This is a genomic window from Kaistella faecalis (genome assembly GCF_019195395.1).
Classification (GTDB): domain Bacteria; phylum Bacteroidota; class Bacteroidia; order Flavobacteriales; family Weeksellaceae; genus Kaistella; species Kaistella faecalis.
The window spans coordinates 1,766,168-2,658,401 of sequence record NZ_CP078067.1 but is presented as its reverse complement, the minus strand read 5'-3'; the positions used below and the strand labels follow the sequence as shown (position 1 = coordinate 2,658,401).

Sequence of the window (892,234 nt, the reverse complement as noted above, 5' to 3'; positions counted from 1 at the left end):
TCTCGGATTGCCTTAGGGGAAAGCACTGTAAAAACCTATGAAGAGAGGGGCGCTTTCCCGCTAAGAACCAATCCTTTAAAAGAGCATTGATATGAATGTGAGGAGCTCTTAAGAGGTGTCACTAAAAGTGAATGAATAATTCATAACTGTTATTATATTGGTGAAGAAAAACGTAAATCCTTATAAGCCCCGGGGCCGCAATGGCGCTTAACCATTGTTCATGTCATTCAGAATGATCCCTGTCATTCCAGGCGGAGTTGTCATTCCGAGCCTGCGAGGAATCTCTTTTGCGCAGCAAAAGAAAGCTTAACCTCATCCTTAACCTCAACCTTAATAAACCGACACTCTCCCACTTCACTCACCTTTCCACTTCATTTGTATAATTGGAATAAACAACCTATTTTTAACGTACCAGTTTTAAAATGTTGTTACTCCTGCACTCAGGCTCCATCAAAGGGCTTTGGTGTGTTTAAGGGTGATAATGTTTTAAGGATTCTGTGTAGCATTGGGCTGCACAAAACCTTACCCTCTCACAAAGTGAGGAGCGTTGGCGTTCTTTTATCTCCTGATGGGTATCTGGAGACTGGTGGTGAGAACCTTCAGGTTCTTCTGATTTTAAGGCGGAAAGTAGGTAAATGTCGTTCTCATACTGATGTGTTTTGGGGTTTATGGAACGATGGACACCAAATTGGAGGAAGAATTCTTTCAGCGGATAAAACCAGATAGAGCGCCCTCTCAACTTATTGTTCACGGTTCCGCCAGAAACCTACTCTTGTCGAAGACACGAGCTGCCCCAAAAAGTATACGAGGAACGCCCTACTGGAATATATTGCAAATATACAAAATCCCAGTATTAGGCGAACACTCGTCAACTCGTGGCAATCTGGCGGATTTAGAACGAGTGACATCGTTGTAAAATTAGAATTATTTAATTCTCAACTATTCGCTTATTTCTCTTACTGACAAATATACAAAGTTTTACGTTAAACGCAAAACTTTTTAATAAATAATTAATAATTCATGGATTTAAACTTGTTAAATAAGGTCTTTACAGACAAAAAAATTAAGAACAGAGTTCTGGCGAAGTACTTTAATAAATCTGAGTCCACTATATCTCTATGGCGTAATAATAAAAGACAACCTTCTCTAGAAGAGTTTTACGAAATCGCTAAACTTCTCCGCATGGATATAAGAGACCTGTTTCTACAAACAAAATGGACAAATGAAAAATCAGAGACGTATGAGGAGTTTTCTGTGAGAATTAAGGAGGATGATAAGTAGATGATGGAGAACCGTAATGGAGATTGGAATCTCTTTGCATTTATAGAGTTCATGAAAGTGCAAATACTTTTTATATCTTTGATTATATTGTAATAATATAATCATGCAAATACACCCAGCTTTGATTCGCTTTATCTATATTCCATACATATGAACGAGTCTTATGGAACCATATGAAAAAACAGCCAAATAATAAATTTGATCTATTAATAGAGAAATTAATAGAAGGGTTCACCACAATTCCAAATTTTGATATTACTCAAAAGGATGAACTTGCAAATAAACTATTTAATACCGTTTCGTATAGAATAGCGGAATTAACTACATACAAAGAACTTGTAATTAGACATTACGTTCCAGAAACTAATAAAGCAATTCACATTTCAAAAAATGAATTTCGTAATTCGAAATATAGAAATTTACTAAATATCAAAGAAATTGATTTTCAGGAAACTTTATATGAAACTATAAGACTTGCATATGTTGGCTTGTTTCATAAAATCGAAAATTTCACAAATGATGTTCTTGAAATGACATCTGAAGTTTTTTCAGAGTTTTATGTTGATAAAATTTCACTAAATAATTGGACAAAAGAAAAATTTGAATTCCAAATCAAAGACTGGCAACAATTCAAACTAATTCATCGAATTAATTGGATAGCAAATTGCGTAAAACATAGAGATGGATTTCCAACAAAAAGTCCAAAACCAATTGAATTTGAATATGCTGATGAAAATATTCGTTTACAACTATCCGTTAATGATTTCAAAAATGATTGCGAAATTCTATTACCATTTTATCCAATTTACATACAGTTAATGTTTCTTTTTGCACAACATAAAATGTTTTCACAAGAAAGCTTTGAACATTTTGAAGATAAGGATTTTGTAAAAGAACAGAACGATAAACTTGAAAACCTGGGAATACAATTAAAATTGTTGGTCAAACAATTAAAAAAAATATGAAAAGGCTTCGTACAGTAACAATCTTTCGTTTTGTAAGTACGAAATGCAATGAAAGCCTAAAAATGGAGCTTTTTTAAATTCTAAATTTTGCAAGCGCCTTTAAAGTTTTCATTTGAAGAATTTTATGATAAATAAAGCTTATAGCAAGTAGTAAGTTTTCGTTTTTTATACCGCGTACGGAAATACCTAGCTGGTAGCAGAAATTTAAAAAGAAACTATGTTTGAATTAATCATTTTTATAATCTCTTGTTTTTTTGTTTACATAATTTTAGGAAATTTAATGATTAAAATAAAAGGAGATAAATTAGGATGTATTTCTTTTAGTTTTACAATTTTTATTTCAATATTATTTTCTCTTTCAATTTCGAAGAAATTAAATCCTAATAAAGCAGAAACTTTCTTTTTTCGAGAACAAATAACAAAAAAAACAGATGATTACAAATCCAATTATCAATTAAATAATAAGGATTATTTAGAAAAATTAAGTAAAAATAGTTACTACAACTTTTTAGAAAATCAACATAAAGGAAATGAAATTAACATTGGTTGTCTTTGTAGAGACGGCACAATTGTATCTTCAATAAATAATGATGCTTGCTCAAATAATGATGGAATTTATGAATTTATATCTTTAGAGATTGAAAAATTTATTCCTGAAAAAACAAATAATTATGATTACACGACTTTTGAAACAACAAATTCCAGAGGTCAAGTTCACGTAAGAAGTTACTATAGAAAAGATGGAACATATGTAAGAGCACATACAAGAAGATCACCGAGAAGGTAAAAACTTCTGCTAACAAAGGTAGTAGTTGCAAAACGCCAAGATTTTCAAGATTTTTAGAAATTTAAGATAAAAGCCGACTTCTTTTATACTTCGACGACCTCAGCCAAGAGATTTAAGAGAGGTTTGTTTTTGGGTGATGAGAAATCTTTCAAGCGATAATATTGTCAAAATTGGGGAAGAGGATGGGAGGAAGAATTTGTATGTGAGGAGGGAATAAAAAAAGAGAGTTTGCATTTTTAGCTTTTATTGGAAAGCGTAATTATATTAAAAAATTATTTGTAATATTTAACAGCATATCTATGACGATGAAAGACCTAAAATTTTATAAAGGTGATATTTTTTGGAATATAAGAAGAGACCAACATCCAATTATTTTTTTAGAATGGATTGACAAACCACTAACATTTAAAGCCTGCATTCTAAGTAAAGAACCTTTAGTAGGAAATATTAAAATGGAAGATAGCCATTTTTTTTTGAGGGATAATTCAGGAAAGGATTATACAATAGTCAATAAGCCTTCTTACTTAATAAAAGATTATTCTTTCAAAAAAGAGGTTGATTGGCTAAAAAGTCCAATCAGGGCCGGTAAACTAACTGATACTGGTGTGAGATACGTAGAAGAAAATATTGTCCCAGTTGATCTAACGTATTCAGACGAGCATATAAGTTTGATTTCAAAAAATTTATCCTAGAAGTCACCTATATTTATAGGGTTTGATTATTTGTGTATGATTAAAATTTATTCTGTGAAATTTTGAGCATGAGCTAAAAAATACTACGAGTAAAATCAGCTACCTCATCAACCTCAGAAAATAAAGTACTTTGATTTATAATTAATTGTTCCAGTTCTTTTAAAACATTAGATGTAGAATGTGATCTTAATAATGTTTTTGGGAAAGATTATTAAATGACACAAACATGTCCATCGAAGCAAATCAACTTCTTTAGTAAAAATACTTTTGACTTCTACCTAAGTATTTGCTTGAAATTTTCATTTAAGACTTTTAGCATTTCATCATAATTATGGTTTTTTAATTTTGCTAAATTAATAACAGTTTCATTAATATCAATAACTCTAAAAGGAGTTTTATTTTTACTAATTACAAAAGGATAATCAGATTCTAAAAGAAGCCTGTCAGGTGGGATGTGATTGATTATCTTTAATCCATTATTAGAATTGAACATTGCATTGTTAATAGAAAAATAGGCTCCATTAGCAACTGCTACATCTATATTTTTTAAATTACCTGAATACCAATGTAAAATAAATTTACTATTAAACCTTCTTCCTATAATAGATAAAACATCATCAACGCTATTTCTACTATGTATGGTTAATACTTTCCCTCCTAAATCATTACATTTATGAATAAGTGATTCAAAAAAACTTAATTGAATTGCTTTTGAATTAATTGCAGCCTTATAATCCAAACCAACCTCTCCAATATATTTTGCCTCATCTAATAGTCTCCACATTTGAGGTATATACTTTTGGTATTTCTCAATGAGTTCAGGGTGAAACCCTAAAGCGGGTTTTATATATTTTGATTCAATCCTGCTTTTAAACTTAACGTAAAGAGGAGGAAGATTTGTTACAGCTATTGTGTATATTTTTAGTTTTTCAATACTATTAACTTCCTCATTAAAATTAGTTGACAAATCTAAATGAGCATGAGTATCAAATAAAAAATTATTCATTTTTCGTATTTATAAAAGTAGCTAATTCTTCCATTCCTCTTTTGTATAGATCTTCATATTCATCTAGCTGCTCATCAATTTTTCCAGACATTTGAATTGTAAATCCTGTATTATTTTCAGTGTAGTCTAAAAGCCCAATCTTATAAGATCTTAGCTCTATGTTTGCTTTTCTATTTTCATAATCAAGATCTCTGTATTCTGTGATATCACTCTCAAATGCGTATAAAACTGATGCTCTTCTAATAGTACAAGGCAAACACGTACCACAATGTTTAGGCTTAAAACTACCTTTGACCCATCTGACTTGATCTGGATGTGAACAAGACATTGTTTCTTTGTAATGCTCCTTAATAAAATCTAATTCCTTACAGTTTGATAACATTTCTCCTTTAGTCAAAAACTGATAAGGATTTTTTAATTTTATTTTTACACCAAGTTTTACTAATAAATCCTGAAACATTTTTAGATAATAGGGATGTGTTGTTCTTGTGCTACTACTGCCTAATCTAGAATTGGTAAGAGGGATGTTTAAAGATATTAATCCATTTTCAGGAATATACAAATCAATATCTTTATTCATGCAGGATGCTAAAATAATAGCATGCATAAAAAACATAAATGAACGTGTTCTAGTTGTATCTTCAATTCCTCCAATTGGTGTTGCATTAAAATTGAAAAATTGCTCATCTTGTAATCCAAATTTATCCTTTAATAGAAAAGCAACTTTATCTTGGAAAGGTTTTACCCCTTTTCCTCCTCCGTAATGTCCAATAAATGCAATGTTTTTACTTTCTTTTAATAGGTCTATTGCACCAATAAATGAATCTAACCCCCCAGATAGCATACAAAAGCAATCAGGAGTATATTTACTTGATATATATCTTTGAGTAATATTTCCAGATATTTTAGTCTCTTTTTCATTTAAGTCTCTTTTTCTAAATTCAAAATCCCAAATATCACCACTTAAGTAGGAAATCATTTCTATAAGCAAATCCTTATTTTGATTCCATTTATCAACTTCTAATACTGGAATGTAAAGTTTTACTTCTCTAGTCCAATTGTCAAAAGTTCCACTCCTTAAAACCTTCCTATCAACATAGTACACCATTAAAGAGATATACCATAAATCTAATGCCTCATTTTGAAAAAAGCTTGGCATGCGATAAAGTGGTCTTAATAAATTAAAAAAAGTATGATTATAATCTGCCTTTGAAGTCAAATCCACCTCAACTGCTGAGTCTACTGTGAATGTATCATCAGTATTTAGTTTAAATATAAATTCTTTCATAATAAATCTTCCATTACGGTGTAACACTGGTTATAAAGGCTTAGTATTTCTTTTGTTGAGAATTCATAGTCTTTAATATCCTTACCTTTAAAGACAACCTCAATCTTAGAATGGATATATTCTTTTATATCTTTTTCCACAGCTACTGCATCTGCTGCACTTTTAGAATAACTTTCTATTCGTGACCCTAGATCATTTATTAGCTTCTGATAAATATAAGCTTCTATATAAGTTGGAACTATGATGTTCACATCTAGTTTTTCAATAGTCTCAATCTCTGAACTTTCTTGTTCTATAAGTTCATATAGTATTTCCATAGTAAGAATCAAAGCCTTTCTTGAAACAGCATCATCTTTTGTACTAGGAGAAGGTGCTAAAATGTTTATTAGCTCACTTAGAATTTCTTTTCCACCCTTATCCTTGTAATCTATTTTGTATGCATCAAGGGTTTCTTTCAATCCTTTCTCTGAAATACCTCTTACAAAATTTCCAAGATTGATAGTTGTTTTTATTCCTCCTACTGCATTTTTTGAAGCAGATTTAGCACCTCCATAAGCTTTTACATATTTTGAGACTGCACCCTTAATATTATTGGATCTTCCAGAAGCTATTTTTGACATGAAAGTTTTTGCATTACTCCATTCAACAGTTTGTTCGTCTTGTTTTTCTACTTTTTTATCCTCTGAATTTTGTTCAGAATCTTCATTTTCAGAATTTTGATCTTCTTGATTATCTGCACCTTCTCCGTCATTATTATTTTCTTGTTCATTATCTTCAAAATCAGGTGGTATAAGAGGATTATTTTGTGAACCTCCATTGGAATAGCCACCATACATACTTGATGTTCCCATAGTTTTTTAGTTTTTATTTTAATTCTTCTTCAATTGCTTTTTTTAATTTAGGGTTCTCTTGGCTCCATTTTTTAGCTAGTTCTTGTACCTCATGTAATTTATCTATCTTTTTTCCAAAGTCAAAAACAGTGGGAATAAAACTAATTTTAATAGATTGAGATGGAAGTGTAGTAAGTTTAGACAAGCAGTCAGAATAGAGTGAAGCTCTTGTTTTTGACCACTCTAAGAAAGACTTGAATAATTGTGTATCTATGGTTGATGATGACTGTATGATATTAAATATTGTCTTTAGAATCTCTGTTGCTTCGAAATCACTAACATTTTGAGATTTTTTAATTGCCTCACTTCTTAAAGAGTCAGAACCTCCTTGTAATCTTTCCAAAATATTTTCGCCTTCTGTACTAAGAGCAAAAGATGATTTATAAAAAGTTGCTTGTAAGCTTTCTCTTGTAAAATAAAAATAGTTTTGTAAATCAATATCAGATAATCTTGGTTCCGAATTAATCCAATTTTTTAACCATGTATCATCCTTCCATAGTTTTAACGTTTCTACATCTTCCCACCTATCTTCTTCAATTAACTTAATTTCTAAAGGCTTTCCATTTTCATTAGCTTGGAGCTCTCCAATTTTTTTAAAGACATCATCTTGAAAATACTCTATTAACATTAATTTTGCTAGAACCTTTTTATCTAATGTTACCTTCTTAAATTTAGCCATCTTCATCCTCATAGATAAAGAATTAAGAAATCTTTTACAATGTCTTGGATTTCCATTTAATCTATTAGATAGTACAGATGAAAGTTGCTTAGAAATTGATAAAACATCTTTTAGCTTGTTATCATTAATTTCTTCAAACTTATTCTTAATTAATTCATAAGTAATCTCGAACCTAATAAAATCCTCTTCTCTTTTTTCTTTTAGAAAAGTTATAATTTCAGAATATTCTTTTTCAAAAGCTTCTTGAAGAAATAAGGAAGTAATATAGAATTCCATTTCTTGAACGCCAAGTTGTGGAATTTTTATAGGATACTGTATCATCTTCTCAAGATACTCTTTACCAATATCTAAATGATTTCCTTTAACTTCAGGGAATCTTTTACCCACAGCATACATTACTTGCCTTTCATCCGCACCTATTATAAATGAACTTCCTTTTGTAAACAAAAACAGTCTTATAGCTTCAAGAGTTTCAAGAATTGTATCGTGATTACATCTGTCAAGTTCATCAATAAACACAACTAGTTTTTTAATTTTGGTTTCTTTGAGTAATTCTTCAAAGTCATTTTGAAACTCTCTTAAATTTTTTCTCGTTTCTTCTTTTGAAAAAGTTCCTTCAAGAACTTTTTTTATTTCTTCATCATTAACTTCTTGACCTGCTGATTTTAATTTTGAAGCAATTTGATTTATTGTTATATCCGCTATTGTTCCTAATCCACCAGTTAGAAAAAAATCAGTTCCGTATTTTAGACCTTTACTTGCTAAATCGAGATAATTTATATTCTCCAAAAGCTTCTTAACTCCAGCCTTAGCTTTTGCAGAAAGTTTTCTTTTCTCTTTGATTTTATCTATGATTGTTCCCAAAAGAGCTGTTTTAGCATCTTCATAATCTTCAAACAACCAACCATTAAATTTTATACATAAAAAATCATCATTACCATCATAGGATTTTAAAATCATCTCTACCAAACTAGATTTTCCACTTCCCCAATCTCCATACACCCCAATTGTGCAGGGAGACAAATCTTCATTTTCAATTATATCTTTTGTAACTTCAACTAGATAATCAAAGTTTAATAGGTCTAAATTAGTTTCGCTGTCTTTCCACATAAGTTTTTGTTTAAAATGAGATTATTTATAAAGATAATGTTTCAAATTAAGTTTATAATTTAAATAATTTTAGAGATGTCCTTGTATTTTCATCATGATCTTTTCTAGATTGAAAACTAGGAACTTTCTTTTCCCCTTTAACTCCCACGACCGATAAATACGGTAAGAAAAATTGGGAAAAATGGCTTTCATATTTGCTGAATTGTTCATTATAGGACTCACATTCATCATAGATGATAAGACTATTCTGCCCTAATAATTCAGGGCAAGCATAAGCAATTGTTTTAAAATTTACTTCATCTTCGTTTTTTCCGTAAAATCTACAAATTCTTATATTGGGAATATTGTTAGGTAAAGCTTCAGAAGAACCAATTAAAGTATAAACTTTATTAAATGAATCTCTGAATTGGTGAATATTATTATTCATTATGGCTAACAGTTATTGTAGAATCTTTTTCCTTTAAATATGTTCTTTTTATATGGCATCCTAAAGTTTTAGCAAAAGAGGAATTTTTCACAAATGAAAATGAGTCATCATTCCCCTACAAAATAAATGGGATGCAAAGGTAAATAGGTCTTTTGTGGATCTTCCAATTTATCATAGTAGGACTGCCAGAGCGATACCAGTCTTTCAAAATCAATCAGTTCAATATGCTCTCTGGAATCACGGGCTTCTTTTATTGCCGGTTTAGAAAATGTCCCAGAGGTCACAAATATTCCGACATCGGTATTTCTTTTTAAAGTTCCAGCCAGTTTCTGCACTTCATCACTTGAGACAGCATCGTTAGTACGGTGTTTCACCTGTACGATAATTCTTGGATGTCTTGTTCCTAAAGGATCGGTGTAAGCTATAATATCGATACCACCATCAGGTCCTCTTTTTGCCACTTCTGAAATATAATAACCCATCACTTTCAACAGTTCGGCGACTAAATCCTGAAATTCATAAGGGTTTTTGGAGCAGATATAATCACGGATTCCGTTATAGGCTTCTTCTTCATACTGACTCAGAAGTGATTTCTGCAGTTGAATGGTATCTTCTTCACTTCCGTTCCCAAGATCATTTTCAATTGTATCCACAGCTTTACGTTTTCCATCCCACTCCCGGTACAGTTTTGTAGCGGTATACAGGAACTTTTCGGGTCCCAGTGCCATTGCTTTTTCCCCTTCTGCTGTAACCGTCCAGATCCCTTTTTGTTTGCGCAGAAAACCGGCTTTCATACAATCGATGGTATAAAAATGAAGGATCGATTCCCAGCGGATGTAGCCTGTTTTTTCGTAACGGTGGCTTTCGTATTCATCAAACGTTACCGTCTGACGGATTTTTATCGACGACCTCCTTCCCCCTCATTTCGCCACCATTTTCACTTATAATTTGAAATGCGGCAAAGATTGTTTTCTCGGCAATCTTCTGTGATCTTGATTTTGACATTATGCTTTTTGTTTTGTTCGTTTTAATCTGCGTTTTGTCATTCTGGCGGCTGACAACATCACTACCAGTCAACTTCTTTTTTAGTGATACATTTAGGAAATTGTTTTTGTGCGGCTAATCTGTAATTATAACCCTTATTCATAAGAGATTGCATAAAAGAGTATCGAGTGGGATCATAGTTATCTTCCGGATTTGGATATTTTTTAAAATATTCTTCTTCACTGAGGAATTCCGGTTCGATGTCATATCGCAGACCATAGTTGTTTTTTAAACAAACGTACTGCTTTATTACATTGGGCGCGATAGTGATTAACACCTGACTGTCATATAACCGGCTCGCTCCAATTGAATTAAAAAATCTGTTATAAAGCTCACTTTCTTTAAAATCAGGGTGGTCTCCATAGGATTCATTACAACTGTTTTTAATTTTAGTCCATTCTATATCATTTGCATCTTTGTCGGGGCTAAGTTTTTTTAGATCACTTACCTCCCTATTGAGCTGTATCTGTTTTTTAATTTTCGACAAAGGTATCTGGGTAGCATTTGCAATACATTTAGAATAATTAAAAGTCTGGGCATTGCAAAATATTGACCCTAAAAGGAATGAATAGAAAAGAGTTAGTTTCATGCTTAGTTTATGGTTGTTCATTTAGATATTATATCAGTAAATAATCTTTTAATTGTACTGGTGGAAAAAATTGCTCACGTGGCACACGTTTTTTTGCCACCCGCCGCGATCACAAGTAAGCTGTCAACGAGCAAATAATTGCAAGTAGTGTAAAAGTTTTTTTCATTGTAGGTCTATGATAGTTTAACATTTTAATAGGAGTTCCACGGTATTTATATCAACATAAAATTTCAACTGACCGCGCTCTATGGGGTATACTTTATTAATCTGAAGTTTTAAACACTGCTTATGCAGCTCCCATCCAACAAGAGGTGCATTGCCGCCCTTCCTGTGCTTAATCTTGTTTACTATAACGAGGATGAGTACAAAAATAATAAGTAATAAAAATACGGTCATACAGCAATCATTTTATGGTTTATGTAACCAATTTGAAATTTTTATAAAAATAGGATATTTTATTGAAAGAAAAATTACGGTTTTCCGTAATGTGACCTCTTAATATCTTTATACTTTTAGTTTACTTACCAATAAAAAAATAACATGAAAAATTACTATGTGAATAAGAATGCACAGAGCAACGGCGACCATGAGGTTCATCATACAACGTGCACCTATCTGCCCTCAGCCGTCAACAGAAAATATTTGGGTACGTTCAGCACCTGTAAAGAGGCAGTTAAGGAAGCAAAGAAAACTTATACAAAATCCAACGGGTGCAAGACATGTTCTAATGAGTGTCACACCTCTTAAAAATGCAAGCAGTTTTTTGATCTAAATAACTACTTCAAATCAATCGCTCAAAGTAAATATAATATGTCTGATAATGGGTAGTAACTGCTTTGCTGATAAAAATCAGTGCGTAAAAGTGTTTTAAAACTTGGCGAGAAAATATTATATTCGGATATTTGAGAATAAGCAAAAAACTATTCACTATAAATTAACTTGATGAAGAAAATACTACTCTCTGCTTTAATCCTTATTTGCGGAATAACATTGAAAGCTCAAACTGTGAATGATGTTCCATTACAAGATATTGACGTTGAATACGTACAAATTGTTGGAACTTCCAAATTATTAAGCACAAAACTGACTATTGAAATTGATTTTGGACAACGAACAAAATTCTTTTCGTCAGGAAAAGAAACCATAGTAAAAGACACAGAAGGAAAAGCAGTAGATTTCAATTCAATGATTGATGCATTAAATTTTATGTCAAAAAATGGTTATGATTTTGTAAGTGCATATACAATAACCCTAGGAAATCAGAACGTATATCATTACTTATTGAAAAATAAAAAAAAACCTGCGGCTGATAACTAAACTTTAGCTACGCTGTGAACGGGAGTCTCGGACGCTTTTCAGCTACCGTATTTCTAATAGCAAGTTGAAGTTTACATCTCGAAGATTTTTGCTTATTGTACTTTTGTTACAAAAAAACAGTTATAACAATTATCATCAATACCCAACCGCATTCTAACCAATTATTAAATTATATCCTAAAACTTATGAACTATGAGGAAATTTGATTTTCTATTTTTTTTCACCCTACTCTTAGTAACTTCAAATTTATTTGCACAGAAAGATGTCACAATGTTTCTCGGTATTCCAATTGACGGATCAAAAGATGAAATGTTAAACAAATTAAAATCAAAAGGTTTTAAAAACAATCCAAATTCTAGAGATGTATTAAGTGGGGAGTTTAATGGAACAGATGTAAACATACATGTTGTTACAAATAATAATAAAGTTTATAGAATTATGGTGACAGATGTAAATACGAGAAATGAAAGTGATATTAAGATAAGATATAATAATCTTTGTCAACAATTCAGCAATAACAAAAAATATATTCATGCGGTAACAGATGCAAAATGTGAAATTTCTGATGATGAGGATATCTCGTTTCAAATGCTTGTAAAAGACAAACGCTATGAAGCAATATATTATCAGATATCTGATTCAACACCAGAAGATCTGCAATCTTTTATTTCTTCTAAATATCCACCAGAGCAACTAGTTGATATAAGCAGCGAGTTTAGAGACCAGATTATAGAAGATTATTCATCCTATTTTGCACAAACACAAACTAAGAAGGTTGTGTGGTATATGATTACCGAAAATTCTGGTAGATATAATATTACGATGTATTATGACAATGAATACAATAATGCAAATGGTGAGGACTTATAAAAGCGAAACAATCCCCCGCTGCCGCGCGATTTCATCGCGTGGCTAGCTTTATACCTTAGTCCTTAAGATCTCCGGTTTCAAAATCTTAAAAAACTCCGTCAACCCTAGGAAGTATCCTTCCAGGAACTCATTACTGTTTGTCGAATAGGACCATATTGGGTGTGTAGCGTTGGCATAAAGTGTAGGCGAAGACTTGTGATAAGTCCAGAACATCCGGAAGCACTCCACGATCCTGTAATCACCATTTCGGTGATAACGGTTTGTTTTTAATTCGGAATAAATATCCAAAATCCGGGATTCATCAAAATTAAAATTCAGCGAGACTCTGTTATTTTCAATAATCAGATCCACCCCATCGTTAAAGTTATCGCACCGGCAAAGCCATTCCTCCCCTTCCTGAAAAACCGTAAAATTTTTATTCTTTGAAAACTTATTGTAAAGTTCACACTTTTCCATCGCCAAATCTTTTTCGATTTAATGATGTCCATCTCGAAACGGATGGTTTTGGTTTCGAAACTTTCTTTTTCGAATTCCGCGCTAGATAAAATACTTTGAATTTCCGCAGTGGCATCCTGAAAAATACTGTCATCATCTTTTCCCTGTCGGTAATCATTCCACCCTGTGCTCTCTTCGTCTAATCAATACTCTTTTTTTGAAGGAATCACTCCCCGAACTCCACCTCGGGGATTGGCGACATCACCTTTATAGCGTGGAATTAAGTGGATGTGTACATGATCAACAGTTTGCCCCCCAAATTCTCCAATATTGATTCCGACGTTGAAACCATCAGGATGATAATCGGAGGAAATAATTTCCTTGACCTTACTGAGTAAAAACATACACGCCGATTGTTCTTTAAATGAAAGCTCAAAATAATCTGCACAATGTCGTTTAGGTATTACCAGTGCGTGTCCTTCGCTAACAGGAAATTTATCGTATATCGCATACGCTGTTGCAGATTCTACCACAAGCTCTCGGTCTGAATCTGGATAACAGAAAGGGCAATGATTATCCGAAATTTTGGGAAGTTGATTGTAATGCTGGTATTCATAGATCTCACAGTTTTCGTTCCTGAAAACTGACTTGGAATGCAGTATTACATTACACTGATAAGTTTTCTTTTGATGCATTTTATGTGTTCTAAAACCTTCAAATTTAATATCTCTTCGTACCGTTATATAAACTTTTCCTGTTGGCTTAATCAATCTGGACAATTCCATTAAAACAGTACTTTGTTCTTCGGGTAGAAGGACATTCAAAACATAGAAGCAAATTATCGTGTCAAACTTTTCCGAAGGATAATTTGGAAAGTAATGTTTGTCATACCCTTTAATATCAAGTCCTTTAGCACTAAGAATTTTCACATCATTGCCGAAGCCACAACCAAAATCCAATATTCTTCCATGAAGAAATTTCCTTTCAAAAAGTATTTTGGCCGGAAAGGAAAGATTATCCCTTTCTTTAGCGGTAAGATGACTGTTGGGATTTCCTTTTAAATTTTCCATCCTTCAAAACCTCTGTTTTCAATTAAGTAATGACAACTGTTTTGTAATTGTGATATTCCAACATTTTTCCACTCCTCAAATGCGTGATTGCCTAAAAGTGAAACCTGAATTTCTTTTTGAAATCTGGTTGCCTGGTTTTCAAAAATAATTTCCCAATATTCAAGAATTAGATCTTTCTGCCTTTCAATCATATCAGGAGTTGGAATTTTATCCCGCTTTTTATTGTTTGTGATTGCCTCTGAAGGAAGTAAATTCCAAAGATCATTGTTTTTCCAAACCGAAAACGGTATCAAATGGTCAATATCATACTTTGCAATTTTTTTTCCCGTCCATACACAAAATACCGCTCCCTCTTTTTTAAGAATTGCCCTGTAAAGATTTTTTGATTCAGCAATATTTCTTTCAGTAATAGGACTTTTTAGAACTTCGTTAAGAACTTTTTGAACAGACAGATTATTTCGGGAGGCATTAACAGAAAACTCAGCCCATTTAAAAAGAATAGAGTCTTGTCCGTTGATGAAACTTCCCAAAATTCTGAATGCTTCATAGTATTCAAGTGGGATTGAAAAAGTTCCAAATTCACTGATCAACCTTTGAAGGTCAAGATTTAAATTTCTTTTAACGGCTTTATTCTCATAACTGAATATCGAATAAAATTCGTTGCTTATCGAACGGCCAATATATTTCATTGGCATACTAGTAATAGTATCTCTGATTTTTCTTGCTAGCTCAAAAAAGTCATTATTTAAATCTGCGGGGATACCCTTATTTCGCAGGTCATTATAAAATGCAGAAAAGCCACCTCGTGATTCATACTCTGCAATGATTTTTAAAAATGGACTGCTGAATGCTAATTTGGCTTCACCATTAATTTGAGGTATTAATGCTTCTGACTGTAGTACAGGATAATAATACAATAACCATTTTTCCACAAGTAACCCAGTAGGAAATTCTACACGCGTTTTGTCAAATGTAATAAATGGCGAATTGTCTTGTATAATATCAATAACACCACGCAGTAGAGCAAATTTATAGGTGGTAGATTTACTGTCTCTTTCGATAATTTTGCTAATGTTTGAAAAAACTTCGCTATTCATAAACGGAAAACTGATTTTTAGGGTAATACATGCTGGTCACAAATAATTTTATAGAAAATTAACTATCAAGACAAAATGCTTTTAAAGTTACAAAAGAAAATGAATAATCAATTAAAGGATGCCCCCTTTGACCTGAAATAAAAAGGGAGAAATTATCTATGTACTTGTGTACGAGAATGCGTAAATTTGGATTGGACTAATACTCAGGTTCCGCGGTTAAAAAGGGGTTTTAGTAAATAACTAAACGTAACAGAATTAAAAGAAATATTTTAGGAGATGTCGCTTACACGAGAACGGATTTACATTGATGAAAAGGACGAAACAGATAGAATTGCTCGATATTCGTATATGAAAGATAAATGTATCATTGTTTTTAAAAACGGTAATAAAGAATTTGCATATGGTAAGCACAGAGCGAAAATTGTAAAGACCGCGATAAGTAACGACAAGGCATTCAGTGTTTTTAATTATTTGAAGGACACAGCGGAAAGTGTAGGATTAAAAACTGAAGAAGGTAGCAACATTCTTTCTAAAAGCTATAATAGCATTAAACACATTCCAGCTGACTATGTTTTGTCAAGTTTTTTAAATGGTACTCTTCCAAAACCTATTGACGATGTTAAAAGTAACATTTTCCCTTTTGGCTTTAATCTCAGTCAAAAAGATGCAGTTAATAAATCCTTTTCTAATAACCTAAACGTTATTGAAGGTCCCCCAGGTACGGGAAAAACCCAAACAATTTTAAACATTATTGCTAACACCGTGATGAATGGGCAAAGCGTTGCTATTGTGTCAAGTAATAATTCCGCTACAAGAAATGTGTACGAAAAACTGGAGAAAAGCGGCATAGGATTTATTGCTGCAATGCTGGGAAATTCACAAAACAAAAAGGAATTCATTGAATCTCAGCTAGAAATTCCCGATTTAACAAATTTTAAATTACAAAAAGAGGATCAAATTGTTTTGAAAGAGCAAGCCTCGACTTTACACCTGGAACTAATTGAATATCTTGAACAAATTAATATACTTGCAGTTTCAAGATTGCAATTGGAAAACATTACAACTGAGTACCATCATTTTCAGGAAACCTTTAAAGAGAAATTAGACACATTTATATTATTAAAGAAAAATCTGAAATCGAGCTCTATCCTTGCTTTTTTGATCGACATTGAAAATTTAAGTCGGTATAAAAGTATTTCATTTTTCAGAAAATTTAGCTATCGCCTAAAATATGGATTAAAGGACAAATCGTTTTACAAGCATCCTGTAGAAAAGATGATTCTCATCCTGCAATCAAAATACTATTCGACTAAAATCTCCGAATTAACAGAATTGATTCATAAGTTGGAAGGTTCCTTAAAAATCTTTGATTTTGACAATAAAATGAAGGAACACACCAAAATTTCGATGCAGTTGTTTAAGTCAAAATTATATGACAAGTATACATTGGGAACAAGAAAAAAATATGATATACCAGATCTTAAGTGGAATTCCGAAGAGTTCATCAAGGACTATCCTGTAATCTTGAGCACTACTTACTCTCTCCGTAACACACTATCACAAGGCATTACTTATGATTATGTAATTATTGACGAAGCTTCGCAAGTAGATTTAGCTACTGGCGCATTGGCATTATCTTGTGCTAAACGTGCGGTAATAGTGGGCGATACTAAACAACTGCCTAATGTGGTTGCAAGCGATATTAAAGAGAAGACAGATGCGATATTTGATTCTTATGAACTTAAAGAGGCGTTCCGTTATTCAAAACACAGTTTATTATCATCAGTACTCGAATTATTTCCAGATGTTTCAAAAACGCTTTTAAGAGAACATTATCGTTGCCATCCTAAAATCATTGAATTTTGTAATCAGAAATTTTACGGCAATCAATTAATCATTCTTACTGAAAACACAAGTGATCGATCTCCTCTTATCGTTTACCGAACTCCTCCTGGGAATCATGCGAGAGAGCGGATGAACCAGAGACAAATAGATATAATTAAGGATGAGATTATACCAAACGAAAATCTTAAGGAAGTAGATTTAGGCATTGTAACACCGTATCGTAACCAGACATTTGCTCTGCAGCAGGCATTTAATGGAACAAGTATTAAGGCAGATACGGTAGATAAATTTCAAGGCCGAGAAAATGATGTGATTATTTTATCCACTGTAGACAATGAAATATCCGAATTTACAGATAATCCCAATCGGTTAAATGTAGCGGTGTCGCGTGCAAAAGATCAGTTGATCGTTGTTGTGAACGGAAATGAATCAGAAAACGACAGCAATATTTCAGATTTAATAAAGTACATCGAATACAACAATTTTACTGTAGTGAAAAGCGAATTGAATTCAATTTTCGATCTTTTGTATAAAGGCTACGAGGAACAGCGTGCTGAATTAATTAAGAAATCTGGCAAAGTTTCGCAGTATGATAGTGAGAATTTGATGAACATCTTAATTAGGGACGTCCTAACAGAGGAGAAATTTCTCAAATATGATGTAGTACTTCACTTACCATTACGAAGTCTGATAAGAGATTTTCAAAAGCTAAATGATGAAGAAAAAATATATGCTTGTAATCCCTTAACGCATCTGGACTTCATTATTTATAATAAAGTAAGTAAAACTCCAGTCTTAGCAATTGAAGTAGATGGATTTGAATTCCATAAGTCTGGCACCCGTCAAGCGGAACGGGACCAGTTAAAAGATCTAATTCTGGAAAAGTATAATATACCTCTACTGCGATTTAATACCAATGGGAGCAATGAAAAAGCAAGACTAGTTAGAAAACTGAATGATGTGCAAAAGAATTGAGCGTATGCCCTCACTATTTTTTATTTTTTGACATTGTAACTTATTTGTTTTACCCCACCCTTAGCTTCGCCGATTCCTGCCAAAGAAAATGCGGCATTTCCTTTTTGAGTTCCCAAGTAATTGACATTGGTTTCGAACCAGTGAATGCAACGAAATTGACAGGTCCAACAAACACATAACCTTTGGTAAAGCCATCCGCATCGGTCTTTGATTCTCTTACAAAAAGGAGGATGGTTTTGTCCCGATCCTGCTGCTCGATATAAGACTTTCCTTTCTCCGAAGTAGCTGCAGTCTGGTTCTGTGACTGCCAATGGAATAAGGATTCGTTAATTGCGTAGTCGTCATACATCGTAGTAGGTGAAAAATCTTCTTCCGATTTCTTCAAGTTAACAAAGAGTGCTTCACAATTAAGCTCCTTATTTTCTGCTACTCCTTCGCGGCTTGAACTTCTATTTTCCATGGTGCTTAGCCGCATTGCCACTAAAATTTGATCCCTCGTATATCTGGAATGCAATTTCAGTGGAAATGCAAAAGCAAGATCTTCAAGTGGGAATTCCTCATAATTGATTTGCCCAATTTTGAAGGAAATGAAATCATAAAGTTCCTTAAACATGTCATTGTTATCCCCTATTTTTCTAATTCCCTCTTCCAGCGTTATTTCTTTGGATGCACTTTGGTAGAAATCATAGAAAAGCATGGTCGCTAATAGCGTATTAGTTTCTGATTGCTCCAAATTTGAGAATTCGAAGTCATGATCAATCAGCTCCAAGATAAATTTAAAATAGCTCAGCGATTCCGTAGCCATAAGCTTATTCGAAAGCATTGATTTATAGTTTGCATGATTGCTTTTGTCATACGGTTTTCGCAGTGCTTCTTCTAACAGCTCAGTGAACGTATAATTTTTATAAACCTGTTGTAGTCGCAGGTTATAAAACGTAAGAAAGTTACTTAACGTCAATTCTAAATGGGTATGCTCCTGAAATCTCTGAATTTTTGAGACCAATTGCCTTTTATTAATTGAAGTTGCTTTTCGAATATTTTCCAGGATAAAATCTTTAGCTTTTTTTTCTAATACAATAGAACATCCTAAAGGTAAATGCGGGAAATCCTGCTCGATCTCTTTGAGAACGGTAGTATTTGTCTTTCCGATTAATGCCCGGAATTTGTTTTCAAAGTCATATTCATCCCTTGCCTGGCCTACAAAATCTAAAACCGTGAGCACGTCTTTATCGTCTGACAAACGCAAACCTCTTCCTAATTGCTGAAGGAATATGGTTAGACTTTCTGTAGGTCTAAGAAATAAAACCGTGTCAATTTGCGGGATATCAATGCCTTCATTAAAAATGTCGACTACAAAAAGGTAATTGATCTGTTTGGTGGTGAAGCAATGGATAATTTCTTCTCTTTTTGACGAGTTCTCAGAAACCAAATATTCCGCACTGAGGCCCGCCTCCTCAAATTTACGCTTCATAAATTTTGCATGATCAATACTTACACAAAATCCGAGGGCAGAAACAGCGTGGATATCCTTCGTATAGTCATTAAGATTTTTAATAGTATCCCCTATCCTGATATCATTGGCAGTATAAATATTGGTCAGCTCAGCAGCATCATATTTTCCATTCTGCCATTTAACCCGTGAATAATCGACAACGTCTGAAATACCAAAATATTGAAATGGACAAAGCAGCTTATTATTCAGCGCATCCGGAAGCCGGATCTCCGCAGCAATCTTATTATTGAAATCTGGCAGAATACTTTTACCATCCATTCGCTCGGGAGTAGCTGTTAATCCCAATAGAATTTTAGGCTCAAAGTAATTGATTATTTTCTGATAAGTATTGGCTTGTCCATGATGTGCTTCGTCTAAAATGATATAGTCAAAATAGGTTGTTTTACTGTAAGCCGCAAAATCTAAATTGCTTAGGGTTTGCACGGTAGCAAAAACTGCATTTTTATATTTTGGTTCATAACCGTTCCCATACAACTCACCGAAGTTCTGGTCTTTTAGGACATTTCTAAAAGTGTGTAATGATTGTTTTAGAATCTCAATACGGTGGGCAACAAATAAAAATTTAGCATTCGGATTTTCAGCCAAATATCTTTTAAAATCAAATGCAGCGATCATCGTTTTTCCTGTTCCTGTCGCAGCTACAATAAGATTCTTGTAAGAATTATGAACCGTTCTGTCGACTTTTAATTTTTCTAAGATTTCTGACTGATAATGGTAGGGTTTCAGATCAAAAAATCGGACAACTTCCAAGGTTGCCTTTCCCATTTTATTATTTTGCAGGGCATCATCCAAGAGCTCCAACTTTGATTCATCATACAATTCAAACTCCGCATTATTCCAATACGATTCAAATGTTTTTTGAAATTTGTCAATAATGTGCGGAATTTCCTTGGTGGTTACTTTTACATTCCATTCTAAACCATCAGTTAGCGCCGACCTTGAAAAGTTTGAAGACCCAATATAGCCTGTATGGAAGCCAGAGTTTCTAAAAAACAAATAGGCTTTTGCATGCAAGCGTTCATTGGAATTGTTATAAGAAACCTTGACCTCTGTATTGGGAAGTTTACTGAGCTCATGGATTGCTTTGGCGTCGGTAGCTCCCATGTAAGTCGTGGTGATGATCCGTAATTTTCCGCCCCGGTTGGTGAATTCCTCAAAAGCATCACGCAGAATCACTATGGCTTTCCATTTGATGAAGGAAACTAATAAATCGATTCGATCCGACGATCGGATTTCTTTCTTCAATTCCGCATCCAGTGATAATCCTACATTACCGCCCGTAAAAAGCTCACTCTGAGTAAGCCTAGTGAGCGGCATGATCTCACTTAAATGCAGTTTCACATCACTGTAGTCTGAATTTAATTTTTCCAAAACACCTTCCAGAATGAGACCTTCGGCATATATCAAATCCCCTGCGAATTCATATTGGGAAATTTCCTGGGTTAGGTATTTGAGAATATTGTTGGTGATTTCAACTTGTTTGGAAACCAATAAGTCTTTCTTCTCAGCCTTGATTAATTTAAGTGCATTTTTAATTGCCGTACCCAAGTGCATCGCCAGAAAATGAACCGCCTCATCGGCATCCAACCTTTTCTGATCAGCAACATAAAATTCATTTCTATCAATCGTATCTAAACGGCTTTTCAGGGTATCCGTTATAAGACTTTCATATATTCCTAGATCCATTAGCAGTTCTTATCTTTCTTTTTTTGTAAAAAATTGTGGCCAAGTGACCATTTTTACATTCGTAAGCACATAGATGCAAATTTTTATAAAAATACAATATTTCATCATATCTTTTTTACGGTTTACCGTAATTAATATTGTGGAACTGCTATTGATCCATTTGGAAATTTATACTGAAAGAATAATGCTTTAGGGATCTGTTTGTTGATCTTTGTATTTAGTAAATTGATGTACCTACAAGATTAACACACGACAGCTGAAAAAAAATTATATACCATGCAAACCACTGAACACATAACCCCTGAAGCCTTTATGCAGTTTTTCCGCAATACCGAAAAACTCAATCAATTGACCCCTGAGGACAGGATTGAGATTTTCAGAACGGTATTACTGGGAAGTTCTGATCTGACGAAAGAGCTGCTGAATGAAATTTTAAAAGATTATTCGGTTGAACATCTGGAAGTCATCGGTTTTAAATCATAGAGATTCTTCACTGTGCTATGCTCCGTTCAGAAATCGAAGATTTGATGTAGTCAATGACAGGGATATCCAGTCTGTAATCTGTCATTGACCATATCGCCTATTCGGTTTCGGAATGGGATACAATGGAGTGAAAAGCTGACCTGACCAAAGAGCTGCTGAATGAAATTTTAAAAGATTATTCGGTTGAACATCTGGAAGTCATCGGTTTTAAATTATAGAGATTCTTCACTGTGCTGTGCTCCGTTCAGAAATCGAAGATTCGACGTAGTCAATAACAAGGATATCTGAAATCTGTCATTGACCACCTTCGGTGTAAAAACCCACAATGAGTAAAAACCTCGAGATTTTAAAAAAATCTCGAGGTTTTTACTTATCTTTGAATTCTATAGCTATTACAAAAATAATGATTGAACCGGCACCTCAGATAGAAAAAACGGACCAGACAATACCGCTTATGGTTAAGTTTCAGATGAATGGAAGTCTGCAGAAAATACAGGATGATTATTTATACTGGGATAAAATAAAATATAAAGCCAAAGACTGCACCCCTTTGGAACTTTGGAGTGCAATAAAGTTAGACAGATTGTTAAAAAGTAAAACCGTGAAATTTCATTCGTATCCCTTTCATTATGTTATAACAGATTATATTCAAAAATCATTACATCAGTTTGACATGCATACCGGTGGAACACTGGGAAGCAACATTGGTATTGCAGAAACTGACAAGACTAAGTTCATGATCAGCTCTATCATGGAAGAAGCTATTTCCAGCAGCCAAATGGAAGGCGCCAGCACAACGAGAAAAAAGGCTAAAGAAATGATTCAGCAGGAGAAAAAGCCGAGAAACAAATCTGAACAAATGATTTTGAACAATTTTATGACCATGAAATATATTGTTCAGCACAAAAGTGAAGATTTAACAGTAGAAAATTTATTATATATTCATCATCTCATTACAAATAAGACCTTAGAAGATTCTGAAGATGAGGGTGCATTCAGAGAAAATGATGATGTACATGTAGTAAATCATATTGACAGTGAAATTGTACATACCCCACCTTTACAATCTGATCTTAGAATACTCATCAATGATTTATGCCTATTTTTTAATACGGATGGTGAAGAGTTTATCCATCCCATAATTAAAGGCTGCATTATTCATTTTATGATTGGCTGGATACATCCTTTTACAGATGGAAATGGTCGCACTGCGAGGGCTGTATTTTATTGGTATATGCTTAAAAAAGGGTATTGGTTAACGGAATATCTGTCGATCTCCAGAATTATCAAAGATACCAAATCCCAATATGAGAAAGCGTACTTATACACAGAAACTGATGAAAATGATCTGACTTATTTCATAACCTATCATCTTAAGACAATGGACAGATCATTTGTCGCATTAAAAGAGTATATCAGTCATAAGCAGAAAGAAGTGTTTCAGGCCGCGAAGTTTATGAAAATACCGGGAGTGAATGACAGAATGGCACAAATATTAAAAATTATTCACGATGATCAGGATAGAATTCTGAACACTAAAGAAATGGAAGCAAGATTTAATATATCAAATTATACGGCAAGAACCGACTTAAAATCATTAGTGGAATTAGGTTTTTTAGAAATCATCCAAGTAAACAAGCAGAAACAAAACTTTATAAAAGCTGCTGCTTTTGAAAACACCTTAAAAAGGTATAAATTGTAATACAGGAAACATCTTTCAAAAAAATCACGGTACTACAGTCCTCCTACCGAAAGATATCGATTGGAATTTCAAAACTTTTTTCAGTAAACAAACGTAAATCATAAAATCCTGGATCACGGGAGTCTGCATATACCCCAAAGATCCAGCGCGTCACCGGAAAAAGTGAACACTACAGCCGTAATCTGATTCTGAAAATAAAAACCGCCCTCAATAAAGAAAAAGATCAATTGATAATGAAAACCACTGGAAATATTAACCCGAAAGCCTTCATGCAGCTTTTCCCCAATACCTAAAAACGCAATCAGTTGACCCCTGAAGACACAACTGAAATTTTCAGAACGGTATTATTGGAGAGCCCTGATCTGACAGAAGAGTTACTGAATGAGATTCTGAGTGACTATGCGGTTGATCATCTGGAAATAAGGTGTTTATCTCTGGATTGAAAAACCGAGTGTGATCACAGCGCACCGATGTGCCCTCCCGATTTTGCATGTGAATTCAAATAATCGGGAAAACGCTCTGAACAAGAAATCAGATAGAAGGATTTTGAGAACATTCAGTCATTAACAAGCACAATATTAAATTGAAAAATGCAAATGAAAGTAATCGACACAGAAAAATGGAACAGAAAGGAGCACTATGAATTCTTCTCGAAAATGGCAAGCCCCTATTTTGGTATTGTAACTGAGGTAGACTGTACGACAGCGTATAAAAAAGCTAAAGAAAAAGAACGGTCGTTTTTTGCCTGCTATCTTCACAAATCAATGGCTGCGATCAATTCAGTTGAAGAATTGAAATTAAGAATTGTTGATCATGAGGTGGTATTATTCGATAACGTGCATGCCGGCTGCACAATTGGGAGAGCAGACGGAACTTTTGGATTTGCCTTTGTCAGCTTTTCAGATGATTTCGAAACCTTCAATAATGAACTGCAGGAAGAAATCAGAGCCGTTCAGAACTCAAACGGCTTACGGTTAAACAATGATGATATAAAAAAAGACCTCATCCGGCATTCTACCCTTCCATGGACTTCATTTACCGGACTGTTGCATCCTACGGATTTTGACAGAACAGAATCAGTTCCTAAAGTTACTTTTGGCAAGTTCAGTATTCGGGATGGCAGGAAATATTTACCGGTTTCCATCGAAGCCCATCATGGATTAGCAGATGGTTTTCATTTGGCAAAGTATCTGAATGAATTTCAAAAGCTGCTGGACCATGGATAGAATTACCGCCGGTAACGGAGCTACATTTTTTGGAGAAGTAAATGCTAAACATTTAATTAAAGCTTTAAGTACCTTCCGCTGGAGGTTTATTCAGATCAGAGGGGCAATTCAGTGACCTCAAAAAAAAGAGCAGGAATTAATTTTCCTGCTCTTTTTACATGCGGTAAGGAGTTACAGCGCCGGTTTAAATCTCATCATCACGACATCTCCCGTCAGAAATTCCAGTTTTCCGTCGGTTACCCTGTAACGGTCAATCTGTTTCATTGTCTTGCGGAAAACAACTTCCCCATCTCCACAATACATCATCGTTGAGAGTTCTGGATCAGCAAAAGAGATCAGGTCTCCCTTCACTGTAAATTGAGTGGAATACCCGTTGCAGCCACTGTTTCCGGTAATCATATCCGACCCGGCTGTAAACTGAATTTTAGGTTTCATGTCCGGAAATAATCCCTGAAAAGTAATTCTTGGCCCCGTGATGTATTCAAGTTCCCAGGCATTGGCATATAATTTCTGGTCTTTCAGGACCGTATTCGTACTGCATGACATCATAATTAATGACACGATCCCGATGAGTAATAAAATGTGTTTTTTCATAATTGATGATGATGAATTTATTTAATGGGTTCACTCAGGCAACAACCGTGCTAAAGTCCTTTTAATACAGAAATATTGGGAGGGAAAATTATTAAAGAATACCTGTCTGTTTTTATGTTTTCATGTTAGAGAAATGATAAGACCAGCCCTTCCGCTTTCGATCTGAATGCTCCGAGTGAAGACACTTCAGATATCGGAGATCAGCTGAAGCTTCCCGCACTTCACGATGCCGGATTCCGGTGGCTCAGCTCCCGTAGCCACCGTTGAGGCATTAATCCCGGACCCTGAGGCTCCCGAAGGGTCACAATGATCAGCTTTCGGGATTTCCTGGCGGAGACTCCCAAAGTCACATTAGTGCTTGAATGCAGATCCTCACCCCTATGAAGGGCCTGCTGTAGTTTATCCCGACTTTACTTGTTGGCTTCCCCCTTAAAGCAACGGCACGCTCCCAAAGCCACCCCTCCTTCCGGCATCCATCACCCATCACTTCGACGGTCTCTTATAAATTTCAATCGTATCAACTTTCAGCCTGGCTTTCAACCAGTTCTGCAGCGTTTTGGTCTGCTCATCACTAAGCGCATTCCCGCTTTCATACATGGCGACGGGAATCACGGATGCGCTGTCGCTGTCGGAAAGAATTTCCTGCTTTGATGCTGAAAGTGATTGAAGCTGCGGAATGATGGCTTTGGCTTCGCTGAAAAGATTATCTGTCTGGAATACGTATTTATCCATTTTCGCATTGAGTTCTGCTGCCACCTTGGAAACATCGTTTGCCACTTCATTATTCTGAATTTTCGAAGCCTGGGCAAGAAAAGCGCTGTCCTGCCGGATCACGAGGCGGGTATCTGTAATTCCGAATGCAGCCAGTTTTCTTTCTTCGTCCCTGATCTGCTCCGATGTAAATTTACGGGTAAGAAAAGCAAGTTCTATACGCCTGGGACTGGTGTTATAGAAAGTCTTTCGGTACACAATGGTATTTCCCTTATCCTCAAACTCTTTGGTGATGAAATTGGAGACCTGTTCATAAAATCTTTGCTGCTCTAAGAAACGGTAGGCAAAATAAACGCTGGGAATAATCATTAATAGCGTGACAACGGTAATCCAGGTGCGGACCCTGGATTCCTTTTTTTTATCTACAAATTCGGCAGCAGGATATTTTAAATATTTTACAATGATGAAGGTGGCAATACAGATAAAAACACAGTTAATGGCATAAAGAAACATGGCGCCGGCAAAATAAGTCAATTCACCGGTTGCCAGACCATATCCTGCAGTGCAGAGTGGCGGCATCAAAGCGGTCGCAATGGCGACTCCGGGAATCGGATTTCCTTTTTCAACCCTGGTTACGGCGATCACTCCCACCAGACCACCAAAGAAAGCAATGAGCACATCGTAGATATTCGGCGCGGTCCTGGCCAGAATTTCAGACTGGGCTTCTTTGAAAGGGGTCAGCAGAAAATATAGCGAGGACACCAGCAGACCTACCAGCGTAGAAATAAGCAGGTTTTTCAGCGATTTCCTCAGGAGCGCGGAGTCATAGATGCCCAATGCAAAGCCCGCCCCTACAATAGGTCCCATCAGCGGAGAAATCAACATCGCACCAATGACAACAGCGGTGGAATTTACATTAAGCCCAATGGAAGCCACCATGATGGCACACGCGAGAATCCAGAAATTGGAACCCGAAAAAGAAATGCTGTTGCGTACATTTTCCAGGACTTTTTCTTTGCGCTCTTCGCCGTTGTGGAGGTTAAAAAGTTTGTTCATATCAACAGTGAAATATCCGCAAATTTAATTCATTATTCTTTATACCATTTGAGTTCCTGAATATTTGCAGGCATAGAGATGCCAGTGGAGAGCAGATTGATTTTTACCTGATCGATCATTTCGCTGCGGATCATCAGGGCATCCCGGCGGTAATCTTCCGCGTCTACCCAAAAAAACACTTTGATGTTGACTGCATTGGTGGCAAGCTCGTCGGTAAGCACGAAAGGCTCATGGTCGGGGTCCCGCAAAGCCAGACGGTGTTTTTCAATGGTCTCTAAAATAATATTTTTAGCGCTGTCGATATCATTTTCATAGGCAATACCCACCATAAACTCCATACGGAAAAAGCCGTCTTCGGTGAAATTGAATACGGACTTTCGGATGACATCACTGTTCGGGATATACACCACTTTACCGTCGAAAGTTTTAAGTTTGGTGTATCGGAATTCCATTGCTTTCACCTTACCGAAAATATCACCGATGCTTACCGTATCATCCAGATTAAAAGGCCTGTTAAAGGAAAGGATGATCCCTGATATAAAATTCTCGCCAACATCTTTAAAGGCGAAACCCAGAATTACCGCAGAAGCCCCTGCCGCCGTTAAAAGTCCGGTGGCGATACCGTCCAGTCCTGCAATTCTTAGGGCAAACATAATAACGACCGTTATAAAAACAAGTTTAATGGCTTTCACCAGAAAATTGGTCATCAGTGGGTCTCTGGATTTACCTCTGATCGTGTTACGGGCAAGATCTGATATTTTATTGGCTACGAAAGTTCCAATGGCAATGATGAGTATGGCCATCAGGATTTCGGGCACCCGGTCTATAAAACTGTTCCAGCTTTCCTGAAAGGATTGTAAAAGTTTGTTGGTTTCCATATTTCTTTTTATCGTACCGCAATGCAGGGATTAATCAGTGATACCATGCCCTTGAAGAACTGATGGTTTCTGTCACCTGATTACTCCCGCGCCAAACCTACGCAAACTGCCTGCCATACCTCATGGTGAATGCAGGCATCCGGAGGCCACTGGACCTGAGGTCAATTGATCAGTTCCGGCAGCCCCCGGTCCGGTGACTTTTTTATGGACGTACCTTCCCGTTTCTTACATTGTGTTCCTTTGGTTTTTCCGCTTCAATATGGGTTAGGGTAATAAGTCCAAAGGAATCAAAATTTGAATCCACTTTCGTTGAAATCCCCGTATGTCTTAATTTCAGACTTTCGGGCTTTTGTCGGTAAAACAGGTCTGTTCTGCTTTTTGAATGGTGTGTTGAACTGTTATTTTTCATAAATATTGATATTAATTATTAATCGAATTTTTTCTGTACGTATCTGGCGTAAGACCGGTACTTTTCTTAAAATACTTTCCGAAGTGCGAATTGTCTGTAAATCCCAGTTCCAGAGAGATCTGTCGTACCGAGAGATCCGAATGCAACAGGAGTCTTTTTGCTTCGAGTATGACCCGGTTTCGAATGACAGTCCCTGCAGGTTTCCCAAGTGACTCCTTTACAAGGGCATTCAGGTAATTTGCCGTTATCGACAGCTCGTGGGCGTAATCACTTGTTGTTTTAAGTTCCCGGAAATTCACATTCACCAGTTTCTTGAACGCATCAACCAGCATACTTTTGTGGTCGGTCCTGCTGCTTGCCGGGTTGGAATTTTCCGCTATGCGCTCCATTTTTAAAACACAGGTCTTCAGCAAAAGACAGATCACCTCTTCCGAAAACTTTTCAGATTTTTTAAACTCATGTTCAATATGCCCGCAGACGGAGAGCCAGGAAGAGAAATCTTCTTCCTCTATATCAACGTAGGTAGGCAGGATTTCCAGCGCCGTGTCACTCCTAATGTCACTGTTACCGGTATAAATAAGGTTATAAAACGACTTTGAAAACAGAATAATTTTCCCGTGGATTGGCCCGTCTAACTTCCAGGAATGAATCTGGTCATAATTGATGAAGAACAGCCGCCTGGGTTTGATTTCGTACTCTTCAAAATCTATAATATGCGAACCCACGCCATCAATGGTGAGCACAAAGGTATAAAAGTCGTGCCGGTGTGATTTTGTAAGATGTTCCGCATCCTTCAGAAACTGTTCAAAGGAGTAAAAATTGAAATCTACCACATGCTGGGGAGTCTTCTTGATGTTCTTTATGGAGTATTTCCTTGGAGGACTGGTGTTTTTCATCGGTATCATACACTTAGGATGCAAAGATAAAATATACCATAAAATAAATAATGGTATATTTTACCGCTACCGTGTGATGATTTATTTAATATGATGAAAAAATATGAAGATCGGAGATGTTTTTATTGGATTTAGGCAGGATTTAATTGCTCACGACCGGTTTTTACGGTTTTCTTTTCTACATAGTCGGAATTCATCAGACTCAGCAAACCCATATAATTGATATTGAACGTTATAAAATCCCCCACCTTATAATTCCGGTGGGCATCTTCAATATCCAGCACCAGCATATCCGAACTGCCGCCTACAATTTTCAGGGATTCATCTATGGGCTTCAAATCCTTAAGATTCATTTCAAGAAGCCCTACATCAATAATAGCCCGTTTGCTGGTGGAATTTTTCGGCTCAACGCTGAAGTCTTTCTTTTCACCGGTAAGGTTATAGCCTAACTTCCCTTCCGGAATATTGGGTTTTTCTTTAATCTCAATAATTTCAGCATGAAGTTTAAATACGTCCTGGCACATTCCCTCAATATCAGAATGATCATAAACATTGGTTCCAAAAAACAACGTTTCGCCCACCCGGAAATGGTTGATATATTCCGGCATTTCCCCACTCATGATCAGGGGAATGGCGACCGAGGCACCACCGGAAATATAGGGAATTCTGATCCCGAACATCTCTTCAAGCTCCTGCCTGCATTCATAGAGTTCCCGCATTTTTTCATCATCGGGCAACACCCCGTTCATACAGGTTAAATTGGTCCCGATCCCTACAATTTCAATATGGGGAAGGTCTTTTACTTTTGCGAAAAAATCCAGAAGCCGCTCCCTTACGACACCTTCCCGCAACTCGCCCATTTCGATCATGATCACTGTTTTATGTACGGTATTAAGCGCAGCAGCTTTACGGGACAAAAGCGTGAGGGTATTGATTTCGGTATTAAAACTTACGTCAGCATAACTGAGTACATCCTCCACGAACGTAAAAGGTACAGGTTTTATATAAACAGTCTGCGCTTCCGGGGAAAGCGCTTTAATCTTTTTAAGGTTGGAAATCCGGGAATCGCAAAATTCTTCGATCGGGAGCGACAGCACTTCCTGAAGAAAGGTTTCGTTACCGCAGAGTACCTTGGTAACAACGCTCCATTCGATATTTTTTTCTGAAAAAAGTTTCTGCAGAAAATTGAAATTGTGTGTAAGTTTATCTTTATTTAAGGTGACAATTGACATGACATTATTTTACAAGCCTCATCTCCAGATATTTTGAACTGAAGCCCAGTTTTTCGTAAAGTTTCTTCGCAGGATTATCCGGTTCGCAGTGCAGTGCGATACTGCCGTCGCAAACTTTCACCGTTTCTTCCATCAGTCTTTTGCCGATGCCCATTCCCCGGTACTCATGATGGGTGGCAATATACACCAGAATATTTTCGGGGATGTATCCGGACATTCCGGTTTTGTTAACGACCACAGCACCGGTGACCACATCATCCTGCTGTGCCACCAGAAGATACCCGCCTTTGCTCCCGGACGTATCTGAAACATAATCCAGAGCAAGCGAAATATCCTCATAAGAATCGCCGTACTGCTGCAGGTGCTCCTCCAGAAATAAAGCAATTTCATTTCTGTAGGATTGAGGGATCAGGGTGTTTGAAAATTTTATAATTTGCATTGTGTATTTTTAAATTAAACCGGGAACATTGGATAAGGAATGGTAACAAATTGTGCCAGGGCATCTTCTGGCTTTTTCTTTCTGTAGAATAAAACCGGGATATCAGATTTATAAATGATATTTTCGGTGAAGTTGTTCTGGAAGATTTTTGCCAGCGGTTTTTCGGTCGTTACATTTACCGCCACCAAATCTGCGTTACAGCTTTTACAGGCCCGAAGAATCCGGTCTTCGGCATTGGCGGCAATCGACACTTCCTGCAGGGCATAATCCACCTTCTGCCTGGCGAGTTTTACTTTTAAGAATTCAATGGTATTGCTAACCGAGAGCAAAGAGTTGTGGATTTTATCTGAAGCAATACCGAGGAGGCTGATCTTTGATTTGTTCCGCTTTGCAATAGGCAAAACAGGTTGCAGTTTGGAAATTACACCCTCAGTATCCCTCACAGGAAACAGCATGTGCTGAAATTCATGTTTCGTACAGTGATACGGTACGGAAATTACAGGAACAAAAGTATTGGTAATAATCTCGTAGGCGTTGGAAGCGATAAATCCCGGACGTTTTTTAGGATAATCTACTCCAAGAACTATAAGATCTGCCGATTTTTCAACGGCATATTCCGTTATACTGCGGGCAACCGAGCCCGCCGCAGCGTATGTTTCTACCTGCGTGCAACCAGCATGTTCCAACTTTTTCTTTACCTGATCCAAAAGATTTTCAGAATTGGTCAGCAGCGTATTATCGTGATAATAAAACTTGCCGATTCCGGCACTTCCTGTACCCAGTAAACTGGATTTCACCACATTGATTAAGTGAATATTCGCTGAATGTCTTTTCGCGATTGCTATGGCAGCTTTTAGAAAATTTACATTATTTTTACTAAAGTCTACTGGAATTACAATATTTTTTATTTCATTCGTCATCATTATTATTTTTACCTTGCAAAAGTAAAATATACCACAGAGAAAGAATGGTAAGAACTGTTTTGGTCGTGGTATATCTTAGGGCAAATGGCACCATGAGCGCATATTTCACCTTCAATCCTCTTGAAATTTTATGAAGAGAACTGGAATTGAGCATTTTTAGTGCAATGTTTTTTTGACCATAAAATCACGGATACGCTATCGCTGTCGGAAAGTATTTTCCTGCGTTGATGCTGAAAGTGAACTTTACTCAGCAGGACGCGGTAACTGCCATTGTTATAGCGTTGCCAGAATGCCTCAAACTTTGCCAGGTTTTATACGCCATGAATTTACTTTGCCAAAGTTCTTTAAATGGGGAATAAGTCTACCATATATCGTTAATTTTCCGTAAGATATCCTGAAATCTGTGTCAAAACAACTCCACTTTGCCAAAGTTCTATACGTCGTGAAAGTACTTTGGCAAAGTTCACCTGAACTTTTGCCAGCAGGATGCGGTAACTGCCATTCTTATAACTTTGGCAGCATCGCTTCCATTTTGCCAAAGTTATAACTGGTGCTGAAAAGTGTTTTCACGCGGTCAACTTTGGAACGGTTTTTAGTGCAGATTTAAACAGGCTGCAAAGCCATTTCACTTTTTACAGCTAACCTTTTAACAACAGCACCATGGAAATCAATATTAATGGTTTTGAATATCACAGAGACGAAGTTTTGGAAGCTTTAAAGAATAAAGGCTACCTGATTTTTAAACAGAAATTTTTAAACAAACAGCAGATCCGGGACGCTGAGACCGAAGAAAACGAAATCTATGCCCTGAAAGGACAGGATCTTCCCGGCGAAAGCACCAAATGGCACCACGTCGCGTGTCGTGAATTCAAAAGATTAGTCGCAAAGCCACCACTTTCCTGATCTCTGCTACCTGCAGTCCCGGATCCCGGGGCGCTTTTACCGTGTGGCTTCAGACATTTCCCTGCTTTTTAATGAGATAAAAATCACGGTACTACCGCCCTCCTACCGAAAGATATTCATGGAGATTTCCAAACTTTGTTCAGCAAAGAACACGAAACCATGAAACCCGGGATCACCAGAATCTGCATTTACCCCAAAGACATCCAGCGCGTCACCGGAAAAAGCGAGCGCTACAGCCGCTATCTGATCCTGAAAATCAGAAGTGTCTTAAATAAAGAAAAACATCAGGTGATCACTGTACAGGAGTTCTGCACTTATATGGGCATTCCCTATGAATCCATGCGGGATATCATGAGATACTGACCATTTACACATCAGCTTTCACCAAAAGGAATGAGCATAAGATGTAACTGTGGCAGAAGGTTTTTCTATTTCAGTTCGATATCCAGTTGTTTTCCGTTTGCCATTGCTTTCTTATCTAATTGGGAACCAACGACCAATCCTATAGCCATTCCGATCGGTAATCCAATGGCCAGTAAACCGATATTTCCCAAACTTAAGCCGAATGCGACCCCTAACGGTAATCCAAAAGCAGACATTCCCAGAATCATCCACAAATTTCTATAGTAATTTTTTGGAACAAGTTTTAATTCTTTTTCAAGGAGGGTAATAATTTTATTTTGCTTCTTTTTTAATAAATGTAAAAATGAACGGCCAAGGAATGGTGACGAATTTAATGCGGTAATGTCACCATTAATTTTTTCAGCAATATCGGTTGGAAGCTCTCTATCATGAAGCAATCTGATTAAATTATTAAATTGTTCGACAGCATTTGATATTTTGTGATGGCTGTTGTCATTTTTATCCAGTTGAAGTAATTCCATATCATGTTTTAAAAATTCTCTTAAGGTTAGGTCTTGCTGTTGGCGGGGATTGTTACTACAGGTCATTGTAAATATAACAAATTGAACAATGCGCGAAAATCTTTATGATCATTTTTATATCCAAGGCGTCTGTCTGACTTTTTTCCAAAGTTGTTTTTTGTTGTCTAATTTGGGCATTAAAATGATTGGGCTGTCTGTTTCGTCAGAACTTGCGGTAATATACAATTCAGTTTCTTTTAGTCGGATTAAATAAGTGTTGTCCGTTTGCTTTAAAAATTCCCAATGTTGGAGTTTTGTTCCGCCCAAACTTTGTTGCCATAAACCAACTCCATTGAGCTTTTAAAAACCGCTGTGCTTGCCGCCGTAGGAGGAGTCTCCAGCTACCTCTTCACTCTGGCGGTAAAATTTCTGCTGATCCGTTTCAGAATTATGATCACCTCTGCCAAAGGTTTGCCAATCAGGGCACTGTCGGTATCATTAAATGTTAAACAGCCTCAGTTCTCTGAAACCCGACCTTTTGTCGGGGGGCAACTGAGAAGGAGATTATTGAGTTTTGGAGTACAGCATTGAATAAAAACAGTTTAACAGGATTAAAACATTCCGCAGCGCACTGCGTTGATGACAAAAAGGAAAGCGGGACCGTAAAGTCCCGCAATCCCACCTACCACAAAAAACACTACGGTTTCCAGAAACTCCACACAGTTCCGTTAAAAACCGCCAGCTGATGTGTAGCAGTGTCATAAGCCATCATTCCGGGTGCCGGGTTTTTGATGGTAAGATGCGGGCTTGGCATTTTCGGTAAAACCATGGCTTTATCGGTATCGGTAAGTACCAGAATTCCTGCGGTAGTATCTGCAGCTGCGTTTGCTCCTATGGCTGTTTTTACTTGTGCTCCCTCTGCTTTGCCGTCCTGTAAAGAACTGTCTATCGGGAAGAAAGAATTTAACCGGGTTCCGTTTGATAAAAGGGGCAGCGCTCCTGTTAAAGATGACCAGGCTCCGTTTCTCCTGTATTTTACTTTGCTGTCTGAAAGGTCTAAAATAATGGTGCCGTCTGCCACGGCTCCCTGCATCCCTCTGTATCCTGCTCCTGTGGCGGCGTTGTAGGGTGTAGGTTGGTTATTCACCGTTGAGGTCCAGGGTAACACGAGACCTTTGGCATTATCTGCACGGTCATAAAATTCCAGGGAAATACTTTGATTGGTTACCGTATTGAGCGGCGGTACTTTGCTTAATTCGGTTTTTCCGATGGCCACCTGTGCCATTGCCGTTAAAGAACTGAACAGGGTTATTGTAAATAGTATTTTTTTCATGCTGTGTGTATTGAAGTCTTTATTTTTAAAATATTGAGGGGATACCGGTTGGGAACTCCCACCGCCTTTATTCCTATTTTAAAATGATTAATCAGGACATGCGGGTGTTAAGAAACAATGCCAGGCCATGGCAGGATCACCGGATTTCAGGGAATAGATTTTAAGGCAGTCTGCCTGTTCGTCGTAAACCATCATTCCTGCTACCGGGTTCGTGATATTAGCTAAAGCAGCGGTTGTGGCTACCCTGTTCACGACAAATCCTTTTTCTTTAGATTCTAAAACCGTCCAGGCGCTCTGTCTTACCATCGGCCAGTTTCCGTTGTCTGCACCCGCTCTTCCTAATGCGGTAATACCGTGTTTTGCAGGATAGGTATTTCCGGCATCTAACACAGCCGGCTTAAAGCAGAAAGGTGCACACTGTAAGTTAATCCCTGCATTCTGGGAGTCGCCTATACCCTGCCCGGTTCCTGCAAGGGTAGGAATTCCAAAGGTTGTTGCTGTACTGCCTACCGTATTGCCAAGGTTTTGAATAACCGATGCGGCAGTGCCTGTATATCCGGGACCGGAATTTCCGCCTGGCAAATCAGAGTCCTGCAAATGGGCGGTTGTGAATGTTGCACCCCCTTCTAATACATCAGAACACCCGTCGCCATCGCTGTCTAAGTCTAAATGATTGGGAAGACCATCGCCATCCAGATCGCAGTTTACAAAAGCGAAAAAGGAATACGACACACTGTCTGAACCGGGCGCAGCAGTACTTACACTACTGCCGGAGATTCTTACCGCTTTAATTAATCTTGTACCTACTCCTTTAAGTAAGATATCTTCTCCTCCACTCGTGTCTGCAGGGTTTGGCAGGTCCTGAAAACTGGGCACGCCCATATTCACGTCGTAGCCAACTCCTGCCTGTCTCCCTGCGAGCGTTTTGACGAATGCACCGGAAGGATTCACAAATCCGGATCCAAAATCGACATCAATTTTAAAAGCCGCGTTCGGTGACAGGGCTGCCCTCACGTTCACATCATGAATCATTAATCCAATTTCGTTGGCAGGAACGGCATTGCTGAAAGTAATGGTATAAGAGGTGGAGGAACTGGCAGTAGTAAACCGTGGAGTACCGCCATTGGTATTGGCACTGAAATTCACTTCGGGATCGGTAGCCAAAAACTGATAGGTACTGCTGGAAGTAGTCGAAGGGTTGGCCGCAATGTTAATATTAGATGCAGTTTTACCCTTCCACACCCCATTGGTGTTGCTTGACACAAAACCGATACATTCATCCTTATCAGGAATCCCATCATTGTCGTCGTCTAAGTCCTGCCAGTCGGCATACCCGTCTCCGTCATAATCCAGACAGTCGTTTTTCGATGGATCAAGAGACTGGCCCAGACCCTGTCCGCCAGCACCCACCACTGTTGGCATCCCATTAGCATCTACTGCTGTTCCAAAATTGATATTCGGCGTTTGAGCGCTTAAAGTTCCGGAAGCTGTGGCAGATGGGTTAAAGTTACCTGCCCCTTCCAGTGCATCAGGACAGCCATCGTTGTCGGAATCGAGATCCAGATAATTCGGGATTCCATCATTATCGTAATCACATAAACTCTGATAAATAATAATATCGTCTATCGCCAAATCATTTCCTTCACCACCTGGTGAATTGTTCACAAAAACTACATCAATAGGCTGACCGGAAGACGGAAAAAAGACGGAAGGATTCTTGAAAAATCTCCATGCATTTACATCTCCTGCACTGTACCTGGGGATTTCACCTGTATTATAACTGTAAATGGTAACTCCTCCCTGGATAAACCTTACCGTGATATCCGGAAGACGTCTGTTATTATTAGAGCTGGTATTCAGGTCCAGATTCATCACCCATAAAGATGCGCTGATGGGCGCTCCCTGAATGACATTGGTGAGTGTTTTTCTATAAAATTCACCGGGGGCAGCACTGGCATTGACGATAAGCATTCTGCCCGCCGTAGGGGTGGTTCCGCCATTGGTATGATCACCGATATTCTGCCAGAGTGAAGATGACCATTGTGCAGTGTTTCTTATGTTATTAAAAATCGTATATCTACCGTCCTGCAGTGAATTCGGAGGTCCGCTACCGTCGTTAGAACTGGAAGGAGTGGTTCCCAGTACCGCTTCATAATAATTGTAGGTCGTATTGGCACCGGTACCCAGAGTAGTCATGTTGACACTCCTGGTGCCCGTTACAGTACTCATGGTTCCGAAAGTCTCGTTAAATAAATAGTGGGTTAAAAAACCGTTGCCCGGTATTATGGTTGGAGGTGGAACTCCACACGCGCCGTTTTCTAAAATATCCGGAATCCCATCATTATCATCATCCAGATCAATGGAGTCTGCTACCCCGTCTCCATCAGAATCGATACTTTGTGCCGAATACTGATGAGCGAACATTAAAAAGAATAGAAGGGCCACTAATCTGCTAAGTTTTCTGAAACTCTGTTTGTCCAGAAAACCCGTTTTAGGATTCATTTTGCGGAAATTTCTCATATATTCATGTTTAAAGTTATCCTTCTGGATCCACAATAACTTCACCCCTTCACCAAATGTTTTTACCTTACCGCTGACAGGTTTTACCGGCGGCAGCATAAAAACATATACAGTGTCAGGCTATTCCCAAAATGAAAAAGCACAAAGAAAACAGCTGCTTTTTGAGCAACTGCAATCGATGTGCTGTTGGAATTTTTTTCATCATTGTGTTTACATAAGGCATTCAAAATATTTTACTCAAATATTCGGTCTGCGATATGTCTTAAATTTGTGTTTAAAGAATCCTCTTCATTTGTGCGAAAAGAGAATCTTCATTATTGTGTCTGTTGCCAGACTTTCTGGATTCCGAAACCGTCTTTGTTTTTACCCCTAAAAATGAAACGGTCGTTATCGGTTACCTGCTGAATAGTTTTCGACTGGATATAGGCCTATTGCAGTTCCGGAGAACTTACAGGCCTATCAACATCTTTTTATGTCGAAAAACGGTATAAAGGATGATGGTCAATAATCAGAATTTTCATAAACCAACCTTAAAAAAACGGGGGGTTAGAGAAAACTGCAATGAATTGCGTATGCCTATACTTCTATGCAAAAACGCTTTAATCATTATTATTATACCGTCCTTCTACTTCATCGCGGCAAATATATAAATCTGCTTTTACGGGCAGTTTTTTAGCGGTTACCGAAAACACACGAAAAATACACGAAAATACACGAAAAGCGGAACCTGCTGATTAGCAATACCTTGAAAAGTGAGGAAATACCATGTTTTTACAGTTTTGAAAGCCGCAGGTACATATTTTCATCGGCAGAAATATTGAGCTTCTTGCGGATCCTGTACTTTTTGCCTTCTACTGCCCTTACCGACATGTTCTTGAGAACGGCAATTTTCTTGGTCTCGAAGTTAAGTTTGATGTAGGCACAGAACTCTATATCTGTAGATTTCATCGTTGCGTTGATGGCGAGAAGTTTTTCAGCGAAATCGGGAAAGGTCTCTAAGAAGGAATGATAAAAAGATTTGTCACTCTTTTCTGCCAACGCGATAAGATGGGCAATGCTTTTTGAGGAAGTGTCCGGAATATTTTTTTCGGTTGATAATTTTTCACCAACGCTCTTTTTCTTAAGCGTTCCGATTTTTTTAAAACCTAAAACGGAAGCAAAGATCAGAAAAGCCATTCCCACTGCGGTATAAAAATTCTTTGAACCTCCTGAAAATGCCCTGCCCTCATTCGGGTAATCTTTTACCTCATAAACCTTGCTCTTTAAATCGCCCAGGGCAATTCCTTTTTTAATTTCTAAACTGTCTTTCAGGTTCATGTACTTGTCCATAAAAACCATCTGCTTTTCGAAATCTTTTTTAGCCTGGTATATTTTAGCCACCTTGGCATAGAGTTTCTTGGTCTGTGCTGAGTAATTGAGTTGCTCTCCTATCGCTATGGCCTTATTGTATGAAGCCAGAGCACTGTCTGCAGCGTGTTTTCCATCGGGTTTATAACTGTATTCAAGATCACCTTTAGCGGCATAAAAATCTACCCCTAAAAAAGACTGGTCTCCTAAAAATCTGACCTGCTTTTCGGCAATTTTTATAAAGTGGTAAGCCTCTTTATACCTCTTTAACTGGGTCAGGGAAGTGGTAAGCAAATTGGCTGAAAGTAAAATCCTTTTTGCTCTCTGATCAGGGTTGATGATCTGCACAGATTCATTATAAATGCCTTTCGATATGCTTACCAGGGAGTCCATATAAGAATCCTGGGGAAACTTCGCATTTTCAATAGTGTACCACTTATAAATATTGATTTCTATTTTCGCTTTTCTTCTTTTTTCAGGATCATCTATTTGGGGAAGATAGTTTTCCGCGGCATGTAAAATGCTTTTTGCCTGAGAAAAATTTTTATCCAAGAAAAATATCTTTGCTTCTAAACCACATGCTGATATATAACTTTCATAATCGTCTACCGATAAAGCAAGAGGCTTAAGAATCTTTATATGCTCCAATGCTCCAACCAGATCGACACTCCCGACCTGAAGATCCACAATCCGCAGGAGCAGCCTTATTTGTCCGTTTTTATAGTCAGCTTCTTTTGCCCGGTAATAAAGTTCTTTTGCCTTATAAAGTCCTTCATCATTAAACATATCACTTTTCATTACCATATGGGTAAGGCTGTCTATTTTGGAATGTGAGACTGGCTTCTGAGAGGATATAAGAGAAACCGTAATGAAAATAAAAAATACAGTGAGTGTCGTTTTCATTCTCTTATGTGGAAAATTAAATGAAGAATCAAAAAAACGTGAAAGACTTAAAACCCATAACGCCACCTGATGGCATACCGAAGGGAAAAAAATCATAGGAAATAGTTCTTTTTCATTAAATATTGTGTTTTATAGCACAAAAATAGCATTTTTATCTGAAATATCGTCTAAGTACGGGATATTCTAATAGGTATGACCGAAAAATAAGAACATTTTTTTTCAAAAACCACATTGACCTTTTCTTTGAGTAGAGGCCCTCTATGTTTCGAAAGAAGTTCCGGCAGCAGGCGTAATGATTAAACGCGAAAATACAGGGAACAAACCAAAGGATGGACGATTGGCGTAAAAAAACTCCGGGATCTGAGATTCCGGAGTGTTGCGTTTTTCTGATAGCAGGTTATTTGCCGATACAAAACTTTATTACTGGCTATAATAGATTGATTGTCAATACATTAGATTTGTGATAGAAACAGGTTAGCAACAAGAATCGCCTAAAATAGGCATATAAGGACTATAGAAGTAGTACAAACACTAATTTTGGTAAACAAAAACTGCCCCATTTCTGGAGCAGTTCCTGACAAGAATACATAATCGCTCTACGCAATTAACACAGATCCCAAATAAACGCTGTTCGAGACTTTGGAGCCATCTTCGGAGATAAATCCTAGATAGACTTCAAGATTTTCCCCGGAATACTCTACCGGTAGGTTTAAAAGCGCTGCACCGGCTGACCTCACCGGACCTGCAGTTGTAAATACCGCTTCCCCTCTTACTGAATTGATCGCTACAATCAATGCTTTATCCGTCGCCATTGCACTACCGGTACCGGAGTTATCCGTCCAGGTAAGATCCAGCTCAGCAGCTGTAGTAGAAGTAGCAGCGCCATCAGCAGGAGTTGTTAGGTTTCCTCTGGACACCAATGCGTTTGGATAATCAATCGCAAAGTTCGGATACGCACCACTGATCGCGTTATTCAGATTGTATGACATGGCAGCATTGAACTGTGTCATCCCTGAAGCATACTGTCTGAAGGTTACCTTCAGGAAGTCAGTCATCGGCTGTAGGAACCTCAACACTGTGGAGAATTTGGAACGCTGGTCTACCTGCCCTGGTGTTCTCGGGTTTGCAACACTTGAAGGTTTGATGCGGAGATAATCAATACCTTTCCAATTTGCGCCTATTACGTTTCCTACTTTGCCTGAAAGACCTCCTAGGATACCTTGTTTTATTTTTCCCATTTGGATATGAAATTTTTATAAATTAATAAATCTTCGGACTTGGTACGGAGTTTACTTGGTTCCGACCTTCCGATACTAAGATACGACAAGGATTATGCAGGTTAAGAGCCTTGGTGAGGGTTGCGGTTCTTTGCATTCGTTATCAGTTAAAATTTTTGACAGCAGCATTTGTGTCATAATAAATTACATTCGAGTCAAGACAAAAAAGGGAGGATTTTGCTTTGTAGCGGGAACCGTGATTGAGTGCCCTTATTTAATGGAAAATTTTTCAAAAGAAAAAAGGAAAAAAAAGAAAGTGCACTACCCTGCTGGAGGGAAAATGTGGTGCAATATTTTTTTGAAAAAAATATGGACGTATTTTAATTCACGTCGGGATTTTTTTCAAAAAACCCGGAAGGGCTTGATATTGTCATAGCATTTTCCCAACGGTATAACTTTACTTTCTTTTTTTGTTTTTTTTCTGGGAACCTATCTTGTGTTTTATTGGTAATTTTAAGATAAAAATGACAAGAAGAAAAGATAGGCCCAAATTCGAACATAAGGCAGGAACGTTGGAGTATTTTCATTGTCTGCAATCCATGTCGAAGTGGAGCGAGTTGTTATATAGCATCAAGAATGGTAAGCCTTATAATGATTTCCTGCTGCTGCTGCTTGAAAATGACTTCTACAACCCTGAAAGCGGCATAAAGATTAACAAGCTTGCACAACTTAGCGGTTTCCCTACAGCGAAAGTCACCAAATGGTTCAAAGAAATCTATGATGATATTTTCATCCTTAATGAGGAATATCCTGAACTGTTCTGTAAACTTCACGAAATAACGGCAACGCTTTCATGTGCATACTTTGACTCATATGGGAATTTTAAGCTCAGTCTACCATCGATACCCAGAAAAGGTGAAACATTCATGTTCCATTTCATGAAAGCTCTGGTGGGTACCGATTACTTTTTTGTAGAGAGTGTGTCGTATGAAATCGAAGAAAACACTACGTCAATCAATATTTTCCTGAAAGGCGGAGTATACAGCGAATACAGGGACTTTGCACTATCGAAGGCTCGGTTTGAAGGCCGTATCAGATATATGGATGAAGTTGATTTGTTAGACAGTCAAATCGATGACCTGTTGCGTGGAAAAACGCACCGCCAGGTTCTGAATGAATAAAGGAAGCTGTGGGAAAGACAGCGATATGACGGTGCGGAGGAACGACGCAACGGCATACTGCTGTGAGCGGTGACGGAAGCTCGCAGACGGCAGGAATGAATTGGGATTCAGAATGCAAGAAGGGAATGCCGGCTGTGTGCTGGAGGAACATGGGAAGGTCGTGGGAAAATTAATGGGACTGACTTATTCTTTTAATTCCGCCTTCTTCCTTTCGATTTGGAAAACTACCCTTCGATTTATGACGCGTGCCAAAAAGCGTGCGGAGGGGTGGCCAGCAGCAGGGGTATATGTGGAGGGATTGGTGCTGCATACTCCTGCGGATGTGGGACTGCACACCTTAGAAAAAAGCCGGAACGGAGTGTAGGCGCACTAAACAAGAAGGTGCACCCAACCCGACCAGCGGCACGCTGAAACAGGTGGGTGTATATTTTTTCAGATGCGATGGGAAAGTTGAGGGCTGAAAAATATACTCCCACGATGAGGGCTTTTTTGTGACACAAAGGCTGTAGGTAAATGCAACCCCGAACCGCAAAAAAATATAGCCACCTGGCATTGCCGCTGCATTTTTTTTGTGGTGAGCTTTGTATAGGGTTGTCAGTTGCCGGAAGACTGCAGAGCTCGCAAAAAGCCCGAACACCATATAACCGCCCTTAGAATAATCTGCCCGAGTTGAAGTTTCAGTTTCAGTCCGCTATATTCTAATCGCTGTCAAATGAGATTCGGAAATTGTCATTGTACAGTTCAGGATTGTCTTTCAGTGTTCCAATTACTTCTAAGGAAAAATGTGGTGAATCGAAGGTGGATTGTCCATCCTCATGATCAAGCAGAAATTTTCCGTCTTTACAAATTACCAGTTCATTTTCAGAAAAGTTTGAATCCGCATTGCCATATGTTACCCGCAGGATGTCGCCTACAAATATCTTATTATTGTTCTTATCCTTAATGCCCGTAAAATGTCTCTGTAAATCCTTCATGCCTTTCGATTATTTGGTTTCCAGTAACACCGTTATTGATCTATGGTACTGAATTTATGTTTTGATGTTATGTCCGCTGTTCTTTTTTTTATCTAACTGATACAACAACTTATCAGCTTTTTCGAAGGGTATTTTCTTTTCGTCACATTTGATGCGTAATTCTGTGAGATATTTCAGATAATATTCAATCTGCTGATCTATATTGGAGAAATAATTTTTTAAATCTTTGCCAATTAAGAAACGGTAGGCACGCTGGTCAATGATCTGGTAGATATTGGGGTTTTTGAATCTTAAGATGGTAGAGGCCATTGGCAATCTTATTCCGGGAGTGTCAAGTAATTTCCTCAGCAGGTCCTTTGTTAAGTCCACTTTTAATTCTTTATCGTCCTTGCTGATTTGATTCAGCAGATTCAATGTTTCAGGGTTCAGTTCAGAATACCTGTTTACCTTCCAAAGAACGATTTCGTTGATGGTTTCCTGGGTAAAGTTTTCAAATAAACCTTCTAATTTTTCTGTCAGCTTCGGTTGATATTTATAGTCTTTCAGTGAAGTATCAATCTCACCAATTTGCATATCACTGATCGTCTTCTTCCCAGCCGAGTTCTTCATCTGTAATACCGTTTAAGTTTTTAATTGATTCCGCTGCATCCAGTAATGGTGTCATCAGTGCGACAAGATTCTTTACATTCGGGTCATTAACCGACCGTAATAATTTCATGTTAAATTCCATTACATCCCCTTTTTCGTATGCTTCTTTAAGGTGAGACAGTTCTCCTTCCCATACCAGATTGAGGGCACTTGTAAATAATAACTGCTCTGCTTCGTACAGATTGTTAATGGTTGCTAAAAGGTGTTTTCTGTATTCCTGTGTCATTTTGTTACTTACTTTTAAAGAGTAGGAGTTATAATTTATAAATCTGTATGATTAGATGGCAAATTGAAACGTCCTTCGTTTTCAGGATATAAATCAATCATAAAAAATTTTCTTGAATGTTCCTTATAAAAGTGCTGTTTTGAATTGTTTAATACCTCGATAAAGTTTCTCTCTTTTTTTCGACGTTCTCGCCTGTTTATGAAATGGTATGGTTTCAACGCCAATTTAGCACGCTCTTTATTTTTTTTAGGATCCAGTTTTTCTTTGACATAATCTTTGTATATTTTTACAAATAGCTCATAAGTATCGATTAAATGCCATTTTTTACTATCAACCGCATTAACTTTAAGAAAATATTCAAAAGCTTTATCAAAATCCCTGCTTATTAAAAACTCCTGATAAAACTCAGTGTACTTTAACAAAATGTCATAATCTGAAACTTCATTATAGGCACCAATAAATCCTAAAAATGGAGCAGGCTCGCTCAATTGTATATTGAATGAAATCATTGCACCATGACACACAGCCATTGTTAAAAAGAGATTATTCTTACATCCGCGATTTAATATTGACAACTGCATTGCTAATATGGGATAAGGTATCAAATCTCCATTTTTTAATTTAAGACCTAATTCTGAGCCATGAATTTCCAAATGTAAAATTGGCTTAACACCTCTACCGCATTCAATTGCGATTTTTATCATTGCATCATCAAATTCAGCACGGTTACTTATATCTAAGTATTCACACGTAAAACTACCGTCCCCATACTTTGCAAGCCTACTGATTATATCGTCAAAGAGCATTTTTCCTGTTTTACTGTCAGACTCATCAAGTGATTCAATAACAAATATTTTATTAAAAGTTCGGGTGAATGATTGCTCCATTAATTAAACATTATTCTGATGGTTATAAAATTAATTAGACTTGCTACAATTAAGATTCATAAAATCTCTTTTCAGCTTCTATGAGGGGAACATGCCACTCCCACAATTCTTCCAGCGTCTTGAAGTCTTCTGGAATTTTATTTCCATCCTGAAATACCTCATTCGGTGATAATGGCATTGCCCAATGTCGATAGCTCTCTACACTTCTTCGCGGATGCCAAGCTAATGAAGATTCGAAATAATCCTTGCAATAATGGTAGTGATGTGTATGAATAAATTTATCCCAAGCTTTCACCACCTCCTCTTCATCTCTTATATCAATTATCTCAAACTCTTCCATTGCCCTATCTTCAATATCACCCCACGCGTTTTTCAGCAAATCAATCGCTTCAACATCAGTGACGGGTGCAGAATAACCAAATACTGTTACTCTTTGAGCAATTTTAAGATAATCGGATAAGCTTTCCCATTGACCGGCAATGTACTCGTCAGAATTGTAATCTTTCTTTTCTACTGGATATAGCAATTGTGTAGGTTCAAATTTCTTCCTGAACTCGTTAGATGACCAATTTGCGGGACCGGATATTTTATTCTCTTCATCATACCCAATTGCTACGTTGCCGTGTAGGAAATTGATGCCAGGACCTTTTACAAATTTATTATTCCTTATGAAAGCCTTATATAAAAACGGATCCCAGTTAAATGTTGCTATTAAATCTTTATTATTCCTCAAAGATAAAACCAGATAATCATATATTGTCGGTTCATCAGGCAGTTCCAACTGGTTAAAGTAGTGATAGATTCCCCTCTCAATAAATCCCCGCTCTTCAATAAATCTTTTATCATTATACAAGTTACTATACAGTTTTTCAAAATTATTCCGTAATTTTTTATACTCTTCCGGTAAAGCATCAACTACATCATTTAATCCTACTATATCAACAATATTCCTCATCAAAGGAAGATGCTGTTTGTTTTTCTCTGGATTTCTCAAAGTAGCTGCGAATGAAGCGCCTGCTCCCAAAATTACAACGTGAGTTCCTCCCCCGTGAACTTTTTCTATCTCTTCCTGTGTTGTCATTTAAATTAGTGTTTTATTGTTACTCTGTATTATGATTTATTTATATAAGGACTCCATTTGCATATAAAACCATGATGAATAGTGCCTAACCTAACTATTATTTCCCAGTGTCTTTAGCTTTAACCATTACTCTATATGAGACAGGAGTTTTAACTACCTTATCATTCTCAGGATTGAAAGGATTATCAATAACCCAAATCTTGGGCTTAGTGGAAAGAATATCGTATACCATATAGATGTAATAGTTCTTTAATTCTTCTGCTTTAGTAAGTTCATTTTCGGAGAGAAAAAAATTTGCTGTACCGACTTTAGATCTGGTAGCTTTGACTTCAATATATCTCGTTTCACCATTAGTTTCGAATGATTGAATGTCATACCCTAAATAATCAAATTCCGCTTTTTTTACCTTCGCTGCTAAGGCAGGCAAATTCAAATTCTGAAGCCGCTTTATCTCCATCTCCATCACTAATTTTTCACCTCTATCTCCTAATCTCTTAAGCTTTCTCGCTTCTTTCTCATAATCAGGATTTCCTCCCCCTCTCGGCTTAGTGCCTTTCTTTGAAACTTCTCCCGGGTCCTGCATCTCCAATTGTACCCATTCTGTTTGATATTCAGCTGGAAATTCAGGAGTAAGGTATTCATCCAAAATTTTATTCGGTTTGTTTTTTGGCTCTTTAACAGTTGGTCGCTTGGGATAATAATTATAAAGAAAATGACTGAAGATATCCAGTGGCCACTCTTTCATTACCGGATCTTCGTTTTTAAAAGCTATTAAAGCTTCTCTTTTGTAAACGGGGTTTGATTGCAACAACTCAGGTGTATCAAGATTAAGCTGAACTAAAAAGTACGTAAGGTGTTCATCTGCAAATACGTCTAAATACCTGTTGGGGAAATAGGTACAGAGTATTTTACCCTTAAACATTGGCGATATTTTATTTTTTACGATTCCTGGTAAATTCTCCTCCTTACCAAAATTAATCAGCTCAATAATTGCCTGCTTTATATTGGAGAAAGCTTCCACTTCAGTCTCGCCAAATTTTTTTGTATATCGATATTTGTATGTCTTATCCGATTTGGTTACACCATAATAGATACCCAGTTTCTGCGCTGTAGATCCCACTATTCTTCCTAAGCCATCTAACTGTCTTTCTAATGTATAGCAAAAATTAAACTTGTCATCCGGATGTTTTTTACCTAAAACATAATCATCCAATGGCATCTTTTCAATCCGTTCCTGTGTGTAGTATTTTGCAAAACTATCCCTTATTTTATACAGAGCTTTCCTGTCATCTTTAATACTATCCATATTTTTTTCAAGACCGGCCTGATGTTCTCTTAGTTCGTCAATATTCATTATTAGGGTTGTTTGAGTTTATAAAAACCAGAGTTTGTCTTTTCCGAATTCGGGGATTGTGGTGCCCTGGAAGTGCGGGAGCATTTCGGCTACCATTTGGGAATATTTTATGGTGACAGGAAGGTTCTGCTGTTTTACGGATTTCCAGTACATTCGGCTGAACTGGTAAACCTGCTCAATGAGTTCCTTTACTGTTCGGGTATCGTTCAACAGGTGTTTTTCTGTGCAGAAAAGTTCGAGTTTTATCGGGAAAGGATACCCGTTACTTGCTTTAAAATATCCGTCTGAATATCTCGTATTATTGAACAGAATGTATTTCCGGTATCCAACATTAATATATGTTCCACTGAAGGGCATCAGCACAGGATCTGAGTTATCAAAAGCTGTTACATCCGTTGACTCTGTTTTATTGATGGAAACGATGTAAACGGGAATGTGAATTCCCAAATTCTTTAGTCCTTCTTCAATGGGTGCTATCTCTTTTTCGCTGATCGATTTATAGAAATGAATAATCAATCTTTTCAGTGTAGGATCAATGCTCGTATATTCTTTAACTTTATGAATGATGGAACCTGCCAGTTCTTTTGTCTGGTTCTCATAAAAATGGTCGAAGCAGTTGAACTGGCCGGTATTGTTGAAGCTGAAAGCACTTGCAATGTATTTCACATTACTTTCTGTGTTGCGGAACGCTCCTACTCCCACGATGAGTTCTTTCCTTAAATCTGTATTCAGCTGCCATGGAATGCCATCGAGTTTTGCCAGGATCGCAATCGCCATATTCAGCGCACTGTATTCGAACAGCCGGTTATTCATTGTTTTCTGTGCGTCGATTACCTGGGAAAGGATTCCCAAATGCAGCAAGCGTTCCTTGATGTGGTAATATACTTTTTTCTGTTCCGGAGTCGCTTCCTCTTTGGTGAAAGGACTCACATATATCGCAACATAGCGTATGTCTTTGGAGGTTTTAAGATCGCGAAGACTGGCACTGACTTCGGGCCAGGGATTGTTTTTATTCTTAAATGTAATTTTCAGATTTTTATCAAATGCATACGGTGTAAGTATGAACTTATCCAGTCCTTTGAATGTATTTATCTTTCCCTGAAAATAGCGGTGTAATTTTGTAACCGCATCTGTATTATCTTCGTGAAAAATATAGAAGAATTCAATTACGGCTGCATCTGACACATCAAACGGTCCGTGATTGGTGAGGCCACTGGTTGGGTTGATGTCTTTTTCATTATTGCCAAACACCATTTTATTACTGCCGCTGCTTACCATCCCTATGAGTTTATCGGGTACTTTGTAAAACCCCTTTGAACCGATTGTGATGATCTCCCGAAATTCTTCTGTATTCAGGTGTTCATTATACAGCTTTTCAATTTCTTCTTTAAATTTCCGGTATTTATTTCCTCTCTCCGGTGCAGCGGGGCGTTCATGAATCGCGCTTCTTATATCGAAATTCCAGACCGGATACACAGTATCAAGGTTTCTGCGCACGCTAACCGGAATATTTGCAAACCTGTATAGGCTGTTTTCATGAATTACCCAGTTCAGCGCCTTTGAAGGAATCAGATCCTGCAGTTCTGTAAGGGATTTCTGAAAAACTTTTGAAACTCCTTCAAATACAACCATCAGTTCCCAATCATCTGAGACCAGACTTTTCTGCACTTTTAAGGAAAATTTCCGGTACAGCTTATATTTTCCGGCAGCATCTTTTGTATCTGCAGGAAGCCACACTTCAATTGCTTTTATAAAGTTTGGCATTACCGGGAACCCCCGGGAATTAAAATACTTTGCAATTTCAGCGCTATAGTATGCTTTCAATACCGAAAGTGTGAATGCGGAGTTGTGTACGTTGCGGAAAATTTCTGTTCCGTCCTTTGTGCGTTCCGCTGTTCTATCCGGAACTGTTTTTTTGGTTACCGGTATGAATCCATCCTTCTCTTCTGTAAATGAGGTGTAGTAATGTTCCTGCTCTCCAAAATATCCGACGACCTCATCCGGCACTGCTTTTATATGATACCTGACGAGCCCATCCGCGTCCTCGTTGGTGAAATAAAAAGTAAGCTGCTCCGTTGGCAGCTTAAATGTAAGGATGTTGAAGTGGAGGTTTTGATTCATCGGTAAACTGTATTTTTATACCAATTTACCCATTTTTTTGAAATTTAAGAGTAAGTCTGATAAGGAGTTATCAACATTGTGTTTAGCCAGGAGTAATCTATTGTCTACTGTGCGGAAACATTTGCCGTTTAATTGCCGGAAGTTTTTTTCAACAAAATCCTTATGATCTCCTTCAGGCAAAAGAGATTCATAGAATTCAAATTTACAGGCATTTTCGTCGTTAAAATAATCAATAAAATGCTTTCTGAATTTTCCTCTGGTTTTATCCCGGAAATTCTTTATCTCATTACTGTTGGCATGGGTGTAGGCTTTTAAAACATACAGGAAATTGATTTTGTACTGATGCACAAAGAGAGTATCCCGGTCGAACAGTCTGTCTTTAAAGTGAAATGAGTCTACGACATCACCATATCTCTTAACTGAATCGTCTTCGTAATCCTCTATATTGCTGATATAACCGTAAATAAAGAAATTTGGAGAAATGTTATAGCCTTCTGTTAACTCATCACGATAACGCAATGGTTTCAGCTTTTGCTCCCCATCCCTATTCAACAAATCAATATTGAACTGAATTACATTTTTAGCGTAAGTAAATTGCTTGTATTTTGAGACTTTTCCTGCCTGGCTGCCCGATTTATAGTATTTGGAATCGCCAATGTAAAATATATTACTCGTATCTACCAATGACTGGTGATCGTAAATATGGTCAATAATCTTTCCATCATCATTATGCTTCAGATTTTCTATTGTTACCCCATCTACCTGATATTCCCTTTCGTCATCAGAAAAGAGTTTATCCACCATATCTTCAAAGACGAGATTGTAGTTGCTCACCGACAAATAATCTTCCCGTTTCCTTTTGACATTACTCCTATCATAAATCGAAAAATACATTTCACACAACACAAACATTCTGCGAAGCGTATCGCTGAAATATTTATACTTAATTTTACGAAGTTTAGATAACCCATTTTCACACAGCCTATCAAATGCACCACCTTCGATAATCCTAAATGATTTATCAATTTTTAAGTTTAAATCATTGCTTTTGTTAAGATGATTCAGAATTGAAAAAAAGTATGTTAACAGCTCTTCTTCTGTGTTTATTACTTTTTTCCTGTTTGAAATCTCTGTATAAATTGGGGTTTTACCATTCACCATCATTGGTAATGATTTACGGATTGTCTTTTCCCATTTAGGTTTTCTTGCCTGACTGGAAATGAAATCTATATGCTTGAAGAGAATCTGCTGCTTATTTTTTTTGTAAAAGTTTACAAAGCTTAAAAGCAAGTCTAGGAAAGAATACTCTTTATCCCCCAGATTAGTGTTCAGCTCAAAAGTTTCTGTATTGTGAAGAATAATGTTCTGATTGTACCTCTTTCGGTATTCTAAAAGACTGTTGTAAAAGTAGACTGATAATTGACGTACCCAATTGTATTCTGTCTTGTGTTTTACTGACTCATTTTTAATTAAGTCCTTTAATTCAGTGGTGTTACAACCAAAAACAGTCTGGTGTCCATCTTCCATAAACACTTTTGGGAGCATAAATACCAATGTGTTTTTGCTGAAAGAATGATAATATCCTACAGATGTTATGCTTCCCTCCAAACCATTAAGCTTGTAGAATTTCGGATCCTCAAACAATTCTTCCAGTTGCTTGGCCGGATAATATTCACCTTCTATCAGGATGTGCATTTTCTAAGCTTCTCCGTTTTCTGTTTTATGTTCTGCCTTTTCACCTGCAAGTAAATCTGTCCCGGAAGTTTTTACTTCCATTGATGTAAGACCTAGACGTTTAAACATTTCTTTAATTTTTTCTTTTCCTTTTGTATTTACCGGGAAGAATTCTTCATAGGATATATTTTCCTCAAAAACGATGTTGTCTTCATCTTTAAAAACATCATTCCACAAGTAGAAGATTACCTTATTAATAAATGGTTTTATAGTGATCTTATTTACTTCATCCGGTTTAATAAAGTAATTACCTATACACTTATCCATTCCTAACGATGGGTTATTTTTTATGTGGTTGTTGTTTACAATGGAAATAAAATCAATCCAACTGTAATGCAAATCATTATCCACCTTAATTTCGTAATTATATGAAGGATTGGGCTCCCCCTGATCTGTTATCTCATCATAACAAATCGGAATATAATGCCATTCCCATCGCCTCTTAAATGCACTATCCATTGGAAATAATGACTGATCCGACGTATTCATAGTTGCATAAATGTGCAAATTACCCGGTAATTTAAGACCATTAGTAATTCCAGGATGAGAACTATTATTGTTAAATTTTCTTATTAAATATGTTCTAAGTTCGTTTGATGGTGAAACAGTATAGTTTGAATTTCGATCTAATAGTTGAAAGATTTCTCCAAAAATTTCTGCACAATTCCCTCTGTTAATTTCTTCAATTATAAGGTAATAATCGTTAAAAGGATCTAACCATGCTTTCTCATAAATATTGGTGAACGCTTGCGGAACAAAGTCATAAGTAATATCGCTGCTAGGATCTGAATTATCAACTTTAGTCGGTTTATAACCTCCAACAAAAGAAGCGTTATCATATTCTGGATGAAATGTTATTCTTTCCACAAAGTCGGTATGTTTACCGGCAATCATTTCGTTAACGGTATAAGATTTACCAGTACCAGGTGCCCCATAATAAATAATATTTGCTCCTGGCTCCTTTCTTAATTTTTTATTTTCTAATTCTAATAAAAACCTTTGATAGTTCTCTTTTCCTAAAATTGCTCGCGGCTGGTGGTTGGACCTTTTGAAACTAAATTCGGAGAAAGCAGTATCGGCATCGAAAAGGTTTTTATCAAGCTTTGAAATAAAATCTTGTACTTGATGGAAATCAACCTTGAATAAATCTTCATTAAAAGACTCATAATACTTCTCTGAATACTCGTTTAATGCTTCTTTAGTTTTTTCTAAATCGTTGTTAAAATATTTATTTCTTTCTCTTCGTGTAAGCCAACTTGCAAATAAATTTATAATGTCATTTGACGTTAAGTCTTGGAAAGGATCACTTGAGGACAGCGATTCATCTTTCGATGTTGTCTGATCTTCTGCCTTCTGTAAAGAATTTATATTATAAAATTGGGATATGTCAAAATTCGCCAAAAAGATATATTTCAGATTCTCCTGACCTGAATAAAGTGGCTGTATAAACGGACCGCGAGTAAGTTCACCAGGATTGGCCTGTATTAAGTTTTTATCAAAACCTAACGTGTGTTTTGAATCATCTGAAATTTCTAATAATTCTTTAATTTTACTAATAATACTAACTCGAGCAGGTCGATTTTGCTGAAATTCAATTTCAATATCTTCTGCAGAGAAAAAAGTGGTTATTAGCTCCTCAATATGGAATTCAGAACCAAAAGTTTTAAGAAGATCAAGTGTAGTTTGGCTATCTTCAAAAGGACGATTTTGAAACATAACTGCAACCACTTGTTCTAATGGTAATTTCTGCTGTTTTAAAGTTATGTTATTTAAATTATCCGACCAGTTAGTAGGAAATATGATACTGAGTATATCTGAGGATGTGAATGTCCGTTTGTTTCCTTCATCAAAAGAATATTTATTTTGAAGTGAAGTCGAGAGTTCGCTCACTTTTACATTATATTGATTATTCGGCTTGATGGGTTCTTCTGATGAAATATCAAGATGTTGCAATAATTCTAAAACGCCAAAAAATTTATTCAACTGAAGCCTATCTTCCGCACCTTTGATGATTAGGTTATGCCATGATTTTATTACAAACGATTCACTAATATACTTCATAATTATAGTTTGATAGTTTTTAACATTTGGTTTATTACTGCTTGTACAACCGGTACCGCAATCGAATTACCTAACTGCTTATATGCCTGGTTATCAGAAACGGGGAAAATAAATTCATCAGGATAACCTTGTAGTCTTTGTGCTTCTTTGACAGACAATTTACGCTGAATATCCCAAAGTTTGGGTACCCTATTAGCTATTATTGTAGGTGCATAAGTATCTAAACATGCATAAAAAGCTTCTTGAATTTGAGTTTTTGCTACATCACCAATATGGAAACGCAATGCACCATCGGCCTTTTGAAATGAATAAACGCCATGCTTACCCTTCTTGGTGTTGGGGTTATATTTAGAATTATCGTGTTTAACCCTTTCTTCATCGGAATTAAAATGAAACTTAATCCTTTCGATTTCAAAATCGGTCAATTTTAATTTTGGATCCTCATGTGCTGATTCATCTACAATATTTTTAAGCTTTGCACCCCGAGAATCTCCCACTGGAAACTCAAAATTAACTTCATCCTGAAACCCTACGCAGTACCATCTTTCGCGATATTGTGGTAACCCGAAATCATAACTGTTCAATATCTTCCACTTTATGTTGTATCCTAAATTTCGTAATGAATGTTCAATGACCTCTAAAGTATTTCCCTTATCATGGGAAACAAGGCCCTTTACATTTTCTAGTAAAAACATTTTAGGTTTAGTTTTTTCTAAAATCTCCAAAACATCAAAGAATAAAGTTCCCCTAGTTTCTTCGAAGCCTTTTAAAAGACCAGCATAACTAAAAGGTTGGCAGGGAAAGCCTGCAAAAAGAATATCATAATTCTCCGGAATGTAATTTTTAATCTCGGGCTTAGTTATATCACCGAACGGAACCTCCCCAAAATTTGCTTTGTATGTTTTTTGAGAAAATGCATCCCACTCACTAGAATAGACACATTTTCCCCCGAGTTTTTGACTTGCCAGCCTAAAACCGCCAATTCCCGCAAACAAGTCAATAAATGTAAATGTTGGATTATTTACTGGAGGAAAGGGTATTTGAAAATAATCAAATAGGCCGTACTGCAACGCCTCCTCTGCAATCTTATAGGTAATGTCCTCTTCAGGACATTTATTTTGTAAAATGTTCTGAATGTATTTAACCGCATTTTTTCTATAAACATCACCTAAATCAGAATCTTTATTATGATAGTAGTGAGTTATGATTGCTTCTGTTTCTGCATCAGGTTCGAACATTCTAATCATATACCTCTTATCATCAACTTCCTCAATCGAAATATTCTGTTTGATAGGTGTAACATCAACTGTTGCACGGTCGGATATTTTTAGATCGAAACCAAGTGTTGTAGCAAATTTGGAAAGATAATCAATACTACAGTTAAATTTGCCACTTTCTATTTTGGAAATCGTAGACCGACTGATATTCATTTTATCAGCTAACTGTTCCTGGCTTAATCCTCTTTTTTCTCTGATTTCGCGAATAGTTTTACCAATTTCTGTACGGTTTTCTATGTTATTAGTTTCTTTTATATTTATCTGTAAGTCGTTATTTTTATCTGTCATTTTCTAATTTTCCGTAATCATTTCTGTAATAATCTCAATTGCCCGCTCCTTTGTCAGTACATTACCAAATTCCCGTAAGGAATCCTCATCGGTATATACCCCATTGCGGTCGTTCCAGCACAGCCAGTCTATCAGTTCAAGTCTGGACCATGAATTGAGCTTTTCGTATAATTCCTCACCCTTCAGGTCCATGATCCTGTAGTAAGGATGGTTCAGTTTTTCTTTTTCAGTTAGATATGTATTCATGACTGCCTCATTTAAAGTTTGTATTCATGCAGAAACTAAGGAGTAACATACAGTGTCCCCCGGTGTTCTACCCCATTTTTATCCAGTACAGTTAGCCAGACATTGGTTTCTACACCCTTAACCCCTTTTGAAAGATCCAAATCAATCTTCTGTTCGCTTACACTAACTACATTGCCTTCTATCTGTGAGTAATCCGGTTTATTGATGGTCACCTGATGACCAATCAAATCCGAAGTTCCGACTTCCACGACTTCCAGATCTGAAAGCAGTACGGTACTAATAGGAGGAAATTCCCATCCGGTTCCCAGAGCCTGAATATCTGCCCTGGACCTCTCTCGATCTTCCTTTAATTCCAACACCACATAAATCTGATCCGGGTCTTCATCTGCCAGCGGAGTATGGAATCTCACGATCTGACCTTCTTTTTTAGGTAACATAACGCTAAATTTTAATAAGCGTAAATATACATTAAATATCGGTATGTTCATTATAGTGAACAAAGTAATTCAGGATTTTATACGAATATTTTTTAGCTTAAGGAGTTAAGGATTTAAAGGAAACTGAGAATTAACCGTCCCCAGTTTCCTCGCTTTCCTTGACTTCCTCAACTGTCAGATTTATATAATCATCCTGCCCCTCGTGATGAAGTAAACCGTCTTTCTTAAATGTAGCAATATAGCCTTCCGCGGTTTTGCCGGGAATTCCATGCTGCGCTGCCACTTCGAGATATTTCTGTCTGCTGAAGTTGCGGGGCAAGTCACCCAGGAACCTTTCCTTCCGGTTCATGCGCTTCGGTGCTTTTGTTTCCTGAGGTAGGTCACTGAATACCTTCGCGGAATGTTTTACCAGCACTTTTATCAACGCCAAAGCTGTGTTGAAATCCTTTTCCCCGCATATCATCTTTTCCTGCACCTCACCGGTTTCCATAATCCGCAATACGGAAAGTATCATGCAGATCCTGAAGGCTATGAGACCTAACCTGCGCACGGATGCCATGTAATCCAAACCCTTCAGACTGGTGTACATTTTCTGTATTTCGGTGAACTCGTGATTGAATCTGATCTGTTGCTCTGTGGTTAAAGTAAATTGTATTTCCGGCTGTTTCAGCAGCATTCCATACAAGTTGTAGAAATCGAATCCCAAATCATCAAAGTAAGCTTCCAAACCATTGTCGGTAGCAGATTCAAAAACATTCTTCCAGACCGGGCGCACATTCATCGAATAAAACATAAACCTGGAGAACAACCCATTTTCCGCACTGGGAATCAGGGCCGCGATCTGCTGGGGCGTTCCCGACAAGACTGTGGACAAACATGGATTATCGATATCCACATACTCGCGGTCTGTGCGGCGGTAATAGGAAATGGTCTCGTGGTGAAACGCCTTGCGGAATCCATCGCTGTAATTGCCATAATCGCTTTTGAAGGCCTGAGCAAGTGTATCGCCTTCGGTTTCAAATATGATCCCCCTTCCATCGCTATCTCCCAATAACTGGTAGGCACCGGTAGAGGAATTGTTTGCCGGAATGAAGAGCATTCTTTCAGGTGGTTTTGCCGGTTTCTCCGCATTCTCGTTCTTTCCTTTCTCCGCATTGTACTGCGCCATTTCCACTTCATACCGTTGCTTCAGTATTTTTGCCTGATCCCGTAATTCTTTATGGATTAGATTCACCAACTGCCTGCAGTGAATGAGCCGACCTTTTCCGGCTGAAGCCTGGGCGGTGATAAAGAGGAAAAGATTGGGGTGTACTTTCCTGCCGTCGTATATTCCGAAAAGTTTCGGAAGGCATCCACTTATTGCCGTAATGCTGCCGAGCAGTAGTATATCCCGTTCCTCATCTGAAGCGGAAACCGCGACCACTTTTTTAAGGAATTCAGGAAGCTGCGGAAACAAGGATTCGGGGAAAGTTGGAAGCTGCACCGGAAGGGACTTTGCAACCTCATCGGTAAACTCCCCGCTCATGTCGCCATTTTTCCTGCTATGGTCATTAGCGGAATCTTTAACCACTCTGTTCAGGGAAATATTGATACCGGCATTCTTTGCCCTAAAGAAAAGGGATTTCAGTGAAACGCCACTTCCGCCCGATTTTAGGCAACTGCTGAACTGTTTATTTGCTTCGCTTTCGTTGTATTTTGGATGGAACCTGCCCAGGCGAAGGAAGAAATCCCTGCCATTCTCGCCAAATTCTTCAGCCAGGGCAAAACCGATGTTCCGCCAGTCCTCATAAGTGGAAGTGAGATCTGTTCTTTTGTCTTCAATCATTTTTACCAACTCCTCCACCTCATCAAATTTTGATCCTGTTTTGGATTGCTGATGTATTGTCGTCTGCTGTTCAGGAATGTCACTGTTCAGCCATTCCTTTGGATTAAATATATTCTTTGTCTGTTTCATGTCTTGTCATTTAATTACCGGATTCAATGCTTTCACTATTTTTTATCCGGTGGTTTAAGTATTTGGGATTGATGTATGCCCCACTGTCGTGTGGAAGGAAACATGCGCGAGAAACATCCTTACCGGATTGGTCTGTTTCTACTCCATAGGTTTTCTTTAAGTAATTGGAGAGTGCCCGGAACCATTCCTGATGCGTTGCCTTCTGCAGGTCTATCGCAATGATCCATTTCAGACCATCACCGGAAGGAGAAATGAAAAGCAGTTCTGTATCGAAGTATTCATCCTCCAACAATTTCTTTCTGAATTCTTCCAGACTTTCCAGATGATCGAAATCTATACAGAGCAAACCCGAATGCTGCTTCAGATCTGTATTGCTTCTTCTGGAAAATGCTCCTGAAAAGGTTACATAATGGAAGTTTTCTGCTTTGTATTTCCGTGCTTCTTCCCTGTCACCAAGGGCCCGTAAAAATTCAGTCTGAGGTTTGAATTCAACACTTCTGATTTTATTATAGACTTCAAGTAGTGAGATATCCTTTAACGGAACTGTATTTTTCACGGGATTTCTGAAATAACTGATCGTGGGAGAAACCACTTCCGGAATCTCAACTATCTGAGCAACATCAACCTTCTTTTTATTTTTGTAGAAGGATTTCTCTTCATCCAGCCGCAGGTTCATTTCCCTGTTAATTTTATCCAACAATTCCTGACCGCTGAGTTTGAAGTACCATCCGGCAAAATCGAAAACATCACCAGGAGGAACCGCATTTTCGGAATCTGTATGCTGTGCGCATCCATCCACCACTTTAATGACCAAGGTTTCCCTATCGTCATTAAATGGATTTTTTGTGGGTTTGCAGTCCCTTCCCGAAAGGGAAAGGACCGTGTCGCCCGGATAATAACTGCGCAAAACATAAGCGTAGATATTGAGACCATAGTGTGTCTTATCTAATATTGCTTTCTGTGTAGGCTGCATGTTATTTTCTTTTGTTTCTGGAGTAATTTGTTTCCAGCATCTCTTCGATGTCGGAAACTTTATAGTAAAACTTCCCGTTGATCCTGCTGAAAGGCAGGGTTCCGTTATCACGAAGGGACTGCAGGGTGCGAACACTTATATGCAAGGTCTGCATCACCACCTGCCCGTCTATCCATTCCTCCTTCAGCTGATTCAATGAAGATTTCATCATGAAGTTCAATGCTGCTTTAATCTCTCTGACATCTTGTGTCATTGCTGCTATCTGGTCCAATTGAGTATTCATAGCTTTATTCTTCCTTTTTTAATGATGTAATCTGCTGCTCTCTGATCAATCTCTGCCTGGGAATCGGTACGGTTGCGCAGCAACCAGGTATCGAGTTCGGCTCTGCGGAAATAGATTTTCTTTCCGTTTGGCTTGTAGAATGGAATGGTTCCATTGCTTGTAAGTTTATAGAGGTGCGACTGGGAAAGTTCCAGGTATTTGCACGTCTCGTTGAAGTTCAATACTTCTCTTGTATATAGGCCCTGTGATTCTATCATTTTCTGAATCTCATCCAGGCGTTCTAATATTAAATCCATTTGTTTCTGTATTAAAAATTAACAAAGGACCTCCGGCCGAAAGTCATAATCATTTGTTGATTACTGGAGTAAAATTAGAGCGTGAATGAGCGGTTTACCGGGACAAAACACCTGGTGGAGTGGCAAGTGGCAAGTGGCGAGTGCGGAACAAAAGCAAATAAAAATCCCCTGAAGGGTCTTCAGAGGAAAATAAAAAGAAAATAAAACCAAGGTGGAAAGTGGAAAGCGGCTAAAACAAGAGTTCCACCGCCCTGTCGAGTAAATCTCCTTTTGTTTCAGGACGCTGGAGTTTTCTAATGTTCCTGTAAGCATCGGAATTGTTTTCCTTATCAACAAAACATAAGGGAACAACTTTCCACTGTTTCTGTTTCAGATCCTCCACCAGTTGGTGTTCATTATGAATCAATTTAATGAAGTATGATAACTCACTCGGCAGGCCAATCCACACTATTGGGGTAGTTACCGTTTTTCCGCTGAAGGCTCTTTTAAAATTTACTTTAGAAGTATTTTCAGCTATAAATCCATTTTTGATGAGGTTATCCCATAAATTATCCAAATTGTCTCCTTCAGTAGCTAATTTTTTATACAGGAATGATTTTGCTGGAGTTCTAATTTCAGGCTGAGTGCTTTTTACTATTACTTTTGACTGCGGATCAACTTCAATGGTCAGAAGTGTAGAAATTGGAATATGGTCGGGAATTGGCTCATCCAGCAACTGGGAATAGAAATCCGCGGGAATCAGAATATCATCGCGGTATTGTCTGAATTCTTCCTGCACTTCCAGAAATACCTTCATGTACGCGAGTTTCAGCAGCTGCATAATATAGGTATCTGATTTATGATTGACCTCTTCCGGTGCCGGGATGTAATTTTTGCCGAGATAGGTCATAGAAAAATCTTTATCCTTAATTATCCGGGCCAGATCACGGATGCTGTTTTTGAGTTTTTTCTCCAGTATGCTATTCAGCAGATAAAGAATAACACTTTCATCTTCATCACCGTGGATGTGTGCAATAATCTCAGCCGAATAGGTTGACGCGGCATTCGAAATAAGTTTATAGTAGTATTTGGTCTTGTTGTTATAAGGCCTAGGAAAATCAATAGAATAACGCAAATGAAAAGATGGAACCACCTCCTTTAATTTGGCATTCAGCGCGAAATATTTTTCATCGGATTCATTCTCTTCTAACCACGGTCTGAGATCACGGTACAGAATTTCGTCCAGGATTGGTGTACCGTTCATCATAGGTCAAGAATTATTTTGTTCGCTGCCTCCTTCTTCTTGGAGTCTATTACTTTTGCGTAAATCTGGGTGGTTTTCAGTTCCCGGTGTCCCAGGAGTTTTGAAACCGTGTAAATGTCGGTTCCGGCTGAAAGCTGCAGCGTTGCATAGGTGTGCCGTGCGCAGTGAAAAGTAATGGTCTTGGAGATTCCTGCTTTCATCATCCACTGCTGAAGTTTAAGGTTATGCCAGGCGGAGTATTTAAGTCCTTTAAAGACTCGCTCTTCGGGTTTATCCCGCTCACCCAACAAACCGTAAGCCTGCTCTGAGATTGGCAGTGTTTCGGCTCCTTTGGTCTTCTGCTGGCGAAACCGGATGTGGTACCCCATATCTTTTGAATGCTGAACTTCGGACCACAGTAATTTATTGATGTCTGACCACCGTAAGCCGGTCAATGCAGAAAAGATAAATGCTGTTTTCATCATGGGAATCTCACACTCCGCTTTTGCTGCCTGCTGCAATTCTTCCAGAGACAGGTATTCGCGTTGAGGTTCGTCCTGTTTGAAACCACTCACCGTGTCAGCAGGGTTACTCATGAGTATTCCATCTTTGACAGCCTGCTTGAGTGCTGCCCTAAATTTATTGAAATAAGAGTATTTTGAGTTTTGGGAAAGCTTCACGCCTTCAGACTTTGTTTCCACTGTTGCCAGGTAGTCGCGGAAATCTTCCACCAGTTTGCGATCAAGATCAGAAAACAACAAATCATCCTTAGCAAAAGCTCTTAGATGCTTCAGCATGCTTTTCCAGTTTCCATGGTTCCCTGAACTGTCAGCACGTTTTTCCGTAAGTCCTTCAATATAGGAAAGCAGACTTCCCTTCATCTTCTCCTGATCCTTAAAGCCATAAACTCCGTTCTGGATCTCTATCTGTCTTTGCGCCCTTACGGTTTCCGCTAACTGTAAAGTCTTTTTATTGACTTCCTTTTCCTCCTTCGTTTTAGCGTTCGGATTCAGATAAAGCTTGAGGTATTCTGTGGTTCTTTTACCTTTATGGTAGAAGTCCAAATAGAGGCTTGTCTTTCCCCCCTGGTTTCTTTCTCTTAGCGTGACTTTCATATCTGTGTGTTTTTACTTGCTCGGATGGTGTTTCTGCTGCTGTTGCTAGCAACATATTTTGTTGCTACAGCAACAATATAGAAACAAATTTAGTAAAAAAGATACAAAAAACAACTATCTAAACGAAAGATAATTTTTATAAAGTGTTGATATTTAATAGGATTGCACTGAATTGCAGGGGTAGTTATTTTCCGATACAGAATTTCGAGAATATATTTCCCAATACTTCGTCGTTGGTAAACTCTCCGGAAATTTCGCCCAGATATTCCAGCGCATTGCGCAGTTCATAGGCCAGAAGTTCAGTGGTAATTTTAGCGGTCACCGCTTCGTCTACGGCTTTTACGGCCGAAAGGGATTTCTGTAAGGCTTCGTAATGCCGCTGGTTGGTGATCACCACATTTTCATCGGTCTTCAGCTGGTCTACATAAGCGGTGAGAAGATTCTTGAGCTCATCAAGATTCTGGTTTTCTTTGGCTGAAATATTCAGCGTTTTGAGGTGGTCGATTCCTGTCAGGGTTTTAATATCTTCAAAGAGCGAATGTTCTAAAACTGAATGTTCATCAATCTTTGTAAAGCAGATGATGGTCTCCAGGTCTTCGCGTAAAAGTTCTTTCAGAATTGCGACATCCGCTGTAATATCTTTGGAAGCCACATCGATCAGATAGATCAGCACATCGGCTTTGTCTGATTTTTCCTTCGCTTTTTCCACACCTATTTTCTCAATTTCGTCGGTTGTTTCGCGCAGACCTGCAGTATCGATGAGGCGGAAGGCATTGCCTTTGATATGGATCACTTCTTCAATCGTGTCGCGCGTGGTTCCTGCGATATCGCTTACAATGGCGCGGTCTTCTTTCAGCAGCGCATTGAGCAGGGTCGATTTCCCGGCGTTCGGTTTCCCGAGAATAGCTACTGCTACTCCATTCTTCACCGCATTGCCGTACTGGAAACTTTCGATCAGCGCGTCTAATTTGTCTTCAATTTTACGGAGAAGTGCTGTTAAAGCCGTTCTGTCGGCAAACTCCACATCTTCCTCAGCAAAGTCCAGTTCCAGTTCAATGAGGGATACAAAATTAAGGAGATCAGTTCGGAGCACTGAAATTTCGTTGGTAATACCGCCTTTCAGCTGATTCAGCGCCACTTTTCGCGAAGCTTCATTTTCAGACGCGATAAGGTCGGCAATAGATTCGGCCTGAGAAAGGTCAATACGTCCGTTCATGAATGCCCGCATCGTAAATTCCCCTGCTTTGGCCATTCTTGCGCCGTTTTTCAGCATCACTTCCAGGATTTTCTTCCCGATATACGGTGAACCGTGGAAAGAAATTTCTACAGAATTTTCAGTGGTAAAAGTCTTTGGTGCCAGAAATACCGAAATCATTACTTCGTCCACGGTTTCAGCTCCGTCTTTAATGAATCCGTAATGAACGGTGTGCGATTTGGCTTTTTCGAGGTTTTTGCCTTCGAAAACTTTATTCACAATGGCTACCGCATCATCACCCGAAAGGCGGATGATCCCGAGCGCTCCAATTCCGTTGGCTGTGGCTAAAGCACAGATGGTGTCGTTGTACATGCTGCAAAAATACGGAATAATTCCTGTTTTTGGGAGCATGGAATTTGGGTGTGCTTCCACGACCCGTCCCGCTGTCCGCTTTATCTTTTTACGCAGCACCAGGAGCCGACATAAAAAGGATACCGCTTCCATCGGGGCTACAATAAAAAAAGGATCTCTTAAAAAGTTTAAAACACGGTAACAGATTCCCGAATCACCACGGACTGTTATTTTTCAGTCTTCATCCACCGGTCCCAGAATGTAAAATACAGTCCAAAATTCTTTTTCATGTTTCGGTGATGCTGATCGTGATGGGTGGCGCCAATAAAATTCCTGCGGATAAAGCCTGCCTTTCTGCCCAGCGGATAAACTTCCAACCCCGCATGATTAATGATCGCCGAGAGCGTCATTAAAAATAAAGTGATAAAAACCGCCAGCAGACTCATGGGTAAAATCATTACAATAAGCGGCAAAATAACCGCCTGTAAAACCGATTCCACCGGATGAAAGGAAAAAGAAGTGAAAGCCGTTGTTCGCACGCTTTTGTGATGAGCCATGTGGTAGCGGCGCAATACAGGCGATAGGTGCATCCACTTATGCAGCCAGTAATAATAAAAATCGTGAATAAGCAGATAGATGATCACACTCACCGGAATATACCAAATCGGATAATCGTGAAGATCGGTATAGATTTTCGTAAATCCGAGTTGATACATCAGCAGAACCACCATACCCACCACTCCGAAAATCAGGGCGCTGTAGGAGGAAAGCACCAACTCTCTTCTGATCTGTTTGCTGTGATTCAGGGGCGTGTAAAGCAGGCGATGCTTCAGGAATGTCCCGCCAAATTTTGAGACCATCCAGTGGTACGCACCCGACAGCAGTACATAGCGCAGAAACACAATCACCACCAGCAATATCAGGGAGATGATAAAGGTAAGCGGATCCGTAAAGTCAAAACCTGCGATTTTTTTCATGTATTAAATTTACGAGCGATCAGTGTCATTAAACATCTTACAAAATTACGCATAATTACTGTTTTCAAAAGCAAAGCTTCTTTGGCTTTTTCAGTAGTAGGCCCGCAAGATCTTTTCTCTTCTCGCCCAGAGCCACAAAAAAAGTGCAGAACATGCTGCACTAATAACTATTTTAGGAGGATTTAAAGCGGTTTCACCTGTTCAAGGAACCATTCTTTGATTTCGCCTTCGAGGTCGTTTTCCAGTTTTTCCTTACACCACGCGTGGTAGCTGTTGAGCCATTCTTTTTCAGGTTGGGTCAACAATTCGGTCGCGATTACATTTCTGTCGAACGGACAGATGGTTAGGGTTTCAAATTCATAGAAGGTTCCGAATTCTGTCGTTGCCGTTTCTTTTACAGCAATAAGATTTTCGTGACGGATTCCGTAATGGTTTTCCCAGTAGAAGCCGGGCTCGTTCGACACGACCATTCCCGGAATCAGCTCCTGGAAATTCATGTCTTTGCGGATGTTCTGTGGACCTTCATGTACATTCATGAAACTTCCAACACCATGGCCCGTTCCGTGGTTATAATCTTTAGCCTCGTTCCAGAGCGCAAGTCTTGCAAATGCATCGAGCTGTACCCCTCTGGTCCCTTTTGGAAATTTCACCATAGAAAGCTGGATCATTCCTTTTAATGCCAATGTACAGTTATGTTTGAAATCATCTGATACAGCACCTAAAGCCAAAGTTCTGGTGATATCTGTAGTTCCTTCCAGATACTGTCCGCCTGAATCCACAAGGATTGAGGAATCGTTGGTAACGGCTTTGCTGCCCTCTTTGGGAGCAGAGTAATGCATAATTGCCCCATTTTCGATATAACCTACGATGCTGCCGAAACTTTCACCTACAAAATTCTTGCCTTCTGCACGGAAACCTCTCAGTTTCTCTCCTATTGAATATTCCGTCATTTCTTCTTTTCCTGCCTGATGAGTAAGCCAGTAAAGGAATTTTACCATGGCCACCCCATCGCGCTGCATCACCGTTCTGAAACCTTCGAGTTCTGTGTCGTTCTTGATCGCCTTCATCAGGTTTCCCGGAACCGGTGCTTTGATAAAGGTATTAGCTGCTTTCAGCGTTTCAAAAATAGACTGGTTGCTGTTGGGAGAGATTAATATGGTTTCGTTTTCAAGATGGCCAAGCTCAGCAAAGAAATCTTCGTAAGGCATCATCTTCACTAGAGACTCATCCATCTGTTTTCTGGCATCCACATCCAGTTTTTCCAGATCTACAAACAGTTTCGCTTCATTTTTAGTCAGGATGATATATCCAAGAAATACGGGATTCGACTGTACGTCGCTGCCTCTTAAATTCAAAGTCCAGGCAACATCATCAAGGCTCGAAATAATATGAACAGAGGCCTTCAGCTCCTCCATTTTCTGGCGAATATCTGAAAGTTTCTGTGCCACCGATTTTCCGGCTCTTTCTACAGGATGTACGAATACAGGGTTTTTCTTTCCCTGCAAAGTTCTTTCTACCCAGATGTCTTTCAATAGCGGTAGATCCACCACTTTGATGTTTTTGGCTGCCAGTTTCTGTTCCAGCGCTTCCCAATTGGTATTGGAGGTGGCAAGACTGTTCACTGCCACAGTACCATTCTGGGGAATTTCTGCAATAATCCAGTCGATATAGTTGGGCGTATCTTCCGCGCCTTCTTTCATCAGATCAATACCCGAACCGTGAAGTTCTTTGGGTGCCTGTACAAAATACCGTCCGTCTGTCCACAATCCTGCCTTTTGGCCGGTAACTACCACGAAGCCCGCAGAGCCCGTGAACCCCGAAAGCCAACTGCGTTCCTGCCATTCTTCGGGCAGGTATTCGCTCATGTGCGGATCTGCTGAATAAACGATAAATGCATCAATGTTTTGTTTGGTCATAGCCTGCCGAAGCAGTGCGATTTTTTCTTTTGAAGTCATAACTTAGCTTTGATTGCATAAAATTACATAAAAATTAGCATACCCTTTTTAAAAAGATTTCCCCAACATAAGCGGAGAGAAGCACGTATGATGATCCATTAGATCCTACAAAGCAAATATCTGCCACCGTAAATGGAAATTATTTTGCAATTAGTGTGAAAAACTTAAATATTGTTATTCTTTTTGTTATAACTTTGACATAATAACACAAAAAAAACCAATATTATGAAAAAACAATTACTTTATTTATTAACGCTTATTCCCGTATTAGCATTGAGCCAGTACAACAATGGCCCACTGAGCACGGGAGCTACTTCCAAATCAGGTGTGGCTGCTCCTGCAGGCTATACATGGTCTGAAGCTCAGAACAACACCGGAAATACAACAGAATCCAATACCAACGCGGGATTTGGCTGCCAGAAAGTAGGAACTACAACCAATAATTTCTGTGCTGATGATTTTGTAATACCCGCGGGTCAGTCGTGGAGCATCACTTCGATTGCCCTCTTCGGCTATGTTACAGGATATGCGGGTTCCACTCCACCGGGAATGAAAGCGAGAGTGAAAATTATGAACGGAGCTCCTAATGTAGGTACTCCAACAGTTGTTTTCGGCGATGATACCACCGACCGTTTTGCGAGTGCGGCTGACGCAATGATGTACCGTATTTTTAATTCATCATATCCTGCCCCGGGAAGCGCCGTGGGAACTACCAGAAAAATATGGCGGGTAAATACCACAACACCGGTCACTTTATCGGCAGGCACTTACTGGATGCAGTTTCAGATGGAAGATGCTGCGTCTGTTGCTACGGTATGGACACCTCCTGTAACTACTGTCGGATTACGCGGACTGCCCACTGATAATGGGTTACAGAATACAGGATCATGGGCACCCCTACTCGATGCCGGAAACCCATCATCAGCTCCTGATTATCCGCAGGATCTGCCTTTCATCATTACCTATTCTGTATTGGGAACCGATGATGTTCTGCAGTACGACAACCGGGTAAAAGTCTATCCGAATCCTACGGCAGATTATTTTACCGTTAATCTTCCAGCGGAAAGCAACCCGAAAAAGACCACTATTTCCGTAATCGATATGTCCGGAAGGGTTGTAAAGGAATATCAGGCCGCGGACCGCTACGACGTCAGGATGCTGGCACCGGGAACGTATCAGCTTAAAATACATACCGAAGGCGTCATTAAAACTACGAAACTCATTAAAAAATAAACACTTTCCAGCCGTCCCAAAAGTGGGACGGTTTTTTTATGCCTATCTTAGTGAACAGGAGTGTTAAGAGCAGCTCACGTCCCCCCGAGGAACTCAGCAATAAAAACATCACGCTTCCCATAAAAAAGACCGCCTCAATTTAAATTGAGACGGTCGTTACTGAATCTTATTTGATAATGCTATTTTCCTGAAGCTTTCATTGCTGCTTCTTTGGCTTTAAATTCTTGGAATTTCGCTTCTTTTTTGTTTGACATGTATAAGCCTTTCAACAAAGAAACAGCGTCGATATTCTGCTGGTCGTTTTCGTACCATTTTTCAGCATACGGTAGTGCATCTGCAAGTCTTGCTCTTCTTGCTTCAATAATTTTATTGGCAGCTTCTGTTTTTCCTGCTTTTTTAGCTGCGTTATAATCATCAATCGCTTTCGCATCGTCGCCCATTGTTACATAGGTAAGATTCTGCCAGGCCTGTGCGAAATCAGGTTTTAACTCTACTGCTTTTTTGTAGGACTTCACTGCATCGGCTTCAGTTGCCGGATCTTTGCTCTGAAGAACTCCCAGGTTGTACCAGTTATTGGCATCGGTAGGATTCTTTTCGGTCTGTACTTTCAGGTTTGCAATAAACTGATCCATTTTACCGGATTTGTAATATGCCGTTCCCTGAAGTTCTGAAAGTTTTACGCTTGAAGGGAATTTCTTAAGACCTCTTTCGATCAGCGCAAGCGCATCATCGTTTCTGCCTGCTTCTACAAGCAATGCAGCATTGGTTTCAAACAGTTCTTTTTCGATGCTTGAAGAAGTTTCGGTTTTGAAATCGCTGTATTCTGAGGTTGCCCCCATCTTTTTATTGAGATCCCAGGTCACTTTATCCAAAGGTTCTACCTCACCGGATTTTTTATTCTTGGCGAAATAGGTGGTCTGGATACCGGTGTATCCTGAATCGATCAGTTGGTTGTAAACATCAATCGCTTCGTTTTTCTTGTCTGCCAAAGCATAATTCAAACCTGAATAATACAGATACTGCTGGTTATCCTGCCCGCCTGCTTTAAGCAAGTCATACACTTCCTTGAATTTAGGAGCTGCTGTTGCATAGTTTTTAGCGGTATAGGCATTCATTGCTGTTTTATTAGCGGCCTCGATAAGGGGATTAATAGTGTTCCCGATCTTTGAGGTTAAAACCGGAGTATAGGTATCTTCTTTCAGTCCCTGCACTCCTGACTGGTCTGCTGCTGCTTTGCCAACGTAGTATACTTTGTTTTTGCTGCTGTCTTTACCGGTATAAATTTTTTCTTTTCCGAGTTCGCTCATTTTAGCCAGATAAGTAGCTCCTTCAGCATTTTTACCGGATTTTAAAAGTGCCAGCCCTTTAGCATAATAATACTGCTCTAAAACAGAAGGTTCCACCAGATAGGTTTTGCCTCCCATTACTGCTTCGGCAGCAGCAACCTGCGAATTGGCAGTAGCAACATCACCTGCATCAATGGCTTTCACTGCCGCGGCGATTTCTTTTTTTTGTGCAAACGCAACAGTTGCTGAAACCAATGCGATGCTTAGAAATATTTTTTTCATTATATTAATTTTAAAAAATTTGTTTCACTTTATTCTTCGTCAGCAGTGCTGTCACCCTCTTTATCTTTTTCAATCTGTCTGTTCTGTTTTTCCTCTTCTTCTTCAATTTTCTTCAGCACAGCTTCGTCTCCCATATTGCTGATGGCGTTGTCACCTGTCTGAGGTGCATCTTTGAATTCCGGAATCAGGGTATCTACTGCGCCGGGCAGCGCTTCCTCCTCAACAGCCTCTACTTCTTTCACATCTTTGTCCATTTCAACTTTGGCAATTGCAGCAATGGAATCATTATTCTTAAGGTTGATGACTTTTACACCCTGGGTATTTCTACCCATTACGCGCATTTCATCCATTCCCATTCTGATGGCAACACCTGATTTATTAATGATCATCAATCCATCTTCATCAGTTACGTTCTGAATCGCAATAAGATTTCCAGTTTTCTCAGTGATATTTAAGGTAATAACCCCTTTTCCGCCACGGTTGGTCACCCGGTAATCTTCTACCGCGGTACGTTTACCGTATCCTTTCTCTGAAACTACCAAAACGGTTTCGTTCTGCACATCATTTACGACAATCATGCCAATAACTTCGTCATTATCTTCCAGTGATATTCCGCGTACACCAATAGATCCCCGGCCTACTGCTCTGGCTTTTTCTTCAGGGAAACGGATACATTTACCGTTTTTAGTCGCGATCATGATTTCTGAATCGCCGCTGGTTAATCTTGCGCCTAACAGCTGGTCGTTATCACGGATTTCAATCGCATTTACCCCATTCGTTCTTGGTCTGGAATACGCTTCAAGTGAAGTTTTCTTGATGGTACCGTTCTTGGTAATCATCACCACATTCATCTTGTTCACATAATCAGCGTCTTTCAGATCATTTGTTCTGATGTAAGCTTTAATCTTATCGTCAGGTTCAATATTGATGAGATTCTGAACTGCTCTACCTTTGGAAGTTTTGGAACCTTCAGGAATTTCAAACACCCTCAGCCAGAAACATTTTCCTTTTTCGGTAAAGAAAAGCATGTACTGGTGATTGGTCGCCGCTACGATATACTCCAGGAAATCTTCATCTCTGGTTGTCGCAGCACGGTTTCCTACGCCGCCACGGCTCTGTACCTTATATTCTGAAAGCGATGTTCTTTTGATGTAACCCGCGTGAGAAATGGTAAGAACTACTTTTTCGTCCGGAATTAAATCTTCAATCGACATTTCGCCGCCTGAATAATCAATTTCTGAACGTCTTTCGTCGCCATATTTCTCTTTCATATCCAGAAGTTCCTCTTTAATGATCTCGAATCTTCTTGATTCGTTGGCAAGGATATCTTCTAAGTTTTTAATCAAATTCATGATCTCGTCGTACTCCGCACGGATCTTGTCGAGTTCCATCCCCGTTAGCCTCGCTAATCTCAGATCCAGAATCGCCTGTGCCTGAATTTCAGAAAGATCAAACTCTTTCATCAAACCTTCCTTCGCTTCTGCAGGATTAGAACTGTGACGGATGATTGCAATCGCTTTATCCAGATCATCCTGAGTACCGATTACCTTCATGAAACCTTCCAAAATATGAGCACGCTCTTTCGCTTTTCTCAGCTCGTATTCGGTTCTTCTGATCACGATTTCGTGACGGTGGTCTACGAAGTGATGGATGATGTTTTTTAGGTTCAACTGCTCCGGCCTTCCTTTTACCAATGCGATATTATTCACACTGAAAGAGGTTTGGAGTGATGTGTATTTATAAAGCATGTTCAGAACTACGTTCGGAATAGCGTCGTTTTTAAGTTCATAAACGATTCTTAGACCCTGTCTGTCGGACTCGTCACGGATTTCGTAGATACCTGGGATTTTTTCGTCTTTTACCAGTTCAGCAGTTCTGGCAATCATTTCTGCTTTGTTGACCTGGTAAGGAACTTCGGTTACGATAATCGCGTTACGGTTCCCGATTTCTTCGAAATTTACTTTTGCACGCAGAACGATACGGCCTTTTCCGGTGTGGAAGGCATCGCGTACTCCGTCGTAACCGTAAATTATTCCGCCTGTGGGGAAATCGGGAGCAATGATGTGCTTCATGAGCTCATCAATAGTAATTTCATTATTATCGATATAGGCAACAATCGCGTCAATACTCTCTGAAAGGTTATGAGGCGCCATATTCGTCGCCATACCTACAGCAATACCTGATGCACCGTTTACCAGAAGATTCGGAATTTTAGTCGGCATTACGGAAGGCTCCGTCAAGGAATCATCAAAGTTATTCTGGAAATCTACGGTCTCTTTATCGAGATCAGCCAAAACGTCATCTGCAATCTTTTTGAGTCTTGCTTCGGTATAACGCATTGCTGCAGGCGGATCCCCATCCATGGAACCGAAGTTACCCTGCCCGTCAACCTGCGGGTAACGCAGACTCCACGGCTGGGCCATACGTACCATTGCATCGTAAACAGAGGAATCGCCGTGCGGGTGATATTTACCAAGAACATCCCCGACAATTCTTGCAGATTTCAAATGTTTTCTGTTAGAAAAAACATTCAGATTGTACATTCCGTATAAAACTCTTCTGTGAACCGGCTTCAAGCCATCTCTTACATCGGGTAAAGCTCTCGAAACAATTACCGACATCGAATAATCGATATAAGAGGATTTCATTTCATCAACAATGTTGATAGGAATTAACCTTTCTCCTTCTTTATGCATAATATTTTTTAATAAAATGAAAATCAAGCACTTACGTTACTGCATGATCATTCTTTTCTTTCTGATTTTAAGAACGTGCTAATTTACGAAAATTTTAGCGATTTTTGCGCTATAATTTTATCAACAGAAACATTAAAATACATCAAGACAATGAGCATCCTGAGCCTTACCTTTCATACCCCCGCAGATCTTGTACAATCATGGAATACCTATATGGAAACCGACCTTGAAACCATGGTTGAAAACTTAATGGATGTTGAAAAATATATTCTATCGGAAGTAGAAAGCGATATGATCACAGAAGGAAAAAACACAAACTTACTGCTGATTTTCGACAGCACTGAAAAACGCAGTGATTTCATCGAAATTGAATTTAAAAATATCACTGAGCGTATTGAAGCAAAATTCGGGCAGGAAGTCATGATCTTTGAAACATTTCTAAATCCTAGAAAGGATAGATTGTAACTTAAACAAAACCTCACTCATTACACATTGTCTTAAAGTGAATGACCTAAAGTAAATTATCGTTTAACAAATTTAACTATTTAATTTATATAAGATTATAAATTTTATCTTAAGCGATATAAATTATGATTAGATTATATTACTTCCAGGAATCTCATCGTATCAACGTGGTCAGCATAGGTATCGAGACCCGGATTCTGGGCTTGCCCCAACCCGATACTTTCCAATCCCAATTCCGGTTTCGCAACGATAGTCTGAATATTTTCTTCGTTAGTTTTAATGAAATTCTGAACTTCATCCAGCGTAGAATATCTGGAGAAATTAATAACCGAAAGCGGAGAAAATAGCGCTTCGTCCTCTTTCAGCATTACGAAATTATTGTCCCAGAATCGTTCCTGATTCAGCAGGTAAACCGCACGGTTGTATTCGTAATTATTGGCATATTTGTTATGATTAATGACTTCTTTGAAATTCAGGAAATTCTCGAACAGCCTGTCGATTACAAAGTCATCCGGAATAAAAAGTCTTGTAACATTTCGGCACCCTAATCCGTAATAGCGGAAGATATCTTCTGCCAGCAACTGTAATTCAGCATCTGTCTCATCTCCCTTTAGCACAGCAATAGACGTTCTGTTCTTTCGTATAATGCTTAAACTGTCTTTAAAATAATACTCTAAATATCTTGCGGTATTATTGCTTCCGGTGGCAATTACAGCATCGAAATTCTCCAGTCTTTCAGCAAATTCATAATGGACAGTTCCGTTTGAAAATTCATTCCATTTTTCAAGCAGAAATGGAAGCATCCGCTTATCCTTGGAGGAAAGTTTAATCACCGGAATATGATTGCTTAACACCACAGAAATTACATCGTGAAACCCGACCATGGGGATGTTCCCGGCCAGGATAAGTCCTACTCTTTTAGAGTTAATCGGAGTTTTATAAGTAGAAAGCCAATTTCCGATATTTTCGGGAGTCAGTAAGTCTGCCCACTGCTTCAACGCAAATTTTTGATTTTCAATTGTAAACCACGGATTTTCGATTTCCGATTTTCGCAACAAAGCGGAAAACCTCTCATCATCTGCGTTATAATTTTCTGCCTTTTTATCTGAAAAATTCTTGATATACAAGCTTAATTCACAAAGTCCTGAAATTTTATTTTCTCTGCTCATCTTATTGAAAATTGGGGGATTTTTAGTAATTTTGAGGCAAATTTAAAAAATAAAGTAGCAATGGCTATCAGAATAACAGACGAATGTATTAATTGTGGTGCTTGCGAACCGGAATGTCCTAACAATGCCATTTATGAAGGTGCTGTAGATTGGAAAGCTTCAGAAGGTACCGCACTGAAAGGAAAGGTAGTAATGAAATCGGGATTAACCGTAGATGCAGACGCTCCGCAGGAACCGGTAAGCGATGATGTATATTTTATTGTAACCGATAAATGTACGGAGTGCATCGGCTTCCACGAAGAGCCGCAGTGTGCGGCGGTTTGCCCGGTAGACTGCTGTATACCTGATGAAGACCATGTAGAATCTGAGGAAAGCTTACTTGAGAAAAAAGCTTTCTTACACGGAGAGTAAATATCCGCTCACTTTTTGTGGGCGTTTTTTTTTATCCTTCTGCCCTACTTTCAGGAATAAAATTCAACAGACCAAAAACGCAGTAATGCGGTTTCAAATAAAAAAAACATGAGCAAAAAACACAATTTCAGCGCAGGACCCTGCATACTACCGCAGGAAGTTTTTCAGAAATCAGCAGAAGCAATTCTGGATTTTAACGGAATAGGTCTTTCAATCCTCGAAATTTCCCACCGGAGCAAAGATTTCGTAGCGGTGATGGAGGAGGCCAGAGCCATCGTAAAAAGACTCATGAATCTCGGTGACGATTACGAAGTGCTTTATCTGGGCGGAGGAGCGAGTTTACAGTTTCTGATGGTTCCATATAACCTCATGAAAGCTGAAAACGGAAAAGCTGCTTACCTGGACACTGGGACCTGGGCTGCCGGTGCGATAAAAGAGGCTAAAAACTTCGGTACGGTTGATGTTGTTGGTTCTTCGAAAGAGCAGAAATATTCCTTCATTCCGAAAGATTATTCAGTAGGCAGCGAATACGATTACTTTCACTGCACTTCGAACAATACCATCTACGGTACACAGATGAAAACCTTCCCGAAGGTTGACACGCTTATGGTTTGCGATATGAGCTCAGATATTTTCTCCCGTGTGATTGATTATTCGCAGTTTGACCTGATCTACGCCGGAGCACAAAAAAATATGGGACCGGCAGGCGTTACTCTTGTTGTGGTTAAGAAAAGTATTCTGGGACAAACCGGAAGAACTATTCCTTCAATCCTGAACTACAAGAATCATATCGATAAAGAATCCATGTACAATACACCGCCGGTATTTCCGGTGTATGCAACCCTCCTGACCTTACAGCACCTGGAAAAAAATGGGGGAATTGCAGCTGCTGAAGCCAGAAACGAAGCCAAGGCAAAACTCCTTTACGAAGAAATCGACAGCAACCCTTTATTTGAAACCTTCTGCCAGAAAGAAGACCGATCATTAATGAATGTTTCTTTCCAACTGTTGGATGAATCTAAAAAAGAAGAATTTGATGCTGCCTGGAAAGCGGCTGGAATCAACGGTCTTAATGGTCACCGGAGCTTAGGCGGTTACAGAGCAAGTATGTACAATGCTTTGCCGATTGAGAGTGTACAGGTTTTGGTGGATGTGATGAAAAATTTAAAATAATTTCAGAATCACACTTTGAATTTACTCAGTTAATTTGATATAACATTTATGAAAGTTTTAGCCAACGACGGTATTTCAGAATCAGGTAAAAACGCTTTAGCAGAAGCAGGAATCGAACTGGTAGAAACACGGGTTTCTCAGGAACATCTTGCCAATTTCATTAACGAAAACAATATCGATGTCCTTTTGGTACGGAGTGCTACGAAAGTTCGTCAGGATTTAATCGATGCATGCCCAGGACTGAAAATCATTGGCCGCGGCGGCGTGGGAATGGACAATATCGACACCGAATATGCGATTGAAAAAGGACTGTATATCATCAATACGCCAAAAGCATCATCTAGGTCTGTCGCGGAAATGGTTTTCGCACACTTTTTCTCTTTGGCAAGATTTCTCCACGAATCCAACAGATTAATGCCGCTTGAAGGGGAAACTCACTTTAAAGCCTTGAAAAAATCTTTCTCTACCGCTGTGGAACTGGAAGGAAAAACACTTGGCGTTATCGGTTTTGGCGGAATTGGTCAGGAAGTCGTGAAAATGGGAATCTCGTTAGGAATGAAAGTGAAAGTCCTTACCCGTAAACCACGTACCGAAACTCTTTTTCTCGATTTCTTCGACGGGCAGACGCTCAATTTTGAAATTACTTCGACTACCGACTGGGTGGAGTTTCTGAAAGACGTTGATTTCTTAAGCATCAACACCCCAAAATCCGATAATTACATTTTAGATACTCCTCAGTTTGAATTGATGAAAGACGGTGTTTTCATCGTAAATACAGCACGGGGCGGTGTTCTAAATGAAGTGACGCTGCTTAATTTTATTGAATCCGGAAAAATTGCGGGTGCCGCGCTTGATGTTTTTGAAAATGAGCCAACGCCGGAACTGCCGCTTCTCATGAATGCCAACCTGTCTCTTTCTCCACATTTGGGAGGAAATACAGTTGATGCACAGGAGAAAATCGGAACAGAACTTGCAGCGCAGATTATTGATATTAAAAATAAACTATAGTAATACAATGCCCATCTTTAAACCTTTTAGGGGAATTAGACCGAGTGAAGATTACGTTGACATATTCCCTACCCATCCGTTAGACAACTTCTCACAGGAAGAAATTAATAAAAAAGCCCAGCAGGAATCATCTTATATTCAGATGATTAAGCCTTATGTGGTAAGCAAATCCAAGGATATCGACCGAAATTTACGGAAAATACGCACCAATTTCGAGGAACTTCTGGATGACAAGAAACTCGTGCAGGATAATTCTTCCTATTACCTTTATGAGCAGTTTCTGCCCAATAAATCAGTGTTCCGTGGATTATTAGGTCTGGTAAGTGTTGATGATTTCCGGAATGGAAGAATTAAAAAACACGAATCTACCCTCACCCACAAGAAAGAAAAACTTGCTTATTATCTAGAAAAAGTGAGTCTTCAGGCAGAACCCGTGCTGCTGACCTATATGGCGAACCCAAAAGTGGAATTGCTTATGAATCACGAGGAAAAGAACGTTCCGGTACTCAATTATCTTGACGATAACGGGGTGCGTCACAAAGTTTGGCGGATAGATAACCGCCTGAAAATGTTGCAGTTTAAGGAAGTTCTCGAGCAGATTGATTCCTTTTACATCGCCGACGGTCACCACAGGATTGGATCTACTGCACTGAATGCAAAAAATCTTCAGGAAAAAAACCGCAAACATACGGGAACTGAGCATTATAATTACGTTTTCAGTTTCATTGTGTCGAACCAGTCAATTAAAATTCATGATTACAACAGGCTTTTACAGGATCTGAATGGACTAAGCGAAAAAGAATTCCTTGCCAAAATAGAAGAAAATTTTCTGGTTCATGACAAAGGCGAGACGCCGTACTACCCTTCGCAAAAGTTTCATATCTCCATGTATTTGGGTGGAAAATTCTATTCCCTGCACGTGAAACACGACCTTAGAAAACAACAGAGTGATATGAACGATTTGGATCATTTCCTTCTGGAAGAATTTGTTTTTAAAGACATCTTAGGCATTGAAGATCCTAAAACTACTGATAAAATCACCTATATTAAAGGTAATTCCGGTATTGAAGGGATCAATCAGATCAAAGATAAAGTAGATTCAGGCGAATTCAAAGTAGGATTCGGAATTTATCCAGTGAGTTTTAATGATTTGCTGAAAGTATCAAACAAAAACATTAAAATGCCCCCGAAATGTACTTATATTGAACCAAAACTTGTAACCGCACTTGTAATGTACGATATGAAACAATAATTACTCATTCAATAAATTTGTTTAAATTTGGTTACCAATTATCCAATTCATGAAACAGATTCTCCTCAAAATACTTCCGCTCTTTCTGGGCGGATTTTTATTTTCACAAGCCGCGCAGGATTCTATCCAATTCAAAAATATTTCCGATGAAATATTGGTTCACGGCACTGCGTATGAAAATCTTCGCGATCTTACCCAAAATATTGGTCACCGTTTGAGCGGCTCCTCATCGTATGAGCGTTCGACGGATTGGGCAGTACAGAAACTGAAGGAAGCCGGCGCAGATAAAGTATGGAAGGAAGAAGTAATGGTTCCGGTTTGGGAAAGAGGCAAAGAATCACTTTATATAAAGGTTGGAAAAGGGAACTGGAAAACACTCAGAATGCTGTCTTTAGGAAATTCTGAAGGGACTAAAGGTAAAGATGTAGAAGCTGAAATTATTTTTGTGAAAAATAAAGAAGAATTCGACAGGCTGCCGGCCAGCGCGGCAGCAGGAAAAATTGTATTTTTTAATTACGCTTTTAACCAAACTTTTATCAATACCGGTCAGGCTTACGGCGATGCCGGAATCTACCGTCGTTTCGCTGCCTCATGGGCAGGAAAAAAAGGAGCGAAAGCCGTGATAATACGGTCCCTTTCTTCCGCAGTTGATGATGTTCCGCATACCGGCATGATGCGTTATGATCAGGACGATACGGTAAAAATTCCTGCGGTTGCTATCGGGCCCAAAAGTGCTGACGAGTTAGAAAAAGCTTTGAAAACCCAGAAAATTGTAGCCAAACTGAATTCTAACTGTGGAATGAAAGGAGAAAAACTTACCCATTCGGTAATTGGTGAAATCACAGGCCATAAAGACAGTAAAGTGATCGTGGTAAGCGGTCACCTGGACTCATGGGATGTGGGCGAAGGTGCGCATGACGATGGAGCTGGGATTGTACAAAGTATCGAAGTCCTCAGAACCTTTAAAAAACTGGGTTTAAAAAATAATCATACGCTTCGGGTGGTGTGTTTTGCCAACGAAGAAAATGGCGTACGCGGCGGAAATACCTACGCAGACAACATCCAGAAGAAAAATGAGAAGCATATTTTTGCGATCGAAAGTGACGGGGGCGGATTTACACCCAGAGGAATAGCATTAGTGATGGATGCCGATAAGCGTGCACAGATACAGTCCTGGCGTCATCTTTTTCTCCCGTACGGTCTTCATAATTTTGAACTTCAGTATGCCGGAACAGATATTGAACCGATGAGAAAACTTGGAGTTCCTTTAGCAGAGCTGGTTCCTGACTCTCAGCGTTATTTTGAAATTCATCATTCCGAGGAGGACACGTTCGATAAAGTAAACCACCGCGAACTGCTTCTGGGCGCTGTAGCAATGAGTCAGCTAATTTATATGATCGATAAAAACTGGTAATGAGAAAACCCGCATTCCACAAAAGTGTCCTGAATTCCCTGCACGGCATCATCCGGATGCTGAGATCGGAGCGCAATTTTCAGCTTGAAGTTCTGGCGCTCTTGATCAACCTGTTTCTAATTGTCTATCTAAGACTTTCCCCGGAGCATGCCTCAATTATTTTTCTTGTCTGTTTTGCGGTTTTAAGTGCCGAAATGCTAAACACTGCAATAGAAAAGTTATGTGATTTCGTACATCCGGAATTCGATAAAAACATTGGTCTCATCAAGGACATTTCGGCCGGCGCCGTGTTACTCTTAGCAGTAGCCGCAGTAATTATAGGGCTGCTAATTTACCCCCAGTATATTTTTGTGTAATTCATAACTTTCGGCAGCAGTTTTGTAACCGATCCCGAAGATTTCATTCATCCTTTCGACCTTTGTTTCAAACATTTTATATTTCTGGAGTTCTGCTGGATTAATAAGCCAGTCGCAGTTCGCAATTTTGCCCAATTCCGCCTGAGTGGTCATGATGTCATAAGCACGCGCGGTGATATCAAACAGATTCCTGAGACTGCTTTCGTCAATAGTTTTCTGCTGAGAAAAATAAACTCCGATGTTTTTTCTGCTCACATATTTCAGAACATCCACCGGAAAATTATTCAGAATTCCGCCATCGCTGTACAGATGATTCCCAATCCTGTACGGCGTTGCAACCATGGGTACGGCACAGGAAGCGATAACCGCATCCACTACTTTTACCTCGCCGCCGAAGACTTCCAGTTTACCGGAAATGATATTGGTGGCGGTAACAAATACCTTTTTATCAAGATCTTGAAGTTTTCTGTCTTTAAAAATGGGTTTAAGGTACTTCCCGAAAACATCAGACTGAATGAAGCCGCCTGGCTTGCGGAATGCAAAATGATTCCATTTAAAAAAATAGACAGATTTAAAAAATCCTACGATTTCTTCGGGAGTCTTCCCTGCAGCATACATGGTGGCCACGATTGCTCCGGCGCTGGTTCCGGCCAAAACATCGGGCACAATTCCCTTTTCGTTCAGAAGCTTTATAACTCCTGCATGTGCAATCCCCTTCGAACCGCCGCCACAAAGGGCAAGACCTAAATTGTACATTTAAAAAATTTTGTAGGTCAAAAGTAAAGAAACATTCCTGAAATACGGTGTGTGTACAAAATAAAAAGCCATCTCCGGAGGAAATGGCTAAGATGTTTTCAGATGTAAAATTTACTTTAAAAGGTATTCTTCCATAAAACGGATGACGGCGAGGCGCTGGAAATCTACATTTTCTTTTTTCCGGAAACCGTGTCCTTCATTCTTCGCTTCAAGATACCACACCGTATTTCCCTGGGCTTTCAGTTTATCACGCATTTGCGTAGCTTCCGTTACCGGAACCCGCGGATCGTTGGTTCCCTGAATGATGAACATAGGTTTTTTAATTTTATCAGTATTGTTCAGCGGCGCTATTTTCGTGAAGAATGCACTCATTTTCGGATCACGTTCGTCGCCGTACTCTACTCTTCTCAGATCACGGCGGTATTCTTCGGTATTTTTAAGGAAAGTATTAAAATCTGAGATCCCAACTATATCTACCGAACATCTGATTCTGTCAGCATATTCATAAGCGGTTGCCAGGGTCATAAAACCTCCGTAACTGCCGCCCATAATCATAATCCGGTCCTTATCGAGTTCCGGCTGTTTCGCAATCCAGTCTAGTAAAGCACCGATATCTTTTACCGAATTCATTCTGTTAAAACCATTATCACTGGCAATATATGTTTTACCAAAACCAGAGGATCCCCGCACATTCGGATAGATTAAAGCAACTCCCATTTCATTGGTGTAATAATTACCGGAACCAAGTGATGACGCCATCGACTGCCCTTCCGGACCGCCATGAATATTGATCAGCACAGGTCTTTTGCCGGTAAACTTTTTAGAAACCGGATAATAGAACCCTGTAATTTTCATCCCATCGAAACTGCTCCATTCAATCAACTTCGGTTCAGACATCTCTGTTTTCTGCATTTCACCCTGTTCACTATCGGTCCATCTTTCAATTTTATTTGAAGCGAGGTCTAACTTATAAATATCTGCGGAAGAATCGTAGGTAGGCTGTGAAAAGTACAGAGATTTACCATCATTCGTGAATTCAAAATTATTGACGAGACCTACCGGAAGTCCTTTTATTTCAGCGTATTTTTTTGAAGCGGTATCCATTCGATATAGTTTATTTAAACCTCCTTCATTGGTTTCAAAAACGATTTTAGATTTGTCTTTGGAAAGCGTATAATTAGAAACCTCCCAGGGAATCGAACTGGTAAAGTATTCTATTTTTTTTGTTTTAAGATTCATTGTTGCTAAACGGTCAAACTCGTTGTCACGGTCGGTTACGTACCAGATTTCATCAGCATTTTTGCTGAATCTTGCACTTCCCTGAACGATTTGTTTTTCGTTTCGGTTCGTTATCGATTCCAGTTTTTTCGTTTCGGTATTAAAAAGATAGAGGTGAGATTCGTTTGCAGAAACATATTCACCAATAATCAGCTTTTTGCCGTCATCGGAAATATCATTAATTCCCCAGCCTCCCCCTTTCAGTTCAAGAACGAGCTTCGTATCCCCGGGCTTAAGAGGATTCATAAAATAAATATCACGGTCGCCGCCATTTCTTTTTGTAGAGGAGAAATAAAATCCGGAACCGTCTTTTTTCCAGGTCATACCGCCGTTTTGTGATCTTCCGCCATCGGTAAGCAGTTTAGATTCCATGGTTTTCAAATCAAGTTTAAAGAGCTGTCCGAATTCGTTTCCTCCGATGTCTTTGGAATAAACCAGATATTCACCTTTTGTAGGTTCATAATCTGCGGAATTGACTGGTTCATCAAAAAAAGTAAGCTGTTTTCTGGCGCCCATTGGCTGAGAAAGTTTGTGCAGCTGATTGGTGGAAGCAAATCTGGTCACCATGATCAGTTCTTTTCCGTTGGGATGAATGGCGGTGAAATTTGCGCCGCGGCTTTCAGAGTATTTTTTGATTTTCTCGCTCAGGCTTTTTGGAATTGCAGGAATGTTTTCGGTAATCAGGTTTTCGTTCGGAACGATGATATCGCTTTTAGACTGGCTGAAAAACAGCGTTCCCGAAAACAACAGGACCGGAAAAAAGTATTTGTAATTCATGGGGTAATTTTTTTGTTAAGATAAGAATTTTTGGACACAAAAAAACCACAGCCTGAACTGTGGTTTTGTTTACTAAAATAGTAATCTTAAATATGAATCACTTCGCCGTAAGCTGCTGCTGCTGCTTCCATGATCGCTTCTGAAACGGTCGGGTGCGGGTGAATAGATTTAATGATTTCGTGGCCTGTCGTTTCAAGTTTTCTCGCGACAACTGCTTCCGCAATCATATCGGTAACGCCCTCGCCAATCATGTGACAACCGAGCCATTCTCCGTATTTCGCATCGAAAATCACTTTAATGAAACCATCGGTATTTCCGTTTGCGGTTGCTTTCCCACTTGCAGAAAGCGGGAATTTACCTACTTTAATTTCGTAACCTTTTTCTTTCGCCTGCTTTTCAGTAAGACCAACTGAAGCGACTTCCGGATGGCAATATGTACATCCCGGAATATTGCCGTAGTCGATTTTCTCTACATGAAGACCTTTGATTTTCTCCACACAGGTAATTCCTTCTGCAGAAGCTACGTGAGCCAGCGCTTGGGTTGGGAGAATATCACCGATTGCATAATATCCCGGAACTGAAGTTTCGTACCATTCGTTAACTAAAACACGGCCTTTTTCAGTTTGAATTCCAACCTCTTCAAATCCTTGTCCCTCTATGTTTGCAGCAATTCCAACAGCAGAAAGTAAAATATCAGCTTCAAGCGTAATGTTTCCAGTCGCGGTTTTTACGTTAGCTTTTACACCTTCTCCACTTGTATCCACGCTTTCAACAGAAGCGTTCGTCATGATTTCAATGCCTGATTTTTTCAGGGATTTTTCAAGATGTTTTGAGATTTCTTCGTCTTCAACAGGAACCACGGTTGGCATAAATTCAACGATGGTCACTTTAGTTCCCATTGAATTATAGAAATCAGCAAACTCAACACCGATTGCACCTGAACCAACAACAATCATCGATTTTGGCTGTTGCGGAAGGCTCAATGCCTGTCTGTATCCGATCACTTTCACGCCATCCTGAGGAAGGTTCGGAAGTTCTCTTGATCTTGCGCCGGTGGCGATGATAATATGTTCCGCGGAATATTCTGTGTTTTTCCCGTCTTTATCTGTTACTGAAACTTTTTTGCCTTTCTGAACTTTAGCAGTTCCCATGATGACATCAATCTTGTTTTTCTTCATCAGGAAAGAAATCCCTCCGCTCATTTTGGTTGCTACACCTCTACTTCTCTGGATTACTTTCGAAAAATCGAACCCTGGATTTTCAATTTTATTCAAACCGTAATCTTCGGTGTGTTTTAAATAATTGAAAACGTGTGCCGACTTCAGCAAAGCTTTGGTTGGGATACAGCCCCAGTTCAGGCAGATCCCGCCTAAATTTTCCTTTTCGATGATGGCGGTTTTAAAACCCAGTTGTGCAGCTCTGATCGCGGTTACATATCCACCTGGGCCACTTCCGATGACAATAATATCGTAGTTCATGTGTTAAAAAATTTAACGCGAAATTACGGAATTTTTTTCAAGGAATGCATCACATTCCTTTTTTACGGCGGTAGCCTGAGTTATTTCATATCATTAATTTAATTTGCAGTGAGCCAAGTCTTTAACTGTTGAATTTCTGAAGTCTGCGTATTAACAATATCATCGCACAATTTCAACAAATCCTTTTGCTTCCCGTATTTCAGATAAACTTCGGCCATATCAACCGCGCTTTGATGATGCGGAATCATCTGTTCGGCGTAATCTTTATCAATATCATTATGGATTTTAATGTTTTTATTCATCATCGCGCCCATCGACTGATTGAGTTCCTGCTGAAAAATCTTGCTATCGGGTGAAACTTCGGTTTGATTTTCAAACTTTTTCATCAAGTTTATTTCTTTATCCTGTGCAATAATAACTTTGCGGGCAAATGTTTTTAATTCTTCATCTTGGCCTTTCTCTAAAAGAAGTTCTGACATTTCAACTGCTCCCTTGTGATGCTCAATCATCATCTTGGCAAAATCTACATCATTATTCCCTGTTGGTTTTTCACTATGCATTTCATCCATCATTTCATTCATAATCGCAACCATTCCGTTCGTAGTTTCATTTTTCTGATTCTGCTCTGTTGAATGATCCTGAATTTTAGTTTCAGTCTTGCTACATGAAACGACTAAGAATGAGGCTATAATCGGAACAAAAATATTTCTCATAAAATTTAAATTTTACGAAGCAATGCAAGAATAGTGCAAAAAAAAAGCAAACCGAAGTTTGCTTTTTTATAGCTGAATATTAAAATCTATATCGCCGGAAACCGAGCCGGATTAATTTCATTAAACATCTCATATATTTTTTCGACCATATCATCCACACTTGGTTTACTGAAATAATCGCCGTCGCTTGCGTAAGCAGGTCTGTGGTTTTCTGCACAAATGGTTAAAGGATCTGAGTCTAAAAATCTGAAAGCTTTCTGTTTCTCTAGAATCTGCTGAAGAATAAAAGCAGATGTTCCGCCTTCCACATCTTCGTCAATTACCACCAACCGGTTAGTTTTCTTTACACTTTCAGCAATGTCGTGACTAAGATCAAACGGTATTAAGGACTGAACATCAATCACTTCAGCAGAAATACCGATTTTTTCAAGTTCCTCAGCTGCTTCCATTACGATTCTCCAGGTGGATCCGTAAGTCACTAACGTCACATCTTTTCCTTCCTTAGTAACTTCAATTTTACCAACAGGAACAGTAAATTCTCCTAAGTTGTCAGGCTGTTTTTCTTTTAAACGGTAACCGTTCAGACATTCCACGATTACGGCTGGTTCATCACTCTGAAGCATCGTGTTGTAAAATCCTGCAGCTTTGGTTAAATTTCGTGGAACAAGAACCAGAATTCCTTTTGAAAGATTAATGATTCCAGCCATCGGTGAACCGGAATGCCAAACACCTTCGAGCCTGTGCCCACGAGTTCTGATAATTACCGGAGCTTTTTGCCCACCTTTTGTACGGTACTGAACGGTAGCTAAATCATCGCTCATTCCCTGTAAACAATATAGGATGTAGTCGAGATACTGGATTTCTGCGATCGGTCTGAGTCCGCGCATTGCCATACCAATTCCTTGTCCGAGGATAGTGGCTTCACGAATTCCGGTGTCTGCAATTCGAAGTTCGCCATATTTTTCCTGTAGACCTTCTAAACCTTGGTTTACATCACCGATATTTCCGGCATCTTCACCGAAGACCAGCGTTTCAGGATATTTTTCGAATATTTTATCGAAGTTATTTCTTACGACAACTCTTCCGTCAACATTCTCTGAATTTTCAGAAAAAACGGGAGGAATTTCTTTTATATTCGTTGTTTTCCACTGAGACTGAGAATATAAATGCGAAGAGTAATTGTCTTTCTCAGCCGCAAAAATTTCTTTGAATTTATTCTGAAGAGCTTTTCTCTCTGCTGATTCATTGCCTCTTGTAAGGAGTAATGACTTTCTTACCAAATGGAAGATATCACGTTTCGCCACCGCAATGATCTTATTGAATTTATGAAGTTCAGCGGTAATTTCTGCGTTCTGGTCTTCTAAATTCTCAACCAGCGGAATGACTGCATCTTTTAAAACGGTAATGGATTTTTGATAATCTTCCCAAGCTTTTTTCTGACCTTCTTTTACAAATTTCTTCGCTTCTTCATTAATAAGATCAAGTTCCTCAGCGGTTGCAAGCTGTTCGTCCTTTCCTTCAATTTCAATAGAATAATTGAGAATCCATTCCCTGAATTTGTTCAAACCGTCAAATTCACCTTCCCATTTCAGGCGTTCTTCATTTTTATATCTCTCGTGCGATCCCGATGTGGAATGTCCTTGAGGCTGTGTAACTTCTACAACATGAACCACAACAGGAACACTTTCAGTTCTCGCAAAATGTTCTGCCCTTGCGTAAGCATCAAGAAGCGAAGGGTAATCCCAGGCTTTAACCTGAATGATTTCGCATCCCTGATTCTGACCTTCTGTTCTTTGAAAGCCGGAAAGCATTTCAGCTATATCTGCTTTAGCACGCTGGTTTTGAGTTGGTACAGAAATTCCGTAACCATCATCCCAGATCGAAACAATCATTGGAACCTGCAAAGCACAGGCAGCATTCAAAGCCTCCCAGAAATGTCCCTCAGCTGTTGATGCATCACCAATTGTGCCGAAAGCAACTTCATTTCCGTCATTGGAAAATTTTTCTGAACCCTCAAATTTTACAGATTTATAGACTTTGGAAGCTAAAGCAAGACCTAAAAGCCTTGGCATTTGTCCTGCAGTAGGTGAAATATCTGATGAAATATTTTTTTGCTCCATTAAGTTTTTCCAGCTGCCGTCTTCGTTCAGACTTCGGGTCGCATAATGACCATTCATCTGGCGACCGGCAGAAGCAGGTTCGCGATCAACATTTGTATCTGCATATAACTGAGCAAAAAAACTTTCTACGCTTACAGCATCAATCGCCATGGCGAAAGTTTGGTCCCGGTAATATCCGGAACGGAAGTCCCCATTTTTAAAGACCTTAGCCATTGCGAGTTGCGGAAGCTCTTTTCCGTCCCCGAAAATACCGAACTTCGCCTTGCCGGTAAGTACTTCGCGTCTCCCGAGATAAGACATTTCGCGGGAAATTCTGCCGAGTTTATAATCGGCTAAAATCTGGTTTTTAAAATCCTGAAAAGAAATCTGTTGTGTTTCAATATAGGTGGCCTCCATAAATAAGAAATATTTTACAAAGGTACGAAAATAAGGAAACTTGATTAAACTACAAGCAGTAGGTGTGATTGTTCTATAAAAAGATTCTTCCGCGAATATCGCGGAAGAACCAAACACAAATGATGAAAAAAAAATATTTAGTTTTAGGGGTTACTTTCTTGGTGGCGGTACAATTTCTCCGTCTACGAATGTGGCAGTTGGCACACTTTGGTCAATTCCTACAGTATTATCATCATCTTTATTAGAAGAATTGTTGGATGAGTCCTGTACTTTTTGTAATGTTGCTATTTCTTCAGGTGATAAAACGTCATCAGCTTGTCTGCATGATTGTAATGATATAGCAGTGACAAGTACTGCGGTGATAAGTGCAAATTTTTTCATACTTTTAATTTTTACAAATGTATTGTCGAAAGCGATTATAAAGCAAATTATGCAACCGTTAGTTTTTAAAAAACAACAAGTATATTTTAAATTAGCTGCAGGCATTTTAAAAAAAATACAGTAAAATTGTAAAAAACAAGCCATTAAAATAAATAAACTACTATAAATCAGTCAGTAAGACATCATGCAGTTGAAATTTAAATTAACACTTCTTTTTCTCCTTTCTCTTGTTATTTTCAACAATTTCCCGGCTCAAAAGTCGCCGAACTCCAATTTAAGTAATGAGGAAATCGAAAAAACGATTGATGCAAACATCAATAATCCGACAGAAATGTGGAAACTGATAAATTTCTATATTTCAAAATCAAAAAAAGAGCAAAACAAGGAGGCTTTATTTTATGCTTATCGTTACGCGAGCGTAAACAGTACCTATCCGATAAATTTAAAATATGCTGACAGCGCGTTGATTATTGCAAAAAACTCTGAAATTAAAAAGATTCTCATTGATGCATACTTACATCACGGTAATGTCAATATGGCAGAAGAGTTCTACGAAAAAGCTCTAGATGATATTTTGGCAGCAAATAAGTTATCACAAGAGATCGGAGACGAATACATCTTAAACAAGACCATCTACTATATTGCACAAAATAAAATTTATTTAGGACAGTATGAAGATGCAAGAAAGGAGCTTTTAATATCGCTTAAATATTTTAAGGACCATCTAAATAATAAATCCTCTTTAGGGAAAAATTATCAGGTATATTACCTCTATTCCCTAATGAGCCTTATAGATTCGAATATAAAACTGGGGAATATTGAGGAAAATAAAGCATTGTTAGAAGAAGCTTTTAGTTATATAAAAGATAATAAACTAGACCAATACACTCCGTATTTTATCACTTCTGAAGGTATGACTGCTTATTATCTAAAAGACTATAATAGCGCAATTTCTAAATTTTCGGAATCCATCAGATTATACAATGACCAATGGGATCATAATACCGAAGTTTATTATTTAGGTCTCTCCTACTGGCATATTGGTAAGGAGCAACTGGCCGTAAAATATCTGGAAGAAATCGACAAACATTATGAGAAGACAAAAAAGCTCGATCCACAGTTTCGCTCGGCGTATGAAATCCTGATCAAATATTATAATTCTATAGGTGATACCAAAAAACAATTGGAATATATCAACAAACTGATGTTCCTCGACCGTTCCTACGAGAAAAACTACAAGTATCTCTACGAAAGAATTGTTAAGGAATATGATACCAAAAAACTTATAGCCGAAAAAAACCGAATTGAAAGTACGCTGCAAAATCAGAGAGCTATCTTTTTTGTATTAATTATTGTACTTCTTGGTATTTTTCTGTTTTTCGGATACAGGATCTATAAAGAAAAGCAGAATTACAAAAAGCGTTTCGAAGCGATCCTCGCGCAACAGAGTACGGAAGACGCTACTACAGCACCTAGATTATTGAATGAAATTCAAATTAAGAGTCCACAGAAATTTAACTACGAGTTTTATAATAAAATTCCAGGTCTCAATCCCATTTTTGTTGAGAGCATTCTGAAGCAACTCGAAAATTTTGAAAAGGAGGAGAAATTCCTTGATTCGCAGGTTTCACAAAAATCACTGAGTGAGGACTTTGGTACCAATTCCACTTACTTTTCAAAAATCATCAATACCTACAAAGGGAAAAACTTTACCCTTTATATCAATGACCTCCGTCTTGATTATATTATCACCCATTTGAAAAATGATGTGAAATACATTAATATGGACGTGAAGGAACTTGCATCCATTTCGGGATTCTCGAGCACAGAGAATTTTTCTGATAATTTCCGCAGGAAATTTGATCTTAAGCCATCCGTCTTCATCAAAATGATGAAAGAAAAACTTTAAGATCTAATTTTCAATAACAGGAATTCAGCAAGGCAAAATCTTAGACTTTTGCAGAAAAAAAACCGGCACCAAATAAATTGGTGCCGATTTCTGTAAAACGTAAAATTTAAAATTATAAAATTAATTTTTAAGGTTAGCAGTAAGATCTAAATCAGATTTCATGATCAATTCATCTATAATATCAAATGCTCTCTGTTCATCCTGCAGATTTACCATAAGTTTAATGGTGTTCGCAGTAGGTGTGGTAGTGAATGACATATACTTATCATTTAAAAAGGAGGTAATATTGTTGGCATCCAAACGGGCTTTAATCAATTGAATTTCCGACGGTTTTTCACTTTCAAATACCGATACTCTCGTTTCTCTTTCCATAATCATTTCATTTTGAGCACTAAATGTAGAAAAAAATTCTGAAAAACTATGTTAAGATTTTAATAAATTACTATTCACTAGGTACAAATTAAATTTTACTGATATTATGAGCAATCTTATCAAGTGCAATTTGAATCTCTTCCGTGGTAACATTTAGATGTGGACGGAAGCGGATCGAATTGTCGCCACATGCCAGTATAATTAAACCGTCATCGTATAATATTTCACGCATTCTATCACGGGCAGCTCCGCTTGGTAAGTTAATAGCGCACATTAAACCGCGCCCTCGGGCTCCGGAAATCTTATCGGGAAACTGAAGTTCAAGTTTTTTCAGTCCATCTAAAAGATAGTTGCCCACTACCCTTGCATTTTCAACGAGGCTTTCTTTTTCAATAACTTCCATTACCAACTGAAAACGGAGCATATCTATAAAATTGCCGCCAAATGTTGAATTAATTCTGGAACTTTCGCGGAATACATTGTTCGGGATTTCATCAAATTTTTCTTTATTGGCTAAAACTCCGCAAACCTGCGTTTTCTTTCCGAAAGAAATAATGTCAGGTTTTACAGTGAAATGCTGAAATGCCCACATCTTTCCCGTAATTCCAATTCCTGTCTGTACTTCATCAAAAATCAGAAGAATTTCATTCTCGTCACAGATATTTCTTAATCCCTGGAAGAATTCGTCGCGGAAATGATGATCACCACCTTCAGCCTGAATTGGCTCAATGATAATACATGCTACCTGATCGGGATTTGTCAGAATCGCCTCCTGAATATGCAGCAACGCCAACTGTTCATTTTTAATGGTTTCTTCTAAATTTTCTTCAGTGATCGGGAAATTGAGATGTGGATTAATGATTCTCGGCCAGTCGAATTTCGGGAAATACTGATATTTTCTTGGATCTGAAGTATTGGTCAAACTTAATGTATAACCGCTTCTGCCGTGAAATGCCTGTTTGAAATGGATGCAGATTCCAGCTTCGGTATCTAAACCTTTTTCGAAATTTTTCCGGGTTTTCCAGTCGAAGCAGGCTTTCATTGCGTTTTCTACCGCCATAGTTCCGCCTTCAATAAAAAAGGTGTACTGAAGTTCTTCCGGAATTGCAACGCGGGAAAAAACGTCCATGAAATCTGCAAATTCCTGGGAGTACACATCGGCTAAAGTCGGTTTGTTCACTGCCATTTTGCCTAACCATTCAGATCTTTCCATTAAATAAGGATGGTTATAACCAATGGATGCAGATCCAAACATTGAAAACATATCGAGGAACTCTTTTCCGGTATTACGGTCGTGGATCCAGCTGCCGTGGGATTTTTCGATATCCATTACGAAATCGAAACCGTCGGCAAGCATATGTTTCGAAAGGGTTTCTTTTACTTTATTGGTGGTTTGTGGGTGAGATGCAATTGCGTCATTCATATTTTTAGTTTTTGTACTTGTGATTTGGTTGTCTTAATTTATTTAATTCGAGCCCTTTTGCAACCCGGCCTGAGTGGAGCTCTTTTTGTGCAGCAAGGCGGAACAAAAAAGCGGGAACGGAGGACGGATGAGTTGCCCAAATAATTTTGAGGCTGCTATAAATCGAACTTAATTCCCTGCGCAAGCGGCAAACTTGCAGTGTAATTAATAGTGTTGGTCTGGCGTCTCATGTAATATTTCCATACATCGGAGCCGGATTCTCTACCGCCACCGGTTTCTTTTTCACCACCGAAAGCGCCACCGATTTCTGCTCCTGAAGTTCCTATATTCACATTAGCAATTCCACAGTCGGAACCTGCCTGAGAAAGGAACAATTCAGCTTCACGAAGATTCTGGGTCATAATTGCAGAACTTAATCCCTGTGGAACATCGTTCTGTAGTGAAATTGCTTCGTCGAGCGTTTTGTATTTAATAAGGTATAAAATAGGTGCGAAGGTTTCGTGCTGCACAATTTCGTAAGAGTTTTCAACTTCAGCGATGCATGGTTTTACATAGCATCCGGATTCGTAATTTTCACCTTCCAGAACTCCGCCTTCAACCGCGAATTTTCCGCCTTCTTTCCTGCATTTTTCAATGGAATCGAGATATTGTTTTACCGCATCCTTATCGATCAAAGGTCCAACGTGATTATTCTCATCCAGTGGATTTCCAATTTTTAATTGTCCGTAAGCTTTTACCAGACGGTTTTTCACTTCATCGTAAACGGATTCGTGAATAATTAAGCGTCTTGTAGAAGTACATCTTTGCCCGGCAGTTCCCACAGCACCAAAAACGGCGCCGATGATCGACATATCCAGATCTGCGTTTTCGGTAATGATGATTGCGTTGTTTCCGCCAAGCTCCAGGATTGATTTCCCGAATCTTTCAGCCACATTTCTTCCGACGATACGTCCAACCTTAGTTGAACCCGTAAATGAAACAAGTGCAACATTTCTGTCGTTAACGAGTTGTTCGCCAATTCTGTGATCGCCTACAATCATGGTCGAAATTCCTTCCGGAAGATTATTTTCCTTTAAAACTTCATTAATGATATTCTGACATGCGATTGCGCAAAGTGGCGTTTTTTCTGATGGTTTCCAGATGGTTACGTTTCCGCAGATCCAGGAAAGGGCTGTATTCCAGGACCAAACTGCCACCGGAAAATTAAATGCTGAGATAATTCCAACAATTCCAAGCGGATGATACTGCTCATACATACGGTGACCGGGTCTCTCGGAATGCATGGTGTAACCGTGAAGCTGGCGGGACAAACCAACTGCGAAATCGCAGATATCAATCATTTCCTGAACTTCGCCGAGTCCTTCCTGAAGCGATTTACCCATTTCATAAGAAACAAGTTTACCTAAATCATCTTTGTATTCGCGGAGTTTAAGTCCGAACTGTCTTACCAACTCGCCTCTTTTCGGCGATGGAATCATCCGGAATTCTTTGTATGCTGATTTGGCCTTTTCTATGACCGTATTATAATCTTCAGTACTTGCTGTTTTTACTGTAGCGATAAGTTTTCCGTCGGTCGGAGAATAACTTTCGAGCAGATCACCGTTGGCAAAATAGTTACCGCCGGACGAAACGCCATTATTCTGTTGGGAAATTCCTAAATTTTTAAGTGATTCTTCGATACCGTAATCGATCGTTTTATGAGACATAAATTTTAATTTGAATTGCCACTAAAGATAGGGTTTTTGGCGAACTCTGAAAAAATTTTAACACTTTTAATCGACAACAACAGCGGATCTGATTTCAGTCAGTCCTCAATTATAACAAATTGGCAAAGAAAATGATTATTTTTGCTGAAAATGAGAATATGGAAAATCAGGAACCCAATAACAACGGAAGTTCGAAAATGAAATTATGGTTTAAGCGTGTAGGGATTGGCGGTTTAATATTTTTCACCCTGAAGGGAATTGTCTGGCTTTTCGTATTTTATTTCGGGGCAGAAATGTTTCAGGAATGTGCCGGAAAATAAATTACCAGTTTTCTTTTCTGATTTCGTACACCACGTTTATTTTAGGTAATTCACCGAAATACGCAATCTCCTCTTCGCCTTCTTTTTCGGCTCCAAGTCTTTCCATCGCCACCTGAGAACGAATATTTTCTTTTCCAACATGAAAAATAACCGTTTCTACGTACTGAAAAATATAATCAAGCATCATTTTTTTAATCTGAGGATTTACATTTTTACCCCACGAATTTCTTCCGTAAAAAGTGTAACCTATGAGGATGGATTTATTTTCTCTGTCAAAATCATAAAACCTCGTACATCCTAAAACTTCGCCGGAATCTTTACTCACCACCAAAAAAGCGCCTTTGCTTTCCATAGCGCCTTTGAAAAAATTCTCGAAGACCTCCCTTTTATAACGCTCTTTATTTGGATGCTGTTCCCAAACTTTAGGATCGGACGCAACAACGTATAACCTTTCAAAATCGTTTTCCTGTAAGGGAATCAATTTGAAATTTTCGTTTTCCAATATGGGCTGAATGGAGAAATTCATGATTTTTTTTTTGCTTATTATTCTATTATCAATTTAAAAGAGAATTGCTTTTTCCAGTTCCAGCAGTTTTTGTTTTCGCCAGATTCCGCCTCCATAACCGGTGAGCGTTCCGTTGGTGCCAATCACTCTGTGACATGGGATGATGATGGAAATTTTGTTGAGACCATTGGCATTTGCCACGGCCCTTACGGCTTTTGGATTGCCCAGGATATTCGCCTGTTCCTGGTAACTTCTCGTGGTTCCGTAGGGGATTTTACGAAGCACTTCCCAGACACTTTTCTGAAAATCAGTCCCTACGGGCGATAGCGGAACAGTAAAATCCTTGCGTTTTCCTTCGAAATATTCGGCAAGTTCTTTTTCTAAAGTTTTGAAGTGCGGATTTTCACCGTGAATGATGTTCGCATTAAAATGTTTCGAAATCTCTTTCAGTTCCGTGGGGAGTGCTTTCCTGTCGGAAAACTCCAGCATACAGATTCCGTTTTCATCAGCGCAGGCAATCATGGTTCCCAGTGGAGTTTCAATTCTTTTTAAATCCACCACTTCTTCACTCTTGGAATTCTTTGGTGAAACTCCGAAAATATTTTTAAAACTTTCATTAAATCCGCTCAGACTCTCATATCCGCTGTTGAAGGCAGCACCAGTGACATTCTCCCCGGAATTCAGTTTCTTAAAAGCCGAATTCAGCTTAAACATCCGCTGGAACGCATGAAAGGTCATGCCGTGGTGCTTCATGAACCACCGCCGGACGGTTGCGGGTTCCAGACCTCTGTTCACCAGATCGAAATCTTTAAATTTCAGAGAAGGATCCGCCGCCAGTTCGCTCAGCAAATACTGAATGCCTTGAGGAGTTTCATCCGGATTTTCAAGGGGCTTGCAGACTTTACAGGGCCGATACCCTTTCAGGATTGCATCTTTGGTATTGCTGAAAAACTCCACATTTTCAAACTTCGGTTTACGCGCTGTACAGGTCGGCCGGCAGAAAATCCCCGTGGTTTTCACGCCCATCCAGAAAACGCCTTCGAAATCGGGGTTTTTATCGAAAGAAGCCTGATACATTATTTCGTTAGAAAGTTCCATGATGTAAATTTAAAGCAAATTTAGGTCGGTATGAAAAACTTTACAACCGAAAAATTGACAGGTATTTTTTTAGTGCTGAATAAAAAAATGTCTCAAAAGAATGAGACATTTAATTTATTTTTTGCGGGTATCCGTAAACTCATAGGAGTCGTTGTTCATACCGACACTAATACTTTGTGATTTGAATTTTACCTGATTTTCATTGGGAACAGAATAGGTATAAACATCTGTTTTCCCTGATTCTTCGTGATATTCGTAGAATTTATTTCCTTCGATCCACCAGTTTCCGGTTTCCTGGGTTTCCTGGGTTCTGCCGTTTTGGGTAAAAACAAAGTTTAAAACAAAAGTACCGTCTGCATTCCGTGTCATATCCCATTTTTTCTCCACGCCGTCAATCTGCTGATCTTTTTCAGAGCCGGACCAAACACCGAGCAACCGGTTATCAATTTTCTTTCCGTTTTCTAAAGTTTTTAATTGGGTAGAACAGGAAACGGCGAAGATCGTCATCAATACAACCAACAAACCCGAGTTTAAAATTTTCTTCATATTTTACTATTAATTATTTCTTTGCTGCAGCGTCACGTTCGATCTGGCGGATTTCTTTCAGCTTCGCAACCACTTTGGTAACGGTCTCCGTATTTGCAGCTTTTACAGGAACTGTAACTTTGGTCTGATCCCATTTCACCACCAGATCAACCGAATTATCATCAACAGGATTAAGCTCTATGCCGAACCACTCCTGCTTTTCCGAAAGTTTCTGTACGGGCACGCTAATTTCGGTTACATTCAGTTTTTCGTCGTAGGCATAGGCTCCCCATTGTTGAGCATCTTTATTCAGAATAACTTTCCACTCTTTCTCTGTCGGAATTACAAACAAACCGTAAGAACCTGCGGGAACTGTTTTTCCGCCGAAAGTTACGGGTTGGGCAAAGGTAATTTTGGTGGCTCCATTGGCACCGGCTCTCCACACTTTATTATACGGTACGAGGTCACCGAAAATTTTTCGCCCCTTTACTCCCGGTCTTCCGTAATCCACTGAAATTTTAGTGGTAGAAAACTGCTGTTCCAGCGTCTGTCTCGGGCTGGCTGCCGGAAGTGTATGCTGAGCGTAAGCAAACAGCGTTGAGGAAATAAAAGCTGCAATCAATAGTTTTTTCATTCTTATATTTTTTTTAAAGATAGAAAATTATCGGTAAACGGAAACATAACTTTAAAAGCTTTTCGAACGGTAAACTAATATTTATTTATTTTTCTTTAAACCAATGTTCAGGAACTCTTTACATTCCTTTTTAACAGTTTCCGGTTCCACGACCGTAAGGCACTCAGCATCGGTATCTCAGTTTTTGAACGCTGCAGCAAGGAAAACTTAATTCTGTTTTTCGACTTTGCCTGGAAAAAGAGATAACATTATTTTACTTACCAGACGACCATGCACTTTGTCAAAGTTTTAAAGAGCATAATAATACTTTGACAAATTTCAAAGGAAAAAACCCCTTACTACCGAAACAAACTTTGGCAAAGTGCCAATGCGTGTGAACAGAACTTTGGCAAAGTCATTCATCGCGCGTTCGCTCATCCGCCACCATTCCCAATCCTTCTGCCATTTCCTCTGCTTCACCCACCGTTACCTGCCCGGGCAGCAGCCAGTCGCGGAGTTGGGCGAGTTGCTGGTTTTTATAAGGCTCCCTACTTTGCCAAAGTTGATTGCGGTTTTCAACTTATACTAATGCTGATCCTCCACCTTCAGAAATTCCCGTGACTGAAACTTCCAAAATTCAGGCATCAGTTGAATCTGGTGTCGCCGACTCCTGATGTGCTCTAAAAAAAACGCAGGTATCGGGAGCTGAAATTTACGGATGGCAATATTTCATTCCAATGAAAATTTTGTTTCATGCGGATGAAACTTTTATTTCGTATTGATGAAAATTTTGTTTCATACTGATGAAACTTTTATTTTGTACGGATGAAACTTTTTTTTAAGTACAGCAATCTGAAGGAAACAGGAGGTCGGGTACGGTGTCGTAAATAGCAATGAGATCCTGCCGGATCAGGATGTACTTGGCGGAAGGAAGGTTTTGTGCCGCCCGGTGCAGTCCGCTCACGAAATATTCGGGTGCATCATCCCTGTAATAGGGGCACCGGGCAAGATCTTGACCACCGAGATGAGCTGGATTGAGCAGCAGAAAAACATCCCGCTCCGGCGGTGCCAGTGAGAAAGCCAGATACCGGATGTAGAAATCGCTCCTGGGGCATGCTTCCAGCATACAGTGCTGAAATTGTAGGGAAAACATATGGTATTCCACGGCCGGGCGACGTTCTTTCATGGGCTGAATCTTTACTACAATATTCTCTAAAAAATTTCAGATGACCTTGCATATTCTTAAAGTATCCGGGGACAAAAAAGTTGCGGACCGCCATCCTACTTCTTGATGTATTTCGGGAAGATTTACCGCATAAATCAGCCTGTAAAGCATCGTGTGAACGATCCGACTGATTATAGAACACCACACCCCCTTACCCGGTCTCTTCCGTTTTCAGCAGTTTCAGATCTGTTCTGCGCGCTCTTGCCCAGAAAATTTGCCGGCAAGATTCATCAACTTTTTTATCCGGGTGCTTTCCGGAACCTTTTAAATTCCTTCCCCCGAAATCACAAAAAAATCCTGTTAAAATATACAACAGGATAGGTCTCTATGTAGAAAAATGTTTTGATTTTCCTAGAAAATTCTGTTCGATAACCAGAACGTATGTTCCTGTTTTTGCTGTACTTTGTTTAAAAAATTTTGTAGATGCAGCGATGTTCCCCGGACCGGATATGCTGTACCCTTTCAATTTGAAATCCGTTTCCAATCAACTTTTTGAAATTTGATAATTCGGCATCGCAAAACCCATGGCATTCTGCAGCAGCCGCACCAATCGGACAATGGTTCTGTATAAAAAAGTATTCCCCGTTTTCGGTCTTCCATTCTGCCATATAGCCTTCTTCTGAACGTATTTTGCTGAGATGCTCCAGCCGTTCTTCCATGGTTTTGCTGTGCTGTGTTTGCTGTTCATACCGTTCGTAAACCTGGTTTTCACGATCATTGATCATTAAATCTACCGCATTTTCACCCAAGAGTTTTTTTACAGAACGCAGCAGTTCTACAGTTACCGTGGCATGAGTATTGGGGAATTTTGAAAGTCCTTTCTGAGATAAAGAATGATAAGTAACCGGCCTGCCTACGCCTACATTTTTCTGGATGTTTTTAACCAAATCCATTTCTGTCAGTTTCAGGAGATGTAACCGGGCACCCTCCTTGGTTATTCCCAGTTCCATAGCCAGAGTAGCAACAGAAATCTCGCCGCGTCCTTTTAAAATCATTAAAATCCGATCGGTAACACTTTTTTTCATTTCATTTAAAATACTTGTTAAATTATGAAGGGTAAAGATAATCAATCTTAAGCAACCATAACGTATTCAAATAAAAAAGTGACAAACATGATAAAAATCCTACTTATTAAAACAAGTTTTTCCTTGTTTTATTATCTTGTTTAAGGTATCTTTGAACTGCATATTAATCAGAAATATAAACTTTTAAACTTTTATGAGTATGAAAAAATTAAAACAACTCTCAGTAGTAGCAATTGCAGGTATGATGATGGTAGCCTGCGGACAGAATAAAACCGAAGAGCAGGTAAGTTCAACTCCTGAAACCGAAACAGTAACCTCAGCAGAGGAACCCGCCGCCTCGCAGGACCAGGATACCATAGAAGTTGCCCTGAACGCTGAAGACACGATGAAATTCGATAAGAGCGAAATTAAAGTTCCGGCAGGGAAACTCATCCGTCTCACTTTACACCATGTTGGTAAACTTCCAAAATCTTCAATGGGTCACAATTTTGTATTGCTGAAACAAGGTACTGATGTTACCGCGTTTGCCACCAAAGCCGTACAGGAAGGAAAAGCGCCTGATTTTGAAGTCCCCGAAAGTTTGTTACCCGAAGTTATTGCACATACCAAAACCATTGGTGGCGGAGAAAGCGTAACGATTGAGTTTACGGCGCCTGAAAAAGGCACTTATGATTTTATTTGCTCATTCCCGGGACACGCCGCAATGATGAACGGCAAACTGATTGTAGAATAACAGCCGTATTTTAAGAATTAAAAATTCTCATTCAGAACCCTTCCATACAAACAAAAAAAACGCGCCCCTCAGGACGCGTTTTTTTCAATACCGACAGATTTACATCTTCTCCATCTTAAAACTCATGCTTTCAATGACTTTCAAAATTGCTTCTACCGTATCCATCGAAGTCAGACACGGAACACCATTTTCCACAGAAGTTCTGCGGATCTGGAAACCGTCTCTTTCGGACTGTTTTCCTTTAGTCATCGTGTTTACGATGTACTGTACTTTTCCGGTCTGGATAAGATCAATCAAGTTAATTTCAGGATTTTCTTCGATTTTATATCCGATTTTTGTTCGAACTCCATTTTCTTCGAAGAACTTTGCCGTTCCCTCGGTTGCCCAGATCTTAAAACCAATTTCCTGAAAACGTCTCGCCACTTCACAGGCTTCTTCTTTATGTTTATCCGCAACGGTGAAAAGTATCGCACCGTGGAGCGGCATTTTTCGTCCTGAGCCAATCAAACCTTTATACAGGGCTTTTTCCAAAGTGGTGTCTTTCCCCATCACTTCTCCTGTGGATTTCATTTCAGGTCCGAGAGAAATATCTACTTTGGCTAATTTTGAAAAGGAGAATACCGGAACTTTTACGAAAATTCCTTCTTTATTCGGAGCCAAGCCGCTTTTGTAACCTAAGTCTTTTAATTTTTTTCCGAGAATTACTTTAGTTGCAAGATTTGCCATCGGTATTTCGGTAATTTTAGAAAGGAAAGGTACTGTTCTGCTCGATCTTGGATTTACTTCGATTACGTAGACATTTCCTTCAGAAAGGACATACTGAATATTCATTAAACCAATCACATTCAAGCCTTTCGCCAGTCTTTCGGTATAATCAACTAGTGTTGCAATCTGTTCTTCAGAAATATTCTGGGGAGGATAAACCGCTATGGAATCTCCAGAGTGAACTCCGGCTCTTTCAATGTGCTCCATAATTCCAGGAATCACGACGGTTTCACCATCAGAAATCGCATCAACTTCAACCTCTTTTCCGGTTAAATAACGGTCGATCAAAATAGGATGTTCCGAACTTTCCTTCACCGCATTCGTCATGTAATGGCTGAGATCTTTTTCGTCGTAAACGATCTCCATTGCTCTTCCGCCCAAAACGTAACTCGGACGAACCAACACCGGGAAACCAATTTCGTTCGCAATGACCAAAGCTTCTTCTTTGGTAAAGCAGGTTTTTCCCAAAGGCTGTGGAATTCCCATTTCCTGAAGTGCGGCTTCAAATTTATTCCGGTTTTCAGCGCGGTCTAAATCTTCCAGGGAAGTCCCAAGAATCTGAACTCCGTGTGCAGCTAATTTATCAGCTAAATTAATTGCAGTCTGTCCGCCAAACTGCACCACAACACCTTTTGGTTTTTCAAGTTCAATGATGTTCATTACATCTTCTTCCGTCAAAGGTTCGAAATAAAGTTTATCAGAAATCGAGAAATCGGTGGAAACCGTTTCCGGATTATTATTAATGATAATGGCTTCGTAGCCGAGCTCTTTAATCGCCCAAACCGAGTGAACGGTCGCATAATCAAATTCAACTCCTTGTCCAATTCTGATTGGGCCGGAACCGAGAACGATTATTTTTTCACGGTCGGATGGGATACTTTCATTTTCTTCTTCGTAGGTTCCGTAAAAATATGGTGTTTCGCTTTCGAACTCTGCAGCGCAGGTATCAACCATCTTGTACACCGGCATTACTGCGTTGTTTTTTCTAAAATCAAAGATGGTTTTCTGATCTGAGTCCCAAAGATGTGCGATATGCAGATCTGCAAAACCAAGTTTTTTAGCCTGCAATAATATTTCTTTATCGAATTTATTTTCAGCAATTACTTTTTCAAAATCAATGAGTTTCTTGATTTTCCAGATGAAAAATTTATCAATTTTGCTCCACTCCACTATTTTTTCCCAGTCGTAACCTCTTCTAAGCGCATCACCAATGATGAAAAGTCTCTCGTCATCACAAACGCGGATTCTTCTTTCAATTTCTTCGTCGGTTAACGCTTCTGCCTGTTTGGTTTTTAATCCGATATGTCTTAGTCCAGTTTCCAGCGAACGTATGGCTTTCTGTAAAGATTCTTCGAAATTTCTTCCGATGGCCATTACTTCTCCGGTCGCTTTCATTTGTGTGGAAAGTCGGCGGTCTGCAGTTTCGAATTTATCAAACGGGAACCTCGGAAACTTAGTTACGACATAATCCAAAGCCGGCTCGAAACAAGCGTAAGTCTTACCTGTCACCGGATTCATGATTTCATCCAGCGTTAAACCTACCGCGATTTTTGCTGCAATTTTAGCAATCGGATATCCAGTTGCCTTACTCGCTAAAGCTGAAGAACGCGAAACCCGCGGATTAACCTCAATGATGTAATATTGAAAAGAATGCGGATCCAAAGCCAGCTGTACGTTACAACCCCCTTCAATTCCTAATGCACGGATAATCTTTAAAGAAGAATTTCGCAGCATCTGATATTCCCGGTCTGATAAAGTCTGCGAAGGCGCCACCACAATGGAATCTCCGGTATGAACTCCGACCGCATCAATGTTTTCCATGTTACAAACGACGATCGCGTTGTCGTTTTTGTCGCGCATTACCTCGTACTCGATTTCTTTGAAACCGGCGATTGATTTTTCGATCAGACATTGAGTAACTGGTGAATATTTCAGACCAAAACTTGCGATTTCCTTCAGTTCATCGTCGTTGTTTGCAATTCCGCCACCTGTTCCTCCCATTGTAAAAGCCGGACGCACGATAACAGGATAACCAATATTATGGGCAAATTCCAAAGCTCCCTGAACGGTATTTACAATATCAGAATCCGGAACAGGTTCATTGAGCTCCCTCATCAGTTCACGGAACAAATCGCGGTCTTCAGCCTGATTGATGGCGGAAAGTTTGGTACCCAACACTTCCACTTTACATTCTTCCAAAATCCCGGAGTTCTGCAGTTCTACCGCCATATTCAGGCCGGTCTGTCCGCCTAAAGTAGGCAAAAGTGCATCCGGACGTTCCTTTCGGATGATATGACTTACGAACTGAAGTGAAATAGGTTCAATATAAACTTTGTCGGCAATTTCGACATCGGTCATAATGGTGGCAGGATTAGAATTAATCAGAATCACCTTATAACCTTCTTCTCTAAGCGCCAGACAAGCCTGTGTTCCTGCATAATCAAATTCAGCTGCCTGTCCGATAATAATGGGACCGGAACCGATAACGAGGATTGTTTTTATGTCGTTTCTTTTCATTTTTTTATTCCTAAGATTTATTTGGCTTTAAACTCCTGCATCAATTCAACAAAATCATCAAAAAGATAATTGGCATCTTCAGGACCTGGACTTGCTTCCGGGTGATACTGTACGGAAAAACACGGATGAATTTTGTGTCTCAAACCTTCGTTGGTTCTGTCATTAAGTGCAATATGCGTTTCTTCCAGATCTGTATTTTTCAGTGACTCCTGATCTACCGCGTAACCATGATTCTGGGAAGTAATGGCGACTTTGTTTTTCTTTAAATCCAAAACCGGATGGTTCCCGCCACGGTGACCGAATTTAAGTTTAAATGTTTTTGCGCCACATGCCAAACCAATCAGCTGATGACCCAGACAGATTCCAAAAATCGGAACTTTTCCGAGCAAACCATTGATCAGTTCCGAAGCACCTTTCACATCTTCCGGATCGCCGGGTCCGTTGGAAAGCATGATTCCGTCGGGATTCATGAGCAAAATTTCCTCAGCAGTAACATTTTGGGAAACAACTTTTACGTCGCAGTCTCTTTGTGCAAGTTCACGCAGAATACCGAGTTTCGAACCGAAATCTACCAAGACCACATTCAAACCTCTTCCTGGATTTGCGTATGCGGTTTTTGTGGAAACCATTTCCACCTGATTTATTGGAAAATCTGTGGATTTAAGCGTTTCAATTACTGAATTTTCGTCAGCATTTTCATCGACGATTTTGCCTTTTACCACGCCTTTGCTCCGTAAAACTCTGGTCAGCCTTCTGGTATCAATTCCGGAAATTCCGGACAATTTCTTTTTCTGAAAAAACTCGTCAAGCGTAAGCTGATTCCGAAAATTCGACGGAAAATCGCAAAGCTCTTTTACAATTAAACCTTTAATCGCGGGTTCGAGGCTTTCGTAATCATCCCGGTTAATTCCGTAATTTCCGATGAGCGGATAGGTCATACAGACAATCTGCCCACAATAGGACGGGTCGGAAATAAGTTCCTGATATCCTGTCATTCCGGTGTTGAAAACCACTTCCCCATCGGTATCCAGATTGGCTCCGAAACCTTCACCGTGGAAAACTTCACCGGATTCTAATATTAATTTCTTTTTCATTTCTATTTCTAAAACTTTAAACTCACCTGAGTGAATTTTATCAATTTATTTAAATTTAAATCCTTTCGATTCCAGAGCATCTTTCAAAATGGCCATTCTTGCGAAAACGCCGTTTTTCATCTGTTTGAAAATTCTGGAGCGTTCACACTCTACGAGATCGCTATCGATTTCCACGCCTCGGTTAATCGGCGCCGGATGCATTATAATTGCACCCTTTTTCATTACTTTCTCCCGCTCTTTAGTAAGTCCGAATTTTTTGTGATAGCTTTCCAGAGAAATTTTCATTTTCTCGCCATGTCTTTCATGCTGAATCCGCAGAAGCATCAATACATCAACTTCCCTCACCAAATCATCAATAGAGAGGTAAGTACCGTTAATAATTGTACCTTCATCAAACCATTTTTCAGGTCCGGAGAAATATACTTTTGCTCCCAATTTACGAAGCGCCTCCGCATTTGAATTGGCTACCCTGCTGTGTTTTACATCGCCTACAATCCCAATCTTCAGTCCCTTGAACTTGCCAAATTCCTGCTGAATGGTCATTAAGTCCAAAAGCGTTTGAGAAGGATGATTTCCGCTGCCATCGCCTCCATTAATCACAGAAATATTTAAATTCTTTAGCTCTTCATAGTACCTGTCCTGTTTGTGTCGGATTACGGCAAGATTTACCCCTAAACTTTCAAGGGTTTTTACGGTATCATATAAAGACTCGCCCTTATTTACTGAGCTTGCTGTAACATCAAAAGGCACAACATTTAATCCCAGCCTTCGCTGTGCGAGATCGAAACTTGTTTTCGTTCTTGTACTGTCTTCGAAAAACAGATTTGAAACATATATTTCAGTTGCCGCTTTTAAGGTTTTTCCGTCTGCAAATTCCGCCGCAGTTTTAAGTAGAGCATTAATTTTTTCTACAGTTAAGTCTCTGGTTGTAAGCATAGTTATCTAGTTTAAGGTCAAAAAAAAACGAAGCCAAAATGACTTCGTTAAATTTAATAAATATTTTCGTTACCCGCATCGCTGCCAAGGTGTATATCGTCTAATGGAAATATTCTTTTCATTAGGTGCAAAGATAAAAATTTTATCGGAAACGGAAACAACATTCAAAAAAATATAAGATTCTAACATATAACAACGCGGGAAATATTTGAAATTACGCTAAATTAATATACATTTGCTAAAAAAGTATAGTTATGGATAATATTTGCCCAAAATGCCAGCAACAGAATGTTGTAAAAAGTGGTATTGTAAAGGAAAGGCAAAGATTTCTCTGCCGCGACTGCAATTATTATTTCACTGTTAAAAAGCTTGGCAAACGGATCGATGATTACTACGTTACAAAAGCTTTACAACTTTATCTCGAAGGGCTTTCTTACAGGGAAATAGAGAGAATTCTGGGTATTTCGCATGTTACGATAAGTTCCTGGATTAAAAAATACAATGTTAAAAGACCTCCACACTCTGAGTTCCACACAACCTACAAAGTATTCAAACAAAGTGAACTCTTAGAATTTATAAAGCAGGAAGAGAATATTAAGGGCTCTGGGCTTATCATTACTGAGTTTGGAGATAAATACATGATGATCAAATGGGAACGGTTTAAAAAATAAATTAAATACTGCATTTCATTCCTTCAATTTAAAAAGCTATACTCTTAGCATAAATATATATTAAATTTCTTCGAATAAAATTTTAGTTTCACTTTCGTTCTGCGAAAGAAACGAACTAAAAATTATTGACTTATGAAGAAATTTACTTTTTTGTTAGGGATAATACCAACACTGATCCTGAACTTTCAGCTCAAAGGACAGGATACGGTTTCTACTTCAGATCTTTTAAAAAGAATTGAAGCATTGGAAGCTGAAGCCAAAAAACCTAAAGAATGGGATGCTTCCATTTACGGGTGGGTAAGAACAGAATACAGTTTCGACAGTCGCCAGTCCGCATACTCCAGAGAATATCAGCTTAACCTTTATCCTTTGGATGAAAAACTGGATACGAACGGAAAAGACATCAATGATGCCGGAGCAAGTAATTTTTTAGCGATCACTTCGAGAGTTGGAATTAAATTCAAAGGTCCCGACGTATGGGGAGCAAAAGCTACCGGAAATATAGAAGCCGACTTTTTCGGTAATACTGAACTTAACAAAAGTTCCGCAGGTTCCGGAAGCACTGGTTTGCTTCGTTTAAGACACGCCACCGCAACCCTCACATGGCCAAAAACAGCAGTTACTTTCGGACAGACCTGGTATCCCACATTTGTTCCGGAAGTTTTCCCGGGCGTCGCCAATTTTAATACGGGAATATTATTTAATCCATTTGGCTGGGCCGGACAGATCAAGGTTACTCAAAAATTAACTCAGGAAATTTCTTTCAGTCTTACCGCTTACAAAGACCGTGAATTTCAGACCGCCAATGCACTTGGCGCTTCCGCAAACTCTGCGACATTCAATTCTTCAATGCCAACTCTTCACGGCCAGTTACAATATAAAGGTAAAAACATTACTGCAGGAGCTGGTGCTGAATACCAGTCTTTGCAACCGGTCATCGAATCACGCGGATTCGCATCCGATGAAAAGGTGAATTCTGAAATGTTTTTCGGTTACTTCAAATTCGCCAACGAAAAAATTATCGCCAAAGCCTACGGAATCACAGGTGGTAACCTTCATCATTTGGTGATGATCGGCGGTTTTGCAGGTTATGAAAACACCAACGCACCTGAGTCTTACAAACCCACTAAAACATCAGCATTCTGGGTAGACCTTGCAAGTGCGAATCCCAAAATTGCACCTGGGGTTTTCTTCGGCTACACTAAAAATTCAGGAGTTGATGCCGGCTACAAAAATTTATATGTGAGAGGAGCTTCCGGAACCAGGATACTTGACAATGTCTGGAGAGTTTCTGCCCGGGTAGATTTCAAAAAAAATAAATTCAGCATCACCCCTGAAGTAGAATATACCGCTGCGAAATGGGGAGATATCACCCCGGAAGCGCTTGCTGGAAACAATCTTAAAGATGTTGGAAACTTAAGAGGGACCCTAAGGGTTATGTATTCATTTTAAACTTTAGATATAGAGATATAAACATCTAATTTAAAATTATTTAAATAGCAATAATTCAATATCACTTTAACCAAAAAAAACAAATATAATATGAGCAGAAAATTTAAAACCCAACAGGAGCATGACGCTTACGTTGAGGAGAAAAAAAAGAACAAAACGATTTGGGGCGTTATTATGGCTTCATCTCTCGGAACTCTTATCGAATGGTATGATTTCTATATTTTCGGAAGTTTGGCAGTAGTTTTGGCGACCAAATTCTTTCCCGCAGACAACCCTACTGCAGCATTTCTCTCAACCCTGGCAACATTTGCTGCAGGATTCGTTGTAAGACCTTTTGGAGCGCTGTTTTTCGGAAGACTTGGTGATATCATCGGCAGAAAATATACCTTCCTCGTAACGCTGCTGATTATGGGCTTCTCTACCTTCCTGATCGGATGTGTACCAAGCTTTGAAACCATTGGATATGTTGCACCGGTTTTGGTGTTAATTTTAAGACTTTTACAGGGTCTTGCTCTTGGTGGAGAATATGGTGGCGCGGCAACCTACGTTGCAGAATATTCGCAGCCTCACCGTCGTGGGTACTGGACTTCATGGATTCAAACCACTGCAACCGCAGGACTTTTCATCTCACTGATTGTAATTCTTGTAACTAAAACTTCGCTCACGCCTGAAGAATTCGACAGTTGGGGATGGAGGATTCCGTTCTGGATCTCGATTCTCATGGTAGGTGTTTCTTACGTTATCCGTAGGAACATGAAGGAATCCCCACTATTCGCACAGGCAAAAAAGGAGGGTAAAACTTCAACGAATCCGCTGAAAGAAAGTTTTGGCAACAAGCTTAATTTTAAATTCGTATTACTTGCATTATTCGGAGCGGTAATGGGACAAGGTGTAATTTGGTATACCGGGCAGTTTTACGCGATGAGTTTTATGCAGAAAGTAATGAACCTGGATTCTGCGCAGGTAGATTCAATGATGGCTTTGGCCCTGTTCCTGGGAACTCCTCTATTTATTCTGTTTGGATGGCTTTCTGACAAAGTTGGAAGAAAACCGATTATGATGATCGGGATGCTGATCGCAATTATCGCCTACCGACCTATTTACAAAACCATGTACACTTCTGTAAATATTGAAAGTAAAGTGTTGGCAGAGAAAGGTCTTGTCGAAAAACGAACCGCTAAAGCACATGAAAAAATTGCAGGCGACAGCCTCATCAGTTTCCATACAGAAAAAACCTTTACAGACGGAACTTTGCTTAAACGAGACAGCATCGTACACTGGGCTGCAGCAGGACCTGTTATGACTAATGGAAAAGCTGAAGCTCCACTGATCAAAGAAAGCATTACGGTAAATCCAGATACGCGATGGTTACTCATATTCTTGGTATTTGTACAGGTCGTGTTTGTGACAATGGTTTACGGCCCTATCGCAGCGTTTTTGGTGGAGATGTTCCCGATCCGAATCCGCTATACGTCGATGTCGCTGCCTTATCACATCGGTAACGGAATTTTCGGCGGACTTTTGCCGGCAGTAGCAACTTATCTTGTAACATCAGGCAAAGATGCAGGTCATCCGGAATGGTACCTTCAAGGGCTTTGGTATCCGATCATTGTAGCTGCAGTATGTCTGGTAATTGGAACACTTTACCTGAAAACCAAAAACAAAAGTCTGCAAGAGGACGCTCAGTAAACACAGAAATCATTTCCGGAAATCACGAACAGCAAACAGTTAAGAGGTTTCCGGATTTTAACTAACTTTAAAAAACAAAAAAATGGATTCAGTAAAAAAAATATTAGGAATTGTTTGGCTGCTTCTGGCAGTGGTAGTCGCCTATTACGGCTTAACGGTATTCGGACTTCCAAAAATAATGTCGGATAAGCAGGAAGACAATGTATTCGGATGGATCATTCTGGTGATTCTTGTACCGATAATAGTTGGTGGGCTGGCGGTTTTCGGCTGGTACTCATTCAAAGGTGAATATTCGGAAGATAAAATCTAAATTTTATTGCTCCGATTCAACAGTAACCAATGGTCACCCGACCGTTACTTAAAAGTTCAAATGAAAAAAAGACACAAACAAAAACTGGTTATTTTGAGCATCACATTATTTGTGATGTTCAATGCGCCGGTTTTGCTTTTGTTTAATAAAACTGAGCCAATTTGGGGCTTACCTATGATTTACACTTACCTTTTTATGGTTTGGTTAGCATCCAGTATAGCATCATTCTTAATCTTCAGGAAATACAATGAGTAGTCCGCTTTTATTTCTGCTGGTAATCGTTTATCTGGGATTGCTTTTCTTCATTGCTTTTTGGGCAGAAAAAAGGAAGAGCAATTTCTGGGTAAACAATCCGTATATTTATTCCCTTTCGCTGGCGGTTTATTGTTCGGCGTGGACGTATTACGGCAGCATTGGCGTGGCTTCAAACCAGGGACTGGAATATCTGGCCATTTATATTGGTCCGGTCATCATCATTCCATCCTGGATTTATATCAACTCGAAGATCATCAGAATTTCCCGCGTTCACAAAATAAGCAGCATTGCAGACTTTATCTCTTTGCGCTACGGGAACAGCCGGTTTCTGGGGGCTTTGGTCGCAATTGTATGTATGCTGGCGGTAATTCCGTACATCGGACTTCAGATTAAAGCGATTTCCGATACTTTTCACCTGATGACAGACACCGCAAATTCGGATAATATTTTTCTTGATACTGCAACGTATGTTGTAGTGATTATCGCCATATTTTCCGCTTATTACGGAACAAAATACGTGGATGCTTCCGAAAAAAGACTCGGCATTATTTCAGCCGTGGCATTTGAAAGTTTTTTGAAGCTGATATTCTTTGTCACTCTGGGACTTTTTGTTGTGTATGGCGTCTTTAACGGTTTTAATGACATTTACGAAAAGGCTTCGAAACTGCCTGATTTTACTCAAAAAAACACGTTCAACGGTTTGGAAGGCGGCTTCAACTTTTTCCTGATGAGCATGCTTTCCATGACTGCCATTTTTCTTTTACCGCGTCAGTTTCACACAACCATCGTAGAAAACAGGACAGAAAAACACCTGAAAACCGCCATCTGGCTTTTCCCGCTTTATTTATTATTGATGAATATTTTTGTATTCCCGATTGCCTGGGGCGGGAAAATCCTCTTTTTCGGCGAAAATGTAAATCCAGAATTTTATTCCATCCTTATTCCCCAGAAGTTCGGTAATATATTTTTTGCAGGAATGGTTTTTCTTGGCGGACTCAGTGCGTGTATTTCCATGATTATCATTTCAAGTATTTCACTATCAGTAATGCTTTCAAATAACCTCATCATTCCTTACGGTTGGCTGAACAGCCTGAAAACCGAGACCGAGTACGCCAACAACAGAACCATCGTTAACATCAGAAAATTCAGTATTTTTTCACTTATTATTGTGGGATTTCTGTTTTACAAATTCCTCATCAACAGCGCTTCGTTATTTTCAGTAGGACTCATCGCATTTGTAATGATCGCGCAACTTGCCCCTTCCTTTTTTGGTGCTATTTTCTGGCGCCGCGGAAGTTTCGCTGGCGCAGTAACCGGCATTATTGTCGGCGTGTTCATCTGCTATTTCAATCTTATTTTGCCGAATTATTTCGACACAACCTATCAGAATTCCGCGGTGTTCAACTTCTTTAAATTAGATTATCTTTCGCCTGTTGCGAGTGCCTTTTTCTGGAGTCTGCTGGTTAATGGCGGATTGTTTATGATGATCTCCTCGCTCGTCGCGGGCAATTACAGAGAAAGAAATTTCGCCGAACTTTATGTCGATATCAACGACTACATTCAGAATCACGAAAACGCGTATATCTGGAAAGGTACCGCCAATATTTCAGACATCAGAAAAATCCTGACAAGATTTCTTGGAGAGAAAAAAACCCAGCAGGCACTAAAAATTTTCAATCTCAAATACAATATTTCCGACGAAAACAACAGTGCGGATTCGCGGTTTATTAAGTTTTCTGAAAATTTACTGAGCGGCAGAATCGGTACCGCATCGGCAAAGATTTTAATTGAAGGCGTAACGAAAGAGGATAAAATTACGTTGCCTGAAGTCCTGAAAATTCTGGAAGAATCTAAAGAAAATATCTCAATGAACAAGCAGCTTACCGAGCATTCTCAACAACTGAGGAAACTTTCTGAAGAACTGCAGAACGCCAACGAAACACTGGTAATCAAAGACAAGCAAAAAGACGATTTTCTGGATTCGGTCGCACACGAACTGCGTACACCCATCACCGCGATTCGCGCGACAAGCGAACTGCTTCTGGATGATGAAGAGATGCCCGCAGAGATCAAAAAAGATTTTCTCGGCAATATTATTTCAGAAAGCGACAGGCTTGCAGAAATCATCAACGATATCCTATATCTTGATAAACTCGAAGCCGGCACTACCCCGCTGAACATCGAAGAAAAAAGCATTATTGAAACGTATCACAAATCTTTAAAACCATTGCTGCAGCTGTTTGATCAGAAACACCTTCATCATTCCGAAGTCAATTTACTCAAGAATGAGGTTTTTGACTTTGATGAAATGAAAATGATTCAGGTTTTTCAGAATATCCTCGGCAATGCCCTGAAATTCGCCAACGAACAGGGAATGGTACAGACAAAATTTCAGGACAAAGAAGGCGGACTTAAGATATCGGTTTTCAACACGGGAAAAACGATTCCCGAAGAAGATCTGGAGTTTGTTTTCGAAAAGTTTTACCAAAGCAAAAACCAAAACCTCCGAAAACCATTGGGAAGCGGTTTGGGATTGGCGATCTGCAAAAGAATTATTAATGCTCACGGCGGATCTATTGAAGCCAAAAACAAAGAAATCGGGGTCACCTTCGAGATTTTTTTGCCCAATAAAACAGAATAAGATGAAAAAGATATTAATTGCAGACGACGAACATAAAATCATCATGACCCTGGAGTATGCCTTCCGGAAAGCGGGATATGAAGTTTTTATCGCAAGAGACGGTTCCGAAGTTTTAGAAATTCTGAAAACAGAAATCCCGGATATTATTCTGCTCGATATTATGATGCCGAATGTAGACGGCTACACTACACTTGCAGAAATCCGCAAGAATGAAGCCTTTTCCAATATAAAAGTAATTTTCCTTTCAGCAAAAACCGGCGAAGCCGACATTGCAAAAGGTTTGGATCTCGGTGCCGATGCGTATGTTACAAAACCCTACTCCATTAAGAAACTTACCGAACAGGTCGAAAATTTAATCAAATAAAACTGAAGTTATGAAAGCGCACCAAATGTTCCGCGAAAGTGTGGAAAACAAAGAAAAATTCTGGTCAGAACAGGCCGAAAATATAGAATGGTTCAAAAAACCCACCCAAATCCTCACCAACGACGGCGAAAACTATCCTACCTGGTATACTGACGGTGAACTCAACACCTGTTATCTCGCATTAGACAAACACATCAATGACGGTTTTGGTGATCAGGTAGCCATTATTTACGATTCTCCTGTAACTTCCAGAATCATCAAATATACCTACAGCGAAGTTCGGGAACAGGTTGCAAAGCTGGCAGGAGGCTTACAGAAATTGGGCTTGCAGAAAGGCGACACCGCGATTATTTATATGCCTATGATTCCGCAGTCGGTCTTTGCCATGTTGGCGTGCGCCAGATTGGGCGTGACGCATTCTGTAGTTTTCGGCGGATTTGCTCCTACTGAACTGGCAATCAGGATTGACGACTGCCATCCAAAAGCCATTATCACTGCAAGTTCGGGAATGGAAGTTTCCCGTAGGATTCCTTACCTGCCTTTTGTGCGTGAAGCGGTTTCTATTTCGGAACATAAACCTGAACATATTATAGCTTTCGACCGCAAACTTCTCGGAAACAGAGTTAATCATGAAGCAGAAGGTTTAATCGATTTCGAGAAACTCATCGCGGAATCCGACCCTGCTGACTGCGTCCCGGTAGAGTCTGCTCACCCGCTGTACATTCTCTACACCTCCGGAACTACCGGAAAACCAAAAGGCGTGGTTCGCGATAACGGCGGTCACGCAGTTGCCATGAAGTTTGCGATTAAAAACATCTACGGAGCCAAAGAAGGCGAAACGTTTTGGGCCGCATCCGACATTGGTTGGGCAGTTGGTCACAGTTTTTCGGTTTACGCACCGCTGATCAACAGAAACACCACGGTTATTTTTGAAGGAAAACCTATAGGAACTCCGGATGCCGGAACATTCTGGCGCGTAATTGAGGAGCACAAGGTTTCGGTGATGTTCACTGCTCCGACAGCAATAAGAGCTATTAAAAAAGAAGATCCTGAAGGTGAATTTGTAAAGAAATACGATTTATCATCCCTAAGAACCCAGTTTCTTGCCGGCGAACGCTGCGATGTTGCCACTTTGGACTGGTACGAGGAATTCGTCGGAGTACCGGCTATTGATCATTGGTGGCAGACCGAATCCGGCTGGCCGATGTTAGGTTTAATGCCGGGTGTTGAAGATGTTAAAATCAAAAGAGCATCTGCAGGTAAACCGATTCCGGGTTATGACATTAAAGTTTTCAGTGAAGAAGGTTACGAACTTGAAGCACATCACGAAGGTTATCTGGTTATAAAACTTCCTTTGGCTCCGGGTGCAATGACCGGAATATGGGGCGATCCGGAGCGTTTTAAATTCGGGTATCTGTCGAGATTTCCCGGCTACTATTTTTCCGGCGACGGCGCCATTAAAGATGAAGACGGCTACGTTTTTGTGACAGGTCGTGTTGATGACGTGATTAATGTTGCGGGACACCGTCTTTCTACAGCCGAAATGGAAGAAGTTGTCGCTGCACACAAAGAAGTTGCCGAATGTTGCGTCGTTGGAATCGATGATGATCTGAAAGGTCAGGTTCCTTTTGCGATCGCGGTTTTAAAGTCGGGTTCCCAAGCAGATCAGGAACAGCTGGAAAAAGATATCGTAGCGCTGATCCGCGAGAAAATTGGTGCCGTAGCGTGTCTGAAAAATGCTATGGTCGTCAACCGGCTTCCGAAAACCCGTTCAGGGAAAATTCTTAGAAAACTTATCCGCACCATGCTGGACGGTAAAGAATACCAAATGCCATCCACCATTGATGACGAAAGCATCGTGGAAGAATTGCAGGAGATGATGAATGTGTATAAAAGAGAAAAAATATAAATTAAGAAGCGAAACCCGGTAAAAATTACCGCCCTCTAGCCCTGATAGCAGCGGTTACCCCGCACCCGCCACCGGCGGGGAGGAGTATGAGCGGATAGCAGGTTCCCGGCTTCAAATAAAACTAAAAAATTAAGAATTATGAAAAATTATTTCATTGATGATCTTCCGGATTATTTCAAGCAGTATAAGAAATCCATCAAAAACCCGAAAAAATTCTGGGATAAAATCGCCGACGAAAATTTTGTCTGGTACCAGAGATGGAGCAAAGTTGTAGATTACGACATGCAGGAAGCGAAAATTAAATGGTTTAAAAATGCCAAGCTTAATATTACTAAAAACTGTATTGACCGCCATTTGAACACACGTGGTGACAAGACTGCTATTATTTGGGAACCTAATGACCCTAAAGAAGAAGCCCAGCACATTTCTTACAGTGAACTCCGGGACAGAGTGTGTAAAATGGCGAACGTTCTGCGCGATTTAGGTATTGAAAAAGGTGACCGGGTTTGTATTTACTTACCGATGATTCCTGAACTCGCTGTAACGATGCTCGCCTGCGCAAGACTTGGTGCGGTGCATTCTGTAATTTTTGCAGGATTTTCGGCCTCTGCAGTATCGTCGCGTGTGAACGATTGCGAAGCCAAGCTCATCATCTGTTCCGACGGAAGTTACCGTGGCAGCAAAGCCATCGACTTGAAAGGAATAATTGACGAGGCAGTCGAAAATTGTCCGACAGTTGAAAAAGTTTTAGTGGTGAAAAGAACTGGTGGTGAAGTGAAAATGAAGGAAAGTCGCGATTTCTGGCTTGAACCACTTTATGAAAAAGCACCTGCAGATTTTATTTCGGTCATTATGGATGCTGAAGATCCTTTGTTTATTCTTTATACATCAGGTTCTACAGGGAAACCGAAAGGAATGCTGCATACCACGGCAGGATACATGGTTTACACAGCCTACACTTTTAAAAATGTATTTAATTACAGAGAAAACGATATTTACTGGTGTACGGCAGATATTGGCTGGATTACCGGACATTCGTATATTCTGTACGGTCCGCTGGCAAATGGTGCTACCACAGTAATCTTCGAAGGAGTACCGACTTATCCTGAACCGGACCGTTTCTGGGAAGTGATTGAGAAGCATAAAATCACACAGTTCTATACGGCTCCCACCGCGATCCGTTCACTGGCTAAGGAATCTTATGAATGGGTGGAGAAACACGACTTGTCCAGTCTCAGAGTCATTGGTTCCGTAGGCGAACCTATTAATGATGAAGCATGGCACTGGTACAACGACCATGTTGGCAAGAAAAAATGCCCTATTGTAGATACCTGGTGGCAAACTGAGACCGGGGGAATTATGATTTCTCCGTTACCATTCGTGACGCCGACCAAACCCACTTATGCAACACTTCCGCTTCCGGGAATTCAACCTGTTTTGATGGACGATAAACGCAATGAAATTACCGGAAATCAGGTAGACGGAAATTTATGTATCCGTTTTCCCTGGCCGGGAATTGCCAGAACAATCTGGGGAGATCATCAGCGGTATAAAGAAACCTATTTTACAGCGTTCCCTGGGAAATATTTCACCGGTGACGGCGCTTTGCGCGACGAAGTTGGCTATTACAGAATCACAGGACGAGTTGATGACGTTATTATTGTATCCGGACATAATTTGGGAACCGCTCCGATCGAAGACAGTATCAACCAGCATCCAGCTGTTGCTGAATCTGCGATTGTCGGCTATCCGCATGATATTAAAGGAAGTGCGCTTTACGGTTATGTAATCTTAAAGGACACTGGCGAAAGCCGTGACCGCGACAATCTGCGTAAGGAAATCAACCAGGTCATCAGTGATACGATCGGACCAATTGCAAAGCTTGATAAGATTCAATTTGTGTCTGCACTTCCAAAAACCCGCTCCGGTAAAATTATGAGACGAATTTTAAGAAAAATTGCAGAAGGAGATTTCGCGAATTTCGGTGATACTTCCACCCTTCTGAATCCCGAAATTGTGGAGGAAATTAAGAACGAAAGAATATAAAATTTCGCCAGTCTATTAAGAGAAGATAAGAGCCCCGCGGATTCGCCGGGCTTTTTTTTTATGACCAAATCATAAAAAACATTGATAGAAAAAAGGGTTTCAACACCCATTTTTAAAATTATGTTATGCATACCTTTGTATCGGTAATAGCCCTAACAAATAATACAATTACAATGAAAACAACAGTTGTAGGATTATTTTTAAGTTGTGAAGAAGCCACCAACGCTTCTAAAATCCTGAAAAGCACAGGATTGAAAAACATTAAACTTACCTGCAAAGATTTTTCGGAGAATAGGAAAAACCTATTCAGTGAGTATTGGGGAGCTTTTTTCAACAACCTCGTGAAAAAACCAGAACAAGTTTTGAGAAAAAGTTCCGAAAATTTAGTGGCCGGTATATTTTCAAAAAATGCTGAAAAACTTCAAAAAGCCAGAAACATTTTGAAGGACGCCGGAGCAGTACATGTATTCTCTTTTGAAAACGTGTCGAGAGTAGAAGCAAAATCAAAGGAATTCATCATGAAAATGATTACCCTGTTAGCAAAATCGGAAATAAAAGTTCCCCCCGCTTTCAGACATCATCAGTCACATGAGGGAATGACAGCGATCACATGACCGAAAAATTATCACCGAAATAAAAAAATACCTCAATGATAAATCTCTAAATTGAAAACCTTACGGCACATCCGTAAGGTTTTTTTTGCCGTTTCACTCTAAATCGGCCTCAAATACGAACCGGCTCCTTCTACATTCAGGGCGAAAACATTATCTTTGTAAAAAATAAATCAACATGAAGTTTTTTATCGACACTGCCAATCTGGAGCAGATTAAAGAAGCCCAGGATTTGGGAATTTTAGATGGTGTTACAACCAATCCATCGCTCATGGCAAAAGAAGGAATCAGCGGAAAAGAAGCCATACTGAACCATTACAAAACGATCTGCGAAATTGCAGATGGTGATATTTCTGCCGAAGTTTTAAGTACAACTTATGAGGAAATGATTAAAGAAGGGGAAGAACTTGCAGCAATTCACCCTAATATCGTGGTAAAGATTCCGATGATTAAAGACGGAGTAAAAGCTTTGAAATATTTCTCAAACAAAGGAATCAAGACCAACTGTACCCTGATATTTTCTGCAGGCCAGGCTCTGCTGGCTGCAAAAGCAGGCGCAAACTATGTTTCCCCTTTCTTGGGAAGACTTGATGATATTTCTGTAGACGGGATGAACCTGATCGAGGAGATCAGAATAATTTTCGACAACTATATGTTTGATACTGAAATTCTTGCAGCATCAATCCGTTCACCAATGCATATTATCAACTGTGCAAAAGTAGGTGCTGATGTTGTGACTTCTCCCCTTGCATCAATTTTAAATTTATTGAAACATCCATTAACTGACAGTGGTTTAGCGCAGTTTGTCGCTGATGCAAAAAAAATGGATTAACAAAATTATTTTATCTTGTAAAACCACCTGAAAACCAGGTGGTTTTTAGTTGTGATTTATCTAATTCAAAATATCTATCATTCAATTATATTGTGCACAATATAATTGCTTCTTACATTTGCAGTCATAATTTATTAAAGCAAAAATATGTCATTAATCGCAGATTTAAAATGGAGACACGCTGTAAAAGCCTACGACTCTAGCAAAAAAGTTTCTACCCAGGATTTAGATAAAATTTTAGAAGCCGCCAGGCTGGCTCCTACTTCGTCAGGATTGCAGCCTTTCCGTGTGATCTCAGTAGAAAATCAGGAATTAAAAGAAAAGATGGCTAAAGGAGCACTGAATCCGGAAGTAATGAGAGACTGTTCTCACGTTTTGGTTTTTGCGGCTTGGGACCGCTATTCCGCTGAAAAAATTGATAAAGTTTACGATTATCATACCGATGTTCGTGAACTTCCTAGGGGCCGTTTCAACAGCTATACCGATCAGTTGAAACAGATCTACGGTGCCCAGACTGCTGATGAAAATTTTGCACATACGGCAAGACAGACTTATATCGCGTTAGGTCTGGCAATGGCTCAGGCAGCTGAACTGAAGATCGACAGTACGCCGGCCGAAGGTTTCAGTAATGAAGTAGTTGATGAAATTCTCGGTTTAAATGAACTTGGGCTGAAAAGCGTTACTCTGCTTTATTTAGGATACAGAGATACAGAAAACGACTGGCTTTCTACAATGAAAAAAGTAAGGATCCCAATGGATGAGTTTGTTATCACAAAATAATTTTTAAATTCCTATCTTCATCACATGGATCATTCACAAACACCCAAGCTCGGCAACCAACTCTGCTTTCCATTTTACGTTATTGCTAAGGAAATTGCAGGACTCTACAGGCCTTTGCTCGAAGAATTAGATATTACCTATCCGCAATATCTGGTGATGATGGTGCTTTGGGAACACCACCGCCTCACCGTAAACCAGATTGGCGAAAAATTGTCGCTCGACAGCGGTACGCTTACCCCATTGCTGAAAAGGCTGGAAGCTAAATCCTATATAATCCGCCAAAGAAAAATAGAAGATGAGCGCGTAGTTGAAATATCCCTAACTGATGAAGGAGACCGGCTTCAGGACAAAGCATGCCTCATTCCTGCCAAAATGAACGACAGACTGAATCTTTCTGAAACAGACTTACAGGAATTAAAGCAAGCAATCTATAAACTTCTGGAGAAAATCAAAAAATAAAAAATCAATGAAAACATTATATACAACCAGCGTTACCGCAACCGGCGGACGCGACGGACACGTAAAAAGTGACAACGGAATTCTGGAACTTGATGTACGAACTCCTAAATCACTTGGCGGGCAAAATGATGATTATGCCAACCCGGAAATGCTTTTCGCGGCAGGATATGCTGCATGTTTCGACAGTGCCTTGAATCTGATGATTAAAAAATCTAAATCTGCGGCGGGTGAAACAACCGTAAATGCCAAAGTTGGAATCGGGCAAACCGCAAACGGAGGTTTTGATCTGGAAGTCGAACTCAATGTAAATGTACCGGGAGTTTCTCAGGAGGAAGCGCAATCTCTAGTAGAAAAGGCGCATCAGGTTTGTCCCTACTCTAACGCAACACGAAATAATATTGAGGTTACACTTAACGTGACCAATAGCTAATCAGTTACTGTAAAACGTAAATAAAAACGGCAGACTAATTAAAGTCTGCCGTTTTCTGTGACCCGGAAGGGACTCGAACCCCCAACCCTCAGAGCCGAAATCTGATATTCTATCCAATTGAACTACCGAGCCTCACAAAATTTAAAAAGAAATTTTCACGCCTCCCAAAAACTGTGCTCCCAAAACTTTATACCCTTTGAAAGTCTGATAGTTTGTGTTCAGTAGATTATTTCCGAGTGCAAAAATACTGAAATTTTTGTGAACTTTGTACTCAGCAGACAGATTTAAATCTGCAAAACCGCCAACTTTATCATCTTTGTCCTCCGCAGATACAAAAAAGTTGGGTGTAGTTCCCGATTCAGTAATTTCAAATGAGTTGGTGGTTAAATCAGAACCGAAAATCGCTTTTGCCCCAAGGTGCAGTTTTTTATCAAAGAGAGAATATTTACCTCCAAGACTGGCTTTAACCAAAGGCTTATTGTAAATATGCTCGTAATTATCGAGATCATACTTAGCAAAATACATTTCACCATCAAGAACAAGATTGGCCAGCGGGAAATATTGGATGCTACCTTTCACTTCGCTCACCGTACCGTTATCATAAACCGCGGAAAACGTATTAGCGTAATCGTAAGGCGCACGGTTCAGCGTGAAAGCCCCGTCAAACAGATCATTCGCTTTGAAGAACATAATATCATTCATCTTGCCGTAGCCTGCACTCACATCATATTTAATCACCTGATCGATATCTCCCCGAAGACCGACATATCCTTTGTATTTGGTTTCAGTGGCCCGAAGTTCCTGGTCAGAAACCAGATAAGGATTTTCTTCGAGCATTGTTGCGTAGGAATTCAGCTTCAAACCGCCCTCTACGCCGGCATAAAATTTAAATTCATCGGTCGCAGCAAACTGTAATTCAGCTTTTGGGAACCAATATGTTTTGTTATTCTGAACTTGATCGTCTAAAATTCTGTTTGAATTTTTAGCATTCATAAAAGAGAAATCCGAACCGATCATTAAATAAGATTTTCCTTTGAAGAAAGTCATTTTTGGTGATATTGTCGCATTGAAAAAATTAGAGGAATTCTCATTCAGCAAAGAAAATTCTGACCTTAAAGTTTCCAGATTGACGCCGAGATCCGCATTGAACATCACGTCATCCATCGGAAGTTCCACTCCATGTTTCGATAGATTCAGGAGGATTTCTGCCTGGGTTTCCTTAGCATCAAAATTATCGCCGAGAAAAGATGATTTTATGCGGACGTCATTAAGGATTTCATTGGAATAGAAATCATAATATCCGTTCACTTTGAAACGGTTGGTTTTCTGGTTAATGTTGATATCTGAACTTGGTTTCAGCGCATAAATTCCATAATAATTATAATCATTCAGCCCGTAATCCGCATTCACATTAATTTTTCCTTTGTCGCCGTAGGAATTCAGATAAAGCCCAAAATTTCCGGTGTTCTGTTTTGAAGTCCAGTCGTATTCTTTCGGAAGTCCTTTGGTAGAAAGAAAATGAAGATCAGCACCCACCTGAATATCATTTTCAAGCATGGTAGAGATATTTCCGTCCGCCAGGATTTTCCCGAAATTCCCCATTCCGATCTGGAAATAATTATTCTGGTAATCGGCATCGAATTTTGGTGAAATATCTTCGCCCTGAATCACCGATGTTTTAAAATCGGAAGCTGCAGGAACATCAGTAATGTTATATTCCACAGGATTCGCGGATTTGGCTTCGGGCGGGTAATTCTTTTCGGCTTCTACTGAAGTTTTCTTTTTCTCGATCTTTTTCACTTCGGGTTCGCGTTTGCGGTCCAGAATAAGCTTTTCTTCTTTAATCTGAGAAAACACAGCAGTTGAAGAAACCAGCATTCCCAATAAAAATATATTTTGAATTCTTAAATTCATATTTCTTGTTTTAAAACCTTTAAGTTTAATTCTTATTTTTTAATCTGACTTTTCACTTCCTTGGCTTCGGCTACAATCTCCGGGAAATCCTGATAATTGGCGATAATCTGATCAACGGTGTAACTTGCCTGGTAATTATCTTTAAGCCCGATGTAATTTTTCGCCATTACAACAAGCGCTTTTGCACCCCAATATTCTTCGGAAGCATAGTTATTGGCCAGTTTGAAAATGGTTTCGTTGGAATTTTTAAAGGCTTTTGCCTTGTTCTGATAATAAGCTTTCGCATAAAGCGATTCGGCGGCAACTTCCGTATTCGACGACTTTTCCAGTGCGGTATACGCTGCTTTTGCATCATTATCTTTACCTCTGTTCATCAAACTTCTGGCTTTAATAACTTTCGCCTGTTCGATCACAGATGCAGGATTTTTTGAATTGGAAAGCACCAAATCTGCAAAACTCTCCGCTTTGGGGAAATTCTTTTCTTCTGCGTAAATTTTCATCAGTTCCAGATTCGCAAAGTTTTTCACATTGATATTGCCTGAATTGGCAAGCGTTTCAAGATGTCTTTTTGCTTCGCTGCTATTGCCCTGATCCAGATAAATCTGTGCAACTCTTGTCTGCGCATCTTCCTGATAATCGTTCTGAACACTCGCTACTTCCTGAAGTACTAAAAGTGCTTTTGTAGAATTTGCAGTTTGATAATAACTTTCACCCAACTCGTACTGCGCCTGATAAAGTCCGTCGCCTGTAGGATTTTGGGTCAGATATTTTTCATAAAGCGGAATCGCTTTTTTGTAATCTTTGGCTGTGTAGTAGTTTTTGGCACTGTTCAGATTAATTTCATCCAGTTCCGATGCATCGATTTTTACGCCTAAACTGCGTGCAAAACTTTCGTAACCTGCAGTATCACCGTTTTTCACGTAAATCGGACGGGAGGCCTGAACAATTTTACTCGCGTAAGCTGTGTTTTTGTACTGATTGCCGAGTGCTTTTAATTCGGAAAGCGCTTTATCATTCTGGTTAAGGTCGATGTAATTCTGCGCACGGTAAATCTGTGCATTCGCTACCAAATCTTTATCTGAACTGCTTCTGATCACCTGATTGAAATAATCATTAGAACTGTTGTAATCATCGTTGGCTGCGTATGCTGTACCTATTTCGTACTGCGCATCATCCACATAATCAGAGTTTTTATACTGGGTGATCAGTTTTTTAAGCGAAGAAATCTTAGATTCAGTATCACCTTTAAAACCAAGCGCCATTGCCTTTTGGAATAACGTATAATCATCCGCATTTTCAGTTTTATCGTAAATCGCAATTGCTTCGTTCAGCTGATTGTCTGCATAATAAGTATCTGCCAGACGAAGTTCTGCATCGTTTTTAAATTCTGATTTGGGGTTTTTCAGGTATTCAGAAAAATACTGTTTTGCTTTGTCGAACTTTTTCGATTTAAAATAAGCGTAACCTAAATCATAGGTGAGCTGCTGTTTCTCAGCAAAGTTTTCGTTAAGAAGTCTTTCGTAACGGACAATCGCTGAAGGATAATTTCCCTTTTGATAATAAGTTTGAGCTAACCAATAAGTTGCTCTGGTGTTGAATTCTTTATTAATATTGAATTCAAGACTGCGCAGAAAATACGCTTCTGCCCCATCGAAATTTCCTTTGTTGAATTCTTCTGTCCCCAATAAAAATGAGACTTCCTGATCGATTTTATTCAATTCGGGAGTTGAGTTGGGCATTTTATCAATTGCACTCAGTGTTCCTTTGTAATCTCCGGAATAAAGATAAGATTTCACTAAAAGTGCCTTCATTTCTTCAACTTCAGAACTCCTCGGATATTTGCTGATATAATTCTGAATCACTACGGAAGCAGATTCAAACGGGTTTCCGATATCATAACCGAGTTTCGCATACTGAACGTGAGCAAGCTGCTGAACTTTCGGGTCGTAACTCATCTGATAAGCCGAACGGAAGGCAGAGAGCGCTTCCTGTTTTTTACCGACTTCCAGATAAGCGTTGCCCAGTTGGTAGTACGCATTCTGCGAAGTCGCGGAATTACTGTTAATCAACTGGTTGTAATAAGAAACCGCCTCGTCGTATTTTTTAAGCTGTGCCGAAACAAATCCCATTTCATAAAGATCACTTTCCGAGGGATTCGTCTTGCTTTCAAGATATGTTTTAAGATGCGGATAAGCTGAGGCGTAATCGCCTTTCATGAAATAACTTTCACCGATTATTTTGTGAACTTCGGCCTTGTAATCGGAAGAGATTGATTCACCGAGCAGCGAATTTCCTTCGACAATAGCCCTGTCGTAATCCTTTTCATTAAAATACATCTGCACATAATACGGTTTTACGAGACGTGCATATTTTTCGTTATCCTTGATCTGGTCAAAGAATGAGAATGCTTTATCATTCTGCCCATCTGCATAATAAAGATGCCCGAGCATATAGGCGATATCGTATTTGTCTGATTCTTCCGCATTTTGAAAGGCTTCCTCCAGGGCTTCAATAGCACCGTCGGAATCGCCGGTCATGAATTTCGCATAACCGAGTTTCATGATATACTGCGTGTTTTCTTCTTTTGAAAGCTGGTACTGGTTTACATTGTTTAATGTTTCCAGCGCTTTATCGAAGTCTTTCTGCGCCAAATAATAGTCGGCCAAAGGTAAATTTGCCTGCGCAAAATAAGCGGAGTTAGGGTATTCTTTAATAAACGCTTCCAGGCCCTGCTCTGCATGGTTCTTTCTTAAGATCACACCAATCACATTGTCGAAAAACTGCGCGGCTTCTTTCCGTGATTTCGCGAGTGCGCCGTTGTAGAAATACTGCCGGGCATACTCATACTGAGAAGCGCTGTAAATTTTGTTTTGGTAAAGATTTTCGGCAAGACTGAAGCGGTAATTTTCGCGGTCGCTGAAATATTGGGATTGCTGTGCGTCGGATAATCCGTAATAGAAAATTGCAGCTGCAATGATAATTTTTTTTGAATTCATTTAATCCTGGTTTTCAGAAAGGTTTTGAATTGGATTTTGTGGGCATGATTGAGGCCAATAGCCGTTAATGCTTTCCACATTTAGTCAACGAAAATAAGGAAAACTTATTGTTTGTACAACAATTATTAGATATTGTGGAAATGGGGATAACTTTGGTTTCCCCGTTCAAAACAATGACATTCAGCGTGATAAAAATTGAGATTAATTTCTGTTTTTCATCAGAATCCAGCCTTGTCGCTGTTCAGATTTCTGAGTTACCGCATCAAACCACGTAATCGTGTACCAGTAAGTTGAGGTTGGCAATGCACGCCCTTTATGCTTGCCGTCCCACTCTACTTTGCTGCCATTCTGTGATTCAAAAACCTTATTGCCGTAACGGTCAACAATAACCACAGAGACACTCTGCATTTGATCGAGGTTTTCAACGCTCCAGACATCGTTGATTCCGTCAGCATTCGGTGTGAAAGCATTATTTATTTTAATAAAGTAAATGGTACGGGGCTCTCCCAAACATCCGGTGGCAGATTCAACCTGAATTTCATAAGAGGCTGCTGTTGGATTCATTAGAATATTTGAAGGCTGAGCCACTCCATTGAAGTAATATTTATAAGGTTTCACACCACCATTCGCTACGACTTCAATTGAATTATTGGTTTGGTTGATGACTTCAATTTTTGGCTGATTCTCATCTGAAACGGTGAAATTGTGCGTATAGGTACATCCATCCGAATTCGTCAGTTCCACGGAATAGTTTCCTGCTTTTGCAATTGAAATTGTTTGGGTAGTTTCGCCCGTACTCCACGTTCCTGTCAGATTTTCCGGTCCGGAATCAATTCTTACAGTTTGCCCGAAACAGATGTAATATTTGCTCTCCAGGGTCGAAGATTTTGTCGGGGTATTTATCTTCAGATTTATTTTACCAAACGACGGACAAAAACCGGGAACGGTGATTCTCCCGTAAACAGTTTGTGCGAAAGCGGTTTCGTTGGTATAGTTTTCAGCAATTGGCTGGGTGAAATTTGCATCTTTAAAATACTCGAAAACGGCATTTGGATCTGTGCTGAAAACAGTCTTCTTAACATTCAAATCAAAGGATGTTTTTCCGTCGAAATCTGTATCACAAAGTACGAAATCAGTTTCCGAAACAAGTAAAGGAGTGTTTGTACCTTTTATGAAAGTTACCGTCTGAACATCCGAAACGCAGCCCGTAGCTTTATCTTTAATTAAAAACTTAACCGTTTTAGGCAAAGCAGAAACATCAAAACTAGAAGGAAGTGAATTGCCAACCTCATCAGTAAATGTATATTGACTTGAATTGCTGATCACCGCATTCTGGAAATTCTGAAGAGAATAACTGAGTTCGGAACAAATAATAATCTGCGAAACCTGAGCCGAAGGTTTCGGATTAAACTGTAAATCGAAGTTGACCACATCACCACAGCTCGGATTATAAATGATTTTGATGTAAGGTTTGGTGCCGAAAACCGCAGCATCATAACCGGTAATTTGTGCCGGCGTAAGTAATGTGCCGTTTTGAGCGTAATATTCCAGTGAAACACTTACTTCAGACGATGCATTTACCAAATCAGTTACATTTTTAGTCAGATTGAACACATTATTTCCCTGGCAGTTTTTCATCACCAGAGGATTCTGAGCCACAACTTGCGGTTTGCGGTATACCCTGAGAACAATATCACTTGAGTTCGCAAAACAGGAAGAATTGGTTTTGCTGATTAACTTGGCATAAATAATATAATCACCGATGATTGTCGTCCAGAAATAACCTGCAGCGTTTAAATTCGCTCCCGGACCGTTAGACACTACAATCTCTGAATTATCTGATTTGTTGTAAAATTTAACATCATACTGATTGGCGGGATCCAGAATTGATTTAATATAATTAAAGTCAAAGCGGTTCGCATTATTGTCAGCTCCCGCACATCTTTCCTGGACCGGAACCTGAGGGACCGCAATCGCAGGCCCGGAAGTAAATGTTACCACAGTATTTGCCGAACATGATGCTCCTAAAAATGTTGTTTTAACGGTAACCGATTTCGTAATATCAACTGCAGTTCCGTTGCCCGCAGAAGTTCCGTCAGCGTAGGTATAGGTAAAGGTGTAATAGCTGGGGAAATTCTGTTCGAAAGCAGTTTTCAAGTCGAAAAACGGCTGCGATGAACAGGTGGAAATATTCATCGCATTGGTCACCGAAATAAAATAAACGGGCGATCCTCCGGTGATGCACGACATATTATCGTTTCCGTCTTTTACAGCAAAACTTAAGTTGGCAATCTGATTGGCATTCACCACATAATTTTCCGGATTGGTAACGAGAGTATTCGCAGATCCTTCGTAGAAGTAAACATTATATTTCTCCAGACCTGAAGCCGGATCGTATTTTGGATAAATGAGCTGATACAAATTCACAGTTTTTGTAGCTGCGGGTGTTGCCGAATTATCGCAAACCACCGCTGGATTAAAATTGAGCGGTGCCGGAAGTTTTTCACTGAGATATTCGAGCTGGTTACTGTCTGAACCTGATGAACAGATCGTACCATCCGGCTTTTTAACTCTTACAAAAAATTTACCGGGCGCATCAGTGACCCTACTTAAATAAATTTCATTGTTTGTGCTGATAATTGCGGAATTTCCGACGCGGTACCATTCATACTTCAGAGCAGGATCATAATTGGTGACTTTCATGATGACCTGGCAGTTATCGAGTTGTTTGGTAATAACAGGAGTCTGCACTTTTTTAAAAGTAACCTGATCCGAAACCATTGGTCCAACCTGAGCTCCGGAAGGATCGTGATAGGTTACCTCAACTTTCAATACGTCATTATCATTGGGTATAAACCCAGAAAGTGTGTTTCCCGTTTCTGTGAGTTGGTTGGCATTCTGAAACCATTTAAATTTTGGGGTTAGATTTTGGTTTGGGGTGAAAAGCCACGCGTTTCCTTCACTTCGCCACTTACCGTTGTTGTAATTATAAGCCGTATTACTGTGCGTAGGAACTTTAAACTTGGAAGCATCGTCATTCTGAATTCCTAAGATGGCATTGTAAGTATCCTCTGTTTTATTATTTACGTAAATAACCATTCTGCCATCTTCAAGCAGAAGCACATTACTGAAATAGCTTACGCTGGAAATTCCGCCTGTTCCATTGGTTCTGATCTGATTCTGGAAAGAAACAATGAGACCGTTTACTCCGCCCACAGTCACATTTTTATAAAGGTAAGTTACACTGGAATTCTGAGAGCGCGGAACAAGATCGGTATAGCCAAAGAAGATCTGGGCCAGATTAAGTTCCTGCGCGGGATTGGTGCGGTAAACTTTGTTGTAATCAGTAGAAGGCAAAGCAGAATATGAATTATATCCCGGTATCCCGCTGTACGTACGGTCGATGTATGTATTTACGTCTTTCAGATTTTCAAGTTCCGGATCGTTGGTAAATACGAGTCTACCATTGCTACCTGCCACTACCCGAGTGTAATTTTTCCCGTAAAAACTGAAGGTAAAACCAATCGGAAACGATTCACTGAATTTATTGGAACCTGTTGCAGGAAAAGTGATAGGAATTGATCCTGCGGAAAGAGGGAATGCAGAGGGAAGCACACTTGTCTCCTGATAATCCCCCGTAGAAGTAGCTACTGCATCAACCTTCAGATTAAAACTTTCACCGGTACAGAAATACTGCTGGGCAGGATATACCACATTATTTGCAGGATTATAGAGATTTACGGACTGGGCAAAGGCTGAGACAAATGATAAAATAAACAGTAAAAAATAAATCTTCCGCATCAAATAAGTGTTTAGTCAAAATTACGACATTATTATGAACCAAAATTTGGCCAATTTTATTATGTAGAACCAAAAAAAATATGATTTTTAGAATTTTCTTTTACATTTGTGTAAATTATTATTTTTATGAATCAGCTTTTCAGAAGAAAACAGTACAGTGAAAGCGATCAGTCATCGGGACTGTTGCGGGTTTTGGGTGTTTGGGATATTGTATTTTTTGGAATCGCTGCCATAATTGGAGCCGGAAGTTTCAGCAGTTTGGGCGAAGCAGTTTTCCGTGGAGGGCCCGGCGTGATTGTATTATACGTAATCTGCGGTTTTGCATGTGGTTTCACGGCACTCTGTTACGCTGAATTTGCCAGCCGTATACCTCAGGCTGGTTCGGCTTATACTTACGCTTACGCAAGTTTCGGTGAATTAATTGCCTGGATCATCGGTTGGGCGCTGATCATGGAATATTCTTTCGGAAATATTTATGTTGCCTTTTCGTGGAGCGATTATTTTACAAGTTTTATGGAAAGAATCGGGATACATATTCCCGACTATTTGACCTGCAGCTATACTGAAGCCAAAAAAGCTTTTCTTGGCGGTTCAGAAAACAAGGAACTGCTGAATGCCTGGAGCAGCGCACCTCTTATAGGCAATCTAAAATTTATTGTTGATGTGCCTGCACTTGTAATCAACGGTTTGATTACGTGGCTGTGCTATGTTGGGGTAAAAGAGTCTAAAAACTTCAACAATATTTTTGTCCTTTTAAAACTCTTCATCATCCTTTTGGTAATCGCTGTAGGAATTGCATATATCAATACCGATAACTGGTTTCCTGCAAGTCCGGAAACGGGTGTTCAGTCTTTTATGCCGAATGGCTTTACTGGCGTGATGAGTGCTGTATCAGGTGTTTTCTTTGCTTATATCGGTTTTGATGCCTTAAGTGTTTTATCAGAAGAAACTAAAAATCCACAGAAGAATCTACCGCGAGGAATGATTATTTCGCTTGTATTGTGCACAGTGATTTACATTGTATTAACACTCGTACTGACGGGAATGGTAGATTACCGCAAGTTTGACGGCATCGGTGATCCGCTGGCCTACATTTTCGCAGGTTCAAATGCGAATGTTCCCTGGATGGAGTTTGTGGTTTCTTTAGGAGCAATCATTGCCATTACTACCGTGTTACTCGTCTTCCAGATGGGGCAGCCGAGAATCTGGTATGCGATGAGCCGTGACGGACTGATGCCGAAAAAATTCATGACCATTCATCCGAAACATAAAACACCTTCTTACGCAACCATTATTACGGGACTGGTTGTAGGAGTTCCGATTCTTTTTACGGATAAATCTTTTATTCTTGATTTCACAAGTATCGGGACAATTTTCGCGTTTGTTCTGGTTTGCGGAGGTGTTTTACTCCTACCCGCTAAACAGAAGCTGAAAGGAAGATTCCATATGCCTTATATTAATTCAAGATTTATATTTCCGGTAACATTTCTGGGCGGCCTGTTTTTCTTTTACTGGTGGCAGCCGGAATTTTTCCACAATCTAACCGATTGGCATGATCCTGCAGAAGGTGAATTCCGGATTTCAATTATTGTTTTCATTATTATTAATCTGGTGCTGTGCGTTTTAGCTTTTGTGAAGAATTTATCTCTGATTCCGCTAGTAGGTCTCAGTTCCTGTCTTTATCTCCTTACGGGGATGACGCATAATAACTGGTTCTGGTTCCTGCTGTGGTTCGCTATTGGCATGATTATTTATTTCTCTTACGGGTTCAAAAACAGTAAACTGAATAACGACCTGAATGGTGATTTAAATTAGAAAAAATGCCTGAGCGAATAAAAACATTTAAAGAATTCTATCCATATTATCTAAACCAGCACAGTAAAAAACTTACCCGTATCTTCCATTTTGCAGGGACGTTTCTTGTACTTGGAGTTATTATTTATGTACTGCAGTCGGGCAAAGAACGGTTTCTTTGGTATATTCCGATTTTAGGGTGGGGTGTTTCAGCGTTCAGCCATTATGTTTTCGAGAAAAATGTACCCACGGCTTTCAAATATCCCATTCTAACTATAATCAGTGATTTCAGGATGTTTTTTGAACTGCTGACCGGAAAGCTGAAAATTTAAAGCATAAAAAAACTCCCTTTCGGGAGTTTACTGTTATTGGAATAATGTCTTTTCAGTTTCTTTTGCTTTGGTTAAGGCTTCAGTAATTTTAGCTAATGCATTGTCGTAGTTTGGTGGAGTATTCCACTTCCCTTTAATGATGGCATTCTTAACATTGTCATTGGCAAAGTGAAGGCTGTTATCATTAAGATTCACAATTCTGTTATCGATGTAGGTATATCCGGCTCTTCCGGTTTCTATCATGCTGTAATAGCTAATAATCACTCCCCAGTTTACGTTTACAAAAGCAACCTCATCAATATCATACTTAGCCTTTAAGTAACGGAAGTCATAATTGGAGTACTTCTTACCTTCTACCTTATCACCTTTGAATTTTTCGGCAGTCTTGTAGTCAAATGTATCATTAATTAGTACAACTTCTTTGCCTTTGGAGCGCAAAAGTTCGCTATACATACTAATTAACTCCTGCTTTGGATCCTGATTTTTTTTTGCAAGATCAAGAAGCGGCTGGTACTTGTCACCAGATGTTACTGCCAAATCAAGAAGCCCCTGAGAACCTTCTCTGAATTTTTGTGGCTCATTAACATTTACAAACAGACCAATCTTAGATGGTTTTGAAAAATATTCTGCATTCATGGGAACCTGAACCTGGCAGGACATCATAATAAAAAAAAGAGCGATAAGCCCCAGAAGATTAAGTTTTTTCATTGATAATTATTTTTAATAAAACTAAGAATACTTTGCGATTACACAAATTTTTTATGAGTGATTCTCATCATAAAAAAATCCCGAAATTAAATTTCGGGATTTTTACGTTTTTAATGAATATGCGAACTTGGTGGAGGCGGCATTTTTGTGTTGCCGGTTTCCTCAATTTTCTGCGTGGCAGCCATTGAAACTACCAGATCGTTCAGCATAGAACTCGCTGCGCTTGGTGAGTTAGGCAACAGTACCAAATTGCTTCGGTTGTTGGCTCCAATCGAATGTAAAGTATCATAATGCTGCGTTACAACAATCAATGCAGATGCTTCCTGAGAAGAAATCCCTGCCTCGTTGAGCATTTTTACGGATTCTTCCAAACCTTTTGCAATCTCTCTTCTTTGGTCCGCGATCCCCATACCCTGAAGTTTTTTAGATTCAGCCTCTGCTTTTGCTACAGCAACGATTCGGATTTTCTGAGCTTCAGATTCGTATTCTGCGGCCGTTTTTTCTCTTTCAGCTGCATTAATCCTGTTCATCGCGTGTTTTACCTGCTCATCCGGATCAATATCGGTAACGAGGGCTTTAATAATGTCGTAACCGTAACTTTGCATCGCTTCCTGAAGTTCACCTTTCACGGCAATCGCCACATCATCCTTTCTCACGAAAACATCATCAAGTTTCAACTTCGGAACTTCTGCTCTTACCACATCAAAAACATAAGAAGTGATCTGATTTTCAGGATTTTCCAGACGGTAAAATGAATCTGCAACTTGTGCGGTAATTACTTGATACTGAACAGAAACTTTCATCCTGATAAATACGTTGTCGAGTGTTTTCGTATCAATAATAACATCCAATTGCTGAATTCTGAGGTTCATGCGTTTCGCAACCTGATCGATAAACGGGATTTTAAGATGCAGCCCCGACTGGCGCACCACATGAAATTTACCCAGACGTTCCACGATCGCAGCAGTAGCCTGCTTAACCGTAAAAAACGAGGCAAAGAGGACGATAAGTCCCAAGAAAATAATAATTCCTAAATACGTCATTGTTTAATTTTTTTTGTAGGTTAATAAAGAACTTGTACTGCTTAAAGATAATGAATTTTTACCGAAACTACACGGTCATTCCGATATCAATTCCTTTAATTTTCCTATAAAGATCTGTCGCATAATTATCGGTCATACCCGAAACAAAATCGATAACGCCCAAAACTTTCTGATAATCTGTTCCTTCGTCATAAACAAACTGCTGCGGCAAAAGCTTTAGCGCCATCTTATCATAAGATTTTCGCGCATCTTTTGGCTTTAAAACCGGTGGGATAAAATGATTCAGCAATTCATACATTACATTGTACCCGGCATTTTCAATCTCGATTACATTTTTGTGGTTATAAATTTTAGCGATCGAAAAATTTTCAATTTCCTGTAGAGACGGATTATCAGCCTTATAAATATCAAGTAAGGCTTTGTCTAAGCTGCCATCTAAAATTTTAGAGAAGTTCTGCTGATAAAGCTCAATGGATTTATTGATGAGCGCATTGATTACTTTCGCTCTTAAATAGGAAATTCTTTCGTTAGGATTCGTAAGTATCGTAAGTTTCTCTTCTACCCTTTCAATGTTTTGATTTTCGGATTTAATAAGGTCCAGAAAAAGATTCTCACAGTCGGATGTCGAAACAATTCCCAAACGGTGTGCATCTTCCATATCGATGATATTGTAGCAGATATCATCGGCAGCTTCAACGAGCCATACGAACGGATGTCTTTTAAAGATTACAGGTTCTTCATTTTCGTGAATTAAATTCACGCCTTTTGCGATTTCCAGAAAGGTATCTTTTTCATTTTGAAAAAATCCGAATTTTTTGCGGTGAATAATTCCTTTTTGCTTGGCAATCGCTTCGCACGGATATTTTGCAATACTGGCCAAAGTAGAAAAGGTAAGTTGAGTTCCGCCTTCGTCCTTACCGTTCTGCTGGTGCGTTAAAACCCTGATTGCGTTGGCATTACCCTCAAAATTTACCAAATCTGCCCATTCTTTTTCGGAAAATCTCGGCTTTAGATGATTTTCATTTTTTTCAAAATAACTCGCAATTGCATCTTCACCGGAATGCCCGAAAGCAGGATTCCCTACGTCGTGGCAAAGGCATGCGGCCGCGATTACGTTCTGCAGATTGTGCTGATAAAAATTTCTCGCATTTTCATCCAAATCATTTTTGTAGTTATCGAAGATAAATTCACCTGCTGCACTGCCCAAACTCCTTCCTACAGAAGAAACTTCGAGAGAATGCGTCAACCGGTTATGAACGAACACACTTCCCGGGAGCGGAAAAACCTGGGTTTTATTCTGAAGTCGCCGGAATGCCGCCGAAAAGATGATCCGGTCAAAATCTCTTTGAAAATCAGTTCTGGAAGCAGCAGTCGCGGCATTTTGTCCGGTCCGTTGATTGGTGAAAATCTTATTTAAATCCATCCTTCAAAAATACATTTTTTATTGTGCTTTTTAAAATGGTTTGAGTTTTGAATTCACGTTATAAAACCAGGAAACATGCCGGAAGGTCCATCCATATTAATTCTGAAAGAGTTAGCCCATAAATTTATCGGTCAAACCGTTATCGCAGCGAACGGCAATGCCAAAATTGAAATGGAAAAATTACCTGGATTAATTTTTGAAGAGTACCGTATTTTCGGGAAGCAGACTTATCTGGTAATGCAAAAACACGTCATCAGAATACATCTTTTAATGTTCGGCTCCTATTCCATTGATGAACAGACCAAACCCGACCGGCAATTACGGCTGCATCTGAAATTTGAAAACGGTGATCTGTATTTTTATTCCTGCTCCGTAAAACTTGTAGAAAGTACAGTTCTGAAGGAAATCGACTGGAATGCCGATGTTTTAAGCGACGCCTGGAAACCCCTTAAAGCCAGAAAAAAACTAAAAGTTCAACCTCATATGATGGTTTGCGATGCGTTGCTGGATCAGAATATCTTTTCCGGCGTTGGCAATATTATTAAAAATGAAGTGCTCTTCAGAATCGGTGTACATCCCGAAAGTCTCATCGGAAAACTCCCGCCTAAGAAAATGTCCGCCCTTATATTCGAGGCCCGAAATTACAGTTTTGATTTTCTTCGCTGGAAAAAAGATTACGTCCTGAAGAAACACTGGCTGGTTCACACCAAAAAAATCTGTCCGCAGTGCGGAAATCCTTTAACAAAAAGCCACACGGGACTTAGCAACCGCCGCAGTTTCTTCTGCGAAAAAGACCAGAAGCTTTATTCATAAAACTAATTCTCTTGCTTTATTAAATTCAAGGTCAATCGTCCAAAACACCTTCTACATACGGAAATTTTCTTTGATATCCCATTTGCATCTGCAACATTGTTGTGCTATCATTGCAAAAAATTATTTATGAAGAATTTATATTTTCTCGCTACAGCCTTTTTCTGCAGCACTATTTCTGCACAAAACCAAATTTCATTTGAAACTTCCGAAGGCTACCAGTTGGGAAGTATTAACGGACAGAAATCATGGCAGATTACCGATGATGGCGAAGGTAATTTTGTGCAAAACCAGATGGTTACAGACGAGAAATCCAGCAACGGTACTTTCTCCTTTAAAAATGGCTATACCGATGAATATGGAGGACAGTTCTATCCTATCATCGGCGCACAGAAGGATTTTGATCAGCCACTGGATTATAACGACGCTACTGTTTCATTTGATGTTTTAGTGACTGAAACCGAAGGTTCCAATTTTGAGATGGCAGCCTACGGAATCAGTGCCACTCAGGAGTATTACCCTGTTTTTGACTTGGCTTTCGATTGGGAAGGAACCCTAAAAGTAGTAAGCAATATCGATTACGATATGGAAGATACAGGATTTGCATGGGAAGCGAACAGATGGTATTCCATAAAAGTAATGGTTTCTGCAACAGAAATTAAATATTTCGTAGACGGAGCGTTAATTTATACTACGCCGAACTTCACGCAGATTGATCTCTTAGGGATGAACTTCCTCCACGATAATTTTGGCGGCGATGGATACATCGACAACATTAAGATTAATGAGGTAGAAATGTCGGTAAACAATGTGAAGAAAGGAAATGTTGCAGTATACCCAAATCCTGTAAAAAACAACCTGAACCTGAATCTTCCGAACGGTGAAAAAGTTTCACAAATTCAGATTTATAATATGGCAGGGCAACTTCTGGTAACAAAAACAGCCTCTGGAAAATCAATTGATCTACAGGACCTAAAAGCCGGCGCCTATCTCATTAATATGATCAGCACAAAAGGAAGTACTTACTCTTCAAAATTCATAAAAGAATAAGCATCAGACAAACAGTGTCTACTCATAAAAAATTCCCGGACTTTCGTTCGGGAATTTTATTTTTAAGAATGCTAAAAGGAAATTTTTACATATAACTTTCAATTGGTGCGCAGGTGCAGATTAGGTTTCTGTCACCATAAGCTTCGTCAACACGTGAAACCGACGCAAAGAATTTATGGTCGCGAACCCAATCCAGCGGATAGGCAGCTTTTTCTCGACTGTAAGGTTTATCCCATGAGTCCGAAATAACCAGCTGTTCTGTGTGAGGCGCATTTTTCAATACGTTATTTGCGGTATCAGCAGTTCCTTCAGCGATTTCTTCGATTTCTTTTTTAATTGAGATCAAAGCTTCTGCAAAACGGTCGATTTCTCTTTTGCTTTCAGATTCTGTAGGCTCAATCATTAAAGTTCCAGCCACAGGAAAACTCACTGTTGGTGCATGGAACCCATAATCCATCAAACGTTTTGCGACATCAGCAACTTCAATCCCAAGTGGTTTAAACTGTCGGAAATCTACAATACATTCATGAGCTACTCTTCCTGCAGCATTTGCGTAAAGAATTGGGAAATGTTCTGCTAAAACCTCTTTCAGATAATTGGCATTCAATATCGCGTGCTCTGTAGATTTTTTCAACCCCTCAGTTCCAAGCATTTTAATATAGGCGTAGGAAATATTTAAAACCAGTGAAGATCCGTAAGGTGCAGCTGAAATTGCGTCTATGGCTTCTTTATCACCGATTTTGATATTCGGATTCGATGGTAAAAACTTTACCAAATGTTTCGCAACGCAAATCGGACCAACTCCCGGACCGCCGCCTCCGTGAGGAATCGCGAAGGTTTTGTGAAGATTCAGGTGGCAAACATCTGCCCCGATATTTCCCGGAGAGGTGAAACCTACCTGCGCATTCATGTTCGCGCCGTCCATATAAACCTGTCCGCCGTTGTCGTGAATCAGTTTTGTGATTTCTTTAATATTATCATCAAAGAATCCATAAGTTGACGGATAAGTAATCATCGCTGCAGAAAGGTTTTCTGCGTGCTGCTCTGCTTTAGCTTTCAAATCATCGAAATCGATTTCTCCGCTTTCAAGATTTTTAACCACAACCACCTTCATACCCGCAATTACTGCAGAAGCTGGATTTGTACCATGTGCAGACTGTGGGATCAGAACGATATTTCTGTGGCTTTCTCCACGTGATTTGTGATACTCGCGAATTACCATCAAACCTGCATATTCACCCTGAGCTCCGGAATTTGGCTGAAGCGAAGTACCGGCGAAACCTGTAATTTCAGCAAGATCTTTTTCCAACTCCTTAATTAACTGCTGATATCCGCCAGCCTGATCTGTAGGAACGAATGGATGTACACTGCCCCATTCCGGCCAGGAAATCGGCAGCATTTGGGTCGCAGCATTAAGTTTCATAGTACATGAACCTAAGGAAATCATCGAATGTGTCAATGACAGATCTTTTCTTTCCAGACGCTTGATGTAGCGCATTAACTCTGTTTCCGTGTGATATTTATTGAAAACTTCTTCTTTTAAAATCTCATCAGATCTTAAAGAATTTTCAGGAATCTGTAGTTCATCTTTAATCACAAGTTTGAAACTCTGTTTATCTCTAAACTGTGCAAATGCATCAAAAAGAATCTGCAGTTTCTCCAGCGTTGTAGTTTCGTTCACTGCAATGCTTACAAAGCCTTCTGTGAAATAATTAAGGTTGATTTTATGATCAAGCATTAAAAACATCAAAGATTTTTTATCATCCTCACTAATGCGGAATTTTACCGTATCGAATATCGGTTCTTCTACAATGTCGTATCCTAAAGCCTTTAAACCGCTGTGAAGTGCGTTTGCTTTGAAATGAATCTGCTCTGCAATGAAATTAAGGCCTTTCGGACCGTGATAAACCGCATACATCCCCGCCATAACTGCTAAAAGCACCTGAGCGGTACAGATATTAGAAGTTGCTTTTTCTCTTTTAATATGCTGCTCACGGGTTTGCAAAGCCATTCTCAGTGCACGCTTGCCATATGCATCCTGAGAAACACCGATAATTCTTCCCGGAATGTCTCTCTTATAATCTTCTTTACAGGCAAAAAATGCAGCGTGAGGTCCACCGTAACCCATCGGAATCCCGAATCGCTGTGTGGTTCCTACGGCACAGTCGGCGCCCATTTCAGCCGGTGATTTGAGTTTCACCAACGCCATTGGATCACTGGCAACAACTACCTGAAGGTTTAGCTCTTTATATTTCTTGATGTTTTCGGTATAGTCGAGGACAATTCCGTTTTTACCGGGATACTGAAGTAAAACTCCGAAATACGATTCATCAAAATCATGGTTCTCGTGATCACCTTCAACAATCTGGATTCCCAAACCTTCCGCTTTTGTTTTCAATACCGCAACCGTTTGTGGAAGCACCAGGTCTGAAATGAAGAATTTATTAGCCTCGGATTTTCTCTGGTCCTTTGTTCGGCTTTCGAAGAACATATGCATGGCTTCTGCCGCAGCCGTAGATTCGTCTAAAAGAGAAGCGTTTGCCAGTTTGAAACCTGTTAAATCACAAACTACGGTTTGAAAATTCAATAGCGCTTCCAATCTACCCTGTGCAATTTCTGCCTGATAGGGAGTATAAGCGGTGTACCACGACGGATTTTCGAGAATATTGCGCTGGATCGCGCTTGGCAAAATAGTATTGTGGTAACCGAACCCGATATAATTATCGAAAAGTAAATTCTGTGCTGCCAATTCCTTAGAATGCGCTAACATTTCGTACTCTGAAAGAGCCGGGGAAATGCTTAAGTCTTTTTCTAAACGGATTGAATTGGGAATGGTTTGGGCAATTAATTCATCAATACCCGAAACACCAATTTCCTGTAACATTGCCTGTTTGTCGGCTTCGTTCATAGAAATGTGGCGGTTTACAAACTGTGTAGTGTTCATTATTTTTACTGGATTTATTTAGAAATAAAGGTTCGTAAAAATACAATATTTTGATGAACAGTACAATTGATAAATTTCATGTGCGAAACACAAAAAAGCTTGTCAGCTATTTTGATTTATTCTAAATTAGAATTACATTTGCACCATGAACTCACCAATCATTCCCTTCAAAGTTGCACCATTAACACCTTTCTACCATAAAACGGAGGAAATGTTCTGTGACAAGAAAAAATGCTGCAAGAAATTCAAAAAAGGAAAACGCTGCAAAAAGTGTCCTGGAAGACTGAAAATGGCATAACTGCATTTTACAACCAGTCGGAATTTTATCCTGCAAATGTTTTTACTAAAAGCAGTATTGCAATTACAAGAAAAATTATTGCCAGCGTAATTTTCAGCGCCTTTGGCTGGCCGCCTGGGTTAGTTCGCGTTGGTGTTTGCGGCTTGAAAAGTTCTTCGACACCTTCTCTGAATTTTTCTTTTTCCGAATCGAAAACCTGATTAATTGTTATTCCCCGCACTACTGTTTTATTGAGAAGAGAATTCGTCGCATGAAGCAACAACTGAAATTTCCCGTCTTTAAATTCGGTAATTCTAATCTTCTTTTCTCCGTAGCTTTTTTCTAAACCAAAAGGCAGAACTTTAACCACGTCGGCATGGTTTGTCTGCCATGTAATAATGACCTCTTCCCCTTTCTGAACATTGATTTTATTTACTGAAAACGATTTTATCGCCGGCGGAAGATTTGGGCGGAAGGCCCTTTGCTGATGGCTTAAATTATCGTCATAAATCCGTCTTCTTTCTTTATCGCCGAGCGTTTCATACGCTTCCTGAATTTCCATAAAGCGGTGTGCGAAAAATTCATCGTTTTCATTTTTATCGGGATGATATTTCAGCGACAATTTTCTGTAGGCTTTTTTAATGTCTTCATCAGAAGCATTTTCTTGTACACTCAGAAAATAATAATAATTCTTCATTATGGAATACAGAATTCGGTTTTGGGGTGTAAAAGTAAGGATTTAAAAAAATTAGTACTCCACAAAAAAGCGGAAAGTTTGAGTTTCCGCGTAATTATTGATTACTGTTCGGCTAATTTTTTCAGCACTTCGAAACCTTTATTAAAACCGTTGTTCATATGTTCTTCATATTCCTGCAGCGTGTGCAGAATCGCGCGAACATGAGTCGTATTCTCATCAATCTTCCGCAGGAAATACTGTTCTTCAGCGCCACTCCATTCCTTTACTTCACGGCTTTCAGTATCTTCAACCCCTTCGCTAAGGATGCCAAGGTGGCTGAAAACTACTTCACATGGAGCATTCAGACTTTTTATGGTAGCAACCATGCCGTTTCCGTGGCCGTCAAGAAAATAAGTTTTTCCGTTAATCTGCCAGTCAGTTTCAAATTGAGATTCCGGACTGAAAAATTGGGTCCATTGTGTATAAGTTTCTGGTGACCAAAGCAAATCCCATACTTTTTGAATGGGTGCGTTTATTGTTATTTCGTAATTTAAGGTTTCCATCATAATAGTGTTTAAAATTTTTATGATTCTGAGAGTTTTTTGATCTTTTCGAAATTAGGTGGATATTTTGAATTGAAAAAATCAACAAATTCATCCAAAGCATTTACTTTTCCAGTAAGAAGTGTGCCGTTTTCATTGGATTCAAGAATATAAGCTACCGTAGAATCCTCCCAATCCTGTGGGCTGAGCTCGCCATCGTAAATCCAGCCCAGATGTTTCATTACCAATTGTCTGTTGGGAATATTTTTCTCAATCTGATTATACATTCCGTTGTTTTCTGAATCAAGAAATCTCATGATGCTGCCTTCTTCCCAGTTTCCTTCAAAGTAAGTTCCTTCATTCATTGCCGAAGGCCAATTTCCGTCGGCATCTTTACTAAATAGAATGCTCCAGACTTTCTCTGCCGGTGCGTTAATCTGAATTTTGAATTCTAAAAGTTTCATTATGCCAAATTTTTAAGAGTGGTAAGCTTTTTCCAGATCTGCAATTACAATTTTTTGCATTCCAGACATTTCCTGCATCACTTTTTGTGATTTATAGGGATCAGAATCATTCATAAGTTCGATGAGTTTTTTAGGTACAATCTGCCAGCTCATACCGAATTTATCTTTCAGCCAACCGCACATACTCGCTCTTCCGCCTTCGGCAATAAGTGAGTTCCACAGGTGATCTGTTTGTTCCTGATCATCCGTCATTACCACCATAGAAATTCCCTCGTTGAAATCAAACTGATGATCATAAGAATTATCCATACAGAAAAAACTATAGCCGTCGATTTCGAAATGCGCGTGCTGAACATTCTCCTGAACTTCATGGGTTTCGTTTCCTACTCCGTCACCGTATTTCAGAACACCGCCAACCTTTGAATCAGGAAAAATCTTGGTATAAAGCTCCATTGCTTCCATCGCTTTGCCGTTATTCCCGTGAATATACATGAGCGTCGGAACAATCTTCTGCTCGCCCATTTTTTCACCTAAATAGACTTGCCAGGTAACTCCGTATTTATCACGGACCCATCCGTACTTTTTACTCCAGGGATATTCGCCCAGCTCCATCAGCACGATGCCTCCATCGGCTAAAGGCTTCCAGTACTTTTCAACTTCTTCAGGTGTTTCGCATAAAACCATAAAGGAAACCGAAGCATTCTTTTCGAATTGCGGACCGGCATTCAGGATCATCATTCTCTGACCGAAAAGCTCGAAATTGATGACTACGGGAGTATCTACGGTAATCTTTCCGCCGAAAATATCTGTATAGAATTGGGCCGCTTCGTTCCCAGTCCTGTCAAACCAAAGACATGGAAATATATTGTTTTTCATTTTTTGAAGATGTTAAAAGTTATTTTTCTATTTCCTGTTTCCGGAATTTTATAATTCTCCTTATTAATTCATAAGGAATTTCACTATTTAAAGGAAACTGTACCGAACCTTTACCCTGTTTACATTCCGAAAGTTCCTTTTTAAATTCCTCATGGCCGGTTGGCGTCGCATACAAACCGATATGATTTTTGTAGCCTGCAATGTAAACCAAAGGTTTAATATTCAGAAAATATCCGGGCATTGCGTAGCTTATTTTTTCTTCGGCTTCGGGGGCTTCCTCAAAAATTATCGTTCTGATCCGGGCTAATATTTCCTGGACATTGGCGGGGAACTGTTTAATATAGATATCGGCTGTTTCCATGGCTAAAGTCAGTCAGCAAACTGTTCCAGCGATTTTTTGAACATTAGATATGTCTCTCTGTATTGTTCCAAATCTCTGGTGGATGAATATTTGACCCCAAAAACTTTGTTTATTTTACTGTCTGTTTCGGATGTTGACTCGTAGGACCTAAAATATGACCCGTCTTTTGCTTTTATTGTCCATCGTTCTACCTCTAAGCCGTTTTGCACTGCTGATGCAGAATCTACTAAAGTTTCGTTAGGCTGAAGTTCAATATCGGTTGGCAAACCGCTCCATTGCGGCGAAAATACATAAAACTGAACTTTACCGTCGGGAGCGGTAAATAACGCACTGTCATAACCTTCCACGCTTGTTGATGATGCTAAAGAATTTACCGCTTTAAAAGAAGAAGGATAATCGATCTCGAACCAAGCACCCTTATATTTTTTAACATTTTTTGAATCTCCGGGCGTTTTCTTATCGGTGACCTCTATCTGTGCAGAATCAGCCTTAATGCTATTACTGTTTTTTTGAACTTCTTTATTACAGGAATTACAAAACAGCAGTAATAAAATACTGGGCAGTATATTTTTAGTTATTTTCCACATACTTATGAAAACGGTCTAAAATTGCATACCAACCTACGCGCTGCATCTCTGTAGAATTCTGAACTTCGGGTTCAAAAATCTCCACGATTTCTGTGGTATTCTCATCGATTTTATTAAACTGTACTTCAATCCTACGGCCGTCATCCAGATGGCTTTTTACATTTTCAAGTAAACGGATCTCATCAATATATCCAGAGAAGTTATAACCGAAACTTTTATCTTTATATTCCAGACGGTAATCGAACCTGCCACCTTCCCGGAAATCACTTTCAGCTTTCGGGCAGTGCCAGTTGGTCGTTGGGAAATTCCATTTCACTATATGTTTTGGGTTATAAAAATAATCCCAAACTTTATGAACAGGTTTCAGGATCGTAATTTTAACTGTAATTGGATCTGTCATATTTAATTTTTCCTAAATTTAATGAAAAAGATCGGGACTCTCAAAATAAGACCTTTTCATAATCCCAAACGACAGACTTAAGTTAACCAAATTTTATTCTGTTTCTGTGTCACCTTCATTTTCCTTTCCGAATACCATATAACTGACCAGCGAAGTAATTTTACCATCCCGAACAGTGTACACATCTGCAAAATGAGAAGTTTCCTGTTTGCCATGTCTTTCTGTAAGGATATTTCCGTCTGCAATTACTACATCACCTTCTCCAATGACATTGTTGATTTGCAGTTTTAAAACTTTTTCCGGGCCGTCATTTGATAGAAAGTTGTAGAGATTTTCTTTCCCCACAATATCATCCATCCCGAAACCTGGCCAGTTTACCCTTACATCATCAGATAACACTTCGTAAGCCTTATCATTATCCACAAAAAGATTTTCGAAAAACTGTTTTGCAATCTGCTTATTATCCATGATCTTTAATTTTTAAGGTTGATTTTCTGAATTAAAAAACCTTAATAGCAAAAGCTGTTAAGGTTTGATGTTTTTATTTCAATGCGTTCAGTGCTTTATCATAATCCGGCTCCTGAACAATTTCGGGAATCTGCTCAGTGTAAATTACTTTGCCGTGTTCGTCCGTTACAATCACCGCACGGCTCAGCAAACCTTTCATTGGTGAATCGAGTAATGTTACGCCATAATCATCGCCGAAAGTTCCGCGAAAATCCGAAAGTGATTCCACATGATCTAAACCTTCAGCTGCACAGAATCGTCCTAACGCAAAAGGTAAATCTCTGGAAACATTTATTACAACAGTATTTTCCAAATCGCCTGCTTTTTCATTGAATTTTCTTGCAGACGCGGCACAAATGCCTGTATCAATGCTCGGGAAAATATTAAAAATTTTCTTTTTGCCATCGTAATCAGAAAGTACTTTCACCTCCAGTTTATCATTTACTAAAGCGAAATCTTTCACCGTTAAACCAATTTCAGGTAAGTGACCGATTGTTTTTATTTTGTCTCCTTTCAATGTAATATCTGCCATAATTTTATTTTTAGTGTTTCTCAAAATTAGCGATAAAATGGCAAATTTTATTTTAAATAAAGGTTAAATTAATCTTAAAGTTAGCAAACCGCCTCTTTCATACTCCTTTTAAATTCCTTAAATTTGTGATTCTTAAAATTAAATTCAAATATTAAAATAATGTCAGAAAAATCCAAAATTGTCTACACCTGGACTGATGAAGCTCCGATGTTGGCCACCCATTCTTTTTTACCAATTGTTGAAGCATTTACCAAAACTGCAGACATCGAAATCTCACCCAAAGACATTTCACTTTCAGGAAGAATATTAGCCAATTTCCCGGAATTTCTGAATGTAGACCAAAAAGTGGAAGACGCTTTGGCCGAACTTGGAAAATTAGCAACAACCCCTGAAGCAAACATCATAAAACTTCCGAATATTTCAGCATCTGCACCACAGTTGGACGAAGCGATTGCGGAATTGCAGCAGCAGGGTTTTGCAGTCCCAAATTATCCGGCTGAGCCTAAAAACGCGGAAGAAGAAGCCATTAAAGCAAAATATGCAAAGGTTTTGGGAAGTGCGGTAAACCCGGTTCTTCGTGAAGGAAATTCTGACAGAAGAGCACCGAAAGCAGTAAAAAATTACGCCAAAGCCAACCCACACAGAATGGGAACCTGGGCTGCAGATTCTAAAACAAAAGTAGCTCATATGACCGCTGGTGATTTCTACGGAACTGAAAAATCTGTAACTGTAGAAAACGATTCTCAGTTCAAAATTGAATTTTTCGGTAACGATGGTTCTGTGAAAGAACTGAAAGGACTTTCGCCTCTGAAAGCTGGAGAAATCATTGATACTTCTGTAATGAATCTTTCTGCGCTGAAAAATTTTGTTGCAGAAACCATCGCTGAGGCTAAAGCAGCAAATGTACTATTATCAGGACATTTGAAAGCAACCATGATGAAGATTTCTGACCCTATTATTTTTGGAGCGATGGTTCAGGTTTTCTTTAATGATGTTTTCACCAAATATGCTGATTTATTTAATGAACTTGATATCAATCCGAATAACGGACTTCAGGATTTATTTGATAAAATTGCAGGCAATGCCAAAGAAGCTGAAATTAAAGCCGATATTGAAAAAACCCTCGACAACGGACCTGCGGTGGCGATGGTAAATTCTGATAAAGGAATCACCAACTTCCACGTTCCTTCAGATATTATTGTTGATGCTTCCATGGCTGCGCTCATTAGAGGCGGCGGCAAAATGTGGAATAAAGAAGGTAAAGAAGAAGATACAATCGCCATGATTCCCGACAGAAATTATGCAGGATTCTATCAGGCTGCTATCGACGATATGAAGAAAAATGGTGCACTTGATCCACGCACAATGGGTTCAGTTCCAAATGTCGGTTTAATGGCCCAGAAAGCTGAAGAATATGGTTCGCACGATAAAACTTTCCAGCTGAATGCAGACGGAAAAGTAAAAGTTTCTGACGCTGACGGAAACATTTTCATGGAGCAGGATGTTCAGAAAGGTGACATTTTCAGAATGTGCCAGGTGAAAGACGCACCGATTCAGGATTGGGTGAAACTTGCCGTGAACAGAGCAAAACTATCCGACACACCGGCAATTTTCTGGCTCGATGATCAGAGAGCGCACGACCGCGAAATGATTAAGAAAGTTGAAAAATACCTGAAAGATTACGATACAACAGGCCTGGACATTCAGATTTTAAGTGTTGAGGATGCAATGACTTTAACTTTAGAAAGAATCAGAAAAGGTTTGGATACGATTTCAGTTTCAGGAAATGTACTCAGAGATTACTTAACTGATCTCTTCCCAATTTTAGAACTTGGAACGTCTGCAAAAATGCTTTCTATCGTTCCATTGATGAATGGCGGCGGACTTTTCGAAACCGGAGCCGGAGGTTCTGCACCGAAACACATCGAGCAGTTTATTGAAGAAGGATATTTAAGATGGGATTCTTTAGGAGAATTCATGGCACTTCAGGCGAGTTTAGAGCATTTGGCACAGACTCAAAACAACGAAAAAGCTCAGATTTTAGCAGATGCGTTGGATGTTGCGAACGAAAAATTCCTGGCAGAAGACAAATCTCCTGCAAGAAAAATAGGAAGCATCGACAATCGCGGTTCTCACTTCTATCTGGCAATGTATTGGGCAGAAGCTTTGGCTAATCAGACAAAAAATACTGAAATGGCTGCAACCTTCCAACCTATTGCAAAATCCATGTTTGAAAATGAAGCTAAAATTAATGAAGAATTAATCGGAGCTCAGGGCAAACCACAGGATATTGGTGGATACTACAAACCAAATTTTGGTAAAACCGATGCAGCGATGAGACCAAGCGCTACGTTGAACGAAATTATCAATGCACTATAAGTTTGATTATTTAAATTCAAACTGAAAATAAAAACTTCCCGATTTCCGGGAAGTTTTTTTATTTAAGATCATCAATGATTTTATAGATCTGATTGAAATATTTGCCGTAATACCGGTTAAACCAAAACTTTCCGAATACATAAAGGGCGCCTAATGTTCCGATACAGGTGGCTAGAAAAGTCAGGATAAATCGTAAACCTGTAATCTCCTGCAAAGGAGGTGTGTAATCGAAAACCAACAGCATTTCGCACACCACAAACGGCGCAAAAGCAATATAAAAAGCCAGATAATACTGCTCATTAAGTTTAAACTGGAATTTTAAATCCTTAAGTGCATCCCAGGTGTTAAGATTAATGGCGCTGATGTTTTTATAAAGCTGAAAGAATTTAAAAAAGTAAAAACTCGTAATCAGCATCATGGTGACTACTAAAGTAATAATGTACACTTTAAATTTGAAAAAATGCATATCCACCACTGCGAAGAAGAGAATTATAAATACAAACAACACGGCAGTCCAATAAAACTCGGTCCTCATATTCTTTCGGATTCTTTCCAGAGGAAGATGGATTTCCTTTTGGTTTTCTGTTGAAATTTCTGGAGTTTCAGCCACGTTTTCGTTGCTCCATATTTCTTTTAAATGATCAAGTTCCATAACTTTAGTGATTAATGAGTTCTTTTAATTTTTGTTTTGCGCGATTGAGTTTTACCCTCGCATTTACTTCCGAAATCCCTAACTGCTCCGCGGTTTCTTTTCCCGTGAAATCTTCCAGATAATAGAAGACCAGTGCTTTGTCGATCGCGTTCAGTTTGTTGATGGCTTCATACATTTTCTTGAGTTTAAGTTCCTCGCCATCATTATAATCATCATTCTTAATGTTAAAGTCTTCGATGCTGCTGTTCTGAATAAAACTTCTTTTCTTTTCAGATTTCAGAAAAACGATTGCCGTATTAAGCGCGATCCGGTAAAGCCAGGTAGAAAAAGCGCTTCTGCCTTCGAAAGTGGGATAGGCTTTCCAGACCTGGAATGTAATTTCCTGGAAAAGGTCCTTCTGATCGTCGAAATTATCCATATACATTTTAGAAATCTTGAAAATCATCCCTTTGTGTTTTTCAATACGTTCTAAAAATTCTTTTTCCAGTTTGGGCATCATGCAGTAATCTGTGAAGTAAGTAGCAATTTAAAATAATTGTTACAGAAAACTTAGGAAATATATTTATTTCACTTTACTTTCCCGAAATACCTTAATTTTACATCATGGAAAACAGCCATTTTTCTGTCATTCAAAAAAAAAGCAGCGATTTTGAAAAAGTGTTGAGTGATGCTTTTTACCATATTTTCCTGTTTCAGGGTAACGGAAAAATCATGGTCGATTTTGTTGAGTACAAATTCAGCGGTAGAACGGTTTTCTTTACTTCGCCTTTTCAGAATATACAGATTGTGAGCAAAGATATTTTTGAAATCCAGATGCTCAGTTTCCACGGCGATTTTTACTGTATCGAATATCATAAAAAAGAGGTTGCCTGCAATGGTTTGCTTTTCAATAACATTTATCTTTTTCCGCATTTTTCGCTTGATGAAACAACTTTCAACGAAATTTCCGAATATTTTCTGAAGATTGGCAACACCAACCCCAATGAAGATTTCGCTGTCGCTGTTTTACGATCTTATCTGCAACTCATACTGGCGATTTGCAGCCAAGTAAAAAGCACATTTCTGCCGGAAAAAGAATTAATTCAGAAAGATTTCAGCGGACTGAAGGATTTTCAGAATTTGGTGGAGCAACATTTTCTTACAGAAAAAAGTCCGGCTTTTTATGCAGATTTGCTCCATCTCACACCGAATTCTCTAAGCAAAAAGATCAAAGCCGAATTTAATAAAACGCCTTCACAAATCATTCAGGAACGGGTAATTCTCGAAGCGAAAAAGCAAATTCATCTCACCCGAAAATCCATGAAAGAAATTGCGGCTGAACTCAATTTTGAAGACGAATTTTATTTCAGTAAATATTTCAAGAAACGTACGGGTATTTCTCCGACACAGTTCCGCGAAGAAACCGGAATTTCAATTGTGGCAGATTTATACAAGTAACTACCAAAATTTTCCATTTTTCCAGTTCTTTATTCGACATAAATTTGCCACTAAATCAAATATTTATGTTAGAATTTTTAGCAAACTCACAAAAGAATTTCATCAACTTTCTTAGAATCGGAATTTTTGTTGTGATGGCCTGGATTGGCGGATTAAAAGCCTTTCAGTACGAAGCTGACGGAATTATACCATTTGTCGCTAACTCGCCGTTTATGAATTTTCTTCTCAGCAAAAGCGCTGACGATGCGGACAGCTACAAACTTCATAAAAACAAGGAAGGAGAAGTAATTCCCGAGAACATTAAATGGCACGAAGCCAACGGAACTTATGTGTTTTCTTACGGTTTGGGTGCTGTAATTGTTCTTTTCGGAATTTTTGTTTTATTGGGAATTTGGTTTCCAAAAGCCGGTCTTATTGGTGGAATTCTCACCGTTGTAATGTCGGTGGTAACACTCTCATTTCTCATCACAACTCCGGAAACCTGGGTTCCAGACCTGGGCGGACCAAATCATGGTTTCCCTTATCTTTCTGCAGCAGGCAGACTTGTTATTAAAGATATTATTATGCTTGGCGGCGGTTTTGTAATTGCAGCGGATTCTGCACAAAAACTTCTCCGGCAGAGAAAGAATAGTTTTTCATAGTTTGTGTTTTTTATGTTTAAAAAAACTTCCCCGGGTGAGTCACCCGGGGAAGTTTTGATTTATATTATTATTGATGTTATATTTTACATCATTTTAAGATTATTCACTTCGAGTTCACTAAGAATTCTCCAATGTCCGCGTTTGATGTTTTTCTTTGTCAAACCGGCGAACATCACTCTGTCGAGCGCTTCCACTTCGTAGCCCAATCTCTGGAAAATCCTGCGCACTACCCTGTTCCAGCCGATATGAATTTCGATACCCACTTCGTTTCTTGGCTTTCCTTCGATATAGGAGATACTGTCAACTTCCGCTACACCTTCTTCCAGACGTATTCCTTCAGCGATTGCGTTAAGGTCAGCTCTGTCTAGTTTTTTGTCTAAGGTAACATGATAAATTTTCTTCATATTGAACGACGGATGTGTAAGTTTTTTGGTCATGTGACCATCGTTGGTCAGCAAAATAACACCTGTCGTAGAACGGTCCAGCCTTCCCACCGGGAAAACTCTGTATGGTGAAGCGTTTGCCACTAAATCCATTACAGTTTTTCTGGCCTTTTCGTCTTTGGTTGTTGAGATATAACCTTTTGGTTTATTCAATAATACATAAACCGGTTTTTCAGGGGTGATTCCCTGTCCGTCGAAAATTACTTTATCTGTTTTCTGCACCTGATAACCCATTTCTGTCACCACTTTTCCGTTGACTTCAACCAAGCCTTGGGTAATAAGCTCATCAGCTTCACGGCGGGAACAAATTCCTGAGTTTGCAATGTACTTATTAAGACGGATACTTTCTTTGGGAGTTTCCTTCGCTAATTTATCGAATCTTCGTTTCTGAACGAAGGATCTTGTTTTTTCGTTTTCATCTTGTGGTCTTTCATAATTCTTGAAAAGTTTTGTACCACGGGATTTACCGTCGCCTTTAGCAAACTTACCGTCTTTATCTGTAGATTTACCTACTCTTTTGCCGACCGGTTTGCGGGACGCTGGTCTGTCGAAAGTTTTCTCATAGGATTTAGCTTCAGATTGCGACATAAGGCGAGGTTCTCTGGGAGCCTTAGGCTCTTTTGCAGGTTTTCTTTCTTCAGTATTCTCAGGTTTTGGAGCGCGTGCACGGGAAGGAGCAGGTCTTGAACTTCCGGAATTGGAAATTTTTGAAATTCTTACTTTTTTTGCTTTGTTGTTGCTGTTTCTGTCTCGGCTCATTATCTGAAAAATTTCTGCAAAGATAAAACTAATTCGCTGATATATCGACAATAGTTTTTCCAAGACTGTGATTCCGCGCGCAAGATCATCGGTAAATCAAAATTTTTCAAACTACATAGCCATTAAAATCGGTTGACGATTCCATCCAGCAGCATTGCGATAATTCCGACAAAAATCCAAATCCGCAGCACATTAAGCACGAAAAGGTTTGATTTCTTCTGGGAACTGAAAAGAAAATAAACGGAAATGATGATAATGAATAAGCCTGCAGCAAAGTACAGAGGCATAATGCTGTGAATCCCCGTTTTGTCAACAATAAGCAGTGAAACCAAAAAAAGAGACACCAAAAGTGCTGTTACTACATTAATTGCGGTTCTGGTACCGAAAAAATTTGGAATCGTGATATATCCGAAGATTTTATCTGCATTTTTGGTTAAAACATCCTTTAGAATATCAATCATAAGCAGTATAATAAACAGAAAAACTGCCATCAGAAATACTTTACCCGAAAAAGTGTGGTAGTAAACCAACATTCCGAAAAAAGGATAAAGTGTAAGACTTACAAAAGTAACATTATTTAGAATCAGAATTTTACTGAGTTTATGGCTGTAAAACCACATGAAAAACTGGTAAATCAGGAAAAAGAAAAATACCCGTGGCGAAATTAAAAATGCGGTCCCAAGCGATATTAAAACTAAAATCAGATAGGCATAAAGAAAATATTTCTGCTTTAGGAAGTTCTGGAGTTTGGTACGGAAAGGCTTTGTAAGCTGGTCTTTTTCGCGGTCGTAGAACTGATTGATAATCCCACCTGCTAAAATACTCAGAACCGTGCAGAATATGATTCCATGCACCTTGAAATCAAAAACAAAAGCACGCAAACTCTCCTCCTGGTTAAATAGGAAAAATGTAGAAACATATAAAGCGAATGTGAGTAAGGCTGCAACGAAAATCCGTGCTCCGAGCAGAAAGCCAACTAATTGCGATATTCTGTAAAAAAAAGATTTTCTCATCATCTAAGTCGGCTGAATGTAAAATTAAATTTTTTACGACTTAAATTTTAGAACCTGTAGATGACTTCTTTCTCGAATCCCTGCAGCATTTTTTCTGCCTTCGCATAATCTTTGGTGAAACCCAAAATATAACCGCCGCCGCCGCTGCCACAGAGTTTCAGGTAATAAGCGTTCGTATCAAGACCGTTTTTCCAGGCTTTGTAGATACTTTCGGGAATCATAGGTTTAAAATGTTCATAAGCCCAAACCGATAAGCTTTTCAGGTTTCTGAAAAGTGGAGTCATCTCCTTTTTCAGAAATGCATCAATACAAGCATTATTATAACGGATAAATTCTTCTTTCAAAGTCTTGCGGAAACCTTCTGTTTTCATCTTTTCGAAGAAAATCTGCACCATTGGTCCAGTTTCGCCAGTCATACCGGAATCAATAAGGAAAATTGCACCTTTACCTTCTGCACTTTGCGGAATGGCCACACGGTCTACATTTTCTTTGTTTTCAATAAGTATTGGAAGGTTCATGTAACAGATCAGAGGATCGATTCCGGAACTTCTCCCGTGAAAATAACTTTCGAGAAGTCCGAAAACTTTCTTCAAATCTTTCAGTTCGTCTTTAGAAATATTTTCAGGCGTATATTTTATAAAAGAATATTTTTCGAAAATCGCTGCAACTAAAGCTCCAGAACTTCCAACACCATATCCCTGAGGAATATTGGAATCGAAGAATAGTCCGTTAGCGATGTCCTTCTGAAAATCTGCAATATTGATTCTGAATTTCTCATCCAGTTCCAGATTAATCAAATAGTCTGAATATTTTTTAAGAGATAAATTTGATTTCTTTTCGAATTCACTTTCTACATCAGAAAATTTCAGTGTTCCTTTATAGTAGCTGTAAGGCAACGTAAGTCCCTGAGAATCTTCAATAATTCCGTATTCACCGAACAGTAGGATTTTTGCGTAAAAAAGTGGATTGGTCATCGTTTAATTTAAACCGTTGATTTTCAGTTGCAAAGTTACAAAAAAATATCTTAGAAATCTATTGTGTTATATTCAAAAATAACGCCACATTTTTGAATAATAAAAAAAGGATTAAATTTTATTTTCCGGAGATAAGTTTTACCTTCAAAAATCTTATCAATACGAGGCCCGCAAAGAAAAATATTGACATCGAGAGTGCGGCATAACGCATATTATGATACTGCTCGATCATGGTTGCAAATATGAAAGTTCCCAATATAATCGCTAATTTTTCCAAAACATCATAAAAACTGAAAAAGGTGGTGTTATCCATTGAATCTTCGGGCAACAGTTTTGAATAGGTAGATCGCGACATTGCCTGCAGACCTCCCATTACAAGACCAATTATTCCGGCGATTCCGTAAAACTGGTATTCGACATTAGGATTTTCTTTATTCAGATAATATGCTGACAAACAGGCAACAATCCACAGAGTAATCGCAATTGAAATTACATTTTTATTGCCAATTTTCTTTGATAACCAGGAAAAAAACAGCGCACCGATAATCGCTTCGATCTGGATCAGAAGCAAAGTCAGAATCAATTTGTCCTGCTCGAGGTTAATTTCACTTTTGCCAAAAAGTGTCGCCATGAGGAAAATGGTTTGCATCCCAACACTGTAAAAGAAAAAACTTGACAGAAAAAATTTCAGATTACGATCCGCGAAAAGTGTTCTACCCACCTTGAAAAGTTCGCGGAAACTTTCTTTCACAATATCGCTGTAGAAATTAATATTATCTTTTAAAACTTCCCAGAAACCGCCCTGTTCTTCATGTTTCTTGAAGATATTCTTGTAATTCAGCAGCACCAAATCTTTAGGCAGCTGCTCTTTCACATTTCCGAATTGTGGTAAATGTTTAAAGGTGTACTGCGCAAAACCGAACCACCACGCACCCGTCAGAAGGAATGATATTCTGGTGTAAAGTCTGGCTTCTTCGGGATTTTTAGCAAATACCTGAATTAAAACCAAACAGATAACTACAAGAACGACTGAACCAATATATCCATACACATAACCTTTTGCAGAAAGCGCATCCTGCTTATCCGGAGTTGCGATGTCGGGAAGAAATGAATTATAAAAAACCAAACTTCCCCAGAATCCTACACTCGCTGTAATACTGAACAGAAGCCCCAAAAATACATTCTGCATTCCAGTAAACATCGCAAGCCCCATACAAGAGGTTGCACCTAAATAACAGAAAAACTGCAGAAAAGATTTCTTATTCCCGATGGTATCAGCTAATGAAGACAGAATTGGTGAGAGTAAAACTACGATTAAAAAGGAAATCGTAAGTGAGTATCCGTAAATTGCATCTGGCTGGTACTGTTTCCCAAAAACAGTGATCATATGACGTACAGGAACTTTTATCCACTGGCCTGTTTCTGCTACATATTCGCTTTTTTCCGAAGCGGTAGTGAGAATTGAGTAATAAATCGGGAAAATGGTCGATGTTATTACCAGAGAATATACTGAATTGGCCCAGTCATAATAAGCCCAGGCTTTCATGATTTTAGGGTTATTCTTGATGTTCGGTGTCGTCAGATTATCGTTATCGGGCATTGCAATAGTTTATTTATAAACAAAAATAGAAAAACCATTAAGAACTAATGAAAAAAATTCATTAATAATTCTTAATGGTTTTAATTATAAAGACATGTTTTGAGCTTACATATTCTCAATTACAATCGCACTTGCACCGCCTCCACCGTTACAGATTGCAGCAGCACCGTATTTTCCGTTGTTTTGTTTAAGAACGTTAATCAAAGTAACAATAATTCTTGAACCTGAACTTCCCAGCGGGTGACCTAAAGAAACCGCGCCTCCGTTTACGTTTACTTTTGCAGAATCCAGGCCTAAAATTTTATTATTTGCCAGTCCAACTACTGAAAAGGCTTCGTTAAACTCAAAAAAATCGATATCAGAAACTTCTAAACCTGCTTTTCTAAGAGCAATAGGTAAGGCTTTTGCGGGCGCTGTGGTAAACCATTCAGGTTCGTGAGCTGCGTCAGCATAAGAAACGATTCTGGCCAGCGGTTTCAAACCCAGTTCCTCCATTTTTTCTTTAGACATCAAAACTAGTGCTGAAGCACCGTCATTTAATGTAGATGCATTTGCCGCAGTTACCGTTCCGTTTTCTTTTTGGAAAACAGTTGGCAAAGTTCCGATTCTGTCGAAGTTTACGGATTTGTATTCTTCATCTTCTGAAAAAATAATTGGTTCACCTTTTCTTTGAGGAATTTCAACAGGAACAATTTCATTGCTGAATTTACCCTCGCCCCAGGCTTTTGCCGAACGTTTGTAAGATTCGATTGCAAAATTATCCTGATCTTCTCTTGTTATTCCGTATTCTGCCGCACATTTTTCAGCACAAACTCCCATGTGGACTTTGTTGTAAACATCAGTTAAACCGTCGAACATCAAACCGTCCTGCATCTTCACATCGCCCAATTTGGTTGAATTACGTGCATTGAAATAGTGGGGAACCGAAGACATATTTTCCATTCCACCTGCTACGATAATATCCTGATCGCCGGCTTTGATAGATTGGGAAGCCATCATAACGGCCTTCATACCCGAAGCACAAACCTTATTGATTGTTGTAGAAGGCGTTTCATTAGACAAACCAGCTCCTAAAGCTGCCTGACGTGCTGGTGCCTGACCTTCGCCCGCCTGAAGAACATTCCCCATATATACTTCCTGAACCAATTTAGGATCAAGGTTTATTTTCTCTAAAGCTCCTTTAATTGCCGCTGAACCTAATTTTGTCGCGGGTACAGAGGATAGACTCCCCAGAAAACTGCCCATCGGCGTTCTAACTGCCGATACGATAAATACTTCTTGCATGTTTAATTTTTATATTTTAATACGGCAAATTACAAAAAAAAACACACTTTATAGAAAGTGTGTTTTGCTTATTTTTTTAGAAGTTTTAATGTTTAACATCAGCTAAAACTTCCGGATTATGTTTATGTTTGAACATTATCGCAAATAATACTGCAACTACCAATGCGTAAACCGCAAAAATCAGCCAGATTTCATGCCACATTTTATCACCGTTTGGCAGGGTAAAGTAATTCTGTATCATCCAGCCGCTCACCAAACTTCCCATGATCGCGCCAAAACCATTGGTCATCATCATAAACAAGCCCTGTGCAGAAGATCTGATCTTATAATCGGTAGTGGTTTCTACGAAAAGTGACCCTGAAATATTAAAGAAATCAAAAGCCATCCCGTAAACGATGCATGAAAGAATAATTAATCCTAAACCAAATCCGACAGGTACGCCATAAGCAAACAAACCAAAACGAAGTACCCATGCAAACATGGAAATAAGCATCACATTTTTAATTCCATATCTTTTAAGGAAGAAGGGAATCGCGAGAATGAAAAGTGTTTCTGAAATCTGCGATATCGACATAATTAATGTGGATCTTTTCACTACAAAACTTTCAGCATATTCAGGGATTTTACCGAAATCTGAAAGGTAAGTATCTCCGTACATGTTGGTCAACTGCAAAGCTGCACCCAGGAAAAGTGAAAAAAGAAAGAACAGCGCCATTTTATAATCCTTTAAAAGGGAAAAGGCATTCAGACCCAATTTTTCCGTCCATGTTGCATCCTTCGAAATTAAATTCTGAGGTGGGCATTTTGGCAAGGTAAAGGCATAAATACCCAAAATAATGGCAAAAACTGCAGCAATATAAAACTGGTTTCCGGAATCCTTGTTGCCCGACAGATTGGTAATCCACATCGCCGCAATAAAACCTATCGTACCCCAAACCCTGATCGGCGGAAAAACTTTCACCACGTCAAAGTTATTGTTCTTCAGAATGTAGTATGCAATTGAATTAGAAAGGGAAATAGTAGGCATATAAAACATCATCGCCAATAGCATGACCCAGAAAAAATTATCCGGTGTGGTAATTTGCGGGAGAAAGAATAGCGTGATTCCGTACAGAATGTGCAAAATTCCGTAAAGCCTTTCAGCGTTTATCCACCTGTCTGCGATAATTCCTGTTAAAGCAGGCATAATAATCGAAGCGATTCCCAATGTGGCAAAAACTTTTCCAAATTCTTCGCCACCCCATTGTTTTGTTCCGAACCAATATACGCCAATCGTAATCAGCCAGGCTCCCCACACAAAAAACTGCAGAAAACTAACAATGGTAAGTCGTAATTTTAAATTCATAGTTTAATTATCAATATTATTCAATCTTCTTGTTTCTCTTTTTTATTTCCTGCTGCAGCTCCATTGCGGCATCAAAATCCTCATCCTTCACAGCATCTTCAAGAAGTTTCTGAAGATCTTCTAAGGTAAGCGATGCCAAATCACCTTCGGCTATCACTTCTTCACTTCCCTCTATGGAAGGTTCATCCAGCTCCAAAAGAATTCCTGCTTCGCTTAAAACCTGCGGCGTTGTATAAATAGGCGCATCAAAACGAACTGCCATCGCTACAGCATCGGAAGTTCTTGCATCCATAATTAGTTCCTCGTTATTGGCTTTGTTCTTAAAATTTATATTTGAAAAAAAAACACCGTCGATGATCTGATAAATGATCACTGATACCAGTTCATAATTTGTAATCGCTACAAATTTTGCAAATAAATCATGGGTGAGCGGACGTGGCGGATGTATATCTTTTTCTAATCCTAAAGAAATTGACTGTGCTTCGAAATTTCCTATTACTACGGGTAATTTTACGTTGGTTTCCTCATGTTCCAAAAGGAGCGCGTAAGCTCCGGATTGTGTTTGGCTGTAAGAAATTCCGCGTATGATTAATCTTTTGTAATCCATAGCTACAAATATAATTGATTTTTTAGATTTGAGATTTACTTTCAGTACTTTTAATGAAATATATCATTAAAAAAACGGCAATCATTCACTAGGTTTCGGGAATATTATTCAGATTAATATCAATCCGGAAAACACTGCCTGTTTCAGTGCTCAATTTGGTGAATTTTGCATTCATGAAACGAATCCTTGAGTCGATATTTCCCAACCCGATGCCCTTGCCGTTCTTGGTCATTACAAAGCCTTTGCCATCGTCGCGTACTGTTACAGTAATGTATGGATGATGGTGAATAACCTCTACAAGAGCATTTCCGGCTTCGGCGTGTTTGATGATGTTATTTACCAGTTCCTGAACGATCCGGTAAATATGAGTTTCAATTACACTGCTGAGATCGATGCGCTCACCGGCAAATTTAAAAGCGACTGGAATACCGTAGATATTTTCGATTTTCATACAGTAATTTTCCAACGCGGCGATCAAACCGAAATTCGTAATTGAAGAAGGCGAAAGATTGTGTGAAATTTCCCTGATCTGGATGCAGGCTTTGTCGATAATTTTAGTAACCTCATGCAAAACATTTTCATTTTCAGGCAATTGATTATTGAGCCTTAAGTAAGCGAGATTAAATTTTATCGCAGACAAATCCCCGGCAATGCCATCATGCAGTTCCTCGGCCATTCTTTTTCTTTCCTTTTCTTCGCCTTCCAGCAATCCGTGGAGTTTGCTGATCTGCTGCTGATGCCTGTGTTTGGTGACCGTAAAATTTACCCTGTTGCGTTCGTCGTTAATCAGTTTTACTTTATGAGCTAATCCCAAACTAAAAAAAATGGTTTCGAGGATATTACCGACAAAGAAAAATTTAATGGGATCCTTGCTATGGAGCGATGGTATAAAGGTTCCCGCTAAAGCCATTAATGCACAGCACACAAAGAGTGAAACCCCAATAAGGAAAAAGAATTTATGTTTTCCGGAACGGTGAATTGCCTTTATCAGCGTTAGTACAAATATTACAAGCATTACCGGGATAAAGAGATAGATATACAATGTTGTAAAAAGATCTGAATTTTTCATGGCAAAGCATAAGACTGCAAACCCAAAAAACAGATAGGCAAGAAATTTTATAACCCAGAGAGATCTTTTAAAATATTTCTTGGCATTCTTCTCAAAATCTAAAAAATAGAAAGCAAAGACTGAATAAAAACTGTAAAAAACAATCTGAATAAAAAAGTTAAGAATCTGCACAAAAACGATCCCGTCTGTATGACCAAGAAGACGGATCATTAACCCCTGAAATCCATAATAAATATCATCGGAGCGGCTTAGAACATAGATGATAAGGAAGATGTTGTAAAGGCCGTAGTATTTAAAACTTTTTTCGCGCAGGTATAAAAAAATCACTCCACTGACAATAATAAAAAGCAGCTGAAAAGAAATAGACATGTTCCAGACAAACATTTCCATCTTAATAATTTTAACTGAAAAAACAGTTTGCAAAGTAAAATTACATTTTTTTTTGCTCGATACGTTAAAGTGGCAAACTTTAATCAAAAACAAGGAACAAAAAAAGCGCCGAAAAAACCGGCGCTTTCTAACAACTACTAAAGCTGAAAATTATCCTTTCAATGCTTTTATTTTCTGGTTAAGGGCCGGAATAATCTGGAACGCATCACCTACCACACCGTAATCTGCGGATTTAAAGAATGGGGCTTCCGGATCACTGTTGATCACTACAATCGTTTTCGAAGAGTTTACACCCGCCAAATGCTGAATCGCTCCCGAAATTCCTATTGCGATGTAAAGATTCGGTGCAATTGCCTTACCTGTTTGTCCTACGTGCTCAGAATGAGGTCTCCAACCAATATCAGAAACAGGTTTGGAACATGCTGTTGCTGCCCCTAAAGTGTTGGCAAGATCTTCGATCATTACCCAGTTTTCAGGACCTTTCATTCCACGGCCTGCAGAAACTACAACTTCAGCTTCTTTCAGATCCAGTTTCCCAGAACTCTGTTCGTGGGAAAGAACTTTGGTATCCTCATTAACGACCGTTAAATTTTTCACTTCCTCAGTTCCGGCAACTGAATTTTCCTTCACACCGAAAGCATTCTGCGAAACAGTTACAATAACTCCCGCTGCATCAGCTTTTGCGTGCATGAATCCTTTACCTGAAAATGCTCTTCTTTTCACCTGGAAAGGAGTAATACTTTCAGGAGCTTCCAGAACGTTGGTAATTAAAGAATAATTCTTCATAATCACCAACATAGGCGCAATAGAAGAAGCATCTGTGGTGTGTGGAAAAACCAGTATATTACCGTCTGCAACTTCATTTACTGCCTGTGCGTAAGCTTTAGCACTGAAATTTTTCAGACCCTCATCTTTGATACTGATGACTTTTTCTGCGCCATATTTATACAAAAGATCTGACGAATCTGTAGGATTTACGGAAATTGCTGTCACGGTTTCTCCCAACTTATCAGCAACTGCTTTTGCATAAGAAACTGCTTCGAAAGCGGCTTTCTTGTAAACTCCGTTTATATTTTCTGCATATACGAATACTGCCATTTTTTTTAATTTTAAATGTTGAAATTAGATTAAATCACCTTAGCCTCTTCGTGAAGCAATCTCACCAACTCGTCCAGGTTATCTGGAGTCACCATCTTCACAGCAGCTCTAGCCGGAACCGAGTCGTAGGAAACACCCTGTACTTTAACTTCAGAACCTGCTGGCTCCTGAATATGAAGCGGTTTTGTTCTTGCAGACATAATACCTCTCATGTTCGGGATGATTAAATCTTTTTCATCAACCATACCTTTCTGTCCCGCGATTACCGCTGGTAATTTCACAGAAATGGTTTCTTTACCCCCTTCAATTTCTCTTACTGCAGTAACTTCAGTACCATTCACTTCCAAACCAACGCATGCATTTACAAAGGGATGGTTCAATAACTGTGCTACCATTCCCGGTACAGCACCACCGTTATAATCAATAGATTCTTTACCGCAAAGGATTAAATCGTAACCACCATTTCTCGCAATATTCGCGATTTCAGTAGCAACCGAAAAACTGTCTTTAGCTTCCGTATTTACTCTTATTGCATCAGTTGCTCCAATTGCGAGAGCTTTTCGGATCACGGGTTCAGTAGCTGCGTCTCCAACATTGGCTACGGTAACTGTTGCTCCCAGAGATTCCTGCAATTTAACCGCTTTGGTTAGAGAGAATTCATCTAAAGGATTGATTACCCATTGAATTCCGTTTTTGTCGAAAGCAGACTTGTCTGCTGTAAAATTAATTTTTGAAGTAGTATCTGGAACACTACTGATACAAACTAATATTTTCATGTGTTAATTATTTTTAATTATTGGTTTTTAGCCATAACATTACTGCACAAAACTACCTGAGTAATTTTCGCTAAGATAAAAAATAAAATGTTATGCATGCATAGTATTAATCAAAATTTGATATTTCATACATAATTAACTGTTTGGTTTAGAAGGTCTGATCTCGATCTTACTCGGCAGAGTACGCGGATTCATTTTAAAAATATCCAAAACCAGCTCACCGAGATCTTCAGGCTGAATTTTCCAGGCGTCTTTTTCAGAAGGTTCGTTGCCGTTGAAATTCGTCGAAACTGAACCCGGCATAATAGTAGAAACTTTGATGTTATATTTTCTTAAGTCAATCATCGCAGCCTGCGTAAAACCTACCACACCAAATTTAGAAGCGTTGTATCCCGAGCCGTTTTCAAAGAAATTGGTTCCGGCCAGACTTGCAATGCTGATAAAATATCCCTCCGTATTTTTAAGTGATGGAATTGCGGCTTTCAACGTATGAAAAACACCTTTGAGATTAGTATCAATCATGTCGTTCCAGTCTTCAAGAGAAAGTTCATCTACGGGTTTAAATACACCGAGGCCTGCATTGGCAATAACATAATCGAGACGACCGAACTTTTTAATAATTTCTGCCACGGCATTTTTTTCATCTTCAAAATTCTTAACGTCGGACGCTATTCCGAAGACTTTTGTGTCATCTTCTGATAAAATTCTCGCTGCTTCTTCCGCATCTTCCTGCTTTCTACCAGAAACGGCAATTCTGATGCCGTTTTTAAGTAAAACCTGTGCAATACCGAAACCAATTCCTTTGGTTCCTCCTGTAATATAAGCTACTTTTTCATTCATATTTAGTGATTTAAAATATTAAAAAAATGCCCCTGAAGAGGCATTTTTATGGCTTACGATTTCGCGTAATTTTCAAAGAAAAGAGGAATACTTTCAATTCCCTTATAAAAATTATAGAGTCCATAGTGCTCATTTGGCGAGTGAATCGCATCAGAATCTAACCCGAAGCCCATCAAAACTGATTTGGCTCCCAGAACCTGCTCGAACATCGCTGTAATCGGAATACTCCCACCACTTCTGTACGGAAGCACTTCTTTACCAAAAGCGGTTTCCATTGCTTTTCTGGCTGCAGCAAACTCTTTGGTGTCGCTTGGCAAAACGTAAGGCATGCCGCCATGGTGAGGATTTACCTTCACTTTTACATTTGCCGGAGCAATTTTTTCAAAATATTTAGTGAATTTCTCGGTGATTTCGTCTGGAGTCTGGTAAGGAACCAAACGCATGGAAATTTTAGCAAATGCTTTGCTTGGAATTACGGTTTTTGCGCCTTCTCCTGTATAACCGCCCCAAATTCCGTTGCAGTCTAAAGTCGGACGGATGGAAGTTCTCTCTAAAGTTGTATATCCTTTTTCCCCTTCTACTCCATTCAATCCGATAGATTTTTTGAAGCCTTCCGGATCGTCTTTCAATTTATTCATTTCCGCTCTTTCCTCATCAGAGACAACGTCTACATTGTCATAAAAACCGTCAATCGTAATGTGACCGTTCTCGTCAATAAGATTTGCTATCATTCGCGAAAGCACGTGGATCGGATTAGGAACAGCTCCACCATATAATCCGGAATGTAAATCCCTGTTGGGTCCTTCTACTTCAACTTCCACATAACTCAAACCTCGCAAGCCGGTTGTTACCGTTGGCTGCTCATTAGAATAAATATGAGTATCTGAAATTAAGATCGTATCGCAGGCTAACTTTTCGGTGTTTTCTTTTACAAAACCTTCCAGACTTTTAGAACCAACTTCTTCTTCGCCCTCCAAAATAAACTTCACATTACACGGCAATGTATTGGTCTTCATCATCGCTTCAAAAGCTTTTACATGCATGAAAAACTGGCCCTTGTCATCTGCAGAACCTCTAGCGAAAATCGCGCCTTCAGGATGAAGCGGAGTTTTCTCAATATATGGCTCAAAAGGCGGTTTTGTCCATAACTCAAGCGGATCCGGCGGCTGTACGTCGTAATGACCATATACAAGTACAGTCGGTAAATTTTTATCTATGATTTTTTCTCCGTAAACGATAGGATAACCTTTGGTCGGGCAAACTTCAACATGATCTGCACCAGCAGTTTTAAGATGCTTGGCAACTTCATCAGCGCATTTCAGCACTTCATCTTTGTATGCAGGATCTGCAGAGATTGATGCAATCTTCAGCAGCTCAAAGAGTTCATCAACATACCGCTGTTTATTTTCGTTGATGTAATTTAGGGTTTCTTGCATTTTATTTTTGCTTAAATTATTAAAAATCGAATCATGTAAAAATAAAAAAAATGTCCTGCATAAGCAAGACATCTTCTTCTTTTATATAATACAGCCTACTATTTAACGGCTGTTTTAGTACTGTCTGCAGTAATTTTAACTTCTGTAACTTCAGCAGTTCTTACTGAGTCCTGTGGAGTTGCTGTTGCTTCTACTGTTGCGGCAGGAGTTTCAACATGGCTTCCCTGAACATCTTCAGTATATCTGTCGGCACCTTCTTCCATCTTCAAAACGCCTTTGTTAGAACCCGCCTGAATTTTTTTGCAGCTCACCACAAAACTTGCCAAAGCAAAAACTAAAATAACTTTTTTCATAAGTAATATCTATTTTTTTAAGTTTTTATGCAATCACTCAATTCCTGCCATGACCAGCATTTACAATTCGTGGCGATTTCATAATTTTTTTATGGCCCAAAAGTAAGAAATATTACGTTTTGCCCCAAATATTTAAAAGATTATTCAACAGATCTTAAAATAATTTTTCCTTTGTGGCTTTGTGTGAATATCAGATAATTATTTCCGCCATCAGAAATTTTATATTTCTTCTTAATTTCATCGGGTGACAGCGGGTAGTTTTTTGAAATGATATTATATTTTTCGCCCTTTTTAATCATTTTAGGTTCCAAAACTTCAACTTTCATTATTCTTCCGGGAAAATCCTTTGACAATTCTTCGGAAGTATAAAAATGGGTATTTGGATGAAGCTTGAAAAGTTGAAAACGGTTTGCAACGACATTGAATGCCCCGGACTTTAAAACGGAGTTATTCGGCAAATAAAGAAAGTTCAGCGGTTCAGCAAACTGGGCAACTGCAGTTCTTTCATCGTGATATGAAAACGAAAAGTCCGGATCTGTGCTTTCAAGATTAATGCAGCCGATTTGTACCGTACTATTCTGATTTTCCCGAGAAATCAATACAATCAGTTCCTTTACCTCATTTTTCACCGCGATGATTTGAATTTCCGAGACATTTTTCAGCACAGAAATCAGGTAAGAAATATCAATAAGCGGCGAAAGTTTGATAAGAATCTGATCTGAAATTCTGCAGAGTTTCTCCTGAATTTCCAACAAATTAGGTGACAAATCTTCGAGCAGAAATTTTTTGTTTTTCTGCGCATCCCGCCGCGCTGGATCAAGGTAAACCAAATCAAATTTTCCGGTGTTTTCCTTTAGAAAATCCTCTAAATTTTTATTGATGAAATTCGCGCTTCTGTCAAGAATTTTCCAATTGTGTTTTACCGTTTCCAGAAGCTCAGTATTTTGTTCTACAAGGGTAACATCATCAAAATTTTCAGAAAGAAAGTAAGCATCAATGCCAAATCCTGAAGTGAGATCAAGAAAACTTTTTGCTTTAAGATTTTTTGCTTTAAATTCTGCGGTAGCCTGAGACGAAGCCTGTTCCAGATTAAGATTTGGCGGAAAAACAATTCCTTCCCGAAGCAGAAAGGGAAACTTTTTCTGGGCAACCTTTTTTCCTTTGATCTGCTGCACAATTTCCTGCATCGATACTTCCGGGAATGGTGATTTTTTCAGTAACAAAGAATGCAAATCAGCGGTGAGATTTGCATTGATATATTTTTGAATTTCTTCAGTAAGAAGAAGTTGGTTTACTTCTGATTTCATTTCACTTATTCGAACATTTCAGCCCACCGAACCGGTTTAATCACTGATGAATCGTAAAGATCTTCCAGAGATCTGGTTTTTTCATGTTTCGGATAAAGATTTACACCAATGAGTTTTATTTTGCCTTCCTCAACCCAATTCTGTTCCGCAACAGCCTGATTATAGATTAATTGTTGCAACTCACCGGATTTCAGATTTGCGCAGTACCCGCCTCTATTCTCGATTTCTAAAAATAATTTCCAGGAATTTTCTGCAAACTGTTGGGTAATATTTTCAATATAATAACTGCCGTTTCCACCGTCATCAAAAACATTAATAATGCTTTCGTAAGCGAGAACAATCTGCTGTTTAAAAGAAATTTCTTCGGAAAGCGAAGTCGCGTTTTCAATCCTGAAATCATTGCTGAACACGGCATCTGCGCCGCCAATCATTGCCGCCGAAAGCTCAAGTGTTGAACGGATCAGGTTATTCTCAGGATCATTTTTGGATTTATTCCGAAAGGAATTTTCCACGAATATATACGGAATTTCATCTTTCCCGAATTCCTTTGACAGCTGATTAAAAACGAGTTTGAATGCCCTGATTTTTGCCATTTCAAAGAAATAGTTAGCCCCGACAGCAAAACGAAAAACGAGCTTACTCAAGATTTCTTCACCGAAAGTTTCGGTAAGATCTTTGGTTTTTGCCAGTGCAAAAGCGAGCTGCTGAACCATTGAAGCTCCGGAATTTTGGTGAAGCGCCACATCAACGCAGATGTTTCTTTCGAAATCTTTAGCGAGTAACTCTTTACCGAGCTGTTCATTCAATTCAGAATTCTCTTCAGAAAATATATCGATGAGCGAAAGATAGCGGTTATTTTCCTCGGCGGAGATATGTTCTGCAAGATCTTTATTGTTGATAAAAAGAACTTTTTCGTCGAGATTTTCCACGTTTTTATCGAGAAGAAAGGCGAACACATTTTCTTCCAGATCTTCGCGGTATCTAGCGACCAACTGGGTTGATTCTTCCACTTTCGGTAAGTTGGCAAGTGGTCTTTCAACCGAAGCGTAATATGGTTTTACCGTAATTCCTTCGAGATTTTCTTTCGAAAGAACCTCATAGATATCTTCGGTTTTAAGTTGTTTCCGAACAGTGTTTTCCCAGTCTGAAAGTGTTGTTTTTGTGAACATTCTACTGTGTTTTCGTAATATTCGTGCTGTCTACCACCAAAATAAAGATTTCTTCATTAGGTTTCTTCATGAAATAATTTTCGCGGGCAAATTTTTCCTTTTCCGATTTATTATTCATGAGTTTTTTGTAGAACGCATCATTTTTCTGATATTCTTCTTTATAGTATGCGAGCTGTCTTTCATATTTCTTTATTTCCCCATTCATTTCGTTGATAACGAGAAATGAAGTGCTGTCGAAAAAAACCATCCATCCTAAAAAAAGGAAAATGGTAATAAAATATTTATTCAGGACATATTTCTGAATGAACTTTAGCGTCGGTGTTTTCGGCTTTATGTCCTTGATCAGCTCTTTCATAATCAATGTGTTTTTTTCAGCGTATTATTGATTACTGTTGAAAGGAAATCAATCGCCACGGTATTCTGTTTCATATTGGGAACAATAAGATCCGCTTCGTTTTTTGAGGGTTCTATGAATTCCATATGCATTGGTTTCAGTGTGGTCTGGTAGCGGTGTAACACTTCCTGCAGATCGCGGCCTCTTTCCTGTGTATCACGGCGGATTCTACGGATCAGTCTTTCATCAGAATCTGCATGTACAAAGACTTTCAGGTCATACTCTTTTAAGAGTTCGGGATTTGTGAGCACAAGAATTCCCTCCACAATCAATACATTTTTGGGTTCAATCTGCACATGATCTCCAGTTCTTGAATGGGTTACAAATGAGTAAATAGGCTGATCAATAGCTACCCCGTTTTTCAGCGCTTTAACGTGTGAAATCAACAGTTCGAAATCAATTGATTTCGGGTGATCATAGTTCAAAACTTCGCGCTCGGATAAAGTAAGCTGCTGGTTATCATGATAATAATTGTCCTGAGAAAGAACGTTAACACCTTCCACATTAAGTTGCTGTAGAATTTTGTTTACAACGGTAGTTTTTCCGGAGCCTGTTCCTCCTGCAATTCCGATAACGAGCATAGATTTTAATTTCTGCAAATATAAGATTATGTACGGGTTTTAATAAAAATTCGGGTTAAGAATTTAAATTAATTTCATTAAGAATCACCCTTTTCTCTCTATTCCAAACACATAATAAACCACGGCCAGAACGCGTGCCAAAAATTCTCGCGACTGGTTGCGGTAATAACTCTGGTTGCTCAAAACATCCTGTGCATCGAATCCCAACGCATTCATATCATTATTTCTGGCATAAAAAAGCGCGCGAAGATTATGAAATCCCTGCGAAACAATAATCACATCATTCTTTTGATAGATGTTTTTGCAGTTGCTTATGCTGGTTTGGGTCTTAAACCCTTTTGGATCTTCAATAATGATACGTTCTGGAACGCCTTCCTGATAAATCAAATAATTTTTCATGGCAAAAGGTTCATCGTAACCGGAACTTTTCTCGCCGCTAACGATAATTTTTTTGATTTTGCCGTGGTGATAGAGCAAAGCAGCAGCGTCCATCCGAGAGGTAAAGTATGGGTTTGAAACGCCGGATTTCATTTTTGGTGATGTTCCCAAAACCAGCGCGACTTCTCGCGGTGGAATTTTCGAAATCCGGGTGTAAGTCCGGCCGTTGGTTAAGGCGTAAACCCATACGTTTGCTAAAATCATCAGCAAAAGGGCCATTTCAACCAACGTGAAAAAAGACTTTAATATGTATAAGATTCTCTTCAAATTCTGCTTTAAATCAAATCAAAATTAACCTTTATTTTTTTACTCAACACTACAGACATGCAGGCTAGAATTTTTCCTGAAGCTTCTTCCTTTTCAGTTAAATATTCATTTTCGAGCAGTTCAACTTCTCCTTCTTCCAGCATACATTCGCAGCTGCCGCATATTCCCGATTTACAGGAATAAGGCACCGGAAATCCCTGAATCAACAGTTGCTGCAGAAGTTTTATCTCATTATGTTCTAAAGTCGTCGAATACTTGTGGTTGAAAAGTTTAAAATCCACTTCAATATTCTCAATCCGCGGAAAATCTTTTTCCTGAGGATAAATATCTTCATTATACTCTTCGAAAAGTTCAAAATGAATATTTTTCTTTGGAATTCCGTTATTGTAGCAGGCATTGGCAAGGGATTTTATCATTTCACCTTTTCCGCAAATCAGCACTTCATCTACCGCGTCCCAAATTGTGCTTTCTTCATCGGTATCATCCAAATGAAGAATTTGGTTGATGATTAATTTCAATTTTCTTTCATCCAACCTGCCGTGAAATAAATTATCTGACGTGGGTTCCTGAGAAAAGAAATAAAAAATCTGCAGACGCTCGCCATATTTTTTGGCTAAGGCATCCAATTCGTTTTTAAAAGCAATTTCTTCAGACTTGCGGTTTCCGTAAAACAGGAAAAGTCGGGTTCTCGGTTCGCTATGAAGAATATTCTTGAAATGACTGAGTAAAGGAGTAATCCCAATTCCGCCTCCAAAACCAATGATCGTACGGAATTCATGCGGCTTCGAAATCAAGGTAAAACGGCCCTTCGGTTCGGAAACTTCAACTTCATCACCCACTTCAAATCCCTCATATAAATCTTTGGTAGAACTTTCGTCGTTATTGATTTTAATTCCAAGTGCAATCTTTTCCTCAAACGGTGCGGAAGTCATTGAAAAATCATTCTGAAAAACTTCTCCTTTTGAAAGATATCTTACGGTAACATATTGTCCGGCTTCAAACTGATAATTTAATTTGAAGGCTTCCGGAATTTCAAATTCCAACGCAAAAGTGTTTTTGGTAAGTTGTTGCTTTTTCGCTAATTTTAGCCGGTGAAATTCTGCCTGCTTCGCTTTGGGTAATCGTTTTTCCATATCAAATATCCTTCAAAAATAATAAAAATAAAATGAAAAAATTCCTTCTGAGCACGATGATTTTGGTTGCTTTTACCGCTTGTAAAAAAGAAAGTAAAATTACCGAAAATACCGACACTACTCCTGCTGATTCAGTTACTGTTCCGGAATCCAACGAGATTTCTGAGGCAGTTATTCCCTTCAAGCAGATCGAATTAAGCCCCGAAGAAACTTCTGAAATCCTTGCTAAAAAAGATAATGACACTTTATACGTAACCAACTTTTTCGCGACATGGTGCGGACCGTGCATGCGGGAAATGCCGCATTTTAAAGAAAAAATAGAAGAACTGAAATCGCAGCCCGTGAAGTTTACCTTTGTTGGACTTGATCCGCGGGAAGACTGGGAAACCAAAGTGAAGGCATTTGCTGAAGAAAATAACCTTTCTAAACATATCGTTCTCGTTGACGGACAAAAACTTACACCAGAGTTTTTTCCTAAAAACTTCAAGCAGTGGGACGGCGGTTCTATTCCCTTCACCTTTATGAGAAAAGGCGATAAAACCGACGAGACCATCGGAATGATGAGCAAAGAAATGCTGGACGGGAAAATAAGCTCATTTAAATAAATTCCGAGTTTTTAGAAACCTTCCGGGCTTGTTATAATGTCCAAAAAATTTAAGATCATAAGCTTATTCATAGCGCTCGGAATTCTAATTTCGGTCGCAGTTAATCTGAACATTGGCTTCATGAAATTGGGCTTTCTGGATTTTGTTTCTTCCAATTTTGAGCATTCTCAGATTGCGCAGCTTCGCATCAACCGCGTTTTGGCAATGGCATTAGCGGGAATTGCAATTCCCACTTCCGGCTTCCTTTTGCAGGAATATTTTCAGAATCCGTTAGCCGGCCCTTCGGTTTTAGGAATTACATCGGTAGCCAGTCTGAGCGTTGCTTTCTATATATTTTTCGCACAGAATTTTGTGCTTCCTGAGTTTTTTCAGAACAGTTTTCTCAGCATTTCAGCGATTGCCGGAAGTTTAGTTTTAATGATGATTCTGCTGGCTTTTTCGGGCAGATTTCAGGATAAGTCTTTCCTTATAATTTTCGGGTTTTTGGTTTCTGCTTTAGCAGGAGCAGTAGTATCAATTCTTCAGTTTTATGCAGAAAACCAAAGTCTAAAGAACTATATTCTCTGGAGTTTCGGGGCAAACAATCAGGTTTCCACTAATCAGATTTGGGTTCTGGGCATTATTGTAATCATTGGTTTATTTTTAGGATTTAAATCGATAAAGCCTCTCATTGGGAATTCTCTCGGAACCGCCTACGCACAAAGTTTAGGGGTAAATCTGAACCAGTTGAAGCTATTTATAATCGTTGCATCTTCGGTACTTTCTGCTTCAGTAACAGCGTTTTTAGGACCTATCCTGTTTATTGGCATTGTCGTTCCCCATTTCTGCAGAATGATTTATAATCCTGCAAAACTTTGGCAGCAGTGGATCTTAAACATGATTTTAGGAATTTTAATTATGGAATTCTTCTCCATCATTTCAGAAACCACGCAGTTTCCCCTCAATGTAATTACTTCTCTGTTCGGAATTCCGGTGATTTTGGCCATGATGATGAATAACAAAAAAGCAGCATAGAAATGTTTCTGGAGCTTAAAAATACAACATTCGGTTACAAAAATCCTTTAATCCAGGAAGTTGAAACGGGTCTGCAATTAGGAGAAACCTGCTTGCTCATAGGCAATAACGGAGTCGGGAAAACTACTTTGATCAAAAGTATTCTCAACCAGATTCCGGTTTTGGACGGAGAAATACGGCTTCAGAACAAACAGATTAAAGATCTTTCCAACAAAGAAATCGCAGAACAGGTTGCCGTGGTTTTTTCTAAATCGCAGATACCGGCAAATTATACGCTCACAGACCTTATAGCGTTAGGAAAATACATTCATTATCCTTACTATTTTGAATTAACTGATGAAGATAAAGTTGAAGTTGAGGAGATTATCTACAGTTTAAATCTAAGCCAGTATACAAATTTTCCGTTACAGAAACTCTCTGACGGAAATCTCCAAAAAGCATTTATCGGAAGGGCTTTGGCGCAAAACTCGCCTATGATTATTCTCGATGAACCTACCACGCATTTGGATGAGGAAAACAAAATTATTATTCTGAAACTGCTTAGAAAACTTGCCAAAACACGGAATAAACTTATCCTGTTTTCGTCGCACGATTGGCGCTTATCAAAAGAATTTGCCGATAAAATCTGGCTTGTAAATGACGGAATTTTGGACGCCGGAATTACTGAAGATATCCTGCTGAAACATGATGAACTTCTAAACCCAAATATATTTCACGTGAACGAAGGTTTTGTTCCGCCACAGATTATTTCACCGGCATTGCACAAGGAAATGCTCTATTCTTTCCTCCAAAAAAATGCATCAAAAAACCTTTCAACACTAAAATTTGAATTTATCGATCCTTTTTGGTTAATATCAGGTCCAGATTTTCAACAAAAATGCGGTTCCTTTAGCGAAGTAGCAGATTTAATTGCAAACATCGGATAATTCGACATTTACAGAATGTGTTTAAAGTATTATGCATGCATAGCATTATGTAAGCCATATCAATTATTAAACTAATAATCAAGCACTTACTGATTAATCCAAAAATACTATGCATGCATAGTATTTTTTGTTATATTTGTGTAAATCACAACTTATAGCCCCATGGAACACAAAAATATTGAAAGAGTTGAAAATATTGACCTTATTTTAAAATCAACCTGGCTTGCGGTTTCAAAAATGTATTCTGAATTCGCTCAGGATCACGATGCAACTGCAGTTCAAGCACTTACACTTCTCAAAATCGATCCAAAGGAAGGTACGCGAAGCACTAACCTCGGACCTAAAATGGCCATCGAGCCTACGTCTTTAACAAGAATCATCAAACTTTTAGAAGATAACGGTTATATCTACAAAGAAAAAACACCTACCGACAAAAGAGAGGTCATCATTAAACTGACAGATAAAGGACTGAACAGCAGAAATCTTTCAAAAGAAGTAGTGGTAAACTTTAACCGTAAAGTGGTGGAAAAAATTCCCGCTGAAAAAATGGAAATATTTAAGGAGGTAATGCACGACATTCTGAAGATTGCCAACGATTTAAACAATAAAAATAAAGCATGAAACCGAAAGGTTGCATCCTGAAACGATAATAACTAAAAATTAAGAGATGAAAAGAAGAATCAAACATGTTACGGTTCTTGGTTCAGGAATAATGGGTTCGGGCATCGCTGCGCACTTCGCCAACATTGGTGTAGAAGTACTTTTGCTCGATATTATTCCTTTTGAACTTACGGAAGCCGAACAGAAAAAGGGTCTAAGCAAAGAAGACAAATCCGTGAGAAACAGAATCGCGGCCGAAAACTTCGAGAAGCTTAAAAAAGCCAGTCCGGCACTTTTGTATTCACCGAAATTTGCAGACAGAATCACCGTCGGAAACTTTGATGATGATCTTAAGAAAATCAAAAATACCGACTGGATTATCGAGGTTGTTGTAGAAAGACTCGACATCAAGAAATCGGTTTACGAAAAAATTGAACAGTTCAGAAAACCCGGAACTTTAATTTCTTCCAACACTTCCGGAATCCCAATTCACTTCCTAATTGAAGGTAGAAGCGATGATTTCAAGAAATATTTCGCCGGAACGCACTTCTTCAACCCTGTAAGATATCTTCCTTTGCTGGAAGTTATACCAACTCCGGAAACCGATCCTGAAATCGCTAAATTCTATATGGATTACGGCGCTAAATTCTTAGGAAAAACAACTGTTTTAGCCAAAGACACTCCTGCATTTATCGCCAACAGAATCGGAGTTTTCTCTATGATGAACCTTCTTCACGAGGTAAAAGGTTTAGGACTGAATGTAACCGATATTGATAAATTAACCGGTCCGGTAATCGGCCGTCCGAAATCTGCAACTTTCAGAACTGCTGACGTTGTAGGTCTTGACACTTTAGTTCACGTGGCAAACGGTGTCCGTCAGAGCGGCGCTGAAGCCAATGATTTCAACAATGTTTTTGCGCTTCCTGATTATATCCAGAAAATGATGGATAATAACTGGTTGGGATCAAAATCTCAGCAGGGATTCTACAAGAAAACTAAAAACGCTGAGGGTAAATCTGAAATTCACGGATTGAATCTGGATACCATGGAGTACGAACTTCAGGGCAAATCCAGCTTCCCTACTCTGGAGCTTACCAAAAATATCGACAAACCCCTTGACCGTTTTAAAGTACTGATCGGAGGAAAAGATAAAGCAGGCGAATTGTACAGAAAATCCCTCGGAGCTTTATTCGCATATGTTTCGCACAAAGTCCCTGAAATTTCTGACGAAGTTTATAAAATAGATGACGCAATGCGGGCAGGTTTCGGCTGGGAAAACGGACCTTTCGAAATTTGGGATGCAGTGGGAGTTCAGAAAGGAATCGATCTGGCTAAAGAAGCAGGTTATGAAGTTTCTGACTGGGTTAAAAATGTTGAAACCTTCTATAAAGTTAACGACGAAGGCCAAAGTATTTATTTCGATAAAAACTCAGGAAACTACAGCAATATTCCAGGTCAGGAAGCATTTATCATTCTTGATAATATCAGAAAAAATAAAACCCTTTGGAGCAATTCAGGTTCTGCGATTCAGGATTTAGGTGACGGAATCATCAATTTTGAAATCCGTTCCAAAATGAATTCTTTGGGCGGGGAAGTTTTAGATGGTTTGAACAGAGCAATCGATTTAGCAGAAAAAGAATACGACGGATTAGTCATCGGAAATCAGGGCGCAAATTTCTCAGTGGGAGCGAATTTAGCAATGATTTTAATGATGGCGATAGAACAGGATTGGGATGATTTGAATATGGCAATCGCCTACTTCCAGAAATCCATGATGAGAGTTCGCTATTCCTCAATTCCTGTTGTTGTTGCTCCTCATGGAATGACTTTAGGCGGCGGTTGCGAAATGACAATGCATGCCGACAAAGTGGTTGCAGCTGCAGAAACTTATATCGGACTGGTTGAAACCGGCGTTGGTGTAATTCCTGGCGGTGGCGGTACCAAAGAATTCGCGATCAGAACTTCAAGGGAATTCCACAGCGATGATGTTAAAAACAACCGTCTCCGAGATGCTTTCATGAATATCGCGATGGGTAAAGTGGCAACTTCTGCTTACGAAGCTTACGATATGGGAATTTTAGAAAACCATAAGGACATCGTAGTCGTGAACAAAAACACCCAGATTCTGGAAGCTAAAAAAGTGGCTAAACTGATGGCAGATCAGGGTTACACCCAGCCGATCGAACAGAAAGTAAAAGTTCTTGGAAAAGACGCTCTCGGAATGTTCTATGTTGGAACTGACCAAATGCTGACCGGAAAATACATTTCTGAGCACGACAAAAAGATTGCCGACAAACTTGCCAACGTTCTGGTAGGCGGAAATCTTTCCGAACCAACCGTAGTTACCGAGCAGTATTTACTGAACCTTGAAAGAGAAACTTTCCTTCAGCTTTGTGGTGAAAGAAAAACTTTGGAAAGAATTCAGTATATGTTACAGAATGGAAAACCGTTGAGAAACTAATTTTAAAATTTAAGAAAAATGTCAAGACAAGCATATATCATAAAAGGTTTCAGAACGGCTGTAGGCAAAGCGCCAAAAGGCAGTCTGAGATTTACAAGACCCGATGTTCTGGCTGCAACCGTTATTGAAAAATTAATGGCTGCGGTTCCGCAACTCGACAAAGACAGAATTGACGATTTAATCGTTGGAAACGCAATGCCGGAAGCGGAACAGGGTTTAAATGTCGCGCGTTTAATTTCATTAATGGGATTAAATACCGACAAAGTTCCCGGAGTTACCGTAAACCGTTACTGTGCCTCAGGTTCTGAAGCCATCGCAATCGCATCAGCGAAAATTCAGGCAGGAATGGCCGACTGTATCATCGCAGGCGGAACAGAATCCATGAGCTATATCCCAATGGGCGGTTATAAACCGGTTCCGGAAACTGAAATCGCAAAAACAAACCCTGATTACTATTGGGGAATGGGTTACACTGCAGAAGAAGTTGCAAACCAGTACAAAATTTCCCGCGAAGAGCAGGATCAGTTCGCTTACGAATCGCACATGAAAGCTTTGAAAGCCAATGAAGAAGGAAAATTCGCGAACCAGATTGTTTCTATTCCGGTTGAATATAATTTCCTGGATGAAAACCAGAAAATGCAGACCAAGAAATTCGATTTTAATGTAGATGAAGGCCCAAGAAAAGACACTTCAATTGAAGGCTTAGCCAAGCTTCGTCCGGTTTTTGCAAACGGCGGTTCGGTTACGGCTGGAAACTCTTCACAAATGAGTGACGGTGCGGCTTTCGTGATCGTGATGTCCGAAGAAATGGTGAAAGAATTAGGTCTGGAACCTGAAGCAAGACTGGTCGCTTACGCAGCAGCCGGTTTAGAGCCAAGAATCATGGGAATGGGTCCTATCTATGCGATTCCGAAAGCTTTAAAGCAGGCAGGTTTAGAATTAAAAGATATCGACTTAATTGAACTTAACGAAGCCTTCGCTTCACAATCTGTAGCGATTAAGAAAGAACTGGGATTAAACCCTGACATCCTCAACGTAAACGGAGGCGCAATCGCCCTCGGTCACCCGCTGGGCTGTACCGGAACCAAACTTACCGTTCAGCTTCTTGATGAAATGAGAAGACGCGGCAACAAGTACGGCATGGTTTCCATGTGCGTAGGAACAGGTCAGGGAGCAGCGAGTATTTTCGAACTGCTTTAACTGTAAAAAGTGCAATGTACGGTGTACAAAGTATTTCAAATTAATTTATAACTCCAGTACGTTGTACATTTTACATCGTACATAATACAACAAATAATCATGAGCGATACAACCCAAAAAACACTTATCGGCGGAGATTTCTTAATCACTGAAACTCCTGCTCAGGACATCTTCACTCTTGAAGAACTGTCGGAAGAACAAAAAATGATGCGCGACTCTGCGAAAGAATTTATCGACAGAGAAGTGGTTCCGCACCACGAAAGATTCGAAAGCAAAGATTACGCTTTAACCGAAGCAACCATGCGTCAGCTTGGCGAAATGGGCTTCCTCGGTGTTACCGTGCCGGAACAGTACGGCGGCCTAGGAATGGGATTCGTAACCACGATGTTGGCGTGCGACTACCTATCCGGCGGAAACGGATCTTTAGCTACAGCTTACGGTGCCCACACAGGAATCGGAACCCTTCCGATCCTTCTTTACGGTACTGAAGAGCAAAAGAATAAATACCTTCCTGATTTAGCGACAGGAACCAAATTCGGTGCTTACTGTTTAACAGAGCCTGATGCAGGTTCAGATGCCAATTCAGGGAAAACAAAAGCCAAACTTTCCGAAGACGGTAAACATTACATCATTAACGGACAGAAAATGTGGATTTCGAATGCAGGTTTTGCAGAGATTTTCATCGTTTTCGCAAAGATTGATGACGACAAAAACATCACCGGATTTATCGTAGAAAAAACAGGTACCGAAGGTTTAACTTTCGGTGAAGAAGAGCACAAACTCGGCATCCGCTCCTCTTCTACCCGTCAGGTTTTCTTCAATGACATGAAAGTTCCTGTGGAAAATCTTCTGGGCGAAAGAAACAACGGTTTCAAAATCGCTTTAAATGCTTTGAACGTTGGCAGAATTAAACTTGCTGCTGCAAACCTAGACGGACAGCGCAGAATCTTAGCTCACGCAACAAAATACGCCAACGAAAGAAAACAGTTCGGTGTTGCGATCTCTACTTTCGGAGCAATCAGAAAGAAAATCGCAGAAATGGCAACCGGAATTTTCGTTTCCGAAGCCGGATCTTACCGTGCAGCAAAAGATGTTCAGGACAAAATCGACGAGCTTGTTGCAGGCGGAATGAATCACCAGGAAGCTGAACTGAAAGGTGTTGAAGAATTTGCGGTAGAAGCGTCAATCCTTAAAGTTTTCGTATCTGATTTAACGCAGAATACTGCTGATGAAGGAATTCAGATTTACGGTGGTATGGGATTCTCTTCCGACGCACCTATGGAAGCGGCATGGAGAGACGCCCGTATCGGAAGAATCTACGAAGGTACCAACGAAATCAACAGATTGCTAGCCGTAGGAATGCTCATCAAGAAAACCATGAAAGGCCAGCTTGATTTGCTGAAACCAGCGATGGCAGTAGGAAAAGAACTGATGGGAATTCCGTCTTTCGATGTGCCTGATTATTCTGAACTCCTGAGCGAAGAAAAAGCGGTGATTGCGAACCTGAAAAAAGTATTTTTAATGGTTTCCGGCGCTGCCCTTCAGAAATACATGATGGAGATGGAAAAACAGCAGCATTTGTTATTAAACGCTTCTGAAATCCTGAACCAGATTTACATGGCGGAATCCGCAGTGTTGAGAGCCGAGAAACACTTCACCGCAGATTCTGTGGAAGTGGCGATGGCCCAGCTGAACCTTTACAAAGCCACCGAAAAAATCATCGCAGCGGCCAAAGAAGGAATTATTTCTTTCGCCGAAGGCGACGAGCAGCGCATGATGCTTTCCGGTCTTAGAAGATTTACGAAATACACGAACCAACCGAACGTAATTGCCCTGACAGAAAAAATTGCAGCGCATTATGTAGAAAAAGGTCATTATTAGAAAACAGTTCTAAAAATACAAATGAAACGCCTCGGGAAACCGGGGCGTTTTTTTTAGATAAATCTAAGGATAGCAAATAATAAACTTGTGTATATTTGAAATTTACCACTATCATCAAAAATAGCGCAATGAACAGAATAATACTTATTGGCAATGGCTTTGATTTAGCTCATAACATTAAAACCAGTTACTACGATTTTTTAAATCATTTTTGGGAAGAGCTTCATTTGAAGATTAAAGCTGATGAATATAGGGAAGAACGATATGAAGATGATTTTATCATTATAAATAAAGTTCCAGCTAGGTGGCTTCCAGGACAAGGATATAGGGAACTAACAAAAACATTAAAAAATACTGGAACAGAACTTAGGTTTAAAAATAAATTTTTAGAAAATTTAAGTAGAGGTATTGAGAGTCTAAATTGGGTAGATATTGAAAGTGACTATTACACTTTATTAAAAGCTTGTTTTCAAAAACCACATTCAGGATATACCATAACAGAATTAAATGATGATTTTTCAGCCATGAAAAAACACCTTGAATTATACTTAAAAATGGTTGAAGGAGAATTTAATGAAAAATTTCCTGTGAATGAAGATGATAAGACCCTAAAAAAAAATATTTACCAAGAAATATATTCAGATTTTAAATTAAGAGATTTTTCCGAAACTTCTATAAATAAATTAACAGAGCAAGAATATCAGAGGATTCTTCCTACTATAAAAGGTTTAGAAGACGATCAAATTAATATAGATGATGTTACGGAAAATTTCCGTGAGCGAAAATTTATTTCAACTATTTACAGTGAAAAAGATAAGGGAAGGAGAAGAAAAATAAGAGAACTATTAGTTTCTGAAGCTTCTCCTAACTATTTTCGATTCAGACCAAACGAAATTTTATTTCTAAACTTTAACTACACAAGTATCGAAACTCAATATAATTCGGCACCTAATGACGAAGAAAAATTAGAAAGGATTCCAACTTCAACAATACATATTCATGGAGAACTCGGTAATGATAAAAACAATAAAATAATATTTGGTTTTGGGGATGAAATTGATAAGGATTATAACACTATCGAGGATTTAGATGACAACAATTATCTTGAAAATATTAAGTCTATAAAATATCTTGAAAGTATATCATATAAATCTTTACTCCAATTTATAAATTCGGATGATTATCAAATTTTCATATTTGGTCATTCATGTGGAATTTCAGATAGGACTTTATTGAATACATTATTTGAGAATAAAAACTGTTCTTCAATCAAGCCTTTTTACCGACAGAAAGATGAAAACACTGATAATTATAGTGAGATTATTAAAAACATTACGAGGAATTTCACAAATAAGGCCGTCTTAAGAGATCGTGTCGTGAATAAAGTATATACACGTGCTCTATTTAAATAATCCCACTGTGCAAATTCTCCTGACTTTCAGCCACATCAAAATAACACGCTACCTCTTCAACAACCCCCTCAAAATCTCCACCTCCTTTTCCAGCTCCGCCAATTTTGGGTTGGGCTTTACCGGGAAATTCTGCGGGTAACGGGCAATAAGATCCGACAGCAGATCGTAATTCAGCGCCATCGAAAGTTTCCAGATGATCCCAAACTGCAGCGAGGGCTGCTTATAATACGCGTGCACCGCGCTGGTGGAAACACCCAACCTTCTTGCCGCTTCGGGCGACGATACATGCAGCTCACGGAGCTTCGCGCGGATAAATTCCCCAATATGCGGGTACGGATGAGCACCGGATTTCAGATAATGGTGTGTTGACATAACCCAATGATTTTATGGAGATTAAAAGTACTCAATATAGAATTAATATTATCACATTTACGTCTAAAGTTGCGAACTTATAGTCTAAAATATATATGTTGACGTCTTAGGGTTAAAAAATAAAATCTAAGACCATATTGTTATAGATCTTAGATTTAAATGATTCAATCTTAGATGTAAACACTGACGTGTAAGATTTAAGTATTGTATTAATTTATCCTACATCACTTCTTCCGGCTGCTGCAGCGCATCCATTTTCAGTTTTCCGTTGTACTTGCCGCCCATTTCGATCTCTATGGTTTTGGTCTGGATGTCGCCGTTTACCGTTCCGCATTTTTTGATGATGAGTTCATTGCAGTAAATATTGCCGAGAATATTGCCGAATACGATGATGTTCTTACTTTTCAAATCGCCTTCTATATGGGCTTTTTCTCCCAGAATCACCCCATTTTCAACCTGAACATTACCTTTTACTTTCCCGTCTATTTTTATGGTTTGGCTTCCCTGTATATCACCGGTGAACATTATTTCTGATCCTAAAACAGTACTTATTGGAGCATTGTCCAGCTGTGAAATACTGTCGGACTGGTTTTTTTTGATTCTGAGCATGGATTATTAAAGTTTTAAATAGTGTTTTGGATTTACTTTTTTGTTATTCTGAATGATTTCATAATGCAGATGCGGACCCGAACTTCTGCCGGTACTGCCAATATCTCCAATATAATCGCCGATTTCGATATGCTGGCCTACCTTTACATTTATTTTGGATAAGTGTCCGAAAAGTGTTTTCAGATCGTTACCGTGGCTGATGATGATGCAGTTTCCGTAACCGCCTTTTACGCCGGCAAATTCTACTTTTCCGTGGGCGGTCGCGCGCACAGGATCACCAGTTTTACCCCGGAAATCCAAACCGAAATGCTGCTCTGTAGAATAGTCTCCAAATGGATTCTGGCGGTACCCGAATTCCGAACTTATCTCTCCGGAAACCGGCAATCCCAAGGGAGTAATGTTAAGCGTCTTCTCGATTCCCTGGATTTTATTTTCGTAATACTCAGAAATCTCGTTGATATCTGTAATTTCAAAATCTTCGTATTCGCCCCCGGAATTGGCTAATTTAAAATCATGCAAACCCCGCGCATCCAGAAATCCGTTGATTCTGTAAATACTTTCATCTATCGCCTTGAAGGATTCTTTTACCTTTTTCAGATCGATTAAACTTTTGACTTTATTGGCCTGGGCAAGCTTCTCCTGATAATGCGTACTGGTTTTCTGGTAGATGATGAGTGCCAGAATGCCAAACATCAGGATCACCAAAACATTAAAAACTAAGAGAAATTTTTTCCAGTGCAGGAGTAACCGGGTAGGAATCTGGATAAGCTGGTTATCCTTCCCTGAATTGTCTACAATAAGTACCGAAGTTTTCTTTTTCAAGACTCAAATTTTACAAACACTCAAATTTAACATTTTTTTTTAGAATTTTTCACTTTGTTATGAAATCGAAAGCATTCTGGCGCAGAATTTGCAACACCACTGCACTGATTTTAAATTGCTATTGTGGTTATGTTCTGTACTATCAGCGACATTCTTTAAAATTAAATTTCCCTATGCGATGCTTAATGATTTTAATCAGTTTAGCATTTCTGCACTTCAGTTTGAAAACGTCAGCGGAACTTTTATAAAAATCAAAAGACCTGAAGACCGGCTGTGAGCCGTAAGAATAATAATTAAACCGGAAATGCTTTGAAAAATTAAAGCATTTCTCTATTTTTGTGAAAATACACATTTACGAAATATGGGCCACTTACCTAAGTTAATTGAAGATCTAGCATTAATACTTATTGTAGCAGCATTTGTTGTTCTGATTTTCAGAAAAATAAAACAGCCACTGGTTTTAGGATATATTATTGCGGGATTTCTGGTAAGCCCTAATTTCAAAATTTTCCCTTCAGTGGTTGATATGACCAATATCAAAACTCTGGCGGAAATAGGGGTGATCTTCCTCCTTTTCAGTCTGGGACTGGAATTCAGTTTCAAGAAACTGATGAATGTGGGCGGTTCGGCGTCCATCACTGCGTTTGTAGAGATTATCTTCATCACCATTGCCGGCTACTACACCGGCCGCATGCTCGGCTGGAGTACCATGGACAGTTTGTTTCTTGGTGGTATGCTCGCCAGTTCCTCGACCACAATTATCATCCGGGCTTTCGACGAGCTGGGGGTCAAAACCAAAAACTTTGCAAAAACGGTCTTTGGGGTTCTGGTCGTCGAGGATATTGTCGTCATCTTACTGATGGTTTTGCTTTCCACAATCGCCGTAACCAAAGAATTTGAAGGCACCCAAATTCTGTTTACCGTAGCCAAACTGCTATTCTTCCTGAGTCTGTGGTTCCTGTTGGGAATCTTCTTATTGCCTACCCTATTAAAGAAAATAAAGCCGCTGATTGATGACGAAATCCTGATGATACTTTCTATCGGTCTTTGTTTGGGTATGGTTCTTATCGCAACATCAGTAGGATTTTCAGCTGAACTTGGAGCTTTCGTAATGGGTTCCATCATCGCTGAAACTAAAATCGCTGAAAAGGTAGAACATACGCTGAAATCGGTAAAAGACCTTTTCGGTGCGGTATTCTTCGTTTCTGTCGGGATGATGATTAATTATGATGCCATGATCACTTATGCATGGCCAATTTTAGTCGTTACGCTGTTAACATTATTCGGTAAACTTTTCAGTTCCACACTGGGAGCGCTTATTTCCGGGCAGCCGCTTAAACAGTCGGTTCAGGTCGGGATGAGTATGGCCCAGATTGGCGAATTTGCGTTCATTGTAGCCACGCTTGGCTTATCGCTTGGTGTAATTTCAGACTTCCTGTTCCCCGTGGCCGTAGGAGTGTCTGCAATTACAACGTTTACGACGCCTTATCTGATTAAATTCTCTGAACCTTTTTACAACTGGCTGGTGAAGGTGGTTCCACCTAAATACATCGCCAAAATCAATAAATATTCTACCAATACCCAGAATATTCAGGCCGAAACCAACTGGCAGACCATTCTGAAAAATTACGGAAGGATTGTGGTGATCAACGGAATTATTATTGTGGCCATTTATCTGCTGTTCTCCCGATTTATTATTCCGGCCATTAATGAAAACCTGGACAGCAATGACATTAAAAACATCATCGGGAATGCACTTCCGGTACTCTTTATTCTGCCGTTTTTATGGGCTTTAATGGTGAAAAGACCGAGTTCTGTCGCCTACAAAGAATTGTGGACGAAGACCAAATACAACCGCGGGCCGCTGCTTATCATCGAGATTGCAAGAATTGCGTTCGGTATAGGGATTTTGGGCTTCTTTCTTGACCGTTTTGCATCTACCACCATTTCCTTCTTCATCACGATTCCGGTGGCAATTATTTTAATGATAATATTCTCGAAAAGAATCAACAAATTTTATAACCGGATCGAGAAAAGATTTATTACCAACCTTAATGACAGATCAGAAAATATTCAGAGTGAAGCCATTACAAGACTTGCCGGAAATTCTGAAGTAACCAATAACCTGGCCGCCTGGGATGTGCATATTGTAGAACTTGAAGTGAAACCTCTTGCCGATTTCGTGGGTAAAAACCTTCTGGATTTGCAGTGGCGCGAAAAATTCGGTGTGAATGTAGGATATATTAAAAGAGGCGAAAAACTGATTCATACACCCGACCGTTTTGAAGTACTGATGCCATACGATAAAGTGGGAATTATTGCGACGGATGATCAGTTGCAGATTTTCAAACCGATTTTCGACAGTCAGGAGTTGATCATTGAAGAAGATATTAACCACATTAAACTCGGCAAAATCCTCATCAATCATCATTCACCTAAGAAAGGGCTAAGCATCCGCGAATCCGGAATACGCGATAAAACTGACGGATTGGTTATCGCAATACGGCGTGGCGACGAGAGAATCCTGAATCCGGAATCTTCAGAAATCCTTCAGGTTGATGATATTGTATGGGTCGTAGGAAACCGCAAGAAAATCGAGAAGCTAAACATCGAAATCTAATGCTGAACAAGGAGGAACTTTTAAACAAAGCCATAAAAATTGCTGATAAGGCGCACCGCGGACAGACAGATAAGTTCGGGACGCCATACATCGGGCATGTAATACGGGTGATGAATTACGGTAAAACTTATGATGAAAAGATTGTGGGGGTACTGCACGATGTGATTGAAGACTGCCCGGAGATTACGTATGAATATCTCCTGAAAGAAGATTTTCCCAACCACATCGTTTTTGCCATAGAATGTCTTACTAAAAATCCGCCTGATCAGGATTACACTGAATTCATTAAGCAGACCGAGAAATCTGCGCTCGCTGTTGCGGTAAAGCTGAATGACCTGCGCGATAATATGGATTTAACACGGTTTACAAAACCGCTGACCGAGAAAGATGCGAAACGACTGAATAAATATCTTACCGCCTATCTTTACCTGAAAGAAAAGTACTAATCTACTGTTTTATCCGAATCTTCGAGTAAACCCTCAAGCTCTTTCATTTCATCAGCAGTAAGATCACGCCATTTCCCGACGGGCAAATCCAGCTTGATGTTCATGATTCTGATGCGCTTGAGTTTTTTTACTTCATAACCAACATACTCGCACATGCGGCGGATCTGGCGGTTGAGTCCTTGTGTAAGCACAATACGGAAACTTAACGTGTCGATTTGTTCTACCTCACATTTATTGGTAACCGTCCCAAGAATTGGAATTCCGTTGCGCATTTTATGCAGAAACTGCGGCGTAATGGGTTTATCTACGCGAACGATATATTCTTTTTCGTGATTGTTCCTCGCGCGCAGGATTTTATTCACAATATCTCCATCGGATGTAAGCAAAATAAGACCTTCACTGGGTTTATCTAATCTTCCGATCGGGAAAATTCTTTTAGGATGATTAACGAATTCTACTATATTATTCGATTCCCGTTTGGTATCGGTGGTACAAACGATTCCGACCGGCTTGTTGAGCGCGATATAGACATGATCTTCTTCCTGTTTGCGTATTGAAATTCCGTCAACAAGAATTTCATCTTCTTCTGAAACTTTGGTGCCCATTTCCGGAATGACGCCGTTTACAGTAATCCTGCCCTGCTCCAGCATTTTATCGGCTTCTCGGCGGGAGCAGAATCCCACTTCAGAAAGGTATTTATTGATGCGTGTTTTTTCCACAGTAATTATAAATTTTTGTTGCCTAAAAAAACGACTCCGTAAGACAGTCCGATAAAGAAATTTCCTTCACCATCCAAAACCTGATCTTCTAGATAAAGCTGAAACTTATGGCCAAAATGCTTGTTTAGCGGTTCAATCTTACCAATTCCCAACCCTGCGAATCCGGCATCTTTAGCTGCAGTCTGATTAATCTTCGTGCCGAAATTTCCATAAATATAAAGAAAATCCTGATCTTTCGGATCTCCCAGAAAAAAATTGGGTTGTACCATCGCATAAACAAGATGATAATTAGGATCGATATAACTGTAACGGATACCGCCGCTTAAAGCAAACCAGTTGAACGGCTGAAATCCGATTTGTGAAGTAAAACCATAATTGAATTTCCCGGGTGGAAGTTGGCTCTTTTCATAATCGCTTTGTGCCATATTTGTTCGGATGATATCTGCCAAATCAAAACCTACATTAGCTTCCAGAGTTCCAAAAATACCCAACTTAGCAGGCTTTTCCTGAGAAAAAGCTAAGGTGGAAAGAAAGAGAAGCAAAAGATAAAATTTCCTCATCAACTTATAACGCTTTGTTAAAACGGAACTCATTTTCGAGTATTTCAGCGCTGGAATTTTCTACGGAATAGTCTCCGATTTTCGTCCGTCTTAAATTGGTTAAATAAGCGCCCACACCCAGTTCCTGACCGATATCGTGAGCGAGGCTACGGATATACGTTCCTTTTGAACAGCCTACAGTGAATCGCACAAAAGGCAAATCAATTTCGATGTTATTAAGGTAATGAATCGTTGTTTTACGGGATTTCATTTCTACTTCCTGACCTTTTCTTGCCAAATCATAGGCACGGTTTCCGTCGATTTTGATTGCGGAGAAAACGGGAGGTTTCTGGTCGATTTCGCCAACAAATTGTTTCAGGGTTTGGTTTATAAATTCCTCTGAAATATGCGAATAATCCTGTTGAAGAATTTCGGGTTTTTCGGTGTCGTAAGATTCGGTCTGAACGCCGATTTTAATTTCCGTTAAATATTCTTTGGGCGCGTCCTGAATTTTCTGGATTTTTTTCGTGAATTTTCCGGTACAAACGATGAGTAAACCTGTCGCACGTGGATCTAAAGTTCCGGCATGCCCTATTTTGAATTTCTTTGGAAGATTAAATTCGTTTTTGAGTTTATATTTGAGTTTATTCACGGCCTGAAAACTCGTCCAGTCCAAAGGTTTGTCGAGTAAAATGATTTGTCCTTCAAGGAAATCTTCTGCTGTCATTTATTTTTGTATTTCAATATAATCAACAAACATTTTCGGAGTCTTATCTTTCTTTAGTTTCTGTTTACTTGTAATTTTAAAATTACAGTTGTGATTGGTATTTTTTGGAACAACCGAACATTTTTCGTTATCTTTTACAAAATAAATTTTTTGAAAAGGATATATTGAAATGCTGTTATTTGGATCTATGTTCGTAATCAAATCAGGTTCTAAAACAAAACTATACTCCAAATCTGAGGTAAATTGATACTTTTTTTCTGAGATTTTATTGTTTAGGATCTTTAAAGAATCTATTGAAAACTGCTCTATTTGGTCAGATTTTTTATAAAAAAACACATGTCGCTTTTCTAATTCTTTTCTATACTTCTTGGTGAATTTTTCGTCTTTTAATTCCACAAAAATTTCAACAGGTTCTTCCGTATTGTTTTGAACATACACCATATAAAGTGGTGAACACGATGTAAAGAAATTAAAAAATATAAATACTGATAAAAACTTTCCTGTCATTTCTTATAACTAAATAATGATTGCTAACCCGATCCGCAGCCCGACCTGAGTGGAGCTCTTTTCGCCGCAACAAAGTGAAGGCGAAAAAGCGGGAACGGAGGACGGATAAAGCTGCCCAAAAACTATGCGAACTGCGTAAAATAAACCAGCAGCACAATTCCAACGATAATCCGGTACCAGCCCCAGGGTTTGAAACCGTATTTCGTTAAAACGCCGATGAAAAATTTAATAGCAATAACTGCGACAACAAAGGCTACGACGTTTCCTACCAGAAAATACATCAGGTTATCGCCCTGCATGAGCATTTCATAACCTTTCTGTTCGATTCCTTTGTGATTCCAGTCTTTCAGGAAAATCGAATAAACCGTAACAGCTAACATTGTAGGAACAGCCAGGAAAAACGAAAATTCAGCAGCAGCTTTTCTGGTGAGTTTCTGCTGCATTCCTCCAATAATTGATGCGGCACTGCGGCTTGTCCCGGGCATCATGGCCAAACACTGCCAGAATCCGATGATTAATGCGCTTTTGTAAGAGACATCTTTCTCGTCATCAATGATATGAACTTTGAAGAGTTTGTCGATAAAAAGTAAAACGACTCCACCGACAATCAGCACAATCGCGATCGGCACGGGATCACCGAGAACGGCTTCAATTTTATCATCGAAGAGTTTACCAAGCGCCAAAGCCGGAATAACTGCCACGGCAAGTTTCAGATAAAAGCTGATATTTTTGAAATCGAAAAACTTTTTCCAGTACAGAAAAACAACCGCCAGAATGGCCCCAAACTGAATGGAAACCTGAAACATCTTCACAAATTCATCTTCCTGAATGCCGAAGATTGAACTGGTAAAAATCATGTGTGCAGTTGAAGAAACCGGCAGATATTCGGTTAAACCCTCGATAATTGCAATAAGAATTGCTCTTAATAAATCCATGAATAGGTAAACTTTTAATTAAAAAAACTTTGTCAAAGTCTACAAAAAAAGCTTTGACAAAGTCTGATATTTATTGTTGTAAATATTATTTGTTTCTTTTCAAAATGGCATACACTTCTACCGCGAAACCTGCGACAACCAATAAAGGTGCGATCCGGATTCTTCGGATCGAAAAAATGCCGTCGTTCCAGGAATTGGGATCGTATTTCCCATCAACTGTATTTGCGTCCGCTCCCATCATTAAAAGGAACCCCACTACAATTAAAGCCAAACCTATGAGCATTAATTTATAATTCTGCGGACCGAAATAGAAACTGTTTTCCTGCGGAAGTTCTGCCTCTTTCTTACCAAAATCGGCTGCTGAAAAATTTTTATTTTTTTTGCTCATTTTTTAAGAATAGTATAAATCATCAACATTTGAACGGAGGAATCTCCATGTCGCAAAAATGGTACTTAAAACCGTGATTAAAACTCCAAGAAGGAAAATACCGGCAACAAGAATAATAAGTTGGTTATTATCCTGTGCGAAAGGTGTTCCGATCTGAGTAATGAAATAATACCACGCGGCGAAAAGTACAGCTAAACCAAGCAAAGCTCCAATGACACCAAGAATCACGGCTTCTTTAATGAAAGGTTTTAAAATAAAGCGCCGTTTTGCACCTACAAGCTGCATCGTTTTGATGATAAAACGTTTAGAAAAAATCTTGAGGCGTATCGAGTTATTAATGAGAACTACAGCCAAGATCAGGAAGAGGATAGAGAATCCTAAAATCCATTTCAGGATATTGTTGAGATTATTGTAAACTTCGACCATCAGCGTGCTGTTGTTCTTCACATCTACAATTCCGGGAGTCGCTTTTATCTGTTTAATGGCTTCTTCGATTCTTACCGGATCTACATATTCGGGTTTCAGGGCAATTTCGACAGACGAGGGAAAAATATTTTCTTCAAAAAGCGCACTGGATTCAATGCCCATACTTTTCTTAGCTTCTGATGCGGCCATCTCACGGGTAATATAGGTAGCACGTTTTACCGGTGTTAATGCCTGAATTTTCTTGAAGGTTTCTGCCTCCCTTTTCACGGTTTTCGCAGAATCCTTGGCATCGAAATTTTCATCAAAATATGCATTTACAACAAGTTGCTCCTTGATATAATCTGAATATTTCTGAGCATTAATCAATATCAATCCCATTAATCCCAACAAAAATAAAACCAGTGCTATACTCACGACAACCGTAATATTACTGGAGCGAAGGCGTCTTTTGTTAAAATCCTCAACTGTCTTTGCCATTAAATAAAAAATTTCTGCTAAAATAGAAAAAAACTTCCGTAATTTGCGGAGAATACAAGAAAATCGGTGTTAAAAAAAACATAAAAGAAAATCTTTTCAGCACCGCAATTCAACTTAAGAATATCGATTTTATGAGCGTAAGAGCGAAGAAACATTTAGGCCAACATTTCCTGACGGACGAAAATATTGCCAAAAATATTGTAGATGCACTGACTTTTGAAAATTACAGTAAGGTGCTTGAAGTGGGTCCGGGAATGGGCGTTCTTACCAAATATCTTCTGGATAAAAACGCTGAAATCTTCGTTGCTGAAATCGATTCGGAATCAATTGATTATCTGAAAAATCATTACCCGAAACTGCAAGAGCAGCATTTCACAGGCGATTTCCTTAAAATTGATGTTGCAAACGTATTTAATGATCAGGTCGCGGTGATCGGAAACTTTCCTTACAATATTTCGTCGCAGATCTTATTTAAAATCATTGATTTCTATAATCATGTACCGGAAATGGTCGGAATGTTTCAGAAAGAAGTTGCCGAAAGAACAGCTGCGGTTCCGCGGACTAAGGATTACGGAATCCTGTCGGTTCTGGTGCAGGCGCTGTATGATGTGAAATACCTTTTTACGGTTCACGAAAACGTTTTCAATCCGCCGCCAAAAGTGAAATCCGGCGTCATTAAACTCACAAGAAATCCAAAAGAAGGTTTGGCCGGAAACGAAGTTCTTTTTAAACAGATTGTAAAGGCAGGTTTTGGACAGAGAAGAAAAAAACTTTCCAATTCGCTGAAAGTTCTGAACATTCCTGAAGCGCTGCAAAATCACCCTTTCCTGGAAAAACGCGCAGAGGAACTGTCGGTTCAGGATTTTATTTCGTTCACGATTGAATGGAAAAACGCTTAATTTTCCGGCGTATTTTCATCAGCTGTAGCTTCATCCTCGCCTTTAAGGTCTTCCAGTTGCTGCTGAAGATTCGAAATCATTTCCCTTAAAGCTTTGATGTCGTTTTTGTTTGATGAAACGTTGCTTTTAAGCATGACATTTTTCGCACGCTCGTTGTGATCTTCATCGTCTTCGTCTTCGGCAATATCTTCAATATCTTCCTGAATATCATCAATATCCTCGCTGATTTCTTCGATATCTTCGCTGATTTCTTCAATGTCATCCTGAATCTCTTCAATATCCTCACGGATATCTTCGATATGTTCCTGACTTCTGTTCACCGACATCTGAATGAAAATGGCAAGATAAATAGCTTCCAAAGATAAAACGGTGGTTAAAACGAGCAGCATTTTATCAACGCTCACAATACCGAAAACCGGCAGCAGAAAAGCGGTTGCAAAGACAATTGAATGTACGATGAGTGAAGGAATTGAACCAATCCACCACATCACCCCATCGGTTACTTTTTCTAAAAGCTGAATTTTCTTTTCGCGTTCTTCCTTTCGTCCCATTTTCAAGAAGTTTGGGCAAATTTAGTTAAAAATCCCCTGATACGCCTAAGCCAAAAAGCGCGAAATCATATTTTGCAGGATCCGCGGAATCGAATTTCCTTATGGCCAAATCCAGTTCTTCCACTGTTTTCCAGTCGTTCTGTTTGCGCTGAATCAGGCTGAGTTTTCTTGAGATATTTCCGGTATGAACATCGAGCGGAATTGAAAGATTCTTCGGATCAATAGTTTCCCAAATCCCGAAATCAACACCTTTTCTGTCTTTACGCACCATCCAACGGAGAAACATCATAAGTCTTTTAGCAGATGAATTTTTATAAGTAGAACTCACGTGTTTGTGGCTCCGGTGCTGAACATCGCCAATAAAATTCTGCCTGAAACGTTCTAATGAATGGTAGAAGTTAGTTTCATTTCCATGAATTGAAAAAAGATTTTCAAGACTGTCATTATTGTGATAGGTTCTTTTCAGATTAAGAATGAACTCCCGGAAATCTTCGCCGTTAAACGTTCTGTGAATACTTCGGTTTTTTAAGCTTTCCAATTCTTTCACAGAAACATTCCGGATGAAATCATAAGGAGTTTGCTCCATAAATGCGAGCATCTTCTCCGCATCATTAATGATTGACTTCCGTGTACCCCAGGAAATAGTTGCCGTTAAAAAACCGGCGATTTCGATATCCTGTTTCAGCGAAAACCGGTGCGGGATCTGAACGGGGTCATTTTCAACAAACTCGGGAGCGTTATATAATTCGGCTTTTTCATCCAGAAAATTCTTTAATTCAGAAAAAGTCATTCTTATCCTATTTTAACTGGCTCCAGCGCTTTTGGAAGAAAGGTATTTGCAAAAACTTCACGCGCTTCGTCTGTAAATACATTCAAATCGTGATATCTGTTGGAAAAATGTCCGAGAATTAATTTCCCGACGTTCGCTTTTCTCGCAATTCTTGCAGCTTCCAACGCGGTCGTATGTCCAGTGTAATCAGCCATTTCTTTAAGTTCATGCAGAAAAGTAGCTTCGTGATATAGCACGTCCACATTTTCAATGATGGGCAGAATTGATTCAAGATAGCGGGTATCACTGCAAAATGCGTAGGACACAGACTTTGTAGGTTCAGTGGTCAGCACCTCATTTTTTAATAGATATCCGTCGCTTAAAACAAAATCTTTTCCCAGTTTTAAATTATGATAATCGCAGGTTTCGATTTCCGGATATTTTGAAATTTCCTGCATGTTTAGATGCCGTTCTTTCGGTTTCTCGCGGAAGAGATAACCATTGCAGTAAATCCTGTGATTAAGCGGTATGGTAAACACTTCGAGCCTGTTATCTTCAAATATTTTTACCGATTTTTTACTTTCGAGTTCATGATATATCAATTCAAAACCTTTATGTGTTTCTGTAATTCTAAAAATAGTTTCGAGCATTTCCTTAATGCCTTTCGGAGCGTAAATATGCAGCGGAGTTTCCCTTCCCAACAGCCTAAACGAGGCGATAAGCCCCGGTAAACCAAAACAGTGGTCACCATGCAGGTGCGAGATAAATATATGATTGATCTTAGAAAATCTCGCTTTTGCTTTGCGCAACTGAACCTGAGTTCCTTCGCCACAATCAATTAAGAAAGCGCGTTCCTCCATTTCCAGAAACTGTGCAGTTGGCGAGGAATTCACTGTAGGAATTGCCGAATTAAAGCCGAGAATGGTGAGAAAAGTACTCAAAACTGTGAAAGGGATTAATATTTAATATGAGCTGTAAAAGTTACAAATCTAATGAATATTTAGTGATTTTAAATAAAAACGAAATTCTAACAGTAAGGCGATTCATAACAAATCAATCTTCTGTGGTAGCTTAATCCCGCGATTTCCCGAAATAGAAATCCCGGAAAATAATTCCGGGATCTCCTATAATATAATTTGATTCTAAGATTTTCCTAACTTCTTGAACCGGAAATACGAAACCGCTGCAAGAGTAAGCATAAATGCAGTACCAATATAAACCCAAGCCGGAACCGGAACCGGATCACCTGCAGCATAAGAATGCAGGCCGCTCAAGTAATAATTTACTCCGAAATACGTCATTACAATCGTACTGATTGCGAATAGCGCTGCTACGTGGAAAGCCCATCTTCCTCTTAAACCGGGAACCAGACGCATGTGAAGAACAAACGCGTACACCATCACCGATATAAACGCCCAGGTTTCTTTAGGGTCCCAGCTCCAGTAACGGCCCCAGGATTCGTTTGCCCAAATCCCGCCTAAGAATGTACCCACCGTTAAAGCATAAAGCCCAATGGTGAGGGACATTTCGGATACAATGGTAAGTTCTTTAATAGTAGTATCACTGTGGATTTTGTACACGTTCTTATTAGTGAAAATATAAAACATGAGTACGATAATCGCGATCACCATAGAAAGGCCGAAGAATCCGTAACTCGCGGTAATAATGGCTACGTGAATAATCAGCCAATAGGATTTCAGTACTGGTACAAGCGGTGTAATCTGCGGATCAAGTGCTGAACCGCCATGTGCAAACCCCATCATAATCACCGCAACCATAAATCCGGCTGCCGGGATCAGTGCGTTAGAGTTTCTGTATAGCATCAAACCTGCTGTAATTCCGACCCAGGAGATGAAAATAATGGCTTCATAACCGTTACTCCAAGGTGCGTGACCGGAAATATACCATCTCGCAACCAAGCCTAAAAACTGGAAGAAGTAGCCCACTAGTCCTACTAATATAAGTGCTTTTATGGTTTTACTGAGGATTTTGCTTGGCCTGAATAATTCGATAAACCCTAATACCAATAGAAGACCACCAATTATGGTGTAGAAAATCAATAAATGAAAATTGATATTCACCCTGTTCATAAATACCTCAAGGTCAACTTTTGATTGGGATGGAACTACGTTTTTGCCCCAAGTCTGCTGGTATTGTGAAAGCTTCTGAAGTTCAGCATCTGCTTTACTCCAGTTTCCTGATTTTTGCGCTGCCATCACTTCAGAGAAATAGGGTCCCATTACTTTCTGGGATTCCATATCCGGTTCGAAATTCTGGTCCAGCCAGGAATGCCAGGTGTTGTTCGGATCATTCTGTACAGGAACAATTCTCATAAACTGTCCGCTGAAAAACTCATTAAATGCCTGAACACGGTCGTTTACATTAATTACTTCTTTATCATAATTCGACTGCTCGGCCGGTTTTTTTCGGAAAGCTTCCTGATAATCCTCTTCTAAAACATAATGTAGATTTCCCTGTGCATCTGCGGGGAACAAGGACATCAATGTGGTATAACCGTCTTCGTTTGCTTTTGTTTTCTTCTTGAGTTCGTCGCCGCCTTTTGTACCTACTTTAATGATAGGAACCATTGTCCAGCTTGCGGTATCGGTGTTAATTGATAAAAACCACTGGTTTGCCGTTAAGTGTTTACCGTCGGTTCCGCGGAATGCGTCTTTTTTGTAAAGTTTTCTTAAAACATCAAGTGCCTGAGTGTTCATTGGAACAATACGCCCTTCGTAATTCTGAACTAAAAGATAGGCGAATTTATCTGCATGTTCTTTACTAATCGTGTTTCTGGCAATAATTTCATCGGCCGTAATCGGGCGCGGCGATCTTAAAGCTAAAGAATTCTGCTGTTTTTTCGGAGCCGGATCTTCTAATAGTAAATCTGCATCACTACCGTGGTTATGTCCGTCGTTTGCGGAATGGGTGGTTTTCGCAGATCCATCTGTTCCGTGGGTATCAATTTTCTGCGCAGAAAGATTTAAACTCAACAGTAAAAGAATTACCATCGCTGTTCTTTTTCTGTTTACATCTTTCAACATTTTATTGAGTTTCCAGAAATGCGTTCCTTTCCAGAAGAAGATAATAAACATTCCGCCGAAGAGGAAGAAATATCCAATATAAGTAATTAGTGTTCCCCAGAAATCGTGGTTAACCGAAAGTACGGTTCCCTGTCTGTCCGGATCGAAACTTGCCTGGAAGAAACGGTATCCGCCATGATTCAAAACGTGGTTCATATAGATTTTGTAAGGCGTCTGTTTGCCGCCGTCAATAATCTGAACGTGGCTTTCATAGGCGCTTGGTGATGAACTTCCCGGATAAGTTTCCATAACGAAATCATCTAATTTCAGGGAGAACGGCGTAGTATAAACTTTCGGTCCGAAACCAAGGATAATATTCATTCCATCCAATGAAATCTGTTTGAAAGCATTAGGATTTCCCTTTTCCACGGGTAAATCAACTGAAAGTTTTGTTTTCGGTCCCTGAACTTCAACGGTAAGCTGATCAGATACATCTTTGTCTTTTTTTCTGTCGCCCTCATAAGCGATCAGTTTTCCTTTCTTTAAACCTTCGGGTACAACCAACTTCAGATCGTTCACCGTGTAAAGACTTCTCAGAACCAAAGGCTGGTATTCATCTTTTTTGGTGGTTCCGGTTGCCTGCGTTGCCATAGTCATAAACTCAGCATCTACAGGGGTTTTAATCATCAAACTTCCGCTGGTATCGTTGAATTCCACGGCACCTTCGATCGCGCGGTTGAAAGTTACCAATGTTCCGTTAATTGATTTTGATTCTCCCGGTTTGATGTAAATATTTTCACGTCCCGACTGTCCGGTGGAAACCACATGCAGATATTCGGTTCCGGTGTTGCCGGCAATTAAACTGTCTTTTTTTCTCTGGATAAAATCGGTGGCTTTTACAGAAATCTGCTTGCCATGATAATCATAACTTGCTTTGAAATTCTTATGAAGCGGCGACATTAGATAAGGAACATCCTGATAGTTAAGGATATCGCCTTTCTCCTCAATCTGGATCTTAAAGAAATTTTTATCCGTAATCACTTCGTTGGAGGTTTCGCCTTCACGAATGTGCATAATCCCTTCATAGCTTATATATCTGGTAACTGCACCACCAATAAAAATAAGAATAAAGGAAAGGTGAAATACCAAAACCGGCCATTTTTCACGTTTCCAGAGTCTGTATCTTGAAATATTTCCGATGAAATTTAGGATCAGAAGCAGCATAACTCCTTCAAACCATTTGGCTTCATATATCAATGCTTTAGCTGTAGGAGTACCGTAATCGTTCTCGAGGAAGGTTGCGTAAGCCATGGCGAACGCGTAAACCAGCAGCAAAACCGCCATCGTACGGGTTGAAATTAGAATACTTTGGATTTTTTTCATTTTAAGAAACTATCAGATTTATAAAAGTTCAAATAGCTGCAAAAATACATTCTATAATTCGAAATAGCGAATCTGGAATATGTTTTTTGTCAGTTTTGAAAACTTTATGGTATAAAAAGCAGGTATGTTTTCAGGAAATTTTCTATGCGCTTACTGGTTGGTACTGTTGAGCATAGGCACAAATTTATAGGCTCCGAACTCTTCTTTTTCGAATTCCTTCTCCGATTTTTTTGTAAATCTCGTCAGAATCTGCTCGTCGGTTTTCCCAAGAGGAATCACCATCTTCCCTCCTACTTTCAGCTGATGAAGAAGTTCCGTAGGCAACGTTTCTGCACCGCAGGTGACCAAAATTTTATCGAACGGAGCAAAAGTCGGCAAACCGGCAAAACCATCTCCAAAACTCTGGAATTTCGGACGAAGATGGAGTTCGCGTAATTTTTTATGGGCAAAATCATGCAGGTCTTTTTGGCGTTCTACCGTGTAGACCCAGGCGTTCATAGCGACCAGAACAGCAGTCTGGTAACCGCTTCCTGTACCGATCTCGAGGACTTTTTCCTTATCGTTAAGTTCAAGAAGTTCTGTCTGTTCTGCGACAGTCGAGGGATGAGAAATCGTCTGTTTTGCAAGTATCGGGAAAGCGCGGTCTTCATAGGCATAATCTTCAAAAATACTTTCAAGAAAAAGATGTCGCGGAACATCATTCATTGCTTTCAACACATTTCCGTCGGTGATCCCAATTTTATCCCGAAGGTATTCTACTAAAATTTTTCGCTTTCCTTTATGTAAAAATGAATCCTGCATTGGACAAAAATACTGAATAGATTCGAGAAAACAGAACGCAGTTTTCAGATATCTGACATCTAATTATTATCTTTACCAAAATTTATTTTCTATGCTTAAAGCAGGTTTAGTTGGTGCCGGACATCTGGGCAAAATTCATTTAAGGTTATTGAATCAGTCGGAAAAATATGAACTCGTAGGTTTTCATGACGCTGACGCTGAAAACGGAAAAAAAATCGAAGCAGAGTTCGGTTATAAATATTTCGCGCGTTTTGAGGAACTGCTCCAGGAAATCGATATGCTCGATATCGTAACTCCTACGCTATATCATTATGATTATGCAATGAAAGCGATTGAAAACCACAAACATTTTTTCATCGAAAAACCCGTTACGCAAACCCTGAAACAGGCCGAAGAAATTTTATACAAATGCCGGGAATACGGAATTAAAGCTCAGGTTGGCCATGTTGAAAGATACAATCCTGCGTTTATAGGTTCCCGCGATTATATTCAGGATCCCATGTTTATTGAAATTCACCGTTTGGCAGAATTTAATCCCCGCGGAACTGATGTTTCTGTTGTGCTGGATTTGATGATTCATGATTTGGATATTCTTCTTTCTATTGTAAAATCTAAGGTTAAAAATATCCATGCTTCCGGTGTTGCCGTAGTTTCCAAATCTCCGGATATCTGCAACGCAAGAATTGAATTTGAGAACGGTTGTGTCGCGAATCTCACCACTTCCAGAATTTCAATGAAAGCAATGCGAAAGTCAAGATTTTTCCAGAAAGACGCATACATTTCTGTAGATTTTCTGGAGAAAAAAGCAGAAGTAATCCGCATGAAAGAAGCGCCGGAAAATCCTACAGATTTCGATATGATTATTGAAAATGCGGAAGGCGAAAGAAACCAGATTATTTTCGAATATCCTAATATTCAGCCTAATAATGCGATTTTAGATGAACTCGAAAGTTTTGCCGATGCGATAACCGAAAACAAAAATGTAGAAGTCTCTCTTGAAGACGGAACCGAAGCGCTGAAAGTAGCGCTGGAAATTGTAAAAATGATTTCGTAACCGGAAAATTTGGAAATGAAAAAGATCACCTTACTCTTTCTCTTAATTGCTACGTATAGCTTCTCGCAAAATTTAAAGAAAGAAATCCTTCAAATCACCAAAGGTAAAAACGCCACTGTAGCTGTTTCCGTACTCGATTTCGGGAATGACAAATCGGTGCACATCAACGGAAATAAAAAACTTCCGATGCTCAGTGTTTTCAAATTCCACATCGGTTTAGCGGTTTTAAATGAAGTTGACCACGGAAAACTAAGTCTTGACCAGAAGATTTTCATTAAAAAATCTGATCTATTAGAAAATACATGGAGTCCGATCCGGGAGAGATTTCCGGAAGGAAATATCGAAATGTCTTTAGGCGAACTCATAAAATATACGGTGGCAGAAAGCGATAACAATGGATGTGATATTCTGTTGCGATTAATTGGCGGAACCGAAACTGTTCAGAAATTCATCGACAGCAAAGGCATAAGAAATTTCACCATCAAAGTAGATGAGGAACAGATGCACAAAGGTTTCGAGTTTATGTACCTGAATGCTACTACCACAAATTCCGCAAATCAATTGCTGAAAGATTTTTTCAATAAAAAGATGATTTCGAAAACTTCCACGGATTTTCTCATGACTACGATGCTTGAAACTTCTACAGGAAAAAATAAAATCGTTGCCCAACTCCCGGAATCAATTCCTGTCGCCCACAAAACAGGCTCTTCCGGAAAAAATGAAAAAGGTTTAACTGCTGCTGAAAACGACATTGGAATTGTAACGCTTCCGGATGGAACACATTACGCCATCAGCATCTTCGTCTCCGACTCTATGGAAAGTGCCGAGACAAACACTAATATGATTGCTGATATTTCTAAAATAGTTTTTGATTATTTTAGCAAAAAATAGTTTTGATGAAGAAGATTTCCTCCTTATTCCTGCTTTTCTTTTCTCTTTTGATTTTCTCACAGAAAAAATGGGACCTCAGGTTTTATAACGAACTCGTCGGCACCGAATACCTAATTTATGCTGATAACAGCGAAGTTATGCCCATGTCGGCAAAGTTTAATTTTAAATTGACTAACCTGAAAACTTCGCTTTCTAATGACGAAATTATCGTAATTCCGGGAAATACAAAACGTTTTTTTGTCGCGAAAATAACTCCTGTAAATCCCCGCGAAGGCAACCAGTTTTCCTACACCAATACTTATAATTTCGGGAATGTGGTTCAGAAAGATTTTGAGGAAGATTATATTTATTCACTCCCATTCACAAAAGGAAAAACACATCTTATATTCCAGGGTTACAACGGAAAATTCTCGCATCAGAAAGATGCAGCGCTGGATTTCGACCTGAAAATCGGAGATCCCGTTTATGCCGCCCGGGAAGGAACTGTGGTTCTTACGGAAGATTCCAATCTTCAGGGATGCCCGAAAATTTCCTGCGCAAAATTCAACAATAAAGTCCTGATCATGCATAATGACGGAACGTTTGCCGATTATGCACATCTGAAATACAAGGGCGTTGCTGTAAAAAAAGGTGACGAAATTAAGAAAGGTCAGCTTATCGGTTACAGCGGAAACACAGGCTTTTCCAGCGGACCGCATCTGCATTTTTCAGTCTTCATCAACAGAATCGATGGATCTCGAACTTTTATCAAAACAAAATTTAAAACTTCACAGGGCGATGGAATCCTGCTGGAGGAAGGAAAATCTTACACTAAAAACGACTAAATAAAACAGGTTTCAGAACCTAAAAAATAAATTTTATGAAGAATATCGTAGTTATCGGCGCCGGCACAATGGGCAACGGAATCGCACACACTTTTGCACAAACAGGATTCAATGTAAACCTGGTTGATGTTTCAACTGAAGCACTTGAAAAAGGATTGAAAACCATCACTACAAACCTCGATAGAATTGTAGCGAAAGGTAATCTGACCGAAGAACAAAAAAACGAAACTTTAAATAATATTTCCACTTTCACACAACTTGAAGATGCTGCAAAAAATGCTGATCTGATCGTGGAGGCTGCCACTGAAAACATCGATCTGAAACTGAAAATCTTCCGCCAGATGGATGAACGGGCACCGGAAAACTGTATTCTTGCGACCAACACTTCTTCAATTTCCATCACAAAAATCGCGTCGGTAACCAACAGACCTGAAAAAGTAATCGGGATGCATTTTATGAATCCGGTTCCTATTATGAAACTCGTGGAAATAATCAAAGGCTACTCTACTTCGAAAGAAACTTTCGATGCAGTTTATGAAATGAGCAAAAATTTGGGCAAAGTTCCTGTTAAAGTCAACGATTATCCGGGATTTGTGGCGAACAGAATCCTGATGCCGATGATTAACGAATCGATTGAAACTTTGTACAATGGCGTTGCAGGTGTTGAAGAAATTGATACCGTAATGAAACTGGGAATGGCGCATCCGATGGGACCCCTTCAACTTGCAGATTTTATTGGCCTTGATGTTTGCCTGGCGATTTTGAATGTGATGTATGACGGTTTTAAAAATCCAAAATACGCTCCGAATCCACTTTTGGTGAATATGGTAACTGCAGGAAAACTAGGCGTAAAATCCGGTGAAGGATTCTATGATTATTCGGAAAGCAAAAAAGCAGAAAAAGTATCGAAAATGTTTTCGAAATAAATACAGGAGGCTTTTAAGAATAAAATAAATGCGGAGAAAACTGCTTGAGAACCGAATTCAGATTTTTTTGGTCATCGCAACTGTTGTGATGACCATTCTTCGTTTTCTTCTTAATGAAAAAGGAAGGACCAATCCCGATTCCATCCGTTTTATGCGGACTTCTAACGTTTTTCCGGTGATCGATAACACTACGACGCCACTCGGTTATCCGCTAAGTCTAAAATTTCTTACGATTTTCGGGTTTGATGAATTCTGGGCAAGCAAAACCATCGGACTTCTAGCGTATTTTTTCATTGTTTATTTCGCCTGGAAAAAACGGTTTTATCTGAAGGAAACCATTTTGGTTGGCGGACTTTTCAGTTTTGTTTCTATTTTTTCGTACACAATGAGCGAGTCGCTGATGCTTCCTTTCGTTTTTGTTTTTCTGTATGTGGCGAGACAGATTATCATCGGAGAAATAAAAGGAGTAAAAGCTTTTTTCTATCTCAGCACAATGCTCATCATTCTATACAATATCCGATATCCGGCGCTGTTCATCATCGGTGGAGTTCTGCTGTACGGTATTTTAAATTTCAAAAAGCATTACGGCAAAACCTTTATTTTTTCAGGACTTACCGGCCTTATTTTCGTGGTGCTTTACAAATTCCTTTTTATTGATTATTTTAATGAAACCTACGTCGAAAGGTTTTTAAATATAGGCCTTCATCCTACTTCAAAGCTTTTGGTAGAACTTTTCCAGGGAATGGCAACCACCTTCAATCCTTTTATTCACATCGCCAATCCTGCCGGCGGAATCATCAACTACGGAATTTACGGAATTGGTTTATTAAACATTGCATTCCTTTGCTTTCTCTTCATTAAAAACAAACTATCCGAAACCGAACAATTCCTAGTATTTATAGGAGTTATTGGAATTATCTGCTCTTACTTCGTGCAGTATTTTTATTCTGTAAATGCGATTGATTACAGGCTTATGGCTCCGTTTTCTTTTCCAATCTGGCTGGTTTATTTCAAGAAAATCTTCTCGGTTTTGGGGAAATTTACCTACGGAATTACGGTTTTAAGTTTAATGACCGGCTTTGTTTTCACTTGGCTATCGAGAGGAAATTATCTTGAAAATCGCCGTGAAATCACTCAATTTCTGAACTCTGAAAAGATGGAAGATATTCCGTTGAAATTCTACATGGAAAATGAAAAGGAACTGGATAAAATACAGATCGCTGAACTCATCAGCACCGTAAATCCCCGAGTTAATGTCACTTTCAAGGCAGAAGACACCTTAAAAAAGAACACCTTAACGCAATATAAAGTTTTGCAAAAAATAAAGATCGATACCAACCAATTTCAATAATTTTTACTATTTTTGAGAAGTTAAATTAATTATTATGAAAGTACCAAAATTTTTATTAGCCGACAATTCAGATTTTCCTGAAGATTTATTTGTTGTTCATACAGAATATCCAAGATTTATCCTGAATGTAGAAGAGGAAGAAGTTGAATGGTTGGATGATTTGGAAGGTGACGATGAAGAAACGATGGCAGATGAAGCTACCAAAGTTGTAGAAGCAGCCTTCAAATGGTGCGATGAAGAACTCGCAAAATACGATGAGGAAGAAGACGAAGAATAAATTAAGAAATAAAAAAAGGAACTCGATTTGAGTTCCTTTTTTTATTGTTTGTTGCAATTATTTACTGTTTGATAAATTTCAGCAAAAGAAGATTTCCTTTATAAAGTTCCAGCGTATTGCCGTTTACCACGTATTTGGTTGCTTCGTTCAGCATACTGAAATAGTTACTTTCAACCTCCATATTTGGGCAGGCCATTTTGGTAGCTCCCACATTTTTCACCGCAAAATTTCCGGCAGTAGGATCCAGGGTCAGATCACCGAAATAACTGTTGCAACCCCCATTTCCGGTAATTCTACCGGCCTCTACATTAAGCGTCGGTGTTTTACCTTTCACCTCATCAGCCAATGTCCATTTCGTATTCGCAATATTTACCTGTGATGTTCCTACTTTAGAGGTCGACATTGTAGAACAGGAAACCATTGCAGCGGCCGCAAAAACGGCTAAAAAAGCATTCTTCATCTTCTTTTATTTTCTCAAATTTAAGTAATAATATTTATTTAACCTCAAAGATGGGCAATTATTGTTTCCTGGATAAAGAAAAAGCATCTCGGATGAGAGATGCTTTTAGCTATAATTTCACATTTTCATTTAAGATCTTAATTCTGCTGAAAATTCTTTCTGGAAAGTCTTGATGAGCGAATTCATCACCTCTGTAATATCTTTCTCTTCTAAAGTTTTTTCCTCATTTAAAAGCTCGAAACTCATCGCGTAAGATTTTTTATTCTCAGGAAGATTCTTCCCTTCGTAAACATCAAAAAGATTGATGTTCTTTAAATATTTCGAAGGATTTTTCTTCGCTGCTTTGTACAAATCTGCATACGATACATTTTTATCGATGAGCAAAGCCAAATCTCTTCTGATTTTGTTGAATTTAGGAATGTCGACAAATTTCAAATTGCCTTTTGAACGAAGTTCCTGACAAACTTCCAACTCAATTTCCGCATAAAAACAATCCTGACTGATGTCCGCATCCTTCAGCAATTCAGGCGAAACTTTTCCTAATCTGGCAACAGTTCTACTTTTCGAAACCAATTCCAGCGCATCAGAAAAGCGGGAGTCTTCCAAAGGTTTTTCCTCAATATTCAGATTCAGTTTGTCCAAAAGTATTTTGACATAAGATTTCAGATAATAGAAATCGGTTGCAGATTTTGGCTGCAGCCAGTTTTCAGCAGTATTTCTTCCCGAAACCAATATTGCCAGCTGTTTTCTTTCTTCGTATTTCGATTTTTTATGATAAATTTTCCCAAGTTCAAAAAACTTGATATCCTGATTCTTTCTTTTAATATTATAATCAGCATTTTCCAAAAGTCCTTCTAACAGTGACTTTCTCATAAATGCTAAATCGCCGCTCAGCGGATTCAGAAGTTTTACTGCATCGGTTTCATCTTTTACCGATGTAAGCGAATTGTTCATTACTTCATTAAAACCGTTGCTCTGCAATGTTCTGGCCCAGGAATTTTCGAGCGCATCCTGATCATCAAAACTAAGTTTCACAGGGGTAAACGAAATTTTTTGCGGAGAATCGATTTTGTTGTAACCGTAAATCCTCAAAATCTCTTCAATAACATCAATTTCTCTTGTAACATCCGCCCTGTAAGCGGGAACGGAGATTTCCAGACCGTTTTGAATTTCATTCAGAACTTCAATTTCAAGAGATTTCAAAATTTCTTTAATTTTTTCTCTGTGCATTTTGGTCCCGAGAATTTGATCAACTTTCGAAAATCGTAGAATAACATAATTGCTTTCAATTTTTTCAGGATAATGCTCTAAAAGTTCACCACTTAATTTTCCACCTGCAATTTCTTCAATCATCTTAATGGCGTACGAAATTGCTGTTTGGGTGCTGTTGGGATCTACACCGCGCTCGAAACGGAAAGATGCATCGGTATTCAAACCATGAAATTTTGCGCCCTTTCTAATCGCAACCGTATTAAAATACGCACTTTCTAAAAAGATGGTCGACGTCTCTTCAGAAACCCCTGAATTCTGCCCTCCGAAAACCCCGGCTATACACATCGGATTGTTGTCGCCGTCCTTAATCATGATTTCCGAACCGTTCAAAGTTCTTTCGATACCGTCTAAAGTAGTAAACTTTGTCCCGGCTTCGTTCACACCAACCTTCACCTTTTTACCGGCAATTTTACCGGCATCAAATGCATGAAGCGGCTGACCGAAACCATGCAGAACATAATTTGTAATATCAACGATATTGTTTATCGGACTTAATCCAATGGCCTTCAGTCGGTGTTTCAACCATTCAGGGGACTCAGCAACTTTTACGTTTTCAATAACCGCCCCAATATATCTCGGACATAAAGCTGAATCTTCAACTTCCAGCTGATAATCTGTAGTTCCTTCACTATCAAGAGGTTTTGATGAAACTTTTTCAAATTCAGCTTTCATCTGATTTGAAGTCAGAAATGCATTCAGATCTCTGGCAACGCCATAATGCGACATTGCATCCGTTCTGTTTGGCGTTAAACCAATTTCAAAAACTTCGTCATTCGCAAGATCGAAATATTCTGCAAAGTTTTTTCCAACTTCATATTTGGTTTCATCCAAAATCATAATTCCGCCGTGATCATCGCTTAAACCAAGTTCGTCTTCAGCGCAAATCATTCCCTGCGAAACTTCTCCCCGGATTTTTGCTTCTTTAATTTCAAAAGAATTTCCGTCTTTTCCGTAAATGAGAGTTCCTACAACAGCTACCGGAACCGTTTGTCCAGCTGCCACATTAGGTGCACCACAAACGATGTTTAGGGTCATTCCGTTTCCTACATCTACTGTAGTTTTCTTCAGTTTATCTGCATTTGGGTGCTGTTCGCAAGTGAGGACCTTACCAACTACGATTTCTGTCAGGCTTCCCTTTACAGCTTCATATTTATCAATTCCTTCTACTTCCAGACCGATATCGGTAAGATATTCTCCGATTTTCTCGGTTTTCAGGTCTGTTTTTATAAAATCTCTGAGCCAGTTATTCGAAATTTTCATGCGGTAATAATTTGAAATTCAGGGTTGGAATTTTGTCCCCGATAAGTTTGCAAATATCGTGATTTTGCAGGTTAAAAAAAAATTGAGATCTGAAAAATTTCAAATCTCAATTGATATTGTTTCTGTTGTAAGCTTACATTCCGATTACCGGCATCGAAAGCATCAGAATATTTTCGTCAGCTTCCAGACCATCAACAGGTTCGATGATTCCCGGCCTGTTGGGTTGCGACATTTTCATCGTAATATCATCAGAACCTAAAACCGAAAGCATTTCGGTAAGGAATTTAGAACTGAACCCGATGTTGATATCTTCGCCGTTATAATCACACGGAATCTGCATATCTGCTTTGTTTGCATACTCGGTATCTTCTGCATGAAGATGAAGAATATTGCCGGAAAGCTTGAATCTTACCTGATTAGTCGACTTATTCGACATGATGGAAGCTCTTCTGATAGAACTTAGGAGAAGATTTCTGTTAATCGTGAGGACGTTTGGATTTTCTTTTGGAATTACAGCTGTATAATTCGGGTATTTACCGTCGATCAGTCTACAGATCCAGGTATTGTTTCCGAAAGTAAATTTCGCCATGTTTTCATTGAATTCAATGGTAACATCATCGGTAGAATTCGCGAGGATATTCTTGAAAATTGCCAAAGGTTTTTTCGGCATGATGAATTCTATTGGCTCAGCGTTGATTAAATCTGTTCTTTTATAAACCACCAAACGGTGAGAATCTGTGGAAACGAAGTTGGTTTCGTCTTCTTTAAACTGAAACAGAACGCCCGTCATTACAGGTCTTAAAGAATCGTTACTTGTTGCAAAAAGGGTGTTGGTTAGGGCTTCAGACAAAACTCCTGCAGAAATTTTCACGCTTTGCGAAGCGTCGAATTCCGGTAATTCCGGGTAATCTTCGGCATTATCAAGGGCAACAGCGAAGTTGTCTTTTTCATCTAAAATTTCGAGCAAAGAACCGTTTCCGTCTTCTGAATCTTTCACAGATAAGGTTAAAGGCTGTTCGCCATAAGTTTTCACAAATTCCTGAAAGATTTTGGCAGGAACTGCAAATTTTCCGGTATCGTCAGATTTTACTTCCAATGAAGTTACCAAAGTGGTTTCGCCATCTGAAGCGGTTATTTTAAGATTGTTTTCTTGGATTTCAAACAGGTAATTTTCAAGAATCGGTCTTGATTGGGAACTTGAAATCACCCCACTTACGGTGTTCAATGCTTTCTGTAATTCCCCACTTGCAACAATAAATTTCATTTGGATATATTTATTTTAAAAAAGGACAAATGGAACGCAAGCGTTACATATAAAAAATTATTTTGACAAATATATGAATTTGAAGCAAAAAAAGGAAACAATCTTTGCAATTAAGAATTAAATGCTTTAAAAGTTATCAACATTAATCAGCTCCCGGAAAATGGTAGTTTTTATCGTCGGAATCATCGATTGTAATGTTCAGCGCGAGGTAGAGAAAATGGATGTTTTTGTTTCCTGACTGCGCAAATTCCCGCTGCCAGAGATAACCCGTTGCAATGCCAAAATTTTCGTCGATCTGGTAACCGAAACCTCCGAAAACCCGGTTTCGGGCAAATAGTGGTTTTTCCGTTGTCACAAAGAAAACTTCGTCATAAGCATTGGCAAATATGGTTCCGGGCTTCACTGATTCGGCGTTTAGCGGAACCGAAATATTGAGTCTATACCTGAGCCTGATTCTGTCGGAATGCACATCTTTTACCGGTTCATAAAACCAACTTTTTTCAGCTCTGAAACGGTTTTCAAATTTCACTTTCCCGGCTTTCAAATCGATCACATCCTGTAACCACACCCGAAATTCTTCTTTATCCATGATGTGATTTTTGTAGGTTCCGTAGCGTCCGATTCCGATAAAAGGTTTATGATTCTTAGTTAGATTATAGCCTATTCCGCCCTTAATTTCATAATAATCGGGGTATGCGTAGTCTTCAATACCGCGAAGCTGACCTTCTGCATAAAGGAAAAATTTCGGGTGAAATTTATAGGTAACCGTTACCGCATTAAAACTTGAAATATGTTCCTGCTGCGCTTTAACCGTTAGAGATAAAAGTAAAATGAGGATGAAATAAAGCCTGTTTTTCATTTTGCAAAATTAAGGTTTTTTGACGATTTAGAAAACTTAATGTAAAGAATAACAATCCTTTCTATAAACAGCCTGCTATTCTTAAATACCTAATTTGTAAGTAAAACCGATATGAAACCAACGTTTCGGCATCGGAATTCCGAACGTTTCGGTATAATCCGTATTGGTAATATTGTTGATGAGAATGTATAAATTCAAATTCCTGAAATCATAACTGAGTTTTTCATCCAGTGTTTGGTAACTTCCTGTGGTAACCCGCTCATTATAGCGGTAGATAATCTGATTGGTAAAGTTCCTGAAGAACCTGTTTTCCATTTTCGCTACAAATTGATGTTTAAGATTTTCCATCACATATCTTGACATCAGATTTTCGGGCTGGCTGCTTTTACTTTCCAAAAAAGTATAACCTACAGAATATGATTTCACAATAGAATCAAAATGCTGGCTCACTTCAATCTCAACACCTTTGGTGAGAATTTTCCCGATATTTTCTGCTGTCCAAATATCACTTGCATTTTGCTTCACCCAGTCTATCGAATTATCCGAATCCCTCCTAAAAGCGCTTATCTTTCCTACAAAATTATTCTTCTGATAACGGTAACCCAATTCCGCAGCAAGTGCATGTTCTGGTTTCAGATTGGGATTTCCTGTTTCAGTTTTGCTCACATAATAAAGATCGGTAAATGTTGGAATCCTGTTTACTTTAGCAATATTTCCATAGAATTTATGATTCTCTGTAAGATCAAATCCCACATCTACGCCCGGGTAAAAAAAGTTTCCTTCCGCGGCATAATTAGCCCATGAAATTCCAGGCGAAATATTAAGTTTATTCTGGAGGAAAGAAAAATGGTGCTCCATGAAAAATTGGGTAATGAAACGCTCGCGACGTCCTAAATTGTTACTCGCAAGAAATTCTTTTCTCAACTCTACACCCAAACCTGTAGTTCCAAGACCGGAATGATAAGTTCCGTTCGTCTCGAACCCAATATTATTTCCAATGTGCATATTTCTGTAAATCTCAGGCTTATTTCGGATATATTCGTACATATCCTGCCCTCTTCTCCAGTAAATACTTGAATTTAATTTAAAACTGCTGAAGTTTTGATTAAGCCCTACACTAACAATCGATGCCTGAGTTTCTTCATACTGGTCGGTTGCACTTGGCGAAGCATAAAAACCATTGGCCCCGAATTTCTTTTCCTGAATACCGGCCTGAAATTTCAGTTTTCCGTTTTGAAGCGCCGTTTCGTTCTGATAATAAATATTACTGATTTTATAATCGGTATTGTAACGGTAACCTTCTGATGCGGAAGTATTCAATTGAATAAAATTAGAAGCTTCCTTACTCCCAAAGTTTGCCCCTAAACCTAAAGAATAACTTCCAAAATCACCACCGCTTCCGGATATCACTACGCTTTCCTCTTCGGATGGTTTAGTAATAATGTTGATAACACCGGCGTAAGCATTTTGCCCAAAACTTCTTGCTGATGGACCTTTAATAACCTCAATTCTTTCAACTGAAGCCAGATCGAAAGGCAGACTCATCGAATTATGTCCGGTTTGCGAATCACTCATGCGGATACCGTTAACCAGAATCAATACCTGCTCAAAACTGCTTCCACGCAGAGAAATATCTGCCTGAACGCCATTGCTGCCTCTACGTCGGATATCGAAGCCTGTATACTGCGCCAGAACTTCCTCAACACTTTTTGCCGGTGCATTCTCGATCTGTGCGCGGCTGATCACTGTTAAGTTTTCATTGACCTTTTTTACAGGAAGATTCAGGAATTTACCCTGAATAGTTACTGCCTCAATTTTACGTTCCTTAGACTGGGCAGAAAGCTGCAGAATATTACCAGCCATCAAAATACTTAAAACTATTTTTTTCAATTTTATTAAATTATTCAATATTTATAATGAAAACAATAATGCCTGTAAAACAAGAATCATAGTATTAATGATTGTTTTCAGCAAAACAAGCGGCAAATATAAATCACAACTCTTCAATAAAAAACGCCAATTTTCATGACAAATATTAGCTTTGCAAAAGATGAACAAAAGAAATTTTAATTCATTTCATGCGAAATGTAAGTTGAATCTTTATAAAATTTCAGTCCTCTAAAACAAGAATTGCATGTTACCTATTTCGCTTAAAAATCCGTAATTTTGTACGCTTTAATTTTAGTCATGACCACAACTACAGATATTGATATAAAAAAACAGATTTTCGTAAAAAACGCACATCTGAATAACCTGAAACACATTGATGTTCTGCTGCCTAAGAACAAACTCATTGTAATTACAGGAGTCTCCGGAAGCGGAAAATCTTCGCTTGCTTTCGACACGATCTATGCAGAAGGTCAGCGGCGCTATGTGGAAAGTTTAAGTTCATATGCAAGGCAGTTTTTAGGCAAACTGGAGAAACCAAAAGTCGATGACATCAAAGGTCTTGCTCCATCCATCGCAATTCAGCAGAAAGTTATTTCATCCAATCCGCGTTCTACCGTTGGAACTTCGACGGAAGTTTACGATTATCTAAAACTTTTTTTTGCCAGAGTTGGCCGTACGTTTTCCCCCGTTTCTGGTGATGAAGTAAAAAAAGATTCGGTAACCGATGTAATTGATTTCATTAAAAAATCTGAAAATCAGACTTTCCTTTTAAGAAGTCCGCTCACATTTGAAATTGCTCAGTTTTCGGAACTTATCAAAACACTGAAAGTTTCAGGTTTTACTCGACTGGAAATCAATGGAAATGTCGCAGGAATAGAAGACCTGGAAAGTTTCGGATTTACGCCGGAAAAAGACATGGAAATCTTCCTGGTGATTGACCGCTTCAGTTATGAAGAGGACGAAAGTTTCCTGCAAAGACTCGCAGACTCAATACAGATGGCGTTTTATGAAGGCCACGGTTACTGCTCGCTTAAAAATATTGAGACCGGAAAGGTTACTGAATTTTCAAATAAATTTGAACTCGACGGTATCGAATTCATGGAGCCGAATGTACACTTTTTCAGCTTTAATAATCCTTACGGCGCCTGCCCGGAATGCGAAGGTTACGGAAAAGTAATCGGCATCGATGAGGATTTAGTGATTCCGAATAAAAATCTTTCCCTTTTTGAAGACGCTGTAGCAAGCTGGAAGGGCGAAAGCATGAGCGAGTGGAAAAAAGATTTCATTAAAAAATCCAAAGATTTTCCGGTTCATAAACCCTATTATCAGCTTACCAAGGAGCAGAAAAATTATTTATGGAAAGGCGACGGCAGCCGAAGTTTCCCTTCCATTAACAGTTTCTTCAAAATGCTGGAAGAAAATCTCTACAAAATTCAGTACCGCGTAATGCTTTCCAGATTCCGCGGAAAAACGCTTTGTCCAACCTGCGAAGGTTTGCGTTTGCGTGAAGAGACAAAATGGGTAAAAATCGACGGACACAACATCCAATCGATGATCGATTTGCCATTGGACGAACTTTTACCATTGATAAAAGTTTTAAATCTCAATAACCACGACGCAGAAATTGCCAAAAGACTTTTATATGAAATTACAACGAGACTTGAATTTCTTGAAAAAGTCGGATTGGGTTATTTAACGCTCAACAGAACTTCCAACACGCTTTCCGGTGGGGAAAGCCAAAGAATTAATCTGGCGACCAGCTTGGGAAGTTCGCTTGTCGGTTCTATTTATATTCTTGATGAACCGTCGATTGGTCTGCACTCCCGCGACACTGAAAACCTTATTGAAGTTCTGAAAAACCTTCGCGATCTGGGAAATACCGTAATTGTTGTGGAACACGATGAAGACGTGATGAGAGCTGCAGATTACATTATCGACATCGGCCCGGAAGCAGGATATCTTGGCGGCGAACTGGTTTTTGCGGGGGATTTTAAAGAACTCGAAGACTCCGACTCACTAACGGCTAAATATCTTACCGGAAAACTGGAAATTAAAGTTCCGGAAAAACGCAGAAACGCTAAAGAATTCATCCAGATCAAAGGTGCCAGACAAAACAATCTGAAAAACATTGATATTGATATTCCGCTGGAAAATCTCGTGGTGATTTCGGGAGTATCAGGCTCCGGGAAATCTACTTTAATGAAAGAAATCCTTACTAACGAAATTCAAATCCAGCTTGGGATGGGAGGCAAAAAAGGAGATTACGATTCGGTGGACTTTCCAAAAAAACTCATTAAAAATATCGAACTGATTGATCAAAACCCGATCGGTAAATCTTCACGTTCAAATCCGGTTACTTATCTGAAAGCTTACGACGATATCCGTGATCTTTTTTCAAAGCAAAAATTAGCGAAAGTTCAGGGGCTGAAACCCAAACATTTCTCCTTCAATGTTGACGGCGGAAGATGTGATGATTGTAAAGGAGAAGGCGTAATTACTGTTTCCATGCAGTTTATGGCCGATATTGATTTGGAATGTGAAACCTGTAAAGGATCCCGTTTTAAAAATGAAATCCTGGACATTAAGTTCGATGAAAAAAACATCTCCGACATTCTGCACATGACGGTAGACGAAGCGCTGGAGTTTTTCACCGAAAACAATGAAGCGAAAATCGTAACCAAACTAAAACCGTTGCAGGAAGTTGGTTTGGGATATCTGCAGCTTGGGCAAAGTTCTTCTACCCTTTCCGGCGGCGAGGCGCAGCGTGTAAAACTTGCATCGTTCCTGGTGAAAGGCGTTACAACCGAAAAAACACTGTTTATTTTCGATGAACCTTCTACCGGACTTCATTTTCATGATATCAACAAACTGCTTACTTCACTTCAGGCGCTCATTGAACTGGGACATTCGGTTATCGTTATTGAACATCAACCGGATATTATTAAATCTGCAGACTTTATTATTGACATTGGTCCGGAAGCTGGAAAATACGGCGGCGAAGTTGTTTTTGCGGGAACGCCTGAAGAATTGGTGAAAAATAAAAAGTCACATACCGGTAAATTTTTGCTGGAAAAGCTTTAAACTAGATGGTTATCCACAAAAAAATGTGGATAAGCTGTGAATTTTAACATTAAGTTTATATTGCGTGTCATAATAATTGCTACATTTACTCTGAAATAAGATTGAAATGAGAGCACTTATCTTTTTCAACACTCACAGAAATACCATTAAATTGATATAAAAATTTAAGAGAAGCACCGTCGGCTTCTCTTTTTTGTTGTTGTCTAATTAAAAAAAAATGAGATTTATCTATTGAATCCGTTCCTAAAGAGCGGATTCTCTTATTTCCGTAAAGTGACTCCACCAAGAATCGAACTTGGATCTAAAGTTTAGGAAACTTCTATTCTATCCGTTGAACTATGGAGCCGGAAACCAAATTTACAAAAACAAAAATCCGCTGCAAAAGCAACGGATTATTTTTTGAGATAAAATTTTAACGGTCATTTTTACCGTCAACCACAATACGGTCTTTTCGGTTTGCCAGTTCCCAGGCAGTGGCGAAAACCAGCTGGGTGCGCTTCTGCAATGCTTCGTAATCTATTTTATCTGCATCATCAGTAGGTTTGTGATAATCTTCGTGAATTCCGTCAAAGAAAAACGCTACCGGAATATTGTGCTTCGCAAAATTATAATGATCTGATCTGTAATAAAGCCTTTGCGGATCATTCGGCTGGTCGTATTTGTAGTTAAGAAGCATTTTGGCCGTTTTGTTATTGGCTGCTTCATTTATCGCCTTTAATTCTGTACTCAACATTGCCGACCCGATGACATACACATAATCCTTTCCGCAATTTTCAGGATCACATCTCCCGATCATATCGATATTAAGATTCGAAACTGTATTCGCTAAAGGAAAAACCGGATTTTGCGAGTAGTAATCAGAACCCAGCAACCCGTGTTCTTCTCCTGTTACATGTAAAAACAGCATAGATCTCTTCGGGCCATGTCCTGATTTTTTCGCATTCTGGAAAGCTTCTGCAATCTCCATCACTGCTACTGTACCGCTTCCGTCGTCATCTGCACCGTTATAAACCACTCCATTCTGCGTTCCAACATGATCGTAGTGAGCAGAAATCACAATAACCTCATTGGGTTTTTCGCTTCCTTCTATAAATGCCAGAATATTTTCTGAGTCAGGAAGACTTTTGCCTCTGCTTTTGGCATTCATAAATTCTGCAGGAACATTTTGATAGTAAGAACTCATCGGCGTTGGATGTGATACGCCCATTTCGCGATACTGTCTGATGATGTACTCGCCGGCTTTTTTCTGTCCTGCGCTGCCTGTATTACGTCCCTCCATTTCGTCGGAAGCAATTACATAAAGGTTTTTCTTCAGATCGTCCTGGGTAATAGACTGTAATGAATTTTTAAAAGCCCTGCCATCGTAGGAATAGTTAACAGTCGCACAACTGGTTAATAAAACCACTGAAAATAGCGGAATAAGAATGTTTTTCATAAATAATTTTGTAAAGTTTAAAAATAGCATTTTTTTTCAGATCCGATTATAAAACAATTATTATAAATTTGAGTATGATTAAAAGAAAACATTCGGGCAGCGACCTTACGATTTTCTCAGAAATGTCGGCTCTGGCACAGCAACACGACGCGGTTAACCTATCCCAGGGTTTTCCCGATTATGAGATTGATGTGCGCCTGAAAAGACTTCTGGGGGAAGGAACGGAAAAAAATTTCAATCAGTATGCTCCGATGGCAGGTTTACCAATGCTTATTGAACAGTTAACCGAATTTAACCGAAACAGAAGGAATCCAATTGACGTAGCGAAAGAACACATTACGGTTTCGCCAGGCGCCAGTTATGCGATTTACACGGCTCTTGCAGCGATTGTAAACTTTGGTGATGAAGTTATAGTTTTGGAGCCCTGCTACGATTCTTATGTCCCGGCAATAGAAGTTAACGGCGGAATTCCAGTTTACGTAAATCTTAAAGATAATTTCGATGTCGATTTTGAAGCACTGAAACAGGTTATCAGTCTCAAAACACGCGCAATCATCATTAATTCTCCGCACAACCCTTCCGGGAAAATCTGGAAAAAAGAAGACTGGGATGAGTTATCAAAAATTATCGTAAACACCGATATTATTCTAATTTCCGACGAAGTTTATGACCTTCTTACGTATGACCAGCATGAATTTTACAGCGCATTTCATCACCCTGTTTTAAAGGAAAAATGTTTCAGTATTTTTTCCTTCGGTAAGATGTTTCATATCACGGGTTGGAAGATTGGATATGTGTTAGCTTCAGAAGAACTTTCTAAGGCGTACCGGCGGGTTCACCAGTATTTAAGTTTCAGTGTTAATTCGCCGGCTCAATATGCAATTGCGAAATATTTAGAAATCTTTGATGTAGAAGAAAACCGAAGGTTTATGCAGCAAAAAAGAGATTTTTTTATTGATTGTTTTAAAGATCTGCCATTTTCAATCACTGAAAAAGCTGAAGCCGGATATTTCCAGATTATGAACTATGAAAAGATATCATCAAAAACCGAAAAAGAATTTGCAGTTTGGCTGACGACGCATTCGAAGGTGGCGACAATTCCTGTATCCGCATTTTATCACGAACCTACAAATTACGGACGAGTGCGGTTCTGCTTTGCAAAAAAAGAGGAAACAATTCTGAAAGCAGCAGAAATTCTCAAAAGAACTTTAAGTTAAAGATAGTAGTTTCGCGCTTCCTTATTCCAAAATATTCATATATTCGTATCTCTAAACAAATAAAAACCAGAACAATATGAAGAAAATTTTTTCGGTATTGGCGATAAGTGCTTTCACTTTGGGATTTGCCCAGGAAACTCCCAAAAAATCCTGCTGCGCAGGCAAAGATTCCAAAGAATGTAAGATGGATGCTAAAAAGACAGTCCAAAACTGCGATATGAAGAATCACAAAGACTGTAAAGGTGACCATTCTGCAGAGAAAAAAGCTACAAAGAAAGCAGCATAAATTAAAAACCACCAATTACGGTGGCTTTTTTTTAATTAACCAAGTGATTGTCTACCGCAAATTTCACCAGCATGGATGAATTCCGTACATCGAGTTTAGACATAATTTTCCGGCGGTGCGACTCTACGGTGTGGATGCTTATAAAAAGTTTATCGGCAATATCTTTAGTGCGTAATCCTTCGCAAATCAACTCTAGTACTTCTTTCTCTCTCCCGGTAAGTTCTTCTATTACTCCGAATTTTTTTTCATTAGGATCCTCAAGATTACAAATGAAGTTATAAAGCGAATTCTTAGTTTCGTCGCTTATAAAAACATTGCCGGCGATTACTTCATTTAATGCCGTGATAAATAGTGCGGCATCGGTATCTCTGCTCAGGACAGACTTTACGCCCTTATCGAAGAATTTCTTGATGACTTTCACATCAGGATTCGGTGTCAGAATGATGATTTTCAGTTCAGGATTTACAGTCATTAACTGTTCAACTAAAGTGAAAGCGTCGTTGGTACTTAATCCTAAAATATTCAGCACCGCAATTTCTGATTTTTCACTTACTAAATTCTCTAACTCATCTGGATTTACTGTATATTGATAATTGTATTTTTTGTCGAATCCTTTTTTATCCAACAGACAACACAACGCTTGTAAATACAGAAAATGATTGTCAAAAAGAATAATTTCAGTTTTCATATGATTTGTGTTTAGGATTACGAATATACATGTTTTCATTGAGAAACAATACCGTGAAATCACCCAAAGTAATTCACTATCAACACCTTAACATCAAGTCAATTTCTAGGAAACACCCTCAAACACATAAAAAAACAGCACCTAAGATGCTGTTTCAATATCAAAAAATTCTACAATATTTTTCTATGGGCTATTAAAATTAGTTCAGGAAAACCTCATATTTCTGCATATCGTGAATAATCTCGAGCAGGTCACCGTTTATTTCCACATGTGCCTTCATCGACATCAATTCAATTGTCGACTGATCTTCGGGGTTCTTTACAAAAAAGTTCAGTTTTTGCTCGCCCTGATTTTCGATAAAATTCGCTTTGAAGAAGTCAATATCTTCCCTTCGCAAATCCTGCAGATTAACAACGACGGTCATTTTCTTTGCAAATTTCTCAAAAGCATCTTTCAGATCGATGACCTCAGCGACATTTACGAAGACTCTTCCGTCTTTACCCTGAGAAAATTTAATTTTAAAGATCACAAAACGCTGCACATCAATTTTATCTCTCAATCTCATATAATCGCGGTCACCAAGGCGGAAACCGTAACTCCCGCTGTAATCTTCCAGAGTAATGAATGCTATTTTCTCGCCGCTGTTTTTACCATCGCGCACGCTGTATTCGGTCACCAACCCTGCGACCATATATTCAGGAGAATTATTTTTCTGCGCCTGTTTTTCCTTCCAGCTCAATTTTTCATCACTGAACAGATCTGGCTGCTGATTGGCAAAAACAGAATCTTTAAAGGCTTCAACCTCATCAAGATTCAGGAAATTAAAACTTCCCTTAGGTTCTGCTTTTTTCGAAGGCTCTTCAATCAAAGTTTCTTCTTCGCCGCTTAAAATATCGGCGGGAATATCGATTAACTCATCATCAACGTCAGCTACATCTGCAAGTTCAACCGGTAGAATTATTTTTTCAAGTTCAGCAACATCGTCTTTTTTACCTTCCAGAATTTCTTTTTTTCCTAAAGCACCCTGAATGAACTGATACTGAAATTTGTACTCGTCCAGCGGATGCGCAGAGAGATAAAATCCGATAATTTCCTTTTCCTTGTTGAGTTTATGCATGCTTTGCCACTCCGGAGCCGGATTTATTTTTGGCTGTTCTATTTTTACTTCATCAGCAAAATCGGCAAAAAGTGAATTTTCGATCTCGTTGATATTGTCCTGAAAACTCTGCCCGTAACGCAGAAGTCTTTCAATATTTGTTTTTCCGGAGATATCAATATCGAAATATTGAGCACGGTGATAACGGTCGACCTCATCGAAAGCTCCTGCCACCACTAAACTTTCCGCTACTCTTTTGTTCATCTGTGACGACGGAATCTTTTCGAAGAAATCATAAATATTTTTGAATCTTCCGGCCTTTCTTGTGTTCACGATGGCTTCACTCGGTCCTTCCCCAATTCCTTTAATCGCGCCAAGGCCAAAACGGATCTGTCCTTTTTCGTTCACCGAAAATTCGTACTGTGATTCGTTTACAGAAGGTCCCAAAACATCTACCCCAATACTTTTGCAGTCCTCCATAAACATGGTTATCTGCTTTGTATTGTTCAGGTTATTGGTCATTACACTCGCCATATATTCTGCCGGGTAATTGGCTTTCAGATAAGCGGTTTGATAAGCAATCAGCGCATAACAGGTGGAGTGGGATTTGTTGAAGGCATATTCGGCAAAAGCTTCCCAGTCTTTCCAGATTTTATTGAGTTTATCGATCGCGAGATTGTTTTTCTCCCCTTCTTCGATAAATTTCGGATACATTTTATCGAGCGTGGCGCGGTCCTTTTTACCCATCGCTTTTCTCAGCGTATCGGCTTCTCCTTTGGTAAAGTTGGCCAGTTTTTGGGAAAGAAGCATTACCTGCTCCTGATATACCGTAATTCCATACGTTTCTGCGAGGAATTCTTCGGTTTCCTTCAGATCGTAAACTGTTTCTTCGAGTTTATTCTTCCTGTTGATGAAATTCGGGATGTATTTTATTGGACCCGGTCTGTACAGCGCGTTCATGGCGATTAAATCTGCAAACTGTGTCGGTTTAAGTTCGCGCATGTATTTCTGCATCCCGGGACTTTCATACTGGAAAATTCCAATCGTTCTTCCTTCCTGAAACAGCTGATAAGTCTTAAGGTCATCAAGCGGAATTTCATCAGGATTAATATCAACCTGGTGTCTTTCTTTGATAAGTTTGATAGCGTGCTTAATGATGGTTAAAGTCCGCAAACCAAGGAAATCCATTTTAAGCAAACCGGCACTTTCGGCTACAGAGTTATCGAACTGCGAAACCAGAATATCGGGATCTTTTGCCGCAATGGTAATGGGGACAAGGTTCGAAATATCTTCCGGAGTAATAATTACCCCACAGGCATGAATTCCTGTATTTCTGATACAACCTTCCATTCGCTGTGCAGCGGAAAGCACTCCAAATCTTGAATCCTGCTTATTCTCCAGGATATCTTTCATTTCCTGTGCAAGTACTTTGTCTTCAGGACTTAATTTATCAAATTTAGAAAAAGCTTTCGCGATATTCATCCCTGGACTTGGAGGGATCAGTTTGGCGATGTTGTTGGTTTCCGGAATTGAAAGATCCAGAACCCTTCCTGCATCTTTAATGGCTGATTTCCCGCCCAGAACCGAGTAGGTGATAATCTGCGCAACATTCGTCTTGCCGTATTTTTCAACCACCCATTTGATGATTTTATCGCGTCCTTCGTCATCGAAATCGATATCGATATCCGGCATTGAAATTCTTTCAGGATTAAGAAAACGCTCAAATAGCAAATCATATTTAATAGGATCTACATTGGTGATTCCTGTACAATACGCTACCGCAGAACCGGCTGCAGAACCCCGGCCGGGACCAACCCATACGCCCATTTTACGGGCTTCGTTGCAGAAATCCTGTACAATAAGAAAGTACCCCGGATACCCCGTATTGGCAATAACTTCAAGTTCAAAATCCAGCCTTTCTATGATCTCCTCAGTTACTTCACCATATCTTTTTGCAGCACCTTCGTAGGTTAAATGTCTAAGATAAGCGTTTTCACCACGTTTTCCGCCATCTATCTTATCTTCGTCGCTTAAGAATTCTTCGGGAATATCAAACTCTGGAAGCAGTACATCACGTTTTAAGGTATAAGGTTCGAACTTGGCCAAAAATTCAGTGTAAGCCTCAAACGCATCAGGAAACTGGATAAAAGTCTGTTTCAGTTCATCAGCATTTTTGATATAAAATTCTGTGGACGGCAAACCTCTTCTTTTACCAAAACCTTTCCCCACAGGTGAAGACAGTTTTTCACCATCTTTGATACAGTATAAAATATCCTGAATATTGGCATCGGCTTTTTCGGTGTAGAAGGTTTCATTCTGAGCCAGAATTTTCACATCGTATTTTTCTGCAAATTCAAGCAGTACTTCATTTAAATGTTCTTCCTCTTCCACCTGATGGTTCTGGATCTGCACATAGAAATCTTCTGCAAAAGTATCTTTCCACCATTTGAAAAGTTCCTCTCCCTTCTGCTCACCAAATTCCAGAACAGTATTGGGAATATCGCCCAAAGTTCCGGCAGTAAGCGCAATCAGATCATCTTTAAACTCAGCAATCATCTTTCGTGAGATCCGCGGGACACCAAAATAAAACCCATTTACATAACCCAAACTCGAAAGTTTTGCCAGATTTTTATATCCGTTAAAATTTTTCGCAAGTAAAACCACATTGGTCCTGCGGTCGGGATCATCTTTGGTAAACTGCTTCTGCTCGGGCCTGTCGGAAATATAAAATTCGCATCCGATTACCGGTATGAGCGGTTCCTTTCTTGGCTCAGGGTCACTAAACTGCTGTCCTTCTTCCTCTGCTTTTACTTTTTTCTCTTCGAATTCTTTGTATGTTTTTTTGATGTTTGCATTGGCTTTTTCCACTTCGGAAACAAACTTGAAAGCGCCCATCATATTCCCCAAATCTACCAGTCCTACAGCAGAAAAATTATTGGCCAACGCTTTTTTGACAAGGTCTGAAATATGTGTTGACGCCTGCAGTGAGGAGTAAATGCTGTGATTATGAAAATTAAAATAATCACCAATTTCGATTTCATCAGTATCCCCAAAATCAATTTTTTTCTTATTTTTCGAGTCGGCAACCTGCCTGCGGATGATGATTCCAAATGGCGGAAACGGATTTGGATGAGTTGAGATAAAATCCTGAAGTTGCGCCTCTGATATTTTGAGATTTTCGGCAGGAATAATACCGATACGCATCATTTCAAAAAATACTTGAGCAGTCGCATTTACGTCGGCAGCGGCATTATGAGCTTCATCAAATTTTTCACCGTAAAGTTTTTCGTAAAGTTCCTCGAGTTTGGGAGACTTGTATCTGCCGTTTCTTCCGCCACCCAATTTACAGAAATCTGTTCCCAGTTCCATAGTATCCGCGGAGGGGATTTTCTGCAATATATTTTCAGTATTCTTCCTGTGAAATTCTGCACCAGCAATTTTGTAATCGAAATCGATATTATGCCCGGCAACGACTTCAGCTTTCTGCAACACCTGATTAAATTCGGCCAGCACATCCGCCAAATCCCGGCCTTCTTCCTTTGCCATTTTGGTGGAAATCCCGTGAATTCTTGTCGCGTTAAAAGGGATATCGTAACCTTCGGGTTTAATAATGTAATCCTGATTTTCAATCAAATTACCATCACGGTCATGCAGTTGCCAGGCAATCTGAACCATCCTGGGCCAATTGTCGGAATCGGTAAGCGGTGCGTTGAAATTTTTAGGTAAACCCGTAGTCTCGGTATCGAAAATCAAATACATTTTTACTGAAGAATTTCGGTAAAATTAGGGTAAAATATCTTTACAAAAAAACCGGAAGAATTGAAAAAATTGATATCATTTATTACGGGCATACGCTCAAAAAAAAAGCGGCAGATAAATCTGCCGCCTTCACTAAATTATTAAAAAACTTACTTTTTAATTGATTTCACTGTTTTCACAGAACCGTCAGTATACTGTAAATTCACGAAGTACATTCCTGATTTCAGCTGTCCAAGATTAAGTTCAGTAGCAGGTGCTAATGTTTTCACAGTTCTTCCTGATACATCTACAATATTGATAGATTTTACGCCTTTGATATCTGAGATTTTCAATACATCTTTGAATGGATTAGGATATACAGATACATTTGACTTATTTACATCACCTACCGCAAGGAACTGCTGATAATTAATGGTATAATCTTCTGCCTGACCGTTACCCATCTGAGCACATCCGGAAACCAAGGCTGTATGAATTGCTGTTCCTGAGAAATTATATTTAACTCTCATTCTTTTCTGTCCGTAAGCTGTTCCTGCAGGGATCGCAATATTACCAGTTAAGGAAGTTGGGTTATCTGGTACGTTAGCTTTTCTGATCATCGTTGCAGTGGTATTGAAGTAAGACTCTCCTGCATCATCAAAATCACCATCGCTGTTCCAGTCGATAAATACCGACATTGCCCAACCATTAACAGGATTTCCGTTAGTTGTTCCCAATACCGTTAGAGGAAGTGAAGTTACATTATCTTTTACCTCAAAAACTGTAGTTGTGAAATCTTCATATGCTGCAAATGAGCCAATTGTAGTAGCTGCTGCATCTGAAGTCTTGGTCGTTCCAGCAAAATTAACGGACTTGATCGGTGCAACAGCAGTTGGAGCACTTGACGTTAGAGGACCGCAATAGGTAATTACATTATTTGTAGTGAAAGTAACCCCAGTGCAGCCAGTAGCTTCACCAACTGTATTCGCAGGTGTTACTGTTGCGTAGTAAGTTGTATTAGGAGCAAGAGCTACGTTCTGGGATGTTCCAGCAACAACACCTCCAAAAGTATCATTTCCGCCTGGCGTGGTTCCCACAGTAAGAACATAATTTACTGCAGTTGCAACTGCTGGCCATGTAAACGTATTGGTTCCGGAAGGCAGTACACCGCCGTTCACCGGATTTGTGAAAGCTGTACATGCGGGAACTGTAGTAACAGACTGCTGTGCAATAGATATATTATCTATGAATACATTGCCCGAGGTTCCACCGCTTGGTACAAACCAAGCACCGAATGCATAAGATTGTCCTGGCTGCATTTTACCTGCCGGAATTGTACCGGTTTTCTGCGCACAAGTAGTAATCGCCGCAGTTCCAAGCACTGTACCGGTGCTAACATATTCAATATTCCAGGCGCCTGAACTTGGCACAAAGGTAAAAACAGCAGCATACAAAGTCCCTGTAACTCCTGCAGCTTTTTTGTAACTGAAAGTAACAACCGCTTCCTGACCGTTATTCACACTGCCAAATTCCTCTTCCAGAACATCATTCATAACCATCCATCCGGTTTGTGAAACTGTTCCACCGATGGCCAATTGCCCACCAAGTGTTCCTGAACACGCAGCAGCAGTTTCAAATGTTCCACCACCAAACTGGCCATACTGTCCTACATTGGTCGCATCTTCAAAATCCCCTGTGTAGTTTAACTGTGCTTGAGCACCGATTCCCATTGCAAGGAAACAAGAAAGTAATAATTTTTTCATATATCTATTTTATTTAAAATTGTCCTCCAAATATAAAACAAATAATTCAAATTCATAATAATTCACCACTTTCCTGCATTTGTTAGCAGATTGTAATCATTTACAAATATACACTGCGTCTTTTTAACCCAATTCGAACAGGACGTTATTTTATCATATTTTAGACCCTGACAATGATTCGGCACTTTCCTATTCTCCCTAAAATTATTTATATTTGTTCAATATAATTAATTTTGCGAGAAAGCTTCTAAAATCGGGGTTTTGCTTACTCCTTTTAATTCTGTAGTACAACATGGGTACAACATTTTAGAAACTTCCAGAAAACTTGAATATTCCTGCATTGCTTGCTTTTGCTAATATAGTTAATTGTTGAAAGTAATGCAAATAACTGCAATAGTAATTGTTAGAAGTTTTTGCCCATCCCTTTTCTATTAGAAGCTCATTCAGGCATTTGCCGGAAGGCATAATGACATAGGCTAGCTGGCGCAGCCAGAAGTCGAGTTCGTTTTTCTTTTCGGTCAGGAGTGTGATGCGGGTTCCAGGTGGGCACACCTGGAGCACGTAATCTAAACTCTGCAGTCCGAGTTCCAGCAGTAACGCTGCAGGCAGGTGGCTTTTCGCTTCATCCTCACGCATTTTTCGGCTCATGTGGACTTCCGGTGCATCAAGGCCGTAAAGTCGGATTTCTTTGCTTTCCTGACCGAATTCTTCTTTTACGATAAGGGTATCTCCATCCAGAACTCTTTCGACGATCCAGTGGGTTTCGGTAATGATGCCCGGAATCTGAAAATACTTTGCTGACGGATTTATAGTTTTGCTGACGTTCATGGTAGTGTATTTTGGGTTAATTTCATTGTAATGCGTTGATTTACTGTGTTTTAACTATTGCTTTTGTAAAGACAATTCAAGAAATTTATAACTGTCTAGACAACAGTGTTTTTCTTCAAATTATCAATTACAAAATTTAATATCATGGCAAGACAAAAAGGTCTCATGAAATACGTCGGAACCATAGGCGACGTTAGACATTTCAAAATCAAAGGGCAAAAAGGATTTTTTGCCGGCATGGTGGGCGGACCCACCGCAGAACAGGTTAAAACCGCTCCGGAGTTTGAGCGTACCCGCGAAAACATGAACGAGTTCGGTGGGTGTGCCATCGCCGGGAAAGCGGTGCGAACCGCTCTTTCCCAGCTGATGGGTAAATTTACCGATACTCAGGTAACGGGAAGATTAACTTCGATCATGAAGAAAATCAACCTGGAGGACGGAACGGAAGCCAGAGGTTACCGAAAAGTTGAGATTTCCACTCAGAGAAATTATCTGAATGGGTTTGAGTTCAACAAGAACCAATCGATCAACGGTGTTTTCAATGCTCCATATCAGGTGAATCATGATCCTGCAAGAAATACTGCAGATTTTATTGTAGAAGAGTTCATACCAATCGAATTGATCGCTGCTCCTGCAGGTGCTTCGCACTTCCGTTTGCTCCATGCTTTGGCAGTTATCGCAGACTTTTCTTATAACCCGATAACCGGAACTTATGAACCGGACGACGCGGTGAATAATGAGCTGAGTGTAGTTGCCAGATCACCTTTTATCCCGCTTAATGAAAGTTATTCCGGTGATACCATTACGGCAGATTTGCCAGGTTTACCAACGCTGGACAATACCGTTTCTGTACTTCAGTGTATCGGAATCGAATTCTTCCAGGAAGTAAACGGAGTTTATTACCCATTTGCTACCGGTAACTGTCTCAAAATCGAGGAAGTGTTTTAGGATGTGATCATGAAAGGGCTTCCAGAAAATGGAAGCCTTTTTTTTATCACTCATTTCATAAATCCAAATACAGAACTTTATGAAAACAAAAATAGTAAGAGTAGCCCAGGGCAAAGAAAGCACCCTTTCTCATCTGTACATAGATGGGATTTTTCAATGCTTTCTCCTGGAAGATAAAATCCGCCAGGTTAAGATTAAAAGCAGGACCGCGATCCCGGAGGGAAAATTTCAGCTTAAAACCAACACCACAGGTGGAATGAACAGAACGTATTCCCAGAAGTACGGACAAATGCATCAGGGCATGATTGAAATTGATGATCTGCCGACTTTCGACCTGGTGTATATCCATACAGGAAACACGATCGAACACACAGCCGGTTGTCCGCTCGTAGGATTGAGCTACATCAAAAAAGACGGAGACTATCAGGTTCTGCAGAGCCGCGATGCATACCGGCAGGTTTATCCTAAACTTTTGGCGGCAGCCAAAAGCAAGGATAATCAGATTGAGATCCAGAACAATTTTCAATTTTAAAACAGAATCATCATGGGAAGTGAATTAACGTTGAGTGTGATGTTCGGTTTTATCAGCAGTGTTCTGCTGGGTATCGTTGCTTACTTCATCAAGCAGCTGCACACCGATTTCAAGAGTATGGAAAGAGATATGTCAGAGGTTAAGACCATGGCTCTGATCATCAAAACAGAATTCAGAACTTCTTATGATATCCTCACCAAGAAAGTTGAATACCTGGAACAAAGGATGAATAAATTAGAAATTAACCAAACAAAAAATCAAGATCATGAAAAATAGAAACATGAATTTAGCAAGCAGAATGAGTTCACCCACTCCGAAGTGGTTTCGGATTGCCCGCAATATCGGACTGGGTTTGTCGGCTGTAGGCGGTGCCCTTGTGGCGGCGCCGGTTGCCTTACCTGCAGCAGTAATTTCCATTGGAGGTTACTTGCTTTTAGGCGGAACCATTCTCGGTGCGGTAAGTCAGACGGCTGTCAGCTCTGAAGAGTATGGCGAAAAATCCGCTAAAAATCGCGGAAAATCGGGTGAAGATCCAGCTGATGAAGCTGAAAAATAGCACTTAAGTCCCATTGTTAGAATTTTAATAGTTAGATGGCCTGTTGTAATGACAGGCTTTTTTTGTGTCTAAATTTTTGCCTGCGTCCGTTTGCGGGGTTTTATTAAAAGGGGTGAAATAAGTATGACTTAAGTACGGGATATGGGTGAGAAAAGTGGCACTCAAAACAAAAAATTCCCCGGAGGGAATTTTTAGATTTCAGATTGAGTAATAATATTTCTGAATGAGTGCAGCGCGGAGCTGGCTGATGAGTTGGGTCTGCTGATTTTGCTTCTGTTCCAGGTCGTGGATGGATTTGATTTTGTGGATCATTTCCGGGTTTCGGATGGCTTTTTCGATGCCAGGCTGAATGAAGTTCTGCAGCAGCTTCTTCAGATCGAAGAGTCTGAGCATTTCGATGACGCTGCCGCAGAGATAAGGATGAAAGAATCCGTTTTTCCAGAGTGCGTAAAAGGTCCAGTAAACGGTTTCGAGTTCTTCCTGGTTGCCACAGTAGATGATGAAGCAGTTCGGGCAAGGTTCACGCAAAGGTTTTCCGGCATTGTGGCCACGATTCAGAATAAAAACAGCCGTTTCCGGGGCTGGGCGGTGGACTGAGTACGTCCGTACTTTGTTGGTAAGCATAACTTTTGTTTTAAAAAATTTGCTCTTCTGAATACTATTCAAAAGAAAAAAAGAAAAAAAAGAAAGTGCTCTACCCCTCGGGAGGAAAAATGCTATGCAATATTTTTTTGCAAAAAAGATTGCCGTATCATTTTTCACGGCCATCTTTTTTGCAAAAAACCCGCAAGGGCTTGATATTGTCACGGCATTTTTCCGAAACCATAACTTTACTTTCTTTTTTTTTATTTTTTCTTATCCGGGTCTCCCGGATGGTGAAACAAGAGATTTGCTTATTATAAAATTCAGGGATTTCGAAGCGGGATTTTTCTAGCTCCCCTCAGCTGCTGGAAAAACAGCGGTATGCCGATGCGAGGGCACGCAGCAGCGGCATACTGCTGTGCGCGGTACCGATAGTGAATAAACTGCCACTACATTTTTCTGCTGAAACAAAGCAGTTTATTGACTAGCGGGACATGGCAAATTTTAAGAACGGCTTTTCATTCAAGGCGGCGGACAGCGAGGGAAAAGACAGCTGTATGACGGCTTACCGGAACCAAAATAAAATAAGCAATTCCCGGTGAGCCGGCATACTGCTGTGCGCGGTTGCGGAAGCGTATAGCGGGCTGCAACGGAACGGCCGGTCACGTCCGTGAAGTGTATGCCGGCTATTGGCTGGAGGAACATGGGAAAGCTTAGGCAACTCCCTTTCGATAAACAAATACTGAAGGGGCTGGAAAGACAGCGGTATGGAGGGCAATGGAAAATATGCGTGATGCTGCTGGAAGTGGGCAAAGGGTAAGGGATGGCCTACGCATATTTTTGTTACCCGGAATACTGCTGTGCGCGGTACCGAAGTGCATAGCCTGCCACTACACTTTCCGCTGAAAAAAAGCAGGCTATGGACTGCAGGCACATGGACCTTTCAAGACTAGACTGTCGATTTGGGCACTGGAACGGTGAGAGGGTCTTCTAAATTATGACTGTCCTGGCGGCTGGAAGGCGTTGGCTTGTGTGGGCTTCGCCCACACAACAGGAAAGCATTTAGCATAATTTTCAATTATAGGTGATAATGGTGCTGGTTTGCACGTAACGCAGCGCAGCGGAGTGGAGGGCAACGGTTTGCGATGGCAAATTGACTATAATTGCAATTATGTTATTTGCTGTGGCAGAGCTGTGGTACTTAAAGATTCTTTATTGTGACAGTACCGTCGGAAATCGAAATTTGAAATGGTACATGTTTTTGAGCAGCTCTCACAAGGTCCACCGCAAGCTGTTTCAAATGGAGGTGATGTTCGAGTCCCTCATTTTCTGCACAATCTTTGGATACACGATTTATAAACGGCTTCGTAAAAACCTGGAAACTTTCATGAACTATAATTTTCGAAAGTTTGTATTTCTCACTTAGCAATAAAATAAGTTCAGTGTTATGATCTGGTATTGTAATCATGTATCAAGATCTATATCCTTATATTCAATATTATTTTTCTCCATCAATTGAGTTAATTTCTGCTGAATAATGTCACATAACTGAATTAAGGATTGGACATTAGGATCTTCCACCCCTCTAAAATGATTCATAGTAAATGCGTAAGACTCATCTTCATCCACAAAACCTTGAAGATGCTTCATTTCACCTGTTAGTGAAAGGTTCACAATATTCTCAAAAAGAATGTATTGCATTTTAATCATATCTTGCATTGCAGCTATCAAGTGTTCTCTATAAGTAATCATCTCTTAATTTTTAAAATAAGGTTTTAGGTTCTGCAGGTTCATCAAGATTTATTGCGAGCAGGTCTGCTTCATGATTAGGAAAAGCAAAATCCTGAATATCTCTATCCATTAACCATTCTTTTTCCATTGCCTTTGTAAGGACAACAGGCATACGATGTTTTGTATTGTGAATTTCCGTCATTAATTCATTTGCCTGAGTTGTAACAATAGAAAAGGTTCTAAGTTCTTCTCCGGTTTCCTTATCCGTCCAGTTCCCATATATTCCTCCTAAAGAAATTATGCCGGCATTGGGTAAAGTCAGAAAATGTTTATTCTTCTCCTTTCCTTTGTCATCCAGCCATTTCCATTCGTAGAAGCCTTTAACCAAAACCAAGCACCTGCGGTTATAATTATTTCTGAATGATGGTTTTTCTTCTACCGTTTCAATTTTTGCATTGAGAGTCTGTTTCTGAATCTTCCTGTCTTTAGCCCAGAAAGGAATTAAGCCCCAATTTGCAGTAGTGCAGATTGCAGGATTTTCGTCCAGGATTACCGGAACTAATGCATGAGAAAAACCGTTCAGGAATTTCGTGGGCTTGTACTCTTCGCCCTCAAAACCTACTCCGTAGATTTCTCTTACTTCTTTTTGCGTAAAGCTGGTATCAACGTAATAACACATAATTCAGATCAATTTAACAGGGAACTCAACAGATATTGAAACCACTTTTAACATAAAATTGTGCAAATCAAATTTAATAATAAATTTTTTAGAATGTTGTAAGAAAAAAGTCTGCCTCTGTAAGACAGACTTTAATTTGATTATTGTCGGAGAACTTTTGCCTGGTATTTCAGATCGCCTACAGTGATGTTTAAGAAGTAAATTCCTTTCGGATAATTACTCAGATCAATGGAGGAATTGCGCATATTGTTGAAACTTCTTTCCATGATCTTGCTGCCTACGACGTTAAATACTGAAATATTTCCATGTGCATTTAGGAGAGTTCCATCAACTTTGAAATAAACCGGACCGTCAGTCGGATTAGGATAAAGCATAACTTTTTTGGTGTTCGAAGCATTTTCTGAAATGGCTAAGGTTCCGCCAGCTTCCAGGTAGAGATAATGGAATGCCTGATAGTATTGGTCTACAATTGTTTTGTCGTGGATAATCAGGGTGTTTTCATCATTACGGGTTTCCGCTGATGTACTCCAGTTATGGGAACCTGTAAGGACAATCGGGTCTGAAGCTGCATTAAAATTATCCACCAGCATGAATTTATGATGCATTACTCCAGCACCGCCATATTGTACCATTTTATTGGCACCGATAGCACTTTTCAGTGCAGGAATATCGTTACCGGAAGGATTTTGGGTATCGAAAACGCCCTGAACAGTAGCCAGTCCGTAGTTGTATTTATTAATCAGTGCATCTCTTATATCGTCTCTGGTTATCAACATGGTAGCCACTTCAATATCGCTGTCCGCTGAATTGATTACATTAATGATCTGGGAGGTTACCGCATCAGATGGACTGAAATAGTTCTTTACCACCTTTCCACCGATATTGAAAATATGAGGGGTATTATTTGTTTTATATGGACCGAATTTCGAGGCAGAAGTATTAGGATTTAAACCTGATGATCCCCACATTTCTTCAAATTCCATCTTATAGGCTTGAGCCAGTGCCTGATCCTGAATGGCAATCGCATTATTTTTATCGGGGCCGTCAATCTGTACGGCCGTCCAGTTCGTGGAACCAGACCACACCCAGGGACGATTAGGATCTGAACTGTCTGCATCAAACACGACAAATTTATTATGCATAATTCCGTAGTCTGAGGAAGTGGGACTTGCGAGTTTCGGAATTGAAGCATTTAATAACGGGATCATTTGGCTGCCTGTACTGCCGTCGTAAATGACACGAACGTTTACGCCTCTATTGTATGCATTATTAATAGCTCCGGCAATTCCTGTAGTGGAACTTGATGAGTAGCTGTTATAAATTGCTATATCCAGCGTACTTTGGGTGGCATTGATATAACTGATCAGCATATCATCTAAAGTATTGCCTAAATTCTGTGCCGGCTGATATTGTGAAACAGAAGTACTGACTACATGATTAAAATAGACATTCATTACACCGGTAGAAGCTGATGGTGCTGCAAGTGTAGCGTACCAGTAATCGGTAGCATTTCCGTCTTTCAGAGAATACTGGAAGGTTATAAATTCCGCAGGCTGTATATCCTTTATGATGTAAGTGTACTGCCTGGTACTGTCGGCCTGAACTGCCTTTTGGGTAAAATATTTTGTATTGAACGCCTCAAATGAAACATTCTCATCGAACGTTACCGCAATATGGTCGGGATTGTAAGTGATTGTGTAATCCTTCTCTTTAATGGTAGTTTGACCAAAACATATGGAGGAAAACAAACTTATCAGCAGAGTAAATAAAGTAGATTTTGTATTCATAAGCGTCTGATTTTAAGATGAGAAAAATTTGTAATCAAAGTTAAGATCAAGATTAATAAAAAAGCATTGATTACCCGAAATAATTTTTAATATTTTTAAATAACATAGCGCTTTAGATCGTTTTAAAGAAATTAGCCTTAATTTTAAACCCACGTTACAATATAAATATTCTATCCTTATGCAAAGTGTACCTTTCGATATTAAAGAAATACGGGTGAGCGAATCGTCAATGGGTGGTTATGGCCTGGATGTATTCCTGAAATCAGGTTTGCAGATGAAAAGTAGATTCGAGAGCGAAACCCAGTATAGGGAAGCAATTTCGGCAAAAGGAAATCTAACCCTATTAAAGGAAATATTCCAGGATTGGATTAATAAGGTGCTTAAAGAAAATCCAGATTTTCTTTATTACTACTCAAACTGTGAATTATTTAATGTGAGCTATGAACATATTTTGGTAGATCCTACCGAGACTATTGAGCATAAGTTAAAGGAAAGTATGGAACTGGTTCATTCATGCGCTGTAGAAAAGGGCATTCAGTTTGACGGCTATTTTACCCAACGATGGAAAGATGCTGCAGATACTATTGTAAGTTTTGATGAAGATTATTTTGATGATCCAGATAAGAGAGATTTGTATGTTTATCTTTCCGCCATGGTTGACGATGAAATTTTCGGCTTCCTAGACTCTCTTTATAGGACCTTTGAATTTACAGGATTTGACCGACCACCTTTAACCAAAGAAATTTTAGAACAGAAAATTCATTATCTGACAAAAGAAAAAGGTGTTCGATTTTGAGGTATGATGTAGTGGTATTTATATAAGACTAACAGCCGTTTCACTCGGCTATTATTCAGAATTTTTTCAGTAATCTAAATATTATTTTCCAGAGGAATTAGCGATTGCCTGTTTGTCTTTTAATTCCCTATTTTCTAATTCCAATCTGTAATAAAGCGCAGCCATATCAGCAATTTTATCATTGTACTTTATACTGTCATTATTGCTTTTCAATTTATTCTCGATTACAATCGTGCGGATTTCATCTAAGTTGGTTGATAATTTATGCCGTTCAGCTCGCCAGGAAAGTGAGCTAAGTAAAATACCAACTACCAAACCTATTCCCAAGCCAATCAAAAAATGGTGTGTTTTTGTAAGTTTCATCTTCCGGATTTTTTAATTATTCAAATTCGACTTCGTTTACATCAATATCATTATCCTCCATCATCAGGAATATGTTCTCGTCAATCACCTCGCAAAGTTTAATCAGACGGTTTACGTTAATATCGTCCAGACCTCTGAAATGGTTCATTTTGAACTCGTAAGTTTCACCAATATCCACAGCACCATCTAAATGATGTAACTCCCCTTTCAGCGCAATATTTACAATATTTCCGAAAACAGTGTGGCGATAATCGATTAAATCCTGGATTGCAGTTACTACCTGCTCGCGAGTTGAGGACATAAGTTAATGGTTATGATTTGAAAAAAGCTTAAATCAAATATAAACACTTTTACTGTTTTAATCCTTAAGCTTTTACCTTCATGATCTGATTCAGTTCAGTAGTGTATCTGGGTGATAAGTTCTTCTGATTCATCTTCCAGGTCTTCTGTATATCCATGCTTGCCAATTTGATTTTATCTGCGCCTAATCGTCGGTTCATATAATCCATGACCTGTAAGATAGGTTTATGCTTTTCAAATTGATCTTCTTCAAAAAGACTGGTCATTCTTGCGGTATCGGGTACAAATTCAGTAACCATTACCCCTGCTTTCTTGTATTGAAAATAAGGTAAATAGATTTTATATAGTGCCTGTTTAGCCACTTTTGCCAGCTCAATTGCAGAGTTTGAAGGATTGGGTAAAGTAATCGTAAATGAATTGCTGTATTGTTTGAGATCGGGTTTAAACCGGTCCGTCATGATAAAAACAGTCAGGTATCTGCAGCAGGAATTCTGACGGCGTAATTTCTCGGAGCATTTATAGGCAAATGTTGATACGCGTTCCTCTAAATCCTCAAGCTTATCTGTCCTCTTGTCAAAGGTTCTTGTGGTTGCAATTCCCTTCTTAGGCTTGTGTTCTGTTAGATCGTACTGAGGAATGCCCCGTAATTCTTTATGCATCCTTAGCCCGAAAACTCCCATTTCTTTCTGCACAAAAGCTTCAGGAAGCTGAGTGAAATCCCAGGCTGTTTTTATACCCCTGGCAGAGAACCGATCGTAATACCTTCTGCCGATTCCCCAGATATCTTCGAGCGGAAACCATTTTAATGCTTTCTCAATCTTTTCCGGAGTATCAATAATGTACACTCCTTTAGTTCTTTCAGGAAATTTCTTAGCTATTTTATTGGCTACTTTGGTTAAAGTCTTTGTGGGTGCAATACCAATGCTGGTAGGAATATCCAACCCTCGCAGAACTTTTTCCCTCAGTTCCTCACAATGTTTCTGTAAGTCATAATGCTCATAGCCATGGAAATCAAGGAAGGATTCATCGATGCTGTAAATTTCTATATCCTGGCAGTAACGTCTGCAGATATTTGCGATCCGGTTGCTAATGTCACCATACAGCACAAAGTTCGCAGAGAAAACATGCAAATCTTTTTCCTTTTCCAGGTGTTGAATTTGAAAGTATGGCTGGCCCATGGTAATGCCTAGCTTTTTCGCTTCATTACTTCGGGCAATAGCGCAACCGTCGTTGTTACTTAGAACAACAACCGGTTTATTACGCAAGTCTGGTCGGAAGATCCGCTCGCAGCTCGCGTAGAAATTATTACCATCGATAAGGCCAAACATATATTTTTGTTTTTTATGATAAAATCTAAAACTTGCCGCTTATCCAAAAAACAAATCGATAGCAGAAAAGATAATTTATTAAAAGGGTATAAACTGGGAGAATTGTGTGTTTTAATTTTCTAACCAAGTCTATATCATTTGTAGCGGTAACATTATTATTTAAAATTACAGAATCCGAATCAGTATTGAAGTTTTTATCTTCTTACTTTGGGAACAGCACATCTTCAGTCTTTAATATCAATATTTTGTAGTCATTATTTACCAATTTTTCACTTGATAACTTTAAAAAAATATATTTATCATTCCAATATGCAAGTTCACATGTATCATACTTATTCTGGAGTTCACTGCTTAAATGCTTATTGCTTTCTAAATATCTGAAATTTTCAATGTCCTTTGCAAGTACTACTTGATTACGTAACGAATGTATATATATTAGAACTGCAAAAATTGAAATATGCACCACCGCCAAAATAAGTATACTTATAAAGGCATAAAAAGTAGACCAAAACGCATCCTTTTTTTTTAAATAACCTTCTATTTTTTTTTGCTTATCATCGAGCTGCTCTAGAGTGGTGATACTTTTGAAATAATATTTCTTTACTAACTGTACTACTAACATAATCAGAGATCCCAAGAACATTAGAAATAAAAAAATATAGGAGAAAATGAGTGCCAATGATACGTTTATTGGGAGTGTTCGAAAATCTTCTGAAGGAATGTCAGGTACGACGTAGACTATTATATAGAAAACGACCAATATAAACATAGCTAGCGAACCATATAAACCAATGAAAGGGTCTTGATTTTCAACATAGCTAATAAAAATTTTGCGAGGGTTTAAATTACGCAGTACGATCATGTAAAATATATAAAATATAACAGTAAAGCATAGAATTATTATACCATCACTCACCAACTGTGATACGGAGAAAAAACGTAATGTAGAAAAACCAATCAGCATCAATTCGAGAGTTTGCCATATGCCGCCAATTACCGTCGGAATCAAAACGAAAAGAGGTAAGAAATCCTTGTGATCGGTATAATAAGTCTTTAAAGTACCGAATAAGCTTGATTTTGATGGCTCCATATTTTTAGGCATTTACATTGTTGTAAAGATTTAATTTTTTGCAAGTAATAATAACGCCTATGATTGGCAGCTGGTTTTATTTTGTAAAATTATTTTTGTTTTAATCTACCTATTTCGCAAATTATTTAAATTCCAGGTTGCTACGCCCCACAATTCAAAGTCTGTGTCTTCGGTGATATCCATGTCATTATATGCAGGGTTTTCAGACTGTAATTTGATGGTCTTCATTTTCAACGTATTCTCGTGGTATTTTGGCTTGTACCTTTTGACGAAAAATTCGCCACCATAATACACTACAACAATGTCATTTTCCCTTGGAAATAATCCTTTCTGAACGATCAGGATATTACCGTCAAATATGCCGATTCCCTCCAGGGATGGTCCGGAAACCTTAGCAAAAAAGGTTGTGTCTTTGTCTTTTATCAAGAGCTTTACCAAATCGATTGTGTCCTCCGGAAAATCCAGCGCCGGGCTTTCAAAGCTTCCGTAACCGCCTGCTTTTACCTTGGCCGGTAGAAGGGGGATCAGGATATCTGATTCATTATCAAGACGGTAGAGTTTTATGGAATAGCGGGGTTTCATGGGGCAAAGTTAATGACAATAAAAATTTTAAAAATATTTAAGTCAAAAAATTTATGAAATGATGAAATAAGTGTATCAAACCAAAAAACAATAATTACCAATCCACATCATTTTTTGAAATGCATTTGGACATTTTCTTTTGTACCTGCAGACGATAGTCATAGTTACTATTCATTAGACTCTGCATAAATGAATACTGCGTCGGATTGTAATTAGTTGCAGTGTCCGCGTATTTTTTATAATATTCTTTCTCGGATAAAAATTCTGGCTCAATATCATAGCGTAAACCATAGTTTTTCTTGAGGCATATATACTGGGAAATAATTTCAGGAGCGATTTTTTTAATTTCCGATGGATCATACATTGTCTTGGCACCAATAGAACTAAAAAACCTATTGTATAAATCTGCTTCTTTAAAATCTGGGTGATCACCGTACGAATTGTGACAGACATTCTTAATGTTTGACCACGTTTCCAGATGTACTGTCTGTTCGGCACTAAAAACCTTAAGGTCTTGTAGATTTTTTTTCTGTTTAATCTGGTCTTTGACTTTCTGCAAAGGTAATTCTGCACTTTCAGCGATGCATTTTGCATAACTAGAATTTTGACTATATAAATGTAAAGCAGGTAGCATCAGAAGGAGTAATAAATATAATTGTTTCATAAGATTTTTTTGAGTTATGTATTCGTTGATGTGAGAGAGCAATGTAAGATTTGAATTAGCAGATTAATTTTATTCCTGCCAGATTTTTATTGCCTGGTTGTACAAATAGTCAGCTCTTTTTTGTATTTCAGTTTCGTTCCAATCTTGAATTTTCCTGATTGTGCGTATTGCGGTTTCCATGAAAAGATAAATTTTTATTGTATAAGTTTATATTTCTAAAGTGAGTATGAGTTTAGGCTGCGATGCTTTTAAATCGTTCTCGATCTTAAAAACTATCATTATTAAAACCATTAAAACAATATTATAGTGATTTTTTATGATTTCTTCATCTAAAGGATTTGTACCATGCATATATTTGTTACGAATATCATAGCCATCTGTAAAACGCGATTTGTTTAAGATAAAGTTCAATAAATCACTTTCCCCTTTTGTAAATAATTTTTTCTCATGAGTAACCATCTCAAAATTATTAAGCATTTCCATCGATGGTCGAAGTAAATAATGTAAAGAGAAATAATTTACTACCTCAAATTTGTATAAGACGTGAAGGGTAACGAAGAAAGCCTCGTTTCTAATTCGTAGAAAACCATTATCATCAATAAAGAGGTAATTTTCTTCTATTAATTCTTCCAGACCACGTTGTTGAAAGTCATCAAATTGAGCAACACGAACATCATTTTTTATAAGAAAACTATAGAAATTATCATACTCACTATTAAACAACTCGGGATGATAAAAAATACCAATTTCTGCAAAGAAATTGTTGAAAATTTTCGAAAGCTTGTCCTGGTTAGGATAATAATATTTTTTTTCAGATTTACTTGGAATTTCTGAAAATATTAGTGGCTTAGAACTGATCTGCAATAAATCGCTGTCTATATGACCATCTTCGACAAATATTTTATACTGCTTAAGTAGCGAATCAATTTGTGGGATCGCTGTTAAAATTTTATCTAAATAGCTTTCAGAAGAAATATTTAATTTGACATGAAATTTATTGACTTTATATTTAGAGTTCAGGACGACGTTTACATAATGTAGCAGCAGATCTTCCAGCGATAACTCTCTTTTTTTTAAATAGAGCTGAAACATTTGTATTGAACCTTGAATTATCATCAGTTTTTGATTAAAGGAAACACCAGGGTTATAAGCATTTCTCGAGGACATAAAAATGCCTTCAAAGGTTGATATTTCCGATTTCCTTTTCACTAAATCAATGCAATTAAGCTTATCCAAGATAAACATGTTTTCTTTGATATACTCAAATAATTCTGTTTTGCCGGTAATGTTGTCTAAAAATTTCCCCCCAAATGTAACTTCTAATTTACCATCATGAGATCTAATCTCTTGTGGGATTTCCGAGTCCTTATTCAATACAATTGAAACACCATAAGTTATTCCAGTATTTTGTTCGAAAAATTCTTGAGTAATTTGAGCCGACCTTTTTTTTGCATTTAATTTCGTACGGTCATGTAATTTTAAATTATCGTCAGATTTAGAATGTATAATTAGATCTAAATAATTTAAGTTTGGACTCGGCGCGCTTATGTATTGTAAAATGATATCTTCCTTGTCAGCCAAACTTAAAGTGGAAGGTAAATATAGTCGTGATGAATTATCATCCCTTTTTTCCTCATATTCGCGCAGAATTATCTCAGCAGATAAAATTGGATGTGACAGTAAATAGTTCTTAATCTCATTTTTAAATATATCAACTAATTTTTTATGCTGTAAAACTTCAGAAATTAAATGATTACAGTTAACGAGAATAGAAGAAAAATCTTCTGATGATATTAATTGATGAAAATTAAACTTGTCAATAATTTGCCAAAAACTATTCTTTAGCTGGAAATCCACCTCTGTGTAACTTTGATATAATGTTGAAGAATTTTTATTGATGAAAAATGAAATAATAGCTTTCTTAATTGCGGGAATTTTTAATTTATTTTCTTCTACCTCAATACTGGTCCAGGTGTTTGGAAATAGGTTATGATCAAAAAAAATCAGAACTTGATACAATTCAAGTATATCATTAACGTCAGTAATATTTATCAGATCTAGAGTTGTCATGATCGTTCCAATCCTTGTTAAGGAGCTGAAAATAGAACCGTCATATTTAGAATAAAAGTAAACTCTATGCTGCATCAATATTTATTCAAAATTTAATTTTGGAAGATCGTTTACAATATCGACTGTCTGTATGGAAACATTAATAATACTCAGAAGTAAATCTAAAATATACCGTTGATTGCCTACTTCAGCAGCCCAATCGTTCGGATTATTTGTGATTCCTGAATCTTTGTGCGTGGTGATTTGGTAGCGTTCCATAATCCATTCGATGGCTGATTTACCATTTACAACATACTCATAGGCTTTTGCCGGAATGTTTGAAATTACTATGTTGCTATTATAGATGATCTTGTCTTTCTGGTCCTTTTTAGGGAACTTCATTTTTGTCACCTGGTAATTGTTGCTTTCTGTTACTGAAACGCCAGGATAGGCAGGAACAGCTTCATAATCCAGATGTAAAGCTGCCAATTGACGCCCAGCTTTGGAGAATGCCCAAAAGTCTTTCACATCCTCCAGTAAAGGGAGTTTTGGAAGCATCTTCTTTAGATCGGCAGCAAAAGTTTCTCTGTAATCTTTTGAATGCAGAAATCCATACACGTAATAAAAAATGTCTTCTTTGGTTACATTTTTACCATACTGTTTCTTTGCCTGTTCGTATATAAAATCTGAAATTGCATCTCGTCTAACATAATCAGATTCACTAGGATCGTCAAATAAGCCTTTTTGGATTGTTTTTGGTTCTTCGTAATAATATAGTGGGAAGATTTGTCCATTAGACATTAATTGCAAGTCTGGAATTAAAGCTGTAATGATAACTGAAAAATTCTTACTTCCCCCAGTACCAACGACAGAAATAGCAATATTTTTACCTGAAAATATTTTTGGCAATTGGTATCTTTCTTGGTTTAAATCATCATCAAAATAAGAGTTTATTTTAGTAAATGGTCTATATAAAGTGGTTTTGTATTCATTTTCATTTTCAACAAATAATTTTCCTTTAGAAATTGCATTTTGCCAATCTCTTGTCCAATTTCCTAATTTTGAATCTTTATTAATTTTTAATGATTTATCGGTTAGTAAATTATTGCAATTTTCATTGTAATAATTGATAGTTTTATTAATATTATTTCTTAATGTTTTTTTTGAAAAGTTATAAACCCAAGCATCTCTATTAGTTGCAGTTCCCAAACTTTGAGATATGAAAAAGCTTTTTTCTGATGTCAAATATTTTTTATTTGGTTGTAATTGGACAAAATCATCAAAAGCAGAATTTCTGTGATTAATCCAATCGCCATGCTCATTTGTTTGTAATTCTTGTAATCCTAAATCCCTATTTATGAAAGACTTATTTTCTGAGATAATTTTTAATTTTTCATCCTTTGAAAGATAATCACCAATGTCTTTATAATAGATTTTAGCTTTCTCTCTTTTTGCTTCAGGATTTTTTACTAGAAGAGTTATTGCGATAGGGGTTCTGCTACCTTCTTTAAAAACATTGCCTGCTTCCTTTCTTCTTTGTTCATTACTAGTTCTTGCATTACCCCGAAGGTTAAAAATATAAATAGAGTCGAATTCTTTTTCCAGAGATTTCCTGAAACCATCAGTAGAATTACCATCTAACCATGCCCCATTTGACACAAAAGAAATGATACCCCCATGTTTTGGATCTAACCGATCGGTACTCCATCTAAAGGCTTTTATATAAGCATCGTATAAAGATTTATTCAGGCCAGCATTCGATTCTTTTGCATAGGTGGTTGCAATTTTTTTATCTAATCTTGGGTATGATTGGTTTTTTGCATTATCATTCGCAGATTTTTGACCAATTGAATAAGGAGGATTACCCACTATGATTCGGAGAGGGGTTTTCTGCTGATCCTGAACTCTTTTTGAGTTTTGCGGAAACATTTCATCAAATAACTGTTCGCCCTCTTTTGTTTCACCCAGCTGGAAAGTATCGGTTAAACAAATACCATCAAAAGGATGATAGACTTCCTTGCCAATACCATCATCGGGATCAGGAGTTAAGTCATGGAATACATTTTCGATGTTTATTGAAGCAATGTAATAAGCCAACAAGACAATTTCATTTGCGTGAATTTCTTTCTTGTATTTTCTTTCTAAATCTTCCGGTCTGATTACACCACTTTGGAGTAATCTGGTAATGAAGGTTCCTGTACCAGTAAATGGATCAAGAATGTGTACATTTTCATCTGAAATATTCCGGTTAAATTCTTTTTGAAGTACATCTGCAACGGAGTGAATAATAAAATCGACCACTTCGGTTGGGGTGTAGACAATTCCTAACTGCTCAACCATTTTAGGGAAGGCGGTTTTAAAGAACTTATCGTATAATTCTAAGATGATTTTCTGTTTGCCTTCAGCATTATCAATCCCCGAAGCCCGCATTTTTACGGATTCGTAGAATGATTCTAAAGTTTTAACATCTTCATCAATTGTTTGTTCTTCCAATAAATCTAGCATCTTCTGCATTGATTTACTCATGGGATTATTCTGAACAAACGAATATCCATCGAACAACGCTTCAAAAACAGGTTTTGTAATGATGTGTTGAGAAAGCATATCAACCGCCTGTTCCTGTTCTATGGAAGGGTTAATGCTTTTGCGTAACCCCTTCAGGAAGCGTTCGAATTCCTTAGCATGTTTAGGAGAATCTACAATGAGCTGAATGATGCGTTCCTTTTGTCTGGCTGCAATATCCCCAACGGATTTAGCCCACTGCTCCCAGTAACGGCGATCGCCGACCTTCTGGACCATACGTGCGAACACTGCATTCTGAAGTTCCTCGAACTGGATTTTCAGCTGTTTTTCCAACACTTCAGTTGAACCACCATCGTAAGCGCCTTTCTCGTAGGGTTTGCCGTCGGGAGAAAAACCGGTTGCGACTCCGCCCACTAAAATATTGGATGGTTTTTTCTTATTTAATTCGATTTTGTTTACTGTTGCGTTGAAACGGTCATCGTGAGCACGAAGTGCGTTTAGAACTGTCCAAACCACTTTAAACCGTTCGTTATCATCCAATGCTTCTTCTGCACTTATTGTGGTGGGAACGACGACGGGGATAATAATGTAACCGTACTGCTTTCCTTCGGATAAACGCATCACACGACCAACTGACTGCACCACATCTACCTGGCTATTCCGAGCGGAAAGGAACATCACTGCATCCAGGGAAGGCACATCAACACCTTCGCTTAAGCAGCGTACGTTTGTAAGTACACGGCATTCATTATCTTCCGGTTCGTCTTTCAACCAATCCAAGAGTTTGTTACGCTCTGTTGCCGACATGGTACCATCAATATGATCTGAGGAAACTGAAACCGTATTAACATTGCTTTCCTCGGGAAGTGTATCAATATAGGTATCCGAAACAGAATTTAAAGTCTGGGTAATTGTTTTCGAATTAGCAATTGTAGAACAAAACGCGACCGCTCTACGCATAGGGTTAGGATCGGTAGCTTTTAGCAAACCTTCGTCGCCCAAAACCTGTTTAGATAATGCATTAATGCAGCCAATAAGCTTCGGCATATCATCAACACGGATTTCACTTTCTCCATTGGATATCATTTGCTGAATAACCGGTGGCACGTCAGTTTCACTTAATGTTAGAATAAGAACTTTGTAATCAGTAAGAAGTTTTCTTCCTACCGCTTCCCCAAAACCAATTCTGTAGATTTCCTCACCATAGATTTTTTCATCATCCATTGACCATAAGAGCGCTTCTGCCTGAGCAGCTTTACTTTTTGTCTCCTGGTCGTATAACCGTGGGGTGGCCGTCATGTAAAGCCTCTTTTTAGCTTTAAGAAACTCGTTATCGTGGACTTTGGTGAAGGCAGATTCGTCTTCTGACGCTAATTTGGCACCTGTGGTTCTGTGAGCTTCGTCGCAAATAATGAGATCAAACTCCGCATACTCAGGAAATATTTTACCTAATTCTGCCTGTGCTTTTGCAATAACTTCAATAGATTGGTAAGTTGAGAAAACTACCGTCATCCCTCCGTTGTCATGTGATTTCAATCTATGAAACTGCTGAATAATATTCGGCACATTAGTGGAGGCCGGTAAGGCCAAATCTATTACCGACGTAGTATCGATATCCTCAACTTTAGTTTTTTTCTTGGTAATTTCCGGGTCCGAGCAAATACAAATAGGATTAATTTTTTCCATCGCCTGGGCACTCCACTCATTAAGCGTTTGTCCTAGTAATGCTATGGAAGGAACCAGGAAAAGAATAAGACCTTTTCCAGAGGTTTCATTTTCTGCAATTCGAAGTGATGTAAAGGTTTTACCTGTACCGCAGGCCATGATAAGTTTACCACGGTCATTTTCCTTAAAATAAGTGTGTGTGTTTGTCAGAGCTTCTTTCTGATGGTCTTTGAGTGGGTATTTTTTAGTTCTTGCCTGTTCCCCAGTTATATTATTTTCTAACTTTTCCCAATCAACAGGTGCCTGATTTAAATCGTATATATTTATTCTAGAAACAGGTGGTCTTTGGTTTTTTAAAGATTCTGTGGCGTTATTGGTCCAGTTATTCGATGTGGAAATCCATAAGCATTGTGAGAAATGTGTGGTCTGTAAATCATCATTCTTGAATGATCTGCTTGATGTAGATAAAAACGTGTCAACAGCTTTTTTATCGATTACCGTATTTTCTTCATAACATTTACATTGGATTGCCCAATAATCACCATCAAAAGTTAAGGCTACCAGATCGATACCGGTATCTGTACCTCCTAGATCAGCTTTGGAAGGAAATTCATTCCACATCCAAACTTTTTTAAATATTGCTGTGTATTTGGGATCAGTGAGCAAATAAGCTTTCATTAATCGTTCGAACCGATCCCCTTTGTCTCTTTGGGAAAATGAAATTTTGCGATATTTCTCTAGAACTTTTGTAAAGCTTGTTGCCATTTATGAAATTTAAACGCTAAATATACAAAGAGCAAACGGAAGAAAAAAAGAGAAACCGTAATGTGAGTAAGTAAGTAAGCAAATTCCGGCAAAAGAAAATTTTTATTTTTTTGTTTAGAAATTTACTTATTAAAATAAGGCTAAAGAATGTATTTTAATGAAAGGGCATGATTTGTTTTCGTCGATTTGCACCGGTTTAAGAAGTATTTTTTCAGAAAAAAAATAAAAAAAGTTTTTAGCCAAAAAGTGCTTACTTATCTTACTCACTCCTTTTAACGCAAAGCGGTGCATTTTGCACCGCTAAAACATATTGATATTTGCACCGTATTATTTACATTACTTTTAACTAATTTTCGAATCGATACGGAAGCTTTGGGGTTATGAATTCCTGCTTTTCAGTACTTTGCAGTGATCGGTTTCTTTTATCCACTTCATCATAATCAAATTCCTTCACCGGATATACATAAGCATGGTTTTTTGAATATCTCTGAAAGCCGTGTTTCTTTAAGGCTTTACCGATCTTATTTACGGTACCGTCTGTCACATGGAGGTTACCGAGTTCTGCTAATCGGACAGCAATTTGGGAAGTGTTGTAGAATTTATTTGCAGTTTCTTTGGTGGCTGGTTCAAACCATGTAAGTAGTAATTCTTCCTCAGGGCTTTTAAGTTGGTACTGTTCATTGTTCGCGTTGATGTCTTTGATCTCCTCCTGATTGAACCAATGGCGGAAACCGTCCTGGTACAATTTATAAGCCTGCGCATAACAAAGATTTATATCTACTTCATGTTGGTATTCGATGTTTTCGAGCTCGAAGCATAAGAAGCGACGGGAACCGGTGGTGTCGTTAAGGAACTGGGCGGTGTTTACGCTGCCGGCGAAGCTGGCACGGCGTGGCATGTTTTCGTTGTTGTGGCCGTAGGCTTTTCGCATTCTGATATGGGTTTTAGTGATGAGTTCTTTGAGTGAACCGATTTCTGTACGGTTCAGGTTTTCGAGTTCGTCCAGGTTAATAAGCATGCACTCTGCCAGGTGGATCAGCGTATCTTTATTGTTAGGATTTACGGTTCCGGAGAAGATATACTGCTTCAGTTCCAGAGGCATTAGCTTTTCTATCCACGTTGTTTTACCCAGTCCCTGTTTTCCGGAAAAGACAATTACTGTCTGGTTGATTTGCTTTTCGTTGATAACGCAGGCAACCATAGCAACAAACCACTTTTTAAAACATTCTTTCCAGAGATCAGGTTTTGTGGTGGTGATAGTTAAGGCAAGCTCTTCGATGTGGTCTTTATCACCCGTATATTCCACCAAATTTTCAAAATAATCTTTGAAGGGATCGTACATTTCGCAGAAGTCTGAGTGAAGCAGGTTCCGGAGGGAGTTGATGCTGCAGCGTACTTTTGCTTTCTGGATTTCTCTCAGGATTGAGTTTTCTTTAAAGTCGGTGATGTATTTCCAGGTCTTTCCGTTTACTCTCCGGTATTCAAGTTTCCCCAAGACTTCATTGTAACGGAATTTATAGCGATTGTTTAAGAAGGTTTCGAGCTTGTCGATGTGGGCGGGTTCTTCCTCCTCCTCTATTGTCATGATTCCTTCTTGGTTTGTTGGCGCGGATGATTCACCTGAATTTTTCCTTATGCTCGCAGATTGCTCAGATTTTGCGGATTTTTTTTGTGGCTGATAGTCATCGGTAGCATGTTCGGAGGTATTTGAGTATGCGCTTTTTACAGCGGTCATTACTTCCTGGGTGTTGTAGTCGTAATCGGCGAGGATATAGCCCAGGGCTAAGGATTCGGGAACTCCTTTTCTGTTCAGGTTGTTGGCGAGAGTGAAAACAAAGTAATTGCGGCTGCCTTCAATAAACTGATATTTCTTTTCGGTGAACTGGATGCAGTGATGGTACAGTACATCGTAATTGATGGGTGTTGGGTTCTGGATGCTGGGTTCTGATGCAGGCGGTTTTATCTCAGGTTGTTCTTGTGGTTCAGTCACCGAAAATTCTTTTGAATTCTCATTCAGATACAGTTCAGGATCGTAGGAAAAGAAACAAAGTCGGGTGATGTCTTTGCCTGATTTGTCGATTTCCAGCTGCAAAAGATTTTCGAAGTACTCCTGAAGCTTTAAGAATGTTTCTTTGTGTTCGGTTTTCCCGGTACTGACCTTCACAAATATTTTCAGTCCGTTTCCCGATGGACTTGTGAATACCGCAAATACAAATTCGTTTTTCTGCAGGTTTTCTTTAGATTCGGTAAGCTTTTCTTTGGTGATCTTGTCGATGTCCAGAACTACTAAAGCATTGTAATTTGACAGGAATTCCATTTTTCTACCGCCTTTAAAGGTTGCTGAGGGTGTGAATGCCGGAAGTGATTTTTTGGCTCTTTCTGCAGCTTCTTTTTTGTCTTCAGTAAGGGATTTCCGGAGGTAAGTGATGGCATTGCGGTAGGTTCCGTTTTTGATATCGTCGAGAATTTTCAGAATGTCCTTCTGTTCTACAACTTCATTAAAGTTTTTGAATATGGTGGATTTCATGAGTGTTGGATGTTAGATGTTAGGTGCCGGGTGGCAGCAAGGATTTTTAAAGTTTTCGAAAAGAGCCCAAAGCATAAGCATGGGCTCTCTGGGAACAATAGAAAGGAAAACGAAGAATACTACTTAGCAAATGCTTTGTTATGGTACTCCGCAAGAAATTTCTCAATATCTTCCATTTTATAGTAGATCTTATTACCTACCTGTGAGAAGGCCACTTTACCCTCATCGCGCCACGCCTGACCGGTTCTCTGAGAAACGCCCATAATTTGGAGAAAGGTTTTGTTGTCTATAAAAGATTGTTGGGGGGATGCAGTTTTCTTCTCGAGCTGCACCAAAAGATTTTCAATTTTGATAATTAGCTCGTCGATCTGATCTGAAGTGAATGTCGTTGCTTCCATAATAATATTTGTTTTAAGATTATGGAGCAAAGGAAAAAAGAAGCTTAAAGTCTCATTGGTCTCATTTGGTCTCATGAGACTAAGTTATTTGTAATGTATTACTAATCAATGTTTTGAAAAAATAAACAGATGTTTAAAAATGAGACTAGAATTTTACCTGATTCTCCAAGTTCGGATCTTTATCATTTCTGGTTGGAGAAAGATATGTTCGGATGGTATCAAAGGAAAGTGCGTTGCCTTCTTCATCTGCAAAGTTATCGCAAATGAATGTAGCCATGTCCCCTATCTTACCCTGTAAGTACGCATGACCTGTTGGTTTAAGCTCAAACATCATCTGCTTAATTGCATTCGTTAGAATATTCTGTGGACCGTTTAGACGGATTTTTTCTTTAGTACCATCTGGTTTATGAGTATTGGAAATTTCTACCTGCAATTCACTTTTAAGCTGAGACAGGGTTCTGATTTTTTTAATCAGTTTCTCGCATGAGATATCGTAATCGCACAGTTTTTTATTATGCATTATGATATCTGCTTCCTGATATTCCAGAATCTCAGAAGTAAGGAAAAGAATCTTAGCATTTTCAGACTGCATTCTTTCAACACTTTGCTTAGTCTCAACAAATGAAAAGTGACGATCTTCTGACAATGCGTTGATATTCGTTCTATTCAGTCCCATGAGACCGGGTGCTGCTTGCTGAGACTTCAATGAATTTCTTTTACCTTCCAGGCAACTTATCAATTTAATCAGTCGAAGTTCAGCGCACTTCCCGACGAAAAGTTCAGCATTAACCGTAAGCAGTTTTTCGAACTTATTGATCCAGGTCATACTGTCATCAGCAAAATCACAATGATGGGTAAGGAAATCACAAAATTCAGAATGCTTTAGTGCGAACGCCTTATTTATTAACTGCTGGCAGTATTCGTTACAATCCCGAGCATCCGAATGAATGATGTCGAATTGGGAACTTATTGCCTGTGAGGGGGTACGTGTTGTTAATTGTGGAAAATTTACCGTTTCAAGGAGCTTGTGGGGATGCGCCATAACGTTATTGGTTATTTCAAGTTAAATTTGTTAATGTTTAAACAGTTTCCTGTTATGTTTTGTTAATTGACAAAAATACCCTCATGAATAGCCAAATATTCATATATTTTTCATCGTTTTTGTGTTAAAACGAATATAGTAAATTGAATGCATATAAAAGTAATCACCCCATAATTTGGAGTGATTCTATTTATTATATACCTGATTTTAAATCGGATATTTTTTTGGGATTGTAAATTTATATGATATACTGGTCTACAGCTTTATCAAGTTCCTCATTCATGACTTTAGCATAAATCTGAGTGGTTGAAATTTTTGTATGATCCATAAGCTTGCTCACATATTCTATACGCATCCCATTATTCAATGCATGAGTTGCGAAGGTGTGGCGGCTTAAATGAAAATGAAGATTAAATGGAAAACCGAGATTTTTTCCTATCTGGCGAAGGTGGATATTACAGAGGACGTTAGAATTACAAATTAATTTTCGTTTCTCTTCTGCTGATGATCTATCAAAAATTTCAGTTGAAATAACCGGAAATACTAAAGAGTCCTTTTCGCCGCTTACATCATAATACTTCATTAATATCGATATTGCGGTAGGACCAATTTTTACGCGATGTACTCTACCAGACTTATTAATTTTTCTTTCAATAATTCCCTCAGTCAAATTAATTTCACTCCATCTCAAACAAACACAATCCCTGTATCGAAAACCTGCTGCTGAAACTGCAAACACAAACATATTCTGAAATAATTGACCCTTCTTACCATGTGAGTGAGAATAGTTTTTCAAGCGTTCGAATTCGTCCATATTGAGGGATCTTCTAGTTGCGCTTTCCATTTTAATTTTGATTTTATCAAAGGGATATGAATTTTTATCTACCAACTGTTCGTCAATAGCAGAATTAAAAATCATAGATAAAGGCGTCAAACACGACTTAACAGTTACACCACTATTTTTAAGTACTGACTCCATATAATGAACATAATCTTTAATAAGGGGAACATCAATTTCGTTTATCAAAAGATTTTCATTTTGAACGAAATTAGAAAACTTTTCTATCCATTGTATGTAATTGTATAATGTGTCTTCAGACCACTTACTACATTGTTGTTTAAAAACCTTGTCTTTATATGGGAAAAATTTTGTACCGTTTTCTCCCTTTAAAGCTTTTTTTATTTCGTATGCGGTAACATTTTTAGTCTTCTTCTCAATTTCCAAAGCCATAATGCTTGCATCCGCAATTTTCTGAGCCAACACCGCATTCATCCTGGTTGAATTTGGATAGTTTTTTCGAACCTTCTGCCGGTCCTGATCCCATTGGTTTCTATTAAGCTTGATTCCAGTAAAAATAAATTTTGTTTTACGATTCTGGATTACTCTGATGTACAAGGGGGAATTCCCAGCTTTGTCCTCGCTTTGAGTCTTTAGGATAAGTTTTAATGATGCCATTGTAATAAAATTTAAGAGTTATTTTTTACGAAAAATTGTTTCAAATCTTTCGCAACATCTAGGAAAAATAGGGCTGATTTCTGGCGGCAAAATCTACTTGAAAGGTATAACAAGTGGTACAACAAACTCTTAATTACGATACTTTCAATTACTTCAGAATACATAATAGAATAATAAAAAAACCCTATTCATCACTATTTGAGCGAAAAGTAAGGCAATGCAGAGAAAAATATTTATATTTGTTCAATATGGAAATTCGCACAAAGCACAACGTTTCAAAAGAGATTTTACTAAAGGCTTTCCACCACATGATGCTTGCCAAGGCTATGGCAGACATTTATGAAGAAAACCGAAACATCACGAAATACGTCCACAGCACCTCACGCGGGCACGAAGCGATTCAACTTGCCACCGCTTATCAACTGACCAAAGATGACTGGGTTTCGCCTTACTACCGTGACGAAAGTATACTGATGGGAATTGGTTTTGAACCTTACCGTTTGATGTTACAGCTTTTGGCAAAAGCTGATGATCCATTTTCAGGCGGCCGTTCTTACTACTCTCACCCTTCCAGCCGTGAAGAAAATCTACCGAAAATCATTCACCAAAGTTCGGCAACAGGCATGCAGGCCATACCAACAACAGGAGTTGCGCAGGGCATCAAATATATTCAGGAGTTTAGTTTAAAGACTTTCGAAAACAATCCTGTTGTAGTCTGCAGTTTCGGGGATAATTCAGTTACAGAAGGCGAAGTTTCAGAAGCTTTTCAGTTTGCGGCCCTTCATCAGCTCCCTATTATTTTTCTTGTACAGGATAATGAGTGGGGAATTTCAGTAACCAAGGAAGAAGCCCGTACTTCAGATGCCTACGATTTTGCTGCAGGTTTTGTTGGTTTGAACAGAATGCGGGTAGACGGAACTGATTTTGTGGCAAGTTTTGAAGCCATGAAAAAAGCGGTTGATTTTGTTCGTACAGAAAGAAAACCAATGCTCGTGTGTGCAAAGACTGTATTAATTGGCCACCACACTTCCGGCGTCCGTCGCGAATTTTACCGCGATGAAGAAGATCTGGCAAAACACCGAGCCAAAGATCCGGGAAACATTTTAAGAAATACACTTACAGAAGACGGAATCAGCGAGGATCTTTTGAAACAGATTGAAAAGAAAGCAAGACTCGAAGCCGAACAGGCATTCCAAAAAGCGATTGCTGCGGAAGATCCAAAAGCAGATACTGTAAAAAACCATGTTTTTGCACCTACGCCTATTACCGAAGAAGTGGGGGAACGTGAACCGAAAGGCCAGGAAAAAATAGTCATGGTAGATGCTGCCATTCACGCGATTCAGGAAATCATGTGGAAACATCCGGAAGCTTTATTATATGGTCAGGATGTCGGCGAAAGGATTGGCGGAGTTTTCCGGGAAGCCGTGACTTTGGGCCAGAAGTTTGGGAATAAACGAGTTTTCAATACCGCGATTCAGGAAGCATATATTATAGGATCAACGGTTGGCATGAGCGCCGTTGGACTGAAACCTATTGTTGAAGTTCAGTTTGCTGATTATATTTATCCCGGCATCAACCAGTTGATTACAGAGATTTCAAAATCAAATTACTTATCCAACGGAAAATTTCCGGTGAGCAATATCATCCGTGTCCCTATTGGAGCTTACGGCGGCGGGGGTCCCTATCACAGTGGAAGTATCGAAAGCATACTCGCCAACATTAAAGGAATTAAAGTTGCCTACCCAAGCAATGCTGCAGATTTTAAAGGATTGCTGAAAGCGGCCTATTATGACCCTAATCCGGTCGTGATGCTTGAACATAAAGGCTTATACTGGAGTAAAGTTCCAGGCACCGAAGACGCTAAAACCATAGAACCTGCCGAAGATTATATTTTGCCTTTAGGAAAAGGAAATATTCTTCTTCAAGCAGATCAATCAGAAACAGAAAAAGGGAGAACCATGGCGGTTGTAACCTACGGAATGGGCGTTTACTGGGCAAAACAAGCAGCTAAAAACCATGAAGGAAAAGTTGAAATCATCGACTTGCGGACATTGATTCCGCTGGATGAAAATTTAGTATTCGAAAGGGTGAAACTTCACGGAAAATGTTTGGTTTTGACCGAAGAGCAGCTCAATAATTCCTTTGCGGAAGCTTTTGCACACCGTATTTCCAAAAACTGTTTCCGTTATCTCGATACACCCGTCGAAGCTATGGGTTCACTGGATCTGCCTGCAGTTCCGATCAACTTGGTTTTAGAAAAAGAGATGTTGCCCAACGCAGAAAAGGTTTCTGCAAAAATCAAGGAAATTCTGACTCAGTAAAACTGTTTTTTTGGCGCACATTTCCGGCTATCCATTACAATCTTTTTTTGCCAACGTATTTGCCGGAGTAAAAAAAAGGATTTCCATTGCTATCCGGGGCGCGGGAAGAATCTTTAATTAAGCACCGTATTTTAACAAAACAGTGAATCAATAAAGTTTGATTTTAGTATTTTTGTGGAAACCTTCCACATAAAATGTCTGAAAACATCAAGCAAAAAATAGAAGAACTGCGTGCGGAACTTCATCAGCACAATTACAGTTATTACACACTGGATGAACCTACCATTTCAGATTTTGAATTTGATCTGAAATTGAAGGAGCTTCAGGAGCTGGAAGAAAAATACCCAGAATTTTACGACTGCAACTCTCCTACTTCCCGCGTTGGCGGCGGAGTCACCAAAAATTTCCCGACAGTTCAGCACCAGTTCAGAATGTATTCCCTTGATAATTCCTACGATTTCGATGATCTTGAAGACTGGGAAAAACGCGTTCAAAAAACCTTGAATGAACCGGTTGAATTTGTAGCTGAACTTAAATATGATGGAGCGTCGATTTCCATTTTATATGAAAACGGCAAACTCAAGGAAGCCGTCACCCGCGGTGATGGTTTTCAGGGCGATGAAATTACCCCAAATGTGAAGACAATTTCAGAAATTCCAATGCAGCTTCACGGTGATTTCCCGGAGCGGTTTTTTATACGCGGTGAAATCTATCTGACCAGAAAAAACTTCAATAAAATCAATATAAGACGCGAGGAAGAAGGTTTGGACCCATTTATGAATCCACGAAACACCGCTTCTGGAAGTCTGAAAATTCAGGACTCCGCGGAAGTGAGAAAGCGCGGACTTTCAGCGGTTCTGTATCAGTATATTTCCGGTGATTTCCCTGTTAAAACACATTGGCAACTGCTTCAGAAAACAAAATCCTGGGGATTCCGTATTTCAGAACAGGCAAAACTTTGTAAAACGCTGGACGAAGTAAAAGAATTCATCAGTTTCTGGGACATTGAAAGACACAAACTAGGCTTCGACATCGACGGAATTGTTGTAAAGGTTAACGATTTGGCTCAGCAGAAGAATTTAGGTTATACCGCTAAATCCCCGCGATGGGCGATGGCTTATAAATTCAAAGCCGAAAAAGTGGAAACCGAACTACAGGCCGTTACTTACCAGGTCGGAAGAACGGGCGCTATTACTCCCGTTGCCAATCTGAAACCTGTTCTGCTGGCCGGAACCGTTGTTAAAAGAGCAAGTCTGCATAATGAAGATATCATCAAAAAACTGGGTCTTCACGAACACGATTTTGTGTATGTTGAAAAAGGAGGCGAAATTATTCCGAAAATCGTTGGGGTAAATCTTGAAAAAAGAAATCCGGAAAATCCGGAAATTGAGTACATAAAAAACTGCCCTGAGTGTGGAACAGAACTCGTTAAAGTTGAAGATCAGGCGATTCATTTCTGCCCGAACGAACTGCACTGCCCGCCGCAGGTTGTAGGTAGAATGATACATTACGTTTCCCGAAAGGCGCTGAACATCGATAATCTTGGTGCAGAAACTATTGAACAACTTTACCGCGAAAAACTCGTTGAAAATCCTGCCGACTTTTATGCTATAACCAAAGAACAGCTTCTTCCGCTGGAAAGAATGGCGGAAAAATCTGCACAGAATATCATTGACGGAATTGAAAAATCTAAGACCGTTCCTTTTGAGAAAGTATTATTCGGAATCGGAATTAAACATGTGGGCGAAACCGTTGCAAAGAAACTGGCAAAGAACTTTAATTCCATAGATGATCTTCAGAAGGCTACTGCGGAAGAACTGGTACAGGTAGAAGACATAGGCGGTAAAATCGCGGACAGTATCATCGCATTCTTTCAGAACTCCGAAAATATTCTGATGGTAGAGCGATTGAAATCCTATGGCGTCCAGCTGGAAAGAGGTGAAAACACGAACGAAGTTTTAAGCAACGTCCTCGAAAACAAGACTTTTCTGTTCACCGGGAAACTTTCTCTTTTCACGCGGGATGATGCCGAAGAAATGGTGGAAAAACATGGCGGTAAAAATATTTCTGCTGTTTCCAAAAATCTCAATTATCTTGTCGTTGGCGAAAAAGCAGGGAGCAAACTGAAAAAAGCACAGGAAATCGGAACCATAGAAATTCTGGATGAGCAGCAGTTCCTGGATTTACTGGGAAATCAATCCTAAAAACCCAAAACATACCAGTAATAAAAAACCCTTTAAAACTTACGTCTTAAAGGGTTTAAATGTAAACCGTGAAATTTACAAGGCGGAGGAACAGGGATTCGAACCCCGGGACCTGTTACAGTCAACAGTTTTCAAGACTGCCGCAATCGACCACTCTGCCATTCCTCCAGTCAAATGATTTCTCATTTTCAGTGGTGCAAATATAAAGAGCTTTTGTTTACCGACCAAATATTTTTTTGACAAATATCCTAAAAACCTAGTATTCAAAGGGAAAAATTTAATTCTTAGCAATATTTAACCCTAAATAAACAGCGCCAAATCCGATAATCACACTCAAGAGAATATAAAAAGCAAGCATAACATAATTTCCGTTCTCCCAAAGCGAAATATTTTCCGCGGAAAAAGTAGAGAATGTGGTGAACCCGCCACAAAATCCTGTAATAAGAAGGAATTTCAGATAATTATCTGCCTTAAGAAAATAAGCACTGAAAATTCCGATGAGAAAACAGCCAATCATGTTGACGGCAAAAGTTCCCATCGGAAACGTGTTGATGTTCCATAATTTCTGGGTGTAATTGGAAACCAGAAAGCGCATAACGCTTCCGAGTCCACCGCCAATAAATATATAAAACAGGTTTCTCATCACTGTTTGGAGTCAGTAGCTCTTCTGTTAGGCTAATTCTGCAAGGTACTTTTCAGCGTCCATTGCAGCCATACAGCCGCTTCCAGCCGCAGTAATCGCCTGGCGGTAAATATGATCCTGAACATCTCCCGCAGCAAAAACTCCCGGCAAATTCGTTCTTGTAGAACCCGGAACCGTTTTGATATAGCCGTTCTCGTCCAAATCGATCTGACCGGCAAAAACATCTGTATTCGGTTTATGACCAATGGCGATAAAAATCCCGTGAACATCGATTTTAGAGGTTTCCTGAGTTTGATTGTTGATTACGACCGCTCTTTCCACCAAAGCATTTTCACCTTCGATTCCGATGAGCTCATGATTGAATTTCACCTCAATATTCGGCGTATTTTCTACACGGTGAATCATCGCTTTTGAAGCCCTGAACATATCTTTTCTTACCAACATGGTTACTTTATTCGTAAGTTTTGCCAGATATGTCGCTTCTTCTGCCGCGGTGTCGCCCGCTCCTACTACAACAACATTTTTTCCTTTATAGAAAAATCCATCGCAGGTTGCACAGGCAGAAACGCCTCCTCCGGAATATTTTTTCTCGTCATCCAAGCCAAGATATTTGGCTGTAGCACCGGTTGAAATAATTACTGATTTCGCCAAAATCTCTTTATTACCTGCCCAAAGTTTATGAATTCCGCCTTCTTCGTTAGAAAATTCAGCTTTTGTGATGAGTTCGTAATGAACTTTTGTATCGAATCTTTCGGCCTGTTTCTGAAGATCCATCATCATTTGAGGACCTGTAACGCCGTCCGGATAGCCTGGAAAGTTATCTACTTCTGTGGTAGTTGTCAGCTGTCCTCCGGGTTCAAGACCAGTGTATAATTGCGGTTTCAAATCGGCTCTTGCAGCGTAAATTGCAGCGGTAAATCCTGATGGACCCGAACCTACGATCACACAGTCTAAAATATTCTGTTCCATTATTTAATGTTGATGTTTATGATTTTGAGTTTTCAAAAATCGTTAATTATTTTGGGTTGTAGTCTATTTTATGATGAATTTTTTCAATGCGCGAAATATTATCTTTATTTTATTTGTCTGATTTTTATCTTTATTTAATGATCTCTGTTTCACAACTGAAACCGCGACCCGACCTGAGTGGAGCTCTTTTTGCGCAACGAAGTGAAGCAAAAAAGCGAGAACGGAGGGCGGAAAAGTCGCCCAAAAAATTACACTTTCACTTTCAAGCGGTCGACATGAAGGATTTTGTACACCATCTCGGTGAGCAGTTCGCCTTCCTCCATATTTACAGCGCCCAAGCCTTTGTTTTTAAGATCTATTTCACGCAGGATCGAGATGATTCTGGTGCAGTGTTTCAGGTTGTAAAACCGTGCTGCTTCGGCAAAATCTTTCAAAAAATACGGATTCACATTCATTTGCCCGGCTAAAACATTCGGCTGAACGCCTGGCGATGTATGATAAATAATAAGATTCGAGAAAAAATTATAAAGGTTGCCCATCATCATTGGCAAGGGATTCGTCTTCGGCGATTTCCCTATGAAATGAGCAATTCTGAGTGCACTGCTTTCATCCTTTTTACCCAATGCCTTGATGAGTTCAAAAACATTGAATTCTTTGCTGATTCCGATGTGGGTTTCGATGGTTTTTTCATCCAGGATTTCATCGTTTTTGAGGATCATTTTGAGTTTGTGCAGTTCGTTTGAAATCCGTGATAAATCGGTGCCGAGATATTCTGAAAGTAGAGCCGGAATATTAGGTTTTGCTTTTAGACCAGCGTTGCGTAGTTCCTGCTCGATCCATTTCGGAACTTCGTAATCACGCATTTTAGCGCTTTCGAAAAGCATTTTGTTTTTGGAAAGAATCTTGGCAAAACTTTTACGTGAATCGACTTTTTTATGTTTGTGCGCAATGATTAAAAGTGTGGATTCTACAGGATTTTCGGCGTAAAATTTCAACGCTTCTGCTTCTTTTTCGATCATCCGGATTTCCTGAGCTTCTTTCAGAATAATGACCTGTTTTTCGCCCATCATCGGGAATTGTCTTGCGAGAGAAAGTACCTCAGAAAAAGTGGTGTCTTTGCCGTAAACTACGGTTTGGTTAAAGGCTTTCTCATCTTCCTCCAACACATCGTTTTCGAAAGCTTTCACAGCAACATCCATAAAAAAAGGTTCTTCGCCGTGGAAAAAATAAATGGGCAGAAACTCTTTATTTTTAATATTTTTGAGGACTAAATCTAATTCTTTCATACATGCAACTTCCGGAACTGAATTTTGAGGCTACTTTTGATCTGCAGATCAAGAGAGACAAAGATAAGTTTTTTATTTATGATTTGGTCCGGAAAACGTGGCTTCTGCTGACGCCTGAAGAATGGGTAAGACAGCATTGGGTGCATTATTTTCATACCGTTAAGAAACGAAATTTATCGTCTTTGATTGTAGAAAAAAAACTGGAATTGAACGGAACTACCAAAAGAATAGATTTATTGGTAACCGAAAAAACGGTCCCTAAAATTTTGGTTGAATGTAAAGCACCGAAAATCAAACTTACCCAAAAAACTTTCGAACAGACCGCGAGATATAACTCGATCATCGGGGCTGAAGAAATTATTCTGAGTAACGGTCTGCAGCATGTGTATGCAAAGTTTTCCGACAATCATTATGTGTTTTCACCTTTTGAACAGTAATTTTGCGGAATGTTTAAACTTAATTCTCAATTTGTTGCAGTTTTTCCGCTGCTGATTTTCGTTTTTGTATTCCTGGGGTTCGGGATTTACTATGACGATTTTTATGCACTTCCTTCACCTGTAGCTGCTCTGATAGGAATTACCGCAGCGTTTGTACTTTTGAAAGGAAAAATCAATCAGAAAGTTGATACTTTCCTGAAAGGATGTGGCGATGGAAAAATCCTTACGATGTGTATTATTTACCTTCTGGCAGGAGCTTTTGCGACAGTAACAGCAGCGACAGGAAGTGTAGATTCCATTGTTAACCTCGGGCTTACCTATATTTCGCCTGCTTACTTTCCTGTTGGAGTTTTTGTCATGGCGTCGTTTCTTTCCTTTGCGTCGGGAACTTCGGTTGGATCAATTGTAACACTTGGACCTATTGTTATCGCGCTTGCTGAAAAAAGCGACTCACCTTTAGGGTTAATCGGTGCTTGCTTACTTTCGGGAGCGATGTTCGGCGATAACCTGTCTTTGATTTCGGACACCACCATTGCAGCTACTCAAAGTTTAGGCTGCCAGATGAAAGATAAGTTTCGTTTTAACTCCAAAATTGCCATTCCGGCGGCTTTCACAGCGATTATTTTATTAACCGCAGTGGGTTTAAATCAGGAAAGCACTGCCGCAGCGGCAGATTCAGTAAAAGATTTTAACCTTATTTTAATTTTGCCATATATTCTCGTGATTGTACTTTCTCTCATTGGGTTGAACGTTTTTGTGGTACTATTTGCAGGTCTTGCATTTGCAGGAATTTTAGGTTTTGGTTACGGAAGCTTCGATTTTATCGGATTTGCAAAGAAAACTTACGAAGGTTTCACGAGCATGACAGAAATTTTCTTTCTTTCCCTTCTTACGGGCGGACTGGCCGCTCTCGTGGAAAAAGCGGGCGGAATCTCTTTCTTAATTAAGAATATCAGCAAAATTATTCATTCAAAAAAAACGGCTTTACTTGGAATCGGTGGTTTAGTAACCGTCGCCAATCTTTGTGTGGCAAACAATACTATTTCCATCATTATTTCCGGGAAAGTTGCTAAAGAAATCAATGACAAGTACGGCCTGAAACCGCAGCAAAGTGCTTCAGTGCTTGATATATCTTCCTGTTATGTACAGGGTTTAATTCCTTACGGCGCGCAGATTCTGATTCTCATTTCACTCAGCAGTTTTAAGATGGATTATGTCGAGCTCGTACAATATTCATTTTACCTCCATATTCTTTTACTATTCACACTGATCAGTATTCTGTTCGGCAAAAAATAATTCAATAAAAAATGCAGAAAAATTCACAGATAAAAAATATAATTTTCGATTTCGGCGGCGTGGTGATGGACTGGAATCCCAGATATTTCTTCAGAGATTATTTTAATGATGATGAAAAGATGGAATTTTTTCTTAAAAACATCGCCGAAGATGAATGGAATGCAGAGCAGGACCGCGGCAGAAGTTTAAAGGAAGGAACAGACATTCAGGTGGCAAAATTTCCAGAATGGGAAACGGAAATCCGCGCTTATTACGACAACTGGACAACAATGCTGAAATCTGATATTCCCGAAAATGTAGAGGTTTTAAGAAAACTGGAGCATTCGGAATATGAATTATTCGGGCTTACCAACTGGTCAGCGGAAACTTTTCCTTATGCTTTGGCAAACTATGATTTCTTTAATGCTTTTAAAGGGAAAATAGTTGTTTCCGGCACTGAGAAACTCATTAAACCCGATAAGAAAATCTGGGAAGTTCTGCTCGAAAGATATCATCTGAAGCCTGAAGAATCTGTTTTCATTGATGATAATCCAAAGAATATAGAAGTCGCAAAAACGCTAGGTTTTATGACGGTTCATATTACTGAAGGGACAAATCTGGAGGAAGAATTAAGAAGTTTAGGTATTCGTTATTAATTATTCTTCGCGGTTCACCAAATCCATTGAAAAAGCAGGCAGACAAATTGCTAAATATTCGCAGGAATCTTCAAACGGATTGCTGTAACGGATTCTGGCTCCTTTTTCAATCAGAATGCTTTGTCCAGCTTCTAATATCACAGTTTCACCATCGATTTCGAATTGTTTCTTTCCTTTGATAATGTAGGTAAATTCATCAAATTCCGGCGTCTGATGCGGTTCAGTCCAGTTTGGAGGTGCGACCATATGCGCAATAGAAATATTTGAATTTCCGGTGGAGTTTCCCCAGATTTCTTCAATCAGCTTCCCGTCGGTCGTCGGAACAGTGAAGGGCGATTTTTGAATTTTAAATTTTGGCATCTTCTAGATTTACTTCAAAATTAAATAAAAAAAATCAGGAATAATTTCCTGATTTAAAAAGTAAATTTTGTGTCATTTTTAATGACCGAAAGTACGATATTGCTGTGATACTGGCCGATGTTGGGGATATTTGCTACAACAGTCGTCATAAAATTATTATAATCCTTAATGTTTTTTGCCACAACTTTGATCATATAATCATATTGTCCCGAGAGACTTACCACCTCCAGAACCTGTGGCTCATCCTTTATTTTCTGTTCAAATTCCTGCAGTTTTTCGTTCGACTGCTCTTTTAACACGATATTACAGTACGCCATAATCTCGAATCCTGCAAGTTCTGCATTAATCAGCACAACATTTTTTCTGATAATGCCGTGATGCTTCAGCGATTTTATCCTTTCGTAGGTCGCAGTGAAGGAAAGCCCGATCTTTTCCGCCAGATCTTTTACGGAAACGGTGGAATCTTCCTGCATGAAATTAAGAATTTTATGGTCTGTACTGTCTAGTGTCTTCATATATTTTTATTGAATTTCCTGAAGATTTCCTCAAAATTCTGAGTAATCTCGTCGAGGCATAGATTCCCGATACTCCCTTTGTGGGTATGCTTTAAATCATCGTTTCGGTAACTGTACGAACCGTTTTCAATGGAATTTCCGACCTCGCGGTAGGCCTCCCGAAAACTTGCTCCGCTCATCACCAGTTCGTTGATTTTTTCGACGCTGAAAAGATAATCATATTTTTCGTCCTTCAAAATATCTTCCTTCACATTAATGTGTTTCAGCATAAATTCAAAAATTTGCAGACAGTCTTTCAAATCCTGGATTCCCGGGAAAATAATTTCTTTTGTCAACTGAAAATCCCTGTGATAGCCTGATGGTAGATTGTTTATAAGCAGTGTAAGTTCATTCGGAAGACTCTGAATTCGGGCAGATTTTGCACGGATCAGTTCAAAAACATCAGGATTTTTTTTGTGAGGCATAATGCTGCTTCCGGTCGTTAGTTCGGATGGAAAACTGATAAAACCGTAATTCTGATTGCTGAACATGCAGATATCGTAAGCAAGTTTGCTTAAAGTCGCAGCCACCGTACTCATTGCCATCGCTGTGATTTTTTCTGATTTTCCGCGCGTCATTTGTGCGTAAACAGAATTGATGTTCATTTTTTCTAGATTCAGCTCTTTTGTTGTAAAATCCCGATCCAGTGGAAAAGAAGATCCAAAACCGGCACCCGAACCTAAAGGATTTTTCTCAACCACGGATAAAGCTGCGGCTAAAACCTCTAAATCTTCGGATAAAGATTCGGCGAAAGCAGAAAACCACAATCCAAACGAAGAAGGCATTCCGATCTGAAAATGCGTGTAACCCGGCATTAATGCAGATTTGTGAGTTTCTGCGAGGTTAATTAAACGTTCAAATAAATTCTTTGAAAGTTGTGCAATTTCTTTGATTTCTGACGCTAAATATAATTTGATCGCCAATAAAACCTGATCGTTTCGTGATCTTCCTGTGTGAATTTTCTTTCCGGCATCTCCCAGTTTTTGAGTTAAATTAAACTCAATCTGGCTGTGAATATCCTCTACTCCATCGTTGATTAACAACTTATTTTCTTTAGCCAAAATATACATTTCATCCAGCTCTTTCTGAATAGCATTATTTTCTTCCTCCCCTAAAAAACCGATTTTTGCAAGCATTTTGCAATGTGCTTTTGTCCCAAGAATATCGTACTGAGCCAATAAAATATCGAAATCTTTGTCTTTACCAACGGTAAATTTTTCAATAATTTCCAAATGATTCTGGTTGGCTGAATCTTTCGCCCAAAGTTTTTTATTTTCCATTTTTAAAGAATATGAGAGAGGATTTCAATGTATTTTTCGATGCCTTCAGCGAGTTCCTTTTCGTAAATAAATTCATCCGCCGTGTGCGAACGCATGGAATCTCCGGGCCCGATTTTCACAGAATCAAAAGGCATTAAAGCCTGATCTGAAACCGTCGGAGAACCGTATAAATTACAGTTTTCTTGCTGCGCTGCCAAAACAAAAGGGTGATCCAAATTAATTTTTGAAGAATTTAAAGCCAATGATCTCGGTTGAATTTCAGACTCCAGCTCTTTTTTGAAAATTTCCACAATTTCTGAATTGGAATAATGTTCATTCGTCCGTACATCAATTGTAAAATGACACTGATCCGGAACCACATTGTGTTGGGAACCTGCATTTACAATCGTCACGGTCGCTTTTACTTTTCCTAAAACTTCTGAAATCTTATCAAATTCAAAATTCTGTACTTTCTGAATGTCCCGAACCGCTTTATAGATCGAATTATCATCATTAATGTGAGCAGCATGAGAAGCTGTTCCTTTCGCCACACAATTCAATACAACCAAACCTTTTTCCGCAACCGCCAAATCCATTTTCGTAGGCTCACCAACAATGGCAAAATTAATTTTTCCTAAATCTTCCAAAATCGATTTCACTCCGTTCTCACCGGAAATTTCTTCTTCGGCCGTGGCTGCATAAATTAAATTATATTTAAGTTTTTTTGCATAAAAATGCGCAAAAACTGCCCATAAACTCACCAGACTTGCGCCCGCATCGTTGCTTCCCAAGCCAAAAATCTTCCCGTCTTTTTTCACCGCTTTAAACGGATCCAATGTGTACCCGGAATTCGGCTTTACCGTGTCATGATGGGAATTGAGCAGAATTGTCGGCAAATTTTCATCGAAATAAAGATTTTTTGCCCAAATATTATTTCCTTTTCTCTGAAACGGGATGTTTTTCAGGTTTAAATATTTCTCAATGATTAACGCTGTATTTTCCTCTTCTTTACTGAAAGAGGGCGTTTCGATCAATTCAATCAAAAAATTTCTGACTTCGTTATTTAAAATCTCCATTAATGTAAACTGATATTTGTTCCGGGGTTTTCGTTGGTAAAATAATTTTCCAGCGCGTCACTTTTAAGAATTCTTGCCTCATCCACACCGTGATACAGCGCTCGAAAAGCAGTCTGCAGTTTCGGAATCATTCCGTCGGCAATCTGTTTCGTTTCTTTCATGTGCGTAAAATCTGTTTTTGAAATGTCCATAATTACTGAATTTTCATCGGTAATATCTTTTAAAACTCCGTTTTTCTCAAAACAGTAAAGGAGATGCACTTTGTACTTATCCGACATTGCTTTTGCGATTTCCGCCGCCATTACATCAGCATTCGTATTTAAAAGCTCACCATCTTCGCTGATGCTGATGGAATTAACCACCGGAATTATATTTTGACTGATAAAATTTTCAAAAACCGTCTCATTCACCTTCACGATGTCGCCCACAAAACCGTAATTAATCACAGAAGCATCTCTTTTTTTCGAAACAATACAGTTCAGATCAGCTCCTGAAAGTCCTATTGCCAGGAGTTTTTCAGCTGATAATCCCGCGACGATATTTTTATTGATAAGACCCGCATAAACCATCGTGCAGAGTTCCAGAGTTTCCAAGGAAGTTATCCGTCTCCCTTCCACCATCTGTTGGGGAATGAAGAGTTTCTGCGCCAGTTCGGTGACTTTTTTTCCGCCGCCATGTACCAAAACCACCTTTTTTCCCGCCGTCGATATTGCTTTCAGACAGGCTTTAAGCGAATCTTTGCTGTTGATGGTTTCACCGCCGATTTTTATGACATATAAATCTTCCATTTTAAAAAGAATTTTCAAGGATTTTCTTGATGATTAACTGCGCGGAAAGCGTTCTGTTATTCGCCTGCTGATAAATCAGAGAATTCGCAGAATCTAGAACCGCGTCACTCATTTCCAGATTTCTGCGTACCGGAAGACAGTGCATGAATTTTGTTTCAGGATTTGTTTTCAAAAATTCTTCACCTAAAAGCCAGTTTCCTTTCACTTCCGGCATCGCGCCGTAATCGTCATACGAAGACCAGTTTTTCACATACACAAAATCAGCGTCTTTCAAAGCTTCCTCCTGATTGTGATAAACCTTAGCATCGCCGGTAAAATCCTTGCTTAAATCGTAACCTTCAGGATTTGCAATGCAAAAATCCAAATCGGCAGCATTCATCCACTCAGCAAAAGAATTTCCAACCGCCTGTGGAAGCGCTTTGATGTGCGGCGCCCAGGAAAGAACGACTTTCGGTTTTTGTGGTTGAGTCCAGTTTTCACGGATGGTAATTAAATCGGCGAAACTCTGCAAAGGATGCCGGGTCGCAGATTCCAGAGAAATCACGGGAACGGTTGCATATTTGATGAAAGAATTCAGCACAAATTCGCTGTAATCTTCGTCACGGTCTTTCAAACCGGGAAAACATCTTAAACCAATCACGTCGCAATATTCGCTTAAAACTTTTGCGGCGTCTTTAATATGTTCAACGGTAGAACCATCCATCACGGCATTTTCTGCAAATTCCCAGTTCCAGGCATCCTGTCCGGCGTTAATGACCTGAACCTGCATTCCGAGGTTCATTCCTGCTTTCTGGCTGCTCATTCTGGTTCTTAAACTCGGGTTCAGAAAAACCAAACCGAGTGTTTTGTTTTTTCCTAAATCCCCGAAACCGTAAAGATTTTTTTTGAGTTCCAGAGCTTCCTGAACAAGCAATTCAGGATTTGATATATCGTTAACTGATGTGAAATTTTTCATTTTTAAATTGAATTTATGACTGATTTTAACGAAGAGATGAAATAATCAATTTCCGGATAAGAAATCGTAAGTGGTGGCAAAAGCCTCATGGTTAAAGGATTGGTTGCGCTTCCGACAAAAATTTTAAATTCTTCCCTTAATTTTTTGGAAACCTGAGACGCCGGAATCTCAAAATCAACTCCTATCAAAAGCCCTTTTCCACGAATTTCTTTGATCTGTGAAATTCCTTTTAATTTCTGAATTAAATATTCGCCTTTTTCAAAAGATTCCTTAATCAGATTTTCTTTCTCAATAATTTCCAAAACCGCAATGGCAGCAGCACAAGCCAAATGATTTCCGCCAAAAGTAGTTCCCAGCATTTTATGTTTTGCCGGAATTTTCGGAGAAACCAGAACGCCGCCGATCGGAAAACCGTTCGCCATTCCTTTTGCGGTCGTAATGATATCCGGTTTTACACCGAAATGCTGATGAGCAAAGAATTTTCCGCTCCGTGCATAACCCGACTGGATTTCATCAGAAATGAAGAAAACATTATTCTCAGCGCACAATTGCGAAATTTTATCCATTAATTCCTGAGTCGGAATCTGAATTCCGCCAATGCCCTGAATTCCTTCAATAATCACTCCAGCCAAATCCTGAAAATTTTCAAAAAACAGCTTTTCAAACTGCTCAACATTATTCCATTCACAAAAAACAAAATTGTCAGTTTCGTTTACTGGAGCGACAATCGAGGGATCATCGGTTGCTGCAACCACCGCAGAAGTTCTTCCGTGAAATGAATTTCTGAACGTGATAAATTTCTTTTTCCCAGAATTGAAAGATGCAATTTTCAGTGCATTTTCATTGGCTTCTGCCCCGGAATTACACAGGAAGAGGCTGTAATCTTCGTAGCCGGAAATTTTTCCAAGCTTTTCTGCCAGTTCTTCCTGAAGTTTATTGATCACAGAATTTGAATAAAATCCAATCTGATCCAACTGATTTTTAATTTTTTCCACATAATGCGGATGTGTGTGACCGACAGAAATCACCGCGTGACCGCCGTAAAAATCGAGGTATTCGGTTCCGTTTTCGTCCCAAAGTTTACAGTTTTCTGCCTTTACAATATTTACGGGCATCAACGGATATACATCAAATAATTTCATGACTAAAAAACGGAGGGTTTAAGGTTAAGTCCTGCCTTTTCATTAAAACCGAACATCAGATTCATATTTTGGATTGCCTGTCCAGATGCGCCTTTCAGGAGATTATCAATCGCGACGTGAACCGCAAGATTTTTTCCCACTTTCTCGATATAAATCAATGCTTTATTGGTATTCGCAACCTGTTTCATATCGATCGGGCTCGCAGAAACGAAGACAAATTTTGAATATTTGTACGCATATTTATAAATTTCCTCGATTTCGACCTGAGACAGGTCGCTTTCCATCATCAGTGAAACGAAAATTCCCCGTGTAAAATCGCCTCTCCAAGGAATAAAATTAATATCCGTTTTGGTATCAGAAATCAAGGAAATGCTTTTTTCAATTTCCGCGATATGCTGATGCGTAAAGGTTTTGTAAGGAGAAATATTATCGTTCCGCCAGTTGAAATTCAGTGACTGATGCAAAGCTTTTCCCGCTCCGGTTGAGCCCGTAATTCCCACACAATGGATTTTTTCAATTTTTTCCTGTTTCAAAATCGGAAGAATTCCCAGTTGAATCGCGGTTGCAAAACATCCGGGATTCGCGATGTATAAAGCCTTTGCGATTTTTTCTTTATTGAATTCTGAAAGCCCGTAAATGAATTTCTTTTCGTTCCATTCTTCATCAACACGAAAATCGTTCCCAAGATCGATAATTTTGGTTTCAGGAGCGATGCCTTTTTCGTTTTCGATGAGCCAGTTTTTGCTTTCACCATGCGGAAGACAGAGAAAAATGATATCTGCGGGTTGTGCTAAATTTTCAAATTTCAGATTGGTTTCTCCAACAAGATCTTTATGAACATCGGTAATAGAATAGCCCTGGAGACTTTGGCTCGTCACAAATGAAATCTCCACATTCGGGTGATACAGCAGAATTCTGATTAATTCACCCGCCGTAAAACCCGTTCCGCCTACAATTCCTGCTTTTATTTTTTCCATATTAATTCTTGTTGTTTACCTGATGATAAATGCTCAGCGCATTCGAATATATTTTTGAGAAACCTTTCACGTCAGATTCTGTCCAGGTTTTGTTCATTTCTCCGTAAGAACCGAAATCAGATGACATCAAATCGTTTGGAGATTCAATTCCAATCAAATTAAAATGATAAGGTTTCAATAAAATTTTAACTGTACCGTTTACGGTTTTCTGAGAACTTTCGAAAAGTGCTTCAAAATCTTTCATTACCGGATCGAGGACCAAACCATCGTGCAAATAATTTCCATAAGAAAGGCTGAGCTGATCCTTAATTAAAAGCTGATTTTTAGTCAGCGTATGTTTTTCCAACAAATGATGCGCTTTCAAAATTATTAATGGAGCAGCCGCTTCAAAACTTACTCGACCTTTAATTCCAATAATGGTGTCGCCAACGTGCGTGTCGCGGCCAATTCCGAAAGCCTGCGCAATTTCCTGGATTTTCTGGATCGCTTCGATCGGTTTTGAAAACTTTTCACCGTTTACAGCTTTAATTTCCCCTTTTTCGAAAGTGATGGACATTTCTTCGGGTTCTGTTTTTGAAATCTGTGTTGGATAAGCAGTTTCAGGAAGCGATAAATTGGAAGTCAGCGTTTCTTTTCCGCCTACCGAAGTTCCCCAAAGTCCTTTGTTGATGGAGTACTGAGATTTTTCAAAGTTGATTTCAAAACCGTTTTTCTTCAAAAATTCAATCTCTTCATTTCTGGAAAGTTTCAGATCACGGATTGGCGTAATGATTTCAACTTCCGGCAAAAGAATCTGGAAAATGCTGTCGAAACGAACCTGATCATTTCCGGCTCCCGTACTTCCGTGCGCGATGGCTTTTGCACCGATTTTTTTGGCATAATCAGCAATTGCAGTTGCCTGAAAAACTCTTTCAGAACTTACTGAAAGCGGATATGTATTATTTTTTAAAACATTCCCGAAGATTAAATATTTGATACATTTTTCGTAATAATTCTCCGCGTCATCGATCACATGGAAAGATTTTACGCCCAACTGATATGCGCGCTCCTCCGTTTTTTTAATTTCCTCTTCAGAAAATCCGCCGAGATTTACCATCACCGCATGCACTTCCAGCTGCTTTACTTTTGAAAGGTAAACGGCGCAAAAAGATGTATCGAGGCCGCCGCTATAAGCTAAAACTACTTTTTCCATAACATTGTCTTTATTTTTTTGAATTTTGAAAACAACTTCTGGTCATTTTCAGATTTGGTATTATTCTTAATTTCTGTTGCTGTGATTTCGTTCGGGTTGTAAAGCATTGCGGTACAAAGGCAGTTTTTGCGTTCTTTGCTCATCAGAATTTCATAGTTCACGCAGCTTTTGCAGCCGCTCCAGAAAACATCATCCTGCGTCAGTTCCGAGTAGGTTACGGGTTTATAACCGAGGTTGCTGTTGATTTTCATTACAGCTAATCCGGTCGTTAAACCAAAAAGTTTTGCGTTGGGATATTTTTCCCTGGAATAATTGAATATTACTTCTTTAATCATTCTTGCCAATCCTTCGTTCCTGAATTTTCGGGAAACGATTAACCCGGAATTTGCGACATAGGTTTTGTTACTCCAGGTTTCGATATAACAGAAACCCGCCCACTCGCCTTCCGGTGAAAAGGCCATCACGGCTTTACCTTCATTTATTTTCTCTTCAAGATATGAAGCTGTACGTTTTGCAATTCCGGTTCCGCGCTCTTTTGCGGATTCTTCGATTTCCTTTAGAATTGCCGGAACTGACATAAGGTCCTGATCTGTTGCAACTTTTACTGTAAATTTCGTATTCACTTGTACGTTTATCTAAATTAGGATGCAAAATTAGATATTATTAGTTAATTACAAAAACAATTTAGATTTATTTTTTAAATCTTTGCATAAAATATTTAATTTTATCTAAATACACTGCTTATTTTAGATATAAAATCTTTTCAGTTCAAAACACAAAAAAATCCCTCTCAAAAAATTGAAAGGGATTGAATCTGTTAAGTAATTGATTTAGAATTGCATTTCCGGAATCTCTCCTTCGATAATCAAATCTGCTTCAGTAGCTTTAATAATATCTTCCACGGAAACTCCGGGTGCACGCTCCAGAAGTCTGAAACCTTTCGGCGTAACATCCATCACCGCAAGTTCTGTGACTACCTTTTTCACGCAACCGACACCGGTTAACGGAAGTGTACATTTTTTAAGAATTTTGCTTTCGCCGGCTTTGTTTACATGCATCATCGCAACAATGATATTTTCCGCCGAAGCCACCAAATCCATCGCTCCTCCCATTCCTTTCACCATTTTTCCAGGAATTTTCCAGTTTGCGATGTCGCCGTTCTCGGAAACTTCCATTGCGCCGAGAATGGTGAGATCCACTTTTTTGCTTCGGATCATTCCAAAACTAAAAGCAGAATCGAAAAATGAAGCACCCGGCAGCGTTGTAATTGTCTGTTTTCCAGCATTAATCAAGTCCGGATCCTCTTCGCCCTCAAAAGGAAAAGGACCCATTCCGAGAACGCCGTTTTCACTTTGAAATTCCACGGAAATATCCTGAGGAACGTAGTTTGCTACTAAAGTCGGGATACCGATTCCGAGATTTACATAATAACGGTCTTTAACTTCCTTAGAAATTCGCTGTGCGATCTGTTCTTTTGTCAACATTATGCTTCTCTTTTTCGGGTTGTACGCTGCTCTATTCTTTTCTCGAATTTTTCGCCCTGAAAAATCCGCTGTACCATAATTCCGGGAATGTGAATCTGGTTCGGATCCAATTCACCCGGTTCTAGCAATTCTTCTACCTCAGCGATAGTAATTTTTCCGGCTCCGGCCATCGGCGCATTGAAATTCCGTGCTGTTCCTCTGAAAATTAAATTTCCTGCGTGATCACCTTTCCAGGCTTTTACAATGGCGAAATCTGCTTCATAAGCATATTCCAAAATATGCATTTTACCGTTGAATTCCTTAGTTTCTTTGCCCTCAGCAACCTCGGTTCCGTAGCCTGCAGGGGTATAAAATGCAGGAATTCCGTGCTGTGCAGCGCGGCATTTTTCCGCTAAAGTTCCCTGAGGCGTCAATTCTACCTCAAGTTCACCGGAAAGCATCTGTCTTTCGAATTCGGCATTTTCGCCAACGTAGGATGCGATCATTTTTTTGATCTGCTTCTTTTGAAGGAGCAAACCAAGTCCAAAATCATCAACTCCTGCATTATTTGAGATACAGGTAAGCCCGGAAATATTGCTTTCAACCAGCTCCGAAATTGAATTTTCGGGAATTCCTGACAAGCCGAAACCACCTACAATCAAAGTCATTCCATCGGTAATACCATTTATGGCTTCCTTGGCGTTTTTTACTCTTTTATCGATCATATTTACTGAATATTACTGTGCACTCCACCCTCCATCTAAAGTAAATACCGATCCGGAGACTGTTGTGGCGTTTTCTGCTGATAAAAATACGGCAATTTCTCCTAATTTATCCACCGGGACAAAACTTTTTACTGCTTGTTTCTTTAACATCACTTTTTCTACAACCTCATCTTCGCTCATCTGGTGGGTTTTGCCTCATCTTTAATCTGACTTGCCATAGCACACGGGCAGATTTATTTGACATTTTATCATGACATGAGCAATAGTGCACTATTTTTAAAATATTAATAATGAAAGATTTGCAGAATAGAAAAAATATAGTATTTTTGCAACCTGTTAATCAACCTCTGACGAAGGACGTGAATGTTGCTTAGCTTGACAAAAAATTTTTATTATAAAAATGGATTTAGTAAAGTACGTACAAGACAAGTACATCACAAAAAACGAATTCCCAGAATTCAAAGCCGGTGACACCATTACCGTGTATTACGAGATTAAAGAAGGCGCTAAAACAAGAACTCAGTTCTTCAAAGGAACTGTAATTCAGTTGAGAGGAACAGGCCTTACCAAAACATTTACCATTAGAAAAATGAGTGGTGATGTGGGTGTAGAAAGAGTTTTCCCAATTAATTTACCAGCACTTCAGAAAATTGAAGTAGACAGAAGAGGTAAAGTTAAAAGAGCGAGAATTTACTATTTCCGTAACCTTAGAGGTAAAAAAGCGAGAATTAAAGACGCTGCTTACAAAAAGTAATTCAGACAACAATAATAAGAAAGCCCATCAGATTTATCTGGTGGGTTTTTTATTTGCTAATTTGTCTTATAAGATTTGCATGTCGCGAATTATTAAGATTTAAACATCATTATTATTAATAAAAAACCGTCTTACCAAAAAGCAAGACGGTTGATAAAAAAGAAATTATTAATTATTTTCTGATCATGAGTTTAGATGAATAATTTACTCCTAAACCTGACACTTTCACCACGTAAACTCCGTTTACTAGAGCTTGTGTATTTACAGCATCACTACCTGAAATCTTCTGGCTGGAAACTAATTTTCCTGTAGCATCGAAAATCTCAACATTCAATTTACCTAAAGTGTTGTGTGCAGACTTCAGGAAGAATTCGTTCTTCGCCGGATTTGGATAAATGCTTAATGCCTTACCTCCATTTACATCGCTGGTCGCAAGTACGCATTCTGCAGGAACCTCAAAGCTTTCTACCTGATCGTTGATATTTGTTTTTGCTCCCGCAGATGCATTTACACCCAAACCTCTTCTTGCGAAGACATCCCAAATCATACATTTATCGGCACCACCGGTGGTTGCTAAGTCTGCAGCCAAAATAGCATCTCTGCCGCTCACAAAAGTTGGGCTACATTCCTGAAGCTTCAAGCCGTCGGTTACAAGCTGCAGAACTTTTGTACTTCCATTCGCAGTATTCGCCATAACGTCTGCTGAATAACCATATTTCTCAACGTATTTCCAATGCAGATCCCACAGCATTGAGGCCCAAATGAAACCTATCGAGTGTACATTCGGTACAAGCTGGCCGCTTGTATTGGTATATTCCATTCCGTTGGTATCGCCATATGCGTAGTTATTGATTCCAAAATCCGGTGAATATTGTGCAGGTCTGATTCCCAGGCCATTTACATCTTCGGTGATGGCGTAAGTTCCAATACCTCTTGGCACGGAAGCATTATCGTTAGGTCTGTTGGTGAGCATCAAAGCGAAAAAATCGGACCAACCTTCTCCCATTTGCTCCTTCGAGCTTGATGAAGACAGGCATGAATATCCGTTTCCGGTGTTTCTGTTAGAGATTCCGTGGCCATATTCGTGAATTACGATTCCGTTATCGAAACTTCCGTCTCTGATTTTTTGTGTTGTTGGGTCGTATTTCAAGGTTATATTTACAGTTTTTGTGGCCAGTAGATTTTTCATGTAAACTCCTTCTGAATTTTCAATCAATACTGAAGGAATGGTAATTGTAGCATCGACACCTGCCATTCCCGCTGTAGGAGTAGAAGTTGGCAAACTGTAAATAATTGCTGCTACTGCTCCAGCGTTCTGTGCATTTTTCACCTTAACTACGAAATCACAAGAACCTCTTTCAATCAATCCAATAAGTCCGGTTAAGGATCCTGCAGGAAGTGCGGTACATGCATCAAGAACCGGCGACAATTTTACATCAGCTGTAACTCCCGTTGGAGTAAGGGCAGGACCGAAAGTGGTCGAAATATAATTTTGAACTTCTCTCCCAACTGCTTCGGGAGGGGAATTATAAAAAACACGCTCCAGAACGGAAGGATTCCAAAGGTACATCTGCATTCTTGGTCTGGAACCATCGATAGGTGTTGCGAAATTTGCATTATCGGTACCGCCACCATCCTGTGACTCTGCCTGAACATAATCATTTTGTGCTCCACCTTTACCATAGTTCCATGCCTGGAAATTTCTAGCAGTTTCTGTAAATCCTAAACGGTAAAAAATATCGTGAATCTTATTATTGACATAAAATAAATTAGTGGTGGAAGCATTCAGGTTTCCTGGTGTATTATTGACAATGAAAGGAAAATCAAAAACCCTACCTGCTCCTCCTTCCGCATATGACCCGGGAGAATTGGTGTTGTTTTTATCATCATACGCCATTACGTTATTCCCTCTTGTAGTAGTGAAGGTACCTGCGTAAGTTCCGCCAGGAATTGTATGCCATCCTTCCGGAGAAGCATCGGCTAACCATGGATTTGAAACCAGAGATCTGCCACCGTGGCTAGGGCTTTCAATAGGCAATGCGAATACTCTGTAGCTTGCATCTAACGGCGCCATTGCGGCATCTGCTTTTGCGCTTTGAGCGAAATCGCTTGAAAATCCTTCAGGGGTATGCGCTGCATAATCATGGTTATAGGCATCATGATTGAAAGTACAGGAAAGTGTTAAGTTAACTTTGCTGAGAATTTCTCCCGTTCGGGCATCTGCAAGAATATCCCAGTAGTTGGAGGTCCCTTTTTCTTCGAAAATATATTCGTGACACAATCTTAAATCATTATTTTCTGTCTGAAAATAAATCAAACGACTTTTTACGAATGGAGTATCAAGATCAGCATCTTTAATACCGATTACCTGGTAACTTGTACTGTTTTTTAAACCCAGGGACTGAGCGACATTTGCAAAAACAGATTTGCTGCTGCCGGCTTCAGTGGGCTGGCTTGCATTGGCATAGTTTTTTGCAAAACTGTCATTAAAAAAACTGATTTTCTGGTCTTTTACCAACGCCGTGCCTACTGCATTATAGACGGGAATGCCTTGGTAAGACTGTTGGATTTTTACGACATCAGACTTCATAGATTTCGAAAAATCCTGATTGATGATCTCGAAATTTTTAAGATCGGCTTTCACGAATGTACTCTTTGCAGAAAGGTGATTCTGGATGAGTGACTTAAAGTCCTGCGCACCCGCACTTCCGAAAGAAAACATCAAAAATACCGCGGCAATTTTAAAGGGTAAATTTCTATTTTTCATATATTTTCATTAATTGGCTTCGAAAATATAAAAAAAATCAATATGTTTTACATTTTTTTCATAAAAAAACGCCTCCGGTTGCGGAGACGTTATTTATTAAGATTTAGAAAGGATTAGTTACCACCTTCCATTTTCTTTTTCAATTCTGCTAATACATCTAAATCACCTAGAGTTGATTTTTCTTCGTTGCTTGAAGAACCCATCGGTTTGTTAGATGAAGAAGATTCTCTCACGTTTTTCTTTTCCTCATCTCTGAAGATTCCTGTGTGAGATACTACTACTCTCTTGAATTCTTTGTTGAATTCGATTACTTTGAACTGTGCATCTTCGCCTTTCTTGATTTTAGAACCGTCTTCTTTTTCTAATAATCTTGATGGGCAGAAAGCTTCAACTTCAGCGTCTTCGAACTGAACCTGTGCTCCTTTATCGAAAACTTCAGTAGCTTTTCCTGCGTGTACAGTACCTTCAGCATATTTAGTTTCGAATTTATCCCAAGGATTTTCAAGAAGTTGTTTGTGACCTAAAGAAAGTCTTCTTGCAGCAGTATCCAATTCTAGAACGATTACGTCTAATTTATCGCCAACCGCACAGAATTCTGATGGGTGCTTGATTTTCTTAGTCCAAGAAAGATCAGAGATGTAGATCAAGCCGTCGATACCTTCTTCCAATTCTACAAACACACCGAAATTAGTAAAGTTTCTTACTGTTCCAACGTGCTTAGAACCTACAGGATATTTAGTTTCGATATTTGACCAAGGATCCTGGCTAAGCTGTTTCATCCCTAAAGAGATTTTTCTGTCTTCTCTGTCAAGTGTTAAAACTTCTGCTTCTACCTCGTCACCTACTTTTACGAAATCTCCTGCACTTCTTAAATGAGTAGACCAAGACATTTCAGAAACGTGAATTAATCCTTCTACACCTGGAGCAACCTCAACGAATGCACCATAATCAGCAAGAACTACTACTTTTCCTTTTACTCTGTCTCCTACTTTCATATCAGCAGAAAGAGCATCCCAAGGATGAGCTTCCAATTGCTTCATACCTAACTGGATTCTTGTTTTCTCGTCATCGAAATCAAGGATTACCACTTTTACAGTTTCGCCGTCTGAAAGGATTTCCGATGGGTGGTTAACTCTAGACCAGGAAAGGTCGGTAATATGGATTAATCCATCAACACCACCTAAGTCTACGAATACCCCGTAAGAAGTAATATTTTTAACAGTTCCTTCAAGAACCTGTCCTTTTTCTAACTGACCGATGATTTCTCTCTTCTGACCTTCAAGATCTGCTTCGATAAGCGCTTTGTGAGATACAACAACGTTTTTGAATTCAGGGTTGATTTTCACAACTTTGAATTCCATTGTTTTACCTACGAACTGATCGTAATCTTTAATAGGCTTAACATCGATTTGAGAACCTGGTAAGAATGCTTCAATACCGTGAACGTCTACGATCATACCACCTTTAGTTCTTGATTTAACGAAACCGTTAACGATTTCTCCAGTTTCGTGAAGTTCGTTTACTCTGTCCCAAGCCTTAAGTGTTCTTGCTTTTTTATGAGAAAGCTGTAACTGTCCAGATTTGTCTTCTCTTCTGTCCACCATTACTTCCACTTCATCACCTACAGCAAGACCTTGGTTGTAACGGAATTCGTTTAGAGAAATAACCCCTTCAGATTTGAAGTTGATGTCAACAATCGCTTCTTTGTCGGTAAGTCTTACAACTTTTCCTACAAGTACGTCGTTATCCTGAAGGTTGTTAAGAGAGCCATTGTAGATTTCCTCTAAATCGCTTTTCTCTTTTCTTGCATCAGCATCTAATCCTGATTCGAAAGAATCCCAATCAAACTGTTCTGGTGCTACGTTTTGGTTCAATAAAACCTCTGCTGAATTTGTCTCTTTTGACATTTTCTAAAAATTTTGTATTCCTTCTTTTTCACTGCTTGGCTAAATGTGGTTCGTGAAAAATACGGAAGATGTTAGTTTTGAATATTTTAACTCAGCCAAATGCTCCCACAAAAAGTGGTGCAAAATTAAGAAATTATTTGATAATCACAATACTTACAGCGACTAAAATTGATAATATTAGGTCTGCATTTTTTAACAATGCGCAATTCTTTTACCTTTGCAAAATGAATTTAGAATCAATCTATCAAAAACTGCAGATTCAGGATATGAATCAAATGCAGAAATCTACCTATACCGCGACTGAAAACGAGAACGATGTTATCCTCCTGTCTCCCACTGGATCAGGGAAAACATTGGCTTTCCTCTTTCCCGTTCTTAGAAATCTACGCAGCGATGTGTCCGGAATTCAGGCCATGATTTTAGTTCCCGCCCGGGAGCTTGCTTTGCAGATTGAGCAGGTTTTTAAAGCTATGGGAACCGATTTTAAAATCTCCATTTGCTACGGCGGACACGATAAAAAGATTGAAATCAATAATTTCAGAGAAGCACCTGCCCTATTAATTGGCACGCCGGGAAGAATTGCTTACCATTTAAGGAATAATAATTTCGATTCCTCCACCATTAAAACTTTGGTTTTAGACGAATTCGACAAAGCGCTTGAACTGGGCTTTGAAGAAGACATGAATTTCATTATTGAGCAATTAGAAAACTGCTCGCAGCGAATCCTCACTTCCGCCACCGCGATGGATAAAATCCCATATTTTGTCGGATTACAGAATGAAAAAATAATTAATTTCCTCAACATTCACGATTCCAAACCGGATATCCAGCTGAAAAAAGTGATGACAACTTCTGAAGAAAAGCTAGATACTTTATTTCACCTAATCTGTAAAATCGGAAACAAAAGAACACTGATATTCTGTAATCACCGTGACGCTGTGGACCGGATTTCCGAACTTCTAAGAGAAAAAGGTATCGACCGCGAAACCTTCCACGGTGGAATGGAACAGGACGAAAGAGAACGCTCGCTGCTGAAATTCAGAAATGACTCCGCAAGAATTTTGATCACTACCGATTTAGCTTCCCGAGGACTGGATGTTCCGGAAGTTGAATCCATTGTTCATTACCAGTTACCGCCAAAAGAAGATGCTTTTATCCACAGAAACGGCCGAACCGCAAGAATGAATGCGAAAGGTTTTGCCTATTTAATAATGACTGAGGATGAAAACTTCCCTTTTATCAAAAATAATACGCCAGAAGAAAACGTTTCAGAAAGCAACAGAGTTCCGGGAAAGACACCTTTCCAGACCGTTTACATCAGCGCCGGAAAAAAAGACAAGGTCAACAAAGTGGATATCGTAGGTTATCTCATCAAAAAAGGAGAACTTGAAAAAGGCGATATCGGCTTGATTGAAGTAAAAGACACGACGTCTTACGTTGCAGTTGACCGTAAAAAAGTAAAAGATTTACTGAAAAAATTGGCAAACGAAAAGTTAAAGGGCAAAAAAGTAAAAATGGAAGTCGCATATTAACATTCTATCGCGAAAATTTTTAACTTTACACGAGACATTTCCTTTTCTTATGAAACTCAACTTACCTGACAAACTTTATTATTCAATTGGCGAAGTAGCCAAAGCTTTCAATGTAAACGCTTCATTGATAAGATATTGGGAGCAGGAATTTCCCATCATCAAACCTAAAAAGAACAAAAAAGGAAACCGTTATTTTACTCCTGAAGACCTGAAAAACCTCCAGATTATTTATCATTTGGTTAAGGAAAAAGGTTACACGCTGGACGGCGCCAGGATAGCGCTCACAACCAATTCAAAAATTTCCGAGACGATCAGCATGATCGACCGACTGGAGTTTGTTAAAGCAGAACTTCAGAAACTCAAAGACTCGCTGGTTGACAAACCTGTAGAATAAAAAAGGGTGATTTCCTCATCTATTAAATAGTGATTTCATTATAACAGATAGGTGTTTTTCCCATCATTAAAGGGGTGTTTTCATCGTTCCAAAAGGGTGTTTTCGCTGTAACTCTTTGGTAATATTCATTTTATGTTTGCATAAAAGAATCTACCATGCGTTTACCTCTACAAATTTCGGCAGCAAAAAATTATTTTTTCGGCCTGGCCACCTCCGGTGCAATAATGATGGGTGGGCTATTTTATTTCAATCCGGATGATCAAGATCCTGATGTTCCGAATTCTTTGGAAACTGTAAAATATTCAGAACCCGAGAAGAGGATCCTTAATGAGTTCGATCCAAATGCGTTAACAGATAATGAATGGAAAAATTTAGGATTCTCAGAAAGACAGGTCGCTACAATCCTGAAATACAAAAATGTTGTGGGCGGCAAATTCACGTCAAAAGAACAACTGAAAAAATGTTACTCTATTTCTGAGGAAAAATTTGCGGAACTTGAACCCTATATTTTACTTCCCGAAAAATCTTCTTCAACCTCATATAGAGGGTTTAAAAGTTATCCTTCGCAAAATGGAGGTAATTACCAATACAAAACTTTTGAGAAAAAGACGCTGAAAATTCCCGGGAAATTTAATCCCGATCACTTTAGTACATACGATTTTGTGAAAATGGGTTTCACGGAGAATCAGGCTAATTCTATTATTAAATACAGAAATTATCTTGGCGGTAGTTTCATCAGTAAAGAAAAATTTAAAGACTGCTTTATCATCAGCGAAGAAAATTACCGGAAAATGGAACCTTATCTTTTGCTTCCCCAGAAAACACCGGAAAACTTTGAGGTGAAAAACAGTTATGCCACAAAAAAAGCTGACAAGCCGAATTTTTCTTATGAAAGTTTTGATCCTAATCTAACGGACCTTGAGGGCTGGAGAAAACTTGGATTCTCCGAAAAACAGGCGCAGGTCATCATCAATTACAGAGACCGAAACTTGAAAGGCAGTTTTAAAAATCTTGAAGACATTGCAAGATGCTTTGTAATTTCAGAAGAAAAATTTGAAGAAATGAAACCTTTCATCGTATTAAATCCTGAAAATTTTAAAACGACATCGACGTTTAAGAATTCAAATTCTGTAGCTGCCAAAACTGCTGATCCGGATATAAAAACAGACTTTTCGAAAATCGATGTTAACCAGATTACGTTTAACCAGCTTCTGGAATTTGGTTTTGATGAAAAAAGTGCCGCCATGATGCTGAGCTACCGCAAAAAGCTCGGTGGATTTGCTAACAGACAACAGATTGTTGACACTTATGATATTGATAAGAATCTAGCCCAAAAACTCATTGAAACTGCCCATCTAGATGTTTCTAAAATAGCCAAGTACACTTTGGCTGATGCGCCGGAAGAATGGCTGAAAACTCATCCGTATTTCAAATATTCTGCGGATAAAATTATTTACCACAGAATTACTGTTCGCGATGACAAAAAGATTTGGAAACTTCTGAAGACAAAACCGGAATACGAAGCAAGAATGAGATTGTACCTAAGATAGTTCGCAAAGAATTACAAAAAAACTCCTCAAAAATAATGAGGAGTTTTAATATAACTTATTGATAATATTATTGTTTGATGAATTTCAAAGTGAACTCATCAATTTTCAAAAGGTATACACCAGATTTCAAATCTCCAACATCCAGAGCGTTGGTGTTTTTGAATGGCTGATTTTTCACTTTCAAAAGTTTTCCAGATAAATCTATCACCGAAATCTGCTTCACGTTCTGAAGTTGACTTCCTTTAATATACAACGTGCTTCCAACAACAGGATTCGGGTAAACTGAATATGGTGCTAAACTATTGGCGTTCACAGAATTGGTGGCTAAACTTCCCAGATCTTCACAATAATCAGTCGGCTTAATTTGCCATTCAGACAGCGTAAAAGTTGAATTAGGCTGATTTACCGCTGCAGACCTGTATAGGGAAACATCCCCTAGCGTTTCATAATTATTAAGATTTGAGGTACCAATTGCATCTACTGTGGTAGAAGCGTATCTAAGTTCGAGATATTGACTTCCGGAGTAAGTTAGCTGGGGAGCAGCAGTTACAAATCTTGCCTCCTCATTAGTAATACAGCTGAAATTAGCGTTAGGATTCAGTACCACAAAGGTTTCGTTATCCTGCACCATTCCTTCCAGTTCATAAGGATCAGGAAAATAGTAGTTACCTGCGCTACTGTTATAAAACTGAACGCTAAGCCTGTATTTATTTAAATTAACCGGATGACCGGTTTTATTGGTAATTTCTATCGCCTTATTATTTAAGTTTCCCTCCAGATATTTGGTAATCATTAAATCTTTAGCATAGATATCATTTGCCAGTGTTGTAACAGTAATCAGATTACTGTGCGGAGATTCCAGATACCCGTTATCATAAGCCTTTACTGTAAAATTATACGGCGCTGATGGCTCCAGATGATCAATTGTAATGCTTGTGTTTTTTGTAGTGGCAACTAAAACACTGTTCTGATATATCTTATAACCAAGCAAATCACTATCGGCCGGTGCTGACCATGATAAATTCACAAAATAAGCACTGGTTTGCTGAACATTTAAATTTACTGGTGCCTGAGGAGCGCTGCCATCTGGTGTCTGCGTCCAAATTACATTTACCCATTCGGGGTGATCAATAAACGGATTGCGGTTTTTCTGTATCGAGTAAACAGCATTATTTCTGTCGATTTCTTTCTGTGAAACCGGATCCTGGTTATGCCATTGCAGAAGCAGGTTAATATACCAGTTTTCAAAAGCTTTCTCCTCGGTACCATCAAGTGGGCTTCTGTCGTTTGCCGCTGAAGTACCGTTAAAATAATTAAACGAGCTTAACTTCCCTTCATATCTTACCGAAAAGTAAAGAAGGCTTCTTGCGACATCTCCTTTGAATTCATCAATCGGCTCATATACTCTTCCCGTATATCCCGATCCCGGCGTACCGTTATTGCTTATTTTGGATCCGTTTGTAAATGTGTAATGGTTTGTACTGCCTGCTTTACCATAAGGATAATTGCTCCGTAGCTGATTAATTCTTGCATCCGTAGGAATCACATAAAACATATCAGAATACATCGGGTAATTACTGTTGAATGTACTTTGGGGCATCATATGCTCTCTGTTCCATCCCTGCCCTTCAGCGTTTGCGGAGCCAATAATGTTAGCTGTCGTATATTCATAGGAATCAGGACCATCTGGTATTTCCGAATAAATATCCAGAAGGATGGTGGTATTACTTGCGGTGTGGTCGTAATAGCGGTCTAAATCGGTTTGATTATAAAATGCAGTTAAATCCCCATAGTGCCAATTGATGTTTTTAGCCGAGATAATTTCGTGCAGTTTTGTCTTAAGAGCGTAACCGCTGAGTGCGGAAGCTCCGTCATAATAGCCCGCAGGAATCTGAGCAAAACTTAAAACAGGTATAAAGGCAGACAGAAATAAAAGTCTTTTCATAGATATTATATTAAAGAGTGCTAATTTACGGATTTAACTTGCGTGAAATGAGGAATTAAAGGTAATTTAAAAAATATATTTTCAGACTAAATCATTTTAATTATCTTTGAAAACAAATACTATATATGAATACTGAGACTTTGCACAACCTTAATATGATTGCAGAAACTGCTAAGGAATTCGCAGAAAAAAATATCCGCCCGAACATTATGGACTGGGACGAAAGCCAGACTTTTCCGGTAGAACTTTTCCACAGAATGGGCGAAATGGGCTTTATGGGAATTGTGATTCCAGAAGAATATGGCGGTTCCGGAATGGGGTATCATGAATATGTAACTATTTTAGATGAAATCTCTCAGGTAGACCCTTCAATAGGTCTTTCGCTTGCAGCTCACAACTCACTTTGCACAAATCATATTTATGAATTCGGAAACGAAGAGCAGCGCCACAAATGGCTTCCGCAGCTTGCATCTGGTAAAGTAATCGGTGCATGGGGATTAACTGAACACAATACAGGATCCGATTCCGGCGGAATGAGTACCACCGCGGTTAAAGACGGTGACGAATGGGTTTTAAACGGTGCAAAAAACTTTATCACCCACGCTATCTCCGGAGATATTGCTGTAGTAATGACCAGAACCGGTGAGAAAGGTGCGAAAAATAATTCAACAGCATTTGTTTTAGAAAAAGGAATGCCCGGTTTTTCCTCAGGAAAAAAAGAAAATAAATTAGGAATGCGTGCTTCTGAAACCGCAGAATTAATTTTCGATAATGTGAGAGTTCCTGATGCAAACAGATTGGGCGAAGTTGGTTCAGGTTTTAAACAGGCCATGAAAATTTTAGATGGCGGAAGAATCTCGATTGCAGCACTGAGTTTAGGAATTGCACGTGGAGCTTACAAAGCCGCATTAAAATATTCACTGGAAAGACACCAGTTCGGGAAAGCGATTAACCAGTTTCAGGCAATTAATTTCATGCTCGCAGATATGGCGACAGAAATTGACGCTTCCGAACTGCTTATACAGCGTGCTGCAACGCTAAAAAACGCTAAAAAACCGATGACTAAAGAAGGAGCGATGGCAAAACTTTATTCATCTGAAGCCTGCGTAAGAATCGCAAATAACGGTGTGCAGATTTTTGGAGGTTATGGTTACACCAAAGATTTCCCGGCGGAGAAGTTTTACAGAGATGCAAAACTATGTACAATTGGCGAAGGAACTTCAGAAATTCAGAAATTGGTAATCGGAAGAGAAATTTCTAAATAATTATCAGGTACAAAATTTTAAAAAGCATCCGTTTTGGATGCTTTTTTCTTTGAAGACTCGCGCGACCCCAAATTCCGTAAGAGTTTTGAAATTTTAATTTTTATATTTGTTCAAATTAAACAGTAATGAATAAAATCGATGCACTGAACCAGGTTGCAGAATTTCACAAAACCTTTAATGCTCCTGTTTTAGATCAGCCGCAAATTCCTTCAAAGGAACGCTGTGAGTTAAGAATTTCTCTGCTGCAGGAAGAATTAAATGAGTTAAAAGAAGCCATTGCCGACAACAATATTGTAGAAATCGCTGACGCACTTTGTGATCTGCAGTATGTTTTGAGTGGTGCTGTTTTAGAATTCGGTTTAGGTGAAAAGTTTGTCGAACTGTTTAACGAAGTTCAGCGCTCTAACATGTCCAAAGCCTGTGCAAATCAGCAGGAAGCCGATGAAACTATTGCATTTTACCAGGCTAAAGGCGAAGAAGCATTCTCAGAAGCATCTGGAGACAAAATCAATGTTCACCGGAAATCTGATTATAAAGTACTTAAAAACAAATACTACTCTCCCGCCAATCTTAAATCCATTTTAGAACAGAATTAAAGCCTTTGAATCAAAATTCCTAATTTCATTATGAATAAATTAACCAAAACCATATTCCTTTCCGCTGCATTTCTTTTGACAATGCAATCCTGCGAAGCGCAGAAAATAGTTGTAAACCGCGAAGTTGAAACGACCAATGACGGAAAAATGCTCCTTGGACATCAGACGAAAGATCAGCTCCTAAAATCGCCATACAGCGACTGGTACATAAAAGAGCACGACGAATACACCATTGACAAGAAAACGATAGAAGAACTTAAAAAAGAAAAGCTGAGCTCATACAATTTAATCGTAGCATTGGGAACATGGTGTGGCGACAGTCATCGTGAAGTTCCAAGATTAATGAAGATTCTGGAAAGCCTTAATTACCCCGAACAAAAACTTACACTTATTGCTGTAAACCGGAAAAAAGAAGCTCCGGGAGGCGAAGAAGGAATATATAACATTCAGCGCGTTCCTACTATTATTGTACAGAAATATGGCAAAGAAATTGGTAGAATCATCGAGAGTCCGGCTACAGGTTATCTGGAAAGAGATTTACTAGAAATCATACAGAAAGACAACACTTCACTTAAAGATTTATTAAAGTAATTGAAAACGAACCAAAAAATCCTGCCTTTTATATTAGGTGCAGCATTAGTGCTGTTCATCGTATTAATCTGGAACGCAGTTACAAAAAAAACGGAAGATAAAGTTCAGAACGATTTCTACATTATTACCAACCAGATCCGAAAAATGAATAAAATGGTAGTAATGGAGCAGGATTTCTCGAGCATGCAGAAAACCAAAATCACGTCAGAACTTCTTGGCGGGATGCTTCCCAATATCGAAAAAGAGCTTATCACCTTCACCAAAACAAATGCGCAGGTTACCTATGATCTGAACAAAATGAAACTGGAAGTTGATTCGGCTAACAAAAAACTCATCATCAAAGAACTTCCCAATGCTGAAATACGGATTATCCCCAGTGTTGAAATTCAGTCGATGGATGATTCTTTTATCGACCGTTTTACCCAGAAAGACCTGCAGAAAATTACAAAATCTGCAAAAGACAATGTTTATAAAACTGTGAACCAAAACCGCCTCCGCGATGAAGGCAGAAAACAGCTTCTGGAAAATCTTGATAATATATTTGTTTTGGCAAAGGCTTTGAATTATAAAATCGAAGACCAAACCGGTCAAATCGATACTTCAAAATTCTAAAAGCAAATATTATGGAAAAAGATAAAGCCAAAACAAAACAGGCAGAAATAAAAAAGCAAAATCAGGATCTTCCTAACATTCCCGCCTCTTCAGAAAAGATAACATCCGGAGAAACCGCAGAAAAGGAAATCAAGCACACCTCTAAACTCCATAAAGACGGTAAAACAGATAATAATGATAAAAGCGAAAATTAATTTTCGCTTTTATTTTTGCTTGTCTTAACTACTTTGTTAATAAAAGTTAAGCGCAGTTACAACGCTCTATATATTATGTTAAATAGTTTTAAAGTTTTTACACCAAACGTATTATGTCACAGTTTTTGATTCCAACATTTTACCAAATCACAACTATTAACATTAAAAATTTGAATTATGCCTTACACCATCGTGGGAATGTTCCCAACCAACGAAGCAGCCGACCAGGCATCAGACAGACTCGATAATGCCGGATTCGAAAAAGAAGATTACAAAGTCTCCCGCTACTCAACTACCGGAAATTACGATCCGGAATTCGGGTATGATTACGAAGAAGACGAAAAAACGAGTGGATTCTGGAACTGGCTTTTCAGTGATGATGATACCACCAAAAACAAATACAGTTATGCTGCAACCAAAAGCAATCTGGTAACGGTATATACCGATGATGCTGAACGTGCAGAGAAAGCCCGTGATATCATGAACGAACAGGGAGCCTTAGATGTAAATGATTTTACAAAAGACCGATATTCAGGAGAATCTGATTCTGCACATCATTTATCTTCCGATGAGCGCGCAAGAATCATCAATAAAGCGAAAAATAATCTTTATATGACAGATGACAACAGAAATTACAGTTTCCGAAACCGGGGCATGTCCAATGATATGGATTCTCTCGGGAGTCGCGACACTTTTTAAATACAACGTTTCATAATTTTGCAGTCCGGTTTCAACATTTGTTGGAGCCGGATTTTTTATGAGCAACAAATAATATCTTCTTTTATAAATCCCACCCGCTTTCCACTTCAATCTTTTTTTGCTGCGCAAAAAAAGGATTTCCGTTACAATCGGGGCTAGAATCCAATTTTAGTTTTTTTCCACAGTTCTTTTGTATACCGTCAAAAAACATTCAGAATTATAAAACCACAGAAATAAAAATTCACAGAAAATCCGTACTTTTGCATCTTAAATTTGTAGTTCACAATGGTAAAAATCACTCTTCCCGACGGAAGCATCAGAGAATTTGAAAGCGCAGTAAGCGCCTTGGAAGTAGCAAAATCAATCAGCGAAGGTTTGGCAAGAAACACCATTTCCGCTGTAGTAAACGGAAACCAGGTTGAAATTACCACGCCAATAACCACAGATTCTACCCTTCAGCTTCTCACCTGGAATGATGATTTGGGGAAAAAAGCATTCTGGCACTCCTCTGCTCACCTGTTGGCTCAGGCGATTATGGAATTTTACCCCAACGCAAAATTAACCATTGGCCCGGCAATCGACAGCGGATTTTATTACGATGTAGACTTCGGCGACGAAAGCCTTTCTGAAAAAGATTTCGAGAAAATCGAAAAGAAAATGCTCGAGAACGCAAAAAAAGATGCAACTTTCAGCCTCTATTCGGTCTCAAAAGCCGACGCTTTGAAAGAATATGCTGACAATCCCTATAAAACCGAACTCATTACTAACCTGAATGATGGTGAGATTACTTTCTGTACTCACGATAATTTTACAGATTTATGCCGTGGTGGACATATTCCGGCGACCGGAATCGTAAAAGCAGTAAAGATCTTAAACGCTGCAGGTGCTTACTGGAGAGGCGATGAGAAAAACAAACAACTTACCAGAGTTTACGGAATTTCTTTCCCGAAACAGAAAGAATTAACCGAATATTTAGAAAGACTCGAAGAAGCAAAACGACGCGATCACAGAAAACTGGGGAAAGAACTAGGAATTTTTGCCTTCTCGGAAAAAGTGGGAGCCGGATTACCGCTTTGGTTACCAAAAGGAACCGCGCTCAGAAAAAAACTCGAAAACTTTTTATCGGAAGCACAGAAAAAATCTGGGTACGAATTCGTAATGACTCCTCATATCGGTGCGAAAGAACTATATGTGACTTCAGGACACTGGGATAAATATGGTGCCGACAGTTTTCAGCCCATCAAAACACCAAATGAAGGGGAAGAATTTATGTTAAAACCAATGAACTGCCCGCATCACTGCGAAATCTACAAAGTTGGGCAATGGTCTTACAAAGATCTGCCAAAGCGTTTTGCAGAATTCGGAACCGTTTACAGATACGAACAATCCGGGGAACTGCACGGTTTAACAAGAGTTCGCGGATTTACTCAGGACGATGCGCACCTTTTCTGTACTCCGGATCAGCTTTTGGCTGAATTCGAAAATGTAATTGATTTGACACTGTATGTTTTCAAATCTTTAGGATTTGAAGATTTTGTTACCCAGATTTCTTTACGAGATCCCGATAATAAAGAAAAATATATCGGTTCTGATGAGAACTGGAAAAAAGCTGAGGATGCCATCATTCAGGCAGCCGAGAAAAAAGGTCTTAAAACACGAGTTGAATATGGCGAAGCTGCATTCTACGGTCCTAAATTAGATTTCATGGTGAAAGATGCGCTGGGCAGAAGCTGGCAGTTGGGAACCATTCAGGTAGATTATAATTTACCTGAAAGATTTGATTTATGGTACACCGGAAGCGATAACGAAAAACACAGACCGGTGATGATTCACCGTGCACCGTTCGGTTCTATGGAAAGATTCATCGCCATCTTATTGGAAAACACAGCCGGAGATTTTCCGCTTTGGCTCGCTCCGCATCAGTTTACGATTTTGCCCATCAGTGAAAAATATGTGGATTATGCAAAAAAAGTTTCACAATTGCTGGAAAATCACGATATTTGCGGCTTGATTGACGACAGAAATGAGAAAACGGGCAAGAAAATCCGCGATGCTGAGTTGAAAAAACTACCATTCATGCTGGTTGTAGGTGAGAATGAGGAACTTAACAATACGATTTCTGTTAGAAGAAGAGGTGAAGGAGATTTAGGCGCAATGAGCATTGAGGATTTCATTTCTTACTTCAAAAAAGAATCAAAAATTTAAAATTAACTTTAAAATTTAACACCATAGCACAGAAATTCAATTACCGAGGTAGAGGCCCACAGCGGCGCGTACAGGAAGATTTGCACCAGATCAATGAAAAGATCCGTGCTAAAGAAGTACGTTTGGTCGGTGATAACGTAGAGCCGGGAGTTTATCCTTTAGCGAAAGCATTAGAAATTGCCAAAGACCAGGAACTGGATTTGGTGGTGATTTCCGACAAAGCTGAGCCCTATATTTCCAGGATTCTGGATTATAAAAAATTCCTTTACGAGCAGAAAAAAAAGACTAAAGAATTAAAGGCCAAGCAGGTTAAAGTTGTTGTAAAAGAGATCAGATTCGGTCCTCAGACTGATGATCACGATTACGAATTCAAGAAAAAACATGCTGAAAAATTTCTGGAGGAGGGATCTAAGCTGAAAACGTATGTTTTCTTCAAAGGCCGTTCGATCATCTTCAAGGATCAGGGAGAAATTCTTCTTTTAAAATTGGCTCAGGAACTAGAACATGTAGGAAAAGTTGATCAGCTGCCTAAATTAGAAGGTAAAAGAATGATTATGATGATGAGCCCGAAAAAACCGGCGAAATAGACATCAGCAGTTAAATCATTAACAAGATATTGATAACAAAAAGATAAAATTAAGCAAAAATGCCAAAATTAAAAACTAAATCAGGTGCTAAGAAGCGTTTTAAGCTTACCGGAACCGGTAAGATTAAAAGAAAAGGTGCTTTCAAAAGCCATATCTTGACGAAAAAAGAAACGAAGCAGAAGAGAAATCTTACGCAAACTTCTTACGTTGCTACTGTGGATGAGAAAAGCGTTCTTCGTCAATTAGCCATTAAGTAGTTTTTATAAATCAACCGGTTTATAAGAATTCAAAAAAATTCAGAAAATTTAACCCTGAAACGGAGCAAACAAGTGTAATGAAATAAATTACCGCCCTTTTCAAAAAAACAATGTAAATTATGCCAAGATCAGTAAATGCAGTAGCTTCCAGAGCTCGCAGAAAAAAAGTAATGAAGCAGGCTAAAGGTTTTTTCGGTAGAAGAAAAAATGTTTGGACTGTAGCTAAAAACGCCGTACAAAAAGCAATGCAATATGCTTACCGCGGCAGAAAAGAGAAGAAAAGAAATTTCAGAAGCCTTTGGATTACGCGTATCAACGCAGGTGCAAGAGAACACGGAATGTCTTACTCCCAATTTATGGGCGCTCTAAAAAGCAACAACATCGAACTGAACAGAAAAGTTTTAGCAGATTTAGCAATGAATCACCCTGAAGCTTTCAAAGCAGTTGTAGATCAAATCAAATAAATGTAAAATTTTTTGTTATCAATTATAAATCCCATACAAAATTGTATGGGATTTTTTATTAGTTTTGACCAACTTATAATAAAATGAAGAAGCTTTTTATCTTTTCAGCGTTATGTATTTCAATGCTCCATTCTGCGCAAACCTTTGTGCAGGTCTATCAGAACAGGATCAACCAGATTACTCAAACCAATATCAACAACTATCTTACTGAATTCGCAGCACTGGGAGTTAAAACGACAGGAAGCGTTAACAACAATAACACATTCCTTTGGCTAAAAAACAAATATCTTGCGTTTGGATATACAGACGCTCAGATTTCGGAGAATACTTTCAATTATAACGGCACTACAACCAAGAATCTTATTCTGACTAAAACCGGTACTAAATACCCAAATATTTTTGTGATTGTATGCGGACATTACGATACCATCGCCGGTCCGGGAGTTAATGATAACGGTAGCGGAACTTCAGTGATCCTTGAAATGGCGAGAATCCTAAAAGATGTTCCGACGGAATATTCTATCAAATTCATCAATTTTACAGGCGAAGAACAGGGACTTCGCGGAAGCCAGAACTATGTGAATACCGTTGTAAATGCCACCAATCCTAAAATGAATATTAAAGTTGTTTTCAATATTGATCAGGTTGGCGGCGTGGCAGGAGAGGTAAACAACACCATAACCTGTGAACGCGATACCAATAATAATCCCTCTACAAACAATGCAGCATCCAGCACAATTACCCAACAACTGATGAATTGTGTTTCGCTTTATTCTGCGCTACAGCCCAATTTGTCTTACGCTTACGGCTCAGATTACATGCCTTTCCAGTCAAATGGCGAAGTGATTACAGGTTTTTATGAATTTAATGAAAGTACCAGGCCGCATTCTCCCGGCGATACTTATGCGAATATGGATCCTGTATTCGTATTTAATGTTACCAAGGCTGCTTTGGGAGCTGTGCAGCATTTCGCGACTGCCGACATTACTACCCTTTCAGTAAATGACTGCCCGCCGGAAAGAATGCTGCAGTCTTTACGGATTTATCCGAACCCGGCATCAGATTTAATCCACATTGAAATGTTGAATACGAACCTAAAAAACTTTTCATTCAGCATCACTGACCCGTCAGGAAAACTTCTCATCCGATCTGAAAACTCAAAAAAAATTGATGTTTCTAAACTTTCCAACGGAATTTATTTCGGAACGATGACGGTTGAGGACCAGAAACTGACTAAGAAAATCGTCATTTCAAAATAGTTAAAGGCATAAATAACTTAAGTTATTTAACACCTCAAAACTTCGCTATAAACATTCATCAACTCCTTGGCAATATTTTCATCGGTGAATCTTTGAACATATTCTAAACCTTTTTCTGCACGCCTTTTCCGTTCTGCTTTATTATTCCAGAGAAATAAAATTTTTGACTTAAGGTCTTCCATTTGATACGGATTGACGTAAAGTGACTCAGGACCGCCAGCTTCCGGAAGAGAACTGGTATTGCCTGTAATTACAGCAGTTCCCGAGAAAAGCGCTTCTATCACAGGAATCCCGAAACCTTCAAAAAAACTCGGATATACAAAAATTTTAGAAAGCTTATAGATTGCAGCCAATTCTTCCATCGAAACATTTTCAAGGAAAATAACTTGGTTCAGCAGTTTATTTTTCTCAATGAATTTCTGAACTTTATTGAAATATTTGGTCTTTTTTCCAATGACAACCAACGGAATTTCTGTTCCGTTAATTGCTTTTACAATATTCAAAAGATTCTTTCTTTCCTCCATGGTTCCGACATTTAGGACAAACTTTTCTGGAAGGTTAAATTTTTCTTTTACTGAATTTAAAAATTCAGGAGACTGAATTTCTTTAAATGACTGATGACAACCCTGGTAAACAACACGAATTTTGCTTTCAGGTACTTTCAGGTACTTAATGATATCGCGTTTGGTCTGCTCAGAAATTGCAATGATCAAATCTGCCTGTTCCGAAGCTTTCCCGAATTTCCAAAAATGAATTTTGCGGTCGAAAAAACTGTAATATTGCGGAAATCTCAGGAAAATCAAATCATGAATGGTGACCACTTTTTTTATGGACTTATTATTCCATTTTAGAGGAAGCTCGCCTGAAAGTCCGTGGAAAATATCAGCATCCGCATTTTGAGCGTCCTTTCCCATCTTAAACTGCCTTGAAAGGTTTCCTTTTGATACTACTCTGAACGAGACATTTGGGAGATATAAAATCTCCTTCCCTCTTTCTGATTGATTTTTATTGAAAAGAATGTATCGATTTTCAGGAAAATAAATCGCTAAAATCCGAACCAGATCCCGGGAATAATTCCCTAAACCCGATGCATTGCTAAAAAACCGTTTCCCGTCGAATGCAATTTTCATTATTCAGCAGGCTTAATAATATCTTGTGTCAGTTGTTTTCTCTTCCAGTGTTCAGATCTTTTGGAATATAAAAAAAACTTGCCGAATTTGTACTTGAATTTTAAATAGCCTCGGTATTCAATACCATCAAAAATCCGGTAAGGAACATCGGGGTTTTCCACAAGACACTCATTTATTGCTTTAGAAAATGCGGTGGGACCAGTGGTGGCGTGTACATCATTTGGAAATTTGTGCAGCTGGATATTTTCTAAAACCTGCTCCAAAGTTTTCTTAAGAAACGGATGACCCTTATCGAAAATTAGGCCCCACTGACAATACAACCCAATGTGTCTTTCTGCACTTATTAAAGCGACATCGGTTGGTAAAATAAGTTTTCGCAACGGTTTAGACATTCCACTGTCAATATCCAAATAAATTCCTCCGTTTATATAAAGGATAGCATACCGAAAAAAATCAGCTTTCGCTGCACCAATCGTCAACTGATTATACGCTTTTAAATATTCTGAGGAAAAATTTTCCTGAAAAAAAACCTGAATATCATTATCATCATAAAGATAATATTGATATTCAGGATTCATCCTTTTCATATTCCAAATATGCCATCTGGTAATCAATGGCAATTTTTTAGTTTTAAAAGTCTGAAAAATATTTTTCGGAATACTCATGTTGAAAGAAATTATACGGAGACATTATTTTCCCTTAAAGCATCGTTCAGAGATGTTTTTTTATCGGTAGATTCTTTCCGCTGCCCGATAATTAAAGCACACGGAACCTGATATTCACCAGCCGGGAACTGCTTGGTATAACTTCCGGGAATTACAACGGAACGGGCCGGAACTCTCCCTTTAATTTCAACAGGTTCAGCTCCGGTAACGTCGATGATTTTGGTGGAAGCAGTAAGCACAACATTCGCGCCCAAAACAGCTTCTTTTTCAACATGAACACCTTCCACAACGATACATCTTGAACCTACAAAAACATTATCTTCAATGATTACAGGTGCGGCCTGAAGTGGTTCTAAAACACCTCCAATACCTACTCCTCCGCTTAAGTGAACATCTTTACCAATCTGTGCGCAGCTCCCAACTGTCGCCCAGGTATCAACCATGGTTCCGGAATCTACATAGGCTCCGATATTTACGTAAGAAGGCATCAGAATTACTCCGGATGCAATGAATGCACCTTCTCTCGCTACAGCATGAGGAACAACACGAACTCCTTTTTCAGCATAATTTCTTTTCAAAGGCATTTTATCGTGAAATTCGAATGGTCCAACCTCAATGCTTTCCATTTTTTGGATTGGGAAATACATTACCACGGCTTTCTTCACCCATTCGTTCACCTTCCAGCCGTTTTCAGTAGGTTCCGCGACGCGGAGTTCGCCCAAATCCAGCTGACGGATTACCTCACGGATGGATTTCTGGCTTTCTTCGTCTTTTAAAAGTTCACGGTTATCCCAGATATTTTCAATAGTTTGCTGTAACATAATTTGATTGCTTTGTATAAATTTTATTGGCGCAAATTTACAAAACTCTTCGGGCGAAAAGATAAGCTTTGTTCCAATATTTTTCGTTAAGTGAGGAAATAATCACGCCTTTGGAAGTGGATGCATGAATGAATTTCACTTCACCGTTATTCCCAATATCGTGTACAATTCCCACGTGCGAAACCCTGCTGCCGCCCGCGGTGGCAAAAAACACCAAGTCGCCTGGCTTTGTGTCGCGAATATTTACCTGTTTACCAACAGTGGACTGGTCTTCCGAACGGCGAGGTAATTTTGTATTGTTTTCATTGAAAACCTTAGTAACTAAACCTGAACAGTCGAATCCTGCAGAAGTATTTCCCGCATATTTGTAAGGAGCGCCGAGATATTTCTGAGCATCTTTCAGGATATCCTGAATCTGACCGTTCACTTTTCCGGAAAAATTAGATTCCAGTGATTTTAGATCGGGAGTTTTCTTAACGGTTTTTGTAGGGACACTTCTTTTAACAACAACCGGTTTTGAAGTTCCACAGGATACTACAAAAAGTAATGCAAGGATTGCAAATAAAACGTTTTTCATTTTTAACAGTGAGGGTTTCCCAAAAATAGTAAAATTATTTACAATCTGACAAAAAATTCCCAAAATTTCCTTTGTTATCCAGTGTTTTTAAAGATTTCTCTCTTACCATTCATTCATTTTCAAAAAAAGGAATTATATTTAAAACCCAATTACAAAAGATGACCATTTCTGAACTAAAAGAATTTTTTAAAAATCAATTATCTGAAATTTACGCAGATTCCGAAATCAGCGAACTGTTTTCAATTTTTTGTAACCAAATTTTAGGAATGGATAAATTTGAGTTGAGAATTTCTCAACATCATATAATTTCCGAGGAACAAACAAGAGTTTTTAAGCAATTGATCAGTGAATTAAAGACCGGAAAACCTTACCAGCAAATCCTTGGATACACGGAATTCTACGGTTTAAAATTTTTCGTGGATGAATTCGTGCTGATTCCAAGACCGGAAACGGAAGAGCTTTTGGAACTGGCAATCTCCGAAATTGAGAAACGTAATTTAAAGTATACTAAAATTCTTGACATCGGTACCGGTAGCGGAATAATTCCCATTGTTATAAAAAATAAATTTCCGGAAGCTAAGGTTTCAGCGATTGATTATTCCGAAAAAGCCCTGGAAACAGCAAAGAAAAATGCGGATTTTCATAAGCTCGAAATCAATTTCATTCACCAGAATTATCTGGAAGAAAATCTATCTGAAGTTTACGATATTATCATTTCGAATCCGCCCTATATCGGAATGGATGAAGAAAGTGAAATTGCGGATTCGGTTAAGGAATTCGAACCTAAAATGGCGCTCTTCTCACCTACTTCGAATCCGTTGATTTTCTACGAAAAAATCGCTGATGACTGCAAAAATCATCTTGCAGAAAACGGAATGGTTTTTCTGGAAATCAATCAGAAGTTAGGTAACGAAACTAAGGCGCTTTTTACGGATGTTTTAACTGAAGTGTATCTTGTAAAAGATATTTCAGGAAATGACCGGTTTGTTTTTGGGAAGAAATAAAGCGTCAGTTCGGGCGCGAGCGAAGCGAGCGTAAAAAAGATTGTAGTGAAAAACGGGACCACTTTCCAAAAGAAGAAATCCGTTTTGTTGCTCTTAAAAATTATCCTATTTTCTTTTTCACAAAGACCATATATGCCATATAAATAAGTGGCAGCGCCATGATTCCGAGGAAAAGTGAATTTTCAATAGCTCGTTCTGGCTGCAATGCGACTGCGTAAACCAATCCGAAAAAAGCTCCCCCCATATGAGCAGCATGACCTATATTGTCATGTTCACGCGGATTCAGCATGCTGTAAACAGAGTATCCGAAATATAACAATCCGAAAATGTATCCCGGAATCGGAATTGGTATGAAGAAGAAATAGATTCCCAAGTCAGGAATCATCGCAATCGACGCGAATAGAATCCCCGAAACTCCGCCACTCGCACCAATTGCTGAATACCATGACTGGTTCTGATACAAATACAGTGAAAAAAGATTTCCTAAAAGAATTGACCCACAGTATACCAACAAAAAGCCTACTTCACCAAAAGCCTGCAAAACAATTGGGCCGAAGAAATACAGCGTCATCATGTTGAACAACAAATGCATGAAGTCTCCATGAAGAAAACCTGCAGAAATTAACCGTACATACTCTTTATTGCCACGAATTGCGCCAACATTAAACTTATACTTCTCGAAAAGTTGGTGATTATTGAATCCAAAATAACTGAATAGGGCTGTTGCCGCAATAATAACGATTAATAATGTGCTCATAATTTAATTATAATAAAAAAGTCTCAGATTGACCGAAACTTTGTTTATACTATTTCTGAAGTTAAACTTCTGGCGATTAATTTTTCATGCATGGGTTTCAGAACCTCTAAGCTGCCGGTTTTCACCGTACATTTTCCTTTGTAATGAACCAGTATTGTACACTGTTCGGCCTGTTCCAGTGTGTGTCCGCAGATTTCGATCAGTGCTTCAATAACATCATCGAAGGTGTTTACATCATCATTCCAGAGCACGAGTTTGTACACTTCATCTTCTTTTTCCAGCAGCGCGACTTCTTCGTCGTACTCCCGCTGCGGCTTTTCGTAATCGTGAACTGAATTATTTATATAAAATCTGCTCATTTTTCTTTGCTTAAATTTCACCAAGTTCGTCGGCCAAATCATTCAGAATATTGGGTTCCTCGAAAACAAGTTCTACAAGATCCACACTTTTATTCTGCATTTTAAGGATTTTCACGTGATAGCTGTTAATGGTAAATTCCTGATTTTCTTCTGGAATTTCTTCCAGTTCGTGAAGAATAAACCCCGCCAGCGTATTATATTCGCCATCTTCTGAAAGTGGGAAGAGTTTCGGCAAATGCTCATTAATTTCATCCAGAGGCTGGGTAGCCTGAACCCAGTAAACATTTTCGCCTACTTTCTCAACGATTTTGTCTTCATCATCTTCTTCATCCTGAATTTCGCCTACCAATTCCTCTAAAATATCTTCTAAAGTAATGATTCCCTCTGTTCCGCCAAATTCATCAATTACAACTGCCAAATGCTGTTTTTTCTGCTGGAAAACTTTCAAAAGATCTGAAATTTTCTTACTTCCAACCACAAAAAACGGTTCACGCATGAGTTCTTTTAAAACGTCATGGTCAATATCGCCTTTCCTTTTGATGTACTCGCGGATGATTTCTTTTGCATAAAAAATTCCGACAATATTATCAATAGATCCGGTGAAAACGGGAATCCTGGAATAACCGCCATCCATAATCTTACCAATAATTTCTTCAATAGGATCTTCGATATCAATCGAGGCGATATTCTGTCGCGGAACCATAATCTGCTTCGCGGAATGATCTGTAAAGTCGAAGGCATTTTTAATAATCTCGTAGTTTTCTTCTTCGATTTCCCCTGAATCTGCAGACTGCTTCACTAAAAGCTGAAGTTCCTCGGTAGAGTGGATTTCGTGTTCTGATGCCGGATGAATCTTCATTAATCTTAAAACGCCGTTCGACATTTGGTTCATCGACCAAATAAAAGGTTTGAAAACCGTATAGAAAACCCGCAGTGGCATAGCAATAACCATTGTTGTAGGTTCTGCTTTTCTGATCGCGATCGATTTTGGAATTAATTCACCAAAAACGATATGCATAATAGTAATGATTAGGAAACTGGTCACCAGAGAAACAGTAGTTACTGTGCTGTCGGCCACTGCCAAACCAAAATAATGGAAAAGATTTTCGATAATATGATGCAACGCACTTTCGCCCACAAAACCTAAACCAAGGGAAGCTAATGTAATCCCGAGCTGTGTAGCGGAAAGATACTCATCGAGATGTTTAATGATGTGCTCAGCCTGTTTCGCCATGGAATTTCCTTCTGCGGCCTTGAGCTGGATTTGGGAATAACGAACTTTAACGATAGAGAATTCTGCGGCTACGAAAAAACCATTGAGCAATACTAAGAATAAAGCTAATAAAAGCTTGACGACGTCTGAGTCCATTTAAATTTTTAAAAATATTTGATGCAAAGATATATAAAATTAAATTATTAAAAATCCCGTAAACGGTTCCAAAATGTCTTTTAAATAAAAAAGCATCAGAAATGTTCTGATGCTTTTTTTAATTTTTTACGAAAATATTTTAAGTGTTTTTCAATGCTTCCGCACCGGACACAATTTCCAGAATTTCGTTGGTAATTGCAGCCTGACGGGCTTTGTTATAGAAAATTTTCAATTCATTTCTCAAAGCTTCAGCGTTGTCGGTTGCTTTGTGCATTGCTGTCATTCTTGCGCCGTGCTCAGAGGCAATTGAATCAAGAATTGCTTTATAAACCTGAGTTTTGATTGATTTAGGAATTAAAACATTCAGAATTTCTGCAGCGTTCGGTTCGAAAAGATAATCTGTATTTACTGTCCCTTCTTTTTCAGTCATTGCGATTGGTAAAACCTGCTCTGTCTGAACCTCCTGCGTAGCCGCATTAATGAATTTGTTATAAATCACGAAAACCTGATCGAACTTTCCTTCCTTATAATCTCTCATTACATTTTCCATGAAATTGGAAACTACCTGAAAGCTCATTCCATCAAAGATCGCACTTTGGTTGTCGTACACAGTTCGGGTTCTTCTTACCGAATCGTATACTTTTTTACCTACCGAAAGAATCTCTACTTCATGCTGGGTGTTACCGATAGTCGTATTCAACTCTTTAATTACCGAAGAGTTAAACGCTCCTGCAAGACCTTTATTAGAGGTTACGACAATATAAAGAACTTTTTTAACCTCTCTTTCTGCAGTAAACGTTGAAATACCTTCCAAATCAGTTGTAGAACTTACATTTGCGATAATTTCCTGCAGTTTTTCTGAATAAGGTCTCAGCATCACAATAGCATCAGTAGCTTTTTTCAGTTTCGCTGCCGAAACCATTTTCATCGCACTGGTGATTTGCATTGTAGAAGAGATTGAAGTAATTCTTCCGCGTATTTCCTTTAAGTTTGCCATTTGTTGTATAGTTGTCGGTTGTCGGTTGTTGGTTGGTAGCTTTAGAGAAATTCTCTCAATTACCAACCAAAACCATCAACAAATATTAATTATATTTAGAAGCCAGTTCTGTAGCCGCCTGCTTCAAAACTCCTGTAATGCTGTCATCAATTTTTCCTGCTTTGATGGCTGCCATAGTATCAGGGTGTTTTGATCTAAGGAATTCTACATATTCTTTCTGGAATTCTTTTACTTTTCTGATTGGGATGCTTCTTAATAAGTTTTCAGTACCAGCATAAATCATGGCCACCTGAGAATCTACAGGAAGTGGTGAATTTACCGGCTGCTTAAGGATTTCCACGTTTCTTTCCCCTTTAGAAATAACTCCAAGAGTTGTAGCGTCAAGGTCGGAACCGAATTTAGCAAACGCTTCCAATTCTTTATACTGAGCCTGATCTAATTTCAGCGTACCTGAAACTTTTTTCATTGATTTGATCTGAGCGTTTCCTCCAACACGAGATACAGAAATACCTACGTTAATTGCCGGACGAACACCAGAGTTAAATAAATCTGATTCAAGGAAGATCTGTCCGTCAGTAATTGAAATTACGTTGGTTGGGATATATGCAGAAACGTCACCCGCCTGAGTTTCAATAATCGGAAGTGCAGTTAATGACCCGCCACCTTTAACGATTGGTCTTAAAGAATCCGGTAAATCGTTCATCTGAGATGCAATAGTATCATCAGCGATTACTTTTGCAGATCTTTCCAAAAGTCTGGAGTGAAGGTAGAATACATCACCTGGATAAGCTTCACGGCCCGGTGGTCTTCTCAAAAGAAGAGAAAGTTCACGGTAAGCAACAGCCTGTTTTGATAAATCATCATAGATAATCAAAGCTGGTCTACCAGTGTCACGGAAATACTCTCCGATTGAAGCTCCCGCCATTGGCGCGTAAACCTGCATTGGAGTTGGGTCGGATGCGTTAGCTGTTACTACAACAGTATAAGCCATTGCTCCTTTATCTTCTAATGTTTTAACAATCTGTGCAACGGTAGAAGCTTTCTGTCCTATCGCAACATATATACAGAATACAGGCTGTCCTGCATCATAAAATTCTCTCTGGTTAAGAATAGTATCGATTGCAACCACTGTTTTACCAGTCTGACGGTCACCAATGATTAACTCTCTCTGTCCTCTTCCTACAGGAATCATGGAATCAATTGCAACAATACCGGTTTGAAGCGGCTCAGTTACAGGCTGACGGAAGATTACTCCCGGAGCTTTTCTTTCCAATGGCATTTCAAAAAGGTCTCCAGTAATTGGTCCTTTACCGTCGATAGGGTTACCAAGAGTATCAACTACTCTACCCAACATCCCTTCACCAACTTTAATTGACGAAATTCTTTTGGTTCTGTTTACTGTATCTCCTTCTTTTACCAGTTTAGATTCACCAAGAAGTGCAACACCTACGTTATCTTCCGCAAGGTTCAAAACAATTCCTTCAATACCGCTTTCGAATTTTACCAATTCACCGTACTGAACATTTTCTAAACCGTATACCAAAGCGATACCATCACCGATGGTCAATACAGTTCCTACTTCTTCCACGTTCGACTGTGTATCGAAGTTGGCCAACTGCTGTTTAAGGATTGCAGATACTTCTGCCGGATTTATTTCTGCCATTTTATGGTTGTTTTTGTCTTAATTTAATTGAAATTCTTTTTTAAGCTTGCTCAGTTTTGATTTTACCGATTCATCTACCTGTTGGTCACCAACACGTAAGATATATCCTCCAAGAATGTCAGGACTGATAACGGACTTCACGTCAAACTGCTTATCATGATTTACAAGATTGGATGATTTCAGGATGCTGCTGATATTTTCAGCAGACAGCTCTGCAGCAGAGGTTAAAGTAATTCGCTGAACGCCTTTCATATCCTCCACTTTGTTGATGAATTCCTGCGCAATGTTCTGCATCTGGTTTTCACGGCCGTGTTTGATGATGAGCTGAAGTAAGCTTTTGGTAACCGGCGAGAAATCCTTAAAAATTTCCAGCGCGATGCTTACCTTTTTCTTTACATCAATAATCGGAGAACCGAAAAAATTCTGAAGCTCTCTTGATTTCTCAATGGTTTTCACAATGTCGCCCATTTCACCGAAAACAGCATCGGTACTTCCCGACTCCTGAGTGAAATTAAGCAGACCCTGTGCGTATCTTTTTGCTACTTTACTTGTAAGCATTTTAGTTCAAGTTAGATTTGTTAAGAATATTTTCAACCAAAGCGTTTTGTGCGCCGTCGTTATCCAATTTCTGTTTCAAGATCGATTCTGCAATTGTTACAGACAATACACCGATTTGGTTTTTGATTTCAGACATTGCTGCAGATTTTTCCGCCTGGATAGACTGTCTTGCCTGTTCGATCATCTTATCACCTTCAGCTTTTGCGATGTCTTTCGCTTCACCAACAATTCTGTCTTTGATTTCTCTTGCTTCTTTCAAAATATTATCACGCTCTACTTTCGCTTCACGGATGATTAATTCGTTTTCTGCTTTCAAATTCTGAACTTCCTGTTTTGCAAGTTTTGCCTGGTTAAGAGAGTCAACAATGGTAACTTCTCTTTCGTTCACGGCATCCATAATCGGCTTCCATGCGAATTTTCTCAGAACCAAAAGAAGGATGATGAAGATCACCGACTGGATGATGAATAAACCTGATGAAAAATTTTCTAATAATCCCATATGAGTTATACTAAAATTGTGTAGTTATTTTAATTTTTTAAAAAATCACTTGCCGTAACCAACCGTTCCCGGCAAGTGATAGAGTTTTGCAACTTCTTAGTTTACAGCAAATAATGCAGCAAACGCAACCCCTTCTACAAGAGCTGCAGCGATCAACATCGCAGTTTGAAGTTTACCAGCTTGTTCTGGTTGTCTAGCCATACCTTCTAGAGCAGCTGCACCGATTTTACCGATACCGATACCTGTTCCGATTACTACTAAACCTGCACCAATGATTTTTGGCATTTCTTGCATAATATATAATTTTAAAAAATTAGTTCTATTTAATAAAGTTCTACGCTGAACTTCTTCTATTTAATTTTTTCGCCTTGTATTAATGAGCTTCCTCGTGGTGATGCTCTTCGTTTGCCATACCAAAGTATACTGCAGAAAGCATCGTGAAGATATATGCCTGTAAGAACGCTACCAAAACTTCCAGCAAATATAAAACGAAAGTAAGGAAAGGGAAAGCTACACCTGCAATCACGTTTTGGAAATAATAAATCAATGCGATCAAACTCATAATGATGATGTGTCCCGCAGACATGTTTGCAAAAAGACGTATTAATAATGAGAAAGGCTTAATGAACAAACCAACAATCTCAATCGGCATCATTACAATTTTCATCGGCCAAGGCAATCCCGGCATCCAGAAAATATGCTGCCAGTAATTTTTGTTTGCTGTAAACTGAGTGATAAAGAATGTAATTAATGCTAAAGCAAAAGTAATTGCTAAATTCCCTGTAACATTAATCCCGAAAGGCATCAATCCGAAAACATTAAGGAAAAGGATAAAGAAAAATACAGTAAGTAAATAACTCATGTATTTCTTGTATTTCGGGCCGATATTTGGTTTTGCGATTTCGTCTCTTACAAAAAGAACAAGAGGTTCGAAAATTTTACCGGCTCCAGTAGGAACCAATGAATTTTTGTAGCTTCTCGCCATAGATCCGAAGATCCAAAGCATTAACAATCCTGTGATGATAATCATCAGGACACTTTTCGTAATCGAAAGGTCTAATACTTTTTCATTTGTCGCGTGGTGATTTTCATCCATGTTGATGGTACCATTCGCGTCAGTTTTATAAATTTTTTCGTGGAAGAGTGTGTAATGACCGCCTTTGCTTTCAACCGCTTTTTCACCGTGGTGAAATTCCGAACTCATAAATGCATGGAAACCGTTTGCACTGTCATAAAAAATTACTGGCAGAGGGAAACCGATGTGCGTTTCAGTACCGTCGTCATTTTTCGCCACCATGATATCGAAGCTGTGTCCATCAAGCAAGTGATGATCGATAAAGTTTTTGTTTTCTGTTTTAATTTTTTCATCTTCAGAAACAGGCGCTGCAGCTTCAGTTCCGTGTGCAGGAGCCGTAGCAACTGCAGTTTCGTGTTGTGCGAACGATGTGGCAAATGTTGATAAAAAACCTATTAGAAGTACTACTCTTTTCAGCATTGAGATATCTTATTTTAAAGTTTTGCAAAAATAGAACAAATAATCATAATATGAAAATCAATTTTTACTGATTTTTTTCATCTTTCGGGGTTTCTGCAACCTCTCCGGTCTGTATCAATTTAACAGCGTACAGTGTTTCTAAAACCAGTGAAACCAGATAAGGAACAATAAAGTGAAGTTTATAGTTGGGAACTTCACTCAGATTAAGTTTTTTCATCACCAGAAACATAATCATGAGTTTAAACATCACCAACCCCATGAACGCGAAACCAATATAAGTTGGATATATTTTCTTGATGAGTGAAAGAATGGTAATTACCATTGTAAAAAGCACGGTGAGAAAAAGGTAATATCTGATAAAAGTGGTTTCGAAACCGATTTCCATCAAAAGCCAAATCCCGAAATGCAGGAAAAACATTACAAAGAACAGAATGATATATAAACTTGTATTCTTAATTTTCATTTTTAAATATATGAAGGAGAAGTAAATTACTAATTGTTTTTTTCCGAAGATTTGTCGTCAGCCTGCACTTTTTTAAGCTGCTGAAGAAGGTTATAAAACGCCAGAGCCATTCCCAGTAAACCAATTGCAACAGTCAGAAGATTGCTTTCAAACGCGAAATAATCATTGATTTTTTTTCCGCCCCAAAAAGCTAGTCCCATGGTAGCAAGCATCTGAAAAACAATCGCCGAATAAACACCGTACTGTCTAAGTCCGTTTTTCTGAAATTTCTTTTCATCTTCACGGCTGAATTCCTGTTCTGTTGGATTTTCGTCAGACATTTTAGTTTTTTGCAAATCTAGCGATTATAGCGCAATAGAAAAATTTTGAATTTTAAATATCATCTAATTTCTGTATTTTTGCAGCTCTTAAATAAAAAAAACGATGTTCAACAGTTTACAGGATAAGTTAGATAAAGCGCTTCATAATATCTCCGGGCGCGGAAAAATCACCGAAATCAACGTAGCAGAAACGGTTAAGGAAATCCGCCGTGCGTTGGTTGATGCCGATGTTAACTATAAAGTTGCAAAAGATTTAACCAAAAGAGTTCAGGATAAAGCCTTAGGACAAAATGTTCTTACCAGCTTAACTCCCGGTCAGCTGATGACGAAAATCGTTCATGACGAATTGGTTGAATTAATGGGCGGAACCCAGGAAGGAATTAATCTTTCCGGGAAACCAAGCGTTATCTTGATCGCGGGTCTTCAGGGTTCCGGTAAAACCACATTTTCGGGCAAACTTGCCAATTATTTAAAACTAAAGAAAAATAAAAAGCCTTTATTGGTTGCCTGTGACGTTTATAGACCTGCAGCAATTGAGCAGCTGAAAATTCTGGGACAACAGACCGGAATTCCGGTTTATACCGAAGATGGCGCTGTAAACCCTTCTTCTATCGCTGAAAATGCAGTGAAATTCGCCAAAGAAAATAACCATGATGTTGTTATTGTAGATACGGCGGGTCGTCTCGCTATTGATGAGCAGATGATGAACGAAATTAAATCGGTTCATTATTTCATTAAGCCCGACGAAACACTGTTTGTGGTAGATTCCATGACCGGACAGGATGCGGTGAATACTGCAAAAACCTTCAACGAAGCTTTGAATTTCGACGGAGTAGTTCTTACAAAATTAGATGGTGATACGCGTGGTGGAGCTGCCTTGACAATTCGCTCGGTTGTTGAAAAACCCATTAAATTTATTTCTACCGGTGAAAAAATGGAAGCGCTCGATGTTTTCTATCCGGAAAGAATGGCAGACAGAATTCTGGGAATGGGAGACGTTGTTTCCCTTGTTGAAAGAGCTCAGGAGCAGTTTGACGAAGAAGAAGCTAAAAAACTTCATAAAAAAATCGCCAAAAACGAATTCGGATTTGATGATTTCCTCAAACAGATCAACCAGATCAAGAAAATGGGAAATATGAAGGACTTGATGGGAATGATTCCGGGCGTCGGAAAAGCCATAAAAGATGTTGATATTCAGGATGATGCCTTTAAACATATCGAAGCGATTATCCATTCAATGACTCCGGAGGAAAGGAGAAGACCTTCAATTATCAATACCCAAAGGAAAAACAGAATCGCCAGAGGCGCCGGAAGAAAGATTGAAGATGTGAATGCACTGATGAAACAGTTTGAGCAGATGGGCAAAATGATGAAGATGATGCAGGGGCCACAGGGAAAACAGATGATGGAAATGATGAGCAAAGGAATGCCGAAAATGCCTGGAATGGGCGGAAACCTTTTTGGTAAATAACAGCTGTCTTAAATAAATATAAAGACAAAAATCCCGGATTCGATAATCCGGGATTTTTATTTTTATGAAAAACCGACTAAAGCCGTAAACCTAAACCTACATTGAAGAGATTGAAATGAAGTTTCTCTCCTGTTGCAGGGCTTTTAAAAGCATTATTCAACTGAAATGCATACCGCGCTTCGATCAGCAAACCGGAAAATAAATCCGCTCCCAAACCTACAGCAGCGCCAAAATTGGTTTTATTAATTGTATCCGGAACATCATCCAGACGGAACGCAAACTGAGGTCCCAGCTGCACATTTACTCTCGGCAGGAAATAAAATTTCATAATCACCGGAATCTGCAGATAAGAATCATCTTTAAATTTCACATAATTAAGAGCGGGCTGCATCTTTGCAAAGCCTGGAATTCCGAATTCGGTAAATACACCTGCATAATAACCTGCAGTAAGTTCATCGAAATCATCAGAAACTACAGCCGAGGAAAACCCGCCATTGATTCCAAATTTTACCTGAGCATTCATCAGCCCAAACATCATAATGGCAAAAGCCAGTACTACTCTTTTCATAAATTTTTAATTTTTCCCAAAAATATCATTTTAATTCCCGACCAGAAAATGAAAAGGAAACTTTTCCATTCATGCCCCGGAACACAATAAAAAATCCCGGGTCTCACGAACCGGGAAATTTATAATATCTTTTTGCAAATTAGTTGAATTTATATCCAATACCAATATTAAGATAGTTGGCTTTTACTGAGTAACCTGACGGGGCATTTTTAAGGTGATTATTCAACTGAACTGAATATCTTGCCTCTGCGAAGAATTTATCCGTAAACTCATAGGCGCCACCAAATGCGACAGCAAAATTGGTTTTGTTATAATATTGATCCAACTCAGCGGGTATATCTGACAAATCAAATAAAAACTGTGGACCGAACTGTAAATTGAATTTCGGATCAACGTAATATTTTACCATAACAGGGATTTGCAATGCACTTTCGTCTTCAATATTAGCGTAGTTCACAGTAGGTTGAATTTTAATCTTATTACCTGCGTTGATTTCAGCAAAGAAGCCTGCATAAAAACCCGTGGAAGAATTTGTTTCGCTCATCCCAGGTGCTTCTGCTTTTGCAGATCCAACTAACATTCCGGCGTTGGCTCCGAATTTTGTCTGTGCATTTACCATAGTAACAAGGGCAACAGCACCAGCGACTAGTACTTTTTTCATGTTTTAATATATTTAGGCTCCAAATATAAATATCTTCTTAACATTTGTTAACATGATATTTGTCATAAAAAATCCCGCAGCGATGCGGGATATCATATTTATTTTAAAGTCTTCTAATTTCCGAATTTATAAACTAAACCTATTTGGAAAACGTTGTTCTTTACAGCATCATCAGAATTATCCTTTATTACATCTGTGAAACCGGCCACATATCTTACAGTTAATCCGAAATTAGGAATGAAATAATAACCTGCTCCTAATCCAACTCCTAAGTCAAAACTGTTCATTTCATCCTTAAGATCTAAAGTTTCACCACCACCTTTAGCTTTGGAACTGATTAAAAAACTGAATTCCGGTCCGGCTTCTAAATAAAACTGTGGTGTCGCATTGTACTGAAACATTACAGGTACAGAAATATAATCCATATTTATGGATACATCACCACTACCGTCATCTTTCGCACCTTTACTGTTATAGAGCAATTCGGGCTGAATACTGAAACTTTCAGCAAGAGGAGCATTCATAAAAATCCCACCGTAAGGTCCGATTTTCGACTTGGTACCATCGGCACCCGACAAGCTAGATACATTAATTCCTGCTTTTAAACCAAATGTCTGCGCATTTCCTACTGTAAAAAATGCCAAAGCAGCGGCAAAAAATAATTTTTTCATGATCAAAATTTTTAAATTAGTGAAACAAATATAGAATTAATTTTTTAATTAACAACTTATTAACATTATTTATTAAAAACTTAACTAATTAGCTGTCATTCAACTAATTTAAAATTCAGTAAGCTTAATGTGGAAATGTTAGTAACTACTCTTCTCTTTGTCTTTTCTCTTCGTTACCGTAAGCATTGATGATTTTCCTTACAACCGGATGCCGCACCACATCTTCATCTGTAAGATGCACAAAACCAATCTCTTCCACTTCTTTCAGAATCCGCATTGCTTCTTTAAGACCCGATTTCTGCCGCATTGGTAAATCTACCTGACTCGGATCGCCTGTGATGATGAATTTTGCATTCATCCCCATTCTGGTGAGAAACATTTTCATCTGCGAATGCGTGGTATTCTGAGCCTCATCCAGAATTACAAAAGCTTCATCCAGCGTACGTCCACGCATGAAAGCCAACGGTGCGACTTCAATGACTTTCTTTTCGATGAACCCTTCGAGTTTTTCGTGCGGAATCATATCGCGAAGTGCATCATAAAGCGGTTGTAGATACGGATCTAGCTTTTCCTTTAAGTCGCCGGGAAGAAATCCCAGACTTTCGCCCGCTTCCACCGCAGGTCTTGTCAAGATAATTCTTTTCACTTCCTTGTCACGCAAAGCTCTTGCCGCCAAAGCTACGCTTGTATACGTTTTACCGGTTCCTGCAGGCCCGATAGCAAAAACCATATCCTTTTTTTCAGATTCCTTTACCAGTTTCTTCAGGTTGGTGGTTTTCGCTTTGATGATTTTACCGTTAACCCCTTTCACAATGATATCCTGATCAAAGACCAGCTGTTTTTCACTTTCATCTTTAATATTTAGAATATTTTCAAGATCTTTAAGCGTAATCGAATTGTGACGGGAAATGAAACTTACAATATCATCCAGTTTCTTCTTCAGCACATCAAGCGTCTCATTATTCCCTATCGCAAAAACGAAATGATCCCGACCTGTGATTTTAAGCGTAGGAAAAGTTGATTTCAGTAAATTAAAATATTGATTATTGACCCCGTAAAAAGTTTTGGCGTCTATTCCGCTGATTTCGTAATTCAGTTCAAACATATAATAGGTTTGTTATTAATTAATTGATCTAAAAATATCAAATATTATTTAAAGATAAAGTTTTTTATTATTCACATTGGGCGCAGAATATTATTTTTTCCCCTAAATTTGCCATTCTCTACAATTACAGATGCCTGTTATAACTTTCACCTCAGATTACGGATTGGTTGATCACAGAGTTCCCGCTGTGAAAGGTAAAATCCTGAGCTTAAATGAAAATGCCAGAATCATCGATATTTCCCACGAAATACAGGCGTATAACCTTTTGCAGACCGCTTATGTTGTAAGAAATGCCTATCCTTTTTTTCCTGAAGGCACCGTGCACATTATTTCAGTAGACAGTTTTTATACCAAAGAACGAAAATGCATCCTTTATAAAGCGGACGGACATTATTTTATCGCTGCAGACAATGGTGTTTTAAGTCTCATTTTCTATGACATTAAACCCGAAGCAGTTTACGAAATTACTTTCAACAACAGGTTTGATGATGAAGTACGCTTTACATCTACCGATATTTTCGCACCTGTTGCGGTACATTTACAGAAAGGCGGTTTACCGGAAGTCATCGGCAGAAAATTTAAGTCACCCAAGCAACTTTCTTTTCCGCGGCCTGTCTTTAACGAAAACGAAAAAATGATCATCGGCGAAATTATGTACATCGATAATTTCGGGAATATGGTTTCCAACATCAGTAAAAAGTCGTTCGAGAAATACAGTGTAGGATTTGATGGTTTTATTTTGAAATTCCGAAACCTTGTACTTACAAAAATTCATAACCAGTACACCGATTTTATTCAGGACTGGGATATGGAGCATGAATTCCATGGTAAATCCGCTGCCATTTTCAATGATGCTGACCTTTTGGAACTCACCATTTATAAAGGAAATAAAGATAACGGTGCCCGTACCCTTTTCGGGATGAAAGTAGGCGAAAGCATCTACATCGAATTTTATTAATTTTTTGATTATAAAAAAATAGCCGGCTTTAGAAGCCGGCTATTTCTGTTGTTTTGATTATGCAGTTATCTAATCACTTTTTTAGTCACAGTTTCTTTCGAAGTCGTAACACTGATTACGTAAGAACCTCTTGGATTAGCCGTAAGATCAACATTCTCGTCATTTGCATTAAGCTTCGCAGAAGTCTTAACCAGTTTACCTGAAGCATCAAATACTTTGTAAGACTGAATCTTATCTTTTGCGGTAATACTGAAGATTCCCTTTGTCGAAGATTGCGCAATATTTACGGCAGAAGAAGCAGAAACTTCTCCAGTGGCGAGAGTAACACATTCGAAAGTCGCAAGCCAGCCAGAAGCTGCCACACCAGCATCTGAAATAAACCTTACGGTAATTGCTCCCGTAGCATGCGTAGACTGGAAAGGTCCAGGAATTGTGTTTCCACTGATCTGCGTTGCTCCCGCGAATCTCGGAGAACCCGTGCTTGGTCCGTTATAAACATTCATAAAATCGAATCCAGCTTCAGTTTCAAATTCAGTGAAAGTCATTTTAAGCTTATCGGTAGAATTTGTCGGATAAAAGGTTTTTGTAATAATTTGATTATCACCATAATTTGCAGATGCCCCGCCCGGATCGGTAAACAGAACCCCCGAACACCAGTTGGCATCAGTAAGAATAAGCTGTTCGAAAGCGTAAGCCTGCGGTCCAGAACAATCAGTTCCTACGGCTATGGTATAATAAATGCCCGGATCAAGATTTGTAAAATTCAATACTTTAGTGTTGGTAGTTCCTGACTGAATAACAGTTCCGTCCATTTTAGCCAGTTTGTATTTCCAGCTGGTGCCCGTATTATCAACAATCGTTGCAGTTACAGAGTTGGTGGTAAGGTTAGAGATGGTAAGCCCGGTTACAGTAAGATCACAAGAAGTTACACAGTTTGTTCCCAAACATCCTTTGGAGTTAACCGTGTTTCTGATAAGCGCTCCCGGCTGAACACCGAAACCGTTTGCAAAATTAATTCCTACAGAAGGAACCAAATGACAATAACTCATGATTGTACCGCCTGTACCTGTTGGAAGAGGCCCATCGCAACCTTCATTATTTCCTGAAGCCGGCCCGCATCCGTCAATCGCGGTATCATTACCATTCCATTTACATGCATGGGTGTGTGGAGAGCCTAAATTATGACCAATCTCGTGAGTCATTGCCTCAATATTCCATGAATATGTTGGCACATTCTGGAAACTAAGGTTCACACCCGAATAAGAATATCTATAGCTGGTACACAACGCATTAACCCAGGCAATACTTGTTGTCGCAGGATTCCTTAAAAGCTGTGCGATATCTCCATTGAAAGTTGGCCGTCCTGTTCGGAATTTATTTAAAATCTCTGAAGGCGTGCCGGTATACGGATCCGCACCAGCAGTCCAGATAAAGATTTCGCTTAGCGCAACCGTAATTCCGTCGTTGGCATAAAGTGTAGAAACGTTATTATGCATGGCAGTTGCCCAGTTTGTAGTAGTGGTTACGTTTGAACCGTTCAATGTGTAAGGACCAAAACCAACTTCGTAATAAATTCTTACGCAGTTATCGGTTTTCTTATCCGTCATTGTTTTAGGGTTATAAGACGGACCAGACATTTTCTGATTTTCTAGCAGTTCATCTGCAGAACATGAGAACGGATTTTGGCCTTTCAGTTTCTGATCGTTGTAGGATACAAAATCATCGCTGTTTTTAGCCTTGCCAATAACTATATTTCCAATATTCTTGACAGAAGTTACTCCAACCACATCGTTGTTGAAAAAACTTAAGGCAACAAGAGATTCGTTATCACCCTTTACAATCCCGTGATAATAAACACCGGGAGTATAATTGGCATAACCTTTATCTGTATTGATCTTAAAATCATGCGTGAAGAAAGTGTTCTTCACCAGTTCTACTGTGATGTTTTTACCTTCGAACGGAAAAGTCATTTCCATTGCTTCGGGTCTTTCAGTATTAATTCTTTGGATCTCATTTTTATTGAGTTCCATCACTGTAATCCCTTCCGCAGCAGCTTTGTACATATTTTGCTTCTGTACAGACTGATTTTCGGTGAAGAGATTGTATTTAACAAACGTTTTGTTTGCAGATTGTGAATTTTTAACTTTCTCAGCGATAGGTTTTAAATTCTGTGAAAAACCAAAAGAGAAAAATGCCAAACTGAAACACAATTGGAAAATTCTTTTCATAATTAGTAGGATAAATAATTGTAGTATGCAAAAAAACTAAAAATTAATGATATACTCTTCCTAAATGATAATTTTAACACAAAAATTTACTGTTAAGATCTTGGGTCTTTCTACAATCACTTTTATCTGCTATCTTTGCACCTAAATTTTTCTGATGCTTTATACCATTCTCAAAGCCTTCCATATTGTTTTTATGGTCAGTTATTTTGCAGGAATTTTCTATCTGGTTCGGCTCTTTGTTTACTACAAAGACACCGATGAGTTTGAGGCCGCAAAAAAACAGATTCTCCGTGAACAGTACGTTTTCATGGCCCGGCGGTTATGGAATATCATTACCCTTCCGGCGGGAGTAATTATGCTGTTGACTGGTCTTATATTAATTTATCTGAATTCCGGTTTATTGAAAGCACCCTGGTTTCATTTAAAATTAACATTCTTACTTGGCCTTGCAGCTTATCATTTCTGGTGCTGGAAAAAAGTATTGCAGATGAAAAATCTACACGGAGAAGTTTTACCAATTAAAAACATCAAACTGCGGCAAGCCAATGAAATTGCGACATTTATTCTGTTTCTTGTAGTTTTCACCGTGATTCTAAAATCCTGGGTACTGGACAATTGGTGGCAATTAATCACCGGATTTATCGTTTTGGTATTTGCAATTATGCTTACCGTAAAACTCGTAAACAAAGCAAGGAAATAATGACAGCAATATTTAAAAAGGAACTTTGGAGTTATTTCGGCAACTGGAGTGCCTGGCTCATCATCGGTGCTTTCAGTTTAATAGGAACGCTCTTTCTGTTTTTCTTCGAAAACGATTCTAATATTTTCGACATCGGAACAGCCTCATTACAAAGTTATTTTGTTTTGGTACCGTGGTTATTGATGTTTATTATTCCCGCTATATCAATGAAAACTCTTGCAGAGGAACAGCAATCGGGAACTCTGAACTGGCTTTTTTCTCAGCCTGTGAAAATTTCTGAAATCATCTTAGGGAAATTCCTGGCAGTTTGGTTCGTTGGAGTTTTATGCCTCCTCCCCTCGCTTACCTACCTTTACACTGTTTATACTTTGGGCGTTCCGGCAGGAAACATCGATTTAGGCGCTACTTTCGGGAGTTATTTTGGTTTAATGATTTTAACTGCAGCATTTTCAGCGGTAGGAATTTTAGCATCATCACTTTCGCAAAACCAGATTATGGCTTATTTGTTAGGTGTATTCATGTGTTTTATCTTTTATTTCGGAGTCGAGCAGTTGGCCAGTTACAAATTATTGGGAGGCGCTGATTATATTTTATCCAACATCGGTTTTTATCAGCATTTTCTTGCTTTTACCCGCGGTCTCATAGACACCCGTGATATTTTTTATTTCCTGTTGGTTACCGTGCTCTGTCTGTTTTTAGCTAAAATTTTCGTTGAGAAGAAAAAGTAAAAACACTTTAGAATTATTTAAAATGAATAAAAAATATATTTCATATATCATCATCGGGGCAGTTCTGATTCTTGGAATTTTCGGAGTTTTTTCCAAAAGATTCGATCTCACTCAGGAAAAACGCTACACCTTGTCTGAATCGACGGTAAAAATTCTGGAATCCGTTAAAAAACCTTTAACGGTAGATGTATATCTTGAAGGCGATTTCCCGGCAAGTTTTCGTCAGCTGCAGAATGAAACGAAATTTATGCTCGAGGAATTCAGGAAAATAAATCCTAAAATCGACTATAAATTCATTGACCCAATCAAAACCAAAATGTCGAAAGACACTTTGGCCGCTATGGGAATGCAGCCATCTATTCTTCCGGATATGAAAGACGGAAAAATTTCAGAAATCGTCATGTTTCCTTTCGCCGCGCTCAAATATAATTCCTATGGTAGTTCAATCCCGCTCATCATCAACCAAAGCGGAATCGACGCCTCGGAACAGCTCAGCAGATCGATTGAAAACCTCGAGTATAATTTCGCTTCCAATATTAAAGCAATCACCGAAGAAGAAAAGAAAAATATCGGAATTCTGATCAATCAAGACGAACTTGGTCCAAGCCAATTCCAGGGTTTTATCGATATGGCGCTTGAAAGTTATAATGCCGGTCCTATAATTCCGGAAAACCAAACTGAACTTTCACTGGCGGACGTTCCGAAACTGAAACAAATGGACGCGCTGGTCATCGCAAAACCAAGAAAAGCTTTCACCGAAAACGAAAAAGTTATTCTCGACCAATACATCATGAACGGCGGAAAAACCCTGTGGATGATTGATGCGGTAAATGCGGAAATGGACACCCTTTTTCAGTCGAAAAAAATCATGGCCTACCCAATGGAGACCAATCTTACCGATTTCTTTTTTAACTACGGACTCCGGATTAATCCTGGATTGGTGAAGGATATGAAGAAATCTGCACTCATCAGAATTGTCTCCGGTGAAGTTGCCGGAAATCCACAGTTCAGCAGTTTTCTGTGGCCTTACTTTCCACTCGGTATTGCAGAAACTAAAAATCCAATCACCAAAAACATCAATCCTGTAAAGCTTGAATTCCCAACATCAATCGATACTTTAGGAAGAAAAAACATTAAAACCCGCGTACTTTTTGAATCCAGTGAAAGGACAAACGTTAAACAAGTTCCTAACTATGTGGCTTTAGGTGAAATAGTAAGAACTGATTCTTTAAGCGAATTTGACAAGCCCACAACACCAAAAATTTTCGCGGTTAGTTTAGAAGGAAAATTCACGTCAGCTTATGCTTCCAGAAGCGAAAAAAATGGATATCCGGGTTTCAAAGCACAAAGCAGCGATAATAAAATGATTGTAATTGCAGACGGAGATGTCGGCAGAAACCAAGTGTACAAAGGAAATGCGCTGCCATTGGGAGAAGATCTTCTTACGAAACAGACCTACGGAAACGAACAGTTTCTCAGAAATGCGCTTGATTTTCTGTTGGATGATTCAAATTTAATGGAACTGAGAAACCGCAATATTGAAGCACGACTTCTGGACAGACAGCGAATCGACGAAGAAAAAAGTAACTGGCAGTGGCTTAATTTATTGCTTCCTTTGGCAATTACCGGAGTTTTGGGCGGAATTTTCTTCTGGTTCAGAAAAAAGAAATTTGGCTAAGAACATTACTAAAAAATAAAAAGCGGTTTCAGGATTCTGAAACCGCTTTTGTTTTTAAACATCTTTAATGAAATCTTCGTATTCATAATAAAACCTTTCAAAACCATCCATTTTTTCGACAAAAAACTGGAAGATTTCCTGCCAGGTATTTTTATTGAAAACAGAAACATTGTCTTTTGTTACCCAAATCCTGGAAATTACTTTTCCGTTTTCCAGCGTAAAAAATTCATCTTTTTGAATTTCACCAACTTCTTCTTTCAGCATTTCTTCCAAAGACCAAATCTTTTCGTAATACGCATTGCGAAACAGTTCATCTTTCATTTCAATATCTATTGAAACTTCAGCTTTTCTATTATCCGCGTAAAATTTCAGAGAAAAATCTTTAATTTTGGTATCATACAAAAGCCATTTCCTGGGAAAACTTTTCCCGAAAGCGATCCAAAAATCTTTTTTAAGCTGCTGCGCTTCCTGTTTGCTGAACATATTGAAACTAAATTTATGCGAACTTAAACAATTTTTGAAGTTTCACCTCGAATTTTTATCTCTCCGGTTTTTATTACTTTTGTGATATGTTATCGAAAAAATCGCAATATGCTTTAAAAGCGCTTTCGTATCTTGTTGAAAAACAGAACGAAGGTCCGATTCTGATTTCAGAAATTGCGGAAAAGAAAAAAATACCGCTCAAATTTCTCGAAAACATTCTTCTGGAATTAAAAAAAGCTGAAATCCTCGACAGTAAAAAAGGAAAAGGCGGCGGCTATTTTCTGAACGTAAATCCCGAGGATATTTCCCTTGCACGTGTTATTCGTTTGCTCAACGGACCTATTGCCATGCTACCCTGTGTAAGCCTTAATTTCTATGAAAACTGTCTTAACTGTAATGAAAATCACTGCGCTTTACACGACGTTTTAATTGAGGTTCGCGATGCTACACTCGCAGTTTTGGAGAAAAGAAAGCTTAGTCAATTATAAGAACTTTTTTTGGCTTAATAGTCTACCAATTTTGTAGGTTAATAATTAAAAAGTAAATTTGCCGGCAACAATCCTTACTATATGCTTTTACAAGAAGATCTTCTATTAATTGAAAATTTAACAGCCGAAGAGGGTTTACAATTTATTTCAGAAAAATTTACTTCTGGCGCCGTATTTTCCACTTCTTTAGGTCAGGAAGATCAGGTAATTACCGACATGATCTTTAAAAACAAAATGAATATTGAAGTTTTCACTTTGGATACGGGGAGACTTTTTTATGAGCATTACGAACTGCTTTCACAAAACAATGCCAGATACGGAACAAAAACCCAGGTTTATTTTCCCGATTCTGAAGATGTTGAAAAATATGTGAACGAAAAAGGAATAAATGCTTTTTTCCATTCTGTAGAAAACCGCAAAGAATGTTGTTACATTAGAAAAGTAAAACCTCTCAACCGCGCTTTGGAAGGCGCTAAGATCTGGATTACCGGTTTACGCAGCGAGCAGTCGGAAAACCGCGAAAACATGAAAATGATCGAATGGGATGACGACCGGAAACTTTTCAAATTCAACCCGTTGATTCACTGGACCTATCAGGATGTTTTAGATTATATCGAACAGCATAATGTTCAGGATTTGCCTCTTCATAAAAAAGGATTTATCAGCGTTGGCTGTAAACCGTGTACCAGAGCCATAGCAGAAGGTGAAAACCCGAGAGCCGGCCGTTGGTTTTGGGAAGAATCCCAGAAAGAGTGCGGTCTGCATTCACATACCCTTTGATCTTCATCAAATTTAAAAAATCTCAAAACGCATAGTTATCAATATGAGCAAATATAAATTAGACTATCTTAAACAGTTAGAAGCCGAAAGTATTTTCATCATGCGCGAAGTGGCGGCACAGTTCGAAAAACCTGCCCTGCTTTTCAGCGGCGGCAAAGATTCCATTACGCTTGTCCATCTTGCAAAAAAGGCATTTGCGCCGATGAAAATTCCCTTTCCGCTTGTTCATATTGATACGGGTCATAATTTCATTGAAGCATTGAATTACCGTGACCAGCTGGCTGAAGAAATTGGCGCTGAATTAATCGTAAGAAAAGTTGAAGATACGATTCGCGAGAAAAAACTTACCGAACCGAAAGGCAAATTTGCTTCCCGAAACTGGCTTCAAACCCATACCCTTCTGGATACGATTGAAGAATTTAAATTCGATGCCTGTATTGGCGGTGCGCGCCGTGACGAAGAAAAAGCGAGAGCCAAAGAAAGATTTTTTTCTGTACGTGACGAATTCGGTCAGTGGGAACCAAAGCTTCAGCGGCCGGAACTTTGGAACATCTACAACGGAAGAATTCACAAAGGTGAGAATGTGCGGGTATTCCCGATTTCTAACTGGACTGAGCTGGATGTCTGGAATTACATTAAAAAAGAAAAAATTCAGCTTCCTTCGATTTATTTCGCGCACCAACGCGATGTTATTGAATATGAAGGACAGTTAATTGCAGTTTCAGATTTCATTCAGATTGATGAAAATGATACCATCATCAATAAAAAAGTACGCTACCGAACCGTAGGCGACATGACTTGTACTGCCGCTGTAGAAAGCCACGCAGCCACGCTGGATGAAGTGGTAAACGAAATCACAGCTTCCAGAATTTCTGAGCGCGGCGAAACTAGAATTGATGATAAAGTGACCGAAGCCGCCATGGAAGACCGCAAAAAAGGAGGTTACTTCTAAGTTAATTCACTACAAAATTTCACCCTTTCTCCTCAATTATTACTTAAACTGAACATGGATATATTAAGATTTATTACCGCCGGAAGTGTTGATGACGGGAAAAGCACACTGATTGGCAGACTGCTCTACGACAGCAAAAGCATTTTGGTTGACCAGCTTGAGGCCCTCGAAAAACAGTCGAAAAATAAAAATGCAGACGGCATCGATCTGGCTATTCTTACCGACGGTCTTCGCGCCGAAAGAGAACAGGGAATCACCATTGATGTTGCTTACCGCTATTTTTCTACACCAAAGCGCAAATTTATCATTGCCGATGCACCGGGACACGTTCAGTACACTAGAAATATGATTACTGGAGCATCAAATTCACAGCTCATTATTATTTTGATTGATGCGCGTCAAGGTGTGATTGAGCAAACTAGGCGACATTCGATCATCGCATCATTGTTGAAAATGAAACATGTTGTGGTGGCCGTAAACAAAATGGATTTGGTTGATTATTCGGAGGAAGTTTACAATAAAATTAAAGAAGATTACCGCAAAGTTGCAGAAAATCTCGGACTAAAAAATGTAGCGTTTTTCCCAATCTCCGCTTTCAATGGGGATAATATTGTCGAAAAATCTGAGAAAATGCCGTGGTTCGAAGGCGAGCCGCTTTTGAGCTTTTTAGAAAATGTAGAAGTTAGAAATGATGTAGATTATGAAAATGCAAGATTTCAGGTTCAGTATGTTATTCGTCCGCAGACCGATGAACTTCATGATTACCGTGGTTATGCCGGCCAAATTATTTCAGGAACCTATAAAAAAGGAGACAGAATCACAATTCTTCCGGAAAATATAGAAACTACGATTTCTAAAGTGGAAACCGGCGGTACTGAAGTAGAAGAAGTTTTTGCGCTACAACCTGCCGTATTACATATAGCTGATGATATTGATGTAAGCCGTGGAGATTTCTTTGTAAGAACAGAAAATCAGCCACAAGTCGAAAATGAGTTCGAAGCTTTGGTTTGCTGGCTCGACAAACGTGAACTGAACGAAGGAAATAAATATTTCATTCAGCATAAAAGCAGACTTCTGAAAACCATCATTAAAGAGATTGAATACAAAATTGATGTCAATACTTTACAGCGAATCCCTGCAACAGATTCAGTAAAACTGAACGAAATTGTAAAAGTGAGGCTGAAAACCGCATCACCACTGGTGTTTGATTCCTTTGAAAAAAACAGCGCCACAGGAAGCGCAATTCTTGTTGATGAAACCAGCAATTCTACCGTAGGTGCAGTAATGCTTCTTTAGATTTAAAAGCTATACACAGCGCATCTTTTAATGTCTATTGAAAGCAAAATACATAATACATCCCTCAGCGTTTTCCTGAATCTGGAAAACCTGAAAGTACTTATTGTAGGCGGTGGAAGCCAGGCACTGAAAAACCTGAATTTACTTGTTGATAGTTTCCCGGAAACCCAGATAAATCTGGTATGTGAAAATATTTCTGAGAAAATTAAACAATTTGCAAAAAATCATGACAGCATCAGGCTTCACGAAAGGCGGTTCTTCGAAGACGATTTCTACAGTTCCCACATCGCTCTAATTACCGATTGCGGAATTGGTTTTTATACCGAAATTATCGATATTGTTCAGAAGAAAAACATCCTCATCAGTATCGAAAACAAACCGGAACTAAGCGATTTTCAGCTTGAAAGTTTCATTTCAGAAAAAAATCAACTTCCGGCGGAAGAGCAGAAATCGAAATGGCAATATTCGAAAGATGCGAAAAAATACAGAAGGCTTGTGATCTATTTATCCCTGGCTTTCGCTGCTTTTTTCCTCGGCATCGCTTTCGATAAATATTTTTCCTTTATCCAGGCAAAAGATTTTGTATACGAAATTCCCCAGGAGTTTTACTGGATGCTCGCGATCGGATTTTTTGCGCAAATGGTAGATGGTGCTCTGGGAATGGGTTATGGGTTAACGAGTTCCACCCTAATGCTAGGTATGGGAATTAAATTGCCTTCGATCTCCGGTTCTATTCACACTGCAGAGATGTTTTCCAGCGCCATGAGCGGATATTCGCATTATAAGTACGGAAATGTTAATAAAAGAATGTTGCTTTACCTGGCGGTTCCGGGCATTATTGGAGCAGTTTGCGGCTCGCTGCTTCTTATTTATCTAGGCAATGAGTACGAAAACCTTGCAAAAGGGTTAATGGCAACATACACGCTTCTGATGGGCTACAGAATTACAAGACTGGCTTTTAAAAAGATCGTAATCAAACAGAAAACACACCTCGGAAGACTTGGTTTTCTGGGCGGAATGATGGATGCTTTTGGCGGTGGCGGCTGGGGACCGATTGTTACTTCCACCCTTCTTTCCAAAGGACGAAAAACCAATTACGTCATCGGAACCGTAAGCATGGCCGAATTCTTCGTAACGCTTTCTGCAGCGATTGTTTTCTTTTCAAGTTTGGGAGTTTCAAATATCGAAATCATTTTGGGATTAATTATCGGAGGAGTTCTGGCTGCGCCTATCGCTGCAAGATTAGCAGGAAAAATGCCACGTAAAACTGCGCTGATTTTGGTTGCACTTCTGCTTATTGTTTCGAGTGCCAGAAATCTTTATAAAATTTTCTTTTAAACAAAAAAACCTTCCCAACGGAAGGTTTTTATTTAAATTCTCTTTTGTATCAGATTACTTCTAACTCTTTTCCTACTTTCTCAAACGCGGCAATCGCTTTATCCAAATGTTCTTTTGTATGCGCCGCTGAAAGCTGAACCCGGATTCTGGCTTTGCCTTTCGGAACCACAGGATAGAAGAATCCAATAACGTAAATCCCTTCATCCATCAGTTTTTCTGCCATTTTCTGGGCTAAAGGAGCATCATAAAGCATCACAGGAACAATCGCTGCATCACCGTCAGGAATATCGAATCCTTTTGCTTTCATTTCTTTTCTAAAATATTCAGCATTTTCCATCACTTTGTCTCTCAGCGAAGTATCTTCGGAAATCATATCCAGAACTTTCATCGCCGCGCCCACAATTCCAGGAGCCAGTGAATTTGAAAATAAATACGGTCTTGAACGCTGTCTCAGCATATCAATGATTTCTTTCTTTCCGGAAGTAAATCCACCCAAAGCACCGCCTAAAGCTTTTCCTAAAGTTGAAGTAATAAGATCAACTCTACCCATCACGTCGTTCGCTTCGTGCGTTCCGCGGCCGGTTTTTCCGATAAATCCGGTAGCGTGGGAATCGTCAACCATTACCAGACAGTCATATTTTTCTGCAAGATCACAAACTCCCTTTAAGTCAGCAACAATTCCATCCATGGAAAAAACGCCGTCTGTAACAATGATTCTGAAACGGTGATTTTTTTCGGAAGCGGCCTTTAGCTGTGCTTCTAAATCCTCCATATTATTGTTTTTGTAACGGTATCTGGCCGCCTTACACAAACGGACACCGTCAATAATTGAAGCGTGGTTCAGTTCATCAGAAATAATTGCGTCTTCTTCAGAAAATAAAGGTTCGAAAACTCCGCCGTTCGCATCAAAACACGCTGCGTACAGAATCGTATCTTCCATTCCTAAAAATTTGGAAATTTTCGCTTCAAATTCTTTATGGATATCCTGAGTTCCGCAGATAAAACGAACGGATGACATACCGTAACCGTGGCTTTCGATCATATTCTGCGAAGCTTTCATCACTTCTGGATTATTTGAAAGTCCTAAATAATTGTTTGCGCAGAAATTCAGGAGCTTTTTTCCGTTGGCTTCGATTTCGGCGGACTGTTGAGAAGTGATGATTCTCTCGGTCTTAAAAAGGCCTTCATTCTTAATATTTTGTAGTTCGCTCTGTAAGTTATCGAGATAGTTTTTAGAAATCATAATTGAATTTTTTAAGAAACGCTAATTTAACAAAAAAAGCCCTCAATCAACTATGAATTGAGGACTGTTTTAATATGAATTGTAAAAGAGTTGCTATCTTATTTGTACACAATTCCCCACTTTTTATTAAGTTTTTCATATTCTGCCTGGGATTTTGGCTGCCATAGTTTTCCAACTGGCGAACCAAACTCTCTGAAATACCCCTCGAATCCAGCCGGTGTGTAAGCAAATACCATAATGAATATTTCGCTTCCGGTATTTTTTACACCATGCCAGCAATGTTTGGGAATTAAAGCTACGCTGCCCTTTTTAACCCTAATCTCCTTATCTGCGACGTGTAGAATTCCTTCACCCGTGTGAACAAAAATGAGTTCATCTTCGTTCAAATGCTTGTGCATGGGAATCCCTTCACCAGGTGCAATTTCTTCGGTGCAAAAAGACAGGGACTTTTTCCCATTCGGCGAGTGGGCAATTTTTATAGTTAAAGGAGAATTACGTGGTCCAATCCAGTACTTTTCACCTTCGTCTTCATGAACGACCACCGGCTCTGCTTCATCGCAAAATGACAGAAAATCTGCAGGAACAAAAAAGCCTGCAAAACCCAACGATGCCGTGTTGATAAATTGTTTCCGTGACTGTTTCATTTCTACTTGATGAGGCTTGTATGGTCACTTGCGAGTTGCCATTTTCCGTTGCTGTAAAACCATGTCGAAGTGTAACGACCTTTATCCGTAAAAGCTTTTCCTTTATACGTTCCTGAGACAGTGAACACACCTGTTTCTACCGCTGTACTGCGATGAATTCTAAACTTTTTATCCTCAGACTTCACTGAAGTTAATTTAAGGTCAGCAGATTTTATCTGCGCGATCTCTTCGGCTTTATTTCTTATTTTTCCATTTTCATTGACAGAAGTAAATTCTGCAGAAAGCAGCGAATCAAACATGCGGGCATCCTGTGTTGATATCGCTTTATCGTAATTATCGCTTGCTTGTTTCAGTGAGGGCATCAATTCGTCTGAAGTATGAGTTTTTTCAGTAGAATGATCCGAAACAATCATCCATTTACCATCTCTTTTTTCAAACATGGCACTGTAGAACCCTGTATCGTTATGGGGTACAGCATCCGCTTCAAGGCCGGAGGTTGATGCATTCCAAAGCCCGGTTACATAGGCCAGATTACCGTCCATTTTCACTTTCACATCATCACTTTTAACACTTAGTAATTTATAGGAGGGTTTTTCTTTCTCTTTCCTGATTCGCTCTAGTACTTCTGCACGCGTAACCTTAGATCCGTCCGGGTGATAAGAAACAAAATCGGGAGCAAGCGCATTTTCGAAAAATGGTAGATCCCCACTCAGGGACGCCTTATCAAAATCTGCATTCAGCTTGAGTACCATATCAATATCGTTTTTTTGAGAATGTAAAAACGTACTAAAAACAACAACCGAAAACAACGTAAAGAGTTTAGTGAAATTTTTCATGGCTTTGATTTTTGTGTTAAAATTTTAATTTATCAATATAAGTGTTTAGAATATTTTACATTAAAAATATAAAATTACCATAAAAGCCATAGCTGATCAACCGCTAAATCACCCTATTTATAATGGCAGTTATATAGCAGAAAACATCAGTCATTAAACACAAAAGCCTTCATTTCTGAAGGCCTTTTTTGTTTATTCTTTTATGAATTTGAGATTCTGATTTTCGATTTTCAGAAGGTAGACACCTTTTGGAAGATGATGGACTTCAACTGCCTTCCCCTCTGTAAATTTTCCCTTTTTAACCAACTTCCCATCTGCACTGTAAATACCATATTGCTGATTGTTTCCTACTCCTAAAACCGTTAGTTTATCACCTACAGGATTGGGATAAATCATAATACCATCTTTTGTATTATCATTCACCGAGAGGATCGTTGCGTCTTTAATTACTGTAGAATTTCTATGGATAATCTGATTTTCGTAATTGAACTGAACAGATGCCACAGGAAAATTCACCTGATTGGCGAAAGTCTGATTGTTCACAGTATTATTAAGCACCAAATAAGCAACCTGCCCTCCAGTTCCGTTTACCTTTATAGGCAACGGCATTTCGAAGAAACTTACTGATGAGTGACTTCTGGTCTGGCTTACCCTGAATCTTAACATCTGGTCTGAAGTCTGATTCCAGCGGATTTGGTAAGTTGGGTGGCCCTGACCATAAACCCAGTCATTAAAAAATTCGGTAAAATCTTTACCTGTTGACAAAAGAAGGGAATTTTTAAGATCCGCTGTTTTGGCGTATCCATAAGCATGCTCCGGCCTTGAATGATAATCCTTAATAGCGGAATAAAATGCGTCATCGCCCAATATCCATTTTATCATTCTTACGATATAACCTCCTTTGGAATAGCTCAACCGTCCGCTGAAAATTGCGCCGGTATTGCCCAGGTTACTGTCAGAAACATATACGCTTCCTCCGGCTGCGCTGGTGATATAGCTCATTTCAGAACCCAGATACCCTAGAAACTGAGAATTGGTCATGAGTAATTTTTCGTTGGCGAGATGTTCACCAAAAGTCGCAAATCCTTCATTAAGCCAAATGTCGTTCCAGGCACCGCAGGTTACTTTATCGCCGAACCACTGGTGTGCGAGTTCATGTGCGATAATGCCTCTTCCCCATGATCCCATAGAAGACATGGTGGCATGTTCCATACCGCCTCCCCAGCCGAATTGCATATGACCGTATTTTTCATTTCTGTAAGGATACGGACCGAAATACTGTTCAAAGGTATCCATCACAGTTTTGGTCCATTCAATATTAGACATGATTGTACCATTCGATGTGGTTGAAGGATAAAGATAATTTACAAAAGGGAAAGGTGGATTTCCCATCGTATCATTTAATTTCGTATAATTCGTAATTCCTAAAGCAATGAGATAAGCCGGAATTGCATAATTTGTTTGCCAGTAAGTGAGTTTTCTGCCGCCGGTCAACATTGTTTCCGAAATAAGTTTGCCGTTGGAAGCCACGTTGTACTGGGACGGAGTGTTGATCTTAATATCAACTTTTTCAATTTTATCATTAAGGCTCTGTTTTGTCGGAAACCATTCCTGGGCACCGTATGGCTCGGAAAGAGTATACAGAGCAGGTGTTCCACCCTGAGTTGATATTGTGAAAGCATCTCCTGCGCTACCACCTGTATCCGGCGCGCCGAAATATTTAATTGAAAGGGAATCAAGGGTTGCTGCCGGTATATTAGTCGGGAAATCAATTTTAACCTCTTTACTACTGAGCTGCGTGAAAGAAAGGGTATTGCCATGATACTTCACTTCTGAAACCGTAAGACCATCCGAAAGATCAAAATAAATATTTGCCATATTCTGGTTCGGAATAAAATGACTGGTAACGGTGCCACTTACGAACTGCTGTGCAGGGTCCAGCTGAAGTTCGAGCCGCTGGTATCTTAAATCATAATTCAACGTATTGGGATTCACGTTATAATCAATCATTTTCGAATATTTTAGAAGTTCATTGCTGATCATACTTTTGCGTTCTGCTTCTTCGTTTTTCTGAGCGGAAACCTGTACGCAAATCAATGTAACCAGTATTACATAAAGTTTTTTCATTTAGCTATATTTTTCGCTAAAGTTAAAAAAAACCTCTCAATAATTATTGAAAGGTTAAGTAATTCGTGATTTATTTAAATATTACAGATTTAGTGCAGGCTGAAGAATTTGTTCCATCCGGTTTTTTACCTGATCCACGGAACCCGCATAATTATTGATAAGAAGAGAGAATACCAATGTTTTTCCGGTATGGGTTTTCATGTAACCTGCTAAGGTTTTCACTTTATTTAAAGTTCCTGTTTTGGCAAAAATCTGTCCATTTCCTTCACCGTTAAACATACTTTTCAAAGTGCCGGTTTGTCCTGCAATTGGAAGTGATTCAAAATATGTTTTATAATATTTCTCATCCATAATGTTGGTTAAAAATTTCACCTGAGAAATCGGAGTAACCAGATTATTCCGTGAAAGTCCGCTTCCATCCATATAGTTCAATCCGTCGGTTTCGAATGCATTTGCCTTCAAATGTTCAACTACAACACTTCTTCCGGATTCTAAAGTCTGATCGCCTTTTTTCTGAAAACCAACCATTCGCAGCGTAGCTTCTGCCAATGCATTATCACTTCTTTGATTCGTGTAGTAGATAATATCTGCTAAAGTTGGTGATTGGTAAGTAGTTATCGTTGTGCGTTTTTCTGGGTTGAGCTCTGTTGTTCTTGCCACCACTTTTCCTGTTATACCAACACCTCTTTTAACCATGGTGCTTCTTAAAGAATTTGCCAGATATGCCGGCGGATCAGCAACTTTGGTAGTTAGGCCTACTCCATCAAACTTGTCAGCATAAACCATCTGCTTTATATAAGGAGAGATGTAATAGAAGTTTTTATTTTCAGCGAAAGGATTTGCGGGTTTTGCAATGAGCCTTTCATTCTGAGGATTGATTTCATAAGTAGAACCGGCTGGAAGATAGTAATTTCCGTTCTCTAGCCATACAATATTTTCCGGGAGTTTCTGCGTTTTATTTACTTTGAAAACTCCGGTTTGAATGATGATATCGCCGTTAATCTTTTTAATTCCCTTTTCAGAAATAGCCGCAATAAAGTCTGAAACTATTGCAGAATACGTTGAAGCACCGGCCTTATTTGTACCTAAAGATGGGTCACCACTACCTACAATATATAAATTACCCTGAAGATTACCGTTCTCATCAATGTCCCCTGAATATTCGAGTTGTGTAATCCAACGGAAATTTTCGCCCAACAGGCTTACTGCTGTATCAGTGGTTAATAATTTGGTGGTAGAAGCTGGAATCAGCGATGCATACTCGTTGTATGAACTTACCACTTTTCTGGTTTTCGGGTCGAAAATTACAAATCCCCAATTGGCGTTACGAAGAACCGGATCATTCATCATAGAATTGATGTTGATATCCACCAGTTCCTTCGCACTCATTAATTTTTCAGAAGAACTGAAATCCTTAACGGTACTGCTTGGCCGGTTGTCGTAAGTTTGGGGTAAATTTGAAGTGAAAGTACCTTGCCCGAATGCGATTGCTGAAAATGCTAAAGCCTGCGCAAGAAATATATTTTTTAGTCTAATCATTTAATTTTGTTATTTGATTATCTCTGAACTCATTTGTTAAGAAAATGAAAATATGAAATGCAAAACATATTTTCAACGCTCAAAAATATACATTATTGTTGAAAGACAACATTTTAACCCTCCCAAAAGCAGGTAAATTTTGTTAAAAATTGTTAAAAATCAACAAATATCAGCTTTTTAATACTCTGATAAGCAGTTATTTCGTCGAATTCTTCAAAACTTTTCAAAACCAGACCTTTCATTTCAGCGTACTTTTTTCCACGCGGTAGTTTGAGCAGAATTTGATACTGATACATCAAATTGAGTTTTGCGATGGGTGATTTTTCCGGACCCAAAATACAGTCTTCGGGTAGATATTTTCTAAGGATCGACCCTAAAAATTGGGAAGCGCGGTTCACTTTATCTTCACGGCGGTGTTTCAGTTCGATCATAATCAGTTTCACAAATGGCGGATAAAGAAATTTCTTTCTTTCATCGAGAAAATGCGAGTATATCTTTTCAGAATTATTCTCTTTTATCAGCTGAAAAACCGCATGCTGAGGATTATAGGTCTGAATCAGAATTTTTCCTTCCCCGGAAGTTCGTCCGGCGCGTCCCGACACCTGCATAATCAATTGGTATGCGCGTTCCTCCGCACGGAAATCCTGTACGTAGAGCATAGCATCTGCCCTTGGAATGGCAACCAATTCTATATTGTCGAAATCCAGACCTTTAGAAATCATCTGTGTTCCCACAATAATATCGGTTTCACCTTCTTCAATTCTCTCGTATAATTTTTCGTAGGCAAACTTTTTCCGCATCGAATCTACATCCATCCGGTCAACTTCAGAATCAGGAAAAATCCTCGAAACTTCCTCGTGAATCTGTTCAACTCCTACCCCTCTTTCATTCAGATTTTCAGAATGGCATTTGGGGCAGACTTTCGGTTTAGAAGCTTTTTGGCCGCAGTAGTGACATTTCATTTCATTGGAAAATTTATGATACGTCATCACCACATCACAATTTGAACAGTAATTTACGTAACCACAGGTTTCACATTCTACTACATTTGCGTAGCCGCGGCGGTTATGCAGAATCATTGTCTGCTTCTTCCTCTCCAATTCGCTTTTTATTTCGTCGATGAGTTTTAAAGAGAAATTTCCAATAATTTTCTTTGAATCCTGCTCTTCCTTAAAATTGATAAGTTCAAATTCAGGAAGTTTTACATTACCGAACCTCTCGCTCAGGAAAACATATTTTATTTTGTCTTTTTTCGCCAGATAATAGGATTCCACTGAAGGCGTTGCAGAGCCAAGGATAAGGTTTGCCGAATATAGTTTTGCCAGGATTTGTGAAGAATCTTTTGCATTGAAATAGGGAGAAACTTCCCGTGGTTTATAAGCCGAATCATGTTCTTCATCAACCACAATTAAACCGAGGTTTTCGTAAGGTAAAAACAACGCGTTACGTGTTCCGATAAGGATTTTAACATCATTATTCTTAATTCGGCGCCAAACTTCCACCCTTTCGAAATCTGTAAGTTTTTGGTGATAAAAACCAAGCTGTTTTCCGTATTTTTTCTCTAATCGCTGCACGATCTGCTTGGTCAAAGAAATTTCGGGGAGAAGAAATAAAACATTTTTTCCGGCTGAAACGGTTTCTTCAATTTTTTCAAGATAAATATGAGTTTTACCGGAGGAAGTAACGCCGTGCAGCAAAACATTTTTCCCCTCAGTGAAAGCATTATCAATTTCTTTCTTCGCCTGGATCTGCTGCTTAGTGAGCTTTTCAATTTCCTCGATTTCCCCCTGATAAGATTCTATACGGTCTTTCTGCAGAAAATATTCCTGTACTAAATTTCTTTCAATTAAAGATTTTAACTGTGACTGGGAAAAATTTCCTTCACCGAAAATTTCAGATTTCCTGATAGGTTTTTCGGGATGTTCTGTTTGCTTTTCGAGGATCGAAAGAAACATTTCCTGCTGTTTAGGAGAACGTTTCAGCGACAGGAGAATCTGCGGAAGACTGTTACCGTCCAGTTCTGAATCATTTACACGCAAATACGCGATTTCTTTCGCTTTGTATTTCTCGGCAATCTTTTCATCAATCTCGATGTACTGAAGATCGATTAACGATTTTATGGTTTTGACGATGTCTTTCTTTGGAATAAATGCTTCAATTTCGGTCACATTAATAAGCTGCCGAACTTCTAGTGCCTGGATGAGATACATTTCATTCACATCTAAGTTTTCGAAATCGACTTTAATATTCGCCTTTAACTTTAAATAAGTTTCACTTTCCAGTTTTAAAGACGAGGGAAACGCAAAACGGTAAATTTCGCCAAGATTACAGAGATAATATTCGGAAATCCAGTTCCAAAACTTAATCTGTTGAGGTGGAAGAATTGGAAAATCATCAAGTATACTGATGATTTCTTTTGGACTGAAATTTTCGGGCTCGGTGTTATGGATTTCAGCAACGATTCCTGTATAAATCTTTTTGCCGCGAAATGATACCAACACCCTCATCCCAACTTCCAGATTACGGATTAATTCCTCAGAAACTTTATAAGTAAAGGTTCCTTTAAGATTGAGCGGGAGAATGATCTGGGCAAAAGTCAAAGCTGGTAAACTGATTTTATGTGAGAAGTGTTTGAGCGAATTACAAATTTAGATTTTATTTTGGCTAAAGCCAATGAATTTACTTCAATAAAAAACGGGCTAAAGCCCGTTCAAAAAGATTTTTATAATGATTTTAGAAGAATTGCTTTTATTATTTTGCCTTTCTTCTGTTCAGTTCTTTATCGATGAGGCCAAGTTCGCGACCTGTTTGTCCGGCCACAGAAGTGTTTTCCTGCGCACGTCTTGTTAAATAAGGAACCACATCTTTCACCGGGCCATAAGGAAGATATTTGCAGACATTGTATTTTTCTGCGCCAAGAAAATAGGTGATATTGTCGCTCATTCCGTAAAGCTGACCAAAATGAATCTGAGGATGATCATTTGGTAATCCCATTGCCCGCATTTTATCCATTACAAGTTCAGTAGACTTCTCATTATGGGTTCCAAAAAACGCTGAAACGCGGTCTAAATTATTCAATACGAAATCGATCGCGGCATTATAATTATCATCTGAGGCCTGTTTTGTAGGCTGAATAGGATCCGGATAATTCATTGCAGCTGCACGTTCGCGCTCTTTTTCCATATAAGCGCCGCGAACAAATTTGTAACCTAAGAAATAGTTTTTTGTTCTGGCTCGTTCTAAATCTTCAGCAAGATATTCCATTCTACCAGTGCGGTACATTTGGATGGTATTCCAGATAATGGCTTTCTGTTTGTTGAATTTCTCCATCATTTCATTCACCAAATCATCGGTCGCATCCTGCATCCAGCTGTCTTCTGCATCAATCATCAGAACCACATTGCGGTCGAACGCCATCTGACAAACCTCCTCATATCTCTTCACCACTCTCGCCCATTCTTCTTTTTGAGAGGTCGTTAATTCTACTTTTTTACCGACTTCCTCGTATATTTCAATTCTTCCAAAACCCGTGGGCTTAAAAACTACAAACGGAATCGCCGGATTACCTTCTGCGAATTTTATGTTTTGTTTAATTTCTTCGCAGGTTTCATCAAAAACACTTTCTTCAGCTTTTCCTTCAATGGCATAATCAAATATACTTCCTACATGCCGCTTGAACATCTGCTTTACTACTTTCATGCTTTGCTCACGGGTTTCGCCGCCACAAAACTGCTCAAACAAAGTTTGTTTAACAACTCCGGTCACAAAAGGAAAATTTTTCTCTACGGTAAAGTTAAGAACCGAGATGCCAAACTTTGTAACAACGGGCTGCTCTATAGCTTTAAACATCCAGTACGCCTTGCGGAGTTGAGCGTCGGTCTTGTCTGCAAAGGCAATTTGGGTATTATTGAAAATGCTCATGGGTAATTTTAAATTAGAGCAAATTTAACGATACTATATGAATTGAAAAAACGAATTTAAAGTTTAATTTTGTGACAAATTTCATGAAATGATATCAGTTTTAGACCAGGATTTTTCGCAGCTCAACCTTTTTATAACGGATTTAAAACCCACCAAAATCATTATTCTGGTTGATGAAAACACCCATGAATATTGCCTGCCCGTACTTCTGGGAAATCTGGAGACTGAAATCCCCTTTGAAATTATTGAAATTGAACCAGGAGAAGATTTAAAAACAATTGAGACAGCTTCTCAACTCTGGGAAATTTTATCTGAATTTGAAGTCGACCGCAAATCTTTGATGATTAATCTGGGCGGTGGAGTCATTACCGACTTGGGCGGATTCGTGGCATCAACTTATAAAAGAGGAATTAAATTTGTCAACATCCCAACAACACTTTTGGGGATGTGCGATGCTTCTATTGGCGGGAAAACAGGTATTGACCATCATTTCTTAAAGAATATTATAGGAACTTTTGCAGAGCCTGAGGAAATATTTGTCTACCCACATTTCTTGAAAACAGTACCTTATGTTGAATTGCGAAGCGGATTTGCAGAAATGCTCAAGCACGGTTTAATTGCAGACCAAACTCACTGGAACGATTTAACATCACTTGAAAATCTGAGTGCAGAAAGCATATTTCCACTTATTGAAAACTCAATGCGGATTAAACAGACGATTATTGAACAGGATTTTAAAGAGCAGAACATCAGAAAAACGCTTAACTTCGGGCACACTGTAGGTCATGCATTGGAAAGTCTTTTTCTGCAGCAGGGAAAGCCCATACCCCATGGTGAAGCTGTAGCACTCGGAATGATTTGCGAGACCTATCTGTCTTTTCTGGCGGGCAACATCAGCAACGACAAAGCTGAAGAGATTATCGGAAATATCAGGAAATTTTATCCATATATAGCCATCAGTCAGTTCACGGATGAAAGAATTGTAGCGCTGATGATGAATGATAAAAAGAACTCAAGCGGCAAAATAAGTTTCTCTCTTTTAAAAAGTATTGGGGAGTGCACTTTTGACAGCGAAATGTCGAACGAACAAATTATTTCGGCTTTGAATTATTATCAAAATTTAAATTAAATACTGTTTAAAATATTATTTATATCATAGTATCCAACCGACGCTTTTTTCTTTAGTAGCAAAATTATCACAAATAAGTATTTACAAATCAACAACTTACATCTCACCACTATTAAACTACTGTTTAGTTTTTAATATTTTAATTTGCTTTTGGCACAGGGTTTGCGAATAACCAATCGTAAAACAAAATTAAAAACGCGAATTGATAAGCCTTTTTAAGTTGCAAAGTTTTTCTGATAAGGATTCTAGAGCAGCATTAAATTAAGATTGTCAAATTCACAAAAAATTAATTAAAATTTAAAAATTATGAAAAAGTTATTTTTAGGTGCAGCTATCGCAATGAGTTCATTGACATTCGCACAACAGTTCGGTATTAAAGGTGGAATGAACGTTTCTTCACTTTCAAAAGATTCAAATTTAAGTGATCAGGGATCAAAAATCGGTTTTAACGCTGGTCTTTTCATGAATGCTCCGATTGGTGAAAACTTCAGCATTCAGCCTGAATTACTTTACTCTCAAATGGGAGAAAAATACGATTACACTCAACCAATCACGGGTGATAGAATCTCAGGAGCTACTCATTTAGATTATGTTGCGTTACCAATTATGTTCCAATATAACGCTACTCCATCTTTCTATCTGGAAGCTGGACCGGAATTCGGACTATTGGTTTCTGCAAAGGACAAGCAAAAAAATGAAACTACCGGACAAACAATAGCTGAAAGCGGTAACTACAAAGATGATTTAAACAGCTTTAATGCAGGTATCGGTCTGGGAGCAGGTTATTATTTTACCCCTAACATCGGTTTAACTGCAAGATATGTTGCTGGTTTAACAGATATTTATAAAGACGGACAAAACTCTGGTGACGCTGTGAAAAACAACGTATTCCAAGTTGGTTTGGCTTACAAATTCTAATAACATTTAGGATGAAAAAAAAGGCTGAGAAATTCTCAGCCTTTTTTTATTGATCTGTATATTCAGGACTTGGCCCTGGCGGAACCGGATACACTTCCGTAAAACAGCCAAAACAGTGGCTGGAACTTCCCAAAATAACTTTGAGATTATCCATACTTAAAAATTCCAGTGAATCTACGCCAAGATAATCCCTTAATTCCTCAACTGTCATATTTGCGGAGATTAAATCTTTTTTTGAAGGTGTATCAATTCCAAGATAACATGGTGCAATAATTGGCGGTGATACGCTTCGGAAATGAATTTCTTTGACTCCGGCTTCTTTCAGAATTTTAACCAAACGTTTCGAAGTTGTTCCCCGAACAATGGAATCATCGATGATCACTACCCTTTTCCCTTTTATTTCTGAAACAATCGGATTAAGTTTTAAGTTGACAATTCTTTCCCTCATTTCCTGAGTCGGGACAATAAAACTTCTGCCGATATAACGGTTTTTAATCAGAACCGGCCGGAAAGGAATGCCTGACGCAATGGAAAAACCAATCGCCGCCGGAACTCCAGAATCGGGAACACCAATTACAATATCAGCTTCCACAGGAGCCTGCTCCCAGATTTTCATACCGGATTTTTCGCGGATTTCATGAACATTGATTCCTTCCAAAGTGGAATCGGGTCTGGCAAAATAAATATATTCGAAAGCGCAGATCCTGTTTTCGCAGTTTTCTTTAACTAAAAACGATTTCAGGCCTTTTTCATTTTCACTGGTATAGACAATTTCTCCGGGCAAAATGTCTCTCACATATTGTGCACCTACCGCGTCTAAAGCAACAGATTCTGAAGCCGCGACAAAAGTTTTTTCATCAATTGCTCCTAAAACCAAAGGACGGATTCCGTGAAAATCGCGGAAAGCAAAAAATTTATTTCTCGTCATTCCAACCACTGAATATGCACCTTCAATTTTTTCCATGGTTGCTTTAATGGCGCCTCTTAAGCCTAAATCCAGGTTTTTCTGAATCAGCCTTAAGATCACTTCCGAATCCGAAGTTGCTTTGAAAACCACACCTTCTGCCTCCAGTTCTTTTTTGAGTTCGTCAGCATTGGTTAAATTTCCGTTATGTGCGATGGACAGGATAATCTGATCATACTCATTCTTCGCAAAAAATGGCTGGAAATTGTACTTCTTCTTGTCCCCTGCGGTCGTATATCTGGTATGCCCGATTGCTGAATTTCCCATAAAAGTTTCTGGTTCGCGGATGTTTTTATAAACATCAAGCACCAAACCTTCATCTTTAATATTGAAAATCTTTCCGTTTTTCATCACAGAAATTCCGCAAGCTTCCTGGCCGCGGTGCTGCAGTGCAAAAAGGCCGAACTGGGAAAGCGAAAATGTATCCAGATCAGTATCGGAATACATCCCGAAAATCCCGCATTCTTCCGACGGAGCATCAAAAACGTCTTCTGTTTTCAGCAGATTTCTTCCGTATGTTCTTTCTTTAAACTGGTTTAAATAATCATCTCTGTGTCGTTGTAAATCTTTCATTTTTTACTTTTCTCCAAAAAAATTATTTGTTCAAAACTTTTTTCAATCTTTCGTAGATCTCAACATAAGCTTCGGTAACTCCGCCCAAATCCCTTCTGAAACGGTCTTTATCGAGTTTTTTCATGGTATCTTTATCCCAAAGCCTGCAGGTATCAGGAGAAATTTCGTCAGCCAGAATAATTTGTCCGTCGGAGGTTTTCCCTAATTCTATTTTGAAATCAACGAGTATGATATTCATTTTATCGAAGAGATCGATCAGGATATCATTGATATCGGAAGTAAGCTCGTACATTTCATCGAGCTCATCATAAGTCGCAGCGCCAAGAAAAACCGCGTGATGATCGTTGATTAACGGGTCACCCAGTTCATCTTTTTTGTAGCAGATATCGAAGATGGTTACCGGCGATTTAATGCCTTCTTCCACTCCAAGTCTTTGTGCCATACTTCCGGCGGAGTAATTTCTGACTACCATTTCTAACGGAATAATATGTACTTTTTTTACCAGCTGTTCTCTTTCATCGATCTTTTTAATGAAATGAGTTGGGATTCCTTTTTCATTTAAATACTCGAAAATCAGCGTTGTAATGGCGTTATTCATTTCTCCTTTCAAATCTACACTTCCTTTTTTCTGTGCGTTGAAAGCGGTTGCATCATCTTTGAAACGTACAATCACTTCATCCGGATGATCCGTTTCGAAGACCTGTTTTGCTTTTCCTTCATAAAGCATTGCTCCTTTTGTCATTTTTACTTTTTATTTGATTTTATTTTTATTCTTTTCACTTAAATTTTAACTAAAATTCCTGTTATCACAGCAATTCCAAAACTCAGTAATGTTCCTATCAAAACGTATTCTGTGAGTTTACGCTGTTTCGCTTCTGCCAAATCGCTGAATCTGAAAACCGATTTCGCAGCAATCATAAAACCCACGCCTTCCCAATGGTTCACAACAATAAACACGAAAACCAAAAGCCGTTCTAAAATACCGATATATTTTCCTGCATTGACGAGAGATTCAGTCTGTAATTTGCTGTGTTCAACAGTAACCGGCGTCCAGATCGAGATTAAAGTTTTAATTAATATTGAAGAAGGAACGGTTAAGAATACAGCGGCAGTAAGCAGTTTTAAATTTTCCGGATTGAAGAAATCTTCCCATCTGAAATAAGGAAAATAAATCACTGATAAAACTGATATTACGGCAACATGCAGCAGCTGATCCACAAAAAACCACGTTCTTTTTGTTTTGTGATTTTGAAAGGTGAGTTTGATCCAGTCGATTAAAAAATGCGTAACGCCAATAATTAAGGCGATCCACCAAAGGTTTAAATCCCACAGAAAAACGAAAGACAAAACGGTATGAACCAGCACGTGGAGATATAAATAAATACTTCCGGCTTTTTTTCTCTCTTTATCAGCAACCCATGAATTTGGCTGGAGAAGAAAATCTCCCAATAGATGCGCTAATATGAGGGGAATAAAAATCATTACAGTTCTGTTATTTTTTTTCTGAAATATAGATCTGTTTCCTGAATAAGATCATAATTTGAGCGTTTAACTCTTTGACTGACCGATGATTGGGTAATATTAAAATCTTTCGCCAGTTCATCCTGAGTGAGTTCAGAGTTGGTGAGCAACCGGTGAATTATTTCTGCTGTTGCTACGGTCCAGTTATCAAAATCGATGGAAGCCCATTTAAAAAGGATATTGAGGTCGCGGTTCACTTTATCGTTTTCGGTTTTAATCGCTAAAGTTTTTCCTTCTGCCTTGATATCGTTTAAAAGTCTTCCGGAATTTACATACGCTGAGCCGTTTGATTCGGTTATTTTTTCAGATAAATAAACTTCGTTTCCTATTCCGATTGCCAGTCTAACGTCTAAATTTTCAAAAGTTCTGATTAAAGATTTTATGACTAAACATTTCCTAAAAACCTCATCAACACTGCATTTCACCTGAAATTCGTCTCCGCGGTACACTTCCCAGTTTTCCGGTGTTACTGACCAGCTTCCTAAAAGATTTTTCAGTTTAGGAAGCCACAGTTCAGAATCAGTTTTTTGAGAATTGATAATATCCCCGGTTATAATGGCAATCATTTTACAAATATAAGCAATTATACTTATAAATTAAAAATATAAGCTAATCAGCTAATATATATACTTTATAAGGAAATAAACTTATTAACTTTATTAGGTCAAAAACTAATAACATTAAACTATTAACTGAATAACTTATAATTTAATCTGACTTTCTACTTAAAATAATCAACTCCGTTTTTGAAAATGTTGTGATAATTCGCCGTCGGAATGTTTTTAAGCAAACCTTCTGCAAATCTTTCGGGATGCCCCATTCTTCCGAAAATCTTCCCGGATTTACTGGTTATTCCTTCTATACCGAACAACGAATTATTAGGATTAAACGGCATTCCGTGAGCGATATTTTCATCGAAGTCGATATACTGGGTTGCAATCTGTCCGTTTTCGTAGAGTTCTTTAATTACATTTTCCGAAGCCATAAAACGTCCTTCACCATGAGAAATCGGAATGGTATAGATCTGATTCTGCATTCCTTTCAGCCACGGCGAACCGTCATTGGTCACTTTTACATTGACCATCTGCGAAATGTGCCTTCCGATTGCATTGTGCGCTAAAGTCGGCGAATTTTCATCCAAATCCCGAATTTCCCCGTAAGGCAAAAGCCCGGATTTCACCAGCGCCTGAAAACCATTACAGATTCCCAGAATCATCCCATCGCGTTCGAGCAGCTGGTGAACCGCATTTTTCATCTTTTCGTTCTTTAAAACGTTTACGATGAACTTTGCAGAACCGTCCGGTTCATCACCTGCGGAAAATCCACCGGAAAAAACTAAAATCTGCGACTGATTAATTTCCGAAATCCAGGCATCCAGACTTTCGTTGAGGAGATTGTGATTCAGATTGATAAGCGGCAGACTCGCCACTTCGGCACCCTCTTTTCTGAAGGCGTTCTGCGTTTCATATTCACAGTTTGTACCCGGAAAAACAGGGACAAAAACTTTCGGTTTTGCCAAATGATGTTTACGGATATTAACCGTGGCTGCATTTACTGAACTGAATTTTCCATCGATCTCAATAACCGTTTTTTCCTTTTCAACAGTAGGAAACAAACCTTCAAAAGTTCCTTTCCAAACAGGCAACAAATCTGAAATACTGAATTCTTGGTCATTAATAATTAAACTTTTATTATTGCTGACCGTACCGATGACCTGCAACAGATCATTTTCCAAATCTGAAGAACTTTCAATAATTAAACTGCCGATATTTTTGTTCAAAAGCAATTGCTCTTCTAATGAAATTTCAGCGCCCAACTGATTGCCGAAACTCATTTTAGCCAATGCCACAGCCACTCCGCCGTCTTTTAACGTTTTAACAGAAACAATTTTTCTGGCCTGGATATTTTCAAAAATAAAATTGAAAACTCTCTTTAAATTTTCATAATCCGGCAAACCGTTTTCCACAGGAATATGGCGGAAGAAATACAGTTTATTTCCGGCTTTTTTAAACTCCGGAGAAATAATATTTTTCTTTTCACCGTTCGCACAGGCAAAAGAAATTAAAGTGGGCGGCACATTGATATCCTGAAAACTTCCGCTCATAGAATCTTTTCCGCCAATTGCAGCGAGTTCAAAATTCATTTGGGCATCGTATGCACCGAGAAGTGATGCCAGAGGTTTTCCCCATTTCTGAGGGTCGTTTCCTAATTTTTCAAAATATTCCTGGAAACTCAGACGGATATTTTTATAATTCCCGCCCATCGCAACAATTTTGGCGACACTTTCCAACACGGCGTTCGCAGCACCGATCATGGAATTCTGTGCAGAAATTTCAGCATCAAACCCCCAACTCGCAAGAGAAACGGTTTCGATATTCTCAGCATTCAGAATCGGTAAAGTCTGAACGCTTCCTTCCATTTCGGTTTCCTGGTATTTTCCGCCAAAAGGCATCGCTACTGACGTTCCGCCCACCGACGCGTCAAACATTTCAGCAAGGCCTTTCTGTGAAGCTGTATTTTTATCGGAAAGTGCTTTCAGGAAATTTTCCCCGGAAAAAGAAATGTTTTGAGTTTCAACAGGTTTTAAATGAGAAATTTCAGCATGCTGAGATTTTGCGCAGCCGTTGGTATCCAGGAATTCCCTGCTTAAATCAACGATTTTATTTCCCTGCCAGAACATCTGCATTCTTCCGGAATCCGTTACCTTCGCCACTTCTACCGCTTTGATATTTTCTTTTTCACAAAAGCTGATAAATTTATCTTTATCATTCGCATCAATTACTACCGCCATTCTCTCCTGAGATTCAGAAATGGCCAGTTCAGTTCCATTCAGACCTTCATATTTCAGAGGCAGAATATCAAGATTTATTTCAAGCGAATCAGCAATTTCGCCGATTGCAACAGAAACTCCGCCGGCACCAAAATCGTTTGATTTTTTAATTAAACGCGTGACCTCAGGATTTCTGAAAAGTCTTTGAATTTTTCGCTCTTCCACCGCATTTCCTTTCTGAACTTCTGTGGACAAAGTATGAATAGAAGTTTCATCCTGAACTTTAGAACTTCCGCTTGCACCACCTACGCCGTCTCTTCCGGTTGCTCCACCTAATAAAATCACAAGGTCGCCGGCTTGAGGTTTCTCTCGTCTTACCCAGTCTTTTTTAACAGCTCCAACAACGAAACCAACTTCCATTCGCTTTGCTTTGTAACCGTCGTGATAAATTTCGTTCACTAAAGTCGTGGCTAAGCCGATTTGGTTTCCGTAGGAAGAATAGCCGTTTGCAGCTTGTTTTGAAATCGTACGCTGAGGAAGTTTTCCCGGTAAAGTTTCAGAAATCGGTTCTAAAACATCAGCTGCGCCGGAAAGCCGCATCGCCTGATACACAAAAGCTCTTCCTGATAAAGGATCACGGATTGCGCCGCCTAAACAGGTTGAAGCACCGCCAAAAGGCTCAATTTCAGTCGGGTGGTTATGAGTTTCATTTTTGAATAATAAGTACCAAGGTTCTTTTTTACCGTCAAATTCTGCTTCTATTTCTATGGTACATGCATTGATTTCATCGGAAACAACAAGATTTTCGAGCTTTCCGGTTTTGTGAAAATAACGCGCACAAACGGTAGCTAAATCCATTAAAGAAATGGGCTTCGTTTCCCGTCCAAGAAATTTTCTCTTCTCCAAATAATCATTGAAGATATTTTCCAAAGTAGATTTAAACAATCCATTAAACTGAATATCAGTTAATTCTGTTTCAAAAGTCGTATGTCGGCAATGATCACTCCAGTAGGTATCCAGAACTTTAAGTTCGGTTTCTGTAGGATTTCTATTTTCAGACTTAAAATGATTCTGGATGAATTCCAGATCATCAAAACCTAAAGCAAAACCATGCCGGTCATAGAAATTCCGCAGTTCAGCAGCAGAAAAACCGATGAAACCTTCATGAACAATTACCGGATCCGGAGTTTCTTCTTTCGGAATTTCAAGTTTTGAAAGGTCTTTTTCCTGACTTTCAACTTTATTGATGAGATGATTTTTAATTTTATCCACTTCAGACTGATCAACCCCAAAAAGTTCAATCAGTTTTCCGCTTCTTACTTTTGAGTTTTCATTTTCAGTGAGCAACGCGATACACTGTTCTGCTGAATCTGCGCGCTGGTCATATTGTCCCGGCAAAAATTCTGTTGCAAAATAAATATTGCCGGCCGGATTTTCGTGATGCAGAATATCGGTTACCGGATCCACAAAAGTATTAAAAACAACCAGGTTAAGTTCACTTTCGTCAATCCCGAACACATCATAGATGTTATAGACTTTTACATCCTGAATATTCGGACTGATATTTTTTATTTCATTGAAAATTTTTGGACTTTCAACATCGAAAATTCCACGTTTCTCTACGAAGATTCTTTTTTTCATTTTTACTTTTATTAATAGAATTTAATTCTATTCTTTGTTTAAAATCCCTTCGGGGATTGCGTAAGTATTAATTTCACTGAAGATAATTACCAAAAAAAATGCAGACAAAATCGCCTGCATAAATTTACACTTTAAGGTCAGCTTCTAAACCGATCAGGTCGCTGTATTTATCTAAAATCGGCTGCACCTCGTTCCGGATAAATTCTTCAGTCTGAACCGGAGCAAAACCGATGAAGTTTTTCGGATCCAGAATTTCCATGAATTTGGTTTTATCAAGCTTCAGAGAAGAGTCGTTCATAATCCTTTCAATCAGATCATTTTCCTTTCCTTCCATCTTCACCTTTTTGCTGGCTTCAATGGAGTGTACACGAATAGTTTCATGAATTTCCTGCCGGTCGCCGCCTGCCTTCACTTCTTCCATAATGATATATTCAGTCGCCATAAACGGCAATTCATCCATAATATGTTTGTGAATTCGGTTTTCGTACACCACAATTCCGTTCATGATGTTATTCCAAATCAGCAGAATGGCATCTATCGCAAGAAATGACTGCGGAATTGCCAGTCTTTTGTTTGCAGAATCGTCCAGCGTTCTTTCAAACCATTGCGTTGCAGCTACCATTGCGGAGCTTGAAGAAAGAGACATCACGAATTTGGACAGCGCTCCAATTCTTTCAGATCGCATCGGGTTTCTTTTATAAGCCATTGCGGAAGAACCAATCTGGTTTTTCTCGAAAGGCTCCTCTATTTCCTTTAAATTCTGTAAAAGTCTTAAATCATTGGTAAATTTATGGGCTGACTGTGCGATATTGGAAAGCAGCGCCATCACTTTCGCGTCGATTTTTCTGTCGTAAGTCTGTCCGGAAACGCCAAACACTTTTTCGAAGCCAAACCGTTTTGATAGTTCTTTATCCAGATGTTGAACTTTGGAATAATCGCCTTCAAAAAGTTCCAGAAAACTCGCGGCAGTTCCGGTAGTTCCTTTTACGCCACGGAATCTTAGTGTTTCCAGGAAAAACTCAAGTTCCTCAAAATCTAAAATTAAAGACTGCAGCCAAAGTGTCGCTCGTTTTCCAACCGTCGTAAGTTGTGCCGGCTGATAATGGGTAAAGCCAAGCGTCGGCAGATCTTTGTATTTTAAAGCAAAATCTGAAAGATTTTTGATAACATTGACCATTTGCTTTCTTAAAAGAAGCAATCCGTCCCGCATTTGAATTAAATCGGTATTGTCTCCTACAAAGGCAGAAGTGGCTCCAAGGTGAATAATTCCCTTTGCCAGAGGCGCGTCGTCACCATAGGTATGCACATGTGCCATCACATCATGACGGAATTTTTTCTCGTAATCCGCGGCTTTCACATAATCAATGTTATCTGCATTGGCTTTGAGCTGCGCAATCTGTTCGTCGGAAATGTCGAGCCCTAAATCTTTTTCGATTTCGGCAAGAGCGATCCATAATTTCCGCCAGTTCCTGAACTTGTTGTTCGGGGAGAAATTATAGAGCATTTCCTCACTTGAATAGCGCTCTTCAAGAGGATTTTTGTAGGAATTCATTCTTTCTTTTTACTTTATTAGATGCACAAATTTAAGAAAATTAAAAGAATTTGCAGAGAAGCCGCGAGAATTTTTCACCAACAAATCCTTCTGATTTAATGCTTAAAATTTAAAATTAAAGTAGTTATTAACGTCCGCGGAAACCCTTCATCGTATCGTAAACGCCAAAAATATTCTTCATCACCCAGTCAAAGATTGGGATTGGTAAAATTCCCTGCGAAAAACGGATAAACCAATAAGGCAATGGCATTGCAAGCATTTTAGTTTTGTTTTCAATAGCTTTAATAATTCTTTCGGAAGTTGGTTCAGGCTCCAGAATTGGCAACAGTTTAGATTTTACGCCATCGAACATTCCGGTGTTGATGTAGAACGGCATAATCGTGGTAACAGAAATGTTTTTGCCTAGTTGTTCCATTTCTAACCGCAGGCTGTCACTCCAACCTACAACGGCCCATTTGGAAGCAGCATAAACCGACATTTTTGGATTCGAAATTAAGCCCGCGGAAGAAGCGATGTTGCAGATTGCACCTGAATTTTCAGCCATCATTCCTGATAAAAACTCCAAACCGACGTGCATGAAAGCATTGGAGTTAATCAACATACTTTTATGAATCTGGTCGTGCGTGTGTTCATGGAAATACTTACCGACAACAATTCCGGCATTGTTGATCAGAATATCAACTTTTCCCGCCTCCGTTCTTACTTTCTGGGCATTAATTTTAATATCATCCAGATTAAAAACGTCAGTTTTATAAACTAAAATTTCACCGCCTATCCCGGAAAATTCTTCCTTGGTTATTGCTAAAGCTTCTTCATTAATATCCCAGATCACCAGTTTTCTTGCTCCTCTTTCCAAAGATTTCCTAGCCATTATTTTACCGATTCCGGAGCAGCCGCCTGTAATGAGAACAGTTTTGTTTCTAAAATCCATTTTATTTTTATCTGTGATTTTTAAAGTAAATTTGTTTAGAATAATAAATTAAAAGTAATGAATTTCGAAGATATAATTGTGGCTCAAAGAACATTTTTCAACAGCCAGAAGACCAAGAATTTAAAGTTCCGAAAGAGAAATCTGGAAAAACTTCGGGATCTTATCATCAAACATGAAGAGCTCTTATATGAAGCTATTTATCAGGATTTCGGAAAATCAAAGTTCGACACCTTTACAACGGAGATTTCCTTTGTGCTGAAAGATATCGACTATTATTTAAAAAATCTCAGCTCGCTGGCCAAACCGAAAAAAGTAAGAACCAACTTAGCCAATCAACTCGGAACAAGTAAAATTTACAGCGAACCGCTGGGCTGCACCTTAGTGATCGGCGCATGGAATTACCCTTATCAGCTTTCACTTTCTCCGATGATCACCGCTTTAGCCGCAGGAAACACCTGCATTCTGAAACCAAGTGAGGTGGCGGAAAACACCATGAAAGCGATGGCTAAAATCATCAATGAGAATTTTCCTGAGGAATATCTTTTTGTTGCACAAGGCGGTGTGGATGAGATTACAGAGATTTTGAAATTCAAATTCGACAAGATATTTTTCACCGGAAGCACGAAAGTGGGACAAATCGTTTACGAAGCTGCAGCAAAAAATTTAGCTCCCGTAACCCTGGAACTCGGCGGGAAAAGTCCAGTAATTGTAACCTCGAGTGCAGATTTTGACTTGGCTGCGAAAAGAATCGTCTGGGGAAAATTTCTTAACGCCGGTCAAACCTGCGTAGCACCTGATTATATCTTGGTGGACGAGAAAGTGAGGGACAGTTTTCTGGATGCTTTAAAATTTCAGATACAGAAATTCAGTTATCAGCCTAATTCTGAACACTATACGCAAATTATTAATCAAAGAAATTTTGAGCGTTTGGTTAAATATATTGATAAGGACAAAACCTATCTCGGCGGAAATTACGATGCCGTAAAAAGATATATTGAACCTACAGTTTTACACAATATCGACTGGAATGATGCGGTAATGCAGGAAGAAATTTTCGGACCGATTCTTCCGGTGCTGACATTTAAAAATTTCAATGAAGCCTTGTTAATAATTGCCGAAAAAGAAAAACCGCTTGCAGCATATTTGTTTACTAAAAATACGGAGGAGAAAGAAAATTTCACCTCCAAAATATCTTTCGGTGGTGGTTGTATCAACGATGTTGTAATGCATTTGAGTAACGAAAACCTGCCTTTTGGCGGTGTGGGAAGTTCCGGGATTGGTCATTATCACGGAAAATTCGGATTCAAAGCGTTTTCTCATCAGAAAGCAGTGCTTGAAAGAGCAACCTGGGGCGAACCGGATCTGAAATACCCACCGTACACCGAAAAAAAACTGAGCTGGATCAAAAAACTTTTATAAAAAACCGGAATTAATTCCGGTTTTTCTTTTTATGATTTTGTGGTCCATTTCAGGAAGAATTCCTTCACCTTTTCTGTGCTGTAACCTTTTCCTTCCTCCAGAACAGCGCTGTCCTGCGTATGGATCATTTTTCCGTTCTTGTCTAAAACGACAAAAACAGGATATCCGAATTTCTCACCGGGATTATCATATTTCGCAAAAACTTTAGCATTTTTGTTCTCCGGAGAATAATTGAGATGATAATATAAATAATTGTCATCTACAACTTGCTTTAATTCGGGAGTTGTCTGTACAAAATTGTTGAACCTCAAGCACCAAATACACCAGTTTCCGCCCGCCTGAAGTATAATATTTTTGTTTTCCGCTTTAGCCTGTTTCACCAATTCAGCAATCTTGGCTTCCGCATTTTCTTCCGCATTATAAGGTTTGGGCAGTTTGGCTTTCTCTTCTGCTGCCGCTTTCTTTTTAGCTGCTGCAATAGCTGCGGAATCCATTTCAGGAGCCACCGATTCTGTCGCAACTTTGTCTGTGGATTTTACATCAGATTTTTGAGCACACGCCACTCCCGTAATGAGAAGTGATGACATTGCGAGTATTTTTAGGGAATTACTTTTCATTGAACTTAATTTTAGCAGTGCAAATTAACAAAAATAGCGCCATCAATCAAGTTTATAATTGCTAAATTTGCAAACTGTATATGAATTTTCTATTTAAAATTATTCTTCTCTTTTCCAGACTTCCATTACAGGTTTTATATCTGTTTTCGGATGTGATTTTCTTTCTGATGTACCATCTGGTTGGTTACCGGAAGAAAGTGGTGACTGAAAATCTGAAGAAATCGTTTCCCGAAAAATCCGTAGTAGAAATAAGTACGATCCGGAAGAGTTTTTACCGCAATTTTTCAGATTATATTCTTGAAACCTTTAAATCATTTACCATTTCTTCCACTGAACTACGGGTGCGCGTTCAGCATATCAATCAGGATGTTTTTAAGGATGCTAAAGCTGAAAACAAAAATGTAATTCTTTTGGCAGGACATATTTTCAACTGGGAATGGTTCAACGCACTTGCGACGATTATTCCACAGGAAAACTGTTTTCCGGTTTACAGAAAGGTACAGAACAGTTTCTGGGAAGAAAAGATCAAAGGAATCCGCAACAGTTTTGGCAATCAGGCTTTGGAAGCTAAGGAAGTGATTCGGCATATTTTCCGGAACAGAAACGACGGCAATTCTGTCTATATGTTCATTGCTGACCAAACACCGCATGTTTCTGAAGTGACGTATGGATTAAACTTCCTCAATCAAAAAACGCCTGCATTCGTCGGATACGACAAGCTTTCTACAAGAATGGATCTTGCGTTTGTTTTTTGCGAAATGAAGAAAGTAAAACGCGGTTATTATCAGATCAATTATTACCGAATTTATCCCGATGGAGAAAAATTTGTAGAGCACGAAGTGGTGAGGAAATTCCACAAAATGCTGGAAAATACTATTAATAAAAGACCCGACAATTATCTTTGGTCGCACAGACGGTGGAAATACCAGCACGCAATTAAAGTTATGGAAACTGGAATATAACAATCATACTTATCTGAATTGAAATTAGCAATCGTGATCTTAAACTGGAACGGGAAAAATTGGTTAGAAAAATTTCTTCCCAGTGTCATCTTGTATTCCGGTGATACAGAGATTTATGTGATCGACAATGCTTCAACTGATGATTCTATAGATTATTTACACCAGAATTTTCCACACGTTAGAATTATTTACAACACCAAAAACAATGGTTTTGCAGGCGGTTATAATGATGGTTTAAAACATATTCATGCAGATATTTACTGCCTCCTGAATTCCGATGTGGAAGTAACTGCAAACTGGTTCGATCCTGTTCTGAATTTATTTAAAAGCGACCCAAAAATTGCCGCGGTTCAGCCAAAAGTTCTGGATTACAACCGTAAAAATTTCTTCGAATTTGCAGGCGCTGCAGGTGGTTTTATCGATAACCTGGGTTATCCTTACTGCCGCGGACGGATCTTTGAATCAATAGAAGAAGACAAAGGACAATACAATGATGAAACCGAGATTTTCTGGGCTTCGGGCTGCTGTTTATTCATCCGGGCTGAAGATTTTTGGAATCAGAAGGGGTTTGACGAAAGATTTTTTGCCCATCAGGAAGAAATCGATTTGTGCTGGCGTCTGAAAAATGACGGAAAGAAAATTTTCTACACCGGGAAATCTACAATTTATCATGTAGGCGGCGGAACTTTAAATAAACAGAGTGCCCAAAAAACATTTCTGAACATGCGGAATAATCTTACTATGCTGGTAAAGAATCTCCCACTTGCTGCGCTGTTCTGGGTTATTTTTTCAAGGCTGATATTAGATGGTGCCGCAGCTTTATACTTCGCTTTCCAAAACGGTTTTTCCCATCTCTGGGCGGTTTTGCGCGCGCATTTCAGTTTTTATTCTCATCTTCCGGGAACAATTCGGCTTCGCGGCAAAAACCAAATAAAAAAATACCACAATTCTAAATGGTTGATTTTCAAGCATTTTATTTAATGTGAAATTTTTCACCGTCACAACGTGGTGAATTACAATCAACTTCCCGTGACTTTAATTTCAAATAAATTGCATTACATTTATAGTAATGAATTTCGATTTATATTTTGTGCTGACCATTATCGCAGTTATCATTCTGGTCATCGGTCTGCTGATTTACTTTTTTCAGCATAAATTCTTTTTCCAGCCGGAGAAACTTCCGCCAGATTTTAAATTCGCTTATGAACATTTAAAAGCGGAAGAGAAAACAGTGGAAACTGAGCCGGGCGCAAAAATTAATTACCTCCATTTTCAGGTTGATCATCCGAAAGGAGCCGTGATTTATCTGAAGGGAAATACAAAGAGCATCAAGGGTTGGGGGAAATTTGCCATTGATTTTACAAGACTGGATTACGAGGTAATTATGATGGATTACCGAGGTTTTGGGAAAAGTACAGGGAAACGAAATGTCGAAGCCATGAAACGCGATTCCCAGTTCATTTATGACATCGTGAAAAATGAATTTTCTGAGGAAAAAATTGTGGTCTATGGCAGGTCACTAGGTTCCGGATTTGCTGCAAGGTTAGCATCGAAGAATAATCCGCGTCTCTTGATTCTCACTTCGCCACTCTACTCTCTGCTGCGCACCATTCACCGTTATTTGCCATTCATGCCTGCAAAACCATTTCTTCGTTACAATCTCCCAACATTTCAATATCTGAAAAATGTGCGCTGCCCCATCAAAATCATCCACGGCAGCGACGACAGGCTGGTGCCCATTAAAACTGCCGTAGATCTTTCGGAAATAAATCCCCGGCTGACAAGACTTTATGTAATTTTGGGCGCAGGGCATATCAATGTGCATCAATTTGAAGAGTACCACCGCGTTATGGAAGAAATATTCGAGAACCGAAAAATCTTCCTCGACACCGAAAAAACGAGCTTAAATGTGAGCCACAGAGCCTGACAATTGCGTTAACTCCGCACAATTCAATTATATTTGTGCAAAATTTATTACTTTTTAATGGAACTGATTATCATTATATTTCTCGTTTTGCTGAATGGCATTTTTTCAATGTCTGAAATGTCACTCGTCTCCTCCCGAAAATTCAAACTTGAAAATGCCGGAAAGAAAGGAAGTTCAGGCGCAAAAAAAGCACTGGAACTTTCGGAACATCCCACTAAATTCCTTTCGACGGTGCAAATCGGAATAACACTCATCGGAATTTTACTCGGGGTTTATTCCGGAGAAAACCTGACAACTGACTTCCAGAATTTCTTAAGCACTTTCCCGCTTATTGAACCTTACTCCAAAACATTGGCAACCGCCGGAATCGTTATATTTATTACTTATCTTTCAATACTTCTGGGCGAACTTCTACCCAAAAGAATTGCGATGACCCATCCGGAAAGCATCATCACTATGGTTGCAAAGCCTATGGATATTCTTTCAAAAATAACTTCACCTTTTGTATGGCTCTTAAGTACATCTAATAATCTTCTTCTTAAACTGATGGGTATTAAAAGCAATTCCGACAGTATCATTACCGAAGAAGAAATAAAATCAATTGTTAAAGAAAGTGCGCAGGAAGGAGAGATCGAAGAAATAGAACAGAATATTGTGGAGCGTGTTTTCGAACTTGGTGACCGGAAGATCAACACCCTTATTACGCACAGAACAGCGATGACATTCTTCACTACTGAAGATTCTCTGGATGAAATTTTCACAAAGATCCGCAGCGACAAACATACTGCCTATCCCGTAACAAAGGGAAATAATCTCGATAACATCATTGGTATTGTACTGCTGAAAGATCTGTTCCCCATCCAAGATCCTGACTCCTTCGATCTTAAGAATTATCTGAAACAGCCGGTTTTTCTTAATGAAAATTATTATGCATATAAAGTGCTTGAACTTTTTAAAAACCAGAAAAACCACTACGGAATCGTGATCGATGAATACGGAAACACTGTTGGAATGGTAACTCTGGATGATTTGCTCGACGCATTGGTAGGTGACACCAATACTGAGGATAATTTTGATTACAGGATTACTGAACGCAGTACTAATTCATGGTTGGCAGATGGACAGGTTCCTATCGTCGAATTCCTAAAATACTTTGATCTCGATTATGAGTTCGACAACAAAGATAATTATACGACTTTGGTTGGTTTCTTCCTGAACGAACATCAGGGCACGCGGGTTGGCGATAAAGTTAAAATTGAAGACCTGGAGCTCGAAATTATTGATAAAGACGGGCAACGTGTAGACAAAATTCTGATTACCAAGATTGAGAATTAACCCATGGCTAAACTCCTTCAATACTTTCAGGAAAAAGTAGTGTTTCTTCCGGTTGCTCTGCCTCTGGAACACGAATTTAAATTCCAGACAGCTTTTGAGGAATATCTGTGGGAAACGCCTTTTGAGGGTAAAATTAACGGACTTCACTTTAAGATTGAAAATCCCAAAGGCATTATTCTTTATTTCCATGGGAATGCCGATAACCTGCACCGTTGGGGAAAAATCGCAGCAGAATTCACTCATTTTGGATACGATATTTTGGTGATGGATTACCGTGGCTACGGAAAAAGTTCAGGTCCCCGAAATGAAGATTTTCTTTACTCGGACGCACAGTACTTTTATGATTTTGCAAAAGAAAATTACGGTGAAGAAAAAACCGTAGTTTACGGCAGAAGCCTGGGCGGCGCATTTGCAGTTAAAATAGGTGCCGAGAATACACCAAAATGTGTAATACTGGAATCTGCCTTTTATAACCTTCAGGATATTGTGAACCGCTGGCTTCCCGAAAAAGTAACGGATCGGGTTTCACCCAGCATGACCTACCATTTTCTCTCTAATGAGAATATAGCGAATGTCAATGTTCCCCTTTATCATTTTCATGGGAGCAAGGATAAAATAGTTCCGATAAAATCCGGAAAGAAATTATTTGAACTCTTTGAAAAAAGTCATCCGGAAACTCCCAAAAAGTTTATCGAAATTGAAGGTGCGGGCCATGATGATTTGGCAAAATTCACCGTATTCAGTGATGAAATAGGAAATATTCTGAAATAAATAACATTCATCACTACACACGATTCAACAATATGATAGATTTTTGCGCCATCGATTTCGAAACTGCTACACACGAACGGAATTCCGCCTGCGAAATGGGAATCTGTGTGGTAGAAAACGGCGCCGTGGTAAAAACCCAGACCTGGCTCATCAAACCGCCCAGTTTTCCATACTTTCATCCGAGGAATATTGATGTGCATGGTATTACGCCCGAAGATGTGCAGGATTCACCAACATTTGAAGAAGTGTGGCACGAGGCGGAAAATTTAATGTACGGAAATCTTATGATTGCGCACAACGCAGCTTTTGATGCCGGGGTTTTACGAAGCTGTCTCGATTATTACGGATTTTTTAAACCGAAACTCAACTATCTCTGCAGCATCTCAATTGCAAAAAAATCATGGAAAAATTTACCGAAATATGGTTTGAAAAGTCTTGCGGAGCATCATCAACTTTCATTTAACCATCACCGGGCGGGTGATGATGCCGAAGTTTGTGCGAAGATTTCGCTTCTCGCTTTTAATAACCTTATGGTTACGAGAACCGAGGAAGTACATGAGGTAATGAAAAAAAACATGAAGATTCTCTAAAGTTTAATCTGCATTTTAGAGAATAAAATTATAATTCTCAGTTACTTAATACCTCAGCCAGCAGATTAAATTTCGGAATTTCGATTTCCAAATTTTCTTCGCTCGAAAGGTTTTTGCAGTAATACACTCCTTTCATACTGCCAACTCCGGAGCGTAATACCACGTTTGAAAAATATTTAAATGTTTCTCCAGGAATAATTTCAGGTGTCAGGCCAATTACGCCATCACCTTCTACCTCCGTGAAACCGAATCCTACATCGTAGATCAGCCATTTTCTTTTGAGCAGCTGCACGGGATGATCACCCAGATTTTCGATGGTCACATGATACCTGAATACAAATCTGTTTTCGGAAGGAAAACTGTTTTTTATATCGTACTCTGGAATTACGGAAACTTTAATGTCGAAAGTAGTTGTAGAAAACATTTCAGTTAATTTTGTTTGGGAAATACAAAAATCCCGCCTTTTCAATGCGGGATTTCATTTATTTTATAAATTGTTTAAATTTATTTATAATTCAAGTGCTTTTCTTTCATCGCCGCCCATCAGGAATTCAACAGGATTGTCAATTGCCTCTTTTACAGCCACTAAGAAACCAACTGATTCCTTACCGTCGATAATTCTGTGGTCATAAGACATAGCGACGTACATCATTGGGCGAATTACCACTTGCCCGTCGATGGCCATTGGTCTTTGAAGAATATTATGCATACCCAAAATTGCAGACTGCGGAGGATTAATGATTGGTGTTGACATCATGGATCCGAAAGTTCCACCGTTGGTTACAGTGAAAGTACCGCCAGTCATCTCATCAACAGTAATTTTACCGTCTCTTACTTTTTCTGCCAAAGATTTTATGTTAGCTTCGACTCCACGGAAAGTCATAGTTTCTGCATTTCTCAATACCGGAACCATCAAACCTTTCGGTCCTGAAACCGCGATTGAAATATCGCAGAAGTCATAATTAATTTTGTAATCGCCATCAATTGAAGCATTCACATCAGGATATAGTTGAAGAGCTCTTGTAACTGCTTTCGTAAAGAAGGACATAAATCCTAACCCAACGCCGTGTTTCTGAGCAAATTCTTCTTTATATTGTTTTCTTAACCTGAAAATTTCAGACATATCAACTTCGTTAAAAGTCGTCAGCATTGCAGTTTCATTTTTCACAGAAACCAATCTTGCTGCCAGTTTTCTTCTCAGAACTGAAAGTTTTGTTGTACTTGAACCTCTGGAACCTCCCGTAGAAGCAGCACCCATTGCAGGTACCGAAGCAGTTTCTGCATCATTCTTGGTGATTCTTCCACCTTTTCCAGAACCTGAAACCTGAGCAGCATCTACCCCTTTTTCATCCAGAATTTTCTTTGCAGCTGGTGAAGGTGTTCCTGCGGCATAACTTGTAGCTGCAGGTTTTTCTTCTTTCTTAGCTTCCTGCACGATTGCAGCTTTTTCAACCACTTTTTCTTCGGCTTTCGGAGCTTCTGCGTTTTCAGTTTTTGGTGCTTCTGAAGAACCGCTTGGCTTAGCAGCATCCATATCAATGAGGCAAACTACCTGACCAACCTGAACAACTTCACCTTCTTCGGCTTTCAAAGTAATTACACCACTTTGCTCTGCAGGCAGTTCAAGGGTTGCTTTGTCAGAATCAACTTCAGCAATTGGCTGGTCTTTCTCAACATAATCGCCGTCCTTCACCAACCAAGATGCGATTTCAACTTCTGTAATAGATTCTCCCGGAGAAGGGACTTTCATTTCTAATATTGACATCGGGTTTATTTTTGTTTATTATTTAAAATTAATTAAGCGGTAACCGGTCGTTTTGCAGGTGCATCATCACGGTCGAAAACTCTGTTGATCACATTGTTCTGGTTTCTTTCGAACATTTTATGGCTTCCCGGAGCCGGTGAACCACTGGCAACAGGTGCCACCACCTGAATTCCGGTATCTCGGAAGTTACGCAGAATATAAGTCCACGCTCCCATGTTTTCCGGTTCTTCCTGAACCCAAAGCAATTGGGTTCTGCTGCTGTACTTACTAAGGATTTCTGCAATTTTATCGTTCTGAAGCGGATAAAGCTGCTCAAATCTAACCAAAGCAATATTTTCGCAATTAAGTTCTTCTTTCTTGGCTAGAAGTTCGTAGTAAATTTTACCTGAACACAGAATCAGTTTTTCAATTTTTGCGGGGTTCGCTACAGCATCATCAATTACAGGCTGGAATGTTCCGGTTGCAAAATCTTCGAGCGGAGAAACCACTTTCGGATGACGCAACAATGATTTTGGAGTCATTACAACCAACGGTTTTCTGAAATTCCACTTAAGCTGTCTTCTTAACAGGTGGAAATAGTTCGCCGGCGTAGTTGCATTTGCTACAACCATATTTTCGTTGGCACAGAGTCCTAAGAATCTCTCGAGTCTCGCAGATGAATGTTCCGCGCCCTGACCTTCGAAACCGTGAGGAAGAAGCATAACCAGACCATTCTGAATTTTCCATTTTTCTTCAGCAGCAGCTAAATACTGGTCGATGATAATTTGAGCTCCGTTTACGAAATCCCCAAACTGTGCTTCCCAAATTGTAAGTGTATTTGGCGAAGCCATCGCATAACCATAATCGAAGCCAAGAACTCCGTATTCCGAAAGGTGAGAGTTATAGATATCGAACCTGCTTTCTGAAATATGTCTTAACGGGATGTATTCTTCTTCTGTATCTTCTGTTTTAACCATTGCGTGACGGTGAGAGAATGTTCCTCTCTCCACATCTTCCCCGGAAATACGTACATTTTTACCTTCAGTAAGTAATGTCGCATAAGCCAGCCATTCACCAAGTGCCCAATCCAAAGCATTGCCTTCAATCATTTTAAGACGATTCTCGAAAAGTCTGGTGATTTTATTAATGAATTTTTTATCAGCGGGTAAAGTGGTCATCTTTACTGCTAATTCTTTCAGTGCTTTAATGTCGAAGCCTGTATCAACGCTGTTCTGCATTGAGCCACGGGGACAAAGCGGGAAATCTTTCCAGGCATCTTCCATAAAGATGGCCATCGCATTTTTTTCAATTTCTTTAGAAGCGTCGAAATCTGCATCCAAAAGTGTTTTGAATTCCGTTTCCATTTTCTTCAAAATCTCATCGGAAACAATTCCTTCCTGAATAAGAACCTGTTTGTAGATTTCTCTGGGATTCGGGTGTTTTGAAATGGCTTTGTATAAATTCGGTTGGGTAAAACGGGGCTCATCACCTTCGTTATGACCGTATTTTCTGTAACCTAAAAGATCGATATAAACATCTTTACCAAACTGTGCACGGAAATCTGCAGCAAACCTGATTGCATGAACTACAGCTTCTACATCATCAGCGTTTACATGCATCACCGGAGATTCGGTAACTTTAGCAATATCTGTACAGTAAATCGACGAACGGGCATCTAAATAATTGGTAGTAAATGAAACCTGATTGTTTACAACGATATGAACTGTACCACCGGTTTTGTAACCTTCAAGCGTCATCATCTGCGCGACTTCGTACACAATTCCCTGTCCTGCAATTGCACCGTCACCGTGAATTACGATAGGAAGCACTTTTTTATAATCGTGGTAAGTATCATCTACCTTCGCACGGCAAATCCCTTCAACCAAAGCTGCAACTGTTTCCAGATGCGATGGATTCGGCGTAAGGTTGATAGAAACCTCCTCACCGTTTGCTGTTTTTATTTTTTTAGATGAACCCAAGTGATATTTCACGTCACCCGAGAATACATCCTCTTCAAATTCTTTTCCTTCAAATTCCGAGAAAATCTGTTTGTATGATTTTCCGAAAATATTGGTGAGTACGTTTAATCTTCCTCTATGCGCCATTCCAAGAACTACTTCATCAACTCCCAATTGCGAGGAACGCGTGATGAGCTGATCCAAAGCAGGAATTAGAGATTCGCCTCCTTCCAGCGAGAATCTTTTTTGACCGACGAATTTCGTATGAAGATAATTTTCAAAAGCTACTGCCTGATTCAGTTTGCCTAAAATTTCCGTTTTTTCGGAAGCATTAAGCTGAGGGCGGTTTTCATTTACCTGAAGCCATTTTCTGATATACAGTTTTTCTTCAGTATTGTTAATGTGCATATACTCTACTCCGATGGATTCGCAATAGATATTTTCCAAACGCTTCACAATATCCTGAAGCGTGGCAGCGCCCGGCATGCCGATTTCTGTAGCGGAATTGAACTTCTGCGTCAAATCTGCCTGTGAAAGACCGAAATTCTCAATAGCGAGTGATGGCTCGTAATGTCTTCTCTGGCGAACAGGATTAGTGTTAGTGAAAAGATGTCCACGGTGTCTGTATCCTTCGATTAAATTCAGCACTTTGAATTCCTTCTGGATATCTTCCGGAATCTGCCCTTTAGAAGCAGATTGGTTGGCAAACTGCGCTACCTGCGTGGCAGCATTTGGAACAGATGAATTTTCTTGCAGTTCGTCCCCATAATTCTCGAGCGCAAAATCAAATCCCTGGAAAAATGCTTTCCAGGAAGGCTCTAAACTATCGGGATATTTTAAATATTGTTGGTATAAGTCTTCGATTAACTGCGAATGTGCAGCGTTTAGGAATGAAAATTTGTCCATTATGTACAGATTAACTGTTGTTTTTTATTTAAAAGCCAAATTTACGCAAAATAAGTGAAGTAATAAAGCCGAAAAACCTTAAAAAACATAAAATAATTTACCTAAAAACGGGCAAAGACAATTTCATTACCGTATTACTTTCCACGGCTGGTTCCTCAAGAAAAGTCTGCTGTAAATCTCCTGTTCTCATGGTGTCGCGTTTTGCTTTTAAAAGAAGTTCCTGAATCGCGCTTATGCGGCCTGCATAGCTGCCCTGGTAATAAATCACGTAGTTTCGCGACGCATTAACTGTCCTGAAAATAAAATTATTGTCTGATACGCCGATTCTTTTGGAAAGAGGAATCCCGTAATAATATGAAACTTCTTTATCTTTAAAATTACCGGCGTTCGTGATCAGCACAGGTTCACCATATTCATCTTCTCTTTTGCCTAAATCCATTTTGATGAAGTTAATGGTTTTATTGTGGTTCATCACGATATTTTTGAATAGGGCATCTTTTGTATTCTTTGAATTTACATTTACGCCTAACAGAAGCTGACCTTCTTTTTCCTCCACCATCAAGGTATCGAACTTAATACTTTCTCTCTGCTGCTCTTTATTTACCTTATTTCCCAAGATGGTGAAAAGCGTTTTCATCCCGGTTTCAATATCAGCAGTAATATCTTCTTCGGTAATTAAATTAAGCGAACGCTTCAGAAAAGGCTGTTTTGGAGTCTGAATATACCATGTTATTTTAGTTTTTCCGTTTTGAGCGACAAATTTTAAGTCGATCAAATAGGGATTGCTTCGCCTACCTTCAAACAACTGATACCTTAATGTCCTGTTGGGATTTTCGTAGCGGATAAAAAGATCACCGAAAACCTCTTGATCTTTTGTATCGCGATAACTCATGGAGCTTCCCTGACCTTCGTAAGGAGTGAAAAAATCAAAAGTAAGGTTTTTGTTGTCGGAGAAAAATCCGCTCCAGCGGCTGAAATTCTGGAGATTATTGAACTGCGGGAAAACTTTGTCTATGGGATAATTGATTTCTTTCTCGATGGTGAAACTTTTGCTTTCCGCCACAAAAATCATAGACACAGCATAAACTGACAGCAAAAAGATGATAATTACACTTCCTAATTTGAACCAACGCATGGGCAAAAATACAAAAAACTCATTCACAAAAAACACGGCAATAGAAATATTGCCGTGCATGATTTGTCTAATTCTGTCTTAAGGAATAATAGTCCCGGGTTTAATCACCGCATTTTTCTTTACGACCACAATTCCATCTTTTATCGAATGGGTATCGTAATCGCCATCCTGCAGATGTTTGCCGCCGATGATTCTAACATTATCGCCAATGCTGCAGTTTTTATCTAAAATTGCCCGTTCGATATAGCAATATTTTCCCACGCCAAGGTTAGGAATATTCCGTTCATCGTTCGCTACAATTTCTTTAGTCTCCTGATAATAGTCGGCGCCCATCAAATAAGTATTGATCAGCGTACTTCCTTTATCAATCCGGCTCCTGTTTCCTACGATAGAATTTTCAATTTTATCTGCCATCACCACACAACCATCACCGAAAATCGCCTTGCTCACATAGGATCCTAATATTTTAGACGGTGGAAGCATTCTGGCTCTGGTGTAAATAGGTGAATGACTGAAGAGATTGAATTTAGGGAAGTCCTGCGTCAGCTCCAGATTTGCATCAAAGAAAGACTGTATTGTTCCGATATCAGTCCAGTATCCGTCATATTGGTAACTCATCATTTTATACTTACCAATGGCATTCGGAATCAGTTCGCCACCGAAATCGTCACCCGGGTCTTCATCGAACATTTTTTTCAGAAAATTCTTTGTGAACACATAAATCCCCATTGAAGCAAGATACTCTTTGCCTTCAGATTTACTTTTATCTGAAACTTCAGATTTCCATTCATTTAAAATATCACGGGAAGGTTTTTCAGTAAAAGAAGTTATATTGCCGTCGTCATCGGCTTTCAGTATCCCAAATCCTGGTGCATCATTACAGTTTACCGGAATTGTAGCGATGGTGATGTCGGCTTCATTTTTACAGTGAAAATCAATCATCTCGCGGAAATCCATCTGATAAAGCTGGTCACCGGAAAGGATCAGTATGTAATCGTACTGATATTTCGCGAGATGCTTCATGGACTGTCGCACGGCATCGGCAGTACCCTGATACCACTGGTCATTTTCTACATTCTGCTCTGCAGCCAGAATATCTACGAATCCTTTGCTGAAAATATCAAAATGGTAAGAATTCTTGATGTGAGAATTCAGAGAAGCAGAGTTAAACTGCGTTAAAACTAAAATCCTGTTGAATCCCGAGTTGAGACAGTTGGAGATAGGAATGTCGACCAATCTGTATTTACCGGCAATGGGCACCGCGGGTTTGGATCGCGAGTAAGTTAAAGGGAACAACCGTGTTCCGCGTCCACCGCCGAGCACTATTGAGATTACACTTGGTTTCATAGAATTAAAATTTTGTGTTTACGAGCAAGATTGATGCCTAACAATATTAGTGATTTTTGAGCATTAATCAAAATATAAAGCAGTAAAATCCCCGCAGTTAAACAAAATTTAAAGTATGAAAAGTTATAGGAAAAGGCCGACCCAGGAATCAAATTATACGCAAAAAAAGTCTCTCAATAAATTGAGAGACTTGCTGCGATCCGGACGGGACTCGAACCCGCGACCTCCGCCGTGACAGGGCGGCATTCTAACCAGCTGAACTACCGGATCAATTTTTTGAAAAGTAATTGATAAACTTTATGCGATCCGGACGGGACTCGAACCCGCGACCTCCGCCGTGACAGGGCGGCATTCTAACCAGCTGAACTACCGGATCATTAATTCTAAAAGAGCTTCTTTCTTTTTGGTGAGTGCAAAAGTACGTTTTTTAAGCTATCTACAAAACTTTTTTGCAAAAAAAATGCTTCCTTTTATAGAAAGCATTCATTCTCACGGGATTATTTTTTATAAATGTGCAGATAATTTTTCTGCGATAACCTCTTTAGATGCTACACCAACGATTTTATCAACTACCTGACCGTTTTTAAAGATTAAAACTGTAGGGATATTTCTGATGCCGTAATCAACAGAAACCTGTTGGTTGTTATCCACATCTACTTTTCCTACTACTGCTTTACCTTCAAAATCTTCTGCAATTTCTTCTACAATTGGGCCCAACATTCTACATGGTCCACACCAAACTGCCCAAAAATCAACTAATACCGGTTTGTCTGAATTCAGTACCATTTCCTGAAATGACTGATCTGTTATTTCTAATGCCATTTTTTATATTTTTTATAATTATATTACTTTTTTCGGTACAAAATTACAAATTTTTAGCGACTTCAGCGAATCGTCTATCTATGTGCAATATTTGTATTTTCTATCTTAAGACGCTCCGCAATCTCCTTTAACGCATCTACCAATGCATCAATTTCGGCTTTGTTTGTAAGATGACTGAAGGAAACTCTCAGCGGAGTTGCATGCTGCATTTCTTCTTCATCAAGAATCATCATCATCACCATCGAAGGCTTTGCTGCACCCGATGAACATGCGCTGCCCTGAGATATCGCGATGCCCTTCATATCCAGTTTAAGCCCGATCATTGGATCTTTAAAAGGCAAAAGCACGCTTAAAACTGTGTACAGGCTTTTTTCGTCTTCGGCACTTCTTCCGTTAAACTTAATACCCTCTATTTCAGCCGACAGTCTGTCTATTGTATATTTTTTAATTTCCTTGATATGAGAAGCATACTCATTCATATTTTTCAAAGAAAGTTCCAAAGCTTTACCTAAGCCTACAATTCCGCAAACATTTTCAGTTCCCGCTCTTAAAGTCCTTTCCTGTGGGCCACCGGTAATAATTCCTTTTAATCCGGAAGATTTCCTTACGAAAGCAAATCCGCTACCTTTAGGTCCGTGAAATTTATGAGCACTGCATGAAGCAAAGTCTACAGGGATGTCAGAAAAATCGAGCTCCATATGCGCCATAGACTGCACTGTATCTGAATGGAAAAGGGCGTTATTTTCTTTGCAAAGTTGTGCTACTTTCTTAATATCTAACAAATTTCCTATCTCGTTATTTGCATGCATGAGACTTACAAGAGTTTTCTTCTCTGATGCTTTAAGCACTTCTTCCAATTTAATAAGATCAAAATCCCCTTTCTGATCAGGGCGCATATATACCACTTCTACCCCTTTTCTTTTCTTCATGTCCAAAACCGTTTCAGCAACACATTTGTGCTCCATTGGAGACGTAATAATACGCTCTACACCCAAATGATTAATGCATGATTTAATAATCATGTTATTGGATTCGGTTCCGCAAGAGGTGAAAATAATTTCGGAAGGCGATGCGTGAAGATAATCAGCCACCTCGCGCCGTACATTTTCGATAAGAATTTTAGCTTCCTGTCCGAGGCTGTGCGTGGATGACGGGTTGCCATAATTCACCTTCATTACCTGAACCATCGCATCGATTACTTCTTCGGCAAGTGGCGTGGTAGCCGCGTTATCCAAATATATTTTATTCATTTTCTGTACTTTCTTTTTAAGATATTTCGGGTATAAAATTAGTGAAAAAATTCAAACTGGCTTTCGTCTGCCCATGCCAACATTTCACGGTCGCCCGATGTATCCCCAAACGCGATTATTTTGTCGAATTTTCTGCCTTTCACGGCTTCAATAATGCGTTTGACTTTTTCCGGACCGTTGCAGTTTTTACCAATAAAATTTCCGGTAAAAATATCATCCGCGAATTCTGTCTGTGTGGCTAAAAGTTTGATGTTGAGTTTCTCTGCAAAAGGTTTAACCCATATATCAAGCGAAGCGGAAACGATATAGCATTCTGTCTGAGTTCTGTCGATATTCTGAATAAATTCAAGAGCGTTTTTCCGAAAAATATCACGTTCAAATTTTTCAAAAAAGGACTGTGCTTTTTTATCAATTTTAGCGAGGCTTTCACCTTTTAGAATGGAAGAAATAAAACTTTTCTTCACTTTTTCAGCGTCTGCAAGATTTAATTTTAAGAGGATAAAGAGCGGAATATGTTTAACGAACTGCACATAAAATTTAGTAGAATTATAGAACTTAAGGTACAGAAACATGGTGTCTTTGTAAGTGAGAGTTCCGTCGAAATCGAAGAGATACAGTTTTTTCATTCCAACTTTGCTACAGCTTTAATTTTTTGAAAATAAACTCAGGAATATTTTTAATGATTAGCATAATAATACTCCAAAGCGGTAAAACATATGCCGTATTTTTTTTCCTTTTGTAGGCAGTATAAATTTCTTCGGCAGCCTGTCTTGGGGTTGCCGTAAGTGCCGGATTCAAAGGTAAGCCTTCTGTCATTTTGGTATCCATAAAACCTGGTTTTACGGTAAGTACATGAACTTTCCGGCTGAACATATAATTTCTCAAACCGCTCAAATAGGCTGTTAGTCCCGCTTTAGCGCTTCCGTAAATAAAATTACTCTGCCTGCCGCGGTCGCCTGCAACTGAAGACAGAACGATCATTGTGCCGGATCTCTGGCGCTCCATTTTAGCGGCGAAAAAATTGAGAACGGGAACGAGTTTTGCGAAATTGATATCGATAACCTTTTCTGTATTCTTATTGTTATAGAGGGCTTCATCAGTTCCCTCACCCAGATATCCTGTGGCACAAAACAACAGATCCGAAGTGATGTCATCAAACTTATTGTAATCGATTTCTTTCATCAAATCTAGCTCAATGATTTCAGTTTGCTGAAAGAACTTTACATCAATATGTTGGGCAAATTTCTGTGTCGTTTCTCTGTTCGAAGTGAAAAGAAAAACAGTCTGGTATTTTTCCCCTGCCTCTAAAACCTTCTCTACAAAGGCCTGCGCTATTTCTGAATTGCTTCCGAGAACGATCATCTTGTAGATTTAATTATTGCTGTTCATGATTCTTTTGTGCTGCATGGACACAAATTTTGGATTCTGCACGTTCTGGAGATAATTGGTCAGCGTGGATTTGCTCATGCTGTCTTTTGTAAGATAAATTCTTCCACCATATTCTTCAACGATTTCATCCAAATCAGTCACAAGTTTTTTAAGTCTGGAATTTACTTTAAAGTCCAGAGCAAGTGTGTATCCTTCGGTTGGGAAAGAGTTATAGGCATGCGGATTATTTTTCCCGAAAAGCTTCAGTACTGCCAGAAAAGATCCGTTGCCACTTTTTGCAATGGTTTGCAATATTTTTTCCATCCCTTCTTTACCTTTCTCCTTGGGAATCACCATTTGGTACTGGATAAATCCGCTTTTCCCATAGATTTTATTCCAGTCATTTACCACATCCAAAGGATAAAAAAATGTTTCGTAATCTACATAATTTTTCACCATCTTCTGCTGCTGTTTGTTGAAATAAAGGAAATTGAACAGCTTAACGGTAAATTTATTCAGTAAAAAATCAGGGAAGTAAAACGGTATTTTTGGGATCATTTTTTTCTTCAATCTCAGCGGATTCTCCTGCATTTTTTTCGGAAGTTCATGTTTAAACGCATGTTCACCCCGCATCATAATGCTTCTGCCAATGTTTTTTCCCCTTTGGAGGCAATCAATCCAGGCAACATTATAGGTCCAAGACTCACTTTCGTCAAAAAGTTTAAAAATCTCATCCAGATTTTGTGCTTTAACGGATTCCTGCCGGATATATGCGGTTTCTATATTTTTTAGTTTGAACTTAGCAGACAAAATAATTCCTGTAAGACCCATTCCGCCAATCGTTGCCCAAAATTTATCTTCGTTCTCTGTTCTGGAGCAAGTGATTACTTCAGAATTTTCGTTCAGCAGAGAAAACTCCTCTACATACTCAGAAAAACAACCTTCTGCATGATGATTTTTCCCGTGAACATCCGACGCTATGGCGCCACCAACTGTGATAAACTTCGTTCCCGGCGTCACATAAAGAAAGTAACCCTGCGGCACAATCACTTCTAAAACGTGTGAAAGCAAAACTCCGGATTCGCATTCGATAACTCCGTTTAACCGGTCGAAACTTATGAATTTATTGAGTCTTCTGGTCGAAAATATATGCTCGGATAGTGAAGCATCACCATAACATCTTCCGTTTCCCCTCGCGATTACTTCATTATTGTTCCTAACGAAATCCTTAATTCTTTCAATAGAATCTTCTGATTTTATTTCCTTTTCCACCACGGGAAAATTCCCCCAATTTGTTACTTTCTGTATAAAATTCGGTTTCATTATTTGAAATAAATTTGGAGTAAAAACGCTGCCAGCCAAAGCACTAGAGTAATCTGTATATACCGGTCCTTATAAATAATTTTGGTTGGAGATTCGGTTTTATTATAGACCAGGGTTTGCTGTAGATATCGTAAAAAAGCAAAAACCACAAAAATTACGGTATAAAAAACACGCGAATGAAACTTCTGCTGTACTTCCGGGGAAAGTGTAAACATGAGATAACAAACAATTGCCAGGGTACAGCTTATTGAAAGCGCAATGTCGGCAAACTGAACATTGTAACCATCCAGCGCTCGTCGTGTTTTACCGGAGATCTGGGCATTGATCAGCTCTCCTCTTCTCTTACCGATTGCAAGTACCAAAGCCAGCACAAATGTCAGTAAAATAGCCCACTGGGAAATATAAATTCCGGTGGCGTAACCTCCGGCAAGAACCCTCAGAACAAAACCGATCGCAATAATGGTAACATCGATAATTGCGACATGCTTCAGTTTGAAAGTGTACGCAACATTCATCAGAAAATAAAATATAATGATCGCGGCAAACTTCCAGAAATTATGATGAAAATACTGTGCTCCGAAGAAAATCAATACCGAAATCATTGCGATTAAACCAATAAAAAATACCACGGCTGTGGATTTGGAAATAACGCCGCTTGCTAAAGGTCTCTTACTTTTTTCGGGATGCTTTTTGTCGGATTCAATATCAGAATAATCGTTGAGAATATAAACAGTACTCGCGGCAAAGGAAAAGACTACAAATGCGAAGAGACTTTTGATCAGCAAATCGAAGTTGGTAATATTTCCGGAAAAGAAAAGGGGCGCAAAAACGAAAAGGTTTTTTACCCATTGCTCTACGCGAAGCAGTTTTAAATATTTCGTCATTCGTACTTAAAGAATAAGACAAAATTAGTGATTTTAAAATAAAAAAATCCGCCGAAGCGGATCTAAAATATAATGATTTTGATTTGGTCTACTGCTGACTTGTTTTAGCATCATTGATCATGTCTTCATTTGCAGTAATTGCAAATTCAACTCTCCTGTTTTCTGCTCTTCCGGCGTCGGTATCGTTAGATGCTACCGGCTCTTTTTCTCCTACTCCCATCGTTAACATTCTGCTTGAAGAAACGCCTTGTGAAATCAGATATGATTTTACTGCTGCGGCTCTTCTCTCGGATAAAGAAAGGTTATAGGCATCGGTTCCTTTACTGTCAGTATGACCGTAAATATTGATGTTGGTATCTAAGTTATTTTTCAATACCTGTGCTAATTTATCAAGATTAGCTTTTGCGGCAGAGGTAAGATCAGATGAATCAAATCCAAAGTTCACCATATTTTCTTTCATGGTTACTTTAATTCCCTCACCTACTCTTTCAACTTCTGCTCCCGGTAAGGTTTCCTTGATCTCTTTAGCCTGCTTATCCATATTTCTACCGATAACATTACCTGCAACTCCACCAACAATACCGCCAAGTACAGCGCCGGCTGGTGCATTTTTACCTTTACCTAAATTATTACCCAATACACCACCTATAACAGCACCTGCTGCCGTACCAATTACAGTACCTTTCTGTTGATTATTGGCATTTTTTACAGCCTCGCAACTTGTCATTAAAAGTGATGTCGATACGAAAAGCGCTGCTATATTTGTCTTATTAAAAATTTTCATAATAGTAATTTATATTGTTATTTCATTCCTGTTCTTGCGAAGTTGTAAACAATTCTTACATTCTCGCCTCCCGAAGGAACATTTTGTTCTAATGTGAATGCATCCGGAGTCTGGCTGATAAGGTTTAAAGAATATCCTTCGATTACCGCCTTTGCCTTAGATCCTTCTAATAATTTTTTGAATTTAAATTCATTACCGTTTACCACTTCAAACTTAATTGGCTGAATTACACTTGGGCAAGATCCGCCGCCATTAAGGGTATAAGAACCGGTCCAGTTATTAGGAATAAGTCTCCAGTGGCTGCCGACGAAGCACTGCGCATCTGCACCTTCGTCGAAAGGCCTAACTTTAAAATTCTTATCGTAATCTACACTTGTAATTTCCCAATCACCTTTCAGTTGCAGGAATTCTGCTCTGTTGGCTTGAGCGGTTTTTGCTGTGGAACAGGAAACGCTGATTGCGGCTCCTAAAATTCCGGCGAGTAATATATTTTTCATAGTAATAAAATTATGAATTACAAGTTACAAAAAACCGTGCCAAATTTTCATATTTAAAAAGAAAAGCCCGGTTATCCGGGCTTTTCGTAAATAGTCTAAATAACGATTATTTTCTTTTAATAACTTTCTTTACCACTTTTTTAGGAGTCTTCTTTACCACTTTTGCTTTAGCAACGGGTGCCGAAGCAGTTGGCTTATAGAAGTTTGTAAACGCATATTCCGCGGCTTTGCGAACATCGATTACCCCTCCAGCCTCAGAAATTAAATCGAATCTGTTGTTTGTATTGGAGTTGATCATCGCGTTAACAGATGATTTATTAGAAGTTTTCACAAGCGACTCGATAATCTGCTCGGGTTTCAGGTTTGGCATATATGCCAAAAGAACTGAAGCCGCGCCGGCTACCACAGGTGATGCCATTGAAGTTCCCTGCAGATATTCATACTTACCGTCCGGAACAGTGGAGTAAATTTTATCTCCAGGCGCGAAAACATTTACCATTTTCTGGTTATAATTCGAGAAATCAGCTCTCAAAAACTCGTTATTATTAGTTGATGCACCCACAACAAGCATATTATTTACAAATGGTTTAGCATCATTGATATCTTTAAAATTGGTAGGATAATAAACATTCTCAAAAATGTTTTCATTTTCATTTCCCGCTGCTTTTACCAAAAGAACGCCTTTAGTCTGTGCATACTTAAATGCATCCCAAACCACCGATTTACCAGGAGAAACAGGTTTACCAAAACTCATATTCAGGATTTTAGCTCCGTTATCAACCGCGTATCTTATTGCGTTTGCAACATCTTTATCGCGTTCATCACCATTGGGCACAGTTCTTACGGTCATAATTTTTGCCGTTTTGTAACCAACACCGTATTGCGTTTCTGTTCCCTGAGGATAACCTGCGATGATTCCCGCAACGTGAGTTCCGTGCTGTGCATCAGGACCTTCATAATTATTGTTACCGTAATATTTCTGAGTGTAATCGTCGTAATTATCGCCAACAACAGACGTTCTTGGATCGAAATCGAGATTATACTGCTGAGTAGCCTGCGGTGTGTAATAATCTAAAGCTTCTTTCATCTGCGCTTCCAAAAACTTCTGAACCTCTGCAGGTGATTTTCCTTTTACAGAAGGATCCTGCGCAACCTGACCTAAAACCGAAGCTGCCATAGCCTGTTCCTGACTGGCAGGTTTTAGTGAAGCGACAACTTCAGGAGTAAGATTCTGGCCGTTCAGCATCTTCACCATATCAGGAATCATTTTTTGAATTCTGGAATATGTTTCGTAACCCTGTTTAGCTTCGATACTTTTTTTGGTGAAGATTTCCTTTGATTTCATGTACATGGCAAATTCCTCCGCCATTTTTGCCTGATTTGCTTTATTTGTTGCAGAATTTGGACCTTCAAAAACAGATTGGTATTTCTTAACAACCCTGGTCACTTCCATATTATCGATATCTACGTCACCGTTTTTTCCACCGATAAAGTTCCAACCATGTATGTCATCAATATATCCGTTTCCGTCGTCATCTTTTCCGTTATTTGGAACTTCATTAGGATTTTTCCACATGTTTTTTATTAGACCCGGATGATCAACTTCCACTCCACTATCCAAAACTCCCACGATTACAGGTTTGGCCTTTAATCCTTTCGATTCAAGATATTTATAAGCGTTTTGGGTATTGACTCCGTAAGTATTTGAGGAAGAAAAATCTTTGTGATACCAGGTCATCAGATCTTTGTCCTTCATCGGGTCTAAAGCGGCATCTGCACTCTGCGCAAAAGATGCAACTCCTGAAAGGAAGGTAGCTGCAATTAGTATTTTTTTCATTATAAATTCTATTTGGTATAAATATTCTTTAAATAAGTCAAAGTTTCGGGTCCTTTGTTACAGATCAGATCGAGAATTGAAAGGTCTTTCATAAATCCCATCTTATCTGTGAAGGTTTGATAATATTCCTCCATTTCAAATTCAGTTTCTTTTTTGGCGGAAAACTGCTCCCTGCAATTAAGTTCTGAAGGAACTTTAACGTATTCATCATTCAAAGAGTATGCCTTTTCCGTCTTCATAATATCCTGAATAATTTTTAAAGCATGAAGATTAAACTGAATAAGCGAATCTGTTTCAAATTCAAATATTTTCTGAAGTCTGTCCTCGTAAAACTCAAAATAAGGTGAACTCTGATACGCAGTTTTAATGGATTTCCAGTGAAGTTTCTGCCAGTTCTCGCGGTGAGAAATTTTAATTTCCTTCATTACCCTCTCACTACTGTGGTTGATGGGAATAATTAAAGACAGTCTTCCGTTTGCGCCGTAAATATTGGTTCTGTTCCTGTAGGTCTGTTTCGGAAAATTTTCATATTGTTCTAAAACAATCTCGTTTTCTTCTTTCAAAAAAAACGCAAACCAGGAAATAGGTGGCAGATAGAATATGGGTAATAAAATTTTCATAATCAGTTTAATAAAAATCCCCCTCCGATGGAGAGGGATTTATGATTTTGTATCAGTTAGATATTAGTCTTCTTTACTTTTCTTTCTGAAGAATTTCGCAAAATAATCCCATCCAAAAAATAAAAGTAAAAGGATTGCCGCAACCCACCAGTAAGAAGTTTTATTGGCTTCGCCGGTGTTAGTCGCTTTAAACATGCGGTCCCAACGGATTCTTTTACCTTCGGGCTGGTAAGATGAACTGTTATCAGCGAAGAGCCCTTCCACACTCATCCAGGTAAACATCGGACTCCCCACAATATTTTCTTCAGGAACGAACCCGAAAAACCTTGCATCCAATGAGGCATCTCGATTGTCGCCAATCATCATGTAATAATCCTGTTTTATGGTGTATTGCGTAGTTTCCTGACCATTAACATAAATTTTTCCGTCTCTGTTTTCCAGTTTGTTATCTTCGTATTCCGAAATAATCCACTGGTATTCAGGTAAAGTTTCCTGATTTAACTTTACTACATCTCCTTTTTTAGGTATTCTTAAAGGTCCGTACCAATCCTGATTCCATTTTTTATTTACAGGAAAAATTGACTGCGTTGTATCTAAATTCTTTGTATAACTGTCTCTCGCTGCATTCACTTTATATGAAAGCGCTGCCGAATCCTTGGGCCAGATGTGTTCTTTAAGATCAACAACCTGCGGCAATTCCTTTATCTCTTTTGCCGTTTGATCAGTCAGTCCCTGAAAATCGTACAAATAACCGCTTTCAGTCTGAACTTCCTGCACGGGTAGAAATCCATATTTTCTGTAAAGCGCGGGAATATCTAATTGACTTCCTGTAGTTGCAATGAATTTGTGCTGCTTTTGCTGGTCGCCTAGAATAGTCTCAGGTTTTCCGTTTACAAAGATACGGCCTGCTTTAATTTCCAAAACGTCGCCTGCAACGGCTACACAACGTTTTACATAAGGATCTTTACGGTCGATTGCTTTATGAACCGAATCCTGCGGATAATTGAAAACTACGATATCGTTTTTCTCAGGTTTGCTGAACTGGAAAATTCGTGCATAAGGCAATTTCACTGCCTCAAGATAAGATTTAGGATCATCTTTCGGATTTCCCTTCTCACCGGTATCCATGATGGTACCCTGCAGGAATGGGATTGCCACAGGACGCATCGGCATTCTGAAACCATAGCTCCATTTATTTACAAAAAGAAAATCTCCTACAAGGAGCGTTCTTTCCATGGAACCTGTAGGAATTCCAAATGGCTGGGTCATAAATACATGGACGATCGTGGCAAATACCACCGCGAAAGTGATGGAACCCACGAAAGACTCTTTCTTTTTCTCGCCTTTTTCTTCTTCAGTTAAATAAAACTCTTCTTCAGTTTCTACCTCAGGATCTTTAGAATAATTGATGTAGGCCATATAAATAAACGGAAGAATCACGGTAAGCAGGCGCTGTGAAAAGCTGCTTTTGCCAAAATGTTTCATCAGAAACAGATGAAAAACCGTCATCATAATAGGTCCTACAATCGGAAGATAAGCCATCACTACCCACCATTTCGGATGCCCGGTTTCTTTCTGTATGATATAATAATTATAAAAAGGCACAAAAGCAAAAAGCGGATTGTAACCCATTTTTTTATAAAGTTTCCATGTAGAAATCCCCATCAGAAGAGAGAGGATTAAGACATAAACTGTATAAGTAAGAAAATAGCTCATAGTTTGTTGTTGGTGATTATTGACTTATTAGTTCGCAGGATCGTGAAACTGTTACAAATAAGTTTTAGTGCTTAGGAGAAAAGAACATCTATCATAGAAAAGTTTCCTGTTTTTCCCTGAATCCATTCCGCAGCAATTACTGCGCCCAGCGCAAAACCATTTCGGGAGTAAGCCGTATGTTTAATCTCGATTTCGTCAACGGAGCTTTTATAGAAAACGCTGTGTGTACCGGGAACCTCATCTTCACGGATGGCGAAAATGCCGAGTTGCTTTTCTTTGGTTTCATCGAGTTTCCAGCCTTCAAACCTTTGGTTATTTTTAATGATCCCTTCGGCTAAAGAAATTGCGGTTCCGCTAGGGGCATCTTTTTTGTGGACATGATGAATTTCTTCGAGCTGAACATTATATTCAGGGAAATTTTTCATTAAATCGGCAAGTTTTTCATTCAGCGCAAAGAAAAGATTTACGCCTAAACTGAAATTCGAACCATATAAAAAAGCAGTATTATTTTCGGCAGCGATTTTTTCGATTTCAGGCTTCTGGTCGAGCCAGCCTGTGGTTCCGCAAATCACGGGAATATTATTTTCAAGGCAGGTTTTAATATTGTTAAAAGCAACTTCAGGATTAGAAAACTCAATGACTACATCAGCGCTATTAAGGTTTTCCGAAGTTGGAGATTCATTAAGTCTTGCGACGATTTCATGATTTCTCTGGGTCGCAATTTCATCAATAATTTTACCCATTTTTCCGTATCCTACCAATGCTATTTTCATAGTTCCCTTTGATTTTACTTTAAAAATTATAACTTAAACTGAGGCCCGCCTTTGAATTCTGCTTTCCGAATTCATCGTAAATTACAGTGGGCTTCAGCGCAAGATCCGGATCTTTACGGCCTTCGTAAAGATGTGCATCCACAACCGCATCTACAATATTAAGGATGTAAACCAAGCCGGTAATTGCGATTGCATAATCGCGCTGCCGCTTTGCTCTGTCCTGCGTTCTTCCTAAGGGTTCCGCACTGATCCCAGGAATATCTGAAAACTCGTGAGGCTGACCGTTGAGTTGTGCGATGAATGCATCTCTGTAACGATTGTACTGTTTCTGATTCCAAAGCACTACCCCAACGCCGGTACCGATTCCGCCCCAAACAATTGGGATTTTCCAGTATTTCTTGTTGTAATATTGCCCCAGACCTGGTAAAACCGCAGAATACAAACCTGCTTTAGTAGGATTGTATCTCATAGTGGAGTCCGTTGCATTGGATTCCTGAATATCAGTATATACCTCGATTTCAGATTTTGGAGTAACTGCAGATATAGAATCCGTTGGATAATTTTCTACACGAATGGTGTCTTTCGGACTTACCTGCGCGAAAATTTTTAGTGAGAATAAGAGGACAAAAAGTACTGTAAGTTTATTCATTATCTGAAATGTGAGAGAATACTCTCGAGTTCTTCTTCGTTTTTGAAATCGAGAACAATTTTTCCTTTTTTGCCGTTGGCAGCAGCTTTAATCTCCACTTTTACCTCTAAAATATCGGCAAGGTTTTTCTCTGCTTTTTTGAAATGGTTAGGGACTGCAGTTTTCTGTCTTTTCGGTGAATTGTCTGGATTTTTAAGCCTGTTCGATTCCTCTTCTGCCTGGCGAACACTTAAGTTATTCTTAATGATTTTATTAAAAAGCTCCTCCTGTTTTTCTGCATTATCAAGGCTGATAATCGCACGCCCGTGGCCGGCAGAAATTTCTCCGCTTCGAATCGCGTTCTGTACATCAGGATTAAGTCTTAAAAGACGGATGGAATTTGTAATAGTACTACGTTCCTTCCCAACACGCTGGCTCAGGTTTTCCTGAGTCATCCCGATTTCTTCAAGAAGTCTCTGATAAGTTAAAGCAATTTCGATGGCATCTAGATCTTCTCTCTGGATGTTTTCAACCAAAGCCATTTCGAGCAATTCCTGATCATTAACTAAACGGATATAGGCCGGAATAGTTTCCAAACCTGCAATTTTACTCGCCCGGAAACGTCTTTCACCCGAAATAATTTCGAATTTATCGCCATCTTTTCTTAAAGTAACAGGCTGAATAATTCCTAAATTTCTGATGGACTGCGCTAAATCATTTAGGGCTTTTTCATCGAAATAGGTTCGTGGCTGTGTTGTGTTTGCATAGATATCCGCCAAAGGAACCTCCACGATGTTTCCCACAAATTTATCTGCGCCTTCATCGGTTGCGGAATTTACTGTAGCTTTGGATTCAGCACTTAAAATAGCGCCCAAACCACGTCCCATTGCTCTTTTCTTGTCTTTCATTTTTTATAAATGATGATTGTAATTATAGCGATCCGGATTAAAATCCTCGCTTAATTTTTTACTAAATTTTCGTTCTTCAGCAAAACTTCTTCGGCCAACTGAAGATACTGTATCGCTCCTTTGCTTTCTGCATCGTAATTCAGAATGCTTTCACCAAAACTTGGCGCCTCGCTCAAACGTACATTTCTGCTGATGATTGTTTCGAACACCATTTCCGGGAAATGAGAATTTACCTCTTCCACCACCTGGTTTGAAAGTCTTAAACGTGAATCATACATGGTCAAAAGCAAACCTTCGATATCCAGATCTTTATTATGGATTTTCTGAACATTTTTAATGGTATTGAGCAATTTACCCAAACCTTCCAAAGCAAAATATTCGCACTGTATCGGAATGATTACGGAATCTGCTGCTGTTAAAGCATTAATTGTGATCAAACCTAAACTCGGCGCACAGTCGATAATGATGTAATCATAATCTTCGCGAACAGATTTCAGCGCTTGCTTCAGCATATATTCACGGTTTTCGCGGTCTACCAATTCTATTTCAGCAGCTACCAGATCGATATGTGAGGGAATGATGTCTAAGTTAGGAGATGCCGTTTTCTGAATGCAGTTTTTAGCGTCTGCACTGTGCTCAAGCAAATTATAAGTAGAAAAATTAGCTTCATCTATTCCCAATCCCGACGTTGCGTTTGCCTGCGGATCGGCATCGATTAAAAGAATCTTTTTTTCCAGAACACCCAGCGCAGCTGCCAAATTAACCGCAGTAGTTGTTTTACCAACTCCGCCTTTCTGATTTGCAACCCCAATTATTTTAGCCATTAGTATTTATATTAATGCTCAAAAATACACTTTTTTATCATTTTCAGATGATTGTTGATAAGTTGGTTTAAGTTAAAGTATTGTTAATTAAAGCATTATACAGAAAAAAAATTATCCACAAAACCTGGTATTTTGTGGATAAGTTAATATTTACGATTTAAGGTGTTTTATTTACTCGAACATCATTGAAATCGGAAACTTAAAATAACTTCTTACATTTTCGCCATTGAGTTTAGCTGGTGCCCATTTTCCATTAATTTTTCTGATGGTACGTTCGGCTTCGACGTTAAAATCCCTGTCGGTTCCGGTGGCTTTAATGTTAGAAATTGTTCCGTCTTTTTCTACAATAAAAGTAACCATTGTTTTCATGAGTTCACCGGTTCCTTCGAAATCTCCGGCATTGAAATTCTGTACCACTTTTGCCCTGAAAGAATTGATTCCTCCCTGAAAAGCCGCTTCTACATCTACCCTAGTCGCAGGAGTATTGTCAATTTTTTTTGGAACTTCGGGTACTATTGGAGCCGTGACAGGTGGAGTTTCAATAACCGGAGGAGTAAGTACAGGCGGGTTATCTAGACTTGTTTCTGTTCCCGGCACCGCGTTTAACTTTTGATCATCAGTTACAGTTTTCACTTCGCGTGCATCTCTTGTCGGAGTAGCAACTCTGGTATCATAAGTATTTACTTTTGGCGCAACGGGAGGCGAAGGTTTGATGACTTCAGGTTCTTTGTCTCTGGTAATTGGGATCGGCGTTAAATCATGAATAACTGGTGGCGCTGGAAGTACTGTTTCTTGCACCATCAATGCATTAATTAATAAAGGCGTTAATGCGATTGCCGCAAAAAAAGCGACCCCGAGAAAAAGTGATTTTTTCAAAACTGCTCCCTCTTCATTTCGCAGTACGTACGCACCATAGCTTTTGTTTCGGTTTTCGAAAAGAATCTCGTTAAACCGTGATTCTCTGTCAGAAGTTAAAAAATTTTTCATGACCATTCAATTTAAATGTTAGACTTAGCAGTATTCAAATTATTTAATTTTAATTAAAATCTAAATACTTTTAAACAATAATCAAATAACAAACCAAATTTTTAGCAATTACAATAGAAAACTATTCTATCCATAATTATATGTAAATTTTAAACCAAACGATATGATCACGTATCTCAAAACTCTTCAATTCATTTAAAATATTCTTCAAAAAAGGCCTTAGTATTAAAATTTTTTAAAATAAATTTTCATCTGATTTAAAAAAACCATAAAAAAAGCTGCTATAATCTAATATAGCAGCTTTTTATTTGCTGAATTATCTTTAAAACAACTCTTTACGGATGATGTTCTGACTTCTTTCAGGACCTACAGAGACCAAATACACGTTAATTCCCAAATAGTTTTCGATAAACTCGATGTATTTCTTAGCATTTTGCGGAAGTTCGTCGTAGCTTCTTACTTTCGTAATATCTTCAGTCCAGCCTTCCAGTTCTTCGTAAATCGGCTCGTAATTATAAAGTTTGGTAGTAGAAGAAGTAAAATAATCGATAATTTTTCCGTCCTCAGTTTTATACTTAGTTGCGATTTTGAGAGGTGAAATTCCGGAAAGCACATCTAATTTAGTAATTACCAGATTGTTGATTCCATTGATCATTGTGGCATGCTTCAGTGAAACGAGATCCAGCCAGCCGGTTCTTCTGGGTCTTCCGGTTGTTGCTCCGAATTCGAAACCGATTTGTCTTATACTTTCGCCCAGTTCATTATCAAGTTCGGTCGGAAAAGGTCCTTCACCAACTCTTGTGGTGTATGCTTTTGCGACGCCTATTAAATTTTTGAGACTTGTTGGAGGAACACCCGCTCCTGAACAAACCCCGCCTGTAGTGGGAGAAGAGGAAGTTACATACGGATAAGTTCCAAAATCAATATCAAGCATTGCGGCCTGCGCGCCTTCAAATAAAATATTTTTTCCGTCGTGGATAGCCTGGTTAAGTTCAACTTCGGTATCCACAATTCTGTCCTTCAGTTTTTCACCAAGTTCCAGAAATTCTTTATAAATCTCATCAAATTCCAATGTTGGTTTTTCGAAATACTTTTCGAAAAGGGAATTTTTGATTTTAAGGTTTTTTCTAATTTTTTCCTCGAGGACTTCCGGATTCAGCAAATCAACCATTCGTATTCCTACTCTGGCAATCTTATCCTCATAACACGGACCAATTCCTTTTTTTGTGGTTCCGATATGCGTTCCGCCGGCTTCTTCTTCACGATACGTATCGAGTAATATATGATAAGGCATAATTACATGGGCTCTGCGGCTGATAAAAACATGATCTGTTTTCATTCCTTTTTCTTCAATCTGACCGATTTCTTTCAGGAAAGCCTTTGGATTTACAACAACACCGTTTGCGATAATGCATTTTCCCTTACACTGCAGAACACCGGAAGGAAGAAGGTGCAGCACGAATTTTTCTTCACCCGCATATACCGTGTGACCCGCATTGTCACCGCCCTGAAAGCGTACCACGTAGTCGGATTTTGCCGACAAAACGTCTGTAATTTTACCTTTGCCTTCGTCCCCATACTGAAGACCTACAACCACATAAGTTGACATATTTTACTTTTTTTAGATTTCTACAAAAATAGATTTATTAAAAGTTTTGGGCAAAAACTTTAACTTTTAAATATATAGAGAAGCAATATCTTGACAGTATTAAAAGTGGTGAAAATTATATTTTTAAAAAAATTCCTCAAAAAACCTTAAATTTGCATTTTGTAAATATATATGGACTCCATTCAAATTCACGACAAAACTTTTGTTCCTTATCTGAAAGACGCAGAAATTCAGGAAATTGTAAAAGCCACCGCGCTAAAAATTTACGAAGACTACAAAGACGAAACTCCAGTATTTATTGGGGTTCTGAACGGTGTCATCATGTTCTTTTCTGACCTGCTAAAACATTATCCCGGTAAATGCGAAATCGCTTTTATTCAGATGAGTTCTTATGCAGGAACCCAGTCTACGGGAATCGTTTACCAGAAAATGGAATTGACAAAAGACATTAAAGACCGCCACATTATCCTTGTAGAAGACATTGTAGATACAGGAAATACGGTAGAAAGTCTTTTTCAGTATTTCACCGAAACACAGCGCCCGAAATCTGTTAAACTTGCATCTTTCCTTTTGAAACCCGATGTTTACAAGAAAGAATTCAAACTCGACTATATTGGCAAAGAAATTCCGAACAAATTTGTTTTGGGTTATGGTTTAGATTATGATGAACTCGGCAGAAATCTGCGGGATTTATATCAGCTCGAAGAAGGCCGTATCAATGAATAAATAATATTTTGAGTGTAACCGCTCAAAACTTCAAATTATAAATCTAATAAAAATGATAAACATCGTTCTCTTCGGCCCTCCCGGAAGCGGAAAAGGTACGCAGGCACAGAACCTGATTGAAAAATTTAACCTGAAGCAGATCTCTACAGGTGACCTGTTCCGTTATAACATGAAAAATGGCACAGCTCTAGGAATCCTGGCAAAATCATATATTGACAAAGGAGAACTGGTACCGGATCAGGTAACAACAGATATGCTGATCGAGGAAGTGAAGAAACCTACCAATACAAACGGATTTATTTTCGATGGTTATCCCAGAACAGCAAACCAGACAGACGCACTGGAAACTATTGTTAAGGATATTCTGAATGATGAAATTTCAGTTTGTCTTTCGCTGATCGTGAATGATGAAATTCTGATTGAAAGACTTCTTAAAAGAGGCGAAACCAGCGGTAGAACAGATGATTCAAATGAAGAAATCATCAGAACAAGAATTAAAGAATATTATACAAAAACTGCAGAAGTTGCAGAGCTTTACAAGCAACAGGGCAAATACGTTGAAGTAAACGGAGTTGGCGGCATTGATGAAATTGCCGGTAAACTCTTTGCTGAAGTAGAGAAAATCAGTTTATAGTTTAGGCTTAATGGTTGATTAAACCATTCACCAACTGCTGCAAACTCACAATTAATTAGATATGTCAAATTTCGTAGATTACGTAAAAATCCACTGTAAAAGTGGTCATGGCGGTGCAGGATCTGCACACCTTCGCCGTGAAAAATATATACCGAAAGGCGGTCCCGATGGTGGTGACGGCGGAAGAGGCGGTCACGTAATTATGAAAGGAAACGCTCATGAATGGACGCTTTTACCTTTACGTTTCACCCGTCACATCAAAGCTGAGCGTGGTCACAACGGTCAAAAAAACCAGCTCACTGGTGCTTACGGTGAAGATATTTATATTGAAGTTCCGATAGGTACCATTGCAAAAAATGAAGACGGCGAAATTATCGCCGAAATCATGGAAGATGGTCAGGAAATTATTATCATGCATGGCGGAAAAGGGGGACTTGGAAACGAGCATTTTAAATCCTCAACCAACCAAACTCCAAGATACGCACAACCCGGACTTCCAGGTGAAGAAGGTTATGTAACTTTCGAGCTGAAACTTTTGGCTGATGTGGGTCTTGTAGGCTTCCCGAATGCGGGTAAATCTACACTTTTGGCAGCAGTTTCTGCAGCAAAACCCAAAATTGCAGATTACGCGTTTACCACGCTTACGCCGAACCTAGGTATCGTGGATTACCGGAATTATAAATCTTTTGTAATGGCCGATATTCCGGGAATTATTGAAGGTGCTGCAGAAGGTAAAGGTCTGGGACACCGTTTCCTGAGACATATCGAAAGAAATTCAATTCTCCTGTTTTTAATTCCTGCTGATGCGGAGGATTATTATCAGGAATTCGAAATTCTGGAAAACGAACTGAAAAAGTTTAATCCCGAACTTTTGGATAAAGATTATATCGTTTCGATTTCTAAAGCCGACATGCTCGACGAGGAGCTGAAGGATGAAATTTCTAAGAAATTCCCGGAGAACAGAAAACCTATTTTCTTTTCAGCGGTAACGCAGGAAGGTTTGATGGAACTGAAAGATGCCATCTGGAAAAAACTCCATGGCTAGTCTCCTGAAATAACTTATAAAAAATAGATTTGAGTTTCAAATCTATTTTTTTTGGAATAAAAGTTGCGGCGACACCTTAAAATAATAATATGAAATATTTCTTTTTTCTTCTCTCACTGGTATTCGTCCTCTCATGTGCAACCCCAAACGCGTCAAAATATTCGAAAATAGAATATAATGCTGAAGCCTGTTTTGGATTCTGCCCAATTTTTAAAATAACCGTTAATCCCGACAGAACCGCGGTTATAGATGCTGAAAGATTCACTTTTACAGAAGGAAGATCCAAAGATGACTTCAGCGGCCCAAAAGAAGGTATCTTTAAAACCACCATTAAACAGGCCGACTACAATAAACTTATCTCCCTTCTGGATGATTTGGATTTGAATAATCTCAAACCATATTACGGAAATAAGAATGTAACCGATTTGCCGACCGCACATCTAAGAATCACATTCACCGACGGAACTTCAAAGCATATTGAAGATTACGGAAAAGGAGGCACTGAAAAGCTTGATGAGCTCTACACATTCATAGAAAATCTCCGCAAAACCCAAACGTGGACTAAAGTCGCACAGTAAAGAAATTGCACTAAATATATTTACACTATCTTTGCAGCACAAAACTCCTTCCTCCCCGGAAGGATTTTTTATGTACGATGTCATTCTTGATGAATCCGCACCCTGCGGAACCCTGAAAATTTCACGGATTTTCTAATTCATTCCTTCGTTACATTATAAAAAGAATGACACAGCTCATTTTATTTTAATTAAAAACATTTCATTTGAATTTTACCGACCTAAATTTAATCGATCCTATCGCTAAGGCGCTACAGGAAGAGGGTTACACCCAACCAACACCTATTCAGGCAAAAGCAATCCCAAGCATTTTACAGGGCAGAGACCTTCTCGGTACTGCGCAGACAGGAACGGGGAAAACTGCAGCTTTTGCCATCCCGATTCTTCAGAATCTTACAGAAAAAAACATTCGTAACAATCAGATCAAAGCTTTGATTCTAACGCCTACCAGAGAGTTGGCGATTCAGATTGAAGAAAGCTTCAATGCTTACGGAAGACACTTAAAACTTAGAAACCTTGTGGTTTTCGGCGGCGTAAAACAAGGCGCACAGGAGAACGCACTCAGACGCGGCGTTGATATACTTGTAGCAACACCGGGACGACTTCTGGATTTTATTTCTCAGGGAATTATTTCGCTGAAACATCTGGAAATATTCGTACTAGATGAAGCCGACAGAATGCTCGACATGGGGTTTGTACACGATGTGAAACGAATTACAAAACTGCTTCCACCGAAAAGACAGACGCTTTTCTTCTCAGCAACTTTTCCTGACGAAATCAGCAAACTGGCAAACTCAATGCTTACGAATCCCGTGAAAGTAGAGGTTGCACCGGTTTCGGCAACTGCAGATACCATTAAGCAAAAAGTATATTTTGTTGACAAGGAAAATAAGCTTGAACTTTTAACGCATATTCTTCAGAATGATATCTCGGATTCGGTTTTGGTATTTTCCAGAACGAAACATGGTGCAGATAAAATCGCAAGAAAACTGCAGTCGCAGAAAATTTCAGCTGAAGCGATTCACGGAAATAAATCGCAGAATCAGAGACAGAATGCACTTAATAATTTCAAATCAGGGAAAACAAGGATTCTTGTCGCTACCGATATCGCCGCACGTGGGATTGATATTGACGAACTGAAATATGTAGTGAATTTCGAACTTTCCGATGTTTCCGAAACTTATGTTCACCGTATCGGAAGAACCGGAAGAGCAGGTGCAGACGGAAGTTCTATCTCTTTTGTTGACGGTTTGGACCTTATTAATCTGAAAAGTACAGAAAAACTGATCGGCAAGAAAATTCCGGTAGAAAAAGATCATCCTTTTCATACTGATAATCTGGTGGTGGAAAAAAGAGATTCTAACAACAAATCTTTTACTCCGCGCCCGAAGCCACAGTCTAAGGAAAATATCGGCTACAAAAAACCGAAAAACAAGAGTAATTTCTCCAGAAGCAAATAACAGCTAAACCTTTCAATTTTTTGAAAGGTTTTTTTTGCAGGTTATATTTAAATCGATAACTTCCCTTTTTAAAAAGATTATAATGAGAATCATCACTACCGAAGATTTCAGCGACATTTATATAAAAATCCATCAGCGTGGATTACCTTTCGTGCTATCAAAATTCAATATAAATGCCTTTAAAAGAACGCAGTCTGCCTTTAATAACGGCAATCTTAAAACCGCAAATTTCTGGATAATTCCTGACGTGCGTAAAAGATGGAACAGGCTGATCACTGGTGATGAGAATCAACTATATGAAGACTATCTCACCAAAAATTACTTTAAAGACAAAACAAACCTAAAACTAATTTCGCTGGGATCGGGGGTTTGCAGTCACGAAATAAGACTGGCAGAACTTAGACCTGACTGGGAAGTACACTGCTATGATTTTTCGGATAAATTACTGCAAAACGCAGCCAAATCCGCTCAGGAAAAGAAACTGAACAATATTTCTTTCTTTGCTGAAAATGTCATTACGTACAACTTCGAACCTCAGCGCTATGACATCGTATTTTTTCATGCGTCGCTTCATCATTTCGATAAAATGGATGATTTTCTTAAAAATGTTGCAGTAAAAAATTTGAAACCTGGCGGATATCTCATCATCAATGAGTTTGTGGGCAATAACCGGTTGCAGTATTCACAGGAACAGATTAATTACATCAATAAAGCCATTGATCTTATCCCAAAAAAATTCAGGAAGATCTTTAAAACAGGGCTGTACAAAAACAGTTATTCCGGTTCCGGAGTGCTCAGAATGATTGCCGCTGACCCTTCGGAATGTGTAGATTCCATAAGTATTTTACCTGCAATTCACCGTTATTTTAATGTTATAGAAGAAAAGCCATACGGTAACAATCTTCTGCAAAGCGCACTGAAAGACATCGCGCATCATTTTGTAAATGAAGATGCGGAAAAGAAAGAGATTCTCGAAAGGGTATTTGACCTTGAAGATGAATTTTTAAAGACAAATAAGAGTGATTTTGTATTCGGAATTTATCAGCTGAAGTAATTATTTAAATAACCGTTCAGCATTCTGTGTCGTAATCCTGTCGATTTCACCAAAATCTTTTCCGTAAATATTCACGAGTTTTCCTGCTACCAAATCAAGATAAGAACTTTCGTTTCTTTTGCCGCGGTGCGGAAACGGCGCAAGATAAGGCGAATCGGTTTCTAACACGATTTTCTCTAAAGGAATTTCGTGCAGAAACTGATCGATTTTACCGTTTTTAAAGGTCACTACTCCACCGATTCCCAAAATGAAGTTCAGATCAACCGCGTGTTTTGCCTGTTCAATATTTCCTGAAAAACAATGAAAAATACCGCGTAGTTTTGCGTGCTTCTTTCTTTCCAAAACTTCAAAAACTTCATCAAAACTTTCACGGGTATGAATCACAATGGGTAAATCCCTTTCTATTGCCCAATCGATCTGTTGTTCAAAAGCCTTTACCTGAATGTCTAAAGTAGTTTTATCCCAATACAGATCAATCCCAATTTCTCCGATCGCAGGGAAAGTTCTTTTATTCAGATGATTTTCAACAATTTTCAGTTCATTTTCCCAGGTTTCCGGTTTTACGTAACACGGATGAAGTCCCATCATCGAATAAATCTGCTGTGGATAATCACTTTCCAAGGCCAGCATCTTTTCGTGTGATTCCGAATCAATTGCCGGAAGATAAAATTTAGAAACTCCTTTATTAAGAGCTCTATTGATCATTTCTTTTCGGTCATCATCGAATTCTTCGGAATATAAATGGGTGTGGGTATCGATCATAATTTTGTTTTTAACTGCAGCCCGACTTGAACGGAGCTCTTTTTGTGTAGCAAAGCGAAGCAAAAAAGCGGGAGTGGAAGGCGGATCAGCTGCCCAAATGAATTTAAAATATTTTATGCTTCACTTTGGCCTGCTGATCTGCTATTCTTTTTTCGAGATTTTCGAGAAATTCATGATGCTTCGGGCTTTTTTCGTCGGAAGGTTTATGCGCTAATGCTTTGGTAATTTTAAAATTTTCTTCTACAAAATCCATGGTTTCATCTGAGAAATAAGCGTTCCCGAATTTTTCCCAGATATACTGAACTGCCTGAGTGTTGGCATGAATTAAATCTTCTTTATAGAACCGGTAATCACGAAGATCATCCATCAAAATCTCGTACGCAGGCAGATAATGACAATTGTCGAATTGGGACAAGATATCATGAACCGCCGAAATTAACTTGGATTTACTCACATTATTTTCCACCATTCCGTCTTTTGTATGGCGAACCGGCGAAACGCTGAACAGAATCTGAACGTTGGGTTTACAGATATCTTTCAGCAGCGTAACCGTTTCATAAATGGAATCCGTAATCTCCAGATTGGTCAGCAGTCTTTTTTCGAAATATTTCCCAGGAATTTTATGGCAGTTCGCAACGAGTTTTTTCTTCGGCAGAAATTCATAGATATAAGACGTTCCATAGGTAATGATTACCCAGTCGGTTTGCTGCAGAAAGCGGTTCCCTTCCTCGATTTTAGAATTGATTTTCTCTAAAGTCTGGTGCAGAAATCTGGTATTGAAGGAACTGTGATGATCCAGCGAAATCACCTCTTCTCCATATTTGATTAAATCTTCTTCGCTATAAAACGCTGAATCATGAAGCCTTTTAACCGCGTTATTAATGGAAAACGGGTTAAAAAGTGTCCCGAAAGGATTATTTAAAGTCTGGATTTGACCTTTCGCAAGCAGATCTGAGATTTCTGTGGCAAAACATGATCCGATCGAAAACGCACGGTCTTCAATTTCGAACATTTTCTCTGAAACCGGAATATCAACTTCGGTACGGAACTTCATTGGTAATACGATATGTAATAAATGGGTTAGCCTTAGCTTTCTCTTCTCAACAGATAATTTGCAAGTTCGATGAAAGGTTTCTTTTTCTCCTCCGGAACATCAATCTGGTCAAGGTAACCCTGCGCGATTTCGTTGTATTTCTGGATCAGATGGAGTGTTTTCTCATCAACTTTAGTTCGGCGGAAGATTTTCTCCACACTGTAAACTTTGTCTACGTTATCCGTTTTTTTAGCGTACCAGTAATCCAATTCTTTCTTTTCCTCCTCTGTCCCGTGTTCTTTTGCTAAAAGATAAAGAACGGTTTTTTTGTTTTCATAGATATCGCCGGCATGCTTTTTACCAAACTGCTCTTGGTTGCCGAACACATCAAGATAATCGTCCATAATCTGGAATGCGATTCCCACATTTTTTCCGAAGTTGAAAATTGCTTTTGCATCTTTAAAATCTGCGCCTGCGATCAAAGCACCAATCTCAAAGGAAGAAGCGCTTAAAACGCCTGTTTTATAAGTAATCATGCGGATGTAATCGTTGAAAGTCACATCTTCCTGAGTTTCAAAATTAATATCGTACTGCTGGCCTTCACACAGTAAAAGCCCGGTGTGGGTAAAAACTCTGATGCAGGCTTTGAAAAGTTCCGGTTCCAGGTCGTCGAAGAATTTATAGGCTTTAAGCAAAAGACCGTCTCCGGAAAGAATTCCGGCATTAATTCCGTGTAAAGTATGGATCGTAGGTTTGTTTCTTCTTAAAGGCGCTTCATCCATAATATCATCATGAATCAGCGTAAAATTGTGAAAAAATTCAATGGCCAGGGCCGGTTTTATGGCTTTCTGAAGATCACCGCCAAACATATCATTCGCCATAAGCACCATAATCGGACGGAGTCTTTTGCCTCCGTGCGAAATAATGTAATTCATGGGCGCATAAAGCTCCTCTGGCTTATCTTTGAATGTATATTTGTCGATTGCTTTCGAGACGATTTCCTGATATTCTTCTAAAAACTGCATAAATTTTCTTGTTTGCACAAAATTACAATTTTAAAAACTTTTAGCCTTAACAATACAGCATAAAAAAACCACCTGATTAAGGTGGTTTTTGAGATTTTCTGTATAGATTATTTCACCGCAATTACGAGTAAGTAGGTAACTCCTGCAACAATTGCGGAGATCGGAATAGTTAAAACCCACGCCCACAATAAGCTTACGGTTATTCCCCAACGTACTGCGGAAACTCTTTTTGTTAATCCAACCCCGATGATTGCACCGGTAATGGTATGCGTTGTAGAAACCGGAATTCCTAAGTGATCAGTGATGAAAAGCGTAATTGCGCCGGCAGATTCTGCACTTACTCCTTCTAAAGGCGTAACTTTGGTAATCTTGGTTCCCATTGTTTTTACAATCTTCCAGCCACCGCTCATTGTACCTAAACCAATCGCAAGGAACGATACAAATGGGACCCAAATATAATCGGTTGTAAAGTGTTTGAAACGGTCTGCAGAATCCATGAGTGCATATTCATCAGTTCCGCCGATTAAAGTAACATGATAGTAGATTACCGCCGCACCGATGATTCCCATGACTTTTTGAGCATCATTAAGCCCGTGTCCCAAGCTGAAGAGTGCTGAAGACACCAACTGCCATTTCTTAAACTGTGCATCGGCCTTCCGCGGATTGCTTTTCTTTGCTAAGTTCACAATAATCAGTGTGATGATAATAGAAACAATCATCCCGATAAACGGAGCCATGAAGATGAAAAGGAAGATAGGTATCACCTTTTCATACTTTACAACGTTTTGCGTAAACAGCTGCTGAAAAGCCAATTTCAGCTGTTCCCAAATTCCCAGATCCGGACTTGCTAAAGCAACATGATGATAATCCATCACAAGTGCGTGCATTAATGCTGCACCCAGAAATCCACCAATCAGTGTGTGCGATGATGAAGACGGAATCCCAAACCACCAGGTTAACAGATTCCATGCTATCGCTGCAATCAGACCGGAGAAAATGACTTCTAGATTTATAAAGTCTTCGTTCACAGTTTTTGCAATGGTATTCCCGATCTTGAATTCCCCAATGATATACATCGCTACAAAGAATGCCGCAAAATTCCACAATGCAGCCCATAGAACTGCCTGAAACGGCGATAAAACTTTAGTGGAAACAATGGTCGCAATGGAGTTGGCCGCATCGTGAAAACCGTTGATATAATCAAATATTAATGCAAGAACAATAATGATTATTAATAATACTGGTAATTCCATTCTTAACTTTTAAGGTTACTGCCCGGTATTAAGCATATTTAATTACGATACTGTCCATCGTGTTGGCCACATCTTCCGCTTTATCGGTAACCGTTTCCAGATATTCCAAAACAGATTTGATTTTAATGATGTTAATCGCATCGTTAGTTTCAAAAAGTTTTACGGTAGCCTGACTTAAAACATCATCTGCAATATTTTCGTAAGAGTTGATCTTAATACATGATTCCTTTACTGCTTTGCCGTTTTTGAAATCCTTCAGATTTGCCATTGCGCTCTGGATTTCAACGCAGGATTTGTAAATCAGAAGACTGAATTCTGTATAAGCCGGATCAAGCGGAGTTTTATAGAGGTAAATATATTTTGCGGAAGCATACATGAAATCAGCAATATCATCAAGTCCGCTTGCCAAATGCTGGATATCTTCCCTGTCGAAAGGGGTGATAAAGTTTTCACCTAGCTGAACAAAGATTTCATGGGTAAGATCATCGAGCTTGTGCTCATAATCGCTCATATTGGTAAGCATTGTATCATCATTGATGTCAAAATCCATCAACCCTTCGTGAAATTCCTTAGACATTTCAGTTAACGTTGCTGCTACTTTTTCAAACAGTACAAAAAACACTTTGTCTTTTGGTTGGAACGCTTTAAAAATATTGCCGATTCCCATTTTTTTTGATTTAAAATTAGTGCTGCAAATTTCCGAAAAACCGTTTTAACTGAACGCTTTTTATATTAAGTTTTCTTAACATTAAGAAATATCTATCCACAAAATTACAAAAAAGCAGTCCCACTATAATAGCGGGACTGATTCTTACAATATATTTTCGGGTAAAAAATTAGTTGGCCACTTCGGCACGCATATCTTTACCTTTAAATTTCTGGGTCTGTAATCCTTTCAAAACCTCGTCTTTGAAAGACTTCTCTACTTCGAAGAATGAGAATTTCTCTAAAATTTCAATTTCTCCGATATCTGGTCTCTTCTTGGATTTCGCGGTAGATTTGTTGATGATTTCAAGCATATCCATTTTCTTCAGCTGGTCTTTTTTTCCTAAGTTGAAGAAAAATCTCACCATATCACCATTGTTTTTTCTTGGTTTACGGTCGCGGTCTCTTCCGCCATCGCGTCCACCGTCTCGGAAGCTGTCTCTTCTGTCGCCGCGGTCACGGTCTCTTCCGCGGTCACGATCCCGGTCTCTGCCTCTATCGCGGTCTCTACGGCTGTCGCCTCTGTCATCAGCATTAAATTTCTGGTCAGCAAGATCATTTTTGTCTTTGTAGAACATGGCTAAATCTCTCAGCTGAAGCTGAAGGAGTTTGTGAACCAGTTCTTCCTTAGAGAATTCTGACAAATCAGGAATTAAAGAATCATCGAAAGTGAAAAACTCTTCGTGCTCGGTAAATAATTTCTCGAAGACACCGCCTACCTGAGCTTTGATAATCGCTTCTCCGGTTGGGATTTTCTTTTCAACGATATCAATTTTTGTTGAAGATTTAATCTGCTTTAATTTTCTGGATTCCTCAGGCTTGATTAAAGACATAGAAATTCCGTCTTTTCCTGCTCTTCCTGTTCTACCGCTTCGGTGTACAAAAACTTCAGGATCATCCGGCAATGAATAATGAATTACGTGAGTTAAGGAATTTACATCCAATCCTCTCGCCGCAACATCAGTCGCTACCAGGATATCGATATTTTTGAGACGGAATTTTTTCATTACCGTATCACGCTGAGCCTGTGACAAATCACCATGAAGCGCATCTGCAGCGTAACCGTTCTGCATCAGAAAATCTGCAACTTCCTGCGTTTCCATACGGGTACGGCAGAAAAGAATCGAGTATTGATTAGGGTTAGCGTCGATAAGTCTTTTCAAAGCTTCTTTTTTATGACGGTAACCTACTACATAAAATTCGTGCTTGATGTTTTTCTTCACCTCATTAATCGATCCTACTGAAATACGGTGTGGTGAAGTTAAGTAGTTCTTAGAAATTCTTTCAACCTCTTTGTTCATCGTTGCCGAGAACAGGTAAGTTTGTTTGGTCTCGGGAGTTTCTCTTAAAATGGTTTCCAAATCATCTTTGAAACCCATAGAAAGCATTTCGTCGGCTTCATCTAAAACCAACCACTGAATTTCTGAAAAATCCAATGCTTTTCTGTTAATTAAATCGATCACACGACCTGGCGTACCCACAATAATCTGTGGTTTTTCGCGGAGTGACCGGATTTGATCCATAATACTGCTGCCTCCGTAAACCGCGGTGGTTTTAACGCTCGGCATGTATTTCGAATAATTTTTAATGTCTTTCGTAATCTGAAGACACAGTTCTCTTGTCGGACAAAGCACCAAAAATTGGATTTTGCGACTACCCTCGTCAATCATATCCAAAATCGGAAGCGAAAATGCTGCTGTTTTGCCCGTCCCCGTCTGCGCTAGTGCGATCATGTCGCGTATATCTGTAGAGATAAAAGGAATGGTCTGTTTTTGGATTTCTGTGGGGCTTTCGAAGCCCATTTCGCCAATTGCCTTCAAAATTTCAGGACTTAGATTGGTTTCCGTAAATAAATTCATTAAGTATTTTAAAATATTTTGCAAAGATACACTTTTTAGATTTGATAAAAATTACATTGTTTTATTAAATTTCTGTTAAACACGGAATCATGTATCTCCGTTTTCATTATTTCAGCTAAATTTGAAATTAAAATCCGCAAAATATGTCTGCAGCCATCAAAAATTCAACCTTAATGTTCCTGAAAGATCTTAGCAAAAACAATAACCGCGATTGGTTTACCGAAAATAAGGAACGTTACTTATCCGCCAACAGCAATGTGGCAGATTTGGTTGAAGTACTGATTGAAGAAATCGGAAAATTCGATGAAGAAATCTTAAAAACAGATGCTAAAAAAGCATTGTTCAGAATTTACAGAGACATAAGATTCTCCAAAGACAAATCACCTTACAAAACCAATTTCGGTGCGGGTTTAGGAATGGGAAAAGGAAACAGAATTTCAGGCTACTATCTTCATATCGAGCCCGGAAAATCTTTTTTAGCAGGCGGTGTTTACCAGCCCGAACCTTCTGTCTTAAAGGAAATACGTAGAGAAATCTCCATGAACAGCAAAGAATTCCTGAGTATTTTAGAACAGGATGAATTCCGGAATAATTTCCGCGGTTTAAGTGTAGAACAAAAGCTGCAGCGCGTTCCTGCCGGTTTCGAAAAAGATGACCCGATGGCGGAATTTTTAAAACTCAAGAATTTTATTGTTGTTCATCCTGTTTCCAACGAAGCGCTGATGAAAGAAAATGCAGCAGAAAGTTTCGCCAAAATCTTTAAAAGCATTAAACCGCTCAACGATTTTCTGAGCGCGCCTTTTCTTTGAAATTTTTAAAGACTTTTGCTTTTCAGCTGATCAATCGTTTTTTGCATTTCGGGATCGGCGGGACTTATTGCATAATATTTTGCAATTCCGCCTTTCTGGTCAACAATAATAAACCTCGGAACCCAGTTCAGGTCGATGTAATTATTGAAATTATTTTTCCAGCCTTCATCAAACCAATAATTTTCGTTTTCTGCAATCTGATACTTTTCCAGACCTTTTTTCCACTGTTCGTGCGAGCGGTCGAGGGAAAAATAAACAAACTCGATCTCGGGGTTTTTCGCTTTAAGTTCCTTCGTTGACGGCAATGCCAGAATACAGTCACGGCACCAGCTCGCCCAGAAATCAATGATTAAAATTTTGCCTTCATGCATTTTTAAAACTTCTGAAACCGAAAGTTTTTTGCCGTTTTGGGAGGTAATTTTCTGTGCTAATGCCTCATTTGAGAATTCAGTTTTATTGATTTCGGGAACTTTTTGCGAAAAAACCACGCAGGAAATGAAGATCGTTAGTAAGCTGGCTATTCTTTTCATATTTAAATCTGTTCAAACAAAACCAACGAAAATTCGGTATTGATTATTGCTTTTCCATTTTCGACTTTTACTGTTTTTCCGGAGTATGCGTCGTGGAGTTTGGTACCGTTTTCAAAAATATCCGATACGGAAATTTCTTTAATACCTGTATTTAAATCTAACCCAATTAAAACTTTGTCATTGTTATAAGATCTTGTAAACCAATAAGGTGATGACGAAATCATTTGATGAACTCCCGCTCCAACCGCCGGATGATTTGCACGGAATTTTCCTAGCTTCTGATAATGCTGAAGAAGTTTTCTCGTTTCAGCAAAATTCTGAAGATCGTTCCAGTTCATGTTGCTACGAAGCGTGGCATCTCCTGTCGCACCTTCAATCGTTAAATCGCGCGCAGTTTCGTCGCCGTAATAAACTTGAGAAATTCCGGGAGCTAAAAGAAGTTTGGTTGCCGATTCGTAAGTTCTTTTTCTGTCTTTATCGAAAGGGGAACCATCGTCGTGAGAGGTAAGATAATTCATCACCGTCTTACCATTTAGATCAGAATGAAGAATCTTTGAATAGCCTGAAAAAAGCTCTTCGTAAGATTTGTTAGCATCGCCTTTAAAATCGAAATTGATGAGTGACTTGAAACCGTTTTGGTAATAATTTACTTTTTTATCACCGAAATCGTAATCCTGTTTTTGCGAAATTCCATAGCCGTAAACTTCACCAACAGTGAAAAACAGATTATTATCAAGAACTTTCGAGGGATTGTTTCTTTTATAAATATCAAAAGCTTCCTGACTTACCTTCTGGAAATCTTTCCAAACATCTTCATTCGTGTGCTTCACTGTATCTACTCGATAGCCATCAATTCCAAATCGCTCTACATAATCAGCAAGCCATTTCATGATATAATATTTTGGCGCTCTTGGATAACCTGTTCTGGCAAAAAATTCATTAAGAGATTTTATTTCTGCTTCATATCTGCCCTCTTTTTTCCATTTTTCAACCAACATTTGCGGCAGTTCGGCTTCAGCATTTGATTCAGTAATAATATCCGGAAGATTGGCGACCAACGTACAAGCCGTGGTGTTTTGGTAAGTATTGTAAGTACACTGTGGTGAAGTACGCACCCAGGAGTTCGGGTAAACCGGATCGGTTGGCGTTACCGGACCCGTGTGATTAATCACTGCATCCAAAACAATTCTGATTCCTTTGGCGTGGGCTTTTTCTACAAGTTCCTTTAGATCCTGTTTTGTACCGAAATTCGGATCCAGTGCGGTCCAGTCTTTCGTCCAATAGCCGTGAAATCCGTAAGTTTTACCGGTTCCCTCGTCTGTTGCGTTATGAATCTGTTCTACAACCGGTGTCATCCAAATCGCATTGATTCCCAAATCCGAAAAATAATTATCATCAAGCTTCTGAATAATCCCGCGCAGATCGCCTCCTTCAAATCCTCTTAAAACTGCTGCTTTTTCCGTTCTTTCAAAATTGACATCATTGGTTTGATCACCATTTTTGAACCGGTCGGTCAAAAGAAAATACATATTAGCCCCTTCCCAGGTGAAGGTTTTGTTATTGGAATTCTGAACCGTAGAACAGGAAGAAAGGAGCGCAAATCCGGCGAGTAGAAATATCTTTTTCATATAATTTTATTCGAAGGCTAAAGGTAACGAAAAGCAGTTTTTAATGGAAGAAAATTCATGTTTAAGAAGCGCTTTAACATTTATTTAACATATTTTGTTACCTTTGTTAGCTGCAATGAAAAACCGTATGTCTTTATATCAACGATTAACCGAAAAATTACAGTTCTTTACCCCGGGTTTTTACAAAGCGAGATATTTTAAACATTTAAAAAATATTTCAAGGGAGAACTATTCAGCGCGCAATATTGAGCCGGAACTGATATGGATTAAAGATTTTCTCAAAAAAGATGCAGTAATGATTGATATTGGTGCCAACGTAGGAAGTTTCATCTATCAGATGGAACAAAAACTTTCGCCACAGAATATCTACGCCTTCGAACCCAACAAAAAAATCTACAACCGTCTCAAAAGAATTTTTCCGCAGGTTCATATTTATCCACTGGCGCTTTCTGACAGAAACGAAACTGCAGAATTTAAAATCCCGGTGATTAAAGGAAAAACATATACTTCAAGAGGAACTTTGAAACTCGATTACCGCGAAAATGAAGAATCAAAACATATTCTTCAGCAGGTAAAAGTGATTAAACTTGATGATTGGGCCGGCCTTGAAAACCTGAAAAAAATCGATTTCATTAAAATTGATGTCGAAGGAAATGAAATGAACACCCTGCGCGGCGCAAAAAAAGTGATCGAAGAATACCGCCCGACTTTAATGGTGGAAATGGAACAGCGGCATCATTCCGAACCCCTTCCGGATTTGATTCATGAAATTGAAAACTGGGGTTACGGCGCTTTTTTCTTTAACCGGACAACTTTCGAACTCGAAAAACTGACTGAAAATATAATTACCGGAACCGCCGGAAACAGAGTAGGCAGCAAAGCAGCGTACATCAACAACATAATATTTATTCCGCAACCGCTAAAAAATACCGACATATGAGTGTTGTAGCGCGGCAGGGATTTAAATATTCATTGATTGGATATCTGGGTTTTTTACTCGGAACGTTCTCAGCAATATTCGTTTTTCCCCACGATATGGAGTTTTACGGAAAACTCCGTTACGTACTTCCTACCGCAGAAATGCTGCTCCCAATCGTCGTGTTCGGGCTGTCTTTTTCGAATGTAAAATTCTATACGCAAACAAAGCAAGACGGTAAACACCAGAATTTCCTGTCGCTCTCGCTGTTGGGCGTTTTGGCGAATTTCCTGATTTTCCTTACCGGATATTTTGCGGTAAATCTGCTCTTTCCGAAGCTTCAGGAAACCGAGATGTGGCAAATGAAACGCCTGATTTTGCCATTAATTCTTGTACTCGCGTTCAGCGCGGTTTTTAATAAATATTTATCAAATTTCAAGCGGATCGCCATTCCGAATATCTTCGAAAACCTTTTGCCCAAAGTTGCCAACCTGGGCGCGTTCTGTCTGTTCTTCTTTCTCGGGTTTCCGGAAAAAGCAGCGTATCTGTTCTTTATTCTTATGTTTATTGTGGGACTTTTCGGATATATTTATTACACGAACAGACTTGAAAAACTAAAACCTGATTTTTCTACAGATTATATCAAAAAAGACAATCTGTGGAAAGAAGTTCTGAATTACAGTTTTTATGGGTTTCTGGGCAACATCGGAAATTTCATTGCGGTGAGAATCGACAGTGTGATGATTGGGGAATTTCTGGGGTTCGAACCGAACGGAGTTTACAACACCCTCTACTCTATTATTTCTCTTATCACTGTTCCGGCGATGGGTTTATACAGTATTTCGGCACCGATTATCAATAAACATCTTGCTGAAAACAATTTCGAGGAGCTCGACAGGATGCATAAAAAATCATCACTTGTTCTCTTTTTTCTGGGCTTCGTTTTGCTGTCCTGTGTTTTGGTCGGGTTTCCTTATTTAACTCATTTTATTAAGAACGGCGAGCTCTTGAGACAATCGGAACCGGTTATCTGGGTACTGGGATTTGCGATGCTTTTTGATCTGGCTACAGGATTCAACGGTCATATAATTTCTCTTTCGAAATATTACCGTTTCAATATTGTAGTGATGCTGTTTTTAGCGGTAACGACGGTGACACTAAACCTGTATTTCCTTAAAAATACAAACCTTGAACTTTTTGGAGTGGCCATTGCAACTGCAATATCTTTAACACTATTCAATATCGCAAAGATCGTTTTCAACTACATTAAATTTGGGGTATTTCCGCTCACAATCGAAATGATTTACGCTCTAATCATCGGAACTTTAGGAATTACTGTAGCGGTAATTTTACCGGAATTCAAGAGCAGTTTTGTGAATTTATTCTATAAACCTGGAATTGTTCTTCTGATGTTTTTTGTGGGAAATTATTTCCTGAAAATTTTTCCGCTCGGCGAATATATCAACCGTAATTTCCTGAAAAGCCTCTTTAAATTTTAGAGAAGTTCAGTGAGTTTTTCTTCTAAATATTTCAGCACTTTTTCTTTAGCGAAATTTTGTTCAAAATCATATCCCATCCATTTGTGATAAGTATAAATTTCCTCCTCAACATTTTTATTTTCGGGAATGATGAACGGATGTGAATTGGGATAGTTCTCTGGGAATATCGCGAGTTTTCCGTATTTAATGGCGTCGCCCACATTTCCGCTCATTTTGGTGATTCCGTAGAATTCTTTCTGGCTGAAAAATTCGGTTTCTTTCTGAAGCGGACACCACAAAATATCCGCTTTACGCATCCACTCATCGAAAATGGGCTGTGGCACTTTCTTGGTGAAATATTGTAGGGAAATATTCTGCGGTTTTTTACTCTCAAAATCCTTTAACCACAACAGTTCCTGTCCCGCAGCTTTACCTAAAAACACAAACTGAAAATGGGTGTTTCTAATAAAGGTTCTTATCCGTTCAAAAATGTGAAGATAATCCCGTCTTTGCTGAGAAACCGCGCCAGGAATCACGATCGTAATAATTGATTTCCGCGGTTTTTCGTACTCATGCAAATAAAAAACCGGCAGGAATTTGAGGCTTAAATCCGGATTTTCTTTCATTAAACTTTCATCCAAAACCAAAAGATTGCGGGCTTTTCCGAAAACCTTTGGAGCAGAAAATAAACCTTCTTTCAGCAGGAGTTTTAAACGGTATTTAAAATCCTTTTTGAAAATATTTTTAAACAGTTGAAACCTGCAGATCTTAGCGAAATTAAGATTATGTACGATTACAGCGGTATTAAAATATTCAGTAATTTTTAAAAACACATCGAAATATCGGTGTGCGGTTCCAATGATCATCAAATCATATTTTTTTTCTTTCAGTTGGCTGATAATTTTAGAACGGTCACTCAAAAATATGTTGGAATTTTTGCGGCTGATTTGTTTTGAAATCTTTTCACTGAAGTAATAATCCACAGAAAATTCACTGGAATCCTGCATCAGATCCATAAAGTTTCGCGCAATTTCTGCGTGCGTATCCAGTTCAATGTAGGCGATTTTCTTCAAAATTTAAAATACTTTGTTTCCATTTGAAAATGTCTCCAAAACTTTTGTGTTTAAAATTGAATTTTCTTCTGCTGTCATTAAATCCTGATTCAGCACCACAAAATCCGCAGATTTCCCTACTTCCAGACTTCCGAATTCCTTTTCCTGAAAAGCTGCTTTGGCCGCCCAGATTGTCATTCCGCGCAATGCCTGTTCTCTTGTCAACGCATTTTCTTTCTGAAAACCGTTGGCCGGAAAATGTTTGGCGTCTTTTCTCGCAACCGCCGCATAAAAAGTCTTGATCGGATTGATTTCTTCGACCGGAAAATCCGTTCCCAGAGGAAGCCAGCCGTTCTGTTTCAATAAATCTTCATAAGCGTAAGAATATTTAAGCCGCTCTTTTCCCAATCTTTCTTCCGCCCAGTACATATCCGAAGTCGCATGTGTAGGCTGAACAGAAGGAATTATCGAATATTTTCCGAACAGATTAAAATCGTTTTTGTCAACAATCTGGGCATGTTCAATCCGCCATCTTCTGTCATTTTTTATACCTAAAACATCACCGTAAATTTTGAGAATTGTCCGGTTCGCAGAATCTCCGATGGCGTGCGTGCACATCTGAAGATCGCTGTTTTTAAGTCTTTTGGCTAAATTTTCAAAATGTTGCTTATCACTCAGAAGAAAACCTTTCCAGTCTTTTTTATCTGAATAATCGTGAAGCAGACACGCGCCGCGGCTTCCTAAAGCTCCGTCAGAATAAACTTTATATCCGCCAAAAGTGATATTTCCTTTCGTGAATCTTCCTTTCTTGATCCATTCTTCATAGGTTGAAGGTTCATCTGAAAGCAAGGCAAAAATCTTCATCTGAAGTTTGTCCTGCTTCTGCATTTCTTCCAGGAGTGAAAAGGTATGGGTTGAAATTCCGCAGTCGTGAAGCGATGTTAATCCGTAAGAAAAACATTCTTTCTGCAATTCGGTGAAATACTGTATCGCCATTTCATCGCTGATTTCTGGAATATATTTTTCCACGAGCGTCATCGCGTTATCAATCAAAATTCCGGTAAGTTTTCCGTTTTCGACCTCAATTTCACCGCCGGCGATTTTAGTATTCACCGTTATGCCTGCGATATCCAGCGCTTTTTGATTGGCAACGGCTGCGTGACCGTCAACTCTTTTTAAATACACAGGACGGTTCGGGAAAAGTTCATCCAGCTTTACTTTATTCGGAAATTCTTTTACTGGCCAGTCATTCTGGTCCCAACTTCTTCCGTAGAGCCACTCCATCGGAGCCGTTTTGGAATACTCCGTCATTCTTTGAATGATTTCTTCCCAGGATTTTGTTCCCCACAGTTCACACTTCCATTTGTCCGTGGCGTAACCTGTGAAATGGCAGTGCGCATCGATGAATCCCGGATAAACAGTTTTACCCTCAAGGTTCTGAATATTTTTGGATTTAAATTTCTTTAAAATATCCCTGCTCTTTCCCACCGCAACGATTTTTCCATTGGAAACCGCCATCGATTCTGCAATCTCGAATTTTTGGTTAACGGTATAAATTTTTGCGTTTGTAATGATCAGATCAGCGCTTTTTTGAGCAAACGTCGCCGTAGAAAAAAACAAAAGCAACGTAGGGACAAGTCGTAACTTGTCCAAAAGCCACAGATTAAAAAATTTATTTCTATTCATAAAATTTATCTTTATTCCACTTTTCGGGATTATTAGTTATATATTGATCAATTCTTCGATATCTCTCGTCAGTCCTCACAATATGATCGTGAAACGAACGCTGCCACATAAAAGATGTATTTCCCAAAAGATGAATCTGTTTCGAAGTCGTGGTTTTTAATGCGCCAATTAAAGAAGAAACCGACTTGATTTTGATCCTTTCATTTTTTATTTTTTCTCGGTCAATTCGAAATAAAAGGTGAACATGATTTGGCATCACCACAAAATTATGTAATTCAAAGTAAGGATATTGCTGTTCGAGCCATCGAATTTGGTCTGCTACAATACTTCCGGCCGCACTTTCAATCATTTTACCTTGTACAATTTTTCCAAAATGGAGAAGCCTGTCTTTCGTGCAAATAGTGATAAAATAAATTGCGTCCTGCGTATAATCGAAACCTTGCTTTCTATTTCTTTTGCGGCCTTCCATTTCAGCTGTTTTTTGATTATATTGAAATAATATTTTAAAATATTTAGACAGACAGGTCACGACCTGTCCCTACATGTATACTGATTAATCATGTTACTTTCTTTTATTAAACAACTGACCCCACCTCAGATTCCGGACAAATTTAATTTCCTCATCGGATATTTTCCTTTTGCCGTTTTGTTTTAAAAACGATTTCAGGGTGAGGAAAAATTCAGAAACGGATTTATTTTTTAAAGCAGATTTTGCGGAAGAAATCACAGTTAAAGGCAAACTCAAACCAATGTTGTAGAAATATTCTCCCAGTTTTTCAGCCTTTTGATTTTTGTATTTGTATGCGGTCGGTCTCAGATGTTTTACCCACAAATCTTTAATGGTAATAACTTCCCAACCGTGTTTTTTTGCGAGCATTACGTCAATATTGTCCCAGCCGAGAACCGGCCGCAAACCGTTCATGTCCTCAAAACATTGCTTCCGGTAAGACTTTATTGGTCCGCGGACGTGATTTTTAGAGGAAATATTTTCAAAAATCCAGTGATTTTTTTCGTCTTTAAAGTCGAAAGCTAAATTCTTTTCGAAAACCGATTTTTTGATCTTCACAATTCCTGAAACCATTCCTGCCTTTGGATTTTCCTCATAAAGCGCATTAAGTTTCTTGAGATAATTTTCAGGAAAAATTATATCTGCGTCAAACTTACAGAGGATGTCAAACCTGGATAAATCTGCCGTTTCCAAACCTTTATTAAAGGTTCTGACGACTTTTGCGCCGGGTTCATGTTCGGATTTTTCCAAATTTATTATTGAAAATTTATCGCTGATCATTGGATCCGAAATAAACGCTGAAACCATGTCCTGCGTTTTGTCCGTTGAGCCGTCATTGACGACCACGATCTCATAATCTCTGAAGGTTTGGTTTTTCAGAGATTCCAGGCAGAAAAGAATGTTTTTTTGCTCATTGTGGGTAGGAATGACGATCAGAAACCTCATCGCTTAAAGAAGTTCATCCTGCCATTGTCTGTACGTGACTTTCGAAACCAAACCTTCCTGAACAAAAGGATCGTTTTTCACAAAGTCTTCTGCAGACTCGAGGTCGGCGAAAATTCCCATTGCGCCTTCTCCGGGAATGGAAAACGGACCGATCCCAATTACTTTTCCGGTTTTTAAGCACCTTTCCTCGTTTTCCTGATGTTTAGGATAAACCTCCATAAACTGCTCCATCGTTGCCTCAGGATTGTTCTCGTAAAAAATGACTGTTTTCATAACTTAATATTTTCTGTGTGAATGGTTTACGATAGATTTAATGTGCTTCCAGCCAGTTATCACCAACACCCACTTCCACCAGCAAAGGAACTTTGGTTTCAAATGCGGACTCCATTTCGGTTTTGATTAAACTTTTTGCTGTTTCCACTTCTTCAGCAGGAGCTTCAAACAGAAGTTCATCATGCACCTGAAGCAGCATTTTGGTTTGTAAATTCTGTTCTGTAAGTTTTTCGTCAATCCTGATCATGGCGAGTTTTATCACATCGGCGGCGCTTCCCTGGATCGGTGCGTTTACGGCGTTTCTTTCCGCGTGTGCTTTGACTACAAAATTGGCAGAATTGATGTCTTTCAAATGACGCTTACGGTGCAGAATTGTTTCCACGTAACCTAAATCCTGGGCTTTCTTTACCTGTTCAGCCATATACTTTTTAAGCTGCGGATAGGTTTCGAAATAAGCCTCGATCATATGTTTTGCCTCGGTTCGCGAAAGGCCGGTCTGTTCCGCCAGAGCAAAAGCGCCCTGTCCGTAAATAATTCCAAAATTCACTGTTTTCGCCTGACTTCGCTGCGTTTTGGTCACTTCCTCCAATGGAACATTAAAAAGTTTTGAAGCCGTGGAAGCGTGAATATCCTCACCGTTCTGGAATGCCAGAATCATATTTTCCTCATTGGAAATTTCGGCAATAAGCCTAAGTTCGATCTGTGAATAATCGGCAGAAATGATCTTCTTTCCTTCTCCCGCTACAAAAGCACCCCGAATCTGCTGTCCGCGCAAGGTACGGATCGGGATATTCTGAAGATTCGGATTCACAGAAGCAAGACGTCCTGTTGCTGCTGTCGTCTGTGAAAAATTGGTATGAACGCGGTGATCGTCTTTATCGATCTGTAAAGGCAGTGCGTCCACATAAGTGGATTTAAGTTTCTGATACGTCCTGTGTTCGAGAATATGTTTGATGATTTCGTGCTTACCTGAAAGTTTCTGCAAAACATCTTCGGAGGTGGAATATTGTCCGGTTTTGGTTTTCTTGGCTTTGGGATCAAGCTGCATTTTTTCAAATAAAACTTCACCAAGCTGTTTCGGGGAATTCATATTAAATTCTTCGCCGGACAGTTCAAAAATATTTTTTTCGAGTTCCCTCAGATCATTTTCCAGGTCTTTACTTTCCTGTTCGAGCCAGTTTCTATCAAGCGACACACCTTCAAGTTCCATTTTTGCAAGAACTTTCATCAGCGGCATTTCTACTTTATAGAATAAATCCTGAAGATTTTCTTTTTCAAGCTGCGGCCCGAAAATATGATAGAGCTGCAGGGTAATATCAGCATCTTCGGCGACATAATTGGTCTGCTCTTCCAAAGAAACTGAACGCAGGGTTCCCTGATTTTTTCCTTTCCCTACTAAAGTTTCGATGGAAACAGGTTTGTAATGCAGGTACATTTCCGCCAAATAATCCATGCCGTGTCTTCCGTCAGGATTCAGGAGATAATGAGCGATCATGGTATCAAAAACAGCTCCTTCGATTTGTATTCCGTACTGTTTCAGAACTTTATAATCGAATTTTAAATTATGGGCAATTTTAAGAATTTCCTTCTTCTCAAAAAACGGCCGGAAGATTTCAAGTGTTGACAAAACTTCTTCCCTATTTTCGGAAAGCGGAATATAGTACGCCAACCCTTTTTTATAGGAGAAACTCATCCCAATCAATTCGGCATCCATTTCGTTCAGTGTGGTCGTTTCTGTATCAAAACTGACAGCCTGCTGTGTGAGTAGATTCTGAACCAATATTTTCTGCGCTTTGGGAGAATCGATATACTGGTAAAGATGATCGTTCTCTACGATATTCGACTTGGTCGTGGTAGCCTGATCCAGATCTTCATAACTCGCAAACAGGTCTAGCTGTCTGGCCGCGGCTCCCAGATTCCCTAACGGGACAGCTGGTTCCGCCTTTTCATCGGAAATTATGCCCGGAGCTGCGGGAATTGCCGGTGCAAAAGCACGGTACAGGTTTTCGTAGAGTCTGCGGAATTCAATTTCCTCAAAAACAATTCTTACTTTTTCAAAATCCGGAGTTTCAAGGTCATACTGTTCCTGATGGAACTCAATGGGTGAATCACAGATAATCGTCGCTAATTTTTTAGATAAAATTCCGCGTTCAGCACTGGCTTCCACTTTCTCGCGTAGTTTGCCTTTAATTTCATGGGTATTGGCGAGCAGGTTTTCAATACTTCCGTATTCTTTCAGAAATTTCTTGGCTGTCTTCTCTCCAACACCGTCCAGGCCGGGAATATTATCCACGGAATCACCCATCATTGCAAGGTAATCAATCACCTGTTTGGGATCTTCAATTTCGTATTTTGCCTTTACTTCCTCAACGCCCAAAATTTCAAACTCCGCACCTTTTAGACCGGGTTTGTAGATTTTAATTTTATCGGTTACCAACTGCGCAAAATCCTTATCCGGTGTCACCATAAAGGTGGTATACCCTTCTTTTTCTGCTTTACAGGCAATTGTTCCTATGACGTCATCAGCCTCGTAACCTTCAACCCCCAAAATCGGAACATGCATCGCTTCCAGGATCCTGTGAATATAAGGAATGGCAATTTTTATGGCTTCCGGAGTTTCGCTTCTGTTCGCCTTATATTCAGCGAAATCTACAGTACGGACACTCGCCTGACCGACATCGAAAACTACCGCCAAATGCGTCGGTCTTTCCCGGCGGATAAGCTCGATTAAAGAATTGGTAAATCCGAATATTGCAGAGGTATCTTTTCCGTCACTTGTCATCCGCGGACTGCGTATTAATGCATAATACCCACGGAAAATCATCGCATAAGCATCGATGAGGAAAAGTCTTTTATCGTTGTTGTGTGACATAAAGCAAAGATAATATTTTTGATGGTAAGCGTGAAGATGAAAGACTGAAGTTTAGGCGCGAGCGAAGCGAGCGTCAAAAGAGTGATAAGCAAAGTGTTGGAATAAAGGTTATAAAGGTTAGATTTTAGATCTTTCCCTTTTATAAATGACCTTTAATGAAAGTGTCGCAAAAAATCCGCCCAGGAAAAAGCCCATTAATGCGCCCATTACAAGATCCATCGGAAAATGTACGCCCAAATAAATACGGCTGTAAGAAACCATTGCTGCCCAAAAGAAAAGTAAATAAGGTAGAATCCTGCGGGTTTTACGCAGTAAGATGCTCATGAGTGTGGCAATAAAAAAGGTATTGGATGCATGACTGGAATAAAAACCGAACTGTCCGCCGCATTTCACCTCTCTCACCAAACCTTCAAGAGACGGATCGTGACAGGGTCTGAATCTGGCGATTCCGGTTTTGAAAATCCCGGCGAGCTGATCGGACACGGTAACGCCCAGCGCGATAAAAATCAATATAAAAACTAAATTTCTTAGTTTATATTCTTTGTAAAGTAAATAAAGAAAGATTACATATAGCGGTACCCAGATCCAAGTTGCGGACACCATGATCCAAAACTGATCAAAAGGTTGACTCCCCAAATTATTGAGATAGAGAAATGCCTGTCTGTCTTCCTGGATGAGTTCGTACATATCAGCGGCTTACCGGTCCTTCGTGTTCATCATTATCCGCGAGATTAACTTTTGGTATATCCCGTTTTGCCAACGCTTCTTTATTTTCAATATCGCTTAAAGGATTATAATCTTTGGCAGCCTGCTTTACTTTGTCGATTTCTCTTTTTATTTCGGATACAGGATTATCGGTTTCTTTCAGGATTTCAGATTTCACATCCTCCATCGCGCCTCGCATCTTGCGTACACCCTGCCCTAAATCCCGAGCAATCTGCGGCAATTTATCAGGACCGAATAAAACAACGATTGCCACAGCAATCAAAAGCATTTCTCCTATACTTAATTCCATGGCGTAAAATTACGAAAGTTTATGAAACTGATTTTCATTTTAAATATTTAATCAAAAAGACTTATCCTAACGGACTCTTTTCTCGCGAAAAACAAAATATACAATCACCGCACTGATTGCCATTAATAAAAATCCAAGAAAAAATGGTGCTCCCGGAAAAATAAATGGCGCAGAATCATGGGTGAAATAATAAAAAATATTGGTCATAAGCGGCGGACCGATAATCGCAGTAAGACTCACCAGACTCGCCAGTGCGCCCTGCAATTCCCCCTGCTCACTTTTAGGAACTTCAGCAGAAATTACCGACTGCAGTGCAGGACCGGCAATCCCGCCTAAACCGTAGGGAATCAGAAATGCAAACATCATCCAGCTTTCGCTGGCGAAGGCAAAGAGAATCATTCCAATGGCATAAAGAGAAAGCCCGTAGAAAATGCTTTTTTCGTTCCCGATTTTAGGCTGAATAAACCTGATGAGATAACCCTGAACCAAGGCTGCCATAAATCCGGAAACACCAAGAGATATGCCGACTAAAGTTTCAGTCCAGTTGAATTTATACATCGTAAAAAAAGTCCAGTTGGTCTGTACGGCGTGACCTGCAATGTACACAAAAACCAACGCGGCTATAAGCCCGAGTATTTTAGGATATTTCCTGAGTTGCATTAACGATCCCACGGGATTTGCCCGCCGCCAGTTGAAAGGTCGCCGGTGCTCTTTATCAAGACTTTCGGGGAGAATAAACCAGCCGTAAAGGAAATTGACAAGACACAGGACTGAAGCGGCATAAAACGGAATCCTCGCTCCGAATTGCCCCAAAACCCCACCAATCACGGGACCAATAATAAAGCCCAAGCCAAAAGCAGCGCCAATCATTCCAAAATTCTTTGCACGGTCTTCATCGGTGGAAATATCAGCGATATAAGCACTTGCAGTCGTAATACTTGCTCCGGTAATTCCGGAAAACAGTCTCCCGACAAACAGCCAGAAAATTGTTGGCGCCAATGCCTGAATCATGAAATTAAGCGAAAATCCCAATAAGGAAAAAAGGATAATCGGCCGTCTTCCGTATTTGTCACTTAAACCTCCTAAGACAGAAGCAAAAATAAACTGCATCCCGGCATAGGCAAAACTCAGCCAGCCGCCATATTGGGAAGCAACACTGAGATCCGGATTATGAATAAGTTCCTGGATCAGCTTTGGTACTACAGGTATTACAATTCCCCACCCGGTAATATCGATGAGTAAGGTAATAAAGATGAATCCAATGGCTGCGGACTTCTGATTTTTTTTCATAAGAGAGTGCAAAGATAGTAGTTGTAAAAACAACTTTTAAAACTGAGCCAAAAAAAGTGCCCTTTTTTCAAAGGGCACTTCATTTTTTAAAAATACTGTTAATCTCTGTTCTTAGGTTTTTCCACTTTATTGGATACCAAACCTTTGGCTGATCCTTCAACTCCTTTCTTCTTAAGCAAGTCATAAGATACTGCCGAAGCGATAAACCACGTTGAATAGGTACCGAAACCTACTCCGATCAAGAGGGCAAACATAAATCCTCTCAGGTTTTCTCCACCAAAGACGAAGATTGCCAGAATAACAAGGAAGGTCATGAATGCGGTATTAAAGGTTCTTCCCAGTGTACTCGAAATGGAATCATTAAATAATCCTTCAAGAGTTAAAGCTTTTTTCTCGCTTAAATACTCACGGATTCTGTCGAAAATAATTACCGTATCGTTAATCGAGTAACCCAATACCGTAAGAATCGCCGCGATGAAATCCTGATTGATCTCCATATTGAAAGGCATTACGTTCTTTAATAGTGAGTATGCGCCCAGAATAACAATTGAGTCATGCACAAGAGATGCAATTGCACCGGTAGAAAACTGCCATCTCTTGAAACGGAATAGGATATAAAGGAAGATTCCTGCAAGTGCGATGATCAATGCTATTACACCTCCGGATTTAATATCATCAGCAACAGTAGGACCTACTTTTACTGAACTTACAATCCCGTAATTGTTGGTTCCCGAATCTTTAAATCCTGAAATCTTTGCATCGGCCGGAAGATAGGGTTTCAATCCCGCAAATAATTTGCTTTCCACATCCTGGTCTGCTTCCAGACTTTCTTCTTCAATTCTGTAATCTGTCGTAATTTTCAGCTGGCTATCGCTTCCATAGGTTTTTACATCTACAGCATTCGCCTGGCCTTCTTTGTTGATAAACTGTTTCTCAAGGCTGTTGGCTGCCTCATTGGCAATCACAGGTTTATCGAAACGCACTACATAGCTTCTTCCGCCTTTAAAATCAACGCCATACTTGAAGCCTTGGGTAAAGATAGAAGCAAGACAGATTACCGTTACAATACCAGAGAAAATATAAGCATATTTTCTTTTTCCAATAAAATCATACCAGGTATTTCTGAAGATATTCTTACTGAATTTAGTCCATACAGAAAGATTTTTGCCTTTTTCTAGTCTGCTGAAAATAAGCACCCTTGTTAAAAGTACACAGGTAAACATGGATAGGATAATACCGATTCCTAAAGTTACCGCAAATCCCTGAATCGGGCCTGTACCGAAAATATAAAGCACTACAGCTGTAAGAAGCGAGGTAATGTTACCATCAATAATCGCCGAAAGTGAGAAGTTGAAACCTTCGTTATAAGCCTCACGGATATTTTTGCCGGCGAAAAGTTCTTCTTTTGTACGTTCATATACGATTACATTCGCATCAATCGACATGGCCATAGAGAGTACGATACCTGCGATACCCGGAAGAGTAAGCGTAGCATCTACTGAATCCATGATGCCCATCAGATAGAATAAGTTGAAAGTAATTGCAATTACTGCGTAAATACCTGCACCGCCATAATAGAAAAGCATATACAGAATGATGATCACGAATGCGATAATGAAGGAATACATTCCCGCATCTACCGATTCTGCTCCCAAAGAGGGTCCTACTACTTCTGCCTGTACAATTTTTGCACCTGCAGGAAGTTTACCGGCTCCAAGAACATTTACCAGATCCTGAGCTTCCTCCTGAGAGAAACTTCCGGAGATCTGTGTTCTACCGTTAGGGATTTCGTTCACAACATTCGGCGCGGTATAAACTACGTTATCCAGAGTTACTGCAACAGGTTTATTTACGTTTTTACCTGTCAGGGTTTTCCAGTCTTTAGAACCTTTGCTGTCCATCTGCATATCTACCACGATTCTGCCGAGGTCATCATAATTCACTCTTGCAGATTCCACGGCCCCGTCTACAGGAGCTTTTTGGTTTATGTTTCCGCGTACCGCATAAAGGACCAAATTGTTCTCGTCACCAGCTTCCGGCTTGTAACCCCACATAAACTGGGTGTATTTGATATTCTGTGGTCTTAAATCTTTAGCAATTTTACTGTTGACGATTTTATTTACAGCAGCAGTATCTGAAAGTTTTACATTCGCAACACCATTAGATCTTAAAGTGTTCAGCTGTAAAAGGTTTACCAGATTGGTGTTTTTGGCAACTCCCATAGAATCGCCTTTGGTTGCGATTACTGCGTTAAGCTGCTCCAGATAAGGATAAACTTCCTGAAGTTGCTGAACTTCCCAAAACTGAAGTTTCGCAGAAGTCTGAAGCATTTTCTTCACACGGTCGATATCTTTAACACCAGGCATTTCCACAGAAATTCTTCCTGTTCTTGGTACACGCTGCACATTCGGCTGCGTAACCCCCATTTTATCGATACGGGTACGGATTACTTCGTAAGCAGTACCGGTAGAAAGTTCAATTCTGTTCTCTATAATTTTTTTAACCTGATCATCGGGAGTATTGAATTTAATCTCAGAAAGATTGGTATTCCCGAAGATTTCAGCGTCTGCAAGTTTCAGGTTGGCTCCCTTTTCCTTGTTCACCAGATCGAACTGCGTAAAGAAGTCCTTGATATAAGGATTGGTAGAGTTTTTCTGCATTTGATCTGTACGGTCAAGCGCCTCGATCAGAATTGGGTTTGTTGAATAATTGGTTAAATTATTCACCAAATCTCTCTGGTTGATTTCTAAAAGTACGTTAATCCCTCCTTTCAAATCCAAACCTAACTTCATTTCCTTTTCTTTCGCTTTGGAATAATAAAGTTCGGTAAAACCGAGATTCAGGGTGTCTTTAGAAAGTCTTGCCATTTCTTTCTGATACTTTTCCGGGTTGTCTCCGGCGAGTTCAGTGGCTTGTTTTTCAATTTTGCCTGCATACCAGGTTGGTAACAATTCATTAAGACAAATAAGTCCCAGAATCACCGCAACCAGCGTAATAAGTCCTTTTCCTTGCATTGTTAATAGTTTACAACATTAAAATTATAGTCGGCAAATATAATGATTTCCAATAGAATTAAGAATTTTTTAACAAAAGAATTTAGTTTGAATTTTTTAGGAATAAAATCTAACAAAACATTGATAAAGCCACGGTTATATTGTGGTTTTTTCAAATAAAAATTAAATCTGTAAAATAAATCGTAAATTCACAACACCTTAAAAACCACAACAGTATGAAAAAATTATTATTCATTGCAGCCACATTTTCCTCTTCGGTATTTTACGCACAGAATATCGTACTCCAGGAATTTGCTTCAGGATTAAGCAATCCTGTAGAGATTAAGAATGCCAACGACTCGCGCATTTTCGCAGTTCAACAGGATGGTTATATTAAGATCATTCAGCCAGGCGGAGCTATACTTCCAGTCAATTTTCTTAATATCAGCACGAAAATAACTTTCGGAGGCGAACGCGGACTTCTGGGTCTGGCATTTCATCCTCAGTATTCCACCAACGGTTATTTTTACGTTTTTTATAACAATACTTCCGGCAATATCACCGTAGCGAGATATTCGGTAAGTTCCGATCCTAACGTGGCCGACGCGTCTTCAGAGAAAATCCTCATCAGCATTCCCAAACCGTTTACCAATCACAATGGCGGAAGTATTCATTTCGCGCCCGACGGAATGCTTTGGATTACAACCGGAGACGGCGGAAGTGGCGGAGATCCCAATAACAACGGACAAAACAAAAATTCACTGCTGGGGAAAATGCTCAGAATCGATGTGAATTCCACTGCTCCTTACAACATTCCGCCCGATAATCCATTTGTCGGAATTGATGGCGCTGACGAAATCTGGTCTTACGGTCTCAGGAATGCCTGGAAATTTTCCTTCGATCTTACTGCAGGAAACGTTATGATTGCCGATGTAGGACAGAATCAGATTGAAGAAATCAACAGAATGCCCATTACACAAGGCGGAATCAATTACGGATGGCGATGCTACGAAGGAAATACTGCATATAACACCACAGGTTGTGCTCCCCAGAATACCATGACTTTTCCTGTTGCCACTTATAACCACAGTGGCGGTAAATGTTCGATTACCGGCGGCTACGTTTACCGCGGCAGCCTTTATCCGGCGTTATACGGTAAATATATTTTCGCAGACTACTGCTCTACCCAAATCGGAATAATGAATACGGACGGTTCCATTGTCTGGAGTGCTGCTTTTTCCGGGAATAATTTCGCCACCTTTGGTGAGGATTCGTCTAAAGAACTGTATGTGGCAGCTGTAAACAACGGTAAGATCTTCCGGATGTCAACTACCACGCTGGCATTAGATGACAACACCTTAAACAGTTTTAAAATCTATCCGAATCCAGCGTCTGGAAAGATTTTTATAAATGGTCTTAAAACCAAAAACAATACAGCGGAATTCAACAATGCTGAAGGCAGAAAAGTTCTGGAAAGGAAAGTGAATGATGATCAAAGCATTGATATTTCACCTCTAAAACCGGGCGTATATTTTGTAACGGTTTCGTCGGAAGGACTGAGAATTTACTCCCAAAAAGTAATCATTAAATAATCAGTCAGTCAGCGGATTTCAAATTTAAATCAAATCTTCAAACCAATAATTTTCATCATATTCCACATTAAACTCTGCCAGCGTTTTTTGGTATTCCGTCTTGAAAATTTCACTTTTGTGATGTTCTTCCTGATGCTCGATATAATGATAAACCTTCTTTACCATAGAAGGGTGATAACTGAAACCGCCAAAACCCCGCTGCCATTCGAATCTTTCGTCCAGAAATCCACTTTCGTTAATCCATTTCGATGATTTGGCCTTTACACTTTTCATTACTTCCGATAACGAAACAGTGGTTTTTAACCGGAAGAGACAATGCACATGATCTTCTACCCCGTTTACAATGATGGTAGCGCAACCGGTTTCGTTGATCAGATTTCCGATGACGGCAAAAAGCTCTTTCTGAAATGACTTTTTAATCAAAGCATTTCTGTATTTTACCGCAAACACGGCCTGAACGTAAAGCTGCGTGTAGGTGTTGGGCATTTCAGATCTATTTTGAGGTGATGATTATAATTCTCGCCTTGTTCTAAAGTTGATAGGAATGAATTCCTACCTTGATACCGTCCGTTCCTACGGAACTTCCTAAAACCAGTTGCGGAGCAACGGCCGATTACCAGGATATGAATTCATTCATATCCAAATTTTAAAAATTTAAATCCAAAATCCATATCCATATCCGACATTACGTTTCATAAGCTATTTTGCCGAGACCCGTTTTATTTGATAACAGGAATAAATTCCTGCCCTGTCATACCCTCCGTTCCTACGGAACTCCTGCAATAATTCAGTTTTAAGACGGTAGGAATGAATTCCTACCTTAAGATATCGTCCGTTCCTACGGAACTCCCTAAAACCAGTTGTGGAGCAACGGCCGATTTCCAGGAGATGAATTCATTCATATCAGTTATATCGTCATCGAGAAAATCCTTGTCTCTGGCTTATTGCGCATCATTCGCAGATCGAAAGTCATCGCAACGTTTCTGGTGAAGGCACGTCCTTTTTCTGTAATTTTAATGGTGTGGTCTGAAAGTTCAACCAGTCCATCGGCCTCCATTTCCTTTAGTGCTTCCAGCGCATTGGGTAATTCGGGGAATGAAGTCTGCAGATCCCACGAAGTTTCTAAACGGCACATCAGGTTCAGGATATGCTTGCGGATGTTCAGATCCTCCTCACTCAGAAGATGTCCCTTTACCACCGGAATAATTCCTTCTTCAACCAGTTTCTGATACTCTTCCACTGTTTTATTATTCTGGGCAAAAGCATACCACGAATCCGAAATCGCGCTCATTCCCAAACCAACCATCAGCTGCGTTTTGCTTGACGAATATCCCATGAAGTTCCGGTGAATATCCCCTGAAACCATAGACTGGTAAAGATCGTCATGCTCCAGCGCAAAATGGTCCATTCCGACTTCTTTGTATCCTAATTCTTCTAAAAGCTTCTTGCCGTTTTCGTAAAGTTTACGTTTCTCCTCACCGCTTGGCAGGTCGTTTTCATCAAAACCTCGCTGTCCGACTCCTTTAATCCACGGCACATGCGCATAGGAATAAAAGGCCAAACGGTCAGGTTTAAGTTCCAAAGTTTTGCGGATCGTGAACTCCATTTTTTCCCAGGTGTGGAACGGAAGACCGAAAACCAGATCATGAGAAACGCCTTTGTAGCCAATCTCTCTGGCCCAGTTGGTCACTCTTTCTACATTTTCGAAAGGCTGAATTCTGTTAATCGCTTTCTGAACCTGAGGATCGTAATCCTGCACCCCGAAACTGCATCTTCGGAACCCTAAATCATATAAAGTCTGTAAATGCTCGCGGGTGGTATTGTTGGGATGACCTTCAAAGGAAAACTCAGGATTTTCTGCGATTTCTGCTTTGGCAAAAATACCTTCGAGCAAAGTTCTCAGATTTGCAGGCGAGAAGAAAGTCGGTGTTCCGCCACCAAGGTGAAGTTCCTTGATTTTTGGTTTTTTGCCGAAAAGCTTTAAATAAAGATCCCATTCTTTCAGCACGCTTTCCAGATAAGGTGTTTCTACAGAATGTTGCTTGGTAATCCGTTTGTGGCAGGCGCAGAACGTACACAGCTGCTCGCAGAATGGAAGGTGAATATAGATCGAAATTCCCTCGGCATCGTTACTTTCATTAAAAGATCTGATGACCGACTGCTGCCACAACTCCGGTGTAAAGGATGTTTCGTCCCAGAACGGAACGGTTGGATAGGAAGTGTATCGCGGCCCGGGAATATTATATTTGTCGATGAGTGAAGTATTCATCCTGCAAAAATAAGAAATTTATTTGCGGTGGGTGCGTGATAAATGTCAAGTTGAATGAAGGCATCATCTGCAAAAAAAACCTCCTTTAAATCGCTTAAAAGAGATTGGTATTTATAAGATCCGTAAACCTAACACGGGAAAATTAGGTTGTGCAACGGTTACCAATGTTATCTGCAGGTTTTTTATTCAATTATTTTATCTAAATCAACTTTTATTCTATTCAATAAATATAAAGTTGGAAATAAAGTTGGAAGTTTTATGCTTTTTACCAAATATTTATCATTCTTAAAAAGTTGATCTATATTTTTTATTTCAGGAAGATTAAAAGTTTCAAACTCTTTGTCTATTTCCTCTTTGGTTTTTTCAATTTGAAAATTTACGTGTTGTTTTAATTCGTTTAAGTTCAAATTATAAATTTCATCAAATTTTGTAAAATCTAATGAAATTACTTGATTTTTCAATTGCTCAAAAGTATATTGCATATTTATTCAATGTAATTTGCTTTGGGTTTATCTAGTTTTGGAATTAGTTTTATTGCCTCATTATTTTCAAGTGGTGTAATTTCTGTTTGACCTCTAAATGTCCCATATTTTGCTTTTACACCAACATAATATATTTTTCCTGGTTTTGGTTTAATAGTTAAAAATTCTTGATTTTCTTCATTTTTGTCTCTCACATTATTTCCTATAAATGCAGTTCCAATTCTAACTTCATTTTCTGTGTCGATATCAAACATTAAATAAGATTTTGGACCAACTTTACCTATCACTTTTTCATCTAAATAGACTGTAACACTATAATTCCATAAAGTTCCTGTTGTTCTCATCACATAAACTCTAGCCTTATCTTCAGGAACAGTTTCACTAGTAGGAAATTGTAAACTTTGAGTTGTTTTTGAATTTCCAATTCCTTGAGAAAATAGATTTGTAGAAATTAGAAAAAAAAGCAATAGATTGATTAAGTTTTTCATAAATTATTTAAAAATATTGTAATAACGGTGCTTTGTATAAACTTGCAAATAACGAAAAAGTATTGGCGAAGGACGGGCTACCTTGCAGACAATTTCAAAGTAAAACCGACCTGAGCAAAATGCTTTTTCAGATTTCTAAATTAAGCAAAAAAGAAATATGAAAAGCATTATTGCGGATATTGCTAACAGAGTTCTCAAAGACAATATTCACCCCGTCTTTTGCCAAAACTTTAGCCGCAGTAATTTTTACCGTTTTAAAATTTTATCAAGTCCCTTATCTGTTTTTTTTACTTCAGACTGAAGATTTATTATTGTTTTTCGTAGGCCATCTGCAATCTTATCAATGGTGTCTATGAAATTATTTTCAATAAGCAATTCTTTCAATTTTATTCTTCTGTTAGAAATTCTTATCAAATTTGAATTGGTTAATTCATCTTTAAGTAGTTCAATTATTTTGTGAGTGCAATTGTTGTTTTTCGGATGTGAGAGTAATAATTCGTAGTTATAAGAATGACAAAATGTCAATAAAGATGTTTGAAGGTTTCTAGCCCTTAAAATCATAACTTCTTTCTCATTTCCGCTTAGATGAACTGCTGGTTGAAAAATTTCTATAAAATTGTTAAGTTTAATCTTTTCATCTTTTACATTTAATTTAGTGTATATTTTTTTAAGTCTTGGTAAAAGAAATATTTCATTAAAAGCGATGTTATCAAGTTCCTTGCATAGGTTCCAAAATGTAAAACTATTATCATTTGATGAACTTTCTAACGCAGAAAATATATTTTTATATGCTAAAGCTTTTTTCGTTGTCGGCAATCTGCTTATAAAAAATGCAGTAAAATATTCTTGCATTGACCTATGTGGAAAGAAATATTCAAACCCGTCCAAAACTAAGATAGATATCGTAGTTCTTAAATCGTAAATAAACTTTTGAGTTTCAAATTTATAATTTGTAGATTCCTTTACTTTATTTAAAGTGTCCGTCAAGAATTCTTCAGTAAATTTATAATCTCCGTCAATTGAACTTATGTATGAAAATACGCTAAGGATATCTTCAAAATCATCTCTTTGAAGGTTTGACTGTTTTTCTCTTGGAAAACTATTTTTTGTAATTCCATCGTGTTTTGAATAAAGCGTATCAAACACGTTTCTATAAAATGCACTTTTCTTTTGAGGTATTTCGGGATGATTTTCGAATGCTAATATGAACATTGACAAAAGTAGAGGGTTACGAAGGAATTCAAAGTAACTGTCATTTGTAGGATCATTAACAATGTCTGAAATTCTTTGTTTCCGCTCATCATTTTCTACTATCTTATCTATAAAATTTATTACGTCCTCATTTGTCAATTTTTCGACTTTAAAATCAAAAAATCTATTAAATATCTCAATACCACTTCCTGGTCTAGTTGAAATAACAAAATTATTATTACTATACTGATCAATAAAATATTCTAATTGGCGATTAATATCATCTTTTTTATGGGAAAATATTTCATCATATCCGTCAAATAAAAACAAGAACTTTCCTGTTTGTAATGAGCGTTTTAAAATTTTAGAATTTGGCTTTACATTGTTATTTAATATTTTGTCTGTTATAAGCTTTTCTATGTTCCCATCGTAATCATTTAGGTGACGTAGTTCAATTAGAATTGGTATTCTGGTTTTCTCAAATAGACTCTTTAAAAAAAGATGTTTGATCAGAGTAGTTTTCCCACTTCCTGCAGAACCATTAATAATTATTTTTGAATATGAAGAAAATAGCTCTTCGATATCAGAAAAATCAGTAGTCAATTTATTATGTTTTGCTTTGATGGGATAATAAATATCATAGAACTTGACCTTTTCACTTCTATGTATGAATGTATTTGTGAAAAAATATTTGTGGGTTTGAGAGTAAAGGTAGTCATCAAGACCTATATCAAAAAAATTTTTCCATTCATCGCTAACGGAATTGTATAAGTCTTTTAATGGCTGAATTAGGGATGTTACTTCTAAACTTTTATCCATATTAAAATTTTTTCTTTCAATTATATTATTGCGGCTAACTCCAAATATATGAATATAATACATTCCTGCAAATCATGGTTTTTATTGATTGACAGACATTTGTCAATAACCTACCGTCGCGCATTAGGTATAAATTAAACAATAAGTTATACAAAATATTTAGGTGATTATTGCTCATGCTGTTTTCAGTGGCGTTCCAGATACCACCGCGGAAAAAATATTATATGGATCACGTTCCATCCCAACTACCATTCGCACCTATAGCCTCGAAGTTACCCGACTGCTTTACCTTATTAAACTGTATCGTTATCTTAGTACGGGTCACTGTTCGTCCACTGTATATCCACCGTAGTACCCAAGTCCAATATAAGTCCAATAAAACTCCAATATAAGTCTAATAAGCTATTGGATCTATATTGGAGTTTTAATTAATTTATATTGTATCTTTATGGAAGGTGACCCGAAGGGTTTGAAATAAACTGCCCTTTTTGCGTTACCGAAAACTAAAGATAAGAAAAAAAATAATGGCAAGAGTTAAAAAAAACGGCAACCTGAGTGGTACCATCGGTAATATTGTGTTTGTTAATGATGGCGAACGCGCATTCGTAAGGGCAAAACCCGACCGTGTAAAACAGACGACCCAGACCAAAGCTGCAGCCGGCGTTTTCGGGCTGGTAAGCAGCAGGGAAAAGACGTTCCGCCTTCAGGTCCTCCGCATGCTTGGAGTTCCTGCTCCGCAATATTTTGCAGCAAAGCAACGCGCAAGGATCAGGAAAACAGTTACTGGCGATACGGGTGGTAGCGCAGGAACGGGTACCGGTTTCGGAAATCCGCAGGCTCTGGCAGGTTTCTCATTTAACCCGGAAATGGAATGGGAAAGCTGCACGAACTTCTTTCTGACTTTTGAAATGGAATCCAACGGTGAAATGAAAGTCCACCTCCCTGAACTGAAATGGAAAAACCAGATCATTCCGGTCAAAAACAGCAGTTCAGCGGTGCTGACGCTCGTTGCGATTACTGCCGATCTTAATAAAGAGGCTGTGCCTATAAAGGAGGTTGCAAAACTTGAACTGGAGATCAGCGGAACTTCGGCGGTCCCTGCTCAGGACTGGATCTTCCCGGTGGATGCAGCGGAAGGATGGCTGCTCATCATCGGCTGTCTGAAGTTTGGGGCACCCAATCAGTCTTCAGTGATGAAGGAAGCGTTTTCGGCAGCGTATCTGTGGACAGGCATGCTGATGAGTACACACCTCAGCACATTTGAAGATTAAGTTTTTATTGACTGAAAAAGTCTGGTCAGCGCAGCGTCATTTTCACAATGCGGTCTTTTCCGGCAAAAACAAGGGTGTTACTGTCGACCCATTCGCAGACATAGAGGCCTTTCTCCTCTGAAATTTTCGTCCAGGTTTTTCCGTAATCGCTGGAGAATTCTATGTTCTGGTCGCCCACGGCGATGATGTCTTTCCCTTTTGATTTGGGACGGATTTTTACGCAGGTTTTATAACCCGCATTCTTTCCTGAAGCCTGAATCTGCCAGGTTTCGCCACCGTCATTGGTGGTCGCGATATTGTTGATGTTTTCAGCTTGTTTGGTGTAATCGCCACCCACGGCAATTCCGAAGTTCTTATCGTAGAAATCAATGGAATAAATGCCCTGTGAGGAGGTGCCCTGGATGAAAGGAGTTTCTATGGCTTTCCAAGTGAAAGGATGACTCCAATTGAATTTGAAAATTCTGGCTTTCATTCCACCTGTGGCAATCCACACCCAATTTCCTTGCATCGCAATATTGGTATTGCTGGCTGCGAAATGCGCTTCACCCGGGAAATATTGAGGAAAATCGGTCTTTGGATTTTTGCGTGATGCATACGTGAAAATTAAATTTTTACTGCTTCCGTCTTCGTTAGGATCGCTGATTGCAATGCCACGGTTTTTAGCTTGGTCGAAAACAAAAGCATCATAAAAGACGGTTTTGGTGGTGTCGATCATGTTTAAATTAACCTTTAAATCACTTTTTTGAATGGTGAACCATTTGGCTGGCGAAGCAATATTAATCGCATAAAAACTGGACTTAGTTTGCGCCAACGTTCTGAACTGAAGATTCTCGGACGAAAGCTTAATCTGCTTTTTATCCGCGCTATCCTTAAGACTTACATACCCGAATTTAGAATCCGTGCCGGTATACCACACTTTGCCATCATATAGCTGCAACGCTCGGATTGAGATTTTATCCTTTAGAAGAACTTCTGTTTCCAGCGTTTGTGAAAAGATGAACTGGCTGAACAGACACAGAATGATTAGGGCTGATTTTTTCATATGCATATTGAAAAAAAAGTCCGCAGTGATGCGGACTTTTGGAAAATTATTTAATCTTTATTATCGATGTCGATATCTACTTTTTCAAGGGGCTCCTGTTCTGCTTTAAAAGTCTCACCGAAACCTCCGTTCTGCAGGTTCGAGTGTTTCTTACTGTAAAGGAAGTAAATTACAACCCCAATGATGAGCCAGATGAATGAGTAAGTCTGCGCTTCGATACTCAGGTTGATGATCAGGTAAATGTTGATCAGGATTCCCAAAGTTGCAATGACAGGTAAGAACGGCACGCGGAAACTGCGCGGTAATTCAGGCTGCTTCACACGGAGGATCCACACTGCAACGCACACCATGGTAAAGGCAAACAAAGTTCCGAAACTGGTCATGTGGGCCAGATCATTAATCGGTGTAAACGCAGCAACTACAGAGATTACGCCACCTAAAATCATCAGGTTTTTTCTTGGTACACCGGTCGCGGCGTTAACTTTAGAGAAAGTCTTCGGAATCAAACCATCTTTAGACATCCCAAGGAAAATACGGGACTGCCCCATGATCATTACCATCAATACAGAAATTAATCCTACGGTTGCTGCAATAGTGATAATATAACCTGCCCAAGCCTGGCCAGCGATATCGAAGGCATATGCTACAGGCGCCTTAATCGCGTCCGGATATTTGCCCAGCGGATTGAAATCGGTATAATGCATCATCCCGGTAAGCACCAGAGATACTAATATATACAGCACAGTACAGATGACCAAAGAAGTAATAATGGCAAACGGCACATCCTTTTTCGGATTGATCGCTTCGCCCGCCTGTGTTGAAACTGCATCAAATCCTACATACGCGAAGAAGATCGCAGATGCTCCGGCAACTACACCGGCATAACCGTAAGCTTCGTGCGACACTCCATTTTCAGTAATTACAGTCGGTGCAGGAATGAAAGGAGTCCAGTTCTCTACATTAATAAAGAAAAGACCCGCAATAATTACGAAGATAATTGCTGAAACTTTCAGAACTACGATAAAGTTATTGGCTTTCGCAGCACCTTTGGTTCCTCTTACCAAAATAGAAATTACAAAAAGTACAATCAGCAAAGCCGGAAGATTCATAGAAAATCCTGTTCCTCCTGCTGCTGCAAAAGTTTGCGGATCGGTCGTAAGCCAGTTCGGCAAATGGATTCCGAACATATGGAGGAACTTGGTAAAATAACCTGACCAGGACACAGCGACCGTCATCGATCCCATGGCATATTCCAGGATGAGTCCCCAACCGATGATCCACGCAAAAACTTCGCCCACGGTTCCGTAAGCATAGGCATAAGCCGATCCTTCTACCGGTAAAATCGAAGCAAATTCAGCGTAACACAATGCGGCAAAAACACAGGCAATACCCGCAATTACAAAGGACAGCGCCAACGCCGGACCGGCATGATAGTATGCGCCAGTTCCTGTTAAAACAAAAATACCGCCGCCGATAATAGCACCGATACCAATTGCTGTCAAACTCCATTTACCCAGTACGCGTTTCAGCTCGCTCTTTTTAATGTCAGCTTCATACGCTTCCATGGGTTTCTTGATCCAAATATTTGCCATACGTTTTATTGTTTTTTTAAGATTTCCAAAAATATAAAATATTTTGAGATATCAATATTTTCTGGTGTTTTAATTTAAGTTTTACTGCCTATTTTATCGTTAATCACTGATTTTGAAAGGAAAAAGATAATTCGACCTGTCTCAACCGTGTTTAAAACTCCTGATTCAAATTTTATAGCGCATGCTTATGTAACCTGTGTTACCGACTCAGATTCTTGGGCATGCTACCTTTGCCCTGTTAATAACAATAAAAAATACAGAAATATGTTTGATTCAATTAAAAGTTTATTCGGAATGGAAAGTACAGATTTTGCTGCGCTCGTGAAAGAAGGCGCTGTGATCGTAGACGTAAGAAGCAAAGGCGAATATGCCGGCGGACATGTGAAAAACTCCATCAATATTCCCGTAGATCAGCTTTCTGCAAGCCTTTCCAGAATCAAGGACAAAAACAAACCAGTTATTACCTGCTGCGCCTCGGGAATGAGAAGTTCTTCTGCACAGAGCATTCTGAAAAAAGCCGGCTATACTAAGGTTTACAACGGTGGCGGATGGATGAGTTTAAACAATAAAATTTAACCCTATGGAAGCACATTTTTATAACGTAGACATTAACTGGAAAAGCGGCCGGACTGGCGAAATGACTTCTCCAGAGCTTACAACCGCAGTTGAAATCGCTACACCACCCCAATTCCCTTCCGGCGTGGAAGGAATCTGGTCACCGGAACATCTCTTTACCGCAGCAGTGGCAAGCTGTCTGATGACGACTTTTGTGGCGATCGCTGAAAACTCTAAACTGGAGTTCAGTGATTTCACCATTAAATCCAGCGGTAAACTCGATCGTACCGACGGTAAATTCCTGATGACAGAAGTGATTCTGGAACCTACCGTGGTCATTACTCACGAAGAAGACCGCGCAAAAGCAGAGCGTGTACTGCAGAAATCCGAAGCCAACTGCCTGATCTCTAATTCAGTAAATTCAAAAATTACGATGGTTCCGAATATTATAATCGGGCAATAATATAGAAAAGTAAAAATGACAAAAACCCCGGAAATTACGGGGTTTTATAGTGAAACACACTGTCGCGTGCAAAATGCTTACTTCCGTCAATTAAAAAAATTATCTTTGGTTCATGAATCTGCATGAACTCTTCATAAAACCTTACGAATCCTACGAAACATATCAGATTATTCTGGAAGCAACCGCCACGCTTTTCGGTCTTCTGAGTGTCTATTTTTCGATTAAAAAGAATATCTGGGTCTACCCAACCGGCATTATTTCTACGGCACTTTACGTTTATATCCTTTTTAAATTCGGGTTGCTGGGCGATATGATGATCAACTTCTACTATACCGTGATGAGCGTTTATGGCTGGGTACTTTGGGCAAAAAGTTCCGAGGACCATGTTCATGTAGAAGTGTCGGCCGCCACAAGAAAAGAGTGGGCAGTTTCTGCCGGACTTTTCCTAATCAGCTTAATTTTGGTGACGGTTGTTTACTATTATAAGCCGTTTATTGATAATCAGTTTTCTGCGGAAAATGCCGATTTCGGGCTTTATCATCTCGACTGGGCCAACTGGCTGGATATTTTTACCACCGCTATTTTTCTTGTGGGCATGTGGCTCATGGCAAAAAGAAAGATCGAGAACTGGATTTTCTGGATCATCGGCGATATCATCTGCATCCCCATGATGCTTTACAAAGGATTGGGAATTACCTCCGTCCAATATCTGGTATTCACCGTAATGGCGGTGATTGGGTATTTGGAATGGAAAAAGCCACGGAAACTGATGCCGTAATCGTTCGGTTATTTTGTAAAAACTTTAACGCATCCACATCAATTCAGGTTATCCCTTTTAAGTATCTTTGCTGCCATATTTTATAACCATTTTGGTTTCTTATGCAGAATACAATTGAATTTTACAAATACCAGGGAACCGGCAACGATTTCGTAATGATCGATAACCGCGATATGCAGTTTCCTAAAGAAAAAGAGTTGATTGAGAGGCTTTGTGACCGAAGATTCGGAATCGGTGGCGACGGCCTTATCTTACTTGAAAATGATGCCAACACCGACTTCAGAATGGTATATTATAATTCCGACGGAAATGAAAGTACCATGTGCGGAAATGGTGGCCGATGCATTGTAGCGTTTGCCCATTTTCTGGATATTTTCGAAGACCGGGCAAGTTTTGAAGCAGTCGACGGAATTCATGAAGCAGAAATCAGCAACGGCATCGTGAAACTGAAAATGATTGATGTTTCTGCAATAAATAAAGATGGTGCAGACCATGTTCTTAATACCGGTTCGCCGCATTTCGTACAGTATGTGGAGGATGTGAAAAACTTTAAAGTGTATGCTGAAGGTAACAGAATCCGTAATTCTGCGACTTACAAAACAGAAGGCATCAACGTGAATTTCGTGGAAGAAACCGGGGAAAACGAAATATTCGTCAGAACGTACGAACGCGGAGTTGAAGATGAAACATTCAGCTGCGGAACAGGGGTTACCGCATCAGCACTGGTTTATCTTAAAGATAAAAGCAACAGTTCAGTTAATGTAAAAGTTTTGGGCGGAAATCTTAAAGTATACGCCGAACAGCACGGCGGTGCGTTCACAAATATTTGGCTGGAAGGTCCTGCAAAACAGGTCTTCAAAGGAAAAATAAACCTCTGAAACAGCGAAAAACATCTAGATTAGAAAATCAATTATAATTATATGAAAAAAGGGATTTCGGTTGTTGCGGTCATTGCATTGGTTATTCTGTTAATCAGCGGATTTTTCGGTTTGCGGTATTATCAGAAATTTTTCGGAAGCAATGTCGCTAAAGAAGGCTATGTACTGATTCCGCACTCGGCAAACTTCAATTCAATCCTGGATTCCATTACGCCATATATTAAAAACAGGGAATCCTTTAAGGCGGTTGCTCTGGATAAAAGCATGGACCGTTTCTTCAAAGCAGGACGTTACCGCATTAAATCCGGAACCAGCAATACCGATCTCGTGAATATGATTAAAGCCGGCAACCAGACCGAAAACACTTTCAGGATCGGAGATTTTGGAGATGTATATCAAATGGTAGGGCGTGTAACGAAAAAAACCGAGCTCGACTCGCTGAGATTTGCAAAAGACCTGAATAAAATAGCGGTTAAGAAAGGCTACAGCAACGCTGAAGACCTGAAGAAATATTTTTTCATCGACACCTATAATTTTTTCTGGACGGTAACTCCGGATGAGTTTTTCCAGAAATTCGAGGACCAGTACAACGATTTCTGGACCGCCGAAAGAAAAGCGAAAGAAGCACAGAGCGGCTTAACACGCGATCAGATTTATGCGCTTGCATCGATTGTGTACAAAGAATCCGGCGGAAAACCGGATGAACAGAAGACGATTGCAGGCCTGTACCTGAACCGTTACCGAAAAGGAATGAAACTACAGAGCGATCCAACAGTAATTTATGCAATTAACAAAGAGACCAATTTTACCACTCCGATAAAAAGGGTTCTTTACAAACATCTGAGACACCCTTCTCCTTATAACACTTATGCCAATGCAGGAATTCCACCGGGACCGATTTGTATTACCGATAAAAGTTCGGTTGACGCGGTTCTTAATCCCGACCGGAACAACTATATCTTCATGGCTGCAGATCCCGATAAATTCGGATTTCACCGCTTTACTGCAAGCGATGCCGAACATGCTAAAAACGCCCGGGATTATCAGGAATGGCTGAATTCGAAGAATATCAGATAAATGTTAACATTATTTAACATCTTCCGCTTTAACATTCAGGCAAATTCTGCGTCTAATTAGCTAATACATTAAAAAATTGACATCTAATCGGCTGTACCCCGCTTCACGTGAAGGGTATCGAGCGATTACAAACCGACTGACATGATTAAAACTGAAATTACTCAAAATTTTACCAGGAAAACATTAGGCTTAACATTTTTACTTACTGCGGCGGCTTTCGCCTTTGCGCAGGAAAAAATGAATGTGAGCGGGCAAATCGTAGACAAACAGAACCAGCCGGTTCCTTATGCTTCGGTAAGCTTCAGCAACAAGGCCAACAAACTCTTCAGCGATGCAGCACTGACTGATGAAAAAGGAAACTACCAGCTTGCATTAACTCCGGGCAACTACGACATCACAGTAGAAGCCATCGATTTCAAAAAATCAACTCTAAATAAACAGATTGCCAGACCGGGAAATCTCGGCAGTATTTCGGTGGAGCCCGAAGGTTCTTTAACCAATACAAAAACCCAGGATATACAGGGTGTCGTAATCACTGCGGCAGCCGTAAAACCTTACAGGGTTGAACTGGATAAAAAAGTTTACGATCCTTCTACAGACATCATCAGCAAAGGTGGTAATCTGCAGGATGTGCTGACCAACGTTCCTTCCGTTTCGGTTGAAACAGACGGTACAGTATCTATGCGTGGAAACTCCAATGTAAGATTTCTTATTAACGGAAAACCTTCGGCGCTTCTGGGCATCGACAGTGGTGCCAATGCGTTACAATCCATTCCTGCAGACCAGATTGAGAGAATCGAAGTAATTACCAACCCTTCTTCTAAATTTGAAGCCAGCGGTACCGCCGGAATTTTAAATATTATCCTGAAGAAAACCAAAGGAATGGGCTTCAACGGAAGCGTAACCGGAAGTGTTGGATATTTGCCAAGCACCAACCTGAATACCAACCTGAGCTGGAAAAAAGGAAGCTGGACATGGTTCCTGAATGGCGGCGGCGGTTATCGTGAAAGTGAAGGTAAAAACGACAGTGATACAAGATTTTTTGATCCTGCAACCGGAGCTACCACTTCTTACTTTGAGCAGAATTCTCTTAACGCCAGCGAAAATAAAAACTATAATGCCAACGCAGGTTTCACGGTAGATCTTTCAGATAAAACATCATTCAACGTTTCAGGAATGCTGCGTACTTTTGAAAGTGAAAACAACAATACCGTGGATAATTTCGGTTATGATGCCGCTAGAAATGTAGATTCTTACACTCAGACGCTGGCTCTGGGTAACAGTAAAAATCTTTCACTTCAGGGAGATTTAGGTTTGGATCATAAATTTAATGATCAGGGCCATAATATTTATCTTTCACTGAGTCTGCAGAAAAGTGATAACGAGTCCGTGGAAAATTCCCGTGAATTTGATGAGGCGGTCTTTAAATACGGCTCCTCTGGCAATAACAACACGATAAATAAATCCATTATTGGTAAAATCGACTACGAATTGCCTATTGGTGAAGCCTCTAAATTTGAAGCAGGTTACCGTTTCGACAATAACAATAACGATTATGATTTCTTAAATCGCGAAACCGATACCTTCCTCAATTATGGAACTGTAGATGCTTACAGTGGAAATACCGTTTACAGCGAATCCATTAACGCCGTTTATACACAGTTCAAGAGTAAAATCGACAAGTTCGGTTATCAGTTAGGTCTGCGTGCAGAAAACTCAAATATCGGAATCGACTACAGGAGTTTAAGCGGCAACCAGTCGAGCAAGGAAAAAAATTATACAGGCTTTTTCCCCAGTGTATTTTTAAGCTATGACTTGGGCAGCTCCAACAACCAGTTATTGGTGAATTACTCCAGAAGAATCAACAGGCCAAGATCCTGGTTCTTGATTCCTTATCCTACTTCTTTAGCCAACCGTCAAAATCTCTTCAGAGGAAATGAAGACCTTAATCCGGAATATATCGATTCATTTGAGGTGGGATATGCTATTCAGAAGAAAAAAATCACGATCAACCCTACCCTATATTACCGCGCAACTCAAGACGAAACCCGTTTTGTGGTAGTGAGCGAAACTCCGGGATATAACGTACTGATCACAAAGCCGTTTAATATCGGAAACGAGCACCAATACGGTTTAGACCTTAATGCAACTGCTGACCTGTTTTCATGGTGGAAAATTATGGCAAGCGCCGATCTGTTTGGGTATAAATCCGATGGTGAATATTTCGATGCAGCAACAATGATTAAGCCAATGTCATTCGACGGTTCCGGTTTCTCTACACGTTTCCGACTCACCAATAGCTTTAAAGTGGATAAAACCTTCAGCATGCAGGTACAGGGCTTTTACAGAGGAGGTCAGAAAACAGCTTCCAGCGAAAGCAAACCAATGTATGTACTTAATTTCGGAGCCAATAAAACCATCTGGAAAGGAAACGGAACACTTGCCTTTAACATCCAGGATATCTTAGGAACCAGAGGCCGTGAGATGACAGGTTTTGGAAACAACTTTGAAAAAGAATCATTCATGAGATGGAACCCGAGAACTTTCAACGTTTCATTGACTTACCGCTTCAAACAGGGTGAAAAAATTGATCAGCCAAAACGTAAGAAAGATATTAACAGTAATTCTTCCGGCGATGACGAGCCGCAAGGACCAATGTAAAAAAGAGTTAGTTTTATTATAAAAACAGTCCCGTTCGATATTTGAACGGGACTGTTGTTTTTAGAGTTTAAGCGATATTATTCCACTAATTATTTCTGGATTCAAGGTATTTCTGCCATTCCCAGGTGGTACGCAGTGCCTCTTCAAGCGAAGTTTCAGCTTTCCAGCCCAGTTCTTTTTCTGCTTTATCGGCATTGGCGTAAGCAATGGTGATATCTCCTGCCCGCCTTTCACAGATCTGGTAGGGAACTTTAACGTCATTTGCTGTTTCAAAAGCTTCAACGACTTCTAAAACCGATGAACCCTTTCCTGTTCCCAGATTGTAAATATCAATTACGGTATCTTCGTTGGAAGCGATCAGTTTCTGCAAAGCTTTTACGTGAGCTTTAGCAAGATCTACCACATAAATATAATCGCGGACTGCTGTTCCGTCTTCAGTCTCATAATCATTTCCCCAGATATTAAGTTTCTCCCGGATTCCCGAAGCGGTCTGCGTCACATAAGGCACCAGATTATTCGGAACACCGATTGGAAGCTCACCGAGCAAAGCCGTTGGATGTGCACCGATCGGATTGAAATACCTCAGAAGTGAAACTTTTCTGTGATGGGCGGTAGCGAAGTCCTTAAGAATCTCCTCCCCCATCTGCTTGGTTTTACCGTAGGAGGATTCCGGAGTTTTCAGTGGCGTATTTTCATCAATAGGCTGCTCATCTGCCTGTCCGTAAACAGTGCATGAAGAGCTGAAAATAAAGTTTGAAATATTTCTCACTTTAAATTCCTGCAGAATGTTGATTAAAGAAAATAAATTGTTTTCGTAATAATCGATGGGCTTTTCCTGGCTTTCACCTACAGCTTTGTATGCTGCAAAATTAATACACCCGTCGATTTCATAAGCGTCGAAAACCTGGGAAAGCAGTTCTTTCCTTTTCAGATCGAAGGGGAAAAATACCGGTCTTTTGCCCGCTACTTCTTCAATATTATTTAAGATAAATTTTTCTGAGTTCGAAAGATCATCAACAATGATAACCTGAAAGTTATTTTTTAAAAGTTCTACAACGGTGTGTGAACCGATATAGCCTAAACCGCCTGTTACGAGTATGGTCATATGAGATGTTTGATGATGGGTGATGGATGATGGGTGATGGGTGATGGGTGAAGTTTAACTAATGAAACTATTTCATAAATTCCAGAACCGCATCAGCAATATACTTTTGCTGCTCTTCGTCCAGTTCGGTATGCATAGGAAGCGAAATTACTTCACCTAAAAGTTTATCAGTATTTACGAAATCCTTATCGTCACTGTCCTGAAAATAAGCTTTCTGTTTTCTCAGTGCAACCGGATAATAAATCATTGCCGGAACTTCTTTTTCTGTTAAAAACTGCTGCAGTTCGTTGCGCTTTCCGTTCAGGATTCTTAAAGTATACTGGTGAAAAACGTGCGTTGAATTTTCTGCTCTGGTAGGAATTAAGATATTAGGATTTCCAGCGAAAGCCTCATCATAATAATCCGCAGCTTTTCTGCGCGCTTCATTATAAGTATCAAGAAGCGGAAGTTTTTTTCTTAAAACCGTCGCCTGAATACTGTCTAACCGCGAATTCACACCCACCTCATCATGGTAATATCTTTCGTACATGCCGTGATTTACAATTCCCCTGATTTTGTGGGCAAGTTCATCATCATTGGTGAAAATTGCACCGCCATCTCCATAGCAGCCCAGGTTCTTGGAAGGAAAAAATGACGTAGTTCCGAGAATCCCCATTGTTCCGGATTTTTTAACCGCCCCGTCAGAAAACGTGAAATCTGCACCAATTGCCTGCGCGTTGTCTTCAATAACATGAAGATCGTGGGCTTTTGCAACTTTTAGAATTTCTTCCATATTGGCGCACTGCCCGAAAAGATGTACAGGGATAATTGCCTTGGTGTTCGGAGTAATCGCGGCTTTCAGTTTATCGATATCCATAGTGAACGTATCATAATCTACATCAACCAAAACGGATTTCAGTTTAAGAAGATGAATAACTTCCACGGTGGCAGCAAAAGTGAAATCTGCCGTAATAACTTCATCGCCTTCCTTCAAATCCAGCGACATCAGCGCAATTTGTAAAGCATCGGTTCCATTAGCACACGGGATAACGTGTTTTACATCCAGATAAGCTTCAAGTTCAGTTTGAAAAGATTTTACTTCGGGACCGTTAATAAATGCGGCAGAATCCAGTACATTAAGGACTGCGTTATCTACATCAGCTTTGATCTTATAATATTGACTCTGAAGGTCAACCATCTGAATTTTTTTCATAAGTACTCTATTTTTTATCCCGCCGGTAACGTGATTTAAAGTTGATAATTTTAAGAATGTGTATCACGTCCGACATCCGGAATATTGCTCAAATTTAAGAAAATTAAATTTTGGGCGAAAGCAAAACGCAATATGTTTTGGAAAGTGTTTACAGTGCGACATAAATTCTGTAAAACTAAAAGCCGGCACCATCGAAAGCCACGCTCTAATCAAAAAACATACTTTAGCGAAAATCAAAACATATATCGTCTTATTTAGTGGGACGAAAATTTAATCACGAAAACCGCATTAAATTTTCAGCATTTTTACTAATTTTGAAGGAATTTAATAATTACTGAAATGATTAAAAAAATACTTTCGGTTTTCGTTCTGATCGTTTTTACCTTTGTAAGCGCTCAAACGGAACTGGTCTTCGTTTTCTTTAAAGACAAACCGAACAAAGCTGCTTTTTATGCAAATCCACTGAGTGAACTTTCACAGAAATCGCTTGACCGGCGGACAAAATACGGCATTGCACTAAATGATCAGGATGCACCGCTGGAACAGTCCTACGTTCAGAACATCAGGAATCTGGGTTTCACCGTAACAGATTATTCGAAATGGATGAACGGTGTCGCGGTAAATGCAACCACTGCCCAAATTGCAACGATTCAGGCACAGTCTTACGTTCAGTCTGTAGAACGCTTCATCAAACATCCTACAGGTGGCGGAAAAACAAATCCTGAAAAAGTAAATAAGTTCGAAGTTTTTAACAATACCGTTGGCAAAACCGATTTTAATTACGGAACCGGACTTTCACAAATCAACCAGATCAATCTTCGGCCGCTGCATGTGTCAGGATATACAGGAACCGGCGTAACGATCGCAGTGATCGACACCGGATTTCCAACCGTAAATACAGGATCAGCCTTTGCACGAATCCGGAATAACGGACAGATCAAAGGCGGGTATAATTTTATCAGTAAGAACAGTGATATTTACAGCACCGCGCTCAGTAATCACGGGTCCTACTGTCTGGGTGTGATTGCAGGTTATGTGCAGAATCAATATGTAGGTTCGGCGCCCGATGCAGATTTCTACCTTTATGCTACCGAAGATGCTTACAACGAAATTCCTGAGGAAATGATCTACTGGACTGAAGCAGCCGAAGAGGCTGACAGAAAAGGTGTTGATGTTATTTCGACCTCATTGGGATATTATGATTTTGATGACAGCCGCTATAACCTGCTGTATTCTGATATGAATGGTACCACTTCATTTATTGCGCGCACTGCCCAGATCGCGGTAGAAAAAGGAATTTTCGTACTGGCAGCCGCCGGAAATGAAGCGCTGAAGCCCTGGAAATATATCATTACTCCCGCGGACAATGAAAAAGTTTTTACCATCGGAGGGGTAACTTATACAGGTGCGAGTTCTTCTTTTTCATCTTACGGACCTAATTCGGTGGGCGTAATAAAACCGGATACTAGTGCACGCGGAACAGATACTGCAATGGGTTACAATAACGGTCCTACTTCAGGAAGCGGAACTTCGTTTGCCACTCCCCTTGCTGCAGGCGGTGTAGCATGTCTGATTCAGGCCGTTCCTAATAGACCTTTACCGGTATTAAGAAATCTTCTTAGGGAAAACGCTTCACTTTATCCGGGTTATACCGCGCAGATGGGTTACGGAATCTTAAATTTTGCGCAAACCCTAAGCGATGCCCAACTGGCCACTGCAGAAAGCACTACCAAATCAGGAATTAACATTTATCCGAATCCGGCAGTCAGTTATTTTACCATTGAAACTTCGGAAAAAGTTTTATCTGTCGAAATCTACGATACTTTAGGACGGAAAATTCAGAACCTTCAGGATTCGAAAACCTATAATATTGAAAGACTGAGTAAAGGTATTTACTTTGTGAAAATAAAAACCGGTACCGGCGAGTACATTGAAAAGCTTATCAAGCAGTAAATAAAAAAGACCTTCAAATGAAGGTCTTTTTTTATGCTTAAAAGTTGCTGTGGTCAGCCTGTTCGATATATTGCGGCGAAAAATACGGGATCAAAATATCTTCAAAACTGTAAAGTCCCGGTTTTTTGGTTTTGATATTTTCAGCTACGAATACAACACCATTCCCAAACGCCTCGCGTGAGATTGATTCGTGAATAAGCCGCACTGTCTGGTAAGGAAATCCGAAAATAACCTCGTGTTTGCCAACGATTCCGCCGGCCCTTACTGAGTTTATATCGGTCTCTTCCAGTTCGAGTGCATTGGCAAGTTTCACAGCCGTGCCGGACAGGCCTTTCTTTTCTTTGAAATGTTCTTCATTGATTTCAATATCGACCCACGGAGCTATTTTTTTTAAAAACTGCGCTGCAAACAGCAGATAATTTACGCCCAACGTGATATTCGGGCTCCAGAAAACAACGGTTTTAGCTGAAAGTTTTTTTAGAAGCGCTTTTTCTTCATCACCATAATGCGAAACAGCACTGATGATTTTTATCCTGCGTTCCGCTGCAGACTCACCATAAACATAGATTCCGGTTTCGGACGAAAAATCGATAATAATATCAACAGGATGTTGATCAATAAGTTCAGGTATGTCAATTTTGGCCGCGGAGTAGATACGTCCGGGCTGATCGGATTCCACACCCAAAAATTCCGGTACATCCCGGCCTTCAAGTGTTGCGCTTCGGCGATACACCCACTCGAGCGAAAATTCTTTGTGTTGAAGTATAACCGCGGCTACAGCCTTTCCTGTTTTTCCAAATCCCAGTAATCCTATTTTCATATGTCCTGTTTTTTTTGATTCGTATTTGTTGGCAGAAACCTGAATTTTGCAGCAGATTTAAGCGAGCTTAATATACGAAATTTCAAATTAAATACAACAACACACTGACTACGTGGGTATTACAATTCGCCAATTGTGGCCTTTTTAAATTTTTCTTAAGATTTTGTCCATGGTTTTACCTTTCGCCAGTTCATCAACGAGTTTGTCGAGATACCGGATTTTCTGCATCAGTGGATCTTCAATATCTTCGACACGATAACCGCAGATGACGCCGGTGATTTTAGAAACTCCGGGATTGAGTTTAGGCGCCTGATTAAAGAAATCCTCGAAATTTGTCTTTTCCTCAATCACTTTTTGAAGGCCGTCATTATCGTAGCCCGTGAGCCAGAAAATAATTTCATCAACCTCAGCTTTGGTGCGGCCTTTCTTTTCTGCTTTCGCAATATAGTGCGGATAAACGCCGGCAAAAGACATTTGATAGATGCGGGTATTTTTAGTGTCCATCTTAATAAATTTAGGCCGAGTTCCTGCTCGCATTGATATTCCCGAACAGCGACCGCATCACCAGTTTTTCATACGCTTCCCGGTTGCCTTCATTCTTCTGGATTTTCATCAGCGCATATTGCTGAATACTCAATAGCGGTAATACAATCTTTTCTCTGATCTTGACCGACTTTCTCGAAAGCGGCTCTTCTTCCATCAGCATTTTAAAGCCGGTTAATTCAAGCATCATTGATTTTGAAAGTTCATACTCTTCAAACAGCACATTCCAGAAACTTCCGAATTTCTCATTGTTTTTCATATAATACGTGAGCGGAAAATAAGATTTGTTCATGCTCATCATGGAATTCAGCACCAAGGTTTTAAAGAAATCCGACCCTTTGTAAAGCGCGTGTATCTCGTCAAACCTTCCCTGTATTTTCAGTTCATTCAAAGCAAAACCAAACCCGAAAAACCCGGGAACATTCTGTTTCAGCTGGCTCCACGACCCTACAAACGGAATCGCACGCAGATCCTCGAACTTGAGTTCGTTATTTCCGCCTCTTTTGCTTGGCCGGCTGCCGATATTGGTTCTTCCATAATATTCCAGCGTGCTCATTTCCTGCAGATACGGTACAAACATCGGGTGCGCCTTTAAATCTGAATATTTCCTGAAACTGATTTCCGCGAGTTCCTGAATGAGATTTCTTTCCTTTTCTGTTAAATCTTTCTTTGAATTTTTGAAGACATCATTTTCAATCCCGGCAGTTAAAAGCTGTTCGAAATTATATTTTGCCTGGTCTTTGTTCCCGAAAACACTTGTAATCGTCTGTCCCTGAATCGTGATTTCTATTTTATTGTTGGCAATGGTTTTTCCCTGAGAAGCGTAGAAATCGTGGGTCTTCCCTCCTCCTCTCGCTGGCGGACCGCCGCGTCCGTCGAAGAAAATGACTTTGATATTATTCTCGTCTGAAATTCTGGTGAGCTGTTCCTTGGTCTCATAGATTTCCCAGTTGGCTTTCAGATAGCCGCCGTCTTTGGTACCGTCGGAAAAACCAAGCATAATGGTCTGTGCGTTACCTCTTCTTTCCAGATGTTTTCTGTAAACCGGGAGTTCATACAGTGCTTTCATTACATTTTCACCGGCATCCAGACCTTCCATGGTTTCGAAAAGCGGAACGATATCGATGTTGATTTCCTCTTCGCGGTAACCGCAAAGCCTGAACATTCCGAACACATTCAGCACATCTTTCACCTCATCAGAATTTGAAATAATATAGCGGCTGAGGCCTCTTTCTCCATTATTCTTCTGAATATTTCTGATGTTATAAATGTTTTCAAGCGTGTCTTTGGTAATCCCTTCGAAATCGCTCGGGTCTAAAATAACATCCGTTTCCAGCAGCCATTCTATTTTATGTTCGGTGGTGATATTCTGCATATCAAGTCCGGACTTTTTGGCGATAATTTCATCAACTACGCTTTGATGGACTCGGCTGTCCTGGCGGATATCCAGTGTTGCAAAATGGGTTCCGAATATTCTTACGCGGTCTTTGAAATCTTCCAGAAGATTTCTGAAAAGTCCGTTATGCTGCGCGGTCAGAATATGGTCTGCTTCATTGATTCTGCTTAAAATATGCTCCGCTGTGATTTTTTCTTCCTTGAAAATCGCATCGTAAAGTTCATGACTGAACTGCTCGAGAACTTCAGAAACACCGCGGAAACTCAGTCTTCTTCTCAGGTTTTTCAGGTGCTCATAATAGGATTTAAGAACTGAAATATGCAGTTCCTGAGCCACTTTCTGCGTGATTTCTGCAGTAACGAAGGGATTTCCGTCGCGGTCACCGCCGGGCCAGAATCCCAGCTGAAAAATATCGTGAGGCGGCACAAAATGATCGTTGCCAAAAGAGTTTTTGATCTTTCTGTAAAGCTCGCCGATGGAATCGTAATATACATATCTGAGGTAAAAAATAATACTCATCGCCTCATCGAGCGGCGTGGGTTTTTCCCTGTTTAGAAAAGGTGTTTTACCAAGCTGCTGCAGAAGCATATCGATTTCCGTCACCGAATCTTTCATAATTGCTGACCGCAGATCGTGCAGAATCCGCTGTACAGAATTCGGGTAAAACTGAGTCGGATGCGCTGTGAAGACCACCCTTACTGCAAAATCTTTTATTTTCTTTCTGGTCGCTTCCAGCTGATGTTCCTGTAAAGCCCGTTCGTGGAGTTGCAGCAGTGTCCCCGCTTCGCTTTCCGAATGAAGTCCGGGAAATGCCGCGTCTTCAATACTGTCGAAAAGAACAACCTGCCTCTCGATATACTGAATGATTTTGAACAGCAGTTCGGTTTTCTGCGCTTCGGTTTCCAGTTCGGTATGTTTGCTGAAAAACTCTTCTACAATTTCTTCCGGACTCTTTCCCTCTTCGTATCCTGCTTTGCTTTCTTCATAGAGAAAAGGCAGCAGCATACCGATATTAGTCATTTTATCGTAAGGCAAACTCATAAATAATGAGTTGTAAATCTGGAACTTATTCTCGACGGTCTGTCTGAATTTTTCGGCTTTCTCTTCGTTTTGCATATAACAAATTTAATTCTTTTTAAAATTTGTTGGTCTGAATCTTTCTAAAATTAAAGAAATCGAAACAGAAATATTGTATCTTCATAATATGAAATTTCTAACCGTCTTGTTTCTTCTGGCATTCTCGTTTTTTACGGCGCAGAAAGGATTTGAAATTTCGGACCGGAAAAAAACCGTTATCCCGTTTCAGCTGATCAATAATCTGATTTTCGTGCCGCTGAATATTAACGGAGCCGATCTTACTTTTTTAGTGGATTCAGGCGTGAATGAAACCATACTTTTCAGTTTGGAAAACAAGGAAATTAACTTCAACGATATTGAAAAAATAAAATTTTCCGGACTTGGTGAAAGTAAAGATATTGAAGGCCTCAGATCGGATAATAATATTGTGAACATCGGTAAAGATTACAAGGATTACACCCATACGGTGTTTATCATTTTAGATGAGAGCATTAATTTTTCTTCGCATGTCGGAATCCCTGTAAACGGAATTATCGGGTATCAGTTTTTTAAAAACCATCCCGTAGAGATCGACTATATCAGGAAAAAAATTACGGTTTTCAATGACAGCAAAACCTTTACGAACCGCAATAAAAGATTTCAGGAATTCCCGGTCAGCATTGAAGGCAACAAACCTTATATCACGGCCGGAGTGGAAATGACCAACCGGAAAACAGATTCTAAACTCTTAATCGATTTGGGAAACAGTGATGCCATCTGGCTGTTCCCGAAACTCATTAAAGATTTTGTTTATAACCGCCCGAATATTGATGATTATCTGGGCCAGGGTTTTAATGGCGATATTTTCGGTAAGAGAAGCCGGATCCACAGACTCTACATCGGAGACTATATTTTTGAAAAACCTCTAACAGCAATGCCCGACGAGTATTCGATACAGAATTTAAGGCTGGTTCCGGACCGGAAAGGCTCCATCGGAAGTGACATTTTGCGACGGTTTACTGTCATCTTCGACTATCCTGAAAAAAAGATATATTTTAGAAAAAACACGCATTTCAAAGATCCTTTTCTCTTCAATAAAAGCGGTTTGGATATTCAGCACGACGGAATGACCTGGGAAAGCGATTTGGTAAGGGTCGAAACTAAAAAAAGTTACGATAGCGAGGGAACTAAAGTATACGATGCCAAGGAAGGATTTCAGTACAACTTCGTCCTGAAGCCGAAATATTCAGTCGCCGGCTGCCGCCCGGATTCGCCGTGCTATATCGCCGGACTCAGGAAAGACGACAAAATACTGAGCATTAATAAAAAAAAGGCAGGCAATTATACGCTGCAGCAGATCAATAATTTAATGCGCGGCGACGACGGAACGAAAGTGAATTTCGAAGTCGAAAGAAACAGCCAAACCTTTAAATTTCAAATAATATTAGTAGATCCAATACCGTATCAGGATGCAAATTGAAGAAACCGTAATCGACCATATCCGGGTTAGACCAAGATTTAAAATGATAACTGACATCAGCAGGGAAAATTACACCGCTTTTCTTAAAGATTTTCTGGCCTCTAAATCAGGTGAATTCTCAGGAAACGTTAATTCGGAAACCGCTGTTATCACCGTAAAAACAGATGGTGATGATTACTTGAAACCCTGCCTTTCGCTCCGCACGGAAACTGAAGAAAACAAAACGGTAATCCGCGGGGTTTTCGGACCGAGTTCGGCGGTGTGGACATTCTTTATGTTCCTCTATTTTATTTTCGGGATTCTGTGGATGGTTTTTATCACCATCTGGTTCGTGGAAAAGCAAATTAAAAGCAGTGATTTCCCCTGGGCGCTTTCAGCTTCATTTATCATGCTTTTGCTTTTGGCTGGAACCTATTTAGCCACAAGACTCGGACAGCAGAAAGCAAAATCTGAAATGCAGCAATTAAGGAAATTCGCGGAACAGTCGATTCTTGAATTCAAAAAAGACACGGAGTAAATCTGCTTCAGTTTAAGCCGCCGGCATTTGCTCTTCAGTTGCTTTTTGAGAAAGTACCTCTTCTCTGTTTTGCTGTTCCTTCAGTATTTTATCGAGGTGAGGCTTTATAATATCATTGATTTCATCCAGAGAGATCTCATTGGAATTCGCATCATCACTCAGATATTTCCATGGTTTTTTACCGCCCCAGTTGTAATCGCCAAAGACAATTACCGGAGTTCCGTGTGCCTTCAAAGTAGCGCCTCCTTTATTCAGAATCCAGGTATCTACCCAGTTATAAAGAAATTTCGCATCATTCATGAGAAGCCTCAGGCAGGAATGTGAAGCAGGAAATCCCGGCAGATCATATTGGTGCCAGCCAATCCCCAAAGTATTGTGAACGTTAACATTAAATGGTAATTTCCATTCGCTGTCTACCGTTGAAATGGCGAGTTCTTTTTTCCAGTTCGCAAACATCAGCCCGCGTTTGGTCTGTGCAGATTTCTTTCCCATACTTGTAGGTCCCCATTTGATGAGTTTACCCTTTTCGTATAAAGCGTAGGCCTGTATCGGGTAAGAGAAAAAAACCATTTTCTTTACGTTACTCAGCGTTTCTACTTCGGCAGGAAATGGCGAGTAAGCCATCAAAGTAGGGTCGATTTTATCAGGAATCGACAGGGTATCGGCACGCCAGCTGTTTTTGGAATCAAGACGGTTGAGTGCCAGAATTGTATATTGCTCTTCTGCGCTGAACTCTTTCTTGAAAGCACGCATCGCAGAATCTTTTTTGTTTTTAGGGAAAATGATTGACCGGTACGTCACTTTGCTCTTCTCTTCTTCAGCTTTTTTTACTGAATCGGCTTTGGCAGCAGTGATGGAATCATTTTGAGTGATAGGCTGATGGTTTTCGTTTCCGAGAAGTTGCTGGTCTTTTTTACATTGGGTTAAAAAAACAAGCGAAATTCCGAAAATCATAAGTTTTGCAGGCTGTAAATTCTTCATCTTAGTCATATACATTGATCGTTAAAATGTGAACAGTTTGCAAGAACAGTACCATTAATAAAGAATTTTTCAATGTTTTATCCTGAATTTACATCCGAAATTACCGCCTGTACATCTCCATGTATTTTTGGGCAGACTTTTCCCAGGAAAAATCAAAACTCATATTCGATTGTACAAGATCCGTCATGAGTTCTTCCTGATGATAAATATGCAAAGCGCGGTGAATGGCATGTACCGCGTCTTCTGCTGTAGCATCACCAAAATTAAGACCGCTGCCACCGGTCGCAATATCTTCTACCGTATCCCGCAAACCGCCGGTATAACTTACAATAGGAACAGTTCCGTAACGCATTGCATACATTTGATTCAGTCCGCAGGGCTCTACCCTTGACGGCATCAGTAAAAAATCTGAGGAAGCGTAAATTTTATGAGACAGATACTCTTTATAACCCAAATCCAAAGCAAAATTTGAATAATATTTGGTGAGTTCACTTAATTGAAGTTCGATATTTTTATCGCCAGAACCGAGAATGATAATATTGAGAGCACCATAAGTTTCCTGAATGCTTTTCCAGACAATATCGGGAAGCAAATCTGCCCCCTTTTCACCCGCGAATCTCCCGATAAATCCGAAGAGTGGAAGGTCAGGATTCAGACCGTACTCTTTGCAGAGTTCCACTTTATTTTTGCGTTTACCTGTTTCCGCTTCATCCCTGGAGAAATTATAATCCAGAAAACTGTCGGTGGCCGGATCCCAAACATCGCTGTCAATCCCGTTAATGATTCCGTACACTTTGGCATGTTCCTGCCGCACAAGACCTTCCAGACCACGGAAACTCTGATAAAGTTCCTGAAGATAACCTTCCGAAACGGCATTGAAGGCATGGCAGCATTTAATCATTGCCGCCAGAGGATTGATCATCCCATCCCAGTCGAGAAGTCCCCACTGTTCCCCATAAAACCACGGAAAATAGCTCAACATTTCCCACTTCATCTGTCCCTGATATTCGCCGTTGTGTATGGTGCCAATCGTTTTTACGCCTTTCAGGAAACTGAATTCAGGGCAGTTCTCAATCATAAAAGGCACTAAACCCGTGTGATAATCGTGACAGTGCAAAATATCCGGACGGATCTGCATCGCTGTCAACCAGTGAAGGACGCCGTGCTGAAAAGCGAGAAACTGCTGGCTCTCGTCCCAGTAACCATAAGGATTGTTGCGGTCTAAAAGCCCGGGAATTTTCACAAGAAACAAATCGAAACCCAGAACTTTCGATTTTTCTTTCATCACCTGAACCTGAAAAGTATGATGACTCTGGTGAATCCATCCATCGAAAACAATCTCGAATTCATGCTCGTGAACAAAAGGTTTGTTATACCACGGCATAATCACGCTGGCTTCAACTCCTTCAATTTTATTGAGGTATTTAGGCAGCGCGCCTACAACATCGCCCAGGCCGCCAACTTTGGCAACCGGATAACATTCCAGGGAAAGATTAAAGATTTTCATAGGCGTTATTAGGCCGGAGATTTAAAATTTATCCGGCTGACTTTGGTTTTTTGATCATCTGAACCGGTTTTTTCTGTTTCAAAACAACACCGGCAAGAGGCGGTAACTTCAGGATGATAGCGTTCGGGCGGTACATCCATTCATCATCTTCTTCATCTACAATCTCGGCTTTTACACCGCTGCCGCCATATTTTTCGTCATCTGAATTTAGGATTACCTCCCAGTTGCTGCCTTCATCAACCCCTATTTTATAATCAAAAACTCTGGGGGTAAGGTTCAGAACCGTCATGGTTACATCAGCCTCCTCTCTGCCTTTTCTAAGGTAGATAAAGATTGAATTGTCATCATCATTGGCCTCTACCCATTCAAAACCTTCGGGTTTAAACTGATTTTCATAGAGTGACGTTTCTTTCGTATAAACTGAATTAAGGTCTTTTACGTAGTCCTGCAACCCTTTGTGAACAGGATACTGCAGCAAATGCCAGTCGAGACTCTGTTTGAAATTCCATTCACCGGTCTGGCCAAATTCATTTCCCATAAACAGCAGTTTGCCGCCCGGATGAGTGTACATATAAGTGTATAATGCACGCAGATTGGCAAATTTCTGCCATTCATCGCCGGGCATTTTATAAATCAAACTCGATTTACCGTGTACAACCTCATCATGCGAAAGCGGCATCATATAATTTTCATTATACATGTACATGGAGGCGAACGTAATTTTATTATGCTGATATTTTCTGCTGATTGGATCTTCTTTGAAATATTTAAGCGTATCGTGCATCCAGCCCATCATCCATTTCATTCCGAAACCGATTCCGCCATCATGAACAGGTTTTGTGAGCATGGGAAAATCTGAACTTTCTTCCGCAATCGTAATAATATCAGGAAATTCCTTGTACACTGCGGTGTTGAATTCCTGCAGAAACTGTTTGGCTTCCAGATTTACGTTTCCGCCTTCGGTATTGGGTTCCCATTCGCCGTCGTTTCTGGCATAATCCAGATGAAGCATAGAGGTAACCGCATCAACGCGAAGCCCGTCTGCATGATACCGGTCGAGCCAGAACATGGCGTTGGAAATGAGAAAAGATTTTACTTCAGGTCTTCCGTAATTGAAAATATGTGACTTCCATTCGGGATGGAACCCTTTTCTTGGATCTTCGTGTTCATACAGATAAGTTCCGTCGAAAAAATGAAGTCCGTTGGCATCGCCCGGAAAATGCGACGGAACCCAATCGAGAATAACTCCTATGTCGTTTTTGTGAAGTTCGTCAATCAAAAACATAAGATCCTGTGGCGAGCCAAAACGCGAAGTAGCGGCGAAAAAACCGGTTACCTGATAACCCCAGCTCGGATCGTAAGGATACTCCATCACGGGCATAAATTCCACATGGGTGAAATTCATTTCTTTTAAATACGGAACAAGCCGCTCAGCAATTTCCCGGTAATTAAAAAACCGGTTTGGATCATCAACCCCGCGCATCCACGATCCTAAGTGCATTTCATACACCGAAAGCGGCGCTTCCAGACTGTTTTTTTTCCCACGGTTGGCCATCCAGTTTTTGTCGGTCCATTCGTACCAGGTCGTAGAAATAACAGAACTGGCCTGCGCATTCTGTTCCCAACTGAGTGCAAACGGGTCGCCTTTTTCCAGCAGGACGCCGGTATTCGAACGGATGGCGTATTTATAGAGATTGCCCCAGTTCAAACCTGGAATAAAACCTTCCCAAATCCCCGACTCGTCCCATCTGGGCAGAAGCTTATGACTTTCGGAATGCCAGTTGTTAAAGTTTCCGATCACTGAGACTTCCTTCGCGAACGGTGCCCAGACTGCAAAGTAAACGCCTTTCAGTCCGTGGGATTCAACACTGTGAGACCCAAATTTATCGTAAAGTTTATAGTGCTTTCCTTCGCGGAAAAGGTAAATATCGTGGTCTGTAAACAACGAGTGAGGAAGAACTTTTTCCATGGTTTCCGGATTTATAGTTTTTTTGGAATTCAGCGAGATGCAACGACTCCCTTTAATCCATCAAATATATCCAAAATTAAGATAAAAAGCGGAGAGAATCTGTTAAAACAGAAATAAATAGTGATGAGTTTTTATTTTTTGGGAACTGAACTGAGCTTTAAAATAAAATCCACCTCAAATTCCAAAAAAATTGAAATTCAAAGTGGAAATAACTTTTAAATATTGAAATTAATCCTCGGCTGATTTAGGAACTTTTACTGCAAGTTCGTAAAGATTACCGCGCATGAGGAACTTAATTCTTTCTCTGGTGGTTACGGTATTTACTTCGCCATCGCGCAGTACGATGATCCGGTCTCCGGTTGCGATATTCTGGTCTGCAAGCCAGTCTTCGGGAGCGATATCATTTTCGATAACTTTCATTTCTTCCAGAATCTCTTCTGCCATTTCCTGAAATCCCTCATCATAAGAATACAGTACCTTATATTCCGGATCCAGCCCTACTTTAAAAGTTTTCTTTTCAGCAATAAGATTTCCGTCGGTATTGGGCATTGGATTGTCGGATCCGTCGGTAAACCCAACTTCTATGAGCTCTCCGCTGTGTTTTGCAGCATAATCCAGAATATCCTGATAGGTTTCGAAATTGGTGACTACGGTATACTCCTCATATTCGTAGCGCTGAAGTCTCTCGTTCTTGTCCATAATGGTTTATTTTTTAGTGTTTCGTATTATTTTTTTCAGGAATATCTTCTTTTACCTCGTGCCATTCGTTATCTTTAAGTTTGGCTTCAATTTTTTCGACTTTAAGACTCTGGCGCAGATAAGCAAAAAGGCTCATATAAACATTGGCTACAAAAACGACCGCAAAAAAAGAAATCAGATACCCCCGCCAGTCATCAAACAGAAGTTTGTACTGCGTCACGATCAGAAAGAATGCAGTGATATAATGACTGAAACAGTATTCACACGTGAACAGATAAAAAAATTTCCTTTCATACAGTTTCTTACATTCCTGTGATTTTCGGACGCAATATTCCCTGGGCTCCCGGAAAATTTCCTCATGAGTCACCGTCCACGCAATGCACGCCACCGGAACTGCAATAATAAATAGCCAGATAAGCTGCTCGTAAAGAAAATCCATGTTTAAGTTTAATCTTGAAATTCAAAAGTGATGCCACACAAATTTGTGGTGCTGAATTTGTATATTCGAGAGAAATACTCCCATTTTATGTCAAAAGAATGCTGTACCACAGGTGAAGATGAAAAGCCCGTTTCTGAGATTAAACAACATGATGAACATGGCCACGACGGTCACGGCCATTCACATGACAATACAGATCAAACGGTTTTCCAGCTTTTTCTTCCCGCTGCGGTCTCTTTTACTCTTCTTGTAACGGGAATCGCTTTTGACTATTGGCTGAAACCGGATTGGTTTAAAGATTGGCTGCGCATCATTTTCTATCTGGGCGCTTATGTTCCTGTAGGATTACCTGTAATTAAAGAAGCTTTTTTAAGTATAAAACATGGAGATTTCTTTTCCGAATTTTTGCTGATGACCATTGCCACTGTAGGTGCTTTTGCCATTGGCGAATATCCTGAAGGGGTGGCAGTGATGCTCTTTTATTCCGTCGGCGAAGTTTTTCAGACTTTAGCGGTGCAGAAAGCCAAACTCAATATCAAAACATTACTAGACCAGCGGCCTGAGGAAGTGACGGTTATAGAAAACAACATCCCCAAAATCATTAAAGCCAAAGACGCCACAATGGGCCAGATTATTCAGCTGAAGCCCGGTGAAAAGCTGGCATTGGACGGCGAATTAATCTCGGATAACGCGTCATTCAACACCGCTGCTCTAACCGGTGAAAGCAAACCCGACAACAAAAAAGCCGGGGACATTGTTTTGGCAGGGATGATTAACATCAACACGCTGTCACTAGTAAAAATCAATACAGCTTACGAAGATTCCAAACTCTCGCGCATTCTTGAAATGGTCCAGAATGCCAGTTCACAGAAAGCCCCGACCGAACTTTTCATCCGCAAATTTGCCAAAATATATACGCCGATTGTGGTAGTTCTGGCAGTGGCAATATGCCTGCTTCCCTACTTTCTTGTTGAAAACTATGAGTTCCGGGACTGGCTGTACCGCGCATTGGTATTTTTGGTGATTTCATGTCCTTGTGCTCTGGTGATTTCAATACCCCTGGGATATTTTGGCGGCATCGGGGCCGGTAGCCGGAACGGAATTTTATTTAAAGGAAGCAATTTTCTGGATACACTTGCCAGCGTAAAAAATGTGGTGATGGATAAAACCGGAACGATGACTGAAGGGGTTTTCAAAGTGCAGCAGGTCTCCGTGGAATCAGGTTTTAATAAAGAGGAAATTCTGCATAGACTCAATATCCTGGAAAGCAAATCTACCCATCCTATTGCCACTGCAATTCATGAACACGTAGGTGAAGTTGACCATTCTGTACAGATTAGTGATTTCGAAGAGATCGCTGGACGCGGACTTAAAGGCACAATAGACGGGAAAGAATATCTCGCAGGAAACTTTAAGTTGATGGATAAATTCAGCATCAGTCACAACATCAACCATTCAGAAGTTGCGGATACCCTGATTGCAGTCGCTATCGACCGAAAGTTCGCATGTTACGTCACCATTTCAGACCAGATCAAAGAGGATTCTGTAGCTGCGGTTTCCGCACTCAAAAAACTTGGTGTAACAGTTACTATGCTGAGCGGCGACAAACAGGCAGTGGTAAATGAAGTTGCTGAAAAAATCGGCATTACCAGCGCTTTTGGAGACTTACTGCCCGAAGACAAAGTGAATAAAGTAAAAGAGATAAAATCACTGAATGAAAGTGTAGCCTTTATTGGTGATGGTGTGAATGACGCACCGGTTGTTGCATTGAGCGACGTCGGCATCGCGATGGGCGGTCTCGGCAGTGATGCGACCATAGAAACTGCGGATGTCGTGATTCAGGACGATAGACCTTCTAAAATTCCCATGGCAATAAAAATTGGCAGGGAAACAAGAAAAATTGTCTGGCAGAATATTGCGCTGGCTTTTGGGGTAAAAGCCGTAGTTCTGATTTTGGGCGCTGGCGGTTTGGCAACGATGTGGGAGGCAGTGTTTGCGGATGTTGGTGTAGCCCTTTTAGCCATCCTCAACGCCGTGCGTATTCAACATATGGATTTTACTAAAAAATAACGCCCAATTCTTTCTGATTTTTCTGATTTTCACCCGTAAGCTGGGCTGTTTCGCGGTTCACAAAAATTCCTTATTTTTAGACCGAATTTTGAAAACTGATTTCAATCCTCAGATATAATTAAAGATTTATGATAAACAAGAAAAATATATTGCTTGCGGCGGTGATATTTCCTGCGGTAATGGCTTTTGGCCAGCAATATGGCGGAATGTGGATTCCTACGGAACTTAATGAAAAAGAAATGAAGTCAATGGGAATGAAGATTTCTGCCAAACAGATTTTCGATCCTTCAAAACCTTCCATCAAAGATGCAGTGGTGCAGTTCGACGGAGGCTGTACCGCAGAAATTATTTCTCCGAAAGGACTTCTCCTCACCAATCACCATTGCGGATACGACAATATCCAGTCGCACTCCACCGTAGAAAATGATTTACTGGCTGACGGTTTCTGGGCGAAAAACATGGGCGAAGAACTTCCAAATCCCGGAGTAACGGTAGATTTTGTTCTCGACATTAAAGACGTTACAGGACAGATTCTTGGAAATACTGCCAATCTCGACGCCAAACAGGCAGAGCAGGTGATTAAAAACAATATCGACGTAGTCTCGAAATCCTTTAAAACAGAGCCACACCAGAAAGTGGTCATCCGCCCGATGTATTACGGCAACAAATATTACGCGTACATCATCGAAACCTTTAAAGATATCCGTATGGTGGGCGCACCGCCAAGTTCCATCGGAAAATTCGGTTCAGATACCGACAACTGGGTGTTCCCGAGACATACCGGAGATTTCATGATGTTCAGAATTTATGCGGATAAAAACAATAAACCTGCGGAATACAGCAAAGACAATATTCCGTACAAGCCTAAGCATTTCCTTCCGGTTTCCATCAAAGACAAAAAAGAAGGTGATTTTACTTTCGTATTCGGCTTCCCGGGAAGAACTACAGAATATCTGCCTTCAGTTGCGGTAGAGAAAATCCGCTCAGAAATTGATCCTGCAATGATTGATGTGCGAGACGTTGCCCTGAAAACGCTCGACGAAAAAATGCGTACGGATCAGGCAACCAAAATTAAATACGCTTCCAAATTTGCCAGCGTTGCCAATTACTGGAAAAAATGGAAAGGTGAAGTTGAAGGCCTCACAAAATCTGACGCTGTAGGAAAAAAGCAGCGGTATGAGCAGTCGCTGATGGCGAAAAACCCACAGGTGAAAACCACGTTGGATGAGTTCAACCGACTCTACAGCGAACAGGCTCCGTATGCGCTGAGCAGAGCATATTATTCTGAAGTCATCAGAAATGCAGAAACCCTTTCGCTGGCCAACAACTATTTCAGCTTTGCAAACGCGGTGGAAGCCGGAAAAATGGATGCTAAAACGCTCGAAAACTTTAAGAACAGACTTGCAGAAGTCTACAAAAATTATGATCCTGAGCTGGACGCTAAAGTAACGGCAAAAGTTTTGGCGCTTTATGCAAACCGCGTAAAACCTGAATTTTTACCTGCAGGTTTCGACCAGTACAAAGACGTGAACAGAAACCTTCAGACCATCGAAGAACTTTCAAAAAATTCGGTAATCACAGGACGCGGGACTTTCAATGGTGCAACTGCATATTCCGGACTTGATAAAATTTTTGCTGACCCTAATGCGTTGGTTCAGAATCTTAAGAATGATCCTCTGATGAAACTCTTTACCACGATGAGAGAAAATTATCTTGGGAAAACAGATGGTAAATACGCAGAGTATCAGAAACAGATTGATGTGCTTCAGAAAAAATACATGGCACAGCAAATGGAAACCGACAAAGACCGCACCTTCTATCCTGACGCAAACTCTACGCTTAGGGTAACTTACGGTGAAGTAAAAGGCTCCAACCCGAAAGATGCGCTTTATTATGGCTACCAGACGCATTTATCAGGCGTGATGGAAAAATATGTTCCGGGAGATTACGAGTTTGATGTTCCAAAAAAACTCATCGACCTTTACAACAGAAAAGATTACGGAATCTATAAAAACAGTACGGGCGATGTTCCTGTAAACTTCACCGCCACCAACCACACCACCGGCGGAAACTCCGGAAGTCCGGCTTTGGATGCCAACGGAAACCTCATCGGATTAAACTTCGACAGACAGTGGGAAGGCACGATGAGTGATATCAACTTCGACCCGCGTTTCAGCAGAAACATTATGGTCGACACCAAATACATTCTCTTTATCGTTGATAAATACGCCGACGCAAAATGGCTGCTTAACGAGATGAAAATCGTGAAGTAAGTATCAGTACATTTATATAAAGAACGCGCCTTTTACGAGCGCGTTTTTTTTTGTTTTTGTGTAACTGGAGCTACTGCTGATTAACCACATAAGTCATATAAGTTTCATGTTCATAACATTAAAAAAATATACATAAGCTGCACCATGTTGTTCACTGTACTTTCTCAGTGTTCACCATAAAACCTCAGTGCACTCTGTGGTTAAATCTTAAACCGCAAAAGTCACAAAAGTTTTTTAAGAGCCAGATGTTCAAAAGTGTAAAAAAGCTGCAGGTATTGTTCCCGGTACTTTCTCAGTGTTCACCGTAAAAATCTCCTTTAATATCCCCAACACGACCTAGGAGATTTTTGCGTCAAAAAAAATCGAATTTCTTTCAGACGCCCTTCTCTAGTTTTAACCACATAAAAATTTCCCCTGTTTGAGTGGCGGCAAATAATTTCATTATTCAAAACCATTAATATTTTCGCCCGAAACCTAACGAAGTGGTTCGACGACCAAAGGGAGTCAGTTTGGGGATTTTGTGGAAATAATTGGTATTTTTTAGCAATCCGCCACAGGCGGATCGCCGATTCAAATAAAAATATAAAAGAGATGAGGCAAAAAGATCCAGTCTTGAAACCGAAGGTTCGACGACTAAAATGAACCAGATTAAAAAAGGAGTCATTTTTTGGTTCTTTTGTTTCAAGACAATCCGCCAAGGGCGGATCGCTGATTCCTTTGAAAAAATAGGAAAGAATGAAACAAAAGAACTTAATAACTAAGTTGGGGATTTATCTAAAAAACTGTATAGTTATTTCGGGACGGCTCAACTTCATGTCCCATTCATGGATACTTCATGGATACTTCATGGATAGCGTATGGATAGTGTATGAAAACGAGTCCCATAATTCATATAATTTTCAACATCCTCTGCCAAAAAAGAACTTCAATTAAATTGGATAAGCTGACAGCCAAACACGTAACAATAAAAAAACTCCGGACCTATTTCCGGAGTTTGCGTCTTCATGGTTATTGTAGTGAAAGTTTAGTTTGATAGAATGAAAAATGTTATGTTTTGCATGGCAAATATCTTACATTATGTTAATTTTCACAAGCGTGATTTCACCCATTTTAACTCCTTATTTTCTGCCATTTCGGTTAGTGATTGATTGAACAAAAAAAGGCGAAACCGAAGTTTCACCTTTTAATACAGGACAGAAAACAATTAATAGCCGAAAATCTCTTCGAGACTTACTTCAGTAAAAGTTCCCATTTTAGACATTGCAGCCATATCGAGATTTTCCTTCTTACCGATGATTGCTGTGTTATATTTCAAAGGTTTTACTTCGGCATTATAAAATTGAGTAACGTCAGCTAAACTAAGTTTTTCGATCTCAGCATAGATATCTTTTCTTAAATCATAATCGATTCCCAGTTTTTTAAGATTCAGCTGATTAAAGAAAATATTGGTTCTGTTGATTCTTCCTGAAGCAATCTGTTTCAACGCCGCATTTCTGGCATTTTCAAACTGTGCAGGAACCTGCGGAAGGTTGGCCATCAATTCGTCCATCGCGTTTACCGCCTGTGGCAGTTTGTTGGCCTGGGTTCCGATATACGTTGTAACGTAATCCGGACGGTTCAGTTCGCTGTTGTTGGCATAAGAAACGTAAGCAGAATAGGCTAAACTCTTACTCTCGCGGATTTCCTGGAATACGATTGACGACAGTCCGCGCCCGAAATACTCATTAAACACATTGATTTTCCCGAAGTTCTTCAGGTTTACGGATTTTCCTTTCGCCACCTTACTCATTTCGGTCTGCACCATATCATAGTTGGTGAAGAATACTTTTCCTTCAGTAGCCGGCTCAGGATAGATGTTCTTCGCCGGAACTTTTACGGTTTCCTTATCTACAAAGGTTTTAGCATACTTTTTAAATTGATTGAAATCGTTTCCGTAGAAAAAGATTTCATAAGGCATTGCCAGTAAATTTTTAATTTTTCCGGTCATTTCCTCAGATTTAATGGCTTTCAGCCTTTCTTCAGAAACTACATCTGTGAAACGGGAAACTTTTCCGAATTTGGCGTAGTTCGAAAGTGCTGCCATAATTCTGCCTTTATCTTTCTTGGCAACTTCGCGGCTTTCCAGAATGGTTTTTACATTCTCGTTGTACACATTCTGATCCGGTTTTGCATTCTGCATCCAGTTTTTAAGAAGGGCAATACCTTTCGGCATATTTTCTTCCAGACCGCTGAGTGAGATAATCAGCTGATCAGGTGCGGTACGGAAATCATGGGAAATCCCGAGTTTAAAGAATTCTTTCTTCAAAGCTTCTGCGGAAAGTTGATCTGTCCCAAGATACTGTAGAACCTGCGCGGCCAGACTCAATTCTTTGTCATGATCGCTTCCGAACGGGAAAATAAAGTAAGTCTGGGCTACATCGTTGTATTTATTCTCTACAAAACTTGCTTTCTTACCTTCGATTTTATCGGTTTTAATGGCTTTTGCAAAATCAACGAATTCAGGTTTGATTTCAGAAGATTTCTCGTTCAGAATACTTTTCAGGAAAGGCGACTGCGCTTCTTTGTTCAGTTTAATCGGCGTAATTCCCGGATTTTCAACACGGACTAATTTATCATTTACCCCTTTTTCTTTTTTGATAATTACATAATTGTCTTTGAAAAATTCGTTGGCAAATTTCACCACATCAGCTTTCGTGATTTTTTCGTACTCAGCAATTTCGCTAAGTTCCTTTTCCCACTCCTGGTTGTTGATGTAGGCTCCGTAAAGTGCGGTGGCCAATCCGTCGGCAGTTTCAAAACTTTTCATGCGCTGGATCTTCATATCATTAATGATCGCAGGAATCAGCCATTCCTGAAACTCCCCTTTTTTCACCAGTTCAATCTGGCTCAGCAGCAACTGTTTCGCCTGGTCTAAAGTCTGATCATTTTTCGGCACAATAACCATTGAAAAATTCCCGTACATTTTGAAAGGAGAATCATACGCCATTGCTCGCAGTGCCTTCTGGCTTTGGTTGATGTTGATATCAATCAATCCGGTTTCGCCGGAATTCGACAGAAGATTGGCCACAATTTCGGCAAGTCGAGCATCCTGCGTTCCGTATGAATCTGTTCTCCAGGCTAACTGAAGACGCGGTGCAGACGGGCTTTTCACAGTTCTTTCAACAATTTTAGACATCGGCTCTTCGGTCACCATTTTCTTCATCGGCAGTTCTTTGTACTCGAAAGTTCCGAAATACTGGTCTACAAGCTTGATGGTTTTATCGAAATCCAGATCACCTACGAGAACCATCGCGTAATTGTTCGGTACATAATACGTATCGAAATACTTATGAATGGCAATCATAGAAGGGTTTTTCAGGTGTTCGGATTTCCCGATGGTGGTTTGCTGCCCGTTCGGATGTTTCGGGAACAGCGCATCCATCAGTTCATAATTCACCAAACGCGAATCGTTATCCTGAGAACGGTTATATTCTTCGTACACCGCTTCCAGTTCGGTATGGAAAAGTCTCAGAACCAGTTCAGAGAATCTTTCTTTTTCAACTTTCAGCCATTTTTCGAGCTCATTGTTCGGAATATTGTTTTTGTAAACAGTCTCATCAAGCCAGGTATGCGCATTGGTTCCTGAAGCACCTAAAGACGAAATGGCTTTGTCGTATTCGTTCGCGATGGCGTACTTGCTGGCTTCCTGAGAAACCTCGTCGATTCTTTTGTAGAGTTCTTTCTTCTTTTCAGGATCCTGTTCCGCTTTATGCTGTTCGTAAAGGCGCGAAATTTCATCTAAAAGAGGTTTTTCCTTCGCCCAGTCTGCAGAAGCTAATTTTGAGGTTCCTTTGAACATCATATGCTCCAGGTAATGAGCCAGTCCGGTATTGTCCGACGGATCATTGTTACTCCCCGTTCTCACAGGAATATAAGTCTGTATTTTCGGTGCGTCGAAGTTCTGAGCGAGATAAACCTTCAGTCCGTTTTTTAAGGTGTAAATCCTGACACCATTTTTGTCATTCACCACGGTTTCGTAGGAATATCCGGCTTTATCGGTTAATTTTTTCGTTTCAAATTTTTGTGCAGTCGTCATTGTTAGCGCTCCTATTAAAGTTAACGTTGTAAGAATTTTCTTCATTCTGAATTTTTAATTAAACGTAATTGAGGTGGGAATTAATTTTATATTTAAAGATGATGGGGCTTAAGCATATTCGCAGGATCCAGGATTTCATCAAGTTTTTCCTGTGAAAGTATCCCTCTTTCTAGAACCAGATTATAGACGCTTTTGCCGGTTTCCAGTGCTTCTTTTGCGATTTCTGTGGATACTTTATAGCCAATGTAAGGATTCAAAGCCGTAACAATCCCGATGCTGTGTTTTACCATATTCAGGCAGACTTCTTTATTGGCGGTGATTCCGGTCACACATTTCTCTCTCAAAGTATCCAGAGCATTTCCTAAAAAGTTAATACTTTCCATAATCGAGTGAGAAAGAACCGGCTCCATAACATTGAGCTGCAACTGGCCGGCTTCCGCGGCAAAAGTTACGGTAAGATCATTCCCGATCACCTTGTAGCAAACCTGATTTACCACTTCCGGAATTACAGGATTCACTTTACCCGGCATGATGGAAGATCCGGGCTGCATTGGCGGAAGATTAATCTCGAATAAACCAGCCCGCGGACCGGAAGAAAGCAGCCTTAAATCATTACAGATCTTGGAAAGTTTGACTGCCAAACGCTTCATCGCCGATGAATAAATAACGTAAGATCCCGTATCCGGTGTTGCTTCCACCAGATTGGGTGCGGAAACAATCGGATATCCGGAAATCATCGCCAGATTTTTAGCACAAAGGTTTGCATAACCCATGGGTGCATTTAGTCCCGTACCGATTGCGGTAGCGCCCATGTTGACTTCAACAAAAAGATTGGCGTTACCGTTGAGTTTGGAAATATCTTCTTCCAGGGTAGCTGCAAAGGCTTCAAATTCCTGACCTAAGGTCATGGGCACCGCGTCCTGAAGTTGGGTACGCCCCATTTTGATCACATCATGAAACTCTTTTCCCTTTTCACGGAATGCCGCAATGGTTTTTTTAAGTTTTTCAACCAGGTCGTGATTCATATGCAGAAGCGCCATTTTAAGTGCCGTAGGATAAGCATCGTTTGTCGACTGCGAAAGATTAATGTGATCGTTCGGCGAACAGAACTGATAATCGCCTTTTTCTTTCCCCAGTTTCTCGAGAACACGGTTCGCGATTACCTCATTGGCATTCATATTCACTGAGGTTCCGGCACCGCCCTGTATCATATCGATCGGGAACTGGTCATGGAATTCTCCCGCCATCAGTTCATCACAGGTTTCTGCGATTTTCAGATACAGATCCCCTTCAAGGAGACCCAATTCGTAATTGGTCTTGGCAGCCGCTTTTTTTACGATTGCCAAAGCTTTAATGAAATGTGGATATGAGGAAAGGTATTGTCCCGAAATTTTAAAATTCTCAATTGCTCTTTGAGTCTGTACGCCATAATAAGCGTTCGCAGGAACCTGTAAAGTTCCCAGCAGATCGCTTTCATTTCTATAATTTTCCATAAAAATAATTTGCTGAAAAGATAAGATTAATTGTTCGATTTCAGGGAAAGGAATTGCTTTTTCCCTCATAAAAAACAGGCAGTAATGCACTGCCCGTACTTATGTAAGTGAATCTCAATCAGGTAAATTAATCTCTGAAGAAACTTCTTGAAGAAACTGTTTTGTAATTTATAATTTTCGGCTTCTATTTATTAGGATATTTCACATTTAAAGCCTGCAGAATTGCCCAGGTTTCAGCATCCATCACCCCATCATACTTCTCCGGACGGAAATGAAACTGGAAAGCTTCGACAGTCTTTTTAGTAGCGTCATCATAAGTTCCTGAAGGCTCCAAACCGTAACCTAGCGTTTTCAGCGCGGCCTGGTATTTATAAATAAACTGCGCTGTAGTCATCTCAAGGGCATAGGTTTCGGGAATGATCTGATCATAGAAGCCCTGTTTTGTAGCGTCGTCATACCACATTCCGATCTGATAGTCATCATACAGTTTTTTCCACGGGAATTTCGGTCCCGGATCCGATTTTCTGGTAGGTGCAATATCGGAATGTGCTAAAATATTGGTAGCGGGAATCATATAGCGGTCTGCGATATCCTTAACCAGGGCAGCAACTTTTTTCATCTGGTGATTATCGAATTCCGGGAAAACACGCTCTCCTGAGGCATCAGCTACATAGCCGGGATTCACAATCTCGATTCCTATGGAAGTATCGTTAAGCATTTTATCGTTTCTCCACGCACTGACTCCGGCATGGTAGGATCTTTTATTCTCATCTACAAGTTGGTAAATGTCGCGGTCCCCCAGATTATTTACAAGATAATGTGCACTCACCGACTGTTGGGTAAGAACCGTCACCGATTTGTCGTCATCCAACGCGGTATAATGTAAGATGATATATTTCTGGCGGAAATTCTGCGCTACTGCCGGGAAGAAAGTTTTAACCACTTTGTACCCCTGCGGATTTGCTGAAACAATAGAACCATAGCTTATGGTATTGTCATTTTTAGAAACATCACCAATATTTACTCTGAAAAAGTCATGATTGTCTTCTTGTGAAATCTGCTGTTTGGGAAGGTTCGGGGTGGTGGGTTTAGCAGGTTGGGCCACCTTTGACACCGGAGTTTTAGATTTTGTGGAATTTTTTTTCGCCGGCTGCTGAGAAGCGCACGAGGCTAAAGCAATACTTAATGATATGAGATATAATGAATTACGCATTTCGGTTTAATTTTTAAAAATTTATCTTTCAAAAATACAAAAAAAATTAAGCAAAAAGTTTTGGTTAATACCGAAAACTATTCTATATTTGCACTCGCAATTACAGAACAGAAGCTCTTACAAATATTGCACTGGAGAGTTGCCTGAGTGGCCGAAAGGACTTGTTTGCTAAACAAGCGTACGGGAAACTGTACCAAGGGTTCGAATCCCTTACTCTCCGCAACTTCCACTAAAAATTACTCGGGGCGTAGCGTAGTCCGGTCATCGCGCCTGGTTTGGGACCAGGAGGTCGCAGGTTCGAATCCTGCCGCCCCGACTTTTTAAAAAATTCCTTCGGGAATTTTTACATTTATTACCCTGTTAGGGTGCAGAGCTCAGCTGGATAGAGCATTCCGATTTCAATCGGAACGGTCTTAAGGTTCGGGGAAAACACAAAACGGGTGCGTAGCTCAGCTGGATAGAGCATCTGCCTTCTAAGCAGACGGTCCCAGGTTCGAATCCTGGCGCGCTCACTTTAAAAAGACTGAGATTTTTCTCGGTCTTTTTTTGTTTTAAAAGTATTCCAAATGTATTTCTGCTACATTTTACATTCAAAATCCATTTACCGGTTTTACATCGGACATACCGGCGAAAATCCCGATGAAAGACTGCGAAAACACCTCTCAAACCATAAAGGTTTTACCGGCAGAGCCAAAGACTGGCAGATTGTTTATTCTGAAACTTTTCATGATAAAAAGGCAGCTAACGAAAGAGAACTCGAAATAAAATCCTGGAAAAGTAAAATCAAGGAATTAATAAGCAATTCAGCAGGATAGAGCATCCCGATTTTAATCGGGACGGTCCCAGAGCCTGTGCCGAGTATCGGCATTCGAATCCTGGCGCGCTCACTTTAAAAAGACTGAGATTCTTCTCGGTCTTTTTTTGTTTTAAAAATATTCCAAATGTATTTCTGCTACATTTTATATTCAAAATCCATTGACCGGTTTTACATCGGACATACCGGCGAAAATCCCGATGAAAGACTGCGAAAACACCTCTCAAAACCATAAAGGTTTTACCGGCAGAGCCAAAGACTGGCAGATTGTTTATTCTGAAACTTTTCATGATAAAAAGGCAGCTAACGAAAGAGAACTCGAAATAAAATCCTGGAAAAGTAAAATCAAAATCAAGGAATTAATAAGCAATTCAGCAGGATAGAGCATCCCGATTTTAATCGGGACGGTCCCAGAGTCTGTGCCGAGTATCGGCATTCAATCCTGGCGCGCTCACAGAAACCTGACAGGTCTGTAAGGTTTTTTGTCGCCGGTATTTTCTGTCTTGCGGACACAAACTTCCGATTAAGCATTATTAATCGCAGCGGTTTGAGTTTCATTCCTTAAATTTGCAGTCAATTCAAAAAATTCATGTCACTTCAAATCATTAATCTAAGCAAGAAATTCGGGGAGCAAACCGCATTAAACGATATTCATCTTGAAATCGGAAACAGCGAGATAATCGGACTTCTTGGACCTAACGGAGCAGGAAAATCAACTTTAATGAAGTCGATTGTCGGCGCGCTGAAAATTGATGAGGGCCAAATCCTTTTTAATGGGAAAGACATCGTTGAAAACGCAGTTGAGGTTAAGAAAAACATGGGTTTTCTGCCGGAAAACAACCCTCTCTACCCCGAAATGTATGTAAGGGAATATTTAAGTTTTGTTGCCAACCTTCATAAAATTTCAAAAGAAAGGATTGATGAGGTTATTGAACTCGTCGGAATCACTCCCGAGAAATCGAAGAAAATTTCTCAGCTTTCCAAAGGATATAAGCAGCGGGTTGGATTGGCACAGGCCATTCTGCATTCCCCCGATCTGTTGATTCTGGATGAACCTACGAACGGGCTTGATCCGAACCAAATCATCGAAATCAGAAACGTCATCAAAGAAATCGGTAAAGAAAAAACCGTCATCCTGTCCACTCACATTATGCAGGAAGTCGAAGCGCTCTGTTCAAGGGTGATTCTCATTCATCAGGGCAATGTAATACAGGATTCGCCCATCGGTGAATTTAGGGGCAAATACGGAAGCCTGGAAGAAGCTTTCACAAGCTATACCAACTAACAAAAATCCCGCAGCCTGTAAGGTGCGGGATTCTTTATATCAAATCGTTTTTCTAGATCTTTTCAAGATTATCAGAAAGGGAATTAATGAAATTCTGAAGCGGCTTCTCCACCATCATTTTGATGAAAGGATTAAATTTTCCTTCAAAAAACAACTGAACTTCGGTTTGATTTTCATTCAATGCATTCATTGCGCCTTTCAGTTCGAAATCCAGACTCGAACTTGCTGATTTCAGCACCACAGCCTTATCACTAACTTCTTCAATTTTCAAAGCAATTTCCGGCATTCCCTTTAAACCGAATTTAAACCCATTATCACGAACTTCAAAATTCTGCAGTGAATCAGGCATCAGGTTTTTATAATCTTCGGGTTTATTCAGCATTTCAACCAGCGTATTTACCGATTTATTTACCACTATTTTGCGTCCTTCTAAATTCATTTTTATATTTTTGTAAGATTAAAACGTTGCAAATGTATAAAGTTTTTGTGAATGAAAAAAAATTAACTTTAAGTAAATATCCTGAAGACATGGAGAAAAAGCTTAGGTTTGAAGGATTTGCAACCCTGGAAATCGCGGTAGATCTCTTAGAAAATACCTCCTGCCCAGAACTTAATGTATACGGAGAAGATCTGGAGGAAGTTTGGGAAGATTTTACCCACATGTTTAAAGTAATTGAAGCTGCAGGCGGTGTAGTCAGCAACAAAAACGGCGAGATCTTATTTATTCACAGAATTGGGAGATGGGATTTACCAAAAGGTAAAATTGAGAAAGGCGAATCACTGGAACAGGCGGCCCTGCGGGAAATTGAAGAAGAAACCGGTTTGAAGGAATTGATTCTTGAAGAATTCCTGAACAATACATTTCATATTTACACGGAGCGCAATGGGGAGAAAATCCTGAAAACCACCTATTGGTTCAAAATGAATTATGTAGGTAACGAAACGCCAAAACCCCAGACGGAAGAAGGAATCACCGCAGTTTCATGGAAAAACAGAGAGATGATAATGGAGGAAGTGTTCCCTAAAACCTTCAACAATATCAAATTAATCCTGAATGATTACTGGGAACTTCACTAAACGATAAAATCCAGAACTTTCTCTAAAGCGATTCCCCGGGATGCTTTAAGCAGAATGTTTTTAGAATGAATTTTATTTTTTTCCAGTGCCTGAGAAAGCTCCTGTGAGGTCTCATAAGACTGCGCATGGACATTAACCTTCTTGAAGTGCTTTCCCACAGTGATGATTTCATTAAAATGAAGGGATTTGGCCAACGCTAAAATTTCACGGTGTTCTTTTTCTGATTCTTCGCCCAATTCGAGCATATCGCCGATAATTATAGTTTTGGAACCTTCGAAAGCGCTGAAATTTTTCAGCGATTCTGTCATCGAACTCGGATTCGCGTTATAAGTATCCAACACAAAAGTTTTACCGCCCATTTCCATAATCTGGGACCGCATGTTGGTCGGCGTATAATTTTCGATGGCATTTTTGACCTGAGCGAAATCTACCCCGAAATGAAATCCTAAACTCGCAGCCGCACATAAATTGGTGAAATTATAATTTCCGGTAAGTTTCGACTGCGCGGTTTCTTCATTAAAACTTAAACCTACAAAATTATCATTGGAGAATTCAGTAAAACGATAATCTGAACCGCTGTTCCCAAAAGTGATGCGTGGAGAATAATTTTGGGTCTTTTCTACCTGCAGCGGATCATTTTCATTGACTAAAATGGTCTGTCCGGCAGACTTCAGATAATCATAAAGCTCAGATTTACCTTTGATTACCCCTGCAAAACCGCCGAAGCCTTCCAGATGAGCTTTCCCGAAGTTGGTGATGTATCCGTAATTCGGTTGCGCGATTTTGCACAGCAGCTCAATCTCTTTCTGATGGTTTGCCCCCATTTCCACAACAGCCAGTTGATGTTCGGGTTTAATGGAAAGTAGAGTAAGCGGAACCCCGATATGATTATTGAGATTGCCGAACGTATACTGGACGTTGTATTTCTGAGATAAAACAGCATGAATGATCTCTTTCGTCGTGGTTTTTCCATTGCTTCCCGTAAGGGCAATTATTGGAATCTTCACTTCATTACGGTGATAGGAAGCCAGTTCCTGTAAAAAATCTAAGGTCGAGGGCACGTAGAAAATTTTGCTTTCTTTCTTTTCAAAAGTTTTGTCTTCAACAATGACGGCTAAAGCTCCTTTATCTATAGCTTCTTCCGCGGAAACAGCGGCATTGAAATTTTCACCGGAAAAGGCAAAAAAGATATCGTTCTTCTCAACGGTTCTGCTGTCGATGGTTACTTTATTGGCCTTTAAAAAAAGCGGATAGAAAGAGGCTGCATTCATTTTTCAAAAATAAAAAATCCTTCTGCAATTACAGAAGGATTCTTTAAATATTTTAAGATAATTATCTTTTTGTTCTGCCTTTCCCGCTAGACTTGGCATCCTGTGCAACACGGAAACCAACCCAACCGTAAGCTTTTGCTTCGTCGCGGAATCTTCTCTGACCCGGATCAAGCCAATAAGCTCCGTCCAACCATGATCCACCTTTTACTACTCTAACTTCGTTGGAAATTCTGGTTGTTCTTGAAAGCGGGTCTTTCTGTAACACTACTCTGCCTCTTTCGTCTACGATAAATCTTTTCTGTTTGGAGTTGTACATGTTATAACCGGCTGTAGTACTGTCTTCGCCTCTGCCATAACCTGCATCAAGTGATGACTGGAAGTCTCCGTCTCTGAAGTTTCTGTTATCAGCAACCACTTCTCTTTCATACTGACCTGGCAATCCTTTGTAAACCAATCTTCCGTCGGCAAGAGTATCATACTTCGCAGTTTCAATCTTCTTGAAAGTTCCGTCTGCATTTTTAACTACTTCCTGTGCAACATTTCCTCTGTAGTAGTTGAAATCACTAGCTTCTTCATCAATAATAGGTCTGTAAACATCGGCAGTCCATTCTGCAACGTTACCGAACATTCCGTAGATTCCTAAGTTGTTGGAAGGATATTGTTTTACGTCAGCAGTTGTTGGTGCACCATCGTTTTTCCAACCTGCAACACCTGAATAATCACCTTTACCCTGCTTGAAATTCTCCAGGTACATTCCTCTGTCTCTGCCTTTTTTGCCTTTCAGCTTCTGAATTTCAGGCTCTTTGTTCGTGTAAAGATTATATTCGCGTTCTTTCTGCATTCCCAGTGCTGCAAATTCCCATTCAACTTCTGTAGGAAGTCTGAATTTCTGAACAACACCTGCTGTAGCATTACGGTTTGCAGCAAGAATTCTCTCGTTAGATGTTTTGATACCTGATTTCTGCTTTAATCTTTCTTTGTTGATGTAAGCTTCCATTTCAGGATCATTGCCTTTGAATTTATCAAGGGTGAATGAGTTTGGACCCTGATTATTTCCGTCATTCGTATAGAAATCTTTTGAGATCACGCCTTGTTCCATCAAAGCTTTTTCATTCGCTCTGTCTGTAAGCCAGTCGCAGTATCTTGAAGCCTGAAGCCATGAAACCCCAACTACCGGATAGTAATCGAATTCCGGGCTGCGGAAATAGGTTTCAGCGAAATCGTTTCTTGAAAGTTCATTATTCCAAACCAGGGTATCAGGAAGTGCTCCTTTATAAATTTCTTTAAAGCTAGGATCTGACGGTGGGAAAACATATTTCAACCACGTAACATATTCTCTGTATTCGTAGTTTGTAATTTCGGTTTCACCGATAAAAAATGCACTAACCTGCATTCTTCTCGGGGTATTGTTCCAATCATGCATTACATCATCTTTCACCAATCCCATGGTAAAAGTTCCGCCTTCTACATATACCATTCCCGGCCATCCTTTCTGTTTTTGTTGTTTTCCGGTAAAAAACCAACCTTTTTGATCATTTGGCTTCCAACCTGTTTTACTGGTAAAACGCTTTGTACCACCACCTTTCTTGCTGTTACCGCCACCGCCGCAACTGATCAGAAGGAGTGTAGAACTTAACGCTATTAATGTAAACAACTTTAGTTTATTCATAGTTGATATAGATATTTTCAGAGTACAAAGAAAAATGAAATTATTTAATAACCCAAATTATAAATTGATTTTTTTTGGAAAACGTTAACAAATTAATTTTATTGCATATATTATTATTTATTATTTTTCGTTTAATTTGTAATTCTGAAATTTTACACCTGATGAAACGCATTTTTACCCTTATTTTACTCCCTTTACTTTTTTCATTTAGTTTTTCGCAAACTGTAAAAATACAGTGGGAAGGAAATAAAATAATCGATTTTGGCACCTATCAGGTTTCTGTTCCTTTTTTTAAGAACAACGGATTTACTTACGAGGAGAGCTCGGTATATTACCGCTCCACCGCGAAATATACAGGAACCAATCAGACGGTAACAAATTTTGTGTGGGAAAAGGTTACCCCAAAGGAATTATTTGAGATCAGTACTTCAAGTATTCCCACCACTGAAAAAAGCGAAATCAGCATCTACACCAACCCTTACACCAACGAGCAAACCACAAATATCAGGGTCTCTGCCCTGAAGTTTGAAAAGGGAATAATCTACCGGCTTACCTCCTTTTCTATTGTAAACAGCGCACAGCCAGCGGAAAGCCCCTTACTCTCAGGTAAAGTGGGCACAACGGAAAATCCTTTAAAAACAGGAACCTTCTACAAGATAAAAGTCGATAAGTCCGGCGTATTCAAAATTACATCAAAATTCCTGCGGGATAATGGAATAAACCCTTCCAATATTAACCCCAAAAATTTCAGAGTTTATGGAAACGGCGGGTTAATGCTTCCGGAACACAATCAGGACTCAAGATACGCTGCGCTGCAGGAAAACGCTATTCAGGTAACTGGTGAAGCCGACGGAACCTGGAACGACGACGATTACGCACTTTTTTACGCACAGGGTCCGCATGGATACAATGTGTACAAAACACTTGGAAACATCAACGGGAACGGAAACAGAAGAATAGAAACAAGAACAGATAGATCTGATAATTTCATCAATATCTACAATGATTTTGCCTACTATTTTATCAATTTCGATTTAGGTCCGGGAAAAAGAATTCTTGACAGTGAATCATCTGTAACCTCCGATGCTATTACCCGTTACGACGATTACCAATATATTAACGAGGAGAAATTCAATTTGATGAAAATCGGGCGAATCTGGACTGGCGACGCTTTCACCGATAATAAAACAGTTTCTTTCACCACTAGATCACCAATCCAGCCAACCGATGTAATCCGGTACCGCAGCAGATATATCGGTTATTTATCTTCCGGGAATAAAATTACGGCCAACATCAACAATCAGAGCTCCAACACATCCACCATATCCCCGGCCGACAAAAAAGAGTACATTCCTATCATCTATACCGGAACGGTAACTAATCTGCAGGGAAACCAACTTACTTTTAATTATACTCCGGACACTTCGAGCAACCCGAACGGTAAATTCTATTTCGATTATGCTGAAGTTCAGTACAAAGAAGATCTGAAATTCAATAATTCACAGATGAATTTCCGCAGTTACTCCATTGATGAAGGCAGCGGAACAAATTACACCTTCAGTGTATCCGATGCAGGTGCGCTGGAGCAGGTTTGGCAGGTTTCGGATATCACCAATGTGACCAGAAAAATCAATAAATCAGGCAGCTCTTCAACTTACAGCTTCGGATACATTGCAAACAGCAATACTTTCGTTAATGAATTTGTCGCCTTTAAGAACGCTGACGCTTTTGCTCCGGCATTTGTAGGTAAAATCGAAAATCAGGATCTGGCGGGTCTTCAGAATGTTGATTATTTAATGATTACTGTTCCCGAGATGATGGGGCATGCCCAAAGACTTGCAAACTTCTATCAGGACAAATACAATGTTGCGGTAGTTGATGTGAATAAAATTTATAACGAATTCAGCAGTGGAAACAAAGATATCACGGCGATAAGAGATTTTGCCACAAAACTCAATACTCCGGCGGGAAAACTGAAATATCTTTTCATTTTGGGCGATACTTCCTATGATTTCCGTGGCATCAATCATCCCGGATCAGATATTGTTCCCTCTTTCCAAAGTGAGGAAAGCGGCAATTATGCTGACTCATTCGTATCTGACGATTATTACACCATGACGTCACCACAAAGTAGTACTGCAGTAACTTTATCTTCGACCCTGCCTGATTTTCCTGTCGGAAGATTGCCGGCCGGAAACGTCTCGGAAGCAAAACTTCTGATTGATAAAGCGCTGGCGTACAACAACGGGCTTCCGGGTCAGTCTACCCCTTTTGGCGAATGGCGTATGAAGATGGATTTTGTTGTTGATGATGATGCAGATAATCAATTTCCGTTTCACAATACAATGAATGCATCTCTGGTGAATGTTTTCGAAACGGGAAATTTGAGAAAGGAATACAATATCCGTAAATTATATCTGGACTCTTTTACTGCGCAGACTTCAGCGGGAGGGCAACGTTATCCGCAGGTCAATCAGGCAATTTCCAATGATGTGGGCAACAGTCTTTATCTGTTTTATTTTGGGCATGGAGGGATCAATGGCTGGGCTCAGGAACGCGTGATGACCATTGATATGATTCAGAATTTCAACAATTACAATAATGTATATTCCCGTCTTCCGCTTGTTTCGACCATAACCTGCGAATTCACTTTATGGGATGATCCGGCTACTTTTTCTGCCGGCGAACAGGTCATTAAATCCAAACAGGGTGGCGCCTCGATGATGCTTACCTCAAGCCGTGCAATCGGCGTGGGCTATGGCGAAGAATTTACAACCATTTTTACCCGCCATCTTTTCGAATTGGTTAATGATGACTTCATTACTTTGGGGGATGCGTTTCTGAAAGCTAAAATTGAAAAAGGCACCCATTCCGATCACCTTAAAGTAAATCTACTGGGCGATCCTGCAACCAAACTCAGCCGGCCAAAAAGACTCCTCAATATCGATGAAATTGAATCTCCGGTTCCGGGACAGTTGCGCGCACTGGATTTCGTAAAAGTAAAAGGCCATATCAACAAAGCCGACGGAACTTTAGATACCTCATTTAACGGCAGAGTCGCCATTAATATCTTCGATAAAAGGTTAAGTAAAAAAACCCTGAACAACGATGGGGAACCTAAGATGAGTCCTGTATTAACCTATACAGAAGAAAACGGACCCATTGTAAAATCCTCAGGACAGGCTGTTAACGGAGTGTTTACTGTAGAATTTTATGTTCCAAAAGACATCAATTATGAAATCGGGAACGGAAGAATTTTAGCGTATGCAGACAATAAGGTATTCGATGTTTTTAATAACCAAATCCAAAAAATAGGAGGAATAAATCCCGATGGTATTAACGACAACGAAGCACCCAAGGTGAAAGTATATATGAATAATACCAATTTTGCCGACGGCGGAATCACCGATCAAAACCCAACACTTCTGGCATGCGTAACCGATGATAAAGGAATCAACTCCACCGGTTCTGGAATTGGTCATGATATTACGGTAATTCTCGACGGTAAAATCATTGACACCGTGGTGCTGAATGATTTCTACTTTTCAGGGGATGGCAACGGTTGTGTGAATACTACATTATCCGATTACCAAAAAGGGAATGTTACCTATCCTTTCCGTAACTTAGCACCGGGGCCTCATCAGCTTACGTTTAAAGTTTGGGACATTAACAATAATTCCACCACCGAGACGTTAAACTTTATAGTTAAGGATGAAACCAACCAAAATTTAATTGTTAACAAACTCTTAAATTGGCCGAATCCCTTTACCAATAAGACTTACGTTCAGTTTGAACATAATTGCGATGACATGTTGGATGTGAATGTTCAGATATACACCATTACAGGCAAACTGGTAAAAACCATAAGTACTGCAGTTACCGCTGAACCGTTTTTCCAGGGTTTCCGCACTCCGAAAACTGCAATTGAATGGGATGGAACTGATGATTTTGGTGATGCTGTTGGTAAAGGCACCTATATTTTTAAGATCTTTGCAAAAAGCCAGAACCAGGACAAATGCAAGGGCAGCGCCACTGCCGTAGAAAAAATGGTACTATTAAAATAAACATATAAACGATAAAAAACGACTTATGAAATTGACTAAAAAACTATTTTTAGGATTAGGATTAGGATTGAGTGTCGCCGCTTATTCCCAGGTTCAGCCGGTTCTTACCGGTGCCCCTTTTCTCAGAATTTCTCCGGATGCACGCGCAGGAGGCATGGGTGATCAGGGGGTAGCAACCACTACCGATGCATTTTCCCAGTTCTGGAATGCTGCAAAATACCCGTTCAGTAAAACCACGTCCGCTATCGGGGTTAACTATACACCGTACATGAGTAAACTGACCAATGATGTTTTCCTTTTATACGGAGCATATCACCAGTTTTTGGGCGATGAAGAAAGATCAACAATCTCTGCAAGTATTTATTATTTCAACATGGGTGCAGTGGATTTGACAAAACTTGTAGGGACTGAAGTGGTGCAGGAAGGTACAGCCAAACCAAACGAATTCTCTATCGATGTGGCCTATGGTTTGAAACTTAGTGATTATTATTCCATGGCGGTTACCGGTAGATTTATCCGCTCAGACTTGTCCGGAGGTTTCAACTCAGACAACACCTTGAAGCCCGCAAATTCTTTCGCAGTTGATGTATCTGGTTACTTTCAGTCTGATAAACACACAAGTATTAATGATTTCGAAGGCCGTGCAAGAGGAGGTTTTTCGATTCAGAATTTAGGTCCGAGACTTGATTATACAGGTGATGACGAATCCAGATCATATCTTCCTACCATGGCAAGATTGGGGGCGGGTTACGATCTTTTTATTGATGATTTAAACCGTGTAGGTTTGAATTTTGAAGCGTCTAAACTTTTGGTTCCGGGGCCTGACAAAACAGGAAACGTACCCAATGTTGGGGTGATCGAAGGAATCGGAAAATCATTTAGCAACGAAAAAAGTACCATGTTCAGTGGCGCGGTAGAATATGAATACGACAATGCATTTGCACTAAGAGGAGGTTATTTCCACGAAAGCGAAGAACAGGGAGCCAGACAGTATGCTACCGTAGGTGTAGGATTAAAATACCAGTCTTTCGGATTGGATATGTCTTACCTCATCAACACTTCGAAAGTAAATTCAGCACTGGATAATACCTTGAGATTCGGATTAACCTGGAATATCGGTGAAGAATCTTCCAACTCTGATTATTAATATTCATTTTTCAAAAACATCTTTTTAAAGCCTCAGCAACTGAGGCTTTTTTGTGGATTAAATCCTACATTTGTAAAATGAACTATGCTACAGAACTCAGGAAATTCGCTACCAGCCAGTATATTTTTTCGGCAGTGCGGATTACTCTGGCAATTGTAGTTCCCAGCATTATTTTAGCATACTTCGGGTTACTGAAAGAATATTTTCTTTTTCCTCTCGCAACGAGTTTTGTAGGACTTACCGATCAGCCCGGCCCTTTTATCCGTAGACGTAACGCTCTTATATTCGCCATTATATGTTTCTTTTCAGTTTCTGTAATTGCCACATTACTGAAGGATTTTCCTCCCATCATTTATCTCGAAATTATTTTTTTCGGTATGTTTTTCTCCATGATCGGCGTTTATGGGCAAAGGCTGGCAGCTGTAGGATCCCTTTCTCTTGTTGTACTGGCAATTTTTATCGATGGCCACCTCAGCGATGGAAATGTCGTAAAAAACTCCCTCATTTTTGTGGCGGGCTCTGCTTGTTATTTACTTGTTTTTCTGGTAGTTTCAAAAATACAGCCCTATAAACTTGCAGGCCAGATGATTGGCGAAAATTACCTTGAACTTGGCGATTATCTCAAAATAAAATCAAAGTTTTATCTTCCTGATCCAGATTTCGATGCACTCTACTTACAGGTTATTTCCCAACAGGTAAAAATTAAAAATTTGCAGGAAGAGACGCGCGAAACAGTTTTTAAAACCCGAAAAATAGTAAACGAATCCACTACCACAAGTCGGCTTCTTATGTTGATGTTTCTGAATTCTATTGATTTACACGAGAAATTAATGACTTCTGAAAGTGATTACAGAAAAATTCAGGAAAGCTTCGGCGATACCGGTTTTCTGAAATCGGTGAGCGAATATTTATCAAACCTTGCTGAAGAGCTTAGCAATATCGGGATTGCGCTGCAGAGTGGTACAAAAGCAAAATCCCTGAGGAACTTAGATGACGAACTTGATGCTGTTTTTGACGAGTACTTTGATTTACGGAATAAAAAATTAAATCCGGAGACGCTCGAGGATTTTATGATTCTGCGGATTATACTGGTGAGGATTACAGACATCACAGACGAGATTAATACCATGTACAAAGTGTTTATGCAGGATCAAAAACTGGCCAAGAGTCTTTCTACCGGTCTAGACCTGCAGAAATTTGTCACCGCTGATGAAAAAATGAATTTCAAGGTACTTCGGAATAATATCTCCCTGAAGTCTGGCCACTTCCGGCATTCAATCCGCATTACGCTTGCACTGCTCATCGGCTATCTTATTTCGAAACTGGATTTTCTGGGAATTGGTCACTCTTACTGGATTTTAATTACCATAGTCGCCATTCTGAAACCAGCCTACTCTACCACCAAACACCGGAATCTTCTGCGTCTGTACGGAACGGCAATAGGTGCGGTGCTGGCTTATGGAATTCTTCTAACAGTTACCAGCAATACCGTATTATTTACCCTTCTTTTGCTGAGTATGATTATGTGTTTCAGTTTTTTGAAGGCCAAATATTTCTGGGCGGTGTTGTTTATGACGATTTATATCTTTCTCACTTTCAACTTCCTGAATCCGGGAAATGTCAACAACATCTTCCGGGACAGGATTTTTGATACTGCGCTTGCCGGCGTTGTAGCTTTTGCTGTTTCATACTTTGTTCTGCCGGTTTGGGAACATACCCAGAATTTGGATTTCATGAAGAAATCTGCAAAAAGTAATCTGAAATATTTTAAGGCTGCCATGGACTTTTTTAAAGACGAAAGCATTGGAATTCAGGATTATAAACTGAAAAGAAAAGATGCTATCATTGATTTGGCTAATCTTTCCGACAATTTTCAGCGGATGATTTCGGATCCGAAAAATCAGCAGAAAAAAATGGAACACGTACATCAGTTTGTGAATACTGCACATCTGATTACCGCCTATATTGCTTCGTTTTCACAATATTCAAAAACAGCTAAAGATTACCCCGAAATCGATTTCGACAGCTGGACGCGAAAAATTTCAGCAGAACTTCTACGGACCAGTCTTATTCTCGAGCAGAAAAAATTCAACCGTGCTATTGTTGAGGAAAGCAATCTGAAACCTGAAGATTCAGTAGGTAAACTGCTGGAAAAAAGAAAAAAGGAGATTTCGGAGAGCGAAATTATAAATAGACGGGATCCCAACAGAATTACGCGCCTTACCGAGTTAAAAAATCTGAGCGAAATCCTGGAACTTATTTATGATGTTGCCAAAGAGCAGCGAAAAGGTGCTGAAAAATTAGACCCGGAACTTCAGTCTACAATCGTTAGGCAGTAATTCCCGAAAAATTCTACCCGTGCGCTGTAAAGATCAGAAACCGTTTCATCATGTACGCGGCACACAATATTGAAAGGAAAATCGAGACTGAAAGGTTTTACTTCGTAATGTTTTTTAAGAGACCAGTAATTGGAATGATGTATTTTGTATAAACTCTCTTTCAGCGACCAGATCACGGTAAGATAGGCAGTCTCCTTATCCGGTTCGATGAAACCAGCTTCTTCGTCATGAAGAAATTTATGTCTAATCCTGATGATTTTCGGATTGAAAGGCTCTATATCAATCCCCACTTTATTTTTAGAAATTGCAAGCGCCGCAAACGGAAACGAATGGGTAATGGATATTTGGAAATCCGGAGGATCAAGATAGGGCGCTCTCCCATTGTATAGAATTTTATGTTCAGGCAGCTGTGATTTCAGGATTTTTCTTACCAGCAGCAATTCCTTAAGTTTAGTGGGATGATAATCCTTCACTTTCTCAAAATTTTCTTTCTCGAGCAGAATTTCCGGATCCAGGTCTTCATGCTCATCAAACTTCCAGAGAAGAATGGTGGCATTTTGATCAGAAAAATCTCGGTATAAAGGCATGTTTTGTAGAAAGGATATCGGTTTATGATTACAAAAGTAATTATTTTTAAGGCAATTATCGGGCTCATTTACACTTCATTTATAAATCATACACAATAAAAAAATCGGGTAAAAAAGGCAGATTTTATTTCGGCGTTGGCAAGAACTTTGTGTAGTATTTCTCAAATTACAAAATATGAACACACTAAAAATTGCTTTAGGCATCGCAGCCACAGCCGCAGGAGCATATGCCCTGAATAGGGTAAGAAAAAGACAATCGCAAAACCAGTTTTCCGCATCAAACGGAACTTCCGGTAATTCAGAAGAAGATCAGGAAAAAGAAACTCTGAAACCCCAGAATCACTTTATAACCGATCCTATAACTGCTACAAAGCACAGTGATAATTTTACTCCCAATTATCAGGCTGCTGCTAAAAACGTTCAGTTTCACCAGAGAGGGGTCAGACACAGATAAAGATCAGGTAAAAGTTTCAGTTCTTCCAAAAGTAAGGCTGAAAACTTCGAGTTATAAAATAGCGACGGTAATGGTCGCTATTTTTTTATGACTGCCACTATCCTTTGGTTTATTGTAATTTTGCCGCACAAACCTTTATGCAATGAGCGAATTCGGCGACCACAGTAATATTAAAGTATGTTCAACTTTCGGAGAAATTGCAAATACCAACTTTCACGGAAGTAAAAATGCTTTTTGCTGGGAGCGGACTCTAGACGGAGACTTTTCTGAAATTGTAAGCAAACTGTGCCTTCATGAAGACATTACCCAAGTTTCAGAAGAAGATCTTCAACAACTGGAATTAACGGAAAAAGGAAGTCTGGCAAGAAAGATTATCCTGAATGATTTAAAACTGCTTACCGATTGCGGAGCCCAGCCTTCACTTAATCTTCTGAAATGTTACGAACGTGATGACGAGTTCAGTTTTATTTCAACCGACGTATATTCTTATCATGTTGACCGCTCCCCCATTGCGGCTGATACTTTTTTGTGCACGTATCATGGTGCCTCAAGCGACATCTTGCCCAATGAGGATGCCATACAGAAAATCATGATTCCCGAAATCAGGGAAAAACTCAGAGAGCTACACGATGGTCATGAAGATTCCTTTGAAACCTTTCTGACAGAAAACTTCTTTGATCTTCACTATCAGGCAAAGCCGGATGCTAACCCCATCAGTTTAGGAAACGGGCATCTCTGGAGGCTGGCGGTAGACCATCCATTTCAGGAGGTTTTGCCATGTATTCACAGGGCTCCTGTCGAAAACAATCACGAATATCGTCTACTTCTGATCAGTTGAGAAGTTTCAGAAAATTACCACTTTACTTAGCCAGAAACCAATTTGACAGTCAAAAGAAAATTGCGTAATTTTGCAAAAATTTTTTCAATTAAAATGGAAACAACTACACAATACGTGCCTTACAAGGTAAAGGACATTTCCCTTGCAGAATGGGGCAGAAAAGAAATTAAATTAGCGGAAGCAGAAATGCCTGGTTTAATGGCCATCCGTGAAGAATACGGACCGTCTCAACCTTTAAAAGGCGCAAGAATTGCGGGTTGTCTTCACATGACGATTCAAACTGCCGTTCTTATCGAGACTTTAGTAGCGCTGGGAGCTGATGTTACCTGGTCTTCATGTAATATATTCTCGACTCAGGATCACGCTGCCGCAGCGATTGCCGCTGCAGGAATCCCGGTTTACGCATGGAAAGGAATGAATGAAGAAGAATTTGAGTGGTGTATCGAGCAAACCGTATTTTTCGGTGAAGACAGAAAGCCTCTGAACCTCATCCTGGACGACGGTGGAGATTTAACCAATCTTGTTTTCGATAAATATCCTGAATTGACAAAAGACATCAAAGGACTTTCAGAAGAAACTACTACAGGGGTTCACAGATTGTACGAAAGAATGGCGAACGGAACTTTAGTGATGCCGGCCATCAACGTAAACGATTCGGTAACCAAATCTAAATTCGATAACAAATATGGATGTAGAGAATCTGCGGTAGACGCGATTAGAAGAGCAACAGATATTATGCTTGCTGGTAAAAGAGTGGTTGTTTGTGGTTACGGAGATGTTGGCAAAGGAACTGCAGCTTCTTTCAGAGGTGCCGGTTCTATCGTTACCGTTACTGAAATCGACCCAATCTGTGCGCTTCAGGCTTCTATGGAAGGTTTTGAGGTGAAAAAACTTGAAAGCGTGGTAGATAATGCAGACATTATCATCACGACTACAGGAAACTTCAACATCGTTCGTGCTGAACATTTCGCGAAGATGAAAGATAAAACCATCGTTTGTAACATCGGTCACTTCGACAACGAAATCGATATGGCATGGTTGAACGAAACCTATGGTTCTACAAAATATGAAGTGAAACCTCAGGTTGATGTTTATAATATCGAAGGCAGAGAAATCATTATTCTTGCAGAAGGCCGTTTGGTGAATCTGGGTTGCGCAACCGGTCACCCAAGTTTTGTGATGAGTAACTCATTCAGTAACCAGACTTTGGCTCAAATTGAACTTTGGACTAATGCTTCAGCTTACGGCAATGAGGTATATACATTACCGAAACATCTGGATGAAAAAGTAGCAGCTTTACACCTGAAAAAATTAGGTGTTGAACTTGAAACACTTTCGCCTGAGCAGGCTAAATATATCGGTGTAACAGTTGAAGGACCATTCAAACCGGAATACTACAGATACTAATTAGCAATTAGCAAAAATAAAAACGCTTTGGAGTTTCCAAAGCGTTTTTATTTTTTTAGGATTCTGAAAAAACAATACTGAAAAGCTGGTCATACTTATCCCCAAGCTTTCTTTTCAGCCGCTGTCGCGATTTCTTCACTGCATCCTGAGTGATCCCAAGAAGCGACGCAATTTCCGACGAGCTAAAGCCCATTTTCTGCAGCAGAATAATCCTCAAATTTGCTGGCGTTACTTCGGGAAATTCGGTTTTCAGGGTTTGATAAAAATCGGGATACTCCTTCTGGAATTCTCTCCTGAACATTTGCCAGTTTTGTTCGGTCATCAGGTGTGACTCAAGTATTTCATGAAGCTTACCATGTTCTTCCTCAAGATGCAATAATCCCGAGTTTCTCATTTCCTCAATTTCACTGGTCAACTGCTGGATGTGAAAATTTTTCTTTTTCAGGTATTCGACCTGTGAGCGCAGGGTCTGTTGGGCACGTTCAAGCTTTTCTTCATACAGGACTTTTTCCTGTTCATGTGCGCCGATTCTGGCCTCAAAGATGGTTTGGCGTCTACCCTCCCTTTTTTTACTGTAAAAGAAATTGAAGAGGAGTAAGAACAGTCCAATTCCGGCTATTGCCAAAGCAATTTTCGTGATCAGCGATTCTCTTTTTAACTCTGCATCAGCTTTCTCGATTTGATAGCGGTATCTGGTTTTCTGCGCCATAAGTTTTGCCTGACTTAAGGCAAGATCTCCGTCTTTATATTTCAGAGAATCCTCCAGTATTTTCATTTTCCGCCGGGCTGCTAACTCTTCTACGGGTCTGTTCTGCTGAACGTAAATCTCAAGTTTAAGTTTAATGATTTCCAGTTCTGTATTTTGAAAATAGTGCTTTGTTTTAGCAATTACTTCGGCTTTTAACGCGGCCTCTTCCGCTTCTTTCAACATATTGTTCTTTAGCAGCATTCTGGTCAAAACAGTATATGCAAACATGGTATTCTGATCTGCACCTAACTTTTCGGAAATACTGATATCTCTCTGCAACAAATGAATAGCCGCTTTTAAATTTCCCCTGATTTCCTGGATCCGACCGAGATTCCCCAAAGTTTTAGCGTAGCGGATGTCGTCTTTAATATCTTTCGCTATAACAGATGCTTTGCTAAAATAACTTTCAGCATTGGTATAATCGTGTGAAGCCAAGTAATACAGACCGATATTATCGAGAAATTCGGCATAGTCGGAAGTATTGTTTTCTGTAAAATCCAAAGCCTTTTTGAGGTAAGAAATGGCTTCAGGGCTATCTCCAATAGTTCCCATGTAGTACCCTATTTTCTTGAAAGAATTACCCGGAAAGAGCATTTTTTCAGGGTTTATTTTTTCAATCTGGGAAGATGCATCCATAAATACGGGCAATGCACCCGTCATATCACGGTATTTGTAAAGATAATCGCCATAGCAAAGCTCAGCCCAAATCATTATGGCGGGATCTTTAAGTTTTTTTGCTTTTTTAATGGAAGCTTTAAAATGACGGTCTCCGGCTTTATTTAATCCATCGAATATATTGCTGTAACCCTTTCCTAATAGTGCATGGTATAATACGTGATCGATGTCGGCCTTGCTCATGGCAAGCTCAGTAAGCTTTTGTTTCAAAACCACAGTATCGCGACTTAAACTGGCGTTGTTTGAAATGATCTGCCAATGCTTGATTTCGTTTTCTAACGGATGTGAACTCACCGCCTGCGCAAAATGAAATCTACTTAGAAATAAGAGAAAAAAGAGAAAATAAAATTTTTTCATTCAGCGGGTATCGGGTGAGAAAGTTTAATAAGTTTTAAAATGTCAAAAAATGCTAATAACTGACGTATTTATTATCGCATAAATTTATTAAAAAAAAGCAACTTTTAAATACTTATCAAACTTTGAATCACAAAAAGGGGTGTTTTCACTGTAATTATTTGTAATAATTTTAATAGATTTGCATTAACACAAAACACAACATGATGAAATTAAATTTAGTGCCAGGGTTCCTGGTCGCTTATGCATTCTGCTATGCGCAGATTGGCATAGGCCCAAACGTCACCACTTTCGATGATTCGGAAGTCTTAAAGATTGTTTCTGCCAATAAAGGCGTACTCCTTCCCAACATTTCTATCCCCAATCTAAGCAACGCGGCTCCTGTTATAAATCCCGCTAATTCGCTTTTGGTGTACAATACGAACACCACGACCGGAAAGGGTTTTTACTTTTGGAGCAATAATAAATGGAATCCGTCTCTGGATACGGCCAACATTTATAAATACTTGGGTGTAGTCCGCTCGGAATCCGCTGTTTCAAGCGGAGGAGTCACAGACAGTACACCGGTAACCGGAGTATCCTACACCATGGGCGAGTCAGCCTCTGTACATGATTTTCAACTTATTCCCGGTCTTTCAAAAACAATATCAGTCTATTCACCCCAGAATACAGTTTCGGTTTCAGGAAGTGGTATTGTACAGGTAAATTCTGCAGCGTCAGAAAACACTTTTATTTCTTATTCCATTGCGCTTTTTGTTGATTCGCAATTGGCTGGAGTTCGGAATTTTCTTCTTAACGGCAACGAAAACTGTCTGTATAACGATTTCAATGTCTACTTTAACATTAACAATGTAAGTGTCGGCAATCATCTGATAGAGCTGAGAGAAACCTTACGGGTTACAGAAGTTGCTACGCAAAGTATCGCATTTGGATCCAAACATACAGCATGCAGCAACTTGAGTCCCCTGATGGACAAATCGATCATGACCGTACAAACTTCCGAAAAACCCTAAAACACTTCGATGAAAAATTTATACTTATTTATGCTGATGATGATAACCAGCATGCTTACTGCACAGGTGGGAATCAATACAAGAACTCCGCATCCGTCGGCCAGTTTAGACATTCGTTCCAGTAACAAAGGAGTTTCTTTTCCTAAAGTATTTTTACAGGGGCGAAACGATATTTCAACAGTACCCAATCCCAAAGAATCACTCATTATCTATAATACTAACGGTTCTGTGGGTGGAAAAGAGGGATTTTACTATTGGGACGGCACAAAATGGGAATATCTATTCACCGACATGAATCAGGAAAACCTGATGAATCAGATGAAATACTATTCTTCCAACTCTTCTACAGCATTTACATTTACCAGAAACTCACCCAATCAGTTTTTAGGTTATTCGGCTCATACCTCCGGTGAAACATTAAACACATCACAGTGGACCGTAATTCCAGCACTTACAAAATCGATCGTCATTGACAGACCACAGAATGATTTATTGCTTAACATCAATGGAATGTACCAGGCAAATAACGGTGCAGCGAACAATACTGGCGGCATTACCTCAACAATTGGCTTTTTTGTTAATGATAAGCTTATTGATGTGAAGCCCCTTTACCTCGACTTTCAGTCCCCATGTTCATACAGACAGTTCATGATTTATGGAATTGCAAAAAATTTAAGTCAGGGAACTCATACCGTGAAATTTGCAATAAGAAATATTTCTGCTCCTAATATCAGCGGGCTTACCGTAACCTACGGCGGCCCGAACAGCTCCTGCAGCTCACTCTCGGGCTTTGAATCCGCAATGAGCAGTACCATTACGATTAATCAACCATATTCCTTTTAATTATGAAAACCTTAACTCTCATATTTACATTTTACCTGATTGGGTTGGTCCTGATAAATGCCCAGGTTCTTATTGCGACCAATACATCTGTCGCTAGCACACCGGATCCAAGTGCTGTACTGCACATCGCTGATGACAAAAGGGGTGTACTCTTTCCCGCAGTCGCGCTTACCAACAGCACGGATATTGTAACCGTCCCAACTCCCGTTCAGGGATTACTTGTTCAGAATACCACTACCAACAAACTCAATTTTTGGGATCAGGGTCAATGGAATCGGGCTTTCGAAATTGCTGACGGCTTAGCCATTATTAAACAAACCGAGAACACCTCAGGTAATTCCATAACAAGTACAACCATCAATAATTTCCCTGCCAGCGTACCACTATTTGCACTTAACAGCAATACAACAGGTTGGACCAATCTGAATGCAGGTGCAACCATAACCATAACCAAGGCATCGAACACAAACCTTATAATCACAGAAGGAATGGTACAGATCAATAATGACGTAAATACCAATCAGGAATTTCAGTTTGCCATTGGTGTTTTTGTGAACGGACAGTTAAAATTAGCAAGTAAATATACTGCCATTGGTAAGAATTATATTTGTAACTGGAGAAAATTTAATCTTGCAGGAGTATTCAACGATTTGCCGGTGGGCACCCACACTGTAACAATTTATGGCCGGAACTTGCCCCAACTGACAAGTGGATACAGCTCAATAACGTACGGTGGTAATGCCAGTAGCTGCTCAAATATCAACAATGACATGGCAAGAATCTTTGTAACCGCACAGGTAACTCAGTAAAAATAAAAGGAAATAAAAAAAACACGACCAATTAGAGACAAAAACCAAAAGTGCAAGTAGCTATATTACAAGCAATTAAAGCAACTTAATTCATTTGTCCCCCATTTGTCCCCCCTGTTTTTTTGCTTTAAAGCTTAGCAGTCATATATTTGCAGCCCTTAACAACGGAGCAACACTATCAAAAAAACAACTCCTAAACACAAAAGCTGGAAAGAAAATCCTGCTCCGAATGTAATACTCCTCAGGCGAACACCTGAGGAGTTTTCATTAATAATATTTTAAATTTGTTTTGAGGTTTTCTTTACTTTTGTTGTTTAGATTACTGAGTATCTTTCAAAAATATCCAATGAAAAAAATTCTTGCCTTCTTTCTCATACTTATTTTTTCTGCAATTACTGCTCAGGATAAACCCGCTTTCTGGGACGATGTGGAGCAGTTTAAAATCATGGACGCCCAAATACCTCCTCCACCAGAGGCAGTTTTAATGCTTGGAAGTTCGTCTTTTACGATGTGGAAAGATGTTAACGAATATTTTCCGGAACATGTCATTATTAATCGGGGCTTTGGAGGATCAGGACTGAACGATCTTAATTTTTATTCAAGTGAACTGCTAAAGCCATATTATCCCAAGCAAATTTTAATTTATTGTGGCGAAAATGATTTTGCGGCTAACGGAAATCTAAAACCACGGGAAGTTTTTAACCGATATAAACATTTTTATGCTGAGATTCGCAGGATCTTTCCCAAGGTTCCCGTTGCGTATGTCTCCATTAAACTATCGCCAAGCAGGGAAAATTTATGGCCGAAATTTACCGCCACCAATAGTCTGATTAAAAATTTCATGAACAGGAAGCAGAACGCTGAATACATCGACATTACGAAAGCCATGAACGGACCAGATGGAAAAGTCCGTAGAGATCTTTTTCTGCCGGACATGCTTCATATGAAGCCTGAAGGTTACCAAATCTGGCAAAAAGAAATGGCTCCTTATCTTAAGAAGCCATAAATCAAGGCGCGCAAATGATTTAAAATTTAAAAAACTGCGGTTTATTTTTTCTTTCTTGCTTTAGCTTTAGCTTTCTGCTGACCACGGTTTACACCTTTAGTCTTCGGAGGATTTCTTTTCGTTGGTCCGCCCCAGTTTTCTTTTTTGTTTTTGTCTTTCTTTTCATGAAAAGCACCTCCGCCTTCTTCCAGCTTTACGGTGTGAGCATTTTTCATGATAATCTCGTCTTTTTCTGACGCAATTTTTACAGGATTGATTTTTACTTCTGAAGGGAAATCTTTTATCGAAACAGCTTTGTCCATTAGGAGTTCAATATCAAGCAGCAGCGTTTCTTCTTTTTTGGTGATAAAGGAAACCGAAATTCCATTTTTGTCCGCTCGTCCGGTTCTACCAATTCTGTGAATATACTGCTCCGGAACTTCGGGAATTTCAAAATTAATAACGTGAGTAATATCTGAAATATCGAGTCCCCGCGCCATAATGTCGGTGGTAATTAAACCTCTTATTTCCTGTTTCTCAAAACTTCTCATCGCATTCAAACGGTAATTCTGGGATTTGTTAGAGTGAATCACATCAAATTCATCCGGAAAAAGTTCTTCGATTTTTGTAAAAAGATAATCCGCATTCTTTTTATTGTTGCAGAACACCAAAACTTTGGAGAAGTCTTCTTCAGTTTTCAGTAAATGCGCTAAAAGATTTATTTTGGTGTTGAAGTTTTCAACTTTATATCCGAGCTGTTCAATTTTTTCAAGCGGAGTTCCCGATTTAGCAAGGGAAATTTCCATGGGATTTGCAAAATATTCGTCCAAAACAGCATCCACAGCTTCAGTCATGGTCGCTGAAAAAAGAATATTCTGTCTTTTCTCCCTCATCATCGTAAAGATATTTGCGAGCTGTGCCTTGAATCCAAGATTCAGCATTTCATCAAATTCATCGACGATAAGTTTCTGAACTTCCTTCAGAGATATTGCGTTATCGATCGCCAAATCCATGATTCTGCCGGGCGTTCCAATCAAAATATCGCAGCCGTCATCAAACATCAGTTTTTGCGTTTTGATGTTTACTCCACCATAAATTCCAATCACACGTGCGGTAATATTTTGGGTAAGGTTTTTAACGATTTCTGTCACCTGCACCACCAACTCGCGCGTAGGGACAAGAATGACTACCGTAGGATTTCCGTTTTTGTTGTATTTCCATGTTTTTAAAACAGGCAGCAGATAAGCCAGCGTTTTTCCGGTTCCCGTTTGCGCAATTCCCATTACATCACGGCCTGAAAGTATAGGTTTTAGGGATTTTTCCTGAATTGGTGTCGGTTCAAATAAATTTGAATCTGCCAGTACATCAAGAATTTTTTCCGGTAATTCGAAATCGGCAAAAGTGATTTTATCCATTTTGCAAAGATATGTTTTTTAGAGGATTAAATTATTTTGTAATTTGGATCGATGAAATGGCCTATATTTTTGCTCCCAATTTTTCTTTTTTCGTGTTCAGATAAAAAAGAAAACAACACCACCGTATTAACTCCAGAACACGGCAAAACTGAAATAACAGAAAAGCTTCCGGAGTATGAAAACGCGGCATTAAGTTCCTGGATTAGCTATTACAAAAATACCAATCCCGATTTCAGTGCTGAAAAATTCGCTGTTTCTAATACTTCCCCAATCACTTATTATCCAAGTAATGTAAAAGTGATGAATGAAGAAGGTTTTAATGAAATCTACAAGCCGTTTTTGGTTTTTAACGAAAGCAAAAACCAGTATCTGGATTTCGACAGTTACCAGTGGAATATGGCTGCAGATGGAAACGCAAGTTTTGAAGCAGACCAGGAAGTTGCTTTGGTCGACTATAAAAACAAAACAGCACAGCGCATCGCGTTTTTTGGCCCCTCGTTCACTGTTGAAGAAGCGTATTGGAAAGGAGATTCCGTCGCTGTACTTCTTGGAAATTCTTATGAGAAAGTTCCTTTTATGATGAAATTTAACTTCAGAAAAAAAATGGTGCAGCATCTGCAGTATCCGGATACTTTAAAATTCGACACACCTTATTCTAAAGTAAGATTTCAGAAATTCGGTATTAAAACGGAATAAAAAAAACGCACCTTTAAGATGCGTTTTTTAATTTCTATTCCCATTCGATGGTTGCGGGCGGTTTACTCGAAATATCATAAGCAACGCGGTTGATCCCGCGGACTTCATTAATGATTCTGTTCGATACATTTTCCAGAAACTCCCAAGGGAATTTACTGAAAGTAGCCGTCATAAAATCCGTAGTATTTGCAGAACGCACTACCGCCGTATACTCATAGGTTCTTTCATCACCCATAACGCCTACAGATTTTACCGGAAGTAAAACCACAAAAGCCTGTGAAACGGTTTCATACAGTTTATTCTTATAAAGTTCTTCGATGAAAATATCATCAGCTTCCTGCAAAATTCTTACTTTTTCTTCGTCAACTTCGCCCAGAATTCTGATCCCTAAACCAGGCCCGGGAAAAGGATGACGGTGTACCAAATGGTGCGGAATCCCAAGCTCCTCGCCTACCTTGCGAACCTCATCCTTGAATAGTTCTCTTAATGGTTCCAAAAGTTCGAAATCCATCTCTTCTGGGAGTCCGCCTACATTGTGATGGGATTTAATGACTGCAGAAGGTCCTTTTACAGACTGGCTTTCAATGACGTCAGGATAAATAGTTCCCTGTGCCAGGAATTTGGCACCTTCAATTTTATGTGATTCTTCATCGAAGACGGCAACAAACTCGTTTCCTATGGCTTTTCTTTTTTCTTCCGGATCAGCGATGCCTTTCAGTTTTGATAAAAATCTCTCGGAAGCATCGACCAGTTTAATTTTCAGATTAAAATGCTCACCGTAATTAACCATTACTTTTTCTGCCTCTTCTTTTCTCAAAAGGCCTGTATCAACAAAAATACACTGCAACTGATCGCCGATGGCTTTATGAATCAAAACAGCAGCTACCGAAGAATCTACGCCGCCGGAAAGTCCCAAAATTACTTTTTGGTCCCCTACTTTTTCTTTGATTTCAGCAACAGTTTTATCAATATAATTGGTGAGTTTCCAGTTTTTTGGAGCTTTACAGATGTTAAAAACAAAGTTGTCGATCATCCTTGACCCTTCTTCAGTATGCGAAACTTCCGGATGAAACTGCACACAATAGATTTTCTTCGGTTCGTTTGAAATAGCGGAAATAACATCGGTCATTCCATTAACACTGAAACCTTCAGGAACCGTTTCCACTTCATCAAAGTGACTCATCCAAACAGTAGAAAATCTGCTTACGCCTGAAAGAAGTGCATTCGATTTCTGGATTTGAAGTTTTGCTTTTCCGTATTCGCCTTTTTCACCTTTCTTCACTTTACCGCCCATCAAATGAGTGGTCAACTGCATGCCGTAACAGATTCCCAATACGGGAATTCCTTTTTCGAAAAGTGCTTTGTCTACTAAATGTGCGTTTTCAGCATTTACCGAACTTGGACCGCCTGATAAAATTATCCCTGAGGGATTACGAGACATAATCTCATATAAAGGAGTATCGAACGGAAGAACCTCGGAATAGACGCCGAGTTCTCGGATCCGTCTTGCAATGAGTTGGTTATATTGTGACCCAAAGTCGAGAATGATGATGCCGTTATTCATGTATGATTTTACTTTTTATTTTTTAATGACTGTTCTTTAAATTATAAGGAAAAGAACGTTTTATGAATGAATTTATTGTCTTTTTTGCCGGGTCTCCACTAGCCCCGATTGCAGAGAAAATCCTTTTATTTGGTTGCGGCGGCTCCGCCGCCGCAACCAAATAAAAGATTGTAACGGAAAGCGGGAAATAGCTCCAATAGCAACCCAACTAGAAAAAAAGCGTGAATATTCACGCTCTTTCTATATTAAAATTTACCGATATCGTCTCTGTAAGTTTCGTAATCGAAGCTGATGGTTTTGGCATCTTCGTAAACCAGCTTTCTTGCGTGGTCATAAGTGTCGGCTGTAGCCACCAAACTTAAAACCCGCCCGCCAGCAGTAATAATTCTGTCGCCGGTCTTTTTAGCGCCGGCGAAAAGAACCTGACTGTTTTTAACTTTATCCAGATTTCTGATCTCAAAACCTGTTTCTATTTTTCTTGGATATCCGCCGGAGCACATAACAAGACAAACAGCTTTTTCATTTTTGAATTTGAGCTCGACTTCTTTACCTTCTAAACAATCCGTAATGACATCAAAAAGTTTGTTTTCCATAAGTGGCAGAATCACCTGTGTTTCGGGATCGCCCATTCTCATGTTATATTCCAGAAGGAAAGTCCCGTCCGCAGTCACCATCAATCCAAAGAAAATAAATCCTTTGAAATGAATATTTGCTGCACTGAAACCCGCCAAAGTAGGCTCAAGGATATTTTTTTCGAAATCATTATAATGTTCTGCAGTAAATTCAGGGCTAGGAGCTACACTTCCCATTCCTCCGGTGTTTGGACCTGTGTCGCCATTTCCGGCTTTTTTGTAATCCTTTACCGGAATACAAGGGAATAATTTTGTACCGTTTGAAAATGCAATGATTGATGCTTCAAAACCTTTCAGATACTCTTCGATCACCAACTGAATTCCGGCGTCCCCGTAAACCCTGTCGATCATAAATTTATGAATGGTAGATTCTGCTTCTGCAAGATTCTCGGCAATCACAACACCTTTTCCGCCTGCAAGTCCACTTGCTTTAATTACGATAGGGAATTTCTGGTTTCTCACATATTCAACTGCATCGTGATAAGCATCAAAAACAACTGCTTTGGCAGTTTTAATGTTATTGGTCTGCATGAATTTTTTAGAAAAAGCTTTACTTCCTTCCAGTTCTGCAGCTCTTTTACCGGGGCCAAAGATTTTCAGGTCATGTTTCTTAAATTCATCGACAATTCCTTCTACCAAAGGAGCCTCCGGACCAACAACCGTAAGATCAATTCTCTCTTTGATTGCAAAATCCCTTAATCCTTCCACACTGTCTTCATACACATTTTGGCCCAACTGGCCTGTCGTTACAGTGCCTTTTGCAAAGTACAGTTTAGAGATTCTGCTGTCGTCTTTCAGCTTTAGAGCGAGCGCAGATTCACGGGCTCCATTTCCTACGATTAATATTTTCATAAAAGTTTATTTAATGTTTGTATTCTCAAAATTACTAATTTGATGATGAATTTCAAATGTGCAGCGAGAAAAGTTTCTTAATTAACAGTTAAATCCGTATCCCAATTCAGCAACTAAGATGGACCTGGAATTGCTTAATGCAAAAAGTGGCGCATTCCTGTAAACATCATCGGAATTCCATGCTCATTCGCTGCTTCAATGCTTTCTTCATCCCTCATACTGCCGCCTGGCTGGATGATGGCTTTGATTCCTTCTTTAGCGCAGAAATCTACTACATCTCTAAACGGAAAAAACGCATCAGAAGCTAAAACCAGATCACCGGAGAATTTTTCCTTTGCTCTTTCTACTGCATGCTGCGTAGCCCAGATTCTGTTTACCTGTCCGCCGCCAATTCCCAATGCCTGAAATCCATTGGAAACCACAATCGCATTTGATTTAACGTATTTTACCACGCGCTGTGCAAATAAAAGTGCTTTTTCCTGTTCTGCTGAAGGTTTAAAAACGGTTACGGTTTCTATATTTTCAGAAAACTGATTATCGTTATCCTGAACCAGAATTCCTCCATCAATTTTCACCCAGGTTTGTCGGTCGGAAACCGGATTTTTAATTTTAATAATTCTGAGATTCTTTTTCTTTTTTAAAATTTCGAGCGCATCGTCATCAAAATCCGGAGCCATTACGATTTCAAGGAAAGTTTTATTGAGTTCCTCTGCGGTTGCAGCATCTACTTTAAAATTCATCCCAATAATCCCGCCAAAGATGGAAACCGGATCGCATGCAAAAGTTTTTGTGTAAGTTTCAAGTGCTGAGCTGCCCACCGCCACGCCGCACGGCGTAGAATGTTTCACGGCGCAACAGGCCATTTCGTCTTTGAATTCATTGACGACCTTCCAGCATAAATCCATATCGCGAAGGTTATTGAAGGAAAGTTCTTTGCCGCCGAGAATCTCAAAATCTTTCATCGCACCGTTTTCCGTTGTGGAAGCGTAATACGCCGCCGACTGGTGTGGATTTTCGCCGTATCTCAGGTCTGAAACTTTTTTATAGGATGCATTTAGATATTGCGGATAATCTTCATCGAGCAGCATTTTAGAAATGGCTCCGTCGTAAGCAGACGTAAGATTAAAAACTTTTCCGGCAAGTTTCTTACGGGTTTCTAAAGTCGTGTCGCCGTTCTCAGTAATTTCCTGCTGAACTTTTGCATAATCTTCAACTTCAGTAATCACGGTTACAGCATTGAAATTTTTAGCTCCGGATCTTAGCATCGAAGGTCCGCCAATATCGATAAATTCTACTTTTTCATTCAACGAAATATCAGCGTTGGCATTTTCGAAAAAAGGGTAAAGATTGACGATTACCATATCGATCAGGCCAATACCGTGTTCCTGAACAGTTTTCATGTGTTCTTCGCTGTTGCGGACCGCCAGAAGGCCGCCGTGAACTTTTGGATGAAGCGTCTTAACTCTTCCGTCCAACATTTCGGGGAATTCGGTAACTTCATCAATCTGAATCGGGTGCAAACCCGCATCTTTAAGATGTTTGAATGTTCCTCCGGTGGAAATCAGTTCATAGTTTTTTTCTTCTAAAAACTTTGCAAAATCGGTGAGTCCGGATTTATCGGAAACAGAGATCAGTGCTCTTTTTTTTGACATTTTCTTTCTTTTTACTTTTTATTAGATCTGTTATTTACCTTCAATAATCCTTTAAAACCATATTGATGGCTTCAGGGAAAATGCTGTATTCGACTTCATGGACTTTATCCGCCAAACTTTCTACTGTTTCATTGGGCGAAATTTCAAAAGATTTCTGCAGAATTATTTTTCCTTCGTCAATTCCTGACGTGACGAAATGAACCGTTGCGCCACTTTCTTTTTCACCGGTTTTTAAAACCGCTTCATGTACATGATGTCCCCACATTCCTTTGCCGCCGAATTTCGGAAGTAAAGCCGGATGGATATTGATGATTTTTCCCGGAAAACGCTCACAGAACTCTTTATTTAAAATTGATAAAAATCCTGCCAGAACGATGAGATCAGTGTTTTCGGGAAGAACATCAGTCAGCTTTTGGGAGAAATTTTTTCCCCGTTTTATGATAACATTCTTAATTCCATGTTTTTCTGCGCGCTGCAATCCGAAACATTCCCGGTCTGCAACGACTAACTTGATTTCAGCATTTGGAATTTCGGCGGTTCCAATGCAGTCTATAATTCTCTGCAGATTTGTTCCGCCTCCTGAAACCAAAACAACCATACTTTTCATGGGAATTCTGCAGCTATTAATTCAAAATAATTTTCTCTGTACCTTCAGTAATTTCCCCGATTTCGTAGGCGTCATCAAGAAGATCAAGCACTTTTTCCGCATGTTTTGCATCAACCACGATGACCATTCCTACGCCCATATTGAAAGTTCCGAACATTTCCATTCTTTCGATATTTCCTCTTTTCTCCAGTTCCAGCATCACAGTTGGAATTTTAATTTTAGAAGTTTCAATGTCTGCACATAATCCTTCACCCAGGATTCGCGGAACATTTTCTATAAGACCTCCTCCTGTGATATGTGCGATTCCGGAAACTTCAATTTCTTCCAGTAATCTGTGAATTGGCTTATAATAAAGTCTTGTAGGCACAAGAAGTGTTTCGTAAAGTGGTTTACCTTCAAATTCTTCATTAAAATCGGGAAAGATTTTTCTTACCAGAGAAAAACCGTTGCTGTGAAAACCTGAACTTGGCAATGCAATGATTTTATGTCCGGCTATAATTTTAGAACCGTCAATAATTTCATCTTTTTCTACGATGCCGACACAGAATCCTGCCACATCGTAATCACCAGGTTTGTACATCCCCGGCATCTCTGCTGTTTCACCGCCAATAAGTGCACACTCGTTATCCTTACAGGCATTTACCATACCCATCACAATTTCCGCAGCAATTTCAGAATCAAGTTTTCCGCAAGCTAAATAATCAAGGAAGAAAAGCGGTTTTGCTCCATGACACAAAATATCGTTCGCACACATTGCAAAACAATCAACCCCAATGGAATCGTATTTTTTAGAATCCAGGGCGACTTTTAATTTGGTCCCCACGCCGTCGGTACCGCTCACAAGTACAGGGTTTTTGTAACCTGCAATCTGGTAAAAGGCGCCGAAACTTCCCAGGTTGTTCAGTACATTTTTGTTATGCGTTTCAGCAACCGCACTCTTAATTTTATCAACGGTTTTGTAGCCTTCTTCTTTGTCGACACCGGCGGATTTATACGTATTGCTCATGATATTAATTACTATTAACAGTTTGGAATTAAGTGATAAAAAAAGCCGACGGTCATTCAGACGTCGGCTCACTAATATTTTATTTCGGCGAAGATTCCACTTCCAAAATTTTGGAATATTTCTTTCGGGGAATGTAATCTTTGCGGTTTCAACTTTAAAAATTTTGTTCTGCGAAAATAAGATTTTAAAATGAATTTAGAAAATCATAAGAAAAAAATCCTGGTTTAGGATGCAGCGAAACATTGTATATTGATCCAATTACTTACTTTTGTTTCAATTAAAATTTAAACTATGGCTTCAGGTTTTTTTGCGATTCTGGATGATATTGCAGCTTTGATGGATGATGTAGCAGTAACTGCAAAATTAGCAACCCAGAAAACGGCGGGAATTCTGGGAGATGATCTTGCCGTAAATGCAGAGAAGGCAACCGGTTTTCTGGAATCGCGCGAAGTTCCCGTCTTAATGAAAATCATGAAGGGTTCTTTTGTGAATAAACTCATTATTGTTCCTGCAGTCTTTTTGCTGCAATGGCTGTACGAACCGGCCATTACCATCATTCTGATTTTTGGCGGATTTTATCTGGCTTACGAAGGAATTGAAAAAATTATTGAATATTTATTTCACAAAAGTAAAAAAGGGCACGAAGTAATCGATGAGGCTAATGCAACAACAGAAAACGGCGCAGATCTCGAAAAATCTAAAATAAAGTCAGCTGTCACCACAGATTTTATCCTTTCCCTCGAAATTGTAATTATTGCGCTGGCTTCGGCAAAAGCAGGTTACGAGGCGTTGAAATCGCAGTTCAATCCATTGCTTGTAGAAATTGTAACGGTTTCAATCGTAGCCATTATTGCTACCGTAGGCGTGTACGGAATTGTTGCTTTAATTGTTCGCATGGACGATGCGGGCTACAAACTGATTAAAAAATCGAAAACGGAAAAAGGTGTTCTGGTTACGCTGGGGAATCTGTTGGTAAATGCTTTGCCGTGGGTGATCAAAGGTTTGGGTGTTGTAGGTACCGTGGCTTTAATTTTGGTTGCCGGCGGGATTTTTGTGCACAATATTGAGTGGCTGCACCATCATTTTCTGCCAAATCTGAATTCTATTGTACGGGAAACTTTGGCGGGAATTATTGGCGGTATCGTTGCGATTCCGATTTTTAAATTGGGAAGCAAGGCTTTTTCGATGATTAAAAAGTAATAGAACTTAAAAATTTATAAAAAAAAAGAGCGGACTAAAAAGTCCGCTCTTTCTGTTTTAAACCTATTTTTCAAGAGAATTTCAGTTTTACTTTCTGAACTTTTTCTTTAAACTCCTCAAGTTTTTCTTCATTAACAATTCCTTTTTCAGCATCAAAATATTCGCTGAATTTGGGAAGCGAAAAAATCTCAAGCACTTCAGCACCGTCAAAAGGAAAACGTTTCTCAGCAATTTCTAGCACACTTGCGCCGCCGCGGCCTCCGTCAGAAGTTGCCATAAGAAACATCGGTTTTCCGCCAAAAATTTTTCTGCCTTTAATTCTAGAAATCCAATCCATGAGATTTTTAAAAACTGCCGGGAAATTTCCGTTGTTTTCCGGAGTGGATAAAAGGATCAGGTCACATTCATCAATTTTAGCAGCAAAATCGAGGGCTTTTTGGGGAATTCCGTTTTCAAGTTCGATTTCACGTTTGTAGATGGGCATTTCGAAATCATTCAGATCAAGGATTTCAACTTCATCATCATGAAAAAATGTGGATGCAAAAGTGACCAGTTTTTTATTGATCGAAACAGTGGAATTGCTTCCGGCAAAAGCTAATATTTTCATAGTTTAAATTTAATTTGTCATTCAAATTTAATGCATTTAATTATAATTGCATGGGAACTTCCATCAGTAAAACTTCTGAATCTTCAAGAGCTTCCAGCGTAAAAGATTCAGTTTCCCAGGTTCCAAAACCGTCTCTGGTTGCGAGGGTTTGGTCGCCAATTTTTGCGGAGCCCTTTAAAACAAAAACATAAACTCCGTTTTTGGCGTCGTGAATTCTGTATTCTTTGGCGTTGCCTTTTTCAAATTTTGCCAGATTAAACCATGCATTCTGATGAATCCATACTCCTTCGTCATCGGGATTTGGCGATAGAATCTGCTGAAAATCGTTGATCTTCTCATTTTCTTTAATGCTGATCTGGTCGTAACGCGGTGTAACATTCATCTTATTCGGAATGACCCAAATCTGTAAAAATTTCACGAGTCCGTCTTTGTTTTTGTTGTATTCGCTGTGCTGAACTCCGGTTCCGGCGCTCATGACCTGAATTTCACCATTTCTGATCACCGCGGTAGTTCCCATGGAATCTTTATGCTCCAGATCGCCTTCCATCGGAATAGAAATAATTTCCATATCGCGGTGCGGATGCGTACCGAAACCCATTCCGGAAGCGACCTGATCGTCATTCAAAACCCGTAAAACCCCGAAACTCATTCTTTCCGGATTGTAGTAATTGGCGAAACTGAAGGTATGATGAGATTTCAACCAGCCATGATCGGCGAAACCTCTGGTGTCTGCTTTATGATAAACTGTTTTCATTTTTTTGATTGTTTTAGTGATTTAATAGTACAAATTTAGAGTATTAGGACTCTATAAACATTGATTTAAGATAAGTTCATGATGTGATAAACCTGACCATCTAAATCTCATACGGCTGTTTTCTTTTGAGTATGGTGTGTGAGCGCAGAAAATATTGATTACGAAAGCAAGAATGTTGTTTCGTTACGCGAGAATGTTACTTCGTTATGCAAGAATGTTGTTTTGTTACGCGAGAATGTTAGTTCGTTAGGCAAGAATGTTACTTCGTAAGACAAGAATGTTGTTTCGTTAGGCAAGAATGTTGTTTCGTTAGGCAAGAATGTTGTTTCGTTACGCGATAATGTTACTTCGTTATGCAACAATGTTGTTTTGTTAGGCAAGAATGTTACTTCGTTAGACAAGAATGTTAGTTACGGGGGCAAAAATGTTACCTGCGGTGACAAGAATTGAACTTTCGTAAGCAGGAATGTTATTTACGGAGGCGAAAATGTGGTTTTGTCAGGCAAGAATGTAAATTTGAGGATTGAGATTCATTTGAAAAAGCACAAAGAAAAATCCTTAAAGTTTTTGAGGCTTTAAGGATTTTAGATTTATGTTTTTATTGTAGAATTTGCCGACTTTGCGGGAATTTTGATTAAAAATGAACCTGCTGGATTTCTTCTTCGAGTTCTTTTTCAGATTCTTTGCCTTCGCCTTTAATTAAAAACATGGTTACAGCTGATGCAATGATGAGACATACTCCGCCTACTACAACGTAATCGATGGCCATGTTTCCGAAAAGATTTTTCACAATCGGTCCGCCGAAAATTCCGTTAACGATTTGGGGCATCACAATAAAGAAGTTGAAAATTCCCATATAAACGCCCATTTTTCTTTGTGGAATCGCATCAATAAGCATCGCATAAGGCATTGCCAGAATACTCGCCCAAGCGAATCCAAGACCGATCATTGAGATCCAAAGCATGCCGGTATCTTTAATGAAAAACATGGAAATTAGTCCCAATCCTCCGGAAAAGAGTGCCAAAGCATGAGTCTGTTTTTTACCGATCGCTTTAGCAATTGGAGTTAAAAGAAACGCAAACGGAATCGCAAATAAATTATAGAGACCAAATAAATGTCCGGTTAAATCACCTGCCTTATTAAATTCTGCAGAGGTAGTATCATCAGGCGCAAGTCCGAAATGGTGAGTCGCTAAAGCACTTGTGGTAAAAACCCACATGGTAAAAAGAGCAAACCAGGAGAAAAACTGCACGGCACCCAATTTTTTCATCAGTGAAGGAATTTTCGCAAAATCCTTAAACATATCTGAAAACTTAGAACTGTGTTCTGCTGCTTCGTCGCGGCCCTCAAATTCTGCAAATTCTTTTGGAGAATATTCTTTGGTGGTAAAAATGGTGTATAAAATGGAGGCAATTAAAACCGCTGCGCCCACATAAAATGCGTAAATCACGTTATCTGCCACATAACCTTCGGGTGCGACATTGGATACGCCCATTTTGGTAAGCCAGTTCGGCATTTCTGAACCGATAACGGCTCCGACTCCGATTAAGATGGTCTGGATGGAAAAACCCAGCGTTCCCTGATGTTTCGGCAGCATATCCCCGACCAATGCACGGAACGGTTCCATGGCGATATTCACGGAAAAATCCATCATTGCTAAGAAGATTACGGCCAGCAATAAAACGTTGGCTGCGATTAAATGGGTTACTGAGGCGGCGTTGGGTAAAAGAACCAATCCGATTGCGCAAAGCACTGCGCCAATGAGGAAATACGGTTTTCTTCTGCCGAGCGGGCTCCAGGTATTATCGCCCATGTGTCCGATAATTGGCTGCACAATGAGGCCCGTAATTGGTGCTACCAGCCAGAACCAGGAAAGTTCGTGAACATCTGCTCCCAGGTTTGCAAGGATTCTACTCGCGTTTCCGTTCTGCAGTCCAAATGCCATCTGGATTCCCAAAAACCCCATACTCATGTTGATGATTTGGGCGATACTGAGATTCGGTTTTATTTTTTTAGCCATAATTTATTGTAATGAAGTCAATATGAATTTTTATTTTTTCCTGAATTCTAAAATCATTCCGTCCTCGATGGGAGCTTTCATTTTGGTAACCTCATCGATGATATCATTCGGAACTGTGGTGGATAAAACATACTGTCTGATTTTCCACTTACCGCCAATCTTTTCGAGGACGCCGGAGCCGCGGCAGATTTTCATCTGGGTATCGAGAATTTCATCGAACCAGGCATAAGTTCCGTCTTTGCTGAAAGTGATGTTTCTTTTCAGCGATGTGAAGTTCCAGGCTTTGCCTTTATCGAAAAACGGCTTTGCCCAAACCATGAACTCTTTTTTATTCCAGACTTCGGTGGCATCGGTACCGATGAAAGTGGATTCTTCTGCGTACAGATCGAAATAATTTTTATAATCTGCGGCAGCGGCGAATGCATTAAGATCATCAAGAACTTTGCTGATGTTTTTCTTCTGAACATTTTCGTAGAAGCCTTTGGTTTGGGCATGAAGGTTTACCGAGAAAGCAAAAAGGAGCAGTACGATTCCAAGAAAAGTTGTTTTTTTCATCTCAATAATTTTTAAAGGTGCTTATTAATTAAGTTCTAAAATTAAAGAAGATTTTCCTGAAACCGTCAATTTATTTTTCGAAGTCACCACAAAATCTTTTCCGGAAATAATATCCTTTCCCGTAGAAACTCCTTCTAATGATTCGGCAAAGCGGCTCAGATCGAAAGTCTGTTCTTTTTCGTTGTTGTTGATTACGACCATTACTTTTTCATTGGCGGCGTTCTTTTTAGACAATTCGCGACTTGTCCCAACCGGCTCGTTGTAACGGAAATAAACATACACCTTGTCTTTCGGCATGTAATGTTTTGTTTTTCCGGTGTGGATCACGTCTTTTCCTTTTCTCCAGGTTAAAACTTTCTGGGTAAAATCATGGAAATCTTTCTGTTCTGCAGTTTGGGTTGCAGGGTTGAAAGCATTTTGTGGATCACCTTTCCAGCCGCCCGGAAAATCTCTTCTGATATCGGCATCACCTTTGGATTTTTCGCCACGCATACCGATTTCTGACCCGTAATAAATCTGCGGAATTCCACGTACGGTGGAGATCAATGTCATAGCCATTTTGTAATAGCGCGAATCTCCGTTGAAGATTTCGTTTAATCTTTCTGTATCGTGATTTTCGAAAAACACCAGAATATTGTTGATGTCGGGATACAGGAAATCGTTGCCGAAGGAATTGTAAATTTTAATCATTCCTTTGTCCCAGCTCTCCTCTTCTTTCAAAGCTGAGGGAAGATCTGTATAGAGCGTAAAATCCATCACTGACGGAAGATTGGAGTTATAACCGTCAATCTCACCGATTTTAGAATCTTTCTGCCAGTACGAAACGTGCGCCGGATTATACATCCAGGCTTCGCCGACAATATTAAATTTAGGATATTCATCAGTAATTGCTTTTGCCCATTTTGCCATCGCTACTTTGTCGTTGTACGGATAAGTGTCAACGCGTAAACCGCCGAGTTCAGCATATTCAATCCACCAGATGGCGTTTTGGGTAAGATATTTTAAAACCAAAGGATTGCTCTGATTTAAGTCGGGCATCGTGGTATCGAACCAGCCGTTCAATGCTTCTTTTTTGTCTATTTCAGCTACATTGGTGTCGAACTGTGAAGTGGTTCTGTAGTTGGAACGTTTGAAACCGTACTTTCCTTCACCATCCGCGAACTGATGAATCCAGTCTTTTGTCGGTAAATCCTGAATAAGCCAGTGAGAAATTCCCCAATGATTGGTCACATAATCCTGAATGAGCATCATGCCGCGTTTCTGTAGTTCGCGCGAAAGCTCCACGTATTCTTCGTTGGTTCCGTAACGGCCGTCGATTTTGTATAAATCGGTCTGCGCATAACCGTGATAGGAAGTCTGTTTTTCGTTGTCTTCATTTGCCGGAGTTAACCAAAGTGCAGTTGCGCCAAGGTTTTTCAGATAATCCAGGTTATTGATGATTCCGCGCAGATCGCCGCCGTGTCTTCCGTTTGGAGCACTTCTGTTTGCTTTATCCGTAAGGTTTTTCTGCGAATCATTGGATGGATCTCCGTTGGCAAACCTGTCCGGCATGATTAAATACATTACGTCTTTTGAAGTGAATGAATTTCTATCGGCTGAACCGGGTTTTCTGTTCTTCAGTTCGTAATTGTAAGAATATCTTACTTTATTCTTTTCTTTAAAATTAATCTTAAAGGAAGAAGTGTTGATTTCATCGGTATTTACCGTGATGAAAACGTAGTTTGGGTTTTCGGTTTTCGTAAGGTCTTTGACCTGAATACTATTGGATAATTCTACCGAATATTTTGAAATGTCTTTTCCGTACACCAGAATTTGGAGTTCCGGATTCTTCATTCCTTTCCACCAGAAGGCGGGTTCTACTTTCTGGATTTGGGCAAAGCCGAAGAGGGAAATGAACAGAAAAAGTGCTGATAATTTTTTCATAATAATTAGTTTTAGAAAGAACCTTGACAAGATTTAAAACCTTGACAAGGTAAAATTTTGAAGGCGCGAGCGAAGCGAGCGCAAATTTTCACCCTTTTGTAACTAGCCCCGATGGAAGCGGCATCCTTTTTTGGTGATTTTCGCGGGGGCGAAATCACCAAAAAAGATACAGCGGACAGCGGGATAAAGCTTCAAATAAAAAAATAAAAAAGGCTTTTTGACACTGCCAAAAAGCCCCTAAAATTATTTTACAGGCTTCACTGAAATCGCATAACCGCCACTTCTAGCGAGTTTCATAGGCAATTTCGATTTGCTGGTAACCGTCTTTTTGTAAATCTTATACGATTGAGGATTGTTGATGTAATCTGCATCGTCGCCATCGGCATATACAGTGGCTTCGTACTTCTTACCTTTTGGCAGGAAGGAGAAATCTACGGTGTAATTTCTTGCGTTTTCATCGGTAATTCCGCCGATATACCACTCATCTTTGCCTTTTGCTTTTCTGGCTGTGTGGATATAATCGCCAGGTTCTGCTGAAAGAATTTTGGTATCATCCCAATCTACCGCAACGTCCTTGATGAACTGGAACGCATCTAAATGTTTCGCGTAATTTTCAGGCAAATCTGCCGCCATCTGGAGCGGAGAATACATCACGACATACAGTGCCATTTGCTTCACCAAAGTTGTTTTCACAAATCTTGTATCGCCGGGGAAATAATAATCTAGTTTGGTTTGGAATATTCCAGGTGTATAATCCATCGGTCCTCCCATAAATCTGGTGAACGGAAGAATGGTCTGATGATCCGGATTATTTCCGCCAAATGCTTCGAATTCTGTTCCACGAGCAGCCTCAGCAGCGATCCAGTTCGGATAGGTTCTGCTTAAACCTGTAGGACGAACAGATTCGTGAGAGTTGACCATGATTTTATACTCGTTGGCCTTCTCTGCGATTCTTAAATAATGGTTAATCGTCCACTGTGAGTAATGATGTTCGCCACGGGGAATAATATTCCCAACATAACCGGTTTTCACAGACGGATAATCGTATTTGTTCATCAGCTGGAAAGCTTTGTCGGCCCATCTTTCGTAGTTGGTGGCAGAGCCGGAAGTTTCGTGGTGCATCATGAGTTTCATTCCTTTTGAGTGGGCATAATCATTCAGCATCTTGATGTCGAAATCGGGATAAGGCGTGATGAAATCGAAAACAAATTCTTTGCTGTGGCCGAACCAGTCTTCCCAGCCTGTGTTCCAGCCTTCGATGAGCAATGCGTCGAAGCCATGTGCTGAAGCGAAATCGATGTACTCTTTGACTTTGGTGTTATTTGCCGCGTGTTTTCCGTTCGGCGTCAGTTTAGAAAAATCAGTTTTTCCGATGTGAACATTATTAGCGGTTGAATACGACCAGTTTGATTTTCCGATGATCATTTCCCACCAAACACCCATGTATTTCGTGGGCTTGATGTAAGAAGTGTCGGTGTACTGCGTAGGTTCGTTCAGATTGAAAATCATTTTCGAATCTAAAACCTCTTCGGCTTTTGGCGAGACGATAATTGTTCTCCACGGAGAAACTGCAGGTGTTTGGATATATCCTTTCGCGCCCTGTGCATCTGGTGTTAAATGAGTTTTGAATTTAAAATTCGCAGCATCAAGTTCTAAATTTGAAGCCGGATAATTGATCACCGCAGCCTCAGAAATATTGACATACAGCTGATCTTTTCCTTCTTTTTTAAGCATTAAAGGAGTTTGAACAGCATTCTTAATTAAAGACTGAGAAGCATTTCCATCATACGAAGTTGGCCATTTTGCAGGAATCTCAGAAAGGTTTGTGGTCTGCGTCTGGTATTCCTGAGAATCGTAATCGCCCGCTAGCCACCACGCTTTCATATCGGTTGGAAGATCGATTTCGGAATCTTCTTCTTTGATGATAAAATAATTCAGGTTTTTCTGCTCCGGGAATTCATATCTGAAACCTAAACCATCATTAAACAATCTGAATTTAACAATAATATGTCTGTCGTTTGCATCCTGATTTAAAGTTACAGCCAGTTCGTTATAATGATTGATGTAGGATTTTTTCTCACCCATAATCGGATCCCAGGATTCGTTTTTGGAATCGAATTTTTCTCCGGTTTTGGTAAAACCACTGTCGAGGTTTTTTCCTTTCTGGTCCTTATTTTCAATTTCGGAAGCAAACTGAATGTCGCCATCTCTTAAAAGTCTTAACCCTAATTTCGAATCTTCAACAACGGTTTTTCCATCATATTTCAGATTGTAAAACGGAACTCCGCTTTTCAGCTGAAAATTCATTTCAAATTTACCATCAGGAGATTTCAGAGACTGTGCGTTAAGTGCGAAACTTCCCATCAACAGGAAAAGTGCAGATATTTTTATGTTTTTCATACGATAATTTTCGAATCAATAAATTTAGAGAAAATGATAGAAATAACCAACTTTTTGAGCAATCAATTGCCCCTTTAAAAACAAAAAAAACTGCTGCTAAAAGCAACAGTTTTTTTTTAAAATTCCGGGGAATTAAATTTATTGAGGGGTAAGTTTATAAACTCCCAGTTTTATGTTAGCGGTAATCACATAGGTATTTCCACCTCCATTGTATTGGATGTTGTTATTGTCACCATTCGGTCCTAAGAAACCAGAGTTTCCACCAGTATGGATATTTCCCCACTCCATTCCAGACCAGTCCTGCTGACCAAGGAATTTGAATTCGGCACCATCCGGAATTACAATCGTGTGCTCAAAAACACCATCGCCTACCTGAGTCATTTCGATCGCTGCACCGGCATTCCATCCCTGAATTGAACCTACCAAATAAACATTGGTTGGCAAAGTAGGTACTGATGATGGCGTAACGGTAATGTCTCTTGAGTTTTGATTGATGGTAATTTTATACATTCCTGAGTTCCCGGTAAACTTCATGTTTTCGTTTCCAGAAGGTTCCAAATTAGTTGACCAAGTATTAAAATACTTATAAGAATCATTAATTCCTGAAGCGTTTAAACTGTAGTTAGTTGGACCCCAGTCCTGCTGACCCAAAAATCTGAATTCTCCGTTCTGTTCAAGGTAGGTATAAATCTCTGAAACTTCATTGGTGTTTTTCAGGAGTTGCGAGCCACCAGCATTCCAGCCTACAGCGGTACCGCCACCTACTAGATAGAAATCTACAAATGCAGGAGTGTATGGAGTCAGTTTAAAGCTTACAACATTTGAAACCTTAGTGATTACCCCACCAGTAGATTCCGTTTTGGCAGTAACGCGAACGTCAACATCTGTTGCTATACCAGCGGTTAAACCTGCACCTATTGCTGCATTATTCAGTGTAAAGTTTGACACGGGAAGTTCTTTTTCGTTCTTCACTGTTCCTAAAGAAGCAAATGCTGTTGACCCTTTTGGAGCAACTTCCACCGTATAATTTACGTCTACGCCGTAAGTGTAATCAGTCCACATAACCGTAACTGCATTCCCTAATGGTGCAGCAGCATCTAGCAAGATCGCCTGACCAGCGGTTGGTTTTGTAATTACAGGGACAGCCGAAGGATATGGAGTAACTGTAAAGCTAATCGCATTTGAAACAGCCGCTCCACGTTCTACTCTTACATAAACTTTTTGAGGAGCATATGGGTTGATTCCTGCCTGTAGCATCGCAGTATTCAAGTTTCCTACTGTTGTTTTTAGGGTAGTACTTTCAGAAGTACCTAAAGTTGCTTTAGTGGAAAAGTCTTCTTTGGAAGAAACTACTACGGTGTAAGCACCTGTGCCCGGAGCTGCATCCCAAACAAGGACATACGGGTTGTTTTCCATCGTTGGATAAAGCACTGCTGCATCCAGCGAAGTATTTTTAAGGGTAAAGGACGGCTCTGGAGTCGTCCAGTCTCTGTCAGCATCGTTTCTGCAGGAATTCAGAAGAATTAATGGCAGAAATAGCACCATAAAAATTTTAAATATATTTTTCATTTTGTTTCAGTTATTTAAATAAACTTATAACGATGTTTTTAGATCTTTACTATGCTGTAAGTTCCTCTCTTGATATTCACAGTAATCTTGTATTCAGATCCGCCACCATCAAATTTGATGTTTCCGTTATCTCCTTTTGGGCCAAGGAATCCGGTATTACCGTTTCCACCGATATTACCCCAGTCAAGGTCTCCCCAAGATTTTTGCCCGAGGATCTTAAATTCAGTACCATTTTCAATCGTGGTAGTGAACTCGTAAACGCCATCAGCTGTTTTCGTCATTTCAACTCCATTTTCAGGGGTCCAGTTGTTTCCTGCAATGCTTCCAACCAAATAAACCGTCTCATAGTTAAAACCAAAAACAGAAGCTGGAACAATATCCAATGTCTTTTTATCAGCGGCAGCGTTAATGGTAATTTTATATATACCTTCTGCACCAGAGAAAATCATATTTTCCTGCTCAGCAGTGTCTGGTGCAATGGTTGCAGGCCACTGGTTGAAATATCTATAATTTTCTTTGATGCCAGGATCATTAAGACTGTAATTTGTAGGATTCCAGTCTTGCTGACCAAGGAAACGGAAATTTCCTGGCTTCAGATAAGTATAGATATAAGAGAGATTAGCATCTTTATAAAGAATCTGTGCTGCTCCGGCATTCCAGTCCACAGCAGTGGCACCCCCTACAAGATAAAAATCAGGATAAGAAAGCACATAAGGCGTAATCTGTAGTGAGGTTACATTAGAAATGGCGGACATCATTTGACCAGTTCCTAAGTAAGATACAACTCTTAAATACATTTTTGACGATACTGCCGGTGACATACCTAAAGTAATCGCTGACTTGTTCATTTCATCTACAGTGAAAGTTACCGTATTGCTGGATTCAGCTACATTGGCAAGTTCTAACGGGGTGGTGAATTTTTCATCAACAGAAGCTTCTACTTTATAGCGAATTTCAGTTGGAACGGAGTATGTTGCTGCTGTCCATGTGACCGTGAGCGCCGGATTAGCCGGAAAATTCTGATCTAGAAAAAGTGTAGAAGCCGAAAGATCCATCACAATAGGAGCTGATTGATTTTCTACCATAATCAGTTCCCGGTCCTCGCAGGCTGTAATGCCGAAAAAGACCAGCACTGCAAGAAGTATTTTATATAAATTATTGGTTTTCATTATTGAATTAAATTAAAGTTAGTAACCTGGATTTTGGGTCAGATTTGGATTCGCCTGAAGCGCAGTACTAGGAATAGGAAACAATTTGTAGTTGTCTGAAATTGCAGCACCGTTCTTCACACCACCTTTCCAAGGCCAGAGATAAGAACCTCCTGTAAATTTTCCGAAACGGATAAGATCCTGACGACGCACACCTTCTAAACCGAGTTCACGGCCTCTTTCATTTAAAACTTCGTCAAGTGAAAGAACAGAAACAACTGGAGCTCCAGCTCTTGTACGAACCTGGTTGAAATAAGTGATTGCCTGCCCCATTGAAGTACCTGCCGCGCCACGAATCGCACATTCAGCATAAATTAGATAAGCATCACTCAAACGGAACAGAGGGAAATCTGTAGAAGAGAAACTTGTTGCGCTCCCACTACCATCAGAATTTTTGTTCCAGAATTTGTCTGAAGGGAAACCGTCAGTCCAAGTTTTATAATCATTCATCTCCCAATTGTGACCTGTTGACCAGAAAAGCTTTGCACGTACGTCAGTACTGCTCTGAAGACCAGCTGCGGAACCTGCAAATAAACCATACCATGCTTTAGTTGCCCGGTGACCAGCCCAACCATCTGTCGCGCCAAAATCTGCAGGCGTCATGGTATCCGTACTGATGCTTCCATTAACGATGTAAGTAGTGTTACCGAAACTCTGGCTGCTTGCAGCGTCAGCTATAAGTGGGAAGATAATCTCTTTCGAAGTATTGTTGTCAGCAGAGAAATTCTTGCGGAAGTTTCCTTCCAACTGATATCCACCTTCACTAATTACTTTACTAATATATGCGGCTGCATCATTATATCTCGGAGTTCCTGTATAAACTTCAGCATTCAGATAAAGTTTAGCCAATAGCATTCTTGCCGCGGATTTGTTTGCACGTGCATAAGAATTTTGGGCAGGAAGTTTTCCTTCGATATCTTTAAGTTCAGATTCAACAAAAGTGAACAGTTCAGTTCTTGAAGCCTCGGGAAGCGGTGTACTTGTATTGAAAGTTTCATCGTTTACCAAAACACCTTTACCAAAAAGATCAATAAGATAATAATAAGAAAGTGCTCGTAAAAAGCGAAGCTCACTCACTACCTGATCCTTATTCTCATATTTAACGTTATCGCTCTTCATAATAAGGATAAGGTTAGTTGCCTGAGGAACGGTATAATAAATTCTGTCGTAAGCGTATTTAAAAAATTTATTATTGTCTGTCCAGTTGCTCGTAGTAGTCAACTGATCAAGACCGTTATCACCCCAACGGTTTTTCATTCCGTCTGCTGTAAAATCCTGAAGATTCACCAGTCCGCGGATAAATGGCGACTCTCCCGGGTCAGCACCGGAGATGTCAGATTCACCAGGACCTTTAACACTGGAAAGCGCGAAACTTGCATAAAGACGGGACAGCATTCCTTCCACTGCTTTAGGATCCTGTTGAAGTATATAGTCCAAAGTCATATCATATTTTGGCTCAGTGTCCAGATCCCGGAGACAGGACTGCGTGGACAGCATCACTACTGCTGCAAAAGCCAATAATTTGAATTTAATATTTTTCATTTTTGTTTTATTTAAAAATTAAAGTTTAAACCAATGGTATAAGTTCGTGGTCTTGGATAAAAATTATTGTCGATCGCGTTAAAGTTTTCCGGATCCAAACCTTCATACTTGGTAATTACAAATGCATTACTTACAGAACCGTAAACGCGCAGGTCAGTAGAATTAAATAGATCTTTGAATAAATATCCCACTGTTGCATTGTCCAAACGCAGGAATGTAGCATCTTCTAGGAAATAATCTGAGAAAATTACCTGGTCCGTTAGGTTAGTGAACGGCGTATTTTCAGCAAAAGTCAACACGTTATTCAGAGAGTTGGAGTTCTGTGGAACTGCATACTCGCGGAATCCTTGAGACATTTTTCTGGCGTTATAAACTTTACCACCTACCTGTCCACGGAAATTAGCGCTGAAATCCCAGTTTTGGTAATTAAGTGAAGTACTGAAACCATAAGTCCAGTTCGGTCTTAACGCTTCATAATAACGGTCATCATTATTGATTACACCATCACCGTTTCTGTCGATCACAACACCCTGCATCGCATTTCCATTGTTATCATAAACCTGCTGGAATACCCAAGCTGAATAAGGCTGCCCACTCACCGGATGGTACGCAAGGCTTACACCTGTACCTACTGGCAGACCACTGTCTGAAGCGGCAATACTTTCGACATTTTTCAGGTTGGTCACCTCCCCTAAGTTGTACGCAGCATTTCCGGAAATACTCCAAGTTACCTGGCTGTTCTTCACCGGCGTTACTGTAAGGTTCATTTCAGCACCTCGGTTGGTCATTTCACCTACATTGTCAACAAACTGGTTTGTAAGACCCTGGCCTGGGGCAAGAGGAGTCCACAAAAGAAGATCCGTTGTTTTTCTTTCGTAGATATCAAAGCTACCTGTCAGCAGATTTCCACGGAAGAATCCGAAATCTAAACCTGCATTAATGGTAGTGGTTGTTTCCCAAGTAAGATTTTCGTTAAACGGAAGCGCACTGTAAGTACCGATTCCAGGGAAATACTGTGCATTAGAACTACCCAATGCGAATAGGGGCCTTGACGGATAAAAACCAACGAGACCTGTAATATCCTGTTGTCCGGTTTTTCCCCAACCAAGTCTAAGCTTCAGTTCGCGTACAGCGTCTGCATCACGCAGGAAACTCTCTTCATTCATTTTCCAGGCGAAACCTACTGCAGGGAAATAACCCCACCGCTGATCTTTCTTGAACAGGGACGAAGCATCCGCACGGAAAGTAAGAGTAAATAAATAACGGTTTAAGATATCAATATTTGATCTTGCAATAAATGACTGCAAGTTCAATTCATTGTAATAAGCATTTGTAGGATTGAGGTCATTATCTACGAACGGTGTACGAACTCCTGTTGTTTCGTGATAAATATATTTGTCTTTATAACCTTCGTTCTTAAAATTCTGATATGAGTATCCACCTTGAATAAGGAAGTTCGTAAGGAAATCCGAAACTTTTGTGTTGTAAACCAGATAAGCATCCATCGTTTTGTTGAAGATATCCTGATGCTCCGCATAATCTACACCGGGGTTGAAGATATAATCGTTGGGGAACTGCGATCCACTTGGCGTTCTGTAAGTCTGTATTGCATTATCTGCAAAAACAGTACTTAGGTCAGAGCTTGAAGTTTCAACACCCAAATTCAATATCGCACGAAGTTCAGGCAGGAAATGCATTTTGTAGTCGAATTCTACGTTTCCTAGCAATTTATCTACTTTCTGTGGTGAATTTCTTTGCAATAGAACAGCAAGCGGGTTTGTTTGCCCTAAAGTTCTATACTGGCCGCCTGAAAATTCTGTGTTTTGAAAATAACCTCCAAATCGGTTATAGGGGCTACCCGTAAGACCGGTTTGTGAAACATAAACTGGTTTTGTAGGATCCATATTTACCGCTCCTCCAATAGCTGCACCTGCATCTACCGCATTAAACTTAGAATGAGAACCTTTTAAGTTCAAATCAATTTTTAAATGTTTGTCGAAGAACGTTGGCGTAAGTTTAATCGCTTCAGTGAAACGCTCATAATCACTCGTACGCACTACACCCTCTGTGCGGTTATACCCCATAGATACTCTGATTGGAAGAGCATTCCATAGTGTTCCTGCAAGGCTTACGTTATTATCTGTAGAAACTGTAGTTCTGAAAACTTCATCCTGCCAGTTGGTGTTATAGATAGTACCCGTTTCAGTTGGATTATTTTTATCACCACCTACGCCGAGTCTCCAACTGTACTGAGGGAAATTAGTCTTGATGTAATCTACAAAATGTGAGGAATCCATCACGTCAAGATTCTTCGTTACCTCACCTACGGAAACGTTGGTACTGAAACCGACTTTCAGTTTGCCGCCACCCTTCTTAGTCGTAATAATAATTACACCATTGGATGCTCTTGAACCATAAATAGCGGTCGCCGAAGCATCTTTCAGGATTGAGAAAGATTCAATGTCATTGGGGTTAATTAGGTTCAGTGGGTTTCCGACACCAGCTGGGTTACTAGAATCAAGTGGCACGCCGTCAATAACGATCAATGGGTTATTTTGCGCGTTCAGCGATGCCCCACCACGGATTCGGATGTTCGGTTTCGAGTCTGGCGATCCTCCTTCGTTGGTGATTCTAACACCTGGCGCTTTACCTGTAAGCAACTGATCTGCCGACACGATTGCTCCTTTGTTAAAATCTTTCTCGGAAACAGCTGTAACAGAACCTGTAAGATCAGATTTTTTCTTGGCACCATAACCAATCAGTACAACCTGCTCAATATCGGCAGTTTTAACCGAATCCGTAGTTTGTGCGTGTAGCATTGTTCCCGCCAATAAAAAAGCCGGAGCAATTTTCAAAACTTTAGTATAGTTTCTCACAAAAATAAAATTTAAGGATTAATATTCAATACATAACAGCTCCTTTGAAGAAGCACTGCAATTTAAACAAAAATTCAACTATTATTAAAATTATCATAATATTGTTAATTATATCTGAGATTTATCATATATTAAAAGACCTTATATTTCTTAAACACCTACTTTACAATTACTTACCATTCCTATTGTCTCACATATGAGAGTATAAACTTTAACATAAAGTTAAACATTTGTTTATCAAATTGATGGACTAATGATTCCGAATCCTTCAATAAATCCCCAAAATTTCCAATTAAACGTCATAACCCGTATCTTTGCATAAATTATAATATAGCATGTCAGAAAGAACGATGATTACGGCGGCTTTGCCTTATGCGAACGGGCCGGTACATATTGGCCATTTGGCAGGGGTTTACATCCCTGCCGATGTATACGCAAGAATACAGAGACGCCTCGGAAAAGACGTAGCATTTATCTGCGGTTCCGATGAACACGGTATTCCAATTACCATAAGAGCAAAAAAAGAAGGTGTTACACCGCAGGATATTGTAGACAAGTATCACGGAATCATAAAAAAATCTTTTGCCGATCTCGGAATTTCTTTCGATGAATATTCACGCACCACTTCCAAAAAACATTACGAAGTAAGTCAGGATTTCTTCTCTACATTATATCATAAAGAAAAATTTACCGAAGAAGTTTCAGCACAGTATTTCGATGAACAGGCGGGTGAATTTCTCGCCGACCGTTACATTGTGGGAACCTGCCCGAATTGCGGTAACGACGGTGCTTACGGTGATCAGTGCGAAAAATGTGGCTCTACCCTTTCACCTTCAGAGTTACTCAATCCGAAATCAATGCTCAGCGGAAATGTGCCCATTTTAAAGGAAACTAAAAACTGGTATCTTCCTTTAAATGATTACGAAAACTTCCTGAACGAATGGATTATCGAAGGTCATAAAGACGACTGGAAACCCAATGTTTATGGTCAGGTAAAATCCTGGCTGAACGACGGTTTGAAACCGAGAGCAATGACGCGTGATCTCAACTGGGGCGTTCCCGTTCCTTTGCCTGATGCCGAGGGAAAGGTGCTTTATGTTTGGTTTGATGCACCGATCGGCTACATTTCTTTTACCCAGGAATGGGCAGAAAGAACCGGCAAAAACTGGAAAGATTACTGGCAGAATGAAAATTCCGACCTTGTTCACTTCATCGGTAAAGACAACATCGTTTTCCACTGCATTATTTTTCCGGCGATGATGAAAGCGCACGGCGATTATATTATGCCGACGAATGTTCCTGCCTTTGAGTTTTTGAATCTTGAAAACGATAAAATTTCAACCTCCCGAAACTGGGCGGTTTGGGCACACGAATATGTCGAAGAATTCCCGGGCCAACAGGATGTTTTGCGCTACGCTTTACTTTCTTCCGCACCGGAAACCAAAGACAATAACTTCACCTGGAAGGATTTCCAGACCAAAAACAATTCAGAATTGGTGGGGATTTTCGGAAACTTCATCAACAGAGTTGCCGTGCTGATTCACAAATATTACGACGGAATTGTTCCTGCAGGCGATGCAAGCGCTCCGGAACTTGAAGAAATCACCAAAGCGGCCACTGAAATCGAAAATTTCCTTGAGAATTATGAATTCAGAAACGCTTTATCAGCAATGATGAATTTGGCAAGATTTGGAAACCAGTATCTGCAGACCGAAGAACCTTGGAAAACCATTAAAGACCATCCAGAAAAAGCGGCAAACTCGCTGTTTGTAGCCGCACAGATTGCTGTGGGTTTAGCACAGGTATGCGAGCCGTTTATGCCATTCAGCGCTGACAAACTGCAGAAAATGTTTAATGTTTCGCAACTCGGTTGGAAAGAAATTCAGAATGAAAAAGTTTTGATTAAAACCGGTCACCAAATCAATCCTGCAGAACTGTTATTTTCAAAAATTGAAGATGAAACGATTGATTTCCAGATTCAGAAACTGGAGAACACAAAAGAATCCAATAAAAAAACTAATCCTAAAGCAAACCCCATGAAAGACGAAATTCAGTTTGATGATTTCACCAAAATAGATTTAAGAACAGCAACAATTCTTACCGCTGAAAAAGTGGAAAAAGCAGATAAACTGTTAAAATTCAGCGTTGATACGGGCGTGGACGTAAGAACTGTAGTTTCCGGAGTTGCCGAAAGTTTCACTCCTGAAGAATGCATCGGTAAACAGGTAATGATCTTATTAAATCTTGCCCCAAGAAAAATCCGCGGAATAGAATCTCAGGGAATGCTGCTTTTGACCAACAATGCAGAAGGAAAACTTGTTTTTGTAACGCCGGACGAAACCGTAGAAAACGGTATAGAAATCGGATAAAACAAATCTTTTTTAGAAAAATTTAAGACGCACAGAAAAGTGCGTCTTTTTTAGTAAAACCAATTCAGCAACATAAAATTTTATACATTTATAAATATAAATTCAATTCCTGTCACAAATGAAAACACTAATCTTCTTTTTCTTGCTCTTAACCCTCATCAGCTGTTCGAAAAATGAACCTTTCGCGGTGAAAACTGAAGTTAACGCTTCTCTCATGGAAGTGATTCCGGAAGATGCTCCCGGAAATTCAAAATCGGTTTCCGTTAAGTCTGATACAGTTCCGGCCAAAAATGACAGTATTGCGAAAAAGATTATTAAAAACGGCGAGATGGGACTTGCTGTTGCCAATATAAATGAAGCAAAATCAAAGGTTGACGGAATCCTTAAAAAACAAAATGCCTACACCCAAAGCGAAACTTTCAGTAATACTGAAACCTCTGAGGATTTAAATCTTGTAATTCGGGTTCCTCATGAGAATTTCGATCAGCTGATCTCCTCTTTTGCCGACGGAATCGGCGCGGTTGAATACAAAAACATTTCTTCTGAAGACGTCACCGAAGAATACACCGACGTTGCGATAAAACTGGAAAACAAAAGGATTTATCTTGAAAAATACCGCAACCTCCTGAAGAATGCCGCTACCACAAAAGACATGCTCGAAATCCAGGAAAACATCCGCAAACTTGAAGACGAAATCGATGTTGCTGAAGGCAGACTCAGGTTTATCGACGACCGCGTCAACTACAGCACGCTTCGCCTCAGCCTCAGCAAGGAAAAACCACGAAGTTCAGTGACATCAAAGATCGGTTTTGGAAGCCGCTTTACGGATTCGGTAGCACAGGGCTGGAATATTTTTGTAAGTTTCGTACTGGGTCTTATTTCACTTTGGCCTTTCTTCATTCTTGCGCCTTTTATCATCATGGTATACCGAAAATGGCGTGGCCGAAAAAAATCTACTTTTAATGATTCTTCTCATCCAAATAATAAAGACTGAACATTTTAATCAGGTATAAAAAATCGTAATTTTGTTCTTTAAACGAACTCCATGAAAAAATTAAACATCTTTTTACTTTCTTTAATAGCCGTCACTGTATTTGTAGCCTGCGGAACGAGGGAAGATGAACTGTCTAACGAACAGTTTATAGGAACCTGGAACTGGGCAGCGACAACGGGCGGAACCGGCAACATCAATGATACGCCCGCAAGCACCGGAATACAGCGTACCATAACTTTTACAGACAACTATACTTACACCGTTAAAGAAAATGACGCAACAGTGAGCGAAGGCACCTATAGCATTAGCAAAGAAGTTACACCAACGGAACATAGTGAGAAACTGTTTATAGATTTCTCGAATTATCCTGACGTTTTTGTGGATGGAATTGATGCCTCAAACCTTTATCTGGGCGATCACACCGCCGACGGATATTCTTACCATTATAAAAAATAAAAAAAAGCGGTCTATTTCTGACCGCTTTTTTAGTGCAAATTTTCGGGTTATTCTCCGAAATGTTTCTTCACTGTTTCCAGAACCTGTTCGTCGCTCATTTGCTGCGCCGTATCTAAAGTGATTTTCAGGTTTTTAAACTGTGCGCTTTCGTGAAGAAAACTCTTCAGCTCTTCCTGAATCTGTCCCGGTCCGGTAACATAAACTTCTTCGGAATTGGTTAACAGATGGGCAATCTCCTTAAAGTATTTTGCCTTATTCGTCTGTTCGGCGTTATTACCGGCATTCTCACTTGAATTTCCGTGCTGTATAACCGCTTTCACAGGTGAACACAGGAAAAATTTAAAGGCATTCTGCGCATCGTGATTTTTAACTACGACTGCTTTGTTCTGATCAAGCCAAAGGCCTGCTAACTTTTTATCTGACATAATAATTTATTTTATCATTCAGATTCAATAATGATGCAAAGTCGCTGTTAAAGGAAGTTAAACTATTTTCCAAGCACAAAAACTGCCGGTATTTTATGAAGTTCGGGCTTGTTTTTCTGCCATTCTTTGATGCTTAGAGTTTTGATAAATTCCTCATTTGGATCATTGATATTGGCAGCGATACAAAGCCTGGTATTCGGTGCGAGGAATTTACACAGATCTTCAAAAAGCTGATTGTTGCGGTACGGAGTTTCCATGAAAATCTGTGAATACCCGGTTTTTTGAACCTGATTTTCTAAAAACTGAATTCTTGCTTTTTTCTCGGCTTTATCAATGGGCAAGTATCCGTGAAACGTAAATTCCTGACCATTAAAGCCGCTTGAAATTAAAGCCAGAATAATGGATGACGGTCCGTTTACCGGAATTACTTTAATATTGTTTTCGTGACACCATTTCACCATAAGATTTCCGGGATCTGCGATACACGGAAGTCCGGCTTCCGACAGCAAACCGAAATCCTGACCATTTTTCATGAGCATCTGAGCTTCCTGTAAATCTTTTCTTTCAGAATATTTATCAAGCAGAAAGAGTTTCAGATCAGCCTGTTTTTTTTCAGGCGCAAAGAATTTGATGACTTTTCTGGCGGTTTTTTCGTTTTCCACAAAGAAATAATCGGTCTTCAGAATATATTCTTTAATCGCAGGCGCGAAATAATCTATCGGTGAATTTTCAGAAAGATAAGCAGGAATTAGAAACAGCATTTTTAGATTTAAATTTGATGATTAAGGAGTTTTGTTTTAATATTTTCTGAAGCCTGATCCAGCAGTTGATAAACCTTTTCAAAACCATCAAGACCGCTCCAGTACGGATCAAAAACTTCGTAGTTGTTCTCAGGGATTTCTGCTTCTTCCAAAAACAGAGCAACTTTAGTGCGCTGTTCTTCATTCTTCGCCATCGAAATTACATCTTCGTAAACACTCAGATCCATGCAGTAAATTTTATCGAACGCTTCGAAATCTTTTTTTGTAATCGGTCTGGACTTTTGTTTACCAATTGAAATCCCATGACTTTCAGCAGTCTCAACTGCACGTTTATCAGGATGTTCGCCTTCATGCAGAGAAATCGTTCCGGCAGAATCAACGGAGAAATTTTCGGGAAGTTTTGATTTTAAAATGCCTTCAGCAAGCGGACTTCTGCAGATATTTCCGAGGCATACAACAAGAATTTTCATTTCTTTTATTTGAAGTTCTAAAATTAGAATAAAAAAGAAGGAATTCAAAAAACCCCTTCTCTTCTAATCTAATATATGGCAAATCTACTGTTTAATTTTTTCGGTAAGTTCTTTTACGTACTTTTTCAGTTCCTTATCAATTTTGGAAACGTCTTTAATTGTATCGCATGCATACATCACGGTTGAGTGGTCTTTTCCGCCCATTTCCTCACCAATTTTGGTGAAAGTGGCGTTGGTAAATTCCTTCGCGAAATACATTGCCAACTGTCTCGGCAAAGCAATTTCTCTTTTTCTGGTTTTCGATAAAAGCTGCTCTCTCTGGATTCCGAAATATTCGCAAACCACATCCTGAATATAAGGAATATTGATGACCTTTTTCTGGTTGGCTGCAATTTTATTGATGGTTTCCTTTAAAAGTTCAAGGCTCAGTTCAGATTTATAAATCGTAGAATATGCGATTACTGAATTGATCACACCAATGAGTTCCCGAACGTTGGTTTTTACTTCAGACGCAAGGAAATCGAGCATATCTTCGGTTAAAACAATTCCGTCACGGCTTAGTTTATCGACGATGATTTTTCTTCTCGTATCGAAATCCGGAGATTTAATTTCTGCAGAAAGTCCCCATTTGAAACGGGAAACAATTCTGTCCTGAATATCAAGAATATCAACAGGCGCTTTATCTGAGGTCAAGATAATCTGTTTCCCATTCTGGTGCAGATAATCGAAAATATGGAAGAAGCTGTCCTGCGTAGATTTCTTACCTGATAAAAACTGAATATCATCGATAATCAGCACATCAACCATTTGGTAGAAATTCGCAAATTCTGTCTGTTTATGCGCTTTCGCAGCGGATACAAACTGCTGGATAAATTTCTCTGACGATAAATAAAGAACTACTTTGTCCGGATAAGCATTTTTAACCTCCAGACCTACTGCATGGCCAAGGTGGGTTTTCCCTACTCCGTAACCACCATATAAAAACAGCGGGTTAAAGGCTGTCGCGCCCGGTCTTTTTGCAATAGATTTTGCTACAGTAGAAGCAAACTTGTTGCTTTCGCCTTCCACGTAATTGTCAAATGAAAAATCTGCTTTCAGGTTAGAATCGATGTTCACTTTTTTCATCCCCGGAACAACGAAAGGATTGATTAGATTTGAAGAAAATGACGGCGGAAGTGTTTCCTGAACTTTCGGCGTAGCAATACTCTTACCCTTCACATTCAGAGTGATGGGTTTTTCCTGACCACTCGGCTTGTTTTCCATTACGGAATACCAAAGCTTAACTCCCTTTCCTAAATTTTTCTTGAGTGCGGCAGAAAGCAGGGACAAGTAATTATCCTCAATATATTCTTTGTAAAAATCGCTTGGTACTAAAAGCGTAAGGTTATTGTTAACCAATGATACCGGCTGCACATTGTCGAAAAGTAAATCAAAAGAGTTTTCGAGTTTTTTGAGATCAGTGTTATCTTCTGCTGCATTGAGGTTATCCCTCATGAACTGTAGACATTTTTCCCAAATAAGAGTTAAGTTTTCATTCATTTTCGTTCTGCAATTCCTTGCAAGTGTTTAATTTTGATGGGAAGACAAATATCGAATTTTAAATTTTGATAAAAAAATTTTTGTGCTATTGGTTATTTAAAAATATATTTGTATGACTGATTTAAACCTTAAAATGATACACACAACACACTCAATTAGAGTACGTTACGGCGAAACAGACCCAATGAAATATGTCTATTACGGCAACTATGCAGAATACCTTGAAGTGGCCAGAGTTGAACTTTTTCGCGAACTCGGAATCCCGTATAATGAGATTGAAAATCAAGGCATATGGTTACCTGTTTCGGAGTTCAGCATTAAGTATCTTAAGCCGGGGCTTTATGATGAAATTCTCGAAATTCACACCTACATTAAAAAACTCCCTGGAGTCCGAATTGAATTCGAGTATGAAATTTATAACAGTTCTAAAGAGAAGATTACCGAGGCAAAAACAACCCTCTTTTTTCTGGATGCAAAAACCAATAAAGTTGTAAAATGCCCGGACTTTTTGATGAGTCTACTGAAAAAAAACTGGTCAGCTGCACCTTAAAGCGCAGCTCCCGGAGCAATTTCATAAGGCGCTTTATCTTTCTCGAAAATCCGTGTTAATTCTTTACCTTCTACAGTAATCTGATTACCGACTTTCCGGATCCAGTTTCCTTCCCGAAGTCCGACAACTTTTGTATCATTTTGAGTTAAAAACTCCATGATTCTGGTTTCGCGCGTTTCACCATTATGCTTCAGGTCAGGATTGGGATCAAGATAATGCGGATTAATATTGAAAGGCACCAATCCCATACATTCAAAACTCGGTGGGTAAACAATCGGCATATCATTCGTAGTTTTCATATTAAGCCCGCCAATGTTAGATCCGGCGCTGCAACCCAGGTAGGGCGTCCCGTTTACTACATTTTCTTTCACAACCTTCATGAGATTTTCCTCATGAAGCGTTTTAACTAAAAGAAAAGTATTTCCTCCGCCGGTAAAAATTCCTTTTGCACTGTTAAGCGCTTCCGTTTTATTTTCAAACTCATGCAAACCTTTTACTTTGATGCTCAGTGAGGCAAAAAAAGTCCGCACTTTTTCTGTATAATCGTCGTGAGAAATCCCTCCCGGCCGTGCGAACGGAATAAAGACAATTTCGTTGATTCCCGAAAAAAGATTTTTGATTTCCTGAGTAAGATACTCAAGATAATTTCCTCCGAAAAGGGTAGATGTTGAGGCAAGAATGATATTCATGCAGCAAACTTATTAAATATTTGAATGAGGTAAAAACGGTTCTTTAAATATTGGATTCTGCAGTCACTATAGAAAAATATGCATTTCATAAAAATATACATGATTTTTATCAATTAAATGTTAATTTTTTATTTTTTAACTTTTATCAAATAATTTGAATGTATATTTGCAGAGAATTTAACAACATAAAAACATCAAGATGAATTGTACAGTAGTTGGCCTATTTGAAAGCCAGGAAAATGCAAAACAGGTTTCGGCAGGTTTGGAAAAATCCGGAATTAGAAATGAGGACTACATTATCTACAAAACCAACAAAAACAGCAGTGCTGAACAAAAACAGAACTTCTGGAAAAGACTTTTAGGTCTTCAGGCGCCGAAGAAGGTTAAGGAAAATGATAAACTCATCACCAGCGTTGTGGTAAACAGCGACGAAGAACTCACTAACGTTAAAAAATCATTTGAGCAAAACGACGTGGTTAAGATTTATGAATTTCAGGACATGACCCTTGAAGAAGCCAAGGATCTGGATTATATCAAAAGAATTGTAGCACTTCGCGCCAAATCTCACATTTATGCAATACCTGAAATTTCACTTTCTTCAAGTAATATTCCCCAGGGAATTAATGCTGAAGTGAAGGCATAACTAAGAAATTTTATTCTTTCATTTATAATAAGTCCGTGCTTTCGAGTGCGGATTTTTTTATGGCTGGTTTTTCTTAAGTTTAATACTTAACTTTGAAACTGGTCCTAAAAAATCTTCCATGAAATCTTCTTTTCAATTATTCGTCTCTCTTTTATTTCTGATGAATTTCAGTTTTGCCCAGCAAAAAACATATTGCAATCCCATCAATATCGACTACGGTTACACGCCTTTCGAAGTTTTTTCGAAACAGGGAAAACACCGTGCTACTGCCGATCCCGTAATTGTAAATTTTCAAAAAAAACTTTTCCTTTTCTCCACCAATCAGGAAGGGTACTGGCACAGCGACGATATGCTGAACTGGAAATTCGTCTCCCGGAAATTCCTGCGCGATGATAAATACATTCACGATCTTAACGCACCCGCAGCCTGGGTTATGAAAGACACGCTTTATGTATACGGCTCAACCTGGGAATCAGATTTTCCGATCTGGAAATCTACAAATCCTACAAAAGATGAATGGGAAATTGCGGTTGACACCCTAAAAGTTGGTGCCTGGGATCCTGCATTTCACTACGATGAAGACAAAAACAAACTTTATCTTTATTGGGGATCAAGCAACGAATGGCCGCTTTTGGGAACTGAAGTAAAAGTAAAAAACCTACAGTCGGAAGGTTATGTAAAACCAATCCTGCGTTTAAAACCTGAAGATCATGGTTGGGAAAGATTCGGAGAGTACAACGACAATGTCTTTCTCCAGCCTTTTGTTGAAGGCGCATGGGTTACGAAATATAAAGACAAATACTATATGCAGTATGGAGCACCTGCAACAGAATTCAGCGGATATGCAGACGGAGTTTACGTTTCTAAAAATCCTTTGGAAGGCTACGAATACCAGCAACACAATCCGTTCTCGTATAAACCGGGCGGCTTTGCGAGAGGCGCAGGCCATGGTGCAACTTTTCAGGATAATTATGGAAATTACTGGCACGTTTCGACCATATTTATTTCCACTAAAAACAACTTCGAAAGACGCCTCGGCATCTGGCCTGCCGGCTTTGATAAAGACGATGTAATGTACAGCAACACTGCTTACGGCGACTACCCTACTTATATTCCGGAATTTGCGCAGGGAAAAGATTTCACCAAAGGTTTATTCACCGGATGGATGCTTCTGAATTATCAGAAACCTGTAGCCGCATCTTCTACTTTAGGCGGCTATCAGGCTAATTTTGCGGTTGATGAGGACATTAAAACATATTGGTCGGCGAAGTCCGGAAATTCAGGAGAATGGTTCCAGACCGATTTGGGTGAAATTTCCAGCATTAATGCAATTCAAATCAATTACGCAGACCAGGATGCAGAATTCATGGGAAAAACCCTGGGTAAAATGCACCAGTATAAAATTTACAGTTCTAATGACGGTAAAAACTGGAAAGTTCTAATCGACAAAAGCAAAAATACCACCGATGTTCCTCATGATTATATTGAACTTGAAAAACCGGCGAAAGCAAGATTCTTAAAAATGGAAAATCTAAAAATGCCTACCGGCAAATTTGCGCTCAGCGGTTTCAGAGTTTTCGGAAAAGGGAGTGGCGAAAAACCGGGCAAGGTTGAAAACTTTGTTCCACTGCGAGCCGATCCTAAAAAATATGGCGAGCGCAGAAGCATCTGGATGAAGTGGAAACAAAACGAAAAAGCCGATGGATACATGATCTACTTCGGTAAAACTCCTGACAAACTTTACGGAAGCATTATGGTTTACGGCAAAAACGAATATTTCTTTACCGGCGCCGACAGAACTGACGCTTATTATTTTCAGATCGAAGCATTTAATAACAATGGAATTTCTGAAAGGTCGGAAGTTTTCAAATCCGAATAATTAAAATTCAGTTTAGCTTCTTCCAAAGACTTTTTGGCTACATTTACCAAATGAAAAATCTAATCTTACCGTTTCTCCTCTTCTCCGGATTTTTATTCGCCCAGCAAACTTCGTTAAAAGAATCAGCAGGTCTTTTCCCACTCTATCTTGTTGATGGGATGATAACAAATGAAGAACAGTTGAAAGCGTTTGGCCCGGCAGAAATATCAGCGGTAAGTGTTTATAAATCCGATAACCTTCCGGAAAAACTCATCCCTTTTATCAATTTCATCAGCGAAGGAATTATTAGTATTACAATGAAAAACGACGCACAAAATCTGGAGGCTGTTTCTCTGGACCGCCTGAACATTCAACATCAGTTTGATGAGTTAAATCCAGTCTACATCAACAGAATTTTCGTGAAGAACAACACCGTGAAAATACTTACCGATGCCTTGGTTGAAGCTGAAATTATCGAAAATAACGGTCAGAAATTTCTAAATATCTGGACGGTGAAAAAATCTGAAAGAAACGGTATCGTAAAAAGATCCGGCGGCATCAAAAATCTTCCTAAAGAAAAAAGCGCTGCTAAAACAGTAATTCTGAAATAATGATTGCATTCCTTGGTCCACATGCGAGTTTCACACAGCTTGCGGCCTCACAGATCTTTCCTCATCATGAACTTATTCCACAGTCGAGCATTTTAGACTGTTTTGTAGCGGTACAGAACGGAACGGCTGAAAAAGCAGTGGTTCCGCTGGAAAATTCTATTGAGGGAACAGTTTCGATGACGCTGGATTACCTGTACGATTTCGAAAATATTTTTATTGAAACTGAGGCAATAATGCCGATATCGCATCAGCTAATGATTCATCCTGAAAATAAAGATTTCACTAAAGTAATTTCTCATCCGCAGGCTTTAGCACAGACTTTTCACTTTAGATTTGATCACTATAAAAACATAGCAACTCAGGATTACAGTTCTACGTCAGCAGCCGCAAAACTCATTGCTGAAAATCCCCATGAAAAATGGGCGGCGATTGCAAATTCTTACGCAGCGAAATTATATGGTCTGAAAATCATCCATCAAAACATTCAGGATTTTGAACAGAACCACACCAAATTCATTGTAATTTCTAAGAATAAAAAATCTTTACGTTTAGAATTCCCCAAAACTTCCGAAAAAACTTCACTTCTCATTACCCTTCCGGAAGATCATGCAGGAGGTTTGCATCAGGTTTTGTCTGTTTTTGCATGGCGGAAGATGAACCTTTCAAAAATTGAAAGCCGTACCATGAAAAAAAGCCTTGGGAACTACTTTTTCTTTATTAATGTTGCCAGCGAGTGGCATCCGGTATTATCTGAAAATGCTTTGGAAGAACTCCGTTTATTTGGAGCTGATGTGAAATTTATCGGCCATTACAACGAGTATATGCTTGAAGACTGATGCATCTTAATTTTTAATAAATTTTAGATTCTTCCCCCCGATTTTTATTAAATAAATTCCCGGTCGAAGCCGTGAAACATCAATTTTAGACGATGGTTTAAATTCACCTTTACCAACAAGTTTTCCATCAACAGCAAAGATTTCGTAACTGCTCACTTTGAAAATTCCTTTAATATTCAATTCATTTTTTACGGGATTCGGAAATAGTGAAATCTGATCTTTACTTACATTATCTGTTGCTAATGCAGGATCCAAAACTACAGTTGAATTTTTCTCAATGATTTGATATTCATAATTAAATTCCACACTCGCGACCTGAAAGTTCAGCGGCTTTGTAAAAAACTGATTGTTTGCTGTATTTTCCAAGACAAAATATGCGGTTTCACCATTAGTCCCGTTTACTTTCACCGGCAAAGGCATTTCGAAGAAATTTACAGATGGATCACTTTGCGTTTGCGAAATCAAAAAATTCATATCCAGATTATTTGATGACTGCTTCCATCTGACTGTATAACTTGGGTAACCCTGCCCGTACACCCAGTCGTTAAAAAAACCGGTAAAATCTCTTCCCGTGGAAACCAAAATCTGGTTTTTAAAATCTTCTGTTTTCGCATAACTGTAAGCAAAAGCAGGATTTGCGGCGTAATCTTTCAAAAGCTGATAAAAAACCTCATCCCCGAGCACCCATTTCATCATCCTCAAAATATAGCCGCCCTTAATATAGGTAAGTCTTCCGCTGAAAAGTACAGGAATATTTCCCAAATTGCTGTCGTTTACGTACACACTTCCGTTTGGTGCACTGGTGATGATATTCAGGTGGTTAAAAAGATAATTCATGAATTCTGGATGAGTCATTAAATTTTTTTCATTCACCAAATGCTCGCCGAAAGTCGCAAAACCTTCATTCAGCCAGATATCATTCCAGGCGCCGCAGGTAATTTTATCGCCGAACCACTGGTGTGCAAGTTCATGGGCAATCGTAGATCTCGCAAAAGAATTCATCGACGACATGGTTTGATGTTCCATCGCTGCACCGTTAACCGCAAATTCCATATGACCGTATTTTTCAGCGGAAAACGGATACGGCCCGAAATGATTTTCAAATAAAGTCATTGCAGTCTTTGTCCATTCAATATTATCCATCACTCCAACACTTGCGTTCGTCGACGGATAAAGGTAATTAACGAAAGGAAAACCTGTATTGCCTATAACGTCATTAAGCTTATTGAAATTCGCTATCGAAAACGCAACCAGATAAGCTGCCATAGGATAATTTGTACGCCAGAAGGTGAGTTTTTTGTTATCCGGAAGCAAAGTTTCAGACATCAGTTTTCCGTTTGAGGCAACACTGTACTGGCTTGGCGTTGTAATCTTTATGTCGAACCGGTTGATCTTGTCGTTCATACTCTGCTTGGTCGGAAACCAGTTTTGCGCACCATAGGGTTCCGAAAGTGTTGACAAAACCGGGCTTCCGTCGTGAGTTCCGATATAAAATGAAGTTCTTCCTGAATTATCCGGCGCACCTGAATAATGAATTGTTAAAGAATCCAGCGTGTTTGCGGGCAGCGATGCTGGCAAATCGATTTTGATTTCTTTGGTAGCCAGCTGTTCAAAACTAAGATTGGAACCGTGATATGTAACCTGAGAAACCGGTAAAACATCAGTGAAATCAAAATATATCGATGACACGTTCTGGTTTGTCACAAAATGAGAGGTCACCGATCCTGAAATCTGAAAAACTGCGGGATCCAGGTAAACGTCCATTCTTTGATATTGGATATCGTAATTCAAGGTGTTCGGATTCACGTTAAAATCGATCATCCGTTGATATCTGCTGATTTCTTTATCCATCAAATCCTTATTCTCGGGAACAATCTGTGCGGGAACAAGTATTGACAAAAGAAATAAAAAGGTAAAGAGATATTTTTTTTTCATCGTGTAAAATTTAGATTAAAGATAAAAAAAACACCTGACAATCAGCCAGATGTTAATGATATTCAAAACAGTAACTTAATACTTGTCTTTCCATTTTCTTTTAAGTTCCTCGCGTATTTTATTTTCAGTGGAATTATTTCCGGGTTCGTAGAATTTTGTTCCGGCTAATTCCTCAGGCAAAAATTCCTGGTCAATAAAATTCCCTTCATGCGAATGCGCGTAACCGTAATCTTTACCGTAATTAAGATCTTTCATGAGTTTGGTCGGCGCGTTTCTGAGATGCAGCGGCACCGGCAAATTTCCGGTCTGTTTCACCTTTGCCATCGCGTCATTAATCGCCACGTAAGTAGAATTGCTTTTTGGAGAAACTGCAAGATAAACTGCTGTTTCACTTAAAATAATTCTTGCTTCAGGATTTCCGATGACATTGATGGCCTGGAAACAATTGTTGGCCACAGTTAGCGCGCTAGGATTTGCCAAACCGATATCTTCCGCGGCCAAAATCAGCATTCGGCGCGCAATAAATTTAATGTCTTCGCCGCCCACCAGCATTCTTGCCAGCCAGTAAACCGCACCATTCGGATCAGAACCGCGCATGGATTTTATGAAAGCCGAAATTATATCGTAATGCTGCTCACCATTCTTGTCATAAAGCGCCATGGTTTCCTGCAGAACAGCCAATACATCTTCGTTGGAAATTTCTTTCGTACCTGAATTTTTGAAGTTATTCAGAACATTCTCTACCGAATTGATAAGTTTACGAGCGTCACCGCCGGAATACTGTATAAAGGCTTCTTTGTCTTTTATTTTGAATTCCGTCTGCTCTTTTTCGTTATACTTTTTCAAAGAAAGTTCGGCCAGTTCATCGAGTTTTTCATAACTCAAAGACTTCAGAACATAAACCTGCGACCTCGAAAGCAAAGCCGAAACTACTTCGAAACTGGGATTTTCTGTAGTGGCTCCGATAAGTACGATCCAACCTTTCTCTACCGCATGCAGAAGTGAATCCTGCTGGGACTTATTGAAACGGTGAATCTCATCAATGAATAATATAGGCGATTTTCCGGAGAAAAGGTTTTGTTTTTTGGCGTCCTCAATCACTTCACGAACATCTTTCACCCCGCTGGAAACAGCAGAAAGTTTAAAGAATTTCCTTCCCGAATTTTCGGAAATAATTTCTGCCAAAGTTGTTTTGCCTGTTCCTGGCGGACCCCAGAAAATAAGCGAATTTAAAGTATCGTTTTCCAACATCTTCCGGATTGTACCGCTTTTTCCGGTAAGGTGCTCCTGCCCCAGAACTTCGTCCAGAGTCTTAGGTCGCATTTGTTCGGCAAGTGGAATATTGGAATTCAAAATAGAAAAATTTGGATTACTGAGAAAGGTTTTGCTGCAATAAGTTTCACAGAAAGTTTCAACAAAATTAAACTATTTCGCTACTTTTGCAATGCATGTTCAACAAAATCATCACATTTCCTTTGGTGGTACTGATAAAATTCTATCAGTGGTTCATTTCCCCTGTTCTGCCGAAAAACTGCCGGTACGAACCTACGTGCTCTCATTATATGGTTGAAGCGCTGCGTGTGCATGGACCTATTAAAGGATTCTGGCTGGGCGCGAAAAGAATTGCGCGCTGTCACCCTTGGGGAGGAGAAGGTTATGACCCCGTTCCGCCGAAATGTGAACCTCAACATTAAAAATATTAAAAACAATAAAAATAAACTATGCTTACATTTTTATATACCACCTGGGATCCGTCGACAGGGATACATTTAGGCCCCATTACACTCCACTATTACAGTTTGATGTTTATTCTGGCTTTTGGTCTGGGATACGCAATTATGACGAAAATCTTTAAAATCGACAATGTTAACCAGAAATATCTGGAGCCGCTTTTTACCTGGACTTTGGTGGGAACGATTCTCGGCGCGAGATTAGGACATGTTATTTTTTATCAGCCTGAACTTTTCAAAGAGGATTTCTGGTCGGTTTTTCTGCCGATCAGGACGAAACCTGAATTTGAATTTACCGGTTTTTCGGGATTAGCAAGCCATGGAGCCACCATCGCGCTGATATTTACCACACTTTATTATTCGTACAAAATCATTAAGAAAAATCCGTTTTGGGTGTACGACAGGATTGGAATTGTGGTGGCATTAGGCGGAGCTTTTGTGAGAATCGGAAACTTTTTCAATTCAGAAATAATCGGGAAACCCGCACCTGAAGGTTCACCTTTCGCAATCCTCTTCCCGCAGCAAAGCTCGGAATACGGTGCAGTAGTTCCACGCTACCCGACCCAGCTTTTTGAAGCGGGAGGTTATTTTTTACTCTTTATTCTTTTGTGGATTCTTTACCGATATACGAATAAAAAATACCAGCAGGGCTGGCTTTTCGGTCTGTTTTTTATCATCCTTTGGGCGGTAAGATTTTTCGTTGAATTCTTAAAAGAACCTCAGGGCGATGAATTTATTCAGTTTGCAGGCTTGAATACAGGACAGATTCTATCCATTCCTTTTATGCTGGCCGGTTTCGTAATTATGTGGTATTCTAGAAACAATATAATTACCGAAGAAGAGAACGGTAAACCCGAATAATCAGGCTTCAATAAAACATAACCCTTCAATTAATTTTGAAGGGTTTTTTTATTTAAATATTTAAAGGTTTCCCCAATTTCACAGATTAAATCAGTGGACAGCATGGCTTCCTTAGAATGTTTTTTAACTGCAAAATCACCTGCTTTGCCATGAAGCCAAACTCCGAAAACAGCCGCAATTTCAGGTGTGTAATTTTGTGCTAAAAGCGCAGTAAGTATGCCCAATAAGACATCACCACTGCCACCTTTTGCCATTCCGGAATTCCCTGTGATATTGTAAAAAACCTTCTCATCAGGAGTAATGATTTGGGTACGGTGATCTTTTAAAACAATATAAATCCCAAGTTCTTTAGCTTTTTCTTTTGCCAGTTTTAATCTTTCGAAAGAGTTCTCAGTCTTTCCGAACAGACGTTCGAATTCTTTGGGATGGGGAGTTATGATTGAATTCTGCGGGATTAATTTAAGATTGTCGGATTTTGCTGCCAAAATATTCAGCGCATCAGCATCCAAAACCAAAGGTTTATTATACATTTTTAAAAACTGTAAAAATGCATTTTCTGTTTCCGGCTCTTTCCCCAAACCGGGACCGATTCCTACGACCGAATCATCATCCACATTAAAGTTACTGATGAAATCCGCGCCTCCGGAAATATACATTGCTTCCGGACAACTCGCCTGTAAAATTTCGTAACCACATTTTGGCGCAAGGATATAAGTGATACCACATCCCGACCTCAATGCAGCCTTTGCACCCAAAACTGCGGCACCTATTTTTCCGAAACTTCCCGCTGCAACAGTAGCTTTACCGTAATTTCCTTTATGAGAGAAATCTTCTCGTCGCTCATAAATTTTCTGAATTAAATCCTCGTCAACAACATAAAATCCGGTCGGTTCGTCAGCGATAAAATCCTTACTTAAACCGATATCCAAAACATGAATTCTACCGCAGTACTTTCCGGTTTCCGGGTGTAGGAATGAAGTTTTCCAGAACTGGAAACTTAAGGTTTCATCTGCTTTAAAAACTACAGCATTGTCATCTGAGAGCTGATCCGCAAAAAGGCCGGAAGGAATATCGATAGAAATTTTCGGAAGGCGGGATCGGTTTAGCTTCATAATAAGATCAGCGTAATTCCCTTCCGGATTTCTGCTCAATCCGGTTCCAAAAAGTGCATCCACTAAGACACTGTTTTCACCAAACTCGGATTCTTCAGTCCGATTGAAATCTATAATTTCTACACCGTAAATGTCTTTAACTCTTTCAAAATTGATTAAGGCATCAGTACTAAGGATGGCATTAGTATCCAGATAAACATTCACATCAAAACCCTTGTGATAGAGCAGCCTTGCAATTGCAAAGCCATCGCCTCCGTTGTTTCCGGGGCCACAGAAAATGTGGTATTCCATTGGGCCGGAGAATCTTGTGCAGAGCCATTCTGCACAGGCGGTTGCTGCTCGTTCCATAAGCTTCAGTGAAGTGACAGGCTCGTTTTCAACCGTGAAAGCGTCACACTTTCCGATTTGGGGTGAAGTAAATATTTTCATTATCATTTGTTTAAATAAAATTACTTAAATAATTTCAGATTCATAAAATTTTATAAAAAATATTGATAAGCTAACTTTTTGCAGACAACCCGCACGATTATAAATTTATTTATTACATTTGAGTAACTTAAAAACTTAAATTATGGGACTTGTACAGGAATTTAAAGAATTTGCATTTAAAGGAAATGTAGTGGATTTGGCTGTTGCCGTTATAATTGGCGGTGCTTTTGGTAAAATTATCACTTCATTTGTAGATGATGTTATCACTCCACTATTGCTTAACCCTGCTTTGGAAGCGGCAAACTTGAAAAATATTTCGGAATTGACTTGGAATGGGGTGAAATACGGAAATTTTCTCTCTGCAATCATCAGTTTCCTAATTATTGCCATGGTATTATTCATGCTGATCAAAGCGGTGAATAAAGTAAACAAACCTGCAGTAGAAGCTCCAGCAGGACCTAGCAATGAAGAAGTTTTGCTTGCAGAAATCCGCGACCTTTTGAAGAATAAATAACTGTATCATTATAAAAAACTAAACCCGGAATCTTCCGGGTTTTTGTTTTTGCTACCTGTATTGAATACTAAAAAAACACGCCGTAAAGCGTGTTTCATTATTTGTTAAAACATATTTTTTCCTAATATACCTGCAAAATGCTGCAAATCTGTTCAGCCAGCGACAGTCCAATTCTGTCCTGCGCCTCTACAGTCGAAGCTCCCGTATGCGGAGTAAGGGAGATTTTCGGATGATTTAGAATCTCTTTTGACGGAGTGGGTTCGTTCATAAAAACATCCAGCCCTGCGAACGCAACTTTACCGGAATTCAATGCTGCAACCAGAGCTTCTTCGTCAATAACTCCACCTCGGGAACAGTTGACGATAGCTACGCCTTCTTTCATGAGCGCAAATTCCTCTTCACCAATCATGTAGCCATCTTTTTGCGCGGGAACGTGAAGGGTGATAAAATCAGCATGTTTTAAAACTCCTTCAAGCGGCTCGGTTTCAATATCAACATTAATGAACTGATTATTGTAAAACTTAACTTTAATACTTGCTCTGCCTACATTACTGTCTGCCGCGATTACACGCATCCCTAAACCGAGGGCTATTCTTGCCACTTCCTGGCCGATTCTTCCCATTCCGATGATGCCTATGGTTTTACCGCGGAGTTCAATTCCTTTTTCGTAAGATTTTTTGAGTTTCGCGAATTCGGAATCGCCTATTACGGGCATTTTGCGGTTAGAATCCGGCAAAAACCTAGCACCGGAAAACAAATGAGCAAATACCAATTCCGCCACAGATTCAGATGATGCTGACGGCGTGTTGATTACGTGAATATTTTTCGATCGTGCATAATCCACATCAATATTATCCATTCCTACACCACCACGACCGATAATTTCGATCGACGGACATGCATCGATTAAATCTTTGCGAATCTGTGTCGCGCTTCTTACTAAAACTGTTCTGATATTATTTTCGTTGATGTAATCCACTAACAATTCCTGGGGAATCTTAGTGGTAATTACCTCGAAACCCTTTTCGGTTAGGGCATCGATCCCTGATTGGTCTAATCCGTCGTTTGCTAAAATCTTCATTCTTCCTTAATCTTTAAATACTTCAATGGTGACCTGTTTTTCAACCAAATCGGTGAATTTTCCTTTGTATCTTGTTGCTCTGACCAAATGGTTATCGATCCAGTGATAATTTCCGCCGCGCGGTTTTCCGCACAAAACGCTGTGATATTTAAACCCGTGTTTATCTAACCAGTCGATGGTAATCTGCTTCAGGTTCTCTGTACGCGATGTAAAAAAGCAGATGATATGCCCCTGGTCGTACCAGCGGTTAATGGTTTCCAGCGCATCCGGATAGGGTTCGCAATCGACCATTCGTTCCGGCTCTTCATTGGGTACATCATCAGTTATGGTGCCATCGATATCGATAAGATAGTTCTTGATATCGCCCTTCAACATCGGGCTTAAATGGTCTTTATATTCTAATTCCATCGCTTGAATTTTAAGGAGCAAAATTACAAATTTTCGTTGGTTCACAGGCATATAAATCTAAAATCCGCAAATGGATGCCATAAAATCTGCCAGAAAACGTAAGATAACATTAATTGTGACCGGTGATTTTTAATGGTTGGGTTATTAAAATTTCACAAAAATTTGAGTACCTAATTTTTAAAACTTAAATTTGTGTGATATGGAAGAACAAGTGGTTTTAGTTTCTGAAAAGGACGAAATTCTAGGCGTCATGGATAAAATGCAGGCTCATGAAAATGGGATTCTGCATCGTGCATTTTCAGTTTTTTTATTTAATGACAAAGGTGAAATGCTGTTGCAGAAAAGAGCTGCCGACAAATACCATTCGCCTAACCAGTGGACCAACGCAGTATGCTCGCACCCGCGACTGGAGGAAACCTATTTGGAAGCCGCAGAACGCCGGTTGAAGGAAGAATTGGGAATCGAAACGCCGCTAACTTACCGGTTTAATTTTCTTTATAAGGCAGATGTAGGCCAGAATTTGTGGGAACACGAACTGGATCATGTCTTCACCGGAAATTTCGAAGGAGAATTTAAACTGAATGAAGAGGAAGTTTCGGAAGTTCGGTATATTTCTATTGATGAACTGGATAAGGAAATGTCGGCAAATCCGGAAAGTTTCACGGAATGGTTTAAAATTATTCTTAAAGAATACAAGCAACACCTCGAATAAAAAAACTACGCTAAATTATAGCCCCGATTGAAGTGGCATCCTTTTGCGAAGCGCAGCAAAGCAAAAGATACAGCGGAAAGCGGGACGGGTTTTAGGATAAAAAACTGAGCCAATGCTCCTAAATAAAAACAATAAAATAAATTAGAAGAAATGAATAAAAAGACTGCCCTGTTTGACAAGCATGTTGCTCTGGGCGCAAAAATGGTGCCTTTTGCAGGTTTTGAAATGCCTGTGCAATATTCCGGAGTTACTGATGAGCATTTTGCTGTACGCGAAAAAGTTGGAATTTTTGATGTTTCACACATGGGACAGTTTTTCGTTGAAGGCCCTACCGCAAAAGATTTGCTGCAGTATGTTACGACCAACAACGTTGACACCCTGGAAGACGGAAAAGCACAATACACCTGTCTGCCTAATGGAAGCGGCGGAATTGTAGATGACCTTATCGTTTACAAAATGGCAGACGAAAAATATTTTGTGGTGGTAAACGCTTCCAATATTGAGAAAGACTGGGACCATATCTCCAAATACAACGAAAAATTCGGTGCTCAACTGACGAATGCTTCAGATGAAATGTCGCTGATTGCGGTTCAGGGTCCGAAAGCTGCGGAAACGCTGCAGAAACTTACAGATTCTAATCTTGCAGAAATTCCATTTTATCATTTTAGTGAAGGTATCGTTGCCGGAATTTCCAACGTGATTATCTCCAACACCGGTTATACGGGAAGCGGTGGTTTCGAAATTTATTTTAAAAATGAAGACGCGGTAAAAATGTGGGATGCGTTAACCGAAGCTGGCGAAGAATTCGGTTTAATGCCGTGCGGATTAGCTTCCAGAGATACTTTGAGGTTAGAAAAAGGATTCTGTCTTTACGGAAACGATATTGATGACACCACATCGCCAATGGAAGCCGGTTTGGGCTGGATTACCAAATTTGATAAAGATTTTGTAGACAAAGAAACTTTTGCAAAACAAAAAGAAGAAGGGGTTACCAGAAAACTGGTCGGCTTTGAAATGCAGGAAAGAGCAATCCCAAGACACGATTATCTTGTGGTAGATGCTGAAGGCAACGAAATCGGAAAAGTAACATCGGGAACCATGAGTCCCATGAAAAATATCGGAATTGGATTGGCTTATGTCGCCAAACCAAACTTTAAAGTAGGTTCTGATATTTTTATTCAGATCAGAAATAAAAGTATTCCTGCGAAAGTGGTAAAACTTCCTTTTGTATAAAAGACCTCTTTCGATATAAATAAAAACCGTTTGAAAATTCAAACGGTTTTTTGTTTATTACAGTCAACTAATTTTATTTCACTTCAATCGTCTTCACATTCTGCATGGTTACCTCTTTTTTCGGAACCGTGATCTTCAGAATACCGTCTTCATAGGCCGCTTCTATCTTTTCGGATTCCACGTCTTCCGGCAGCGTGAAGGAACGGCTGAATGAGCTGTAATTAAACTCACGGCGGGTAAATGCTCCCTTCTCATCCCTTTCCTCGTTCTCGGTTTTGCTTTCACTGGAAATGGTTAAAACATTGCGCTCCAGATTAATCTTGAAATCTTCTTTCTTAATGCCTGGCGCAGCTACTTGGATTTCGAAACCATTATCAAGTTCTTTCACATTCACGGACGGCAAGGTTAATTCAGACTGTGCAAATTTGGGTCTGTTGAACTCAAACAAATCCTTTGTAATAAAGTCATCGAAAAAGCTGTTTCTTCTGATTAAATTTGACATGACATTAAATTTAAAAGTTAAACATTTGATAAGATTAGTATGTTTTACGCAAAAAAAATGCCCGCGACAATTCGCGGACAAAATTACTTAACAAAGCTGATCTTCAGGAAATTATGTCACATTCAGAACGTAAAGTATGGAACTTAGTCCGGCAAATGCTGGAAGCAGAAATTGTTGCCGATACTTGTATTTCTCTTGCAGCGTGTTCCTGCTTTTGTAGTGGCGAAACAGCGGTTGGTAGAATTCTGGCCTGAGGCTTTCTTAGGCTTTGAAACCAGACCGGAAACCGTTCCAATTGGCGGCTCACAAATTTTACACGGTGCTAAACCTTCTTTCAGGGCTTTCTCTACACTTAATGCGGAAGACACATTGTTTACCATCCGGCAGTCTGATAAATGATATTTTGTGCCTGTGGGGGTTTTGTAAACAGTCTGTGCTGTAAATTCACGGTAAGGAAAAAGAGAAAAACCGCAAGGAATTTCATGGTTTAATCTGCAAAATGTGCGCGTAATGCTTCAACAGTTTTCTTTTCGCTGCCGATAAAAATTTCTTTATCTGTCATAAATACCGGGCGCTTCAAAAAAGTATAATGATCAAGGATCAGTTCTTTATAGTCGTTTTCCTGCAGCGTCTTAGCGTCGATCTCACGGAGTTTGATCTGGTTAGATTTTTTACTGAAAAGCGCTTCATATGAACCCGCAAGTTTGTACATTTCCTCCAGTTCTTCAGGAGTTACAGGATTTATTTTTATTTCCCGGTGCTCCCAATCCTTCAGATTAAATTTCTTAAGAATTTTCAAACAGGTATCGCAGGTTTTTAAATAAAATACTTTTTTCATGTTTCAAAAATAGGGTTTATAAAAGGAATTTAAAAATTTAATCAATATCTTTATTTAAATTTAAGAAAATAATGGTGACTAAAACGGTCTTTCAGTTTATTTCGGAACCCAGCGACGTGAATTATGGAGGAAATGTTCATGGCGGCAGCGTTATGAAATGGATAGATCAGGCGGGCTACGCGTGTGCAAGTTCCTGGAGTTCCAGCTACTGTGTAACCGTTTATGTAGGTGGAATCCGTTTTTATTCGCCAATAAAAATCGGTCACATCGTAAAAGTTGAAGCCGAAGTGATTTATACCGGAACCACAAGTATGCAAATTGCAATTAATGTTTTTTCCAGAAATATTAAACGCAACGAATTCGAAAAAAAGACGCACTGTATTATTGTTTTCGTCGCGGTAGATGATGAGGGAAATTCCGTACGGGTTCCCGAATTTATCCCTGAAACCGAACATCAGAAGCAGATGGTAAAATACGCCATTAAACTCATGGATCTGCGGAAAAATATCGAGGACGAAATGAAGCCCTTTCTCTAAAAAATCTATAATTCTTCAAAAAAAATCCTTCCAAAACAATGGAAGGATTTTTAATGTTGTTCAAATCAGAATTATCTTGCAATATTAACCGATCTGGTTTCGCGGATAACCGTTACTCTTACCTGTCCGGGATATGTAAGTTCATTCTGAATTTTCTCTGAAATATCATAAGAAAGCTGTGCAGATTTATCGTCGCTTACTTTTCCGCTTTCAACCATCACGCGTAGCTCACGTCCAGCCTGAATCGCATAAGCACTGGAAACACCGTCAAAACTTAACGCAGCAGCTTCCAGATCTTTCAGTCTCTGGATATAGGATTCCAGAACCTGACGTCTCGCACCTGGTCTCGCTCCGGAAATCGCATCAGCTACCTGAATGATCGGTGAAAGCAATGAAGTCATTTCAACCTCGTCGTGGTGGGCACCAATTGCGTTTACCACTTCCGCATTTTCGCCGTATTTCTCTGCCCACTGCATTCCTAAAAGTGCATGTGGAAGTTCAGATTCCTGCTCAGGAACCTTACCGATATCGTGAAGTAAACCTGCTCTTTTAGCCAACTTAACATTTAATCCTAATTCTGCCGCCATGGTAGCAGCGATGTTCGCAACCTCTCTGGAGTGCTGAAGGAGGTTTTGCCCGTAAGACGAACGGAATTTCATACGGCCTACAATCTTCACCAATTCCGGATGTAAACCATGAACGCCTAAATCGATAACGGTTCTTTTACCAACCTCGATAATTTCTTCCTCAATATGTTTCTTGGTTTTCTCTACCACTTCTTCGATTCTCGCGGGGTGAATTCTTCCGTCGGTAACCAATCGGTGAAGCGAAAGTCTTGCGATCTCTCTTCTTACAGGATCGAAACAGGAAAGGAGGATTGCTTCCGGGGTATCGTCAACGATGATTTCAACACCCGTTGCAGCTTCTAAAGCACGGATATTTCTACCTTCTCTACCGATAATTCTACCTTTTACCTCATCAGATTCAATATTGAACACCGATACTGAATTTTCAATCGCCTGCTCGGTCCCGATTCTCTGAATGGTCTGGATAACGATCTTTCTTGCTTCCTGTTTTGCGTTCAGGTTGGCTTCCTCCATAATGCTCTGAACATGGGCCTGCGCTCTTGTCTTCGCTTCAGATTTCATGGCTTCTACCAATTCGTTTCTGGCATCTTCGGCAGAGTAATTGGCTATTTTTTCCAGCATTTCAACTTTCTGGGCGGTTGCAACATCAAGTTCCTGCTGTTTTCTTTCGAGAATTTCGTGTTTTTTACCGTAATCGGAAATTTGACGGTCCAGATCTTTCTCTAATTTCCCGGTTTTACTCAGTTCGTCGTTGAGTTTGTTTTCTTTGTCTTTGATTCTCTTTTCAGCATCCTGCATTTTCTTTTCGCGGGCCTGGATATCAGCGTCGTGCTGAGATTTCAGTTCCATGAATTTTTCTTTTGCCTGCAGCTGTTTTTCCTTTCTGATGGATTCTGCCTGAACGGTGGCTTTTTCTATAAGGTTTTCGGCATTTTTCTTTGCATCCTGTACGATGAATTTTGCCTTTGCATTAAGGGAACTTCTGGAAAATAACATTCCGATTACAGCTCCGATTACAAGGCAAACAATACCGATAATAATGGCGGTTGTTGTCATATACTTAGTTTAAATTGTCATCAATAAAAAAAGCCCACAATAATTCAGTGATATAGAGTAAACTCCTAATCAACACGATTTGAACTGATTTCCACTTTCTGTAATCCGAGCAAGTCGGCGCGCCATTAAGTGAACTTTCGTCCGGTAATTGTTTAGCGTTGAGTTTACCTGTAATGTGTTAGAACTATTGTAGGCAGTTGTTTGCGGAAAAGAAAAATCTACTTTTCCAATTCTTCCAGCAGCTGATTAATTTTCATCAACCGCTCGTTGGAAGCATTTATGTTTTTTTCGTTTGTGATAACGGATACTTCTGCATTGGTACCGAGTTTTAAGGCACACATCGCGAGGGCATCCTGCTTATCTCTCACATCAAAATTCTGTTCAAAATCTTTAATCATCACTTCAATCTGTTTCCCTACTTTCCGAAGGGTTTCTTCTTCTGCAGCGGGAACATTGAGCGGATAATTTCTTCCGGCAATGCTGATGGTAATTCTTCTTACTTCCATTACAATCCGCTGTTTTGAAGTTCTGCAATACAGTGATCCACTTCTTTAATCAACCTGTTGATGTGATTTTTCATCAGTCGGTTATGATCTGGGTTACCGGTAATTGCTGAGTAAAGCTTTATATGTTTTTGTTCTTCTGCTAAAACCTGGCTTTTTTTTCTTTCCTCATCATATTTCTTCTTCAGTGTTTCATGCTCCTGTGATAATTCCAAATATTTTTCGTTCAGATTCTGGTAATTCTTGCTTACGTTCAAAATCCTTTTTTCTAAAACCGAAAAATTATTTTCTAAATCCTTGAGCATTTTCAGGCTTAATTAATTCTAACTATTAAGCAAAAATATAAAATTTTAATTTGAATTGGCAGAATATTTAAAAATATCTTGAAATAAAAAAGAGAAGACACTGATTGTCTTCTCTTTAGTAATATTGTAAGTCAAAATTTATTCGAATTTAAGAACGAACATCAGCGCCCGTGTTTTGGCACTGCTGATTGCGGAAGTCCAGTAAGGCGGGGTATCTGGATTATCTGCAACCATTTCGTCATTGATCATAAATGTACCGCGGAATCCCGGCGTCAGTTTAAATCTGCTGAAATAAAACTGAATCCCGAGTTCTGCTGACCACGCGAAATTACTCGCGGTTGTACGGAAAAGTCCCTGTGAATTATCATCTGCGGCTTTGCTATTCGACTGAAGATTCATCATCCAGTTAACTCCTGCTGCTGCATATGGACGTGAATTGTACCATCTGTCCCCATGAACTTCTATTAAAAGAGGTAAATCCACATAGGTAGATTTCACGGTTCTGAGTTTATCTGCGTCCGTTAAAGTTCTGGGTGTGAAGGGTGTATTGGAGTTGGTTCCGCCCGCATACTGGTCGTTTGATTGGGTGTTGAACATCAGTTCACGTTCTACAAACTGAAGTCCGGGCTCAAATCTTAAATCGAAATGATCATTCAGCCGTAGTTTGCCTATTAATCCGGCTCCGAAACTGTAAGAAGATTTACTCTGCACAAGATTTTTCTGGCCATCCATGCCAAACATAGGATTCAGCACCATCTTATAATCGTAATTATTGCCCGCTAGAAAAAATCCGTAACTGAATTTCTGGTTATCAAAACCTTCCAGATTATCCATCCGGTCTTTGTTTCGGAAGAGTTGCGCATTAAGCGAGGATACTACAAAAATTGCGGTAATTAAATTAATTTTCAATACGGTGTTCCTCATACTATTTGGTTGCCTTATAAATCGTTGCGATACCTAAGCTTAGTTTTTTATATTCTACCGTCTTAAATCCTGTCTGAAGCAAGATATTTTTCATCTTCTCCCCGAACGGAAATGCGTTTACAGAGTCCGGAAGATAAGTATAAGCACGGTTGTCTTTAGATACTAATTTACCGATCTGCGGCAGAATATTTTTAAAGTAAAACATGTATAAAGGTCCCATAAAGCCTTCCACCTTCGAAAATTCTAAGATATAAACACTTTTATTCTCCTTTACTACCCTTCTCAGTTCAGCAAGACCTTTTTCAAGATTCTCGAAATTTCTAACTCCAAAAGCAACGGTAACAGCATCGAATTTATTGCTTTCGAAAGGCATGTTTTCGGCATCTCCTTTTATCATGCTGATCTCGCCGTCTAAATTAAGTTTTTTTATTTTATCAATACCTACATTCAGCATTTGCTGCGACAAATCGAAACCTACAACCTTTGCACCCGTTCCTTTGTGAACTGTAATGGCGAGATCTCCCGTTCCTGTAGCCACATCCAAAACCTCATTTGGCTGGTCTTTATTTAACCATTTCACGAGTGTATTTCGCCAAAGGACATCGATTTTCATCGAAAGTACGTGGTTCAACAGATCGTATTTCGGAGCAATATTGTCGAACATTTCTTCAACTTCACGCTTTTTCCCGGCTTCGGTATTGTATGGCTTAACTGTATTCAAGGCTGTGTTTTTTTTTTAAAATTTGTAATACTCTTTGTAATAGTTGAGGAAATCAACTTTTCGGAAGATTTTAGTCCGGGATTCCACTTTCTGCACATTTTTTACGATTTTATCGTAATCTTCGTCGATGTTGTAGTAAAATTCGTCGGTATATAGTTTATTGAAATGTTTTGGCTCGTTTACAAACTTCTTCCCGTCGATGATTGTAGATTTTCTGGCGGTAATCAAAGAATCCTTGTTAAGGCCATAGCCATAAAACTGTTCGTTGATATAATAATCCTGATGTGCAATATTTACCAAACCGCGGTTTTTATTCACCACAAACGCGGAATCATAAAGTAAATCTTTCTTTGCGTTAAAAACCTGGATTCCGTTTTTACCCTTATTCAGCTTCACCTCAAGTTTTTGACCTGCGCCGATAATTTTTTCCTCTCCTTTATTTATTTTGAAGTAATAAGTATCACCTGTGGGATTATCTACAAGATAATAATTTTTTTTAGCCAAAAACAAAAAGTAAACTCCAAAAGCAAACAATACAGCGATGACCGAAATAATTAAACCTTTAGTGGCAGGACTCATTCTCATATATGATGTTCAAAAAAACCTTTGCAAATTTAATAATAATTTTCATTCAACCCGATACAATATAATTCTTAACTTTGTCCGAAATTTTTCAATAAAAAAACATGCCCAATACAATCATAATAGGATCAGGAAGTTATATTCCCACTAAAATTATCGGCAGAGATCACTTCATGGATTCGGTTTTTTATACCGATGAAGGCGACAGAATAAATAAGCCCAATGAAGAAATCATTCAGAAGTTTGTAGAAATTACTGAGATAGAAAACCGAAGATATCTGGAGGATGATGAGTTTAATTCCGATTTAGGTTTTCAGGCTGCGAAAGAGGCGATCTACGATGCCAAAATTGATCAGGAAGATTTAGATTATATTATTTACGCCAGTAATTTCGGAGAAGTTGACAAAAATGGAATGACGAATTTCATGCCGTCAATGTCAGCCAGGGTGAAAAATAAACTCGGAATAAAAAACCGCAGCTGTATTAATTACGACATGATTTTCGGATGCCCGGGCTGGGTTGAAGCAATGATTCTTGCCGACACCTTGATTAAAGCTAAAAAAGCAAAACTAATTCTGGTGGTAGGTTCAGAAACCTTAAGCCGTGTAACCGATGCTTTTGACAGGAACAAAATGATCTTTGCTGACGGTGCAGGAGCTGTAGTTGTAAAAGCTACTGAAGATGAGAATGTAGGAATGATTGCCGACTGCACAATTTGCGACAATGATACCGAACTTAATTACTTAGAGAACGCGCCTTCACTTAAACAGGACGAAGACCGCCGCCCACTCTACATTAGAATGCACGGGCGAAAAATCTATGAATATGCGCTGAAAAATGTGCCTGACGCCATTAAACAAACTATTGACAAGGCAGGATTGACTATTGATGATATTGATAAAATCCTGATTCATCAGGCAAATGCTAAAATGGATTATGCGATGATCTCGCGGCTGTTTAAACTTTACGGAAAAAAGGATTATGACCACGCCATTGCGCCAATGACGATTCAGCAGTTAGGCAACTCTTCTGTAGCCACCATTCCTACGATGTTCGATTTAATTATTAAAGGGGAAATGAAAAACCAGTCCTTTAAGGAGAAAGGCCATATTGTTTTTGCATCCGTAGGTGCAGGAATGAATATCAATGCGATCGTATATAAATTTCCTTAACAGAAATATTTAAAGATAATAAGAAGCACAAAATCGATTTTGTGCTTTTTTAATGAAACTTTATGCAGAAAAATTTTTTAATCATTACCGGAATCATTTTTATTCTTGAATTTTATGTCTATCAGGCCTTCAGAACCATCACATCCAACAATTGGTTGCGTCTGGGTTATTGGGCAGTAACGCTACTTGTTTATGGCTTTTTTATTTATGAATTGCTGAATTTTAAACGGAGCGACCGTGATCACCACCGGATTCAGATTGTATCTTCAATTTTTCTGATTTTTCTGGTTCCGAAACTTTTCATCGTCCTTCTATTGCTCATGGAAGATATCACGCGATTCTTCAATTATCTGTTTACCTTTTTTGTAAAACCCGAAACCTACTTCCCTGAAAGAAGAAAATTTGTAAGCATTATAGGGCTGGCGGTAGCGGGCGCTTTTTCGGCCATGATCATTGATGGAATTGTTTTCGGAAAATACAGACACCGCGTACGGCGGGTAAAACTGAAAATTGCCGGTTTGCCGGAAAGTTTCAAAGGATATAAAATTATCCAGATTTCAGATATTCATTCCGGCAGCTTCTTCAATCCGGAAAAACTTCAGAAAGCTATCAATTTAATCAATGAGCAGAACGCTGATCTTGTGTTATGCACGAGCGATATTGTAAATAATTTTGCAACCGAATTCAAACCGTTTATCCCACTGTTTGCTAGCATCAAGGCAAAGGACGGAAAATTTTCAGTGCTTGGAAATCATGATTACGGCGATTATGCTGAATGGAATTCCAGAGAAGAAAAAGCACAGAATGTTCCTAATTTAATTAAGTTTCAGAAAGAAGCCGGTTTCGAGATGCTTCGGAATGAACACAGATTCATCGAAAAAAACGGTGAAAAACTGTATATCTTAGGTGTAGAAAACTGGGGTTTGAAGCCTTTTCCACAATACGGCGACTTAAATAAAGCCGCTCTGGGTGTTCCAGCAGAAGCAGCAAAAATATTAATGAGCCACGATCCGACGCATTTTGATGAAGTGGTAAAAAATCACCCTTCGAATGTTCAGCTTACGCTTTCAGGGCATACGCACGGAATGCAGTTTGGCATTGATCTGAAAAACGTGCGTTGGTCGCCTGTTCAGTACAGATATAAAAAATGGGCAGATTTATATGAAAGTCAGGGCAAATATTTATATGTAAACCGCGGGTTCGGGGTAATTGCATTCCCTGGAAGAGTTGGTATCGAGCCAGAAATCACCCTTTTTGAACTGAGTTAAATTTTGATATGACTTCACTAATAAAGGCAATAGAAAAAGATATTCCACTGATTCGCGAACTTGCAGAAAAATCATGGAAATCTGCCTACGCAGAACTTCTTTCTAAAGAACAAATCGATTATATGTTAGCCGAAATGTACTCGGTTGAAGAAATCTCAGCGCATCTTCAGAATCGGAATTATCATTATTATTTAATTCTTAATGAAAATATTGCCGTAGGTTTTATCGGATTTGAACATCATTACGAACTGCAAACCACTAAACTCCACAGAATCTATCTCGTGGAGAATGCAAAAGGAAAAGGCTGCGGAAAAACCGCATTGAATTTCCTTAAAAAACAAACATCCGAAAGCGGAGATTCACGCATTATCTTAAATGTAAATAAAGAAAATAATGCGAAATCAATTTATGAATCACAGGGTTTCAGCGTTTATAAAGAAGACGTCTTTGACATCGGAAATGGCTTTGTAATGGACGATTATCTGATGGAATTTATTTTATAACCTCAAATTGAACCTGCTTTTTTTGAACGTGATTTTATTTTTGGTACACTTTTAGAATGCTCAGAAGTATAACATTAAAAAATTAAATTATGACACGTTCTAACCTACTTACAAAGATTCAGATTTTCGCACTGGCAGTGGCAGCAAACTTCGCCACAATATTAGTTAAAGCTCAAGATAAAGCAGCCGATTTAAATGTTGACGTAGACATGAACAAAGGCGGCGACGCGATGAGTGGTGACTGGATGAGCAATCCTTTAGTTTGGGTAATTGGTGCATTAGTTCTTATCGTCATTATTGCGTTGGTTGCAAGAGGTGGCGGAAACAAATAAAAAAAACCACATCATATATTTCACTTAATAAAGGTCCCTTGTTTGAAAGGGATCTTTTTTTTATCAAAAAACCCGGATGCTGAATCCGGGTTTTTTATTGATGTGTGTTTAAAAATTAAATCTCAAGCGCTTTCTGATAAGCATTTTCGATGCCCGCCAGATTCTTTCCGCCTGCCGTCGCAAAGCCTGGATTACCGCCACCGCCGCCCTGGATTTCTTTCGCCAGTTCTTTCACGATATTTCCTGCGTGGTATTTTGTTTCCAGATCCTGTGAAACTCCCACCGTAATCATCGGCTTGTGATCAGCATCAGAAATAATAATAATTACTGAGTTTTCAATTTCTTTTTTCAGCTGGAACACGATATCCTTCACACTTCCCGCATCCATTGAAACTTTTTTAACCAACAGTTTTTTGTCACCGCTTTCAGCAAAATCATTTTTCCAGTTCGCGGTTTCGCCTTTTGCTTTTTCTTTTTTCAAAGATTCGATTTCAGATTTTAAAACTGAATTTTCCTCAATTAATTTTTCTACAGATTTCGCTAAATCCTTTGATTTTAATAAAGCTGAAATTTCTTTGATCTGTGTTTCCAGATTTTTGAAATATTCCGCAGATTTATCACCGGAAATCGCTTCAATTCTTCTGATTCCGGCAGCGGTAGAACTTTCATTCTGAATTTTGAAATATCCAATTTCGCCTGTGTTTTTCACGTGTGTTCCTCCACAAAGTTCTTTTGAACTTCCGAACTGAATCATTCGCACGCTGTCCCCATATTTTTCTCCGAAAAGTGCCATTGCGCCTTTTTCCATCGCTTCTGCAATCGGAATGTTTCTGAATTCCTGCAATGCAATATTCTCCTTGATTTTTACATTAACTTTCTCTTCCACCAATTTCAGTTCTTCTTCGCTCATTTTAGAGAAATGTGAAAAATCAAAACGGAGATAATCAGGACCTACGAAAGAACCTTTCTGTTCCACGTGAGTTCCCAAAACTTCACGTAAAGCTTCGTGTAATAAATGCGTCACCGAGTGGTTGGCCTGAGTATTTTTGCGGTCTGATGTATTTACTTTTGCATAAAAAACAGCGCCAGCATCTTTCGGTAAATCTTTAATCAGGGAAACAATCAGATTATTTTCCTTTCTGGTTTCTAAAACCTCAATAATATCGCCACAATTGGTAATATTAAAAACATCAGGACTTGAAATATCAAAGCCTTCTGTATAACTTGGAATAAGAATTCCTTTGTCGCCAACTTGACCGCCGCCTTCAGGATAAAACGGAGATTTCGATAAAACGATCTGATAAAATTCACCGTCCTTATTCTCGATTTTACGGTACCGCGTGATATATGTTTCAGCTTCTGTCTGGTCGTAACCAACGAAACTTTCCTGCTTTTCTTCCAGAATCACCCAGTCGTGAACTTTCTGCGCAGATGATTTCTTGGAACGCTGTTTCTGCTTTTCCATTTCTTCATCAAAGCCTTTTTCATCAACCGTCAGCTGCTTTTCTTCAGCGATAATTCTTGATAAATCTGCCGGGAATCCGTATGTGTCATAAAGTTCAAAAACCTCAGCACCCGGAAGTGTTTTTTCGTTTCTGAAAATGGTTTCATTAATGATTAAATCAATTCGCTTCAGACCGTGTTCGATGGTTTTCAGGAAGGAAGATTCTTCTTCTTTGATCACTTCTGTAACCAGTTTCTGCTGTTTCACCAACTCCGGGAAGAAATCTCCCATTTCATTTCTTAAAACTGCCACCAGTTGGAAAAGGAACGATTCTTTCATTCCTAAAAAACGGTAAGAATATGAAATCGCTCTTCTTAAAATTCTTCTGATCACATAACCGGCACCGCCGTTGGAAGGCAGCTGCCCGTCCGCAATTGCAAACGCAACCGCTCTGATATGATCGACAACCACACGGATTGCGATATCTTTTTCGTCTTCTAAAATTCCCGTATATTTTTTACCTGAAAGTTCTTCAACTTTAGCAATTAAAGGTGTGAAAACATCAGTATCGTAATTCGATTTTTTGCCTTGCAAAGCCATACACAGACGCTCAAAACCCATTCCGGTATCAACGTGCTGTGCCGGTAATTTCTCTAAACTTCCGTCGGCTTTCCTGTTGAATTCCATGAAAACGTTGTTCCAGATTTCAACGACCTGCGGGTGGTCATTATTGATTAAATCAACTCCGGGAACTTTAGCTTTTTCTTCTTCAGATCTTAAATCTACATGGATTTCTGAACATGGTCCGCAAGGTCCGCTCTCCCCCATTTCCCAGAAATTATCCTTCTTGTTTCCGTTGATGATTCGGCTTTCGTCGATATGCGATTTCCAGTAATTATAGGCATCCTGATCACGTTCCAGATTCTCGGAAGCATCACCTTCAAAAATGGTTACGTATAAATTTTCTTTCGGAATTTTATACACTTCTGTAAGCAGTTCCCAAGCAAACCCGATGGCTTCTTTCTTGAAATAATCGCCAAATGACCAGTTTCCCAACATTTCAAACATCGTGTGATGATAGGTATCACGGCCAACATCGTCTAAATCGTTATGTTTTCCGGAAACGCGCAGACATTTTTGGGTATCGGCAATTCTCGGCGCTTTTGGCTCTTTGTAGCCGAGAAAATAATCCTTAAACTGCGTCATTCCTGAATTAGAGAACATAAGCGTGGGATCATCTTTTCGCACAATAGGTGCGGAAGGAACGATTAAGTGTCCCTTTTCTTTAAAATAATCTAAAAACTGCTGGCGTATCTGTTGTGAAGTCATAGTTAGTTTTGCTTTTTGCGTTGTTTTTACGCTTTTCTGTAAGATTGCAAATTTAGGAAATTTTGAACTAAAAACTGAAGCCACCCAGGCATCTTCAAAATTAATCTAATGCGTTGAAGAACAATAGAGGCTAAAAAATCCGCCCCATTAAAAATGAGACGGATTTACATCACTTATTACACTTAAATAAAAAAATTATTTCTTTTCGAGGGCCTTTATCAAAATCTGAAGATTGACTTCGTTTTTGATAATACCGTTTGTTACAGGCATTTGGAATTTCACTCCAAAATCCTCTCTGCTAATGTCTTTCGGCTCTGTCGCAATACTTACCTCGCCGCCATTTACTGTTACATTCGCATTGAACTGAACAGGTTTTGTAATTCCTTTAATCGTCAAATTACCATCGAGCAGGGTATTGTAATCACCATTTACATTTTCAGAGACTTTTGTAATCTCGTAAGAAGCGGTGGGAAATTTTTCAACTTCGAAAAAATCGCCGCTTTTTAAATGGCCGTTCAGTTTATTAAGCTGCTCTGCATCATCTTTTAAATCAACAGAGGTTAAACTGCTCATATCGGCAACAAATTTTCCGCTTTCAAGTTTACCGTCCTTCACAGTTACATCTCCGCTTTCAAATTTAATCGTTCCGAAATGACTGGTGTTATCGGATTTCAGTACTTTAAAACCTTTCCATTCAATCTTACTGTTAAGAGTATCTACTGCGAAAGAAGCACCTTCGGTGGTGGTAATCACTTCGCTGCTTTCGCTGGTAAGCGGCTTGTCTTTCCCGCATGAAATCAATAAAATTCCTGAAACAAATGCTGAAAATACTGTTAATTTAAATACTTTTTTCATCCAATGATTGCTTTTTACTTACTCCGCTAAAATAATAAAAATAATTCACAGTAAGATCAAAATTATTAATTTTGCAAATATGCTATTAGAAATCAATCATTTATTTTTCTCGCATTCCCGTGAAAAAGATCTTTTCCGAAACCTTAATTTAAAGATTGAAAAAGGCAGAATCATCGCTTTGGCAGGCGAAAGCGGCTGCGGAAAATCTACCCTTCTGAATCTGATTTACGGTTTGCTCGACTGGGAGCAAGGCGAAATTATTTTTGACGGAAAACCCATCTACGGACCGAAAAAAAACATTGTTCCCGGTGAAAGTGAAATGAAGCTTGTAGCGCAGAACTATGACCTGATGCCTTATGCTACAGTGGCCGATAATGTTGGAAAATTTATTTCTAATATCAATTTAAAGGAAAAGCGAGAAAAAGTTCTGGAACTGCTTCACGTTGTAGGGCTCGAGGAATATGCGGAAATACTTCCCAAAAATCTGAGCGGCGGGCAACAGCAGCGTGTGGCCATCGCGCGGGCACTTTCTGTAATGCCTAAGCTTCTTCTGCTTGATGAACCTTTCAGCAATCTTGATTTTTCAAGAAAAATTGAACTACGTGAGCGGCTTTTCAATTATGTGAAAGAGAAAGAGATTTCTCTGATAATTTCAACTCACGAAATTCAGGAAGTGATGCCGTGGCTTGACCAAATTATTGTGTTACATGACGGAAGACTTATTCAAAATGATCATCCAAAAGAAATTTATCAAAATCCTTACAACCCCTACGTGGCAAAACTTTTTGGCGAAGTGAATGTATTTTCCGATGAAGAGAAAGCATCCTTCGGACTAGCTAAAAACTTCTGGTATCCAACAGAAATTAAAATCGCAGATTCCGGAAAAGAAGCACAGGTTACCGAAAGCCGATTCGCAGGAAACTACTACTGGAACAGGATTTCACTAAGCGGAAAAGACATCGTGATCTATACCGAAAACCAAATAGAAGGTACAGTATATCTTAATTTGTAAGGCTGAAAAAAATCAGATTTTTTTTAAAATTTCTATTGGACCGCTATGGAATTTGAAATAAAATTCCTAACTTTATCATTCCCAAATAAGGAAATTTTTGGTTAATTCTCTTTCTGCCTTTAAGACGAAATTAGTCCCGATGTATTCGGACAACCAAGTCTAGAAAAGAACCCTGTCCAAATCTTTCCTTTTTTTATGCCTTCTTCACAAATTCCGACTTCAAAGCCATTGCTCCGAAACCATCGATTTTGCAGTCGATATTATGATCTGAATCGGGACGCAAACGGATATTTTTAACTTTAGTTCCCGCTTTCACAGGTTTTGGTGCACCTTTAACCGGCAAATCTTTCATTACGATTACGGAATCTCCGTTTTGAAGTTCATTACCATTCATGTCCAGAATGGTTTCGCCACTGTTGACCTCATTCGGATCCCATTCATGAAAGCACTGGGAACAAACCTGGAGGTTATCCTGTTCGTAAGTAAATTCTGACTGGCATTTAGGACAAATAATTGTATCGCTCATGGTTTATTTTTTGAACTACAAAAGTAAGAATTTTTTAGACTGATTAAAAATCCAGGATTTCAGCGCCGCAACTGCGCCCCGACCTGAGTGGAGCTCTTTTTTATGGAACGCAGTGTAAGAAAAAAATCGGGAACGGAGGGCGGAAAAAGGCGCCCAAATCTACAGCATCATTTATTCGGTTTAAAAACCTTATTTTTGCAAAAATTCTGTCCCGGCGATTCGAGGACAAATTGAACATTAAAACATCCATACATGGAACTGATACACAGAAACTTACTGATAGGAATTCACGACGCACTGCAGGAAACCTTTTTTGAAGACAGAAAATATGCCGACAAGGTTATAGAAAGACTCCTGAAAGCCAACAGAAAATGGGGCAGCGAAGACCGGAAAGTGGTTTCGCAAATTTTTTATGACATTATCCGCTGGAAAAAACGCCTTGAATATTACATGGGCGAAGGCGTAAAACCAAACAACATCTATAAGTTAATTCTTGCGTATTGTCTTTGGACCAAGACGCATTATAAAAAATTCGAGGAGTTTGACGGGATTAAAAATGCTGATATCCTGAATAAACTCAAGAAAAATACGGTTCCAACAAAATCAATCGAATACTCCATACCTGAATGGCTTGCCGAAACTCTTGAAAAAGAACTGGGCAGCAAATGGGAAAGAGAAATGCATGCTCTTAACGAGCAGGCCCCTACAATTCTCCGTGCAAATACCCTGAAAACAACAGCCAAAGAACTGGTTTCCGATCTTAAGGATGAGGATGTGGAAAGTTTCCAGATCCGAAATTATCCGGATGCTGTTCAGCTGCAGGAAAAGAAAAATGTATTCTTAACTTCCGCTTTTAAAGACGGTTTGTTCGAAGTTCAGGATGCTTCTTCTCAGAAAATCGGTGAGTTGCTTGATGTTCAGGAAGGAATGCGCGTGGTAGACGCTTGCGCCGGAGCGGGTGGGAAAACCCTACATTTGGCTGCTTTGATGAAAAACAAAGGTCAAATTATTGCGCTTGATATTTACGAATGGAAACTCGCTGAGCTGAAAAGACGCGCAAAAAGAGCTGGTGCTCACAACATTGAAACGAGATTTATCGAAGACAATAAAGTAATCAAAAGACTTCACGAAAAAGCTGACCGTGTTTTGATCGACGCGCCCTGTTCAGGTTTAGGGGTCTTGAAAAGAAACCCCGATTCCAAATGGAAAATCGACCAGGATTTTATCGACAGGATTAAAAATGAGCAGCAGCAGATTCTTCAGGATTACAGCAAAATGCTGAAAAAAGGAGGAAAAATGATTTACGCAACCTGTTCAATCTTGCCAAGTGAAAACAACGAGCAGGTTGAAACTTTCCTGAAAAACAATGAAGGATTCACACTTATTAAGGAAGAAAAAGTAATGCCGAGCGACGGATTTGACGGGTTTTATATGGCGTTGATCGGAAGAAACGCATAATTAAAATACACATATCATAATTATAGCAGGCTTAGGTCTGCTATTTTTTTTGAATTTTTTCCACCTAAACAACGAAAATCCTCCGGTCAACTTAATTTTTTCCGCTTTAAAAGTTAATTTTAGTAAAATATTCTTCTTTTATTAAATTTCGTTTTGTTTTATAAACATTTAAATTATGTTTGCAGAATAAAATTAATCAATTTTTAATAATCACTTATAATCATAAACTTATGTGTGGAATTGTATGTCTTTTTGACGCAAAACAAAAAACGGAAGTTCTCCGTCCCCAGATATTAGAAATGTCCAAGAAAATCCGCCACCGTGGCCCGGATTGGAGCGGGATTTTTCAGGATGAAAAAGTAATTTTTTCTCACGAACGCCTGGCAATTGTAGATCCAACTTCAGGCAAACAGCCTCTTTTTACTAAAGACGGAAAAGTAGTTTTAGCCGTAAATGGAGAAATTTACAACCATCAGGAATTGCGCGCAGAATTTCCCGACTATGAATTTCTGACTCATTCAGATTGTGAAGTTATTCTGGCACTCTACCGTCGGTACGGGAAAGATTTTCTTGAAAAACTCAACGGAATATTTGCATTTGCGCTTTATGATATTGAAAATGATATTTATCTCGTAGGTCGCGACCACATGGGGATTTGTCCGCTGTATCAGGGTTGGGACAAAAACGGAAGTTACTATGTCGCTTCTGAACTGAAGGCTTTGGAAGGAGTCTGTAAAACCATTGAAACTTTTTTACCAGGTCATTTTCTTTACAGCAAAGACGGTTACGAAATGCAGAAATGGTATAAACGTGATTGGGAGGATTTTGATAACGTCAAAGACAATATTACAGATATTTCTGCAATCAGAAAAAGCCTTGAAGCAGCGGTTCACCGCCAACTGATGAGCGATGTTCCTTACGGGGTTCTGCTTTCCGGTGGTTTGGATTCGTCGATAATTGCAGCTGTTACTGCAAAATACGCAAGAAACAGAATCGAAAGTGGCGACACTCAGGAAGCTTGGTATCCCAGACTGCACAGCTTTGCCGTGGGATTGGAAGGAAGCCCCGACCTCATCGCTGCACAAAAAGCTGCGGACCATATCGGCTCTATCCACCACGAAGTTCATTTTACGGTTCAGGAAGGTTTGGATGCCGTACGGGATGTTATTTACCATTTGGAAACCTATGATGTTACCACGATTCGTGCCTCAACTCCAATGTATCTATTGGCCAGAGTCATTAAATCCATGGGGATAAAAATGGTGCTTTCCGGTGAAGGAAGCGATGAGCTTTTTGGCGGATATTTATATTTCCACAAAGCCCCGAATGCGAAAGAATTTCATGAAGAAACCGTAAGAAAATTAGGTAAACTGCACCTTTATGACTGTTTGCGCGCGAACAAAGCCTTGATGAGTTGGGGAATTGAAGGACGTGTACCTTTTCTGGATAAAGAATTTATGGATGTAGCGATGACCGTAAATCCTAAAGACAAAATGATTAGCAAAGCGGAAGGAAAAATGGAGAAATGGGTACTGCGAAAAGCATTTGAGGATCTATTGCCCGAATCCATTGTCTGGAGACAGAAAGAACAGTTTTCTGATGGGGTTGGTTACTCCTGGATCGATTCGCTGAAAGATTTGGCAGAGAAAGAAGTCAGCGATGAAATGATGGTTAATGCAAAATTCCGTTTTCCGCTAAACACGCCCCAAAACAAAGAAGAATACCGTTACAGAACAATTTTTGAAGAACATTTCCCTAGTGAAACAGCAGCAGCAACAGTACCTTCAGTACCATCTGTTGCGTGTTCAACTCCAATCGCTCTGGAATGGGACGAAGCCTTCAAAAAAATGAACGATCCAAGCGGCAGAGCCGTTATAAGTGTCCACGAAGATTCCTATTAAATGTATTTTTTGTTAGTAAATCCTGCACAACCTGCAGGATTTTTAGGTTCACTTTTTGCTAATGATGAATGATGTCTGATTCTTTACAAACTTTTGACACCCCAACCAAGAGAATCCTTCCATTCATTCTTGCAACAGCTATTTTCATGCAGATGTTGGATTCTACAATTCTCAACACATCATTACCGTCCATTGCTGCGGACCTGAATGAATCGCCGCTTAATATGCAGAATGCAATCATCAGCTATGTCCTGACGCTTGCGCTATTTATGCCGGTAAGCGGTTTTCTGGCGGATAAATTCGGAACCAAGAAGGTTTTTATATTCGCCATCATAGTTTTCAGTTTGGGATCTTTGTTCTGCGCACTGTCACAAAATCTCACTCAGTTAGTCATTTCTCGTGTGGTACAGGGAATCGGCGGAAGTCTGATGACGCCCGTTGGCCGATTGGCACTCCTGAAAACCTACGATAAAAACGAATTACTCAGGGCAATGAATTACGCTATTGTTCCGGCGTTGATAGGACCTGTTCTAGGACCGGTGGTCGGCGGCTACATGGTAGATTATCTTTCCTGGCACTGGATTTTTCTTATCAATATTCCTATTGGATTTGTAGGAATCGTTCTCAGTTTAAAATACATGCCGAATTACCAGTCCAAAATAATCACTTTTGATCTAAAAGGCTTCCTTATTTTTGCGACAGCCTCTCTCCTGCTCTCCATCTCGCTGGAAATGTTCGGCACTGCTACTCACACTACCCCAGTATTGATGATTTTCATCCTGGGATTCTTAATGGTGTACTTTTATTATCGCCACGCTTCCAAAACGGAAAACCCTATTTTCCCGTTAAATCTTTTTCAGGTAAGAACGTTCCGCGTGGGTATTTTAGGTAATCTGGCCACCCGTTTGGGAATAAGTTCTGTTCCTTTACTTTTGCCATTAATGATTCAGATTGCTTACGGAGCAAGTGCCGTAGTTTCGGGATGGATCGTTGCGCCTATGGCTTTAACTGCAATGTTCGGGAAATCATCAGTAATTAAAATCCTCAACAGATTTGGTTATCGCAAAACCCTGATGACAAATACTTTCATTATTGGTTTTCTCATCTGTTGCCTCGCAATTCCCGGCATACAAACCTCAATTTGGTGGTTTGTTCCGATTATCGCTGTTATGGGTTTCTTTAACTCCATTCAGTTTACCTCAATGAATACAATTTCACTCGCAGATTTACGAAATTCTCACACCAGCAGCGGTAACTCACTTATCGCCGTAAATCAACAGCTTGCGATCGGTTTCGGGATTGCGTTCGGACTGGTTGTTCTGAAACTGTTTGAAAACAATGCAAACCTCAACTACGAGAACACACATTCTGCCTTTCGGTACACATTTATTGTAATGGGAATTCTTACCATACTTTCAGGGTTTGTTTTCAGAAGACTCCATTCCAAAGATGGAGAGAATATGAGAACCGATCATTAATTATCAATAGTACTATTTTCAAAATAAAATGGGCGAAAAATAATCATCCCTCCTGATATACTTTTAACTTACTGATTCCCAAAAGAGTACATTCTTATCTTACATCAATGTATTTTAGATGTTACAACTGTACTTTTGTATTAATAATTAAAGATGATCATGGCAATAAAAAAAGTAGAGATAATAGTACCACCGAGAGAGCCTCACTTCGTGGGCGACGGTTTCAGGGTTCATAACTTTATCCCAGGCGGATTCCGTTTAGACATGAAGAGAATGGATCCATTCATCATGTTAGATTACAATTCAAAGTTCCATTTCTCAGGAACCGACAAACCCCGAGGAGTGGGCGTGCATCCGCACAGAGGTTTTGAAACGGTAACCATTGCTTACCAGGGCCGGGTTGAACATGGTGACAGTTCAGGCGGCGGCGGAATCATCGGTGAAGGTGACGTACAATGGATGACAGCAGCTTCCGGCGTACTCCACAAAGAATTCCACGAAACCGAATGGGCAAAAAAGGGCGGAATTTTCCAGATGGTGCAGCTTTGGATCAACCTTCCGACAAAAGACAAAATGAGTCCTCCGAAATATCAGGCCATAAAAAATTCAGAAATGAATACCGTTGATTTGGGCGAAAATGGCTTTGTAGAAATTATTTCCGGCGAATATCAAAGTGAAAAAGGTCCTGCAAGCACATTCAGTCCCATAAACATGATGAACGCCAAGCTGAAGAAAAACGGAAGAGCCGATTTCAGTTTTCCCGCAAATTTCAGCACTGCGCTGTTAGTCATTGAAGGCAGCATTACCGTAAATGATAATGAAAAAGTTCTGACTGACCATTTTGTTCTTTTTGAAAACGAAGGGGAAGCGTTCCAAATTGAAGCTACAGAAGACAGCGTTGTACTGGTATTAAGCGGGCAGCCGTTAAATGAACCTATCTTTTCCCACGGACCTTTTGTAATGAATTCCAAACAGGAAATCATTCAGGCATTTGATGACTTCAATACCGGAAAATTCGGTTATCTGGAGGACTAAGCACTCGCAATTTGTAAACTGTTTAAATATTATAAAATGAAAATATCTCTTATCGGCGCTACAGGCTACGTCGGAAATGCAATTCTAAACGAACTGCTCGAAAGAAACTATGAAGTAGTGGCTATCGCCAGAAATACAGACAAAATAGCTTACGATTATAAAAATCTGCAGAAGAAAAATGTTGACATTTTTAACGAAAACGAGCTTGCAGAAATCCTCGGGGGAAGTGATGCCATCGTCAGTGCATACAACCCGGGCTGGACAAACCCAAATATCCACGAGGATTATTTGAAAGGTGCCGCATCCATCCAAAACGCAGTAGAGAAATCCGGCGTTAAAAAATTTATCGTTATTGGAGGTGCCGGAACATTGAAAATTAATGGTAATTATATCGTTGACGGACCAGATTTCCCTAAAGAAATATATCCTGGAGCAAGCGCCGTACGCAAGTATTTCGTAGACACTCTTTCGAAAAACGAAACTTTAGACTGGGAATTTTTCAGTCCTGCCCTGGAAATGAATATGTTCAGCGGGGAAAAAGAAAAAACCGGAAAATACAGGTTGGGAACAGATTCGCCAGTTTTTGATGCAGAAGGCCGCTCCCGCCATTCAGTGCAGGATTTAGCTTTAGCAATCACGGATGAACTTGAAAACAAGAAATTCAACCGACAGATTTTCACGGCTGCTTATTAATTTCACCTTTCAAATTGATCAAGATGAAAAAATTAGAATTCGGTTTAATGACTTTCGCTGATGCTGCACCGGAAACCGTTCCGGGAAAAGGAATTAATGCACATCGGCGAATACAGGATCTTTTAGAAGAAATAAAACTCGCAGATTTATTGGGGATTGATGTTTTCGGGATTGGTGAACATCACCGTCCGGATTACGCGGTGTCGTCGCCAACAACCGTACTTGCAGCAGCAGCGGCAGTGACAAAAAACATTAAACTTACGAGCGCAGTAACGGTACTAAGTTCTGATGATCCGGTTCGCGTTTATCAGCAGTTTGCTACGGTAGACGCAATTTCCGGCGGAAGGGCAGAAATCATGGCAGGTCGCGGCTCATTTATTGAATCTTTCCCGCTGTTTGGTTTTGATTTGAATGATTATGATGCACTTTTTGAAGAAAAATTAGACCTTTTACTGAAGATCAACAAGTCAGAAAAGGTCTCTTGGAGCGGAAACCTGCGTGCCCCAATTCATGATTTAGGAGTATATCCAAGGGCTTTAAACGGTGAAATTCCGGTTTGGCTTGCTGCGGGCGGAACTCCAGCTTCTGCAGTGAGAGCCGCGAAGCTTCAGCTGCCTTTAATGTTGGCAATCATTGGCGGAATGCCGCGGCAGTTCACGCCTTTCATTAATCTTTATAAAAAGTCCTGGCTTGAAAATGGCCATAATGCAGAAGATTTACAAGTCGGAATTAACAATCACATGTTTATCGGCGAAGATGGTGAGAAGGCAGCAGATGATTTTTTCCCGTATTACGCGCAGATGATGGATCGTGTTGGCAGAAGCCGCGGCTGGCAACCCATGACTCGAGAACAGTTTGAATATATGCGCAGTCCGGAAGGATCATTAATGGTTGGCAGTGTAGAACAGGTTACTGAAAAAATCGTCTACGAATACGGACTTTTCGGTTTCACTAGATTCTTTGCGCAGGCAAGTTTAGGATTTGTACCGCACGAACTTACGATGAAATCGATCGAACTGTTCGGGAAAGAAGTAATTCCTGCCGTGAAGAAAAGGTTAGGAATTGAATAAATCTTTTCAGTGATTCTGCAAAACTTAGTAACTTACGGGGGATTTTAAACCATTCTTTTAACTCACAAAGCATAAAGCATGTCAAATATTGGATTAATCATCGAAGAAAAAGCAGCCGACATCGGTAATTTCTTAGTCGGAAGACTGCTTCCTTTCAGGGAAAAAAGAGCAGTGGGACCTTTTGTTTTTATTGATCACATGGGACCTGCTGCACTGAACCAATATCAAAACCTAGACGTTCCGCCGCATCCTCATATTGGACTTACAACTTTAACTTACCTTTTTGAAGGATCTATCCAACACAAAGATTCACTCGGAAGTGATATTGAAATAAAACCCGGAGCGGTGAACTGGATGACTGCCGGAAAAGGCGTAGTACATTCCGAACGAACTCCGGAATATCTCAGAAATTCAGATAAAAACCTGCACGGTTTTCAAATATGGGTAGGTTTACCAAAAAGCCTGGAACAGAGCGAACCCACCTTTCATCACACCAAAGCGAATGAAATTCCTGAATGGAGTGAGGGCAGTCTTCAGTACAAATTAATTGCGGGCGAACTTTTCGGAAGAAAATCTCCCGTACCGGTACATTCTAATTTATTTTTTCTTGAAGTTAAAAGTAAAGAACGTCAGAAAATAAACATTGGGAAGGATTTATTTGGTGAAGCTGCTATGTATATATTGGAAGGGACAGTTCATATTGAAGAGAATGAATTCGGTGGGAAGCAGCTCCTCGTCGCGAAAAATCCAACGCTTTGCGAATTTGAAATCGGCGAAAACGCTACTGTTTATCTTTTTGGCGGCGACCCTTTTGATGAGGAACGCTTTATATTCTGGAACTTTGTCAATTCTGATAAAGAAATTATTGAGCAGGCAAAGCTAAACTGGCATCAGCAAAACCATGATGCTTTTCCTTTGGTTCATGGGGACGAAGAAGAATTTGTACCGCTCCCCAAAGCAATTCTTAACGGGAAATTGTCTAAATAGAAAACTCTTTCTTCCATTTAATCGCAATGCATTCCATTATTTAAATATGATGATATTAGATATAATGAATTACACTGAGGCGTTTAAATTCGTAACTTTAGATATCAAAATATTATAATCATGGAAGAAAAGAAAAAATTAACTAGACAGACCGGCGCGCCGGTGCCCGACAATCAAAATGTACAGACTGCAGGACCCAGAGGTCCAATGCTGATGCAGGATTTTTGGTTTCTGGAGAAAATGGCCAATTTCGACAGAGAAGTAATTCCCGAAAGAAGAATGCATGCTAAAGGTTCAGGAGCATTTGGGACATTTACGGTTACTCACGATATTACTCAGTACACCAAAGCTCATATCTTCAACGAAATCGGTAAAAAAACTGAAATGTTTGCAAGATTTTCTACCGTTGCCGGAGAGCGCGGCGCCGCAGATGCAGAACGGGACATCCGTGGTTTCGCTTTAAAGTTTTATACCGATGAGGGAATTTGGGATCTGGTAGGAAATAATACTCCCGTCTTCTTTTTCCGTGATCCGATGAAATTTCCGGATCTGAACCACGCTGTGAAACGCGATCCGAAAACCAATATGCGTAGCGCCAATAACAACTGGGATTTCTGGACTTTGCTGCCAGAATCACTTCACCAGGTGACCATTGTAATGAGCGACCGCGGAATTCCGAATGGTTACCGGCACATGCACGGTTTCGGAAGCCATACCTACAGCTTCATCAATCATGCAAATGTTCGCCATTGGGTAAAATTCCATTTCAGAACCCAGCAGGGAATCGAAAATTTAAGTGACGAAGAAGCAGGGAAATTAATAGGAATGGACCGCGAATCTTCGCAACGTGATCTCTTCGACAATATTGAAAAAGGCAACTTCCCGAAATGGAAAATGTTTGTACAGATCATGACAGAGGAGCAGGCCAAGACTTACCGATTTCATCCGTTTGATTTAACGAAAGTTTGGTCTAAAAAAGACTTCCCTTTAATCGAAGTGGGCGAATTCGAGCTGAATAAAAATCCAGAGAATTATTTCCAGGATGTTGAACAGGCAGCTTTCAATCCAACGAATATTGTTCCCGGCATCGGATTTTCACCGGATAAAATGCTTCAGGGCAGATTATTTTCCTACGGCGATGCACAGCGTTACCGACTGGGTGTAAATCACTTCCAGATTCCGGTGAACAAACCCAGATGTCCTTATCATGCATTCCACAGAGACGGACAAATGCGTGTTGACGGTAATTATGGCGGTACGAAACATTACGAACCCAACAGTTATGGAGAATGGCAGGAGCAACCTCAAGCCAAAGAACCGCCACTTGAACTTTACGGGGATGCCTATGCACATAATTTCCGGGATGATGATGAGGATTATTTCACCCAACCTGGCGATTTATTCAGAATCATCAAAGCTGATGGAAAAGAGCAGGCTCTGTTTGACAATACCGCGGCCAATGTTGGCGGTGCAGAAAAATTCATCCAGATCCGTCACATCAGAAACTGCTACAAAGCTGATCCCGAATATGGTGAAGGCGTTGCGAAAGCTCTGGGTCTGGATATGATGGACGTATTCAATTTTGATATGTCACCACATGACCAGTGGGCACCACAGAAATCGTAAAATATTCTTAGTGGAAGTTGCAAAATTTCCACTTTTCATTTTCATTAATACCCATTAAACTACTGCATTTTTCCAGCACTTAAGTAAAATAAAAATATGACAGAAATTAAACATCACAACGACGAGAAGAAAGGACTATTTGAAATCTATTTTGAAAATAAAAAAGCCGGCGAAATGACTTATACCTGGGCCGGTGAGGATAAATTCATTATCGATCACACCCAAGTTGATGAAGCTTTTAGCGGAAAAGGTCTCGCAAAAAAGCTTGTCATCGCAGGCGTGGAATATGCCAGAAAAAATAGCAAAAAAATCATTCCTCTTTGTCCGTATGCTAAAGCAACCATTGACAGAAACGCAGAGCTGCAGGATGTTTTATCCTGAAAATTGTAACTTAAACAATACGCCTTTCATAAAATTATGAAAGGCTTTTTTTTGGAATCCTGCATTGCGCCCCGGATGGAACGGCATGTTTGAGCTCTTTTGCAGCAGCGGGATTTAAACAAGGCCTGCAAAAAGCGAGTAGTGACAGCCGGAAAAGGCGCCCAAAAAATAATTTACAATCCCAAAAGTATAAACAGCCGCAAATACCGCAAAAAAACTATATTTGCTCATTAAATTCTGAAAAAAATGAACCCAGGAACAATTTTGCTCTTATTTGTTTTCGCTTATTTCATCGGACTACTCGTGATCTCATACATCACCAGCAGAAATGCCGACAACCAGTCTTTCTTTATCGGAAACAAAAAAAGTAAGTGGTGGCTCGTGGCTTTCGGGATGATTGGCACAAGTCTGAGCGGCGTAACTTTTATCTCGGTGCCGGGAACAGTAGGGAAATTGACTGCTGGTGATTATCCATTCGGCGGTTTCGAATATTACATGCTTGTGATCGGGTTTTTCATCGGTTATTTTATTGTGGCTTTCGTACTTCTGCCGCTTTACTATAAAATGAATCTGACTTCGATTTACACCTACCTCGGACGGAGATTTAATGTAGAAGCGCACAAAATCGGGTCTTTGTTTTTTATAATTTCAAGGTCGATTGGCGCTACTGCGAGATTATATTTGGTAGTAAATGTTCTTCAGATCTTTCTTCTGTCGGGCTTGGGAGTTCCGTTTTGGGTAACATCTGCCGTAATTCTCCTGATGGTTCTGCTCTATACTTTCGAGGGCGGGGTAAAGACCATCGTAATTACAGACACGCTTCAGACTTCCTTTATGATCCTCAGTTTGGTTGCATGTATTGTTTTCATTCTCTCGAATTTAAACCTTTCAGCCGGCCAGGCTTACGATGTACTCGCGGCGAAGGATTATACGCATTTCATTAACTTCGATGTGAATTCCAAAACATTTTTCCTGAAAACTATTCTGGGCGGTATGTTTATCACTATTGCAATGACAGGTTTGGATCAGGAAATGATGCAGAAAAACATTTCTGTTGACAATCTGAAAAATTCAAAAAAGAATATGCTTACGTTTGCCGGCACACTGTTACTTGTGAATCTGGCATTCCTTTTTCTGGGCGGTCTTCTTTACCTTTTCGCAATGGAAAACGGAGCTGAATACGGAAAAATCGTTGATATCGTAAACGGAAAAGAAAGCATTACCAATGCTTTTGGGTTTAAAGATGCTGCTACCGGAACCATCAATAATATTATGGGCGACGACCTTTTTCCGGCGCTTTCGCTGCAAGGATATTTCCCCCTCTTTATCTCAGTAATTTTTATCATAGGTTTGATCTCAGCACTTTTCCCGTCTGCGGATGGTGCGTTGACGGCAGTTACAAGTTCTTACTGTGTAGATTTACTGAATATCAACGAAGACACCACCAAAACTGAAAAGCAGAAAAAAAGACTGAGGATGAAAATCCATCTGACTTTTACCGTGATTTTCTTTATTCTGATCATGATATTTAAAGCGATTGACGACAAATCCATCGTTTACCTCATCATGGAAGTTGCGGGTTACACTTACGGACCGCTTCTGGGACTTTTTGCTTTCGGAATTTTAACCAAATACCAAATTACCAAAAAATATGCAATCATTGCAGTCACTTTGTTGGCACCGGTTTTAACCTATTTCATCAATTATTTCGTCACCCAAAATTCCGATTACAAAATTGGTGTGGAACTTATTATCATTAACGGTTTACTCACTTTCATCGGCCTGTGGCTCATTAGGAAGAAATAAAATCTGTTGAACATTAAATATAAGAATCCGGGCCAAAAACCCGGATTTTTCATTTCGAGAAACCATCAAAAATTCGTAAATTCGCTGGCAAATAAACCAATATAATGAGTAAAAGTATTGAAGAGCTGAAATCTCTTACAACACAGATCAGAAGAGACATTTTAAGAATGGTTCACGCAGTGAATTCCGGTCACCCTGGCGGCAGTTTGGGCTGTACTGAGTATTTTACCGCATTGTACGGGAAAGTGATGAACTATCAACTTCCGTTTACCATGGAAGGTAAAAACGAAGACCTTTTCTTCCTTTCCAACGGTCACATTTCACCCGTGTTCTACTCCACTCTATCAAGATTCGGATTTTTCCCGGTTTCGGAACTCGCTACCTTCAGAAAACTGAATACAAGATTGCAGGGTCACCCAACTACGCACGATAATTTACCGGGCGTGAGGATTGCTTCAGGATCTTTAGGACAGGGCTTATCTGTAGCAGTGGGAGCCGCATTAGCTAAGAAATTAGACGGTGATAAATCTTTGGTTTACACGCTTCACGGAGACGGAGAATTGCAGGAAGGCCAAATATGGGAAGCACTGATGTTTGCCGCTGCGAAAAAAGTAGATAATATCATCGCGACCATTGACTATAACGGAAGACAAATCGACGGAGATACTGATGATGTATTGAGTTTAGGCGACCTTCACGCCAAACTTGAAGCTTTCGGATGGAAAGTTCTTAATGAGAAAAACGGAAACGATCTTGAAACTGTAATCTCAATCCTTGAAAGAGCAAAAGCAGAAACCGGAAACGGAAAACCTGTTGCAATTATTCTTCATACGGAAATGGGTTATGGTGTCGATTATATGATGGGAAGCCACGCATGGCACGGAAAAGCTCCGAATAATGAGCAGCTGGATACCGCTTTCAAACAGTTATACTTAGAAGCTCCTGCTGATTATTAAAATTTGTAAAATTCGAAGCAATTCGCTAAAAAAATAAAAATGAAATACACCTATACAGAAAAAAAAGATACTAGAAGCGGTTTCGGAGCAGGATTGGCTGAACTGGCTGATAAAAACCCGAATGTTGTTGCACTTTGCGCAGATCTTATCGGCTCTTTAAAAATGGAAAAATTCATTGAAAAAGCACCGGAAAGATTTATTCAGGTTGGTATTGCTGAGGCAAACATGATGGGAATCGCTGCAGGTTTAACCATTAACGGGAAAATTCCTTTTACGGGGACTTTTGCTAACTTTTCAACTTCAAGGGTTTATGACCAGATCCGTCAGAGTATCGCCTATTCCAATAAAAATGTAAAGATTTGTGCATCTCACGCAGGACTTACTTTGGGTGAAGACGGCGCGACACATCAGGTTCTGGAAGACATCGGAATGATGAAAATGCTTCCGGGAATGACGGTTATCAACACCTGTGATTACAACCAGACCAAAGCGGCGACTTTAGCGATTGCAGATTTCGAGGGTCCGGTTTATTTAAGATTCGGTCGACCTGTAGTACCGGTTTTCATTCCTGAAGATATGCCTTTCGAAATCGGAAAAGGAATTCTTTTACAGGAAGGTACTGATGTAACCATCGTAGCGACCGGACATTTGGTTTGGGAATCTTTGTTGGCAGCGGATGAACTGGAAAAAGAAGGAATTTCTTGTGAAGTGATTAACATTCATACCATCAAACCTTTGGATGAAGAAATCATTCTGAAATCTGTAGAAAAAACCGGAAAAATCGTTACTGCAGAAGAACACAACTATCTGGGTGGTTTAGGTGAATCGGTTGCGGGAATGCTCGCAAGAAAAAGACCGACGATTCAGGAATTTGTAGCCGTAAACGACACTTTCGGGGAATCTGCAACGCCTGCAGAACTCATGAAGAAGTACGGAATTGATGCTGATGCAGTGAAAGCTGCCGTAAAAAGAATTTTGGCGAGATAATTCCTCTTTCAAAAATACAATTAAACACGTCTTTTAAGGGCGTGTTTTTTATTAAGTCCTACAATTACTTCAAAATGTCCTAAAAGCCGATTGGGATTTAAGATATTTTCGTTTTATAAAAATTAAAAAGATGACCGACAGATTTAAATGCGTATTAAAATTTTCACTTGCCACTTTTGCACTGTTTTCTACAATAAATGTTTCAGCACAGGAGACGGAAAGCGCTCCAATTCAGAATCCGCCCGTAAATGTGGAAGTAATGCCCGGAACGCGCGGTGTTTCCTTCCAATTGACTTTAGATAAAAAACTTAGAAGTGCACCCAAAATCGGATTTTTCGGAGTTGCCGATTTCAATTCAGATTGGGGAAATGATCAGCTGAGCGATATGATGGTTATTGGTAAAGCCACCGTAGACCTATTCAAAGGCGTGAAATTCGGTGCCGGTTTTCAAAGTACTCCAGGCGGAATCCGTCCTTCTGCAGCACTGATTTATACCTACGCAAATCCTACCTGGCTGTTAATTGCAATGCCACGGGTTGATGTGAGCAAAGACGCTAACATTGAAGGTTTTGGAATCGTCGAATACAAGCCGGCCATCAATGAAAACTGGAAATTCTACTCCCGACTTCAGGGCGTTTATGTTCACGCAATGTCTGCAGATCTACACACAAGAAGTTATTTGCGTGCACGCGCAGGACTTACTCGCAAAGAATTTACTTTTGGTTTAGGCGCGAATATGGAATATTACGGTCCTCTGAAGCACAACGAAAACAATATCGGAGCCTTTCTGCAGGTCGCGCTTTTCTAGAATTATTTATGAATAAAAAAAACCGTTTCAGAAATTTCTGAAACGGCTTTCAATCAAATAAACAACTACGGATTAGTTTAAAACGTTTTTTCCAGAGCGATTGCTTTGGGGAACAGAATATTATTTTCTAAATGAATATGCTTATGAAGATCATTCTGAAAATCTTCAAGCATTCTGTAAGTCACCTGATAGGTCCCACAGGCATCATCCGGAAACTGATAATTATTGGTAAGTTCAGCAATTTTTACAAATCTGTCACCTTCTGCTTCATGCTCGTGCTTCATCATAGCAACAGGATTTTCAACGGTGCCGAAACGCGGTATCGGTAATGGTTCGCCATTTTTCTTCGCTTCGATCATCTGTTTAATGAAAGGAAAAAGAATGAGTTCCTCTTTTTTCATATGTGCAGCTAAATCCTGCGCGCTGCCAATGAAAAGCTCATTAATTTCAAAAAGTTCCGGATGTCTTTCGCCATGAACTTTGCAAAGTTTGTTGAGGTAAGGAATCAGCATCGCCGATTTTTCTTCCACATATTTGTGATGGGTTTTTTCTACGTAATCTGCAAGTAAATCAAGCGGCCAGGCATTGAAATCGATATCTTCGGACTTTCTATTCGCAACTTCTTCCAATTCCTGATAAATCTGTTCAGGACTCACTTTTTTATTATCGCAAGCTTCTTCTACCGTTCTCCCGCCTTTGCAGCAGAAATCAATATGGTATTTTTTAAAAACTTCTGCAGTTCTGAAATTCTCTGCTACGAAGTCGCCAATGGTTTTTTCTTGAGTAAGCATTTACTTGGGTTTTAAATTATACTACAAAGCTATAAAATATTTTCAATTCGGACAAATTTATCCTAATTAATTTTAAAGTAAAGTATTTTTGATTTTTTTCTGTAAAAAAATAATTTTCTAATGTTATTTCAGCCAAGCCAGGCCGCTTTCAGTTTTCAAGGCTAAATCGTAAAACGAATGTTTCTGAGTCATTTCAATGAGCTTCTCGCGCACGATTTTAAAATCATCATGTACGGGGCAAGGATTATCCGCAGAACATTTCTGAAGCCCCAAGCCGCATTGGGTAAAAAGTCCGTCGCCATCAATGAGCCGTACGATATCGAAGATCTTCACTTCGCGCTGTTTATATTCCTCAAAAACAAATCCGCCCTGCTGACCGCGCACCGACTGCATAATATCTTCACGGCAAAGTACCTGAAGAATCTTTGCCGTAAAAGCAACGGGTGCGTCAATGGATTGCGAAACTTCTTTTACATTAACCCTCTTTTGCTGCAAACTTTGCCGGGCAATGTAAATGGAAGCTTTTATGGCGTATTCGCAGGCTTTTGAAAACATATACTTTATTTAAAGAACTGCCATTTTGGAATAAATGCCAGAAGACCTACTGAAATATAGATAAAAAGATTGGTCACATCTGTATACAGGAATGTAGAAAGATAGAAATTGTGAAGAAAAAAATGAAGCACCACAGCAGCAGGGAAAAGAAAAATGCCAATTTTTCTGTAGAAAAAAATGAAGACGAGTCCCATCAACATCAGCAGATCAATAAAAAAGATCAGCATAAAGTAAAAGCCGGGAATATTAAGGTCTTTCTGCTGCAGATATTCATCATAATCAATCCCGACACCCATCAGCGTAAAAAGCAGCAAAGCCGCGAGTGATAAAATAAATCCAAGATCTTTTTTCGGACTTTCGCTGGAAAATTCTTCGTTCATAGGGGTAAAATTAAAAAAACTTTTGAAAGAATTCAAAAGTTTTAAGTTATAACTGAAGATTAAGCTCAATTAAATTGAAACCGCATCAATCAGTCTGTTTTTATCAGAAATATATTCCTGCATGGAGATCATACTTTCTGTTCTCATTACATCCTGAATATCATCAATCTGGTAAATAATTCTTTTTGCGTCTTCAGTATTTTTTGCCTTTACTTTACAGAAGATGTTATATTTTCCCGAGATTACACTTGCTTCGATCACGTTTGGAATCGTAGTAAGCTCCTTCAAAACTTCCTGGGTTCGGTTTGATTTTGTAAGCAAAATTCCGATAAATGCGGTGAAATGATAATCGAGTTTACCGTAATCAATATTAAGAGAAGACCCTAAAATAATACCTGCATCTTCCATCTTTTTAACTCTTACGTGAATTGTACCTGCAGAAACTTCCATTTGCTTGGCGATTTCTGTGAACGGCATTCTGGTGTTTTCTACTAAAAAATCTAGGATTTTTTTATCTATTTCGTCGAGTTGATAATTCATTTTATATATGTATTGTATAATTGATAATTCTAAGCGAATATTTTTGCAAATTTACAAAAAAATATTAAAATGAAAAAATTTAGATAAACATTAACAGGTTTTAACGCATTGTTTGTTATTTAAGTAAATATCTTTATTTAATTGTATCATTTTTAATTGAATCTCTTTTACTTTCCAATTCCTGAGCATTGGTTTTTTTATCTTTTTTCTTCCTTTTAAAGATCGTATTAAAACTTTTACTATAAACTACACCTACTCCGTAGCTTTGGTTGGCACTTGCATTTCCGGCTCCAGCACCGTTCAGTCCTATATTTGTCGGTTTACTGTAAGCCCGCAACAATCTGGTACCGTCGTTTTTCTTGGACCAATCATATTCTACAATCCCTTCACCCGAAAGATAATCGGTGTTCGCATTATCTGATCTAGAAATTGGGATTCCTAATCCTGTTTTAACATTAACTCTTGGTGAGAGGGCAAAACTTACACTTGCATTAGCCCGGTCGCCACTGTTGGAGTTCGCGTCTCCTTTCAGATAATTCAAATCGACCTGGAACTCATTACTAATCTGGTTAAGTACAGAACCCAACTGTTTAAACAACATATTGTAACCCGAAGTTTCCAGCGTATTTCCTAAATTGATGTCGAAGGCAGAATTTCCAACATTAAAACTGTTCATCACTAAAACGGAACCGAACTGAATAATCTTTTCGTCTTCGTTACTCATTTTTTCGGCAAGAGTTTCACGTATACTGCTCGACACATCCTGCGCGGAAACTCCCAATTCAATTTTCGGATTGTTTAATGTCTGAGAGATGCGAGTGGTAAGCAATACATTCACGGGCTGCAGACTTCCCATATTCAGATAAGCCCCAGCGTTAGTAACTGTTCTAAGATATGTTGCATTAATATCGAGTTGTGGCGCCATTGCATCGCCATCCCAACGGATGCTGCTTCCTTTAGAAATCTGGAAGGTCCTGTTCAGAATCGCTTTAGAAACAAAAGTTCCGTTATCTACAAAGTAATCTCCGTTCATTGAGATGGCTCCTGTCCTGGTCATTAAAAACCGGAGTTTGTCAGAATTTCCACGTACCGTAATATCCCCAATATCATCTCCTACCATTACATTCACTGTCGTTCCGCGATCCAAAGAAATGGTGAAATCGATATTCATATTCGCACTCGATCTTTTCTTTTCCTCTACAGACACAATTCCTGCTTCATCTCTTTTCAGAAATCTCAGCATTTTGAATTCCTCAACATTTGAGGTTGAATTTGAATTGAATGTAAAGACACTGTTGTTTAATGCCCTCATTTCAGGTGTTGAAATATTTAACGCTGAAACCGGGCCGTCTACGTAAAGCGTTCCTGTACCGTAAATTCTTCCCCAAAAAAGATCATAATCTTTCTGAGTGGTATTGAGAAGCATTAAATTATCCGCTCTCATCACCAGATTGACCCCCATAGATGATAATGTTTCGAATTGAATCGCACCGGAAATTGATCCGCGGGAATTAGTCCTTCCATCTCGCACACCAATGTCGTTTAGTATTGCTAAGCCCCGGGAAAGTGAAATCACCGTATCATCAAAGGAATAATCTACTCCCGTAAAATTAAGTTTCAATCCCATATCCTTCATTGCAATATCACCGCTGTAATCCACATCATTCAGTTTACCGGAAATCTTAAGATCTCCAGAGGCTTTCCCTCTCAGATTTCCGAATACGCCTTTCACAAATTCCTGAGCAAAAGCGATGTCAAAATCGTTCATATCTGCTGTTAAATCCAGAGTTGGTGAAGAAGTATTATTATTAATTGTTCCGATAAGGTGCAGATTATTATCGCCAATAATTCCCGCTGAAACAACTTTCGCTTCAACATCGAACACATTAGGAACGCTGCTTTTTTTGGCGGAAACAATAACATTTCCCATGTCTTTGCCATTCATCAAAATATCACTGATATTCAAATCGATAAGCGGTTCAAGATTATTTTTATCCATGGTAATATCGAAGGTTCCGTTCGCGGTTCCCTGAATATCCATGCTGTTATCGCTGTTGGTGAGCGCAAATACTTTCGCAATGTCCAGATTCTTAACTTCGCCATCGGCTGAAAAATCCTTAGCAGATTTAAACACTGCCTGATTGAGTATAAGTTCACTTGTATCAGAATACAAACGCAGATTCTGCACTAAGAAATCGCCGGCTTTTTTCCTGTATGTTATAGAGTGATTGAGTTCCGGACTCGTATCCACACTCCACGAAACATCGTTGAATTTAACAGTAGTAGGCTCGAAACGGAATAAATAATCACCTGCCCTGTCCGTCGTTTGGTTAAGGTTTACCGCATATTCTTTCAGGGTTTCTTTAATTTCATCCTCCGGACTACCGTGTTTAAAATTTGCGGCGATATGAAGAACGCTGTTGTTTTCGTTTCGGCCGCTTAAAGTAATGTCTTTCAGTATATTTTTATTGTACGCTACTCTGTTAACTTTAGCAAAAATCTGCTCACTGAGATTCGCTGTATTGATTCTTACAATCAGGCTGTCTACCATCGCACTGTCGCGGGTAATTTTATCGCGTTCTGATATTTTATAAGCCGGATTTGCGGCTGCCAACGCTTTATCCGCATCTGTGATTTCTTCTTTTTTTGTCATCAGATACTTTAGAGAGGCTGCATCAATATTTAAAACCAGATTGTTTGAATTACCTTCATAAGCGCCATTCACAGTGGCACCCTTTGGAAGCTGAAGATTGGGTTCAAAATAACTCACCAATCCCTGCTTTACATCAAAATCCATCGTAAAATGCTGACCTCGGTATAATTTTCTGGGTGGTGGGCCAACAAGAATTCTCCCCAACCCGTTCTCAATCATTCCCGCCAAATCCCCGAGGTTAAACCTGCCAGCGATTCTGCCGTTTACAGCTCCTGGCGCATCTACAGAAACAATACGGTTTCCGTTTTCGAAATACGCTTTTATTTTAGCGTTCGGGATTAAATATTTCTGAGATGCATTCGCAAAACTTACATTCCTTAAATCAGCGTCAAGATTCAGATCATTAATATTGGTCATCGCGATTTTTCCGTTTACGAAACCGCTTACGACCTGCTGGCCTTTTCCTCCGGTAAAATAATTAATGTTCAGATATTTAACATCTGCTGCAACATCTGCCAGCAAGCGACTGGTTCGGAAGTCGATCCGTCCTTTTACATTTGCTTTTGCTTGCTCGTCATTTACATTTACAATTCCGTTATAGGTTTTATGATCCAGCAAACCGTCAAGAAATACATTATTGATTTCTTTGTTCATGATTTCAATCTTTGAAATCTGAGATCTTGTTCTGATCTTCATGGTGTTTACGTCAAAACTCTGGCCCTGAAGATTAAATTTCCCCGAAATCAGTCCGACCTGATTCATTTTTGTGATCACTGAAGTATTTAAATCATTTACTTCCGCATAACCCCGGTATTTTGGTAAATTAGAACTGTAATCTTCCAGATAAAAATTGCTGAGTTTCGCCTGGCCGATTCCTGTGATTAATTTTGCGTTCGAAACATACACCTGTTTAGGATTTAACCGTACTGTTCCGTTATATTTTAACCTTCCAAAATCATCAGCAAAATTTTTCATTTTTGATGAGATAAAAGTAGGCATCATGGCTTTCAGTTCTCTGTAAGTGAAATCTGTAGACAAAGAATTAGTTTCGATCTGGAAATTCCCATTCAGGATATTCCTGATTTTCATTTTATCAGTACGGACATTTACCTGAGGATTTCTCACTACAAAATTTTCAAGGTAAAAATCATTGAGCGGTCCAGTCATCGTCCCGGAAATATTGATCGGCTTGTAATTATCCCAATTGGTGACGAAATAGCTTATATCGTAGCCGCTGATCTGGCTGCCGGGCTGCATCACCATATCCCACTTCACCTTATTGCTGAAATCTGCCCAGGAACCGTTATTGAGATTGAAGATTAAATCTCCCTGAAGGAGAGAATTATCGGTATTAAGTGTGAGGTCTTTTAGCGTAAGAGCCTTTTTCGTAAGTCCAAATTCGGTCGAAAAGGTATCAACAAAATGTTTTTTGCCCCATCTTTCGGTAGTGAAACGCATATTGTTAATCTGCGCAAAAACATCGGAACCGTTTACACGGAGCTCAGGCACTACAAGACTTACATGGTCGGCGGCAAGCCATTTTCCGGCTTCACCTTCACTGTTCTGATTGACGATTGAAATTTTAGAATCAGTAATAAATATTCTGGATTTCAATTGAAAAGGTTCCCTCTTTACAGTAGGTGCAGGGGTATTGAAAAGGTCAACGAAACGAATAAAATTTGCGATGCTGTCCCCTTTATATGTAATTACCTTCAAATCCATTTTTTCTAAAGACAGCGACTGGAACTGAAGATTACGTGAATTGCTGATAATATTAAACCAATTGGAATCAGCGTAAAGTTCCTTAGCCTTCAGGAAAGGGAAGTTTTTATGATCTTTAATGGCAACTTCGTGAATATGAATATCACCGAAATAATTGATGTCAACACTTTTAAAAGACATCTGCGACTTCATATCTGCATTAAGCTTGGCAATAACTTTTTGTGCAGCCCAATTTTTTGTTGCAGGCAGACTTACAACGATCAGAAATGAAGCAACCAGAAACAGCCCGAGCCAGAATAATATCAGCAACAGTTTTGCCCACCATTTATAGTTGGTAACATCTTTGGCCGCCTGGTCGACAAATTCACCTGCTGTTTCTACGGGACGGGTAATCGCGTCGGAGGCCAATTCTGCAGCACCTTTAACGGTTTCTTTTACCGTTTCCTGAACGTTCTCTACACCCTTCTGCACAGAATCGCCAATATTCTGGGCTACAGATTTTTTGTTTTCGTTATCGTTATTATTCTCTAAATTTGCCATTGTTATGAGCGACTCAATAATTTTAGGGATAGAATCGTCTTGCGACGATACTTCAGCAGCGATAATTCAGGGAAACAAAATCCTTTCAAACATTGCCGCTAATCAGGAAATCCACAACGAGTACGGCGGTGTGGTTCCGGAACTGGCTTCACGTGCGCACCAGCAAAATATTATTCCCGTAGTAGAAAAATCACTGTCTAAGGCAAATATACAACAAAAAGATATTTCTGCGGTGGGCTTTACCCGTGGTCCCGGACTTCTGGGATCTCTGCTCGTAGGAACATCTTTTGCCAAATCACTTGCGATGAGTTTAAATGTTCCGTTAATTGAGGTCAATCACCTTCAGGCACACATTCTGGCGCACTTCATCGACGATGCAAATATTATGCCCCCAAAATTTCCTTTTCTATGCCTAACCGTCTCCGGCGGACACACCATGATTGTTCTCGTGAAAGACTATTTCGATATGGAAATCATTGGAAAAACAATTGATGATGCAGCGGGAGAAGCATTTGATAAAATTGGGAAGATCTTCGATCTCGATTATCCAGCCGGACCGATTGTAGACCGTCTGGCCAAAACCAGTGACAAAAATTCATTTAAATTTAACAAACCCAGGTTGGAGAACTATGATTATTCCTTTAGCGGAATCAAAACTTCTGTGCTGTATTTCGTTCAAAAAGAGGTGAAGAAAAATCCGGATTTCATTAAAGAAAACCTTGCGAATCTCTGCGCTTCCGTACAGAAATCGATTGTTGAAATTTTAATGGATAAACTTGAAAAAGCCTCACGAGAGTTAAACATTAATGAAGTTGCCATTGCCGGTGGCGTTTCCGCCAATTCCGGACTGCGCGAAGCAATGCAGCAGAATGCTGAAAAACTGGGCTGGAATATCTATATCCCCAAGTTTGAATATACCACTGATAACGCTGCAATGATTGCAATGGTTGCCAAACTCAAATTCGACAGAGGCGAATTTGCCGACCTTTCTGTTTCTGCAACAGCGAGATACGATATTGAAGAAGGTTTCAGCCAGAAAAATGATCAGATATGAAACTGTTTTTTGGAGAAATCTTTCCTGAGGTAAAAATTAACGACGAGGAGCAAACGCATATCTCAAAAGTGCTTCGTATGCGCGAAGGTGAAGAAATCTTCGTAACCGATGGAAAAGGAAATCTTGCCAAAGGAAATCTTATTTTTGAAGGTAAAAGAGTTTTAATTGAAACCACAGAAATCAGGGAAAATCTGGCGAATTTTCCGACCCAAATTCATATCGCGATTGCACCCACAAAAAATATCGACAGAATTGAATTTTTTCTTGAAAAAGCTACAGAAATGGCGGTTTCAGAAATTACTCTGATTCAGACCGAAAAGACAGAAAGAAAAAATCTCAACATCGAAAAACTTAGAAAACAAAGTGTTTCTGCGTCGAAGCAAAGTCTGAGATTTCATTTCCCAATTGTTAATGATCTGACAAAATTTTCAGATTTTGTAAAAAGTCTGGATCCGGAAACCACTTTTGTTGCCCATTGTAACGAAAATCTGGAAAGAATTGATCTTAGAGAAATTGAGTCAAAGAAAAACATGACTTTTTTAATCGGTCCTGAAGGAGATTTTTCAGATCGGGAAATACAGCTTTTGGCAGAACGCGGAATTAAAGCGGTATCTCTTGGAAATCAAAGACTGAGAACGGAAACCGCGGGCGTTTTTGTCGCTGCATGGAATTATTCCCAGATGATGTAATACGTTTTATTGCTCCTCAAAACGTCTTTTAATCGCTTTTTCAACTCTTATCAGGAGAATTACACCAGCCAAAATAACAAACGCGAGCCCAACTCCCAGTGTTAGGAAACTTCCGAAATCAGAGAATAGAACCAGTAAGCTACTTGCTGCCAAGAAGAACCCTGTCACCATCATTTGCCTTGCGGAATATTTCTGCGCGAAATCCCATCTATCCTGATTTTTCATCGACGAATTTGTTCTATAGCCGTAAAAGTAATTAATTTTCTTTGGTGGAAATCTATACATAATAAATCCTGCAACAAATAAAATTCCTCCAACAAGTGCCGTAATATTAAAAAACGGATCTTCAAAAAGTTGATTTATCATCGATTTATATTTTTCTGTTCATTTAAATATTTGGCTAAAATCTGCGGACCGCTGGCTATAGAATTTACAGCCCATCTCACTTTCATCTTCCAGAGTTTTTCTTCTGATAGTTTGTAATCGATACCGGATTTGATAAGCTTCTGTTTCAGTTCATAAAAACAGATCGCTGCCGCGACGGAAACATTGAAACTTCGTGTAAACCCGTACATGGGAATTGCTAAAGTTTCATCTGCAAAATCCAGGATTTCCTCAGTAACACCTTCCTTTTCAGTCCCGAAAACCAATGCTACAGGTTCTTTCAATTCGAAATCAGGAAGCATTGTGGCATTTTTTTCCGGTGAAACAGCCAGAATTTTATATCCGCGGTTTTTAATTTCTTTCAAACTGTCCAGATTATGAGGCATTTTCTCCACTTCCACCCAAGTTTCCGCACCTTTCGTCACACGAAGATTAGGATTAAATTCATTCTCGCTTTCCATCGCTACAATTTTATGGAATCCACACGCCTCTACCGACCTCACAATCGCTGCCGCATTCCGGAACTGAAAGATATCTTCCATTACCGGCAAAACAAAATCTGAACTTTCGGGTGCGAAATGTTCGATTTTCGTCAAACGTTCATCCGTTAAAAAATGCTTGATATAGTCGAAAGTCTGCTGGTCATTCATATTTCAAAAATAAGAAATTTTTGTGGGTGGCGCGAGCGAAGCGAGCGCCAAAAAGTGTTGAAAGGTTACTTTAGAAATCGGTGATTGTTCGTTAATCATGTTGAATCGGAAATTCTTGCCCGCGCCCCGGCTTGAACGGAGCTATTTTTGCGCAGCGCAGCGGAGCAGAAAAGCGGGAGTGGAAGACGGAAAAGGCGCCCAAATACAGAAAATTGCGCTAAAAGATGTACTTTTGAATCTATGAAAAGAAAAGTACTCCTGATCTACACCGGCGGAACAATTGGAATGGAAAAAGATTACGAAACGGGAAGCCTGCGCGCTTTTGATTTCGGAAATATCTTTCAGAAACTGCCTGAGATGAAACTTATAGAATGTGAAGTTTCTGTACATCCTTTCAAGAAACCGCTTGATTCGTCTGACATGGGGCCGCAGGAGTGGAAACTGATCGCCAATTATATCGGTAAAAACTACGATCATTACGACGGATTCCTGATTCTTCACGGAACCGACACGATGTCGTATACTGCATCGGCACTAAGTTTCATGCTGAAAAACCTCAAAAAACCTGTGGTACTTACAGGGTCACAATTACCTATCGGGGATTTACGGACGGATGCAAAGGAAAACCTGCTAACAAGTCTTTACTACGCAAGTCTTTACGAAAATGATGAAGCCGTAATTCAGGAAGTCACAGTGTATTTTGAATATAAACTGCTTCGCGGGAACCGCACGCTGAAATATTCGGCTGAATATTTTGATGCCTACCAAACGCCAAACTATCCTGTTCTGGGACAGTCGGGCGTGCATTTGAATATCGAAAAAGATTTCCTTTGGCGCTCTGAAAACGACGAAAAATTCAGAGTTGATAACCACATTTCAACGGATGTCTTATTCTGGCGAATTTTTCCGGGGATGCATCTCGAGCATTTGTTACAGATGCCCAAAATGAAAGTATTGATTCTGCAGGTTTTTGGCTCCGGAACCATTTTTAATACTGAGAAAACACAACAGACATTACAGTTGCTTCGCAACCGCGGAACCGAAATCGTGGTGGTTTCCCAATGTGTTTCCGGTGGGGTGAGTTTCGGGAAATATTCGAATTCAAATATTTTTACTGAAATCGGTGCGATTAGCGGACACGATATGACTGCTGAAAGCGCCATTACTAAAGCGATGCATTTGCTCGACAATCCTAAATATAAAGGAACTTTTGCTGAATTATTCGCAAAAAACATCTGTGGTGAAATAACCGTTGGCTAAAGATTAAAAAAAATCCTTTTCAACTTTCAGTTCTCAATTAAATAATCTATTTTTGCAGTCTTCAATTAGAGAGGTGTCCGAGTGGTTGAAGGAGCTAGCCTGGAAAGCTAGTATACGGGTAACTGTATCGAGGGTTCGAATCCCTTCCTCTCTGCTAACTAAAATCTCTGAAGTTTCCTTCAGAGATTTTTTTATTTGGTAAACCTTTTCAAATCAACTTCAGGCATGAGAGGTTTCTGAATTTCGATATGTTCGAATAGTTCTTTTGAAAAATAGCAACCGTTTAGGATACCACGTGCTCCCAGACCATTAAAAACATAAAGATTTGAATGTTCAGACTGGCTTCCCAAAATTGGTCTGCGGTCCTTTACCGTCGGCCTGAAACCGTAATTTACTTCCTTAATTTCAAAACTGTGCGGATAGAATTCTGAAAGTCCGTCTATAAGCTGCTGTTTCGCAAATTCATCATCTTCATCTCCTCTTTCATTAGGGTCGTATGTTCCGCCATAATAATGAATTTCTTCATTTAAAGGAAATAGAAAATGCTTTTTCTTAAGTGTGAGCTGGTGACCTAGAGGTTCAGACAGTTTTACTTTGAGATGATGACCTTTATTGGCAACCACAGGAATCTCGGAAAAGAAAGGATTGTGTTTAACGCCAATTCCTTCGCAAAAAACAATATGTTTAAAACTGATATCGTCATATGTATTTCCGGAAATTTTTGAATAGTCGAAACGGTCTTCCCTCAAATGGTTATTCTCTATGAAAAAAGCTTTAAAATCATTAAAAAAACCTTCCACATTAAGTCTAGCAGATAAATTTACGGATCCTGCTCCAAAAGAGTTCAGAATTGTCCCTAAAGACTTAAATTCAGTATTAAGAAACGGCTTGAGCTCGTCGGTATCTGATTTTGTAAGCCAAAGCTCCTGCTCTTTCTGATCGTGAAAAATGCGGTGAATATTTTCATTAATCAGATAGTTTTTTCCTGTATATCCGGCAATTTCATCTAAGGTTGCTTTCAGAAAATCTATCTGCTCTTTGGCAAGCCAAAATGTGGTGAATTTCTTTAATACAACAGGGTTAACAATACCGGCAGAAACCTCCGAAGCACTCTTTCGGTCCTCGGAAAAAATCACAAAAGATTTACTGTTCAAAATCAGTTGGTGCGCAAAGAAAATCCCGGCGTATCCGCCACCAACAATAATGTAATCTACATTCTTCATTATCTAAAAATTTGGGTCAAAAAAAACCTGAGTAAAAATACTCAGGTTTTGTTATATTTTCAAAAGAAATGATTAGTAATTCCACATATCATTTTCCATCTGAAGAATCTGTGCTTTGATTCTCTCGCTTTCTTCAAGCTGAGCATCTGCGTCACGCGGAATATAGTCTTTGATTACGCCATTTCCTAAACCATTATCTGTTTTGTAAATGATGGTAGAAAATCTTCTAGCATTCAAAATATCATCAAAAGTAATATCGGAAGCCAAGTTTTTACTGTTAAAAACTACAGCGTTTGCCAATACTTCTCTTGCATCCGGATAGTATACCCAGAACAGGTCGATAAGCTCATCTTTTGAAGCAAGAGGCTGACCGTCTGGACCATACTGACCCATAGTAGCTGGATCCTGCCCCATCGCTGCGATACCTAAAAGTCTGTACTTCATCTGGCTGTCTCTTCTGTCGATATACCACATACCTTTGATTTTCAAAACCTTTACGTTTTCCGTTTTAGTTTCATAAACATTGGTAAATTCCTTCAGTTCATCAGCAGTTAATTTTCCGGCTTCATTAAGTCTGTCGATTCCCGCATCACTCATCACCTCATTTTTGATTCTTGACTGAATCGCATCTGGGCTAAGGCGCGTCATAAACATCTCGTCATCATAAACTTCTTTAATTCTACCATCATTAATAGCATCAAACAAAAGTTGATAAAGAGATCTGTTTTGGGAAACAAGACCATCTTCATTATGATAGAACGGTTGGTTTACTTTATCATTCATATCAATAATTTCCCAAACTACCATGCTTTTCAAAATGTCTTTATCTTCAATAAAGCCATATGAAAGCGGAGTAATCTTATTTGAAACCATGGAATCACCTTTCTTAATAAGCCCCATTTCTCTGTATTTTCTGAAAGATTCCGGAGATTTAGCATTCAGAATTGACATCGAATTAATAGGAGTATCATCTACTACGCCTCCGGCAGCAGGAGTTTCTACTACAGGAGCCTCAACTACAGGAGCTTCTTCTACAGGTTTTACAACCTTAGTAGTTTTAGCTTTGGCTTTTTTCTTGGTTGTTTTCTTTTTCGTTTGAGCCTGTACAGACAGGAAACTCAACGCAAGAAATAAAAATACGAACTTTCTCATTATAAAATTTTTAAACTACTGACTTGACTTGATCTCATCAAATCAATAACGCAATTATTGTACGTTTATTACAACAGGCGGAATCTGTTTTAATGCCTGCCCACCAAGACCACTTGCAGTAGCCTGGATATTAAAGATATAAGCGATATCACCGTTTCTAAGATTCTTTGTTAATGATGCTACATTGCTTAGTGAATTTCCGTTAACCAGCATTGCCGCTTTTCCAGGAACCTTAAACATAAAACTGTTCACCGTGAAACTTACTGGGAAATCGAAATCCGGCATATCTGCTGTTACACGCTGGTTCGGGATGGAACTTGCAGGCATCGACACTACAGATTTACCCTGAACCTGCCCCACTGGTGGCGGAACATTCTTGATTCTGAAAGGGAAAGACTGAGAAATCACGCCGCCTTTTGGATCACGTCCTGAAATTGTTAAGTTAACTGTAGTACCACCTCCAGGGGTAACAGTCCATTTACCACCACTACCGCTAACCGATGCACCAGATGCTGAAAGGGAAATTCCAGACATATCTGCACCAAGAATCGAACCAGAAATTGGGTTTGGTAATCCACGGTATAAAACATTCATCTTATCCGCAGTTACGATTGCGCCTTTCTGAGCTTTAAGTTCCTGTGCACCAGCAATTACTTTGTAAGTATGGCTATATGGTAATTCAATCACTTTTCCATTTACATCAGTGAATGAAATTTTTCCGCTAAAACTTTTATCTCCCGTGGAACCGGTATCCAATCCTCTTACGCCTTGCCCGTTTGTCACGGTTAAACCTGGCATAGATAATCCCGGAACATTGCTTGAATAGTTACCGATGGCAACTTTAGCCTGAGCTGCTTCGCCCTGAATCACTGTAGTTGGCGCAGAAACGATTGCGGTATAAGCATCAAATTTAATATCTGCGTCAACTTTTTCCTGAAGCATTGTCATCAACGCATCAGACTGAAGATTTCTAGCTTCTGACTGGATAACTTCTAAATTAGAAAGTGCTGCAATAAGCGGCTGACCATAAAATTTGTACTGTAACCAGTTTTTATTTTTAATTGTTTGCCCTTTTTTAAACTCTGTAAGTAACATCGCATTTGCTCTGTCAACCACAGGTTTCATATCGCTGTTATTACCAAAAGTCTTGTTAATATAACCTTTAAGATTCTCAATTTTAGCTTTCAAATCGAGCGCATTTTTAGAAGGAGCGTTTTCGTCCGCATTGGTAAAAAACATTTTTGAAGAAGGCTCTGTATTGTTTAATGCCGCGAAGTTGTCACCAACATCAATACCTTCAACAAATTCAGCTTCTTTTTTGAGATTTGTTTTTAAACCTTCAATGAAAGATACCAAATCGTTGGTCTGTGCTTTTAAACCTCGATAATCCTCTAATGGTTTAGTGTATGTTTCAGGTGTATTAACCTGTTTTGCTTCTAAAGTTTTCTCGAAAATTTTATCGTTTTTCTCTTCAACTAACTTTCTTGTACTTGTAAGTGTATTATTGGTATCATCATATGACCTGATAATTTCCTGATCAATCTGCATTGCAAGCATCGCAATGAAGACCAGATACATCAGGTTAATCATCTTCTGACGAGGGGTCTGTTTTCCTTGTGCCATTTTAGTAAATTTTGTTAATAATCTTAAATTTTAATTAATGGTTAGAAAACTATGATTTCATTGCGCTAAGCATACCGCCGTACACTCTATTAAGACTGTTAAGGTTTGAAGTTAATCCTGTTAATTCTTCATTGAATTTTTCTGAATGAGCTGCAGATCTCTGCATATCTTCCACATATTTTTTGCTGTATTCAGTTTGGGTTTTACCGTGCTCCAATTGCAGTGCATACAATGCATTCATGCTTTCTAAGTGGCTCGCAGCAAGTGTTAACTGATCGTTGTATCTTTGGGTAGCTCCCGTAACATCTACAGTTTGGTTAATCTGATCTACAGAACTTGAAAACTTGTCGATACCTGTTCTTAATCTCTCGAATAAGTTTACATCTAATTTTGCATCAGCAAGCATTTTATCTAATTTATCTGAAAGAGAAACTTCCAATTCCTTTACTTCAGCAGACTGAATACCTAATGAGGAATGTTTTGGGTTTGGATTTGCATCCTTGTCAAGTAATTCTGGATATACATTTTCCCAGGCATAAGATTCCTCGGATTTTGGTGCATCAAATGCAAAGATGATAAAGATAATCGCTTCTGTGATAAGACCGATTGCTAACGTTACATTTCCTGTTAAAGGACCTAAGCTCCAGTGGGTTAATTTGAATAATGCTCCCAAAATTACGATTGCTGCTCCAAATGAATAGATAAAATTGTATACAGCCTCTTTAGTTTTAAACATTGTAGTGAATTTTTTTAGTAGTTAATTATTTGTTTTGTTTTTTTGCTAATCTAGTTTGTTCTTTTTTTGAATTTGGCAGTTCCCTCAGGAATATCCTGAACGGTTCGGAATCCTATATAACTTCTTGCAGAATCTTTTCTTTCGTAATCTCTGGCGCCGGTCATCAATAGATAGCCAACATCTTTCCAGGATCCGCCCCGAACAGATTTCCTCGGTTCTTTATAAGCTTCATTTGAAAGATAAGGATTTAAGGTAGAAGCAAATTGATAGGTTGCATTGTTATAAGGAGATTCGGTCCATTCTGCAACGTTCCCTGCCATATCATATAATCCAAAACCATTTTTCTGGAACTGCTTAACAGGTGCTGTATATGTATAGGTTCCCTTTTTCTCGTCTTCTATATAATTACCACGTTTCGGTTTGAAGTTTGCGAGATAGCAGCCACGGTCATCCTGCAAATAAGGTCCGCCCCAAGGATAAGTTGCATTTTCTTTACCTCCTCTAGCAGCATATTCCCATTCTGCTTCGGTAGGAAGACGGAACGACATTGGTTTTTGTTTCTTCTTCTTCTGACTTTCATTCCAATCAGATTTCATTTTAGATCTGAAATCACAAAATGCTCTTGCCTGATCCCATGTTACTCCAACTACAGGATAGTTTTTGTAGGCACTGTGCCAAAAATATCCGTCGTATAAAGGTTCGTTATAGGCATAATTGAAATCTTTAATCCAAACCGTAGTATCCGGATAAACTGCGATACTTTCTTTTTTCAGATAATTTGCTCCTCTGGATTTGTCTTTAATAGAAGCCTCTACATCTTCCCAATGGTAAGAATAAAGAAGCTTTCTGCTGTCTAAAATTCTCTCGTTATTGATTCTTTCAGCTGGTGGAAGATACATAGATTCTAAAATTTCTGCATACTGAGCATCCGGATAATCAGAAGTTTTCCAACGGAGCGGAACCGACCAATCTAGTTTTTTCGATTCATCGTAACCTTCTCTGCCTCCCTGAGAATCCATAAATTCCTGATAAGCATTTTTAGTATCACCCGCCTTTTTTGAAGCATATGCAAAATCTGCTATCGAATTACCGTCACCGGTAGATCCGCCGTCGCCAGCAGCTTCCGCAAGTAAAGATCTTGCAATTGAATCTCTTACATAATTGATAAAAACGCGGTATTCTGCATTGGTAATTTCACTCTCATCCATGAAGAATGAAGAAACGGTTACCGTCTTAAGAAGTGCTTTTTCTGGAGTATTGGTAAAATCCTGATCTGCCATCCCCATTACATAGGAACCTGCAGGCACAGCTACCATACCATAAGGTCTTTCTGCTACAAAGGATTTAGATTTCCCTTTAGGAACCAATTCTCCTTTCACTCCGGGTTTGCCGGCAGAACCTCCACCACCTTTAGAACAAGAGATTACTACAGATGCTGATATTAATATAAGAAATATTCTTTTCATGCTATTTTTTAGAAATTAAGCGGTAAATATATATAATTTTTTAGAAAAACAATTATGATTTTTTTTGCAAAACGTAAAATTCCTTCGATTATTTTACAGGAATTAACATTTTTTTTTACTCTACAGTTACTGATTTTGCCAAATTTCTCGGCTGATCCACATTTGCCCCACGGTAAACAGCAATATAATAGGCCAGTAACTGCAAAGGTACAGATGCGATAATTGGCGAGAAACATTCTGATGTTTCGGGGAACTCAATAACATAATCTGCCATTGCAGAAACCTGAGTATCACCTTTATTTACAACTGCGATTACTTTACCTTTACGTGCCTTAATTTCCTGAACGTTACTTACAATCTTATCGTAATGTCCCTGTTTAGGAGCAATAATCACAATCGGCATGTTTTCATCGATTAAAGCGATTGGTCCGTGCTTCATTTCTGCTGCGGGATATCCCTCGGCATGAATATAAGAGATTTCTTTAAGCTTCAATGCCCCTTCCAATGCCGCAGGGAAATTATAACCTCTGCCTAGATAAAGGAAGTTTTGAGAATCAACAAAGTTCTTGGCAATATCTTTTGTAATCTCGTGCGTACTTTCCAGAACCTCTTCTACTTTTTTCGGAAGTGCATCGAGTTCTGTAATAAGTTTCATGAACTCCTGATTACTCAGGTGTCCGTTGTGTTTTCCTAATTTTAGGGCAATAAGCGAAAGAATCGTTAACTGGGCAGTAAATGCTTTTGTTGAAGCTACACCAATTTCCGGTCCTGCATGAGTATAGGATCCGGCATCAGTAATTCTTGCGATTGAAGAATCTACCACGTTACAGATTCCGTAAATGAAAGCTCCTTTTTCTCTCGCCATTTTTATAGCGGCCATAGTATCTGCAGTCTCACCCGACTGGGAAATGGCAATTACCACATCTTTTTCGCTGATGATTGGATTTCTGTAACGGAATTCTGAGGCATATTCAACTTCTACAGGAATTCTTGCAAATTCTTCTATTAAATATTCACCAATTAATCCTGCGTGCCATGAAGTCCCACAGGCGATAATTGTAATTTTCTGCGCCTGGCTGATTCTGTCGAGGTGATCCCAGATTCCGGCCATCTTAATGATTCCCTCATCTACAAGCAGTCTTCCTCTTAATGTATCATGGATAGATTTTGGCTGTTCAAAAATTTCCTTAAGCATGAAATGTTCATAACCTCCTTTTTCAATCTGCTCAAGGCTTAATTTAAGTTCCTGAATTTCAGGAATTACTTTCTCATTATCCTTTATGTTTCTAATATCAACCCCCTTTTCGAGAGAGATTGTAGCCATATGACCTTCTTCAAGGTAAACAGCCTCTTTGGTAAATTCAACAAAAGGTGAAGCATCGGAAGCGATAAAATATTCTTTATCACCAAGACCAATTGCCAACGGAGAACCTAATCGGGCTACTACAAGTACGCCAGGGTAATCATCGTGCATTACCGTAATTGCATATGCACCATAAACTTCATTCAGTGCAAAGCGAACCGCCGTAGGAAAATCGATTTCCGCATTGGTATCCATGAAAAACTGAATAAGGTTAACCAGAATCTCGGTATCTGTTTCTGACTGAAAGGTGAATCCTTTCTCGGTGAGCATAATTTTAATAGTATCATAATTTTCGATAATACCATTATGCACCAAGGCAATTTTACCGTTATTGGAAACATGCGGGTGGGAGTTTCTGTCACTCGGCACACCATGCGTTGCCCATCTGGTATGACCCATTCCTACGTTTGACTTCCCTGAAAGAGCCCCTGAAATGGCTACCAAATCATCAACCTTACCTTTTGTTTTAGCTACAACAAAGTCTGAGTTTTCACTATCAAGTACAATTCCTGCACTGTCATAACCGCGGTATTCTAAGCGACGAAGCCCGTTGATTACAACTTCATATGCATCCTGAAAACCGGTATATCCTACGATACCACACATATTTTTTTAATTTTTTTAATTTTTAAATCTATTTTTTGCCGTAAGTCAGAATAAGCTTTGCGCTTTTTTGATTACCGGGATCTGTCCCTACCAACACAACACGGTTAGGAGTGTAAGCCCGTGTGTTGAAATTCTGAGGACCAAGGTCCGGATAAATCGAGCCGATTAAATTACCATTGGCATCAAATGTATAACTACCAACATTTAAAATGAAGTGGTCAGCTTTCGCCTCTTTTTCAATTACTTTTTTAAAGGTCTGGGTGATACCAATTTCATAATAAGCCGGATTTTTATCTAAATCAAATGGCTTTACTAAATTGTAGAGTCCCGTGTAAGCCAGAGCACTCATATCCTCAAGAAAAGTATTTAGTTTTTTTTGCTTCACAACAAAGTATGAAGGTTTCTGGTATTTGTTATTCCAGCTTACTTCATCGGTATACATTCTTATTTTGGCAGATATAATTCCAATCTTTTCATTATTATATAAATCCTTGATTTCTGCAATTTTTGATTCAGGAATTTTAAACCCAATTCCAGGTCCGCCCATTCCCTGCGCGAACAGTTTAGGGGAGCCTATAATGGTGTCATAAACCGCCATTGCCGCTGCAGCAGGAGTACCGGCTCGATTAAAAGCAATCTGATTAAAATGAGTATTAGCGGATCCTAAATCCAGCGCAAAAACATCATCTTCGCGGGTGGTAGTTCCGTTCTCGACCTTATCCTTTTTGTAATAAAGATTAATTACTACATTATTTGGATCAAAATTAAAAATATAACCATCGTTTTCAGCCACAGATAACTTTACTCCTTTGAAATACCTCGTAAAAGATGCTGCATCAGCAAGTTCAGCTGATTTGCCCTTGGTAATGATTTTATTTTGGAAAAAGGTACTGTCTAACGGGATTCGTAAGGCAGCGTCTCTAATATAAAGATCTGAATTATCTGAATCTTTCGTGATTTTAATAGCGCTGATACTGCCATTAAAGACTTTCGTTCCAAGCAAATTACCCTCCGCTACACTTCTGTTAGACATAATAGAATCCCCTGATGCTAATCCGAGAAAGTCATTAACCTCATTAATTTTTATATTAAAAACGGTTTTGCCATCAATTTTAGTTTTGCCGTATTTAGCAACGGGATAAGTGGTTACCACCTTCTTAGCGGCAACTGCTCCAATAGGATAAATATAATCATCCGCAGTGGTAGTGGTTGCAGAATCAGCAGCATAAATCGGTTTAATTACTAATACTGCAGAGTCTAAAACAGGATTTGTTCCAAAATCAGGGCTATAAATAGAAGGCCGCACCTGCGAAACATAGGACGACTTTTGCAACCCGAACTGAGGCTCGTTAAACGCTCCTAAAGTTGCACTTTGAAGCCTTTCGTTATCTGTACGGATTGAATCACCATTATTGATATTATATGCAATTACATCATATGACGTTTCTGTACCCTGAGCTCCGTTCTGAAAAAACTGTGAACCCAGCATATCCGCATCGGGCTCACAACTATATAAAATTAAACTTCCAATTACCAGCGAAGCGGTAATATTGAATAATTTCTTAATATTCTTTATCATTAAAATTTAAATTGATTAGTATAAGTTTGCAATTGATTCGGCGCCTAGATATTCCGATTTGGTAGTTTTTGTCTTTTTAAAAGCTTCATCAAGTTCATCCTGAAGGAACTCATCACCTTTAACTACAACATCTACCAAATCCATGCTTTCTATTACGAACTGCTGAAAACTAGGTTTCTTAAACGCTTTAAGTGAAGTAATATTGTCGAATTTCATTTTTTCTTCGATTGACGTAGAAAGTGCTGCATCTTCTTCATTATAAACAGAGAGTACCAGCTTTGAATCTTTAAAATACGAATCGTTTTTATAGAAAGTCTTTAAGTAAACGGGAATAAACGAAGCCATCCATCCGTTAAGATGTATAACATCCGGAACCCAGTTAAGTTTCTTGATGGTTTCGATGACACCTCTTGCAAAGAAAATGGCACGTTCGTCATTATCAACAAAAGCATTTCCTTCGTCATCAGCATAAAACTGCTTTCTTTTGAAATACTCATCATTATCAATAAAATAAACCTGAAGTCTCTCTCCGGGCAGCGATGCCACTTTAATAATCAAAGGCTGATCCAGATCATTAATAATAATATTCATTCCGGAAAGACGTATCACTTCGTGCAGTTGAAATTTACGTTCGCTGATCTGGCCAAATCTTGGCATAAAAACGCGTACATCGTTACCATCCTGGTGCATTTTTAGTGACATTTTGTTCACCATTGAAGCCATATTACTATCTTCCTGATAGGGGAACATTTCGGTAGTGACGTATAATATTTTTTGGTTCGGCATAAAATCTATCGTTTCTCTAATTATCAAACAGAATATTCTGTCGCGCAAAATTACGAAATTTTAAGCATATATCTTTTAATTAACAAATTTTAATAATTATAATTGAAAAGGGTTTGCTTTAGTATAAACATTTTTATCTCAGCGTATTTTTTTTTATCAGAAATACCTATTTTTACAAGTACATTAATAAATTATGGAAATTTTTAAAACTAAGAAAACACTTCTCGATTATATTGAAAGACAGAAGGAAATGGGCAAAAAAATTGGATTTGCTCCCACCATGGGCGCACTTCATCAGGGTCACCTGTCGCTTTATGCCGAGGCCAGAAAAGAAAATGATCTTGTTATCTCTTCAATATTCGTTAATCCTACTCAATTTAACAATGCAGCAGATCTCGAGAAGTATCCGCGTACAATCGAGAATGATATTAAAGCTTTAGAACAATCCGGATTTGTAGATGCAGTTTATATTCCGGAAGTGAATGATATTTATCCCGATGGACTCAAAAGCAAAAGCTATGACTTTGACGGCCTGGAAAATGAGATGGAAGGTAAGTTTCGGCCCGGCCACTTCGATGGTGTAGGAACAGTGGTAGAAGAGCTCTTCCAACAGGTGAAACCAGACAATGCTTATTTTGGAGATAAAGATTATCAGCAGCTTGCTATTATTAAGAAATTGGCAGAAAAACACAATTCATCCATAAAAATTCACGGTGTACCAATTTACCGGGAAAGCAGTGGACTTGCGATGAGTTCCAGAAATCAGCGTTTAGATTCTACCCAGCGCGAAGCTGCAAAAGTGATTTACGAAACCTTAGTTAAAGCAAATGAGTGGTTCAGGGTGATCACCGTTCCTGAAATTAACCAGCGTGTAAAAGATATCTTCGAAAATCAGAGGGGGATGACTTTGGAGTATTTTTTAATTGCAGACGAAGCAACGCTGAAGGAAACCGATTTCTTCTACAAAGACCGAAACTACCGTGCCTTCATCGTAGTAAACGTTGGCGATGTACGGCTTATTGATAATATGCATCTGGATTAGCATCATGCTATAAAAACGTCAAAAGTCTTCCTTGCGGGAAGACTTTTGATCACCAAATCACAAAATATTAATATGAAAAAAATTCACTCCGAAGAGTAAAATAGTGACCCGGCTGGGATTCGAACCCAGGACCCATACATTAAAAGTGTATTGCTCTACCAGCTGAGCTACCGAGTCAATGAAAATTTCAGATTTTAAATTATTAATTTTAGATTAACAGCCAAGAAGGGCAATAATTTAAAATTTACTTATTAACTTAAAATTTAAAATTCAGCATTTAAAATTTTATTCGTGCCTGCGACTGGACTCGAACCAGCACATCCTTAGGAAACCACCCCCTCAAGATGGCGTGTCTACCAATTTCACCACGCAGGCAAAAAAAATCCGTAATATTTACGGAATTTTTAGCTAGTGACCCGGCTGGGATTCGAACCCAGGACCCATACATTAAAAGTGTATTGCTCTACCAGCTGAGCTACCGAGTCGGTCACTCTCTAAAAGAATAATTAAAAATCTAAAATCAGTAATTATTTTCCCTTTTTGAGTGGTGCAAAGATAGGCCTTTTTTTAAAATCTCAAAATTTTTTTAGTAATTTGTATAAAATTCAAAAATGATTATTTCACTCATCGGATACATGGGCAGCGGTAAATCTCACATTTCCAAAGTTTTGAGCCATAAACTGCAGTTTAAATTAATTGACCTCGACAAAGAAATTTCTTTTAAAAATAATTCTACCATTAACGAAATCTTCGAAAAAAAGGGCGAAATCTACTTTAGAAAGCAGGAAAGGGAAATATTGGAAGAGGTTTTAATGACACCGGAACCATGTATTCTGAGCCTCGGAGGCGGCACGCCTGCATATTACAATAATATGGACCTTATCAATGTACATTCTCAATCTGTATTTCTACGGACCTCGGTAAGCACACTCGCTCAAAGGCTGCTAAAACAAAAAAATAAGAGACCATTAATTGCCTCTCAAAATGATGAAGATTTGCCAGAATTTATCGCAAAACATTTGTTCGAAAGAAACCATTACTATTCTCAGGCGAAATTTACTGTTGATACCGACGGCAAAGATCCCGAGCAAATCGCAGATGAAATTGCCGCGTTGATTTAATCTTCCGCTGCTTCTTCATCCACATCACTGAAGAACAAGTCCCACTCACCATCTTCCATTCCTGAACCGGCATCGGCACTGATGTAATCATCCATATCACGGCGGTCTTTCTTGGTTGGCCTGCCCTCTCCTCTTCCACGGTAATAATCCTGCGTTAGTTTGCGAAGTTTAAGGGTCTCGTACTGTTCAGGCTCGGTTTTGTCTTGAATGTGGAGTGGAACCAGTTTGGGGCCTATCCGGCTCTTGGGAATCTCCAGGATTTTTATCTGATAATCAATTTGGTTCTTCCGGATTTTAATTAAATCTCCGGGCTTCACTTCTTTTGATGATTTCACAGTGCTGTTTCCCACCGAAACCCTGTTTTTCTTGATTTCGTCGGCAGCTATGCTACGGGTTTTGTAAAAACGTACACACCATAAAAATTTATCGATTCTCATATTTTATTTATACTTTTGCTGGATTGAAAATTTTAGCAATTTAATGATAATATTAAAAATGAAAAAAACATTCTTATATCTCGCTTTAGCATCCATTGCCATCGTATCCTGCAGAAAAGATGACACTCCGGAGACCATCGAGGAAGTAAGCATAGAGACTCAGAATACATATGATGACCAGGCTGCACAGAACTTTTTGGAGACCCATTATCTCGATGCAAAAGGAAATATACAGGATTTTGTTGCTACAGATACAGTGAATGTAAAATTAGCTGATCTTAACCCTGTAACATTGCCATCAGGCGTAATTTATATCGTAAGACCGGGAGCACAACCCGCAGCTGGAACAGCAATCGGGCAATATGATTTATTGAGATTAATGAGCAGATCTACAACTTATATCGCGACAAATACAGATAACAAGGTTGCATATGCATCTCCATCAACATTCCGAAATACGATTTCAGGAAGCGGCGTCCCAGAGGTAGATCCGGCTTATTTTTATGTTAAAAAATCTGTTCTTACAGCTGCTACCGTTCCAGCAGCAAAGGAAAGAAGTTATTACGAAATTGAAGGATTTCAGGAAGCGATTAAGAAATTCCAGGCATTTAATATTCCTGATGACAGCAATTATAATCTGCAGGGGGTAATTATTGTACCTTCACGAGCAGCTTTTGCCAGAGATGCACACTTTAATTACACCGGCCTGGCCTATAGAAACAGAAGTTTTGTATTTAATTTCCAGATTTATAAATCAACGCCTTACCTCAACGAAAGATAATTTCGTGAAACGATAAAATAAAAGTTCCTCATTTGGGGAACTTTTTTTTATGACCTGTCTATTCGTAAATCTGCCGTAATACTCCCAAAGAATTCGGTGTATAAAATCCTGTAAAATGCAAATGATAGTAAATCATGAGGCTGTCTAAAAAAGTATTTCTTTCGTGTCTGCGCAGATGGATTTCATAGGGATTTTCTGCTGTCAGGAAAATCCTCCACAACGATGAAATCTCTGCTGTAAAGAAGGGATGCGAAATCTCTTGAGTAAAGATTCCTGATTCAGGATTAAGATAACTTCCTTCCTGTAAAAGCGGCGCAATCCCCGATACTTTTAAGAATTGAAAAATCAGAGACAAGTGCGAAATGGGATTATTTACCTCAACCTGTTCTTTAAACCTATTTACTTCATTGAAAGCCCTTTCGTTCTGATGTTCTTCCCGTAAAATCTGATGGAGAAAATCTGCCGTAAAAAACAGCATTGAATTCACTTTCACATCATTAAAATCGTAGAAATCAGCAGCAGGCTCAAGTTTAGCAATAGGGAGTAAAGTTTTGTGTGCTGCAAATCTCGAAACAGTGATATTCAATAGATTCAGAGGGAAAAGATAAGGCTTCTTCTTGTTCTTAGATGAATAGATTCCTTTTGCGAAAAAACTCTGGTAACCACGCTCCGCTGAAAAGCAGTGAAGAATCGCGTCCTGGTCACCGTATTTCATATAAGAAAGTAAAAAACAGGTTTGATTCTGCATTAATTCACTACCGCAATTTTGGCTGTGGCAGTATCGGTACCATCAGCATTAGTCATCAGCACAAAGTAGATTCCCGATGCTACGCGCACACCACGGTTATTATTGAGGTTCCACTCGTAATATCCGCCACGGGAGACCGCCTGATGGACCAAATTTCCTGCCGCATCAGTAATTCTGATATTGGTTTTTTCTGCCAAACCGCGGATTCTAACATTGCCTTTATATTTAGCGTAAACAACCGGATTCGGGTAAACCAATACATCACCGAAATCTGAAGTTACATTCAACACATCACCCTGATAAACCATAACTCCATCAAGGGTAACAAAATACACTTTTCCGGTTTTATTGTCAACCTTTATGTCGGTCACACTGTTACTTGGCAGTGGGGAATTTTCTTTTGTAAAATGATTGAGTGTTTGCTCCCCTGTTGAACTGAGGTAAAATACTCCACCATCGTCTACGGATATCCATTTTTGGTTTCCAGCATCAACTTCGATCTGCAAAATATTACTGTCGCGGAACAGTTCCTCGCCCAGACCATTTTCTTCAATAATTATGGGATCTGCCTGAGGATTTTCTTCACTTAGAATAGATGATGGATTGCTGATGATTCTCAGGCCTATCCTGGTTCCGATCCAAATATCATCGTTTTTATCGATAGTAGCCGACACCACGCCATCAGCGGGTAAATTATTGTTTTTTCTAAGAATTTTAAAACGGTCGTCCCCTGTTGCTGCGGGCGTATTGTTGTAATCATAGAGTAGTAGCCCCCCTGAAGAGAAGAAGGGCGCCGGAATAAAAACTATTCCTGACTTTGCAAAAGGTTTCTGTACAAGCCCTGCGGTTACAGAAGAAACAAAGCCAAATTGGTCAGAGGTTGGATTATAGTAATAAAATCCTATTTCACCGGAAGTTCCTTTAGCACTCCATTGCGAAACAAGAAGCTGATTATTTTCATCGAACACGCAACCTACTACTCTGTTGTAAACACCACCAGAACTTGCGTAAACTTTGGCCAACTGATTATCATCCATTCGGTAAATCCCCTTACTTCCATCTACAAAAGTATAATTAGTAAAAAAGATCTCTGCTGGCTTGGAAGGATTGATAACTGCATCCAAAACATTAAAGGGAACAGTAGTATTTCTGAACAAATCAGGATACACCCAGTTTGTTCCGTTAAAATGATAATAACCTAAACCCCTGATAACTGGCGTATTAAAAGCGTCGAGGCCTCCTGTAGAAATTACAATCTGGTTGTCGCGAAGATCAATTTTATATGATGTGTTACTATAAGGCCCATCCGGTTTCAGCAACTCACCCGCTTCGTTTTTCATTCCCGAAACTTTCGTGCCTGCGTAAATTTTAGAGTCGATATATGTCCCGCTGTTAATCAATTCAGTTGCATCATAAGATTTAATGAAATTGCCGCCTGTACCATACACGTAAACCGTAGAATAATCTGCAACAATAATGTTTCCCGAAGTTATTACAACATCCTGAATATCTGTAAAACTTCGGGAAATTGTTGTAAATGAAGTTCCGTTACCATATCTTACTGTATTTGCGTTGGCGTAAGCCAACACACTGCCGCTGCTGATTTGGTTATAACTGCCGGCCGCTACTGTATTCCATGTCGAATAAATAGGAAAGGTCACATTCATTTCATGAGACTTTAATCCTGTCGCCGTCACTACATAAACCGAATTATCTTTAATTACAGCTTCCCGCGCAGACTCATAAGTTCCTCCACTGGTGAAAAACGCTGAATCGCCAAACTCCTTTCTGTCTAACCGGAAGATTGAAACGCCATAACCTACTGAAATTACCGCTAAATTTCCTGTAATCGAAATATGATTAATCTTCTTATCTCCGGCATAACCGGTCGCAATAGGAATATCAACTACGTAGGTAATTCCGTCCGGAGTAATAACATCCATAGAACCATTTCTGTATCCAACCAAACCGGTTTTGGTTTCTGGATTATAATCAAAAGCCGAAATTTTCACTTCGTGCAAACCGTTTGCTTTGGAAAGTTTTTTTAGTTCACCAGTTGCAGGAGTATAGAAAAATATACCGTTTTCGGTTGCGGCAATTAATTTTCCGTTGTCTTCGCGAATCGCCAAAACGTTATTATAGGAAAATAAATCGGTCCATTTGCTTGAAGAAATAACCTGGGCAGAGATCTGCAAAGAAAGAAAGAGAATTATAAACGGTAAAAATTTTTTCATCTGTATATTCATGTTCTGTTTTTTATTGGCTGCATTCAGCCGAAGGCATCATGTTATCTTAAACCAATATGCTGTCATCTATAACTTGATTATTCCAGGAAATATTTTTCACCTTCTTATTTTTATCAAAATAAAAATTAATCTTTCCAAGAAGCAGTCCGGCCCAACCAACCTGATTCACCATTACATTTTTACCTGATTTATTAACAAAGGTCTGCGGCTCAGGCAAAAATGTATGGGTATGTCCCCCCAAAATCAAATCAATCCCATCGGTTTGGGACGCAAGAATTTTGTCTGAAACCTTCTTGGGATCGTCTTTGTAATCATAGCCAATGTGCGAAAGGCATATTACCATATCGCATTTCTTCTCATTCCGTAAAAATGTGGCATAATGCTGCGCAATTTCGACCGGATTCAGATAAACGGTTTCGCCATAGCTTTTCTTGCCCACCAAACCTGCAAGTTCAATCCCAACACCGAAGATTCCGACTTTTATTCCGTTTTTGTTAAAAACTTTGTAGGGCAATGTCTGTCCGTCAAGAATCGTGTTTTTGAAATCGTAATTGGAACAGATGAAAGGAAATTTTGCGTTTGGCAGCACTTTTTTGAAACCTTCCAAACCATTATCGAAATCGTGATTCCCCATTGTTGAAGCATCATAACCCATCATTGACATTAACTTAAATTCGAGTTCACCGCCAAAAAAATTGAAATAAGGCGTCCCCTGAAAAGTATCACCAGAATCCAGCAAGAGTACATTTTTCTCTTCATCACGGATTTTCTGTATTAAAGCTGCCCGCCTTGCAAAACCGCCCTGATTGGGATTACGGCTGTAACTGGACTCAAAAGGCTCAATTCTGCTGTGCTGATCGTTTGTATGTAAAATGGTAAGTTTATAATCGGAGTTCTGGTCAAGGAATTTTAGATTTTCCGCCAGAAGTAAATTTGGCGCAAGCGTTAATGCCAGTGTTCCGCCGCCAATAGTGCTCAGAAATTTCTTTCTATTCATTGGTTTTGTTTTTCTTGTTTTTAAAATTTAAACGAATGTCTTTCGGCGCTACAATTTCAGGATTTGAAATAAATTTCTCTAAAAACAAATCGCGAAGTCTTAAACCTGTAGAAATTAATTCTCCCTTTCCGAAAAAAGCCATGTTATCGCCGCCTAAGGCCAAATAATCTGACGTTGCAATATAATAATCCTGATTAGGTATCACTTCCTTTCCTTTTATAAGTCCCTTAATAACGCGGTCATTATCAGTTTCAATGTAGAGATGAGTAACCGGATTATTTTTTTGAGTCTTCAAATAATAATCGAAAAGTCCCTGCAGATCCGAACCTTTCATTTTTACGATTACTACTTCATTTTCGAAAGGCATTACTTCGTAAACATGTTTGGTGAAAATATCTCCGGCCCCAATAGTAGAGCGTATTCCGCCAACATTTATCACCGCACCGTCAACTCCGGCAGGAATCCCGTTTTTTTTCGCCCAGTCATCCGCACCTTCGAAGGTATAATCTGCAAGCAGATTTCCCAGATTACTGTTGTCGCCCTGTTTATTAAGATCCACTGCGGTGTGCGAAATTTTAGTATTCATTTTGCCCTCCACTTCCTGTTTATAAGGCTCAATAACATTTTTGAATTGCTGATCTTCCGGTAAATCTTTAGAAAGTGAAATGTTTTTTTCGGGGCTTACTTTGGCAATATTCAGCGGGGTTTTGCAAGCCGTAACCGACAAAAATGCTGATACGATAAGCAGGAATTTAATTTTCATGAAGATAAAATCTATTGTTGCAAATATAAAGATATGAATATAAACTAATGATTATTTTTCTTAAATTCTTGCTTTAAATTTTGTAATTTTGAAAGATTAATAATACAAAAATGAGCAATTTAAAAGGAGTTGGTGTTGCCTTGGTTACACCTTTTAATGAAGATTTATCCGTAGATTTCGATTCGCTTACCAAACTGGTAGATTACAACATCGAAAACGGAACCAACTATCTTGTCGTTTTAGGAACTACCGCCGAGGCGGCAACACTTTCGGCAGAAGAGAAAACACAGGTTATAAATCACATCATCAAGGTTAATAATAAACGTGTTCCGCTTGTTCTGGGTATTGGCGGAAACAACACCATGGAAGTAAAAAAACAGATCGAAGAAACCGATCTTTCGGAATTTGACGCAGTACTTTCTGTTTCTCCGTATTACAACAAACCTAATCAGGAAGGGCTTTACCAGCACTATAAAGTTTTAGCCGGAACCGGAAAAAACATCATTATTTATAACGTACCTTCCCGGACAGGACAGAATATCGAAGCATCCACAACCTTGCGTTTGGCGGAAGAATTCCCAAATTTGATCATGATTAAAGAAGCTGCGCCAAATATTCTGCAGTATTTCGATATTTTAAGACTGAAACCTGCAAATTTCAATTTGGTTTCCGGTGATGACGAATATACTCTTCCGGTAACTCTGGCGGGTGGAAACGGTGTGATTTCGGTAATTGGACAAGGTTATCCGAAAGAATTTTCAACAATGGTTCAGTTGGCTTTTGACGGAAAAGTGAAAGAAGCCTACGAAATCCACAACAAACTGGTAGAAATTACGCGATTGATTTTCGCAGAAGGAAATCCGGCCGGAATTAAAACTGTTCTAGCTGAAAAAGGAATTATTAAAAATTATTTAAGACTTCCTCTGGTTGCAGCAAGCGCTGGATTACAAGACAAGATTAAAGCTGAAATGGCTAAAATTTAGACCACAATACAGATACATTTAAAGGACTTTTGCAAAAGAGTCCTTTTTTTATTTGTAGATTTCGAGGAGGTTTTTGAAATAATTTTCACATTTGGCAAGATGCGTTCCGTACCAGGAAAAAGCTTCACCATCAACCAGAATCACTTTTGAATCCGGAAGCCGTTTCTGAAGTTCATCTACATGTTTCTGCTTAAACGGAAACGGTTCGGTAGAAAGAAAAACAAATTCAGCAGCTTTCAGTTCTTTTATCGAAATTTCTGGATATCTTTTCTGAGTTTTAAAAATATTTTCAAAACCAATCTGATCTAAAACAGCATGGATGAAGGTATCTGAACCCACGGTCATATAAGGGTTTTTCCAAATGAGATACGCGCAGGTTTTTTTTTCTTTACACTGAATATCCTGAAAAATTTCATTGATTTTCGAATTGTATTTCTGCGCGATTTCCTGTTTATTCAAAAGATTCCCGAGGGTTTTCAGCAGATAATAATTATCCTCCAAAGTAGAAATATTGGTCACTAAAACTTTAAAATATTTCTGAAGCTCTTCTACGTCTTCCTTTGTGTTCTCTTCTTTGTTGGCAATAATGATATCGGGATTTAGTGACCTTATTTTTTCCATATTTATGCTTTTTGTTCCGCCAATTACTGCCACATTTTTAACTTGATTTTCCGGATGAATACAGAATTTTGTTCTTCCGATAATTTCAACTTCAGTTAGGCCCAGATCAAAAAGGGCTTCGGTGATACTCGGAACCAGTGAAATTATTGTCATTAAATCTCATTTAAAGAAGTTTTCCGCTCAAAAGCAGTCCTGCAACAGAAAAATAAATAACCAAACCTGTAACATCGACCAAAGTTGCCACAAAAGGCGCCGAAGAAGTAGCAGGATCCAGATTAAAACGCTTCAGAACAAAAGGAACCATGGAACCTGAAAGTGTTCCCCACATCACTATCATCGAAAGAGAAATCCCGACACTTAAAGCAATAAATGCCCAATACTGGCCATAATCGAACCAGCCTGCATACTGCCATAGCATAATTCTGAAAAATCCGAAAATTCCTAGAATCCCACCGAGCACCATTCCCGTAACAAGCTCTTTTTTAATAACGAGCCACCAGTCTTTTACGGTAATTTCCTGAAGTGCCATCGCACGGATAATAAGCGTAGCCGCCTGCGAACCGGTATTTCCGCCACTTGAAATAATCAGCGGTACAAATAAAGTGAGCACAACAGCTTTTTGAATCTCATCTTCAAAATAACCCATGGCAGATGCCGTTAACAATTGGAAGAAAAATAAAAGAATAAGCCAGAAACCTCTTTTTTTAATCATCTCGAACCAGTGGGTTTGGCGGTACGGCTCATCAAGCGCTTCCATACCCCCGAATTTCTGGATGTCTTCGGTATTCTGCTGTTCAATCTGGTCTAAGATATCATCAATCGTAACAATTCCAACCAAAACACCGGCTTCTGTTACAATTGGGAGTGCTGTTCTGTCGTACTTTTCGAAGTATTGTACCGCATCTTCTTTACTCGTGGTTGTTGTAATGGCGACAAAATGGTTATCTGTAATCTCAGAAATCAATGTATCTTCTTCCGCCAAAAGCAGTGAGCCGATCGCTATGTCATCGATGAGTTGGTTTCTTTCATCGACTACATAAAGATGGTTCATGGTTTCCATCTTTTTACCTACTTTTTTAATCTGCTGCAGGCATCTTTTCACCGTCCATTCTTTTCGGATCTGGATGTAATAAGGCGTCATCAGCCTCGCGATGGAATCGGAATTATAGCCCAAAAGCTTTAGTGCAATTCTTCTTTCCTGCGGATTGAGGTGATTGATGGAATATTTAATGAGTTCATCAGGGAAATCCTCGAACAATGCCGTCCGGTCATCCGGCGTCATGGCATTCAGAATTTCGGAAACCTCTTCGCTGCCTATATTCCTGATGGTCTCTTCCTGAAAATCGGGATCCAGATGCGAAAACACATCAGCTTTGTACTGTTTCGGAACTTTCAGAAATGCTAAAACCCGCTCTTTAACGGGAAGTTCGCTGAGCGTTTCTGCAATATCTGCGGGATTAAAAATAAGTTCCTGAGTTTCCAAAAAAAATAGGTGTTGAACTGCAAAAATAGTTCAAAAACTTACAGTAAAGAAATATAGCTGGTTTAAAGGCTTAGAAATTTAATTCTCAGCAGCGATAGAATACGTTTTAGATTTTTTCAGGCTTTTTCCCAAATTGGTAAGGGCTCCCATGGCCCCGATCTTAATGGAATTTTCTGCTGAACCCAGAATTCTTGCATTTTTCTTGTATGTATCGTAATAGGTTTCGGTTAGGAAGTTGCCCATCGAATCGTACAGTTTCATACTGATGATTACCTGGTTAGAGAATACATACTTCCCTACTCCCACCTTAAAATATTTTACCTTTGGCACCACGGCGAGTTGCGCATTGTTATTCTTACAATACTCCTTAATTACGTCTACATCTACATTATCAAAAGGTACATAGGTATCTACCCGCAGAACATTGTAATTTTTAAAAGAAGGAACGCGCTCTGATACCGCAGCATAGAAGGCGGTATTTGTGGGTTCTTTTATTTCATCGATATCGGGAAAAACTTCAGGATTGAAATAGATGATGTTCTGGTTCTTCAAATCCTTTTTAGCCGAAATATTTTGGGCCGGAAGTGACTGGCAACCAGTGAAAAGAAAAAAAGTGCCTAGTGCAAACAGGTAAAGATGATTCATCATGATTTTGTGTTTACAAAAATACTGCCATTTACCGGAATTTCAATATTAATTTTAAGATTTTTTTAACGTTTTTTGAATTTGTATTCAGGCAATGTGATATAATGTTTCATAAAAGATAAAATTGTTGTACTTTTGCACCCGTTACATAATAATCATTAAATAATATTGGAATGTACTTAACAACTGACAAGAAGAAAGAAATCTTCGCAAAACACGGAAAGTCTGATGCAGACACAGGAAGCGCTGAGGGACAAGTTGCCCTTTTCACTTACAGAATCAATCACTTATCTCAACACCTTAAAGCAAACCGTCACGACTTCAACACGGAGCGTTCACTGGTAGCTTTGGTAGGTAAAAGAAAAGCGCTTTTGGATTATCTTAAGAAAAAAGATATCAACCGATACAGAGCGATTATCGCAGAACTTGGTTTAAGAAAATAATCATTTTCCGGGAAAAATTAAAGCAACTCAATTGAGTTGCTTTTTTTATGCGATAAAGTGAAGAACTTTCTACACTTTTCTACCTGTAAGCAGATTAATTACCGCCAGAAGGATGATAGAACCTACAGCTCCGGTTAAAATCTGACCAATAATCGCGGTACCAAAGGTTGTCCCTAAAAGATAATATCCAATTACCCCGCCCACGATTCCTACAATAATGTTTCCGATAAGGCCAAGGCTACCACCTTTAAAAATCTGTGAGCCTAGCCAGCCTGCGATTGCGCCAATAATTAGCGTCCATAAAATTCCCATAATAATATTTTTTAATGATTTCCGGATTAAATTCCAATATTATGCCAGTGGAACTGAGTCCTGAGAAAAAAATCTTATTTTGAAACTTTAAAAATCATTCTTTATGACCGATTTTCCCGAGATGAGTGTTATGAAAACTGTCGGGATATTTCAATCCATACCCAAGAATCCTGTCGAAAGCGGAGTGAGTGAAAAGGATAATTCCTGCAACGGTAAGATAATCGCTGCCTAAATATTTACCGACAACGAAACATAAAATTCCTAACGCAAAATGATGAAATAAGTTATAGAAAAATGCTCCAGCTTTGCTTCCGGCCATATAACCAAGCATCGAAAGATCCGGCAAAAAGAACATTGCCGCAAACCACCACCAGGAAATTCCGGTTTGCATAAAGGCTAAAACGCCGATCAGAAATAAAGAAACATACTCCAGCTTTAATAAAATTTTCATGTTTAAAGTTTCCCGATTTGTCGGAAATATATTTTGTCTGTTACATACGGGAATTTAAGCACACTGCACTAATGTGGTTTAAAATCTGAGATTTCAGCGATTTTACCTATCTTTGCTTCCGAAAATTTAAAAAGATTAAATATTTTAACCGCACTCAATACGGAGTGCCAAAGACGAACAGATTTTATGAATGCTCCACAAGCAATTATTGAAAAAATTCAATTAAAGGATGGTAGAGAGATTACCATCGAGACAGGGAAACTGGCAAAACAGGCCAACGGATCTGTAGTAGTAAGAATGGGCGGAACGATGCTTCTTGCCACCGTTGTAGCCAACAAAGACGCAAGCCCGGGCGTGGATTTCCTTCCACTGACGGTAGATTACAGAGAGAAATTTTATTCAGGCGGAAAGATCCCAGGAAACTTCTTTAGAAGAGAGGCGAGACCATCTGACGAAGAAATCCTTACAATGAGACTTGTAGACCGCGTTTTGCGTCCGCTTTTCCCGGATGATTTCCATGCTGAGGTTCAGGTGATGATTTCCCTGATTTCTTATGATAAAGAATGTATGCCTGAAGCACTGGCTGGTTTAGCCGCTTCTGCAGCTATCGCGATTACCGATATCCCTTTCAACGGGCCAATGTCTGAGGTTACTGTAGCCAGAATCGACGGACAACTTGTTGTAAACCCAAGCAGAGAAAATTTAGACAAAGCTGATCTTAACATCCTTGTTGGTGCTACCAAAGACTCTATCGTAATGGTAGAAGGGGTGATGGACGAGATTACCGAAGAGGAAATGATCGAAGCCATTAAATTCGCGCACGAAGAAATTAAAGTTCAGGTTGATGCTCAGGTAAGACTTGCTGAAAGAGTAGGCAAATCTTTACCAAAAAGAGAATACAGCCACGAAAACCACGACGAAGAAATTCGTGAGAAGGTGTGGAAAGAAACTTTTGACAAAGTATACGAGGTAGCCAAAACTCCTTCTGCAAAAGAAGAAAGAGGCGATAACTTCAAGGCTGTTCTGGAAGAATTCCTGGCGCAGTATTCTGAAGAGGAACTGGAAACAGTGAAGCCATTCGCAAAAATCTATTTCCACGATGTGGAGAAAGAGGCAATGCGTCAAATGATCCTCAACGAGAAAATCCGTCTGGATGGCCGTACACCGGAAACCATCCGTCCGATCTGGTCGGAAGTGGATTACCTGCCGGGTGCACACGGTTCTGCAGTATTCACAAGAGGTGAAACGCAGTCTTTAACAGCGGTAACCTTAGGTTCTGTAAAAGATGCCAACATGGTAGATTCAGTTGCGATTAATTACGACGAGAAATTCTTCCTTCACTATAACTTCCCACCATTCTCAACGGGTGAGGCAAGACCTTTAAGAGGAACATCAAGAAGAGAAGTTGGGCACGGAAACCTTGCACAGCGCGCGCTTTCAAGAATTATTCCAGCCGAAAACCCATATACGATCCGTATCGTATCCGATATCCTTGAATCTAACGGTTCATCTTCAATGGCAACGGTTTGCGCCGGAACATTGGCTCTGATGGACGCCGGTGTACAGATTACAAAACCGGTTTCGGGTATCGCAATGGGATTGGTAACTGATCCTGAATCAGGTAAGTTTACTGTACTTTCTGATATCTTAGGAGACGAAGATCACTTAGGTGATATGGACTTTAAAGTAACCGGAACGGCAGACGGAATCACGGCTTGCCAGATGGATATCAAGATCCAGGGACTTTCTATGGATATCATGGAAACTGCACTGAAACAAGCGAGAGACGGCCGTCTACATATCCTTGGTGAAATGTTGAAAACCATCGACGCACCTAGAGTTGACGTTAAACCACACGCTCCGAAAATGGAAGTACTCGAGATTCCTAAGGAATTCATCGGTGCAGTTATCGGGCCTGGCGGAAAAATCATTCAGCAGATGCAGAAAGATTTTGATACGGTTATCGCGATTGAAGAAATCGGTGAGATCGGAAGAATTGAAATCTCCGGCGTAAGCAGAGAGAATATCAACGCGACCATTGCTGCCATCAACGAAATTACATTTGTTCCGACTGTAGGCGAAGTTTACAACGGTAAGGTTGTGAAAGTAATGGATTTCGGTGCGTTTGTAGCAATTGCGAAGGGTACTGAAGGTTTGCTTCACATCTCAGAAATCGAGTGGGCAAGACTTGACAAAGTTCCTTATAACGAAGGCGATATGGTGGAAGTGAAATTCATGGGTTATGATGACCGTAAGAAAATGAAACTTTCAAGAAAAGTGCTTTTGGAAAGACCTCCGAGAACTGAGCGTAAAGAAGGTGAAGGTGACAACCGCGAAAACCGCGACAACCGTGGCCCAAGAAACGACAGGAGAGATGACCGCAGAGACGGTGGCGACAGAAGACAGGGTGGAAACCACAGACCTGGAAACGACAGACCACAGCACAGCGGAAGAACTGAAGAAAGACCGGCTGGCGAAGATACCTTCAAGCCACTGAACGAATCAGAAAATACTGACGATGTGAAGCCGGAAGGATTCTAGTCAGCTGTTACATAAAAAAGAAACCACCTCGATTTGAGGTGGTTTTTTTGTGGGACAAGAATGTGGTTTTGTGAGGCAAGAATCAGTGGGTAAGAATGTCAGTTACGGAGGCAAGAATTAAAGTTACGGACGCAAGAATGTTTGTTACGGTGGCAAGAATGTTACCTGCGGTGGCGAGAATTAAACTTACGGTGGCAAGAATGTTAGTTACGGTGACGAGAATTGAACTTACGGTGGCAAGAATGTTACCTGCGGTGGCAAGAATTTTAGTTACGGGGACGAGAATTGAACTTACGGGGGCAAGAATGTTATTTAAGGAGGCGAAAATGTGGTTTTGGAGGAGAGATTCCTACGGAATGACAAAAGGGGTTCGCATTTATAAAGAGGGTGAAAAAATAAAAGTTACATCCGGGGAATGTAACTTTGAGTTTTGGGCCCGCCTGAGGATTGCGGGATCTTCTTTAATCTCTACCATCAGGTTGGGTTGGTGAATTTGATGGCGGCTACGTTGGTGTATTCGGGAGAATCGCCGCCGTAGATGCTTTTGACGTATTTTTTAACTTTCTGGGCGAGGTCGATGAGTCCGCTTCCTTCGGCGTAAAGGAGTTGGTCCCGGGCGATGAGCTGCACTTTGAGTTCGGCTTCGGTTTGGTCTACGGGCTGGGTAGCGGTAACCAAAGCCTGGTGGTAGGTGGTGAGGGCGGGCAGCTTGAGGTCGTCTTCATTGGGTGTGTAGGCGGGAATGGTCTGCAGGAGGCTGACGAGGTTTCCGAAGGTCTCGGCCTGCTGGGTGTAGGACTGGCGGGAGGTGGAAACGGTGTCTTTGGGTTCGCCGTCGGGGTCTGGATTTTCGGGTTGCTGGGATTTGGGAGTGTAGCCCTGAATGATCCGGTTGAGTGATCTTGCCTGCTCGAGCATGCCTGCGGGAAGGTCGATGATCTCGAGGAAGTTGAAGATGCGTGTGCTGAGGGGTTTCAGGTTTTCTAAGGCGACCTGGCGGTTGTAGATGGCTGCTTTGTTGGCGATGCGGCTGTCCTCGAGTTCGGCGAGTTTTGCGACCGAGTTGGTGTGGAGGGTCTGGAGGTTTGCGATCTGGAGTGCGGGTACGGGCGGATTGTAGAGGGTGTACGCGGTGATCTGCTGGATGAGTTTCTGAAGGTTCGCGACATTACGCGCGTGCCCTACTTCTGATTGTGATGCCATAGTTTAAGTTTTTTAGGTTGTTTACGATCAAATATATTTGAAAATAAGAAACCGTGCACGGGTGAAAACACCTAAAATTTTGGTTTTTTTTTGGGTAGGGGGAAGGAAAAACCTCCGAAGCTGGGGGCTGCGGAGGATTTACGGAATGCTCAAAGTCGGGAGACTTTGCGCAGCGGGAGAGATGGGGGTTGGTTCGTCTAACCGTTGGCTATTTGTTCTGCTGCTACATCTAATAACTGTAAATATCTTTCTAAAACTGTCTGGTTTATTATTGATGAACGTGGATCGACAGAAAACAATAATTTATAGGCTGTATAATTAACGCAAGCAGTATTATTTAAAATTCTTTGGCTGAGGCCGTCAAGTTTACTTGCTGTAGTTGAAGACATATGTGCTGCAGAATTTCTGATTGTCTTTAGATCCATAAGGTCATTATGGATTGCACTTAACGATGTATTAAACACATAACCCTGATGAAAATATATTTGACTGATTTTTCGTATGGTTTCTGGATTTGACCAATCCATAAATCTTTGATTCCCTATAATAATTTCTTGAGCATGGTCTTTACTAATTGGATTAACCCATTTTGCAGGTCTATTATTTAAAATTGACGGTTCGTTTAGTAAATAATCTACAAAACAATTTTCAACAAAAGTTTCCCATGCAATGAAAATTCTTAAAAAAGCCGATTCGCAAATAAATTCACGTAAATTTCTAGTAATTTTGTAGGAGTTGTTGGCATATTTTGCATTTGCAAATGCAATATGTGCTACTAACTCAACATTAGTAGCTCGGAAGTCAGCAAGATTTTGTACTAAAGCCATATTATAGAGTATTTATTATGTCTATAATAAATTCTGACCTTCTAACTCTAATCTTAGTATCGGTAGTTGCTCTTCTACTATCTTCTAAAAATTGAATTTGCCCTACGCTCATATTCTGAAATGGAACAGTGTCAAACAATACATTAAGGCCCGTTAAGGTTGTTTTAACTCTTTCATATTTACTCTTTGGTATAGCAATTTGTTCCTTGTCAAAATCCTTTAGTCCGAACTTGGTGTGATATAAACTTGTAAATATTGTATAAAATAAATGTATCCGTTTAAATGGTGTGTGCTTAATCCCTTCATTAAATATTTCTTTAGTTAAGTCTATAATAGCATCGAAGTTTTTTTCTATCGTTTCACTATCATAATCAAATGACTTTTCATATTTATCGTAATAAGATTTGATTTGTTTTTTTGACTGGATACCTTCACAAATTGCTATCACTAAGTCCGCAACAAGTGTTATATCTGCCATTCTTAAAATGTTTTGATGGGTTAGGAGTTTATTTTCAAGCCAAAAGTCATTATGCTTATGTGAAAGTCTATCGACAAGAATTTTAAATTCACTAAAGTGATTTGCATTAATTTTTTCCTGCTCATTAAGAACAACTGCATATGAATTTAGGCGGGAGAAAATGTCTAGTATTTCTCTATCTGGTAAATTAACTAAAAGGTCAACTGATATTTCATAGTTCAGTATGGTTGATTGTATTTGTGGGTCTATATTATTTAACTGACTAAAGTAGTAGCCTCCATATGCTTCATTATGTTTTTTGCTTATTGCAAATCCATCATTGATATATGATAAGATGGCTCTTAATCGTTGTTGTCCATCAACAACTTCTCTAATTGACTGTCTATTTTCTACATTAAGAGTTTGTCGAATAAAAATTTTCGGGATGGGTTTACCTCTAATAATCGTGTCCATTAGATAGGACTTTGCATCATCTGACCATACGGCTTTTCTTTGGAACTTAGGTGAAAGCTGCAGTTGCTTTTTGTCATTCCATTCCAAAAAGTCATTTATGCTATACGCTCTGCTGTCAAAATTTTTCATACCACTTTTTCTCAGTTTTAAAATCGGGTGTAACTTATATATAATGTCTCAAATATTGATACAACTGCAACCAAATCATATTCTATTTTTTCATAAATGTGATCTTAGTAAGCAACCAAATATAAGCAAGTTCCGGTAATATTACAGCAACAGACTACCGAAATTCTTGCGAACATCTTTTGGGAATTCGCTAAATAATTTGGATCTTTCAAACTTTAAAAAAATTACCATGCTCCTAACCCAACTCAAAACCTCGCCGGAAACCATCAACTTTAAAGATGTGATTGCCTATATTGATGAACATTACGCTTTCGTACCGACGAAATTCAGGAACGGAAAAACGGTGAATGAAGCTGGGGAAAATAACGGCTCGTGCAAGGTTTTCAGTTTTGCAAAACTCAAGGGTCTTAACGAAGAGGAAACGCTGGCACTGTTCGGGGATTTCTACAGAACGGACGTGCTTGAAAATCCTGAGGGCAGCGACCACCAGAACATCCGCAACTTCGTGCAATTTGGATGGGACGGAATTGCTTTCGAGAGCGAGGCGCTGGCGGAGAAGAAGTAAACCCAGCGCATGTTTGGCTTAATTCTTGAAACCTGATCCGTAAAAATAAATATTATGAATGCAACACTTTTAAGAAGACTCCTGATGTGGGTCGCGCCATTAGCAATAGGTTACGTCGTAAAAAAATACGAAGAGAAACAGGCCAGAAAAAAACAGGCAAAAGCAATGACAAGCGGTACCGCTTAGAAACCAACAATCCAACTTACAAAAATGAAGTTGGATTTTTTTTTGTCTTTATTTCCGGAAACGGATGAGTGAAAAAAAAACCTGAAAACTGACGAATCGCATTAGGGAAAATTGAGCAGAAGAGATTCTTATGATTAATTTTGAATACCTAAATTAAGTAAAAATGAATTTCCCCACTGACTTAGAAATCGCTACCTCGGCGCCCATTCAGCACATCAAACATATCGCTGAGAAAATAGGCATCGACCATGATGATCTTGAATACTACGGAAAATACAAAGCGAAAATCCCTTTATCGTACATCGACGAAGAGAAAATTAAGAAAGCGAAACTTATTTTAGTCACTGCCATCAACCCCACTCCGGCGGGCGAAGGAAAAACGACTGTTTCGGTAGGCCTGTGCGACGGCCTGAATAAAATCGGGAAGAAAACCATCGCAGTGTTGCGCGAACCCAGTTTGGGGCCGGTTTTCGGGATTAAAGGCGGAGCTGCGGGCGGCGGATATGCGCAGGTGATCCCGATGGTGGATATTAATTTACATTTCACAGGAGATTTCGCGGCGATCGAGAAAGCCAACAACCTGCTCTCTGCACTTATCGACAACAATTTACAGAACAAGAAATACAGTCTGAACATCGACCCGAGAACCATCACCTGGAAACGCGTTATGGATATGAACGACCGAAGTCTGAGACAGATTGTGATCGGTTTGGGCGGAGCCAACAACGGCATTGCGCGGGAAGAAGGTTTCAACATTACGCCCGCTTCTGAAGTGATGGCGATCCTGTGTCTTTCGAAGGATTTCGAGGATTTGAGAGAAAGACTGGGTAATATTTTCGTGGGTTATACTTTCGATAAAAAACCTATTTATGCCAGAGATTTAAAAGCAGAAGGCGCGATGGCGATTCTGCTGAGAGATGCGATAAAACCGAATTTGGTACAGACTCTGGAAGGCAATCCGGCGATTCTTCATGGCGGCCCGTTTGCGAATATCGCGCAGGGAACCAATACGATTATTGCGACCAAAACCGGACTTTCGCTGGCGGACTTTGTGGTAACGGAAGCAGGTTTTGGGGCGGATCTGGGCGCGGAGAAATTCTTCCACATCAAATGTCATTACGGGAAACTGAAGCCTGATGCTTTCGTTCTTGTGGCGACCATCCGCGCACTTCGTTATCATGGCGGCGCAACGAAGAAAGGAGAATTCGACAAACCTAATCTTCAGTTCGTGAAGAACGGCATCGACAATCTTAAAAAGCATATTGAAAATGCCTTTAAATTCGGATTAAGACCGATTGTAGCCATCAACCATTTCGCGAATGATGCCGAGGAGGAAATACAGTTTGTAAAAGATGAATGCGAAAAATTAGGCGTGAAAGCCATTATCGCCGATGAATTTGTACACGGCGGAAACGGAATGACAGAACTGGCGACCGAAGTTGCGCGCTGCGCTTTCGAATGCGGAAACGATTTCCAGCCGCTGTATAAGGTAAGCGAATCGGTTGAGCATAAAATTGAAACCGTTGCGCGCGAAGTGTACGGTGCCGACAACGTTGTGTATTCGCAGAAGGCAAAAAACCAACTGAAAACGATTTATGATTTAGGTCTGGACAAACTGCCGGTCTGTATGGCAAAAACGCAGAAATCCCTGACCGACGATGAAACGAAAATCGGCAGACCAACGAATTTCAAAATCACGGTAAGGGAATTTGAATTTGCGGCGGGGGCTGGATTTATTATTCCGATTCTGGGTGATATGATGAGAATGCCGGGCTTACCGGGAATTCCGGCAGCGGAAGGAATGTCGATCGATAAAAACGGGGTGATAACGGGGTTGAGTTGAGATAAGAGGTAAGAGGTAAGAGATAAGAGATAAGAGGTAAAAGATTATAACTAAGAGGTAATGGTTAAAAGTCTGTGAAACCTGCCTGTTTAAATTCTTTCAGCAAGTTCTGGAAAACAGTTTCGACAGGCAGGATTTCTTCGATCAGGGCAGACACCTGCCCTATTTCGAGTTCGCCTTCTTCAAGATCGCCTTCGAACATGCCGCGTTTTGCGCGCGCGCGGCCCAAAGTTTCTTTCAGTGCTTCGGCATCTCTGCCGGTTTCGTAAAGTCTTTCGAGGTCATAGAAGAATTTGTTCTTCACCAAACGCACCGGAGCAAGCTCCTTTAAAGTGAGTTGGGTATCTCCTTCGTTAAGGGAAATAACTTTATTCTTAAAATTTTCGTGGGAACTTGCCTCTACTGTTGCGGCAAAACGGGAACCGATCTGCACACCATCGGCACCGAGAATCATTGCGGCTTTCATCTGAGAACCGAGGGCAATTCCGCCAGCTGCGATCAAGGGTTTTGAAATATGTTTTTTCACATTCGGGATAAGAACCATGGTTGTGGTTTCGTCTCTTCCGTTGTGACCGCCTGCTTCAAAACCTTCGGCAACGATTGCATCGACACCGGCATCTTCGCACTTCATGGCGAATTTGGTTGAGGAAACGACGTGAGCGACTTTCAGACCTTCTTTCTGGAGGGTTTCGGTGTAGGTTTTGGGATTTCCGGCGGAAGTGAAAACAATCTTCACTCCTTCTTCAAGAACAATCTGAATAATTTCATCGAGATTCGGGTAAAGCAGGGCAATATTTACCCCGAAAGGTTTATCAGTCGCGGCTTTGCATTTGCGGATGTTTTCGCGCAGAATGTCGGGATACATACTTGCGGAACCGATGAGTCCCAAACCGCCAGAATTGGACACCGCAGAGGCCAAGCGCCAGCCGGAATGCCAGATCATCCCTCCCTGAATGATGGGATATTTGATTTGAAATAATTCTGTGATTCTGTTTTGCTCCTCGCGGTACATTTTTTCGGCGATTCCGAAATGGATAAAATTGCTCATGCGTAAAAATAAGGAAGAGCTGTGAAAGATGCAAGTAGTATGTGGGATGTACTTGCTTTGTACTATGTAGAATGTAGAATGTACTATGTACTATGTACGAAGTAAGGGTGAGGAGGTGAGAACTAAGAACTAATAGGTAAGAGGTGTTTTTATTTTTTATTTGAATGGTGGAAACTTATTCCTGTTTGCAGCGGTATTCTTCTGCGTGGTACCAGCCGAGGAAAAGATATAGCGGACAGCGGGCAGAGATTTCGGAGAGGCAAAACTCCGTTGCTCCTGAAATAAAAAACTCTGCAAAAATGCAGAGTTTAAGTTTTATTTACCGTCGGTATTTTTGCGCCAGTCGGTTTTGAAAGTACAGTCTTTGTAACGGTTGTTGATGGAGATAAATACGTTGGGTAGTTTTTCTTTCACCCATTTTTCTACCATTTCGTTTTTCTTTTTGTTGAGCGCCATCTGCTTGATTCTGTCGTAATCTGTCGCGATATCAAGCTGGTGTGCCGCAATTACGTCGTCGATTTTAATGATGGTTACCACTTTTCTGTCCTGAGCGATGGTATCCTGGAAAACGTCGGTAATATCGCCTTTGTTGTGACCTGCAATCTGGTAAGAAATGGTCGGCGGAAGATTGAGTTTTTCCATTTTGTCGGATCCGTCTTCTGAAGTGATGATTCCGGCGTTGAACTTTGTTCTTTTATCATCTGAAAAACGGTAGGCTGCTTCTTTGAAAGTAAGTTTACCTTCTACAATCAAAGTTCTGATACTGTCGAGTTCTTTTTTTGCGGAGGCAATTTCGTCGGCATTAGGTTCTGCCTTAAGAAGGATGTGACGTGCATCGTACATTTTCCCGCTCTTTTTCACGAGCTGGATCAGGTGATAGCCGAATTCGGATTCTACAGGTTCGGAAAGCTCGCCTTCCTGAAGGTTGAGCGCTGCGGCTTCAAAAGGTTTTACCATTTTACCTTTCGCCACATTTTTGTACAAACCTCCGTTGGCAGCAGATCCCGGATCTTCGGAATAAATCCTTGCCTGGCTTTCGAAAGATTCGCCTGCAAGAATATCCTGCTTGATCTTATTGAGGCGCGCAATGATTTCGTCTTTGTGCGCATCTGTAAGTTTCGGATACATTGTAATCTGCGAGAGACTTACCTCGTCCTTCACTTCGGGAAGCTGATATTTGTAAGTATTAAAGAAATCTGTAACCTCGTTTGGAGTTACGTCGGCTTTTTCGGTAATTCTGCCGAATTTCATCTGCCCGTAATAATTATCCGCATCAATTTTTTCAATGGCGTTCTTCATTTCGTATGATGTACGGAACTTGTAAGCAGAAAGCATTGTTTTTTCGTCTGGAAACTGACCAAGAATCTGGTTGTATTTCTGGGCAGCATTTTCTTTAATTGCCGCAGAACGGTTTTCGATCAGGGTATCTCTTTTCGCTTCGTAAATCAAAAGTTTATTGTTGATGATGCTTTCAACAAACTCGCATTTGTCGGCTACCGTGGCGCCCTGCTGCTGTGCATAGTTTGCCTGATCCTCAATATCTGATTCCAAAATAATTTCATCTCCTACGACCACTGCAATACCGTCGACCAAATCTCCGGTCTTGAGCTGTGCATTCATTTTAACCCCGAAAAAGGCAAAAATAAATGAAAAAAGGAGTGCAAATTTTATGTTCTTGTTCATATCCATTTTTTAACGATCTGCAAAATTATCATTCTAAACGAAATAACCTGCATATTTTATTATAATTATTTCTTAAAGTTCTTTTCCAAATCCTTTCTGAATTCGGGCTGAATCACGATTTTGGTTTTGGCTTTCTGCTCTGCGATGATGGCTTTAAGTCTTTCTTCGTTTACTGCATCTTTCAAGAGTTCAGCAGCTTCGGCCTGAGTCATCTGTGTTGGCGGTAAAATTTTATCGATTGCAATCACTAAAGTTCTCTCCTCCATTTTGGTCTGGTGAACTCCGGTTTTGAAGGGAACTTTGTATTTCGTGAAAACATCGGCATCTTCAGACATTTCACCTTTTTCGAAGTTTACGAGAATCTGTTTTTTATCGTTGAGTTTTCCGTAATATTTTGCTTTCAGGGTTTCCCAGTTTTTAGGATTTTTAATGTCTTTCTCGATTTCTTTGGTGAGTTTGTCATCAGCAATGATTGCTACACGGCCATCGGCACGGTTTCCCCACATGTATTTCGATTTGTTTTTGTTATAATGATCGGTAAGCCATTCGGGGTGTTTGTCAACTTCTTCATTAAGAAACTTGGAGAAAATATAATCGGAGTAAAGTCCTCTTTTAAATTCGTTAAGCGATTTCTTAATATCTTTCTGGTTGGTAAAGTCGGCGGAATAAAATCTCATTAAATCCTGGGTATTTACCCCGGAAAGTGCGTCGCTCCATAAAGCCGGAGTGAGTTTCTCGGCTTCAGCTTTTTTGTCTCCGATTAATTTCCTGAGGTCGCCAACCGTAGTTTTGTCTTTTTTATACTGATAAAGAACGGTATCGTCTTTTGCTGCACTAAAGGCCTGATAAGATTTTTTTACATTCTGAAATGCCGGAAATTCTTTATAGGTAGGGTCAGATTTAAGATAAGCCAGCATTTTGTCCTGCAGGTTTTCATTATAAAGGGAACCGTTCATATCACGCAGGAAAAAATCTCTGTTTTTGTCGGTAAGCACATAAGGCTCCACATTATAAATATTAAAAACAAAATAATTCTCCCCGAACAATAAAGGTTCCGGCGAATAATAGCCCGCTTTTTTACCTTTGAAAAGTTCATAAACTTCGTCAGGCAATGTCGGCGAACCCATCACTACTCCACCATTATCCTTTTCATGCTCATTCGCTCCATACAGTTTTGCTACTTCCTGGAAACTTTTGCCAGCTTTCAGATCGGTGTAAATTTTATTTTTAACGGTTTCGGAATTCGCATCTTTAGGAAAAGAAATGGTCCCGAAAATCATGTAACCAAGGCTTGGTCTGGAATTGAGAACTTTGGCAAAAGCAATATATCCGGGTGAATCCTGCAGTTTTGTATAAGAATTATTGGGTAAGGATTTCAGCTGGGTATACAAATCACTGTCAACACTTCCCGGTTTAATGAAGAGCGGTTTCGGGGCTCCTTTCGTGTATTTTGTGATGGCGTCATCCATCGTTATTTTACCTGCTTTCACATCGTTGTAAATCTGCTGGTAATTATTGGTATCGCCTTCGGTCTTTGGAACCATGAAAATCTGCACCTGCTTTTCGGTCTGATTATCTTTTACGTAGTCATTCAATACCGGATCCAGAACCTGCTTCGGGTAAAAATACTGCTCGCGCAAATCGGCTTCTTTTTCCATCATTCTTTCACGGAATGAGGCTGCAGTATCGGCTTTTTTATCGGCTGCAAACTGCTGGAGAAGAATAAAATCCTCAGTTGCACTCAGGGTTTTTTCAATACCGGTATTCTGTAAACCGTACTGGTATTCTTTTTTGAAATCGGCTAATGAAATGCTGTCTTTTCCGATAATCATGTACTGGGCAGACATTGTGCTGCCAAGGCCTGCCAACATAACGAAAGCAAATATTTTCTTCATACTTAAATGTTCTTTTAATTTGAAAATGACATGGGTGTGATTACTGAATGGCTCAGAATTTTAAACTTCAACCTCGAAAGTGGTTAAATCTTTGAAACTCTTGATTCTTGCGATCATTTCGCTCTCGGTAACTTCCTGTAATCTTTCGGTTCCGAATTTTTCTACGGTGAATGACGCCATTGCAGAACCTACAATCAATGCTGACTTCATCGTTTCGAAACTGAAATCTTCCTTTTTAGCAAGATACGCAGCAAAACCACCTGCAAAAGTATCGCCGGCTCCGGTTGGATCGAAAACTTCTTCAAGCGGAAGCGCAGGAATGGCAAATATTTTCCCGTTGTGGAAAAGCAACGCGCCGTGTTCGCCTTTCTTGATGATAACGAACTCAGGTCCCATTTCATGGATTTTTTTGGCAGCTTTTACCAAAGAATATTCTCCGGAAAGCTGTCTCGCCTCTTCATCGTTAATGGTGATTACATCTGTTTTTGCAATCATCAGCATTAAAGTATCCCAAGCAGAATCCATCCAGAAATTCATCGTATCTAAAATCACCAGTTTCGGGCGGTTATGCATTTTTTCCAATACAGAAAGCTGAACACCCGGATGCAGGTTCCCTAATAATAAGATTTCGGAATCCTGCATTGATTCAGGAATTTTCGGGTCGAAATTTTCCAAAACATTTACTTCGGTTACCAAAGTATCTCTGGAATTTAAGTCGTTGTGATATTTGCCGCTCCAGAAAAAAGTTTTGCCTTCTTTAATAATTTCAATTCCTTCAACATTTACACCTCTGGAGGTAAGCATTTCAAGATCGGACTGCGGAAAATCACCACCAATTACCGAAACGATTCCCGATTCAACATTAAGAATCGAAGAAGCAATCCCAATATAGGTTGCCGCACCGCCCAAAATTTTATCTGTTTTTCCGAACGGAGTTTCAATAGCGTCAAAAGCGACAGAACCAACGACTAATAGTTTCATTTATATTTGTTTTTAAGTTTTAATTTAATTGACGGAAAATTATTTCCATTCAAATGTATCGATTAAATGCTGTAAATCTTTCTTGATATAAGCAACAGCCGGCGCCAGAGAATCGGGCTTCGGTCTGGAGTTGAAATAGAGGTTTGCAGTGACGTAATGTCTGGTGGAATCTGTAACAAAAAACTGCAGATTAGAGGCAGTGGGCCCGCTTAGTTCATAGAAATTCCCGAAAACATTCCGTTCGGGATAAGTAAATGATTGGGTATCGATACTGCTTGCTTTAATGGTATGTTCATAAACCATTTTCTCCGACTCTTTCACATGGAGGTTAAAATCATTTTTAACCGGGAAATACGTAAGAAAGACTTTTGCTTTCATTTCCGGGTATTCAATATAATACCAGCAGTTGTTTTTTGCATTTACAATTTTAGCAAAATCTGAGTATTCGAAGCTGAAACCGCAGGGCGAACTGTATTGCTGATATTTTGCCAGCGGATATTCTAACCGAAGTTCACCGGAAGGTTTCGGCTGCGCCTCTTCGGCACACGAAAACAAAACAAATCCTAAAAATGTGAAAATGAGTTTTTTAAACATTGCGCAAAAGTACAAATTTGATTTGAGATTTTAGCGGGCGATTTAGCATCGAAATGATGAAATAACCAAAGATGAACGGGAAGAAATTTTCAAAGAAAAAGGATTTAGGAATCTTCTTTTTATTTTGCATATCAATCATTTAATTCTAAAAGATTCCTAAATCCATTTCAAACATTTACTACTATTGACTGATTTGTAGTTAGAGTCCATAAAACTGATAATGTTAAATTTAAATTTCACTTTCAATCCATTTTAAATAATTTTCCAGCGGTTTCGGGAAAGATTTCTGGTGAGATTCTTCCAAATCTATAGCGGTAAAACCATTTTCCAAAGCGAAATTTATAAATATTTCTTCCGAATTCAGAATCACTTTATAAATCTGCACCGTTAGATTTTTATGCGTGAGTTTGTGCGAAACGGTTTTGTGATGCACAATTTCTTTTTTGAATTCTTCGGGAATTTCCACAGGAAATTCATAAAGTCTTTTCCAGATAAAATCATCGCCTCTTCGTTTAATGAGAAAGCGGCCGTTATACTCCACATAATAATACGTCAGTTCGAGATCTGTAGGTTTTACTTTTTTAGATTTTACAGGAAATTGGTGAATCTTTCCTAAATTGAAAGCTATGCAATCCTTATTTAAAGGACAGTTATCGCATTGTGGGGTTTTGGGCTTGCAGATTTCTGATCCGAGATCCATCATGGCTTCGTTGAAATGCCCGGCTTCGTTTTCAGGCATCATTCTTAAAGCCAGTTCAGAGAAATACGAAAAGGCTTTCGAGTTTGAAATATCGAAATCATCAGCAAAAACCCGCGAAAGTACGCGGTAGAAATTCCCGTCAACGGCTGGAATCTTCGCTCCGAAACAGATACTCGAAACTGCTGCTGCAGTATATTTGCCAACCCCTTTCAAACTTAGGATGTCATCATAATCCTCGGGAAACTTTCCATTAAATTCATGTACAATCTGAAGGGCCGCTTTATGAAGGTTAAGTGCGCGGGAATAATAGCCAAGTCCCTTCCAATACAGTAAAACCTCGTCGTTTTCAGCATTGGCAAGGGTTTGCACATCCGGAAACCGCTCTACAAATCTGTTATAGTGATTTAAACCCTGCTCTATTCTTGTTTGCTGAAAAATGATTTCGCAGATCCAGATCTTATAGGGATCATTCGTATTTCGGAACGGTAAGTCCCTGCCGTGTATTTTGTACCATGCCAACAGCAATTCACCAACGTGAAGAAAATCAGCATTTTGTTTTTTACTTTTCAAAAAATGTTCTTATATTTGCACACCAAAAATATAAATAAATAAAGGAAATGACAAAGGCAGAATTGGTGAGCACCATCTCGAATAAATTGGGAACTGAAAAGAATGAAACTCAGAAAGTTGTAGAGGCGTTCATGCAGGAAATCAGAACTTCAATGTATAATGGCGACAATGTTTATTTAAGAGGTTTCGGATCATTCGTTATTAAAACAAGAGCAGCAAAAACAGGAAGAAACATTTCCAAAAATACGGCAATCGAAATCCCGGCTCACAATATCCCGGCTTTTAAACCATCTAAAACTTTTGTTGAGAAGGTAAAAACCAAAGTAGCAATTAAATAATAAACCAGAGAATATATAAGTTACAAACTAAAAATTTTTAAATTATGCCAAGCGGAAAAAAGAGAAAGAGACACAAGGTTGCAACTCACAAAAGAAAGAAAAGAAGAAGAGCGAACAGACATAAGAAAAAATAAGCTATTCGCGATTTACAATATAACAATATAGTTGGTGTTTTTATATTTATAAAATTTCACCGACTATATTTTTGTTTTGCTCCAAATTTAAAAATAAGGATTAAAGGATTTGGCAATACCAGATTTCAAAGCTGATTATGCCCCATAAAATACCCATTCTTAGCCGGTAAACATTATTTACGTACCAAAACAGTTAAAAATATTAGTGATATTTGCGGAATTTGAGTAAATTTCCTTTATCTAAGATTTTTAATTCCTCTATACAAGAATGAAGAAAGAACTCATTATATCGCATGAAGATGAAAAATCTAAAATTGCCCTTTTGGAAGACGGAAGGCTTTTTGAACTTCATGAACAGGAAGATAAAAGCGACTTCGTAGTTGGTGATTTATTTATCGGTAAAGTAAAAAAACTCGCACCCAACCTTAATGCTGCTTTCGTGAGCATCGGGTACGAAAAAGATGCTTTTTTGCATTATCAGGATTTAGGACCACAGTTCCTGACCTACAAAAAATTCCTGAAAGACACTGTTGCCAAAAAGCAGCAGAATTCTTCCCTTAAAAACTTCGAAATTCAGCCAGAAATTAATAAAAACGGCCTCATCGACAAGGTTCTGGCAAAAGACGACAGCGTTATTCTACAGATTACCAAAGAGCCCATTTCTACAAAAGGCCCAAGAATTTCGACCCAAATCTCCTTAACAGGACGATTTCTCGTTTTAATACCTTTCGACAAAAGCGTATCCATCTCCAAAAAAATAGGCAGCGCCGAAGAAAGAGAGCGTTTACGTACTTTAATTGAAAGTATTAAACCCGAAGGTTTCGGTGTAATCATCAGAACAGTTGCAGAAGGCAAAAAAGTTGCAGAACTGCACAACGACATGAATCAGTTGGTCCAGAAATGGGAAACTACCTTCAAGAATCTTCAGAAAAATAAAGTTCCGAGCCGCGTTTTAAGTGAAGAAGACAAAGCTTCATCAATTCTCCGCGATAATTTCAATGCAGATTTTGTTTCTATTATTTGTGATGACGAGCAGATGGTTGATGACATGAAAGCCTACATCGAAGTCATTGCGCCGGAACGCAAAAACATCGTTCAGTTCTACGATAAACCCATTCCATTGATGGAATATTACAATGTTGAAAAGCAACTGAAACAGAGTTTCGGCAAGCATGTAAACATTCCTAGTTCCAAAGGTGCCTATTTGGTGATTGAACATACGGAAGCCCTTCACGTAGTTGATGTGAATTCCGGAAACAACATTTCATCCGGCAATTCAGCAAGTAAAGAACACGCACTGACTGTGAATAAGATGGCAGCAACTGAAATTGCCCGCCAGCTAAGACTTCGCGACATGGGCGGAATCATCGTGATTGATTTCATTGACATGATTAATGCAGATCACCGCCGTGATTTATACGAACATCTGAAATCGGAAATGAGCCGCGACAAAGCCCGTCACAAAATTTTACCACCAAGTAAATTCGGATTAATACAGCTTACACGGCAGAGAACCCGCCCGGAAAACATCATCGAAACCAAAGAAGAAAACCCTAATGCCGACGGCGAAATTCTTGCTCCAATCGTTGTTGTTGAACGTATGGAGGAAGTGATAAGAGGTTTGATTCAAAAAGAAAAAGGCAAAATTTTCCTTCACGTACATCCTTTTGTTGAAGCTTACCTCACAAAAGGCATCGTTAGCATCCAGACCAAATGGTATCTGAAATACAAAAAATGGGTCACAATCATACCCCGTGATTCATTTAAATATCTGGAATATAAACTTATCAATTCCAAGAAAGAAGAACTCATGAGCTATTCTAATTAAAAACCAAAACATCAAAGCAGATTTCATTCAAAAATTTGCTGTTACAATTTACAACTCCCTCTTAGAGGGAGTTTTTTTTATAAGTAATTAATATTCTATTAAAAATTTAGCCGGAAATTTTGTAAATTACAGTTCGTTTACTACAAACAGTTTAAAATAATGAGCTATGCCGGCAAATCACTTTAACATTCAAGGTTTATCAGCTGAAGAAGTAGTTCTCGCCCGTAAAAAATTTGGCGAAAACACTTTAAAGTATAAAAAGGAAAACACTTTTTTAGATGCTTTAAAAAGCCTTGCTAAAGAACCTATGATTATTTTGCTTTTGGTTGCATCGCTGATCTATTTTGTGAACGGCCTGGTGAGCGACGGAATTTTCATGGTTTCGGCTATTGTAGTCATTTCACTTATTTCACTCTACCAGGATTCGCGCAGCCGGAATGCGCTGCAAAAACTCAAATATTTTACACAGCCCAACTGTAAAGTAATTCGGGACGGTGAATCGGTGGAAATCAACAGCGAAGATCTGGTCGTGGGCGACAGCCTGATTATTGAAGAAGGAACTTTGATTGTGGCCGACGGGGTTATTGTACATTCAAACGATTTTTCAGTAAATGAATCAATTCTTACCGGCGAATCTTTCGCTGTTTTTAAGGATAAAAACAAAGAAGATCATTTTGCTTATAAAGGCACAACTGTTGAGAGCGGTCTGGCAATTATTACCGTGATAAGCATCGGAAATGAAACCAAGCTTGGCAAAATAGGCAAAAGTCTGGAAAACATTCAGGAAGAAAAAACTCCACTCGAAATACAGATTAATGATTTCGTGAAAAAAATGGTCATCGCGGGAGTTGCTGCATTTCTTTTCGTTTGGGGAATCAACTACTTTAATTCGTATGATATTCTTGACAGTTTGCTTAAAGCCTTAACGCTAGCCATGAGTATCCTGCCTGAAGAAATCCCGATGGCGTTCACCGCATTTATGGCGATTGGCGCCTGGCGACTCATGAAAATGCAGATTGTGGTAAAACAGATGAAAACCGTGGAAACTTTAGGAAGTGCCACCGTAATCTGCACCGATAAAACCGGCACGATCACCGAGAACAGAATGAGTTTGGCTAAAATTTTCACTCTGGGAACTCAAAAAATTTCTAGTCCTGACCAAATTTTAACGGCAGAAGAAAAAGACCTCATCAGATTCGCGATGTGGGCGAGCGAACCGATTCCTTTCGATCCTATGGAAACCGCACTTCACGATGCGTATCAGAATCTTAATCCTGAAGATGAAAGACCCCGTTTCAGAATGGTTCACGAATATCCTTTGGGAGGAAAACCCCCGATGATGACTCACGTTTTTAAAAACAGTTCCGGCGAAAAAATCATTGCTGCAAAAGGAGCTCCGGAAGCGATCATGAATGCATGCAACCTTTCTGACAAAGAAAAACATATCGTAGAAAATGCCATAGAAATAATAACCAAAGAGGGTTACCGGGTTTTAGGAGTTGGGAAAAGCAATTTCTCTGGCGAGAACTATCCTAAAACCCAGCAGGAACTTCCTTTTACTTTCATGGGAATTGTTGCATTTTATGATCCGCCGAAAGAAAACTTCAGTAAAGTACTCGAAGATTTTTACCAGGCAGGCATTTCTGTAAAAATTATTACCGGCGACAATGCAGCTACCACACAGGCAATCGCTAAACAGATTAATTTTCAAGGTGCCGACAAGAGTTTAACAGGCGATGAACTCATGCAGCTTTCCGAGGCCGAACTGCAGGAGACCGTAATGGAAACTAATATTTTCACCCGGATGTTTCCTGAAGCAAAACTCCGAATTATTAATGCTTTAAAGGCAAAGAATCAAATTGTAGCAATGACCGGCGACGGCGTAAACGACGGTCCTGCGCTCAAAGCTGCGCACATTGGGATCGCAATGGGAAAAAGAGGGACAGAAATTGCCAAACAGGCAGCTTCTTTAATTCTGATGGAAGACGATCTCTCGAAAATGGTAGATGCGGTCGCGATGGGCCGGAAAATTTATACCAACTTGAAAAAAGCAATCCAATATATTATTTCCATCCATATCCCGATAATTCTTACGGTTTTCATTCCGCTTGCGTTGGGATGGATTTATCCGAATATCTTCACGCCAGCTCATGTGATTTTCTTAGAACTGATTATGGGTCCCACCTGCTCTATCGTCTTCGAAAATGAACCGATGGAAAAAAATGCGATGCTCCAGAAACCGCGTTCCTTCAAAACTACTTTTTTCAACAGCAGAGAGCTGCTTACGAGCATAATTCAGGGATTGGTAATTTCTGCCGGAACACTTTTCACCTATCAGTATTCCGTACAGAACGGTTTTGATGAAGCTCATACGCGTACTATGGTTTTCACTGTCTTGGTTGCCGCTAATATATTTTTAACGTTACAAAACAGATCATTTTATTATTCAATTTTCACAACTTTAAGTTACAGAAATAACCTGGTGCTTCTTATTATTTCGATCACTACAGTAATCATGCTGCTTTTACTGTATGTACCTACATTCACCGAATTCTTTTTATTCGAAAGACTTTCAGCTGCAGAACTCGGACTCTGTATCCTGATTGGTTTAATCTCTGTACTTTGGTACGAACTGGTAAAAATCCGAACAAGATGGCGAAGCAAAAAGAGGATAAACCTTAACTTAAAAACTTAAACTTAGCTTTAATTAAAATTTAACTTTCCTTTAAAACACTTTCAATATTCAATTCTTTAAATTTGTGGAATGGAAGTTTTCGGGAGAGATCTTATCAAAAAAATTCAGGACGCAGAACTGCTGGGCGAGAATGCCCACATGATTTATTCGCCACCTTACCGTCCGCTTTTTTCATATGATGAAATTGTAGACAGAAATCCAAAATACGCAGCAGTAAATATTGTGCTTTACCTGAAGGATAACGAATGGTATTTCCCTTTGATGGTGAGAAGTACAAACGAACGCGACCGCCACAGCGGACAAATCTCGCTTCCCGGCGGAAAAAAAGAAGAAACTGACCGAACATTCGAAGAAACTGCAAAACGGGAGACTTGTGAAGAAATGGGAATAGAGGAGCATTACATCCGGATCATCCGCGAAATGTCGCCCATTTATATTCCGCCAAGCAATTTTTATGTAAGGCCTTTCGTTTCGTATACCAAGAAGAACCCGGAATTTATCCTGCAGGAATCCGAAGCTGTGGAATTGATAGAATTTCCCGTTTCTTCAATTTTAACACTCACCGAACAGCCGGAAATGATGGTGCTGCCAAGCTCAAAAGGCGTGGAAGTTCCCGTGATTAATTTCAACGGATACATCATCTGGGGAGCAACTTCGATGATTTTGAGTGAGTTCAGCAAATTGATGAAAAATTTGTAAATTCGCGGTCTATGTAATTTTGATAATGGCGAAGAAAAATATTTTCACAGATGCATTCGGCAATCTTTATTTCCTCAAAAGATTAATTATCATCATTTTGGGACTTGTATCTTACCGAAGATTCAATGGCTTCAACAAACTGAAAATTTCCGGCACCGAAAATCTGGTTGATCTGCCCGATTCCAACGTACTTTTCGTCTCGAACCACCAAACCTATTTTGCAGATGTAGCGGCGATGTACCATGCGTTCTGCTCGGTAAATAACGGTTATCTGAACACAATTAAAAATCCGGTTTACCTGCTGAATCCTAAAGTAGATTTCTATTATGTAGCTGCTGAAGAAACGATGAATAAAGGTTTTATGACCAAAATATTTAAACTTGCAGGCGCAGTAACCGTAAAAAGAACCTGGCGTGCTGAAGGCGCGAACGTGAACAGAATGGTAGATTTAACAGAAGTTGAAAATATCATGAAAGCGCTGGATAACGGTTGGGTAATTACTTTCCCACAGGGCACAACTTCAGCATTTGCGCAGGGCAGAAAAGGAACTGCAAAACTGGTGAAAAATCAGCGACCGATCGTAATTCCTATAAAAATCAATGGTTTCAGAAGAGCTTTCGATAAAAAAGGATTAAGAGTAAAAGTTACCGGTGTAAAGCCCACGATGGAATTCAAAAAGCCGTTGGAAATTGATTATGATAACGATGATGCGCAAACTATTTTAACAAAAATAATGGTCGCGATAGAACAAACTGAGGATTTCAACGTTTTACATGAATACGACCAGGAACTTAAAGCTCAAAAAACTGAAGAAAAATCTACTCTAAAATCATAAAAAATTCTGAATGAAAAGATTTATTGCCTTTTTTGTTTTAATGGCTCTTACGGCTTGTACTACACAGAAAAAATACACCGATTTCGATTACAGTTATTCCCGCAGCGGCGGTCTTTCTCCGATCTACGAAAATCTTTGGATTAAAGGGAATAATGCCCATTATTCCTTCGAAGGTCAGGGCAAAAACATCAAAAAAGATTTTACGCTTTCAAAAGACGAGCTCAGCAATATCCAGAATGTTTTGGAGCAGAACAATTTCCGGATGATACAGGAAGATTACAAGAAATTGTACGATTATATTTCGACTTCCATCATCGTGAAAAAAGGAAGCCAGTCTGCCAGCAAATCAGACGCATCTTATATAATGGAAGCAGATAAATCACGGTGGGAAAATGTTGAAAACACCTTCCGCAAGCTTATCGATTCCAAAACTTCTGAAGCTAAATAACGACTGCTCGCAATGACCGATTTTTCAGTAATTTCTGCGTATTCCCAACACAAAACCCGTGTTTTAGTCTACAGCTCGCATCAACCTGTTGCTAACTTTATCATCTACGTACTGAATTTTTTTGAAAAAGATTTTGATTATTTTCTTGAAAACGGCCACAAAAAGGAGACAGACAGTGATTTTGTCATCTTAGAAACCTCTGATCCACAAAAAGCAAAAGACTTCAAACCCAATATTGTGCTGATTGTGGAGGACAAAGAAAGCGAAAAACTTTCTCCTATTCTTAAAAACATCACCGGCGGCGGCGTATTGGTTTATCCGGAAAAGTTGGAAGAAATTGTTAATGCAGCTGAAAACTATTTCAGGAGATTACCTTTTTCTTACTCGGCATCTAAAATTTCTGGTGAAAAAATCAGCATCAGTACTGAAATGGGCGAAATTCCACTTGGCTCCACGGATGAAAATTTAGTGCAGAACATGAATGGAATTAAGCTGCTCTGCCAGCAGTTTGGGATAATGGAAGAAGATTTCTATGAAGCGCTGATGAGCTGCGAATAATTACTGATCAGGATTTTAAGCGTTCGCTTTTACTTCAATTCAAAGTCTGAAAATTTATTTAAATTTACCTTGAAACAAAAAGTAAAACAATGCGCTATCACCAGTCCGGTAAAATTCCTCAGAAAAGACATACGGTTTTTAAATCCGAAAACGACCATTTTTATTACGAACAGCTTTTCGGGACTGAAGGTTTTCACGGAATTTCCTCACTTCTCTATCATATTCACCGCCCGACACAGATAAAATCGATCAGCGAACCGAAAGATGTTACGCCAAAAATAGCTGTCGGTAAAAATGTGACTCCACGTATGTTTAAGGGAATGAATGTGACCGCTGAAGACGATTTTCTCGACAGCCGCAAGATTCTTATGCTGAATAACGACCTGAAAATGGGTCTCGCAAAACCTAGAAAATCAACCGAATATTTCTATAAAAATGCGGAGTGCGATGAAATGCTTTTCGTACATGAAGGCAGCGGAGTTCTGAAAACCTTTGTCGGGAATCTGGAATTTTCTGTTGGTGATTACCTTATCATTCCCCGCGGAACGATTTATCAGCTTGAACTGAACTCAGAAAATAATGTTTTTCTGATTGTAGAAAGCCACTCGCCCATTTACACACCAAAACGGTACAGAAACGAATTCGGTCAACTGCTCGAACATTCCCCTTTCTGTGAAAGAGATATTGAAACACCAACTTTTGTGGAACCAAAAGATGAAAAAGGCGATTTTCTCATTAAAGTAAAGAAGGAAAATCAAATCTGGGATTTCGTCTATGCAACGCATCCGTTTGACGTTGTGGGCTGGGACGGATTTTTCTATCCTTTCAAATTCAACATCAAAAATTTCGAACCGATCACCGGAAGGCTTCACCTGCCGCCGCCGATTCACCAGACTTTCGAGGCGCATAATTTCGTTGTCTGCTCTTTTGTAGCGCGAATGTACGATTATCATCCGCTTGCGATTCCTGCTCCTTATAACCACTCCAACATCGATTCAGATGAAGTACTTTTTTATACGGAAGGTGACTTCATGAGCAGAAATCATATCGATCTGATGGATTTCACGCTGCATCCGGGCGGCATTGTTCACGGACCGCATCCGGGCGCTATGGAACGCAGCATCGGGAAAAAATTCACCGAAGAATACGCGGTGATGGTTGATCCTTTCCGACCTTTGCAGCTCACGGAGGAAGCCCTGAAAGTGGAAGATCCTACTTACATGACTTCCTGGCTGGAAGATATTGAAAATCATCTTGAAGACAGATCTCAGGAATAAAAATGGAAAAGCTAACAAAATGTTAGCTTTTTTTTGATTTATAAAATATTCAGATCAGCTTCCGGCAAATGGAGTTCCGAAAACACCTACTGCCAATTCTGCCCAAACAAGGAACAATACCGCTAAAACCAGAGAAGTAAGAATCAGTCTGTTTCTCCGGGTTCTTACATTCCTTAAAACCAGATCAACCACTGCTGCGGTGCCGAAAAGAAGAATTCCACCGATCATAAAATCCGATCCGGACCAATTAACTTCTTTTGTAAACTGCATCGCAATTAGTGGAATACAAAGTAAAAGTGCAGGAACAGCAAAAATAGCCACGCTGCGTTGATTGTGTGTCATCATTTTTATTGTTTTTAAAGTTATATTTCGAAAGTACTTTGAAATACAAAGTAAGTATATTTTTTATTCGGTTGCAAGAAAATCTTAAAATATTTTCAAAAACTGAGTTTCCTCATTTCCAGTCTTAATTGAAATAGGTAAATTTGAGCAATTAACAACAGCAAACTAATTATAACACTATGGTTCAATATGTAAGTGCCGAAGAAGCGGTTTCAATGATTAAAAGTGGCGACAGGATTTTTTCTCACGGTAGCGCCTGTACTCCAAACATCCTCATTGATGAACTTGCAAAACAGTCCTCAAGACTTAGTGGGGTAGAATTTGTCTCCATCACCCAACAGGGAAATGTGGAAGTAGCAAAACCTCAGTACAAAGACAGTTTCTATATCAATTCCCTTTTTGTTTCAACACCGGTGCGCGATGCTGTTAATTCTGATCGCGGTGATTTTGTTCCGGTTTTCCTGAGCGAAATTCCGACACTGTTTAAAAAAGGTCTTCTGCCCATTGATGTAGCCATGATTACTGTTTCGCCTCCTGATCAGCACGGTTACTGTACCCTGGGAACTTCTGTAGATGTGGCAAGAAGTGCTGTAGACACCGCAAAAACCATCATAGCACAGGTAAATCCGCGGATGCCTAGAACGCATGGTGACGGGATGATACATTACTCCAAAATCCACAAGATGGTTTGGCATGAAGAAGAGCTGCTTACCGTAGATTACGGCGCAAAAGTTGGCGAAGAAGAACTCTTAATAGGGAAAAATGTAGCAGAACTTATTGATGACAGATCGACTTTACAGATGGGAATCGGAACTATTCCGGATGCAGTTCTGAAATGCCTCCATAACCACAAAGATTTGGGAGTTCATACAGAAATGATCAGCGATGGTATTGTTGATTTGGTAGTGAACGATGTCATCACCAACAAATATAAAGGAACCCATTCTAACAGAACCATTACAAGTTTCGCTTTTGGGACCAGAAAATTATATGATTATATTGACGACAATCCTTCTTTCGCTTTCATGGATGTGGAACACGTAAATTATCCGATCAACATCATGAAAAACAAAAATATGGTCGCGATCAATTCAGCAATTGAAATTGATCTTACCGGCCAGGTTTGCGCAGATTCTATCGGAACATTCCAGTTCAGCGGAATTGGCGGACAAATGGATTTCATGCGGGGCGCGGCACTTTCAGATGGCGGAAAACCGATCATCGCGATTTCGTCAAGAACTAAAAAAGGCGTTCCGAGAATTGTACCTTTCCTGAAACCGGGAGCAGGTGTTGTAACGACCAGAGGTCACATTCACTATGTAGTAACGGAATTCGGTACCGCTTACCTATACGGAAAAAGCTTAAGACAGAGAGCAAAAGCACTTATCGACATTTCGCATCCTGATGACCGCGAAATGCTGGAAAAAGCGACCTTTGAAAGATTTAAATGTCTTTAAAAATAATCTAATCCCGAGTTTTTCGGGATTTTTTTTTGAATGAATTATATTTCACACACTTTCTAACCGTCACATCATTCCATTTTATCTGTCCTGAAAATTTTTGTAATTTGCCCTATCTAAAATACAAACTCATGTCTACACTCACATTTGCCGAAAAAATAGCTCAGGCAGAAAATTTTTTACCGATTAATGGGACCGATTATATCGAATTTTATGTTGGAAATGCTAAACAGGCAGCGCACTTTTACAAAACCGCATTTGGTTTTCAGTCTGTAGCCTATGCCGGACCGGAAACAGGCGTTCGAGACAGAGCTTCTTATGTCGTTCAGCAGGGAAAAATTAGATTGGTTCTTACTTCCGGCCTCAACTCTGATTCACCCATTTGTGAGCATCAGAAAAAACACGGCGACGGTGTGAAAATTCTGGCACTTTGGGTGGATGATGCTTATTCCGCATTTGAAGAAACCACAAAACGTGGGGCTAAACCCTATCTTGAACCTCAAACGCTAACCGATGAACACGGCGAAGTCCGCATGTCCGGAATTTATACTTATGGTGAAACAGTTCACATGTTTGTAGAACGAAAAAATTACAGCGGCGATTTTATGCCGGGCTACCAGAAATGGGAAAGCAACTATAATCCAACCGATGTAGGGCTTCTGTATGTTGACCATTGTGTTGGAAATGTAGGTTGGGACCGAATGATTCCAACGGTTGAATGGTATGAGAAGGTAATGGGATTTGTGAATATTCTTAGTTTTGATGATAAACAGATCAACACCGAATACTCTGCGCTGATGAGTAAAGTAATGAGTAACGGAAACGGTTTCGCGAAATTCCCGATCAACGAACCGGCGGAAGGAAAGAAAAAATCCCAGGTGGAGGAGTATCTGGACTTCTATGAAGGCGAAGGCGTTCAGCACATCGCTGTAGCAACAAAAGACATCATTAAAACTGTTACCGAACTGAAAGCACGCGGAATTGAGTTCTTACCTGCTCCTCCAAATGCTTATTACGAAATGGTTCCTGAAAGAGTGGGCCAAATTGATGAAGATATCAAAAAACTGGAAGATTTAGGAATTCTTATCGATTGTGATGAAGAAGGTTATTTGTTACAGATCTTCACCAAACCGGTTGAAGACCGCCCTACTCTGTTCTACGAAATCATCGAAAGACATGGCGCGCAAAGCTTCGGTGCAGGAAATTTTAAAGCCCTTTTTGAAGCGTTAGAAAAAGAACAGGAAAGAAGAGGTAATCTTTAAGTAATATCTTCAACTGAAATCCATGAATAAAGCACTTCTTCTTATCGCATTCTTTGCATCTTCGCTTGCACTAAAAGCCCAGTACGGTACCCTTAATGCTATTCTTGACCGGCTGGAAGAGAAACGCGGCGTCAATAAAGATCTGAAAGATGTAAATATTGATGATACAAAATTTGTTTTAATCAAGGATTTCGCCGATCACACAGAGAGAAGCTTCGTCATCATCAAAGGAAATAAAGCCACCTATGTGGAAATGTTTGATGATAAACAGACGGGGGAAACTTCGTCCAACGTGTTTTCAGGAGATGTTGTCCGTTCGCGGCATAATATAATTTCGCTGCGCGCTGATAAACTAGAAAACCAGAAGATTGCTTTGCCCATCACCCGCACTTTTCTCATGACGAAACAGAAAAAAGTTCTTTATCTCATAGACGTCAATACCAAAGAACGATGGATTGAAGAAAGCGCATTCAACAAATAAAAATTCAAAAATAACAATGATAAGGTTCAAGGTTTAAATCAAAAATTTAATACTTGAACCTTTCTTTTAAAAAAATACTTATGAAATCTTTTGTAAACTACGAACAGAACTCAGATTTTTCAATTTACAACATTCCTTTTGGAGTGGCGGTTTTCGACCAGGAATATATTGCCTGCTGTACGCGTATCGGTGATTTGGTCATTGATCTGGCAACCATGTACGATTATGGATTTTTTGATGAAATTGAAGGCTTGAATGAAAATGTTTTCGAAGCCTACACACTGAATGAATTCATTGAACTCGGAAAACCAGTAACCAATGCTGTACGTCTGAAAATACAGGAACTTCTTGATGAAAATTCCAAGCTCGCGAACGACGAAAAAACCAAAGAAGAATGTTTCTTCGATCTTGATAAAGTAAAGATGATGATGCCGGTTCACATTCCGAACTACACTGATTTTTACAGCAGCATCGAACATGCCACCAACGTCGGAAAAATGTTCCGCGATCCTGCAAATGCACTTCTGCCAAACTGGAAATATCTTCCGGTAGGTTATCATGGTCGTGCTTCCTCCATTGTAGTTTCGGGTACCGATATCATCCGTCCGAAAGGTCAAACCAAGCCTGCAGATGCCGATTCACCTGTCTTCGGGCCATCAAAACAACTTGATTTCGAGCTTGAAATGGCTTTCATTGTAAATAAACACACCGAAATGGGCGAAAGTATTACGACTGCTGAGGCTGAAGATGCAATTTTCGGTATGGTGATATTCAATGACTGGTCTGCGAGAGACATCCAGAGTTGGGAATATGTTCCGCTGGGACCGTTTTTAGGTAAAAATTTCGGAAGCTCCATTTCGCCGTGGGTAGTTACGCTCGAAGCACTGGAACCTTTCAGAACTGAATCTCCAAAACAGGAACCTGCGGTTCTAGATTATTTAAAATTTAAAGGGAATAAAAATTTCGACATCAATCTCGAAGTGTATCTGCAACCTGAAAACGGTTCCGAAAATCTTATTTCTCAAAGTAATTATAAATTCATGTACTGGAATATGACGCAACAGCTCGCTCACCACACCGTAAACGGCTGCAATGTAGAAGTTGGCGACGTGTATGCATCCGGAACAATTTCAGGCGAAAATCCGAGCTCTTTCGGTTCGATGCTCGAATTAACGTGGAGAGGACAAAATCCGTTGAAACTGAATAACGGCGAAGAAAGAAAATTCATCAATGATAATGATACCGTAATCATGCGCGGTTTTGGTGATAAAGACGGTATCAGAGTTGGTTTCGGGGAAGTTTCAGGAAAAATTTTACCAGCAAATTAATCCGGAAATGAAAACAATCTCTCCAAAAGACTTAAATAATTTACAGTTACAGACGCTTTTGCAGACTGCAATTGCGCCACGTCCCATTGCGCTCGCATCAACAATTGACAGAGACGGAAATGTGAATTTAAGTCCATTCAGTTTTTTCAATTTATTCAGCACCAACCCGCCGGTGGTGATTTTTTCACCGTCAAGACGAGTACGCGATAATACGACGAAACATACGCTGGAAAACGTTCATGAAGTTGGTGAAGTCGTTATTGGCATTGTAAATTATAACATTGTTCAGCAGATTTCGCTCGCGTCCACTGAATACGAGAAAAATGTCAATGAATTTGTAAAAGCGGGCTTAACGATGAAAGATGCAGATTTGGTAAAAGCAAAACTCATCGAAGAATGTCCGGTCAATCTTGAATGCAAAGTTCTTGAAATTAAAGCATTGGGAAGCGAAGGCGGAGCAGGAAATCTGGTAATCTGTGAAGTTCTTAGAATTCACGTGCGTGAAGAATATCTGAATGAAGAAGGAAATCTTGATCAGAAAAAACTGGATTTAGTTGCGAGATTAGGCGGAAACTGGTATTCCAGAAACAACGAAAACAATCTGTTCGAAGTTCCGAAACCTTTAGTAACAAAAGGAATCGGGTTCGATTTACTACCTAATGAAATAAAATACAGCAAAGTATTTACCGGTAACGATCTGGGAATGCTGGCAAACACTGAACAACTGCCTCAAGGTAATTTTTCAGGTGATGAACAAATCCATTCAGAAGCGAGAAAATTTCTTCTGGAAAACAATATCGAAGCCGCCTGGAAGATATTAACGGGTAATATCTAAATATAAAAGGAGTGAAAATTTTCACTCCTTTTATTTATTTGTCTTCTTCGCGGATGCTTAAATCATCATTTAAATCCGGATTAAGTTTAAGATATTTCTGTTTCTGCTTATTTCTGAATTTAATATTAAGCATTTCTACAGCCAAACTGAACGCAAGACACGAATAGATGATATTCTTGCTTACATGCTGGTGAATTCCTTCTGCCACCAACATTACGCCGATTACTACAAGGAACGACAGTGCCAGCATCTGCAGACTAGGATATTTGTTGATAATTGCTGAAATCGGTCCGGCAAACGCCATCATAATTCCTATTGAAATCACCACTGCGATAATCATCAGTAAAACATTATCTACCAATCCAATCGCTGTTAAAATAGAATCTAAAGAAAATACCATATCGATCACGATAATCTGAAGAATTACCATTGTCATCAAGCTTGATGCACTGGACTTTGGTTTCGGCACATCGTCGTGGCCGGACATTTTCCCATGAATTTCGAAAGTACTTTTTGCGATCAAGAAAATACCACCACCCAGAAGAATAATGTCTTTCCAACTTAATGCAAGCGGTAGATCAGTTCCTGGTTCATTAAACCAGTCGAGAGTAAGAACCGGTTCTTTCAGGCCTATAATCCAGTTGATCATGAGGAGTAGTGCGACACGGAAAATCATTGCAAACGCAAGCCCGAGATTTCTCGCAAAACGCTGCTTTTCCTTCGGCAGTTTGTCGGAAATGATTGAAATAAAGATAATGTTGTCGACTCCAAGTACAATTTCCAGAAAAGTTAATGTGAGTAAACTGATCCATATTTGGGGGTCGGCAAAATTGGGTAAATCAATAATTGATATAAAATCCATTGTTTATTTTTTTAAGGGTCAAAAATACAGTTTTAAAAATACTTTTTACAAATTCTTTCTAAGAAACCTTACAGTTTCAGTAATTGTATTTTCGAGGTGAAGCGGCAAACTTTGTTCCATCCATGGCTCTTTTGCTCCGAAAGTGTGATTTGCTCCTTCGATGATATAGAGTTCCGATTTCTTGCACCAGTCATGAAGCAAAAATGCTTCTTTGTCCTTCACAGCGTCATCTTCAGTGCCCTGAATAATAAGCATTGGTTTTTCGAGATGCTGTGCGCAATACTGTATCGTAAACCGTTCTTCGTTTTGTTTAAAATCTTCGTAGAACTGATAATAGTGAGGCATCTGCTGATGTGTTCTTTGATTTTCGGAATACATAACCCCGGAATTCTTCCAGTTTTCCAGACGGTCGCCGGAAGGAAATCTGTAATTGAAATTGCTTACTCCGGCAAGCGTTACCAAAACTTTAATTCGTTCATCCTCATAGGCTTTTACCACTGAAATTCCACCGCCGCGGCTGTGCCCAATGATGGCAATTTTACTGAAATCAATCGAAGGATGGTCTGCAAAATGCGCCAAAAGTGCATCAAGATCCGACAGTTCTTTTGAGAAGTTATTATTTCCGAAAGCTTCCAAATCATCAAATTCTGTAGGATTTTCTACAGTAGTTCCGTTGTGTGAGAAATTAAATTTCACAAAAAAGAAACCGGCTTCGGAAAACTTTTCAGCCATTAGATTCCACGCGCCCCAGTCTTTGTAACCTTTGTATCCATGAACGAAAATTACGAGCGGAAGATTTTTCGCTTCCTCAGCATAATACGCGTCTGCAAGGAAATCGCGTGTTGTCGGATTGCGAACAATAATGTTTTTCTGAATGATTATTTTCATGCGGTTAATATTGAGGCTTTCAAATTTAGCTATTTTGATTTCTTGTTTCCAAATTGAGATGGCTTCGTTTTGCGTGAGTGATGGTAGCGGAAATCCTTTTTGTTTATTGGGCGGCGGCGAAGCCGCCGCCCAATAAACAAAAAGATTGGAGCGGACGTAGCGACCTGCGCGGCTGCAGAAGCGCCGGCGAGGGACACGCCAAAAAAAAATCACCCAAATTAATGAGTGATTTTGATATTATTACCAGATTTTAATTCTTTCTTCCGGTGCTTTATAAAGTTTATCTCCCGGCTTCACATCGAACGCTTTGTAGAACGAATCCTGATTAACCAAAGGTCCAAAAGCCCTGAAATAACCGGGCGAATGCGGATCGGTTTTCACCTGATTCACCATATACTGCTCGGTTGACTTGGTTCTCCAAACCGTTGCCCAGCTCATGAAAAATCGCTGATCCTGAGTGAAACCACTGATTAATCCCGGATTTCCGTGATCTTTCAGGTACATTTGCAATGCGGTGTACGCCACTGCAACACCACCCAAATCACCGATGTTTTCTCCGCTTGTGAATTTTCCGTTCACGAAACTGCCTTTCACCGGCTCGTATTTATCATATTGTGCCGCGAGCTCCCCTACTTTCGCATCGAAGTTTTTGCGGTCAGCGTCTGTCCACCAGTTGTTCAGGTTTCCGTCGCCATCAAATCTTGATCCTGAATCATCGAAACCGTGAGAAATTTCGTGACCGATTACCGCACCAATTCCACCGAAATTCACTGCAGGATCTGCTTTGAAGTTAAAAAAAGGCGGCTGCAGAATCGCAGCTGGGAAAACAATTTCGTTATTGGAACCACTGTAGTAAGCATTTACAGTTTGTGGCGACATTCCCCACTCGGTTTTGTCAACTGCTTTCCCAACTTTGTCTAAATTCTTCGCATACTGCCATTCTGAAACTTTCTGAAGGTTTGAATAATACGTTCCACCATCGGCAGGTGCTGTGAGTTGAAGTTTAGAATAATCTTTCCAGGTATCTGGATAAGCGATTTTAACGCTGAATTTCGAGAGTTTTTCCTGTGCTTTTACCTTGGTTTCAGCCGACATCCAGTCCAGGTTTGCAATATGGTGTTCGAAACCTTTTTTCAGGTAGCTGATGTAAGTTTCCATCTGGGCTTTTGCTTCAGCAGGGAAATATTTTTCAACATACAGTTTTCCGAAAGCTTCGCCTAAAGTTCCGTTAATTACTCCTAAACCTCTTTTATCCATGGATCTTTGCTCTTTCTGACCCTGCAAATATTTTGAATAGAAGTTAAAGTTGATGTCATCAAGCTTCTGATCCAGATTACTTGCGTTTCCTGCAACCAGTCTTGCTTTCATGTACTCTTTAATCAATGGAAGCGTGCGCTCATTCATCCAGGAATCCATGGTCTGAAGATATTTCAGTTCGCTTACGATTACTTTATCGGTATTTACCCCGGCTTTTTTAAGATAATCCGGAAGGTTGATGCTCTTTACCAAAGACGGAAGTTCTGCAACCGTTTTCGGATTATAACGAAGGTTTGCATCACGGTTCTGCTCGTTGGTCAACAAGTTTGCAGCAAGTTGCTTTTCGAAAGCTACAACTCTCTGCGCAGTTTGATCCGCATTTTTATAACCCAAAACAGTGAAAAGCTGCGCAACATAATTTTTGTACTCGTTGAGTGTTTTGGTGTTGGCTTCGTTTTCTTTCTGGTAATAATCTCGGCCTAAACCTAAACTTGGACCTCCAAAATAAACGGCATTCATTTTAGAATTTTTTAAATCTGCACCTACACGCCAAGCGTACAGAGGATTGTCGCCGGTTTTGGTTGCTTCAATTAGATATTTCTGCAGATCTGCAATTGTTTTAAGCTGGTCAATTTTAGCAAGATCCGCCTTGATTGGAGCGATTCCATCGGCATTTCTCTTGTCCCAGTTCATGAATGTACCGTAAAGTGCCTGAATTTTCTGTCCTTCAGAACCCGCCGAAAAATTATCGGTTAAGATTTTATTCAGAATATCTAAAGAGGCTACATCTACATCCTCGCGCAGCGCATTGAAACTACCCCAACTAGATTTATCCGAAGGGATTTCTGCGGTTTTGATCCAGTTACCGTTGACGTAGCTGAAAAAATCATCCTGCGCACGAACTGAATTGTCCATATAAGAAAGATTAAGACCTTCTTCTTTGATAGGTTCTGCTTTCACGGGAGTTTGCTCGGTTTGTGCATTATCAGTGCTTGTCTCAGCTGATTTGGTGGTTCCGCAGGAATTCAGGAAAACGATTCCTGAAAACGCCAGCGCGCTTATTGTAATTCTTTTCATAGATAAAATTTATTTCCTGATTAAGTCGTTTGTATTAGCGAATTGTTACAAATGTGACGTGAATTTAATGAATTTGCTTAGTTAAAATTTATTTTCCCGCCAATTATATTTTTTACTTTCCGGTCTTCAGGATCACCATAAATTTCGATAATGCCCCCGGCTCTTGTGGTTGCATTTACCGATTCTGATACATTTACCTCAGCTACGCCGCCTGCATTTGCAGTAACTTTGGTATTTTGTGACTTCACTTCCTTACCAAAATATTTTCCGCCCGAATTCACTACAACATCCTGATTATCTGCAGTTCCGGAGATCTTAATTTCGCCGCCCGAATTGGTTTTGATGTTGAGTTTGGAAACATCCAAATTTAAATTCACCTTTGAACCTTCATTTGAAGTTAATGACAGCATATTGGCATCCAATTCTTCTGATGATGAAATTGAAGAACCCTGGCTCGCCTGAATATCATTGAGCTTTTCATAAAAAACCTTTACTGAAACCTGATCACCGGACAGAATTTTTGCTGGTGAAAGTTTAATCTTCAGCTCACCATTTTTGTTAACGGTCTCGATATCGGGATCGTTTTCTTCAGTTTCAACTTTGCTTTGGTTGGACGCAATAAGCGTAACATTAATTTTGTTATACACTTTCAGTGACGAAAAATCACCCACATTTCTTGTTGACTGCGCAAATGTTAACTGACATGCGACAATCATTAAGCTTCCTATTATTTTCTTCATAATGATATAGATTTACTTCTGACAAACGTTTTCAGAAGAGATTTATTCTAATGACCTTAAATTTTTTATGCTTTTTCACGGACAAGAATTTCTACCAAATCCTGTAAAACCCTTTGAGACACGAAATTTGCAAAATCATTCCTCTCCATGTGCGGTAGATAAAGACGGTTGGTTTTTTCGTAGTCCTTAATACGAACAGAGTAAAAAACAGTTCCGATTTCATTATTGAATTGATCAGAATTAGGTCCGGAAACTCCAGTCGTAGAAACAGAAATATCAGTTTTAAACAAATTCCGGCAACCCAAACTCATTTCCTGCGCTACTTCTTCTGAAACCACGGTTTTTTCCGCAATAGTTTTTTCCAAAACTCCAAGGATTTGGATCTTTTTATGATAATCGTAAGGAATTATTCCACCCGTAAAATATGCTGAACTTCCGGAAACTGAAGCAATCAGCCTAGAAAGTTCTCCTCCGGTACAGCTTTCAGCAACGGAAATTGTAAGATTTTTCTCCTTCAAAATTTCCTTGAGGATTTCCTGAATCTCGTTTCCATCCCAGGAAATTACTTTTTCACCGATTAAAGGCTTCACTTTTACAACTTCCTCATTTAACTGGCTTTCGATTTCCTGTAAATTGTTTCCAAGCGCAGTTAACCTCAGTTTAATTCTGTTGCCAACGGGCAGATACGAAAGGGAAATGTTTTCGGGAAGAGAAAGTTCCCACTCTTCGATTGTTAAAGCGAGCAGACTTTCAGGGAAATCAACGATCGAAATAATTCGTGTAGCAATATGGTTCAGAGAAAATTTACTTTTTAAATAAGGAATGATTTTATCCTTTATCAAAGGTTTCACTTCATATGGAACACCAGGAAGGCAGATTGCGATCTTCCCGTTTTCTTCAATCATCTGGCATGGAGCGGTTCCGTTTTCATTCTGGAAAACATGTGCTTTTGATAAAACAACAGCCTGATTTTTGTTGATCTCAAGTAAATGTTCACGTTTTCTTTTGATCATGAGTTTCCGTAAATGCTCAAAAGTTTCGTCGTCCAGTTTCAATTCGTCGTGGAAATATTCCGCAAAGGCGGTTTTGGTTTTATCATCTTTTGTTGGTCCCAACCCTCCCGTTGTAATTACGACATTTCCGATTTCAAAAGCAGAATGCAGCGCTTTTTTGATGGTTTCAATTTCATCGGAAACTGTAAAAATCTGCACCACAGGAATCCCGATACTTTTAAGATGTGTCGCAATAAAATTTGAATTGGTATCGATCGTGTTTCCTGATAAAATTTCGTCGCCGATGGTGATGAGAACTGCTTTCATAGATGATTTTGAATGCATAAAATTAATGATTTCTACACGGATAATCAATAATAATCCAAAACTCAGAGTTATGAAAACAAAAAAACGGACCTGAGTCCGTTCTAATACTTTTCTTTAATTATATCTCCTAATTCTGTTTTGTCCAGACTAATTCTTCAGTTTTATAACCTAAACTTTTAGCTTTTGAAAGAAAACGCTGTTTTATATCTTCCGGAATTGTTTTTTCGCGTGAAAGAATCCACATATTATCTAAATCATCTCCTACAACTAAAGCATATTGATAATCGCCGGCAAGTTCTATCACATTATAGCCAGCCCAAAACGGTTTGAAAAATGAAACTTTTAAGCGTGAAGTTTTTTCGTCCTCAACAAATCTGGCTTCCCCAATGCTTTGTTTCCATTCTTTTTTTACATAATTGTAGCCTTTATTGTCAACTTTGATGTGTCCATTATCTTTCAGCGAATATTCAGCAGTAACCTGCTCCATGTTTTTTTCCCATTTGAAATCGAGTCTTGCAATTTCGTACCATTTACCAAGATATTTTTCTTTTTCAAAATTATTTACGGCAGTAGCGCCTTCGGGAATTTTTACAGAACAAGAACTAAAAATCAATAAACCTAAAATTCCCAAAGAAACAGGAACTACAATTTTCGTAAGCTTTTTCATAAATCGTTATTTTTTTCCTTCATAATCAAATATGATGCCTTCGGAAAAAGCGATATGATTAAAACCACCGTTCAACGTCCGTGTATCCAGGCCCGTAAATTTACTGAAAGCCGGCAGTATAAGCTGGTTTTCGGAAAAAGCAAAGCATGGCAGTTTAATTCTCTGCCGTGCTTTACCCTGAAAAATTACGCCGGGATGAATGTGGCCGGAAATCGAAAAAGCATCCGTATTGTTTTCAGGTTCGTGTACAAAAGTAAAAGGTGGAATCTGTAGAGATTTTTCTACCACATCGATGCAGTATTCTTCGTAAAATTTTGGTGAAATCCTGTCGTGATTCCCCTTAATTAAAGTTATTTTTAAATCAGGAAAGCGGTTTCGCCAATCGCAGAAAATTTCAAGATCGCTGTTGTGGCCGGCATGAAAAAGATCGCCGACAATCAGAACGTGATTTACCTCAAAAAAAGAAATCAGGTTTTCTAAAATTTCTAAATCATCATGCAAAACCTGAGAAGAAATTGCGATTCCACTCTTACGGAAATGCGCAGACTTTCCAACATGCAAATCACTGATTATCAATGTTTTTTCGCGTTCCCAATAAACTGCTTTCTGGTTGGTGAAAATAAGTTTTTCGTGCTGTATTGTTTTCTCTAAGATCTTAATCATTATTATTTTGAACGCTTCATTTTCAGCTGTCAATGATTTTTTTCATCGATTCCTTCTGAAGTCTCATGATACGTGAATCCAAATCTTCACTGGTAAGACTTTGTCTCAAACTGTCGACTTTTATCGGGAAACTGAGCGGCGTAAATGCGTTTGCAAATTTGAGGATAATTTTGGAATTTTCTATTCTTTTGAAAGCATTCGTCAGACGGTGTTCGTCGATCTGCTGATTGAAAACCTCAGCATAAGCCTGTTTCAGCAATAAATTTTCAGGGCTGTAATCTTCCAGAACATTAAAAATTAAACCCGAACTCGCCTGAAGACTTTTATTATTTTTCTGAATTCCGGGATAATTCTGAACAACCATTCCGGAAATCACCGCAATATCACGGAATTTCCGTCTTGCCATTTCGGTTGCATTTACACTGCTTAATACGTCCTGAATTAAATTTTCTTTGGAGAGAATATCTTTCAATACATCTTCATCAATTGGAATTTCCTGTGAACTCAGCAGTTCGAAACCGTAATCATTCATCGCCATAGAAAAAGAAATCGGAGTAATTTTAGAAATCCTGAAAGCAATTAAAGCCGCCATCACTTCATGGATAAGCCGGCCTTCAAAAGGATACATGAAAAGATGGTGACCGTCGCGGGTTTCGATCATTTCGACTAAAAATTCGTCGTCCTTTGGAATGTGAGAATTCTGTTCCTGACTTACCAACAAAGGATGCAGGAATTTTAATTCTTTTTCTGATGATTTTGCCTGTAAAGAATCGGATAATTTAAGTCTTAAGAAATGACTCAAGTGAGAAGTCAGTGGTAATCTTCCGCCCAGATAACTTGGAATCATCGCCTTTCCTTTTGAGTTTCTTACGTAAACCGTCATTTCCTTAATATGAGAAATTTCGAGAACGCGGCCGGCCAAAATAAATCTGTCATCAGCCTTTAATCTCGTAATAAAATATTCTTCAATCATTCCGATATATCCGCCGCCCAAAAATTTCACTTTCAGCATGGCATCGCTTACAATTACACCGATATTCATGCGGTGAAGCATGGCAATCCGCCGCTGTTTTACCTTATAAATTCCGTCTTCAATAACCACCTTGTGATACTCTTCATAATTTTTGAGTGCACCTCCGCCAACCGTAATAAACTGCAGCAGACATTGCCATTCTTCAGGAGTAATTTCCGAAAAGGCAAAGGTAAATCTGATGCGTTCAAACAGTGGCTTTTCTTCAAAACCGTCGCCAACTGCCAAAGTCATTAGAAACTGTATCAGCACGTCAAAAACCATTACAACAGGCGTTCGGGGCTCAATTATTTTCTGTTTGACAGCTTCTTTAAGCGCCGAAACTTCAATCAGTTCCAAAGAATGGGTAGGAACAAAATAAATTTTGGATGTTTCGAAAGGCGAATGTCCGCTTCGCCCGGCCCGCTGCAAAAATCTGGCAACGCCTTTACTTGATCCAACCTGAATAACCGTATCAACAGGTTTAAAATCGACACCCAAATCCAGAGATGATGTTGAGATCACGGCTTTTAAATATCCTGAACTTAAATTTTCTTCGATCCAGATTCTTAATTCGCGGTCAATGGAACTGTGATGAATCGCAATTTGTCCGGCGAAATCGGGATATTCTTTGAGCAATAACTGATACCACATTTCCGCCTGACTTCTCGTATTGGTAAAAACTAAAGTCGTATTGCTCTGTAGTATGACCGGAACCACTTTATCGACGAGTTTTGCTCCCAGATGTCCTGCCCACGGAAGAATTTCAACCTCATCAGGAAAAATGGGAATAATGTCGATTTTCTTTTTTTCTTTTGCTACAACCTTTGTTTTTTTAATCGGATAAGGAATTAAAACTTCCATCGCCTCATCAAGATTTCCAATAGTTGCAGTAATTCCCCAAATTTTCAGTTTTTTCTGATAACTGATGATTTGCGACAACGCTAATTCAACCAAAACCCCGCGTTTAGAACCCAAAAGTTCGTGCCATTCGTCCACAGCAACACATTTCAGATTTTTAAAAAACCGGTGGTTGTTTTTCTGAGCTAAAAGAAGCTGAAGACTTTCAGGAGTGATGATGAGAATTTCGGGCATCTTTTTGGTCTGGGAAACTCTTTCAGCTTGAGGTGTGTCGCCGTTACGGACCGCAACTTTCCAGTCGAGACCGATTTCGTCGATGGCCTCGGTCATTGCCTTAGCGATGTCTTTCGCAAGAGCGCGGAGCGGCGTGATCCAAAGCAGCTGCAAACCGTCTTTATAATTGTCGGGATTGTTGAGAAAATCTGTGATAACGGCCAAAAACACAGAATATGTTTTTCCAAAACCTGTGGGCGCGATGACCATTCCGCTGTAATTCTTCCCGAATTTCTCCCAGGTTTCGAGCTGAAAACCGAAAGGCTCGAAGCCTTTTTCCCCGAGCCAACTTTTTACAATGCTGTAACCTTCAGATTCCAGAAAATTTTTCGCCATTATCTGATGAGTTTTTTTACCTCTTCAATATCATCAATTTCGTCTGCTTTTTTATCGCGACGCCATCTTAAAATCCGCGGAAATCGCAGTGCTACTCCACTTTTATGACGGTTACTAAATCCAATTCCTTCAAAAGCGATTTCAAAAACAAGTTCAGGTTTTACCGTCCGCACAGGTCCGAATTTCTCCAGGGAATTTTTGGTTACAAACCTGCTGACTTCCATAATTTCTTTATCCGTCAATCCGGAATATGCTTTGGCTATAGTAACTAATTGATCTTCTTTTTTGACGGCAAAAGTATAATCGGTGTAATAACCGCTTCTTCGTCCGCTTCCTTTCTGGGCGTAGATTAATACGGCATCGATAGTCAACGCGTCCACTTTCCATTTCCACCAGTCGCCTTTTTTGCGTCCGGAATGGTAGTGAGAATTTTTCTGTTTCAGCATCAGACCTTCGCTGTTGTTTTCGCGGGAATTTTCCCGTATTTCAATTAACTCTTCCCAATTTTCGAAGGTTATAATTTCAGAAATTTTAATATTTTCAACCGGATGCTTGTCAATTAAATTTTCTAAAATTTTCCTTCTTTTGGAAAGTGGTTTTTCACGCAGATCTTCATTATTAAATTCAAGAATATCGTAAACAAAAACTTTCACCGGAATTTCTCTGAGCATTTTCGGGGTGATGGTTTTGCGGTTCAGCCTTTTCTGAAGTTCATTGAAATTTAAAACCTCATCGTTAATAACGGCTAAAATTTCACCGTCAATCACGAAATTTCCCTCCAGCATTTCAAGCGCGGAAACCAGTTCCGGAAATTGCGGTGTTACCAATTCTTCGCCCCGTGACCATATGAAAATTTCTTCATTTCTTTTAATAAGCTGTCCGCGGATTCCGTCCCATTTGTATTCAGCCTGCCAGTCCTCCGGATTTCCCAGATCTTCGGTTTCTTTTTCCAATGGATAAGCAAGACAAAACGGATAAGGTTTCGAATTATCGGGATTGATATTTGTACCTGTGATTAAATCTTCAAAATTCATATCTCCAACACTCCATTTCCCCATAATACTGTGCATGAGCTGACTGGAATCGATTTCGGAATACTTGGACAAAGCAGTGATTAAAAGTTTTTTTGAAACCCCAATTCTGAAACTTCCTCCAATGAGTTTATTGAAAATGAAACGTTCGGTATAATCCAAACCGTTCCACGATTCTGTAACATAGATTTTCTTTTCATCATCGGTTTTGTCTTTCAGCTGAAGGAGTTCGTCCATCCACTGCGACAAGGTTTTCTGAATGTCATTTTCCGGAGGCGGCAGAATAAGGGAAAGCGTTTCTCCAAGATCTCCCACGGAAGAGTAGCTTTCAAGAAAGAGCCATTCGGGAAGCTGAATAATTTCTAAAGCCCATTGTTTCAAATAATTGGTATTGACCGGTCTTTTCGGACGTTTACCTGTAAAAAGGGCAAGAAACCAGAGTTTGTCGCTGTCGGGAGCGGTGCGCAGATAATGAACCATCGCATCTACCTTTGCGTTGGTTTTATTGGTGCTTTCCAGAGCGGATATGAGTTCTGCAAAATGTTTCATTACCTGAAAAAATTAAGAATTTTCTTTTTCGTCCTTATTTTCAAATATTTCTTTTTCCTCTGTTTCTTCATCGCCGTAATTGGTTTTCACTTCATAGGCTTCGATGCCGAGTTCATTTAAATATTTTGAAAAAACCGCAGTCTGACCGTGAGTTACGTGAACTTTTTCGGCACCGGTTGCTTTTACAGTATCTAAAAGTCCCTGCCAGTCGGCATGATCAGAAATAGCGAAACCAGCATCTGCAGAACGCCATCTTCTGGAACCGCGGACCTGCATCCAGCCTGAACACAATCCTGTTGCACGGTTCGGAGTTTTACGGATCATATTGGAATCCAGCAAAGCCGGCGGAACAATTACAATTTCGCCGTTTACTTTCTTTAAGTCATCATTAAAATAAACTGTTTCGTACTCAGGAAGCTCTATTCCTACTGATTCTATTGCTTCATTAATTTTTGCGATAGAACTGTGAACGTAGATTTTTCCGCTCCCTTCAAGTGCTTTCATGATCCGCTGTGCTTTACCGAGTGAGTAACCGATGAAAACTGAAGTTTTTCCATGTTCATGATTAGTGGCGTGCCAGTTTTGCATCTGAACCGCATACTGTTCCGGAGAAAGCCAGTTGTAAATCGGTAATCCAAAAGTACTTTCAGTAATAAACTCATTGCATTTCACCAGTTCGAAAGGAGTTGAAAGTCCGTCATCCTGAACTTTATAATCACCTGAAAATACGGTAACATAACCTTTGTATTCTAACCGGATCTGACAAGAGCCAACGATATGACCAGCCGGAAAAAATGAAAGTTTAACTCCGTTGATGGTAATTTCTTCGTTATAACCAAGAGACTGAACGTCGATATCAGGACCGATTCTGTGCTGCAAAATCGGTTTGGTGAAGTGATGACACAGATATTTTTTCATTCCCCACTTAGCATGATCGCCGTGCCCGTGGGAAATCACCGCCAGATCCACAGGTCGCCACGGATCGAGATAAAATTTTCCCGGGATGCAGTAAATGCCTTTGCTGGTGAATTCTACAAGTTTCACAATGTAAATTTTTATTAGCGTCCGAATTTAAAATATTGAGAAAGCGGATGAGATGTATTTTTCATAAATGCCGACGCCATTTCCATTCCCGTCACCGAAAATGTGATGCCGTTTCCGCCAAAACCTAAAACAAAATAAGAGTTTTTAAACTTCTGATGTTCTCCGATATAAGGCAGTCCGTCTTTTGTTTCTCCGAAAGTTCCGGCCCAGGTAAAATCGGTGTAAAACTGATATTCGGGCAGTACTTTTTTAAGATTTTTGAGAATTTCTTTTTCTTTATTGCCTATTATTTTGTCCCGTTTTTGCGGGTTTAGAAAGTCTTCGTCACCTCCACCGATTAAAAGTCGCCCGTCATCCGTGGTTCTCATATAAAGATAAGGCTCATCGGTGTTCCAGAAAAGCATTTTATCCAACTTTCCGGGTAGAGATTTTTCCCTCTCGGAAACCACAGCAAAAGTACTTTTCAACTGAACAAAGTCTTCTTTAATGAGATCTTTACTTTCGTAGCCGATGCAGTAAATTATTTTTTTCGTCTTTATTTTAAAACCTTCCGTGGTGAAGACTTCATTAAAATCAGGGTGATATTTTACTGATTTCATTTCCGTTTTATCAAATATCTGCAGGCCTTTTTTAACATTAAATGCCAGAAGTTCGTGCGCCAAAATGAAAGCATCAACACTTGCTCCCTGATTGGACAGAATCCCGCCAAAGGTTTTTTCGAGACCGAACTGTTCCTGAACTTCATCAGCATCCAACCATTTCACCTTGAATCCAGCAGATTTTCTGGCTTCGAATTCTTTTTTAAGCCAAGGCAAGTCTTTTCTTTTTGTGGCAAAATACAGAGACTTCTTCCTTTCGAAACCCGCGGTTGATTTTATTTCGTCCGAAATTTTCTCCAGATCGTCAATTGATTTCGAACAGGCATTGTAACTTGCTACCGCACCATTTTCACCAATCATTTCGGTAAGTTCAAACAAAGGTACATCGATTTCATACTGTAACATGGAAGTGGTTGCAGATGTACTTCCGTTGGCAACTTCACGCTTATCAATCAGAATTGTTTTATAACCGTCTTTTATCATTTGGTGCGCAATTAAACTTCCGGTAATTCCGCCGCCGATTACAAGGACATCACAATTTTCGTCATTTTTCAAAGAAGGATAAGATTCCAGAATGCCATTTTTCACCAACCAGAAAGGTTCGTTAGATTTCAGATCCATTAAGTTTATTTTTGACCTAAAGAATCAAAAACTGCGCCTTATTTAAAGATTTCATTTTATGAAATTTTTAACACCGGTAAACGAAAAATTTCCATGGTGATGGTTTAATTGTTGTTTTGAAATGTGCGGAAGATTTTCACACAGAGAATCATCAATTACTTTATAACACTAAAATTTTCTTTTATGATAACTATCATTCCTGATACACCGGAAAATGTTGCCGCGTTTAAGGCCAGCGGAGAAATCACCCGCGAGGATTTTGAAAACCTTGTAATCCCTCATGTAAAAACTAAAGTCAACACCTTCAATGAACTCAATTATTTACTTCTCCTCGATACCGACCTGAATAATTTCACTGCAGGAGCCTGGCTTCAGGATGCACTATTGGGACTGCAAAACATCACCAAATGGAACCGTGCCGCGATTGTGACTGATAAAAAAGCGGTGCAGAATTTTACAGAAATTTTCAGCGTGTTGATGCCGGGTGAATTCAGATCATTTGATAAAGATGATTTATACAATGCGATTTGCTGGTGCGCTGAAGGAAAGCAAAAAGATATTTAACCTTAAAAAAATACAATTATGTCTACCGAAAATTTAACCCAGGCGGAAGCTGCTAAAAAGTTGAAGGAACTCTCTGAAAAAGCCGGAACCTGCATGTTTTGTACCGACCTTGAAACTTTACCGATCAATACCCGCCCAATGAGTCTGCGCGAAACTGACGAAGAAGGAAATTTATGGTTTCTGAGCAGTTCCGACAGCAATAAAAATTTTGAAATTGCCGATGATAACCGCGTACAGCTGCTTTTTATGAATAACAGTGATTACGAATATCTTTCAGTTTTCGGGAAAGCTTTTGTTTACAAAGACCGCGCAATGATTGAGGAGAAGTGGACCAGAATCGCAAATGCATGGTTTGAGGAAGGAAAAGATGACCCAAAAGTTACGGTCATCCGTGTAACTCCAGATGAAACATATTATTGGGACACCAAAGCGGGAAAACTGGTATCATTCGTAACCTTCGCCGCAGCCGCGCTTACGGGAATTAAAACTGATAACAGTGACGGTGTAGAAGGAAATTTGAACATTTAAAAAATAATTTATGAAACCAGACTTAGGAATATCACAGGAACACTTAAACGAAATCAATGACTTACTTAATCACGTACTCGCCGATGGTAACGTGCTTTATATAAAACTCCGAAAATTTCACTGGAATTTATCCGGGGATAATTTTATGGAACTTCACAAACTTTTTGAGGAGCAATACGACGCTGTAGCTGAGGCTATCGATGAAGTTGCAGAGCGAATCAGCACGCTGGGCGGCATCGCAATCGGAACAACTTCAGAGTTTGCTGAGCTTTCCTTACTGATTGAAAATCCAGGAAAAATCCCAAGCAATCAGGAAATGATTAAGGAACTGGTAAATGATCATGAAACGATTGTAAAAGCGCTGAGGAAATTTGTTGATGATACTGAGGAAAAATTTGGCGATAGGGGAACATCTGATTTCCTCACCGCGCTAATGCAGGCGCACGAAAAGATGGCGTGGAAACTACGAAAATATTTTAAAGGAAGTTAATTTTAAAAGTAATTTTCACAAAAAATCCGGTGCAACATATTTGCGCCGGATTTTTGTTTTCAAGAGAAACCGTTTATTTAAAAATCTCAGCAAGAAACGTTTTCATTTCGTTCCAGGATTTCTCATCAGCTTCTTTGCTATAGGCAATCGGCAGGTTGAATTTCTTTCCGGTTGCAGTAGCGTCAGGATTGGTGAAAGCATGCAGTGCGTCAGGATAATCGACGAATTTATACTCGATTTTTGCACTGTCCATTTCTTTTTTGAATGCTGCAATTTCTTCTTTTGGCACAAAAGTGTCGTCAGCGCCATTCAGCACAAGATACTTCACTTTATTATTTTTAGCGCGTATTCCTGTTTCCAGATTTCCGTGGAAACTCACCACCCCTTTGAAATCACTGGAAAGCCGCGCCATATTCAGGGCCTGCGCACCACCAAAACAATAACCGATGATGGCCATTTTACTGTAATCAGATTTCTCCGCGAGGCTTACCTGATGCTTTGCAGCATCGAACATTCTACGGGCATCAACCGGAATGTTATAGAAATGTGAGGCAAGTTTTTGGGCTTCTTCCGGCGTGTCTACCACTTTCTGGTCGCCATAATAATCAACAGCGACAGCGTAATAACCTAGTCCTGCAAGCTGTTTCACTCGGTTTTTCACATAATCATTTAATCCCCACCACTCGGGAAGTACAAAAACTACAGGCAGTTTTCCTTCTATATCTGCATTATATGCAGCAAAAGAACGGTGGGTAACGCCGTTGATTTCGGTTTTCAGTTCTTCAGTTTTAATATTATCGCTAACATTTTCTGCGGTTGTTGTATTATCTTTTTCAGAAGCAGTTTTCTCTTTACAGGAAGCTGCGGACAACAAGAGCAGAAGCGAAACGGTGATTAATGAAAGTTTCATAAATAATATTTTATTTAAAAGTAAAGAAAATATTTTGAACAAGTACCCTCCAGAACATCTTGGTAAAAAAACACACCGGAATGGCGTGTTTTTTTTAGTTTTCAGTTAATCATTATTGCTAATTAATGAATATGTTTTTCTGCATGATAAGAACTTCTTACGAGCGGTGAACTTTCTACATGGCGGAATCCTAAGCTTCGGGCGAAATCACCAAACTCATTGAACTCCTCTGGCGTGATAAATTTCTTCACCGGCAAATGTTTCTTTGTAGGCTGCAGGTATTGTCCGATCGTAATGACGTCAACATTCGCATTTCTGATGTCTTCAATTGTTTGGAAAACTTCATCTCTTTCTTCGCCTAAACCAAGCATCAATCCGGTTTTCGTCCGGTTCTGGCCGGCTTCTTTCATATAGCGTAAAACCTCTAGACTTCTTTCATATTTCGCCTGAATTCTCACTTCTCTTGTAAGCCTTTTAACGGTTTCCATATTATGGGAAATCACTTCGGGAGCTACCTCAATTAAGCGGTCGATATGTTTGGTAATTCCCTGAAAATCCGGAATTAAGGTTTCCATTGTGGTTCCGGGTGAAATTCTGCGTACGGCATTTACCGTTTCAGCCCAAAGAATTGAACCCATATCCTTCAAATCATCACGGTCTACGGATGTAAGGACAGCGTGCTTAATCTTCATTAATTTGATGGAGCGGGCCACTTTTTCCGGTTCGTCCCAGTTTACATCCAGAGGTTTACCTGTTTTCACGCCGCAAAATCCGCAGCTTCGGGTACAGATATTCCCAAGAATCATAAAAGTTGCTGTTCCTTCGCCCCAACATTCTCCCATATTCGGGCAGCTGCCGCTCTGGCAAATGGTATTGAGCTTATATTTATCGACCAAAGTGCGGAGTTCGCGGTAATTTTTTCCGGTCGGAAGTTTTACACGGATCCATTTTGGTTTCTGTACTGTGGTATCTATTATGGCTTCGTTCATTTTAAAAATAAAGTGCAAATTTACGAATTAAGAAATTGCTTTTCTCAATCCTCGAATTCTTTGTTTTTCAATAATTCGGCGAGAACTTTCTTGGCGCGCATAATCCGAACCTTAGTGTTGGCAACGGTTAAATTAAGTTCTTCGGCAATTTCTTTAATGCTTTTTTCTTCAAAAAACCTTAAACGGATAATGTCCTGATAATTGGAATCGAGACTCTCGATAATGGTGATAATCTGCTTTTGCTCTTCTTCGGAAATTAAAAGTTCTTCGGGAGAACGCGCGAACTGGTTTTTAAAGCCTTCGAAACTGTCTGTAGAATCTTCGTTTTCGCGGTTTTTCTTTCGCCAGTAATCAATCACCGTATTTTGTGCAATGGTAAGAATCCAGGTTTTGAACTGAAAATTGGGATCGTAGAGGTCGAGTTTCGCAAGTACTTTAGAAAAGACTGAGACTGTAATCTCATCGGCAACATTTTCGTCCTGAACTTTTTTCATAATAAAACTAAAAACATCAACCCAATAAGAATTAATGAGTTTGGTCTGCGATTTCTGATTTTTTTTCTTGGCCAGGGAAATTAGCATCAAGAGTTCAGTTTTCTCCATATCGAAACAAAGATAATGAATTTATTTCCCGGAATATTAGCCTTTTAAATCATCCAATATTAAGTCGATATTTTTAGGTGATTCACTTTAAAATCCTTACTTTGCAACACTCAAAAATAATCGATATGAAAGCTAAGAAGAAATATAAAAAACAGATCCTGAAGTCTTTAAAAGAAATGGCTGCAACAGAATATGCGCTGCTGGAAACTATGACTAACCTTATGTTGCTGAAGGAGATGAAGGAGCACAATATTTCGTTCAATGAAGGTGATACTTTTTCGTTTGAGGACAATATTTTCGATTACAGCGAGGATAAAAACATCCGCAGACTCGCCAAACTCAGAAAGAAAATGCTTAAAACCATGAATAAGCTTGTAGAAAAAGGAAATTTCATAGATAAGGAAATTGAATTTCTAGCGTAGACCGTCAGCGTTTTACCGAAATTATTTTTTCCGCCCCGGGTGAAGCTTTTCCGTCTACAGAAAAAACGATACGATAGCAGGAATCCTCTCTTTCAAAAGTCCCGTCGAGTTGCTGCACCATCGCATCGATAATGAAATGTCCCATGGAGTTGGTGTCATCATTGATTCCGAAAAAGACTCCGTTATCACAATATTTCATATAAGCCACACCGTTATTTTCTTCTACATTAAGCGAAATTTTCAGTGGCTGACCCTGTGCGGGCGCGGCATGTTTCAGAGAATTAGTCACGAGTTCATTTAGCAATAATCCATAAGAAAGCCCTTTATCTACAGGGAGCAGTATTTCCTGTAAATCGTTTTGAATCTGCAGTTCTTTGGGAAAACCCGCTATGTGGGACTCGAAAATTTTCTCGGAGTATTCTTTGATTTCCACCGTGGACTTCTCGAAACTGTTCATGTTATAGGAAAACAGGTTATGCCCAAGTGCAATCGTGTTGATCCGAAGATAGAGTTGCTCGATCTTGTGTTTATAAAGCACATTCTGCGTTTCATCTTTCTGAAAACCGATCAGACTTAAAATAACCGCAAGATTGTTTTTCACCCTGTGGTTCAGTTCGCGCACCAGAAATTCCTTTTCCTGTACGTTTCTCTTCAATACTGCATTTTTAGCAAAAATACTTTGTTTCTGAAACTCGATTTTTTTCTTGGTTTTCGAAAGCAGCCTCAGGGAATATAGCAGAAGAAGAATGAAAATCACCAGCAGAGAGATGAGCAGTGTTAGCAAACTGTTCCATTTTTTGGTACTTACCATGTCATTTTCCAGTTCGGCCTGACGGATTTTGTTTTTTTGTGAGTTGTACAGCAGATCCAATTCCTGTACTTTCAGATCGCGCTGCTCTACATTGGTCTTCTCGTTCCATTCAGTCGCGATTTTATAATGATTGAATGCCGCCAAATAGTTTTTCTGATGTTCCAATATCTTGCTTTTGGTATTGTGAACCTGACCTACGATATAAAAAATTTCAACCTTTGGCACCAATGCAACAGCTGAATCTGAGTATCTGTTGGCTGATTTGTAATCATCCTGCCCGATGTAAAATTCGCTGATGTTGTTATACATTGCGGCCATGCCGCTGTAGTTCTCATAATTTTTATAAAGCCGAAGTGCTTTCTGGAAGTATTGCAGCGCTGCGCCAGGTTTTTCAAAAGAACTGTATCCTAAAGAGATATTCAGCATGGCGCCGTTTTTATTATCGTTTACTTCTTCCGCATATTTTTCCGCCTCTACCGCAATCTGGAATGCCTTTTTATGATCACCGAAAACCCGGTAATACGAGGCCTGCCTTAGAAGAAAATAGGTATAATGTGCAGGTTTCAGGTCGGGATTGTTACTCAGTAGCGATTCAGCCTTATTAATTTCTTCTTTACAGCTTCGGTTGTTCATTGCCGTTTCGAAAATCAATGCACGCTGCAGGTGAGTTCTCAGTTTTAATTCAACGGGAAGATTCGGTTTTGAAAGGATATCCTGAGAGAGCGAAAAAGCTTCATCTACCAAAGCCAGTTCGTTTAGAATTTCCATTTTAATAACGTCTAGCTCTGTTTTTTGATCCCCCCGGAAATTAGAATAATTCGAATTTATCAGGGCTAAAGCTTCGCGGTTCTGTGAATGAATTATTTTTTGTTCTACCTTGTCTTTCAATTCTTTAAAACCGTTCTGCCCAAAAGCAGCCGAATAAAAAATCAGGATAAATAAAACAGTGTAAATTTTCATCATCACACAAATCTAATCATTCTGTTGTAAAATTTCATTAACTTTAAAAATATTTTTTAAAGCAATATTTATGAAATTCGGACAAGTTGAGGATCCTTCAAATATCGATTTTACCCTCCCAAAAGATCACCAGAAAACTGCAGAAATCCTGAAAAAATCTAAATCTAGAAACCTGGAAATCTCCATTGGATGTGCAAAATGGAACAAAACCGACCTTAAAGGATTTTATCCGAAAGGTACCAAAGACGAACTTACCTATTACGGAAAACAGTTTAATTCCATCGAACTTAATGCGACATTTTACGGTATGCCAAGTCCCGATCAGGTACAGACCTGGAAAGAGAAAACGCCGGCAGATTTTAAATTTTTTCCGAAAATAACCAATACCGTTTCGCATTTCCGGAGACTTTTGAATATCACTGATGTCGTGACCCAGTTTGCAACTGCCGTTTTAAATTTCGATGAGAAACTCGGGATGGTTTTTCTGCAACTTCACGACAATTTCAAGCCGAAAGATTACGAAAGACTGGAAAAATTTGTTCAGGAATGGCCGAAAGAGGTACCGCTTGCCATAGAACTCCGCAATAACGAATGGTTTACTGATCAAGAGATTTTTAATAAAATATGTGATCTTTTTGAAAAACATAAAATCACAAACATTATTGTAGATACTGCCGGACGAAGGGATATGCTGCACATGAGGCTTACCACGCCTGTCGCGTTTATCCGTTATGTCGGTGCAAACGCAGAGAGCGATTACACAAGACTCGACGACTGGATTGAAAGAATAAAAACATGGAAAGAAGAAGGTTTGGAAAAACTTTATTTCTTTGTTCACCAGAACATTGAAAAAGCCTCGCCGCTGCTTTCCGCGTATTTTATTGAAAATTTAAATAAAGAATTTGGGACCTCAATCCATATCCCGGAAATGGCAGAGGTGAAAAATAAATTTTAAAAAACAAAAAAGCCTCAGAAAATTCTGAGGCTTCTTATCTAAATTTTTGTTTACGCTTCACAACTCGAGCAGGTTACAAAATTCACCATCATTTCCTTGGAAACAGACGAACTTCTTTGGTAATACAAAGTTTTTACGCCTTTTTTCCAGGCTTCGATGTAAAGGTAGTTGACGTCTTTTACCGGCATGGTTGATGGAATCTGCAAATTCAGAGATTGCGCCTGATCGATATACTGCTGTCTTTGCGCTGCCTGAGAAATAATTTCCATCGGAGAAATTTCTCTGAACGTTTTGAAAACTGCTTTTTCTTCTTCCGTAAGCTCATTTAAATGCTGTACAGAACCGTGATTCAGCATGATTGTTCTCCACGTTTCCTCGTTATCAAGACCTTTTTCCTGAAGGAGTTTTGCCAAATATTTGTTTTTACGCATGAAATTTCCTTTTGCCAATCCTGCCTTGTAATAATTCGAAGCAAAAGGCTCAATTCCAGGGGAAGTCTGACCCAAAATCGCAGAGCTTGAAGTGGTAGGAGCAATCGCCATGGTGGTGGTATTCCGCATTCCGTAACCTTTCAGCAATTCCGGTTCGCCATAAATATTGGCCAGTTCCTGTGATGCCGCAATCGACTGTTCTTTAATCTGTCTGAAAGCCCTTGCGTTAAACTGTGTCGCTTCAAAACTTTCAAACGGAATCATGTTTTTCTGCAGATAAGAATGATAACCCAAAACGCCCAAACCAAGTGCTCTGTGGCGTAAAGCGAAGTTTCTGGCTCCTGTGAGGTAATAATTCCCTTCAGTTTTTTCAATAAATTCAGATAAAACCGCATCAAGGAAATAAATGGCCAGTTTTACGGCGTCGGTATCTTTCCATTCGTCGTACAATTCAAGGTTCATCGAAGACAGACAGCAGATAAAAGATTCTTCCTTGGAAGACGGCAGCATAATTTCCGAGCAAAGGTTACTCGCATTGATGGTCATTCCCAAATCTTTGTAAACCTGAGGCTTGTTTCTATTCACATTGTCGGAGAAAAGAATATACGGCAAACCTTTCTGCTGACGGCTTTCCAGAACGCGCGCCCAGATTTTTCGTTTTTCGATATCGCCATCGATCATATCCTGCATCCAGTAATCAGGCACACAGATTCCCGTAAAAAGGTTCTGAATCGGGCTTCCGATATCTTTAATAGAAAGAAATTCTTCAATATCACCGTGATCAATATCCAGATAAGCGGCAAAAGCTCCACGTCGGACACCGCCCTGCGAAACCACGTCCATCGCGGTATCATAAAGTTTCATGAAAGAAACAGCACCCGAAGATTTTCCGTTATCGGTTACGGCAGTCCCGCGATTTCTCAGCTCGCCGAAATAACCGGAAGTTCCGCCGCCTATTTTCGTCTGCATAATCACTTCGCCCAGTTTGTGGGTAATTCCTTCGATATTATCGGGAACATGAACGTTGAAACATGAAATCGGCAAACCGCGCTGCGTTCCCATATTCGCCCAAACCGGCGAGGAAAAACTGATCCAGCCTTTGGTTATCATTTCCTCGAAAGCCGGCTGAAGTTCAGGTTTGTATAATCTTTTGGCTGCGGCCGTTGTAATTCTTTCGATGGCGCCTTTTACGGTTTCTCCTTTCAAAAGGTAACCGCGGTTCAGCATTTGCTCGGACTCTTCGTTGAGCCACCAGATGTTAGTGTTTTCTTCCATTTATGTATGCTTTTTGGCAGTGGGCTTTTGCTTTCTGCGTTTATTAATTTTTTATTTAGGAGCAAGGAGATTTTTGCTTTCTTTCGAGACCCGTCCCGCTTTCCGCTATATCTTTTTTGGTGATTTCGGCTTCGCTCAATCACCAAAAAAGGATGCCGCTACAATCGGGGCTAGAAAATTCTTTTTGTTTTTATTCCGACGATTTACAAAAACTCTTTTTAGCGCTCGCTTCGCTCGCGCCGCAATCTTACGTACGGACTACAAACCCGAAGTGGATTAAAACAAATCGTTCTCGGTAATACTCTTATCGTGTTTGGTATAATCTACCGGTCTTTTCGCGAAGAAATCGTCCATTGAATTGGCGAAAACTTCCTCTTCAAACCAAATCATCGGTCTGTACTGTTCAGGTGATATGTTGTAGCGGGTTTTCATGCCGATTTTCTTCAGACTGTCGTCAACACGGAACTTCATGAAGTTCAGCAAGTCTTCTTTTGTGAAATTATCAATTTCGCCGAGTTCGAAAATCCAGTCCAGGATTTCTTCTTCAACCGTAATCGAATGATCAACTAAAGTATAAATATCCTCAATATCGGAATCAGTTAAAAGTTCCGGCTGTTCTTCACGGATTTTGTTGATCAGGTAAATCCCCGCATTGGCGTGAATCTGTTCATCAACGGAAGTCCAGGCGATAATGTTGCTCACATTTTTCATGTAACCTTTGAATCTTGTGAATGATAAAATAATCGCAAACTGAGAGAAAAGGGACACATTTTCAATTAAAATACTGAAAAGCAAAAGCGAGGAAACATATTCTTTCGGAGTAGTGGAATTGGCGTGCTTCAGAACATTGGAAAGGAAGTCAATCCTCTTCTTAATGGCAGGAATTTCCACAACTTTTGAAAATTCATCATTGTATCCCAACACTTCCAGCAAACGGGAATACGCTTCCGAATGACGGAATTCGCATTCCGCAAAAGTAGAACCCAAACCGTTGAGTTCCGGCTTCGGCATATGATTGTAAAGGTTTCCCCAGAAGGTTTTAACAGAAACCTCGATTTGGGCAATCGCTAAAAGAGCATTTTTAATCGCGTTTTTTTCGTGCGGCTCAAGCTGGGACTGAAAATCCTGTACATCTGCCGTAAAATCTACTTCAGAATGTACCCAAAATGACTTGTTTATCGCTTCTACAAATTGCAGAACCTCCGGATATTCGAACGGTTTATAACTTACTCTTTTGTCAAAAATTCCCATATCAGATTGAATTTATAAATGAATTACCGTAAAACTTCAGCAAAACCCTACAATCATAACCCATTGTTTGCCAATTTGTTACGAAGCAGAATTGTTTAAAATTAATGTTAAATGTTTTTCTAAGCGTGAATCACAAAAGTATAGAATAGAATGTGATACTGAAAGCGATAAAAATTAAAAGTCTGACTTTAAGCGGTAAAAGTTTTCCACAATCACACAGACCTTGCGCTGTTAGTGATTTTGCAGAGACTGATAAGTGAAACACGATATCACAGGCCTCTTTACATTAAACACCCGATAAAAAAATACGATATAAAAGTCTTTAATAGTTAAACAGCAACTTTCCAGAAAAGATAAAAGCCGGTTGTAACAAACAAATACTTTTTTCTACTTATCTTTAAAACTAATCCCACCGATTCATGGTAGTAATAAAGGACTTACATAAATCTTACGATACAGGAAAGAGCAAACTTCACGTTCTGAAAGGAATAAACCTAAGCATTGGCGAGGGAGAATTCGTTTCGATTATGGGAAGTTCGGGCTCCGGAAAATCTACACTCCTTAATATTATAGGGATTCTGGATGAAAAAGATACCGGAGTTTATAATCTGGACGGGATTCCGATCGAGGATTTATCTGAAGTTAAGGCTGCGGAATATCGAAGCAAATTTTTAGGATTTATTTTCCAGTCCTTCAACCTGATCGGTTACAAAACCGCACTCGAGAATGTTGCATTGCCACTTTACTATCAGAATGTTTCACGCAAAGAGCGTAATCAAAGAGCTCTGGAATATCTGGAAAAAGTAGGCCTTGCCGAATGGGCAACTCACCTGCCGAATGAACTGTCGGGTGGCCAGAAACAAAGGGTTGCCATTGCAAGAGCATTGATTACAGATCCAAAAATCATTCTTGCAGATGAACCTACCGGAGCCTTGGATTCTAAAACTACTTATGATATTATGAAACTGCTTCAGGAAATCAACCGCGAAGGAAAAACCATCATTGTAGTTACCCACGAACCCGATGTTGCTGCTGAAACCAAAAGAAACGTGATTTTAAAGGACGGAATCATCGAAAGTGACGAATTTATTACCCAACGCGTTCTCGCTTAATCCAAATACAACAGCATGTTTGATTTAGACCGATGGAGAGAAATTTTTGAGTCAATTCGCAATAACCTTTTGCGGACGGTACTTTCGGGATTTACGGTGGCCTTGGGTCTTTTTATTTTCATCGTGCTTTTCGGAATCGGAACCGGGCTAAAAAATGCTTTTACCGAAGGTTTTACCCGCGATGCTTCCAATTTAATATCAATATTCACCGGAAAAACCACCATCGCGTATGGCGGACTGCAGTCTGACCGACAGATTATCCTTAAAAATGATGACTACGAGCAGACTGTAAAATCTGATCCTGCCAAAATGGAAAGTTCCACCCCGAGATATTCGACCAATATGACCGTGAAATACGGCAAAGAAAGCGGAAGTTACCAGATCAGCGGTGCGAATCCTGAGGAAGTAATTATTGAAAACCGTAAACTTACAGAAGGCCGCTATCTCAACAACAGAGATCTCAGTCTCAAGCAAAACGTAGCCGTAATTGGCAGAATGGTTCAGCGCGATCTCATTAAAGATGGAAGTCCCGTTGGAAAAGATCTCGACATCAATGGCACCTTTTTTAAAGTTATCGGTGTGTTTTCGGATGATGGAGGCGATTTCGAAGAACGGGTGATTACCGTTCCCATCACCACTTTGCAGCAAATGAAAAAAGGTTCAGATACGGTGAGTTCCATTTTCATCACTTACGATACCAAACTTTCGCCCGATGAAGCAATAAAATATGGTGATCAGCTTCAGAAAGAACTCAAGGCTAAAAACAAAGTCTCTCCTGATGATGAGAATGCGATTATTGTGCGGAACAATGCAAAAAACATGGGCGATACCATTCAGTTCCTGTTCATTATCACTTTAATAGTTGGATTTATCGGTATGGGAACTTTGCTTGCAGGAATAATCGGTATCAGCAATATCATGGTTTATATTGTTAAGGAAAGAACACAGGAAATCGGAGTGAGAAAGGCCATCGGTGCGAAACCGGGAAGTATTGTCGCCTTAATTATGCAGGAAAGCGTCGTGATTACCGTAATTTCAGGCTTTATAGGTGTTGGATTGGGAGTATTGTCCCTGGCCTTGATTGGCGACAGTTTAGAGAAATTCTTCATCAAAGATCCGTCGGTAGGTTGGGGCTTAATTATCGTTGCATTTATAAGTTTAGTGATTTCAGGTTTGGTTGCAGGTTTTGTGCCTGCCTACAGAGCTAGCCGGATTAAGCCGATTGAAGCATTAAGATCTGAATAATACTCAAACATAAATTAATACTTAGATATCTGAAAACGATCAACTGGCAAACAAAATGAATATCATCTTCAAAATAGACACCTGGCAAGAGATTTATCATTCCCTGCGGAATAATAAGTTACGAACCTTTCTTACCATGATTGGCGTAGGTTGGGGAATGTTCCTGTTTGTTGCTCTCCTTGGTGCAGCAAAAGGAATGGAAAATGGTTTCGATAAAATATTTTCCGGTTTTGCAACCAATTCCATTTTTCTTTGGGCCCAAAACACTACTATTCCTTATGATGGATTTGCAAAAGGCCGGAAAATGAATCTTCACCTGAGTGATCTGGAATTGCTTCCGCGCAAGATTTCGGAAATAGATTATATATCACCGCAAAATTCACGCGGTAATTTCGGCAGTCCGGGTGAAAGTTTTTCAAGGAACGGAAAAAAAGCCACTTATACGTTAACCGGAGATTACCCGATTGGTAATAAAATCTCTCAGAAAAAACTTATTTACGGCAGATATATTAACGATGCCGATGTAACCGGAAGTAAAAATGTGATCGTAATTGGCGAAGAAATTTACAAGAATTTCTTTGATGCGAAAAAGAACGAAAACCCGCTTGGAAAATCGGTTAACGTAAAAGGAATTTTCTTTCATGTAATTGGCGTTTTCCGCGCGCAGAAAGGTGGCGGGCCAGAAAATGACCAGTCTGCCTACATTCCGCTTTCCACATTTACCAAAACGTATAACGACGGTGATAAAGTTGGTTTCTTCGCTATCGTCAGCAAACCCGATGCAGATCTGAGTTTAGTGGAAGAAAAAGTAAAAACCGAACTCAAGCAGAAATACAATGTTTCACCGGAAGATACCAATGCTTTCGGAAGTTTCAATCTTGGTAAGGAATTTAAAAAACTCACCGGATTTTTAACCGGAATGCAGCTTTTAACCATCATTGTAGGAACATTAACGATTCTTGCCGGTGTTATCGCGATCTCCAACATTCTGCTGATTACCGTAACCGAAAGAACCAAGGAAATCGGAATCCGTAGAGCATTAGGAGCGAAACCCGCCGAAGTAAGAAACCAGATTTTATTGGAAAGTGTTGTAATTACTTTGGTATCGGGGATTTTAGGATTTATCTTAGGAATTTTCCTGCTGATGATTCTCAATATTTTAACCAAAGACCAGGATAAGTTTCCGTTTTATAACCCGACTGTAAATTATCTTGAAGTTTTTGCCGCAATGGCTGTAATGGTAATACTGGGGCTGCTTATCGGAATGATTCCGGCGCAGCGGGCAGTGAGAATACGACCTATTGAAGCCCTGCGCTCAGAATAATTTTATGTATAAAGAAAGATTCAAACCAGAAAATATTAAAAAAATAAACTGACAATATGAAAAAGAAGTTCACTTTAAAAAAAGGAATTTACATCTTTTTAGGACTGATTTTAGCCGTTGCTTTAATCTCCGGAATTAGTTATCTAGTCAAATCAAACAGCAAAGAGAGCGAAACATTCCTTACCAAAAAACCGATGGTTCAGAATATGGACGATAAAGTGATGGCGACCGGAGACATCGTGCCGCGCGAAGAAATCGAAATCAAGCCGAACATGTCGGGAATTATCGATAAAATAATGGTAGATGAAGGTGACAAAGTTACCGCAGGACAGCTTATTGCTACTTTACGCATCGTGCCGAGCGTACAGAACGTAAACGCTGCACAGCAGGAAATTAATAATGCAAACCTACAGATCAGCAATGCGAGAGCCAACGTAAACAATCAGCAGCAGCAATACGCAATGCAGCAAAGGCTCTACGCGCAGGGTGTGATCTCTAAACAGGAATATATTTCGGCTCAACAGCAGCTTCAGTCTACACAGCAGCAACTCCGAAATGCCCAACAGCAGCTCCAGACCGCGCAGAAAAACCTTCAAATCGCCAGAACGGGCGCGACTCCCGAACTTGCAGGGTTAGCGACCACGCAGATCCGTTCGAAAGCCAACGGAACCGTTCTTGAAGTTCCCGTGAAAGTAGGAAGTCAGGTAATTGAAGCGAACTCCTTTAATGCAGGAACTACAATTGCTTCGATTGCGGATTTAAATTCACTGATATTTCAGGGAACGATTGACGAAGCACAGGCCGGAAAACTGAAAGAAGGCATGGAAATGAATGTGGTGATTGGCGCTTTACAGAATAAGACTTTCCCGGGACGAGTAACGATGATTGCACCAAAAGGAAAAGATGAGAACGGAACCATTAAATTCCCGATTGAAGGCGATGTTTTTAACAAGACCAACGAATATATCCGAGCTGGTTTTTCTGCTAATGGAGAGATCATCCTCAGTTCACAGAAAAATGCATTGCTTCTGGATGAAGCTTTGATTCAGTACGAAAAAGTAAACGGAAACGACAGCCCGTTTGTAGAAGTGAAGCAGCCAGACGGAAAATTCAAAAAAGTGAAGGTAAAACTTGGCGCAAGCGACGGAATAAATGTTCAGATCCTATCCGGAATTACAAAAGATTCTGAAGTGAAAGTGTGGAATCCTTCGGATAAAGACAAAGAAGCACTGAAGGCACAAAAAGAAAAATAATTCTCTTTGAAAATGATACTAAATCCCGGAAAGTTTCGGGATTTTTTTGTTAGATTTCTTAAACAGCAGCGCAACATTCAGAAACAGAAGAAGAATATCTAATGTTATCCATATCGCAGTTTTCATATTCTCAAATTTCAAAACTTCGATCTGTTTTTCAGCGATTTCCGAAAGTTTCTGACTCTGGTTGATATAGTTCTGGATTTCGATAATCTGGTCTTCATTCTTGTTGGGGACAGAATGTTGGGAGAAATAAACCATATTTTTTCTGCCCATGAATCCGGCGATCCAAAACTCGTCAGAATTACTCATATCAAGATACTCAATCCTGTAAAAATTACTCCGGATACTACCAACATGACCGGTTTCGTAAATATCGGCAGCATCTTTTTCTCCGTTCACTTTAATAATATAAAAATCCAGAGGAAAAGGCAGTTTGTTAATCATCTGCACAGTTAAAGAATCCTGACGGAACTTCGTAAGACTTTTGGTGGTAAAATAATAGGCGAAAACCGCCGTAGCAATCACGACCACAAAAACCCTGAAGATTCTGGCCCAGGTTTTAAAACTCCCCGTTTTGAAAACCGTAGAGAACAAACCTGCGGATAGCGCAATAAACAAAAGAAAAAACAGATAAAACATGTGTAAAGATAAAGAAAAATCCGAAGTCTAAATTTCACCCGAAATAAGATATAAGAAATAGGCGCAGATTAATCAACATTCCATTCGCTGTAGAACTCATCAAGAAATTTCAGCATGAAGTCGTGCCTCTCAGCTGCAATCTCTTTACCTTTTTCAGTGTTCATTAAATCTTTCAGCAACAGCAGCTTTTCGTAAAAATGATTGATGGTTGTTCCCTCATTTTTCTTGTATTCCTCTTTCGACATGTTCAGTTTTGGAGGAATGCCGGGATGATACATCAGATTATTTTTGAAACCTCCGAAGTTGAAAGTCCGGGCGATTCCGATCGCACCAATCGCATCAAGACGGTCTGCGTCCTGCACAATTTTCAGTTCTACAGGTATTGTTTCAGGAATCTCGCCTCTGTTTTTGAAGGAAATATTTTTGATAATGAACAAAACCTGATCAATAATTTCTGCTGATGCTTTTTCTCTTTCAAGAAATTCCCGGGAAATTTTTAATGCTAAAAGTTCGTCGCCACCGTGAAATTTGGGATCTGCAATATCATGGAGCAATGCAGAAAGTTCCACGACTTCCAGATTGCATTTTTCAGTTTCAGCGATTTTTTTTGAGAGTTTCCAAACCCGTTCGATATGGAACCAATCGTGGCCGGCTTCAGCACCGTGAAGTTTTTCTTTAACAAAATCCACGGTGCAGTCAATTAAAACAGTATTCATGACCAGAAATTACTTCTTTACTTCCACAAACTGATAAACCATTTGCGTTTTCGGATTATAAATTACTGTACTTGCGTTAGGGAAGCGTTTTACTTTATAATATTCAATGCTTTTATCATTTTTCATATCATCCAAAAAACTCATATCAAAAGTATTTGCAGGAAGAAATTTCTCAAAAAAAGTCATTTTCTCTACGATTGATGCGCCATCAACTTTCTGAAATTCCTTAGCAGATTGTGCTTCATCACTTGTAGGCTGGTCTACCAATGTTTTCAGCAGCAGGTCTTTATCCGACACTTTATATTTAAAGACGTAAAAAGGAGTCCCATTCGGAAATGCGACCTTCTTCCCTACCTCATTTTCCAGAACTAAACTGCTCTGATTTGGGAAAACAGAACTGAATGTTACGCTTTCGGCGTTCACTAATTTTGTGAGCTGTTCGTTTACGGTTTCCTGAACAAGTTCACTGGTTTTCTGCTGCGCTTTTTCTTTCGCAGAAGTTACAGTCTGGTTTACTGTTTCTTCAATTTTACTGCAGTTTAATAAGGTTGCGGAAATAATAATTCCTAAAGCTATCTTTTTCATTTTTATTTTATATCTATTTAATTTAAGGCTAATTTTCACGATAAGAACTCATGAGTTTATCGAGATTAAGGCTTCGGGCAGATGCATCAAAAATTTCACGGTAAGTCCCGTTCATGCTGATGAGTTCATCGTGAGTTCCGCTTTCTGCGACTTCGCCTTTCTTCATCACATAAATTTTATCTGAGTCTAAAATCTGCGACAGCGAGTGCGAAATAATGATTACCGTTCTTCCCTCTTTAATCGCGTCTAATGAGTTTTTAATCTGTTCGGTCGCGATCGCATCCAAACTGGCGGTAGGCTCATCAAGGAAAATGATTGGCGGATCTTTCAGGAATAGCCTGGCAATCGCAATTCTCTGCTGCTGACCTCCGGAAAGCTGTGTAGCATCATGCTGATATTTCTGGGGCAAATCGATAATCTGGTCGTGAAGATAAGCTTTTTTCGCGGCAGCTTCAATTTCTTCAAAAGTAGCATTCATGTTACCGTAGCGGATATTGTCTTCAATACTTCCCTGAAAAATGTGGTTTTTCTGCAGAACCAATCCAATATCGTCGCGAAGCGCCGTATTTTCAAAATCATTCAGGTTAACATCATCCAGCAGAATCTCACCGGAAGTGGGTAAATAAAATTTGCATAAAAGATTGATCACCGTTGATTTTCCGGCACCGCTTAAACCTACCAAAGCAGTAGTTTTGCCGTTTTCGATGAGCATTGAAACATTGTTGAGCGCTTTTGTTCCGTTGGGATAAGAAAAATCTACGTTTCTGAGTTCGAAGGTTCCTTTTATATTTTCTTCAACAAAGCTTCCGTTCGGTTCGGTCTCGGCATCTGCATTCAAAATATCAAAAAATCCTTCTGCATAAATCATCGCGTCATTCATATCATCATAAATCCGGTGCAGCTGTCGTATCGGCGCAGAAACATTATTGAAAAGCAAAATATGGAGCATGATCGCACCAATGGTCATTTGCTGGTCCAAAACAAGATAAACGGTTAAAAGGATGATGAGCACAACGCCAAACTGTTCGATAAAGGTCTTCAGTCCGTCGTAAATAAAATTGGTCCTCCGCGTAAATAACTGACTTTCCATCAACTGCATCTGCAGATCGTACTGTTTTTTTCCTTCAAACTTCTCGCGGACAAAACTTTTAATCACCATAATGGAGCTGATTAAATTTAAAAGTCCCGATGTTTTCTGTTCTCTTTGATTTCTTAAAGTTCTCCTTACGCCGGAAAGTTTCTTCGCCTGCAGAGAACTGACATAAAAATAGATAGGAACTACAATCGTAGAAACCAGACCCACGTACATGTTTTGCATATACATAATAATCAGGGCGATAATGGCATTGGAAAACAGCGGCAGAATATCGATGAAAAAATTCTGCACTAACTTGGTTAAACTCTCTATGCCACGGTCAATCCGGATCTGAAGTTTACCCGATTCATGGTTTTCGTCATTAAAATAGGCGACTTTATAGAGTAGAATTTTATCAATCACCGATTGCGCTAAAACAGAACTGGTGCTGATACGGATTTTTTCGCCGTAAAATTTCTGTCCAAACTGAATGAATATATTGAGTAATTCCTTACCTAAAAGTATTGCTGAAATAACAACCAGAATATGTATCCCTTCTTCCATAGGATTGGGCAGTTTGGTGAGTTCAGTAACCTCATCAACCGTATATTTCAGCACGAGCGGATTTACCTGCGCCATTAATGCGCCCAGAAAGGTAAGAAACAATGTCCCATAAATCATTAAACGGTACGGTTTAATAAATGGAATCAATTGGCGGTAAATGTGATAAAGCGTAATGCTTCTTGTGAATGGTTTTGGCATAAAATTCAGGCTAGGACGGCTCAGAATACAAAAACCGTGCGCTCTTTACCCTTCGTAAGCGTATGTTGTTAAATAATGTAATTCCGTTTTGCTGAGCGCTTTAGCATCGGTTTCTGCCTGCTCTTTACTGTAGGTTTCGCCGATATGTTTTTTCTGAAAAAGAAATGAATTATTAGCATTTTTATCTACGACTTCATTAAAAATGTGTTCAATCTCAGAATTTGAAAGTGACGCAAAACTGATGTCCTCAAAACCATACATCAAACGAAGATTATCAATACCTTGGAAATTATCATCCACAAACTCCTGAAGCTGTGGCTTGGAATCGAAATTTCCGGCCCAGATATTATAAACGAAAGATTTCTTCTTCGGTTTATTGAGAATGTCCTGATATACGAAGTTTTCACCAAGATAAGCTTCCCGAACCATAGGATCGTTCGCCAAATCGTGCGGCAGACCTTCCTTCAGAATCCGGCCTTCGAACATGATATAGGTTTTATGGGTAATCGCTAAAGTCTGCTGAACATTGTGATCGGTAATCAGAATCCCGATATTTTTATCAACAAGACTGCGCACAATTTTCTGAATATCCTCAACCGCAATCGGGTCAACTCCGGCAAAAGGCTCATCCAATAAAATAAAATTAGGGCTTGTAGCGAGACATCTTGCGATTTCGGTCCGGCGTCTTTCTCCACCGGAAAGCAGGTCGCCACGGTTTTTACGAACGTGCTGCAGCGAAAATTCCTCAATCAGTTCATCGCATTTAATCTGCTGTTCGCGTTTCGAAAGTTTGGTTAGCTGGAGAACACCGAGAATGTTATCTTCAACGGACAGTTTACGGAAAACAGAGGCTTCCTGAGCCAGATAGCCAATGCCCTTTTGTGCGCGGCGGTACATGGCATCATTGGTGATTTCCTTATCGTCCAGAAAGATTTTTCCGGAAGTAGGTTTTACCAATCCCACAATCATATAAAAAGAGGTAGTTTTCCCGGCACCGTTGGGTCCTAGAAGCCCAACGATCTCGCCCTGTGAAACTTCGACTGAAACGCCTTTTACCACTTTTTTCGGCCCGTATTCCTTAATTAAATTTTCTCCGCGTAGAATCATGCAGCAAATATATAATTTTTGAGTGAGAGTTGCAGAATGTGATTTGCAGGAACGAAGTCGATAAGATGTAAAATACAGGTGAAAAAATCTTATATTCGCTACTTCAAAATTGCATTAATTGAGCGCTAAGGAACATGAATTCTCGAAACTGATTAAGGATAACCAAGGGTTGATCATCAAGGTTTCGCGGCTTTATACCAATTCACTGGAAGATGAACAGGATCTTTTTCAGGAGATTGTGTTACAACTCTGGCGTTCTTACGACTCATTTAAAGGACAATCGAAAATATCCACGTGGATGTACCGCGTTGCCCTGAATACCGCCATTACGCTTTTCAGAAAAAAAACAAAGTCGCCACAGACTGATGAACTTATGGATTTTCATCAAAAGGGATTTCTGGAAGATGATGACGAAAAGCAACAGCAGATTTCGCTTCTTTATAAAGTAGTAAAAATGCTTCCCCATGTGGAACGCGCAATCGTGATGATGTATCTGGACGATTTGCCGTATCGCGATATTTCTGAAAACCTTGGGATTACCGAGGTAAACGCACGTGTGAAAATGAACAGACTGAAGAAAACCTTAAAAGAACTAATGGAAAAACATGCCTGAATTTGATTTAGATAATTTCAAAAAAAGCTGGCAGGAGCAGGAAGTTCAGCCAAAATATAACAGCACAGAAATCGAGGCGATGTTGAATAAATCGTCGCGGAATTACGTTAAGTATATCCTTTGGATTAGCATTGCGGAATTCCTGATCATTCTTTGTATGAATATTTACTACACTTTTCTTGGTGATGACTCCAACAGTTTTATTAAAATCCTGGCAAGACTTGGCGTGCAGAATTCCACAGAACTTCAAACCAGTTTCGGCAATCTTTATTTAATCCTGAAAGCCATCAGCCTTGTTATTACTGCTTATTTCGTGGTTTGTTTCTATCAGAATTACCGCAAAATCAATATAGAATCGAATCTTAAAAAACTCATTCTACAGATCATCAGGTTCAAGAAAACAGTTAATCTTTTCATCTTAGCCAATATTCTACTTCTTATCGTTTTCACGGCGGTATTAACCGTTTTTACCTTTACGGTTTTATCCCAGCAAAACATTCATCTTACACACCCCACTTTGATCGGATTTTTAGTAGGAATTATTGTCATGACGATATTGAGTATAGTCCTGATCTGGATTTACTACCGCGTTGTTTACGGCATTATCCTTAAAAGGTTAGGGAAAAATCTGAGTGAACTGAAGAAAATAGATTCACTTCAACCATAAAAAAAGGTCAGTTTTAATAACTGACCTTTTAAATTTATAATTCTTTGCGTAACCTCGCTACCGGAATATTGAGCTGTTCCCGGTATTTTGCAATTGTTCGTCTTGCGATGTTGTATCCTTTTTCTTTCAACAAACCAACCAAAGCATCGTCGGTTAACGGTTTGCGCTTGTTTTCGTTGCTGATGACTTCCTGTAAATGGTTTTTAATTTCCTTGGTCGAAACTTCTTCACCATCGTCGTTTGTAAGGGAATCAGAAAAGAGACTTTTCAGATATACAATTCCGTTCGGTGTGTCGGCATATTTACTTTTAACTACCCTTGAAATCGTAGAAATATCGAAACCAGTGATATCTGCAACGTCTTTCAGAATCATCGGTTTAAGAGACTTATCGTCACCGGTGATGAAATAGTTTTTCTGCAATTTCACGATTGCGGAAATCGTCTGAAGCAATGTATTCTGTCTTTGATTAATCGCATCGATATACCATTTTGCAGCATCGAGTTTTTGTTTGATGAAAAGTGCAGCCTGCTTATGATCCGCAGATTTTTTATCGTGAGAATACGTGGTGAGAATATCCTTATATTCTTCTGAAACCCGCAGTGTGGGAGCGTTTTTACTGTTCAGCAAAGGAATAACTTCAACCTGACCGTTTTTACCTTCTTTAATCTGAAGAACAAAATCCGGAATAATTTCCTGATTGATTGTAATCGTTTGGGTATCGAAATTTCCGCCAACTTTAGGAGAAAGTTTAGAAATCACTTCCAAAGCGTCTTTCAAATCTTCTTCTTCGATATCGTATTTCTGAATAATTTTATTGTAATGCTTATTGGTAAGCGCATCGAACTGATTTCTGAGAATACTTCCGGCTAAACTTACCGCTTTGTCTGCACTAACTTTCTTTTCGATCTGAAGAAGCAGGCATTCCTGAAGATTTCTTGCTCCAACTCCGGGTGGATCGAGTTTCTGTACATAATTTTCCAGAATATCATCCACTTTTTCTTTCGTGGTATATACGCCCTGAGAAAATGCCAGATCATCAACAAGTTGCTTGCTTTCTCTGCGTAAATAACCGTCGTTATCCAGGTTACCGATGATGTATTCGGCAATTTTCAGATCATCACCTTCAATGGTAATTAAGCGGATTTGCTCGAGAAGATAATCATAGAGAGACTGACCTTCGGTTAAAAGCGATTCGTTATCGAATTCTTCGTCATCTGCAGAATAATTGCTTGATGCGGTTTTGTAGGCCGGTTCATCATCAAAAATATATTCGTTCACATCGAAATCTGTGCTGATGCTGTCGGTGCCTTCCTCTTCAAAACCTTCGTCCAGAGAGGCATAATCATCTTCTTTGGATTCTTCCTGAACTTTTTCCAGCGCAGGATTTTCTTCAAGCTCACGCTCGAGTTCTTCTTCAAATTCCAGGGTGTGAAGCTGTATCAACTTCATTAACTGGATTTGTTGTGGAGCAAGTTTTTGCCCGAGTCTAAGTTGTAGGTTTTGTTTTAACATTCTTGATTTGGTCTTACAAAAAAACTAATTTCTGTGTATTATTTTTTATAGTGAGTTTACTAAAACTCAGCATTATTTGGTGTTCTTGGGAACGGAATCACGTCTCTGATGTTCGTCATTCCTGTAACAAAAAGAACGAGTCTTTCTAAACCTAGCCCGAACCCAGCATGCGGAACCGAACCGAATTTTCGGGTATCCAGATACCACCAAAGCTCGTGTTCATCAACATTCATGGCTTTCATTTTGGCCGTAAGCACATCGAATTTATCCTCCCGCTGTGAACCTCCGATAATCTCGCCGATCCCCGGGAAAAGTACATCCATTGCCGCCACTGTTTTCCCGTCTTCATTCAGTTTCATGTAGAATGCCTTGATTTCTTTGGGATAATCAAAGAGAACAACCGGACTTTCAAAGTGTTTTTCTACCAGATATCTTTCGTGCTCGCTCTGCAAATCTGCGCCCCACTCTTCAATCGGGAACTGGAATTTGCCCTTCTTATTTTCTTTTGAATTTTTCAGAATATCAATTGCTTCCGTATAAGAAACTCTCTTGAATCTTTTCTTAATAACATTCTCGAGTTTTTCAATCAAACCTTCCGCAGCTCTGTCCTTTTCAGGTTTCTGCTTTTGTTCTTCCGCAAATCTTTTATCTAAAAATTCCAGATCATCTTTACAGTTTTCGAGAACATATCCAATGACGTATTTAAGGAAATCTTCTGCAAGATCAATATTATCTTCAAGGTTATTGAAAGCGACTTCAGGCTCCACCATCCAGAATTCGGCAAGGTGACGCGTAGTATTGGAGTTTTCTGCGCGGAAAGTCGGTCCGAAAGTATAAACTCTTCCCAATCCCATCATTGCAGTTTCTACGTTCAGCTGTCCGGAAACGGTAAGGTTGGTTTTTTTACCGAAAAAGTCCTGCTCATAATCGATATCACCGTTTTCATCTCTAGGAATGTTATTGATGTCGAAATTCGTTACGCTGAACATTTCCCCTGCACCTTCTGCATCTGCCCCGGTAATAATTGGAGTGTTCATGTAGAAGAACTGGTTCTGGTTAAAGAACTGGTGAATGGCGAAACTTACCGCACTTCTTACTCTGAAAACAGACCCGAATAGATTCGTCCGGAAACGAAGATGCGCCTGTTCGCGAAGAATTTCAAGGGAATGTTTTTTTGGCTGAAGAATGGTTTTGTCTCTTTCTTCGGTAAAATTGTCTCCTAAGATCTGAATTTTCTTTGCAATAATCTCGATGCTTTGTCCGGCTCCCTGACTTTCTACCACTTCACCAACAATTTTCAGTGACGTTGCAGTACTGATATTTCTGATGGTATTTTCATCAAAATTCTCGAAATCTACTACCACCTGTAAGTTGTTGATGGTTGAACCATCGTTCAGGGCAATAAAGCGGTTGGAACGGAAAGCTCTTACCCAGCCCTGTACAGTAATGTCGTGATGTAAAAGTTTTTTATAATCTGAAAGCAGTTCGTTAATCGTGGTTCTCATTGCTGAAATTCGTTTTTTTAAAGGTTTTGCAACGCATTTTGGCCGCAAATATTTTATCAATAGTTACAAATGTAATGAAATTTGGCGTAATTTTTGCTGCAAGATATAAAAAATCAACAAAAAATTTCCAAATTTTTTACCCGTTTTTTCTCAATTTAAACTTCCCGCGGCCCGGCCTGAGTGAAGCTCTTTTTGTGTAGTGAAGCGAAACAAAAAAGCGGGAACGGAGGACGCAAACAGCCGCCCAAATAATCCCCGGAAAGTTACTCGTCTTTCTTTGACGGAATCAGGAAAACATCCATCAAGCCTTCCGGCAATGCCATTTTTATATATTTTTCTTCACGGTTAAGTTCGATAATCCAATCCTTAATAATCGGAATTACAATTTGCTTGTCTGCCAGATTCAGGAGGAAATAATGCTGACCTGTCTGGTCATTTACCGATTCGATAATTCCACAGCTTTTCCCGTCTTCTTCCCGGATTTCAAACCCGATGACTTCGTGATAATAGAACTTGTTCCCGGTAAGCTTAGGCAGGGTCGACAGCGGCAGATACACATCTTTGCCCAACGACTGATCGACTAAAGCTTCAGTGGAATTTTTAAAGGAAATAATAAGCGTTTCTCCTTTGCTCCAGGATTGTTTGGCTACAAAAAACGGCACCAGCAATCCGTTGATATCTACAAAAATCGAATTTAACTTGTTATACATTTCCGGCTGATCGGTATCGAGTTTCAGGAAAACATTTCCGTGAAGGCCGTGTCTGCGGGTGATTTTTCCTAAAAAATAGCAGTCTTCTTTTTTCATTATTAATTTTTAGCGGTGGAATATTACATTTAGAATTAATGCATTTCCATTGCAAATATAATAGGTTTTAAAATAACAGAGACGCCTTTAAGGGCGTCTCTGTGTTAGTATTTTGTAAGGATTCTTACAGCATCAATTAAGCTTGTGCTTCTTCAGTTCCTTCTGCTTCTGCAGTTGGTTCTTCAGCAGCAGGAGCTTCTGCAACTTCAGCAGTTTCTTCTGCTACAGGAGCGTTTGCAGCTTCTTCAGCAGCTTTTTCTTCTGCTAATTTAGCATCAGCTTCAGCTTTAGCATCAGCTTCTAATTTAGCGGCAGCATCCAGTCTTGACTGGTTAACTTTTGCTTCAGCTTCAAGAGCTGCTTTTTTCGCATCTTCTTTAGCTTTTTTCAGCCCGTCTTTTTTACCAAGAACCTGCTGCTCTTTTCCTTCCAACCAAGTGTTGAATCTTTTTTCAGCTTCAGCTTCATCAAATGCGCCTTTAGCAACACCACCCATAAGGTGTTTTTTGTAAAGCACTCCTTTGTAAGAAAGAATTGCTCTTGCAGTATCGGTAGGCTGTGCACCGTTGTTAAGCCATTTTACTGCAGAATCCACGTTTAATTCGATAATCGCAGGATTGGTAACCGGATTGTAAGTACCGATTTTTTCGATGAATTTACCATCTCTTCTTGCTCTTGCATCTGCAACAACAATGTGAAAAAAAGGTTTTCCTTTTTTACCGTGTCTTTGTAATCTGATTTTTACTGACATAAATGTTTGATTTTGTGGGAACTCGTCCCGATTAATTATAAGGGTGCAAAGATAATGAATTTATCTGAAGTAAAAATAAAATCCGATAGAAATTAATCAACTTCAAATTACTGAAAGAATACCATGATCAGCGCAAGTATGAATCCGATGCCGGCATAAATCATTCCTTTCCTAAAAGCTTTAGATTTAAAATTAAACATCCAGAAGGACGAAATTACAAAGAAAAACAAAACCAGACCGAAAACCGCATTCAGCGTAGCGTAACGGTGTTTTGATGTGGATTTATGCAGTTCGTTGAATTTCTCAAGAACAAAAGGAAGCTGCATTTTGGAATACTTAGCCTCTCCTGTTTTTAAGTTGTACGTTCCCTGCTCAAATTTCTGAATATCGCCTTCACTGCTTTTAAATTCCACATTCCTCATCTTGATTTCTTTTGCAAGTTCCTTTTCGGTGAGGTTGGGTTTCAGAACAATTTCATATTTGTTTTCTTTCTTGAGAAAGTTGGTATCTCGGTAAATAAGCAAGACGCCGCTAATTGCGTACACTGCCATAATTCCTGCCGCGAAATACCCCAAATAGCGGTGCGTGATCCGCATAAATGTTTTGGTGTCTTTAATTTTTGCCATAGTTTATTGTTTAGTTTGATGTTTCTGCAGTTTACGATAAAAGTGGAAACCGGAGTTTCCACTATCATCTACCTTAAATTGTGTCTGAATTACAATTTATATGTTAATGTGAAATAATAATTTCTTGGTGTTATAGGATTAACAGAATAATTCTCGTGATAATTGAAATTTACGGTATCGAACAGGTTACCCACTTTACCCATGATCGAGAAGTTCTGCCATTCATATCCTAGCGATAGTGACACGGTTGCATAATCATCAATTGGTAATAATCTTGAAACTCCACTTCTGGTATCAAGTGTTTCTTTGGTATCATTCCATCCTGCGATACGGTCGCCTACAAAATAGACACTAGCACCTAATTTCAAGCCTCTTATATAATCCGGCAACGTGTAAAATACTGATGCATTTGCTGTTGTAGCCGGAGTTCTTACAAGTCTTTGATTTTCAACATATCCAAACTGATCAGGCGTATCCAAATAAACTGCGTGGTTATAAGACGCACCCGCAATAATCATTAAATTGGGAGTGGGATTTCCTGTCACATCAAGCTCTACTCCGCGGCTTCGCATCTTTCCGGCGAATTCCTTAACCAAAGAATCAGTGTTCTGCTGCCCCTGCGCATTAAGTTCTGCCATCTGGTAGAAGTTTCGGTTTTCAATCTGATAAAGTGACAAGTTTAAAGCTACAGCATTGTTCCAGAAATTCTTTTTCATACCCACCTCGAACTGGTCGATAATTGATGGTGTTAGTGAATTGTAGTTAACATCTGTTCCTGTATTTGCCGAGAAAGAGTTGGTATAAGTAGCAAAAACCGAAAGATTTTCATTAGGCATATAAACCAATCCTGCTTTGGGAGAGAATGCTCTGTCTACCGTTCCTGCAGCAATTCCGGTTTTGTTGTCCGCAAAGGTTAATTTCTGTGTGTCTATATTTTCAATATAAGACCATCTCAAGCCGGCTAAAACTTTGAACTTATCTGTAATTCCGATATAATCCTGAAGATAAATCCCAAATCTTTGGGTCGGAATTCGGGTTCTGTCTTTTTTGTTGGCTGTTGGCATAGTACCGCTTGCCCAAGTTGCGGGATCATCCAGATAGATCGTTCCGTTCGTGCTGCCGTTAGTACCATAGCTCGTTTGGGAAATATTATAGGTATAAGCGTCCGCTGTTCCATAATCACCATCGGTTCCGACAAGAATTTTATGATTTAACCGTCCGGTATTAAATTCACCGTTCAAATTTATCTGTAAAGCACTATAATTCTGTTCATTATAAGTTCTGTTCACAGGACGGTTCCATTTCAGGCGGTTGGCATCGTCGTAGGTCCAGGTTACTCTTTCTGTAGAAAAATAATCTTTGGTATAATTCTGAAAAGAAGCAACTGTATTTAAAGTCCAGAATTCACTGAACTGATGGTTAAAAGTAATACCTGCCGTAGCCTGCTCTGTATTCTGGTACTGCCAATCGGCACCCACAAAAGCATTTCTTGGCAGATAAGTATTAAGGCTATAAGATTTATCTCTGTTTTCGATAGCACCGATTCCGAAATCCGGTGTAAATTCATTTTTCAGATAATCTGCTTCAACAATTAGCTGTGACTTTTCACCCATATTGAAGAGAAACGACGGATTGAAATAGTATTTTTGAGATTCCACCACATCACGGAAACTTTCAGCGGTTTCATAAGCACCATTCACACGGAAGGCCACTTTTTCGGAAATCGGACCGTAAAAATCAACTGTGGGTTTATAGGAATTCCAGCTTCCGGCATTGAAACCTACACTTCCGCCAAAATTAAAACGCGGTTTCTTCGTAATTAAATTTACCACGCCGCCCGCCGCTACATTTCCGTAAAGCATTGCGTTTCCACCTTTCAGTACTTCTACTCTTTCCAAGCCAGAAACTTCAGGAAACACACCACTGTTTACGCGCGCGCCATTTTTAAAAATATTGTCATTTCCGAAATTAAAACCTCTACCTCCAAAACTGTCCTGTGAATTTCCCCTGGATGAAGTGATGTACAAGCCGTTCACATTCTGAAGCACGTCTCCCAACTGCTTTGCCTGCTGCTGCTCGATGACCTCGTGGGTAACGATCGAAATAGGCTGTGGGTTTTCCATAACCGTTAAATTAGATTTCACAGTTAATGCCTTTGCTTTGTTTGGATTTCCGGTTTTATGAAGGTTAATGTCCTCGATTTCCTGAATTCTGATGGTATCACTAATAGCGTCGTAACTCATTTGAGCACTTACTGACATGCTTACTAACAACACTCCCAGCGACAATATCTGCTTTCTCATTTACAAGTTTTTATTTAGAATGAATTAAAATAACGATGCAAATGTAAAAAAGCAGATTGTTTTCACAAAATTTATTTTGATTAATTCTAAATAATCTTTAAAACAAATCTTTAAGAGATTGAAAATGAGAGAATTTAATTAAAAATGATTTTTATCAGTTCTCTTCATAAAGAGGAATCCAACGGCAATAAATAGGATATTGACGAGGAAATACAGCATTCCGTTTGGCGCTGTTGCGGTACCAAAAAGCACTACAACAATACCGAGAATCGCAACAACCGCCATCAATAGCTTGAAAACCGGCTTGCCGGAAAAGACATTCTTCCTGAACAGTCTGAACAAACCAATAAATAACGCCCCATTTACCAAATAAATAAACACGATCGGAATAGCAGAAAGATCGAAATTACTTGCCGTAAAATAAGGATGGGTACCAGTAATATAATAAATGAGCAGATAAAAAATAATCAGCCCCAACCCGAGAAATGCGCTGTTTACCGGCATTTTGGTTTTGGAATCAACAGCATTCAGATTCAGAAATTTTCTTGATTTCTCGAGATTAGCAAACTGATACGGGACGCGAATCGTCGCCAGCAACAAACCGTTCGATGTTCCCAATACCGATATTATAATAAACAACTGCATCAATAACGCTCCGGAATCTGAAGCAATTTTGCGCGAAAATTCGGTGATATAGGTGTCTTTCAGCTGGATAATTTCGTCGCCACTCATTCTGAACACAATTCCCATATAATAAGAAATATAAATCAGCATTACAGCGACGGTTCCTATAATCAGTGCTTTGGGAAGATTCCTGCTTGAATTTTTTATCTCACCAGAAATCTGTGTGGCAATATACCAGCCGTCAAAAGCAAAAGAAATCGGGATAAAACTTGCGGCAATAAGCAACATCAAAGATTGATTTTCTTTAACATTTTTCGCAGCATAAGCAAAGGTGTTTGCTTCACTTACATCGCCTTTCACTAAACTCAAAATTCCCATTGAGGCAATAAAGATCAGCGGTAACACTTTCAGCACGGTGGTAAACTGCTGAAAAATTCCGCTGCTTTTGGGCCGGAAAATATTGAAAACAAAAAATATAAGAAGATTTACAAAACCAATCAGCGCAAAATGAAGCGTGGTAGGCTCAAAATTTAAAAATTCTGCACAGAGGTGTGCAATATAAATCCCGGAAACCGTAAAAAGAACCGCTGTAAGAAGAGGATAAAACAAGCTCAGATACATCCAGCCAACAAAGTAAGCCGCTTTTTCACCGAACCTGTAGTTTACATAATTTAAGATTCCGCCATCTTTGGGGAGTAGTTCGGCGTAGTTTGCCATAGAAATCGCTCCGAAAATAACGCTTACCCCAACGATAATGAAACCGAGAAGTCCAGCCAGAATATTTCCCTGCGTGGACAGAAGAACATCATCAACTTTAAAGAAAATTCCGGAACCGATTACCTGGCCGATTACCATCGAGATTGCCGTGAATAAGCCGTACTTTGCTTCGAGTTGCTGCTCCTTTTCCATTAGCTTTCAAAATTAATTTTGGAAATATAATTCTATAATGAGTAAAAATAGATATTTTTAATTCTAATCCTGCAGTTCGAGCCAACGCATTTCCAGCTCCTCCATTTTCTCAGAAATCTTTTCTAATTCCGCCGAAAAGGCAGAAATTTTTTCATAATCAGTTTCGTTGTTGAGTTTTTCAAGGATATCGGAACGCTGCTTCTCTAATTTTGGAATTTCCAGATCAATCATTTCTATTTCGCGCTGTTCCTTAAAAGACAGTTTTCTTTTCTGTGGTGAAGAATTTTCGGGTTTACTTGTCTGTACAGGTTCTGCTTTTTTAGGAACATCTTTTACTTCCGCATCAGGTTTTTTATTCTGTTCCTGACTTTTAGCCTCGCGATATTCTGAAAAATTCCCAACAAAATCCTTAATCACACCTTCACCTTCAAATGCAAGAACGTGATCAACAATTCTGTCCATGAAATATCTGTCGTGAGAAACGATGATTAAACTGCCCTGAAACTGCAGAAGGAAATTCTCCAACACCGTTAAAGTTGGCAAGTCCAGATCGTTTGTAGGTTCATCGAAGATCAGGAAATTAGGATTTTGGTAGAGCACATACATCAAGTGCAGTCTTCTTTTTTCACCGCCTGAAAGTTTGGAGATTGGCGAATACTGCGTTTGATCATCAAAAAGAAACAGCCTTAAAAACTGCGATGCCGAAATGGTTCTTCCGTTTGCCAGCGGAAAATTCTCACCGATTTCCTTGATGAAATCGATTACTCTTTCCTCTTCCTTGTACTGCAGACCTTTCTGCGAAAAATATCCGAATTTAATGGTCTCTCCTGTTTCGATCGAACCGTTGTCATAAGGCTCATAACCCTGAATGATGTTTAAAAGCGTAGATTTTCCGGCTCCGTTTTTACCTACGATTCCAACTTTTTCACCACGCTGAAATTGATAACTGAAATTTTTCAGCAGCAATTTGTCACCAAAACTTTTATCAATGTTTTTGAGTTCCAGAATCTTATTACCCAAGCGTTTCATTTCAAAATCGAGTTCAAGCTTCTCCTTTTTAGTATTGGTTTTGGCAACTTTCTCGGTTTCGTAAAAATCTCCGATTCTTGATTTGGATTTTGTTGTACGTGCTTTTGGTTGGCGACGCATCCACTCCAGTTCTTTTCGGTAAAGATTCTGAGCCTTATCAATGGTTGAATTAAGATTGTCTTCGCGGATAATCTTATTCTCAAGGTAAGTGGCATAACTCCCGTTATGAAGGTAGAGATTATAATCTTCCATTTCCCAGATAATATCGCAAACCGCATCAAGAAAGTAACGGTCGTGCGTTACGAGAAGCAGCGTTACCATTGCCTTTGAAAGGTAATTTTCAAGCCATTCAACCATATCAACATCAAGGTGATTGGTAGGCTCATCCATAATCAGTAAGGTGTGGCGGTGCTGCGCGCGGGTTTCCACGAGCAGTTTTGCGAGCGCTACCCTTTTGATCTGACCTCCGGAAAGCGTTTTCATCTTCGCCTGTAAATCTGTAATTTTCAGTTGAGTAAGTATCTGACTCATTTCATTTTCGAGATCCCAGGCTTCATGAATTTCCATTTCATTTAACGCTTTATCCATATCATCAGGATTCTCAGTCAGAAGCGCATGATGATAATTTTTTAAAGCCATAATGGGTGCAGAATCTAAAGTCATCATAAATTCCTCTACGTTCAGCTCACCTTCAAAGTCTATTTCCTGGTCGAACAAAACCACCTGAATATCTTTATTAATCACAACATTTCCGGAATCAGCAATTTCTTTACCCATTAAAATTTTAAGTAAAGTCGATTTGCCGGAACCGTTTTTGGCTACGATCGCAATTTTATCGCCTTCGTTTACATTAAAAGAGATATCTTTAAACAAGACTTTTAGACCATAAGATTTCGTAAGATTTTCGACGGAAACGTAATTCATTATTGTTTGCTGTTAGAATTTAAGAGTGCGAAATTACGATAATTGTACTTAATCTAAGGTCAGCCTTTTAAGCGACCATAAACTTCCGTTATAAACATTTACGTCGACTTTGGTATTAATACCGTAAACAATTCCTTTTTCGGTGAACTGCCAAATTTGCCAGGGATCCTCCGGCGAAGGCACCAAAACATCATTGTAGTTAGCAAGCCACAACGGATAATCATCAAATTCTCCCCTCAGAAAATCTTTATAGTAATGGTAATATGAGTAAATAATGGGCTTTTCTCCGTATTTTTCTTCTACAATTCGGCACCATATTTTCAAATCTTCGATCAGCTTTTCGTTCGATTTTCTCCTGGGAATCTTTTCAATATCCAAAATAGGTGGTAGATCGCCTTCCTCGAGATGCACATTTTCCAGAAAATTATTGGCTTGCCGAACAGGATCCTCATCTGCCCGATAAAAATGATAAGCCCCACGCACCAGATTGTGTTTTTTGGCAAGTTCCCAGAATTCATCAAAATGCCTGTCGACACTCCGGTTCCCCATTGTAGCACGCAAGACTACAAATTCTATCGGAACAGCACGGTTTCCGATACTTAAACTATCCCATCTTATATCTTCTTTTCTCTGATAGTGAGACATATCAATCCCGAAAGTTTTATCGACATATTGTCCAACAATCCGGTTAATCCGCTGTTCTTCGAATTTGGTATTTGAAAGTTCTTTATGCTCGAATTTATTGAAATACATCGCATAATAAAACGCGATTTTCTGTTTCAGATAAAAGCCTGTTCCCAGCATTGAAAGCGCCAATATCAGGAGTAAAACTTCGCGGCGTAGAAGGAAATATCTTCGTCGCTTATGGTGAACTTTTTTGGTGATTTTTCTTTTGGTACTTCTTCTGGGCATCTCTGCAAAAATAGAATATAAACATAAAAAAATCGCACCCGAAGCACGATTTAATATTTCGCTAAATATGATATTATTTAATAACCATCTACAGCTTTTTCATCGGAAACTAAAGATTTTGCAGAAGAAGTTCCGATTCTTTTAACTCCCATTGCGATCATTTTCTCTGCATCCGAAGGAGTTTTCACACCTCCGGCAGCTTTTACTGAAAGATTTCCCGCGTTATCAAGCATTATTTTAATTCCTTCGAAAGTGGCTCCGTTTGGCTTTCCGTTTTCTGTGGGATAAAATCCTGTGGATGTTTTTACGAAAATGTTTTTTAAATCTTCCGCAGCAAAATTTTCTTCCGCCCAGATTCTCATTTTCTGCGTGATAGCAACAATCTGATCATCGGTAAGCGCAGCAATTTCAATAATCCATTTTACAACTTTATTATTTTCAAGTGCGAGCTTCGTACCTTCAACAAATTCGCTCTTGACCAAATCGATATTTCCAGTTTTGAATGCCTCATAATTGATTACATAATCCAATTCATCAACGCCATCAGCAATTGCTTTCTCAGCTTCAGCAAGTTTGGACTGTGTATCCGCGGTACCTTCATGAAAACCAATCACAGTTCCCACTTTTACAGCTGAACTCTTCGAATTTAGGTAGTTTTTAATTTCCTTAACGTAATCCGGACGGATCATTACTTCAAAGAAATTATTTTCAAGTGCTTCATCAGTAAGCTCGTAGACTTTCTTTAAAGTTTCTTCTTCCGATAGGCCAGATTGTTTAGGCGTTTTAAGATAGGTAGAATCTAGATATTTGGAAATTTCCATTTTAATTATACTTTCAGTTGTCGGTTAATACTCTGCTCCAAAGATATGAAAGTTTCGGTTCTGGTTACGCCTTTGAGTTTCTGAAGTTTATTGAGAATTTCCATCAAATGGTCATTGTCTCTGCAAAGTACCTTCAAAAAAATGGTATAATTACCAGTTGTATAATGTGCTTCTACCACTTCATTTACCTCTTTCAATGCTTTTACGGCGTCATGATAATAACTTGGCTGATCTAGAAACACACCGATATATGAAACTACTTTGTAACCTATTTTTCTGGGATTAAGAAAAGAGATCGAGTTTTCGATAACTCCTGCCTGCTCCAGTTTTTTAATTCTTTGGTGAACTGCAGTTGTTGAAATCCCGACGTTTTTCGAAATATGTGCCAATGAGGTTTTGGCATTATCCATCAACATATAAATAATTTCCTTATCTACTGAATCGAGGTGATAACTTGAATTTATTGCGCTTTTCATATGATATATTTCTGTTCTTATTTATAAATTAACTGTGAATTCTGTCATCACAGGGAAATGGTCACTGTATCCGCCTAAATAGCGGGTGCCTGCGTAGGTCCTAAATGGCCTGCCGGCAAATTTCCTGTCCCAGCTGCTTAATTTAGGATGATTAAAGACTTTCGCTGACGTAAAATGTAGCGGGAAAGAGGTTCCAAAGAACTCTTTTGACAAAATAATTTGGTCAAAAAGCAAGCCATTTTTATAATGGAAGGTGGAATAGGACTTATTCTGAAAGAGCTCAAAAAACGGATCTATGAGAATTTTATCAGATTGATCATCATAAAGAAGATTTTTTACATTTTCATCATCTGGATTTTCATTGAAATCCCCACATATAATTACTGCTTCATTCTGTTCAGAATTTATATTGATCACTTTCTCACGAATATCTTTCAGGATAAATTCGCGTTTGGGACGATTAATGTTTCTCTCTCTTTTGGATGGAAGATGCAGTACAAATACATTGAGCAACTGCCCCGCATACTGGAATTTACACCATAACACATCTCTCGTCGTATCGTAGTTTGCAGGATTATTGTCTTCAATCTCAAAAAAATAAGTAATCGGCTCGGATGAAACAAGCTGTACTTTATTCTTATCATAAATCAGTGCCACATCAACTCCTCTCTCATCCATGGAATCATAGTGTACCACTCCATATTCCGAATTAAACGGAGCCATGGTAACCAACTCATCCAACGGAGCCTGCCCCTGGATTTCGGAAAAACCGATGAACATGGGCAAAGTCTCTTCAGCCTCCTTAATTAACTGAAAAACCTGTGCAATTTTCAGGAGTTTGTTTTTGTACCTTTTTTCGTCCCAGTTTCTTAAGCCTGACAATGTGGGATCTAAGCGATGAACTGACGGCGGGTCGGGAGAAAATAAATTCTCCACGTTATAAAATGCAATAAGCTCTTTCAGTTCATGTACCATCAGCAAAATCTATCAGTCTATTTTTTTTAGAATTGTAAATTTATAAAAAATATTGATTATGGCTGATTTATTCTAAAAGATCGGGTCTTTTTTCCAGCGTGATTTTAACAGACTCCTCGTGAAGCCAATCCTGAATTTTTTTCAGATTGCCGCTGAGCAATACATCAGGCACTTTCAAACCTTTATATTCAGAAGGCCTTGTATATATTGGAGGCGAGAGAAGATTATCCTGAAAACTGTCGGTAAGTGCACTTTGTTCATCATTTAACACCCCCGGAAGCAGCCTGATTACGGAATCTGCCAATACACATGCAGCTAACTCACCGCCGGTAAGAACATAGTCACCAATTGAAATTTCCCTGGTAATGTGGAGATCGCGGACTCTTTGGTCAATACCCTTGTAATGACCGCATAAAAAAATAAGATTCTGTTTTGTGGAAAAGGTATTGGCAATTTTCTGAGTAAGAGTTTCTCCATCAGGGGTGAGATAAATTACCTCATCATAGTCTCTCTGCGCTTTCAATTGAGAAATACACTGATCCAATGGCTCAATCATCATCACCATTCCGGCACTTCCACCGTATGGAGCATCATCAATCTGACGGTGCTTTCCCAATCCGAATTCGCGGAGATGATGAAAATGAACTTCAGCTAAACCCTTTTCAACTGCTCTTTTCAGGATAGACGTTTTGAACGGGCTCTCCATAAGTTCCGGTAACACACTTATAATATCAATTCTCATTGTTCAGTATCGTTCTTTTTGTTGGGGATAATAATAAGTCGCAGGGAAGAGTCTTTATTAACATAACTCCACATCCAGTTGAAGAAAACGGCAATTTTGTTTCTTACCGAGAGAATCAGCATTAAATGAAGGAACATCCAGAAATACCACGCCAGAAAACCCTGAAACTTAAAATTAGGCAAATCAACGACCGCTCTATGCTTCCCTATCGTTGCCATGCTTCCCTGATCATTGTATTCGTACTTCTGCCACTCGCTCTCAGATTTCTTTAAAAAATTTCTTCCGAGATTTTTACCCTGGTTGATGGCAACATTTGCCACCTGAGGATGGGCCTGCGGATATTTGGGAGTTTCCATGTAGGCAATGTCGCCAATTGCGTAAATATTTTCATACCCCAGGATGCGGTTGAAACGGTCGGTTTTATAACGGTTTCTTACCATAATCTCCGGCGCAAGACCGTCGATAATATTTCCGGTTACTCCGGCTGCCCAAATGACGTTATTCGATGGAATTGTTTTACCGCTTTTCATATAAACCCTGTCGCCGTCGTAATCGGTTACAAATTCATCACTCATAAAGCGGACCCCCAGTTCTTTCAGATATTTTTCTGACATTTTCTGAGAATCTTCGCTCATCACACTTAGCGGCGTCAGTGTAGAACTTACCAGAATAATATTGAGATTCTCAAAATTCATATGAGGATAATCGCGGGGCAGGATATCTTTCTTCATTTCGGAAAAAGCGCCTGCGAGTTCTACACCGGTTGGTCCGCTTCCTACGATTACAATATTCCAGTTGCCGTCATCGCTGCGTTTTCTTTCTATGATAAGTCTCTCAAAGGTAAGAAGAACATGGTTTCGGATGGCAATTGCTTCCTGCGTGTTTTTCATCCCGAAGGTCAGGCCTTCCATCTTACTGTTCCCGAAAAAATTAGTTTTACATCCAGTGGCAATGACTAATTTGTCGTAAGTAAACTCTGCATCTTCAGTAATAATTTTATTCTGCTCAGGTAAAATCTTCTGTACGTCGGTCATCCGGTACTGAATATTTCTGGAACGCTGAAAAATTTTACGGAAAGGAAAGGAGATATTACTGGGTTCAATACGGCCGCAGGCAACCTGATAAAACAGCGGCTGAAACATGTGATGGTTCACTCTATCGATTACAATAACCTTCTTTCTCCTATTGTTAAGAGACTTGGCCAACTGCAAGCCCGCAAATCCACCACCGATGATCACTATTTTTTCGCGTGTTTCCATTTGAGCAAAATTAGGGATTTTTTTACAGTTAAATTTCAGGAAGCAATTTTCAGAAATCAAAAAAATCCTGAAAATAATTTCAGGATTTAATTTATTGTTTAACGATTTGGGTCACTTTCTGTGTATTGTCACTCATCGTGTAGCGCATCAGGTATTTGCCCGGCCTTAACCTGTCAAGTCTTATTTCGGCTGAGTTCTTATTTAATGCATATTCAGCAACCTGCATTCCAAGGATTGAATAAAAGGTAACAGATTTAATTTTTACAAAGGAATCCTTTGATTTTACAACGATAAAATCTCTCGCAGGATTAGGATAAGCGACAATCACCGCATCCTCAGATTTTTGAGATGCTGAAATCGGTTCTCTTACCACAGACTGAGCGGAAACTTTTTCCGATAAAACTGTTAAACTGCCGATAAATATGATTGAAAATAATAATTTTTTCACCTTATAGAACTTTATATTTATAAATATCCTCACAAATGTAAGAAATTGAATTTTATTTGCAATAGTTTTTTTGTAAAACTATAATTAAATTTGCATCAGTAAATTCAAATACTATTCCAAAATGATTATATACTCAAGAAACCGACGGTTACGAACTAGCCCGTCAATCCGAGCACTGGTGCAGGAAACTGTTCTAACCACGAACGACCTGGTGATGCCCATATTTGTAATGGAAGGCACAAATACCCAGGAACCTATCCCTTCAATGCCGGGAATTTTCCGCAGAACACTTGATCTTACCGTCAAGGAATGTCAGGAATTATACAGCATGGGAGTTAAAGCGGTTAATCTTTACATGAAAGTTTCGGAAAATTTAAAGGACAATAAAGGAACCGAGTCCTGGAATAAAAACGGCTTGATGCAGAATACCATTAAAGCTATTAAAGACGCTATTCCGGGAATGATTGTGATGCCGGATGTTGCTTTGGATCCCTACTCGATCTATGGACACGACGGAATTATCACCACCGGAAAAGTTGATAATGATGCAACGAATGAAGCGCTGGTAAAAATGTCGGTTTCACTTGCAGAAGCCGGGGCAGACATTTTGGCTCCAAGCGACATGATGGACGGAAGAGTTGCAGCAATAAGAACAAGTCTGGAAGAAAGCGGTTTTACAGATGTTGGAATCTTAAGTTACGCAGCGAAATACGCCAGTTCGTTTTATGGCCCATTCCGAAGTGCTTTGGACTCTGCACCTAAAGAAGATGCAGATATTCCGAAGGACAAGAAAACTTACCAGATGGATTTTCATAATTCCCGCGAAGCAATGGACGAAGTAATGAAAGATGTTGCGGAAGGAGCCGATATTATCATGATTAAACCCGGAATGCCATATCTTGATATTGTTGCAAAAGTTCGCGAAGCTATCGATTTGCCTATCGCGGTTTATAACGTAAGCGGTGAATATGCAATGCTGAAAGCTGCAGCACAGAATGGCTGGCTTGATAACGACAAAGCGATTATCGAAAGTTTAACCTGCATCAAAAGAGCGGGTGCCGACATGATTTTTACTTACGCAGCGAAAGAAGCGGCCGTTCTGCTTAATAAATAAATCAAATCAGTTTATTGGCGCTCGCTTCGCTCGCGCCAACTTTTATAAAAAAATCTTTCAAATAATTTTGAAAGATTTTTTTACTTTTACCTCAGTTAGAACCATGTTTTTCTGCCCTGTACATAAGTGCGGTCGAACTGCTCGTCGCTCATGGTGAGGTAAATAATTCCTTCGATAAACGGAATTACGGTTGCGATTCCACAGGTTACAATATTCAGGACAATCTGTATGATCCCTTCATTGATGTAGCCCAAATAAAATTTATTCGCACCGAACGTACCAAGTAAAATTCCTAAAAGTCCTGCAGCCAGTTTCTTTTCTGAGCGGTAATTTGGGTTACTGAAGTTTTGATTTTGGGATTCGGGATTATTGTAGCCGTAAGTTTCCATTGAATTTGTTTTGTGATTAATTGTTTGGAAATCAGTCGCCCTACCAAATAAAAAGTTACAGCTTAATTAAATATTTCCCATAAAAAATAAACCGTAACATTTCTGGTTTTCCTCTAAACCAAGAAATTCATCCAGATGCTTAATCATTCCGGGACTGCTCCAGTAGCAGCCTATGTTATGGGCAGTACAGGTAAGATACATATTCTGCACAGCCATTGCGGTAGCCGCAATTTCTTCCCATTCTGGGAGCAATCCGCTGAAGTTGACGGAAATCGTAACAATAACATTGGCTTTGCCAGCCTTCTCGGTGATGCTTAAATATTTTTTTTCTAAAAACTGTTCAGGTAAAACCGTCGATTTATAGATTTCAGCCAATTTCTGACCCAATAACAGCTTCTCTTCATTTTTAAAAACTTTAAAACGCCAGGGCTTCGTTCTCTTATGATTGGGCGCAAATGTTGCGGAGTTCAAAATTTCATTCAAAACTTCCTGCTCTATGTCCGCGTCTGTATAATCTTTAGGAAAAATACTTTTTCTGCTTTCTATAATTTCCTTTAATACTTGTGATTTTTCCATTATATCTAAATAATTATGTTTGAGATTTGCCAACTATATCACGTTTTCAATAGTCTGGGCGATGTTATTGAGAACAAAAGAATCTCCGGCTTTTTTACCGAAGAGGATCTTTGCCATAGGACTTTCCTCAGAAATCGCATAGAACCGGTCGCCTTCATAGAAAAACTCACCCAGAGAAACCGAAATATAAAATCTTGCTTTATTCGTAAAGACCAATGATCCGACCGCGACCCGCTGCGTGGATGCATTTAGAACTTTAGTCATATTTCTCTGAAGATCTTTCAGTGAAGCCAGTTGCTTCTGCATCTGATAAATTTCTTCCTGCATCTCCTCGCGGATCGAATCGTATTTCGGTGTCTTTTTGATTTCGCGGCTGGCTTCCAAAGTGAAATCCAGAAACTTTTCGAGTTTCTTTATTTTCCCGATGATAATATCGATAACGTGATTGCGTATATCACTTTTTAAAACCGTACTGCTTCGCATAAACTCCAATTTTTAATAAAGTTAAAAATTCTTTTGAATTCAAAATTGATGCTAACCGTTAAAAATGGAGAACTCTTAGAGTTGAAAGATCTTAAACCGGCGTCGACAGTTTCTGGCGGACCGCTTCATATAGAATGGCTCCGCACGCTACAGAAACATTAAGAGACTGTGTTTTTCCTTCAATGGGAAGTTTAATTTTCTCGTCAGAATGATGCAGAACTTCTTTAGAAATTCCGGTTTCCTCATTTCCCATTACGATAGAGCAAGGCTGGGTAAAATCTACGTCATAAATAAGTTTCTGAGCTTTCTCTGTAGCTGCAAAAACCTGAATCCCTGACTGCTGAAGAAAATCTACGGTATGTGCCAGATTTTTTTCTTTACAGATTCTCACATTGTAAATCGCCCCTGCAGAAGTTTTAATAGCATCTGAATTAATGGGCGCCGCACCTTTTTCAGGTAAAACAATCGCGTGAATACCCACACATTCTGCAGTACGGCAAATTGCCCCGAAATTTCTAACATCAGTTAAACGGTCCAATATCAATATGAAAGGAGTTTTTCCCTCTTCGAAAAGTTGCGGCAGTACATCTTCAATCTTCTCAAAAGGCACATCTGAAATAAATGCCACGACACCCTGATGATTTTTACGGGTAAAACGGTTAAGTTTTTCTACCGGAACATAATTCGGGCGGATGTTATTTTTGGATAAAAGAGTTTTGAGTTCGTGATAGATTTCGCCCTGCAAAGCATTCTGCAAAAATATCTTGTCAATTGTTTTTCCGGCTTCAATTGCTTCCATTACAGGTCGCAAACCAAAAATAAAGTCGTCTTTCATTATATTAAATGGTAAATGGATAATTAAAATAAATTATCTGTTGTTAAGTTTAAAAGTTTTCTCCGATAATCGCTCTTTTTTGTGCCATGGCATATCCGTAGTGCAATGTTTCATGCATATTATTGAAGATAATGGCATCCTGAATATTCTTCAGATCCAAACCAAAACTGGTTGTATAAGGCGTGTAATCTGCAAAAAAATCGGCATCGTAATCCTTCATCAAAATTTTCGAGGTTTCCGTTAGCAGAAAAGCCAGATCATCAACCTCCGACTGCTGCACATTAAGATTCGGCAGCGTGCCTTTTTTGTAGGTTTCGATCCAGTATTTATCGATTCTGAAAGGGTTTCCGCTGAGATAGTAGCATAAAAGCTGCTGGGTAGCGACCGTGTGTGCGATATTCCAGTAAATATTATTGTTAAAACCGTCGGGAATCTGCATTAAATCTCTATGCGAAGTATTCCGTAAAATCTCCAGAAGATTCCTTCGGACTTGCCGGTGTGCCTGAAAATGATAATTCATTTGAGCAAATTTTAATCTTCAAAAATAGGTTAATTAACTGAAAAAGACAAAAATGCCAAAATACGATCTGCTGATTACCCTATTAATGCATACAATTCTAAAACACGATTTTAAAGACAGCATTAATTTACGACAAGTTAAGTGAACTTCCCGCATTTTCTTTAACAAAACTTTAACTCACTCTTGGCACTAATTGTGTTGACTGATGACGGTATTTATTAGAAATTTACACTTTAAATTTTAAAAAACACTATGTCAGAACTACATCAGGCCGAAGATATAAGACAACTCACCGAAAAAGTAAGGGAGCAGAATTACTTTTTCACCCTTCTGAAACAGGAAATCAACAAAGCAATTATCGGACAGGAATATATGGTAGACCGCTTACTGATCGGTCTTCTGGGCAATGGCCATGTTCTTCTTGAAGGAGTTCCGGGGCTGGCCAAAACACTGGCAATTAAAACACTTTCAGATGCTGTTCAGGGCGATTTTTCCCGTATTCAGTTTACGCCGGATCTTTTGCCTGCGGATGTTGTAGGAACCATGATGTACAATATAAAAGATAACGATTTCACCATAAAACGGGGACCTATTTTTGCAAATTTCGTTTTGGCTGACGAAATTAACCGTGCTCCGTCCAAAGTACAGTCGGCGCTTTTGGAAGCGATGCAGGAAAAACAGGTCACCATAGGCGACGAAACCATGCCTTTACCAAAACCCTTCCTTGTGTTGGCAACCCAAAACCCGATTGATCAGGAAGGAACTTACCTTTTACCTGAAGCACAAAGTGACCGTTTCATGTTGAAATGTACCATCAGCTATCCCGAGTTTGAAGATGAAAGAAAGATCATGAAAATGGTAGCGACATCCCACCAGCCGGAGATTAAGCCTGTGATTTCACTCCACAATATTATGGAGGCGAAAAATCTCATCAACCAGATTTATCTTGACGAGAAAATTGAAAAATACATCCTCGATATGGTTTTTGCCACAAGAACTCCGGAAAATTACGGATTGGCAGAACTTAAAAACTATATCAGTTTCGGTGCTTCTCCTAGAGCTTCCATTAACTTGGCAATCGCTTCGCGGGCAATGGCTTTCCTGAAAAACAGGGCGTTTGTACTTCCGGAAGATGTGAAGGAGATCGCAAAAGACGTTCTGAGACATAGAATCGGACTGAGTTTTGAAGCGGAAGCGGAAGAAATTACCGCCGATGAGATTGTTGACAGAATCTTAGGGAAAGTTCAGGCACCCTAATTCGCGTTATAAAATCCTAAACTCATTTATAGCCCCGATTGAAGCGGCATCCTTTTGCGAAACGGAGTGAAGCAAAAGATACAGCGTAAAGCGGGACCACAGGTCTGAAAAAAAAGAAATCGTCGGGCTCCTGAAAAAAGAAATCATGCAGATTAAAGATATCATCAAAAAGGTAAAACAGATTGAGATTCGGACTAAGAAAAAGTCGGAAGCTACTTTGATGGGTCAGTATCACAGTGCATTTAAAGGACAGGGAATGACTTTTTCTGAAGTCCGTCCCTACCAGTTCGGCGACGAAATCCGTAGAATCGACTGGAATAAAACAGCCCGGTTCCGCGAACCTTTTGTAAAGGTGATGGAGGAAGAACGCGAACTCACGCTGATGCTTCTGGTAGATATTTCAGCATCCATGGATTACGGAACCAAAACTCAGCTGAAACGCGAATTTGTCGCAGAAATAGCCGCAAGTTTAGGATTTTCAGCGGCGGGCAACAATGATAAAGTCGGACTGATATTATTTGCCGACAAAGTTTATAAAGTAATCCCCCCTCAAAAAGGCAGAAAACACATTTTAGCGATTATCAGTAATATTTTAACGGCAGATTATGTTCCGTCGGAATCAAAAATCGACGGTGCGCTGCAATATATGATGAACATTTTCAAGAAAAAATCGCTTGTTTTTATGTTTTCAGATTTTGAGGATGAATACGATTTGAAGATTTTGCGCGTGGCAGCCAGAAAACATCAACTTTTGGGAATGCGTATTTATGATGACAAAGACAGCGAAATCCCCGATATCGGATATTCGCTCTTTCAGGATTCAGAAACTGGCAGACAGATATGGGCAAACACTTCGAGCGCAAGATGGCGTTATGAATTCGCCGAAAAACAAAAACAGAAAGTACGCGCCGTAACCGATGATTTCGAAAATTCTTCCGGCAATTTCATGAATATTAATACTGGTGAAGATTATTCGAAATTCCTTTATCAGTATTTCCGGAAAAGATAAATTTCGGCTACGAAGCATATTAAAACAGATATTACATTTTGAAAAAAATATTATTTCTCATATTCTCTGTACTCAATATTTTTGCGTTTTCGCAGACATTGGGTTCCCGTCTCGAAAAAAAAACCCTGGCTCTTGGCGAGGTGGTAACCTTCCGGGTAAGCATTTCTGATCTTGGCGGAAAAGATGTTGTATCCTCACCGAAAAATGAATTGTTACCTTTTCATTTCGAAGAAATTAAAGACAGCATCAGCAAAAGACCAGATTACTATGAAAGAGTAATTGAATTCGCTATTTTCGAAGAAGGTAAATACACGATTCCTGCGCTCGATTTTAATATTGGCGGGCAGCTTTTCCATACGATTCCGTACGAAGTCGAAGTCATTAACACCGCTCAGAAGGGTGATGAAATTAATGACATCATGAAAAATAAGGAGGTAAAACTTGATGTTAAAGATTATTGGGAACTTTACAAATGGTATATTTTAGGTCTGCTGATTTTACTCGCTTTAATATTTATTATTTATTATCTGGTAAGATATGCCAAACGCAGAAAAAATTCGCCGGCGGTGATGACGAACCAAACGTTAAAAGATTTGGAAAATTTAAAGAAGAAAAAATTCATTGAAAATGGCGATTACCGCTCTTTCTATGTAGAATTGATCGATATTTCCAGGAACTTCATTACCAAACAGTATAAAATTCCGGCAGATGTCTTGCTGACCGATGATCTTATAGACGTCATGAAACTCAACAATACCATTTCCCCTGAAAATGAGAAAATAGTTGAAAATATTTTTCTGCGTGGCGATTTGGTGAAATTCGCCAAGACTTTCCCTGATCAGCCGACGATGCAGATCGATTTCAATGACATGAAAACTTTTGTGAAACGCTCTTCCAAAGATCTGGAAGCCGAGCAACTAAGAACAGGCGTGTAATGGCATTCGATTTACTCAATTTAGAATTTTACAGTCCGTGGTTTTTACTGCTGTTTGTCGTTTTTATTCCTTTAATCATTTTGGATTTGAGGAAAAAGAAACGAAGCGGCGTGCGCGTTCCGACCGTTAGAAATATGCAGGAGAATAAAGGGATTATTTTTGTTCTGTTCCTGCTGAAAATCTCCAAGTATATCATCCTTACTGCGTTGATAATTGCGATGGCGCGGCCCCGTACATTTACGATTTCTCAGGACAACGATGACAGTAAAGGTATTGATATCATGCTTTCGGTGGATGTTTCGCTCAGCATGTTAGCAAAAGATCTGGAGCCTGACCGCCTTACGGCATTGAAGGAAATCGCCAAGAAATTTGTAGATAAAAGGCCTGGCGACCGAATCGGGCTGGTAACCTATTCTGGCGAGGCATTTACAAAAGTTCCAGTAACCTCAGACCATGCGGTTCTGCTTGAGGAACTTGAAAATCTGAATCCCTTGGAATTACAGCCTGGAACAGCGATTGGTGAAGGACTTTCCGTAGCGGTGAGCCATTTGCGACACAGCAAATCGAAATCGAAAATCATCATTCTGATGACCGACGGAGTGAATACGATAGAAAATGCAATGCCCGCGCAAGTCGGCGCCCAACTTGCAAAAAGTAACGATATTAAAGTATATTCGATAGGTATTGGAACCAACGGTTATGCTTTAATGCCGACAGCAACAGATATTTTCGGAGATTTGGTTTTTAATGAGGCGGAAGTTAAGATTGATGAACCCGTTCTGCGCGAAATTGCGCAAACTACCGGTGGTAAATATTTCCGGGCAACCTCTAACCAAAGTCTGGAGGAAGTTTACGAAGAAATTAACCAGCTCGAGAAAACGGAACTAAAATCTACCAAACTGTACAATTATCAGGAATATTTCAGAATATTTCTGTGGATTGCCCTGGGTGTTTTAATTTTGGACGCGCTGTTACGGTGGTTTTTTTATAAGTTTTTAAGCTGATGATGAATTTTATATGAATTGGTATTTAGGAAATAACTGGTATTTACTTTTGCTGTTGCTGCTACCGCTGCTGGGGATTATTATTGCCGGATACATAAAGTGGAAAAACCGCAAGAAAACTGTTTTCGCTGAAGCAAGATTTCAGGAAGAACTCTTCGAGAAGAAAAGTGGATTTTCCAGATTTTTTCCTGTTCTATATTTAATTGCTACCCTCTTCCTGATTCTTTCTATTGTAGATTTACTTAGCGGTTCTGAAGAAGTGAAAACGAAGCAAAAAATGAATAATGTTATTTTTCTTCTTGATGTTTCCAACTCAATGAATGCTCAGGATGTGGAGCAAAACCGCCTGACCCAAGCCAAAAACATCATCATCAACACGATGTTTAAAATGAAGAACGACAAGGTAGGGATTGTGGTTTTCGCCGGCGAAGCTTCGTCAATTATGCCTTTAACCACAGATTTTACGGCAGCTGAAACGTATGTTGGCGGTGTGGAAACCAGCATCGTAAAAATTCAGGGAACCGATTTTTTAAACGGCATGAAAACCACTGCAGATAAATTTAAAAACATTGCAAAAGGTTCCCGTAAAGTCGTTTTAATAAGTGATGGAGAAGATAATGAAGGCAACGAAAAAGCAGCCATAAAGTTGGCAAACCGTGAGGGAATTCATGTTGTATCGGTTGGAATTGGTACCGAAGAAGGTGCTCCGATTCCTGAATATGTTTTCGGACAGCTCATGGGTTACAAAACTGATTTGACAGGGCAAACCGTAATTTCTAAAAGGCAGTTGAACGCCCTTAAAAACATCGCTGAAGAAACCGGAGGTTCTTATGTGGATGGAAATAATCTGGATGGTGCCACCTCACAAATTATTGATGCACTTTCCAAAACTTCATCTTCATCCGAAACTATTGTAAAATCTCAGAATGCGATTCATTATTACCAATATTTTTTAGGCATTTCAATACTATTCTTTCTTATTATCTTTTTCACGAATCCCAAAAGAGACTTCAATATTTAACTAACAATCAGCTAATTCGGTGTATTTTTAACCGAAATTTAACAGAAACAGGCGCACAACTTAACATTTAAAGGGATAATTTTGCAGTAATGAATCGCAGTTTACTTTATACAGTCATATTTTTGATCTTTAGCACGTCCACTTTCTCCGCGCAGAAAAGTTACAACACCCTTATTTTTGAAGGTAATAAAGATTTTGAGAAGAAGAATTATGAATCTTCCTCTTCTAAATATATGGAGGCAATAAAAGTTAACGAAAAAGATTTCACCGCGCATTACAATTTGGGAAACTCACTGTACAAAAGAAAAATGTATGCTGAAGCGACGGCAGAATATGAGAAAGCAGAAAAATTATCTGCTACGATTCCTGATAAAGCAGCAGCACTCTATAATTTAGGAAACGCCCATATGCAGACTAATAATTCAAAAAAGGCTGCAGAACTATATAAACAGGCATTGAAGCAGGATCCTTATAATGAGACCATCCGTAAGAATTATGAGATCGCAATGCTGAAAGAAAAAGAAAAAGAGGAAGAGAAAAAGCAGAAAAACAATTCCGGTGGTGGCGGTGGAAACGACGAAAATCAGGAAAAAAACCAGGGTCAGGAAAAAGGTGACACCCCGCAAAGCCAGGCAGGAAAAGGGCAGCAAAACAAAGGTGAAGGTGAAGGCGACGACCCCAATAAAAATAAAAACAGTAACTCAGGCAAAATGCCAAAAGACCTGGAAAACTCAATACTTAACCGTGTAGAAAACAAAGAAAGGGAAACCGCGAAACGAATCCTAAACAAAAATTCCTATTCGATGCCTCAGAGCAACGAAAAGGATTGGTAATGAAAAATCGAATTCCATACATATTATTTCTCTTTTCAGCCGTATTAACTTACGGTCAGGTAACCTTAGCTATTTCTGAAGTAAAAGAGCAGAAGGTAAACCAACCCTTTAACCTTACTGTTTTACTTGAAATTGCCGGGGAAAACATGGAGCAGGAAACCCCGCTCAGGATGCCTGATACGTCTAAGTTCGATATCATAGGTACGGCTTCTGAACAGAATACCGTGGTTCTAGATCCTAAAAAAGGAAACGTACTGAACCAACTGGTTTACCAAATGGTGCTGAACCCAAAACAGGCCGGCAAGTTCAAGTTCGGATCTGTACTCGTGACTGTAAACGGCAAAATTTACAAAACTGAACCTTTCGAAATTAATGTAAGGGAAGGCGATAAAAAATCTTCAGTAGCCACAGCCAATATCTCAGATGATCTGTACCTCAACATGGAGATCAAGGATAAAACAGTCTATAAAAACGAACCCACTATCGCAGTTCTGCGGGCATATAGCCGCGATTACGATAATTTCAGAAAGGTTAATAACATCCAATATCCGCAGCATAGAAATATCAGAATAAAGCCTGTCAGCTTTGCCAAATCAGAAATTGAATCCCACTCGGGAATAGCTTCTCAGATCATTGCTGTATTTATGATTTTCCCTTCAGAAACAGGTAATATAGAGGTTCCTCCGATTTCTGCCTCACTAGGCCGAGCGCCAAAAGCTGAAAAAATATCATCCAACAAGGTAAGGCTGAATGTACAAAAACTTCCCGAAGGCATGCCGGTACATTTTAAAAATGCCGTAGGTAATTTCGATATTACAGTAGCCAATAAAAATCCCGCCGAAATACCACAGATTGAAAAACCTGTAAATATTGCGGTAGAGATTTCTGGCTCCGGGAACTTCGGTACTCTTCATTTGCCAAAAATTCTGAACTCAGACGATTATGTGTTTTTTGCCCCAAAAATCTCAACTAAAACCAGTGCCAGAAAAGACGGACTGATTGGTAATCTTGTAGCTGAATATGTGGTTATCCCCAAAAAGACAGGGCCAGTTACCGTAAGATTTGAAGATTTTGCCTACTTCAATCCGGAAGAAAAGAATTATGTGGATGAAGGCTCTAAATTTATTGTATTAGATGTAAAGACGCCTGAGCAGATTGCAGATGCAAAGTCAACACTTGAAAGAGTTAATGATTACACTAATAATGTTCTGGAAACGGTGAATACACCGGTGCTTCAGACCCACAATTTAAAAGTTAAAGATAAAAGCAGTATCAACTGGAAGATTGTTTTCGGCAATCTGGCATTAATGGGGGCACTACTTTCTCTATTTCTTGTGGTCAGAAAGAAAATGACCAGCCGTACCTTAAAACCTGTTATGGAATTGAAGCCTATTACCACCATTGCAGAAACCGAAGAGATACTCAGAACTCAATTGAGTGTTCAGTTTGATGACAGTATAGAATATTTAAAAAAATTAGCAGAAAATAAAGATTACTCTAAACTGCTTTCAGCGTACGACGAATTGCACAGAGATACAAAAGAAATCATTGGTGTAAATACTGAATCAGATTTTAAAAAATTTCTGGAAAAACATAAAGGCCAGCGATTTGCAGATGATTACCGTGCGCTTTCCGAACAGATTCAGATGGAAAAATATGCTCCATTTCATACGGATGAGCACATTGATGAACTTTTAAAATCGGTGATCCGTTTATATTCCCAGATTAGGCAATAATCAATTATTTTTTATATTTTTGCGAAATTAATAATTTTAGAAATGCTTGACTCTTTCTCTTTAAAAGAAACGCTTACTACCACTATGGTTCTCTTCGCCGTAATCGATATTGTGGGTTCCATTCCTATTATCGTAAGCTTAAAGCAGAAATTTGGGCATATTGAATCGGAAAAAGCTGCGATTGTTTCGGGTATTCTGATGATTTCCTTCCTTTTTATCGGGAATAAAATTCTGAAATTTATCGGAGTAGATGTAAATTCATTTGCGATTGCAGGGGCATTTGTGATCTTCATTATCGCTGTGGAAATGATTCTGGGCATTGAGATCCAGAAACATCAGGAAGCAAAATCCGCTTCTATTGTTCCCATCGCATTTCCGTTAATTGCTGGCGCCGGAACATTAACTACTACCCTGTCTCTACGTGCGGAATATCATGATATTAATATCATTTCAGGAATCATCCTCAATACAATTTTCGTATATTTGGTGCTGAAATCAGCGAACTGGATCGAAAGAAAACTGGGCGACGGAACTCTTCAGGTTTTACAGAAAGTTTTCGGAATTATTCTACTCGCAATTTCAATTAAACTGTTTACAGCCAACTTTGCACAGCTGTTCAGCACGTACGTTAAATTTTAAGACTTTACAAAATGCATGTTTTTTATAAAATATTCTTAGTGTTATTCGTAATTTTCATTGGCTTTAACCTTTATGCAATGGAATGGCAGCTTGGTTTCTGGCACGAAGAAAACGCTAAATTCATTTTATCAATGTCAGCTGCGGTTTTAGGAATTCTGGTGGTTTTCGTACTCCACACTTTAAGCAGATTCTCCGCAAAGAAATAATTTCGCGAAGTTCTAGAATTTCATCACGTCTTTCACTACACCGTTATTCTGGGTATGTTGTAAAAGTTCTTTTACAATAAATTCCTTGATCTTATCTTCTTCATTGTCCGCAGGAAAAAGCAGATGAACATTTGCACCCGCATCTAAGGTGAAAAAAAGCGGCAAACCTGTCTCTTTGCGGAAATCCCAGATTTTATTAATCACCTCCAGCGTACCGGTTTTCATCAGTATAAAAGCAGGCTCACTCATCATCATCATGGCGTGGAGGGTAAGCGCCTCATGTTCAACAAGTTTAATAAAATTCTGAAGATCGCCGTTCTTCAGAATTACTTTTAAAGTTCTGAAACTTTCATGTGCTTCGCGGAATCTTCTTTCCGCGTAAGGATTGGTGTTCATTAAACCGTGACCTACCGTAGAACTTACAGATTTTGCGCCTTCATGAATCAGAAGAACCCAATCATTGAAACTCTTAAAAACTTCGTGAATTTCATTATTCGGGTATTGCACAGCATAAAGATCAGAACTGTCTTCAACTTCTTTCGTTGTTCCCCAGACTACAAGGCCGTCATACAGGCTTCTGCATGCGCTTCCGCTGCCTAATCTGGCAAGAAAACTTGCCTTCCGCACTTTAAAATCACAATCCTGAATACCTGAAAAATTCTGCTCGAGCTCCATTAAGCACTTGGCGATCGCACCAAATCCCGACGCCGAACTTGCAATTCCGGAACTGTGAGGAAAAGTATTTTCGGTTCTGATGATGTATTTGCCTTTTAAAATCCAGGGAAGAAATTCCTCTATATTGCGGAAATACTTTTCGATTTTTTCGGCAAATTTCTTCTCCTCATTGCCGGAAAGAAAGGTTTGTACAGAAAATTTCCCATCCGCGACAAATTCCATCGACGTATTTGTTTTGCAGTTATTTAAGGTGTAACTGATGCTTGGGTTCGCGGGAATCTGGTTCTCATATTTTCCCCAGTATTTGATGAGTGCGATATTCGAAGGACAGCTCGCCGAAACCGTTTGGCTGGATATATTGAAGTTTTTATTTCCTGTAAAATCGTTCATGTTTTCTTATTAAGTTTGCGCTAAGCAGTGTACATCTTATCGATTAACGCTGCGTATTTCTGCATTACTACATTTCTCTTCACCTTTAATGTCGGCGTGATTTCTCCCGTATTGATTTCGAATTCCGCAGGCATCAATACAAATTTCTTCACTTTTTCGAAACCGGAAAGGCTTTTTTGAATTTCCTCGAGTTTTTCGCGGTAAAACTCTTTAATTTTTTCTGAATCAACAATTTCCTGCCAGTTAGTAAACGGGATATTCATTTTAGGAAGCTGCTCTTTCAGCGCTTCGAAATTAGGAATAATCAACGCTGTGACAAAAGGTTTATCTTCTGCCACAATCATTGCCTGATTAATATAATTGTTATTAGACAGTAAATTTTCAATAGGCTGAGGCGTGATATATTTTCCGTTAGCCGTCTTCATCAAATCCTTGATTCTGTCGGTAATGTAAAGATTTCCTTTTTCATCAAACTTACCCGCATCTCCGGTTTTGAACCATCCGTCTTCCGTGAAAACCTCAGCAGTTTCCTTCGGTAATTTGTAATAGCCTTTCATTATACCGCTACCTTTTGCCAGAATTTCGTCGTTCTCACCGATTTTGAGCTGCGTATCGCCAAGCGGAATTCCCGCGCTTCCGTGTTCATATTGAGTAAAGGGAAAAGCGGTTAAGGTAGCCGTAGTTTCAGTGAGTCCATAACCTACCGTCATGTGAACCCCCAAAGCATCGAAAAATCTTGTTACATCAGGGGAAACCGAAGCTCCGCCGCAAGGCATAAACCAAAGCTTTCCACCCATTTTTTTCTTGATTTTATTAAAAACAAGAAGATCGGCAATGTTATTTTTTAGTTTTAAGCTTAAAGGAACTGACTTTTCAAGGCGCTTAAGATCAGCAACCTGACTCCCTATCTCCATTGCCCAGTTGAAGATTTTCTTTTTTGATTCCGAACCGTTTTGCACCATTTCGTTGACGCCCGCATAGATTTTCTGATAAAATCTTGGCACTGCACACATCATTGTAGGTTTTACTTCTGTTAAAGCATGAGCGATAAGTTTGGTATTTTCGAGGAAATATACCTTGGCGCCGCCGTAAAGTGAAAGTAATGTCCAGCTTCTTTCGAAAACATGGGTAAGCGGTAGAAAAGCTAATGACGTTTCATTTTCGAAATTTTTAAATTTAAAAAATTCGAAGTGTGCTTTGATACACTCGTGGAAATTGCGGTGCGTTAGCATAACACCTTTCGGCACGCCCGTAGTTCCGGAAGTGTAAATAATGGTCGCAAGATCATCGTCTTCTTTTTGAACAATATCAAAATGTTCCTCAGCTTTTTTGATGAAATCTTCAAAATAAATACTCCGGTCTTTTTTGATCCAAATTGCTTTTTTGGCGACAATAATCTGCTGCAGCGTGTTTTCTTTATTCAGAATTTCGAAAGAAGCGTCATACTGTTCCTGATTACCGACTAAAATAATTTTTGCTTCCGCATCATTGATGATATATTCGGCCTGTGGACCATTGTTTGTGGAATAAATCGGTACAGTAACAGCGCCAAGAGAAAGAATTGCCAAATCAAAAGTGATCCATTCTGCAGAGTTATCGGAGTAAATTGCCACCCTGTCGTTTTCAGAAATTCCGGCTTCTTTCAGCGCATTTGCGGTTTTAAACACCATTCTGCGGAAATCGCGCCAGTGTATTTCTTTCCATACGTCCTTCTTTTTAAAACCTATTGCAGGTTTTATGGAGAACTTCTCTGCATTTGTGTTTAAAAATTCTGCAAAATTCATCTCTACTTTTTTAAGCTTTTTTTATCAGTTCTGTAATTTCCGAGGTGGAAATTTATGCTTTCGCTTACCGGGATGAACTTGAATCCCAGGGTTTCTACAATTTTATTATTACTTACGGTACTGAAAGTGGTAACTGATTCTGTGTTAACTTTATCCACCATTCTTAAAGGTGAAAAAAGCCATCCAAAAAGAAAGTTCAAAACCCTTCCCACCATAAGCAATACCGATGGAATGATCTTCGGGGCGGCAAGTCCCAATTTTTGTCTTACATAAGAACCCACCTCGAAATAGCGTTTATTTTCAGAAATCAGGATAAACCGCTCACCGAAAATATTTTTATCCATAAGTTCTATGGATGCCCTGGCCACATCACGCACATCTACATAAGATGCTCCACCGGAAAAAGTATAAGGTCTCGCCAAATTTTCGAAAATCAGTCCGCTGCTTTGCGTCCAGTTTCCGCTGCCGATGATGATTCCGGGATTTACAATAACCGTATTTAATCCTTCTGCTGCGGCACGCCAAACTTCCATTTCAGAGAAATGTTTGGAAACCGCGTAGGCAGAATGATCTAATTTCAGGTTATAATCTGAACTCTCATCCGTTTCGCCTTTTTCGTTTACGCCATCAAGTACTGCAATTGAACTCACGAAACAGAATTTTTTAACCCCTGAGCCTTCACACGCAAAAAGCAGATTTTTAGTTCCCTCGATATTGGTGTGATACATTTTTCGCTGATCGGCCGGATGAAAACTAACTGTCGCTGCGCAGTGATACACTTCTTCGATTCCCTTCAGGGCATTTTGAAGTGAGAACATGTCATCGAAATCTACATCCACCCATTTAATCTTCTCAAAGAAACTTTCAGGACTGTCAGTATAGAATTTATAGGAATTCTTTACCTCCCCGATATTGCTTGATTTTCGTTTTGCGGCAACCACAGATTTACCCTGTTTCAACAACTGTAAAACGATAACCCGTCCGAGAATTCCTGTAGCGCCGGTAACTAGAATCATGCGTAAATTTTAGTCTATTCTGTTTTCTGAAAGAAAATCTTTCACTGCTTCGTTGAAATCCTTAGGGTTTTCTGCCTGAACCCAATGTCCGGCATTTTCTATTTTTATAACGGAAGCCTGCGGGAATTGCTGCCTGATCTGAAATTCGTCCTGCGGTAAAATATAATTCGATTTTGCACCGGCAATAAACAGCGTCTCTCCGGAAAACACACCAAATTTTATTGCGTTCGAAACAAATTCACTGTATCTTTCCGAAAGGGTTTTCAGATTAAAACGCCAGGCGAGTTTTTTATCATCCGTCCAGTATAAATTTTTAGCCAAAAACTGAATCACCGATTTTTCGGGAATATACTGCTGCAGGACTTCTTCTGCTTCCTGTCTTGTTGTTATTTTCTCAAAATCTACGCTTTCGAGTGCTTTCAGGATTCCCTGGTGGTGCGGCGGATAAGCTTTGGGAGAAATATCTACAACAATTAATTTCTGTACTTTAATAGGGTATTTTATGGCAAACTGCATCACTGCTTTTCCACCTAAAGAATGCCCGAGAAGATTCGCTTTTTCGATGTGATGAAATTCCATGTAATGGGCGATATCGTGCGCCAGATCATCATGAGACATCTCTGCCGAATGGAAACTTTTACCGTGATTTCTTAAGTCAATGAGGTGAACAGGAAAGAATTCACCCATTTCTTTGCCGAAACTTCCCCAGTTATCCAGCATCCCAAACAGGCCGTGAAAAACGAGAAGCGGAGTTCCCGGCTTATCCTGTCCAAAGATTTTCGCGTGTAGAATTTCCATCTATAAAAGTTTAAATTTCAAAATTAATATAATTTTCGGCGAAAAGCCAATAATTACTGAATATAAAAATCGGGCTGACGCCCGATTCCCATTGATTTTACCATTTAGCCAATCTCTTCAGATAGGCCTGCACCGTGTTTTCGAGACCCATGTAGAGCGCTTCAGAAATCAAAGCATGACCTATGGAAACTTCCAGGAGATTAGGAACCTGATCAGAAAAATACTTGAGGTTTTCCAGACTTAAATCGTGTCCTGCATTTACGCCCAGACCATATTTTTCCGCCTCCTTCGCTGTTTCTACATACGGTTTTACAGCTTCTTCTTTATTCTGAATATAATTTTTAGCATAAGCTTCTGTATACAGTTCAATTCTGTCTGTCCCGGTTTCTGCGGCAAATTTTACCATTTCCGGATTGGGATCGAGGAATATTGATGTTCGGATCCCGGCATTTTTAAATTCTGAAATCACATTTTTTAAAAATCCCAAATGCATTTCGCAATCCCAACCTGCGTTCGAGGTAATGGCATCATCGGAGTCGGGCACCAGCGTCACCTGCTCCGGTTTAATTTCTAAAACCATATCAATGAAGGGACGGTGCGGGTTTCCTTCAATATTAAATTCCGTATGAACCAAAGATTTCAGATCATAGACATCTTTTTTGGTGATATGTCTTTCATCCGGCCTTGGGTGAATTGTAATTCCCTGCGCTCCAAATTCCTGAAGTTTTACCGCGGCTTCCGCAACACTTGGAAGTTCGCCTCCACGGGCGTTCCGGATCGTTGCAATTTTATTGATATTTACACTAAGTTTTGTCATGATTATTGGATTTTTACAAACTGTATTACTTCCAGGTCGAATTCCTTGGAAGCTACGAGAAGATGATCGAAAATATCGGCCTGAATATCCTCATAGTTAGCCCATTGAGAATCATTTGTAAAGCAGTAGATTTCCAGCGGCATCCCGTGTGGGGTGTTTTCCAGCTGTCTTACGAGGATGGTTCCTTCCTGATCGATATGCTGGTTATTTTTAAGATAATTAAACACATATTCGCGGAAAACCCCGATGTTGGTAAGCTGTCTTCCGTTAATGATCAGTTCAGGATTATCGATAAGTTTTCTTTGCTGCGACATTTCAGATTGCTTAACCTCCAGATAACTTTTAATTAAATTTACTTTGGATAATCTGCCCAGCGTTTCATCATCAAGAAATTTAAAGGAATTGATATTAAAAATAATGGAACGCTTGATTCTTCGGGTATTGCTTTCGGACATTACCTGGATATTTTTGATTTCCGTCGTAAGAAAATCGTAAGTAGGAATCGTAGAAATGGTTTTATCAAAATTCTGAATTTTAGTCGTTAAAAGATTGATATCCTGAATATTTCCCTCCAAATTATATTTCGGAATTCCGATCCAGTCTCCAACTTTCAGATTTTTTGAGGTCGCCACGTGAATTCCCGTTACGAATCCTAAAATCGTATCCCGGAAAACCAAAACCAATACTGCCGTGATCGCTCCCAGACTTCCCAGAATCGCTGATCCGCTGATCCCAAATATGACACTGATTGCGACAATTGATGACACGAAAATTCCGAAAATCTTTACACTTTGCGACACCGCATTCAGGGCAATTATTTTATAGTAATCCTGCTGAATGATGAAATAATTTCTGAATGCACTTAAACTCCGGTACAGCATTCCTGCCACCACCAAAACGATCGCTAAGCCCACCATTCTTTCAAGAAAAATAAAACTCTTTGGATGTCGGTAAAATATCGAAAACAGAGCAAAACTTCCAAAAAGAAGCGCAATTAAATGAGCTACGGAATTCGTGATTTTGGACTGGTAAATCGATTTCTGTATCGGATATTTATCGTCATTAAAAAAAGTTCTGAAGATTTGGTTCAGCAGAAACTTCAGGATAAAATCGGTAACATACACAAGACCCAGAAGGAACAGAAATTTAAGTGTGATTTGGCCGAGCAAAACCCAGTTATCGGGCAAACTGTCGCGAACAGCATAGTGAATATTATCACTGATGTTCTGTAGGAAATCTTTGGTATCTTTCAGTTCGTCATTCATTACAGCAAAAATAAGAAATCCGATTGTGTTTATAGGATTAATGCCTATTTTTAACAAAAATTATTATTCATGGACACTACATTAATTCAGCTCATCAGCATTGTATTACTCATTTTGGGTATTCTGGGAACTTTTATTCCTGTTTTACCAGGACTGCTCCTCAGTCTATGCGGATTGCTGATTTACAAATTCGGGACAGATGCACCACTGGACATGGTTTACATTTGGATCTTTGTATTTCTTACTGGTGTTTCTGTAGTTTTAAATTATGTAATTCCGGCAAGAACCAACCGCAAATATGGCGGAACGCGCTGGGGAAGCGTAGGGTCGGTAATCGGTACGTTGGTGGGGATGTTTTTTATTCCGGTTCCCTTCGGTTTTTTAATCGGAATGTTTCTGGGCGTTTTTATAGGGGAATTACTGCATGATGCTTCTGATAAAAAGAAAGCTTGGAATTCAACTAAAGGAGCCTTTATTGGATTTCTTTACGGAACAGGTTTCAACTTTATGGTCGGTCTGGCAATGTTTTTGGTCGTGTTATTCGACATCCTTTAAAAATTAACATTATGATACACAGACTTATCCTTACTTCGTTTGGGATTTTAACTTTAGCGACCTGCCAAAACCCGAAAGTTTCACAATCCACCACCGAGCAGGAATCTGTAAAAACAGAAACTTCAGTGAATTCAACAGAACCAAAAGTTTTAGATGTGACCACAAACCAAACATCAGGTGAACCGAAATCTAAAGCTAATGGCGAACCCGAAATGTCGGTAGGTTTACCTCCGGATAAGGAAGCTGTAGAGACCGCTAAGAAAGAACAGCAAAATTCAACCATGAAAAACACCGCGGGCATCATTTATCTTAAGGAAGGCGAAAATAAGTTCCTTAAAGAATATGAAATGAATGTCACTTTCAAAAAAATGACTGAGGATAGCAGGTGCCCGAAAGACGTAAACTGCATCTGGGCCGGAGTTGCAACCGCAGAAGTAGAATTAATAGGCGTTTATACTAGACCTGTGATCTTGAAACTAAGCACTTTAAGCGATGCTAAAAAAGGCTACAGTAAGTCTCAGGAGTTCAACGGACACACCGTTTCTCTTGTGGAAGTATCACCGGAAACCACATCTGCAAAAGGTTTTAAAGCACTTCAAGGAAGTTATAGGATTGGGCTTAAGGTGAGTAAAGGAAGTGACGGCGGCGGAACTACCACGAAATAATTTCTGAATTTTTCGATTCCAGATAACTGTTAATTTTAGAAAAAGGCTTACTTCCGTAAAATCCGCGATACACTGAAAACGGCGATGGATGAGCAGATTTGATAATAAAATGTTTAGAGGAATCGATAAATTCCTCTTTTTTTTGAGCAAAAGCGCCCCAGAGGACAAAAACCACATTTTCTTTTTGATCGGAAATCGCTTTGATAATGAAATTGGTGAATTTTTCCCAACCCAAATCTTTGTGCGAGTTAGGCGAATGCGCTCTCACCGAAAGTGTGGCATTCAATAACAAAACACCCTGTTTCGCCCAATCGTCGAGCTCTTTTTTGCTTCTCTCAATTCCCAGATCATCTTTCAGTTCGGTGAAAATATTTTTGAGTGAAGGCGGTGCCGTCACACTTTCAGAAACAGAAAAACACAGCCCATTAGCCTGAAAATCATTGTGATACGGATCCTGACCGATGATCACCACTTTTACCTCATCGAAAGGCGTAAGTTCCAGTGCCCGAAAAATCTGACCTTTAGGAGGAAAACACTTCCCTGCGGCATATTCTTCTTTCACTTTTTGCCAAAGATGTTCAAAATATTCGGTGTTTTTAATCGGGGAAAGAATTTCGGTCCAGGTCATGTCTTATGAGTGAGGGTTGTTGTCGGGTGTTGGGTGATGGGATTTACAATTTAGACTTCAAATATAAATAAATATTGCTTTCCCAAAAATCTCATTAAATTTGCTCCGTGCATATTACTAAAGACCAATTAGAAGAACTGGAATTTCCCGAATTACTCGCGGAAATCGCTCCGTTTGCGTATTCCCCGAAAACCGCATATAAAATCACACAGCTCACGCCTTTTTCCATTGATGAGGCAGAACTTTCATTAAAAAAGGTTGCCGAATTCCTATCAAGTTTCGAGAGCGATAATGCGATTCCCTTCAATGAATACGAAGATATTGAGGAAGAACTGAAGTTGATGGTTATTGAAAATTTCAGGTTAGAAAACGCAGCCTTCATCAGAATAAAAAGTCTGACAGAGCAAATCGGCAGGCTTCAGAAATTTTTCCCGGTGTACGGCGACTTGTTTCTTAATCTGAACAGCGATATCAGCAGCTTGGAATACCGGAAAGAAATCATCGACAAGATCGACAAGGTTTTCAACCGTTTCGGTGAAGTTAAAAGTGAAGCCTCTCCTATTTTGAAAACTTTAAGATCCGCTATTCAGCACGCCCGAAAAGCCATTCAGGAAAACTTCAACCGCACTTTAACCGCACTTTCTGCCACCGATTTTCTGGATGATATCCGTGAAAGCATTATTGACGACCAGAGGGTTCTTGCAGTGAAATCCGGTTATAAGAAAAGGGTTCCGGGCAGAGTTTTAGGCTTATCAAAAACCGGATCGATTACCTACATCCAGCCCGAATCTGTCGTGAAACATCAGTTCAAACTCCGCGAAGATATTGAGGAGGAGAAGAAAGAAGTTGATAAAATTTTAAGAAAACTCACTGCAGAAATTGCGGAATTCAATGAACTGCTTTCAGATTATCAAACCTACATATTCGACCTAGACTTAACCCGCGCGAAAGCCAAATTTGCTGAAAACATCGGAGGTATTTTACCCAAAATAAACCGTCACAAAACGCTTCGTCTGGTAAATGCATATCATCCCTTACTATTGTTGCGAAACCGCGAAGAGAAAAAACAGATTTTCCCCCAGACTTTTACCTTAACCGAACACAACCGCATCCTTTGTATTTCAGGCCCGAACGCGGGTGGAAAATCCATCACACTGAAAACGGTAGGATTGCTGCAACTGATGATTCAAAGCGGAATTCTGGTGCCCGTACATCCGAAATCCGAAATGTTTTTCTTCGGAAGCATTATGACTGATATCGGCGACAACCAGTCTATCGAAAATCATCTTTCCACCTACTCGTCGCGTCTGAAGAAAATGTCTGCTATCATTCGTGAATCTGACGAGAACACCCTATTGCTGATTGACGAGTTTGGTACCGGCTCCGATCCTGAATTGGGTGGCGCTTTGGCAGAAAGTTTCCTTGAATTTTTTTATAAAAAGAAAAGTTTTGCCATTATTACGACGCATTACACCAACATCAAACTGGTGATCGAGCAGCTTCCGAACGCGCAGAATGCCGCGATGCTTTTCGATGAGCATTCCCTGGAACCACTTTATAAACTGGAAGTCGGACAGGCCGGAAGTTCTTTCACATTTGAAGTCGCGCAGAAAAACAAGATTCCGGCTTTCATCATTAATTCTGCTAAGAAAAAGGTGGAGGACGATATCGTAAACCTCGATAAAACCATCGTAAAACTTCAACAGGAAAAATTTGAAGTTGAAAAGCTCAAAACTAATCTTACAGAACAGAAAGAATCGACCCAGAATAAAAAAGAAAACCTCGAAAAACTGAATGAGCAGCTTCAGCAGAAACTTTTCAATTTCCAGAAACTGTATGAAGAAGAGCACCGTAAACTGCAGTTCGGGAATAAGATCGAAGGTTTTATTGATTCCTATGTAAAAGGAAAATCGCGCAAGGATGTGGTGAAAGATTTCGTGAAGATCCTGGAGCAGGAAAAATTCAGGAAACTGGGCTCGGACAAAGATGAAACGAAGAAACTTCAGGTCGTAAAACGCAAGATCACCCAACAGCTGAAAAAAGTCGACGTTCAGGAGAAGATTGCCGAAACCAACGAAAAGCTTGAAGATAAAAGAGTGAAGGAACGTGCGGTGTGGCTGAAAGTAGGTCAGCGGGTGCGCATTTCCGGCAGTACGAGCGTTGGAACCATCGAAAAAATCGACAAAAACCAGAAAGTGACGGTAAACTACGGCATGTTTAAAACCCAGATTTCGGCGGAAGAACTGGAGCGGATTTAAACCAGAGCAATGTATAAAGAAAAACGCCCTTAAAAAAGGGCGTTTTGTGGTTTCTCCAGGAATCGAACCAGGGACACATGGATTTTCAATCCATTGCTCTACCAACTGAGCTAAGAAACCGTTCCGTTATTGAGTGGTGCAAAAGTATAATCTTTTCCCTTACGATGCAAATGATTTTATGAAAAATATTGCACCAAAGCCTAAATTTACTGATTCTCAGCTGAATTATTTTCTTCACGCTGTATCTGCTCACTCATTTCCTCCAGTACAGGCTTAATCGTACTCTCGGGAAGTTCACTAATCCGGATGTACATGAGGCCGTCAATAGCATCATTAAAACTTGGATCCACGTTGAACGAGATGACTTTTGCATTCTGCTTGATGTATTTTTTAATAAGGACAGGCAAACGCATTTCGGGTTCAAGATCGTCGATGATTTTGTCGAGTTTGTTGAGATCAGATTCTACCTCATCAAAAAACAGGTGTTTATCGCGGTCTTTCAGTTTTACCTTGAACTCCTTTTTCGGGTGAATATACTGCGCAACCGCAGAATCGTAGTAGTGCGAACGCATAAACTCAATCATCAGCGATTTCGAAAATTCAGAGAATTTATCGGAAATACTTACACCTCCCATAAGGAATTTATGTTCCGGATTTCTAAGACAAACATGTACAATTCCTCTCCACAAAAGGAAAAGCGGCAATGGTTTCTGTTGGTATTCCGTGGAAATATAGGCACGTCCCATTTCGATTACTTTCCTGAAAAAGGGCCTTAATTCAGGATCAAATTCGAAAAGTGAACTCGTGTAAAAACCTTCCAGGCCGTGCTTTTTCATGACTTCGCAGCCCAATGCCATCCGGTAAGCGCCCACTAACTTTTTCGCCGCGTTATCCCAGAGAAAAAGATGGTGATAATGTTCATCATAATGATCAAGATCAAAGGGCAGGTTACTGCCTTCACCGATTTTTCGGAAGGTAAGCTCGCGCTGTCTGCCGATTTCACGCATGATAAAAGGAATTTCTGAATAGGTACAGAAAAACACTTCGTAGCTGACATTTCGGAAGAGCATTTTTTCTTTCCTGTGAAGTTCTGCTATTTCGTTTTCCAAGTCTGCCTGCGGTGTTTCATCGATGATGTTCTGCACCACATTTTCTTCTTTGGTCAGCGGGAAGTTAAGTTTAAGATTAGGAAGTTTCAGCTGTTCTGCAATAGATTTTCTTTTTTCATAATAAGATTTCAGCATATAAATCTTCTTCTGCAGAAACTCGCCCATTTCTTCCACCGAATCATGATCTTCCAAAACCTTTACAGAAACCGGTTTTCCAATCCTGATGCGGATAGGTTTTTCTCTTTTATGCATCATTTCCGCGGGGAGCAGCAATGTCTGCAGATCAGGATGCATTTTGGCCAGCTGATAAAACAGTCTGCTGTTTTTTGCATGAAAATACATAGGAACCACCGGAACTTTGGCCATTTTAATAAGCTTGAGTGCAGGCTTTTCCCAGGTTTTATCGCGTATTTCGCTGAAATCGTTATTTCTGTTAGATACTTCGCCGGCAGGAAAAATCCCGACACAGCCGCCATTCTCAAGATGCTTCAAAGTTTCGCGCATTCCCGTGGCGCTGTTTCTGACATACTTTCGGGTTTCAAAAGGATTCACAGGGATTACAAAAGGTTCCATGGGCTTAATCTTTTCAAGCAGAAAGTTCCCCATGATTTTAAAATCCGGACGAATTTCGGTTAGGATTTTAGCCATCAAAATCCCGTCGATCGCACCTAGCGGATGATTTGAAACCAAGATAAAAGGACCGGTTTTCGGGATTTTAGCAAGATCTTCTTCGAAGACAATATACTTCAGATCTCTTTCCCGGACGAAAGAATCGAAAAAATCTTTCCCGCTTTTATCTTTCAGAACGTCGTAGAGTTTGTTTACCTCATTAATCTTGGTAAGATTCATGATAGCAGAAGCGACAGGATTTTTCAGAAACCCGATACGCCCCAAACCCGAAACTTTAATTAAATCACTCCTTGAAATAAGACTCATTGGTTATTAGTTAGTTACAACTTGTATCGTTTTTTTAGAAATCTGTTCCAGGAGAATATTCTTATTCTCGTAGAATTTATTCAGGTCTTCTAAATTAGCATTTCTTACGGTAAAAAGCGAAACATTTTTCACCATTTCGGTGTCGAAGATAACATGCAACTCTTTATTCAGTTCATCAATATTGTTGTATTTATCCTCCAGACAAAGCGCAAGCGAGATTGCTGAATTCTGCATAAGAGAAATCTTGATCTTAAATTTTGCAAGAAACGCGAAGATCTGACTTAGATGTTCCTCGGCAATAAAGGAAAAATCTCGCGTCGCGATGCGCATTAAATGCTGGTTTTCTTTAAGAATATAAGATTCCTCGAAACGGTTTTTATCTGTGTTCCCTACTTTAGTTCCGGGTTTTTGAGGTTCCAAAAAGGATTTTACATAAAACGGAATATTCTTCTGCTGAAGCGGCTGCAGGGTTTTAGGGTGAATGACTGATGCACCGTAATACGCCATTTCAATAGCCTCTTCGTAAGAAATATTCGAGAGAAGCGACACATTATCGAATTTTCGGGGATCGCCCGTCATCACTCCGGGAACGTCTTTCCAGATGGTCATCGCTTCCGCATTCATGCAATATGCAAAAACGGCCGCAGAATAATCGGAACCTTCCCTACCCAGTGTCACCGTGAAATTATTGCTTTCAGAACCTATGAAACCTTGGGTTACATACGAAATTCCGTGATCCAAAGCTGAAATATTTTTCTGCGTTTCTTCCCAGTCGATATTCCCTTCGCGGTAATTGCTATCGGTTTTTAGGTAATCACGCGAGTCCAGCCAGGTATTTTTAAACTGAATGTCATTCAGATACTCGCTAAGGATTTTGGAAGAGATCATCTCGCCGCAACTTACCACCTGATCATAAACAAAATTATAATTGGGTGATTTATTTCTTCTTAAAAAAGACTCAATATCGTCAAAAAACAAAGAAATTTCAGAAAATACGGGATGATTTTCCTGAAAAAGCCCATTAGAGATTTCCAAATGATTCTGCTTTACTTTCTCTATTTCTGCGTGATAATTTTCCTTTGCAAAATAGTTTTCAACCACCTTTTCAAGTGCATTTGTTGTTTTTCCCATGGCTGACACTACAAGCAGACATTTTTCGAAACCCTGAGATTCCAAAACAAGTGCAACATTTTTCACTCCTTCGGCATCTTTAACCGACGCCCCTCCAAACTTGAAAACTTTCATTTAAATCTTATATATCAATATATTATATCAGTAACGGCAATATTTTACAACAGAAAATATCCGCCGACAAAATTATTAATTTAGAGCGACATAAAAAAACGGGTTCGCCGAAGCTTAAATCCCTTCCCAACTTTAAAAATAAGATTACAGAATACCCATATTAATTCACATTTAAAAGCGGTGAATTCAAAGAATTTTACGAAATTTGTAAATATCAATAAAGTAAAAATGTCAGAAAAAAATTTTCAAACCCTCGGCGAATTCATCATTGACAAACAGGAAGACTTTCTGTACTCCACAGGGGAACTATCCCGGCTTTTAAGTGCAATACGCTTAGCATCAAAAGTAGTAAACCGCGAAGTAAACAAGGCAGGAATTGCCAACATCATCGGCAAAGCTGGTAACGAAAATATCCAGGGAGAAGAACAGCAGAAACTGGACGTTCTGGCCAACGAAATCTTTATTGAAGCCCTTTCCCAAAGAGAGGTTGTTTGCGGAATTGCCTCAGAAGAAAGCGATGATTTCATTGAAATAAAAGCCAGTTCCAATGCACACCTGAGTAAATATGTTGTTTTGATTGACCCTTTAGACGGATCCTCAAATATCGACGTGAATGTTTCTGTGGGAACCATTTTTTCGATTTACAGAAGGGTTACGGAACCTGGAACGCCGGTGAGTTTAGAAGATTTTTTACAGAAGGGCGTCAATCAGGCGGCCGCGGGATATGTAGTTTACGGTTCGTCAACAATGATTGTATACACGACCGGAAATGGTGTCAACGGATTTACCCTTGACCCGAGTTTGGGAACGTATTACCTTTCTCACCCTTGTATGAAATTCCCTGAAACAGGAAAAATCTACTCAATCAACGAGGGAAACTATATCAAATTTCCTCAGGGCGTTAAAAATTACATCAAATACTGCCAGCGCGAGGAGGAAGACAGACCTTACACTTCCCGCTACATCGGAAGTCTGGTATCGGATTTTCACCGAAACATGATTAAAGGCGGAATTTACATTTATCCATCAACCGCACATTCTCCGAACGGAAAGTTGAGACTTCTTTACGAATGCAATCCTATGGCACTATTGGCGGAGCAGGCAGGTGGAAAATGCACCAACGGATTCCAGCGAATCCTGGAAATTGAACCTACCGAACTACACCAGCGCGTTCCGTTTTTCTGCGGAAGCTATAAAATGGTTGAAAAAGCGGAAGAATTTATGAAAGCGGCCGCAGAATAATTATAGAATATATTACTAAACCTGTCTTGAAGGCAACATATTCCAAATACATTCTCAACTTTAAAAGGCCGGGCGGAACTTCACGCGGTGTTTTAAATACGAAAGAAACTTATTTCCTGAAAATTACCGAAAACGGGCAGACCGGAACAGGGGAATGCGGAATTTTCAGGGGACTGAGTTATGATGACGTGCCTGAATATGAGGAAAAATTGCACTGGCTTTGCGAAAACATTAATACAGATCTCGGAATTCTTAAAGAAGAACTGATCCATTTTCCATCCATTTGGTTCGGTTACGAACAGGCAATTCTGAATTTAAAACACGGCGGTGATCTATATTTCCCGAGTGATTTTACCGAAGGAAAATCATCCATCAAAATAAACGGTTTAATCTGGATGGGCGATTCCGGCTTTATGAAGGAACAGATTCGGGAAAAATTAAATCTCGGATTCGACTGTTTAAAACTGAAAATCGGTACCGACTGGAATTCTGAAAAACAGATTCTGAAAAAACTTCGGGAGACATTTCCTGCCAGTCAGCTTGAACTCAGGGTGGATGCCAATGGCGGTTTCAGTTTTGAAGAAGCAAAAACAGTTTTACTGGAACTGCATGAGTTGGAAATTCATTCCATTGAGCAGCCTATCAAAGCAGGAAATTGGGAACAAATGGAGAAACTCTGTTCAGATACTCCTACTGCAATCGCATTAGACGAAGAACTGATTGGTGTTGTAACACTTCAAAAAAAACAGGAACTGCTTGAAAAAATAAACCCACAGTATATTATTTTGAAACCATCTCTAATTGGCGGTTTTTCGGGAAGTGACGAATGGATTTCTCTGACGGAAAATATGGGAATAGACTGGTGGATTACTTCTGCGCTAGAAAGCAACATTGGGCTCAACGCCATTGCTCAATATACCTTTTCCAAGAACCCCAAAATCCCTCAGGGTTTGGGAACCGGCGGACTGTTTACCAATAATTTTGAAACACGGCTGGAACTTTTGGGTGACCAACTTTCCACAAAAAAAGTCTGAAATTGCTTTCAGACTTTTGAAATTTAATCCCCCACAGATTAAATTACGTTTTCTATAAAAATGTTTCTTTTCAAATTCCGCACCATGAGTGCAAATTTTCTTTTAAAAGTTTTCATAGAAATAAAAAATTAAGTGTTAATGAATGATGTTTTTCCTGCATCCATTATCATACCAAAACTCTCAATGAATACTCTTTTTTTAAAATTTATTTTTAACCTAACTGCATTTCATATATCTAACGCGGTCTGAAAATCCCTTTAATCACCTAAAACCTGTAACCGAAAGAAAGACCTGATCGCAGCCCGGCCCATGGACCGTCAACATTAATGGTTGCTCCGTTTGTATCAGTAGTGACCGTATATTCTACGAATGGAATATCGAGATCCTCGATTTCCTTTCTTACCTGCGCCTGCTCTTCTGCAGTAAGCGGTCGCGCCGAATTTCCACGGAAATCACCTTTTCCCTTACCGTAATGCGCGCCTATTATCCAAAAATCAAGAATCCAGCTGTCGGTTTTTCCCAAAAACCACTGTACACCCAGCATAAGACCCCCGCTGTCGCCCGTGGCTTTACCTGCAATTTTCATCGGGACTGAATCATTTGCAAAATCCACGTTTAATGTGACATTATCTGCATTCACAGTCGTGTGCCGATAATACGGCGCGAGATAAAATCCTCTACCATAACCCTGTCCAAAGTAAATACGGGGTTCTATAGTAAAGTGAGAAAGTCCCACCTGAGTATCGGAAAATTCGGTATCTTTTAGAATACTGCTGCTGAACGGAATCTTGCCTTTGCTCACCGTTCCGTAGCTTGCTGCGATTGAAAATTTCTTACTCAGAATGCGTTCGTATGTCAAATTAACATTCCTGAAAGCATAGGCGGTAACATTGGTTTTAACAATATTCATCTTTTCGGAATTGGTTTCCTGCGCAAACAAGGAACCTGAAACCAGCAGGGCAAAAAATAAGGTTTTCATGGTTTGTATTTTTATGTTTGATAAAGTTGAGAACAAATCATATTGATTTTCATACACGAAGTTATTTTCTGCATATCATCAAAAATCAAACCTTCGTTTCAATACACCTAAATAGCTTTAGGAAAAAGTAGCTTCTTTTTTATCAATAATCCGTAAATTTGCCTTTTACAAAGAATCGACAATGGAAGAAGAAAAAAAATCACTCAATTTTATTGAGCAAATTATAGAAGACGATTTAGCAAACGGGTTTCCAAAGGATAAACTACGCTTCCGTTTCCCGCCTGAACCAAATGGCTACCTGCATATTGGTCATACAAAAGCCATCTGCATCAACTTTGGTTTGGGTGAAAAATATGGAGCACCCGTAAACCTGCGTTTTGATGATACCAACCCCGAGAAAGAAGAACAGGAATTTGTAGATTCCATTAAAGCAGATATCGACTGGCTGGGGTTCAAATATGACAAGGAACTTTATGCTTCCGATTATTTCGACACGCTTTATGATTGGGCAGTTCAGATGATTAAAGATGGTAAAGCTTATGTTGATGAGCAGTCTTCAGAAGAAATTACCGCCCAGCGAAAAAACCCTTTCGAAGACGGAATCGATTCTCCTTTCCGAAACCGGCCGACTGAGGAAAGTCTGCAATTTTTCGAAAAGATGAAAAATGGGGAATATGAAGAAGGAGCAATGTCGCTTCGTGCAAAAATCGATATGACTTCACCGAACATGAACATGCGCGATCCTGTGATGTACAGAATCCTGAAAAGACCGCACCACCGAACCGGAGATCAATGGAAGATTTATCCGATGTACGATTGGGCGCACGGCGAATCAGATTATATCGAGCAGATTTCTCATTCTTTATGTTCACTTGAGTTCGAAAATCACCGCCCGCTATACGACTGGTATCTTGATCAGGTTTATGATGAAAAGTTAGTAAGAAACAAACAGCGGGAATTCGCAAGAATGAATGTTTCTTATATGATTACTTCAAAAAGAAAATTACAGCGTTTGGTCGCTGAAAAAACCGTAACCGGTTGGGATGACCCAAGAATGCCTACCATTTCCGGGATGCGAAGACTAGGTTTCACCCCGAAAGCCATCAAAAATTTCATTGAAAGAGTTGGTGTTGCTAAAAGAGAAAATTTGATTGATATTCAGCTGCTTGAATTTTTCGTTCGCGAAGATCTGAATAAAATTTCTACACGTGTTATGGCGGTTGTAGATCCTGTAAAATTGGTTATAGAAAACTATCCTGCTGATTCTGAAGAATGGCTGGAGACAGAAAACAATCCTGAAGATGAGAATGCCGGAACAAGAGAAATTCCGTTTTCAAGAGAACTTTATATCGAGCGGGAAGATTTCAAGGAAGAGGCCGGAAATAAATTTTTCCGTCTGAAACTTGGCGGCGAAGTTCGCCTGAAATCCGCTTACATCATCAAAGCAGAACGCGTTGAAAAAGACGAAAACGGAGAAATCACTACCATTTTTGCGACCTACGACCCGAAAAGTAAATCCGGAAGCGGAACCGAGGAAAGTCTCAGAAAAGTAAAAGGAACTTTGCATTGGGTTTCAGCAAAGCATGCTCTGCCTGTGGAGGTGAGAATTTACGACAGACTCTTCACTACTCCTCAACCCGATGCAGAGAAAGAGACTGATTTCATGGAATTCATCAATCCGGACAGCTTGAAAAGCGTGCAGGGATTTGCAGAACCAAGTCTGGCCAATGCAGAAATCGGGCAGCCCTACCAGTTCCAGCGAATCGGTTATTTCACGAAAGACAAAGATTCTACTGCCGACAAACTGGTATTCAACAGAACTGTTACACTTAAAGACGGTTATAAACCCGAATAATCTCAAACCCCTTCTGCAGTTTAGCTGAAGGGGTTTTTAAATTCAGAAGATTCATAAAAATTTTCTACCGTTATATATTATATTTATATTCGCATCACATTTTTTAACTTCATGAAAAAAACATTTTCTTTATTTATATTTTTTATTTCTCTATCGGTGTTTTCGCAGGAAAGTATCAATTTTGAAAAAGGCACGTTCAAGGAAATTCTGGCCAAAGCAAAAAAAGAAAAAAAATTGGTTTTTATGGATGCTTTTGCGGTTTGGTGCGGCCCATGCAAACTGATGGAGAAAAACATTTTCCCATTACCAGCGGTGCGCGAATATTATAACAGCAACTTCATTAATGCACGTTTTGACATGGAGAAAGGTGAAGGTCGGGAAATCGCTGCGAAATACGGAATCCGTTCCTATCCATCGTTCCTGTTTCTGAATGGCGACGGTGAAGTGGTAATGAACAGTTATGGCTATATGAGTGAAGAAGCTTTTCTGTCGGTGGCGAAAGAAGCTAATAACCCTAAATTCCGCACAGCATCAAACAAAGAACTCTTCGATAAAGGAGAATCTGACCCTGAGTTTCTGCTTAATATGATGAGACTGTATTCAGATAGCGATTACGAACTTGCTAAAAAGGTTTCTGAAAGATATTTTAAGGTGAAGAAGGATCAAATGCTTACGAAGGATGAAGTTGGTCTCTTGCTGTACTTTATCAAATCACCAGGTGATGCCAATTATCAGACTTTTACTTCCAAAAAAAAAGAAATTACTTCGCTGATGTCGGAAGATATTTATAATCAGTTCGATACCAATATTAAAATATCTAAGGTTCTTGAAAATTCCCTTGACCAAAAAACAGGTACCATTAATGATGAATATTTTTATAAGAATGCGATTCCGCTCATCGGAAAAGAAGAAGCTGAAATCGCCCTGAACAGAATGAAAGTGATTCTTTACCCGACTTATGGAAATTTCACAGGATATGAAAAAGCTGCGTTGAAATACTATAACAATTCTGATCTATTTGAACCGGAAGAACTGCTGAAAGCTGCCTGGATGTTCAGTGAGCATGTATCGAATACCGGCTCGTTAAAAAAAGCTGAAGAATGGGCGGAAAAATCGGTAATGAGAGCGGAAAACCCTGAAAACACTTATATACTGGCAAAAATATATTCGAAAACCGGAAAAAAGGAAAATGCGAAGATGTATGCTGAACTTTCAAAAACCCTTGCAGAAAGCCAGGGCAAAGATGCTGCGATGGCAAAGCAACTGTTAGAAAATTTAAAATAATATACGATTTTGAAAAAGCTATTATTGGCATTTGCCTTTTCTATACTATCATTGACCCAAGCTCAGCAACAAGATTCCATCTCTAAAAAACTTTACGTAAAAGCAAATGCGGTATTTCTTCCGGTTGGCGTTTTAAATGCAGGACTAGAGTATCAGTTGAGTGAAAAAATGACTTTTCAGGGTGAGGTATTTATTTCCCCATGGAAATCATTTGCAGGAAAATATGCGCAAGTCTATATGGTGGGGGCGGACACGCGTTACTATTTTAACGAAGCCTTTGAACATTGGTATGTAGGTGCTAATATCTCGTTTGCCCGTTATAAAATACAGAAGTGGAATTACTGGAAAGATATTCCCTCCCAATTTTCTCCCGAGTCCCCGATATATTCCATGGAAGATCTTTATCAGGATGGATTCTCATTCTTGTTGGGCGCTGTTATAGGCTATCAGTTTAAACTGAACGAAAACCTGAATATGGATATTTTCCTTGGAGGCGGTATCGCCCAGAGTTATTACAAGGGATTCCACAAATATTTAGGTGTGCGGTATGACACTGATCCGGACCGTACTTATAATCAAAGCGGTGAATGGATACCCTATAAGGGCGGCATAATGATATCTTATAAATTAAAGTAATGAATATTAAAAGTAAAAAATTCTTAATTGTTGCCGTAATCACCTTTGCAATTTTGTTTTTGATGAATTACGTAGGAAATGATATGCCAGATAGACTCGAGCGTGCGCTCATGACTGCTGTTGCAGGCGTTGTAGGCCTCACCATCGGGATGTGGTTCGTTCACAAAAATTCAAAGGACGACACCCATCATGATTTTGATTAAAATGATTTTACATTAAAAACAAACAGACTGTGTAAAGTCTGTTTTTTTTATCTGCTTTTTTAACGTTTCTGTCTTCCGTCCAAAAAAATTATCTTTGCACCATGATAAAAATCGGGAATATTGAACTTCCGGACTTTCCTCTTCTGCTCGCGCCTATGGAAGATGTTTCGGATCCGCCTTTTCGCCGGCTATGTAAAATGCACGGTGCAGACCTGATGTATTCGGAATTTATTTCTTCAGAAGGCTTGATTCGTGATGCGATGAAAAGCAAAAAGAAACTTGATATCTTCGATTACGAAAAACCTGTAGGAATACAGATTTTCGGCGGAGATGAAGAAGCAATGGCACTTTCCGCAAAAATTGTAGAAGCCGTAAATCCTGATTTGGTGGACATCAATTTCGGATGTCCCGTAAAAAAAGTGGTTTGTAAAGGTGCCGGTGCCGGAGTTCTGAAAGATATTGACCTCATGATCCGTCTCACAAAAGCGGTGGTAAACTCCACTCATCTGCCTGTAACCGTGAAAACACGTTTAGGCTGGGATACCGAGACCATCAACATTATGGAAGTAGCAGAACGTCTTCAGGATGTAGGGATTAAAGCACTGACTATCCACGCCAGAACACGTGCTCAGATGTATAAAGGTGAAGCAGATTGGGATTATATTTCGAGAGTTAAAAACAATCCGAATATCGAAATTCCAATTTTCGGAAACGGTGATGTCGATTCTCCCGAAAAAGCACTTGAATACAGACAAAAATACGACTGCGACGGCATTATGATCGGTCGCGGTGCAATTGGTTATCCGTGGATTTTCAATGAAATTAAACATTTTTTTGAAACCGGTGAAAAAATGCCAGAACCTACTATAAATCAAAGACTTCAGGCTGTTCGGCAACATGCAGAATGGAGCATGGAGTGGAAAGGCGAACGTTTAGGCTTAATAGAGATGCGTCAGCATTACAGCAATTATTTCCGCGGCATCCCTCATTTCAAAGATTTCCGGAGAAAATTTCTTGAGGTTTTCACCTTGGAGGAAATGGATGGAGTGATTGCAGAAGCCTCCAACTTCTACAGCACTTTCCAGTTTCAGACAGATTAAAGTTGGTAGACTACATTAAAATTTAAAAGATGCTTACCCATATTCATCCTAAACTTCCGATGCGCGATAAATTGGTGACTCAGGAATATTATATGAATATTTTAGGTTTTCAGAATGTAGGAATGACCGACTATGAAGGATACCTGATGTTGAAGAAAGACGAGGTGGAAATTCATTTCTTTGAATTCAAAGAACTGGATATCAAAGAAAATTACGGGCAGATTTATCTAAGGACGAATAATATTGAAGAACTCTATGATGAGCTTCTGAAGCAGAATGTCCAGATTCATCCCAACGCGCCGCTTCAAATAAAACCTTGGGGACAGAAAGAATTCTCACTACTCGATCCTGATTGCAATTTGCTCACATTCGGTCAGAGCATCTGAAATATGCAAAGGATATAAATTCCGTAACTTTCCAGGTCATTTGAGGACTAATACTTAAAATTATTTTGATGCTGAAAGCAGAAAATGTTACCAAAACTTATAACGCCGGGAAAAAACTGGCGCTCGAAAATTTCTCCATTGAAGTTCCTGAAGCAAATATTTACGGACTTCTGGGCCCTAACGGTGCCGGTAAAACCACATTCATCAGAATCATCAATCAGATTACTCAGGCAGATTCCGGTGAGGTTTTCATCAATAATCAAAAACTGAATCCCCATCACATCAAACAGATCGGTTATATGCCGGAAGAACGTGGTCTGTACAAAAACATGTCGGTCGGCGATCAGATTCTCTATTTTGGGGAACTGAAAGGTATGAGTAAAAATGACGCGCTGAGCCAGGCAAAATATTGGTTCGAGCGGCTGGAAATTGATCAGTGGTGGAAGAAAAAACTCAGTGAACTTTCGAAAGGAATGGCACAGAAAATTCAGTTTGTTGTCACTGTTTTGCATCGCCCAAAACTGCTGATTCTGGATGAACCTTTTTCAGGTTTCGACCCAGTAAATGCCAATTTGATTAAAGATCAGATCCTAAATTTAAAGAATAACGGAACCACCATTATCCTTTCAACACACCGTATGGAAAGCGTGGAAGAAATGTGTGATTCTGTAGCTTTGATTGATCACGCAAAAAAGGTTTTAGACGGAAAAGTATTCGATGTGCGCGAACAGTTCAAGAAAAACATTTTCGGGGTCACGCTTTCAGACGTGAATACCGAAAAATTTGAAACTTTTAAAAATCAGTTTCAGATCAACAGTTATTCCACTGAAAACCAACTCATTTCATTTGAATTAAAGAATGACAACGACCAGAACATTTTACTGAATGAACTGATGAAAGTAGGAAAAATCCGGTCTTTCGATGAAAAAATCCCGAGTATGAACGAAGTCTTTATCAATGCCGTTTCAGCAGGTAAAAAATAATTTCAAAACAAATTCATGAACAATATATTTCTGATTACCAAAAGAGAATATCTTACTCAGGTAAAGAAAAAATCTTTTATCATCCTTACGCTTCTTGCGCCGGTGCTGATGATCGCTTTCGGGGCTTTTATCGCGTTTCTCTTTAAAGCGAATGAAAGTAAAAGCACTTTTAATGTAGTCGACAGAAGCGGATTATTTGTAGATAATCTGAAAAGTGACGAATCAATAAAATACGTTTTTGTTCCTAAAGAAAATGAAAGAGCGTTAACCTCAACTTTAAAGGACATGACCGGTATTGAGGGGCTGCTTGTGATTCCGGAACTTCGAGACAATAATTTTGATGAACTGGAGAAAAACACAAAACTGCTCATTAATAAAAAAATTGGCTTTGATACGAAAATGAGTGTGGCAGCTGATTTATCAAGAATTATCAAGCAGGAAAAAATAAAAACATTAGGGATTTCTGAGGATCAAATTATCAATCTTGATAAAAACTTCAATCTCAACACTCAAAATATTGTAGAAAATTCCAAAGCAGATTCTGATCTCGATTTCGGGGTAAAGTCCGGATTGAGTATGGTGCTGATGTATGCAGTTTTTATGTTCATCATTATTTATGGAGTACGTGTGATGCGAAGCGTCTTAGAGGAAAAAAACAACCGCGTGGTCGAAATCATAATTTCTTCTGTAAAACCTTTTGAACTGATGATGGGTAAAATTTTGGGGGTAACTTTAGTCGCGCTCACCCAGTTCAGCATCTGGATCACAATGTCGGTGATGGGAGCTCTTTTTCTGAATACGGGCTTTACAGCGATGCAGAAGAATATTCCCGGTAGCGAACAGTCGGCCGAGATGATGAAAACATTCGACTTTAAGCAAACAGCTTCTGAAGTTTCCCACATTCTTCTGGACATGAATGTTCCGCTGATTATCTTTGTATTTATTGTTTTCTTCCTTTTAGGCTATATTTTTTACAGTTCGATGTACGCAGCGATTGGTTCCGCCGTCGACAACGAAACGGAGACCCAGCAGTTTACACTTTTTGCCATTATTCCTTTAATGGTGGGAATGTACGGAAGCTTTACGATTATGAACAATCCAGAAGGTCCGCTTGGTTTTTGGCTTTCGATTATTCCGTTTACCTCGCCTGTCGCTATGATTGCGAGAATTCCGTTCGGTGTTCCCGGCTGGCAGATTGCACTTTCGATGTTTCTGCTTGTGGTTTCAACTTTGCTGATGATTTATATTGCCGCTAAGGTTTACCGCGTAGGAATTCTGATGTACGGCAACAAGGCCAGCGCAAAAGAACTTTGGAAATGGATCAGAAGTTAAAACTGAGATTAGATTAAGAAAGCCCGCCAAAATAATTTGACGGGATTTTTTTTTAAATCTGTAAAGATATTACTGAAAGATATAGCTCAGGCCAACGCTGAGAACCTGTTCTGATTTTTTCTTACCAATATTTGGATCACCGGTTTGCTCATTCTTTAAGCCTTCATAGGTATTAGTTAAACCGATATCGTAACGGCCGGTAACCTCGAGCATTCTTTTATAAGAAAACCCTATACCCAGGCCTACAGCAAAATTAAAACTGGCAGCTTTACCGTTGATTCCTGTCACAGGATCGCCTTCTTCAGTATACCGCAACGGGGCATTTTTAATATTCTGATTGACCAGGAAATTAAATTTCGGACCCGCAATCCCAAAAAACTCTGATTCTGCTTCGGAAAAGTAACCTTTAAAATAGACAGGTACACTGATGTAGTTATTTGCGTAAACCGCATCATAACCTGCTGTACCTTTCGCATCCTTATCTTTTCCGGTTTCGCCGGCACCCAAATATTCAATACCTGGCTGCAGATAAAACTGATCGTTATTGTCTACAGGAATTAAAGCCAACACGCCGCCAAAGCCGGAGAAAATTGGTCCGGACGGATTGTGAGCGTTGCTTACGCGCGAGTAAGTCCCACCTCCGGTAATGCCAAATCTGGTATTCCGCAGATCAATCTGTGCTGAAAAGAACATTGCTGCACATAGTGCTGAAACGGCCAATAGTTTATTTTTCATAATGGTGTTTATGAACAAAGATAAAAAATATTGGGCAAAAAAAGAGCGTCCCGAAGTTATCCGGAACGCTTTATTGAATTGATTGGGAAATATTATCCTAAAACCTGAGCTACGGTAGAACCGATTTCGGCTGGTGAATCTACCACGTTGATTCCGTTCTCTCTCATGATAGCCATTTTCGCCTGTGCTGTATCATCATCTCCGCCTACAATGGCACCTGCGTGACCCATTGTTCTTCCTTTAGGTGCAGTTTGCCCAGCGATAAATCCTACCACCGGTTTTGTAGATCCGCTGGCTTTATACCATCTTGCTGCTTCAGCTTCCAGGGAACCGCCGATTTCTCCGATCATAACTACTGCATCAGTTTCAGGATCGTTGATGAATAATTCCAAGGCTTCTTTGGTTGTAGTTCCGATGATTGGGTCACCACCGATTCCGATCGCAGTAGAAACTCCGTAACCGGCTTTCACTACCTGGTCAGCAGCTTCGTAAGTTAAAGTTCCTGATTTGGATACGATACCCACTCTACCTTTTTTGAAAACAAAACCTGGCATAATACCGATTTTAGCTTCATCAGAAGTAATAATTCCCGGGCAGTTTGGTCCGATAAGTCTGCAGTCTCTGTCAGCAATATAAGCTTTCACTTTCACCATATCTTCTACAGGAATGCCTTCCGTAATACAAACGATTACTTTAATTCCTGCATCAGCAGCTTCCATAATCGCGTCTGCCGCAAATGCAGGCGGAACAAAAATGATTGAAACATTAGCTCCAGCTTTTTCAACAGTTTCAGCAACGGTATTGAAAACCGGTTTTCCCAAATGCTCAGAACCACCTTTCCCAGGAGTTACACCGCCTACAACGTTTGTTCCGTATTCAATCATCTGTCCTGCGTGGAAGGTTCCTTCGTTTCCTGTAAAGCCCTGTACGATTACTTTAGAATCTTTGTTTACTAATACTGACATTTTTTATTTTTTAAATTTATTCGTAATATTTAACTCTCACAAATTTACTGAATCTGCCGAGTTAAAAAAAATTATCAATTATTTTATTCGTTATGTTTTTCAATAACTTTAATGTTTCTTTAAAGCTTTTTCAGTTTCACCTCTTTCCTAAGATACTGCTTGAATTCTTCCGCCAACTGCCCGAAATACGTTTTGCCGCCTTCCAGATCTTTATTCACGCCGGTTTTTCCCAGAAGGACCGCTCCTTTACCTACGCGGTTTCCGGAGGCCATGCCCACCTGTCCCCAAACCGTTACCTCATCTTCAATGATGCAGCAGCCTGCGATGGCAGCGTGTGATGCGATAAGTACTTTTTTTCCGATGACCGTATCGTGACCGATCTGGATGAGATTATCGAGCACGGAACCCTCACCGATAATAGTGGAATCAGTAACGCCGCGGTCGATGGTACAGTTGTTTCCGATTTCCACATTGTTTTCAATAATGACATTTCCAACAGAGATCAGGCGGTCGAAATTACCGTTAAGTTTTCTGTAATAAAAAGCATCGCCTCCTAAAACAGTTCCGCTCTGGATGATGACGTGATCACCAATGACCGTTCTGTCGCCAATAACAACATTTGGGAAAATTATGCAGTTTTTTCCGATTCGTACTTCGTTTCCGAGTATTGCAGAAGGATGAATGCGTGTGCCTTCACCGACTTCAAGGTCGTGAAGTTCTTCGGTGAAATTGTAAATTCTGGTGAAATGGGTGTTGATTTTATTGAAATCCCTGAAAGGATCGTCTGAAACCAAAAGTGCTTTACCTTCAGGACAGTCTACCACTTTATCAATAAGAATAATGGTTGCATCCGAATTGAGCGCTTTATCGTAATATTTCGGATGGTTTACAAACACGATTTCCCCCGCTTTTACGCGGTGAATCTCGTTGGTCCCAAGAACAGGAAAATTTTCGTCGCCAATCATTTGGGCTCCGATGAGTCCTGCAATACTTTTAAGCGTTTGAGGGTGGTTGAAGGTCATATTGTAATGAGCAGATGGAAGATTTACACCTTCCATCAGTTTTTATTTTACGCGTTCCAGATAGTTTCCGTCTTCGGTGTTCACTTTAATTTTGTCTCCTGCTTCGATGAAAAGCGGAACCATTACTCTAGCGCCGGTTTCTACGATTGCATTTTTCAATGCATTGGTTGCTGTGTTTCCTTTTACGCCAGGATCAGCCTCGATAACATCTAAATAAACAGTCGGCGGGATCTCTGCAGATAGCGGAGATTCATCTGCTTCTTTAAGGATAATGGTAACTTCTTCACCCGCTTTCATGAATTGTGAGTTCTCGATCATCTCTTTATTAAGATAGATTTGAGAGAAATCATCATTGTTCATAAAGTGAAAACCATTGTCATCTTCGTACAGGTACTGGAATTTTCTGGTAATTACTTTAACCTCGTCGATTTTGTGACCTGCAGAAAAAGTATTGTCGAGAACTTTTCCGTTGGTTACGGATTTCATTTTTGTTCTTACGAAAGCTGGACCTTTTCCAGGTTTCACGTGTAAGAATTCGATGATTTTGAAGATATCGTTACTGAACTCGATACACATTCCTTTTTTAATATCGTTGCTTGTTGCCATTTATTTAGTTAGTTGATAGTTGTTGGTTGTTGGTTAACAATTAACCATTAATAATTATCTTTATTCTTTTCCTGTTCCGTAGCCTTTTACAATACCTCTTGGTGAATTTTTGATGAACTCTAAGATTTCATCGCGTTCCGCGGTTGGAAGCATCTCTTTTTCGATATAGCTGCTTGCCTGGGAAACATTCATTTTCATCTGGAAGATGGCGCGGTAAATTTTTTGTATTTCAAAGATTTTATCATTCGTAAAACCTCTTCTCCTTAATCCTACAGAATTAATCCCTGCATAAGTCATGGGTTCTCTTGCCACTTTCACATAAGGCGGAATATCTTTTCTTACAAGAGTTCCCCCGGAAATCATTACATGCTTACCGATCTTACCAAACTGATGAACGGCGGAAAGGCCACCCATTACAGTATAATCACCGATTTCAACATGGCCTGCGATTCCACAGCCGTTTACGATGATTACCCCGTTGCCGAGGACACAGTCGTGTGCAATATGTGAGGTTGCCATAATCAGGCAGTCGTTTCCTATTTTCGTGTAACCCAATGCTTTGGTACCACGGTTTATGGTAACGCATTCGCGGATGGTCGTATTATCTCCGATAATCACCTGCGTATCTTCACCTTCGAATTTTAAATCCTGAGGAACCGCAGATATTACGGTACCTGGAAAAATACGGCAGTTGTTACCGATTCTGGCACCATCCATAATCGTTACATTAGAGCCGATCCATGTTCCTTCACCAATTTCTACATCGCCGGCGATGGTGGTAAAAGGTTCTACGATAACATTCTTCTTAATTTTTGCCCGTTTGTCAACGGCAGCGAGTTGGTGTACCATCTAGTCCGGTTTATTTTTTGCAACCTGTGCCATGAGTTCAGCTTCAACCACAACGCTGTCGCCTACGTAGCCGTAACCCTGCATGTGAACAATTCCTCTTCTAATCGGAGAAATTAATTCAATTTTGAACACCATTGTATCACCTGGAACCACTTTTTTCTTGAATTTCACTTTATCCATTTTAATAAAGTAAGTGGAATAATTTTCAGGATCAGGAACACTTGCAAGTACCAGAATTCCTCCGGTCTGTGCTAAAGCTTCTACCTGTAAAACTCCCGGCATCACCGGCTCCTTAGGAAAATGCCCTACAAAAAACGGCTCATTCATCGTTACGTTCTTCAGCCCAACCACGTGGGAATCAGAAAGCTCCAGAATTTTATCAATTAATAAGAACGGCGGGCGGTGTGGCATCAATTTCATGATTCCATTGATGTCGAAAACCGGTTCTTTGTAGATATCGATATCGGGAACATTTTTCTTCCGCTGCAGTTTCCATTGGCGGTTAAGCTTTTTGGCAAACTGGGTATTTACAAAATGTCCGGGCTTATTAGCGATAACTTTACCTTTAATCTTAACTCCTACAAGTGCCAAATCACCAATTACATCTAATAATTTGTGGCGCGCAGCTTCGTTCGGATAATTGAGAGTAAGATTATCTAAAATCCCGTTCGGGCGGATTGAAACATCATCTTTACCGAAGGCTTTTTTAAGTTTTTCTGAAGTTTCTGTGGTGAGTTCCTTATCCACATAAACAATAGCGTTCGAAATATCCCCGCCCTTGATAAGACCGGCATCTAAAAGCATTTCGAGTTCATGAAGGAAACTGAAAGTACGTGCCGCGGAAATTTCTTCTTTAAATTCGGAAATATCCTTCAAAGTGGCATTCTGTGTTCCCAAGACTTTAGTCCCGAAATCAACCATTGTGGTTACCTCATAGGTATCAGAAGGGATAATGGTTAACTCCGAGCCAGTGGCTGGATCTATGTAATTCAACACTTCTTTTACCACGAGATATTCCCTGTCGAAATTCTGTTCGGTAATACCTGCTTGTTCGATAGCTTCTACAAAAAACTTAGAAGAACCGTCCAGGATCGGAGGTTCTGCACTGTTCATTTCCAGAATGGCATTATCAACATCGCACCCTACCAATGCGGCAAGAAGGTGTTCGCAGGTATGAATTCTCACCCCTAATTTTTCCAGGGTTGTACCGCGTTCGGTTGTGGTCACGTAATTTACGTCGGCCTCAATGTGAGGGTGACCCTCTAAATCTGTACGTACAAACACAAAGCCGGTATTTTCTTTGGCAGGTTTGATGGTTAGCGTAACTTCTCTTCCGGTATGAAGTCCGATACCACAAAGGGAAACTTCTTCCTTTAAAGTTTTTTGTTTATCACTCACTGGTTTTATCTTTTGAGCTGTTTTCAATATTGTTGATGCGCTTCACAATCTCAGTGAAATTTCTGAAATGCACATAATTTCTTCTGTATTCTCCGGCGTTAATCGCAGGTGATCCATAAAGAATCTCACCATCTTTGGTATTGGAGTTTACACCGCTTTGCGCCTGCACTCTTACCTGATTTCCAATAGTAATATGCCCTACAATCCCCACCTGGCCGCCAATCTGATTCCAGTCGCCAATTACAGTAGAACCTGCTATTCCGGCTTGCGCTGCAATCACATTGTTCTCACCAATCTTTACATTATGGGCGATCTGTATTAAATTATCGATTTTAGTTCCTTTTCCAATAACAGTTGAACCAATTGTTCCCCGGTCGATACTGCAGTTAGACCCAATCTCTACGTGATCTCCCAACACTACATTCCCTAGTTGCGGAATTTTCTGGTAACCGTCGTTGGTCACCTGAAACCCAAATCCGTCAGAACCGATTACAGTATTGGAATGAATTACACAATCATCACCAATCACGCAGTAATCATAAATTCTTACGCCGCTGTAAATGATGCAGTTTTTACCGATTTTTACATTTTTACCGATGTACACATGAGGATAAATCTGGCTTTCATCGCCAATCTTCACTTTTTCGGAAACACAGGTAAAAGCTCCTACATACACGTTTTCACCAACTTGGGAAGTCTCGTGAAATACCGCTCCCTGCTCAATGCCGCTTTTGCGGCCCTGCATTTCTTTGTACAGATTCATAAGAACCTGAAAAGACAGATAAGCATCTTCTACTGCGATAACAGTTACTGGGTAAGTATTCTGGGATAAAAGTTTTTCGGAAACGATAAGAACCGAACATTTGGTTGTTTCGATATAATCTGCAAATCTTTCCTGAGCGATAAAAGAAAGATGTCCCTCCTCCCCGCTCTCAATAGGTGATACACCGCTGATGGTGGCATTTCCGTCGCCTATAATTTTTCCGTTGATAAAACCTGCAATCTGCGATGCTGTAAATTCCATATCCTGCAAAGATAGGAAAATCCCAATTATTCCAAATTTTTTTTGCGGATTATTAGCACGCTAAATTTCTCGCGGGAACGATAAAATATACTTAGTATTCGGCCGATTAATATACGATGAAAGTATCTGATTTTCAGAATTTTCTAACGTGATTTTGCGACCATCTTTCAACAGGAGATAAATGGGCTGTTTTTCTGCACTGTACGGCAGTAAACTTCTGGAAATCTGGTCTACTAGTTCAGTTCCGTTTTCTATGTTAAACGCAGCATTGGTAAGAGCAATTTTTTCCTTAATAAACTCAGTATCAAAAGGTTTTGAAGAGATTTTAGTTTTAAGAAGATTCCGCTCAATTACAGATTTACAGAGATAGGATAAGATTTTGTCTTCGCTTTTGGTCCAGAATTTCATTGCCTGAATGATGTCATTATCATCAAGCTCGGTAAATCTTTGAATATCTTCATCCGTGGCTGTTCCGAAATGATTTCTTTTAAGAAAATACATTAAATTTTGCGAAGCAGGCAAAGAATGACCTTCTGAAACCAAAGTTTTCGCACGGGCAAGAATTTTCACCAAAAGATGCTCTGCAAGTGCTGACGTTTTGTGGTAATATACCTGCCAGTACATAAACATTCGGGCGGTGAGATAGTTTTCGATCGAGTAAATTCCCTTGGCATCGATTACCAGTTCATCATCAGAAACATTCATCATCGAGATGATTCGCTGCGTGTTCACATTTCCTTCGGAAACTCCGGTATAGAAACTGTCGCGTTTCAAATAATCCAGACGGTCAACATCTAGCTGAGAAGAAATCAGCTGGTTAAAGAACTTTCTGTGATATTTTCCCTGAAACATTTCAATGGCCATATTGAGTTCACCATCAAATTCTTCGTTCATTTCATTCATCAGCAGGAGCGATAATTTCTCGTGGTGCCAGTCGTCCATGAGCATATTTTCCAAAGCATGGGAGAAAGGACCATGGCCGATATCGTGAAGCAGAATCGCCAGCATTGCAGATTTTTCCTCGTCCCGGGAAATTTCAATACCTTTTAACTTTAGAGTTTCCAGAGCGGTGAACATCAGATGCATGGCTCCCAAAGCATGATGAAAACGGGTATGTGTTGCGCCGGGAAAAATTAAATTGAGTAAACCCGTCTGGGAAATGCGCCGCAACCGCTGAAAATAAGGATGCTCTATAACATCAAAAAGGATTTCGTAAGGGATTTTGATAAAGCCGTGAACCGGATCATTGATGATTTTGAATTTGTTCGTCATGTTTCGTTAGGTCTCTTAAAATAAATCAGTCTGGATTTGCAAATTTAGGTTTTCTAATCTCAACTCACGAGTTATACATGCTTTCTTACTTCACGTATTCAATTATTTAACGCAACTTTAACGTGTTTTTAAAAGAAATTTGGCAATGTTTGGTTGTACTTTTGACGCCTTACAGTAAGCCTGAAAAGATCGGGCTTTAACGAAGAAATATTTGAAAAAAATATATGGCAAAATTAATATGGATCGATGATGAAGTAGATTTACTGAAACCTCATATTGTATTTTTAGAGAACAAAGGTTACCATGTTTCTCCCGTGAATAACGTAAATGAAGCACTGGAAATGATCGAAAAAGAAAATTTTCAGCTTGCACTGCTTGATGAAAACATGCCGGGAATAAGCGGTCTGGAAGCGATTCCGATGATTAAAAACATCGACTCTGCAATTAAGATCGTAATGGTGACCAAAAATGAAGAAGAGAGCATCATGGAGCAGGCGATCGGCTCGCAGATTGCTGATTATATCCTGAAACCCGTAAATCCAAACCAGGTTCTGCTTTCACTGAAAAAAAACCTTCAGGAAGAAACTTTGGTTGAAGAAAAGACAATTCTGGAATACCAGCAGCAGTTCAGAAATCTTTCTATGGAACTTTCATACATGAGAACATTTCAGGATTGGGCAGAATATTATAAGAAGATTCTGAATTGGGAAATAAAATTCGATAAGGTTTTCGACAGTGATTTTTCGAATTTACTGCAGTCACAAAAAGAAGAGGCAAATATTCAGTTTTCAAAATTTATTGAAAACAACTACGAAGACTGGCTTCATACGACCGAAAAACCGATGATGAGCCACACTTTATTTAAAGATAAAGTGAAGCCGGAACTTGAGAAGGAAAAAGTGCTTCTGCTTATGATCGATAACCTGAGATACGACCAGTGGAAAGTGATTGAACCGCTGTTTACCAAATTCTACAACAAGACTTCCGAAGATTATTACTTCAGCATTTTACCTACCGCTACTCAGTATGCGAGAAATTCATTCTTTGCAGGACTGCTGCCTTCGGAAATTGAAAAACGTTTTCCGGATAAATGGTTTAACGATAACGAAGACGGTAATAAAAATGAACACGAAAGAGAATTTCTGGAAGATCAGATGAAACGGCTTGGGCTTTCCGGAAAGTCGATGAAATATCTGAAAATCCTTAACGCTGATTTTGAGCGAAAGATCCTGGAGGATTTCAACCAGCACAAAAACAATGACCTTCTCGTAATCGTATATAATTTTATTGATATTCTCTCGCACGCTAAAACCGATAACGTCATTGTAAACCAGCTGATCCGGGACGATAAAACTTTCAGATCACTTACTTACAACTGGTTTGAGAATTCATCACTGATGAAAATTATTAAGCAGGCTGCAGAAAACGGCTTTAAACTGGTAATTACGACAGATCACGGAACGATTTACGTAAAAAAACCGAGCAAAGTGGTTGGAGACAGAGAAACTTCTACGAACATCCGCTATAAAACCGGTAGAAGTCTTACGTACGAAAACAGCGATGTATGGGCGATTTCTAATCCCGAAAAACTGTTTTTACCGAAAGGAAATTTAAGTTCTAAATACATTTTCGCTAAGAACAATACCTTTCTGGCGTATCCGAAGAACTATAATCATTTCGTAAATTATTATAAAGAAACCTATCAGCACGGCGGGATCTCTCTTGAGGAGGTCATAATCCCGATCAGCATACTAGAGCCCAAATAGTTTTTTTTCATAGTTTATTTAAATTTGGGTTCAATTGGGCGGAAAAGATCTGAGATTTTTTCCGCCTTTTTTGCGACCACTAACTTCAGTACGGTCACTGATCAGATTACCTTTTGTAATTTTGAACAAATTTAAAATTCAATGAAAATTATCTCTTATAATGTCAACGGAATCCGGGCAGCATTCACTAAGGATTTCCTCGGCTGGCTGAAGGTTGCGGATCCCGATGTCATCTGCATACAGGAAAGCAAAGCAGGAAACGACCAAATCGATATCGAAAGTCTTGAAAAAATCGGTTATCACAGTTATTGGCATTCAGCACAGCGCAAAGGATATTCCGGAGTGGGAATTGCTTCCAAAATAAAACCTAAACATGTAGAATATGGCTGCGGAATAGAGGATTACGATTCGGAAGGCCGTGTTTTGCGGGCAGATTTCGAGGATTTCTCAGTAATTTCAGTGTATGTGCCTTCTGCTTCAAATATAGAAAGGTTAGACTTTAAAATGCAGTTCTGTCATGATTTCCTGGATTACATTAAAGAACTGAAGAAAACCATTCCTAACCTTATTATTTGCGGCGATTTCAATATTTGTCACCATGCAATAGATATCCATAATCCGGTGGGGCTTAAAAATGTTTCGGGATTTTTACCAATGGAAAGAGAATGGATGAGTGCCTTCATTAAAGAATGCGAACTTATTGACAGTTTCAGATTCTTCAACGACCAGCCCGACAATTATTCCTGGTGGAGTTACCGGCAGAATTCACGCGAAAGGAACAAAGGCTGGCGTTTGGATTATAATTTCGTGTCATATACGCTGAAAAGCCGTCTGAGCCGTGCTGTAATCTTAAAGGAAGTATTTCATTCCGATCACTGTCCGGTGATGGTAGAACTTCATTAAAAAATCAAACTTAAAATAAAAAAGCCGACTCTAAAGAATCGGCTTTGCTTTTAAATAACGTAAATGTTAATCGACAATTTCATATTCAACAGGCATGGTACCGCGGGCGGTATTACCAATTGAATCGAACGCTGCTTTGGATAGATCCAAGGCTCTGGAAGAGTGGAACGGACCTCGGTCGTTAATTCTCACTTCTACACTTTTTCCTGTTCTTAAGTTGGTTACTTCTACAACTGTACCGAACGGGAGCGTTCTGTGTGCAGCGGTAAGCTTTCTGTTACTGAAAATTTCTCCGCTTGCGGTTTTCCTACCGTTAAACTTATCGTGGTAGAACGATGCAAAACTTGTTTTGGCATCATTGGCATTATACTTGTTGAAAGAATAAATACCAAGTGTTGAAATCATCATTATGATTACGAGAATACCTCTTTTCATCATGTTGAATTATTTTTATTGGTTTTGACTCTGCAAATTTATTCCTAAATGATAACCTGCAACACTCACTTGGTTAAACTCCGTTAAGGATTCGTTAATATTTTGTTAAGAAAGGCTGTCTGCTCCCTATTCGTGGTAGCTCACAAGGATTGTTAAATTGTGTTAAAATCATCATTAAAACGTTAACAAAATTAACAAAACATAGCATAATAAATAGCTTTTAACGCACTCAAAACACTGAATTCCAGGCACTAAGCATTAAAAAAACCTTCCAAAATCAATGAAAGGTTTTTTGTTTATTGATCTTTGAAAAAATGTCAAAATTTGACTTATTTTCTGTCGATTTCTTAAATCACTTCTCCGTATAAATCAAATTCTTCTGCTGATGTAATTTTAACATCTGCAAATTCGCCAATTGATAAATAGGTATTTTCAGCCGAAACCAAAACGGTATTGTCCACATCCGGTGAATCAAATTCCGTTCTTCCTACAAAGTAATTTCCTTCTTTTCTGTCGAAGATACATCTGAAAGTCTTACCAATCTTCTCCTGATTCTTCTCCCACGAAATCTGTGACTGCAGCTCCATAATTTCCTCTACTCTGGCCTCTTTCACCTCCTGCGGAACATCATCTTCCAACACAAAAGCGGTTGTGTTTTCTTCGTGAGAATAAGTAAAGCAGCCTAAACGGTCAAATCTCTGGATACGCACCCATTCTTTCATCTCCTGGAATCTTTCTTCGGTTTCTCCCGGAAAACCAACGATTAAGGTAGTTCTGATAGCCATATCAGGAACCATCTCTCTGAATTTATCGAGAAGAGCATTGGTTTTTTCATGAGAAGTTCCGCGCTTCATCGCTTTCAGAATCTCTGAATTGATGTGCTGCAACGGAATATCAATATAGTTACAAACCTTTGGTTCGTTTTTAATGATTTCTAAAACATCTTCCGGGAATCCCGTAGGAAACGCGTAGTGAAGACGGATCCATTCAATCCCTTCCACTTTTACCAGACGGAGAAGCAAATCTCCGAGAGCACGTTTTTTATAGATATCAAGGCCGTAATACGTCAAATCCTGAGCGATTAAAATAAGTTCTTTCACCCCTTTTTTTGCCAGTTTCTCCGCTTCAATCACTAAATTTTCAATCGGTGTTGAAACATTTTTTCCTCTCATCAAAGGAATTGCACAGAAAGAACAAGGTCTGTCGCAGCCTTCAGCGATTTTTAAATATGCGTAATGTTTTGGCGTAGTGGTCATTCGCTCACCAATCAGTTCATGTTTATAATCTGCTCCCAACTGTTTCAGCAAAATAGGCAAATCTCTGGTCCCGAAATATTGGTCAACATCAGGAATTTCACGAATAAGATCCGGTTTGTACCTTTCAGAAAGACATCCGGTCACAAAAACCTTCTCTACTTCACCGCGGTTTTTAGCTTCCACGAAATCCAGGATCGTATTGATACTTTCTTCTTTCGCGTTGTCGATAAATCCGCAGGTATTGATCACCACAATATCACCGCGGTCCTCGTGCACCACTTCTTTTCCGTTTGCCTGAAGCTGACCCATCAATACTTCTGAATCATAAACGTTTTTGGAACAGCCTAAAGTGACAATGTTAATTTTCTTTTTTCCGACGGATTTCGTGCGCATCTTTATAATAAATTTGAATGGATGACTATAATTTTTTACAGGGTGCAAATTTAGGAATAAAAAAAGACTTTAAGGTTTTGCCTAAAGTCTTTCTAAATATTTCATTTAAAAGCGTTTATACAAGTGCTTTCAGATAATCCCCGTAGCCGCTTTTGCCGTATTTCTTTGCAGATTCCAAAAGCTGTTCTTTATTGATGAAACCTTTAACATAAGCGATTTCTTCAATACAGGAAATTTTGAAGCCCTGTCTCTTTTCAAGCACCTTCACAAATTCGGAAGCTTCATGCAGAGAATCGAAAGTTCCGGTATCCAGCCAAGCCGTTCCGCGTGACATTACGCCAACTTCTAGCTGGCCTTTTTCCAGATAGATTCTGTTTACGTCGGTAATTTCCAACTCACCTCTTGGCGAAGGTTTAAGATTTTTAGCAATCTCAACCACCGAATTGTCATAAAAATACAGACCCGGTACTGCAAAATTAGATTTTGGGTGTTCCGGTTTTTCTTCGATGGAAATAGCTTTTAAATTTTCATCAAACTCCACCACTCCATATCTCTCGGGATCAGAAACCTGATACGCAAAAACACAACCGCCTTTCACAGTGGTTTTTGATGACAATAATTTCGGAAGTCCTGCGCCGTAAAAAATATTATCGCCCAAAACAAGGGCTACAGAGTCGTCACCGATAAATTCTTCACCTAAAATGAAAGCCTGCGCTAATCCATCCGGACTTGGCTGCACTTTGTACTGAATATTGCAGCCAATCGCTGAACCGTCACCCAAAAGTTTAATAAAACCTTCCTGATCGTGAGGTGTTGTAATGATTAAAATATCTTTAATTCCCGCCAAAAGCAAAGTAGAAAGCGGGTAATAGATCATCGGCTTGTCGTAAACCGGCATCAGCTGCTTGCTTACCGCGATGGTTAAAGGATAAAGTCTGGTACCGGAACCGCCGGCTAATATTATACCTTTCATATTTAGTGGACTCGTTATTTTGTAGACTAGTTGTCTAGTTTAAATTATTATTTTTGGGAGCTAAATGTCCATTTATCAGAATTCACAATCATGGATGTAAGCATTGATAGAATTTGATTGTACTGTCCATACAGATCTTGAAAAGTCTGTTCATCAATATATTTGCATGCTAAAGCAAAATCAAGCCAATTTTGGGTTTCGGTTGCTTCTCCGTCCGCATCAATGAGTTTATTTTCAAACAGTTTGTGCTTTTCCTCCAGCCCTCAGCAAGATTACCGCAAACAGATCTCGATGACCTTCTGATTTGGCTGGTAAGCGAATATTTTTCTTCAGCAGGAAATGATTTTGTGATTTCGAAAATCTTCATAGCAGCCGAAAATGCTTCCTGGTATACTTTTAAATCTTTATGATATTTTATTAATGTCATCGCTACAAAATTTAAAAAAATTCCAGTCACTAAACCACTAAATTACTATTCCACTACACCACTATTCTACTAAACTACCCTTACGAATATTGCTTATCGTAATATTTCTGATAATCACCGGAAGTCACATGATCCAGCCATTCTTTGTTTTCGAGGAACCAGTCGATGGTTTTGGAGAGGCCTTCCTCGAAGGTTACTGACGGTTTCCAGCCAAGATCTTTATTCAGTTTGGAGGCATCAATGGCGTAACGTTTGTCGTGTCCCGGTCTGTCTTTCACATAAGTAATCAGTTTCTCTGAATGCCCAGCAGGATTTCCGAGTTTTTCATCCATCTGCTTAATCAGTTCTTTTACCAGATCGATATTCTGCCATTCGTTGAATCCACCAATATTGTAAGTTTCACCGGTTTTGGATTCGTGAAAAATCTGGTGAATCGCCTTTGCATGATCAATCACAAAAAGCCAGTCACGCGTATATTTTCCGTCGCCGTAAATCGGGAGCGGCTTTCCGTTCAGAATGTTTGAAATACAGAGTGGAATCAACTTTTCAGGGAAGTGATTGGGACCGTAATTATTGGAACAGTTGGACAGGATAAACGGCATTCCGTAGGTATTGCCGTAAGCTCTTACCAAATGGTCTGAAGCTGCTTTACTCGCAGAGTAAGGTGATTGAGGATCATATGCGGTAGTCTCCAAGAAGAAACCCGTTTCGCCTAAACTTCCGTAAACCTCGTCTGTTGAAACGTGATAGAAAAGATTTTTTCTCGGCTCATCAGGGAATCTGCCGTGGGTATGCTCCGGATTCAATGTCCAGAATTCAATTGCCAGGTTCAGAAGATTGGCCGTGCCGATCACATTCGTGTTGATGAAGGCATTAGGATCGGTGATGCTTCGATCAACATGACTTTCCGCCGCTAAATGAACAATCGCGTCTGGGTTATATTTTTCGAATACTTTTCGGAGTTCGTCAACTTTAGTGATATCTGCTTTTTCAAAAACGTAATTGGGTTCGTTTTCAACGTCTTTTAGATTCTCCAGATTACCTGCGTAGGTCAATGCATCCAGGTTAATGATGGTCGCTTCGGGATGGTTTTTTACAAATTCCCTAACAACGTGGGAACCGATAAATCCTGCACCTCCAGTGATGATGATATTTTTCATGAATTTTTAAATTAATAATTCTTGGCCGCAAAGGTAGGCTGAATTTTATCTTTTTCAGACAAAATCACGTCATTTTCAGGAAGTTTCCAATCAATGCTGAGTTCCTTGTCGTTCCATAAAACGCCGCCTTCAGCTTCTTTTTTATAAAAATTATCGCATTTATAGGCAAAGACAGCCGTTTCTGAAAGCACTGAAAATCCATGTCCAAAACCTCTCGGGACATAGAACTGTAGCTTATTCTCAGCAGAAAGTTCAACGCCGAACCATTTGCCGAAAGTTGGCGAATCTTCACGAAGGTCTACGGCAACATCGAACACCTTACCTTCCAGGCATGAAACCAATTTGGCCTGTGCATGTTCGCCTTTCTGAAGATGAAGACCGCGCAGAACGCCGTAAGAAGATTTGGAAATGTTATCCTGTACAAAGTGGCCGTTCATTCCGGTAAGCTCCTCAAACTTCTGCTCATTGAATTTTTCGTAAAAATAACCGCGGTCGTCTTCGAAAACGGTAGGTTCTATGATATAGCAGTCTTTCAGGGGTGTAGGTTGGATTTTCATCGGCTATCAATTACTTTCTTAAACTTAATATGGTGTTTTTAATTCTGTTACGGTCTGCATCGGTGAGGCTGGACCCTGATGGCAAACACAATCCGATATTAAAAAGTTCTTCAGCAACTTTACCGCCGTAATAAGGTGCGTTATTAAAAACAGGCTGAAGATGCATCGGTTTCCAAAGCGGTCTCGATTCAATATTCTGTTTTTCCAGAGCCAAACGTAGATCTTCACGGCTAAACCCTGCTATATTCTCATCTACTGTAATGGCTGAGAGCCAGTGATTTGAGAAATAATCACCGTTAGGTTCTGTGAAAACCTTTACTCCGGAAAAGTCCTGGAAAACATCCAGATAAAACTCATGATTTTTTCGTCGGGCTGATATCCTTTCCTCCAAAACTTCCATTTGTCCTCTTCCTATCCCGGCAGAAATATTACTCATCCTGTAATTGTAACCAATCTCTGAGTGCTGGTAGTGTGGAGCCTGATCTCTCGCCTGGGTAGAAAGAAATACGGCTTTATCTTTTTGCTCTATGGTTTTACATACCAGCGCGCCTCCGCCGGATGTGGTGATGATTTTATTACCGTTAAAACTAAGGATGGACATTTCGCCGAAAGTTCCGCATCGCTGTCCTTTGAAAGTTGAACCCAGCGCTTCAGCCGCATCTTCGACGAGTGGAATCTCATATTTTGCAGCCACGGCTTTAATCTGATCAAGTTTCGCAGGCATCCCGTAAAGATGAACCACAATAATGGCTTTAGGCTTTTTCCCTTTTGCAGCTCTGTCTGTAATTGCTTCTTCCAGCGCTTTCGGGCAAATATTCCATGTATCGGGCTCGCTGTCTACAAAAACAGGTTGTGCTCCCACGTAGGTAATTGGATTAGCAGATGCCGAGAAGGTGAAACTTTGACAAATTACTTCATCACCGGATTTCACGCCTAATATAACGAGCGCTAAATGCAGCGCCGCTGTTCCTGAACTCAAAGCAGCAACTTCAACATCGCTGTTTAAATAACATTTTAGATCCTCTTCAAAATTATTGACATTAGGACCTAAAGGGGCAACCCAGTTCTGATCAAAAGCTTCATGGATATAGTTTAATTCGGTTCCTCCCATATGCGGTGAGGAAAGCCATATCTTATTGTTCATTATGTTGAATGTTTGATTCGTTAATTTTAATTACTTTGCCCGGATTCCCTACTACCGTGGCAAAATCTGGAACATCTTTAATAACTACAGTGCCTGCGCCAACTACAGCCCACTTTCCAATGCGCACGCCTTGTATTACAGAAGCACCTATCCCAATATGAGCCCCATCACCCACTTCTACATTTCCTGCGAGAGCAGCATTAGGAGAAATATGTACATAATCGCCTACCTTACAGTCGTGTTCGACGACAGCTCCGGTATTGATTATACAGTGGCGGCCAATTTCAGCCGCGGCATTCACCGCAGCTTGAGCCATGATTACTGTACCTGCACCAATCTGTGAAAAAGATGAAATAACTGCTGTAGGGTGTATAGCCTTCTGATAATAAAAAGGATATCGTTCTGAAATTATTTTCCTGGCTCGGTTGTTTCCGATGGAGATTATAACTTTCTGATCAAAATCGGATATTGTATTCTTTTGGACCGCTACCCCCATTATTTCATGAGTCTTCGGGTGATCATCAATGATGAGATCTACCTGTATTCCGTTCGAAATAAGAAGATCAAGAATAACTTTACTATGTCCACTGGCGCCAAACAGGATCATGACAAATTTCCTTTAAATTCTTCGGATGTAACGTGCCCTTCCTGGGTGATCCCTTCCGAAACAAAAACTTTTTTTACTGTAAGCAAAAGTATCTTTATATCCAGTATAAAACTAATATGATCTACGTACCATACGTCGTATTCGAATTTTTTTTCCCAACTGATAGCATTGCGGCCGTTAACCTGAGCCCATCCGGTTATTCCTGGTCTTAACTCATTTCTGCGGCGCTGAAAATCGTTGTAAAGATTTAGGTATTCGGGTAGCAGAGGTCTGGGACCGATGAGGGACATTTCGCCCTTCATCACATTGATAAGCTGGGGAATTTCGTCAAGCGAAGTTTTACGGACAAAAGCACCAATTTCTGTTAACCGTTCACTGTCTGACAGAAGATTCCCATGCATATCCTTTTTGTCATTCATGGTCTTAAACTTGATGATTTGAAAAATCTTACCGTCCTTACCCGGTCTTTTCTGAAAGAAAAACGGCTTACCCTGATTGGCGAAATAGAGACCTATTGTAACAATTATGAATAAAGGACTTACGATGATCAGACCGATAATGGAAGAAGTAAAATCGAAAAAGCGTTTAAATAGGTGTTTGTACATTTTTTTCTAGATTTTGATATTCTTCCAATAGGGCGGTAAGCACCACACTTTGCTGATAACGATCCGCAATCATCGATCTGGCATTCTGTTTCAGCTTTTCTCTCAATTCCGAATCAGTAATAATTTTTACCATGCATTCATGCAAAATTAAGTCATTTTTCGGAGGAATAACAATACCGTTTTGATGGTGAATGATGATTTCATTGGATCCGTTGATGTCTGTAACTATTGAGGGAAGTTCCATAGCACCGGCCTGCATTACTACATTCGGGAAGCCTTCTCTGTAACTCGGAAAGACAAGCGCATCCGCAATTGCGAGGAAAACCCGCACATCCTGCTGAAAACCTACAGAGATGATATTCGGATTATCTGTCATTTCCCGCAAGGTTTCTGGTTCCAGCCCATTATCTGCTTCCAATGGTCCTACTAAAAGGAGTTTAACCGGTACACCTTTTATTTTTTTTAAAGCTGAGATTAATTCATTTATCCCTTTATCTTTTACGAGACGTCCGATAAAAATGAAAACAAAATCTTCAGGCAAAATAGCCAACTGATTTTTTAATAACTGCTTATCTTCCGGAGTAAATAACGCCGGCTTAAAAAAATCAAGATCAATACCGTTTACATTACCATTAGCTAGTATTCTGAGGGGTTTTCTTGTAATATTGTAAGCAAGGAGATCTTTTCGAACACCTTCTCCTTCAGGATAAATATTGGTGGCGCAGTAACAGAGCAACCTGTCCATAGCGATCAGGAGATGCTTCATGGCTCCTGTTGAAGTGGGAAAAATCAATCCCGTAAAAGTGTGCATTCTAACTGGTACATTTGCCAGCTTAGCTGCAATCATAGATAGCAGTCCAGCTTTTGGTGTTATGGAATGGACGATCAACGGCTTTTCTTTTTTAAAGTAGGTATACAGATTAATTAACGAAAGCAGATCATCAAAAATTGAGATTTTCCGCTTCATTTCTATACCTTTTGTCTCGACAGCTTCTCTTTCGCCTACCTCGACCAAATCTTTACCTGGACTAGATATTGCAATAACGTGATAATATCTGCTTAGAAATTTAAATTGATTTCTCAGCAAAATATTTAATGATAAAGGTACCGTAGCTACCCGAATAATCTTATTCAAACCTGCCATTTAAATTAAAATTATTAGGATTTACAACAAAACCTGAGGTTTTCAACTTGTGATTTAGAAATGTTTGTCTACTATTATTAGAGCTAAAAGCGATTTTTCTAATGCCGTAATAGCTTGCAGAAATCCTCTTATTTCGGCCTACTGCCTGAAAAGGGTATGCCTCAGTGATTTTAAAAATATAAAAGTATAACAGCTTAGATATATTCATCGTAAATTTTCGTCTTAGGCAAAAGTATCCAATTCTTTTTGAAATCGAGTAAAATCTACGTTATTTCTGCGGGGCTGTTTGTTACGAATCGCAATATATTTATCATCCAATCCAAAAAAAAAGATTATTCGTGCTACAATACTTTTGATATATGAACTTAAAATCGTCTTCAGTTTGAGGACCGGTTTTCCACGCAGATACTTATCGGATCTAAATATTTTGCGTTGCTGTTTAAGTCTGAATAAATAGGTCGCCAATTTAAAGGTTAATGGATCCCGATAAAAAAGCAAAGGTTCATGAAGAGTTTTGAAAACGGAAGATTGATGACTTGTGAGCCAAAGATCAAAATCTTCTGCACCAATAAGATCTTCCTTATAGCTGAATTTAGAGAACCATGCCGTTTTTCCTGCCACAGTAGGGTGTATAAATGCTCCGGTTTTCAGAGCCTCTTCGTAGGTAAGCGGAGGTGATGAGTTTCTTAATCCGATGATCTGATTCTCGTCATCAATAATTACTGCAGAACTCCCTATTACATCTACATCGGGATTATTTTCCAGAAATGCCACCTGTTTTTCAACACGGTCTTTAAACATGATATCGTCAGCATCCATTCTGATAAAATATTTCCCATTCGCAAGACTGATCTGCTGATTTAAGCGGTATGAAATTCCTTTATTTTTTCCATCGGACAAAAGTATAATTCTGGGATCACGAAATTTTTCTACACACTTTACGGAATTATCGGTACTCCCATCATCCGTGATAATTAATTCAAAATTTGTATATGTTTGGCTCAGTACTGATTTTAAAGCTGAATCCAAAAACTTCTCGGCATTATACACCGGGATTCCAATGCTTACCAACGGAATATTTCGATCTACAGTCTTATCCATTTGGCAGGTATTAAATCTTTTGTAGTCTCATTTAGGGCACCATTATACCAGTTTTTGGGAGCAATCACAATCTTATGGGGATTATTGTTAAGCCAAGCGCCCCACCAGCTGAACGTACTGTTGGCGATGATATTACTTTTGCACAAAGACATTAGATAAAGGTCTGCGACAGGACTTTTTGTGAGTGCAGAATTGTCTACAAAAACGAATTCGGTACCCTTATCAAAAACTTTTACCAAGTTATCTTTAACCCAATTCACATCGTTTGAAAACACATAGAAAACAGGATTCTCAACCCTTGTGAGTACTTCCCGAACCGCGGCTATATAATACTGCAAAGAGCACTCGGCAAAAAGCTGCTGATTGGCTTTTAAGAGATAATCTCCTCTACGGATGTGCATACTTACACTGTTATCTTTTTTAATTTCAGCCAAACAGTGTAAGTTTTTAAATGATAATTCATCAAATCTTAGTTCGGAACGCAGTTCATTCTCAATAGCTTCAAGATATTTGTACGATTGCCAGTATCCGTCATAAACCACCTTACCTGCAGGAAATTCTGGAACAAAACCAGAGTATTTTTCAATATGTGCTTTGCGGTTCAGAAAAGGAAGTGTAGCAAAAAGCTTACGGCATACACGTTCAGTAAGAGGACTGATAAAACCGTAACCTGCACTTTTCAGTTCGTTTTCTGAAGAGAACTCAATATTCTTCACAAAGTAGTTCAAGTCTAATTTCTTTATGGGTGTTATTCTGGAGAAAAAAAAATTAGTGGGCACTCCCCTCGTTTTCTCCAGGTATTTCCCAAAACTATACTGGAAAAGTTGGTTGCCAAGTCCTCCCCAAAGTTTTACATGATTTGTCATTTAATTATTATTTGAAAGGTTTCCCAAACGGGAGGTTTGAAACTCAGTACAGCGTTACTCAAATTTTTGGCGAGCGGTTGCTCCAATAAAAGTTCGTTATTTCGAATGGTAGATATTCTGTTATATTCATCGCTACCTGCAAATTTAATCCAATCTCCAACAAGTAGGCTGCCGCTGAATATCGATTTTACACTCTTATCTCCCTTTTTACCCGAAACTGTAATTTTTTTTAGAGTTCCGCTGGTACCCGGCTCTGTACATACTAAGCCCACCACCCCGCCATTTGGCTCCGAATACTGAATTTTATCCCCTATTTCCCAGGCATCTACAGTTGTGGGTGCAGAATCAGCAAAAAGGGTAATTTTCCCTTCATTAAACTGCAGTGATTTCTGTAAAGACTGAACTTTGCCATTTCTGTCGTAAGGAATTACAAGTACGTTTCCCGTGGCTTTCAGGGTTCTGTCTATCAGGTTAGTGACCCTCCTTGTGCCGCCACTATTAATATCCAGGATATGAAACTGCACCAGATTTAATAGTAACTTGCCTGTGCCGTACAGAAGCGGTTTGGGGGAACTAATCCCAAAACCTACTGAATCGGTTGGATCCTCGAAATTCACATTATTAAGGGTTATGGTACTGCCAAAAGATATTCTTCCAAATGCACTGAGACGTCTTACCGAACGCTTAAGATAACCTTCGACAGGATTCAAATTAAAACTGAAATTAGAAACTGATAGAGAACTGTTTCCATCGAGCAAAAAAGCCAAACCATTTCGCTGGGTACCTGAACTGTTGACCGTTATAAAACCACTGTTAATGCTGCTGTTTTGTGAATTTATGCTGTAAACAAGCGGTAATTCCTCTGGCAACCCTGTATTGCCAGGATAAGTTTCTGCATACAGCCCATTAAAATTGATATTAACAGTTGTATTTGAGGTTGCAGACAGCTTAATGAGGGTGCCTGTACAGCTGCTGAAAGTAATTTTATTAAAATAGCTGTTATTACTTGCGTCCCGGTGTGGATTTTTGGTCGAATAGGCAAAATCAATGATTCCGGTTTCGGGAACTCCATTCTCTTCTGCTTTCTGATTCTGTCCCGAACTTTCTACTTTGATATTACTAAAATAAGACTCCCAGAAATTACCTTTAATTGCGCTTTTGCCGATATTTCTGAAACTAAGATTTTCAAAATTCATATATTCGGTAAAGTCTAGGACGACGCCGAAATTTCTTATTCGCGCATTTTCGCTGTTAATATGTAAATTACTTATTCCACCTCCTGTGAGAAGACTGTCCCAGGCATTTTCGACCGGTTTTCTTCCGTATAAAAAAACAGGAGCATTTTCATTTTTATCTGCAATTGCATGAATTATCGTTGCACCTGGCCCATCACCAAATATTTTGGTAAAATGGTCATCGATCACATAACTCCCGTTGGATCGATATACTGATGACGGAATGTATAGGGAATTACCTCCCATATGTGAGCCAAACGCAGAGGTTTTTTGACGGTTTTTAAAAAAATCGGAAAGGGGCTGCGTATCGTCGCTGCCAGATTTTAGCGCGTTCATATCACCGGAATTGCTATAAACGCCATCACCTTTTGCCCCGTAATTCTTGGGAGTAATACTGGTGTAATTTACTGTTTTGTAAAATTTTTGATTCAGCTGGATGATAAAACTACCGTCAGCATCTTTTACAGTAACCTTCTGGCCGTTGGGAAGTATTGCTATTTCTTCATAGGTAAGCACTTTTTTTGAAATAGGATCAACCAGTGATATTGTTTGACTGTTAACAATACCGCCTATAAAGAAAAAAAACAACGAAAAGATTTGCAGAGCTTTCATTTTGTTACTTTAAGAGTTTTTTCAGTAGAATTGATATCTCATTTAAAATTACAAAAACTGAACTTTTAAACATTCCTATATTTTCATATTTTTTCAAATAATACAAAGCACTTTGGTACTTGTATACTTCCATCTTCCGGTTAATATTTTTAGCATTGGAATTGGTAGAAACACCTTGCAGGTGCTTTACTGATGTATAACCGTTCAGTAGACATTTTTTGTTCGCCTCCAGAATCTTTCTGCCTAAAATTACTTCTTCATAATACAGGAAAGTGCCTTCATCTAAACTGCCATATTGCTCTATAAATTTTGCATCTATAATGAATGCTGCGCCATTTATAGAATCACAATGAATATATTTATTTACAAACGGCATTTGATCGCGGTAAAGAAAATAGCGGGTAAGTTTTTTAATAAAAGGGGTAAATAGCGGTACGGAAAGTTTAAACATTTGATCTGCAGATAAGATCCGGCGTACCTGAATCTGTTCTTCCAGGGGCTCATCGACTGCAACAGTATCAACTAGCGGCGACGATGCAGCAACTTCCGGATGCATTATCATCCCATGAACCAATTTTTTGACAAAATCTTCATCATCTAGAATCAGATCATTGTTTAGAATGAGATGATAGTCCGTCCTTTTTCCAGTTTTATGAACTATGCCTAAATTATTTCCGCGTGCATATCCCAAATTTTCTTCAGAAAACAGCTTAATTACATATGCAGGCAGATGGTTTAGGATTTCTTTTTCCTGCGTTCTGCTTGCATTATCCACCACCACGACTTCAAGAGATGGATAAGTCTGCTTTTCCAATTGCTTTACAAGATCTATGGTGTAAGAACTTTCATTGTAATTTAAAATTACAATCCTGACGGCTGGATTATTATTCATAAGTAATTTTTTTTGTGAAAAAATTGATGATTAATAAAATGACGACAGTGAGCAATACCGGAAAGCGTATAAATTCATTATTTGCAAATACAAACACATTGAAATAACAGATATATCCGTAAAAAATAATGTTGAAAAGATTATTGTAATTCTGTTTTACCAATCTGTAACAGTAGTCTGAGAACAAACCGATGATCATCGATCCTAATAATGCACCAATAATACCAAAATCCAAAGCAAAAGCATCTAAAAAAGAATAAGTGTTTGTGGTAAGCCTGTCGGACCATTCCCGGACGTAAGACGGATACGTATCAATGAGCCCAATTTTTTTTAAAATATAATTAAATGCGTCGAAGGTGTAATAACCTATGTCGTAAGAATTACTGTCGAGATACTTTCCATCCGTGATATCCTGAAAGACGTACAGGCCGCCAAAAAGATAAAGATTGATTTCCTCTGTTACATCATTCAGGGAAGCGTTGTCGCCTAACAGCAAAAGCTGTGAGGCCGCGAAAACTCCTATGGTCACTAACACCGATATCACAATTGTCCTAACTGGAATCATAATGCGGTAAATATAAACATAGGAAATAAGGAGCATGATAAGAAGCTGGAGAAAAGGTGCTCTGGTAAAACGAAGCGAGGAAATCATAATGCCCGCTACAATAAGTCCGACAAATATAATTTTACTCATTTTCTTATTTTTCACACAAAACAGAGCGAGCGGTATATAAATGAGATACGATCTCTGAAACAAGGCTTTGAAGATGTTACTTTCATCTACTTCTTCAAATTCCTGTTTGGTACGCATAGAGACCCATGCCTCCAGTGAACTGAAATTAAAGACTACCTTATTCAGCAAGTCATAATTCGCAATAAGCCCAAGAATTAGCAGTAAAAAAACAATAACATTTAGCGTGTTGAAATTGTAATACCGTTGCTTTGCGACTTCATACTTTGGCATTTTTAATATGGATGAACCGAACAGATAGGTGAAAAAACATCCATAATACAGTATAACGGAACTGTCATCAACTTTACCGGGATATGCCAACTGTACACCTATAATGATAAATAACCATATAAAACTAAATAAAGTGAGGTGGTTCAACACATAGTCATAAACCTTCAATCTTCTCTGAAGAAGCCATCCTGCAAGTAAAAGCATCAATATGTTAAAGATAATCATCATAACTTTTGCTTTGTAACTGATATTAGATTCCAAAAAATTCCCAGGTCATTTCGCTGTATCAGCAAAAATATAAAATAGATGATCAGGTAGATTCCAAAAGCATAAAGATTTCCAAGAGTTAAAAACGCAAGGATAAAAACGGCGGGGAGCAGTAACCCGAAGATCTCCTGTTTGAGTTGTTTGAGTTGAAAATGACGGCTGAGGTAATTCTCAACGAGATATCCCCTTAACGCAATGCTTAAAGTCATTCCCACTACCAGGAGCATAAGTGAGTTCGTCATCACGCCCATGGCAGAAAAAGCTAGTGACAGGAGTAAGCCCATGACATTGATGATCAAGAGCTTTCTTTCTTTCCTTAACACCTTCATATACGTACCCAACAAAACCTGCATTTTCCCTTCGAAAACTAATACAGGTAAAATAATAATCATGGATGACAGATGAGAGCTGTATTTCGGAAGCCAGAAATCTATACCCCATTCTAATAGGGGAAAAAACAGTAAGAGACCAAATAATAAAGAATTCAGAAACCCAAGGGTGTAGTGGTAAATAGATCTCTTTTCATCATTGTTCTTGTTTCTTAACAGCGGAAAAATTACAACACCAATCTGCCGGATAAAGAAGATAAAAAAAGTGGTGAGTGTAAGTATAAATGAGATTTTACCAAATTCTACAATCCCCCATTTTTTCTCGATAAAAAATCTGCCGGTGCCGAGAATCAACATGCTTGCTATCGTAGAAAACATGAGTTGACTCCCTACCGATACATTCTTTTTTATTTCATTAATATATGAAGGAATTAGGTTGGCAAAGAAAGGCTGATTTATGATGTCTTTAATGAGGTAAATGCAGAATACCATTGCCACACCATGAGCCGCGAGGTAAACCCTAACGAAAGGTTCGTACGACCGCTGCCCACTTACTGCCAGTATGATGAAAAAGAGCACCAGAAGAAGATTCGTGAGAAGAGTAACGCGCGAAAAATCCTTTAATCTGTTCATCGACTGTAGGGAAAGAGTCACAAAAGAGGTAATATTTGAAATCACTAAAAAAAACATTGTATAAAAAATAACGAACAGTCGGTCAGGCTGGTCTGCCGTAGTGGCTTTATACGTTAAAAAAAAAACAGATGCAAAAAGGAATTGGGCTGCAGCAAGCATTACAAACTGCCCTTTCAATAGTGATTTATTGATTTTGCTGTAATTTTTTCCTCCATATCTCAGATAAATACCATCATTGAGACCCAGATGAAAAAAACCGACAAAAGAGGAATAAAACAAAAACAACTGCCAATATCCGAAACTTTCCACGGTCATCATTTTAGGGAAAACCAAACTAATGACGATATAAAAAAGCAGCCCCACCAATTGCGAGAAAATGAGAAATAGGAAATTTTTAATGCTGCCTCTGATGTTCAATTTCTATAACTTTATAGGTTTTGTATATACCAGTCGTAAATCCGGTTTACGCCTTCTTCAATTTCAATTTCGTGTTTCCACCCAAGCGCGTTCAGTTTGCTTACATCAACCAGTTTCCTGAAGGTGCCGTCCGGTTTGGAGGAATCAAAAAGAATTTTACCTTGGTAATGTATTCTGTCAGCGATAAGTTTGGATAGACCTCTGATGGTAATATCTCTGCCAGTACCGATATTAATATGAGTATTCCTGATCTCTTTCCCTGAATACAAATCTTTAAAATCAACATTATTCATTACAAATAGGCATGCATCGGCCATTTCTTCGCTCCAGAGGAATTCGCGCATTGGTGTTCCTGATCCCCATAATTCAACACGGTCTTCAAAAATACCGTACCGTGCCAGCATTTCGATTATTTCCGATTCAGTTTCGGAACCATTTAAATCTTGCACCGGTCTCGCTTTAAGATCTTTGCGTACTTCTCCCCAATTCCTGTCCATTAGCTGTTTAGAAAGATGAATTTTACGGATCATGGCAGGAAGTACATGGCTTCGCTCGAGATCGAAATTATCATTGGGTCCGTACAGATTGGTAGGCATTACGGAAATAAAATTTGTCCCGTACTGTATATTAAAACTCTCACACATTTTCAGACCGGCAATTTTGGCGATTGCATAGGGTTCATTGGTATATTCCAAAGTATCGGTGAGGAGTTCATTTTCAGAAATCGGCTGCTGTGCTTCTTTAGGATAAATACAGGTGCTGCCCAGAAACAGCAGCTTTTTTACCTTTGTCTCAAATGCACTGACAATTACATTCTGCTGAATCTGTAAATTCTTATATATAAAATCTGCCCGGTAGGTATTATTGGCCATAATTCCGCCAACATAAGCAGCCGCAAGGAAGACATATTCCGGTCTTTCCTCCGCAAAAAATTTTGAAGTTGCACCACCATCCAAAAGGTCCAGTTCAGCAGATGTTCTGCCAATCACATTGGTATAACCCAAGTCAGTAAGCTTTTTAAAAATAGCAGAGCCTACAAGCCCGCGGTGTCCTGCAACATATATTTTACTGGTTTTCTCCATGATTTCGATTTCTTTAAGCGTGAATTTTTTTCACAAATTCCATATCATGCTTTACCATAATATCCACAAGCTCATCGAATGATGTCTTTGTTGGATTCCAACCAAGCAGCGTTCTAGCTTTGGTAGGGTCTCCAAGTAGCAGTTCCACTTCTGCGGGACGGAAATACTTTGCATCCACTTCAATTAATACTTTACCAGTCCTGCTGCAACTCCCTTTTTCGTCAACTCCGTCTCCTTCCCATATAAGATCAATGCCTGCCCCTTTAAAAGCTTTGGTACAGAATTCGCGCACGCTGTGCATTTCACCTGTTGCAATTACGAAATCTTCGGGGGTCGGGTGTTGAAGCATCATCCACATACATTCTACATAATCTTTTGCATAGCCCCAGTCCCGCATCGCATCAAGATTTCCAATATATAATTTATCTTGATAGCCCTGCGCGATTCTGGCTGCTGCCAAACTTATTTTCCTTGTTACAAAAGTTTCACCTCTTCTTTCACTCTCGTGATTGAATAGAATACCGTTTACACAGTACATTCCATAGGATTCGCGGTAATTTTTGGTAATCCAGAAGCCATAGAGCTTGGCTACCCCATACGGAGAGCGCGGATAAAAAGGGGTAGTTTCTTTTTGTGGAACTTCCTGTACCAGACCATACAGCTCTGAGGTAGAAGCCTGGTAAATCCTGGTTTTACTTTCCATTTTAAGAATTCTTACCGCCTCAAGTAATCTCAGTGTTCCCACTGCATCTGTTTCTGCTGTATATTCAGGGACATCAAAACTTACCTTTACATGGCTCTGTGCCGCCAGATTATAGATCTCGTCCGGCTGAGTCAGCTGTATGATCCTCATTAGTGAACTTGAATCTGTCATATCACCGTAATGCAGATTAATGAGTCTTTTCTGATGCATATCCCTTACCCATTCATCAAAATAAAGATGTTCAATTCTATCCGTATTAAATGATGATGATCGCCGGATGATACCGTGAACTTCATAACCTTTTTCTAGTAAAAATTCTGCCAAAAACGAGCCGTCCTGTCCTGTAATTCCAGTGATAAGCGCAACTTTATTCATAAGTGTTTAATGTTTTTAAATCCTGCTATAATCATCCTGGACACGGATGATATCATCTTCGCCAAAATAATTACCGTACTGAACCTCTATAAAAATGAGAGGATTTTCTGTTCTGTTCTCTATTCGGTGATGTGCTCCCAGCGGTATCTGAGCTACATTCCCCGGCCCGTAATCTTGTATCTGATCATTGATGGTTACGGTTCCCGTTCCGGAAACCATAGTCCATACTTCCGCTCTATGTTCATGATATTGCAATGAGAGCCTGTGCCCGGGATTAACCAGAATTTTCTTCACTTTATGAGTCTCTGTATCTTCCAGGACCCAATATTCGCCCCACGGACGCACGTCATGTTCCATATCCATTGATATCCGCTTTAAAATTTATCTCGTAGTCTTGAAAAAAAACCTTTTTCTTCAGCCTGATAGCCGTAGCCATATTTATTACCATAACCGAAATGCTCTTTACCAACATCATTAAGTACAAATCCTACATTTCTTATTTTGTTGGTACTGACCTGTCTGTTGGCAAATTCAATAAGTGACTTTTCGGTATAGGCAGATCGTGTGATGTATAGGGTAGCATCTGCAAGTGCCGACGTAAGCAAGGTATCGGTTACAAGCATCAGTGGAGCGGTATCAACAATAATATAATCATATATGGTCTGAAGCTGCTCAATAAGTTTTTCATATCTTCCATTAGACAGGAGCTCTGCTGGATTAGGAGGTATACTTCCAGAATAAATCACATCGAGATGCGGATTAAAACTTGATAAATGAATAATATCTTCAAGTTTTTCATTTTCATTGTACAGATATTCCGTTAGTCCGTCCAAACCTTTAGAAGCAGGATTATAGCGCTGTAACTGTGGATTTCTAATGTCTGCCCCAATGATTATAACCTTATGTCTTGGTCCGGCAACCGTAAGAGCAAGATTCACAGAAACAAAGGTTTTCCCTTCCCCCTTTATAGTTGATGTAACAAAAACTACTTTTCCTTTGTCCTTTTTCGGAAGCATAAAATTCATATTGGTAACAAGAATCCTGAATGCTTCAGCCATAGGCGAAATATCGTTCTGTTCCACAATTTCGCTTTTACCCTTTTCTGTGCTTGGCACTTCGCCAATAATTGGGGTAGTAGACAACTTTTCAAGGTCATGTTTAGAACGGATTTTATCATTGAAAAGTTCTCTGATATAAATAAAGGCATAAGGAAGCAGTAAACCTGATAACAGTGCCACGGCCAGCGTGATAAGCTTCTTGGGTGCTACCGGTTTATCTGAGGCAAATGCATAGTCAATGATCCGTGCTTTCGGTGAAGTGATCGCCAATGAAATAGCAGCCTCCTCCCGTTTCTGCAATAGTAAAAGGTAAAGATTTTCTTTAATCTGCTGTTGTCTTTCAATACTCCTGAACATTTTCTCCTGCGCTGGAATTTTAGAAATCTTACCGGTGAGTAAATTCTGTTCACCTACGAGCTGGTTTCTTGTTATTACAAGTGAATTCTGGTATTTTACCAATGCATCAGTAACTGAAGTCTTCATGACTGCCAGTTGCTTATTCAGCTCAATCACAAGAGGGTTTTGCGGTGTCGCGTTCTCCAGTAATCTGTTTTTCTCCAGTACAAGTTGATTGTAAGCATTGATATTTGCCGCCGCGAGAGGATTCCCTAATCCTACACTGGCCGGCAGAGTCTGGGTGCCGCCCAAACGTTGCATATAGCTTATCAGACCATTGGTAATATCCAACTGTCCTTCAGTTTCAAGGATTCTGGTTTTGGCTGCTTGCGAGCTTCCCAAATTAAGCTGGGCTTCAGTTGGGATATCGGTAATCTTATTGGCAGTTTTGAATCTTTCTTTTTCACTTTCCACTTCCCCAAGTTCCCCGGCGATAATGCTCACGCGCTCATCGATAAAATCCTTCGTCTTTTTCGACTCCGTATTCTTATCACTTATGGCATCGTTATTATATGCATCTACAAGTTTATTGATGATGCTCCTGCCTTTATCTATATTGGAATGATTAATGGATAATCTTACTACGGTGGCATCTTTATCTACCAGATCCACCTTGATAATTTTCTGAAAAGTATTTACGGCTCCCTCGGTTGTAGAATATTTGATTTTTAACTCCCCCTCATGCTTTTTTAGAGAACCGACATACTCGGGATTTTTAAGAATCATCAGGTTCGCAAAAGGTAAATTTACCGTCTTTTTATAGGTAGTTACAATGCCGGAAGGAAGTTCTTCAGACGTAATTTCCAGTCGATCACCTGAAATTTTTAGATTAACAGGTTTTTCAAATTTTTGAGCGGTTTCTTTCTCAGCGATGACCTTTATGATAACTGGAGCGGTTTTTCCGTAAAGTTCCTCTTTCTTAAATCCCAGCTCCGAAATCAGTGACGTTTGAAGATCGAGCTCCTTTACTACATCCTGTACCAGTTTTTTGGATTTAAGAATCTCCATTTCATTCTCAATACTGTTGGTCTGCATCCCGCCAAATCCTGAGAGTTGAGAAAGCATTCCCATTTCCGAAGATGGCGCTTTACGTGCGTCTTTTACAAGAATTGATGACTGTACACTGTATACGGGGGTAGCTGTTCTGATATAAAAAATCCCAAGTGCGAGCATGATGAGGACAGAAATCATAAACCACCACCATTTTGCGAGATAAGGTTTAATAATTTCTTTTATATTAACCTCATTTGAAACTTGAATTTCGGGACCTGAACTTTGGCTCATCTAATTATTTTAAAGTAAAATTATTTTTTAAAAATCGTAATGAAAATTCCCGCCAAACCAATGATGGTACCGGCAATTGCGATATAAGTACCCGTGTTCGGATTCAGACGGGCAGTTTTTTCCTTGGTTTCATTTGCTGAAACGTAAATCACGTCATTCTGTTTAAGTTCATAAAAAGGGGAATTAATAAAATTGGCATCCATAAGATTGATGCGTTCTTTTAAAATACGTCCTTCTTCATTTCTTACAAGGAGAATATCATTCCGCTTTCCGTACATGGTGAGATCACCTGCCAAACCCAGAGCATTCAACACATTGGCCTGTCCGTCGGGTACTGTATATTGTCCGGGATTGTTTACTTCACCCAGAACCGTAATTTTATAATTGGTGATTTTCAGGCTTACTGAAGGATTTTTCACAAATACTGCCACCCTGTCCCTGATTTCATCTTTAAAATCAACTAAGGTTTTGCCAGTCGCGCTCAGTTTTCCCAATACTGGAAAATCAATTTCTCCATTACTGTCTACCTGATAGATCGGAGCCGTACTTTTATCCAGTATCTGCGCAGCAGGCGCATTGGTACTTGGGGTAGAATATTGTGAGGCCTCGGCAGAAGAATAGTTTTGGTTGAACGGTTTTACTACGGTCATATCTTTGGCAGTAATAAATATGGCAAGCTGATCCCCCTTTTGAATGGTTGTTACAGAATTTTTCAGTACCGCCTCAGTGGCAATCTGCTCCACATTCTGCATATAATTAAGTTCACTGGGTTGATTCTGCGTTTTGCACGCCGAAAGCGCAAGAAGAAAAGCGAATAAAAGAATGACTTTATTTTTGTTCATGAGTACCATTTAAAATATCGATGCCTGCAAATATACAATTCTATCTTACTTATCCAAAACTTCATAAACCGAATTGTTGCTTTTAAATTCAGGCACAATATCTTTCAGAATCTGCACTACCTCGGTCTTTTCGCGCCGGATCGCAGCTTTTACAATGTGGTTCGTATAACGCTCAATATCCTTAAATTCCATATTGGGATCTTTGGAAATCAGGATCTTTTCATTGTGGGTAGGAAGGGTTTTGGCATCGTCGCTAAGGAGTTCCTCGTACAGCTTTTCCCCCGGTCTCAGGCCAGTGTAGATAATTTTGATATCCGTATGTGGTTCAAAGCCGGAAAGTTTAATCATGCGCTTCGCAAGATCCAGAATCTTCACAGGCTCACCCATATCAAAAACAAAAATTTCACCTCCTTTACCCATGGTTCCTGCCTGGAGTACCAGATCGCAGGCCTCCGGGATGGTCATAAAATACCTCACAATATCGGGATGGGTAATGGTGACAGGACCGCCTTTCTCAATCTGCTTTTTAAAATGCGGAATAACAGAGCCATTGGAGCCAAGCACATTTCCAAAACGGGTAGTGATAAACTTGGTGGTATTGTTTTCAGTATTTTGCAATGCCTGTACGAAAAGTTCTGCCGCACGTTTGGAGGCGCCCATTACGTTGGTAGGCTTCACCGCTTTATCCGTAGAGATCATCACGAAGCGGTTTACACTGTATTTGCTTGCTAAAGTAGAAAGATTCTTGCTGCCGAGAATATTCACCAGAATGGCTTCATGTGGATTTTCTTCAATCAGCGGAACGTGTTTATAGGCTGCAGCGTGATACACCATCGAGAACTGATATTTCTGGAACAGCGGTTCGATCCGGTGACGGTTAGAAATATCGGCAAGAACAAATTTAAAGCGGATCCTCGGGAACTTAGCGCGCATTTCCATCTCGATATCATAGAGTGGCGTTTCTGCCTGGTCCAGTACCACGATCAGGTCCGGTTCCAGCTGCGCGGCCTGCCGCACAATTTCGCTTCCTATAGAACCTGCACCCCCGGTGATGAGGATCGATTTGCCGTAATGGCGGTTCTTAAGATCTTCATTTTCGATGCGGATGGGTTTACGGTTCAGCAGGTCCTCAATCTGAAGGGATTTAATGGAACCTTCAATGTCGTTATCGCGGAGCTTCTGTACTGACGGGGCTTTAAAGACCTGCAGGTCTTTCTCCAGGAAAAGGTTCACCCACGAATTCATTTCCTCTTTCGTCATCATCTCTTTTACCAGAACCACACCGTCCAGCATCAGGTCATCCTTGCTGTTTTTCTCAATGCGCTCTTTGCCGTAAATGGGTTTGCCTAATAAGTTGGCCCGGCGGTAATCATGTCTCTGGGTAAGAAACCCCACGATATGGTAAGGCACATTAGGATTGTCGAGAATGGCACGCGCCACCGCCACCGATTGTTCATCGATGCCCAGCACCAGAATTCTTTTCCTGAGCGTACTCCTGCGGAATTCGCGGATGATATGGAAAAACTCCTTTACAAAAAGCCGGAAAAGAAAAAGCAGGATAAATGAAGTCGCAAAGAAAATGGCCAGGAACGGAACCGACATGTGGATGATGCGCTGCCCGGTCACAAAATAATACCCGAAACTTCCGAATCCCACCACCACCGTCGTGCTGAGGGTCGCCAGAAAAAGCTTGAATAAATCGATAAAAGTCGAATGCCGGATGATGCCCGAAAAGGTGCGGAACATGAACATGAACACCACACTCACCCCCAGAATCAGCAGATACATGAGACCCCGGTGCGAAAACACCTTAATGGTACTGTAGCTCAGCTTTTCAATGAGGTAGCACGAAAAAAAGATCGCGAGCGAAATAAAGAAAATATCGATAAAAAGAACGACCCAGCGCGGCAGGTACCTTACATCCGACAGGTTCATCAGGTTATCGCCGCTGTACAGTTTAGTTTTCAGATTCTTGCCAAAGCCCATAGATTCTAAGTAAATTGATAAATTACCCTTATTTTACACTCCGGTGAGTATACTCCTGCACAATATTACGAAATTACACGCATTAATCTGCCGAAATCAAAGGTTTTTTAACACCGCGTTAACGGTACACAGCCTCATCCGCAAAAATAAACCCGAAACTGATTTCGGGTTTGCGGTATCATCTGGACAGGGATTTCCTGTGGTAGGTTTTGTAGGCAATAAGTACTGCTGCGATAATCACAAGCAGCGGAATGTAGTCGTCGATGGGAACGGGATCTTCACCCGGTCCACCCGGTCCGTAGGCCACTTCGGGTTCCTTTTCAGAACTTTCCGCTTCGTACTGGTCAGTTTGCTGGGTGCTGGCTTCGTCTTCGAAGCGGTTGGCCTGCATCTGAGCACTTACGTTGATACTTAATAATAATATAAATATAAAGAATGATTTTCTCATTAAAGTCAATTTTGGGCAAATATAAGAATATATAAATATAATTAAATTGAGTACTGAATTTATTTTATAATTTTTTTATTGGTTACAGAACCTTTTCTGTCTATTTTCAGGAAGTACACCCCATTCCTCAGTACCGAGCCATTAATCTTCGCGACCGTACTTTGGGGATGTAAATTTACCAAAAGTCTTCCGCTCGCGTCGAAAATTTCGATCTCATCTATAGTAGCTGAAGAAGATTTTATAACAAATAAATCACCGTCTCTGTAAATCAACAGATCATCTTTTGTCGCATGATTACCCGTACCTAATACATTGCCAGGTTTGTAAACGATCTCAAAACGGTTATCTGTAAATCCTTTGCTGGCCGCGAATGTATAGTCATGTTCAAACAAATTGGTATAGGTCCCGTTCAGTTTATCGTGGAGATATACTCCCTGCCCGCTGCCAAAAATCCCCTCGGGCTGTACCAATTCGATGGTATAATTACCGTCTTTACTTTGCTTCGTACCGATATCTATTTTTGAATCTTGCACAAACTCCCCTTTTGCCTGAACCTGCATTTTGCGGGAATCGGTAACGGAATAGAACGAATCGTCGGCAACCGTGAAAAGTTCTGCATCATAATCCTGATCATAACCATCGGTTGCACCCGCCATGTGGGCCAAAAGAATGGTATTGGCAATTCCATCCGGCGAAACAAATCTCAACCAATAGCGGTTTTTTTCTTCCTGTTGTCGGGCTGGGTTATTGAAGAAAACGCCTCCTCCGGTAATTCGCATAGTATTTTTGAAAATCAGGTCTTTCTCAACAACCGATGTAGTTGCCAGTTCATCCCTAACCTGTACAATAAAACCCTGTCCTGCTTTGATCTTTTCCGTAGGGGTGTAAATTGCGTAGTTACCAGGCGTAGTGGTTGGGGGCGACCCGCCTGCGAGGGTAAGTACTGCATAATTATTAACCAGATAATTAACGGATCCGGTTTGGTATAAAGTCTCAAAAGCGTTGCTCCAAAACCATGCAGTCCCTTTGATGGAGGAAGAATTTCCGTCAAAAAACTTTTGAAAATCCAATGCCGACAAATATGGATTACCTATTAAATTATATCCGTGCTGAAAAGCATTGTTTGGACTTCTCTGCACCTCTACAGTAATTTCATCACCATTATGAGGTGTTCCGGTAAAATTGAAAATGTCAGCTGTCGGGGTCGTTCCATAACCGCTTTTCCCTCTGATGGCGTAGCCTTTGCCCGCAACAAAATCAGTATCTGTGGTGGCATAAAAATAATCATTCGGCTCATTATATCTGAAGATTCTGGTATTGGGAGTTCCCGGTGAAAAACCTCCTGTACTGCTTTCTGAATTTGGATTTATGGTATTTAGCAACTTCTGCCCTTGTACTGGCGAACTCCAGTAGACATAATCCATCTTTTTCATCTTCGTTGTTCGCTCCACCTGTACACTTCCAGTGTTTACTGCATCTTCATCCTGCATCAGATTGGCGTTGTTTTTAAAAATTGCCTGTCCGCCCTCGGCGACCTGAATTCCTTTATGAGCGGTTACCACATAAGGATTTTCACTGTCAGGCACTTCCGGGATGGTTAATACTGCCGTAGCGGAAGTGACTTTAAGTTCATTATTGACCACTAAATTTTTCCCGCCCGGCGTTACATTACTGCCGGAGACATCTACGTTGAAATACTGTTTTGCGGGATTTCCGGTTCTGATATTGATGGCAGGTGTACCGGAAAACTCTATCACACCTCCGGTTAAAATGTAGTCCCCACCCAGACTCGGCTGAGTACCCCCTCTTGAAATTTTATATCTGCCCCCACTCATAAGGAGCGATCCGTCTTCAGAACTTGCGTCGGCAAAACCATTGCCTGCAGCATCAATGACTTTTCCTTTTCTGATTTCCAGTTGACCGGCACTGGTGAAATATTTAAGACCATTCACTGTAAAGTCCAAATTATCGTCTGCCGGTGAATTAGTAGTTTCCAGTTCAATAATTACTTTTTTTCCTGAAGCAGTCCCTGGCAAACCATTCCCCGAAACCTGGGTGGTTTTCCCAACATAGTGATACGTAGCGTTGTCGCCAAACTTCCGGTTTTCTGCCGTTGTTGCTCCAACCTGAACATTACCCGTATAATTTCCGAAAGTGCTAATGCCGTCGGGAGAACTGATTTTTAATGTTCCGCCATCTTCAAGAGCAAAGGTTTGCCCCGTTTGACTTGCAACCCGGACTATATTTAAAGCCTGGGAGCCATTAAACCCAAAATCTAAAGTACCGCCTGATAAAACATTGAATTTAGAATTTGTTCCTAAGGCAAAATCCTGATTGACCAGTTTGGCGTATGTACCCGAATTTACAGTGAAAATAATTTTCGAAGCACTGCCTTGGTTGGCATAACTGATTTGCTGTGGATTCGCCTGCGAGCCAGAGCCTGTAAAATTAAAAGCAGCTCCGGTATTTGCGGCCTCCATAACTGCAGATGCAGAACCCGAAAAATTACCTTTAAGGTTAACAATACCTTTCCCACCGGATACATAATTCATCTGTAAAACGCCTCCGGTAACGGTCATATTGCCGTCAACATTCAATGTTGCTGTATTCGACGTTGTTTCTCCCAAATATAAAGTGCCTGCAGTTTGGGTGAAATCACCCTGAACATTTATGGTCTTATCAACCTGCGGATCCGAATAACCTATAGAAAAATCACCTGTTCCTGTAAATTTGAGATGGTGGTAGGTAAAAGGCATCATAACCCAGTTCGGGTCCGGTGATTTATAATTGACGGTGCTATTGGTTACCGTGTAAGAATAATTGTTTGGCTCCACATTGAAAGCTCCGCAAATACCGATTTCCCCGGTTGGCGAGAATACACGGTCTCCCCCTCTTACATCCAGATTACCATACGAAAGTGGCGGCACTGGCTGCGATGACGGGCTGGTAATATTTACCGTGCTCGCACAGTTTAAAGTAGCAGAGGCTGTTCCGCCATAGATTATATTACCGTTAATCGTTAATGTTCCATTTGCGCTTACATTAAATTCACCTGTTTCGTTGAGCTTGAAATCTTTCACAGTTCGACAATCTGTAATATTCAATTTGTTAGCTCCCAAAGAATTAATTACTATATTGTCAATGTTAGATGGAACGCCATTTGGTGACCAATTCGTTGCATTGGACCATGCAGAAGAACTTGCTCCGGTCCAAGTATATGTTTTTGCTATGGGAGCGGTACCGCAAAATAAACTTTCCCAAGACGTTGCAACACGGATGCCGTCAACAAAAGCATTTTCTTTCCCTGTTTGACGAATTGCAAAATACCTGATGGAAGTATTAGGATCAGTATCTGCTGTGACAGCTGTTAATGTTGGAGTTCCTGCCAATGCTTCAGTTCCAGGCACTCCATTTGGAATAATCCACATTTTAAAGACATCATTAACGCTACCCGATACAAATTCATTTTTAACAACAATTAAATAAGTGCTATTAAATGATAATACCGGTGTGTTCCATACAATTGTTCCTGTTGTAGATTTTCTAATACCAAGTTGGTATCCCAATCCCGAAGATCTCATTTGCACTAATCCATAAAAGGATGGATTCGAATTGTTATCCATAAAGGATAGAAAATAGTCAGCTGCACCAGCTCCAACGACATTTAGCATAAAAGAAGCATATAAAGCTCCTGAGGAAATACCTGTACTTCCAGAAATTTCTCTCCTAAAATCATCATCTGCACCACCTTCATATTGGCCACTTCCGCCGATTCCTGAACTAGCGTACCCTAAATAGGTAAGACCGGTTGTATTGTATTTTAATGGATCAGTTCCATTACTTTGAAATGCCCAACTAGACATGAATTCTGAGTTTGTCGAAATATCTACAATATCACAACTTCCATAATCAAAATTCTCTTCCCAAACAGGTGGGGTACAACTGATTACATTTACGGTTACCGTTCCCGTTCCCGCCGTATAATTTCCATTGGCAGTCTGGTTTACAGTAAGCGTTGCACTGCCTACTGCAATTCCGTTTAAGGTATTGCTGCCAGTTAATGTGATTGAACCTGCGGGAACAGGTGTCCCTAATATATAACTAAAAGCACCTGTAGAATTACTGCTGATATTAGCCCCCGGTAAAGCGTAAGTTCCCCCAACATTTATGGTAATTACTGTAGCACTAATCGTGGGAGAAACCGCAGTAATATTCGCACTCAGACCTGCTGGTTGGGTTAAGGTATAGTTTCCGGCATCTGTACCTCCCAGAGAAAGGTTTGCGGTAACCGAAATCCCTGTACCTACATTTGGCTGGGCAAATGTTCCGCCACCGGAGACCGTAACTTCATCCGATGAAATAACACCCACTAATGTTGCGCCTGTGATGGTAGCAGCCGTAGATCCGTCATAATCTTTGTTTTGCGCAACTGCACCTGTAACCGTTAAAGCTTTTGTTGTGATATTGGCCGTTAAACCTGTGGGCTGAGTCACCGTATAATTCCCTGCCTTTGTTCCGGCTAAAGTAAAACCTGTTACAGTAATGGGTTTGGCTGTTCCCACTGTTTTCGAGCCAAAACTTGCGGTTGGAGTTCCTGTGATGCTGACGTCATCTCCTGGTACAATTGTATTTAAGACCGGCGTTCCGGATAACGTTGCGGAAGTTGTCGCATCATAAATTTTATTTACGCCTGCTAATCCGGTTATTGTTATAGCTCTTGGATTGACCGTCCATACCAATGTTTCTGTATCAGTTCCTCCACCATTGGTTGCAGAAATAGTCACGTTGTAGGTTCCAACATTACCTGTTACCGTTCCGGAAATGACACCTGTCGTCGCAATAATTGTTAATCCTGCGGGTAAACCGGTTGCTGCATAGGTAAATGGAGTTGAACCGGTCGCGGTAATGGTATATGAATCTGCGGCCCCGTAAATTGTAGATTTTGTAAGGGTGCTTGTAATATTGACAGGAACCGTAACATCTACTGTTGCATTATCACTATTCCAAATACCACCCGTTCCGCCATAAACGTACTCCGTACTTCCTGATTTTCTATATCGGAAGGCCATATAATGCGTACCTCCTGAGGTGAATTTACTTCCAATATTATATCTGTACTCATCATTGTTCCCGGAATCAGTATTGTATGAAGCAGAATTCCAAGTCCAACCTGTTGGGGAATTAGGGTTGGTATTTGATAAACTGAACCCAACTTCCGCTGAGATACCCGCTCCTTGTCCTGGCGGGGGAGTAATTTCCGGATCATGAACCTGACCATATACGTCATAATTGGAACCCAAAACTACCGTACCGGTGAAGGGATGCTGAAAATTTCCCCAAGTTACTTTATTGGAATTCACAGTAAGGACACCACTTACATTAGCGGTTCCGTTCCAGATACCGCCCGCTGTTGGGACATTGGTATTATAACCGCCATAAACCCAGGCTCCATTACCTATTCTGAATCTTGTGGCATAATAGTATGTTCCTGGCGTGAGATTATTTCCCCACGTTGTTTTAAATTCATCATTATTTCCAACCTGCGTATTAAAGGCACCATTAATCCAGTTTGTCCACGTGTCGGGGTTAGTGTTGTTTGTACTGTACCCCACTTGTGCTGTAATCCCTGTTCCTGCACCAGCAGCTTCCGTTAACCCTGCCGCATAAACCTGGCCATACACATCAAAGGTACTGCCTTCATTCATCGTGTGAGATCCCGGAAACTGGAGGTTTGCAAAGGATATAGTGGCAGTAGGGGCAACCGTCCATGCTACTGTTACATCATCGATTGATAATCCATGATCACTTCCAGAATGGTCAGCATCATCCCATTTTAGCATTATATACTCACCAACTCCCAAATTTAATCCAGGAATAGTGACATTGGTTTTAGTAACCCTATTAGCTGGTAAATTTCCATTTAGTGGGCCTGCAACACCTCCAGTAATAGGCCCTGATGTATCTAAGCTTGTTACAGGAGTCCATGAGGTATTCACATTGGGCTGCAAATCAGAAATTGCGGATGAACTTACTTTATAAAAAAACTTAATATCGTGTGCAGTTGCTACCGCACTGTTTCTCCATTGTTCCAATACATAAGTTACTTTTATATCTGTAACACTCACGGAAGAATTATTTCTTAGAAGGACACCATACGCAAAACTTCCAGCAGCTGCATTACCAGACCCTAAAGAACCTAATGCTCGCTCCAAATTTGAGGATTCACCATAACTATATAAGTTACCTCCGCTAGCTGCACCGGAATCAGCTGCAATAGTACTACCTGTTCCAGTTCTCTTTGCATACCAGTTTGGTATTGTTGCATTATTATTCCATGTAGCACTACCAGAACTAATTAAAGTGTTAAAATCCTGAGAATAGCTACCGGTTGTAGTAATATTAATCTGTCCCCACCCTGCGGTAGAAACAAAAAAGAATAAAGCTGCCAGAAGCGGTTTAAAGAAAGAATATATAGCTGTTTTCATCATCTAAAGAATTTAATAAGAGAGGGTTGCCATTATTTGGGGGAGCAAAATTACATCTTTTTTGAATCGGTTTGATTTTTTTTTAAAATATTTTCAAAAATTTATCATTTAGTTAACATCATTCCAAACAATCGTTTGATATAATTAAGGGATCAATAAAGATTCCCCGTTTCTATTTTCTTTATTTCATCGGCAATTGCGGATATTAGACTCCTAAAAATTCCCGTTTTAAACACCCAGCCCTATAATATTGAAAGTTAGCTTCGGGAAGTTCCGCTACCCATTGGAAAGTGAGCATATCTTTTCCTCGTTAGCGCTTACAGCGTGGCAAAATGCATAGATAAGTTTACGGAATTAATAAAATGTTTAACCCACAGCCCAGCTAACACTCTTAGCTCTTAGCCCTCACTACTTATCTCTTAGCCCTTAGTTCCTAACTCACCTCCTTTTCTTTGTTAACTGCCGAAGTCAGCAAAGCAAACTTCATTGCCGATTCGAAGCTCACAAAAAAACCCCGAAAAAATCGGGGCTTTTATCTTTTAAGTAATACTGAAATTATTTTACAATTTTCCGCTGAACCTGTTCTCCGTTTTCCAGAGTGATTTTCAGGATATAAATCCCGTTAGCTAAAGTCTGGGCGGGAACCACGGTTTGCTTACCTGTCGCAGCATACGAATGAGCCAATCTTCCCGAAGCATCAAACACTTCAACCTGAGCGATTCTTCTGTTGGAAGAACGCACGGTGAAATCATCCGCATCGCGGAATACCTCAAGAACGTCTTTACTGTTGTTACCTGATGCGAGAACAGCTCCCGGACGGTACACAATCTCGAAACGCCCTTCACTCAGTCCCTTGCCTGCCGCGAAAGTGTAGCTGCCTGTTGCCAGGTTGGTTTCCGTATTCAGCACGAGGTCTCTAAGATAGATGGCCTGTCCTGCGGAAAAAACACCTTCCGCATTCTGAAGGGAAATGGTGTAGTTTCCGTTCTCAAAGAAATTGGCTCCCAGCACCACTTTATCGGTGTCGGTGAACAGTCCTTTCCCCTGAATCAGCAATCTCCTGTCCCCCGTTTTCGAGTAGAAGACATCGGAAGTCAGTCCCAGGATTTCCGCATCGTAATCTTTTTCGTATCCGTCTGTCGATCCCGGTACATAACCGATAAGCTGACTGTTAATAATCTCTTTCGGTGACTTGAGCTCAAGCCAGAACCTGTTTTTCTGATTCCCTTTCTGATAGAAGATCCCTGGTGTGGAAACCCGAAGATCATCACCGGCACCATAGCTGTTTCTGAACACTACCGTACCGGCAGTTTTTGCCTGAACCAGGAAGCCCTGACCGACCTGCACTATTCCATTCGGAGCGACTGCTCCGCCGGTGGCACCTGTTCCGCCTGTTCCGTTATATACGGCGTAATTATTCCCGCTGTAACTGCTTCCCTGCTGGTTGAGCGTAAATATCTTATTGTGCCAGAACCATGCAGTTCCGTGGATTACTGAGGCATTATTAATGAACAGCTGATCCACATTGATGTTCGACGGATAAGGATTTCCGATGAGGTTATAACCATGTTCCACGGCACCGCCAACCCCTGTGTTGGGTGATTTGGTAACAGCTCTGGTGATCACACCATTATTCGGTACGCCCTTAAAGGTATACGTCTTACTGTAAGGATTGGATAAACCTCCTTCAGCACGGAAAGCATATCCTTTACCGTTGATAAATTCGCTTTCCGGAGCCTGATAAAAGTAATCATTGGATTCATTGTACTGGAAAATCCTGTTTCGCGGTGTTCCGGGAGAGAACGCCTGAAGATCCTGTCCTGTAACCGGTGAACTCCAGTATACATAATCCATAAAGGTCGCCAGATCATTTCTTACATTCTCCACACTTCGTTCTACCGTAAAGCTGGCACCAGTTCCAGCAATATAAGTACCGCTATCACTTTTCTGAATGAGGTTACCGTTGCTTTTCACTACAATATTACCGTTGTTGATGATATTTTTCTGAACCTCTACAAAATCGTTTTCTGCAATGGTAAGGGTTACCCCACTGTTGGTTTGGCATGCACAGGCGGTGATGTCACCCAATGCCGTGAAATAGTCTGCTGCGAATATTGCCATTTTGGTATTGTCCGGCAAGCCGTTATCCCATGATGTTCCGTTCCATGTGGTAGCACTGAAAATAACCGTTGCCGTGCTGCTACTTCCTGTAAGCATACCGGTACACGTTCCGTTCGAAGCGGAAATCAGATTCAGCGTCTGGCTCGAGGTGGCACCGTTCACTGTTACCTGTGCGGTTCCTCCGGCTGAAAGGGTGATATTTGTGGTTCCTGCTCCGTTGAGGTTGTAGCTAACCAAGGATCCGGGCGTTCCTACGATATTGAATACCACATCTGCTGTAGTACAGATCTGTCCTGTTCCTATTGCCGACACCGCTGCCGTAGGTAACGGATTTACGGTAATGAGTACGGGGGCAGAATACGCCACCGAACAGCTGCCGTTCTGAACCACTGCCCTGAAATAGGTATTGGCTGTAAGATTTCCTATCAGAGCTCCTGTTAGAGTCGTTGAAGTATAAGCGATATCCACTGAACCTGTAAATGCGGCATCCGCAGATTTCTGCCATTTCACAACAGATCCCGTATGACCGCTTAAAATGAGATCAGCGGGAGCATTGCCGGAACAGATGGTCTGGGCTGAAGCCACCGTTCCTCCAACAGAAGGTACCGTCACCATAATCGTTCCTGTCGCCGTTACCTGTCCACAGCCGCCTGTTAAAGTAACGGTATAATTAAAGGTTCCTGCTTGCGTCGGCGTTCCGCTGATGGTCACCACATTGGAAGCCCATGCTCCGGTTAGGCCTGCTGGAAGTCCGGTCACTGTCGCTCCCGTTGCGCCGGTAGTTGCATAAGTAATCGGGGTAACTTCACTGTTGATACATCGGGTCTGACTGTTGGTTCCTGCTGCCGAGGTTAATGTAACCGTGTTATTAGCCGTCACCGTAATCGTTCCTGTTGCATTAATACTTCCGCATCCGCCTGTTAACGGAATACTGTAATTAAACGTTCCTGATGCAGTCGGTGTTCCGCTGATTGTAATCACGTTTCCTGACCAGCTTGCAGAAACTCCGGCAGGAAGACCTGTCGCGGTTCCAATTCCCGTTGCACCGGTCGTTGAATGAGTAATGGCCGTTAACGGAGTACTGATACATAAAGTCGGAGTGGACGAAGCTGTTCCCACCGTATTCGCTGCCGTCACCGTAATCGTTCCTGTAGCAGTACTACTGCCGCAGCCGCCTGTTAAAGTAACGGTATAATTAAAGGTTCCTGATGCCGTCGGCGTTCCGCTGATGGTCAACACATTGGAAGCCCAGCTTCCGGTTACTCCTGCTGGAAGTCCCGTCACTGTCGCTCCAGTTGCGCCGGTAGTTGTATAAGTTATAGCAGTAATGGCACTGTTGATACATCGGATCTGACTGTTCGTTCCTGCTGCTGAACTGAGCGTTACCGTTCCGTTGGGCAGTCTTGCAGCCACCGAGAAAGACGCACTCGCAGACGATGTACAACTGGCGTTACCAGAGGTCACGGTATAGCTGGTCCCTGCGGTGAGGCCGGAGATCACACCACCGGATCCCACGGTAGGGCCGGCCGGATTGAAGGTGTAGGCATTGGTAGCCGCATAATTGGTTATTGTGGCCGTACCCTGCGCTGCACACGTGGGCGCAGCTGTTGCAATCACAGGCACTGCCGGTGTTGGGTTCACCTTTACCATCACTACCGCAGAATATCCGCTGGCACAGCCTGAAGTCACATACCTTCTGAACCAGGTCGTCTGCGCAAGGGCACCTGTAGTATAATTGAGTCCGTTATTAGTACCGGAAGCAGGCACAAAGCCGGATGTTGCGCTGGTCGTACTGCTTTCCCACAGATATGTAAAAGTTCCGTTACCTCCGGTCGGGGTGGTTCCGGTGATCGTCACACTGCTGCCACTGCAGACTGGCTGCACGTAAGACGCTGAAACAGACAGTTTCTTCACCGTTCCCGAACATGGATCTCCAAAAACCGCATTGGTTGCCGGTATCGTTACAGAGCCGGAGTTACCTAACAGATAATTTTCAGTTACTGACTGACTCGTTGCAGCATGACAGGAACCAAAAGTAAAATTGGGTGCGGTTCCGCCAGGCATACCGTAACTCGCAAAATTAACCGTAGCGAAGTAAGTACCTGCAGGAGCAGTCAAACCTGCATTTCCATTTTCTGCAGCCGTAGCATTGCTACGGCCTGAAGTACCGTTGGTATATGATAAAATGTTATTTCCTACTGAAGTGAGGGCTGTTATGGTTTGAGCCGGAGTAGTAAAAACTGCATTCCCGGGTCCCACTCCAGTACCGGCAGGATTATTACCGAACCAGGCAACCGCCTCATAAACCACATCGAAAGTAAGGTTATTCATGCCCGCAGCGAGTGGTGTGGTATAAGCACCGCCTACATTATTGGACGCTGTGATGGTGAACGTATAGGTTTTGGTATCCCCGGGCGCTAAATTTCCGGCGTCAACCCGAACATTATAGTCAGGCCAGCTGGTTCCGTTCTGGTTCCATTTGATACCGATATTGAAATCTTTACCACCTGTGCCAGGTATATCGGTCCAGGGTTGGGACCCGACATTTTTAATGGTGACACTTACATTTCGGGTCTCTCCTGCACACCAAGTCGCTGATCCGGTATTCGCGGAGATGATTTGGGCAACATAGGCCGGCGTATACGTGATGATGACCTGGCCGTTTCCGCCGGCACCGGAGCCAATGCTAGTACCGTTACTTCCCCGCTCTCCGCCTCCGCCACCTGGAAATGCACCGTTACCTCCATTATTGTTGGTATTACCTCCATTTCCTCCGGCGGCTCCGCCACCTGAACCCGCGGCTCCACCGGCAGCGCCGGTTCCGCTATTGGTATCTGCGCCATTTCCTCCATCGCCCAAAGCACCGGCAGATCCTCCACCGCCGGCACCTCCGTTACCGTAACTCCTCCCACCGTTACCGCCACTGTATGTGATCGTACCGGTACTGGCTGAAGCTGAACCTCCGGCAGCTCCGTTGCCGCCTTTGGCAACAACCAGACTGCCAAAACTCGAGTCTTCTCCATTGTTACCTGTTCCGGCAGCTCCACCGCCTCCTACTCTTACCGTATATTCAGCACCGGGGGTTACTGCTACCGTGTTATTTCCGGCGAAAGCACCGCCTCCACCGCCTCGGCTGATGTCGTTATTACCCCCCGAGCCTGCTCCCCAGGCTTCAATTTTAAGACTGGTCACGCCGGGCGGCACCTTAAAGGTGTAGGTTCCAGGCGCATTATACGTCTGCGTCGCCTGTCCGAATGAAAAAGACGACATGATGATCGCCAGTAACGGAAGAATGTTCAGAAAGATTCCGGAATGAAAAAGAGTATTTTTTTTACTCATATAAAGAATTTTAATTTTTAAACAGTTGATTATGAAGACCTTTAAAAACAAAGCCATTACACATCGGCAGTAACCGCGCGGGTTACCGGCCGCTGCTCCTTTTTTTTGCCCCGGCAAAACTATTAATAAATTGCGGATATTTAACATAAAAAAAACACGGTCCTGTTTTTTTTTATGAAGCGGAGCCCCGGCAGTGGTTACATGCCCGCACCAATCAACAATAGCCCCTGTGATGATTGATATCATAAAAAAGACCTGAAATGATTCAGGTCTTTACTTAAATTCGGGTTATTGATGCTTATTTAAGGATCTTTTTGGCAGTCATGGTATTGTTACGGTCTACTTTCAGCAGATACATTCCGTTGCCAAGTGCAGTACCCGGGATACGCGTTTCAGTTTGGTTGGGTTTACTGCTGAAGATAAGCCTGCCGGCACCATCGTACACTTCCAGACCCGTCATCTTCATGCCATGTGATTTAATCACAAAATCATCACGGTCTCTGTACACCACAAGATCATCTTTCGCAGAACCGTCTGTGCTCAGAATGGTTTCAGGGGTATAGATGATTTCAAACCTGCCGTCGCTGACTCCTTTGCCCGCTGCAAAAGTATAGCTTCCCTGACTCAGATCGGTGATGACCCCTGTCGCTTTGTCCTTAAGGTAAACCGGTTGCCCGCTCGCGAAAACGCCTTCCGCATGATCCAGACGGATGGTATAATTTCCGGCACTGAAGAAACTGGCACCCAACGCCACCTTATCCGCAACATTAAAAAGGCCTTTTCCCTGAATCAGCAGCTGCTTATCGTCCGCTTTCGAGTAGAAAATATCAGAACTTAACCCCATAATCTCCACGTCGTAATCCTGTTCAAAACCGGAACTCGCCCCTTCCACATACCCGATCAGCTGGGTATTGGTAAGATTTGCCGGAGACACCAGCTGCACCCAGAACCGGTCTCTGTCACCAGCGCCTTTCTGATAAAACGTTCCGGCGGTTGTGACCCTCAGATCCTGACCAGCACCGTAAGAGTTTTTGAATACCAAAGGTTCCGGTCCAGAGACATTTCTTTTCTGAATCATAAAAGACTGCCCCACCTTCACAATTCCGTTGGGAGCAGTCTGGTAAGAACTTCCTGTAGGCGGATTACCTCCCGTGCCGCTGAACACCGCATAATTATTGCCGGCATACGATGATCCCTGCTGATACTGGGTATACGTTGTATTGGTCCAGAAATAAGCGGTATTGAATATAAGCCCTGCATTGTTCGCGTAAAGTTTGGTGAAATCGATATTGGAAGGATAAGGATTTCCGATAAGATTGAATCCATGTTGGAGTGTTCCCACATCCGCTGACCGTTTTATCGAAATGGGGACATCCCCGTTGTTCGGCACGCCGCGGAATACATAAGTTTTGTTGTACCCGTTGGCATATCCGTCTTCTGCCCGGATGGCATAACCTTTACCGGGGGTGAAAGCGGCGTCGGGTGTTGAAACGAAATAATCAGTCGATTCATTGTACTCAAAGAAACGGTTTGTTGGCGTTCCTGGGGAGAAACCCGCAGCTCCCCGGAGAACCTGTCCGGCCACCGGAGCACTCCAGTAGATATAGTCCATCTGAGTGGCCAGTACATTGTCCATATCCGTAACATCGCGTTCAGCCCTGATCGGATCCGTATTGGTAATCGGATTGATCTGAATTAAATTCCCGTCACTTTTCACCACGAAGTTATCAGCGTTTCCGGTCTCGTTTTTAATAAAATCGGTCACGGTAAGGTTACCCGCAATTTCTAGTTTGCCGCCAGACTGCACTGTTACGTTTTTGGCCAGACCGCTGTTAGAAACAGGAATATTTACCGGTGTTTTGATGATGACGCATTTGGTTGCATCGGGCACGGAGGTACTGGGTTTCCAGTTCGTGGTATTCCAGTCGGTGGAGGCGGTATCCCAGGTTTTGGAATTGTTAGGCACTGTGAAAGTTCCTACTGCCGAACAGCCATTTGATAATGTCGCCGTGGCGTTCACTGTAAAAATCGCATTATTTTCCAGTTCGGTAGAACTAGGTTTTACACAAACTGTAGTGCCTGCTCCGGAATAAGGCGTAACGCAGTCAGCATCAAAAATAGAGACATTGGACCCCGCCCAACTGAAATTGGTACTCAGCGGTTTATCGCCATAGATTCTCAGGTTATCGATGGCCACAATATTTCCTACCCACAAACTTGACGACCCGGAAATTCCCCCATAGGCCATCGTCGTAAAACGCAATTTCAGCTGGGTTTGGTTCAGAACTGCTGCCGGCAAAACAATCGTTTTAGTATCCCACTTGCTCGGACTCGTGCCCTGATCGGTAAGATAAGTAGTTAACGTAGTCCAGGCGCCTCCCCCATTTGTGGAGTATTCTACTAAAACATACCCCTGAGTATTATTATTGTCAATCATTGAGAAATAATAGAGATCAAAATCTACCTTCAGATTTTGATACCCGGTAGAATTCATGTTATTTTTCATCTGAAGATGATTAATAACGTTGGTGTTTTGCCGTACATCAGTATTGATCGATACAAAGTTACCCCCTGTAAAACCCGATGAAAGTGCGGGCTTATTGACATTGTATGGTGGCGATGTGGGAACATACGGACTCGGTCTTACCTGCCAGTAAGCATTCACATTATTATTTCCTGCCACGATATTGTCGAAATTGTTCATGGTATTGAATGGATCGGAAAATAGCGTGACCTCTTCTTTATCGCCGGAAGAGCTAACGGACAATGAAGAAACACTGCCACAGATATCCGGTGAAGTTTGAGTAAACTGAATGACAGGTACCGGACTTACCACCACTTTTACAGGGGTTCTGTACACCGACTCGCAGCCGCCACTGCTTTTTGCCGTAACATAATAAGTATACGTTCCCACCGCTAAGGAAGGAGTGGTATAGGCAGCACCTGTCGCGCCCGCGATGGCGCTGGCGCCGAATTCAGAAGAATACCATTGATAAGAAGCCGCCGAAACTCCCGTGGCAGTAAGTGAAACGGGGCCTGCCCCACAAGTTTGAGGGACTGATACCGAAGTAATTTTAGCTACACAATCTGCAATGACGGTAAAAGTATACTCCTCGGCTTCACCGTTTGCCAATCCACCGCAGGCAAGATAATAAGGCGAATTTTGAAAATTCCTTATCCTGATTTTATAAGTCCCGGGAACAGTCCCAGCAGGAACCACAAACCCAAAAATTAAATTAGGAGCAAGTATTCCACCTGAGTCATACACTTTCTCAGTGGAATCAAAAATTCCATTTTTATTCCAGTCTACCCAGGCTTTGGTAAAGTTGGAAACTGCATTATTGCTAACTTCTACATTAATAACTCCCCCAGGGATTTGTGTAGCCATATTGGTGGCAGAATTCGAGTACCCCGTTGCTGCGTAACCCGTATTTCCTGAGCTTGTTTGAGCAATAAGCGACGGTTTAAAGGTTACGTTGCTGATGAAATAAGTGTTAGAAGTCGAAGAAGGTGTATTACACACAGGTACAGCATTGTAATTAATAATCAATTGGGGCTTGTTAAGATTGCTATATCCCGCAAACCATGCGTAATTATTTACAGCCCAAGTATTTGCCTGATACGGATAGGCAGCGACAGTCACGAAATCCTTAGATAAAGCATCCTGAACATATGCGACCCCTTCTGTACTAAAATTATTTGCCATCCAGGATGGGTTATTTTGATTAGAATTATTCCACGTAACATAATCTAACGAAATATACTGGCTTAAACTACTCCATATATCAGCATAAAGTGGAGTTGTAAGGGGATCAGCATTGATATCTGTAATGGCCATTCTTCTTCCATTTAAAGTCCCATTTCTACCGTTATAATATAAATTGGAACTCACTGAAGTGACGAGAGAATTATCAGGTATTCCACTTAAGTTAAACCTCATAAATCCAGCCATTGAATAACCATCAGAATAATATCCGGCAATTACATCATCATTATTGCCTCCACTTGAAGTAGCCCAGCCTGTCCAGCCTAAGGCATTATTAGGATAAACCGTTGGATCAATAGCTAAAGGAAAAACGCGGCTTTCATCCAGTAGCCATGAAGTTTTCACTTTTAAAACATACGTCAGGTATTGCCCATTTTGTTCCACCTTAAATTCTGCTGCATCCCGATTAGGAAGTGATAATTCTTCAGTTCCATACTTTTCTGAAACCGTAGGTTTCGCGTAAATAAAAGTGGTCTTGTTCTGGATGTTTCTAATTTCCAGATCGCCTTTTTCATTGATTGTAGACGTCCAACCTTTGGGAAGAAAAAGGTCTTCTGAAAAGACCAGATAATCAGCTTTCAGAGGGATATCACCCAAGGCTTCCTTATTGGGAATAATATAGTTCAATTTCCGTTTTCCGATCAATACCTTGTACTCAGCACTGATATTGCCATATAATTTATCATAAAACAGTTTATCACCACTGATTTTGGCAGGAACATCAGATGCGTTAATCTCGCCTAATTTCTGGCCCTTGAATTCCCAATACATTTTGGTATTCAGAAATTCTTTTACTTCACCTTCACTGGTTTTAGACAAGACCCCTTGGGTGGAAGTTGCTCCGAAATAGGATTCCATTAAATTCGTTTTATTGGAATATGCATAATTTCCAATAGTCTCTTTATTAACCTTGGTATCAATATTCTCCCATTTTCCATTTTTTTTGTAATGGATTGGACCTGCTCCAATCAAGGCGGTATAACTTCCGTCAGCGTTCTTATAATGTCTGGAAAAGGCATCTCTTTTTGAAACATCTTCGTTCTTTGTCCCTAATTTTTCCATGGGAGAGACTCCATCTTCGGAAGAAGGGTTTGCCCCAGACAGTTGGTACTGAACTTGGCTCTTCTCTTTATAGACTTCTGACAGGAGACGGCTTTCGCTGACACCTGTATTTAATTGCCGGGTATGAGAAAGAAAATCTTCTTGCTGAATTTTTTTTTCAGGTATTTGTGCAAATGAAATACTGTAACAAAAAAGAAAACTACAAAATAAGAATACACTCCATATTTTAACAAAGAAAATAGAATTTGTTTTCATAACACTTGTATTGAGATTGATAAATAAATATTTCTTACCATCTATCAAATTTAACTAAATAATCAATAACTAATCATTATTTTTTTTAATGAATATATACTAATCCAATTGGTAACATAAATATATCATATTAAGAAAAATAAGTCTTTACGTTTTTCGTTTAGTGAGACAGCGCAAAACCTGATCATCTACGGACAAGAATGTAACGGCTCTCATTTCACGTGTAGATGACACAAAAAATCCCAAACCTTCTAAGTTTGGGATTTTCTATAGCTTGAAAAAAAATGTCTATTTCAGGATTTTCTTTCCTGTAACAACACCGTCCTGATTAATTTTAAGAATATAGACACCGCTGTTCAGACGGTCTCCATCAATCACCACTTTGGTATCGTTCGGTCTTGCGGTATAAACTAACCGGCCGCTGGCATCATACACTTCCAGCATGGTAATTTTTTTAGAATTCGCTTTCACCACAAAAGCCCCGCTATCGCGATACACCTGAAGCTCATCTTTTATCACACTGTCGGTCGCAAGAACCGTCGGTGCCTCATACACAATCTCGAAACGGCCTTCGGTAATCCCTTTGGTGGCCTCGAAGGTGTAAGATTGGGAAGTAAGGTCAATCCATCTGTTCAGCAGGTGGTCTTTTAAGTAAATCTTCTGCCCTGTACCGAATCTGCCTTCAGGGTTTTCGAGGGCGATGGTATAGGTTCCGTTTTTAAAGATATTCGCACCCAGCTGCACCTTGTCGGTGGTTTCAAACGCTCCTTTCCCCTGGATCTGCAGTTTGCGGTTTTCAAGAAGGGAATAAAAGACATCGGAAGTCATCGACATGATTTCAGCATCGTAATCCTGCTCGTAACCGTGGGTTGCCCCGTCGATATAACCGATCAGCTGGCTGTTGACCAAATCATCTGGCGAAATCAGCTTCACCCAGAAGCGGTCTTTTTCCTCACTGCCTTTATTAAAGAACGTGCCCGCAGTATTGACGCGTATAGGGGTTGTACCGTTTCTGTTCTGGAATTTCAATTGTTGATTCATCCCCGGAGTTTTCACCTGAACGATAAACGCCTGACCTACCGCAACGATTCCCGTGGGAACTGTTGTATTATTGTTGGGATTTGATGGGTTACTGTCAGCCGCTGCTGTTGCTTGTACCCCTCCTGTTCCGTTCCACACCGCATAATTATTCTGCGAATAGCTGGATCCGGCCTGGTAATACTCAAAATTATTGTTGGTCCAGAACCAGGCGGTGTTATGAATCACCGAACTGTTCAGGGCCTGAAACTGAGGAAAAGACATGTTACTCGGATACGGGTTTCCGATCAGGTTATAGCCATGTTCCACAGTTCCGCTGTTCGGGGAACGCTGCACATCAACCGGGATTACGCCGTTATTGGGAACCCCTTTGAATTTATAAGTCTTGGTATAGCCCACCGGATTGGGTGTATAGCCGGCAGATGTTTCTGCCTGGATGGCATATCCCTTTCCTGGTTTAAAGGCCACATCCGGGGTTGAAACGAAATAATCATTCACTTCATTGTACTGAAAGAATCGGTTGGAGACCGTACCTGGTGAAAAACCACCCTCTGCTGCGGTGCCCCTCAGTTTTTGTCCGGCTACCGGAGCACTCCAGTACACATAATCCATTTGAGCGTTGGCACCTGTAAGCACATTGTCCATATCCTTTACTTCTCTTTCAGCGGTAATACTACCGGTGTTAACGGCTTCATCTTCAATCTGGATGAGGTTACCGCCGGTTTGAACTATAAAATTGTCACCGTTTCCGTGGTTGATAACTTTACCCCTTACCGTGACCGAAGTGTTTTCAGGTATTGTAAGTAATCCGCCCTCCATCACTTCACATTCACAAATTGAAACATTCCCCGAATGCAGATAACTTCCTTCAATTACCGCTTTCTCATACTGGGTAGGTGCGGAGGGAGACCAAACATTAGCAGTGGTAAAAGTTTTATACACTGAGTTGCTGGTAAGTATCTTTACATCATCAATGAGCCATAACCTGTTATTTCCGTTTGTATTTGCAGTGATCCTAAACTTTAAGTTGGAAATATTGGCAGAAGCAGGAATATTGAGCGTAATATTACTGTATTTCGTTGATGGTGTATTACTTTGTGATACCGTCGGATTAGCTCCGGTGAAAGTACTGGAAAAAATTCCACTATCTGAAAAATTATAGCGTAAATATGTTATTGAATTTGCGGATCCATTTAGTTTCATTTCCGTCGACCAACTGTTATCGGGATTTTGAACAGACAAGGTAACAGATGATTCATTATTTAAGCCATTATCACTATTTAGTACTCCCCAATTTCCATCTGTCGTGGTGAACGCAGCTACTTTAAAAGTGATGCTAACATTCTTCTGATTGCTTATATCTAAGCCACTTGCCCCCCCAAATTCTACTGTTTTTGTTGCATTTCTAACATACCAGGATGTAGACGCACTTGAATAAAGATCACCATTTGGATAAAGACGGGTATTGAGCGTATTAGAATTTGCTGGATTTGCTGCGCCACCGATTAGATCTACTGAAGCATTATAATCACCCAAAAGGGACTGCTGTCCAGGTGCAATTGTATTTTGAGCAAAAGTACCTGCGACCAGTGTGCAACTTGCTCCCGTTCCAACAACCGTAAAAGTATAGGGGCTAAGAGCAGCATTAGAATAGACCGTAATTTCTGCGGTCCGCAATCCGTCAGCCAGTGGTAAAAAACTGATATTAAACGTCTTATAAGTGGTAGTATTACCATTTGTACTGGTTGTAACCGCTATATTTGACAACGAATTTGGAGTAACGGTAAAGTCCCCCGGATTTGCTCCGGAAACAAGTATATTTGAAATATTTAATATTGAATTTGGTTCCCCTAAATAATTCCTAACACGAAAAGTTCTGGTGAGCGCTGCGTCAGCAGTCTGCCTTGTTCCAAAATCTGTATTAAGCGCCAGTGAAGCAGGAGAAAGATGGGGTATATAGACATTGGTATCTGAAGATATTCTTATACTGGGTGAACCGGAGACTAATCTCAGATTATCGATACGGACTTTATCATTTCCCCATAATCCATTATCAACTGTTAACCTTACCTTAAGATCGGATTTCATCGCTGCAGCTGGTAATAATACAGAAAAAGTTCTTCCGGTCTCAGTAATCGTAAAAGTATCACTCTCCACAAACTGTGAACCTGCACCTGTATTAGTTTCTACCCTAACTTGCGCAGCAAGTGAGAAACGTGATAAGTCTGCAATTCCATAAAAAGATACTGAAACACCTGATCTACCTGAAAGATCAGCAGAAATTTCTACAAAATGTCCAACTGCTTTATATTCTAACATCTCATTGTAATACTGTACTGGCGGGTTAGAATATGACAAGGTAGGGGTAGAAGTCATATTCACAGTATCTGGTGATAAACTGTTTGTAAATGGAAAATTTACTAACGTAGTCTGTCCGGTCAAACCCGCAGACATCAGCAGTAAAAGCAGCAGCGGGAAAATGTTTCTTAAAGGAAGTAAATGTTTTTTCATAGGATAAAATTGTGTTAAAAAATAATGCCGCATGATATAGACCGTAACAACCTTAAAAATGCAGGATATAGCAAAAATAGGCTTTTTTGTTTGCTTGGGCAATTGTTGTCCGGGCGATGATGGTGACCAATATGCGTTTAGTGTAAAAGTAAAACCGGAAAAACCATGACCAAACAGGTACAGATAGGGCTAAAACGGCAGCTGCCGGTGCGTGCGCAAAAGCAAAGCCATGTATAAAAAGTCCCCGTCTCAAGACGCTTTGGGACGACTGCATGATCACCGTTTTACGTCTTCTGTCTTATTCACCGTCATGCGTCTGTTATGTTTGATTTTTAGGAAATAAATTCCACTGTTTAAAGACTGACGAGAACCCGGTGTCTTCATGATGATTTCACGGCTGTATAAAATATCACACTTTCCTGACATTTCCGCCAGCGGCTTTAAAGTGGAGCCATGGAATTCACTCTATACTCAAAAACCAGATGTATTGAAGAGCCGACCGGTACAAAAAGAAAAACAAAACCCCAGACCGCGAAGGTCTGAGGTTGATTATATTGAGTAGGTTTTACTTAAGTATTTTCCTGGTACTTACTTTACCGTTATGAGTAATCCTCAGGATATAGACTCCCGGGTTCAGCTGAGCGGCATTGACCCTAGCCTGGCTCATGGAGGACTCCGTGCGCGACAGCAGTTTGCCTGCAGCATCGTAAATTTCTACCGAACTAATTTGTTCCGTGGCTTTTACAACAAAATGATCTCCGTCCTTATAAACCGTGAGGCTTTCACGCGGACTCTCCTGCGGAGCTACAACAGACCCTAAATTCTGATAGAGGATTTCAAAACGGCCGCTGCTTTCGCCTTTTTTCGCTTTAAACCTGTAATTCTTCTCTTTGCTGAGATTCACCGTGCTACCCGTTTCATGATCTTTCAGCCAGATTTCCTGATCTCCCGCAAAAATTCCTTCCGCCTGCTGCAAGGTGATCATGTAAGAGCCTTCACTGAAGAAATTGGCCCCGAGCAAAACTTTATCGCTATCGGTAAAAGCGCCTTTACCCTGAATAAGGAGCTTCCGGTCACCCGACTGGGAATAGAAAATGTCGGAACTGAGTTCCAAAATTTCCGCATCGTAATCCTGCTCGTAGCCGTAGGTGGCCCCCTCAACATAACCGATAAGCTGGCTGTTGGCAATGCCGTTGGGTGAAACCAGATTCAGCCAGAAGCGGTTTTTCTCTCCACCTCCTTTCTGATAAAAAGCTCCGCCCGTACTTACCCTCAGGTTTTGACCGTTATAGCTGTTTTTAAAATTCAGATTCCCTGAAGTTCCGGGAGCAGTTCTCACCTGAACCAGAAATCCCTGACCTGCTTTAATAATACTGGACGCAGCCGCCGTACCTCCAGTACTCGGAGCGTTATTCCCGCCGGTACCGTTGTAAACTGCGTAATTGTTGCCGCTGTAGCTGCTTCCCTGTTGGTTGGGGGTGTAATACGTATTGTTCCAGAACCATGCCGTATTGTAAATCAATCCGGAGTTGTTCGCATACAGAACATCGAAATCAATATTGGAAGGATAAGGATTCCCGACCAGATTATACCCATGGATGACGGTTCCGCCAACGCCTGTATTGACCGACCGTTTTATTAAAATCGGCACATCCCCGTTATTCGGTACCCCTTTGAACTCATAGGTTTTATTATAACCATTGTCAAACCCGTCTTCTGCCCGGATTGCATAACCTTTGCCCGCCTTAAAAGTGACATCTGAGGTTGAAACGAAATAATCATTCGATTCATTGTATTCGAAGAAACGGTTTGTTGGCGTTCCGGGGGAGAAACCGCCTTCCGCAGCAGTTCCCCTGAGTTTCTGGCCGCTTACCGGAGCACTCCAGTAAATATAATCCATCTGCGTTGCCAGAACATTATCCATATCCGTCACATAACGCTGTACCGTCACAGCATCGGTGTTCGAAACATTCAGTTTCTGGATTAAGTTTCCGTCGGATTCAATGACTACATTCTCTGCAGTGCCGTTATTGGTAAGTTTTCCTACCAAATTCACCGTCGTATCAGCGGAGACCGTTAATTTCTGCCCGGCGTTTACCGTACAGCTGCAGGCAGAGAATGCTCCTTGGTCCGCTGTTACATAGGGACTGTTGATCACCGCATGGCGGTGGTTTCCTTCTGAAGGTATCCCATTATCCCAAAGCACTCCATTATAAGATGTAGTACCATCTACTGAAATTACAAATTTCTTTTCATTTGAAACATTTAGCGAAGTTGACGTAACAGTTAATTTAAATTCATAATCCCCAGGCGCAGTTAAAGTTCCAATATTTACAGACTGAGAAAATTTTGGCGGAAAGAAGTATCCGGATGGAGCCCTAATAAGTTCCCACTTATATGTTAAAGTTCCAACAGCTCCCGGTATATATTTTATAATGGAACCACTAAATTGTATGGGCTTATTATCACTAAGACAAACGGCAGATGGATTAGTCAAGGGTAAGGCAGCAAAGTTAGTTCCGCCTGCTTCATTGACATCTTCAAAGGTACCTCCTGTATTATTACCTTCACCATTACAGGAACTATAGGGTTTGGTTCCACCAATATATAAATTCTGCGAACCTGTACAATTAGCTATGGGCTGTAAACCTTTTGGAAAAGAACAAGCAGTAGAGTTTAAATTTAGTAAAGTTATTAGACAATTTTGTGGTAAATATAAATTTGTAGGATTACTTGACCAAAAAATGGAACCACCATCTATTATAACTTCTTGCAAATCATCTCCAAAAACAACATCATTATTTTCAATTAATTTCATGCGGCCCTTAACTGTCAGCTTCTGAATGTTGACATAGGAGTTAACTTTATTTCGTTTAGCTCCTGTGTTCATCGTCACCTCATGACAGGGTTGAATCGTCACGGCAGCTGTTGCATTTCCAGCGGGTATGGTTCCTATCGGAGCAGTAGACTTTCCGGGGTATCCACTTGTAACAGCCACCCATGTTGTGCCGTTATATACCTCCCAAGTATTATAGTCATTCCAATTTCCAGTACCTTTAGACTGGTAATCCCCGATATTCTGAGCGTAAGCGGTACAGAAGTAGGTATAAAATAAAAGAATAAGTATTTTTTTCATCATGTAAGTTATTTTAAGCGTGATACTTAGGTTAACATGCAAATATATGCAATTTAATTAATCTTAGCTACCGTGTTTTAACTCTTTTTTATGGCGCACATAATTCAATAGGCTGTGTTTACGAGAAACAGCTCCATTCTCTGTTATTACCCAGCACCCCTCTTCCATCCTCCTCTTATATCACCCAACATTTTTCCCTATTTTTGCAAAAAAATTTCCTATGCTTATCATCGACTCGCCTTCTACCAACGCGTATTTTAATATTGCTTCCGAAGAGTATCTGCTCGGTCGTTTTCCGACGGAGGATATTTTCCTGCTGTATGTGAATGCGCCCTCGATCATTGTAGGGAAATTTCAGAATACCCTGGCTGAAATCAATCTGGATTATGTACAGGAAAAGGAGATTAAGGTGGTCAGAAGAATGTCGGGTGGCGGTGCGGTGTACCACGATCTGGGGAACCTCAACTTCTCTTTTCATACCCTGTTGGCAGATCACGATTTTGGCGATTTCTCGCAGTTTACCCAACCGGTACTTTCGTTGCTGAACCGTCTCGGTGTTCCGGCAGTTCTCGAAGGGCGTAATGATTTGTTGGTTGATGGAAAAAAGTTCAGTGGCAATGCGAAACTTGCCAAAAACGGGAAAATGATTCAGCACGGCACCATCCTGCTCAACTCAGAAATGGAGGTATTGGGCGATGCCCTGAAAGCCAATCCCCTGAAATTTATCGACAAAGCCACCAAATCCAACCGCGCGCGGGTGACCAACCTCATCCATTATCTTCCGGAAGGCACGACCACGAAGCAACTCAAAAATTTGCTGACGGACGAGATCATCAGCAACAATCCCGGTGCGGAACGCTATGAACTCACCACAGACAATATTGCCGGCATCGAAAAACTGATGCAGGAAAAATACGAGACCTGGGACTGGAACTTCGGCTTTTCCCCGAATTACAGTTTTCAGAAAGCCATCAAGGTGCCTGCAGGATTCATTGAAGTCCACCTCGATGTCGTTAAGGGAACCATCGAAAAGGCTAAAATTTTCGGCGACTTCTTCGCCCCCAAGCCGATTGAAGAGCTTGAAGACCTGCTCATCGGACATAAGCATGAGGAAGAGGAACTGCGCAGCATCCTCGAAAGCGTCGATTTAAGCGACTACTTTGGTAAGGTGACGGTTGAGGAAGTGATGGAGGTGTTTAAGTAGGGGCGGGCGGGTTCAACGCGTTGCTTCGTCGCTGCGCTCCTCGCAATGACCCGAACCCTAATTAAAGTACGTTCGTCATTGCGAGCGGAACGAAGTGGAGCGTGGCAATCTGTTGAACACAGCGTACTCTAATCACGATCCAGCGAATCATACAAATCATTCCATTCCGGATTGAGCCCGTTGATCAGATCAGTTTTCTTCTGCCTAGAACCGCCCTTTAACTGCTTTTCTCTTGCAATTGCTTCCGTAATACTGGCGAAAGACTCCCAGTACACCAGTTTTTGCAGGCCGTATCTTGCAGTAAAACTTTTAGGGTATTTCTTCGTCCGATGCTGCATTATCCGTTCCGGAAGATGAGAAGTTACGCCCACGTAAAGGGTCGTGTTGTTCTTGTTGGTGAGGATGTAAATGTAGCCTTGTTTCATATTGAATGACTGAATTATTACTTAAGGATTGCTTCGTCGCTGCGCTCCTCGCAATGACCCGGAACCCTAATTAAAGTACACTCGTCATTGCGGGCGGAACGAAGTGGAGCGTGGCAATCCGTTGAACACAGCGCGCCTTTCGACGATGGGAACCTTCACTTAAGGATTGCTTCGTCGCTTTGCTTCCCGCAATGACTGTCTATTCTTCCCACAGGTGTTCTACCTCGTAATATTCTTCCAACTGATCCAGATCATCCGCATACCGAATAAGAAAAATAAATTCACGAAGGTACCGCTCCTGCGAAGCGAGCATCATTTTCTGCAGTCTTGTATCACTCACCACATATTCGGATCGAAGAATATCTTGATTATCTTCAAGAAATTTATTGAAAATATCACCATAATGTTCATTAAAATGATAGGCATTTTTCATAATTCTACCCAGTTGCAACTGCGCGGAATTAAATTTCTCCCTTAATTCTTCATCCAGAAACTCTTTACGATCTCCTTTTTCCTTTCTCATCTGCCGCACCGTATGGATATGACGCTTCAGCGGATCCAGGATATCTGCCTCAAACATATCAGTATAAGCCCGAACAAACTGGTATATTTTATATAAGCCAATCAAGGCTTTCCCTTCTTCTTTATTGGAATATGATGAAGCAACCGACTCTATGAGCTTATCATAAAGCAAAGCATTATACGACATGCCATAGTACCTGCTGTGGAAACTTTCAATTTTTTTAACTTTCCGCTCTATTTCTTTTTCCGTAACTTGCTGTTTTTCACCAACTTTAGCTTCGCTGTTAAAAAAAACATTCATATCGATTCCGAAATCTTCTACCAGGGTTGTCATCAGCGCAAAACTGGGTTTAGTATTTCCATTTTCCAACTGTGTTACCGCACTTCTACTGATATTCATAGCCGTAGCGAATTCATTCTGTGTCATCCCCAGTTCGGAACGTATATTTTTTATTACTTCTGATGTATTTATTTCAGGTGGCTTCATTATTATTTTGTATTTTTTTCAACACAAATGTTTTTTATTTAAAACATTTTATTATATTTGTATCGATGTAAAGATACATATTTATCTTTTCTGTACAAATTATTTAACATTAATTATTAAAAATATGACCTAAAAGCAGCCGAACCGACCACCATTCCAGGTTCATCCTACAGCACAAAGCGCCACGGCCGAATGGTAAAGCCCCGGCATTCAAATCTTTTAATTCTAATTTTTAAAACTGATCGTTATGATTACATTTAAGGCCGTCGAAAGACGCAATCCACAGCTGCCGGATGATCCGAAGAAGTTTTATCCGCTGGTGAAAAGTACAGGAGTCATCGATGTAAGAACCATTTCCGAAGAACTTTCGGATGCCTCTACGCTGAACAGCGTCGACATCCGTGCGGTGCTTTTCGGTCTGGAGAAATCCCTGCTGAAGTATCTGCAGGACGGATATATCGTAAAATTCGGAGATCTGGGAACCTTTCGCCCTTCAGTGAGCGGAACAGGAGCCGATACCGCTGATGAACTCACCGCCTCGAGCGTGACCAAGAAGCGCATCCTCTTCACGCCGTCTCCCCTGTTGAAACGTACGGTGGCCACCGCCCCGGTAAAAAAAGTTCAGGACGTGTAGCCCCACGACCTGAACAGATGGTTTTCAATGAGTCCCGGTTTTGCAGCCGGGGCTTTTTTGTGCGGTAAAGTTACCGTTTTTTAGCTGAATTTCGTACTGACGAAATTTTTTTTCGTACCTACGGACGTATTTTTCCGTACTTACAAAATATTTTTTCCTCAGTATGGGCACAGTTTTTTGTTCTTACGGATGTTTTTCACCGTAAAAAAGGTCAATTTTATGATGCAAAAAGGGGTTCTTTAAGGTACGAATACGTAATTTCTTTGCCCAAAATCACATTTTTCCGGAGGCAAAAACTGAAATTTCGGGGCAGTTTTACGTCAGTTTTGGCGGAAAATTAACCACCCCGTCCGTGTGCAAAGCACACGGACATCCCTTCAGGGGAGGGGATGCCCTTTATATAATAAATGATAGGATAAGGTTGTAGTGTAGAAATGTACCGCAATCTCTCTTCCCAACACGGAAATTCACAAAATTACACTACGGAAAGAACCACGAGCTCACTTATTAAAACCCACGTTAAAAAAGAAAAACCGCGTATTAACGGAAAAAACCACCCCGTCCGTGTGCACGCACACGGACACCCCTCCAGGGGAGGGGAATATCGCGGTGTTTAATAAACGATGGGATAAAATTGTACTGTGCAACTATGCCGAAATCTCTCTTATAAACGCCGGAAGGAATAAAATTACAGTGTGGTAAAATGCCAGGTACTGACTTAATAAAATCTACCTTACATAAGAAAAACCGCGTATTCCCCTCCATTGGAGGGGTGTCAGCCGCGGGAGCGGATGACGGGGTGGTTACAGCACAAATAATCACCCCTTCTGTTTCTGTTAAGAAAGAAACGAAGAGGCCTTATCAAGAATACTTCGCGAAAGCTTTTTGGTACGGCTTTCGGAACCGCCTGAAAGCAGCCAGCGGCGGTCATACTCCTCACGGATTTGGGACCAGAGAAGGGTTTGGGTAAAGCGGCCTTCGATACTGTTTCGGGCGTTGGACTGCAGTTTGGTGTAAAGCGACCTGTCAAGATACATACGCTCCATGGCCTTTCCGAGCGCGGACTCATCCTTTACCGGAATGAGCAGGCCGTTCACCGCGTCGGCGATGATCTCGTTGCAGCCGTTGATGTTGGTTACGATACACGGCAGGTTCATAGCAGCGGCCTGAAGCACCACGTTGGGGAAGCCTTCGCGGTAGCTCGGGAATGCCAATGCATCACTAACCGCAAAGTAAGGTCTTACATCTTCCTGAAATCCCGTACTGATGATATTTGGATTTTCTGCAATTTCCTCAAGGGTTTCCGGCAGCAGGGGATCGAGTTTTTCCTCGTAGTTCCCTACCAGCAGCAGCCTGAAAGGTCCGCTGTGTTTTTTGGAGAGGTCAGAGAATGCGGCCACCAGTTCGTTGATTCCTTTGTCTTTTACGAGCCTTCCGACAAATACGAAAGTAAAATCGTTTTCTGAGATGCCGAGCGACGTTTTGATTTTTTTGATTTCTTCCTCCGGATAGTGTTCCGGATTAAAATGATGGAGGTCGATGCCGTTGGAACTTCCGTTGCCGATAACTTTCATCTTGCCTGCACTGCAGAACCCGTAATCCCCGATGATTTTTTCCATGTTGAAGGAATTGGGGTAAACGCCGTTGGCAAATGAATACGTGGTTCTTTCCGCGATCTTGAGCACCTGTTTTTTCAGTCCTTTAGCCTGCAGCAGGGGCAGTCCGGCTACGGTATGCATGCGCACCGGCACTCCGGCGAAGAAGGCCGCAGCCATGCCGATAAGTCCGGCTTTAGGCGTATGCGTATGCACGATTTCAGGGCGGTGGGCTCTGAGGAATTTATAGACCTGCCAGAAGGATTTTAAGTCTTTGAAGGGGGTGACTTTACGGGTCATTTCAATATGATGGTGCCCGATTCCATACTTCTCCGCGATCTTACTCAGACTGTCGCGGTCTGACGATACGGCGGTGACCTCATAATGTTCATTCATGAAGTGGAGCTGGTTCCCGAGCAGCTTGTCCAGCGACACGGGTACCGTTGTTATTCTCACTAATTTTTTCACAACATCAAAGCTGTTTACAGCATTTTCGGTTCAAATAAATCTTACTATCCCCCTAAGATTTTAAGATTTTTTTTCCTCCGCAATATTACATAAATTATACCAATAACGGGATAAAATTCAGTCATTTTAACACTGGAAACTATAAAATAAATTCCATTTGTTCATCACCCTGATAACGGAAACCCAGGCGGAATATTTTGCAGAACCTCAAATTAACCCAGCATCAAGCATCGTGTCTTTAGCTTCTGGCTTCTTGCCTCTTACATCCAACCTCCATCTTCCATGTCCAATCTTCCATCTTCCAGCATCAATCTTCCATCTTCCAGCATCCATCTTCCAGCACCCATCTTCCAGCATCCCTCACCCATCTTCCATCTTCCATCTTCCATCTTCCATCTTCCATCCAATACCCATCACTCATTACTCATCCAACACTCTTCGAAAGAGACCCCTCACTTCCTTGCTACTCCTACCCTCTAACCACAGCCCTTTGTCACTCTGTAAGAGACGCATGTACAGACACCCCTTCTTCATTATTGCACCGTCCCGGCGTCGCCCCTGTGAGATTCGAGACTCCCAGATGACTTAGGATGTTGATGACTTAGGAGATTTTTGCGTTAAGAAAAAGTTGGAATGAAGCGTTAACAAACCCGCCGAAGGTGTGGTTCGCCGATTCCAATAAGTCAATAGAGAGGATGAGGCAAAGATTTTTTGTCCGAAGCGCGGCAATAATTTCATTTGAGAAAACAAGAGTCTTTCCGCGCAAGTTTAAATCTTTTAGCGGAATGTAGACTTTTTTAGCAATCCGCCATGGGCGCATCGCCGATTCCATTAAAAATATAAACACAATGAGGCAAAAAGATCCAGTCTTGATTTTTTCGTTCTTTTGCATCAAGGCAAAAGAACAGAAATAGATTTAGCAATCAACACCTTACGTAATAAACCTGACTGCAATCCGCTACTGCCGGGGACCTCTTTTCGAAGCACCTGCCTCATTTACAGCAACTCCAAAAACCTCCACCAGCAGGGCCGCAAAAAACGGCATTGCCATCACCCTGGTCCTCATGATAATGCCGTAATTCGCGTAGGCATAAACATACATCAGCCCTAGAGCCGTCATGAAGAGCAGAGGGAAAACAAAAAGAAGGCGACTGCGGAGTTCCGCGAAATATCGGAGGCCATACCACAGAGCGAATCCGGCAATAAGCAGCAGTACAAGGTTTTCGGTGCTGACCACGTGATAAAAGAGACCGCTGCGTTCCACAGGCTGGGGTCTGAAGTAAAAAGTAAACAGTTTCGCCGGCAGCGGATAGGCGTCCAGCGGTACATAGCCGTCTGTCGTTTTGAAATGCCGGATATGGGCTTCATATTTCTGAAACACCCTTTGAAACCCGCCACTGAAATCCTGAAGACTGGTGAGGAGCCAGGCAAAAAGAGCGGTCAGGACAGCGAGTCCCCCCAATACCATTGCTTTTCTTTTTAAAGACAGCGGGAAGGTCAGAAGAAGTGCAAGGACATAAGTCAGGGCCAGGACAAACGCCACATGCGGACGGATGACGGCCACCGCCAGCACTGAAATGATGAGCAGTACACTGAAATACCTCTTCCGGCTGAGTTCAGCACAGAAAACCGTAAGCGGAATCAGGATCAGCGCTTCCTTTCCGATAAGGGAAGTCCAGAAGTGGAGATTGGGAAGCAGCATCAGCACCATCGCCAGAACCTGTAATTTTACGTTACTTCCGGCGATTCGCATTAAGGTCCGGTAAAGAATCAGCGCGCCGGCAAAACTGATCAGACTGAAGAGCAGGAAGCCGCTCCAGAACGGCAGGTGAAAAAACTTCACGAGCGGAAAAGTAAGAAACTTCACCACATCAGTGCCGGGTTTCAGAAAATCACTCCAGGAAGCATGGGCAAGATCCTGTCCGAGAAACCAGTAACGTTGCGCATCCCCACCGTTGGTCAGGATATACCGAAAGCCTATCCAAGCGAACACGAGGTGATATACCAACAGCAGAAACGGAAAAATACGGTGGAGGATTTTCATGCTTCCGTAAAAATAGGAAGATTTTTGTTTGGAGGACGGCATTCCACAGGAAAAATTAACTGAAGTTATTTACAGTCCATTCTCAAATAGAAAAACCGCGTATTCCCCTCCCTTGGAGGGGTGTCAGCCGCGCCAGCGGATGACGGGGTGGTTTAATCAGCTGCGGAAGATCCAAAATCCCTGTTTACAAAACCTCTTTCAAAATATAAAAAACGGACACTTCCGGAAAGAACCACTGTGCACGGGCAGAAAATAACCACCCCGTCCGTGTGCAAGGCACACGGACACCCCTCCAGGGGAGGGGAATATACCAGTGTTTAATAAAGGATAGGATAAGATTGTGCTGTGCAGCTATGCCGAAATCTATCTTGTCAACACAGGAAGAAATAAAATTACAACGCGGAAAAACACCCGGACCCGGATCATTAGAAACCACTTAAATAAGAAATACCGCACATTCCCTTCCCCCTGAAGTATTCCTGAATCTCCCTTTTCCAGTACCTCATTCACAAAAGAAAAACCGCGTATTCCCTGTCATTGCGACACGTCACAGGCGGGGAAGCAACCAGGGGTGTCAGCCGCGCCAGCGGATGACGGGGTGGTCATAGATGCAGTAAAAACAAGTCGGGTGATTTTACCACCACTCCACAATTTCCTATCTTTATTTTAAAAACACCGTGAAAATCCTCACCCATATCCGCGGCATCCCCATTAAGAAAACTCCCCCACTGATGCTGCCTTACAATAAGAAACTTAAAACCCTGCTTCCGGATAAAAGGAAAGCCTTGATTCTTTGTGAAGTACTGTTCTGGAAACAGGTGCACCGCGGAAGATTCCACCAAATTGATTTTGACCGGCAGAAAATCATTGGAAACTATATTGTAGATTTTTATGTTAAAAGCTTAGGCCTGGCTATTGAAATTGATGGCTGGAGTCATGATTTTAAACAGGAATATGATATAAGGCGACAGCGTGATCTTGAAAGTTACGGTGTAAAAGTATTCCGGATTTCAAATCATGATATTAAGAAGAATATGGAGATTGTGCTGAGAGATTTGGAGAACTTCATCATGGAGCATTATGGAGTAAGAGAACCGGATGAATGGTCAGGAGCAGAATGAACCACCCCGTCCGTGTGCAAAGCACACGGACACCCCTCCAGGGGAGGGGAATATCCAAGTGTTAATAAAGGATAGGATAAGAGTGTACTGTGCAGCTATGCCGAAATCTATATGGTCAACACCGGAAGAAATAAAATTACAACGCGGAAGAACACCCAGACCCGGATCATTAGAAACCACTTAAATAAGAAATACCGCACATTCTCCTCCCCCTGAAGTATTCCTGAATCTCCCTTTTCCAGTACCTCACTCACAAAAGAAAAACCGCGTATTCCCTGTCATTGCGACACTTCACAGGCGGGGAAGCAACCAGGGGTGTCAGCCGCGCAAGAGGATGACGGGGTGGTCCCCCCCAGTGCTTATTCCTTTAGCAGTTGCTCCTTAGGCTTCGGCCTTTGCCTCAGCTTCTGCCGGTACGCCAGCATCTGCTCCTTTGCCACCTGCTGCTGGTACGAAAACACCCACATCAGGTAGATCAGCATCCCGGGCAGGAACATCTGAGTAATCCATTCACTATAGAAAAGATTTGATATTATTTTTTATCATTCTAAATTTCATCTCTTTAATGATGTCGCAATAAAATAACCTGACTTAAATTTTAAACTTGCGAACTACAGCTTTGAACTTACCGTTAGACCCTAAAGGAATATCATTTACAATATTAATTATGATTGTCAGATTTTCTCCAAGCCGATCTTTTAGATTATCACGTAATAACTGATCCATTCTTGTGTTATATGTATCATCAACGATTTGATTTACCACAAGCAGATCCTTTCTTTCCTGGATAAGTTGACTTTTAACAATCCCCTCTAAACCTTTGTACGCAGTGTCCATTCTACCTACATAGCCTTTTTCTTCTGTCCAAAGAATGTCGTCTTCACGACCTATAATCTTTTCGACATAGTGCATCTTACAGCCACAGGCACAAGGATCCTGCCTGGCAGCCACTTGAACAGTATCCTGAATGTCATAGCGTAACAATGGGGTTTTCCAATTTCTAAAACTTGTAACTACGAGTCTCGCCAACTCTCCTGGCTTAGCTTCTTCGTTTTTATAATTTAGAAATTCGAAAATTCCTGAGTCCTCATTAATATGCAGTTTCCCATTATGACATTCGGTAATAAAAGGACTGCCTTCGCTTGAAGCATACTGATTATAAATTCTGCAACCAAACGCTTTTTCTATTTCAATACGTTGATAATCATATAATGTTTCAGCTGTTCCTGCAATTGCAGTTGGTACAAAATTTAGCTTAACTGCATTTTTATTAATATATCGGGCAAGTATATATAAAGCGGACGGATAGCCATCTAATAATTTGGGTTTAAACTTATTAAGTTTTTCCACATAATATCTTAGATTTTCATCTTTTAAGTGATAAGCAGACATAAATAATTGTCTGTCGACAAAGTTATATATCCAAAAAGGAGGTTTCTTTCTGAGAGGATTAACAATCAATCTTCCGGAAAATCTTACGTTTTTATCTCCTTTTTCGATCCGTATATTTTTATGAAATCTAGACCACAAAGCAAAAGCTCTTTCAGTACTTTCATCATCTAAATAATTCTTTGTGGGTGCGCCTGAAGTTCCGCTAGAAAATCCAATTTCAGTAACAGCACGGTTTGGATTCAAATTGACTAAATCATCCACTTTTTGCTTTCGCGTATCTTTGCTCAATATACTCAGTTGGCTTAACACAGCGTAGGGGTCGTTCTGAATATCAGAAAGACTTATGTTTTTAGTTTTAAAATCCTTTTGATAGTACGGCACATAATGATAACACTCTGCAAGTAATTTGACCAGCATCTTCGATTGGTAAGCAAGTACAGTATTTCTGTCCTGTTGCCATAAAGTAAGATACTCCTTCAGGTACTCCTCATAAGAAACGGTATACCTTTTCTTATGATTTTTTTTTGCGATTAGATTCAGCAAAATCCCTTTGATGAAAAGCGGAGAATGTCTATATAAAATGTCTTTAATATTACCCATCTTCTGTTTAGAGTATTTAGTAATTTTTCTTTGCCGCGGCCGAAAGAATATCTTTGGTAATCTCGTGATGTGCTTCACATCGTATGAGATTAAGTATTAACTTGTTATGCTTCGAGCGTAATAAGGATATCGGGAAAATTCCTTTAATAAATAAAAATCGTATGTATATATTCTTTATATACAGACTTGATAAGTAAAATTTTTCCTGACTTGCAAGATACGACTGCCATTCATTTTTAAAAAGATGATCGTCTGTAATAACCCTGTTCAGGTTTTCTACTCTCTCAACAAATATTTTATGGTCATTATCTTTCAGTAAATGCAAAGTCGGGTCGCTTTTTCTCCCTTGGAAATGAGGAATAACTTGTACTTTAAATGAATCATCTTCCAGGTGTAAGACGACACTCATTCCTTCTGTCCAATTTCCTCGTTGGTATTTTTCTTTATAATCAAAGATGAAATTGCCCAAACTGTAGACGATCGGTTTTCCATCATAGTACTCAAAACCACTAACACAATGCGTATGATGGGCAACGATTGCATCTACGCCATTTTCAATTAAAAAACGGAAAGTTTTCCGCTGATTTGGGGATGGCAATTGATAATGCTCTCTTCCACCATGATAGATTAGAATTACCTTATCGACTTTTGTCCTTAAGTCAGCAATTTCTTTAAGGTTACCAATTAAATCAAGCGTGTGCGCACCTGCGGCATTATGATCTGCTGCACAAAATTCATTTTCAGCAATGTTTATAAAGCCGATTTTAATCCCTTTCAAGTCTTTGATGACGGGCTTTTTTGCTTCCTCTATGTTCTTTCCCGCACCAATAGTCGCAAACCCAAATTTTTTCGCATTCTCAACCGTATCAATCACTCCTTGCTCATCATAATCCAGAATATGGTTATTGGCCAACGTTAGAAGGTTAAAACCGGCAAATTGCAAAGCCCGTAAAGCTTCTGTATTTTCTGTTTTAATACAGGGTCCTGTCTTTTCAATTTTTCTGTCAGATAAGGTAACGGGACACTCTAGATTTACAATCGCATAATCTACGGTCGCAACCAGTTTTTCAAAACCATTGAATACTGAGGAAAATGCGCCCTCATTTAACAAACGACCAGTACGACCTATCGGACAAAAATCTCCTGAAATTAAAATTTTAATTTTGCTCACTTATTTGTATTTGTTATTAATTTGTATTTTACAGCGGCCAGGATAAAAATCAAAAAAGCAGGCATCAGCATATTTTTCTCCCGGATAATAATTCCGAGATTACTCATGACCGGTGCGAATGCCAATGCCCCGATGACAAAGTAAAAGAAGCTTGCCCGGATGATGATATTCGATTTAAATATAAATTTAAGGGATCTGTTCCTGAAGAAAAAATAAAACAGCAGCAACTGAATCAGATTCTCTACCGAGGCAATAAATGCCGGAATCCCGTTTATATCAAAAAAGAAGGGCCGAAAAACAAAGGTCAGGACTTTCAACAGGTAGGGGTATTCCGAAAAATCGATGCCCGATCCTGCTTTCGCAAGAGCGGCAGATTTGCCGGAAGAAAAATTTTCAATATGTTCCGTTGTAAATGCTTCGATTTTTGCAAATTCAAGAACATTTGACAGCAGCGGGAAAAATATGGCGGAGCCAACTGCCGCAAAGGCTATTTTCTGAAAAAGACTGAGTTTGGCACTGAGAATCATGGCAAGGCCATATCCTGCAGCTAAAAAAAGAAGGACGTGAGGCCTCAAATAATAACCTACTGCCACGCCAATCATTAATCCTAACCAGCGCTTCCTGACATTCATGAGCGAATAGAGGATAATACTTACAGAAAAGAACAGTAAAGAATCCTTACCAATGCCGACTGACCAGAAATGCATATTCGGGAGCAGAAAAATGTAAGGATAAAGCGGAAGGCGGGCCAACGTAATGTCCTTTAATCTGCTTAGGTCAGGAATAAAAGATTTGACAATGAGCATGATTAGAAGAAATGCCCAAAATCCTATAAAAGAATAAAGCAGCATCCCCGGAAGAAAAGACAGCTTTAAAACATTACTTGGAAAGTAATTAAGCAGAAACATGATTTGCGAAGGCCTGGGTGTCTCCACCACCAGGCCCCAGATCACCTCGAATGGCTCCGTTTTGGGATACATCCAGTAATGCTTGGCGTCTCCGCCATAAAACAAAATAGGCGTAGCGGCAAAACATACCGCCGTGTGAAATACAAAGACCCAGTTGATCATTTTCTTTTCAGCTGCGTTAAAAGCATAGAGATTCTTCAGATTGAATGTCATCAACAGAAAGAGGAGCGAAAAGATAAGATCGAGAAGCAGCATGATTATTTGATTAACGTGTCAATCTGTGACCGGTAGGTCAGATGATTTTTGGCGTATTCGCGTACATTTTTATATTTTTCTGTCAATTCTTCTTTACGCAGAATACAATATTTAAGCACTTGATATAAATCTCCCTCGTCGGACGGCATAAAGTTCACCGACAGATTTTCATCTTTATTGATTTCTTTTACACTGCTGAAAGCACCATTGACGACAATCTTGCCGGACACCAGTGAATCCAGATACTTCAAATGCAGAATCATATCCGAAAATTCGTTCATCCGGTCAGGGCACACAATAATATCTGCTAAAGCCTGATACCGGAATAACTCCTCATAGGCCAAACCCTCGCGCTGAACAATCCACTGCGCTAGCTGCAGTTCACTGATTAATTGCTGCACCTCACCCTTCAATGGTCCATTACCAATGAGCATAAGTTTCAGTTCCGGAAAGTCCCTTCTAAGTCTTGCAAAAACCCTTATCAGATCGTCAACCCCAGAGGTGGGTTTAAAGCCCCCTGCAAAAAACAAAATAACATCCTCTGTGTTTATTCCCAGTTCGGCTGACAACAGATCAATTTCTGCTAAATCTTCCGTTTTCACAAACACTTCATCAGCGAGAAGATTGGGAAGTACATAATCCTTCACAAGATCCATTCGGAAATGGTTCTCAAAGTACTTTTTCATTTGGCTACTACTGTAAATAATGCCATCTGCTTTCTGATACACCTTCTGATCGTGACGCATGGCCAAAGCATACTTTAGTGTGGCTATGGCTCTCCGTAAAAGAGAGGTGCTATTTCTTTTCTGATGAGCAAACTCAATGGGCGCAATTCCATGGATATCCGTAATATAATGATCAATTTTTCCTGTTTTTTTTAAGAGATAACCGATGGAATTATCCAAATATTCAAAAAAGAAAATCTTTGCATTGTTTAAATCCACCAGTTTAAAACCAGTCAAAATATTACGGAACAGATTGGGAAATAAGGTGATTATTGCTGTGGCAGGCAAAAGCCCCGTGAGGCCCTGCAACACTGCCTTACTGCTAAAACCGGTTTCAATCCTGATATGATTAATATCGGGATGAAAAGGGCTATGGTCTTCCGCACTGGAAATAAGGATTACGTTCTCACCCTTCTCCGCGAGGGCATTTACTACCCCATGAATGCGGATTGAGCCGCCGCCAACTTTGTTGAAATCCCGCAAAGTGAAAAATATATACTTCATCAGTTATATAAAAAAGATTCAACCCTATGTTAAATACCTGTATACTGTCCAGTCATTTCTTCATCAGTAAATTTCTTCAGCGCTTTCAGGTAAGATTCTGCAGCAGCCTGGAGGGAAAAAAAGTCCAAAGCCTTTGACCTGATGATAGATCTGTCAGCAAATGTACTGCTTTTACTAAACTCTTTTATTTCTTTCAGTTGAATTTGTGAATCTCCTGAATGATCATACAGATAACATTCTTCAAACTGCTCAAGAATCAGTTCACTATCACCGATGCTTTTGCTTGCAATGGTGGGAAGACCGCAAAGAAGATATTCCCCCAGTTTAATCGGTGCCACACCCTGCATGCTGAAGGTTGGTTTGCGCAGGGCAAATGCAACATCACCGGCATTCAGCCAAAAGGGAATTTCATCAAAGGGAACGCTTTTTACGGTAATGAATGTTGCCTCTTCAGAAGAAATCTTGTCTAAGGCAAACTTGGTATTGCCGGTTAAAACCAGAAACTTTGCGGGTGTTGTTTTTCGGTAAGCGGTCACCACGGCTGCCATTTCTTCCCAACAATACTGATCGCCCAGGGAACCGCAATAGACGAATAGAAGCTCATCACTTGTTAATCCTAAGCGTTTTCTGGATTCCAAACGGTGCTTGGTGTTGGGCTGAAAAAAATCCGCATTCCTGCCATTAAAGACGACGGAAAATTTGCTGCGGTGGCTTTCGCCAATTTCTTTTAAATGAATGTCAATTGATTTTTGCGACCGCGTGATCACGGCGTCGGCTTTCTTCAGCATCTGGGTTTCGATGGACTTGAGCCAACGGTATTGCCGGCTGTCTTTTTTCAAGCCTGCAAAATCGACACGTTCTTCAATCGGTAAACCATCGGCATCGAATATGATTTTAAAATTTTGATTATTGATCCTGTTCACCATGAATGCCGGGAAATTGCTTCTGGGCATTACGGTATCGATGTGGTGGTGGCGGATATATTTTTTAATCTTTGAGGCAGAATTAAAGAGGGTCAGGAGACTGCCCACGCTTGCGACGGGTTTCTTCAGAATGGGAAACGCGGTATATTGGATGCCTAAAGAACCGGCTGCCTTTTTCACCGCCGCAATCTTTTTCTCCTCTGCCCAGGTAAACTGTATGACATGAAACCGATAATCAGCCTGTTGGGCAATTTCGTGGAAAATGGGCATAAATAACCCTTCCATATAGGAAGTCTGTGGCCCGTCCCAGGTGATGAAGAGGAGGTTTTTCATGATTGCAATGAATACAAATTTTCTAAATTGTCAACATATTTGTCCACGGTAAAACGATTCGACACTTCTTCAAATCCTTTTTCTCCGATTAATTGTCTTTCATGTTTACACAATGATAAAATATGAGTTAATTTTCCAACCAAATCTTCTACAGAATCAGGATTAAACAACCAACCATTTACCCCATGATTAATGAATTCTGGAACTCCGCCAACTTGGGTTGCGAGAACCGGAATTTTTAGGAACATCGCTTCTACAGCAGCGATCCCAAAACCTTCGGTATAAGAAGGCAAAACATATAAATCTGCAATACAGAGAAATTTCGCTGGTTCCGATTGATAGCCTTCAAAAACAATTGAATCTTTCAATCCCAATTGATTGACTAAATTTTCCAACGCTACTCTTTCCCTACCATCTCCTACAACCGTTAATTGTAAATGATCTTCTTTTATTTGAGAAAAAGCATGAATCAAAGATTCTACATTTTTCACTTTCTCCAAACGACCTACGTATACAAGATTGAATTTTGCAGTTCTATTTAAAGTATAGTTTTTGGGTACACTCACGGGATTATAAATAACTACTCCCTTTTTCTGTGGAATTTCACCGGTTTTTACCAAATGTTTTTTTACCGATTGAGAAACGCAAATTACTTGATCTGCCAAACGATACACCAAAGAAAAAATTTTTTGGCCTATTGGCGAGTGATTTGGAATTCCGATTTCTTCGCCAATAATGTATTTCACCCCAGCCAGCTTCGCGGCTATTATTCCGTGAAAATTAGCTTCCGCTGCTGCGGTGTGCACAACATCTGGTTTTACTTTTTTAATAAGTTTATAAACTGTCCAAATATTACATAAATTTTTTATTGAAAAGTTTCTGTTAAGGATATGGACCGGAAAACCTTTCTCTCGTATAAATTTCTCAGCACTTCCACCGTGGCCAATGGCTGCGAAGATATAATGATTTTTCAAAAGCTCAGGTTTTTCTGTAAAACTGACGTATTGTTTTTCCTGCCCCCCAAAATCGAGAAGGGTAGTTATTTTAAGAACCTTCATAGTAAACACTTTGCTTTAAAAGTTTTTCTTTGATCTGTGTTTTAATAAATGGGCAGGCGTTGATGAGTGGTCTAATATTTATTTTTAGGGGCTCTGAATCAAATTCCAAACTGTCAATAGGGATGGAATTGGCAGTTATTTGGTAAGGTTTTTTAGGAGCTTTATTCACAGAAAGTAAATAATCATTAAATTTAAAGTCTCCTCCCGTTAATTTGTCTGATAGACTAATATGTGACACCGGAATTTGATAAGCATGAGATAAAATCAAACCATGTAATGATGAGGTCACAATTTTTTTGCATGATTTAATCTGACTGATAAATTTCTGATAATCTGACTCAATCATAATATCAATAAAAAGTACATTCGCATTTTTTCGCTGTTTCTTTACCCAATCCGAATCGGCTTCTGTATAGTGAGGAATAATGCCATACTCGTATCTCGGAATTTCCAAATGAGGATTATAAATCAATGGCATAAGTAATGCTGGATCTCCATAGATTTCGGGACATTCGACTCCGTTCGCCAAGTAGATTTTTCTTGTTAAAGGACCTCTTACGGCTGCTACTTTTTGAGGTTTCACAAAAGAACCGTCCTGGTAGGATTCCTTAATAAATCCGCTTCCCCAAACCACCGTTTTTTCACGAGACCACTGACATACACTTCCAATTACAGAATATGAAATATCATTTTTATATTCGGTATCCTTGATAAATTTCGAAGGAAAAACATCTTTACCTGATAAATATTCACCGAGAAAAATATTCAAGCCGTCACCGAAATTTTTACTATCCGGATGACCGTCAATAAAAATTGGAAGATTTAAAGTACGTAGTTTTTGTAAATGCTTAACTCTATCTCTATAAACATTATATTTATACTTTAAATAGGATTTAATTTTTAATATTTTCTGAAGCATTTAAATATAAATTTTTAATATTATTCACATAAATATCTTCCGTATAGTTCGCCATAGCCTTTCTATAACCATTATCTCCCATTTTCTCGCTTGTCTCTTGATTGCGATAGAGAAATTCAAATTTTTCTGCAAACTCATCAACCTGAAAAGGTTCTGCTAAAAATCCGGTTTGCTGATCATCCACAATATATTTCATTCCTCCTACTCTGGTCGCAACAACTGGCAGTTTATTCAGCATGGCTTCAGCAAGCACCAATCCAAATGCTTCTCTGGCAGAAACCAGAGAAAAGACATTCATCATACGATAAAATAAAGTAACATCGGATTGGTATCCTGTAAAAATCACTTGATTAGACATCCCTAAATCTTTAGCCAATTGTTCATAACTTTTTCGATCAGGACCATCACCTACTAATAATAGTTTTGCATCTTCTTTACATTTTGCAAAACTGGCGAAGGCGCGAATTAGATCAGAAAATCGTTTATGGCTGTTCAGGAGCCGACCAGTAGAACCTACGACAAAATCATTTTCACCTAACCCCCACTTAAGTTTTTCTTGTTTTTTTTCTTCTTCTAACACAATTCTCGGAATGGCCACACCGTTATTTATAGTGAAGGCCTTAGTATATGAAATGCCCAATTTGCCCTTTAGATATTCTTCCGTAACACTTTGGGAAACCCCAATAACTTTATCAGAAATTTTAGAAAAAAATCTCATCAATAAATTTCCCTTCCAACTTCTGTTAATAGGATCAGAAGTTTCCTCTATAATAATAACAGGGACCTTTTTAAGCCAACCATTAATTGCTGCCATGGTGACACCTTCGAATACGGCACCGTGAATAATATCGGGTTGATATTCTTCAATGATTCTTTGTACTTTTTGATGTTGCATCCACTGAAAAGGGGATTTTAATTGACCAATTGAAATCACTTCAAAGCCTTCTGCACTTATTTCTTCCGGAATATTCCCTGCGGCAATAGTACAAACAAACTTCTGGTCAAAAAGATTTTTGTCTAAATGTTTTGCGAGTGTTAATCTCGTACGCTCCACACCACCCGATCCTATAGTTTCCTGTACGTGAAGCACTTTTATTTTTTTTTGCATCTAATTCTGCTTTAATTGCCAATATTTATAAACAAGAATTTGTTTTGCCAGTTCGTAGAAATAAGATAAATTAAAAATACCGGCTCCCAAAATACTTTTTAATAAGTATATTCTAGCTAGCTTTTGATTTTTATAATATGATGACGATGTGTTAGAACTCATCCTCTCATTTCCTCTTCTGATTAAAGTGAATGTTTCCTGCAAATTATAAATTTCTTCTCTTTTTAATTTTAACAACGCCTCCCCGTGCATCAGCCATTCTTGTGAATTCATTAATCCTTCTCGAAAAGGAGGATCATCAAAAAATGACTTACGCCAAAGTGGATCCGAAACTGCCCACATTATCTGATTGGTAATATGCCCATATAAATAATCACCATATTCTTTATTCCGGGACCAAAACTCTTCCAGTTCTTTTGTTTCGTTATTGAAATATCTACCATAGGACAAGCATACGTTAAGAACAGCGTTGCCTTCTAATACAGCGACTTGTTTTGCCAAAGAATCGCTCGTTAGTACATCATCACTATCCAAAAACTTAACATATTTTCCTTTTGCTTTCAGGAAGCCAAAGTTTCGGCATGAATTAGCTCCTTTCAGCATTGTTGAAGGCCTTTTATATAAAAAAAACCTACAGTCTAATTCGGTATATTTTTTAATTACCGTTTCTGTATCATCTGTGCTACCGTCGTCCACAATAATACATTCCCAATTGACATAGGTCTGAGAAATGATCGAATCCAAAGTTTCTGCAATAATATCAGCTCTGTTGTATGAGGGGATGATAATTGAAATCATACTTTTAATATTTTTAATACTATCAATTTTATGCGTAAGAAAATTTTCTCAACAAAACTGAAATGCCTGATATAACTTTTATAAAAAGCTATATCAGTTTTTTTTATCTCAAATAAAAAAAGCAAAGCATTTTTCTTTAGTTGGTTTTTATGTTTAAAAGGTAATTTACTTAATTCAAAAAATGTCTTAAAATTATTTTTATTCTTAGCGTCTGTATCTAAAAGGCTCCATACACCAGTTTCATGGATACGGTAATGTGCCCCAGATGAAAAGTGTAAGTACTTTGCTTTACCATATTCTGACAAAAATGCTATTAGTACCTTATCACCATTAACCACATTTGGCATAAATTCTATAAAACTATTGCAAAAATTTCGAAAAACTATTGAGAGAGTCGGAATCGTAATACTTCCACACATTTCTTTAGCTGCTAAATCTCTGCGGTTTTTTTTTGGAATTTTATTGGGTGAAATAATTTTATCTTCATTAACAATCTTAACATCATGAAACGTGAGAACGTATTCCTCATTCTCCTCCAAAAAATCCACCTGTTTCTGCAATTTCAGCGGGTCGGTCCAGTAATCGTCGCCTTCGCAGAGGGCAATGTATTTTCCAGTTGCCTGTTCCAATGCCCAGATGAAATTGGGCATCATGCCTTTGTTGGTTGTGTGTTTGGTGTATTTTATTTCAAAGTTGCTTGGTGCAGAGTTTTCTAAGAAATACTTTTTCACAACCCCATCTGTTGCATCCGGGGAATTGTCGTTTGCGATGATAAATTCCACAGGACCGTCATATTGCTGCATCAGCACGCCATCAAGGGTTTCGCTGATATATTTCTCGTGACCATAGGTGATGGTAACTACGCTAACTTTGGGTAATTCCATATTCATGTCTTACATTAATTCTTTTTTTACCACTGCAGGAATTCCTGCTACCATTACATTTGCAGGTATATTATTTCTAACTATTGCTCCTGCTGCAATAACAGAATTACTTCCGATAACAACATCAGGAAAAATTACTGAACCTGCTCCTATACTTACAAAATTCCCAATATCGGCTCTTCCCAAGATGCTGGTTGATGGTGAAATTTCACAAAACTCCCCTATTTTAACATCATGTGTAATCACTGAATTGTAGTAAACCAGGGTGCCTTTCCCAATTATAACATCATTAGAAATTTTAACTCCCGAAAGAATGTTACATCCCGTACTGATTAATATTCCAAAACTTCCTATTTCTGCATTTTTACTGATGACGCTGCTCAAATTACCACCTATACTTTCAAATTTATCACAAAGCTTTTTTCTTAAGAAAGGACTTCCAATGCCTAAAACAAATTGATTTGAAGTCTGAGTAAAATAGGTTTTAGCTTCCTCCATCGTTCTTAAGACTGGAAATTGCCCATATAATTTTTCAGGCAAATCGTCATTAACATCATCATAAAAACAAAGATTTTTTGTTTGTCCGTTTTGATGAAGAATTTCCAGTACTTCCTTAGCGAAGCCTTTTGCACCTATGATCAGCATAATTAATTATTTTGAACTCTTAATACCAATCGACAAATTAAATCCACTTCTTCCAGAGTGAGATCATAGTACAGCGGCAAACATAAAACTCTTCTGGAAATATCATCAGTCAACGGTAAATCCTGTGGCTTCACATAAGGCAAGGATGTAGCCAGCGAAGGATAAAAATACCTTCTGGTAAATATTTCATTCAGCTTTAGGAGTTCTATACATTGTAACATCATTTCTTCCGAATCAAACACCAACGGATAATAAGCGAAGTTATTTTCCGAAGCGGCATGCCATATTGGTCTTCGTGCTTTCAGGTTTTTCAGTTTTTCATCATATCTTTCGGTGAGTTCTTTTCTTTTCTGATGAATGACATCCAAATATTTTAAATTCGCCAAGCCCATTGCGGCGTGGTATTCGGAATTTTTTCCATTGATGCCCAGTTCGGCAAAACTCTCAGGTCCATCAAAACCAAAGTTTCTCATGTACGCCAGCTTCTTGAGCAAAGCTGCATCTTTGGTCACCACCAATCCCCCCTCCACCGAGTGGTAGAGCTTGGTGGCATGCAAACTACAAGTCGAAATATCGCCGTATTCAAAAATGGATTTGCCATTCACCTCAACGCCAAACGCATGGGCCGCATCGTAAATGACTTTAAGCCGATGTTTTTTCGCGATGGCTTCAATTTTCTCCACATCGCAAGGATTTCCGTACACATGAGTCGCCAAAATAGCAGTAGTGCTCGGGGTAATGGCTTCCTCGATCTTGTCTGCATCGATGTTTAAAGAATGTTCATCAATATCCACAAAAACCGGAGTACAGTGTTCCCAAACAATCGCACTGGTCGTAGCCACAAACGAAAACGGTGTGGTGATGATTTCGCCTTTCAGGTCTAATGCTTTAATCGCCATTTGCAGTGCCACGGTACCGTTGGTCACAAAAAGCAGGTGATTGACTTTCAGAGTATCTTTCAGTCGCAGTTCCAAATCACTGGCAAGCGGCCCCATATTGGTAAGCCAGTTGCGTTTCCAGATTCCGTCAAGATAATGCTGGTAAACCTGCTGTGGAGGTAAAAAAGGTTTGGTTACGGGGATCATTTTTTTAATAAATCTTTTAAATAATTAATTTCTTTGAACTTAAAAATCCATACGCCCACCAAATAGAGCCCGGCATATAAAAAGGTCAGCACTAATAATCTTGGCAAATCTACCCAATTATAGAAAAAAAAATGGTCTGAAACGTAAATAATTAACGCAACACCTGCAGAAAGTGAGATAATCGGCATTAAATCTAAAATCTGATGCATCGAGCCATACTTCAACATCTTACCTGTATAGTGTGTGTTAATGAAGAATGCCAACACTGAAAATACCACCTGTCCCCAAACAATACCAATAATACCATATGGTACCGAGGTGAGAAGTGTAATCAATTGCAAACCTTTTTTCCAAAATTCAAGTTTTAGGAACAAATCGGAACGGCCTTTTACTTTTAAAATATTCAAGTTGTAGGCATGGATAGGATATAGAATCCCGGACAGTACCAGCACCTGCAAATACGGAATTGCAGGCAGCCACTTTTCGGTCAATAAAAACCGGATCATCGGTTCTGCAACCACCATCATTAGAAATAAAACGGGAGCAATAACAAAAATCACGAGTTTCATCAGTTTCTGATACACCTCTTTCAATTTGACATTATTGTCTTTAATTTTAGAGAACAAGGGAAAAGTAACCTTGTTCAAGGCGGAAGACAGATTGTTAACCGGTAATTGTTTAAGATTATCTGCTCTGTTGTAATACCCCAAATCTGCACTGGAAAAATATTTTCCTATGAGAATAGTGTAAATATTCTTAAAAACAGTATCTAAAAGCCCCGATAAAGTCATTTTATATCCAAAGCCAAAATGCTCTTTGAATTTCGCACGATCAAAAACAAGCAAAGGCTTCCATCTGCTGTAAAACCAAAGCTGAATGCCGCCAACGACTGACTGGATAAGCGGATAAAATACCAAGGTCCATATTCCGAAACCATTATAAGCCATCACCACGGCCGCAAGTGCTCCAATAATCAGTGAGGGCAATTGAATTTTAAACAGCGTTTTAAAGTCCATCGCTTTGGTAAACCTTGTCCCCTGCACCGCAGTGAGTGATCCAATGATAATGGAGAGACTGTACACTCTAATGACCGGCGTCAGTATTTCCACTTTGTAAAAGTCAGCAATCAAAGGGGCTGTAAAAAAAATAATGATATACATGGCGACCGCCACCCCAAAATTAAACCAAAAGACCGTCGATAAATCACGGTCATCCACATTTGTAGAACGAATGAGACTTGAAGACATCCCGCCATCCACCAATGCGGAGGCTATTGACATCACCACGGTGAACATTGCGATGGTTCCGAAATCAGAGGGCAATAATAATCTCGCTAGAATAACGCTTACCGCAAAAGTAATCAGCTGGCTACCAAATTGCTGTGAGAAGGTCCAGATCATGGAGGACACCGCCTGCTTTTTTAAAGACATGTAATCTTGTTCTATCTTAATTTTTTAATCAATCATTCCCAAATAAATCCCTCGTATAAACTTTCTCTTCCACATCGGCGAGTTCGGGAGCTTTACGGTTGGAGATGATTACGTCGCATTCCTGTTTAAAACTTTCCAAATATTTGGTGACACGGGAACCGAAGAAGGTTTCTTCTTTCATTACGGGTTCGTACACCACCACTTCGACACCTTTGGCTTTGATGCGCTTCATCACGCCCTGGATCGCTGAAGCCCGGAAATTGTCGGAACCGGATTTCATAATCAGGCGGTACACGCCCACTTTCTTGGGATTTCTTGCAAGCACCGAATCCGCGATAAAGTCTTTTCTGGTTCGGTTGGCATCCACAATCGCCTGAATGATATTGTTCGGAACCGAATCATAGTTCGCCAACAGCTGCTTGGTATCTTTCGGAAGACAATAGCCGCCGTAACCAAAAGATGGGTTGTTGTAATGCGAACCAATGCGGGGATCCAAACCTACGCCTTCGATGATCTGGCGGCTGTCGAGCCCGTGGATTTGGGCATAACTGTCGAGTTCGTTGAAATACGCCACCCTCAATGCAAGATAGGTATTGGAGAACAATTTAATAGCTTCCGCTTCTGTGGAATGGGTGAATAACACCGGAATGTCTTTTCTGATCGCCCCCTCTTTGAGGAGTTCCGCAAAAGCCTCTGCTCTTTCGCTCTGTTCGCCAATGATGATTCTAGAGGGATATAAATTATCATACAACGCCTTTCCTTCCCGCAAGAATTCCGGGGAAAAGATGATGTTTTGAAAATCCAGTTTCTTTTTCAAATCTTCAGTAAAACCCACCGGTACCGTGGATTTGATGATGACCACCGCTTGCGGTCGGTATTTTTTAACGTCAGCAATCACTGTTTCGACACTGCTGGTGTTGAAGTAATTGGTTTTGGGATCGTAATCGGTCGGAGTCGCCACAATCACATAATCGGCGTTCTGGTACGCTTCCAGCTGATCGGTTGTGGCTTTGAACTGTAAAGCTTTATTTTGTAGAAAATCACTGATTTCGTGATCCTCAATCGGGGAAACCTGTGCATTGAGCATCGCCACTTTTTCAGGAACAATGTCCAACGCTACCACTTCATGGTGCTGCGCCAGTAAAAGGGCATTGGAAAGCCCTACGTAGCCGGTACCGACAACTGTGATTTTCATAGGTTCTTATAATGTGTTTTCTGCTCCTTCCAAAACGCCCTTAACATCATACACCACCGCTTTTTCTTTAAGGCTGAGGTTCAGGTTCAGGTTCAGGAATTCATTGTGGGCTACTCCGAGGACTACTGCATCGTATTTCTCGATGGATGCTGAGGTGCTTTCCAGCTGCGCGGCGGAAAGAGATTCCTCGCTGCGCCCGGAATGACAGGGTAAAGTATTATAACAGGTCAATCCGTACTCATGTTTCACTTCTTCTGGTTTTGCCCAGGGGTCGTAAATGGTGACCTTTATGCCGTAGTCTTTCAATGCGGCTACCACATCTACAATCTTGGTATTGCGGACATCCGGACAGTTTTCTTTAAAGGTAATACCCAGCATCAGCACTTCGGCACCGTTCACCGCAATGTCTTTTTTGATCATGGCTTTTACAACCTGAGAGGCGACATAGGCGCCCATGGAATCATTCATGCGTCGACCCGCTAAGATGATCTCGGGATGATAGCCAAACTCCTGCGCTTTCTGCGCCAGATAATAGGGATCCACGCCAATGCAGTGTCCACCCACAAGGCCTGGTTTAAATGGAAGGAAATTCCATTTGGTGCCGGCTGCTTCCAGCACATCATGGGTATTGATGTCCATGAGGTTGAAGATCTTCGCCAGTTCATTCACGAAGGCGATATTGATGTCGCGCTGGGAGTTTTCAATAACCTTCGCAGCTTCCGCCACTTTAATCGTCGGTGCGAGATGGGTTCCTGCGGTGATGACCGATTTATACAGATCATCCACGACTTTTCCAATCTCCGGCGTAGAGCCTGAGGTTACTTTTAATATTTTTTCTACGGTATGCTCCTTATCGCCAGGATTGATCCGTTCCGGAGAATACCCCGCAAAGAAATCTTCATTATATTTAAGTCCTGAAACTTTTTCCAACACCGGAATACATTCTTCTTCTGTCGCGCCGGGATACACCGTAGATTCATAAATCACAACATCCCCTTTCTTCAGGACTTTCCCAACGGTCTCGCTGGCTTTGTACAGCGGCGTAAGGTCGGGCTTGTTATTCTTGTCTACGGGAGTAGGTACGGTGATGATGTAGATATTGGCGTCTGCGATATCGGAAAGTTCGTGGGTGCAGTACAGTCCTCGCTTTCCTTCGGCTCCGCTCAGGACAGGTGCAATGGACTGAGATTCCTCTGAACTGCGTTCGTAAACTTCGTCAGAAACTTTCGTTTCTTCCTTGTTTAGGCTCGGAATGACAAAGGGATTCACTGTGACAAGGACCGATTTCAAAAGGTCTTCTTCGACCTCGAGGGTGAAATCATTCCCGGCATTGAGTTCCGCGATCCGATGTTGGTTAATGTCGAAACCCACTACAGGGTATTTCGTAGCGAAAAGTCTCGCAAGGGGAAGGCCGACGTAGCCTAATCCGATGATGGCAATTTTATGCGTCATAGATGAAAATACAAAAGCGGCAAAAGTCCCGTAAATAACTGACTAAAAATTATTTAAGCGTGGGCCCGCCTGTTTTATTACATATTTTTTGAAGCGACAAAGGTAAGTATTTATTTAATATGGCCCATCAGGCATCAGATGCATTTAACATAAAGTAACACCGGAAGATGCTCAGGGCAGTAATGAATGGCGGGAGGCGAAATGAAAGAGGTCTGTTAAAAAAAATTTAAGGGCCGTCATCTGGCATCGGTTAACCCCAGCTCCCTATGCTCATCACCGCACTCATTTTTTAAACAGCCCCCTCTTCTCCATTTCATGAATGGACGCCTCATAGTGATCTGCTTCAATACACTGCGCTTCCACCCAGGTGGCAAACCTTCCGCTGCCGGTGTGAAAATCAATTTGGGGACTGAAGCCGAGCTTCTTGCGGATATGGCTCAAATCCGCTGTATTGTGCCTGATATCCCCAAGCCTGAAACCGCCCGAAACATTCACCGGGAGGTCGGCCCTGTAATGTAACTTCAGGAGTTTTGTCACCTCAAGTACCGTCGTGGCTGTTCCGCTGCCTACATTGAAGATTTCGTGATCGGCTTCGCTTTTCCGGATACCCAACATCGTGGCGGCCACCACATCGTCTATATATACGAAGTCACGGCTTTCAAGGCCGTCCTCGAAAACCGTAAGGGGCTGACCGTTACGGATCAGCGTGGAAAATACCGACAGGATTCCGGTATAGGGATTTCTGAGCGACTGTCCGGGGCCGTAAACGTTCTGGTACCTGAACACCACCGCGGGAATACCCACGGACCGGCAGACCTGCATCACCATCTGCTCCTGATTCTGTTTGGTGATTCCGTACACTGAAGTGGGCTGCAGGGGCGAATCTTCGTCTGTAGGAACCGAGATCAGCGGAAGCCCGCACCGGGGACATTGGGGTTCAAAACATCCCTGAAGGAGGGCTGCTTCTTTTCTTGCTGCGGGCCAAAGGATGCCGTGCTGAGAACACCGGTACTTCCCTTCTCCGTACACCGCCCTCGAAGAGGCGACAATTACTTTTTCCACCGAGTGTCTGGCATTCACCAGATAATCCATCAGATGCGCGGTGCCGCCGATATTGACATCTGTATACCGGTGCACCTCATACATGCTCTGCCCGGTACCCGTTTCCGCTGCCAGATGCACCACCACCTGCTGTCCTTCTAATGCAGCCTCCCAGTCGTCATAATGCCGCACATCACCGCGGATAAACGCCACATCTGCTCCGCCGAAGTCAGGAATTTCAGGATCAGCACCGTGGATCTGGGGAGACAGGTTGTCGAGAACAGTAACCTGATGGCCTTCACTGCTGAGGGTCACCGCCAGATGAGAGCCTATAAATCCCGCGCCCCCGGTAATGAGTATTTTTTTCATAAGTTCTCTTGTGTACAGGAATCCTTTTCCTGAATTTTTATCTGCTCCAAATATACTGAATAGTGTCTTAAAATAAGACAGAGGCTTACTCCTGGCTTATCTCAGATGTTCCCAGTACCAGTTTACCGCTTCTTTCAGTCCGTTCTGAATGGTGTGCGACGGTTCGTAGCCAAGAAGGGTTCTGGCTTTCTCCACCGAGGCCAGGGAATGCGGGATATCACCGGCACGCTGTGCCCCATGGATCGTCTGTATATTTTTAATTTCAGGATCGAAAGCCGAAAGCGACTCCTTCAGATAAGCAACAAGGGTATTCAGCGTGGTACGGTCTCCTACCGCCGTATTATATACGGTATTGATGGCGGCAGGATTATCGGAAAGCATGGCCTTCTCATTCATCTGCAGGACATTGTCAATATAGGTAAAATCGCGTGAGTAATCACCGGTCCCGTTGATCACCGGGCTTTCATGGTTCATGAGCTGAATGACAAACTTAGGAATTACCGCCGCATAGGCTCCGTTAGGGTTCTGCCGTCTGCCGAAGACATTGAAATAACGGAGTCCGATACATTCCATACCGTAAGTTTTTGAGAATACATCGGCATAAAGCTCGTTGACATATTTGGTGATGGCGTACGGTGACAGAGGTTTACCGATGACGTCTTCCACTTTCGGCAGAGAAGCGGAATCCCCGTAGGTCGAGGAGGAAGCGGCGTAAACAAATCGCTTCACCTTCGCGTCTCTGGCAGCCACGAGCATATTCAGGAACCCGCTTACATTCACATCATTGCTCGTAATGGGATCATTGATGGACCGTGGAACCGAGCCGAGGGCAGCCTGGTGCAGCACATAATCCTGCCCTTCACAGGCTTTCGTGCAGGTTTCCAGATCACGGATGTCGCCTTCCATAAGGGTAAAGTTGGGATGACCCATGAGGTGTTCGATATTATGCATAAAACCCGTCGCAAAATTATCGAGACAGGTCACCTGATCGCCTTTCGCGATAAAATGGTCACAGAGATTGGATCCTATGAATCCGGCACCGCCGGTGATGAGTATTTTGTTCATTTTTATTTATTGTAGCGTAAGTCTATAGGGAAATGATGATCGCGTGCAAATTTACAAAATCAAGGGTTAATGCAATTTTAAATATTGAAAAAGAGTGTAGCTTGATAGATCCTTTTCTTCAACACAGCATTGGTCACTCGACTTTTGCCCTCAATCACTAAACTATTAAACCACTCTACCACTAAGTCATCCAGCATCCTTCATCCAGCACCCAGCATAACTGGACTCTTCCAGAGTGACAAAATGTTCTTTTAAAATCCGAAATTATCAACAATAGCGTTTGTCACTCCGCAGGAGCCTCACCGCGGCGAAGCCGAAACGGTGCAACAACAATTAACAGGTGATTTATACATGGGACTCTTACAGCGTGACAAAAGATTTTTTTAAGTTCCCGAATCATCAACAATAGCGTTTGTCACTCCGGAGGAGTCTCACCGCGGCGAAGCCGAAACTGTGCAACAATAATTAACACACTAAACCACCAAACCACTTTATCACTAAGTCATCCAGCATCTGACATCCAGCACCCATCATGATTGGACTCTTCCAGAGTGACAAAATGTTCTTTTAAAATCCGAAATTATCAACAATAGCGCTTGTCACTCCGCAGGAGTCTCACCGCGGCAAAGCCGTAACGGTGTAAACCCTTACCAGGTTATTTGTATTGCTGAACTCTCACAGAGTGATAAGGTGTCTAGTGGGATAGAGGTAATAAAACACTTCTCCTCTCAATCACTAAACGACTAAACTACTTTATCACTAAATCACGAACATCCATCATCCAGCACCCCCCATGATGGGACTCTTGCAGCGTGACAAAACATTCTTTTAAGTTCCCGAATCATCAACAATAGCGTTTGTCACTCCGGAGGAGTCTCACCGCGGCGCAGCCGAAACGGTGCCACAATAATTAACAGGTGATTTATACATCGGACTCTTAGAGCGTGATAAGGTGTGTCGTGGGATAGGGGTAATAAAACACTTCTCCTCTCAATCACTAAACGACTAAACTACTTTATCACTAAATCATCGAACATCCATCATCTGACATCCAGCACCCATCATGATTGGACTCTTCCAGAGTGACAAAATGTTCTTTTAAAATCCGAAATTATCAACAATAGCGCTTGTCACTCCGCAGGAGTCTCACTGCGGCGCAGCCGAAACGGTGTAAATTATTTTCGGTTGCTCAGCTTGTCACTTTTTGCCTTGATGCAAAAAGTAACCAAAAAGATCAAGACTTGGATCTTTTTGCTAAAAAATGAAAATTTCTTTTAAGAAAACTTCCAAACTCGGGCGGAAAGATTATTGGGATTTTGTGTATTTTAATTTTTGCCGCCACTCGAACAGTGGAAGTTTTTGTGCGTTTCTCATCTAGATCATACGTTAACAAGAAATTTTCACTTTTATTAACGCAAAAATCTCCGAAGTCATTTTGACTTCCGAAATAAAAGATATGACCAGAATGAACTAACTCCTTTTCATAATGACAAATCATTCTTTTAAATTCCCACATTATCAACACAGCTTTTGTCACTCCGGGGGATCTTCACCGAAGCAAAGCCGTAATGGTGTAAACACCCCGCATCCGACATCCAGCACCTCGCATTCGGGGACTCTTCCAGAGTGACAAAATATTATTTTAAGTTCCCGAATCATCAACAATAGCACACTCCGGAGGAGTCTCACCGCGGCGTAACCGTAACGGTGCAACAATAATTAACAGGTCATTTATACATGGAACGCACAAAGTGTGAAAAAGGATTATATTGAAATAGGGGTAATAAAACAGGTCGACCTCGTCTCCCAATCACTATACTACTAAACCACTAAACCACTACTCTAAACAGCGTTTGTCACTCCGGAGGATCCTCACCGCGGCGAAGCCGGAAAGGTGTAAATATGCTGTTCTACTCTCTATATATTCAAAAAGGTAATTCAAAAACTCCAGCTGTGGATTAACACTGCGAATAAGTTCCCATTTTTTCGTGCGGGTAAGATCCTTAATCTCTTTTTCGCGCTCTATAGCTTGCTGTATCCAGTCATACTTTTCATAATAAAGCAATTGATGGAGGTTATATTTCGCGGAAAAACTTTGGGGATTAAATTTACACAGATGCTGCCACAAACGTCTCTGCAGGTAGTTGGTTACCCCCGTATATAGGACTGTTCTGTTATTATTGGTAATGATATAGACGTAATAGGTGTGTGATCCCTCAGTAAAAAAGTCCATGATTCTGCTTTTATCAAAGATAAAAAATCAGAAATAATCACGGCTTATAGCATTCAGTTATTTGTACTTAGGGACTCTTCCAGAGTGACAAAATATTCTTTTAAGTTCCCGAATCATCAACAATAGCGTTTGTCACTCCGCAGGAGCCTCATCGGGGCGTAGCCGAAACGGTGTAACAATAATTAACACACTAAACCACCAAACCACTTTATCACTAAATCATCGAACATCTGACATCCAGCACCTTAGCACCACCCCGTCAGTACCCCTGCGGTGCACTGCCACCCCTCCAAGGGAGGGAATATGCGTGCTTTCTATAAAATAAGTTTTGAAATCAATGAATGTACCCGGGAAAAAAGGTAAGCTCCAGCCGGTCATTAAGAACTAACTCAATCACTAAACTACTAAACCACTCTATCACTAATCATCCAACATCTGACATCCAGCGTCCCTCACTAAACCACTCACCTACTCACCTACTCATAACCCCAGCCGTTTCCACCATTTTGGTTTTTCCTGATGGGTATAGGAATAATAGCCATAGCCTGCGGTCCCGGCATATCGGGTATTCTCGGGCTTTACACTGTTGAGGACAAAAGCGATATTGTCGATCCTGTTTTCGTTCCTGAATCCGTAAGCAAAGTCGATCATTTCCTTTTCCGTAAAATCAGATTTCACAACATAAAGTACAGCGTCGGCATGTTCCAGAAGGTGAAGGGTATCACTCACCAGCATCACGGGCGCGGAATCGAGGATGATATAATCATAGCGTTTTTTAAGTCCGGCAAGCATGGTGTCGAATTTCTGCATGTCGAGCAGGTCATTCGGGTTCGGGGCGATTTGTCCGCCAAACATCACATCCAGATTTTCATGCAGACCTGAAGGCCTTATAAAAGCATCCGGCTCCTGATCGTCAGAGACCAGATAATCGGTGAGCCCGGTATTTTTGCCCTTAAAAAAGCGGTCGAGCTGAGGATTACGGATATCGGCCCCGATGATGAGTACCGAACTGCTTCCCGCTAACGTAACCGCTGTATTCATGGAGACCGTGGTTTTACCCTCTCCTTTAATAGAGGAAGTCACGAGCACCACGCCTCCCTTTTCCTGATTTTTTGCCTTGAGAAGGAATTTAAGGTTGGAACTCAGAATCCTGAAGGATTCGGAAAACACAGAAAAATCATTGGCATGCACCAGCTCATCCGGAGTCTCCTGTACCGGGATTTCACTGATGATGGAAGCGTCCGGAAAATGCGCCAGGATATGTTCCTTCGTATGCACCTTGGTATCCAGCGTGTTTTTGGCGAAGAAGAACACCAGCGGAAGCAGGAAACCTGCTGCAAGTGCGCCCAGAATAATCTGCTGGTTCTGTGGCTGTACCTTGCCGGTCGTGAACGCAGGGTTGACGATCTTGGCTTTAGGAGCCGTTACCGCAAGGGTAATGGCGTTCTCTTCCCTTTTCTGTAAAAGATAAAGATAGAGCTGTTCCTTGAGGGTCTGCTGCCGGTCAATGCTTCTGAAGATCTTTTCCTGAGTGGGATATTTACTGATATTTCCTTTCGCGACATTGAGCTGGGCATTGGCCTGCGCAATCTGCAGCTGCAGGGTCTCGCGGCTCTCCATGAGATTCTTGCGGATGAGGTTGCGCAGCGCACCGATCTGTTTGTTCATCTCTACCACGGCCGGATTCTCCCCGGTGGCCTGCTTCAGAACGCGGTTCCGGGTGAGCACGAGTTCGTTGTACTGTGTAATTGCCGTTTCAGCACCGGAATTAAGTCCCATTCCCGAAGGAAGGAGCTGCTCACTGCTGCTGGCGGAGAGCACCGAGTTGACCACATCAAGCTGCATGCTTTTCTCAACAACGGCTTTTGTATTTTCTTCGGCACTGCCTAAAGCGATACCCGCCTGGGCATCTAAATTGGTAATCTGGTTTGCCCTTTTAAAATTTTCTTTTTCCCCTTCGATGCCTGAAAGGTCTTCCGTGATGATTTCCAGTCTTTCATTGATGAAATTCTGGGTATTCTGGGCTTCCTCATTTTTATCGTTCACCCCGTCGATAAGGTACTGTTTGGTAAGTTCGTTGAGAATATCCTCTGATTTTTGGGGAACCGGACCTACCATCGAGATTTCCATCAGCATTCCTTTGTTGGGCGGAAGACTTACATTGATGCTTCCTTCCAGTCCGCCAACTACCCTTGCAAGATTCTTAAAGACCACTTTCAAAGGGACTTTATTCCTGCTGCCGGGCTTGGCATCTACCTGAATCACGCCAAAAGAAACCTGTACCGGGGTTCCGAAACGGTAGATTTTACCGGAGCCGGAAAGGCGGTACGAATTATTGCCCACAGGCGTCATTTCATACGTCGCACCACTGAAACCGGAAGGATTGTTTAAACTGATGATTCTGATCTCGTAGGGAGAATTCTTATAGAGCTCAAATTCCTTGATCTTTCCTGAACTGTACACGGACACATCGAGGTTAAGATTACGCGCCACCTTCTGTAAGATGGGCTTGGAAACAATCAGCGTGGTTTCACCCTGAAGTTCATCTGAACCGCTGACCCCCATTCCGAGGTTTTTAAGATCGTTAAGGGCCGTCGTATTTTTACCCTTGGATTCGAGGAGTTTAAGGGAGGTTTTGGTATGGTACTGCGGCTCAGCATACCGCAGATAGATTTGTGCAGCGGTATAAAACACCGCCATGCTGATGAGGAACCACGGCCATTTCCTCAGGTATTTTATAATTTCTTTCTTAATGTTAAGGGGTTTCGCCTTCTGTACGGGTCCCGAAGATTCTAAAAGTTCCATGGTTTTATTTTCGGGTTAATGAAATAATAAGCGTAACAAGTCCCAAAGCGATACCGCCATAACGGATCCACTTATCGGTGGCTGAATCATTATTCACGGCCACCTGTTTGTTGCGGTCTGGTTCCACATACAGAATATCATTCTGCTGTAAATAGTAATAGGGAGAATTCATAATTGATGCTTCCGACAGGTCGAGGGACACCACTTCATCTTTACCGGTAGCTTCAGAAGGCCGGATCAGCTTCACATTCGTACGGTTCGCGTCGTAGGTGAGGTCACCTGCCAGCGCAATGGCCTGAAATATGTTAAGTTTCTCATTCGGACTGGTCTTCTGTCCGGGGCTTTTCACCTCTCCTAATACACTGATGTTGAAATTGGTAAGGGTAATGGTAACCAAAGGATCGGTAAGGTATCTTTTAAGCCTGCTTTCCAGGTCTTCCTTGAGCTGCTGCTTCGTCATGCCTTTGCAGTACACTGAGCCGAGAACCGGAAAAATGATGGTCCCGTCACTGCTTACGGTATATTCGCTGGGGCTGCTTGCAGTGTTGGCACCAGTACTTCCGGATGCTGTATTACCAGTTCGGTTCATCGTGCCGAGATTGAACGGTCTTACCGCAATCTCATCGAATGCTGATACCAGAATCTGGAGTTGGTCCCCTTCCTGGATATGCAGGCCGGAATACTTGGCACGCGAAATCTCCTGTTCAAAATTATCGTTCGATAGGTAAACAATATTTTTCTTTGGTTTACAGGAGAACAGGAAAAGACATAATATTATGAATACAGATGCGTATTTAGTCATTGGTTGATTTTAAGATTACAAAGGTAAAGATATTTAAATAGGCTGTAATCTCAGTTTAACAGTGGCTGTTTACCACCAGTTTTCATTCAGGTAATAGTTGACTCCAAGCGCGATAAGACGGTTGTAGGTATTGTTGCGGTCATTATTAGGGTACACCTTGCTGAACCCACGGTCGTATCGTAGAAAAGCAGACCACTGTTGGGTGATCTTAAGACCCGCTCCAAAAGACACGCCATATCCGAATTTATTCACCTCGTCATCAAGATTTAGTTTATAATGAATGACGTCATAGGCAGGGTCCACAGTTTCTTTCTGTCTCACCATATACTCAATGCGGGGTCCGGCAAAGAGAAAGACATCCCTTTTCATGTTTCCTTTATGAAAAAACCACTTGAGATAGACCTGCATCGCGGCATAATCATAGTGGTATTTCTGTACTCCAAAGCGGTCTACATTCACTTTTGCGTTTTCGCCCTGCATGCTGTATTCAATCTGTGGTACAATATAAAGCCATGCCGAATCGAAAACGTCATTCTCTACAAGCGGAATCTCTGCAAAAACCCCTAATCCGCCTCCATACTTCCCTACAGAACGGTCATGTACTCCTACAATAGAACCCCTGTGAATGTTCCCGGTAACCCCATATTTAAATGATTGTGCACCAATGGTTAGCGCAAAGAATATGGCAAGAACTGTACTTATTTTTTTCATAGCTGAGAACATTGACTGTTTATTAGTAACGTAATATTTGTGCAAATTAATTAAAATTATTTCAATAATGGGTACTTTTTTTATTGCAACACATTTTAACTTTAGGCAAACGCTTGATGAGGGAGTGGTTGGAAGCAGGATGTTGGGTGTTGGATGTTGGATGCTGGGTGCTGGGTGAGGGCAAACGATGACTGAAGTTTCCGAAGGAAGAGTTGCTGGTGGAAGATTTGACAATGTGGTGATTTGATAATTTGAAATTGCTTGTTGACAGAAATCAATCATCACTTATTGCTCATCACTCCTGGTACCGATGTCTGAGGCTCCCGAAGGCAGATGATGAGGGAGGCTGCATGCTGGATGTCAGATGCAGGATGGCGGGACTCACCCACTAAACCATTAAATCACTAACCCACTCAAATACCCACCCACTATACCACTAAACAAAGCACTTATCCGCTGAACAGAACTTTGACAAAATGACAAATCCACCGAATTATCTCATCATTAAACACCCATCTCCCGTCACCACTCAAATACTCAATCACCCAATTACCCAAAAACCCAATCACTCACCCACTCACCCACTCACCTTGAGAATCTCCTCGTACTCAAAACCACGCCCAAGCAGGTATTTTACCGTTTTCGATTTCTTCTGGTATTCGTTGCCGGTCTGGCGTGAGTAATACTGTTCATAGATTTTCAGCAGTGTTTTTTCATAATCCGCATCATCAATTTCATTAAGACAGTTGTTAATGAGTTTCTCCGGAACGCCTTTAAACTTAAGGTGATTCCGGATCTTATTGCGTCCCCAGGATTTGATATAGAATTTGCCGCGGATATAGCTTCGGGTGAAGCGCTCCTCATTCAGAAAATTCTCCCGCATGAGGTACAGGAGAATCTCTTCCTTAGCTTCCGGAATAAGCAGGAAATCACGCATTTTCTGCTCTACCTCCTGGTGACAGCGGTCCTGATAGCTGCAGTACGCCGCTATTTTCTGTTTGATTTCCAGGAAAGTGTAAGATTTGTGTTCCAAAGGTTAAGGTTGAGGCTAAGGTTAAGGTTAAGGTTCAGGATAAGGTTGAGGATAAGGATAAGGCTATTTTTGTTTATTCTCCAGAGTTTTGATGATTTTATTAAGTTCATATACCAGATCTTCAACCTTAGCGATAATAGCCAATGACTCCTGTTCTTCGAAATACAGTACCCGCACACCATAAATGAGATGATTTTTAGTCTCGTTCGCAGAACCGCGCGCGAACCTGTAAAACATCACCTTTTTCCTTATCACCGCCCCGTCCGAAGCCTTCAGAAATGTTGGAGGAAATACTTTCAGCGGATCTATGGATTTGAGATGTTAGGGCGTAATCTTCTTTTCTGGGAGGCGCCGCTGAAATAGTGAATACTTCCACTGCAATATCCATTGCATTCCTCCACACCGGCATCTGGGTAAAATCTGTGTACATGAGTTGAGGTTAAGTTTTAGGTTAAGATTAAGAGGTTTAGGTTAAGCAACTACTTTATTAAATTTAACTTTTTAACACTAAGTGTGCCGCTGGGCCCCAGACTTAACCTTAGCATGCTTTCGGCAACTTTATAAATTATATTAAAACTCCTTTCGACCAGCACTTGCACCACTCAGCCTCAGCCTTAACCTCACCTTGCGTTAGGCTACTACCTCTACTGATCTAAAAATTTAATTTCCACTCCGAACCGCGATGCTCGACCTCAACCTCAACCTCAACCTCAACCTCAACCTCAACCTCAACCTAATTAGTACTGAAACAGCGGCTTCGAATCCATCAGTTCATTCACTTTTTTGCGGACACCGGCGATTACGGTTTCGTCTTTAAGATTCATTACGACGTCGTTGATGAGTCCTGCAATGATGGCCATATCGTCTTCCCTGAGACCTCGGGTGGTGATGGCTGCAGTACCGAGACGGATTCCGGAAGTGGTGAACGCTGACTTATCATCGAAAGGCACCATATTTTTATTACAGGTGATGTCGGCTTTTACCAGCGCTTTTTCAGTTTCCTTGCCGTTTACGTTTTTGTTTCTGAGGTCTACCAGCATCAGGTGATTGTCGGTACCTCCGCTTACGATATCGAATCCATTATCCAACATGGCGTTGGCCAAAGCACGGGCATTGGCGACAACCTGTTTGGCGTAGGTTTCAAATTTAGGATCAATAGCTTCGGCGAAAGCCACAGCTTTTGCAGCGATAACATGCTCGAGCGGACCGCCCTGAATCCCCGGGAACACTGCACTGTCGAGCACCGCGCTCATGAGTTTGGTTTCGCCTTTGGGAGTTTTGTGTCCGTAAGTATTTTCAAAATCTTTGCCCATCATAATAAGACCGCCTCTTGGACCTCTAAGGGTTTTATGGGTGGTGGTTGTTACCACATGACAGTGTTCGAAAGGCGAACTGAGAAGCCCTTTTGCAATCAATCCTGCCGGATGCGCGATATCAGCCCAAAGTGTCGCACCTACCTCATCTGCCACTTCACGGAATTTCTTAAAATCAATATCTCTGGAATACGCAGAATAACCAGCAATCATCATTTTAGGTTTTACTTCCAAAGCTTTCTGCCGCATGGCTTCGTAATCAATCAGTCCGCTTTCACGGTCTACGCCATAAAAATTCGCGTTGTACTGGATTCCTGAAAAGTTAACGAAAGAACCGTGGGTAAGGTGTCCGCCCATTGAAAGATCAAGCCCTAAAATTTTATCACCAGGCTTAAGAACGGAAAGATAGATCGCAGCATTGGCCTGAGAACCGGAATGAGGCTGAACATTCGCATATTCTACGCCGAAAAGCTCTTTTGCACGTTCGATGGCCAGCGTTTCCACTTCGTCCACCACTTCGCAGCCGCCGTAATAGCGTCTGCCCGGATAGCCTTCCGCATATTTGTTGGTGAGGACACTGCCCATAGCCTTCATCACGTTATCTGAAACGAAGTTTTCTGAGGCAATAAGTTCAATTCCGTGCGTTTGTCTTTGTCTTTCCTGTTCGATAAGGTCAAAAATTGGATCCATATTCTGTAATATTATTGATGAATGATTGTAAGCATCCAAAATTACGGAAATTTTTCGGTAAGAATTTGGGACATTTCAGAGAAAGTTCAGGACTTTTTTTGAAGCAATGGCTTGCTTTGTCAAAGTTTTAAACAGCGTAATCATACTTTGACAAAGTTGAACCAAAACACCCTCGTTACTGCAGAACTTTGTCAAAGTGCTTCTGCTACTGAACAGAACTTTGACAAGATAGGAGACGAAATCCCAGGGAAATGAGTTTACAGCACCACATTAAAAAAATCAAACTTTCCTATTCACACAAATTTTATTAATTTAGTTAATTAAACGCCGTTCTATGCAAATAAGGAAACAACCATTGGAGTCTTCTTGTTTTTACCATATTTACAATAGGGGAATTAACGGCCAGCCTATATTTTTGAAAGATGAACATTTCATATTTTTTCTGCAAAAGACGAAGTATTATTTGTTACCCTATTTTGAAGTATATGCCTATTGTTTGATGAGCAATCATTTTCATTTTCTGCTGAGGGCGAAAGAGTCGGTTCAAGCCTCTATTTTAAACGCGGATAAAACCGGGCTTCATTCCGCAAATAAGGTTTACAGTAAGCAGATTGGCAAGATGATAAGTTCCTATACACAGGCTTTTAACAAAATGGAGAGCCGGCACGGTCCACTTCTGGAATCCCCTTTTAAAAGACTAAAAGTTGATTCAGAAAGCTATTTAAGGAATTTAATTATTTACATCCATCAAAACCCACTGGACATCGGAATTTCAGTGAATAACTACGAATACTCTTCCTACAAAGCAATCATCAGTGACCGATACACAGTTCTGGAAAGAACAGAAGTTATTTCCTATTTTGATGATATTGAGAATTTTAAATTCTACCACAGAAATAGAGTGGATGACACTTTGTCAAAGTTTTAAACAGCATAAGCATTTTTGACAAAGTTGAAAGCAAACCGTTTTAAAAAAAACTTTGTCAAAGTGCTTGTGCCAGTGAACAGAACTTTGACAAAGTAGGAGCCTGCACCCAAAGATTTCCCTATTTTTGCACCATTCAATCCACCCATGAAAATAGGCGATAAAATATCGGTCATTGATGACAATCTTAAAGGCACCATTACTTCTGTAAAAGGAGCAGTGATCGTTTTCAGGGACGAACACGGCTTTACGCATCAGGAACGTAAGGAAAAAGTCGTGCTTCAGAATCCGGAGATTTACGAAAACGTGGCAACAGTTCGCAAAGCGGAGGCCGCGAAACCGCTCTCCAAAAAACATAACAGAAAGCACATGGTACTTGATCTGCATTTCGAAAATCTCGTAAAAAACCCTTCAGATTATAATGCGTTTGAACGGATCTTCCTGCAGAAGGAAAAACTGGAGGAGACCATCGCATTCTGCAGGACCAACAACCTCAAGAAACTGGAAATCATCCACGGCATTGGTGACGGAGTGTTACAGCGTATGGTACACGATTACCTTGTCGGACAAACAAATCTGGAATTTGATGACTATGATTTTTTCTATCATCAGCGTGGAAGTGTGATGGTGACGCTGCGGTGAGATGTGGAAGAGTAAATGAGCGGGTTAATGGTTTACCCGAAACTGCTCATTACTATCCTACTAAACCACTATCCCACTATACTACTCAAGCACCCGGCTTCCCGCAACCGGCGTCCAACATCAAACATCCTGCATCCATCATCCAGCACCCTACTACCCTCACTTTTTCTCCGTCGGCAGCAGTTTAAAAGAAGTTGCTACAAATTTTCCGTCCTTTACCTCGCCACTAACTTCAGCTTTTCGGACCGCGTTGCAAAATCCTTCTTTCGAATGGGCGTCGCCATGGTCATCGATTTTTGTGCCTTCAACAAAATAAGATTTCCCACCAATTCTTACAGCAAGGTCACAGCCTTTTTTCCCCTGCATCTTAAACTGGCATTGTCCGCACGCAGCTTCCACCACCTGGGTTTTCTGTTGGTTTGTTTGCGAACTGATGCTGATTCCTAACGACATAAGGAAAATGACAAGAAGATTTTTCATTCTATAATTTTTTTTGTAAAAGTAATGCATTCGGTGGAATCGATTTATGACTGCAGTCAGGTATTAAGATTAAGGTTAAGGTTAAGGTTAAGGTTGAGGTTTAGCGGACTAGTAGGTTAGTGGATTAGTAGGATACTAGCATACTATCAATCAGCAAACCATCCACCTCCGCCTCATCACATCAACAAATCAACGAATCATCAAATTACCAAATTACCAAATCATAAACTTCCCACATCCCGCACCCAACACCAGGCATCAAACACTTCTTTTTTTTTTAGTAAATTTGCTCACTACCCAAAATTATGCAGAAACTTGCTCTACTTTTCACCAAAGACGGCTTGCAGTACCAGATTTCCAAAAACAAAACCGTTTTAGAGGAACATTCCTTTTTTGCGGATGAAGAAAGTCCTGAAGAAGCGATTTCCGGAAAACTGAAGGAAATCCTTGCCCAGAAGAACATCAGCGAAATCACCACATTTTCGGCGATTAACCATTTCATGGTTATGCCTCAGGGATTTTCAGAACACGGTCTGGGTTACGATTTAATTGCTTTCAATGCGCCTGTAGACAGAGAAAATGAGGAACTGATGCTTGCTGTCAACAAAAAATCAGGAGTTCAGTTTTATTATACCTTTCCTAAAAAATATTACGGGCAGATCAAAGAACAGAAGATTCCCACGAAATTTAATTTCTCCGGAGAAAAGTTCCTGAGTACATTGAATATCCGTAATCAGAAGGAAATACATATCAACCTTTATCATCACCAATGCGAGTTTTTCGCCTTCGACCAGAAGAAAATGGTGCTGTACAACAATCTGGACGTGAATTCCGAAGTTGATTTTCTTTATTTCATCATGTTCACCTTAAGCAAAATCGGTTTCGGAATCAATGAAACGCACTTTTTCGTGTACGGTGAAACCACAGAAAACGAGACTTTCATTACGGAACTCAGAAAATTCGTAAAGCATCTGAAGATTGTTTTTGATAACATCCCGAAGAGGAATTTTGTAATGAACGCCGGCTAAGATGATGTGAGAATTTGATAATTTTAAAATGTGAGGATTGAGGCTTCACAATCCACATCCAACCGCAAACCAACACTCAACAACCAACCATGTATAGAATTATATCCGGAAAATGGAAATCCAAAAGAATTTCCGCACCCAAAAATTTTGAAGTAAGACCTACCACCGATTTTGCAAAGGAAGCACTCTTCAGCATTATTGAAAACCGATTTGACCTTGATATCGCATCAAGTTCAGTGCTTGATCTGTTTGCCGGAATAGGCTCAATATCACTTGAATTTGCGTCCAGAGGCTGTAATGACGTGAATTCCGTAGAAATGAACGCGAAACACTCGGGATTTATTCATTCCACCGCTGCAGAGTTGGAAATGTCGATGCAGGTTAAAGTAAACCGGGGAGACGTTTTTGAATTCTTAAAAAAGAACCGAAACCGTAAATCGTATGAGATTGTCGTGGCTGACCCACCTTTTGATATGGAGGAAAAAAAATATGAAGAACTGATTTCTCTGGTGCTGAACAATAATTATGTGAAGGAAAACGGTGTTTTCATTCTTGAGCACCAAAGCCGCATGAAGCTTCAGCACCCGAACTTACTCGACACGAGAAAATACGGAAATGTAAGTTTTTCTTTCTTTAAACCGTACGAGAAAGAAAACGAAAGTTTGGAGGAGGAAAATATCTAGGTTGAGGTTGAGGCTGAGGTTGAGGTTAAGTGGGCTGGTGGATTAGTGGTTTACTAATTTAGTGAGGCCGCCTTATCACATCAACAATCATAAAATTACGAAACCATAAAAGATGTTAAGGTTAAGGTTAAGGTTGAGATTTAGGTTGAGGTTAAGGCTGAAGTTAAGGCTGAGGTTAAGGGTTAGTGGATTAGTGGGTTACTGATAAAATCTGCATCATCAGCGAGACTAAATCCCAGTATAAAATTCCTTGCCTTAAATATTTTCAAGCTTCGACTCCAGCAGCAAGCATCCAACACCCAGCTCCCATCATCAAAGCGCCTTCAACTCCAGTTCAATCGAATTTCCGAAGAATTTCTTTGAGATCTTCTCGAAATTTTTGGTAAGATCCGAAAGGTAGAACTGGTATTTTGGATCCGGATTTTTATCATTCAGCAAATGGTGTTTTTCCAGAATCATCTTTAATTGGTTCGCAACAATACTCGGTGAATCGATGACCCTCACGCGGTTTCCGTAATACTGACGGATTTCGTCAATCAGAAGCGGATAATGCGTACAGCCCAGAATTAAAGTCTCAATATTCTTCAGCTTGCTGTTGCTGAGGTAGTTATAAATGATGGAATGCGTAATCGGATGGTTTTTAAAACCTTCCTCAATCGCCGGCACCAGAAGCGGCGTCGCCAGTTCGTCTACTTTAATAAATTTATTGTGCTTGCGGATTGATTTTTTATAAAGCCCTGAATTCACAGTCGCTTTCGTAGCAATCACACCCACATTGTTGTGAATTTCATAGGACACTTTTTCCGCTACAGGATTGATCACATCGATGACCGGAACCCTTTCGTCAACCAGGTCAAGCACCTCTTTTAAGGCATTGGCGGTGGCAGAATTGCAGGCAATTACGATCGCTTTGCAGTTTTTCTCCAGAAGAAAGCTGGTGATTTTGGTGGAATAACCTACGATTGCTTCCCTGGATTTTTCTCCGTACGGAAGGTGTTTGGTATCACCGAAATAGATAAGATCCTCGTGAGGTAAAAGTCTCTTGATTTCCTTAGCAACCGTCAAACCTCCCACACCGGAATCGAAAATCCCAATAGGCTGTTTTGCGGAAAGATGACTGAAATCCTGTTTTTTCTTTTTCAAAGGAAAGAATTTTGTACAAAAATAAGAAAAATGATGGAACGCTGGGTGATTGGATGTGGGATGCCTCTTGAAGGATTTTTATTGGTGATTCATTGGTCAATGTTCCCAGTGCCCTCCGTGTAAACCTTTGTGCCCTTTGTGGTAAAAACTCCATGCACAAAAGTTTCCCAGTATCCTCCGTTAAATCTCTGTGCACTCTCTGGTAAAAAACTCACGCAGATTGCCCTGATTTCGCTGATTTTATTTGAATCGTGGCTAGTTTCGCTCATCCAGCATTCAACACCCAACATCCATCATCCATCACCCGGCATCCAGCACCCTACACCACAAACAAATCCGAGGCAATCCCATCGGCCATAAACCAGTGTTTTTCAGGAATTTTCAGGTGGCTGTTTTCTATGATTAAAAGTCCTTCTCCGAGTTTAAACTGAATTTCTTTCTGTAGATGCGCCAGAACTTCTTCACTGAATTTTTCATTTAAAACATTGAGATCAACGCCCCAAACCGTTCTTAAACCAATCATCAGCATTTCATTGAACTGATCGGCTTCCGATAAAATCTCGCTTTCTCCCGGAACCGTATTTTTTTCCAGAGCATTGATATACAGTTTATTGTTGGCGACATTCCAGCTTCTTTTGGTGCTGCCATTGTACGAATGGGCAGAAGGGCCGATTCCTAAATATTCATGTGATTTCCAATAGGCGGAATTGTGCCGGGAATGAAAACCTAGTTTCCCGAAATTCGAAATTTCATAATGATCGAAACCATGATCTTTCAGAAAATCCGACATATAATAAAATTCGCGGTTCTGTTCGGCTTCTTTCGGAGCAGCAATTTTTTGCTGTTTAATCCACTGGTTCAGGGCTGTTTTCGGTTCCACTGTTAACGCATAGGACGAGACATGCGGAACCTGAAGTGCAATGGTTTTGGCGAGATTTTCTTTCCACATCTCAAAATTCGAGGTTGGGGACCCATAAATCAGGTCAATACTGATGTTTTCGAATCCGAAATCCTGAGCCCGTTTGATGGAGGATTCCGCTTCTCCGGCGTTATGCGCACGGTTCATGAGCATAAGATCTTCATTAAAGAAACTTTGGGTTCCGATCGACAGGCGGTTGATTTCAGTATGTGAAAGTTCCTTTAAAAATGACTGGTCAAGATCGTCCGGATTGGCTTCCAGGGTAATCTCGATATCTTCATTAAAACTGAAATATTTCAGAACCTCATCAATGATTGATTTCAGTTCATCCACTTTCAGGATTGAAGGAGTGCCGCCGCCAAAATAAAGAGATTTAAGATTTTTGTCCTGCAACTCGTCTTTGCGGAGAAATATTTCCTTTTTAATCGAGCCAATCATCTCTTCCTTAAAATTCAAAGAAGTGGAAAAATGAAAATTACAGTAACTGCATTTCTGCTTGCAGAACGGAATATGGAGGTAGATCATGTCTGTTGCGGGGTGATGGGTGATGGGTGTAAAATGAGCGCAGCGTCCATCTGTTGGATGATAATTTTAAGATTTAAGATACCTAGCATCAAACTTCCAGCATCACGCATCAGGCATCAAGTATCACGCATCAGACATCAAACACCCAGCATCAGAAATCCAGCATCCTAATACCTGTACCCTCTCGTATTGATAAAGTTTTCGATATTATACCCAACGCTCAGCATAAAACTGCTGCCGGCATACTGCTGTATATCGGACAGTCCGAAATTATAACTTGCGCCAAAAAAGAAATTGTTTACGGTCGCTTTCAGGATGGGCGAAATTCCCAGATTCTGGCTTCCGAACTGGTTCTTTGACGTTCTGAAACTTGCTCCGGCAGAAAACGAATTTTCGTCGCCCAAAATGGTCGCCATTAAATTCATATCGGTGATTCTGGATGAATTGGTATTGAAATTCATCAGCACCGATGGAGATACATAAAACTGCTCGGTAAGATAGTAATCATAGCCGGCATTCAGGATAAATTTAGTCGGTTCCGGCTCAATGCCGTTAACGATAGGAATATCATTGGTCAACGCAATATCATTTACGGAGACTCCGGCAAAGAAATTACGGAAAGTCACTGCCATCCCCAGATTCGCATACACGAGAAAAAGACTGTTGGTATCTGAAGCCAGCGTGGGATCTCCCGGATCCTGAGGATTCAGTTTCCCGAGATCGATGTTCATATTATAGAAATTCACGTTCGTGCCAAAAGAGAACTGGCTTTTTCTTTCGCCATCGTCATCAATAGGAATAAAATAAGAAGCTCCGGCGCCGATTCCGTTCGAGGAAACCGGACCGTTCTGGTCGCGGAAAAACGAAAGTCCGGCGCCAACACGGTCGAAGATATTGGCGTGCAGCCCGATGGACTGTACATTTGGTGACTCCGCAAAATCAGAAAACTGTTTCTGATAATTTAAATTCAACACCACATCGTCGGTTTTGCCATAAAGCGCAGGATTAAAAAGGAAATCGCCTTCGAGCAGGTACTGCTGATAATAAGGGAGCGTTTCCTGGCTTTTGTACTGAACAAAAAACACTAAAACGAAAAATAACGTATATATTTTTCTCATAATTAAGGATGGGTGAATTTTTAACAAATATAAAAAACTTTTCGGGTTATTAATGTTCCAGATAATTTCTCCACTTTTTCACGGCTTCATCCATATCTGCGGGCATAGGACTTTCGAAGTACATTTCCTTTTTAGTGGTTGGATGTATAAAACCTAAGGTGTGGGCATGCAGGGCATGTCGCGGCAGAACCTCGAAAACATTTTTTACAAACTGTCTGTATTTGGGGAGGTTTACTCCTTTCAGGATCACATTCCCTTCATACCTTTCGTCATTAAAGAGCGTATGACCGATGTGTTTAAAATGCGCTCTGATCTGGTGGGTTCTGCCTGTCTCCAGTTTGCATTCAACCCAGGTTATGTATTTAAACCTTTCAATCACCTTGTAGTGGGTGACCGCATGTTTTCCGAAACTGCCGTCAGGGAAAACAGCCATCTGCATCCTGTTTTTCAGGTGTCTACCGATATTTCCGGTAATGGTCCCTTCGTCTTCAGGCATATTGCCCCAGACAAAAGCCCAGTACAATCTTTTGGTGGTTCGGTCGAAAAACTGTTTGGCTAGGAAACTCAGTGCATATTCGGTTTTGGCAATAACCAAAAGTCCCGAAGTATCTTTGTCGATCCTGTGCACAAGTCCTACCCTGTCGAGATCAGATTTCTGTCCGTTTTTTTCAAAATGAAATGCTAGCGCATTAACCAGTGTTCCGGTATAATTGCCGTGACCGGGATGCACAACCATGCCGGGATCTTTGTCTACAACCACAAGATCATCATCTTCATACACGATGTTTACAGGAATATCCTGAGGAATGATGATATTTTCTCGTGGCGGATGAGCCAGAAGCACTGATATTTCGTCACCGGGTTTTACGCGGTAATTCTGCTTTACCGGTGTACCGTTCACGACTACGTTTCCTGCGCGACAGGTTTGAGAAATCTTGTTCCGGGAAGAATTCTGCCGGAAAATGAACAGAAACTTATCAATGCGGAGCGGCTCCTGATTCCTGTCTACTTTAATATTCAGGTGCTCATAAAGGCCTGCCGACTCGGCATCATCTGTTTCGCCGGTTTCCTGGCCGGGTAAATCTTCTTCTAAAAAATCGTCGTTTTCGTCGGACATAGGATTAAAAAAAGCTTCAACTTACCGCTGAAGCTTTATCATTTTATTGATTATGGATTACTCTACAATTACTTTTTTTGCTTTCGGCTTCTCAGCTGGCTTTACCGGAGTGGTGGATGTGCCGGTTTTCGGCTTTGGATCTGCCGAAGTCTTCGGTGTTTCCGTTTTTGGAGTTTCCGTCTTCGGTGTTTCTGCTTTAGGCGTTTCACTCCTTGGCACCTCCTGTGTTGGTTCAGGTTCACGGTAAACCGGCGGATCAGGATAGGTTGACAGCGGTTCTACTTCCTGAAGTTTGATTCGGTATATCGCGTTAAGTTCAGAAATCTTGCCTCCCATTTCGGCAGGAGTTTTTTTGCTCGCCCAGATGTCGATCTGCATTCCCTGGTCGCGGACATCAAACGGAGCCGGATCCTGATAATATACAATATCGGATTCGTCCTGTTTGCCGTCTTCACTTTCCACAAGACCTACCTCAAAAAGATTCTGCTTTATGATCGCTTTGGCTTCCTGAACGGTTAAACCTACTAAATTGGGAACGGTAATATTTCGTTTGGGTCCTGCCCCGATCACGATATCAATTGTTGAAAAACGCGGAAGTAAAGAACCGGGTTTCAGGGATGTTCCGTTGTACAGCATTCTGAGTACCGCATCGCGCTGAATGCTTGGTTCGTAAATCGTATCACCTACCTTTAATCCAACCTGCTCCAACTGTCGGAATGCCAAACCTTTATATCGGTCTAAGACATCTGGGACGGAAACCTGTGCATAAGTTCTCGGGTTAACTTTCAACATAATCGTTCTGCCGTCCTTTACACGGGAGCCCGCTGAAGGATAAATCTGCAGCACCTGGAAAGGGCGGAATTTGGGATCGTATTTAAAACTGTCAACCTCATAATCGAGTCCGGAATCATCGAGGATTTTGATGGCATCGTGAACCGACCTGTTCATCACATTCGGTACCGCGATTTCCTTGCCGTGATTGGTATGCAGCTCAAGCCACCGGAATGTTAACCAAACCAATCCCGTGAAAACTACAGCCGCCAAAATGATATTAACCAGGACTTTCCAGTGGAAAAGCGATTTAAGCATATTTCTCAAACTTTAAATAGATGTGCAAATATATAAAATAATCTTTTCGGATAGAGTCGAAACTTATTGCCCGTATTTTTGATGCTCAAGAGTCTGGAAATATTTATCTTTGTCTGCTAAAGCAAATCCATGATTCTATCCATGACAGGCTTCGGAAGAAGCGAAGGCGTTTTCGAAGGAAAAAAAATAACCGTAGATATTAAATCCCTCAACAGCAAATCTTTTGACCTGAACATCAAGATGCCCGTGCGGTATAAAGAGAAGGAATTCGAAATGCGCAAAGTACTCAACGACAGCATTCTTCGCGGAAAGGTTGACTGCTACATCAATCTTGAGTCTCTGGATGATTCGGGAGATGTGAATATCAACCACGATTTGGTGAAAGCTTATATTGAAGATCTAAAGAAAATCTCCGGCGACGGACCGGATTTCGAATACCTGAAAATGGCCATCAGAATGCCCGACGCAATCTCTACCCGTCCCGATGAACTGAATGAAAATGAATGGATTTTCCTGAACGGCCTTTTAAAGGAAGCAGTTACGAAATTCAACAGTTTCAGAAAAACTGAAGGCAGCAATCTTCATGAAGAACTCAAGCGCAACATCCACAATATTGAAAGTTATCTTTCACAGGTGACCCCTTACGAAAGCGTGAGGCTGGAAACGATTAAGGAAAAATACCGCAGCACGCTGAATGAATTCGATAATATTGACGAAACCCGCTTCTATCAGGAAATGGCCTATTTTACCGAAAAACTGGATATTGCTGAAGAAAAGGTAAGACTCACCCAACACTTGAAATATTACACCGAAGTGATGGAAAACGAAGATTTCAACGGCAAGAAACTCGGCTTCATTTCACAGGAAATAGGCCGCGAAATCAATACATTAGGTTCGAAAGCCAACCACGCCGAAATACAGAAACTAGTAGTGATGATGAAAGACGACCTTGAAAAAATTAAAGAACAGACCCTGAATGTTTTGTAAAGAGAGCCATTAGCCAAATATGAACAAAGTTATCATCTTTTCAGCACCTTCCGGAAGCGGAAAAACCACTTTGGTAAGACACTGTCTGGAAAAATTTCCACAACTGGAATTTTCAGTTTCCTGTACCACCAGAAATCCGCGCGGAACAGAAAAAAACGGCATTGATTATCATTTCATTTCTCCCGACGAGTTCCGCCAGAAAATTGCTGAGGACGCTTTTGTAGAATTTGAAGAAGTGTATACCGACAAATATTACGGAACCCTGAAGTCTGAAGTCGAGAGAATCTGGAACACCGGAAAAACCGTAATTTTCGACGTAGATGTAAAAGGCGGGATTTCCCTGAAAAAATATTTCGGAGATCAGGCGCTTTCGATTTTTATCATGCCTCCATCGATTGAAGAACTGGAGCGAAGACTGGTTTCCCGGGCAACAGATGACACAGCAACCATCCGCACAAGAGTGGAAAAGGCATCCGAAGAAATGACGTTTAAAGATCAATTTGATAAAATTGTGGTGAATAATGATCTGAATGAGGCAAAAACCTCCGTTGAACAACTTCTGAAAAACTTTTTGAGCGCATGAAAATTGCCGTTATCGGTTGTGGCTGGGTAGGAAAAAAACTGGCAGAATATCTCACCGGTAGAGGCCACCATGTCATCGCAACCACCACCTCTCCAGACAAAATTCAGGAGCTGAAAACGGTTGCGGCAGAAGTACATCTTCTGGATTTCAGCAAAGACTCGGAAAGTGAATTTTTAAATGATACGGATGCAGCCATTTTCAGCATGCCGATTTCACGCAGCAGCTGGTTTAAGGGATTTGAAGAAATGCAGAACTTATTTCCTAAAACAATTCTGTTCAGTTCCACAGGAATTTACCCTCAGGAAAACAGAATTTTCTCTGAAAAAGACACCACGAATTTAAGAACGGATATTGCTGCCGCGGAAAAAACGGTCAGAGAGAAATATCCTCAAACCAATATCCTCCGTTTCGGCGGCCTGATGGGCGGTGAAAGAACCCTTCAGAATTTCTTCAGAAACAGAGAAGTCAGCAATCCTGAAAAACGCGTCAATTACATTCATTACGAAGATATTTTAGCGATAGTGGAATTGCTGATCAACTCAGATAAAGCTTCGGCAATCTACAATGTGGTTGCCCCGAAACATCCTGCAATTGGAGAAATTTTAAACAGAGAAGATGGAAAATCAGCTGATTCATACGATTCCGGGCAAAGGATTATTTCCTCTGAACTTTTAATCAAGGAATTCAATTATACTTTTCTACATCCGGATCCGAAATTTTTCAGTGCGTAAGTCCTGAAAACAAAGGTTGAAATTATATTCTGTAATTTATTTTCATGATCAGTATTTCCGACGAAACATTTACCAAAAAAGATTTCACCAAAACACCTCTGGAAAGTGGTGAATACGATAACTGCGTTTTCAGCAGCTGCATTTTTTATGAAAGCCGTCTTACTGAAATTTCCTTTCTGAACTGCGTGTTCACCGATTGCGATCTGAGTTTGGTTAAAATTGAAAGCACCGCATTTCGGGAAGTTGAGTTTAACAGCTGTAAAATGGTCGGCGTTGATTTTGAATATGCCAACAGTTTCGGTCTGCGTTTCAGTTTTAAAAACTCCAACCTTTCCCATGCAGTCTTCTTTCAGAAAGATCTCAGAAAAACAGTTTTCGAACACTGTATTCTCCATGAAACCGATTTTACCCAGGCAAATTTGGCGGAAAGCAAATTCAGCTATTCAGATCTTTCGGGAAGTATTTTTGACAGGACTCATCTTGAAAAAGCAGACTTTAGGGAAGCTTTGAATTTCAGCATTATTCCGGAAAACAATTTCATGAAAAAAGCCAGATTTTCCCAACACAATCTTGCAGGATTACTGATGCATTCGGGAATTGAGATTTCCTGAGAAAATTAGCCGAAAAATCACTAATTTTAACCCTTATTTAAATTCACAGAAATGAGCACAGAAACATTAGATAAAGCAAAATCAAATCTTCCGGTAAGAGGATTTTTAAAAATAGATAATCTCGTTATTCCTCAGGGTGAAGAATTGGTAAAAGCCATTCTGGAACTGAAGAAAGAAAAAAATGCCGTAATCCTGGCCCATTATTATCAGCCTGCAGAAATTCAGGATATTGCTGATTTTCTTGGAGATTCCCTTCAGTTGGCGAGACAGGCAAAAGATACCGATGCAGACATGATCGCCTTTTGCGGGGTACATTTTATGGCGGAAGCAGCGAAGATTCTTAATCCGACTAAAAAAGTAGTTTTGCCTGATACACAGGCCGGCTGTTCGCTTGCAGACGGCTGCAGCGGTGAAGGTTTGCGCGCGATGCGGGAAAAACATCCAAATGCTTTAATCGCCACTTACATCAACTGTAACGCGGAAACCAAGGCTGAATCTGATATTATCGTAACGAGCTCCAACGCGGAAACTATTATCGAAGCCTTGCCGAAAGACCGCCCTATCATTTTCGCTCCGGATAAAAACCTCGGCGCCTATCTCGCGAAGAAAACCGGACGCGACATGATTCTGTGGGACGGAAGCTGTATCGTTCACGAAGCTTTTTCCATGGAAAGAATTGCGAAACAACTCGCAGAAAATCCGGATGCAAAATTAATTGCACATCCTGAAAGCGAATCAGCGGTTCTCGATCTGGCGCATTTCATCGGCTCCACTTCTGCGTTGTTAAATTATGTGGAAAAAGACGAATGCCAGAAATTCATCGTAGCGACCGAAGAAGGAATTCTGCACGAAATGAGAAAACGTGCTCCGCATAAAGAATTGATACCGGCCCTGGTTTTTGATGAAAGCTGCAACTGTTCCGAATGTTTTTATATGAAGAGAAACACGATGGAAAAACTTTATCTGTGCATGAAATACGAACTTCCGGAAATTTTAATCGATGAAGAACTCCGTTTAAAAGCGCTGAAACCGATTGAAGCCATGCTGGAACTGAGTAAAACAATAAAATGATTTGATGATGCGGTGATGTGGTAATTGGGCAATCAATCAGAAACCTGCAGCTAAAAATAAAATAAGAATGACCTCCAAAATAATTTTCGAAAACCTGAAGATCTACGCTTACCACGGCGTTCTTCCCGAAGAAACCATCATCGGAACTTACTTTATTCTGAATATTGAAATTCATGCAGATCTGTGGAAAGCCACCGAAACGGATCATCTGGAGGACACCATCAATTATGCGGAAATCAATGCAATTGTTCATGAGGAAATGAAAATCCCTTCAAAACTGATGGAACATGCCGCAGGAAGAATGATGACAAAAATTAAAAACACCTTTCCGGAGATCACTTTCATCTCTGTAAAAATGACCAAAACCAGCCCGCCGATGCAGGGGGAAATGGATGGGGTAAGTGTTTATTTTGAAAAGAAATTCTGAAACAGATAAAAATTAATTTGAAAGAATATCAATTGGAGCGGGCTAAAGCCCGCTTTTTTTTGTCACCGTACGATAGCTTCCACCGTATTATATCGCAAATATTTTCATTAGATTTGTGGCAGAAGTTTCATTTTAAATCAAAAACACTGAAAAGTTATATCCAACAATGAAGTATATTATTCTTTCATTAATGTCTGCTTTGCTTTTAAGTATTTCCTGGCCAACTTACGGAATTCCTTTTTTTATATTTTTTGCCCTGGTTCCGTTGCTGATGATGGAACACGAAATCTCCAAATTTTCGAAGATTAAAAACAAAGGAAGTCTGATTTTTGCCCTTTCCTACACCTGTTTTATCATCTGGAATATTGTCACCACAGGATGGCTTTACGGAGCCAAAAATCCCGACGGATCTCATTCCTTATTCGCCGTTGTGATTCCCGTTCTTCTCAACTCGCTGTTTTACGCATTTATTTTTCAGCTCTACCACTGGTACAAAAACGCGCAGGGAACCTATTGGGGACTTACATTTTTTGTTGCCATATGGATGTGTTTCGAGAAGTTCCATATGAGCTGGGAACTTACGTGGCCCTGGCTCAATCTGGGAAATGTTTTCGCAGACTATCCTAAAATCATTCAGTGGTATGATACCCTGGGTGCAACCGGCGGAAGTTTCTGGATTTTACTCATCAATGTTTATATCTTCTATACACTAAGGATCTGGGAAGCGGGCAGGAAAAGAAAGTCCTTAATCATCAATTCGTCGGTTTTAGTAATCGCAATTGTGGTTCCGATGCTGATCTCTCTGGTGAAGTACAGTAATTTTGATGAAAAACCAATCGGATCTGTGAATGTACTGATGCTGCAGCCGGAACTAGATCCCTACACCGAAAAATATTCAAAAGACAGTTTAACGATTCTGAATGACCTGCTAACGTTGGCTGAAGTCAATTCAAAAGGGAAGATCGATTATTATATCGGTCCGGAAACTTCAATACCGGGATATGGCTCAATTTCGGAAAACGGTTTTGAACAAAGTATACTTTTGAATACCGTAAAAGATTTTCTCACCAAACATCCTAAATCGGTTTTCGCGACAGGCATTTCCTCTCACCGCTTTTATGCGGATGAAAGTGAAAAATCGGAAACTGCTTACCAAACGCCGCAGGGAGTGTATGTAGACAGTTACAATTCTGCAGTTCAGATTATCCCGAACCAGAAAGTGGAAGTATATCACAAAGGAAAACTTGTTCCCGGAGTAGAAATCTTCCCATACATCAACGTACTGAAACCGCTTTTAGGCGATGCCATGCTGAATCTTGGCGGAACTACTGCGTCTTTGGGCGTTGATAAAAAAAGAACTGCTTTCGGCAACCCTTATAATCCGGGTAAACTGGCTCCGATCATTTGCTATGAAAGCATCTATGGCGAATTCGTTACTGATTATGTGAAAGAGGGCGCCAATTTCTTAGCCATTATGACGAATGATTCCTGGTGGGGTGTTACGCAGGGTCACCAGCAGCTTATGGCTTATGCAAGACTCCGTGCAATCGAAACCCGCCGCGAAATTGCAAGAGCAGCCAACAGCGGAATTTCTGCACACATCAATGCCAGAGGCGATGTCACAGCGGATACACTTTACGGTGATAAAACTGCGCTTTATGCAAAAGTTAACCTTTACGACGGCATGACATTTTATACCAGAGCCGGCGATTTATTGTCACGGATTTCTGTATTTATCCTGGGTTTTCTGGTGGTGTATACACTGATTAAGAAATTTCAGAACAGGAAGAAGAAAGGTTAATGGTTAATGGTTAATGGTTAATGGTTGATGGTTAGTGGTTAGTGGTTAGTGATTAGTGATTAACGGTTAACGGTTGCTTACCCTGAACTTTGAGCATTTTTTTTGGAACATAGTTTTGGAAGCATATAATTCAGTGAAAATTTATTCAAATATTACGTATTAATCTGCGCCATCTGTAAAATCTGCAAGATCCTTCTACTTGCTTTTCTTGTGATTGTAATGATTCATCAGAATCCGTATTTCGTTGAATTCAAAATCATTGGGCAGTACTTTTTTCCAGTCGGATAAGGTTTCGTGTGGAATGTTTTTTTTGAATTCTTTCTCAAAGGTTTTAATCTTTTCCTTATCGAAAACCCTCGTTAAATCAAGTAATCCCTGCTCTGCGAATTTAGCAAGATGCCCGTAAATGGTTTCGGTTACCAACCCGCGGTCTCTTGCGATTTCGGGAATTGTCCTGCCCTCCTCAAAAAGCTGAAACGTAAGAACATGCGACGGAACTTTGGAGATTTTCGTGGTTACTTTTACATCATTTTCTGTGTCGAAAAGTTTGGTTTCCAGCAGATAGAGGTCTTTCAGATCATTCAGATAATCTTCCAGATCATCGAGAAAAACCCTGAAATCTTCGTTATACTGTTTAAGTCCTTTCACCCCTTTACTTTCAGCATAAAAATCTTTCAGCGGACTGAATATTTTGGCATTCACATGCGTAAAAAAGAAATTAACGGCACCTCTGGCTTTGCTTTCAATCTCGCTCCACTCCTCATCTCCATTAATGAATTTGCGGGTTTTCTGCTGAATAATTTTTTCGAACTTTTCGTAAATGGCGTTAAATTTTTCAGCTTCCGGTTTTATACCTTGATACAGGAATTTCACTTTTTCCTTATCCAGTATCTTGGCATTTGATGCAGTATTGTGCCACTGCATCAGCGCTGTTGACATCCATTTACAGTCCAGGCGGTTGATGATTTTGCGGATGCTGTAATCGTACTTTTCGGTGTTCAGAATTTCTTCGATGCGGTTGTTTGCATGAGTCTCATCCTGAAATTTCGACACTCTTTTATCTGAAAAAATAACTTCCGGAGTAATTTTAGATTTTAAAACAATGCCTTCAAGCGTGCGGCAGCGGGAAAGTGCCACGTAAACCTGCCCGGAGGCAAATGATTTACCCGCATCAATAATGAGGCGGTCAAATGTTAAACCCTGGGATTTATGAATGGTAACTGCCCATGCCAGGCGAATCGGGTACTGTTTAAAACTTCCCAAAACCTCTTCCTGGATGCTTTTGTCTTCGCCGAGAGAATACCGTTTCTGTTCCCAGGTCTCTTTTTTCAGTTTGTAGATTTCGTCTTCACCGTCGATAATGACACTGATTTCCTTTTCATCAACATCAACAATTTCAGCCAGTTTACCGTTAAAATATCTTTTCTCACCGCTTGCATCGTTGCGGATAAACATAATCTGAGCGCCCACTTTGAGTTCCAGAACCTCATCGTTAGGATACTGGTTTTCATTAAAATTACCAATGATTTCAGCATCATACAAACGTGCTTTTCCGGGAAGTACTGCCAGTTTTTTCCGGTTGATTTCATCGGCCATTTTGTTGTGAGAAGTCAGATAAACATAAGGCTCATCTGAAGGCTCAAAATCGGGCTGGTATCTTTCATTAAGGGTATCGAAATCGATATCCCGGATTTCTCCGTCTCTGATTTCGTTCAGAATTTCAAGAAATTTTTCATCTTTCTGCCTGTAAACGGTGGTAAGTTCCAGTGTAATTAACGGGAGTTCCTTCAGCGCGTAACTGTCGAAGAAAAAAGGAGACTGATAGTACTGCTTGAGGACATATTCGTCTCGCACAACCGGTGGAAGCTGATACAAATCCCCGATAAAAAGCATCTGAACTCCACCAAATTTCTGCTGGTTTCTGCGGACATGCCGAAGAGAAAAATCCATCATGTCCAAAACATCTGCCCTTAACATCGAAACCTCATCAATGATGATGATTTCAATTTCGCGAAGCAGTTTCAGTTTGTCTTTGCGGTATTTGAAATGATGCATGAGGTCAGCAATATTATTCGCCATATTACTGTCTACCCGATCGGTTGTGGGCAGAAATGTCCTCAAAGGAAGCCCAAACATCGAATGAATCGTTACCCCGCCGGCATTAATTGCCGCAATTCCGGTAGGAGCAACCACGATATGCTTCTTGCGGGTTTTGCGCACGAAATCATTTAGAAAAGTAGTTTTTCCCGTGCCGGCTTTTCCGGTGAGAAAAATACTGCGGTTGGTGTGTTCGGCCAAACTGAAGAGGGATTCATTCATCGGTCAAATTTAAAGAAAATGATTAATTTCCGGGGTACATTCCTTGGTGATAATTTTTTTAAAGGAAATTAAGATGAAAATTGGTGCAGTTCATAAAAAGGCAATATTTTTGTTGCGACCTAGAAAACTCACAATGAAAAATCTGTTCATCCTTGCGCTTGCCGCGCTCTCTCTCACCTCCTGTAAAAGCAAAAAAGCAGTTGATACTGAAACCTTACCAAAAGACATTTCACTGAAACCGGAAAACAATCTTTCGCAGCAGGATGACCGCGAAGACCTTACAAGAATCATCAGAGAAATAGACGCGTTAATTGCCACAGAACCATGCACAGATTCTTCCGAATGGAAATTCGCTGCAATTGGCGCAAAACCCTGCGGCGGGCCAAGCTCTTATATAGCGTATCCTGTGAAACTGGAAGATGAAATCCTTCCGCGTATTGAACATTTCACCGCGATGCAGACTGCTTTCAACAAAAAATACAATTTAATGTCTGATTGTGCTATGGTCATGCCACCAAACGGAATCCGTTGCGAAGATGGGAAAGCAATACTGGTAAGCGGCAATTCTGAAGAGTCTGCCATTCAATAATCAGCCGACACTTTGGTTGCTGTCGGTTTTATGCATGGCATCTTTAAGCAGTTTAGCTGCGCTCCATTTTGCGTGCCGCGAAGGTTTAATAGTGTGATTCATTTTATACGCATAAACTTTGGTGAATTCAGCACCGAAAAATACAATCTGGCAGGAGTAATTTACCCACATCATCAGAAGGATGATGGTTCCGGCAGTTCCGAACACTGAAGTCGGCTTGGAGATTTCGAAATAATAACCGAGTAAGAATTTTCCGATGTTAAATAATAGTGCAGTAACGAATGCGCCCATCCATACGGACCGCCAGGAAATTTCCACATCAGGCAAAACTTTAAACATCAGTGCAAACAACACCATCACCACCAAAAAGCTGACGACAAAATTGAGGACCTGAACGAGGACAAAAGTTTCCAGACCGAAATGCCGTGTAATCCATTCGTTGGCGAGGCCAAGAACCGAGGACAGGATAAGACTGGTTAAGAGCAGGAAAGAAATTATAAGAATCATTCCGAAGGAATTGGCGCGGTCTAAAATGTATTTCCGCCACGCTTTTTTAGGAGCGGCTTCTACATCCCACATGGTATTGAGGCTGCGCTGCATCTCGAAAAACAAGGTAGTTGCACCAAAAATCAGAGTCAGAATCCCGAATATTTTCATCAGGATATTTTGGTTGTCCCAAACCGCACTTACAATCATACTTTGAAGACTGTCGGCGATTTCTTTGCCTGCAATTCCGCTTGCCTGTGCAGTTACCTGCCCGCGAACGGCTTCGTCGCCAAAAAAGAGACCGGCCACCCAGATGACGATAATCAGCAATCCCGGAAGAGAAAAAATTGCATAATAGGCAAGGCTGGCAGAATCTCTTGATGCACTGCCGCCATTCCATTCGTTAAATGTTTCTTTAAGAAGTTCCCAGGTGAGTTTGAGGTATTTCATAACGAAATTTTAAGGTATAAATATTCGCTTCGTCTTAAACCCAGGTTACAGGTCATTCAGAAATGAATATTCTTTTGACTAACTTCAAATTTCGTTCCTACTTGATTTTTTCAGATTTACTCTTCTTTATACCATCCGGAATATTTTACATAGTTATTGGCAATCCGGTTCACTTCACCTTCCAGTAATTCGGAAGAAATATCTTTGATTTTTCGCGCAGGTATTCCTCCCCACACTTCACCGGATTTTATATGCGTACCCTGAGTCACCACCGAGCCGGCACCCACAATGGAATTGCTTTCAACCAAACAGTCGTCCATAACAATCGCGCCCATACCAATAAGTACATTGTCATTAATCGTGCAGCCGTGAACAATCGCGTTATGACCAATAGAAACATTATTTCCGATGGAGAGGGGGAATTTCTCAAATGTACAGTGCAGCATCGCATTATCCTGAACATTTACTTTGTCGCCCATTTTTATAAAATGCACATCGCCGCGGATTACTGCGTTATACCAGATACTGCAGTCTTTGCCCATCGTAACATCGCCGATAACGGTCGCAGTTTCTGCCAGAAAAGTATTTTCGCCAATTTGTGGGGTTTTTCCCAGAAGTTCTTTTATTAAAGCCATTTTTAAATGTATCAGGTTATTGATATTTGATTTCTGCCGGATTGAAAATATCTAATTTCCGAATCCTGAAAGCCGGTTTATAATCCGTATTTTTGCCATTCAAATTTAATGAATTAAAATGAGACAAATTCTTATAGAGCCTACCGAAAATCCAAAAGTGATGAAGTTTGTTGCAGACTACAACCTGATTCCAGGATCTCTGGAGCTCGACCGAAACTCCGATATCTCAGAAATTCCGCTGGCACAGGAACTTTTCAATTATCCTTTTATCGAAAGGATTTTCATTACGGCCAATTTTATAGCAGTTGCTAAACAGGACAGTGTAGAATGGGAGTTTGTAACCGAAAGTCTGAAAAATATTGTTGAAGACCAACTCATTGCTAACCCAAGAATCTATCAGAAGAAAATACAGGACATTCCACTGGTTTTTGCAGAAATGACACCGAATCCTATGGTGATGAAATTCGTTTCGAATAAACCTTTATTAAACGGTTTTGTGGAAGTGAAATCCCGCGAAGAAGCTGCTGATGTTCCTTTGGCCCAAGCCATCTTTCATGAATATGATTTTGCAAAAGAAGTTTTTATTTCTGACAATTTCGTAGCAGTGACTAAAAATGTCTCTGTGGAATGGCATGAAGTAATGGTTGCCGTACGCACATTTATCTCAGAATATCTTCAGAATGACGGGAAAATCTCTAATCTTCCGCCCCAGAAACACGCCAATCCGGTTGAAAATCTCATCAACAGAGATTATACCGAAAACGAACAGAAAATTTCGGATATTCTGAATGAATATGTAGCACCAGCTGTAGAAGGCGATGGCGGAAAAATTTCACTAATTGAATATGACGAGAGCACCAAAACCGCAAAAATGCTGCTTCAGGGTGCATGTTCGGGCTGCCCAAGTTCTACCGCAACATTAAAAGGCGGCATTGAAAACCTCCTGAAACAGTTTGTACCGGAATTGGTAGAAAATGTGGAGGCAGTAAACGGATAAATTTTTATCATCAATGAGTAATGAGCGCAAGGCTATTACTCATTGCTTATTACGCATTACTTATTTTATGAAAGGAATTTTATTAGTCAATCTCGGGTCACCGAAATCAACGGATGTAAAAGACGTTAAAGAATACCTCGACGAGTTTTTAATGGATGAAAAGGTGATCGACTACCGCTGGTTTTTCCGGTCGCTACTGGTGCAGGGTATCATTCTGAACACCCGTCCTCCAAAATCTGCTGCGGCTTATAAAACTGTATGGACTCCCGAAGGCTCGCCTTTGATTGTTATTACCAAACAGATTCAGCAGAAATTACAGAAACTGGTTGACGTTCCTGTCGAAATTGGAATGCGATACGCAGAACCCAGCATTGAAAACGGAATCCGTAAACTTACCGAACAGGGCATTACTGAGATCGTGCTGTTCCCGCTCTACCCTCAATATGCGATGAGCACGACGGAGACGGTGGTTGATAAGGCAGAGGAAGTCCGAAAAAAGTTCTTTCAGGATATCAAAATCAATTACGTTCAGCCCTTTTACAACCGTGAGATCTACATCGACTGTTTAGCGGAAAGCATCCGTGAAAAACTCCCTGAAAATTTCGATGCGCTGCAGTTTTCTTACCATGGCGTTCCGGAAAGACATATCTATAAAACCGATCCAACAAAGACCTGCAATCTGAATGACTGCTGCTCGCGCGACCAGAATCCGAGTCATCAGTTCTGTTACCGCCACCAGTGTTTTAAGACAACGGAAATGGTGATTCAAAAATTAAATATTCCTAAAGAAAAAACCGTAGTGTCATTTCAGTCGCGTTTGGGAAATGACAAATGGATGGAGCCTTATACCGATGAAACTTTAGAAAATTTACCGAAAAAGGGCGTAAAAAATCTTGCGATTGTTTGTCCGGCCTTCGTTTCTGATTGTTTGGAAACTTTAGAGGAAATTTCAGTTGAAGGTAAAGAAGAATTTATTCACGCCGGCGGCGAAAATTTCCACTACATCCCGTGTCTTAATGATGAAGACCGTTGGATTGAGGTGGTAAAAACACTTTGTGAAGAGAAACTTGGGGAGTTTTATCTAGTTTAGATTCTCTTTATTTTTTCTTAACTTTGAGTCAATGAATATTACTGTTGAGCAAATTACAGATCGGCTGAAGTCGCTACCCGCAAATTTTCTAGAAAGAATTTGGGGGTATATCGATGGCTTAACTGAAGAAGAAGATCCAATTTCTATTCCCGATTGGCAGAAAACAATTGTCGCTGAAAGATTGAATGAATACAGAAAGAACCCTGATTCAGCTATTGATATGGACGATGTCTTCAAAGAAACTGAAAAGGATGTGGAGTGAAAATTAAATTCACACGTGAAGCGCAATTTGATTTTCGGGAATCCGTAAAGTTTTATGAAATCCGGCAGAAAGGTCTTGGTGAAAAATTTTCAGAGGCTGTAAAAAATACACTCTATTTTATTGGAGAAAATCCACTAGGTTCTGAAGTAAAGTATTTAGAGGTAAGGGTTACGACTGTTAAAAAATTCCCGTTTACGATTCATTATTCCATTGAAAACGGCGTCATTATAATTTTCGCAGTATTTCATAATTCACGAAGTCCCCGGCAAAAAGACATCACTTAACCATTAGCCCCGATAGTAGCGGCATCCTTTTGTGATGAGGAACGAAGAGCAAAAGATACAGCGGATAGCGGGAAAAAGCTCCTGAAAAAAATTACCGGACAGGCGCGCGGAACTCGCCATAGCCGATCAATCCATCGTAATTTCTGCCAAAAGGTTTGTAATAAAGATAAGCCTGATAAAGATTTTCGGTCTGCCAGAAACTGCCGTTGATTTCGCCGAAATTCATACTTCCGTCCGCGTTTTTTGTGGCTAAAATATAATTGTAAAAACCCTGTTTCAGGTAAATCTTTGCGATATATTTCTTTGCGGCCTCATCGTAGAACATCTGGTTTTCGTTGGTAGGAATAAAGTCGTTAAAACCTCCCAATATATAAATTTCCTTATCTGTCTTCTGTGAATCCAGCGCGAAATAAACCCAGGAATAGTCGCCTTCTTTATCACCGACACGTTCAATTCCCAAATCATTACGGCGGAAATAAAACGCACCGTTTACGTCCGGCTGATACTGGTAATTCAGCGGAAAAGCCCAAACGGGATAGAGATAAGTGTAATTAATTCCTTCCACCGTTTCCGCGCCGGCTACCATATCGAACGCATGATTCATATTCTTGTTGTCGAAATAATAAAATTCATTATTCCCCGGAAAGCTTAAATTCATCTGCTGGAACAGAATTTTATTTCCCAGAGTTGAACTTGGCCGCTGGTTATACACCCCGGTGTTCCAGTTGTTGTTCTGAATGACATTTAAACTTACAGAATTGATGTTCTGCGAAAGTGTGGTATTATTTCCGATCGCCTGCACCTCAACGCGCTGGTTAATCTGTGGTCTGCGCGCATCTGAAGTCCGGCTGATATTCAAACCTACATTTGCGCCGTCTTCAACAACCGAAAATCTTTTGGTGAAAAGCGGTCTGCTCTGGGAATCTTTATAAACGATGATTTCAAAATTGCCTGAAATCTTAGGCCTGATTTTATCATTCGGAAACGCCAAAGTATAATTGGTATAAGGCTGTAAAGTATTGAAGGAATACTGAAACTGATCAATGAGTCCGTTTAGGCTTCCATTGGCGTATTCGGTAAAGAAAAGCCCGTCATCCTGCCAGTTTCTGTCGTAATGTTTCAGCGTATAGCGGTAGATCGTGCTTGAATTTGAAAGGTCGTCAAATTTAAGAATCAGCTGCTCATTGAATCCAATTACCGGCGTCTGGTCGTTGGTCTGCGGATTAAAAAGCTGAATGCTTCGAATATCCTGCGCAGAAACAGATGAACTAAGGACAATTAAAAAAAAGTATAAAAATTTCATTCCTACGAAGTTAACGAAAAATGCGCTAATTTGTTGTACGCAGTTCGCGAGGTTCTATGCAAAACCGTATTTTTGAGGCTAAATTAAATTCAAATGTTACAGATAAAATCATTCGCTTTTAATCCGTTTTCGGAAAATACATATATCGTTTTTAATGACACTAAAAACGCGTTCATCATCGATCCGGGAAATTTCAGCGATTCGGAAACCGCAATGCTTGAGAAATTTATTCATGATCAGGATTTAAAAGTCCGGAATATTCTTCTTACCCACGCACACATCGACCATGTTCTGGGTTTACAGAAAGCCTATGATCTATATAAAGTTCCGGTTATTCTTCATGAACTGGAAAAAGAAATGCTCGAGAGAAATCCTATGGATGCAAACCGTTTCGGGTTTTTCTTCAAGCCATTTGAAGGTGAGACTGAATTTATCAGCGAAAATGAAATTTTGAAACTGGATAATGATGAGTTGCGAATTCTGCACGTTCCGGGACACTCGCCGGGACATATCGCTTTTCATAACGAAACGCAGAAGTTTATTATTTCCGGCGATGTTTTATTTGAAGGCAGTATCGGAAGAACCGATTTATACAAAGGAAATCATGAACAGTTGATTGAAAGTATCAAAACGAAACTTTTCGTTCTTGATGAGGAAACCAAAGTGTACAATGGCCACGGAAACCCTACGACGGTTGGATTCGAGAAGAATCACAATCCTTTTTTCTAAGTAATAACATAAAATTAAAAAGAGCCAGGTCTATTAACACTTGGCTCTTTTATTTTATACCTTGCTTACTAAGCTTTCCACTTAATATTACAGCCCATACTCGGTCTTTGGAATTCTTCCTGAGGCTCCCCGGCAAGAAGGTTTTCGAAGGCGATAATCAAATCTTCGCCGGTAATTTCCTTCTGGTTTCCCGGTCTGGAATCATCCATCTGGCCGCGGTAAATTAAATCCAGTTTTTCATCAAAGAAATAAAAATCAGGGGTACATGCGGCGTCATAAGCTTTTGCAATTGCCTGGCTTTCGTCAAAGAGGTAAGGGAACTCGAATTTTCTTTCTACCTGAAATTCCACCATTTTTTCCGGTGAGTCGGCAGGATATTTTTCCACATCATTAGCGTTGATGGCGATAAATTCGATTCCTTTATCACTGTAATCCTCATAAAGTTCCGCCAGTTTATCGATAATGTGCAGAACGAACGGGCAATGGTTGCACATGAAGATTACCAAAGTTCCTTTTTCACCTTTCAGTTCTTCAAGCGACTGAATTTCGTTGCTGTGCGATGGATTCGGAAGTTCGAAAAAAGGAGCTTTCGTTCCAAGCTCTAGCATATTTGAAGGAGTATTTGCCATTTTAACTGTTTTTTGGTTCGATGTTTAATTTACTGAGCAAAGATAAGGATTCCTGCACTGAGTTTTCATAGTTAACCCAATTGATATCGTTTTCTTTGCGGTACCAGGTCAACTGTCTTTTTGCAAATCTTCGGGAGTTTTTTTTGATTTCTTCGATGGCAAATTCTATACTCCATTCTTTATCAAAAAACCTGAAAAGTTCGGAATACCCCACAGTACGGAGTGAAATAAGGTTTCTGAAGGGAAGCAGCGACTTTACCTCATCAACCAAACCTTCTTCCAGCATTTTATCCACCCGTAGGTTTATTCTGTTATAGATGATTTCACGCGGTGCTTCAATCCCAATTCTGATGACTTCGAAATCCCTTTTTTTTATCTGCACAGCAATGTTCTCAGTATAGGTTTTACCGGTCTGCCAGATGATGTCGATCGCTCTGAACAGTCTTCTCGGATTATCTTGATCTACGGTATTAAAATATTCCGGATCCAGGTTTTCCAGAATTTCCTGAAGTGCTTCTATGCCCTCTTCGCGGAATAATTTTTCCAATTTCTTCTGATTTTCTTCATTAGCCTCGGGAAGGTCGTTAAGTCCTTCGATAACCGCTTTTTCATACATCATACTTCCGCCGACCAAAACTACGATATCATGGCTGAGGAATAATTCTTCGATTTTCTGAACTGCATCTTTTTCAAACTGTCCGATGGAATAATAATCTTCCACGGACAGATTTGCAATAAAATGATGGGGAACTTCGGCTAATTCTGCGGCTGAAGGAGTTGCAGTTCCAATTTTCATCTCTCTGAAGAACTGGCGCGAATCGCAGGAAATAATTTCGGTCCCGAAATGTTTTGCGAGTTCGATGGCGAGTTTTGTTTTGCCGATTCCGGTAGTTCCGATAATGGAAATGAGTTTTTTCACGGCGCTAATTTCCTGAATTTTTCTGAATAAATCCCAACGTGATATCTCCGGAGAAAAACAGACTGATTTTATAGCCGCGATTGGAGTGGAAATCCTTATAATTTTCGGGCGGCGGCGAAGCCGCCGCCCGAAAATTATAAGATTGAAGCTCATAAAAAAAACGTTCAAAATCTTTGAACGGTAATCTTATGACTGTAAATCTTTTATTTAATGATTTCAGCTTCTACTACTTTATTATCCAATTTTTGAGAAGCTTCCCATGCTACGAACTTTTCAGCTTCAGCAATCAACATCGGAATTGCGAAGGCCAAAAGGGCCAAATCGTCGAAAACTCCGATAACCGGGAGCCAATCCGGAATAATATCAAGCGGAGAAATTAAATACAGTAAAACCAATCCTGGAAGTATTACGTTTTTGAATTCGGGTTTGTAACCGCCTTTTCCCATGATCGATTTAATCATTCTTGCGATTACAGGGATTTTCTGAATAAATCCTTTGTGTTTGAAAGCTTCTTTAGCTAGTGCAATTTTTGATAGTTTCATTATTGTGTTTCGATTTTAAAACGCGGTAAATTTCACAAATTTTATACCAATAAATACTAATTTTAGTTAAAGTTATTGGGTTACATTATCGATGAAATCATTGACAGATTTACTGTTCCAATCCTTTGAGGCATCTTCTTTCAAAAGAATTCTCCCGTTTTTATCGAGCAGAAAAGTCGTCGGGAAGGCTTTGGGTAAGATATTCTTGGAAACCGGGCTCTGCGCGATATAAACCGGTGCAGTATAGCCTTTTTCTTTCATGAATTTAATAACATCCTCTTCCTTATCCTGCATCGCGATCAGTACGAAATCGATTTTATCTTTTCTGGCTTCATAAAGATCCTGAATTGTAGGCCACTCCTCACGGCAAGGCGCACACCAGGTACCCCAGAAATTAAGAAAAACAAGTTTGTTTCCTTTCAGGTTTTTGAGATTGGTACTTGGTACATTGATTCCTTTCAGCTGTACATCGTAATCAGAATCCTGAAGAGTCACGGCGCTTTCAATGGCCGCAACCGGCAGAAAAAGCTCTCTGAGTTTCGTCTGCAAAGAAGGGAACAGAAAAATCACCGCCACAAAGGCAACGGCAATTAAATATAATGCATTCTTCTTAAAAAAAGTCATATTAAATTAAGTTTATAATTTCTTCAATCGCGTCTGCGCCGCGGTTTTTAGCATAATAGACCTGCAAATCGTTATAAAATTCTTCACGTGGATAAGCGACTTCATCTGCCTTGAATTTTTTCAGCAGCTGCGTTCCGAATTCGGGTCTTGGTCCCCACACATCCTTCACTGTTAAATCTTCGTTAAGAATCAAAACTTTTGGAATCGACTGGGTTCCGTCAGTTAAATACTGGTCGATTAATGAAGTATCACTGTCTCTCAGGAAAATCTTGACTTCGCTACCTGCCGCCTCAAAAAATTTAGAAACTGCAGGAACGGTTGCACTAGCATCGCCGCACCACGGTTCCGAAATGATCAGTATTTTTCCTGCGAAATTCTTAGCCTTCAGCTTTTCAAGCGTATCAGGATTTACTTTAAAAGTTTTGAGTGTGCGGTCCATCCTCTGCAAACCCAATTCATAATATTCATTTTTATCATCTCCATCTACGGGATTTTCAACTCTGTCTTTGGCTACTGCCATATACGCGTCGAAACTCACTGCATTTTCCCAATACTTTTCCATATTTTAAAATTGAAATTTTATAAATTTATTATTGAACTTAAATTCTTCGTATTTTATTAATCAAAAACAAGTCGGCGATAACGAATGCTGCCAGATTTTCTACAATTGGCACCGCTCTTGGCAAGACGCAGGGATCATGCCTTCCTTTTCCCTCAACCGTAATTGCATTTCCGTCTTTGTCTACACTTTCCTGAGGCCGCAGAATCGTGGCTACGGGCTTGAAAGCTACTCTGAAATACACATCCATTCCATTACTAATTCCACCCTGAATGCCACCGGAAAGGTTGGTTTTGGTAGAAAAATCTTCGTTGAAAAGGTCGTTGTGATCTTTGCCCGTCATTTTTGCCCCGCAGAATCCGCTGCCATATTCAAAACCTTTACAGGCATTGATGTTGAGCATGGCTTTCGCCAATTCCGCCTGAAGTTTGCCGAAAACAGGTTCTCCGATTCCGACCGGCAGATTTCTGATGACACAGGTAATTGTCCCCCCAATGGTATTTCCTTCTTTCTTGATTTCTTTGATTTTTGAAATCATCTTTTCTGCAGTTTCTGCATCAGGACAGCGAACATCATTGGAATCAATCTGAGAGAAATCAAGATCCTGATAAGGTTTTTCACAGAAAATTTCGCCCACAGAGGAAACGTATGCCTGAATCTCAACTTCTTTCGGGAGGAGCTGTTTCGCTAAACTTCCGGCGACAACCCAGTTTACGGTTTCGCGCGCTGAAGATTTTCCGCCACCGCGATGATCACGGTTTCCAAATTTTTGGTCATAAGTGAAATCTGCATGGCTTGGCCGGTACGCGCCCGAAATATGATCGTAATCCTTTGATTTCTGATTTTCGTTTTCGATGGTAAAGCCGATTGGAGTTCCGGTGGTTTTTCCTTCGAAAATACCGGAAAGGAATTTTACCGTATCACTTTCTTTTCTTTGGGTGACAATAGCAGATTGCCCAGGTTTCCTGCGGTCGAGTTGATGCTGAACCTCATCTAAATCTACCTGCAGACCTGCCGGAAAATTATTGATGATGCCACCATACGCAACGCCGTGACTTTCGCCAAAGGTGGAAAGTGTGAGAAAATTTCCTAAATCGAACATATGACAAAGTTAATCAAAAGTTGTGAGGTAAACGAAGCCTAAAAATGCAATGCCAATGATTTCAGTCATGATTTTCAGCAGCCCAATCATCTAATATTTCCTGAATCTGAATTTTTTCTTCTTCTGAAATTTTGCGCCAGATAAAGCCTTCTTTTAAAGTCTTGCCTTTAAGCTGAGGAAAGATTCCGGCATCAAGATCTTCCTGAATAAACTGCGGCGAAATTGCGGGGAGCGGGGTATCAAAACTGAATGGATAATCCTGTACTACATTAAACTTAAGATTTCCGACCTGATAAGATTTAAATTTATTCAGTTCAAAATAAGAAGGTTTATACCATTGATTTTTACTGAAACCTGTCATAAAATTCCCCAGTTTAAAACCTGGAAATACTTTAGTCATTAAAACTGGAAATGACAGCAGCAGGGCGACAGCAAGAGAGAGGACTCCGAACATAGCAATACACCGTTTCTGTGTAAATGTTTCATAAAAAATGATATAAAATATCACGAAAAATACATCGAGGAAAAACCTGTATTGCGCGGAAAACATGAGAACCAGAAAAGTTTTAAACATAATTGCCGTGAACAGCAGCCAAATTACTTTTGATTTCTGCCGGACTGCGAAAACTAAAAAAAACAATAAACTAATTATAAAAAAAAGATGAATTTTGCCTTTAATCCCATCAAGAAACAGCCAGTTTTTTAGGTAATCAAGTGATGAAAATTTTGCAATCTCAGCAGTTGTAAACTGCATGTCATATGTTTTCTGAATCGCCATTTCGGAAGAATTCCGCAGCAACTCCACATTTGGTTTCCAAGACCAATCAAGATCAATGACCTGTACCGGAAAAACGGGATAACCAAATACCCAGATACTTTTAAATAAGAATAAAAGAAGCAGGACAATTCCCGGCAATAATGCTTTAACCCCAGATTTTAAAATAAAGATAATGTGAAGACCCACAAACAAGGGTAACCACAACATGGTAGGTTTAATGGCAAAAACCAGCACCGAAAAAGTGAATAACAGTCCGTAATTTTTATTTTTCAGCAAAACTTCGTTAAGAATGATCAACGAAAGCACAATGGCCGGAAGATCGGGACTTGGCGACTGGATAAAGAAATACAGAACAGGAAAAAATATAAGATGAGTCCAGGTTTTTTTCTCATAAACATAGATCAGATAAGTGATCATCATGAAAAGATTGATCCGCAGGAATGGATCTGAAAAATGCGAAAATCCCGCCTGCAGAATGTGCCAAACCGACATCTGACCCAGAAGCAAATCCAGATTCGATATTCCGCGAACGAGACCTAATTCAGCAACCCATTTTACAGTAGGAACAAAATAACCGAAATGATCAAGAATAAAAGGGTAACCAGCTGCAAAGAAAATGGTGATCAACGCAATTACACTGAATGACAAACCCTTATCCGAAAAGAAATCCCAAAATTTAACGTAAGACCGGTAATGGAAAAAAGCAATTAAACCTACTGCTACTGTTGACAATTCCACCGCGACACTGAGCGGGGCAAAAAAAGAGATTACAGTAAATATAAAAGAGACTGAAAGAAGTCCTGTAAGCAGTTTAGATGCTATACCGTTTGAGAGATTTCCGAAAGTTCTTTGAAAAATCTCCCCAAAGCCTGTAAGAACAGGCAGAAGAATGATTAGCATGAAGAAGAGGTACAGCATAAAAAAAGATTGCTTAAAAATAAGCAATCTTTTCTGGATATGTATGTTGAATATTAATTTCTTGGTTGTACTCTGCCGTCTTTTCTGTCTCCGGCTCTACCAATTGTATAACCAGTTGCACCACCGATAATACCACCAATTACGGCACCGGCTCCACGGTTTTTCTTGTTGATGATGGCACCCGCTGCTGCACCACCTACAGTACCGATGATTGTACCTTTAGCAGCTTTACTCATCCCCTGCTTCTGAGTAGTTCCCTGCGAAGTTCCGGCGTAAGTTCCAGAGTTTGAACCGGAAGAACTGGATGATCCTGACGAACTTCTTGGCGTATTGTTAACATAAACTGTTTTGGTTTCTCTGATTACTTGAGGTCTGGCCGCTGCAGCCTGAGCTTTGGATTTTTTATCCTCCTCTAAACTGTCGATTTTCTTCTGTGTTTCATAAGCCATCTTTTCTTTTTCAATAGCTAATTTTTGTTTTTCAATATCCAATTGTCTTGCCTGGAATTCCATTTTCTGCTGTTCCAGAGATTTCTCCGCAACAGTGTTATCTTTTGTACAGGCTGTCATCAATACTACGGACATAAAACCTGCTGTTACTATATTTTTCATAATTTTGGATTTTAGATTACTATTGTGCGGTATATGCCAAAAACGAAACCAATTGAGTGTTAACAAAACGTTAAATATTATAAAGTTCCTTAAAAAATAAAAGCAAGTTACTTTCTATCAGTAACTTGCTTTATGAGGTTCCTAGCGGATTCGAACCGCTGTAGATGGTGTTGCAGACCACTGCCTAACCACTCGGCCAAAGAACCATTTGGGTTTGCAAATATAGAAAATATTTTAAAATTTGCCAGCCCTATTCCAAAAAATAATTTACATTCCCTGAACCAACAGTTTTAACTGGGCTTCGGTATCGATAATCGCTGTAATACCAACCGGACTAAGCAGAATTTGCGAGGGCTTCAATTTAAAAACTTTGCCCTGCATTTTCAGGCCCTTGTAGTATTCTTTATTAAAGGTTTCTTCAATACTTTTCTTTGACGAATCCTCCAGTTCGGCGGTAGGAATACCGTATTCCTCTTCAATCATCTTCACGATTTTTCCCTGAAACAAAAGCGTTGCTGTCTTCTGAAGAATATTTTTAGTTTTCAGTTTGAACTTCGTGTCTGTCAGCACAATTTTCCTTTTTACGTCATCATAAACCGGAATTCCCGAAATGTATGAAACACCTTCTACCGTTCCTTCAGTTGCCGCTTCAATCATTACTCTATCTTCCTCTCCGTAAACATTTACGGAAGTAATCTTAATTTTTGACTTGCCTTCGCGAAAGTCGAATTCTTTACCCAAAAATATATTCTCCGCGATTTTTGTCGCTTCGGTAAAGGAAATATTAACCGTAGTCTGGAGTAAAAATTTCTGTGGTAAACTCTGAACTGAATTAAAATTAGCTATGGTTTTCACCGGCACAGTTGACGGAGGTTTTTTCCCTGTAAAAGTTTCGGAAAAAGTATCGATCCCGATGTTGGCTTCAATCTGGTTTCCGTAAAACACCAATGGTGAAATATTTACAGTTACCGGTGTGATCTTCAGCCACGTATTGTAATCTTCCGAAATATTGAAAGGCTGGGAAAACTGATTCCACGCCATCACTACATATTTCTGGAAATTAAGCTGAGTAATCATCATTTCATCTATGGTCCTGCAGAAATCAGCCTGCTGTTTTTTTAAACTTTCTTCCACAAAGGAAGTAATGGGAACTTTAATTTTCCCAAAATCAAGCACCGGTTTGGTCACCCATTTAAAACCCATAGGCGTTGTTTTTGTCGTCATCGTCCAGTTATTATTAAAGGTGAGCTGGGTGTTGAAATACATCACCGTTTCAAAAGTGGTATTCTGGTACGAATAAATTCCAAGGGTACCGATTCCTTTTTCAGCCCATATTTTCAGCGGAACCTCAATGAGTAGATTCTGTTTGGTGCCTCCAACCAGTCGTATAGGCCGGGTTTTCCACACTTTTACCTTGAATTGGTCATTATTATTGTCGGTGTACGAATTATCTTCAAAAATTAAATTCTGTACCGAAGCATTGATGACATTCCCGATTTCAGAAAGAGGAATTTTCACCGGCATGGTGATCGAAGATTTTATTCTAGGAAAGCTGTAATCCAGAGGAACCGTGACCGGATTTTGCTGAGAAAACAAATTTAAAGTTACGATCAGCAGCAGAACAGTAAGAAATTTTTGCACTTTTTAGTTTTCAATTAAACGCAAATTTCCACAAAATTTTATAGATAGGTTTAAAAAATACCGGCTATTTGTTTTAAGTATCGGCGAAATTATTTTTAAAGATTTAAAGGCCGTATTTTTGAGGTCATCTTTAAAAAGATTTACATGAAGAAATTTGAATTGTCTGTACTGGATTTAGCTCCGGTAAAACAGAACAAAACCATTCACGATACATTTAACGACAGCCTGGAACTTGCAAGATTCACCGAGAAATTAGGTTATAAAAGATTCTGGCTCGCCGAACACCACAATATGGCGAGCATCGCCAGTTCTGCAACTTCAGTTTTAATAGGATTTATTGCCAACGGAACTGAAAAAATCCGTGTTGGTTCAGGCGGAATCATGCTTCCGAATCACAGCTCGCTGGTTATTGCAGAGCAATTTGGGACCTTGGAAAGTCTTTTCCCCGGGCGTATTGATCTGGGCGTTGGAAGAGCTCCGGGAACCGACGGTTTAACCGCAAAGGCACTGGGAAGAAATCCCATGATCATCAACGAGCAATTCCCGAGACAGATACAGGAATTACAACAGTATTTTTCTGTAGAAAATGCAAAGAGTCTGGTGCGCGCGATTCCCGGCGAAGGGTGCGACATCCCGATTTATGTTTTAGGTTCGAGTACTGACAGCGCCTGGTTGGCTGCCGATATGGGCTTACCGTATGCTTTTGCCGGACATTTTGCTCCTGATATGATGGTTAATGCCATCAACATTTACAGAGAAAATTATAACCCGAGTGAGAAATTCCCGGAACCTTACGTCATTGCGTGCGCGAACGGAATCTCGGCGGAAACTGATGAGGAAGCCAAAAAACTGGCGACAACGCTTTATCAGGCCTTTCTGAATATCATCAGAAACGACAGAAAACCCTATTCGCCGCCCGTAGATGACATCAACGATGTGTGGAATCCTATGGAAAAAGCACACGTGATGAGGATGCTGCATTACAGTTTTATCGGCAGCCAGGAAACAGTGACAAATCAGCTACAGCATTTCCAGAATGCTTTTCAGGTGGATGAACTGATGATTACCTCGCATATTTATGAGCAGGAATCAAGGCTGAAATCCTATGAAATCATTAAAAATGCTGTAGACGGATTGATCTTAAAATATCTCGCGGATTGAGCAGATATATCAGATTTAAGATAAGGGAGAAATAACAAAGGAATTAATCTGTGAAATCCGAATGATCTGCGAGCGTTATTTTTAGGAACTTAATCCGCACACCGCCCTTAGTGGGTCCCGAATTTCGGGAGGGAACGCAGGGCGGAAAAGGTGCCCAAATAATCATTGTCGAATTTCTTAATTCTAAGTATCTTTGCACCATCTAAAAAAGTAAAATGTCTGATATAAAACTTAACACCATTCCGGAAGCGATTGAAGACCTGAAAAACGGTAAAATCATTATCGTAGTGGATGATGAAAACCGTGAAAATGAAGGCGATTTTCTTTCTGCAGCGGAGTTAACCACACCGGAAATCATCAATTTTATGACGATTCACGGCAGAGGCCTTATCTGTACGCCACTGCCGGAAAAACGTTGCGACGAATTGGGCCTCGATATTATGGTCACCCGCAGCAGCGACCCGAAAGAAACTGCATTTACGGTTTCTGTGGATCTGTTAGGCGACGGAGTTTCTACAGGAATTTCAGCCAGCGACCGAAGCAAGACGATTCTCGCGCTGATGGACGAGAAAACCAAACCTGCCGACTTCATGCGTCCGGGACATATTTTCCCACTGAGAGCCAAAAAAGGCGGTGTTCTGAAAAGAGCCGGCCATACCGAAGCAGCAATTGATTTAACGAAGCTTGCAGGCCTGAAAGAAGGCGGCGTAATCTGCGAAATCATGAACGAAGACGGCTCGATGTCGCGGCTGCCGGAACTGGTGGAACTGGCAAAAAAACACGACCTGAAAATCATTTCCATAGAAGATTTGATTCATTATCAGCTGAAAAAAGGCGACCTGATTGAAAGAATTGAGGAGAGAAAAGTGAAAACCCATTACGGGGATTACGATTTCTTCGCTTTTAAAGAAACGAGCACCGACCAGATTCATTTTGCTTTGACGAAAGGAACATGGGTGGTTGACGAACCGGTTTTGGTGAGAGTGCAGGCGTCAAATGCTTATTTTGATGTCCTCAGCAGACTGACTGCCGGTGAAAAACCGCTGCTTGAAAAAGTAACGAAAATGATCAACGACGAGGGCAAAGGCGCATTAATTTTCATCAATAATGTTTCGACTGCGGAGAATACGTTGAGAAAACTTCAGCAGTTTATCGATTTCCAGGATGGGCAGGAGCAGCGCCCGACTTTGGCGTCGAACTTCCATGATTATGGGATTGGAACGCAGATTCTGAAAAATCTTGGCATCACCAAATTCCGTGTGATTACGCAGAACGTTAACCAGAAACCTCTTGTTGGCGGCTATGATGTGGAAGTAATGGAAATGGTTCAGCTTTAAATTTTCTGCTGATGGCTTTTGGCTTCTGCCTGAAGCTTAATAAATAATAACAAATCCCGGTTCTTGCGAACCGGGATTTGTTATGGTAAACATTGTCAAGGTTTAAACATTCGTCTGTTAAATTTTTGGTTGCAAAGAAAATAAAAATCAATAGGGGCGGGCTTTAGCCCGCCTTCGACGTGAAAGCTTAGAAATTGGCTTTAGCCGAATAAACTTTGACAAAGTTATATTAAGGATCCCAAACCCATAGCCCTGATCGCAGTGGCATCCTTTTTTGGTGGCTGAGGCCCTTGAAGCCACTAAGAAAGATACAGCGGAGAGCAGGTTCCAGGCTACAAAAAAAATCCCGGCTCATTACTGAACCGGGATTTTTATTGATAAAACGTTTAGTCTTATGCCTGAACGTTGTTCTGTCCTAATACGAAAGGCTCAACTTCTTTGATTTCGCCGAACTGCTGCTCGTAGTTTGCTACGTTTTGCTGCAATGCAGTAAGTACTCTTTTTGCGTGAAGCGGGGCCAGGATTACTCTTGAACGTACATTAGCCTGCTGAACACCCGGCATCAACTGGATGAAATCTACTACGAATTCTGAAGGTGAGTGGTTTACCAACGCAAGGTTACAGTAAACTCCTGCTGCGATCATTTCGTTCAGGTTGATGTTGATGTTGTTTGGATCGTTGTTTTGGTTTTGGTTGTTGTCCATGTTTTTTTTAATATTTTAAATTATAAATTTTAGATTTTAAAAGGATTTCAGACTATGAATTCAATTTAAAATTCATAATCTAAAACCTATCATCACTTAATTGATGTCTTCGAATTCTTTCTTAGAGCCAACGATTACACTTTGGTAGTCTTTCAGACCTGTACCTGCAGGAATTCTGTGTCCTACAATTACATTTTCTTTCAGACCGGTAAGATAATCAACTTTTCCGGAAACTGCTGCTTCGTTAAGAACTTTTGTAGTTTCCTGGAACGATGCTGCCGACATGAAGGACTTGGTTTGAAGTGCTGCTCTTGTAATCCCCTGTAATACCGGTGTTGCGGTTGCAGGAAGGGCTTCGCGAACTTCTACCAAAGCTAAATCTTCACGCTTCAGTTTAGAATTTTCGTCTCTCAGTTCTCTTGCAGTAATCATCTGACCTGGTTTGAATACTTTGGAATCGCCAGCTTCAGTAACTACTTTCAGTCCGAATACTCTGTTGTTTTCTTCGAGGAAATCGAATTTATGTTCCAGCGCACCTTCCAGGAACTGGGTGTCGCCACCATCTACGATCGATACTTTCGTCATCATCTGTCTTACGATGATTTCGAAGTGTTTATCATCAATTTTTACCCCCTGAAGACGGTAAACTTCCTGAATTTCGTTTACCAGATATTCCTGAACGGCTGTTGGGCCTTTGATTTTCAGGATATCATCCGGAGTGATAGATCCGTCGGAAAGCGGCGCACCTGCTACAACGAAGTCATTTTCCTGAACAAGAATCTGGTTCGAAAGTTTCACTAAATATTTAGAGATTTCTCCGGTCTTTGCTTCTACGATCAATTCGCGGTTACCACGCTTGATTTTTCCGTAAGAAACTACACCGTCGATTTCTGTAACTACCGCTGGGTTTGAAGGGTTACGCGCTTCGAAAAGTTCGGTAACTCTTGGAAGACCACCCGTGATATCCCCTGATTTTGCTGATTTTCTTGGGATCTTGATTAAGACTTTACCAGCCTTAATTTTCTCACCATCGTTCACCATCAAGTGAGCACCAACCGGTAGGTTATATGCTTTCTGCTCAACACCTTTGGAATCTACTACTTTCAAAGTAGGTACGGCTTTCTTGTTTCTAGATTCAGAGATTACTTTCTCTTCGAAACCAGTCTGCTCATCGATTTCCAGCTGGAATGAAATACCCTGGATGATGTCTTCGTACTCTACCTTACCGGCAGATTCTGCAATAATTACCGCGTTATATGGATCCCATTTCGCAATAACATCGCCTTTTTTCACTTTATCACCTGGTTTAACCAATAACTCGGAACCGTAAGGTACGTTGGCAATCATCAATGGTGTACGTGCTGCATTGTCTGCAACCAAACGGAATTCAGTAGAACGTGAAACCAAGATTTCTGCTTTTTTACCTTCATCGTTTTCTGAAGTTACAGTTCTTACTTCATCCATTTCCACGATACCGTCGCGTCTTGCAACAATCGATGGATTTTCTGAAATGTTTCCTGCAGTACCACCCTGGTGGAAGGTTCTCAGTGTTAACTGGGTTCCCGGCTCACCAATAGACTGTGCTGCGATAACTCCAACTGCTTCACCCATGTGAATCGGTTTACCTGTCGCAAGGTTACGTCCGTAACATTTCGCACAGATTCCTTTTTTGGTTTCACAAGTAAGTGGTGAACGAACTTCTACTGCTTCAATTCCTGCAGCTTCGATTTTCTTGGCTAGTGCCTCGTTGATCAGTTCGTCTGCGTTAGCGATTACTTCATCTGTATCCGGATCATAAACGTTGTGAAGAGAAACTCTACCCAAAATTCTTTCGGAAAGTTTTTCTACAATCTCATCGTTTTTCTTTAACGGAGTAATTTCGGTACCTCTTAAAGTTCCACAGTCGTTTTCAGTGATGATAACGTCCTGCGCAACATCTACCAATCTTCTGGTTAAGTAACCAGCATCGGCAGTTTTAAGTGCGGTATCCGCAAGACCTTTACGTGCACCGTGAGTAGAGATAAAGTACTCAAGGATCGAAAGACCTTCTTTAAAGTTTGCTACAATCGGGTTCTCGATAATTTCCGCACCAGTAGAACCAGCTTTTTGTGGTTTTGCCATCAAACCTCTCATTCCTGAAAGCTGACGGATCTGCTCTTTGGAACCCCTTGCACCGGAATCAAGCATCATATAAACTGAATTGAACCCACCCTGGTCGGTTTTCATTCTGCTCATAATCATCTCGGTTAATCCTGCATTGGTGTTGGTCCAAACGTCAATAACCTGGTTATATCTTTCTGTATCGGTGATAAGACCCATGTTATAGTTGGCCTTAATTTCGTCAACATTTTCCACCGCCTGCGCGATCATGGTTTTCTTCTCCGCCGGGATTACGATATCTCCCAAACTAAATGATAAACCTCCTTTAAATGCGTTTGAATAACCTAAGTCTTTCATATCATCAAGGAACTTCACAGTTGTAGGGAAATCGGTATCTGCCAATACTCTACCAATTACATTTCTCAATGATTTCTTGGTTAAAAGTTCATTGATAAACCCTGATTCTTTCGGTACAATCTGGTTGAATAAAATTCTTCCTACAGTAGTTTCGAAAAGTTTGGTTGTAATTATACCATCTTCTTTTATCGGTAATCTACATCTTACTTTAGCATTTAAAGAAACCTGTCCTTCGGCGTAAGCAATCTCTACTTCTTCCGGTGAGTAGAAGGCAAGACCTTCCCCTTTCACTTTCATTGTGTCTGTAGAATCTAACTGTTTGGTCATGAAATAAAGACCCAAAACCATATCCTGTGAAGGTACCGTAATTGGTGATCCGTTCGCAGGGTTAAGGATATTTTGAGATCCTAACATCAATAACTGAGCTTCAAGAATTGCTTCCGGTCCCAACGGTAAGTGTACCGCCATCTGGTCACCATCGAAATCCGCGTTAAATGCCGTAGTAACCAATGGGTGAAGCTGAATCGCTTTTCCTTCGATCATTTTCGGCTGGAACGCCTGGATTCCAAGTCTGTGAAGCGTAGGTGCCCTGTTCAGAAGAACCGGGTGGCCTTTCATTACGCCCTCAAGGATATCATAAACAACAGGTTCTTTTCTGTCGATGATTCTCTTGGCAGATTTTACGGTTTTTACAATACCTCTCTCGATCAGTTTTCTGATGATGAACGGTTTGTAAAGTTCTGCAGCCATATCTTTCGGAATACCACATTCGTGAAGCTGCAGGTTTGGACCTACAACAATTACCGAACGCGCCGAGTAATCTACCCTTTTCCCAAGTAAGTTCTGACGGAAACGACCCTGTTTACCTTTCAATGAATCTGAAAGTGATTTCAACGGTCTGTTTGATTCAGATTTTACAGCTGAAGATTTTCTTGTATTATCGAATAATGAATCTACAGATTCCTGAAGCATACGCTTCTCGTTTCTTAAGATTACTTCCGGAGCTTTGATCTCTAAAAGTCTCTTCAAACGGTTGTTTCTGATGATTACACGACGGTAAAGGTCATTTAAATCAGAAGTTGCGAAACGTCCGCCATCCAATGGAACCAATGGTCTCAATTCTGGTGGAATTACAGGAAGAACACGCATAATCATCCATTCCGGACGGTTGATCATTCTGGTGTTGGCACCACGGATGGCTTCAACAACATTCAATCTTTTTAATGCTTCAGTTCTTCTCTGTTTTGAAGATTCGTTGTGTGCTTTGTGACGTAAATCGAAAGATAAAGTATCCAAATCGATTCTTCTCAATAATTCTTCAACCGCTTCTGCTCCCATTTTGGCAACAAATTTATTCGGATCCATATCATCAAGATACTGGTTTTCAGCAGGAAGCGTCTCGAGGACATCAAGATATTCTTCTTCTGTTAAAAATTCTTTGTCATCAAAGTCAGATCCGTCAGCTTTTTTAGCAATACCCGGCTGGATTACGACATATCTTTCGTAATAGATAATCATATCCAGTTTTTTGGATGGCAAGCCTAAAAGGTAACCGATTTTGTTCGGTAAAGAACGGAAATACCAGATATGAGCTACAGGAACAACCAGACCGATGTGGCCGATTCTTTCTCTACGTACTTTTTTCTCGGTAACCTCCACCCCACAACGGTCACAAACGATTCCTTTGTATCGGATTCTTTTGTATTTACCACAAGCACATTCGTAATCCTTCACAGGACCGAAGATTTTCTCGCAGAACAGACCGTCTCTTTCCGGTTTGTGGGTTCTATAGTTAATTGTTTCCGGTTTTAAAACTTCACCTCTTGAATCCTGAAGGATAGATTCGGGAGAAGCAAGACCGATCGTAATTTTACTGAAATTACTTGTTTTATTTTTATTTGACATTTTTGAAATTTTAGATTTGAAATTTTAGATTTTAGATTAATTACTAAACCGTTCCGAAGTTGGAATCAATTTAAAATTGATAATTTAAAATTTAAAATTATTCTTCAAGTCTTACATCAAGGCCAAGACCTTGTAACTCATGAAGTAACACGTTGAAAGATTCAGGAATACCTGGCTCAGGCATTGCTTCACCTTTAGCAATCGCTTCATAAGTTTTTGCTCTACCAATAACGTCATCCGACTTCACGGTAAGGATTTCTCTAAGGATATTGGATGCACCGAATGCTTCAAGTGCCCAAACCTCCATCTCACCGAAACGCTGTCCACCGAACTGCGCTTTACCACCAAGTGGCTGCTGCGTAATCAATGAATACGGTCCGATAGAACGTGCGTGCATTTTGTCATCAACCATGTGACCCAGTTTCAGCATGTAAATTACCCCAACGGTTGCCGGCTGAGAGAATCTCTCACCAGTTCCCCCATCATACAGATAAGTTGAACCGAATTCCGGAAGGCCTGCCTGCTTGGTGTATTCAGTAATCTGGTCGATATTCGCACCATCGAAGATCGGCGTTGCGAATGTCATTCCTAATTTCTGACCAGCCCATCCAAGAACTGTTTCGTAAATCTGCCCGATGTTCATCCGAGAAGGTACCCCAAGCGGGTTCAACACGATATCTACAGGTGTACCGTCTTCAAGGAATGGCATATCTTCTTCGCGAACGATTCTTGATACAATACCTTTGTTACCGTGACGACCTGCCATTTTATCACCTACGTTCAGTTTACGTTTTTTAGCAACATAAACTTTAGCAAGCTTGATGATTCCTGCAGGAAGTTCGTCTCCGATTGAGATTGCGAATTTCTCGCGGTTTTTAACACCCTGAATATCGTTGAACTTGATTTTGTAGTTGTGGATCAACTGCTTAATCAAGTCGTTCTTGTCAGCATCAACAGTCCAGTCAGCACCGCTTACGTTTACGTAATCTTCAACACTCTGAAGCAATTTTGTTGTAAACTTCACTCCTTTTCCGATGATTTCTTCGTCAAGGTCATTGTTTACACCTTGGGAAGTTTTACCGTTAACAAGAGTTCCTAATTTTTCAAGAAGCGTGTTTCTTAACTGATCGAATTTCGCTTTGTACGTGTTTTCGATTTCCTCAAGTTTCAGTTTCTCTTCGGTTCTTTTCTTTTTGTCTTTGATGTTTCTTGAGAAGAGTTTTTTGTTGATCACAACACCTCTTAACGAAGAATCTGCTTTTAATGAAGCATCTTTTACATCACCGGCTTTATCACCGAAGATCGCTCTAAGTAATTTCTCTTCCGGAGTTGGATCAGATTCACCTTTTGGAGTGATTTTACCAATCATGATATCTCCAGGCTTCACATCAGCACCGATACGGATCATACCGTTTTCGTCAAGATCTTTTGTAGCTTCCTCAGAAACGTTAGGAATATCTGCAGTCAGCTCTTCCATACCTAATTTGGTATCACGAACTTCCAGTGAATATTCATCAACGTGGATTGAAGTAAACCAGTCTTCACGAACAACTTTTTCATTAATTACGATCGCATCCTCAAAGTTATATCCTTTCCAAGGCATGAAGGCTACCACAAGGTTTCTACCTAATGCAAGCTCTCCGTTTTCAGTTGCATAACCGTCGCAAAGTACCTGACCTTTCTGAACTTTGTCGCCTACTCTTACGTTTGGTCTCAAAGTGATGGTTGTACTCTGGTTGGTTTTTCTGAACTTGGTCAGTTTATAAGTTTTAGTCGCAGATTCGAATGATACTAAATCATCGTCTTCGCTTCTTTCGTATTTAATGGTGATTTTGTCAGCATCCACATATTCTACAGTACCGTTTCCTTCAGCATTGATCAAGATTCTTGAATCTTTAGCAACCTGCTGCTCTAAACCTGTACCAACGATTGGAGCCTGTGGTTTCAACAAAGGAACTGCCTGACGCATCATGTTGGATCCCATCAGCGCACGGTTCGCATCATCATGCTCCAGGAATGGAATTAATGACGCGGAAATACCGGAAATCTGGTTTGGTGCAACATCGATCAAATCAACCTGCTGCGGCTCAACTACAGGATAATCACCATCCAGACGTGCAATTACACGGTCTGTAGAGATTGTTCCGTCTTCGTTCATTTCAACGTTTGCCTGAGCAATAACTTTATCTTCCTCGTCTTCTGCATTCAAGAAAACTGCAGGAGTTTTAAGGTCAACTTTTCCGTTATTTACTTTTCTGTATGGCGTTTCAATGAAACCTAAGTTGTTGATTTTGGCATAGATTCCCAAAGAAGAAATCAAACCAATGTTTGGTCCCTCAGGAGTTTCGATCGGACAAATTCTACCGTAGTGTGTATGGTGAACGTCACGAACCTCGAAACCTGCTCTTTCTCTCGATAAACCACCAGGTCCCAGGGCAGAAAGACGACGCTTGTGCGTGATTTCTGACAGCGGGTTGGTTTGGTCCATGAACTGAGAAAGCTGATTGGTACCAAAGAATGAGTTAATAACTGATGTTAAAGTCTTCGCGTTAACAAGATCGATCGGAGTAAAGATTTCGTTATCTCTAACGTTCATTCTCTCACGGATTGTTCTTGCAATTCTGGAAAGACCTACCCCAAACTGTCCTGATAGCTGCTCACCAACAGTCTTGATTCTTCTGTTTGATAAGTGATCAATATCATCAACTTCTGCTTTAGAGTTTACCAACTCGATCAAATGTCTTACGATCGAAATGATATCTTCTTTTGTTAAAACTTCGGTTTTTTCAGGAATATTTAATCCTAATTTCTTGTTCAGTCTGTAACGTCCGACTTCTCCTAATGAATAACGCTGCTCGGAGAAGAATAATTTTTCGATAATTCCTCTTGCAGTTTCCTCATCTGGCGGATCTGCGTTACGTAACTGACGGTAGATATATTCAACCGCTTCTTTTTCGGAGTTGGTTGGATCTTTCTGTAAAGTATTCTGGATGATAGAGAATTCGTTGGAATTTTCTTTGTGAATCAAAATCGATTTCACGCCGGCATCAAGAATTAGATCTAAATGTTCTTTTTCAAGGATAGTTTCTCTGTCCAGGATGATTTCGTTTCTTTCGATAGAAACTACTTCACCAGTGTCTTCGTCAACGAAATCTTCGAACCATGTGTTCAAAACTCTCGCTGCCAAAGTTCTTCCTTCTACTTTTTTCAAAGCTGCTTTAGAAACTTTCACTTCTTCTGCAAGGTCGAAAATCTGAAGGATATCTTTATCGGATTCGAACCCGATTGCTCTTAATAAAGTCGTTAACGGTAATTTTTTCTTACGGTCAATGTAAGCGTACATTACGTTATTGATGTCGGTTGTAAATTCCATCCAAGATCCTTTGAAAGGGATGATACGGGAATAATACAGTTTTGTTCCGTTGGCGTGGTAAGTCTGACCGAAAAACACACCCGGAGAACGGTGTAACTGGGTTACGATAACACGTTCTGCACCATTAATGATAAATGATCCTGAAGGCGTCATATAAGGAACCGGACCTAAATACACATCCTGTACAACGGTCTGAAAATCTTCATGTTCAGGGTCAGTACAGTACAGTTTCAGTCGGGCTTTAAGGGGAACTGAATAGGTCAGTCCTCTTTCCACACACTCGTCGATCGAGTAACGCGGCGAATCAACCAGATAATCCAAAAACTCCAGTACAAACTGGTTTCGGGAATCGGTAATTGGGAAATTTTCTTCAAAGGTTTTGTAAAGAGCTTCGTTTACTCTCTGTTCCGGAAGGGTATCCAACTGGAAAAAATCTTTGAAAGATTGGATCTGAATGTCCAAAAAGTCAGGAGTTTCAATTTTTCCTTTTGCTGCGGAGAAATTGATTCTTTCGTTTCCCTGAGTTTTAGCGACTGCTTTAGATTTACTCATAAAAATTTTAAAGAATGAGGGGTTAAAAAATATTTTGTTTAAAAAATATCAGATAAAGCCTTTAAAGAATAAGAGAATCAAGAAGATAGGCGCTAACAAATAGACTTGGCTCTTATAAAAACGGGGCTTATTCTAACTGCAACGCCGGTATATCTTTTCACGGAGTAGTGCAAAATACTTTTTGGACTTTCGGGTGCTAAAGATGAAGGAAATCTGTAAAAACAAGAAATTCTCTTTCAGAAAACAGAAAGAGTTGATTTTCAATATTTTAGTGATTTACAAACAATGGTTAGCGCCAAAAGGAGTGCAAATGTACTCAAAATAAAGAACTTACACAAATTTACAGTGACGCGAAAAGTTCGATGTGTTATAAAGTTTTGTTAAAACGCATTGAAAATCTATATAGTTTAAAAATTTACGAAATAAAAAAACCTCACTAAAAGTGAGGTTTCAGTATTTGGGTGTAAAAGAATTATTTCAATTCTACTTCAGCACCAGCTTCTTCTAATTGTTTTTTCAAAGCTTCAGCTTCGTCTTTAGAAATACCTTGCTTGATTGGAGCAGGAGCGCTGTCTACCATATCTTTAGCTTCTTTAAGACCTGCACCTGTTAAATCTTTTACTAATTTAACAACAGCTAATTTAGAAGCACCAGCAGCTTTAAGAATTACATCGAATTCTGTTTTTTCTTCAGCAGCTTCAGCACCACCACCTGCAGCCATAACTACAGCAGCAGCAGCTGGCTCGATTCCGTACTCATCCTTAAGGATAGCAGCTAATTCATTTACGTCTTTTACGGTTAAGTTTACTAGCGTTTCAGCTAAATTTTTTAAATCTGACATTTTGTAATGTTTTAATTTGTTGAACGATTTATTTTGATTTTTTTTGAGTCTAATTACTCTGCACTAGGTGCGTCTGTAGCTTCAGCGCTTGCTTCAGGTGTTTCTGGAGCAGCTTCTGCAGCTGGAGTTTCCTCTGTTTTCGCTTCTTCAGCAGCCGGTGCAGCTTCTTCAGCTGGCGCGTCTGTAGATTCGGCCTTGTTTTGAAGTGCAGAAACAACTCTCTGGATTGGTGACTGAAGTAATCCGATGATTTCTCCGATCATTTCTTCTCTAGACTTGATGTTTACAAGCGCTCCTAAATTCTCATCACCTACGTAGAAAGTTTCCTGCACGAAAGCAGATTTTAATGCAGGTATTTCAGCTTTTTTTCTGAAACTCTGGATCAGCTTTGCCGGAGCATTTGCTGTATCAGAGATCATTAATGCAGAATTTCCTTTGAAAGTCTGGAACATCTCAGAGTAATCTACTCCTTCGATTTGCTCCATTGCTTTTTGCAAAAGTGTATTCTTAACAACTTTAAGGCTGATATTTTGTTTAAATGCCTGTCTTCTGAAATCTGAAGTTGCAGCAGCATTCATTCCTTCAAGACTTGCTACATAAACCACTTTCGCGTCCTGTAACAGATCTTTTAATTCTTGTATTACTAATACTTTATCTTCTTTTGTCATTGTCTTACAGATTTTAGTTTACAGATTTAGTATCAATTGCAATACCCGGACTCATTGTAGAAGACATGTAGATGCTTTTCACATAAGTACCTTTAGCGGCAGTTGGTTTCAATTTTACCAAAGTGTGAATAAGTTCGGCAGCATTCTCACGGATTTTAGCAGCATCGAAAGATACTTTACCAATTCCTGCGTGAATAATACCGTATTTATCAACTTTGAAATCGATTTTACCAGCTTTCACTTCAGCTACTGCTTTACCAATTTCCATGGTTACAGTTCCTGATTTTGGGTTTGGCATTAATCCTCTTGGACCTAAAACTCTACCCAATGGACCTAATTTACCCATTACAGCTGGCATGGTAACGATAACGTCAACATCTGTCCAACCATCTTTTATTTTCTGTAAGTATTCGTCAAGACCTACGTAATCTGCACCAGCTTCTTTAGCTTCTGCCTCCTTGTCTGGAGTTACAAGCGCCAAAACTTTTACATCTTTACCGGTACCGTGTGGAAGAGATACTACACCTCTTACCATTTGGTTAGCTTTTCTTGGATCTACACCCAATCTAACTGCGATATCTACAGAAGCGTCAAATTTTGCAAAGTTTACATCTTTCACCAAAGCAGAAGCTTCGTCAAGGCTGTAAATTTTGTTTTTTTCTATTTTGCTTAAAGCTTCCTTTTGCTTTTTAGTTAATTTTGCCATTTCTATTAGTATTAAGCGTTAGTTGGTTTAGTTCCTGTTACTCTCAATCCCATAGATCTTGCAGTTCCCGCGATCATTGTTAATGCAGAATCAACTGTAAAACAGTTAAGGTCTGTCATTTTATCTTCGGCGATTTTTTTAACCTGATCCCAAGATACACTTCCTACTTTAGCTCTGTTAGGCTCACCTGAACCTTTCTTCACTTTAGAAGCTTCCATCAACTGGATTGCCACGGGTGGAGTTTTAATTACGAATTCAAAAGATTTGTCTTCGTATACTGTAATTACTACAGGTAAAACTTGCCCCGGCTTATCTTGCGTTCTTCCGTTAAATTGTTTACAAAACTCCATGATGTTCACACCTGCAGAACCCAAAGCTGGACCTACTGGTGGAGACGGGTTAGCAGCGCCACCCTTCACCTGAAGCTTAACCATTTTAAAGACTTTTTTAGCCATTTTTGTTTTTTAAAAATTAAGAAATTTATGAATGTGGAAGCATTTATAAATCTGCAAAGCTGTAGTCTCACCATACAACTCTACATTTCGGACTGCAAAATTAAGAATTATTTTTAATCCTGCAACACCTAAGTCATTGTTTTTTAAGTGCTATTAGAATGATTCCTAAATATTTCCCGACAACCTGAATCCCAAAATGAAAATCCATATAACTTAGAAAAAAAATACTGCTTAATAGGTATTTGTTCTGCCGGCACATAAGCGTAGTTTTGTGCTCCACAAATGACAGAAGAAAACTTCAACCGAAAGGAGGAGATGAAAAAAACAAATGATGAAAAAATTACAGGGGTGAAATTCACTCCTGTTTTTTTATTTAAAAAAAACTACCTCCTATCCCAACAGCGTTTCAAACCGCATTTTCTTGAAAAGTTCGAAAAAACTGGATGAGTTGGCTTTATTAAGGATATTCCGCCGGTGGGTAATAATGGTATTTCTGCTTAAGAAAAGTTGCTCCGCAATTTGATCACTGGAAAGGCCTTCTCTTATAAGGTCTATGATTTCCAACTCGCGTTTGGTAAGACGGAAACAGTTATCTGCGTCTACAAAAATATTTTTAATCTTATCATAGATTTTGTAATCATTTTCGGGCTGAGACACAAGATCATTAATAACTTTGTGCTTTACCAGAGTTTTGGTCAGATGTCCCTGTGTGTTGACTTCAATACCCTGACACTGTTGATTAATCCAGATGTATGAGCCATCAGCAATCCTAATTCTGTACGAGTAGGAAAGAATAAATTTGTAATGATCGTTGAAGAGCAGCTTATTGGTAAAGTGTAGACCATTTTCCTCACTTTGGTAGAAATATTCCAAATCTTCCGGGTGAATAATCGAAAGGAGGAATTCCAGTGTAAAATCTGTGCTGGTGTATCCTGTAACTACTTCAAAAGAAGTATTTGTAAAGATGATTTTATTCTCGAAACAGTCGAATAAAAAAAAATAGTTGGTAATTAATTCAGCGAGTTCCTGTGAATCATCGTTTCTAGCGTAGCTACTTTGTGACTGAACGAGCTTAGACCATTTTGCTTCCGGCATGGGTTCATTTTTAAATTCCAGGCAAAATAGGAAAAACTAAATCCTTATGCAAGTCGCAGATTGGGGTGAATAACAATGCACAACTCTTCTGGAACGATAAAAAATGTTTGGGGAAGTTATTAAAAAAAAGAAAACCACTATAAAAGTGGTTTTCGTGATTGTGAATTTTATAATGCAGTTTAAACTTTCTCGATCTGCATATAGCTTAGTTCCATTGGTGTTTTTCTTCCGAAAATCATTACTGAAACTTCAATTTTCTTTTTGTCTTCGTAGATTTTCTCTACTGTACCATTGAATCCGTTGAAAGGACCATCGATTACTTTTACATTTTCACCAACAACGAACGGGATACTGGCTTCTACAGCAAATTCTGACAATTCATCCATTCTACCAAGCATTCTGTTGACTTCAACTTTACGCATCGGTACCGGATCGCCTCCTTTGGTTAAACTCAGGAAGGAAATTACTCCCGGGATATTTTTAATAATGTGTGGAATTTCACCTACCAGATTGGCTTCTACCATTAAATAACCTGGATAATAAGGCTTTTCTTTTGGAACTTTTTTACCATTTCTCATGGTAATAACTTTTTCCATAGGAATAACAACCTGAGTAACATATGATTCGAAACCAAGATGCTTCATTTCGTTCTCAATATAGGTTTTCACCTTATTTTCCTGTCCACTGATGGATTTCAGAACATACCACTTCAAGTCACTCATTTTGGAAAATAATTTTAATTGAACAGGTTGATAAAAATAGAAATTACATTGGCAATAGATTTACTGAACAATGAATCTATACCAAATGTAAACAGCGCCAAAATAACAGTGGCAATGGTAACCACAATCGTAGATGATTGCAGATCTGGCCACTTCGGCCATTCTACTTTATCTTTAAATTCGGTATACGAACCTTTTAGGAAATCAACTAAGCTCATTATTATTTGTTTTGCACGGGCACAAGGATTCGAACCCTGATCAACGGTTTTGGAGACCGGTATCCTACCATTGGACGATGCCCGTAGATTAAAAAAGTCCCGTAAGTTTCCCTACGGAACTTTAATATTTATTTAGAAATTAATCTAAGATTTCAGTTACCTGACCTGCACCAACTGTTCTACCACCTTCTCTGATCGCAAATCTAAGACCTACGTTAAGAGCGATTGGCTGTAACAATTCTACAGTAATAGAGATGTTATCACCTGGCATTACCATTTCTACACCTTCTGGTAAGAAGATCTCACCTGTAACGTCTGTAGTTCTTACATAGAACTGTGGACGGTATTTGTTGTGGAATGGAGTGTGACGACCACCTTCTTCTTTAGAAAGGATATAAACCTCAGCTTTGAATTTTTTGTGTGGCTTAACAGAATCTTTCTTAGCGATTACCATACCTCTCTTGATGTCGGTTTTTTCAATACCTCTCAACAATAGACCTACGTTATCACCAGCTTCCCCTCTGTCTAGGATTTTTCTGAACATCTCAACTCCTGTAATAGTAGAAGTAAGTTTTTCATCACCCATACCTACGATATCAACTGGATCACCAGTATTGATAACACCAGCTTCAATTCTACCAGTTGCTACAGTACCTCTACCTGTAATAGAGAATACATCTTCGATTGGCATAAGGAATGGCTTATCCTGGTCTCTAACTGGAAGTTCAATCCAAGTATCAACAGCATCCATAAGAGCTTCTACAGTAGCAACCCATTTTGGCTCTCCGTTAAGAGCTCCAAGAGCTGAACCTTGAATTACTGGAGTGTTGTCACCATCGTAATCGTAAGAAGAAAGAAGGTCTCTAACTTCTAATTCTACTAATTCCAACAATTCTGGATCATCAACCATATCCACTTTGTTCATGAACACCAATACGTTAGGTACATTTACCTGACGGCAAAGAAGGATGTGCTCTCTTGTTTGAGGCATTGGTCCGTCAGTTGCAGCTACTACAAGAATAGCTCCGTCCATCTGAGCAGCACCAGTTACCATGTTCTTAACATAGTCGGCGTGACCTGGACAATCTACGTGAGCATAGTGTCTGTTAGCAGTTTCGTACTCAATGTGTGAAGTGTTGATAGTAATACCTCTTTCTTTTTCTTCTGGTGCAGAATCGATAGAAGAGAAATCTCTTGCAGTACCTAATCCTTTATCAGATAATACTTTACTGATTGCTGCAGTAAGTGTAGTTTTACCATGGTCTACGTGACCGATGGTACCAATGTTCAAGTGTGGTTTGTTACGATTAAACGTTTCCTTTGCCATGATTTAATTATTTATTTAATTATTATTTAAATTTTCGGTGCGCAAATATAGTGAAATTTTGTATATTGAAAATCTTTTTTTAACAAAAATCCTCAAATTACAAATTCCGCAGCCTACGGCACCATTTCCCAATAAAATACTGGTCTGCAAATTTAGGGAAAAATTATTTATTCGCAAAAGGCAGAAATATTTTTTAAAGTATAATTAAACTTTACTCTTTCCTTTAAAATAATTTTAAGAATTAAGACCATATTACCGACTAAATAGTGGTCTTAAAAAAGCAAAAATCTCCTTAGTAAAAAGGAGATTTAAATAGAGCCAACTATGAGATTTGAACTCACGACCTCTTCCTTACCAAGGAAGCGCTCTACCCCTGAGCTAAGTCGGCAAAAAATTTAAAAAAAAATCACAAGCCGCGTTGGTTGTGATTTTCTTTGAGCGGAAGACGAGGGTCGAACTCGCGACATTCAGCTTGGAAGGCTGACGCTCTACCAACTGAGCTACTTCCGCATTTTGTTTCCAAAACTGTTGGTAAACGGTTTGCAAATCTAAAATAATTTTTGAGACCTGCAAAGCGTTTTTTATAAAATGTGGGGAGAGCAGGATTCGAACCTGCGAAGTCGTAAGACAGCAGAGTTACAGTCTGATCCATTTGGCCACTCTGGAATCTCCCCAATTTTACAAAAATGAGCCTCCAGAGGGACTCGAACCCACGACCTGCTGATTACAAATCAGCTGCTCTAGCCAACTGAGCTATGGAGGCAAATAGATTTCAAAAGAACGCTTATCTCTTTTTGCGAGTGCAAATATAAGGGAGTTTTTTTGAAACCTACAAATTATTTTAGGAAAATTTTAATAATTTTTTTTAAGCTAATTCTTTTTTCTTGATTAGCAGCTTTTTAGCAACTTCAGCACATTGATCCAAACTTTCTTCAAAACTTGCACTTGTCTTTTTTACAACGATATCATCGCCGGGAACTGCCAAAATAATTTCTGCCGTTTTGTTTTCTTTATCCGATTTGTTCTCTACTTTCAGGTAAACTTTGCATTCTACAATCTTATCATAATAGTTTTCTAGTTTGCTTAATTTTTTTTCGATATGTTCTTCGAGCGGTGCGTGTGGAGTCAATCCCATTGACTGTACTGAAATTTTCATAAATCTAAATTTTTTTTGGCTCTAGGATGAGCCTTGTTAAACACTTTTTTTAACTGTTCTATATTGGCACTGGTATAAACCTGCGTAGAAGCAAGCGATGTATGCCCCATGATCATCTTCACTTTAGAAATTTCAGCCCCATGCTCCAGGACGTGAGTTGCAAAACTGTGTCTTAGAATATGAGGGCTCTTTTTCTTCTTCGAAGTAACAAGACTAAGGTAGGTATTAACTGCAGAATATACAAATTTATCATTCAGTTTTTTACCTTTAGCATTGATGAAGAAATACGTTTTATACGCTTCCAGCGGCTTTCTCACCTGCAAATATTCTGCCAGTTGAACTAAAAGTTTGTCAGAAACAGGAATAATTCTGGCCTTGTTTCCTTTACCGATAACTTTTATTTCCCCTTTCCCAAAATCTACATCTTCGTGCAGGAGATTAACCAGCTCAGCACGCCTGATCCCGGTTTGATATAGGGTTTCGATGATAAGTTCTTTCAGCAAACCCTGATTTTCAGATTTACCCGCTACAGACTGATGCTGATCCATTTCCTCCTCGGAAAATGGGATCTGTTTCTCAGCATAAAATTTTAGGGATTGAATGTTTTCCAGAGGTGAAATTTTAATCTCACCAACTTTCAATAAGAAAAGATAAAAACTGCGGAGAGTTGAGAGTTTCCTGTTAATGGAACGCTTTGAAATTTTTTCTTCACTGAGGTAAACCATGAAATTACGAACAATTTTCTTGTCCGCTTGTGCCAAATTTTCATGGCCTTCAGTGTAAAGAAGGAAGGTAGAAAAATCTTCCAGATCCTTTCTGTAACTCGTAAGCGTGTGCGGCGAGTACCGCTTTTCTACAGCAATATATTCTAGAAATCTTTCCACCATGATGATAAAAAACAAAAAATCACTTTCCAAATATAAGTATTTGAAAAGTGATTAAAGTATTTTCTTAAAGAAAAAGTGGTCTTACGCCTGCTCCTCGCGGCTCGCATTTTTCTGCTTGTAAGCAGCTTTAAGCTTAGCCTGTCTAAAAGTTACTGACGGTTTAAGGAACTGCTGTCTGCTTCTTAAAGCTCTTACAACTCCGGTTTTGTCAAATTTTCTTTTGTATTTTTTTAACGCTCTGTCGATAGCTTCGCCATCTTTTACTGGGATAATTAACATAATTTACATCTCATTTTGGACTGCAAAAGTAAGATTTTATTTCGGATTGACAAATTTTTTATTTACATTTAAAGATATTTATTTTCAATGCAGCAAAAAAATTATAAAGTCATCAATGCCTCAGCAGGCTCTGGAAAAACCTATGCTTTGGTTCAGAATCTGTTGGCAATCTGCCTTAAGCACCCATCCCAGCCCGACAAAATCGGTAATATCCTCGCGCTGACTTTTACCAATAAAGCCGCAAATGAAATGAAACACCGGATTATCGATTGGCTGAAGGCATTTTCTGAGCTAGGGTATGAAAACAACCAGGATTTAATCAATATTCAGCAGAAACTCAAAACTGAAGGATATCGGTTAACGCTGCAGGATATCCATTTCCGCTCAAAAAAAATCCTCGATTATGTACTGCACCACTATTCTACTTTAAATATTGGTACAATCGACAAGTTTAATTCGCGGCTGGTAAGAAGTTTTTCGTACGAATTAGGACTTGCGCAGAATTTCAATCTAGAGATCAACGCTGAGCCTTTTCTGATTGAAGCTGTTGAAAAAATGCTCGAAGATATTGGCGCTGACAATGAAGTTTCTGAAGCCTTCATGGATTATGTAAATTACACTTTAGATAACAACGAAAGAATTAACCTCAACAAAACACTTTACCAATCAGCAAAGGAATATGTTCAGGATAAACACTACTTCCGGCTTGGGGAAAACAGGGACTTCGACTGGATTTCCTATGAAAAATCCAAGAAAAATCTTAGGGATGAGATCAGAAACCTGAAAGCTGAATCCATCCAAATAACCAATGAAGTTACCCAACTTTTAAAGGAAAAGAATCTGGAAATTGCTGATTTTGCTGGCGGAAACAGCAACAGTATTGCAAAATTCTTTAATGAAGTTCAAAGGTTCTTTCATCAAGAAAGACCAGATTTTCCAATTCCTTCAAATGAGGAAGGTGCACTGACTAAATTCCATGCTGGGGCATCCGGTTCCGGAAAAAAAAGGCAAGGAGAAATTTTAGAAATCATTGAATACTTAATTAATCTGCGGCAAAAACTTTTTCAGAATTATATTCTCACAAAGAAAAAAGAAAAAATACTGCAGGCAATTCTTCCTTTGAAGGTCAACAAAGAAATTCAGGATAAACTGGCAGAAATTGAAGAAAAAAATGACGTTGTTCTGCTTTCGAAATTCAATATTCTTATCCATGAAAATCTTCGCGAAGAGCCTTCATCATTTATTTATGAAAAAGTAGGAACCAAATTCAGCCACTATTTTTTTGATGAATTTCAGGATACGTCTTTTCTGCAGTGGCAAAATTTCATACCGTTACGGGATCACGCAACTTCTTCTCAGGACATGAGTTTTACTTTGGTAGGCGACCCCAAACAGAGCATTTACCGCTTTCGTGGAGGAGATTCTCAACTCATGCTCGACATCATCAACAAAAAAGAAAAATCACTGGTGTATGCTGAATTAGAAAATCTGGAAAACAACTGGCGGAGCGCCCAAAACATCGTGGACTTCAACAACCAGCTCTATCTGTATCTTTCCGGAACTACCCAGGCTGAACACTGCGAAATCTTTGGCAACGGTTCTCAGCAGGCTGCAAAATCTAAGCTGAAAGGCAATGTGCGGATTAATCTGATCGAAAATGCAACGAAGAAAGTCTATTATGAGGAAGTTGCCGAAAAAATGCGACAGGATATTCAAAAGTGTGTTGATAAAGGTTATAAGCTTTCGGACATTACCATTCTGTGTCGCGGAAATTTCGATATTTTCAGTTTTTCACAGTTGCTGGGAAACTCGAAAATAATTTATGAGGAAAAAGAAGATTATATAAAAACCATTTCAGAATCAGGTTTAACATTAAATCTATCCTCGACATTACTCGCGCTGACAGAATTCCTCAGATGGGAACAAAACCCTAAAAATCTTCAGTTTCCGGTGAAAATGCTCTACTATTTAATGGTGTTGGGGAGAATTGATGTTAAAGATTTCAGTGCCGAAATGATGGAAATGCTTGCGTACAGCAATAAATCCGAGATGCAGAAATTCATCGCTACAAAATATGGTTTACAGCTAAGCAGTAAAGGTCTTCTTCAGCTTAATCTATACAACTTTGTTGAACATTTTCTGCAGGAATTTTCAGTTCAGAATAAAGAAACTGATTTTCTTTTCAATTATCTGGAAATGCTGTTTGCGTATTCTCAGAACTCAGCAGCAACGCTGAAAGAATTCATTAAATTCTGGGATGAGGAAGCAAATGCAACTACCATTCAAGCCTCCGATAATCTGGATGCTGTAAAACTGATGACCATACATAAAGCCAAAGGTCTTGAGTTTCCTGTGGTTTTTCTCCCTATGAGAAATGAGCACAAAGACGGAAAATTCAGTAACTGGCTCAATATTGAGGAAGAAAACGGACTCTCGTCCGTAAACATTGATCCGTTTGGAAAAGAACTGGAGGTTTATGACGAAGATATGGCGAAATTTAATCAGGAAAACGCTTATCAAAACAAGATTGACCGTTATTGCCTGCAATATGTAGCTACCACCAGAGCTGTGGAACAGATTTTCTTTTATATAGAAAAGCCCAATAAATCGAGTAATAATCTTGAGATTTATGACTTTCTGGAACCGAAAATTCCAAGAGATGAAAATGGAGAAGCCCTATTTTCTTTTGACCTTTATGAAACTGCTGATAAAAACGTACTGAAGAAAAACAAAGAGAAAGGTGAAGGATTACAGACTAAGCCGATTCGTTTTAAAAGCGATGAGAAAAAGAATCCAGACGCCGTAAAAATTGCAACACCTTCTAAAAATTATCAGAACCGTGTTGAAAAAGTGCGAACCGGGATTTTCACCCACGAAATTCTATCCAAAATAAATTCTGAAAAAGATGTAGAAAAGACATTGGAAGCCTATCTGCTGGAAGGAACTATCACCTTAGAAGAGAAGGAAGAAATTGCCGAGAGAATTCTGCGTATTCTGAAAGACGATAATTACTCCGATTATTTTGCCGAAAACCAACTTGTGATCAATGAAAAAGACATCATGATTTCTGAAAACGGCGAATCGAAAATCTACCGACCAGACCGAATGATCAATACAGGCACCGGCTATATCATCATCGATTTCAAAACCGGTGATGAACGGGAAAAGCATCAGGAACAAATTGCTGAATACCGTTCAGTACTTGAAAAACTCGGCAAAAAAGTTCTAAAAACTGAAATAATTTATGTATAAAAAAATCCTGTCTCAGAAACCGAGACAGGATTTTTATTTAAGCATTAAATTTATTTCTTTACCGCAGTTACAACCTGTGCTTCCTGTTTTGTGATATTATCAAATATTTGGGTAAATGCCGGATAATATTCTTTCGGGAAAACCGAATCATCTATTTGGGTGGTTGTTTCTACAGTTAATTTATTTCCGTTTTGGGTTACAAGATATGTGTACTGAAGGGCATTATCTTCTGTGCGGAATTTCTTCGATTTCGGTACATTCTCGAAAGCGTAACCTTCAGGAAGTGTTATCGTTACTTTTTTCACTCTATCATTCGGCGAATAAAATTCCAGGGGTGCTTTTCTCTCCGTATCCTGCTTAAATTCATGATTTTGAGCATAAAGGAAAAGCAGCGGATTGAAAACCAACTTGCTGCCAATGGCGTCCACGAATGTATCAGCAGAGAAATTGAACACGGTCTCGAAATCATTGTTCTCAAGTAAACTGTGCTTCATATTTGAAAGTGCAAACTTGTATTCATCTTTATAAGACTGGGCAAATTTTTCTTTATCATCAACATATCTCTCATTTACAACCATTGCGTAAAGTTTGGTATCGCGGTCAGCAAAACGTCCTTCGATAGTCCCATCAGGATTCAGATTTGCGTCAACGGTCAGTAAAGTTTTACTTACGTCTGGGTAAAATATATCGATTTGTTTTACCTCTTTCTTGCCCATAATCAATCCGTAATAATTAAGGGCTTTGGGTGCGATCATATTGATTTCGCTGTGTTTGTAAGCTCCGTCTAGCAAATAGATCTTGTTATTGTCAACGAAAGAAGAAATCACATAATTTAACTGCGTGATTGATGGATTATAGGAAAGCAGAAATCCGCGGTTTACAGTTGACATCACCACAGGATCGGCATTAATTCCCACACTTCTCAGCAGCATGGTAAGCAGCAGATTGATCTCTGCAGTGTTCCCCACCTTAGTCGAAACCAGATTTCTCACCCCTTTATCAGTAAATACTTCATCTTCGTTGTTCCAGGTGTAGTTTTTCTGAACGAATTTCAGCACAGCATCCGCTTTTTGAAGCGTAGGTAAATCCTTAATTTCGGCGGGCAGTAAATTTTTTACAACTCCTTCCCTATTAAGCTGCAAACCAAAATCATCATGTTCATAAAGCCGCTTACGAATATCTTCCCAGGTTGTCGCGTATGATTTGAAAACATTATTAATCATGGTAGAATTAAGTTCTGCCTTAATACCTGTTTTGTAATTATTATTGTTCATTACATACTTTTCTTCTTTGTAAGCAGGCACATTCTCATAAGCAAAACGGTAGGTCTGGTACTCATTGCCATACAGTTGTTTTTCTTCCATTACCCTGTGCGTTGGAGATAAAGAACCTTTGTAATTGATGGAATACCCTAAAGGTTTAGGCGTATCGAAAACGTACTCAATATACCTTACAGGGATTTCTTCTTCAATCAGCACACGTGGCGTAGAACTGAGGAACGGCGTGAGAACGGTGTAAGAATATTCAACCACCGATCCGTTCTTTACATTGGCAAATGCAAATTTGGTGATATTGTAGTTTTTATCTTCTTTTGACTTAAATTTTTCGTCTTTCGAGATTTTCGTAGCTACCATTTTCCCATTCTCAAAATTATAAGTATTGGCTTTCAGGTTACTTAATGTCTCACGGGAACCTCTGTTATCATCATAGACCGCAATTTCCTGGTTCAGATAATCGGCGGCATTATCTTTATTGTAAATCTTTACCCGGCTTACTATATTTTTGTAGAGGCTGCCATCGTAATCGATTCTGAAGTGGTATGACCGGTAAAGAATTTCTGCCGGAACGTCTCCGAATTTTGCGGATTTTTCACTTTTTAAATCTTCCTCTGAAAGTTTGGGCGTATCAAGAAATTTGTGCTGCGAAAAGATCAAACCTGATAAGCTCACGGCGAGAACCAATAAAATTTTCTTCATTATAATTTAGATATTAGGACTTTTGTATTGTCATTGCTGGCGGTTTTTTTTCGGAATGCCATGTAATCCTTGAATTTCTCTTTCGGATACAATCCTTTATTTATAGTTAATACACGGTGAACGATCAGTTTATCATCTTTCACCTTAAAATTGATAGAATAGGTGCCGAATTCAGTGGTGAGTGTAGAAGACTGTGGAACTTCGGCAATCTTGTATCCCTTTGGTAAATTGTATTCGATCTCATAATCATCCTGAAATGGGAATGAAGTCTCGAAAGGATGCAATCTTTCCTCATCAGCCGAAAACGTGACCGATTGGTAATAAGGCATTACCGGGAAAAACAAATCTGTCCCCAGTTTTTTAGAAAATCCGTTTGCGTTTAGTTTCAAATCGTAAACAATTCTGGCCTGATCTCTGTCATTGGTGAGATTTTCCACATTAATCTTATCGATTTTCAGATTATAATGTCGGTTTTTCATGGCTTCCTGAAGCTCATCATTTTTAAGACTGAAAAGCCGAAGGTTAGAATCATATTGTCCGCCCGAAAAAACAAAACTTGCGTCGGAAGCGATACTCCCATCCTCCTGCAATTGAATTTTTGCCAAAATCTTTTCTTTGCTCTGTTCCGGTTTGTACACTGGTGTGTTGACGATTTCGATTCCGTTTTCCTTTACTGCCAAGACATTCCGGTTATGGGAATTGTAGAAAAGATGATTAAAGGCTACTTTCTGCGAAGTATTCTCGAGCCAGATGGGCTCTTTTTCTGTTGGGATCATCAGAATCGCATGATTGCCCGAAAACTTAGGAAAATCCTTGTCAAAACTGATTACAGAATCATCTGCATAAATAATTGCATAATAAGAAGGAATACCCGCTGCAGTGAGTAATGTGCGCATATAATTGGTAAGTGCCTTACAGTCGCCATACCCTTTTTTGCTTACATCTGCCGCATGCATCGGCTGCCAGCCACCAATACCTATGGAAATAAATATATAGCGCGTTTTATCCTGCATGTACTGATAAAGCTTTTTGACCTTCTCTGAAGTTGTACCCGATAAATTGAGTTTAGCAACCTCGGCCATAATCTCCGGGGTTACTTCCGAAACAGGTGACATGAGTTGGTGATAATACCATTTGCCGAAAGTGTCCCAACTGGTCATATCTCCCTCTCTGCCTGCCAACGAAAACTTCTCCGGTGAAAATTCCACAGTAGGAATCAGGTAATCCAGACTTGGCGCAAGCGGCTCATGTTTAAGGGCCGGTATGTTTTCGTAAGAATACTTCCAGATTCCACCTTCGTCTGTATAGTTAACTTTTGCAATAGGCTTGTCACTGATTTTGGTGCGGATTTTAATCCCCGATTTATTCACCAGGGAAAATGAGCTTTTCTGTACCGCGAGCTGGTAAGTCCAAATCGGAGTAAAGTTGAGAAAGGCAGTATCCGAGGTATTCACCTCATAAGAAGTTCTTACTGTGTACGGATATTTCGTTGAAACCGGTCTCAACACTAAAATCCTGTCATCTACATAAAGACCTGCACTCGGGTTGTGGGTGTAATCTGAGAAATCCTTCTTGCTGAATGTCTTGAAAAGTTTACCGGCTGCATCATAAACTTCAACCTTAATATTGCTGACTTTTGTCGTAGGATTATACGGGATCGTCACAACCCCAAATTCATCACCGGAACTGTTCAGGACTGTAATAGCAACATTATTCTTTATTTCCATTTCATTCACCGCCTTCAGAATATGATCTTCAGAACTTTCGCGAATGATTGCCTTAGAATTTTTTAATAGATTTTCAGGTATGGATGTTATGCTGTAATCCTGGGCATAAACTGATACAGACACAACTGCAAAACACAGAAGGTAGAATTTTCTCATCAAATACTTTTTTGATTAATTAGTCGGATCTGGCACGAAAACCCGTTGTTTCAGCTCCTGATCAAAAAGATACATGGCTGAAGGGTTGTCGCATACCATTTTTATTTTTGTAACCAATTGTGAGGCATTGGCTTCTTCTTCAACCTGCTCGTTCACAAACCACTGCAGAAAAGAAACGGTAGCAAAATCTCCTTCATCGTTGGCATTTTTAAGGATATTAAATATACTTTTGGTTACAATTTTTTCGTGCTCGAGTGCTTTTTCGAAAATTTCTCTCGCATCTGTAAATTCATGTGGAGGTTTTGGGATCTCGCCCATCACAATTTCTGCCCCTACATCATTCATATAATCAAACATTTTGTCTGCGTGCATCAGTTCTTCTTTGCTCTGAACCCGGAAATAATTTGCGATCCCATCTAAATCCTTCGCTGAAAACCATGCAGACATTGATAAATAATACTGTGCAGCATACTGTTCCTTAGCAATTTGGTCGTTGATCAACGATCCAATTTTTGTACTTATCATAATAACTCTCGTTTTACCAAATATAAATAATTAACTTAAGGTGCACAAAAAAAGCGGAAAAGTTTATTTTTCCGCTTCCCTAAAAAATTTAAAATTATGAACTAGCTTTTAGCAGGCATCTGTTTCATTTGTTTCTCCTGCATCTTACTTCTTTTCTCCTGCATATTTTGTTGTTTTTTCGCCTCCCATTTTTGATACTGTTCAGGTGTCAAAATTTGTCTCATCTCAGCATTCCATTGTTCTCTTTTGGCTTTCATTGCCTCCATTTTGGCTTTTCTTTCAGCCTGTATTTGTGGAGCATTCTGTTTTCTTTCAGCTATTTTTTTATCCTGCAAAGCTTTGATCTGGGCAACCTGTCCGCTCGTAAGATTAAGTTCTGTCTGCATCATTTTCAGTTTTTCCTGTCTTTTCTGCTCCATCTGAGCGGGATCTTTTTTATGCATCATTGGTTTCTGCTGCGCCATTGCGAAAGTTCCGATTACTGCGAAAGCCGCACTTAAAACAATTTTTTTCATATCAATAATATTTGTTTGTTATTTGAAGGTTTGATGACAAAAAATAAAACAAGTTAAACGGTTGACGCACAATTTTTTGTTAAAGCATAACAACCTATATCGTAGTAATAATATCAGCGATTTTAATAATATTACAGCTATATTTAAAATCAAAAAAAAGAGAACAAATAATTGCTCTCTCTTAGTCTCATAAATTCCGTTCTATTTTCCTGACTTTCCTTTACTGTTCATATTTCCTTTAACATGTAAATGTGAGCCGTCATTTAGTTTTTTTCTTCTTTGATATTCGTTCATAGATTTAGTATTTACACCATTATTCCTTTTTTTAGACTGAATGGTATTATACTTTTTAACCTGATTGCTTTTGTAGTTATTTTTATTTCTGTTATAAACTGCAACAGGGTTCCGGCCTTTGTAATATTTGTTTTTGAATTTTTCATATTTACTTGGACCCATAATTCTTTCTATAGACGCGTAGCGGTCAGTTCTCCATTGGTCGGGATTGTGGCCATATATCCGATTCCAGGAATCATAATCAGAGTACTGATTATTAAGCGCAAATAAATCTGATTTCTGCTGCGGGCTAAGAAGTAAATTCGCTGCTACCGTCTGCCAGTTCACATCGGTAATACTTCTTCTGTAGTCATTGTAATAATCTGACTGTGAATAACCAAGGCTGAAAATTCCTAAACTCAGTATTGTGATTAACTTTTTCATTTTAGTAATATTTAAAGTTTTATGTGAAGGTAATTTCCATAACTGTGCCAAAAATTAAATAAGAAGAGCAGCCTCTACTGAAACTGCTCTTCCATCACTACTAACACTAAAAACTAAAATTATCGAGAGGTTAATCTCTGTCCCGGGATACGGGTTGTACTTCCCGGTTTTGCTGCCGGAGTCTGATTTCTCAAACCTCCTGAATTACTTTCTATCTTTTTCTGAGAAGTTGCATCACGCGATCCAGAGTTATCTCTGAAACCGCTGTTTTTCTGTATATTCTCAGTCTGCGGGCGGATTTCGCTATTTCGCGTTCCAATGGACGAAGCGCGGGGAGCGTTTCGTACCGGTGTATCATTTCCGTTTCGGAAACCATTATCGCGGGTGTTTTTATTTAAACCTTCATCATTTCTAAAACCACTTGATTTTGGAGTATTATTCCAGTTTCCATTTCCTGTGCGCGGTGAATTTTGGAATCCTATATTGTTTCGCGGATTGGACTGGTGGTAAGTTACACGGTTTACCCGATAGCGGTTCACATTAATATTTTTATACCTTGGGACTACATATACGTTGGTTACATAATGCTGTCTTCTGTAATTCTGCCAGTAATTTACAGGATGGTAACCATTGTAATAATTATTCTGATAAATGACAAAAACACGTGGGCCTAAAATTCTTTCTAAAGCGTAGAATCTGTCATAATACCATCTGTCTGGATTATATCGGTAATACGAATTCCAAGAAGCGTAAGAAGGAAATTGGTCATTAAGCATCATAATCTGCTGAATCTGCCATGGCGAAAGCCGGTACATGGAAAAAAACCTGCCCCAGTTTACATCATAAATGCTTCTCTCGTAATCATTATAATAACTTTGGTATAAATCATTACGGTAATAGTCTGAAGGATATTCGTAATAATAATCATCCGGAAAATAAAACTCATCATCGTAATCATTATAATAATATCCATTATTCTGGTTTGGATAAGAGTCCGGGAAATTCTGTGCGGAGATCAATGCTGCGAAGAACACCGAAAATCCAAGAAGTAATTTTTTCATTTCTATTAAACTTATTTTGGTCGTTAATACCAATCATTAGAAAAACGTGCCAAATTCAACGGTTGAAATCTGTGTTATCGCCTTTAAACAAAGGATTTACAGACCTCTCACATTACTTTGATTCAAATAAAAAAAAGAAGTTAAAGCAAAAGCCTTAACTTCTTATTACAAATTTATAAACACTTGATTTTCAATAGCTAAAAAATCAAATCAATACTTTCTGTACACTTCAAAAAATTTAAAAATATTCACACTTAACCGCGGTTAGAATCAACAACCCATCCGGCAATCTTTGAATTAAAGCCTTTCTTTTCCAACAGGCTTTCTAAAGTAAGATGCATACGGTATCTCCAGTAATGCGGAAATACAGCAGGATTATTAATTCTTTCGTCATCCATATTCGGATTTGTTAAATCAATATCTGTTGCCAGAAATTCCTGAATCGGGAAAATGGCAAGCATCGCATCATTATAAAGATGCTGTTTCATAATAATTTCCGCAAGTTGGGGTTCCAGATTCCACGGTGCTGTTCCCGACTGGCCAAGCTGCTGGTTAAAATACTGTTGCGTTAAGTTACGGTCCTCATGCCACCACTGGCGCAGTGTAGAACTGTCGTGGGAACTCGCCGTAACTACATTGAGATATGCTGCATTTTTAGGGTTGTACCACGGAATATCATCAGAAGGCATGCGCTGAACTTTCAATGCGGTAATTGCCAGCCGGTCCATTACCTGAGGCACGGATTCCGGAACAAGGCCTAAGTCTTCACCACAAATCAACATATCTGTTGCGTTCAGAATCACAGGAAGTTTTTCCATTGCCATTTCGTACCAAAGCCCATCCTGTCGCTTAAAGAAATAATCTACATACAAATCGTAAACAGCGTGCTGCTCCCACTGCGGAAGATTTTGGTAAGACGCTGTTTTATCGATATTAAATCTTGGGTGGTAAACCACTTCTCCATCAGCAGTTTCTTCCGGAAGGAAAAGAACATTAGCACAAAGCGAGATTAATTTTTCTTCCGCCCACGGATGAGGGTTCGTTTTAAAGTAATCGGCTAATTTTCTTTGGGTATCGAATTCTTCTTTGAAGGAATAAGTTCCGTCGAAATGGTTGTTCATAAATTGGTTATGAATCGAGTCCCGTTCGTCCCCAAATTCATTCCACAGAATCTGATCGTTGATAAAAGGTTTACAATACCGGTCATAATAAAAAGGAAGATGTCTTGCGGCAAACTCCTCCATTCTTACAGGAACTGCAGGATAGAAATAACCCAGAATACCCTGCGTGGCACTCATCGGCATTCGCCAGATTCTGAAAAACCCAAGAATATGATCGATCCGCATCGCATCGAAATACTGCTCCAAAGCTTTGAAACGGTTTTTCCACCAGCGGTAACCGTCTTCTTTCATCGCTTCCCAATTATAAGTCGGGAATTCCCAGTTCTGTCCTAAATCGGTGAACTGATCAGGCGGTGCTCCTGCCTGAAAATCCATTCCGAATAACTCGGGTTCTGTCCAGGCTTCTACAGAGTATCTGTAAATTCCGATCGGCAAATCGCCTTTTACCGAAATCCCCAAAGCATGAACATAATTTATTGCATCATTCAGCTGCAGGTGCAGCTGGTACTGAACCCAAGCATGAAGCATGGACTGCGAATAATCTTTACTGTTGGCACTGAAAAACGGAGCAATTTTCCCCGCAATATATTTTTTATGGGTTTTCCACAGGTTAAAGTTTGGCGTATTATATTTGTCGCGCAGTACACAGAATGCGGCATACGGCACAAGCCACTCCTCATTTTCCTTGATAAATTTCTTGAAATTTCTGTCCTTTAAAATCTCAGCTTGATGGAGTTCGAAAACTGCGTTTACAAATTTCCACTTCCCTGAAATCATCTTTTCATAATCGATGAGATTTAAAGAGTTCAGCTGCTGCTTCTCTTCCTGATATTCGGCAACAAGTTCATCCGGTAACGGGAATTCCATTTTTTCAACAGAAATATACTGAGGATGAAGCGCATATACCGAAATTGCAGCGTAGGGATAAGAATCCGTCCAGGAATAATTTGCCGTCGTATCATTAATCGGAAGAATCTGCAGAATCGAAAGATTTGCTTCTTTTGCCCAATCTGCAAGATTTCTTAAATCAGCAAACTCCCCAACACCGAAACCGTTTTCAGTTCTCATCGCGAAAACCGGAACTGCTACTCCGGCGGCATGATACATTTCGAAAGACTTAAATCGGAAATAATGATCTGCCTTAATCTGCAAAATATTCTTCTCCTGATTTGGGAGCGCCCATCTGTTGTCGCCGTATTCTATATCAAAAACTTCGCCTGTATTTCTGTCTCGCAGACCATACTTATACTGAATCATGAGATCCAGAGGAATTTCTACAGCCGCTTCCCAAATACCGAAATCGCTCTGCGCCATATTTACCGCGTAATCCTTGTTCCAATTTCCTAGCGCATCATTGCTGCCCATAATAACTAACTGCCAGTTTACCTGATAAATTGGTGCTTCTATTCGGAACAGATGGGTATGTCTCTTTAAAACCGGAGTTTTTTCCGGCTTAAACCCACTTAATTTATTTTTGAGGATTTTATTGTTGAGATAATTTTCAGGGAAGTTTTTCGAATTCCAGGAATCATAAATTAGGAATTCATCATAATTATGGGGAAAATTCAGCTGATGCAGAGAGAATTCTTCATCCAAAACCTCTTGTGTTTCGTTGACAAGACGGTATTTATAGGTTATATTTTTAGAAAAGTAATCAACCTCGGCTGTCCAGTTTCCATTATCAGTATAATACAGCGGATAGATTTTATCTTCGGCTGTTTCCTCAATGATTAAAAGCTGAAGATTCTCGCCCAGTTTGGTGAGGAAATTAATATTAAAAAAAAGCTTCATAACAGTTTGCAATTTGATATGCAATTTATGAAATTTGTTGCTTTTTTAAGTGCTAAATTGCGAATTAATTTAAGCAGCTTAGATATTGAAAAACAACTACTTATAAAGACATTACGCAAAGACACAAAAAAACCTTTCCGGCAGTTTGCCAAAAAGGTTGAGTTATGATTTATTATCTCTTAACTGAGAGAATAAGTTGTCCCTTCTCTTCCGTCTTTCAGTTCAATTCCTTCAGCCAAAAGTCGGTCACGGATTTGATCAGAAAGATCGAAATTTTTTGATTTTCTCGCCTGATTACGAAGTTCAATTAAAACCTGCAGCGTCTGGTCGAGTTTTTCATTGTTATTTTCCTCAATATTCTGCAATCCCAGAACTTCGTATACCAAGCCGCTGATGATATGCTGAAGCTCTTTTAACTCAGCCTCAGTAACTGTTTCTTTACCGTCTTTCAGTTTGAAGATAAAATTTACAGCTTCAAACAGGTGCGAAATCAGGATCGGTGAGTTGAAGTCATCAGTCAAAGCCGTATAACATTTCTCTTTCCACGCTGAGATATCGAAAGTGGAAGAATCTGAAGTTAAAAACCCAAAGCCTGAAAGTAATTTCATGGCTTCCATTAAGCGCTGAAAACCTTTCTCACTTGCTACCATCGCTTCATTTGAAATATCGAGTACACTTCGGTAATGTGCCTGTAAAAAGTTGAAACGCACGATCGCCGGATGAAAAGGTTTCTCGAAAAAATCATTGTTTCCTGAAACAAGTTCCATCGGCAGAATATAATTTCCTGTAGATTTGCTCATTCGCTGGCCATTCATTGTGAGCATATTCGCATGTAACCAATAATTTACCGGTTCGGTTCCGTTGCAGGCTTTCCCTTGTGCGACCTCACACTCATGATGCGGAAATTTCAAATCCATTCCGCCTCCGTGAATGTCAAACCTTTCTCCTAAATATTTCGTTGACATCGCAGTACATTCGAGATGCCAGCCAGGAAAACCTTCTCCCCAAGGCGAATTCCAGCGCATTATATGTGCAGGCGAAGCCGCTTTCCAAAGGGCGAAATCCTGGGGATTTTTCTTTTCGTTCTGTCCATCGAGATCGCGGGTGTTAGCGAAAAGTTCTTCGATATTTCTTCTTGAAAGTTCACCGTAATTCAGGCCGCGGCTGTTGTATTCCAAAACATCAAAATAAACCGAACCGTTACTTTCATAGGCGAAGCCTTTTTCAATCAGTTTTTGCGTAAGTTCAATCTGTTCCAGTATATGTCCGGTTGCTGTAGGTTCAATTGTTGGCGGAAGCAGGTTGAAGGTATCTAAAACCTTATGAAAATCTACCGTGTATTTCTGCACGATTTCCATAGGCTCCAGTTTTTCGAGGCGCGACTGTTTCACAAATCGGTCGTTATCTACATCACCGTCGTCGGTTAAATGTCCTGCATCGGTAATATTCCGTACATACCGGACTTTATACCCAAGATGAACAAGTGAGCGGTAAATAAAATCGAAAGACATAAAAGTACGTACGTTTCCGAGGTGTACATTGCTGTAAACCGTAGGTCCACAGACATACATCCCGACATTGTTCTCGTGGATGGGTCTGAAGATTTCCTTTTCGCCGGAAAGCGAGTTGTATATTTTAAGTTCCATTTTTAAAATTGTGGTTTAAAAGAGTAATATTAGAATCCGTTAATCAAACTTTGCATGACTGCCTACATAATGAAGGAACTCCTGTCTTGTAATCGGATTGGTTCTGAAAATTCCGCTGAGTTCTGCTGTTATGGTAGAGCTGGCAGTATCCTTAATCCCGCGACAATTCACACAAAGGTGTTTCGCATCGATGATACAGGCAACATCTTTAGTTCCTAACGCTGTCTTTAGCGCATCTACAATCTGCATTGTCAGTCTTTCCTGAACCTGCGGACGTTTGGAATAATAATCTACAATCCTGTTAATTTTAGAAAGACCAATTACTTCACCGTTTGAAATATAGGCAACATGCGCTTTTCCGATAATGGGCAAAAAATGATGCTCGCAAAATGAATATACCGTAATATCTTTCTCCACCAACATCTGTCGGTATTTGTACTTATTAGAGAAGGTTGAAATACCCGGTTTGTTTTCCGGAAGAAGTCCGCCGAAAATCTCATTTACATACATTTTGGCTACACGCTTAGGAGAATCTTTCAAAGAATCATCTGTCATATCCATCCCTAAAGTTTCCATAATCTGATGAAAATGGTGCTTGATGATTTCAATTTTTTCCTCGGGGGATTTTTCAAAAGCATCCGGCCGCAAGGGAGTATGATCTTTTCCGGTAAACAGGTCGTCGTCGTTATCTATATCCTGATTCATATCTTTTTAATGAAAACACAAAATTAGGGATTTAATTTTTGATTTCGGAATTAGTTTAAAATGTATTATCCAGCCATAGATGCTAAAATACAAATGCTTCAATCAAAAAAACTCAGAAAAAATATTCTGAGTTTTTATAATTTAGAAACCACCCCCGCTTCCTGCAAAAGTAAATGTCGCCGTTAAACCGGCCCTTACTGTCGACAGCGGGAAGGCTGTGGAAATCTTGTATCTCGTTAGCAGCTGATCATAGAATAATCTGATGTTGAAATTCTGCGACATATTGTAATCTGCAGAGAGTTTGATGCTCATCATCCGTTGACCGCCTGTTACCTGCGAATCGTTCTGAAGGATATTGGTGATTCTGGTCTGGCTGTCTCTCAAAGAGAAATCTCCGCGGATATTCAGATCACTTTTCAGAGTTCTCTCTTTTCCTTTGAAGTTCATTTTAAGTTTCAAATCTTTCATAATGTAACCGAAACCTAGGATATATTCATTTCCTGCATCTTCTGTCAGCGTATGATTCACCAGGCCGAGCATAAACATTCTGTCGCGGTTGTACTGCGCACGGAACTGCATATTGTTTCGCATGGTTACATCGGCTCCGATAAGCGGTGCAAAAGCTTCTACATAACCGACTTGCGAGAAGGTGTAAGGATTGAATTCGTTCCCAAAAGTATCCGTTTGCGGTGCAGTTGGGTTATTCTGGAAATTATAATAATCAACACTAGACTGTATTCCGGTCGCCGTGTAGGTTGAAGTATACCCGTGAAGAATATCGAATTTAGAAAACTGGCTGTTTACAAACGGAATGTTCTTTAGCCCTGAATAAGTCACACGCCAGTTCGGAAGCGGGAAACCGGATTTTTTCGGATCGGTAAGCTCGCCGTTTACTGATCTTCCTTCTACTGCTGCCTGGAAAGCCGGAATCAGGATATAAGCATCTCCCAAACCTTTACCGCTGGCAAAATCAACTGGATTATAAACCCCGCCGGACTGCTGATAAATCTGTCTTGCGTTTTCGTACATGGTATCATAAATACTTTTCCCGTCAACAAACGCAGTGTTAAAAGTCCACGCTGTTCTGGAATACGAAATCATATCGGTTCCGAATGAAAACTGGAATCCGTTTGCTGCATTGGAGTCTGCATCAACATTATAACCTCCCTGAATGAAATTGCTGTTATAATTCTTCAGGAAATTCACATCGATCCGGAAATCATTAACCGGCATAATCTGAACATTGGCAAGGAAATTCTGATTCTTCATCTGCGTATAAGGATCATTCATGTACGGAGAATCCGAAAGCCAGCCGTTTTCAATTGCCGTTCTGCGGATGTCTGCCTGAGAACCAAGAAGGAAACCATAAGTCGGGCCGCCTAAAGTCTGTCCGTAACCGTACCAGTTCGGCGCAGAAAGCAAGCCCGGAAGAACAGTCCCATTATTCTCATTATAAGAAATATCGAGCTGCTTGATCGAGGTCAAAGCATAAGCAATACTCTGAACCGGATTCAGCTTGTTCTTGAATTTATAAGATTTAAAGTTCCGTTTTGCGTTTTTCTTCTGCCAGGCCAGATTGTAAACATTATTCAGGGAATCGATTTCCTGTCTGCGTTTCTGCATTTTGGTATTGATGTTCTGGAAATATTTGAATTTGCTGAAGAACTTGGGAACATCAACACTTGAAGTGGCCACAATATTATTGGTGTTCTGCCCGATGCTTCCGAGACTTTCAGCAACATTGGTTTCAGGGTTTACAAAATTAGTCATCACCGTACTTCGTGCATTCCAGTTATAGGTGAATCCATATCCTACTTCAGCATTGATGAAATCCAGATAAGGCAGATATTCGAACGGGAAACGGTAATTCAACTGAACACGGTGGTTGTACAGTACCGGTCTTCCGGCACGGAACGGATCCGCGAAGATCGACTTAGTGTTCATGTCATTCACACTCAAATTGTCATTAAGTGTACGCATCGCGGAATTGATTTCGAGTTTTAAAGATTTAGTAAAATTAAATCCTAAACCGTATTGCCAGCCGAAATAGAAGTTTCTGTTTCGTATCACATCAAAATCCTGACCTGTATTTCCGTTAAGAATCGCCTCAATATTGCGGAATTCGAGTTCATTATAATTTCTGTCGATCTCTGTTCTGAAAGATAATCTTGTCGGAACTGGGTTGAAGTTGACTTCTTTGATGAACCTTAAATATTTATAAGATTTCGCGGTATCGCTAACCAGTTTATTAAACGGCCTTAAAACCCAAGGTTTGAAGTTGTAATTATAATCTACATAGCCCCGTAAATACTGGCGGTAGTTTTTCTTGGTATAAACATCGCGGTAATAATCATCGTTGTAAACTGTAGTTAAAGAAAGGTTTTCTACATCATAAAACTTCGGTTTTTTGTTCGGATTCATTCTTTCCTTACGCATGTTGACCACACCGATACTTCTCTGCTGCGTGTAAGTTCTTGCAACTTTTTTCAGCTGATCTCTGTTCGGAGCTTCCTCAAAAGTCACATCATTATCCAGCGGATTGTATTTAGGATCCTCTATCGTTTGCGTGTAGGAATAATTGACAGGAATCTTCATCCCCGCTTTTTCGGGCAGAAATTTATCGACATTTACGGTTGTATTTACATTAAATGCTGAAAGGGTTGACTGTGCTCTTTCCGAAGGTTTTTCGGTAATTCCACCGAAACCGATGGTTGAGTAGGAAGCATTCGCATTTACCAAAGCAAAATCACCAAGATTGAAGTTTACACTTGCATTTCCTGCATAACCACCTTTGTTTTCAATTTCTGAAAGACGAATTTCGTTGACCCAAAGTACCAGGTCTTTTGAATTAACTTCATCTTTGTTACGTACCCCCAACATAATGGTGGTTACGTTGCCTAAACTTGGCCGCCCTTTGATGAAGATTTTTTTGTTCGGATCGATGGTTGAATATTCCATATCCTCGGTTCTGTCATCAATCAGAATCTGTGAATTTCCGTCACGTCTCAATTTAGCATCCACAAAATTCTGAATCAGAAGATCAACTGAATTTTCTGCAGGCCATATTTCCATTGGCGAAGTTGCATTTTTCGGAGTGTACGTTAAAGAAGTTTCGTATTCGTAATAGTTGTCGCTCGCATCGCTACCAAAACGGATGAAGAATTTAGCGTTCGGGTCCAAACCGTTGCTCTGTGCACCAGCTCTTACATCCTCAGCATGTACAAAAAGTTCAAGATTTTTGTAGCGTCTCATATCTAAAGCCACATTCTTGAAAACCCCACGAGCAGTCTTAGGCTCAATCGGCGCGGTTTTCATATAAAGCGACGCTTCGTTCTGTCTTTGAGCACCCGCGTTTCCGCTTAAAACCTGTCTTTCGATTCCCGGAGGAAGTACGTACGGAGGTTGATTCAGGCCGTTTTCCTCCAGGTTTACGCTTCCTACATCCAGATTTTTATTGTCTACAGGATTTATTCCTTCAGTATCCGTGGTGTTGGTTGCGATGTCTTTGGTATATTTTCTCCAGTCGCTTCTTACCAGATCCAAAGTTCCGAAACGGATGGTCGCCGCCTGATCGAATCCTGTTAAAAGCATTCTTGCAAAACGTACATTATTAAGAATTGAAAGATCTTTCACCCCGCCTTCATTCGCTCCCTGATCAAACTGGGAAACGGGTACGCGGAAAAGGTACCATTTATTGGAAGAAGTCTGTCCGTTCTGGAATTTCACTTCAACTTCCTTTTCATCAACAATAAATTTCTGGCCCAACGCGAGGCTCGATTTATCCAGATTGATAGTGTACTGTGTATAATTTTCGCTTTGATCCAGGTTATAATCCCGGTTTACATCTTCTGCATCCGGCGTTTGGGTAGCTACCTCCAGCGTATTGCTCTGTGAATTTCCTTCAGGATTTCGGAAATATTTATAACGTTCAGTAAGCGAAGATGCCTGTGTTCCCTGGAATTTATCCGACAGGTAAAATAAGAAATCATCAGAAGCCGGATCCGGCGTATTGGTTACCGGATTAATGAAATTGGTCCCGAACTTAGCAGCTTCTCCAAAAGCATCCAAACCGTCATATCCTAAATCCTGCGCTGTTCTCTCTTCATTTTCAGTGGAAAAAGCATAAAGAATCGGAAATTGGTTTGGCTGGCTTCCCCAGTTTGTAGTGGTGGTATTTGCCGGAACATTCGGAGTTGGCAAACCATTTTCGTACTGTAGTTTTCCGTCTTTCAGAACATCCTCCGAAACATTACCCAAGTGTAGCAAAAGTTTAGGATTTGCACCTAAGTTATTTCCGTCAGCATAAGGATCCATCATCCAGAATTCAACATATTCAATATTGGAATTGATAAAATTGGAAACTGAAATCGGTCTCATCAACCCACCCCATCTTTCCTGAGTGCTTTCGCTGTTAGGATTTACGTTGTACGGACCTCTTTCGGTTGGGAAATAGCTAATGTCAAATGTATTGGTATAAAGCTGTTCGCCGGCTACGAAATCACGCGAATTATACAATTCCTGAGTCTGAACTCTTCTGGAAGCATGATTGGAAACCGCCTGAGCATTGATTCCGTTCGGTGCTTTTCCGCCAATTCCGTAAAAACGCGGATCGATATTGTACCAGGTCATCAAACCCCTGCCGTTGCCGTGGTCCAGATTATCATTCAATGTTGAATTAAAGAAATAAGGCTCCGGATTTTTTTCAGGTTTCGAAGCTAAACTCCACATTGCAGGTTCCTTTAAAGAAATTTTCGATGTGGTTTGTTCAAAATCGTCGATATAAGACTGGTCGCCGATTCCTTTATTCTGTCCCGGAATCAGATAAGCGCCTTCTGCTGCAAAACTCAGATTTGAAGCCGCTTCAGTATTTACAAAAGGAATTTTATCGGTAAGCCTGGTAAGAAACGGCAATTCATTATTGTACATGATGTTGAAGCCTGCCATGGTGTTATTCACCGCTTCCTGACCGAAGTTCACCTTCTGAGTTAAAGGTGTTTCCGCATAATTTACCACCGTTCCGCCGATGGTTAAATGCTCATTGAATTTTCGCTCCAGATTAAGTCCTAAAAATCTCTTTCTCTGGGTATTGAAAGTCAGTTGGTTTTCCAGGGAAATATTAATCGCCTGACCGGACTGTTTCACGGTTTCATTAATGATATTCACCGTTCCGAGCATGTAATCTACGGTATAATCAATCCCTTCCTGAAGCTGAACTCCATTGGCGGTAACTTTCACCGAGCCCTGGGGAACGTTGATCGCTCCCAAAGAAATTCCCGTTCCCTGTGAACCTTTGAATCGGCCTTCCATGGTGTATCCTAAAGCAAGTCGGTTTTCAGAGGCTACGTTTTTGAACTGATCGTACAATTCATTAAACACGAACTTCGGATCGCTGCTTCCCAAGACGCTTTGCAAATAAGCACCAAAAGGTTTTGCTTTAGTAAAAATTATTTTTCCGTTTTCAGGGTCTACCGTAATTCCGGGTACAAAATCGAAAATCCCGTCTCCGGTTGTGGTTCCGTTCTGCTGTAAATCGTTATTCATGTTGAGACGGTCCCAATTGAAAAGTTTTAGGAGATTAATATCCTGAACCGGTGTATTCGGCAAATAGTTTACTTTTCCGCTCTGGGCATCTCTTAAATAAACATTCAGTAAAAATCCGTCCTGATTGATGTCGTTTGAATTAAGCGCATAAATATTCTTCATCATCAAATCCCACATCGGCGTAGTCGTCGTGGTTTTGGTATTCGATTTCAAAAGCTTCGTGATGAGCACCGGACTTTCTTCCGAAAACTCACCCACTTTATACACTTTATTGTCTCCGTTCAGTGTATAGGTATAAGCGACAGTTAACAGCTGATTGTCATTAAGCCTCTGGTTGAGTGACAAATATCCCAATTGCGGATGAAATTTGAATTCATTCTGGTTAAGCTTTCTGGCTTTTCTGTTGAAAATAAACTGCTCCCCATCAGTATATGTTTCAGGAGAACCGTTAGCATTTGGAAAAGACTGCCCATTAATCGCATTGTATGCAGTATTGACGTCCCGGATTCCAGCGCCAAGACTTACGATTCCATGGTAAAGATTATTCTGCGAATTATCCGGGTAACCCGAAACTCCTTCTCCCAAATCACGGATCCCCAAAATTCCTTTCTGATCCTGGAGATTTCCCGAACCCTGATCCAAAACCCAGGCCTCGATCCTTGTGATACTGATTCTGGAATTAATCTGAGGATAATTCAGTAATGCATTATCGTAAGAATTCAGGAAATAATGACCTAAATAGTAATGCTGGTTGTCTTCGTAATCAATGGCATTGAGTTTAAAGGTATTCATTACGCCGCCACCCTGCGCGATAATGTTACGTGCTTCTCCCTGTTGTTGTGAGAATACAAGGGTTCCGGTGGTTTTACCCAACTGAAATTCAGTCTTTAAACCAAACAGTGATTCGGAACCACGAATCAGGCTTGTAGAAAGTGGCATATTGACGTTTCCGAATTCAACCCGCTTGATGATTTTGTCCTCGCCGCCGGTAGTTTTATCGTTTAAACCTTTGCTTTGCAGATCCTTCCAGGTTCCTTTTGCCTGCCACACGAGATTCATTCTGTTCTCAAAAGCAAACCCGCTCTGGGTGTCATAATTGGCTTTAAGCTGTAAATTTTCACCTACTTTACCCAGCAATCCCAACTGAATTCGCTGCTGAATATCAATAGCGAAATTCGTTCTGTTCTGAGGTAAGATTAAAGGGTTGTCGATTTTCTGGTAAAGACCGCCAATATCGAAAGAAGCAAAGCCCTGAGGAATAATTTCAATTTTATTGCCTCCAAAGATCGATTCGAAGAGTTTGTTTTTAATATTCAGACTCGGGAGCAGGCCTTTTTTCTCTGCATCAGTCTGGTCTTTTCTGTAACCAAGATTGTTGACTGATGATTTTTCTTTGTAATATTCGCTCAGTTGATTATTGAGCATATACTGATAATATTCTGCCGAAGTCATCGACACAGGATTGCCAACCACCATATTTCCGATTTTAGGATACAGAACATACATTCCGCTTGCGACATCGTAAAATGCCTCGTAGCGGGTGGGGTTAGGTAACGAAAAATCCTGCCTTACTGAGCTGCTGTCGGCAGGTTTTACCTGCGCAAAAGCATTCGCAAAAGAAACACAAAGGAATACTAACAGAAAAAATTTATGCTGAAAAAAACTATTCTTCTCCAAATGTTAAATGTTTTTTAAAATTTGCTTCACCAAATCTTCTACTGAGAAATCCGGATTTTGCTTTAGAACACGGTCTGCAATCTTCTCACTCATTTTTTTAGAAATCCCCAAAACCTCTAATGCAGATAACGCCTCTTCTTTTACTTTATTATTTACAAATGTAGAAATATTTTCATCAGAAACCTTGAATTTTTGGACTTTATCACGCAGATCCACAATGATTCTTTCCGCGGTTTTCGTCCCGATTCCTTTCACTTTCTGAAGCAGTAAACTGTTATTGTTCATAATGGCCGAAGCGATTTCTTCAAGACTTAAAGAGGACAGCATAATGATGGCAGAAACCGGACCTACTCCATTAACAGAAATTAACAGATTGAAGAGTTCTTTTTCTAAAATTGTGTTAAACCCGAAGAGCAAGTGCGCATCCTCACGAATTATCTGCTGAATATGGAGAAACGTTGGCTGGCCTAAAACCAGTTTTTCTGAAGTCTGCAAACTGATCCCGACAAAATAACCGACACCGCCTACATCAATAATTACTGAAGTGGGATTAAGTTCCTGAACTGTCCCTTTTAAAGAATAAATCATTTTATGTTTTTGAAAGAGCCAAATATAAGATTTTTAAAATTTTAATCCATATTCTTTTCTCCTTTCCGTAAAAGATCCATTTTTTTACATGTTTTTTAGCAAAAACTGGAAATTACTACGAGCACTTTTCTGAAGTGTTGAAATAAAAAAACTGCGGATATGAGTCCGCAGTTTTTAAAAATTATTATTCAGTTTTATTACTGTTTCATTTCCTCCCTTTTTTGGGCATCCAGGACTGCGATCGTTGCTAAGTTAACGATTTCATCAACACTTGCGCGCATCTGAAGCACGTGAACCGGCTGTTTCAGACCCATTAAGATTGGCCCCACAACCTGCGCCACTTTCATTCCGCGGATAATTTTGTAGGAAAGATTCGCACTTTCGAGATTCGGGAATACAAATACGTTTGCCGGCGTAGTTCCCAGTTTAGAGAACGGATAATCTGAAAGGTGGTCCGCATCCATAGCGAAATCCGGCTGTATTTCCCCATCCACGATCATTTTCGGATATTTCTCATGCAGAATGGTTACCGCGTCCGCTACTTTTTTAGATGTCTCGGAAATCCCCGCGAAATTCTCAAAAGAAAGCATGGCAATTCGCGGTTCGATCGCAAAAGATTTCACCACAATTTCAGACATTCTTGCAATACTTACCAAATCCTGAGCTGTCGGGTTTTGCACGACTGAAGTATCAGCGAAGAAAATCGGTTTTTTCTCCGTCAAAATCATCATCATCGATGAAACTTTGTCTACTCCTTTTTCTTTCTCAATGATCTCCAGCACAGGTCTTAAAGTCGACGAATAATTTTTGGAAAAACCAACAATTAACGCATCTGTATCACCATTTCTCAACATCAAGGGACCAAAATAATCGCGCTGTCGCACAAATCTTTTGGCTTTATATTCGTTCATGCCTTTGCGTTGGCGGAGTTTCCAAAGGTCTTCTCTATAAATTTTTCGGTTTTCTTCCTGGTCATCATCTGCAGGATCAACAATCGGGACATCGATTTCGATCCCGAATTTCTTCATCTGCTCTTTGATGTATTTTTTCTCACCTAAAAGTATCGGTTGTGCAATTCCTTCTTCATAAAGAATCTGTGCAGCTTTCAGCACGTTGTATTCTTCGGCATTTCCGAGGGTAACTCTTTTCGGGTTCGATCTCGCGCGGTTCTGCATCATACGGATGAGTTTTTCGTCACGGCCCATTCTGTCGAGAAGACCGTTTTCGTAATCCTCAAAGTTTTCAATCGGTTTTCCGGCGATTCCGCTTTCCATAGCAGCCTTAGCTACGGCCATGGAAACTTTAGTAATCAATCTGTTATCGAAAGGTTTAGGAATGAAATATTCTCTTCCGAAACTTAAATTCTTTAAATTATAGGCTAAAATCACCGCTTCCGGAACCGGTTCTTTGGCCAAATTCGCAATTGCGTGCACTGCAGCAAGTTTCATGGCTTCATTAATGCCGGTCGCCTGCACATCGAGCGCGCCACGGAAAATGTAAGGGAAGCCGAGTACATTGTTTACCTGGTTAGGATAATCGCTTCGGCCAGTTGCCATGATGGTATCTTTTCTGGTTTCCATTGCCAGGTCATACTCTATTTCGGGATTCGGGTTGGCCAAACCAAAAACGATAGGATTGTCTGCCATTGAAAGAAGCATTTCCGGTGTCATGACGTTTCCTTTTGAGAGACCGACAAAAACATCAGCGCCTTTCAGTGCATCCGAAAGCGTTTCCAGATCAGTTTGTGCGACAAAATCTATCTTTTCTGGGGTAAGATTTTCTCTTTTATGATTAATGATTCCTTTGGAATCACACATCAGGATATTTTCTTTCTTCAGACCCAATTCCACGTAAAGTTTGGTGCAGGCAATGGCCGCAGCTCCGGCGCCGTTCACCACCATTTTTACTTCATCAATTTTCTTTCCGGCAATTTCGAGTGAATTAATTAACGCTGCTGCAGAAATTATTGCTGTTCCGTGCTGGTCATCGTGCATCAGGGGAATATTGAGTTCTTCCTTCAAACGCTGCTCAATATAAAAAGCTTCTGGAGCTTTGATGTCTTCAAGGTTAATCCCCCCAAAAGTCGGCGCAATTCCTTTTACAATCTCAATAAATTTATCGGGGTCTTTTTCATCGATTTCAATATCGAAAACATTGATATCTGCGAAGATTTTAAACAACAGACCTTTTCCTTCCATTACCGGTTTTGATGCTTCTGCACCAATATCTCCCAATCCTAAAACAGCGGTTCCGTTAGAAATTACGGCAACCAAATTCCCTTTTCCTGTATAATCGTAAACCGTTTTGGGATCTTTTTCAATTTCCAGACACGGAATTGCCACCCCTGGTGAATAAGCTAAAGAAAGATCGCGCTGCGAGGAGTGCGGTTTTGAAGGAATTACCTCAATCTTTCCTTTGGGTTCTGTTTTATGATAATCGAGTGCGGCCTGGTTAAAGTTCTTCTCGTCGCGGTTTGTTTTGCTTGACATAATTTTTGTTTTTTCAATATCAGAAACCGGTTTCCCAGGTTCTGAATAAGATTTCTAATAAAATCTCTGCATTAATAAATTCTTTTCTGGTAATCAGTTTAAATCCAGAATATACTTTTTGTGATAATCTACTAAACTTTCAATGGGTTTCTGCACTACTTTTCCGATTTTTAAATTGAGTTCTGCAGCGGCCGCCCTTAAAATATCTTCATAAATAAAGGCGATATAGCCAATAAAATTAATTTCAACCTTTCCTGCTTCCGGATACGGCAGAACCTGATAATCCAGGAAATTTTTCATCTCATCGAAAACCATATTCTGAAAGTAAGGATGCTTTTTTCGGTCTGCCACAAACTTGTTGAATTCTCCTAAATAGGCGTTAGCTCGGGGATTATGGTACATTCTTTTAATTGCTTCTTCGATTGTAAGATTATAAGTTGCGATAAAATCATCTTCCAGATCCTTCGGCAGCTTCTTCATGAAATAACGTCTTAAAAGATGTTTTCCCAAAGCGCTTCCGCTGCCTTCATCACCAATGAGAAAGCCCAGTGAGGGCAAATCTGTACGTATCTTCTCGCCATCGAAATAACATGAATTGGAACCTGTACCTAAAATACAGATAATCGCGGGAGTACCGTTGTAGGCTGCATATGCGGCCGCCGTCATGTCTTCTTTCACTGTAATTTCAGCATTGGGAAAAGTTCTGGCGAACTCATCGGCCACTTTCTTTTTGTTATCAGGAGTTCCGCATCCGGATCCGTAGAAAAAAACTTTTTCAATATGATTTTTAAGAAAGAAAAGCTGCTGATTCTTATCAATTTCCTGCATGATAAACTCAGGATTTATGATATTTGGGTTGAATCCCAGCGTGGTGGTTTTCAGATTGGGTTTCCCGGAATTTTCGAGAATTACCCAGTCGCATTTCGTGGAGCCGCCGTCGACAATGGCAATCATATGCTGTATGGTTTAATCTGCTAAAATATCAATTTAATTTCAAAACTTTTTTATTTCATCCGGAATTTTTCATCACCTCTTACTGACAGAAAATCACTGCATAAAAAAAAGCAATTCAAAAAACGAATTGCCTGAGTTATCTTGTTAGCTGCGAGCTTATTCTACATTCAAGACTTCCAGAATTTCCGGAGCATGTTGTTTGATGGTACTTTCCACCCCCAGTTTCATGGTTGAAAAACTCATGGGGCAACCGTTGCAGTTACCATGAAGTTTTACGTATACTTTCTGGTCTTTCACATCGATAAGCTCAATATCGCCTCCGTCTTTATTAAGAAACGGACGAATACTGTCTAATGCAAACATCACTTTGGTAACCGTAGTTTCGTGATTGATTTCTGTTTTCATAATTTGGTCTTTAGTAATCGGAAATCCGGATAAATCCCTGATATTTTCCAATCTTATTTTTTCGGGGAACAGCCCGCCATAGTTGTAATTTTCACCGCTTCGGTTGCGGGTAAATTTTTATTTCTTTCCACAAGACTTTCCACCATTTTCTGGGCTACATTCCTGTAAATTTCGGTGATTGCTGCACCTTCCTGCATTGCTGCGGGACGGCCAACGTCGCCCGCTTCTCTTATGCTCTGGATGATTGGAATCTCGCCCAACACAGGAATCCCTAAGTCTTCTGCAAGAAATTGTGCCCCTTGATTTCCAAAGATATAATACTTATTATCCGGCAATTCTTCAGGAGTAAAGTAAGACATATTTTCGATTAAACCTAACACAGGAATATTGATGCTTTCCATCTGGAACATTGCGATTCCTTTTCTCACGTCTGCTAGTGCAATATGCTGCGGCGTACTTACGATTACAGCTCCGGTTACAGGAACTTCCTGAATGATTGATAGGTGAATATCTCCGGTTCCCGGCGGCAGATCGATTAAAAGAAAATCAAGTTCTCCCCAAGCCGCATCGCGGATCATTTGGTTCAAAGCTTTGCTCGCCATAGGTCCCCGCCAAACTACTGCCTGATTCGCACCTGAAAAATAACCGATTGAAAGCATTTTCACACCATAATTTTCTACAGGTTTCATCAGGTTCTTACCGTCGATTTCCACTGAAATTGGTTTGGCACCGACTGTATCAAACATCGTAGGAACAGATGGTCCGTAAATATCAGCATCTAAAATCCCTACTTTGAAACCCATTTTAGAAAGGGTTACAGCAAGGTTAGCGGCTACGGTAGACTTACCTACTCCACCTTTTCCCGATGCAACGGCAATAATATTCTGGATTCCCGGGATTTGTTTTCCTTTGATTTGGTTCTGCTGAACTTCGGAAGGTTCGGGAGACGCGATTTTTAACTTCAACACAACATCTTCACCAAATTCTGATGCGAATGCCTGTTTCATAGCGGCTTCCAGTTTCTTTTTTTCGTGCATTGCAGGAGAATGCGCGGTCATATCAATATATACATCATTTCCCATCACCTGGAAATTGTGCACTAAATCATCTACTTCTATCTCTTTCAGAAATAACTGAACTTTTTCTTTCGTCAACATAATTATCTGCTAAAAATTGATTGACAAAATTACGGAAATTTTTCTGTAATTTAGAATGAATAAAAGTTAGATGAACTGACATGAATCAGTATTAATTTTGCCGGGATGTTTTTTTTCGTCCAGAATTAAAGCCTGCGGCAATGAAAAAAGCGAGGAATGACGGGAGCAGCCAACCCAACTGGTGCTGGGATAAAGGAAGCCAGCTGTTGATCTGAGCTATCGATTGCGGAAAAAGATTAAAATGCTGGAATACCGAAAGCGACGCCACCAAGGCAGCAACCGTAACCGCGGCGATAAATGGAGCCCGGGAGAATATAAGTTTACCGAAAAACAAAACCGTAAGGATAAGCGCAAACGTAATTGGATAAATAAAACCAAGAATTACCACTGCGTAATCGATGATTTCTTCAACACTTTTTACTGAGAAGTAACCGGAAACCAAACAGGTAAGCAACACTCCCATTTTATAGTTGATTTTTCCGAAAGTGAGTTTTTCAAGAAAACTGCCCATTGCCGAGGTAAGGGCAATTGCAGTAGTGAGACAAGCCAATGCGACAGCAAAAGAAATAACCACCGTTCCGTTATTACCCAATACCGCGTTTGAAATATGCAGAAGAAGTTCTGTTCTGGATACTGTTTCAGACAAAGGAAAGCCCGAGTGCGCACCGAGATAAATTAAACCGCCATAGATAAACAGCAATGCAATCATCGAGATTAAGCCCGCTGCAATGGTAATTTTGAAACGGTCATTAGCATTGGTATATCCTTTATCGATCGCGGCAGAAATAATTATACCCGCAAAAATTACCGATGCCAACACATCTAGGGTTTGATATCCTTCATGAAAAGCAAAGACAAATGATTGCTGGCTGTTCAATTCCGAAATATGGGAAACATCCGGCGGATTTATGATTCCCATTACCACCAGTATCCCTAAACTTAAAATGAGAAATGGCGTAAGAAAATTCCCGATGATATCTACGATCCGGGATTTCGACACGGACAAAAATATAACTACTCCAAAAAACAATACAGAAAAAAGGATATTATTAAAATCAGGAAAAAGTGGCTGAATACCAATTTCAAAAGTTGCGGCAGCGGTTCTCGGGATTGCAACCAGCGGACCAATGCACAGCATAATTAAGAATGCAAGCACCGTTACGACCAGCGGGTTTACTTTTCGGCCCAGATCCGTAAACGATGTCCCAAAAAGAACAACAGTAAGAACGCCTAAAAAAGGCGCCACAATTCCAGTGGTGAAAAAGCCACTAACCGCAGCGAACCATTCAGTTCCGGATTTCAGCCCGATAAATGGAGGCAGAATGAGATTTCCTGCACCGAAAAACATTGCAAAGAGTGCAAAACCTAAAGTTACTGCAGTTCCGAACTTATTTTTCATTGAAATTGTAAACTTATTTAAAAGTGATTTTCAGGCCTGATAAAAGCTTATAAATCTCCGCCATGATCGTTGAGCTGCCCTTCCCATTTAGAAACAGAAGAAGTTGCCAGCGCATTACCCAAAACATTAGTCATACTTCTTCCCATGTCACAGAAATGATCAATCGGTAAGATCAGGGCGATACCTTCCGGCGGAATTCCAAACATCGTACACGTTGCTACGATAATTACCAAACTCGCGCGCGGCACTCCCGCAATTCCTTTGGAAGTCAGCATCAATACTAAAAGCATGGTGATCTGCTGCCCGAGTGACATATCAATTCCGTAAATCTGGGCGATGAAAATTGCAGCAAAAGTCATATACATCATGCTTCCGTCCAAATTGAAAGAGTATCCCAAGGGAAGAATAAAGGATACAATCCTGTTATTACAGCCGAACCTTTCGAGTTCTTCCACCAATTTCGGAAAAACTGCCTCGGAGCTTGTTGTAGAAAAAGCAATAAGCAAAGGTGCTTTTATTCTGCGTAACAATTCAAAAAGACGGTTTCCTAAAATCAGATATCCCACAATAAGTAATACTAACCACAAAATAGCAAGAGCAAAAAAGAAATCGCGGAGATAAATGGCATAAACTTTAAAGATATCAAAACCGTTAGTAGCTACCACCGCCGCGATGGCACCTAAAACACCCAGTGGTGCAAACCACATGATATAACCTACCATCTTCAAAATTGCGTGTGCACAAATATCGAGAGCACGAACGATCGGTTTTGTGTATTCCTCCCCCATATTTGCCAAGGCAACTCCAAACATAATGGAGAATACTACGATTTGCAGAACCTCGTTTGTTGCGAATGCTTCAAATAAACTTTTCGGGATAATATGTTTTACAAACTGTTCTAAAGAAAGCCCCTGGCTATTTGCCACTACATCGCCGGCATCACCCGCCGCAGGAATCGGAAGCTGCATTACTTTGCCCGGCTCCAGCCAGTTCACGAAAACAAGCCCAATCATTAATGAAACCAGAGAAGCGGTAATGAACCACAGCATTGCTTTTGTTCCCACACGGCCAATCATTTTTATATCGCTCATTTTTGCAATACCCACCACGAGCGTGGTAAATACCAGCGGCGCTATAATCATCTGTACTAACCGGATAAAAACAGTCCCTAAAAGTTTAATGTTTTGAGCAAATCCTTCGGAACTTTCCGGGTATTGGGTGTGTACGATACCGCCCATTACAACTCCTACTATTAATGCAACGATAATGGCAATGAACAGTTTGTTTTGACCTTTCATGAATTTATTGTTTTTTCTGTGAATTAACCGCGTATGGCGATCTTTGAATATAAAATTTGTAAGAATACAAATATATGTTTTTTTGCGGATTATCTTTAATTATGGGCTCATGCAAAACAAAGCATCAAAAAAACAAATAATAAATCAGTTCTAAAAAGGTCATAAAAAAACCTCTGAAAGATTCAGAGGTTTGTAATTTGATTGGAAATCCGATTAAGCTCTTAAATATCTTGCATAAGCGTATCCCTCTTCGCCATCGGCAGTTCTTATTTTCCACCAGTCATCAGAGGTCTGCTCTACTAAAGTTACAGATTCGCCTTTTCCAGCTTTGCCAACAATGGCCGCATCTGTAGAAGGTTCCTGTCTGATATTAAGGTTAGAATCTTCAGTAGCAACTGTTAAAGATGAGCCGGAAGCTAATCCGGAAACCTGAACATCAACATTGATATCTGAAGCTGAATAAGTAGAATCGATTGCTCCAAGCGCGTTCCATACTGCATCTTTCGCTGCTGTAGACGCTGCGCTTCCTGACACATAAAGAATACCGTCCTGTTCTGTTACCTGAAGATTAGAGACACCAGCCGACTGAGCTGCTGAAATTACTCCTGCGTATTTATCCTGTAATGCACTCATGACTGATTATTTTACGGTGTAATTATAGTTAACTTTTCCAGCCTGTAGACCATCCACAGACATTTTGATTTTTCTTGCCTGCTCCGGAGAAACATTTCCTGTAAGCGTTAATTCGCCGTTGATCACTTCAACCTTAACCGAAGGGAAATCTTTAACAGCGTCGGATACCTTTTGCTGAACTGCAGGATCAACAGCAGATACTGTTTCTACAACCACTGGAGCTTCAATGGTTGCCATATCCATTACATCTTTAATTCCCGGAATTGCTTTTAAAGAAGCAATCATTGCATCTTTTGAAGCCTGATCGGCGAAAGTTCCGCTTAAATGCGCAGTACCGTCTTTCACTTCAACGGATGCTGTCGGGTTAGAGGTTACTACTGTTGTAGCCTGGGTTTGTAGGTCGGCATCTGTAACTTTTTTCTTACAGGCGATAGATCCGAAGGATACAGCGAGCGCTAACGCCGCCATTGCGAGTGTTTTTTTCATAGTGAATTTATTAATGTTAATATTGGTTTTCAAATTTAAATATAAAACAGAAGTCCCCTTTATAATAGAATGATAAAATTTTCTTAAAATTTCCGCGCATTTAAGAATTTACACCGTTTTAAAAAGAAACAATTCAAATATACAAGTTTAATATTAGAGTTTACTGGCGTTCATCGATAGTCCTGAAGGTTAGATTAATTCTGGGCAGAGTCACTTTTTTAGTCGGAGGAAGGCGGTGAAGCCAATAAGACTGGGTCTCGTCTTTCATCACCAAAAGGCTTCCGTGTTCTAAAATGAGCTCAACTTTTTCACCACTCACCTTGTGCTTGAAGGAAAACTTTCTTTCTGCCCCCAAACTTACTGATGCAATCGCACCGTTTTTCTTCAGGTCCTTTTCTGCATCGCTGTGGTATGCCATTCCTTCATTACCCGAATGATAAAGGTTCAGCAAACATGAATTAAATTTCTCGCCAGTTTCTTCTTCTATGGCTTTCTTCAATAAAAGAAGTTCTTCAGTCCACGGTAATGCAGTTTTGGTAGTTTTCGAATAAGTATATTCAAACCCTTGGTCTCCGTACCATGCGACCTTTCTTTTTGTGAAGATCTTCTTTCCGAATATAACAGCCTCATCATTTTTCCATTCAATCTTTTCTAAAAGTTTGTGGTAAAAGCGATCCGCATCTTCCCTATCAATAATTTTGCCATAATAAATTACTGTTCCGTCCCGTGGAAGCAGGTTTAGAGAGGAATCACTAAGATTTCCGAATAAGGTCATCATTAATATTTTAAACAATTAAATTTCTGAATTTTTCTATACATTCGTTCAAAATTACTATCTATGAAAAAATGCTTACAGATTATTCTTCTGTTCTGTTTCCTGGCAGTTGCTGCCCAAACTAAATCTGACAATACTTTCGTTAAAGAAAATTTTACCAAAAAAGAGGTTTATATCCCCATGCGGGACGGAGTGAAATTATTCACTTCAATTTACATTCCGAAAGACCTTTCCAAAACAAAAAAATATCCGTTCATCATGCAACGCACCTGCTACAGCGTTGCGCCGTACGGCGAAAATGAATACCGGTCTTCTTTAGGTCCCAACAAATACCTGATGAACGATAAATATATTTTCGTCTATCAGGATGTACGTGGCAGATACATGAGCGAAGGAACTTTTACCAACATGACGCCACAGGTTGAGCGTAAAACTAAAAAAGACGTTGATGAAAGTACCGACACCTACGATACCATTGAATGGCTCCTGAAAAACATTGCTAACAACAACGGAAAAGTTGGTCAGTACGGAACTTCATATCCCGGATTCTATACTGCTGCCGGAATTTTGGCGGACCATCCTGCTTTGGTAGCGTCTTCGCCACAGGCACCGATCTCAGATTTCTGGAATGATGATTTCCTGCACAACGGTAAATTTATGCTCGGTTATTTCCGCACCTTTCCCGTATTTGGCGTTCACAAAACCAAAGCGGAAAACAAAGCGTGGTATACCGATTCTTCAATCAAACAAACTTCCGAAGACGGCCTGAAATTTTACCGTGACATGGGAACTCTAAAGGATGGCTATGAAAAATATTATAAAGACAATTTCTTTATGACCGAAATTATGAATCACCCGAATTACGATGAATATTGGCAGAAAAGAAGTCTTTTACCTCACCTGAAAAACGTTAACCATGCCGTAATGACTGTGGGTGGCTGGTACGACGCTGAAGATTTATTCGGACCATTAAACATTTACAAAACCATTGAAAAAACCAGTCCGAAAGCTAAAAACACTATCGTTATGGGACCGTTTTCTCACGGAGCCTGGGGAAGGGAAACCGGAAAGCATTTTCACAACGATATTTATTTCGGAGACAGCATCGCGACTTATTACCAGAAAAATCTGGAAACCAAATTTTTCAGTCATTATCTGAAAGGAAATACCAAAACTGATGCAGGATTGCCGGAAGCGGTTATGTATGACACCGGAAAAAAAGAGTGGAAAGAATTCAAAACTTATCCCCCAAAAGAAGCGGCAAAACTCAACTTTTACCTCGCGGACGGAACTTTAAAAAACAGCGCCGCCAATACGGTTTCGGAGTATTACAGCGATCCCAATAACCCGGTATTAAGTTCTGATAATTTAAAAGGGTTCAACGGATTTACACCGAGAAATTATATGAGTGAAGACCAGCGTTTCGCCATTGGAAGACCAGATGTTTTAACTTTCACGACAGATATATTAACCGAAGATCTGACTTTCGCAGGTGAAATTATGGCAAATCTGAATATCGCATCCACTTCGACTGATGCAGATTTCGCGGTGAAACTGATTGACGTTTATCCGGAAGATTTTAAACCACTGGAAAAGAAAGATGGCGTCATCTACGGAAATTACCACCAAATGGTGCGCAGTGAAATTATGCCGGCGAGATTCAGAAATTCAAAGGAAAAACCTGAAGCACTGGTCGCCAACCAGAAAACAGCCGTGAATTTCAGATTGCAGGATGTGGTACACACGTTCAAAAAAGGACACCGAATCCAAATTCAGATTTCAAGCACCTGGTTCCCGCTGTTTTCCGTGAATCCTCAAAAATTTATGGATAATCCGAACTTTGCAACAAAAGAAGATTATACCAAAGCTTTCATTAAAATCTTCAGTGACAGTTTTATTGAAGCCGATGTTTTAAAGTAATTTGATAAAAAAAATATCAAAAAATCTCTTTCAGCACAGTGCCGAAAGAGATTTTCGTTTTTCATTATCCTTCCTCTTATTTGGAAATATGATAATATGCTAACATTTTGTAATAAAGCTTTGCCGCCAGGAACGCGGTGGGTTTTGGCATCGGGGAATCCATTAATTCTACAATGTCAAAAGCAACAACGTTACATTTTTCGAAAACTTTCTTCAGCAGTTCCAGTGTTGGATACCATTGAAGTCCGCCCGGTTCCGGAGTTCCTGTAGAAGGTGCAATCGAAGGATCAAAAGCATCCAGATCGATGGTGATGTACACATTTCCGGAAACTTTTGCCAGAACATCATCAATCCAGTTCGGGTTTGTCGCGATTTCGTGCGCCCAGAAACACTGCTCTTTATTCACATGTTCCATTTCTTCCACGTCCATAGAACGGATTCCGACCTGTACTAAATTGTGTTTTTTACTTGCTTCATACACTGCGCATGCATGGTTTGAGGTAGAACCGTGAAAATCCGGACGTAAATCGGTATGTGCGTCAAACTGCAAAACGGTTAAGTTTTCAAATTTTTCACCAACCGCACGGATGGAACCTATTGAAACTGAATGTTCGCCACCAAAAAGCGTAAATAACTTATCCGTGTTCAAAAGTTCCTTGGTCTTCTGATAAACCGCTTCCGTCATCGCTTCCGGTGAAGATTTCTCGGCGATTTCTTCCGCAAGATAAACCCCTTCCAAATAAGGTTCTGTTCCGGTTTCGATGTCGTAAAGCTCCATATTTTCTGAGGCATCAAGAAAAAGTTCCGGGCCTTTGTCTGCGCCCTTTCCCCAGGTTGAAGTTCCGTCGTAAGGAACGGTTACAAGCACTACTTTCGAGGTTTCTAATTGTGCATTTTCCTCCGGAATTCCTGCGTATGTTTTCATGTGAAATTTTGAATTTTGAATTATAGATTTTGAATTTTCAAAGATAAAAAAATCAACCGTAAAACATAACCGGCAATTCGCTGACAGTTGGTAAGTTAGAATTTCATATCTTTAGTTCAAAGCTTTACTGATGGAAAAAGATAATTTAGAAAGTAATTCCGGAAAATGGATTTGGGGAATTTTTTATTACAATAAAGAAGACGACAGAATTTTTCCGCCCAAAAGAATTCCCTGGATGGGTTGGACTGTGAATTTCGCAAACTGGAAATCGATAGCAGCTCTAGTTGCAATGCTTGCTTTTTTCTACTTTGTGATATTCATGATTGAAAGAAACAGCTAACAACGACTGTATAAAGCTAAATGTGAATTTATTTACCTTTGTGAAAAATTCAATATGCCTTTAAAAGCAGTTCTTTTCGATATGGATGGTGTAATTGTGGATACGGAACCGCTTCACCGAAAAGCATATTTCAAAATGTTTGATGATTTGGGAATCGAAGTTCCGGAAGAATTGTACACCACTTTTACAGGCTCATCAACAAAAAAAGTCTGCAGCACCTTAATCGAAAAATTCGAATTGCAGTATTCGCACGAAGAGTTGGCCTCTATAAAACGCAGCTATTTTAAACACTATTTTGATACAGATAGTGATTTTGAACTTCTTCCCGGAGTCAAAAACCTCATTGAAAACTATTTTGAAAACGGCCTGAAACTCATTCTTGCATCTTCAGCTCACATGAATACCATCAACTGGGTTTTCAAAAAGTTTGAATTGGAAAAATATTTTCTCGGAAAGATCAGCGGTGCAGATTTACAGGAATCAAAACCTCATCCCGAAATCTTTATTACCGCTGCGAAAATGGCTGGCGAACCGAAGGAAAACTGTATGGTCATCGAAGATTCCACCAACGGAATTGAAGCTGCATTTTCTGCCGGAATTTTTTGTGTAGCTTACCAAAGTGCTCATTCGAGCAACCAGGTTTACGACAAGGCAAGCTTGCTGGTTTCGGATTTTTCGGATATTGAGTTTGAAAACATCGGGAAATATTTTTAAGTTTCAAAGGCGGCGCGAGCGAAGCGAGCGCAATCCGGCATTTTCGTCGGTGGAAAAAATTTCCACTGGATCTTCTAGCCCCGATTGGAGTGAAAATCCTTTTTTGCGGCGGCGGAGCCGCCGCAAAAGATTACAACAGAAAGCGGGACCGAACATAAAAAAGGAGCAAACCTCTGTTGCTCCTTGAATTTTTAATATCCTAAAAGTTTCAAAACTTCTTCCGGCCTCTGTTCTTCGCGGAACACTTCGTAGGTGAAATTTCCGTCCTCGTCTTTATTGATTAGAATATGGCGTGGCTGTGGCATCAGGCAGTGGTGTACTCCGCCGTAACCGCCAATAGTTTCCTGATAAGCCCCCGTATGGAAAAACCCAATATACAAAGGTTTTGTGTCGCTGAAAACCGGCAGATAAATCGCGTTCGTATGCTGTTCGGAATTATAATAATCGTCGGAATCGCAGGTTAAGCCTCCTAAGAAAACTCTTTCGTAAGTATCTTCCCAACGGTTGAGCGGCAACATGATAAAGTGTCTGGAGATCGCCCATGTATCAGGCAAAGTCGTCATAAAAGAGGAGTCGATCATATTCCATTTTTCCCTGTCGTTCTGGCGTTTCTGGGAAATAATTTTGTAAAGATGTCCGCCACTTTCGCCAACGGTAAAACTACCGAATTCGGTATAAATATTTGGTTCCTCAACGCCTTCTTCTTCACAGAATTTTTTGATCTGCGAAACGATTTCGTTCACCATATACTGGTAATCATAATCAAAATTCAAAGAAGTTTTAATCGGAAAGCCACCGCCGATATTGAGGGAATCCACTTCCGGAGCAATTTTTTTAAGTCTTGCATACACGCGGAGACATTTATACAATTCGTTCCAGTAATACGCAGTATCCTTGATTCCGGTGTTGATGAAAAAGTGAAGCATCTTAAGCCTCGCATTCGGATGTTCCGCAATTTTCTGGCTGTAATAGGGGATAATATCTTTGTACCCAATCCCTAATCTGGAGGTGTAGAATTCAAATTTAGGTTCTTCTTCAGAAGCAATTCGGATTCCGATATTGAAGGTTGAATCAATACTTTCGGTCAGTTTATCAAGTTCGCGGTAATTGTCAAGAATCGGAATGATGTTTTGAAAACCGCTGTTAATTAAATCAGAAATTTTCGCCAGATAATCGTCGGTTTTAAAACCGTTACAAATCACCTCAACGTCTTTGCCGTACTTGCCTTTTTCGTAAAGCGACTTAATGATATCCATATCATAAGCCGAAGAAGTTTCAAGAGAAATATCATTTTTCAAAGCTTCTTCTACCACAAAAGCAAACTGGCTCGACTTGGTACAGTAACAGTACGTATAGCCTTTTTTATAATCGTTCTTTTCGATGGCTTCTTTAAACCAGGCCTTTGCACGCTGAATATTGGTGGAAATTTTCGGCAGATAATTAAATTTCAAAGGTGTACCAAACTTCTCGACGACCTCCATCAAAGGAATATCGTGAAACTGAAGTGTATTTTCCGAAACGTTGAATTCTTCAGTCGGGAAATACAGGGTTTGGTCAATTAGTTCTGAATATTTAATTTTCATTTCCTGGTAAAAGTATGTAATTGTTAAGACTGCAAATTTGGTGAAAAAAGTTGGTTTTTAGGTTTAAATTTCTTCAATTTTTAAGCGATGTCAACATCATCGATTAGGGTAAATAAGAAGATTTTAAGGTAACGGACAAGCAGCTTTAATTCTCCACAAACACCACTAAGTCGCCTTTCCCGTAATTAATAACCACCGTTTCTTCGGAAGCAAAATTGCGGGTACCTATTCGTTTTGAAAGATCGAGAGTATCGTTATTCAAAGGCCAGTTTAATCCTTTAGTGGTAATATTTTCTGTGAGAGGAAATGGGTAAAGCGAAATAGTTTTTCCTCTCACATTCTCTAATATCAAGTTTTTCGGCGCAAAAAAATAGGTTGAAAACTCATCGTAAAAAGTAATCTCCAATTCATTTTTAAAAAGAAAAGCCACGGTTAAGTTCCCGAGAAAATGATCCATTTCGCCTCCACTTCCACCGTAAACATCGACAGCAGTGATTCCCCTTTCCTGAATAATTTCCAAAGATTTATGAAAATCGGTTTTGTCCTGGTCCGGCGTGAAAATAAATCTGTCGTGATAAATTGCTTCATCGCTTCCTAAATGCGAATCGAAATCACCCGAAATAAAATCTAGCTTATCGAGCGGAAAATTTTTCTCCTTCAAATAATGAAAAGCCCCGTCCGAACAGGCAATCATAGCATAATCTTCCGTCTCCGGAAGATTTTTCGGTGGAACTCCATTGATGAAAAGTAATGCTTTACCGGTCATTTGGATTCCAGTATTCTTCTGACTCATTATTAATTTTAGAAATATACCTTGCCAACACAAACAGGTAATCCGAAAGTCGGTTCAGATATTTGATGAGTTCAGGACGAACTTCTTCGGTTTCATTCAAAAAAACTAAGCTGCGTTCGGCTCTTCTGCAAACCGTGCGGCAAATATGGAGTGATGTTGCAGCTTTTCCACCGCCGGGAAGAATGAAATATTGTAGCGGCTGCAATTCTTCTTCGAAATCGTCCATCCAGTTTTCTAATTCTTCGATTTCAGTGTCTGAAATCACCAATGATAAACGCGATTTTCCGTTGGCTAAAGTCAATTTATCGGTCGGCGTTGCAGATTCGGAACCCACCGTAAATAAATCAAACTGAATTTTTTTGAGCTGCGCCAAAACTTTACCATCTTTGATTTCAGTTTTTGCAAAACCAATAAATGAATTAAGTTCATCGATTGTTCCGTAGGATTCTACTCTGGCCGATGCTTTGGAAACTCTGGTTCCACCATATAAGGCTGTTTCGCCTTTATCACCTGTTTTGGTGTAGATTTTCATAAATAAAATTTTAAAAATTGAATTTCCTGACCGATTATTCAGCCCATTTTTTAGATTTCTTCATGTACCGGATACTGAAATAATACACTGCAAAAACAAGCACCGACATGATCGCTAACATATTTCTGAGTTGATCATCATCGTGCGTAAAATGCGGATATTTAAAAAGCAGAATAAGTGCAATTCCAGAAAGCCAGATAAATTGGGTATTGTATTCTTTAATCAGCCATCTTTTCCATTTGAAATTCATAGAGGAAAAAGTTTTGCCGATTCCCGAAAAATTGGGAAGCCAGCGGTTTACATGATGGGTATACTCAGTAAATCCTTCGCCAAACTTGCCGCGAAGGAAATTTTCTTCCGCCAAGACGATACACTGGTAAATAAAAAGAAAAACCGGCATTACAATCGCCACAAAATACAGGGAATTTGCCAAGATTCCGACACCGAGAAGCATGAGAATGTTGCCAACATAAAGCGGATTTCGGACATGACTGAAAATACCTTCAGTCACCAAACCATCCGCATACACCTTTTTGTCTTTTCCACCCCGAACAATATAAGCCAAACCAATCGTTGCACCGCGGATGAGCTGTCCGCAAACTGTTACCAAAAGCCCCAAAACGATGGGAATCCAGTAGAATTTCCGTCCGAACTGATCTTCACCAAACAGTGGCGGCGAAGGAAGAAACAGGAGAAGATAAAGAACGATGAAAAGTTGGTTCCTGTATTTAAAGAAAAAATTGCCAATCTGTATCATTATATTTTTTTTGCGATGATTCCGGCGAAATTATACCATTTGAAAAAGACTTCAAATTCTTCAAAACCCGCCTCTTTCAACATATTTAAATTTTCGCTCAGTTTATAGGGAATTAACACATTCTCCAGGGCTTCACGTTTCTGGGAAATTTCGAGTTCACTGTAATTATTCCGCCGTTTGAATTCGTAATAATAATCAATAAAACTTCGGTTAAAGGATTTTTCTTCGGTAAGAATTTTTTCGATCAAGATGAACGCACCGCCTTTATTCAAGCCTTCGTAAATTTTCCTCACAATATCCAGTCGGTGAATGGGTCGAATGAACTGAAGTACCAACACCATGGTTACTGCCGAAGCGTTTTCAACCGGTACATTTTGGGTTAAATCGGCTACCTTTAAATCGATTTCGCGGTGCAGATTAAACCTGCTGAGTTTTTCCCGGCATTTGCCGAGCATTTCTTCGGAATCATCAATTCCCACAAATTTTATTTCAGGATTTACAGTTTTATCCATCAAAATCATGGTAGTTCCTGTAGAGCAGCCCAAATCATAAACCAATGAACCTTTTCTGGCAAAATCTTTTACCAGTTCGCTGGTCATCCGCTGCATTTCATCATAATAAGGTACCGATCGGTTTACCATATCGTCAAAAACACCAGCAACCTTATCATTGAACTCAAAGTCATTCAGCTGATCGAGTTTTTCGCGGAAAACCTCATCATTATTTTGTGTTTCGCCCATGATCTTCAATTTATTTATTCAAATATAAAGATTGCAGGGCATTATCTCCACAAAATTCTCGATTATTGAATTTTATCTGAAACAATCTTCCAGAGATTGCGGTTATAACTTCTGAAGAAATTGATGTGACCAATCTCTTTTTTCGGAGATTCTGACACTTTTATTTCCCGGTAGGTTTTCTTTAAATTGGGATATGAATTGTTCATGAGGCTTTCCATTCCTTTCATTGTTACCCACGAATCGTCTTCGGCATGAATGATAAAAGTTTCCTGATTTAGTTCTTTAGAATAATCCTTCCTAATTTTTTCGAGAAGCCGGCTGGTTGATTTCCGATTGAGAATTAAAGTACGCCAGTCATAAGCGCTTCCCTTCGGCAGCGACTCTCCCAAACCAAAGCGATGGGCCGGAAAATAACCTTTTAAAATAACAGCGACAGGAAGTGCAAGACCGAAACCCAAGGCGGCAGTAATCGCCACTTTCCAGGAAAGATGACCGATATAAGCATCCTGAGTTGCCACGAAAATAAATTTTTTAAAAATTGCAGAATCCTCGTTCATGCCCAGAATCAGCGCACCTACCGAATGACCGAGGCAGAATTTGGTATACGCCGGATAATTTTCTTTAATATAACCTGTCACTGCTTTGAAATCCCTGGTTCCCCAAATTCGCATCGAAGCTTCGAATCCTTTCATTTTATGGGGCTTCGACTCGCCGATGCCTCTGTAATCGTAGGTTATTACAGTAAATCCTTTTTCAGCGAAATATTTAGCGAACGAAAAGTAGACCTGCTGTTTTACTCCGGTGGCAGAATTGATGAGCAATAGTTTACTGTTGGAAATTTCGGGTTCGAAAATCCTGGCAGAGATCGGAAAATGATCTGAGGTTTGTAGAACTAGTTCTTTCATAGAAAGCATTTCACTTTTTTAAAGTGAAATATTAAGTTCTAAAATTAACGAATTCCTGTTATTGACAGCCAATTTCACTATGCAGGAGATAACTGTTTATTGTCCCGCGAAGTCTTTAAGATAAGGCAGACCGCGTTGTGAACCTCTGTTTTTGGTTACTTTCAGCGAAACATCATTCCCGAATTTTACTGATTCATCAACAGAATTGCCGTGACAGAGTGCAATCGAAAGACCGGAGACGAAAGCATCGCCCATGCCCAGTTTGTGAAGTACAGAATCGTGATCGTTCCTGTAATATTTCATTTCGGAACCGTTGAAGTACGTAGTAGAATTTGAATCATCCCGTACAAAAAGTTTGTTCGCATACTTTTTCAGAATCTCTTCCCGTTTTTCCTGCCCGAAAACAATGGATAATTCATTGCTCTTTGCTACGATAAAACTTGCGCTTTCCAAAACCTGAACTGAAAGTTCTTTCGCCGGAGAAGCATAAATGCCAACTTTTACATTGTTTTTCTTTGCTAACTCGACTGTAAATTCAACTACATCCATCGGAATTTCAAGTTGGAGCAAAACCAAATCAGCAGTTTCAAAAAACTTTTCAGCATTGGCAATGTGTTGTGGTTTGAGGCAATAATTAGACGCGGGAACCACGACAATAGAATTTACTCCACCCGCAGCGGTAACATATGCCGTTCCGGTGGCGGACTCTTCGGTTTCGGCTACATAACCTACATTCACTCCTTCATCAACCAGATTCCTGAGAATTTGCTGTCCGAAAGGATCTACACCAATACAACCTATAAAATATACGCTTGCACCGAGTCTTGCTGTTCCTACGGCCTGATTCGCACCCTTGCCACCAAAGAAACTCTCCGATTTTATTGCCATCACCGTTTCATTAGGTTTTGGGTGATGTTCAGTATTCAGCACCAAATCTATGGAAGAACTGCCAACAACAATAATTTTCGGTTGTTCAGAAGTGATATTCATAGTTTCTGTAGGGATTTAATAATTTTTGAAGACAAACAAAACTATTCTTTTAATTGCAGATTAAGAAATTATTTAACTTTTAATTAACTTCAATTTCAATGAACTCTGATACAATTTTTACCGGTTCACCATCCACTCCGAAACCGATGTAGCTTGCATAAAATCCTTCGCCATAACCTGTTTCGAAAGCAAAGATATTTCCGGGTTTTTCATCATCTGGCTTCAGGAACGCAAACTGGTCAATAGCCCCATTTTCGTCAAAAAAATATTCATGGAAAAATTCTTCGTAAATTCCCATAAACTCGGCGCCCTTTCGGTGAAATAATCTTGTTTCCAAATGATTGAGGCAATCCTGAGTTTCAACATCCATAAAACAGCCCATCCCGCTTTCAACGGGATACCCGAAAATTTCCTCACCTTTCAGTTCATCGATATCCTGACCCTCGGTTGTGGCAAGTTTCCATTCAGAAATCTGCGCATCACTGAAAACGATTTCTACATACGCGATACAGTTGCTCTCCCTTTCTTTATGCACCAAAACCGGAAAATCACCTTGTGGGAAATTAATTTTAAAAGCAGCCATATCATTGGTAATCAAAGGATCGCAGGCAACGATTTTTCCGGTGGAAAGATGTATTTTTCCTCCATCGAAGGTTTCAATCAAAGGACTTTCAACAAAATTTTTGTTGAAAAGTTTGGCGATATTTTTAAGGTGAGTCATTTTTAAAATGATTGTTTAGAGCGTTTTCATCTTTTCTTCCAATAAGGCAATCTTATCCTGTGCATCCTGCTGTTTTTTACGCTCAGCATCTACAATCTCAGGTTTTGCGTTAGCCACAAATTTTTCGTTAGAAAGTTTTTTCTCAACTGAAATCAGGAAACCTTTCAGGTATTTTAATTCTTCCTCGGTTTTGGTTTTTTCTTCAGCAAGATCAAGGTTTTCGCTTAACGGAATAGAAATTTCTGTTCCGCCCACCAGAAAAGTAAAACTAGGTTTATCGGTCTTTCGTGCAAAATTAATGTCAGAAATATTCGCTAATTTTTTCACGAGATTTTCATTGCTGAAAGATTCTGCGTTGGTGAAAACTTCAACCACTTCTCTTGGTGAAATTCCTTTGCTCTGGCGGTAATTTCTTACCCCGGAAATCATTTCTTTTGAGATTTCAAAGTTTTTGATAAGTTCCTCACTGAAAGGCTTGGATTTTCTTTGCTGCGTAATTACCAGTGCATTTTCCGGTGAACGTTCAGCGATATTCTGCCATAATTCCTCAGATAAAAACGGCATGAAAGGATGGAGCATTTTCATTAATTCCTCGAAATATGCAATTGTCTGATCATAAACTTCTTTGGAAATGGGCTGACCGAATGCCGGTTTCACCACTTCCAGATACCAGGCGCAGAAATCATCCCAAACAAGTTTGTAAACAAGATGTAAAGCATCTGAAATTCTAAATTTTTCGAACTGATCGGCAATTTCGGCAATGGTTTTATCCATTTGGTTTCCGAACCATTCGATTGCCTGCCTGTCGGATTCGTTTGCTTTCATGCTTTCGTCCTGAGACCAGCCTTGGGTGAGTTTATAGGCATTCCAGATTTTGGTTGCAAAATTACGGCCCTGGAGCATTAACTCTTCATCGAAAAGCAAATCGTTTCCGGCAGCCGAACTCAATAGAATCCCTACACGAACTCCATCAGCACCATATTTTTCAATCAGTTCAATAGGATCCGGAGAGTTACCAAGCGATTTCGACATTTTGCGTCTTTGCTTATCCCGTACGATTCCTGTGAAATACACATTTTTGAAGGGAACTTCGTTTCTGTATTCCAAACCTGCCATAATCATCCGTGCCACCCAGAAGAAAATAATATCGGGACCGGTTACAAGGTCAGAAGTCGGATAATAATAATCGATTTCTTTATTTTCGGTATCGAGCATTCCATCAAAAACGGAAATTGGCCATAACCAGGAAGAGAACCATGTATCGAGGACATCTTCGTCCTGTGTTAGATCTGAAATTTTTAGATCTGAGATTTGAGATTTCTGTTTAGCTAACTCCAGAGCTTCTTCAATGGTTTCGGCAACCACGAAATCGTTTTCTCCTTCACCATAGAAATAGGCCGGAATCTGCTGTCCCCACCATAACTGACGTGAAATATTCCAGTCGCGGATGTTTTCCATCCAGTGTTTGTAGGTGTTTTTGAATTTTTCAGGGTGAAATTTCACCTCATCATTCATCACCACATCTAAGGCAGGTTTTGCAATTTCCGACATTTTAAGGAACCACTGAACGGAAACTTTAGGTTCAATCACGGCTCCTGTTCTCTCGGAAGTTCCTACTTTGTTTACATAATCTTCAGCTTTCAGCAAAAGTCCTTTTTCTTCAAGTTCTTTCGCGATGGCTTTTCTAACTTCGAAACGGTTTTTTCCTGCGTAATGCAGTCCGTGGCTGTTTAAATTGGCATCATCATCCAAAGAATCGATCATTGCCAAACCATGACGCTGACCGATTTCGTAATCGTTCGTATCGTGAGCCGGCGTAATTTTCAAAGCTCCTGTTCCGAATTCGATATCGACATAATCATCTTCAATAATCGGTATTACACGGTTTGCAATCGGAACTACTACATTTTTACCTTTTAAGTGCGCATATCTTTCATCATTAGGATTGATGCAGACTGCGGTGTCCCCGAAAATTGTTTCCGGACGCGTGGTTGCCACTGAAAGAAAATCTTCAGTTCCCTCAATTTTATATATTAAATAATAAAGTTTACCATTCTGTTCCTTAAAGATTACCTCTTCATCGGAAATATTGGTTTTCGCTTCCGGATCCCAGTTGACCATACGGTAGCCTCTGTAAATTAAACCTTTGTTGTACAGATCAACGAAAGATTTGATTACCTGCTGAGAAAGCTTCGGTTCCATAGTAAAACGGGTTCTTTCCCAGTCGCAGGAGCAACCAAGCTTTTTAAGCTGTTCGAGTATGGTTCCGCCATATTTGTCGGTCCAGTCCCAGGCGTGTTTCAGGAATTCTTCTCTTGTGATATCCGATTTGTTGATTCCTTCAGACTTCAGTTTTGCTACCACTTTAGCTTCCGTAGCAATCGATGCGTGATCTGTTCCCGGAACCCAACACGCGTTGAAACCCTGCATTCTGGCGCGTCTTACCAATACATCCTGAATAGTATTGTTCAGCATGTGACCCATGTGAAGAATTCCGGTTACATTTGGCGGCGGAATTACAATGGTATAAGGAGGCTTTTCATTGGGCTCTGAATGGAAATAGTTATTTTCGAGCCAGTAACTGTACCACTTGTTTTCCGTTTCCTGCGGGCTGTATTTGTCTGAAATCTGCATAGGATCTTTCTTTATCTTAATAAATGCAAAAATAGGTAAATAAAAAAAATTATTCAGGTATTGAAATAATTTTTAACTTTGTCCTTCAATTTTTATCAATAAATCAAAATAACAATTAAAAATATGAAAAAACTATTTGCAGGTCTGTTTTTAACAGCATCTTTCGCATTTGTATCTGCACAAACTATTTCTTTTGATAAGACTACTTACGATTATGGTACCGTGAAAACCGGTGCTGATGGTCACAGAATGTTTACCGTGAAAAATACAGGTGACAAGCCGCTTATTATTTCCAAAGTGCAGGCTTCTTGCGGATGCACCACTCCGGAATGGAGCCAGGACCCAATCATGCCCGGAAAAACTGCTCAAATTAAAGTAGGTTACAACACCACCATCGTAGGACCATTTACCAAAATTATTGAAGTATTTTCTAACGATACAGAAAGCAGTAGATCCGTAATCACAATCAAAGGAACTGTTGACGGTAATGTAGCTCCTGAAGCTGCTGCCAGAAAAGAGGTACAGGCTGTCGCTGCACCCGCAGCTGAGTTATCTGCAAAAGCAACAGTTGCACCTGCAGCTACTGCCAGAAAAAATGCTAAAAAAGCAGCGAATTAATAATATTCCACAATTTAAAGCTTAAATCACTCCGTAAATGGAGTGATTTTTTTATTTTTAAGGAAAATAAGAATTATGGATTTAGATTTCAGCGACAATTTTATTGTTAAAGGTAAATTTTCGATCAATGATACCGAAACCGAATATAAAAGCAAACTTGAAAAAGAAGATGGAGAGCAGATGCTTGTTGATGAAAAAGTAAAACTCCGTGAACTTCAGGAACGGCTTTATGCAGACTCCGGACAATCTTTACTTGTCGTACTTCAGGCCATGGATGCCGCAGGAAAAGACTCTCTCATTGAACATGTTTTCGGCGGCGTAAATCCTCAGGGCTGCGAAGTACACAGTTTTAAATCGCCAAGTCCGAAAGAATATTCACATGATTTTTTGTGGCGTCATTATATCGCACTTCCAGAAAAAGGAAAAATAGGGATTTTCAACAGAAGCCATTATGAAAGCGTTTTGGTGTGTAAAGTACATCCGGAATATAATCTGAACGAAAAAGTATGGGATTCGGTTTCGGATTTTGATGAAAAATTCTGGGAAGAACGCTACGAAAGCATCAGAAATTTTGAAAAACACCTGTCAGAAAACGGCACCACCGTTATCAAAATTTTTCTCCACATTTCTAAAGACGAACAGAAAAAACGATTTCTCGACCGCATCGATGAGCAGGAAAAAAACTGGAAATTCTCCATGGGAGATTTACCTGAGCGTGCACTTTGGGACCAATACATGAAGG

General features: G+C 39.7%; 786 protein-coding genes, 19 tRNA genes and 4 pseudogenes (1 of these 809 only partly in view). 274 read left to right on the top strand and 535 right to left on the bottom strand.

Annotated features, from left to right (window positions below; genetic code table 11):
- Nucleotides 1–1,020: 1,020 nt before the first annotated feature.
- The 4 genes from KTV93_RS12450 to KTV93_RS12435 all read left to right on the top strand — a co-directional run bounded on the left by KTV93_RS12450 (nucleotide 1,021) and on the right by KTV93_RS12435 (nucleotide 3,725).
- Nucleotides 1,021–1,281, top strand: a complete 261-nt coding sequence (locus tag KTV93_RS12450; RefSeq protein ID WP_218249285.1) for a helix-turn-helix transcriptional regulator — start codon at nucleotides 1,021–1,023, stop codon at nucleotides 1,279–1,281.
- 173 nt (nucleotides 1,282–1,454) lie between these two features.
- Nucleotides 1,455–2,246 (top strand): hypothetical protein, encoded by a 792-nt coding sequence (locus tag KTV93_RS12445; RefSeq protein WP_218249284.1) that lies wholly within the window; start codon nucleotides 1,455–1,457, stop codon nucleotides 2,244–2,246.
- Between the two features lie 217 nt (nucleotides 2,247–2,463).
- Complete coding sequence (locus tag KTV93_RS12440; RefSeq protein WP_218249283.1) at nucleotides 2,464–3,033, top strand: hypothetical protein; 570 nt, start codon at nucleotides 2,464–2,466, stop codon at nucleotides 3,031–3,033.
- Between the two features lie 299 nt (nucleotides 3,034–3,332).
- A complete protein-coding gene (locus KTV93_RS12435) occupies nucleotides 3,333–3,725 on the top strand; it encodes a hypothetical protein (protein WP_218249282.1) in 393 nt (130 codons plus the stop codon).
- A 274-nt stretch (nucleotides 3,726–3,999) separates the two neighbouring features.
- Here the strand turns inward: KTV93_RS12435 and KTV93_RS12430 are convergent, their stop codons facing one another.
- The 8 genes from KTV93_RS12430 to KTV93_RS12400 all read right to left on the bottom strand — a co-directional run bounded on the left by KTV93_RS12430 (nucleotide 4,000) and on the right by KTV93_RS12400 (nucleotide 10,758).
- Complete coding sequence (locus tag KTV93_RS12430; protein ID WP_218249281.1) at nucleotides 4,000–4,731, bottom strand: TatD family hydrolase; 732 nt, start codon at nucleotides 4,729–4,731, stop codon at nucleotides 4,000–4,002.
- Entirely contained in the window at nucleotides 4,724–6,019 is a 1,296-nt protein-coding gene (qatC, locus tag KTV93_RS12425) for a Qat anti-phage system QueC-like protein QatC (protein ID WP_218249280.1), read from the bottom strand. Before qatC ends, KTV93_RS12430 begins: the two co-directional genes overlap by 8 nt.
- Nucleotides 6,016–6,870 (bottom strand): hypothetical protein, encoded by an 855-nt coding sequence (locus tag KTV93_RS12420; protein WP_218249279.1) that lies wholly within the window; start codon nucleotides 6,868–6,870, stop codon nucleotides 6,016–6,018. Before KTV93_RS12420 ends, qatC begins: the two co-directional genes overlap by 4 nt.
- A 13-nt stretch (nucleotides 6,871–6,883) precedes the next feature.
- Nucleotides 6,884–8,698, bottom strand: a complete 1,815-nt coding sequence (locus KTV93_RS12415) for a KAP family P-loop NTPase fold protein (RefSeq protein ID WP_218249278.1) — start codon at nucleotides 8,696–8,698, stop codon at nucleotides 6,884–6,886.
- Between the two features lie 52 nt (nucleotides 8,699–8,750).
- Nucleotides 8,751–9,125 carry a hypothetical protein gene (locus KTV93_RS12410; RefSeq protein WP_218249277.1) on the bottom strand — a complete coding sequence of 125 codons (375 nt, stop codon included), beginning with the start codon at nucleotides 9,123–9,125 and terminating at the stop codon, nucleotides 8,751–8,753.
- Nucleotides 9,126–9,232: 107 nt separating this feature from the next.
- Nucleotides 9,233–9,919 (bottom strand): restriction endonuclease, encoded by a 687-nt coding sequence (locus KTV93_RS12405; RefSeq protein ID WP_218249276.1) that lies wholly within the window; start codon nucleotides 9,917–9,919, stop codon nucleotides 9,233–9,235.
- A gap of 79 nt (nucleotides 9,920–9,998) precedes the next feature.
- Entirely contained in the window at nucleotides 9,999–10,130 is a 132-nt protein-coding gene (locus tag KTV93_RS12525; RefSeq protein ID WP_256118704.1) for a hypothetical protein, read from the bottom strand.
- 61 nt (nucleotides 10,131–10,191) lie between these two features.
- Nucleotides 10,192–10,758 carry a hypothetical protein gene (locus tag KTV93_RS12400; protein ID WP_218249275.1) on the bottom strand — a complete coding sequence of 189 codons (567 nt, stop codon included), beginning with the start codon at nucleotides 10,756–10,758 and terminating at the stop codon, nucleotides 10,192–10,194.
- Nucleotides 10,759–11,298: 540 nt separating this feature from the next.
- On the opposite strand from KTV93_RS12400, the gene KTV93_RS12395 reads away from it, so the two are divergent.
- The 3 genes from KTV93_RS12395 (at nucleotide 11,299) to KTV93_RS12385 (ending at nucleotide 12,945) form a co-directional block, all read left to right on the top strand.
- Nucleotides 11,299–11,505 (top strand): hypothetical protein, encoded by a 207-nt coding sequence (locus tag KTV93_RS12395; RefSeq protein WP_218249274.1) that lies wholly within the window; start codon nucleotides 11,299–11,301, stop codon nucleotides 11,503–11,505.
- A 195-nt stretch (nucleotides 11,506–11,700) separates the two neighbouring features.
- On the top strand, nucleotides 11,701–12,075 hold the full coding sequence (locus KTV93_RS12390; protein WP_218249273.1) for a hypothetical protein: 375 nt from the start codon (nucleotides 11,701–11,703) through the stop codon (nucleotides 12,073–12,075).
- Nucleotides 12,076–12,267: 192 nt separating this feature from the next.
- A complete protein-coding gene (locus tag KTV93_RS12385; RefSeq protein WP_218249272.1) occupies nucleotides 12,268–12,945 on the top strand; it encodes a hypothetical protein in 678 nt (225 codons plus the stop codon).
- A gap of 48 nt (nucleotides 12,946–12,993) precedes the next feature.
- Here KTV93_RS12385 and KTV93_RS12380 read toward each other — a convergent pair whose 3' ends face one another.
- The 3 genes from KTV93_RS12380 to KTV93_RS12370 all read right to left on the bottom strand — a co-directional run bounded on the left by KTV93_RS12380 (nucleotide 12,994) and on the right by KTV93_RS12370 (nucleotide 15,547).
- Nucleotides 12,994–13,401: a hypothetical protein gene (locus tag KTV93_RS12380; protein WP_218249271.1), complete on the bottom strand. Its 408-nt coding sequence runs from the start codon at nucleotides 13,399–13,401 to the stop codon at nucleotides 12,994–12,996.
- A 182-nt stretch (nucleotides 13,402–13,583) separates the two neighbouring features.
- Nucleotides 13,584–14,450, bottom strand: a complete 867-nt coding sequence (locus tag KTV93_RS12375) for a bifunctional class I SAM-dependent methyltransferase/HIT family protein (RefSeq protein ID WP_218249270.1) — start codon at nucleotides 14,448–14,450, stop codon at nucleotides 13,584–13,586.
- Nucleotides 14,438–15,547: an HNH endonuclease domain-containing protein gene (locus KTV93_RS12370; RefSeq protein WP_218249269.1), complete on the bottom strand. Its 1,110-nt coding sequence runs from the start codon at nucleotides 15,545–15,547 to the stop codon at nucleotides 14,438–14,440. Before KTV93_RS12370 ends, KTV93_RS12375 begins: the two co-directional genes overlap by 13 nt.
- Before the next feature lie 348 nt (nucleotides 15,548–15,895).
- Here KTV93_RS12370 and KTV93_RS12365 point away from each other — a divergent pair, with 348 nt between their 5' ends.
- Nucleotides 15,896–18,367: an AAA domain-containing protein gene (locus tag KTV93_RS12365; protein ID WP_218249268.1), complete on the top strand. Its 2,472-nt coding sequence runs from the start codon at nucleotides 15,896–15,898 to the stop codon at nucleotides 18,365–18,367.
- Nucleotides 18,368–18,416: 49 nt separating this feature from the next.
- On the opposite strand, the gene KTV93_RS12360 is transcribed toward KTV93_RS12365, so the two are convergent.
- On the bottom strand, nucleotides 18,417–21,566 hold the full coding sequence (locus KTV93_RS12360; RefSeq protein WP_218249267.1) for a DEAD/DEAH box helicase: 3,150 nt from the start codon (nucleotides 21,564–21,566) through the stop codon (nucleotides 18,417–18,419).
- A 276-nt stretch (nucleotides 21,567–21,842) separates the two neighbouring features.
- Here KTV93_RS12360 and KTV93_RS12355 point away from each other — a divergent pair, with 276 nt between their 5' ends.
- From KTV93_RS12355 to KTV93_RS12345, 3 genes are all read left to right on the top strand, one after another.
- On the top strand, nucleotides 21,843–22,049 hold the full coding sequence (locus KTV93_RS12355) for a hypothetical protein (protein WP_218249266.1): 207 nt from the start codon (nucleotides 21,843–21,845) through the stop codon (nucleotides 22,047–22,049).
- Nucleotides 22,050–22,452: 403 nt separating this feature from the next.
- Complete coding sequence (locus tag KTV93_RS12350) at nucleotides 22,453–23,751, top strand: Fic family protein (protein WP_218249265.1); 1,299 nt, start codon at nucleotides 22,453–22,455, stop codon at nucleotides 23,749–23,751.
- Nucleotides 23,752–24,347: 596 nt separating this feature from the next.
- Entirely contained in the window at nucleotides 24,348–24,977 is a 630-nt protein-coding gene (locus KTV93_RS12345; protein ID WP_218249264.1) for a chloramphenicol acetyltransferase, read from the top strand.
- Between the two features lie 171 nt (nucleotides 24,978–25,148).
- On the opposite strand, the gene KTV93_RS12340 is transcribed toward KTV93_RS12345, so the two are convergent.
- From KTV93_RS12340 to KTV93_RS12300, 9 genes are all read right to left on the bottom strand, one after another.
- Nucleotides 25,149–25,571, bottom strand: coding sequence for an META domain-containing protein (locus KTV93_RS12340; protein WP_218249263.1), 423 nt, complete (start codon nucleotides 25,569–25,571; stop codon nucleotides 25,149–25,151).
- Between the two features lie 483 nt (nucleotides 25,572–26,054).
- Nucleotides 26,055–27,338, bottom strand: coding sequence for a TIGR00341 family protein (locus KTV93_RS12335; protein ID WP_218249262.1), 1,284 nt, complete (start codon nucleotides 27,336–27,338; stop codon nucleotides 26,055–26,057).
- Nucleotides 27,339–27,370: 32 nt separating this feature from the next.
- Nucleotides 27,371–28,216 carry a mechanosensitive ion channel family protein gene (locus KTV93_RS12330; RefSeq protein WP_218249261.1) on the bottom strand — a complete coding sequence of 282 codons (846 nt, stop codon included), beginning with the start codon at nucleotides 28,214–28,216 and terminating at the stop codon, nucleotides 27,371–27,373.
- A 202-nt stretch (nucleotides 28,217–28,418) separates the two neighbouring features.
- Nucleotides 28,419–28,625, bottom strand: a complete 207-nt coding sequence (locus KTV93_RS12325) for a hypothetical protein (RefSeq protein WP_088469023.1) — start codon at nucleotides 28,623–28,625, stop codon at nucleotides 28,419–28,421.
- Nucleotides 28,626–28,636: 11 nt separating this feature from the next.
- Entirely contained in the window at nucleotides 28,637–29,521 is an 885-nt protein-coding gene (locus tag KTV93_RS12320) for a helix-turn-helix domain-containing protein (protein WP_218249260.1), read from the bottom strand.
- 131 nt (nucleotides 29,522–29,652) lie between these two features.
- Nucleotides 29,653–30,753 carry an alanine racemase gene (locus KTV93_RS12315; RefSeq protein ID WP_218249259.1) on the bottom strand — a complete coding sequence of 367 codons (1,101 nt, stop codon included), beginning with the start codon at nucleotides 30,751–30,753 and terminating at the stop codon, nucleotides 29,653–29,655.
- 4 nt (nucleotides 30,754–30,757) lie between these two features.
- Nucleotides 30,758–31,192: a GNAT family N-acetyltransferase gene (locus KTV93_RS12310; RefSeq protein WP_218249258.1), complete on the bottom strand. Its 435-nt coding sequence runs from the start codon at nucleotides 31,190–31,192 to the stop codon at nucleotides 30,758–30,760.
- Between the two features lie 14 nt (nucleotides 31,193–31,206).
- Nucleotides 31,207–32,115, bottom strand: coding sequence for a universal stress protein (locus KTV93_RS12305; RefSeq protein WP_218249257.1), 909 nt, complete (start codon nucleotides 32,113–32,115; stop codon nucleotides 31,207–31,209).
- On the bottom strand, nucleotides 32,102–32,269 hold the full coding sequence (locus KTV93_RS12300; protein WP_218249256.1) for a hypothetical protein: 168 nt from the start codon (nucleotides 32,267–32,269) through the stop codon (nucleotides 32,102–32,104). The genes KTV93_RS12305 and KTV93_RS12300 overlap by 14 nt, the downstream gene beginning before the upstream one ends.
- A gap of 506 nt (nucleotides 32,270–32,775) precedes the next feature.
- On the opposite strand from KTV93_RS12300, the gene KTV93_RS12295 reads away from it, so the two are divergent.
- Together KTV93_RS12295 and KTV93_RS12290 are read left to right on the top strand one after the other, a co-directional pair.
- Entirely contained in the window at nucleotides 32,776–33,018 is a 243-nt protein-coding gene (locus tag KTV93_RS12295; RefSeq protein WP_218249255.1) for a hypothetical protein, read from the top strand.
- A gap of 135 nt (nucleotides 33,019–33,153) precedes the next feature.
- Nucleotides 33,154–33,381, top strand: coding sequence for a hypothetical protein (locus KTV93_RS12290; RefSeq protein ID WP_317206434.1), 228 nt, complete (start codon nucleotides 33,154–33,156; stop codon nucleotides 33,379–33,381).
- A gap of 65 nt (nucleotides 33,382–33,446) precedes the next feature.
- Here the strand turns inward: KTV93_RS12290 and KTV93_RS12285 are convergent, their stop codons facing one another.
- The 5 genes from KTV93_RS12285 to KTV93_RS12265 form a co-directional block, all read right to left on the bottom strand.
- Nucleotides 33,447–33,902, bottom strand: coding sequence for a hypothetical protein (locus KTV93_RS12285; RefSeq protein WP_218249254.1), 456 nt, complete (start codon nucleotides 33,900–33,902; stop codon nucleotides 33,447–33,449).
- A 676-nt stretch (nucleotides 33,903–34,578) separates the two neighbouring features.
- The gene (locus KTV93_RS12280; protein ID WP_218249253.1) at nucleotides 34,579–35,214 is read right to left on the bottom strand and encodes a hypothetical protein; all 636 of its coding nucleotides are present in this window, start codon (nucleotides 35,212–35,214) and stop codon (nucleotides 34,579–34,581) included.
- Between the two features lie 87 nt (nucleotides 35,215–35,301).
- On the bottom strand, nucleotides 35,302–37,734 hold the full coding sequence (locus KTV93_RS12275; protein ID WP_218250548.1) for a hypothetical protein: 2,433 nt from the start codon (nucleotides 37,732–37,734) through the stop codon (nucleotides 35,302–35,304).
- Between the two features lie 771 nt (nucleotides 37,735–38,505).
- Nucleotides 38,506–39,984, bottom strand: coding sequence for a helix-turn-helix transcriptional regulator (locus tag KTV93_RS12270; protein WP_218249252.1), 1,479 nt, complete (start codon nucleotides 39,982–39,984; stop codon nucleotides 38,506–38,508).
- A gap of 596 nt (nucleotides 39,985–40,580) precedes the next feature.
- Nucleotides 40,581–41,222, bottom strand: a complete 642-nt coding sequence (locus tag KTV93_RS12265; RefSeq protein WP_218249251.1) for a DUF6266 family protein — start codon at nucleotides 41,220–41,222, stop codon at nucleotides 40,581–40,583.
- Nucleotides 41,223–41,725: 503 nt separating this feature from the next.
- Between KTV93_RS12265 and KTV93_RS12260 the strand changes: the two genes are divergently transcribed.
- Nucleotides 41,726–42,382, top strand: a complete 657-nt coding sequence (locus KTV93_RS12260; RefSeq protein ID WP_218249250.1) for a hypothetical protein — start codon at nucleotides 41,726–41,728, stop codon at nucleotides 42,380–42,382.
- Between the two features lie 698 nt (nucleotides 42,383–43,080).
- On the opposite strand, the gene KTV93_RS12255 is transcribed toward KTV93_RS12260, so the two are convergent.
- The 21 genes from KTV93_RS12255 to KTV93_RS12155 form a co-directional block, all read right to left on the bottom strand.
- Entirely contained in the window at nucleotides 43,081–43,356 is a 276-nt protein-coding gene (locus KTV93_RS12255) for a YopX family protein (protein ID WP_218249249.1), read from the bottom strand.
- Nucleotides 43,357–43,410: 54 nt separating this feature from the next.
- Nucleotides 43,411–43,965: a hypothetical protein gene (locus tag KTV93_RS12250; RefSeq protein ID WP_218249248.1), complete on the bottom strand. Its 555-nt coding sequence runs from the start codon at nucleotides 43,963–43,965 to the stop codon at nucleotides 43,411–43,413.
- A complete protein-coding gene (locus KTV93_RS12245; RefSeq protein WP_218249247.1) occupies nucleotides 43,931–44,230 on the bottom strand; it encodes a hypothetical protein in 300 nt (99 codons plus the stop codon). The genes KTV93_RS12250 and KTV93_RS12245 overlap by 35 nt, the downstream gene beginning before the upstream one ends.
- A gap of 35 nt (nucleotides 44,231–44,265) precedes the next feature.
- Complete coding sequence (locus KTV93_RS12240) at nucleotides 44,266–45,117, bottom strand: hypothetical protein (RefSeq protein ID WP_218249246.1); 852 nt, start codon at nucleotides 45,115–45,117, stop codon at nucleotides 44,266–44,268.
- Between the two features lie 49 nt (nucleotides 45,118–45,166).
- Entirely contained in the window at nucleotides 45,167–46,198 is a 1,032-nt protein-coding gene (locus tag KTV93_RS12235) for a hypothetical protein (protein ID WP_218249245.1), read from the bottom strand.
- Nucleotides 46,199–46,295: 97 nt separating this feature from the next.
- A complete protein-coding gene (locus KTV93_RS12230) occupies nucleotides 46,296–47,552 on the bottom strand; it encodes a protein NO VEIN domain-containing protein (RefSeq protein ID WP_218249244.1) in 1,257 nt (418 codons plus the stop codon).
- A gap of 18 nt (nucleotides 47,553–47,570) precedes the next feature.
- Nucleotides 47,571–49,673: a Piwi domain-containing protein gene (locus KTV93_RS12225; protein WP_218249243.1), complete on the bottom strand. Its 2,103-nt coding sequence runs from the start codon at nucleotides 49,671–49,673 to the stop codon at nucleotides 47,571–47,573.
- A gap of 15 nt (nucleotides 49,674–49,688) precedes the next feature.
- Nucleotides 49,689–51,368 (bottom strand): hypothetical protein, encoded by a 1,680-nt coding sequence (locus KTV93_RS12220; RefSeq protein ID WP_218249242.1) that lies wholly within the window; start codon nucleotides 51,366–51,368, stop codon nucleotides 49,689–49,691.
- A gap of 3 nt (nucleotides 51,369–51,371) precedes the next feature.
- Nucleotides 51,372–53,468, bottom strand: a complete 2,097-nt coding sequence (locus KTV93_RS12215; protein ID WP_218249241.1) for an McrB family protein — start codon at nucleotides 53,466–53,468, stop codon at nucleotides 51,372–51,374.
- Between the two features lie 2 nt (nucleotides 53,469–53,470).
- Nucleotides 53,471–55,033, bottom strand: coding sequence for a DNA (cytosine-5-)-methyltransferase (dcm, locus tag KTV93_RS12210; RefSeq protein WP_218249240.1), 1,563 nt, complete (start codon nucleotides 55,031–55,033; stop codon nucleotides 53,471–53,473).
- A gap of 3 nt (nucleotides 55,034–55,036) precedes the next feature.
- Nucleotides 55,037–55,279 (bottom strand): hypothetical protein, encoded by a 243-nt coding sequence (locus KTV93_RS12205; protein ID WP_218249239.1) that lies wholly within the window; start codon nucleotides 55,277–55,279, stop codon nucleotides 55,037–55,039.
- A 35-nt stretch (nucleotides 55,280–55,314) separates the two neighbouring features.
- Nucleotides 55,315–55,716, bottom strand: coding sequence for a hypothetical protein (locus tag KTV93_RS12200; protein ID WP_218249238.1), 402 nt, complete (start codon nucleotides 55,714–55,716; stop codon nucleotides 55,315–55,317).
- A gap of 130 nt (nucleotides 55,717–55,846) precedes the next feature.
- Entirely contained in the window at nucleotides 55,847–57,670 is a 1,824-nt protein-coding gene (locus KTV93_RS12195; RefSeq protein ID WP_218249237.1) for a DUF3987 domain-containing protein, read from the bottom strand.
- Between the two features lie 10 nt (nucleotides 57,671–57,680).
- Entirely contained in the window at nucleotides 57,681–58,643 is a 963-nt protein-coding gene (locus tag KTV93_RS12190) for a BT4734/BF3469 family protein (protein ID WP_218249236.1), read from the bottom strand.
- Between the two features lies 1 nt (nucleotide 58,644).
- Entirely contained in the window at nucleotides 58,645–58,926 is a 282-nt protein-coding gene (locus KTV93_RS12185; protein WP_218249235.1) for a helix-turn-helix domain-containing protein, read from the bottom strand.
- Nucleotides 58,923–59,222: a helix-turn-helix domain-containing protein gene (locus KTV93_RS12180; protein ID WP_218249234.1), complete on the bottom strand. Its 300-nt coding sequence runs from the start codon at nucleotides 59,220–59,222 to the stop codon at nucleotides 58,923–58,925. The genes KTV93_RS12185 and KTV93_RS12180 overlap by 4 nt, the downstream gene beginning before the upstream one ends.
- Before the next feature lie 229 nt (nucleotides 59,223–59,451).
- The gene (locus KTV93_RS12175) at nucleotides 59,452–60,468 is read right to left on the bottom strand and encodes a DUF6617 family protein (RefSeq protein ID WP_218249233.1); all 1,017 of its coding nucleotides are present in this window, start codon (nucleotides 60,466–60,468) and stop codon (nucleotides 59,452–59,454) included.
- A complete protein-coding gene (locus tag KTV93_RS12170; RefSeq protein ID WP_218249232.1) occupies nucleotides 60,465–61,559 on the bottom strand; it encodes a site-specific integrase in 1,095 nt (364 codons plus the stop codon). The genes KTV93_RS12175 and KTV93_RS12170 overlap by 4 nt, the downstream gene beginning before the upstream one ends.
- 184 nt (nucleotides 61,560–61,743) lie before the next feature.
- Nucleotides 61,744–63,126, bottom strand: a complete 1,383-nt coding sequence (mnmE, locus tag KTV93_RS12165) for a tRNA uridine-5-carboxymethylaminomethyl(34) synthesis GTPase MnmE (RefSeq protein WP_218250546.1) — start codon at nucleotides 63,124–63,126, stop codon at nucleotides 61,744–61,746.
- Nucleotides 63,127–63,332: 206 nt separating this feature from the next.
- On the bottom strand, nucleotides 63,333–64,082 hold the full coding sequence (locus KTV93_RS12160) for a sterol desaturase family protein (RefSeq protein WP_218249231.1): 750 nt from the start codon (nucleotides 64,080–64,082) through the stop codon (nucleotides 63,333–63,335).
- Nucleotides 64,083–64,264: 182 nt separating this feature from the next.
- On the bottom strand, nucleotides 64,265–66,037 hold the full coding sequence (locus KTV93_RS12155; protein ID WP_218249230.1) for an aminopeptidase P family protein: 1,773 nt from the start codon (nucleotides 66,035–66,037) through the stop codon (nucleotides 64,265–64,267).
- A 225-nt stretch (nucleotides 66,038–66,262) separates the two neighbouring features.
- Between KTV93_RS12155 and KTV93_RS12150 the strand changes: the two genes are divergently transcribed.
- Nucleotides 66,263–67,270 carry a T9SS type A sorting domain-containing protein gene (locus KTV93_RS12150; protein ID WP_218249229.1) on the top strand — a complete coding sequence of 336 codons (1,008 nt, stop codon included), beginning with the start codon at nucleotides 66,263–66,265 and terminating at the stop codon, nucleotides 67,268–67,270.
- A 179-nt stretch (nucleotides 67,271–67,449) separates the two neighbouring features.
- On the opposite strand, the gene KTV93_RS12145 is transcribed toward KTV93_RS12150, so the two are convergent.
- Complete coding sequence (locus KTV93_RS12145) at nucleotides 67,450–68,838, bottom strand: tetratricopeptide repeat protein (protein WP_218249228.1); 1,389 nt, start codon at nucleotides 68,836–68,838, stop codon at nucleotides 67,450–67,452.
- Nucleotides 68,839–68,867: 29 nt separating this feature from the next.
- Complete coding sequence (gene gyrA / locus KTV93_RS12140) at nucleotides 68,868–71,534, bottom strand: DNA gyrase subunit A (protein WP_218249227.1); 2,667 nt, start codon at nucleotides 71,532–71,534, stop codon at nucleotides 68,868–68,870.
- 150 nt (nucleotides 71,535–71,684) lie between these two features.
- Between gyrA and KTV93_RS12135 the strand changes: the two genes are divergently transcribed.
- The gene (locus KTV93_RS12135) at nucleotides 71,685–71,999 is read left to right on the top strand and encodes a DUF4286 family protein (protein WP_218249226.1); all 315 of its coding nucleotides are present in this window, start codon (nucleotides 71,685–71,687) and stop codon (nucleotides 71,997–71,999) included.
- A gap of 134 nt (nucleotides 72,000–72,133) precedes the next feature.
- On the opposite strand, the gene KTV93_RS12130 is transcribed toward KTV93_RS12135, so the two are convergent.
- A complete protein-coding gene (locus KTV93_RS12130) occupies nucleotides 72,134–73,168 on the bottom strand; it encodes an acyl-CoA reductase (RefSeq protein ID WP_218249225.1) in 1,035 nt (344 codons plus the stop codon).
- A gap of 60 nt (nucleotides 73,169–73,228) precedes the next feature.
- On the opposite strand from KTV93_RS12130, the gene KTV93_RS12125 reads away from it, so the two are divergent.
- The 6 genes from KTV93_RS12125 (at nucleotide 73,229) to KTV93_RS12100 (ending at nucleotide 78,782) form a co-directional block, all read left to right on the top strand.
- On the top strand, nucleotides 73,229–73,579 hold the full coding sequence (locus KTV93_RS12125; RefSeq protein WP_218249224.1) for a 4Fe-4S binding protein: 351 nt from the start codon (nucleotides 73,229–73,231) through the stop codon (nucleotides 73,577–73,579).
- Nucleotides 73,580–73,687: 108 nt separating this feature from the next.
- The gene (serC, locus tag KTV93_RS12120; protein ID WP_218249223.1) at nucleotides 73,688–74,752 is read left to right on the top strand and encodes a 3-phosphoserine/phosphohydroxythreonine transaminase; all 1,065 of its coding nucleotides are present in this window, start codon (nucleotides 73,688–73,690) and stop codon (nucleotides 74,750–74,752) included.
- A gap of 48 nt (nucleotides 74,753–74,800) precedes the next feature.
- Nucleotides 74,801–75,760: a D-2-hydroxyacid dehydrogenase gene (locus KTV93_RS12115; protein ID WP_218249222.1), complete on the top strand. Its 960-nt coding sequence runs from the start codon at nucleotides 74,801–74,803 to the stop codon at nucleotides 75,758–75,760.
- A 7-nt stretch (nucleotides 75,761–75,767) separates the two neighbouring features.
- The gene (locus tag KTV93_RS12110) at nucleotides 75,768–77,012 is read left to right on the top strand and encodes a DUF1015 domain-containing protein (RefSeq protein WP_218249221.1); all 1,245 of its coding nucleotides are present in this window, start codon (nucleotides 75,768–75,770) and stop codon (nucleotides 77,010–77,012) included.
- 49 nt (nucleotides 77,013–77,061) lie between these two features.
- A complete protein-coding gene (locus KTV93_RS12105; protein ID WP_218249220.1) occupies nucleotides 77,062–78,426 on the top strand; it encodes a M20/M25/M40 family metallo-hydrolase in 1,365 nt (454 codons plus the stop codon).
- On the top strand, nucleotides 78,426–78,782 hold the full coding sequence (locus KTV93_RS12100) for a diacylglycerol kinase family protein (RefSeq protein WP_218249219.1): 357 nt from the start codon (nucleotides 78,426–78,428) through the stop codon (nucleotides 78,780–78,782). The genes KTV93_RS12105 and KTV93_RS12100 overlap by 1 nt, the downstream gene beginning before the upstream one ends.
- On the opposite strand, the gene KTV93_RS12095 is transcribed toward KTV93_RS12100, so the two are convergent.
- The 6 genes from KTV93_RS12095 to KTV93_RS12070 form a co-directional block, all read right to left on the bottom strand.
- Entirely contained in the window at nucleotides 78,753–79,538 is a 786-nt protein-coding gene (locus tag KTV93_RS12095; protein WP_218249218.1) for a patatin-like phospholipase family protein, read from the bottom strand. The two genes, KTV93_RS12100 and KTV93_RS12095, sit on opposite strands and share 30 nt — an antisense overlap.
- Before the next feature lie 111 nt (nucleotides 79,539–79,649).
- Complete coding sequence (locus KTV93_RS12090) at nucleotides 79,650–81,593, bottom strand: S9 family peptidase (RefSeq protein ID WP_218249217.1); 1,944 nt, start codon at nucleotides 81,591–81,593, stop codon at nucleotides 79,650–79,652.
- An 86-nt stretch (nucleotides 81,594–81,679) separates the two neighbouring features.
- On the bottom strand, nucleotides 81,680–83,071 hold the full coding sequence (gene lpdA / locus KTV93_RS12085) for a dihydrolipoyl dehydrogenase (protein WP_218249216.1): 1,392 nt from the start codon (nucleotides 83,069–83,071) through the stop codon (nucleotides 81,680–81,682).
- A gap of 98 nt (nucleotides 83,072–83,169) precedes the next feature.
- Nucleotides 83,170–83,784, bottom strand: coding sequence for a DUF305 domain-containing protein (locus tag KTV93_RS12080; protein WP_218249215.1), 615 nt, complete (start codon nucleotides 83,782–83,784; stop codon nucleotides 83,170–83,172).
- 86 nt (nucleotides 83,785–83,870) lie between these two features.
- A complete protein-coding gene (locus KTV93_RS12075; protein WP_218249214.1) occupies nucleotides 83,871–86,300 on the bottom strand; it encodes an alpha-ketoacid dehydrogenase subunit alpha/beta in 2,430 nt (809 codons plus the stop codon).
- 150 nt (nucleotides 86,301–86,450) lie between these two features.
- On the bottom strand, nucleotides 86,451–86,681 hold the full coding sequence (locus KTV93_RS12070; RefSeq protein ID WP_218249213.1) for a hypothetical protein: 231 nt from the start codon (nucleotides 86,679–86,681) through the stop codon (nucleotides 86,451–86,453).
- Between the two features lie 184 nt (nucleotides 86,682–86,865).
- Between KTV93_RS12070 and KTV93_RS12065 the strand changes: the two genes are divergently transcribed.
- Nucleotides 86,866–88,590: a helix-turn-helix domain-containing protein gene (locus KTV93_RS12065; RefSeq protein WP_218249212.1), complete on the top strand. Its 1,725-nt coding sequence runs from the start codon at nucleotides 86,866–86,868 to the stop codon at nucleotides 88,588–88,590.
- Between the two features lie 120 nt (nucleotides 88,591–88,710).
- On the opposite strand, the gene KTV93_RS12060 is transcribed toward KTV93_RS12065, so the two are convergent.
- The 3 genes from KTV93_RS12060 to amaB all read right to left on the bottom strand — a co-directional run bounded on the left by KTV93_RS12060 (nucleotide 88,711) and on the right by amaB (nucleotide 92,091).
- Nucleotides 88,711–88,962: a putative signal transducing protein gene (locus tag KTV93_RS12060; RefSeq protein ID WP_218249211.1), complete on the bottom strand. Its 252-nt coding sequence runs from the start codon at nucleotides 88,960–88,962 to the stop codon at nucleotides 88,711–88,713.
- A gap of 88 nt (nucleotides 88,963–89,050) precedes the next feature.
- Entirely contained in the window at nucleotides 89,051–90,385 is a 1,335-nt protein-coding gene (lat, locus tag KTV93_RS12055; protein ID WP_218249210.1) for an L-lysine 6-transaminase, read from the bottom strand.
- Nucleotides 90,386–90,540: 155 nt separating this feature from the next.
- A complete protein-coding gene (gene amaB, locus KTV93_RS12050) occupies nucleotides 90,541–92,091 on the bottom strand; it encodes an L-piperidine-6-carboxylate dehydrogenase (RefSeq protein WP_218249209.1) in 1,551 nt (516 codons plus the stop codon).
- A gap of 158 nt (nucleotides 92,092–92,249) precedes the next feature.
- Here amaB and KTV93_RS12045 point away from each other — a divergent pair, with 158 nt between their 5' ends.
- On the top strand, nucleotides 92,250–92,411 hold the full coding sequence (locus KTV93_RS12045) for a hypothetical protein (protein ID WP_218249208.1): 162 nt from the start codon (nucleotides 92,250–92,252) through the stop codon (nucleotides 92,409–92,411).
- A gap of 1 nt (nucleotide 92,412) precedes the next feature.
- On the opposite strand, the gene KTV93_RS12040 is transcribed toward KTV93_RS12045, so the two are convergent.
- The 6 genes from KTV93_RS12040 to KTV93_RS12015 all read right to left on the bottom strand — a co-directional run bounded on the left by KTV93_RS12040 (nucleotide 92,413) and on the right by KTV93_RS12015 (nucleotide 97,402).
- Nucleotides 92,413–92,937 carry a GNAT family N-acetyltransferase gene (locus KTV93_RS12040; protein WP_218249207.1) on the bottom strand — a complete coding sequence of 175 codons (525 nt, stop codon included), beginning with the start codon at nucleotides 92,935–92,937 and terminating at the stop codon, nucleotides 92,413–92,415.
- A 33-nt stretch (nucleotides 92,938–92,970) separates the two neighbouring features.
- Entirely contained in the window at nucleotides 92,971–94,014 is a 1,044-nt protein-coding gene (locus KTV93_RS12555) for a bifunctional transcriptional activator/DNA repair enzyme AdaA (protein ID WP_218249206.1), read from the bottom strand.
- 114 nt (nucleotides 94,015–94,128) lie between these two features.
- On the bottom strand, nucleotides 94,129–94,560 hold the full coding sequence (locus KTV93_RS12030; RefSeq protein ID WP_218249205.1) for a lipocalin family protein: 432 nt from the start codon (nucleotides 94,558–94,560) through the stop codon (nucleotides 94,129–94,131).
- A 13-nt stretch (nucleotides 94,561–94,573) separates the two neighbouring features.
- On the bottom strand, nucleotides 94,574–95,173 hold the full coding sequence (locus KTV93_RS12025; protein WP_218249204.1) for a DUF2911 domain-containing protein: 600 nt from the start codon (nucleotides 95,171–95,173) through the stop codon (nucleotides 94,574–94,576).
- A gap of 817 nt (nucleotides 95,174–95,990) precedes the next feature.
- Nucleotides 95,991–96,338: a DUF6078 family protein gene (locus KTV93_RS12020; protein ID WP_218249203.1), complete on the bottom strand. Its 348-nt coding sequence runs from the start codon at nucleotides 96,336–96,338 to the stop codon at nucleotides 95,991–95,993.
- Between the two features lie 446 nt (nucleotides 96,339–96,784).
- Nucleotides 96,785–97,402: a helix-turn-helix transcriptional regulator gene (locus KTV93_RS12015; protein ID WP_218249202.1), complete on the bottom strand. Its 618-nt coding sequence runs from the start codon at nucleotides 97,400–97,402 to the stop codon at nucleotides 96,785–96,787.
- Nucleotides 97,403–97,601: 199 nt separating this feature from the next.
- On the opposite strand from KTV93_RS12015, the gene KTV93_RS12010 reads away from it, so the two are divergent.
- Nucleotides 97,602–98,135 (top strand): plastocyanin/azurin family copper-binding protein, encoded by a 534-nt coding sequence (locus KTV93_RS12010; protein WP_218249201.1) that lies wholly within the window; start codon nucleotides 97,602–97,604, stop codon nucleotides 98,133–98,135.
- A gap of 99 nt (nucleotides 98,136–98,234) precedes the next feature.
- On the opposite strand, the gene carB is transcribed toward KTV93_RS12010, so the two are convergent.
- The 3 genes from carB to KTV93_RS11995 are packed head-to-tail and all read right to left on the bottom strand — an operon-like array spanning nucleotide 98,235 to nucleotide 103,447.
- Nucleotides 98,235–101,417: a carbamoyl-phosphate synthase large subunit gene (carB, locus tag KTV93_RS12005; RefSeq protein ID WP_218249200.1), complete on the bottom strand. Its 3,183-nt coding sequence runs from the start codon at nucleotides 101,415–101,417 to the stop codon at nucleotides 98,235–98,237.
- A gap of 17 nt (nucleotides 101,418–101,434) precedes the next feature.
- Nucleotides 101,435–102,511, bottom strand: coding sequence for a glutamine-hydrolyzing carbamoyl-phosphate synthase small subunit (carA, locus tag KTV93_RS12000; RefSeq protein WP_218249199.1), 1,077 nt, complete (start codon nucleotides 102,509–102,511; stop codon nucleotides 101,435–101,437).
- 45 nt (nucleotides 102,512–102,556) lie between these two features.
- Nucleotides 102,557–103,447, bottom strand: coding sequence for an aspartate carbamoyltransferase catalytic subunit (locus KTV93_RS11995; RefSeq protein WP_218249198.1), 891 nt, complete (start codon nucleotides 103,445–103,447; stop codon nucleotides 102,557–102,559).
- 254 nt (nucleotides 103,448–103,701) lie between these two features.
- On the opposite strand from KTV93_RS11995, the gene KTV93_RS11990 reads away from it, so the two are divergent.
- The 13 genes from KTV93_RS11990 (at nucleotide 103,702) to KTV93_RS11930 (ending at nucleotide 117,896) form a co-directional block, all read left to right on the top strand.
- On the top strand, nucleotides 103,702–104,118 hold the full coding sequence (locus KTV93_RS11990) for an IS1/IS1595 family N-terminal zinc-binding domain-containing protein (protein ID WP_218249197.1): 417 nt from the start codon (nucleotides 103,702–103,704) through the stop codon (nucleotides 104,116–104,118).
- A gap of 132 nt (nucleotides 104,119–104,250) precedes the next feature.
- On the top strand, nucleotides 104,251–105,570 hold the full coding sequence (locus KTV93_RS11985; RefSeq protein WP_218249196.1) for a hypothetical protein: 1,320 nt from the start codon (nucleotides 104,251–104,253) through the stop codon (nucleotides 105,568–105,570).
- Between the two features lie 90 nt (nucleotides 105,571–105,660).
- Nucleotides 105,661–107,259 (top strand): MFS transporter, encoded by a 1,599-nt coding sequence (locus KTV93_RS11980; RefSeq protein ID WP_230259163.1) that lies wholly within the window; start codon nucleotides 105,661–105,663, stop codon nucleotides 107,257–107,259.
- A gap of 82 nt (nucleotides 107,260–107,341) precedes the next feature.
- Nucleotides 107,342–107,569, top strand: coding sequence for a DUF6814 family protein (locus KTV93_RS11975; RefSeq protein ID WP_181887414.1), 228 nt, complete (start codon nucleotides 107,342–107,344; stop codon nucleotides 107,567–107,569).
- A 247-nt stretch (nucleotides 107,570–107,816) separates the two neighbouring features.
- Nucleotides 107,817–110,465, top strand: coding sequence for an ATP-binding protein (locus KTV93_RS11970; RefSeq protein ID WP_218249195.1), 2,649 nt, complete (start codon nucleotides 107,817–107,819; stop codon nucleotides 110,463–110,465).
- Between the two features lies 1 nt (nucleotide 110,466).
- The gene (locus KTV93_RS11965) at nucleotides 110,467–110,829 is read left to right on the top strand and encodes a response regulator transcription factor (RefSeq protein WP_218249194.1); all 363 of its coding nucleotides are present in this window, start codon (nucleotides 110,467–110,469) and stop codon (nucleotides 110,827–110,829) included.
- Between the two features lie 10 nt (nucleotides 110,830–110,839).
- Nucleotides 110,840–112,738 (top strand): AMP-binding protein, encoded by a 1,899-nt coding sequence (locus KTV93_RS11960; protein WP_218249193.1) that lies wholly within the window; start codon nucleotides 110,840–110,842, stop codon nucleotides 112,736–112,738.
- Between the two features lie 138 nt (nucleotides 112,739–112,876).
- Nucleotides 112,877–114,784 (top strand): acetate--CoA ligase, encoded by a 1,908-nt coding sequence (gene acs / locus KTV93_RS11955; RefSeq protein WP_218249192.1) that lies wholly within the window; start codon nucleotides 112,877–112,879, stop codon nucleotides 114,782–114,784.
- Nucleotides 114,785–114,957: 173 nt separating this feature from the next.
- Nucleotides 114,958–115,398, top strand: coding sequence for a hypothetical protein (locus KTV93_RS11950; RefSeq protein ID WP_218249191.1), 441 nt, complete (start codon nucleotides 114,958–114,960; stop codon nucleotides 115,396–115,398).
- Between the two features lie 175 nt (nucleotides 115,399–115,573).
- Nucleotides 115,574–116,227, top strand: coding sequence for a fructose-6-phosphate aldolase (gene fsa / locus KTV93_RS11945; RefSeq protein ID WP_218249190.1), 654 nt, complete (start codon nucleotides 115,574–115,576; stop codon nucleotides 116,225–116,227).
- 147 nt (nucleotides 116,228–116,374) lie between these two features.
- The gene (locus KTV93_RS11940) at nucleotides 116,375–117,007 is read left to right on the top strand and encodes an NAD(P)H-dependent oxidoreductase (RefSeq protein ID WP_218249189.1); all 633 of its coding nucleotides are present in this window, start codon (nucleotides 116,375–116,377) and stop codon (nucleotides 117,005–117,007) included.
- A 24-nt stretch (nucleotides 117,008–117,031) separates the two neighbouring features.
- Complete coding sequence (locus KTV93_RS11935; protein ID WP_218249188.1) at nucleotides 117,032–117,466, top strand: MarR family winged helix-turn-helix transcriptional regulator; 435 nt, start codon at nucleotides 117,032–117,034, stop codon at nucleotides 117,464–117,466.
- A gap of 7 nt (nucleotides 117,467–117,473) precedes the next feature.
- Entirely contained in the window at nucleotides 117,474–117,896 is a 423-nt protein-coding gene (locus KTV93_RS11930) for an organic hydroperoxide resistance protein (RefSeq protein WP_218249187.1), read from the top strand.
- Between the two features lie 58 nt (nucleotides 117,897–117,954).
- Here KTV93_RS11930 and KTV93_RS11925 read toward each other — a convergent pair.
- The 4 genes from KTV93_RS11925 to KTV93_RS11910 all read right to left on the bottom strand — a co-directional run bounded on the left by KTV93_RS11925 (nucleotide 117,955) and on the right by KTV93_RS11910 (nucleotide 126,607).
- Nucleotides 117,955–118,028: transfer RNA gene (locus KTV93_RS11925), tRNA-Arg, on the bottom strand.
- A gap of 9 nt (nucleotides 118,029–118,037) precedes the next feature.
- Nucleotides 118,038–119,810, bottom strand: coding sequence for a TonB-dependent receptor (locus KTV93_RS11920; protein WP_218249186.1), 1,773 nt, complete (start codon nucleotides 119,808–119,810; stop codon nucleotides 118,038–118,040).
- Nucleotides 119,811–119,842: 32 nt separating this feature from the next.
- Nucleotides 119,843–122,806 (bottom strand): tetratricopeptide repeat protein, encoded by a 2,964-nt coding sequence (locus KTV93_RS11915; RefSeq protein ID WP_218249185.1) that lies wholly within the window; start codon nucleotides 122,804–122,806, stop codon nucleotides 119,843–119,845.
- A gap of 201 nt (nucleotides 122,807–123,007) precedes the next feature.
- On the bottom strand, nucleotides 123,008–126,607 hold the full coding sequence (locus tag KTV93_RS11910; RefSeq protein ID WP_218249184.1) for a T9SS type B sorting domain-containing protein: 3,600 nt from the start codon (nucleotides 126,605–126,607) through the stop codon (nucleotides 123,008–123,010).
- Nucleotides 126,608–126,733: 126 nt separating this feature from the next.
- On the opposite strand from KTV93_RS11910, the gene KTV93_RS11905 reads away from it, so the two are divergent.
- On the top strand, nucleotides 126,734–128,422 hold the full coding sequence (locus KTV93_RS11905; protein ID WP_218249183.1) for an APC family permease: 1,689 nt from the start codon (nucleotides 126,734–126,736) through the stop codon (nucleotides 128,420–128,422).
- 5 nt (nucleotides 128,423–128,427) lie between these two features.
- The gene (locus KTV93_RS11900) at nucleotides 128,428–128,733 is read left to right on the top strand and encodes an Mpo1-like protein (protein ID WP_218249182.1); all 306 of its coding nucleotides are present in this window, start codon (nucleotides 128,428–128,430) and stop codon (nucleotides 128,731–128,733) included.
- A gap of 33 nt (nucleotides 128,734–128,766) precedes the next feature.
- On the opposite strand, the gene KTV93_RS11895 is transcribed toward KTV93_RS11900, so the two are convergent.
- The 3 genes from KTV93_RS11895 to dgt form a co-directional block, all read right to left on the bottom strand.
- Complete coding sequence (locus KTV93_RS11895) at nucleotides 128,767–129,441, bottom strand: hypothetical protein (RefSeq protein WP_218249181.1); 675 nt, start codon at nucleotides 129,439–129,441, stop codon at nucleotides 128,767–128,769.
- A gap of 110 nt (nucleotides 129,442–129,551) precedes the next feature.
- The gene (locus tag KTV93_RS11890; protein WP_218249180.1) at nucleotides 129,552–130,484 is read right to left on the bottom strand and encodes an SPFH domain-containing protein; all 933 of its coding nucleotides are present in this window, start codon (nucleotides 130,482–130,484) and stop codon (nucleotides 129,552–129,554) included.
- 67 nt (nucleotides 130,485–130,551) lie between these two features.
- Entirely contained in the window at nucleotides 130,552–131,907 is a 1,356-nt protein-coding gene (gene dgt, locus KTV93_RS11885; protein ID WP_218249179.1) for a dGTP triphosphohydrolase, read from the bottom strand.
- A 75-nt stretch (nucleotides 131,908–131,982) separates the two neighbouring features.
- Between dgt and KTV93_RS11880 the strand changes: the two genes are divergently transcribed.
- Nucleotides 131,983–132,720 (top strand): endonuclease, encoded by a 738-nt coding sequence (locus KTV93_RS11880; protein ID WP_218249178.1) that lies wholly within the window; start codon nucleotides 131,983–131,985, stop codon nucleotides 132,718–132,720.
- A gap of 126 nt (nucleotides 132,721–132,846) precedes the next feature.
- Complete coding sequence (locus KTV93_RS11875; RefSeq protein ID WP_218249177.1) at nucleotides 132,847–133,767, top strand: T9SS type A sorting domain-containing protein; 921 nt, start codon at nucleotides 132,847–132,849, stop codon at nucleotides 133,765–133,767.
- An 85-nt stretch (nucleotides 133,768–133,852) separates the two neighbouring features.
- Here KTV93_RS11875 and gcvP read toward each other — a convergent pair whose 3' ends face one another.
- From gcvP to tpx, 10 genes are all read right to left on the bottom strand, one after another.
- Nucleotides 133,853–136,711 carry an aminomethyl-transferring glycine dehydrogenase gene (gene gcvP / locus KTV93_RS11870; RefSeq protein WP_218249176.1) on the bottom strand — a complete coding sequence of 953 codons (2,859 nt, stop codon included), beginning with the start codon at nucleotides 136,709–136,711 and terminating at the stop codon, nucleotides 133,853–133,855.
- Nucleotides 136,712–137,034: 323 nt separating this feature from the next.
- On the bottom strand, nucleotides 137,035–137,685 hold the full coding sequence (locus tag KTV93_RS11865) for a J domain-containing protein (protein WP_218249175.1): 651 nt from the start codon (nucleotides 137,683–137,685) through the stop codon (nucleotides 137,035–137,037).
- Between the two features lie 101 nt (nucleotides 137,686–137,786).
- The gene (locus tag KTV93_RS11860; RefSeq protein WP_230259162.1) at nucleotides 137,787–138,230 is read right to left on the bottom strand and encodes an SRPBCC family protein; all 444 of its coding nucleotides are present in this window, start codon (nucleotides 138,228–138,230) and stop codon (nucleotides 137,787–137,789) included.
- Nucleotides 138,231–138,247: 17 nt separating this feature from the next.
- Nucleotides 138,248–138,670 carry an SRPBCC domain-containing protein gene (locus KTV93_RS11855; RefSeq protein ID WP_218249174.1) on the bottom strand — a complete coding sequence of 141 codons (423 nt, stop codon included), beginning with the start codon at nucleotides 138,668–138,670 and terminating at the stop codon, nucleotides 138,248–138,250.
- A gap of 12 nt (nucleotides 138,671–138,682) precedes the next feature.
- A complete protein-coding gene (locus tag KTV93_RS11850) occupies nucleotides 138,683–139,546 on the bottom strand; it encodes a VOC family protein (RefSeq protein ID WP_218249173.1) in 864 nt (287 codons plus the stop codon).
- 19 nt (nucleotides 139,547–139,565) lie between these two features.
- Nucleotides 139,566–139,907 carry an iron chaperone gene (locus KTV93_RS11845; protein WP_218249172.1) on the bottom strand — a complete coding sequence of 114 codons (342 nt, stop codon included), beginning with the start codon at nucleotides 139,905–139,907 and terminating at the stop codon, nucleotides 139,566–139,568.
- A gap of 8 nt (nucleotides 139,908–139,915) precedes the next feature.
- Complete coding sequence (locus KTV93_RS11840; protein WP_218249171.1) at nucleotides 139,916–140,494, bottom strand: hypothetical protein; 579 nt, start codon at nucleotides 140,492–140,494, stop codon at nucleotides 139,916–139,918.
- Entirely contained in the window at nucleotides 140,478–140,894 is a 417-nt protein-coding gene (locus KTV93_RS11835) for an SRPBCC domain-containing protein (RefSeq protein ID WP_218249170.1), read from the bottom strand. The genes KTV93_RS11840 and KTV93_RS11835 overlap by 17 nt, the downstream gene beginning before the upstream one ends.
- 93 nt (nucleotides 140,895–140,987) lie before the next feature.
- Nucleotides 140,988–141,362: a nuclear transport factor 2 family protein gene (locus KTV93_RS11830; protein ID WP_218249169.1), complete on the bottom strand. Its 375-nt coding sequence runs from the start codon at nucleotides 141,360–141,362 to the stop codon at nucleotides 140,988–140,990.
- 73 nt (nucleotides 141,363–141,435) lie between these two features.
- A complete protein-coding gene (gene tpx / locus KTV93_RS11825; protein WP_218249168.1) occupies nucleotides 141,436–141,933 on the bottom strand; it encodes a thiol peroxidase in 498 nt (165 codons plus the stop codon).
- 159 nt (nucleotides 141,934–142,092) lie between these two features.
- On the opposite strand from tpx, the gene KTV93_RS11820 reads away from it, so the two are divergent.
- Entirely contained in the window at nucleotides 142,093–144,312 is a 2,220-nt protein-coding gene (locus KTV93_RS11820) for an NADP-dependent isocitrate dehydrogenase (protein WP_218249167.1), read from the top strand.
- A gap of 58 nt (nucleotides 144,313–144,370) precedes the next feature.
- Here the strand turns inward: KTV93_RS11820 and KTV93_RS11815 are convergent, their stop codons facing one another.
- Together KTV93_RS11815 and KTV93_RS11810 are read right to left on the bottom strand one after the other, a co-directional pair.
- Nucleotides 144,371–144,964 carry a hypothetical protein gene (locus KTV93_RS11815; protein ID WP_218249166.1) on the bottom strand — a complete coding sequence of 198 codons (594 nt, stop codon included), beginning with the start codon at nucleotides 144,962–144,964 and terminating at the stop codon, nucleotides 144,371–144,373.
- A 4-nt stretch (nucleotides 144,965–144,968) separates the two neighbouring features.
- Nucleotides 144,969–145,460: an RNA polymerase sigma factor gene (locus KTV93_RS11810; protein WP_218250543.1), complete on the bottom strand. Its 492-nt coding sequence runs from the start codon at nucleotides 145,458–145,460 to the stop codon at nucleotides 144,969–144,971.
- Between the two features lie 107 nt (nucleotides 145,461–145,567).
- Here KTV93_RS11810 and KTV93_RS11805 point away from each other — a divergent pair, with 107 nt between their 5' ends.
- Nucleotides 145,568–146,401, top strand: coding sequence for a helix-turn-helix domain-containing protein (locus KTV93_RS11805; protein ID WP_218249165.1), 834 nt, complete (start codon nucleotides 145,568–145,570; stop codon nucleotides 146,399–146,401).
- Nucleotides 146,402–146,466: 65 nt separating this feature from the next.
- Nucleotides 146,467–147,042: a DUF417 family protein gene (locus KTV93_RS11800; protein WP_218249164.1), complete on the top strand. Its 576-nt coding sequence runs from the start codon at nucleotides 146,467–146,469 to the stop codon at nucleotides 147,040–147,042.
- An 83-nt stretch (nucleotides 147,043–147,125) separates the two neighbouring features.
- Here the strand turns inward: KTV93_RS11800 and KTV93_RS11795 are convergent, their stop codons facing one another.
- The 19 genes from KTV93_RS11795 to KTV93_RS11705 all read right to left on the bottom strand — a co-directional run bounded on the left by KTV93_RS11795 (nucleotide 147,126) and on the right by KTV93_RS11705 (nucleotide 166,318).
- Nucleotides 147,126–148,244 (bottom strand): pseudouridine synthase, encoded by a 1,119-nt coding sequence (locus KTV93_RS11795; RefSeq protein WP_218249163.1) that lies wholly within the window; start codon nucleotides 148,242–148,244, stop codon nucleotides 147,126–147,128.
- Between the two features lie 122 nt (nucleotides 148,245–148,366).
- Nucleotides 148,367–149,257 (bottom strand): UbiA family prenyltransferase, encoded by an 891-nt coding sequence (locus KTV93_RS11790; protein ID WP_218250542.1) that lies wholly within the window; start codon nucleotides 149,255–149,257, stop codon nucleotides 148,367–148,369.
- 47 nt (nucleotides 149,258–149,304) lie between these two features.
- Nucleotides 149,305–150,231: a mevalonate kinase family protein gene (locus KTV93_RS11785; RefSeq protein ID WP_218249162.1), complete on the bottom strand. Its 927-nt coding sequence runs from the start codon at nucleotides 150,229–150,231 to the stop codon at nucleotides 149,305–149,307.
- Nucleotides 150,232–150,349: 118 nt separating this feature from the next.
- Entirely contained in the window at nucleotides 150,350–151,831 is a 1,482-nt protein-coding gene (locus tag KTV93_RS11780) for an MFS transporter (protein ID WP_218249161.1), read from the bottom strand.
- 105 nt (nucleotides 151,832–151,936) lie between these two features.
- The gene (locus KTV93_RS11775) at nucleotides 151,937–153,115 is read right to left on the bottom strand and encodes an acetyl-CoA C-acyltransferase (protein WP_218249160.1); all 1,179 of its coding nucleotides are present in this window, start codon (nucleotides 153,113–153,115) and stop codon (nucleotides 151,937–151,939) included.
- An 85-nt stretch (nucleotides 153,116–153,200) separates the two neighbouring features.
- Nucleotides 153,201–154,460: a nucleoside permease gene (locus KTV93_RS11770; RefSeq protein WP_218249159.1), complete on the bottom strand. Its 1,260-nt coding sequence runs from the start codon at nucleotides 154,458–154,460 to the stop codon at nucleotides 153,201–153,203.
- 16 nt (nucleotides 154,461–154,476) lie between these two features.
- Nucleotides 154,477–155,067 (bottom strand): bifunctional nuclease family protein, encoded by a 591-nt coding sequence (locus KTV93_RS11765; protein ID WP_218249158.1) that lies wholly within the window; start codon nucleotides 155,065–155,067, stop codon nucleotides 154,477–154,479.
- A gap of 88 nt (nucleotides 155,068–155,155) precedes the next feature.
- Nucleotides 155,156–156,526: a sensor histidine kinase gene (locus tag KTV93_RS11760; RefSeq protein ID WP_218249157.1), complete on the bottom strand. Its 1,371-nt coding sequence runs from the start codon at nucleotides 156,524–156,526 to the stop codon at nucleotides 155,156–155,158.
- Between the two features lie 150 nt (nucleotides 156,527–156,676).
- Nucleotides 156,677–157,624 (bottom strand): electron transfer flavoprotein subunit alpha/FixB family protein, encoded by a 948-nt coding sequence (locus KTV93_RS11755; RefSeq protein ID WP_218249156.1) that lies wholly within the window; start codon nucleotides 157,622–157,624, stop codon nucleotides 156,677–156,679.
- Nucleotides 157,625–157,653: 29 nt separating this feature from the next.
- On the bottom strand, nucleotides 157,654–158,400 hold the full coding sequence (locus tag KTV93_RS11750) for an electron transfer flavoprotein subunit beta/FixA family protein (RefSeq protein WP_218249155.1): 747 nt from the start codon (nucleotides 158,398–158,400) through the stop codon (nucleotides 157,654–157,656).
- A 135-nt stretch (nucleotides 158,401–158,535) separates the two neighbouring features.
- Entirely contained in the window at nucleotides 158,536–159,240 is a 705-nt protein-coding gene (locus KTV93_RS11745; RefSeq protein ID WP_218249154.1) for an SDR family oxidoreductase, read from the bottom strand.
- Nucleotides 159,241–159,293: 53 nt separating this feature from the next.
- Nucleotides 159,294–160,676 carry a dipeptidase gene (locus KTV93_RS11740; RefSeq protein WP_218249153.1) on the bottom strand — a complete coding sequence of 461 codons (1,383 nt, stop codon included), beginning with the start codon at nucleotides 160,674–160,676 and terminating at the stop codon, nucleotides 159,294–159,296.
- Nucleotides 160,677–160,774: 98 nt separating this feature from the next.
- Nucleotides 160,775–161,029 (bottom strand): hypothetical protein, encoded by a 255-nt coding sequence (locus KTV93_RS11735; RefSeq protein ID WP_218249152.1) that lies wholly within the window; start codon nucleotides 161,027–161,029, stop codon nucleotides 160,775–160,777.
- 140 nt (nucleotides 161,030–161,169) lie between these two features.
- The gene (locus KTV93_RS11730; protein ID WP_218249151.1) at nucleotides 161,170–162,336 is read right to left on the bottom strand and encodes a class I SAM-dependent methyltransferase; all 1,167 of its coding nucleotides are present in this window, start codon (nucleotides 162,334–162,336) and stop codon (nucleotides 161,170–161,172) included.
- A gap of 5 nt (nucleotides 162,337–162,341) precedes the next feature.
- Nucleotides 162,342–163,505, bottom strand: a complete 1,164-nt coding sequence (locus tag KTV93_RS11725) for a methylmalonyl-CoA mutase family protein (protein WP_218249150.1) — start codon at nucleotides 163,503–163,505, stop codon at nucleotides 162,342–162,344.
- A 1-nt stretch (nucleotide 163,506) separates the two neighbouring features.
- The gene (locus tag KTV93_RS11720) at nucleotides 163,507–163,860 is read right to left on the bottom strand and encodes an FtsB family cell division protein (protein ID WP_218249149.1); all 354 of its coding nucleotides are present in this window, start codon (nucleotides 163,858–163,860) and stop codon (nucleotides 163,507–163,509) included.
- A gap of 2 nt (nucleotides 163,861–163,862) precedes the next feature.
- Complete coding sequence (udk, locus tag KTV93_RS11715) at nucleotides 163,863–164,480, bottom strand: uridine kinase (protein ID WP_218250541.1); 618 nt, start codon at nucleotides 164,478–164,480, stop codon at nucleotides 163,863–163,865.
- Nucleotides 164,481–164,564: 84 nt separating this feature from the next.
- The gene (locus tag KTV93_RS11710) at nucleotides 164,565–165,122 is read right to left on the bottom strand and encodes a SanA/YdcF family protein (RefSeq protein WP_218250540.1); all 558 of its coding nucleotides are present in this window, start codon (nucleotides 165,120–165,122) and stop codon (nucleotides 164,565–164,567) included.
- A 71-nt stretch (nucleotides 165,123–165,193) separates the two neighbouring features.
- Nucleotides 165,194–166,318, bottom strand: a complete 1,125-nt coding sequence (locus KTV93_RS11705; protein ID WP_218249148.1) for a 2Fe-2S iron-sulfur cluster-binding protein — start codon at nucleotides 166,316–166,318, stop codon at nucleotides 165,194–165,196.
- A 32-nt stretch (nucleotides 166,319–166,350) separates the two neighbouring features.
- Between KTV93_RS11705 and KTV93_RS11700 the strand changes: the two genes are divergently transcribed.
- From KTV93_RS11700 to KTV93_RS11665, 8 genes are all read left to right on the top strand, one after another.
- Entirely contained in the window at nucleotides 166,351–166,923 is a 573-nt protein-coding gene (locus KTV93_RS11700) for a TlpA family protein disulfide reductase (RefSeq protein ID WP_218249147.1), read from the top strand.
- Between the two features lie 36 nt (nucleotides 166,924–166,959).
- Nucleotides 166,960–167,937, top strand: coding sequence for an iron ABC transporter permease (locus tag KTV93_RS11695; RefSeq protein ID WP_218249146.1), 978 nt, complete (start codon nucleotides 166,960–166,962; stop codon nucleotides 167,935–167,937).
- A gap of 2 nt (nucleotides 167,938–167,939) precedes the next feature.
- Complete coding sequence (locus tag KTV93_RS11690; protein WP_218249145.1) at nucleotides 167,940–168,863, top strand: ABC transporter ATP-binding protein; 924 nt, start codon at nucleotides 167,940–167,942, stop codon at nucleotides 168,861–168,863.
- A 162-nt stretch (nucleotides 168,864–169,025) separates the two neighbouring features.
- On the top strand, nucleotides 169,026–169,484 hold the full coding sequence (locus KTV93_RS11685) for a MarR family winged helix-turn-helix transcriptional regulator (RefSeq protein WP_218249144.1): 459 nt from the start codon (nucleotides 169,026–169,028) through the stop codon (nucleotides 169,482–169,484).
- A gap of 46 nt (nucleotides 169,485–169,530) precedes the next feature.
- A complete protein-coding gene (locus KTV93_RS11680; RefSeq protein ID WP_218249143.1) occupies nucleotides 169,531–171,924 on the top strand; it encodes a 3-hydroxyacyl-CoA dehydrogenase/enoyl-CoA hydratase family protein in 2,394 nt (797 codons plus the stop codon).
- Between the two features lie 18 nt (nucleotides 171,925–171,942).
- Nucleotides 171,943–173,124: an acetyl-CoA C-acyltransferase gene (locus tag KTV93_RS11675; protein WP_218249142.1), complete on the top strand. Its 1,182-nt coding sequence runs from the start codon at nucleotides 171,943–171,945 to the stop codon at nucleotides 173,122–173,124.
- Between the two features lie 99 nt (nucleotides 173,125–173,223).
- A complete protein-coding gene (locus KTV93_RS11670) occupies nucleotides 173,224–175,005 on the top strand; it encodes an acyl-CoA dehydrogenase family protein (protein ID WP_218249141.1) in 1,782 nt (593 codons plus the stop codon).
- A gap of 128 nt (nucleotides 175,006–175,133) precedes the next feature.
- Nucleotides 175,134–176,417, top strand: a complete 1,284-nt coding sequence (locus KTV93_RS11665) for an AbiH family protein (protein ID WP_218249140.1) — start codon at nucleotides 175,134–175,136, stop codon at nucleotides 176,415–176,417.
- Nucleotides 176,418–176,465: 48 nt separating this feature from the next.
- Here the strand turns inward: KTV93_RS11665 and KTV93_RS11660 are convergent, their stop codons facing one another.
- From KTV93_RS11660 to KTV93_RS11650, 3 genes are all read right to left on the bottom strand, one after another.
- On the bottom strand, nucleotides 176,466–176,789 hold the full coding sequence (locus KTV93_RS11660; RefSeq protein ID WP_218249139.1) for a helix-turn-helix domain-containing protein: 324 nt from the start codon (nucleotides 176,787–176,789) through the stop codon (nucleotides 176,466–176,468).
- 219 nt (nucleotides 176,790–177,008) lie between these two features.
- Nucleotides 177,009–177,398: a bactofilin family protein gene (locus tag KTV93_RS11655; protein WP_218249138.1), complete on the bottom strand. Its 390-nt coding sequence runs from the start codon at nucleotides 177,396–177,398 to the stop codon at nucleotides 177,009–177,011.
- 6 nt (nucleotides 177,399–177,404) lie between these two features.
- Nucleotides 177,405–178,220 (bottom strand): M23 family metallopeptidase, encoded by an 816-nt coding sequence (locus KTV93_RS11650; protein WP_218249137.1) that lies wholly within the window; start codon nucleotides 178,218–178,220, stop codon nucleotides 177,405–177,407.
- Between the two features lie 361 nt (nucleotides 178,221–178,581).
- Here KTV93_RS11650 and KTV93_RS11645 point away from each other — a divergent pair, with 361 nt between their 5' ends.
- Both KTV93_RS11645 and KTV93_RS11640 read left to right on the top strand, forming a co-directional pair.
- Nucleotides 178,582–180,840, top strand: a complete 2,259-nt coding sequence (locus tag KTV93_RS11645; protein WP_218249136.1) for a cation:proton antiporter domain-containing protein — start codon at nucleotides 178,582–178,584, stop codon at nucleotides 180,838–180,840.
- Nucleotides 180,840–181,286, top strand: coding sequence for a phosphohydrolase (locus tag KTV93_RS11640; protein ID WP_218249135.1), 447 nt, complete (start codon nucleotides 180,840–180,842; stop codon nucleotides 181,284–181,286). Before KTV93_RS11645 ends, KTV93_RS11640 begins: the two co-directional genes overlap by 1 nt.
- Here the strand turns inward: KTV93_RS11640 and rluF are convergent.
- From rluF to KTV93_RS11605, 7 genes are all read right to left on the bottom strand, one after another.
- Entirely contained in the window at nucleotides 181,283–182,005 is a 723-nt protein-coding gene (gene rluF / locus KTV93_RS11635) for a 23S rRNA pseudouridine(2604) synthase RluF (RefSeq protein WP_218249134.1), read from the bottom strand. The two genes, KTV93_RS11640 and rluF, sit on opposite strands and share 4 nt — an antisense overlap.
- A gap of 5 nt (nucleotides 182,006–182,010) precedes the next feature.
- Nucleotides 182,011–182,565 (bottom strand): hypothetical protein, encoded by a 555-nt coding sequence (locus KTV93_RS11630; protein WP_218249133.1) that lies wholly within the window; start codon nucleotides 182,563–182,565, stop codon nucleotides 182,011–182,013.
- Between the two features lie 4 nt (nucleotides 182,566–182,569).
- Complete coding sequence (truB, locus tag KTV93_RS11625) at nucleotides 182,570–183,271, bottom strand: tRNA pseudouridine(55) synthase TruB (protein ID WP_218249132.1); 702 nt, start codon at nucleotides 183,269–183,271, stop codon at nucleotides 182,570–182,572.
- The gene (locus KTV93_RS11620; protein ID WP_218249131.1) at nucleotides 183,272–183,778 is read right to left on the bottom strand and encodes a hypothetical protein; all 507 of its coding nucleotides are present in this window, start codon (nucleotides 183,776–183,778) and stop codon (nucleotides 183,272–183,274) included.
- 122 nt (nucleotides 183,779–183,900) lie between these two features.
- Nucleotides 183,901–184,713 (bottom strand): undecaprenyl-diphosphate phosphatase, encoded by an 813-nt coding sequence (locus KTV93_RS11615; protein WP_218249130.1) that lies wholly within the window; start codon nucleotides 184,711–184,713, stop codon nucleotides 183,901–183,903.
- A gap of 85 nt (nucleotides 184,714–184,798) precedes the next feature.
- Complete coding sequence (locus KTV93_RS11610) at nucleotides 184,799–185,101, bottom strand: DUF3098 domain-containing protein (RefSeq protein ID WP_218249129.1); 303 nt, start codon at nucleotides 185,099–185,101, stop codon at nucleotides 184,799–184,801.
- Nucleotides 185,102–185,104: 3 nt separating this feature from the next.
- On the bottom strand, nucleotides 185,105–186,004 hold the full coding sequence (locus KTV93_RS11605) for a cell division protein FtsX (RefSeq protein ID WP_218249128.1): 900 nt from the start codon (nucleotides 186,002–186,004) through the stop codon (nucleotides 185,105–185,107).
- 131 nt (nucleotides 186,005–186,135) lie between these two features.
- On the opposite strand from KTV93_RS11605, the gene rsmA reads away from it, so the two are divergent.
- Nucleotides 186,136–186,903, top strand: coding sequence for a 16S rRNA (adenine(1518)-N(6)/adenine(1519)-N(6))-dimethyltransferase RsmA (rsmA, locus tag KTV93_RS11600; protein ID WP_218249127.1), 768 nt, complete (start codon nucleotides 186,136–186,138; stop codon nucleotides 186,901–186,903).
- Here rsmA and KTV93_RS11595 read toward each other — a convergent pair.
- The 5 genes from KTV93_RS11595 to KTV93_RS11575 form a co-directional block, all read right to left on the bottom strand.
- Nucleotides 186,900–187,454 (bottom strand): DUF1003 domain-containing protein, encoded by a 555-nt coding sequence (locus KTV93_RS11595; RefSeq protein ID WP_218249126.1) that lies wholly within the window; start codon nucleotides 187,452–187,454, stop codon nucleotides 186,900–186,902. The genes rsmA and KTV93_RS11595 overlap by 4 nt on opposite strands.
- A 25-nt stretch (nucleotides 187,455–187,479) precedes the next feature.
- On the bottom strand, nucleotides 187,480–188,244 hold the full coding sequence (locus KTV93_RS11590) for a TIGR02757 family protein (RefSeq protein WP_218249125.1): 765 nt from the start codon (nucleotides 188,242–188,244) through the stop codon (nucleotides 187,480–187,482).
- Between the two features lie 2 nt (nucleotides 188,245–188,246).
- The gene (locus KTV93_RS11585) at nucleotides 188,247–189,164 is read right to left on the bottom strand and encodes a ribonuclease Z (RefSeq protein WP_218249124.1); all 918 of its coding nucleotides are present in this window, start codon (nucleotides 189,162–189,164) and stop codon (nucleotides 188,247–188,249) included.
- A gap of 201 nt (nucleotides 189,165–189,365) precedes the next feature.
- Nucleotides 189,366–192,629 carry a c-type cytochrome biogenesis protein CcsB gene (ccsB, locus tag KTV93_RS11580; RefSeq protein ID WP_218249123.1) on the bottom strand — a complete coding sequence of 1,088 codons (3,264 nt, stop codon included), beginning with the start codon at nucleotides 192,627–192,629 and terminating at the stop codon, nucleotides 189,366–189,368.
- 150 nt (nucleotides 192,630–192,779) lie between these two features.
- Nucleotides 192,780–193,430, bottom strand: a complete 651-nt coding sequence (locus tag KTV93_RS11575; protein ID WP_218249122.1) for a protein-L-isoaspartate(D-aspartate) O-methyltransferase — start codon at nucleotides 193,428–193,430, stop codon at nucleotides 192,780–192,782.
- Between the two features lie 91 nt (nucleotides 193,431–193,521).
- Between KTV93_RS11575 and KTV93_RS11570 the strand changes: the two genes are divergently transcribed.
- The 6 genes from KTV93_RS11570 to KTV93_RS11545 are packed head-to-tail and all read left to right on the top strand — an operon-like array spanning nucleotide 193,522 to nucleotide 198,753.
- A complete protein-coding gene (locus KTV93_RS11570; RefSeq protein ID WP_218249121.1) occupies nucleotides 193,522–194,484 on the top strand; it encodes a Gfo/Idh/MocA family protein in 963 nt (320 codons plus the stop codon).
- 15 nt (nucleotides 194,485–194,499) lie between these two features.
- Nucleotides 194,500–195,375 (top strand): class A beta-lactamase, subclass A2, encoded by an 876-nt coding sequence (gene bla, locus KTV93_RS11565; RefSeq protein ID WP_218249120.1) that lies wholly within the window; start codon nucleotides 194,500–194,502, stop codon nucleotides 195,373–195,375.
- Between the two features lie 5 nt (nucleotides 195,376–195,380).
- A complete protein-coding gene (locus tag KTV93_RS11560; protein ID WP_218249119.1) occupies nucleotides 195,381–196,199 on the top strand; it encodes a M23 family metallopeptidase in 819 nt (272 codons plus the stop codon).
- 35 nt (nucleotides 196,200–196,234) lie between these two features.
- Complete coding sequence (locus KTV93_RS11555; RefSeq protein ID WP_218249118.1) at nucleotides 196,235–197,125, top strand: 3-hydroxybutyryl-CoA dehydrogenase; 891 nt, start codon at nucleotides 196,235–196,237, stop codon at nucleotides 197,123–197,125.
- 28 nt (nucleotides 197,126–197,153) lie between these two features.
- The gene (locus KTV93_RS11550; protein WP_218249117.1) at nucleotides 197,154–198,476 is read left to right on the top strand and encodes a hypothetical protein; all 1,323 of its coding nucleotides are present in this window, start codon (nucleotides 197,154–197,156) and stop codon (nucleotides 198,474–198,476) included.
- A 34-nt stretch (nucleotides 198,477–198,510) separates the two neighbouring features.
- Nucleotides 198,511–198,753 carry a hypothetical protein gene (locus KTV93_RS11545; RefSeq protein ID WP_088468896.1) on the top strand — a complete coding sequence of 81 codons (243 nt, stop codon included), beginning with the start codon at nucleotides 198,511–198,513 and terminating at the stop codon, nucleotides 198,751–198,753.
- Nucleotides 198,754–198,814: 61 nt separating this feature from the next.
- Here KTV93_RS11545 and KTV93_RS11540 read toward each other — a convergent pair whose 3' ends face one another.
- The 5 genes from KTV93_RS11540 to KTV93_RS11520 all read right to left on the bottom strand — a co-directional run bounded on the left by KTV93_RS11540 (nucleotide 198,815) and on the right by KTV93_RS11520 (nucleotide 205,758).
- Nucleotides 198,815–199,213, bottom strand: a complete 399-nt coding sequence (locus KTV93_RS11540) for an META domain-containing protein (protein WP_218249116.1) — start codon at nucleotides 199,211–199,213, stop codon at nucleotides 198,815–198,817.
- 129 nt (nucleotides 199,214–199,342) lie between these two features.
- A complete protein-coding gene (pheT, locus tag KTV93_RS11535) occupies nucleotides 199,343–201,745 on the bottom strand; it encodes a phenylalanine--tRNA ligase subunit beta (protein WP_218249115.1) in 2,403 nt (800 codons plus the stop codon).
- A gap of 133 nt (nucleotides 201,746–201,878) precedes the next feature.
- Nucleotides 201,879–203,009, bottom strand: coding sequence for a DNA polymerase III subunit beta (dnaN, locus tag KTV93_RS11530; RefSeq protein ID WP_218249114.1), 1,131 nt, complete (start codon nucleotides 203,007–203,009; stop codon nucleotides 201,879–201,881).
- Between the two features lie 142 nt (nucleotides 203,010–203,151).
- Nucleotides 203,152–203,868 carry a DUF2490 domain-containing protein gene (locus KTV93_RS11525; RefSeq protein ID WP_218249113.1) on the bottom strand — a complete coding sequence of 239 codons (717 nt, stop codon included), beginning with the start codon at nucleotides 203,866–203,868 and terminating at the stop codon, nucleotides 203,152–203,154.
- Nucleotides 203,869–203,949: 81 nt separating this feature from the next.
- Nucleotides 203,950–205,758 carry a TonB-dependent receptor gene (locus KTV93_RS11520; RefSeq protein WP_218249112.1) on the bottom strand — a complete coding sequence of 603 codons (1,809 nt, stop codon included), beginning with the start codon at nucleotides 205,756–205,758 and terminating at the stop codon, nucleotides 203,950–203,952.
- 297 nt (nucleotides 205,759–206,055) lie between these two features.
- Here KTV93_RS11520 and uvrA point away from each other — a divergent pair, with 297 nt between their 5' ends.
- Entirely contained in the window at nucleotides 206,056–208,839 is a 2,784-nt protein-coding gene (uvrA, locus tag KTV93_RS11515; RefSeq protein WP_218249111.1) for an excinuclease ABC subunit UvrA, read from the top strand.
- A 274-nt stretch (nucleotides 208,840–209,113) separates the two neighbouring features.
- Here the strand turns inward: uvrA and KTV93_RS11510 are convergent.
- Together KTV93_RS11510 and KTV93_RS11505 are read right to left on the bottom strand one after the other, a co-directional pair.
- A tRNA-Arg gene (locus KTV93_RS11510) sits at nucleotides 209,114–209,185 on the bottom strand.
- Between the two features lie 66 nt (nucleotides 209,186–209,251).
- Nucleotides 209,252–210,274: a M28 family metallopeptidase gene (locus KTV93_RS11505; RefSeq protein ID WP_218249110.1), complete on the bottom strand. Its 1,023-nt coding sequence runs from the start codon at nucleotides 210,272–210,274 to the stop codon at nucleotides 209,252–209,254.
- A 74-nt stretch (nucleotides 210,275–210,348) separates the two neighbouring features.
- On the opposite strand from KTV93_RS11505, the gene KTV93_RS11500 reads away from it, so the two are divergent.
- Entirely contained in the window at nucleotides 210,349–211,491 is a 1,143-nt protein-coding gene (locus tag KTV93_RS11500) for a methionine aminotransferase (RefSeq protein WP_218249109.1), read from the top strand.
- A gap of 76 nt (nucleotides 211,492–211,567) precedes the next feature.
- The gene (locus KTV93_RS11495) at nucleotides 211,568–211,777 is read left to right on the top strand and encodes a hypothetical protein (protein ID WP_218249108.1); all 210 of its coding nucleotides are present in this window, start codon (nucleotides 211,568–211,570) and stop codon (nucleotides 211,775–211,777) included.
- Between the two features lie 31 nt (nucleotides 211,778–211,808).
- Here KTV93_RS11495 and KTV93_RS11490 read toward each other — a convergent pair whose 3' ends face one another.
- From KTV93_RS11490 to KTV93_RS11475, 4 genes are all read right to left on the bottom strand, one after another.
- Nucleotides 211,809–212,465 (bottom strand): response regulator transcription factor, encoded by a 657-nt coding sequence (locus KTV93_RS11490; protein ID WP_218249107.1) that lies wholly within the window; start codon nucleotides 212,463–212,465, stop codon nucleotides 211,809–211,811.
- A 199-nt stretch (nucleotides 212,466–212,664) separates the two neighbouring features.
- Nucleotides 212,665–217,320 carry a DNA polymerase III subunit alpha gene (gene dnaE, locus KTV93_RS11485; RefSeq protein ID WP_218249106.1) on the bottom strand — a complete coding sequence of 1,552 codons (4,656 nt, stop codon included), beginning with the start codon at nucleotides 217,318–217,320 and terminating at the stop codon, nucleotides 212,665–212,667.
- A gap of 149 nt (nucleotides 217,321–217,469) precedes the next feature.
- Entirely contained in the window at nucleotides 217,470–219,062 is a 1,593-nt protein-coding gene (locus KTV93_RS11480; protein WP_218249105.1) for a GEVED domain-containing protein, read from the bottom strand.
- A 306-nt stretch (nucleotides 219,063–219,368) separates the two neighbouring features.
- A complete protein-coding gene (locus KTV93_RS11475; protein WP_218249104.1) occupies nucleotides 219,369–219,890 on the bottom strand; it encodes a thermonuclease family protein in 522 nt (173 codons plus the stop codon).
- Between the two features lie 144 nt (nucleotides 219,891–220,034).
- Between KTV93_RS11475 and KTV93_RS11470 the strand changes: the two genes are divergently transcribed.
- From KTV93_RS11470 to KTV93_RS11455, 4 genes are all read left to right on the top strand, one after another.
- The gene (locus KTV93_RS11470) at nucleotides 220,035–220,838 is read left to right on the top strand and encodes a hypothetical protein (protein ID WP_088467712.1); all 804 of its coding nucleotides are present in this window, start codon (nucleotides 220,035–220,037) and stop codon (nucleotides 220,836–220,838) included.
- A gap of 79 nt (nucleotides 220,839–220,917) precedes the next feature.
- On the top strand, nucleotides 220,918–221,370 hold the full coding sequence (locus KTV93_RS11465) for a DUF5675 family protein (protein WP_218249103.1): 453 nt from the start codon (nucleotides 220,918–220,920) through the stop codon (nucleotides 221,368–221,370).
- Between the two features lie 12 nt (nucleotides 221,371–221,382).
- A complete protein-coding gene (locus tag KTV93_RS11460; protein ID WP_218249102.1) occupies nucleotides 221,383–221,646 on the top strand; it encodes a hypothetical protein in 264 nt (87 codons plus the stop codon).
- Nucleotides 221,636–221,926 (top strand): hypothetical protein, encoded by a 291-nt coding sequence (locus KTV93_RS11455; RefSeq protein WP_317206433.1) that lies wholly within the window; start codon nucleotides 221,636–221,638, stop codon nucleotides 221,924–221,926. The genes KTV93_RS11460 and KTV93_RS11455 overlap by 11 nt, the downstream gene beginning before the upstream one ends.
- A 198-nt stretch (nucleotides 221,927–222,124) precedes the next feature.
- Here KTV93_RS11455 and KTV93_RS11450 read toward each other — a convergent pair whose 3' ends face one another.
- The 4 genes from KTV93_RS11450 to KTV93_RS11435 form a co-directional block, all read right to left on the bottom strand.
- Nucleotides 222,125–222,550: a DUF6943 family protein gene (locus KTV93_RS11450; RefSeq protein ID WP_218249101.1), complete on the bottom strand. Its 426-nt coding sequence runs from the start codon at nucleotides 222,548–222,550 to the stop codon at nucleotides 222,125–222,127.
- A gap of 1,422 nt (nucleotides 222,551–223,972) precedes the next feature.
- The gene (locus KTV93_RS11445; protein ID WP_218249100.1) at nucleotides 223,973–224,260 is read right to left on the bottom strand and encodes a hypothetical protein; all 288 of its coding nucleotides are present in this window, start codon (nucleotides 224,258–224,260) and stop codon (nucleotides 223,973–223,975) included.
- Between the two features lie 10 nt (nucleotides 224,261–224,270).
- The gene (locus KTV93_RS11440) at nucleotides 224,271–224,918 is read right to left on the bottom strand and encodes an SOS response-associated peptidase (protein WP_218249099.1); all 648 of its coding nucleotides are present in this window, start codon (nucleotides 224,916–224,918) and stop codon (nucleotides 224,271–224,273) included.
- Between the two features lie 140 nt (nucleotides 224,919–225,058).
- Nucleotides 225,059–226,705 (bottom strand): phospholipase D-like domain-containing protein, encoded by a 1,647-nt coding sequence (locus tag KTV93_RS11435; protein ID WP_218249098.1) that lies wholly within the window; start codon nucleotides 226,703–226,705, stop codon nucleotides 225,059–225,061.
- A gap of 178 nt (nucleotides 226,706–226,883) precedes the next feature.
- Between KTV93_RS11435 and KTV93_RS11430 the strand changes: the two genes are divergently transcribed.
- Nucleotides 226,884–227,501 carry a hypothetical protein gene (locus KTV93_RS11430; protein ID WP_218249097.1) on the top strand — a complete coding sequence of 206 codons (618 nt, stop codon included), beginning with the start codon at nucleotides 226,884–226,886 and terminating at the stop codon, nucleotides 227,499–227,501.
- 81 nt (nucleotides 227,502–227,582) lie between these two features.
- Here the strand turns inward: KTV93_RS11430 and KTV93_RS11425 are convergent, their stop codons facing one another.
- The 12 genes from KTV93_RS11425 to KTV93_RS11370 all read right to left on the bottom strand — a co-directional run bounded on the left by KTV93_RS11425 (nucleotide 227,583) and on the right by KTV93_RS11370 (nucleotide 244,253).
- Nucleotides 227,583–227,864, bottom strand: a complete 282-nt coding sequence (locus KTV93_RS11425) for a YtxH domain-containing protein (protein ID WP_218249096.1) — start codon at nucleotides 227,862–227,864, stop codon at nucleotides 227,583–227,585.
- A 16-nt stretch (nucleotides 227,865–227,880) separates the two neighbouring features.
- Nucleotides 227,881–228,165 carry a hypothetical protein gene (locus KTV93_RS11420; RefSeq protein ID WP_218249095.1) on the bottom strand — a complete coding sequence of 95 codons (285 nt, stop codon included), beginning with the start codon at nucleotides 228,163–228,165 and terminating at the stop codon, nucleotides 227,881–227,883.
- A 64-nt stretch (nucleotides 228,166–228,229) separates the two neighbouring features.
- On the bottom strand, nucleotides 228,230–229,492 hold the full coding sequence (locus tag KTV93_RS11415; protein ID WP_218249094.1) for a Y-family DNA polymerase: 1,263 nt from the start codon (nucleotides 229,490–229,492) through the stop codon (nucleotides 228,230–228,232).
- A 202-nt stretch (nucleotides 229,493–229,694) separates the two neighbouring features.
- Nucleotides 229,695–230,594 (bottom strand): hypothetical protein, encoded by a 900-nt coding sequence (locus KTV93_RS11410; protein WP_218249093.1) that lies wholly within the window; start codon nucleotides 230,592–230,594, stop codon nucleotides 229,695–229,697.
- A gap of 93 nt (nucleotides 230,595–230,687) precedes the next feature.
- Nucleotides 230,688–231,164, bottom strand: a complete 477-nt coding sequence (locus KTV93_RS11405; RefSeq protein WP_218249092.1) for a LexA family protein — start codon at nucleotides 231,162–231,164, stop codon at nucleotides 230,688–230,690.
- A 94-nt stretch (nucleotides 231,165–231,258) separates the two neighbouring features.
- Nucleotides 231,259–231,828, bottom strand: a complete 570-nt coding sequence (locus KTV93_RS11400) for a hypothetical protein (protein WP_218249091.1) — start codon at nucleotides 231,826–231,828, stop codon at nucleotides 231,259–231,261.
- 207 nt (nucleotides 231,829–232,035) lie between these two features.
- The gene (locus tag KTV93_RS11395) at nucleotides 232,036–233,898 is read right to left on the bottom strand and encodes a hypothetical protein (RefSeq protein ID WP_218249090.1); all 1,863 of its coding nucleotides are present in this window, start codon (nucleotides 233,896–233,898) and stop codon (nucleotides 232,036–232,038) included.
- A gap of 81 nt (nucleotides 233,899–233,979) precedes the next feature.
- On the bottom strand, nucleotides 233,980–238,830 hold the full coding sequence (locus tag KTV93_RS11390) for a DEAD/DEAH box helicase (protein WP_218249089.1): 4,851 nt from the start codon (nucleotides 238,828–238,830) through the stop codon (nucleotides 233,980–233,982).
- A 346-nt stretch (nucleotides 238,831–239,176) separates the two neighbouring features.
- Nucleotides 239,177–241,357, bottom strand: a complete 2,181-nt coding sequence (locus tag KTV93_RS11385) for a virulence-associated E family protein (RefSeq protein WP_218249088.1) — start codon at nucleotides 241,355–241,357, stop codon at nucleotides 239,177–239,179.
- 119 nt (nucleotides 241,358–241,476) lie between these two features.
- Nucleotides 241,477–241,830, bottom strand: a complete 354-nt coding sequence (locus KTV93_RS11380; RefSeq protein WP_230259160.1) for a helix-turn-helix domain-containing protein — start codon at nucleotides 241,828–241,830, stop codon at nucleotides 241,477–241,479.
- Between the two features lie 70 nt (nucleotides 241,831–241,900).
- Nucleotides 241,901–242,797: a hypothetical protein gene (locus KTV93_RS11375; protein WP_218249087.1), complete on the bottom strand. Its 897-nt coding sequence runs from the start codon at nucleotides 242,795–242,797 to the stop codon at nucleotides 241,901–241,903.
- 238 nt (nucleotides 242,798–243,035) lie between these two features.
- The gene (locus KTV93_RS11370; protein ID WP_218249086.1) at nucleotides 243,036–244,253 is read right to left on the bottom strand and encodes a site-specific integrase; all 1,218 of its coding nucleotides are present in this window, start codon (nucleotides 244,251–244,253) and stop codon (nucleotides 243,036–243,038) included.
- 248 nt (nucleotides 244,254–244,501) lie between these two features.
- On the opposite strand from KTV93_RS11370, the gene KTV93_RS11365 reads away from it, so the two are divergent.
- Both KTV93_RS11365 and ligA read left to right on the top strand, forming a co-directional pair.
- Nucleotides 244,502–246,574, top strand: coding sequence for an alpha-ketoacid dehydrogenase subunit alpha/beta (locus tag KTV93_RS11365; RefSeq protein ID WP_218249085.1), 2,073 nt, complete (start codon nucleotides 244,502–244,504; stop codon nucleotides 246,572–246,574).
- Between the two features lie 194 nt (nucleotides 246,575–246,768).
- Nucleotides 246,769–248,778, top strand: coding sequence for an NAD-dependent DNA ligase LigA (gene ligA, locus KTV93_RS11360; protein WP_218249084.1), 2,010 nt, complete (start codon nucleotides 246,769–246,771; stop codon nucleotides 248,776–248,778).
- An 83-nt stretch (nucleotides 248,779–248,861) separates the two neighbouring features.
- On the opposite strand, the gene KTV93_RS11355 is transcribed toward ligA, so the two are convergent.
- From KTV93_RS11355 to holA, 4 genes are all read right to left on the bottom strand, one after another.
- Nucleotides 248,862–248,946: transfer RNA gene (locus KTV93_RS11355), tRNA-Ser, on the bottom strand.
- 109 nt (nucleotides 248,947–249,055) lie between these two features.
- Nucleotides 249,056–249,421 carry a fluoride efflux transporter CrcB gene (crcB, locus tag KTV93_RS11350; protein ID WP_218249083.1) on the bottom strand — a complete coding sequence of 122 codons (366 nt, stop codon included), beginning with the start codon at nucleotides 249,419–249,421 and terminating at the stop codon, nucleotides 249,056–249,058.
- A gap of 27 nt (nucleotides 249,422–249,448) precedes the next feature.
- A complete protein-coding gene (gene trxB, locus KTV93_RS11345) occupies nucleotides 249,449–250,390 on the bottom strand; it encodes a thioredoxin-disulfide reductase (RefSeq protein ID WP_218249082.1) in 942 nt (313 codons plus the stop codon).
- A gap of 248 nt (nucleotides 250,391–250,638) precedes the next feature.
- Nucleotides 250,639–251,676, bottom strand: coding sequence for a DNA polymerase III subunit delta (holA, locus tag KTV93_RS11340; protein WP_218249081.1), 1,038 nt, complete (start codon nucleotides 251,674–251,676; stop codon nucleotides 250,639–250,641).
- Between the two features lie 2 nt (nucleotides 251,677–251,678).
- On the opposite strand from holA, the gene KTV93_RS11335 reads away from it, so the two are divergent.
- From KTV93_RS11335 to KTV93_RS11325, 3 genes are read left to right on the top strand one after another with little or no spacing between them, the layout of a single operon-like run.
- Nucleotides 251,679–252,113 carry a type I restriction enzyme HsdR N-terminal domain-containing protein gene (locus KTV93_RS11335; RefSeq protein WP_218249080.1) on the top strand — a complete coding sequence of 145 codons (435 nt, stop codon included), beginning with the start codon at nucleotides 251,679–251,681 and terminating at the stop codon, nucleotides 252,111–252,113.
- 9 nt (nucleotides 252,114–252,122) lie between these two features.
- Nucleotides 252,123–253,409, top strand: a complete 1,287-nt coding sequence (locus tag KTV93_RS11330) for a Na+/H+ antiporter NhaC family protein (protein WP_218249079.1) — start codon at nucleotides 252,123–252,125, stop codon at nucleotides 253,407–253,409.
- An 11-nt stretch (nucleotides 253,410–253,420) separates the two neighbouring features.
- Nucleotides 253,421–254,044, top strand: a complete 624-nt coding sequence (locus KTV93_RS11325) for an HAD family hydrolase (RefSeq protein ID WP_218249078.1) — start codon at nucleotides 253,421–253,423, stop codon at nucleotides 254,042–254,044.
- Here KTV93_RS11325 and KTV93_RS11320 read toward each other — a convergent pair whose 3' ends face one another.
- The 13 genes from KTV93_RS11320 to KTV93_RS11260 form a co-directional block, all read right to left on the bottom strand.
- Nucleotides 254,045–254,404, bottom strand: coding sequence for a cupin domain-containing protein (locus tag KTV93_RS11320; RefSeq protein WP_218249077.1), 360 nt, complete (start codon nucleotides 254,402–254,404; stop codon nucleotides 254,045–254,047).
- A 53-nt stretch (nucleotides 254,405–254,457) separates the two neighbouring features.
- On the bottom strand, nucleotides 254,458–254,919 hold the full coding sequence (locus tag KTV93_RS11315) for an Lrp/AsnC family transcriptional regulator (protein ID WP_218249076.1): 462 nt from the start codon (nucleotides 254,917–254,919) through the stop codon (nucleotides 254,458–254,460).
- On the bottom strand, nucleotides 254,916–256,238 hold the full coding sequence (argH, locus tag KTV93_RS11310) for an argininosuccinate lyase (protein ID WP_218249075.1): 1,323 nt from the start codon (nucleotides 256,236–256,238) through the stop codon (nucleotides 254,916–254,918). The genes KTV93_RS11315 and argH overlap by 4 nt, the downstream gene beginning before the upstream one ends.
- A 2-nt stretch (nucleotides 256,239–256,240) precedes the next feature.
- Nucleotides 256,241–257,293: a M20 family metallo-hydrolase gene (locus tag KTV93_RS11305; RefSeq protein WP_218249074.1), complete on the bottom strand. Its 1,053-nt coding sequence runs from the start codon at nucleotides 257,291–257,293 to the stop codon at nucleotides 256,241–256,243.
- On the bottom strand, nucleotides 257,293–258,081 hold the full coding sequence (argB, locus tag KTV93_RS11300; RefSeq protein ID WP_218249073.1) for an acetylglutamate kinase: 789 nt from the start codon (nucleotides 258,079–258,081) through the stop codon (nucleotides 257,293–257,295). The genes KTV93_RS11305 and argB overlap by 1 nt, the downstream gene beginning before the upstream one ends.
- Nucleotide 258,082: 1 nt before the next feature.
- Entirely contained in the window at nucleotides 258,083–259,036 is a 954-nt protein-coding gene (locus KTV93_RS11295) for a Rossmann-fold NAD(P)-binding domain-containing protein (protein ID WP_218249072.1), read from the bottom strand.
- 2 nt (nucleotides 259,037–259,038) lie between these two features.
- On the bottom strand, nucleotides 259,039–260,178 hold the full coding sequence (locus tag KTV93_RS11290) for an aspartate aminotransferase family protein (protein ID WP_218249071.1): 1,140 nt from the start codon (nucleotides 260,176–260,178) through the stop codon (nucleotides 259,039–259,041).
- Between the two features lie 2 nt (nucleotides 260,179–260,180).
- Entirely contained in the window at nucleotides 260,181–261,155 is a 975-nt protein-coding gene (argC, locus tag KTV93_RS11285; RefSeq protein ID WP_218249070.1) for an N-acetyl-gamma-glutamyl-phosphate reductase, read from the bottom strand.
- Nucleotide 261,156: 1 nt separating this feature from the next.
- Nucleotides 261,157–262,347 (bottom strand): argininosuccinate synthase, encoded by a 1,191-nt coding sequence (gene argG, locus KTV93_RS11280; protein WP_218249069.1) that lies wholly within the window; start codon nucleotides 262,345–262,347, stop codon nucleotides 261,157–261,159.
- Nucleotides 262,335–262,925: an N-acetyltransferase gene (locus tag KTV93_RS11275; protein ID WP_218250538.1), complete on the bottom strand. Its 591-nt coding sequence runs from the start codon at nucleotides 262,923–262,925 to the stop codon at nucleotides 262,335–262,337. Before KTV93_RS11275 ends, argG begins: the two co-directional genes overlap by 13 nt.
- Nucleotides 262,926–263,177: 252 nt before the next feature.
- The gene (locus tag KTV93_RS11270; RefSeq protein ID WP_218249068.1) at nucleotides 263,178–263,831 is read right to left on the bottom strand and encodes a CoA transferase subunit B; all 654 of its coding nucleotides are present in this window, start codon (nucleotides 263,829–263,831) and stop codon (nucleotides 263,178–263,180) included.
- On the bottom strand, nucleotides 263,831–264,535 hold the full coding sequence (locus KTV93_RS11265; protein WP_218249067.1) for a CoA transferase subunit A: 705 nt from the start codon (nucleotides 264,533–264,535) through the stop codon (nucleotides 263,831–263,833). Before KTV93_RS11265 ends, KTV93_RS11270 begins: the two co-directional genes overlap by 1 nt.
- A 12-nt stretch (nucleotides 264,536–264,547) precedes the next feature.
- Nucleotides 264,548–264,715 carry a Rossmann-fold NAD(P)-binding domain-containing protein gene (locus KTV93_RS11260; protein ID WP_218249066.1) on the bottom strand — a complete coding sequence of 56 codons (168 nt, stop codon included), beginning with the start codon at nucleotides 264,713–264,715 and terminating at the stop codon, nucleotides 264,548–264,550.
- 220 nt (nucleotides 264,716–264,935) lie between these two features.
- On the opposite strand from KTV93_RS11260, the gene rplS reads away from it, so the two are divergent.
- A complete protein-coding gene (rplS, locus tag KTV93_RS11255) occupies nucleotides 264,936–265,289 on the top strand; it encodes a 50S ribosomal protein L19 (RefSeq protein WP_218249065.1) in 354 nt (117 codons plus the stop codon).
- 172 nt (nucleotides 265,290–265,461) lie between these two features.
- On the opposite strand, the gene KTV93_RS11250 is transcribed toward rplS, so the two are convergent.
- Nucleotides 265,462–268,056 carry a T9SS-dependent M36 family metallopeptidase gene (locus tag KTV93_RS11250; RefSeq protein WP_218249064.1) on the bottom strand — a complete coding sequence of 865 codons (2,595 nt, stop codon included), beginning with the start codon at nucleotides 268,054–268,056 and terminating at the stop codon, nucleotides 265,462–265,464.
- A 113-nt stretch (nucleotides 268,057–268,169) separates the two neighbouring features.
- The gene (gene rpsA, locus KTV93_RS11245; RefSeq protein ID WP_218249063.1) at nucleotides 268,170–269,963 is read right to left on the bottom strand and encodes a 30S ribosomal protein S1; all 1,794 of its coding nucleotides are present in this window, start codon (nucleotides 269,961–269,963) and stop codon (nucleotides 268,170–268,172) included.
- A gap of 224 nt (nucleotides 269,964–270,187) precedes the next feature.
- Between rpsA and KTV93_RS11240 the strand changes: the two genes are divergently transcribed.
- The 3 genes from KTV93_RS11240 (at nucleotide 270,188) to KTV93_RS11230 (ending at nucleotide 273,439) form a co-directional block, all read left to right on the top strand.
- On the top strand, nucleotides 270,188–271,495 hold the full coding sequence (locus KTV93_RS11240) for a DEAD/DEAH box helicase (RefSeq protein WP_218249062.1): 1,308 nt from the start codon (nucleotides 270,188–270,190) through the stop codon (nucleotides 271,493–271,495).
- A gap of 49 nt (nucleotides 271,496–271,544) precedes the next feature.
- Nucleotides 271,545–271,889 carry a MerR family transcriptional regulator gene (locus tag KTV93_RS11235; RefSeq protein ID WP_218249061.1) on the top strand — a complete coding sequence of 115 codons (345 nt, stop codon included), beginning with the start codon at nucleotides 271,545–271,547 and terminating at the stop codon, nucleotides 271,887–271,889.
- Between the two features lie 155 nt (nucleotides 271,890–272,044).
- On the top strand, nucleotides 272,045–273,439 hold the full coding sequence (locus KTV93_RS11230) for a helix-hairpin-helix domain-containing protein (RefSeq protein ID WP_218249060.1): 1,395 nt from the start codon (nucleotides 272,045–272,047) through the stop codon (nucleotides 273,437–273,439).
- A gap of 67 nt (nucleotides 273,440–273,506) precedes the next feature.
- On the opposite strand, the gene KTV93_RS11225 is transcribed toward KTV93_RS11230, so the two are convergent.
- Complete coding sequence (locus tag KTV93_RS11225) at nucleotides 273,507–275,384, bottom strand: endonuclease (RefSeq protein WP_218249059.1); 1,878 nt, start codon at nucleotides 275,382–275,384, stop codon at nucleotides 273,507–273,509.
- A 125-nt stretch (nucleotides 275,385–275,509) separates the two neighbouring features.
- Between KTV93_RS11225 and KTV93_RS11220 the strand changes: the two genes are divergently transcribed.
- The 11 genes from KTV93_RS11220 (at nucleotide 275,510) to KTV93_RS11170 (ending at nucleotide 284,113) form a co-directional block, all read left to right on the top strand.
- Complete coding sequence (locus KTV93_RS11220; protein ID WP_218249058.1) at nucleotides 275,510–276,649, top strand: acyl-CoA dehydrogenase family protein; 1,140 nt, start codon at nucleotides 275,510–275,512, stop codon at nucleotides 276,647–276,649.
- A gap of 125 nt (nucleotides 276,650–276,774) precedes the next feature.
- Entirely contained in the window at nucleotides 276,775–277,245 is a 471-nt protein-coding gene (locus tag KTV93_RS11215) for a pyrophosphohydrolase domain-containing protein (protein WP_218249057.1), read from the top strand.
- A gap of 30 nt (nucleotides 277,246–277,275) precedes the next feature.
- Nucleotides 277,276–277,836 carry a thioredoxin family protein gene (locus tag KTV93_RS11210; protein ID WP_218249056.1) on the top strand — a complete coding sequence of 187 codons (561 nt, stop codon included), beginning with the start codon at nucleotides 277,276–277,278 and terminating at the stop codon, nucleotides 277,834–277,836.
- The gene (locus KTV93_RS11205; protein ID WP_218249055.1) at nucleotides 277,837–278,448 is read left to right on the top strand and encodes a DUF4230 domain-containing protein; all 612 of its coding nucleotides are present in this window, start codon (nucleotides 277,837–277,839) and stop codon (nucleotides 278,446–278,448) included.
- A gap of 11 nt (nucleotides 278,449–278,459) precedes the next feature.
- Nucleotides 278,460–278,642 carry a hypothetical protein gene (locus tag KTV93_RS11200; RefSeq protein WP_218249054.1) on the top strand — a complete coding sequence of 61 codons (183 nt, stop codon included), beginning with the start codon at nucleotides 278,460–278,462 and terminating at the stop codon, nucleotides 278,640–278,642.
- A gap of 177 nt (nucleotides 278,643–278,819) precedes the next feature.
- Nucleotides 278,820–279,341, top strand: a complete 522-nt coding sequence (locus KTV93_RS11195) for a hypothetical protein (RefSeq protein ID WP_218249053.1) — start codon at nucleotides 278,820–278,822, stop codon at nucleotides 279,339–279,341.
- 285 nt (nucleotides 279,342–279,626) lie between these two features.
- Nucleotides 279,627–281,546 (top strand): threonine--tRNA ligase, encoded by a 1,920-nt coding sequence (gene thrS, locus KTV93_RS11190; protein ID WP_218249052.1) that lies wholly within the window; start codon nucleotides 279,627–279,629, stop codon nucleotides 281,544–281,546.
- Between the two features lie 80 nt (nucleotides 281,547–281,626).
- Complete coding sequence (gene infC / locus KTV93_RS11185) at nucleotides 281,627–282,133, top strand: translation initiation factor IF-3 (protein WP_218249051.1); 507 nt, start codon at nucleotides 281,627–281,629, stop codon at nucleotides 282,131–282,133.
- Nucleotides 282,134–282,192: 59 nt separating this feature from the next.
- Nucleotides 282,193–282,390, top strand: a complete 198-nt coding sequence (gene rpmI, locus KTV93_RS11180) for a 50S ribosomal protein L35 (protein WP_088358204.1) — start codon at nucleotides 282,193–282,195, stop codon at nucleotides 282,388–282,390.
- Nucleotides 282,391–282,509: 119 nt separating this feature from the next.
- Nucleotides 282,510–282,854: a 50S ribosomal protein L20 gene (rplT, locus tag KTV93_RS11175; protein ID WP_088358205.1), complete on the top strand. Its 345-nt coding sequence runs from the start codon at nucleotides 282,510–282,512 to the stop codon at nucleotides 282,852–282,854.
- 83 nt (nucleotides 282,855–282,937) lie between these two features.
- Nucleotides 282,938–284,113 (top strand): M28 family peptidase, encoded by a 1,176-nt coding sequence (locus KTV93_RS11170; RefSeq protein ID WP_218249050.1) that lies wholly within the window; start codon nucleotides 282,938–282,940, stop codon nucleotides 284,111–284,113.
- A 26-nt stretch (nucleotides 284,114–284,139) separates the two neighbouring features.
- On the opposite strand, the gene KTV93_RS11165 is transcribed toward KTV93_RS11170, so the two are convergent.
- From KTV93_RS11165 to KTV93_RS11150, 4 genes are read right to left on the bottom strand one after another with little or no spacing between them, the layout of a single operon-like run.
- Nucleotides 284,140–285,243 carry a glycosyltransferase family 4 protein gene (locus tag KTV93_RS11165; protein ID WP_218249049.1) on the bottom strand — a complete coding sequence of 368 codons (1,104 nt, stop codon included), beginning with the start codon at nucleotides 285,241–285,243 and terminating at the stop codon, nucleotides 284,140–284,142.
- On the bottom strand, nucleotides 285,243–285,908 hold the full coding sequence (locus KTV93_RS11160) for a glycosyltransferase family 32 protein (protein ID WP_218249048.1): 666 nt from the start codon (nucleotides 285,906–285,908) through the stop codon (nucleotides 285,243–285,245). The genes KTV93_RS11165 and KTV93_RS11160 overlap by 1 nt, the downstream gene beginning before the upstream one ends.
- 11 nt (nucleotides 285,909–285,919) lie before the next feature.
- Entirely contained in the window at nucleotides 285,920–286,732 is an 813-nt protein-coding gene (locus KTV93_RS11155; protein WP_218250537.1) for a 2,3,4,5-tetrahydropyridine-2,6-dicarboxylate N-succinyltransferase, read from the bottom strand.
- 34 nt (nucleotides 286,733–286,766) lie between these two features.
- Complete coding sequence (locus KTV93_RS11150; protein ID WP_218249047.1) at nucleotides 286,767–287,306, bottom strand: C40 family peptidase; 540 nt, start codon at nucleotides 287,304–287,306, stop codon at nucleotides 286,767–286,769.
- A gap of 158 nt (nucleotides 287,307–287,464) precedes the next feature.
- Here KTV93_RS11150 and prmC point away from each other — a divergent pair, with 158 nt between their 5' ends.
- The gene (prmC, locus tag KTV93_RS11145) at nucleotides 287,465–288,310 is read left to right on the top strand and encodes a peptide chain release factor N(5)-glutamine methyltransferase (protein ID WP_218249046.1); all 846 of its coding nucleotides are present in this window, start codon (nucleotides 287,465–287,467) and stop codon (nucleotides 288,308–288,310) included.
- Nucleotides 288,311–288,410: 100 nt separating this feature from the next.
- Here prmC and KTV93_RS11140 read toward each other — a convergent pair whose 3' ends face one another.
- The 11 genes from KTV93_RS11140 to KTV93_RS11090 all read right to left on the bottom strand — a co-directional run bounded on the left by KTV93_RS11140 (nucleotide 288,411) and on the right by KTV93_RS11090 (nucleotide 296,790).
- Nucleotides 288,411–289,067: a rhomboid family intramembrane serine protease gene (locus tag KTV93_RS11140; protein ID WP_218249045.1), complete on the bottom strand. Its 657-nt coding sequence runs from the start codon at nucleotides 289,065–289,067 to the stop codon at nucleotides 288,411–288,413.
- 44 nt (nucleotides 289,068–289,111) lie between these two features.
- Nucleotides 289,112–289,426, bottom strand: coding sequence for an ATP-dependent Clp protease adaptor ClpS (locus tag KTV93_RS11135; RefSeq protein ID WP_218249044.1), 315 nt, complete (start codon nucleotides 289,424–289,426; stop codon nucleotides 289,112–289,114).
- 10 nt (nucleotides 289,427–289,436) lie between these two features.
- A complete protein-coding gene (locus tag KTV93_RS11130; RefSeq protein WP_218249043.1) occupies nucleotides 289,437–290,795 on the bottom strand; it encodes a hemolysin family protein in 1,359 nt (452 codons plus the stop codon).
- A 139-nt stretch (nucleotides 290,796–290,934) separates the two neighbouring features.
- Nucleotides 290,935–291,792 carry an ATP synthase F1 subunit gamma gene (atpG, locus tag KTV93_RS11125; protein ID WP_218249042.1) on the bottom strand — a complete coding sequence of 286 codons (858 nt, stop codon included), beginning with the start codon at nucleotides 291,790–291,792 and terminating at the stop codon, nucleotides 290,935–290,937.
- A gap of 85 nt (nucleotides 291,793–291,877) precedes the next feature.
- The gene (atpA, locus tag KTV93_RS11120; RefSeq protein ID WP_218249041.1) at nucleotides 291,878–293,455 is read right to left on the bottom strand and encodes a F0F1 ATP synthase subunit alpha; all 1,578 of its coding nucleotides are present in this window, start codon (nucleotides 293,453–293,455) and stop codon (nucleotides 291,878–291,880) included.
- An 18-nt stretch (nucleotides 293,456–293,473) separates the two neighbouring features.
- Nucleotides 293,474–294,013, bottom strand: coding sequence for an ATP synthase F1 subunit delta (atpH, locus tag KTV93_RS11115; protein ID WP_218249040.1), 540 nt, complete (start codon nucleotides 294,011–294,013; stop codon nucleotides 293,474–293,476).
- 1 nt (nucleotide 294,014) lies between these two features.
- Entirely contained in the window at nucleotides 294,015–294,512 is a 498-nt protein-coding gene (gene atpF / locus KTV93_RS11110) for a F0F1 ATP synthase subunit B (protein WP_218249039.1), read from the bottom strand.
- A gap of 96 nt (nucleotides 294,513–294,608) precedes the next feature.
- A complete protein-coding gene (atpE, locus tag KTV93_RS11105) occupies nucleotides 294,609–294,806 on the bottom strand; it encodes an ATP synthase F0 subunit C (RefSeq protein WP_027377418.1) in 198 nt (65 codons plus the stop codon).
- A 79-nt stretch (nucleotides 294,807–294,885) separates the two neighbouring features.
- On the bottom strand, nucleotides 294,886–296,007 hold the full coding sequence (atpB, locus tag KTV93_RS11100; RefSeq protein WP_218249038.1) for a F0F1 ATP synthase subunit A: 1,122 nt from the start codon (nucleotides 296,005–296,007) through the stop codon (nucleotides 294,886–294,888).
- A 64-nt stretch (nucleotides 296,008–296,071) separates the two neighbouring features.
- Nucleotides 296,072–296,470, bottom strand: a complete 399-nt coding sequence (locus KTV93_RS11095; RefSeq protein WP_218249037.1) for a hypothetical protein — start codon at nucleotides 296,468–296,470, stop codon at nucleotides 296,072–296,074.
- Between the two features lie 29 nt (nucleotides 296,471–296,499).
- Nucleotides 296,500–296,790, bottom strand: coding sequence for an AtpZ/AtpI family protein (locus KTV93_RS11090; RefSeq protein WP_218249036.1), 291 nt, complete (start codon nucleotides 296,788–296,790; stop codon nucleotides 296,500–296,502).
- 103 nt (nucleotides 296,791–296,893) lie between these two features.
- Here KTV93_RS11090 and ffh point away from each other — a divergent pair, with 103 nt between their 5' ends.
- Entirely contained in the window at nucleotides 296,894–298,261 is a 1,368-nt protein-coding gene (ffh, locus tag KTV93_RS11085) for a signal recognition particle protein (RefSeq protein WP_218249035.1), read from the top strand.
- Between the two features lie 76 nt (nucleotides 298,262–298,337).
- On the opposite strand, the gene KTV93_RS11080 is transcribed toward ffh, so the two are convergent.
- The 4 genes from KTV93_RS11080 to KTV93_RS11065 form a co-directional block, all read right to left on the bottom strand.
- On the bottom strand, nucleotides 298,338–298,829 hold the full coding sequence (locus tag KTV93_RS11080; RefSeq protein ID WP_218249034.1) for a PorT family protein: 492 nt from the start codon (nucleotides 298,827–298,829) through the stop codon (nucleotides 298,338–298,340).
- A gap of 139 nt (nucleotides 298,830–298,968) precedes the next feature.
- A complete protein-coding gene (locus KTV93_RS11075; RefSeq protein ID WP_218249033.1) occupies nucleotides 298,969–299,490 on the bottom strand; it encodes a porin family protein in 522 nt (173 codons plus the stop codon).
- A 113-nt stretch (nucleotides 299,491–299,603) separates the two neighbouring features.
- Entirely contained in the window at nucleotides 299,604–300,161 is a 558-nt protein-coding gene (locus KTV93_RS11070; protein ID WP_218249032.1) for a porin family protein, read from the bottom strand.
- A gap of 145 nt (nucleotides 300,162–300,306) precedes the next feature.
- On the bottom strand, nucleotides 300,307–301,266 hold the full coding sequence (locus KTV93_RS11065; protein ID WP_218249031.1) for a PhoH family protein: 960 nt from the start codon (nucleotides 301,264–301,266) through the stop codon (nucleotides 300,307–300,309).
- Nucleotides 301,267–301,396: 130 nt separating this feature from the next.
- Here KTV93_RS11065 and KTV93_RS11060 point away from each other — a divergent pair, with 130 nt between their 5' ends.
- Nucleotides 301,397–302,224, top strand: coding sequence for an SAM hydrolase/SAM-dependent halogenase family protein (locus KTV93_RS11060; RefSeq protein ID WP_218249030.1), 828 nt, complete (start codon nucleotides 301,397–301,399; stop codon nucleotides 302,222–302,224).
- A gap of 65 nt (nucleotides 302,225–302,289) precedes the next feature.
- Here KTV93_RS11060 and KTV93_RS11055 read toward each other — a convergent pair whose 3' ends face one another.
- The gene (locus KTV93_RS11055; protein WP_218249029.1) at nucleotides 302,290–304,452 is read right to left on the bottom strand and encodes a M12 family metallo-peptidase; all 2,163 of its coding nucleotides are present in this window, start codon (nucleotides 304,450–304,452) and stop codon (nucleotides 302,290–302,292) included.
- Between the two features lie 154 nt (nucleotides 304,453–304,606).
- Between KTV93_RS11055 and KTV93_RS11050 the strand changes: the two genes are divergently transcribed.
- The 3 genes from KTV93_RS11050 to gldG are packed head-to-tail and all read left to right on the top strand — an operon-like array spanning nucleotide 304,607 to nucleotide 307,558.
- Nucleotides 304,607–305,152 carry a CopD family protein gene (locus KTV93_RS11050; RefSeq protein ID WP_218249028.1) on the top strand — a complete coding sequence of 182 codons (546 nt, stop codon included), beginning with the start codon at nucleotides 304,607–304,609 and terminating at the stop codon, nucleotides 305,150–305,152.
- Nucleotides 305,152–305,880, top strand: a complete 729-nt coding sequence (locus KTV93_RS11045) for an ABC transporter permease subunit (RefSeq protein WP_218249027.1) — start codon at nucleotides 305,152–305,154, stop codon at nucleotides 305,878–305,880. Before KTV93_RS11050 ends, KTV93_RS11045 begins: the two co-directional genes overlap by 1 nt.
- A gap of 22 nt (nucleotides 305,881–305,902) precedes the next feature.
- Entirely contained in the window at nucleotides 305,903–307,558 is a 1,656-nt protein-coding gene (gene gldG / locus KTV93_RS11040) for a gliding motility-associated ABC transporter substrate-binding protein GldG (RefSeq protein WP_218249026.1), read from the top strand.
- Nucleotides 307,559–307,612: 54 nt separating this feature from the next.
- Here the strand turns inward: gldG and KTV93_RS11035 are convergent, their stop codons facing one another.
- On the bottom strand, nucleotides 307,613–308,041 hold the full coding sequence (locus tag KTV93_RS11035) for a DUF4268 domain-containing protein (protein ID WP_218249025.1): 429 nt from the start codon (nucleotides 308,039–308,041) through the stop codon (nucleotides 307,613–307,615).
- Between the two features lie 86 nt (nucleotides 308,042–308,127).
- Between KTV93_RS11035 and KTV93_RS11030 the strand changes: the two genes are divergently transcribed.
- The 5 genes from KTV93_RS11030 to KTV93_RS11010 all read left to right on the top strand — a co-directional run bounded on the left by KTV93_RS11030 (nucleotide 308,128) and on the right by KTV93_RS11010 (nucleotide 312,895).
- The gene (locus tag KTV93_RS11030) at nucleotides 308,128–308,529 is read left to right on the top strand and encodes an RrF2 family transcriptional regulator (RefSeq protein ID WP_218249024.1); all 402 of its coding nucleotides are present in this window, start codon (nucleotides 308,128–308,130) and stop codon (nucleotides 308,527–308,529) included.
- Between the two features lie 81 nt (nucleotides 308,530–308,610).
- The gene (locus tag KTV93_RS11025; RefSeq protein ID WP_218249023.1) at nucleotides 308,611–309,309 is read left to right on the top strand and encodes a phosphoadenylyl-sulfate reductase; all 699 of its coding nucleotides are present in this window, start codon (nucleotides 308,611–308,613) and stop codon (nucleotides 309,307–309,309) included.
- Nucleotides 309,310–309,352: 43 nt separating this feature from the next.
- Complete coding sequence (gene cysD, locus KTV93_RS11020; RefSeq protein ID WP_218249022.1) at nucleotides 309,353–310,261, top strand: sulfate adenylyltransferase subunit CysD; 909 nt, start codon at nucleotides 309,353–309,355, stop codon at nucleotides 310,259–310,261.
- Nucleotides 310,262–310,315: 54 nt separating this feature from the next.
- On the top strand, nucleotides 310,316–311,557 hold the full coding sequence (locus KTV93_RS11015) for a sulfate adenylyltransferase subunit 1 (RefSeq protein ID WP_218249021.1): 1,242 nt from the start codon (nucleotides 310,316–310,318) through the stop codon (nucleotides 311,555–311,557).
- A gap of 30 nt (nucleotides 311,558–311,587) precedes the next feature.
- Entirely contained in the window at nucleotides 311,588–312,895 is a 1,308-nt protein-coding gene (locus KTV93_RS11010) for a TSUP family transporter (protein ID WP_218249020.1), read from the top strand.
- A 49-nt stretch (nucleotides 312,896–312,944) separates the two neighbouring features.
- Here KTV93_RS11010 and kbl read toward each other — a convergent pair whose 3' ends face one another.
- The 7 genes from kbl to KTV93_RS10975 form a co-directional block, all read right to left on the bottom strand.
- Nucleotides 312,945–314,138, bottom strand: a complete 1,194-nt coding sequence (gene kbl / locus KTV93_RS11005) for a glycine C-acetyltransferase (protein ID WP_218249019.1) — start codon at nucleotides 314,136–314,138, stop codon at nucleotides 312,945–312,947.
- Between the two features lie 98 nt (nucleotides 314,139–314,236).
- Nucleotides 314,237–314,782: a cupin domain-containing protein gene (locus KTV93_RS11000; protein WP_218249018.1), complete on the bottom strand. Its 546-nt coding sequence runs from the start codon at nucleotides 314,780–314,782 to the stop codon at nucleotides 314,237–314,239.
- 2 nt (nucleotides 314,783–314,784) lie between these two features.
- Nucleotides 314,785–315,618: a nuclear transport factor 2 family protein gene (locus KTV93_RS10995; protein WP_218249017.1), complete on the bottom strand. Its 834-nt coding sequence runs from the start codon at nucleotides 315,616–315,618 to the stop codon at nucleotides 314,785–314,787.
- Between the two features lie 192 nt (nucleotides 315,619–315,810).
- Nucleotides 315,811–317,745 carry a M1 family metallopeptidase gene (locus KTV93_RS10990; protein WP_218249016.1) on the bottom strand — a complete coding sequence of 645 codons (1,935 nt, stop codon included), beginning with the start codon at nucleotides 317,743–317,745 and terminating at the stop codon, nucleotides 315,811–315,813.
- A gap of 81 nt (nucleotides 317,746–317,826) precedes the next feature.
- Nucleotides 317,827–319,284, bottom strand: coding sequence for a D-alanyl-D-alanine carboxypeptidase/D-alanyl-D-alanine endopeptidase (gene dacB / locus KTV93_RS10985; protein ID WP_218249015.1), 1,458 nt, complete (start codon nucleotides 319,282–319,284; stop codon nucleotides 317,827–317,829).
- A gap of 152 nt (nucleotides 319,285–319,436) precedes the next feature.
- The gene (gene priA, locus KTV93_RS10980; protein ID WP_218249014.1) at nucleotides 319,437–321,884 is read right to left on the bottom strand and encodes a replication restart helicase PriA; all 2,448 of its coding nucleotides are present in this window, start codon (nucleotides 321,882–321,884) and stop codon (nucleotides 319,437–319,439) included.
- A gap of 151 nt (nucleotides 321,885–322,035) precedes the next feature.
- Entirely contained in the window at nucleotides 322,036–323,205 is a 1,170-nt protein-coding gene (locus KTV93_RS10975) for a proline dehydrogenase family protein (protein WP_218249013.1), read from the bottom strand.
- Between the two features lie 88 nt (nucleotides 323,206–323,293).
- Here KTV93_RS10975 and aroB point away from each other — a divergent pair, with 88 nt between their 5' ends.
- The gene (gene aroB / locus KTV93_RS10970; RefSeq protein WP_218249012.1) at nucleotides 323,294–324,334 is read left to right on the top strand and encodes a 3-dehydroquinate synthase; all 1,041 of its coding nucleotides are present in this window, start codon (nucleotides 323,294–323,296) and stop codon (nucleotides 324,332–324,334) included.
- A 306-nt stretch (nucleotides 324,335–324,640) separates the two neighbouring features.
- A complete protein-coding gene (locus KTV93_RS10965) occupies nucleotides 324,641–325,252 on the top strand; it encodes a porin family protein (RefSeq protein WP_218249011.1) in 612 nt (203 codons plus the stop codon).
- A 46-nt stretch (nucleotides 325,253–325,298) separates the two neighbouring features.
- Here KTV93_RS10965 and purF read toward each other — a convergent pair whose 3' ends face one another.
- From purF to KTV93_RS10930, 7 genes are all read right to left on the bottom strand, one after another.
- On the bottom strand, nucleotides 325,299–326,789 hold the full coding sequence (gene purF / locus KTV93_RS10960; RefSeq protein ID WP_218249010.1) for an amidophosphoribosyltransferase: 1,491 nt from the start codon (nucleotides 326,787–326,789) through the stop codon (nucleotides 325,299–325,301).
- A gap of 22 nt (nucleotides 326,790–326,811) precedes the next feature.
- Nucleotides 326,812–327,531, bottom strand: a complete 720-nt coding sequence (gene purC, locus KTV93_RS10955; protein WP_088358259.1) for a phosphoribosylaminoimidazolesuccinocarboxamide synthase — start codon at nucleotides 327,529–327,531, stop codon at nucleotides 326,812–326,814.
- Nucleotides 327,532–327,569: 38 nt separating this feature from the next.
- A complete protein-coding gene (locus tag KTV93_RS10950) occupies nucleotides 327,570–328,271 on the bottom strand; it encodes a DUF3307 domain-containing protein (RefSeq protein ID WP_218249009.1) in 702 nt (233 codons plus the stop codon).
- The gene (locus tag KTV93_RS10945; RefSeq protein WP_218249008.1) at nucleotides 328,271–328,876 is read right to left on the bottom strand and encodes a SatD family protein; all 606 of its coding nucleotides are present in this window, start codon (nucleotides 328,874–328,876) and stop codon (nucleotides 328,271–328,273) included. Before KTV93_RS10945 ends, KTV93_RS10950 begins: the two co-directional genes overlap by 1 nt.
- Nucleotides 328,877–329,031: 155 nt before the next feature.
- On the bottom strand, nucleotides 329,032–332,721 hold the full coding sequence (locus KTV93_RS10940) for a phosphoribosylformylglycinamidine synthase (RefSeq protein WP_218249007.1): 3,690 nt from the start codon (nucleotides 332,719–332,721) through the stop codon (nucleotides 329,032–329,034).
- A gap of 124 nt (nucleotides 332,722–332,845) precedes the next feature.
- Entirely contained in the window at nucleotides 332,846–334,273 is a 1,428-nt protein-coding gene (gene purB / locus KTV93_RS10935) for an adenylosuccinate lyase (RefSeq protein WP_218249006.1), read from the bottom strand.
- Between the two features lie 127 nt (nucleotides 334,274–334,400).
- The gene (locus KTV93_RS10930) at nucleotides 334,401–335,204 is read right to left on the bottom strand and encodes an SDR family oxidoreductase (RefSeq protein WP_218249005.1); all 804 of its coding nucleotides are present in this window, start codon (nucleotides 335,202–335,204) and stop codon (nucleotides 334,401–334,403) included.
- 57 nt (nucleotides 335,205–335,261) lie between these two features.
- Here KTV93_RS10930 and KTV93_RS10925 point away from each other — a divergent pair, with 57 nt between their 5' ends.
- Nucleotides 335,262–336,623: an aldehyde dehydrogenase gene (locus KTV93_RS10925; protein WP_218249004.1), complete on the top strand. Its 1,362-nt coding sequence runs from the start codon at nucleotides 335,262–335,264 to the stop codon at nucleotides 336,621–336,623.
- Between the two features lie 29 nt (nucleotides 336,624–336,652).
- Here KTV93_RS10925 and KTV93_RS10920 read toward each other — a convergent pair whose 3' ends face one another.
- Nucleotides 336,653–337,210, bottom strand: a complete 558-nt coding sequence (locus tag KTV93_RS10920; protein ID WP_218249003.1) for a thioredoxin family protein — start codon at nucleotides 337,208–337,210, stop codon at nucleotides 336,653–336,655.
- 110 nt (nucleotides 337,211–337,320) lie between these two features.
- Here KTV93_RS10920 and KTV93_RS10915 point away from each other — a divergent pair, with 110 nt between their 5' ends.
- From KTV93_RS10915 to KTV93_RS10890, 6 genes are all read left to right on the top strand, one after another.
- Nucleotides 337,321–338,202: a lysophospholipid acyltransferase family protein gene (locus KTV93_RS10915; RefSeq protein ID WP_218249002.1), complete on the top strand. Its 882-nt coding sequence runs from the start codon at nucleotides 337,321–337,323 to the stop codon at nucleotides 338,200–338,202.
- Nucleotides 338,203–338,220: 18 nt separating this feature from the next.
- Nucleotides 338,221–339,183, top strand: coding sequence for a glycosyltransferase family 2 protein (locus KTV93_RS10910; RefSeq protein WP_218249001.1), 963 nt, complete (start codon nucleotides 338,221–338,223; stop codon nucleotides 339,181–339,183).
- Nucleotides 339,184–339,271: 88 nt separating this feature from the next.
- The gene (locus tag KTV93_RS10905) at nucleotides 339,272–340,129 is read left to right on the top strand and encodes an alpha/beta hydrolase (RefSeq protein ID WP_218249000.1); all 858 of its coding nucleotides are present in this window, start codon (nucleotides 339,272–339,274) and stop codon (nucleotides 340,127–340,129) included.
- Between the two features lie 57 nt (nucleotides 340,130–340,186).
- Nucleotides 340,187–341,464: a hemolysin family protein gene (locus KTV93_RS10900; RefSeq protein ID WP_218248999.1), complete on the top strand. Its 1,278-nt coding sequence runs from the start codon at nucleotides 340,187–340,189 to the stop codon at nucleotides 341,462–341,464.
- Nucleotides 341,465–341,467: 3 nt separating this feature from the next.
- Nucleotides 341,468–342,235 (top strand): alpha/beta hydrolase, encoded by a 768-nt coding sequence (locus KTV93_RS10895; RefSeq protein ID WP_218248998.1) that lies wholly within the window; start codon nucleotides 341,468–341,470, stop codon nucleotides 342,233–342,235.
- 32 nt (nucleotides 342,236–342,267) lie between these two features.
- Nucleotides 342,268–342,825: a 3'-5' exonuclease gene (locus tag KTV93_RS10890; protein WP_230259158.1), complete on the top strand. Its 558-nt coding sequence runs from the start codon at nucleotides 342,268–342,270 to the stop codon at nucleotides 342,823–342,825.
- A 37-nt stretch (nucleotides 342,826–342,862) separates the two neighbouring features.
- Here the strand turns inward: KTV93_RS10890 and apaG are convergent, their stop codons facing one another.
- The 24 genes from apaG to KTV93_RS10770 all read right to left on the bottom strand — a co-directional run bounded on the left by apaG (nucleotide 342,863) and on the right by KTV93_RS10770 (nucleotide 366,745).
- Nucleotides 342,863–343,249 (bottom strand): Co2+/Mg2+ efflux protein ApaG, encoded by a 387-nt coding sequence (gene apaG / locus KTV93_RS10885; protein ID WP_218248997.1) that lies wholly within the window; start codon nucleotides 343,247–343,249, stop codon nucleotides 342,863–342,865.
- An 84-nt stretch (nucleotides 343,250–343,333) separates the two neighbouring features.
- Nucleotides 343,334–344,590 (bottom strand): 2-oxoglutarate dehydrogenase complex dihydrolipoyllysine-residue succinyltransferase, encoded by a 1,257-nt coding sequence (gene odhB, locus KTV93_RS10880; protein ID WP_218248996.1) that lies wholly within the window; start codon nucleotides 344,588–344,590, stop codon nucleotides 343,334–343,336.
- 32 nt (nucleotides 344,591–344,622) lie between these two features.
- Complete coding sequence (locus KTV93_RS10875) at nucleotides 344,623–347,433, bottom strand: 2-oxoglutarate dehydrogenase E1 component (RefSeq protein ID WP_218248995.1); 2,811 nt, start codon at nucleotides 347,431–347,433, stop codon at nucleotides 344,623–344,625.
- Nucleotides 347,434–347,530: 97 nt separating this feature from the next.
- Entirely contained in the window at nucleotides 347,531–348,628 is a 1,098-nt protein-coding gene (locus KTV93_RS10870) for an SRPBCC family protein (protein WP_230259156.1), read from the bottom strand.
- A gap of 18 nt (nucleotides 348,629–348,646) precedes the next feature.
- Nucleotides 348,647–349,915, bottom strand: a complete 1,269-nt coding sequence (locus KTV93_RS10865; RefSeq protein ID WP_218248994.1) for a glucose-1-phosphate adenylyltransferase — start codon at nucleotides 349,913–349,915, stop codon at nucleotides 348,647–348,649.
- Between the two features lie 196 nt (nucleotides 349,916–350,111).
- A tRNA-Asp gene (locus KTV93_RS10860) sits at nucleotides 350,112–350,185 on the bottom strand.
- A 32-nt stretch (nucleotides 350,186–350,217) separates the two neighbouring features.
- Nucleotides 350,218–350,291, bottom strand: a tRNA-Asp gene (locus tag KTV93_RS10855).
- A 128-nt stretch (nucleotides 350,292–350,419) separates the two neighbouring features.
- Entirely contained in the window at nucleotides 350,420–350,737 is a 318-nt protein-coding gene (gene trxA / locus KTV93_RS10850; RefSeq protein WP_218248993.1) for a thioredoxin, read from the bottom strand.
- 74 nt (nucleotides 350,738–350,811) lie between these two features.
- Nucleotides 350,812–351,987: a cysteine desulfurase family protein gene (locus KTV93_RS10845; protein ID WP_218248992.1), complete on the bottom strand. Its 1,176-nt coding sequence runs from the start codon at nucleotides 351,985–351,987 to the stop codon at nucleotides 350,812–350,814.
- A 38-nt stretch (nucleotides 351,988–352,025) separates the two neighbouring features.
- Complete coding sequence (locus KTV93_RS10840) at nucleotides 352,026–352,613, bottom strand: HAD family hydrolase (protein WP_218248991.1); 588 nt, start codon at nucleotides 352,611–352,613, stop codon at nucleotides 352,026–352,028.
- Between the two features lie 10 nt (nucleotides 352,614–352,623).
- Nucleotides 352,624–353,349, bottom strand: a complete 726-nt coding sequence (locus KTV93_RS10835; protein ID WP_218248990.1) for an SDR family NAD(P)-dependent oxidoreductase — start codon at nucleotides 353,347–353,349, stop codon at nucleotides 352,624–352,626.
- Between the two features lie 9 nt (nucleotides 353,350–353,358).
- The gene (locus tag KTV93_RS10830) at nucleotides 353,359–354,678 is read right to left on the bottom strand and encodes an FAD-binding oxidoreductase (protein WP_218248988.1); all 1,320 of its coding nucleotides are present in this window, start codon (nucleotides 354,676–354,678) and stop codon (nucleotides 353,359–353,361) included.
- A complete protein-coding gene (locus KTV93_RS10825) occupies nucleotides 354,678–355,562 on the bottom strand; it encodes a decaprenyl-phosphate phosphoribosyltransferase (protein ID WP_218248987.1) in 885 nt (294 codons plus the stop codon). Before KTV93_RS10825 ends, KTV93_RS10830 begins: the two co-directional genes overlap by 1 nt.
- 88 nt (nucleotides 355,563–355,650) lie before the next feature.
- Nucleotides 355,651–356,346 carry a YiaD family glycine zipper/OmpA-like lipoprotein gene (locus tag KTV93_RS10820; protein ID WP_218248986.1) on the bottom strand — a complete coding sequence of 232 codons (696 nt, stop codon included), beginning with the start codon at nucleotides 356,344–356,346 and terminating at the stop codon, nucleotides 355,651–355,653.
- Between the two features lie 17 nt (nucleotides 356,347–356,363).
- Entirely contained in the window at nucleotides 356,364–356,843 is a 480-nt protein-coding gene (locus KTV93_RS10815) for a lipocalin family protein (RefSeq protein WP_218248985.1), read from the bottom strand.
- Nucleotides 356,844–356,949: 106 nt separating this feature from the next.
- On the bottom strand, nucleotides 356,950–358,680 hold the full coding sequence (locus tag KTV93_RS10810; RefSeq protein WP_218248984.1) for a S8 family serine peptidase: 1,731 nt from the start codon (nucleotides 358,678–358,680) through the stop codon (nucleotides 356,950–356,952).
- Nucleotides 358,681–358,688: 8 nt separating this feature from the next.
- Nucleotides 358,689–359,300: a WbqC family protein gene (locus KTV93_RS10805; protein ID WP_218248983.1), complete on the bottom strand. Its 612-nt coding sequence runs from the start codon at nucleotides 359,298–359,300 to the stop codon at nucleotides 358,689–358,691.
- Between the two features lie 63 nt (nucleotides 359,301–359,363).
- A complete protein-coding gene (gene lepB, locus KTV93_RS10800) occupies nucleotides 359,364–361,016 on the bottom strand; it encodes a signal peptidase I (RefSeq protein ID WP_218248981.1) in 1,653 nt (550 codons plus the stop codon).
- 71 nt (nucleotides 361,017–361,087) lie between these two features.
- The gene (gene dapB / locus KTV93_RS10795) at nucleotides 361,088–361,789 is read right to left on the bottom strand and encodes a 4-hydroxy-tetrahydrodipicolinate reductase (protein ID WP_218248980.1); all 702 of its coding nucleotides are present in this window, start codon (nucleotides 361,787–361,789) and stop codon (nucleotides 361,088–361,090) included.
- A 19-nt stretch (nucleotides 361,790–361,808) separates the two neighbouring features.
- Nucleotides 361,809–362,438 carry a DUF5683 domain-containing protein gene (locus KTV93_RS10790; RefSeq protein WP_218248979.1) on the bottom strand — a complete coding sequence of 210 codons (630 nt, stop codon included), beginning with the start codon at nucleotides 362,436–362,438 and terminating at the stop codon, nucleotides 361,809–361,811.
- Nucleotides 362,438–363,325 (bottom strand): ParB/RepB/Spo0J family partition protein, encoded by an 888-nt coding sequence (locus KTV93_RS10785; protein ID WP_218248978.1) that lies wholly within the window; start codon nucleotides 363,323–363,325, stop codon nucleotides 362,438–362,440. The genes KTV93_RS10790 and KTV93_RS10785 overlap by 1 nt, the downstream gene beginning before the upstream one ends.
- A 50-nt stretch (nucleotides 363,326–363,375) precedes the next feature.
- On the bottom strand, nucleotides 363,376–364,149 hold the full coding sequence (locus tag KTV93_RS10780) for a ParA family protein (RefSeq protein WP_218248977.1): 774 nt from the start codon (nucleotides 364,147–364,149) through the stop codon (nucleotides 363,376–363,378).
- 171 nt (nucleotides 364,150–364,320) lie between these two features.
- Nucleotides 364,321–365,136, bottom strand: coding sequence for an energy transducer TonB (locus KTV93_RS10775; RefSeq protein WP_218248976.1), 816 nt, complete (start codon nucleotides 365,134–365,136; stop codon nucleotides 364,321–364,323).
- 322 nt (nucleotides 365,137–365,458) lie between these two features.
- Nucleotides 365,459–366,745 carry an adenylosuccinate synthase gene (locus KTV93_RS10770; protein ID WP_218248975.1) on the bottom strand — a complete coding sequence of 429 codons (1,287 nt, stop codon included), beginning with the start codon at nucleotides 366,743–366,745 and terminating at the stop codon, nucleotides 365,459–365,461.
- A 171-nt stretch (nucleotides 366,746–366,916) separates the two neighbouring features.
- Between KTV93_RS10770 and KTV93_RS10765 the strand changes: the two genes are divergently transcribed.
- From KTV93_RS10765 to KTV93_RS10740, 6 genes are all read left to right on the top strand, one after another.
- The gene (locus KTV93_RS10765; RefSeq protein ID WP_218248974.1) at nucleotides 366,917–367,471 is read left to right on the top strand and encodes a phosphoribosyltransferase; all 555 of its coding nucleotides are present in this window, start codon (nucleotides 366,917–366,919) and stop codon (nucleotides 367,469–367,471) included.
- A gap of 52 nt (nucleotides 367,472–367,523) precedes the next feature.
- A complete protein-coding gene (locus KTV93_RS10760; protein WP_218248973.1) occupies nucleotides 367,524–368,105 on the top strand; it encodes an adenylate kinase in 582 nt (193 codons plus the stop codon).
- Nucleotides 368,106–368,166: 61 nt separating this feature from the next.
- The gene (obgE, locus tag KTV93_RS10755; RefSeq protein ID WP_218248972.1) at nucleotides 368,167–369,150 is read left to right on the top strand and encodes a GTPase ObgE; all 984 of its coding nucleotides are present in this window, start codon (nucleotides 368,167–368,169) and stop codon (nucleotides 369,148–369,150) included.
- An 89-nt stretch (nucleotides 369,151–369,239) separates the two neighbouring features.
- Entirely contained in the window at nucleotides 369,240–369,728 is a 489-nt protein-coding gene (locus tag KTV93_RS10750) for a DUF6438 domain-containing protein (protein ID WP_218248970.1), read from the top strand.
- A 203-nt stretch (nucleotides 369,729–369,931) separates the two neighbouring features.
- Nucleotides 369,932–371,185, top strand: a complete 1,254-nt coding sequence (locus KTV93_RS10745) for a DEAD/DEAH box helicase (protein ID WP_218248969.1) — start codon at nucleotides 369,932–369,934, stop codon at nucleotides 371,183–371,185.
- An 82-nt stretch (nucleotides 371,186–371,267) separates the two neighbouring features.
- Nucleotides 371,268–372,239 (top strand): methyltransferase domain-containing protein, encoded by a 972-nt coding sequence (locus tag KTV93_RS10740; RefSeq protein WP_218248967.1) that lies wholly within the window; start codon nucleotides 371,268–371,270, stop codon nucleotides 372,237–372,239.
- Here the strand turns inward: KTV93_RS10740 and KTV93_RS10735 are convergent, their stop codons facing one another.
- The 6 genes from KTV93_RS10735 to KTV93_RS10710 all read right to left on the bottom strand — a co-directional run bounded on the left by KTV93_RS10735 (nucleotide 372,240) and on the right by KTV93_RS10710 (nucleotide 378,876).
- The gene (locus KTV93_RS10735; protein WP_218248966.1) at nucleotides 372,240–373,001 is read right to left on the bottom strand and encodes a TatD family hydrolase; all 762 of its coding nucleotides are present in this window, start codon (nucleotides 372,999–373,001) and stop codon (nucleotides 372,240–372,242) included.
- Nucleotides 373,002–373,104: 103 nt separating this feature from the next.
- On the bottom strand, nucleotides 373,105–374,055 hold the full coding sequence (locus tag KTV93_RS10730; protein ID WP_218248965.1) for a GSCFA domain-containing protein: 951 nt from the start codon (nucleotides 374,053–374,055) through the stop codon (nucleotides 373,105–373,107).
- Nucleotides 374,056–374,087: 32 nt separating this feature from the next.
- Nucleotides 374,088–375,059, bottom strand: a complete 972-nt coding sequence (locus KTV93_RS10725; protein WP_218248964.1) for a polyprenyl synthetase family protein — start codon at nucleotides 375,057–375,059, stop codon at nucleotides 374,088–374,090.
- Nucleotides 375,060–375,166: 107 nt separating this feature from the next.
- Entirely contained in the window at nucleotides 375,167–376,312 is a 1,146-nt protein-coding gene (locus KTV93_RS10720; RefSeq protein ID WP_218248962.1) for an inorganic phosphate transporter, read from the bottom strand.
- A 28-nt stretch (nucleotides 376,313–376,340) separates the two neighbouring features.
- On the bottom strand, nucleotides 376,341–376,979 hold the full coding sequence (locus tag KTV93_RS10715) for a DUF47 domain-containing protein (RefSeq protein WP_218248961.1): 639 nt from the start codon (nucleotides 376,977–376,979) through the stop codon (nucleotides 376,341–376,343).
- Nucleotides 376,980–377,148: 169 nt separating this feature from the next.
- Nucleotides 377,149–378,876 (bottom strand): DEAD/DEAH box helicase, encoded by a 1,728-nt coding sequence (locus tag KTV93_RS10710; protein ID WP_218248960.1) that lies wholly within the window; start codon nucleotides 378,874–378,876, stop codon nucleotides 377,149–377,151.
- Nucleotides 378,877–379,019: 143 nt separating this feature from the next.
- On the opposite strand from KTV93_RS10710, the gene KTV93_RS10705 reads away from it, so the two are divergent.
- Complete coding sequence (locus KTV93_RS10705) at nucleotides 379,020–379,685, top strand: DUF2461 domain-containing protein (protein ID WP_218248959.1); 666 nt, start codon at nucleotides 379,020–379,022, stop codon at nucleotides 379,683–379,685.
- Nucleotides 379,686–379,690: 5 nt separating this feature from the next.
- On the opposite strand, the gene KTV93_RS10700 is transcribed toward KTV93_RS10705, so the two are convergent.
- The gene (locus tag KTV93_RS10700) at nucleotides 379,691–380,215 is read right to left on the bottom strand and encodes a TlpA family protein disulfide reductase (protein ID WP_218248958.1); all 525 of its coding nucleotides are present in this window, start codon (nucleotides 380,213–380,215) and stop codon (nucleotides 379,691–379,693) included.
- Nucleotides 380,216–380,217: 2 nt separating this feature from the next.
- Nucleotides 380,218–381,843 carry an alpha-amylase family glycosyl hydrolase gene (locus KTV93_RS10695; RefSeq protein WP_218248957.1) on the bottom strand — a complete coding sequence of 542 codons (1,626 nt, stop codon included), beginning with the start codon at nucleotides 381,841–381,843 and terminating at the stop codon, nucleotides 380,218–380,220.
- A 127-nt stretch (nucleotides 381,844–381,970) separates the two neighbouring features.
- On the opposite strand from KTV93_RS10695, the gene KTV93_RS10690 reads away from it, so the two are divergent.
- Nucleotides 381,971–382,783 (top strand): FkbM family methyltransferase, encoded by an 813-nt coding sequence (locus KTV93_RS10690; protein ID WP_218248955.1) that lies wholly within the window; start codon nucleotides 381,971–381,973, stop codon nucleotides 382,781–382,783.
- Entirely contained in the window at nucleotides 382,780–384,258 is a 1,479-nt protein-coding gene (locus KTV93_RS10685; protein ID WP_218248954.1) for a lipopolysaccharide biosynthesis protein, read from the top strand. Before KTV93_RS10690 ends, KTV93_RS10685 begins: the two co-directional genes overlap by 4 nt.
- Here the strand turns inward: KTV93_RS10685 and KTV93_RS10680 are convergent.
- The 10 genes from KTV93_RS10680 to secD form a co-directional block, all read right to left on the bottom strand.
- Nucleotides 384,255–385,310 (bottom strand): hypothetical protein, encoded by a 1,056-nt coding sequence (locus KTV93_RS10680; RefSeq protein WP_218248953.1) that lies wholly within the window; start codon nucleotides 385,308–385,310, stop codon nucleotides 384,255–384,257. The two genes, KTV93_RS10685 and KTV93_RS10680, sit on opposite strands and share 4 nt — an antisense overlap.
- 3 nt (nucleotides 385,311–385,313) lie before the next feature.
- A complete protein-coding gene (locus KTV93_RS10675) occupies nucleotides 385,314–386,975 on the bottom strand; it encodes an amidohydrolase (protein ID WP_218248952.1) in 1,662 nt (553 codons plus the stop codon).
- Nucleotides 386,968–387,444, bottom strand: coding sequence for a transposase (locus KTV93_RS10670; RefSeq protein ID WP_218248951.1), 477 nt, complete (start codon nucleotides 387,442–387,444; stop codon nucleotides 386,968–386,970). The genes KTV93_RS10675 and KTV93_RS10670 overlap by 8 nt, the downstream gene beginning before the upstream one ends.
- Before the next feature lie 93 nt (nucleotides 387,445–387,537).
- Nucleotides 387,538–388,428: a glycosyltransferase family 2 protein gene (locus KTV93_RS10665; protein ID WP_218248950.1), complete on the bottom strand. Its 891-nt coding sequence runs from the start codon at nucleotides 388,426–388,428 to the stop codon at nucleotides 387,538–387,540.
- A gap of 3 nt (nucleotides 388,429–388,431) precedes the next feature.
- Entirely contained in the window at nucleotides 388,432–388,701 is a 270-nt protein-coding gene (locus tag KTV93_RS10660; protein ID WP_218248949.1) for a YciI family protein, read from the bottom strand.
- Nucleotides 388,702–388,738: 37 nt separating this feature from the next.
- Nucleotides 388,739–391,573 (bottom strand): DNA polymerase I, encoded by a 2,835-nt coding sequence (gene polA, locus KTV93_RS10655; RefSeq protein WP_218248948.1) that lies wholly within the window; start codon nucleotides 391,571–391,573, stop codon nucleotides 388,739–388,741.
- A gap of 117 nt (nucleotides 391,574–391,690) precedes the next feature.
- A complete protein-coding gene (locus KTV93_RS10650) occupies nucleotides 391,691–392,260 on the bottom strand; it encodes a phosphatase PAP2 family protein (RefSeq protein WP_218248947.1) in 570 nt (189 codons plus the stop codon).
- 1 nt (nucleotide 392,261) lies between these two features.
- Nucleotides 392,262–392,588, bottom strand: a complete 327-nt coding sequence (locus KTV93_RS10645; RefSeq protein ID WP_218248946.1) for a Sec-independent protein translocase subunit TatA/TatB — start codon at nucleotides 392,586–392,588, stop codon at nucleotides 392,262–392,264.
- Nucleotides 392,589–392,654: 66 nt separating this feature from the next.
- Nucleotides 392,655–393,878, bottom strand: coding sequence for a TCR/Tet family MFS transporter (locus KTV93_RS10640; RefSeq protein WP_218248945.1), 1,224 nt, complete (start codon nucleotides 393,876–393,878; stop codon nucleotides 392,655–392,657).
- Nucleotides 393,879–393,976: 98 nt separating this feature from the next.
- Nucleotides 393,977–396,892: a protein translocase subunit SecD gene (secD, locus tag KTV93_RS10635; RefSeq protein ID WP_218248944.1), complete on the bottom strand. Its 2,916-nt coding sequence runs from the start codon at nucleotides 396,890–396,892 to the stop codon at nucleotides 393,977–393,979.
- Nucleotides 396,893–397,107: 215 nt separating this feature from the next.
- On the opposite strand from secD, the gene KTV93_RS10630 reads away from it, so the two are divergent.
- Complete coding sequence (locus KTV93_RS10630) at nucleotides 397,108–398,463, top strand: PQQ-dependent sugar dehydrogenase (protein WP_218248943.1); 1,356 nt, start codon at nucleotides 397,108–397,110, stop codon at nucleotides 398,461–398,463.
- Nucleotides 398,464–398,487: 24 nt separating this feature from the next.
- On the opposite strand, the gene tnpA is transcribed toward KTV93_RS10630, so the two are convergent.
- The 5 genes from tnpA to KTV93_RS10605 all read right to left on the bottom strand — a co-directional run bounded on the left by tnpA (nucleotide 398,488) and on the right by KTV93_RS10605 (nucleotide 403,712).
- Nucleotides 398,488–398,949 (bottom strand): IS200/IS605 family transposase, encoded by a 462-nt coding sequence (gene tnpA, locus KTV93_RS10625; protein WP_218248941.1) that lies wholly within the window; start codon nucleotides 398,947–398,949, stop codon nucleotides 398,488–398,490.
- Between the two features lie 421 nt (nucleotides 398,950–399,370).
- Nucleotides 399,371–400,732 carry an oxygen-independent coproporphyrinogen III oxidase gene (hemN, locus tag KTV93_RS10620; protein WP_218248940.1) on the bottom strand — a complete coding sequence of 454 codons (1,362 nt, stop codon included), beginning with the start codon at nucleotides 400,730–400,732 and terminating at the stop codon, nucleotides 399,371–399,373.
- A gap of 182 nt (nucleotides 400,733–400,914) precedes the next feature.
- Nucleotides 400,915–401,214 (bottom strand): hypothetical protein, encoded by a 300-nt coding sequence (locus KTV93_RS10615; RefSeq protein WP_218248939.1) that lies wholly within the window; start codon nucleotides 401,212–401,214, stop codon nucleotides 400,915–400,917.
- 2 nt (nucleotides 401,215–401,216) lie between these two features.
- On the bottom strand, nucleotides 401,217–401,702 hold the full coding sequence (locus KTV93_RS10610) for a hypothetical protein (RefSeq protein WP_218248938.1): 486 nt from the start codon (nucleotides 401,700–401,702) through the stop codon (nucleotides 401,217–401,219).
- Between the two features lie 246 nt (nucleotides 401,703–401,948).
- Nucleotides 401,949–403,712 carry an NACHT domain-containing protein gene (locus KTV93_RS10605; protein ID WP_218248937.1) on the bottom strand — a complete coding sequence of 588 codons (1,764 nt, stop codon included), beginning with the start codon at nucleotides 403,710–403,712 and terminating at the stop codon, nucleotides 401,949–401,951.
- A 524-nt stretch (nucleotides 403,713–404,236) separates the two neighbouring features.
- On the opposite strand from KTV93_RS10605, the gene KTV93_RS10600 reads away from it, so the two are divergent.
- The gene (locus KTV93_RS10600) at nucleotides 404,237–404,983 is read left to right on the top strand and encodes a hypothetical protein (protein ID WP_218248936.1); all 747 of its coding nucleotides are present in this window, start codon (nucleotides 404,237–404,239) and stop codon (nucleotides 404,981–404,983) included.
- A gap of 25 nt (nucleotides 404,984–405,008) precedes the next feature.
- On the opposite strand, the gene KTV93_RS10595 is transcribed toward KTV93_RS10600, so the two are convergent.
- Nucleotides 405,009–406,025: a WD40/YVTN/BNR-like repeat-containing protein gene (locus KTV93_RS10595; RefSeq protein WP_218248935.1), complete on the bottom strand. Its 1,017-nt coding sequence runs from the start codon at nucleotides 406,023–406,025 to the stop codon at nucleotides 405,009–405,011.
- A 50-nt stretch (nucleotides 406,026–406,075) separates the two neighbouring features.
- Nucleotides 406,076–407,617: an APC family permease gene (locus tag KTV93_RS10590; RefSeq protein WP_218248934.1), complete on the bottom strand. Its 1,542-nt coding sequence runs from the start codon at nucleotides 407,615–407,617 to the stop codon at nucleotides 406,076–406,078.
- Between the two features lie 264 nt (nucleotides 407,618–407,881).
- Here KTV93_RS10590 and KTV93_RS10585 point away from each other — a divergent pair, with 264 nt between their 5' ends.
- From KTV93_RS10585 to KTV93_RS10560, 6 genes are all read left to right on the top strand, one after another.
- Complete coding sequence (locus KTV93_RS10585; protein WP_218248932.1) at nucleotides 407,882–408,193, top strand: rhodanese-like domain-containing protein; 312 nt, start codon at nucleotides 407,882–407,884, stop codon at nucleotides 408,191–408,193.
- Between the two features lie 4 nt (nucleotides 408,194–408,197).
- Nucleotides 408,198–408,635: an OsmC family protein gene (locus tag KTV93_RS10580; protein ID WP_218248931.1), complete on the top strand. Its 438-nt coding sequence runs from the start codon at nucleotides 408,198–408,200 to the stop codon at nucleotides 408,633–408,635.
- A gap of 112 nt (nucleotides 408,636–408,747) precedes the next feature.
- Complete coding sequence (gene pnuC / locus KTV93_RS10575; protein ID WP_218248930.1) at nucleotides 408,748–409,413, top strand: nicotinamide riboside transporter PnuC; 666 nt, start codon at nucleotides 408,748–408,750, stop codon at nucleotides 409,411–409,413.
- A 101-nt stretch (nucleotides 409,414–409,514) separates the two neighbouring features.
- On the top strand, nucleotides 409,515–410,291 hold the full coding sequence (gene dapF / locus KTV93_RS10570; RefSeq protein WP_218248929.1) for a diaminopimelate epimerase: 777 nt from the start codon (nucleotides 409,515–409,517) through the stop codon (nucleotides 410,289–410,291).
- A 42-nt stretch (nucleotides 410,292–410,333) separates the two neighbouring features.
- A complete protein-coding gene (mltG, locus tag KTV93_RS10565) occupies nucleotides 410,334–411,368 on the top strand; it encodes an endolytic transglycosylase MltG (RefSeq protein WP_218248928.1) in 1,035 nt (344 codons plus the stop codon).
- Nucleotides 411,369–411,509: 141 nt separating this feature from the next.
- Complete coding sequence (locus tag KTV93_RS10560) at nucleotides 411,510–414,029, top strand: TonB-dependent receptor domain-containing protein (protein WP_218248926.1); 2,520 nt, start codon at nucleotides 411,510–411,512, stop codon at nucleotides 414,027–414,029.
- A gap of 85 nt (nucleotides 414,030–414,114) precedes the next feature.
- On the opposite strand, the gene galE is transcribed toward KTV93_RS10560, so the two are convergent.
- Both galE and KTV93_RS10550 read right to left on the bottom strand, forming a co-directional pair.
- Nucleotides 414,115–415,134, bottom strand: coding sequence for a UDP-glucose 4-epimerase GalE (galE, locus tag KTV93_RS10555; RefSeq protein ID WP_218248925.1), 1,020 nt, complete (start codon nucleotides 415,132–415,134; stop codon nucleotides 414,115–414,117).
- 67 nt (nucleotides 415,135–415,201) lie between these two features.
- Nucleotides 415,202–416,326, bottom strand: a complete 1,125-nt coding sequence (locus tag KTV93_RS10550; RefSeq protein ID WP_218248923.1) for a DegT/DnrJ/EryC1/StrS family aminotransferase — start codon at nucleotides 416,324–416,326, stop codon at nucleotides 415,202–415,204.
- Nucleotides 416,327–416,665: 339 nt separating this feature from the next.
- On the opposite strand from KTV93_RS10550, the gene KTV93_RS10545 reads away from it, so the two are divergent.
- The gene (locus tag KTV93_RS10545; RefSeq protein ID WP_230259154.1) at nucleotides 416,666–418,279 is read left to right on the top strand and encodes a S8/S53 family peptidase; all 1,614 of its coding nucleotides are present in this window, start codon (nucleotides 416,666–416,668) and stop codon (nucleotides 418,277–418,279) included.
- A 37-nt stretch (nucleotides 418,280–418,316) separates the two neighbouring features.
- Here the strand turns inward: KTV93_RS10545 and KTV93_RS10540 are convergent, their stop codons facing one another.
- The 3 genes from KTV93_RS10540 to KTV93_RS10530 all read right to left on the bottom strand — a co-directional run bounded on the left by KTV93_RS10540 (nucleotide 418,317) and on the right by KTV93_RS10530 (nucleotide 422,154).
- Nucleotides 418,317–419,099 (bottom strand): 4-hydroxy-tetrahydrodipicolinate reductase, encoded by a 783-nt coding sequence (locus KTV93_RS10540; RefSeq protein WP_218248922.1) that lies wholly within the window; start codon nucleotides 419,097–419,099, stop codon nucleotides 418,317–418,319.
- Between the two features lie 144 nt (nucleotides 419,100–419,243).
- Entirely contained in the window at nucleotides 419,244–419,603 is a 360-nt protein-coding gene (locus KTV93_RS10535) for a DUF2200 domain-containing protein (RefSeq protein WP_218248920.1), read from the bottom strand.
- A gap of 10 nt (nucleotides 419,604–419,613) precedes the next feature.
- Complete coding sequence (locus tag KTV93_RS10530; protein WP_218248919.1) at nucleotides 419,614–422,154, bottom strand: phosphoenolpyruvate carboxylase; 2,541 nt, start codon at nucleotides 422,152–422,154, stop codon at nucleotides 419,614–419,616.
- An 88-nt stretch (nucleotides 422,155–422,242) separates the two neighbouring features.
- Between KTV93_RS10530 and KTV93_RS10525 the strand changes: the two genes are divergently transcribed.
- Nucleotides 422,243–423,574, top strand: coding sequence for a PDZ domain-containing protein (locus KTV93_RS10525; protein ID WP_218248918.1), 1,332 nt, complete (start codon nucleotides 422,243–422,245; stop codon nucleotides 423,572–423,574).
- A complete protein-coding gene (locus tag KTV93_RS10520) occupies nucleotides 423,564–424,091 on the top strand; it encodes a hypothetical protein (RefSeq protein ID WP_218248917.1) in 528 nt (175 codons plus the stop codon). The genes KTV93_RS10525 and KTV93_RS10520 overlap by 11 nt, the downstream gene beginning before the upstream one ends.
- A 12-nt stretch (nucleotides 424,092–424,103) precedes the next feature.
- Here KTV93_RS10520 and KTV93_RS10515 read toward each other — a convergent pair whose 3' ends face one another.
- From KTV93_RS10515 to KTV93_RS10495, 5 genes are all read right to left on the bottom strand, one after another.
- Nucleotides 424,104–425,072 (bottom strand): L,D-transpeptidase, encoded by a 969-nt coding sequence (locus KTV93_RS10515; RefSeq protein ID WP_230259152.1) that lies wholly within the window; start codon nucleotides 425,070–425,072, stop codon nucleotides 424,104–424,106.
- 100 nt (nucleotides 425,073–425,172) lie between these two features.
- Nucleotides 425,173–426,579: a glycogen synthase gene (locus KTV93_RS10510; protein WP_218248915.1), complete on the bottom strand. Its 1,407-nt coding sequence runs from the start codon at nucleotides 426,577–426,579 to the stop codon at nucleotides 425,173–425,175.
- A 28-nt stretch (nucleotides 426,580–426,607) separates the two neighbouring features.
- Entirely contained in the window at nucleotides 426,608–428,548 is a 1,941-nt protein-coding gene (glgB, locus tag KTV93_RS10505) for a 1,4-alpha-glucan branching protein GlgB (RefSeq protein ID WP_218248914.1), read from the bottom strand.
- Between the two features lie 228 nt (nucleotides 428,549–428,776).
- On the bottom strand, nucleotides 428,777–429,247 hold the full coding sequence (locus KTV93_RS10500) for a hypothetical protein (RefSeq protein WP_218248912.1): 471 nt from the start codon (nucleotides 429,245–429,247) through the stop codon (nucleotides 428,777–428,779).
- Nucleotides 429,248–429,260: 13 nt separating this feature from the next.
- A complete protein-coding gene (locus tag KTV93_RS10495; protein ID WP_218248911.1) occupies nucleotides 429,261–429,686 on the bottom strand; it encodes a hypothetical protein in 426 nt (141 codons plus the stop codon).
- A gap of 87 nt (nucleotides 429,687–429,773) precedes the next feature.
- Here KTV93_RS10495 and KTV93_RS10490 point away from each other — a divergent pair, with 87 nt between their 5' ends.
- Nucleotides 429,774–431,756 carry a heavy metal translocating P-type ATPase gene (locus KTV93_RS10490; RefSeq protein WP_218248910.1) on the top strand — a complete coding sequence of 661 codons (1,983 nt, stop codon included), beginning with the start codon at nucleotides 429,774–429,776 and terminating at the stop codon, nucleotides 431,754–431,756.
- Between the two features lie 128 nt (nucleotides 431,757–431,884).
- On the top strand, nucleotides 431,885–434,029 hold the full coding sequence (locus KTV93_RS10485; protein WP_218248909.1) for a S46 family peptidase: 2,145 nt from the start codon (nucleotides 431,885–431,887) through the stop codon (nucleotides 434,027–434,029).
- A gap of 1,204 nt (nucleotides 434,030–435,233) precedes the next feature.
- Here KTV93_RS10485 and KTV93_RS10480 read toward each other — a convergent pair.
- The 3 genes from KTV93_RS10480 to KTV93_RS10470 all read right to left on the bottom strand — a co-directional run bounded on the left by KTV93_RS10480 (nucleotide 435,234) and on the right by KTV93_RS10470 (nucleotide 440,810).
- The gene (locus KTV93_RS10480; RefSeq protein ID WP_218248908.1) at nucleotides 435,234–438,149 is read right to left on the bottom strand and encodes a M16 family metallopeptidase; all 2,916 of its coding nucleotides are present in this window, start codon (nucleotides 438,147–438,149) and stop codon (nucleotides 435,234–435,236) included.
- Nucleotides 438,150–438,196: 47 nt separating this feature from the next.
- A complete protein-coding gene (gene aspA, locus KTV93_RS10475) occupies nucleotides 438,197–439,597 on the bottom strand; it encodes an aspartate ammonia-lyase (protein ID WP_218248907.1) in 1,401 nt (466 codons plus the stop codon).
- Nucleotides 439,598–439,781: 184 nt separating this feature from the next.
- Entirely contained in the window at nucleotides 439,782–440,810 is a 1,029-nt protein-coding gene (locus tag KTV93_RS10470; RefSeq protein WP_218248905.1) for an N-acetylmuramoyl-L-alanine amidase, read from the bottom strand.
- Nucleotides 440,811–440,943: 133 nt separating this feature from the next.
- Here KTV93_RS10470 and KTV93_RS10465 point away from each other — a divergent pair.
- From KTV93_RS10465 to KTV93_RS10440, 6 genes and pseudogenes are all read left to right on the top strand, one after another.
- Nucleotides 440,944–441,030 (top strand) — tRNA-Ser (locus KTV93_RS10465).
- Nucleotides 441,031–441,051: 21 nt separating this feature from the next.
- Nucleotides 441,052–441,126: transfer RNA gene (locus KTV93_RS10460), tRNA-Pro, on the top strand.
- A 122-nt stretch (nucleotides 441,127–441,248) separates the two neighbouring features.
- Nucleotides 441,249–441,322 (top strand) — tRNA-Arg (locus KTV93_RS10455).
- 54 nt (nucleotides 441,323–441,376) lie between these two features.
- Nucleotides 441,377–441,625 carry a GIY-YIG nuclease family protein gene (locus KTV93_RS10450; protein ID WP_218248904.1) on the top strand — a complete coding sequence of 83 codons (249 nt, stop codon included), beginning with the start codon at nucleotides 441,377–441,379 and terminating at the stop codon, nucleotides 441,623–441,625.
- Between the two features lie 126 nt (nucleotides 441,626–441,751).
- Nucleotides 441,752–442,007, top strand: a pseudogene (locus KTV93_RS10445) (GIY-YIG nuclease family protein).
- A 206-nt stretch (nucleotides 442,008–442,213) separates the two neighbouring features.
- A complete protein-coding gene (locus KTV93_RS10440) occupies nucleotides 442,214–442,909 on the top strand; it encodes an ABC transporter ATP-binding protein (RefSeq protein ID WP_218248902.1) in 696 nt (231 codons plus the stop codon).
- A 52-nt stretch (nucleotides 442,910–442,961) separates the two neighbouring features.
- Here KTV93_RS10440 and KTV93_RS10435 read toward each other — a convergent pair whose 3' ends face one another.
- Entirely contained in the window at nucleotides 442,962–443,348 is a 387-nt protein-coding gene (locus tag KTV93_RS10435) for an SRPBCC domain-containing protein (RefSeq protein ID WP_218248901.1), read from the bottom strand.
- 32 nt (nucleotides 443,349–443,380) lie between these two features.
- Between KTV93_RS10435 and KTV93_RS10430 the strand changes: the two genes are divergently transcribed.
- Nucleotides 443,381–443,986 carry an NUDIX hydrolase gene (locus KTV93_RS10430; protein WP_218248900.1) on the top strand — a complete coding sequence of 202 codons (606 nt, stop codon included), beginning with the start codon at nucleotides 443,381–443,383 and terminating at the stop codon, nucleotides 443,984–443,986.
- Here KTV93_RS10430 and KTV93_RS10425 read toward each other — a convergent pair.
- Together KTV93_RS10425 and gldJ are read right to left on the bottom strand one after the other, a co-directional pair.
- Complete coding sequence (locus KTV93_RS10425; protein WP_218248898.1) at nucleotides 443,983–445,257, bottom strand: UDP-N-acetylmuramoyl-tripeptide--D-alanyl-D-alanine ligase; 1,275 nt, start codon at nucleotides 445,255–445,257, stop codon at nucleotides 443,983–443,985. The genes KTV93_RS10430 and KTV93_RS10425 overlap by 4 nt on opposite strands.
- 61 nt (nucleotides 445,258–445,318) lie before the next feature.
- The gene (gene gldJ / locus KTV93_RS10420) at nucleotides 445,319–446,926 is read right to left on the bottom strand and encodes a gliding motility lipoprotein GldJ (protein WP_218248897.1); all 1,608 of its coding nucleotides are present in this window, start codon (nucleotides 446,924–446,926) and stop codon (nucleotides 445,319–445,321) included.
- A gap of 161 nt (nucleotides 446,927–447,087) precedes the next feature.
- On the opposite strand from gldJ, the gene porU reads away from it, so the two are divergent.
- The 3 genes from porU to KTV93_RS10405 all read left to right on the top strand — a co-directional run bounded on the left by porU (nucleotide 447,088) and on the right by KTV93_RS10405 (nucleotide 454,476).
- A complete protein-coding gene (gene porU, locus KTV93_RS10415; protein WP_218248895.1) occupies nucleotides 447,088–450,990 on the top strand; it encodes a type IX secretion system sortase PorU in 3,903 nt (1,300 codons plus the stop codon).
- Nucleotides 450,991–451,015: 25 nt separating this feature from the next.
- Nucleotides 451,016–452,137: a type IX secretion system outer membrane channel protein PorV gene (gene porV / locus KTV93_RS10410; RefSeq protein WP_218248894.1), complete on the top strand. Its 1,122-nt coding sequence runs from the start codon at nucleotides 451,016–451,018 to the stop codon at nucleotides 452,135–452,137.
- Between the two features lie 77 nt (nucleotides 452,138–452,214).
- Nucleotides 452,215–454,476, top strand: a complete 2,262-nt coding sequence (locus KTV93_RS10405; protein ID WP_218248893.1) for an FUSC family protein — start codon at nucleotides 452,215–452,217, stop codon at nucleotides 454,474–454,476.
- Here KTV93_RS10405 and KTV93_RS10400 read toward each other — a convergent pair.
- Entirely contained in the window at nucleotides 454,452–455,063 is a 612-nt protein-coding gene (locus KTV93_RS10400) for a 4'-phosphopantetheinyl transferase family protein (protein WP_218248892.1), read from the bottom strand. The genes KTV93_RS10405 and KTV93_RS10400 overlap by 25 nt on opposite strands.
- Nucleotides 455,064–455,238: 175 nt before the next feature.
- Here KTV93_RS10400 and KTV93_RS10395 point away from each other — a divergent pair, with 175 nt between their 5' ends.
- From KTV93_RS10395 to ahcY, 3 genes are all read left to right on the top strand, one after another.
- Nucleotides 455,239–455,517 carry a hypothetical protein gene (locus tag KTV93_RS10395; protein WP_218248890.1) on the top strand — a complete coding sequence of 93 codons (279 nt, stop codon included), beginning with the start codon at nucleotides 455,239–455,241 and terminating at the stop codon, nucleotides 455,515–455,517.
- A gap of 142 nt (nucleotides 455,518–455,659) precedes the next feature.
- On the top strand, nucleotides 455,660–456,355 hold the full coding sequence (locus KTV93_RS10390) for a DUF1826 domain-containing protein (protein WP_218248889.1): 696 nt from the start codon (nucleotides 455,660–455,662) through the stop codon (nucleotides 456,353–456,355).
- A 93-nt stretch (nucleotides 456,356–456,448) separates the two neighbouring features.
- A complete protein-coding gene (gene ahcY, locus KTV93_RS10385; protein WP_218248887.1) occupies nucleotides 456,449–457,762 on the top strand; it encodes an adenosylhomocysteinase in 1,314 nt (437 codons plus the stop codon).
- 55 nt (nucleotides 457,763–457,817) lie between these two features.
- On the opposite strand, the gene KTV93_RS10380 is transcribed toward ahcY, so the two are convergent.
- Nucleotides 457,818–459,542 (bottom strand): tetratricopeptide repeat protein, encoded by a 1,725-nt coding sequence (locus tag KTV93_RS10380; RefSeq protein WP_218248886.1) that lies wholly within the window; start codon nucleotides 459,540–459,542, stop codon nucleotides 457,818–457,820.
- Nucleotides 459,543–459,742: 200 nt separating this feature from the next.
- Here KTV93_RS10380 and KTV93_RS10375 point away from each other — a divergent pair, with 200 nt between their 5' ends.
- The 4 genes from KTV93_RS10375 to KTV93_RS10360 all read left to right on the top strand — a co-directional run bounded on the left by KTV93_RS10375 (nucleotide 459,743) and on the right by KTV93_RS10360 (nucleotide 463,210).
- Nucleotides 459,743–460,552: a hypothetical protein gene (locus tag KTV93_RS10375; protein ID WP_218248885.1), complete on the top strand. Its 810-nt coding sequence runs from the start codon at nucleotides 459,743–459,745 to the stop codon at nucleotides 460,550–460,552.
- A gap of 9 nt (nucleotides 460,553–460,561) precedes the next feature.
- Nucleotides 460,562–461,395 carry a hypothetical protein gene (locus tag KTV93_RS10370; protein ID WP_218248884.1) on the top strand — a complete coding sequence of 278 codons (834 nt, stop codon included), beginning with the start codon at nucleotides 460,562–460,564 and terminating at the stop codon, nucleotides 461,393–461,395.
- Between the two features lie 2 nt (nucleotides 461,396–461,397).
- Complete coding sequence (locus KTV93_RS10365) at nucleotides 461,398–462,204, top strand: hypothetical protein (protein WP_218248883.1); 807 nt, start codon at nucleotides 461,398–461,400, stop codon at nucleotides 462,202–462,204.
- Nucleotides 462,205–462,550: 346 nt separating this feature from the next.
- Complete coding sequence (locus KTV93_RS10360) at nucleotides 462,551–463,210, top strand: GDSL-type esterase/lipase family protein (protein ID WP_218248882.1); 660 nt, start codon at nucleotides 462,551–462,553, stop codon at nucleotides 463,208–463,210.
- Between the two features lie 41 nt (nucleotides 463,211–463,251).
- Here KTV93_RS10360 and KTV93_RS10355 read toward each other — a convergent pair whose 3' ends face one another.
- A complete protein-coding gene (locus tag KTV93_RS10355) occupies nucleotides 463,252–464,604 on the bottom strand; it encodes a DEAD/DEAH box helicase (protein ID WP_218248881.1) in 1,353 nt (450 codons plus the stop codon).
- A gap of 51 nt (nucleotides 464,605–464,655) precedes the next feature.
- Here KTV93_RS10355 and KTV93_RS10350 point away from each other — a divergent pair, with 51 nt between their 5' ends.
- Nucleotides 464,656–465,300: a hypothetical protein gene (locus KTV93_RS10350; RefSeq protein ID WP_218248879.1), complete on the top strand. Its 645-nt coding sequence runs from the start codon at nucleotides 464,656–464,658 to the stop codon at nucleotides 465,298–465,300.
- A gap of 34 nt (nucleotides 465,301–465,334) precedes the next feature.
- Here KTV93_RS10350 and guaA read toward each other — a convergent pair whose 3' ends face one another.
- The 5 genes from guaA to purM all read right to left on the bottom strand — a co-directional run bounded on the left by guaA (nucleotide 465,335) and on the right by purM (nucleotide 471,613).
- The gene (gene guaA, locus KTV93_RS10345) at nucleotides 465,335–466,864 is read right to left on the bottom strand and encodes a glutamine-hydrolyzing GMP synthase (RefSeq protein ID WP_218248878.1); all 1,530 of its coding nucleotides are present in this window, start codon (nucleotides 466,862–466,864) and stop codon (nucleotides 465,335–465,337) included.
- 245 nt (nucleotides 466,865–467,109) lie between these two features.
- Nucleotides 467,110–468,348 (bottom strand): phosphoribosylamine--glycine ligase, encoded by a 1,239-nt coding sequence (purD, locus tag KTV93_RS10340; protein ID WP_218248877.1) that lies wholly within the window; start codon nucleotides 468,346–468,348, stop codon nucleotides 467,110–467,112.
- Between the two features lie 134 nt (nucleotides 468,349–468,482).
- Complete coding sequence (gene purH, locus KTV93_RS10335) at nucleotides 468,483–470,000, bottom strand: bifunctional phosphoribosylaminoimidazolecarboxamide formyltransferase/IMP cyclohydrolase (protein WP_218248876.1); 1,518 nt, start codon at nucleotides 469,998–470,000, stop codon at nucleotides 468,483–468,485.
- 40 nt (nucleotides 470,001–470,040) lie between these two features.
- The gene (gene purN / locus KTV93_RS10330; protein WP_218248875.1) at nucleotides 470,041–470,607 is read right to left on the bottom strand and encodes a phosphoribosylglycinamide formyltransferase; all 567 of its coding nucleotides are present in this window, start codon (nucleotides 470,605–470,607) and stop codon (nucleotides 470,041–470,043) included.
- A 16-nt stretch (nucleotides 470,608–470,623) separates the two neighbouring features.
- Nucleotides 470,624–471,613 carry a phosphoribosylformylglycinamidine cyclo-ligase gene (gene purM / locus KTV93_RS10325; protein WP_218248874.1) on the bottom strand — a complete coding sequence of 330 codons (990 nt, stop codon included), beginning with the start codon at nucleotides 471,611–471,613 and terminating at the stop codon, nucleotides 470,624–470,626.
- A 291-nt stretch (nucleotides 471,614–471,904) separates the two neighbouring features.
- Here purM and KTV93_RS10320 point away from each other — a divergent pair, with 291 nt between their 5' ends.
- On the top strand, nucleotides 471,905–472,813 hold the full coding sequence (locus KTV93_RS10320; RefSeq protein WP_218248872.1) for a DUF808 family protein: 909 nt from the start codon (nucleotides 471,905–471,907) through the stop codon (nucleotides 472,811–472,813).
- Between the two features lie 70 nt (nucleotides 472,814–472,883).
- Here KTV93_RS10320 and KTV93_RS10315 read toward each other — a convergent pair whose 3' ends face one another.
- From KTV93_RS10315 to KTV93_RS10270, 10 genes are all read right to left on the bottom strand, one after another.
- Entirely contained in the window at nucleotides 472,884–473,420 is a 537-nt protein-coding gene (locus KTV93_RS10315) for an NADPH-dependent FMN reductase (protein WP_218248871.1), read from the bottom strand.
- 40 nt (nucleotides 473,421–473,460) lie between these two features.
- Nucleotides 473,461–474,174 carry a pirin family protein gene (locus KTV93_RS10310; RefSeq protein ID WP_218248870.1) on the bottom strand — a complete coding sequence of 238 codons (714 nt, stop codon included), beginning with the start codon at nucleotides 474,172–474,174 and terminating at the stop codon, nucleotides 473,461–473,463.
- Nucleotides 474,175–474,808: 634 nt separating this feature from the next.
- Complete coding sequence (locus tag KTV93_RS10305; RefSeq protein WP_218248868.1) at nucleotides 474,809–476,194, bottom strand: MFS transporter; 1,386 nt, start codon at nucleotides 476,192–476,194, stop codon at nucleotides 474,809–474,811.
- A 30-nt stretch (nucleotides 476,195–476,224) separates the two neighbouring features.
- The gene (locus KTV93_RS10300) at nucleotides 476,225–476,749 is read right to left on the bottom strand and encodes a nuclear transport factor 2 family protein (protein ID WP_088359839.1); all 525 of its coding nucleotides are present in this window, start codon (nucleotides 476,747–476,749) and stop codon (nucleotides 476,225–476,227) included.
- A 24-nt stretch (nucleotides 476,750–476,773) separates the two neighbouring features.
- Complete coding sequence (locus KTV93_RS10295) at nucleotides 476,774–478,672, bottom strand: glycoside hydrolase family 13 protein (protein WP_218248866.1); 1,899 nt, start codon at nucleotides 478,670–478,672, stop codon at nucleotides 476,774–476,776.
- A 243-nt stretch (nucleotides 478,673–478,915) separates the two neighbouring features.
- Entirely contained in the window at nucleotides 478,916–481,072 is a 2,157-nt protein-coding gene (locus tag KTV93_RS10290; RefSeq protein WP_218248865.1) for a glycoside hydrolase family 97 protein, read from the bottom strand.
- Between the two features lie 138 nt (nucleotides 481,073–481,210).
- A complete protein-coding gene (locus tag KTV93_RS10285) occupies nucleotides 481,211–482,641 on the bottom strand; it encodes a SusE domain-containing protein (protein ID WP_218248864.1) in 1,431 nt (476 codons plus the stop codon).
- A gap of 38 nt (nucleotides 482,642–482,679) precedes the next feature.
- The gene (locus KTV93_RS10280; RefSeq protein ID WP_218248863.1) at nucleotides 482,680–483,810 is read right to left on the bottom strand and encodes a SusE domain-containing protein; all 1,131 of its coding nucleotides are present in this window, start codon (nucleotides 483,808–483,810) and stop codon (nucleotides 482,680–482,682) included.
- Nucleotides 483,811–483,828: 18 nt separating this feature from the next.
- On the bottom strand, nucleotides 483,829–485,391 hold the full coding sequence (locus KTV93_RS10275) for a RagB/SusD family nutrient uptake outer membrane protein (protein WP_218248861.1): 1,563 nt from the start codon (nucleotides 485,389–485,391) through the stop codon (nucleotides 483,829–483,831).
- A gap of 11 nt (nucleotides 485,392–485,402) precedes the next feature.
- Nucleotides 485,403–488,267, bottom strand: coding sequence for a SusC/RagA family TonB-linked outer membrane protein (locus KTV93_RS10270; protein ID WP_218248860.1), 2,865 nt, complete (start codon nucleotides 488,265–488,267; stop codon nucleotides 485,403–485,405).
- Nucleotides 488,268–488,602: 335 nt separating this feature from the next.
- On the opposite strand from KTV93_RS10270, the gene metG reads away from it, so the two are divergent.
- From metG to KTV93_RS10255, 3 genes are all read left to right on the top strand, one after another.
- Nucleotides 488,603–490,636 carry a methionine--tRNA ligase gene (metG, locus tag KTV93_RS10265; RefSeq protein WP_218248858.1) on the top strand — a complete coding sequence of 678 codons (2,034 nt, stop codon included), beginning with the start codon at nucleotides 488,603–488,605 and terminating at the stop codon, nucleotides 490,634–490,636.
- 118 nt (nucleotides 490,637–490,754) lie between these two features.
- Nucleotides 490,755–491,630, top strand: a complete 876-nt coding sequence (locus tag KTV93_RS10260) for a DUF4349 domain-containing protein (protein ID WP_218248850.1) — start codon at nucleotides 490,755–490,757, stop codon at nucleotides 491,628–491,630.
- A gap of 51 nt (nucleotides 491,631–491,681) precedes the next feature.
- Nucleotides 491,682–492,086, top strand: coding sequence for a hypothetical protein (locus KTV93_RS10255; RefSeq protein WP_218248849.1), 405 nt, complete (start codon nucleotides 491,682–491,684; stop codon nucleotides 492,084–492,086).
- Nucleotides 492,087–492,133: 47 nt separating this feature from the next.
- On the opposite strand, the gene KTV93_RS10250 is transcribed toward KTV93_RS10255, so the two are convergent.
- The 4 genes from KTV93_RS10250 to dnaA form a co-directional block, all read right to left on the bottom strand.
- Nucleotides 492,134–492,511 carry a hypothetical protein gene (locus KTV93_RS10250; RefSeq protein ID WP_218248848.1) on the bottom strand — a complete coding sequence of 126 codons (378 nt, stop codon included), beginning with the start codon at nucleotides 492,509–492,511 and terminating at the stop codon, nucleotides 492,134–492,136.
- Nucleotides 492,512–492,573: 62 nt separating this feature from the next.
- Nucleotides 492,574–493,272 carry an SAM-dependent methyltransferase gene (locus KTV93_RS10245; RefSeq protein ID WP_218248847.1) on the bottom strand — a complete coding sequence of 233 codons (699 nt, stop codon included), beginning with the start codon at nucleotides 493,270–493,272 and terminating at the stop codon, nucleotides 492,574–492,576.
- Between the two features lie 8 nt (nucleotides 493,273–493,280).
- A complete protein-coding gene (locus tag KTV93_RS10240) occupies nucleotides 493,281–493,742 on the bottom strand; it encodes a low molecular weight protein-tyrosine-phosphatase (protein ID WP_218248846.1) in 462 nt (153 codons plus the stop codon).
- A gap of 84 nt (nucleotides 493,743–493,826) precedes the next feature.
- Nucleotides 493,827–495,281 (bottom strand): chromosomal replication initiator protein DnaA, encoded by a 1,455-nt coding sequence (dnaA, locus tag KTV93_RS10235; protein ID WP_218248845.1) that lies wholly within the window; start codon nucleotides 495,279–495,281, stop codon nucleotides 493,827–493,829.
- 133 nt (nucleotides 495,282–495,414) lie between these two features.
- Between dnaA and KTV93_RS10230 the strand changes: the two genes are divergently transcribed.
- Nucleotides 495,415–495,831, top strand: a complete 417-nt coding sequence (locus tag KTV93_RS10230) for an acyl-CoA thioesterase (RefSeq protein WP_218248844.1) — start codon at nucleotides 495,415–495,417, stop codon at nucleotides 495,829–495,831.
- Here KTV93_RS10230 and pepE read toward each other — a convergent pair.
- Nucleotides 495,828–496,520, bottom strand: a complete 693-nt coding sequence (gene pepE, locus KTV93_RS10225; protein WP_218248843.1) for a dipeptidase PepE — start codon at nucleotides 496,518–496,520, stop codon at nucleotides 495,828–495,830. The two genes, KTV93_RS10230 and pepE, sit on opposite strands and share 4 nt — an antisense overlap.
- Nucleotides 496,521–496,719: 199 nt before the next feature.
- Between pepE and KTV93_RS10220 the strand changes: the two genes are divergently transcribed.
- The 4 genes from KTV93_RS10220 to pheA all read left to right on the top strand — a co-directional run bounded on the left by KTV93_RS10220 (nucleotide 496,720) and on the right by pheA (nucleotide 500,468).
- Entirely contained in the window at nucleotides 496,720–497,163 is a 444-nt protein-coding gene (locus KTV93_RS10220) for a hypothetical protein (protein WP_218248842.1), read from the top strand.
- 118 nt (nucleotides 497,164–497,281) lie between these two features.
- The gene (locus KTV93_RS10215; RefSeq protein ID WP_218248841.1) at nucleotides 497,282–499,042 is read left to right on the top strand and encodes a discoidin domain-containing protein; all 1,761 of its coding nucleotides are present in this window, start codon (nucleotides 497,282–497,284) and stop codon (nucleotides 499,040–499,042) included.
- A gap of 50 nt (nucleotides 499,043–499,092) precedes the next feature.
- Nucleotides 499,093–499,632, top strand: coding sequence for a hypothetical protein (locus tag KTV93_RS10210; protein WP_218248840.1), 540 nt, complete (start codon nucleotides 499,093–499,095; stop codon nucleotides 499,630–499,632).
- The gene (pheA, locus tag KTV93_RS10205; protein WP_218250533.1) at nucleotides 499,629–500,468 is read left to right on the top strand and encodes a prephenate dehydratase; all 840 of its coding nucleotides are present in this window, start codon (nucleotides 499,629–499,631) and stop codon (nucleotides 500,466–500,468) included. The genes KTV93_RS10210 and pheA overlap by 4 nt, the downstream gene beginning before the upstream one ends.
- Nucleotides 500,469–500,474: 6 nt before the next feature.
- Here the strand turns inward: pheA and KTV93_RS10200 are convergent, their stop codons facing one another.
- Both KTV93_RS10200 and KTV93_RS10195 read right to left on the bottom strand, forming a co-directional pair.
- The gene (locus tag KTV93_RS10200; RefSeq protein ID WP_218248839.1) at nucleotides 500,475–502,403 is read right to left on the bottom strand and encodes a M1 family metallopeptidase; all 1,929 of its coding nucleotides are present in this window, start codon (nucleotides 502,401–502,403) and stop codon (nucleotides 500,475–500,477) included.
- Nucleotides 502,404–502,478: 75 nt separating this feature from the next.
- On the bottom strand, nucleotides 502,479–503,756 hold the full coding sequence (locus KTV93_RS10195) for a replication-associated recombination protein A (RefSeq protein ID WP_218248838.1): 1,278 nt from the start codon (nucleotides 503,754–503,756) through the stop codon (nucleotides 502,479–502,481).
- A 95-nt stretch (nucleotides 503,757–503,851) separates the two neighbouring features.
- On the opposite strand from KTV93_RS10195, the gene yidD reads away from it, so the two are divergent.
- Together yidD and lgt are read left to right on the top strand one after the other, a co-directional pair.
- Complete coding sequence (gene yidD, locus KTV93_RS10190; RefSeq protein WP_218250532.1) at nucleotides 503,852–504,097, top strand: membrane protein insertion efficiency factor YidD; 246 nt, start codon at nucleotides 503,852–503,854, stop codon at nucleotides 504,095–504,097.
- A 27-nt stretch (nucleotides 504,098–504,124) separates the two neighbouring features.
- Complete coding sequence (lgt, locus tag KTV93_RS10185; protein WP_218248837.1) at nucleotides 504,125–504,994, top strand: prolipoprotein diacylglyceryl transferase; 870 nt, start codon at nucleotides 504,125–504,127, stop codon at nucleotides 504,992–504,994.
- A gap of 29 nt (nucleotides 504,995–505,023) precedes the next feature.
- Here the strand turns inward: lgt and KTV93_RS10180 are convergent, their stop codons facing one another.
- Complete coding sequence (locus KTV93_RS10180) at nucleotides 505,024–506,535, bottom strand: NAD(P)H-hydrate dehydratase (protein ID WP_218248836.1); 1,512 nt, start codon at nucleotides 506,533–506,535, stop codon at nucleotides 505,024–505,026.
- A gap of 142 nt (nucleotides 506,536–506,677) precedes the next feature.
- Here KTV93_RS10180 and mscL point away from each other — a divergent pair, with 142 nt between their 5' ends.
- The gene (mscL, locus tag KTV93_RS10175) at nucleotides 506,678–507,049 is read left to right on the top strand and encodes a large conductance mechanosensitive channel protein MscL (RefSeq protein ID WP_218248835.1); all 372 of its coding nucleotides are present in this window, start codon (nucleotides 506,678–506,680) and stop codon (nucleotides 507,047–507,049) included.
- Between the two features lie 121 nt (nucleotides 507,050–507,170).
- Here mscL and KTV93_RS10170 read toward each other — a convergent pair whose 3' ends face one another.
- Both KTV93_RS10170 and KTV93_RS10165 read right to left on the bottom strand, forming a co-directional pair.
- On the bottom strand, nucleotides 507,171–508,130 hold the full coding sequence (locus KTV93_RS10170; protein WP_218248834.1) for a D-2-hydroxyacid dehydrogenase: 960 nt from the start codon (nucleotides 508,128–508,130) through the stop codon (nucleotides 507,171–507,173).
- Between the two features lie 6 nt (nucleotides 508,131–508,136).
- Nucleotides 508,137–508,538, bottom strand: a complete 402-nt coding sequence (locus tag KTV93_RS10165; RefSeq protein WP_218248833.1) for an LNS2 domain-containing protein — start codon at nucleotides 508,536–508,538, stop codon at nucleotides 508,137–508,139.
- A gap of 199 nt (nucleotides 508,539–508,737) precedes the next feature.
- On the opposite strand from KTV93_RS10165, the gene idi reads away from it, so the two are divergent.
- Together idi and gcvT are read left to right on the top strand one after the other, a co-directional pair.
- On the top strand, nucleotides 508,738–509,250 hold the full coding sequence (idi, locus tag KTV93_RS10160) for an isopentenyl-diphosphate Delta-isomerase (protein ID WP_218248832.1): 513 nt from the start codon (nucleotides 508,738–508,740) through the stop codon (nucleotides 509,248–509,250).
- 150 nt (nucleotides 509,251–509,400) lie between these two features.
- On the top strand, nucleotides 509,401–510,483 hold the full coding sequence (gcvT, locus tag KTV93_RS10155) for a glycine cleavage system aminomethyltransferase GcvT (protein WP_218248831.1): 1,083 nt from the start codon (nucleotides 509,401–509,403) through the stop codon (nucleotides 510,481–510,483).
- Between the two features lie 73 nt (nucleotides 510,484–510,556).
- Here the strand turns inward: gcvT and KTV93_RS10150 are convergent, their stop codons facing one another.
- The 3 genes from KTV93_RS10150 to KTV93_RS10140 form a co-directional block, all read right to left on the bottom strand.
- Nucleotides 510,557–510,985 (bottom strand): Hsp20/alpha crystallin family protein, encoded by a 429-nt coding sequence (locus KTV93_RS10150; protein ID WP_218248830.1) that lies wholly within the window; start codon nucleotides 510,983–510,985, stop codon nucleotides 510,557–510,559.
- A gap of 143 nt (nucleotides 510,986–511,128) precedes the next feature.
- Nucleotides 511,129–511,365 (bottom strand): hypothetical protein, encoded by a 237-nt coding sequence (locus tag KTV93_RS10145; protein WP_218248829.1) that lies wholly within the window; start codon nucleotides 511,363–511,365, stop codon nucleotides 511,129–511,131.
- 107 nt (nucleotides 511,366–511,472) lie between these two features.
- Nucleotides 511,473–511,823, bottom strand: a complete 351-nt coding sequence (locus tag KTV93_RS10140) for an arsenate reductase family protein (RefSeq protein WP_218248828.1) — start codon at nucleotides 511,821–511,823, stop codon at nucleotides 511,473–511,475.
- A 71-nt stretch (nucleotides 511,824–511,894) separates the two neighbouring features.
- Between KTV93_RS10140 and KTV93_RS10135 the strand changes: the two genes are divergently transcribed.
- Nucleotides 511,895–512,359 carry an acyl-CoA thioesterase gene (locus tag KTV93_RS10135; RefSeq protein WP_218248827.1) on the top strand — a complete coding sequence of 155 codons (465 nt, stop codon included), beginning with the start codon at nucleotides 511,895–511,897 and terminating at the stop codon, nucleotides 512,357–512,359.
- A 71-nt stretch (nucleotides 512,360–512,430) separates the two neighbouring features.
- On the opposite strand, the gene rny is transcribed toward KTV93_RS10135, so the two are convergent.
- The 6 genes from rny to KTV93_RS10105 form a co-directional block, all read right to left on the bottom strand.
- Nucleotides 512,431–514,002, bottom strand: a complete 1,572-nt coding sequence (rny, locus tag KTV93_RS10130; RefSeq protein ID WP_218248826.1) for a ribonuclease Y — start codon at nucleotides 514,000–514,002, stop codon at nucleotides 512,431–512,433.
- A 218-nt stretch (nucleotides 514,003–514,220) separates the two neighbouring features.
- Nucleotides 514,221–514,508 carry a cell division protein ZapA gene (locus tag KTV93_RS10125; protein ID WP_218248825.1) on the bottom strand — a complete coding sequence of 96 codons (288 nt, stop codon included), beginning with the start codon at nucleotides 514,506–514,508 and terminating at the stop codon, nucleotides 514,221–514,223.
- Nucleotides 514,508–514,810 carry a V-type ATPase subunit a family protein gene (locus KTV93_RS10120; RefSeq protein ID WP_218248824.1) on the bottom strand — a complete coding sequence of 101 codons (303 nt, stop codon included), beginning with the start codon at nucleotides 514,808–514,810 and terminating at the stop codon, nucleotides 514,508–514,510. The genes KTV93_RS10125 and KTV93_RS10120 overlap by 1 nt, the downstream gene beginning before the upstream one ends.
- Nucleotides 514,811–514,948: 138 nt before the next feature.
- Nucleotides 514,949–515,734 carry a type IX secretion/gliding motility protein PorT/SprT gene (gene porT / locus KTV93_RS10115; RefSeq protein WP_218248823.1) on the bottom strand — a complete coding sequence of 262 codons (786 nt, stop codon included), beginning with the start codon at nucleotides 515,732–515,734 and terminating at the stop codon, nucleotides 514,949–514,951.
- A 1-nt stretch (nucleotide 515,735) separates the two neighbouring features.
- The gene (gene ubiE, locus KTV93_RS10110; protein WP_218248822.1) at nucleotides 515,736–516,455 is read right to left on the bottom strand and encodes a bifunctional demethylmenaquinone methyltransferase/2-methoxy-6-polyprenyl-1,4-benzoquinol methylase UbiE; all 720 of its coding nucleotides are present in this window, start codon (nucleotides 516,453–516,455) and stop codon (nucleotides 515,736–515,738) included.
- Between the two features lie 15 nt (nucleotides 516,456–516,470).
- Nucleotides 516,471–517,040 carry a hypothetical protein gene (locus KTV93_RS10105; protein WP_218248821.1) on the bottom strand — a complete coding sequence of 190 codons (570 nt, stop codon included), beginning with the start codon at nucleotides 517,038–517,040 and terminating at the stop codon, nucleotides 516,471–516,473.
- 101 nt (nucleotides 517,041–517,141) lie between these two features.
- On the opposite strand from KTV93_RS10105, the gene KTV93_RS10100 reads away from it, so the two are divergent.
- From KTV93_RS10100 to KTV93_RS10085, 4 genes are all read left to right on the top strand, one after another.
- Entirely contained in the window at nucleotides 517,142–518,209 is a 1,068-nt protein-coding gene (locus KTV93_RS10100) for a 3-oxoacyl-ACP synthase III family protein (protein WP_218248820.1), read from the top strand.
- 62 nt (nucleotides 518,210–518,271) lie between these two features.
- Nucleotides 518,272–519,477 (top strand): metallophosphoesterase, encoded by a 1,206-nt coding sequence (locus KTV93_RS10095; RefSeq protein ID WP_218248819.1) that lies wholly within the window; start codon nucleotides 518,272–518,274, stop codon nucleotides 519,475–519,477.
- An 8-nt stretch (nucleotides 519,478–519,485) separates the two neighbouring features.
- Nucleotides 519,486–519,980 carry a GNAT family N-acetyltransferase gene (locus tag KTV93_RS10090; protein WP_218248818.1) on the top strand — a complete coding sequence of 165 codons (495 nt, stop codon included), beginning with the start codon at nucleotides 519,486–519,488 and terminating at the stop codon, nucleotides 519,978–519,980.
- A gap of 89 nt (nucleotides 519,981–520,069) precedes the next feature.
- Entirely contained in the window at nucleotides 520,070–520,312 is a 243-nt protein-coding gene (locus KTV93_RS10085) for a hypothetical protein (protein ID WP_218248817.1), read from the top strand.
- Nucleotides 520,313–520,427: 115 nt separating this feature from the next.
- On the opposite strand, the gene alaS is transcribed toward KTV93_RS10085, so the two are convergent.
- Nucleotides 520,428–523,085 carry an alanine--tRNA ligase gene (gene alaS / locus KTV93_RS10080; protein WP_218248816.1) on the bottom strand — a complete coding sequence of 886 codons (2,658 nt, stop codon included), beginning with the start codon at nucleotides 523,083–523,085 and terminating at the stop codon, nucleotides 520,428–520,430.
- Between the two features lie 195 nt (nucleotides 523,086–523,280).
- Nucleotides 523,281–523,940, bottom strand: a complete 660-nt coding sequence (locus KTV93_RS10075) for a YceI family protein (protein WP_218248815.1) — start codon at nucleotides 523,938–523,940, stop codon at nucleotides 523,281–523,283.
- A gap of 79 nt (nucleotides 523,941–524,019) precedes the next feature.
- On the opposite strand from KTV93_RS10075, the gene KTV93_RS10070 reads away from it, so the two are divergent.
- Nucleotides 524,020–524,952, top strand: a complete 933-nt coding sequence (locus KTV93_RS10070) for a sulfate/molybdate ABC transporter ATP-binding protein (RefSeq protein ID WP_218248814.1) — start codon at nucleotides 524,020–524,022, stop codon at nucleotides 524,950–524,952.
- 193 nt (nucleotides 524,953–525,145) lie between these two features.
- Here KTV93_RS10070 and KTV93_RS10065 read toward each other — a convergent pair whose 3' ends face one another.
- The gene (locus tag KTV93_RS10065) at nucleotides 525,146–525,478 is read right to left on the bottom strand and encodes a zinc ribbon domain-containing protein YjdM (protein ID WP_218248813.1); all 333 of its coding nucleotides are present in this window, start codon (nucleotides 525,476–525,478) and stop codon (nucleotides 525,146–525,148) included.
- 252 nt (nucleotides 525,479–525,730) lie between these two features.
- Here KTV93_RS10065 and KTV93_RS10060 point away from each other — a divergent pair, with 252 nt between their 5' ends.
- From KTV93_RS10060 to KTV93_RS10000, 13 genes are all read left to right on the top strand, one after another.
- Nucleotides 525,731–526,936 (top strand): RsmB/NOP family class I SAM-dependent RNA methyltransferase, encoded by a 1,206-nt coding sequence (locus KTV93_RS10060; protein WP_218248812.1) that lies wholly within the window; start codon nucleotides 525,731–525,733, stop codon nucleotides 526,934–526,936.
- A 230-nt stretch (nucleotides 526,937–527,166) separates the two neighbouring features.
- Complete coding sequence (asnB, locus tag KTV93_RS10055; protein WP_218248811.1) at nucleotides 527,167–528,837, top strand: asparagine synthase B; 1,671 nt, start codon at nucleotides 527,167–527,169, stop codon at nucleotides 528,835–528,837.
- A gap of 71 nt (nucleotides 528,838–528,908) precedes the next feature.
- Nucleotides 528,909–530,315, top strand: coding sequence for an MFS transporter (locus KTV93_RS10050; protein WP_218248810.1), 1,407 nt, complete (start codon nucleotides 528,909–528,911; stop codon nucleotides 530,313–530,315).
- Nucleotides 530,316–530,474: 159 nt separating this feature from the next.
- Entirely contained in the window at nucleotides 530,475–531,350 is an 876-nt protein-coding gene (locus tag KTV93_RS10045) for a pirin family protein (RefSeq protein ID WP_218248809.1), read from the top strand.
- Nucleotides 531,351–531,386: 36 nt separating this feature from the next.
- Nucleotides 531,387–532,043: an NAD(P)-dependent oxidoreductase gene (locus tag KTV93_RS10040; protein WP_218248808.1), complete on the top strand. Its 657-nt coding sequence runs from the start codon at nucleotides 531,387–531,389 to the stop codon at nucleotides 532,041–532,043.
- 23 nt (nucleotides 532,044–532,066) lie between these two features.
- On the top strand, nucleotides 532,067–533,113 hold the full coding sequence (locus KTV93_RS10035; RefSeq protein ID WP_218248807.1) for an LLM class flavin-dependent oxidoreductase: 1,047 nt from the start codon (nucleotides 532,067–532,069) through the stop codon (nucleotides 533,111–533,113).
- A 78-nt stretch (nucleotides 533,114–533,191) separates the two neighbouring features.
- The gene (locus KTV93_RS10030) at nucleotides 533,192–534,100 is read left to right on the top strand and encodes a pirin family protein (RefSeq protein WP_218248806.1); all 909 of its coding nucleotides are present in this window, start codon (nucleotides 533,192–533,194) and stop codon (nucleotides 534,098–534,100) included.
- A gap of 120 nt (nucleotides 534,101–534,220) precedes the next feature.
- Complete coding sequence (locus KTV93_RS10025; RefSeq protein WP_218248805.1) at nucleotides 534,221–535,726, top strand: catalase; 1,506 nt, start codon at nucleotides 534,221–534,223, stop codon at nucleotides 535,724–535,726.
- Nucleotides 535,727–535,822: 96 nt separating this feature from the next.
- Entirely contained in the window at nucleotides 535,823–536,107 is a 285-nt protein-coding gene (locus KTV93_RS10020) for a GNAT family N-acetyltransferase (protein WP_218248804.1), read from the top strand.
- A 246-nt stretch (nucleotides 536,108–536,353) separates the two neighbouring features.
- Nucleotides 536,354–537,913 carry a sodium:solute symporter gene (locus KTV93_RS10015; protein WP_218248803.1) on the top strand — a complete coding sequence of 520 codons (1,560 nt, stop codon included), beginning with the start codon at nucleotides 536,354–536,356 and terminating at the stop codon, nucleotides 537,911–537,913.
- Nucleotides 537,914–538,017: 104 nt separating this feature from the next.
- Nucleotides 538,018–538,869 carry a transketolase gene (locus tag KTV93_RS10010; protein WP_218248802.1) on the top strand — a complete coding sequence of 284 codons (852 nt, stop codon included), beginning with the start codon at nucleotides 538,018–538,020 and terminating at the stop codon, nucleotides 538,867–538,869.
- Between the two features lie 39 nt (nucleotides 538,870–538,908).
- Nucleotides 538,909–539,856: a transketolase family protein gene (locus KTV93_RS10005; RefSeq protein WP_218248801.1), complete on the top strand. Its 948-nt coding sequence runs from the start codon at nucleotides 538,909–538,911 to the stop codon at nucleotides 539,854–539,856.
- 130 nt (nucleotides 539,857–539,986) lie between these two features.
- On the top strand, nucleotides 539,987–540,664 hold the full coding sequence (locus KTV93_RS10000) for a hypothetical protein (protein WP_218248800.1): 678 nt from the start codon (nucleotides 539,987–539,989) through the stop codon (nucleotides 540,662–540,664).
- Between the two features lie 77 nt (nucleotides 540,665–540,741).
- On the opposite strand, the gene ric is transcribed toward KTV93_RS10000, so the two are convergent.
- The 5 genes from ric to KTV93_RS09975 form a co-directional block, all read right to left on the bottom strand.
- On the bottom strand, nucleotides 540,742–541,455 hold the full coding sequence (ric, locus tag KTV93_RS09995) for an iron-sulfur cluster repair di-iron protein (RefSeq protein WP_218248799.1): 714 nt from the start codon (nucleotides 541,453–541,455) through the stop codon (nucleotides 540,742–540,744).
- Nucleotides 541,456–541,578: 123 nt separating this feature from the next.
- The gene (locus KTV93_RS09990; RefSeq protein WP_218248798.1) at nucleotides 541,579–542,010 is read right to left on the bottom strand and encodes an RrF2 family transcriptional regulator; all 432 of its coding nucleotides are present in this window, start codon (nucleotides 542,008–542,010) and stop codon (nucleotides 541,579–541,581) included.
- 5 nt (nucleotides 542,011–542,015) lie between these two features.
- Nucleotides 542,016–542,390: a hypothetical protein gene (locus KTV93_RS09985; protein ID WP_218248797.1), complete on the bottom strand. Its 375-nt coding sequence runs from the start codon at nucleotides 542,388–542,390 to the stop codon at nucleotides 542,016–542,018.
- Between the two features lie 69 nt (nucleotides 542,391–542,459).
- On the bottom strand, nucleotides 542,460–542,930 hold the full coding sequence (locus tag KTV93_RS09980; protein WP_218248796.1) for an Lrp/AsnC family transcriptional regulator: 471 nt from the start codon (nucleotides 542,928–542,930) through the stop codon (nucleotides 542,460–542,462).
- A 133-nt stretch (nucleotides 542,931–543,063) separates the two neighbouring features.
- Nucleotides 543,064–547,845, bottom strand: a complete 4,782-nt coding sequence (locus KTV93_RS09975; protein WP_218248795.1) for a translocation/assembly module TamB domain-containing protein — start codon at nucleotides 547,843–547,845, stop codon at nucleotides 543,064–543,066.
- Nucleotides 547,846–547,849: 4 nt separating this feature from the next.
- Between KTV93_RS09975 and tsaD the strand changes: the two genes are divergently transcribed.
- Both tsaD and KTV93_RS09965 read left to right on the top strand, forming a co-directional pair.
- The gene (tsaD, locus tag KTV93_RS09970) at nucleotides 547,850–548,899 is read left to right on the top strand and encodes a tRNA (adenosine(37)-N6)-threonylcarbamoyltransferase complex transferase subunit TsaD (protein WP_218248794.1); all 1,050 of its coding nucleotides are present in this window, start codon (nucleotides 547,850–547,852) and stop codon (nucleotides 548,897–548,899) included.
- A complete protein-coding gene (locus tag KTV93_RS09965; RefSeq protein ID WP_218248793.1) occupies nucleotides 548,896–549,588 on the top strand; it encodes an RsmE family RNA methyltransferase in 693 nt (230 codons plus the stop codon). The genes tsaD and KTV93_RS09965 overlap by 4 nt, the downstream gene beginning before the upstream one ends.
- 6 nt (nucleotides 549,589–549,594) lie before the next feature.
- Here the strand turns inward: KTV93_RS09965 and KTV93_RS09960 are convergent, their stop codons facing one another.
- Together KTV93_RS09960 and KTV93_RS09955 are read right to left on the bottom strand one after the other, a co-directional pair.
- Nucleotides 549,595–549,954: an SdpI family protein gene (locus tag KTV93_RS09960; RefSeq protein ID WP_218248792.1), complete on the bottom strand. Its 360-nt coding sequence runs from the start codon at nucleotides 549,952–549,954 to the stop codon at nucleotides 549,595–549,597.
- Complete coding sequence (locus KTV93_RS09955) at nucleotides 549,951–550,622, bottom strand: TrmH family RNA methyltransferase (protein ID WP_218248791.1); 672 nt, start codon at nucleotides 550,620–550,622, stop codon at nucleotides 549,951–549,953. The genes KTV93_RS09960 and KTV93_RS09955 overlap by 4 nt, the downstream gene beginning before the upstream one ends.
- Before the next feature lie 240 nt (nucleotides 550,623–550,862).
- On the opposite strand from KTV93_RS09955, the gene KTV93_RS09950 reads away from it, so the two are divergent.
- Nucleotides 550,863–551,882 carry an asparaginase gene (locus KTV93_RS09950; RefSeq protein ID WP_218248790.1) on the top strand — a complete coding sequence of 340 codons (1,020 nt, stop codon included), beginning with the start codon at nucleotides 550,863–550,865 and terminating at the stop codon, nucleotides 551,880–551,882.
- A 67-nt stretch (nucleotides 551,883–551,949) separates the two neighbouring features.
- A tRNA-Ser gene (locus KTV93_RS09945) sits at nucleotides 551,950–552,036 on the top strand.
- Nucleotides 552,037–552,073: 37 nt separating this feature from the next.
- On the opposite strand, the gene KTV93_RS09940 is transcribed toward KTV93_RS09945, so the two are convergent.
- The 8 genes from KTV93_RS09940 to KTV93_RS09905 all read right to left on the bottom strand — a co-directional run bounded on the left by KTV93_RS09940 (nucleotide 552,074) and on the right by KTV93_RS09905 (nucleotide 562,416).
- Nucleotides 552,074–553,105 carry an NAD(P)/FAD-dependent oxidoreductase gene (locus KTV93_RS09940; protein WP_218248789.1) on the bottom strand — a complete coding sequence of 344 codons (1,032 nt, stop codon included), beginning with the start codon at nucleotides 553,103–553,105 and terminating at the stop codon, nucleotides 552,074–552,076.
- Nucleotides 553,106–553,177: 72 nt separating this feature from the next.
- Nucleotides 553,178–554,056, bottom strand: a complete 879-nt coding sequence (porN, locus tag KTV93_RS09935; protein ID WP_218250531.1) for a type IX secretion system ring subunit PorN/GldN — start codon at nucleotides 554,054–554,056, stop codon at nucleotides 553,178–553,180.
- A gap of 255 nt (nucleotides 554,057–554,311) precedes the next feature.
- Entirely contained in the window at nucleotides 554,312–555,880 is a 1,569-nt protein-coding gene (gene porM / locus KTV93_RS09930; protein WP_218248788.1) for a type IX secretion system motor protein PorM/GldM, read from the bottom strand.
- A 49-nt stretch (nucleotides 555,881–555,929) separates the two neighbouring features.
- Nucleotides 555,930–556,616: a type IX secretion system motor protein PorL/GldL gene (gene porL, locus KTV93_RS09925; RefSeq protein ID WP_218248787.1), complete on the bottom strand. Its 687-nt coding sequence runs from the start codon at nucleotides 556,614–556,616 to the stop codon at nucleotides 555,930–555,932.
- Nucleotides 556,617–556,666: 50 nt separating this feature from the next.
- Nucleotides 556,667–558,082 carry a T9SS ring complex lipoprotein PorK/GldK gene (gene porK, locus KTV93_RS09920; protein ID WP_218248786.1) on the bottom strand — a complete coding sequence of 472 codons (1,416 nt, stop codon included), beginning with the start codon at nucleotides 558,080–558,082 and terminating at the stop codon, nucleotides 556,667–556,669.
- 115 nt (nucleotides 558,083–558,197) lie between these two features.
- Nucleotides 558,198–560,051: a glutamine--fructose-6-phosphate transaminase (isomerizing) gene (gene glmS / locus KTV93_RS09915; RefSeq protein WP_218248785.1), complete on the bottom strand. Its 1,854-nt coding sequence runs from the start codon at nucleotides 560,049–560,051 to the stop codon at nucleotides 558,198–558,200.
- 28 nt (nucleotides 560,052–560,079) lie between these two features.
- On the bottom strand, nucleotides 560,080–561,630 hold the full coding sequence (locus KTV93_RS09910; protein ID WP_218248784.1) for a DUF4270 family protein: 1,551 nt from the start codon (nucleotides 561,628–561,630) through the stop codon (nucleotides 560,080–560,082).
- A gap of 15 nt (nucleotides 561,631–561,645) precedes the next feature.
- A complete protein-coding gene (locus KTV93_RS09905; protein WP_218248783.1) occupies nucleotides 561,646–562,416 on the bottom strand; it encodes a glycogen/starch synthase in 771 nt (256 codons plus the stop codon).
- Nucleotides 562,417–562,609: 193 nt separating this feature from the next.
- Between KTV93_RS09905 and panC the strand changes: the two genes are divergently transcribed.
- The gene (gene panC / locus KTV93_RS09900) at nucleotides 562,610–563,458 is read left to right on the top strand and encodes a pantoate--beta-alanine ligase (RefSeq protein WP_218248782.1); all 849 of its coding nucleotides are present in this window, start codon (nucleotides 562,610–562,612) and stop codon (nucleotides 563,456–563,458) included.
- A gap of 104 nt (nucleotides 563,459–563,562) precedes the next feature.
- On the opposite strand, the gene KTV93_RS09895 is transcribed toward panC, so the two are convergent.
- The 3 genes from KTV93_RS09895 to KTV93_RS09885 form a co-directional block, all read right to left on the bottom strand.
- Nucleotides 563,563–563,635, bottom strand: a tRNA-Lys gene (locus tag KTV93_RS09895).
- Between the two features lie 115 nt (nucleotides 563,636–563,750).
- Nucleotides 563,751–563,833: transfer RNA gene (locus tag KTV93_RS09890), tRNA-Leu, on the bottom strand.
- 37 nt (nucleotides 563,834–563,870) lie between these two features.
- Nucleotides 563,871–563,943: transfer RNA gene (locus KTV93_RS09885), tRNA-Lys, on the bottom strand.
- 126 nt (nucleotides 563,944–564,069) lie between these two features.
- Between KTV93_RS09885 and KTV93_RS09880 the strand changes: the two genes are divergently transcribed.
- The gene (locus KTV93_RS09880) at nucleotides 564,070–564,579 is read left to right on the top strand and encodes a shikimate kinase (RefSeq protein ID WP_218248781.1); all 510 of its coding nucleotides are present in this window, start codon (nucleotides 564,070–564,072) and stop codon (nucleotides 564,577–564,579) included.
- On the opposite strand, the gene KTV93_RS09875 is transcribed toward KTV93_RS09880, so the two are convergent.
- Nucleotides 564,576–565,016 (bottom strand): RNA-binding S4 domain-containing protein, encoded by a 441-nt coding sequence (locus tag KTV93_RS09875; RefSeq protein WP_218248780.1) that lies wholly within the window; start codon nucleotides 565,014–565,016, stop codon nucleotides 564,576–564,578. The two genes, KTV93_RS09880 and KTV93_RS09875, sit on opposite strands and share 4 nt — an antisense overlap.
- A 58-nt stretch (nucleotides 565,017–565,074) precedes the next feature.
- On the opposite strand from KTV93_RS09875, the gene KTV93_RS09870 reads away from it, so the two are divergent.
- Nucleotides 565,075–565,797: a hypothetical protein gene (locus KTV93_RS09870; RefSeq protein ID WP_218248779.1), complete on the top strand. Its 723-nt coding sequence runs from the start codon at nucleotides 565,075–565,077 to the stop codon at nucleotides 565,795–565,797.
- Nucleotides 565,798–565,855: 58 nt separating this feature from the next.
- On the opposite strand, the gene recO is transcribed toward KTV93_RS09870, so the two are convergent.
- From recO to KTV93_RS09850, 4 genes are read right to left on the bottom strand one after another with little or no spacing between them, the layout of a single operon-like run.
- Nucleotides 565,856–566,545: a DNA repair protein RecO gene (recO, locus tag KTV93_RS09865; RefSeq protein ID WP_256118578.1), complete on the bottom strand. Its 690-nt coding sequence runs from the start codon at nucleotides 566,543–566,545 to the stop codon at nucleotides 565,856–565,858.
- The gene (porZ, locus tag KTV93_RS09860) at nucleotides 566,545–568,779 is read right to left on the bottom strand and encodes a type IX secretion system anionic LPS delivery protein PorZ (RefSeq protein WP_218248777.1); all 2,235 of its coding nucleotides are present in this window, start codon (nucleotides 568,777–568,779) and stop codon (nucleotides 566,545–566,547) included. The genes recO and porZ overlap by 1 nt, the downstream gene beginning before the upstream one ends.
- Nucleotides 568,780–568,837: 58 nt before the next feature.
- The gene (locus KTV93_RS09855; protein WP_218248776.1) at nucleotides 568,838–569,788 is read right to left on the bottom strand and encodes a bifunctional metallophosphatase/5'-nucleotidase; all 951 of its coding nucleotides are present in this window, start codon (nucleotides 569,786–569,788) and stop codon (nucleotides 568,838–568,840) included.
- On the bottom strand, nucleotides 569,781–570,551 hold the full coding sequence (locus tag KTV93_RS09850; protein WP_218248775.1) for a 5'-nucleotidase C-terminal domain-containing protein: 771 nt from the start codon (nucleotides 570,549–570,551) through the stop codon (nucleotides 569,781–569,783). Before KTV93_RS09850 ends, KTV93_RS09855 begins: the two co-directional genes overlap by 8 nt.
- 110 nt (nucleotides 570,552–570,661) lie before the next feature.
- On the opposite strand from KTV93_RS09850, the gene dapA reads away from it, so the two are divergent.
- Nucleotides 570,662–571,534: a 4-hydroxy-tetrahydrodipicolinate synthase gene (gene dapA / locus KTV93_RS09845; RefSeq protein WP_218248774.1), complete on the top strand. Its 873-nt coding sequence runs from the start codon at nucleotides 570,662–570,664 to the stop codon at nucleotides 571,532–571,534.
- Nucleotides 571,535–571,582: 48 nt separating this feature from the next.
- Here dapA and KTV93_RS09840 read toward each other — a convergent pair whose 3' ends face one another.
- The 3 genes from KTV93_RS09840 to KTV93_RS09830 form a co-directional block, all read right to left on the bottom strand.
- On the bottom strand, nucleotides 571,583–572,308 hold the full coding sequence (locus KTV93_RS09840) for an ABC transporter substrate-binding protein (protein ID WP_218248773.1): 726 nt from the start codon (nucleotides 572,306–572,308) through the stop codon (nucleotides 571,583–571,585).
- A gap of 10 nt (nucleotides 572,309–572,318) precedes the next feature.
- Nucleotides 572,319–573,638 carry a magnesium transporter gene (gene mgtE / locus KTV93_RS09835; RefSeq protein WP_218248772.1) on the bottom strand — a complete coding sequence of 440 codons (1,320 nt, stop codon included), beginning with the start codon at nucleotides 573,636–573,638 and terminating at the stop codon, nucleotides 572,319–572,321.
- A 78-nt stretch (nucleotides 573,639–573,716) separates the two neighbouring features.
- Entirely contained in the window at nucleotides 573,717–574,286 is a 570-nt protein-coding gene (locus KTV93_RS09830; RefSeq protein ID WP_230259146.1) for a pyruvate decarboxylase, read from the bottom strand.
- Between the two features lie 170 nt (nucleotides 574,287–574,456).
- Between KTV93_RS09830 and rpsO the strand changes: the two genes are divergently transcribed.
- A complete protein-coding gene (gene rpsO, locus KTV93_RS09825) occupies nucleotides 574,457–574,726 on the top strand; it encodes a 30S ribosomal protein S15 (RefSeq protein ID WP_218248771.1) in 270 nt (89 codons plus the stop codon).
- 69 nt (nucleotides 574,727–574,795) lie between these two features.
- Here rpsO and KTV93_RS09820 read toward each other — a convergent pair whose 3' ends face one another.
- Together KTV93_RS09820 and KTV93_RS09815 are read right to left on the bottom strand one after the other, a co-directional pair.
- Complete coding sequence (locus KTV93_RS09820) at nucleotides 574,796–575,038, bottom strand: GlsB/YeaQ/YmgE family stress response membrane protein (protein WP_218248770.1); 243 nt, start codon at nucleotides 575,036–575,038, stop codon at nucleotides 574,796–574,798.
- 94 nt (nucleotides 575,039–575,132) lie between these two features.
- Nucleotides 575,133–575,489: a DUF4260 domain-containing protein gene (locus KTV93_RS09815; protein ID WP_218248769.1), complete on the bottom strand. Its 357-nt coding sequence runs from the start codon at nucleotides 575,487–575,489 to the stop codon at nucleotides 575,133–575,135.
- Between the two features lie 186 nt (nucleotides 575,490–575,675).
- Here KTV93_RS09815 and KTV93_RS09810 point away from each other — a divergent pair, with 186 nt between their 5' ends.
- Nucleotides 575,676–578,030 (top strand): polyribonucleotide nucleotidyltransferase, encoded by a 2,355-nt coding sequence (locus KTV93_RS09810; protein ID WP_218248768.1) that lies wholly within the window; start codon nucleotides 575,676–575,678, stop codon nucleotides 578,028–578,030.
- Between the two features lie 95 nt (nucleotides 578,031–578,125).
- Nucleotides 578,126–578,521, top strand: a complete 396-nt coding sequence (locus KTV93_RS09805; RefSeq protein ID WP_218248767.1) for a hypothetical protein — start codon at nucleotides 578,126–578,128, stop codon at nucleotides 578,519–578,521.
- Here the strand turns inward: KTV93_RS09805 and KTV93_RS09800 are convergent.
- The 3 genes from KTV93_RS09800 to KTV93_RS09790 form a co-directional block, all read right to left on the bottom strand.
- Nucleotides 578,505–579,233, bottom strand: coding sequence for a hypothetical protein (locus KTV93_RS09800; RefSeq protein WP_218248766.1), 729 nt, complete (start codon nucleotides 579,231–579,233; stop codon nucleotides 578,505–578,507). The genes KTV93_RS09805 and KTV93_RS09800 overlap by 17 nt on opposite strands.
- Before the next feature lie 197 nt (nucleotides 579,234–579,430).
- Nucleotides 579,431–580,060: a hypothetical protein gene (locus KTV93_RS09795; protein ID WP_218248765.1), complete on the bottom strand. Its 630-nt coding sequence runs from the start codon at nucleotides 580,058–580,060 to the stop codon at nucleotides 579,431–579,433.
- Between the two features lies 1 nt (nucleotide 580,061).
- Nucleotides 580,062–581,120, bottom strand: coding sequence for a DUF262 domain-containing protein (locus KTV93_RS09790; RefSeq protein WP_218248764.1), 1,059 nt, complete (start codon nucleotides 581,118–581,120; stop codon nucleotides 580,062–580,064).
- A 229-nt stretch (nucleotides 581,121–581,349) separates the two neighbouring features.
- Here KTV93_RS09790 and KTV93_RS09785 point away from each other — a divergent pair, with 229 nt between their 5' ends.
- The 3 genes from KTV93_RS09785 (at nucleotide 581,350) to KTV93_RS09780 (ending at nucleotide 583,714) form a co-directional block, all read left to right on the top strand.
- Entirely contained in the window at nucleotides 581,350–581,685 is a 336-nt protein-coding gene (locus KTV93_RS09785; RefSeq protein WP_218248763.1) for a HopJ type III effector protein, read from the top strand.
- A gap of 54 nt (nucleotides 581,686–581,739) precedes the next feature.
- A complete protein-coding gene (locus tag KTV93_RS12505; RefSeq protein WP_256118574.1) occupies nucleotides 581,740–581,871 on the top strand; it encodes a hypothetical protein in 132 nt (43 codons plus the stop codon).
- A 163-nt stretch (nucleotides 581,872–582,034) separates the two neighbouring features.
- Entirely contained in the window at nucleotides 582,035–583,714 is a 1,680-nt protein-coding gene (locus KTV93_RS09780) for a formate--tetrahydrofolate ligase (protein WP_218248762.1), read from the top strand.
- A gap of 64 nt (nucleotides 583,715–583,778) precedes the next feature.
- Here the strand turns inward: KTV93_RS09780 and KTV93_RS09775 are convergent, their stop codons facing one another.
- The 6 genes from KTV93_RS09775 to mutY all read right to left on the bottom strand — a co-directional run bounded on the left by KTV93_RS09775 (nucleotide 583,779) and on the right by mutY (nucleotide 591,185).
- Nucleotides 583,779–584,762: an NAD(P)H-dependent flavin oxidoreductase gene (locus KTV93_RS09775; protein WP_218248761.1), complete on the bottom strand. Its 984-nt coding sequence runs from the start codon at nucleotides 584,760–584,762 to the stop codon at nucleotides 583,779–583,781.
- A 315-nt stretch (nucleotides 584,763–585,077) separates the two neighbouring features.
- A complete protein-coding gene (locus KTV93_RS09770) occupies nucleotides 585,078–586,445 on the bottom strand; it encodes a peptidylprolyl isomerase (RefSeq protein ID WP_218248760.1) in 1,368 nt (455 codons plus the stop codon).
- Between the two features lie 65 nt (nucleotides 586,446–586,510).
- Nucleotides 586,511–588,340, bottom strand: a complete 1,830-nt coding sequence (locus KTV93_RS09765; RefSeq protein ID WP_218248759.1) for a peptidylprolyl isomerase — start codon at nucleotides 588,338–588,340, stop codon at nucleotides 586,511–586,513.
- A 60-nt stretch (nucleotides 588,341–588,400) separates the two neighbouring features.
- The gene (locus tag KTV93_RS09760) at nucleotides 588,401–589,321 is read right to left on the bottom strand and encodes a PfkB family carbohydrate kinase (RefSeq protein ID WP_218248758.1); all 921 of its coding nucleotides are present in this window, start codon (nucleotides 589,319–589,321) and stop codon (nucleotides 588,401–588,403) included.
- 39 nt (nucleotides 589,322–589,360) lie between these two features.
- Nucleotides 589,361–589,915: a gliding motility lipoprotein GldD gene (gldD, locus tag KTV93_RS09755; RefSeq protein WP_218248757.1), complete on the bottom strand. Its 555-nt coding sequence runs from the start codon at nucleotides 589,913–589,915 to the stop codon at nucleotides 589,361–589,363.
- Nucleotides 589,916–590,144: 229 nt separating this feature from the next.
- Complete coding sequence (gene mutY / locus KTV93_RS09750) at nucleotides 590,145–591,185, bottom strand: A/G-specific adenine glycosylase (protein ID WP_218248756.1); 1,041 nt, start codon at nucleotides 591,183–591,185, stop codon at nucleotides 590,145–590,147.
- Nucleotides 591,186–591,232: 47 nt separating this feature from the next.
- Between mutY and KTV93_RS09745 the strand changes: the two genes are divergently transcribed.
- The 8 genes from KTV93_RS09745 to KTV93_RS09710 all read left to right on the top strand — a co-directional run bounded on the left by KTV93_RS09745 (nucleotide 591,233) and on the right by KTV93_RS09710 (nucleotide 599,997).
- Nucleotides 591,233–591,523, top strand: a complete 291-nt coding sequence (locus tag KTV93_RS09745) for an HU family DNA-binding protein (protein ID WP_088467852.1) — start codon at nucleotides 591,233–591,235, stop codon at nucleotides 591,521–591,523.
- 402 nt (nucleotides 591,524–591,925) lie between these two features.
- Nucleotides 591,926–593,485: an Rne/Rng family ribonuclease gene (locus KTV93_RS09740; protein ID WP_218248755.1), complete on the top strand. Its 1,560-nt coding sequence runs from the start codon at nucleotides 591,926–591,928 to the stop codon at nucleotides 593,483–593,485.
- 166 nt (nucleotides 593,486–593,651) lie between these two features.
- Entirely contained in the window at nucleotides 593,652–596,180 is a 2,529-nt protein-coding gene (locus tag KTV93_RS09735) for a cation-translocating P-type ATPase (RefSeq protein WP_218248754.1), read from the top strand.
- A gap of 69 nt (nucleotides 596,181–596,249) precedes the next feature.
- Nucleotides 596,250–596,879 (top strand): NUDIX hydrolase, encoded by a 630-nt coding sequence (locus KTV93_RS09730; RefSeq protein ID WP_218248753.1) that lies wholly within the window; start codon nucleotides 596,250–596,252, stop codon nucleotides 596,877–596,879.
- Nucleotides 596,880–596,904: 25 nt separating this feature from the next.
- On the top strand, nucleotides 596,905–597,714 hold the full coding sequence (locus KTV93_RS09725) for a lysophospholipid acyltransferase family protein (RefSeq protein ID WP_218248752.1): 810 nt from the start codon (nucleotides 596,905–596,907) through the stop codon (nucleotides 597,712–597,714).
- Nucleotides 597,715–597,724: 10 nt separating this feature from the next.
- Nucleotides 597,725–598,162, top strand: coding sequence for a hypothetical protein (locus KTV93_RS09720; protein WP_218248751.1), 438 nt, complete (start codon nucleotides 597,725–597,727; stop codon nucleotides 598,160–598,162).
- A 12-nt stretch (nucleotides 598,163–598,174) separates the two neighbouring features.
- Nucleotides 598,175–598,720, top strand: a complete 546-nt coding sequence (locus tag KTV93_RS09715) for a hypothetical protein (RefSeq protein ID WP_218248750.1) — start codon at nucleotides 598,175–598,177, stop codon at nucleotides 598,718–598,720.
- 89 nt (nucleotides 598,721–598,809) lie between these two features.
- Nucleotides 598,810–599,997: a homogentisate 1,2-dioxygenase gene (locus KTV93_RS09710; RefSeq protein ID WP_218248749.1), complete on the top strand. Its 1,188-nt coding sequence runs from the start codon at nucleotides 598,810–598,812 to the stop codon at nucleotides 599,995–599,997.
- A gap of 54 nt (nucleotides 599,998–600,051) precedes the next feature.
- Here KTV93_RS09710 and KTV93_RS09705 read toward each other — a convergent pair whose 3' ends face one another.
- Nucleotides 600,052–600,342, bottom strand: coding sequence for a hypothetical protein (locus tag KTV93_RS09705; protein ID WP_317206432.1), 291 nt, complete (start codon nucleotides 600,340–600,342; stop codon nucleotides 600,052–600,054).
- 155 nt (nucleotides 600,343–600,497) lie between these two features.
- On the opposite strand from KTV93_RS09705, the pseudogene KTV93_RS09700 reads away from it, so the two are divergent.
- The 5 genes and pseudogenes from KTV93_RS09700 to KTV93_RS09680 all read left to right on the top strand — a co-directional run.
- Nucleotides 600,498–601,796, top strand: a pseudogene (locus tag KTV93_RS09700) (acetyl-CoA hydrolase/transferase family protein); the annotation flags it as partial.
- Between the two features lie 134 nt (nucleotides 601,797–601,930).
- A complete protein-coding gene (gene hppD / locus KTV93_RS09695; protein ID WP_218248747.1) occupies nucleotides 601,931–603,061 on the top strand; it encodes a 4-hydroxyphenylpyruvate dioxygenase in 1,131 nt (376 codons plus the stop codon).
- Nucleotides 603,062–603,083: 22 nt separating this feature from the next.
- On the top strand, nucleotides 603,084–603,542 hold the full coding sequence (locus KTV93_RS09690) for a hypothetical protein (RefSeq protein WP_218248746.1): 459 nt from the start codon (nucleotides 603,084–603,086) through the stop codon (nucleotides 603,540–603,542).
- An 80-nt stretch (nucleotides 603,543–603,622) separates the two neighbouring features.
- Nucleotides 603,623–604,870, top strand: coding sequence for a fumarylacetoacetase (fahA, locus tag KTV93_RS09685; RefSeq protein ID WP_218248745.1), 1,248 nt, complete (start codon nucleotides 603,623–603,625; stop codon nucleotides 604,868–604,870).
- A 7-nt stretch (nucleotides 604,871–604,877) separates the two neighbouring features.
- Nucleotides 604,878–605,705, top strand: coding sequence for a flavin reductase family protein (locus tag KTV93_RS09680; protein WP_218248744.1), 828 nt, complete (start codon nucleotides 604,878–604,880; stop codon nucleotides 605,703–605,705).
- Between the two features lie 34 nt (nucleotides 605,706–605,739).
- Here KTV93_RS09680 and KTV93_RS09675 read toward each other — a convergent pair whose 3' ends face one another.
- The 11 genes from KTV93_RS09675 to KTV93_RS09625 form a co-directional block, all read right to left on the bottom strand.
- The gene (locus KTV93_RS09675) at nucleotides 605,740–606,567 is read right to left on the bottom strand and encodes a TerC family protein (RefSeq protein WP_218248743.1); all 828 of its coding nucleotides are present in this window, start codon (nucleotides 606,565–606,567) and stop codon (nucleotides 605,740–605,742) included.
- Nucleotides 606,568–606,612: 45 nt separating this feature from the next.
- A complete protein-coding gene (locus KTV93_RS09670) occupies nucleotides 606,613–607,455 on the bottom strand; it encodes an alpha/beta hydrolase family protein (protein WP_218248742.1) in 843 nt (280 codons plus the stop codon).
- A gap of 240 nt (nucleotides 607,456–607,695) precedes the next feature.
- Nucleotides 607,696–609,789 (bottom strand): M13 family metallopeptidase, encoded by a 2,094-nt coding sequence (locus KTV93_RS09665; RefSeq protein ID WP_218248741.1) that lies wholly within the window; start codon nucleotides 609,787–609,789, stop codon nucleotides 607,696–607,698.
- Between the two features lie 77 nt (nucleotides 609,790–609,866).
- Nucleotides 609,867–610,529, bottom strand: coding sequence for a head GIN domain-containing protein (locus KTV93_RS09660; RefSeq protein ID WP_218248740.1), 663 nt, complete (start codon nucleotides 610,527–610,529; stop codon nucleotides 609,867–609,869).
- Nucleotides 610,530–610,594: 65 nt separating this feature from the next.
- A complete protein-coding gene (locus KTV93_RS09655) occupies nucleotides 610,595–611,848 on the bottom strand; it encodes a CinA family nicotinamide mononucleotide deamidase-related protein (RefSeq protein WP_218248739.1) in 1,254 nt (417 codons plus the stop codon).
- A gap of 127 nt (nucleotides 611,849–611,975) precedes the next feature.
- Nucleotides 611,976–612,515, bottom strand: a complete 540-nt coding sequence (locus tag KTV93_RS09650; protein WP_218248738.1) for a lipocalin family protein — start codon at nucleotides 612,513–612,515, stop codon at nucleotides 611,976–611,978.
- A 6-nt stretch (nucleotides 612,516–612,521) separates the two neighbouring features.
- Nucleotides 612,522–613,178, bottom strand: a complete 657-nt coding sequence (pdeM, locus tag KTV93_RS09645; protein ID WP_218248737.1) for a ligase-associated DNA damage response endonuclease PdeM — start codon at nucleotides 613,176–613,178, stop codon at nucleotides 612,522–612,524.
- A 22-nt stretch (nucleotides 613,179–613,200) separates the two neighbouring features.
- Nucleotides 613,201–615,657, bottom strand: coding sequence for a ligase-associated DNA damage response DEXH box helicase (locus KTV93_RS09640; RefSeq protein ID WP_218248736.1), 2,457 nt, complete (start codon nucleotides 615,655–615,657; stop codon nucleotides 613,201–613,203).
- Nucleotides 615,657–617,237 carry an ATP-dependent DNA ligase gene (locus tag KTV93_RS09635; protein ID WP_218248735.1) on the bottom strand — a complete coding sequence of 527 codons (1,581 nt, stop codon included), beginning with the start codon at nucleotides 617,235–617,237 and terminating at the stop codon, nucleotides 615,657–615,659. Before KTV93_RS09635 ends, KTV93_RS09640 begins: the two co-directional genes overlap by 1 nt.
- Nucleotides 617,238–617,249: 12 nt before the next feature.
- Nucleotides 617,250–618,281, bottom strand: coding sequence for a ligase-associated DNA damage response exonuclease (locus KTV93_RS09630; protein ID WP_218248734.1), 1,032 nt, complete (start codon nucleotides 618,279–618,281; stop codon nucleotides 617,250–617,252).
- A gap of 14 nt (nucleotides 618,282–618,295) precedes the next feature.
- The gene (locus tag KTV93_RS09625; RefSeq protein WP_218248733.1) at nucleotides 618,296–619,501 is read right to left on the bottom strand and encodes an NAD(P)/FAD-dependent oxidoreductase; all 1,206 of its coding nucleotides are present in this window, start codon (nucleotides 619,499–619,501) and stop codon (nucleotides 618,296–618,298) included.
- A 183-nt stretch (nucleotides 619,502–619,684) separates the two neighbouring features.
- Between KTV93_RS09625 and KTV93_RS09620 the strand changes: the two genes are divergently transcribed.
- From KTV93_RS09620 to KTV93_RS09610, 3 genes are read left to right on the top strand one after another with little or no spacing between them, the layout of a single operon-like run.
- On the top strand, nucleotides 619,685–620,065 hold the full coding sequence (locus KTV93_RS09620; RefSeq protein WP_218248732.1) for a SpoIIAA family protein: 381 nt from the start codon (nucleotides 619,685–619,687) through the stop codon (nucleotides 620,063–620,065).
- A gap of 18 nt (nucleotides 620,066–620,083) precedes the next feature.
- Nucleotides 620,084–620,593: a pyridoxamine 5'-phosphate oxidase family protein gene (locus KTV93_RS09615; RefSeq protein WP_218248731.1), complete on the top strand. Its 510-nt coding sequence runs from the start codon at nucleotides 620,084–620,086 to the stop codon at nucleotides 620,591–620,593.
- 10 nt (nucleotides 620,594–620,603) lie between these two features.
- Nucleotides 620,604–621,083 (top strand): Dps family protein, encoded by a 480-nt coding sequence (locus KTV93_RS09610; protein ID WP_218248730.1) that lies wholly within the window; start codon nucleotides 620,604–620,606, stop codon nucleotides 621,081–621,083.
- Nucleotides 621,084–621,156: 73 nt separating this feature from the next.
- Here KTV93_RS09610 and KTV93_RS09605 read toward each other — a convergent pair whose 3' ends face one another.
- The 3 genes from KTV93_RS09605 to KTV93_RS09595 all read right to left on the bottom strand — a co-directional run bounded on the left by KTV93_RS09605 (nucleotide 621,157) and on the right by KTV93_RS09595 (nucleotide 623,584).
- Nucleotides 621,157–621,993: a dienelactone hydrolase family protein gene (locus tag KTV93_RS09605; protein WP_218248729.1), complete on the bottom strand. Its 837-nt coding sequence runs from the start codon at nucleotides 621,991–621,993 to the stop codon at nucleotides 621,157–621,159.
- Between the two features lie 122 nt (nucleotides 621,994–622,115).
- Complete coding sequence (lipA, locus tag KTV93_RS09600; protein ID WP_218248728.1) at nucleotides 622,116–622,982, bottom strand: lipoyl synthase; 867 nt, start codon at nucleotides 622,980–622,982, stop codon at nucleotides 622,116–622,118.
- 44 nt (nucleotides 622,983–623,026) lie between these two features.
- Nucleotides 623,027–623,584, bottom strand: a complete 558-nt coding sequence (locus KTV93_RS09595; RefSeq protein ID WP_218248727.1) for an RNA polymerase sigma factor — start codon at nucleotides 623,582–623,584, stop codon at nucleotides 623,027–623,029.
- Between the two features lie 125 nt (nucleotides 623,585–623,709).
- Here KTV93_RS09595 and KTV93_RS09590 point away from each other — a divergent pair, with 125 nt between their 5' ends.
- Nucleotides 623,710–624,006: a hypothetical protein gene (locus KTV93_RS09590; RefSeq protein ID WP_218248726.1), complete on the top strand. Its 297-nt coding sequence runs from the start codon at nucleotides 623,710–623,712 to the stop codon at nucleotides 624,004–624,006.
- Between the two features lie 4 nt (nucleotides 624,007–624,010).
- Here KTV93_RS09590 and KTV93_RS09585 read toward each other — a convergent pair whose 3' ends face one another.
- Nucleotides 624,011–625,780 (bottom strand): histidine kinase dimerization/phosphoacceptor domain -containing protein, encoded by a 1,770-nt coding sequence (locus KTV93_RS09585; RefSeq protein WP_218248725.1) that lies wholly within the window; start codon nucleotides 625,778–625,780, stop codon nucleotides 624,011–624,013.
- Nucleotides 625,781–625,847: 67 nt separating this feature from the next.
- Here KTV93_RS09585 and KTV93_RS09580 point away from each other — a divergent pair, with 67 nt between their 5' ends.
- The gene (locus KTV93_RS09580) at nucleotides 625,848–626,732 is read left to right on the top strand and encodes a DUF72 domain-containing protein (protein WP_218248724.1); all 885 of its coding nucleotides are present in this window, start codon (nucleotides 625,848–625,850) and stop codon (nucleotides 626,730–626,732) included.
- Between the two features lie 50 nt (nucleotides 626,733–626,782).
- Here the strand turns inward: KTV93_RS09580 and KTV93_RS09575 are convergent, their stop codons facing one another.
- On the bottom strand, nucleotides 626,783–628,438 hold the full coding sequence (locus KTV93_RS09575) for a ribonucleoside-diphosphate reductase subunit alpha (protein WP_088467881.1): 1,656 nt from the start codon (nucleotides 628,436–628,438) through the stop codon (nucleotides 626,783–626,785).
- A 276-nt stretch (nucleotides 628,439–628,714) separates the two neighbouring features.
- A complete protein-coding gene (locus tag KTV93_RS09570) occupies nucleotides 628,715–629,689 on the bottom strand; it encodes a ribonucleotide-diphosphate reductase subunit beta (RefSeq protein WP_218248723.1) in 975 nt (324 codons plus the stop codon).
- 419 nt (nucleotides 629,690–630,108) lie between these two features.
- Here KTV93_RS09570 and KTV93_RS09565 point away from each other — a divergent pair, with 419 nt between their 5' ends.
- Genes KTV93_RS09565 through KTV93_RS09550 form a run of 4 tightly spaced genes read left to right on the top strand, consistent with a single transcriptional unit; the run spans nucleotide 630,109 to nucleotide 634,623 of the window.
- Entirely contained in the window at nucleotides 630,109–630,801 is a 693-nt protein-coding gene (locus tag KTV93_RS09565) for an ABC transporter ATP-binding protein (RefSeq protein ID WP_218248722.1), read from the top strand.
- Between the two features lie 15 nt (nucleotides 630,802–630,816).
- Entirely contained in the window at nucleotides 630,817–632,046 is a 1,230-nt protein-coding gene (locus KTV93_RS09560; protein WP_218248721.1) for an ABC transporter permease, read from the top strand.
- A gap of 55 nt (nucleotides 632,047–632,101) precedes the next feature.
- Nucleotides 632,102–633,370, top strand: a complete 1,269-nt coding sequence (locus tag KTV93_RS09555; RefSeq protein ID WP_218248720.1) for an ABC transporter permease — start codon at nucleotides 632,102–632,104, stop codon at nucleotides 633,368–633,370.
- A 56-nt stretch (nucleotides 633,371–633,426) separates the two neighbouring features.
- Nucleotides 633,427–634,623, top strand: coding sequence for an efflux RND transporter periplasmic adaptor subunit (locus KTV93_RS09550; RefSeq protein ID WP_218248719.1), 1,197 nt, complete (start codon nucleotides 633,427–633,429; stop codon nucleotides 634,621–634,623).
- Nucleotides 634,624–634,641: 18 nt separating this feature from the next.
- Here KTV93_RS09550 and KTV93_RS09545 read toward each other — a convergent pair whose 3' ends face one another.
- The 5 genes and pseudogenes from KTV93_RS09545 to lptB all read right to left on the bottom strand — a co-directional run.
- Nucleotides 634,642–635,265, bottom strand: a complete 624-nt coding sequence (locus tag KTV93_RS09545; protein WP_218248718.1) for a hypothetical protein — start codon at nucleotides 635,263–635,265, stop codon at nucleotides 634,642–634,644.
- Nucleotides 635,266–635,333: 68 nt separating this feature from the next.
- Nucleotides 635,334–635,981 (bottom strand): HD domain-containing protein, encoded by a 648-nt coding sequence (locus tag KTV93_RS09540; protein ID WP_218248717.1) that lies wholly within the window; start codon nucleotides 635,979–635,981, stop codon nucleotides 635,334–635,336.
- Nucleotides 635,982–635,990: 9 nt separating this feature from the next.
- Nucleotides 635,991–636,566, bottom strand: a complete 576-nt coding sequence (locus KTV93_RS09535) for a hypothetical protein (RefSeq protein WP_218248716.1) — start codon at nucleotides 636,564–636,566, stop codon at nucleotides 635,991–635,993.
- A gap of 28 nt (nucleotides 636,567–636,594) precedes the next feature.
- The gene (locus KTV93_RS09530; protein WP_218250528.1) at nucleotides 636,595–638,322 is read right to left on the bottom strand and encodes an ABC transporter ATP-binding protein; all 1,728 of its coding nucleotides are present in this window, start codon (nucleotides 638,320–638,322) and stop codon (nucleotides 636,595–636,597) included.
- Nucleotides 638,323–638,784: 462 nt separating this feature from the next.
- A pseudogene (gene lptB / locus KTV93_RS09525) lies at nucleotides 638,785–639,510 on the bottom strand (LPS export ABC transporter ATP-binding protein); the annotation flags it as partial.
- Nucleotides 639,511–639,628: 118 nt separating this feature from the next.
- On the opposite strand from lptB, the gene KTV93_RS09520 reads away from it, so the two are divergent.
- The gene (locus tag KTV93_RS09520) at nucleotides 639,629–640,123 is read left to right on the top strand and encodes an RNA polymerase sigma factor (protein ID WP_218248714.1); all 495 of its coding nucleotides are present in this window, start codon (nucleotides 639,629–639,631) and stop codon (nucleotides 640,121–640,123) included.
- Nucleotides 640,116–640,790 carry a beta-carotene 15,15'-monooxygenase gene (locus KTV93_RS09515; RefSeq protein WP_218248713.1) on the top strand — a complete coding sequence of 225 codons (675 nt, stop codon included), beginning with the start codon at nucleotides 640,116–640,118 and terminating at the stop codon, nucleotides 640,788–640,790. Before KTV93_RS09520 ends, KTV93_RS09515 begins: the two co-directional genes overlap by 8 nt.
- A 34-nt stretch (nucleotides 640,791–640,824) precedes the next feature.
- Here KTV93_RS09515 and rpoN read toward each other — a convergent pair whose 3' ends face one another.
- From rpoN to KTV93_RS09440, 15 genes are all read right to left on the bottom strand, one after another.
- Nucleotides 640,825–642,303, bottom strand: a complete 1,479-nt coding sequence (rpoN, locus tag KTV93_RS09510) for an RNA polymerase factor sigma-54 (RefSeq protein ID WP_218248712.1) — start codon at nucleotides 642,301–642,303, stop codon at nucleotides 640,825–640,827.
- A 59-nt stretch (nucleotides 642,304–642,362) separates the two neighbouring features.
- Entirely contained in the window at nucleotides 642,363–643,808 is a 1,446-nt protein-coding gene (asnS, locus tag KTV93_RS09505) for an asparagine--tRNA ligase (protein WP_218248711.1), read from the bottom strand.
- 263 nt (nucleotides 643,809–644,071) lie between these two features.
- Nucleotides 644,072–644,614: a ribosome maturation factor RimM gene (rimM, locus tag KTV93_RS09500; RefSeq protein WP_218248710.1), complete on the bottom strand. Its 543-nt coding sequence runs from the start codon at nucleotides 644,612–644,614 to the stop codon at nucleotides 644,072–644,074.
- 136 nt (nucleotides 644,615–644,750) lie between these two features.
- Complete coding sequence (locus tag KTV93_RS09495) at nucleotides 644,751–645,365, bottom strand: 30S ribosomal protein S16 (RefSeq protein ID WP_218248709.1); 615 nt, start codon at nucleotides 645,363–645,365, stop codon at nucleotides 644,751–644,753.
- Between the two features lie 107 nt (nucleotides 645,366–645,472).
- Entirely contained in the window at nucleotides 645,473–645,991 is a 519-nt protein-coding gene (locus KTV93_RS09490; protein WP_218248708.1) for a hypothetical protein, read from the bottom strand.
- Nucleotides 645,992–646,080: 89 nt separating this feature from the next.
- The gene (locus KTV93_RS09485; protein ID WP_218248707.1) at nucleotides 646,081–648,294 is read right to left on the bottom strand and encodes a TonB-dependent siderophore receptor; all 2,214 of its coding nucleotides are present in this window, start codon (nucleotides 648,292–648,294) and stop codon (nucleotides 646,081–646,083) included.
- Between the two features lie 138 nt (nucleotides 648,295–648,432).
- Entirely contained in the window at nucleotides 648,433–649,827 is a 1,395-nt protein-coding gene (locus KTV93_RS09480; RefSeq protein WP_218248706.1) for an APC family permease, read from the bottom strand.
- A 63-nt stretch (nucleotides 649,828–649,890) separates the two neighbouring features.
- Complete coding sequence (locus tag KTV93_RS09475) at nucleotides 649,891–651,780, bottom strand: ABC-F family ATP-binding cassette domain-containing protein (protein ID WP_218248705.1); 1,890 nt, start codon at nucleotides 651,778–651,780, stop codon at nucleotides 649,891–649,893.
- A gap of 48 nt (nucleotides 651,781–651,828) precedes the next feature.
- On the bottom strand, nucleotides 651,829–652,692 hold the full coding sequence (locus tag KTV93_RS09470) for a glycoside hydrolase family 25 protein (RefSeq protein ID WP_218248704.1): 864 nt from the start codon (nucleotides 652,690–652,692) through the stop codon (nucleotides 651,829–651,831).
- A gap of 77 nt (nucleotides 652,693–652,769) precedes the next feature.
- Nucleotides 652,770–653,513 carry a deoxyribose-phosphate aldolase gene (deoC, locus tag KTV93_RS09465; RefSeq protein ID WP_218248703.1) on the bottom strand — a complete coding sequence of 248 codons (744 nt, stop codon included), beginning with the start codon at nucleotides 653,511–653,513 and terminating at the stop codon, nucleotides 652,770–652,772.
- Nucleotides 653,514–653,518: 5 nt separating this feature from the next.
- The gene (locus tag KTV93_RS09460; protein ID WP_088467903.1) at nucleotides 653,519–653,989 is read right to left on the bottom strand and encodes an Lrp/AsnC ligand binding domain-containing protein; all 471 of its coding nucleotides are present in this window, start codon (nucleotides 653,987–653,989) and stop codon (nucleotides 653,519–653,521) included.
- 21 nt (nucleotides 653,990–654,010) lie between these two features.
- A complete protein-coding gene (locus KTV93_RS09455) occupies nucleotides 654,011–654,964 on the bottom strand; it encodes an endonuclease/exonuclease/phosphatase family protein (protein WP_218248702.1) in 954 nt (317 codons plus the stop codon).
- Nucleotides 654,965–655,031: 67 nt separating this feature from the next.
- Nucleotides 655,032–655,706, bottom strand: a complete 675-nt coding sequence (gene trmD, locus KTV93_RS09450; RefSeq protein ID WP_218248701.1) for a tRNA (guanosine(37)-N1)-methyltransferase TrmD — start codon at nucleotides 655,704–655,706, stop codon at nucleotides 655,032–655,034.
- A complete protein-coding gene (locus KTV93_RS09445) occupies nucleotides 655,703–656,965 on the bottom strand; it encodes an NAD(P)/FAD-dependent oxidoreductase (RefSeq protein ID WP_218248700.1) in 1,263 nt (420 codons plus the stop codon). The genes trmD and KTV93_RS09445 overlap by 4 nt, the downstream gene beginning before the upstream one ends.
- A 91-nt stretch (nucleotides 656,966–657,056) precedes the next feature.
- Nucleotides 657,057–657,413 (bottom strand): T9SS type A sorting domain-containing protein, encoded by a 357-nt coding sequence (locus KTV93_RS09440; protein ID WP_218248699.1) that lies wholly within the window; start codon nucleotides 657,411–657,413, stop codon nucleotides 657,057–657,059.
- A 121-nt stretch (nucleotides 657,414–657,534) separates the two neighbouring features.
- On the opposite strand from KTV93_RS09440, the gene hemB reads away from it, so the two are divergent.
- Nucleotides 657,535–658,527 carry a porphobilinogen synthase gene (gene hemB / locus KTV93_RS09435; RefSeq protein WP_218248698.1) on the top strand — a complete coding sequence of 331 codons (993 nt, stop codon included), beginning with the start codon at nucleotides 657,535–657,537 and terminating at the stop codon, nucleotides 658,525–658,527.
- A 95-nt stretch (nucleotides 658,528–658,622) separates the two neighbouring features.
- On the opposite strand, the gene KTV93_RS09430 is transcribed toward hemB, so the two are convergent.
- The 5 genes from KTV93_RS09430 to KTV93_RS09410 all read right to left on the bottom strand — a co-directional run bounded on the left by KTV93_RS09430 (nucleotide 658,623) and on the right by KTV93_RS09410 (nucleotide 661,330).
- Nucleotides 658,623–658,916 carry a TM2 domain-containing protein gene (locus KTV93_RS09430; protein WP_218248697.1) on the bottom strand — a complete coding sequence of 98 codons (294 nt, stop codon included), beginning with the start codon at nucleotides 658,914–658,916 and terminating at the stop codon, nucleotides 658,623–658,625.
- 66 nt (nucleotides 658,917–658,982) lie between these two features.
- Nucleotides 658,983–659,492: a nitroreductase family protein gene (locus KTV93_RS09425; protein ID WP_218248696.1), complete on the bottom strand. Its 510-nt coding sequence runs from the start codon at nucleotides 659,490–659,492 to the stop codon at nucleotides 658,983–658,985.
- A 33-nt stretch (nucleotides 659,493–659,525) separates the two neighbouring features.
- A complete protein-coding gene (locus KTV93_RS09420) occupies nucleotides 659,526–659,975 on the bottom strand; it encodes a GreA/GreB family elongation factor (RefSeq protein WP_218248695.1) in 450 nt (149 codons plus the stop codon).
- Between the two features lie 91 nt (nucleotides 659,976–660,066).
- Nucleotides 660,067–660,810, bottom strand: a complete 744-nt coding sequence (gene rlmB / locus KTV93_RS09415) for a 23S rRNA (guanosine(2251)-2'-O)-methyltransferase RlmB (protein ID WP_218248694.1) — start codon at nucleotides 660,808–660,810, stop codon at nucleotides 660,067–660,069.
- 49 nt (nucleotides 660,811–660,859) lie between these two features.
- On the bottom strand, nucleotides 660,860–661,330 hold the full coding sequence (locus tag KTV93_RS09410) for a DinB family protein (RefSeq protein ID WP_218248693.1): 471 nt from the start codon (nucleotides 661,328–661,330) through the stop codon (nucleotides 660,860–660,862).
- A 252-nt stretch (nucleotides 661,331–661,582) separates the two neighbouring features.
- Here KTV93_RS09410 and KTV93_RS09405 point away from each other — a divergent pair, with 252 nt between their 5' ends.
- The 9 genes from KTV93_RS09405 to KTV93_RS09365 all read left to right on the top strand — a co-directional run bounded on the left by KTV93_RS09405 (nucleotide 661,583) and on the right by KTV93_RS09365 (nucleotide 669,970).
- Nucleotides 661,583–662,587, top strand: a complete 1,005-nt coding sequence (locus KTV93_RS09405) for an AAA family ATPase (protein ID WP_218248692.1) — start codon at nucleotides 661,583–661,585, stop codon at nucleotides 662,585–662,587.
- 145 nt (nucleotides 662,588–662,732) lie between these two features.
- Nucleotides 662,733–663,596: a DUF58 domain-containing protein gene (locus tag KTV93_RS09400; protein ID WP_218248691.1), complete on the top strand. Its 864-nt coding sequence runs from the start codon at nucleotides 662,733–662,735 to the stop codon at nucleotides 663,594–663,596.
- 38 nt (nucleotides 663,597–663,634) lie between these two features.
- On the top strand, nucleotides 663,635–664,531 hold the full coding sequence (locus KTV93_RS09395) for a BatD family protein (RefSeq protein ID WP_425256089.1): 897 nt from the start codon (nucleotides 663,635–663,637) through the stop codon (nucleotides 664,529–664,531).
- Entirely contained in the window at nucleotides 664,531–665,535 is a 1,005-nt protein-coding gene (locus KTV93_RS09390) for a vWA domain-containing protein (protein WP_218248690.1), read from the top strand. The genes KTV93_RS09395 and KTV93_RS09390 overlap by 1 nt, the downstream gene beginning before the upstream one ends.
- Before the next feature lie 13 nt (nucleotides 665,536–665,548).
- Nucleotides 665,549–666,556, top strand: a complete 1,008-nt coding sequence (locus KTV93_RS09385; protein WP_218248689.1) for a vWA domain-containing protein — start codon at nucleotides 665,549–665,551, stop codon at nucleotides 666,554–666,556.
- A gap of 122 nt (nucleotides 666,557–666,678) precedes the next feature.
- Nucleotides 666,679–667,389, top strand: coding sequence for a tetratricopeptide repeat protein (locus KTV93_RS09380; RefSeq protein WP_317206431.1), 711 nt, complete (start codon nucleotides 666,679–666,681; stop codon nucleotides 667,387–667,389).
- A complete protein-coding gene (locus KTV93_RS09375) occupies nucleotides 667,389–669,125 on the top strand; it encodes a BatD family protein (protein WP_218248687.1) in 1,737 nt (578 codons plus the stop codon). The genes KTV93_RS09380 and KTV93_RS09375 overlap by 1 nt, the downstream gene beginning before the upstream one ends.
- Before the next feature lie 42 nt (nucleotides 669,126–669,167).
- Nucleotides 669,168–669,764 carry a MarC family protein gene (locus tag KTV93_RS09370; RefSeq protein WP_218248686.1) on the top strand — a complete coding sequence of 199 codons (597 nt, stop codon included), beginning with the start codon at nucleotides 669,168–669,170 and terminating at the stop codon, nucleotides 669,762–669,764.
- A gap of 11 nt (nucleotides 669,765–669,775) precedes the next feature.
- Complete coding sequence (locus tag KTV93_RS09365) at nucleotides 669,776–669,970, top strand: hypothetical protein (protein ID WP_218248685.1); 195 nt, start codon at nucleotides 669,776–669,778, stop codon at nucleotides 669,968–669,970.
- A gap of 12 nt (nucleotides 669,971–669,982) precedes the next feature.
- Here KTV93_RS09365 and KTV93_RS09360 read toward each other — a convergent pair whose 3' ends face one another.
- From KTV93_RS09360 to KTV93_RS09335, 6 genes are all read right to left on the bottom strand, one after another.
- Nucleotides 669,983–671,035, bottom strand: a complete 1,053-nt coding sequence (locus KTV93_RS09360; RefSeq protein ID WP_218248684.1) for a diphosphomevalonate decarboxylase — start codon at nucleotides 671,033–671,035, stop codon at nucleotides 669,983–669,985.
- Between the two features lie 20 nt (nucleotides 671,036–671,055).
- Nucleotides 671,056–672,819: an AMP-dependent synthetase/ligase gene (locus KTV93_RS09355; protein WP_218248683.1), complete on the bottom strand. Its 1,764-nt coding sequence runs from the start codon at nucleotides 672,817–672,819 to the stop codon at nucleotides 671,056–671,058.
- Nucleotides 672,820–672,821: 2 nt separating this feature from the next.
- Nucleotides 672,822–673,835, bottom strand: coding sequence for an NAD-dependent epimerase/dehydratase family protein (locus KTV93_RS09350; RefSeq protein ID WP_218248682.1), 1,014 nt, complete (start codon nucleotides 673,833–673,835; stop codon nucleotides 672,822–672,824).
- Between the two features lie 9 nt (nucleotides 673,836–673,844).
- Nucleotides 673,845–674,633: an alpha/beta fold hydrolase gene (locus KTV93_RS09345; RefSeq protein WP_218248681.1), complete on the bottom strand. Its 789-nt coding sequence runs from the start codon at nucleotides 674,631–674,633 to the stop codon at nucleotides 673,845–673,847.
- 97 nt (nucleotides 674,634–674,730) lie between these two features.
- On the bottom strand, nucleotides 674,731–675,450 hold the full coding sequence (locus KTV93_RS09340) for a pyridoxine 5'-phosphate synthase (protein WP_218248680.1): 720 nt from the start codon (nucleotides 675,448–675,450) through the stop codon (nucleotides 674,731–674,733).
- A 2-nt stretch (nucleotides 675,451–675,452) separates the two neighbouring features.
- Entirely contained in the window at nucleotides 675,453–676,715 is a 1,263-nt protein-coding gene (locus KTV93_RS09335; RefSeq protein ID WP_218250526.1) for a mechanosensitive ion channel family protein, read from the bottom strand.
- 69 nt (nucleotides 676,716–676,784) lie between these two features.
- On the opposite strand from KTV93_RS09335, the gene KTV93_RS09330 reads away from it, so the two are divergent.
- The gene (locus KTV93_RS09330; RefSeq protein ID WP_218248679.1) at nucleotides 676,785–677,270 is read left to right on the top strand and encodes a DUF456 domain-containing protein; all 486 of its coding nucleotides are present in this window, start codon (nucleotides 676,785–676,787) and stop codon (nucleotides 677,268–677,270) included.
- 11 nt (nucleotides 677,271–677,281) lie between these two features.
- On the top strand, nucleotides 677,282–677,935 hold the full coding sequence (locus tag KTV93_RS09325; RefSeq protein ID WP_218248678.1) for a hypothetical protein: 654 nt from the start codon (nucleotides 677,282–677,284) through the stop codon (nucleotides 677,933–677,935).
- Here KTV93_RS09325 and KTV93_RS09320 read toward each other — a convergent pair.
- A complete protein-coding gene (locus KTV93_RS09320; protein WP_218248677.1) occupies nucleotides 677,922–678,563 on the bottom strand; it encodes a uracil-DNA glycosylase in 642 nt (213 codons plus the stop codon). The two genes, KTV93_RS09325 and KTV93_RS09320, sit on opposite strands and share 14 nt — an antisense overlap.
- Before the next feature lie 107 nt (nucleotides 678,564–678,670).
- Between KTV93_RS09320 and KTV93_RS09315 the strand changes: the two genes are divergently transcribed.
- Entirely contained in the window at nucleotides 678,671–680,821 is a 2,151-nt protein-coding gene (locus KTV93_RS09315) for an endonuclease MutS2 (RefSeq protein ID WP_218248676.1), read from the top strand.
- Nucleotides 680,822–680,868: 47 nt separating this feature from the next.
- Here KTV93_RS09315 and KTV93_RS09310 read toward each other — a convergent pair.
- The 3 genes from KTV93_RS09310 to KTV93_RS09300 all read right to left on the bottom strand — a co-directional run bounded on the left by KTV93_RS09310 (nucleotide 680,869) and on the right by KTV93_RS09300 (nucleotide 684,111).
- Nucleotides 680,869–680,941, bottom strand: a tRNA-Phe gene (locus tag KTV93_RS09310).
- A gap of 86 nt (nucleotides 680,942–681,027) precedes the next feature.
- Nucleotides 681,028–682,866 (bottom strand): lysophospholipid acyltransferase family protein, encoded by a 1,839-nt coding sequence (locus tag KTV93_RS09305; RefSeq protein WP_218248675.1) that lies wholly within the window; start codon nucleotides 682,864–682,866, stop codon nucleotides 681,028–681,030.
- A 6-nt stretch (nucleotides 682,867–682,872) separates the two neighbouring features.
- Entirely contained in the window at nucleotides 682,873–684,111 is a 1,239-nt protein-coding gene (locus KTV93_RS09300; RefSeq protein ID WP_218248674.1) for an aspartate kinase, read from the bottom strand.
- Nucleotides 684,112–684,339: 228 nt separating this feature from the next.
- Here KTV93_RS09300 and fbp point away from each other — a divergent pair, with 228 nt between their 5' ends.
- Together fbp and menC are read left to right on the top strand one after the other, a co-directional pair.
- Complete coding sequence (gene fbp, locus KTV93_RS09295) at nucleotides 684,340–685,353, top strand: class 1 fructose-bisphosphatase (RefSeq protein ID WP_218248673.1); 1,014 nt, start codon at nucleotides 684,340–684,342, stop codon at nucleotides 685,351–685,353.
- Nucleotides 685,354–685,379: 26 nt separating this feature from the next.
- Nucleotides 685,380–686,387: an o-succinylbenzoate synthase gene (menC, locus tag KTV93_RS09290; RefSeq protein ID WP_218248672.1), complete on the top strand. Its 1,008-nt coding sequence runs from the start codon at nucleotides 685,380–685,382 to the stop codon at nucleotides 686,385–686,387.
- 265 nt (nucleotides 686,388–686,652) lie between these two features.
- Here menC and KTV93_RS09285 read toward each other — a convergent pair whose 3' ends face one another.
- Entirely contained in the window at nucleotides 686,653–687,366 is a 714-nt protein-coding gene (locus KTV93_RS09285; protein ID WP_218248671.1) for a DUF3575 domain-containing protein, read from the bottom strand.
- Nucleotides 687,367–687,547: 181 nt separating this feature from the next.
- On the opposite strand from KTV93_RS09285, the gene KTV93_RS09280 reads away from it, so the two are divergent.
- The 8 genes from KTV93_RS09280 to KTV93_RS09245 all read left to right on the top strand — a co-directional run bounded on the left by KTV93_RS09280 (nucleotide 687,548) and on the right by KTV93_RS09245 (nucleotide 695,145).
- Nucleotides 687,548–689,221, top strand: a complete 1,674-nt coding sequence (locus KTV93_RS09280) for a glutamine--tRNA ligase/YqeY domain fusion protein (RefSeq protein ID WP_218248670.1) — start codon at nucleotides 687,548–687,550, stop codon at nucleotides 689,219–689,221.
- A gap of 111 nt (nucleotides 689,222–689,332) precedes the next feature.
- Nucleotides 689,333–690,505, top strand: a complete 1,173-nt coding sequence (locus KTV93_RS09275; RefSeq protein ID WP_218248669.1) for a thioredoxin family protein — start codon at nucleotides 689,333–689,335, stop codon at nucleotides 690,503–690,505.
- Between the two features lie 9 nt (nucleotides 690,506–690,514).
- Nucleotides 690,515–691,141 carry a DUF3575 domain-containing protein gene (locus KTV93_RS09270; protein ID WP_218248668.1) on the top strand — a complete coding sequence of 209 codons (627 nt, stop codon included), beginning with the start codon at nucleotides 690,515–690,517 and terminating at the stop codon, nucleotides 691,139–691,141.
- On the top strand, nucleotides 691,141–691,344 hold the full coding sequence (locus tag KTV93_RS09265; RefSeq protein ID WP_218248667.1) for a hypothetical protein: 204 nt from the start codon (nucleotides 691,141–691,143) through the stop codon (nucleotides 691,342–691,344). Before KTV93_RS09270 ends, KTV93_RS09265 begins: the two co-directional genes overlap by 1 nt.
- A gap of 101 nt (nucleotides 691,345–691,445) precedes the next feature.
- Entirely contained in the window at nucleotides 691,446–692,444 is a 999-nt protein-coding gene (gene dusB / locus KTV93_RS09260; RefSeq protein ID WP_218248666.1) for a tRNA dihydrouridine synthase DusB, read from the top strand.
- A 29-nt stretch (nucleotides 692,445–692,473) separates the two neighbouring features.
- Nucleotides 692,474–692,830 (top strand): bleomycin resistance protein, encoded by a 357-nt coding sequence (locus KTV93_RS09255; protein WP_218248665.1) that lies wholly within the window; start codon nucleotides 692,474–692,476, stop codon nucleotides 692,828–692,830.
- 68 nt (nucleotides 692,831–692,898) lie between these two features.
- Nucleotides 692,899–693,813, top strand: a complete 915-nt coding sequence (locus KTV93_RS09250; RefSeq protein ID WP_218248664.1) for an ABC transporter ATP-binding protein — start codon at nucleotides 692,899–692,901, stop codon at nucleotides 693,811–693,813.
- A 15-nt stretch (nucleotides 693,814–693,828) separates the two neighbouring features.
- Nucleotides 693,829–695,145: an ABC transporter permease gene (locus tag KTV93_RS09245; RefSeq protein ID WP_218248663.1), complete on the top strand. Its 1,317-nt coding sequence runs from the start codon at nucleotides 693,829–693,831 to the stop codon at nucleotides 695,143–695,145.
- Between the two features lie 69 nt (nucleotides 695,146–695,214).
- Here the strand turns inward: KTV93_RS09245 and KTV93_RS09240 are convergent, their stop codons facing one another.
- The 8 genes from KTV93_RS09240 to KTV93_RS09205 all read right to left on the bottom strand — a co-directional run bounded on the left by KTV93_RS09240 (nucleotide 695,215) and on the right by KTV93_RS09205 (nucleotide 703,016).
- A complete protein-coding gene (locus tag KTV93_RS09240) occupies nucleotides 695,215–695,880 on the bottom strand; it encodes a porin family protein (RefSeq protein WP_218248662.1) in 666 nt (221 codons plus the stop codon).
- A gap of 92 nt (nucleotides 695,881–695,972) precedes the next feature.
- Nucleotides 695,973–696,845, bottom strand: coding sequence for a succinate--CoA ligase subunit alpha (gene sucD, locus KTV93_RS09235; protein WP_218248661.1), 873 nt, complete (start codon nucleotides 696,843–696,845; stop codon nucleotides 695,973–695,975).
- A 119-nt stretch (nucleotides 696,846–696,964) separates the two neighbouring features.
- Entirely contained in the window at nucleotides 696,965–697,867 is a 903-nt protein-coding gene (locus KTV93_RS09230; RefSeq protein ID WP_218250525.1) for an LpxD N-terminal domain-containing protein, read from the bottom strand.
- A gap of 42 nt (nucleotides 697,868–697,909) precedes the next feature.
- Complete coding sequence (gene efp, locus KTV93_RS09225) at nucleotides 697,910–698,473, bottom strand: elongation factor P (RefSeq protein WP_218248660.1); 564 nt, start codon at nucleotides 698,471–698,473, stop codon at nucleotides 697,910–697,912.
- A gap of 60 nt (nucleotides 698,474–698,533) precedes the next feature.
- Nucleotides 698,534–699,322, bottom strand: a complete 789-nt coding sequence (gene lpxA / locus KTV93_RS09220) for an acyl-ACP--UDP-N-acetylglucosamine O-acyltransferase (protein WP_218248659.1) — start codon at nucleotides 699,320–699,322, stop codon at nucleotides 698,534–698,536.
- Nucleotides 699,323–700,720 (bottom strand): bifunctional UDP-3-O-[3-hydroxymyristoyl] N-acetylglucosamine deacetylase/3-hydroxyacyl-ACP dehydratase, encoded by a 1,398-nt coding sequence (locus tag KTV93_RS09215; RefSeq protein WP_218248658.1) that lies wholly within the window; start codon nucleotides 700,718–700,720, stop codon nucleotides 699,323–699,325.
- A complete protein-coding gene (lpxD, locus tag KTV93_RS09210; protein WP_218248657.1) occupies nucleotides 700,713–701,744 on the bottom strand; it encodes a UDP-3-O-(3-hydroxymyristoyl)glucosamine N-acyltransferase in 1,032 nt (343 codons plus the stop codon). Before lpxD ends, KTV93_RS09215 begins: the two co-directional genes overlap by 8 nt.
- Nucleotides 701,745–701,804: 60 nt before the next feature.
- Nucleotides 701,805–703,016 (bottom strand): HD domain-containing protein, encoded by a 1,212-nt coding sequence (locus tag KTV93_RS09205; RefSeq protein ID WP_218248656.1) that lies wholly within the window; start codon nucleotides 703,014–703,016, stop codon nucleotides 701,805–701,807.
- 224 nt (nucleotides 703,017–703,240) lie between these two features.
- Here KTV93_RS09205 and porX point away from each other — a divergent pair, with 224 nt between their 5' ends.
- Together porX and KTV93_RS09195 are read left to right on the top strand one after the other, a co-directional pair.
- Nucleotides 703,241–704,782, top strand: coding sequence for a T9SS response regulator signal transducer PorX (gene porX, locus KTV93_RS09200; protein ID WP_218248655.1), 1,542 nt, complete (start codon nucleotides 703,241–703,243; stop codon nucleotides 704,780–704,782).
- Between the two features lie 141 nt (nucleotides 704,783–704,923).
- Complete coding sequence (locus KTV93_RS09195) at nucleotides 704,924–705,685, top strand: exodeoxyribonuclease III (protein WP_218248654.1); 762 nt, start codon at nucleotides 704,924–704,926, stop codon at nucleotides 705,683–705,685.
- Between the two features lie 66 nt (nucleotides 705,686–705,751).
- On the opposite strand, the gene KTV93_RS09190 is transcribed toward KTV93_RS09195, so the two are convergent.
- The 28 genes and pseudogenes from KTV93_RS09190 to KTV93_RS09055 all read right to left on the bottom strand — a co-directional run bounded on the left by KTV93_RS09190 (nucleotide 705,752) and on the right by KTV93_RS09055 (nucleotide 753,592).
- Nucleotides 705,752–706,123: a septal ring lytic transglycosylase RlpA family protein gene (locus KTV93_RS09190; protein ID WP_218248653.1), complete on the bottom strand. Its 372-nt coding sequence runs from the start codon at nucleotides 706,121–706,123 to the stop codon at nucleotides 705,752–705,754.
- Between the two features lie 344 nt (nucleotides 706,124–706,467).
- Entirely contained in the window at nucleotides 706,468–707,769 is a 1,302-nt protein-coding gene (gene rimO, locus KTV93_RS09185) for a 30S ribosomal protein S12 methylthiotransferase RimO (protein WP_218248652.1), read from the bottom strand.
- Nucleotides 707,770–707,884: 115 nt separating this feature from the next.
- Complete coding sequence (rfbA, locus tag KTV93_RS09180; protein WP_218248651.1) at nucleotides 707,885–708,742, bottom strand: glucose-1-phosphate thymidylyltransferase RfbA; 858 nt, start codon at nucleotides 708,740–708,742, stop codon at nucleotides 707,885–707,887.
- Nucleotides 708,743–708,789: 47 nt separating this feature from the next.
- Nucleotides 708,790–709,109: pseudogene (locus tag KTV93_RS09175) on the bottom strand (four helix bundle protein).
- Between the two features lie 140 nt (nucleotides 709,110–709,249).
- On the bottom strand, nucleotides 709,250–710,329 hold the full coding sequence (gene rfbB, locus KTV93_RS09170; protein ID WP_218248650.1) for a dTDP-glucose 4,6-dehydratase: 1,080 nt from the start codon (nucleotides 710,327–710,329) through the stop codon (nucleotides 709,250–709,252).
- A gap of 11 nt (nucleotides 710,330–710,340) precedes the next feature.
- Nucleotides 710,341–710,886 carry a dTDP-4-dehydrorhamnose 3,5-epimerase gene (gene rfbC / locus KTV93_RS09165; protein ID WP_218248649.1) on the bottom strand — a complete coding sequence of 182 codons (546 nt, stop codon included), beginning with the start codon at nucleotides 710,884–710,886 and terminating at the stop codon, nucleotides 710,341–710,343.
- Between the two features lie 10 nt (nucleotides 710,887–710,896).
- Nucleotides 710,897–712,030 carry a DegT/DnrJ/EryC1/StrS family aminotransferase gene (locus tag KTV93_RS09160; protein WP_218248648.1) on the bottom strand — a complete coding sequence of 378 codons (1,134 nt, stop codon included), beginning with the start codon at nucleotides 712,028–712,030 and terminating at the stop codon, nucleotides 710,897–710,899.
- Nucleotides 712,020–712,637 (bottom strand): acetyltransferase, encoded by a 618-nt coding sequence (locus KTV93_RS09155; RefSeq protein ID WP_218248647.1) that lies wholly within the window; start codon nucleotides 712,635–712,637, stop codon nucleotides 712,020–712,022. The genes KTV93_RS09160 and KTV93_RS09155 overlap by 11 nt, the downstream gene beginning before the upstream one ends.
- The gene (locus KTV93_RS09150) at nucleotides 712,634–713,242 is read right to left on the bottom strand and encodes a sugar transferase (RefSeq protein ID WP_218248646.1); all 609 of its coding nucleotides are present in this window, start codon (nucleotides 713,240–713,242) and stop codon (nucleotides 712,634–712,636) included. The genes KTV93_RS09155 and KTV93_RS09150 overlap by 4 nt, the downstream gene beginning before the upstream one ends.
- Entirely contained in the window at nucleotides 713,223–714,386 is a 1,164-nt protein-coding gene (locus KTV93_RS09145; RefSeq protein WP_218248645.1) for a glycosyltransferase family 4 protein, read from the bottom strand. Before KTV93_RS09145 ends, KTV93_RS09150 begins: the two co-directional genes overlap by 20 nt.
- 222 nt (nucleotides 714,387–714,608) lie before the next feature.
- Nucleotides 714,609–715,487, bottom strand: coding sequence for a glycosyltransferase family 2 protein (locus KTV93_RS09140; RefSeq protein ID WP_218248644.1), 879 nt, complete (start codon nucleotides 715,485–715,487; stop codon nucleotides 714,609–714,611).
- The gene (locus KTV93_RS09135; RefSeq protein WP_218248643.1) at nucleotides 715,472–716,353 is read right to left on the bottom strand and encodes an alpha-1,2-fucosyltransferase; all 882 of its coding nucleotides are present in this window, start codon (nucleotides 716,351–716,353) and stop codon (nucleotides 715,472–715,474) included. The genes KTV93_RS09140 and KTV93_RS09135 overlap by 16 nt, the downstream gene beginning before the upstream one ends.
- Nucleotides 716,350–718,200 carry a hypothetical protein gene (locus tag KTV93_RS09130; protein WP_218248642.1) on the bottom strand — a complete coding sequence of 617 codons (1,851 nt, stop codon included), beginning with the start codon at nucleotides 718,198–718,200 and terminating at the stop codon, nucleotides 716,350–716,352. Before KTV93_RS09130 ends, KTV93_RS09135 begins: the two co-directional genes overlap by 4 nt.
- 4 nt (nucleotides 718,201–718,204) lie before the next feature.
- Nucleotides 718,205–719,092 carry a glycosyltransferase gene (locus KTV93_RS09125; RefSeq protein ID WP_218248641.1) on the bottom strand — a complete coding sequence of 296 codons (888 nt, stop codon included), beginning with the start codon at nucleotides 719,090–719,092 and terminating at the stop codon, nucleotides 718,205–718,207.
- The gene (locus KTV93_RS09120) at nucleotides 719,085–720,284 is read right to left on the bottom strand and encodes an O-antigen polymerase (protein ID WP_218248640.1); all 1,200 of its coding nucleotides are present in this window, start codon (nucleotides 720,282–720,284) and stop codon (nucleotides 719,085–719,087) included. Before KTV93_RS09120 ends, KTV93_RS09125 begins: the two co-directional genes overlap by 8 nt.
- Nucleotides 720,281–721,702 carry an MATE family efflux transporter gene (locus KTV93_RS09115; protein WP_218248639.1) on the bottom strand — a complete coding sequence of 474 codons (1,422 nt, stop codon included), beginning with the start codon at nucleotides 721,700–721,702 and terminating at the stop codon, nucleotides 720,281–720,283. Before KTV93_RS09115 ends, KTV93_RS09120 begins: the two co-directional genes overlap by 4 nt.
- Before the next feature lie 11 nt (nucleotides 721,703–721,713).
- Entirely contained in the window at nucleotides 721,714–722,784 is a 1,071-nt protein-coding gene (locus KTV93_RS09110) for a GDP-L-fucose synthase family protein (RefSeq protein WP_218248638.1), read from the bottom strand.
- 13 nt (nucleotides 722,785–722,797) lie between these two features.
- Entirely contained in the window at nucleotides 722,798–723,862 is a 1,065-nt protein-coding gene (gene gmd, locus KTV93_RS09105; protein ID WP_218248637.1) for a GDP-mannose 4,6-dehydratase, read from the bottom strand.
- 15 nt (nucleotides 723,863–723,877) lie between these two features.
- A complete protein-coding gene (locus KTV93_RS09100) occupies nucleotides 723,878–724,219 on the bottom strand; it encodes a phosphomannose isomerase type II C-terminal cupin domain (RefSeq protein ID WP_218250524.1) in 342 nt (113 codons plus the stop codon).
- Between the two features lie 17 nt (nucleotides 724,220–724,236).
- Nucleotides 724,237–726,600 carry a GumC family protein gene (locus tag KTV93_RS09095; protein WP_218248636.1) on the bottom strand — a complete coding sequence of 788 codons (2,364 nt, stop codon included), beginning with the start codon at nucleotides 726,598–726,600 and terminating at the stop codon, nucleotides 724,237–724,239.
- 20 nt (nucleotides 726,601–726,620) lie between these two features.
- Nucleotides 726,621–727,442 (bottom strand): polysaccharide biosynthesis/export family protein, encoded by an 822-nt coding sequence (locus tag KTV93_RS09090; protein ID WP_230259145.1) that lies wholly within the window; start codon nucleotides 727,440–727,442, stop codon nucleotides 726,621–726,623.
- Between the two features lie 45 nt (nucleotides 727,443–727,487).
- On the bottom strand, nucleotides 727,488–729,428 hold the full coding sequence (locus KTV93_RS09085) for a polysaccharide biosynthesis protein (RefSeq protein ID WP_218248634.1): 1,941 nt from the start codon (nucleotides 729,426–729,428) through the stop codon (nucleotides 727,488–727,490).
- 178 nt (nucleotides 729,429–729,606) lie between these two features.
- On the bottom strand, nucleotides 729,607–729,876 hold the full coding sequence (locus KTV93_RS09080) for a hypothetical protein (protein ID WP_218248633.1): 270 nt from the start codon (nucleotides 729,874–729,876) through the stop codon (nucleotides 729,607–729,609).
- Nucleotides 729,877–729,935: 59 nt separating this feature from the next.
- Entirely contained in the window at nucleotides 729,936–736,364 is a 6,429-nt protein-coding gene (locus KTV93_RS09075) for a YDG domain-containing protein (protein WP_218248632.1), read from the bottom strand.
- A 552-nt stretch (nucleotides 736,365–736,916) separates the two neighbouring features.
- Nucleotides 736,917–741,821 carry a glycine-rich domain-containing protein gene (locus KTV93_RS12530; protein WP_218248631.1) on the bottom strand — a complete coding sequence of 1,635 codons (4,905 nt, stop codon included), beginning with the start codon at nucleotides 741,819–741,821 and terminating at the stop codon, nucleotides 736,917–736,919.
- 298 nt (nucleotides 741,822–742,119) lie between these two features.
- A complete protein-coding gene (locus KTV93_RS09065) occupies nucleotides 742,120–746,649 on the bottom strand; it encodes a GEVED domain-containing protein (RefSeq protein WP_218248630.1) in 4,530 nt (1,509 codons plus the stop codon).
- A gap of 543 nt (nucleotides 746,650–747,192) precedes the next feature.
- Entirely contained in the window at nucleotides 747,193–750,453 is a 3,261-nt protein-coding gene (locus KTV93_RS09060; RefSeq protein ID WP_218248629.1) for a T9SS type A sorting domain-containing protein, read from the bottom strand.
- A gap of 565 nt (nucleotides 750,454–751,018) precedes the next feature.
- Nucleotides 751,019–753,592 (bottom strand): T9SS type A sorting domain-containing protein, encoded by a 2,574-nt coding sequence (locus KTV93_RS09055; protein WP_218248628.1) that lies wholly within the window; start codon nucleotides 753,590–753,592, stop codon nucleotides 751,019–751,021.
- 217 nt (nucleotides 753,593–753,809) lie between these two features.
- On the opposite strand from KTV93_RS09055, the gene lplA reads away from it, so the two are divergent.
- Nucleotides 753,810–754,793 (top strand): lipoate--protein ligase, encoded by a 984-nt coding sequence (gene lplA, locus KTV93_RS09050; RefSeq protein ID WP_218248627.1) that lies wholly within the window; start codon nucleotides 753,810–753,812, stop codon nucleotides 754,791–754,793.
- A gap of 128 nt (nucleotides 754,794–754,921) precedes the next feature.
- Here the strand turns inward: lplA and KTV93_RS09045 are convergent, their stop codons facing one another.
- Nucleotides 754,922–755,218 (bottom strand): GIY-YIG nuclease family protein, encoded by a 297-nt coding sequence (locus tag KTV93_RS09045; protein ID WP_218248626.1) that lies wholly within the window; start codon nucleotides 755,216–755,218, stop codon nucleotides 754,922–754,924.
- Nucleotides 755,219–755,417: 199 nt separating this feature from the next.
- Nucleotides 755,418–756,227 (bottom strand): helix-turn-helix domain-containing protein, encoded by an 810-nt coding sequence (locus tag KTV93_RS09040; protein ID WP_218248625.1) that lies wholly within the window; start codon nucleotides 756,225–756,227, stop codon nucleotides 755,418–755,420.
- A 247-nt stretch (nucleotides 756,228–756,474) separates the two neighbouring features.
- Here KTV93_RS09040 and KTV93_RS09035 point away from each other — a divergent pair, with 247 nt between their 5' ends.
- On the top strand, nucleotides 756,475–756,861 hold the full coding sequence (locus KTV93_RS09035) for an HU family DNA-binding protein (RefSeq protein ID WP_218248624.1): 387 nt from the start codon (nucleotides 756,475–756,477) through the stop codon (nucleotides 756,859–756,861).
- 836 nt (nucleotides 756,862–757,697) lie between these two features.
- Here the strand turns inward: KTV93_RS09035 and KTV93_RS09030 are convergent.
- Both KTV93_RS09030 and KTV93_RS09025 read right to left on the bottom strand, forming a co-directional pair.
- Nucleotides 757,698–758,852, bottom strand: coding sequence for a glycosyltransferase family 4 protein (locus KTV93_RS09030; RefSeq protein ID WP_218248623.1), 1,155 nt, complete (start codon nucleotides 758,850–758,852; stop codon nucleotides 757,698–757,700).
- 1,030 nt (nucleotides 758,853–759,882) lie between these two features.
- A complete protein-coding gene (locus KTV93_RS09025) occupies nucleotides 759,883–761,010 on the bottom strand; it encodes a hypothetical protein (RefSeq protein WP_218248622.1) in 1,128 nt (375 codons plus the stop codon).
- Nucleotides 761,011–761,645: 635 nt separating this feature from the next.
- On the opposite strand from KTV93_RS09025, the gene KTV93_RS09020 reads away from it, so the two are divergent.
- Complete coding sequence (locus KTV93_RS09020) at nucleotides 761,646–762,089, top strand: endonuclease domain-containing protein (RefSeq protein ID WP_230259143.1); 444 nt, start codon at nucleotides 761,646–761,648, stop codon at nucleotides 762,087–762,089.
- Nucleotides 762,090–762,470: 381 nt separating this feature from the next.
- Here KTV93_RS09020 and KTV93_RS12495 read toward each other — a convergent pair whose 3' ends face one another.
- The 26 genes from KTV93_RS12495 to glyA all read right to left on the bottom strand — a co-directional run bounded on the left by KTV93_RS12495 (nucleotide 762,471) and on the right by glyA (nucleotide 791,536).
- Nucleotides 762,471–762,599 carry a hypothetical protein gene (locus KTV93_RS12495; protein ID WP_256118539.1) on the bottom strand — a complete coding sequence of 43 codons (129 nt, stop codon included), beginning with the start codon at nucleotides 762,597–762,599 and terminating at the stop codon, nucleotides 762,471–762,473.
- A gap of 81 nt (nucleotides 762,600–762,680) precedes the next feature.
- Nucleotides 762,681–764,081 carry a phenylacetate--CoA ligase family protein gene (locus tag KTV93_RS09015; RefSeq protein ID WP_218248621.1) on the bottom strand — a complete coding sequence of 467 codons (1,401 nt, stop codon included), beginning with the start codon at nucleotides 764,079–764,081 and terminating at the stop codon, nucleotides 762,681–762,683.
- A gap of 16 nt (nucleotides 764,082–764,097) precedes the next feature.
- Entirely contained in the window at nucleotides 764,098–765,252 is a 1,155-nt protein-coding gene (locus KTV93_RS09010; protein ID WP_218248620.1) for a CapA family protein, read from the bottom strand.
- Entirely contained in the window at nucleotides 765,249–766,415 is a 1,167-nt protein-coding gene (locus tag KTV93_RS09005; RefSeq protein ID WP_218248619.1) for a hypothetical protein, read from the bottom strand. Before KTV93_RS09005 ends, KTV93_RS09010 begins: the two co-directional genes overlap by 4 nt.
- Nucleotides 766,416–766,417: 2 nt before the next feature.
- Entirely contained in the window at nucleotides 766,418–767,644 is a 1,227-nt protein-coding gene (locus tag KTV93_RS09000; RefSeq protein ID WP_218248618.1) for a glycosyltransferase family 4 protein, read from the bottom strand.
- Between the two features lie 29 nt (nucleotides 767,645–767,673).
- Nucleotides 767,674–768,900: a glycosyltransferase gene (locus tag KTV93_RS08995; RefSeq protein WP_218248617.1), complete on the bottom strand. Its 1,227-nt coding sequence runs from the start codon at nucleotides 768,898–768,900 to the stop codon at nucleotides 767,674–767,676.
- Nucleotides 768,897–769,958, bottom strand: a complete 1,062-nt coding sequence (locus KTV93_RS08990; RefSeq protein WP_218248616.1) for a glycosyltransferase — start codon at nucleotides 769,956–769,958, stop codon at nucleotides 768,897–768,899. Before KTV93_RS08990 ends, KTV93_RS08995 begins: the two co-directional genes overlap by 4 nt.
- A complete protein-coding gene (locus KTV93_RS08985; RefSeq protein WP_218248615.1) occupies nucleotides 769,945–770,877 on the bottom strand; it encodes a polysaccharide pyruvyl transferase family protein in 933 nt (310 codons plus the stop codon). Before KTV93_RS08985 ends, KTV93_RS08990 begins: the two co-directional genes overlap by 14 nt.
- Nucleotides 770,852–771,985, bottom strand: coding sequence for a glycosyltransferase (locus KTV93_RS08980; protein WP_218248614.1), 1,134 nt, complete (start codon nucleotides 771,983–771,985; stop codon nucleotides 770,852–770,854). Before KTV93_RS08980 ends, KTV93_RS08985 begins: the two co-directional genes overlap by 26 nt.
- The gene (locus tag KTV93_RS08975) at nucleotides 771,986–772,783 is read right to left on the bottom strand and encodes a glycosyltransferase family 2 protein (RefSeq protein WP_218248613.1); all 798 of its coding nucleotides are present in this window, start codon (nucleotides 772,781–772,783) and stop codon (nucleotides 771,986–771,988) included.
- Nucleotides 772,780–773,667, bottom strand: a complete 888-nt coding sequence (locus tag KTV93_RS08970) for a glycosyltransferase family 2 protein (RefSeq protein ID WP_230259142.1) — start codon at nucleotides 773,665–773,667, stop codon at nucleotides 772,780–772,782. The genes KTV93_RS08975 and KTV93_RS08970 overlap by 4 nt, the downstream gene beginning before the upstream one ends.
- Before the next feature lie 9 nt (nucleotides 773,668–773,676).
- A complete protein-coding gene (locus KTV93_RS08965) occupies nucleotides 773,677–774,312 on the bottom strand; it encodes an acetyltransferase (RefSeq protein WP_218248611.1) in 636 nt (211 codons plus the stop codon).
- Between the two features lie 2 nt (nucleotides 774,313–774,314).
- Entirely contained in the window at nucleotides 774,315–775,397 is a 1,083-nt protein-coding gene (locus tag KTV93_RS08960) for a DegT/DnrJ/EryC1/StrS family aminotransferase (protein ID WP_218248610.1), read from the bottom strand.
- Nucleotides 775,394–776,827 carry a lipopolysaccharide biosynthesis protein gene (locus KTV93_RS08955; protein WP_218248609.1) on the bottom strand — a complete coding sequence of 478 codons (1,434 nt, stop codon included), beginning with the start codon at nucleotides 776,825–776,827 and terminating at the stop codon, nucleotides 775,394–775,396. The genes KTV93_RS08960 and KTV93_RS08955 overlap by 4 nt, the downstream gene beginning before the upstream one ends.
- Nucleotides 776,828–776,855: 28 nt before the next feature.
- Nucleotides 776,856–778,022: a nucleotide sugar dehydrogenase gene (locus KTV93_RS08950; RefSeq protein ID WP_218248608.1), complete on the bottom strand. Its 1,167-nt coding sequence runs from the start codon at nucleotides 778,020–778,022 to the stop codon at nucleotides 776,856–776,858.
- Between the two features lie 6 nt (nucleotides 778,023–778,028).
- Nucleotides 778,029–779,474, bottom strand: coding sequence for a nucleotide sugar dehydrogenase (locus KTV93_RS08945; protein WP_218248607.1), 1,446 nt, complete (start codon nucleotides 779,472–779,474; stop codon nucleotides 778,029–778,031).
- A gap of 282 nt (nucleotides 779,475–779,756) precedes the next feature.
- Nucleotides 779,757–780,884: an NAD-dependent epimerase/dehydratase family protein gene (locus KTV93_RS08940; protein WP_218248606.1), complete on the bottom strand. Its 1,128-nt coding sequence runs from the start codon at nucleotides 780,882–780,884 to the stop codon at nucleotides 779,757–779,759.
- Nucleotides 780,885–780,980: 96 nt separating this feature from the next.
- The gene (locus tag KTV93_RS08935) at nucleotides 780,981–781,949 is read right to left on the bottom strand and encodes an SDR family oxidoreductase (RefSeq protein WP_218248605.1); all 969 of its coding nucleotides are present in this window, start codon (nucleotides 781,947–781,949) and stop codon (nucleotides 780,981–780,983) included.
- 1,837 nt (nucleotides 781,950–783,786) lie between these two features.
- The gene (locus tag KTV93_RS08930) at nucleotides 783,787–784,182 is read right to left on the bottom strand and encodes a GIY-YIG nuclease family protein (protein WP_218248604.1); all 396 of its coding nucleotides are present in this window, start codon (nucleotides 784,180–784,182) and stop codon (nucleotides 783,787–783,789) included.
- Between the two features lie 480 nt (nucleotides 784,183–784,662).
- On the bottom strand, nucleotides 784,663–786,987 hold the full coding sequence (locus tag KTV93_RS08925) for a GumC family protein (RefSeq protein ID WP_218248603.1): 2,325 nt from the start codon (nucleotides 786,985–786,987) through the stop codon (nucleotides 784,663–784,665).
- Between the two features lie 4 nt (nucleotides 786,988–786,991).
- Nucleotides 786,992–787,789 (bottom strand): polysaccharide biosynthesis/export family protein, encoded by a 798-nt coding sequence (locus tag KTV93_RS08920; protein ID WP_218248602.1) that lies wholly within the window; start codon nucleotides 787,787–787,789, stop codon nucleotides 786,992–786,994.
- Between the two features lie 69 nt (nucleotides 787,790–787,858).
- On the bottom strand, nucleotides 787,859–788,500 hold the full coding sequence (locus tag KTV93_RS08915) for an outer membrane beta-barrel protein (protein WP_218248601.1): 642 nt from the start codon (nucleotides 788,498–788,500) through the stop codon (nucleotides 787,859–787,861).
- 577 nt (nucleotides 788,501–789,077) lie between these two features.
- On the bottom strand, nucleotides 789,078–789,533 hold the full coding sequence (locus tag KTV93_RS08910; protein WP_218248600.1) for a regulatory protein RecX: 456 nt from the start codon (nucleotides 789,531–789,533) through the stop codon (nucleotides 789,078–789,080).
- 63 nt (nucleotides 789,534–789,596) lie between these two features.
- Nucleotides 789,597–789,770, bottom strand: coding sequence for a four helix bundle protein (locus tag KTV93_RS08905; protein ID WP_218248599.1), 174 nt, complete (start codon nucleotides 789,768–789,770; stop codon nucleotides 789,597–789,599).
- The gene (locus KTV93_RS12595; RefSeq protein ID WP_425256100.1) at nucleotides 789,730–789,942 is read right to left on the bottom strand and encodes a four helix bundle protein; all 213 of its coding nucleotides are present in this window, start codon (nucleotides 789,940–789,942) and stop codon (nucleotides 789,730–789,732) included. Before KTV93_RS12595 ends, KTV93_RS08905 begins: the two co-directional genes overlap by 41 nt.
- A gap of 328 nt (nucleotides 789,943–790,270) precedes the next feature.
- Complete coding sequence (glyA, locus tag KTV93_RS08895; RefSeq protein ID WP_218248597.1) at nucleotides 790,271–791,536, bottom strand: serine hydroxymethyltransferase; 1,266 nt, start codon at nucleotides 791,534–791,536, stop codon at nucleotides 790,271–790,273.
- A 499-nt stretch (nucleotides 791,537–792,035) separates the two neighbouring features.
- Here glyA and KTV93_RS08890 point away from each other — a divergent pair, with 499 nt between their 5' ends.
- Both KTV93_RS08890 and KTV93_RS08885 read left to right on the top strand, forming a co-directional pair.
- Nucleotides 792,036–792,464, top strand: coding sequence for a hypothetical protein (locus KTV93_RS08890; RefSeq protein WP_230259141.1), 429 nt, complete (start codon nucleotides 792,036–792,038; stop codon nucleotides 792,462–792,464).
- A gap of 144 nt (nucleotides 792,465–792,608) precedes the next feature.
- The gene (locus tag KTV93_RS08885; protein WP_218248595.1) at nucleotides 792,609–793,103 is read left to right on the top strand and encodes a Smr/MutS family protein; all 495 of its coding nucleotides are present in this window, start codon (nucleotides 792,609–792,611) and stop codon (nucleotides 793,101–793,103) included.
- A 159-nt stretch (nucleotides 793,104–793,262) separates the two neighbouring features.
- Here the strand turns inward: KTV93_RS08885 and KTV93_RS08880 are convergent, their stop codons facing one another.
- Nucleotides 793,263–793,583 carry a DUF6370 family protein gene (locus tag KTV93_RS08880; RefSeq protein ID WP_218248594.1) on the bottom strand — a complete coding sequence of 107 codons (321 nt, stop codon included), beginning with the start codon at nucleotides 793,581–793,583 and terminating at the stop codon, nucleotides 793,263–793,265.
- Between the two features lie 305 nt (nucleotides 793,584–793,888).
- Here KTV93_RS08880 and KTV93_RS08875 point away from each other — a divergent pair, with 305 nt between their 5' ends.
- Nucleotides 793,889–794,611 (top strand): DUF3822 family protein, encoded by a 723-nt coding sequence (locus KTV93_RS08875; protein ID WP_218248593.1) that lies wholly within the window; start codon nucleotides 793,889–793,891, stop codon nucleotides 794,609–794,611.
- 56 nt (nucleotides 794,612–794,667) lie between these two features.
- Entirely contained in the window at nucleotides 794,668–795,294 is a 627-nt protein-coding gene (rsmD, locus tag KTV93_RS08870) for a 16S rRNA (guanine(966)-N(2))-methyltransferase RsmD (protein ID WP_256119098.1), read from the top strand.
- A 312-nt stretch (nucleotides 795,295–795,606) separates the two neighbouring features.
- On the opposite strand, the gene murI is transcribed toward rsmD, so the two are convergent.
- From murI to KTV93_RS08845, 5 genes are all read right to left on the bottom strand, one after another.
- Entirely contained in the window at nucleotides 795,607–796,437 is an 831-nt protein-coding gene (murI, locus tag KTV93_RS08865; RefSeq protein WP_218248591.1) for a glutamate racemase, read from the bottom strand.
- A gap of 319 nt (nucleotides 796,438–796,756) precedes the next feature.
- Nucleotides 796,757–797,881 (bottom strand): radical SAM family heme chaperone HemW, encoded by a 1,125-nt coding sequence (hemW, locus tag KTV93_RS08860; protein WP_218248590.1) that lies wholly within the window; start codon nucleotides 797,879–797,881, stop codon nucleotides 796,757–796,759.
- A 167-nt stretch (nucleotides 797,882–798,048) separates the two neighbouring features.
- Nucleotides 798,049–798,999, bottom strand: coding sequence for a PorP/SprF family type IX secretion system membrane protein (locus KTV93_RS08855; protein ID WP_218248589.1), 951 nt, complete (start codon nucleotides 798,997–798,999; stop codon nucleotides 798,049–798,051).
- 49 nt (nucleotides 799,000–799,048) lie between these two features.
- The gene (locus KTV93_RS08850; RefSeq protein ID WP_218248588.1) at nucleotides 799,049–800,116 is read right to left on the bottom strand and encodes an RluA family pseudouridine synthase; all 1,068 of its coding nucleotides are present in this window, start codon (nucleotides 800,114–800,116) and stop codon (nucleotides 799,049–799,051) included.
- Nucleotides 800,117–800,173: 57 nt separating this feature from the next.
- Nucleotides 800,174–801,205, bottom strand: a complete 1,032-nt coding sequence (locus KTV93_RS08845) for a PASTA domain-containing protein (RefSeq protein WP_218248587.1) — start codon at nucleotides 801,203–801,205, stop codon at nucleotides 800,174–800,176.
- A gap of 129 nt (nucleotides 801,206–801,334) precedes the next feature.
- Here KTV93_RS08845 and KTV93_RS08840 point away from each other — a divergent pair, with 129 nt between their 5' ends.
- The 7 genes from KTV93_RS08840 (at nucleotide 801,335) to lnt (ending at nucleotide 807,416) form a co-directional block, all read left to right on the top strand.
- Complete coding sequence (locus KTV93_RS08840) at nucleotides 801,335–802,192, top strand: YicC/YloC family endoribonuclease (protein WP_218248586.1); 858 nt, start codon at nucleotides 801,335–801,337, stop codon at nucleotides 802,190–802,192.
- 19 nt (nucleotides 802,193–802,211) lie between these two features.
- Nucleotides 802,212–802,775 (top strand): guanylate kinase, encoded by a 564-nt coding sequence (gene gmk / locus KTV93_RS08835; protein ID WP_218248585.1) that lies wholly within the window; start codon nucleotides 802,212–802,214, stop codon nucleotides 802,773–802,775.
- Nucleotides 802,772–803,506 (top strand): NAD(P)-binding domain-containing protein, encoded by a 735-nt coding sequence (locus tag KTV93_RS08830; protein WP_218248584.1) that lies wholly within the window; start codon nucleotides 802,772–802,774, stop codon nucleotides 803,504–803,506. Before gmk ends, KTV93_RS08830 begins: the two co-directional genes overlap by 4 nt.
- Before the next feature lie 44 nt (nucleotides 803,507–803,550).
- Complete coding sequence (locus tag KTV93_RS08825) at nucleotides 803,551–804,117, top strand: pentapeptide repeat-containing protein (RefSeq protein ID WP_218248583.1); 567 nt, start codon at nucleotides 803,551–803,553, stop codon at nucleotides 804,115–804,117.
- 51 nt (nucleotides 804,118–804,168) lie between these two features.
- Nucleotides 804,169–805,188, top strand: a complete 1,020-nt coding sequence (gene nadA / locus KTV93_RS08820) for a quinolinate synthase NadA (RefSeq protein WP_218248582.1) — start codon at nucleotides 804,169–804,171, stop codon at nucleotides 805,186–805,188.
- Between the two features lie 67 nt (nucleotides 805,189–805,255).
- Nucleotides 805,256–805,615, top strand: a complete 360-nt coding sequence (gene folB / locus KTV93_RS08815) for a dihydroneopterin aldolase (protein WP_218248581.1) — start codon at nucleotides 805,256–805,258, stop codon at nucleotides 805,613–805,615.
- 166 nt (nucleotides 805,616–805,781) lie between these two features.
- Entirely contained in the window at nucleotides 805,782–807,416 is a 1,635-nt protein-coding gene (gene lnt, locus KTV93_RS08810) for an apolipoprotein N-acyltransferase (protein WP_218248580.1), read from the top strand.
- 195 nt (nucleotides 807,417–807,611) lie between these two features.
- Here the strand turns inward: lnt and KTV93_RS08805 are convergent, their stop codons facing one another.
- Complete coding sequence (locus KTV93_RS08805; protein WP_218248579.1) at nucleotides 807,612–809,735, bottom strand: helix-turn-helix domain-containing protein; 2,124 nt, start codon at nucleotides 809,733–809,735, stop codon at nucleotides 807,612–807,614.
- Between the two features lie 133 nt (nucleotides 809,736–809,868).
- Here KTV93_RS08805 and KTV93_RS08800 point away from each other — a divergent pair, with 133 nt between their 5' ends.
- Entirely contained in the window at nucleotides 809,869–810,324 is a 456-nt protein-coding gene (locus tag KTV93_RS08800; protein ID WP_218248578.1) for a hypothetical protein, read from the top strand.
- Here the strand turns inward: KTV93_RS08800 and KTV93_RS08795 are convergent, their stop codons facing one another.
- The gene (locus tag KTV93_RS08795) at nucleotides 810,325–811,260 is read right to left on the bottom strand and encodes a YihY/virulence factor BrkB family protein (protein WP_218248577.1); all 936 of its coding nucleotides are present in this window, start codon (nucleotides 811,258–811,260) and stop codon (nucleotides 810,325–810,327) included.
- A gap of 116 nt (nucleotides 811,261–811,376) precedes the next feature.
- Nucleotides 811,377–811,895: a gamma carbonic anhydrase family protein gene (locus tag KTV93_RS08790; RefSeq protein WP_218248576.1), complete on the bottom strand. Its 519-nt coding sequence runs from the start codon at nucleotides 811,893–811,895 to the stop codon at nucleotides 811,377–811,379.
- 118 nt (nucleotides 811,896–812,013) lie between these two features.
- Here KTV93_RS08790 and KTV93_RS08785 point away from each other — a divergent pair, with 118 nt between their 5' ends.
- The 4 genes from KTV93_RS08785 to KTV93_RS08770 all read left to right on the top strand — a co-directional run bounded on the left by KTV93_RS08785 (nucleotide 812,014) and on the right by KTV93_RS08770 (nucleotide 814,528).
- Nucleotides 812,014–812,892 (top strand): NifU family protein, encoded by an 879-nt coding sequence (locus KTV93_RS08785; protein WP_218248575.1) that lies wholly within the window; start codon nucleotides 812,014–812,016, stop codon nucleotides 812,890–812,892.
- Between the two features lie 67 nt (nucleotides 812,893–812,959).
- Nucleotides 812,960–813,982: a ferrochelatase gene (gene hemH / locus KTV93_RS08780; protein ID WP_218248574.1), complete on the top strand. Its 1,023-nt coding sequence runs from the start codon at nucleotides 812,960–812,962 to the stop codon at nucleotides 813,980–813,982.
- Between the two features lie 31 nt (nucleotides 813,983–814,013).
- A complete protein-coding gene (locus KTV93_RS08775) occupies nucleotides 814,014–814,244 on the top strand; it encodes an addiction module protein (protein ID WP_218248573.1) in 231 nt (76 codons plus the stop codon).
- On the top strand, nucleotides 814,241–814,528 hold the full coding sequence (locus KTV93_RS08770) for a type II toxin-antitoxin system RelE/ParE family toxin (protein WP_218248572.1): 288 nt from the start codon (nucleotides 814,241–814,243) through the stop codon (nucleotides 814,526–814,528). The genes KTV93_RS08775 and KTV93_RS08770 overlap by 4 nt, the downstream gene beginning before the upstream one ends.
- A gap of 91 nt (nucleotides 814,529–814,619) precedes the next feature.
- Here KTV93_RS08770 and KTV93_RS08765 read toward each other — a convergent pair whose 3' ends face one another.
- Complete coding sequence (locus KTV93_RS08765; RefSeq protein ID WP_218248571.1) at nucleotides 814,620–815,831, bottom strand: type IX secretion system plug protein; 1,212 nt, start codon at nucleotides 815,829–815,831, stop codon at nucleotides 814,620–814,622.
- A 93-nt stretch (nucleotides 815,832–815,924) separates the two neighbouring features.
- On the opposite strand from KTV93_RS08765, the gene KTV93_RS08760 reads away from it, so the two are divergent.
- On the top strand, nucleotides 815,925–816,560 hold the full coding sequence (locus KTV93_RS08760; protein WP_218248570.1) for an MBL fold metallo-hydrolase: 636 nt from the start codon (nucleotides 815,925–815,927) through the stop codon (nucleotides 816,558–816,560).
- Between the two features lie 68 nt (nucleotides 816,561–816,628).
- Here KTV93_RS08760 and KTV93_RS08755 read toward each other — a convergent pair whose 3' ends face one another.
- The 10 genes from KTV93_RS08755 to KTV93_RS08710 all read right to left on the bottom strand — a co-directional run bounded on the left by KTV93_RS08755 (nucleotide 816,629) and on the right by KTV93_RS08710 (nucleotide 824,883).
- A complete protein-coding gene (locus tag KTV93_RS08755; protein ID WP_218248569.1) occupies nucleotides 816,629–817,189 on the bottom strand; it encodes a thioredoxin family protein in 561 nt (186 codons plus the stop codon).
- Between the two features lies 1 nt (nucleotide 817,190).
- The gene (gene miaA, locus KTV93_RS08750; protein ID WP_230259139.1) at nucleotides 817,191–818,108 is read right to left on the bottom strand and encodes a tRNA (adenosine(37)-N6)-dimethylallyltransferase MiaA; all 918 of its coding nucleotides are present in this window, start codon (nucleotides 818,106–818,108) and stop codon (nucleotides 817,191–817,193) included.
- Nucleotides 818,109–818,311: 203 nt separating this feature from the next.
- On the bottom strand, nucleotides 818,312–818,650 hold the full coding sequence (locus KTV93_RS08745; protein ID WP_218248567.1) for a YkvA family protein: 339 nt from the start codon (nucleotides 818,648–818,650) through the stop codon (nucleotides 818,312–818,314).
- Nucleotides 818,651–818,722: 72 nt separating this feature from the next.
- Nucleotides 818,723–819,274, bottom strand: a complete 552-nt coding sequence (locus KTV93_RS08740; RefSeq protein WP_218248566.1) for a TlpA family protein disulfide reductase — start codon at nucleotides 819,272–819,274, stop codon at nucleotides 818,723–818,725.
- 1 nt (nucleotide 819,275) lies between these two features.
- Entirely contained in the window at nucleotides 819,276–819,836 is a 561-nt protein-coding gene (locus KTV93_RS08735; protein WP_218248565.1) for a thioredoxin family protein, read from the bottom strand.
- Between the two features lie 37 nt (nucleotides 819,837–819,873).
- Entirely contained in the window at nucleotides 819,874–820,935 is a 1,062-nt protein-coding gene (gene aroC / locus KTV93_RS08730) for a chorismate synthase (protein ID WP_218248564.1), read from the bottom strand.
- 61 nt (nucleotides 820,936–820,996) lie between these two features.
- On the bottom strand, nucleotides 820,997–822,631 hold the full coding sequence (locus KTV93_RS08725) for an LIC_10190 family membrane protein (protein ID WP_230259138.1): 1,635 nt from the start codon (nucleotides 822,629–822,631) through the stop codon (nucleotides 820,997–820,999).
- A 53-nt stretch (nucleotides 822,632–822,684) separates the two neighbouring features.
- Nucleotides 822,685–823,242 carry a YMGG-like glycine zipper-containing protein gene (locus KTV93_RS08720; RefSeq protein ID WP_218248562.1) on the bottom strand — a complete coding sequence of 186 codons (558 nt, stop codon included), beginning with the start codon at nucleotides 823,240–823,242 and terminating at the stop codon, nucleotides 822,685–822,687.
- Nucleotides 823,243–823,377: 135 nt separating this feature from the next.
- Nucleotides 823,378–823,448, bottom strand: a tRNA-Cys gene (locus KTV93_RS08715).
- A gap of 61 nt (nucleotides 823,449–823,509) precedes the next feature.
- Nucleotides 823,510–824,883, bottom strand: a complete 1,374-nt coding sequence (locus KTV93_RS08710) for a DUF4403 family protein (protein ID WP_218248561.1) — start codon at nucleotides 824,881–824,883, stop codon at nucleotides 823,510–823,512.
- A 144-nt stretch (nucleotides 824,884–825,027) separates the two neighbouring features.
- On the opposite strand from KTV93_RS08710, the gene KTV93_RS08705 reads away from it, so the two are divergent.
- Together KTV93_RS08705 and ribB are read left to right on the top strand one after the other, a co-directional pair.
- The gene (locus KTV93_RS08705; protein ID WP_218248560.1) at nucleotides 825,028–826,044 is read left to right on the top strand and encodes an LLM class flavin-dependent oxidoreductase; all 1,017 of its coding nucleotides are present in this window, start codon (nucleotides 825,028–825,030) and stop codon (nucleotides 826,042–826,044) included.
- A 215-nt stretch (nucleotides 826,045–826,259) separates the two neighbouring features.
- Nucleotides 826,260–827,381, top strand: a complete 1,122-nt coding sequence (gene ribB, locus KTV93_RS08700; RefSeq protein WP_218248559.1) for a 3,4-dihydroxy-2-butanone-4-phosphate synthase — start codon at nucleotides 826,260–826,262, stop codon at nucleotides 827,379–827,381.
- Between the two features lie 392 nt (nucleotides 827,382–827,773).
- On the opposite strand, the gene KTV93_RS08695 is transcribed toward ribB, so the two are convergent.
- From KTV93_RS08695 to rpsU, 19 genes are all read right to left on the bottom strand, one after another.
- Entirely contained in the window at nucleotides 827,774–828,085 is a 312-nt protein-coding gene (locus KTV93_RS08695; RefSeq protein ID WP_218248558.1) for a DUF3467 domain-containing protein, read from the bottom strand.
- 96 nt (nucleotides 828,086–828,181) lie between these two features.
- Nucleotides 828,182–832,447 carry a DNA-directed RNA polymerase subunit beta' gene (gene rpoC, locus KTV93_RS08690; protein ID WP_218248557.1) on the bottom strand — a complete coding sequence of 1,422 codons (4,266 nt, stop codon included), beginning with the start codon at nucleotides 832,445–832,447 and terminating at the stop codon, nucleotides 828,182–828,184.
- A 97-nt stretch (nucleotides 832,448–832,544) separates the two neighbouring features.
- Nucleotides 832,545–836,372, bottom strand: a complete 3,828-nt coding sequence (gene rpoB, locus KTV93_RS08685; RefSeq protein ID WP_218248556.1) for a DNA-directed RNA polymerase subunit beta — start codon at nucleotides 836,370–836,372, stop codon at nucleotides 832,545–832,547.
- 472 nt (nucleotides 836,373–836,844) lie between these two features.
- Nucleotides 836,845–837,213 carry a 50S ribosomal protein L7/L12 gene (gene rplL, locus KTV93_RS08680; protein ID WP_218248555.1) on the bottom strand — a complete coding sequence of 123 codons (369 nt, stop codon included), beginning with the start codon at nucleotides 837,211–837,213 and terminating at the stop codon, nucleotides 836,845–836,847.
- Between the two features lie 53 nt (nucleotides 837,214–837,266).
- Nucleotides 837,267–837,881, bottom strand: coding sequence for a 50S ribosomal protein L10 (rplJ, locus tag KTV93_RS08675; RefSeq protein ID WP_218248554.1), 615 nt, complete (start codon nucleotides 837,879–837,881; stop codon nucleotides 837,267–837,269).
- Nucleotides 837,882–837,894: 13 nt separating this feature from the next.
- Nucleotides 837,895–838,587, bottom strand: coding sequence for a 50S ribosomal protein L1 (gene rplA, locus KTV93_RS08670; RefSeq protein WP_218248553.1), 693 nt, complete (start codon nucleotides 838,585–838,587; stop codon nucleotides 837,895–837,897).
- An 11-nt stretch (nucleotides 838,588–838,598) separates the two neighbouring features.
- Complete coding sequence (rplK, locus tag KTV93_RS08665; protein ID WP_218248552.1) at nucleotides 838,599–839,042, bottom strand: 50S ribosomal protein L11; 444 nt, start codon at nucleotides 839,040–839,042, stop codon at nucleotides 838,599–838,601.
- Nucleotides 839,043–839,432: 390 nt separating this feature from the next.
- Nucleotides 839,433–840,137: a LuxR C-terminal-related transcriptional regulator gene (locus KTV93_RS08660; RefSeq protein ID WP_218248551.1), complete on the bottom strand. Its 705-nt coding sequence runs from the start codon at nucleotides 840,135–840,137 to the stop codon at nucleotides 839,433–839,435.
- Between the two features lie 179 nt (nucleotides 840,138–840,316).
- Nucleotides 840,317–840,859: a transcription termination/antitermination protein NusG gene (nusG, locus tag KTV93_RS08655; protein ID WP_218248550.1), complete on the bottom strand. Its 543-nt coding sequence runs from the start codon at nucleotides 840,857–840,859 to the stop codon at nucleotides 840,317–840,319.
- A gap of 14 nt (nucleotides 840,860–840,873) precedes the next feature.
- Complete coding sequence (gene secE / locus KTV93_RS08650; RefSeq protein WP_218248549.1) at nucleotides 840,874–841,077, bottom strand: preprotein translocase subunit SecE; 204 nt, start codon at nucleotides 841,075–841,077, stop codon at nucleotides 840,874–840,876.
- A 14-nt stretch (nucleotides 841,078–841,091) separates the two neighbouring features.
- A tRNA-Trp gene (locus tag KTV93_RS08645) sits at nucleotides 841,092–841,162 on the bottom strand.
- A 54-nt stretch (nucleotides 841,163–841,216) separates the two neighbouring features.
- Nucleotides 841,217–842,404 (bottom strand): elongation factor Tu, encoded by a 1,188-nt coding sequence (gene tuf / locus KTV93_RS08640; protein WP_218248548.1) that lies wholly within the window; start codon nucleotides 842,402–842,404, stop codon nucleotides 841,217–841,219.
- A gap of 316 nt (nucleotides 842,405–842,720) precedes the next feature.
- Nucleotides 842,721–842,792, bottom strand: a tRNA-Thr gene (locus KTV93_RS08635).
- Between the two features lie 49 nt (nucleotides 842,793–842,841).
- Nucleotides 842,842–842,914 (bottom strand) — tRNA-Gly (locus tag KTV93_RS08630).
- Between the two features lie 81 nt (nucleotides 842,915–842,995).
- Nucleotides 842,996–843,078 (bottom strand) — tRNA-Tyr (locus tag KTV93_RS08625).
- Nucleotides 843,079–843,093: 15 nt separating this feature from the next.
- Nucleotides 843,094–843,167: transfer RNA gene (locus KTV93_RS08620), tRNA-Thr, on the bottom strand.
- Nucleotides 843,168–843,269: 102 nt separating this feature from the next.
- Complete coding sequence (locus tag KTV93_RS08615; protein WP_218248547.1) at nucleotides 843,270–843,560, bottom strand: HPF/RaiA family ribosome-associated protein; 291 nt, start codon at nucleotides 843,558–843,560, stop codon at nucleotides 843,270–843,272.
- Nucleotides 843,557–844,447 (bottom strand): tyrosine-type recombinase/integrase, encoded by an 891-nt coding sequence (locus tag KTV93_RS08610; RefSeq protein WP_218250522.1) that lies wholly within the window; start codon nucleotides 844,445–844,447, stop codon nucleotides 843,557–843,559. Before KTV93_RS08610 ends, KTV93_RS08615 begins: the two co-directional genes overlap by 4 nt.
- Before the next feature lie 81 nt (nucleotides 844,448–844,528).
- On the bottom strand, nucleotides 844,529–844,726 hold the full coding sequence (gene rpsU / locus KTV93_RS08605) for a 30S ribosomal protein S21 (RefSeq protein ID WP_218248546.1): 198 nt from the start codon (nucleotides 844,724–844,726) through the stop codon (nucleotides 844,529–844,531).
- Nucleotides 844,727–844,813: 87 nt separating this feature from the next.
- Between rpsU and KTV93_RS08600 the strand changes: the two genes are divergently transcribed.
- A complete protein-coding gene (locus KTV93_RS08600; protein ID WP_218248545.1) occupies nucleotides 844,814–847,978 on the top strand; it encodes a UvrD-helicase domain-containing protein in 3,165 nt (1,054 codons plus the stop codon).
- A 50-nt stretch (nucleotides 847,979–848,028) separates the two neighbouring features.
- On the opposite strand, the gene KTV93_RS08595 is transcribed toward KTV93_RS08600, so the two are convergent.
- The 20 genes from KTV93_RS08595 to KTV93_RS08500 form a co-directional block, all read right to left on the bottom strand.
- Complete coding sequence (locus KTV93_RS08595; protein WP_218248544.1) at nucleotides 848,029–849,954, bottom strand: transglutaminase family protein; 1,926 nt, start codon at nucleotides 849,952–849,954, stop codon at nucleotides 848,029–848,031.
- Entirely contained in the window at nucleotides 849,954–851,837 is a 1,884-nt protein-coding gene (locus tag KTV93_RS08590; protein ID WP_218248543.1) for a DUF3857 domain-containing protein, read from the bottom strand. The genes KTV93_RS08595 and KTV93_RS08590 overlap by 1 nt, the downstream gene beginning before the upstream one ends.
- Nucleotides 851,838–851,852: 15 nt before the next feature.
- Entirely contained in the window at nucleotides 851,853–852,362 is a 510-nt protein-coding gene (locus tag KTV93_RS08585) for a ferritin (RefSeq protein ID WP_218248542.1), read from the bottom strand.
- A gap of 101 nt (nucleotides 852,363–852,463) precedes the next feature.
- Nucleotides 852,464–852,877 carry a hypothetical protein gene (locus KTV93_RS08580; RefSeq protein WP_218248541.1) on the bottom strand — a complete coding sequence of 138 codons (414 nt, stop codon included), beginning with the start codon at nucleotides 852,875–852,877 and terminating at the stop codon, nucleotides 852,464–852,466.
- A 201-nt stretch (nucleotides 852,878–853,078) separates the two neighbouring features.
- Entirely contained in the window at nucleotides 853,079–853,594 is a 516-nt protein-coding gene (locus KTV93_RS08575; protein ID WP_218248540.1) for a hypothetical protein, read from the bottom strand.
- A 119-nt stretch (nucleotides 853,595–853,713) separates the two neighbouring features.
- Nucleotides 853,714–854,655, bottom strand: a complete 942-nt coding sequence (locus tag KTV93_RS08570) for a hypothetical protein (protein WP_218248539.1) — start codon at nucleotides 854,653–854,655, stop codon at nucleotides 853,714–853,716.
- Nucleotides 854,656–854,909: 254 nt separating this feature from the next.
- A complete protein-coding gene (locus KTV93_RS08565; RefSeq protein WP_218248538.1) occupies nucleotides 854,910–857,567 on the bottom strand; it encodes a 4-alpha-glucanotransferase in 2,658 nt (885 codons plus the stop codon).
- Between the two features lie 179 nt (nucleotides 857,568–857,746).
- A complete protein-coding gene (cysS, locus tag KTV93_RS08560) occupies nucleotides 857,747–859,213 on the bottom strand; it encodes a cysteine--tRNA ligase (RefSeq protein WP_218248537.1) in 1,467 nt (488 codons plus the stop codon).
- Nucleotides 859,214–859,252: 39 nt separating this feature from the next.
- Nucleotides 859,253–859,918, bottom strand: a complete 666-nt coding sequence (gene folE, locus KTV93_RS08555) for a GTP cyclohydrolase I FolE (RefSeq protein ID WP_218248536.1) — start codon at nucleotides 859,916–859,918, stop codon at nucleotides 859,253–859,255.
- 141 nt (nucleotides 859,919–860,059) lie between these two features.
- Nucleotides 860,060–867,136 carry a T9SS outer membrane translocon Sov/SprA gene (gene sov, locus KTV93_RS08550; protein WP_218248535.1) on the bottom strand — a complete coding sequence of 2,359 codons (7,077 nt, stop codon included), beginning with the start codon at nucleotides 867,134–867,136 and terminating at the stop codon, nucleotides 860,060–860,062.
- 3 nt (nucleotides 867,137–867,139) lie between these two features.
- Nucleotides 867,140–867,724, bottom strand: coding sequence for a Holliday junction branch migration protein RuvA (gene ruvA, locus KTV93_RS08545; protein WP_218248534.1), 585 nt, complete (start codon nucleotides 867,722–867,724; stop codon nucleotides 867,140–867,142).
- Between the two features lie 197 nt (nucleotides 867,725–867,921).
- Nucleotides 867,922–870,213 (bottom strand): NADP-dependent malic enzyme, encoded by a 2,292-nt coding sequence (locus tag KTV93_RS08540; RefSeq protein WP_218248533.1) that lies wholly within the window; start codon nucleotides 870,211–870,213, stop codon nucleotides 867,922–867,924.
- Between the two features lie 93 nt (nucleotides 870,214–870,306).
- Complete coding sequence (locus tag KTV93_RS08535; RefSeq protein ID WP_218248532.1) at nucleotides 870,307–871,167, bottom strand: BadF/BadG/BcrA/BcrD ATPase family protein; 861 nt, start codon at nucleotides 871,165–871,167, stop codon at nucleotides 870,307–870,309.
- Nucleotides 871,168–871,323: 156 nt separating this feature from the next.
- Nucleotides 871,324–871,572 (bottom strand): NifU family protein, encoded by a 249-nt coding sequence (locus KTV93_RS08530; RefSeq protein WP_218248531.1) that lies wholly within the window; start codon nucleotides 871,570–871,572, stop codon nucleotides 871,324–871,326.
- 53 nt (nucleotides 871,573–871,625) lie between these two features.
- Complete coding sequence (locus tag KTV93_RS08525) at nucleotides 871,626–872,729, bottom strand: Mrp/NBP35 family ATP-binding protein (protein ID WP_218248530.1); 1,104 nt, start codon at nucleotides 872,727–872,729, stop codon at nucleotides 871,626–871,628.
- Nucleotides 872,730–872,820: 91 nt separating this feature from the next.
- Nucleotides 872,821–874,128, bottom strand: a complete 1,308-nt coding sequence (gene brnQ, locus KTV93_RS08520; protein WP_218248529.1) for a branched-chain amino acid transport system II carrier protein — start codon at nucleotides 874,126–874,128, stop codon at nucleotides 872,821–872,823.
- 47 nt (nucleotides 874,129–874,175) lie between these two features.
- Entirely contained in the window at nucleotides 874,176–875,426 is a 1,251-nt protein-coding gene (locus tag KTV93_RS08515; protein WP_218248528.1) for a dicarboxylate/amino acid:cation symporter, read from the bottom strand.
- A gap of 213 nt (nucleotides 875,427–875,639) precedes the next feature.
- Nucleotides 875,640–876,059, bottom strand: a complete 420-nt coding sequence (locus tag KTV93_RS08510) for an SH3 domain-containing protein (RefSeq protein ID WP_218248527.1) — start codon at nucleotides 876,057–876,059, stop codon at nucleotides 875,640–875,642.
- Nucleotides 876,060–876,065: 6 nt separating this feature from the next.
- Nucleotides 876,066–876,545, bottom strand: a complete 480-nt coding sequence (locus KTV93_RS08505; RefSeq protein ID WP_218248526.1) for a BON domain-containing protein — start codon at nucleotides 876,543–876,545, stop codon at nucleotides 876,066–876,068.
- A gap of 160 nt (nucleotides 876,546–876,705) precedes the next feature.
- Nucleotides 876,706–877,320, bottom strand: a complete 615-nt coding sequence (locus tag KTV93_RS08500; RefSeq protein ID WP_218250521.1) for an alpha-ketoglutarate-dependent dioxygenase AlkB family protein — start codon at nucleotides 877,318–877,320, stop codon at nucleotides 876,706–876,708.
- Between the two features lie 63 nt (nucleotides 877,321–877,383).
- On the opposite strand from KTV93_RS08500, the gene KTV93_RS08495 reads away from it, so the two are divergent.
- Nucleotides 877,384–879,240, top strand: a complete 1,857-nt coding sequence (locus KTV93_RS08495; RefSeq protein WP_218248525.1) for a CocE/NonD family hydrolase — start codon at nucleotides 877,384–877,386, stop codon at nucleotides 879,238–879,240.
- Between the two features lie 76 nt (nucleotides 879,241–879,316).
- Here the strand turns inward: KTV93_RS08495 and speB are convergent, their stop codons facing one another.
- The gene (speB, locus tag KTV93_RS08490) at nucleotides 879,317–880,165 is read right to left on the bottom strand and encodes an agmatinase (RefSeq protein ID WP_218248524.1); all 849 of its coding nucleotides are present in this window, start codon (nucleotides 880,163–880,165) and stop codon (nucleotides 879,317–879,319) included.
- 130 nt (nucleotides 880,166–880,295) lie between these two features.
- Between speB and KTV93_RS08485 the strand changes: the two genes are divergently transcribed.
- The gene (locus KTV93_RS08485; protein ID WP_218248523.1) at nucleotides 880,296–880,505 is read left to right on the top strand and encodes a DUF5808 domain-containing protein; all 210 of its coding nucleotides are present in this window, start codon (nucleotides 880,296–880,298) and stop codon (nucleotides 880,503–880,505) included.
- A gap of 54 nt (nucleotides 880,506–880,559) precedes the next feature.
- Nucleotides 880,560–881,219 carry an HAD family hydrolase gene (locus KTV93_RS08480; RefSeq protein WP_218248522.1) on the top strand — a complete coding sequence of 220 codons (660 nt, stop codon included), beginning with the start codon at nucleotides 880,560–880,562 and terminating at the stop codon, nucleotides 881,217–881,219.
- Nucleotides 881,220–881,410: 191 nt separating this feature from the next.
- On the opposite strand, the gene KTV93_RS08475 is transcribed toward KTV93_RS08480, so the two are convergent.
- From KTV93_RS08475 to KTV93_RS08435, 9 genes are all read right to left on the bottom strand, one after another.
- Nucleotides 881,411–882,802 carry a type III PLP-dependent enzyme domain-containing protein gene (locus tag KTV93_RS08475; RefSeq protein ID WP_218248521.1) on the bottom strand — a complete coding sequence of 464 codons (1,392 nt, stop codon included), beginning with the start codon at nucleotides 882,800–882,802 and terminating at the stop codon, nucleotides 881,411–881,413.
- A gap of 145 nt (nucleotides 882,803–882,947) precedes the next feature.
- Nucleotides 882,948–883,595, bottom strand: coding sequence for a thiamine diphosphokinase (locus tag KTV93_RS08470; protein WP_230259137.1), 648 nt, complete (start codon nucleotides 883,593–883,595; stop codon nucleotides 882,948–882,950).
- Nucleotides 883,558–884,127, bottom strand: coding sequence for a cob(I)yrinic acid a,c-diamide adenosyltransferase (locus tag KTV93_RS08465; RefSeq protein ID WP_218248520.1), 570 nt, complete (start codon nucleotides 884,125–884,127; stop codon nucleotides 883,558–883,560). The genes KTV93_RS08470 and KTV93_RS08465 overlap by 38 nt, the downstream gene beginning before the upstream one ends.
- A 34-nt stretch (nucleotides 884,128–884,161) precedes the next feature.
- Complete coding sequence (locus KTV93_RS08460; RefSeq protein ID WP_218248519.1) at nucleotides 884,162–884,884, bottom strand: methyltransferase family protein; 723 nt, start codon at nucleotides 884,882–884,884, stop codon at nucleotides 884,162–884,164.
- Nucleotides 884,884–885,624, bottom strand: coding sequence for a carboxy-S-adenosyl-L-methionine synthase CmoA (gene cmoA / locus KTV93_RS08455; RefSeq protein ID WP_218248518.1), 741 nt, complete (start codon nucleotides 885,622–885,624; stop codon nucleotides 884,884–884,886). The genes KTV93_RS08460 and cmoA overlap by 1 nt, the downstream gene beginning before the upstream one ends.
- A gap of 62 nt (nucleotides 885,625–885,686) precedes the next feature.
- Entirely contained in the window at nucleotides 885,687–886,529 is an 843-nt protein-coding gene (locus KTV93_RS08450) for an alpha/beta hydrolase family protein (RefSeq protein WP_218248517.1), read from the bottom strand.
- 96 nt (nucleotides 886,530–886,625) lie between these two features.
- Nucleotides 886,626–887,519 (bottom strand): ribokinase, encoded by an 894-nt coding sequence (locus KTV93_RS08445; protein ID WP_218248516.1) that lies wholly within the window; start codon nucleotides 887,517–887,519, stop codon nucleotides 886,626–886,628.
- A 79-nt stretch (nucleotides 887,520–887,598) separates the two neighbouring features.
- Nucleotides 887,599–888,240, bottom strand: coding sequence for a DUF4241 domain-containing protein (locus KTV93_RS08440; RefSeq protein ID WP_218248515.1), 642 nt, complete (start codon nucleotides 888,238–888,240; stop codon nucleotides 887,599–887,601).
- Between the two features lie 15 nt (nucleotides 888,241–888,255).
- Nucleotides 888,256–890,874: a valine--tRNA ligase gene (locus KTV93_RS08435; protein ID WP_218248514.1), complete on the bottom strand. Its 2,619-nt coding sequence runs from the start codon at nucleotides 890,872–890,874 to the stop codon at nucleotides 888,256–888,258.
- 123 nt (nucleotides 890,875–890,997) lie between these two features.
- Between KTV93_RS08435 and KTV93_RS08430 the strand changes: the two genes are divergently transcribed.
- Complete coding sequence (locus KTV93_RS08430) at nucleotides 890,998–891,492, top strand: DUF1573 domain-containing protein (RefSeq protein WP_218248513.1); 495 nt, start codon at nucleotides 890,998–891,000, stop codon at nucleotides 891,490–891,492.
- Nucleotides 891,493–891,567: 75 nt separating this feature from the next.
- Nucleotides 891,568–892,234 carry the 5' portion of a polyphosphate kinase 2 family protein gene (locus KTV93_RS08425; protein WP_218248512.1) on the top strand. The gene runs 203 nt beyond the window's last position, so the window shows 667 of its 870 coding nt (coding positions 1–667); it begins with the start codon at nucleotides 891,568–891,570; its stop codon lies off the right edge, out of view.

Bases quoted from the DNA above. Each gene is read 5' to 3' on its own strand.
- KTV93_RS12450 (WP_218249285.1), top strand. From the start codon at position 1,021: ATGGATTTAAACTTGTTAAATAAGGTCTTTACAGACAAAAAAATTAAG.
- KTV93_RS12445 (WP_218249284.1), top strand. From the start codon at position 1,455: ATGAAAAAACAGCCAAATAATAAATTTGATCTATTAATAGAGAAATTA.
- KTV93_RS12440 (WP_218249283.1), top strand. From the start codon at position 2,464: ATGTTTGAATTAATCATTTTTATAATCTCTTGTTTTTTTGTTTACATA.
- KTV93_RS12435 (WP_218249282.1), top strand. From the start codon at position 3,333: ATGACGATGAAAGACCTAAAATTTTATAAAGGTGATATTTTTTGGAAT.
- KTV93_RS12430 (WP_218249281.1), bottom strand. From the start codon at position 4,731: ATGAATAATTTTTTATTTGATACTCATGCTCATTTAGATTTGTCAACT.
- qatC (WP_218249280.1), bottom strand. From the start codon at position 6,019: ATGAAAGAATTTATATTTAAACTAAATACTGATGATACATTCACAGTA.
- KTV93_RS12420 (WP_218249279.1), bottom strand. From the start codon at position 6,870: ATGGGAACATCAAGTATGTATGGTGGCTATTCCAATGGAGGTTCACAA.
- KTV93_RS12415 (WP_218249278.1), bottom strand. From the start codon at position 8,698: ATGTGGAAAGACAGCGAAACTAATTTAGACCTATTAAACTTTGATTAT.
- KTV93_RS12410 (WP_218249277.1), bottom strand. From the start codon at position 9,125: ATGAATAATAATATTCACCAATTCAGAGATTCATTTAATAAAGTTTAT.
- KTV93_RS12405 (WP_218249276.1), bottom strand. From the start codon at position 9,919: ATGAAAGCCGGTTTTCTGCGCAAACAAAAAGGGATCTGGACGGTTACA.
- KTV93_RS12525 (WP_256118704.1), bottom strand. From the start codon at position 10,130: ATGTCAAAATCAAGATCACAGAAGATTGCCGAGAAAACAATCTTTGCC.
- KTV93_RS12400 (WP_218249275.1), bottom strand. From the start codon at position 10,758: ATGAAACTAACTCTTTTCTATTCATTCCTTTTAGGGTCAATATTTTGC.
- KTV93_RS12395 (WP_218249274.1), top strand. From the start codon at position 11,299: ATGAAAAATTACTATGTGAATAAGAATGCACAGAGCAACGGCGACCAT.
- KTV93_RS12390 (WP_218249273.1), top strand. From the start codon at position 11,701: ATGAAGAAAATACTACTCTCTGCTTTAATCCTTATTTGCGGAATAACA.
- KTV93_RS12385 (WP_218249272.1), top strand. From the start codon at position 12,268: ATGAGGAAATTTGATTTTCTATTTTTTTTCACCCTACTCTTAGTAACT.
- KTV93_RS12380 (WP_218249271.1), bottom strand. From the start codon at position 13,401: ATGGAAAAGTGTGAACTTTACAATAAGTTTTCAAAGAATAAAAATTTT.
- KTV93_RS12375 (WP_218249270.1), bottom strand. From the start codon at position 14,450: ATGGAAAATTTAAAAGGAAATCCCAACAGTCATCTTACCGCTAAAGAA.
- KTV93_RS12370 (WP_218249269.1), bottom strand. From the start codon at position 15,547: ATGAATAGCGAAGTTTTTTCAAACATTAGCAAAATTATCGAAAGAGAC.
- KTV93_RS12365 (WP_218249268.1), top strand. From the start codon at position 15,896: ATGAAAGATAAATGTATCATTGTTTTTAAAAACGGTAATAAAGAATTT.
- KTV93_RS12360 (WP_218249267.1), bottom strand. From the start codon at position 21,566: ATGGATCTAGGAATATATGAAAGTCTTATAACGGATACCCTGAAAAGC.
- KTV93_RS12355 (WP_218249266.1), top strand. From the start codon at position 21,843: ATGCAAACCACTGAACACATAACCCCTGAAGCCTTTATGCAGTTTTTC.
- KTV93_RS12350 (WP_218249265.1), top strand. From the start codon at position 22,453: ATGATTGAACCGGCACCTCAGATAGAAAAAACGGACCAGACAATACCG.
- KTV93_RS12345 (WP_218249264.1), top strand. From the start codon at position 24,348: ATGAAAGTAATCGACACAGAAAAATGGAACAGAAAGGAGCACTATGAA.
- KTV93_RS12340 (WP_218249263.1), bottom strand. From the start codon at position 25,571: ATGAAAAAACACATTTTATTACTCATCGGGATCGTGTCATTAATTATG.
- KTV93_RS12335 (WP_218249262.1), bottom strand. From the start codon at position 27,338: ATGAACAAACTTTTTAACCTCCACAACGGCGAAGAGCGCAAAGAAAAA.
- KTV93_RS12330 (WP_218249261.1), bottom strand. From the start codon at position 28,216: ATGGAAACCAACAAACTTTTACAATCCTTTCAGGAAAGCTGGAACAGT.
- KTV93_RS12325 (WP_088469023.1), bottom strand. From the start codon at position 28,625: ATGAAAAATAACAGTTCAACACACCATTCAAAAAGCAGAACAGACCTG.
- KTV93_RS12320 (WP_218249260.1), bottom strand. From the start codon at position 29,521: ATGAAAAACACCAGTCCTCCAAGGAAATACTCCATAAAGAACATCAAG.
- KTV93_RS12315 (WP_218249259.1), bottom strand. From the start codon at position 30,753: ATGTCAATTGTCACCTTAAATAAAGATAAACTTACACACAATTTCAAT.
- KTV93_RS12310 (WP_218249258.1), bottom strand. From the start codon at position 31,192: ATGCAAATTATAAAATTTTCAAACACCCTGATCCCTCAATCCTACAGA.
- KTV93_RS12305 (WP_218249257.1), bottom strand. From the start codon at position 32,115: ATGATGACGAATGAAATAAAAAATATTGTAATTCCAGTAGACTTTAGT.
- KTV93_RS12300 (WP_218249256.1), bottom strand. From the start codon at position 32,269: ATGCTCAATTCCAGTTCTCTTCATAAAATTTCAAGAGGATTGAAGGTG.
- KTV93_RS12295 (WP_218249255.1), top strand. From the start codon at position 32,776: ATGGAAATCAATATTAATGGTTTTGAATATCACAGAGACGAAGTTTTG.
- KTV93_RS12285 (WP_218249254.1), bottom strand. From the start codon at position 33,902: ATGGAATTACTTCAACTGGATAAAAATGACAACAGCCATCACAAAATA.
- KTV93_RS12280 (WP_218249253.1), bottom strand. From the start codon at position 35,214: ATGAAAAAAATACTATTTACAATAACCCTGTTCAGTTCTTTAACGGCA.
- KTV93_RS12275 (WP_218250548.1), bottom strand. From the start codon at position 37,734: ATGAGAAATTTCCGCAAAATGAATCCTAAAACGGGTTTTCTGGACAAA.
- KTV93_RS12270 (WP_218249252.1), bottom strand. From the start codon at position 39,984: ATGAAAACGACACTCACTGTATTTTTTATTTTCATTACGGTTTCTCTT.
- KTV93_RS12265 (WP_218249251.1), bottom strand. From the start codon at position 41,222: ATGGGAAAAATAAAACAAGGTATCCTAGGAGGTCTTTCAGGCAAAGTA.
- KTV93_RS12260 (WP_218249250.1), top strand. From the start codon at position 41,726: ATGACAAGAAGAAAAGATAGGCCCAAATTCGAACATAAGGCAGGAACG.
- KTV93_RS12255 (WP_218249249.1), bottom strand. From the start codon at position 43,356: ATGAAGGATTTACAGAGACATTTTACGGGCATTAAGGATAAGAACAAT.
- KTV93_RS12250 (WP_218249248.1), bottom strand. From the start codon at position 43,965: ATGAAGAACTCGGCTGGGAAGAAGACGATCAGTGATATGCAAATTGGT.
- KTV93_RS12245 (WP_218249247.1), bottom strand. From the start codon at position 44,230: ATGACACAGGAATACAGAAAACACCTTTTAGCAACCATTAACAATCTG.
- KTV93_RS12240 (WP_218249246.1), bottom strand. From the start codon at position 45,117: ATGGAGCAATCATTCACCCGAACTTTTAATAAAATATTTGTTATTGAA.
- KTV93_RS12235 (WP_218249245.1), bottom strand. From the start codon at position 46,198: ATGACAACACAGGAAGAGATAGAAAAAGTTCACGGGGGAGGAACTCAC.
- KTV93_RS12230 (WP_218249244.1), bottom strand. From the start codon at position 47,552: ATGAATATTGACGAACTAAGAGAACATCAGGCCGGTCTTGAAAAAAAT.
- KTV93_RS12225 (WP_218249243.1), bottom strand. From the start codon at position 49,673: ATGAATCAAAACCTCCACTTCAACATCCTTACATTTAAGCTGCCAACG.
- KTV93_RS12220 (WP_218249242.1), bottom strand. From the start codon at position 51,368: ATGCACATCCTGATAGAAGGTGAATATTATCCGGCCAAGCAACTGGAA.
- KTV93_RS12215 (WP_218249241.1), bottom strand. From the start codon at position 53,468: ATGAAGTATATTAGTGAATCGTTTGTAATAAAATCATGGCATAACCTA.
- dcm (WP_218249240.1), bottom strand. From the start codon at position 55,033: ATGACAGATAAAAATAACGACTTACAGATAAATATAAAAGAAACTAAT.
- KTV93_RS12205 (WP_218249239.1), bottom strand. From the start codon at position 55,279: ATGAATACATATCTAACTGAAAAAGAAAAACTGAACCATCCTTACTAC.
- KTV93_RS12200 (WP_218249238.1), bottom strand. From the start codon at position 55,716: ATGTTACCTAAAAAAGAAGGTCAGATCGTGAGATTCCATACTCCGCTG.
- KTV93_RS12195 (WP_218249237.1), bottom strand. From the start codon at position 57,670: ATGAAACAGACAAAGAATATATTTAATCCAAAGGAATGGCTGAACAGT.
- KTV93_RS12190 (WP_218249236.1), bottom strand. From the start codon at position 58,643: ATGCAGCCTACACAGAAAGCAATATTAGATAAGACACACTATGGTCTC.
- KTV93_RS12185 (WP_218249235.1), bottom strand. From the start codon at position 58,926: ATGAATACTCAATTGGACCAGATAGCAGCAATGACACAAGATGTCAGA.
- KTV93_RS12180 (WP_218249234.1), bottom strand. From the start codon at position 59,222: ATGGATTTAATATTAGAACGCCTGGATGAGATTCAGAAAATGATAGAA.
- KTV93_RS12175 (WP_218249233.1), bottom strand. From the start codon at position 60,468: ATGATGAACGGTACACCAATCCTGGACGAAATTCTGTACCGTGATCTC.
- KTV93_RS12170 (WP_218249232.1), bottom strand. From the start codon at position 61,559: ATGAAAGTCACGCTAAGAGAAAGAAACCAGGGGGGAAAGACAAGCCTC.
- mnmE (WP_218250546.1), bottom strand. From the start codon at position 63,126: ATGTACAACGACACCATCTGTGCTTTAGCCACAGCCAACGGAATTGGA.
- KTV93_RS12160 (WP_218249231.1), bottom strand. From the start codon at position 64,082: ATGAAAAAAATCGCAGGTTTTGACTTTACGGATCCGCTTACCTTTATC.
- KTV93_RS12155 (WP_218249230.1), bottom strand. From the start codon at position 66,037: ATGACTTCAAAAGAAAAAATCGCACTGCTTCGGCAGGCTATGACCAAA.
- KTV93_RS12150 (WP_218249229.1), top strand. From the start codon at position 66,263: ATGAAAAAACAATTACTTTATTTATTAACGCTTATTCCCGTATTAGCA.
- KTV93_RS12145 (WP_218249228.1), bottom strand. From the start codon at position 68,838: ATGAAAAAAATATTTCTAAGCATCGCATTGGTTTCAGCAACTGTTGCG.
- gyrA (WP_218249227.1), bottom strand. From the start codon at position 71,534: ATGCATAAAGAAGGAGAAAGGTTAATTCCTATCAACATTGTTGATGAA.
- KTV93_RS12135 (WP_218249226.1), top strand. From the start codon at position 71,685: ATGAGCATCCTGAGCCTTACCTTTCATACCCCCGCAGATCTTGTACAA.
- KTV93_RS12130 (WP_218249225.1), bottom strand. From the start codon at position 73,168: ATGAGCAGAGAAAATAAAATTTCAGGACTTTGTGAATTAAGCTTGTAT.
- KTV93_RS12125 (WP_218249224.1), top strand. From the start codon at position 73,229: ATGGCTATCAGAATAACAGACGAATGTATTAATTGTGGTGCTTGCGAA.
- serC (WP_218249223.1), top strand. From the start codon at position 73,688: ATGAGCAAAAAACACAATTTCAGCGCAGGACCCTGCATACTACCGCAG.
- KTV93_RS12115 (WP_218249222.1), top strand. From the start codon at position 74,801: ATGAAAGTTTTAGCCAACGACGGTATTTCAGAATCAGGTAAAAACGCT.
- KTV93_RS12110 (WP_218249221.1), top strand. From the start codon at position 75,768: ATGCCCATCTTTAAACCTTTTAGGGGAATTAGACCGAGTGAAGATTAC.
- KTV93_RS12105 (WP_218249220.1), top strand. From the start codon at position 77,062: ATGAAACAGATTCTCCTCAAAATACTTCCGCTCTTTCTGGGCGGATTT.
- KTV93_RS12100 (WP_218249219.1), top strand. From the start codon at position 78,426: ATGAGAAAACCCGCATTCCACAAAAGTGTCCTGAATTCCCTGCACGGC.
- KTV93_RS12095 (WP_218249218.1), bottom strand. From the start codon at position 79,538: ATGTACAATTTAGGTCTTGCCCTTTGTGGCGGCGGTTCGAAGGGGATT.
- KTV93_RS12090 (WP_218249217.1), bottom strand. From the start codon at position 81,593: ATGAATTACAAATACTTTTTTCCGGTCCTGTTGTTTTCGGGAACGCTG.
- lpdA (WP_218249216.1), bottom strand. From the start codon at position 83,071: ATGAACTACGATATTATTGTCATCGGAAGTGGCCCAGGTGGATATGTA.
- KTV93_RS12080 (WP_218249215.1), bottom strand. From the start codon at position 83,784: ATGAGAAATATTTTTGTTCCGATTATAGCCTCATTCTTAGTCGTTTCA.
- KTV93_RS12075 (WP_218249214.1), bottom strand. From the start codon at position 86,300: ATGGAGGCCACCTATATTGAAACACAACAGATTTCTTTTCAGGATTTT.
- KTV93_RS12070 (WP_218249213.1), bottom strand. From the start codon at position 86,681: ATGAAAAAATTTGCACTTATCACCGCAGTACTTGTCACTGCTATATCA.
- KTV93_RS12065 (WP_218249212.1), top strand. From the start codon at position 86,866: ATGCAGTTGAAATTTAAATTAACACTTCTTTTTCTCCTTTCTCTTGTT.
- KTV93_RS12060 (WP_218249211.1), bottom strand. From the start codon at position 88,962: ATGGAAAGAGAAACGAGAGTATCGGTATTTGAAAGTGAAAAACCGTCG.
- lat (WP_218249210.1), bottom strand. From the start codon at position 90,385: ATGAATGACGCAATTGCATCTCACCCACAAACCACCAATAAAGTAAAA.
- amaB (WP_218249209.1), bottom strand. From the start codon at position 92,091: ATGTCTCATAAAACGATCGATTACGGTATCGAAGAATCACTTAAAAAT.
- KTV93_RS12045 (WP_218249208.1), top strand. From the start codon at position 92,250: ATGGAAAATCAGGAACCCAATAACAACGGAAGTTCGAAAATGAAATTA.
- KTV93_RS12040 (WP_218249207.1), bottom strand. From the start codon at position 92,937: ATGAATTTCTCCATTCAGCCCATATTGGAAAACGAAAATTTCAAATTG.
- KTV93_RS12555 (WP_218249206.1), bottom strand. From the start codon at position 94,014: ATGGAACTTTCTAACGAAATAATGTATCAGGCTTCTTTCGATAAAAAC.
- KTV93_RS12030 (WP_218249205.1), bottom strand. From the start codon at position 94,560: ATGAAGAAAATTTTAAACTCGGGTTTGTTGGTTGTATTGATGACGATC.
- KTV93_RS12025 (WP_218249204.1), bottom strand. From the start codon at position 95,173: ATGAAAAAACTATTGATTGCAGCTTTTATTTCCTCAACGCTGTTTGCT.
- KTV93_RS12020 (WP_218249203.1), bottom strand. From the start codon at position 96,338: ATGAAAGAACGTCGCCCGGCCGTGGAATACCATATGTTTTCCCTACAA.
- KTV93_RS12015 (WP_218249202.1), bottom strand. From the start codon at position 97,402: ATGAAAAAAAGTGTTACCGATCGGATTTTAATGATTTTAAAAGGACGC.
- KTV93_RS12010 (WP_218249201.1), top strand. From the start codon at position 97,602: ATGAAAAAATTAAAACAACTCTCAGTAGTAGCAATTGCAGGTATGATG.
- carB (WP_218249200.1), bottom strand. From the start codon at position 101,417: ATGAAAAGAAACGACATAAAAACAATCCTCGTTATCGGTTCCGGTCCC.
- carA (WP_218249199.1), bottom strand. From the start codon at position 102,511: ATGAAAAAGAAATTAATATTAGAATCCGGTGAAGTTTTCCACGGTGAA.
- KTV93_RS11995 (WP_218249198.1), bottom strand. From the start codon at position 103,447: ATGCTTACAACCAGAGACTTAACTGTAGAAAAAATTAATGCTCTACTT.
- KTV93_RS11990 (WP_218249197.1), top strand. From the start codon at position 103,702: ATGGATAATATTTGCCCAAAATGCCAGCAACAGAATGTTGTAAAAAGT.
- KTV93_RS11985 (WP_218249196.1), top strand. From the start codon at position 104,251: ATGAAGAAATTTACTTTTTTGTTAGGGATAATACCAACACTGATCCTG.
- KTV93_RS11980 (WP_230259163.1), top strand. From the start codon at position 105,661: ATGAGCAGAAAATTTAAAACCCAACAGGAGCATGACGCTTACGTTGAG.
- KTV93_RS11975 (WP_181887414.1), top strand. From the start codon at position 107,342: ATGGATTCAGTAAAAAAAATATTAGGAATTGTTTGGCTGCTTCTGGCA.
- KTV93_RS11970 (WP_218249195.1), top strand. From the start codon at position 107,817: ATGAGTAGTCCGCTTTTATTTCTGCTGGTAATCGTTTATCTGGGATTG.
- KTV93_RS11965 (WP_218249194.1), top strand. From the start codon at position 110,467: ATGAAAAAGATATTAATTGCAGACGACGAACATAAAATCATCATGACC.
- KTV93_RS11960 (WP_218249193.1), top strand. From the start codon at position 110,840: ATGAAAGCGCACCAAATGTTCCGCGAAAGTGTGGAAAACAAAGAAAAA.
- acs (WP_218249192.1), top strand. From the start codon at position 112,877: ATGAAAAATTATTTCATTGATGATCTTCCGGATTATTTCAAGCAGTAT.
- KTV93_RS11950 (WP_218249191.1), top strand. From the start codon at position 114,958: ATGAAAACAACAGTTGTAGGATTATTTTTAAGTTGTGAAGAAGCCACC.
- fsa (WP_218249190.1), top strand. From the start codon at position 115,574: ATGAAGTTTTTTATCGACACTGCCAATCTGGAGCAGATTAAAGAAGCC.
- KTV93_RS11940 (WP_218249189.1), top strand. From the start codon at position 116,375: ATGTCATTAATCGCAGATTTAAAATGGAGACACGCTGTAAAAGCCTAC.
- KTV93_RS11935 (WP_218249188.1), top strand. From the start codon at position 117,032: ATGGATCATTCACAAACACCCAAGCTCGGCAACCAACTCTGCTTTCCA.
- KTV93_RS11930 (WP_218249187.1), top strand. From the start codon at position 117,474: ATGAAAACATTATATACAACCAGCGTTACCGCAACCGGCGGACGCGAC.
- KTV93_RS11920 (WP_218249186.1), bottom strand. From the start codon at position 119,810: ATGAATTTAAGAATTCAAAATATATTTTTATTGGGAATGCTGGTTTCT.
- KTV93_RS11915 (WP_218249185.1), bottom strand. From the start codon at position 122,806: ATGAATTCAAAAAAAATTATCATTGCAGCTGCAATTTTCTATTACGGA.
- KTV93_RS11910 (WP_218249184.1), bottom strand. From the start codon at position 126,607: ATGCGGAAGATTTATTTTTTACTGTTTATTTTATCATTTGTCTCAGCC.
- KTV93_RS11905 (WP_218249183.1), top strand. From the start codon at position 126,734: ATGAATCAGCTTTTCAGAAGAAAACAGTACAGTGAAAGCGATCAGTCA.
- KTV93_RS11900 (WP_218249182.1), top strand. From the start codon at position 128,428: ATGCCTGAGCGAATAAAAACATTTAAAGAATTCTATCCATATTATCTA.
- KTV93_RS11895 (WP_218249181.1), bottom strand. From the start codon at position 129,441: ATGAAAAAACTTAATCTTCTGGGGCTTATCGCTCTTTTTTTTATTATG.
- KTV93_RS11890 (WP_218249180.1), bottom strand. From the start codon at position 130,484: ATGACGTATTTAGGAATTATTATTTTCTTGGGACTTATCGTCCTCTTT.
- dgt (WP_218249179.1), bottom strand. From the start codon at position 131,907: ATGGATTTAAATAAGATTTTCACCAATCAACGGACCGGACAAAATGCC.
- KTV93_RS11880 (WP_218249178.1), top strand. From the start codon at position 131,983: ATGCCGGAAGGTCCATCCATATTAATTCTGAAAGAGTTAGCCCATAAA.
- KTV93_RS11875 (WP_218249177.1), top strand. From the start codon at position 132,847: ATGAAGAATTTATATTTTCTCGCTACAGCCTTTTTCTGCAGCACTATT.
- gcvP (WP_218249176.1), bottom strand. From the start codon at position 136,711: ATGAACACTACACAGTTTGTAAACCGCCACATTTCTATGAACGAAGCC.
- KTV93_RS11865 (WP_218249175.1), bottom strand. From the start codon at position 137,685: ATGAAGAATTATTATTATTTTCTGAGTGTACAAGAAAATGCTTCTGAT.
- KTV93_RS11860 (WP_230259162.1), bottom strand. From the start codon at position 138,230: ATGATGGAAACCTTAAATTACGAAATAACAATAAACGCACCCATTCAA.
- KTV93_RS11855 (WP_218249174.1), bottom strand. From the start codon at position 138,670: ATGAAACTTTTAGAATTCAAAATTCAGATTAACGCACCGGCAGAGAAA.
- KTV93_RS11850 (WP_218249173.1), bottom strand. From the start codon at position 139,546: ATGAAAAACAATATATTTCCATGTCTTTGGTTTGACAGGACTGGGAAC.
- KTV93_RS11845 (WP_218249172.1), bottom strand. From the start codon at position 139,907: ATGGAAACAGCCGATATCTATATTAAACAGTTCCCCGCCAATGTCCAG.
- KTV93_RS11840 (WP_218249171.1), bottom strand. From the start codon at position 140,494: ATGTGGAAAATAACTAAAAATATACTGCCCAGTATTTTATTACTGCTG.
- KTV93_RS11835 (WP_218249170.1), bottom strand. From the start codon at position 140,894: ATGACAGATCCAATTACAGTTAAAATTACGATCCTGAAACCTGTTCAT.
- KTV93_RS11830 (WP_218249169.1), bottom strand. From the start codon at position 141,362: ATGGATAATAAGCAGATTGCAAAACAGTTTTTCGAAAATCTTTTTGTG.
- tpx (WP_218249168.1), bottom strand. From the start codon at position 141,933: ATGGCAGATATTACATTGAAAGGAGACAAAATAAAAACAATCGGTCAC.
- KTV93_RS11820 (WP_218249167.1), top strand. From the start codon at position 142,093: ATGTCAGAAAAATCCAAAATTGTCTACACCTGGACTGATGAAGCTCCG.
- KTV93_RS11815 (WP_218249166.1), bottom strand. From the start codon at position 144,964: ATGGAACTTGATCATTTAAAAGAAATATGGAGCAACGAAAACGTGGCT.
- KTV93_RS11810 (WP_218250543.1), bottom strand. From the start codon at position 145,460: ATGCCCAAACTGGAAAAAGAATTTTTAGAACGTATTGAAAAACACAAA.
- KTV93_RS11805 (WP_218249165.1), top strand. From the start codon at position 145,568: ATGGAAAACAGCCATTTTTCTGTCATTCAAAAAAAAAGCAGCGATTTT.
- KTV93_RS11800 (WP_218249164.1), top strand. From the start codon at position 146,467: ATGTTAGAATTTTTAGCAAACTCACAAAAGAATTTCATCAACTTTCTT.
- KTV93_RS11795 (WP_218249163.1), bottom strand. From the start codon at position 148,244: ATGAGCCGAGACAGAAACAGCAACAACAAAGCAAAAAAAGTAAGAATT.
- KTV93_RS11790 (WP_218250542.1), bottom strand. From the start codon at position 149,257: ATGAGAAAATCTTTTTTTTACAGAATATCGCAATTAGTTGGCTTTCTG.
- KTV93_RS11785 (WP_218249162.1), bottom strand. From the start codon at position 150,231: ATGACCAATCCACTTTTTTACGCAAAAATCCTACTGTTCGGTGAATAC.
- KTV93_RS11780 (WP_218249161.1), bottom strand. From the start codon at position 151,831: ATGCCCGATAACGATAATCTGACGACACCGAACATCAAGAATAACCCT.
- KTV93_RS11775 (WP_218249160.1), bottom strand. From the start codon at position 153,115: ATGCAAGAAGTATTTATCGTATCGGCAGTTAGAACGCCGATGGGCAGT.
- KTV93_RS11770 (WP_218249159.1), bottom strand. From the start codon at position 154,460: ATGAATTTAAAATTACGACTTACCATTGTTAGTTTTCTGCAGTTTTTT.
- KTV93_RS11765 (WP_218249158.1), bottom strand. From the start codon at position 155,067: ATGGATTACAAAAGATTAATCATACGCGGAATTTCTTACAGCCAAACA.
- KTV93_RS11760 (WP_218249157.1), bottom strand. From the start codon at position 156,526: ATGGAAATGTTTGTCTGGAACATGTCTATTTCTTTTCAGCTGCTTTTT.
- KTV93_RS11755 (WP_218249156.1), bottom strand. From the start codon at position 157,624: ATGGCAGTATTCGTATATGCAGAAAATATAAACGGAGTTTACAAGAAA.
- KTV93_RS11750 (WP_218249155.1), bottom strand. From the start codon at position 158,400: ATGAAAATATTAGTTTGTATCAGTAGTGTTCCAGATACTACTTCAAAA.
- KTV93_RS11745 (WP_218249154.1), bottom strand. From the start codon at position 159,240: ATGAATGAAAAAGTAGCTTATATTACAGGAGGAACCAAAGGAATTGGT.
- KTV93_RS11740 (WP_218249153.1), bottom strand. From the start codon at position 160,676: ATGCAAGAAACCCTAAATTACATCAACGAAAATAAACAGCGGTATGTT.
- KTV93_RS11735 (WP_218249152.1), bottom strand. From the start codon at position 161,029: ATGAAAAAAGTTATTTTAGTTTTTGCTTTGGCAAGTTTTGTGGTGAGC.
- KTV93_RS11730 (WP_218249151.1), bottom strand. From the start codon at position 162,336: ATGAAATCAGAAGTAAACCAACTTCTTCTTACTGAAGAAATTCAAAAA.
- KTV93_RS11725 (WP_218249150.1), bottom strand. From the start codon at position 163,505: ATGTTCACAAAAACAACACTTTCAGACTGGGAAAACACTGTTCGGAAA.
- KTV93_RS11720 (WP_218249149.1), bottom strand. From the start codon at position 163,860: ATGAAAGAGCTGATCAAGGACATAAAGCCGAAAACACCGACGCTAAAG.
- udk (WP_218250541.1), bottom strand. From the start codon at position 164,480: ATGCTCGTTATCGGAATTGCAGGAGGAACAGGCTCCGGAAAAACTACC.
- KTV93_RS11710 (WP_218250540.1), bottom strand. From the start codon at position 165,122: ATGATTTTAGCAAACGTATGGGTTTACGCCTTAACCAACGGCCGGACT.
- KTV93_RS11705 (WP_218249148.1), bottom strand. From the start codon at position 166,318: ATGGAAAAACGATTACCCAAAGCGAAGCAGGCAGAATTTCACCGGCTA.
- KTV93_RS11700 (WP_218249147.1), top strand. From the start codon at position 166,351: ATGAAAAAATTCCTTCTGAGCACGATGATTTTGGTTGCTTTTACCGCT.
- KTV93_RS11695 (WP_218249146.1), top strand. From the start codon at position 166,960: ATGTCCAAAAAATTTAAGATCATAAGCTTATTCATAGCGCTCGGAATT.
- KTV93_RS11690 (WP_218249145.1), top strand. From the start codon at position 167,940: ATGTTTCTGGAGCTTAAAAATACAACATTCGGTTACAAAAATCCTTTA.
- KTV93_RS11685 (WP_218249144.1), top strand. From the start codon at position 169,026: ATGGAACACAAAAATATTGAAAGAGTTGAAAATATTGACCTTATTTTA.
- KTV93_RS11680 (WP_218249143.1), top strand. From the start codon at position 169,531: ATGAAAAGAAGAATCAAACATGTTACGGTTCTTGGTTCAGGAATAATG.
- KTV93_RS11675 (WP_218249142.1), top strand. From the start codon at position 171,943: ATGTCAAGACAAGCATATATCATAAAAGGTTTCAGAACGGCTGTAGGC.
- KTV93_RS11670 (WP_218249141.1), top strand. From the start codon at position 173,224: ATGAGCGATACAACCCAAAAAACACTTATCGGCGGAGATTTCTTAATC.
- KTV93_RS11665 (WP_218249140.1), top strand. From the start codon at position 175,134: ATGAACAGAATAATACTTATTGGCAATGGCTTTGATTTAGCTCATAAC.
- KTV93_RS11660 (WP_218249139.1), bottom strand. From the start codon at position 176,789: ATGTCAACACACCATTATCTGAAATCCGGTGCTCATCCGTACCCGCAT.
- KTV93_RS11655 (WP_218249138.1), bottom strand. From the start codon at position 177,398: ATGCTCAGAATCAAAAAAAACCAGTCCGACAGTATTTCACAGCTGGAC.
- KTV93_RS11645 (WP_218249136.1), top strand. From the start codon at position 178,582: ATGGGCCACTTACCTAAGTTAATTGAAGATCTAGCATTAATACTTATT.
- KTV93_RS11640 (WP_218249135.1), top strand. From the start codon at position 180,840: ATGCTGAACAAGGAGGAACTTTTAAACAAAGCCATAAAAATTGCTGAT.
- KTV93_RS11630 (WP_218249133.1), bottom strand. From the start codon at position 182,565: ATGAGGAAATTTTATCTTTTGCTTCTCTTTCTTTCCACCTTAGCTTTT.
- truB (WP_218249132.1), bottom strand. From the start codon at position 183,271: ATGACAGCAGAAGATTTCCTTGAAGGACAAATCATTTTACTCGACAAA.
- KTV93_RS11620 (WP_218249131.1), bottom strand. From the start codon at position 183,778: ATGACAGGAAAGTTTTTATCAGTATTTATATTTTTTAATTTCTTTACA.
- KTV93_RS11615 (WP_218249130.1), bottom strand. From the start codon at position 184,713: ATGGATTTATTAAGAGCAATTCTTATTGCAATTATCGAGGGTTTAACC.
- KTV93_RS11610 (WP_218249129.1), bottom strand. From the start codon at position 185,101: ATGAGCAAAAAAAATAAAAATTTTTCAGCAGCCGATTTTGGTAAGAAA.
- KTV93_RS11605 (WP_218249128.1), bottom strand. From the start codon at position 186,004: ATGGCAAAGACAGTTGAGGATTTTAACAAAAGACGCCTTCGCTCCAGT.
- rsmA (WP_218249127.1), top strand. From the start codon at position 186,136: ATGAGCGTAAGAGCGAAGAAACATTTAGGCCAACATTTCCTGACGGAC.
- KTV93_RS11595 (WP_218249126.1), bottom strand. From the start codon at position 187,454: ATGGGACGAAAGGAAGAACGCGAAAAGAAAATTCAGCTTTTAGAAAAA.
- KTV93_RS11590 (WP_218249125.1), bottom strand. From the start codon at position 188,244: ATGACTTTTTCTGAATTAAAGAATTTTCTGGATGAAAAAGCCGAATTA.
- ccsB (WP_218249123.1), bottom strand. From the start codon at position 192,629: ATGAAAAAAATCCAAAGTATTCTAATTTCAACCCGTACGATGGCGGTT.
- KTV93_RS11575 (WP_218249122.1), bottom strand. From the start codon at position 193,430: ATGCAGGATTCATTTTTACATAAAGGAAAGCGAAAAATTTTAGTAGAA.
- KTV93_RS11570 (WP_218249121.1), top strand. From the start codon at position 193,522: ATGCTTAAAGCAGGTTTAGTTGGTGCCGGACATCTGGGCAAAATTCAT.
- bla (WP_218249120.1), top strand. From the start codon at position 194,500: ATGAAAAAGATCACCTTACTCTTTCTCTTAATTGCTACGTATAGCTTC.
- KTV93_RS11560 (WP_218249119.1), top strand. From the start codon at position 195,381: ATGAAGAAGATTTCCTCCTTATTCCTGCTTTTCTTTTCTCTTTTGATT.
- KTV93_RS11555 (WP_218249118.1), top strand. From the start codon at position 196,235: ATGAAGAATATCGTAGTTATCGGCGCCGGCACAATGGGCAACGGAATC.
- KTV93_RS11550 (WP_218249117.1), top strand. From the start codon at position 197,154: ATGCGGAGAAAACTGCTTGAGAACCGAATTCAGATTTTTTTGGTCATC.
- KTV93_RS11545 (WP_088468896.1), top strand. From the start codon at position 198,511: ATGAAAGTACCAAAATTTTTATTAGCCGACAATTCAGATTTTCCTGAA.
- KTV93_RS11540 (WP_218249116.1), bottom strand. From the start codon at position 199,213: ATGAAGAATGCTTTTTTAGCCGTTTTTGCGGCCGCTGCAATGGTTTCC.
- pheT (WP_218249115.1), bottom strand. From the start codon at position 201,745: ATGAAAATTTCGAATAACTGGCTCAGAGATTTTATAAAAACAGACCTG.
- dnaN (WP_218249114.1), bottom strand. From the start codon at position 203,009: ATGAAATTTATTGTTGCAAGTGGGGAATTACAGAAAGCATTGAACACC.
- KTV93_RS11525 (WP_218249113.1), bottom strand. From the start codon at position 203,868: ATGAAAAACAGGCTTTATTTCATCCTCATTTTACTTTTATCTCTAACG.
- uvrA (WP_218249111.1), top strand. From the start codon at position 206,056: ATGACCACAACTACAGATATTGATATAAAAAAACAGATTTTCGTAAAA.
- KTV93_RS11505 (WP_218249110.1), bottom strand. From the start codon at position 210,274: ATGAAAAACATTCTTATTCCGCTATTTTCAGTGGTTTTATTAACCAGT.
- KTV93_RS11500 (WP_218249109.1), top strand. From the start codon at position 210,349: ATGATTAAAAGAAAACATTCGGGCAGCGACCTTACGATTTTCTCAGAA.
- KTV93_RS11495 (WP_218249108.1), top strand. From the start codon at position 211,568: ATGAAGAAAATTTTTTCGGTATTGGCGATAAGTGCTTTCACTTTGGGA.
- KTV93_RS11490 (WP_218249107.1), bottom strand. From the start codon at position 212,465: ATGAAAACTGAAATTATTCTTTTTGACAATCATTTTCTGTATTTACAA.
- dnaE (WP_218249106.1), bottom strand. From the start codon at position 217,320: ATGTATTTGATTTTCGATACCGAGACTACGGGTTTACCTAAAAATTTC.
- KTV93_RS11480 (WP_218249105.1), bottom strand. From the start codon at position 219,062: ATGAAAAAATTATTACTTTCTTGTTTCCTTGCAATGGGAATCGGTGCT.
- KTV93_RS11475 (WP_218249104.1), bottom strand. From the start codon at position 219,890: ATGAACGTCAGCAAAACTATAAATCCGTCAGCAAAGTATTTTCAGATT.
- KTV93_RS11470 (WP_088467712.1), top strand. From the start codon at position 220,035: ATGGCAAGACAAAAAGGTCTCATGAAATACGTCGGAACCATAGGCGAC.
- KTV93_RS11465 (WP_218249103.1), top strand. From the start codon at position 220,918: ATGAAAACAAAAATAGTAAGAGTAGCCCAGGGCAAAGAAAGCACCCTT.
- KTV93_RS11460 (WP_218249102.1), top strand. From the start codon at position 221,383: ATGGGAAGTGAATTAACGTTGAGTGTGATGTTCGGTTTTATCAGCAGT.
- KTV93_RS11455 (WP_317206433.1), top strand. From the start codon at position 221,636: ATGAAAAATAGAAACATGAATTTAGCAAGCAGAATGAGTTCACCCACT.
- KTV93_RS11450 (WP_218249101.1), bottom strand. From the start codon at position 222,550: ATGCTTACCAACAAAGTACGGACGTACTCAGTCCACCGCCCAGCCCCG.
- KTV93_RS11445 (WP_218249100.1), bottom strand. From the start codon at position 224,260: ATGATTACTTATAGAGAACACTTGATAGCTGCAATGCAAGATATGATT.
- KTV93_RS11440 (WP_218249099.1), bottom strand. From the start codon at position 224,918: ATGTGTTATTACGTTGATACCAGCTTTACGCAAAAAGAAGTAAGAGAA.
- KTV93_RS11435 (WP_218249098.1), bottom strand. From the start codon at position 226,705: ATGAATACAAAATCTACTTTATTTACTCTGCTGATAAGTTTGTTTTCC.
- KTV93_RS11430 (WP_218249097.1), top strand. From the start codon at position 226,884: ATGCAAAGTGTACCTTTCGATATTAAAGAAATACGGGTGAGCGAATCG.
- KTV93_RS11425 (WP_218249096.1), bottom strand. From the start codon at position 227,864: ATGAAACTTACAAAAACACACCATTTTTTGATTGGCTTGGGAATAGGT.
- KTV93_RS11420 (WP_218249095.1), bottom strand. From the start codon at position 228,165: ATGTCCTCAACTCGCGAGCAGGTAGTAACTGCAATCCAGGATTTAATC.
- KTV93_RS11415 (WP_218249094.1), bottom strand. From the start codon at position 229,492: ATGTTTGGCCTTATCGATGGTAATAATTTCTACGCGAGCTGCGAGCGG.
- KTV93_RS11410 (WP_218249093.1), bottom strand. From the start codon at position 230,594: ATGCCTAAAAATATGGAGCCATCAAAATCAAGCTTATTCGGTACTTTA.
- KTV93_RS11405 (WP_218249092.1), bottom strand. From the start codon at position 231,164: ATGAAACCCCGCTATTCCATAAAACTCTACCGTCTTGATAATGAATCA.
- KTV93_RS11400 (WP_218249091.1), bottom strand. From the start codon at position 231,828: ATGAAACAATTATATTTATTACTCCTTCTGATGCTACCTGCTTTACAT.
- KTV93_RS11395 (WP_218249090.1), bottom strand. From the start codon at position 233,898: ATGACAACTCTAGATCTGATAAATATTACTGACGTTAATGATATACTT.
- KTV93_RS11390 (WP_218249089.1), bottom strand. From the start codon at position 238,830: ATGGCAACAAGCTTTACAAAAGTTCTAGAGAAATATCGCAAAATTTCA.
- KTV93_RS11385 (WP_218249088.1), bottom strand. From the start codon at position 241,357: ATGAAATCCACCATATTCAAAAACTTTAATGAAGTTGTAGAACAGAAG.
- KTV93_RS11380 (WP_230259160.1), bottom strand. From the start codon at position 241,830: ATGAGACCAAATGAGACCAATGAGACTTTAAGCTTCTTTTTTCCTTTG.
- KTV93_RS11375 (WP_218249087.1), bottom strand. From the start codon at position 242,797: ATGGCGCATCCCCACAAGCTCCTTGAAACGGTAAATTTTCCACAATTA.
- KTV93_RS11370 (WP_218249086.1), bottom strand. From the start codon at position 244,253: ATGGCATCATTAAAACTTATCCTAAAGACTCAAAGCGAGGACAAAGCT.
- KTV93_RS11365 (WP_218249085.1), top strand. From the start codon at position 244,502: ATGGAAATTCGCACAAAGCACAACGTTTCAAAAGAGATTTTACTAAAG.
- ligA (WP_218249084.1), top strand. From the start codon at position 246,769: ATGTCTGAAAACATCAAGCAAAAAATAGAAGAACTGCGTGCGGAACTT.
- crcB (WP_218249083.1), bottom strand. From the start codon at position 249,421: ATGAGAAACCTGTTTTATATATTTATTGGCGGTGGACTCGGAAGCGTT.
- trxB (WP_218249082.1), bottom strand. From the start codon at position 250,390: ATGGAACAGAATATTTTAGACTGTGTGATCGTAGGTTCGGGTCCATCA.
- holA (WP_218249081.1), bottom strand. From the start codon at position 251,676: ATGAAAGAATTAGATTTAGTCCTCAAAAATATTAAAAATAAAGAGTTT.
- KTV93_RS11335 (WP_218249080.1), top strand. From the start codon at position 251,679: ATGCAACTTCCGGAACTGAATTTTGAGGCTACTTTTGATCTGCAGATC.
- KTV93_RS11330 (WP_218249079.1), top strand. From the start codon at position 252,123: ATGTTTAAACTTAATTCTCAATTTGTTGCAGTTTTTCCGCTGCTGATT.
- KTV93_RS11325 (WP_218249078.1), top strand. From the start codon at position 253,421: ATGCAGAAAAATTCACAGATAAAAAATATAATTTTCGATTTCGGCGGC.
- KTV93_RS11320 (WP_218249077.1), bottom strand. From the start codon at position 254,404: ATGCCAAAATTTAAAATTCAAAAATCGCCCTTCACTGTTCCGACGACC.
- KTV93_RS11315 (WP_218249076.1), bottom strand. From the start codon at position 254,919: ATGAAGACACTAGACAGTACAGACCATAAAATTCTTAATTTCATGCAG.
- argH (WP_218249075.1), bottom strand. From the start codon at position 256,238: ATGGAAAATAAAAAACTTTGGGCGAAAGATTCAGCCAACCAGAATCAT.
- KTV93_RS11305 (WP_218249074.1), bottom strand. From the start codon at position 257,293: ATGGAGATTTTAAATAACGAAGTCAGAAATTTTTTGATTGAATTGATC.
- argB (WP_218249073.1), bottom strand. From the start codon at position 258,081: ATGGAAGATTTATATGTCATAAAAATCGGCGGTGAAACCATCAACAGC.
- KTV93_RS11295 (WP_218249072.1), bottom strand. From the start codon at position 259,036: ATGAAAAATTTCACATCAGTTAACGATATATCAAATCCTGAATTGCTT.
- KTV93_RS11290 (WP_218249071.1), bottom strand. From the start codon at position 260,178: ATGAAATTATTTGATGTATATCCGTTGATGCCCGTAAATATTGTAAAG.
- argC (WP_218249070.1), bottom strand. From the start codon at position 261,155: ATGGAAAAAATAAAAGCAGGAATTGTAGGCGGAACGGGTTTTACGGCG.
- argG (WP_218249069.1), bottom strand. From the start codon at position 262,347: ATGGAAAAAGTAGTTTTAGCTTATAGCGGCGGCCTCGATACATCTTTT.
- KTV93_RS11275 (WP_218250538.1), bottom strand. From the start codon at position 262,925: ATGTCAGTTCCGGCAATTCTAAAGGAAATCGAAGAATCCGCAAAAGAG.
- KTV93_RS11270 (WP_218249068.1), bottom strand. From the start codon at position 263,831: ATGTTGACAAAAGAACAGATCGCACAGCGAATTTCTAAGGAAGTTAAA.
- KTV93_RS11265 (WP_218249067.1), bottom strand. From the start codon at position 264,535: ATGATCGATAAAAGAGTAAAAAACGCCAAGGAAGCCATAAATGGTATT.
- KTV93_RS11260 (WP_218249066.1), bottom strand. From the start codon at position 264,715: ATGAGCGAAGATGAGGTTGTAGAAAAAGTGATGTTAAAGAAACAAGCA.
- rplS (WP_218249065.1), top strand. From the start codon at position 264,936: ATGGATTTAGTAAAGTACGTACAAGACAAGTACATCACAAAAAACGAA.
- KTV93_RS11250 (WP_218249064.1), bottom strand. From the start codon at position 268,056: ATGAAAAATAGAAATTTACCCTTTAAAATTGCCGCGGTATTTTTGATG.
- rpsA (WP_218249063.1), bottom strand. From the start codon at position 269,963: ATGTCAAAAGAGACAAATTCAGCAGAGGTTTTATTGAACCAAAACGTA.
- KTV93_RS11240 (WP_218249062.1), top strand. From the start codon at position 270,188: ATGAATTTAGAATCAATCTATCAAAAACTGCAGATTCAGGATATGAAT.
- KTV93_RS11235 (WP_218249061.1), top strand. From the start codon at position 271,545: ATGAAACTCAACTTACCTGACAAACTTTATTATTCAATTGGCGAAGTA.
- KTV93_RS11230 (WP_218249060.1), top strand. From the start codon at position 272,045: ATGCGTTTACCTCTACAAATTTCGGCAGCAAAAAATTATTTTTTCGGC.
- KTV93_RS11225 (WP_218249059.1), bottom strand. From the start codon at position 275,384: ATGAAAAGACTTTTATTTCTGTCTGCCTTTATACCTGTTTTAAGTTTT.
- KTV93_RS11220 (WP_218249058.1), top strand. From the start codon at position 275,510: ATGAATACTGAGACTTTGCACAACCTTAATATGATTGCAGAAACTGCT.
- KTV93_RS11215 (WP_218249057.1), top strand. From the start codon at position 276,775: ATGAATAAAATCGATGCACTGAACCAGGTTGCAGAATTTCACAAAACC.
- KTV93_RS11210 (WP_218249056.1), top strand. From the start codon at position 277,276: ATGAATAAATTAACCAAAACCATATTCCTTTCCGCTGCATTTCTTTTG.
- KTV93_RS11200 (WP_218249054.1), top strand. From the start codon at position 278,460: ATGGAAAAAGATAAAGCCAAAACAAAACAGGCAGAAATAAAAAAGCAA.
- KTV93_RS11195 (WP_218249053.1), top strand. From the start codon at position 278,820: ATGCCTTACACCATCGTGGGAATGTTCCCAACCAACGAAGCAGCCGAC.
- thrS (WP_218249052.1), top strand. From the start codon at position 279,627: ATGGTAAAAATCACTCTTCCCGACGGAAGCATCAGAGAATTTGAAAGC.
- rpmI (WP_088358204.1), top strand. From the start codon at position 282,193: ATGCCAAAATTAAAAACTAAATCAGGTGCTAAGAAGCGTTTTAAGCTT.
- rplT (WP_088358205.1), top strand. From the start codon at position 282,510: ATGCCAAGATCAGTAAATGCAGTAGCTTCCAGAGCTCGCAGAAAAAAA.
- KTV93_RS11170 (WP_218249050.1), top strand. From the start codon at position 282,938: ATGAAGAAGCTTTTTATCTTTTCAGCGTTATGTATTTCAATGCTCCAT.
- KTV93_RS11165 (WP_218249049.1), bottom strand. From the start codon at position 285,243: ATGAAAATTGCATTCGACGGGAAACGGTTTTTTAGCAATGCATCGGGT.
- KTV93_RS11160 (WP_218249048.1), bottom strand. From the start codon at position 285,908: ATGAGTATTCCGAAAAATATTTTTCAGACTTTTAAAACTAAAAAATTG.
- KTV93_RS11150 (WP_218249047.1), bottom strand. From the start codon at position 287,306: ATGAAAAACGTTTTATTTGCAATCCTTGCATTACTTTTTGTAGTATCC.
- prmC (WP_218249046.1), top strand. From the start codon at position 287,465: ATGACCATTTCTGAACTAAAAGAATTTTTTAAAAATCAATTATCTGAA.
- KTV93_RS11140 (WP_218249045.1), bottom strand. From the start codon at position 289,067: ATGAGCACATTATTAATCGTTATTATTGCGGCAACAGCCCTATTCAGT.
- KTV93_RS11135 (WP_218249044.1), bottom strand. From the start codon at position 289,426: ATGAGCAGATTTTATATAAATAATTCAGTTCACGATTACGAAAAGCCG.
- KTV93_RS11130 (WP_218249043.1), bottom strand. From the start codon at position 290,795: ATGGACTCAGACGTCGTCAAGCTTTTATTAGCTTTATTCTTAGTATTG.
- atpG (WP_218249042.1), bottom strand. From the start codon at position 291,792: ATGGCAAACTTAAAGGAAATACGCGGAAGAATTACTTCAATCTCTTCT.
- atpA (WP_218249041.1), bottom strand. From the start codon at position 293,455: ATGGCAGAAATAAATCCGGCAGAAGTATCTGCAATCCTTAAACAGCAG.
- atpH (WP_218249040.1), bottom strand. From the start codon at position 294,013: ATGCTTACAAGTAAAGTAGCAAAAAGATACGCACAGGGTCTGCTTAAT.
- atpF (WP_218249039.1), bottom strand. From the start codon at position 294,512: ATGGGATTATTAGAAAATTTTTCATCAGGTTTATTCATCATCCAGTCG.
- atpE (WP_027377418.1), bottom strand. From the start codon at position 294,806: ATGCAAGAAATGCCAAAAATCATTGGTGCAGGTTTAGTAGTAATCGGA.
- atpB (WP_218249038.1), bottom strand. From the start codon at position 296,007: ATGCTGAAAAGAGTAGTACTTCTAATAGGTTTTTTATCAACATTTGCC.
- KTV93_RS11095 (WP_218249037.1), bottom strand. From the start codon at position 296,470: ATGAAAATTAAGAATACAAGTTTATATATCATTCTGTTCTTTGTAATG.
- KTV93_RS11090 (WP_218249036.1), bottom strand. From the start codon at position 296,790: ATGTCTGACGAAAATCCAACAGAACAGGAATTCAGCCGTGAAGATGAA.
- ffh (WP_218249035.1), top strand. From the start codon at position 296,894: ATGTTCAACAGTTTACAGGATAAGTTAGATAAAGCGCTTCATAATATC.
- KTV93_RS11080 (WP_218249034.1), bottom strand. From the start codon at position 298,829: ATGAAAAGAGTAGTACTGGCTTTTGCCATTATGATGTTTGGGCTGATG.
- KTV93_RS11075 (WP_218249033.1), bottom strand. From the start codon at position 299,490: ATGAAAAAAGTACTAGTCGCTGGTGCTGTTGCCCTTGTTACTATGGTA.
- KTV93_RS11070 (WP_218249032.1), bottom strand. From the start codon at position 300,161: ATGAAAAAATTATTTTTTGCCGCTGCTTTGGCATTTTTTACAGTAGGA.
- KTV93_RS11065 (WP_218249031.1), bottom strand. From the start codon at position 301,266: ATGTTTGAACTGAATTACGAAATCAGCGGAATAGACGCCAAAACTTTT.
- KTV93_RS11060 (WP_218249030.1), top strand. From the start codon at position 301,397: ATGCCTGTTATAACTTTCACCTCAGATTACGGATTGGTTGATCACAGA.
- KTV93_RS11055 (WP_218249029.1), bottom strand. From the start codon at position 304,452: ATGAAAAGAATTTTCCAATTGTGTTTCAGTTTGGCATTTTTCTCTTTT.
- KTV93_RS11050 (WP_218249028.1), top strand. From the start codon at position 304,607: ATGCTTTATACCATTCTCAAAGCCTTCCATATTGTTTTTATGGTCAGT.
- KTV93_RS11045 (WP_218249027.1), top strand. From the start codon at position 305,152: ATGACAGCAATATTTAAAAAGGAACTTTGGAGTTATTTCGGCAACTGG.
- gldG (WP_218249026.1), top strand. From the start codon at position 305,903: ATGAATAAAAAATATATTTCATATATCATCATCGGGGCAGTTCTGATT.
- KTV93_RS11035 (WP_218249025.1), bottom strand. From the start codon at position 308,041: ATGTTCAGCAAACAGGAAGCGCAGCAGCTTAAAAAAGATTTTTGGATC.
- KTV93_RS11030 (WP_218249024.1), top strand. From the start codon at position 308,128: ATGTTATCGAAAAAATCGCAATATGCTTTAAAAGCGCTTTCGTATCTT.
- KTV93_RS11025 (WP_218249023.1), top strand. From the start codon at position 308,611: ATGCTTTTACAAGAAGATCTTCTATTAATTGAAAATTTAACAGCCGAA.
- cysD (WP_218249022.1), top strand. From the start codon at position 309,353: ATGAGCAAATATAAATTAGACTATCTTAAACAGTTAGAAGCCGAAAGT.
- KTV93_RS11015 (WP_218249021.1), top strand. From the start codon at position 310,316: ATGGATATATTAAGATTTATTACCGCCGGAAGTGTTGATGACGGGAAA.
- KTV93_RS11010 (WP_218249020.1), top strand. From the start codon at position 311,588: ATGTCTATTGAAAGCAAAATACATAATACATCCCTCAGCGTTTTCCTG.
- kbl (WP_218249019.1), bottom strand. From the start codon at position 314,138: ATGATTTCTAAAAACTATCTCGATAACTTACAGAGCGAACTACAAAAT.
- KTV93_RS11000 (WP_218249018.1), bottom strand. From the start codon at position 314,782: ATGAAACAGTCACGGAAACAATTTATCAACACGGCATCGTTGGGTTTT.
- KTV93_RS10995 (WP_218249017.1), bottom strand. From the start codon at position 315,618: ATGAAAAATTTCACTAAACTCTTTACGTTGTTTTCGGTTGTTGTTTTT.
- KTV93_RS10990 (WP_218249016.1), bottom strand. From the start codon at position 317,745: ATGAAAAAACTTTATGTAATACTGGTTACATTGATTTGCGTACAGGTT.
- dacB (WP_218249015.1), bottom strand. From the start codon at position 319,284: ATGATTAGACTAAAAAATATATTTCTTGCGCAGGCTTTAGCATTTTCA.
- KTV93_RS10975 (WP_218249013.1), bottom strand. From the start codon at position 323,205: ATGAGCATTTTCAATAATACCCAAATTGCCTTTGCAGACAAGACCGAC.
- aroB (WP_218249012.1), top strand. From the start codon at position 323,294: ATGATATCAGTTTTAGACCAGGATTTTTCGCAGCTCAACCTTTTTATA.
- KTV93_RS10965 (WP_218249011.1), top strand. From the start codon at position 324,641: ATGAAAAAGTTATTTTTAGGTGCAGCTATCGCAATGAGTTCATTGACA.
- purF (WP_218249010.1), bottom strand. From the start codon at position 326,789: ATGAAAGATTTACAACGACACAGAGATGATTATTTAAACCAGTTTAAA.
- purC (WP_088358259.1), bottom strand. From the start codon at position 327,531: ATGACAAAAGGAGCAATGCTTTATGAAGGAAAAGCAAAACAGGTCTTC.
- KTV93_RS10950 (WP_218249009.1), bottom strand. From the start codon at position 328,271: ATGATTTTTATTCCCCTCATATTAGCGCATCTATTGGGAGATTTTCTT.
- KTV93_RS10945 (WP_218249008.1), bottom strand. From the start codon at position 328,876: ATGATTGCCATTATAACCGGGGATATTATCAATTCTCAAAAAACTGAT.
- KTV93_RS10940 (WP_218249007.1), bottom strand. From the start codon at position 332,721: ATGAAAAAAAGAATCTTCGTAGAGAAACGTGGAATTTTCGATGTTGAA.
- purB (WP_218249006.1), bottom strand. From the start codon at position 334,273: ATGAATTCCTACAAAAATCCTCTTGAAGAGCGCTATTCAAGTGAGGAA.
- KTV93_RS10930 (WP_218249005.1), bottom strand. From the start codon at position 335,204: ATGGATTTTAGAAACAAAACTGTTCTCATTACAGGCGGCTGCTCCGGA.
- KTV93_RS10925 (WP_218249004.1), top strand. From the start codon at position 335,262: ATGAATTTCGAAGATATAATTGTGGCTCAAAGAACATTTTTCAACAGC.
- KTV93_RS10920 (WP_218249003.1), bottom strand. From the start codon at position 337,210: ATGTCATCACTTCTCATTACGGGAGTGGCGTGTGCTCAAAAATCTGAT.
- KTV93_RS10915 (WP_218249002.1), top strand. From the start codon at position 337,321: ATGAATTTTCTATTTAAAATTATTCTTCTCTTTTCCAGACTTCCATTA.
- KTV93_RS10905 (WP_218249000.1), top strand. From the start codon at position 339,272: ATGAATTTCGATTTATATTTTGTGCTGACCATTATCGCAGTTATCATT.
- KTV93_RS10900 (WP_218248999.1), top strand. From the start codon at position 340,187: ATGGAACTGATTATCATTATATTTCTCGTTTTGCTGAATGGCATTTTT.
- KTV93_RS10895 (WP_218248998.1), top strand. From the start codon at position 341,468: ATGGCTAAACTCCTTCAATACTTTCAGGAAAAAGTAGTGTTTCTTCCG.
- KTV93_RS10890 (WP_230259158.1), top strand. From the start codon at position 342,268: ATGATAGATTTTTGCGCCATCGATTTCGAAACTGCTACACACGAACGG.
- apaG (WP_218248997.1), bottom strand. From the start codon at position 343,249: ATGTTTTCTACAACTACTTTCGACATTAAAGTTTCCGTAATTCCAGAG.
- odhB (WP_218248996.1), bottom strand. From the start codon at position 344,590: ATGTCAATATTAGAAATGAAAGTCCCTTCTCCGGGAGAATCTATTACA.
- KTV93_RS10875 (WP_218248995.1), bottom strand. From the start codon at position 347,433: ATGGACAAATTTTCATTCCTAAACGCTGCACATTCGCAGTTAATCGAA.
- KTV93_RS10870 (WP_230259156.1), bottom strand. From the start codon at position 348,628: ATGCACGGCAATATTTCTATTGCCGTGTTTTTTGTGAATGAGTTTTTT.
- KTV93_RS10865 (WP_218248994.1), bottom strand. From the start codon at position 349,915: ATGAAACCAAGTGTAATCTCAATAGTGCTCGGCGGTGGACGCGGAACA.
- trxA (WP_218248993.1), bottom strand. From the start codon at position 350,737: ATGGCATTAGAAATAACAGATCAGTCATTTCAGGAAATGGTACTGAAT.
- KTV93_RS10845 (WP_218248992.1), bottom strand. From the start codon at position 351,987: ATGAATAAAATATATTTGGATAACGCGGCTACCACGCCACTTGCCGAA.
- KTV93_RS10840 (WP_218248991.1), bottom strand. From the start codon at position 352,613: ATGAAAAAACTGTATCTCTTCGATTTCGACGGAACTCTCACTTACAAA.
- KTV93_RS10835 (WP_218248990.1), bottom strand. From the start codon at position 353,349: ATGATCGTTCTCGGAAGCAATTCAGAAATAGCGCAGGCCTTTGTAGAG.
- KTV93_RS10830 (WP_218248988.1), bottom strand. From the start codon at position 354,678: ATGAAACCGAATTTTATACAGAAAGTAACAAATTGGGGGAATTTTCCC.
- KTV93_RS10825 (WP_218248987.1), bottom strand. From the start codon at position 355,562: ATGACGAAATATTTAAAACTGCTTCGCGTAGAGCAATGGGTAAAAAAC.
- KTV93_RS10820 (WP_218248986.1), bottom strand. From the start codon at position 356,346: ATGAAAATTTTTAATAAGACAAATATAGCAGCGCTTTTCGTATCGACA.
- KTV93_RS10815 (WP_218248985.1), bottom strand. From the start codon at position 356,843: ATGAAAAATATATTACTCGCCGGAATTTTAGGAGCCGCAATCAGCGTT.
- KTV93_RS10810 (WP_218248984.1), bottom strand. From the start codon at position 358,680: ATGAAAAAAATACTAATTGCAGCTACCTTCCTTTCAGGAGTTGCATCT.
- KTV93_RS10805 (WP_218248983.1), bottom strand. From the start codon at position 359,300: ATGAAAATTTTATTACCCATATTCTATCTGCCACCTATTTCCTGGTTT.
- lepB (WP_218248981.1), bottom strand. From the start codon at position 361,016: ATGAGCTATTTTCTTACTTATACAGTTTATGTCTTAATCCTCTCTCTT.
- dapB (WP_218248980.1), bottom strand. From the start codon at position 361,789: ATGAAAATAGCATTGGTAGGATACGGAAAAATGGGTAAAATTATTGAT.
- KTV93_RS10790 (WP_218248979.1), bottom strand. From the start codon at position 362,438: ATGAATAAACTTACAGTACTTTTTGTCCTCTTATTCTCACTAAAAATT.
- KTV93_RS10785 (WP_218248978.1), bottom strand. From the start codon at position 363,325: ATGAAAGACAAGAAAAGAGCAATGGGACGTGGTTTGGGCGCTATTTTA.
- KTV93_RS10780 (WP_218248977.1), bottom strand. From the start codon at position 364,149: ATGGCTAAAATAATTGGGGTTGCAAATCAGAAAGGCGGAGTTGGTAAA.
- KTV93_RS10775 (WP_218248976.1), bottom strand. From the start codon at position 365,136: ATGAAAAATTTTTTAACTTCTGACAGAGAATCACGGTTTAACGAGATT.
- KTV93_RS10770 (WP_218248975.1), bottom strand. From the start codon at position 366,745: ATGTCAACTTATGTGGTTGTAGGTCTTCAGTATGGGGACGAAGGCAAA.
- KTV93_RS10765 (WP_218248974.1), top strand. From the start codon at position 366,917: ATGGACTCCATTCAAATTCACGACAAAACTTTTGTTCCTTATCTGAAA.
- KTV93_RS10760 (WP_218248973.1), top strand. From the start codon at position 367,524: ATGATAAACATCGTTCTCTTCGGCCCTCCCGGAAGCGGAAAAGGTACG.
- obgE (WP_218248972.1), top strand. From the start codon at position 368,167: ATGTCAAATTTCGTAGATTACGTAAAAATCCACTGTAAAAGTGGTCAT.
- KTV93_RS10750 (WP_218248970.1), top strand. From the start codon at position 369,240: ATGAAATATTTCTTTTTTCTTCTCTCACTGGTATTCGTCCTCTCATGT.
- KTV93_RS10740 (WP_218248967.1), top strand. From the start codon at position 371,268: ATGAGAATCATCACTACCGAAGATTTCAGCGACATTTATATAAAAATC.
- KTV93_RS10735 (WP_218248966.1), bottom strand. From the start codon at position 373,001: ATGATCGATACCCACACCCATTTATATTCCGAAGAATTCGATGATGAC.
- KTV93_RS10730 (WP_218248965.1), bottom strand. From the start codon at position 374,055: ATGAAGTTCCGTACCGAAGTTGATATTCCGGTTTCAGAGAAAATGTTC.
- KTV93_RS10725 (WP_218248964.1), bottom strand. From the start codon at position 375,059: ATGCAGTTTTTAGAAGAATATCAGGAAATCGTCTCGAAAGCAATCGAC.
- KTV93_RS10720 (WP_218248962.1), bottom strand. From the start codon at position 376,312: ATGGAATTACCAGTATTATTAATAATCATTATTGTTCTTGCATTAATA.
- KTV93_RS10715 (WP_218248961.1), bottom strand. From the start codon at position 376,979: ATGGGAATCGGCAATATTTTTAAAGCGTTCCAACCAAAAGACAAAGTG.
- KTV93_RS10710 (WP_218248960.1), bottom strand. From the start codon at position 378,876: ATGAATTTATTTACGGAAACCAATCTAAGTCCTGAAATTTTGAAGGCA.
- KTV93_RS10705 (WP_218248959.1), top strand. From the start codon at position 379,020: ATGTCTGCAGCCATCAAAAATTCAACCTTAATGTTCCTGAAAGATCTT.
- KTV93_RS10700 (WP_218248958.1), bottom strand. From the start codon at position 380,215: ATGAAAAGAATAGCCAGCTTACTAACGATCTTCATTTCCTGCGTGGTT.
- KTV93_RS10695 (WP_218248957.1), bottom strand. From the start codon at position 381,843: ATGAAAAAGATATTTCTACTCGCCGGATTTGCGCTCCTTTCTTCCTGT.
- KTV93_RS10690 (WP_218248955.1), top strand. From the start codon at position 381,971: ATGTCTTTATATCAACGATTAACCGAAAAATTACAGTTCTTTACCCCG.
- KTV93_RS10685 (WP_218248954.1), top strand. From the start codon at position 382,780: ATGAGTGTTGTAGCGCGGCAGGGATTTAAATATTCATTGATTGGATAT.
- KTV93_RS10675 (WP_218248952.1), bottom strand. From the start codon at position 386,975: ATGAATAGAAATAAATTTTTTAATCTGTGGCTTTTGGACAAGTTACGA.
- KTV93_RS10670 (WP_218248951.1), bottom strand. From the start codon at position 387,444: ATGGAAGGCCGCAAAAGAAATAGAAAGCAAGGTTTCGATTATACGCAG.
- KTV93_RS10665 (WP_218248950.1), bottom strand. From the start codon at position 388,428: ATGAGGTTTCTGATCGTCATTCCTACCCACAATGAGCAAAAAAACATT.
- KTV93_RS10660 (WP_218248949.1), bottom strand. From the start codon at position 388,701: ATGAAAACAGTCATTTTTTACGAGAACAATCCTGAGGCAACGATGGAG.
- polA (WP_218248948.1), bottom strand. From the start codon at position 391,573: ATGTCACACAACAACGATAAAAGACTTTTCCTCATCGATGCTTATGCG.
- KTV93_RS10650 (WP_218248947.1), bottom strand. From the start codon at position 392,260: ATGTACGAACTCATCCAGGAAGACAGACAGGCATTTCTCTATCTCAAT.
- KTV93_RS10645 (WP_218248946.1), bottom strand. From the start codon at position 392,588: ATGGAATTAAGTATAGGAGAAATGCTTTTGATTGCTGTGGCAATCGTT.
- KTV93_RS10640 (WP_218248945.1), bottom strand. From the start codon at position 393,878: ATGAAAAAAAATCAGAAGTCCGCAGCCATTGGATTCATCTTTATTACC.
- secD (WP_218248944.1), bottom strand. From the start codon at position 396,892: ATGCAAGGAAAAGGACTTATTACGCTGGTTGCGGTGATTCTGGGACTT.
- KTV93_RS10630 (WP_218248943.1), top strand. From the start codon at position 397,108: ATGAAAAAATTATTATTCATTGCAGCCACATTTTCCTCTTCGGTATTT.
- tnpA (WP_218248941.1), bottom strand. From the start codon at position 398,949: ATGCCCAACACCTACACGCAGCTTTACGTTCAGGCCGTGTTTGCGGTA.
- hemN (WP_218248940.1), bottom strand. From the start codon at position 400,732: ATGAATACTTCACTCATCGACAAATATAATATTCCCGGGCCGCGATAC.
- KTV93_RS10615 (WP_218248939.1), bottom strand. From the start codon at position 401,214: ATGCAATATACTTTTGAGCAATTGAAAAATCAAGTAATTTCATTAGAT.
- KTV93_RS10610 (WP_218248938.1), bottom strand. From the start codon at position 401,702: ATGAAAAACTTAATCAATCTATTGCTTTTTTTTCTAATTTCTACAAAT.
- KTV93_RS10605 (WP_218248937.1), bottom strand. From the start codon at position 403,712: ATGGATAAAAGTTTAGAAGTAACATCCCTAATTCAGCCATTAAAAGAC.
- KTV93_RS10600 (WP_218248936.1), top strand. From the start codon at position 404,237: ATGGCAAGAGTTAAAAAAAACGGCAACCTGAGTGGTACCATCGGTAAT.
- KTV93_RS10595 (WP_218248935.1), bottom strand. From the start codon at position 406,025: ATGAAAAAATCAGCCCTAATCATTCTGTGTCTGTTCAGCCAGTTCATC.
- KTV93_RS10590 (WP_218248934.1), bottom strand. From the start codon at position 407,617: ATGGCAAATATTTGGATCAAGAAACCCATGGAAGCGTATGAAGCTGAC.
- KTV93_RS10585 (WP_218248932.1), top strand. From the start codon at position 407,882: ATGTTTGATTCAATTAAAAGTTTATTCGGAATGGAAAGTACAGATTTT.
- KTV93_RS10580 (WP_218248931.1), top strand. From the start codon at position 408,198: ATGGAAGCACATTTTTATAACGTAGACATTAACTGGAAAAGCGGCCGG.
- pnuC (WP_218248930.1), top strand. From the start codon at position 408,748: ATGAATCTGCATGAACTCTTCATAAAACCTTACGAATCCTACGAAACA.
- dapF (WP_218248929.1), top strand. From the start codon at position 409,515: ATGCAGAATACAATTGAATTTTACAAATACCAGGGAACCGGCAACGAT.
- mltG (WP_218248928.1), top strand. From the start codon at position 410,334: ATGAAAAAAGGGATTTCGGTTGTTGCGGTCATTGCATTGGTTATTCTG.
- KTV93_RS10560 (WP_218248926.1), top strand. From the start codon at position 411,510: ATGATTAAAACTGAAATTACTCAAAATTTTACCAGGAAAACATTAGGC.
- galE (WP_218248925.1), bottom strand. From the start codon at position 415,134: ATGACCATACTCGTAACAGGCGGTTTAGGCTATATCGGTTCACACACC.
- KTV93_RS10550 (WP_218248923.1), bottom strand. From the start codon at position 416,326: ATGAAAAAAATTCAGATGGTTGACCTTCAGAGTCAATATTATAAGATC.
- KTV93_RS10545 (WP_230259154.1), top strand. From the start codon at position 416,666: ATGATTAAAAAAATACTTTCGGTTTTCGTTCTGATCGTTTTTACCTTT.
- KTV93_RS10540 (WP_218248922.1), bottom strand. From the start codon at position 419,099: ATGAAAATAGGATTACTGGGATTTGGAAAAACAGGAAAGGCTGTAGCC.
- KTV93_RS10535 (WP_218248920.1), bottom strand. From the start codon at position 419,603: ATGGACACTAAAAATACCCGCATCTATCAAATGTCTTTTGCCGGCGTT.
- KTV93_RS10530 (WP_218248919.1), bottom strand. From the start codon at position 422,154: ATGCAAAACGAAGAGAAAGCCGAAAAATTCAGACAGACCGTCGAGAAT.
- KTV93_RS10525 (WP_218248918.1), top strand. From the start codon at position 422,243: ATGAAATTTCTAACCGTCTTGTTTCTTCTGGCATTCTCGTTTTTTACG.
- KTV93_RS10520 (WP_218248917.1), top strand. From the start codon at position 423,564: ATGCAAATTGAAGAAACCGTAATCGACCATATCCGGGTTAGACCAAGA.
- KTV93_RS10515 (WP_230259152.1), bottom strand. From the start codon at position 425,072: ATGAAGAATTTACAGCCTGCAAAACTTATGATTTTCGGAATTTCGCTT.
- KTV93_RS10510 (WP_218248915.1), bottom strand. From the start codon at position 426,579: ATGAAAATCTTTAATCTTTCCCTGGAATGTTATCCGGTTGCCAAAGTT.
- glgB (WP_218248914.1), bottom strand. From the start codon at position 428,548: ATGGAAAAAGTTCTTCCTCACTCGTTGTTTACAGACCACGATATTTAC.
- KTV93_RS10500 (WP_218248912.1), bottom strand. From the start codon at position 429,247: ATGGACAAGAACGAGAGACTTCAGCGCTACGAATATGAGGAGTATACC.
- KTV93_RS10495 (WP_218248911.1), bottom strand. From the start codon at position 429,686: ATGGATTTTCTTTACGAGCAGCTTATCTGGCTATTTATTATTGCAGTT.
- KTV93_RS10490 (WP_218248910.1), top strand. From the start codon at position 429,774: ATGTCAAAAGAATGCTGTACCACAGGTGAAGATGAAAAGCCCGTTTCT.
- KTV93_RS10485 (WP_218248909.1), top strand. From the start codon at position 431,885: ATGATAAACAAGAAAAATATATTGCTTGCGGCGGTGATATTTCCTGCG.
- KTV93_RS10480 (WP_218248908.1), bottom strand. From the start codon at position 438,149: ATGAAGAAAATTCTTACAACGTTAACTTTAATAGGAGCGCTAACAATG.
- aspA (WP_218248907.1), bottom strand. From the start codon at position 439,597: ATGGAAAATTATAGAAATGAAAGCGATCTGCTGGGAACTTTACAGGTT.
- KTV93_RS10470 (WP_218248905.1), bottom strand. From the start codon at position 440,810: ATGCGTAATTCATTATATCTCATATCATTAAGTATTGCTTTAGCCTCG.
- KTV93_RS10450 (WP_218248904.1), top strand. From the start codon at position 441,377: ATGTATTTCTGCTACATTTTACATTCAAAATCCATTTACCGGTTTTAC.
- KTV93_RS10440 (WP_218248902.1), top strand. From the start codon at position 442,214: ATGTCACTTCAAATCATTAATCTAAGCAAGAAATTCGGGGAGCAAACC.
- KTV93_RS10435 (WP_218248901.1), bottom strand. From the start codon at position 443,348: ATGAATTTAGAAGGACGCAAAATAGTGGTAAATAAATCGGTAAATACG.
- KTV93_RS10430 (WP_218248900.1), top strand. From the start codon at position 443,381: ATGTATAAAGTTTTTGTGAATGAAAAAAAATTAACTTTAAGTAAATAT.
- KTV93_RS10425 (WP_218248898.1), bottom strand. From the start codon at position 445,257: ATGAATGCAGCCTCTTTCTATCCGCTTTTTTTAAAGGCCAATAAAGTA.
- gldJ (WP_218248897.1), bottom strand. From the start codon at position 446,926: ATGAATAAACTAAAGTTGTTTACATTAATAGCGTTAAGTTCTACACTC.
- porU (WP_218248895.1), top strand. From the start codon at position 447,088: ATGAAACGCATTTTTACCCTTATTTTACTCCCTTTACTTTTTTCATTT.
- porV (WP_218248894.1), top strand. From the start codon at position 451,016: ATGAAATTGACTAAAAAACTATTTTTAGGATTAGGATTAGGATTGAGT.
- KTV93_RS10405 (WP_218248893.1), top strand. From the start codon at position 452,215: ATGAACTATGCTACAGAACTCAGGAAATTCGCTACCAGCCAGTATATT.
- KTV93_RS10400 (WP_218248892.1), bottom strand. From the start codon at position 455,063: ATGCCTTTATACCGAGATTTTTCTGATCAAAATGCCACCATTCTTCTC.
- KTV93_RS10395 (WP_218248890.1), top strand. From the start codon at position 455,239: ATGAACACACTAAAAATTGCTTTAGGCATCGCAGCCACAGCCGCAGGA.
- KTV93_RS10390 (WP_218248889.1), top strand. From the start codon at position 455,660: ATGAGCGAATTCGGCGACCACAGTAATATTAAAGTATGTTCAACTTTC.
- ahcY (WP_218248887.1), top strand. From the start codon at position 456,449: ATGGAAACAACTACACAATACGTGCCTTACAAGGTAAAGGACATTTCC.
- KTV93_RS10380 (WP_218248886.1), bottom strand. From the start codon at position 459,542: ATGAAAAAATTTTATTTTCTCTTTTTTCTCTTATTTCTAAGTAGATTT.
- KTV93_RS10375 (WP_218248885.1), top strand. From the start codon at position 459,743: ATGATGAAATTAAATTTAGTGCCAGGGTTCCTGGTCGCTTATGCATTC.
- KTV93_RS10370 (WP_218248884.1), top strand. From the start codon at position 460,562: ATGAAAAATTTATACTTATTTATGCTGATGATGATAACCAGCATGCTT.
- KTV93_RS10365 (WP_218248883.1), top strand. From the start codon at position 461,398: ATGAAAACCTTAACTCTCATATTTACATTTTACCTGATTGGGTTGGTC.
- KTV93_RS10360 (WP_218248882.1), top strand. From the start codon at position 462,551: ATGAAAAAAATTCTTGCCTTCTTTCTCATACTTATTTTTTCTGCAATT.
- KTV93_RS10355 (WP_218248881.1), bottom strand. From the start codon at position 464,604: ATGGATAAAATCACTTTTGCCGATTTCGAATTACCGGAAAAAATTCTT.
- KTV93_RS10350 (WP_218248879.1), top strand. From the start codon at position 464,656: ATGAAATGGCCTATATTTTTGCTCCCAATTTTTCTTTTTTCGTGTTCA.
- guaA (WP_218248878.1), bottom strand. From the start codon at position 466,864: ATGAATAACGGCATCATCATTCTCGACTTTGGGTCACAATATAACCAA.
- purD (WP_218248877.1), bottom strand. From the start codon at position 468,348: ATGAAAATATTAATCGTAGGAAATGGAGCCCGTGAATCTGCGCTCGCT.
- purH (WP_218248876.1), bottom strand. From the start codon at position 470,000: ATGTCAAAAAAAAGAGCACTGATCTCTGTTTCCGATAAATCCGGACTC.
- purN (WP_218248875.1), bottom strand. From the start codon at position 470,607: ATGAAAAGTATGGTTGTTTTGGTTTCAGGAGGCGGAACAAATCTGCAG.
- purM (WP_218248874.1), bottom strand. From the start codon at position 471,613: ATGAGCAATACGTATAAATCCGCCGGTGTCGACAAAGAAGAAGGCTAC.
- KTV93_RS10320 (WP_218248872.1), top strand. From the start codon at position 471,905: ATGGCTTCAGGTTTTTTTGCGATTCTGGATGATATTGCAGCTTTGATG.
- KTV93_RS10315 (WP_218248871.1), bottom strand. From the start codon at position 473,420: ATGAAAATATTAGCTTTTGCCGGAAGCAATTCCACTGTTTCGATCAAT.
- KTV93_RS10310 (WP_218248870.1), bottom strand. From the start codon at position 474,174: ATGAAAACAGTTTATCATAAAGCAGACACCAGAGGTTTCGCCGATCAT.
- KTV93_RS10305 (WP_218248868.1), bottom strand. From the start codon at position 476,194: ATGGCTAAAAAAATAAAACCGAATCTCAGTATCGCCCAAATCATCAAC.
- KTV93_RS10300 (WP_088359839.1), bottom strand. From the start codon at position 476,749: ATGAAAAAAACAACTTTTCTTGGAATCGTACTGCTCCTTTTTGCTTTC.
- KTV93_RS10295 (WP_218248866.1), bottom strand. From the start codon at position 478,672: ATGAAAAAATTATCAGCACTTTTTCTGTTCATTTCCCTCTTCGGCTTT.
- KTV93_RS10290 (WP_218248865.1), bottom strand. From the start codon at position 481,072: ATGAAAAACATAAAAATATCTGCACTTTTCCTGTTGATGGGAAGTTTC.
- KTV93_RS10285 (WP_218248864.1), bottom strand. From the start codon at position 482,641: ATGAAAAATATATTTAAAATTTTTATGGTGCTATTTCTGCCATTAATT.
- KTV93_RS10280 (WP_218248863.1), bottom strand. From the start codon at position 483,810: ATGAAAACCAATAATTTATATAAAATACTTCTTGCAGTGCTGGTCTTT.
- KTV93_RS10275 (WP_218248861.1), bottom strand. From the start codon at position 485,391: ATGAAAAATATTAAATTCAAATTATTGGCTTTTGCAGCAGTAGTGATG.
- metG (WP_218248858.1), top strand. From the start codon at position 488,603: ATGTCAGAAAGAACGATGATTACGGCGGCTTTGCCTTATGCGAACGGG.
- KTV93_RS10260 (WP_218248850.1), top strand. From the start codon at position 490,755: ATGAAAACACTAATCTTCTTTTTCTTGCTCTTAACCCTCATCAGCTGT.
- KTV93_RS10255 (WP_218248849.1), top strand. From the start codon at position 491,682: ATGAAAAAATTAAACATCTTTTTACTTTCTTTAATAGCCGTCACTGTA.
- KTV93_RS10250 (WP_218248848.1), bottom strand. From the start codon at position 492,511: ATGTCAGATAAAAAGTTAGCAGGCCTTTGGCTTGATCAGAACAAAGCA.
- KTV93_RS10245 (WP_218248847.1), bottom strand. From the start codon at position 493,272: ATGCTGTTTCTAATTCCTGCTTATCTTTCTGAAAATTCACCGATAGAT.
- KTV93_RS10240 (WP_218248846.1), bottom strand. From the start codon at position 493,742: ATGAAAATTCTTGTTGTATGCCTCGGAAATATCTGCAGAAGTCCGCTT.
- dnaA (WP_218248845.1), bottom strand. From the start codon at position 495,281: ATGAATGAAAACTTAACTCTTATTTGGGAAAAATGTCTACAGTTCATG.
- KTV93_RS10230 (WP_218248844.1), top strand. From the start codon at position 495,415: ATGATACACACAACACACTCAATTAGAGTACGTTACGGCGAAACAGAC.
- pepE (WP_218248843.1), bottom strand. From the start codon at position 496,520: ATGAATATCATTCTTGCCTCAACATCTACCCTTTTCGGAGGAAATTAT.
- KTV93_RS10220 (WP_218248842.1), top strand. From the start codon at position 496,720: ATGAATTGTACAGTAGTTGGCCTATTTGAAAGCCAGGAAAATGCAAAA.
- KTV93_RS10215 (WP_218248841.1), top strand. From the start codon at position 497,282: ATGAAATCTTCTTTTCAATTATTCGTCTCTCTTTTATTTCTGATGAAT.
- KTV93_RS10210 (WP_218248840.1), top strand. From the start codon at position 499,093: ATGAAAAATCTAATCTTACCGTTTCTCCTCTTCTCCGGATTTTTATTC.
- KTV93_RS10200 (WP_218248839.1), bottom strand. From the start codon at position 502,403: ATGAAAAAAAAATATCTCTTTACCTTTTTATTTCTTTTGTCAATACTT.
- yidD (WP_218250532.1), top strand. From the start codon at position 503,852: ATGTTCAACAAAATCATCACATTTCCTTTGGTGGTACTGATAAAATTC.
- lgt (WP_218248837.1), top strand. From the start codon at position 504,125: ATGCTTACATTTTTATATACCACCTGGGATCCGTCGACAGGGATACAT.
- KTV93_RS10180 (WP_218248836.1), bottom strand. From the start codon at position 506,535: ATGAAAATATTTACTTCACCCCAAATCGGAAAGTGTGACGCTTTCACG.
- mscL (WP_218248835.1), top strand. From the start codon at position 506,678: ATGGGACTTGTACAGGAATTTAAAGAATTTGCATTTAAAGGAAATGTA.
- KTV93_RS10170 (WP_218248834.1), bottom strand. From the start codon at position 508,130: ATGAAGATTTTAGCAAACGACGGATTAGACCAATCAGGGATCGATGCC.
- KTV93_RS10165 (WP_218248833.1), bottom strand. From the start codon at position 508,538: ATGGAATTAGAATATAAAGACCATTTAAGCCCGATGTTGAAGGGCGAT.
- idi (WP_218248832.1), top strand. From the start codon at position 508,738: ATGGAAGAACAAGTGGTTTTAGTTTCTGAAAAGGACGAAATTCTAGGC.
- gcvT (WP_218248831.1), top strand. From the start codon at position 509,401: ATGAATAAAAAGACTGCCCTGTTTGACAAGCATGTTGCTCTGGGCGCA.
- KTV93_RS10150 (WP_218248830.1), bottom strand. From the start codon at position 510,985: ATGTCAAATTTAATCAGAAGAAACAGCTTTTTCGATGACTTTATTACA.
- KTV93_RS10145 (WP_218248829.1), bottom strand. From the start codon at position 511,365: ATGGTAAACAATGTGTCTTCCGCATTAAGTGTAGAGAAAGCCCTGAAA.
- KTV93_RS10140 (WP_218248828.1), bottom strand. From the start codon at position 511,823: ATGAAAAAAGTATTTTATTTAAAAACCTGCGATACCTGTTTGAAAATT.
- KTV93_RS10135 (WP_218248827.1), top strand. From the start codon at position 511,895: ATGGTGACTAAAACGGTCTTTCAGTTTATTTCGGAACCCAGCGACGTG.
- rny (WP_218248826.1), bottom strand. From the start codon at position 514,002: ATGACAACAACCGCCATTATTATCGGTATTGTTTGCCTTGTAATCGGA.
- KTV93_RS10125 (WP_218248825.1), bottom strand. From the start codon at position 514,508: ATGGAAGTAAGAAGAATTACCATCAGCATTGCCGGAAGAAATTATCCG.
- KTV93_RS10120 (WP_218248824.1), bottom strand. From the start codon at position 514,810: ATGCTCAAGGATTTAGAAAATAATTTTTCGGTTTTAGAAAAAAGGATT.
- porT (WP_218248823.1), bottom strand. From the start codon at position 515,734: ATGAGGAACACCGTATTGAAAATTAATTTAATTACCGCAATTTTTGTA.
- KTV93_RS10105 (WP_218248821.1), bottom strand. From the start codon at position 517,040: ATGAGAATGAGTCCTGCCACTAAAGGTTTAATTATTTCGGTCATCGCT.
- KTV93_RS10100 (WP_218248820.1), top strand. From the start codon at position 517,142: ATGCCCAATACAATCATAATAGGATCAGGAAGTTATATTCCCACTAAA.
- KTV93_RS10095 (WP_218248819.1), top strand. From the start codon at position 518,272: ATGCAGAAAAATTTTTTAATCATTACCGGAATCATTTTTATTCTTGAA.
- KTV93_RS10090 (WP_218248818.1), top strand. From the start codon at position 519,486: ATGACTTCACTAATAAAGGCAATAGAAAAAGATATTCCACTGATTCGC.
- KTV93_RS10085 (WP_218248817.1), top strand. From the start codon at position 520,070: ATGACACGTTCTAACCTACTTACAAAGATTCAGATTTTCGCACTGGCA.
- alaS (WP_218248816.1), bottom strand. From the start codon at position 523,085: ATGACTTCACAACAGATACGCCAGCAGTTTTTAGATTATTTTAAAGAA.
- KTV93_RS10075 (WP_218248815.1), bottom strand. From the start codon at position 523,940: ATGAAAAAAGTATTTAAATTAACAGTATTTTCAGCATTTGTTTCAGGA.
- KTV93_RS10070 (WP_218248814.1), top strand. From the start codon at position 524,020: ATGCTATTAGAAATCAATCATTTATTTTTCTCGCATTCCCGTGAAAAA.
- KTV93_RS10065 (WP_218248813.1), bottom strand. From the start codon at position 525,478: ATGAGCGATACAATTATTTGTCCTAAATGCCAGTCAGAATTTACTTAC.
- KTV93_RS10060 (WP_218248812.1), top strand. From the start codon at position 525,731: ATGGAACTGATACACAGAAACTTACTGATAGGAATTCACGACGCACTG.
- asnB (WP_218248811.1), top strand. From the start codon at position 527,167: ATGTGTGGAATTGTATGTCTTTTTGACGCAAAACAAAAAACGGAAGTT.
- KTV93_RS10050 (WP_218248810.1), top strand. From the start codon at position 528,909: ATGTCTGATTCTTTACAAACTTTTGACACCCCAACCAAGAGAATCCTT.
- KTV93_RS10045 (WP_218248809.1), top strand. From the start codon at position 530,475: ATGGCAATAAAAAAAGTAGAGATAATAGTACCACCGAGAGAGCCTCAC.
- KTV93_RS10040 (WP_218248808.1), top strand. From the start codon at position 531,387: ATGAAAATATCTCTTATCGGCGCTACAGGCTACGTCGGAAATGCAATT.
- KTV93_RS10035 (WP_218248807.1), top strand. From the start codon at position 532,067: ATGAAAAAATTAGAATTCGGTTTAATGACTTTCGCTGATGCTGCACCG.
- KTV93_RS10030 (WP_218248806.1), top strand. From the start codon at position 533,192: ATGTCAAATATTGGATTAATCATCGAAGAAAAAGCAGCCGACATCGGT.
- KTV93_RS10025 (WP_218248805.1), top strand. From the start codon at position 534,221: ATGGAAGAAAAGAAAAAATTAACTAGACAGACCGGCGCGCCGGTGCCC.
- KTV93_RS10020 (WP_218248804.1), top strand. From the start codon at position 535,823: ATGACAGAAATTAAACATCACAACGACGAGAAGAAAGGACTATTTGAA.
- KTV93_RS10015 (WP_218248803.1), top strand. From the start codon at position 536,354: ATGAACCCAGGAACAATTTTGCTCTTATTTGTTTTCGCTTATTTCATC.
- KTV93_RS10010 (WP_218248802.1), top strand. From the start codon at position 538,018: ATGAGTAAAAGTATTGAAGAGCTGAAATCTCTTACAACACAGATCAGA.
- KTV93_RS10005 (WP_218248801.1), top strand. From the start codon at position 538,909: ATGAAATACACCTATACAGAAAAAAAAGATACTAGAAGCGGTTTCGGA.
- KTV93_RS10000 (WP_218248800.1), top strand. From the start codon at position 539,987: ATGACCGACAGATTTAAATGCGTATTAAAATTTTCACTTGCCACTTTT.
- ric (WP_218248799.1), bottom strand. From the start codon at position 541,455: ATGCTTACTCAAGAAAAAACCATTGGCGACTTCGTAGCAGAGAATTTC.
- KTV93_RS09990 (WP_218248798.1), bottom strand. From the start codon at position 542,010: ATGTTTTCAAAAGCCTGCGAATACGCCATAAAAGCTTCCATTTACATT.
- KTV93_RS09985 (WP_218248797.1), bottom strand. From the start codon at position 542,390: ATGAACGAAGAATTTTCCAGCGAAAGTCCGAAAAAAGATCTTGGATTT.
- KTV93_RS09980 (WP_218248796.1), bottom strand. From the start codon at position 542,930: ATGAATTATCAACTCGACGAAATAGATAAAAAAATCCTAGATTTTTTA.
- KTV93_RS09975 (WP_218248795.1), bottom strand. From the start codon at position 547,845: ATGGCAAATTTAGAGAATAATAACGATAACGAAAACAAAAAATCTGTA.
- tsaD (WP_218248794.1), top strand. From the start codon at position 547,850: ATGAGCGACTCAATAATTTTAGGGATAGAATCGTCTTGCGACGATACT.
- KTV93_RS09965 (WP_218248793.1), top strand. From the start codon at position 548,896: ATGAAACTGTTTTTTGGAGAAATCTTTCCTGAGGTAAAAATTAACGAC.
- KTV93_RS09960 (WP_218248792.1), bottom strand. From the start codon at position 549,954: ATGATAAATCAACTTTTTGAAGATCCGTTTTTTAATATTACGGCACTT.
- KTV93_RS09955 (WP_218248791.1), bottom strand. From the start codon at position 550,622: ATGAATGACCAGCAGACTTTCGACTATATCAAGCATTTTTTAACGGAT.
- KTV93_RS09950 (WP_218248790.1), top strand. From the start codon at position 550,863: ATGAAAAGAAAAGTACTCCTGATCTACACCGGCGGAACAATTGGAATG.
- KTV93_RS09940 (WP_218248789.1), bottom strand. From the start codon at position 553,105: ATGAAGAATGTAGATTACATTATTGTTGGTGGCGGATACGCCGGGATT.
- porN (WP_218250531.1), bottom strand. From the start codon at position 554,056: ATGTCAATTCTGAATGCTAAATCTCCGGAATCTTTCAGAAAATACAGA.
- porM (WP_218248788.1), bottom strand. From the start codon at position 555,880: ATGGCACAAGGAAAACAGACCCCTCGTCAGAAGATGATTAACCTGATG.
- porL (WP_218248787.1), bottom strand. From the start codon at position 556,616: ATGTTTAAAACTAAAGAGGCTGTATACAATTTTATCTATTCATTTGGA.
- porK (WP_218248786.1), bottom strand. From the start codon at position 558,082: ATGAAAAGAATATTTCTTATATTAATATCAGCATCTGTAGTAATCTCT.
- glmS (WP_218248785.1), bottom strand. From the start codon at position 560,051: ATGTGTGGTATCGTAGGATATACCGGTTTTCAGGATGCATATGAAGTT.
- KTV93_RS09910 (WP_218248784.1), bottom strand. From the start codon at position 561,630: ATGATAAAGAATATTAAGAAATTATTCAATATTACCGCTTCGCTGGTA.
- KTV93_RS09905 (WP_218248783.1), bottom strand. From the start codon at position 562,416: ATGCCGAACCAAAAAATATTATACGTCACTACCGAAATGTTCCCCTAT.
- panC (WP_218248782.1), top strand. From the start codon at position 562,610: ATGGAAATTTTTAAAACTAAGAAAACACTTCTCGATTATATTGAAAGA.
- KTV93_RS09880 (WP_218248781.1), top strand. From the start codon at position 564,070: ATGATTATTTCACTCATCGGATACATGGGCAGCGGTAAATCTCACATT.
- KTV93_RS09875 (WP_218248780.1), bottom strand. From the start codon at position 565,016: ATGAGAATCGATAAATTTTTATGGTGTGTACGTTTTTACAAAACCCGT.
- KTV93_RS09870 (WP_218248779.1), top strand. From the start codon at position 565,075: ATGAAAAAAACATTCTTATATCTCGCTTTAGCATCCATTGCCATCGTA.
- recO (WP_256118578.1), bottom strand. From the start codon at position 566,545: ATGCAGAATCAAACCTGTTTTTTACTTTCTTATATGAAATACGGTGAC.
- porZ (WP_218248777.1), bottom strand. From the start codon at position 568,779: ATGAAAAAATTTTTACCGTTTATAATTCTCTTTCTTTCTTTGCAGATC.
- KTV93_RS09855 (WP_218248776.1), bottom strand. From the start codon at position 569,788: ATGAATAGAAAGAAATTTCTGAGCACTATTGGCGGCGGAACACTGGCA.
- KTV93_RS09850 (WP_218248775.1), bottom strand. From the start codon at position 570,551: ATGAAAATTAAATTCCTGCTTATCGTATCAGCATTTTTGTCGGTTACG.
- dapA (WP_218248774.1), top strand. From the start codon at position 570,662: ATGAGCAATTTAAAAGGAGTTGGTGTTGCCTTGGTTACACCTTTTAAT.
- KTV93_RS09840 (WP_218248773.1), bottom strand. From the start codon at position 572,308: ATGACAATAATTTCACTGGTTCCGAGTATCACCGAAGCCCTTTTTGAT.
- KTV93_RS09830 (WP_230259146.1), bottom strand. From the start codon at position 574,286: ATGATGAATCATCTTTACCTGTTTGCACTAGGCACTTTTTTTCTTTTC.
- rpsO (WP_218248771.1), top strand. From the start codon at position 574,457: ATGTACTTAACAACTGACAAGAAGAAAGAAATCTTCGCAAAACACGGA.
- KTV93_RS09820 (WP_218248770.1), bottom strand. From the start codon at position 575,038: ATGGGAATTTTATGGACGCTAATTATTGGCGCAATCGCAGGCTGGCTA.
- KTV93_RS09815 (WP_218248769.1), bottom strand. From the start codon at position 575,489: ATGAAAATTTTATTAAAGCTGGAGTATGTTTCTTTATTTCTGATCGGC.
- KTV93_RS09810 (WP_218248768.1), top strand. From the start codon at position 575,676: ATGAATGCTCCACAAGCAATTATTGAAAAAATTCAATTAAAGGATGGT.
- KTV93_RS09805 (WP_218248767.1), top strand. From the start codon at position 578,126: ATGTCAGTTACGGAGGCAAGAATTAAAGTTACGGACGCAAGAATGTTT.
- KTV93_RS09800 (WP_218248766.1), bottom strand. From the start codon at position 579,233: ATGGCATCACAATCAGAAGTAGGGCACGCGCGTAATGTCGCGAACCTT.
- KTV93_RS09795 (WP_218248765.1), bottom strand. From the start codon at position 580,060: ATGGCTTTAGTACAAAATCTTGCTGACTTCCGAGCTACTAATGTTGAG.
- KTV93_RS09790 (WP_218248764.1), bottom strand. From the start codon at position 581,120: ATGAAAAATTTTGACAGCAGAGCGTATAGCATAAATGACTTTTTGGAA.
- KTV93_RS09785 (WP_218248763.1), top strand. From the start codon at position 581,350: ATGCTCCTAACCCAACTCAAAACCTCGCCGGAAACCATCAACTTTAAA.
- KTV93_RS12505 (WP_256118574.1), top strand. From the start codon at position 581,740: ATGAATGCAACACTTTTAAGAAGACTCCTGATGTGGGTCGCGCCATTA.
- KTV93_RS09780 (WP_218248762.1), top strand. From the start codon at position 582,035: ATGAATTTCCCCACTGACTTAGAAATCGCTACCTCGGCGCCCATTCAG.
- KTV93_RS09775 (WP_218248761.1), bottom strand. From the start codon at position 584,762: ATGAGCAATTTTATCCATTTCGGAATCGCCGAAAAAATGTACCGCGAG.
- KTV93_RS09770 (WP_218248760.1), bottom strand. From the start codon at position 586,445: ATGAACAAGAACATAAAATTTGCACTCCTTTTTTCATTTATTTTTGCC.
- KTV93_RS09765 (WP_218248759.1), bottom strand. From the start codon at position 588,340: ATGAAGAAAATATTTGCTTTCGTTATGTTGGCAGGCCTTGGCAGCACA.
- KTV93_RS09760 (WP_218248758.1), bottom strand. From the start codon at position 589,321: ATGAAACTATTAGTCGTTGGTTCTGTCGCTTTTGACGCTATTGAAACT.
- gldD (WP_218248757.1), bottom strand. From the start codon at position 589,915: ATGTTTAAAAAACTCATTTTCACATTTTTAGGATTTGTTTTGTTTTCG.
- KTV93_RS09745 (WP_088467852.1), top strand. From the start codon at position 591,233: ATGACAAAGGCAGAATTGGTGAGCACCATCTCGAATAAATTGGGAACT.
- KTV93_RS09740 (WP_218248755.1), top strand. From the start codon at position 591,926: ATGAAGAAAGAACTCATTATATCGCATGAAGATGAAAAATCTAAAATT.
- KTV93_RS09735 (WP_218248754.1), top strand. From the start codon at position 593,652: ATGCCGGCAAATCACTTTAACATTCAAGGTTTATCAGCTGAAGAAGTA.
- KTV93_RS09730 (WP_218248753.1), top strand. From the start codon at position 596,250: ATGGAAGTTTTCGGGAGAGATCTTATCAAAAAAATTCAGGACGCAGAA.
- KTV93_RS09725 (WP_218248752.1), top strand. From the start codon at position 596,905: ATGGCGAAGAAAAATATTTTCACAGATGCATTCGGCAATCTTTATTTC.
- KTV93_RS09720 (WP_218248751.1), top strand. From the start codon at position 597,725: ATGAAAAGATTTATTGCCTTTTTTGTTTTAATGGCTCTTACGGCTTGT.
- KTV93_RS09715 (WP_218248750.1), top strand. From the start codon at position 598,175: ATGACCGATTTTTCAGTAATTTCTGCGTATTCCCAACACAAAACCCGT.
- KTV93_RS09710 (WP_218248749.1), top strand. From the start codon at position 598,810: ATGCGCTATCACCAGTCCGGTAAAATTCCTCAGAAAAGACATACGGTT.
- KTV93_RS09705 (WP_317206432.1), bottom strand. From the start codon at position 600,342: ATGATGACACACAATCAACGCAGCGTGGCTATTTTTGCTGTTCCTGCA.
- hppD (WP_218248747.1), top strand. From the start codon at position 601,931: ATGTCTACACTCACATTTGCCGAAAAAATAGCTCAGGCAGAAAATTTT.
- KTV93_RS09690 (WP_218248746.1), top strand. From the start codon at position 603,084: ATGAATAAAGCACTTCTTCTTATCGCATTCTTTGCATCTTCGCTTGCA.
- fahA (WP_218248745.1), top strand. From the start codon at position 603,623: ATGAAATCTTTTGTAAACTACGAACAGAACTCAGATTTTTCAATTTAC.
- KTV93_RS09680 (WP_218248744.1), top strand. From the start codon at position 604,878: ATGAAAACAATCTCTCCAAAAGACTTAAATAATTTACAGTTACAGACG.
- KTV93_RS09675 (WP_218248743.1), bottom strand. From the start codon at position 606,567: ATGGATTTTATATCAATTATTGATTTACCCAATTTTGCCGACCCCCAA.
- KTV93_RS09670 (WP_218248742.1), bottom strand. From the start codon at position 607,455: ATGAAAATAATCATTCAGAAAAACATTATTGTTCGCAATCCGACAACA.
- KTV93_RS09665 (WP_218248741.1), bottom strand. From the start codon at position 609,789: ATGAAAAGAATTACAATAAGCGCGCTGGCGTTTTCAGGAATCGTTTTC.
- KTV93_RS09660 (WP_218248740.1), bottom strand. From the start codon at position 610,529: ATGAAGAAAATAATAGGAAGCTTAATGATTGTCGCATGTCAGTTAACA.
- KTV93_RS09655 (WP_218248739.1), bottom strand. From the start codon at position 611,848: ATGAAAGCAGTTCTCATCACCATCGGCGACGAAATTTTATCAGGAAAC.
- KTV93_RS09650 (WP_218248738.1), bottom strand. From the start codon at position 612,515: ATGAAAAAGCTTACGAAAATTGTAGTTCCTGTTTCTTTGGGAATTTTA.
- pdeM (WP_218248737.1), bottom strand. From the start codon at position 613,178: ATGATTAAGATCTTAGAGAAAACAATACAGCACGAAAAACTTATTTTC.
- KTV93_RS09640 (WP_218248736.1), bottom strand. From the start codon at position 615,657: ATGGCGAAAAATTTTCTGGAATCTGAAGGTTACAGCATTGTAAAAAGT.
- KTV93_RS09635 (WP_218248735.1), bottom strand. From the start codon at position 617,237: ATGAAACATTTTGCAGAACTCATATCCGCTCTGGAAAGCACCAATAAA.
- KTV93_RS09625 (WP_218248733.1), bottom strand. From the start codon at position 619,501: ATGGATCTGAAATCTAACGAACCTTTCTGGTTGGTGAAAAATGGCATT.
- KTV93_RS09620 (WP_218248732.1), top strand. From the start codon at position 619,685: ATGATAACTATCATTCCTGATACACCGGAAAATGTTGCCGCGTTTAAG.
- KTV93_RS09615 (WP_218248731.1), top strand. From the start codon at position 620,084: ATGTCTACCGAAAATTTAACCCAGGCGGAAGCTGCTAAAAAGTTGAAG.
- KTV93_RS09610 (WP_218248730.1), top strand. From the start codon at position 620,604: ATGAAACCAGACTTAGGAATATCACAGGAACACTTAAACGAAATCAAT.
- KTV93_RS09605 (WP_218248729.1), bottom strand. From the start codon at position 621,993: ATGAAACTTTCATTAATCACCGTTTCGCTTCTGCTCTTGTTGTCCGCA.
- lipA (WP_218248728.1), bottom strand. From the start codon at position 622,982: ATGAACGAAGCCATAATAGATACCACAGTACAGAAACCAAAATGGATC.
- KTV93_RS09595 (WP_218248727.1), bottom strand. From the start codon at position 623,584: ATGGAGAAAACTGAACTCTTGATGCTAATTTCCCTGGCCAAGAAAAAA.
- KTV93_RS09590 (WP_218248726.1), top strand. From the start codon at position 623,710: ATGAAAGCTAAGAAGAAATATAAAAAACAGATCCTGAAGTCTTTAAAA.
- KTV93_RS09585 (WP_218248725.1), bottom strand. From the start codon at position 625,780: ATGATGAAAATTTACACTGTTTTATTTATCCTGATTTTTTATTCGGCT.
- KTV93_RS09580 (WP_218248724.1), top strand. From the start codon at position 625,848: ATGAAATTCGGACAAGTTGAGGATCCTTCAAATATCGATTTTACCCTC.
- KTV93_RS09575 (WP_088467881.1), bottom strand. From the start codon at position 628,438: ATGGAAGAAAACACTAACATCTGGTGGCTCAACGAAGAGTCCGAGCAA.
- KTV93_RS09570 (WP_218248723.1), bottom strand. From the start codon at position 629,689: ATGGGAATTTTTGACAAAAGAGTAAGTTATAAACCGTTCGAATATCCG.
- KTV93_RS09565 (WP_218248722.1), top strand. From the start codon at position 630,109: ATGGTAGTAATAAAGGACTTACATAAATCTTACGATACAGGAAAGAGC.
- KTV93_RS09560 (WP_218248721.1), top strand. From the start codon at position 630,817: ATGTTTGATTTAGACCGATGGAGAGAAATTTTTGAGTCAATTCGCAAT.
- KTV93_RS09555 (WP_218248720.1), top strand. From the start codon at position 632,102: ATGAATATCATCTTCAAAATAGACACCTGGCAAGAGATTTATCATTCC.
- KTV93_RS09550 (WP_218248719.1), top strand. From the start codon at position 633,427: ATGAAAAAGAAGTTCACTTTAAAAAAAGGAATTTACATCTTTTTAGGA.
- KTV93_RS09545 (WP_218248718.1), bottom strand. From the start codon at position 635,265: ATGTTTTATCTGTTTTTTCTTTTGTTTATTGCGCTATCCGCAGGTTTG.
- KTV93_RS09540 (WP_218248717.1), bottom strand. From the start codon at position 635,981: ATGAATACTGTTTTAATTGACTGCACCGTGGATTTTGTTAAAGAAAAA.
- KTV93_RS09535 (WP_218248716.1), bottom strand. From the start codon at position 636,566: ATGAAAAAGATAGCTTTAGGAATTATTATTTCCGCAACCTTATTAAAC.
- KTV93_RS09530 (WP_218250528.1), bottom strand. From the start codon at position 638,322: ATGATTTATGGGACATTGTTTCTTACCTTTCTGGGCGCATTAATGGCG.
- KTV93_RS09515 (WP_218248713.1), top strand. From the start codon at position 640,116: ATGCCTGAATTTGATTTAGATAATTTCAAAAAAAGCTGGCAGGAGCAG.
- rpoN (WP_218248712.1), bottom strand. From the start codon at position 642,303: ATGTTAAAACAAAACCTACAACTTAGACTCGGGCAAAAACTTGCTCCA.
- asnS (WP_218248711.1), bottom strand. From the start codon at position 643,808: ATGAGAACCACGATTAACGAACTGCTTTCAGATTATAAAAAACTTTTA.
- rimM (WP_218248710.1), bottom strand. From the start codon at position 644,614: ATGAAAAAAGAAGACTGCTATTTTTTAGGAAAAATCACCCGCAGACAC.
- KTV93_RS09495 (WP_218248709.1), bottom strand. From the start codon at position 645,365: ATGTCAGTAAAAATCAGATTACAAAGACACGGTAAAAAAGGAAAACCT.
- KTV93_RS09490 (WP_218248708.1), bottom strand. From the start codon at position 645,991: ATGGCAAAAATTAAAGACACCAAAACATTTATGCGGATCACGCACCGC.
- KTV93_RS09485 (WP_218248707.1), bottom strand. From the start codon at position 648,294: ATGAGAAAGCAGATATTGTCGCTGGGAGTGTTGTTAGTAAGCATGTCA.
- KTV93_RS09480 (WP_218248706.1), bottom strand. From the start codon at position 649,827: ATGGAAAAGGAGCAGCAACTCGAAGCAAAGTACGGCTTATTCACGGCA.
- KTV93_RS09475 (WP_218248705.1), bottom strand. From the start codon at position 651,780: ATGAATTACGTTTCCGTCGAAAATCTTACGAAATCTTATGGTCTAAAA.
- KTV93_RS09470 (WP_218248704.1), bottom strand. From the start codon at position 652,692: ATGCCCAGAAGAAGTACCAAAAGAAAAATCACCAAAAAAGTTCACCAT.
- deoC (WP_218248703.1), bottom strand. From the start codon at position 653,513: ATGGAAATTTCCAAATATCTAGATTCTACCTATCTTAAAACGCCTAAA.
- KTV93_RS09460 (WP_088467903.1), bottom strand. From the start codon at position 653,989: ATGAAAAGCGCAATAAATTCAAGTTATCACCTCGATTCAGTAGATAAG.
- KTV93_RS09455 (WP_218248702.1), bottom strand. From the start codon at position 654,964: ATGGTACATGAACTGAAAGAGCTTATTGCATTTTATAACGTGGAGAAT.
- trmD (WP_218248701.1), bottom strand. From the start codon at position 655,706: ATGAGAATTGATATTATAAGTGTGTTACCGGAACTTATGGAGAGCCCG.
- KTV93_RS09445 (WP_218248700.1), bottom strand. From the start codon at position 656,965: ATGGAAACACGCGAAAAAATAGTGATCATCGGTGGTGGATTTGCGGGC.
- hemB (WP_218248698.1), top strand. From the start codon at position 657,535: ATGATTATATACTCAAGAAACCGACGGTTACGAACTAGCCCGTCAATC.
- KTV93_RS09430 (WP_218248697.1), bottom strand. From the start codon at position 658,916: ATGGAAACTTACGGCTACAATAATCCCGAATCCCAAAATCAAAACTTC.
- KTV93_RS09425 (WP_218248696.1), bottom strand. From the start codon at position 659,492: ATGGAAAAATCACAAGTATTAAAGGAAATTATAGAAAGCAGAAAAAGT.
- KTV93_RS09420 (WP_218248695.1), bottom strand. From the start codon at position 659,975: ATGCGAAGCAGTACGGTTTTAAAAAGTGATATACGCAATCACGTTATC.
- rlmB (WP_218248694.1), bottom strand. From the start codon at position 660,810: ATGAAAGACGACTTTATTTTTGGTTTGCGACCTGTAATGGAAGCAATT.
- KTV93_RS09410 (WP_218248693.1), bottom strand. From the start codon at position 661,330: ATGAATTATCATTTTCAGGCACACCGGCAAGTCCGAAGGAATCTTCTG.
- KTV93_RS09405 (WP_218248692.1), top strand. From the start codon at position 661,583: ATGTCAGAACTACATCAGGCCGAAGATATAAGACAACTCACCGAAAAA.
- KTV93_RS09400 (WP_218248691.1), top strand. From the start codon at position 662,733: ATGCAGATTAAAGATATCATCAAAAAGGTAAAACAGATTGAGATTCGG.
- KTV93_RS09390 (WP_218248690.1), top strand. From the start codon at position 664,531: ATGGCATTCGATTTACTCAATTTAGAATTTTACAGTCCGTGGTTTTTA.
- KTV93_RS09385 (WP_218248689.1), top strand. From the start codon at position 665,549: ATGAATTGGTATTTAGGAAATAACTGGTATTTACTTTTGCTGTTGCTG.
- KTV93_RS09375 (WP_218248687.1), top strand. From the start codon at position 667,389: ATGAAAAATCGAATTCCATACATATTATTTCTCTTTTCAGCCGTATTA.
- KTV93_RS09370 (WP_218248686.1), top strand. From the start codon at position 669,168: ATGCTTGACTCTTTCTCTTTAAAAGAAACGCTTACTACCACTATGGTT.
- KTV93_RS09365 (WP_218248685.1), top strand. From the start codon at position 669,776: ATGCATGTTTTTTATAAAATATTCTTAGTGTTATTCGTAATTTTCATT.
- KTV93_RS09360 (WP_218248684.1), bottom strand. From the start codon at position 671,035: ATGAACGATTTTACAGGAAATAAAAACTTCAATATATCCAGCCAAACG.
- KTV93_RS09355 (WP_218248683.1), bottom strand. From the start codon at position 672,819: ATGAATTTTGCAGAATTTTTAAACACAAATGCAGAGAAGTTCTCCATA.
- KTV93_RS09350 (WP_218248682.1), bottom strand. From the start codon at position 673,835: ATGATTCTAGTTACCGGCGCTACAGGAATTCTCGGACGGGTTATCGTT.
- KTV93_RS09345 (WP_218248681.1), bottom strand. From the start codon at position 674,633: ATGGAAATTCTACACGCGAAAATCTTTGGACAGGATAAGCCGGGAACT.
- KTV93_RS09340 (WP_218248680.1), bottom strand. From the start codon at position 675,450: ATGACAAAACTTAGTGTAAATATCAATAAAATTGCAACGATCCGGAAC.
- KTV93_RS09335 (WP_218250526.1), bottom strand. From the start codon at position 676,715: ATGAATGACGAACTGAAAGATACCAAAGATTTCCTACAGAACATCAGT.
- KTV93_RS09330 (WP_218248679.1), top strand. From the start codon at position 676,785: ATGGACACTACATTAATTCAGCTCATCAGCATTGTATTACTCATTTTG.
- KTV93_RS09325 (WP_218248678.1), top strand. From the start codon at position 677,282: ATGATACACAGACTTATCCTTACTTCGTTTGGGATTTTAACTTTAGCG.
- KTV93_RS09320 (WP_218248677.1), bottom strand. From the start codon at position 678,563: ATGACCTGGACCGAAATTCTTTCCCCGATTAAAAACACCGAATATTTT.
- KTV93_RS09305 (WP_218248675.1), bottom strand. From the start codon at position 682,866: ATGAGTCTTATTTCAAGGAGTGATTTAATTAAAGTTTCGGGTTTGGGG.
- KTV93_RS09300 (WP_218248674.1), bottom strand. From the start codon at position 684,111: ATGAAAGTTTTCAAGTTTGGAGGGGCGTCGGTTAAAGATGCCGAAGGA.
- fbp (WP_218248673.1), top strand. From the start codon at position 684,340: ATGTCAGAAAAAAATTTTCAAACCCTCGGCGAATTCATCATTGACAAA.
- KTV93_RS09285 (WP_218248671.1), bottom strand. From the start codon at position 687,366: ATGAAAACCTTATTTTTTGCCCTGCTGGTTTCAGGTTCCTTGTTTGCG.
- KTV93_RS09280 (WP_218248670.1), top strand. From the start codon at position 687,548: ATGGAAGAAGAAAAAAAATCACTCAATTTTATTGAGCAAATTATAGAA.
- KTV93_RS09275 (WP_218248669.1), top strand. From the start codon at position 689,333: ATGAAAAAAACATTTTCTTTATTTATATTTTTTATTTCTCTATCGGTG.
- KTV93_RS09265 (WP_218248667.1), top strand. From the start codon at position 691,141: ATGAATATTAAAAGTAAAAAATTCTTAATTGTTGCCGTAATCACCTTT.
- dusB (WP_218248666.1), top strand. From the start codon at position 691,446: ATGATAAAAATCGGGAATATTGAACTTCCGGACTTTCCTCTTCTGCTC.
- KTV93_RS09255 (WP_218248665.1), top strand. From the start codon at position 692,474: ATGCTTACCCATATTCATCCTAAACTTCCGATGCGCGATAAATTGGTG.
- KTV93_RS09250 (WP_218248664.1), top strand. From the start codon at position 692,899: ATGCTGAAAGCAGAAAATGTTACCAAAACTTATAACGCCGGGAAAAAA.
- KTV93_RS09245 (WP_218248663.1), top strand. From the start codon at position 693,829: ATGAACAATATATTTCTGATTACCAAAAGAGAATATCTTACTCAGGTA.
- KTV93_RS09240 (WP_218248662.1), bottom strand. From the start codon at position 695,880: ATGAAAAATAAACTATTGGCCGTTTCAGCACTATGTGCAGCAATGTTC.
- sucD (WP_218248661.1), bottom strand. From the start codon at position 696,845: ATGTCAGTATTAGTAAACAAAGATTCTAAAGTAATCGTACAGGGCTTT.
- KTV93_RS09230 (WP_218250525.1), bottom strand. From the start codon at position 697,867: ATGACCTTCAACCACCCTCAAACGCTTAAAAGTATTGCAGGACTCATC.
- efp (WP_218248660.1), bottom strand. From the start codon at position 698,473: ATGGCAACAAGCAACGATATTAAAAAAGGAATGTGTATCGAGTTCAGT.
- lpxA (WP_218248659.1), bottom strand. From the start codon at position 699,322: ATGGTACACCAACTCGCTGCCGTTGACAAACGGGCAAAAATTAAGAAG.
- lpxD (WP_218248657.1), bottom strand. From the start codon at position 701,744: ATGGAATTTACAGCATCGCAGATTGCAGGTTTTATCAACGGAAAAATT.
- KTV93_RS09205 (WP_218248656.1), bottom strand. From the start codon at position 703,016: ATGACGAACAAATTCAAAATCATCAATGATCCGGTTCACGGCTTTATC.
- porX (WP_218248655.1), top strand. From the start codon at position 703,241: ATGGCAAAATTAATATGGATCGATGATGAAGTAGATTTACTGAAACCT.
- KTV93_RS09195 (WP_218248654.1), top strand. From the start codon at position 704,924: ATGAAAATTATCTCTTATAATGTCAACGGAATCCGGGCAGCATTCACT.
- KTV93_RS09190 (WP_218248653.1), bottom strand. From the start codon at position 706,123: ATGATGAAAAGAGGTATTCTCGTAATCATAATGATGATTTCAACACTT.
- rimO (WP_218248652.1), bottom strand. From the start codon at position 707,769: ATGCGCACGAAATCCGTCGGAAAAAAGAAAATTAACATTGTCACTTTA.
- rfbA (WP_218248651.1), bottom strand. From the start codon at position 708,742: ATGAAAGGTATAATATTAGCCGGCGGTTCCGGTACCAGACTTTATCCT.
- rfbB (WP_218248650.1), bottom strand. From the start codon at position 710,329: ATGAAAAATATCATCATCACTGGAGGTGCAGGATTTATCGGTTCCCAC.
- rfbC (WP_218248649.1), bottom strand. From the start codon at position 710,886: ATGAAAATCCAACCTACACCCCTGAAAGACTGCTATATCATAGAACCT.
- KTV93_RS09160 (WP_218248648.1), bottom strand. From the start codon at position 712,030: ATGAACAATAAGATATGGCTTTCCTCACCGCATATGGGAGGAACCGAA.
- KTV93_RS09155 (WP_218248647.1), bottom strand. From the start codon at position 712,637: ATGATCCTGTTTGGCGCCAGTGGACATAGTAAAGTTATTCTTGATCTT.
- KTV93_RS09150 (WP_218248646.1), bottom strand. From the start codon at position 713,242: ATGTACAAACACCTATTTAAACGCTTTTTCGATTTTACTTCTTCCATT.
- KTV93_RS09145 (WP_218248645.1), bottom strand. From the start codon at position 714,386: ATGGCAGGTTTGAATAAGATTATTCGGGTAGCTACGGTACCTTTATCA.
- KTV93_RS09140 (WP_218248644.1), bottom strand. From the start codon at position 715,487: ATGGATAAGACTGTAGATCGAAATATTCCGTTGGTAAGCATTGGAATC.
- KTV93_RS09135 (WP_218248643.1), bottom strand. From the start codon at position 716,353: ATGACAAATCATGTAAAACTTTGGGGAGGACTTGGCAACCAACTTTTC.
- KTV93_RS09130 (WP_218248642.1), bottom strand. From the start codon at position 718,200: ATGAAAGCTCTGCAAATCTTTTCGTTGTTTTTTTTCTTTATAGGCGGT.
- KTV93_RS09125 (WP_218248641.1), bottom strand. From the start codon at position 719,092: ATGAATAATAATCCAGCCGTCAGGATTGTAATTTTAAATTACAATGAA.
- KTV93_RS09120 (WP_218248640.1), bottom strand. From the start codon at position 720,284: ATGATGATTATCTTTAACATATTGATGCTTTTACTTGCAGGATGGCTT.
- KTV93_RS09110 (WP_218248638.1), bottom strand. From the start codon at position 722,784: ATGGAGAAAACCAGTAAAATATATGTTGCAGGACACCGCGGGCTTGTA.
- gmd (WP_218248637.1), bottom strand. From the start codon at position 723,862: ATGAATAAAGTTGCGCTTATCACTGGAATTACAGGACAGGACGGCTCG.
- KTV93_RS09100 (WP_218250524.1), bottom strand. From the start codon at position 724,219: ATGGAACATGACGTGCGTCCGTGGGGCGAATATTGGGTCCTGGAAGAT.
- KTV93_RS09095 (WP_218248636.1), bottom strand. From the start codon at position 726,600: ATGAGCCAAAGTTCAGGTCCCGAAATTCAAGTTTCAAATGAGGTTAAT.
- KTV93_RS09090 (WP_230259145.1), bottom strand. From the start codon at position 727,442: ATGAACAAAAATAAAGTCATTCTTTTATTCGCTTTTCTTCTTGCGCTT.
- KTV93_RS09085 (WP_218248634.1), bottom strand. From the start codon at position 729,428: ATGGGCTTTGGCAAGAATCTGAAAACTAAACTGTACAGCGGCGATAAC.
- KTV93_RS09080 (WP_218248633.1), bottom strand. From the start codon at position 729,876: ATGAGAAAATCATTCTTTATATTTATATTATTATTAAGTATCAACGTA.
- KTV93_RS09075 (WP_218248632.1), bottom strand. From the start codon at position 736,364: ATGATGAAAACAGCTATATATTCTTTCTTTAAACCGCTTCTGGCAGCT.
- KTV93_RS12530 (WP_218248631.1), bottom strand. From the start codon at position 741,821: ATGAGTAAAAAAAATACTCTTTTTCATTCCGGAATCTTTCTGAACATT.
- KTV93_RS09065 (WP_218248630.1), bottom strand. From the start codon at position 746,649: ATGGAAAAATTAGGGACAAAGAACGAAGATGTTTCAAAAAGAGATGCC.
- KTV93_RS09060 (WP_218248629.1), bottom strand. From the start codon at position 750,453: ATGAAAAAACATTTACTTCCTTTAAGAAACATTTTCCCGCTGCTGCTT.
- KTV93_RS09055 (WP_218248628.1), bottom strand. From the start codon at position 753,592: ATGATGAAAAAAATACTTATTCTTTTATTTTATACCTACTTCTGTACC.
- lplA (WP_218248627.1), top strand. From the start codon at position 753,810: ATGCTTATCATCGACTCGCCTTCTACCAACGCGTATTTTAATATTGCT.
- KTV93_RS09045 (WP_218248626.1), bottom strand. From the start codon at position 755,218: ATGAAACAAGGCTACATTTACATCCTCACCAACAAGAACAACACGACC.
- KTV93_RS09040 (WP_218248625.1), bottom strand. From the start codon at position 756,227: ATGAAGCCACCTGAAATAAATACATCAGAAGTAATAAAAAATATACGT.
- KTV93_RS09035 (WP_218248624.1), top strand. From the start codon at position 756,475: ATGATTACATTTAAGGCCGTCGAAAGACGCAATCCACAGCTGCCGGAT.
- KTV93_RS09030 (WP_218248623.1), bottom strand. From the start codon at position 758,852: ATGAATGAACATTATGAGGTCACCGCCGTATCGTCAGACCGCGACAGT.
- KTV93_RS09025 (WP_218248622.1), bottom strand. From the start codon at position 761,010: ATGCCGTCCTCCAAACAAAAATCTTCCTATTTTTACGGAAGCATGAAA.
- KTV93_RS12495 (WP_256118539.1), bottom strand. From the start codon at position 762,599: ATGGATTACTCAGATGTTCCTGCCCGGGATGCTGATCTACCTGATGTG.
- KTV93_RS09015 (WP_218248621.1), bottom strand. From the start codon at position 764,081: ATGGGTAATATTAAAGACATTTTATATAGACATTCTCCGCTTTTCATC.
- KTV93_RS09005 (WP_218248619.1), bottom strand. From the start codon at position 766,415: ATGCTGCTTCTCGATCTTATCTTTTCGCTCCTCTTTCTGTTGATGACA.
- KTV93_RS09000 (WP_218248618.1), bottom strand. From the start codon at position 767,644: ATGAAGTATATATTTTTCACTTTGCGGGATTTCAACAAAGTTGGCGGC.
- KTV93_RS08995 (WP_218248617.1), bottom strand. From the start codon at position 768,900: ATGAAAAACCTCCTCTTCATCACCTGGGACGGGCCACAGACTTCCTAT.
- KTV93_RS08990 (WP_218248616.1), bottom strand. From the start codon at position 769,958: ATGAAGGTTCTTAAAATAACTACCCTTCTCGATTTTGGGGGGCAGGAA.
- KTV93_RS08985 (WP_218248615.1), bottom strand. From the start codon at position 770,877: ATGCTTCAGAAAATATTAAAAATTAAATCCTATTTAAAGTATAAATAT.
- KTV93_RS08980 (WP_218248614.1), bottom strand. From the start codon at position 771,985: ATGCAAAAAAAAATAAAAGTGCTTCACGTACAGGAAACTATAGGATCG.
- KTV93_RS08975 (WP_218248613.1), bottom strand. From the start codon at position 772,783: ATGATTTCAATTATCATCCCCTCATACAACAGAGCTGATATTATTGCA.
- KTV93_RS08970 (WP_230259142.1), bottom strand. From the start codon at position 773,667: ATGGAATTACCCAAAGTTAGCGTAGTTACCATCACCTATGGTCACGAG.
- KTV93_RS08965 (WP_218248611.1), bottom strand. From the start codon at position 774,312: ATGCTGATCATAGGTGCAAAAGGCTTCGCTAAGGAAGTACTGGAAATT.
- KTV93_RS08960 (WP_218248610.1), bottom strand. From the start codon at position 775,397: ATGATCCCCGTAACCAAACCTTTTTTACCTCCACAGCAGGTTTACCAG.
- KTV93_RS08955 (WP_218248609.1), bottom strand. From the start codon at position 776,827: ATGTCTTTAAAAAAGCAGGCGGTGTCCTCCATGATCTGGACCTTCTCA.
- KTV93_RS08950 (WP_218248608.1), bottom strand. From the start codon at position 778,022: ATGAAAATCACAGTTGTCGGTACCGGCTACGTAGGGCTTTCCAATGCC.
- KTV93_RS08945 (WP_218248607.1), bottom strand. From the start codon at position 779,474: ATGACGCATAAAATTGCCATCATCGGATTAGGCTACGTCGGCCTTCCC.
- KTV93_RS08940 (WP_218248606.1), bottom strand. From the start codon at position 780,884: ATGAAAAAAATACTCATTACCGGGGGCGCGGGATTTATAGGCTCTCAT.
- KTV93_RS08935 (WP_218248605.1), bottom strand. From the start codon at position 781,949: ATGAACAAAATACTCATCACCGGCGGTGCCGGATTCATAGGATCCAAT.
- KTV93_RS08930 (WP_218248604.1), bottom strand. From the start codon at position 784,182: ATGGACTTTTTTACTGAGGGATCACACACCTATTACGTCTATATCATT.
- KTV93_RS08925 (WP_218248603.1), bottom strand. From the start codon at position 786,987: ATGGAACTTTTAGAATCTTCGGGACCCGTACAGAAGGCGAAACCCCTT.
- KTV93_RS08920 (WP_218248602.1), bottom strand. From the start codon at position 787,789: ATGACTAAATACGCATCTGTATTCATAATATTATGTCTTTTCCTGTTC.
- KTV93_RS08915 (WP_218248601.1), bottom strand. From the start codon at position 788,500: ATGAAAAAAATAAGTACAGTTCTTGCCATATTCTTTGCGCTAACCATT.
- KTV93_RS08905 (WP_218248599.1), bottom strand. From the start codon at position 789,770: ATGTTTTACAGGTTCGCGCGCGGTTCTGCGAACGAGACTAAAAATCAT.
- KTV93_RS12595 (WP_425256100.1), bottom strand. From the start codon at position 789,942: ATGCCGGTGTGGAGGAATGCAATGGATATTGCAGTGGAAGTATTCACT.
- glyA (WP_218248597.1), bottom strand. From the start codon at position 791,536: ATGGATCCAATTTTTGACCTTATCGAACAGGAAAGACAAAGACAAACG.
- KTV93_RS08890 (WP_230259141.1), top strand. From the start codon at position 792,036: ATGAGCAATCATTTTCATTTTCTGCTGAGGGCGAAAGAGTCGGTTCAA.
- KTV93_RS08885 (WP_218248595.1), top strand. From the start codon at position 792,609: ATGAAAATAGGCGATAAAATATCGGTCATTGATGACAATCTTAAAGGC.
- KTV93_RS08880 (WP_218248594.1), bottom strand. From the start codon at position 793,583: ATGAAAAATCTTCTTGTCATTTTCCTTATGTCGTTAGGAATCAGCATC.
- KTV93_RS08875 (WP_218248593.1), top strand. From the start codon at position 793,889: ATGCAGAAACTTGCTCTACTTTTCACCAAAGACGGCTTGCAGTACCAG.
- hemW (WP_218248590.1), bottom strand. From the start codon at position 797,881: ATGATCTACCTCCATATTCCGTTCTGCAAGCAGAAATGCAGTTACTGT.
- KTV93_RS08855 (WP_218248589.1), bottom strand. From the start codon at position 798,999: ATGAGAAAAATATATACGTTATTTTTCGTTTTAGTGTTTTTTGTTCAG.
- KTV93_RS08850 (WP_218248588.1), bottom strand. From the start codon at position 800,116: ATGTCCGACGAAAACGACGATTTTTTAGAAGAAGATTTACCCGGCCAG.
- KTV93_RS08845 (WP_218248587.1), bottom strand. From the start codon at position 801,205: ATGCTTAAATCGCTTTTCCACTGGAAAGTCCTGGTTAATATCATTTTG.
- KTV93_RS08840 (WP_218248586.1), top strand. From the start codon at position 801,335: ATGATTCTATCCATGACAGGCTTCGGAAGAAGCGAAGGCGTTTTCGAA.
- gmk (WP_218248585.1), top strand. From the start codon at position 802,212: ATGAACAAAGTTATCATCTTTTCAGCACCTTCCGGAAGCGGAAAAACC.
- KTV93_RS08830 (WP_218248584.1), top strand. From the start codon at position 802,772: ATGAAAATTGCCGTTATCGGTTGTGGCTGGGTAGGAAAAAAACTGGCA.
- KTV93_RS08825 (WP_218248583.1), top strand. From the start codon at position 803,551: ATGATCAGTATTTCCGACGAAACATTTACCAAAAAAGATTTCACCAAA.
- nadA (WP_218248582.1), top strand. From the start codon at position 804,169: ATGAGCACAGAAACATTAGATAAAGCAAAATCAAATCTTCCGGTAAGA.
- folB (WP_218248581.1), top strand. From the start codon at position 805,256: ATGACCTCCAAAATAATTTTCGAAAACCTGAAGATCTACGCTTACCAC.
- lnt (WP_218248580.1), top strand. From the start codon at position 805,782: ATGAAGTATATTATTCTTTCATTAATGTCTGCTTTGCTTTTAAGTATT.
- KTV93_RS08805 (WP_218248579.1), bottom strand. From the start codon at position 809,735: ATGAATGAATCCCTCTTCAGTTTGGCCGAACACACCAACCGCAGTATT.
- KTV93_RS08800 (WP_218248578.1), top strand. From the start codon at position 809,869: ATGAAAAATCTGTTCATCCTTGCGCTTGCCGCGCTCTCTCTCACCTCC.
- KTV93_RS08795 (WP_218248577.1), bottom strand. From the start codon at position 811,260: ATGAAATACCTCAAACTCACCTGGGAACTTCTTAAAGAAACATTTAAC.
- KTV93_RS08790 (WP_218248576.1), bottom strand. From the start codon at position 811,895: ATGGCTTTAATAAAAGAACTTCTGGGAAAAACCCCACAAATTGGCGAA.
- KTV93_RS08785 (WP_218248575.1), top strand. From the start codon at position 812,014: ATGAGACAAATTCTTATAGAGCCTACCGAAAATCCAAAAGTGATGAAG.
- hemH (WP_218248574.1), top strand. From the start codon at position 812,960: ATGAAAGGAATTTTATTAGTCAATCTCGGGTCACCGAAATCAACGGAT.
- KTV93_RS08775 (WP_218248573.1), top strand. From the start codon at position 814,014: ATGAATATTACTGTTGAGCAAATTACAGATCGGCTGAAGTCGCTACCC.
- KTV93_RS08765 (WP_218248571.1), bottom strand. From the start codon at position 815,831: ATGAAATTTTTATACTTTTTTTTAATTGTCCTTAGTTCATCTGTTTCT.
- KTV93_RS08760 (WP_218248570.1), top strand. From the start codon at position 815,925: ATGTTACAGATAAAATCATTCGCTTTTAATCCGTTTTCGGAAAATACA.
- KTV93_RS08755 (WP_218248569.1), bottom strand. From the start codon at position 817,189: ATGGCAAATACTCCTTCAAATATGCTAGAGCTTGGAACGAAAGCTCCT.
- KTV93_RS08745 (WP_218248567.1), bottom strand. From the start codon at position 818,650: ATGAAACTATCAAAAATTGCACTAGCTAAAGAAGCTTTCAAACACAAA.
- KTV93_RS08740 (WP_218248566.1), bottom strand. From the start codon at position 819,274: ATGACTTTTTTTAAGAAGAATGCATTATATTTAATTGCCGTTGCCTTT.
- KTV93_RS08735 (WP_218248565.1), bottom strand. From the start codon at position 819,836: ATGGAAAAGTATTGGGAAAATGCAGTGAGTTTCGACGCGTATATGGCA.
- aroC (WP_218248564.1), bottom strand. From the start codon at position 820,935: ATGTTCGATTTAGGAAATTTTCTCACACTTTCCACCTTTGGCGAAAGT.
- KTV93_RS08725 (WP_230259138.1), bottom strand. From the start codon at position 822,631: ATGCTGTACCTCTTCTTCATGCTAATCATTCTTCTGCCTGTTCTTACA.
- KTV93_RS08720 (WP_218248562.1), bottom strand. From the start codon at position 823,242: ATGAAAAATATAGTAACAGCAGGTTTTATGTCCGTAGTATTGATGACA.
- KTV93_RS08705 (WP_218248560.1), top strand. From the start codon at position 825,028: ATGAAGAAATTTGAATTGTCTGTACTGGATTTAGCTCCGGTAAAACAG.
- ribB (WP_218248559.1), top strand. From the start codon at position 826,260: ATGTCTGATATAAAACTTAACACCATTCCGGAAGCGATTGAAGACCTG.
- KTV93_RS08695 (WP_218248558.1), bottom strand. From the start codon at position 828,085: ATGGACAACAACCAAAACCAAAACAACGATCCAAACAACATCAACATC.
- rpoC (WP_218248557.1), bottom strand. From the start codon at position 832,447: ATGTCAAATAAAAATAAAACAAGTAATTTCAGTAAAATTACGATCGGT.
- rpoB (WP_218248556.1), bottom strand. From the start codon at position 836,372: ATGAGTAAATCTAAAGCAGTCGCTAAAACTCAGGGAAACGAAAGAATC.
- rplL (WP_218248555.1), bottom strand. From the start codon at position 837,213: ATGTCAGATTTAAAAAATTTAGCTGAAACGCTAGTAAACTTAACCGTA.
- rplJ (WP_218248554.1), bottom strand. From the start codon at position 837,881: ATGACAAAAGAAGATAAAGTATTAGTAATACAAGAATTAAAAGATCTG.
- rplA (WP_218248553.1), bottom strand. From the start codon at position 838,587: ATGGCAAAATTAACTAAAAAGCAAAAGGAAGCTTTAAGCAAAATAGAA.
- rplK (WP_218248552.1), bottom strand. From the start codon at position 839,042: ATGGCTAAAAAAGTCTTTAAAATGGTTAAGCTTCAGGTGAAGGGTGGC.
- KTV93_RS08660 (WP_218248551.1), bottom strand. From the start codon at position 840,137: ATGCCGGAAGCAAAATGGTCTAAGCTCGTTCAGTCACAAAGTAGCTAC.
- nusG (WP_218248550.1), bottom strand. From the start codon at position 840,859: ATGAGTGACTTGAAGTGGTATGTTCTGAAATCCATCAGTGGACAGGAA.
- secE (WP_218248549.1), bottom strand. From the start codon at position 841,077: ATGAGCTTAGTTGATTTCCTAAAAGGTTCGTATACCGAATTTAAAGAT.
- tuf (WP_218248548.1), bottom strand. From the start codon at position 842,404: ATGGCAAAGGAAACGTTTAATCGTAACAAACCACACTTGAACATTGGT.
- KTV93_RS08615 (WP_218248547.1), bottom strand. From the start codon at position 843,560: ATGAAAATTTCAGTACAGTCAATGGGATTGACTCCACACGCACCGCTC.
- KTV93_RS08610 (WP_218250522.1), bottom strand. From the start codon at position 844,447: ATGGTGGAAAGATTTCTAGAATATATTGCTGTAGAAAAGCGGTACTCG.
- rpsU (WP_218248546.1), bottom strand. From the start codon at position 844,726: ATGTTAATTATCCCAGTAAAAGATGGCGAAGCTATCGACAGAGCGTTA.
- KTV93_RS08600 (WP_218248545.1), top strand. From the start codon at position 844,814: ATGCAGCAAAAAAATTATAAAGTCATCAATGCCTCAGCAGGCTCTGGA.
- KTV93_RS08595 (WP_218248544.1), bottom strand. From the start codon at position 849,954: ATGAAGAAAATTTTATTGGTTCTCGCCGTGAGCTTATCAGGTTTGATC.
- KTV93_RS08590 (WP_218248543.1), bottom strand. From the start codon at position 851,837: ATGAGAAAATTCTACCTTCTGTGTTTTGCAGTTGTGTCTGTATCAGTT.
- KTV93_RS08585 (WP_218248542.1), bottom strand. From the start codon at position 852,362: ATGATAAGTACAAAAATTGGATCGTTGATCAACGACCAAATTGCTAAG.
- KTV93_RS08580 (WP_218248541.1), bottom strand. From the start codon at position 852,877: ATGAAAAAAATTGTTTTAAGTGCGGCTTTCGCAGTAATCGGAACTTTC.
- KTV93_RS08575 (WP_218248540.1), bottom strand. From the start codon at position 853,594: ATGAAAAAGTTAATCACAATACTGAGTTTAGGAATTTTCAGCCTTGGT.
- KTV93_RS08570 (WP_218248539.1), bottom strand. From the start codon at position 854,655: ATGAAAAAATTACTTCTTGGATTTTCGGTGTTCTTCGCAGCATTGATC.
- KTV93_RS08565 (WP_218248538.1), bottom strand. From the start codon at position 857,567: ATGAAGCTTTTTTTTAATATTAATTTCCTCACCAAACTGGGCGAGAAT.
- cysS (WP_218248537.1), bottom strand. From the start codon at position 859,213: ATGGAACTTAAAATATACAACTCGCTTTCCGGCGAAAAGGAAATCTTC.
- folE (WP_218248536.1), bottom strand. From the start codon at position 859,918: ATGAATCAGGATATAGATAACGACGACGACCTGTTTACCGGAAAAGAT.
- ruvA (WP_218248534.1), bottom strand. From the start codon at position 867,724: ATGATTTATTCTTTAAAAGGGACAGTTCAGGAACTTAATCCCACTTCA.
- KTV93_RS08540 (WP_218248533.1), bottom strand. From the start codon at position 870,213: ATGTCAAGCAAAACAAACCGCGACGAGAAGAACTTTAACCAGGCCGCA.
- KTV93_RS08535 (WP_218248532.1), bottom strand. From the start codon at position 871,167: ATGATTGCCATTGTCGACGGCGGCTCCACGAAATGCGACTGGGTAATT.
- KTV93_RS08530 (WP_218248531.1), bottom strand. From the start codon at position 871,572: ATGAAAACAGAAATCAATCACGAAACTACGGTTACCAAAGTGATGTTT.
- KTV93_RS08525 (WP_218248530.1), bottom strand. From the start codon at position 872,729: ATGTTGACGAAAGAAAAAGTTCAGTTATTTCTGAAAGAGATAGAAGTA.
- brnQ (WP_218248529.1), bottom strand. From the start codon at position 874,128: ATGAAAAATAAGTTCGGAACTGCAGTAACTTTAGGTTTTGCACTCTTT.
- KTV93_RS08515 (WP_218248528.1), bottom strand. From the start codon at position 875,426: ATGAAAGGTCAAAACAAACTGTTCATTGCCATTATCGTTGCATTAATA.
- KTV93_RS08510 (WP_218248527.1), bottom strand. From the start codon at position 876,059: ATGAGTGCATTACAGGATAAATACGCAGGAGTAATTTCAGCAGCTCAG.
- KTV93_RS08505 (WP_218248526.1), bottom strand. From the start codon at position 876,545: ATGAAAAAAACACTCGCAATGGCGGCGTTAGCGCTCGCTGTATCCTTC.
- KTV93_RS08500 (WP_218250521.1), bottom strand. From the start codon at position 877,320: ATGACCTTATTCGGAAATCTTAGTGATTCCTCTCTAAACCTGCTTCCA.
- KTV93_RS08495 (WP_218248525.1), top strand. From the start codon at position 877,384: ATGAAAAAATGCTTACAGATTATTCTTCTGTTCTGTTTCCTGGCAGTT.
- speB (WP_218248524.1), bottom strand. From the start codon at position 880,165: ATGAAAACATACGCAGGAATTCCGGAGGAAAATGCACAATTAGAAACC.
- KTV93_RS08485 (WP_218248523.1), top strand. From the start codon at position 880,296: ATGGAAAAAGATAATTTAGAAAGTAATTCCGGAAAATGGATTTGGGGA.
- KTV93_RS08480 (WP_218248522.1), top strand. From the start codon at position 880,560: ATGCCTTTAAAAGCAGTTCTTTTCGATATGGATGGTGTAATTGTGGAT.
- KTV93_RS08475 (WP_218248521.1), bottom strand. From the start codon at position 882,802: ATGAAAATTAAATATTCAGAACTAATTGACCAAACCCTGTATTTCCCG.
- KTV93_RS08470 (WP_230259137.1), bottom strand. From the start codon at position 883,595: ATGAGTCAGAAGAATACTGGAATCCAAATGACCGGTAAAGCATTACTT.
- KTV93_RS08465 (WP_218248520.1), bottom strand. From the start codon at position 884,127: ATGAAAATCTACACCAAAACAGGTGATAAAGGCGAAACAGCCTTATAT.
- KTV93_RS08460 (WP_218248519.1), bottom strand. From the start codon at position 884,884: ATGATACAGATTGGCAATTTTTTCTTTAAATACAGGAACCAACTTTTC.
- cmoA (WP_218248518.1), bottom strand. From the start codon at position 885,624: ATGGGCGAAACACAAAATAATGATGAGGTTTTCCGCGAAAAACTCGAT.
- KTV93_RS08450 (WP_218248517.1), bottom strand. From the start codon at position 886,529: ATGAAAGAACTAGTTCTACAAACCTCAGATCATTTTCCGATCTCTGCC.
- KTV93_RS08445 (WP_218248516.1), bottom strand. From the start codon at position 887,519: ATGAATATCACTTCTGAACAACCGAAAATTATTGTTGTTGGCAGTTCT.
- KTV93_RS08440 (WP_218248515.1), bottom strand. From the start codon at position 888,240: ATGACTCACCTTAAAAATATCGCCAAACTTTTCAACAAAAATTTTGTT.
- KTV93_RS08435 (WP_218248514.1), bottom strand. From the start codon at position 890,874: ATGCAGATTTCAGACAAATACAGCCCGCAGGAAACGGAAAACAAGTGG.
- KTV93_RS08430 (WP_218248513.1), top strand. From the start codon at position 890,998: ATGAAAAAACTATTTGCAGGTCTGTTTTTAACAGCATCTTTCGCATTT.